This window comes from Stenotrophomonas sp. LC732, assembly GCF_052446685.1.
Taxonomy (GTDB): Bacteria; Pseudomonadota; Gammaproteobacteria; order Xanthomonadales; family Xanthomonadaceae; genus Stenotrophomonas; species Stenotrophomonas muris.
In genome coordinates, this window is sequence record NZ_CP199214.1 from 3,644,533 (window position 1) to 4,430,000 (window position 785,468).

General features: G+C 67.3%; 693 protein-coding genes, 5 tRNA genes, 2 rRNA genes, 7 pseudogenes and 4 riboswitches (2 of these 711 only partly in view). Of the genes and pseudogenes, 291 read left to right on the forward strand and 416 right to left on the reverse strand.

Features of this window, described 5'->3' with window-relative positions:
- The 3 genes from ACT6SE_RS17320 to ACT6SE_RS17330 all read right to left on the reverse strand — a co-directional run.
- A protein-coding gene (locus ACT6SE_RS17320) for an RHS repeat domain-containing protein (RefSeq protein WP_014648305.1) crosses the window boundary here: on the reverse strand, positions 1–2,541 show its 5' end (the start). Its footprint begins 2,694 nt before the window's first position; only the first 2,541 of its 5,235 coding nucleotides appear in the window; the start codon lies at positions 2,539–2,541; the stop codon falls past the left edge of the window.
- A gap of 183 nt (positions 2,542–2,724) precedes the next feature.
- A complete protein-coding gene (locus ACT6SE_RS17325; RefSeq protein WP_041863783.1) occupies positions 2,725–3,231 on the reverse strand; it encodes a DUF2867 domain-containing protein in 507 nt (168 codons plus the stop codon).
- Positions 3,228–3,890 carry a serine/threonine-protein kinase gene (locus ACT6SE_RS17330; protein WP_014648307.1) on the reverse strand — a complete coding sequence of 221 codons (663 nt, stop codon included), beginning with the start codon at positions 3,888–3,890 and terminating at the stop codon, positions 3,228–3,230. The genes ACT6SE_RS17325 and ACT6SE_RS17330 overlap by 4 nt, the downstream gene beginning before the upstream one ends.
- 85 nt (positions 3,891–3,975) lie before the next feature.
- On the opposite strand from ACT6SE_RS17330, the gene ACT6SE_RS17335 reads away from it, so the two are divergent.
- Positions 3,976–5,973 (forward strand): bifunctional DedA family/phosphatase PAP2 family protein, encoded by a 1,998-nt coding sequence (locus tag ACT6SE_RS17335; protein ID WP_046432354.1) that lies wholly within the window; start codon positions 3,976–3,978, stop codon positions 5,971–5,973.
- Positions 5,974–6,158: 185 nt separating this feature from the next.
- Here ACT6SE_RS17335 and ACT6SE_RS17340 read toward each other — a convergent pair whose 3' ends face one another.
- From ACT6SE_RS17340 to ACT6SE_RS17350, 3 genes are all read right to left on the reverse strand, one after another.
- Positions 6,159–6,737 (reverse strand): LON peptidase substrate-binding domain-containing protein, encoded by a 579-nt coding sequence (locus ACT6SE_RS17340; RefSeq protein ID WP_032956024.1) that lies wholly within the window; start codon positions 6,735–6,737, stop codon positions 6,159–6,161.
- Entirely contained in the window at positions 6,734–8,098 is a 1,365-nt protein-coding gene (mpl, locus tag ACT6SE_RS17345) for a UDP-N-acetylmuramate:L-alanyl-gamma-D-glutamyl-meso-diaminopimelate ligase (RefSeq protein ID WP_014648310.1), read from the reverse strand. Before mpl ends, ACT6SE_RS17340 begins: the two co-directional genes overlap by 4 nt.
- Positions 8,099–8,429: 331 nt before the next feature.
- Complete coding sequence (locus tag ACT6SE_RS17350) at positions 8,430–8,993, reverse strand: adenylate kinase (protein WP_032956019.1); 564 nt, start codon at positions 8,991–8,993, stop codon at positions 8,430–8,432.
- A 136-nt stretch (positions 8,994–9,129) separates the two neighbouring features.
- Between ACT6SE_RS17350 and ACT6SE_RS17355 the strand changes: the two genes are divergently transcribed.
- From ACT6SE_RS17355 to ACT6SE_RS17365, 3 genes are all read left to right on the forward strand, one after another.
- Positions 9,130–10,386 (forward strand): 6-phosphofructokinase, encoded by a 1,257-nt coding sequence (locus ACT6SE_RS17355; protein WP_014648312.1) that lies wholly within the window; start codon positions 9,130–9,132, stop codon positions 10,384–10,386.
- Between the two features lie 165 nt (positions 10,387–10,551).
- Positions 10,552–11,346 carry a hypothetical protein gene (locus tag ACT6SE_RS17360; protein WP_046432358.1) on the forward strand — a complete coding sequence of 265 codons (795 nt, stop codon included), beginning with the start codon at positions 10,552–10,554 and terminating at the stop codon, positions 11,344–11,346.
- A gap of 120 nt (positions 11,347–11,466) precedes the next feature.
- Positions 11,467–11,856 (forward strand): DUF488 domain-containing protein, encoded by a 390-nt coding sequence (locus tag ACT6SE_RS17365; protein ID WP_014648313.1) that lies wholly within the window; start codon positions 11,467–11,469, stop codon positions 11,854–11,856.
- A 74-nt stretch (positions 11,857–11,930) separates the two neighbouring features.
- Here the strand turns inward: ACT6SE_RS17365 and ACT6SE_RS17370 are convergent, their stop codons facing one another.
- On the reverse strand, positions 11,931–12,434 hold the full coding sequence (locus tag ACT6SE_RS17370; RefSeq protein ID WP_014648314.1) for a hypothetical protein: 504 nt from the start codon (positions 12,432–12,434) through the stop codon (positions 11,931–11,933).
- A gap of 355 nt (positions 12,435–12,789) precedes the next feature.
- Here ACT6SE_RS17370 and ACT6SE_RS17375 point away from each other — a divergent pair, with 355 nt between their 5' ends.
- The gene (locus tag ACT6SE_RS17375) at positions 12,790–14,817 is read left to right on the forward strand and encodes a sodium-translocating pyrophosphatase (protein ID WP_014648315.1); all 2,028 of its coding nucleotides are present in this window, start codon (positions 12,790–12,792) and stop codon (positions 14,815–14,817) included.
- Positions 14,818–14,895: 78 nt separating this feature from the next.
- Here ACT6SE_RS17375 and ACT6SE_RS17380 read toward each other — a convergent pair whose 3' ends face one another.
- Genes ACT6SE_RS17380 through ACT6SE_RS17400 form a run of 5 tightly spaced genes read right to left on the reverse strand, consistent with a single transcriptional unit; the run spans position 14,896 to position 17,851 of the window.
- Positions 14,896–15,618 (reverse strand): energy transducer TonB, encoded by a 723-nt coding sequence (locus ACT6SE_RS17380; RefSeq protein ID WP_046432361.1) that lies wholly within the window; start codon positions 15,616–15,618, stop codon positions 14,896–14,898.
- A complete protein-coding gene (gene exbD / locus ACT6SE_RS17385) occupies positions 15,615–16,040 on the reverse strand; it encodes a TonB system transport protein ExbD (protein ID WP_046432363.1) in 426 nt (141 codons plus the stop codon). The genes ACT6SE_RS17380 and exbD overlap by 4 nt, the downstream gene beginning before the upstream one ends.
- A 9-nt stretch (positions 16,041–16,049) precedes the next feature.
- Positions 16,050–16,778, reverse strand: coding sequence for a tonB-system energizer ExbB (exbB, locus tag ACT6SE_RS17390; protein ID WP_014648318.1), 729 nt, complete (start codon positions 16,776–16,778; stop codon positions 16,050–16,052).
- Positions 16,765–17,232 carry a YbaN family protein gene (locus tag ACT6SE_RS17395; protein ID WP_046432365.1) on the reverse strand — a complete coding sequence of 156 codons (468 nt, stop codon included), beginning with the start codon at positions 17,230–17,232 and terminating at the stop codon, positions 16,765–16,767. Before ACT6SE_RS17395 ends, exbB begins: the two co-directional genes overlap by 14 nt.
- A 31-nt stretch (positions 17,233–17,263) precedes the next feature.
- Positions 17,264–17,851, reverse strand: a complete 588-nt coding sequence (locus tag ACT6SE_RS17400) for a biliverdin-producing heme oxygenase (RefSeq protein WP_046432366.1) — start codon at positions 17,849–17,851, stop codon at positions 17,264–17,266.
- A 106-nt stretch (positions 17,852–17,957) separates the two neighbouring features.
- Between ACT6SE_RS17400 and ACT6SE_RS17405 the strand changes: the two genes are divergently transcribed.
- Positions 17,958–18,215: a DUF2789 domain-containing protein gene (locus tag ACT6SE_RS17405; protein WP_006390068.1), complete on the forward strand. Its 258-nt coding sequence runs from the start codon at positions 17,958–17,960 to the stop codon at positions 18,213–18,215.
- A 115-nt stretch (positions 18,216–18,330) separates the two neighbouring features.
- Here ACT6SE_RS17405 and ACT6SE_RS17410 read toward each other — a convergent pair whose 3' ends face one another.
- The 5 genes from ACT6SE_RS17410 to ACT6SE_RS17430 all read right to left on the reverse strand — a co-directional run bounded on the left by ACT6SE_RS17410 (position 18,331) and on the right by ACT6SE_RS17430 (position 24,081).
- A complete protein-coding gene (locus tag ACT6SE_RS17410; protein ID WP_444811033.1) occupies positions 18,331–21,249 on the reverse strand; it encodes a TonB-dependent receptor domain-containing protein in 2,919 nt (972 codons plus the stop codon).
- A 222-nt stretch (positions 21,250–21,471) separates the two neighbouring features.
- Entirely contained in the window at positions 21,472–22,407 is a 936-nt protein-coding gene (locus ACT6SE_RS17415; RefSeq protein ID WP_046432373.1) for a FecR family protein, read from the reverse strand.
- A 105-nt stretch (positions 22,408–22,512) separates the two neighbouring features.
- Positions 22,513–23,013, reverse strand: coding sequence for an RNA polymerase sigma factor (locus ACT6SE_RS17420; protein ID WP_014038389.1), 501 nt, complete (start codon positions 23,011–23,013; stop codon positions 22,513–22,515).
- A gap of 85 nt (positions 23,014–23,098) precedes the next feature.
- Positions 23,099–23,590 (reverse strand): hypothetical protein, encoded by a 492-nt coding sequence (locus ACT6SE_RS17425; RefSeq protein WP_046432378.1) that lies wholly within the window; start codon positions 23,588–23,590, stop codon positions 23,099–23,101.
- A complete protein-coding gene (locus tag ACT6SE_RS17430; RefSeq protein ID WP_049420880.1) occupies positions 23,590–24,081 on the reverse strand; it encodes a hypothetical protein in 492 nt (163 codons plus the stop codon). The genes ACT6SE_RS17425 and ACT6SE_RS17430 overlap by 1 nt, the downstream gene beginning before the upstream one ends.
- A 186-nt stretch (positions 24,082–24,267) precedes the next feature.
- Between ACT6SE_RS17430 and ppa the strand changes: the two genes are divergently transcribed.
- Together ppa and ACT6SE_RS17440 are read left to right on the forward strand one after the other, a co-directional pair.
- On the forward strand, positions 24,268–24,804 hold the full coding sequence (gene ppa, locus ACT6SE_RS17435; protein WP_005410935.1) for an inorganic diphosphatase: 537 nt from the start codon (positions 24,268–24,270) through the stop codon (positions 24,802–24,804).
- 152 nt (positions 24,805–24,956) lie between these two features.
- Entirely contained in the window at positions 24,957–26,078 is a 1,122-nt protein-coding gene (locus ACT6SE_RS17440; RefSeq protein WP_014038392.1) for an HDOD domain-containing protein, read from the forward strand.
- Between the two features lie 59 nt (positions 26,079–26,137).
- Here the strand turns inward: ACT6SE_RS17440 and ACT6SE_RS17445 are convergent, their stop codons facing one another.
- The 6 genes from ACT6SE_RS17445 to thiC all read right to left on the reverse strand — a co-directional run bounded on the left by ACT6SE_RS17445 (position 26,138) and on the right by thiC (position 35,624).
- Positions 26,138–26,347: a hypothetical protein gene (locus ACT6SE_RS17445; protein WP_014648325.1), complete on the reverse strand. Its 210-nt coding sequence runs from the start codon at positions 26,345–26,347 to the stop codon at positions 26,138–26,140.
- Between the two features lie 169 nt (positions 26,348–26,516).
- A complete protein-coding gene (locus ACT6SE_RS17450; protein ID WP_014648326.1) occupies positions 26,517–29,366 on the reverse strand; it encodes a TonB-dependent receptor plug domain-containing protein in 2,850 nt (949 codons plus the stop codon).
- 49 nt (positions 29,367–29,415) lie between these two features.
- On the reverse strand, positions 29,416–30,315 hold the full coding sequence (locus ACT6SE_RS17455; protein ID WP_032955994.1) for a helix-turn-helix transcriptional regulator: 900 nt from the start codon (positions 30,313–30,315) through the stop codon (positions 29,416–29,418).
- Positions 30,316–30,430: 115 nt separating this feature from the next.
- Positions 30,431–32,755, reverse strand: a complete 2,325-nt coding sequence (locus tag ACT6SE_RS17460; protein WP_046432401.1) for a winged helix-turn-helix domain-containing protein — start codon at positions 32,753–32,755, stop codon at positions 30,431–30,433.
- 259 nt (positions 32,756–33,014) lie between these two features.
- Complete coding sequence (locus ACT6SE_RS17465; protein WP_014648329.1) at positions 33,015–33,686, reverse strand: ion channel; 672 nt, start codon at positions 33,684–33,686, stop codon at positions 33,015–33,017.
- A gap of 93 nt (positions 33,687–33,779) precedes the next feature.
- Positions 33,780–35,624 carry a phosphomethylpyrimidine synthase ThiC gene (thiC, locus tag ACT6SE_RS17470; RefSeq protein WP_032955989.1) on the reverse strand — a complete coding sequence of 615 codons (1,845 nt, stop codon included), beginning with the start codon at positions 35,622–35,624 and terminating at the stop codon, positions 33,780–33,782.
- An 82-nt stretch (positions 35,625–35,706) separates the two neighbouring features.
- Positions 35,707–35,808: riboswitch (TPP riboswitch) on the reverse strand.
- A 265-nt stretch (positions 35,809–36,073) separates the two neighbouring features.
- Here thiC and ACT6SE_RS17475 point away from each other — a divergent pair.
- A complete protein-coding gene (locus ACT6SE_RS17475; protein ID WP_049420879.1) occupies positions 36,074–37,651 on the forward strand; it encodes a BCCT family transporter in 1,578 nt (525 codons plus the stop codon).
- A gap of 549 nt (positions 37,652–38,200) precedes the next feature.
- Here the strand turns inward: ACT6SE_RS17475 and ggt are convergent.
- Positions 38,201–39,919 carry a gamma-glutamyltransferase gene (gene ggt, locus ACT6SE_RS17480; RefSeq protein ID WP_046432417.1) on the reverse strand — a complete coding sequence of 573 codons (1,719 nt, stop codon included), beginning with the start codon at positions 39,917–39,919 and terminating at the stop codon, positions 38,201–38,203.
- Positions 39,920–40,607: 688 nt separating this feature from the next.
- Here ggt and ilvC point away from each other — a divergent pair.
- The 9 genes from ilvC (at position 40,608) to leuB (ending at position 50,262) form a co-directional block, all read left to right on the forward strand.
- A complete protein-coding gene (gene ilvC, locus ACT6SE_RS17485; protein ID WP_014648333.1) occupies positions 40,608–41,582 on the forward strand; it encodes a ketol-acid reductoisomerase in 975 nt (324 codons plus the stop codon).
- Between the two features lie 39 nt (positions 41,583–41,621).
- Positions 41,622–43,358: an acetolactate synthase 2 catalytic subunit gene (gene ilvG, locus ACT6SE_RS17490; protein ID WP_014648334.1), complete on the forward strand. Its 1,737-nt coding sequence runs from the start codon at positions 41,622–41,624 to the stop codon at positions 43,356–43,358.
- Positions 43,342–43,593, forward strand: a complete 252-nt coding sequence (locus tag ACT6SE_RS17495; RefSeq protein ID WP_014648335.1) for an ACT domain-containing protein — start codon at positions 43,342–43,344, stop codon at positions 43,591–43,593. Before ilvG ends, ACT6SE_RS17495 begins: the two co-directional genes overlap by 17 nt.
- 96 nt (positions 43,594–43,689) lie before the next feature.
- On the forward strand, positions 43,690–44,781 hold the full coding sequence (locus ACT6SE_RS17500; RefSeq protein ID WP_049420878.1) for a threonine dehydratase: 1,092 nt from the start codon (positions 43,690–43,692) through the stop codon (positions 44,779–44,781).
- The gene (locus ACT6SE_RS17505; protein WP_046432422.1) at positions 44,778–46,364 is read left to right on the forward strand and encodes a 2-isopropylmalate synthase; all 1,587 of its coding nucleotides are present in this window, start codon (positions 44,778–44,780) and stop codon (positions 46,362–46,364) included. Before ACT6SE_RS17500 ends, ACT6SE_RS17505 begins: the two co-directional genes overlap by 4 nt.
- Before the next feature lie 10 nt (positions 46,365–46,374).
- Positions 46,375–47,154, forward strand: a complete 780-nt coding sequence (locus ACT6SE_RS17510) for a class I SAM-dependent methyltransferase (RefSeq protein WP_046432425.1) — start codon at positions 46,375–46,377, stop codon at positions 47,152–47,154.
- A gap of 60 nt (positions 47,155–47,214) precedes the next feature.
- Complete coding sequence (gene leuC, locus ACT6SE_RS17515) at positions 47,215–48,633, forward strand: 3-isopropylmalate dehydratase large subunit (RefSeq protein ID WP_032958185.1); 1,419 nt, start codon at positions 47,215–47,217, stop codon at positions 48,631–48,633.
- Positions 48,633–49,211: a 3-isopropylmalate dehydratase small subunit gene (leuD, locus tag ACT6SE_RS17520; RefSeq protein ID WP_005410953.1), complete on the forward strand. Its 579-nt coding sequence runs from the start codon at positions 48,633–48,635 to the stop codon at positions 49,209–49,211. The genes leuC and leuD overlap by 1 nt, the downstream gene beginning before the upstream one ends.
- The gene (gene leuB, locus ACT6SE_RS17525; protein WP_046432428.1) at positions 49,201–50,262 is read left to right on the forward strand and encodes a 3-isopropylmalate dehydrogenase; all 1,062 of its coding nucleotides are present in this window, start codon (positions 49,201–49,203) and stop codon (positions 50,260–50,262) included. Before leuD ends, leuB begins: the two co-directional genes overlap by 11 nt.
- Before the next feature lie 141 nt (positions 50,263–50,403).
- Here the strand turns inward: leuB and ACT6SE_RS17530 are convergent, their stop codons facing one another.
- Positions 50,404–51,177 carry an SDR family oxidoreductase gene (locus ACT6SE_RS17530; RefSeq protein WP_046432430.1) on the reverse strand — a complete coding sequence of 258 codons (774 nt, stop codon included), beginning with the start codon at positions 51,175–51,177 and terminating at the stop codon, positions 50,404–50,406.
- 117 nt (positions 51,178–51,294) lie between these two features.
- Here ACT6SE_RS17530 and ACT6SE_RS17535 point away from each other — a divergent pair, with 117 nt between their 5' ends.
- Positions 51,295–52,200, forward strand: coding sequence for a LysR family transcriptional regulator (locus ACT6SE_RS17535; protein WP_046432431.1), 906 nt, complete (start codon positions 51,295–51,297; stop codon positions 52,198–52,200).
- Between the two features lie 628 nt (positions 52,201–52,828).
- On the opposite strand, the gene ACT6SE_RS17540 is transcribed toward ACT6SE_RS17535, so the two are convergent.
- Complete coding sequence (locus ACT6SE_RS17540; RefSeq protein ID WP_046432433.1) at positions 52,829–55,990, reverse strand: efflux RND transporter permease subunit; 3,162 nt, start codon at positions 55,988–55,990, stop codon at positions 52,829–52,831.
- A 4-nt stretch (positions 55,991–55,994) separates the two neighbouring features.
- A complete protein-coding gene (locus ACT6SE_RS17545; protein ID WP_032958176.1) occupies positions 55,995–57,125 on the reverse strand; it encodes an efflux RND transporter periplasmic adaptor subunit in 1,131 nt (376 codons plus the stop codon).
- A 119-nt stretch (positions 57,126–57,244) separates the two neighbouring features.
- Between ACT6SE_RS17545 and ACT6SE_RS17550 the strand changes: the two genes are divergently transcribed.
- The 3 genes from ACT6SE_RS17550 (at position 57,245) to ACT6SE_RS17560 (ending at position 60,084) form a co-directional block, all read left to right on the forward strand.
- Positions 57,245–57,925 (forward strand): TetR/AcrR family transcriptional regulator, encoded by a 681-nt coding sequence (locus ACT6SE_RS17550; protein ID WP_032958174.1) that lies wholly within the window; start codon positions 57,245–57,247, stop codon positions 57,923–57,925.
- A 136-nt stretch (positions 57,926–58,061) separates the two neighbouring features.
- A complete protein-coding gene (locus ACT6SE_RS17555; protein WP_014648346.1) occupies positions 58,062–58,709 on the forward strand; it encodes a protein-L-isoaspartate O-methyltransferase family protein in 648 nt (215 codons plus the stop codon).
- A gap of 16 nt (positions 58,710–58,725) precedes the next feature.
- Complete coding sequence (locus tag ACT6SE_RS17560) at positions 58,726–60,084, forward strand: TolC family outer membrane protein (RefSeq protein ID WP_014648347.1); 1,359 nt, start codon at positions 58,726–58,728, stop codon at positions 60,082–60,084.
- A 100-nt stretch (positions 60,085–60,184) separates the two neighbouring features.
- Here ACT6SE_RS17560 and ACT6SE_RS17565 read toward each other — a convergent pair whose 3' ends face one another.
- Both ACT6SE_RS17565 and waaA read right to left on the reverse strand, forming a co-directional pair.
- Positions 60,185–61,429: a hypothetical protein gene (locus ACT6SE_RS17565; protein ID WP_046432435.1), complete on the reverse strand. Its 1,245-nt coding sequence runs from the start codon at positions 61,427–61,429 to the stop codon at positions 60,185–60,187.
- Positions 61,430–61,652: 223 nt separating this feature from the next.
- Positions 61,653–62,951: a lipid IV(A) 3-deoxy-D-manno-octulosonic acid transferase gene (gene waaA, locus ACT6SE_RS17570; protein WP_014648349.1), complete on the reverse strand. Its 1,299-nt coding sequence runs from the start codon at positions 62,949–62,951 to the stop codon at positions 61,653–61,655.
- A 60-nt stretch (positions 62,952–63,011) separates the two neighbouring features.
- Here waaA and ACT6SE_RS17575 point away from each other — a divergent pair, with 60 nt between their 5' ends.
- Positions 63,012–63,929, forward strand: coding sequence for an LpxL/LpxP family Kdo(2)-lipid IV(A) lauroyl/palmitoleoyl acyltransferase (locus ACT6SE_RS17575; protein ID WP_014648350.1), 918 nt, complete (start codon positions 63,012–63,014; stop codon positions 63,927–63,929).
- A gap of 101 nt (positions 63,930–64,030) precedes the next feature.
- Here the strand turns inward: ACT6SE_RS17575 and ACT6SE_RS17580 are convergent, their stop codons facing one another.
- From ACT6SE_RS17580 to ACT6SE_RS17590, 3 genes are read right to left on the reverse strand one after another with little or no spacing between them, the layout of a single operon-like run.
- Positions 64,031–65,362: an O-antigen ligase family protein gene (locus ACT6SE_RS17580; RefSeq protein ID WP_046432437.1), complete on the reverse strand. Its 1,332-nt coding sequence runs from the start codon at positions 65,360–65,362 to the stop codon at positions 64,031–64,033.
- Positions 65,343–66,458, reverse strand: a complete 1,116-nt coding sequence (locus tag ACT6SE_RS17585) for a glycosyltransferase (RefSeq protein ID WP_014648352.1) — start codon at positions 66,456–66,458, stop codon at positions 65,343–65,345. The genes ACT6SE_RS17580 and ACT6SE_RS17585 overlap by 20 nt, the downstream gene beginning before the upstream one ends.
- A 15-nt stretch (positions 66,459–66,473) precedes the next feature.
- Positions 66,474–66,671: a zinc-finger domain-containing protein gene (locus ACT6SE_RS17590; protein ID WP_005410967.1), complete on the reverse strand. Its 198-nt coding sequence runs from the start codon at positions 66,669–66,671 to the stop codon at positions 66,474–66,476.
- Between the two features lie 420 nt (positions 66,672–67,091).
- Between ACT6SE_RS17590 and ACT6SE_RS17595 the strand changes: the two genes are divergently transcribed.
- Together ACT6SE_RS17595 and ACT6SE_RS17600 are read left to right on the forward strand one after the other, a co-directional pair.
- On the forward strand, positions 67,092–70,436 hold the full coding sequence (locus ACT6SE_RS17595; RefSeq protein ID WP_046432440.1) for a GH92 family glycosyl hydrolase: 3,345 nt from the start codon (positions 67,092–67,094) through the stop codon (positions 70,434–70,436).
- Entirely contained in the window at positions 70,433–71,176 is a 744-nt protein-coding gene (locus ACT6SE_RS17600) for a basic secretory protein-like protein (protein ID WP_032959489.1), read from the forward strand. Before ACT6SE_RS17595 ends, ACT6SE_RS17600 begins: the two co-directional genes overlap by 4 nt.
- Positions 71,177–71,707: 531 nt before the next feature.
- Here ACT6SE_RS17600 and ACT6SE_RS17605 read toward each other — a convergent pair.
- Both ACT6SE_RS17605 and ACT6SE_RS17610 read right to left on the reverse strand, forming a co-directional pair.
- On the reverse strand, positions 71,708–73,999 hold the full coding sequence (locus ACT6SE_RS17605; protein ID WP_014648356.1) for an NADP-dependent malic enzyme: 2,292 nt from the start codon (positions 73,997–73,999) through the stop codon (positions 71,708–71,710).
- A gap of 230 nt (positions 74,000–74,229) precedes the next feature.
- Positions 74,230–75,573, reverse strand: coding sequence for a dicarboxylate/amino acid:cation symporter (locus ACT6SE_RS17610; RefSeq protein WP_014648357.1), 1,344 nt, complete (start codon positions 75,571–75,573; stop codon positions 74,230–74,232).
- Positions 75,574–75,905: 332 nt separating this feature from the next.
- On the opposite strand from ACT6SE_RS17610, the gene ACT6SE_RS17615 reads away from it, so the two are divergent.
- Together ACT6SE_RS17615 and ACT6SE_RS17620 are read left to right on the forward strand one after the other, a co-directional pair.
- A complete protein-coding gene (locus ACT6SE_RS17615) occupies positions 75,906–77,075 on the forward strand; it encodes an OprO/OprP family phosphate-selective porin (protein WP_046432442.1) in 1,170 nt (389 codons plus the stop codon).
- Between the two features lie 66 nt (positions 77,076–77,141).
- Positions 77,142–79,784: a hybrid sensor histidine kinase/response regulator gene (locus tag ACT6SE_RS17620; protein ID WP_444811034.1), complete on the forward strand. Its 2,643-nt coding sequence runs from the start codon at positions 77,142–77,144 to the stop codon at positions 79,782–79,784.
- Positions 79,785–80,014: 230 nt separating this feature from the next.
- Here the strand turns inward: ACT6SE_RS17620 and ACT6SE_RS17625 are convergent, their stop codons facing one another.
- The 4 genes and pseudogenes from ACT6SE_RS17625 to ACT6SE_RS17640 form a co-directional block, all read right to left on the reverse strand.
- A complete protein-coding gene (locus tag ACT6SE_RS17625) occupies positions 80,015–80,665 on the reverse strand; it encodes a response regulator (protein ID WP_014648360.1) in 651 nt (216 codons plus the stop codon).
- 28 nt (positions 80,666–80,693) lie between these two features.
- Positions 80,694–81,749: an ABC transporter substrate-binding protein gene (locus ACT6SE_RS17630; RefSeq protein ID WP_014648361.1), complete on the reverse strand. Its 1,056-nt coding sequence runs from the start codon at positions 81,747–81,749 to the stop codon at positions 80,694–80,696.
- Positions 81,746–83,135, reverse strand: a pseudogene (locus ACT6SE_RS17635) (sensor histidine kinase N-terminal domain-containing protein). The gene ACT6SE_RS17630 and the pseudogene ACT6SE_RS17635 overlap by 4 nt, the downstream one beginning before the upstream one ends.
- A complete protein-coding gene (locus ACT6SE_RS17640) occupies positions 83,128–83,817 on the reverse strand; it encodes a response regulator transcription factor (protein ID WP_005419188.1) in 690 nt (229 codons plus the stop codon). The pseudogene ACT6SE_RS17635 and the gene ACT6SE_RS17640 overlap by 8 nt, the downstream one beginning before the upstream one ends.
- A 242-nt stretch (positions 83,818–84,059) precedes the next feature.
- Between ACT6SE_RS17640 and ACT6SE_RS17645 the strand changes: the two genes are divergently transcribed.
- From ACT6SE_RS17645 to ACT6SE_RS17660, 4 genes are all read left to right on the forward strand, one after another.
- Complete coding sequence (locus ACT6SE_RS17645; RefSeq protein WP_046432446.1) at positions 84,060–85,196, forward strand: OprO/OprP family phosphate-selective porin; 1,137 nt, start codon at positions 84,060–84,062, stop codon at positions 85,194–85,196.
- A gap of 75 nt (positions 85,197–85,271) precedes the next feature.
- A complete protein-coding gene (locus tag ACT6SE_RS17650; protein WP_046432501.1) occupies positions 85,272–86,600 on the forward strand; it encodes a CitMHS family transporter in 1,329 nt (442 codons plus the stop codon).
- A gap of 24 nt (positions 86,601–86,624) precedes the next feature.
- Positions 86,625–87,365: an acetoacetyl-CoA reductase gene (phbB, locus tag ACT6SE_RS17655; RefSeq protein ID WP_046432448.1), complete on the forward strand. Its 741-nt coding sequence runs from the start codon at positions 86,625–86,627 to the stop codon at positions 87,363–87,365.
- 228 nt (positions 87,366–87,593) lie between these two features.
- Positions 87,594–89,891: a TonB-dependent receptor gene (locus ACT6SE_RS17660; RefSeq protein WP_046432450.1), complete on the forward strand. Its 2,298-nt coding sequence runs from the start codon at positions 87,594–87,596 to the stop codon at positions 89,889–89,891.
- Between the two features lie 518 nt (positions 89,892–90,409).
- On the opposite strand, the gene ACT6SE_RS17665 is transcribed toward ACT6SE_RS17660, so the two are convergent.
- Together ACT6SE_RS17665 and rsgA are read right to left on the reverse strand one after the other, a co-directional pair.
- Positions 90,410–91,663, reverse strand: coding sequence for a flavohemoglobin expression-modulating QEGLA motif protein (locus tag ACT6SE_RS17665; protein WP_014648365.1), 1,254 nt, complete (start codon positions 91,661–91,663; stop codon positions 90,410–90,412).
- A gap of 126 nt (positions 91,664–91,789) precedes the next feature.
- Positions 91,790–92,899, reverse strand: a complete 1,110-nt coding sequence (rsgA, locus tag ACT6SE_RS17670) for a ribosome small subunit-dependent GTPase A (RefSeq protein ID WP_046432452.1) — start codon at positions 92,897–92,899, stop codon at positions 91,790–91,792.
- A gap of 114 nt (positions 92,900–93,013) precedes the next feature.
- Between rsgA and ACT6SE_RS17675 the strand changes: the two genes are divergently transcribed.
- From ACT6SE_RS17675 to ACT6SE_RS17685, 3 genes are read left to right on the forward strand one after another with little or no spacing between them, the layout of a single operon-like run.
- Positions 93,014–94,288, forward strand: coding sequence for a pyridoxal phosphate-dependent aminotransferase (locus tag ACT6SE_RS17675; protein ID WP_046432453.1), 1,275 nt, complete (start codon positions 93,014–93,016; stop codon positions 94,286–94,288).
- A 3-nt stretch (positions 94,289–94,291) separates the two neighbouring features.
- Positions 94,292–94,909: an SGNH/GDSL hydrolase family protein gene (locus ACT6SE_RS17680; RefSeq protein WP_032956572.1), complete on the forward strand. Its 618-nt coding sequence runs from the start codon at positions 94,292–94,294 to the stop codon at positions 94,907–94,909.
- Positions 94,910–94,913: 4 nt separating this feature from the next.
- On the forward strand, positions 94,914–95,633 hold the full coding sequence (locus tag ACT6SE_RS17685; RefSeq protein ID WP_046432455.1) for a class I SAM-dependent methyltransferase: 720 nt from the start codon (positions 94,914–94,916) through the stop codon (positions 95,631–95,633).
- A 100-nt stretch (positions 95,634–95,733) separates the two neighbouring features.
- On the opposite strand, the gene ACT6SE_RS17690 is transcribed toward ACT6SE_RS17685, so the two are convergent.
- Entirely contained in the window at positions 95,734–96,513 is a 780-nt protein-coding gene (locus ACT6SE_RS17690; RefSeq protein ID WP_032956574.1) for a polysaccharide deacetylase family protein, read from the reverse strand.
- Positions 96,514–96,572: 59 nt separating this feature from the next.
- Here ACT6SE_RS17690 and grxD point away from each other — a divergent pair, with 59 nt between their 5' ends.
- The gene (grxD, locus tag ACT6SE_RS17695; protein ID WP_032956577.1) at positions 96,573–97,499 is read left to right on the forward strand and encodes a Grx4 family monothiol glutaredoxin; all 927 of its coding nucleotides are present in this window, start codon (positions 96,573–96,575) and stop codon (positions 97,497–97,499) included.
- Positions 97,500–97,618: 119 nt separating this feature from the next.
- Here the strand turns inward: grxD and ACT6SE_RS17700 are convergent, their stop codons facing one another.
- The 3 genes from ACT6SE_RS17700 to ACT6SE_RS17710 all read right to left on the reverse strand — a co-directional run bounded on the left by ACT6SE_RS17700 (position 97,619) and on the right by ACT6SE_RS17710 (position 102,482).
- Positions 97,619–98,158 (reverse strand): DUF924 family protein, encoded by a 540-nt coding sequence (locus ACT6SE_RS17700; protein ID WP_014648372.1) that lies wholly within the window; start codon positions 98,156–98,158, stop codon positions 97,619–97,621.
- Between the two features lie 43 nt (positions 98,159–98,201).
- The gene (locus tag ACT6SE_RS17705) at positions 98,202–98,978 is read right to left on the reverse strand and encodes an AMP nucleosidase (protein ID WP_005419211.1); all 777 of its coding nucleotides are present in this window, start codon (positions 98,976–98,978) and stop codon (positions 98,202–98,204) included.
- 117 nt (positions 98,979–99,095) lie between these two features.
- Complete coding sequence (locus ACT6SE_RS17710; RefSeq protein ID WP_046432460.1) at positions 99,096–102,482, reverse strand: autotransporter domain-containing protein; 3,387 nt, start codon at positions 102,480–102,482, stop codon at positions 99,096–99,098.
- A 255-nt stretch (positions 102,483–102,737) separates the two neighbouring features.
- On the opposite strand from ACT6SE_RS17710, the gene ACT6SE_RS17715 reads away from it, so the two are divergent.
- The 5 genes from ACT6SE_RS17715 to ACT6SE_RS17735 all read left to right on the forward strand — a co-directional run bounded on the left by ACT6SE_RS17715 (position 102,738) and on the right by ACT6SE_RS17735 (position 107,515).
- A complete protein-coding gene (locus ACT6SE_RS17715; protein ID WP_032956583.1) occupies positions 102,738–104,147 on the forward strand; it encodes an amidohydrolase in 1,410 nt (469 codons plus the stop codon).
- The gene (locus ACT6SE_RS17720) at positions 104,147–105,409 is read left to right on the forward strand and encodes an amidohydrolase family protein (RefSeq protein ID WP_046432464.1); all 1,263 of its coding nucleotides are present in this window, start codon (positions 104,147–104,149) and stop codon (positions 105,407–105,409) included. Before ACT6SE_RS17715 ends, ACT6SE_RS17720 begins: the two co-directional genes overlap by 1 nt.
- Positions 105,410–105,429: 20 nt before the next feature.
- A complete protein-coding gene (locus tag ACT6SE_RS17725) occupies positions 105,430–106,062 on the forward strand; it encodes a 2-hydroxychromene-2-carboxylate isomerase (protein WP_014648376.1) in 633 nt (210 codons plus the stop codon).
- A gap of 95 nt (positions 106,063–106,157) precedes the next feature.
- Positions 106,158–107,099, forward strand: coding sequence for a DegV family protein (locus tag ACT6SE_RS17730; protein ID WP_046432465.1), 942 nt, complete (start codon positions 106,158–106,160; stop codon positions 107,097–107,099).
- A 77-nt stretch (positions 107,100–107,176) separates the two neighbouring features.
- Complete coding sequence (locus ACT6SE_RS17735) at positions 107,177–107,515, forward strand: hypothetical protein (protein WP_005410998.1); 339 nt, start codon at positions 107,177–107,179, stop codon at positions 107,513–107,515.
- Between the two features lie 174 nt (positions 107,516–107,689).
- Here the strand turns inward: ACT6SE_RS17735 and ACT6SE_RS17740 are convergent, their stop codons facing one another.
- The 4 genes from ACT6SE_RS17740 to ACT6SE_RS17755 all read right to left on the reverse strand — a co-directional run bounded on the left by ACT6SE_RS17740 (position 107,690) and on the right by ACT6SE_RS17755 (position 112,803).
- The gene (locus ACT6SE_RS17740; protein WP_046432468.1) at positions 107,690–109,102 is read right to left on the reverse strand and encodes an efflux transporter outer membrane subunit; all 1,413 of its coding nucleotides are present in this window, start codon (positions 109,100–109,102) and stop codon (positions 107,690–107,692) included.
- Complete coding sequence (locus ACT6SE_RS17745) at positions 109,099–110,181, reverse strand: HlyD family secretion protein (RefSeq protein WP_032956599.1); 1,083 nt, start codon at positions 110,179–110,181, stop codon at positions 109,099–109,101. The genes ACT6SE_RS17740 and ACT6SE_RS17745 overlap by 4 nt, the downstream gene beginning before the upstream one ends.
- 21 nt (positions 110,182–110,202) lie before the next feature.
- A complete protein-coding gene (locus ACT6SE_RS17750) occupies positions 110,203–111,732 on the reverse strand; it encodes an MFS transporter (protein ID WP_014648380.1) in 1,530 nt (509 codons plus the stop codon).
- 153 nt (positions 111,733–111,885) lie between these two features.
- Positions 111,886–112,803 carry a LysR family transcriptional regulator gene (locus ACT6SE_RS17755; RefSeq protein WP_014648381.1) on the reverse strand — a complete coding sequence of 306 codons (918 nt, stop codon included), beginning with the start codon at positions 112,801–112,803 and terminating at the stop codon, positions 111,886–111,888.
- 141 nt (positions 112,804–112,944) lie between these two features.
- On the opposite strand from ACT6SE_RS17755, the gene ACT6SE_RS17760 reads away from it, so the two are divergent.
- Positions 112,945–113,391 (forward strand): universal stress protein, encoded by a 447-nt coding sequence (locus ACT6SE_RS17760; protein ID WP_046432504.1) that lies wholly within the window; start codon positions 112,945–112,947, stop codon positions 113,389–113,391.
- Positions 113,392–113,396: 5 nt separating this feature from the next.
- The gene (locus tag ACT6SE_RS17765; RefSeq protein ID WP_046432471.1) at positions 113,397–113,867 is read left to right on the forward strand and encodes a hypothetical protein; all 471 of its coding nucleotides are present in this window, start codon (positions 113,397–113,399) and stop codon (positions 113,865–113,867) included.
- A 39-nt stretch (positions 113,868–113,906) separates the two neighbouring features.
- On the opposite strand, the gene ACT6SE_RS17770 is transcribed toward ACT6SE_RS17765, so the two are convergent.
- The 6 genes from ACT6SE_RS17770 to ACT6SE_RS17795 all read right to left on the reverse strand — a co-directional run bounded on the left by ACT6SE_RS17770 (position 113,907) and on the right by ACT6SE_RS17795 (position 119,203).
- Positions 113,907–115,352, reverse strand: a complete 1,446-nt coding sequence (locus ACT6SE_RS17770; RefSeq protein ID WP_046432473.1) for a GGDEF domain-containing protein — start codon at positions 115,350–115,352, stop codon at positions 113,907–113,909.
- A 172-nt stretch (positions 115,353–115,524) separates the two neighbouring features.
- Positions 115,525–116,355, reverse strand: a complete 831-nt coding sequence (gene fghA / locus ACT6SE_RS17775) for an S-formylglutathione hydrolase (RefSeq protein WP_046432476.1) — start codon at positions 116,353–116,355, stop codon at positions 115,525–115,527.
- Positions 116,356–116,418: 63 nt separating this feature from the next.
- On the reverse strand, positions 116,419–116,775 hold the full coding sequence (locus ACT6SE_RS17780; RefSeq protein WP_046432478.1) for a YqcC family protein: 357 nt from the start codon (positions 116,773–116,775) through the stop codon (positions 116,419–116,421).
- An 8-nt stretch (positions 116,776–116,783) separates the two neighbouring features.
- Positions 116,784–117,893, reverse strand: a complete 1,110-nt coding sequence (locus ACT6SE_RS17785; RefSeq protein WP_032960685.1) for an S-(hydroxymethyl)glutathione dehydrogenase/class III alcohol dehydrogenase — start codon at positions 117,891–117,893, stop codon at positions 116,784–116,786.
- Between the two features lie 58 nt (positions 117,894–117,951).
- Complete coding sequence (frmR, locus tag ACT6SE_RS17790) at positions 117,952–118,227, reverse strand: formaldehyde-responsive transcriptional repressor FrmR (RefSeq protein WP_005411009.1); 276 nt, start codon at positions 118,225–118,227, stop codon at positions 117,952–117,954.
- A gap of 70 nt (positions 118,228–118,297) precedes the next feature.
- Entirely contained in the window at positions 118,298–119,203 is a 906-nt protein-coding gene (locus ACT6SE_RS17795) for a LysR family transcriptional regulator (protein WP_046432481.1), read from the reverse strand.
- Positions 119,204–119,332: 129 nt separating this feature from the next.
- On the opposite strand from ACT6SE_RS17795, the gene ACT6SE_RS17800 reads away from it, so the two are divergent.
- Positions 119,333–120,436, forward strand: coding sequence for an alkene reductase (locus ACT6SE_RS17800; protein WP_046432506.1), 1,104 nt, complete (start codon positions 119,333–119,335; stop codon positions 120,434–120,436).
- A 112-nt stretch (positions 120,437–120,548) separates the two neighbouring features.
- Here the strand turns inward: ACT6SE_RS17800 and ACT6SE_RS17805 are convergent, their stop codons facing one another.
- The gene (locus ACT6SE_RS17805; protein ID WP_014648390.1) at positions 120,549–121,226 is read right to left on the reverse strand and encodes an SMI1/KNR4 family protein; all 678 of its coding nucleotides are present in this window, start codon (positions 121,224–121,226) and stop codon (positions 120,549–120,551) included.
- Between the two features lie 114 nt (positions 121,227–121,340).
- Here ACT6SE_RS17805 and ACT6SE_RS17810 point away from each other — a divergent pair, with 114 nt between their 5' ends.
- The gene (locus ACT6SE_RS17810; RefSeq protein WP_014648391.1) at positions 121,341–121,757 is read left to right on the forward strand and encodes a VOC family protein; all 417 of its coding nucleotides are present in this window, start codon (positions 121,341–121,343) and stop codon (positions 121,755–121,757) included.
- 12 nt (positions 121,758–121,769) lie between these two features.
- Here ACT6SE_RS17810 and ACT6SE_RS17815 read toward each other — a convergent pair whose 3' ends face one another.
- Complete coding sequence (locus ACT6SE_RS17815; RefSeq protein WP_046432484.1) at positions 121,770–122,465, reverse strand: DAPG hydrolase family protein; 696 nt, start codon at positions 122,463–122,465, stop codon at positions 121,770–121,772.
- A 75-nt stretch (positions 122,466–122,540) separates the two neighbouring features.
- On the opposite strand from ACT6SE_RS17815, the gene ACT6SE_RS17820 reads away from it, so the two are divergent.
- Entirely contained in the window at positions 122,541–123,203 is a 663-nt protein-coding gene (locus ACT6SE_RS17820) for a TetR/AcrR family transcriptional regulator (RefSeq protein WP_046432486.1), read from the forward strand.
- Between the two features lie 152 nt (positions 123,204–123,355).
- Here ACT6SE_RS17820 and ACT6SE_RS17825 read toward each other — a convergent pair whose 3' ends face one another.
- Positions 123,356–124,240 (reverse strand): LysR family transcriptional regulator, encoded by an 885-nt coding sequence (locus tag ACT6SE_RS17825; protein WP_046432489.1) that lies wholly within the window; start codon positions 124,238–124,240, stop codon positions 123,356–123,358.
- A 107-nt stretch (positions 124,241–124,347) separates the two neighbouring features.
- Here ACT6SE_RS17825 and ACT6SE_RS17830 point away from each other — a divergent pair, with 107 nt between their 5' ends.
- Positions 124,348–125,406 carry an NAD(P)-dependent alcohol dehydrogenase gene (locus tag ACT6SE_RS17830; RefSeq protein WP_014648395.1) on the forward strand — a complete coding sequence of 353 codons (1,059 nt, stop codon included), beginning with the start codon at positions 124,348–124,350 and terminating at the stop codon, positions 125,404–125,406.
- Positions 125,407–125,528: 122 nt separating this feature from the next.
- Here the strand turns inward: ACT6SE_RS17830 and ACT6SE_RS17835 are convergent, their stop codons facing one another.
- Positions 125,529–126,893 (reverse strand): glutamate--cysteine ligase, encoded by a 1,365-nt coding sequence (locus ACT6SE_RS17835; protein WP_046432492.1) that lies wholly within the window; start codon positions 126,891–126,893, stop codon positions 125,529–125,531.
- A gap of 152 nt (positions 126,894–127,045) precedes the next feature.
- Between ACT6SE_RS17835 and ACT6SE_RS17840 the strand changes: the two genes are divergently transcribed.
- The 3 genes from ACT6SE_RS17840 (at position 127,046) to ACT6SE_RS17850 (ending at position 130,248) form a co-directional block, all read left to right on the forward strand.
- Entirely contained in the window at positions 127,046–127,750 is a 705-nt protein-coding gene (locus ACT6SE_RS17840) for a VIT1/CCC1 transporter family protein (protein ID WP_014648397.1), read from the forward strand.
- Positions 127,747–128,571 carry a helix-turn-helix transcriptional regulator gene (locus ACT6SE_RS17845; RefSeq protein ID WP_032960690.1) on the forward strand — a complete coding sequence of 275 codons (825 nt, stop codon included), beginning with the start codon at positions 127,747–127,749 and terminating at the stop codon, positions 128,569–128,571. The genes ACT6SE_RS17840 and ACT6SE_RS17845 overlap by 4 nt, the downstream gene beginning before the upstream one ends.
- Positions 128,572–129,276: 705 nt before the next feature.
- The gene (locus tag ACT6SE_RS17850) at positions 129,277–130,248 is read left to right on the forward strand and encodes an MBL fold metallo-hydrolase (RefSeq protein WP_046432495.1); all 972 of its coding nucleotides are present in this window, start codon (positions 129,277–129,279) and stop codon (positions 130,246–130,248) included.
- Between the two features lie 91 nt (positions 130,249–130,339).
- Here the strand turns inward: ACT6SE_RS17850 and yihA are convergent, their stop codons facing one another.
- Positions 130,340–130,942, reverse strand: a complete 603-nt coding sequence (yihA, locus tag ACT6SE_RS17855; protein ID WP_005411022.1) for a ribosome biogenesis GTP-binding protein YihA/YsxC — start codon at positions 130,940–130,942, stop codon at positions 130,340–130,342.
- Positions 130,943–131,098: 156 nt separating this feature from the next.
- On the opposite strand from yihA, the gene ACT6SE_RS17860 reads away from it, so the two are divergent.
- From ACT6SE_RS17860 to ACT6SE_RS17875, 4 genes are all read left to right on the forward strand, one after another.
- On the forward strand, positions 131,099–131,899 hold the full coding sequence (locus ACT6SE_RS17860; protein WP_014648400.1) for a c-type cytochrome: 801 nt from the start codon (positions 131,099–131,101) through the stop codon (positions 131,897–131,899).
- A gap of 106 nt (positions 131,900–132,005) precedes the next feature.
- Positions 132,006–132,656, forward strand: a complete 651-nt coding sequence (locus ACT6SE_RS17865; protein ID WP_032960695.1) for a thiol:disulfide interchange protein DsbA/DsbL — start codon at positions 132,006–132,008, stop codon at positions 132,654–132,656.
- Positions 132,657–132,763: 107 nt separating this feature from the next.
- A complete protein-coding gene (locus ACT6SE_RS17870; protein ID WP_014648402.1) occupies positions 132,764–133,597 on the forward strand; it encodes a thiol:disulfide interchange protein DsbA/DsbL in 834 nt (277 codons plus the stop codon).
- Positions 133,598–133,650: 53 nt separating this feature from the next.
- Positions 133,651–134,388: an endonuclease/exonuclease/phosphatase family protein gene (locus ACT6SE_RS17875; RefSeq protein ID WP_021202520.1), complete on the forward strand. Its 738-nt coding sequence runs from the start codon at positions 133,651–133,653 to the stop codon at positions 134,386–134,388.
- A 112-nt stretch (positions 134,389–134,500) separates the two neighbouring features.
- Here the strand turns inward: ACT6SE_RS17875 and ACT6SE_RS17880 are convergent, their stop codons facing one another.
- Positions 134,501–135,370, reverse strand: coding sequence for an EamA family transporter (locus ACT6SE_RS17880; protein ID WP_046432514.1), 870 nt, complete (start codon positions 135,368–135,370; stop codon positions 134,501–134,503).
- 72 nt (positions 135,371–135,442) lie between these two features.
- Between ACT6SE_RS17880 and ACT6SE_RS17885 the strand changes: the two genes are divergently transcribed.
- The 3 genes from ACT6SE_RS17885 to fhuE all read left to right on the forward strand — a co-directional run bounded on the left by ACT6SE_RS17885 (position 135,443) and on the right by fhuE (position 138,878).
- Positions 135,443–135,925 (forward strand): Lrp/AsnC family transcriptional regulator, encoded by a 483-nt coding sequence (locus ACT6SE_RS17885; protein WP_046432515.1) that lies wholly within the window; start codon positions 135,443–135,445, stop codon positions 135,923–135,925.
- 77 nt (positions 135,926–136,002) lie between these two features.
- A complete protein-coding gene (locus tag ACT6SE_RS17890; protein WP_046432517.1) occupies positions 136,003–136,554 on the forward strand; it encodes a M23 family metallopeptidase in 552 nt (183 codons plus the stop codon).
- A gap of 185 nt (positions 136,555–136,739) precedes the next feature.
- On the forward strand, positions 136,740–138,878 hold the full coding sequence (gene fhuE / locus ACT6SE_RS17895) for a ferric-rhodotorulic acid/ferric-coprogen receptor FhuE (protein ID WP_046432519.1): 2,139 nt from the start codon (positions 136,740–136,742) through the stop codon (positions 138,876–138,878).
- Positions 138,879–139,010: 132 nt separating this feature from the next.
- On the opposite strand, the gene ACT6SE_RS17900 is transcribed toward fhuE, so the two are convergent.
- From ACT6SE_RS17900 to ACT6SE_RS17910, 3 genes are all read right to left on the reverse strand, one after another.
- Positions 139,011–141,872, reverse strand: coding sequence for a TonB-dependent receptor plug domain-containing protein (locus ACT6SE_RS17900; protein WP_046432521.1), 2,862 nt, complete (start codon positions 141,870–141,872; stop codon positions 139,011–139,013).
- Between the two features lie 271 nt (positions 141,873–142,143).
- Positions 142,144–142,518 (reverse strand): ExbD/TolR family protein, encoded by a 375-nt coding sequence (locus ACT6SE_RS17905; RefSeq protein WP_014648409.1) that lies wholly within the window; start codon positions 142,516–142,518, stop codon positions 142,144–142,146.
- A 104-nt stretch (positions 142,519–142,622) separates the two neighbouring features.
- On the reverse strand, positions 142,623–143,030 hold the full coding sequence (locus tag ACT6SE_RS17910; RefSeq protein WP_014648410.1) for an ExbD/TolR family protein: 408 nt from the start codon (positions 143,028–143,030) through the stop codon (positions 142,623–142,625).
- Between the two features lie 151 nt (positions 143,031–143,181).
- Between ACT6SE_RS17910 and ACT6SE_RS17915 the strand changes: the two genes are divergently transcribed.
- The gene (locus ACT6SE_RS17915; RefSeq protein ID WP_014648411.1) at positions 143,182–145,167 is read left to right on the forward strand and encodes a transglycosylase SLT domain-containing protein; all 1,986 of its coding nucleotides are present in this window, start codon (positions 143,182–143,184) and stop codon (positions 145,165–145,167) included.
- Between the two features lie 206 nt (positions 145,168–145,373).
- Complete coding sequence (locus ACT6SE_RS17920) at positions 145,374–146,594, forward strand: multifunctional CCA addition/repair protein (protein ID WP_046432523.1); 1,221 nt, start codon at positions 145,374–145,376, stop codon at positions 146,592–146,594.
- Positions 146,595–146,662: 68 nt separating this feature from the next.
- Here ACT6SE_RS17920 and ACT6SE_RS17925 read toward each other — a convergent pair whose 3' ends face one another.
- Genes ACT6SE_RS17925 through ACT6SE_RS17935 form a run of 3 tightly spaced genes read right to left on the reverse strand, consistent with a single transcriptional unit; the run spans position 146,663 to position 148,523 of the window.
- The gene (locus tag ACT6SE_RS17925) at positions 146,663–147,097 is read right to left on the reverse strand and encodes an SseB family protein (protein WP_005419309.1); all 435 of its coding nucleotides are present in this window, start codon (positions 147,095–147,097) and stop codon (positions 146,663–146,665) included.
- Positions 147,098–147,147: 50 nt separating this feature from the next.
- Positions 147,148–147,483 (reverse strand): hypothetical protein, encoded by a 336-nt coding sequence (locus ACT6SE_RS17930; protein ID WP_014648413.1) that lies wholly within the window; start codon positions 147,481–147,483, stop codon positions 147,148–147,150.
- Positions 147,480–148,523, reverse strand: coding sequence for a S41 family peptidase (locus tag ACT6SE_RS17935; RefSeq protein ID WP_046432526.1), 1,044 nt, complete (start codon positions 148,521–148,523; stop codon positions 147,480–147,482). The genes ACT6SE_RS17930 and ACT6SE_RS17935 overlap by 4 nt, the downstream gene beginning before the upstream one ends.
- 414 nt (positions 148,524–148,937) lie before the next feature.
- Here ACT6SE_RS17935 and ACT6SE_RS17940 point away from each other — a divergent pair, with 414 nt between their 5' ends.
- Positions 148,938–149,372 (forward strand): hypothetical protein, encoded by a 435-nt coding sequence (locus ACT6SE_RS17940; protein WP_046432528.1) that lies wholly within the window; start codon positions 148,938–148,940, stop codon positions 149,370–149,372.
- 682 nt (positions 149,373–150,054) lie between these two features.
- On the opposite strand, the gene ACT6SE_RS17945 is transcribed toward ACT6SE_RS17940, so the two are convergent.
- The 6 genes from ACT6SE_RS17945 to ACT6SE_RS17970 form a co-directional block, all read right to left on the reverse strand.
- Positions 150,055–153,081, reverse strand: a complete 3,027-nt coding sequence (locus tag ACT6SE_RS17945) for an autotransporter family protein (protein WP_046432529.1) — start codon at positions 153,079–153,081, stop codon at positions 150,055–150,057.
- Positions 153,082–153,338: 257 nt separating this feature from the next.
- On the reverse strand, positions 153,339–154,406 hold the full coding sequence (locus tag ACT6SE_RS17950) for an acyltransferase family protein (protein ID WP_046432531.1): 1,068 nt from the start codon (positions 154,404–154,406) through the stop codon (positions 153,339–153,341).
- Positions 154,406–155,554 (reverse strand): N-acetylglucosamine-6-phosphate deacetylase, encoded by a 1,149-nt coding sequence (gene nagA / locus ACT6SE_RS17955; RefSeq protein WP_046432532.1) that lies wholly within the window; start codon positions 155,552–155,554, stop codon positions 154,406–154,408. The genes ACT6SE_RS17950 and nagA (ACT6SE_RS17955) overlap by 1 nt, the downstream gene beginning before the upstream one ends.
- Complete coding sequence (locus tag ACT6SE_RS17960; protein WP_014648419.1) at positions 155,554–156,582, reverse strand: SIS domain-containing protein; 1,029 nt, start codon at positions 156,580–156,582, stop codon at positions 155,554–155,556. Before ACT6SE_RS17960 ends, nagA (ACT6SE_RS17955) begins: the two co-directional genes overlap by 1 nt.
- A 7-nt stretch (positions 156,583–156,589) precedes the next feature.
- Entirely contained in the window at positions 156,590–157,657 is a 1,068-nt protein-coding gene (locus tag ACT6SE_RS17965) for a LacI family DNA-binding transcriptional regulator (protein ID WP_005411045.1), read from the reverse strand.
- 39 nt (positions 157,658–157,696) lie between these two features.
- Positions 157,697–158,989 (reverse strand): sugar MFS transporter, encoded by a 1,293-nt coding sequence (locus tag ACT6SE_RS17970; RefSeq protein ID WP_046432535.1) that lies wholly within the window; start codon positions 158,987–158,989, stop codon positions 157,697–157,699.
- Positions 158,990–159,365: 376 nt separating this feature from the next.
- Between ACT6SE_RS17970 and ACT6SE_RS17975 the strand changes: the two genes are divergently transcribed.
- The 3 genes from ACT6SE_RS17975 (at position 159,366) to ACT6SE_RS17985 (ending at position 165,661) form a co-directional block, all read left to right on the forward strand.
- A complete protein-coding gene (locus tag ACT6SE_RS17975; RefSeq protein ID WP_049420386.1) occupies positions 159,366–160,385 on the forward strand; it encodes a glucokinase family protein in 1,020 nt (339 codons plus the stop codon).
- Between the two features lie 143 nt (positions 160,386–160,528).
- Positions 160,529–163,192, forward strand: a complete 2,664-nt coding sequence (locus ACT6SE_RS17980; protein WP_046432541.1) for a TonB-dependent receptor — start codon at positions 160,529–160,531, stop codon at positions 163,190–163,192.
- 111 nt (positions 163,193–163,303) lie between these two features.
- Positions 163,304–165,661, forward strand: a complete 2,358-nt coding sequence (locus ACT6SE_RS17985) for a beta-N-acetylhexosaminidase (RefSeq protein WP_046432542.1) — start codon at positions 163,304–163,306, stop codon at positions 165,659–165,661.
- Between the two features lie 180 nt (positions 165,662–165,841).
- Here the strand turns inward: ACT6SE_RS17985 and ACT6SE_RS17990 are convergent, their stop codons facing one another.
- Positions 165,842–166,234 carry a membrane protein gene (locus tag ACT6SE_RS17990; protein ID WP_046432545.1) on the reverse strand — a complete coding sequence of 131 codons (393 nt, stop codon included), beginning with the start codon at positions 166,232–166,234 and terminating at the stop codon, positions 165,842–165,844.
- Positions 166,231–167,415 (reverse strand): class I SAM-dependent methyltransferase, encoded by a 1,185-nt coding sequence (locus tag ACT6SE_RS17995; protein WP_014648426.1) that lies wholly within the window; start codon positions 167,413–167,415, stop codon positions 166,231–166,233. The genes ACT6SE_RS17990 and ACT6SE_RS17995 overlap by 4 nt, the downstream gene beginning before the upstream one ends.
- 59 nt (positions 167,416–167,474) lie before the next feature.
- Here ACT6SE_RS17995 and ACT6SE_RS18000 point away from each other — a divergent pair, with 59 nt between their 5' ends.
- Positions 167,475–168,212 (forward strand): pteridine reductase, encoded by a 738-nt coding sequence (locus ACT6SE_RS18000; RefSeq protein ID WP_014648427.1) that lies wholly within the window; start codon positions 167,475–167,477, stop codon positions 168,210–168,212.
- Between the two features lie 65 nt (positions 168,213–168,277).
- Here ACT6SE_RS18000 and folK read toward each other — a convergent pair whose 3' ends face one another.
- Positions 168,278–168,763, reverse strand: coding sequence for a 2-amino-4-hydroxy-6-hydroxymethyldihydropteridine diphosphokinase (folK, locus tag ACT6SE_RS18005; protein WP_014648428.1), 486 nt, complete (start codon positions 168,761–168,763; stop codon positions 168,278–168,280).
- Between the two features lie 89 nt (positions 168,764–168,852).
- On the opposite strand from folK, the gene ACT6SE_RS18010 reads away from it, so the two are divergent.
- On the forward strand, positions 168,853–169,596 hold the full coding sequence (locus tag ACT6SE_RS18010) for a 20S proteasome subunits A/B (RefSeq protein ID WP_046432549.1): 744 nt from the start codon (positions 168,853–168,855) through the stop codon (positions 169,594–169,596).
- 75 nt (positions 169,597–169,671) lie between these two features.
- Here ACT6SE_RS18010 and ACT6SE_RS18015 read toward each other — a convergent pair whose 3' ends face one another.
- From ACT6SE_RS18015 to ACT6SE_RS18030, 4 genes are all read right to left on the reverse strand, one after another.
- Entirely contained in the window at positions 169,672–171,183 is a 1,512-nt protein-coding gene (locus ACT6SE_RS18015) for an ATP-binding response regulator (RefSeq protein WP_046432552.1), read from the reverse strand.
- A 4-nt stretch (positions 171,184–171,187) separates the two neighbouring features.
- A complete protein-coding gene (locus ACT6SE_RS18020; protein WP_005411057.1) occupies positions 171,188–171,628 on the reverse strand; it encodes a response regulator in 441 nt (146 codons plus the stop codon).
- Positions 171,625–173,442: a sensor histidine kinase gene (locus ACT6SE_RS18025; RefSeq protein ID WP_046432554.1), complete on the reverse strand. Its 1,818-nt coding sequence runs from the start codon at positions 173,440–173,442 to the stop codon at positions 171,625–171,627. Before ACT6SE_RS18025 ends, ACT6SE_RS18020 begins: the two co-directional genes overlap by 4 nt.
- A 192-nt stretch (positions 173,443–173,634) precedes the next feature.
- Positions 173,635–174,018 carry a BON domain-containing protein gene (locus ACT6SE_RS18030; protein WP_014648433.1) on the reverse strand — a complete coding sequence of 128 codons (384 nt, stop codon included), beginning with the start codon at positions 174,016–174,018 and terminating at the stop codon, positions 173,635–173,637.
- A gap of 170 nt (positions 174,019–174,188) precedes the next feature.
- On the opposite strand from ACT6SE_RS18030, the gene ACT6SE_RS18035 reads away from it, so the two are divergent.
- Positions 174,189–175,232, forward strand: coding sequence for an oxidoreductase (locus ACT6SE_RS18035; RefSeq protein WP_046432557.1), 1,044 nt, complete (start codon positions 174,189–174,191; stop codon positions 175,230–175,232).
- A 295-nt stretch (positions 175,233–175,527) separates the two neighbouring features.
- Here the strand turns inward: ACT6SE_RS18035 and gnd are convergent, their stop codons facing one another.
- The 7 genes from gnd to ACT6SE_RS18070 form a co-directional block, all read right to left on the reverse strand.
- On the reverse strand, positions 175,528–176,433 hold the full coding sequence (gnd, locus tag ACT6SE_RS18040; RefSeq protein ID WP_014648435.1) for a phosphogluconate dehydrogenase (NAD(+)-dependent, decarboxylating): 906 nt from the start codon (positions 176,431–176,433) through the stop codon (positions 175,528–175,530).
- Positions 176,434–176,443: 10 nt separating this feature from the next.
- Positions 176,444–177,694 (reverse strand): hypothetical protein, encoded by a 1,251-nt coding sequence (locus ACT6SE_RS18045; RefSeq protein ID WP_080342776.1) that lies wholly within the window; start codon positions 177,692–177,694, stop codon positions 176,444–176,446.
- 2 nt (positions 177,695–177,696) lie between these two features.
- Positions 177,697–178,293 (reverse strand): DUF2242 domain-containing protein, encoded by a 597-nt coding sequence (locus ACT6SE_RS18050; protein ID WP_032960208.1) that lies wholly within the window; start codon positions 178,291–178,293, stop codon positions 177,697–177,699.
- 214 nt (positions 178,294–178,507) lie between these two features.
- On the reverse strand, positions 178,508–180,685 hold the full coding sequence (locus ACT6SE_RS18055; protein WP_014648438.1) for a carboxy terminal-processing peptidase: 2,178 nt from the start codon (positions 180,683–180,685) through the stop codon (positions 178,508–178,510).
- A gap of 247 nt (positions 180,686–180,932) precedes the next feature.
- A complete protein-coding gene (lipA, locus tag ACT6SE_RS18060; RefSeq protein ID WP_032960206.1) occupies positions 180,933–181,943 on the reverse strand; it encodes a lipoyl synthase in 1,011 nt (336 codons plus the stop codon).
- Between the two features lie 18 nt (positions 181,944–181,961).
- Positions 181,962–182,672 (reverse strand): lipoyl(octanoyl) transferase LipB, encoded by a 711-nt coding sequence (gene lipB / locus ACT6SE_RS18065; RefSeq protein ID WP_014648440.1) that lies wholly within the window; start codon positions 182,670–182,672, stop codon positions 181,962–181,964.
- Positions 182,660–182,938 carry a YbeD family protein gene (locus ACT6SE_RS18070; RefSeq protein WP_014648441.1) on the reverse strand — a complete coding sequence of 93 codons (279 nt, stop codon included), beginning with the start codon at positions 182,936–182,938 and terminating at the stop codon, positions 182,660–182,662. Before ACT6SE_RS18070 ends, lipB begins: the two co-directional genes overlap by 13 nt.
- 352 nt (positions 182,939–183,290) lie before the next feature.
- Between ACT6SE_RS18070 and ACT6SE_RS18075 the strand changes: the two genes are divergently transcribed.
- On the forward strand, positions 183,291–184,349 hold the full coding sequence (locus ACT6SE_RS18075) for a lipid A deacylase LpxR family protein (RefSeq protein WP_014648442.1): 1,059 nt from the start codon (positions 183,291–183,293) through the stop codon (positions 184,347–184,349).
- A gap of 341 nt (positions 184,350–184,690) precedes the next feature.
- Here the strand turns inward: ACT6SE_RS18075 and ACT6SE_RS18080 are convergent, their stop codons facing one another.
- The 3 genes from ACT6SE_RS18080 to mltB all read right to left on the reverse strand — a co-directional run bounded on the left by ACT6SE_RS18080 (position 184,691) and on the right by mltB (position 188,422).
- On the reverse strand, positions 184,691–185,911 hold the full coding sequence (locus tag ACT6SE_RS18080; RefSeq protein WP_014648443.1) for a D-alanyl-D-alanine carboxypeptidase family protein: 1,221 nt from the start codon (positions 185,909–185,911) through the stop codon (positions 184,691–184,693).
- Positions 185,912–186,011: 100 nt separating this feature from the next.
- Complete coding sequence (locus ACT6SE_RS18085) at positions 186,012–187,280, reverse strand: septal ring lytic transglycosylase RlpA family protein (RefSeq protein WP_014648444.1); 1,269 nt, start codon at positions 187,278–187,280, stop codon at positions 186,012–186,014.
- A complete protein-coding gene (gene mltB, locus ACT6SE_RS18090; RefSeq protein WP_032957863.1) occupies positions 187,277–188,422 on the reverse strand; it encodes a lytic murein transglycosylase B in 1,146 nt (381 codons plus the stop codon). The genes ACT6SE_RS18085 and mltB overlap by 4 nt, the downstream gene beginning before the upstream one ends.
- Positions 188,423–188,467: 45 nt before the next feature.
- On the opposite strand from mltB, the gene ACT6SE_RS18095 reads away from it, so the two are divergent.
- Positions 188,468–188,788, forward strand: a complete 321-nt coding sequence (locus ACT6SE_RS18095) for a hypothetical protein (RefSeq protein ID WP_369334251.1) — start codon at positions 188,468–188,470, stop codon at positions 188,786–188,788.
- Positions 188,789–189,412: 624 nt separating this feature from the next.
- Here the strand turns inward: ACT6SE_RS18095 and rodA (ACT6SE_RS18100) are convergent.
- The 6 genes from rodA (ACT6SE_RS18100) to ACT6SE_RS18125 all read right to left on the reverse strand — a co-directional run bounded on the left by rodA (ACT6SE_RS18100) (position 189,413) and on the right by ACT6SE_RS18125 (position 196,686).
- Positions 189,413–190,507: a rod shape-determining protein RodA gene (gene rodA, locus ACT6SE_RS18100; protein ID WP_049406772.1), complete on the reverse strand. Its 1,095-nt coding sequence runs from the start codon at positions 190,505–190,507 to the stop codon at positions 189,413–189,415.
- Positions 190,508–190,630: 123 nt separating this feature from the next.
- Positions 190,631–191,743, reverse strand: a complete 1,113-nt coding sequence (gene rodA, locus ACT6SE_RS18105) for a rod shape-determining protein RodA (RefSeq protein WP_014648447.1) — start codon at positions 191,741–191,743, stop codon at positions 190,631–190,633.
- Positions 191,740–193,815: a penicillin-binding protein 2 gene (gene mrdA / locus ACT6SE_RS18110; protein ID WP_046432567.1), complete on the reverse strand. Its 2,076-nt coding sequence runs from the start codon at positions 193,813–193,815 to the stop codon at positions 191,740–191,742. The genes rodA (ACT6SE_RS18105) and mrdA overlap by 4 nt, the downstream gene beginning before the upstream one ends.
- Before the next feature lie 3 nt (positions 193,816–193,818).
- The gene (mreD, locus tag ACT6SE_RS18115) at positions 193,819–194,304 is read right to left on the reverse strand and encodes a rod shape-determining protein MreD (RefSeq protein WP_005419400.1); all 486 of its coding nucleotides are present in this window, start codon (positions 194,302–194,304) and stop codon (positions 193,819–193,821) included.
- Entirely contained in the window at positions 194,301–195,518 is a 1,218-nt protein-coding gene (gene mreC / locus ACT6SE_RS18120; protein ID WP_172983985.1) for a rod shape-determining protein MreC, read from the reverse strand. Before mreC ends, mreD begins: the two co-directional genes overlap by 4 nt.
- A 121-nt stretch (positions 195,519–195,639) precedes the next feature.
- The gene (locus tag ACT6SE_RS18125; RefSeq protein WP_005419402.1) at positions 195,640–196,686 is read right to left on the reverse strand and encodes a rod shape-determining protein; all 1,047 of its coding nucleotides are present in this window, start codon (positions 196,684–196,686) and stop codon (positions 195,640–195,642) included.
- Positions 196,687–196,969: 283 nt separating this feature from the next.
- Between ACT6SE_RS18125 and ACT6SE_RS18130 the strand changes: the two genes are divergently transcribed.
- Positions 196,970–197,908 carry a carbohydrate kinase family protein gene (locus ACT6SE_RS18130; RefSeq protein ID WP_005411078.1) on the forward strand — a complete coding sequence of 313 codons (939 nt, stop codon included), beginning with the start codon at positions 196,970–196,972 and terminating at the stop codon, positions 197,906–197,908.
- 187 nt (positions 197,909–198,095) lie between these two features.
- Here the strand turns inward: ACT6SE_RS18130 and ACT6SE_RS18135 are convergent, their stop codons facing one another.
- From ACT6SE_RS18135 to ubiE, 4 genes are all read right to left on the reverse strand, one after another.
- Positions 198,096–198,716, reverse strand: coding sequence for an HAD family hydrolase (locus tag ACT6SE_RS18135; protein ID WP_014648451.1), 621 nt, complete (start codon positions 198,714–198,716; stop codon positions 198,096–198,098).
- On the reverse strand, positions 198,716–199,447 hold the full coding sequence (locus tag ACT6SE_RS18140; RefSeq protein WP_008265071.1) for a hypothetical protein: 732 nt from the start codon (positions 199,445–199,447) through the stop codon (positions 198,716–198,718). Before ACT6SE_RS18140 ends, ACT6SE_RS18135 begins: the two co-directional genes overlap by 1 nt.
- A gap of 127 nt (positions 199,448–199,574) precedes the next feature.
- Entirely contained in the window at positions 199,575–201,503 is a 1,929-nt protein-coding gene (locus ACT6SE_RS18145; RefSeq protein WP_041863838.1) for a M1 family metallopeptidase, read from the reverse strand.
- Positions 201,504–201,685: 182 nt separating this feature from the next.
- A complete protein-coding gene (ubiE, locus tag ACT6SE_RS18150) occupies positions 201,686–202,447 on the reverse strand; it encodes a bifunctional demethylmenaquinone methyltransferase/2-methoxy-6-polyprenyl-1,4-benzoquinol methylase UbiE (RefSeq protein WP_005411082.1) in 762 nt (253 codons plus the stop codon).
- 80 nt (positions 202,448–202,527) lie between these two features.
- Between ubiE and ACT6SE_RS18155 the strand changes: the two genes are divergently transcribed.
- From ACT6SE_RS18155 to ACT6SE_RS18170, 4 genes are all read left to right on the forward strand, one after another.
- Positions 202,528–202,980: a nucleoside deaminase gene (locus tag ACT6SE_RS18155; RefSeq protein ID WP_005419409.1), complete on the forward strand. Its 453-nt coding sequence runs from the start codon at positions 202,528–202,530 to the stop codon at positions 202,978–202,980.
- A 199-nt stretch (positions 202,981–203,179) separates the two neighbouring features.
- Entirely contained in the window at positions 203,180–203,440 is a 261-nt protein-coding gene (locus ACT6SE_RS18160) for a hypothetical protein (RefSeq protein ID WP_014648454.1), read from the forward strand.
- A gap of 75 nt (positions 203,441–203,515) precedes the next feature.
- The gene (locus tag ACT6SE_RS18165; protein ID WP_005411085.1) at positions 203,516–203,851 is read left to right on the forward strand and encodes a hypothetical protein; all 336 of its coding nucleotides are present in this window, start codon (positions 203,516–203,518) and stop codon (positions 203,849–203,851) included.
- A 67-nt stretch (positions 203,852–203,918) separates the two neighbouring features.
- On the forward strand, positions 203,919–204,341 hold the full coding sequence (locus tag ACT6SE_RS18170; protein ID WP_032961193.1) for a low affinity iron permease family protein: 423 nt from the start codon (positions 203,919–203,921) through the stop codon (positions 204,339–204,341).
- 142 nt (positions 204,342–204,483) lie between these two features.
- On the opposite strand, the gene smeF is transcribed toward ACT6SE_RS18170, so the two are convergent.
- The 3 genes from smeF to smeD all read right to left on the reverse strand — a co-directional run bounded on the left by smeF (position 204,484) and on the right by smeD (position 210,296).
- A complete protein-coding gene (gene smeF / locus ACT6SE_RS18175) occupies positions 204,484–205,884 on the reverse strand; it encodes a multidrug efflux RND transporter outer membrane subunit SmeF (protein ID WP_141098620.1) in 1,401 nt (466 codons plus the stop codon).
- Between the two features lie 92 nt (positions 205,885–205,976).
- Positions 205,977–209,099, reverse strand: coding sequence for a multidrug efflux RND transporter permease subunit SmeE (smeE, locus tag ACT6SE_RS18180; RefSeq protein ID WP_014648457.1), 3,123 nt, complete (start codon positions 209,097–209,099; stop codon positions 205,977–205,979).
- Between the two features lie 12 nt (positions 209,100–209,111).
- A complete protein-coding gene (gene smeD / locus ACT6SE_RS18185) occupies positions 209,112–210,296 on the reverse strand; it encodes a multidrug efflux RND transporter periplasmic adaptor subunit SmeD (protein ID WP_014648458.1) in 1,185 nt (394 codons plus the stop codon).
- 224 nt (positions 210,297–210,520) lie between these two features.
- Between smeD and smeT the strand changes: the two genes are divergently transcribed.
- A complete protein-coding gene (gene smeT / locus ACT6SE_RS18190) occupies positions 210,521–211,180 on the forward strand; it encodes an efflux transporter SmeDEF transcriptional repressor SmeT (RefSeq protein ID WP_032961200.1) in 660 nt (219 codons plus the stop codon).
- 46 nt (positions 211,181–211,226) lie between these two features.
- On the forward strand, positions 211,227–212,219 hold the full coding sequence (locus tag ACT6SE_RS18195; RefSeq protein ID WP_014648460.1) for a Gfo/Idh/MocA family protein: 993 nt from the start codon (positions 211,227–211,229) through the stop codon (positions 212,217–212,219).
- Between the two features lie 96 nt (positions 212,220–212,315).
- Here the strand turns inward: ACT6SE_RS18195 and hslU are convergent, their stop codons facing one another.
- The 8 genes from hslU to ACT6SE_RS18235 all read right to left on the reverse strand — a co-directional run bounded on the left by hslU (position 212,316) and on the right by ACT6SE_RS18235 (position 219,807).
- Positions 212,316–213,689, reverse strand: a complete 1,374-nt coding sequence (gene hslU, locus ACT6SE_RS18200) for an ATP-dependent protease ATPase subunit HslU (RefSeq protein WP_014648461.1) — start codon at positions 213,687–213,689, stop codon at positions 212,316–212,318.
- A 103-nt stretch (positions 213,690–213,792) separates the two neighbouring features.
- The gene (gene hslV, locus ACT6SE_RS18205) at positions 213,793–214,344 is read right to left on the reverse strand and encodes an ATP-dependent protease subunit HslV (RefSeq protein WP_005411093.1); all 552 of its coding nucleotides are present in this window, start codon (positions 214,342–214,344) and stop codon (positions 213,793–213,795) included.
- A gap of 85 nt (positions 214,345–214,429) precedes the next feature.
- Positions 214,430–215,326 carry a tyrosine recombinase XerC gene (gene xerC / locus ACT6SE_RS18210; protein ID WP_046432594.1) on the reverse strand — a complete coding sequence of 299 codons (897 nt, stop codon included), beginning with the start codon at positions 215,324–215,326 and terminating at the stop codon, positions 214,430–214,432.
- Between the two features lie 16 nt (positions 215,327–215,342).
- On the reverse strand, positions 215,343–216,017 hold the full coding sequence (locus tag ACT6SE_RS18215; RefSeq protein ID WP_046432597.1) for a DUF484 family protein: 675 nt from the start codon (positions 216,015–216,017) through the stop codon (positions 215,343–215,345).
- The gene (gene dapF, locus ACT6SE_RS18220) at positions 216,014–216,865 is read right to left on the reverse strand and encodes a diaminopimelate epimerase (RefSeq protein WP_046432599.1); all 852 of its coding nucleotides are present in this window, start codon (positions 216,863–216,865) and stop codon (positions 216,014–216,016) included. The genes ACT6SE_RS18215 and dapF overlap by 4 nt, the downstream gene beginning before the upstream one ends.
- On the reverse strand, positions 216,858–217,130 hold the full coding sequence (gene lptM, locus ACT6SE_RS18225) for an LPS translocon maturation chaperone LptM (protein WP_014648465.1): 273 nt from the start codon (positions 217,128–217,130) through the stop codon (positions 216,858–216,860). The genes dapF and lptM overlap by 8 nt, the downstream gene beginning before the upstream one ends.
- 82 nt (positions 217,131–217,212) lie before the next feature.
- A complete protein-coding gene (locus tag ACT6SE_RS18230; RefSeq protein WP_014648466.1) occupies positions 217,213–217,641 on the reverse strand; it encodes a YbaN family protein in 429 nt (142 codons plus the stop codon).
- Positions 217,642–217,695: 54 nt separating this feature from the next.
- Entirely contained in the window at positions 217,696–219,807 is a 2,112-nt protein-coding gene (locus ACT6SE_RS18235; protein WP_014648467.1) for a S9 family peptidase, read from the reverse strand.
- 143 nt (positions 219,808–219,950) lie between these two features.
- On the opposite strand from ACT6SE_RS18235, the gene ACT6SE_RS18240 reads away from it, so the two are divergent.
- Positions 219,951–221,144: a pyridoxal phosphate-dependent aminotransferase gene (locus tag ACT6SE_RS18240; protein ID WP_046432601.1), complete on the forward strand. Its 1,194-nt coding sequence runs from the start codon at positions 219,951–219,953 to the stop codon at positions 221,142–221,144.
- A 73-nt stretch (positions 221,145–221,217) separates the two neighbouring features.
- Here ACT6SE_RS18240 and ACT6SE_RS18245 read toward each other — a convergent pair whose 3' ends face one another.
- Positions 221,218–223,314 carry a prolyl oligopeptidase family serine peptidase gene (locus ACT6SE_RS18245; protein ID WP_014648469.1) on the reverse strand — a complete coding sequence of 699 codons (2,097 nt, stop codon included), beginning with the start codon at positions 223,312–223,314 and terminating at the stop codon, positions 221,218–221,220.
- Positions 223,315–223,383: 69 nt separating this feature from the next.
- Complete coding sequence (locus ACT6SE_RS18250; protein WP_444811035.1) at positions 223,384–223,707, reverse strand: hypothetical protein; 324 nt, start codon at positions 223,705–223,707, stop codon at positions 223,384–223,386.
- A 128-nt stretch (positions 223,708–223,835) separates the two neighbouring features.
- Between ACT6SE_RS18250 and ACT6SE_RS18255 the strand changes: the two genes are divergently transcribed.
- Positions 223,836–224,438 (forward strand): lipocalin family protein, encoded by a 603-nt coding sequence (locus tag ACT6SE_RS18255; protein ID WP_014648471.1) that lies wholly within the window; start codon positions 223,836–223,838, stop codon positions 224,436–224,438.
- A gap of 96 nt (positions 224,439–224,534) precedes the next feature.
- Here ACT6SE_RS18255 and ACT6SE_RS18260 read toward each other — a convergent pair whose 3' ends face one another.
- The 3 genes from ACT6SE_RS18260 to ACT6SE_RS18270 form a co-directional block, all read right to left on the reverse strand.
- Positions 224,535–225,224: a methionine ABC transporter permease gene (locus ACT6SE_RS18260; RefSeq protein ID WP_014648472.1), complete on the reverse strand. Its 690-nt coding sequence runs from the start codon at positions 225,222–225,224 to the stop codon at positions 224,535–224,537.
- Positions 225,221–226,228, reverse strand: a complete 1,008-nt coding sequence (locus tag ACT6SE_RS18265; RefSeq protein ID WP_014648473.1) for a methionine ABC transporter ATP-binding protein — start codon at positions 226,226–226,228, stop codon at positions 225,221–225,223. Before ACT6SE_RS18265 ends, ACT6SE_RS18260 begins: the two co-directional genes overlap by 4 nt.
- A gap of 210 nt (positions 226,229–226,438) precedes the next feature.
- Positions 226,439–227,335: a DMT family transporter gene (locus ACT6SE_RS18270; RefSeq protein ID WP_014648474.1), complete on the reverse strand. Its 897-nt coding sequence runs from the start codon at positions 227,333–227,335 to the stop codon at positions 226,439–226,441.
- Positions 227,336–227,490: 155 nt separating this feature from the next.
- Here ACT6SE_RS18270 and ACT6SE_RS18275 point away from each other — a divergent pair, with 155 nt between their 5' ends.
- From ACT6SE_RS18275 to ACT6SE_RS18285, 3 genes are all read left to right on the forward strand, one after another.
- On the forward strand, positions 227,491–227,973 hold the full coding sequence (locus tag ACT6SE_RS18275) for a YajQ family cyclic di-GMP-binding protein (protein WP_006471121.1): 483 nt from the start codon (positions 227,491–227,493) through the stop codon (positions 227,971–227,973).
- A gap of 101 nt (positions 227,974–228,074) precedes the next feature.
- Entirely contained in the window at positions 228,075–228,641 is a 567-nt protein-coding gene (locus ACT6SE_RS18280) for a DUF1415 domain-containing protein (protein WP_032961282.1), read from the forward strand.
- The gene (locus ACT6SE_RS18285; protein WP_032961223.1) at positions 228,638–229,441 is read left to right on the forward strand and encodes an SDR family oxidoreductase; all 804 of its coding nucleotides are present in this window, start codon (positions 228,638–228,640) and stop codon (positions 229,439–229,441) included. The genes ACT6SE_RS18280 and ACT6SE_RS18285 overlap by 4 nt, the downstream gene beginning before the upstream one ends.
- A 71-nt stretch (positions 229,442–229,512) precedes the next feature.
- On the opposite strand, the gene ACT6SE_RS18290 is transcribed toward ACT6SE_RS18285, so the two are convergent.
- Positions 229,513–231,543 (reverse strand): M3 family metallopeptidase, encoded by a 2,031-nt coding sequence (locus ACT6SE_RS18290; protein ID WP_046432614.1) that lies wholly within the window; start codon positions 231,541–231,543, stop codon positions 229,513–229,515.
- A gap of 170 nt (positions 231,544–231,713) precedes the next feature.
- Between ACT6SE_RS18290 and ACT6SE_RS18295 the strand changes: the two genes are divergently transcribed.
- Positions 231,714–232,118 (forward strand): hypothetical protein, encoded by a 405-nt coding sequence (locus ACT6SE_RS18295; RefSeq protein WP_014648478.1) that lies wholly within the window; start codon positions 231,714–231,716, stop codon positions 232,116–232,118.
- A 138-nt stretch (positions 232,119–232,256) separates the two neighbouring features.
- On the opposite strand, the gene ACT6SE_RS18300 is transcribed toward ACT6SE_RS18295, so the two are convergent.
- Positions 232,257–233,369: a PLP-dependent cysteine synthase family protein gene (locus ACT6SE_RS18300; RefSeq protein ID WP_014038552.1), complete on the reverse strand. Its 1,113-nt coding sequence runs from the start codon at positions 233,367–233,369 to the stop codon at positions 232,257–232,259.
- A 126-nt stretch (positions 233,370–233,495) separates the two neighbouring features.
- Here ACT6SE_RS18300 and gloA point away from each other — a divergent pair, with 126 nt between their 5' ends.
- Both gloA and ACT6SE_RS18310 read left to right on the forward strand, forming a co-directional pair.
- A complete protein-coding gene (gloA, locus tag ACT6SE_RS18305) occupies positions 233,496–234,011 on the forward strand; it encodes a lactoylglutathione lyase (protein ID WP_046432619.1) in 516 nt (171 codons plus the stop codon).
- A gap of 90 nt (positions 234,012–234,101) precedes the next feature.
- Positions 234,102–234,530: a VOC family protein gene (locus tag ACT6SE_RS18310; RefSeq protein WP_032961230.1), complete on the forward strand. Its 429-nt coding sequence runs from the start codon at positions 234,102–234,104 to the stop codon at positions 234,528–234,530.
- A gap of 67 nt (positions 234,531–234,597) precedes the next feature.
- Here ACT6SE_RS18310 and ACT6SE_RS18315 read toward each other — a convergent pair whose 3' ends face one another.
- Entirely contained in the window at positions 234,598–235,029 is a 432-nt protein-coding gene (locus tag ACT6SE_RS18315) for a CBS domain-containing protein (RefSeq protein WP_014648481.1), read from the reverse strand.
- Between the two features lie 446 nt (positions 235,030–235,475).
- Positions 235,476–237,314, reverse strand: a complete 1,839-nt coding sequence (gene glmS / locus ACT6SE_RS18320) for a glutamine--fructose-6-phosphate transaminase (isomerizing) (protein ID WP_046432621.1) — start codon at positions 237,312–237,314, stop codon at positions 235,476–235,478.
- Positions 237,315–237,517: 203 nt separating this feature from the next.
- On the opposite strand from glmS, the gene ACT6SE_RS18325 reads away from it, so the two are divergent.
- The 7 genes from ACT6SE_RS18325 to ACT6SE_RS18355 all read left to right on the forward strand — a co-directional run bounded on the left by ACT6SE_RS18325 (position 237,518) and on the right by ACT6SE_RS18355 (position 245,309).
- Positions 237,518–238,795 (forward strand): efflux RND transporter periplasmic adaptor subunit, encoded by a 1,278-nt coding sequence (locus ACT6SE_RS18325; protein ID WP_014648483.1) that lies wholly within the window; start codon positions 237,518–237,520, stop codon positions 238,793–238,795.
- Between the two features lie 35 nt (positions 238,796–238,830).
- Positions 238,831–239,556 (forward strand): ABC transporter ATP-binding protein, encoded by a 726-nt coding sequence (locus ACT6SE_RS18330; protein ID WP_014648484.1) that lies wholly within the window; start codon positions 238,831–238,833, stop codon positions 239,554–239,556.
- A gap of 10 nt (positions 239,557–239,566) precedes the next feature.
- On the forward strand, positions 239,567–240,868 hold the full coding sequence (locus ACT6SE_RS18335; RefSeq protein WP_046432623.1) for an ABC transporter permease: 1,302 nt from the start codon (positions 239,567–239,569) through the stop codon (positions 240,866–240,868).
- 21 nt (positions 240,869–240,889) lie between these two features.
- A complete protein-coding gene (locus ACT6SE_RS18340) occupies positions 240,890–242,104 on the forward strand; it encodes an ABC transporter permease (RefSeq protein ID WP_014648486.1) in 1,215 nt (404 codons plus the stop codon).
- A gap of 16 nt (positions 242,105–242,120) precedes the next feature.
- A complete protein-coding gene (locus tag ACT6SE_RS18345; protein ID WP_014648487.1) occupies positions 242,121–242,492 on the forward strand; it encodes a PDZ domain-containing protein in 372 nt (123 codons plus the stop codon).
- Positions 242,493–242,613: 121 nt separating this feature from the next.
- Positions 242,614–243,960, forward strand: coding sequence for a sigma-54-dependent transcriptional regulator (locus ACT6SE_RS18350; RefSeq protein ID WP_014648488.1), 1,347 nt, complete (start codon positions 242,614–242,616; stop codon positions 243,958–243,960).
- Entirely contained in the window at positions 243,957–245,309 is a 1,353-nt protein-coding gene (locus tag ACT6SE_RS18355; protein ID WP_014648489.1) for a sensor histidine kinase, read from the forward strand. Before ACT6SE_RS18350 ends, ACT6SE_RS18355 begins: the two co-directional genes overlap by 4 nt.
- Positions 245,310–245,365: 56 nt before the next feature.
- Here the strand turns inward: ACT6SE_RS18355 and ACT6SE_RS18360 are convergent, their stop codons facing one another.
- Together ACT6SE_RS18360 and glmU are read right to left on the reverse strand one after the other, a co-directional pair.
- A complete protein-coding gene (locus ACT6SE_RS18360; RefSeq protein ID WP_046432626.1) occupies positions 245,366–245,899 on the reverse strand; it encodes a GNAT family N-acetyltransferase in 534 nt (177 codons plus the stop codon).
- Entirely contained in the window at positions 245,868–247,235 is a 1,368-nt protein-coding gene (gene glmU, locus ACT6SE_RS18365; protein ID WP_046432629.1) for a bifunctional UDP-N-acetylglucosamine diphosphorylase/glucosamine-1-phosphate N-acetyltransferase GlmU, read from the reverse strand. The genes ACT6SE_RS18360 and glmU overlap by 32 nt, the downstream gene beginning before the upstream one ends.
- Before the next feature lie 83 nt (positions 247,236–247,318).
- Between glmU and ACT6SE_RS18370 the strand changes: the two genes are divergently transcribed.
- On the forward strand, positions 247,319–247,702 hold the full coding sequence (locus tag ACT6SE_RS18370; RefSeq protein WP_032961251.1) for a GtrA family protein: 384 nt from the start codon (positions 247,319–247,321) through the stop codon (positions 247,700–247,702).
- A 20-nt stretch (positions 247,703–247,722) separates the two neighbouring features.
- On the opposite strand, the gene ACT6SE_RS18375 is transcribed toward ACT6SE_RS18370, so the two are convergent.
- From ACT6SE_RS18375 to ACT6SE_RS18420, 10 genes are all read right to left on the reverse strand, one after another.
- Positions 247,723–249,936: a hypothetical protein gene (locus ACT6SE_RS18375; RefSeq protein WP_046432632.1), complete on the reverse strand. Its 2,214-nt coding sequence runs from the start codon at positions 249,934–249,936 to the stop codon at positions 247,723–247,725.
- Between the two features lie 72 nt (positions 249,937–250,008).
- Positions 250,009–250,431: a F0F1 ATP synthase subunit epsilon gene (locus tag ACT6SE_RS18380; RefSeq protein ID WP_005419509.1), complete on the reverse strand. Its 423-nt coding sequence runs from the start codon at positions 250,429–250,431 to the stop codon at positions 250,009–250,011.
- A 113-nt stretch (positions 250,432–250,544) separates the two neighbouring features.
- Positions 250,545–251,951, reverse strand: a complete 1,407-nt coding sequence (atpD, locus tag ACT6SE_RS18385; protein ID WP_005419510.1) for a F0F1 ATP synthase subunit beta — start codon at positions 251,949–251,951, stop codon at positions 250,545–250,547.
- 37 nt (positions 251,952–251,988) lie between these two features.
- A complete protein-coding gene (gene atpG / locus ACT6SE_RS18390; protein ID WP_014648494.1) occupies positions 251,989–252,852 on the reverse strand; it encodes a F0F1 ATP synthase subunit gamma in 864 nt (287 codons plus the stop codon).
- A 97-nt stretch (positions 252,853–252,949) separates the two neighbouring features.
- Complete coding sequence (gene atpA / locus ACT6SE_RS18395) at positions 252,950–254,497, reverse strand: F0F1 ATP synthase subunit alpha (protein ID WP_005419511.1); 1,548 nt, start codon at positions 254,495–254,497, stop codon at positions 252,950–252,952.
- Positions 254,498–254,541: 44 nt separating this feature from the next.
- Positions 254,542–255,069: a F0F1 ATP synthase subunit delta gene (locus tag ACT6SE_RS18400; RefSeq protein ID WP_032129048.1), complete on the reverse strand. Its 528-nt coding sequence runs from the start codon at positions 255,067–255,069 to the stop codon at positions 254,542–254,544.
- 2 nt (positions 255,070–255,071) lie between these two features.
- Positions 255,072–255,542: a F0F1 ATP synthase subunit B gene (locus ACT6SE_RS18405; RefSeq protein ID WP_005419512.1), complete on the reverse strand. Its 471-nt coding sequence runs from the start codon at positions 255,540–255,542 to the stop codon at positions 255,072–255,074.
- A 106-nt stretch (positions 255,543–255,648) separates the two neighbouring features.
- Positions 255,649–255,954, reverse strand: coding sequence for a F0F1 ATP synthase subunit C (gene atpE, locus ACT6SE_RS18410; RefSeq protein ID WP_005411133.1), 306 nt, complete (start codon positions 255,952–255,954; stop codon positions 255,649–255,651).
- A 73-nt stretch (positions 255,955–256,027) separates the two neighbouring features.
- Positions 256,028–256,828 carry a F0F1 ATP synthase subunit A gene (gene atpB / locus ACT6SE_RS18415; RefSeq protein ID WP_014038569.1) on the reverse strand — a complete coding sequence of 267 codons (801 nt, stop codon included), beginning with the start codon at positions 256,826–256,828 and terminating at the stop codon, positions 256,028–256,030.
- A gap of 31 nt (positions 256,829–256,859) precedes the next feature.
- On the reverse strand, positions 256,860–257,225 hold the full coding sequence (locus tag ACT6SE_RS18420) for a hypothetical protein (protein ID WP_014648497.1): 366 nt from the start codon (positions 257,223–257,225) through the stop codon (positions 256,860–256,862).
- A gap of 458 nt (positions 257,226–257,683) precedes the next feature.
- Here ACT6SE_RS18420 and ACT6SE_RS18425 point away from each other — a divergent pair, with 458 nt between their 5' ends.
- A complete protein-coding gene (locus tag ACT6SE_RS18425) occupies positions 257,684–258,502 on the forward strand; it encodes a hypothetical protein (RefSeq protein ID WP_046432636.1) in 819 nt (272 codons plus the stop codon).
- 853 nt (positions 258,503–259,355) lie between these two features.
- Here the strand turns inward: ACT6SE_RS18425 and lpdA are convergent.
- The 3 genes from lpdA to ACT6SE_RS18440 form a co-directional block, all read right to left on the reverse strand.
- Positions 259,356–261,158, reverse strand: coding sequence for a dihydrolipoyl dehydrogenase (lpdA, locus tag ACT6SE_RS18430; protein WP_046432640.1), 1,803 nt, complete (start codon positions 261,156–261,158; stop codon positions 259,356–259,358).
- A gap of 107 nt (positions 261,159–261,265) precedes the next feature.
- Entirely contained in the window at positions 261,266–262,996 is a 1,731-nt protein-coding gene (aceF, locus tag ACT6SE_RS18435; protein WP_046432643.1) for a dihydrolipoyllysine-residue acetyltransferase, read from the reverse strand.
- 167 nt (positions 262,997–263,163) lie between these two features.
- Positions 263,164–263,679 (reverse strand): DNA-deoxyinosine glycosylase, encoded by a 516-nt coding sequence (locus tag ACT6SE_RS18440; RefSeq protein ID WP_046432646.1) that lies wholly within the window; start codon positions 263,677–263,679, stop codon positions 263,164–263,166.
- Between the two features lie 186 nt (positions 263,680–263,865).
- On the opposite strand from ACT6SE_RS18440, the gene ACT6SE_RS18445 reads away from it, so the two are divergent.
- The 3 genes from ACT6SE_RS18445 to glpK all read left to right on the forward strand — a co-directional run bounded on the left by ACT6SE_RS18445 (position 263,866) and on the right by glpK (position 267,860).
- Positions 263,866–264,501, forward strand: coding sequence for an OmpW/AlkL family protein (locus ACT6SE_RS18445; protein WP_014648503.1), 636 nt, complete (start codon positions 263,866–263,868; stop codon positions 264,499–264,501).
- 246 nt (positions 264,502–264,747) lie between these two features.
- Positions 264,748–266,253: a glycerol-3-phosphate dehydrogenase gene (glpD, locus tag ACT6SE_RS18450; protein WP_046432648.1), complete on the forward strand. Its 1,506-nt coding sequence runs from the start codon at positions 264,748–264,750 to the stop codon at positions 266,251–266,253.
- Positions 266,254–266,360: 107 nt separating this feature from the next.
- Positions 266,361–267,860, forward strand: coding sequence for a glycerol kinase GlpK (gene glpK / locus ACT6SE_RS18455; RefSeq protein WP_046432650.1), 1,500 nt, complete (start codon positions 266,361–266,363; stop codon positions 267,858–267,860).
- A gap of 136 nt (positions 267,861–267,996) precedes the next feature.
- On the opposite strand, the gene ACT6SE_RS18460 is transcribed toward glpK, so the two are convergent.
- On the reverse strand, positions 267,997–268,791 hold the full coding sequence (locus ACT6SE_RS18460; RefSeq protein ID WP_014648506.1) for a MetQ/NlpA family ABC transporter substrate-binding protein: 795 nt from the start codon (positions 268,789–268,791) through the stop codon (positions 267,997–267,999).
- A gap of 25 nt (positions 268,792–268,816) precedes the next feature.
- Entirely contained in the window at positions 268,817–269,788 is a 972-nt protein-coding gene (locus ACT6SE_RS18465; protein ID WP_014648507.1) for a helix-turn-helix transcriptional regulator, read from the reverse strand.
- 81 nt (positions 269,789–269,869) lie between these two features.
- Here ACT6SE_RS18465 and ACT6SE_RS18470 point away from each other — a divergent pair, with 81 nt between their 5' ends.
- Together ACT6SE_RS18470 and ACT6SE_RS18475 are read left to right on the forward strand one after the other, a co-directional pair.
- A complete protein-coding gene (locus tag ACT6SE_RS18470; RefSeq protein ID WP_046432653.1) occupies positions 269,870–270,472 on the forward strand; it encodes a LolA family protein in 603 nt (200 codons plus the stop codon).
- A gap of 106 nt (positions 270,473–270,578) precedes the next feature.
- On the forward strand, positions 270,579–271,355 hold the full coding sequence (locus ACT6SE_RS18475; protein ID WP_032961276.1) for a DUF481 domain-containing protein: 777 nt from the start codon (positions 270,579–270,581) through the stop codon (positions 271,353–271,355).
- A 118-nt stretch (positions 271,356–271,473) separates the two neighbouring features.
- On the opposite strand, the gene hemC is transcribed toward ACT6SE_RS18475, so the two are convergent.
- The 5 genes from hemC to mdoH form a co-directional block, all read right to left on the reverse strand.
- The gene (gene hemC / locus ACT6SE_RS18480; RefSeq protein ID WP_014648510.1) at positions 271,474–272,385 is read right to left on the reverse strand and encodes a hydroxymethylbilane synthase; all 912 of its coding nucleotides are present in this window, start codon (positions 272,383–272,385) and stop codon (positions 271,474–271,476) included.
- A gap of 569 nt (positions 272,386–272,954) precedes the next feature.
- A complete protein-coding gene (locus ACT6SE_RS18485) occupies positions 272,955–273,686 on the reverse strand; it encodes a LytR/AlgR family response regulator transcription factor (RefSeq protein WP_014648511.1) in 732 nt (243 codons plus the stop codon).
- A 10-nt stretch (positions 273,687–273,696) separates the two neighbouring features.
- Positions 273,697–274,740, reverse strand: coding sequence for a sensor histidine kinase (locus ACT6SE_RS18490; protein WP_414615637.1), 1,044 nt, complete (start codon positions 274,738–274,740; stop codon positions 273,697–273,699).
- 3 nt (positions 274,741–274,743) lie between these two features.
- Positions 274,744–275,403 carry an alpha/beta hydrolase gene (locus tag ACT6SE_RS18495; protein ID WP_046432661.1) on the reverse strand — a complete coding sequence of 220 codons (660 nt, stop codon included), beginning with the start codon at positions 275,401–275,403 and terminating at the stop codon, positions 274,744–274,746.
- 50 nt (positions 275,404–275,453) lie between these two features.
- On the reverse strand, positions 275,454–277,379 hold the full coding sequence (gene mdoH, locus ACT6SE_RS18500) for a glucans biosynthesis glucosyltransferase MdoH (protein WP_041863849.1): 1,926 nt from the start codon (positions 277,377–277,379) through the stop codon (positions 275,454–275,456).
- Between the two features lie 497 nt (positions 277,380–277,876).
- Between mdoH and ACT6SE_RS18505 the strand changes: the two genes are divergently transcribed.
- Positions 277,877–279,922 (forward strand): TonB-dependent receptor domain-containing protein, encoded by a 2,046-nt coding sequence (locus tag ACT6SE_RS18505; protein WP_046432664.1) that lies wholly within the window; start codon positions 277,877–277,879, stop codon positions 279,920–279,922.
- Between the two features lie 60 nt (positions 279,923–279,982).
- Here ACT6SE_RS18505 and ACT6SE_RS18510 read toward each other — a convergent pair whose 3' ends face one another.
- Positions 279,983–280,153, reverse strand: coding sequence for a hypothetical protein (locus ACT6SE_RS18510; protein WP_005419553.1), 171 nt, complete (start codon positions 280,151–280,153; stop codon positions 279,983–279,985).
- 217 nt (positions 280,154–280,370) lie between these two features.
- Here ACT6SE_RS18510 and ACT6SE_RS18515 point away from each other — a divergent pair, with 217 nt between their 5' ends.
- Positions 280,371–280,757, forward strand: coding sequence for a DUF2628 domain-containing protein (locus ACT6SE_RS18515; protein WP_046432666.1), 387 nt, complete (start codon positions 280,371–280,373; stop codon positions 280,755–280,757).
- A gap of 78 nt (positions 280,758–280,835) precedes the next feature.
- Here the strand turns inward: ACT6SE_RS18515 and ACT6SE_RS18520 are convergent, their stop codons facing one another.
- The 3 genes from ACT6SE_RS18520 to ACT6SE_RS18530 all read right to left on the reverse strand — a co-directional run bounded on the left by ACT6SE_RS18520 (position 280,836) and on the right by ACT6SE_RS18530 (position 285,482).
- Positions 280,836–283,367 carry a methyl-accepting chemotaxis protein gene (locus ACT6SE_RS18520; protein ID WP_046432669.1) on the reverse strand — a complete coding sequence of 844 codons (2,532 nt, stop codon included), beginning with the start codon at positions 283,365–283,367 and terminating at the stop codon, positions 280,836–280,838.
- Between the two features lie 211 nt (positions 283,368–283,578).
- Positions 283,579–284,472 carry an NAD-dependent epimerase/dehydratase family protein gene (locus tag ACT6SE_RS18525; RefSeq protein ID WP_014648518.1) on the reverse strand — a complete coding sequence of 298 codons (894 nt, stop codon included), beginning with the start codon at positions 284,470–284,472 and terminating at the stop codon, positions 283,579–283,581.
- 98 nt (positions 284,473–284,570) lie between these two features.
- Positions 284,571–285,482: a S41 family peptidase gene (locus tag ACT6SE_RS18530; RefSeq protein WP_046432677.1), complete on the reverse strand. Its 912-nt coding sequence runs from the start codon at positions 285,480–285,482 to the stop codon at positions 284,571–284,573.
- A 49-nt stretch (positions 285,483–285,531) separates the two neighbouring features.
- On the opposite strand from ACT6SE_RS18530, the gene ACT6SE_RS18535 reads away from it, so the two are divergent.
- Positions 285,532–285,996: a MarR family winged helix-turn-helix transcriptional regulator gene (locus tag ACT6SE_RS18535; RefSeq protein ID WP_014648520.1), complete on the forward strand. Its 465-nt coding sequence runs from the start codon at positions 285,532–285,534 to the stop codon at positions 285,994–285,996.
- Positions 285,997–286,000: 4 nt separating this feature from the next.
- Here the strand turns inward: ACT6SE_RS18535 and ACT6SE_RS18540 are convergent, their stop codons facing one another.
- Complete coding sequence (locus ACT6SE_RS18540; RefSeq protein ID WP_444811036.1) at positions 286,001–287,485, reverse strand: DUF4434 domain-containing protein; 1,485 nt, start codon at positions 287,483–287,485, stop codon at positions 286,001–286,003.
- 194 nt (positions 287,486–287,679) lie between these two features.
- Between ACT6SE_RS18540 and ACT6SE_RS18545 the strand changes: the two genes are divergently transcribed.
- Positions 287,680–287,985, forward strand: a complete 306-nt coding sequence (locus ACT6SE_RS18545; protein WP_046432675.1) for a KGG domain-containing protein — start codon at positions 287,680–287,682, stop codon at positions 287,983–287,985.
- An 11-nt stretch (positions 287,986–287,996) separates the two neighbouring features.
- Here the strand turns inward: ACT6SE_RS18545 and ACT6SE_RS18550 are convergent, their stop codons facing one another.
- Positions 287,997–289,469 carry an MFS transporter gene (locus ACT6SE_RS18550; protein ID WP_049404761.1) on the reverse strand — a complete coding sequence of 491 codons (1,473 nt, stop codon included), beginning with the start codon at positions 289,467–289,469 and terminating at the stop codon, positions 287,997–287,999.
- Positions 289,470–289,593: 124 nt separating this feature from the next.
- Between ACT6SE_RS18550 and ACT6SE_RS18555 the strand changes: the two genes are divergently transcribed.
- Positions 289,594–290,223 (forward strand): TetR/AcrR family transcriptional regulator, encoded by a 630-nt coding sequence (locus tag ACT6SE_RS18555; RefSeq protein ID WP_046432686.1) that lies wholly within the window; start codon positions 289,594–289,596, stop codon positions 290,221–290,223.
- A 15-nt stretch (positions 290,224–290,238) separates the two neighbouring features.
- Here the strand turns inward: ACT6SE_RS18555 and ACT6SE_RS18560 are convergent, their stop codons facing one another.
- The 3 genes from ACT6SE_RS18560 to ACT6SE_RS18570 form a co-directional block, all read right to left on the reverse strand.
- The gene (locus ACT6SE_RS18560; RefSeq protein ID WP_032958352.1) at positions 290,239–290,589 is read right to left on the reverse strand and encodes a VOC family protein; all 351 of its coding nucleotides are present in this window, start codon (positions 290,587–290,589) and stop codon (positions 290,239–290,241) included.
- Between the two features lie 104 nt (positions 290,590–290,693).
- On the reverse strand, positions 290,694–290,894 hold the full coding sequence (locus tag ACT6SE_RS18565; RefSeq protein WP_032958391.1) for a hypothetical protein: 201 nt from the start codon (positions 290,892–290,894) through the stop codon (positions 290,694–290,696).
- Positions 290,895–290,985: 91 nt separating this feature from the next.
- The gene (locus ACT6SE_RS18570) at positions 290,986–291,399 is read right to left on the reverse strand and encodes an SLOG cluster 4 domain-containing protein (protein WP_046432691.1); all 414 of its coding nucleotides are present in this window, start codon (positions 291,397–291,399) and stop codon (positions 290,986–290,988) included.
- 174 nt (positions 291,400–291,573) lie between these two features.
- On the opposite strand from ACT6SE_RS18570, the gene ACT6SE_RS18575 reads away from it, so the two are divergent.
- Entirely contained in the window at positions 291,574–294,924 is a 3,351-nt protein-coding gene (locus tag ACT6SE_RS18575) for an autotransporter domain-containing protein (RefSeq protein WP_046432693.1), read from the forward strand.
- A gap of 79 nt (positions 294,925–295,003) precedes the next feature.
- Here the strand turns inward: ACT6SE_RS18575 and ACT6SE_RS18580 are convergent, their stop codons facing one another.
- Genes ACT6SE_RS18580 through lanKC form a run of 5 tightly spaced genes read right to left on the reverse strand, consistent with a single transcriptional unit; the run spans position 295,004 to position 302,662 of the window.
- On the reverse strand, positions 295,004–295,699 hold the full coding sequence (locus ACT6SE_RS18580; RefSeq protein WP_046432695.1) for an ABC transporter ATP-binding protein: 696 nt from the start codon (positions 295,697–295,699) through the stop codon (positions 295,004–295,006).
- 53 nt (positions 295,700–295,752) lie between these two features.
- Positions 295,753–296,967 carry an FtsX-like permease family protein gene (locus ACT6SE_RS18585; RefSeq protein ID WP_032958343.1) on the reverse strand — a complete coding sequence of 405 codons (1,215 nt, stop codon included), beginning with the start codon at positions 296,965–296,967 and terminating at the stop codon, positions 295,753–295,755.
- 10 nt (positions 296,968–296,977) lie between these two features.
- A complete protein-coding gene (locus tag ACT6SE_RS18590) occupies positions 296,978–298,303 on the reverse strand; it encodes an ABC transporter permease (RefSeq protein ID WP_046432697.1) in 1,326 nt (441 codons plus the stop codon).
- Between the two features lie 37 nt (positions 298,304–298,340).
- Positions 298,341–299,984 (reverse strand): ABC transporter transmembrane domain-containing protein, encoded by a 1,644-nt coding sequence (locus ACT6SE_RS18595; RefSeq protein WP_046432699.1) that lies wholly within the window; start codon positions 299,982–299,984, stop codon positions 298,341–298,343.
- Positions 299,981–302,662, reverse strand: a complete 2,682-nt coding sequence (gene lanKC, locus ACT6SE_RS18600) for a class III lanthionine synthetase LanKC (protein ID WP_444811037.1) — start codon at positions 302,660–302,662, stop codon at positions 299,981–299,983. Before lanKC ends, ACT6SE_RS18595 begins: the two co-directional genes overlap by 4 nt.
- A gap of 489 nt (positions 302,663–303,151) precedes the next feature.
- On the opposite strand from lanKC, the gene ACT6SE_RS18605 reads away from it, so the two are divergent.
- Together ACT6SE_RS18605 and ACT6SE_RS18610 are read left to right on the forward strand one after the other, a co-directional pair.
- A complete protein-coding gene (locus ACT6SE_RS18605) occupies positions 303,152–303,253 on the forward strand; it encodes a class III lanthipeptide (protein WP_014038605.1) in 102 nt (33 codons plus the stop codon).
- Between the two features lie 312 nt (positions 303,254–303,565).
- Positions 303,566–304,237: a response regulator transcription factor gene (locus ACT6SE_RS18610; protein ID WP_032958333.1), complete on the forward strand. Its 672-nt coding sequence runs from the start codon at positions 303,566–303,568 to the stop codon at positions 304,235–304,237.
- A 91-nt stretch (positions 304,238–304,328) separates the two neighbouring features.
- Here the strand turns inward: ACT6SE_RS18610 and ACT6SE_RS18615 are convergent, their stop codons facing one another.
- The 3 genes from ACT6SE_RS18615 to ACT6SE_RS18625 form a co-directional block, all read right to left on the reverse strand.
- The gene (locus tag ACT6SE_RS18615) at positions 304,329–304,781 is read right to left on the reverse strand and encodes a PA2169 family four-helix-bundle protein (RefSeq protein ID WP_014648535.1); all 453 of its coding nucleotides are present in this window, start codon (positions 304,779–304,781) and stop codon (positions 304,329–304,331) included.
- A 453-nt stretch (positions 304,782–305,234) separates the two neighbouring features.
- The gene (locus ACT6SE_RS18620) at positions 305,235–305,471 is read right to left on the reverse strand and encodes an EamA family transporter (RefSeq protein ID WP_235319628.1); all 237 of its coding nucleotides are present in this window, start codon (positions 305,469–305,471) and stop codon (positions 305,235–305,237) included.
- Entirely contained in the window at positions 305,468–305,629 is a 162-nt protein-coding gene (locus ACT6SE_RS18625; protein WP_239669251.1) for a hypothetical protein, read from the reverse strand. Before ACT6SE_RS18625 ends, ACT6SE_RS18620 begins: the two co-directional genes overlap by 4 nt.
- On the opposite strand from ACT6SE_RS18625, the pseudogene ACT6SE_RS18630 reads away from it, so the two are divergent.
- Positions 305,594–305,863, forward strand: a pseudogene (locus tag ACT6SE_RS18630) (helix-turn-helix domain-containing protein); the annotation flags it as partial. The gene ACT6SE_RS18625 and the pseudogene ACT6SE_RS18630 sit on opposite strands and share 36 nt — an antisense overlap.
- Positions 305,864–305,949: 86 nt before the next feature.
- Positions 305,950–306,591 (forward strand): glutathione S-transferase family protein, encoded by a 642-nt coding sequence (locus ACT6SE_RS18635; protein WP_046432704.1) that lies wholly within the window; start codon positions 305,950–305,952, stop codon positions 306,589–306,591.
- A 287-nt stretch (positions 306,592–306,878) separates the two neighbouring features.
- On the opposite strand, the gene ACT6SE_RS18640 is transcribed toward ACT6SE_RS18635, so the two are convergent.
- The 3 genes from ACT6SE_RS18640 to ACT6SE_RS18650 all read right to left on the reverse strand — a co-directional run bounded on the left by ACT6SE_RS18640 (position 306,879) and on the right by ACT6SE_RS18650 (position 308,543).
- Positions 306,879–307,502 carry a hypothetical protein gene (locus ACT6SE_RS18640; RefSeq protein WP_227864596.1) on the reverse strand — a complete coding sequence of 208 codons (624 nt, stop codon included), beginning with the start codon at positions 307,500–307,502 and terminating at the stop codon, positions 306,879–306,881.
- A gap of 164 nt (positions 307,503–307,666) precedes the next feature.
- On the reverse strand, positions 307,667–308,074 hold the full coding sequence (locus tag ACT6SE_RS18645; protein WP_014648538.1) for a hypothetical protein: 408 nt from the start codon (positions 308,072–308,074) through the stop codon (positions 307,667–307,669).
- Positions 308,075–308,123: 49 nt separating this feature from the next.
- Positions 308,124–308,543: an H-NS histone family protein gene (locus ACT6SE_RS18650; RefSeq protein WP_046432707.1), complete on the reverse strand. Its 420-nt coding sequence runs from the start codon at positions 308,541–308,543 to the stop codon at positions 308,124–308,126.
- A 117-nt stretch (positions 308,544–308,660) separates the two neighbouring features.
- On the opposite strand from ACT6SE_RS18650, the gene ACT6SE_RS18655 reads away from it, so the two are divergent.
- From ACT6SE_RS18655 to ACT6SE_RS18675, 5 genes are all read left to right on the forward strand, one after another.
- Positions 308,661–309,053, forward strand: a complete 393-nt coding sequence (locus ACT6SE_RS18655) for a DoxX family protein (RefSeq protein WP_032958324.1) — start codon at positions 308,661–308,663, stop codon at positions 309,051–309,053.
- Positions 309,054–309,542: 489 nt separating this feature from the next.
- Positions 309,543–309,788 carry a hypothetical protein gene (locus ACT6SE_RS18660; protein WP_014648541.1) on the forward strand — a complete coding sequence of 82 codons (246 nt, stop codon included), beginning with the start codon at positions 309,543–309,545 and terminating at the stop codon, positions 309,786–309,788.
- Between the two features lie 91 nt (positions 309,789–309,879).
- Entirely contained in the window at positions 309,880–310,131 is a 252-nt protein-coding gene (locus tag ACT6SE_RS18665; protein WP_014648542.1) for a hypothetical protein, read from the forward strand.
- A gap of 177 nt (positions 310,132–310,308) precedes the next feature.
- Positions 310,309–310,869 (forward strand): fasciclin domain-containing protein, encoded by a 561-nt coding sequence (locus ACT6SE_RS18670; protein ID WP_046432710.1) that lies wholly within the window; start codon positions 310,309–310,311, stop codon positions 310,867–310,869.
- A gap of 482 nt (positions 310,870–311,351) precedes the next feature.
- Positions 311,352–311,921, forward strand: coding sequence for a YdcF family protein (locus tag ACT6SE_RS18675; protein ID WP_046432713.1), 570 nt, complete (start codon positions 311,352–311,354; stop codon positions 311,919–311,921).
- A 413-nt stretch (positions 311,922–312,334) separates the two neighbouring features.
- Here the strand turns inward: ACT6SE_RS18675 and ACT6SE_RS18680 are convergent.
- From ACT6SE_RS18680 to dtd, 4 genes are all read right to left on the reverse strand, one after another.
- Positions 312,335–312,410, reverse strand: a tRNA-Ile gene (locus ACT6SE_RS18680).
- A gap of 40 nt (positions 312,411–312,450) precedes the next feature.
- A complete protein-coding gene (locus ACT6SE_RS18685; RefSeq protein ID WP_046432715.1) occupies positions 312,451–312,762 on the reverse strand; it encodes a hypothetical protein in 312 nt (103 codons plus the stop codon).
- Positions 312,763–313,028: 266 nt separating this feature from the next.
- A complete protein-coding gene (gene rpoD, locus ACT6SE_RS18690; protein WP_014648552.1) occupies positions 313,029–314,882 on the reverse strand; it encodes an RNA polymerase sigma factor RpoD in 1,854 nt (617 codons plus the stop codon).
- Between the two features lie 90 nt (positions 314,883–314,972).
- Positions 314,973–315,413, reverse strand: a complete 441-nt coding sequence (gene dtd, locus ACT6SE_RS18695; RefSeq protein ID WP_014648553.1) for a D-aminoacyl-tRNA deacylase — start codon at positions 315,411–315,413, stop codon at positions 314,973–314,975.
- Positions 315,414–315,474: 61 nt separating this feature from the next.
- Here dtd and ACT6SE_RS18700 point away from each other — a divergent pair, with 61 nt between their 5' ends.
- The 4 genes from ACT6SE_RS18700 (at position 315,475) to ACT6SE_RS18715 (ending at position 319,729) form a co-directional block, all read left to right on the forward strand.
- A complete protein-coding gene (locus ACT6SE_RS18700) occupies positions 315,475–316,395 on the forward strand; it encodes a lauroyl acyltransferase (protein ID WP_014648554.1) in 921 nt (306 codons plus the stop codon).
- 87 nt (positions 316,396–316,482) lie between these two features.
- A complete protein-coding gene (gene ribA / locus ACT6SE_RS18705) occupies positions 316,483–317,619 on the forward strand; it encodes a GTP cyclohydrolase II RibA (RefSeq protein WP_046432727.1) in 1,137 nt (378 codons plus the stop codon).
- 74 nt (positions 317,620–317,693) lie between these two features.
- A complete protein-coding gene (locus tag ACT6SE_RS18710; RefSeq protein WP_014648556.1) occupies positions 317,694–318,194 on the forward strand; it encodes a PH domain-containing protein in 501 nt (166 codons plus the stop codon).
- Positions 318,191–319,729: a PH domain-containing protein gene (locus ACT6SE_RS18715; RefSeq protein WP_014648557.1), complete on the forward strand. Its 1,539-nt coding sequence runs from the start codon at positions 318,191–318,193 to the stop codon at positions 319,727–319,729. Before ACT6SE_RS18710 ends, ACT6SE_RS18715 begins: the two co-directional genes overlap by 4 nt.
- 97 nt (positions 319,730–319,826) lie before the next feature.
- On the opposite strand, the gene ACT6SE_RS18720 is transcribed toward ACT6SE_RS18715, so the two are convergent.
- Positions 319,827–320,885 (reverse strand): CDP-glycerol glycerophosphotransferase family protein, encoded by a 1,059-nt coding sequence (locus ACT6SE_RS18720; RefSeq protein ID WP_032958279.1) that lies wholly within the window; start codon positions 320,883–320,885, stop codon positions 319,827–319,829.
- Between ACT6SE_RS18720 and ACT6SE_RS18725 the strand changes: the two genes are divergently transcribed.
- Positions 320,884–321,690, forward strand: a complete 807-nt coding sequence (locus ACT6SE_RS18725; protein ID WP_046432729.1) for a glycosyltransferase family 2 protein — start codon at positions 320,884–320,886, stop codon at positions 321,688–321,690. The two genes, ACT6SE_RS18720 and ACT6SE_RS18725, sit on opposite strands and share 2 nt — an antisense overlap.
- A 30-nt stretch (positions 321,691–321,720) precedes the next feature.
- Here the strand turns inward: ACT6SE_RS18725 and ACT6SE_RS18730 are convergent, their stop codons facing one another.
- From ACT6SE_RS18730 to def, 5 genes are all read right to left on the reverse strand, one after another.
- Positions 321,721–322,980, reverse strand: coding sequence for an O-antigen ligase family protein (locus ACT6SE_RS18730; protein ID WP_046432731.1), 1,260 nt, complete (start codon positions 322,978–322,980; stop codon positions 321,721–321,723).
- Positions 322,981–323,132: 152 nt separating this feature from the next.
- Positions 323,133–324,842: an ArnT family glycosyltransferase gene (locus tag ACT6SE_RS18735; RefSeq protein WP_046432734.1), complete on the reverse strand. Its 1,710-nt coding sequence runs from the start codon at positions 324,840–324,842 to the stop codon at positions 323,133–323,135.
- Positions 324,843–324,865: 23 nt separating this feature from the next.
- Complete coding sequence (rsmB, locus tag ACT6SE_RS18740) at positions 324,866–326,197, reverse strand: 16S rRNA (cytosine(967)-C(5))-methyltransferase RsmB (protein WP_046432737.1); 1,332 nt, start codon at positions 326,195–326,197, stop codon at positions 324,866–324,868.
- A 3-nt stretch (positions 326,198–326,200) separates the two neighbouring features.
- Entirely contained in the window at positions 326,201–327,124 is a 924-nt protein-coding gene (fmt, locus tag ACT6SE_RS18745) for a methionyl-tRNA formyltransferase (protein ID WP_046432740.1), read from the reverse strand.
- Positions 327,125–327,244: 120 nt separating this feature from the next.
- The gene (gene def, locus ACT6SE_RS18750) at positions 327,245–327,757 is read right to left on the reverse strand and encodes a peptide deformylase (protein WP_014648564.1); all 513 of its coding nucleotides are present in this window, start codon (positions 327,755–327,757) and stop codon (positions 327,245–327,247) included.
- Positions 327,758–327,883: 126 nt separating this feature from the next.
- Here def and ACT6SE_RS18755 point away from each other — a divergent pair, with 126 nt between their 5' ends.
- From ACT6SE_RS18755 to ACT6SE_RS18795, 9 genes are all read left to right on the forward strand, one after another.
- Positions 327,884–329,014 (forward strand): LysM peptidoglycan-binding domain-containing protein, encoded by a 1,131-nt coding sequence (locus tag ACT6SE_RS18755; RefSeq protein WP_032958270.1) that lies wholly within the window; start codon positions 327,884–327,886, stop codon positions 329,012–329,014.
- Between the two features lie 129 nt (positions 329,015–329,143).
- A complete protein-coding gene (dprA, locus tag ACT6SE_RS18760) occupies positions 329,144–330,271 on the forward strand; it encodes a DNA-processing protein DprA (RefSeq protein ID WP_046432743.1) in 1,128 nt (375 codons plus the stop codon).
- A 43-nt stretch (positions 330,272–330,314) separates the two neighbouring features.
- A complete protein-coding gene (locus ACT6SE_RS18765) occupies positions 330,315–330,788 on the forward strand; it encodes a DUF494 family protein (protein WP_005411195.1) in 474 nt (157 codons plus the stop codon).
- Positions 330,789–330,827: 39 nt separating this feature from the next.
- Positions 330,828–331,592: a pilin gene (locus ACT6SE_RS18770; RefSeq protein ID WP_014648567.1), complete on the forward strand. Its 765-nt coding sequence runs from the start codon at positions 330,828–330,830 to the stop codon at positions 331,590–331,592.
- Between the two features lie 49 nt (positions 331,593–331,641).
- Entirely contained in the window at positions 331,642–332,571 is a 930-nt protein-coding gene (locus ACT6SE_RS18775; RefSeq protein ID WP_014648568.1) for an RDD family protein, read from the forward strand.
- Positions 332,572–332,764: 193 nt separating this feature from the next.
- Positions 332,765–335,257, forward strand: coding sequence for a DNA topoisomerase I (locus ACT6SE_RS18780; RefSeq protein WP_014648569.1), 2,493 nt, complete (start codon positions 332,765–332,767; stop codon positions 335,255–335,257).
- 128 nt (positions 335,258–335,385) lie between these two features.
- On the forward strand, positions 335,386–335,976 hold the full coding sequence (locus tag ACT6SE_RS18785) for a Sua5/YciO/YrdC/YwlC family protein (RefSeq protein ID WP_080053022.1): 591 nt from the start codon (positions 335,386–335,388) through the stop codon (positions 335,974–335,976).
- 43 nt (positions 335,977–336,019) lie between these two features.
- Entirely contained in the window at positions 336,020–336,709 is a 690-nt protein-coding gene (locus ACT6SE_RS18790; protein ID WP_046432746.1) for a hypothetical protein, read from the forward strand.
- Between the two features lie 34 nt (positions 336,710–336,743).
- Positions 336,744–337,457: a hypothetical protein gene (locus ACT6SE_RS18795; protein WP_041864295.1), complete on the forward strand. Its 714-nt coding sequence runs from the start codon at positions 336,744–336,746 to the stop codon at positions 337,455–337,457.
- A gap of 94 nt (positions 337,458–337,551) precedes the next feature.
- On the opposite strand, the gene ACT6SE_RS18800 is transcribed toward ACT6SE_RS18795, so the two are convergent.
- Complete coding sequence (locus ACT6SE_RS18800) at positions 337,552–338,328, reverse strand: SDR family oxidoreductase (protein WP_014038643.1); 777 nt, start codon at positions 338,326–338,328, stop codon at positions 337,552–337,554.
- A gap of 111 nt (positions 338,329–338,439) precedes the next feature.
- On the opposite strand from ACT6SE_RS18800, the gene ACT6SE_RS18805 reads away from it, so the two are divergent.
- On the forward strand, positions 338,440–338,652 hold the full coding sequence (locus tag ACT6SE_RS18805; RefSeq protein ID WP_005414610.1) for a hypothetical protein: 213 nt from the start codon (positions 338,440–338,442) through the stop codon (positions 338,650–338,652).
- 98 nt (positions 338,653–338,750) lie between these two features.
- Here the strand turns inward: ACT6SE_RS18805 and sppA are convergent, their stop codons facing one another.
- The 4 genes from sppA to ACT6SE_RS18825 form a co-directional block, all read right to left on the reverse strand.
- Positions 338,751–340,673, reverse strand: a complete 1,923-nt coding sequence (gene sppA / locus ACT6SE_RS18810) for a signal peptide peptidase SppA (RefSeq protein ID WP_046432751.1) — start codon at positions 340,671–340,673, stop codon at positions 338,751–338,753.
- A gap of 115 nt (positions 340,674–340,788) precedes the next feature.
- Positions 340,789–342,153 (reverse strand): MATE family efflux transporter, encoded by a 1,365-nt coding sequence (locus tag ACT6SE_RS18815; protein WP_046432753.1) that lies wholly within the window; start codon positions 342,151–342,153, stop codon positions 340,789–340,791.
- Between the two features lie 206 nt (positions 342,154–342,359).
- A complete protein-coding gene (locus ACT6SE_RS18820; RefSeq protein WP_046432756.1) occupies positions 342,360–342,941 on the reverse strand; it encodes a DUF3106 domain-containing protein in 582 nt (193 codons plus the stop codon).
- The gene (locus tag ACT6SE_RS18825) at positions 342,934–343,938 is read right to left on the reverse strand and encodes a hypothetical protein (RefSeq protein ID WP_014648577.1); all 1,005 of its coding nucleotides are present in this window, start codon (positions 343,936–343,938) and stop codon (positions 342,934–342,936) included. Before ACT6SE_RS18825 ends, ACT6SE_RS18820 begins: the two co-directional genes overlap by 8 nt.
- A gap of 412 nt (positions 343,939–344,350) precedes the next feature.
- On the opposite strand from ACT6SE_RS18825, the gene ACT6SE_RS18830 reads away from it, so the two are divergent.
- On the forward strand, positions 344,351–346,528 hold the full coding sequence (locus tag ACT6SE_RS18830; RefSeq protein WP_046432758.1) for a primosomal protein N': 2,178 nt from the start codon (positions 344,351–344,353) through the stop codon (positions 346,526–346,528).
- A gap of 97 nt (positions 346,529–346,625) precedes the next feature.
- Here the strand turns inward: ACT6SE_RS18830 and ACT6SE_RS18835 are convergent, their stop codons facing one another.
- Together ACT6SE_RS18835 and ACT6SE_RS18840 are read right to left on the reverse strand one after the other, a co-directional pair.
- On the reverse strand, positions 346,626–347,180 hold the full coding sequence (locus tag ACT6SE_RS18835) for a glutathione S-transferase N-terminal domain-containing protein (protein ID WP_444811165.1): 555 nt from the start codon (positions 347,178–347,180) through the stop codon (positions 346,626–346,628).
- A gap of 178 nt (positions 347,181–347,358) precedes the next feature.
- Entirely contained in the window at positions 347,359–348,138 is a 780-nt protein-coding gene (locus tag ACT6SE_RS18840; RefSeq protein ID WP_014648580.1) for an NYN domain-containing protein, read from the reverse strand.
- A gap of 123 nt (positions 348,139–348,261) precedes the next feature.
- Between ACT6SE_RS18840 and ACT6SE_RS18845 the strand changes: the two genes are divergently transcribed.
- Entirely contained in the window at positions 348,262–349,542 is a 1,281-nt protein-coding gene (locus ACT6SE_RS18845; protein ID WP_046432761.1) for an NAD(P)/FAD-dependent oxidoreductase, read from the forward strand.
- A gap of 92 nt (positions 349,543–349,634) precedes the next feature.
- Here ACT6SE_RS18845 and ACT6SE_RS18850 read toward each other — a convergent pair whose 3' ends face one another.
- From ACT6SE_RS18850 to ACT6SE_RS18860, 3 genes are all read right to left on the reverse strand, one after another.
- Positions 349,635–350,090 carry a hypothetical protein gene (locus ACT6SE_RS18850; protein ID WP_046432762.1) on the reverse strand — a complete coding sequence of 152 codons (456 nt, stop codon included), beginning with the start codon at positions 350,088–350,090 and terminating at the stop codon, positions 349,635–349,637.
- Positions 350,091–350,093: 3 nt separating this feature from the next.
- Positions 350,094–350,525, reverse strand: coding sequence for a nuclear transport factor 2 family protein (locus ACT6SE_RS18855; RefSeq protein WP_046432765.1), 432 nt, complete (start codon positions 350,523–350,525; stop codon positions 350,094–350,096).
- Between the two features lie 144 nt (positions 350,526–350,669).
- On the reverse strand, positions 350,670–350,945 hold the full coding sequence (locus ACT6SE_RS18860; protein ID WP_014648583.1) for a GIY-YIG nuclease family protein: 276 nt from the start codon (positions 350,943–350,945) through the stop codon (positions 350,670–350,672).
- A 40-nt stretch (positions 350,946–350,985) separates the two neighbouring features.
- Positions 350,986–351,075, forward strand: a riboswitch (glycine riboswitch).
- Between the two features lie 13 nt (positions 351,076–351,088).
- Positions 351,089–351,194: riboswitch (glycine riboswitch) on the forward strand.
- An 82-nt stretch (positions 351,195–351,276) separates the two neighbouring features.
- Here ACT6SE_RS18860 and ACT6SE_RS18865 point away from each other — a divergent pair.
- The gene (locus tag ACT6SE_RS18865) at positions 351,277–351,894 is read left to right on the forward strand and encodes a trimeric intracellular cation channel family protein (RefSeq protein WP_005411215.1); all 618 of its coding nucleotides are present in this window, start codon (positions 351,277–351,279) and stop codon (positions 351,892–351,894) included.
- A gap of 262 nt (positions 351,895–352,156) precedes the next feature.
- Here the strand turns inward: ACT6SE_RS18865 and ACT6SE_RS18870 are convergent, their stop codons facing one another.
- The 7 genes from ACT6SE_RS18870 to ACT6SE_RS18900 all read right to left on the reverse strand — a co-directional run bounded on the left by ACT6SE_RS18870 (position 352,157) and on the right by ACT6SE_RS18900 (position 357,607).
- Positions 352,157–353,230, reverse strand: a complete 1,074-nt coding sequence (locus tag ACT6SE_RS18870) for a 3-deoxy-7-phosphoheptulonate synthase (RefSeq protein WP_014038657.1) — start codon at positions 353,228–353,230, stop codon at positions 352,157–352,159.
- A gap of 294 nt (positions 353,231–353,524) precedes the next feature.
- Entirely contained in the window at positions 353,525–353,782 is a 258-nt protein-coding gene (locus ACT6SE_RS18875; protein WP_014648585.1) for a hypothetical protein, read from the reverse strand.
- 90 nt (positions 353,783–353,872) lie between these two features.
- A complete protein-coding gene (locus tag ACT6SE_RS18880) occupies positions 353,873–354,211 on the reverse strand; it encodes a DUF6616 family protein (RefSeq protein WP_046432768.1) in 339 nt (112 codons plus the stop codon).
- 48 nt (positions 354,212–354,259) lie between these two features.
- Positions 354,260–355,000 carry a DNA alkylation repair protein gene (locus ACT6SE_RS18885; protein WP_014648587.1) on the reverse strand — a complete coding sequence of 247 codons (741 nt, stop codon included), beginning with the start codon at positions 354,998–355,000 and terminating at the stop codon, positions 354,260–354,262.
- A complete protein-coding gene (locus tag ACT6SE_RS18890) occupies positions 354,997–355,497 on the reverse strand; it encodes a MarR family winged helix-turn-helix transcriptional regulator (protein WP_046432771.1) in 501 nt (166 codons plus the stop codon). Before ACT6SE_RS18890 ends, ACT6SE_RS18885 begins: the two co-directional genes overlap by 4 nt.
- A gap of 71 nt (positions 355,498–355,568) precedes the next feature.
- Positions 355,569–356,867: an ATP-binding protein gene (locus tag ACT6SE_RS18895; RefSeq protein WP_046432773.1), complete on the reverse strand. Its 1,299-nt coding sequence runs from the start codon at positions 356,865–356,867 to the stop codon at positions 355,569–355,571.
- Positions 356,868–356,899: 32 nt separating this feature from the next.
- A complete protein-coding gene (locus tag ACT6SE_RS18900) occupies positions 356,900–357,607 on the reverse strand; it encodes a response regulator transcription factor (RefSeq protein WP_014648590.1) in 708 nt (235 codons plus the stop codon).
- Between the two features lie 106 nt (positions 357,608–357,713).
- Between ACT6SE_RS18900 and ACT6SE_RS18905 the strand changes: the two genes are divergently transcribed.
- Both ACT6SE_RS18905 and ACT6SE_RS18910 read left to right on the forward strand, forming a co-directional pair.
- The gene (locus tag ACT6SE_RS18905) at positions 357,714–358,643 is read left to right on the forward strand and encodes a retropepsin-like aspartic protease (RefSeq protein ID WP_046432775.1); all 930 of its coding nucleotides are present in this window, start codon (positions 357,714–357,716) and stop codon (positions 358,641–358,643) included.
- Positions 358,644–358,710: 67 nt separating this feature from the next.
- On the forward strand, positions 358,711–359,874 hold the full coding sequence (locus tag ACT6SE_RS18910; protein ID WP_014648592.1) for a serine hydrolase domain-containing protein: 1,164 nt from the start codon (positions 358,711–358,713) through the stop codon (positions 359,872–359,874).
- Positions 359,875–359,966: 92 nt separating this feature from the next.
- Here the strand turns inward: ACT6SE_RS18910 and ACT6SE_RS18915 are convergent, their stop codons facing one another.
- From ACT6SE_RS18915 to ACT6SE_RS18925, 3 genes are all read right to left on the reverse strand, one after another.
- Complete coding sequence (locus ACT6SE_RS18915; protein WP_032958237.1) at positions 359,967–360,578, reverse strand: DUF6445 family protein; 612 nt, start codon at positions 360,576–360,578, stop codon at positions 359,967–359,969.
- Between the two features lie 132 nt (positions 360,579–360,710).
- The gene (groL, locus tag ACT6SE_RS18920; RefSeq protein WP_005411226.1) at positions 360,711–362,360 is read right to left on the reverse strand and encodes a chaperonin GroEL; all 1,650 of its coding nucleotides are present in this window, start codon (positions 362,358–362,360) and stop codon (positions 360,711–360,713) included.
- 81 nt (positions 362,361–362,441) lie between these two features.
- Positions 362,442–362,729: a co-chaperone GroES gene (locus ACT6SE_RS18925; RefSeq protein ID WP_005411227.1), complete on the reverse strand. Its 288-nt coding sequence runs from the start codon at positions 362,727–362,729 to the stop codon at positions 362,442–362,444.
- A 311-nt stretch (positions 362,730–363,040) separates the two neighbouring features.
- Here ACT6SE_RS18925 and ACT6SE_RS18930 point away from each other — a divergent pair, with 311 nt between their 5' ends.
- The 5 genes from ACT6SE_RS18930 to ACT6SE_RS18950 all read left to right on the forward strand — a co-directional run bounded on the left by ACT6SE_RS18930 (position 363,041) and on the right by ACT6SE_RS18950 (position 371,324).
- Positions 363,041–364,831, forward strand: a complete 1,791-nt coding sequence (locus ACT6SE_RS18930; RefSeq protein WP_014648594.1) for an endonuclease — start codon at positions 363,041–363,043, stop codon at positions 364,829–364,831.
- A gap of 68 nt (positions 364,832–364,899) precedes the next feature.
- Positions 364,900–365,238: a divalent-cation tolerance protein CutA gene (cutA, locus tag ACT6SE_RS18935; protein ID WP_014648595.1), complete on the forward strand. Its 339-nt coding sequence runs from the start codon at positions 364,900–364,902 to the stop codon at positions 365,236–365,238.
- Entirely contained in the window at positions 365,235–367,616 is a 2,382-nt protein-coding gene (locus ACT6SE_RS18940) for a protein-disulfide reductase DsbD family protein (protein ID WP_014648596.1), read from the forward strand. Before cutA ends, ACT6SE_RS18940 begins: the two co-directional genes overlap by 4 nt.
- The gene (locus ACT6SE_RS18945; protein ID WP_046432778.1) at positions 367,613–368,176 is read left to right on the forward strand and encodes a TlpA family protein disulfide reductase; all 564 of its coding nucleotides are present in this window, start codon (positions 367,613–367,615) and stop codon (positions 368,174–368,176) included. The genes ACT6SE_RS18940 and ACT6SE_RS18945 overlap by 4 nt, the downstream gene beginning before the upstream one ends.
- A gap of 625 nt (positions 368,177–368,801) precedes the next feature.
- Positions 368,802–371,324, forward strand: a complete 2,523-nt coding sequence (locus ACT6SE_RS18950) for a PepSY domain-containing protein (protein WP_046432783.1) — start codon at positions 368,802–368,804, stop codon at positions 371,322–371,324.
- 92 nt (positions 371,325–371,416) lie between these two features.
- Here the strand turns inward: ACT6SE_RS18950 and ACT6SE_RS18955 are convergent, their stop codons facing one another.
- The gene (locus tag ACT6SE_RS18955) at positions 371,417–373,954 is read right to left on the reverse strand and encodes a methyl-accepting chemotaxis protein (RefSeq protein WP_046432786.1); all 2,538 of its coding nucleotides are present in this window, start codon (positions 373,952–373,954) and stop codon (positions 371,417–371,419) included.
- A 203-nt stretch (positions 373,955–374,157) separates the two neighbouring features.
- Here ACT6SE_RS18955 and ACT6SE_RS18960 point away from each other — a divergent pair, with 203 nt between their 5' ends.
- Positions 374,158–374,997 (forward strand): arylamine N-acetyltransferase family protein, encoded by an 840-nt coding sequence (locus ACT6SE_RS18960; protein WP_032959088.1) that lies wholly within the window; start codon positions 374,158–374,160, stop codon positions 374,995–374,997.
- 65 nt (positions 374,998–375,062) lie between these two features.
- Here the strand turns inward: ACT6SE_RS18960 and ACT6SE_RS18965 are convergent, their stop codons facing one another.
- Positions 375,063–375,434 (reverse strand): VOC family protein, encoded by a 372-nt coding sequence (locus ACT6SE_RS18965; protein ID WP_046432790.1) that lies wholly within the window; start codon positions 375,432–375,434, stop codon positions 375,063–375,065.
- Between the two features lie 82 nt (positions 375,435–375,516).
- Here ACT6SE_RS18965 and ACT6SE_RS18970 point away from each other — a divergent pair, with 82 nt between their 5' ends.
- Complete coding sequence (locus ACT6SE_RS18970; protein ID WP_014648602.1) at positions 375,517–376,233, forward strand: transporter substrate-binding domain-containing protein; 717 nt, start codon at positions 375,517–375,519, stop codon at positions 376,231–376,233.
- 34 nt (positions 376,234–376,267) lie between these two features.
- Here the strand turns inward: ACT6SE_RS18970 and ACT6SE_RS18975 are convergent, their stop codons facing one another.
- Positions 376,268–377,167 carry a LysR substrate-binding domain-containing protein gene (locus ACT6SE_RS18975; protein ID WP_032959086.1) on the reverse strand — a complete coding sequence of 300 codons (900 nt, stop codon included), beginning with the start codon at positions 377,165–377,167 and terminating at the stop codon, positions 376,268–376,270.
- A gap of 98 nt (positions 377,168–377,265) precedes the next feature.
- On the opposite strand from ACT6SE_RS18975, the gene ACT6SE_RS18980 reads away from it, so the two are divergent.
- On the forward strand, positions 377,266–377,409 hold the full coding sequence (locus ACT6SE_RS18980) for a hypothetical protein (RefSeq protein WP_169411611.1): 144 nt from the start codon (positions 377,266–377,268) through the stop codon (positions 377,407–377,409).
- A 7-nt stretch (positions 377,410–377,416) separates the two neighbouring features.
- Here the strand turns inward: ACT6SE_RS18980 and ACT6SE_RS18985 are convergent, their stop codons facing one another.
- Entirely contained in the window at positions 377,417–377,983 is a 567-nt protein-coding gene (locus ACT6SE_RS18985; protein ID WP_032959085.1) for a GIY-YIG nuclease family protein, read from the reverse strand.
- 132 nt (positions 377,984–378,115) lie between these two features.
- Between ACT6SE_RS18985 and ACT6SE_RS18990 the strand changes: the two genes are divergently transcribed.
- Positions 378,116–378,910: a D-alanyl-D-alanine carboxypeptidase family protein gene (locus tag ACT6SE_RS18990; RefSeq protein ID WP_046432803.1), complete on the forward strand. Its 795-nt coding sequence runs from the start codon at positions 378,116–378,118 to the stop codon at positions 378,908–378,910.
- Positions 378,911–378,915: 5 nt separating this feature from the next.
- Here the strand turns inward: ACT6SE_RS18990 and ACT6SE_RS18995 are convergent, their stop codons facing one another.
- Together ACT6SE_RS18995 and ACT6SE_RS19000 are read right to left on the reverse strand one after the other, a co-directional pair.
- The gene (locus ACT6SE_RS18995; protein ID WP_041863907.1) at positions 378,916–379,509 is read right to left on the reverse strand and encodes a TetR/AcrR family transcriptional regulator; all 594 of its coding nucleotides are present in this window, start codon (positions 379,507–379,509) and stop codon (positions 378,916–378,918) included.
- A 16-nt stretch (positions 379,510–379,525) separates the two neighbouring features.
- Entirely contained in the window at positions 379,526–380,122 is a 597-nt protein-coding gene (locus ACT6SE_RS19000) for an NAD(P)H-dependent oxidoreductase (protein WP_444811038.1), read from the reverse strand.
- 126 nt (positions 380,123–380,248) lie between these two features.
- Between ACT6SE_RS19000 and ACT6SE_RS19005 the strand changes: the two genes are divergently transcribed.
- Positions 380,249–380,782, forward strand: coding sequence for a hypothetical protein (locus ACT6SE_RS19005; RefSeq protein ID WP_046432795.1), 534 nt, complete (start codon positions 380,249–380,251; stop codon positions 380,780–380,782).
- Between the two features lie 57 nt (positions 380,783–380,839).
- Here ACT6SE_RS19005 and ACT6SE_RS19010 read toward each other — a convergent pair whose 3' ends face one another.
- On the reverse strand, positions 380,840–381,667 hold the full coding sequence (locus tag ACT6SE_RS19010) for an isocitrate lyase/PEP mutase family protein (protein ID WP_046432796.1): 828 nt from the start codon (positions 381,665–381,667) through the stop codon (positions 380,840–380,842).
- Positions 381,668–381,831: 164 nt separating this feature from the next.
- Here ACT6SE_RS19010 and ACT6SE_RS19015 point away from each other — a divergent pair, with 164 nt between their 5' ends.
- The 5 genes from ACT6SE_RS19015 to accC all read left to right on the forward strand — a co-directional run bounded on the left by ACT6SE_RS19015 (position 381,832) and on the right by accC (position 385,618).
- The gene (locus tag ACT6SE_RS19015; protein ID WP_046432799.1) at positions 381,832–382,560 is read left to right on the forward strand and encodes a DOPA 4,5-dioxygenase family protein; all 729 of its coding nucleotides are present in this window, start codon (positions 381,832–381,834) and stop codon (positions 382,558–382,560) included.
- 274 nt (positions 382,561–382,834) lie between these two features.
- Positions 382,835–383,284 (forward strand): type II 3-dehydroquinate dehydratase, encoded by a 450-nt coding sequence (aroQ, locus tag ACT6SE_RS19020; RefSeq protein WP_032959080.1) that lies wholly within the window; start codon positions 382,835–382,837, stop codon positions 383,282–383,284.
- Positions 383,281–383,706 carry a lysozyme inhibitor LprI family protein gene (locus ACT6SE_RS19025; protein ID WP_032959079.1) on the forward strand — a complete coding sequence of 142 codons (426 nt, stop codon included), beginning with the start codon at positions 383,281–383,283 and terminating at the stop codon, positions 383,704–383,706. The genes aroQ and ACT6SE_RS19025 overlap by 4 nt, the downstream gene beginning before the upstream one ends.
- A 54-nt stretch (positions 383,707–383,760) precedes the next feature.
- Positions 383,761–384,240, forward strand: coding sequence for an acetyl-CoA carboxylase biotin carboxyl carrier protein (gene accB, locus ACT6SE_RS19030; protein ID WP_005419696.1), 480 nt, complete (start codon positions 383,761–383,763; stop codon positions 384,238–384,240).
- Between the two features lie 10 nt (positions 384,241–384,250).
- The gene (accC, locus tag ACT6SE_RS19035; RefSeq protein WP_014648613.1) at positions 384,251–385,618 is read left to right on the forward strand and encodes an acetyl-CoA carboxylase biotin carboxylase subunit; all 1,368 of its coding nucleotides are present in this window, start codon (positions 384,251–384,253) and stop codon (positions 385,616–385,618) included.
- Positions 385,619–385,747: 129 nt separating this feature from the next.
- On the opposite strand, the gene ACT6SE_RS19040 is transcribed toward accC, so the two are convergent.
- Positions 385,748–386,122: a hypothetical protein gene (locus tag ACT6SE_RS19040; protein WP_032959077.1), complete on the reverse strand. Its 375-nt coding sequence runs from the start codon at positions 386,120–386,122 to the stop codon at positions 385,748–385,750.
- A complete protein-coding gene (locus ACT6SE_RS19045) occupies positions 386,119–387,090 on the reverse strand; it encodes a hypothetical protein (RefSeq protein WP_049420826.1) in 972 nt (323 codons plus the stop codon). Before ACT6SE_RS19045 ends, ACT6SE_RS19040 begins: the two co-directional genes overlap by 4 nt.
- A 164-nt stretch (positions 387,091–387,254) precedes the next feature.
- On the opposite strand from ACT6SE_RS19045, the gene prmA reads away from it, so the two are divergent.
- From prmA to fis, 3 genes are all read left to right on the forward strand, one after another.
- Positions 387,255–388,175, forward strand: coding sequence for a 50S ribosomal protein L11 methyltransferase (gene prmA, locus ACT6SE_RS19050; protein ID WP_014648616.1), 921 nt, complete (start codon positions 387,255–387,257; stop codon positions 388,173–388,175).
- Between the two features lie 42 nt (positions 388,176–388,217).
- Positions 388,218–388,985: a DUF3426 domain-containing protein gene (locus ACT6SE_RS19055; RefSeq protein WP_032959075.1), complete on the forward strand. Its 768-nt coding sequence runs from the start codon at positions 388,218–388,220 to the stop codon at positions 388,983–388,985.
- Positions 388,986–389,100: 115 nt separating this feature from the next.
- Positions 389,101–389,376 (forward strand): DNA-binding transcriptional regulator Fis, encoded by a 276-nt coding sequence (gene fis / locus ACT6SE_RS19060; RefSeq protein WP_005419706.1) that lies wholly within the window; start codon positions 389,101–389,103, stop codon positions 389,374–389,376.
- A 126-nt stretch (positions 389,377–389,502) separates the two neighbouring features.
- On the opposite strand, the gene ACT6SE_RS19065 is transcribed toward fis, so the two are convergent.
- Genes ACT6SE_RS19065 through ACT6SE_RS19090 form a run of 6 tightly spaced genes read right to left on the reverse strand, consistent with a single transcriptional unit; the run spans position 389,503 to position 395,303 of the window.
- Positions 389,503–390,498 (reverse strand): phosphatidate cytidylyltransferase, encoded by a 996-nt coding sequence (locus ACT6SE_RS19065; RefSeq protein WP_014648618.1) that lies wholly within the window; start codon positions 390,496–390,498, stop codon positions 389,503–389,505.
- Positions 390,495–391,124, reverse strand: coding sequence for a lysophospholipid acyltransferase family protein (locus ACT6SE_RS19070; RefSeq protein WP_014648619.1), 630 nt, complete (start codon positions 391,122–391,124; stop codon positions 390,495–390,497). Before ACT6SE_RS19070 ends, ACT6SE_RS19065 begins: the two co-directional genes overlap by 4 nt.
- 13 nt (positions 391,125–391,137) lie before the next feature.
- A complete protein-coding gene (locus ACT6SE_RS19075) occupies positions 391,138–391,575 on the reverse strand; it encodes a hypothetical protein (protein WP_014648620.1) in 438 nt (145 codons plus the stop codon).
- Positions 391,572–392,876, reverse strand: a complete 1,305-nt coding sequence (locus tag ACT6SE_RS19080) for a phosphatase PAP2/dual specificity phosphatase family protein (RefSeq protein ID WP_172412192.1) — start codon at positions 392,874–392,876, stop codon at positions 391,572–391,574. The genes ACT6SE_RS19075 and ACT6SE_RS19080 overlap by 4 nt, the downstream gene beginning before the upstream one ends.
- Before the next feature lie 23 nt (positions 392,877–392,899).
- Complete coding sequence (locus tag ACT6SE_RS19085) at positions 392,900–394,651, reverse strand: bifunctional alpha/beta hydrolase/class I SAM-dependent methyltransferase (RefSeq protein ID WP_046429855.1); 1,752 nt, start codon at positions 394,649–394,651, stop codon at positions 392,900–392,902.
- Positions 394,652–394,685: 34 nt separating this feature from the next.
- Entirely contained in the window at positions 394,686–395,303 is a 618-nt protein-coding gene (locus ACT6SE_RS19090; protein ID WP_049420825.1) for a CDP-alcohol phosphatidyltransferase family protein, read from the reverse strand.
- Positions 395,304–395,511: 208 nt separating this feature from the next.
- Between ACT6SE_RS19090 and purH the strand changes: the two genes are divergently transcribed.
- Together purH and purD are read left to right on the forward strand one after the other, a co-directional pair.
- On the forward strand, positions 395,512–397,095 hold the full coding sequence (gene purH / locus ACT6SE_RS19095) for a bifunctional phosphoribosylaminoimidazolecarboxamide formyltransferase/IMP cyclohydrolase (RefSeq protein ID WP_046429857.1): 1,584 nt from the start codon (positions 395,512–395,514) through the stop codon (positions 397,093–397,095).
- A 61-nt stretch (positions 397,096–397,156) separates the two neighbouring features.
- A complete protein-coding gene (gene purD, locus ACT6SE_RS19100) occupies positions 397,157–398,440 on the forward strand; it encodes a phosphoribosylamine--glycine ligase (RefSeq protein ID WP_046429858.1) in 1,284 nt (427 codons plus the stop codon).
- Between the two features lie 78 nt (positions 398,441–398,518).
- On the opposite strand, the gene ACT6SE_RS19105 is transcribed toward purD, so the two are convergent.
- From ACT6SE_RS19105 to rhlB, 8 genes are all read right to left on the reverse strand, one after another.
- Positions 398,519–398,851, reverse strand: coding sequence for a helix-turn-helix domain-containing protein (locus ACT6SE_RS19105; protein ID WP_014648626.1), 333 nt, complete (start codon positions 398,849–398,851; stop codon positions 398,519–398,521).
- On the reverse strand, positions 398,835–399,224 hold the full coding sequence (locus ACT6SE_RS19110; RefSeq protein WP_080342729.1) for a type II toxin-antitoxin system RelE/ParE family toxin: 390 nt from the start codon (positions 399,222–399,224) through the stop codon (positions 398,835–398,837). The genes ACT6SE_RS19105 and ACT6SE_RS19110 overlap by 17 nt, the downstream gene beginning before the upstream one ends.
- 169 nt (positions 399,225–399,393) lie before the next feature.
- The gene (gene rpoH / locus ACT6SE_RS19115) at positions 399,394–400,269 is read right to left on the reverse strand and encodes an RNA polymerase sigma factor RpoH (RefSeq protein WP_005411269.1); all 876 of its coding nucleotides are present in this window, start codon (positions 400,267–400,269) and stop codon (positions 399,394–399,396) included.
- 278 nt (positions 400,270–400,547) lie between these two features.
- Positions 400,548–401,261: a uracil-DNA glycosylase gene (gene ung / locus ACT6SE_RS19120; protein WP_005419723.1), complete on the reverse strand. Its 714-nt coding sequence runs from the start codon at positions 401,259–401,261 to the stop codon at positions 400,548–400,550.
- Positions 401,258–402,100 carry a response regulator gene (locus ACT6SE_RS19125; RefSeq protein WP_014648628.1) on the reverse strand — a complete coding sequence of 281 codons (843 nt, stop codon included), beginning with the start codon at positions 402,098–402,100 and terminating at the stop codon, positions 401,258–401,260. The genes ung and ACT6SE_RS19125 overlap by 4 nt, the downstream gene beginning before the upstream one ends.
- A gap of 7 nt (positions 402,101–402,107) precedes the next feature.
- On the reverse strand, positions 402,108–403,055 hold the full coding sequence (gene ftsX, locus ACT6SE_RS19130; RefSeq protein WP_046429859.1) for a permease-like cell division protein FtsX: 948 nt from the start codon (positions 403,053–403,055) through the stop codon (positions 402,108–402,110).
- A 3-nt stretch (positions 403,056–403,058) separates the two neighbouring features.
- Positions 403,059–403,745, reverse strand: a complete 687-nt coding sequence (gene ftsE / locus ACT6SE_RS19135; protein WP_014648630.1) for a cell division ATP-binding protein FtsE — start codon at positions 403,743–403,745, stop codon at positions 403,059–403,061.
- 163 nt (positions 403,746–403,908) lie between these two features.
- A complete protein-coding gene (rhlB, locus tag ACT6SE_RS19140) occupies positions 403,909–405,630 on the reverse strand; it encodes an ATP-dependent RNA helicase RhlB (RefSeq protein ID WP_046429861.1) in 1,722 nt (573 codons plus the stop codon).
- Between the two features lie 508 nt (positions 405,631–406,138).
- Here rhlB and trxA point away from each other — a divergent pair.
- Together trxA and rho are read left to right on the forward strand one after the other, a co-directional pair.
- Positions 406,139–406,468, forward strand: coding sequence for a thioredoxin (gene trxA / locus ACT6SE_RS19145; protein WP_005411275.1), 330 nt, complete (start codon positions 406,139–406,141; stop codon positions 406,466–406,468).
- 227 nt (positions 406,469–406,695) lie between these two features.
- A complete protein-coding gene (rho, locus tag ACT6SE_RS19150; RefSeq protein ID WP_046429862.1) occupies positions 406,696–408,441 on the forward strand; it encodes a transcription termination factor Rho in 1,746 nt (581 codons plus the stop codon).
- A gap of 87 nt (positions 408,442–408,528) precedes the next feature.
- On the opposite strand, the gene ACT6SE_RS19155 is transcribed toward rho, so the two are convergent.
- On the reverse strand, positions 408,529–409,596 hold the full coding sequence (locus ACT6SE_RS19155) for a hypothetical protein (RefSeq protein ID WP_046429864.1): 1,068 nt from the start codon (positions 409,594–409,596) through the stop codon (positions 408,529–408,531).
- Positions 409,597–409,893: 297 nt separating this feature from the next.
- Between ACT6SE_RS19155 and ACT6SE_RS19160 the strand changes: the two genes are divergently transcribed.
- Positions 409,894–411,468 carry a sensor domain-containing diguanylate cyclase gene (locus ACT6SE_RS19160; protein ID WP_046432810.1) on the forward strand — a complete coding sequence of 525 codons (1,575 nt, stop codon included), beginning with the start codon at positions 409,894–409,896 and terminating at the stop codon, positions 411,466–411,468.
- Between the two features lie 39 nt (positions 411,469–411,507).
- On the opposite strand, the gene ACT6SE_RS19165 is transcribed toward ACT6SE_RS19160, so the two are convergent.
- Together ACT6SE_RS19165 and aceK are read right to left on the reverse strand one after the other, a co-directional pair.
- Positions 411,508–412,398: an energy transducer TonB gene (locus ACT6SE_RS19165; protein ID WP_046432813.1), complete on the reverse strand. Its 891-nt coding sequence runs from the start codon at positions 412,396–412,398 to the stop codon at positions 411,508–411,510.
- A gap of 80 nt (positions 412,399–412,478) precedes the next feature.
- Entirely contained in the window at positions 412,479–414,209 is a 1,731-nt protein-coding gene (gene aceK, locus ACT6SE_RS19170) for a bifunctional isocitrate dehydrogenase kinase/phosphatase (protein WP_046432816.1), read from the reverse strand.
- A gap of 155 nt (positions 414,210–414,364) precedes the next feature.
- On the opposite strand from aceK, the gene ACT6SE_RS19175 reads away from it, so the two are divergent.
- Positions 414,365–415,111 carry a KilA-N domain-containing protein gene (locus ACT6SE_RS19175; protein WP_014648638.1) on the forward strand — a complete coding sequence of 249 codons (747 nt, stop codon included), beginning with the start codon at positions 414,365–414,367 and terminating at the stop codon, positions 415,109–415,111.
- 74 nt (positions 415,112–415,185) lie between these two features.
- Here ACT6SE_RS19175 and ACT6SE_RS19180 read toward each other — a convergent pair whose 3' ends face one another.
- From ACT6SE_RS19180 to ACT6SE_RS19230, 11 genes are all read right to left on the reverse strand, one after another.
- A complete protein-coding gene (locus tag ACT6SE_RS19180) occupies positions 415,186–415,545 on the reverse strand; it encodes a hypothetical protein (protein ID WP_014648639.1) in 360 nt (119 codons plus the stop codon).
- A gap of 53 nt (positions 415,546–415,598) precedes the next feature.
- The gene (locus ACT6SE_RS19185; protein WP_014648640.1) at positions 415,599–416,015 is read right to left on the reverse strand and encodes a roadblock/LC7 domain-containing protein; all 417 of its coding nucleotides are present in this window, start codon (positions 416,013–416,015) and stop codon (positions 415,599–415,601) included.
- Complete coding sequence (locus tag ACT6SE_RS19190) at positions 416,008–416,556, reverse strand: GTP-binding protein (RefSeq protein ID WP_014648641.1); 549 nt, start codon at positions 416,554–416,556, stop codon at positions 416,008–416,010. Before ACT6SE_RS19190 ends, ACT6SE_RS19185 begins: the two co-directional genes overlap by 8 nt.
- Positions 416,549–417,514: a hypothetical protein gene (locus tag ACT6SE_RS19195; protein ID WP_046432820.1), complete on the reverse strand. Its 966-nt coding sequence runs from the start codon at positions 417,512–417,514 to the stop codon at positions 416,549–416,551. The genes ACT6SE_RS19190 and ACT6SE_RS19195 overlap by 8 nt, the downstream gene beginning before the upstream one ends.
- 316 nt (positions 417,515–417,830) lie before the next feature.
- Entirely contained in the window at positions 417,831–420,053 is a 2,223-nt protein-coding gene (locus tag ACT6SE_RS19200) for an NADP-dependent isocitrate dehydrogenase (RefSeq protein ID WP_046432822.1), read from the reverse strand.
- A 916-nt stretch (positions 420,054–420,969) separates the two neighbouring features.
- Positions 420,970–421,482 (reverse strand): hypothetical protein, encoded by a 513-nt coding sequence (locus tag ACT6SE_RS19205; protein ID WP_014648644.1) that lies wholly within the window; start codon positions 421,480–421,482, stop codon positions 420,970–420,972.
- Between the two features lie 45 nt (positions 421,483–421,527).
- Entirely contained in the window at positions 421,528–421,821 is a 294-nt protein-coding gene (locus ACT6SE_RS19210) for a LysM peptidoglycan-binding domain-containing protein (protein ID WP_005419771.1), read from the reverse strand.
- Positions 421,822–422,106: 285 nt separating this feature from the next.
- A complete protein-coding gene (gene queF, locus ACT6SE_RS19215; protein WP_049420832.1) occupies positions 422,107–422,925 on the reverse strand; it encodes an NADPH-dependent 7-cyano-7-deazaguanine reductase QueF in 819 nt (272 codons plus the stop codon).
- A 209-nt stretch (positions 422,926–423,134) separates the two neighbouring features.
- Positions 423,135–423,995: an IS3 family transposase gene (locus ACT6SE_RS19220; protein WP_046429951.1), complete on the reverse strand. Its 861-nt coding sequence runs from the start codon at positions 423,993–423,995 to the stop codon at positions 423,135–423,137.
- Entirely contained in the window at positions 423,992–424,285 is a 294-nt protein-coding gene (locus tag ACT6SE_RS19225; protein WP_006388655.1) for a transposase, read from the reverse strand. Before ACT6SE_RS19225 ends, ACT6SE_RS19220 begins: the two co-directional genes overlap by 4 nt.
- Before the next feature lie 418 nt (positions 424,286–424,703).
- Positions 424,704–426,023, reverse strand: a complete 1,320-nt coding sequence (locus tag ACT6SE_RS19230) for a M20 family metallopeptidase (RefSeq protein ID WP_046432850.1) — start codon at positions 426,021–426,023, stop codon at positions 424,704–424,706.
- A gap of 186 nt (positions 426,024–426,209) precedes the next feature.
- Here ACT6SE_RS19230 and ACT6SE_RS19235 point away from each other — a divergent pair, with 186 nt between their 5' ends.
- The 9 genes from ACT6SE_RS19235 to ACT6SE_RS19275 all read left to right on the forward strand — a co-directional run bounded on the left by ACT6SE_RS19235 (position 426,210) and on the right by ACT6SE_RS19275 (position 440,496).
- Entirely contained in the window at positions 426,210–427,454 is a 1,245-nt protein-coding gene (locus tag ACT6SE_RS19235) for an efflux RND transporter periplasmic adaptor subunit (RefSeq protein WP_014648647.1), read from the forward strand.
- 74 nt (positions 427,455–427,528) lie between these two features.
- Entirely contained in the window at positions 427,529–430,762 is a 3,234-nt protein-coding gene (locus tag ACT6SE_RS19240) for an efflux RND transporter permease subunit (RefSeq protein WP_046432840.1), read from the forward strand.
- Positions 430,763–430,793: 31 nt separating this feature from the next.
- Positions 430,794–433,916: an efflux RND transporter permease subunit gene (locus tag ACT6SE_RS19245; RefSeq protein WP_046432842.1), complete on the forward strand. Its 3,123-nt coding sequence runs from the start codon at positions 430,794–430,796 to the stop codon at positions 433,914–433,916.
- A gap of 185 nt (positions 433,917–434,101) precedes the next feature.
- Positions 434,102–436,279: a YccS family putative transporter gene (yccS, locus tag ACT6SE_RS19250; RefSeq protein ID WP_014648650.1), complete on the forward strand. Its 2,178-nt coding sequence runs from the start codon at positions 434,102–434,104 to the stop codon at positions 436,277–436,279.
- Positions 436,280–436,421: 142 nt separating this feature from the next.
- A complete protein-coding gene (locus tag ACT6SE_RS19255; protein WP_014648651.1) occupies positions 436,422–437,216 on the forward strand; it encodes an SDR family NAD(P)-dependent oxidoreductase in 795 nt (264 codons plus the stop codon).
- Between the two features lie 98 nt (positions 437,217–437,314).
- A complete protein-coding gene (locus tag ACT6SE_RS19260) occupies positions 437,315–439,204 on the forward strand; it encodes an MFS transporter (RefSeq protein WP_046432845.1) in 1,890 nt (629 codons plus the stop codon).
- A gap of 221 nt (positions 439,205–439,425) precedes the next feature.
- Complete coding sequence (locus tag ACT6SE_RS19265; protein WP_005419784.1) at positions 439,426–439,713, forward strand: CD225/dispanin family protein; 288 nt, start codon at positions 439,426–439,428, stop codon at positions 439,711–439,713.
- A 34-nt stretch (positions 439,714–439,747) separates the two neighbouring features.
- Positions 439,748–440,026 (forward strand): CD225/dispanin family protein, encoded by a 279-nt coding sequence (locus ACT6SE_RS19270; protein WP_014648653.1) that lies wholly within the window; start codon positions 439,748–439,750, stop codon positions 440,024–440,026.
- Between the two features lie 44 nt (positions 440,027–440,070).
- Positions 440,071–440,496: a DUF2752 domain-containing protein gene (locus tag ACT6SE_RS19275; RefSeq protein WP_046432848.1), complete on the forward strand. Its 426-nt coding sequence runs from the start codon at positions 440,071–440,073 to the stop codon at positions 440,494–440,496.
- A gap of 522 nt (positions 440,497–441,018) precedes the next feature.
- On the opposite strand, the gene ampE is transcribed toward ACT6SE_RS19275, so the two are convergent.
- From ampE to ACT6SE_RS19300, 5 genes are all read right to left on the reverse strand, one after another.
- A complete protein-coding gene (gene ampE / locus ACT6SE_RS19280) occupies positions 441,019–441,906 on the reverse strand; it encodes a regulatory signaling modulator protein AmpE (protein ID WP_046432856.1) in 888 nt (295 codons plus the stop codon).
- A gap of 134 nt (positions 441,907–442,040) precedes the next feature.
- A complete protein-coding gene (gene nudC, locus ACT6SE_RS19285; protein ID WP_014648655.1) occupies positions 442,041–442,946 on the reverse strand; it encodes an NAD(+) diphosphatase in 906 nt (301 codons plus the stop codon).
- A gap of 153 nt (positions 442,947–443,099) precedes the next feature.
- The gene (gene erpA, locus ACT6SE_RS19290) at positions 443,100–443,492 is read right to left on the reverse strand and encodes an iron-sulfur cluster insertion protein ErpA (protein WP_046432858.1); all 393 of its coding nucleotides are present in this window, start codon (positions 443,490–443,492) and stop codon (positions 443,100–443,102) included.
- 31 nt (positions 443,493–443,523) lie between these two features.
- Positions 443,524–443,988 (reverse strand): bactofilin family protein, encoded by a 465-nt coding sequence (locus ACT6SE_RS19295; protein WP_032956754.1) that lies wholly within the window; start codon positions 443,986–443,988, stop codon positions 443,524–443,526.
- A gap of 4 nt (positions 443,989–443,992) precedes the next feature.
- Entirely contained in the window at positions 443,993–444,736 is a 744-nt protein-coding gene (locus tag ACT6SE_RS19300) for a DUF6776 family protein (RefSeq protein ID WP_005411304.1), read from the reverse strand.
- 179 nt (positions 444,737–444,915) lie between these two features.
- On the opposite strand from ACT6SE_RS19300, the gene ACT6SE_RS19305 reads away from it, so the two are divergent.
- The 3 genes from ACT6SE_RS19305 to ACT6SE_RS19315 are packed head-to-tail and all read left to right on the forward strand — an operon-like array spanning position 444,916 to position 449,709.
- Positions 444,916–445,533 (forward strand): DUF4126 domain-containing protein, encoded by a 618-nt coding sequence (locus ACT6SE_RS19305; protein WP_014648657.1) that lies wholly within the window; start codon positions 444,916–444,918, stop codon positions 445,531–445,533.
- A 44-nt stretch (positions 445,534–445,577) separates the two neighbouring features.
- Positions 445,578–447,467, forward strand: a complete 1,890-nt coding sequence (locus ACT6SE_RS19310) for an EAL domain-containing protein (RefSeq protein ID WP_046432861.1) — start codon at positions 445,578–445,580, stop codon at positions 447,465–447,467.
- Position 447,468: 1 nt separating this feature from the next.
- Positions 447,469–449,709 carry an ATP-binding protein gene (locus ACT6SE_RS19315; protein WP_046432863.1) on the forward strand — a complete coding sequence of 747 codons (2,241 nt, stop codon included), beginning with the start codon at positions 447,469–447,471 and terminating at the stop codon, positions 449,707–449,709.
- A gap of 1 nt (position 449,710) precedes the next feature.
- Here ACT6SE_RS19315 and bfr read toward each other — a convergent pair whose 3' ends face one another.
- The 3 genes from bfr to ACT6SE_RS19330 all read right to left on the reverse strand — a co-directional run bounded on the left by bfr (position 449,711) and on the right by ACT6SE_RS19330 (position 451,262).
- Complete coding sequence (gene bfr / locus ACT6SE_RS19320; RefSeq protein WP_005419804.1) at positions 449,711–450,181, reverse strand: bacterioferritin; 471 nt, start codon at positions 450,179–450,181, stop codon at positions 449,711–449,713.
- A 142-nt stretch (positions 450,182–450,323) separates the two neighbouring features.
- On the reverse strand, positions 450,324–450,533 hold the full coding sequence (locus ACT6SE_RS19325; RefSeq protein ID WP_005411309.1) for a (2Fe-2S)-binding protein: 210 nt from the start codon (positions 450,531–450,533) through the stop codon (positions 450,324–450,326).
- 108 nt (positions 450,534–450,641) lie between these two features.
- A complete protein-coding gene (locus ACT6SE_RS19330) occupies positions 450,642–451,262 on the reverse strand; it encodes an RNA pyrophosphohydrolase (protein ID WP_014648660.1) in 621 nt (206 codons plus the stop codon).
- A 121-nt stretch (positions 451,263–451,383) separates the two neighbouring features.
- Here ACT6SE_RS19330 and ACT6SE_RS19335 point away from each other — a divergent pair.
- A tRNA-Met gene (locus ACT6SE_RS19335) sits at positions 451,384–451,460 on the forward strand.
- A gap of 55 nt (positions 451,461–451,515) precedes the next feature.
- A tRNA-Gln gene (locus tag ACT6SE_RS19340) sits at positions 451,516–451,590 on the forward strand.
- Between the two features lie 323 nt (positions 451,591–451,913).
- On the opposite strand, the gene rpsI is transcribed toward ACT6SE_RS19340, so the two are convergent.
- Positions 451,914–452,306, reverse strand: a complete 393-nt coding sequence (rpsI, locus tag ACT6SE_RS19345) for a 30S ribosomal protein S9 (RefSeq protein ID WP_444811039.1) — start codon at positions 452,304–452,306, stop codon at positions 451,914–451,916.
- A 2-nt stretch (positions 452,307–452,308) separates the two neighbouring features.
- Entirely contained in the window at positions 452,309–452,737 is a 429-nt protein-coding gene (rplM, locus tag ACT6SE_RS19350; RefSeq protein WP_005414692.1) for a 50S ribosomal protein L13, read from the reverse strand.
- Positions 452,738–452,934: 197 nt separating this feature from the next.
- Here rplM and coq7 point away from each other — a divergent pair, with 197 nt between their 5' ends.
- Complete coding sequence (coq7, locus tag ACT6SE_RS19355) at positions 452,935–453,579, forward strand: 2-polyprenyl-3-methyl-6-methoxy-1,4-benzoquinone monooxygenase (protein ID WP_014648661.1); 645 nt, start codon at positions 452,935–452,937, stop codon at positions 453,577–453,579.
- Positions 453,580–453,660: 81 nt separating this feature from the next.
- Here the strand turns inward: coq7 and ACT6SE_RS19360 are convergent, their stop codons facing one another.
- Complete coding sequence (locus ACT6SE_RS19360) at positions 453,661–453,981, reverse strand: DMT family transporter (protein WP_005419816.1); 321 nt, start codon at positions 453,979–453,981, stop codon at positions 453,661–453,663.
- Between the two features lie 167 nt (positions 453,982–454,148).
- Complete coding sequence (gene speD, locus ACT6SE_RS19365) at positions 454,149–454,943, reverse strand: adenosylmethionine decarboxylase (protein WP_014648662.1); 795 nt, start codon at positions 454,941–454,943, stop codon at positions 454,149–454,151.
- Between the two features lie 149 nt (positions 454,944–455,092).
- Here speD and crp point away from each other — a divergent pair, with 149 nt between their 5' ends.
- Positions 455,093–455,782, forward strand: a complete 690-nt coding sequence (crp, locus tag ACT6SE_RS19370) for a cAMP-activated global transcriptional regulator CRP (protein WP_010482649.1) — start codon at positions 455,093–455,095, stop codon at positions 455,780–455,782.
- A gap of 62 nt (positions 455,783–455,844) precedes the next feature.
- Positions 455,845–456,606, forward strand: coding sequence for a sulfite exporter TauE/SafE family protein (locus ACT6SE_RS19375; protein WP_014648664.1), 762 nt, complete (start codon positions 455,845–455,847; stop codon positions 456,604–456,606).
- Between the two features lie 112 nt (positions 456,607–456,718).
- Here ACT6SE_RS19375 and ACT6SE_RS19380 read toward each other — a convergent pair whose 3' ends face one another.
- The 10 genes from ACT6SE_RS19380 to ACT6SE_RS19425 all read right to left on the reverse strand — a co-directional run bounded on the left by ACT6SE_RS19380 (position 456,719) and on the right by ACT6SE_RS19425 (position 465,318).
- A complete protein-coding gene (locus ACT6SE_RS19380; protein WP_005419826.1) occupies positions 456,719–457,435 on the reverse strand; it encodes a haloacid dehalogenase-like hydrolase in 717 nt (238 codons plus the stop codon).
- Entirely contained in the window at positions 457,432–458,226 is a 795-nt protein-coding gene (gene trpC / locus ACT6SE_RS19385; RefSeq protein ID WP_032960709.1) for an indole-3-glycerol phosphate synthase TrpC, read from the reverse strand. The genes ACT6SE_RS19380 and trpC overlap by 4 nt, the downstream gene beginning before the upstream one ends.
- A gap of 74 nt (positions 458,227–458,300) precedes the next feature.
- Positions 458,301–459,332 carry an anthranilate phosphoribosyltransferase gene (gene trpD / locus ACT6SE_RS19390; RefSeq protein ID WP_046432866.1) on the reverse strand — a complete coding sequence of 344 codons (1,032 nt, stop codon included), beginning with the start codon at positions 459,330–459,332 and terminating at the stop codon, positions 458,301–458,303.
- A 16-nt stretch (positions 459,333–459,348) separates the two neighbouring features.
- Complete coding sequence (locus tag ACT6SE_RS19395) at positions 459,349–459,936, reverse strand: anthranilate synthase component II (RefSeq protein WP_444811040.1); 588 nt, start codon at positions 459,934–459,936, stop codon at positions 459,349–459,351.
- Positions 459,937–459,938: 2 nt separating this feature from the next.
- Positions 459,939–460,718 carry an SIMPL domain-containing protein gene (locus ACT6SE_RS19400; protein WP_014648669.1) on the reverse strand — a complete coding sequence of 260 codons (780 nt, stop codon included), beginning with the start codon at positions 460,716–460,718 and terminating at the stop codon, positions 459,939–459,941.
- A gap of 67 nt (positions 460,719–460,785) precedes the next feature.
- On the reverse strand, positions 460,786–462,261 hold the full coding sequence (trpE, locus tag ACT6SE_RS19405) for an anthranilate synthase component I (RefSeq protein ID WP_046432870.1): 1,476 nt from the start codon (positions 462,259–462,261) through the stop codon (positions 460,786–460,788).
- Positions 462,262–462,560: 299 nt separating this feature from the next.
- On the reverse strand, positions 462,561–463,490 hold the full coding sequence (gene yegS / locus ACT6SE_RS19410) for a lipid kinase YegS (protein WP_014648671.1): 930 nt from the start codon (positions 463,488–463,490) through the stop codon (positions 462,561–462,563).
- Between the two features lie 225 nt (positions 463,491–463,715).
- Positions 463,716–464,198: a GNAT family N-acetyltransferase gene (locus ACT6SE_RS19415; protein ID WP_046432872.1), complete on the reverse strand. Its 483-nt coding sequence runs from the start codon at positions 464,196–464,198 to the stop codon at positions 463,716–463,718.
- A 58-nt stretch (positions 464,199–464,256) separates the two neighbouring features.
- Complete coding sequence (gene rpe / locus ACT6SE_RS19420) at positions 464,257–464,931, reverse strand: ribulose-phosphate 3-epimerase (protein ID WP_040006972.1); 675 nt, start codon at positions 464,929–464,931, stop codon at positions 464,257–464,259.
- Between the two features lie 57 nt (positions 464,932–464,988).
- Positions 464,989–465,318 (reverse strand): J domain-containing protein, encoded by a 330-nt coding sequence (locus tag ACT6SE_RS19425; RefSeq protein WP_005411327.1) that lies wholly within the window; start codon positions 465,316–465,318, stop codon positions 464,989–464,991.
- A 144-nt stretch (positions 465,319–465,462) separates the two neighbouring features.
- Between ACT6SE_RS19425 and ACT6SE_RS19430 the strand changes: the two genes are divergently transcribed.
- The 8 genes from ACT6SE_RS19430 to ACT6SE_RS19465 all read left to right on the forward strand — a co-directional run bounded on the left by ACT6SE_RS19430 (position 465,463) and on the right by ACT6SE_RS19465 (position 473,277).
- Positions 465,463–466,389 carry a phosphoribosylaminoimidazolesuccinocarboxamide synthase gene (locus tag ACT6SE_RS19430; RefSeq protein ID WP_014648673.1) on the forward strand — a complete coding sequence of 309 codons (927 nt, stop codon included), beginning with the start codon at positions 465,463–465,465 and terminating at the stop codon, positions 466,387–466,389.
- Between the two features lie 146 nt (positions 466,390–466,535).
- Positions 466,536–467,021 carry an Mpo1 family 2-hydroxy fatty acid dioxygenase gene (locus ACT6SE_RS19435; RefSeq protein WP_014648674.1) on the forward strand — a complete coding sequence of 162 codons (486 nt, stop codon included), beginning with the start codon at positions 466,536–466,538 and terminating at the stop codon, positions 467,019–467,021.
- A 333-nt stretch (positions 467,022–467,354) separates the two neighbouring features.
- A complete protein-coding gene (locus tag ACT6SE_RS19440) occupies positions 467,355–470,183 on the forward strand; it encodes a monovalent cation/H+ antiporter subunit A (protein WP_014648675.1) in 2,829 nt (942 codons plus the stop codon).
- Positions 470,183–470,575 carry a Na+/H+ antiporter subunit C gene (locus ACT6SE_RS19445; protein ID WP_046432880.1) on the forward strand — a complete coding sequence of 131 codons (393 nt, stop codon included), beginning with the start codon at positions 470,183–470,185 and terminating at the stop codon, positions 470,573–470,575. Before ACT6SE_RS19440 ends, ACT6SE_RS19445 begins: the two co-directional genes overlap by 1 nt.
- A complete protein-coding gene (locus ACT6SE_RS19450) occupies positions 470,572–472,107 on the forward strand; it encodes a monovalent cation/H+ antiporter subunit D (protein WP_046432882.1) in 1,536 nt (511 codons plus the stop codon). Before ACT6SE_RS19445 ends, ACT6SE_RS19450 begins: the two co-directional genes overlap by 4 nt.
- A complete protein-coding gene (locus ACT6SE_RS19455) occupies positions 472,104–472,610 on the forward strand; it encodes a Na+/H+ antiporter subunit E (RefSeq protein ID WP_032957141.1) in 507 nt (168 codons plus the stop codon). The genes ACT6SE_RS19450 and ACT6SE_RS19455 overlap by 4 nt, the downstream gene beginning before the upstream one ends.
- Positions 472,607–472,891, forward strand: coding sequence for a K+/H+ antiporter subunit F (locus ACT6SE_RS19460; protein ID WP_006399171.1), 285 nt, complete (start codon positions 472,607–472,609; stop codon positions 472,889–472,891). The genes ACT6SE_RS19455 and ACT6SE_RS19460 overlap by 4 nt, the downstream gene beginning before the upstream one ends.
- Positions 472,888–473,277 (forward strand): Na+/H+ antiporter subunit G, encoded by a 390-nt coding sequence (locus ACT6SE_RS19465; RefSeq protein ID WP_014648679.1) that lies wholly within the window; start codon positions 472,888–472,890, stop codon positions 473,275–473,277. Before ACT6SE_RS19460 ends, ACT6SE_RS19465 begins: the two co-directional genes overlap by 4 nt.
- Before the next feature lie 74 nt (positions 473,278–473,351).
- On the opposite strand, the gene ACT6SE_RS19470 is transcribed toward ACT6SE_RS19465, so the two are convergent.
- Entirely contained in the window at positions 473,352–474,311 is a 960-nt protein-coding gene (locus tag ACT6SE_RS19470) for a sodium:calcium antiporter (RefSeq protein WP_046432887.1), read from the reverse strand.
- Between the two features lie 72 nt (positions 474,312–474,383).
- Positions 474,384–475,040: a hypothetical protein gene (locus ACT6SE_RS19475; protein ID WP_046432891.1), complete on the reverse strand. Its 657-nt coding sequence runs from the start codon at positions 475,038–475,040 to the stop codon at positions 474,384–474,386.
- 125 nt (positions 475,041–475,165) lie between these two features.
- Between ACT6SE_RS19475 and ACT6SE_RS19480 the strand changes: the two genes are divergently transcribed.
- Positions 475,166–475,708, forward strand: a complete 543-nt coding sequence (locus ACT6SE_RS19480; protein WP_046432894.1) for a hypothetical protein — start codon at positions 475,166–475,168, stop codon at positions 475,706–475,708.
- An 84-nt stretch (positions 475,709–475,792) separates the two neighbouring features.
- Here ACT6SE_RS19480 and hmgA read toward each other — a convergent pair whose 3' ends face one another.
- Entirely contained in the window at positions 475,793–477,091 is a 1,299-nt protein-coding gene (gene hmgA / locus ACT6SE_RS19485) for a homogentisate 1,2-dioxygenase (RefSeq protein ID WP_032957134.1), read from the reverse strand.
- A gap of 85 nt (positions 477,092–477,176) precedes the next feature.
- Positions 477,177–478,289 carry a 4-hydroxyphenylpyruvate dioxygenase gene (gene hppD / locus ACT6SE_RS19490; RefSeq protein ID WP_014648684.1) on the reverse strand — a complete coding sequence of 371 codons (1,113 nt, stop codon included), beginning with the start codon at positions 478,287–478,289 and terminating at the stop codon, positions 477,177–477,179.
- 129 nt (positions 478,290–478,418) lie between these two features.
- Between hppD and ACT6SE_RS19495 the strand changes: the two genes are divergently transcribed.
- A complete protein-coding gene (locus ACT6SE_RS19495; RefSeq protein WP_014648685.1) occupies positions 478,419–478,913 on the forward strand; it encodes a MarR family winged helix-turn-helix transcriptional regulator in 495 nt (164 codons plus the stop codon).
- A gap of 80 nt (positions 478,914–478,993) precedes the next feature.
- Here the strand turns inward: ACT6SE_RS19495 and ACT6SE_RS19500 are convergent, their stop codons facing one another.
- The 4 genes from ACT6SE_RS19500 to ACT6SE_RS19515 all read right to left on the reverse strand — a co-directional run bounded on the left by ACT6SE_RS19500 (position 478,994) and on the right by ACT6SE_RS19515 (position 483,456).
- Positions 478,994–480,133, reverse strand: a complete 1,140-nt coding sequence (locus ACT6SE_RS19500; RefSeq protein ID WP_046432896.1) for a hypothetical protein — start codon at positions 480,131–480,133, stop codon at positions 478,994–478,996.
- Positions 480,134–480,271: 138 nt separating this feature from the next.
- Entirely contained in the window at positions 480,272–480,880 is a 609-nt protein-coding gene (locus ACT6SE_RS19505; RefSeq protein WP_046432898.1) for a thioredoxin family protein, read from the reverse strand.
- 19 nt (positions 480,881–480,899) lie between these two features.
- The gene (locus tag ACT6SE_RS19510) at positions 480,900–482,399 is read right to left on the reverse strand and encodes a peptide MFS transporter (protein WP_005411345.1); all 1,500 of its coding nucleotides are present in this window, start codon (positions 482,397–482,399) and stop codon (positions 480,900–480,902) included.
- A gap of 181 nt (positions 482,400–482,580) precedes the next feature.
- Positions 482,581–483,456 carry a tryptophan 2,3-dioxygenase gene (locus ACT6SE_RS19515; protein WP_046432899.1) on the reverse strand — a complete coding sequence of 292 codons (876 nt, stop codon included), beginning with the start codon at positions 483,454–483,456 and terminating at the stop codon, positions 482,581–482,583.
- A gap of 335 nt (positions 483,457–483,791) precedes the next feature.
- Between ACT6SE_RS19515 and pdhA the strand changes: the two genes are divergently transcribed.
- From pdhA to ACT6SE_RS19535, 4 genes are read left to right on the forward strand one after another with little or no spacing between them, the layout of a single operon-like run.
- Positions 483,792–484,874 carry a pyruvate dehydrogenase (acetyl-transferring) E1 component subunit alpha gene (gene pdhA / locus ACT6SE_RS19520; protein ID WP_014648690.1) on the forward strand — a complete coding sequence of 361 codons (1,083 nt, stop codon included), beginning with the start codon at positions 483,792–483,794 and terminating at the stop codon, positions 484,872–484,874.
- Entirely contained in the window at positions 484,867–485,934 is a 1,068-nt protein-coding gene (locus ACT6SE_RS19525) for an alpha-ketoacid dehydrogenase subunit beta (RefSeq protein WP_005414714.1), read from the forward strand. Before pdhA ends, ACT6SE_RS19525 begins: the two co-directional genes overlap by 8 nt.
- Before the next feature lies 1 nt (position 485,935).
- Positions 485,936–486,289, forward strand: coding sequence for an SH3 domain-containing protein (locus tag ACT6SE_RS19530; RefSeq protein WP_012512332.1), 354 nt, complete (start codon positions 485,936–485,938; stop codon positions 486,287–486,289).
- On the forward strand, positions 486,286–487,674 hold the full coding sequence (locus ACT6SE_RS19535) for a dihydrolipoamide acetyltransferase family protein (RefSeq protein WP_046432903.1): 1,389 nt from the start codon (positions 486,286–486,288) through the stop codon (positions 487,672–487,674). The genes ACT6SE_RS19530 and ACT6SE_RS19535 overlap by 4 nt, the downstream gene beginning before the upstream one ends.
- A 123-nt stretch (positions 487,675–487,797) precedes the next feature.
- Here ACT6SE_RS19535 and ACT6SE_RS19540 read toward each other — a convergent pair whose 3' ends face one another.
- From ACT6SE_RS19540 to ACT6SE_RS19550, 3 genes are all read right to left on the reverse strand, one after another.
- Positions 487,798–488,184: a VOC family protein gene (locus ACT6SE_RS19540; RefSeq protein WP_014648692.1), complete on the reverse strand. Its 387-nt coding sequence runs from the start codon at positions 488,182–488,184 to the stop codon at positions 487,798–487,800.
- Between the two features lie 304 nt (positions 488,185–488,488).
- On the reverse strand, positions 488,489–489,196 hold the full coding sequence (locus ACT6SE_RS19545; RefSeq protein ID WP_014648693.1) for a helix-turn-helix transcriptional regulator: 708 nt from the start codon (positions 489,194–489,196) through the stop codon (positions 488,489–488,491).
- Positions 489,196–489,831 carry an NAD-dependent dehydratase gene (locus tag ACT6SE_RS19550; RefSeq protein ID WP_153643364.1) on the reverse strand — a complete coding sequence of 212 codons (636 nt, stop codon included), beginning with the start codon at positions 489,829–489,831 and terminating at the stop codon, positions 489,196–489,198. The genes ACT6SE_RS19545 and ACT6SE_RS19550 overlap by 1 nt, the downstream gene beginning before the upstream one ends.
- A gap of 106 nt (positions 489,832–489,937) precedes the next feature.
- On the opposite strand from ACT6SE_RS19550, the gene ACT6SE_RS19555 reads away from it, so the two are divergent.
- Positions 489,938–491,476 (forward strand): GGDEF domain-containing protein, encoded by a 1,539-nt coding sequence (locus ACT6SE_RS19555; RefSeq protein WP_046432908.1) that lies wholly within the window; start codon positions 489,938–489,940, stop codon positions 491,474–491,476.
- 320 nt (positions 491,477–491,796) lie between these two features.
- Here the strand turns inward: ACT6SE_RS19555 and ACT6SE_RS19560 are convergent, their stop codons facing one another.
- Positions 491,797–492,723: a DUF808 domain-containing protein gene (locus ACT6SE_RS19560; RefSeq protein ID WP_014648696.1), complete on the reverse strand. Its 927-nt coding sequence runs from the start codon at positions 492,721–492,723 to the stop codon at positions 491,797–491,799.
- Positions 492,724–492,928: 205 nt separating this feature from the next.
- Between ACT6SE_RS19560 and ACT6SE_RS19565 the strand changes: the two are divergent.
- Together ACT6SE_RS19565 and ACT6SE_RS19570 are read left to right on the forward strand one after the other, a co-directional pair.
- Positions 492,929–494,578 (forward strand): annotated as a pseudogene (locus tag ACT6SE_RS19565) (ABC1 kinase family protein); the annotation flags it as partial.
- Between the two features lie 244 nt (positions 494,579–494,822).
- Positions 494,823–496,928: a phosphoglycerol transferase I gene (locus tag ACT6SE_RS19570; RefSeq protein WP_046432933.1), complete on the forward strand. Its 2,106-nt coding sequence runs from the start codon at positions 494,823–494,825 to the stop codon at positions 496,926–496,928.
- 500 nt (positions 496,929–497,428) lie between these two features.
- Here ACT6SE_RS19570 and ACT6SE_RS19575 read toward each other — a convergent pair whose 3' ends face one another.
- Both ACT6SE_RS19575 and ACT6SE_RS19580 read right to left on the reverse strand, forming a co-directional pair.
- Positions 497,429–499,849, reverse strand: a complete 2,421-nt coding sequence (locus ACT6SE_RS19575) for a DUF3772 domain-containing protein (protein ID WP_046432909.1) — start codon at positions 499,847–499,849, stop codon at positions 497,429–497,431.
- A gap of 95 nt (positions 499,850–499,944) precedes the next feature.
- Complete coding sequence (locus ACT6SE_RS19580) at positions 499,945–500,193, reverse strand: hypothetical protein (protein WP_014648700.1); 249 nt, start codon at positions 500,191–500,193, stop codon at positions 499,945–499,947.
- A 182-nt stretch (positions 500,194–500,375) separates the two neighbouring features.
- On the opposite strand from ACT6SE_RS19580, the gene ACT6SE_RS19585 reads away from it, so the two are divergent.
- The 3 genes from ACT6SE_RS19585 (at position 500,376) to ACT6SE_RS19595 (ending at position 502,698) form a co-directional block, all read left to right on the forward strand.
- A complete protein-coding gene (locus ACT6SE_RS19585; protein ID WP_032958822.1) occupies positions 500,376–500,870 on the forward strand; it encodes a lipocalin family protein in 495 nt (164 codons plus the stop codon).
- Positions 500,871–500,883: 13 nt separating this feature from the next.
- A complete protein-coding gene (locus ACT6SE_RS19590; protein WP_046432913.1) occupies positions 500,884–502,092 on the forward strand; it encodes an NAD(P)/FAD-dependent oxidoreductase in 1,209 nt (402 codons plus the stop codon).
- A 126-nt stretch (positions 502,093–502,218) separates the two neighbouring features.
- Complete coding sequence (locus tag ACT6SE_RS19595; RefSeq protein ID WP_046432916.1) at positions 502,219–502,698, forward strand: hypothetical protein; 480 nt, start codon at positions 502,219–502,221, stop codon at positions 502,696–502,698.
- A gap of 83 nt (positions 502,699–502,781) precedes the next feature.
- Here ACT6SE_RS19595 and ACT6SE_RS19600 read toward each other — a convergent pair whose 3' ends face one another.
- Entirely contained in the window at positions 502,782–503,216 is a 435-nt protein-coding gene (locus ACT6SE_RS19600) for a PepSY domain-containing protein (RefSeq protein ID WP_032958820.1), read from the reverse strand.
- Between the two features lie 145 nt (positions 503,217–503,361).
- Here ACT6SE_RS19600 and ACT6SE_RS19605 point away from each other — a divergent pair, with 145 nt between their 5' ends.
- From ACT6SE_RS19605 to ACT6SE_RS19615, 3 genes are read left to right on the forward strand one after another with little or no spacing between them, the layout of a single operon-like run.
- Complete coding sequence (locus ACT6SE_RS19605) at positions 503,362–503,652, forward strand: PepSY domain-containing protein (protein ID WP_014648704.1); 291 nt, start codon at positions 503,362–503,364, stop codon at positions 503,650–503,652.
- The gene (locus tag ACT6SE_RS19610; protein ID WP_046432919.1) at positions 503,652–504,311 is read left to right on the forward strand and encodes a response regulator transcription factor; all 660 of its coding nucleotides are present in this window, start codon (positions 503,652–503,654) and stop codon (positions 504,309–504,311) included. Before ACT6SE_RS19605 ends, ACT6SE_RS19610 begins: the two co-directional genes overlap by 1 nt.
- Positions 504,308–505,627: a sensor histidine kinase gene (locus ACT6SE_RS19615; RefSeq protein ID WP_046432921.1), complete on the forward strand. Its 1,320-nt coding sequence runs from the start codon at positions 504,308–504,310 to the stop codon at positions 505,625–505,627. The genes ACT6SE_RS19610 and ACT6SE_RS19615 overlap by 4 nt, the downstream gene beginning before the upstream one ends.
- Positions 505,628–505,790: 163 nt before the next feature.
- On the opposite strand, the gene ACT6SE_RS19620 is transcribed toward ACT6SE_RS19615, so the two are convergent.
- Together ACT6SE_RS19620 and speA are read right to left on the reverse strand one after the other, a co-directional pair.
- Positions 505,791–506,111, reverse strand: a complete 321-nt coding sequence (locus ACT6SE_RS19620; RefSeq protein ID WP_014648707.1) for a DUF6122 family protein — start codon at positions 506,109–506,111, stop codon at positions 505,791–505,793.
- 37 nt (positions 506,112–506,148) lie between these two features.
- On the reverse strand, positions 506,149–508,038 hold the full coding sequence (speA, locus tag ACT6SE_RS19625) for an arginine decarboxylase (RefSeq protein ID WP_014648708.1): 1,890 nt from the start codon (positions 508,036–508,038) through the stop codon (positions 506,149–506,151).
- Between the two features lie 191 nt (positions 508,039–508,229).
- Here speA and speE point away from each other — a divergent pair, with 191 nt between their 5' ends.
- Positions 508,230–509,084: a polyamine aminopropyltransferase gene (gene speE / locus ACT6SE_RS19630; RefSeq protein ID WP_014648709.1), complete on the forward strand. Its 855-nt coding sequence runs from the start codon at positions 508,230–508,232 to the stop codon at positions 509,082–509,084.
- Positions 509,085–509,208: 124 nt separating this feature from the next.
- On the opposite strand, the gene ACT6SE_RS19635 is transcribed toward speE, so the two are convergent.
- Positions 509,209–510,114, reverse strand: coding sequence for an aspartyl/asparaginyl beta-hydroxylase domain-containing protein (locus ACT6SE_RS19635; RefSeq protein WP_032954620.1), 906 nt, complete (start codon positions 510,112–510,114; stop codon positions 509,209–509,211).
- 436 nt (positions 510,115–510,550) lie between these two features.
- Here ACT6SE_RS19635 and ACT6SE_RS19640 point away from each other — a divergent pair, with 436 nt between their 5' ends.
- Positions 510,551–511,210 carry an RIO1 family regulatory kinase/ATPase domain-containing protein gene (locus tag ACT6SE_RS19640; RefSeq protein ID WP_032958814.1) on the forward strand — a complete coding sequence of 220 codons (660 nt, stop codon included), beginning with the start codon at positions 510,551–510,553 and terminating at the stop codon, positions 511,208–511,210.
- A 125-nt stretch (positions 511,211–511,335) separates the two neighbouring features.
- On the opposite strand, the gene ACT6SE_RS19645 is transcribed toward ACT6SE_RS19640, so the two are convergent.
- Positions 511,336–511,674, reverse strand: coding sequence for a P-II family nitrogen regulator (locus ACT6SE_RS19645; RefSeq protein WP_005411374.1), 339 nt, complete (start codon positions 511,672–511,674; stop codon positions 511,336–511,338).
- Between the two features lie 155 nt (positions 511,675–511,829).
- On the opposite strand from ACT6SE_RS19645, the gene ubiK reads away from it, so the two are divergent.
- Positions 511,830–512,081, forward strand: coding sequence for a ubiquinone biosynthesis accessory factor UbiK (gene ubiK / locus ACT6SE_RS19650; protein ID WP_046432924.1), 252 nt, complete (start codon positions 511,830–511,832; stop codon positions 512,079–512,081).
- Between the two features lie 127 nt (positions 512,082–512,208).
- Positions 512,209–512,643 (forward strand): NAD(+)--rifampin ADP-ribosyltransferase, encoded by a 435-nt coding sequence (arr, locus tag ACT6SE_RS19655; protein ID WP_014648712.1) that lies wholly within the window; start codon positions 512,209–512,211, stop codon positions 512,641–512,643.
- On the opposite strand, the gene ACT6SE_RS19660 is transcribed toward arr, so the two are convergent.
- From ACT6SE_RS19660 to ACT6SE_RS19695, 8 genes and pseudogenes are all read right to left on the reverse strand, one after another.
- Positions 512,636–513,082, reverse strand: a complete 447-nt coding sequence (locus tag ACT6SE_RS19660) for a DUF4279 domain-containing protein (protein ID WP_046432926.1) — start codon at positions 513,080–513,082, stop codon at positions 512,636–512,638. The two genes, arr and ACT6SE_RS19660, sit on opposite strands and share 8 nt — an antisense overlap.
- Before the next feature lie 144 nt (positions 513,083–513,226).
- A complete protein-coding gene (locus ACT6SE_RS19665; protein WP_046432928.1) occupies positions 513,227–513,592 on the reverse strand; it encodes a hypothetical protein in 366 nt (121 codons plus the stop codon).
- Between the two features lie 39 nt (positions 513,593–513,631).
- Positions 513,632–514,120, reverse strand: a complete 489-nt coding sequence (locus ACT6SE_RS19670; protein ID WP_046432930.1) for a hypothetical protein — start codon at positions 514,118–514,120, stop codon at positions 513,632–513,634.
- 273 nt (positions 514,121–514,393) lie between these two features.
- A pseudogene (locus ACT6SE_RS19675) lies at positions 514,394–515,119 on the reverse strand (IS30 family transposase); the annotation flags it as partial.
- 2 nt (positions 515,120–515,121) lie between these two features.
- Positions 515,122–516,278, reverse strand: a protein-coding gene (locus tag ACT6SE_RS19680; RefSeq protein WP_087944427.1) for an IS3-like element ISStma5 family transposase whose coding sequence is annotated in 2 segments (ribosomal slippage) — positions 515,122–516,038 and positions 516,038–516,278 — 1,158 coding nt in all. Because the reading frame shifts where the segments join, the coding sequence is not laid out codon by codon here.
- Between the two features lie 62 nt (positions 516,279–516,340).
- Positions 516,341–516,781, reverse strand: a pseudogene (locus ACT6SE_RS19685) (transposase); the annotation flags it as partial.
- A 111-nt stretch (positions 516,782–516,892) separates the two neighbouring features.
- Positions 516,893–517,249, reverse strand: a complete 357-nt coding sequence (locus ACT6SE_RS19690) for a CPCC family cysteine-rich protein (protein ID WP_032958808.1) — start codon at positions 517,247–517,249, stop codon at positions 516,893–516,895.
- 389 nt (positions 517,250–517,638) lie between these two features.
- Positions 517,639–518,241, reverse strand: a pseudogene (locus ACT6SE_RS19695) (DUF998 domain-containing protein).
- A 627-nt stretch (positions 518,242–518,868) separates the two neighbouring features.
- Here ACT6SE_RS19695 and ACT6SE_RS19700 point away from each other — a divergent pair.
- Positions 518,869–519,225 (forward strand): hypothetical protein, encoded by a 357-nt coding sequence (locus ACT6SE_RS19700; RefSeq protein ID WP_049420764.1) that lies wholly within the window; start codon positions 518,869–518,871, stop codon positions 519,223–519,225.
- A gap of 45 nt (positions 519,226–519,270) precedes the next feature.
- Positions 519,271–519,800 (forward strand): annotated as a pseudogene (locus tag ACT6SE_RS19705) (cold-shock protein).
- A 773-nt stretch (positions 519,801–520,573) separates the two neighbouring features.
- On the opposite strand, the gene ACT6SE_RS19710 reads toward ACT6SE_RS19705, so the two are convergent.
- Complete coding sequence (locus tag ACT6SE_RS19710) at positions 520,574–521,497, reverse strand: RHS repeat-associated core domain-containing protein (protein ID WP_227863693.1); 924 nt, start codon at positions 521,495–521,497, stop codon at positions 520,574–520,576.
- A gap of 543 nt (positions 521,498–522,040) precedes the next feature.
- On the opposite strand from ACT6SE_RS19710, the gene ACT6SE_RS19715 reads away from it, so the two are divergent.
- Positions 522,041–523,546 (forward strand): YifB family Mg chelatase-like AAA ATPase, encoded by a 1,506-nt coding sequence (locus ACT6SE_RS19715; protein ID WP_014648717.1) that lies wholly within the window; start codon positions 522,041–522,043, stop codon positions 523,544–523,546.
- A 25-nt stretch (positions 523,547–523,571) separates the two neighbouring features.
- Here the strand turns inward: ACT6SE_RS19715 and ACT6SE_RS19720 are convergent, their stop codons facing one another.
- The 4 genes from ACT6SE_RS19720 to yidA all read right to left on the reverse strand — a co-directional run bounded on the left by ACT6SE_RS19720 (position 523,572) and on the right by yidA (position 528,255).
- Entirely contained in the window at positions 523,572–524,006 is a 435-nt protein-coding gene (locus ACT6SE_RS19720; protein WP_046432957.1) for an NUDIX hydrolase, read from the reverse strand.
- A gap of 93 nt (positions 524,007–524,099) precedes the next feature.
- Positions 524,100–524,489: a hypothetical protein gene (locus ACT6SE_RS19725; protein ID WP_049408008.1), complete on the reverse strand. Its 390-nt coding sequence runs from the start codon at positions 524,487–524,489 to the stop codon at positions 524,100–524,102.
- A 177-nt stretch (positions 524,490–524,666) separates the two neighbouring features.
- Positions 524,667–526,985, reverse strand: coding sequence for a TonB-dependent receptor (locus ACT6SE_RS19730; protein ID WP_046432962.1), 2,319 nt, complete (start codon positions 526,983–526,985; stop codon positions 524,667–524,669).
- Positions 526,986–527,421: 436 nt separating this feature from the next.
- A complete protein-coding gene (gene yidA / locus ACT6SE_RS19735) occupies positions 527,422–528,255 on the reverse strand; it encodes a sugar-phosphatase (RefSeq protein ID WP_046432965.1) in 834 nt (277 codons plus the stop codon).
- A gap of 149 nt (positions 528,256–528,404) precedes the next feature.
- Here yidA and ACT6SE_RS19740 point away from each other — a divergent pair, with 149 nt between their 5' ends.
- Positions 528,405–529,067 carry an exopolysaccharide biosynthesis protein gene (locus tag ACT6SE_RS19740; RefSeq protein ID WP_046432967.1) on the forward strand — a complete coding sequence of 221 codons (663 nt, stop codon included), beginning with the start codon at positions 528,405–528,407 and terminating at the stop codon, positions 529,065–529,067.
- Between the two features lie 131 nt (positions 529,068–529,198).
- Here the strand turns inward: ACT6SE_RS19740 and ACT6SE_RS19745 are convergent, their stop codons facing one another.
- The 3 genes from ACT6SE_RS19745 to ACT6SE_RS19755 all read right to left on the reverse strand — a co-directional run bounded on the left by ACT6SE_RS19745 (position 529,199) and on the right by ACT6SE_RS19755 (position 531,479).
- Positions 529,199–530,509: a PQQ-dependent sugar dehydrogenase gene (locus tag ACT6SE_RS19745; protein WP_046432970.1), complete on the reverse strand. Its 1,311-nt coding sequence runs from the start codon at positions 530,507–530,509 to the stop codon at positions 529,199–529,201.
- A complete protein-coding gene (locus ACT6SE_RS19750; protein ID WP_041863928.1) occupies positions 530,502–530,942 on the reverse strand; it encodes a DUF2231 domain-containing protein in 441 nt (146 codons plus the stop codon). Before ACT6SE_RS19750 ends, ACT6SE_RS19745 begins: the two co-directional genes overlap by 8 nt.
- 108 nt (positions 530,943–531,050) lie before the next feature.
- Positions 531,051–531,479 (reverse strand): hypothetical protein, encoded by a 429-nt coding sequence (locus tag ACT6SE_RS19755; RefSeq protein WP_014648724.1) that lies wholly within the window; start codon positions 531,477–531,479, stop codon positions 531,051–531,053.
- A gap of 231 nt (positions 531,480–531,710) precedes the next feature.
- On the opposite strand from ACT6SE_RS19755, the gene ACT6SE_RS19760 reads away from it, so the two are divergent.
- Entirely contained in the window at positions 531,711–533,477 is a 1,767-nt protein-coding gene (locus tag ACT6SE_RS19760) for a S8 family serine peptidase (RefSeq protein WP_088375310.1), read from the forward strand.
- Positions 533,477–534,055: a hypothetical protein gene (locus ACT6SE_RS19765; protein WP_046432975.1), complete on the forward strand. Its 579-nt coding sequence runs from the start codon at positions 533,477–533,479 to the stop codon at positions 534,053–534,055. Before ACT6SE_RS19760 ends, ACT6SE_RS19765 begins: the two co-directional genes overlap by 1 nt.
- A 259-nt stretch (positions 534,056–534,314) precedes the next feature.
- Here ACT6SE_RS19765 and ACT6SE_RS19770 read toward each other — a convergent pair whose 3' ends face one another.
- The 5 genes from ACT6SE_RS19770 to cyoA are packed head-to-tail and all read right to left on the reverse strand — an operon-like array spanning position 534,315 to position 538,860.
- On the reverse strand, positions 534,315–534,995 hold the full coding sequence (locus tag ACT6SE_RS19770; protein ID WP_046432977.1) for an SCO family protein: 681 nt from the start codon (positions 534,993–534,995) through the stop codon (positions 534,315–534,317).
- A gap of 11 nt (positions 534,996–535,006) precedes the next feature.
- Positions 535,007–535,339 (reverse strand): cytochrome o ubiquinol oxidase subunit IV, encoded by a 333-nt coding sequence (gene cyoD, locus ACT6SE_RS19775; protein ID WP_006399830.1) that lies wholly within the window; start codon positions 535,337–535,339, stop codon positions 535,007–535,009.
- Position 535,340: 1 nt separating this feature from the next.
- Positions 535,341–535,976, reverse strand: a complete 636-nt coding sequence (gene cyoC, locus ACT6SE_RS19780) for a cytochrome o ubiquinol oxidase subunit III (RefSeq protein WP_014648729.1) — start codon at positions 535,974–535,976, stop codon at positions 535,341–535,343.
- Positions 535,973–537,949 (reverse strand): cytochrome o ubiquinol oxidase subunit I, encoded by a 1,977-nt coding sequence (gene cyoB / locus ACT6SE_RS19785; RefSeq protein WP_032958781.1) that lies wholly within the window; start codon positions 537,947–537,949, stop codon positions 535,973–535,975. The genes cyoC and cyoB overlap by 4 nt, the downstream gene beginning before the upstream one ends.
- 5 nt (positions 537,950–537,954) lie before the next feature.
- Positions 537,955–538,860 carry a ubiquinol oxidase subunit II gene (gene cyoA, locus ACT6SE_RS19790; RefSeq protein ID WP_014648731.1) on the reverse strand — a complete coding sequence of 302 codons (906 nt, stop codon included), beginning with the start codon at positions 538,858–538,860 and terminating at the stop codon, positions 537,955–537,957.
- A gap of 182 nt (positions 538,861–539,042) precedes the next feature.
- Between cyoA and ACT6SE_RS19795 the strand changes: the two genes are divergently transcribed.
- Genes ACT6SE_RS19795 through ACT6SE_RS19810 form a run of 4 tightly spaced genes read left to right on the forward strand, consistent with a single transcriptional unit; the run spans position 539,043 to position 542,915 of the window.
- Positions 539,043–540,458: an aminotransferase-like domain-containing protein gene (locus ACT6SE_RS19795; protein WP_046432979.1), complete on the forward strand. Its 1,416-nt coding sequence runs from the start codon at positions 539,043–539,045 to the stop codon at positions 540,456–540,458.
- Positions 540,459–540,513: 55 nt separating this feature from the next.
- Entirely contained in the window at positions 540,514–540,792 is a 279-nt protein-coding gene (locus tag ACT6SE_RS19800; RefSeq protein WP_169411283.1) for a hypothetical protein, read from the forward strand.
- The gene (locus ACT6SE_RS19805; RefSeq protein WP_046432980.1) at positions 540,792–541,391 is read left to right on the forward strand and encodes a DUF6436 domain-containing protein; all 600 of its coding nucleotides are present in this window, start codon (positions 540,792–540,794) and stop codon (positions 541,389–541,391) included. Before ACT6SE_RS19800 ends, ACT6SE_RS19805 begins: the two co-directional genes overlap by 1 nt.
- 9 nt (positions 541,392–541,400) lie before the next feature.
- Entirely contained in the window at positions 541,401–542,915 is a 1,515-nt protein-coding gene (locus ACT6SE_RS19810; protein ID WP_014648735.1) for an aminotransferase-like domain-containing protein, read from the forward strand.
- Between the two features lie 367 nt (positions 542,916–543,282).
- On the opposite strand, the gene ACT6SE_RS19815 is transcribed toward ACT6SE_RS19810, so the two are convergent.
- From ACT6SE_RS19815 to ACT6SE_RS19825, 3 genes are all read right to left on the reverse strand, one after another.
- Positions 543,283–544,584 (reverse strand): aminotransferase class V-fold PLP-dependent enzyme, encoded by a 1,302-nt coding sequence (locus tag ACT6SE_RS19815; protein ID WP_046432981.1) that lies wholly within the window; start codon positions 544,582–544,584, stop codon positions 543,283–543,285.
- Positions 544,584–546,986, reverse strand: a complete 2,403-nt coding sequence (locus tag ACT6SE_RS19820) for a TonB-dependent receptor plug domain-containing protein (protein WP_080342782.1) — start codon at positions 546,984–546,986, stop codon at positions 544,584–544,586. The genes ACT6SE_RS19815 and ACT6SE_RS19820 overlap by 1 nt, the downstream gene beginning before the upstream one ends.
- A gap of 217 nt (positions 546,987–547,203) precedes the next feature.
- Positions 547,204–547,605: a hypothetical protein gene (locus ACT6SE_RS19825; protein ID WP_046432987.1), complete on the reverse strand. Its 402-nt coding sequence runs from the start codon at positions 547,603–547,605 to the stop codon at positions 547,204–547,206.
- A gap of 186 nt (positions 547,606–547,791) precedes the next feature.
- On the opposite strand from ACT6SE_RS19825, the gene ACT6SE_RS19830 reads away from it, so the two are divergent.
- The 3 genes from ACT6SE_RS19830 to ACT6SE_RS19840 are packed head-to-tail and all read left to right on the forward strand — an operon-like array spanning position 547,792 to position 550,438.
- On the forward strand, positions 547,792–548,619 hold the full coding sequence (locus ACT6SE_RS19830) for an AraC family transcriptional regulator (protein WP_046432990.1): 828 nt from the start codon (positions 547,792–547,794) through the stop codon (positions 548,617–548,619).
- Positions 548,620–548,632: 13 nt separating this feature from the next.
- The gene (locus tag ACT6SE_RS19835; protein ID WP_046432993.1) at positions 548,633–549,712 is read left to right on the forward strand and encodes an alpha/beta hydrolase family protein; all 1,080 of its coding nucleotides are present in this window, start codon (positions 548,633–548,635) and stop codon (positions 549,710–549,712) included.
- A 54-nt stretch (positions 549,713–549,766) separates the two neighbouring features.
- Positions 549,767–550,438: a VOC family protein gene (locus ACT6SE_RS19840; protein ID WP_014648741.1), complete on the forward strand. Its 672-nt coding sequence runs from the start codon at positions 549,767–549,769 to the stop codon at positions 550,436–550,438.
- Between the two features lies 1 nt (position 550,439).
- Here the strand turns inward: ACT6SE_RS19840 and ACT6SE_RS19845 are convergent, their stop codons facing one another.
- The 3 genes from ACT6SE_RS19845 to ACT6SE_RS19855 form a co-directional block, all read right to left on the reverse strand.
- The gene (locus tag ACT6SE_RS19845; protein WP_046432995.1) at positions 550,440–551,840 is read right to left on the reverse strand and encodes a TPM domain-containing protein; all 1,401 of its coding nucleotides are present in this window, start codon (positions 551,838–551,840) and stop codon (positions 550,440–550,442) included.
- A gap of 2 nt (positions 551,841–551,842) precedes the next feature.
- A complete protein-coding gene (locus tag ACT6SE_RS19850; protein WP_046432998.1) occupies positions 551,843–553,681 on the reverse strand; it encodes a M3 family metallopeptidase in 1,839 nt (612 codons plus the stop codon).
- Between the two features lie 73 nt (positions 553,682–553,754).
- Positions 553,755–554,267, reverse strand: a complete 513-nt coding sequence (locus ACT6SE_RS19855) for a hypothetical protein (RefSeq protein WP_014648744.1) — start codon at positions 554,265–554,267, stop codon at positions 553,755–553,757.
- An 82-nt stretch (positions 554,268–554,349) separates the two neighbouring features.
- Between ACT6SE_RS19855 and ACT6SE_RS19860 the strand changes: the two genes are divergently transcribed.
- Positions 554,350–554,976: a YiiX/YebB-like N1pC/P60 family cysteine hydrolase gene (locus ACT6SE_RS19860; RefSeq protein WP_041863935.1), complete on the forward strand. Its 627-nt coding sequence runs from the start codon at positions 554,350–554,352 to the stop codon at positions 554,974–554,976.
- A 54-nt stretch (positions 554,977–555,030) separates the two neighbouring features.
- On the opposite strand, the gene ACT6SE_RS19865 is transcribed toward ACT6SE_RS19860, so the two are convergent.
- Positions 555,031–555,195: a hypothetical protein gene (locus ACT6SE_RS19865; protein WP_005414774.1), complete on the reverse strand. Its 165-nt coding sequence runs from the start codon at positions 555,193–555,195 to the stop codon at positions 555,031–555,033.
- Positions 555,196–555,517: 322 nt separating this feature from the next.
- On the opposite strand from ACT6SE_RS19865, the gene ACT6SE_RS19870 reads away from it, so the two are divergent.
- On the forward strand, positions 555,518–556,207 hold the full coding sequence (locus ACT6SE_RS19870) for an EcsC family protein (protein WP_041863936.1): 690 nt from the start codon (positions 555,518–555,520) through the stop codon (positions 556,205–556,207).
- A gap of 63 nt (positions 556,208–556,270) precedes the next feature.
- Here the strand turns inward: ACT6SE_RS19870 and ACT6SE_RS19875 are convergent, their stop codons facing one another.
- Together ACT6SE_RS19875 and ubiA are read right to left on the reverse strand one after the other, a co-directional pair.
- Positions 556,271–557,695, reverse strand: coding sequence for a short-chain fatty acid transporter (locus ACT6SE_RS19875; protein WP_080342783.1), 1,425 nt, complete (start codon positions 557,693–557,695; stop codon positions 556,271–556,273).
- Between the two features lie 478 nt (positions 557,696–558,173).
- Positions 558,174–559,067, reverse strand: coding sequence for a 4-hydroxybenzoate octaprenyltransferase (ubiA, locus tag ACT6SE_RS19880; protein ID WP_014648747.1), 894 nt, complete (start codon positions 559,065–559,067; stop codon positions 558,174–558,176).
- A 149-nt stretch (positions 559,068–559,216) separates the two neighbouring features.
- Here ubiA and ACT6SE_RS19885 point away from each other — a divergent pair.
- Positions 559,217–559,293 (forward strand) — tRNA-Arg (locus ACT6SE_RS19885).
- Between the two features lie 82 nt (positions 559,294–559,375).
- On the opposite strand, the gene ACT6SE_RS19890 is transcribed toward ACT6SE_RS19885, so the two are convergent.
- The 8 genes from ACT6SE_RS19890 to ACT6SE_RS19925 all read right to left on the reverse strand — a co-directional run bounded on the left by ACT6SE_RS19890 (position 559,376) and on the right by ACT6SE_RS19925 (position 575,553).
- The gene (locus ACT6SE_RS19890) at positions 559,376–559,825 is read right to left on the reverse strand and encodes a hypothetical protein (protein ID WP_046433003.1); all 450 of its coding nucleotides are present in this window, start codon (positions 559,823–559,825) and stop codon (positions 559,376–559,378) included.
- Positions 559,822–560,256, reverse strand: a complete 435-nt coding sequence (locus ACT6SE_RS19895) for a hypothetical protein (protein WP_046433006.1) — start codon at positions 560,254–560,256, stop codon at positions 559,822–559,824. Before ACT6SE_RS19895 ends, ACT6SE_RS19890 begins: the two co-directional genes overlap by 4 nt.
- Positions 560,257–561,212: 956 nt before the next feature.
- A complete protein-coding gene (locus ACT6SE_RS19900; protein ID WP_444811041.1) occupies positions 561,213–561,686 on the reverse strand; it encodes a hypothetical protein in 474 nt (157 codons plus the stop codon).
- A 33-nt stretch (positions 561,687–561,719) separates the two neighbouring features.
- A protein-coding gene (locus tag ACT6SE_RS19905; RefSeq protein WP_087944428.1) for an IS3-like element ISStma9 family transposase occupies positions 561,720–562,861 on the reverse strand; the annotation gives its coding sequence in 2 pieces (ribosomal slippage) (positions 561,720–562,624 and positions 562,624–562,861; 1,143 coding nt in all).
- Between the two features lie 60 nt (positions 562,862–562,921).
- Positions 562,922–567,343, reverse strand: coding sequence for an RHS repeat-associated core domain-containing protein (locus ACT6SE_RS19910; protein WP_444811042.1), 4,422 nt, complete (start codon positions 567,341–567,343; stop codon positions 562,922–562,924).
- A gap of 319 nt (positions 567,344–567,662) precedes the next feature.
- Positions 567,663–569,018 carry a Gfo/Idh/MocA family protein gene (locus tag ACT6SE_RS19915; protein WP_032958828.1) on the reverse strand — a complete coding sequence of 452 codons (1,356 nt, stop codon included), beginning with the start codon at positions 569,016–569,018 and terminating at the stop codon, positions 567,663–567,665.
- A gap of 65 nt (positions 569,019–569,083) precedes the next feature.
- Entirely contained in the window at positions 569,084–572,059 is a 2,976-nt protein-coding gene (locus tag ACT6SE_RS19920; protein ID WP_049420325.1) for a TonB-dependent receptor, read from the reverse strand.
- Positions 572,060–572,193: 134 nt separating this feature from the next.
- Entirely contained in the window at positions 572,194–575,553 is a 3,360-nt protein-coding gene (locus ACT6SE_RS19925) for a TIM-barrel domain-containing protein (RefSeq protein ID WP_046433029.1), read from the reverse strand.
- A 322-nt stretch (positions 575,554–575,875) separates the two neighbouring features.
- Here ACT6SE_RS19925 and ACT6SE_RS19930 point away from each other — a divergent pair, with 322 nt between their 5' ends.
- From ACT6SE_RS19930 to ACT6SE_RS19955, 6 genes are all read left to right on the forward strand, one after another.
- Positions 575,876–577,030: an SIS domain-containing protein gene (locus tag ACT6SE_RS19930; RefSeq protein ID WP_046433031.1), complete on the forward strand. Its 1,155-nt coding sequence runs from the start codon at positions 575,876–575,878 to the stop codon at positions 577,028–577,030.
- Positions 577,023–577,961, forward strand: a complete 939-nt coding sequence (locus tag ACT6SE_RS19935) for an ROK family protein (RefSeq protein WP_046433033.1) — start codon at positions 577,023–577,025, stop codon at positions 577,959–577,961. The genes ACT6SE_RS19930 and ACT6SE_RS19935 overlap by 8 nt, the downstream gene beginning before the upstream one ends.
- Positions 577,962–577,977: 16 nt before the next feature.
- Positions 577,978–579,312 carry a D-tagatose-bisphosphate aldolase, class II, non-catalytic subunit gene (locus tag ACT6SE_RS19940; RefSeq protein ID WP_046433037.1) on the forward strand — a complete coding sequence of 445 codons (1,335 nt, stop codon included), beginning with the start codon at positions 577,978–577,980 and terminating at the stop codon, positions 579,310–579,312.
- Positions 579,313–579,345: 33 nt separating this feature from the next.
- Positions 579,346–580,122 carry a DeoR family transcriptional regulator gene (locus ACT6SE_RS19945; protein ID WP_014038836.1) on the forward strand — a complete coding sequence of 259 codons (777 nt, stop codon included), beginning with the start codon at positions 579,346–579,348 and terminating at the stop codon, positions 580,120–580,122.
- Complete coding sequence (nagA, locus tag ACT6SE_RS19950; protein WP_046433040.1) at positions 580,119–581,234, forward strand: N-acetylglucosamine-6-phosphate deacetylase; 1,116 nt, start codon at positions 580,119–580,121, stop codon at positions 581,232–581,234. The genes ACT6SE_RS19945 and nagA (ACT6SE_RS19950) overlap by 4 nt, the downstream gene beginning before the upstream one ends.
- Before the next feature lie 192 nt (positions 581,235–581,426).
- On the forward strand, positions 581,427–583,205 hold the full coding sequence (locus ACT6SE_RS19955) for an MFS transporter (protein WP_046433042.1): 1,779 nt from the start codon (positions 581,427–581,429) through the stop codon (positions 583,203–583,205).
- A 52-nt stretch (positions 583,206–583,257) separates the two neighbouring features.
- On the opposite strand, the gene ACT6SE_RS19960 is transcribed toward ACT6SE_RS19955, so the two are convergent.
- The 6 genes from ACT6SE_RS19960 to ACT6SE_RS19985 all read right to left on the reverse strand — a co-directional run bounded on the left by ACT6SE_RS19960 (position 583,258) and on the right by ACT6SE_RS19985 (position 587,461).
- Positions 583,258–583,728, reverse strand: a complete 471-nt coding sequence (locus tag ACT6SE_RS19960) for a SecDF P1 head subdomain-containing protein (protein WP_046433045.1) — start codon at positions 583,726–583,728, stop codon at positions 583,258–583,260.
- Positions 583,725–584,276: an HdeD family acid-resistance protein gene (locus tag ACT6SE_RS19965; protein ID WP_014648758.1), complete on the reverse strand. Its 552-nt coding sequence runs from the start codon at positions 584,274–584,276 to the stop codon at positions 583,725–583,727. The genes ACT6SE_RS19960 and ACT6SE_RS19965 overlap by 4 nt, the downstream gene beginning before the upstream one ends.
- 58 nt (positions 584,277–584,334) lie before the next feature.
- Positions 584,335–585,030: a ComF family protein gene (locus ACT6SE_RS19970; protein ID WP_014648759.1), complete on the reverse strand. Its 696-nt coding sequence runs from the start codon at positions 585,028–585,030 to the stop codon at positions 584,335–584,337.
- Positions 585,031–585,123: 93 nt separating this feature from the next.
- Positions 585,124–586,464 (reverse strand): chloride channel protein, encoded by a 1,341-nt coding sequence (locus tag ACT6SE_RS19975; RefSeq protein ID WP_046433048.1) that lies wholly within the window; start codon positions 586,462–586,464, stop codon positions 585,124–585,126.
- 123 nt (positions 586,465–586,587) lie between these two features.
- Positions 586,588–586,788: an NIF family HAD-type phosphatase gene (locus ACT6SE_RS19980; RefSeq protein WP_041863942.1), complete on the reverse strand. Its 201-nt coding sequence runs from the start codon at positions 586,786–586,788 to the stop codon at positions 586,588–586,590.
- Between the two features lie 109 nt (positions 586,789–586,897).
- Positions 586,898–587,461 (reverse strand): DUF3658 domain-containing protein, encoded by a 564-nt coding sequence (locus ACT6SE_RS19985; RefSeq protein WP_046433050.1) that lies wholly within the window; start codon positions 587,459–587,461, stop codon positions 586,898–586,900.
- Between the two features lie 161 nt (positions 587,462–587,622).
- Between ACT6SE_RS19985 and bioB the strand changes: the two genes are divergently transcribed.
- The 5 genes from bioB (at position 587,623) to bioC (ending at position 592,461) form a co-directional block, all read left to right on the forward strand.
- Entirely contained in the window at positions 587,623–588,666 is a 1,044-nt protein-coding gene (bioB, locus tag ACT6SE_RS19990; RefSeq protein ID WP_046433051.1) for a biotin synthase BioB, read from the forward strand.
- A 67-nt stretch (positions 588,667–588,733) separates the two neighbouring features.
- Complete coding sequence (gene bioF, locus ACT6SE_RS19995) at positions 588,734–589,957, forward strand: 8-amino-7-oxononanoate synthase (RefSeq protein ID WP_046433053.1); 1,224 nt, start codon at positions 588,734–588,736, stop codon at positions 589,955–589,957.
- Between the two features lie 18 nt (positions 589,958–589,975).
- The gene (gene bioH, locus ACT6SE_RS20000) at positions 589,976–590,755 is read left to right on the forward strand and encodes a pimeloyl-ACP methyl ester esterase BioH (RefSeq protein WP_046433055.1); all 780 of its coding nucleotides are present in this window, start codon (positions 589,976–589,978) and stop codon (positions 590,753–590,755) included.
- A gap of 29 nt (positions 590,756–590,784) precedes the next feature.
- Complete coding sequence (locus tag ACT6SE_RS20005) at positions 590,785–591,564, forward strand: SDR family oxidoreductase (protein WP_014648765.1); 780 nt, start codon at positions 590,785–590,787, stop codon at positions 591,562–591,564.
- Positions 591,565–591,576: 12 nt separating this feature from the next.
- A complete protein-coding gene (gene bioC / locus ACT6SE_RS20010; RefSeq protein ID WP_444811043.1) occupies positions 591,577–592,461 on the forward strand; it encodes a malonyl-ACP O-methyltransferase BioC in 885 nt (294 codons plus the stop codon).
- A gap of 443 nt (positions 592,462–592,904) precedes the next feature.
- Here the strand turns inward: bioC and ACT6SE_RS20015 are convergent, their stop codons facing one another.
- Both ACT6SE_RS20015 and ACT6SE_RS20020 read right to left on the reverse strand, forming a co-directional pair.
- Positions 592,905–593,549, reverse strand: a complete 645-nt coding sequence (locus ACT6SE_RS20015) for a YdcF family protein (RefSeq protein ID WP_032957535.1) — start codon at positions 593,547–593,549, stop codon at positions 592,905–592,907.
- A complete protein-coding gene (locus ACT6SE_RS20020) occupies positions 593,534–594,496 on the reverse strand; it encodes a pyridoxal-phosphate dependent enzyme (protein WP_014648768.1) in 963 nt (320 codons plus the stop codon). The genes ACT6SE_RS20015 and ACT6SE_RS20020 overlap by 16 nt, the downstream gene beginning before the upstream one ends.
- Before the next feature lie 160 nt (positions 594,497–594,656).
- Here ACT6SE_RS20020 and ACT6SE_RS20025 point away from each other — a divergent pair, with 160 nt between their 5' ends.
- Positions 594,657–595,148, forward strand: a complete 492-nt coding sequence (locus ACT6SE_RS20025) for a hypothetical protein (RefSeq protein WP_046433057.1) — start codon at positions 594,657–594,659, stop codon at positions 595,146–595,148.
- A 547-nt stretch (positions 595,149–595,695) separates the two neighbouring features.
- The gene (gene mnmG / locus ACT6SE_RS20030; protein ID WP_046433120.1) at positions 595,696–597,585 is read left to right on the forward strand and encodes a tRNA uridine-5-carboxymethylaminomethyl(34) synthesis enzyme MnmG; all 1,890 of its coding nucleotides are present in this window, start codon (positions 595,696–595,698) and stop codon (positions 597,583–597,585) included.
- Positions 597,586–597,697: 112 nt separating this feature from the next.
- On the opposite strand, the gene smeC is transcribed toward mnmG, so the two are convergent.
- The 3 genes from smeC to smeA are packed head-to-tail and all read right to left on the reverse strand — an operon-like array spanning position 597,698 to position 603,468.
- Positions 597,698–599,113 (reverse strand): multidrug efflux transporter outer membrane subunit SmeC, encoded by a 1,416-nt coding sequence (gene smeC, locus ACT6SE_RS20035; RefSeq protein WP_046433062.1) that lies wholly within the window; start codon positions 599,111–599,113, stop codon positions 597,698–597,700.
- Complete coding sequence (gene smeB / locus ACT6SE_RS20040; protein ID WP_046433064.1) at positions 599,110–602,259, reverse strand: multidrug efflux RND transporter permease subunit SmeB; 3,150 nt, start codon at positions 602,257–602,259, stop codon at positions 599,110–599,112. The genes smeC and smeB overlap by 4 nt, the downstream gene beginning before the upstream one ends.
- A 12-nt stretch (positions 602,260–602,271) precedes the next feature.
- Positions 602,272–603,468 carry a multidrug efflux RND transporter periplasmic adaptor subunit SmeA gene (gene smeA / locus ACT6SE_RS20045; protein WP_080342786.1) on the reverse strand — a complete coding sequence of 399 codons (1,197 nt, stop codon included), beginning with the start codon at positions 603,466–603,468 and terminating at the stop codon, positions 602,272–602,274.
- A 127-nt stretch (positions 603,469–603,595) separates the two neighbouring features.
- On the opposite strand from smeA, the gene baeS reads away from it, so the two are divergent.
- The 10 genes from baeS to ACT6SE_RS20095 all read left to right on the forward strand — a co-directional run bounded on the left by baeS (position 603,596) and on the right by ACT6SE_RS20095 (position 614,169).
- Complete coding sequence (gene baeS, locus ACT6SE_RS20050) at positions 603,596–604,987, forward strand: sensor histidine kinase efflux regulator BaeS (protein WP_046433068.1); 1,392 nt, start codon at positions 603,596–603,598, stop codon at positions 604,985–604,987.
- On the forward strand, positions 604,984–605,673 hold the full coding sequence (locus ACT6SE_RS20055; protein ID WP_014648775.1) for a response regulator: 690 nt from the start codon (positions 604,984–604,986) through the stop codon (positions 605,671–605,673). Before baeS ends, ACT6SE_RS20055 begins: the two co-directional genes overlap by 4 nt.
- 135 nt (positions 605,674–605,808) lie before the next feature.
- Positions 605,809–606,630: a nucleotidyltransferase domain-containing protein gene (locus tag ACT6SE_RS20060; protein ID WP_046433071.1), complete on the forward strand. Its 822-nt coding sequence runs from the start codon at positions 605,809–605,811 to the stop codon at positions 606,628–606,630.
- A gap of 141 nt (positions 606,631–606,771) precedes the next feature.
- Positions 606,772–607,302, forward strand: a complete 531-nt coding sequence (locus ACT6SE_RS20065) for a gamma carbonic anhydrase family protein (RefSeq protein WP_014648777.1) — start codon at positions 606,772–606,774, stop codon at positions 607,300–607,302.
- 123 nt (positions 607,303–607,425) lie between these two features.
- Entirely contained in the window at positions 607,426–608,115 is a 690-nt protein-coding gene (locus ACT6SE_RS20070) for an RDD family protein (RefSeq protein ID WP_014648778.1), read from the forward strand.
- Positions 608,112–609,104, forward strand: a complete 993-nt coding sequence (locus ACT6SE_RS20075) for a stage II sporulation protein M (RefSeq protein WP_014648779.1) — start codon at positions 608,112–608,114, stop codon at positions 609,102–609,104. Before ACT6SE_RS20070 ends, ACT6SE_RS20075 begins: the two co-directional genes overlap by 4 nt.
- A complete protein-coding gene (locus ACT6SE_RS20080; RefSeq protein WP_046433073.1) occupies positions 609,094–610,710 on the forward strand; it encodes a DUF4129 domain-containing protein in 1,617 nt (538 codons plus the stop codon). The genes ACT6SE_RS20075 and ACT6SE_RS20080 overlap by 11 nt, the downstream gene beginning before the upstream one ends.
- On the forward strand, positions 610,707–611,891 hold the full coding sequence (locus tag ACT6SE_RS20085; protein ID WP_049420430.1) for a DUF4350 domain-containing protein: 1,185 nt from the start codon (positions 610,707–610,709) through the stop codon (positions 611,889–611,891). The genes ACT6SE_RS20080 and ACT6SE_RS20085 overlap by 4 nt, the downstream gene beginning before the upstream one ends.
- The gene (locus tag ACT6SE_RS20090; RefSeq protein WP_014648782.1) at positions 611,888–612,874 is read left to right on the forward strand and encodes an AAA family ATPase; all 987 of its coding nucleotides are present in this window, start codon (positions 611,888–611,890) and stop codon (positions 612,872–612,874) included. The genes ACT6SE_RS20085 and ACT6SE_RS20090 overlap by 4 nt, the downstream gene beginning before the upstream one ends.
- Positions 612,871–614,169, forward strand: coding sequence for a DUF58 domain-containing protein (locus tag ACT6SE_RS20095; protein ID WP_014648783.1), 1,299 nt, complete (start codon positions 612,871–612,873; stop codon positions 614,167–614,169). The genes ACT6SE_RS20090 and ACT6SE_RS20095 overlap by 4 nt, the downstream gene beginning before the upstream one ends.
- A gap of 814 nt (positions 614,170–614,983) precedes the next feature.
- On the opposite strand, the gene ACT6SE_RS20100 is transcribed toward ACT6SE_RS20095, so the two are convergent.
- Genes ACT6SE_RS20100 through ACT6SE_RS20110 form a run of 3 tightly spaced genes read right to left on the reverse strand, consistent with a single transcriptional unit; the run spans position 614,984 to position 617,401 of the window.
- Positions 614,984–615,643, reverse strand: a complete 660-nt coding sequence (locus ACT6SE_RS20100; protein ID WP_014648784.1) for a hypothetical protein — start codon at positions 615,641–615,643, stop codon at positions 614,984–614,986.
- Complete coding sequence (locus tag ACT6SE_RS20105) at positions 615,643–616,821, reverse strand: glutathionylspermidine synthase family protein (RefSeq protein ID WP_046433077.1); 1,179 nt, start codon at positions 616,819–616,821, stop codon at positions 615,643–615,645. Before ACT6SE_RS20105 ends, ACT6SE_RS20100 begins: the two co-directional genes overlap by 1 nt.
- 7 nt (positions 616,822–616,828) lie before the next feature.
- Positions 616,829–617,401 carry a DUF1190 domain-containing protein gene (locus ACT6SE_RS20110; protein ID WP_005420172.1) on the reverse strand — a complete coding sequence of 191 codons (573 nt, stop codon included), beginning with the start codon at positions 617,399–617,401 and terminating at the stop codon, positions 616,829–616,831.
- Between the two features lie 409 nt (positions 617,402–617,810).
- Here ACT6SE_RS20110 and ilvD point away from each other — a divergent pair, with 409 nt between their 5' ends.
- The gene (ilvD, locus tag ACT6SE_RS20115) at positions 617,811–619,649 is read left to right on the forward strand and encodes a dihydroxy-acid dehydratase (RefSeq protein WP_046433079.1); all 1,839 of its coding nucleotides are present in this window, start codon (positions 617,811–617,813) and stop codon (positions 619,647–619,649) included.
- A 105-nt stretch (positions 619,650–619,754) separates the two neighbouring features.
- On the opposite strand, the gene dinG is transcribed toward ilvD, so the two are convergent.
- From dinG to aroE, 3 genes are all read right to left on the reverse strand, one after another.
- A complete protein-coding gene (dinG, locus tag ACT6SE_RS20120; RefSeq protein WP_046433081.1) occupies positions 619,755–621,857 on the reverse strand; it encodes an ATP-dependent DNA helicase DinG in 2,103 nt (700 codons plus the stop codon).
- A gap of 167 nt (positions 621,858–622,024) precedes the next feature.
- Positions 622,025–622,378 (reverse strand): hypothetical protein, encoded by a 354-nt coding sequence (locus ACT6SE_RS20125; protein WP_014648789.1) that lies wholly within the window; start codon positions 622,376–622,378, stop codon positions 622,025–622,027.
- Positions 622,379–622,381: 3 nt separating this feature from the next.
- Positions 622,382–623,227, reverse strand: coding sequence for a shikimate dehydrogenase (aroE, locus tag ACT6SE_RS20130; protein ID WP_046433083.1), 846 nt, complete (start codon positions 623,225–623,227; stop codon positions 622,382–622,384).
- Between the two features lie 48 nt (positions 623,228–623,275).
- Between aroE and ACT6SE_RS20135 the strand changes: the two genes are divergently transcribed.
- Positions 623,276–624,139, forward strand: a complete 864-nt coding sequence (locus ACT6SE_RS20135; protein ID WP_046433084.1) for a TolB family protein — start codon at positions 623,276–623,278, stop codon at positions 624,137–624,139.
- 120 nt (positions 624,140–624,259) lie between these two features.
- Here the strand turns inward: ACT6SE_RS20135 and ACT6SE_RS20140 are convergent, their stop codons facing one another.
- The 4 genes from ACT6SE_RS20140 to ACT6SE_RS20155 form a co-directional block, all read right to left on the reverse strand.
- Complete coding sequence (locus ACT6SE_RS20140; RefSeq protein ID WP_014648792.1) at positions 624,260–624,529, reverse strand: hypothetical protein; 270 nt, start codon at positions 624,527–624,529, stop codon at positions 624,260–624,262.
- A 32-nt stretch (positions 624,530–624,561) separates the two neighbouring features.
- A complete protein-coding gene (gene hemB, locus ACT6SE_RS20145) occupies positions 624,562–625,551 on the reverse strand; it encodes a porphobilinogen synthase (RefSeq protein WP_014648793.1) in 990 nt (329 codons plus the stop codon).
- Between the two features lie 19 nt (positions 625,552–625,570).
- Positions 625,571–626,488: a bestrophin family protein gene (locus tag ACT6SE_RS20150; protein WP_046433087.1), complete on the reverse strand. Its 918-nt coding sequence runs from the start codon at positions 626,486–626,488 to the stop codon at positions 625,571–625,573.
- A 123-nt stretch (positions 626,489–626,611) separates the two neighbouring features.
- Positions 626,612–626,860: a hypothetical protein gene (locus tag ACT6SE_RS20155; RefSeq protein ID WP_005420185.1), complete on the reverse strand. Its 249-nt coding sequence runs from the start codon at positions 626,858–626,860 to the stop codon at positions 626,612–626,614.
- 186 nt (positions 626,861–627,046) lie between these two features.
- On the opposite strand from ACT6SE_RS20155, the gene ACT6SE_RS20160 reads away from it, so the two are divergent.
- Positions 627,047–627,505, forward strand: coding sequence for a hypothetical protein (locus ACT6SE_RS20160; protein ID WP_005420187.1), 459 nt, complete (start codon positions 627,047–627,049; stop codon positions 627,503–627,505).
- Between the two features lie 105 nt (positions 627,506–627,610).
- Here ACT6SE_RS20160 and ACT6SE_RS20165 read toward each other — a convergent pair whose 3' ends face one another.
- The 4 genes from ACT6SE_RS20165 to ACT6SE_RS20180 all read right to left on the reverse strand — a co-directional run bounded on the left by ACT6SE_RS20165 (position 627,611) and on the right by ACT6SE_RS20180 (position 633,097).
- A complete protein-coding gene (locus ACT6SE_RS20165; RefSeq protein ID WP_046433089.1) occupies positions 627,611–629,410 on the reverse strand; it encodes a DUF885 domain-containing protein in 1,800 nt (599 codons plus the stop codon).
- A gap of 67 nt (positions 629,411–629,477) precedes the next feature.
- Positions 629,478–629,993, reverse strand: a complete 516-nt coding sequence (locus tag ACT6SE_RS20170) for a cytochrome c oxidase assembly factor Coa1 family protein (RefSeq protein ID WP_046433091.1) — start codon at positions 629,991–629,993, stop codon at positions 629,478–629,480.
- A 25-nt stretch (positions 629,994–630,018) separates the two neighbouring features.
- Positions 630,019–632,244 carry a S9 family peptidase gene (locus ACT6SE_RS20175; RefSeq protein ID WP_049420816.1) on the reverse strand — a complete coding sequence of 742 codons (2,226 nt, stop codon included), beginning with the start codon at positions 632,242–632,244 and terminating at the stop codon, positions 630,019–630,021.
- A 163-nt stretch (positions 632,245–632,407) separates the two neighbouring features.
- Positions 632,408–633,097, reverse strand: a complete 690-nt coding sequence (locus ACT6SE_RS20180) for a glutathione binding-like protein (protein ID WP_046433096.1) — start codon at positions 633,095–633,097, stop codon at positions 632,408–632,410.
- Positions 633,098–633,207: 110 nt separating this feature from the next.
- Between ACT6SE_RS20180 and ACT6SE_RS20185 the strand changes: the two genes are divergently transcribed.
- Complete coding sequence (locus ACT6SE_RS20185) at positions 633,208–633,849, forward strand: TIGR00645 family protein (protein WP_019661669.1); 642 nt, start codon at positions 633,208–633,210, stop codon at positions 633,847–633,849.
- A gap of 201 nt (positions 633,850–634,050) precedes the next feature.
- On the forward strand, positions 634,051–635,064 hold the full coding sequence (locus tag ACT6SE_RS20190) for an energy transducer TonB (RefSeq protein WP_046433099.1): 1,014 nt from the start codon (positions 634,051–634,053) through the stop codon (positions 635,062–635,064).
- 84 nt (positions 635,065–635,148) lie between these two features.
- Here the strand turns inward: ACT6SE_RS20190 and ACT6SE_RS20195 are convergent, their stop codons facing one another.
- The gene (locus ACT6SE_RS20195; protein WP_046433102.1) at positions 635,149–635,403 is read right to left on the reverse strand and encodes a hypothetical protein; all 255 of its coding nucleotides are present in this window, start codon (positions 635,401–635,403) and stop codon (positions 635,149–635,151) included.
- Between the two features lie 78 nt (positions 635,404–635,481).
- On the opposite strand from ACT6SE_RS20195, the gene ACT6SE_RS20200 reads away from it, so the two are divergent.
- Together ACT6SE_RS20200 and ACT6SE_RS20205 are read left to right on the forward strand one after the other, a co-directional pair.
- Positions 635,482–636,279, forward strand: coding sequence for a helix-turn-helix domain-containing protein (locus ACT6SE_RS20200; RefSeq protein ID WP_046433104.1), 798 nt, complete (start codon positions 635,482–635,484; stop codon positions 636,277–636,279).
- Between the two features lie 99 nt (positions 636,280–636,378).
- Positions 636,379–637,089, forward strand: coding sequence for a transposase (locus ACT6SE_RS20205; RefSeq protein WP_046433107.1), 711 nt, complete (start codon positions 636,379–636,381; stop codon positions 637,087–637,089).
- 23 nt (positions 637,090–637,112) lie between these two features.
- Here ACT6SE_RS20205 and ACT6SE_RS20210 read toward each other — a convergent pair whose 3' ends face one another.
- Genes ACT6SE_RS20210 through ACT6SE_RS20220 form a run of 3 tightly spaced genes read right to left on the reverse strand, consistent with a single transcriptional unit; the run spans position 637,113 to position 640,563 of the window.
- On the reverse strand, positions 637,113–638,297 hold the full coding sequence (locus ACT6SE_RS20210; protein ID WP_041863951.1) for an ABC transporter permease: 1,185 nt from the start codon (positions 638,295–638,297) through the stop codon (positions 637,113–637,115).
- Positions 638,294–639,040 (reverse strand): ABC transporter ATP-binding protein, encoded by a 747-nt coding sequence (locus ACT6SE_RS20215; protein WP_046433110.1) that lies wholly within the window; start codon positions 639,038–639,040, stop codon positions 638,294–638,296. Before ACT6SE_RS20215 ends, ACT6SE_RS20210 begins: the two co-directional genes overlap by 4 nt.
- Positions 639,037–640,563, reverse strand: a complete 1,527-nt coding sequence (locus tag ACT6SE_RS20220; RefSeq protein WP_046433112.1) for an alpha/beta hydrolase — start codon at positions 640,561–640,563, stop codon at positions 639,037–639,039. The genes ACT6SE_RS20215 and ACT6SE_RS20220 overlap by 4 nt, the downstream gene beginning before the upstream one ends.
- 296 nt (positions 640,564–640,859) lie before the next feature.
- On the opposite strand from ACT6SE_RS20220, the gene ACT6SE_RS20225 reads away from it, so the two are divergent.
- The 3 genes from ACT6SE_RS20225 (at position 640,860) to ACT6SE_RS20235 (ending at position 644,099) form a co-directional block, all read left to right on the forward strand.
- Positions 640,860–641,387 (forward strand): DUF1203 domain-containing protein, encoded by a 528-nt coding sequence (locus tag ACT6SE_RS20225; protein WP_041863955.1) that lies wholly within the window; start codon positions 640,860–640,862, stop codon positions 641,385–641,387.
- 191 nt (positions 641,388–641,578) lie between these two features.
- Complete coding sequence (locus tag ACT6SE_RS20230; protein ID WP_444811044.1) at positions 641,579–642,748, forward strand: lytic polysaccharide monooxygenase; 1,170 nt, start codon at positions 641,579–641,581, stop codon at positions 642,746–642,748.
- Between the two features lie 181 nt (positions 642,749–642,929).
- Entirely contained in the window at positions 642,930–644,099 is a 1,170-nt protein-coding gene (locus ACT6SE_RS20235; RefSeq protein WP_046433118.1) for a lytic polysaccharide monooxygenase, read from the forward strand.
- A gap of 631 nt (positions 644,100–644,730) precedes the next feature.
- Here ACT6SE_RS20235 and ACT6SE_RS20240 read toward each other — a convergent pair.
- Both ACT6SE_RS20240 and ACT6SE_RS20245 read right to left on the reverse strand, forming a co-directional pair.
- Positions 644,731–645,872, reverse strand: a protein-coding gene (locus ACT6SE_RS20240; RefSeq protein ID WP_087944428.1) for an IS3-like element ISStma9 family transposase whose coding sequence is annotated in 2 segments (ribosomal slippage) — positions 644,731–645,635 and positions 645,635–645,872 — 1,143 coding nt in all. Because the reading frame shifts where the segments join, the coding sequence is not laid out codon by codon here.
- Between the two features lie 211 nt (positions 645,873–646,083).
- On the reverse strand, positions 646,084–646,833 hold the full coding sequence (locus ACT6SE_RS20245) for a ferredoxin--NADP reductase (protein ID WP_080342787.1): 750 nt from the start codon (positions 646,831–646,833) through the stop codon (positions 646,084–646,086).
- An 84-nt stretch (positions 646,834–646,917) separates the two neighbouring features.
- Between ACT6SE_RS20245 and ACT6SE_RS20250 the strand changes: the two genes are divergently transcribed.
- From ACT6SE_RS20250 to ACT6SE_RS20275, 6 genes are all read left to right on the forward strand, one after another.
- Positions 646,918–647,886 carry an ABC transporter ATP-binding protein gene (locus ACT6SE_RS20250; RefSeq protein WP_005411567.1) on the forward strand — a complete coding sequence of 323 codons (969 nt, stop codon included), beginning with the start codon at positions 646,918–646,920 and terminating at the stop codon, positions 647,884–647,886.
- Entirely contained in the window at positions 647,883–648,674 is a 792-nt protein-coding gene (locus tag ACT6SE_RS20255) for an ABC transporter permease (RefSeq protein WP_014038898.1), read from the forward strand. The genes ACT6SE_RS20250 and ACT6SE_RS20255 overlap by 4 nt, the downstream gene beginning before the upstream one ends.
- Positions 648,652–648,783 carry a hypothetical protein gene (locus tag ACT6SE_RS20260; RefSeq protein ID WP_258008287.1) on the forward strand — a complete coding sequence of 44 codons (132 nt, stop codon included), beginning with the start codon at positions 648,652–648,654 and terminating at the stop codon, positions 648,781–648,783. Before ACT6SE_RS20255 ends, ACT6SE_RS20260 begins: the two co-directional genes overlap by 23 nt.
- A 171-nt stretch (positions 648,784–648,954) precedes the next feature.
- Positions 648,955–649,722, forward strand: a complete 768-nt coding sequence (locus ACT6SE_RS20265; protein WP_041863959.1) for a hypothetical protein — start codon at positions 648,955–648,957, stop codon at positions 649,720–649,722.
- A gap of 187 nt (positions 649,723–649,909) precedes the next feature.
- Positions 649,910–650,848: a 2-dehydropantoate 2-reductase gene (gene panE, locus ACT6SE_RS20270; protein WP_046433139.1), complete on the forward strand. Its 939-nt coding sequence runs from the start codon at positions 649,910–649,912 to the stop codon at positions 650,846–650,848.
- Entirely contained in the window at positions 650,845–651,729 is an 885-nt protein-coding gene (locus ACT6SE_RS20275) for an epimerase (protein WP_046433142.1), read from the forward strand. The genes panE and ACT6SE_RS20275 overlap by 4 nt, the downstream gene beginning before the upstream one ends.
- Positions 651,730–651,784: 55 nt before the next feature.
- Here the strand turns inward: ACT6SE_RS20275 and ACT6SE_RS20280 are convergent, their stop codons facing one another.
- Entirely contained in the window at positions 651,785–652,582 is a 798-nt protein-coding gene (locus ACT6SE_RS20280; RefSeq protein ID WP_046433165.1) for a TatD family hydrolase, read from the reverse strand.
- Positions 652,583–652,649: 67 nt separating this feature from the next.
- Here ACT6SE_RS20280 and hrpB point away from each other — a divergent pair, with 67 nt between their 5' ends.
- Together hrpB and ACT6SE_RS20290 are read left to right on the forward strand one after the other, a co-directional pair.
- Positions 652,650–655,154 (forward strand): ATP-dependent helicase HrpB, encoded by a 2,505-nt coding sequence (gene hrpB, locus ACT6SE_RS20285; RefSeq protein WP_444811045.1) that lies wholly within the window; start codon positions 652,650–652,652, stop codon positions 655,152–655,154.
- Between the two features lie 200 nt (positions 655,155–655,354).
- Positions 655,355–655,729: a hypothetical protein gene (locus ACT6SE_RS20290; protein ID WP_005411574.1), complete on the forward strand. Its 375-nt coding sequence runs from the start codon at positions 655,355–655,357 to the stop codon at positions 655,727–655,729.
- Between the two features lie 93 nt (positions 655,730–655,822).
- On the opposite strand, the gene ACT6SE_RS20295 is transcribed toward ACT6SE_RS20290, so the two are convergent.
- Both ACT6SE_RS20295 and ACT6SE_RS20300 read right to left on the reverse strand, forming a co-directional pair.
- Positions 655,823–656,362 carry a pseudouridine synthase gene (locus ACT6SE_RS20295; RefSeq protein ID WP_014648817.1) on the reverse strand — a complete coding sequence of 180 codons (540 nt, stop codon included), beginning with the start codon at positions 656,360–656,362 and terminating at the stop codon, positions 655,823–655,825.
- Between the two features lie 171 nt (positions 656,363–656,533).
- Positions 656,534–657,391, reverse strand: a complete 858-nt coding sequence (locus ACT6SE_RS20300; protein WP_046433148.1) for a class I SAM-dependent methyltransferase — start codon at positions 657,389–657,391, stop codon at positions 656,534–656,536.
- A gap of 169 nt (positions 657,392–657,560) precedes the next feature.
- Here ACT6SE_RS20300 and ACT6SE_RS20305 point away from each other — a divergent pair, with 169 nt between their 5' ends.
- From ACT6SE_RS20305 to ACT6SE_RS20320, 4 genes are all read left to right on the forward strand, one after another.
- Positions 657,561–658,517, forward strand: a complete 957-nt coding sequence (locus ACT6SE_RS20305) for an aldo/keto reductase (protein WP_046433152.1) — start codon at positions 657,561–657,563, stop codon at positions 658,515–658,517.
- Between the two features lie 649 nt (positions 658,518–659,166).
- Positions 659,167–659,239 (forward strand) — tRNA-Gln (locus tag ACT6SE_RS20310).
- Positions 659,240–659,595: 356 nt separating this feature from the next.
- Positions 659,596–660,720, forward strand: coding sequence for a slipin family protein (locus ACT6SE_RS20315; protein WP_046433154.1), 1,125 nt, complete (start codon positions 659,596–659,598; stop codon positions 660,718–660,720).
- Between the two features lie 56 nt (positions 660,721–660,776).
- The gene (locus tag ACT6SE_RS20320; RefSeq protein WP_444811046.1) at positions 660,777–661,997 is read left to right on the forward strand and encodes an RtcB family protein; all 1,221 of its coding nucleotides are present in this window, start codon (positions 660,777–660,779) and stop codon (positions 661,995–661,997) included.
- Positions 661,998–662,092: 95 nt separating this feature from the next.
- Here the strand turns inward: ACT6SE_RS20320 and ACT6SE_RS20325 are convergent, their stop codons facing one another.
- Together ACT6SE_RS20325 and ACT6SE_RS20330 are read right to left on the reverse strand one after the other, a co-directional pair.
- Entirely contained in the window at positions 662,093–662,998 is a 906-nt protein-coding gene (locus tag ACT6SE_RS20325) for an NAD(P)/FAD-dependent oxidoreductase (RefSeq protein WP_046433157.1), read from the reverse strand.
- Positions 662,988–663,443: an Rrf2 family transcriptional regulator gene (locus tag ACT6SE_RS20330; protein ID WP_046433160.1), complete on the reverse strand. Its 456-nt coding sequence runs from the start codon at positions 663,441–663,443 to the stop codon at positions 662,988–662,990. The genes ACT6SE_RS20325 and ACT6SE_RS20330 overlap by 11 nt, the downstream gene beginning before the upstream one ends.
- 184 nt (positions 663,444–663,627) lie before the next feature.
- On the opposite strand from ACT6SE_RS20330, the gene ACT6SE_RS20335 reads away from it, so the two are divergent.
- A complete protein-coding gene (locus tag ACT6SE_RS20335; protein WP_046433163.1) occupies positions 663,628–665,748 on the forward strand; it encodes a methyl-accepting chemotaxis protein in 2,121 nt (706 codons plus the stop codon).
- Between the two features lie 245 nt (positions 665,749–665,993).
- A complete protein-coding gene (gene dkgB, locus ACT6SE_RS20340; protein WP_046433168.1) occupies positions 665,994–666,803 on the forward strand; it encodes a 2,5-didehydrogluconate reductase DkgB in 810 nt (269 codons plus the stop codon).
- Between the two features lie 109 nt (positions 666,804–666,912).
- Here the strand turns inward: dkgB and ACT6SE_RS20345 are convergent, their stop codons facing one another.
- From ACT6SE_RS20345 to ACT6SE_RS20355, 3 genes are all read right to left on the reverse strand, one after another.
- The gene (locus ACT6SE_RS20345) at positions 666,913–668,646 is read right to left on the reverse strand and encodes an ATP-binding response regulator (RefSeq protein ID WP_049406828.1); all 1,734 of its coding nucleotides are present in this window, start codon (positions 668,644–668,646) and stop codon (positions 666,913–666,915) included.
- A 1-nt stretch (position 668,647) separates the two neighbouring features.
- The gene (locus ACT6SE_RS20350; RefSeq protein WP_444811047.1) at positions 668,648–669,004 is read right to left on the reverse strand and encodes a hypothetical protein; all 357 of its coding nucleotides are present in this window, start codon (positions 669,002–669,004) and stop codon (positions 668,648–668,650) included.
- Between the two features lie 150 nt (positions 669,005–669,154).
- Positions 669,155–669,490, reverse strand: coding sequence for a hypothetical protein (locus ACT6SE_RS20355; protein ID WP_230548427.1), 336 nt, complete (start codon positions 669,488–669,490; stop codon positions 669,155–669,157).
- Between ACT6SE_RS20355 and ACT6SE_RS20360 the strand changes: the two genes are divergently transcribed.
- Entirely contained in the window at positions 669,462–670,142 is a 681-nt protein-coding gene (locus ACT6SE_RS20360; RefSeq protein ID WP_230548428.1) for a YdcF family protein, read from the forward strand. The two genes, ACT6SE_RS20355 and ACT6SE_RS20360, sit on opposite strands and share 29 nt — an antisense overlap.
- On the opposite strand, the gene ACT6SE_RS20365 is transcribed toward ACT6SE_RS20360, so the two are convergent.
- Positions 670,099–670,806 carry an alpha/beta fold hydrolase gene (locus tag ACT6SE_RS20365; protein WP_046433177.1) on the reverse strand — a complete coding sequence of 236 codons (708 nt, stop codon included), beginning with the start codon at positions 670,804–670,806 and terminating at the stop codon, positions 670,099–670,101. The genes ACT6SE_RS20360 and ACT6SE_RS20365 overlap by 44 nt on opposite strands.
- Before the next feature lie 138 nt (positions 670,807–670,944).
- On the opposite strand from ACT6SE_RS20365, the gene ACT6SE_RS20370 reads away from it, so the two are divergent.
- The gene (locus ACT6SE_RS20370; protein WP_014648827.1) at positions 670,945–671,325 is read left to right on the forward strand and encodes a YbjQ family protein; all 381 of its coding nucleotides are present in this window, start codon (positions 670,945–670,947) and stop codon (positions 671,323–671,325) included.
- A gap of 82 nt (positions 671,326–671,407) precedes the next feature.
- On the opposite strand, the gene ACT6SE_RS20375 is transcribed toward ACT6SE_RS20370, so the two are convergent.
- The gene (locus ACT6SE_RS20375; protein ID WP_088375393.1) at positions 671,408–674,134 is read right to left on the reverse strand and encodes a bifunctional acetate--CoA ligase family protein/GNAT family N-acetyltransferase; all 2,727 of its coding nucleotides are present in this window, start codon (positions 674,132–674,134) and stop codon (positions 671,408–671,410) included.
- A 149-nt stretch (positions 674,135–674,283) separates the two neighbouring features.
- On the reverse strand, positions 674,284–675,654 hold the full coding sequence (gene mgtE / locus ACT6SE_RS20380) for a magnesium transporter (protein WP_014648829.1): 1,371 nt from the start codon (positions 675,652–675,654) through the stop codon (positions 674,284–674,286).
- 346 nt (positions 675,655–676,000) lie between these two features.
- On the opposite strand from mgtE, the gene ACT6SE_RS20385 reads away from it, so the two are divergent.
- Positions 676,001–677,788: a monovalent cation:proton antiporter-2 (CPA2) family protein gene (locus tag ACT6SE_RS20385; protein ID WP_046433183.1), complete on the forward strand. Its 1,788-nt coding sequence runs from the start codon at positions 676,001–676,003 to the stop codon at positions 677,786–677,788.
- Positions 677,789–677,964: 176 nt separating this feature from the next.
- Here the strand turns inward: ACT6SE_RS20385 and ACT6SE_RS20390 are convergent, their stop codons facing one another.
- From ACT6SE_RS20390 to ACT6SE_RS20520, 27 genes are all read right to left on the reverse strand, one after another.
- A complete protein-coding gene (locus ACT6SE_RS20390; RefSeq protein ID WP_032960601.1) occupies positions 677,965–681,303 on the reverse strand; it encodes an ankyrin repeat domain-containing protein in 3,339 nt (1,112 codons plus the stop codon).
- The gene (locus ACT6SE_RS20395) at positions 681,296–681,556 is read right to left on the reverse strand and encodes a YcgL domain-containing protein (protein ID WP_014648833.1); all 261 of its coding nucleotides are present in this window, start codon (positions 681,554–681,556) and stop codon (positions 681,296–681,298) included. The genes ACT6SE_RS20390 and ACT6SE_RS20395 overlap by 8 nt, the downstream gene beginning before the upstream one ends.
- Before the next feature lie 160 nt (positions 681,557–681,716).
- Positions 681,717–682,157 carry a hypothetical protein gene (locus tag ACT6SE_RS20400; RefSeq protein WP_032960605.1) on the reverse strand — a complete coding sequence of 147 codons (441 nt, stop codon included), beginning with the start codon at positions 682,155–682,157 and terminating at the stop codon, positions 681,717–681,719.
- A 61-nt stretch (positions 682,158–682,218) separates the two neighbouring features.
- Positions 682,219–683,457 (reverse strand): beta-ketoacyl-ACP synthase, encoded by a 1,239-nt coding sequence (locus ACT6SE_RS20405; RefSeq protein ID WP_014648835.1) that lies wholly within the window; start codon positions 683,455–683,457, stop codon positions 682,219–682,221.
- Positions 683,457–684,188, reverse strand: coding sequence for a 3-ketoacyl-ACP reductase FabG2 (locus ACT6SE_RS20410; RefSeq protein WP_032960607.1), 732 nt, complete (start codon positions 684,186–684,188; stop codon positions 683,457–683,459). The genes ACT6SE_RS20405 and ACT6SE_RS20410 overlap by 1 nt, the downstream gene beginning before the upstream one ends.
- Entirely contained in the window at positions 684,185–684,640 is a 456-nt protein-coding gene (locus ACT6SE_RS20415) for an ApeP family dehydratase (protein WP_014648837.1), read from the reverse strand. Before ACT6SE_RS20415 ends, ACT6SE_RS20410 begins: the two co-directional genes overlap by 4 nt.
- Positions 684,637–685,821, reverse strand: a complete 1,185-nt coding sequence (locus tag ACT6SE_RS20420; RefSeq protein ID WP_046433187.1) for a beta-ketoacyl-[acyl-carrier-protein] synthase family protein — start codon at positions 685,819–685,821, stop codon at positions 684,637–684,639. Before ACT6SE_RS20420 ends, ACT6SE_RS20415 begins: the two co-directional genes overlap by 4 nt.
- Complete coding sequence (locus ACT6SE_RS20425) at positions 685,818–686,375, reverse strand: DUF3261 domain-containing protein (RefSeq protein WP_014648839.1); 558 nt, start codon at positions 686,373–686,375, stop codon at positions 685,818–685,820. Before ACT6SE_RS20425 ends, ACT6SE_RS20420 begins: the two co-directional genes overlap by 4 nt.
- A complete protein-coding gene (locus ACT6SE_RS20430) occupies positions 686,363–687,613 on the reverse strand; it encodes an NAD(P)/FAD-dependent oxidoreductase (RefSeq protein ID WP_014648840.1) in 1,251 nt (416 codons plus the stop codon). Before ACT6SE_RS20430 ends, ACT6SE_RS20425 begins: the two co-directional genes overlap by 13 nt.
- Positions 687,614–687,665: 52 nt before the next feature.
- On the reverse strand, positions 687,666–690,020 hold the full coding sequence (locus tag ACT6SE_RS20435) for an MMPL family transporter (RefSeq protein WP_032960614.1): 2,355 nt from the start codon (positions 690,018–690,020) through the stop codon (positions 687,666–687,668).
- On the reverse strand, positions 690,013–690,642 hold the full coding sequence (locus tag ACT6SE_RS20440) for a LolA family protein (protein WP_046433189.1): 630 nt from the start codon (positions 690,640–690,642) through the stop codon (positions 690,013–690,015). Before ACT6SE_RS20440 ends, ACT6SE_RS20435 begins: the two co-directional genes overlap by 8 nt.
- Positions 690,639–691,070: an acyl-CoA thioesterase gene (locus tag ACT6SE_RS20445; protein ID WP_032960618.1), complete on the reverse strand. Its 432-nt coding sequence runs from the start codon at positions 691,068–691,070 to the stop codon at positions 690,639–690,641. Before ACT6SE_RS20445 ends, ACT6SE_RS20440 begins: the two co-directional genes overlap by 4 nt.
- Complete coding sequence (locus ACT6SE_RS20450; RefSeq protein ID WP_444811048.1) at positions 691,057–692,607, reverse strand: HAL/PAL/TAL family ammonia-lyase; 1,551 nt, start codon at positions 692,605–692,607, stop codon at positions 691,057–691,059. The genes ACT6SE_RS20445 and ACT6SE_RS20450 overlap by 14 nt, the downstream gene beginning before the upstream one ends.
- A complete protein-coding gene (locus tag ACT6SE_RS20455) occupies positions 692,597–693,538 on the reverse strand; it encodes an LpxL/LpxP family acyltransferase (protein ID WP_046433197.1) in 942 nt (313 codons plus the stop codon). The genes ACT6SE_RS20450 and ACT6SE_RS20455 overlap by 11 nt, the downstream gene beginning before the upstream one ends.
- A 1-nt stretch (position 693,539) precedes the next feature.
- Positions 693,540–694,310, reverse strand: a complete 771-nt coding sequence (locus ACT6SE_RS20460; protein ID WP_014648846.1) for a glycosyltransferase family 2 protein — start codon at positions 694,308–694,310, stop codon at positions 693,540–693,542.
- Entirely contained in the window at positions 694,300–695,985 is a 1,686-nt protein-coding gene (locus ACT6SE_RS20465; protein WP_444811049.1) for an ApeI family dehydratase, read from the reverse strand. Before ACT6SE_RS20465 ends, ACT6SE_RS20460 begins: the two co-directional genes overlap by 11 nt.
- Entirely contained in the window at positions 695,978–696,529 is a 552-nt protein-coding gene (locus tag ACT6SE_RS20470) for a membrane protein (RefSeq protein ID WP_046433259.1), read from the reverse strand. Before ACT6SE_RS20470 ends, ACT6SE_RS20465 begins: the two co-directional genes overlap by 8 nt.
- Positions 696,530–696,551: 22 nt before the next feature.
- Positions 696,552–696,809 carry an acyl carrier protein gene (locus ACT6SE_RS20475; RefSeq protein ID WP_005411609.1) on the reverse strand — a complete coding sequence of 86 codons (258 nt, stop codon included), beginning with the start codon at positions 696,807–696,809 and terminating at the stop codon, positions 696,552–696,554.
- A 17-nt stretch (positions 696,810–696,826) separates the two neighbouring features.
- Positions 696,827–697,084, reverse strand: coding sequence for a phosphopantetheine-binding protein (locus ACT6SE_RS20480; protein WP_005411610.1), 258 nt, complete (start codon positions 697,082–697,084; stop codon positions 696,827–696,829).
- On the reverse strand, positions 697,071–697,868 hold the full coding sequence (locus tag ACT6SE_RS20485; RefSeq protein WP_014038937.1) for a lysophospholipid acyltransferase family protein: 798 nt from the start codon (positions 697,866–697,868) through the stop codon (positions 697,071–697,073). Before ACT6SE_RS20485 ends, ACT6SE_RS20480 begins: the two co-directional genes overlap by 14 nt.
- A complete protein-coding gene (locus ACT6SE_RS20490) occupies positions 697,861–698,604 on the reverse strand; it encodes a beta-ketoacyl synthase chain length factor (RefSeq protein WP_014648849.1) in 744 nt (247 codons plus the stop codon). The genes ACT6SE_RS20485 and ACT6SE_RS20490 overlap by 8 nt, the downstream gene beginning before the upstream one ends.
- 217 nt (positions 698,605–698,821) lie before the next feature.
- A complete protein-coding gene (cydB, locus tag ACT6SE_RS20495; protein ID WP_032960627.1) occupies positions 698,822–699,835 on the reverse strand; it encodes a cytochrome d ubiquinol oxidase subunit II in 1,014 nt (337 codons plus the stop codon).
- A gap of 1 nt (position 699,836) precedes the next feature.
- The gene (locus ACT6SE_RS20500; protein WP_032960628.1) at positions 699,837–701,234 is read right to left on the reverse strand and encodes a cytochrome ubiquinol oxidase subunit I; all 1,398 of its coding nucleotides are present in this window, start codon (positions 701,232–701,234) and stop codon (positions 699,837–699,839) included.
- A 213-nt stretch (positions 701,235–701,447) separates the two neighbouring features.
- Positions 701,448–701,663, reverse strand: coding sequence for a hypothetical protein (locus ACT6SE_RS20505; protein ID WP_014648852.1), 216 nt, complete (start codon positions 701,661–701,663; stop codon positions 701,448–701,450).
- Positions 701,660–702,313, reverse strand: a complete 654-nt coding sequence (locus ACT6SE_RS20510) for an RNA polymerase sigma factor (protein WP_046433208.1) — start codon at positions 702,311–702,313, stop codon at positions 701,660–701,662. Before ACT6SE_RS20510 ends, ACT6SE_RS20505 begins: the two co-directional genes overlap by 4 nt.
- A gap of 37 nt (positions 702,314–702,350) precedes the next feature.
- Positions 702,351–702,680: a hypothetical protein gene (locus ACT6SE_RS20515; RefSeq protein ID WP_005414880.1), complete on the reverse strand. Its 330-nt coding sequence runs from the start codon at positions 702,678–702,680 to the stop codon at positions 702,351–702,353.
- Between the two features lie 70 nt (positions 702,681–702,750).
- Complete coding sequence (locus ACT6SE_RS20520; RefSeq protein ID WP_046433210.1) at positions 702,751–703,203, reverse strand: hypothetical protein; 453 nt, start codon at positions 703,201–703,203, stop codon at positions 702,751–702,753.
- A 161-nt stretch (positions 703,204–703,364) separates the two neighbouring features.
- Here ACT6SE_RS20520 and ACT6SE_RS20525 point away from each other — a divergent pair, with 161 nt between their 5' ends.
- From ACT6SE_RS20525 to ACT6SE_RS20555, 7 genes are all read left to right on the forward strand, one after another.
- Positions 703,365–705,734: a S9 family peptidase gene (locus ACT6SE_RS20525; RefSeq protein ID WP_046433212.1), complete on the forward strand. Its 2,370-nt coding sequence runs from the start codon at positions 703,365–703,367 to the stop codon at positions 705,732–705,734.
- Complete coding sequence (locus ACT6SE_RS20530) at positions 705,731–706,150, forward strand: NUDIX hydrolase (protein ID WP_032960632.1); 420 nt, start codon at positions 705,731–705,733, stop codon at positions 706,148–706,150. The genes ACT6SE_RS20525 and ACT6SE_RS20530 overlap by 4 nt, the downstream gene beginning before the upstream one ends.
- A 30-nt stretch (positions 706,151–706,180) precedes the next feature.
- Positions 706,181–706,741: a hypothetical protein gene (locus ACT6SE_RS20535; RefSeq protein WP_046433216.1), complete on the forward strand. Its 561-nt coding sequence runs from the start codon at positions 706,181–706,183 to the stop codon at positions 706,739–706,741.
- Positions 706,742–706,775: 34 nt separating this feature from the next.
- Positions 706,776–707,888, forward strand: a complete 1,113-nt coding sequence (locus ACT6SE_RS20540; protein WP_046433219.1) for a hypothetical protein — start codon at positions 706,776–706,778, stop codon at positions 707,886–707,888.
- A 37-nt stretch (positions 707,889–707,925) separates the two neighbouring features.
- Complete coding sequence (locus ACT6SE_RS20545) at positions 707,926–709,539, forward strand: hypothetical protein (RefSeq protein WP_046433221.1); 1,614 nt, start codon at positions 707,926–707,928, stop codon at positions 709,537–709,539.
- A gap of 53 nt (positions 709,540–709,592) precedes the next feature.
- Entirely contained in the window at positions 709,593–710,489 is an 897-nt protein-coding gene (gene hemF, locus ACT6SE_RS20550) for an oxygen-dependent coproporphyrinogen oxidase (RefSeq protein WP_046433223.1), read from the forward strand.
- Between the two features lie 96 nt (positions 710,490–710,585).
- Positions 710,586–712,106: a hypothetical protein gene (locus ACT6SE_RS20555; protein ID WP_046433227.1), complete on the forward strand. Its 1,521-nt coding sequence runs from the start codon at positions 710,586–710,588 to the stop codon at positions 712,104–712,106.
- A 44-nt stretch (positions 712,107–712,150) separates the two neighbouring features.
- On the opposite strand, the gene ACT6SE_RS20560 is transcribed toward ACT6SE_RS20555, so the two are convergent.
- Complete coding sequence (locus ACT6SE_RS20560) at positions 712,151–712,630, reverse strand: DUF421 domain-containing protein (protein WP_046433229.1); 480 nt, start codon at positions 712,628–712,630, stop codon at positions 712,151–712,153.
- A gap of 370 nt (positions 712,631–713,000) precedes the next feature.
- Entirely contained in the window at positions 713,001–715,775 is a 2,775-nt protein-coding gene (gene polA / locus ACT6SE_RS20565) for a DNA polymerase I (RefSeq protein WP_046433232.1), read from the reverse strand.
- 97 nt (positions 715,776–715,872) lie between these two features.
- Between polA and ACT6SE_RS20570 the strand changes: the two genes are divergently transcribed.
- Positions 715,873–716,157: a DUF2782 domain-containing protein gene (locus tag ACT6SE_RS20570; RefSeq protein ID WP_014038952.1), complete on the forward strand. Its 285-nt coding sequence runs from the start codon at positions 715,873–715,875 to the stop codon at positions 716,155–716,157.
- Between the two features lie 169 nt (positions 716,158–716,326).
- Here the strand turns inward: ACT6SE_RS20570 and ACT6SE_RS20575 are convergent, their stop codons facing one another.
- From ACT6SE_RS20575 to rpmB, 9 genes are all read right to left on the reverse strand, one after another.
- Positions 716,327–716,773 (reverse strand): universal stress protein, encoded by a 447-nt coding sequence (locus tag ACT6SE_RS20575; protein WP_005411629.1) that lies wholly within the window; start codon positions 716,771–716,773, stop codon positions 716,327–716,329.
- Between the two features lie 303 nt (positions 716,774–717,076).
- Positions 717,077–717,631 carry a hypothetical protein gene (locus tag ACT6SE_RS20580; protein ID WP_014648865.1) on the reverse strand — a complete coding sequence of 185 codons (555 nt, stop codon included), beginning with the start codon at positions 717,629–717,631 and terminating at the stop codon, positions 717,077–717,079.
- A gap of 106 nt (positions 717,632–717,737) precedes the next feature.
- A complete protein-coding gene (locus ACT6SE_RS20585) occupies positions 717,738–718,064 on the reverse strand; it encodes a low molecular weight protein tyrosine phosphatase family protein (RefSeq protein ID WP_046433235.1) in 327 nt (108 codons plus the stop codon).
- Between the two features lie 121 nt (positions 718,065–718,185).
- Positions 718,186–720,378, reverse strand: coding sequence for a DNA helicase II (gene uvrD / locus ACT6SE_RS20590; RefSeq protein ID WP_046433238.1), 2,193 nt, complete (start codon positions 720,376–720,378; stop codon positions 718,186–718,188).
- 9 nt (positions 720,379–720,387) lie between these two features.
- Complete coding sequence (locus tag ACT6SE_RS20595) at positions 720,388–721,809, reverse strand: FAD/NAD(P)-binding protein (RefSeq protein ID WP_444811050.1); 1,422 nt, start codon at positions 721,807–721,809, stop codon at positions 720,388–720,390.
- Positions 721,810–721,854: 45 nt separating this feature from the next.
- Complete coding sequence (gene cls / locus ACT6SE_RS20600; RefSeq protein WP_014648869.1) at positions 721,855–723,273, reverse strand: cardiolipin synthase; 1,419 nt, start codon at positions 723,271–723,273, stop codon at positions 721,855–721,857.
- Between the two features lie 125 nt (positions 723,274–723,398).
- Positions 723,399–723,647: a hypothetical protein gene (locus ACT6SE_RS20605; RefSeq protein WP_032960654.1), complete on the reverse strand. Its 249-nt coding sequence runs from the start codon at positions 723,645–723,647 to the stop codon at positions 723,399–723,401.
- Between the two features lie 475 nt (positions 723,648–724,122).
- Positions 724,123–724,290 carry a 50S ribosomal protein L33 gene (gene rpmG / locus ACT6SE_RS20610; protein WP_169411268.1) on the reverse strand — a complete coding sequence of 56 codons (168 nt, stop codon included), beginning with the start codon at positions 724,288–724,290 and terminating at the stop codon, positions 724,123–724,125.
- Positions 724,291–724,300: 10 nt separating this feature from the next.
- Positions 724,301–724,537 carry a 50S ribosomal protein L28 gene (gene rpmB / locus ACT6SE_RS20615; RefSeq protein WP_005411638.1) on the reverse strand — a complete coding sequence of 79 codons (237 nt, stop codon included), beginning with the start codon at positions 724,535–724,537 and terminating at the stop codon, positions 724,301–724,303.
- Positions 724,538–724,818: 281 nt separating this feature from the next.
- Here rpmB and ACT6SE_RS20620 point away from each other — a divergent pair, with 281 nt between their 5' ends.
- The gene (locus ACT6SE_RS20620; protein WP_046433241.1) at positions 724,819–726,033 is read left to right on the forward strand and encodes a glycosyltransferase; all 1,215 of its coding nucleotides are present in this window, start codon (positions 724,819–724,821) and stop codon (positions 726,031–726,033) included.
- 13 nt (positions 726,034–726,046) lie between these two features.
- Here the strand turns inward: ACT6SE_RS20620 and dnaQ are convergent, their stop codons facing one another.
- Both dnaQ and ACT6SE_RS20630 read right to left on the reverse strand, forming a co-directional pair.
- Positions 726,047–726,556 carry a DNA polymerase III subunit epsilon gene (dnaQ, locus tag ACT6SE_RS20625; RefSeq protein WP_014648871.1) on the reverse strand — a complete coding sequence of 170 codons (510 nt, stop codon included), beginning with the start codon at positions 726,554–726,556 and terminating at the stop codon, positions 726,047–726,049.
- A 146-nt stretch (positions 726,557–726,702) separates the two neighbouring features.
- Positions 726,703–727,596: a LysR family transcriptional regulator gene (locus ACT6SE_RS20630; protein ID WP_046433244.1), complete on the reverse strand. Its 894-nt coding sequence runs from the start codon at positions 727,594–727,596 to the stop codon at positions 726,703–726,705.
- 108 nt (positions 727,597–727,704) lie between these two features.
- Between ACT6SE_RS20630 and ACT6SE_RS20635 the strand changes: the two genes are divergently transcribed.
- From ACT6SE_RS20635 to ACT6SE_RS20655, 5 genes are all read left to right on the forward strand, one after another.
- A complete protein-coding gene (locus ACT6SE_RS20635; RefSeq protein ID WP_014648873.1) occupies positions 727,705–728,094 on the forward strand; it encodes a RidA family protein in 390 nt (129 codons plus the stop codon).
- 240 nt (positions 728,095–728,334) lie between these two features.
- Positions 728,335–728,667, forward strand: a complete 333-nt coding sequence (locus ACT6SE_RS20640) for a hypothetical protein (protein WP_014648874.1) — start codon at positions 728,335–728,337, stop codon at positions 728,665–728,667.
- 56 nt (positions 728,668–728,723) lie between these two features.
- The gene (locus ACT6SE_RS20645; protein ID WP_046433249.1) at positions 728,724–729,977 is read left to right on the forward strand and encodes a TolC family protein; all 1,254 of its coding nucleotides are present in this window, start codon (positions 728,724–728,726) and stop codon (positions 729,975–729,977) included.
- A complete protein-coding gene (locus ACT6SE_RS20650) occupies positions 729,974–731,179 on the forward strand; it encodes an efflux RND transporter periplasmic adaptor subunit (protein ID WP_046433252.1) in 1,206 nt (401 codons plus the stop codon). Before ACT6SE_RS20645 ends, ACT6SE_RS20650 begins: the two co-directional genes overlap by 4 nt.
- A 10-nt stretch (positions 731,180–731,189) precedes the next feature.
- Positions 731,190–734,399, forward strand: a complete 3,210-nt coding sequence (locus ACT6SE_RS20655) for an efflux RND transporter permease subunit (protein WP_014648877.1) — start codon at positions 731,190–731,192, stop codon at positions 734,397–734,399.
- 95 nt (positions 734,400–734,494) lie between these two features.
- On the opposite strand, the gene ACT6SE_RS20660 is transcribed toward ACT6SE_RS20655, so the two are convergent.
- The 9 genes from ACT6SE_RS20660 to ACT6SE_RS20700 form a co-directional block, all read right to left on the reverse strand.
- Positions 734,495–736,267: a DUF885 domain-containing protein gene (locus ACT6SE_RS20660; RefSeq protein ID WP_049420846.1), complete on the reverse strand. Its 1,773-nt coding sequence runs from the start codon at positions 736,265–736,267 to the stop codon at positions 734,495–734,497.
- Between the two features lie 281 nt (positions 736,268–736,548).
- Positions 736,549–736,896: a lipid-A-disaccharide synthase N-terminal domain-containing protein gene (locus ACT6SE_RS20665; RefSeq protein WP_014648879.1), complete on the reverse strand. Its 348-nt coding sequence runs from the start codon at positions 736,894–736,896 to the stop codon at positions 736,549–736,551.
- Positions 736,896–737,618 carry a glycosyltransferase family 2 protein gene (locus ACT6SE_RS20670; RefSeq protein ID WP_005420380.1) on the reverse strand — a complete coding sequence of 241 codons (723 nt, stop codon included), beginning with the start codon at positions 737,616–737,618 and terminating at the stop codon, positions 736,896–736,898. The genes ACT6SE_RS20665 and ACT6SE_RS20670 overlap by 1 nt, the downstream gene beginning before the upstream one ends.
- Positions 737,619–737,708: 90 nt before the next feature.
- Positions 737,709–738,674, reverse strand: a complete 966-nt coding sequence (locus tag ACT6SE_RS20675; protein ID WP_046433267.1) for an NAD-dependent epimerase/dehydratase family protein — start codon at positions 738,672–738,674, stop codon at positions 737,709–737,711.
- Positions 738,675–738,725: 51 nt separating this feature from the next.
- Positions 738,726–739,457 (reverse strand): suppressor of fused domain protein, encoded by a 732-nt coding sequence (locus ACT6SE_RS20680; RefSeq protein ID WP_046433270.1) that lies wholly within the window; start codon positions 739,455–739,457, stop codon positions 738,726–738,728.
- 125 nt (positions 739,458–739,582) lie between these two features.
- Entirely contained in the window at positions 739,583–740,506 is a 924-nt protein-coding gene (locus ACT6SE_RS20685) for a ParB/RepB/Spo0J family partition protein (protein WP_046433272.1), read from the reverse strand.
- On the reverse strand, positions 740,506–741,303 hold the full coding sequence (locus ACT6SE_RS20690) for a ParA family protein (RefSeq protein WP_014648884.1): 798 nt from the start codon (positions 741,301–741,303) through the stop codon (positions 740,506–740,508). The genes ACT6SE_RS20685 and ACT6SE_RS20690 overlap by 1 nt, the downstream gene beginning before the upstream one ends.
- Positions 741,304–741,415: 112 nt before the next feature.
- Entirely contained in the window at positions 741,416–742,054 is a 639-nt protein-coding gene (gene rsmG, locus ACT6SE_RS20695) for a 16S rRNA (guanine(527)-N(7))-methyltransferase RsmG (RefSeq protein ID WP_014648885.1), read from the reverse strand.
- A 39-nt stretch (positions 742,055–742,093) separates the two neighbouring features.
- The gene (locus ACT6SE_RS20700) at positions 742,094–742,693 is read right to left on the reverse strand and encodes a 4'-phosphopantetheinyl transferase family protein (RefSeq protein WP_046433275.1); all 600 of its coding nucleotides are present in this window, start codon (positions 742,691–742,693) and stop codon (positions 742,094–742,096) included.
- An 84-nt stretch (positions 742,694–742,777) separates the two neighbouring features.
- Between ACT6SE_RS20700 and ACT6SE_RS20705 the strand changes: the two genes are divergently transcribed.
- Positions 742,778–743,029, forward strand: coding sequence for a GlsB/YeaQ/YmgE family stress response membrane protein (locus ACT6SE_RS20705; protein ID WP_014648887.1), 252 nt, complete (start codon positions 742,778–742,780; stop codon positions 743,027–743,029).
- A gap of 72 nt (positions 743,030–743,101) precedes the next feature.
- Here ACT6SE_RS20705 and xth read toward each other — a convergent pair whose 3' ends face one another.
- From xth to ACT6SE_RS20725, 4 genes are all read right to left on the reverse strand, one after another.
- A complete protein-coding gene (gene xth, locus ACT6SE_RS20710) occupies positions 743,102–743,869 on the reverse strand; it encodes an exodeoxyribonuclease III (protein WP_046433277.1) in 768 nt (255 codons plus the stop codon).
- Between the two features lie 154 nt (positions 743,870–744,023).
- Positions 744,024–745,433 (reverse strand): coniferyl aldehyde dehydrogenase, encoded by a 1,410-nt coding sequence (locus tag ACT6SE_RS20715; protein ID WP_046433280.1) that lies wholly within the window; start codon positions 745,431–745,433, stop codon positions 744,024–744,026.
- A 198-nt stretch (positions 745,434–745,631) separates the two neighbouring features.
- Positions 745,632–747,296, reverse strand: a complete 1,665-nt coding sequence (locus ACT6SE_RS20720; protein ID WP_014648890.1) for an MFS transporter — start codon at positions 747,294–747,296, stop codon at positions 745,632–745,634.
- Between the two features lie 194 nt (positions 747,297–747,490).
- On the reverse strand, positions 747,491–748,918 hold the full coding sequence (locus tag ACT6SE_RS20725; protein ID WP_046433283.1) for a DcaP family trimeric outer membrane transporter: 1,428 nt from the start codon (positions 748,916–748,918) through the stop codon (positions 747,491–747,493).
- Positions 748,919–749,163: 245 nt separating this feature from the next.
- Between ACT6SE_RS20725 and acs the strand changes: the two genes are divergently transcribed.
- Together acs and ACT6SE_RS20735 are read left to right on the forward strand one after the other, a co-directional pair.
- Positions 749,164–751,107, forward strand: a complete 1,944-nt coding sequence (gene acs, locus ACT6SE_RS20730) for an acetate--CoA ligase (protein ID WP_049420844.1) — start codon at positions 749,164–749,166, stop codon at positions 751,105–751,107.
- A 110-nt stretch (positions 751,108–751,217) separates the two neighbouring features.
- Entirely contained in the window at positions 751,218–751,883 is a 666-nt protein-coding gene (locus ACT6SE_RS20735; protein ID WP_006477308.1) for a response regulator transcription factor, read from the forward strand.
- Between the two features lie 102 nt (positions 751,884–751,985).
- Here the strand turns inward: ACT6SE_RS20735 and ACT6SE_RS20740 are convergent, their stop codons facing one another.
- From ACT6SE_RS20740 to ACT6SE_RS20755, 4 genes are all read right to left on the reverse strand, one after another.
- Positions 751,986–752,441 (reverse strand): REP-associated tyrosine transposase, encoded by a 456-nt coding sequence (locus ACT6SE_RS20740; protein ID WP_046433289.1) that lies wholly within the window; start codon positions 752,439–752,441, stop codon positions 751,986–751,988.
- A gap of 146 nt (positions 752,442–752,587) precedes the next feature.
- Positions 752,588–753,163 carry a manganese efflux pump MntP gene (locus ACT6SE_RS20745; protein WP_005414918.1) on the reverse strand — a complete coding sequence of 192 codons (576 nt, stop codon included), beginning with the start codon at positions 753,161–753,163 and terminating at the stop codon, positions 752,588–752,590.
- An 88-nt stretch (positions 753,164–753,251) separates the two neighbouring features.
- A riboswitch (yybP-ykoY riboswitch) is annotated at positions 753,252–753,341 on the reverse strand.
- Between the two features lie 140 nt (positions 753,342–753,481).
- Positions 753,482–756,940, reverse strand: a complete 3,459-nt coding sequence (locus ACT6SE_RS20750) for a hybrid sensor histidine kinase/response regulator (protein ID WP_046433290.1) — start codon at positions 756,938–756,940, stop codon at positions 753,482–753,484.
- Between the two features lie 233 nt (positions 756,941–757,173).
- Positions 757,174–759,321, reverse strand: a complete 2,148-nt coding sequence (locus ACT6SE_RS20755) for a S46 family peptidase (protein WP_032957842.1) — start codon at positions 759,319–759,321, stop codon at positions 757,174–757,176.
- 126 nt (positions 759,322–759,447) lie between these two features.
- Between ACT6SE_RS20755 and ACT6SE_RS20760 the strand changes: the two genes are divergently transcribed.
- The 3 genes from ACT6SE_RS20760 to ACT6SE_RS20770 are packed head-to-tail and all read left to right on the forward strand — an operon-like array spanning position 759,448 to position 763,831.
- Positions 759,448–761,136: a molecular chaperone HscC gene (locus ACT6SE_RS20760; RefSeq protein WP_046433293.1), complete on the forward strand. Its 1,689-nt coding sequence runs from the start codon at positions 759,448–759,450 to the stop codon at positions 761,134–761,136.
- Positions 761,133–762,587: a heat-shock protein gene (locus tag ACT6SE_RS20765; protein ID WP_230548429.1), complete on the forward strand. Its 1,455-nt coding sequence runs from the start codon at positions 761,133–761,135 to the stop codon at positions 762,585–762,587. Before ACT6SE_RS20760 ends, ACT6SE_RS20765 begins: the two co-directional genes overlap by 4 nt.
- A complete protein-coding gene (locus tag ACT6SE_RS20770) occupies positions 762,584–763,831 on the forward strand; it encodes a heat-shock protein (RefSeq protein ID WP_046433296.1) in 1,248 nt (415 codons plus the stop codon). The genes ACT6SE_RS20765 and ACT6SE_RS20770 overlap by 4 nt, the downstream gene beginning before the upstream one ends.
- An 11-nt stretch (positions 763,832–763,842) precedes the next feature.
- Here ACT6SE_RS20770 and ACT6SE_RS20775 read toward each other — a convergent pair whose 3' ends face one another.
- The 4 genes from ACT6SE_RS20775 to glyQ form a co-directional block, all read right to left on the reverse strand.
- On the reverse strand, positions 763,843–767,700 hold the full coding sequence (locus tag ACT6SE_RS20775; protein WP_444811051.1) for a translocation/assembly module TamB domain-containing protein: 3,858 nt from the start codon (positions 767,698–767,700) through the stop codon (positions 763,843–763,845).
- Positions 767,697–769,493: an autotransporter assembly complex protein TamA gene (locus tag ACT6SE_RS20780; RefSeq protein ID WP_088375331.1), complete on the reverse strand. Its 1,797-nt coding sequence runs from the start codon at positions 769,491–769,493 to the stop codon at positions 767,697–767,699. Before ACT6SE_RS20780 ends, ACT6SE_RS20775 begins: the two co-directional genes overlap by 4 nt.
- A gap of 213 nt (positions 769,494–769,706) precedes the next feature.
- A complete protein-coding gene (glyS, locus tag ACT6SE_RS20785) occupies positions 769,707–771,782 on the reverse strand; it encodes a glycine--tRNA ligase subunit beta (RefSeq protein WP_046433304.1) in 2,076 nt (691 codons plus the stop codon).
- 87 nt (positions 771,783–771,869) lie between these two features.
- The gene (glyQ, locus tag ACT6SE_RS20790) at positions 771,870–772,781 is read right to left on the reverse strand and encodes a glycine--tRNA ligase subunit alpha (RefSeq protein WP_014648902.1); all 912 of its coding nucleotides are present in this window, start codon (positions 772,779–772,781) and stop codon (positions 771,870–771,872) included.
- Positions 772,782–772,864: 83 nt separating this feature from the next.
- Here glyQ and ACT6SE_RS20795 point away from each other — a divergent pair, with 83 nt between their 5' ends.
- The 3 genes from ACT6SE_RS20795 to ACT6SE_RS20805 are packed head-to-tail and all read left to right on the forward strand — an operon-like array spanning position 772,865 to position 776,380.
- Positions 772,865–774,700, forward strand: coding sequence for a GspE/PulE family protein (locus tag ACT6SE_RS20795; RefSeq protein ID WP_014648903.1), 1,836 nt, complete (start codon positions 772,865–772,867; stop codon positions 774,698–774,700).
- Entirely contained in the window at positions 774,672–775,418 is a 747-nt protein-coding gene (locus ACT6SE_RS20800) for a glutamine amidotransferase (protein ID WP_014648904.1), read from the forward strand. The genes ACT6SE_RS20795 and ACT6SE_RS20800 overlap by 29 nt, the downstream gene beginning before the upstream one ends.
- A gap of 50 nt (positions 775,419–775,468) precedes the next feature.
- Positions 775,469–776,380, forward strand: coding sequence for a BPSS1780 family membrane protein (locus ACT6SE_RS20805; protein ID WP_014648905.1), 912 nt, complete (start codon positions 775,469–775,471; stop codon positions 776,378–776,380).
- 85 nt (positions 776,381–776,465) lie between these two features.
- On the opposite strand, the gene tatC is transcribed toward ACT6SE_RS20805, so the two are convergent.
- The 4 genes from tatC to ACT6SE_RS20825 form a co-directional block, all read right to left on the reverse strand.
- On the reverse strand, positions 776,466–777,215 hold the full coding sequence (gene tatC / locus ACT6SE_RS20810; RefSeq protein WP_005420449.1) for a twin-arginine translocase subunit TatC: 750 nt from the start codon (positions 777,213–777,215) through the stop codon (positions 776,466–776,468).
- Positions 777,212–777,670 (reverse strand): Sec-independent protein translocase protein TatB, encoded by a 459-nt coding sequence (gene tatB / locus ACT6SE_RS20815; RefSeq protein ID WP_032957854.1) that lies wholly within the window; start codon positions 777,668–777,670, stop codon positions 777,212–777,214. The genes tatC and tatB overlap by 4 nt, the downstream gene beginning before the upstream one ends.
- A 15-nt stretch (positions 777,671–777,685) precedes the next feature.
- Positions 777,686–777,913 (reverse strand): Sec-independent protein translocase subunit TatA, encoded by a 228-nt coding sequence (tatA, locus tag ACT6SE_RS20820; protein ID WP_014648907.1) that lies wholly within the window; start codon positions 777,911–777,913, stop codon positions 777,686–777,688.
- 75 nt (positions 777,914–777,988) lie between these two features.
- Complete coding sequence (locus ACT6SE_RS20825; RefSeq protein ID WP_046433307.1) at positions 777,989–778,888, reverse strand: lipid-binding SYLF domain-containing protein; 900 nt, start codon at positions 778,886–778,888, stop codon at positions 777,989–777,991.
- 165 nt (positions 778,889–779,053) lie between these two features.
- On the opposite strand from ACT6SE_RS20825, the gene hemH reads away from it, so the two are divergent.
- From hemH to ACT6SE_RS20840, 3 genes are all read left to right on the forward strand, one after another.
- A complete protein-coding gene (gene hemH / locus ACT6SE_RS20830; RefSeq protein WP_046433311.1) occupies positions 779,054–780,016 on the forward strand; it encodes a ferrochelatase in 963 nt (320 codons plus the stop codon).
- Positions 780,013–780,867: an alpha/beta fold hydrolase gene (locus ACT6SE_RS20835; protein ID WP_046433313.1), complete on the forward strand. Its 855-nt coding sequence runs from the start codon at positions 780,013–780,015 to the stop codon at positions 780,865–780,867. The genes hemH and ACT6SE_RS20835 overlap by 4 nt, the downstream gene beginning before the upstream one ends.
- A gap of 290 nt (positions 780,868–781,157) precedes the next feature.
- Positions 781,158–783,263: a methyl-accepting chemotaxis protein gene (locus ACT6SE_RS20840; RefSeq protein ID WP_046433314.1), complete on the forward strand. Its 2,106-nt coding sequence runs from the start codon at positions 781,158–781,160 to the stop codon at positions 783,261–783,263.
- Positions 783,264–783,619: 356 nt separating this feature from the next.
- On the opposite strand, the gene rrf is transcribed toward ACT6SE_RS20840, so the two are convergent.
- A 5S ribosomal RNA gene (gene rrf, locus ACT6SE_RS20845) occupies positions 783,620–783,734 on the reverse strand.
- Positions 783,735–783,859: 125 nt separating this feature from the next.
- Positions 783,860–785,468, reverse strand: a 23S ribosomal RNA gene (locus ACT6SE_RS20850) (it continues 1,269 nt past the right edge of the window).

Genomic DNA, 785,468 nt, shown 5'->3' on the forward strand with positions numbered 1-785,468 from the left:
CTGGAAAGTGGTCAGCGTCGTATTGCCCTTGGGGTCGACCACTTTCAAGCCGCCACCCGCCAGATAACTGGTCAGCGATGTCAGCAGACCGGCCTCGCTGTCGACGGACACCGAGGTCTGTCGCCCCAGCGCGTCGTAGCCGGTCCATGTACCTGTACTCAGCACAGCAGACTCGCCAGGGTGCGAGGCGAACACCTGCCGACCCGCTTCGTCGTAGGCAAACCTCTGGTAGCGCTGGGTCACGCCACGCGAGGACTCGTCATATTCCTCAGTCAGCAGCGGACGCCAGAAGGCATCGAAATAGACGTTGCGCCGCGCGTTTCCGGTTGCGACGGTCTGCCGCCAATGACCCGCTCCGATACCGTACTCGTCGCCGTTGATGGCGGTGAAACTCTGTGTCGTACGTGCCCAAGCCACACTGTCGCCCGCCGGCCAGTCGATGGTGGCCATGCGTCCCATTGCGTCATAGCCGTACTGGGTGGTTGCACCGTTCTCATCGGTAACGCTGCTGACCCAGCCATTGTCGTCCACCACCGCCGACTGCACAGCGCCGTCGGCAAACTGGATCTGCTGTGGCGTGCCGCGCTTCCAGCCGGAAAGCGTAGTGCGATTGCCACGACCGTCATCCACCATGGCCACGGTTCCGTCAGGGTTGTAGCCCAGTACCTGCTTCAACAACCCATACGAACGCACTTCCGTGGGCCGCATCAGGCCATCGAACGTCGTCTGCTCGACCACCACGCCGGTATTCTCGTTGGTGACCTTCGCGATCGCGCCCAGAATCCATCTGCTTCGGTCGTCCGCATACTGAGTGGCATCGGTGCGGCTGCCCAAAGGACTGGCGCTATTGACACGCAACGGGCGAGCCAGATCATCGAACAACAATATGCTGGTCTGGTAGGTCACGCCATCCTGCTGGATGGCCTCGGCCACGACCGGCCGCACCTGAGCTGTGCTCGGCTCGTCGCCACTGTAGATCATCCCGTGAAGCGGGGCGAATGGCTGTGATTTCACTTCGTCTTCGGTCATGTAGACCGAGGTGCTGCTCTTGACCACATTCCCGGCCGCGTCAATGACGCTGCTACCCAGCAGCCGCCCTTCATTCAGCGCGTACTGCGAGCCATAGCGGTAGGCCGTGCGGGTTCCGTCGGGATTTGAGATCGTGACCTGCTTTTCCTTCTTGCAGGTCGTGCAGGGGTAGATGGCTGCACCGCCCACGCCGCCCCAGAGCGGCTCGTAGCCGCTGCCATAGTCATAGCTCCACTGCAGCACCTTCGGCAGGCCCGGTCCCCAGATCTTCTTGGCTCTCAGCGAGACTACGTCGTAGAAAAACGGGGTGACGATTTCGTAGTAGTACGCCGACTGTGCGATCCGGCGGATGCACTCGCTGGCATGGACGCCACTGCGGTACTGGCGACCATTCGAAAACTGGAACTCACCCATCGCACCGGACGGATGCTTGATGGTCATGACCAGCGTACCGTCACGCTCCGGCGGCTGCTCCTGACAGGTCTCGTTGCTGTTGCCGTCCCAGTTCACCTTCTCCCAGGCGCGCAGCGCGCTGGAGTAGGCGTAGGACCAAGTGCTTCCATCGGGCTGGGTAACTGCGGTGAGGCGGTTCTGGCCTTCGACCTGACCGTAGCCATAGTTCCAGGTACGGCCCGCGGCAGTCACCGACACCAGAAGCGTGCCGCTGTAGGCCAGCGTGATCTCGCGGCCATCGCTGGACCAGATCCGGGTCGGGTGACCGTTGCCGTTGTACTCGTACTGTACCCAGTTGCCCGACCGGTCCTCTACACGGCTGGCCATGAGGTAGATGCGCGTGCGAGCGATCTTGGTCCTGTCTCCTTCGCCGCCCGAGCGCTCCAGCGTGCCGCCAAAGCGCGTGAACGCGGTATCGAAGAAGTACGACTCGCCCGAGGTGGTCCTGACCCGATAGCCCTCGCCAGCCAGACCCGACTTCATTGGAATACAGTCGATGGCATCGCGATGCGAGGTGCTCCACTTGCGTGCAACGCCGTCTGTCGGCATCGGCGTGTTGTTCCAGGCCCCCAACATGGTGCGATCACCACCACCCGGGACATGGATCATGTTGCCCTGCCAGACTTCGTTGAGCCGGAAGGAAATGGGCCACTGAGGCACCATGTCGCCACTGCAACGATTGTTCAGCCAGGCGCTCGCGCCGGGGAACATGCCGGTGATGTACGGCGTGTCGACCTCCCAGCCGCCCACACCATCGAGACTGGCGTTGAAGCTGCCACTCCCGACCAGGTCCATCTCGACACTGAACCGGCGCCGCATCTGCACCGGCAGGGCGTTGTTGCCTGGCAGGCTGACGTCGGTGACGGCAAACTCAGTCTTGCCGTTGTAGAGGCTGACGCTCTCGCCGAAAAGATCATCCTTCAGCGCCGTCAGGTTCTGGGCGGACTCAATGAGCTTGCGGTATTCCTGGTAGGGCTCGACTGCCGAGACCGAACCTGCGACCACGCACAGCGTCAGTGCCGTAGCAACACGGCACTGCCAAGCAGCAACTCGCTTCACAATTTTCCCCTCGCGTCCGCATGCGTAGCCGCGCCAGGACGGCGCGACGTTGCTTCCATGCGACTCTCTCGTTCCTGATTCTAGGCGAGCGCTGCGAACAGATGGAAGGGGTCGTCAACGGCAATCATCTGGCACTTGCACGCGACCATTGAATTGCTTAATGCACCCACGCATGGCGTGGATCTACCGGTACGCCTGCACCTGCTTCCTCAGCAGATGCGGCACGATCAGCCGATGCACCGGGGCGACCGGCAGCATGTACACACGCCCGAACGCGTTGTGCGTATGCACCACCGTCGCCACTTCCAGCACATCGCCCTGCCACTGCAGGGCCAGCTGCACACGCAGGTGGCGGTCGTCGTCTTCCAGCACGATGGCATCGTCATCCAGCGACTGCAGGGTGAAGATGCCCAGCCGTTGCCCCGGACGCGGCTGCGCGATGTCCTGTACCGCACGCAACGAGCCCAGGTGCTTCATGCCGAGCAGGCGCATGCCGCGATTGCGCAGTGCCATCAGCCCATCGAACCAGCCGGGAATGGTCGCCGCCATGTCGCGATAGGCCTGCAAGGCCGAGCGCCCATCACGACGGGTCGTCGCCTGGCAGGCGTGCACGAAGTCGGCGCCAGCCAGCTGTGGGCGCAGGATGCTGCCTGCGCTCGGCGGGCCGGTCACCACCTGCGTACGGCTCACGGCTTCGGCCCCTGCCCCTCGTTGTCTTCCCAATGCAGGATGCGGCGGGTGACGAAGCGGTAGACCGGCTTGCCGGTGGCGAACCACAGCTCGCGCACCCAGGAGGTGCGCTTGAGCACCCGCTTTTCCACCGGGGTGAGCGACTCGCGGCAGTACATGCGCTTGTGCTTGAGCAGGTGGCGCAGGTCCTCACGGGCCAGCAGGCGCATCCAGCGCGAGCGCGGGTTGCCGATCACCGCCAGCTGGAAGTCGATCAGCGCCGGGCGGCCATCGTCGGTGACCAGCCAGTTGGCTTCCTTGGCCAGATCGTTGTGGGCCACGCCATTGCGATGCAGCTGCTGCAGCAGGCGACGCGCGGCGCGGAACCAGGCCAGGTCACCGCGAGGCGGACGCTGGTACATGGCGTCGCCGGCCATGAAGCTGCGGTCGAGATGACGTCCATCCCACGCCAGCAGCTGCGGCACATCGGCCATGCCGTGGATGTGGCGCAGTGCGCGTGCTTCACGGCGGGCCAGCCACCAGGCCGGCAGCCGCAACCACAGTGGTGTGGCGCCCAGATCACGGCGTACAAAGGAGCCGGCCGGCCCTTCCACAAGGAGGATGCGACCGAAGCTGTCGGCCTTCAGGGCGTGCGAGGGCGTGTCTGACGAATGCGGCATGTGCCCATTCTAGGCGATGGCGCCCGTTGCAAACGGTCACCAAGCGGCTGGGAACCAGTCACCTTCACGCCCCTATAATCGGGCAATGGACTCTTCATGGATCGACGCCACCCTCGCGTGGATTGCCGCTCACCCCGTGCTGGCGGGTGCCGTTATCTTCCTCATCGCCTTCTGCGATGCGGTGATCATTCTCGGCGCCATCGTGCCGGCCCTGCCGCTGCTGTTCGCGGTGGGCGTGTTCATCGGGCTGGGCCAGATCTCCGGGCCGTATGCGGTGGCGGCAGCCGCACTGGGCGCATTCGCCGGTGATGGCATCAGTTACTGGATCGGGCGCCGCTGGGGTGACCGCCTGCGTGGCGTGTGGCCCTTCAGCCGTTACCCGCAGCTGCTCGACCGCGGCGAAAACCTGTTCCGCCGCAATGCCTTCAAGAGCATCCTGGTAGCACGCTACGTGGGCGCGATCCGGCCGTTCGTGCCGGCCATCGCCGGCATGATGAAAATGCCGGCCAGCCGCTACATGCAGGCCAGTGGCATCGCCAGCATTTCGTGGGCGGTGCTGTTCCTGGCACCGGGCTGGGTGCTCGGCGAGGCCTACGACGCGGTGGCCGCCGTCGCAGGGCGCCTGGTGGTGGTGGTCGGCCTGCTGGCAGTGATCCTCGGCCTGGTCTGGGCCATCGTGCTGTACGGCTACCGCTGGTCGGCCGCGCGCATGGACAACTGGCTGGCGCGGCTGCTGGACTGGTCCAACCGACACCCGACGCTGGGCCGCTACACCGTCGGTGTGCTGGACCCGAAGCGCCGCGAGTCGGTGCCGCTGGCGATGCTGGCGCTGATGCTGCTGGTGCTGGGCTGGGGCTGGTTCGCGCTGCTGACCGTGGTGGTCGCCCATGGCGAGCCGCTGGCGATCGACCTGCTGGTGCACCAGGCCATGCTGGCGCTGCGCAATCCGCTGGCCGATTACCCGATGGCCGCGCTGGCATCGCTGGGCGCCTGGCAGGTGTTGTTGCCGGCCACCGCTGCAGCGATGGGCTACCTGATCTGGCGCCGCCGCTGGATGGCAGCCGCGCACTGGCTGGCCGCGCTTGCCTTCGGCCTGGCGTTGACCATGCTGCTCGGCGCAACGGTGGATGTGGTGCGACCGGTCGATGCCAGCAGTGGCTTTGGCTTCCCGTCGGTGTCGGTGACCATGGCCACCATCACCTTCGGCTTCTTCGCGGTGCTGATCGCCCGCGAGATGCCTGGCCGCACCCGTGTCTGGCCGTACCTGGTGTCGGGCATCGTGGTCAGCCTGATCGGCTTCTCGCGCCTGTACCTGGGCGCGCACTGGCTGAGCGATGTGATCGGCGGCATGCTGTTCGGTACGTTCTGGCTGCTGGTGCTGGGCATCGCCTACCGCCGCCGCTTCAACCGCTCGTTCTGGGTGAAGCCGGTGGCGTGGCTGTTCTACGGTGTCTTCGCCGTGGCGGCGATGTGGTACGCGCCGCGCCACATTCCGGTGAAGCTGGAACGCTTCGAGCCGACCCTGCCGGCGGCGCAGGCGATGGACATGCAGGCCTGGTGGCAGCACGACTGGGCGACACTGCCGGCGCGCCGCAACGAGTTCGACGACGACCAGCGCTGGCCGCTGGACGTGCAGGTGGCGGGCCCGCTGGCCCCGCTGCAGGCGCAGCTGGAAGCACGCGGCTGGAAGCGGCAGGAACAGGCCGGCTGGCAGGAGGCGCTGCTGATGCTGGACAAGAACACGGGTGCCGACGAACTGCCGGTGCTGCCAGCCACGCTGGACACGCGCGTGGAAGCGCTGTTGATGGTGCGCCCGGGTACACACCGCGATGAGCGCTACGTACTGCGCCTGTGGCCAGCCCCTGCGCAGTTGCAACCGGGCAATACGCCGCTATGGCTGGGCAGTGCGCAGACCCTGCGCTACGAGCGTCATTTCGAGTGGATCGGCATGTGGCACCCGCTGCGTGGCGTCGACCCGGCGCTCAACGCAGTGAAGGACGCCGTGCAGGACCTGCCGCAGCGCGAGGATGTGCACAGCGAAACCGGGTTGCCGGTGCTGCGGTTGAAGACCACGGCGCCCTGACCGGCACCGGTGCGCGATCACCCACTGTAGAGCCGAGCCCATGCTCGGCTGCTCTTCGCGGGAACCATCAAGCCGAGCATAGGCTCGGCTCTACAGTAGATCAGTAGATCCACGCCGTGCGTGGATGGCATTCCACGCATGCCCCAGCGTGTGCACCAAGGTGCACACCCACCCAAGGCAGGCTGCTACGGCATCCAGCCCAGCAACTGCTGCAATCGCTGGTGCGGGTCGTCCATCTGCAGCAGCTGCAGGCGCTGCTGCTCGCTCAGCGGCAACAGCTCGGCCAGCCGCCAGCCGACCCAGCTGGCCTGGTCCAGCAACGCCGGGTTGGACGGCGCATAAGCCTCGCCGGCCTGTTCGATGATGTGCCCCAGCACCGTGGCCAGCAGCGCGTGCTGTGGTCGCAGTTCGTCGTCCGGGTCTTCCTCGCACCAGCGCACGTCGGCCACCACCAGGCCGTTGTCGCGCACGCGGGTACGCTCCACATGGAAACGGCGGGTGCCGCGCAGGCGAAGCTGCAGCACGCCATCGGCACCGACATCGAAGTCTTCGATGCGCACCTGCACACCGTAGGCCGCCGGCGTCGCCGGTGCGCCGACTTCCTCGCCATCGAGGATCAGGCAGACACCGAACCCCTCACCACTGCGGCCGCTGTCGCGGACCAGGTCCAGATAGCGGCGCTCGAAAACACGCAGGCCCACCGCCGCACCCGGCACCAGCGTGGTGTGCAGCGGAAACAGCGGCAGCGGGCTGTCGACGCTCATCGGGCCTGCAACGCGGCGAGGAAGCGGCGCGGGGCGCCGTCGAAGCCACCGTTGGACATGAACACCACGTGGTCGCCGCTACGCACGCTGGACTGCAGCTGCGCCAGCAATGCGTCGGTATCCGGCACCGCGTGGGCGTCACCACGTACCGCAGCGATCACCGCAGCGGCATCCCAGGCCAGTTCCGGGCGATGCAGGAACACCACTTCATCAGCCAGCGCCAGCGACGGTGCCAGTGCCTGCGCATGTGCGCCCAACCGCATCGAGTTGCTGCGCGGTTCCATCGCAACCACGATGCGCGCATCGCCGACCCTGGCACGCAGGCCCTCCAGCGTGGTGGCGATCGCGGTGGGGTGATGGGCGAAATCGTCGTAGACGGTGATGCCGCCATGGCTGCCGATCACTTCCATGCGGCGCTTGACGCTGCGGAAGCGCGCCAGCGCCGGGATCACCGTGGCCGGCGCCACGCCCACTGCATGCGCAGCGGCCAGCGCGGCCAGCCCGTTGAGCACGTTGTGGCGGCCCAGCAGCGACCACTGCACGTCGCCCAGCGCCTGCCCACGATGGTGCACGCGGAACGCGCTGCCATCGGCGGCCAGCAGCTCGGCATGCCACTCCAGCGACGGATCGAAACCAAACCGCTCGACCGGAGTCCAGCAGCCCATCGCCAGCACTTCGGCCAGGCGCTGATCCTCGCCGTTGACGATCAGCCGCCCACGTGCGGGCACGGTACGCACCAGGTGGTGGAACTGGCGCTGGATCGCCGCCACGTCCGGGAAGATGTCGGCGTGGTCGTATTCAAGATTGTTGAGGATGGCCACCAGCGGCCGGTAGTGCACGAACTTGCTGCGCTTGTCGAAGAAGGCCGTGTCGTACTCATCGGCTTCGACCACGAACTCGCGGCCCTGGCCCAGGCGCGCGGAGACTCCGAAATCCTCGGCGACGCCGCCGATCAGGAAGCCGGGCGAGCGCCCTGCACTTTCCAGCAGCCAGGTGAGGATGGTGGTGGTGGTGGTCTTGCCATGGGTACCGGCCACGGCCAGCGTGTCGCGGCCCGGCAGCACCTGCTCGGACAGCCACTGCGCGCCGGATATATAGCGCTGGCCGGCATCGAGCACGGCTTCCACGGCGGCATTGCCGCGCGACAGCGCGTTGCCGATCACCACCTCGTCGGTGCCGGCCGGCACGCTGTCGGCACGGTAGCCCTGGTCCAGGGTGATGCCCAGCTGTTCGAGCTGGGTCGACATCGGCGGGTAGATGGCCTGGTCGCTGCCGCTGACGGAATGCCCGAGTTCCCGCGCCAGGGCGGCCACGCCGCCCATGAAGGTGCCGGCAATTGCAAGGATATGTACGCTGCTCATGACCGAGGATTGTGACCGATGACGGCTGTATAGGGCCAATGTCCGCTATCGGGTAAGACAACCCCTACACGGGATGTGAGAAAACTCCAATCAGCTGTCAGGGAATTCCCGATAGCGATGTTCTGTGAACCCGGACACAATTCGAACTGCCAGCCGCAGTACCCGAACCGGTCCTACTCCCCAAGAGGCCATCCCCAAGGGAGCTCATGCTGCGGGGCCCTGAGCAAGCACTTCGCTGGCGCCTGTCAAACGACACAGGCCTGATCCTCGCGGACCAGGCCTGTGTTTTTTTGCGCCCGGGGAGCCGGCAATTCGCGCCGGCCCGGCCGGATCAGGCCTTGATCGCCGCCAGGATGCGGGCTTCGATCTCGTCCAGCTCACCGACGCCATCGACGCGGGCCAGGGTGCCACGGCCGGCGTAGAAATCGACCACCGGGGCGGTCTGCTCGTTGTAGACCTGCAGGCGCTGGCGCACCGCTTCCGGATTGTCATCGGCGCGGCCCTGCTCCTTGGCACGACCGGCGATGCGATCCACCAGCAGCTCGGTGGCCACGTCCAGCTGCACCACGGCGTCCAGCGGCTGGCCGATCTTGGCCAGCAGGCCGTCCATCGCATTGGCCTGGGCCACGTTGCGCGGGTAGCCATCGAGGATGAAGCCCTTGGCGACATCAGCCTGGGTCAGGCGCGACTCCAGCATGCCCAGCAGGATGTCGTCCGACACCAGGTTGCCGGCATCCATCACCGTCTTGGCCTGCTTGCCCAGCTCGGTGCCGGCGGCGATTTCCGCGCGCAGCATGTCACCGGTCGAAATGTGGGCGATGCCCAGCTTTTCCTTCAGGCGCGTCGCCTGTGTCCCCTTGCCCGAACCGGGCGGTCCCAACAGAACCAATCGCATTGACCTGACTCCAACGTGTTGAAAACAAAGAAGGTTCGCGTCCCGGACGGTCCGGTATCGCTGCACCGCAATAGCGCCACTTTACCGCATCCGGGTAATGTCCCTGCAATGTCCCCTCCCCCGAGCAGGTAGAAGCATGCGCAACGGTACTCTCCTTTATGCCCAGTCCGGCGGTGTCACCGCCGTCATCAACGCCACGGCGGCGGCGGTGATCGAGCAGGCGCGGGCCAAGGGCATCAAGGTCCTGGCCGCCCGCAACGGCATCCTCGGCGCCCTGCGCGAGGAGCTGATCGACACCAGCAAGGAGAGTGCCGCGGCCATCCGCGCGCTGGCCCATACCCCAGGCGGTGCCTTCGGCTCGTGCCGGGTCAAGCTGAAATCGCTGGACGCCGACCGCGCCCGCTACGACCGCCTGCTGGAGGTGCTGCGCGCGCACGACGTGCGCTGGTTCCTCTACAACGGCGGCAACGACTCGGCCGATACCGCGCTGAAGGTCTCGCAGCTGGCCAAGGCCTCCGGCTACGACCTGACCTGCATTGGCGTGCCCAAGACCATCGACAACGATCTGGCGGTGACCGACACCTGCCCCGGCTTCGGCTCGGCGGCCAAGTACACCGCCGTCTCGGTGCGCGAGGCGGCGCTGGACGTGGCGGCGATGGCCGAGACCTCCACCCGCGTCTTCATTTACGAGGCGATGGGCCGCCACGCCGGCTGGCTGGCCGCGGCCGCCGGCCTGGCTGGCAACGGTGATGACGAAGCACCGCACATCATCCTGCTGCCCGAGCGCGCCTACGACGAGGCCGCATTCCTGGCCAAGGTGAAGGCCGTGGTCGAGCGCGTCGGCTACTGCGTGGTGGTGGCGTCGGAAGGTATCGCGACCGCAGATGGCCGCTTCGTCGCCGACGCAGGCGGCGGCAAGGACTCGTTCGGTCACTCGCAGCTGGGCGGCGTGGCCGCGCACCTTGCTGCACGGGTCAAGGATCAGCTGGGCCTGAAGGTGCACTGGGCGCTGCCCGACTACCTGCAGCGCTCGGCCCGCCACCTGGCCAGCAGGACCGACTGGGAGCAGGCACAGGCGGTCGGCAAGGCCGCCGTGCAGCTGGCACTGAAGGGCCAGAACGGCGTGATGCCGGTGATCGTGCGCAGCAGCGATGCGCCCTATCGCTGGAAGATCGAAGCAGCCCCGCTGTCGAAGATCGCCAACCACGAGAAGAAGATGCCGGCCGGCTTCATCCGCCGCGATGGCTTCGGCATCACCGCCAAGGCGCGCGCCTACCTGTCGCCGCTGATCAAGGGCGAAGCGCCGCTTCCCTATGGCACCGACGGCCTGCCGAAGTACGTGACACTGAAGAACGTGGCGGTGAAGCAGAAGCTGCCGGCCTTCGAGGGCTGAAGTGTGCCTGCGTCCTGTGCGGCGCACAGGGCGCATTGCGGCGGCCGCCGAAGCGCCCCACAATCGGGCTCCGGCCCGGGGCAAAGGGGCCGCTGCAAGCCAGATTCGACGCTGCCCGGCCCTCAAGGCCCGGGCCCGTGCTGCCATTTCACAAGGACTGTAACCATGAAGCACCCGATCCTGATCGCCGCGCTGCTGTGCGGTGCTGCCGCGCCGGCCTTCGCTGCGACCTGCGAAAGCAACTTCCAGAAGAAGGGCAATCCCTTCGTCGGCACTACCTTCACTTCATCGGTCACCCATCCTGACCTGACCGTGGCCAGCGCCATCGGCCAGATGCGGGTAATCGCCAAGAACGCCAACATGGACGTCCTCAGCGAGGACGTGGAAGGCGGCTCGATGCTGATCGAAGAGCCGGAATCCATGGCCCACAAGCCGATTCCGATGATCATCAGTGCCACCTCCGAAGGCGGCCAAGGCACCGTCGGCATGGTGGTGAAGGTCAACAAGGGCGCCATCGCCCCGGCCGACGGCGTGCGCGAAGAAATGTGCAAGCTGCTCAACCAGATCAAGCCAGGCAAGGCGGGCGAACAGGCGGCCAAGGCCACTCCGCAGGCCTCGGTGGTGACCATTGCCGCCGACCGCTTCGGCTTCCAGCTGCGCAACCAGAACAAGGACAACCCGGCCGCGGTCGAGCCGCGCTACAAGGGCAAGACCTACGCCATCACCGGTCGCATCACCACCGTGCTGCGCAGTGGCGGCACCTACAACACCAGCTTCGACCTGCCCAGCGATGGCAGCATCGATTTTGAGCGTGTGGCCATTTCCTGCTCGTTCGCAGCCAACCAGGCCGCGTATGCGCTGGCCCTGCGCCCGCGCGAGAAAGTCACGCTGACCGGCGTGGTCGACAGCTACGACCAGATCGGTCGGGTGTTGTGGCTGAAGGACTGCCGCGGCAACTGACCGCTGCCGGCATGGGAAAAGGCCCGGGTGCGCAGGCGCCTGGGCCTTTTCGTTTCCCCAGCGGTTCACGTCTGGCGCACGTGCATCGCAGGATGATGGACGCCCCGCCTGGAGGTCATCATGGCACTGCGTGTTGTTCGTCTCGGCAGCCCGCGCCAACCCGGTGAGGGCCTGCGCATCGGCACCGTGCGGCGACCACCGCGCGGCGTGCCCCGCAGCGAATTCGCGAAACGGGACTGGTACGACGTCTGGTTCCCGACTCTGTCACCCAGCGCGGAGCTGGTGAAACAGGCCCATGAGGCGAAGACCGCCGCCGACTGGACTGCGTTCTTCCGCCACTACAAGGCCGAGATGAAAGCGCCCGATGCCGCGCACGCGCTGGACCTGCTGGCCGCGATGTCGCAGCACAGCGACCTCAGCGTGGGCTGCTACTGCGAGGACGAAGCGCATTGCCATCGCAGGGCGTTGCGCGAGCTGCTGGTGGCGCGCGGGGCGACGCTGGCGGAGTGAGATCAGCCGGATGCCGGCCAGCGGCCGGCACTACCTCCCGTGGACGACTGCGTGGGCGCAGCGCACGCATCATCTCAGTTGCAGGCCTTGCCTTCCATCTGCAGCTGCGCGGCGAACATCGTCACCTGCGGAATCTGGCCGGCTGCCGCCTGCTTCTTGGCCTCTTCCAGATAGATGCGCGACTGGCCCTGCCCATCCAGCTCGACCTTGTTGCTCGACGGCAGGCGCCACACCCGCACCACCGCCTGCTGCGCCGGGCATGCCGCGTTGGGCACGCGGATCACATCGTTGAGCTTCCAGCCCTTGTCGGCACTCGGCTGTGCCTTGGTGTAGTCGACGAAGCGCGCACGTGGCTGGCATTGCTCGCTGGTACGCACGGCGGAGAAGCGGTACGGGGCGGCGGCATCGCCGGTGAACGCACCTTCCAGGCGTGCGCAGGCCTCGGGAATCTGCCGCAGCGTATGCACCGCGCCCACCGCCTGGGGTGCGCCCACGGCACGCTGCAGCTCCGGGGTTTCCGCAGCGAGTGCCGGCACGGCCGGGGCCAGGGCGGCGAGCATCAACAGGGACAGGCGCATGGGGGATCTCCATCGGGACTCCGCGCAGGCTTGCAGAGGCTGGCTTAACGGGGTGCAAAGGCCGGTGGCTCGCAAATCATGCCCTTGCCTGGCGGCGGGTCCGCGCGCATGTCGACGCGTTCATTGGCAGGGCGCCCACGGGTCATGCGGCGCGGCTCCCACGGGCCAGTCGAGCATGGCTCGACTCTACAAAGAGCGGCACGCATACTGCGGGCACCAGGGAATGCTGAACACCGCCATACGTCGGACGACCACCAAGGTCGGTACGGGTTGGTTCCAGGCTGCAGCCCGTCGTCCCCCTCGTGGTGCCGTTCATCGCCACTGGATGCCTACATCCATTCTGCGGAGGGGTCTAATGCTGGAACGTCACGGGCTGTCACTGGCGCTGGGCTGCGCCATTCTCGCGATCCTGTTCGGAATCGTCTCGGCGCGCTGGATCCTGCGCCAACCCACCGGCAATGAGCGCATGGTTGCGATCGCCACCGCGATCCAGGAAGGTGCGCGTGCCTACCTCAACCGTCAGTACCTGACCATCGGCATCGCCGGCGTGGTGCTGTTCGTGCTGGTCGGGGTGTTCCTCAGCTGGTACACCGCGATTGGTTTCGCGGTCGGTGCGGTGCTGTCCGGCGCCGCCGGCTACATCGGCATGAACGTGTCGGTGCGCGCCAACGTGCGCACCGCGGAGGCGGCGCGCCAGGGCATCAGCGCGGCGATGGACGTCGCCTTCCGCGGCGGCGCGATCACCGGCATGCTGGTGGTCGGGCTGGGCCTGCTGGGCGTGGCAGGCTACTACGCACTGCTGCTGCGCATGGGCCTGCCGATGGAGCAGGCGCTGCACGCGCTGGTCGGGCTGGCGTTCGGTTCGTCGCTGATCTCGATCTTCGCGCGGTTGGGCGGCGGCATCTTCACCAAAGGAGCCGACGTCGGCGCCGACCTGGTCGGCAAGGTCGAAGCCGGTATTCCCGAAGATGATCCGCGCAACCCGGCGGTGATCGCCGACAACGTCGGTGACAACGTCGGTGACTGCGCCGGCATGGCCGCCGACCTGTTCGAGACCTACGCGGTGACCGTGATCGCCACCATGCTGCTGGGCAGCCTGATGCTGGCCGAGGCCGGCGCCAACGCGGTGCTCTACCCGCTGGTGCTGGGCGGCGTATCGATCATCGCCTCGATCATCGGTGCGCTGTTCGTCAAGGTGAAGCCGGGCGGCTCGATCATGGGTGCGCTGTACAAGGGCGTGATCGTCTCCGGCGTGCTGGCGGCGATTGCGTTCTATCCGATCACCACCGGGCTGATGTCCGACAACGTGCATGGGCCGATGGCGCTGTATGGCTGCGCGTTGATCGGGTTGGTGCTGACCGGGCTGATCGTGTGGATCACCGAGTACTACACCGGCACCCAGTACAAGCCGGTGCAGCACGTGGCGCAGGCCTCGACCACCGGCCATGGCACCAACATCATCGCCGGCCTAGGCATTTCGATGAAGTCCACCGCGCTGCCGGTGGTGGCGGTGTGTGCGGCGATCTGGGGAGCCTTCGCGCTGGGCGGCCTGTACGGCATCGCCATCGCCGCTACTGCGATGCTGTCGATGGCCGGCATGATTGTCGCCCTCGATGCCTACGGCCCGATCACCGACAACGCCGGTGGCATCGCCGAAATGGCCGAGCTGCCCTCGGAGATCCGCGACATCACCGATCCGCTGGATGCAGTGGGCAACACCACCAAGGCAGTGACCAAGGGCTATGCGATCGGATCGGCGGCGCTGGCCGCACTGGTGCTGTTCGCCGACTACACCCACAACCTGCAGGCGGCCAATCCCGGCCAGGAGTTCCGCTTCGATCTCAGCGACCACACGGTGATCATCGGCCTGCTGATCGGCGGCCTGATTCCCTACCTGTTCGGTGCGATGGCGATGGAAGCGGTCGGCCGCGCCGCCGGTGCGGTGGTGGAGGAAGTGCGCCGCCAGTTCCGCGAGATCCCCGGCATCATGCAGGGCACCGGCAAGCCCCAGTACGACAGGGCGGTGGACATGCTGACCCGCTCGGCGATCCGCGAAATGATCGTGCCGTCATTGCTGCCGGTGGCGGTGCCGGTGGTGGTCGGCTTGCTGCTGGGGCCACGCGCGCTGGGCGGCCTGCTGATCGGCACCATCGTGACCGGCCTGTTCGTGGCCATTTCGATGACCACCGGCGGCGGTGCCTGGGACAACGCCAAGAAGTACATCGAGGATGGCCACTTCGGCGGCAAGGGCAGCGAGGCACACAAGGCGGCAGTGACCGGCGACACCGTCGGCGATCCGTACAAGGACACCGCCGGCCCGGCGATCAATCCGCTGATCAAGATCATCAACATCGTGGCGCTGCTGCTGGTGCCGCTGTTGTAGATCCGCGCCATGCGTGGATGACGGCCTCGATGGGGTCAGAGCCCTTTCCTGCGGAAAGGGATCCGACCCCACCGTCAATCACCGCCCACGCAGGAAGAACGACACCGGCACCATCACTTCCACCGGGTCGCCGGCCATTTCGGCCGGCGGCGCCGGCAGCGGGCTGGCCCGCTGCACGGTGTCCAGCGTCTCCTGGTCGAGCAGCGCGAAGCCACTGCTGCGGCCCAGTTTCAACCCCGAGACCGCGCCATCGCGGGCCACGGCAAAGCGCACGTAGACCACGCCCTGCTGGCGCAGCCGCTCGGCCTGGCGTGGATAGCGCCGGTGCTGCTGCAGGTGCCCGAGCAGGCGTCCTTCCCAGGTCGCCTCGGCACGACTGCGCTCACCCGCCGTGGTCTGCGGCGCGGTGTAGCGTGCGGCAGCGTCGGCGGCCACCTGCGGCGGTGCGCTGGTCTGCGCGACGTTGGCATCGGCGCTGTCCGGCGCGGGCGCTGGTTCCGGCGCTTCTGGCGGAGGCAGCTCACCCTGCGGCTGCACGGGTGCCTTGGGTTGCTCACGCACGGCTGGCGCTGGCGCCTGCTGCCGCTGCTGTTGCTGCTGCAGCGGCCCGGTGGCGACCTCGCGCGGCGGCGCCGGCGGTGCCTGCGCCATCGGCGCCAGCTCCAGCGTCAGCGCTGCCGGGGGAGCCGTTGCAGCCTGCACCGGTGCGCGCGCCACCCACCAGCAGGCCGCGCCGATCAACAGCGCGTGCACCAGCAGTACGATCGCCAGGCTGGTCGCCCAGCGCCGCAGTCCGCTCATTGCGTGCGCTGCTCCAGGCCGACCAGTGCCACCTTCAGGTAGCCCGCCGCACGCAGCGCATCCAAGGTGGCCATCAGTTCGCCGTAGGGCACGCGGGTGTCGGCGCGCAGGAAGATGCGTTGCGCGGTATCACTGTGGGTGGCCACCTGCAATGCAGCCGCCAGCCCGTCACGCGCCACCGCCTGCTCGCCGACGCGCAGCGACAGGTCGGCCTGCACGGTCACGTACACCGGTGCCTGTTCCGGCGGCGCGGCATTGGCGCTGCTGGCCGGCAGCTGCACCGGCACCGACACCGTGGCCAGCGGTGCGGCCACCATGAAGATGATCAACAGCACCAGCATCACGTCGATGAAGGGCGTGACATTGATCTCGTGCGCTTCTTCGGGGGCATCGTCGCGGTCGGACGCGGTCCTGATCGCCATCGTCGCGCCTCAGTGCACCGCGCGCAGCGGCGCCGCAGCGGCACGCGGGACGGCACGATCAAGATCGCGCGACACCAGCTGCTGCACGGCCGCCGACAGATCGCCGAGCAGCCCCCGCAGGCCGGCCAGCACGCGGCTGAAATGGTTGTAGACCAGCACCGCGGGAATCGCCGCGACCAGGCCGAGCGCTGTCGCCAACAGGGCCTCGGCGATGCCGGGCGCAACCACCGCCAGGCTGGTGGTGTTGCTGTGGGCGATGCCGATGAAACTGTTCATGATGCCCCACACCGTACCGAACAGGCCGACGAACGGCGCCACCGCGCCGATGCTGGCGAGCGCGCCGATACCGCGCCGCTGCACGCGCGCGGTTTCCAGCTCGATGCGCTCCAGGCGCGAGGCGACGCGCTCCTTGATGCCGTCGTGGCTGTCCAGCTCCTGCGACAGGCGCAGTTCGGTGCGTGCAGCATCCAGCATCGTCAGTGCGGCGCCCTGTTGCAGGGTCGCTTCTTCGCTCTGCGTCGGCAGCTGTGCGGACTGCAGCAACAGCGCGCGTGCCGCACGCAGCTGCCGGGCCTGCCGCGCCAGCTCCCAGCCCTTGGCCAGCAGCACGGTCCAGGTGGCCAGCGACGCCAGTGCCAGCGCGATCATCACGGCCTTCACCACCACGTCGGCGGCCAGGTACATGCCCCACGGAGTCAATGCGGGGGCGGCCACAGGGGCCAGGTCAGCAGGCAGCATCGTCTCGGTTTCCATCAGCATCAGGGGTCGCTGCGCGACGGCGGGTCGCACGCGGATCATTGGCGTCGTCCACTTCCACGGCCGGATGGGGCTGCAGCCGCGGCGCGGGTCGGCTGAGCACGTAGCCGGCGCTGACCGCGAAGAACAGGCCCACGCCCAGCAGCAGGCGCCACGACGGGTGCGCTCCCCAGCAGAACAGCGCAAAACCCACGGCCATGCCGGCACTGGCGAACGCCTTGCCCTTGCGCGACACCGCACCCTGCTCACGCCACAGCCGCAGTGACGGGCCGTAGCGCGGATGCGCCAGCAGGCGCTGCTCGAACTTCGGCGAGCTGCGTGCGAAGCAGCCCACGGCGAGGATCAGGAAGATGGTAGTCGGCATCACCGGCAGCAACGCGCCGATCACCCCGAGGACGACCATCAACCATCCCAGCGCGAACCAGAGCCAACGCATCAGCGCTGCATCCGCAGGCGGGCACCAGGCATCAGGCGAATTCCACTTCGACGTGGCCGTGCACGCTGCGGAACGCGGCGTCGGCCGCATCGATCACCTGCTGCTCCTGCCTGGCACTCAGCGGTACCGCGTCCAGCGCATCGGTGAACTCGCGCCAGTGGCGCGCCGCGCCATCCGGATGCGCGGCCAGGTGGCGGGCGCCGAAATCACGATCCAGGCCGAGCCTGGCGGCCATCTTGTACAGAATGGTGCCGCCGAGGTTGGACCCTTCGGCCACATACAGCCACCCCAACGCGGCGGGCAGTTCCAGATCGGACGGCAACGCCGCGATGTCGGCCCCGGGCAGCGTCTGCTCCAGATCCTGCAGGTCGCGCGCCACCTGGGCCAGGCGGCGGCGCTCGCCCAGGTCCGGCAGCAGTGCGTCCAGCGCAGGGTTGGCATACAGCGCATCGATGCTGCGATGGAAGCGGTACTGCACGCGCAGGAACCGGGCGAAGTTGCTGCGGTCGGCGAAGATGTCACCGGCCATGATGCGCTTGTCCAGGGCGCCATGGCTGTCGCGGGTGGCGACCTTGAGCCGCAGGCTGCGGCTGTCTTCAGGGGCGATATGTGCGTTCATGGGGGATGCCAAGGGGGTCGTCCTGCTGTAGACGTTCGCCACGGGGCTTTCCCCAAGGCTATGTGCGCCGATAATGGCGCATCCCTTCTTACCGCAGGAACCGACGATGATCACCACCGAACCGCGCATGACCAACCTGTTCCTGCAGCTGGGCCTGGACGCCAGCGCCGAGGGCATCGCCCGCTTCATCCGCGAGCACCAGCTGGCCACCGATGTGGAAGTGGTCGAGGCACCGTACTGGAACGATGCGCAGCGCCAGTTCCTGTCCGAGTCGCTGCAGGCCGATGCGGCATGGACCACCGTGGTGGATGAGCTGAACGAGTCGCTGCACGAGGACGCGGTGAAGGCGGCGACGGGGCTGTAAGCGGGGTATCCCGCGCTGTTGGGGTCAGAGCCCTTTCCACAGGAAAGGGATCCGACCCCGCCGCTCGCCCTTTCCGGAGGAAAGGGATCCGACCCCAGCGCTCATCCGCGACCGATCAGTACTTCCAGGTCAGCGCCAGCCGCGCGGTGCGGCCCGGTGCCGGCATCACGCCCAGGGCCAGCGGGTCCAGGTAGTAGCGGTCGGTCAGGTTGTCCACGCCGGCTTCCACCGAGAGCTGGTCGTTGAAGCTCCAGCTGGCGAACAGGTCCACCAGCGTGGTTGGCCGGTACAGCTGCTGGATCGCCGACAGGCCCACGTTCCAGTCCTTGTCCAGCTTGCTGATCGGGCCGGCGTTGTGGACCACGCGGGTGCCGAAGGTCAGGCGCTCGTCGAACAGGCGCGAGCCCAGGGTCAGGTTGACCATGTAGCGCGGTGGGTTCTGGGTATTGGTGTACGAGCCCTCGAAGCCGCCGTCCACGCAGTCGGGCGTGTTGGCCAGCTCGCCGTTCCTGCGCTGCGCCCCATAGGCACGGCGCTCGGCGGCGATGTCCGGCGCGCAGGTCTTGGCCTTGAAGTAGTAGTGCGCGGACAGATCGGCAAATACCTTGCCGCTGTCATAGCTGGACTGGAACTCCATGCCCGAGACCTTGAACTGGTCGACGTTGCGGATCAGGCCCGCCGACAGCGTGCGGTAGTCACGGGTGATCAGGTCGTCGATACGGGTATCGAAATACGCCAGCTTCAGCGCCAGGCGGTCGCCGGCAGTGAACAGGTCGTAGCGGAGGGTGCTGGCGCCGATTTCCCAGCTGCGCGCGCGCTCCGGCTTAAGCTCGCCCACCGGTTTGGCGGCGGTGAGCAGGCCCAGCGTGGTCTCGAACAGGCTCGGCAGCTTGGTGCCTTCGGCGTACTTCACGTAGACCATGGTGTCTTCGCTGAAGCGATAGGCCACGCTGGCGGTCGGCGAGAACGCGCTGTCGCGGCGGCGGATCGGCTGCGACCAGCTCCAGCTGACCGGCACTTCCAGATCCTGCGCCTTGCCAGCGTCGTAGAAGTTCCAGCCACCGATGTCGGCCACCGTGCCCTTCTTGTACGGCGAGGCCAGCAGCGATTCCCGGGTGAAGTTGCCGTTGGCATCCGGGTACCAGTTCAGCAGCGCGATGCGCTTGGCCCGCCACGACGGCAGCGCCGGGTTGCCATTGAGCAGTTCGGTGTAGCGGTACTGTCCCTGCACTTCATAGGCATCGGGCGTGGCCAGGCGGTTGCGGTCATGTACATCCACGCGGTTCCAGCGGCCGCCGGCCAGCAGTTCCCAATGCTCATCGGGCTGCCACTTCAGCGAGGCCACGGCGCTGTACTCCTTGCGCTCGGCGTTGCGCAGGAAACGGTTGTTGACCAGGTCATCGTGCATGACCGGCCCCGAACTGCCCGGCGCGATGTCTTCGTCGCTGTAGGACAGTCCGTAGTCGAGGGTGAACGCACCGGCGCGGGTGTCGAACCTGGAGGTATTACTGGCATCCAGGCCGAAGCGTTTGTGCCGCAGCGGATTGCGGTAGGCATCCTTGTAGCCGGGGTCACCGCTGAAGCTGGGCGCGTCATACCACTCGGTGCGGCGGTCGAAGTACCACGGGGTGATGCCGGTCAGGCTGTTGTACATCACGCTGTCGGTGTCGGTGTACGCGGCGTTGACGCGCAGGTCGATCAGCTCGCTGTCCGGATTGAAGCGGTAGCGCAGGCTGTAGCTGTCCATGTCGACGTGGCCCGGATCCCACTGTGGAATGCGGTCACGATCCACGCGGATGATCTGCGAGGCCATGATCTCGCCGGCAGTGCCTTCATAGCGGCGATAGCCGGCTTCCAGCGTCTGCGTGTCGTCGATGCGCCAGGTGCCCTTGAGCAGCGCCGACTTCGAGCGCGAAGAGGTATTGAAAACGTCGGTGCGCGGCGGATTCAGCGGCGCCAGCGTGCGCCGATCCTGCGGGAAGTCGTCGTAGCCATGGCGGCCGGAGAAGTAGTTGCCGTTGTCACGGTAGGCGTAAGCGGCGACCAGATCGAAGCGGTCCCAGTGCCCTGCGGCGGCCACGTTGAAGAACTGGCTGCCGGTGGCGCTGCGATCGGTGCGCGGTGCCGCACTGTAGGACGGCAGGCTGTTGGCACTGCCATTGGCCAGGCCGCCGCGCACGCGCACGCCGACGTCGCGGCCCTCGCGCAGCACGTCACCGATCTTCAACGTCTCCATCTCGACCACGCCGCCGATGCCACCGGACGCGTTGGCCTGCAGGCTCGGCCCCTTGGTGATGGTCAGGCTGGAGATCAGGTCCGGGTCGAGGTAGGTGCGCTGCGACTGGCCGGCGTAGCCACGGTAGGTATCCATGCTGGACTGGCCACCGTCGATGATCACCGGCACGCGGCCCTGGCCCTGGATACCGCGGATGTTGACGTCGAAGCCGTTGCCCACGCGCGGATCACCGGCGGTGACACCGGCCACACCCTTGACGATGTCGCCGTTGGAGGTGCCGCGGAAACGCTCCAGATGCGTGCGATTGAGCGTGGTGGTCGAACCCACGCTGCGATAGCTGTCGAGCAGGCGTGCTTCATCACTGGTCGCGCCGCTCCCGACGCGGTCGCCGGCCACACTCAGCGTGTCGGTGACGATCACACCACTGTCGGCCTGCAACGGCGTTGCCGCTTCCAGGGTGACCGCATCGGCGCTGACCCGGCGCACTGCCAGGCCACTGCCCTGCAGCAGCTGCTGCAGCGCCTCGTTGGCCGACAGGCTGCCGCCGACCGCGCGAGAGGTTACGCCACGTGCCAGCGATGCGGGATAGACCACCTGCACACCGGACTGGCGCATGTAGCTGCGCAGCGCGTCATCCAGCGGTTGCGCCGGAATATCGAAGCGCAGCACGGCCGCGTGGTCGCTGCTGGCGCTCTGCGCCAGTACGGACGGCGCGGCACTGGCCAGGCCGGCGGCGAGCAACGCGATGCACAGGCGGGACGGGCGCAGCACGCGGCCCGGGCGATGGAAGTCGAACATGGGGGAACCTGTCAGGTAATCGGTGCCGCGAACGCGGCGTCATCCGCAACACGGGCGGACACGGCGACGTACGTGGCGGCGGCGGGTACGTTCGCGGAGTAAGACGGATGAAAGCGTGGCAACCCCAAGGGGATTTGCAGTCGAAGCAGGTGCCGACGGTTGCGTGGCTGGTTGCAGTGGTGGGTGCCGACCGTTGGTCGGCACCGGGGCAATGGCGTGAATCTACCGATGGACGATGGCGACGCCGAGCGGCAGCCGGGTCACCTGCAATCCAGCCGTCGCGGCCAGCGCATCCAGCGCCTGTTCCGGGCGGTCGATGCGCAACGCCGCGCTTACCGCCGGCAGCTGCGATAGATCACCACGCACGAAGGTCGGGCCAGCGCGATAGCGCCCCACCCATTGCACCGCGTCAGCGACGCGGGCCTGTTCCAACAGCAGCTCGCCCTGACGCCAGGCGCCGACGCTGTCGGCCGCAACGTCCCCCAATCGCCTCACACCACTGTGTTCACCGTAGGCCGCGCGCTGGCCCTGCTGCAGGTAGGTCCAGCCACCGTCAACCGGGCTGGCCATCCGTACCCTGCCCTGCCCGACCTGGGTTTCCACCTGGTCGCGGCCCCGCGCCACGGTGAAGGCGGTCGAGATGTCCTCGACCACGCCATTGCCGGCGCGCACGCTGAAACGTCGCTGCGCATCCGGACTGACCTCGAACCAGGCACGCCCGCGCAACAGCTCGACCTGGCGGGCGTTCGCATCAAAGTGCACGGCAATCGCACTGTCGGCGTCCAGCACCGCACGGCTGCCATCAGGCAGCAGTACGTTCTGCACCTGGTGCGTGCTGCGGTGATCGGACTGCAGGCGCAGCCACGCCTCCGGCCATGCCACCAGCATCGCCAGCATTGCCGCCGCAGCCATGGCCCAACGCCGTCGGCGCGGGCGTCGACCAGCCACGCGGGCCGGCTGCGCTCGCGGCCCGACGCTGCGCCACAGCGCGCGCTCGTGTTCGAAGGCCCTGCGGTGCCCCGGCTGTTGCAGCCAGTGTTCGAACGCCTGCATGCGCGCGTCGCTGATATCGCCCGAGGCCAGCCACGCGATCCAGTCCCGGGCCTGCTCGGCCAGGGCATCGTCATTGGCGGCAGGCAGCATGTTCGGCGGGCTCATCGGCTGGCGGACAGGCGCATTCAAGCGCGGGGCGGGGGAACTGGACCGCATCCACGGTCCAATGATCAAGACGTTTGCGCGAAGGCCAGCCCCAAGGCGGCGCGATCATCGGCCGCTGCGGGCCCAGGCCAGGCGCTGCAGCGCGGTGCGTACGTGATTCTCCACCGTGGTCACCGATACCCCAAGGCGGCGTGCGATCTCGGCCTGGGTCAGGCCCTGAAGGCGGTTGAGCCGGAAGATGGTGCGGGTCGGCTCCGGCAGATGGCCGGCCGCGTCGAGTACCCGCTGCAGCTCGTCCTGCGCCATGGCCTGCTCTTCGGTGGAGATCACCTCGTCCGGCCCCCACAGGTAGTGATCGGCCAACAGGCGGTTGCGCCGGGTCGACTCGCGGCCGTGGTCGGTGGCCAGGTTGGCGGCCAGCCGGTACAGATAGGCGCGCGGATTGTCGATGGCCTGGCTGTCATCGACCCCACGGGCCTTGAACCACACCGCCTGGATCACGTCCTCGGCGCCGTTGTCGCCCCCCAGAATACGTTGCACCCGGCGCAGCAGCGCTGGCCGCTCGCGGATCAGCAGTTCGGTGAGGGAGGCAGCATTGGAGGACATGCGCGGAGCCGGGACGACAGACGGGAGGCGCCGCGCATCCTACTCTGCAAATGCGAATCAGTCACGTTCTCATCAGTCACGAGACCTACAGGCAATCAACCAGCGCGTCGTAGGTATTGCTTGTCGTGCCGGGCAACGGCGCGTGCAACGCGTCAAACCCATCCCCCATTTCCCACACCTGCAGCAGGGTTTCCAGGCGTGTCCCAGTTGCCAGCGGCAGCACGCAGGCATAGCGTCCGCGGTTGACCTTGATCAGGCCGCTGGGCTTTACCCAGGTGTCGCTGCCGGCGAATGTCCACACACACTGGACAACCACCCCCGTGGCCTGTTCCACGGAACAGCGCAGGCGCATGGCCCACAGATTGATGTACTGCCCCTCGCAGAAGGTATCGCCACACACCTCATCGAAGCCACGCACCAGTTGCCGCTCGGCAGCCAGGAAACGCTCGTGGCCGCCCCCCGGGCCGGTGTAATCGCGCGCATCGACGAACGCCGGCGCAGCCTGCACGGCACCGGCGTACAACAGGCCGACAGACAGCACGCCGCACAACAGCCAGCATCTACGGAAGCTGCCCATCAGCCCACCCTCCCCTGCGTGCGCAGGCATTCAGGCAGCCCATCGAAGATGCCGTGGTCACGCCCGGGCAGAGGCGCGACCAGGCCGCCCGGCGCTTCCAGTGAGGCATAGAACGCCTCGACTGGCACCCCGGGCTGCAATTCGATCGGGCAGACCCAGCTGCCGTTGTCGACCTGCACCTGTCCCGTATCGGGCTGTACTTCCAGTTCGCTGGCCGCCACCACCAGGACGCAGCGCTGCACGGTGCCCCGATGGGCCAGCACGGCACAGCGGAACTCCATCACCCGGTAATTGCTGTAGTCACCTTCACAGAAGGTGTCGGCACACAACGCGGCGAATTCACCGGCGACCGCGTCCTCCAGCGCAAAGGCCCTTTCCCACGCGGTCTCATCGCTGGGGTAGTCAATCAGGTTGACGTGCGCCCCCCGCGCGAACGCGGGCAGCGGTGCCAGCAGCAACAGGGCGTAACAGCCCAAACGATTCCAGTTCATGGCAAGGCTCCTTGGTATGGATCTCCAGCCTGCCGAGGGGACCGGGTGGAACCCATCGGGAAACCCCGCCCTGGCCCTCCGCCAGGGCCGAGCGCGCGGGTCGGCCCTGCCCTACGCTGCACAGCGCCCGGCAAAGGCATAAAATGGTGAGCTATCCGTCTATATCCCCCCCACCTGGAGCACACCATGGGTCTGGAACTCGTCTCGCCCGGCAAGAACCCGCCGGAAGAAATCAACGTCATCATCGAGATCCCGAAGGACTCGGAGCCGGTGAAGTACGAAGTGGACAAGGAAACCGGCGCGATCTTCGTCGACCGCATCCTCTCCACCCCGATGCGCTACCCGTGCAACTACGGCTACGTGCCGAGCACGCTGTGTGGCGACGGCGATCCGGCCGACGTGCTGGTGGTGCTGCCGCTGCCGCTGGTGCCGGGCTCGGTCGTGCGCTGCCGTCCGGTCGGCGTGCTGAAGATGAGCGATGAGGCGGGCAGCGACGAGAAGATCCTGGCCGTGCCGGTCTCGAAGATCTTCAGCGGCTACGCCCACGTCGAAGACATCGCCCAGGTCTCGAGCCACTGGCTGGAGCGCATCGGCCACTTCTTCGAGCACTACAAGGACCTGGAGAAGGGCAAGTGGGTCAAGCTGGACGGTTGGGGCGGCGCCGCTGAGGCCAAGCAGATCCTGATCGAGGCGCACCAGCGCCATCTCGACAGCAAGGCCTGAGCCTGAACCGGATCGCTCCGGCGGTACCCTGCCGGAGCGATGCGGGTCACGTTTCATGACGACGGCACATCACTCTTGCTGCCGTATTAGGTAAATTGCGTCACTTCACACGTCATCGACATCCATCGTCGAGACAGCCAGGGGAATGTGTCGTGCGTATTCTGCTTGTTGGGGATGCAGCCAGCCTGCCGGCCGAGCTGACCGAATTCATTGCCGATCTTGGGGAAGACTGGCAGCCGTTGACCGCCACCGATGGCCAGGCCGCGATGACCGCGGTGGCCACGCAGGGCGTGGACGCGGTGATCGTCTGCCCGCAATTGCCGGATCTCAATGCCACCACGCTGCTGGGGCAGATCCGGACCTTGCGCCCGGAGACCATCCGCATCGCGCTGGTCGATGCGCAGCATGGCAACCGGCCGCCGCCGGCGCGCCTCATTGGTGTCGCCCACCGCTTCCTACCGCTGCCGCTGGCGCCGGAAGTGCTGCTGGAGGCACTGACCAGCCTGGAAGAACTGCGCGAAGTGCTGGACAGCCCGCGCCTGCGCGATGCCATCGGCCGTATCGAGAAACTGCCCTCGCCGCCGCACCTGTACCTGAGCCTGACCCAGGCCCTGGAACATGACGACGACGCCGACAGTGCCGATGTCGCCAAGCTGGTCGCCGCCGATCCGGCGATCGCCGCCAAGGTGCTGCAACTGTCGAACTCGGCCTTCTTCAGCCAGGGCCGCACCATTGCCGACCTGCGCACCGCCGTGACCCGGTTGGGCCTGGCCACGCTGCGTGACCTGGTGCTGGCCAGCGAAGTGTTCTCCGCACCGACGCTGTCGGCCGCCGAGCGCAACTCGCTGCAACAGCGCGCACTGCTGGCCTCGCGGCTCGCCGCACGCCTGCTGCCCGAATCCAGTGCCGAACTGGGAGCGACTGCCGCGCTGCTGGCCGACATCGGCCTGCTGCTGCCGGGTGTGCGCAACGAGCGCAGCGAGCCCTCGCTGGCCGGCGACACCCGCCCTGGCCATGCCGAGGCCGGCGCCTACCTGCTGGGCCTGTGGGGCCTGCCGATGCCGATCATCGAAGCGGTGGCCTTCCACCTGCAGCCGCAGCGCGCCAACACCCGCAGCTTCTGGGTGACCGGTGCGGTGCACGTGGCCTTGGCGCTGGTCAATGGCGATCCGGTGGACGAGGACTACCTGCAGCGCGCAGGCGTGCTGAACAAACTGCCGCAATGGCGCGAACACGCCAATGCGCTGATGGGACTGGTGCCCAGCGACGCCTGAGCGCGTTGTATGATGTCCGGATGACAGAGGGCGCACCCACAAGGTGCGCCCTTTCCATGTCAGCGGGTACCGCAGGCGTCCTGCACGCAGCGACGGTACTGCGACTCGCAGATGACCGGTGACTTGCCACTGGCCAGGCACTGCTGGCGGAACTCCTCGCAGTAGAGCCCACCGCCGCAGACCCCGAGGCCCTGCGCGAACACCGCGCCCACCAGCGTTGCGTAGATCAATGCAGCGGCGGATGCCTGCCGCAGCAACGTGTTCTTCATATCCCTCTCCACATGCAAGCGTCCGGTAGTGGACCTCCTGACTGTGTTGATTACGACACGACGGGACCGTGACTGCGCTCACCTTCCAACAATTTCCGGAATTCCCCTACAAGAAAAAGGGCGGACCTTGCGGTCCGCCCTCCTTCTGTTGCTACCGCACTTCGATGAATCAGAAGCGCTGGGTGTACTTCATGTACAGGAAGCGACCCACGTCGAAGCCGCCGTAGTAGGCGAACGCCGAGTTCGGAGCCGAGTACTGCAGGGCACCCTTGTGGTCGAACACATTGTTCGCGCCCAGGGCGATGGTCGCATCCCACGGCGCCTTCCAGCTGACCTGCAGGTCGTGGAAGGTGTTGGAACCGGTGTGACGCAGCGGATCGGTCTCACCGTTGGCCATGTGGTTCGGAGCATCGCACCAGCCGTCAGCCAGCGAGATGCAGCTTTCCTTCATGCCCGAGTAGTAGCGCGCGGTGTAGTTCACACCGAAATCGCCGTACTGCCAGTTGACGCCCAGGTTCGAACGCACGCGGAACAGGCCCGGCTCGCTGACGCGGCCGACCATGATGTTGTCGCCCGCGCTGTTCTGGCGCTGCTCGTCGTACTTGGCGGTGTAGCTGGTCTGCCAGTCGATGCTGAACTGACCAATGGCCAGTTCCGGCAGGCGGTACTTGATGCCCAGATCGTAGCCCTGGGTTTCCATCTTGCCGAGGTTGGCGGTGCCGTAGGTGATCGCACTGACGTGGCCGTCAGCCGCACGGGTCACGCTCGAGCAGCGCGAAGCGTTACCCAGCACGTAGCAGTCACGCAGGATGCGGTCGACGCTGTCAGCGATGATCATGTCGCTGATTTCGTACTTGTACCAATCCAGCGACACGTCCAGGCCCTGCACCCAACGCGGGCTCCACACCAGGCCGAAGGTGGTGCTCTTGGAGGTTTCCGGCTTCAGGTTCGGATTGGCACCCGAGATGAACTGGTCACCCGACTGGCACGGCAGGGTCGAACATTCCTTGCCTGCCTGGCCCAGCTGCACGTAGTTGGCCGGCACGCCTGCGCCGGAGCACGCGGCATTGCCTGCAACGCTGCCCGGAGCCTTCACGCCGCACGGATCGATGTAGGACTCGAAGCTCGAGCTCAGGCCACCGTACAGGTCGCTGATGGTCGGAGCGCGGAAGCCCTCGGCGTAGGTGCCGCGGACCAGCAGTTCATCCAGCGGACGCCAGGTCAGGCCGAACTTGCTGTTGGTGGTGCCACCGAAGTTGCTGTAGTCCGAATAACGGCTGGCAACGTTCAGGGTCAGTTCCTTGGCGAAGGCCATGTCGGCCAGCAGCGGCACGTTCAGTTCGAGGTAGACCTCGTTCAGATCGTACTGGCCGCGGGTCGGCTTCTGGCCCAGGCCGGTGGACTGACCCGACTGTGCGAAGGCGTCCGGCACGTAGCTGCCTTCTTCCTTGCGGTGCTCGACACCCAGGGCGAAGCCCAGGTCGCCGGCCGGCAGGGTCACGATGGCGCCCGACAGGTTGGCGGTGAAGCTGGTGGTCTTGGTGACGCCACGGGTGGTGAAGGTCGGGAACAGGAAGTCCTGCAGCTCCTGGTTCGCCAGCGAGCCCTGACCCTCAACGCCGTACGGCAGCAGCGGGTTCCACGGACGGCAATCGCCCAGGATCGGGTTGGCGGCGGTGCCGCAGCGGGCAACGCCGCCGGCATCGATGAACGACGGGCCCAGCGCCTGACGCGCGCCGATCAGGCTCATGTCACCGCGGTTGCTCTTGATCGACTCGTTGCGGTTCCACAGCGCGCCGACATCCCAGTCGAAGGTCTTGCCACCCAGCTCGAAGAAGCCGGTCAGGGTCGGAGCGAAGCGCAGGGTCTTCAGCTGGCTGTCAGTGGTACGCGGCACTTCCCACAGGCGGCGGCGGAAGCTGACGTCCTGGCCAACCGGGTTGAAGGCGCTGTCTGCCGACAGCGGGGTGTTGATCGACTTGGAAGCGGACTGGTACGGATAGCCGGCGATCTGCTGGAACGTCTGGCGCTCGTTGTAGAGCACGTCGGTGTTCAGGCTGATCGAATCGGTGAAGTCGTAGGTGCCGTTGATGTAGACCGACTTGCGCTTCACACCGGTCAGCAGGGTCATCTGCTCGTTCGAGTTGGCGAACTCGTCTTCGGTGATCGCGTGGTAGTCGTTCGGGTTCTTCGGATTGCCACCCGGGTTCAGGGTCTGCCACACCGCGCTCGACTTGCTGCAGTCGTACAGCTTCGGGTTGCACCAGCTGCCGTTCTGGCTGATCGGGCTCCAATCAGCCGAGGTGGAGTTCGGACCCAGCGAGCCGTCACGGCTGTACCAGCGGTCCTTGGCCCACACCGGATCCTGCTTCGAGTACTCGGCCGACAGGGTAAGGCTGCCGCGCTCACCGCGGGCACCGAGGGTCATCGAATAGGTTTCGCTGTCGCCGTCGCCCTTGCCGTACTGGCCGACGTAGACATTGGCTTCGCCGCCGTCGAAGTTCTTGCGGGTGATCACGTTGACCACGCCGGCAATGGCGTCGGAACCGTAGATCGACGAGGCGCCGTCCTTCAGGATCTCGATGCGCTCAACGGCCGACATCGGGATCTGGCTCAGGTCCTGCAGACCCGAGGTCGAAGCGCCCAGGCGCTTGCCGTTCATCAGCACCAGGGTGCGCTCGGCGCCCAGGTTGCGGATGTCGACGTAGTAGCCGCCCACGTTCTCGCCCGAAGCCAGCGACTCCGAACGCGAAATGGCCGGGGAACCGGCCGAGGTCAGGTTGTTCAGCACGTCGGCGACGCTCGAGAAGCCCTGCTTTTCCAGGGATTCGCGGGTCATCGTCAGGATCGGCTGCTGGGTCTCCACCGAGGCGCCGCGGATGCGCGAGCCGGTGACCGAAATGCGGTCCAGGTCGGTGGTGCCCTTTGCTTCCTGAGCCGAAGCAAAGGCCGGCGCCAGCGCCAGCGCAATGCCGGCCGGCAGCAAGCCGAACCGCACTGCGGGATTACGAACGTTCATCTATCTCTCCAAGGTACGTGTTAGCAGCGTGTTAAAACACCCCAGCACGTTACGATTGCGTTGCAGCGCTGTATTTGCGCGAACCAACCGGAGACTTTGCGGATTGTGGCGGGAGCAAGCCGCCGTTCTCCCTGAAGCGCGACGCGGACTGGCCGTAGCGGGCGCGGAACGCACGCGCGAAGCTGCAGCAGTTGTCGAAGCCGCTGGCGGCGGCGACCTCGCCCACCATCATGTCGGTGTCGCGCAGCAGGTCGGCGGCGCGTTCGAGGCGCAGTCGTGCCGAAAGCGACTGCGGGCTTTCCTCGTACAGGCTCTGGAAGGTCTTGGAGAGGTACCAGCTGGAGAAGTTGGTCAGTTCGGCCAGTTCGCCGATGCGCACCACCCGGTGGCTGTTGCCTTCCAGATAGAGGCGCGCACGCTGCATGCGGCCGAACACCTGGCGCTTGCGGCTGCGCGAGCGGCCTGGGCAGCGCTGCACGTTGTCGGCCAGGCCACGCTGCAGGCCAGCAAGGTGCAGCAGCAGCGGACGCAAGGCCTGGGCCGGCTGGCCGCTGGCCAGCGCATCGCGCCACAAGCGCAGCGCAACGCGGGCGTCACTGCGGTTCATGCGGCCACGACCGGCATACAGGCCACAGTCGGCCATCTCGGTCAGCACGCGAAGCGCTTCAACGTTCAGGTTCAGGCCAACGCACAACCCGTTGCGACCGGCCTGCACCAACGGCCGCGATTCCTTCTCGAAGGCGATCCACTCGCCCTGGCGCAGGCGGAATCGTCCTTCCTTGGCCTCCACCCACGAACTGCCACGCACCTGCATCCAGACAGTGAAGCTGGAGCCGGCGGTCTGCAGGCTGCCCAGCCGGGCCACGCCCAGGCAGGTCGGCGTGACATCGTCGAGCGACCGGTCCAGGGAGACGGTTTGGCCGCGATCGGCCAGCGAGAGTTGACGCATGGGGGCACCACGGATTTGCCTAGTACAGGACTCCGTTTTGCCTAATCAGGCGGCACCGCGTCAGGAAAGTCCGACGAGATCGCCACGAATTCGCGACGAGATCCAGACGAAGAAATTACGAAGGCCCATTTCCACTGAAAAACAACAACTTGGAGAACGCCGGGAACAGCGCGGGGGGGCGTTCGGGCAACCGCATCACACCGATGTCGGCACCATCGCTGACCGCCATCGCCACGAACAGGTCACGCCCGTCAGCGCTGGCGCTGAGTCCGTTGCCGGCGCTGAGCCGTTCCGCATCCAGGCAGCGTTCCGGCTCCGCGCGGCCGGGCAGGATGCGCACGAAGGTGGTGCCACACGTGCTCGAAGTGCCGAGGTAACCGACGCCAGTGTTGCCGGCCACGGTCCAGGCCCGGTATCGCCAGCGGCTGGGCCGGTCATCGCTGATCTGCTGCACGCTGCCCGACGACAACGCGGCATCGGCCGACCACAGGCCACCGGCGGCCAGGCGGGTGAACAACACGCGGCCACTGCTGCGGTCGAAGCGCGCCTGCGACACCCCTTCGATGCTGGCCAACCGGCGCCAGGGCTGGGTGCTGCGGTCGAACAGACTCAACCGGGTGCGCTGGTCGGCATCGCGCTCGACCACAAACAACTGCTCCGGCGACGCGCCATACAGGGCCTGCAGCGGCTGTTCGGCCGGGACCGGCAAAGGTTGCAGGCGTTCATCGCGTGGCGCGATCTCGTAGACCACCGTGCGCCCATGCGCGTCGCGGCCGACCACGAGCAGCTGGCGGCTGTCGGCCGACCAGTCCGGTGCCTGCCGCGCTTCCGGCCGCAGCCCTTCAATGGGGCGCAGCGAATCCGGCCGCTGCATGTCCGCCCACCACAGGGCGAAGCTGCCGGAGCGATCCGAGGTGAAGACCAGCTGGCGGCCATCCGGCGCTGCCATCGGCTGCCCATCGCGGCCACTGGATGCAAACAGGCGTTCGGGCGCGCCGCTGCCCTGCACCGGCACCTTGAACACGCCGAACTGCGCGCGCCGGTGGACGAAGGCCAGCATCCCGCCACGTCGCGACACGGCGGGCCACTGCGCATCATCCAGGCCGGCATCGCGCAGCGTGTGCCGCTCGACGTCCAGATAATAGAGCCGCGCCTCGCTGTCGACGCGGCGACCGAACACGATGGTGCGGCCATCGTCCAGCCAGGCCCATCCGCGCAGCTCTGCCGCCTCGTTGGTCAGCTGCTCGGGCTTACCGCCCGCGGCCGGCACCCGCCACAGATCGCCCAGCTGCGGATTGCGCACGAACACCAGCCATTGCCCATCGGGCGAGTAACGCGGTGCGTAGTCGAAGTCGTCCTGGTCGACGCTGTACGCCAGCGCGCGCCACTGACCACTGGCCAGGTCCAGCACGCGGATGCCACGGTGCGCGTAGCGCCCGACCATGCTGCCGAACACCAGGCCGCGACCATCGGGCGTCCAGTCGAAGCTGAGCAGCTCGGTGCCATCGCAGCGCGTGGCCTGGCGCAGGGCGCCACCGGTTGCGCTGGCGATCAGCACCTGGCAGCCACCGTCGGCGGAGAACCGTGCGAAGGCAATTTCGCGACCATCCGGCGACCAGTTCGGGAATCGATCGACGGCACCGGCCGGCGGCGCCAGCAACTGGCGCGCCGGCGCGTTGCCGGAGGTCTGTACCTTGATCGCACCACCGCCATTGCCATCTTCGTTGGCGCCTTCATAGGCCACCAGCGAACCATCCGGTGACAGCGTGGGATAGGTTTCAAAGCCGCTGGTTGCGGTGATCAACCGATAGGGACGCTGGGGGCTGCCGATCACCCGCGTGCCGTTCTCCACGGCGGCCTCCACCGGCGAACTGCTGGCCGGTGCGCGGCGCAGCAGCAGCGTGGTCATCACCAGCAGCGTGGCCAGCATCAACACGCCCAGCGCCAGCAGCACGCGGCGGCGGACATGGCGCCAGCGGCGGCGCGATTCCTGCGCGCGCGCGGGCAGCACCGCAGCGGCGGCGAGTGCGGGCTGCACGTCCACACCTTCGTCGTCAGGCAAGCCCGCAGCCGACGGCTCCGCATCGTCCAGCGCCTGTACCGGTACCAGAAGCCGATAGCCGGTCTTGGCAATGGTCTCGATGTAGGCCTGGCCGCTGTCGTCGTCGTTGCTGAACGCCTTGCGCAGCTGGGTAACGGCCTGGGTCAGCACATCGTTGGTCGGCAGCGTGTCCGGCCACACCTCGGCGAACAACTCGTCGCGGGTGACCACACGGCCCGGCTGCCGCAGCAGCACGCGCAGCACGCCCAGCGCCTTCGGCGTCAGCCGGCGCGGACGACGCGCACCGACGACCTCGACTTCGCGCGAGGACAGAGTGACGATGCACTCTCCTATCCGTATCCGATCGGACACGGGTGGCTGTATTTCGCTGCTGTTCATTTTCTGCTACACAGTAGAGACAGGTCCCGGGCAGTGTTTGCCTTCGTTACGGTCCCGTCCTGGGAACAGCGAAAAGCCAGACTCCGCACAAAGCATCGGCGCATACCGCAAAAACAATCGAGCGCGCGAATACTAGCCTATGCAAGTTACCTCGCCTATCGCGTGGTCGACATCAGGCTCTCTCTCGCCGACGCATTCACATAATTCGCGACATCATTCGCGCCCTCTTGGGCGCGAAATTTTTATCTGGCGTTCATTTTCACATGCGCCGCAGCATGGTCAATCCGACCAGCCGCGAAACCACCAAAGCCACGTACATCACGCCGGAAAACTGCTCCAGCATGACCAGTGCTCGTGCCTGTGGATGAAGCGGCACGACGTCACTCAAGCCGACTCCAGACAGCAAGCTGAAGCTGAGATAAAGCAGCTCCATCCAACTGCGCTGCGCCTGCCCGCCGGTGCCCTGGAAACTGCCCGGATACCACTGCTGGCACACCGCGAACGCGAAGGCGAACGCCCACGCCAGCAGGGTGAAGGTTGCGCCAGCTGCGAACAGTTCGTCGCGGGTGACCTTGTGGTCCTGGAGCATGTAGGCAATCAGGGCGCCAGCCGTGTAGAAGTACAGCAGGCTCTCCAGCACCTGCGCGGTGGTCAGCAATGCGGTGCGCTCGAGCAATGCACCTGCCAACGAGAACACCACCGAGGGAATGGCCAGCAACAGCGCCAGCCAGGTGCCCAGCGGGCTGCGCTGGACCACCCACAGCGCCAGGCCGAGTACCGCCATGCCGAACATGCCAAGTGCCGCGCGGCCGGCGGCGGTGTCATCCAGCGCGGGATACAGCAGCACCGCCAGCAGCTGCGCGCCCAGCAACCAGGCCGAAGGATGCCGGCGGGCAATGGCCAGCCAACGGGTGGTCATGGCAACAGGCATGGTGTCCTTTCCCCGGGATGATGGGCGGAGGATAGCCGGGAGCGGCGTGATGAGCGGTAGTGCCGGCCGCGGGCCGGTACCACCGTCTGCGCATCACCCCTGGTGGTAGACCTCGGCACCCGCGGCGCGGAACTCCTCCGACTTCTCCTTCATGCCGGCCTCGGCGTAGTCACGCACATCCTGGGTGATCTTCATCGAACAGAAGTGCGGGCCGCACATCGAGCAGAAGTGCGACAGCTTGTGCGCATCCTTCGGCAGCGTTTCGTCATGGAACTCCCTGGCCTTCTCCGGATCCAGGCCAAGGTGGAACTGGTCTTCCCAGCGGAACTCGAAGCGCGCCTTGCTCAGTGCGTTGTCGCGTACCTGCGCGCCCGGATGGCCCTTGGCCAGGTCGGCCGCATGCGCGGCGATGCGGTAGGCCATGATGCCGTCACGCACGTCCTGGCGATTGGGCAGGCCGAGGTGTTCCTTCGGCGTCACGTAGCAGAGCATCGCCGTGCCGAACCAACCGATCATCGCCGCACCGATCGCGCTGGTGATGTGGTCGTAGCCCGGCGCGATGTCGGTGGTCAGCGGCCCCAGCGTGTAGAACGGCGCTTCGCCGCATTCACGCAGCTGCTTGTCCATGTTCTCCTTGATCAGCTGCATCGGCACGTGGCCGGGGCCTTCGATCATGGTCTGCACATCATGCTTCCAGGCGATCTTGGTGAGCTCACCCAGCGTCTCCAGCTCACCGAACTGGGCCGCGTCGTTGGCATCGGCGATGCAGCCCGGGCGCAGGCCGTCACCCAGCGAGAAGGTCACGTCATAGGCCTTCATGATCTCGCAGATGTCTTCGAAGTGCGTGTAGAGGAAATTCTCCCTGTGGTGCGCCAGGCACCACTTGGCCATGATCGAACCACCACGGCTGACGATCCCGGTCACGCGCTTGGCGGTGAGCGGCACGTAGCGCAGCAGCACGCCGGCGTGGATGGTGAAGTAGTCCACGCCCTGCTCGGCCTGCTCGATCAGCGTGTCGCGGAAGATCTCCCAGGTGAGCGCTTCGGCGCGGCCGTCGACCTTCTCCAGCGCCTGGTAGATCGGCACGGTACCGATCGCCACCGGCGAGTTGCGGATGATCCACTCGCGGGTTTCGTGGATGTGCTTGCCGGTGGACAGGTCCATCACGGTGTCACCACCCCAGCGGATCGCCCACACCAGTTTCTCCACCTCTTCGGCAATGCCCGAGGACACCGCGCTGTTGCCGATGTTGGCGTTGATCTTGGTCAGGAAGTTGCGGCCGATGATCATCGGCTCGCTTTCCGGATGGTTGATGTTGTTGGGCAGCACCGCGCGGCCGCGCGCGATTTCATCGCGCACGAACTCCGGCGTGATGATCTTCTGGATCGAGGCGCCGAACGCCTCGCCCGGGTGCTGCTGCAGCAGGCCGGCATCGCGGATCGCGTCCAGCCGCTGGTTTTCGCGGATGGCGACGAATTCCATTTCCGGCGTGATGATGCCGCGGCGCGCATAGTGCATCTGGGTGACGTTCGCGCCTGCACGTGCACGGCGCGGCAGGCTGCGTGTGGGGAAGCGCACAGCATCGAGCTTCGGGTCGTGCTCGCGATCGCGGCCAAACGACGAACTCAGGCCGTCGAGCTGTTCGGTATCGCCGCGCTCCTCCACCCAGCCACGACGCAGCGCCGGCAGGCCCGCGGACAGATCGATACGCGCGTCCGGATCGGTGTACGGGCCCGACGTATCGTAGACCGTGACCGGTGCATTCTCCTCGCCGCCGAACAGCGTCGGCGTGCGGGTCAACGCGATCTCGCGCATCGGCACCTGCAGATCCGGACGCGAACCGGGTACGTGGATCTTGCGCGAGCCGGGAATGGGCCGGGTCACGGATTCGGAGAGTTGCTGGGCCTGTTGCTGCAGGGCGGAGAGCTGTGCGTTCATCGGGCATCGTCCAGGAAGGTCAGGGACGAAGCGGCGGCGCACTGCGACCGCGCACGGACGGTCCTTGGGCGGTGTCCGGGCACGGCTGCACTGCAAAGCTTCCCTACGCCGGTATGAGCCGGATCAGGTTCCAAGGGACTGTCTCAACCGTGGCCACATGGCCGCGGTACCCCCGCTTCTTGGCGTGCATTAGAGCATAGAGCGCCCGCTCCGGGAGTTGCCCCCGCCGTCAGTTCCGCTTTCCTGTGGAAAGCGGATCTGATCCGGATCGCTGTTCGTTAACAGAACCATGACGTCGCGTTCAGTAACGTGCACGTCCGTCGCCCTCCAGCGACCGATGCCTCCTTCGACGCCGACGCGGCCCCTGCCCGGTTCGCGCTGCATGCCGCCGGTCCTTCGCTGCAAGCTCTGCTCGCTCCCCTCAATCCCTTGATCGGAGAAGCTCCTTCATGGTGTTTCGCGTTTCCATCGCACTCGTTCTGCTGCTGGTGCTGCTTGCCGGTATTGCACCAGGCCCCTTCAATGCCGTGGTGCAGTCGATGCTGGCAGAAGTCATCCGCAGCGTCGGCTGGCTGTACCTGCTGGTGGTATTCCTGGCCCTGGTGTTCCTGATGTACCTGGCTTTCGGTCGCTTCGGCAACCTGCGCATCGGTGGCGAAGACGCCGAGCCCGAGTTCTCGCGAGCCAGCTGGATGTCGATGCTGTTCGCCGCCGGCATGGGCATCGGCCTGGTGTTCTGGGGCGCCGCCGAGCCCATTTCGCACTTCAGCAAGCCACCGGAAGGGCTTGCTCCGCAGAGCCTGGATGCGGCACGCGCCTCGATGCGCTATGCATTCTTCCACTGGGGCCTGCACCCGTGGGCCATCTATGCGCTGATCGGGCTGGCAATGGCCTGGTTCCAGTTCAACCGCAACGGCCGCGGCCTGGTCAGCGACATGCTGCAGCCGATCATCGGCCGCCACCATCGCGGCTGGATCGGTAGGGCGGTCAACATCGCTGCAGTGGTCGCCACCGCGATCGGTGTCGCGACTACGCTGGGCTTCGGCACCATCCAGATCGCCGCCGGCATCGAGCGCGTCTTCAGCGTGCAGGCTACCGTCGCCGTGCAGATGACCATCATTGCCGTCGCCTTCGTGCTGTATATGGCGTCCACCGCCAGTGGCGTGGAGCGAGGTGTGAAGTGGCTGTCCAACTTCAACCTGGCGTTGGCTGCCCTGCTGGCGGCCATCCTGCTGGTGCTGGGGCCGACCGGCTTCATCTTCGATACGTTCACCACCACGCTGGGCTCCTACCTCAACCAGCTGGTGACGATGAGCCTGCGCATGTCACCGTTCTCCGGCAGCACCTGGGTGGCGGACTGGACGATCTTCTACTGGGCCTGGTGGATCTCGTGGGCACCGTTCGTGGGGTCGTTCATCGCACGCATCTCGCGCGGCCGCAGCGTGCGCGAGTTCGTGATCGGCGTAGTGCTCGCGCCGACGCTGCTGGGCTTCTTCTGGTTCGCCGTATTCGGCGGCACCGCGCTGTGGGCACAGATCTTCGGCCATGCCGACCTGGTGCAGGCGCTGGGCAATGGCTACGAGACCGTGCTGTTCACGCTGTTCGACAGCATGCCGCTGCCGCTGCTGCTGTCGTGCATCGCACTGGTACTGCTGATGATCTTCTTCGTGACCTCGGCCGACTCGGCGGTACTGGTGCTGGCCAGCATGTCCACTGACGAAGCAGGCGATCCTCCGTTGAAGCGCAAGCTGGCCTGGGGCATTGCGGTGGCGTTGATCGCAGCGGCCTTGCTGCTGGCCGGTGGCCTGGATGCACTGCAGGGCATGATCACGATTGCGGCGTTGCCATTCGCGCTGCTGATGGTGCTGGTGATGGTGTCGCTGTACCGCGTGCTCGACCAGGAGTACACGCGTGAGCGGCGACAGGCGCAGCGCCAGCGGCACATGATCGATGCGTGGATCGCGCGCGAGATGGCGGCGCAGGAGGAGACCCAGGCCGAGGCCGCACGCGCGCACGATCAGGATTGAGTGTGTTTTGCAGCCTGCGGCTGCACCGCTTTTCCAGGCAAGGGCCAAGGTCAAATTCAAAGGCGGCTCCGGGTTGCTGCTGGTTGGGTGGGGCGGTGTGGGTGGGCAGGACACGCCGTGAACCCATCCTTGGGGGCTCGATGGCGCCATCCATGGCGCCAACGGTCCTGCCCACCCACACCGCCCCACGCCCGACAGATTTCCGGTGACGGTTGGTTTTCCACGCTTTGCGTGGAAGATGTGTATCGGAAAACAAGAAGGGGTCGGATCCGTTTTCCTGCGGAAAACGGATCCGACCCCAACCCAAAGCCCGCGGCTGTTGCCGTTGCCTTTGCTCTTGCTCTTCTTTTTCTTTTCCTGCGGTGACGGACACGGAAACTGTCCGTGGCCGGGCGGGTGGGTTGGCTGGGGGCGTGAGCCGCATGGATGCGGCGACCGAGCCTACAGGGACGTATTCACGGCGTCCCCCAGACAATCCACCCGCCCGGCCAAGCCAAGCATCGCTGAACCATCACCGCAGAGGGGGCTGCGCCCGGTGGCCGGGAAACCTCAATACCCCGCCGCCTGCCCATCCTTGCGACTCTCCGAAGCTCCGTAATAAACCCCGCTCTCGGGGTCGCGCATGATCGCCTGGTACCCGCCATAAGGCCCATCGGCGAACACGATGCGATGCCCCTTGCGCATCAGCGCACGCACCGTCTCGTACGGGAAGCCGGTTTCCAGATTCACTTCACCACCGTCGGTCATCGCCGTGGCCTGTCCGGTCGGTTCGGTCGAGCCCTCGTGCTGGATGCGCGGTGCGTCACCGGCTTCCTGCAGGTTCATGCCGAAATCCACCAGGTTCATCACAATCTGCGCGTGGCCCTGCGGCTGCATCGCGCCGCCCATCACGCCGAAGCTGGCGTACGGCTTGCCGCCCTTGGTGATGAACGCCGGGATGATCGTCTGGAACGGCCGCTTGCCCGGTGCATAGCCGTTGGGATGGTTCTTCTGCAGCACGAACATCTCGCCACGATCCTGCAGGATGAAGCCCAGTCCCGGCGGCGCCATGCCGCTGCCCATGCCGCGGTAGTTGGACTGGATCAACGACACCATCATGCCGTCGGCGTCGGCCACGGTCATGTAGATCGTGTCGCCTTCTTCCAGCTGCTTCGGCGTGCCCGGCTGCACTTCCTTCAGCGCCTTGTCCATCGAGATCAGTGCGCGGCGCTGCGCGGCGTATTCCTTGGAGATCAGCTTCTGCACCGGCGCCGGCTGGAAGGCCATGTCGGCATAGAAGCGCGCACGGTCGGCGAAGGCCAGCTTCTTCGCTTCAACGAACAGGTGCACGTGCTCGGGTGAACCGAACGGGATCTTCGAGAAATCGTAGCCTTCCAGCACGTTGAGGATCTGCAGGGCGGCGATGCCCTGGCTGTTCGGCGGCAGCTCCCACACGTCGTAGCCACGGTAGTTGCTGCTGACCGGTTCGACCCACTCACCATGGTGGTCGGCCATGTCCTGGTAGCTCAGGTAGCCACCATTGGCCTTGAAGTAGTCGCCGATGGTGTGGGCAATGGCGCCCTTGTAGAAGGCATCGCGTCCGCCGTCGGCAATCTGCTGCAGGGTGCTGGCCAGGTTCGGGTTCTTCCACATCTCGCCCTTGCGCGGGGCGTGGCCGTTGATCGTGAACTGCTCCTTGAAGCCCGGGTACTGCGACAGCTTGGGCACCGAGCGGTCCCAGTAGTAGGCGATCACCTCGGCGACGGGATGGCCCTCGCGCGCGTAGCGGATGGCCGGCGCCAGGTTGTCGGCCATCGGCTTGCGGCCGAAGCGGTCGTGCAGCGCGAACCAGCCGTCGACCGCGCCGGGCACGGAGACCGGCAGCGGGCCGGTAGCCGGGATGTCCTTCAGGCCACGTCGCTGGAACTCGGCCAGGGTCAGCGACTTCGGCGAGCGCCCCGAACCGTTGTAGCCGTAGAGCTTCTGCGTCTTCGGGTCCCAGACGATGGCGAACAGGTCGCCACCGATGCCGTTGCCGGTCGGCTCCATCAGGCCAAGCGCGGCGTTGGCGGCGATCGCCGCGTCCACCGCCGAGCCTCCCCCTTTCATCACGTCCAGTGCAATCTGGGTGGCCAGCGGCTGCGAGGTAGCGGCCATCGCATGCGGGGCGATCACCTCCGAACGGGTGGCAAAGGTGTGGCCGGTGATGCGGTCGGCGGCCGAAGACAGTGCGGGCACAGCGGCCAGTACAGCGGCGGCCAGCAGGGAACGGGCAAGGCGTCGGGACACGGTCGGGTTCCGATGGAAGGGTGGTCCCCCGATCTTCGCCGCTGCGGCCATCCTGGGGTATCGGGCAGAGGTCATGGACGTTGATCCTGGGGCGGGTGTGCAAGGTCCGCACCCAGCAAGGCGAGGATCCGCCGGATTCCGCGCAAAAACCGCCCTGAAAGGAGTGAATTCCGGTTCACCGAAACACTTTCAGCGGCAACCATCCTTGTGCCACAGGCGATTGCGCCGGATGCAACGGAAACCAACAAGAATTCCGTCGCGAGGGTTGACATCGCCAAAACGGCTGTGTTTCTCTCGATCACATGTTGCATCACAACACGCCACCGCGAACCCACAACGAAGCCGCCGACATCGGCGCCGGCTCGCTGCGTTCGATTCTTGTGCTCGTACTTATTACCCAACCAACAGGTGCGGGACGAGCCAGCGTGTAAGCAACGAATACACCGGAACTCTTCAAAAACCCGCACCCGCCCCGGTGCGGGTTTTTTCATTTCAGAACCTGGTTTCAGACGCAACCACCATGCACAACGCCCAACGCAAAACCCGGACCCACACCGCCGCCACGCCTCGTGGTGGCTGTGCCTGCGCGGCGCATGGTGCCTCCTCCACCGCTTTCCCCTGACCGGCCGGTACGTCACCTCGACGACCGGCCGTTCTTTTTTTCTTCCCACCGCAAGGAACCTCCCCCATGAGCACCAACGACCTGCCCCAGACCAAGATCGCCGTCATCGGCTACGGCAGCCAGGGCCGCGCCCACGCACTGAACCTGCGCGAATCCGGCTTCGACGTGGTGGTAGGCCTGCGTCCGGGCGGCCCGACCGAAGTCAAGGCACAGGCCGACGGCTTCACCGTGAAAGCACCGGCCGACGCGGTGAAGGATGCGGACCTGGTTGCCGTGCTGACCCCGGACATGGTGCAGAAGAAGCTCTACGACGACGTGCTGGCGCCGAACATGAAGCAGGGTGCGGTGCTGCTGTTCGCGCACGGCCTGAACGTGCACTTCGACATGATCAGGCCGCGCGACGACCTGGACGTGGTGCTGGTTGCGCCCAAGGGCCCGGGCGCGCTGGTGCGCCGCGAGTACGAGATCGGCCGTGGCGTGCCCTGCATCTGGGCGGTCTACCAGGACAAGAGCGGCAAGGCGGCCGAGTACGCACTGGCCTATGCGGCCGGCCTCGGCGGTGCACGCGCCAACCTGATCCAGACCACCTTCAAGGAAGAGACCGAGACCGACCTGTTCGGCGAGCAGGCGGTGCTGTGCGGCGGTGCCTCGGCGCTGGTGCAGGCCGGTTTCGAAACCCTGGTCGAAGCCGGCTACCAGCCGGAGATCGCCTACTACGAAGTGCTGCACGAACTGAAGCTGATCGTCGACCTGTTCTATGAAGGCGGTATCTCGCGCATGCTGGAATTCATCTCCGAGACCGCGCAGTACGGCGACTACGTCAGCGGCCCGCGGGTGATCGACGCCGGCACCAAGGCGCGCATGAAGGAAGTGCTGAAGGACATCCAGGACGGCACCTTCACCAAGAACTGGGTGGCCGAGTACGAAGCGGGCCTGCCGAACTACAACCGGTTCAAGCAGGCCGACCTGGAGCACCCGATCGAGAAGGTGGGCAAGGAACTGCGCGCCAAGATGGTCTGGTTGCAAGGACAGGCCGCGTAACCGCGCGGCCCTCCCCCACCCGCTTTGCAAGGTTCCCCCATGAACTCTTCCACACACCGCAGCGCGCCGCCCAACGGCGCGCGCTGGCTGACCCAGGCGCTGGAAGCCGAAGGCATCCGCACGCTGTTCGGCTATCCCGGCGGCACCATCATGCCGTTCTACGACGCGCTGGTGGATTCGTCGCTGAAGCACATCCTGGTCCGCCACGAGCAGGGTGCCGCACTGGCGGCGAATGGATTCGCCCGCGCCAGCGGCCAGGTCGGCGTCTGCGTGGCCACCTCCGGCCCGGGCGCCTCCAACCTGGTCACCGGCATTGCCGATGCGATGCTGGATTCGGTGCCGATGGTCTGCATCACCGGCCAGGTCGCCACGCCGCTGCTGGGTACTGACGCTTTCCAGGAACTGGATGTGTTCGGCCTGACCATGCCGATCGTCAAGCACAGCTGGCTGGTGCGCAGCGTCGACGACCTGCCGCGCGTGGTCGCCGATGCCTTCCGCGTCGCCCGCGAGGGCCGGCCCGGCCCGGTGCTGATCGACCTGCCCAAGGACGTGCAGCTGGCCGATGCCAGCCACCTGCCGGCGCACGTGCCGAGCAGCGTCGAGCCGCCACCTGCGCCGGCCGAAGCGGCCATCGCCGAAGCCATCGCCGCACTGGCGGCCGCCGAGAAGCCGGTGGTCTACGCCGGTGGCGGCATCGCGCTGGGCGATGCGGTGCAGGACCTGCGCGACTTCGTCGAAGCCAGCGCCATCCCCACCGTGATGACCCTGCGTGGCCTGGGCGCGCTGCCGGCCAGCCATCCGCAGTCACTGGGCATGCTGGGCATGCACGGTACCCGCGCGGCCAACATGGCGGTGCAGGAAAGCGACCTGCTGCTGGTGCTGGGTGCACGCTTCGACGACCGCGCCACCGGCAAGCTGGCCGAGTTCGCACCGTTCGCCCGCGTCGTCCATATCGATGCCGACGCCTACGAGATCTCCAAGCTGCGCAGCGCCGATGTCGCCGTGCCTGGCAACGTCGGCCATGCCATCCGTGCCCTGCGTGCGGCCTTCCCCTCCCCCAAGGCCCACCAGGACGCGTGGCGCAGGCGTTGCGCGCAGCACCGCGACCGCTTCTCGGCACGCTACGACGCACCGGGCCAGCACATCTACGCCCCGGCGCTGCTGAAGCGCCTGAGCGAGCTGGCCCCGGCCGATGCGGTGATCGCCTGCGATGTCGGCCAGCACCAGATGTGGGTGGCGCAGCACTGCCGCTTCAACCACCCGCGCAACCACCTGACCAGTGGCGCGCTGGGCACCATGGGCTTCGGCCTGCCGGCGGCGATGGGTGCGCAGTTCGCATGCCCGGAGCGCACCGTGGTGCTGGTGTCCGGCGACGGCAGCTTCATGATGAACGTGCAGGAGCTGGCGACCATCGCGCGTTGCCGCCTGCCGGTGAAGATCGTGCTGCTGGACAACAGTTCGCTGGGCATGGTGCGGCAGTGGCAGGAACTGTTCTTCGCCGAGCGTTACAGCGAGATCGACCTGTCCGACAACCCGGACTTCGTGGCGCTGGCACAGGTGTTCGGCATCGCCGCCACCCGCATCGACAACCGCGACGACGTGGAAGGCGGCCTGGCCGCGCTGCTGGCCGAACCGGGCCCGGCCCTGCTGCACGTGGCCATCGATGCACGTGCCAACGTGTGGCCACTGGTGCCGCCGAACACCGCCAACAGCACGATGCTGGAAAGCAACCCCGCCCATGCCCGCCAGGAGACCCCCAATGCAATACCGGCTTGACCTGGTGCTGCACCCGGCCGAAGGCGCGCTGCTGCGCGTGATCGGCATGGCCGAACGCCGCGGCTTCGCACCGCGCGCGATCAGCGGTGCGCCGGTGGCCGACGACGATGGCCGCTGGCACCTGCAGCTGGTGGTGGATGGCCAGCGCCCGGCGGAAACGCTGTGCCGGCAGATCGAGAAGATCTACGACTGCGTGTCCGTGCAGGTCACTGCCGTGGAAGGAGCATCCGTATGAACACCCGTACCGTAGTGACCACGGTGCCGGTACGGAGGCGTCTTCTTCGCCGCCCGTGCCCGCATGCGGCGGTCGCCCGCACCGCGCTGGTGGCCCATGCCGGCCGCTGATGCCAGCCAGGAAAGCGATGTCGGCGACGTAAGCGTCGCCGACGTACTGGCGGCGCAGGCCCGGCTGCGGCGCTTCCTGCCGCCTACCCCGCTGCACCATGCCGAGCGCTTCGGCACCTGGCTGAAGCTGGAGAACCTGCAGCGCACCGGGTCCTACAAGGTACGCGGCGCGTTGAACGCGCTGCTGGCCGGCCGCGAGCGCGGCGATACCCGGCCGGTGATCTGCGCCTCGGCCGGCAACCATGCCCAGGGCGTGGCGTGGGCGGCCTACCGCCTGGACGTGCCGGCCATCACCGTGATGCCGCATGGCGCACCGGCCACCAAGATCGCCGGCGTCGCCCACTGGGGCGCGACCGTTCGCCAGCACGGCACCAGCTACGACGAGGCCTACGCCTTCGCGGTCGAACTGGCACAGCGACACGGCTACCGCTTCCTGTCCGCGTTCGACGACGCCGATGTGATCGCGGGCCAGGGCACGGTCGGCATCGAGCTGGCCGCACACGCGCCGGACGTGGTGATCGTGCCGATCGGCGGCGGTGGACTGGCCTCCGGCGTTGCACTGGCGCTGAAATCGCAGGGCGTGCGCGTGATTGGCGCGCAGGTGGAAGGCGTCGATTCGATGGCACGTGCGATCCGCGGCGACGTGCGCGAGATCGCCCCGGTTGCCTCTCTGGCCGACGGCGTGCGGGTGAAGATTCCCGGCTTCCTGACCCGCCGCCTGTGCACCTCGCTGCTGGACGATGTGGTGATCGTGCGCGAGGCCGAACTGCGCGAAACGCTGGTCCGGCTTGCGCTGGAGGAACACATCATCGCCGAGGGCGCGGGCGCGTTGGCGCTGGCGGCCGGCCGCCGCGTCGCCGGCCGCCGCAAGTGTGCGGTGGTGTCCGGCGGCAACATCGATGCCGGTGTCCTGGCCGGCCTGCTCACCGACATCCGTCCGCGCCCGCCACGCAAACCGCGGCGACGGCGCAGCGAAACCCCGCGCTCGCCGACCAAGGCCAGCGCCCTCGCCTCCCCCGCCTCTTCCCCTTCCCCCCTGCAAGCCGTCGCACCCGCTGTCGAGGAGATTTCCCTGTGACCACCATCGAACGAATTACCACCCCGCGCATCCGCATCTTCGACACCACCCTGCGTGACGGCGAGCAGTCCCCCGGCTGCAGCATGAGCCCGCCGCAGAAGCTGGTGATGGCGCGTGCGCTGGACGAACTGGGCGTGGACATCATCGAGACCGGCTTCCCGGCCAGCTCGCAATCCGACCGCGAGGCGATGGCGCTGATCGGCCGCGAGCTGCGCCGCCCGAGCCTGAGCCTGGCGGTGCTGTCGCGCTGCCTGCAGGCCGATATCGAGACCTCCGCACGTGCACTGGAAGCGGCAGCCAACCCGCGCCTGCACGTGTTCCTGTCGACCAGCCCGCTGCACCGCGAGCACAAGCTGCGGATGACCCGCGAGCAGGTGCTGGAGTCGGTACGCAAGCACGTCTCGTTGGCCCGTTCCTACATCGACGACGTCGAGTTCTCGGCCGAGGATGCCACCCGCACCGAGCTGGACTACCTGATCGAGGTTTCGCGCGTGGCCATTGCCGCCGGCGCCACCACCATCAACCTGCCCGACACCGTCGGCTTCACCACGCCGGAAGAAATCCGCGCGATGTTCCAGCAGGTCATCGCCGGCGTCGCCGACGTGCCGAACGCGGCCAACGTGATCTTCAGCGCGCACTGCCACAACGACCTGGGCCTGGCGGTGGCCAACTCGCTGGCCGCCATCGAAGGCGGTGCACGCCAGGTCGAGTGCACCATCAACGGCATCGGCGAGCGCGCCGGCAACTGTTCGCTGGAAGAGATCGCGATGGTGCTGAAGGTCCGCCAGGCCTTCTACGAACAGGACAGTTCGATCAACACCCCACGCATCGTCGGCACTTCGCAGCTGCTGCAGCGTCTGGTCGGCATGCCGGTACAGCGCAACAAGGCCATCGTCGGTGCCAACGCGTTCGCCCATGAATCGGGCATCCACCAGCACGGCATGCTGCGCCATCGCGGCACCTACGAAATCATGCGTCCGGAAGACGTGGGCTGGGAAGATTCGCAGATGGTGCTGGGCCGCCACAGTGGCCGCGCCGCCGTCGAAGCGCGCCTGCGTGCGTTGGGCTTCTGGCTGGACGAAGACGAACTGAAGCTGGTGTTCGAGCAGTTCAAGGGTCTGTGCGAACAGCAGCGCGTGGTCACCGATGCCGACCTGCAGACGTTGATGCAGGGCGGCTCCAGCGCGCAGGGCTACCGCCTGGCCTCGATGACCATCAGCGACGTCGGCAGCCGCGCCAACGCGCTGGTCGAACTGTCCGACCCGGATGGCAACCGCGTGGCCGAGACCGCGCAGGGCGACGGCCCGGTCGATGCGCTGTTCGGCGCGCTCTCGGCCGCCACCGGCGTGCAGCTGATGCTGGACAGCTATCACGTGCACAGCGTCGGCATCGGTGCCGATGCGCGTGGCGAAGCCAACCTGAGTGTGCGCCATGACGGCGTGGAGTACGACGGCACCGGCACCAGCAAGGACATCATCGAAGCCTCCGCGCTGGCCTGGCTGGATGTGGCCAACCGCCTGCTGCGCCAGCGTCAGGCCGCCGTCCACAGCAGCACCGACGTTCCCGCTTCCGCCACCGCCTGAGGATCCCACCATGAGCGCCTTCGACACCCCCACCCCGGCCAGCGCCGCTGGCCAGCAGTGGAACGCCCAGGACTATGCGATCGATGCCGGCTTCGTGCCGCTGCTCGGCGGTGCGGTATCGCGCCTGCTCGACCCGCGCGCCGGTGAGCGCATCCTCGACCTGGGCTGTGGCGATGGCGTACTCAGCACCGAACTGGCCCTGAGCGGTGCGCGCATCCACGGCGTGGATGCCTCGCCGGAACTGGTGATCGCCGCCCGTGCGCGCGGCGTCGACGCCCAGCTGATGGACGGCCACGCACTGTCGTTCGACAGCGAGTTCGATGCGGTGTTCAGCAATGCGGCACTGCATTGGATGACGACTCCGGACCGCGTACTGGAAGGCGTGCGCCGCGCCCTGCGCCCCGGTGGCCGCTTCGTCGCCGAGTTCGGCGGCCACGGCAACGTGGCCACGATCATCGCGGCCGTGCAGGCCGCGCGCGTGGCCCACGGGCATGGCGCCAGCACCTTCCGGTGGTACTTCCCGACGGCCGATGCCTACGCCGATCGCCTGCGCCAGCATGGCTTCCAGGTGCAACTGATCGAGTGCACGCCGCGCCCGACCGCACTGCCGACCGGCGTGGCCGGCTGGCTGCGGGTATTCGCCGCAACGCTGCTGGACGACCTGCCGGCCGAGGCCCGCGCCACCGTGCGCGAGGCGGCCACCGCACTGCTGGCCGAGCTGCCGCGTGACGCATCTGGCCAGCCGCTGGCCGACTACGTGCGCCTGCGTGTGCTCGCCCGCCGTCGCTGACTTGACCGTTCCGCTTTCCTTACTGATGTTCGCTATTTCGTACTTCTGCCAGGCATACGCATGACTTCCGCACCCCGCACCCTGTACGACAAACTGTGGGACGCCCACGTGGTGGTTCCCGAATCCGACAGCGCGCCCGCCGTGCTGTACATCGACCTGCACCTGATCCACGAGGTGACCTCGCCGCAGGCCTTCACCGAACTGCGCGAACGCGGCTTGTCGCCGCGCCGGCCGGACCGCACCAAGGCGACGATGGACCACTCCACGCCGACCCTGCCGGCCGCCGCGGACGGCACGCTGCCCTATGCCAGCGCCGCCTCCGAGGCTCAGGTCGCCACGCTGGCGCGCAACTGCGCCGAGCACGGCATCGAGCTGTTCGACATGGCCTCGGACAACCGCGGCATCGTCCACGTGATCGCGCCCGAGCAGGGCTTCACCCAGCCGGGCATGACCATCGTCTGCGGCGACAGCCACACCTCCACCCACGGTGCCTTCGGTTCGCTGGCGTTCGGCATCGGCACCAGCGAGGTCGGCCACGTGCTGGCCACGCAATGCCTGCTGCAGCGCAAGGCGAAGACGCTGGCGATCACCGTCGATGGGCCGCTGGCGCCGGGTGTCGGCGCCAAGGACGTGGTTCTGCACATCATCGGCGTGATCGGCGTCAATGGCGGCACCGGCCACGTGATCGAGTTCCGCGGCAGCACCATCGAAGCGATGGACATGGAACAGCGCATGACCCTGTGCAACATGTCGATCGAAGCGGGTGCGCGTGCCGGTATGGTGGCGCCGGACCAGGTCACCTTCGACTTCGTCGCCAACACCCCGCGCGGCCCAAAGGGCGCCGATTTCGAGGCTGCGGTGGCGCGCTGGCAGCAGCTGCGCAGTGATGACGGCGCGCGCTTCGACAGCGAAGTGCACATCGACGCCGCCGATATCCGCCCGACCCTGACCTGGGGCACCCACCCGGGTACCGCCATCGCGGTGGATGCGCCGATCCCGGCCGCCAACGATGCCGCCGCACAGAAGGGCCTGGACTACATGCATTTCCAGGCCGGAAAGGCGCTGGCCGGAACGCCGGTGGACGTGGTGTTCGTCGGTTCCTGCACCAACGGCCGCCTGAGTGACATGCGTGAGGTGGCGCAGGTGCTGCGCGGTCGTCGCGTCGCCGACCGGGTGCGCATGCTGGTGGTGCCGGGCTCGGAGATCGTCAAGCGAGAGGCCGAGGCCGAAGGCATCCATGAGATCGTGCGCGCGGCCGGTGCCGAATGGCGCGAGCCGGGCTGCTCGATGTGCATCGCCATGAATGGTGATCTGGTCGCGCCCGGGCAGCTGGCCGTGAGCACCAGCAACCGTAATTTCGAAGGCCGCCAGGGTCCCGGTTCGCGCACCCTGCTGGCCTCACCGATGAGCGCGGCGTGGGCCGCGGTGAACGGGCATGTCGCCGACACCCGCGAGCTGTTCGCACAGGAGGTGGCGTGATGGCCGGTTTCCGTACCTTGACCTCGGCCAGCGTGGTGCTGCGCCAGACCAACATCGACACCGACCAGATCATCCCGGCGCGGTTCCTGTCCACCACCGAACGCGCCGGCCTGGGCCGCAACGCCTTCAATGACTGGCGCTGGCAGGCCGACGGTTCACCGGTGGCCGACTTCGCCTTCAACCAGCCGCACAACGCCGGCCGCAGCATCCTGCTGGCGGGTCGCAACTTCGGCTGCGGCTCGTCGCGCGAACATGCACCTTGGGCGCTGACCGACCTGGGCCTGCGCGCCATCGTCAGCAGCGAGATCGCCGACATCTTCCGTGGCAACTCGCTGAAGAACGGCCTGCTGCCGATCGTGCTGGACGAGGCCGACGTGCAGGCGCTGATGCAGCGCCCGGATGATGAGCTGACCATCGACGTGGCCGCGCGCGAACTGCGCACGCCGGACGGCCGCGTCTATTCCTTCCCGCTGGACGGCTTCTCGCAGACCTGCCTGCTGGAAGGTGTCGACCAGTTGGGGTATCTGTTGGGCCGTGTCCCTGAAATCGAACGTTACGAGAGTGAGCATGCACGCTGAAATTGTTGTCCTGCCCGGTGATGGCATCGGCCCGGAAGTGGCCGCCGCGGCAGTCGCCGTCCTGAAGGCCGTCGCCGAACGCTTCAACCACAGCTTCACCTTCAGCGAGCACGACATCGGCGGCATCGCCATCGACCGCCACGGCGAACCGCTGCCGGCGTCGACCCTGGCCGCCTGCCAGGCCGCCAGCGCGGTACTGCTGGGCGCAGTCGGTGGCCCGAAGTGGTCCGACCCGAACGCCAAGGTGCGTCCGGAACAGGGCCTGCTGGCGATCCGCAAGGCGCTGGGCCTGTACGCCAACCTGCGCCCGGTGCGCACCCATGAGGCCGCGCTGCACGCCTCGCCGATCAAGGCCGAGCTGCTGCAGGGTGTGGACTTCGTGGTGGTGCGCGAACTGACCGGCGGCATCTACTTCGGCGACAAGACCCGCGATGCCGACAGTGCCAGCGACCTGTGCCGCTACACCGTGGCCGAGATCGAGCGCGTGCTGCGCAGTGCCTTCCGCCTGGCCCGGCAGCGGCGTGGCAAGGTCACCTCGGTGGACAAGGCCAACGTGTTGGAAACCTCGCGCCTGTGGCGCGACGTGGCCGCGCGCATCGGCCGCGAGGAGTTCCCGGAGGTGGCGCTGGAGCACCAACTGGTCGATTCGATGGCCATGCACCTGCTGGCCAAGCCGCGCGAGTACGACGTGATCGTCACCGAGAACATGTTCGGCGACATCCTCACCGACGAAGCCTCGATGCTGGCCGGCTCACTCGGCCTGCTGCCCTCGGCCTCGCTGGGTGAACCGGGTGCGGTCGGCATCTACGAACCGATCCACGGTTCGGCCCCGGACATCGCCGGCAAGGGCATCGCCAATCCCTACGCGACGATCTTCAGCGCGGCGATGCTGCTGCGCCATTCGCTGGGGCTGGAAGACGAAGCCGCAGCAGTGGAAGCGGCGGTGCACGCGGTGCTGGATGATGGGGTGTTCACTGCCGACCTGGCCGCCAAGGGCCAGGCCGTGAGTACCCCCGCCGCCACGGATGCGGTGCTGGCCAAACTCAACTGATCCGATGGCGCCACTCCATGCGTGGCGCCTCTGCCTTTGGTCATTGTGCGCAGCCACCCATGGGGTGGCTCTACTGTAGATCCACGCCATGCGTGGATCGTTCGAATGTCGCGCAGCAGATCCACGCCATGCACGGCTGCATTATTTGGTGGTGTACCCACCATTGACCAGGATGGTCTGCCCGGTCATCCACCAGCCATCGGTGACCAGGAAGCGGATCCACGGCACGATGTCGGCGATGTCGGTCAGGCCGGTACGGGTGAACGCCGAGAGCGCGGCCGCGGTCTTGTGGTACGCCTGTGCATCGGCACTCTCGGCCGGGTAGAAGAACGGCGTGTCCATCGGGCCCGGCCCGATCGCAGTCACCGAGATGCCGCGCTCACCGAACTCCTTTGACGCCGCGCGGGTGAAATGCTCGACCGGCGCCTTGGTGCCGGCATAGCTGGAATAGAACGGCGTGAACGCACCCAGCAGTGAGGTGACCAGGGTGCAGATGCGACCGCCGTCGTTGACCTGGCGGCCGGCCTCCTTGAGGAAGAAGAATGCGGCCTTGGCGTTGACCGCGCTCATCTCGTCATACTCCGCTTCGCTGATCTCCAGCAGCGGCTTCTTCAGCACCTTGCCGACCGTATTGATGGCGATGTCGGGACGGCCGACTGCGGCCACGGCATCGGCGAACAAGCGCTCCATCGCTGCCGCCGACGTCAGGTCGCCCTGCAGGGCTACCGCCCTGCTGCCGGCCGCCTGCACGGCGGCAACGGTTGCTTCTGCATCGGCCTGGGTGGCGGCACTGTTGTAGTGGATGACGACGGCGCTGGCACCCTGGCGGGCGAAGTCGCGGGCGATCAGGCCGCCCAGGTTCTTGGCACCACCGGCAATCAGCACAGTCTTGCCCTTGAGGGAATGGTCGGTCATGGCTTCGGTCTCAGGAGGGGGCTGCCCGGGGTGGCAACCCTGCCCTGACGACGATATCGTGCAGAAAATGCGGATAAAGCCCGCCACATTGACTTAACTTTCCAGGACCAGCGAACAATGGACCGGATCGATCGCTTCCGCATCTTCACCCGGGTCGTGGAATGCGCCAGCTTCACCCATGCTGCCGACCAGCTCGGCCTGCCCCGCTCGACCGTCTCGGCGGCGATTGCCGAGCTGGAACAGCGGCTTGGCACCCGCCTGCTGCAGCGCTCGACCCGACGGGTATCCACCACCCATGACGGCGACGTGTTCCATGCCCGCTGCCTGCGCCTGATCGCGGAGGTTGAAGACGCCGAGTCGCTGTTCCGGCAGGACGACGCGCAACCGGCCGGTTTGCTGAAGATCGACGTACCCAGCCGCATCGGCCGTCGCATCATCGCCCCGGCGTTGCCGGATTTCTTCGCGCGCTACCCGCAGGTGGAACTGGACCTGGGCATGACCGACCGCGCGGTGAACCTGATCGAAGACGGCTGCGATGCCGTGCTGCGGGTCGGCCAGCTGGGCGATTCCAGCCTGGTGGCGCGCACGCTGGGCCAACTCGACTTCGTCAACGTGGCCGCGCCGGCCTACCTGCGCGAGCACGGCATGCCGCAGCACCCTGCCGACCTGCAGCAGCACCGCGCGGTGAACTACGCATCGCCGACCACGGCACGGGTGGAACCGTGGGAATGGCAGGATGGCGGCCAGCTGCGCACGCTGCCGATGCCCGGCTGGGTACGCGTGAACAGCGCCGAGGCCTCGATCGCGTGCTGCGTGGCGGGATTGGGGCTGTTGCAGATTCCGCGCTACGACGTGCAGGCCGAGCTGCAGTCAGGCGCATTGGTGGAGGTGATGCCGCAGTACGCGGCGCAGCCGCTGCCGGTGACCCTGCTGCAACCGCATCGGCAACACCGTGCACTGCGCGTGCAGGTGTTCGTCGAGTGGCTGCTGCCAGTGCTGCGGATCGGCCTGCAGCTGCAGTAGATCCACGTCATGCGTGGGTGCTTCTGTAGAGTCGAGCCATGCTCGACTCATCCCATCATCGCGCGAAGAGCGAAGAGCGAAGAGCAGCCGAGCATGGCTCGGCTCTACAGAAAGCAGATCCCGCGAGCAGATCAGTCCACGCCATGCGTGGATGCATGCTGCAGCGCCAACCAAGGTTGGCACCTACCAGGGCAACGATCCGCTGCTGTAGATGCACGTCATGCGCGGGTGCTTCTGTAGAGTCGAGCCATGCTCGACTCATCCCATCATCGCGCGAAGAGCGAAGAGCGAAGAGCGAAGAGCGAAGAGCGAAGAGCAGCCGAGCATGGCTCGGCTCTACAGAAGGCAGATCCCGCGAGCAGATCAGTCCACGCCATGTGTGGATGCATGCTGCAGTGCCAACCAAGGTTGGCACCTACCAGGACAAGGACCAGTTGCGGTAGATCCACGCCATGCGGGGATGTTTCTGTAGAGTCGAGCCATGCTCGACTCATCCCATCATCGCGCGAAGAGCGAAGAGCGAAGAGCGAAGAGCAGCCGAGCATGGCTCGGCTCTACAGAAGGCAGATTCCGCGAGCAGATCCATCCACGCCATGCGTGGATGGGTGCAGCCGCAGAACCCGGGGCATTACGCCCCGGATTCGTCCGGCTTCACCCGGAACCACGCCGCGTACAACGCCGGCAGGAACACCAGCGTCAGCACCGTACCCACGATCAGACCACCCATGATCGAGATCGCCATCGAGCCATAGAACGCGCTGCGCGACAGCGGAATCATCGCCAGCACGGCCGCCAGCGCGGTCAGCACGATCGGGCGGAAGCGGCGCACCGTGGCATCGATGATCGAATGCCAGCGATCATGCCCGGCATCGATGTCCTGCTGGATCTGGTCGATCAGGATCACCGAGTTGCGCATGATCATGCCCGCCAGCGCGATCGTGCCCAGCAGCGCGACGAAGCCGAACGGCGCACGGAACAGCAGCAGGAACAGGGTCGCACCGATGATGCCCAGCGGCGCGGTCACCAGCACCATCGCCGCACGCGAGAAGCTGCGCAGCTGCAGCATCAGCAGCGTCGCCACCACCACCAGGAACAGCGGCATGCCGGCCTTGATCGAGTTCTGCCCGCGCGCCGAGTCCTCCACGGTGCCACCGGTTTCCAGCAGGTAGCCGCTGGGCAGCTCGGCACGGATGCCATCCAGCGTGGGCACGATCTGGTGCACCACGTCCAGCGCCTGCATGCCATCGCTGATGTCGGCGCGCACGGTCACGGTCGGCAACCGGTTGCGGTGCCAGATGATGCCGTCCTCGAAGCCGTACTCCATCGTCGCCACCTGCGACAGCGTGATGCTGCCGCCGTTGGCGGTCGGCATCGACAGGCTGGACAGCAGCTCCAGCTGGTTGCGCTCATCGGTCGGCCCGCGCAGCAGCATCTCGATCTGGCGGTTGCCTTCGCGATACACGCTCACCGACTGGCCGGCCAGCGAACTGGCCAGGAACTGGCTGACCTGGGCGCTGCTCACGCCCAGCGCGCGGGCACGCTCCTGGTCGATCACCAGCCGCACCACCTTGCTCGGCTCGCTCCAGTCCAGGTTGACGTTCATCACGTGCGGGTTCTCACGCACCTTGGCCTCGACCTGGCGCGCGATCGCCTGCACCTTCTCGATGTGCTCGCCGGAGATGCGCATCTGCACCGGATAACCGACCGGCGGGCCGTTCTCCAGGCGGGTCACGCGCATCTGCACGTCCGGGAACTTCGGAATCACCTCGTGCAGCAGCCAGTCACGGGTGCTTTCGCGCGATTTGATGTCCTTGGCCAGCACCACGAACTGGGCGAAGTTGGTCGCCGGCAGCTGCTGGTCCAGCGGCAGGTAGAAGCGCGGCGAACCGGTACCCACATAGGACACATAGTTGGCGATGCCCTCGCGGCTGGACAGCAGCTTCTCCAGCTTCTCGGCCTGGGCCTGGGTCGAGCGCAGCGACGCCCCCTCGGCCAGCTCGATGTCCACCATCAGTTCCGGCCGGGTCGAGTCCGGGAAGAACTGCTGCGGCACGAAGCGGAACATCATCAGTGAGAACACGAACAGGGCGACGGTCGCGGCGATCACCCACCAGCGGCGGCGCAGGCAGGCGTCGAGGAAGCGCCGGAAGCTGCGGTAGAACGGGCGCTGGTAGGGATCGTGGTCGTGCCCATGCTGCGGCGGTGCGATCAGGTTGGCCAGCGGCGGATAGCGGTCGGCCCACTGCTGGCGCTTGGCCAGCCAACGCGCGGACAGGCTGCCGGGCTTCGGCGGCTGCGGATTGAACAGGTCCGGCAGCATCTTGTCGCCCAGGTACGGGATGAACAGCACCGCTGCGATCCACGACACCACCAGTGCAATGGTCACCACCTGGAACAGCGAACGGGTGTATTCACCGGTGCTCGATGCCGCCGTGGCGATCGGCAGGAAGCCGGCTGCCGTGATCAATGTGCCGGTCAGCATCGGGAACGCGGTCGATTCCCAGGCGAAGCTGGCCGCGCGCAGGCGATCGAAGCCCTGCTCCATCTTGGTGGCCATCATCTCCACCGCGATGATCGCATCGTCCACCAGCAGGCCCAGCGCCAGCACCAGTGCGCCCAGCGAAATCTTGTGCAGGCCGATGTCGAAGTAATGCATGACGAAGAAGGTCATCGCCAGCACCAGCGGAATGGTCACGCCCACCACCAGGCCGGTGCGCAGGCCCAGCGAGAAGAAACTGACCAGCAGCACGATCACCACCGCTTCGGTCAGCACCTGCACGAACTCGCCAACCGACTCCTCCACCGACTGCGGCTGGTCGGACACCTTGCGCAGCTGCATGCCGGCCGGCAGGGTCTTCTGCAGCCGCTCGAACTCGGCGTCGAGGTTGGCGCCCAGCTTGAGGATGTCACCGCCATCCTTCATCGCCACCGCCAGGCCGATCGCCTCTTCGCCCATGAAGCGCATCTTCGGCGACGCCGGATCGGCGAAGCCACGCTTGACCTCGGCGATGTCGCCCAGGTGCACGGTGCGGTCGCCAGCACGGATCGGGAACTGGCGGATGGCGTCGATGTCGTTGAACTGGCCCGTCACGCGCAGCTGCACGCGATCGGTGGCGGTCTCGAAGAAGCTGGTGCCGGTGATCGCATTCTGGTCGGCCAGCGCCTGCTGCACCTGCTGCATCGACACACCCAGCGTTGCCAGCCGGGTGTTGGACAGTTCGATCCACACCTTCTCGTCCTGCAGGCCGACCAGGTCGATCTTGCCGACATCGGGTACGCGCTGCAGTTCCAGCTGGATGCGGTCGGCGTAGTCGCGCATCACCGCGTAGTCGAAGCCCTTGCCGGTCAACGCATAGATGTTCCCGTAGGTGTCGCCGAACTCATCGTTGAAGAACGGGCCGACAATCTCGCGCGGCAGCGTCGCACGGATGTCGCCCACGCGCTTGCGAACCTGGTACCACAGGTCCGGGATCTGCTTGGAACGCAGGCTGTCGCGCGCCATGAAGATGACCTGCGATTCGCCGGGGCGCGAATAGGAGCGGATGAACTCGTACTCGCCGGTGTTCATCAGCGCCTTCTCGATCGGCTCGGTCACCTGCCGCGAGACCTGTTCGGCGGTGGCGCCCGGCCAAAGCGTGCGCACCACCATCGCCTTGAAGGTGAATGGCGGATCCTCGGACTGGCCCAGATGCTTGTACGACCATGCGCCGATCAGCGCGAAGGCAAGCATCGCGAACAGCACCAGCGGGCGGTTGGACAACGCCCACTCGGAAAGATTGAAGCGGCGCACCGGCTTACTCCTTGGCCTTGGCGGCAGCGGCCGGCGTGGCCGGCTTCAGCACCGGGCGGTTCTGGCGGTCCACGGCGATCACCGGCTGGCCGGCACGCAACAGGTGTCCGCCGGCAGCGACCACCCAGTCACCCGCATTCACGCCGGACAGCACCGGCACCGATTCGCTGCCATAGGCACCGGTGGTGACCGACGCGGCCTTCAGCGTGCTGTTGGCCGGATCGACCACCCACACGCTGGCGGCACCGTTGGCACCGCGCTGCAGCGCACCGAGCGGCAGCTGCAGGGTGCCGTGGCGGCCGGCGCTGCTGTAGACGCGCGCGCTCTGGCCCAGTTCGACATCGGCCAGCGCATCGGCGGGCAGGCTGACCCGGGTTGCATAGGTGCGTGCCTGTGGATCGGCGGCAGCGGCGATCTCGCGGATCGTGCCTGGCAGGCGCTGGCCAGGACGGTTCCACAGCTCCACCTCGACCGGCTGGCCCACCGCATAGTCGCGGATGGTGGCCTCGGGCAGGTCGATCAGCACTTCGCGCCCGCCATCGGCGGCCAGGTTGAAGATGGTCTGGCCGGCCGACACCACCTGCCCGGCTTCGGCCTCGCGGCTGGCGATCACGCCATCGGACGGCGCGCGCAGCTGTGCGTAGTCGGCCTGGTTGCGCAGCACATCGAGGTTGGCGCGGGCGGCGTTGGCCTGGCCCTGCGCGGCCTTGAAGGCGGCGGACTGCTGGTCCAGCTGCGAGCGGCTGACCAGCTGCTGGTCGGCCAGCACCTGGTAGCGCTTGAGGTCATCACGGGCACGCACCAGATCGGCTTCGGCCGCAGCAAGCTGCGCCTGCGAGGCGCGGGCCTGCAGCGCGAAGTCGGCCACGTCCAGCTCGGCCAGCACGTCGCCCTTCTTCACCCGTTGCCCGGCATCGACGTGGCGCTTGACCAGATTGCCGCCAACGCGGAACGAGAGTGGACTTTCCTGCCGCGCACGCACCGTGCCCGGGAACGCCGCCGGCGCCTGCCCGGCCTGCTCGCCAGGGTGAACCACCAGCACCGGAACGGCCGCCTGGGGCGCCTGTTCCTGTCCCGAACAGGCTGCCAGCGCAGCCATCCACACCATACCGCCCATCCAGCGCACGATCTTCATCGGTCAACGTCCTGAAAACGCAGGGTTGCAACTAAGGGGGGAGCCGCGACTGCCGGCCCAATTTAATAAACCGGCCGGTATAGTATAAATATCGAACCGCTTGGTCTAGTATTGTCGTGATGAGTTCTCACACTTCCCGCAAGCCGTCGGCCAAGCCCGCTGCCAAGGCCGCCGGACCCGGGCGCCCCAAGGACCTCGGCAAGCGCGCGGCGATCCTTGAAGCAGCCAAGACACTGTTCATCGAACAGGGCTATACCGGCGTGAGCATGGACACCATCGCCGCTCAGGCCGGCGTCTCGAAACTGACTGTGTACAGCCACTTCGGCGACAAGGAGACCCTGTTCTCCGAGGCCGTGCAGTCGAAGTGCATTGAAATGCTGCCCGATGCCCTGTTCGTGGCCGACGCGGACGGCCCGCTGCGCGACCAGCTGATCGGGATCGGTCTGGCCTTCTTCGAACTGATCACGTCCGATGCGGCGATCTCGATCCAGCGCATGATGATGGCGCCGGAGACCGACGAACGCCTGCGCGAGCTGTTCTGGAAGGCAGGACCGGAACGTACCTGCGAGGCCCTGGCTGACTTCCTGCGGGCACGCGCCGAGCGCGGCGAGCTGGAAATCACCGACTGTTCGCTGGCTGGCGAGCAGTTCCTGACCCTGGTCAAGGGTGAAGTGCACATGCATATGATGTGCGGCATGCCACTGTCACCGGTGGAATGCGACCCTCTTGCCCACGTGACTGCCAGCATCGACTTCTTCCTGCGCGCCTATGCGCCGCGAGGGGCCGGGACGGCTGAATAACCAAAACTGAACGAACCGGAGGTCGCGATGACTTCCGGCACTGCGACCCCGGCCACCCGGCAGCTGATGCTCTGGGCGCGCCGCCGGCCTCCGGCACCGGTAAAATGGCCGGCCCACTGCGCTGGATTTGAACCTCATGACGATTGATTACGCCCACGCCCGCGAACTGATGGTGGAACAGCAGATCCGTCCCTGGGACGTGCTGGACATCAAGGTGCTCGACGTCCTGGCCCGCCTACCGCGCGAGGCTTTTGTCGCCGATGCACACCGGGCACTGGCCTACGCCGACGTCGAACTGCCGATCGGCCATGGCCAGAAGATGATGAAGCCGGTCATCGAGGGCCGTACCCTGCAGGCGCTGGACCTGCAGCCGGGTGACGAAGTGCTGGAAATCGGCACCGGCAGCGGCTTCCTGTCGGCCTGCATCGGCGCGCTGGCGCGCGACGTGCTGAGCCTGGAAATCGACCCGGAGTTGGCCGCCGCCGCGCGCGCCCGCCTGGACGCGTCCGGCCTGGGCACCAACGTCCGCGTGGAAGTGGCCGACGCCCTGTCCTGGCAGACCGAACGCCGCTTTGACGTGATCTGTGTCACTGGTGCGGTCGACGTGGTGCCGTCACAGTTCGCCTCGTGGCTGCGTCCGGGTGGTCGCCTGTTCGTGATCCACGGCCGCTCGCCGGCGATGGAGGCCCTGCTGGTCAAGGCCGACGGCAGCAGCGAGTCCCTGTTCGAGACCGATATCGATTACCTGCGTGGTGCCGCCCCGGCCCCCCAGTTCCACCTCTGAGTCCAAGGAAGCCGCAATGATCCGCCGATCCCTCGCTGTTGCGCTGGCCACTGCCCTGCTGCCGTTGTCCGCCCATGCCGCCGACCTGCTGCAGGTCTACGAAATGGCGCGCAATGGCGATCCGCAGCTGTCCGCCGCCGAATCGACCCGGCTGTATGACAAGGAAGGCGCCGTGCAGGCGCGCGCCGCCCTGCTGCCGCAGATCAACGGCCAGGCCCAGCTGAACCGCACGCGCAGTGAGCCGAACGCCGACGCCAACTCCGGCTCGTTCACCAACAAGCGCCGCACCTACACGATCGACGGCAGCCAGACGCTGTTCAACTGGACCCAGATCAACAACCTGCGTTCGCAGCGCGAGCTGAGCAAGGCGGCGGACTTCACCCTCGATTCGGCCAACGACAGCCTGATCGTGCGCACCTCGGCGGCCTACTTCAACGTGCTGGTGGCGATCGAATCGCTGAATGCCGCACAGACCAATGAAGCGGCCGCGAAGAAGCAGTTCGACTTCGCCGACAAGCGCCTGGAAGTGGGCCTGGCGCCGATCACCGACGTGCACGAAGCACGCGCCCAGTACGACCAGGCGCGTGCCAACACCATCGTTGCGCAGAACACCCTGGCCGATAACTACCAGGCCCTGACCGAACTGACCGGCCAGCCGGTGACCAACCTGCGTGGGCTGCCGGCCGACTTCCGCCCGGAAGTGCCGGCCAACCGTGGCAACATCGATGAGCTGGTGCAGCAGGCCACCACCCAGAATCCGGCGCTGAAGGCGCAGGAACTGAAGGTCAGCGCCGCCGAGGCTGGCGTGCAGGCCGCCCGTGGCGGCCATTACCCGACCCTGTCGCTGGGCGGCAGCTGGGGCAAGAGCGCGACCTGGGGTGACAGCACTGGTTCCGGTTCGCTGTCGCCGGACGCCCGCACCAACAGCATCGGCCTGACCCTGAGCGTGCCGATCTTCTCCGGTGGTGCCACCCAGTCCGGCGTGCGCCAGGCGCTGGCCCAGCGTGACATCGCCCAGGACGGCTACGAGCAGCAGAAGCGCGCCCTGGACCGCAACACCCGCAATGCCTACCAGACCCTGGTACAGGGCATCAGCGAAGTGGAGGCCCGTCGCCTGGCCGTGGTCTCGGCACAGAGCGCGTACGACGCCTCGCAGGTCGGCCTGGAAGTCGGTACCCGTACCGTGCTGGACGTGATCCAGAACCAGCGCATCCTGTTCTCGGCGCAGCTGGACTACGCCCAGGCCCGCTACACCTTCCTGCAGAACCGCCTGCTGCTGAGCCAGTCGCTGGGTGCGCTGGACGTGGCCGAGCTGCAGGACGTCAACCGCCTGCTGACCCAGGACGCGGGCAATCCGGCAACGACCACGCACTGATCCGTCGCCCTGCCGGCAACAAAGAAGCCACCCGCAAGGGTGGCTTTTTTGCAGGCGGTGCAGCCGCCCGCAGCTACCCGTTGCGTGGCCCCGCGAACCCTCAGCCCGGCCATGCCCGCAGGCGTTCCAACGCCGCAAGGACGCACAGCGCGGCCGCCAAGGGCGCCAGCATCGGCAGCACCAGTTCGCGACCGGTTGCGCCCTGCCTCATGTCATTCCGCCGCCGCAGCACCGCCAGGCACAGCGCCGCCATCACCAGCAGGGTTGCCGGACCCGGCAGCGCCGGCAGGGTGCCCAACGGCAGCCACAGCACCAGCATCACCGCCGGCAGTCCGACCACCGCCACGATCACACCGCGGGAGCGTCCCACTGCATCACCCGCCCCTGGCCACAGCGATGTTGCCAGCCGCAAGGCCAGCATCAGCAGCACCAGCTGCAGGGCGGCCAGGCCCGTAGCCCCCGCCAGCGGCAACAACGGCAGCATCCACTCCAATTGCGGATGCATCTGCAGCGCCACCGACAGTGGCCGGGTACTGGCAAGCGCGGAAAACTCGACCAGCCCTGCCTGCAGTGCTGCCAGCACGATCAGCAGCAGCATCGCCAGCAACGAGACCAGCGCCAGCACTGCCGGTTGCCACATCGCGCCCTGGCGGCGCAACGCAGGAAAGCCCAGTGCCAAGCCGACGCTGGCAAATACCCCCAGCAGCGGCACCGCAGCCGCCAGCACCCCGCCCAGCCCGAAGCGATACGGCGCGGTCGCCGGTGGCAGCCAGGGGATCCAGTGCGCGTAATGCACATGACGTGCCGCCAGCGCCAGCAGCAACAGCCCCGCACCGATCTTCACCGTCAACAGGGCGCAGGCCACCAGCACCACACGCCGTGGCGGCAGCAATGCCAGCGCGCCCAGCATCAGCAGGCCCACCGCCGCCGTGACCTGTTCCGGCAGCCAGTCGCAGGGCTGGAGGCCTTCGGCGGCCAGCACCGCGTGCAGATGGAGGGCCATGGACTGCGCCACGCCCGCCGTGGTCGCCACCAGCTCCAGCAGCAGGGCCATGCCCAACACGCCCGCCACCCGCGGCCCCCAGCTGGCAGCCAGCAGCCCGTGCAGGCCCTCGCCCGCCGGCAACCGCAGCACCAGATCCTGCAGGCAGCACAGCACCAGGCCGGCCCCCAGTGCAGCCAGCAACAGGCTGAGCACGATGGCGGGGCCTGCCTGTGCCGCCGTGTGCTGGCCCACCAGTGCGATCACGCTGCCGCCCACCAACAGTGTCAACGCCACCACCGCCAGATGGTCCGTCCCCAGTCCGGCCCCACCCGTGCCGTCCCCGCCCCTGTCGCCGTCCATCGCAAGTTCCCTTGATATCCGCCCAAGCGCGGTCGACAGCAGGCTGGCAGCCTGCGTCGCCCTGCGGAATCAGAATCGGTGGAATGTGCGCAACGATGTGATGGCAGGCACGCTGCCAGCGGCAGGGTCGGTCCAGCAACGACAGAAAAATCGTCGCTAAGCAGAATTGATGAAGTTGATCACGACAATGCTCGTCAGCGCCGCTGACTCCGCGCTGCCGCGATCACTCGCGCGGTGGTGGCAGGTGCGGCGCCACCAGGGCAAGCGTGCGTTGCAGCGCGCCGCGGCCATTGCTGACCAGCGTGCATCCCGCCCGCGCCATGTCTTCGCGGGCCTGGGCATCGTCGAGCAGGTGCTGCAGCAGATCGCCCACCGCCTGCGCGTCCTCGCCGATGAGCAGCGCCCCGGCCTCGCGCATGCGCCGGGAAATTTCCGCGAAGTTGTGCAGGTGCGGGCCGGTCACCGCCGCCGTTCCCATCGCGGCCGGCTCCAGCAGGTTGTGACCACCGATGGCCTGCAGGCTGCCGCCGACGAAGGCGACCTGGGCGCAGGCATAGAACGGCATCAGCTCGCCAAGGGTGTCGATGACGAACACGTCGGTGGCCGCGTGTGGCCACTGGTCCACGCGGCGGGTCGCCACGCTCCAGCCCTGTTCGCGCGCCAGCGCTTCCACCTTCGGGAAACGCTCGGGATGTCGCGGTGCCCACAGCAGCAGCAGCTCCGGATGCCGCTGGCGCAGGCGCCGGTGCAGGTCGATCACCGCCTGCTCCTCGCCATCATGGGTACTGGCGGCGATCCATACCGGACGAGCGGCCGGTACCCGCGCGTGGAACTGTTCGACGAAACCCTGCACATCCGGCGTGGCGATGTCGAATTTCAGGTTGCCCAGCGCCTGCACCTGGCCGGGATCCGCCCCCAGCTGCACGAAGCGCTCGGCATCGTCCTGCGACTGCGCGGCCACGCAGGTGACGGTGCGCAGCGCGCGGCGGATCAGTGCCGCCAGCAACCGGTAGCCGCGCAGCGAACGCGCCGACAACCGGGCGTTGAGGATGTACACCGGAATGCCGCGGTCACGGCAGCCGAACAGCATGTTCGGCCACAGCTCGGTTTCCAGGATCAGCGCCAGGCTGGGCTGGAAATGGCCGAGGAAACGGTTGACGCTGCCCGGCACGTCGTACGGCAGGTAGACATGGTCCAGGGCGTCGCCCCACAGCGCGCGTACGCGCTCGGAGCCGGTCGGGGTGATGGTGGTGATCACCCAGCGGATGTCCGGGCGCTGCTGGCGCAGGGCATTGACCAGCGGCGCGGCGGCATTGACCTCGCCCACCGAGACCGCGTGCAGCCAGACCCGCGGCTGCCCGGTCGGCTGCGGATAGGAGGCATAGCGTTCATCCCAGCGCCGGAAGTATTCACGAACCCGGAAACCGCGCCAGACCAGGTGGTACACGGTGATCGGCAGCAGGATGTAGAGCACGACCGAATACAGGCCGCGCAGGATCCATTCGACAGGGTCTTTGCGCATGCGGCAAGGATACGGGAGCCCCCGGGGAAAGACACGCGGCCGCCTTGGTAGAATGGCCCCATGTCAGATGCCTCCACCGCCGTCCGCCCATCGCTGCGCGATCCGCGCAACTGGCCGATGTTCGCCGCCATGTTCGGCGCCTTCGCCATCGCTCGCCTGCCGTGGATGCTGCAGCGCGCGCTGGGCCGGGGCGTCGGCTGGATCACCTGGCGCCTGCTCGGCAGCCGCCGCCGCGCCGCCGAAGTCAACCTGCAGCTGTGCTTCCCCGAGAAGGACGAAGCCTGGCGCCAGCGCCTGGTGCGCGACAGTTTCGATGCGCTGGGCGTGGGCGTGTTCGAGTGCATCCGCGCCTGGTGGGGCAGCATCGACCGCATCCGCCCGCAGGTACGGATCGAAGGCCTGGAACACCTGCGGCAGATGGAGGCTGAAGGCCGCGGCGTGCTGCTGGTCTCCGGCCACTTCATGACCCTGGAAATGTGCGGACGCCTGCTGTGCGACTACGTCGACCTGTCCGGCATGTACCGCAAGCACAAGAACCCGGTGTACGAGTGGGCGGTGAAGTTCGGCCGCCTGCGCTATGCCAAGGCGATGTTCGCCAACGAGGACATCCGCGCGACCGTGCGCCACCTGAAGAAGGGCGGCTTCCTCTGGTACGCGCCGGACCAGGACATGCGTGGCAAGGACACCGTGTTCGTGCCGTTCTTCGGCCACACCGCTTCGACCATCACCGCCACCCACCAGCTGGCAAGGATGACCGGTTGTGCAGTGATCCCGTACTTCCACCGCCGCGAAGGCGGGAAGTACGTGCTGAAGATCGGCGCACCGCTGGAGAATTTCCCCAGCGAGGACGTGGAAGCCGATACCACGCGGGTCAACCAGGCCATCGAAGAGATGGTGCGCGAAGCCCCCGACCAGTACCTGTGGATCCACCGCCGCTTCAAGCGCCAGCCCGGCGGCCGGAGTGATTTCTACAAATAGCCGGATGCGGTGGAAGGGCCGGCGTCCTCGCGGTAGTCGCCAACCTTGGTTGGCGCCGGATGAACCGAGGCCGGTCCCGGGGAGCCCACCAAGGTTGGCAACTACTGCATCGGCGGAGATTCGTCCGATTCGCGGGCCAGCAGACTGCCGGCGAACAGGGCCGCCAGCAGCACGGTCAGGCCGCCCCAGAACGCAGAATAGAACGCCAGGTGCGTATTGAGCGGGAACACGGTAACCGCCAGCGCCAGCATCGCCGGGCGGGCGCGGTCACGCGCCGCCGGCGGTGCATAGCGCCAGGCCCGCCAGGCCTGCGCCACCGCCGCCAGCCACAGCAGCAGGCCCAGCACGCCGGTCTCGGCCAGGATTTCCAGCACGATCTGGTGGGCGTGCAATGCCGGTTGATTGCCCCACACGGCGGGGCCCTCGTCTGACACGCAGGCCGGATACGCATCACGGAAGCCGCGCGCACCGACACCGTTGACCGGATGTTCCTCGATCATGCACACCGCCGCCGTCCAGATGCGCGCGCGCCCCGAAAGCGCCTCGTCAACGCCCTGCCCGTCTTCGTTCCATGCCTGTGCCGTGCGCGCAACACGCTCGCGCAGCTGCGGCACGCCCGCTGTCAGTGCGGCCGTACCCAGCGCTGCCACAAGGGCCAGCAGCAGCAGCCGCTTCCAGCCGAACTGGCGCAGGCCGCTGTAGGCCAGCACCAGCACAAAGGTGATCCACGAGGCGCGCGAACCGGCCAGCAGCAGCACGCATCCCACTGCGGCGGCGGCCAGCAACCACCCCGCACTGCCGAAACGCCGCGCCATCGGCAGCAGCAGGAAGGGTGACAGGCTGGCCAGCACCTGGCCGAATTTCAGGTTGCAGGGCCCGAGCGCGCCACTGAGGCGGTCGGCCAGTGCGGCTTCGTCGGCCGGGCACAGCGCGTGGCCACTTACGGCCAGCTTCAGGTGCTCCAGCGACCAGAACCATGGGCTGGTGCCGGCCAGCGCCTGTACCAACGCGTCCAGCGTCCACGCGCCGGTGATCAGCGCCAGGCCGCCGAAGGTCAGCCGCCGCCGTTCCGGTGTGGCCACCGCGATCGCCACCAGCCACATGAAGGGCAGGTAGCGCAGTCCGGCGGCAGCCTTGGTCCACGAGGCCGCCGGATCGATCGCATCGATGGCCGAGAACGCCTGTGGCAGCCAGTAGCCGAGGAACAGGATCGAGGTCAGGGCCCACGCCGCCGTGCTCAACAGGTGCGGGCGGCGCTGCAGCCGGCGCATGACCATGCGCACGGCAGCATAGAGCGCGCCAAGGCCGAGCACGGTTTCAGCGATGCCTGGCAACGGCCACATCGCCACGTACGCCAGCACCCACCAGGGTGCCCAGCGCCCAGCGCGGTCGTCGCGCACGATGGCAGCGGGGTCAGCCGGCGAGATCGGCATAGAGGCGGAGGGTATCGCGCTGCATGGCCTGCAGGGTAAACGGGATGCGGGTCGGCAAGGATGGCGGCTGCGCCAGCAGGGCCAGCGCACGTTCACCCAGCGCGCGCGCGTCGCCGAGCGGCACCGCGCCGCCGGGCTGCAACTGCTGCAGCAGTTCGCCGACGCCACCGTGGTCCCAGCCCAGCACCGGGCGGCCGACCGACAGCGCCTCGACCACGGTGCGGCCAAAGGCTTCCGGCTTGTCCGACAGCTGCAGCACCAGATCGCTGGCGGCGTAGGCCAGGGCGATGCGTGCGGTAGGCGTGCTGATCTGTACGGCCTCGGCCACGCCCAGTGCCGCAGCCTGGCGGCGCAGATCGGCCACGTAGGCCTCACGCCCGGGTTCCTCGGTACCCAGCATCCACAGCTGCGCAGGCACGCCGGCGGCACGCACGTCGGCCAGCAGCTGCAGCGCGTGGGCGTGGCCCTTCAGCCGGGTACCGCGCCCGGGCAACAGCAGCAGCGGGCCATCAACCTGCGCCAGCCAGGGATAATCGGCGGCCAGGGCCAGCCGCGGGCGACGGTCGGCACGTGCTACGCGTGGGAACTGGCCGACATCGACACCGCGGGGAATGACCTGCAGTTTTTCTTCCGGCACCGTCGGGTAGTGGCGTTGCACGAAGGCGCGCACGGTATTGGACACGCAGATCACGCGTTCGCCACTGGTCATCACCGCACTGTAGCGGCTGGGCGAATTCAACCCGTGCACGGTGGTCACCCAGTGCGGGCGCTGTGCGGCGGGCATGGCGCGGATCGCGTACAGGCCCAGCCAGGCCGGCAGCCGCGAACGGGCGTGCACGATGTCCGCACCGACCTCGGCAAACAGGCGGCGCAGGGTCGGCAGATGGCGCAGGGTCAGCAGCGACTTGCGGCCGATGTCCAGGGTGAGGTGCTCGGCACCGCTGTCCAGCAGCGGCTGCACCAGGCGGCCACCGGCGGACACCACCAGTGCACGATGGCCGGCCGCGACCAGGGCAGCAGCGATTTCCAGGGTCGAGCGCTCGACACCGCCGGAGTGCAGCGCCGGCAGCAACTGCACCACGGTCAATCGGCGCATCGAAGGGGCCGCCGTTTAGTCGGCCAGCACGAACACGGAACCGCAGTACGGGCACTGCGCTTCACCGTTGGGCTCGTCTTCGATCGGCAGGTACACGCGCGGATGCGAGTTCCACAGCGCCATTTCCGGGGTCGGGCAGCTCAACGGCAGATCGCTGCGGTGCACGGTGTAGCGCTTCTCGGCGTTGGCGGGCGCGGTGGCGGTATGGCTCATGGCGGATGTCGGTGAACGGGTTGCGAGGCCTGTGATTCTAGCATCTGGGCCGCACCGACATTGCGCCACAACGGGCCTTTGCGCGCTCCCGCCGATGCCTCGCATCTCCCCGCCGCACGCCGGGCGGCGGCGGCGCCGGGGATTTCGCGGTCGTTCCGGCAGGTTCGCTCGCCAGAATCGACTCCAGCGATATTTCCCGCATTTGGATCGAACTAAATGGCACTTGCCAGCGCGCGACGGCTGTTGCAGGATCGGGCCAGGTCGCACCCCGACCCACCCAATCCAACCCGATCGCATGGCCCGCCCCCACCGGACCGGCATCGCCTCTTCCACTGCCAGCCTGGCGGGCGGAGCGATGCTGTCCGTGGTGTCCGCCGATGCGGGTTCTGCCCGCCGCCAGCCCTTCCGGGAGACCCTTGCATGACCCTGTCCGATCCGCGCCGCGCCCTGCTTCCACTCGCCCTGGCCCTGGCCTGTGCGACCACTGCGATGCCGGTGCTGGCACAGGGGCTGCAGACCTCGTTCGAGCCCGGCGAACCTGCCCCGACGCAGGCCGCGGGTGCACTTCAGGTCACGATCGGCAACGGCCCTGCGGCGCCTTACGCGGCCAAGCGCAACGCCGGCTACAGCGGCCTGCATGCACTGCGCTACAGCAGCGAAGGCGGCAGCGCGCGGCGCGAACTGTTCAAGGCCGACCTGCCCATCGAGGCCGATACCACGCTGTCGTGGCTGGTGCTGCCGGAGATCGTCGGCAAGGACACCGTCGCTTCGACCTATGTCTCGCTGGACCTGCTGCTGGACGATGGCAGCCGCGTGTCGGCCGGTACGGCGCGCGACCAGCATGGGGTGGCGATCGGCGCGCTCGCGCAGGGCGAATCGAAGACGCTGTACCCGCAACAGTGGGCGCGCAAGGCAGTGCGGCTGGGCGACGTACCCACGCTGAAGGGCCGCCGCGTGGTGGCGATCGAGCTGGAGGTGGCCAGTGCCGAGGGCGCGCCGGTCTCTGGCTGGATTGATGACGTGCGCCTGGACGCACAGCCGCGGCAGCAGCCACAGCGCGTCTCCGACTGGGTGCTGACCACCCGCGGCACCCAGGCCAACGGCACCTTCTCGCGCGGCAACAATTTCCCGGCCACGGCGGTGCCGCACGGCTTCAACTTCTGGACCCCGGTGACCGATGCCGGCGCACTGAACTGGCTGTACCGCTGGAACGATCAGAACGACGCACAGAACCGCCCGCAGCTGCAGGCGCTTGCGCTGAGCCACCAGCCCAGCCCGTGGATGGGTGACCGCCAGACCTTCCAGGTGATGCCCTCGGCCAGCCGTGGCGTGCCGGAGGCCGACCGCCGCAAGCGCGCGCTGTCGTTCGATCGCCGCCATGAAAGCGCGCGCCCCTACCGCTACGACGTGCGCTTCGACAACGGCATCGCTGCCGCCATCGCACCGACCGATCATGCCGCGTTGTTCCGCTTCGACTTCCCCGAAGGCGGTGACGCCAACCTGCTGTTCGACAACGTCGATGCACGTGGTGGCCTGACTCTGGATGCCGCCACACAGACGCTGTCCGGCTACACCGATACGCGCAGCGGCCTCTCCAACGGCGCCAGCCGCATGTACGTGGTGGCCAGCTTCGACAAGCCCTGGCGCAGCAGCGGCCGCCTCGACACCGGGCGCCCGACCGGTTACATCAAGTTCGATGCCGGCAGTGAGCGGCGGGTGACGATGCGCATCGCCACCTCGCTGATCTCGGTGGAGCAGGCGCGGCACAACCTCGCACTGGAAATCGCCGCCGCCGATACGCTGGAGAGCGTGGCCGGCCGCGCACAGGACGCGTGGGACGCGCGCCTGGCCCGCTTCGACATCGGCGATGCCAGCGACGACCAGAAGACCACGCTGTACTCCAGCCTGTACCGGCTGTACCTGTACCCGAATTCCGGCCACGAGAACGTGGGCAGCGCCGCCGCACCGGAGTGGCGCTACGCCAACCAGGCCAGCGCCAGCGATGACAACACCGAAGGCAGCGCGACCCGCAGTTACGCCGGCGTGCGCGATGGCAAGGTGTTCGTCAACAACGGCTTCTGGGACACCTTCCGCACCACCTGGCCGGCCTATGCACTGTTCACGCCCGACGATGCCGGCCAGCTAGTGCAGGGCTTCATCGAGCAGTACCGCGCCGGCGGCTGGATCGCACGCTGGTCGTCGCCGGGCTATGCGGACCTGATGGTCGGTACCAGCTCGGACGTGGCCTTCGCCGATGCGTGGCTGAAGGGCATCGGCGGTTTCGATCCGGCCGAGGCCTACGCCGCCGCGCTGAAGAACGCGACCGTGGTCCCGCCCGACCGCCATGTCGGCCGCAAGGGCATGGACCGTTCGACCTTCCGTGGCTACGCCAGCGCGGACGTGCATGAAGGCATGTCGTGGACGATGGAAGGCGCACTCAATGATTTCGGCATCGCCAACATGGCCGACGCGCTGGCCAAGCGTGCGACCACGCCGGCCGCACGCGAGCGCTACAGCACCGAGGCCGACTACTTCCGCTATCGCGCCGCCAGCTACACGACGATGTTCGATCCGGCCGCCGGTTTCTTCCAGGGCCGCACTGCCGATGGCCATTGGCGCGTGGACGCGAAGGACTACGACCCGCGCGTGTGGGGCCACGACTACACCGAGTCCAATGGCTGGACCTTCGCCTTCACCGCCGCCCACGATGGCGAAGGCCTGGCCGCGCTGTACGGTGGCCGCGACAAGCTGGCGGCGAAACTGGATGCCTTCTTCGCCACGCCGGAAACCGCGGACCCGGCACTGGCCGGTTCCTACGGCGGCACCATCCACGAGATGACCGAGGCGCGCGACGTGCGCATGGGCATGTACGCGCACAGCAACCAGCCGGCGCACCACATCCCGTGGATGTACCTGTACGCCGGGCAGCCGTGGAAGACCCAGCAGCACGTGCGCGAGATCCTGTCGCGGCTGTACGTCGGCAGCGAGATCGGCCAGGGCTATCCGGGCGACGAGGACAATGGCGAGACCTCGGCGTGGTACGTGCTGGCCTCGCTGGGCCTGTACCCGCTGCGCATGGGCGCCCCGGAGTATGTGATCGGTTCGCCGGCCTTCCGCCACGCGCGGGTGGAACTGCAGGGCGGCGCGGTGCTGACCGTGAACGCGGCCAACAATTCGCGAGAGAACGTCTACGTGCAGTCGCTGAAGATCAACGGCACGCCCTGGACGAAGACCTGGGTGCCGCACGAGCTGATCGCCAAGGGCGCGACGCTGGACTTCGTGATGGGCCCGCAGCCGTCGCGCTGGGGCAGCGGCGTGGATGACGTGCCGCGCTCGCTGACCGCCCGTGGCCAGCGCCCGCAGCTGCTGCACGACCTGCTCGGCAGCGGCGCGAAGGCGACGCTGGCCGATGGCCGCGCCCTGCCGGCGCTGGTCGATGACGATGCGGCCACCACCGTCGGCCTGGGTGGCGGCGCGACCATCGCACTGACCGGCCTGAGCAATGGCACGCCGACGATGTATACGCTGACCAGCGGTGACGGCCGCATCCAGGGCGGCGAATGGACGCTGGAAGCGCGCAATGGCAACGGCCACTGGACCGTGCTCGACCAGCGCAGCGGCGAAGCCTTCGAGTCTGCCCGCCAGACCCGTCCGTTCCGCATCGCCAGACCCGGTCGTTACAGCGAGTACCGGCTGCGCCTGGCCGCGCCGGGCCGGCTGCCGCTGGCGGAGATCGAACTGTTGGCGCCCAGCGCCGTACAATGAGCCCTATGCGCTACCGTCTGTTGCCTCTGGCCCTTGTTGCCCTTTCCTTCTCCAGCTTCGGCCAGACCCAGGCCTTTGATGCGCAGCTGACCCGCGACGGCGTGACGCTGAACTACCAGGACGCCCGTGGCGCCCTGGCCGCGCCGCAGCGCAAGCGGGTGATCGATACGTTCTACTTCGCCTACCTGCGCGAACGTGCGGACTTCCACCCGGCCGCGCCATCGATGGTGCGCATCGTGATCGATCCGGCCTACACCGGGATCGCCTTCGTCGGTGACAAGGACCAGGCGGCAACGATCACCATCAATCCGGGTTGGCTGGCGCAGCACCCCAACGACATCGACCTGGTCACCCATGAGGCCATGCACATCGTGCAGGGCTATCCGGGCCATGGCGACGCACGGGTGCCGGGTTGGCTGGTGGAGGGCATCGCCGACTACGCACGCGACCGCTACGGCATGGACAATGCCGCCGCGGGCTGGTCGCTGCCGGGCAAGGTCGAGAAGGGTCAGAACTTCGACAGCGGCTACCGGGTCACCGGTGCGTTCCTGAAATGGGCCGACGCCGAACACCCGGGCCTGGTGCTGGCACTGGACACGGCCCTGCGCGATGGCCGCTATGCACCGGCCCTGTGGCAGAAGCACACCGGCAAGGCACTGCCCGCACTGTGGGCCCAGTACGCCAAGCCGCGGTCGGATGCACCGCCGCCGGCCCCTGCACGCCGCGGCAAGCGGCGCTGACTGGCTGGTCAACTGGGAATTGGGGCGACTGGGTAGAGTCGACTGTTAGTCGACTGACTTTCGTACAGCCCCCGAAAACCCCGCGCTTCGCGCGATAGTCGACCAACGGTCGACTCTACCTCGCTGCTTTCTACGCCTCAGCGCGACTGCACGAAACCGGCGTACAGCGCGAACAGCTGCTGGAAATATCGCCGCGTGACTCGATTACGCATGACACCCTCGCCCATGAAAGTTGGTCGGGCCCAGGGTGGGAAGGCCGGTCCGGTCCCTTCCCACGGCCGGGCCGCGTGGGCGTATTGGGCCGCAACGGCGTTGCAGGGAAATGACCGGGCGGCGTAGCGCGTGTGGCAGGTTCGGCGGCCGTTGCGGCAAATGAAAACACCGGGCAATGCCCGGTGTTTTCACTTGCGCCGACGTCCAGCCGCGCCAGCGCCATCATTCTCCCGACCAGGAGCCCCTTCTTATTGAAGGGGCGCGCCGAAGGCGGGGGTAGAGGAAGAATGCGTGGGCAGCGGAAGTGGGAAAGAAGGCTTATGCCTTCTTTTCCGCTTCCAGCTGCTTGCGGATCTGCGCATCGACCGCCGCGATCGCGGTCATGTTCAGGATCCGGCGCGAAGTGGCGCTGGTGGTCAGGATATGCACCGGCTTGTTCACGCCCATCAGGATCGGGCCGATCGCCACGCCATCGGTGAACACGCGCACCAGGTTGTAGGCGATGTTGGCCGCTTCCAGGTTCGGCAGCACGAACAGGTTGGCGCGGCCCTGCAGGGTCGAGCCCGGCAGCAGCTTCTGGCGCAGCGCTTCATCCCATGCGGTGTCGCCTTGCATTTCGCCGTCCACGTTCAGGCGCGGGTTGCGCTTGAGCAGCAGCTCGCGCACCTGGCGCATCTTCAGCGCGTCCTTCGAATCGTGGCTGCCGAAGTTGGAGTGCGACAGCAGCGCGACCTTCGGCTCGATGCCGAACAACTTCATGCGGTAGGCCGCCTGCAGGGTCGCTTCGCACAGCTGCTCGGCGGTCGGGTCTTCCTGCACGTGGGTATCGACGAAGAAGAACACGCCCTGCTGGTTGATCACGCCGGTCATCGCCGAGGTCGAGGTGACCTTCGGCTCCAGCGGCAGCACGCTGCGCACGTAGCCCAGCTTCTTGTGGAAGCGGCCGACGATGCCGGTCAGCATCGCATCGGCTTCGCCACGCGCCACCATCACTGCTGCGATCAGGGTCGGGCGCGAACGCATCAGGTTCTTCGCCGCGGCCACGGTCACGCCACGACGGCCGGTCAGGCCATGGTAGTACTGCCAGTATTCGTTGAAGCGCGGGTCATCGTTGATGTTGGTGACTTCAACGTTCTCGCCGATCTTCAGGCGCAGGCCGAGGCGTTCGATGCGCGACTCGATCACTTCCGGGCGGCCGATCAGGATCGGGTGCGCCAGGCCGTCATCGACCACGTTCTGCACCGCCTGCAACACCACTTCCTCTTCGCCTTCGGCGTACACCACGCGCTGCTTGTCGCTGCGCGCGCGGTCGTAGACCGGCTTCATCATCAGGCTGGTGCGGTAGACGAACTGGGCCAGCTTGTCGCGGTAGGCGCCCATGTCGTCGATCGGGCGCGAGGCCACGCCCGAATCCATTGCGGCCTGGGCCACGGCGGCCGACAGCTCCACCAGCAGGCGACGGTCGAACGGACGCGGGATCAGGTATTCACGGCCGAAGCTCGGGGTGTCACCGCCATAGGCCGAGCCCATGTCGGTGGCGGCGCGGCGGGCCAGTGCAGCGATGGCACGCACGCAGGCGATCTTCATTTCCTCGTTGATCGCGGTGGCGCCCACGTCCAGCGCACCACGGAACAGGTACGGGAAGCACAGCACGTTGTTGACCTGGTTCGGGTAGTCCGAACGGCCGGTGCCGATGATCGCGTCCGGACGGGCGGCGCGCGCCAGTTCCGGCATGATTTCCGGGGTCGGGTTGGCCAGTGCGAAGATCACCGGATCCGGCGCCATGGTCTTGACCATGTCGGCGGTCAGGATGCCCGGCGCCGACAGGCCCAGGAAGATGTCCGCGCCGTCGACGATCTCGGCCAGGGTGCGCTTGTCGGTGTCGCGCGCATAGCGCTGCTTTTCCGGATCCAGGTCGGTACGACCGGTGTGGATCACGCCCTCGCGGTCGAAGGCCAGGATGTTTTCCGGCTTCAGGCCCAGCTGCACCAGCATGTTCACGCAGGAAATGCCGGCCGCGCCCATGCCCGTGGTCGCCAGCTTCACGTCCTCGATCTTCTTGCCGGTGATCGCCATGGCGTTGAGCACCGCCGCGCCGACGATGATCGCCGTGCCGTGCTGGTCGTCATGGAACACCGGGATCTTCATGCGCTCGCGCAGCTTGCGCTCGACCACGAAGCATTCCGGCGCCTTGATGTCTTCCAGGTTGATGCCGCCGAACGTCGGTTCCAGCGAGGCGATGATGTCGACCAGCTTGTCCGGGTCGGTCTCGTCGACTTCGATGTCGAACACATCGATGCCGGCGAACTTCTGGAACAGCACGCCCTTGCCTTCCATCACCGGCTTGCCGGCCAGCGCGCCGATGTTGCCCAGGCCCAGCACCGCGGTGCCGTTGGAGATCACCGCCACCAGGTTGCCGCGGGCAGTCAGCTCGCTGGCCTGCTGCGGGTCGGCCTTGATCGCTTCACAGGCGTACGCCACGCCCGGCGAATACGCCAGCGACAGGTCGCGCTGGGTCAGCATGGGCTTGGTAGCGGAAACCTTGATCTTTCCCGGGGGGGACATCCGGTGGTAATCGAGGGCGGCCTGTTTGAAATCTTCGTTGGACATCGATGTGGGTTACATGAATGGGCAGAAGGGACAGGGGATGATACCCCCGTTGGAGCGTCTGGACCTGTCGCTATCCTGTCGCAAGCATGCTGCGACCGCACAATTCCGTGCCGTATGCGACGGTACCGCGATGTCAGCTTCGGCGTTGCCCATGACAGCCATGGGACGCCCTGAAACGCCGCGGGGCCGTACCACTGTCGTGACCGGCCCCGCGGTACCACACACCTGGATCAGCCCTTGGCCGGCAGTGCCTCGGGCAGCGCATCGACCGGCGGCGGCAGTTCGCTTTCGCGGCCATCCAGCGCCAGCTTCAGGCGGTTGCGGTCCAGCGCGCCTTCCCAGCGCGAGACCACCACGGTGGCCACGGCATTGCCGATGAAGTTGGTCAGCGAGCGGCATTCGCTCATGAAGCGGTCCACGCCCAGGATCAGCGCCATGCCGGCCACCGGCACTTCCGGCACGACGGCCAGGGTGGCGGCCAGGGTGATGAAGCCCGCGCCGGTGACGCCGGCCGCGCCCTTGGAGCTGAGCATGGCGACCAGCAGCAGGGCGATCTGGTGGCCCAGGGTCAGTTCGGTGTTGGTGGCCTGGGCGATGAACAGCGCCGCCAGGGTCATGTAGATGTTGGTGCCGTCCAGGTTGAACGAGTAGCCGGTCGGGACCACCAGGCCCACCACCGACTTGCTGCAGCCGGCGCGTTCCATCTTCTCCATCAGCGACGGCAGCGCCGACTCCGACGACGAGGTGCCGAGCACCAGCAGCAGTTCGGCCTTCAGGTAGCGCGCCAGCTTGAACACCGAGAAGCCGCACAGGCGGCAGACCACGCCGAGGATCACCGCCACGAACAGGAAGGCGGTGAGGTAGAACGAGCCCACCAGCCAGGCCAGGTTGATCAGCGAGCCGACGCCGTACTTGCCGATGGTGAAGGCGATCGCACCGAAGGCGCCGATCGGGGCGGCCTTCATCAGGATGTGCACCAGCTTGAACACCGGAGCGACCAGCGCCTCCAGGAAGTTCAGCACCGGCTTGCCCTTCTCGCCCACCATCGCCAGCGCGATGCCGAACAGCACGGCCACGAACAGCACCTGCAGGATGTTGCCGTCGACGAACGCGCTGAGCAGCGTCTTCGGGATGATGTCCATCAGGAAGCCGACCAGGGTCAGGTCGTGCGACTTCTCGACGTAGCTGTGCACCGCGGTCTGGTCCAGCTCGGCGGGGTTGATGTTCATGCCGGCGCCGGGCTGCACCACGTGCGCCACGATCATGCCGACGATCAGCGCCAGCGTGGAGAAGAACAGGAAGTACGCCATCGCCTTGGCAAAGACCCGGCCCACCGTACGCAGGTGGGTCATGCTGGCGATGCCGGTGACGATGGTGAGGAAGATCACCGGCGCGATGATCATCTTCACCAGGTTGATGAAGGCATCACCGAGCGGCTTCATCTTCTCGCCGATCAACGGCTCGTAATGGCCGAGGATGGCGCCCAGGACGATCGCCACGATCACCTGGAAGTACAGCTGGCGATAGATCGGCAACGGCTTTGCAGGCACCGGTGCTGCGGTCGGGATGTGCATGGCGGACTCCGGAAGGGGCGTTTTCAGGCACGTACGGCCCCGGAGCTGCACGGGAACCGTTACCGTGGAAACTGATCGCAGGCCCTGTGCAGCACGCACAGGAGGTGCGACCAATGGACGCCTTTGTACGCGCCAGGCACGCCAGCGCAGATAACCTATTGGTACTAGCCTCCCGGTTCAGGTGGCACAGGTGCCTACACTGGCGCCGCACCGCCCGATCCTGGGGAGGCTGGTGGCCCGGGCTGAACGGCTGGGTGAGTCTTTGCGAAAGTTCCGGCCCTTGCGGCCGTTGATGTCCTGTCCACACGCAATCTGAGAGAGCCGCACCCAACATGCGCCCGAATCCCACCTTGCTGGCCCTGTCGCTGGCCGCCCTTCCCGCCTTCGCCTCGGCCGCCGATTTCGACAACTGGCCGACCAAGTACACCTTCGGTGATGGCACCGAGCTGGCGGCCACCGCCAACATCGCCTACGACTACAACGACTTCTCCTCGGCCAGTGGCCTCGAGGACGACGATGCCGTGCGCCGCAAGGAATTCGGCGCGACGCTGAAAAAGAAGGGCGTCTACGATGCGATGGTCTACTACGACTTCCAGGCCGATACCTGGCTGGACGTGTTCGTGCGCTTCGAGAGCAAGGCCTTCTTCGGCCGTGACGTCGGCCGCTTCCGCTTCGGCTACATGAAGACCCCGGTCGGCCTGGATGCGAACACCTCTTCGCGTGCCGGCAGCTTCCTGGAAACCTCGCTGCCGGTGCAGGCCTTCTACGAAGGCCGCCGCACCGGCGTGGAGTGGGTGCTGGAGCGCCCGCAGTACCTGCTGCAGGCCGGGGCCTATGGCGGCAAGGACCTGCAGGGCGACAACCCCGGCACCACCCAGGCGGTGCGTGCGGTGTGGACGCCGGTGAAGGCACCGGGCGATGTGATCCACCTGGGCCTGGCCTACTCGCAGGAAAACCCGCGTGGCTACAGCGATGGCCGCGACGTGCATCACGAGGCCAGCGCCCGCCTGCGCGCGCGCCCGGAAGCCGGCCTGACCGACATCCGCTACGTCGATTCCGGTGCGCTGGTCACCGCCGACCAGATCCGCCGCACCGGCCTGGAAGGCATCTGGATCCGGGGCCCGTTCTCGCTGCAGGCCGAAGCGCTGCGCGCTACGGTCACCCGTCGTGACGGCAAGCCCGACTACACCGGCAGTGGCCAGTACGCGATGGCCAGCTGGGTGCTGACCGGCGAATCGCGTCCGTACAACGCCGGCGCGGTGGCCAACATCAAGCCGGCGCACAACTACGGCGCGGTCGAACTGCTGGCCCGATACAGCCGTCTCGACCTGGACGATGGCAGCATCCTCGGCGGCCGCCAGCACGACCTGACGCTGGGCGCGAACTGGTACCTGACCAGCCACTTCAAGTTCCAGGCCAACTACGTGAAGGTCGACGCCAGCCGTCGTGGCGTGCACAGCACGCCGGAGATCTTCGAACTGCGCGCGCAGATGCACTTCTGACCCCTTCCACGTCAGACCCCGGCGGGCGTGCACGCCACGCCCGCCGGCCCTGCGTAGACTGCCGCCATGTACTGGCTCAGCCGCCACCGGATGCTGTTGCTGACCCTGCTGGTGATGGTCGGCGGTACCGTGCTGTGCGCGGTCGCCGCCGGTCATTACGCCTGGCGGCGCGCGCTCGGCGAGGAAAGCAGCCAAGTGCAACGCCAGCTGCAGCTGTATGGCCAGGGCCTGCAACAGCGCATCGACCGCTTCGGCACCTTGCCGCAGGTGCTGGCACTTGACCCGGATCTGCTGCATGCACTGCGCGTGCCGCCCTCGCCCAGCGAACGGCAGCGGCTGAACCTCAAGCTGCAACGCGCCAACGAAGTCACCCGTGCCTCGACCCTGACCCTGGTCGGCCACGACGGTGTGGCGGTGGCGGCCAGCAACTGGGACCAGCCGACCACCAACGTCGGCGAGAACTACAGCTACCGCCCCTACTACCGCCAGGCGCTGGCGCAGGGCCGTGGCCGCTTCTACGGCATCGGCATGACCACCGGCGTGCCCGGCTATTACCTTTCGCAGGCCATCGAAGAAGACGGCAAGCGGCTGGGCGTGGTGGTGATCAAGGTCGAGTTGTCCGCGCTGGAACAGGAATGGCTGAGCAGCCCGGACGTGGTGCTGGCCAGCGACGACCACGACGTGGTGTTCCTGGCCAACCGGGACAGCTGGCGCTACCGGCTGCTGCGCCCGCTGGGGGCCGATGAGCGCCGCGAGATGCTGGACGCCCGCCAGTACGCCGACCGCGCATTGCAGCCCCTGCGCGCACGCACCGAAGACGTGCTGGCCGATGGCGGCCGCATGGTGCGCCTGCTGGATCCGGCGCTGCCGCAGCCGATGCTGTGGCAGAGCCTGCCGCTGCCCGCCGAAGGCTGGAACCTGCACCTGCTGCACGATGCCAGTGCCGCCACCGGCGCCGGCCGCGCCGCAGCACTCACCGGTGGCGCTGCATGGCTGGCGCTGGGCTTCCTGGTGCTGTTCGTGCAGCAGCGCCGGCGACTGGCCAAGCATCGCCTGCGCAGCCGCCGCGAGCTGGAAACCCTGCTCAAGCAGCATGCACAGGAACTGCGTACCGCGCAGGATGGCCTGCTGCAGGCCGCCACCGATGCCGACAGCGGCCTCAGCCGCAGCCTCGAACACCTGCCGCAGGGCGTGGTGGTGATCGACCGCGAACTGCGCCTGGTCGCGTGGAATTCGCGCTATCTGGAACTGTTCCGCTTCCCGCAGGACCTGGTTCGCGTCGGCCGGCCGATCGAGGAACTGTTCCGCTTCAACGCACGCCGTGGCCTGCTTGGTCCGGGCCCGGTCGATGAAGCCATCGAGCGCCGCCTGAATCACCTGCGCAGCGGCCGCCCGCACATGCGCGAGAGCGAAAAAGACGATGGCACCGTGCTGGAAATCCGCGGCAACCCGCTGCCCGACGGCGGCTTCGTCACCAGCTATGCCGACATCACCAGCTACAAGAACGCCGCGCGCGAACTGCGCTCGCTGGCCGATGCGCTGGAACACCGCATCGCCGAGCGCACCCATGACCTGGAAGAAGCACGCCGCGAAGCCGAGCAGGCCAACCGCTACAAGACGCGATTCGTCGCCTCGGCCGTGCACGACCTGCTGCAGCCGCTCAACGCGGCGCGCATGTTCGTCTCGGTGCTGCGCGGCAAGCTGGGCGACCCGGCGCAGCAGCAGACTGCGGACCACATCGATGCTGCGCTGGCCGCGCAGGATGCGATCCTCAATAGTCTGCTGGATATCGCGCGCCTGGAATCCGGCAGCCTGCCGACCCGAGTGCAGGCGTTCCGGCTCGGGCCTTTGCTGCAGACGCTGGCGCGCGAATTCGGCATCGCCGCACAGTCGCGTGGCCTGGTGGTCGACTGGGTCGATACCAATGCGGTGGTGGTCAGCGATGAAGCCCTGCTGCGCCGAATCCTGCAGAACTTCCTGTCCAACGCGCTGCGCTACAGCGAACGCGGCCGCGTGCTGCTCGGCTGCCGTCGCCGTGAAGGCATGCTGTGGATCGAGGTGCACGACCAGGGCCCCGGCATTCCCGACGCGTTGCAGGGCGAGATCTTCGAGGAGTTCCGCCGCCTGCACGACGGCCAGCAGCGCGGCGCCGGCCTTGGCCTGGCCATCGTCGATCGCATCGGCCGCCTGCTTGGGCATCCGATCCGGCTGCGCTCGCAGCTGGGCCAGGGCAGCGTGTTCGCGGTGGGCGTGCCGTTCGGCGAAGCCAGCGCGATTCCCGCTACTGCTCCTGTGCCGGTGCTGGTGCAGGAACCGGCGGCGGACAACCCGCGTCGCGGTCGCCGGGTGTGGGTGATCGACGACGATCCGCACGTGTGCGCGGCCAGCCGCGCGCTGCTGGAGCGCTGGGGCTGCGAGGTGGCGCTGGCCGATGGCCCACAGGCGGCGCTGCAGCTGGCAGCAACAGGCGCAGTACCGGAGCTGGTGCTGCTGGATGTGCGCATGGGCGATCACCATGGGCCGGTGCTGTACGAGACATTGGCAGACTTGTGGCAGGCCCGCCCGCCTGTAGTGCTGGTTACTGCCGAGCGCGATGCGGGATTGCGTGAGATGGCCGCCGAACGCGGCTGGGGGATGATGGCCAAGCCGGTGAAGCCGCCGGCGCTGCGGGCACTGATGAGTCAGTTGCTGATCCGCCATCGCGGGTAGTTTCCAGCCAACGGCGCAGCCCCTCGTGGGTGGTGTCTGGTTGGTCGTGGAAAGCAGAAGCCGTGGGTGGGCCGGTCGGGTTGGGTGCGCGGGGGTGTCAGCCGCATGGATGCGGCGACCGAGCTTACATGGATGTACTTGCAGCGGCCCCTGTGCAGTCCACCTGCCCGGCCTCACCCATGAACTGCTCTACGTGTCCACCCACGAGGGGCTGCGCCGTTGGCTGGAAACTACAGCCCGATGCCGGCGTCGCCCTCGGGCTCCAGCGCCTTCACCAGCACCGCCGCCTGTGTGCGGCTGTGGCACTCGAGCTTCTTCAGGATGGCGGTGACGTGCACCTTCACCGTGTTCTCGGCCAGCCCCAGGGTGTAGGCGATCTGCTTGTTGAGCAGGCCGTCGGCCAGGCAGAGCAGCACGCGGAACTGCTGCGGGGTCAGCTGGGCCAGGCGGCTGGCCAGTAGTGCATCGGCCTCGGAACGCTCGGCGGCCATCGCCGGGAACCACAGGCCGCCATCGAGTACTGCCTGCACGGCCTCGCCGATGGTCTCGGCCGGCGCGGACTTCGGGATGAAACCGGCGGCGCCGAACTGCTGGGCACGGCGGATCACCCGCGGATGGTCGTTGGAGGAGAGGATCACCACCGGGATGTCCGGATGCGAGCCGCGCACGTGCAGCAGCGCGGAAAAACCGTGCGCGCCGGGCATGGTCAGGTCGAGCAGCACCAGGTCCACGTCCGGCTGTGCGTCGAGCGCCTCGGCCAGCGCATCGGCACTGGCCACCTCGCGTACCTGCGCCAGCGGCAGGCTCTGCCGCAAGGACTGCACCACCGCCGAACGCAGCAGCGGGTGGTCGTCGGCGATCAGGATGGTGTATTCGCTCATGCCGCCATTGTACGGGCAGGCCGGAGCCTCAGCGCCCCGCCGGCTCGACGCTGCTGCGCCAGGCATCGAGGAACTGGCGGCGCTTGAGCGCATCCAGGTACACCAGCAGGCCCGGGCCGAGCTGGATCGGACGCCGGCTGCGGCCGGGCGCATCGTCGCCACGTGCGTTGCCGGTCACGATCGGCATCAGCCGCGCCTCGCGCGACAGCACCTGCTGGCCACGGGGCGACAGCAGGTAGTCGAGGAAGCGCCGCGCTTCTTCCGGGTGTGGGCCGGTACGCGGAATCACCGCGGTGCGCAGCACCACCAGCGTGTAGTCCTCAGGCTCGACGATGGCCAGTGGCGCGCCGGCATCCACCCGTGCCTGCGCGTAGGAACCAAGCACGTTGTAGACCAGCGACAGCTCGCCGCTGGCCACCTTGTCCAGCAGCACGCCGGTGCGCTCTTCGCGCACTACGTCGTTGTCGCCGAGCGCCCCCAGCAGCGCGCCGGCGATGCTGCCGCGCTGCGCATCCTGGGTTGCCAGCAGGTAGCCGACACTGCTGCGCTCGATGTCATAGGTGCCGACCCTGCCGCGCAGCGGTGCACCTTCGGCACGCAGCCGGTCCAGCAGCTGGCGGCGCGTGTGCGGCACCTTTGCCGAAGGCATTGCGCGGGTGTTGTAGACCATCACCACCGGCTCGTAGCTGATGCCGAAGGCCTCGTTGCGCCACTGCGCCCAGGCTGGCAGCGCAGCGGTCAGCGCCGAGCGATGTGGCAGCGCGTGGCCATCGTTGACCAGCTTGGTCTGCAGGTCCATGCCGCTGGAGATCAGCAGGTCCGGCGATGCCGGTCCACCGCGGTCGTGCAGGTAACGCGCGTACAGGTCCTGGGTGATGATGTCCTCGTACACCACCTCGGTGCCCGGGTGCAGCCGCTGGTAATCGGCAATCACCACCGCGAACACTTCGATGTCGGTAGTGCCGTGAATGCGCAGCTGCGCGGTGGCCGCCCCCTGTGCGGGAAAACGACGCACATCGCCGGGCGCGGCCAGCACCGGCAGGGCCAGCAGCAGGGCAACGGCCGTGGCAAACAGGCGGATCATGGACTGCTCCGTGGCAGGCGGATGGTGGCGATCAGCCCGCCCTGCGGGCGGTTGCTGAGGTCGATGCGGCCGCCGTGGCTGTCGACCACCCGCTTGACGATGGCCAGGCCCAGCCCGGCACCGCCGGATGGCGCGCCTTCGCCACGCGCGAAGCGCTCGAATACGCGTTCGGCATCGGCAGCCGCGATGCCTGCGCCATGGTCGGCGATGGTCAGCACGGCCTGCCCGCTTTCCACGGTCAGCGCGATCTGCAACGGGCCGTCGCCGCCGTACTTCAACGCGTTGTCGACCAGGTTCTTGATTGCCTCGCGCAGCAGCAGCGCGTCGCCATGCACCTGCACCGGCTCGGCAGTCATCGCCAGTTGCACGCGCGGTGCAGGGCTTGCCTGCGGCAGTGCTTCATGTAACGCCTGGTGCACGGTCTCGGCCAGATCCACCGCCGCAAAGCGTTGCAGGTGCGAACGATGGATCACGCTGGCATCGCTGAGCAGCTGGTTGAGCAGCCGGCTCATATGCGTGGCGTTGCGCTCGATCGCCTGCAGGCTGCGTCGCATGTCCTCCGGATCGTCATCATCCAGCGCCAACTGCGCCTGAGCTCGCAATGCCGCCAGTGGCGTGCGCATCTGGTGTGCGGCCTCGGCCATGAACGCGCGCAGTGTCTCGTTGCTGCTGGACAGGCGCTCCATGAAGCGGTTCAACGCGGCCACCATCTGGTCCATCTCGCGTGGCACGCGGGCATCGAGCGGCTTCAGGTCGGACGGCTCGCGGCGCGACAGCTCGCGCTCCACCCGCACCAGCGGCCGGAACGCACGATGCACGCCGAACGCCACCAGCGCCAGCAGCAGCCCGGACAACACACCGATCGCCAGCAATGCACGATTGACCATGTCCTGCGCAACGGCTTCGCGCGCGCCGGGTCTGGCCCACCTGCACCTGCACCTCGCCCTGCGCGGAGGCCGCGGCGAAACTGCGGCCGACCACCACGAAGCGCACGGTTTCGCCGCTGTAGGGGGCGTCGAACAGCTGCGGCTGGGTACCGGGCCTGCGCGGCGGTGTCGGCAGATCACCGTAGCCGGTGATCAGCGTGCCGCGGCTGTCGGCCACCCGGTAGAACACGCGGTCCTCCGGCGCCATCGCCAGCAGGTCCAGCGCCGCATAGGGCAGATCGACCTGCCACTGGCCGTCGACCAGGGCCACCGAATCGGCGATGGACAGCGCCGAGGACACCAGCAGGTGATCGTAGGATCGGTTGGCGGCGCGCTGGCCGTAATCGCGTGCGGCGAACAGCAGGGCCACCGCGAACACCGCCAGCAGCACGCCGAGGTAGAGCAGCAGCGTGCGCCGCAGCGAACCCGGCGCCGCAGTCGCAGCACGCGTGTCAGCCATCGGCGTCGGCATGGGTATCGCTGGCTTCCAGCAGGTAACCGACGCCACGCACCGTGGTGATGCGCAGCGGCGCGCCCGCCAGCTTCTTTCTCAGGCGACCAACGTACAACTCGATGGCATTCGGGCCCGCTTCGTCATCGAAACCAAACAGGCCGTTGCCGATCTCGTCCTTGCCGACCACCTGGCCAAGACGGCCGACCAGGATCTCCAGCAGGCGGTACTCGCGATTGGGCAGTTCGATCGGCTCCCCGTCGAGGCTGACCCGGTGCGCCGCGTTGTCGAACTGGAAGCCGCCAATCTGCACCACTTCGCTGGCCTGGCCGCGCGCACGCCGCAGCAGCACGCGGCAGCGCGCTTCGAACTCGCGGAAATCAAACGGCTTGCCCAGGTAGTCGTCGGCCCCCACATCCAGCGCCTGCACGCGATCTTCGATGCCGTCACGCGCGGTCAGCATCAGCACCGGCGTGCTGTCACCGCGCTCGCGCATGCCGGCCAGCACGCGCAGGCCATCGAGCTTGGGCAGGCCGATGTCCAGCACCACCAGGTCGAAGCTCTGGTAGCGCAGCACGCTGGCAGCGGCCAGGCCATCGGCCTGCCAGTCCACGGCGTGCCCGCTGCGGCGCATCCGGCGGATGATCGCATCGGCCAGATCCGGATTGTCTTCGACCAGCAGCAGGCGCATGGGCACACGGGTGGGAGGGGAACCGAATGCTACCGCATGCCGCCGCTGGGCTCGCCGGGCGCGGCACGGCGAGCCCAGCGGCCTGCTTTTCGCTGCACCGCACAATCCGTTGACAGGACGATGACAGCTTGCCCGACCCAGACTGCGGCCGCGCACCGTCCGGTGCCCACGATTGCCGCGCGCCTGGCGCGCACCTGGGAGGGTTTGTGGAATTCACGTTTGCCTGGCGGCGTCCTGCCGCCATGATGGCGCTGGCTGCGCTGTCGGTGCCGGCCTTCGCCGAAGACGACCGTCCGGTCACCGCCACCCTGGGTGGCCGCCTGCACCTGGACTTCGCCACCTTCGACAACGACAACCGCGGAACGCCGAACAAGGATGACACCGAGATCCGCCGTGCATGGGTCGATGTGTCCGGCAAGTTCTTCGTGGTCGACTACAAGCTGGAAGCCGACTTCTCCGGCGACCGCGTCGAGGCCAAGGATGTCTACCTGGCCCGCAGCTTCGGCAAGGCGGGCAAGCTGACCGTGGGCCAGTTCAAGCAGTATTTCTCGCTGGATGACCGTACCAGCTCCAACTACGGCAGCTTCCTGGAGCGCGGCAACGCCGGCACCACGCTGGCGCCGCTGTACCGCCTGGGTGCGTCCTGGCAGGCCAACCCGGGCGACTTCACCTGGGCGGCCAGCCTCTACAGCCTGGAGAGCATCGACGCCTGGCAGGTGAAGGGTCGCGCGGCGGGTGGTCGCATCACCTGGGCGCCCTCGCCCAGCGACGGCGACGTGCTGCACCTGGGCCTGTCGCTGGCCCGCGAGGCGTACGACAACCCCGGCGCCAATGGCGTGCCCGGCCTGCGCATCCGCCCGCGCCCGGCCGGCCACCTGTCCGACGAGAGCCGCCTGACCCTGGTCGACTTCTCCGCCGGCCGCGATACCGACGTCAACAAGTGGTCGCTGGAATACGCGCAGGTGCGCGGCCCGCTGTCGTGGCAGGGCGAGTTCAGTGGCGCCACCTTCGATGACGGCGCCCAGCGCGGCGACGTGATGGCCGCCTACGGCATGCTCAGCTGGTTCGTCACCGGCGAAAGCCGCGCCTATGACCGCAAGACCGGACGCTTCGCGCGGGTGAAGGACATCCGCCACAAGGCCGGTGCATTCGAAGTGGCGCTGCGCTACGACCAGATGTGGGGCGCGCAGCACCTTGATGGCGCGCCGGACCTGCGCCGCGGCAGCACCGAAGCCTGGACGCTGGGCGGCAACTGGTACCTGCGCGACAACCTGCGCTTCATGCTCAACGTGATCGAAAGCCGCAACCGCGACCGCCTGGCCGGGGTCACGGTGGACCGCACCCGCGCGGTCACCGGCCGCCTGCAGTACGACTTCTAGGCCTGCCATTCCGGGCGCGCGGCGCCCGGCCCCTTCCACTCCCCACGTCCTGTTTTCGCAAGGAGTCTGCAGATGATGCTGAGCATCCTCGGCTTTGGCATGGTCATTACGTTCATGTACTTGATCATGAGCAAGCGCCTGTCGCCGCTCGTCGCCCTGATCACCATCCCCATCCTGTTCGCGCTGATCGGTGGCTTCGGTGCCGACATCGACGAGATGATGCTGGAGGGCATCAAGAAGATCGCGCCGACCGGCGTGATGCTGATGTTCGCCATCCTCTACTTCGGGGTGATGATCGACGCCGGCCTGTTCGATCCGCTGGTGCGGGTGATCCTGCGCTTCGTCAAGGGCGATCCGATGAAGATCGTGCTTGGCACCGCCGTGCTGGCGATGCTGATCTCGCTCGATGGCGACGGTTCGACCACCTACATGATCACCGTCTCGGCGATGCTGCCGCTGTACCAGCGGCTGGGCATGAACGCGCTGAACATGACCTGCGTGACCATCCTCGCCGGCGGCGTGATGAACCTGACCCCGTGGGGCGGCCCGACCGCACGCGCGGCCACTGCGCTGCACGTGGACCCGGCCGATGTGTTCGTGCCGCTGATCCCGTCGATGGTGATCGCCTGTGCCGGCGTGCTGCTGCTGGCCTGGTACCTGGGCCTGAAGGAACGCCGTCGCCTCGGCGTGGTGACCCTGCCCAAGGGCGGCAGCTGGATGGACAACAGCGTGTCCGATGACAGCAATCCGCTGCCGACCGTGGAAGACGCCGAGGACATCAAGCGCCCGAAGCTGCTGTGGGTCAACCTGGCCCTGACCGTGGCGCTGATGACCGCGCTGATCATCGGCGTGCTGCCGATGCCGGTGCTGTTCATGGTCGGCTTCGCCATCGCCCTGGTGATCAACTACCCGAACCTGGCCGAGCAGCGCCGCCGCGTGGTCAACCACGCCGGCAACGTGCTGTCGGTGGTGTCGCTGATCTTCGCCGCAGGCATCTTCACCGGCATCCTCAACAACACCGGCATGGTCGAAGCGATGTCGCACAGCTTCCTGGCGGTCATTCCGGAGTCGTGGGGCCCGTACCTGGCGGTGATCACCGCGGTGGCGTCGATGCCGTTCACCTTCTTCATGTCCAACGACGCGTTCTACTTCGGCGTGCTGCCGATCCTGTCCGAGGCCGCCGGCAACTACGGCATTACTCCGGTGGAAATGGCGCGCGCCTCGCTGGCCGGCCAGCCGGTGCACCTGCTCAGCCCGCTGGTGCCGTCCACCTACCTGCTGGTGGGCCTGGCCAAGGTCGAATTCGCCGACCACCAGAAGTTCACCCTGAAGTGGGCCATCGCCATCTCGATGCTGCTGATGATCGGCAGCCTGCTGTTCGGCCTGTATCCCCTCGCCGCCTGACCCTTTGCCAAGGAGCCTTCTGCAATGACGCTTCGAATCGCTTACGTCACCAGTGGAATGGGCAGTGTCGGCACTGCCATCTGCCAGAGCCTGGCCCGCAGCGGCCACACCGTGGTTGCCGGCTGCGCGCCGAACTCGCCGCGCAAGGCCAACTGGCTGCGCGAGCAGCGCGAACAGGGCTTCGACTTCATCGCCTCCGAAGGCAACGCGACCGACTGGGCCTCGACCAGCGCCGCGTTCGCCAATGTCCGCGCCGAAGTGGGTGAGGTCGATGTACTGGTCAACAACTCCGGCGGCAGCCGCGACCTGCTGTTCCGGCAGATGACGGTGGAGGACTGGAACGCGGTGATCGCCTCCAACCTCAACGCGCTGTTCAACCTGACCAAGCAGGTGGTCGACGGCATGGCCACGCGGGGCTGGGGCCGCATCATCAACATCGGCTCGGTCAGCGCCCACAAGGGCCAGATCGGCCAGGTGAACTACGCCACCGCCAAGGCCGCGATGCATGGCTTCAGCCGTGCGCTGGCCGCCGAAGTGGCTTCGCGCGGCGTCACCGTCAACACGCTGTCGCCGGGCTACATCGCCAGCCAGGCGATCAGCAGCTTCCCGCCGGATGTACTGGACCGGCTGGCGGCCTCGGTGCCGGTCCGCCGCCTGGGTCGCCCCGAGGAAGTGGCCGGCCTGTGCGCCTGGCTGGCCTCGGATGAAGCCTCGTACGTGACCGGCGCCGACTATCCGGTCAACGGTGGCCTGTACATGGGGTAAGCCAGTCTCCACGCTGCGCGTGGACCGCCTCCCCCACGGAGTGCGCGGGGCCGGTGAACCTTTGCTTGCGAAGGGAATCCGGCCCCTTTTTTCATCCGGCTGCGGGACCTGCGCGGGTGCCCTGCACCATTCGTTGGTTTTCCGTAAAGAAGGTTTCATGTTCCGTTCGCATAGTGGCCCTGCACCGCGCACGCGTGCCGGTGATCACCTCCCATGCAACGGACCACCATGCAGACCCGACACCTGACGATCGCCGTAGCGATCGTGCTCTCCGCCGCTGCCAGCGCCCATGCCGCCACCACCGCCGATACCGGCGCCAGCACCGATGCCGCGCTGAGCGCGCAGACGCTGGATACCGTCTCTGTGATCGGCCAGGGCGAGACCCGCCAGGTGCAGCGCATCACTGCCGTGGACAAGCAGGTGCTGCCGCCGGGCACCAGTGGCCAGAAGATCCTCGATCGCCTTCCGGGCGTGTCGGTGCAGTCCAACGATGCCTTTGGCGCCAACGAGGAATCGCAGACCATCAGCCTGCGCGGCTTCGACAAGAGCCGCCTGGGCTACACGCTGGACGGCATCCCGCTGGGCGACAACAGCTACGGCAATTACAACGGCCTGAGCATCGCCCGCGCGATCATCGCCGAGAACCTGGCCGGCGCCGAACTGTCGCAGGGCATTGGTTCGCTGGGCGTGGCCTCGACCAGCAACCTGGGCGGCACCATCCAGTATTTCTCGATGGATCCGTCCACCGAATTCGGTGGCCGCGCCAGCGTCACCGTCGGCGACAACCACCAGCGCCGCGGCTACCTGCGCGTGGACACCGGCGACCTCAACGGCTTCTCGGCCTATGCGTCCGGCGTGCACCAGGACCAGGACATGTGGGCCGCGCCGTACCAGAACCAGACCACCCGCCAGTTCAATGCCAAGGCAGTGTGGAACGTTGGCGACCACCGTTTCGGTGCGTTCGTGGCGACCTCGCGCGCCAGCCAGGCCAACTATGCCTACCTGTCCAAGGACATGCTGGCACGCGGACTGGGATATGACTGGAACATCTACGCGCCGGACTGGGATCGCGCCGTCGCCGCCGCGTACTGCGCGCCTGGCACCTACAACAAGGCGCGCTGCAAGTTCAGCGGCGGCGTCAACAGCATCGACGATGCGTACTATCAGAGCCGTGCGCTGCGCGACGACAACCTGTACTCGGTCGATGCCGACCTGCGCCTGGGCGAGCAGGGCCGCCTGAAGCTGCTGGCCTACCACCACGACAACCGTGGCCAGGGCCACTGGTGGGCACCGGGCCAGCCGTCCTACCCGGGTACCGACAGGATGCTGCCGATCTCGATCCGCAGCACCAACTACACGATCAACCGCGATGGCCTGACCGCCGCGCTGTCGTGGACGGTGGGCATCCACGAGCTGGAAGCCGGCCTGTGGTACGAGCAGAACGACCATAACGTGTCGCGCAACTTCTACTACATCAGCGGCCCGTTCCTGGACGATCTGTACCTGAAGAACCCCGACCGCCTGCTGTTCAACCAGGACTTCGACATCCGCACGCGCCAGTTCTACGTGCAGGACCGCATGCGCTTCCTGGACCAGCGCCTGACCGTAGACGTGGGCATCAAGAGTCCCAACACCCGCATGCGCGCCACCGCGCAGCCCGGCGTTGAAACCCGCATTGCGTCGGGCACGCTGACCGCCAAGGAATCGGTGCTGCCGCAGGTAGGCCTGGGCTTCAAGCTCAACGCCAACAACGAGCTGTTCGCCTCCTACGCCGAGAACATCGCCGCCTTCGTCGGCGGTGGCAGCGGCGGCCCGCTGCAGGTGTCGCCGGAATCGTTCGCGGCCAGCGCCGGGCTGGAGCCGGAGAAGTCCAAGAGCCTGGAAGCCGGCTTCCGCACTTTCGGTGAGAAGTACCAGGCCTCGATCGCTGCATACAACGTCAAGTTCGACAACCGCCTGCTGTCGCTGAACCCGTGTTCGAGCATCGAAGTCGGCACGCGCCCGGAGTGCGTGACGCGCTTCATCAACGTCGGTTCGGTGAAGAGCCATGGCGCGGAACTGACTTTCATCCTCAAGCCGATTGATGGCCTGCAGTGGTACAACGCGCTGTCCTGGAACAAGACCACCTACGAGGATGACTACACCTCGGGCGGGGCGATCGTTCCGGTGGCCGGCAAGATCACGGTGGATACGCCGCAGCGCATGGCCTCCAGCGAGATCAGCTGGAACCGCGACGGCTTCTTCGCCAGCCTGCGTGCGAAGTACACCGGCAAGCGCTACTACACCTACACCAACGACCAGTCGGTGCCGGGCGTGACCACCTTCGACGCCGGTGCGGGCTACGATTTCGGCCCGGGCCTGGGCCTGCGCAACGTGCGGGTGTCGTTGAACGCGACCAACCTGACCAACAAGCGCTACGCCGGCCAGCTGAGTTCGTTCGCACCGACCGATCCGAAGGGCACGCGCTATGCGATCCATGCGAGTGCGCCGCGGCAGCTGTTCATGACGGTGGCGGCAGAGTTCTAGGTCAGAAGCGGGCGCTGCGGCGCATTGAGTGTTGCTGTATGGCGCAGGTAGGCAGGCCCATGCAGGACACGCCGTAAACCCGTCCTTGGGGGCTCGATGGCGCCATCCATGGCGCCAACGGTCCTGCATGGGCCTGCCTACCCGCGCTCGACAATTCCCAGCGCCGGCGCGGAGGCAATGGAAAGCAAGAGCAAAAGCAAAGAGCCGGGCATTGCCCGGCGCTTTGCTTTTCAAGCTTTTCAAACGCAATCCCTCTGGTGGACCTGCTGCCGCGCCCGCAGGAAATTGTCTGGAGGAGGCGGGGCACCCTGGTCAGGACCGTTGGCGCCATGGGCCCGAGGCATGCCTCGGGCGGGTTGGGCAGGACGCGCAACCCCGGTCTTGCCGTGTGCGCAGGACAGCGCACACGAGCAAGGCGCCATCGAGCACCATGGAGGGGCTTTTGCGTGTCCTGACCAGGGTGCCCCGCCTCCTCCCAGCCGATAGCAGGCAGGCGCAGGAGGATCCGCCAACGCATTTCATTCCGGCGCCAGCTGGTCCATCCGTATCCGGTTGGCGAACAGCGAGAACGCCAGCATGCCGGCCAGGCCGTTCGCCCGGCTCACCCAATGCGGCAGCCAGCGCGGCGGCTTCAGCACCCCCGCCTCGAACAGCGGCGCGAACGCGATCGCATCGGCCAGGCTCATCTTGCCGGCGAACAACCAGCGGCAGACCTGCAGGCGGTCCTCGGCCAGCATGTGCCGGAAGAAGGTGTGCACCGATACCAGGCCGCGCAGGTACACCGTGTCCTTGGTGAAGGCCAGGCCGCCACTCGGCGGCACGCCACGGAACACGCGCTGGGCCGAGGCGAAACTCTCTTCCGCGTTCTGCCCGGCATCGCAGAAATAGCGGAACACTTCGATGAAATCAGCGCCTTCGCGTGCCATCGCAATCGCTTCGGTACGCAGGCTGATGCGTTTCAGGCGCTCGATGTCGATGCTGCCGGTGATCTGCTCGGCGAAGGTCGCCAACCCTTCCTGGGTCGCCGTTACCCGTGGCGAGGACAACGCCAGGCTCGGCAGTACCGGCTGGCCGCGGCCATTCAATGCGGTCAGCGAATGCACCAGCGCTTCGTGGTGGAACAACTGCGCGCGGTCGTAGGCGCTGAAGCGCGCGCTGGTGCGCAGGCGGATGCGGGTCGGGCCGGCGGCGGCCTTGGACACCAGCTCCGGATCCAGCTGCACCTGGATGATGCGCGATTCGAAGAACGCATCCAGATCATTCTGCAGCTGCAGCTGCAGGGCGATGGCCGAGACCGGCACCTGCTCTTCCGGCGCCAGCAGTTCGTGGTCCAGTTCGGCGGCAATCTGTATGAAGTGGCGCGCCGCGTCGCGCGTGCTCGGGCCATTGCCCGGCAGCGGCTGCTCGGGGGCGCCGAACAGCTGCACCGAACAGGTATCAACGGCGGCGGTGCCCAGCCCTTCCAGCAGCTGCGCGGCCAGGTCCCAGCTCTGCGCTGACTGCTGCACGTAGTGGCCGAGTGGATGGCTGTCGTCGCAGTCGGCAGCGATCGCGGCCAGCGCGCGACGTTCTTCGCTGAAGTCCAGCCGTGGGTAATCCACCTTCGGCAGCACCGGCTGGCCACGCGCCACGCTGTCCAGGAACGGTGCCTGCAGCGTGGCCGGCCAGCTGGTCAGGCCCAGCAGGCGGATGCCTCCCACGGCCTCGACCAGGCGCGCATCGAGCGCTGCATGGTGGGCCACGTCACGGTCCAGCGTCGCAGTCGGTTCCATGCGCGGACTATAACGCCCTGCCGTGCCCGGCGCGGTGCGCCGCCGCCCGAGCATTGGCTCGGGCGCTACATGAAATGACTCCACCGCGGACCAGCTGTAGAGCCGAGCCCATGCTCGGCTGCCTTGTTACCGCCTACGCGGCTTGCCTGCCGGGCGGAACTGCTGGCCCTTGCCCTTCCTGCCGCCGCGCTCCTGCGCGGTCTCGGCCTGGCGTACCGCCAGCTTGGCGGCAGCGGCAGCCACTTCTTCCTTCAGCTTGAAGTAGTTCAGCAGCCGGCTCTCTTCGATCTCGCCCGCCTCGATCGCCGCCCGCACCGCACAGCCTGGTTCCTGCTGGTGCTTGCAGTCGTTGAAACGGCACTGTGCGGCCAGCGCCTCGATGTCGGCGAAGCCACCTTCGGACAGCGTCTCTTCGCCGGTCGGCTTCAGCTCGCGCATGCCCGGGGTGTCGATCAGGCAGGCGCCCGTCGGCAACGGCATCAGCGCGCGGTGGGTGGTGGTATGGCGGCCACGCGAATCGTTGGCGCGCACCGCGTTGGTCTTCATCCGCTGCTCGCCAAGCAGGGTGTTGGTCAACGTGGATTTGCCGGCACCGGAGGAACCGACCAGCACCACCGTGCGGCCCGGGCCCAGCCACGGTTGCAGCACCGCCACACTGTCGGCATCCAGGCCGTTGATCGCATGCAGCGCGATGCCCTGCATCTCCAGCTCTTCCAGCACCGCCAGCGCATCCTCGCTGTACTCGGTCTGGTCGGCCTTGGTCAGCACCACCACCGGTTCTGCACCACCACCGCCGACCAGCAGCAGGTAGCGCTCGATGCGGCGCGGATTGAAGTCGGCATCCAGGCCGCAGACGATGAACACCGTGTCGATGTTGGCCGCGATCACCTGCTGGTGGTAGTGCTCGCCGGCGGCGCCACGCTTGATCGCGGTGCGGCGTGGCAGCAGCGCGACAATGCGGATGCCGTCCAGCAGCACCCAGTCGCCCACTGCAGGCCGCTCGTGGCTGGGGAAGCGCGGGCGCTGCCATTCCGGCAGCGATTCGGCCTTGATCGACGCATCCGGGCCATCGGCCACCACGTAGTGGGTGCGGTGCTGTTCGATCACCCGCGCCGGGCGGGCCTGCGGGTGCGCGGCCATCACGGCCTGCCAGTCGGCCTGCTGCGCCGGGCCCGGCCAGGGCCAACCGATGGTCTGCAGGGCGATGAAATCGGGGGTCTGGGTCATCGCCGCCATTCTACCTGCGCCGGCGCCCTGCCAGCCCAGCAATGACAAGCCCGGCACCCTTGCCATGCACTGCAGCAATTCCGGTAGGATGGAATCCCCATGCCTTTTGACGGCCCAGCCCCCATGTCCACCAACTCGCCCAAGCCCCTGGCCATCCGCGAGCGCCTTTCCGAAGTGCGCTACGAAATCCGCGGAGAACTGGCGCGGCGAGCCCGGGAGCTGGAGGCGCAGGGCCGCAAGCTGATCAAGCTCAACATCGGCAACCCGGGCAACTTCGGTTTCCGCGCGCCCGAGCACCTGCAGCGCGCGATCGCCGATGACATGGGCCGCACCGATCCATACACCCACCAGCAGGGCCTGCCGGTCGCACGCGAAGCCATCGCGGCGTACTACGCCCGCCGTGGCGCACCGGATGCGCACCCCGACCGTGTGTTCGTCGGCAACGGCGTCAGCGAACTGATCGACCTGTCGCTGCGCGCATTGCTCAACCCGGGCGACGAAGTGCTGGTGCCCTCACCCGACTACCCGCTGTGGTCGGCCTCGACCATCCTCAACGATGGCCGCCCGGTGTACTACCGCTGCGCCGCCGAGAACGGCTTCCAGCCGGACCCGAGCGAGATCGAGACGCTGGTGTCCTCGCGCACCCGCGCCATCGTGCTGATCAACCCGAACAACCCCAGCGGCGCCAGCTACCCGCGTGAACTGCTCGAGCGCGTGGTCGAGATCGCGCGCCGCCACAACCTGCTGCTGCTGGTCGATGAGATCTACGACCAGATCCTGTACGACGATGCGGTATTCCAGCCGGTCGCGCCGCTGGCCGGCGACCACCCGTGCCTGACCTTCAGTGGCCTGAGCAAGGTGCACCGTGCCTGCGGCTGGCGCGTGGGCTGGGCCCACCTCAGCGGCGACGACGCGCGCCTGGGCGACTTCCGCGCTGCGCTGGACCTGCTCGGCGCGCTGCGCCTGTGCGCCAACGTGCCGGGCCAGTACGCCATCGAGGCCGCAGTGAACGGCCCGGACACCATCTCCGAACTGTGCACCCCGGGCGGCCGCCTGTATGAAACCCGCCGCGCGGTGATCGAAGCCTGCGAAGCCAGTGAGCACCTGTCGCTGGTCGCGCCGGCCGGTGCGCTGTACGCGTTCCCGGCCGTGGTCGGTGCCGCTGCCAAGGGCTTCGACGACCACAACTTCGCGCTGGATCTGATGAACAATGAAGGCGTGCTGGTGGTACCGGGTTCCAGCTTCAACGTGCCCTACCGCCATCATTTCCGCGTGACCCTGCTGCCGGAAGCCTCGGTGATGCGCGATGTGTTCGCCCGCATCGACCGCGTGCTGGCCCGCCGTGCCGAGGACGCGACCAAGGTCGTACCGTTGAAGCCGCGCCGTTCGGTGGCCTGAGCCGTGGCGCTGTCCTACCTGGCGCTGGGCGATTCGTACACCATCGGAGAAGCCGTTGCCGTTGAAGGCCGCTGGCCACACCAGCTGGCCGCCGCCCTGCGTGCGCAGGATGTGGCGCTGGCCGACCCGCAGACCATCGCCACCACCGGCTGGACCACCGACGAGCTGGACGCCGGCATCGATGCGGCCGCGCCGCAGGGCCCGTTCGATTTCGTCAGTCTGCTGATCGGCGTCAACAACCAGTACCGCGGCCGGCCGCTGGACGAATACCGCGTACAGTTCCACGCCCTGCTGCAGCGGGCGATCGGCTTTGCCGGTGGCCGCCCCGGGCGTGTGCTGGTGCTGTCCTTCCCCGACTGGGGCGCGACGCCGTTCGGTATCGGCAGCGGCCGTGACCTGGCCGCGATCGAGATCGAGACCGACGAATTCAACGCGGCCGCTGAAGTGATCTGCACCCAGCAGGGCGTGGCCTTCGTCGACATCACCGACATCAGCCGTGACCACGGTGGCGACCCGGCGATGATCGCCGACGACGGCCTGCACCCTTCAGCACGGATGTACGCGCTGTGGAGCGCGCGCGCGCTGCCGGTCGCCGCCCACCTGCTCGGCGGAACGGACTGACCCGATGGATGGCACGCCACGGAACGGCCCGCCCCTGCCCTGCACACCCTTGAGCGCCGCGCAGGCCCGCGCGATCGCCGAGGCATTCCGCCCCGCACACGCCTGGGCCAGCCGCCGCGACTACTACTACACCCGCAGCAAGCTGGGCAGCGACCCGCTGTATGACGGCGTGCTGCAGCACCTGCCTGGCGACGGGCAACCCGTGCTGGACCTGGGCTGCGGGCTGGGCCTGTTCGCCCACGTGCTGCGCCAGCGCGGTGGCTCCCAGCCCTACCGGGGCGTGGACGTGGATGCCGGCAAGATCGCCCGCGCCCAGCGTGCCGCCACCGGCCTGCCCGCTGTGCGCTTCGACTGCCTGGACGTGCAGGCGCCGCTGCCGGCGCAGGCCGGGCATGTGCTGCTGCTGGATGTGCTGCAGTACCTGGACGCGGGCCCACAGCAGGCACTTCTGCGTGAGGCCAGTATGCGGGTCGCTCCCGGCGGCCGCCTGCTGCTGCGCACGCCACTGGCCACCGGCGATGGCCGCGACCGCACCACGCGGGTGGCGGACCGGCTGGCCTGGCTGGTCGGCTGGATGGGCACGCGGCCGCGCCACTACCCCGACCCGCAGGTGCTGCAGGCGACACTGGCCGAGGCCGGATTGAAAGTGACGGCCCCGCGCCCCCTGCACGGGCGCACGCCGTTCAACAGCTGGTTGCTGGTGGCCGAACGCCCCGCGTTGTAGCGCCGAGTGCAGCATGTGCCGGCGCTACGCTACAGGATGATCGCCAACCCTTGTAGCGCCGAGCCCATGCTCGGCTGCTCCACACCACCAGGGCCCGGCGTTACGGAACCGGCAGCCGCGCCTTCAGCCCCCGCTCGTCCAGCGCCTGCAGCACGCGTTCGATGATCGCCAGGTTGTGGCCGTGGGCGGCCCCCTCATGCAGCAGCACGATGGCGCCCGGGCGCAGGTCCGGCAGCAGCCGCGACAGCACGCCCTCCGGCGTGCAGCCGACACCGTCGTAGCCACGGGCGCTCCAGCCCACGCGCACCAGTCCCAGCGCCTTCAGCACCGGCGCCACGAACGGATTGGTCATGCCCACCACCGAACGGTACCAGCGCACCGGGCGGCCGCTTACCGCCTGCAGCGCATGCTGGCAGCCCTCGATCTCGGCACGCATCGCTGCCGGGCCCAGCCGCCAGAAGCGCGCCTGCGGATGGCTGTGGCTGTGGTTGCCCAGGTCGTGGCCGCGGCGCAGGATCTCCTGCACCAGCTCCGGCTGTGCCAGCGCACGCTCGCCCACCAGGAAGAAGGTGGCGCGGGCCTGGTAGCGGTCCAGAAGGTCGAGCACCGCACGGGTCTCCGGGCCGGGACCGTCATCGATGGTCAACCAGACGCTGTTTCCGGCCTCTCCCATCCGGCTCAGCACCGGCGCGTAGAAGCGGCTGTTGGGCAGGAATACCGGCACCAGGAACAGTGCGTGGCTGGCCACCATCACGGGCAGCCCCCAGTGCCAGCCGGCCAGGGCCCAGACCAGGATCACGGCCAGCTGCGACGCCACCAGCCAGGGCAGCCAGCGCCAGGGCCGGGTCGGGATGCGATGCAATGTTCCTGCGTTGCTCATCCCCCATGATGCCATGAGGGGTAGAATTGATGATTCGAATTCCCGGAACCCCGACGTCCATGTCCCTCGATCCCGCCCTGCGTTCGCGCATCGAATCCATCCTCAACGCCAACCGCGTCGTGCTGTTCATGAAGGGCCAGCCGTCGATGCCGCAGTGCGGTTTCTCGGCCAAGGCCGTGGGCGCCCTGCAGGACCTCGGCGTCGAGTTCGCCCACGTCAACGTGCTGGCCGACCAGGAAATCCGTGAAGGCATCAAGGCCTATGGCGACTGGCCGACCATTCCGCAGCTGTACATCGACGGCGAACTGGTCGGCGGCAGCGACATCGTGCTGCAGATGGCTGCCAGCGGCGAGCTGAGCAGCGTGCTGGGCCTGGCCGCGCCGGACCGTACCCCGCCGAGCATCACCGTCACCCCGGCGGCCGTGGAAATGCTCAAGGGCGCGCTGGCCGATGCCCCGGGCGCTGCTCTGCAGCTGTCCATCGACGCCGGTTTCCAGCCGAACTTCCAGCTGGCCCCGCACGACGAAGGCGCCATCGCCGCCGAGTCCAACGGCCTGCGCGTGCAGTTCGACCTGGCCAGCGCCCGTCGCGCCAACGGCATCACCATCGACTGGGTGGACGACATCCGCGGCAAGGGTCTGGCCATCGACAACCCGAATGCGCCCAAGCCGGTGCAGGAAATCAGCGTGCGCGATGCCGACGACCTGGTGCGTGCCGGCAACATCACCCTGGTGGACGTGCGCCCGGCCGACGAGCGTGAAATCGCCGCCGTGGGCGTGCCGTTCAAGACCTTCGACGGCAACGGCCGCGCCGCGCTGGAAGCCCTGCCCAAGGACACCGCGCTGGCCTTCATGTGCCACCACGGTGGCCGCAGCGCGCAGGCCGCCGAGCAGTTCCGCGCCTTGGGCTTCACCAAGGTGTTCAACGTCACCGGCGGCATCAACGCCTGGTCGGAAGACGTCGACAACGGCGTGCCGAAGTACTGATTGAAGGCCCGGGGTCAGAGCCCTTTCCTGCGGAAAGGCGATCTGACCCCTAAAAAGGGGACGGAGGGAATTAAGTCGTTTGTGGCAAAAACGACTTAATTCCCTCCGTCCCCTTTTTCTTAGCCGGCGAAACCGCCTTCGGCCAGGTAGTCCAGCTCTTCCGGTGAAGGAATGCGACCCAGCACGGCGTTGCGGTGCGGGAAGCGACCGAAGCGGCGGATGATGTCGCGGTGCAGCTCGGCGTACTGCAAGTATTCCTTGTCGCCCAGCACGTCGAACATCGCCACCGAGCGGTCCTGGTCCAGCGGATCCTCGGAGTGCTCGAACGGCAGGTAGATGAAGGCGCGCAGCTTGGGCACCAGCTGCAGGTCCAGGCCTTCCTCGATGGCGCGCATGGCGTAGTGCCGGGCCAGGCCATCGGTGGCGTAGGAATGGGCGCTACCGCGGAAGCAGTTGCGCGGGAACTGGTCCAGCAGCAGCATCAGCGCCAGTGCGCCCTCGGCACTGCCCAGCCAGTGTTCGCGCGCGCGCGAGGCGGCTGCGAAATGCTCATCCAGGAACAACTGGCGGAACTGCGCGTCGAACGCATCATCGCGGGCGAACCACTTCGCAGGGCCCGCCTCTTTCCAGAATTCCACCACGTGCGCGGCAACGTCCATCACCTACTCCCCAGGGCCGGCGCGCCGCGCCAGGCCATCATCATCATTCGTCGAAGCGCAGGTGGCGGACCGACTTGCCGTTGCGCCGGATAAGCTTAAGCGCCTCGATACCGATCTGGATATGGTTTTCCACGAACTGGGAGCTGACCTTGGCATCGGAGGCCTCGGTCTTGACCCCATCGGGGATCATCGGCTGGTCCGACACCAACAGCAGTGCGCCGCTGGGAATGTGGTTAGCGAAGCCAGCGGCGAACACGGTGGCGGTTTCCATGTCGATGGCCATGCAGCGCATCGCCCGCAGCCGCTCCTTGAACGCCTCGTCGTGCTCCCAGACCCGGCGGTTGGTGGTGTAGACGGTACCGGTCCAGTAGTCGTGGCCGAGATCACGGATCATGGTCGAGACCGCACGCTGCAGCGCGAACGCCGGCAAGGCCGGCACTTCCGGCGGCAGGTAGTCGCCCGAAGTGCCCTCACCGCGGATCGCTGCGATCGGCAGCACCAGGTCACCCAGCTGGTTCTTGCGCTTCAGGCCACCGCACTTGCCCAGGAACAGCACCGCCTTGGGCATCACCGCCGACAGCAGGTCCATGATGATCGCGGCATTGGGGCTGCCCATGCCGAAGTTGATCATGGTGATGCCATCGATGGTGGCGCTGGCCATCGGCCGGTCCAGGCCGATGACCGGGGCGCCGGTCAGCGCGGAGAAGGTGTGCAGGTAGCCGCCGAAATTGGTCAGCAGGATATGCTGGCCGAACTGGTCCAGCGGAACGCCGGTGTAACGCGGCAGCCAGTTGTCGACGATTTCCTGTTTGCTCTTCATGCTCGGTCCGGTTCTGCAGGGGCGCCATTGTAGGCAACGCTGCGCCTGCCCTGCCACACAAAGAGAAGGGGCGGCACAACGGCCGCCCCTCCTGGTTTCCCTGCGGGAGCCGGTGGCTTAGAAACGCACCGACCAGCGCAGGTTGGCACCGTGGTCGCGGCTTTCGTCGCCGAACTGGCCGCTGTAGCCCAGTTCCAGCTGCTGCTTGGCGGTCAGCCAGGCCGAGAGGCCCAGTTCGGCCACCACCGCGCTGTCGGCGATGGGTGCACCGTTGACCACGAAGCTGTCACCGCCGGTGGCAAAGCCCAGGCGGGCCGACGGGTTGCGGTCGCCGCTGGCGTGGCGGTACGCCACCGCGCCGCGCACGTGCAACCAGCTGTCCTGCTGGAACGAGGCCTTCAGGCCCTTGTCGAAGCGCACGCCGGCCGTGGCCAGGGTGGTGCGCACGTCGTCCACCGAACCCTGCAGGGCCGCAGCACCGCCACGCTCGTTCACGTGCTTGGTGTCCACTTCCACGCGGGCCACCTGCACGTACGGCTCCAGGCCAGCCTCGCGGCCACCGAAGCGGTAGGCCGCTTCGATGAAGGCCTGGCGGGTACGCGCGTCGTAGCGGGCGCTCAGGGTGTCGCTGTAACCGGCGAACGCCAGCTCACGGGTACTGTCCACATCGTGTTCGCTCCATGCCAGGCCGCCACGCAGGCCGAAACCGCCCCAGTTGTGGCTGGCGTAGGCGCCGAAGTGGGTGTTGTCCACCTTCGACCTCGCACGGCGCCCTTCGCCCTGCTTCACGTCGGTGCGGCCGGTACCGGCCAGCACGCCCACCTGCCAGCCGCCGAACTCGCGGTCGGCACCGACCAGCAGGCCGTTGCTGTTGGCTTCGGTGCGGGCGGTGTTGGTGTTGCCGTCCAGCGTGGTGCTGCCGGCCAGGGCCTGCACCCACACACCGGTGGCGTCGCCGCCTTCGGCACCCGGTGCAGCGGCACCGGCACGGCGGGCCAGCGCGGCATCACGCACGTAGCGGCTGCCTTCCAGCAGGGCCGCGCTGGTGGCGGCATGCAGTTCGCCGCTGAGGCTGTCCAGTGCGCTGCCCACCTGTTCCGGGAACAGCATGGTCAGCGGACGCGGCAGGCCCTGGTTGACCGCCAGACCGTCGACGACGGTGGCCACGGCCAACTGGTTGGCGGTGGTGGCCGCGGTAGCCAGCGCGTTGCCGCGGGTCACTTCAATGCGCGCGCCGGCGGCGGAGTAGGCCAGGCCGAACTGCAGGAAGGGCGAGAAGGCGCTGAAATCCGTGCTGGCGAACCGACCGTTCACGCCGCCGTCGGCCTGGATGAAGTTGAACTGCTCGCCCAGGTAGTAGGTGCCCGGTTCCGGCAGCGCCACCAGGGTGCCGCCCAGGGTGGCGGTGCCGGTCACGTGCAGCTGGTCGCTGCGGCTGCCCGGGGCCACCTCGGCCTGGTACACGCCAGTGGCGGTCTGCACATAGTCACCGTTGATGGTGAGCGTGCCGATGGAGTTGCCCGGAGCGATGATGCCGGCCACGGTGGTGTTTCCCAGCTGGCCCACGCCCTTCAGCGTGCCCTTTTCACCCACGAAGGTGCTGCCGCCGGTCTGCACGCCGTTGAAGGACACCACGCCGCCGGTGACGGTCAGGTCCGAGCCGTCCAGCACACCGGTGGCGGTGATGCGGCTGCTGCCGCCCAGGCTGTTCAGCGCTGTGTTCTGCAGGGTGCCGTTCAGCAGGAAGGTTCCGCCGGTCACGTCCACGGCGCTGGTCAGCGTGTTCACGCCGTCCAGTTCCAGCACGCCTTCGCGCACCACCGCGCCGTTGAAGCTGTTGTCGCCGCTCAGGCGCAGCCAGCCGATGCCGCTCTTGGTCAGTTTGCCCGGGCCGCCGATGTCATTGGTCCAGTCGTCCCATGCATCACCTTCCCACACCTTCAGGCCGCCGGCCTTCTGGTTCATCACCACTTCGGTGTCCACGCGCAGCGAGCCGTAGCCTTCGACGGCCGCAGCCAGGTTCATCAGGCCCCAGCCGTAGACATCGTCCACGCCTGCAGCACCCAGGTCGGTGGCGGTGGTCAGCAGCACGTCGCGCACCTGCGCGCTGTCCAGGTACGGGAAGCGCTCGAACAGCAGGCCCAGCGCGCCGGTGACGTGCGGGGCGGCCATGGACGTGCCGCTCAGTTCCTCGTAATCGGACGACGGGGTCTGGCTGATGATGTCCACCACCAGGTTGCCATTGTCATCGTAGAAATCACCTTCGATCACCGAATCGGGACCGTACACGGTCGAGTTGATGTTCGAGCCGGGCGCGGCGAGGCACCAGTTCGCCGCCAGGCCACAGCGCATCGAGCGGTTGCTCAGCTCCAGGTCCTGATTGACGTTGACCACGGCCAGCCAGTACGGCTCGACGTCGGCGACGGCGCGCGGCAGCGAGGCATACATGCCGGCAATCGGCGCTTCTTCCGGCGAAGTGTTGGGCGAATCGGTGTTGCCAGCGGCCCATACCTGGATCAGGCCGCTGCTGCGCGAACCTTCGGCCATCGCAGCCAGACTGGCGGCGAACACCGGGTGCGACTGGTACATGTCCAGGTCTTCCGCTGTGGTCGGCTCGTTGGCCAGGCCCCAGCTGTGGTTGATGGCGCGCACACCCTGCTCGTTCATCTGCGCATACAGCTGCGGGTAGATCGAATCGTCGGCCTGGATGGCGGCGATGGTCTGTTCGTCCAGATACAGGGAACCGCCGATATTCACCACCGACAGGTAGGTGGCGCTGTTGGAGAACAGGCGGGCCACGCTCAGGTCGGCGCCGAAGGCAACACCGTGGGTGCCGTGGCCATCACGGTTGGCGGCGATGGTGCCCGACACGTGGGTACCGTGCACGTTGTAGCTCAGGCCTTCGTAGAAGCCATTGCGCTCCAGCAGATCGGCATAGTCCGGGTCGAGCAGCTGGTAGGACACGGCCACCTGGCCACCGTCGCTGGCGAAGCAGGCGTCCGGGCCACTCAGCACTTCGCGCGCGCACAGGCTGCCATCGGCCAGCACATCGGCCAGATGGATGCTGCGGTGGTCCTTGCCGGCGAACTCGTCGTGGTCCAGGCCGGTGCCGCTGTCGAACACGCCCAGGCGGATGCCGGTGCCGGTCAGTCCGCGTGCGTAGGCCACATCGGCGTTGATCGCCTGCAGGCCCCAGTCGCTGTTGAATTCGGTGGTGCGCCAGCTGGCGGCATCACCCGGCTTGCCCATGATGGGTTCCGGATCGACTTCCACATCGGCGGCGGCGACGGCCAGCGACGGCGAAGCGGTGAGGACCGGTGCGGCAAACGCGGCCTGCAGGCTGCGCTGGAACTGGTAACGCGACAAGGCGTCTGCGTTGCTGTCCTGGGCCAGCGCCGGCAGAGCGGCGGCCATCAGCAGCGAGCCAACAATGGCCGAGGCCAGGGGTGAGGGGAGGATCGAGCGGCGGGAAGCGGTGGAGCGATACGACGGGAAGACAATCATCTGCAGTTACGTCCTTGATTCCTTGAAATATTTCAGGTGCAGCTCCGTCATGGAGCAATGGAAAGCACACCTCACGGCGGGTCAGCGCTCGCTGTCCCACCCGTTGGTAGCGGCAGGTGTCACAAAAAATTAATGCTTCGTTCAGAATTTTTGTATAGGAAAATCCCCACCCCTGCCCCTGCCCAAGGTCACTTGGCAAGTGGTATCGACGACGGATAGCGTCGGCGGATTCACGCGTGGGTTGGGGATCTCTGCATGGCATCGATGGTGTTGCGCGCCGCTCTTGGGCTGGCGCTGGTTTCGTTGAGCACGGCACCGGCGGTGGGCGCCTCGCGCTTCGTCGCCGATCCCTACCCCAGCACCTACCGGGCGCATCCCGATGCGCCGGTGCTGATCCAGAACGCCACCGTGCTCACCGGCACCGGCCAGCGCCTGGACAACGCCGACGTGCTGCTGCGCGAGGGCCGCATCGCCGCCGTGGGCCGCCAGCTGCAGGCCGATGCCGGGGTCACCCGCATCGATGCGCGGGGCAAGTGGGTCACCCCGGGCCTGATCGACGTGCACTCGCACCTGGGCGTGTACCCCAGCCCGGGCGTCGGCGCGCACAGCGACGGCAACGAGATGACCGCACCGGTCACCGCCAATGTCTGGGCCGAGCACTCGGTGTGGCCGCAGGACCCGGGCTTCGCTACAGCCCTGGCCGGAGGCGTGACCAGCATGCAGGTGCTGCCTGGCTCGGCCAACCTGGTCGGTGGCCGTGGCGTGACCCTGAAGAACGTGCCGGCCATCACCTACCAGGCCATGAAATTCCCGGGTGCTCCGTGGGGGCTGAAAATGGCCTGCGGCGAGAACCCGAAACGGGTTTACGGCGAAGGCAAGAACGTCGCCCCAGCCACGCGGATGGGCAACGTTGCCGGCTACCGCGCCGCCTTCATCGATGCTGCCGACTACATCGCCAAGAACAAACCCAAGCCGGCCAAGCGCAAGGGCTGGTTCGGCAGCGACAAGGGCGACAGCGCCGGTGATGCCGGCGGCAAGCGCGATCTCAAGCTGGACACGCTGGCCGGCGCGATCGAAGGCGACATCCGCGTGCACATCCACTGCTACCGCGCCGACGAGATGGCCACCATGCTCGACCTGGCCAAGGAATTCGGCTTCAAGGTGGCGGCCTTCCACCACGGCGTGGAGGCCTACAAGCTGGCCGACCGGCTGGCCGCCGACGGCGTCTGCGGTGCGCTGTGGGCCGACTGGTGGGGCTTCAAGATGGAAGCCTTCGATGGCATTCCGGAGAACATCGCACTGGTCGACCGGCCGAAGAACAGCTGCGCCATCGTCCATTCCGATTCGCCCGAAGGCATCCAGCGCCTGAACCAGGAAGCGGCCAAGGTGATCGCCGCCGCGCGCCGCGCGCACATGCCGGAGATCACGCCCGAACATGCCATCACCTGGATGACGGCCAATGCCGCCAGAGCGCTGGGCATTGAAGGCCAGACCGGCACCCTGGAGGCCGGCAAGATGGCCGACGTAGTGGTGTGGAACGGCAACCCCTTCGGTTCCTACGCGCTGGCCGAACAGGTCTTCATCGACGGCCGCCGCCTGTACGACCGCAGTGCGCCGGCAGCGACGCCGCGTTCCGATTTCCAGCTCGGCCAGGAGGTGCACTGATGGGCGCGTTGAACAAGGGTCGCCGGGCATGGCTCGGCGTTACGGTCATGATGCTGGCCTGCCTCTCCGCAGCCGCGCAGGCGCAGGACCTGCTGGTCCGCAACGCCACCGTACATACGGCCAGCGCGCGCGGCAGCCTGCAGCACGCCGATGTACTGGTGCAGGGCGGCATCATCCGCGCAGTCGGCAACGGGCTGTCCGCACCGGCCGGGGCCAACGTCGTCGAGGCCGATGGCCGCCCGCTGACACCCGCGCTGTTCGGGGGCATCACCGAGATCGGCATCGAAGAAGTCTCCGGTGAAGCGAGCACGGTCGACAGCACGCTGAAGATCGGCGAACAACCGTTGCGCCCCGAGTTCGATGTCACCCTGGCCTACAACCCGGCCTCGGTGCTGATCCCGGTGGCGCGCCTGGACGGCATCGGCTTCACCGCCTTGGGGGCCGCCACCGGTGGCGGCTTCGTCGCTGGCCAGGGCGGTGTGATGCGGCTGGACGGCAGCGCCGATCCCCTCGGGCCGCGCGCGCTGTTCCTGCGCCTGGGGTCGGCCGCAGTGGAACTGACCGGGCATTCGCGTGCGGCGCAATGGATGCTGCTGCAGCAGATGGTGGACGAGGCGCGTGGCCAGGTCGCCGCGGACTCACCGCATGCGCTGCTGACCCCGGCCGGGCGCCGCACGCTGGGCCGCTACCTGGCCGGCCAGGGCCGCATCGTGGTGGAGGTGGACCGTGCGGCGGACATCCGCCAGCTGCTGCGCTGGGGCGCCCGCGAGAAGGTGAAGATCGCCATTGCCGGTGGCAGCGAAGCCTGGCAGCTGGCACCGGAGCTGGCCGCCGCGCAGGTGCCGGTGTTCGTCGACGTGCTGTCCAACCTGCCGGCCAGCTTCGACCAGATCGGTGCAACCCTGGAAAATGCGGCACGCCTGCAACGGGCCGGCGTGGCGGTCTCGTTCGTGCAGCGTGGCGACGCCTCGCACAACGCCCGCAAGATGCGCCAGCTGGCCGGCAATGCCGTGGCCAATGGACTGCCCTGGGCCGACGGCCTGGCCGGCCTGACCCGGGTGCCGGCGCAGGCGTTCGGTGTGGCCGACCAGATCGGCAGCATCGAGCCGGGCAAGCGTGCCGACCTGGTGCTGTGGGAGGGCGACCCGCTGGACGTGGCGCACTATGCCGAACAGGTCTGGCTGGGCGGCCGGGCGATGCCGATGCGCTCGCGCCAGACCGAGCTGCGCGATCGCTACCTGCTGCGCAACGCGCAGCCCTGACCGCATTGAAGGACACCACCATGGCCACCCTGCGCTGGTATTTCGACTTCGTTTCGCCGTACTCCTACCTGCATTGGCAGAAGCTGAAGCAGCTGCCCGAATTCCCGCGGATCCAGCCGGTGCCGATCGCCTTTGGTGCCGTGCTGCATCACCTGGGCAACCTCGGGCCGGCCGAGATTCCGGCCAAGCGCCGCTTCATCTACCGCCAGCTGCTGTGGACCGCGCAGGCCGAAGGCACACCGCTGCGGTTCCCGCCGGGCCACCCGTTCAATCCGCTGTCTGCCCTGCGCCTGTGCCTGGCCGCGGGTGGCAGCGCACGGGCGGTGGACGTGCTGTTCGACTGGATCTGGCGCGACGGCAATGCCGCCGACAGCGCCGAGGCCCTGCGCGAACCAGCCGCGCGGCTGGGGATCGAGGATGTCGCCAGCGCCATCGCGACTCCCGCGGTCAAGGAGCAGCTGCGGAGGAACACCGAAGCCGCCATTGCAACCGGCGTGTTCGGCGTGCCGACCCTGGCCATCGATGGCGAACTGTTCTGGGGCAACGACGCCCACCCACTGATGGCGGCGGTGCTGGCCGACCCGGATCTGCTGCGGCAGCCCGAATGGCAGCGCCTGGCCGAGCTTCCGGTGGCCGTGCAGCGCAGTCGCTGAACAGGGCGTGCCGCGTTTCCCTCGCGCGCCACGCCAGAATTTGAGATAGATTTCACATTTCCGAACCTACAACCGCCCTGGAGGGGGAGCCGCGGATGCGCATCGGAATCGTCGTCGACTCGGCCTGCGACCTGCCGCAGGACTTCATTGCCGAGCACAACATCGTGCTGCTGCCGATCACCGTACGGATCGGCGAAGCCGTGCTGGCCGATCATCGCGATGAGCAGGCCACCCTGAGCTTCCTGCACGCGCATGTGGCCGAACATGGCGCTGAAGCGGAAACCATCCCCTTCAGCGTCAACCAGATCCGCGACCTGTTCCTGCAGCAGCTGGTGATCGATTACGACCACGTGTTCTGCATGACCATCACCAAGACCCGCAGCCCGATCCACGACAACGCGCTGCAGGCCAGCTTCGCCATCCTCAACGATTACAAGCCGGTGCGGCAGGCAGCGGGCTACAACTCGCCGTTCGCGCTGCGCGTACTTGATACCCAGAACCTGTTCGCCGCGCAGGCCGTGACCGCGGTGGAGGCTGTCCGCCTGCGTGACAGCGGCGCCAGCGTGCAGCAGATCCGCGAACGGCTGGAAGAACTGGCCGGCAACGTGCACGGCTACATGATCACCCGCGACCTGTACTACATGCGCGCACGCGCGCGGCACAAGGGCGACCGCAGTGTCGGCCTGCTCAGCGCGGCACTGGGCAGTGCACTGGACATCAAGCCGGTGCTGCACGGCTACCGTGGCGAGACCGGGCCGGTGGCCAAGATCAAGGGCTTCGACAGCGCCGTGCAGAAGCTGTTCGCGGTGGTCGGCCAGCGCGTGCGTGCCGGGCTGATGACGCCGACGGTGTGCGTCAGCTACGGCGGCGAACTGGACGAGTTGCGCAGCCAGCCCGGCTATGCACAGATGAAAGAGGTCTGCGCCGGCCATGGCGTGACCGTGTACGAATCGGTGATGAGCCTGACCGGCATGGTCAACGTCGGCAAGGGCGCGGTCACCGTGGGATTTGCCGATGGGCCGCATCGGTTCGAATGAGCGCTGGCCACGGCCGGAATCTGCACATCGATTCCACCCCGACTGTGCCAGCCTTGCCGCACTTCAAGGAGAACTCCATGCCTGCGCAGTACCACATCAGCCTGCCCGACCCGTCCAAGGCCCGCGGCAACGACCCTGACCTGTCCTTCCATTCGCAGGGCGCCGCCGGTTTCGCCGAAGAGCTGCAGGATGCCCTGCGCAGCGGCACGCTGTTCGAACGCTGGAAGGCCAAGCAGCCCGACCCGGATGCGGTGGAACCGCAGTGGGGCGTGACCGACCCGGAGGCCACCGTGACCGGCGAGCAGAAGGACCTGCGCATCAACCTGGTCGCCACCACCCGCATCGACAGTGACGTGTTCAAGCAGCGCCTGCGCCTGCTGGCCGGCAGCCACTGGGAACTGCGCGACGTGCGTTGAGGCACCCGCCCGCCGGGCATGGCCCGGCGCTACCGTGCCCGTGTCGTGATCGACCCGGTGCCGATGACCATGCTCTGGTAGACGCCACCCTTGGTTGGCCCTCCAAAAAAGCTGCCAACCAAGGTTGGCAACTACCGACGAACCGCCGGGCATGGCCCGGCGTTTCCCCTATCGCTACCAGCCACCGCCCAGCGCGCGGTACAGCTCTACACGCGCGATCGCGGCGGCGGCCTGGCTGTTGGCCAGCGCGGCCTGGTTGTCCAGCGCGATGCGCTGGGTGGTCAGCACGTCCAGCATGTCGACCACGCCGGCCTGGTACTGCCGGCGCGCCGCCCCCAGTGCCGTCTCGCTCTCATCCACCGCCACGTGCAGCCGCACCGTGCGCTGCTGCTCGGCACTGTAGCCATCCATGGCGTCGTCCACCTCATGCCAGGCCTGCAGCACGGTACGGCGGAACTGCAGGGCCGACTGTTGCTGCTGCAGCCTGCTCAGCGCGAGGTTCGCCTTCAGCCGCCCGCCCTGGAAGATCGGCAGGCTGATCGACGGCCCGATGCTGAAACGGTGCGCGTTCCAGCCATCCAGGTCATCCAGCTGCTTGGCCTGGAAGCCTGCGTCACCATTCAAGGTGATGCGCGGCAGGAAACTGGCCTTGGCCACGCCGATGCCGGCCGTTGCCGCATGCAGTGCCGCCTCGGCACGACGGATGTCCGGGCGACGCTCGGCCAGTTCACTCGGCAGACCCACCGCCACCGCTGGCAACGCCGGCCAGTCACGGCGTGCATCCTGCAGCTGCGCGTCCAGTGCCTGCGGCGGCTGTGCCAGCAGGAACGCCAGCGCATTGCGCAGCTGCGATTCGCGATGCCGCAGCGGCGCGATGCGCGCCTGCAGCGAAGCCACCTGCGCGGCCGCGCTGGACACCTGCAGCGTGCTGGCCACGCCCTGCTTCTGGCGCGCCTCGGTCAGCCGTTTGATGTCATGCGCGATGCTGAGGTTGTCCTCGGTGATCGCCAGCAGCTGCCGCGTCGCACGCAGCTGCAGGTAATCACGCGCGGTTTCCGCCAGCAGCGCGATGCGCACGGCGTGTGCATCCTCCTCGGCCATCTGCACGCGCGCGTCGGCCGCTTCCACCTGGCGCCGCACGCGGCCCCACAGGTCCAGTTCCCAGCCCAGGCCGATACCGGCCTGGAACAGCCCGTAGTCATCACGGCCGCCGTTGCCGGACGGATCATTCAGGCCCACCTCGCTGTTGCGTGCACGCACGCCACTGGCGCTCGCGCTGACGCTGGGCAGGCGATCGGCGGCGGTGATGCCGCGCGCGGTGCGGCTCTGCTGCACGCGGTTGGCGGCCAGCTGCAGGTCCAGGTTGGCCGCCAGCACCTGGTGGGCCAGCTGCCCCAGCAGCGGATCGTCGAAGCCGGCCCACCAGGCGGCGTCCTGATCGATGGCGTTGCCGGCGACAGCCCCACCCCGCCAGTGGCCGGGCAGTTCCGCCTCCGGGCGTACGAAGTCCGGGCCCATCGCGCAGGCAGCCAGGGCCGTGCACAGGGTGGCCGCAACGAAGGTGCGGAACACGGTGATGGCGCTCATGCGCCCTCCCCGCGCTTGTGGCCCGGTCCGTGCTGCACGCTCTGCGCACGCGCGCGGCTGCCCAGGTCAACGCTGGCTTCCACCGACATGCCGGCACGCAGCTGGTCCAGCAGCGGCTGGCCCGGCTCCAGCACGATCTTCACCGGAATGCGCTGCACCACCTTGGTGAAGTTGCCGGTGGCGTTCTCTGGTGCGACTGCAGCAAAGGTGACGCCGGTGGCTGGTGCAATGCTGTCGATGTGCCCGCGCAGCGGCGTGCCCGGGAATACGTCCACCTTCAGTTCGACCTGCTGGCCGGCCTGCATGCGGGTCATCTGCGTTTCCTGGAAGTTGGCGACCACGAAGGCGCGCTTCAGCGGGACCACCGCAGCCACCGGCGTACCCGGGGTCAGGTAGGCACCGACGCGCACTGCGCGGCGACCGACCATGCCATCGATCGGCGCGCGCAGCACGGTGTGCGACAGATCCAGTTCGGCGCGTGCCTGTGCCGCTTCTGCACGCTGCACCGCCGCCTGTGCAGCCTGCACGCCCGCGCTGAGGATGTCGGTGCGCTGGCGTGCGGTCGACAGTGCGGCCTGGCCCTGCTGCAGATGCGCACTGGCCACGGCCTGCTTCGACTGCGCCTGCTGCGCGTTCTGCACGGTACCGGCGCCATCACGGGCCAGTTCGCGGTAACGCTGCTGGTCGGCACTGGCCAGGGTCAGTTCGGAACGGCTGACATCGACGCTGGCCCTGGCCTGCGCGATCAGCGAGTCCTGCTGGGCCAGTGCGGCCTGCGCATTGGCCAGCTGCGCACGGGCATTGGCAAGGTCGGCACGCGCAGCCTGCAGTGCCACCTGGTAGTCGCGGTCGTCGATGCGGGCAAGGACGTCGCCGGCCTTCACCGACTGGTTGTCCTCTACCTCCACGGCACTGACGAAGCCGGCAATCTTCGGCGCTACCAGGGTGTAGTCGGCCACCACGTACGCATTGTTGGTGGTCTGGTGACCGCCATCGCGCAGCAGCAGCCACGCGCCGATGGCCAGGGCCAGCACGCCCAGGCCCAGGCCGGTGTTGAGAGGGGTTCGATTGATCGTCATGAGGGGGTTCCTGCGAAAGGTTCAGGCCACGGCGCGTGGCGGATGGATGCGGGTGGGCATCCAGGCAATGAGGGGAATGAAGGCCAGCGCCACCAGTGCGACCACCCAGTACAGGTCGGCAGAAGTCAGCGCCTGTACCTGTGCATGCAGGCGCGCGCCCAGCTGCGGGCCATCGGCCAGCCACGGTTGCTCGCCAAGGCGGTCGACCAGCACGGTGGAATGGAAATGACGGCGGCCTTGGGCGATGGCATCCAGTACGCCACCGGCGAGCACCGCAGCGAAGCCCTTGACCGTGTTGAACCAGGCCGAGGCAAACGGGCCATCCTGTGGCGCCAAGCCGCCGGTGGCCAGCATCAGCAGCGGCAGCACCGCCATCGGCTGGGCAAACACCTGCAGCAGCTGCACCCACAGGAAGTTGTCGCGGATCCAGGCCACGTCCAGGTGCGAGCCCAGCCAGCAGGCCAGTGCCAGCATCGCCAGGCCGGTGGCCTGCACCCAGCGGCAGTCCACCGCGCGGATGTTCAACAGGGCCGCCACCAGCGGCAGCGCGATCACCTGTGGCAGTGCCACCCACAGCAGCATCGGTGCGGTCTGCAGCGGCCGGTAGCCCTGCACGCTGGCCAGGAAGCCGGACGGTATCGAGATCACCGCCAGCAGCACGAACAGCACGCCCCCCAGCGTGACCAGCGAGTAGCTGAGATTGCGGTTGGCCAACAACTGCAGCTTGAAGAACGGCAGCGGGTGGAACCATTCGTTGATCATGAACAGCACCATCAGGCCGGCACCGCCACCGATCATCAGCGTGATCATCGGCGAATCGAACCAGTTCAGCCGCGGGCCCTGCACCAGGCCCAGCACCAGCAGCACCAGCGCCGGCAGGCCGAGCAGCAGCCCAACGCCATCGAACTGGGCGAAGCGTTCCAGCCGCAGCGGGTCCTGTGGCAGGCCCCAGCCGACCATCGCCATGGCGGCCAGGCAGTACGGCACGATCTGCCAGAACGCCCAGTGCCAGCCCACCTGCTCGACCCAGAACGCGGCCAGCGGCGTGCCCATGCTCGGGCCGAACGTCGCCGTCAACGCGTAGCCGGCCAGGCCGTACAGCTTGATGCCAGGCGGCAGGAAGCGCAGCGCCACGCTCATCAGCAACGGCGGCAGTGCACCGCCGCACAGGCCCTGCAATGCACGCAGCAGCAGGAACACCTGCAGGTTCGGGGCGAGCGGGCACAGCACGCCCAGCACCATGAAGCCACCGATCATCGCCAATGCGAAGCGGCGCAGCGAGAAGGTGGCGGCACACCACGGCGCGAAGGCCATCGCGCTGACCGACATCGCGCTGTAGAGGGCGACGATCCAGCTGCCGTCGTCGACGCTGAAACCCATCGCGCCACGGATGTCGGCCAGGGCGACCTTGGTGATGTTCTCGTTGAAGCCGGACACCAGCACCGCCAGCAGCACGCCACACAGGCCGACCAGAATGCGGCGATCGAGCCCGGGGGCGGCGGCAGGACGGGGCGCTGCGGCGGCCGGGACAGCGGCGGCCGGCGCACTCATCGCCAGGCGCCGATCCGTGCAGTGCACGGCATGTTGAGGGTCATTGGAATGCGCTCAGTGAAACTCCGGGGAGCGCAGTCTAGGGAGCCGGTACCCTGTGAAAAATGGCGTCGCCGGCACCCCAGGCGTGCGTCCAGCGCACGCCTGCGGGTCTCAGCGGTGGGCGTCCTCGACGCGCTCGCACATGGTCTTGATCGAACGGCGAAGCCACTGGTGCGCGGCATCGTTGTCCAGCCGCGGATGCCAGGCCTGCACGATGGCCGCGGTACGCACCGGGATCGGCAGCGGGAACAGGCGCAGCGGCAGGCGCATGCTGACGATCCGCTCCAGCATCACGCTTGGCATCTGCGGCAGGATCAGGTCTGATTCGGCCGCCGCGAAGATCGCACCGTGGAAGGTCGGGCTGATCAGCGCCACGCGGCGCTGCAGGCCGAGCGTGGCCAGGTCATCATCGATCGGCCCACGCGGCAGGCCACGGCGCGACACCGCGATGTGGTCGCACGCGGCAAAGCGCTCTGCACTGATCTCCTCGTCGAACAGTGGATGGTCCTCGCGCGCGGCGCCCATGAACGAGGTACTGAACAGGTTCTGCACCTTGGTATCGGGCGCATGCTTGCCGGCGGTGCTGATGTACAGGTCGATCCGGCCCTGCGCCATCGCATCATCGTCGGTATCGCCCTCGGGTACGAAGCGCAGCACCGCGCGCGGTGCCTGCTGGCGGAAGATCTCGCGCAGCCGACCGCCAAATCCACCGATGAAGACATCATTGGCGCGCACGCTGAAGGTTCGCTCGAGCACGCGCATGTCCACTTCACGACCAGCGTTGAAGACGCGGTGGGCCTGCTCGATCACATCGCGGACCTGCTCGCGCAGCTGCAGCGCGCGGGGCGTGGGCGCCAGACCGCGGCCGGCACGCACCAGCACCGGGTCACCCAGCGCAGTGCGGATCCGGCCCAGGGTGCGGCTCATCGCCGGCGCGCTCAGGTTCATGCGGCGCGCGGCGGCGGCCACGCTGCATTCGTCAATCAGCACGTCCAGTGCCAGCAACAGGTTCAGGTCCGGCAGGGGCATGACAGTCTCCAGTAAATCAGATGACTCTACGGCACTTGCGACCACCGTGGATTGCGTTCGACGCATTCATTGACTGCCGCGCACGGCATGGGTGCGCGCGGTGACATCGGCGACCATCCCCGTCCTGCCAAGGAGACATCCATGTTCACTACCCTGCTGGTCGCCCTGGATGGTGGCCCCCAGCACGCACGCGTGCTGGACCTGGCCGCCGCCATCGCCGGCCCCCACAGCCGCCTGCACCTGCTGTGCGTGCTCGACCCCGAATTCGCGCTGGCGGCCGATGCCAGCGAAGCCGATCGCACCGAGTATCCGGAAGCCGCCCGCCAGCGCTCCCGCGCCGAGGCAGTATTGGCCGAAGCCCTGGCCGAACTGCGCGAGCGCGGCGTCGATGCCATCGCGCAGATCCCCTCCGGCGATCCCGGCGAAGTCATCAGCGAGCAGGCCCGGCGCCTGGAGTGCGACCTGATCGTGATCGGCCATCGCCACCTGTCCCGGCTGGAACGCCTGTTCGAACCCTCGATCGGGCAATGGACCATCGACCACGCGCCCTGTCCGGTGCTGGTGGAAACCCGCGACCCCCAACCCTAGCCACCATGGCCTCCCGTTCCCCGTTGTTTCCCACCCGGGTCAACTACCGCACCTTCGGCCGTCAGTTCGGCCGGGGCGAACAGGCGCTGCTGGGCGCGATACGGCAGTTGCGCGACCCCGATCTGCAGGCCGATGGCCTTGCCCAGCTGAGCGGACTCGGGCTTGGCCAGGAGGGCTGCGACGCCTTCATCGGCCTGCTGCCGCTGCTGGCCACCCCCGCCGCTCCGATCGATCTGCTGCCGGCCGGCTCTCCCTTCATTGCCGCCAGTGAACTGGACCTGCTGGTCTGCCTGCTGCGCATCGCACAATGGCGGCATGCGCGGCCCCGCGAAGACGACACGCTGGCACCGTTGCGCCGGCAACTGGCACGCTGTGCGATGGCCGTGCAGGCGGCAAACCTGCCGTTGCGGCAGCGCTCATTGTCACCGGTCGGGCTGAGGCTGCTCGATCCGACCGGCTGGTTGCGGCAGCGATAAGCCGTCGCGCCCCGCGTGTGATCGCATGCAGAGAGCTGCTCAGCAGTCCATCGTTCCGTGCGTGCTGCCCTCGTCATCCAGCACGTGCGCATGCAGGATCACCTGGTTGCGGCCAGCCCGCTTGGCGGCATACAGGCCGGCATCGGCGTCTGCCAGCAACTGATCGGCACTGGCCAGAGCCGGCGGATGCAGGTAACCCACGCCGATGCTGATACTGACCGATCCTTCCGGCAACGGCAGCGCTTCCACCGCCTGGCGCAGGCGCTCGGCCAGCGCCAGAACGCCCGACAGCGCGCTTCCGGGCACGATCACCGCAAATTCCTCGCCGCCATAACGTGCGACGCTGTCACCGGCGCGACCGGCGCTCGCCTTCAGTACCGCTGCCACGGCCTGCAGGCAGCGGTCGCCGGCGGGATGGCCGTGGCGGTCGTTGAAGGCCTTGAAATGATCGATATCCAACAGCAGCAGGCCCAGCTCGGTGCCACTGCGCCGTGCGCGATTCCACTCGGCCAGCAGCAGCGCGTCGAACTCGCGCCGGTTGGCCACGCCTGTCAGGCCATCCTGGCGCGCCAGCTGGTCCAGCGAGGCCTGCCGTTCCATCAGGTCCACCTGCAGCAGGATGCTGCGCAGGCCGAACCCCAGCGTCGCCACCACGAAACCGCTCACGGCCAGGGGCCGGGCATGGTCGACCACCAGGGTGCCCACCACCAGCAGCAGCAGCGGCAGGATCATCGGGCCCGCCGCCTGCACCGTGCGCGCCATCCGCGGATGCGGCGTCAGGACCCGCGCCGGTGCCTGGCTGAGTGCGAGCAGCGCCAGCAGCAGGAACGGCAGATCGATCAGCAGATCGGCATAGGCACCGAACGCATCACCGGAGGTGTAGTGGTTGATGTAATACGCCACCAACAGGTAGGTCGCCGCATACATCGCCAGCGCGCGGAAAAAGGTACGCCGCTCGGGAACGTCGCCGGCCAGCCAGCGCACCACCGCGAACACGGCGATGCACAGGTTCTGGATATCGAACATGCGTTGCATGTTGGACAACGCGTGGTCGTCGATGTCAACGCGGGCGGCGAACGACTGCGCGTGCACGAAGAACAGCACGCCCAGCAGCGCCGCCATGGCCGCATCGATCAGGCTGATGCTGACCCGTTCCCGGCGCGCCCTGGCCAGGATGAACACCAGGGGCACACCGTAGAGCACGTAAAGGAACAGGCTTGCGCGCGGGGTGAAATCGGCACGCCCGGCGCCCAGGGCGTCGATCATGTTGAACGCCATGCCGCCGGCCCACAGCAGCAGCGCCAATGCCGTGGCGCGCCACCCCAGTGCCGCGCGGTCGCGGCGGGCCCGCCACAGGCAGGCGGCCGCCGCCAGCAACGGGGCACCGGTCAGGAAAACGAAGGAGCCTACCCCGGCCGGACCAGGCCACAAGGCCAGCACCAGGCCATGGCACAGCAGATACAGCAGCGCCAGCACTACCGGCATGCATCCCCCGATCCGCAAGGCCGTCTACGCGCACGATAGCGCGGGGCGACGCCACGAGGGTGTGATCCATCGCTGAAAAAGGGGACGGAGGGGATTAAGTCGTTTGCGGCACAGCGGCAAATGCGACTTAATCCCCTCCGTCCCCTTTTTCCGTCCCCTTTTTCCCGGGGGCTCAGCCCTGCAGGGCGCGGGCGTGGTGGGCGATGTGCTCGCCGATGTAGCTGCCAATGAAGTAGTAGCTGTGGTCGTAGCCGGGCTGCAGGCGCAGGGTCAGCGGATGGTCGGCAGCGGCGCAGGCCTCCTGCAGGCGCTGCGGCTGCAGCTGGGTCTGCAGGAACTCGTCCGCCTCGCCCTGGTCGATCAGCAACGGCAGGCGCTCGCTGGCCGCGGCAATCAACGCGCAGGCGTCCCATTGCGCCCAGTCGGCCGGGTTGTCGCCAAGGTAGGCGTGGAAGGCCTTCTGCCCCCACGGAACATGGCTGGGCGCGACGATCGGCGAGAACGCCGACACGCTGCGGTAGCGCCCCGGATTGCGCAGCGCGATCACCAGCGCACCGTGGCCGCCCATCGAGTGCCCGCTGATGGCGCGTGCGCCGGTCGCCGGGAACTCCGCTTCGATCAGCGCCGGCAACTCGTGCACTACATAGTCATGCATGCGGAAGTGCTTCGCCCAGGGCGCACGGGTGGCGTTGAGGTAGAACCCTGCGCCCTTGCCCAGGTCGTAGCCTTCGGCATCGGCCACGTCATCACCGCGCGGGCTGGTATCAGGCGCGACAATGATCACGCCGTGTTCGGCCGCATAGCGCTGCGCGCCCGCCTTGGTGATGAAATTCTGCTCGGTGCAGGTCAGCCCGCTCAGCCAGTACAGCACCGGCAGCGTCTGCGTTTCCGCCTGCGGCGGCAGGTACACGGCGAACTGCATGTCGCAGCCCAGCGTGGTCGAATGATGGCGGTAGACATCCTGCCAACCGCCAAAACAGGCGCGGTGTTCAATGCGTTCCATGGTGCTCTCCTGCGCGGCGCGTCAGCGCACGCGTGCTTCTGGTAGATGCCGACCTTGGTCGGCTTATCCACGCCCGGCGTGGACGCCTTGGTTGATCAGTTCATCCAGCTGTGCCAGCAGGCGCAGCAACGATTCGACGCCAGGCTGGCCGTCCAGGTTGCGATACGCCGCGACCGCCACGTCGCTGCGCGGTGGCCACAGGCCGTCGGCGCGGGCTTCGTGCAGGCGCGGCAGGAATACCTGTGCCAGCCAGTGCTCGAACGGCATTTCATCAATGCCGAAGGGCGAGTCCACCGCGCGCGGTGGACCCACGTCGCCCTCGACCCAGCTCAGCGCGCGCAGCGCCTGCTCGATCGGGTCGACCAGGGCCGCGCGTGGATCCTCCGCACGCGGCCTGCGCAGGGCGTCGAACCAGCCCACGCCGCGGCTCAGTAGTGGACCACCGAACGGATCGACTTGCCTTCATGCATCAGGTCGAAGGCGTCGTTGATCTTGTCCAGGTCCATGGTGTGGGTGACGAACGGGGCCAGTTCGATATCGCCCTTCATCGCATCCTCGACCATGCCCGGCAGCTGGCTGCGGCCCTTCACGCCACCGAAGGCGGTGCCCATCCACTTGCGGCCGGTCACCAGCTGGAACGGACGGGTGGAGATCTCCTGGCCCGAACCGGCCACGCCGATCACCACGCTCTGGCCCCAGCCACGGTGCGCGCATTCCAGCGCCGCGCGCATCACGTTGACGTTGCCGATGCACTCGAAGCTGTGGTCCACGCCCCAGGTCGTCATCTCGACGATGACCTGCTGGATCGGCTTATCGAAGTCCTTCGGGTTGATGCAGTCGGTGGCGCCGAATTCGCGCGCCAGTTCGAACTTGGACGGATTGGTGTCCACCGCGATGATGCGGCCGGCCTTGGCCTGGCGCGCACCCTGGATCACCGCCAGGCCGATGCCACCGAGGCCGAACACCGCCACGCTGTCGCCTTCCTGCACCTTGGCGGTGTTGTGCACCGCGCCGATGCCGGTGGTGACACCGCAACCGAGCAGGCAGACGTGTTCCGGGTTTGCTTCCGGATTGATCTTCGCCAGCGACACTTCGGCCACCACGGTGTACTCGCTGAAGGTCGAGCAACCCATGTAGTGGTACAGCGGCTCACCGTTGTAGCTGAAGCGGCTGGTGCCATCGGGCATCACGCCCTTGCCCTGGGTCGCGCGCACGGCCACGCACAGGTTGGTCTTGCCGCTCTTGCAGAACAGGCACTCGCCGCACTCGGCGGTGTACAGCGGAATCACGTGGTCGCCCGGCTTGACGCTGGTCACGCCCTCGCCCACTTCAACCACGATGCCGGCGCCTTCATGGCCCAGCACCACCGGGAACAGGCCTTCCGGATCATCGCCGGACAGCGTGAACGCATCGGTGTGGCAGACACCGGTGTGGGTGATCTTCACCAGCACTTCGCCCTTCTTCGGCGGGGCGACGTCGATCTCGACGATCTGCAGCGGCTGGCCGGGACCAAAGGCGACGGCGGCACGGGACTTCATGGTGGACTCTCCAGAGACAGGCAATGACAGGATGGGCGGCGCCATGTTGCGCCGTCGTTTATTTCAGGTACGAACGGATCAACGCGCTCATGTCGCGCACGCGTTCGGCGCGTTGTTCGTCGGAGGCGGCGGGTTGCCCGAACTCCTCGCGCAGATGGGCCTCCATCACCTCGGACATCAGGCCGTTGACCGCGCCACGGATGGCGGCGATCTGCTGCAGCACCGGCCCGCAGTCGGCGCCAGCTTCCAGCGCGCGGTCCAGCGCATCGCACTGGCCACGGATGCGGCGCACGCGGGCCAGGACCTTCTTCTTCTCTTCGGGGGAGTGCGGCATGACCAGGCCACCTCGAAACTATACTGGGGGATAGTATACACAGGCAACCATCCCGCTCAATCGTGCCGGTTCAATCGAACAAGCCCTCACCCGCCAGCCGCGCCAGTTCATCCACCACATAGCGCACCTTCGGCCGCAGGTGCCGGGTCGGTGGCCACAGCGCATGGATGTCGATATGCCGTTGCATGTGCGCATCCAGCACCGAGTGCAGCGCGCCGGATTCCAGATGTCGGCGTACCAGTGAAATGGGCATCTGGCAGATGCCCAGTCCTGCGATGGCCGCATCGATCACCGCGTCACCATCGTTGAGCTGGTAGGCCGCGTTCGGGATGAATGTTCCCTCGGCGTCATCACTGCCAATCCGCCACGCCACCGGTTGCCCATGGCGGAAGCCGACGATGCTGCGATGCTGCGCCAGTTCCTCCACGGTCGCTGGCACGCCATGCGCCTGCAGGTACTCCGGCGATGCGCAGGTGACCAGGCGCTGGCGACCCAGCCGCCGCGCCACCAGGTGCTCGGCCTGGTGCAATCCGCCGAAGCGGATCAGCAGGTCGATGCCCTCTTCGACGGGATCGACGAAATGATCGGTGAAGGTCATCGTCAGTTGCAGGTCCGGGTACTGCCGGCACAGGCGCAGCAGCACGGGCAGCACCACCAGCCGCCCGAATGAGGACGGCATGTCGATGCGCAGCCGTCCGCTGGGCAGGCCGGCCGACCCCAGGCAGGCCTCGGCGGCGGAGATTTCTTCCAGCGCCGCCGCACACGATGCGTAGTACGCCTCGCCATCGGTGGTCAGCGCGATGCGCCGCGTGGTGCGGTGGAACAGGCGCACGCCCAGCCGCGCTTCCAGCCGGGCGATGGCCTTGCCCACTGCCGAGCGCGAGATGCCCAGCGCGTCGGCAGCCTCGGTGAAGCTGCCTGAGCGGGCCGTGGTGACGAAGGTCACCAGGCCATTCAACGATTCCAGCGGCAGCATCTATCACGCTCCATTGGGGACAAATAGTCCCGCGCCCAGGGAGATCGAAGCGCTTTATGCGTCCGCATGTCAACTCCATCCTGTGTGCATCGCGCCGCTGGCGCCTTCCCCCACACCCAGATGACCGACATGATCGCCGCCCTGTTCCGCCCCTTCGATCTGGCAGGCACCGCCCTGCGCAACCGCATCGCGATGGCCCCGATGACCCGCGCCCGCAACCCCGGTGCGGTCGCCAACGAACTCACCGCGCAGTACTACCGGCAGCGCGCCAGCGCCGGCCTGATCATCAGTGAAGGCACCCCGGTCTCGCCGCAGGGCCAGGGCTACATTGACGTCCCGGGTATCTGGTCGGCCGAGCAGGTGGCCGGGTGGAAGCTCGTCACCGAGGCGGTGCATGCCGCACAGGGCACGATCTTCGCCCAGCTCTGGCACGTCGGCCGCATGTCGCATTCCTCGCTGCAGCCCGACGGTGGGCAACCGGTCAGCGCCGGTACCCGCCCGGTGGCCAGCGCACCGAAGAACACCTCGTTCGTGTACCTGGACGATGGCAGCCGCGGCCACGCCGATCCCACCCCGGCACGTGCACTGGAGACCGCAGAGATCCCCGGCATCGTCGACGACTTCGTGCGCGGCGCAGAGAACGCCATCGCCGCCGGATTCGACGGCATCGAACTGCATGCCGCCAACGGCTACCTGTTCGAACAGTTCCTCAACCCGGTCATCAACCAGCGCGAAGATCACTACGGCGGCTCGCTGCCCAACCGCGCGCGCTTGATCCTGGACACCGTCGATGCGATGGCCCAGCGCATCGGTGCGCAGCGCATCGGCGTGCGCCTGGCACCGAACAATCTCACCTTCGACATGCCGTTCTACCCCGACAACGAGGCCACCTATCTGTACCTGGCCGAGGAACTGGGCAAGCGCGGCCTGGCCTATGTGCATCTCAACGACAACCAGCAGGCGGGCCAGTCGGTGCTGGGCGAGGCCTTCCTGCAGCAGTTCAAGCAGGCCTACGGTGGCACCGTGATCCTGGCCGGCGGCATGACCCGCGAACGCGCCCTGCAGCTGGTCGAGGCCGGCACCATCGACCTTGCCGCGTTCGGCCAGCCGTTCATCGCCAACCCGGATCTGGTCGAACGCCTGCAGCGCAACATCGCGTTGGCCACGCCCGACCGCAGCACCTATTACGGGGGCGGCGAGGCGGGCTATCTCGATTACCCGGCCGCAGACTGATCCCGCACGGGGCCCGCACGGGGTCGGATGCCCTTCCAACGGAAAGGGCTCTGACCCCTGTTCGGCGAACAAGGAGTCAGAGCCACGCTGCGCCCGGATCCGACCCCAGCCCTCAGGCGTCCTCGCGCACGTAGGCGAACGACTCGTCCAACCGCTCGAAGCCGATCACTTCAGCGACGATGGCCTGTGCCTCGTCTTCGCTGAAGTTCCCTTCTTCAATATCGTCAACGCGGGCGAACAGCCGCTGCAATGCCGCATACTGGTCGCCGCGCAGGAAGGAATGGTGAGTCTGCAGCCAGCGCTGCAGATTCCCGGCCAGCTCGCCGTGCGACAGCAGTGTGTACGGCCGCTGGTAGTCGGCAACCGCTTCGACCATCTTGCGGAACACGAAATCCTGGTAGCTGGCGGCCAGCACGTCGGCACGGTCGTCGTCATGCCACACCATCACCACCGGCGGTTCGCTGAAACCGGGCGCGTTGCTCCAGAAACAGTAACTGTCACCCGCGCCGGTCCGCGCAAAGGGCAGCAACTGCAGGTCAGTGCGCAGGGGATTGTAATGATCCTCCGCGGTCAGCTCCTGCCACGCCTCGAGCAGTTCATCGTCCTCCAACGGCTCATAGTCCTGGGCGTACAGCAGCACCGGCGGTTCTGCCTGCAGCGCCGGGAATACCACCTCGGACCATTCCGGATGGGGAGCACCCCAGCTCAACCGACCCGCTGCATGCAACTGCTTGAACAGGGGCGGGAAGGTCTGGCCCGTGGCCTGTTCGATGCCGGATAGCGCGCTCATGGATGTCCTTGTCGATGGAGACCGCCCAGCTTGCCCGAATCCGCGCAGGAGATGAACCGGCGGCACCACGCGGCAGGACTAGACTGCGACCACCGGATGCCGCCCATCGCTACCATGAACGCCACTGCCCACAGCTTCATCGTCAACATGGACGTGCCCGACCTGGCCGCCGCCGAAGACTTCTACATCCGGGCCTTCGGCCTGCGCATCGGCCGCCGTCTCGGCCCGGGCGCCGTGGAGCTGCTCGGTGGGCCAACGCCGCTCTACCTGCTGCACAACGACGCCGGCAGCGCCGCCACGGAAGACGGCGACGTGCGCGACTACGAGCGTCATTGGACGCCGCTGCACCTGGACTGGGTGGTGGATGACATTGAAGCCGCGCTGGCACGTGCAGTTGCGGCCGGGGCGACACTCGAGCAGTCCGTGCGCGAGCGTCGTTGGGGACGCATCGCCGTACTGGCCGATCCGTTCGGGCATGGCTTCTGCCTGATCCAGTTCAGTGGCGAAGGCTACGATGCACTGGTTGAATGACCGGCGCGCCGTTCACCACGGCAACGGCACTGCTTCGCCGTTGGCGCGCTCGCCGTAGTACAGCGAAGGCAGCAGCCGCGACAGGAAACTGAACTCCGTATAGCAGTGCCTGAGCAGGCCCAGGCCGACCGCGTCGCCGGCATCGCGACGCGGATCGGCGCTGTCCAGGCCGAGCACGAAGCGGCTGCGCAGCACGCAGCCAAACGGCGTATCGCGCGCCACATGCAGCATCTGCCCATCGCAGGGATCGCCCTGTACATCCAGACGCACGTGATCACCGAAGCCGATGCGCGCGGCGATCACTGCCGATACATGGCCTGCATCCTGTGCCGCCTGCAGGCGTTCGGGCACCAGCAAGGTGCGCGGGTCATGGAACTTCAGGCGCGCCGACACCGGCGGAATGTCAGCGAGCGATTCCACCGCATGGATGCTGGCGCCGTGGTAGCTGCGCCCGCGCTGCCAGGCCGCGTCCCAGCCGCGATGCTCGACATGATCGACCGGATGCCACCAGCGGATGTGCTGGGTGGTCTCGAAGAAGGTGAACCACCAGTCCAGCATGCGGCCCTTGCAGCCGTGCAGATCGGTGCGCACCGCCACCAGCAGCGTGCCGTCTTCGCGGCGCTGGATGCCGGTTTCCAGATGCATCGGCGCCGGGTCCAGCAGATCGTGGTGGTCCAGCCAGGGGCGAGCGTTCACAGCGGTATCCATGGGAGTCTCCTACGGGTTGGGAGACCCGACAATAAGGAAACGCTTTCCGTTTCGCAATTAATCGGGTGCGGTAAGATGGGCGCAATGAACAGCACCACCCTGCCCGCGCCCACATCACCGACCCGCCGCCGTGGCCGCCCTGCGCGACCGGAAGCCGAAGTCCGCCACGCGGTGCTGCAGGCCACGCTGGAGCTGCTGCTGGCACAGGGTTACGAGGCCACCACCATTGAAGCGGTGGCGGCGCACGCCGGGGTGGCGAAGAAGACCGTCTACCGCCATGCCAGCAACCGCGAGGAGCTGGTCGGGTTGGCGGTGCGTGAGTGGACCGACGGCTTCGCGCCAAAGCTGCAGCGTGATGCGCGCAATGCCCAAGAGGTCGTGCCGTTGCTGCAGGACATCCTGCACGCGGTGTGCACGCAGGCGCTATCGGCGCAGGCGGTGCAGGTGTTCCGCCTGCTGGCCACCGATTTCCCCGGCAAGGACGCGCTGCTGCAGGCCTACCTCGACAACGGCATCGAACGCGGCCGTGCGCTGCTGGCCGACTGGCTGGCACGTCAGCAGCAGCGTGGACTGCTGCGCGAGGGAGATTCCGCATGCATGGCGCGGCTGATCCTGGCGATGGCCGTGGCCGAGCCGCTGCGCGAACGCGTGATCGGCGTGGTGGCCGAGGATGCGCCGGTGGAGATGCATCTGCGTGAGTGCGTGGCGTTGTTGGCGCCGGTGTTGCAAGGGCCGTAGCGTGGTGCCATCCACGCATGGCGTGGATCTACCGGCCGATGTCGATTCGTTGATCGGCAACGCCCTGCCCCGGCAGGTGCCGACCGTTGGTTGGCAATGGCCTGCCCCGGTGGGTGCCGACCGTTGGTCGGCACCACGTCATCCATCGCAACTCACTCGCGCAACATATCCACGAACGCACGCAACGCGCCCGGCATCTGCCGCTGCTTCGGGTAGTACAGCGCGAAGCCGGCAAACGGCTCGCTCCAGTCTTCCAGCACCGCCACCATCTGCCCCGATTCGATGTACGGCCTTGCCGTGTCTTCCAGCACGTACGCCAGGCCGATGCCATCCAGAACGGCGCGCACGATCGTGCCCTGCTCGCACAGGGTCAACCGCCCGGGCACGTCGATCTCCAGCGCCTGCCCATCGCGCTCGAACTGCCACTTGTACAGGTGCCCACTGGCGAAGCGGAAGCGGATGCATTCGTGCGCGGCCAGGTCGCGCGGATGCTGCGGTGCCGGCCGACGCCGCAGGTAGTCCGGCGAGCCGACGATCAGCCCGCGCAGTGGCGGCCCCATCGGCACCGCCACCATGTCCTCCGGCACGAACTCATGCAGGCGCACGCCGGCGTCGTAGCCCTCGGCGACGATGTCGACCAGGCCGTCATTTTCGGTCAGCTCCACCCGCACGTCGGGATGGGCGTGCAGGAAGCGCGCCAGCCTCGGCCCCAACTGGGTCGGTACCGCCGCGCGGGTGGCGTTGATGCGCAGCAGGCCGGCCGGGGCTGCGCGGAAGTGGTTCAATTCTTCCAGTGCGTCGTGCACCTGCCCCAACGCCGGCTGCAGGCGCTCCAGCAGGCGCTGCCCGGCCTCGGTCAGGGCCACGCTGCGGGTGGTGCGATGGAACAGGCCCACCCCCAACCGTTCCTCCAGCGCGCGGATCGCGTAGCTCACCGCCGAGGTCGACAGCGCCAGCTCGGCGCCGGCACGGCGGAAGCTGCGGTGGCGGGCGACCGCGGCGAACGCGGCCAGGTGGGAGAGGTTGTCAGTGGCCACGATTGTGCAGTTTCACTTGATGAATCATGCCGATATCCGCGCTTCTTGCTGCTGGTTGCGGGGCGTATTGTAAAACGCCTTTCGATAAACCCTGCCAAGGATTCCCCATGTCCCTCGCCCGTGGTTACGCCGCCCATTCCCATACCGACCCGCTGGTCCCGTACGAGTTCGAACGCCGCGCGGTCGGCCCGGACGACGTGCGCATCGAGATCCTCTACAGCGGCATCTGCCATTCCGACCTGCACCAGGCCCGCGATGACTGGGGTGGCTCGATCTACCCGATGGTGCCGGGCCACGAGATCATCGGCCGGGTGACCGAAGTCGGCAGCAACGTCACCCGCTTCAAGGTCGGCGACCACGCCGGCGTCGGCTGCATGGTCGACTCGTGCCGCCACTGCGACGCCTGTGAGCACGATCTGGAGCAATATTGCGCCGAAGGCGCGACCTGGACCTACAACGGCCGTGAACGCGAAACCGGCGCGCCGACCTACGGCGGCTATTCCGACCACGTGGTGGTCGAGCAGCGCTTCGTGGTGAAGGTGTCCGACACCCTCGACCTGAAGGCGGCCGCCCCGCTGCTGTGCGCCGGCATCACCACCTGGTCGCCGCTGCGCCACTGGAAGGTCGGCCCGGGGCAGAAGGTGGGCGTGATCGGTCTCGGTGGCCTTGGCCACATGGGCGTGAAGTTCGCCAAGGCACTGGGCGCGCACGTCGTGATGATCACCACCACGCCGGAAAAGGGTGCCGATGCCAAGCGCCTGGGCGCCGATGAGGTACTGGTCTCGCGCGATGCCGCGCAGATGAAGGCGCACGCCGGCAGCTTCGACTTCCTGCTCAACACCATCCCGGTCGGCCATGACACCAACCCGTACATGGGCCTGCTCAAGCGCGAGGCCACCATGTGCCTGGTCGGCGTGCTGACCGAACTGGACCCGCCGCTGACCGGCGGCAGCGTGATCTTCGGCCGCAAGCACCTGACCGGCTCGGCAATCGGCGGCATGGCCGAAACCCAGGAAATGATGGACTTCTGTGCCGAGCACGGCATCGTCAGCGACGTCGAGATCATCGACATCAAGAACGTCAACGAAGCCTGGGAGCGCATGGCGAAGAACGATGTGCGCTACCGCTTCGTGATCGACATGGCGACGATGCAGAACGCCGCCTGATCCAGGGCAGATGCGAAAAAGAAAAACCCCGGCAATGCCGGGGTTTTTCTTCTGGTAGTGCCGGCCGCTGGCCGGCAACCCCATACATCTGCCGGCCAGCGGCCGACACTACCGCAATCCACTCAGTACGCGAACTCGCGGAACACCGGATCGACGTCGCCGTGCCAGCGGCCATGGAACAGCGCCAGCTTGCGCTCGGCCGGGGTCAGGCCGGATTCGACGATCTCCTGCAGCACGTCCAGGAACTTGCTCTCGTCCTGGCCGTCGGCATTGCGCGCCGCACGGCGCCTGAGGCCTTCGACGGAAATCTTCACCGCTTCGCGGGCCAGGTCGCGCACCGTGCCATTGCGGAACGGCAGGTTCATCGCATGCTTCGGCACGCCGTCGCGCAGTGCATGGCGCTCGGCCAGGGTGAAATCGCGTACCAGGTCCCAGGCGGCATCCAGTGCGGTGTCGTCATACAACAGGCCCACCCAGAATGCCGGCAGCGCACACAGGCGGCTCCACGGGCCACCATCGGCACCGCGCATTTCCAGGTACTTCTTCAGGCGCACTTCCGGGAACGCGGTGGTCATGTGGTCCGACCAGTCGCGCAGCGTCGGCAGCGCACCCGGCAGCACCGGCAGCCTGGCCTGCATGAAATCGCGGAAGCTCTGCCCGCTGGCGTCGTGGTAGATGCCATCGCGGTAGGAGAAATACATCGGCACGTCGAGCAGGTAGTCGACATAGCGCTCGTAACCAAAACCATCCTCGAACACGAAGTCGAGCATGCCGGTGCGGTCGGCGTCGGTGTCGGTCCAGATGTGCGAGCGGTAGCTCAGGTAGCCGTTGGGCTTGCCTTCGGTGAACGGCGAATCGGCGAACAGCGCGGTGGCTATCGGCTGCAGCGCCAGCGACACGCGGAACTTCTTCACCATGTCCGCTTCGGTGGCGTAGTCCAGGTTCACCTGCACCGTGCAGGTGCGGGTCATCATGTCCAGGCCCAGCGAACCGACCTTGGGCATGTACGAGCGCATGATCTTGTAGCGCCCCTTCGGCATCCAGGGCATTTCATCGCGCTTCCACTTCGGCTGGAAGCCCATGCCGAGGAAACCCAGCTGCAGTTCGCCGGCCACCTGTGCCACTTCGTTGAGGTGGGTGCCGGTCTCCACGCAGGTCTGGTGGATGGTCTCCAGCGCCGCGCCGGACAGCTCCAGCTGACCGGCCGGTTCCAGCGTCACCGAGGCACCGTCGCGCAGCAGCGCGATCGTGCTGCCGTTTTCCTGCACCGGCTCCCAGCCGAAGCGGACCAGGCCGTTGAGCAACGCTTCGATGCCGCGCTCGCCCTCGAAGGTCGGCGGGCGCAGGTCATCCAGGCGGAACCCGAACTTCTCGTGCTCGGTGCCGATGCGCCACTGCGCGCGGGGCTTCTCGCCGGAGGCGATCACCTCCACCAGCTGCGAGCGGTCGGTAATGGGGGTATCGGCGACGTGGCTGGGGCTCGACAAGGGGAAGGCTCGCTGGACGGTGGCGGGGGATGTGGGGCTCGCGGCCTTCCATCGCAAGGGCGCACTATAGCGTGGCACCCCGTTGCGTCATGCGACGGTGACGGGTTTCAGCATCCTACCGACGCCCTCTTGACCCTCGTACACTCGGCGTCATGAACCGTCATTCGCGACACCCCGAACTGCACCGCTCCGAGCGCGTCGGCTGGTTGCGTGCCGCCGTGCTGGGGGCCAACGATGGCATCGTCTCGGTGGCCGGCCTGGTGGTCGGCGTGGCGGCCAGCGGCGCCTCCGCCACCACTATCCTTGCCACCGGCGTGGCCGGCACCGTGGCCGGCGCGATGTCGATGGCCGCCGGCGAGTATGTGTCGGTGCAGACCCAGGCCGACACCGAAGCGGCCGACCTGGCCATGGAAAAGCGCGAGCTGCGCGAAGACCCGCACAGCGAACTGGAGGAGCTGGCCGCGATCTACCGCCACCGCGGCCTGGAGCCTGCATTGGCCCGGCAGGTGGCCGAACAGCTTACCGCCCACGATGCACTGGGTGCCCACGCCCGCGATGAGCTGGGCATCACTGACACCCTGCGCGCGCGCCCGCTGCAGGCGGCGCTGGCCTCGGCCGGTGCGTTCACCTGCGGTGCGGCGCTGCCGGTGCTGACCGCCCTGCTCGCGCCGACCGACAAGGTTGCGTTGATGACCACGGCCAGCACCCTGCTCGGCCTGTGCCTGACCGGCGCGGTGGCGGCCCAGGCCGGGGGCGCACCGCCTGTACGCGGCGCGGTCCGGGTGATGTTCTGGGGCGCGCTGGCGATGGCTGCGGCGGCCGGCGTCGGTCGCCTGTTCGGTGCCCAGGTGTCATGACCGGCATGCTGCCAGCGGCCACTGCGTTGCTGGCCGAGATGGCCAGCCTGGCCGGCTGCGGGCGCGCCGAGGGCTATGCCTGCATCACCGCACGCCGCGAGCATGGCGCCAGCTCGGTGGAGGTTCCGCAACCGCAGTTCGCGATCCTGCTGGAAGGCCGCAAGCAGGTACGTACCGCACACCAGTCGCTGACGTTCGTTCCCGGCGACATCCTGCTGCTGACCCAGCGGTGCCGCATCGACGTGGTCAACACCCCCGATCCCTGCAGCGGCCGCTACCTCAGTGCCATCGTGCCGCTCTGCACCGAAGTGCTGGCGGCGGCGCGTACGCTCTGGAACGAAGAGCTTCCCGCCCCCGGCCAGGCGATGGCGCGACTGCCGTTGATCGACCATGGCGCGGTGCTGCGCCAGTGGCGGCAATCGCTGCAGGACGGCCGTTACAGCGACGCGCGGCTGGCCCTGGCCTCGCTGGTGCTGACCCTGTGCCGACAGGGCCACGGCAACCTGCTGCTGCCGCAGGCACCGAGCCTGGGCGAACAGATCCGCGACCGCATCGCCGCCGAACCAGCACGCGACTGGCAATCACGCGATGTGGAAGCGCAGTTCGCGCTGAGCGGCGCGACCCTGCGCCGTCGCCTGGCGGCCGAGGACACCAGCCTGCGCCAGCTGCTCACCGAGGCCCGGCTGGCACATGGCATGCAGCTGCTCTACACCACCGACCTGCCGTTGAAGACCGTGGCCGCGCGCGCGGGCTACCGGTCTGCGGCCAGTTTCAGCAAGCGCTTCGCCGAGCAGTACGGGCTGGCTCCCACAGATATTTGAGGGGGTTCGGCAGGGCTGCGCCCTGCACCCGCAGAGGCAACAGCAACAGCCGAAGCAACAGCAGCAGCAACGGCGTGCATTCCGTGGAATGGCGGGGCACTGTGGGTTTGCGGGGACGCCGTAAACCCGTCCATGGGGGCTTGGTCGCCGCATCCATGCGGCTCACACCCCGCAAACCCACAGTGCCCCGCCTTCGACAGATTCCGGCGGCTGTTGGTAGGTGTCGACCTTGGTCGACACATCTGTCAGTTATCGAATGAAATTCGTGGGGTCAGATCCGTTTTCCTCCGGAAAACGGATCTGACCCCGCGAGCTGACAGATCGCGGAAAACTGTCGAAGGCGGGGTGGGTCCGGTTGCGAGTGTCCGCGGCATGGATGCCGCGGCCAAGCCCCCATGGGTGAGGGCGCTTTGCTTGCGAAGCACTGCTTCGCAAGCGCCCGAACGCCCAGCCGCCAGCGACTGGGCCGGACCGCGGAGCGGGGTTTACGGCGTCTCCCGCAACCGGACCCACCCCGCCATCCCAGATAGCCCGCTGTCGCTGTTGCTGTTGCTTCGGCCGTTGCCGTTGCCTCTGCGGGTGCAGGGCGCAGCCCTGCAGCCCCCCCTTCCCTGAGCATTCCGCGCAGTGGTTTGAGCGCCGTGCACACGCCGGCCACGGCACGCTGGGCACAACGGAACCGCCCGTCATCCACCGAGAACCGCCATGATCCTGCGTCCCCTGCCGCTGCGCGGCGCCCTGCTGCTGGCCCTGTCGTCCCTGCCGCTGGCTGCACTGGCCGAAGCCACCTCGCCCGCTCCCACCCAGCAGGTGCCCGGCGTCTACCACCAGCGCGTTGGTGCGCTGCAGGTCACCGCCCTGTTCGACGGCGTGGTCGCGCTGGGCCGGCAGGAAGTGGTCGACGTGCCGCCGACACTGGTCAGCCGCCTGTTGGAAGGCCGCTACGTACCGGAAGACAAAAAGGGCCTGCAGACCGCGATCAACGCCTTCCTGGTGCGCCAGGGCAACCACCTGACCCTGGTCGATACCGGCACCGCGCAGTGCTTCGGCCCCGGCCTGGGCCAGGTGCTGGGCAACCTGCGCGCCTCCGGCGTGGACCCGGCCGAGGTGGACGAGGTGCTGCTGACCCACGCCCACCCGGACCATCTGTGCGGCGTGCTCGACGCGCAGGGCAAGCCGGCCTACCCGAATGCCACGGTGTGGCTGTCCAAGGCCGATGCCGATTACTGGCTCAGCCCGGCCAGCGAGGCCACGGCGCCGAAGGGCGTGCGCTTCGCCTTCCCGCTGGCACGCAACGCGGTCGCGCCCTACCAGGCCAGCGGCCACCTGCGCACGTTCAGCCCCGGCGATGCCCTGCCCGGTGGCGCGGTGGCGATGGACACCCACGGCCATACCCCCGGCCATGTCTCCTACCGGTTCGACAGCCAGGGCCAGTCACTGCTGGTGTGGGGTGATGTGCTGCACTTCCATGCGGTGCAGTTCGCGCACCCGGAAGCGGCATTCGAGGCCGATTCGGACCGCAAGGCGGCCATCGCCAGCCGTCGCGGGCTGCTGCAGCAGGCCACCGCCAACGGTTGGTGGGTGGCCGGTGCGCACCTGCCGTTCCCGGGCCTGGGCCATGTGCGTGGCGAGGGCCAGGCCTATGCGTGGGTGCCGGCGGAGTATTCGCCGTTGTGAGGGTGTGCCGACCAAGGTCGGCACCCACCCGATCGGGTAGCGCCCGGCTGCCCGGTAGCGCCCGGCTGCCAGCCGGGCGACCGTAAATGCCTTATTCCAGCCCCAGCCAGCCGCCGATCACGCCGCGGGCTTCGTCCACGCCGGTACGGTCTTCGCCGGAGAACACCTGCACGCTGACGCTGTCACCGTAAGCCGATTGCAGCTCCTTGCGCACCTTCTGCAGGGACTGCATCTGCTGGCTGCGGCTGAGCTTGTCGGCCTTGGTCAGCAACGCGTGCGCCGGCAGGCCACGCTGCACGGCATAGGACAGCATCTGCCGGTCGTAGTCCTTCAGGGGGTGGCGGATGTCCATCACCACCACCAGGCCCTTGAGGGCCTCGCGGGTGCGGAAATACTTGTCAATGAAGGCCTGCCAGTGCGCCTGCAGGTCCAGCGGCACCTTGGCGTAGCCGTAACCGGGCAGGTCGACCAGATGCGCTTCCGGGGTGACCTGGAAGAACACCAGCTGCTGGGTGCGGCCGGGGGTCTTGGAGACACGGGCCAGGGCGTTCTGGCGGGTCAGCGCGTTGAGCGCACTGGACTTGCCGGCGTTGGAGCGGCCGGCGAAGGCCACTTCAGCCCCTTCGTCGGGCGGCAGCTGCCGCACGTTGTGGGCCGAAAGGTGGTAACGGGCGCGTTCGATGAGCAATGACATGTGCCTAGGATCGCATGTTGCGGCGCCGCGCGCCCGTGCCGGCGGCCGCTGCGGCCATTTTGCTGCACTGCTGCGTTGACCGTGCGCGGAAACGGCGTTGATAATCCGGGCGATGCCGGCGGCCACCGTCCGGCCCGGTCCATACGGAGCTTCAGCATGCGCCACGCTCGCGTTCTTGCCGTATCCGCCCTTGCCACTGCTGTAGTCGTTGCCGCTGCTGCGTTCGCGCAGACCACGTTGACCCCGCTGCCCGACAACGGGCCGATCAATACCGCCTCGCTGGAGGTGGACTTCAGCAAGACCCACTGGGGCGATGCCAAGGCCGGCCAGACCAAGGCGACGGCCTGCGCGGCCTGCCATGGTGCCGACGGCAACTCCACGGTGGAGATGTACCCGTCCATTGCCGGCCAGAGCGAGCGCTACGTGGCCCAGCAGATGGCCCTGATCGCCAACGGCCAGCGCAGTTCCGGCGCGGCGGTGGCGATGGTGCCGTTCGTGCAGAACCTCACCCCGCAGGACATGCGCGATATCGGCGCCTACTTCGCCACGCAGAAGGCCAACGCCGGCATCGCCGATGACACGGCAGTGACCGATGGCCCCTACAAGGGCATGAAGTTCTACGAGATCGGCCAGCAGCTGTACCGCGGCGGCGATGCCAAGCGCGGCCTGCCGGCCTGCATGGCCTGCCACGGCCCCAGCGGTGCCGGCAATCCCGGCCCGGCCTATCCGCACCTCGGTGGGCAGCACGCCAGCTATGTCGCGCGCCGCCTGCAGGAGTACCAGGCCGGCCAGACCAACGAGACCGACAAGGCGCACTTCCAGATCATGGCCACGGTCGCGCAGAAGCTCAGCGAGCAGGAGGTGCAGGCGCTGTCGAGCTACCTGCAGGGCCTGCACAACAAGGCCGACGATGTAGCCGCTGCGGCCACGCCGACGCAACCGGCTGCCGCCCCCTGACCACCACTGGTCGGCCCGGGCCGCGACGCCGGCCCACGGCTGCGGTATGTTTCCTTCACGCCGGCGACCGCGCCGGCGTTGCTTTTTTCAACGGAGATGCGTGTCGATGAGGTTGATTTCCCGCCTGCTGTTGTCCGTGCTGGTGCTGCTGCCGCTGGCAGCCTGCGCCGCCACCCCCGCCAATGCCCCGCTGGTCGAGGGCAAAGACTACGAGCGCATCGCCCAGCCGGGCCCGTTCCAGCCGCTGGCCGGCAAGATCGAGGTGGTCGAGGTCTTCGGCTACACCTGCCCGCACTGCGCCCATTTCGAGCCACAACTGGAAGCCTGGGCGGCCAAGCTGCCGGCCGACGTGCGCTTCACCCCGGTCCCGGCCGCCTTCGGTGGCGCCTGGGATGCCTGGGCACTGGCCTACTACGCCGCCGACGAAGTCGGCGTGGCCAAGCGCAGCCACGCTGCCGTGTTCAAGGCCCTGCACGAGCAGGGATCGCTGCCGATGCAGAACGTCTCGGCCGATGAGCTCGCCACGTTCTACAAGGCCTACGGCGTGACCCCGGACCGCTACCTCCAGGCGCTGCGCGGCGATGCCGTGCAGAAGAAAGTCGAGGCCGCGCGCGCGTTCGCCCAGCGCACCAAGATCCCGGGCACCCCGGCCATCATCATCAACGGCCAGTACCTGGTGCGGGGCAACAGCTTCGACGACCAGCTGCGCATCGCCTCGGCGCTGATCGCGCAGGCCCGCGCCGCCCGCGGCCGCTGAACCAACGCCCACCCTCGACACGGCGCTGTCGCCGCCGCATGTCATCATTTCCCCCTGGCTGGCGCCTGGCGCCGGCCCCCACCTTTCCAGATGCTGGAGACGTTTCCATGAAGATCCGTTACGCCCTCGCCCTCGCAGCGCTGCTGCCGATCCTGGCTGCCTGCAAGGCTGATGACGGCAGCACCAACACCACCGCGGCCCCGGCCGCACCGGCAGCCGCCCCGGCCACCGCCGAACCGGCCGCTGCGCCGGCCACGGGCAGCGAAGGCACCGCTCCGGCTGCCGCCGAAGGCGAAAAGGCCCCGGCCGAAGCCGCCCCCGCCGCGGCGCCGGCCCCGACCACCGCCGCGCTGACCGGCCCGGCCCCGGTGGAAGGCGCCGATTACCAGGTGATCCCGAACGGCCAGCCGTTCCAGCCGGCTGCCGGCAAGATCGAAGTGACCGAGATCTTCGGCTACGTCTGCCCGGCCTGCGCCGCATTCCAGCCGCTGGTCGGCCCGTGGAAGGCCGGCCTGCCCAGCGACGTGAACTTCGTCTACGTGCCGGCCATGTTCGGCGGCACCTGGGATGACTACGCCCGTGCCTTCTACGCCGCGCAGACCCTGGGCGTGCAGGAAAAGACCCACGAAGCGCTGTACGCCGCCATCCACTCGCAGAAGACCCTGAAGGGCGAGCGCGGCCGTGACTCGGTGGAAGACATCGCCAAGTTCTACGCCGCCTATGGCGTGGATCCGAAGCAGTTCGCCGCCACCATGGGCAGCTTCGCGGTGAACGCCAAGACCAACTCGGCCAAGCAGTTCGCCCAGCGCAGCCAGATCAGCGGCACCCCGTCGATCATCGTCAACGGCAAGTACCTGGTGAAGGGCAAGAGCTTCCCGGACATGCTGCGCATCGCCGACCACCTGATCGCCCGCGAACGCGGTGCGGCCCAGGCTCACTGATCCAAGAGAAGCATTTCCCGGCCGTGAATTCCCCCCGTACACGGACCCTGCGCTTGCTGACGGCCAACATCCAGGCCGGCTCAAGTACCCGCCGCTACAGCGACTATGTGACCCGCAGCTGGTCACATGCGCTGCCGGCGGGGCGCAAGCGCAGCAGCCTGGACGCGATCGCCACCCTGGCGCGCGACCATGACATCGTCGGCCTGCAGGAGGCCGATCCGGGCAGCCTGCGCTCGGGCTTCACCAACCAGACCCACTACCTGGCCCAGCGCGCCGGCTTCAACTACTGGAGCCACCAGCCGAACCGGCGCATGGGCGGCGTGGCATCCAGTGCCAATGGCCTGCTGAGCAAGCTGGAACCGGTGGAAGTGCAGGACCATGCCCTGCCCGGCCGCATCGGCGGGCGCGGCGTGCTGCTGGCCAAGTTCGGCGATGGTACCGATGGCCTGGCGGTGGCGGTGGCGCATCTGTCATTGGGCGCGGGCTCGCGGATGTCGCAGCTGGGCTTCATCGCCGAGCTGCTGTCCGACCACCCCAACGCGGTGCTGATGGGCGACTTCAACTGCCTGGCCGAACGCCCGGAAATGCAGGTGCTGTACCAGAAGACCCGGCTGCAGCCCCCGGGCTGCATCGTGCCGACCTTCCCCAGCTGGCGCCCCGACCGCGCCATCGACCACATCCTGGTCAGCAGTGGCCTGCAGACTCGTACCGTGGAAGCCGTACCAGCCGCGTTCTCCGATCACCTCGCCCTGGCGATGCAGATCGACGTCCCGGCCGACGCCCTGCGCTGACCCGCCGTTACGGTAGGTGCGGACCGTTGGTCCGCACGCTCTGCGCCGGGCGCCGCCCGGCGCTCCCCTAAATCGGGGCATAAACGACTTAATCCCCTCCGTCCCCTTTTTTTCAGGCGGTGACGGGTGCCTTCAGGCGCCGCGCGGTCGTCGTGCTGCCCACCGAGGCCAGCACCGTGCAGCCGATCGCCAGCCACTGCAGCCCATGCAGGTGCTCGTGCAGCAGCAGCATCGCCCACAGCGCGGCCACCGCCGGTTCCATGCTGATCAGGATGCCGAAGGTCTCCTTCGGCAGGCGCTTGAGCGCCATCATCTCCAGTGACATCGGGATCGCGCTGGACACCAGCGCCACCAGCAGCCCGGCGGCCAGGATCTTCGGGTCGAGCAGCGCGGCACCGGCATGCACCACGCCCACCGGCACCACTACCAGGGATGCCGCCAGCAGCCCCAGCGACACCGAATGCCCGGCGTGCAGGTGGCCGGCACGCTTGCCGAACACGATGTACAGGCCCCAGCACGCCGCAGCCCCCATCGCATACAGCACGCCAGCGGGATCCAGCGCCGGACCACCGCCGATCGGCAGCAGCAACAGCAGCCCCACCGCCGCACAGCCCACCCAGAGGAAATCGATCGGCCGTCGCGACGACAGCATGGCCACCGTCAGCGGCCCGGTGAATTCGATGGCCACCGCGATGCCGAAGGGAATGGTGCGCAGGGCCATGTAGAACAGCAGGTTCATCAGGCCCAGGGTGAGGCCGTAGCGCAGGATGGTGATCGCATCCGGGCGGCTGGTCTTCCAGCGCCACGGCCGCCAGAACAGCAGCAACAACAGCGCCGAGAAGCCCACGCGCAGCGCGCTGGTGCCCTGCGCGCCGATCAGCGGGAACAGGTGTTTTGCGTAGGAGGTGCCGATGGCCAGCGAGGTGACCGAGCCGAGCACCGCCAGCGCCGGCAACATCGGCGCGAGTCGTGAGGTCTGCATGGGCAAAGTCTATTGCGCCAGCGCCGAGCACTTGGCTCAATTGACGGCCCGTTCGTGCAACTTCTGCTCGCCATGGCCACCGCCCCCGTGCTCGACAGCTTCGACCGCGCCATCCTCGACCTGCTGCAGCGGGACAACACCCTGCCGCAGCGCGAAATCGCCGAGGCCGTGCACCTGTCCACGCCGGCCGTGCAGCGCCGCATCAAGCGCCTGCAGGACAGCGGCGTGATCGCGGCCAATGTGGCGGTGATCGCCGCCGCCCAGGTCGGGCGGCCACTGACCATCATCGTCGAAGTGCGCGTGGTCAGCGAGCAGCGTGATCACGTGGCGCCGTTCAAGCGCCGCGTGCAGGACGACCCGGCGGTGCAGCAGTGCTACTCGATCACCGGCGATGGCGATTTCCTGCTGCTGCTTTCGGCGGCGTCGATGGAAGAGTACGAGGCCATTACCGAGCGGTTGTTCGGCGGCGATGACAACATCGAGCGCTTCCGTACGTCGGTCGCGCTGGGGACGTTGAAGCGCAGTTTCGAAGTGCCGCTGGCCCCGGTTCTGTAGCGCTGAGCCATGCTCGACTGCGCTTTGACCGCACAGCAACAGCCGCCGAAGATGGCTCGGCGCTACAGTCGGAGACCATGAACACATCGCCCTCCCCCGCCCGTCGCCTGCGCCGCTGGTTGCTGCGCGGCCTGTGGCTGGCCATCGCCCTCATTGCCGCGATGGCGCTGTGGAACAGCCCATGGGCCGCTGCGCCGAAGCTGCTGTGGACACTCTCTCGTATGCCGCCGGCCACGCAACTGGCGGTGCCGGTGGACGGCGTGCGGCCACGCCAGATCGCCGACACCTTCGGCGCACCACGTGGCCGTGACCGCTCCCACGCCGGCATCGACATCTTCGCCAAGCGCGGCACCGCGGTGCGCAGCGTCACTGCCGGCGTCATCGCGGACGTCAGCGAGCGCGGCCTCGGTGGCCGCCAGGTCTGGGTGATCGGGCCCGGGCGCGAACGTTACTACTACGCCCATCTGGACGACTGGGCCGAGGGCCTGGCGCGCGGCCAGGTGGTCCAGGCCGGCGACCTGCTCGGGCATGTAGGCGACAGCGGCAATGCCAAGGGCACGCCGCCCCACCTGCACTGGGGCATCTACGGCGCCGATGGCGCGCGCGATCCGCTGCCGCTGCTGCGCTGAACACCATGCGCTGCGTCGCGGCCCGGGTGAGCGCCTACCTCGTTCATGATTTGTAAATAGGAATAGTTCGTATTACCATTTCTTTCGTTTCCGGTGGTGCCAGGACGGCCTGCCCGCCCGTTTCCCACCCGTAGCGCCTCGCCTTCTGGATGCCGGCCGAGCGCGCGTGCTCGTCCAGGACCCCCATGACCTGTTCCGCCTTCCGTATCCCGCAGCCGCAGCGGCTGTCCGTTGCCGTACTCGTTGCACTCTGCGCCCTGGCCCCGGCCGCCTTCGCCGACACCGCCGCCGACCCGACCACGCTGGACAAGGTGATGGTCAAGGGCGAACGCGCCGAAGGCTATTCGGTGCGCCGCACCTCGGCCGGTACCCGCTTCGACCTGGCACCGCGCGAGATCCCGCAGTCGGTCAGCATCATCAGCCACCAGCGCATCGAAGATCAGAAGCTCGACGACATCATCGACGTGCTGGCCAACACCACCGGCGTGACCAGCACCCAGTCCGACAGCGAGCGCACCGAGTTCTACGCGCGTGGGTTCTACATCGATGCCTACCAGTTCGACGGCCTGCCGACGCAGATGGTGCAGAACTGGAGCTACGGTGACTCCGGCCTGGATCTGGCGCTGTACGACCGCGTGGAAGTGGTGCGCGGCGCCACCGGCCTGCTCAGCGGCGCCGGCAACCCGTCCGCTTCGGTGAACCTGATCCGCAAGCATGCCGACAGCGCCGAGCTGACCGGCAGCGTGTCGGTGAACGTCGGCAGCTGGGGCCGCACCCGCACCACGGTGGATGTGGGCAGCGCGCTCAACGCCAGCGGCAGCGTGCGCGGTCGCGTGATCGGCAGCTACCTGGATACCGACGGCCAGATGGACCGCTACAACCAGCGCAAGACGCTGGGCTACGCCGTCATTGATGCCGACCTGACCCCGGACACCCAGCTGAGCGTGGGCTACGACTACCAGCAGAAGCGCGCCAATGGTGCGACCTGGGGCGGCTTCCCGATGTGGTACGCCGATGGCAGCCCGACCAACTACCCGACCTCGTTCAATCCGTCGCCGGACTGGACCTACTGGGACACCACCAGCAAGCGCGCGTTTGCCACCCTGCAGCACGCCTTCAGCAACGGCTGGAAGTTCAGGATCGGCGCCACCCACGACCGCACCAACGCCGACGACAAGCTGTTCTATCCGTCCTACACCGCGTTCGACAAGGCCACCGGCACCGGCGTCACGCCGATGGCCGGCTTCTACAACACCGAGCGCAAGGTCGATGGCATCGATGGCTACATCGACGGCCCGTTCCAGCTGTTCGGCCGCGAGCACCAGTTCATGGCCGGCCTGAGCTACAACAAGCGCGAATTCGCCAACTACGGTGACTTCCAGATGGGTGGCCCCGGCACCGGCTGGAATCCCTTCAGCTCCTATCTCGACTGGACCGGCAACATCGCCCAGCCGAACTGGAACCCGCTGGCGCTGGCCAGCCAGGGCACCATCACCCAAAAGGCCGGCTATGCCGCCACCCGTCTGTCGCTGGCTGATCCGCTGAAGCTGATCCTCGGTGCGCGCTACACCAACTGGAAGAGCGAAGGCGAGAACGACGACCGCGAACACAAGGTGACCACCCCGTACGCCGGCCTGGTGTATGACATCAACGATACCTACTCCGCGTACGCCAGCTACACCGAGATCTTCCAGCCGCAGACCGCACGTGACCGCAACGACCGTTATCTCGACCCGGTCGACGGCAAGAGCTACGAGGTGGGCGTCAAGGGTGCCTGGTTCGACAACCGGCTGAACGCCTCGCTGGCGGTGTTCCGCATCGAGCAGGACAACGTCGCCCAGGTCACCAGCGAGCCGATCATCGGCCGTCCGGGTGAGTTCGCCTCGATCGCCGCACGCGGCACCGTCAGCCGTGGCTTCGAATTCGAAGTGAACGGCGAACTGGCACCGGGCTGGAACGCGACCTTCGGTGCGTCGCGCTATGTGGCCAAGGACATCAACGGTGCCGACATCAACACCAACCTGCCGCAGACCGCATTGAAGCTGTTCACCAGCTACACCCCGCAGTCGCTGCAGGAACTGACCATCGGTGGCGGTGCCAACTGGCAGAACCGCATCTATTACGCCGCGCCGGTGGTGGGTCGCTTCGAGCAGGAAGGTTACGCACTGGTCAGTGCCTTCCTGCGCTACCGCATCTCGCCGGAGTTCAGCGTGCAGGCCAACCTCAACAACCTGCTGGACAAGAAGTACCTGTCGCAGATCAACGGCTACGGTGCCTACGGCGATGGCCGCAATGGCTCGCTGACGTTCACCTGGGCGTTCTGATCAGACGCGGGGTTCGCACGCCCCGCACCTGTAGAGCCGAGCCCATGCTCGGCTCAGAGAATCAGCCGAGCGCGGGCTCGGCTCTACACCCGCAAGGCAGCGCCGGAACTGACCGGCGCTGCCACCGTCACATCAGAAGCGCAGGTCCGCGCGCAGGTACCAGTAACGGCCACGCGGGATGTCGTAGGTCGAAGCGTCGTAGCCGTTCAACGAGCACGACAGGCAGATCGGCGGATCCTTGTCGAACACGTTGTTCAGGCCCGCGGTCAGCTGCAGCCCCTTCATCCAGTCGATCTTGTAGCCCACCTGCATGTCGTGGAAGGTGGTGGCCGACAGCGTGTTGGTGCCCGCAGCCTGGTTGCTGCACACCGGGAAGGCCGCCGCATCGCCGCAGTTCTCGGTCAGCTCGGAGATGTGGCGCACCGTCCAGTTGGCGCTCCAGCGATCCATCGTCCAGCCGAGGCTGGCATTGCTGGTCCACTCCGGGATCGAGCTGTCGGCCACTTCCACGCCCGGCTTCTGCGGCTGCTTCTGCCCGGCCGCGCCAGTGGCCTCGTAACGGCCGACGAAGGTGTTCTTCCACCCCAGCTTGAACTGGCCGATGGAGGTCTGCGGCAGCGTCCAGAACAGATCCACGTCCCAACCGTCGGTCTTGATCGAACCCAGGTTGGTCAGGCGGTTGTTGAAGCTGCTGACCGCACCGGTGCTGGCACGGGTGATGCCGTTGCAGTAGATCGGGTCCAGTGTATCCACGCACAGGTCCAGCTGGGTCTGCGCGTTGATGGCCTGGATCGCACCATCGATGGCATGGCGGTAGAAAGTGACTTCCACATCGAAGCGCTCCGACCACGAGGCGTTGTTGCCGAACCACGGGCTCCACACGAAGCCCGCGCTGAAGCTGCGCGAGCGTTCCGGGTCCAGCTCGCGGTTGCCGCCGGTGGTCACCGAGATCTGCGAGTTGGCCTGCTGGAAGCCGGCCGGTACGCCCAGTGCAGCACAGTTGGCCGCGCTGCCACGCGGCGGCGTGCCGCCCAGGCCCACCGAGCACGGATCGAACAGCTGCAGGTCGGCACGTGCGGCAGAGCCGTACAGCTCACCGATGGACGGTGCGCGGAAACCCTCGGCGTACGTGGTGCGCAGCACGAAGTCATCGGTCACCTGCCAGCGCAGGCCGTACTTGGGCGTGAACTCGCCGCCGAAGGTGGAGTAGTCCGAATAGCGGCCGGCCAGGCTCAGGTCCAGCTTCTTGCCGAACGAGGAGTCGGCGAAGATCGGCACGCTCAACTCCAGGTAGGCCTCGTTGACGTCGTAGGAACCGGAGGTCGGTTGCGACGGCACGCCGTTGTAGTGGCCGATCACCGTCAGCGGATCGGGCTGGTAGGCGCCCTTGTACTTGCGGTACTCGAAGCCGGTGGCGAAGGACACCGGACCGGCCGGCAGCGAGAACAGCTCGCTGGACAGGTTGGCGGTGAACAGGCTCAGTTCGTTCTGGCTGCGGTCGCGCACCACCGGCTGGATCCACTTCAGCATGTCCGGGGTGATCGAACCGGCGCCACCGAAGATGTTCAACGGCACGCAGCCAGGCGTGGCCGCGCACACCGCGGGATCGCCCAGCGCCATGTTCACCTTGTAGATGTCATAGCTGCCGTAGTTGGTCTGCTCGGCCTTGTTCTTGCTGTACATGCCGTTGACGTCCCAGTACCAGCTGCGGTCGGCGGCATGGAAGTCACCGACCAGGCCGGTGGCGAAGTAGGTGGTGTCCACTTTCTGCTTGAACACGCGCGCACCGCCCTCCACCGGGCGACGACCGATCAGGCTCATGTTGTCGCCGGAGACGAGATCGAAGCCGAACGGGTTGTACGGGTTCAGGCGCGAGACCACGATGTTGTCGGCCAACGGATTGCCGGTGGCGCCATCGGGGCCGAAGAACAGCGGCTCGGGGCCGGCCTGGTTGGTCGACTCGCGGCGGTTGCCCAGCGCCTTGATGTACCACTGCACGTTGTCGGTGATGTCAAAGCGGAACTGGCCGAACAGGCCTTTGCGCTCCGACGGCGTAAGCACCATGTTGTATTCGGCGAAGTTGAAGCGGTCGGCGGTGGTGAAGCAGTGATAGTCATCCGTGCGGCTGCAGCCGGCACTGCCGTCGTACCGCGGATTGCTCACGCCGGTATTGGGCACGATGTTCTGCACCGCACCGGTGTTCGGGTCGGTGAACATGAAACGGCCCTGCGGAATACCACCGCTGCCGAACGCCAGGCCGGTACCGGGAATGGGGAAGCGCGACTGCTCGCGATCCTTGGCGAATACCGGGTCCTGCTTGGTCCAGCTGGCGCCCAGGAACAGGCTGAAGCGATCGCCACTCTTGCCCCAGGCCAGGTCCACGCCCTTCTGCGTGCCGTCGCCCTTGCTGTACTCGCCGTAGTTCAGCGTCACCTGCCCACCATCGAAATCGCGGCGGGTGATGATGTTGACCACGCCGGCGATGGCATCGGAGCCGTACAGCGACGAAGCACCGTCCTCCAGCACCTCGATGCGCTCGACGATGGCCAGCGGAATGGTGTTGAGGTCGGTGGCCGAGCCCACACCGGACGCCGACGATTCATTGACCCAGCGGATGCCGTCGACCAGCACCAGCACGCGCTTGGCACCCAGGTGGCGCAGATCGACCTGCGCCGAGCCGGCACCCACGCCACTGCCATCGGGCGGGAAACCGAAGTTGCCGGACGAGTTGAACTTGGCGTTGAGCGCAGAGCCGGAACCGGTGAGCTGCTGCAGCACTTCGCCGATCGAGGTCAGGCCGGTGCGTTCGATGTCGCCACGGGTCAGGGTCTGGATCGGGACCTGGCCCTCTACTTCAGCGCGCTTGATGCGGGTACCGGTGACTTCCACCGCGTCGAGGTTGGTGGTGGATTGTGCAGCGGCACCCAGGGGTGCCAAGGCCATCGCGCACAGCGTGACGGCAACCGCCAACGGGCGGTGGTGCAGGTGCTTCATTCGCTCTCTCTCCAAAGGAATGTCGGGACATGGACTGCCGCGCTCCCCCCTGCATGGCGGCAGCGTCTCCTTTGTAAACAAGCGGTAAAAATCACGGCGTGATGATCGACACTCTTTCACGCGGAATTGACGCAATTGACAGCCATTTACGTCAGATGAGGACCGTTTAGAACCGGACGGTACTGTTCACCGCCCTCCACTTTGATGCCGGCTGCGTCAGCGCGCGCCGAGATCCGCCACAACTCATCAAGGGGACTTGTCGGTGCAGGCGCTAGTGACCGGGCGCGTCGACGCGCAGCCCATGCTGGCTCACGGCCAGCAGCACGCGTGCCATGTCTTCGTAGTCGGTGTCGTCGGCGGTCGCCAGGTGCACCCAGGGGCGATGCTGCTGCGGCATCTGCTGCGCCTGCACCAGGTGCCGCTGCAACGCGACAGCGTCGAGCGGCTGGCCATTCCAGAACATCGCCCCCGCCGCGTCGATGCGCAGGTGGATCGGCTGGGGTGAGGACGCCGGCCAGGGTGGGCACGAGGTGCGCTGCTGGAGCGCCAGGAGGCCGGTCGCCTGCGCCATCGGCAGCGCGGTGATCACCAGCGCCAGCAACACCAGCAACACATCCACCAGCGGTGCCAGATTGGGGGCGGCCATCAGTGAGGCCGCGTGCTGTGTCCCGTATCGCATGCCACGTTCCCTCGCAGGAAGAGCGGCCTGCCGATGGCAGGCCGCCCGTTGCCGGACTCACCGCACGAAACTCACCGCACGAAGGCAATGCGCTCCATGCCAGTGGCTTCGGCCGCAGCCAATATCCGCGCCATGCCTTCGTACTCGGCCGCCGGATCGGTGGCGATGCGCAGCTCCGGCAGGTTGCCGGCATGCTCGCCGGCCTGCGCCTGCAGGCGCCCCTGCAGATCGCCGATCGCCATCGGCTGGCCATCCCAGCTCAGCTGGTTCGACGCATCCAGTCGCAGCTCGATCGGCGGCGGCGGTTCGGGGCGATCGATCGTGCGATCGGTGGCCTGTGGCAACTGCACGGGAATCGGCCGGGCCACGATCGGCGCGGTTACGATGAAGATGATCAACAGCACCAGCATCACATCCACCAGTGGCGTGACATTGATGTCCGCCAGCGGGCCGCTTCTTCCTGCGCTACTGAACGCCATGTGCCGCTCCCTGCAGCCGGGCGGTTCGCCCAAGGCCGACGTTACGACGCCTGCGCCCGCCTGCGGCAGGGGCCTGTGCGGAGTCATTCAGCTATCGTTGCCCACGCATTGCGTGCACGCAATGCGAAACTGAATTCAGCCACTGCCCGCTATGCTGCATGCCATGACCCGACGCTCTTCGACCGCCCTGTCCCTGCTGCCCTTGGCCACCACGCTGCTGATCGGCTGCGCCAATGCCCAGTCCCTCGATGCCCAGAACGCGCAGTTGAAAGCCGCGATCGCGGCCGCCGAACGCGGCCAGTTCGATCCTGGCCAGGCCGCTGCGCTCAGCCGCCATCCGGCGTATGGCTGGCTGGAGTACGCCAACCTGCGCCGCAACATCGACACCGTCGATACCGCGCAGGCACAGGCCTTCCTCAAGCGCTATGAGGGCCAGGCCGTGGCCAGCACGTTCCGCAGCGTGTGGCTGCCCTCGCTCGCCCGCCGCCAGGACTGGCCGACCCTGCTGGCCAACTGGGCGCCCACCGACAACGCCGGCCTGCGCTGTGCGCAGCTGACCGCGCGCCAGGTGACCGGCAAGGTCGATCCGCAGTGGATCAGCGAAGCACAGGAGCTGTGGCGCAAGAACGGCAAGCCGCTGCCGGACAGCTGCGATGCGGTGTTCACCGTGCTGCAGGCACAAGGCGGCCTGAGCGACGCCCTGCGCTGGGAACGGATCGATGCTGCCGCCGACGCGCAGCAGCCCGCCGTGATGCGCAGCGCGGCCCGCGGCCTGCCTGCCACTGACCTGGCACTGGCCAACACTTACGCCGCCTTCGTCGACAAGCCCAACGCCAGCGCCCTGAACTGGCCCCGCAACGAGCGCAGCCGGCGCATCGCCACCGATGGCCTGGCCAAGCTGGCCAAGGCCGACCCGGCCGCCACCGAACAGCAGCTGCCGCAGTACGCGCAGGCACTGGGGCTGAGTGCCGCCCAGCAGGGCCAGGTGCTGTACCAGATCGCGCTGTGGACGGTGGCGTCCTACCTGCCCGATTCGGCACGCCGCCTCAACGCGGTGCCGGAGTCGGCCTATGACGAACGCCTGCACGAGTGGCGCGTGCGCGAAGCGATGTCCCGCGGCGACTGGACCGCGGCGCTGACCGCCATCCGCAAGATGGGCAGCAAGCAGCGCAGCGACCCGCGCTGGCGCTACTTCGAAGGCCGCATGCTGGAGAAGACCGGCCAGGCCCAGCAGGCGCAGCCGCTGTTCCGCGAGGCCGCGCGTGCATCGACCTTCCACGGCTTCCTCGCCGCCGACAAGCTGCAGCAGGGCTACACGCTGTGCCCGTGGCAGCCCAACGACAGCGCGCAGGCTCAGGCGGTGATCGCGCGCGACCCGGCCATCCAGCGCGCGATGGCGTTGTACCAGATCGATCGCGCTGGCTGGGCCGTGGCCGAATGGAACAGTGCACTGTCGCGCTTCGATGACACCCAGCGTCGCCTCGCCGTGCGCGTGGCGCAGGACAACGGCTGGTTCGACCGCGCCGTGTTCGCGCTCGGCAAGCAGCCGCAGGAGCAGCGCCTGTACGACCTGCGCTTCCCGCTGCACCACGACGCCACCATCCGCCGCGAATCGGCACGCAACGCAATCGACCCGGCCTGGGTGGCGGCGGAGATCCGCGCCGAGAGCACCTTCACCCCGCGTGCGCGCTCGCCTGCCAACGCCATGGGCCTGATGCAGGTGCTGCCAGCCACCGGTGCCGGCGTGGCCAAGTCGATCGGCCTGACCGGCTACGGCGGCGCCGACAGCCTGTACGACCCGGACACCAACATCGCCATCGGCACCGCCTACCTGCGCCAGCTGATGAACAAGTACGACGGCCTGCCCTACGTGACCATCGCCGCGTACAACGCCGGCCCGACCCCGACCGCACGCTGGCAGAGCCAGCGCCCGGGCTTTGATCCGGACCTGTGGATCGAGACCATCAGCTACAAGGAAACCCGCGAGTACGTGGCCCGCGTGCTGGCCTTCAGCGTGATCTACGACTGGCGCCTCAATGGTGATGCGCTGCCGCTGAGCGATCGCCTGATGGGCCGCCTGGTGGACAAGCGCAAGCGCTTCAGCTGCGCCGCCAACGCCGACCAGGGCGGCGATTGATCGCAACACAGTACTGCCGGCCGCTGGCCGGCATTCCCCGGCATCCACTCGCTGGGGAGGGAAACGATGAGCCTGCTGGCCTGGATCGGGCTGGACGCTGTATCGGTAGTGCAGGCCGCTGGCCGGCAGCTTCGGGGTGACTGCGGTTGCCGGCCAGCGGCCGGCACTACCGGTGCGTCTGCGCCGGGCATGCGATGATTCCAGCCATGAAGATCTATCTTGTCGGCGGCGCCGTGCGTGACCGCCTGCTACAGCGACCTGCCGGCGACCATGACTGGGTGGTGGTCGGCGGCACGCCCGCGCAGATGGAAGCGCAGGGCTTCACCGCCGTCGGCCGCGATTTCCCGGTGTTCCTGCACCCGAAGACCGCTGAGGAATACGCGCTGGCGCGCACCGAGCGCAAATCCGGCCGTGGCTACCGCGGCTTCGTGGTCGATGCCGACCCGGCAGTGACGCTGGAAGAAGACCTGCAGCGCCGCGACTTCACCATCAACGCGATTGCCTGCGACGAAGACACCGGCACGCTGGTCGATCCCTACGGCGGTGTGCGCGATATCGAGCAACGCGTGCTGCGCCATGTCGGCCCCGCGTTCGTGGAAGATCCATTGCGCGTGCTGCGCGCGGCCCGGTTCATGGCGCGCTTCGCACCACTGGGCTTCACCGTCGCCGAAGAGACCATGGCGCTGATGCGCGAGGTCGCCGCCAGCGGCGAGCTGGACGCGCTGGTGCCGGAACGCGTCTGGCAGGAACTGCGCAAGGCGCTGGTCAGTGAGCGGCCTTCTGCCTTCCTGCGTACGCTGCACGATGCGCACGCCCTGGGCCCGATCCTGCCCGAGCTGGAAGCGCTGTATGGCGTGCCGCAACGTGCTGAGTTCCACCCCGAGGTCGATACCGGCATCCATCAGGAAATGGTCAGCGACATGGCCGCGAAACTGGCGCCGGGCGATGACCTGGTCGGCTTTGCCGCGCTTACCCATGACCTGGGCAAGGGCCTGACCCCGCCGGAGGAGTGGCCGCGCCACATCATGCACGAGCAACGCGGCATCAAGCCGCTGAAGGCCTTGTGCGCACGATTGAAGATTCCCGCCGAACACCAGCAGCTGGCCGAAGCGGTGTGTCGCGAGCACTTGAACGTGCACCGCATCGACGAACTGCGCGATGCCACCGTGCTGGAACTGCTGGGCCGCTGTGATGCGCTGCGCCGGCCGGAACGCGTGGCCCGCATCGCACTGTGCTGCGAGGCCGACAAGCGCGGCCGGCTCGGCTTCGAGGACGCCGACTACCCCCAGGGCGAAACGCTCAAGCGCCTGCACCAGGCGGCGCTGTCAGTGCAGGCGCGGGATCTGGATACCACGCATCTGAAGGGCCCGGCCATCGGCGAAGCGCTGGCCAAGGCGCGGGTGAAAGCCATCGCCGCCGCCCGCTGATCCGCAACGTCCGCGCGTACTGCTATGGGCAGTGCCGGCCGCTGGCCGGCACCCCTATATCACTGGCTTCAGTGCGCCATCCCACGGGTAATCGCCGCCGCACGTTGCTTCAGCTGGGCCACGGCATCGGGAATCATCTCCATGCCCACGTCCAGGCCCGGGTTCAGCACCAGGCCGACGCCGTCGCCGATACCGGCCAGCAGCGCGTGCACCGCGATCGGCATGGCATGGGCAAACTGCGGCAGCTGCTCGTGCCACAGGCCGGCGCGCTCGGGCGCGGTGAACACCGCGAACATCGGCTCGCCGCTCTCGCTGGTCAGCACCAGCGGCGAGATGCTCTCGTCCCAGGCGCCATCCTCACCAATGGCCTTGTCCAGCAGCACGAACGCCGTCGAGGTCAGCAGGCCGTCGAGGAACTGCGCTGCGGTCAGCGTGCCGTCCTGGGCCTGCAGCAGGCGCACCTCGAGATCGTTGAGGGGTTCGAACGGGGTGTCGTGGTCCATGGTCGGTTTCCGGTACGTGATTGCAGGGCAGACTTTAACAGGCCCGGTCCTCAACCGATGTATCCGTGCCGCCACATCCAACCGGCCACCGCCAGCGCGGCGACCCCCACCAGCATCAACGGCAGGCCGAAGCGGTGCCGCCACGGGATCGGCACCCCGCCCAGCTGCTGGTCCATGGTCTCGGTATCGAGCACCCAGCCGTGCTCGCACCGGGTGCAGGCCAGCTCGTAGCGGCGCTGGTAGGTGAAGCCGAACAGCAGGTCGATGCGCGCCATCTTGTAGCGCAGCTGCGGCGCGAACTCGGTTTCCGTCTGGCAGCGCAGGCAGTGGTGCGCTTCGGTGGGGCCGACGATCAGCACCCGTTCCTGTTGGCCGATCAGGATCATGTCCGGTTGCCCTGGCAGGCGGGCTGGGCCAGCAGCCAGGCCTGGGCGGCGGCCACAGTGGCCGCGTCACCCTCGACGCGCTGGTCGGGTTCGATCTTCAAGCCATCGCCACGATCATTGCGGTCCCGCATCACGCTGGTGGTCAGCAGCAGGCGACTTCCATCGGCAAGGGTGTGCACGACATTGCCGGTGGAGACACCCGCGGTCGGCTGGCCGAAACTCCGCGCCTGCGGGCGGCCACGCCACGCCAGCACCGAGGCCTCGCCCGAACTGCCGGTGCGGGGCCCGAACAGCACCGCCACCGGTGCGCCAGGCTGCCGCACTACATGGCCGGACTGGCCGAAGTCCAGCAGCGGCCTGCCCGCCAGCTGCACCGCAGTCGCCGTCAACGTCCAGCGCTGCGGCCCTTGCGCGGTTTCGAACGCGCCGACGTCCTCGTTGTTCACCACCGAGGTGCGCAACAGCGGGGCCATGCCCAGCAGCATCGGCCACATGGAGCCGCCACCGTTGTCCCGCAGGTCGACGATCCAGCCACAGCGCGCGCCGTCGTCCTTGCTGCGGATGACCTGCTGCCATCGCGCGGCACGCTGGATGTCCTGGCGGAATTTTTCCTGCGGCGTCGCGCCCGGCGAGGAGGCATAGCCCTCGATGACCACCCAGCCGATGCGCGCATCCACCGCATCAGCGGCCTTGGCCCGGTCCACGGCGGCGGCACCGGCCTGCTGCGCACGCGCTAGGGATTCGCGCTGACGCTGGGTCGTGGTCCACGCACCATGGTGGCCGGTGCTGAGCGCAATGGCTTCGCGCAGAACGGCCAGCCGTTGCACGGGATCCCCCTGCGCCGATTGCAGGCGGATGCGGATGGCGGGCCAGTCCACCCGGTCGCGATACAGCGCCTGGCGTTCAAGCAGGTTGAGGATCTCAGCCTGGGCCTCCGGCGAGGGCATCTCGACCGCGCCTGGCGTATCGGCCATGGCGCCGGTCGCCAGCAACACGAGCATCAGCGCGCCGATGCGACGCACTCCCTTGCGAACCTGCATGCGACGCTTCCTTGTCGTTGAATCAGGACCGCAGCATAACCGGGGCATGATCGCTTGCGCCACGCGCGAACTGTCGTATTTGCCTCCTCCGCAGATTGCAGGCAGACACGCTCACTGCGATCACAACATTACAACTTTGCCCATGTCATCGCGCCGTACAACGCGCCAAGGTGGCTTTGCCGGCGCCTCCTGCGCTGGTCGGGATTGGCGTCCTGAATGAAGTTTTTCACGAGCAGGCTTGCAACGTCGTTGCCGGCCCGAACAATGCACCGTCCGTCGTTCTGCGGCGGGCGGTGCGAGGGGATCCCCGGATCCGCCGGCGTCATTCCTCGTGAAGAGCTTCACCGGCACGCCAACCCGCACCGCCCGCCACCTTGCATCCCGCAGGTGGCCTCGCCTCGTGAGGTTGCCGCCATGAACACGCCCCACCCCACCTATCCACGCCTGCATGCACTGCTCGGTGGTGCACTGCCCGGCCTGCAGCTGTCCAACGCCGCAGCCGAAGCGTTGGAAGATGCGCTCACCGAAGTCGACGAACAGGCGCCGCCCTCCGCATTCTTCGCGCGGCTGCGCGGCATCGCTCACAGCCACGCGGCCGACGGCCAGGCGTGGCGCGAACGGCAACTCAGCGAGGCGCGCGGCCGGGACTTGGCCGAGGCAACGCGCTGCCTGGCGGCAGTGTCTGCGTGTGGGGGCGTGTTGCTGGCGGCGCAGTCGGCGCGCGAGATGGATGATGCGCAGGCGCAGTGTCCGCCGCAGGTGGAGGAAGGGCTGCTACATGCGGTGGTCGTGTTGGCCGATCATGCCGGGGCGTTGGTGGAACCGGATGCATGCGCACCGCTGTTGTAGAGCCGAGCCTATGCTCGGCTGCGCGGAGGTCATGGCGTCGGTGGGATTCGTGCCGACCAAGGTCGGCACCTACCAGAGCGGCGTCATGGCGCCGGTGGGATTCGTGCCGACCAAGGTCGGCACCTACCAGAGCAGTGTCATGGCGCCGGTGGGATTCGTGCCGACCAAGGTCGGCACCTACCAGAGCGGCGTCATGGCGTCGGTGGGATTCGTGCCGACCAAGGTCGGCACCTACCAGAGCAGTGTCATGGCGCCGGTGGGATTCGTGCCGACCAAGGTCGGCACCTACCTGAGCAACGTCATGGCGCCGGTGGGATTCGTGCCGACCAAGGTCGGCACCTACCAGAGCAGCGTCATGGTGTCGGTGGGATTCGTGCCGACCAAGGTCGGCACCTGCCAGAGCTACGTCATGGCGTCGGTGGGATTCGTGCCGACCAAGGTCGGCACCTACCAGAGCTACGTCATGGCGCCGGCGGGATTCGTGCCGACCAAGGTCGGCACCTACCAGAGCGGCGTCATGGCGCCGGTGGGATCCGTGCCGCCCAAGGTCGGCACCTACCAGAGCGGCGTCATGGCGTCGGTGGGATTCGTGCCGACCAAGGTCGGCACCTACCAGAGCAGCGTCGTGGCGTCGGTGGGACTCGTGCCGACCAAGGTCGGCACCTACCCAAGGTTGCGGTTGTCACCAGTCCGCACGCAGGCCGATGTTGCCTTCGATGATGCGGCGCTTCTCGTTGCGGTCGCCGCCCAGTTCGCGCGTGTAGTCGGCCACGGCATAGGCGCTGATCGTTCGGTTGAAACGCCCGACCACACCCACGCCGGCTTCCAGCGCGCGTGAGCGCTGCGAATTGATGATCACGTCGTCGTCGAAACGGATGCGGTCTTCACCAGAACGGCCATGCCAGTAATTGAGCTTGAAATACGGCTGCCAGCCGTTGTCGGCCAACTGGTAATCGCCCGCCAGGCGCAGGCCGATGCGGCCGGTCCAGGCGTTATCGTTGTCGAAGCGCACGCTCGATACTTCATCGCGACGGTCATCCAGCGAAGTGCGCTGCCAGATCACCTGCACCTGCGGTTCCAGCCACCATGCGGACTGCCCGAAGTGCAGCAGCGGCTTGCCCGCCTCCACCGACACGCTGGTACCGTCGCCGCTCAGGCCGAAGCCGAGCCCACGCGAGGAACGCACGCGGCCGTCGTAGCGGCTCTGCATCGCCACGGCGTCGATGTAACCCCCACTGCTGTCGGTGAAGGTCCAGTACAGGCCCACGTGCTTGTCATCCAGGCGGTTCTGGCCTACCTGCACGTTCTCCCAGCCCAGTGCCAGACCCGTGGTCTTGCCCTGCGCGCGGGTGCGGCCAACGAATACGCCGATCTGGTTGCGGTGGTTGTCAGACGCCGCAGCCCACACGTCGAGACCGGCCTGCAGGCCCATCACATCGCCATCGAAGCCCGGCTGCGCATCACCCCTCCAGTGGATCTCGCTGCTCTGCCCCACCAACCGGCCCCAGGCGGTGCGGAATATGCCCTGGTTGTACAGCAGGCGCTGTTCGCCCTGCCGCTCGTGGAAGGTACCGAGGCTGGCCAGCGAGGTCTCGCGCAGCAGCGGTGGCACCACGGCGTAGGCGGCGGTCTCCACGCGGTACAGCGGCACCACCGCGCCTTCGGCCGGGCGTGCACCCGGCGTTGGTGGGGTGCCGGTACCGGGCAACGCACCGCCGGCCACCGGCACGTCCGGCACCGCCGGGTCGCTGGGCGGCGCCACCGGCGCCGGTTCTGGTGGCGGCGGTGGCGGCGCGGCCTCGCCGGCGGTCAGGTTCGGATCGGTAGCGCCTTCAGGCGGCGGCGGCGGTGCCGGGGTGATCGCCGGCGGCGGTGCGACCGGCGGCGTCAGGGGCGGTGGCGTGGCAGTGCCGCCGCCGTTGGGTGCCGGCGTCGGCCCGGTCACCAGCGTCGATCGCAGGTACCAGTTCTCGCTGGTGCCGGCGCTGACACCACCCTTGAACAGGAAGTACTCGTAGGCACCGGCTGCAACCGGTGCGAACAGCGAGAACGCGCCCGGCGCAGTGCGGCCACCATTCAAGGCCTGCACCACCAGGATGCCATCGGCCAGCGTGGCGGCGCCGCTGCCGCCGGCATTGAGCACGCCGATGCCGGTGGTACCGGTGGCGGTTCCGCCATCGATCACCAGGCGGTCGCTGCTGGAATTGTCCGCGCCCAGCACGGTACGCAGGTACAGGCCACCGCCGTCACCACGATAGTTGCCACGCACGGTGAACACGTCGCCTGCGCCGGTGCCGGTCAGGTCGATGCGCCCGGCATTGGCCATCTCCACCAGTGCACCACTGTTGAACGGACGGACTGCATGGCCGCCACTGCCCGCGTAGACGGTGCTGGTGTCGTCCACGGTGAGCGTGCCGGTGCCGGTTCCGCTGTCGCCCAGCACCAGGTCGCCATCAAAGGTCAGCTCTGTGCTGTTGGCCAGGCTGATCGCCTCCCAGTTCTGGAAGCGGCCCACGCCGGCAGTCTTGACGTTGTGGAAGTTGAGCTGGTCGATGCCACCGCCACCGTCGAACAGCGGCACCGCCCCCAGGTTGCCCTGGTTGAGGTTGCCGAGGTTGGCGACGTCGTTGTCCGGCCCCATGTCGATCGCGCCGTAGACGATGCCGCCGCCATTCCAGTTGAAGGTGTCGTTGCCGGTACTGAGCAGTACCTGCCCGCGCACGGTGCCGTCGGTGATGGTCACGCTGTCGTTGCCGCCGCTGACGCTGATGTTGCCGCCGATGTAGGCGGTACCCGAGATGATGATGGTGTCGGTATCGAAGCCGGTCACCACGTTGCCGTCCACGGTGCCGCCGGACTGGTCCCACAGGTTCTTGTCCAGCTTCATGTTGACCCGGCCGATGCGGCCAGCGGTCATCCACGCCTGGTCACCATCCTCGAACGCACCGATGATGCGGCCACCGCTCATGCGGAAGGTATCGATGTTGTCGCCCTGCTGCAGCGCGCCGACCGTGCCGCCACTCATGACGAAATCATCGCGGCCACTGCCCTGCGCCACCACGCCGGTGACGGTGCCGCCGGTGACGGTCATCTGGTCATCGCCACTGCCTTGGTCGACGCTGTCGATCGTACCGTTGTCCAGCAGCAGCGCATCATTGCCATCGCCCTGCAGCACACTGCCGCTGATGCTGCCAGCCTGCATGTCCAGGCGATCATTGCCGGCACCGAACTGCACGCCGGTGCGCCCGCTGATCGTTCCGCGGTTGACCAGCACGCTGTCGCCCGCGCCGACGAACTGCAGGGCGGTGTTGTTGCCGGTGCTGATGCTGCCCGAGTTCTCGACGCGGCTGCCGCCACCGAGCTGCACCGCCACGCCGCCCACCGAACTGATCGTGCCCAGGTTGGACAACAGGTGCCCACCGGCCCCGACAAGCGAAATCGCGCTGCTGCCACCGCTTTGCTGCAGCTGCGCCGTGCTGGCGACAGTGACGGTGATGCCGGCGGCGCCATTGGCGGTGACGGGAACGGTCTGCGGGTTCGGCGCATTGGCATCGCAGGTGACCGTCTGGCCGGCGACGGGGGCAACGCTGTCACAGCCGGCCCAGGCGGCGCTGGCGGTCAACAGCATGACGGAGGGAACAGCCAAAGCCTGCAGTACGGAAACAGTGAGGCGGCGCATACGCACTGCGCGCGGGACGGCACGGGACATACAGCACTCCTGGACAGGGGATCAGGAACTGCGGATATGCGGTACTGCGAGCGAAGTCTGCGCCATGGTGAACGGTTTCGGCAGGTGAATTTGCGTGCCGATCATCACAGTTCAGATGCGAACCTGATCGGGCATCACCCCACCTCTACGTGCCTGAAATCGTTCATCTTTGCGGGGTCATGCCCATGTCTGGATGAGGTGGCCTCCCGGGTTGGGTCAGAGCCCTTTCCTGCGGAAAGGGATCCGACCCGGAGCCGTCAGATCTTCAGATAGATCTTCCGCCGGTCCAGCCACCACGCCACGCCCCACCACAGCGCGACGAACGCCAGCGCCTGCAGCATCGACGCCAGCTCGAGCGCGTGCGGCATCGCGGCGGCCAGTTGCTGCCAGATCCAGCCCCACGCGCCGGTCGCCATCAGCGCCACCGACATCACCGATGCGCCAAGATAGGCGGTAATTGCGTTGACCCCGAAACGGCGGCCCAGCGGCGGCCATCGCTTCTGGTCGATCAACACATGGCCCAGCCACAGCGCCAGCGCGGCCAGGCCGCCGGTCCACAGCACATAGCTGGGCGTCCACAGCTGCTTGTTCAACGGCAGCACCGTGGCCAGCAGCAGCCCCAGCACGGCGGTTGCCACACCCAGGCCAGCCAATGCCGCCGCACGACCGTTGCGCAGCAGGCCACCGGCAATCAGGCCGAGCACGGTACTGGCCAGCGCACCCAGCGTGCTCAGCAATCCTTCCGGGTCATGGCCCAGTCCGGTATCGGCGTGCCACTGGTAGATCCACGGTGCGAACAGCGTGGTGTCCAGGCGGCTGGCCGGGTTGGTCCATGGCGCCAGATCACCGATGCCCAGCAGCAGCACGGTGTAGCCCACCAGCAGCGTGACCAGCACGCCAGCCTGCACGCGCGGCCGCGCATACACCGCCAGAACACCCACCAACGCTGCGCATACCGCAATCCGCTGCAGCACGCCCCAGATGCGGAAGTGATGGGTATGCAGCGCCCACCAGATCAACAGGTGCAGCAACGCGCCGGCGAGCAGGATGCGCAGTGCACGCTCCAGCACCCCGCGCGCCAATGCTGGCCGTGCAGCGGCATCCAGCGCGCGCGGTGCCACGCTGAAGGCCATCGACACACCCACCAGGAACAGGAAGAACGGGAACACCAGGTCGGTGGGCGTGCAGCCATGCCATTCCGAGTGACGCAGCGGCGCGAACACCGCACTCCAGTCGCCCGGATTGTTGACCAGCAGCATCGCCGCCACGGTGATGCCGCGCAGGGCATCGATCGAGCCCAGACGGCGTGGCGGCATACTGTTCATCAGGCGGCCTCGTACTGTCCGGCAATCCAGGTACCACGGACCTGCAGGGCGTCGTCCAGCAGCACCAGGTCGGCCTGGTAGCCCTCGGCGATGTGGCCAAGGCGGTCGTCGACGTTGAGGAACTGCGCCGGATAGGTCGACGCCATGCGCGCCGCTTCGGCCAGCGGTTGGCCGAGCAGCTGCACGGTATTGCGCACGGCGGTGGCCATGTCCAGCGCCGAGCCGGCCAACGAACCGGCGGCATTGCGCACCACGCCATCGATGGCGGTGATGGTTTCGCCATACAGCACGTAGCTGGGATCGTCGGCTCCAACCGGCGGCATCGCATCGGTCACCAGCAGCAGGCGACCGCGCGGCTTGGCCGCCAACGCCACGCGCAGGCTGGCCGGGTGCACATGCACGCCATCGACGATGATGCCGATCCAGCTGTCGCGGTCTTCCAGCGCGGCGCCCACCGCGCCGGGCTCGCGGCCCTGCAGCGGCGACATCGCGTTGTACAGGTGGGTAAAACCGCGCACACCAGCATCCAGCCCGGCGCGGATCTCTTCGTAGGTCCCGGCGGTGTGGCCGGCGGCGACGATCACGCCACGCTCGACAAGCGCACGGATGGTCTCCAGCGGCACGCGCTCCGGGGCCAGCGTCAGCAGGGTCACGCCGTTGTCCAGCGATGCGGCCAGCGCAATCTCCGCTTCGTCCGGCACGCGGAACTTGCTGGCATCGTGCGTGCCCTTGCGCGCCGGCGCGATGTACGGGCCTTCCAGGTGGATGCCGATCACGCCCGGCACGCCCTGCGCAATGGCCTCGCGCATCGCACCGATGGCTTCGCGCATCATCGCCACGTCATCGCTGATCAGCGTCGGCAGCATCGCAGTGGTACCGAAGCGGCGGTGCGCCTGCGCGATGGTGCGCAGTGCCGCCACGTCCGGCGTGTTGTTGAACAGCGCGCCGCCGCCGCCATTGACCTGCACATCGATGAAGCCGGGCAGCAGCCAGCCGCCTCCCAGGTCCACCTGCTCGGCCGCGTGGCCCAGCTGGGGTGCTGCGTCGGGCAGCAGCGCGCTGATGCGACCGTCCTCGATCACCACCGCCAGGTCGTCGCGGAACTCATCGCTGGCCAGGATGCGGGCATTGCGCAGCACCGTCACCATCACACCGTCTCCGTAACCTTGTTCAGATGCGGCGGCAGGTCCGGGTTGAAGCCACGGCGCAGCGCCAGCGCATTGATGGCGCGATAGAAGCTCTGCACGGTCAATAGCGGTGCGCACAGCGGATGCGGCGCGGCAGCCACCGGCAGGTTGCCGCCGGCACCGGCCATCCACACCTGCGCACCACGTGCGGTGAATTCATCGACCACCGCACGGGTACCGGCGCCGGTCTCGTCCGGCTGGGCGAAGGCCAGCACAGGGAAGCCACGGCCGACCAGCGCCATCGGGCCGTGCTTGACCTCGGCCGAGCTGTAGGCTTCGGCGTGCAGGCTGCAGGTTTCCTTGAACTTCAGCGCCGCTTCCTGCGCCGCACCCAGGCCCAGGCCGCGGCCGAGCACGAACAGGTTGGTGGCCTCGACCAGGCCCTCGGTCACCGCGCTCCAGTCGCACTGCCAGGCTTCACGCATCGCGTCCGGCAGCAGGTCCAGCGCCGCACGCAGGCTGCTGTCCTGCTTCCAGTACGCGGCCAGCTGCAGCAATGCGGCCAGCGAGGCCAGGTAGCTCTTGGTCGCTGCAACGCTCTTCTCGGGGCCGGCATGCAGCGGGATGACCGTGTCGGCCAGCTGCGCCAGCGGTGAATCCTCGACGTTGACCAGCGCGATCACGCGCGCGCCGGCGGCCTTGGCCGCCTCGGCGTTGCGCAGCAGGTCCGGGCTCTTGCCCGACTGCGAGATGACGATGAACAGTGCGCCGCGCAGCTGCAATGGTGCGGCGTAGACCGAGCCCACTGATGGCGAGGCCGACGCGACCACCAGCCCCAGCTGGGTTTCCAGCAGGTACTTGCCATAGGTGGCGGCGTGGTCGGAGCTGCCGCGTGCACAGGTGACCACGAACGGCGGCGGCGCGGCACGCAGGCTGGCGGCCAGGGTTTCCAGGGTGGCGTGGTTGCGCGAGAACTGGCGCGCGACCACGTCGGCCGCTTCAGCGGCCTCGGCGAACATCAGGGTAGCGGTGGGGTCTGACAGCGACATGGCAGGCTCAGGCAGGATCGGAAGGAAGGGGGCGTGCGCCGGCCGGGCGCATCGGCGCGGTCGAACCGCGCACCACCAGCTGCGGCACGAAGCCCTGGTTGTGCAGCGGTGCCGGCGCATCGTCGTAGGCGTCGCTGCGCAGCTGCGCGATCAGCAGGCGCGCGGCATGGCGGGCGATGTCTTCGGTGGCCTGCTTGGCGGTGGTCAGCGGCGGCCACGACTGGCGCGAGAACGGGCTGTCCTCGAAACCGGCAATGGACAGGTCGTAGGGCACGTTCATGCCGGCCGACTTGGCGGCGGCCAGCACGCCGGCAGCGATTTCGTCGTTGGAACCGAAGATGGCGGTAGGCGGTTCGCGCAGCGCCAGCAGGCGGCGCGCGCCACGGAAACCGTCGTCGAAGGTGTAGTCGCCCTGCACCACCAGGTGCTTGTCCACGGTCATGCCGTAGTCCTTCAACGCGGCCTCATAACCGGCATAGCGTTCGCCCGAGGAGCGGTGCGAGCTGCCGCCCCAGAGGAAGCCGATGCGCTGGTGCCCCAGCTGGATCAGGTGTTCGGTGATCTCGTAGGCGGCCTCGCGGTCGTCGACGAACACGCAGGCACCGTCGGCCGGATCTTCGGTGGCCGCAATGATGCGCACCAGCTTGATGCCACGCGCGGTCAGCGCCTGGATCAGGTCGCGGCGCTCGGACATCGGTGCGGTCAGCACCAGCCCGGCCAGGCGCGAACGCTGCACCCAGTCAGCCAGTTCATCGGCCAGCAGCGGCGAACTGGAATCACAGGGATGGATCTGCAGGCCGAACCCGGTCTCGCGGCAGGCGGCGAGCACGCCGTTCTGCACGCCGATGATGTGGTACGGGTTCGGGTTGTCGTAGACCAGCCCGATCACGAAGGTGGTGCCGCTGCGCAGGTTGCGCGCGGACGGATCGGGTTCGTAATCGAGCTCGGCGATGGCACGCAGCACCCGCGCGCGGGTGGCCTGCATCACCGAGGGCTCGTTGTTGATCACCCGCGATACCGTCTTCAGCGAGACCTTGGCCTTTTCGGCAACGTCCTTGATGGTCGCTCTGCGCATCGGTTTTTCCTGGGGTTGGCTGCCGTCCATCATCGCCGATCAGCTCCGGTCCTGCGGCAGGCCCACGCGGTGGCCCACCACCGAATAGAACAGGATGTACAGGTAGCAGGGCACCATCAGCAGCACGAACACCAGCTGGAAGTCGATGTGCTGCTTGAGCACGGCGAACAGCTGCGGAATGATCGCGCCGCCGGCGATGCCCATCACCAGCAGGGCCGAGCCGGTCTCGGTGAAGCGGCCCAGGCCGCGGATCGCCAGCGGGAAGATGGCCGGCCACATCATGGCGTTGGCAAAGCCCAGCAGCGCCACGAAGCCCACCGAGACGTAGCCGTGCGTAGCCCAGGCGCCCAGGCAGAACACCACGCCCATCACTGCCGAAATGGTCAGGTAGCGCGACTGCGAGACCAGGCCGGGGATCGCCAGCAGGCCGACCACGTAGCCGGCCAACATCGCACCCAGCGTCAGCGAGGTGAACATCTTGGTCTGGTCCAGCGGCAAGCCGAAACCGTGGCCGTAGGTGCCGATCGCATCACCAGCCATGACCTCCACGCCTACGTACACGAACAGGCACAGCACGCCCAGCCACAGATGCGGGAACTGGAAGATGCTGCGGCGCTCGGCGGTTCCTGGTGCACCTGACGGCGTTGCATTGGCTTCGGAGGACTTGATCTCCGGCAGAGGCGAGAACAGCACGGCCACCGCCAGCACCACCAGCAGCGCGGCCATCGCCAGGTACGGCGCATGGATCTTGGCGGCGAATTCGTTGAGCAGCGCGACCTTGGTGACCGCGTCGGCGGCCTGCACCTGCTTGTCCAGGTCGCCGATGCCATGCAGCACCAGGGTGCCGATCAGCACCGGCGCCAGCATGCCGGCGATCTTGTTGCAGATGCCCATCAGCGCGATGCGGCGTGCCGCCGTTTCAATCGGCCCAAGGATCGAGATGTACGGGTTGATGGCCGTCTGCAGCAGGGCCAGGCCGCTGCCGATCACGAACAGGCCGCCCAGTGCGCCGGGGTACCAGCGCTGGGTGGCGAATTCGCCGAACAGGGCGGCACCACCGGCCATCACCAGCAGGCTCAGGCTCAGGCCCTTCTTCATGCCGGTGCGGCGCAGGATCCACGACGAGGGCAGCGCCAGAAAGAAGTAGGACAGGTAGAACACCATCAGCACCAGGAAGGCGCCGACCTCGCTGAGCTCGAAGGCGAGCTTGACGAAGGTGATCAACGGGCCGTTGAGCCAGGTGAAGAAGCCGATCAGGAAGAACAGCACGCCGACGATGGCGATGGAGGTGGCCACGTTCGGGCGCGCGCTTGCAGCGGGGACGGCGGACATCAGGAGGGCTCCTGCGGCGACAGCCGCAGAACGCGGCGTCGGAGAGTGGCTGGGAACAACGTTGTCACATTCTTTCGATGGACAGCTGCGGTTTGTCAACTTCCGTCCGACGCCCCCTGCGCCTCATGTTGCACTGCGCAAGGCGGTCGCCGTGCATCTCGCTGAATGCGCTGCGCGGCTTGAGCCCCATGGCACAACGGTTCCCGCGTGAATCCCGCATTCACGCCATGTAAACGTTTACCACGTGGCGCATTCGTTGCGGCGCAGCAACGAAAGTGTCACGAACTCGTTGACATCGTTGTCAGCGCGGTTACAGACTCCGGCCCAATCGCCGCTCCCGATCCCGGGGCCGGCCCCACCTGCAGCAGGAGCCCGCGTGACCGCCAGCCACCCCGCCCCGGCCCATGTCCTGTCCCGCGTCGCGCCCTCGTTCCTGGCCGCCGACGTCGGTGGCACCCATGTGCGCGTGGCCCGGGTCCAGGCCAGCGGCGATGCCGCCCATCCGGTGCAGGTGCTGGAATACCGCAAGTACTGCAACGCCGACCACGCCGGTCTCAGCGCGATCCTGTCCGACTTCCTGGGCGAAGGCCCACGCCCCACGCACTGCGTGGTTGCCAGCGCCGGCTACGCCCGCGAGGACGGCACGGTGATCACCGCCAACCTGCCGTGGCCACTGTCGGCGCGCCAGGTGGAGGCCGATGTCGGCCTGCAGCGGGTCTACATCGTCAACGACTTCGAAGCGGTGGCCTATGCCGCTGCGCAGGTGGACGCCAGCGGCGTGCTGCACCTGTGCGGGCCGGACACCGGCACGCGTGGCCCGACCCTGGTGGTCGGTCCCGGCACCGGCCTCGGCGCCGCGCTGTGGATCCCCACTGCGCACGGCCCGGTGGTCCTGCCGACGGAAGCCGGCCAGCCGACCCTGGCGGCCAGCACCGAACTGGAAATGGCCATCGTCCGCCACATGCAGCGCGACCGCGCCCACGTGTCGATCGAACATGCGATCTCCGGCCCCGGCCTGATGAACCTGTACCGCGCGGTGTGCGCGCTGCAGGGGCAGGCACCGACGCTGGCCAGCCCCGATGCGGTCACCGCCGCCGCCATGGCCGATACCGATGCGCACGCGCGCCAGGCGCTGGATGTGTTCTGCGGCCTGCTCGGCAGCACCATCGGCGACATGGCCCTGTTCTATGGTGCCCACGGTGGCGTCTACCTGGCCGGCGGCATCCTGCCGCAGATCCGCGAATACCTGCACGCCAGCACCTTCGTCGAACGCTACCTGCAGAAGGGGCCGATGGGCGAAGCACTGGCACGCATCCCGGTGAAGGTCGTCGAACACGGCCAGCTGGGCGTGGTCGGCGCTGCCAGCTGGTACCTGCAGCAGCAGTCGGCCGCCTGACACCGCAACAGGCTTCAACGCAATCGCAGCACGCAGTACGTGGCACGCCAACGCACGGGACTTCGCCGCCGCCCCGCGCATGTCATCGCAACCGTTATCGAACACCGCCGCCGGCATCCAATCGAGTGATGAGGAGAGACATCATGAATACCCGCAAGACCCTGCTTTCGGCCGCCATCGTCAGCTGCATCGCCTTCAGTGCGCACGCGCAGCAGGCTGCCCCGACCGCCACCGACCTGGACACCGTGACCGTTACCGGCATCCGTGGTTCGATGGAAAAATCGCTGGACACCAAGCGCGAAGCCAATGCGCGCGTGGAAGTGGTCACCGCCGAGGACGTGGGCAAGCTGCCGGCGCACAACGTCGCCGACACCCTGCAGCGCCTGCCGGGCGTCAACATCAGCTCGTCCAGCGCCGATGAAGGCGGTTTCGACGAAGCCGACCGTGTCAGCCTGCGCGGCACCAGCCCGAGCCTGACCCAGACCCTGATCAACGGCCACACCGTCGGTTCGGCCGACTGGTTCGTGCTCAGCCAGGGCAACAACGTCGGCCGCAGCGTCAGCTACTCGCTGCTGCCGTCCGAACTGGTCAGCTCGGTGGAAGTGAACAAGTCCTCGCAGGCCAAGCTGCAGGACGGCGGCACCACCGGTACCGTCAACATCATCACCCGCAAGCCACTGGAATTCTCCAAGCCGTTCACCGCGGAAGGCTCGATCGGCCTGGTGCGCTCGGACCAGGCCAAGTCGAACGACCCGCAATATTCGGCGCTGTTCAACTACAAGAACGACGAAGGCACCTTCGGCGTGATGGTGCAGGGCTTCAGCCAGAAGCGCGAACTGCGCCGTGAAGCGCAGGAAATCCCGGGTGGCTTCTTCAAGATCGGCGCAAACGATCCGGTCGCCAGGACCAATCCGGACCTGATCGGCGTCAACGTTCCGGGCCTGCTGGGTTCGACCCTGTTCGAACAGACCCGCGAGCGCAAGGGCGGCCTGGTCTCGCTGCAGTTCAAGCCGAGCGACAGCCTCACCCTCGGCCTCAATGGTTTCAGCTCCGAGCTGAAGGCGAACAACTACAACCGCAACTTCATGATGTTCGGCAACAGCTTCGCCAAGTCGCAGGCGCCGGATCCGGGCTATGTGGTCAAGGACGGCGTGCTGACCAACGCCAACTACAAGGGCGTGCCCGGCACCGACTATGCGGTGTACGACATGATCTACCGCGAGTCGAAGGCCAAGTCGAGCTATGTCACCTTCGATGCCGACTGGCAGATCAGCGACAGCCTGACCGCCAAGTTCCAGGCCGGCAGCACCAAGGGTACCGGCGAGACGCCGCGCCAGTACATCGCCGAGGTCACCCTGGCCAACGGCGGCGGCGCCAGCTGGGCTACCCACGGCAATGGCTCGCCGATCGACTGGAACGTCGGCGGCGACATCTCGCCCAACGGCGTGACCAGCTTCGGCACCTGGGGCAACCAGCAGGTCACCGCTGAAGACAAGGAGAAGTGGGCCACGCTCGACTTCAACCAGTACTTCAACGATGGCGGCGTGCTGAGCTCGATCGACTTCGGCCTGCGTTTCGCCGACCACAAGCGCGAAGCGCTGTCGCCGGAAGGTGCAACCCCGGGTGACATCTGGAGCGCGCTGAAGAACGGTGCGACGGCCAACTATCCCAGCGGCTTTGCCGGTGACATCGGCGGCACCTTCCCGCGCAACCTCTGGTACTTCACCCCGGGCGCGCTGAAGGACGCGGTGACCAACAACTCCACCTGGCTGGCCGGCAATGATGGCCCGACCGGTCGCCACAACTATGGCGCCGAGTGGAAGGTGAAGGAAAAGAACTTCGCCGGCTACGTGCAGGCCAACTTCCGCGGCGACTGGTGGAGCGGCAACGTCGGCCTGCGCTACGTCAACATCAAGCAGGACATCGACACCTACAACGCCGTCAGCAAGGCCGCCGATGCCGATGTCAGCAGCCTGTTCGGCATGTGGGAGCGCCTGGCCTTCCAGAACAAGCGCAACCGCGTATTGCCCAGCGCCAACATCAAGTTCGACCTGGACGACTCGCTGGTGCTGCGCGTCGCCGCCTCGCAGACCCAGACCCTGCCGGACTACTCGGCACTGGGTGCCTCCTCGTACGGTTCGGACCTGAACCGCACCGGCGGCGGTGGCAATCCGAACCTCAAGCCGACCCTGTCGACCAACCTGGACGCCAACCTGGAGTGGTACTTCATGCCGCGCGGCCTGCTGTCGGTGGGCGCGTACCACATGAACCTGAAGGACTACATCGCCTTCGACGTGGTCTCGCGCCAGCTGTACAGCGAACTGACCAACCAGCTTGAGACCTACCAGATCTCCACCCCGATCAATGCGGACGGCAAGGTCACCGGCGTGGAAGTGGCCTACGAACAGCCGATCGGCGAGTACTTCGGCGTCAATGCCAATTACACCTACGCCAACGGCACCACCTCGCACACCTGGTCGGACGGCTCGCACAACCTGCTGGGCACCTCGAAGAACACCTACAACGTGGGTGCCTACTTCGAGAACGAGCGCTTTGGCGCCCGCGTCAGCTATACCCGCCGTTCCTCGTTCCTGATCAGCCTGTCGGGCACCAATCCGTACTACCAGGATGACTTCGGCACGCTGTCGGCGTCGCTGAGCTACAAGGCCACCGACTGGCTGAGCATCACCCTGGATGGCCTGAACCTCAACAACCCGACCTACAAGTACTACCAGACCGCGGCCATCCCGACCTCGTTCTACAGCAACGGTCGCCAGTACTACCTCAACTTCCGCTTCAAGTACTGATCCAGCGGCGGCAACATCGCCGAGTCGTGCACGCACGCCGGGCCTGGGTCATTCCGGGCCCGGCGTTTTTCATGTATAGCGTTCATCGCACCGTTCCAAGGAGTCGTACCGATGGTCAAGCCTTCCCGCGCCCGGATGCGCAGCGCAGTGCTGCTGGGCAGCCTGCTCGCCCTGTTGCCGGCACTGCCGGCACTTGCCCCCGACCCCATGCCGGCCGCTGAGGCACCCGGCCCGCAGCTGCGTGCCGGCAGCCTGATGCTGATTCCCGCCCCCAGCAATGTGCAGCCTGGCCAGGGCAGCGGCATCACCGTGCGCGCCGATACCGTGCTGCAGGCCGAAGGCGAGGCCGCACAGCGCGTCGCCAGCCAGTTCGCCGACCTGCTGGCGCGCAGTGGCGGCCCGCGCCTGGGGCTGGCCAAGGGCAAGGCGGCGGCCAGGACCGGTGGCATCCGCTTCCAGATCGTGCCCACCTTCCGCGACAGCGGCGAGGGCTACACGCTGGAAAGCACCGCACAGGGCGTAGTGGTACAGGCCGGCAACGAAACCGGCCTGTTCTACGGCGCAACCACCCTCGCCCAGCTCGCCACCGGCGGCAGCAACGGCGTGCTGCCAGCGGTGCAGATCCAGGACGCGCCACGCTTCAGCTGGCGCGGTTTCATGCTCGACTCGGCGCGGCATTTCCAGAGCCTGGACGAGATCAAGCGCGTGCTCGACGCAATGGCCACGCACAAGCTCAACACCTTCCATTGGCACCTGACCGATGACCAGGGTTGGCGCATGGAGATCAAGCGCTATCCGAAGCTGACCGGAGTGGGCAGCTGCCGCCTGCCGGCCGGCGACGGTGGCATCGATCCGGTCACTGGCAAGGAGCATCCGTATTGCGGCTTCTACACGCAGGACCAGATCCGCGAAGTGATTGCCTATGCCGCGAAGCTGCATATCCAGGTGATTCCGGAAATCGATGTGCCGGGGCACGCGACCGCAGCGATTGCCGCATACCCGGAACTGGGTTCGATCAATACCCCGCTGAAGCCGATCAGCGAATGGGGCGTGTTCCCGAACCTGTTCAACGTGGAAGACAGTACTGTCACCTTCCTCCAGAACGTACTGGAGGAAGTGATCGAACTGTTCCCGGCCAAGTACGTGCACGTCGGCGGCGACGAGGCGGTCAAGGACCAGTGGGAAGCCTCCAGGCAGGTCCAGCAGCGCATGCGTGCGCTGGGCATCAAGGATGAAATGGCCATGCAGAGCCACATCATCAAGCGCCTGGAGACCTTCCTGGAGGAGCACGACCGGCGCCTGATCGGCTGGGATGAAATCCTTGAAGGCGGGCTGCCGCCGCAGGCCACGGTGATGTCCTGGCAGGGCACCGAAGGTGGCCTGGCCGCGGCCAGTGCTGGCCATGACGTGGTCATGTCGCCGGTGGGCTACCTCTATCTGGATTACCTGCAGACGGCCTCGCCGAACGAACCGCCGGGCCGCCCGGCCCAGGTCAACCTCGGCAAGCTGTACAACTTCGAGCCCGTGCCGGCCGAGCTGGCCGCTGACAAGCGCGGGCACATCCTCGGCCTGCAGGCCAACATGTTCACCGAACACACGCGCACCTATGCGCGCCTGCAGCACAACCTGTTCCCGCGCCTGGCCGCGGTGGCCGAGACCGGCTGGAGCAGGCCGGAGCATCGCGACTTCCGCGATTTCCTCGCGCGCCTGCCCGCGCAGCTGCAACGCTACCGCGCCTGGGGCCTGGCCTACGCGCAGACCCCGTTCGAAGTGGGCGTGGACTACACCGACAACCGCGCCGCCAACACGGTGACCGTGTCGCTGGCCAACCCGCTGGGCTATGAGGTGCGCTACAGCACCGATGGCCAGCCGGTGACGGCGCAGTCGCCGCTGTACCAGCAGCCGCTGACCAGTACGCTGCCGACCACGGTGCAGGCCGCCGCGTTCTACCAGGGCCAGATGCTGGCGGCGAAGCCGACGGTCGCGGACTTCAGTGCGCAATCGCTGCTCAGCCGCCGCAGTGACGAACTGCTCAGCTGCGTAGGCAAGAAGGGGCTGGTGCTGCGCCTGGAAGACGATGGCCCGCGCGAGGGAAACCGCGCAGTGTTCAACGTGGACATCTTCCAGCCATGCTGGCGCTGGCCACAGGCACAGCTGGACGGCATCGGCAGCGTGGAAGTCCGCGCGGGGCGTATTCCGTACTACTTCCAGCTGGCCCACGACGAGCCCAAGCGTCGCTTCGAGAAGGCCAAGCGTGCGCATGGCGAGATGCTGGTGCGTCGCGGCGACTGCAGCGGCAAGGTGCTGGCCGAAGTGCCGCTGCCGGCCACGCCGGATGCCGATGGCTTCGTGACGCTGCGTGCGACGCTGCCGAAGGGCTCCCAGGGCACCGGTGACCTGTGCATCAACTTCACCGGCGACACGCGCCCGGCGATGTGGGTGCTGGATGAGGTCACGCTGGGGAAGTGACCCCAAGCCTGTCCTGGCGCAATCGATCCACGCATGGCGTGGATCTACTGTAGAGCCGAGCCCATGCTCGGCTGCCTTTGGGAGATCGATCCACGCATGGCGTGGATCTACTGTAGAGCCGAGCCCATGCTCGGCTGCCTTTGGGAGGAAGCCGAGCATGGGCTCGGCTCTACAGGAACTTTACCCGCGCCAGCGCAGCAGCAGATCGCGCAGCGGGGTCAGTGCCGTAGCCAGGCCGGCCAGCACGCCGATCGTGTTGGCCAGCGCGTCCATCGGATCGGCCATGCGGTCATCGGTCAATGCGCCCTGCGCGAACTCGATGCCGATCCCCATCAGCACCAGGCCCACGCCCACACACAGCAGCGGACGTCCGTGCCGGAACAGCTGTACCGCGCTGCCAGCCAGGATGAAATAGGCGAGGAAGTGCTCACCCTTGTCGCCGTTTTCCGGCAACGGAATCGGTGGCGGTGGGATCAGGCAGACCACGATCACCAGCAACACCGCGCTGAACCACAGTGCGGTCCACAGCCGCGGCCGCCGCAGTGGCTTGATCAGCGGCAGCGCATCGTTCACAGGCGCCAGCTCAGGTCACCCAGCTCGAAGGCGGGCTCGAAGTCGACGCCGCGCTGCAGGCCGATCGCCTGGAAGCGCTCCCCCATCTCGGTCGGCAGGGTCAGCTTCTTCACCTGGTCGCGCAGCTGGATGCGGCCGACTTCATCGGTGCGCTCCTCGGCCAGCGACAGCACCTGGTCCAGGCCGTTGCCGAGCAGGAAGCTGGCCTGGCTGCAGTAGCCCGCCAGCTCGAAACCGCCGTGCATGCCGGCCTCGGCCATCGCGGTGAAATCCACCGACGCGGTGATGTCCTGCAGCCCCGGCCAGCGGTGCACGTCGTTGTGCACGTGGTGGCGGTAGAACGCGCGTACGGTGCCCTCATCGCGGTCGTGCTGGTAGAACTCGCCACGGTTGTAACCGTAGTCGATGAACAGCATCGCACCGCGCTGCAGGCCGCCCGCCACCGCCTGCAACCAGTACGGCAGCTGCGGCAGCACCTCGGAACGGTAGCCCTCGGCGAAAGGGCGCTCCAGGTAGCGCTCGATGTGGCGCACCGCACCGTTGAGCAGGATGTCGGCCGGCTGCGCACCACGGATGAAGTTGCCTTCGGCGTCCAGTTCCACGGTTTCCTCGTAGACCTCGCCATCCCGGATCAGGAAGCGCGGCGTCGGCAGCGCGTCGATCACTTCGTTGGCAAACACCACGCCCTCCCAGTCCTCTTCGAACGGGCGATCGACCCAGTCCACGCGTGCGGCCAGCTCGGCCGGCAGGTTCTGCTGCAGGCGCTGTTGCTGGCGCTCGCGCAGGTCGGCGCTGGGTTCGAGGATGGCGTAGCGCGACGGCAGCGCGTCCAGCTCGGCCAGACGCAGCAGCACCGCTTCGGCGAAGGCGCCGGTACCACCGCCCAGTTCCAGCATCCGCGCCTGCGTACCCAGCTGGGCGAACACCGGCGCCAGCGCGTTGGCCACGCTGCCGGCGAACAGGCTGCCGAGCTCGGGCGCGGTGGTGAAGTCGCCACTGCCGCCGAATTTGCTGGCGCCGGCGCTGTAATAGCCCCAGCCGGGGGTGTACAGGCACAGCTCCATGAAGCGGGAGAACGGCATTGCCCCGCCCTGCGCAAGGATTTCGGCGCGCAGGGCAGCGGCCAGCTGGTCGCTGTGGGCCAGGGCATCGGCTTCGGGCAGGGGGAAGGTGGGCTGCATGGCGTCTTCGAATGCGGTGACAATGGTGCACAGGATAGCCGAGCCTTGGAGGACCCTCGATGAGCGATACCCACCCCGTGGTCCTGATCACCGGCAGCGCGCGCCGGATCGGTGCGGCCATCGCCCGCCAGTTCCACGCCTGTGGCTGGTCGGTGGTGCTGCACGCCAACACCTCCAGCGCCGAGCTGCAGCAGGCTGCGTTCGATTTCGACAACGTGCGCCCGGGCAGCGTGCTGGCCCTGCAGGCCGACCTGCGTGACGCCGACGCCCTGGCCGATCTGGTCGAACAGGCCGTCACCCACTTCGGCCGCCTGGACGCGCTGGTCAACAACGCCTCCAACTTCTTCCCCACCCCGCTCGGCCAGGTCACCGCCGAGGCGATGGACGCGCTGTATGCGGTCAATGCACGCGCGCCGCTGCTGCTGTCACAGGCGGCAGCGCCCTACCTGCGCCGCCAGCAGGGCTGCATCGTCAACCTCACCGACCTGCACGGCACCGACCCGATGCGTGACCACATCGCCTACACCATGGCCAAGGCCGCGCTGGAGATGGCAACGCGCGCGCTGGCGCTGGAGCTGGCGCCGAAGGTGCGGGTCAATGCAGTAGCGCCGGGTGCGATCCTGTGGCCGGAACAGGGCAAGGATGATTTCGCCCGCGAGGCGCTGCTGGCACGCACGCCTTTGGCGCGGATCGGCACCGTCGAGGAGATCGCCGAGGCGGTGTACTGGCTGGTGGCCGAGGCCAGCTTCGTCACCGGCCACACCCTGCGCGTGGATGGCGGGCGTACGGTCAGCTGAAAGGTTGCCGGGGTCCACAACGGGGTCAGATCCCTTTTCCCGGCGGGAAAAGGGATCTGACCCCGTCACTCCAGATCCACCACCTCGAACGCCTCGCCAAACTGCGGGTGCGCGCGCCACAGCGTGGCCAGGTCCTGGCCGCTGACCGGGTCGATGAAGCCCGGCGCGATGTCGGCCAGCGGCTTCAGCACGAACGCGTGCTTCAGCTCCGGCCGCGGGATGCGCAGGTGCCCCGGGCCTTCCAGCACCAGGTCGCCATAGAACACCACGTCGATGTCCAGGGTCCGGTCGGAGAAGCGCGGCCCGCTGCGGTCGCGACCGTGCGCGTCTTCCAGCGCGTGCAGCCAGTCGTCCAGTTCCTGCAGCGGCAGATCGGTCTCGATCGCCACCGCATTGTTGAGGAAGGCCGGGCCATCGAAGCCGACCGCGGCGGTACGGTAGGCCGGCGATACCTGCAGCGCGCCGAAGCGCTCGCGCAGGGCCGCCACCGCGGCGTGGAGGTAGCGGCGGGGCTGGACATTGCTGCCCAGGCTCAGGAGCACGGTCGTCATGCGGTTCAGGTGGCAGCAATGGGGGCGTGGACATGCCGTCGTCACGGCGGCCTGCCTACAATCCGGGATGCACATGATAGGGCACCGACATGACCTATTGCGTTGGAATCGAGGTGGACGAGGGCCTGGTCTTCGCTGCCGACACCCGGACCAATGCCTCGCTGGACGATGTGCGCGTGCACCGCAAGCTGCACGTGTTCGAGTATCCCGGCCAGGCAGCCTACGTGCTGATGGCGGCTGGCAACCTGGCCACCACCCAGCTGCTGGTGTCGCGTCTGGGCCGCGACGCCGCAGAGCGGCGCGTGCCCAACCTGCGCGACATGCCCCACCTGTTCGAAGCCGCCGAGTACGTCGGCCAGCTGCTGGTGGACAGCCAGGTGCACACCAACCACAGCGAACATGGCCACGATGGGGTCAATACCCAGGCCACGCTGATCTTCGGCGGGCAGATCGCCGGCGAGCGCCCCGGGCTGTACATGATCTATCCGCTCGGCAACGCCATCGCCGCCTCGCCGGAGACGCCCTACCTGCAGATCGGTGAATCCAAGTACGGCAAGCCGATCCTCGACCGCATCCTCAGCCCGGCCACGCGCCTGGAGGATGCCGCACGCACGGCGATCGTCTCGTTGGACTCCACCATCCGTTCCAACCTGTCGGTGGGCCTGCCGATCGACCTGGCGCTGCTGCGCGACGGCGAACTGCGCATCGGCCAGCAGCTGCGGCTGGGTGCGGATTCCACGCTGTATGCGGACATCCACCAGAACTGGTCGCGGCGGCTGGAACAGGCAGTGGACGCCCTGCCGCGCTTTCCCTGGGAAACCAACGGACGGTAGTGCCGGCCGCTGGCCGGCAACCGCGTTGATCCCACCACACAGGGATGCCGGCCAGCGGCCGGCACTACCGCGACATCAGCCCAGCGCTTCGGACACCGCGCGGAACACCTGCTGCATCTGCAGCGGCTTGCGCAGCACGTGCACCTGCACGCCAGCGGGAAATGCATCGGCCGCCACCTCCACCGCTGCGTCTTCCAGCACCAGCGCCGGGCCGCGATAGCCCAGCGTGGCCATCTCGCCCAGCAGCTGGCTGGCCGGCAACAACTTCGAGCCGGCGTCGGCAATCACCAGCGCCGGCATTGCCTCCTGCTGCATCCAGCGCAGCGCCGCCGGGCCATCGGAGGCCAGCTGCAGCTGATATCCCTGGCTTGACAGCGCATTGCCGAGCAACGACAGGCGCGTGGCCTCGCCATCGACCACCAGGATCGACTGGCCACTGCCCAGGGCCACCAGCTGCTCGATCGGCTCACTGCCGTCGCTGGCTTCGTGCATCGGCAAGTGCAGTTCGAAGCAGGTGCCCTGCCCCGGCTGGCTGCTGACATGGATGCTGCCGCCGGCACCTTCGACGATGCGCTTGCAGGAAATCAGGCCCAGGCCGGTGCCGTCGGCCTTGGTGGTGAAGAACGGATTGAACAGGTGCGACAGCGTGTCTGCATCCATGCCGATGCCTTCATCGGCCACGCAGATCCGCATCCAGTCCACGCCATCGCGCTGGCCGGCATGGCTGGCGGTCAGGCTCAGGCGACCGCCGTTGGGCATCGCCTGGATCGCGTTGAGCGCCAGGTTCAACATCACCTGCTGCAGCTCGGTGTAGTTGGCATCGACCACCAGGCCTTCGTCCTGCACCTGCAGTTCCAGGCGCACGGCATCGGGCACGTTGCTGCGCAACAGCAGTGCAACCGCATCGAACAGGCCATCGATCTCGATGCGCTCGCTCGGCTTGCGCGAACCGCGCACAAACGACAGCATCGATTCGGCCATCTCATGGCCACGGCGACCGCACTCGGCGATGACATCGGCCAGGTGGTGCAGCTGCGGATCCTCGGTGCGCGCCTTCAGCAGGTCCGGCATGATCAGCAATGGCTGCAGGATGTTGCGCAGGTCATGGCTGAGGCCGGCAGCAAGCAGCGACAGGCTTTCCAGGCGCTGCGCGCGCATCAGCTCGGTTTCCACCCGTGCACGCTCCACCGCGCTGCGTGCATCGCGGATCGCACGCGCCACCGCCGACGGCAGGCGCGCCGGCAGGTGCTTGATGATGTAGTCATTGGCGCCCTTCTGCAGCGCCGCCACCGCGTTCTCCTCACCCATCGTGCCGGAGACGAAGATGAAGGGCACGTCCGGCGAGGTCTCGCGCACGATGCGCAGCGCGTCATCACCGGAGAACCCCGGCATGCTCAGGTCGGACAGCACGATGTCCGGCTGGAACGCAGCCAGTGCCTGGCGCAGTTCCGCCTCGCTCTCGACACGCTCGAAGCGGGCGTCCAGGCCCGCGTCGAGCATCTGTTCGGACATCAGCTCGGCATCCTCTGGTGAGTCTTCCACCAGCAGGATGCGCAGCGCCCCCAGGGCGGGACCGGTCAGGGGCATGGGCTCACTCGAGTTCCGGTGCCTGGTTGATCAACGCCCAGAACTTGCCCAGGGTCTGCACCGCGCCGAAGAACTGGTCCACGTCCACCGGCTTGACCACGTAGGCGTTCACGCCCATGTCCCAGCTGCGGGCCAGATCGCTTTCCTCGCGCGAGGACGACAGGATCACCACCGGCAGGCGCTTGAGTTCTTCATGCTCGCGGATCTGCCGAAGCACTTCCAGGCCATCCATGCGCGGCATCTTGATGTCCAGCAGCAGCACCGCCGGCAGGCCTTCCTCGCGATTGGCGAAGGCGCCGCGGCGCAGCAGGTAGTCCATCACTTCCACGCCGTCTTCGACGTGCACGATGGGATTGGCCAGACGCGCCTCTTCCAGGGCATCGATCGCCATTTCGGCATCCGCCGGGCTGTCTTCGGCGAGAAGAATGGTGCGCAGAGTGGTCATGCAGAAGGCCCTTGTTTGTCCGCGTCGATCGCGGGAGGCAGGTAGAAGTGGAAGGTGGCGCCGACGTCCGGTTCGGCCTCGGCCCAGATACGGCCGCCATGGCGGGTCAGCACGCGGCGCACGCTGGCCAGGCCGATGCCGGTACCCGGGTAGTCGCTGGCCTTGTGCAGGCGCTGGAATACACCAAACAGCTTGCCGGCGTAGGCCATGTCAAAGCCTGCACCATTGTCGCTGACCGTGAACTGATGGCCGCCATCGGGCTGCGGCTGGTAGTCCACGCGGATCTTCGCCGGCTCGCGGTTGCCCGAGTACTTCACCGCGTTACCGAGCAGGTTCAGCCAGACCTGGCGGATCATGTTCTCGTCGCCCACCACGATCGGCAGCGGCGCGATGCTCCACTCCACGTGGTGCGCATGGCCGCTGTTCTCGGCCTCGGCCTGCAGGTTGGCATCGAGCATGGCGCGGGTATCGGCCACCAGCGACTGCATGTCCACCGCCTGCTGGCGCATCGCCGCGCGGCCCAGCCGCGAATAGACCAGCAGGTCGTCGATCAGCGCCGCCATGCGCCGGGCCGAACTGGAGATCACCTCCAGGTAATGCCTGCTCTTGTCATCGGCGGCGTCGCCGAGGTGGCGCGACAGCTTGTCGGAGAATCCGGCCACGTGGCGAAGCGGCGCACGCAGGTCATGCGAAACCGAGTAGCTGAAGGCTTCCAGCTCGCGGTTGACCTCGGACACCTGCGCGACCTTGCCCTCCAGCTGGCGGTTCAGCTCTTCCACGCGCAGCTGCACTGCGCGCTGCATGGTGACGTCGCTGATGGTCAGCAGCACCACTTCGTCATCGGTGTCGGGCAGCGGCATGCGCCGTGCGTTGAGCAGCATGTAGCGCACCATGCCATCGGCGGTACGCTGCTCATGCTCGAAGTCCCAGAGTTCGCGGCCACGCGACAGCACATCGGCCAGGCGCTGGCGCACCACCGGATCCCGCCAGGCGCCGTCGCCGATGTTTTCCAGCAGCAGGCCATCGGCGCGCTCGTCCTGCAGGTCATACAGTTCGGCGAACGCCGGGTTGTGCAGCTGCACGCGCAGGTCGCGGTCGAGCAGCACGATCGGTTCGCGCACGGTCTGCAGCACCGACGCCGCGCGTGCGGCCGAGCGCAGCGATTGCCGTTCCGCATGCAGGCGGCGGCCGATCTGCCGCTGCAGCAGCCACAGCACCAGGCCGAGCAGGGCCAGCTGGATCGCCAGCGAACTCCACGACACCAGTTCGGTCTGCTTGCGCTGGCGCGCGGCCTGCTGGGCGCGCAGTGCCAGCAGATTCTGCTCGCTGGCCTGCAGCTCCTCCACCAGGCCACGGATCGGATAACGCGTGCTCAGGTCCTGCACCAGCTCACGCTGGTCGGAGTTCGGTTCGGACCGGGCCAGCTCGCGGGCAAGCGCCATGCGGCCTTCGAGCATCGATTCGATCCGACCAATGCGGATCAGCTGATCGGGATTGTCACGGGTCATCCGGCCCAGTTCGGCCAGGCGCCCGGGGATCTCGTTGGCCTTGGCCATCCGCTCGCGCAGGCCGGGCGCATCCACGCCCTTGGACAGGGTCAGGGCGGCGGATTCGACGTCGCGCACATCGGCCTGCAACTGTTGCAGCGCCACACCAACGGACTGGGTGTGGTTGACCCAGGCCATCGCCTCTTCGCTGTCCTGCTGCAGTTTGCGCAGGGTCAACCACGGCACCACGATGATCGCGGCAGCCGCCAGCGCCAGGGCCGGCAACCGCCAGCGGTCCCAGATGTCGTCACTGAAAACCAGCGCCATAGTTCCTCGTCAGCACGGCCGCGGAGCGGGACCCGGGACGAGCCCGGCTGCGGCGGAACCGGCAATATAGCGCAGGCAATCACAACTCTGGAGTCCAAAGCGCGGCAGGCTGAACGGGCCCCCGCAGCCGGCCCCATACGCGAGTGGGCGCCCCCTTCGGGGCGCCCACCCTGTTCAACGGTCGGTGGATGCTCAGCGCTTGGCAGCGGCGCTGACCTTAAGCGCGGCGGCATCGACGCGGGTCACGCCCTTGATGCCCTTGGCGGTGTTGACCGCCTTGTCCTTCTCCGCCTGCGTAGCGACGGCACCGCTCAGGCTGACCACGCCGTTCACGGTTTCCACCTTGATCTCGGTGCCCGGAACGTTGCTGCTGGCCAGCAGATCGGCCTTCACCTTGGTGGTGATCCAGGTATCGGTCACCGGCTCATTGGAGTCGTGACGATCAGCATGGGTCGTCGGATGGGTGCTGGTCGGCGGGCTCTTCGCGGCCGGGTCCTTGGCGAATGCGGCCGAGGAGGACAGCGCCAGGCCCAGGGTCAGGGCGGAAGCAATCAGCGTGCGGGTGGTATTGCTCATCGTGTCGTACTCCTTCGGAATGTGCTGCCAGTCTGGACAACCCACCGTAGAGCAGGCGTGGCGTTGCGGTCATGCCGCCGTGAATCGAAACGTTTCCAATGGCAACCGTTCAGTTTTGGACTGCCAGTCCCCGTCGTTTACCCTGCCCTTCCCACTGCCGGAGCCCTGCCATGCGCCCCGACCTGCAACTGGCCCTAATCGGCTACGGCCTCGCCGGCCGCGTCTTCCATGCACCGCTGATCCAGCACACCCCCGGGCTGGCGCTGCACAGCATCGTCAGTTCACAACGCGACACCCTGCTGCGTGCGTTCAGCGATGTGCACGTGCGTGCCACGCCGCAGCAGGTATTCGATGATCCGGCCGTGGATGCCGTAGTGATCGCCACGCCGAACGAACAGCACGCGCCACTGGCCATCGCGGCGCTGGCGGCAGGCAAGCATGTGCTGGTCGACAAGCCGTTCGCGCTGGATGTGGCCGAAGCGGAAACGGTGCTGGCTGCGGCACGCGATGCCGGGCGCATCGCCACCGTGTTCCAGAACCGGCGTTTCGATGCCGACTTCCTCACCCTGCAGTCGCTGCTGGCCGAAGGCAGCTTGGGCGACGTGGCCGAGTGCCACGCGCACTTCGACCGTTACCGTCCGCAGGTGCGCGACCGCTGGCGCGAACAGGACGGGCCCGGCAGTGGCCTGTGGTACGACCTCGGTCCGCACCTGCTGGACCAGATGCTGGTGCTGTTCGGCTGGCCCGAGGCAATCGATGCCGACCTGGCCGTGCAGCGCGAAGGTGGCGGCGGCATCGATTACTTCCACGCGATACTGCACTACCCACGGCATCGGGCGATCGTCCACGCCGGTTCCCTGGTGGCAGCGCAGACGCCGCACTTCAGTGTGCATGGCAGCGCCGCCAGCTGGATCAAGCACGGCCTGGACGTGCAGGAGGCGCAGCTGCGCCGCGGCGTCGCGCCGGGCGCACCAGGCTGGGGCATCGATCCGCGGCATGGCGAGCTGGTGCGCTGCGATACCGAAGACAACGTGCAACGCAGCACCGTCGACAACCTGCCCGGCGACTATCGCCGGTTGTATGCGCAGTTCGCGGCGGCGATGCACGGCGAGGGCGAAGCCACGGTCAGCCCGGTGCAGGCGCTGCAGCTGATGCGGTTGCTGCAGGCCGGCATGGACAGCGCGCGCGAAGGGCGGCGGATCGCGTTGGGGTGATCGGCAGGGCTGCGCCCTGCACCCGCACAAGCGGTAGTGCCGGCCGCTGGCCGGCAACCTCAACAGCAACGGCAAAAAACGGCAATCCGTGAGATGGCAGGATGGGTCCGGTTGCGGGAGCCGGACCCACCCCGCCTTCGACAGAGTCCCGCGCCCGACGGTAGGTGTCGACCTTGGTCGACACATCGACGTGGAAGCCATCGGAGACGGCTTTTGCAGAGTCGAGCCATGCTCGACTGCCTGCATGGGGTCAGAGCCCTTTCCTGCGGAAAGGGATCCGACCCCGGCTTCGTGCTTACGATTTCTTGATCGCGTGGCCGCCGAATTCATTGCGCATCGCCGACAGCAGGCGGTCGGTGAACGAATTCGATTCGCGCGAGCGCAGGCGTTCCAGCAGCGACAGCGTAATCACCGGCGCCGGCACATCCAGCGCGATGGCTTCGGCCACGGTCCAGCGGCCTTCGCCGGAATCCTCCACGTACGGGGCAATGCCATCCAGCGAAGGATTGCGCTTGAGGGCTTCGGTGCTCAGGTCCAGCAGCCACGAACGCACCACGCTGCCGTGGCGCCACACCTCGGCCACCTGGGCCAGGTCCAGTTCCATCTCCTGCTTGCGCTCCATCAGCGCGAAGCCTTCGGCATAGGCCTGCATCATTCCGTACTCGATGCCGTTGTGGACCATCTTGGTGAAGTGGCCGGCACCGGACGGGCCGACGCGCCCCCAGCCACGATCTTCGGCCGGGGCCAGCGTGCGCAGCAACGGTGCGATCTGCTCCACCACCGACGCTTCGCCACCGACCATCAGGCTGTAGCCTTCCTGCAGGCCCCACACGCCACCGCTGGTGCCGCAGTCGACGTAGCCCAGATCATCCTCGGCCAGCGCCTTGGCGCGGCGGATCGAGTCCTGGTAGTTGGAGTTGCCGCCGTCGATGACGATGTCACCCTCGGCCAGGTGCGGGGTCAGCTGGCCCAGCGTCTGGTCGACGGTTTCGCCGGCCGGTACCATCAGCCACACCACGCGCGGCACCGGCAGCGCGGCCACGGCGGCGGCCAGCGAATCAACCACCTCCAGGCCGGCCTCGGCGGCGCGCTGGCGGGCGCCTTCGCCCGGGTCGTAGCCGACCACGCGGTGGCCGCCGCGATGCAGGCGCTGGGCCATGTTGGCGCCCATGCGGCCGAGGCCGATCATTGCAATATCCATTGTTTCACCTTCAGTTGGGGTCTAGGGTCAGGCTGCCTGGCCTGCCGGTAGCCGCGCAGTGGCGCAGCTGCGCCTCGCGCCAACGCCGGTAGAGCGTGGTATGCAGATTGTGCACCGCCAGGTCGATTGAAAACGGGGTTCGCGGGTTGCGATCGAGCAGGCGGGCGACGTGGTAGCCGATGGGACGTATACCGCGTGGATGCACATAGATCACGAACTGCTGGTAGAACGGATCGTCCAGCAGCTGGTCCATGCGCGCGAGCGTGTCGTGGTAGCGCGGCGCCAGCCGTGCGCGCAACTGCGGATCGCGCTCGAACAGCAGGCGCTCGAAGTAGCGCTGGCCGATGCGCGGGATGTCCTGCGCCAGTTTCCAGAGTTCGGCATTGCGCTGGTCGTACCAGGCCAGGCCGCCGTGCTGCGCCAGCGCCTGCGCAGCGCCCTCACCCACAGTGACGACCACGAAGTTCTCGGCCTGGTTGCTCAGGTCATCCAGCGTACCGTTGTCGTACACATGTTCGATGAAGCCGGGCACACCCACGAACGCCTGCCGCCCCATCGCCGAGGTGCGCACCGCCTTGCCATCGGCGAAGAACTCGCCCGCGTGCGCGCCAAGCAGGATGCTGTCGGTGGCGCGCAGCGCGAGGAAGGTGCCGATCGACAGTTCATCCGCTGCGAACTCCGTATCGAACGCATCGCCATACAGCTCGCGCTGGGTGGCCAGCTGCGCGACCTGGCGGCCGACACCGCACTCGGCGCGCACGGCACCGCTGTAGAACGCCTGCAGCGCATGGCTGTTGCCCGCACTGGGCACGAAGCCACGGCCGAAACTGCGCGTACGCTGCCAGCCCTGTGCCGGCGCGCCGCGCAGACCAAAGCCGATCCAGCCCAGTTGCGGGCCGGAGAAGCGGAACGTGGCATTGCCCTGCAATGCCGAGGTCGCGCGCCGCGTGGCCGCCCCCAGCTCGAAGGCATAGGCGCAGACCGTGGCAGGGTCTTCCAGCAGCTGCTGCAGCAGTGCCTGTCGTTCGCCTGCAGGCAGATCCGCCGACCAGCGTACGCGCAGGTCACCCGCTGCCTGTGCCGCGGCGAGCGAGGAACGCGTACACACCGGGCCCTTGTGTACCTGCGGTGCACGCAGCTCGGCATCCTCGAAGCGCCACCCCAACCGCTGCAGCAGGCCCTGCGTACAGTCCGGGGATGGCGCTGCGACGACCCACGCGGGCGCCAGCAGCAGGGCTGCAATCAGCCACCTGCCGCGCACGCTCAGCCCTGGTCCGTGACCGCCGGTGCGGGTGCGGGCTCCGGTGCCGCTGCCGGCGATGGCGACGGCTTGCCCGCCGCGGCCGGCAGGTACTGCTGCAGGCGCTGGAAGAAGCGACGATAGAACTCGGCATCGGTGACCGTGCTGCTGGCCACCTTCACCAGCGAGTCGTCGTTGCTGCCGAAGGGCAGCGATACCGAACCCAGCGCTCCCACACCGACACTGGCCGAGGTCGGGCTCTTCTTCAGCGCGTAGCGATCCTGCACTGCGCTGACGAACACCAGCGTCTGGCCGCCACGCGGGGCGCAGGAGATGCGCAGCACCAGCTGCTCATGGTCATCCTCGCGCGGCTGGAAGTTCTTGTTGCCTTCCACCTGTGCATCGTCGGAACGGGCGATGGCATAGCCCTGGCTGAGCAGCGTGCGGCGCGCCGCTTCGCAGGCTTCGCCCGGGCGCCCATCGACCGTGCGCGAGAAGGTATCGCCGGAATCGAAGGACTCGCGCAACACGGTGCTGTCGGCGGCACGGCCACCGCAGGCCGAGAGGATCAGGGCGCTGGTGAGCGCCACGGCGGCGCTGGAAAGACGGGAGGCCCGCATGGGTACTCCTGCGAGAACGGAAGCACCAAGGGTAGTCCCACCCCCGTGTGCGGCAGGTCGACATACCTTCCCACGTTGCTCCCGGTTCATGCACGAAAAAGGGGACGGAGGGAATTAAGTCGTTTGTGCCACAAACGACTTAATTCCCTCCGTCCCCTTTTACGCCGAGGGGCCGGCAATGCCGGCCCCTGAGGTGTCACATGCCGTGGCCGGCTCAGTCCGCCCAGCGCCCCGCGCCGGTGGACTGCGGCAGCACCTGGGCCGACAGCGGGCGGTCATTGGCCAGCAGATTGACCGCGTCAGCGAGGATCGAGGCCGACTCGCGCAGCAGCGGGTCCGGACGCTTTTCAGCGGCCTTCTCACGGGCGGCATCCTTGACGATGTCGCGCTCGTTGCCGGTCAGGCCATCGTCGCTGCTGTCGTCGGCCAGCGGGTCCAGGGCCAGGCCCAGTTCCTTGCGCTGCACCTGGCGCTCCTTGCGCTGGGCGTCCTGGCGCTCGCGCTCGGCACGACGGGTCGCCTCGTTGAGCGAGATGTACTTCTTCGCGGCCTCGGTGCGGAACTGCTCCACGTCCTCGTTCCACCACTGGAATTCCTTGTCAGTGGCGATGCGCGCGTCGTGGCGGGTCTCCAGCTTCGGCAGCAGCGGCGCGAAGTTGCCGTACTGGGTGTGCGGCACGGCGGCGATGCGGGTCCACGGCAGGGCGTTGTCGTAGGTGCTTTCGCCGAATTCGGTGGCATCGACGCTGGCCGGGAAGGCCAGGTCCGGCACCACACCCTTGTGCTGGGTGCTGCTGCCGCTGATGCGGAAGAACTGGGCGATGGTCAGCTTGACCTGGCCGAAGCGCTGGGTCTCGCCGCTCGGCCAGCGATCGAGGTCGACGATGTTCTGCACGGTGCCCTTGCCGAAGCTGGTTTCACCGATCACCAGGCCACGGCCGTAGTCCTGGATGGCACCGGCGAAGATCTCCGAGGCCGAGGCCGAACCGCGGTTGATCAGCACCGCCAGCGGGCCATCCCACGCCACGCCCTGGTTGCGGTCGCTGTTGACGGTAACGCGGCCACCGGACTCGCGCACCTGCACCACCGGGCCCTGTTCAATGAACAGGCCGGTCAGTTCGATCGCTTCATCCAGCGAGCCCCCCCCGTTGTTGCGCAGGTCCAGCACCACGCCATCCAGCTTGTCGTTCTTGAAGCCGGCCAGCAGCTTGGCGACGTCGCGGGTGGCCGAGGCGTAGTCAGCGGCATTGCGGCGACGGCCTTCGAAGTCCTGGTAGAAGGTCGGCAGCTTGATCACGCCGATCCTGCGCGCCGGTTCGCCGTTGGCGGCCGGGATGCTCATGGTCTCGCCCTTGGCGGCCTGTTCGGCCAGGCGCACCTTCTGGCGGGTCAGGACCAGCGTGTGGTGCTTGCCGTCCACGCCCTCGGCGGCCGGGATGAATTCCAGCTTGACCTGGGTATCCTTGGCACCGCGGATCTTGGCCACGACGTCGTCGATGCGCCAGCCGATCACATCCTCGACCAGGCCGGACTTGCCCTGGCCAACGCCAACGATGCGGTCCCCCGGCTTCAGGGTGCCGTCCACTGCGGCCGGACCACCGGCGATGATCTCGCGGATCACCACCATGTCGTCCTGCCGCTGCAGCTGCGCACCGATGCCTTCCAGCGACAGCGACATCGCCTGGTTGAAGTTCTCGGCGGTGCGCGGGGTGAAGTAGTCGGTGTGCGGATCAACCGCGCTGGTGTAGGCGTTCATGAAGAACTGGAAGACGTCTTCGCCCTTCAGCTCGTTGACCGACTTCTCCAGCGTCGCGTAGCGCTTGTCCAGCGTCTTGCGGATGTCGTCCGGCTTCTTGCCGGCCAGCTTCAGGCGCAGCCAGTCGTTCTTCACCGACTTGCGCCACAGCTCATCCAGTTCGGCACTGCTGGCCGCCCACGGAACCTTCTTGCGGTCGTATTCGAAGCGCTCGTCGGTGGTGAAGTCCGGCTCCTGCTTGAGCAGCTTGCGCGCATAGGCCACGCGCTCGCCGACGCGCTGCTTGTAGACCGCGAACACCTGGAACGCCGGCTCCAGCTCGCCGCCACGGATGGCCGAAGAGATGTTGGCTTCGAACGGCGCGAAGCGCGCCACGTCGGCCTGGGTGAAGTACTGCTTGCCGCCGTCCAGGGTCTCCAGGTAGCGCTTGAACACGTCCTTGGAGGTGGCCTCGTCCAGCGCGCGCGGGCGGTAGGCGTAGCGGCTGTCGGACAACAGGCCGTACACCAGCTTGGAGGTGGTCACCTGATCGGCGGTGGCCGCCGCGGGCAATGCGGGCGAGTCGGCCTTGGCCGCCAGCGCCAGCGGCGCGACCAGCGCCAGGGCCATCAGGAATGCGGGGGCTTTGAATTTCATTGACGTGCTCGAAGGCGCCTTGCCAAGGGGGAGACTGCAGGGTGTTCAGACACCACGACAGTGCCGAAAGTTGCCGGGTTTGTCATCCGGCCGCGCTCGGTGGAAAACCAGCCTAGCCGGGCCGGTGTAGCAAATTGTGAATGCATGCAGAGCCGAGCCCATGCTCGGCTGGCCGGCAGCAAGCAGCCGAGCATGGGCTCGGCTCTGCGGCAGGCAGAGGTATGCGGACCAACGGTCCGCACCCGCCTCAGGAGATGCCGGCGCCCTTGGCCTGCACGTCAGCGTGGTACGACGAGCGCACCATCGGGCCGGACGCCACGTGGCTGAAGCCCAGCGCGTAGCCGTAGTCTTCCAGCGCCTTGTAGTCCTCGGGGGTCCAGTACTTCAGTACCGGGTGGTGATGCGCGGTCGGCTGCAGGTACTGGCCGATGGTGATCATGTCCACATCGTGCGCGCGCAGGTCGCGCATGGTGGCCTTGATCTGTTCGAAGTCTTCGCCCAGGCCCAGCATGATGCCGCTCTTGGTCGGCACGTCCGGGTGCTGTGCCTTGAAGTTCTTCAGCAGGTTCAGCGACCACTGGTAGTCCGCACCCGGGCGCACGTTGCGGTACAGGTCCGGCACGGTCTCGATGTTGTGGTTGAACACATCCGGCGGGTTCTGCGCCAGGATCTCCAGCGCGCGCTCCATGCGGCCCTTGCCACGGAAGTCCGGGGTCAGCACTTCGATGCGGGTACCCGGCGACTTTTCGCGGATGGCGGTGATGCAGTCGACGAAGTGCTGGGCACCGCCGTCACGCAGGTCATCGCGGTCGACGCTGGTCACCACCACGTACTTCAGGCCCATGTCGGCCACGGTCTGGCCGAGGCTGGCCGGTTCGTTGGCATCCGGCGGCTTCGGGCGGCCATGGGCCACGTCGCAGAACGAGCAGCGGCGGGTGCAGACCTCGCCGAGGATCATGAAGGTGGCGGTGCCATGGCCGAAGCATTCGTGGATGTTCGGGCAGCTGGCTTCCTCGCACACCGTCACCAGGCGGTTCTCGCGAAGCTTGGCCTTGAGGTTCTGCACGGCGTTGCCCGAGGGAATGCGCACGCGGATCCAGGACGGCTTGCGCAGCACCGGCGCGTCGGCGAACTGCACCGGCGAACGGTTGATCTTGTCACCGCCCAGCTGCTTGACCCCGGCCTGCAACGGCGCGGCGGACGGAGAGTCGCCCTGCACGATCTGCAGGGGAATGGAACGGGCGGTGGTTTCAGTCATGGCAGTTCCGGGAGGCGGTCAGGCGGCCGCAGAAAGATCGGGCAGTTCCGGCGTGTGCTGCAGCAGCAGGCCGAACTGGCGGGCCAGGTGGTCCAGCAGCACCGGCTTGACGGCATCCAGCCCGGAGGGGCCGCCCAAGTCTACCACCGAGGTCACCTGCAACCCCTGATAGCCACAGGGGTTGATGCGGTGGAAGGGTTCCAGGTCCATGGCCACGTTGAAGGCCAGGCCATGGAAGGTGCAGCCGCGGCGCACGCGGATGCCAAGCGCAGCGATCTTGGCGCCACCGACGTAGACGCCCGGGGCGCCCTCGCGGCGTTCGGCGCCGATGTTCCACTCGGCCAGGGTATCGATGAGGGCCTGCTCGATGCGGCACACGTAGTCGCGCACACCGATGCCCAGCCGCGGCAGGCGCAACAGCGGGTAGACCACGATCTGGCCGGGCCCGTGATAGGTCACCTGGCCGCCACGGTCCACGTGCAGCACGGGGATGTCACCCGGCGCCAGCACGTGCTCATCCTTGCCGGCCTGGCCCAGGGTGAACACCGGATCGTGCTCGACTACCCACAGTTCGTCGGCGTCGGCGTCGCTGCGCTGGTCGGTGAAGCGCTGCATGGCGCGCCACACCGGCTCGTACGCCTGGCGGCCGAGGTCGCGGACCACCGCCGGACGCGGCGCGCGGTCTTCCGGGGCGGCTTCGGCCGGGCAGCTGTCGGCTACAGCGTCCACTTCACTTCCGGGTGGTCGCGCAGCGCCTGGTGCGCCAGGTCGTACTGCTCGCGGCTCGCGGCCTTGAACACGATGCGGACGGACACGTACTTGCCGTTGGACGAATGCTTCCAGCTGATGCGTTCGTTCACCACATCGATGCCGGCAGCCAGCAGCAGACGGGGAAGCTCATGCTCCAGGCCGCGGTTGGCCGGGCCCATGGCGCTGAGCTCGAACTGGCCGGGGAACTGGAAGCCGTGGTCGGGGTTGTCGGACTTGATTTCCATGGCCCCATTATCGGGCCGCAGGGCAACAAACCCAAGAGTATTCACCAACGTCAAAGACAGCACTGGCGGCCTGCTGCGTTGCAGGTGGCCCAAAAGCGCGGGCGGAGAGCCCAACGGCAGCTGACTGGTTCTTTCGGCCCCTCAATGACCGGGGCATCATGCGCGCGGCCTGCAGTCGCCTTCACGCCAGGCCTGCGGCGCGTGCGCGGGTAACGAATTGTGTCCGCCGGACAATGTTGTTTTCGGAACAGACAAGTGATCCCAACGTGCTCGTTCCGGCGCGCGGGCACGAGTACCGTAGCGTTGCAGAAAACGACAGAAAACCGCCCCCTTCCCCATGAGCATTCCATCCATGCGTAGTGTCGCAGCCCTCGGGCTGGCCGGCCTGCTGGCCTCTGCCCTCCCCTTTGCCGCCCAGGCGGCCGAACAATGTGGCCCGGACGCGATGCGCGATCACCCGCCGCAGGTCAATTTCCGCGTCGACAACGACCTGTTCGGCGGCCGCCACCAGGACCAGGGCTATACCAACGGTGCGCTGTTGACCCTGGTCTCGCCCAATCTGGTCGATTACACCGACGACCCGTGCCTTCCACGCATGGCGCGCTGGGTGAACCAGTACCTGGAAGGCCTGCATCCGGGCAGGTTCGAACAGCAGAACATGATCTTCAGTATCGGCCAGGGCATCTTCACCCCGACCGATTTCAGCCGCAGGGACCTGATCGAGGAAGACCGCCCTTACGCGGGCGTACTGATCGCAAATTTCGGTTTCAATGCGCGCAGCGGCGACCGCCTGCAGACCACCCAGCTGACGTTGGGCGTAGTTGGCCCGTGGGCACAGGGCAAGCAGGTGCAGAATGCCGTGCACGAAGTGCTGGGCGACGAGAAATTCAAGGGCTGGGACAACCAGCTGCACAACGAGCCGCTGTTCATGCTGACCCATGAGCGCATGCGCCGCTGGCCGGGTGATGCCAGCATCAATGCCGACGGCTGGGGTTGGGACGCGATCAGCCACTACGGCGGCTCGATCGGCAACCTGGAAACCAAGGCCAACCTCGGCGGTGAAGTGCGCTTCGGCTGGAAGCTGCCGGACGACTTCGGCAGCACGCCGTTGCGCCCGGCCGGTGAGAACACGGCACCGACCCGCAGCGGCCGTCCCAATGGCTGGTCCTGGCACCTGTTCGCGACCTCGGACGCGGCCTGGGTGATCCGCGACATCACGCTGGATGGCAACACGTTCCGCAACAGTCACAGCGTGGACAAGCGCCATGTGGTGGCCTACGGCGGCTATGGCGTGGCCGTGATGTACGGACGCTGGAAGTTCGCCGCTGCGCGTTACCACAGCACGCGAGAGTTCAACGGCCAGCGCCAATCGCCGGTGTTCGGCAGTTTCACCATCAGCCGCTCGCTGTAGGCGAGGGGCTGAGGGTGAAGCGGGTAGGTGCCGACCGTTGGTCGGCACACCGGTTACCGCATCGCTCGCTGCAAGTCAGGCGCTGCAGGTGGTGCCGGCCGCTGGCCGGCTGCCGGCAGTTCCGGATGAGTTGCTGGGGAGCCGGCCAGCGGCCGGCACGACCCGCATCCGGGTGGGCTCATGCGGAGCCGGCCAGCGGCCGGCACGACCCGCATCCGGATGGGCTCATGCGGAGCCGGCCAGCGGCCGGCTCTACCCCCCGCGTGCGGGGGGAAGCGGCCTTCCGAAACAGAAAAGGCCGGCATTGGCCGGCCTTTTCGTTCACCACGCCAAGGCGTGGATCATTCCGATTCCCACCACATCCAGAAGCTGTCCCACAGGCGCTTGAAGAAGCCGGCCTGCTCGACGGCGGCCACGGCCACCAGCGGTGCCTCGGCGATGACCTTGCCATCCAGCGTGACCTTCACGGTGCCGATCTGCTGGCCGGCAGTGAACGGTGCTTCCAGGGTCTTGGGCACGTCGATGCTCGGCTTCAGGTCGTTGTAGCGGCCGCGCGGCACGCTCACCAGCATCGGCTGGGCCACGCCCAGCTGTACCTTGTCGGTGGTGCCCTTCCAGACCTTGTGCTCGGCCACGGCCTTGCCCGGTTCGTACAGGCGGTGGGTCTCGAAGAAGCGGAAGCCCCAGTTCAGCAGGGCCAGGCTGTCGTCGGCACGCTGCTTCTCCGACGCACCACCCAGCACTACGGCGATCAGGCGCTGGTCGCCACGCTGGGCCGAGCTCATCAGGCAGTAGCCGGCTTCGGACGTGTGGCCGGTCTTGATGCCATCCACGCTGCCATCGCGCCACAGCAGCAGGTTGCGGTTCGGCTGCTTGATGTTGCCGACCTGGAATTCCTTGATCTTGTTATACGCGTAGGTTTCCGGGTAATCACGCACCATCGCGCGGCCCAGCAGCGCCAGGTCGTAGGCGGTGCTGTGGTGGCCCTGTGCGGTCAGGCCGTGGGCGTTGACGAAGTGCGAGTCCTTCATGCCGATCTTGGCGGCGTAGCTGTTCATCAGCGACGCAAAGGCCTCTTCGCTGCCGGCCACATGCTCGGCCAGGGCGATCGCGGCGTCATTGCCGGACTGGATCGCCATGCCCTTTTCCATGTCTTCCAGGCGTGCGGTCTGGTTGACCGGGAAGCCGCTGTAGCTGCCGTCGGTACCGGCGCCACCTTCGCGCCAAGCGCGCTCGCTCATCATCACCTGGTCATCTGCACGGACCTTGCCGTTCTTGACCTCGGCGGCAACCACGTACGACGTCATCACCTTGGTGATGCTGGCCGGGGCCAGCTGCTCGTGGATGTTCTCGCCGGCCAGCACCTGGCCGGTGGCGTAGTCCATCAGGACCCAGGCCTTGGACACGCTCGGGGCCGGGGCCGGCGGGGTCGCGACGGTGGCCGGGGCGGCAGCGGCGGCGGCAGGCGCCGGCGTGGCCGGGGTCGGCAGCGGCGTCTGGGCGGAAGCCAGGCCCACCACCAGGGTGGCGGCCAGGGCGGTGGCGGCGGAACGGAAATTCATTGGACAGCAGGCTCCAGGGGACGGCCGGGAATGGAGGGTGGAACGTAGCGGCCATTGTAAGGCCGGGGGAGCCTGGGCCGGCAGCACCGGCCCGGGCGGATCAATCCTTGACGATCTGCGGCGAACCCAGGCCCAGACCGGCGATGCGGCCGGCAAGTTCCGCGGCACTGGCATGGTCGGTGGCAGGAACGCGCAGACGGAACAGGGTGCGGCCACCGGCGGCGATGTCGCTGATGGTCGCGCCGACGATGCCGGCAGCGTTGAGCTGGCCCATCGCACGGTTGGCGTTGTCGCGACTGGAGAAGCTGGCGACCTGCACCATCACCGCGCCCACCACCTGCTGCGACAGGCTGGGTGCCGCCGGCGTGGCGGCGACGGTGCGCACGGGTGCCGGCGCGACGGCGCGCGGCGCGGCGCTGGCGACTGCAACCGGCGCCGGTGCGGTGCTGCGCAGCGGTGCACTCGGCGGCAGGCTGCTGACCGCCACCTCCGGCACGGTGCTGGCCACGCCCTGGGTGGTGGCCGGCTGGCCGCGTGCCGGCATGCCATCGGCCGGCAGGCGCTTGACCAGGCGATCGATATCGCTGTCGGCAGTGGCGCGCGCGGTCGCTGCCGGGCGTGCACTGGCCACCGCAGCTGCCGCTTCGGCGGCACGACGCTCGCGGCGGGACGGCTTCTGCGCCAGCAGGTTGCTCTCGCCCGGCTGCAGCGCGCGCACTTCCACGTTGCCGGTACCGCGCTGGGTGATGCCCAGGCGCACGGCGGCGGCATAACTGAGATCGACCACGCGACCATCGTGGAACGGGCCGCGGTCGTTGACGCGCACGATCACCGACTCGCCATTGTCGAGGTTGGTCACGCGGGCGAAGCTGGGCAGCGGCAGCGTCTTGTGCGCGGCGGTGAACTGGTACATGTCGTAGACCTCGCGGTTGGAGGTCAGGCGGCCATGGAACTTGGCGCCGTAGTACGACGCGGTACCGCGCTCGACATAGTCGTGGGTATCGTCGAGCACCTTGTACGACTTCCCCAGCACCACGTACGGCGACTTGTTGCCGATCGCCGAGCGCTCCTCGGCGGTCACTTCCGGCTCGGGAATGCAGGCCACGTTGGGAATGTAATCCGGCGTGCTGTCACGCACGCCCGGCTTGTACAGGCCACCGGCAGTGTAGTTGCCGCGGGTGCTCAGGTCTTCCTTGGCCGCCGCGTACGGTGACCCTTCCGGGCAGTGTGCCGGGCGCGAGCCACGCCCCTGCACCAGCGTGCCGCCGGACTTGCCACCATGGCCGGCCGTGGCCGGCTTCTTCGGCGCGCTGCTGCAGGCAGCCAGCGCGAGGACGATCAAGCCTGGGACCAGCCATCTGATGTTCATGCCGGGGGCAGCTCCTGTCCGGCGATGGCCTGGGACAACTGGAACACGGCCATCGCGTACATCTTCGAGAGGTTGTAGCGGGTGATCGCGTAGTAGTTCTGGAAGCCCAGCCAGTACTGCTTGCCGGTGCTGCCTTCAAGCGTGATCGGCGTGGCGGTGGCGCCCGGCTGCACCGGCGCGCCCGGCTGGTAGCCGCGCTGCGCCAGGTCGGCCATCGTCCAGGTCGGCATCCATTCGGTCGGATTGAACTCCTCGCGGCCCGGCGCCAGCGTGGCCGGCACGGCCACCTGCCCGCCACGCACCCAGCCGCCCTTCTTCACGAAGTAGTTGGCGATGGACGAGAACACGTCGTCGTAGCTGGTGAACAGGTCGCGGCGGCCATCACCGTTTCCGTCCACGGCGTAGTCGAGATAGCTGGACGGCATGAACTGGCCCATGCCCATAGCACCGGCGTAACTGCCCTTGAGCGTGGTGATATCCAGTTTCTCTTCGTGGCCCAGCTCGAACAGCTTGGCCAGCTCATCGCGGAAGAACAGCTCGCGGCGCACTTCGCGTTCCAGCTTGGCCGGGTCGCCGCTGCGCGGGTAATAGAACGCCAGCGTGTACAGCGCATCGAGCACGCGATGGCTGCCAGCATTCCTGCCGTAGCTGGTTTCCACACCGATGATCGCGACGATCACTTCGGCCGGCACGCCGGTGCGCTGCTGCACGCGATCCAGTTCGGCGCGGTGTTCGGCAAGGAACGCGCGGCCGCCATCGATGCGCGCCTTGCTGATGAACATCGGCCGGTACTCATTCCACGGCTTGACCCGTTCGGCCGGGCGCGACATCGCGGCGATGATCGGCTGGCGCACCTGCGCCTGGTCGAGCACGCTGCTGATCTGCTCCGGCTTCAGGCCATAGCGCTTGGCGGTATCGGCAATGAAGCGGGCCCGTGCGACCTCGAACGGCACCGGGGTGAGATCGACCGGCGCCGCGGTGGCGGCGGTGGCTTCAGGCGCGGCCTCGGCCGGGCCATGGGCCTTGGCGGCGGGCTGGCGCGGCGTACTGCTGGCCTGGGGCGAAGACGGTGGGGACTTCGGCTGGGTCGCGCAGGCGACCAGGCCGAGGGTGAGCATGCAGGCCAGAGTGCGTCGAATCATCGTCGCAGGTTAGCAGGTCATGGATGAATTAAAACCCCTAACACCATGAATCACAACGATTTGCCTGCGACCAGCGGGAAATGTGAAGGCATCGTGATCGCCCTTCCCCATTCAGATAGAGGTTGCCGGTTGCGTCCCCATCCCCGCAGACGCAACCGGCGACCGGATCCGGTCGGTACCTGCGCGGCTGCCGCTCCCCAGTGGCAGTGCCCCGCGCTCCCTGTACCCGTTGGATCAGTACTGCTTCCCGCCCGACGCCCCCTCGCGCTGCAACGATTGACGGCGCGCCGTGCCGAACGGGCCGCCATTGTGCAGGCCGATTACGACAAGTCCATTGATCAAGATCAACGCGGTGTAAAAGTGTGAACCAGCTAACGTTTTTTGCGGACTTTCGTCAGCGGGCGTGCTGTCGTGCATCGGTGTGAGAACGCTTACACAACGGGCGTTGCGCAGTCAGGAAGTTTCCAGCCAACGGCGCAGCCCCTCGTGGGTGGCCGCGAAAAGCAGTTCATGGGTGGGGCCGGGTAGACGGGCTGCGCAGGGGCCGCTGCAAGTACGTCCATGTAAGCTCGGTCGCCGCATCCATGCGGCTCACGCCCCTGCGCAGCCCCTCTACCCGGCCACGGACAGGTTCCGTGCGCGTCTACCCACGGCGAAGTAAAGAGAAGATCAAAAGCAAAGGCGGCCTGGCGGGTCGCTTCATTGCCGTGTGTAGAGCCGAGCCATGCTCGGCTCACGAGCAAGCGCAGCGTCGCGATCCGCTTTTGATCTTCTTTTTCTTCTCCGTGGGTGGCAGACCTCCGAAATCTGTCAGAAGCCGGTCGGGTTGGGTACGCGGGGGTGTCAGCCGCATGGATGCGGCTGCCAAGCCTCCAGGGACGGATTCACGGCGTCCCCCGCGTACCCAACCCGACCGGCCCACCCGCGGCTTCTGCTTTCCGCAGCCACCCAGACACCACCCACGAGGGGCTGCGCCGTTGGCTGGAAACCCTATCCCCCGTGCACGGGCCGGTGCCCGCGTACCGCCATCACCAACCCGATGCCGGCCAACAGCGAAACCGCCGATGTCCCGCCGTAGCTGATCAGCGGCATCGGAATGCCCACCACCGGCAGCAGGCCGGAAATCATTCCGCCGTTCACCAGCACGTAGACGAAGAACGCCAGCCCCAGGCTGCCGGCCAGCAACCGTGCATGCGTGTCGCGCGCGTGCACGGCAATCCACAGGCAACGCCCGACCACGAACAGGTACAGCGCGAACAGCGTCGCCACGCCGATCCAGCCGAACTCTTCGGCCAGCACCGAAAACGCGAAGTCGGTGGTGTATTCGGGGAGGAAATCCAGCGTGGCCTGGGTGCCCTGCCCCCAGCCGCGTCCCTGCCATCCCCCGGAGCCGATCGCGATGCGTGACTGCAGGATGTTCCAGCCGGTGCCCAGGGGGTCGGCCGCCGGGTCGAGGAAGGTCAACACACGATCCTTCTGGTACTGACGCAGCAGACCGAACCACGCCAGCGGCGCGGCCACTGCCAGCCCCGCCGCGCCGGTCGCCACCCAGCCCCAGTGCAGGCCCGCCAGCAACAACGCGAACACGCCGCTGGCGGTGACCAGCGTGGCGGTGCCGAGGTTGGGCTGCATCAGGATCAACACCGCCGGCGCGCCGATCAGCACCGCGGCGGTCAGTACCGTGCGCGGCGACGGCGGCAGCGGTTGCCGGTGCAGGTACCAGGCCATCATCAACGGCAGGCTGAGCTTGAGCAGCTCCGACGGTTGCAGGTAGAACACGCCGAGGTTGAGCCAGCGCTGCCCATATTTGCCGGTGCCGATCACATACACCGCCATCAGCGGCAGCATCGACAGCGCGTACAACGCTGGTGTCCACGCGCGCAGGCGCAGCAGCGAAACACGTGACAGCAGCCACATCGCCAGCAGTCCACCCGCAAAGCGCGCCGCCTGCCCGGCCACCGGCCCGGACACACTGTGCAGCACCGCCAGGCCCGCGCCCATCAGGATCAGCAATGCGACCAGCAACGGCAGATCGATCGTGCGCACTGCCTCACGGCAGCCGCCAAACAGTCGTTTCCATTCCACGCGCAGCACGCTAGCAACGGGCGCTTGCGTGAAGCTGTCAGGGTGCTTCTGATCTCCGTAGCCGGGCTGTGGGGTCAGATCCCTTTTCCCTGTGGAAAAAGGGATCTGACCCCGACGCCGTACTCAGCCGTAGCCGCCGTGCACCGGGTTGTGACTGCGCACCGCCATCACCAATCCGAAGCCGGCCAGCAGTGACACCGCCGAGGTACCGCCGTAGCTGATCAGCGGCATCGGCACGCCCACCACCGGCAGCAGGCCGGAAATCATCCCGCCGTTCACCAGCACATAGACGAAGAACGCCAGGCCGGTGGCGCCGGCCAGCAGGCGCGAATACGAATCGCGCGACTGGCTGGCGATCCACAGGCAGCGCCCGATCACCACCAGGTACAGCGCCAGCACGGTGGCCACGCCGATCCAGCCGAACTCCTCGCTCAGCACCGAGAACGCGAAGTCGGTGGTCTGTTCGGGAATGAAGTTCAGGTGCGACTGCGAGCCCTCGCCCCAGCCCTTGCCATCGAAGCCGCCGGAACCGATCGCGATCTTCGACTGGATGATGTTCCACCCGGCCCCCAGCGCATCCATCTCCGGGTCCAGGAACATCATGATGCGGTCCTTCTGGTACGGCCGCAGCAACCAGAACCAGGCCACCGGCGCGACCGCGGCCACGCCACCCACACCCAGGCCGACCCACCACCACGGCAGGCCGGCCAACAACAGCACGAACACGCCACTGGCAGCGATCAGCACACCAGTACCGAAGTCCGGCTGCAGCATCACCAGGCCGGTGGGCACGCCGATGATGACCAGGGCCACGAGCACGGTGTTGAAGCGCGGCGGCAGCGGCATCTTGTGCAGGTACCAGGCCACCATCATCGGCAGGCTGACCTTCAGCAGCTCGGCCGGCTGCAGGTAGAAGAACTTCAGGTCCAGCCACTGCCGGCCGTACTTGCCGGTGCCCAGCACGAACACCGCCAGCAACGGGATCATCGAGATCGCGTAGATCATCGGCGTAGCCGAGCGGATGCGCAGGATCGGCACCCGCGAGATGCCCCACAGCGCGGCCATGCCCACGGCGAAGCGCGCGCCCTGGGCCATCACCAGGCTGTCGCCACCGGCGCTCTTCAGGGTGGCCAGGCCGATCACCATCAGCGTCCCCAGGGCCAGGCACAGCACCCAGTCCAGCGTGCTGAAGAAGCGGCGCAGCATGTCGCCGGCCCAGCGCAGGAACACTCTCATCGTACGGGCTCCGCGACGGTCGGGCGTGGCGTGGCGGGCAACGCGGCGGCGGCCGGCGTACCCGGCTGCGGTGCGGGTACAGGTTCCGGCGCCGGCACGCCGACCAGCACCGGATGTTCACCCAGCTGCGCCGCGGCGAGGTCGCCAGCCTGGCGCGCGCCGGCATCTTCGTTGTCGAACGCGGTGGCGCCGATGGCGGTGGTGCCGCGCTCGCTGTCCAGTGGCTGCATGCCTTCGGGCATCTTGCCCAGCAGGTAGGCGTCGAACACCTTGCGTGCGATCGGCGCGGCCGCCGAACCACCATAGCCGCCGCCTTCCACGGCCACCGCGATCGCGATCACCGGGTTTTCCACCGGTGCGAAGCCGACGAACAGCGCGCGATGGCGCAGGTGCATCGGCAGGCTCTTCGGATTCACTGCCGCCGTGCCCTTTCGGCTGATGACCTGCGCGGTACCGGTCTTGCCGGCCATCACGTACGGCGCACCCACTGCCACGCGCCAGCCGCTGCCGCCGGGCCGCATGGTCGCCATCATGCCCTCGCGCACGGCCTGCACGTTGGCGGGGTTGGGGCTGACCGGCTTGCTCTCGCCAGCCGGCATCGCCGACCAGTCGCTGTCGAAACCGTCGCGCTGCTGGATCACCAGGTGCGGGGTGCGCAGCTGGCCGTCGGCCAGACCGCTGACGCCGCGCGCCAGCTGCAGCGGGGTGACCTTCCAGTCACCCTGGCCGATGCTGATGTTGACCGTATCACCGGGGTACCAGGCTTCCTTGCGGCTCTTCCGCTTGTAGGCCGGCGACGGCAGGATGCCGCCGATCTCGCCGGTGAGGTCGATGCCGGTCGGCTGGCCGAAGCCGTAGTACTCCATGTAATGGTCGAAGCGCTCGATGCCCAGGTCCAGCGCCAGCTTGTAGTAGTAGGTGTTGACCGATTCGGCGATGGACTTGCGCAGGTCGGTCCAGCCATGGCCGCCACGGTGGGCGTCACCCCAGCCGCGCGAGGTGCCCGGCAGATAGAACATGCCGGTGGACAGCACCTTGTCTTCCGGGCGTCGAACGCCCGAATCCAGGCCGGCCAGGCCGATCAGCGGCTTCAACGTGGAACCGGGGGCGACGCCACCGAGCACCAGGCGGTTGAACTGCGGCCGCGACGGGTTTTCGTTCAGCGCCTTGAAGTCGGCATGCGAGATGCCGTTGACGAACAGGTTGGGGTCGTAGGACGGCAGGCTGACCATCGCCAGCACTTCGCCGGTGCGCGGGTCCATCGCCACCGCCGAGCCTTCCTGGTCGCCGAAGGCGGCCACCATGGCGCGCTGCAGGTCGGCGTCGATCGACAGCCGCAGGTCGGCGCCGGACTGCGCGGCGACGCGGCCGATGGTGCGGATCGCGCGCCCCTGCACGTTGGTCTCGACCTGCTCGTAGCCGACCTTGCCGCGCAGCTGCTGCTCGTAGTAACGCTCCAGGCCGGACTTGCCGATGTGGGTCAGCGCGGCATTGCCTTCGCCGAGGATCTCCAGATCCTTGTCATCAACGCGGCCAACGTAGCCGATGATGTGCGCGAACAGATCGCCGTAGGGGTAGCGGCGGGTCAGGTAGGGCTCCAGCTCGACGCCGGGGAAGCGCCAGCGGTCGACCGCGAAGCGCGCCATCTCCTCGTCGCTCATGCGCAGCTTCAGCGTGACCGGCAGGAACTTGCGGCGCGCCTTGCGCGACTTGTTGAACGCTTCCAGCTCTTCCGGGCTGATGTTGATGATCTTCGCCAGCCCTTCCAGGGTGGCGTCCATGTCCTTGACCTTGTCCGGGGTCACGTCCAGGCGGAAGGCCGGCACGTTCTCGGCCAGCAGGCGGCCATTGCGGTCGTAGATCATGCCGCGCCCGGGCACCACCGGCCGCGGCTTGATGCGGTTGGCTTCCGAGCGCGTGGCATAGACGTCGTGGTCCAGCACCTGCAGCTTGAAGTACCAGCCGCCCAGGCCCAGCAGGCAGACCAGCACGCCCAGGAAGCCCAGCGCCGCGCGGCGGCGGAACTGTTCGGCTTCGGCGTGCGGGTTCTTGACCTGGCGGCGCGGGATCATGGCTCAGCGCCCGCGCTTGCCGAAGCGCACCGCGTCCAGCAGCACGAACACCAGCGGCCACAGGCCCATGCCCAGCAGCGGTGCCCACCAGTACGACCACGGCAGGGTCGGCTCATCCACCACGATGTGGACCAGCGCGCTGACGATGCGGTCGTTGAACAGCAGGCCGCCGATGGCCAGCATCTGCTGGGACATCGGGAAGAAGCGGATGCGGGCGCGGAAGCGCTGCAGGATGAAGGCCAGCATCACCAGCCGCAGCGCCTGTTCGCCCAGCACGCCGCCGTACAGCAGGTCGGCAACCACGCCGCTGGCGAAGGCGATGCCCAGGCCGACGCGTTCGGGAGCTTCGATGACCCAGTACGCCAGCACCAGCGCCAGCCAGTACGGGCGCAGCGGCTGCAGCAGCGCCGGCAACGGCAGCAGGCCCAGCAGCAGCGCCACCACCAGGCTGGCCGGCAGCACCCACGGGTTGTCGCGCAGGCGGCTCATCGCTGGGCCTCCGGCGTGGTCGGTTGCCGGCCAGCGGCCGGCACTACCGTGGACCCGGCTGGGGTGGAGCCCCCCTCTTGTTGAGGGGGGCGCGCCGAAGGCGCGGGGGTAAGGGAGGATGCGCGGGCCGGTTGCGCCGAAGGTGCAGTCGGCTGAGGGGGGCGCGCCGAAGGCGCGGGGGTAAGGGAGGATGCGGGGGCAACAGTCCTCGTTTGCGACGAGGGCTGTTGCCGGCCAGCGGCCGGCACTACCGGGGAGCTGGCCGGAGCCGGCGTCGTTGCCGCTGGCGCGGCTCCCGCAGGCACGCTGGTGCCGGTGGCCGGCCCCCCCGGGGCGGTTTCTTCCAGCTGCAGGCGCAGTCCCGGCGGAATGCGGATCGCCGCCCCCGGGCGCAGCAGCAGCACGTCGCGGCCGCGGTCGAGCTGGGCCGCCGGCTTCAGTTCGCCGACCAGGAAGGCATGGGTGTCGTCCGGGCGCAGGCCGGTGATGGTGCCGACCGGGAAGCCGGCCGGGAAACGCCCGCCGAGGCCGGAGGTAACGATCTCATCGCCCACTTCCACGCCCGCGCTGAGCGGAATGTCGCGCAGCTCCAGCGTGTCGCCGCGGCCGTAGACGATCAGGCGCACGCCGTTGCGGGCCACGGTAACGGGCACCGCGTGGTCGGGGTCGGTCAGCAGCAGCACGGTGGAAGTGCCGCCGGTGACACTGATCACCTGCCCCATCAAGCCGCCGGCATCGATCACCGCCTGGCCGACGTGCACGCCTTCGCGGGTGCCGGCGTCGAGCACCAGGCGCTGCTTCACCGGGTCCAGGTCGATGTCCAGGATCGGCGCCAGCTGCACGTCCAGGCCGCTGCGCTCGGCCACGTTCAGCAGTTCGCGCAGCTGGGCATTGTCCAGCGCGGCGGTCTGCAGGCGGGTCAGGCGCGCGTTGGCCAGCAGCAGCTGGTTGCGCAGTTCGCGATTCTCGGTCACCAGCTGGGTATGGCTGGCGGCGGAATCCTTGACCTGGTTGCCGAGCTTGCCGGGAAGGCCGGCCAGCGCCCACACCGGCTGCACCAGGCTGTTGGCCTGCTCGCGCAGGCGCGCCAGCCAGCCGGCCTGGTCATCGAGCACGATCAGGGTGATGGCCAACGCGAGATAGGCCAGCAACCGCAGGGGGCTGGCGGCATCACCGGATCGGGAGGCAACGGGAGGACCGGCGTAGGGCGGCACGGCAACGATTCAACTGGCAGAAGGCGAAAGGGAAACACGCGGGCGCCCCGCCGGTGCCGGCCCGCCATCACGGCGGGCCGCACCCCGGAAGGGCGCGGCAGGCAGGAACGGCCGGGACGGCTTATTCCGGCGCAAAGAACTCGTTGCCGTGCATGTCAACCAGCTCCAGCGCACGGCCGCCACCGCGGGCCACGCAGGTCAGCGGATCGTCGGCCACCTGCACGTGCAGGCCGGTTTCCTCGGAGATCAGGCGGTCCAGGTCGCGCAGCAGGGCGCCACCACCGGTCAGCACGATGCCGCGCTCGGCGACGTCGGCGCACAGTTCCGGCGGGGTCTGCTCCAGCGCCAGCTTGACCGCGCTGACGATGCCCGACAGCGGTTCGTGCAGGGCCTCGAGCACCTCGTTGGAGCTGATCTTGATCATCTTCGGCACGCCCTCGGCGAGGTTGCGGCCGGAGATTTCCATCTCGATCACTTCCGCCTGCGGGTAGGCGCAGCCCAGCTCGACCTTGATGCGCTCGGCGGTGGCTTCACCGATCAGCATGCCGTGGTTGCGGCGCACGTAGTTGGTGATCGACTCGTCGAAGCGGTCGCCGCCGATGCGGACCGAGGCCGAATAGACGATGCCGTTGAGCGAGATCACCGCCACTTCGGTGGTGCCGCCGCCGATGTCGATGACCATCGAGCCACGGGCCTCGGTGACCGGCATGCCGGCGCCGATCGCGGCCGCCATCGGTTCTTCGATCAGGAACACGTCACGGGCACCGGCTTCCTCGGCCGATTCCTTGATCGCGCGGCGCTCGACCTGGGTCGAGCCGGCCGGCACGCAGACCAGCACGCGCGGGCTCGGGCGCAGCACGCGCGATTTGTGCACCTTCTTGATGAAGTGCTTGAGCATCGCCTCGGTGTAGGTGAAGTCGGCGATGACGCCGTCCTTCATCGGGCGGATGGTGGTGATGTGACCCGGGGTACGGCCCAGCATCTGCTTGGCTTCGGCGCCCACGGCTGCCACCGAGCGGGTGCCACCGATGGCACGGTCCTGGCGCACGGCCACGACCGACGGCTCGTTCAGCACGATCCCCTGCCCGCGCACGTAGATGAGGGTGTTGGCCGTGCCCAGGTCGATGGACAGGTCGTTGGAGAACATGCCACGGAGTTTCTTGAACATCTGAGGAAGGAGTCCTGAGGGGTGTCGTGCCCGCCGCGGGATGGCGAAAAAATGGGCAGAAATCGAGGCCGACAAGCCTAGCAACCCGCCTGCCGCCGAGCAAGGAAAAAACTAGCTGAACCCGCGTCTTCACAGGCTTTCGGCCTGATCGGGCATCACCCGGTTCTGGCCCTGAGCGGCACCAGCGGGTAACCTTTGCGCCGTCGGGCGCCCAAGGGCGCCGTTTGCTTGCCCGCTGAACCGGGCTGGCCCACCCCAAAATTCACCGCATAGGCTTACATCGATGTCCGCTCTGATCTGTGGTTCTCTTGCCTTCGACACCATCATGGTGTTTCCGGACCAGTTCAAGAATCACATCCTGCCGGACAAGGTGCACATCCTGAACGTGTCCTTCCTGGTGCCGCGCATGCGCCGCGAGTTCGGCGGCTGCGCCGGCAACATCGCCTACAACCTGCACCTGCTGGGCGGCCAGCCGATCCCGATGGGCACCGTGGGTTCGGACTTCGGCCCGTACCGCGAGTACTTCGAAGGCCTGGGCATCGACCTGTCGCGCGTGCGCGTGATCGATGAGCTGTTCACCCCGCAGGCGTTCATCACCACCGACCACGACAATAACCAGATCACCGCCTTCCACCCGGGCGCGATGATGCGTTCCTACGAGAACCATGTGCGCGGCGTGCCGGGCGTGACCCTGGGCCTGGTCGGCCCGGACGGCCGCGAAGGCATGATCCAGAACGCACAGGAATTCCACGAGGACGGCATCCCGTTCATCTTCGACCCGGGCCAGGCCATGCCGCTGTTCAACGGCCCGGAGCTGCGCGCCTTCATCGACCAGGCCGACTACGTGGTGGTCAACGACTACGAGTCGAACCTGCTGCAGGAGCGCACCGGCTGGGACGAAAAGGAGATCGTCAGCCGGGTCAAGGCCTACATCACCACCCGCGGCCCGAAGGGCGCGGTCATCCACACCCCGGAAAAGAGCTACGACATCCCGCCGGCGCACGAGCGCCGCGTGGTCGACCCGACCGGCTGTGGCGACGCCTTCCGCGCCGGCCTGATCTACGGCATCCAGAAGGGCTACGACTGGCTGACCATCGGCCGCATGGGCAACCTGATGGGCGCGCTGAAGGTCGAGCACCCGGGCACGCAGAACCAGCGCTTCACCTTCGACGAGTTCAACGAGCAGTTCAAGCAGCAGTTCGGTTACGCGCTGGGCGCGTAAGCCGCACTGCCCGCGCATCGCTCGGTGGGTGTCGACCTGGGTCGACACTGCCGGCCGGCGGCCGGCACTACCGGAACTTCCGACCGACACGTTGCCTGCTCTCTGTAGAGCCGAGCCCATGCTCGGCTTGCGCGCGCCTGCGCGATCTGACCGCAGAGCAGCCGAGCGTGGGCTCGGCTCTACACGGTCATGCGGCCTGCCAGGCCGCCAACAGCGCGCGGCAATCGGCGAAATGCCAGTCGGCACGGCCGGGCCACGGGTTTTCCGGCAGGTTGACCAGTACGGTATGGGCGCCCGCGGCGCGGCCGCACTCCAGGTCGTAGGCGTGGTCGCCGACCATCACCGCCTCCCTCGCTGCAATGCCCCAGCGCCGCAGGTGCTGCTGCAGGCCATCCGGCGAGGGCTTGGGCACCGCTTCATCACGGCCGACGATGTCGGCATCATCGAACAGTTCCCCGACCCCGATCGCGTCCAGCGTCAGCTTCGCCAGCGCATGATCGTTGCGGGTCAGGATGCCCAGCCGGCAACCGTCGGCTGCCAGCGCACGCAGCAGCGTCACCGCACCCGGCGCCGGCAGCGCCTCCTCGGCCAGCACACGTTCGTGATCCAGCAGCCACTCACGCTTGGCCTGCGCCGGCGCATCCGGCAACGCTGCGATATGGTCCAGGATGTCCTCCTCGGCCGCGATCTGCAGCGCACGGCGGATCGCGGCGAAATCATGCACGGCGACGGTCAGCGTGCCATCCATGTCGAAGACCCAGTGCCGGATCGCGGACAACGCGTGCACTGCGCTGCCCGTCGCGGTCATCACTGCCACCACTGCGGCATGCGACTGGCGTCGACACCGCCGGTCTCGAACACGGCCGTACGCGTGCCGCCAGCCTTGACCGGGAACTCGATGCTGATCGACTTGCCCTTGCGCGCCAGCTTCCACAACGCCTTCTGGTCGGTGATGAACAGGGCGATGGCTTCATCGGTCTTCGGGCGCCAGGCCGCCATCGACACCGGCTTGCCATCGTCCACGGTCACCTTCACCGTGCACTGCGGGCAGCGGAAATCGCCGGCCTGCAGCACCAGGTAAGCGTGCCGCTTCCACTCCGGGTGATCGCGGAACACCAGCTGCACCGGCTTGGCGCCGCTGCCATCCACGTCCACCCGTTCCTTGCTGTAGATCTGCGCCGAAACCTGGTTGCCCTTGTTGCCCACCGGGATCTGGTTGTACTGCCACAGCGCCTGCATGCGGCGCAGGTCGCGCGCGGCATCGCCCTTGGCCTTGACCTCGTCGAAGCCCGCGGCGATGCGCTCGGCGGCGGCGGTGTCCTTGTACTGGTCCAGCAGCGAGGCGCCATGCAGGCGCGCGCGTTCCCAGTCCTGCGCGGCCACGGCCATGTCGTACTGCTTGGCCACGTCCTCGGCCTTGGCTTCCTTCTGCGCCTGCACGGCGGCCGCGGCGGCTTCCTGCGCCTTGCGCTCTTCCTCGGGGTTGCTGCAGGCGGCCAGGGCCAGGGTGCAGGCGGTGAGCAGGATCAGTCGTTTCATGGCGGAGGTCCTATGCGAGTGCATCCCGATTCTATCGGCAGCGAAAAGCGGATACAGCAACGGCGGGTTTCCCCGCCGTAGCTGGTGAAGCAGTGACCGGTTGCCGGCCAGCGGCCGGCACCACCGGTTACTTGGCTTCAGCCTTGGCCAGCATGTCCTGGACCGAGGCCGTGGTGATCGGGTGGTAGCCCGGCTTGGCCTTCTCGAAGGCCTGCTTGGCCAGCTCCAGCCCCTTCGGGGTCTTCACCAGTTCGGCGTAGATCGGCAGGATCAGCTTGCGACGGCCGACGCGCTCGATGAACGCGGCAGCACCTTCATTGGCCTGCTCGTAGCCGCTGCGGATCGCCAGCGGGTACCAGCGCATGGCGATCTCGCCATTCGGGGTGCCGGTGAAGTGGAACGCCTTGTCCAGCGTGGCCAGCTTGTCCAGCGGCTGGGTCGCACCCAGGCCGTCGATGAAGCGCACCCATTCCTGCGTGCTCCAGTCGGCGATGACCTGGCTGCTCGGCACGGTGCCGGCGCTGGCGAAGGCAATGCGCGCGGTATCGACGCTGCTGAAGTTGCGCGACTGCGCCTTGGCCGCGAACGCCGGAATGCCCGGCTCGTCCAGCCACGCCTTCAGTTCGGCCTCGGTCACTGCCGAGGGATTCTTCGGCAGCAGGTTCTTCTTCATGTACGCGACGAACTGGTCGGTGTTCGCGCTCTGGAAGGCATGGTCATCGAACCAGCCGCGCAGGAACGGATCGAAGGTCTCGCGGCCGAAGCGCTGCTCCAGGAATTCCAGGAACCACGAACCCTTGACGTAGGCGACCTGGCTGAGGGCTTCGTCGGGGTCACGCTCGTTCAGCGGCGGCAGCGCCAGCGCCTGGTCGGCCGGGCTCATGTCCTTCACTTCGGCCAGCAGGTCGGTCTGGTCGATCTGCTTCTCCATCTCGGCCATCTCCTTGCCGTACAGGGCTTCGGTGATGCGGCCCTGGACGTAGGTGGTGAAGCCTTCATTGAGCCAGATGTCCTTCCAGCTGGCGTTGGTCACCAGGTTGCCCGACCAGCTGTGCGCCAGTTCATGGGCGACCAGCGAGACCAGCGACTTGTCACCGACGATCACGGTCGGGGTGGCGAAGGTCAGGCGCGGATTCTCCATGCCGCCGAACGGGAACGACGGCGGCAGCACCAGCATGTCGTAGCGGCCCCAGCGGTATTCGCCGTACAGCTTCTCGGCGGCACCGATCATCTTCTCGGTGTCTTCGAATTCCTTGGCCGCCTTGTTGACCATGGTCGGCTCGGCCCAGACGCCGGAGCGGCCGGAGATCGGCTCGAACACCAGGTCGCCGGCGGCGATGGCCAGCAGGTAGGACGGAATCGGCTGCGGCATCTTGAAGGTGTAGTCACCGTCACGCGCGGCCTTCGGATCGTTGTCGGCGCTCATCAGCACCATCACGTCCGGGCGCGAGACCACGTGCGCGCTGTAGGTGAAACGCACGCTCGGGGTGTCCTGCAGCGGCACCCAGGAGCGGGCGTGGATGGCCTGCGACTGGCTGAACATGAAGGGCAGCTTCTTGCCTTCGGTCATCGACGGCGCCAGCCACTGCAGGCCCGAGGCGGTCGGTGCGGTGTGGTAGGTCACTTCCACCTTGGCCGGCTGTTCCGGGGTCTCGATGGTCAGCTTGCTGCCGAACACCTTGTCGACCGGGGCCAGCGCGAACTGCAGCGGGCTGCGCGCGCCATCGGCACCGACGGCCTCGACCTTGGACACGGTCAGCTCGCGGGTGTCGAGCACCAGCTGCCTGGCGTCCTTCTGCTTCCATTCCAGGGTGTAGGTGGCGGTTCCGCCGATCTGCTTCTGGTCGAAGTCCAGCTTCAGATCCAGCGCGATGTCCTTGATGACGACCTTGTCCGGCTCGGCATACGAGCTTTCGTCGTGGCTGCGGTTCTCGGCGTTCACTGGGGCGGCGGGGGCCTTTGCGGCAGTCGGGGCGGCGGCGGGCGCGGCCGCCTCCTGGGAGCAGCCGGCGGCCAGGGCCACGGCCAGCGGAAGGAGCATCAGCGGATTACGCATGAATCGGGACCGTTACGGGGATCAAACCCCAATGGTACCTCCCTCCGGCCGCGCAGGCGTTGCGCGGTGCGGGGTAATGGCGGGCACAGCACCGGTAGTGCCGGCCGCTGGCCGGCAACCCCGTCGCCCAGTGATTGGCCGCGCAGATGCCGGCCAGCGGCCGGCACTACGGAACACCGGGCTTACAGCTTGTAGCCGGAGTGGATCGAGACGATGCCGCCGGTCAGGTTCTTGTAGTGGCAGCGCTCGAAGCCGGCCTGCCCCATCATCGCCTTCAGTTCGTCCTGCGGCGGGTGCTTGCGGATGCTCTCGGCCAGGTACTGGTAGCTGTCCGAATCGTTGGCGAACAGCTTGCCCAGCTTCGGCAGGATCTTGAACGAGTGGAAGTCGTAGATCGGCTTGAACCAGTCCGCGGTGACTTCGGAGAATTCCAGCACGCGGGCCTGGCCGCCCACCTTCAGCACGCGGTACATCTCGCGCAGGCCAGCGTCCTTGTCGGTCACGTTGCGCAGGCCGAAGGCAATGGTGACCAGATCGAAGCTGTTGTCCGGGAACGGCAGGGCTTCGGCGTTGCACTGCACGTAGTCCAGGCCGAGCACGAGGCCGCGGTTGGTCAGGCGGTCACGGCCGACCGACAGCATGCCGGCGTTGATGTCGCCCAGCACCACCGAGCCCTCGGCGCCGACGCGCTCCTTCAGCAGGGCGGCGATGTCGCCGGTGCCGCCGGCCAGGTCGAGCACGCGGTCGCCCGGCTTCACCTGCGCGGTGGCCACGTAGTAGCGCTTCCACGCCCGGTGCACGCCCAGGCTCATCAGGTCGTTCATCAGGTCGTAGTTGCGCGCGACCGAGGTGAACACCTGGCCGACCAGCTTCTGCTTGTCCTTGGCGGCGACGTCGCGGAACCCGAAATGGGTGGTACCGGCTTTGTAGGGGGATTCGCTCATGGCCCCGATTATCGCACCGCCGGGGGCCAGCGGCACCCCCTGCCCGTATGATGGCGGGCCACGACTTACCGGAGCCCCGCATGATCACCACGCCCGACTACCAGGCCCTGCTGCAGACCGCCATCGCCGAAGCCCGCCAGGGCCTGGCCGAGGGCGGCGTGCCGATCGGCGCGGCGCTGTACCACAACGACGGCCGCCTGCTCGGCTGCGGCCACAACCGCCGCGTGCAGGAAGGCGACCCGTCGGTGCACGGCGAAACCGACGCCTTCCGCAAGGCCGGCCGCCAGCGCCGTTACCAGGACACCATCATGGTCACCACCCTGGCCCCGTGCTGGTACTGCTCGGGCCTGGTGCGCCAGTTCAACATCGGCACCGTGGTGGTGGGCGAATCGCGCACCTTCCAGGGCGGCATCGACTGGCTGCGCGAAAACGGCGTCAACGTGATCGACCTGGACAACCAGGAATGCGTGGACCTGCTGGGCGATTTCATCAGCCGTCATCCCGACATCTGGAACGAGGACATCGGCGAATGAGCCACGCGCGCTCGTCTCTGCAACACATTTAATGAACGCTTCAGCGCCGGTGCGCCCTTGTGCCGGCGGCCTTTGCGGGCATCGGCGTGACCGCGCGCACAGTCAGCCAGGTCACGCGCACACATTGCGGTAACACCCCACGCGGCTGACACGCCTACGGTGGGTTCACCGGGGCACCCTTTCCCCGGCGGAGCCAGCCATGTGCGCGCACGCCGTACGCCCTACGACAGACCCGATCCTCGATCCGATCCGCGAACGCTTGCAGCAGCAATATGCGCTGCACCGGCGCGGCGCGCCGTTCTGGACTGCCTATCAGCACATGCAACTGGAGCTGGTCCGCCGCCACCCGCTCGACCACGAACGCCTGTGCAATGCGATGGCCACTCTGGCCGAAGACCTCGGTGCGGTCGAACATGCGCAGTTGATCGGCCATGCCAACGCAGGCTCCACATCCCGCTGACGCGGCATGCACCGCCATATACGCCACACTCGGATGAACCCCCACTCCCTTTCCACTCAACCGAACTGGATTGTCATGCACGCTGAAGTCCCCACCATTCCTCCGGTCATCAACGTTGACGCCGAGCTTGACCACTGGCGCCGCCAACATGCCGAAGGCGCACTGCCGCACAACTCGTTCGGCTCGTACGTGCCGTGGATCAAGTTCGCCTGTGATTCGCTGATCACCCAGCCGCGCGCCAGCGAGGCCGAACGTGACGAGATGTTCCAGACCCAATACGCCCTCCAGATCATGCCGCGGCTGAGCGAAGCCCAGGCCCGTGAGTTCGTCGACCGTTGCTGGCAGCACGTCTACCAGAGCAGCCCGGTGCGCAGCCTGCAGGCGCCACGACTGCAGCGCATGCGCGCCTGACCGCCGCTGCACAACCCCTGCACGGGCCACTGCCGATCATCCTCGTCACCTGAGTGGGACGACGACGATGAAAGCACGCAACCTGTTCAATACGATCGCCAAGAAGGCCGCGGCCGCCACCGGCTCGCCGTGGACCTTCCTGGCTGCAGTAGCGATCGTGGTGATCTGGGGCATCAGTGGCCCGGTGTTCGGTTTCAATGACACCTGGCAGCTGGTGATCAACACCGGCACCACCATCATCACCTTCCTGATGGTGTTCCTGATCCAGCACACGCAGAACGCGGATACTGCCGCGATGCAGATCAAGCTGGACGAGCTGATCCGGGCGACGGCCGAAGCCAACAACGAACTGTTGGATCTGGAAGAACTGGATGAAGCGCGCCTGGAAGAGATCCGCGCCGAGTACGAGCAGATGGCGCGCGAAGCCGGCGATGCGCTGGCGCGCGTTCGCGCCTGCCATGCGGCGCGGCGCGACGATGAAGCGGTATAGCAGGCCTCCGAATGACAATGCCGGCCAACGGCCGGCACTACCCTCGATCTCCAGGTAGGTGCCAACCTTGGTTGGCACAGGGCCAGCCGCCTGCGCTGACGCATCCGTGCCAACCAAGGTTGGCACCTACCAGAAGCACTGCTTACCCGCGCTCGTGCCAGCCGCCGCCCAGCACCTTGTACAGGGTGATGCGGTTGGCCTGCTGCGCCAGCTGCGCCTGCAGCTGGGTCTGCTGCGCGTTGTAGGCGGTACGCCGCGCGTCAAGCAGGGTGACAAAGCTGTCCAGCCCCGCGTCGTAGCGTGCCTGCGACAGGCGATTGGCCTGTTCGGCCGCTTCCACCAGGCGCTGCTGTGAACTCACCTGCTCATCCAGGCTGACATTCAACGCCAGCGCATCGGCCGTTTCGCGGAATCCCACCTGGATCGACTTCTCGTACTGCGCCAGTGCGATATCACGATCCGCGTTGGCGATGGCCAGGTTGGCGCGCAGCTTGCCGCCCTGGAAGATCGGCAGGGTGATCTTCGGCAGGAAGCTCCACACACGGGTGCCGCTGTCGAACAGGTTGGACAGTTCGCTGGAGCCGCTGCCGATGCTGCCGGTCAGCGAGATGCTCGGGAAGAACGCTGCGCGTGCCGCACCGATGTTGGCATTGGCGGCCAGCAGCTGGTGTTCGGCGGCCATGATGTCCGGGCGCTGCAGCAGCACGTCGCTGGGCAGGCCGGCCGGCGGCGGGGCCAGCGCCAGCAGCTGCGGTTCGACGCTGTCCGGCAACAGTGCCGGATCGAGCTGGCCACCGGCCAGCAGCGCCAGTGCGTTGCGGTCCTGGGCCAGCTGGCCGCGCAGGCGCGCGGCATCGGTGCGTGCGGTCTCGACCAGGGTACGGGTCTGGGTCAGCTCCAGCGCCGAACTGCCGCCGCGTTCGTGGCGGGCCTCGGCCAGGCGCAGCGAATCCTCGTAGGTCTTCAGCGTGGCATCGGCGATCTTCAGCCGCTGCGCATCAGCCCCATAGGTCAGCCACGCGGTGGCGGTCTCGGCCACCAGGCTCAGCTGCGCGTTGCGGCGGTTGGCAGCCACGGCGAAGTACTGCTGCAGCGCCGCCTCGCTGAGGTTGCGCACGCGACCGAACAGGTCCAGCTCGAACTCGGCCACACCCACGCCCGCGCTGAACTGCTCGGTGACACCGGCATCGGTACCACGGCGGTCCATCTGGCCGGTCACGGCCACGCCGGGCACGCGATCGGCGCGCTGCACGCGGTACTGGCCACGCGCGCGCTCGACATTGAGCACGGCCACGCGCAGGTCGCGGTTGTTCTGCAGCGACTGCTCGATCACCTGCTGCAGGCGCGCATCGGTGAAGAAATCGCGCCAGCCGACGGCGGCGACATCGGCCACCTCGCCCTGCGCGGCCTCGGCCGGCCACTGCGCAGGAATCGCCGGAGCGACGGCGGTGTTCTTCGGCGCCAGGGTGGAGCAGCCGGCCAGCGCGAGCGTGGCGGCAATGGAGAGGAACAGGGATGCACTTTTCATGGGGATCACTTCCATCGGTACTGCCGGATGGCAGGAGGCAGTGCCGGCCAGCGGCCGGCACTACCGTTTCGATAACGCCAGCTTGAGGCCGGCATGACCGCTACAGGTCACGTCGTGGATCTGCGCTTGAACACGCGCTGCACCACCACGAAGAACAGCGGCACGAAGAACACGCCGAGCACGGTGCCGACGATCATGCCGCCGAGCACGCCGGTGCCGATCGCCTGCTTGGCGCCGGAGCCGGCACCGGTGGAGATCGCCAGCGGTACCACGCCCATGCCGAAGGCCAGCGAGGTCATCACGATCGGGCGCAGGCGGTCGCGCACGGCGTGCATGATCGACTCGATCAGGCTGGCGCCCTTTTCCAGGTTTTCCTTGGCGAACTCGACGATCAGGATCGCGTTCTTGCTGGTCAGGCCCACCGTGGTCAGCATCGCCACCTGGAAGTAGATGTCGCGCTCCAGGCCCTTGAAGGTGTTGGCCAGCACCGCGCCGAGGATACCCAGCGGGGCCGCCAGCAGCACCGCGGTCGGTACGCTCCAGCTTTCATACATCGCGGCCAGGCACAGGAACACGATCATCAGCGACAGCGTGTACAGCAGCGGCGTCTGCGAGCCGGCCTGGCGTTCCTGGTAGGACATCGCCGTCCATTCGATGCCGAAACCCGCCGGCAGCTGCTTGGCCAGCTGTTCGATCTCGGCCATGGCATCACCGGAGGCGACACCCGGGGCCGGTTCGCCCTGGATTTCCATTGCCGACACACCGTTGTAGCGTTCCAGGCGCGGCGAACCGTAATCCCAGTGCTTGGTAGCGAAGGCGCTGAACGGCACCATCTCACCCTTGTCGTTCTTCACGGACCAGAGATCGAAGTCCTCCGGCACCATGCGGAACGCCTGGTCGGCCTGCACGAACACGCGCTTGACGCGGCCACGATCGACGAAGTCATCGATGTACGAGCTGCCCCACGCCGCGGCCAGCGTGCCGTTGATCTGATCGATCGACAGTCCCAGCGAGGTCGCCTTGGCCGCGTCGATGTCGATGCGGAACTGCGGCGTGTCTTCCTGGCCGTTCGGGCGTACGTTGGCCAGCTTCTTGCTGCCTGCGGCCAGGCCGAGCAGCTGGTTGCGCGCGGCCACCAGTGCCTCGTGGCCCTGGCCGCTGTTGTCCTTCAGGAAGAAGGTGTAGCCCGAGGCGGTCCCCAGCTCCGGAATGGCCGGCGGCGGGAAGGCGAAGATGAAGGCATCTTTGATCTGGCCCAGGGCCGCCATCGCACGGCCGGTGATCGGCATCACGCCATTGTCGGCGTCACGCTCGCTCCAGTCCTTCAGCTTGACGAACGCCATGCCCGCGTTCTGGCCCATGCCGGCGAAGCTGAAGCCCTGCACGGAGAACACCGAGTCCACCGCATCCTTCTCGTTCTGCAGGAAGTGGTTTTCCAGTGCCGCGATCGATTCCAGCGTGCGTTCCTGGGTGGCACCGACCGGCGCCTGCACCAGCGCCATCAGCACGCCCTGGTCTTCATTGGGCAGGAACGAGCTGGGCAGGCGCACGAACAGCACGCCCATCAGCACGAACAGCGCCGCCACGATGCCCATGAAGCGCCACGGACGGTGGATGATGCCGCGCACGCCGCGCTGGTAGCTTTCGCTGGTGCGGTCGAAGCCACGGTTGAAGCCATTGAAGAAGCGACCGGCCAGGCCACGGTGGGCGACGTGGTGCTCACCCTTCTTCAGCGGCTTGAGCATGGTCGCGCACAGTGCCGGGGTCAGCACGATCGCCACCAGCACCGACAACGCCATCGCAGAGACAATCGTGGCCGAGAACTGGCGATAGATCACGCCGGTGGAGCCGCTCATGAAGGCCATCGGCACGAACACCGCCGACAGCACCAGGCCGATACCCACCAGCGCACCGGTGATCTGGCCCATCGACTTGCGGGTCGCTTCGAGCGGCGACAGCCCTTCCTCGGACATGATGCGCTCGACGTTCTCCACCACCACGATGGCATCGTCCACCAGCAGGCCGATCGCCAGCACCATCGCGAACATGGTCAGCATGTTCACCGAGAAGCCCAGCATCGCCAGCACGCCGAAGGTACCCAGCAGCACCACCGGCACGGCGATGGTCGGGATCAGGGTGGCGCGGAAGTTCTGCAGGAACAGGTACATCACCACGAACACCAGCACGATCGCTTCGATCAGGGTCTGCACCACGCCCTTGATCGACACGCGCACGAACGGGGTGGTGTCGTACGGGATCTCGGCCTTCAGGCCGGCCGGGAAGAAGCCCTTCATGTCTTCCAGCGCGGCATCCACACCGGCCGCGGTATCCAGCGCGTTGGCGCCGGTGGCCAGGGTGACCGCCAGGCCACTGGCCGGCTGGCCGTTGTAGCGGGTGACGAAGTCGTAGGACTCGGCACCCAGCTCGACGCGGGCGACATCACCCAGGCGCAGCTCGGCACCGTCCTGCGCACCGCGCACGATGATGTTTCGGAACTGTTCCGGGGTCTGCAGGCGCGACTGCGCGTTGATGGTGGCGTTGAGCTGCTGGCCCTTCACCGACGGCGCACCGCCGAGCTGGCCGATCGCCACCTGGGCGTTCTGCGCCTTGATCGCGGCGGTCACTTCCGGCACCGACAGGCCATAGGTATGCAGCTTGTTCGGGTCCAGCCAGATGCGCATGGCGTACTTGCCACCGAACACCTGGATGTTGCCCACGCCTGGCACGCGGCTCAGGCGGTCGACGACATTGGAACCGACGTAGTCGGCGATGTCGTTGGCGTCCATGCTGCCGTTCTCGGACACGAACGCGATGACGTTCAGGAAGCCCGAGCTGGACTTGGCCACGTTGATGCCCTGCCGCTGCACTTCCTGCGGCAGCAGCGGCATGGCCAGCTGCAGCTTGTTCTGCACCTGCACCTGGGCGATATCCGGGTTGGTGCCGCTCTCGAAGGTCAGGGTGATGGTGGCCTGGCCGTTGGACGAGCTGTTGGAGGAGAAGTAGATCAGGCCATCAAGGCCCTTCATGTTCTGCTCGATGATCTGCGTCACCGAGTCCTCGACCACCTTGGCCGATGCACCCGGGTAGGTGGCACTGATTTCCACCGCCGGCGGTGCGACGTTGGGGTACATCGAGACCGGCAGCTTGAACAGCGCCAGGCCGCCGGCGAGCATGATGATGATGGCGATCACCCACGCAAAGATGGGTCGATCGATGAAAAAGCGTGCCATGGGGTTCTCCGCTTACTTCGCGTCGCCGGCCGGGGCGGCAGGCTGGGCGGCTGCCGCCGGCTTGGCCGGTGCGTCGCCCTTCTCGGTGGCCTTGACCGGCATGCCGGGGCCGATCTTCTGCAGGCCTTCGACGATGACCTTGTCACCGGCCTTCAGGCCGTCCTCGACCAGCCACTTGTCGCCGACCGTGCGGCTGACCTTGACCGGGCGCACTTCGACCTTGTTGTCCTTGCCGACCACCATCGCGGTGGTGTCGCCCTTCGGATCGCGCGCGATGCCCTGCATCGGCACCAGCACCGCGTCGCTGCGCACGCCGCCGCCGATCACCGCACGCACGTACATGCCCGGCATCAGCAGGCCGTCCGGGTTGTCCACCTTCACGCGCAGGCCGAAGCTGCCGGTGGTCGGATCGACGCTGACTTCGGAGAACTCCAGCGTGCCCTTGTGCTCGAAGGTGCTGCCGTCTTCCATCAGGATGCTGACCGGCAGGGTCTGGTTGTCCTGCAGGCGGCCGGCGGCCAGTTCGCGGCGCAGCTGCAGCAGCTCGGCCGAGGACTGGGTCAGGTCGACATAGATCGGGTCCAGCTGCTGCACGGTGGCCAGTGCGTTGGCCTGGCCGGCGCTGACCAGCGCACCCTGGGTGACGCTGGACTTGCCGATGCGGCCGCTGATCGGCGCGGTGATGCGGGCGTAGCCCAGGGTGACGTTGGCCGCATCCAGCGAGGCCTTGGCGGCACCGACGTCGGCCTCGGCCTGCTTCTGCGCGGCGACGGCGTTTTCCAGGTCCTGCTGGCTGACCGCATCAACCTTGGCCAGCTCGGTGATGCGCTTGGCACTCAGGCGCGCGGCATTGGCGGTGGCTTCGGCGCGGGCCAGCTGGGCGCGGGCGTTGTTGGCCTGGGCCCGGTAGCTGGCATCGTCGAGCTGGTACAGCGGCTCGCCGGCCTTGACCATGCCGCCCTCGGTAAACAGGCGCTTGGCCACGATGCCATTGACCTGCGGGCGCACTTCGGCGACCAGGAAGGCATTGGTACGGCCCGGCAGTTCGCGGGTCAGGCCCACGGTCTCGGACTTCAGCGTGACCACGGTGACGTCACCCGGGCCCTGCTCGGGGGCCTGGGGTTGGCCGCCGCAGGCAGCCACGGTCGCGGCGATTGCCAGCGACAGTGCAAAGGGTCGGATTCGGCTCAGCAACATGACGGAAAGGCTCTTGGAGGAAGGAATCTCAGAGGGAGCTGATATCGATGGACGTTCCCCTTCCGGTGAAAGCCCGCAGATCGCGCCCACCCGGGTGGAGTGGGCGCCGGACCGGCCTGCCACGCACACCACGGGAATGATGGGTGCGAAATATACATATATGCTTGTTTGTTTGTAAACCGGTACAATTCAGCCACGTTTCACCCGCACTCGTACCCACACCCATGGCCCGCAAGACCAAAGAGGACACCCAGGCAACCCGGGAAGGCATCCTTGACGCCGCCGAAGCCTGCTTCCATGAACACGGCGTGGCCCGTACCACGCTGGAGATGATCGGTGCCCGCGCCGGCTACACCCGTGGCGCGGTCTACTGGCACTTCAAGAACAAGAGCGAGGTGCTGGCCGCCATCGTCGAGCGCGTGCACCTGCCCTTCATGCAGGAACTGGAGCGCACCTCCACCGACCAGCGCGACACCCCGGTGCACGATCTGCGCGCGGTGATGATCCACTCGTTCATCGAGCTGTCCGAGGACGAGCGCCTGCGCAAGACCATGGAGATCATGCTGCGCAGCGATGCGTCGGCGGACACCAGGGTGCTGACCGAAATGCAGCAGGCCGGATTCCGCGATGCGCTGGACCGGATGGAGCGTGCCCTGCGCCGCGCCCGCGATCTGGGCCAGCTGCGCGAAGGCGCCGACCCGAAAATCGCCGCGCGCATGCTGCACGCCACCGTGCTGGGCGTGCTGCACGGCGCGATGGTCGAACCGGAACTGATGGACCTCAAGCGCGACGGCATGCTCGCGCTGGACATGACCCTGGCCGCCTACGTGAAGGATGGTGTGTTCGTTCCCGGCACCGTCCCCGAGCCGCTGCCCGAGGCGTGAACGAGGCTGCTCCCATCACTGCGGCCCCCCCTGCAAGGGCAGATCGATGATCCTGGACAACGTGGTGTGGGGCTTCATCGGGTGTGGCAGCGTCACCGAGAAGAAGAGCGGGCCAGCCCTGGCCAACACGCCGGGCTCACGGGTAGTGGCGGTCATGCGCCGCAATGCCGCATTGGCCGAAGACTATGCACGCCGCCACGCGATTCCGCGCTGGTACGCGGACGCCGATGCACTCATCGCCGATCCGGAGGTGAACGCGGTCTACGTTGCAACACCGCCCTCCACGCACATGCACTACGCATTGCAGGCGATTGCTGCGGGCAAGCCGGTCTACATCGAAAAGCCGATGGCCATGGACCACGACGAGTGCCAGCGCATCATCGCGGCCAGCGCCCGCAGCGGCGTGCCCGTGTTCGTGGCCTACTACCGCCGTGCCCTGCCCCGCTTCGCACAGGTGAAGCAGCTGCTGGACGACGGCGCGATCGGCACAGTGCGCGCCGTGCGCGCCACCCTGCACCGGCCGCATTCAGTGGATGCCGCATCGCCTGACTTCTGGCGGACCAACCCCGCGATCGCCGGCGGCGGGCTGTTCGTCGACCTGGGCTCGCATACCCTGGACCTGCTCGACCATCTGCTGGGGCCGCTGAGCGATGTGCGTGGCCTGGCCAGCTCGTTGACCGGCGCCTACGCCGCCGAGGACAGCGTCTCGATGTGCTTCCGCACCGGGACGGGGACGCACGGCATCGCGCAATGGAGCTTCTGCGCGTTCCGCCGCCAGGATCAGATCGAGATCACCGGCGACCGGGGGCAGCTGCGCTTTGCCACCTTCGAGGACGTTCCGGTGGAGCTGGAAACCGAAGCGGGCGTGCAGGCCTTCGACATCCCGAACCCGTCGTCGATCCAGCAGCCGTTGATCGCCTCCCTCGTCGACGAACTGCGCGGCAACGGGCACTCGCCCTCGAACGGCATCAGCGCCGCCCGCACCAGTGCAGTGATCGACCAGGTGCTGCGGGACTACCGCACCCGGCAATCGCACTGACCGCACAGGAAAAAGGCCACCTTGCGGCGGCCTTTTCTGCTGCAGTGGGCGGGGTCAGCGCCCTCGCCACGGCGAGGGATCCGACCCCACCAGGCATTACAGGATGTAGCGGCTCAGGTCCGGGTCCTGCACCAGCTCACCCAGGTGCTTGTCCACGTAGGCGCTGTCGATGGCCAGGGTTTCGCCGTCGCGGTCCGGTGCCTCGTAGCTGAGCGAATCCAGCAGGCGCTCCAGCACCGTATGCAGGCGACGCGCGCCGATGTTTTCCTGGCGTTCGTTCACCTGGAAAGCGATCTCGGCCAGACGATCAATGGCATCGGCAGTGAAGCTGACCTTGACGCCTTCGGTGGCCAGCAGTGCTTCGTACTGCTTGGTCAGCGCGGCCTTCGGTTCGGTCAGGATGCGCACGAAATCGTTCTTGCTCAGCGCACCCAGCTCCACGCGGATCGGGAAGCGGCCCTGCAGCTCCGGAATCAGGTCGCTGGGCTTGGCCAGGTGGAACGCGCCCGACGCGATGAACAGGATGTGGTCGGTCTTGATCGTGCCGTACTTGGTGGACACGTTGGAGCCTTCCACCAGCGGCAGCAGGTCGCGCTGCACGCCTTCGCGCGACACGTCACCACCACCCACGTTGTCGCCACGCTTGGCGACCTTGTCGATCTCGTCGATGAAGACGATGCCGTGCTGCTCGCAGGCCTCGATCGCGGCGGTGCGGATGTCGTCCTCGTTGACCAGCTTGCCCGCTTCTTCCTCGATCAGCAGCGGGCGCGCGGCCTTGATGGTCAGCGTGCGCTTGTGCGCCTTGGCGCCGCCGCCGAGGTTGGCGAACATCGACTTCAGCTGCTGGCCCATTTCCTCCATGCCCGGCGGGGTCATGATGTCCATGCTGACGTTTGCGGCCAGGTCGAGTTCGATCTCGCGCTCGTCCAGCTCACCGTTGCGCAGCATCTTGCGGAACTTGATGCGGGTCTCGTTGTCCTGCGCCGACGGCTCGTTGCGGGCGACTTCCGGATCGAAGCCGATGCCACCGCTGCGGCGCGGCAGCAGCGCATCCAGGATGCGGTCTTCGGCACGCTCTTCGGCCTGGGTGCGTACGCGCACCTTGGCCTGTTCGCGATAGAGCTTGACCGCGGTATCGGCCAGGTCGCGGATGATCTGCTCGACGTCCTTGCCGACGTAGCCGACTTCGGTGAAGCGGGTGGCTTCGACCTTCACGAACGGTGCGTTGGCCAGCGTGGCCAGGCGACGCGCGATCTCGGTCTTGCCGACGCCGGTCGGGCCGATCATCAGGATGTTCTTCGGCATCACTTCATTGCGCAGCTCGGGCACCAGCTGCATGCGGCGCCAGCGGTTGCGCAGGGCGATGGCCACGGCGCGCTTGGCGTCGTGCTGGCCGACGATGTGCCGGTCCAGTTCCTGCACGATCTCGCGCGGGGTCATGGTGGCGGAGGAAACTTCGATCTTCGACATGGATGTGCTCACGGATTCTTTGTCGGTAGTGCCGGCCGCTGGCCGGCAACCAGGCACGCGTGCGGGGGATCATGAGGTTGCCGGCCAGCGGCCGACGCTACCCTCACAGCTCCTCGACCACCACGTTGCGGTTGGTGTAGATGCAGATGTCGCCGGCGATGCCGATCGCTTCGCTGGCGATGGTGCGCGCATCCAGTTCGGTGTGCGCCATCAAGGCGCGTGCGGCCGACAGTGCATACGAGCCACCCGAGCCGATGGCGATGATGCCGTCCTCCGGCTCGATCACATCGCCGGTGCCGCTGATGATCAGCGAGGTTTCCTTGTCGGCCACCGCCAACAGGGCTTCCAGCTTGCCGAGGCGGCGCTCGGTGCGCCAATCCTTGGCCAGTTCGACCGCAGCACGCTGCAGCTGGCCGTGCTTTTCCAGCTTGGCCTCGAACAGCTCGAACAGGGTGAAGGCATCGGCGGCGGCACCGGCGAAGCCGGCCAGTACCTGGCCATCACGGCCGAGGCGGCGCACCTTGCGCGCGTTGCCCTTCATCACGGTGTGGCCCAGCGTGACCTGGCCGTCGCCGGCAATGGCCACGTGCTCGCCGCGACGGACGCAGACGATGGTGGTGGCGTGGAAAACGTTGGGGTTCTGACTGGGGTCCATGATGCCTCCGGGGTGACAGAACCAGAGGTGGGGACTGCGCTGCGCCCTTCAAGCCACCCGCGACCGGCTGCCGCAGGGGCAACGTTCAGCTTTCTCCGCTGCCCTCGTTGCTGCGTCGACGCTTCGCGCGCGGATGCGCGGCGTCGTAGACCTTGGCCAGGTGCTGGAAATCGAGGTGGGTATAGATCTGCGTGGTGGCGATGTCGGCGTGGCCCAGCAGCTCCTGCACACCGCGCAGGTCGCCGGACGATTCCAGGATGTGGCTGGCGAAACTGTGCCGCAGCATGTGCGGGTGCACGTGCTTGAACAGGCCCTGGCGCTGCGCCAGCTGGCGGATGCGGATCTGCACTGCACGCTGGCTGATCGGCCCGTTGCGGCCGGGGAACACCGGCGAGGCCGGGCCGCCCCCACTTTCCGTGCGCCACGCCTGCAGGGCTTCGCGCGCGGGCCGGCCGAACGGCACCCGGCGCTGGCGGTTGCCCTTGCCCAGCACGTTCACCAACCCGCTGTCGAAATCCAGATCGCGCCAGGTCAGCGCGCAGACTTCGCTCAGGCGCAGGCCAGAGGAATAGAACAGTTCCAGCAACGCGCGGTCACGGCGGCCGAGCTCACCCTCCGGCTCCAGCTCGACCAGCTGCACCGCCTCATCGGCGTCGAGGACCTGTGGCAACCGGCGCGGTGCGCGCGGTGCCTTCAGCGTCGCTGCCGGGCTGACCTCGATACGCCCGTGCTTGAGCAGCCAGGCATAGAAGCTTCGGCAGGCCGACAGGCGGCGCTGCAGGCTCTTGGCCGACAGGCCACGCCGGTGCTCGTCGGCAACGAACTGGCGCACGGCCTCGGCATCCAGTGCCTCCACCGCCACGCCACGCGGCTCGGCCCAGGCCGACAGCGCGTCCAGGTCGCGGCGGTAGGCGTCGAGCGTATGCGCCGACATCCGCCGCTCCACCTGCAGGTGCTGCAGGAAGGCCTGTACCGCGCTCATCGTCGTCGCAACCTGCTCAGCCCGGGAAGCGCTTCAGGCCAGTGACCAGCGCGTCGCCCATCATGCGCAGGAACAACGTCCCCATGCCCGGGTAGAAGCGGTTCGGGTCGTGGCTGCCGACCGCGATCAGGCCCACGCCCGGTAGCGGCAGCAGCGCGGTGGTCTGCACTTCCTCGCTGCGCACGCCGTACAGCACGGCATTCTTTTCCGGCTGCAGGCGGCCGCAGATCGGCTCGCCATCGTTCAGGCAATCGCGGAACGGGCCCAGCTGCGGATCATCCGCGGCAATCACCCGCAGCCAGTCGGCCTGTTCCAGCCCGGCCACTGGCGTGTGCACCACCAGCCGCACCAGGTCGCCGGCGAAGTCTTCCTGCAACGAGGCGGCCATCGCGCGCAGGGTGTCAGCCGCGTTGTCCTGCTTCATCAGCGCCAGGGTCAGCTGGTGCGTGCGCACCGCCAGCCGCTCATTGACCTGGGCGGTCGCGCCCAGATCGGCCAACCGTCGTGCCAGCTCGCGGTTCTTCTCGCGCAGCACTTCCAGCTGGTAGCTGGCCAGCGACGCGGTCGGGCCGTCGTCACGCGGCACCACCAGGGTCAGGGCCAGGTCCGGGAACTGCTTGAGGAAGCCGGGATGACGCCGCAACCAGGCAGCGACTTCATGGGCCCCGAGCTTGTCGACGGTTTCGGTCATGCGATCCACTCCCCTTCGAAGACGAATGCGGTCGGGCCCGCCATCACCACCGGCTGGCCATCGCCCGGCCACTGGATGCGCAGGTCGCCACCGGGCAGGCTGATGCGGGCATCGCGCTGCAGGCGACTGCGCTGCATCAGGGTCACCGCGGCGGCACAGGCACCACTGCCGCAGGCCAGGGTCTCGCCGACACCGCGCTCGAACACGCGCAGGCGGGCGTGGGCCGGGCTCATCACCTGGGCGAAGCCCACGTTCACCGAGCGCGGGAACGACGCATGCTGCTGCAGCAGCGCACCGACGCGCTCGACCGGTGCAGCATCGACCAGGCCCACTTCGATCACCGCATGCGGGTTGCCCATCGACACCGCGGCGAAGCGTACGCTCTCGCCCTGCAGCGGCAGCAGGTATTCCTCGCGCGCGTGCGCAAAGCCCATCAGCGGCACGTTGGCCGGCTCGAAGGCGGGCACGCCCATCGTCACCGCAAACTGCCCTTCGCCCAGCACCTTCACTTCATGGCTGGCCAGCGGGCTGTCGATGACGAATGCAACGCCCTGCGCACTGCCCTCGCGCACCAGCCAGGCGGCGATGCAGCGCGCGCCGTTGCCGCACTGCTCGGAATTGGAGCCGTCGGCATTCCAGATGCGGTACGAGGCCACCGAACCGTCCGCACGTGGTGCCTCGATGGTCAGGATCTGGTCGCAGCCAACGCCGGTGTGGCGGTCGGCCAGGCGCGCGGCCAGCTCGGGCGTGGGCGGTGCGGTGCCGTCACGCAGGTCGATCACTACGAAATCATTGCCCGCGCCATGCATCTTGCTGAAACGCAGGGCCCTGGAACCGGCCTTACTCATTCCCGCTGCCCGCCTTCTTCGCGGGCGTTGGCGCCGGCTGGGTGGCCGGTGCGGCCGGCTCCACGGTCGTGGCCGGGGTGCCGCTGCCCTGGGTCTGCGGCGCGGTCGCCTCGGTGGCGGGCTCGGCAGCGGGTTCGACGGTTTCTTCCACCGGCACCGGCTTCTGCGGCAGTACCAGCGGTCCCTTGTTGCCGCAGGCGGCGAGGAGCAGCAGCGAGGCCGCTGCCAGCGGAATCAGGATGGCGTTTCGATGGGGGATCTTCATGCCCCGAGTATAGCCATTGGCGGCTGAGCGGTTGGTGCAGGGAATCGGGTGGCCGGCCAGCGGCCGGCACTACCGCCGGCGCTCAATCCGCGGGCGGCGGTGGCAGCGGCCGCGTCCACAGCCAGATTGCGACCACGGTCATGCTGCCGATCGAGAACCACTTCACCCAAGCGATCGGCACGCACCACAGCATGATGCCGGCGCATACCGCCATGGTGATCGTCGCCATCCACTTGCCATAGCGGCTGACCGCCCCGTGTGCCTGCCAGTTGGCGATGGCCGGGCCGAAACGCGGATGCTGCAGCAGCCAGGTATGCAGGCGCTCCGAACCGCGCGAGGCGGCCCAGGCCGAGATCAGGATGAATACGGTGGTCGGCAGCCCCGGAACGAAGATGCCGACGATGCCGGTGCCCAGGCTGACGTACGCCAGCAGCCACCATGCCCAGCGGAAACGCACCACGCGCGGCGGCGTGGCGCTATCGCGGGGTGCAGATGGCTCGGGCTGGCTCATGGCCGCAAGGATACCGGTTCGGGGTGCCAGGCAGCGCCCGGCGCCCCTTCGCCGTTACGGCTGGGCGATGCCCAGCTGCTGCAGCACGAACGCGTACGACTCGGACAGTTCGCGGTAGCGTTGGAAGCGCCCCGACTTGCCGCCGTGGCCAGCTTCCATGTTGGTGCGGAACAGGATCGGGTAGTGGCCGGTGTTGTCATCACGCAGCCTGGCCACCCATTTGGCGGGCTCCCAGTACTGCACCTGCGAATCCCACAGGCCGGTACCCACGTACAGCGCCGGGTACGCCTGCTGCTTCACGTTGTCATAGGGCGAGTAGGACAGCATGTAGTCGTAATACGGCTTCTGCTCCGGGTTGCCCCACTCGTCGTATTCGTTGGTGGTCAACGGAATGGTCGGGTCGAGCATGGTCGTGACCACGTCGACGAACGGCACCTGCGCCACCATCACCCGGTAATCCTGCGGCGCCTGGTTGGCCACCGCGCCCATCAGCAGGCCGCCGGCGCTGCCACCGGACGCGGCCACGCGATCCTTCGCCGCCCAGCCCTGTGCTACCAGGCCACGGGTGACGTCGATGAAGTCGTTGAAGGTGTTCTGCTTGTGCAGCAGCTTGCCGTTCTCGTACCAGTCGCGTCCCATCTCCTGGCCGCCACGGATGTGGGCGATGGCATACACCACGCCACGATCAAGCAGGCTGACCGCGGTCTGGTTGAAGTACGGATCCATCGACATGCCGTAGCTGCCGTAGGCGTACTGGAACAGCGCGCCCTTGCCGTCCTTCTGGTAGCCCTTGCGGTAGACCAGCGACACCGGCACCTTCACGCCATCGCGCGCGGTGATCCAGACGCGGTCGGTCTCGTACTTCGAGGCGTCATAGCCGATCACCGGCTGCACCTTCAGCTGGCGACGCTCGCCGGTGGCGGTGTTCAGCTCGAACACGGTGGTCGGGGTGGTCATCGAGGTGTAGACGTAGCGCAGCCACGGCGTATCGGCCTCGGTGTTATCGCCCAGGCCCATCGAATAGGCCGGCTCGTCGGCCTTCACGTAGTCGCTGCGCCCGTCCTTGAACAGCAGGCGGATGCGCTCCAGGCCCTCGGAACGTTCGGCGATGGCGGTGTACGTGTCGAACAGTTCGAAGCCTTCGATGAACACCGCATCGTCGTGCGCGATCCAATCCTTCCATTGCGCGCGCGAGGTGGCATCGGTCGGTGCGGTGACCAGCTTGAAGTTCTTCGCACCGTCGTTGGTGCGGATCACCCAGCGGCCGTCATGGTGGTCGGCGTCGTACTCGACATCGCGCTGGCGCGGCGCCAGCACGGTGAAGGTGGTCGGGTCGCTGGCCGGCGCGTAGCGCTCTTCCGAGGACACGGTGCTGTGCACGCCGATGGTGATGAAGCGATCGTCGCGGGTGCGGCCGATGCCCATGTAGAAGCTGTCGTCCTTCTCTTCGTAGACGACGGTGTCGGCGCTGGCCGGGGTGCCCAGCACGTGCTTCTTCACGCGCACGGTCAGCAGCGTTTCCGGATCGTTCTCGACATACAGCACGGTGCGGTTGTCGTCGGCCCAGACCAGGTCGCCGGAGCTGCCGGTGATCACATCGGGCAGCACCGTGCCGGTGGCCAGGTCCTTGAAGCGGATCGTGTACTGGCGGCGGCCGACGTCATCGTCGGCCCAGGCCAGCAGCTGGTTGTCCTGGCTGACTTCCATCGAACCGACGCTGAAGTAGCCCTTGCCGGCGGCCATCGCGTTGACGTCCAGCAGGATTTCCTCTGCCGCCTCCATGCTGCCCTTGCGGCGCGCGTGGATGGGGTAATCCTGGCCGGTCTCGAAGCGGCTGTAGTACCAGTAGCCGCGCTCGCGCGCCGGCACGCTGGAATCGTCCTGCTTGATGCGGCCGACGATCTCCTTGTACAGGGTGTCTTCCAGTGGCTTCAGCGGTGCCAGCAGCTGGTCGGCGTAGGCATTCTCTGCCTGCAGGTAGGCCAGCATGTCCTTGTTCTCGCGCTTGTCGTCGCGCAGCCAGTAATAGTCATCGTTGCGGGTCGCGCCGAACGGCGCCTTGACCACGTGCGGATGCTTGGCGGCATCCGGCGGAACGGGCGGCGTGGCGGCGGTAGCAGTCGTGGTCATCAGGCTGGCGAGCAACAGGCAGAGAGTGGACTTCATGAGATAAGGCTCCTGGCGCATCAATGCAATGGTCTTCGACGGGGTCAGATCCCTTTTCCCGAAAAGGGATCTGACCCCAATCTCGGCAATGCGGCAACCCTGCGGAACGTCATGGGTTGCGCCGGCCGGCGTACCATGGGCACATGAGCACCCCGCCCCACACGCCGGGCTACAGCCGGCGCAGCCATGAAATCGCTCCGTTCCACGTGATGTCCCTGCTGGCCCGCGCGCAGGCGCTGGAACAGGCAGGCCACGATGTGATCCACCTGGAAATCGGCGAACCGGACTTCACTACCGCCGAACCCGTCGTGCGTGCCGGCCAGGCCGCACTGGCCGCCGGCCACACCCGCTACACCGCCGCGCGCGGCCTGCCGGCGCTGCGCCAGGCGATCAGCGGTTTCTACCGCAGCCACTATGGGCTGGATGTCGATCCCGGACGCATCCTGGTCACCCCGGGTGGGTCCGGTGCGCTGCTGCTGGCCAGCAGCCTGCTGGTCGATCCCGGCCGCCACTGGCTGCTGGCCGACCCCGGCTACCCCTGCAACCGCCACTTCCTGCGCCTCGTCGAGGGCGGCGCGCAGCTGGTGCCGGTCGGCCCGGACACCGCCTACCAGCTGACCCCTTCGCTGGTGGAACAGCACTGGAATGACGACAGCGTCGGCGCGCTGGTCGCCTCACCGGCCAATCCGACCGGCACCGTGCTGTCCGCCGACGAACTGGCGGCACTGTCGCAGGCCCTGCACGCGCGGGGCGGCCACCTGGTGGTGGACGAGATCTACCACGGCCTGACCTACGGCCTGGATGCGCCCAGCGTGCTGCAGGTGGACGACAGCGCGTTCGTGCTGAACAGTTTTTCCAAGTACTTCGGCATGACCGGCTGGCGGCTGGGCTGGCTGGTGGCACCGCCTGCAGCGGTACCGGACCTGGAAAAGCTGGCGCAGAACCTGTACATCAGCGCCTCCAGCATCGCCCAGCACGCCGCGCTCGCCTGCTTCAGCGAGGAATCAATGGCGATCTTCGAACAGCGCCGCGAAGCGTTCCGCCAACGCCGCGACTTCCTGCTGCCCGCGTTGCGTGAGCTCGGCTTCCGCATTGAAGTCGAGCCGCAGGGCGCGTTCTACCTGTACGCCGATGTCAGCGCGTTCACCGACGACGCGCAGGCGTTCTGCGCGCACTTCCTGGAAACCGAGCACGTGGCATTCACCCCGGGCCTGGATTTCGGCTTCCATCGCGCCAACCAGCATGTGCGGCTGGCGTATACCCAGCAGGTACCGCGGTTGCAGGAGGCGGTGGCGCGGATCGCGCGCGGGTTGAAGCGTTGGCAGGGATCACGTTGAGGGTAGTGCCGGCCGCTGGCCGGCACTACCGGTAAAGAAAAACGCCGCCCTGGGGCGGCGTTTTCCGTTCTGCTTACTTGCCGCCCAACCGCTCCCACAGGAAGCTGTAGGCCAGCGCGGACATATGCGCGGCCTGTGCATTGTTGGCTGCGCCGCCGTGGCCGCCTTCGATGTTCTCGTAGTAGGTCACGTCCTTGCCGGCGTCGATCATCTTCGCCGCCATCTTGCGGGCGTGGCCCGGGTGCACGCGGTCATCGCGGGTGGAGGTCGTGAACAGCACCGGCGGGTAGTTCTTCTTCGCGTTGAACAGGTGGTACGGCGAGAAGGTCTTGATGAATTCCCAGTCGCTGGTATCCGGGTTGCCGTACTCGGCCATCCACGAGGCGCCGGCCAACAGGTGGCTGTAGCGCTTCATGTCCAGCAGCGGCACCTGCACCACCACCGCACCGAACAGCTCCGGGTACTGGGTCAGCATGTTGCCCGTCAGCAGGCCACCGTTGCTGCCGCCCTGCACGCCCAGGTGCTTGGCGCTGGTGATCTTGCGCTTGACCAGGTCCCGCGCCACCGCGGCCATGTCTTCATAGGCCTTGTGACGGTTCTGCTTCAGCGCCGCCTGGTGCCAGCGCGGGCCGTACTCGCCGCCGCCGCGGATGTTGGCGACCACGTACACGCCGCCCTTCTCCAGCCAGGCGCGGCCCATGCCACCGGAATAGCTCGGGGTCAGCGAGATCTCGAAACCACCGTAGCCATACAGCAGGGTCGGGTTGGAGCCATCGAGCTTCATCGCCCTGTCGTGCACCACGAAATACGGCACGCGGGTGCCGTCCTTGCTGGTGGCGAAGTGCTGCTCGATCACCTTGCCCTTGGCATCGAAGAAGGCCGGCATGGTCTTCAGCGTTTCCGGTGCCTGGCCGATCTCGGCCAGGGCCAGCGTGGTCGGCGTCAGGTAATCGGTGGCGGTCAGCCACACCGCGTCGCTGTCATTGCTGTCCACCGCAGCCACGCCCAGCGTGCCGAAGGCCGGGGCGCCGACGAAGCGGCTGGTCTGCCAGCCGTCGGCGCCCGGGGTCAGCACCGACAGGCGGTTCTTGACGTCGTCCAGCACATTCAGCACCAGGTGGCTCTTGGTCCAGCTGGCACTGGCCAGCGAGGTGGTCGCGGTCGGGGTGAACAGCACGTCGAAGTCGCGCTTGCCGGCCAGGAAGTCGTCCAGCTTCGTCGCCAGCAGCGAACCGGACGCGTAGGTCTTGCCGCCCACGGTCCACGGATCGCGCAGTTCCAGGGTCAGCCACTGCTTGTGCAAACCCTTCTCGGCCGAGTTCGGCGCGTCGATCTTGGTCAGCGTGCCGTCGTCGCCACGCAGGTAGAGCTCGTTGTTGTAGAACGCCAGGGTGCGGCTGACCAGGTTGCGTTCGAAGCCCGGGGTGTCATCGTGCATCGCCGCGATGTACATGTCCTCCGGCTTGCCTTCGTACACCACGGTGGCCGAGGCCATCGGCGTGCCGCGCTTCCACAGTTTGGCCACGCGCGGGTAGCCGGAGGTGGTCATCGAGCCGGCACCGAAGTCGGTGTAGACGAACACGGTGTCGCGATCGACCCAGTTGAGGCCGCCCTTCGACTCCGGACGGAAGAAGCCGTCCTTGATCCAGGTCTTGTTGGCCAGGTCGAACTCACGGGTGACGTCGGCGTCGGCGCCGCCGCGCGACAGCGCGATCAGGCAGCGGCTGTAATCCGGGCGCAGGCAGTCGGCGCCGTGCCAGACCCAGTTCTCGCCCTCGGCCTTGTTCAGTGCATCCAGGTCGAGCACGGTCTCCCACTGCGGCGAGGCCTTGCGGTACTCGGCCAGGGTGGTGCGGCGCCACAGGCCGCGCTCGTGCTGCTGGTCCTTCCAGAAGTTGTAGTAGTAGTCACCGATCTTCTGCACGCCGGGAATCTTGGCGTCGGAGTCGAGCACCTCGCGGATGCTGGTCTCCATCTGCTTGAAGGCCGGGGTCTGCGCCAGGCGCGCCTCGGACCTGGCATTCTGTTCCTTGACCCAGGACAGTGGCTTGTCGCCGGTGACGTCCTCCAGCCAGGCGTAGCGATCGGTGTCTTCAGCGGCCACGGCGGTCCCCACCGAGGCAGCGGTCATCATGCCGGCCAGCAGGCAGGCGGAAGCGAGTCGTGACATTGCAGCTCCAGGCAGTCATAAGCCGGGGAACGCTAGCACGGAATGTCGCGGCCTCCCCCGTGTCGAAGGTCAGGCCGTGGCCGCCGGACCGCGCCGGCCGCGTGCGGCGGAAGCCGGCCGACGGCGCGCCTGTCCACCGGTACGCCGCGCCCGCCATCGCCATGACGGGCGCGGCAGCGGAAAGCGCAGCAGCGCCCACCAGGCGGCGAGCGGCATGCCCACCAGCCACATCGGCAGCCAGCCCAGCCACGCGCTGCTGCCGCGTGCCCCCGGCCAGACCAGGACCAGCGCCAGCCCGGCCAGCGCCAGTTGCCGCACGCCGCGCAGCAGGCGTGGGTCGGCGCGTTCGATGGCGCGTTCAGTTGCAGGGCGACGGACGGAACGAGCGCTCATGGGGGCTTCTCCGGTAGACAATGCAACACAGCTTGGGCAAGCCCCTTCTCACAGGATGCGACACCATTGACGGATCGCGTGCACACAGTCGACCATGCGCGTGCAAGCCCACTGGAGCCCGCTCCCGCATGACTTCGATCCGCCCGTTCTGCGCCGTGCTGCTGGCTCTGTCCCTGGCAGGTCCTGCCATGGCCGCCAGTGAGCCGCCGTCGCCCCGCGCCAGCGCCACGGACGCGGCCGACCCGGGGGCGCCGATCGACCTGAAGCGCTTCATGGGCACCTGGTATGTGATCGGCCGCGTGCCGAACTTCATCGAACGCGGGCATGTCGCCAGCGTCAACGAGTACGAGCTGCGCGACGAGCACAAGGTCGCCATCACCTACCGCTACCGTGATGGTTTCGGCGAACCACTGCAGGAAATTCGCGCACGTGCCAGCGTCGATCCGGACAGCGGCAACCATGGCTGGCGAACCTGGTTCTATCGCGTGGTGCCGACCCATTCGCGGGTACTGGAAGTGGCCCCGGACTATTCATGGGCACTGATCGGTTATCCGGGCCGCGAAATGGCCTGGATCTTCGCGCGCAAGCCGGACATGGACAAAGCCCTGTACAAGGAGCTGGCCGAGCGCCTGCGCGACGAGTACGGCGTGAACACCGACAAGCTCAAGCGCGTGCCTCAGCATCCGGAACAGGTCGGCAAGCTGGGCTACGAAGTACCGAACGCGCGTTGACCGCACGTGGAATTGCCGGCCAGCGGCCGGCACTACCGTTTTTTTCCCGGCAATCGGGTAGAGCCGGCCGCTGGCCGGCTGCCGCCCGGCATTCTGTTACTTGCGGCTGTAATGCGCGACCAGGCGGTCGCCGAGCATCTGCAGCAGCTGCACCAGGACCAGCAACAGGACCACGGTGACCAGCGCCACGTCGGTGTGCGAACGCTGGTAACCATCGCGGAACGCCAGGTCGCCGAGGCCACCGGAACCGATCGCACCGCCCATCGCGGTGAAGCCGATCAGGGCCACGGTGGTGACCGTCGCCCCGGCGATCAGCCCCGGGCGTGCTTCCGGCAGCAGCACCCGGGTGACCAGCTGCCAGGTGGTGGCGCCCATCGCCTGGGTCGCCTCGATCACGCCACGATCCACTTCGCGCAGCGCGGTCTCGACAAGGCGCGCGTAGAACGGCGCCGCGCCGATCACCAGCGGCACGATCGCGCCGCGCACGCCCAGCGAGGTACCCATCAGGAACAGCGTGACCGGGATCAGCACGATCATCAGGATGATGAAAGGCACCGAGCGCAGCAGGTTCACCACCAGAGCCAGCACGCCATAGGCAAACGGCCGGCGCTTCATCTGCGGCGCCCCGAACAGGTACAGCAGCACGCCCAGCGGCAGGCCGATGGCCAGGGTCAGCGGCAGCGAACCGAGCAGCATCAGCAGGGTGTCGAAGGTGGCCTGGCCGATGTCGGCCCACTTGCCCGCATCCAGGTGACGGAAGAAACCGCCGGCAGTGGCGATGATCATCGACGCAGCTCCTCGACATGCACGCCGGCAGCCACGAAGGCAGCCTGCGCGGCGGACTGGTCACCGCCCACCAGGGCGACCACCAGCTGGCCATAGGGGGTGTCCTTGATCCGGTCGATACGGCCGGACAGGATGTTGTAGTCGACCCCGGTCTGGCGCGCGACGCTGCCGAGCAGGGGTTCGTAGGTGTCGCCGCCGAGGAAGGTCAGGCGCACGATGCGCCCGCCCACCACGTCGAAATCGCGGTGCAACGCCCCTTCGTCCACGTGCTCCGATTCGCTGACGAACCGCCGCGTGGTCGGGTGCTGCGGATGCAGGAACACCCGGGTAACCGGACCGGTCTCGACCATCTGGCCAGCATCGAGCACGGCCACGCGGTCGCAGACACGGCGGATCACGTCCATCTCGTGGGTGATCAGCACGATGGTCAGGCCCAGCTCGCGGTTGATCTTCGACAACAGCGACAGCACCGAGGCGGTGGTCTGCGGATCCAGCGCGCTGGTGGCCTCGTCGCACAGCAGGATCTGCGGGCGGGTCGCCAGCGCACGGGCGATGCCGACACGCTGCTTCTGGCCGCCGGACAGCTGCGCCGGATACTTCTGCGCATGCGCTTCCAGGCCCACGGTCTGCAGCAGCTCGGCCACGCGCGCGTCGATCTCCGCCTGCGGCGTGCCGGCCAGTTCCAGCGGGAAGGCGACATTGCCAGCCACCGTGCGCGACGACAGCAGGTTGAAGTGCTGGAAGATCATGCCGATGCGCCGGCGCAGCGTGCGCAGGCCGTCCGCGTCCAGTGCGGTGACATCCTCGCCACCGATCAGCAGCCGGCCACCGCTGGGCTCTTCCAGGCGGTTGATCATGCGGATCAGGGTCGACTTGCCGGCGCCGGAATGGCCGATGATGCCGAATACCTCACCGGCCTCGATGGTCAGGTCCAGCGGTTGCAGCGCGCTGACTTCGCGGCCGGCAACGGCATAGGATTTGTGCAGGCGCTGGAACTCGATCACGGGCGTGGCTCACCGGCTGGGTGACGGAAGGGGGCGTGCAGCCTACCAGCGCAGGCGGTCGCGCGCCCGCGCCATGGGCCAGAATGTTATTCCTTTTGATTCTAAGCCGCCCGCGCCGACGTGTTGGCTGGGGTCAGAGCCCCTGCGGGGATCCGACCCCGGGGTCGGATCCCCGCAGGGGCTCTGACCCCATTCCCAGGCCCAACCGGCTCAGGGATGGTCCAGCGGCTTCGGTGGCTGCACCCGGTTCAGGCGCTCACGATGCAGCAGGTACAGTCCCGAAGCCACGATGATCGCGGCGCCCACCCAGGTATAGCCATCAGGCAGCTGGCCCCAGAAGGCCAGGTCCCAGCCGATCACCCAGACCAGCCCGCTGTACTCCAGCGGCGCGATCATCGAGGCCTCGCCCAGCTGGAACGCCTTGGTCAGGGCGATCTGGCCCAGCGCCCCGGCCAGGCCCATGCCGGCGATCAGCGGCGCATGCGCCAGCTGCAGCGGCACCCAGCCGGGAAGGGACAGCAGGCCGGCACCGATGGCCATGATCACCAGGAACCAGACCACCATCGACTGCGAGGTATCGGTGCGGGTCAGCAGGCTGACCGTGATCGCCGCCACGGCATAGGCGGTGGCCGCAGCCAGCACCATCAGGCCGGGCACCGAGATGAAACCGTCCACGCCCGGCCGCAGCACCACCAGCACGCCGACCAGGCCGATGCCGATGGCGACCCAGCGCCGTGGCCCGACCCGCTCGCCCAGCAGCGGTACCGACAAGGCGGCGATCAGCAGCGGGGCGACGAAATAGATGGTGTAGGCGGTGGACAGCGGCAGGTCGCGCAGGGCGAACACGAAGCAGCCGATCATCGCCATGCCCAGCGCGCCACGCAGCAGGTGCAGGCCCCAGCGACGCGGCACCAGCGAGCGCGGGCCGGCGCTGGCCAACACCCAGACCAGCACGAACGGCAACGAGGCCGCGCCGCGCAGGAAGGTCACTTCCAGGGTCGGATAGCTGGCCGACAGCTGCTTCATGCCAGCGTCCATCAGCGAGAAACAGGCGACCGCAGCGACCATCCAGGCCACCGCACGCGAAGGGGAGCGTTGCACGTTCATGGCCCATTATCGCCCGGTCGTCGCTTTCTGTAGAGCCGAGCCCACGCTCGGCTGCCCTTCACAAAGCCGCCGAGCGTGGGCTCGGCGCTACAAAGGGCGGGCATGCGGGCCCTCGCGATAGAATGATCGCCACTGAAACCTGCGGAGCACCGCCCATGCCTTCCTTCGACGTCGTGTCCGAAGTCGACACCCACGAGCTGACCAACGCCATCGACCAGGCCAACCGCGAACTGGCCACCCGCTTCGACTTCAAGGGCGTGGACGCAAAGTTCGAGCGCGACGGCGATGTCATCAACCAGACCGCGCCGACCGAATTCCAGCTCAAGCAGATGAACGACATCCTGCGTGCTCGCCTGGCCGCACGCGGCATCGACGTGCTCAGCCTGGAGTTCGGCGACATCGAGACCAACCTGGCCCAGGCCCGGCAGAAGATCACCGTCAAGCAGGGCATCGAGCAGAAGATCGCCAAGAAGATCGCGGCGGCGCTGAAGGATGCCAAGCTGAAGGTGGAAAGCCAGATCAACGGCGACAAGCTGCGCGTGCAGGGCAAGAAGCGCGACGACCTGCAGGACGCCATCGCCGTGCTCAAGGCCGGCAAGTTCGAGCTGCCGCTGCAGTTCAACAACTTCCGCGACTGAGGCATCCGCCGGGCCTGCCCCGGCGCTGCCAGCGGCAGGCACGACGGCGCGTTGCCAGCGACGCGCCTACAATGGCGGCCCCGCCAGCCGACGTGCCCGCCATGACCGATTCCCCCCTGCCCACCGATGACCCGATCGCTGCCACCCGCCTGTGGCTGGAGCGCATCGTCATCGGCCTGAATCTGTGCCCGTTCGCCAAGGCGGTATACGTGAAGGATCAGGTCCGCATCGTGCTCAGCGATGCGACCACGACAGAAGCGCTGGTTGAACAGCTGGCCGAGGAGCTGGTGCTGCTGCGCGACACGCCGGCCGAGCAGATCGACACGACGCTGATCGTGCATCCGCAGGTGCTGACCGATTTCCTCGACTACAACGACTTCCTCGACAACGCCGATGCGGCGATCGAGGCACTGGACCTGCAGGGGATCCTGCAGGTGGCCAGCTTCCACCCGGACTACCAGTTCGACGGCGTGGCAGCGGACGACGCCAGCAACTACACCAATCGCGCGCCCTTCCCCACCCTGCACCTGCTGCGCGAAGACAGCGTGGCGCGCGCAGTGGATGTCTATCCGGACCCGGACGTGATCGTCGAGCGCAACATCCAGACCCTGGACCGCATCGGCGTGGACGGCTGGCATCGCCGCCTGCGTGGCGAAGACCTGACGTGAGCACGGTACCGCCGATTGCCGCATGGCCGGCCGCGCCGCTGTCGGGCAAGGTGGTGCTGGTCACCGGCGGCGCCAACGGCATCGGCCGTGGCATCGCCCAGGCCGTGCTCGGTGCCGGTGGACGCGTGCTGATCGGCGACCTGGACGTGGAGGCCGGCGAGGCGTGCCTGGCGGAATGGCAGCGTAGTGGCGAGGCCGCATTCCAGCGCCTGGACATCACCGACGAAGCCAGCGTGCGCGACTTCATCGCCGTGGCCCTGCGGCGTTTCAGCCGTATCGACGGGCTGGTCAACAACGCGGGCATCGCCGGACCGCATGGCACGCAGCTGCAGGACATGGACTGGGATGAGTGGCAGCGCCGCCTGTCCTCGCTGCACGGTGCCTTCCTGTGCAGCAAGCATGCACTACCGGCGCTGACGGCCAGCGCCGCCGGCGCAATCATCAACATCGCCTCGACCCGCGCCTGGCAATCCGAAGCGCACAGCGAGGCCTATGCTGCGGCCAAAGGCGGGCTGGTGGCGTTCACCCATGCGCTGGCGATCAGTGCCGGCCCAACGGTGCGGGTCAACAGCATCAGTCCGGGCTGGATCGGCACCACGGCCTGGCAGGCCCCCTCGCGGCGACACGCACCGGAGTACTCCGCCATCGACCAGGCACAGCACCCGGTCGGCCGGGTCGGCCGCCCCGAGGACATCGGCGCGCTGGCGGTGTACCTGCTGTCGTCGCTGTCCGGCTTCAGCACCGGCCAGGACTTCATCGTCGACGGCGGCATGACCCGGAAGATGATCTACGCCGAATAGAAAAAGGGTACGGAGGGGATTAAGTCGTTTGTGCACAAACGACTTAATCCCCTCCGTCCCCTTTTTTTCGCTTACGCCATGCCCGAGTGCCGCAGCAGCGCGTCGATCTGCGGCGCGCGGCCGCGGAAGGCCTTGAAGTTCTCCGCCGCCGGGCGGCTGCCACCACGCGACAGGATCTCATCGCGGAAGCGTGCACCGGTTTCAGCCAGTGCCTGCGGCGCTTCCTCGAACGCGGCGTAGGCATCGGCGCTGAGCACTTCGGCCCACTTGTAGCTGTAGTAACCCGCGGCGTAACCACCGGCGAAGATGTGGCTGAACTGGTGCGGGAAGCGGTTCCAGACCGGCGGGTGGTTCACGGCCACTTCCGCGCGCACTCGGTCCAGCAGTGCCAGCACGCTGTCCTGCGCCGGTTCGAACTGGCTGTGCAGCAGCATGTCGAACAGGCCGAACTCCAGCTGGCGCACCGTGGCCATGCCGCTATGGAAATTGCGCGCCGCCAGCATGCGCTCGTACAGCGCGCGCGGCAGCGGCTCGCCACTGTCCACGTGCGCGGTCATGCCCTGCAGGTGGTCCCATTCCCAGCAGAAGTTCTCCATGAACTGGCTGGGCAGCTCCACCGCGTCCCATTCCACGCCGTTGATGCCGGCCACGCCCAGTTCGCCGATGCGGGTCAGCAGCTGGTGCAGCCCGTGGCCCATCTCATGGAACAGCGTGGTCACTTCATTGTGGCTGAAGGTCGCCGGCCTGCCGTTGGCGCCCCGGCCAAAGTTGCACACCAGGTAGACCAGTGGCGTCTGCACGCTGCCGTCGCCACGCACGCGACGGTTGCGGCAATCGTCCATCCACGCACCGCCGCGCTTGCCCTCGCGTGCGTACAGGTCCAGGTAGAACTGGCCGACCAGCGCGCCCTGCGCATCGACCAGGCGGAAGAAGCGCACGTCTTCGTGCCACACCGGTGCGCTGTCTTCCTGCACATGCAGGCCATACAGCTGCTCGATCACCGAGAACAGGCCGCCCAGTACCTTCGGTTCGGTGAAATACTGCTTCACTTCCTGCTCGGAATAGCTGTAACGCGCCTGCTTCAGGCGGTCGGCGGCGAACGCCAGGTCCCAGGCCTGCAGGTCATCGATGCCCAGCTGCTCGCGTGCGAACTGCTCCAGCTCGGCGCGGTCCTTGGCCGCGAACGGCTTGGCTCGCGCGGCAAGGTCACGCAGGAAACCCAGCACTTCGGCCGGATCCTGCGCCATCTTGGTCGCCACCGAGTAATGGCCGTACGAATCGAAGCCGAGCAACGCGGCCAGTTCGGCGCGCAGGGCAAGGATACGGTCGATGTTGCCACTGTTGTCCAGCGCGTCATCGCCGAACTCCGATGCACGCTGCGCGCTGGCACGGTACAGGATCTCGCGCAGGTCGCGGTCTTCACCCCAGGTCTGCACCGACAGGTAGCACGGCATCTGCAGGGTCAGTTTCCAGCCGGTCCTGCCGTCCTTCTCTGCCGCAGCGCGCGCGGCAGCCTTCACGTCTTCCGGCAGGCCCAGCAGTCGTGCTTCGTCCTCGATGTACAGCGACCATGCATCGGTGGCGTCGAGCACGTTCTGCGAGAACTTCGCCGACAGCGCCGACAGTTCCTCCTTGATCGCCGCAAAGCGCTGCTGCGCCTCAGGTGCCAGCTCGGCACCGCCCAGGCGGAAGTCACGCAGCGTGTTGTCCAGCACCTTGCGCTGGGCTTCATTGAAATGCGCCGCCTCCGGGCTGGCGGCCAGTGCCTGGTACTGGCGATACAGCGCCAGGTTCTGGCCCAGCGCGCTGGCGAAACGGGTCACCCGCGGCAGGTTGCCGTTGTAGGCCTCACGCAGTTCCGGGGTGTTGACCACCCCCTGCAGGTGGCCGACCAGGCCCCAGGCACGCCACAGGCGCTCGGTGGCGTCATCCAGCGGGGTGACGAAGGTGTCCCAACGCACCGGCTGCACCCGCTCGGCTGCGCTGACGGCAGCTTCGGCCTCGGCCAGCAGCACATCCAGCGCCGGCGCGACGTGCTCGGGGCGGATCGCGTCAAAGCGCGGCAGTCCGGAAAAGTCGAGCAGGGGGTTGGCAACGGTCACGGCAGATCTCCAGGGAACGGGCCCGGCGGGCGGGCAGCTTCCCAGATATGGCGCTGACAGGCGCGGCTGACAAGGGGGCATGCGCCGGCGTTCACGTCGGCCTGACGGCCGCGCACCGAAGCTCTGGCTGCGGGGGAGTCCGCAGCGGTACTTACCGAACGAGGCCCTACATGGAAGGTCTGGCTGCAGTGGCATCCATCTCACCGGCGCGCTCGCTGGCGCTGTCCGCCAGCCCGGCAGAACTGGCCTGGATCGCCGCGCTGTGCGATGCCGGCGACGACGCCCCCCGCCATTTGGAGCAGCTGCAGGCGGTATTGCAGCAGGGCGGCACGTTCAACGATGCCCAGGAGTGGTACCCGTTCGAGGTGATCGAGCGCGGCGCCAGCCAGTTGCAGCTGGGCCACGAGCGCGAGTTCGTGATCTGCGTGCTGCTGTGGCTGCAGGCATTGGCCCAGGGACGCGCCAGCATCCTGGACCCCAGCCTGCACCTGGATGACCGCGCGATGGACATCGAGGCGTTGCCTGATGCGCTGCGCGATGCGGTGCTGGATGCGTTCACCGCAGCGGGATATTGAGACGCCCCGGCGACCGGGTGGAGTCGACTGTGGGTCGACTTTCGCGCGCAGCGCGGGATTCTGGCGACCTGAACGTGGAGCGGTCGACCAACAGTAGACGCTACCCAGCCGATGCACAGCCGGCCGTGCGTTGCCGCGTTACAACGCTTCCAGGCTGCACCACGGCAGTTCGGGCAACCCCTGCCCGGCCACCGCCGCCGCCAGCTGCGCATCGGCGCCGTCGACATCGATCCCCTGCCGCCCATACCACGCCGGGTCGTAATAGCTCTGCGCATAGCGCTCGCCACTGTCGCACAGGATGCTGACGATGCTGCCCTGGTGGCCCGCCTCACGCATCCATTGCGCGGCCTGCAGCACGCCGATGAAGTTGGTGCCGGTGGAGCCACCGACACGGCGGCCGAGCTGGCGGCTGACATGGCGCATCGCGGCCAGGCTCAGCGCATCGGGCACCTTCACCATCGCATCGACACTGGTCGGGATGAAACTCGGCTCCACCCGTGGCCGGCCGATGCCTTCCACGCGCGAGCCACCGCTACAGGTCAGTCCACGCCAGTCCTGTTCACCGGCCACGGCAGCCTTGTAGCCGTCGAAGAACACCGACACTTCCGGGTCCGCGCACAGGATGCGGGTGTCATGCCGGCGGTAGCTGACATAACGGCCCAGCGTGGCGGCGGTACCGCCGGTACCCGGGCTGCACACGATCCATTCCGGAACCGGGCTGGGCTCTTCGGCCATCTGCTTGAAGATGGATTCGGCGATGTTGTTGTTGGCACGCCAGTCGGTCGCCCGCTCGGCATAGGTGAACTGGTCCATGAAGTGGCCGCCGGTTTCGCGGGCCAGCTTTTCCGAATCACAGTTGAGGTCGCAGGCGCGCTCGACCAGGTGGCAGCGGCCCCCATGGAACTCGATCGCCGCGATCTTTTCCGGCGAGGTGGTGGCCGGGATCACCGCAATGAACGGCAGGCCCAGCAGGCGCGCGAAATAGGCTTCGGACACGGCGGTCGAGCCACTGGAGGCCTCGATCACTGGCCGGCCCTCGCGCAACCAACCGTTGGCCAGCGCGTACAGGAACAGCGAGCGCGCCAGCCGGTGCTTGAGGCTGCCGGTGGGATGGCTCGACTCGTCCTTCAGGTACAGGTCGATGCCCTCGAACCCGGGCAGCGCCAGCGGGATCAGATGGGTATCGGCGGAACGGTTGAAATCGGCTTCGATCTTGCGGATGGCGGCGGCCACCCATTCACGCTGCGACATGGCGGGCAATCGTTATCAGGACGGAACGGTGCGATCCGGCCATTGTACGTCGCGGTGCCGTCAGGTGCGGGCCGGTAGAATGGCGGCCATCCGGCCGGCAACGGCCCCGTCTGAAGGACCTCCCCCATGACCATTCCCGCCCTGCGCGATGTCCCCGGCGTCGCCGCCCAGGCCCCGGCCGAAACCAGCGGCTTCGTGTTCAACCACACCATGCTGCGGGTGAAGGACATCACCGCCTCGCTGGACTTCTACACCCGCGTACTGGGTTACCAGCTGATCGACAAGCGCGACTTCCCGGACGCCCAGTTCAGCCTGTACTTCCTGGCCTACGTGCCGGCCGGCGCAGTGGTGCCAGAAGACGACAGCCAGCGCCGCCTGTGGATGGCCGGCCTGCCGGGCGTGCTGGAACTGACCCACAACCACGGTACCGAAACCCAGGCCGGTGCGGTGTACCACGACGGTAACAGCGACCCGCGCGGCTTCGGCCACATCTGCGTGTCGGTGCCGGACATCGAGGCCGCCTGCCAGCGCTTCGAGGACCTCGGCGTGACCTTCCAGAAACGCCTGACCGACGGCCGCATGAAGAATCTGGCCTTCATCAAGGACCCGGACGGCTACTGGGTCGAAATCATCGCCCACTGACAAAAAGGGGACGGAGGGGATTAAGTCGTTTCTGGCACTATTGGCCGGAAGCGACTTAATCCCCTCCGTCCCCTTTTTTGCGAGGTTCGTATGGAAACGATGGAACTGCACCGCGGCCGACTGATCGACCATCTGCAGCTGGTGGTGCGTGACCTGGCCGCCAGCCGCCGCTTCTACCAGGCGGTGTTCGACACCATCGGCATCCCGATCGCCGGCGAAGGCGATGATTACTTCTGGGCCGATGAGCTGTTCATTTCCAGCGCCAGCAGCGAGGCCGCCGCCGGCCAGCTGACCGGCCGCCACCATCTGGCCTTCCAGGCCCGCGACAGCGCCACCGTCGATGCCTTCCATACCGCCGCGATCGCCGCCGGCGGCACCGACAACGGCGCGCCGGGCGAACGCCCCTACCACCCGGGCTACTACGGCGCCTTCGTGCTCGACCCGGACGGCAACAACATCGAAGTGGTCTATCACGGTCCTGCGAACTACAGCGCCGACTCGGTAAAGGTCACGTTCTGATATCACCGAAGCCGTGAACGAAGAAGCCGGGCAATGCCCGGCTTCCCTGCTTCCAGCGCTGCAGCCCTCAGTGGGCGGCCATGTAGATGTCCTGAAGCACGGCCTTTTCCAGTTCCAGCTCGCCCAGCAGGTTCTTCACGATATCGCCCAGGCTGAGGATGCCGACCAGCTGGTTGCCGTCGGTCACCATCAGATGACGGCGCCGCGAGTACGTCATCAACGACATGGCCTGCTTCAGCGTCGCGTCCGGCGCAATGCCTTCCAGGCCGGTGGACGGCAGGCTGGAGATCACCCGGCGGCCGGCCTGCGGGCCGTCGTCGGCCAGGGTACGCACGATGTCCTTCTCGGAAATGATGCCGACCGGGGCATCGTCCTTCATCACCACCAGCGCAGCAATCCTGTTCGCGCTCATCTTGTGGGCGGCGGCACCGATGGTGTCCTCGGCGTCGATGGTGATGACAGCTTCTTTCTTGGATTGCAGGAGTTCGCGGACGTTCATTCTTGTTTCCTGATGCAGGTCACTGAAGTCAAAAAAGTGTGCTCTTCCGATACGCCCCCTCCCCGGGAACAGACCTTTCAGCGCACGTCTGGCGCACCCGGCCGCCGCGTGGAATGGATCGGCAGGCGATGTGCTGCAACGCGAACGAGGTGGGCTCAACCGCTCAACCCGGACCTCGGTCAAATCGATTCTACGACTGCGACCATCGGTCACTACCGGCATCGATAGGACAGTTCGTCGTGGGAACCAATCGACGATCCAGAGAATGGCACCGCGGCTGAAACCGCCGCTGAATACAGCCAATGCCACGCATTAAAGAATGATTGCCTGCTGCCGACGGCGGACAGAACACCCGGCGGCTGTCCCACTTGGCATGGCCAACCACGCAAACGAAAGGGGCCACGCGGGCCCCTTTTCGCATGCAGCATTCAACGGATCCGGGAGTGTTACTCCACCGTCACGCTCTTGGCCAGGTTGCGCGGCTTGTCCACGTCGGTGCCGCGTGCCAGCGCGGTGTGGTAGGCCAGCAGCTGCACCGGAATGGTGTGCACGATCGGGCTGAGCACGCCGGCATGGCGCGGCGTGCGGATCACGTGCACGCCTTCGGACTCATTGAAGTTGCTGTCCTGGTCGGCGAACACGAACAGCTCGCCACCACGGGCGCGCACTTCCTGCATGTTCGACTTCACCTTCTCCAGCAGGCTGTCATTGGGGGCGATCACCACCACCGGCATGTCCTCGTCCACCAGCGCCAGCGGGCCATGCTTCAGCTCGCCCGCCGGGTAGGCCTCGGCGTGGATGTAGGAAATCTCCTTGAGCTTGAGCGAGCCTTCCAGCGCGATCGGGTAATGCAGGCCACGGCCCAGGAACAGCGCATTGGACTTGCGCGCGAAGCGTTCGGCCCACGCCGCGATCTGCGGTTCCAGGTTCAGCGCGTGCTGCACGCTGCCCGGCAGGAAGCGCAGCTGCTCCAGGTAATCCGCTTCCTGCGCCGCGTCGATGCGGCCATGCAGCTTGCCCAGCACCACGGTCAACTGGAACAGCGCGGCCAGCTGGGTGGTGAAGGCCTTGGTCGAAGCCACGCCGATCTCCGCGCCCGCGCGGGTGTAGCAGACCAGCTCGCTGGCGCGCGGAATCGCGCTTTCCGGCACGTTGCAGATCGACAGCGTGTGCTTGTGGCCAAGCGCCTTGGCGTACTTCAGCGCCTCCATCGTATCCAGCGTTTCGCCGGACTGGGAGATGGTGACGATCAGGTGCTTCGGGTTGGCATACGCGGCGCGGTAGCGGTACTCGCTGGCAATCTCCACGCTGCACGGCAGGCCGGCGATGGCCTCGATCCAGTAGCGCGCGGTCAGGCCGGCGTAGTAGCTGGTGCCGCAGGCAATGATCTGCACGCCCTCGATGCCCGACAGCACCGCTTCGGCATTCTTGCCGAACAGCTCGGCCGGGAAACCACCGGCGTCGATCGCCGCCTCGATGGTGTCGCCCAGCGCGCGCGGCTGCTCGTGGATTTCCTTCTGCATGAAGTGGCGGTACGGGCCAAGCTCCAGCGATGCCAGCGACACGTCGGACAGGTGCACATCGCGCTCGACCGGCCGGTCATGCTCATCGAAGATGCGCACGCCATCGCGACGGATCTCGGCGGTGTCGCCCTCTTCCAGGAAGATCACCTTGCGGGTGGCCGAGATCACCGCCGAGACGTCGGAGGCGACGAAGTTCTCGCCCTCGCCCAGGCCCACCAGCAGCGGGCAGCCCATGCGCGCGCAGACGAAGCGCTCCGGCTCGGCGCGGCTGACCACGGCCAGCGCGTAGGCGCCGGTCAGCTCCTTCACCGTGTGCTGCAGCGCCACCAGCAGGTCATCGCCGCCCTTCAGGTGATAATGGATCAGGTGCGCGATGACTTCGGTGTCGGTCTGCGACTCGAAGGTGTAGCCCAGCGCGCGCAGCTTCTCGCGCTGCTCTTCGTGGTTCTCGATGATGCCGTTGTGCACCAGCGCCACGCCGTGGCTGATGTGCGGATGCGCGTTGGCCTCGGTGACGCCGCCGTGGGTGGCCCAGCGGGTGTGGCCGATACCCAGCACCGCATTGAACCCTTCGGCCTCGGCCGCCGTGGCCATTTCCGACACGCGACCGGTGCGGCGGACACGACGTACTTCGGGGCGCTCGGCGTGATCGATCACCGCGATGCCCGAGGAGTCGTAACCACGGTACTCAAGCCGCTTCAGGCCTTCGATCAGCACCGGCACCACGTCGCGATCGGCGATTGCACCCACGATTCCACACATGTCACGCGTTTCCTTGAAGACGATCGGCGCATTCTAGCCCGCGTGTCCGGCTTCCCCCTCCTGTCCGCTTAATGAAAGTGTCCGGAAAGGTGTCCGCGGACACCCGGACACTCCAGCGGCCCGCCCAACCTGTTGAACTGAAAGGAAATAAAGTTGGCACGCTACGTGCTTGGTACTGGCTACCACCGTCAGGCACGCACCCGATGATCCGCGACACTTCCGCACAGGACCAGATCGTTTCCTCCGCCCCGGCCGGCGCCACCCGCGCCAACTGGCAGCGCTACCGCTGGCCGGCGCTGGGCGCCATCGTGCTGCTGGCCGGCATCGGCTGGGCCGTGCATGCTTGGTCCAATGCCAGCCGCTCCTTCGACAGCAGCCGGGTGCGCATCGCCGAAGTGAAGCGCGGCGACCTGGTCCGCGACATCGCCGCCGACGGCCGGGTGATCGCCGCCAACAGCCCGATCCTGTACGCCATCTCGGCCGGCACCGTGGACCTGAAAGTGGTCGCCGGTGACGTGGTCAAGAAGGGCCAGGAACTGGCGGTCATCGACAGCCCGGAACTGCGCAGCAAGCTGGCCCAGGAACAGGCCACCCTGGCCGGCCTGGAAGCCGAGGCCAGCCGTGCCGCGCTGGACGCCACCCTGGCCCGCGCCAAGTCGCGCAAGGAAACCGACCAGGCCACCATCGAGCGCCAGGCCGCCGACCGCGACCTGCAGCGCTTCCAGCGCGGCTACGACGGCGGTGCGGTGCCACAGATCGACCTGGCCAAGGCCAAGGACTCGCTGAAGAAGGCCGATATCACCCTGGCCAACGCCACCACCGATGCGCGCCTGCAGAGCCAGGGCGCCGACCTGGATGCCCGCAACAAGCGCCTGCTGGCCGACCGCCAGAAGGCCGTGGTGGCCGAAGTGCAGCGCCAGGTCGACGCACTGACCCTGCGCGCACCGTTTGACGGCCAGGTCGGCCAGGTGCAGGCGGTCCAGTCCACCAACCTGGCTGCCAACGCGCCGGTGCTGGGCGTGGTCGACCTGTCCAAGTTCGAGGTCGAGATCAAGGTGCCGGAGAGCTTCGCCCGCGACCTGGCGATCGGCATGCCGGCGCAGCTGACCGGCGGCAATGGCAAGCCGTTCCCGGGCGAGATCAGCGCGGTGTCGCCGGAAGTGGTCAACGGCGAGGTCAACGCCCGCGTGCGCTTCGCCAGCGCGCAGCCGGAAGGCCTGCGCCAGAGCCAGCGGATGTCGGTGCGCGTGCTGCTCGATACCCGCAAGGACGTGCTGAAGGTCGAGCGCGGCCCGTTCGTCGAACAGGGCAATGGCGTGGCCTACGTGATGGATGGCCGCACCGCGGTGCGGCGTCCGGTGGAACTGGGCGTCAGCAGCCTGGGCGAAGTGGAAATCAAGTCGGGTGTGCAGCCGGGCGACCGCATCGTGGTCTCCGGCAGCGACCTGTTCAAGGACGCCGAACGCGTCTCCGTCAACTGATACCTGATACCTGAATCCTGGAGAGAGGACACCCCATGTACATGCTCGAAATGCGTTCGGTCGCCAAGGTCTTCCGCACCGAACAGGTGGAAACCCACGCGTTGCGCTCGCTGGAACTGCAGGTCAAGGAAGGCGAGTTCGTCGCGGTCACCGGCCCGTCCGGCTCCGGCAAGACCACCTTCCTCAACATCGCCGGCCTGCTGGAAACCTTCACCAGCGGCACCTACCTGCTTGACGGCCAGGACGTGAGCACGCTGGGCGATGACGCCCGCAGCCGCCTGCGCAACCAGAAGATCGGCTTCATCTTCCAGGGCTTCAACCTGATTCCCGACCTGAACCTGTTCGACAACGTCGACGTGCCGCTGCGCTACCGGAAGATGAGTGCCAACGAGCGCCGCGAACGCATCGAGAAGGCGCTCACCCAGGTCGGCCTGGGCTCACGCATGAAGCACTACCCGAACGAACTGTCCGGCGGCCAGCAGCAGCGTGCGGCGATCGCGCGTGCGCTGGCCGGCAGCCCGCGCCTGCTGCTGGCCGACGAACCGACCGGCAACCTGGATACGCAGATGGCCCGCGGCGTGATGGAACTGCTGGAGGAGATCAATGCCGCCGGCACCACCATCGTGATGGTCACCCACGACCCGGAACTGGCCGCGCGCGCGCAGCGCAACGTGCACATCGTCGATGGCCAGGTGACCGACCTGGTGCGCGAACCGGTGCTGGCTACCCCGCCGCGCCACATCGTTGCCGTCAACGAGTGAGGGCGCTCCCATGTTCGCCTACTACACCCGATTGGCGGTACGCAGCTTCCGCCGCAACAAGATCCTGACCGCACTGATGGTGGTCGCCATCGCGCTCGGCATCGGTGCCTCGATGACCACGCTGACGGTGTTCCACGTGCTGTCCGGCGACCCGATTCCCGGCAAGAGCGACCAGCTGTTCTACGTGCAGATCGATCCGCGCCCGCGCGGCGGCTATACCCCGGGTGAGGAGCCTGAGGAACAGATGACACGGCGCGACGCCGAGACCCTGCTGCGCGAGAAGCGCGGCATCCGCCAGGCGATGATGAGCGCGGGCGGCGGCACGGTGGAACCGGAGCTCAGCACGCTCAAGCCGTTCTCGGTGGATACGCGCTGGACGTCGGCCGATTTCTTCCCGATGTTCGACGTGCCGATGCAGTACGGGCGTGCCTGGAACAGCAGCGATGATGACAATCGCAGCCGGGTGGTGGTGCTGTCGAAAGCGATCAACGACAAGCTGTTCCAGGGTGCCGACAGCACCGGTCGCGAGATCCGCCTGAGTGGCCATTCACTGCGGGTGATCGGCGTGATGAAGAAGTGGAATCCCGAACCCCACTTCTTCGATCTGACCACCGGCAACTACGGCAAGGATGAAGACCTGCTGGTGCCGTTTTCCACTGCGATGGACCTGGAGTTCGGCAGCAACGGCAACATGAACTGCTTCGGCGAGAATCCGGATGGCAGCAGCAACTCGATCAACGCGCCCTGCAGCTGGATCCAGTACTGGGTGGAGCTGGATCCGGCCAAGGTCGAGGACTACCGCAGCTACCTGGCCAACTACTCGGACCAGCAGCGCGCAGCGGGCCGTTTCGAGCGCCCTACCAACGTGCGCCTGCGCCCGGTGATGGAGTGGTTGACGTTCAAGAATGCCGTGCCCAGCGACGTGCGCCTGCAGATGTGGCTGGCACTGGGCTTTCTCGGCGTCTGCCTGGTCAACACGGTGGGCCTGCTGCTGGCGAAGTTCCTGCGCCGCAGCGGCGAGATCGGCGTGCGCCGCGCCCTCGGTGCCAGCCGTGGGCAGATCTTCCTGCAATGCCTGGTTGAAGCCGGTGCGATCGGCGTTGCCGGCGGCGTGCTCGGCATCGGCCTGGCCCTGCTCGGCCTGTATGCGGTGCGCCAGCAACCCGTGGACTACGCGAGCCTGGCCCACCTGGACGGCAGCATGCTGCTGCTGGCCATTGGCCTGACCCTGTTCGCCAGCCTCGCCGCTGGTTTCCTGCCCGCCTGGCGCGCGATGCAGGTTACCCCGGCCATCCAGCTCAAGTCGCAGTAAGCACGAGTACGAGGACCTCCCATGGATATCCGCCCCATCCTCAGCACCCTGCGCCGGCACAAGACAGCCGCCGCCCTGATCGTGCTGGAAGTCGCCCTGACCTGCGCCATCGTCTGCAATGCCCTGTTCCTGGTCACCCAGCGCGTTGAACGGATCAGCCAGACCAGCGGCCTGGCCGAGAACGAGCTGGTGTTCGTCCGGGTCAGCGGCATCGGCAAGCAGACCAATGGCCAGGCCCGCACCCAGGAGGACCTGTCCGCCCTGCGCGCCGTTCCCGGGGTCACCGCCGCCGCGAAGGTCAACCAGCTGCCGTTCCGCCCGAACTCCTCCAATACCAGCGTTTCGCTGAAGCAGGAACAGGAACGTCCGACCGCCTTCGTCACCATGTACATGTTCGGCGAAGGTGGACTGTCCACGCTTGGACTGCAGCTGACCGCCGGCCGCGACTTCCAGCCCAGTGAATACAGCAACGTCGAGGATGCACAGAAGAACGCCTCCACCAATACCGCCTCCTCGGTGATCATCAGCCGCACGCTCGCCGACAGGCTGTACCCCGGCGAGAACGCACTGGGCAAGACGTTCTACATGGGCAAGCAGCCACTGCACGTGGTGGGTATTGTCGCGTCATTGGCCACGCCCACCGATTACAACAACAACACCACGCTGTCGATGGTGCTGCCTGTGCGGACCGATTTCACCCAGGGCCCGTACGTCCTGCGCACCGCTCCGGAACGGCGCGAGGAAGTACTCAAGGGCGCGATCGCCGCGCTTGAACGCAACGACCCCAACCGGCTGGTGCGCGAGAAGCTGACCTATGAGGCGCAGCGCAATGACTACTTCAAGAACGACAGGGCCATGGTCGGGCTGCTGATCACGGTGTGCATCTCGCTGCTGGTGGTCACCGCACTGGGCATCATCGGCCTGGCCAGCTTCTGGGTGCAGCAGCGCAGCAAGCAGATTGGTATCCGTCGCGCGCTCGGCGCGACGCGTGGGCAGATCCTGCGCTACTTCCAGACCGAGAACTTCCTGCTGGCCACGCTGGGCATCGTGCTGGGCATGCTGGCCGCCTATGCGATCAACCTGGCACTGATGAACATGTACGAGCTGCCGCGCATGCCGCTGCACTACCTGCCGCTGGGCGCACTGCTGCTGTGGGTGCTTGGCCAGATCGCGGTGTTCGGACCGGCCCGGCGCGCGGCAGCGGTACCGCCTGCGGTTGCCACGCGGGGCGCATGAGATGCGTATCCGCTGGATGCTGATGATGATGCTCCTGCCACTGCCGGCACTGGCCGGCGGTGGCAGCTCGCAGACACTGGAGTGGCGCCAGGACGATGCGCGCCTGGCATTGCGTTCGAGCGAAGGCCAGGTGCGCGTGGAAGCCGCCGGCCCGGAAGCCCGCTTCGGCGTGCGCAGCGGCGATCGCATCCTGCGGGTGGATGACACCACCGTACGCAGGATCGAGCATCTTGCCGAGGCCCTGCGGCGTTCAAGCGCCGCCAGGGCCTATCTCCTGCTGCAGCGCGACAGGCAGGAACTGACGGTCGCGGTGGACGCCGCTGCCTGGCGCAGGGCGCTGGTCGCTCCGCCTCCGCCAGCACCGCCACCGCCGCCGCCCCGACGCTGAGCCCGCCGCCCCGACGGCTACGGGTTTGGCTATGCTTGATGGGTGGCGCCGGGCTCTCCCGGCGTATGGACACGAACACGGCTCCATCGGCGCCGCCCATCCCTTTCTGCAGAACCGCTTGATGCCTTCGATCCTGATCATCGACGACAACGCCAGTGTGGGCACTGCACTGGACGTGCTGTTCTCCCTGCACGACATCGACACCCTGCAGGCGCAGAGCCCGGCCGAGGGGCTGGCCCTGCTCGAGTCGCAGCCGGTCGACCTGGTGATCCAGGACATGAACTTCAGCGAGGACACCACCTCCGGCGAGGAGGGCGAAGCGCTGTTCGCACAGATCCGCGCACGCCACCCGGACCTGCCGGTGATCCTGCTGACGGCCTGGACCCACCTGAGCAGCGCGGTGGACCTGGTCAAGGCCGGCGCCGCCGACTACCTGGCCAAGCCCTGGGACGACCGCAAGCTGCTGACCACGGTCAACAACCTGCTGGAGCTGTCCGAGGCGCGGCGCGAACTGGACCGCCGCCGCAGCCGTGAGCTGCGCCAGCGCAATGCGCTGGAAGAAAAGTACGACCTGTGCGGTGCGGTCTTCGCCGATCCGGCCAGCGAGCGCGTCATCGCCCTGGCCTGCCAGGTCGCGCGCTCCGAGCTGCCGGTGCTGATCACCGGTCCCAATGGTGCCGGCAAGGAGAAGATCGCGCAGATCATCCAGGCCAATTCACTGGTGGCCAAGGGCCCGTTCATCACGGTCAACTGCGGCGCGTTGCCGTCGGAGCTGATCGAGGCCGAACTGTTCGGTGCCGAGGCCGGCGCCTACACCGGCGCCAACAAGGCACGCGAGGGCAAGTTCGAAGCCGCCGACGGAGGCACGCTGTTCCTGGATGAGATCGGCAACCTGTCGCTGGGCGGGCAGATGAAGCTGTTGCGCGTGCTGGAAACCGGCCGCTTCGAGCGCCTGGGTTCCAATCGCGAACGCCAGGTCAAAGTCCGCGTGGTCAGCGCGACCAATGCCGACCTGCCGGCGATGATCCGCGACGGCACGTTCCGCGAAGATCTCTATTACCGCCTCAATACAGTGGAACTGGTACTACCGCCGTTGGCCGAGCGCGCGGGCGACATCGTTCCACTGGCCGAGCGTTTCCTGACGGCCGGCAAGCCGCTGTCCAGTGCCGCCAGTGCCGCCCTGCAACGGCACCCGTGGCCGGGCAACGTGCGCGAACTGCGCAACGTGATCCAGCGTGCCGAACTGCTGGCGACCGGCAACCGCATCGAGGTGGCCGACCTGAACCTGCCGCGCACCGCACCGGCGCCACGCCCCGCACCGAGCGCTGGCAACGATCCCGACCGCGAGCGCATCGAGGACGTGCTGGCACGCAACCACGGCGTCATCGCCCAGGCGGCTGCCGAACTCGGCCTGAGCCGCCAGGCCCTGTACCGGCGCATGGACCGCCACGGCATCCCACGCGAATGAAGCGGCGCTCGTTCACCTTCCGCCTGTTCCTGCGCCTGCTGCCGGTGCTGGCGCTGGCCGCTGCGCTGCCGTGGCTGCTGGCGTACTGGATGAACCATGGCTGGGTGGTGACCACGGCGTCGGCCGTGATCCTGCTGGCGTTGATGTGGTGGACCCTGCGCCGCGCCACCGCACCGGTGCGCTCGCTGATGCGCGCACTGTCCGGCACCACCAGCAGCTACCGCGACGGCGAGTACAACTTCGGCGTGTACTGGCCGGGCAACGACGAACTGGGCGACCTGGTGCAGGCGCACCGCGAGCTGGGCGATGTGCTGCGCGAACAGCGGCAGGGCCTGGTGCAGCGCGAACTGCTGCTGGACACCATGGTGCAGAACACGCCGGTGGCCATGCTGCTGATTGCCTCCGGCGGCGATGGCATCGCCCGCGTGGTGTTCTCCAACCTGGCTGCGCGCAAGCTGCTGCATGGCGGCTGGAAGCTGGAAGGCCAGCGTCTGGAAGAGGTGCTGGAACAGGTGCCGGTAGAGCTGCGCGATGCCATCGCCCGCGGCGGCGACAGCCTGTTCGCGGTGCATGCCGAGGGCGAGGACGGCGACGAGGATGACGAGCAGGTCTACCACCTGTCGCGCCGCGCCTTCCAGCTCAACGGACGTCCGCACGACCTGCTGCTGGTACGCCTGCTCACCGCCGAACTGCGCCGCCAGGAAGTGCAGACGTGGAAGAAGGTGATCCGGGTGATCAGCCACGAGCTCAACAACTCACTGGCACCGATCGCCTCGCTGGCCCACTCCGGTGGCGTGCTGGTGCAGCGCGAACGCTTCGACCGGTTGCCGGAGATCTTCACCACCATCGAGGACCGCGCACGCCACCTGGAAGGCTTCATCCGTGGCTATGCACGCTTCGCAAAGCTGCCGCAGCCGCAACTGCAGACCGTGCACTGGGCGCCGTTCCTGTCCAGCCTGCGCCAGCAGATCCCGTTCACCATGGAACGCGAGCCGGACGAGGACCTGAGCAGCCGCATCGACATCGCGCAGTTCGGGCAGGCATTGCTGAATCTTCTGAAGAACGCGCATGAAGCCTGCGCCGAGGCCGATCCGCCCAACGATGACGTACAGGTGCAACTCACGCGGCTGCCGCAATGGCTGCGCCTGGACGTACTGGATCGCGGCAAGGGCATGAACGAGCAGGTGCTGCAGAACGCCTTGATGCCGTTCTATTCGACCAAGCGCAACGGCACCGGCCTGGGGTTGGCACTGACGCGCGAGATCGTGGAAGCGCACGGTGGCCGCGTGTCGCTGCAGAACCGCGGCGATGGCGGGTTGTGCGTGTCGATCCTGTTGCCGGTGGGTTGAGCGGGCCGATCGGGTAGCTCCACGCCATGCGCGGATGTGCCGACCAGGGCCGGCACCTACCAGGTCCGCCGCATCGCCACCCGCAGGTGCATCGGAAACCCGAGCGCAGCCTCTTCGGCCATGACGGCGCGCAGGCCGTCGTTCCACTCAGCCTCAGGCACTACGTCGAACCCTTCGCTGGCATAGAAGGCTGCATTCCATGGCACATCGCTCAAGGTGGTCAGCACCGCTGCAGCAAAGCCGGTGGCCCTGGCCTGCGCCAAGGCGTGCCGCAGCAATGCGCGGCCATGGCCACGACGCGCGTGCGCCGGGTCCACATCCATCTGCAGGACATGGAACTCGCCACACAGCTCGCCGCCCAGCAGGTAACCGGCAATGTCGCCGCCGGGGCCGTCCACAACCCACAACTGGCCCCGCTGAAGGCCGTCCTGCAGCGTCGGCAGATCCAGGCCGTGGCCGGCAAATACCGGATGGGCTTCGTGATCCTTCAGCAGTTCGCCGGCACGCTGTTCAATTGCCGGCAGCACGCCGAGCTCGTCGGCATGCGGAATACGTGGCTCAGGACTTCTTGACCGGGCGCTTCCAGCCATCGATGGTTTCCTGTCGTGCGCGGGCCAGTGTCAGCTTGCCGTCCGGGGCGGTGCGGGTGATGACCGAACCGGCAGCGATGGTCGCGCCCTCGCCGATCGTCAGCGGCGCCACCAGCGAACTGTTGGAACCGATGAACGCGTTGTCGCCGATGGTGGTGGTCGACTTGTTCACGCCGTCGTAGTTGCAGGTGATGGTGCCGGCACCGATGTTCACCTTGCTGCCGATCACCGCATCACCCAGATAGGTGAGGTGGTTGGCCTTGCTGCCGACGCCGAGGGTGACCTTCTTGGTTTCGACGAAGTTGCCGACGTGCACGCCATCGGCCAGCACGGTACCTGGGCGGAGGCGCGCGAACGGACCGACCAGCGCCGCGCCTTCGGTGACCACACCCTCCAGATCACAGTGCGCGCGTACTTCGGTACCGGGGCCGAGAGTAACGTCCTTCAGGCGGTTGAACGGACCGATGGTAACGCCGTCGCCGAGCACGATGTTGCCTTCGAGAACGACATCGACATCGATCAGCACGTCACTGCCCACGGTGACGGTGCCACGGATGTCGAGTCGTGCCGGGTCGCGCACGCGTGCACCCTGTGCGCACAGCGCACGCACGGCGCGATGCTGCCAGGCACGCTCCAGCTGAGACAGCTGCCAGGGATCGTTTGCCCCCTCGGCTTCCTGCGCGTCGGCCACCAGCGCCATTTCGGCCGGGGTGTACTCATGCGCGGCAAACGCGAACACGTCGGTCAGGTAGTACTCGCCCTGTGCATTGCGGTTGGACAGCTGCGACAGCCAGCGGCGCAGCGCGGTCGACTCCGCGGCGATGATGCCGGTGTTGATCGTGCGCACGCGCAGCTGGTCGTCGGTCGCGTCCTTCTGCTCGACGATCGCTCCCACCTTGCCTTCGGCATCGCGCAGCACGCGGCCGTAACCGGTCGGGTCATCAACCTCGGCGACCAGTACCGCCAACCGCCCTGGCTGCGCCAGCAGATCGCGCAGGGTCTGCGCGCGGATCAGCGGTACATCGCCGTACAGCACCAGCACCTGCACGGCATCCGGCACCTGCGGCATCGCCTGCGCCACCGCGTGGCCCGTACCCAGCTGCTGCGCCTGTTCAGCCCACTGCAGGTCGGGCTGGTCGGCAAACTGTTGCCGCACCGCCTCACCGCCATGGCCGTAGACCACATGGATGGCCGCCGGTTGCAGTTCGCGGGCCGCATCGATCACGTGCGCCAGCATCGGTTGGCCGGCGACCGGCTGCAGCACCTTCGGCAGCACCGACCTCATGCGCTTGCCGGCGCCGGCGGCGAGGATGATGACGTGCAGGGCTTGGGTCATGGGAACGGCAGTCCGTGGTTCGTTGCCGACGATTCTAGAGCGTACGCCGTTAACATGGGCATCCCTCCTCCTTCACCATGCCGATGAGCCTTGTCCGCCAGGGAAGCGCCTACCTCGTGATCGGGCTCGTGCAGCTGCTGGTCGATTGGCTGGTGTTCGTGGTCGCCACCGCGCTTGGCATGCCGGTCGCACCGGCCAACGTCGCCGGGCGCCTGGCCGGCATGCTGCTGGGCTTCTGGCTCAACGGCCGCTACACCTTTGCCGAGGCCGGCACCCACAAGCTGGGCTGGAGGCGTTTCGCACGCTTTTTCGCGCTGTGGCTGCTGCTGACCGCGGCAAGCACGTTGCTGGTGAGCCTGGTCGACCACGCGCTGGGCCTGCAGTACACCTGGCTGGCCAAGCCACTGGTGGAAGGCGGGCTGGCGTGCGTGTCGTTCCTGTTGATGCGCTACGTGGTGTACCGCTGATCGCGGTCAGCGGTCAGCGATCAGCGATCACCGTCACGGCGCAGGCGCGCTCCCAGTCCCTCACGCCACAGCTGCAGCGCGCTGTAGCGCAACCGCACCTGATGCTGCCCAGCCGGCACGCACAACGCATGGAAGAGGCCATTGCCGCGCAGCAGCGGCAGTACCTGGCCATCCTCGAGCTGCGCCTGCCAGCCACGACCGGTGGTTTCGTTGATCACCACCCATGCTGCATGGTCGGCCACCACCGTCAGCTCGATGCGTCCAGGCTGGTAGCGCAGCACCTGTACCGTGGCCTCGCCGGCATCCTGTTCGGCACAGTGGCTGCTGGCGGCTGCCGGCAGCCATAGCTGCCGGTTGAAATCGGTCTGGTTGAACAGCGGCGCAGGCGGTAGACGCTCCTCATGGCGGCGCACCTGCCGCGGATTCAGCACCCGTGGCAGCACGCTGTCACGCCGCGCAAGTTCGACCTGGTCGCCCTGCGCGCTGGAGCCCGGGAACGGTTCCTGGGCCAGCAGCCAACGCACGCCCAACAGGTCGTACAGGGGAGCAGCGGTGTCTGGCATCCAGGCAGTGGGGACCTTCTGCTGGAAGGTATCCACCGGCTCGCCCGGCATCCCGGTCATCTGCAGATAGTCGCTTGCCAGCAGCGGGTTGTAGCCGTTTGCCAGCGCAATGGCATGCACCGCCGCGCCGTTGGTGAGTCCGCCGATGCCGAAGACCACCGCGCGCTCGGGTATGCCGATATGCCGCTCTGCCGCCAGCAGCGCATAGGCGCGCTGCGCAGGACCCGCACGATCGGCGGTGAGCACCGACTTTGTGCCGCTGCCCGCGTTGAACCTGGTGCCGACGTTGAACAGCAGCAGGTCCAACAGCACCAGCGCCAGCACCCAGCGCGCAGGTGACTGGTGGCGGCGCAGCACCCACACCGCGGCTACGCCCAGCGCGGCGCTGACCGCAAGCCAGGCGAAAGCGAGCGGATGACCATGATCGATCGCCAGCCACGCAGCGCACGCGCCCAGCACTGCGACGACCGCCACGGACACCCGATGCAATCGCAATGGCTGCCGCTGCAGGGCAACCTGCAGGGCACTGGCACCCAGCCACGCCGCCGCAGGCACGGTAAGGAACAGCGCATCGGACGGGCGCCGGAACAGGTCCAGCCCCGGAAGCCAGCCAAACAACCAGGGGAACAGCGGCGTGGCGCCACCCACCGCGACCATGATCGCCAGCGTCAGCGCACACAGCGCGACGCGCGTCGCCGCCGGCTTGCGCCGCAGCACCTCACCGCCCCAGAGCAGCCACAGCGCCAGCGGCACTGCCCCCACATAGAGGTAATCGGCGCTGATATCACCGAAGGCCCAGCTGTCGCCGCGCCCCTGCGAGAACACGTTGCCCGACAGCAGTGTCACCAGTGTCTGCCAGTGGATGGTACCCGGCAGCGCGGCTTCCAGCGTCAGGCCATTGCGATTGGTCTGGTCCAGCCAGGCCAGCGTGGACAGCCACTGCGGCGCACTGATACCACCGGCGAGAATGGCCACCACGCCCAGCTGCCACAGCAGGCGCATGCGCTGCCCCTGTGCCAGCACGACAGCAGCCACGGCGTAGATCACGCACGCGAGGATGATGAAATAGGTGACCTGGGTCAGTTGAAGCGCACACATCCCGCCGGCCACACCGGCCAGCAGGATGTCGCGCATCCGTCCCCGCCGGCGGACCTGCTCCAGGCCCAGCCACAGCCAGGGCAGCAGGCAGTAGCTGATGATCATCGGCGTGTGCTGCAGGCGCGACGCGGCCACGCCACCAAACATCAGCGTGAGCGCGAACAGCAGCTGCGCCGGCGGCGGCATGCCCTGCACGCGGCTCAACCGCAGTGCACCCAGGCCGCCTGCCAGCACATGCAGCAGCACCACCACCGTGAACAGGTGCAGGGAGCCCGGCGCCAGCAGCATCGGCAGCAGCATCATCGGCTGCAGCGTCATCATCTGCGGATCGGCCACCTGCGGGTAGCCACCGTAGAGATACGGATTCCACCAGGGGGCCTGCAGGTGACGCAACTGCTCGGCACTGAAACTGACCGCCGGGAAGAACTGCTGCACGGCATCAAAGGGAATGGTCTTGATGCCACTGAGCCATGGCAGGCACAGAACGATCCACGCAATCAGGAACACGCCTGCCGGTGTGCGCCACGGCCGCTGCCAGCTGCCGCCTTCAATCGCTGTCGAGTGGTGCTGCATTCCCTGCTCCTGTGGCGAACAAACAAAAACGCCGGCAGCTAGCCGGCGCTTGTGCTTGATGACGCGCGAACCTCAGTGCTTGAGATTCTTGCGCAGGCGCTCCAGCGCCTGCAGCTGGACGACGGCTTCGGCCAGCTTCTGCTGGGCTTCAGCCACTTCCATCGCTTCGCCGCGGTTGGCCAGGATGCGCTCGGCTTCTTCCTTGGCCTTGCGGACCGAGGCTTCGTCGATGTCCTGCGCGCGGATCGCGGTGTCGGCCAGCACGGTCACCACCTGCGGCTGCACTTCCAGGATGCCGCCGGAAATGGCGAAATCCAGCTGCTCGCCGTTCGGCGTGGTCACCACCACCTTGCCCGGCTTCAGGCGGGTGATCAGCGGCGCGTGCTTGGGCGCGATGCCCAGTTCGCCCAGCTCACCGGTGGCCACGACCAGGGTCGCTTCGCCACGGAAGATTTCCTGCTCGGCGCTGACGATGTCGCAACGGATCGTGCTCATGCAAATCTCTTCGCTGTTCGCGGCGGCGCAATGCCGCCGTGGGGGTCCACCGGCGCGGGCGGTTGCCCGGCGCCGGCGTCAGGTCAGGCAGGATCGCTCCCGCCCGTCCCGGATCAGGCCTTCTCGGCCATCTTCTTGGCCTTCTCGACCGCTTCTTCGATGCCGCCGACCATGTAGAACGCCTGCTCCGGCAGGTGGTCGTACTCGCCATCGACGATGGCCTTGAAGCCACGGATGGTGTCCTTCAGCGGCACGTACTTGCCCGGCGAACCGGTGAACACTTCGGCCACGTGGAACGGCTGGCTGAAGAAGCGCTCGATCTTGCGGGCGCGCGACACGGCCTGCTTGTCTTCTTCGGACAGTTCGTCCATGCCCAGGATGGCGATGATGTCCTTCAGTTCCTTGTACTTCTGCAGGGTCTGCTGGACGCGCTGGGCGGTGTCGTAGTGCTCGTGGCCGATGACCAGCGGATCCATCTGGCGGCTGGTGGAGTCCAGCGGGTCGACGGCCGGGTAGATACCCAGCGAGGCGATCGAACGCGACAGGGTCACGGTCGAGTCCAGGTGGGCGAAGGTGGTCGCCGGCGACGGGTCGGTCAGGTCGTCCGCGGGAACGTAGACGGCCTGGATCGAGGTGATCGAACCGTTCTTGGTCGAGGTGATGCGCTCCTGCAGGACGCCCATTTCCTCGGCCAGGGTCGGCTGGTAACCCACGGCGGACGGCATGCGGCCCAGCAGTGCCGACACTTCGGTACCGGCCAGGGTGTAACGGTAGATGTTGTCGACGAACAGCAGGACGTCCTTACCCTTGCCGTTTTCGTCCTTCTCGTCGCGGAAGTACTCGGCCATGGTCAGGCCGGTCAGGGCGACGCGCAGACGGTTGCCCGGCGGCTCGTTCATCTGGCCGTACACCATCGCCACCTTGTCCAGGACGTTGGAGTCCTTCATTTCGTGGTAGAAGTCGTTGCCCTCACGGGTACGCTCACCCACGCCGGCGAACACGGACAGACCGCTGTGCGCCTTGGCGATGTTGTTGATCAGTTCCATCATGTTGACGGTCTTGCCGACGCCGGCGCCGCCGAACAGGCCGACCTTGCCGCCCTTGGCGAACGGGCACATCAGGTCGATGACCTTGATGCCGGTTTCCAGCAGCTCGGTGGCCGGGGACTGGTCTTCATACGACGGCGCAGCGCGGTGGATTTCCCAGTTGTCGCTGGCAGCGACCGGGCCGGCTTCGTCGATCGGACGGCCAAGCACGTCCATGATGCGGCCCAGGGTGCCGGCGCCGACCGGCACCGAGATGCCACGGCCGGTGTTGACGGCAACCAGGTTGCGCTTCAGGCCGTCGGTGGAACCGAGGGCGATGGTACGCACCACGCCGTCGCCCAGCTGCTGCTGGACTTCGAGGGTGATCTCGGTGTTTTCCACCTTCAGTGCGTCGTACACCTTCGGCACCGATTCACGCGGGAATTCGACGTCGACGACCGCGCCGATGATCTGAACGATCTTGCCCTGACTCATTGCTGCATCCTCTAATGTGTGCTTTGAACGAACGCGGTCAGACTGCTGCCGCGCCGCCGACGATTTCGGAGATTTCCTGGGTGATCGCTGCCTGGCGCGCCTTGTTGTAGACGAGCTGCAGGGTGCCGATCAGCTTGTTGGCGTTGTCGCTCGCCGCCTTCATCGCAACCATGCGTGCCGCATGCTCGGAGGCGACGTTTTCCAGCAGTGCCTGGTACACCAGCGACTCGATGTAACGCGTCATCACGTGCTCGAGCACGGTCGCGGCATCGGGTTCGTACAGGTAGTCCCAGTCGTGGTGAGCGACCTGCTTCTCAGCCGGCGGCAGCGGCAGCAGCTGATCGAAGCTGGCCTTCTGCACCATGGTGTTCACGAAGCGGTTGTAGACCAGGTACACGCGGTCGATCCTGCCTTCGGTGAAGGCGTCGAGCATGACCTTGATCACACCGATCAGCGATTCCAGCTTCGGCACGTCGCCGATGTGGGTCACGCTGCCGACCATGTTGACCTTCACGCGGCGGAAGAAGGTCGAAGCCTTCTGGCCGATGGTCACCAGGTCCACTTCGGCACCCTTGTCCTGCCATGCCTTGGCTTCGCCCAGCATCTTGCGGAACAGGTTGTTGTTCAGGCCGCCGGCCAGACCGCGATCGGAGGAGATCACGATGAAACCGACCCGCTTGACCTGCTCGCGCTCGACCAGGAACGGATGCTGGTAGTCGGTGCTGGCCTGGGCCAGATGACCGATCACCTGCTTCATCGCCTGCGCGTACGGACGCGAGGTCTTCATCCGATCCTGCGCCTTGCGGATCTTGGAGGCCGAGACCATTTCCAGGGCGCGCGTCACCTTGCGGGTGTTCTGCACGCTCTTGATCTTGGTTTTGATTTCGCGTCCGCTTGCCATCTCTTGTTTCCCGTGGCGCGGGGCTGATGCCCCGCGTTGTTCAACCGTTTGTCATCTGGTCCAGCGGAGCCAGCGGCTCCGCTCTACAGGACCGCGATTACCAGCTGCCGGTGGTCTTGAACTCGGCGATGCCCTTCTTGAAGGCACCTTCGATGTCGTTGTCCCAACCGCCGGTGGCGTTGACCTTGCTGATCAGCTCGCCCTGGGTGTTGGCGAAGTGGGCGTGCAGGCCTTCTTCGAACGCCAGCAGCTTGTTGACCGGCACGTCGTCGAGGTAACCCTCGTTGACGGCGTAGATCGACAGCGCCTGGTTGGCAATCGACATCGGCGCGTACTGCTTCTGCTTCATCAGCTCGGTGACGCGCTGGCCACGCTCCAGCTGCTTGCGGGTCGCTTCGTCCAGGTCCGAGGCGAACTGCGCGAACGCAGCCAGCTCGCGGTACTGGGCCAGCGAGATGCGGATGCCGCCCGACAGCTTCTTGATGATCTTGGTCTGGGCCGAGCCACCGACGCGCGACACCGAGATACCGGCGTTCACGGCCGGGCGGATGCCGGCGTTGAACAGGTCGGTTTCCAGGAAGATCTGGCCGTCGGTGATCGAGATCACGTTGGTCGGAACGAAGGCGGACACGTCGCCGGCCTGGGTCTCGATGATCGGCAGCGCGGTCAGCGAACCGGTCTTGCCGGTGACCTTGCCTTCGGTGAACTTCTCGACGTATTCCTCGGACACGCGGGCAGCGCGCTCGAGCAGACGGGAGTGCAGGTAGAACACGTCACCCGGGTAGGCTTCACGGCCCGGCGGACGCTTCAGCAGCAGCGAGATCTGGCGGTAGGCAACGGCCTGCTTGGACAGATCGTCGTACACGATCAGCGCGTCTTCGCCGCGGTCCATGAAGTACTCACCCATGGTGCAGCCCGAGTAGGCGCTGATGTACTGCATGGCAGCCGATTCGGAAGCGGTCGCGGCCACCACGATGGTGTGGGCCAGCGCGCCGTTCTCTTCCAGCTTGCGCACGATGTTGGCGATGGTCGACGCCTTCTGGCCGATCGCAACGTACACGCACTTGATGCCGGTGCCCTTCTGGTTGATCACCGCATCGATCGCCATGGCGGTCTTGCCGGTCTGGCGGTCACCGATGATCAGCTCGCGCTGGCCACGGCCGATCGGGATCATCGAGTCGACCGACTTGTAACCGGTCTGCACCGGCTGGTCGACCGACTTGCGCCAGATCACGCCCGGAGCAACGCGTTCCACCGGAGCGGTCAGGTCGGTGCCCAGCGGGCCCTTGCCGTCGATCGGCTCGCCCAGCGCGTTCACGACGCGGCCCAGCAGTTCCGGGCCGACCGGCACTTCCAGGATGCGGCCGGTGGTCTTGGCGACGTCGCCTTCGCGCAGGTGCTCGTAGTCACCCAGGACCACGGCGCCGACCGAGTCGCGCTCCAGGTTCAGGGCCAGGGCGAAGGTGTTGTTCGGCAGTTCGATCATTTCGCCCTGCATCACGTCGGCCAGACCGAAGATGCGCACGATGCCGTCGGACACGCTGGTCACGGTGCCTTCGTTGCGCGATTCCGCGGCCAGCTTGACCTTCTCGATGCGGTTCTTGATCAGTTCGCTGATTTCGGAGGGGTTGAGCGTGGTTGCCATCGTCAAGTCCTAGTGCCGGCAGCGGGGCCGGACGTTAAATGAATTCAGTTAGCGAGCGCGGTCTGCAGACGGGCCAGCTTGCCCTTCAGCGAACCATCGATGACCACGTCGCCGGCGTCGATCACGGCGCCGCCGATCAGCGAAGCATCGACCGCGGTGGTCACGTCGACCTCGCGGTTGAAGCGCTTGCGCAGCGCGACCTTGATCGCGTCCAGCTCGCCGGCCGACAGCTCGGAAGCCGAGGTCACCGTGGCCTTGACCACGTGCTCGGCTTCGGCGCGCAGGGCGTCGAACATGCCGGAGATTTCCGGCAGCAGCGGCAGACGATGCGATTCGGCCAGGATGGCCAGGAAGCGCGAGTAGGTCTCGCCGTGCGACACCGGCGCCAGCAGGGCGACGGCGTCGTCACGACCCAGCTCCGGGTTGGCGAGCAGGGCCGCCACGCGCGGGTCGGCGGCGACGTGGGCGGAGAACGCCAGGGCGTCCGACCACGGCGCGAACGCACCTTCGTCGCGCGCGGTCGCGAACGCGGCGCGGGCGTACGGGCGGGCAAGCGTGAGGGCCTGGCTCATCCTTAGATCTCCGAGGCCAGCTCGTCGAGCAGCGCCTTGTGGGCGTTGGCGTCGATTTCGCGCTTGAGCAGCTTTTCGGCACCGGTCACGGCCAGCGCGGACACCTGCTTGCGCAGATCTTCACGGGCACGGTTGGCGGCGGCGTCGATTTCAGCCTGGGCCAGTTCCTTCTGACGGGTGGCTTCGGTGATCGCTTCGTTACGGGCTGCATCAACGATCTGGTTGGCACGCGCGTGGGCCTGATCGATGATCTCGTTGGCCTTGGTGCGGGCTTCCTTCAGCGCTTCGTTGACCTTCTCCTGCGCCTGGGCCAGATCTTTCTGGCTGCGGTCGGCAGCAGCGAGGCCTTCAGCAATCTTCTGCTGGCGCTCTTCGATCGCGTTCATCAGCGGCGGCCAGATCTTGGTCGCGATGATCCAGATCAGACCAGCGAAGGCCAGCGCCTGCGCAAGAAGGGTGAAATTGATATTCATGGTTAGCTCGATCGCTGGTTTCGGGGTGGACGTGCCGCCGAAGCGGCACATCCGGCCTTCATCCGAAACCGGGTGCATCAGCACCCGGTCGTCTCAAACCGCTGTATCAGCCGGCCAGAGCCTTGGTGACGGCGCCAGCAAAGGCAGCCGACAGCGGGTTGGCGAAGGCCAGCAGCAGGCCAACGGCGACCGAGATGATGAACGCGGCGTCGATCAGGCCGGCGGTGATGAACATGCGGACCTGCAGGACCGGGATCAGTTCCGGCTGGCGCGCGGCCGACTCCAGGAACTTACCAGCCATGATGGCCAGACCCAGACCGGCGCCCAGCGCGGCCAGGCCGATCATGATGCCGACGGCAAGGGCGGTGGAGCTCTGAATCTGCGCGAAGTTGGTCAGGACGGCGAAGTACATGGTTATCTCCAGGAACTTAAGTTGCTAAGGGTGATGAAACGGATGAAGGTTGAAACGCGTTGAAGCTTGAAACTCAGTGAGCGTCTTCCGACAGGCTCAGGTACACGATCGACAGCATCATGAAGATGAAGGCCTGCAGCGGGATCACCAGCAGGTGGAACAGCATCCAGCCGAGGCCGAACACACCACCCGCGATGGCACCGAAGAAACCGGCACCACCCAGCACCCAGATCAGCAGGAACACGATTTCGCCGCCGAACATGTTGCCGAACAGTCGCATCGCCAGCGAGATCGGCTTGCTCAGCCACTCGACGATGTTGAGGATCAGGTTGAACGGCATCATCCACTTGCCGAACGGCGCCGTCAGGAATTCCTTGACGAAGCCGACCAGGCCCTTGGACTTGAGCGCGAAGAACAGCATCAGGAAGAACACGCTGATGGCCATGCCGAGGGTGGCATTGACGTCAGCGGTCGGCACCGGCTTCCAGTAGTGCACGCCCACCCATTCCAGCGGCTTGGCGATGAAATCGGCCGGGATCATCTTCAGCAGATTCATCAACAGGATCCAGAAGAAGATCGTGATGGCGATCGGCGTGACCAGCTTGCTCTTGCCGTGGTAGGTGTCCTTGGCCTGGCGGTCGACGAACTCCAGGCAGATCTCGACGAAGGCCTGCCACTTGCCCGGCACGCCGGCGGTGGCCTTGCGGGTCCCCAGCCAGAACGCGACAACGATCACCAGGCCCATCAGGACGGCGGTGAGGAAGGTATCGACGTGGATATGCCAGAACATACCCTCACCCTTGCCGACCGGTGCGGTCAGGTTGTGCAGGTGATGCTGGATGTAGCTGGTAGGGGTTAGAGCCTCGCCCGCCATGTGTCCGGAACCTTCAGTTAATTGAATTCTGTCAACGCCTGGCCATGGCCAGGACCTGGAACATCAAGCCGACGGCGATACCGGCCAACAGCGCCAATGCAGGCAGCTTGAAGACCAGGAACCCCACCAGCAGGACGCCGAAAACCACGACCCACTTGGCCACGATCGCAATGATCAGGCGAGCCATCGCCGATCCTGCGGCCACCGCACCACCGCCCAGAGCCATCCGTGCCGCAACCCAGCCGCCGGCCGAAATGGCCACACCGGACGCCAGCGCGCCGAGGGCATACTTCGGACCTACCAGCAGGAAGGCCAGGGCCAGGACAGCCACCGCGGCCAGCGGGTAGACCGCGGCGCGCAGCATCAGTCGCCGACCCGCATCAACGGAGTTCAGCACAGGACGTCCCGCGTGGTTGCAAGTGGAGGGCTGAGGCGGCTACAGCAGGGGGGCCTCATCGAGCCGCCAAATTATAGCAATGGGACAATTTGCGAGACAACCGCTGCCTGTTCATCCCTGGAAGCCGCAAGTTGCGGTAACGGTTACATTTTTGCGTGCCACCCTGGGGACAATGACGTCCGCGTGATGCTGCACCGCAGTATTGAACTTTGGTCGCAGGCGCGGAACTTTCGCTGGATGCGCCGGTCCGATCTTTCGACCTGCCTGCAGCAACCTCGTCGACGCTCCGCCCCGCAGGTCCCACGATGGCCCCGAAGCCCGTCTCCGGGGCCATCTTTTTGCGTCGTCGCGACAGGGCTGAACCGTGCACACTCCGTGGACCATACGTTCACGGATGGTGGACGGCGGCGTCCGGCACAGTGGTCTTCATTCTGATGAACCACTGCAAGGACTCTTCGATGCGCCCCGTACCCACCCTGCTCGCCCTTTCCCTGCTCGCTGCCGGCGCCTCGTTCGCCAATGCCGCCCACGCCGCCGAAGGCGACGACCGCTTCGCCATCCGTCTGGGTGCGATGAACATCGATTCGGACAACACGCTGCGCGGCAGCACCACCGTGGCCGGCCAGGACATCTCCCTGGACCAGGACTTCAAGCTGGGTGGCAAGGAATGGGAGCCGCGCATCGACGGCATGTTCCGCATCAGCAACCGTCAGCGCCTGCTGTTCAACTACTTCAAGTACGACAAGGACCGTCGCGAGACGCTTGACCAGGGCATTTCCTTCGGCGGTGAGAGCGTGCCGGCCGGCAGCTTCGTGAAGGGCGAGCTGAAGTACCAGGTGGCCAGCCTGGTCTATGACTACTCGGTCGTCGATACCGACACCTTCGACCTGGGCCTGCAGATCGGTGGCGAGTACGCCAAGGTCAGCACCAAGGGCTACGCGGACCTGGGCACGGTGTATGAAGGCCAGTTCCTCAACGAGAAGGCCGATGGCGTGGCACCGGTGGTGGGTGCGCGCATGACCTTCACTCCGTCCGAGCGCTGGATGATCACGCTGCAGGGCCAGTACCTGAACACGCGCTGGGGCAGTTTCGATGACTACAAGGGCGACCTGAGCCGCGCCAATGCGATCGTCGATTACCGCTTCACCAAGAACTTCGGTGTGTTCGCCGGCTACGACTGGTTCAAGCTGGACGTGGACAAGAAGGGCAGCGACGGCACGGTCGGCCTGAAGCAGGAATTCAAGGGCCCGGTGGCCGGTATCAGCTTCGTGTTCTGATCCCCTGCCCCTTCCACGGCATCTTCTCTCCTGGCGCGGCCTCCGGAACATCGGGGCCGCGTTTTTTGTGGGTTGCTGGCAGAGAGCAGAAGCGGGGTTGGTCGAGCGCTGGAGGGAGCGGGGGCTGCGTGCGAATGTCCCCCGGCGCCGGCCTGCGGCCGACGCCTCCTCCTTTACTTCGCACACAACCCCCGCTCCCTCCGCGTGTCAGGCATCCAGGCGGCCCAGGCACTGGCTCTCGACTATCCGCAAGCCGAGCCGCTGCGTGGGTGGCAGTTGCCGTAGACGCAGGCGTGGTCGAGCGCTGGGGGAAGAGGGGCTTGCGTGCGAATGTCCCCCGGCGCCGGCCTACGGCCGGCGCCTCCTCCTTTACTTCGCACACAAGCCCCTCTTCCCTCGCGTGTCAGGCATCCAGGCGGGCCAGGCTGTGGCTCTCGACTATCCGCAAGCCGAGCCGCTGCGCGGGTGGCAGGCGTTTGGACAAAGTAAAGGAGGAGGCGACCGCCGAAGGCGGACGACGGGGGACATTTGTCCAGACGCCTGCCACCCGCACAGCGGCCCAGACCTTCGCGGTGGCAGTTGCCGTAGACGCAGGCGTGGTCGAGCGCCGGAGGGAGAGGGCATCCGGGCGGCTTTGGCACTGCTCTCGACCGTCCGCAAGCCGAGCCGCTGCGCGGGTGGCGGGCATTTCGACAAAGTAAAGGAGGAGGCGACCGCCGCAGGCGGACGACGGGGGACATTTGTCGAAATGCCTGCCACCCGTGCAGTGGCCCCACCCTTTGCTGCAGCACTGATCGAAGAAAAAAAGCCCCGGCAGATGCCAGGGCTTTTCGTTCGGAACGGCGCGGACGCCTTACTTCTTCTTCGGCATGTACAGATCGGTGATCGTGCCGTCGTAGATTTCCGAGGCCATCGCCACCGACTCGCTCAGCGTCGGATGCGCATGGATGGTGTGGCCGATGTCTTCCGCTTCCGCCCCCATCTCGATGGCCAGGCCGATCTCGGCCAGCAGGTCGCCGGCATGCACGCCGACGATCGCGCCACCGATGATGCGGTGGGTCTCTTCGTCGAAGATCAGCTTGGTGAAGCCCTCGGTGCGACCGATGCCGATCGCGCGGCCACTGGCGGCCCACGGGAACTTGGCCACGCCGACCTTCAGGCCCTTGGCCTTGGCTTCGGTCTCGGTCACGCCGACCCAGGCGATTTCCGGGTTGGTGTAGGCCACCGACGGAATCACGCGGGCGACCCACTCCTTCTTGTGGCCGGCTGCCACTTCAGCGGCCAGCTTGCCCTCGTGCGTGGCCTTGTGGGCCAGCATCGGGTTGCCGACGATGTCGCCGATGGCAAAGATGTGCGGCACGTTGGTACGCATCTGCCGATCGACCGGGATGAAGCCGCGGTCGGTGACCTGCACGCCGGCCTTCTCGGCATCGATCTTCTTGCCGTTCGGCGAGCGGCCCACGGCCACCAGCACGCGGTCGAAGGTGCCTTGCGCCAGCGCAGGCGCCTGGCCTTCCTCGGCGGCTTCGAAGGTCACGGTGATGCCCTTGGCATCGGCGGTGACGCCCGAGGCCTTGGTCTTCAGGTGCACCTCGATGCCCTGCTTCTTCAGGCGGTCGGCCAGCGGCTTGACCAGGTCCTTGTCGGCGCCCGGCATCAGCTGGTCCATGAACTCGACCACGGTGACCTTGCTGCCCAGCGCGCTGTACACGGTGGCCATTTCCAGGCCGATGATGCCGCCGCCGACGACCAGCAGCGAGCCCGGCACTTCGGCCAGCTCCAGCGCATCGGTGGAATCCATCACGCGCTTGTCGTCCCACGGGAAGTTCGGCAGCTTCACCGCCTGCGAACCGGCGGCGATGATGCACTTCTGGAAGCGCAGCAGCTGGGTGCTGCCATCAGCAGCGGTGATCTCCAGCTCGTTGGCCGAAACAAACCTGCCGACGCCCTGCACGTTGCGGACCTTGCGCTGCTTGGCCATCCCGGCCAGGCCCTTGGTCAGCTGGTTGACGACCTTTTCCTTGTACGCGCGCAGCTTGTCCAGGGTAATGGTCGGCTTGCCGAACTCGACGCCGAAATCACCGGCGTGGGCCACTTCGTCGATGACCGCGGCGGCGTGCAGCAGCGCCTTGGACGGGATGCAGCCGACATTGAGGCAGACGCCGCCGAGGCTGGCGTAACGTTCGACCAGCACCGTATCCAGGCCGACGTCGGCGGCGCGGAAGGCCGCGGTGTAGCCGCCCGGGCCGGAGCCCAGCACGACCATCTCGCATTCGATGTCGGCCGGCTTGCCGCTGGACAGCGCCGGCTTCGGCGCAGCCGGTTCGGCCGGGGCGCGGTGCGACGGGGTCACCGGCGGCTTGCTGGCCGGGGCGGCCGGAGCCGGCGCGGCGGCCTTGGCCGGGGCTTCGGCGGCGCCTTCAGCGTCCAGCACCACGACCACGGCGCCTTCGGACAGGGTGTCGCCCAGCTTGACCTTGATTTCCTTGACCACGCCGGCGGCCGAGGACGGCACTTCCAGGGTGGCCTTGTCCGACTCCAGGGTCACCAGACCCTGATCCTTCTTCACCGTGTCGCCAACGGCGACCAACACTTCGATCACCGGCACATCGCTGTAATCGCCGATGTCGGGAACCTTGACTTCAATCGTGGCCATGGTGGGTTTTCCTCGTGCCCGCCCGGCGGCGCCGGCGGGCTGTCACTGCATCTGTTCACGCGGCCGCGCCAGGGGCTGCGGCCGCACGGTGGGGGCGAAGCGGTGCCTTACAGCAGCACGCGGCGCATGTCGGCCAGTACCTGCGACAGGTACGTGGTGAAGCGTGCGGCCAGTGCGCCGTCGATGACGCGGTGGTCGTAGCTCAGCGACAGCGGCAGCATCAGCTTCGGTGCGAATTCCTTGCCGTTCCAGACCGGCTGGATGGACGACTTGGAGACGCCGAGGATGGCCACTTCCGGTGCGTTGACGATCGGGGTGAACGCGGTGCCGCCGATGCCGCCCAACGAGCTGATCGAGAAGCAGCCGCCGCTCATGTCCGCCGGGCCCAGCTTGCCGTCGCGTGCCTTCTTGGCCAGTTCGCCGGTTTCCTGCGCGATCTGCACCACGCCCTTCTTGTCCACGTCGCGGATGACCGGCACGACCAGGCCGTTCGGCGTGTCGGCGGCGAAACCGATGTGGAAGTACTTCTTCAGGGTCAGGTTTTCACCGCTGGCATCGAGCGAGGCGTTGAATTCCGGGAACTTCTTCAGCGCTGCGGCGCTGGCCTTGATCAGGAAGGCGAGCATGGTCAGCTTGATGCCGGCCTTCTCGTTCTCCTTGTTCAACGCCACGCGCAGGCCTTCCAGGTCGGTGATGTCGGCCTGCTCGAACTGGGTGACGTGCGGGATCATGGCCCAGTTGCGGGCCAGGTTCGCACCGGAGATCTTCTTGATGCGCGACAGCGGCTGGACTTCGGTCTCGCCGAACTTGCTGAAGTCGACCTTCGGCCACGGCAGCAGGTTCAGGCCACCACCAGCGGCGACGGCGCCACCGGCAGCGGCCGGCACGCCACCGCTGAGCGCGGCCTTGACGAACTTCTGTACGTCACCCTTGGTGATGCGGCCACCCTTCTCGGTGCCGTTGATCTGCAGCAGGTCCACGCCCAGCTCGCGGGCGAACACGCGCACCGCCGGGGTGGCGTACGGCACCTTGGCCGGCAACACGCCATCGGCATTGAACTGCACCGGCGGGCTGGACGGGGTACCGGCCGAGGCGATCTCGCGGGCCGCCAGCTTGTCCGGCTGCGCCGGCACAGCGACCGGCTCGACCTTGGTGGCGGTCTCTGCGGCAGCCGGAGCGGCAGCTGCAGCGGCCTTGGTCGGCGCCGGCGCGCCAGCACCCTCGGCTTCGATGATGGCAACCACGTCGCCTTGCGACAGATTGTCGCCCACCTTGACCTTGATCTCCTTGACCACGCCGGCGACAGACGACGGCACTTCCATGGTGGCCTTGTCGCTTTCCAGCGTGACCAGGCCCTGGTCCTTCTTGACCGTATCGCCCACGGCGACCAGCACTTCGATGACCGGAATGCCGGCGTAGTCGCCGATGTCCGGCACCAAGGCTTCAACCGCACCACCGCGGGCAGCCGGAGCGGCCGGCGCAGCTGCGGCCGGCGCGCTCTGGGTGGCGGCAGCCGGGGCAGCGGCCTTGGCCGGTGCCGGTGCCGGTGCCGGTGCCGGTGCGGCAGCGGCCGGCTTGGCGGCTTCGGCTTCGCCTTCGGCCACTTCGATCAGGGCCACGACCTTGCCTTCGGACAGGCTGTCGCCCACTTTGACCTTGAGCTCCTTGACCACGCCCGCCACCGAGGACGGCACTTCCATGGTCGCCTTGTCGCTTTCCAGCGTCACCAGGCCCTGGTCCTTCTTGACCGTGTCGCCGACGGCGACAAGCACCTCGATTACCGGGATATCGCTGTAGTCACCGATATCGGGGACAAGTGCTTCCTTGATTTCGGCCATGGGGATAACTCCGGCAATCTGGTGTAGGGAAACGTCTATTGTGCGGCCAGCGGGGTCCAGCGCCAACCGTTACAGGTGTTTTCAGTACGCACGCAGCCGGGACAGGCTGTTGCCCATGGGTCGGGTGCGCGACCAGTCGGTAGCGTATTGTCCAGGCGATGTCCGCTTCATGTCGCCCGCGCGTCGGCCACCGGCTGCCAGGCCTGGCGCAGGCGCGGCAACGACCACGCCGCATTGGCAGGGCTGGTCGACGGCAGCGCGACCACCTTCGGCGGGGCCTCCAGCCGCGGCAACACCCAGCGCTGGAATGCCTGCAATGACGCGCCGCCATTGCAGCCGATCAGCGTCAGCTCAGGCAACGTGACGATCAGTTCCGGCAGTGCATTGGCCACTTCCGTGCCACGCACGATGTCCGCATCCAGGCTGCCGCGCCGCTCGCAGCGCCCGATCACATCCCACAGGCCGATGCCTGCGGCGTTCAACGCCTGCAGCCGTTGCGCATAGGGCAGATCCGCGTCGAAACCGCAGATATCGGCCATCAGCGGCCAGAAGCGGTTGCGAGGATGCGCGTAGTAGCGCTGCTCCTGCAGGGATGCCACGCCTGGCATCGAGCCCAGCAGCAGCACCCGGCATCCCACGTTCACCTGCGCTGGCAGGCCAATGCACAACGTTGCTGCGCTCACATCTTCTCCAACTGCATGAATGTCGGCGAGAGCAGAAAACGCCATGAATAAAGGCATTCCGCACCCGTCGCTGAACAAGGAAAACTATTTTTTAACGTGCGTCGGATTCGATTCATGTTGGGGCGACTACGGTGTGCTCGCCCCGCAACCGGGGGCCCAAAACAAGAAACATTAGGAGATACCCCCATGCGCTCCATCCGTATCCTGAGTCTCGCCCTGCTGACCTCCGCCGCCTTCGCGCCGGCCGCTTTCGCCCAGGACAGCAGCACCACCGATACCGCTTCGGGCAAGCATTTTGCCGTTGTTGGCGGCATCTCGCTGCTGGAGCCGAAGAACGACCCGATCACCGGCGTGAAGAAGACCGACGGTGGCCCGGCGCCGACCGTCAGCTTCAGCTACTACATCAACGACAACTGGGCCGTTGAGCTGTGGGGCGCTGCCGACAAGTTCGACAACAAGTTCAAGGGCCCGAACAACGCCCGCCTGGGTTCGGTCGAGCAGCAGCCGGTCGCGCTGAGCGGCCAGTACCACTTCGGCCAGGCCGACAACGTGTTCCGCCCGTTCGTGGGCGTGGGCTACTACCAGTCGAGCTTCAGCAACGAGAAGCTGGGCAACGGTGCTGACACCGACATCCGCTTCAAGGATGCCAAGGGCGTGATCGGCACCGTCGGCGTCGACATGAACATCAACTCCACCTGGTTCGCCCGCGCTGACGCCCGGTACATGCGCGCCCGCCCGGACATCAAGGTCGGCGGCGAGAAGATCGGCGAAGCCAAGATGGATCCGTGGACCGTCGGCTTCGGCATCGGCGCCCGCTTCTGATCCAGGCAGCACCTGCTTCACTGATGCAACGCGACGGGCCCTTCGGGGCCCGTCGTCGTTTCCGTCACCCGCGTTCCGCGTGTAGAGCCGAGCCCATGCTCGGCTGCTTTTTTGTAGAGTCGAGCCAAGCCCCCTATCCCGAGTCGAGCGGCGGGCTCCGCGCGCATTGCGATGCGTTACGTTCAATGGCGCCCACGGTCAAGGGTGGCACGGCTCGGCTCTACAGACACAGGACGCGGAGACACGATGGACGACGTCGACCTGCTGGTGATCGGTGGCGGCATCAATGGCGCCGGCATCGCCCGTGACGCCAGCGGTCGCGGCCTGCGCGTGCTGCTGTGCGAACAGCATGACCTGGCCGCGCACACCTCCAGCGCCAGCAGCAAGCTGATCCACGGCGGCCTGCGCTACCTGGAGCAGGGCGAGTTTGGGCTGGTGCGCAAGGCGCTGGGTGAACGCGAGGTGGTGCGCCGGCAGGCGCCCCATCTGGTCCATCCGCTGCGCTTCGTCCTGCCGTGGGAACCGCACCTGCGCCCGCGCTGGATGCTGCGCGCGGGGCTGTGGCTGTACGACCATCTGGGCCGGCGCAGCCCCGCCTTCCCCGCGTCACGCGCACTGGAACTGCAACACGATCCGCTCGGCCAGTGGCTCTCCCCGGCGCTGCGGCAGGCCTTCAGCTACGCCGATGCGCAGGTCGATGACGCGCGGCTGGTACTGCTCAACGCCCTGGATGCCGCGCAGCGGGGCGCACAGGTGCAGGTGCGCAGCCGCTGCATCGACCTGCACCCCGTGCAGGGCCGGTGGCGGGCTGTTCTGGAATCCGCCGATGGCCAGCGGCACCCCGTGAATGCCCGCGCCGTGGTCAATGCGGCGGGCCCGTGGGCCGGGGGCCTGCTGGAACGGATGCAGGCGCGCAGCGGCGGCCCTGCGCTGCGCCTGGTGCAGGGCAGCCACATCGTGCTGCGCAGGCCGTGGCCCGATGACAGCGCCTGCCTGCTGCAGCAGCCCGACGGGCGGGTGGTGTTCCTGCTGCCTTTCGCCCACGACCATCTGCTGGTGGGCACCACCGATACCGACTATCGCGGTGACCCGGCGCGCTGCAGCGTGCTGCCTTCCGAGGTGACCTACCTGTGCGAAGCGGCCAATCGCTACCTGCGTGACCCCATCGCCCCGGACGAGGTGGTCTGGGCGTTCGCCGGTGTCCGTCCATTGCTGGCCGACCCGGATCCGCGCGCAGCGCAGCTGAGCCGCGACTACCGCCTGCAGGTGCAGGTGGACCCGGCACCGGCGCTGCATGTACTGGGCGGCAAGCTGACCACCTACCGGGTGCTGGCCGAGGAGGCACTGGACCTGCTGCGCCCTGCCCTGCCACAGATGGGACCGGCCTGGACGGCGCGCGGAGACCCGCTGCCGGGCAGCGACTGGGGCGACGCCGCACAGGCGTGCTCGCGCCTGCTGGCGCTGGCACCGTGGTTGCCCGCAGGTATCGCGCGACGCTGGGCCGGGGCCTATGGCAGTCGCAGCGCGGGACTGCTGCAGGGTGTACACGGCCTGCACGATCTGGGCGAGGACTTCGGCGGTGGCCTGCATGCACGCGAAGTGGACTTCCTGCGCGAACGCGAGTGGGCGTGTGACACCGACGATATCCTGTGGCGCCGGAGCAAGCTGGGGTTGCGCCTGGATGCTGCGCAGGTGGCACGGCTGCAGGCGTGGATGGAGGGTCGGATCCCTTTCCCACGGAAAGGGCTCTGACCCCCGTGTTGCCACGTGTGCCAACCCAGGTTGGCAGCTCTACCAGGGCAGCCGCGCGCGACGCGATCGATGCATTAGGATTTCCCCATCGCCATTGGAGACGCTGCATGACGCCCCGCTACGTGCTGGCCATCGACCAGGGCACCACCAGTTCGCGCGCGATCCTGTTCGACCGCGCCGGCGACATCGTCGGCAGCGCGCAGCGCGAGTTCGCGCAGATCTTCCCGCAGCCCGGCTGGGTCGAGCATGACCCCCGCGAGATCCTTACCAGCGTCTATGCCACATTGACCGAACTGCTCAGCCGCGGGCAGATCGACCCACGCCATATCGCCGCGCTGGGCATCACCAACCAGCGCGAAACCACCGTGGTCTGGGACCGTGCCACCGGCCAGCCGATCCACAACGCCATCGTCTGGCAATCGCGGCAGAGCCACGCCATCTGCGAGCGGCTGAAGTCCGACGGGCATGAAGCACTGATCCGCGAGCGGACCGGGCTGCTGATCGACGCCTATTTCTCCGCGACCAAGGTGCGCTGGATCCTCGACCACGTGGATGGTGCGCAGCAGCGCGCCGAACGTGGTGAGCTGCTGTTCGGCACCATCGACAGCTGGCTGGTGTGGAACCTCAGCGGTGGCCAGGCACATGTGACTGACTACAGCAATGCGGCGCGCACGCTGCTGTTCAACATCCACACGCTGGACTGGGATGACGACCTGCTGGCCCTGCTGGACATTCCGCGCGCGATGCTGCCGCAGGTGCGCGACTCCAGCGCGGTGTACGCACACACCCGGCCGCAGTTCTTCTTCGACCACCCGATCCCCATCGCCGGCATCGCCGGTGACCAGCAGGCGGCGCTGTTCGGCCAGGCTTGTTTCCAGCCGGGCATGGTCAAGAACACCTATGGCACCGGTTGCTTCATGTTGATGCACACCGGCGCGCAGGCGGTGCGGTCGCGCAACGGCCTGCTGACCACCATTGCCTGGGGCCTGGACGGGCGCGTGGAGTACGCGCTGGAGGGTTCGATCTTCATCGCCGGCTCGGTGGTGCAGTGGCTGCGCGATGGACTACGCATGATCGAACGCGCCAGCGACAGCCAGGCGCTGGCTGCGCAGGTGCCCGACAGTGGCGGCGCCTACCTGGTGCCGGCGTTCGTCGGCCTCGGCGCGCCCTATTGGCGCAGTGATGTGCGCGGTGCGATGTTCGGCCTGACCCGCGGCACCCGCAAGGCGCACTTCGTGCGCGCCGCGCTGGAAGCGATGGCCTACCAGACCCGCGATGTACTCGATGCGATGCAGTCCGATGCGGGTATCGCGCTGACCGAGCTGCGCGCTGATGGCGGTGCGATCGGCAACGACTTCCTGGCCGGTTTCCAGGCCGACATTCTCGGTGTGCCGCTGCTGCGGCCGCGACTGACCGAGACCACCGCGCTGGGTGCGGCCTATCTGGCCGGCCTGGCAGTGGGGTTCTGGAACAGCCGCGAACAGATCGCCGCGCAATGGGGCCTGGACCGGCGCTTCGAGCCACGGATGGAGGTGGCCCGGCGCGAGAAACTGTATGCGGGATGGCAGCAGGCGGTGGCCGCGACCCTCGCCTTCCACGTCGATTGAAACGGCAATGCCCTGCCCTGCTGCGGCACGTGGAGTGACACTGTAGAGCCGAGCCATGCTCGGCTGCCGCTGGCGGGATACCGCAAAAAGCAGAGCCGAGCATAGGCTCGGCTCTACAGGCGAATGGGCGCTGGCGTCAGAACGCCGGCAGCACCGCGCCCTTGTACTTGGTCTCGATGAAGGCCTTCACCTGCGGGCTGGTCAGGGCCTTGGCCAGCTTCTGCACGCGGGCGTCGTCCTTGTTGTCCGGGCGCGCGACCAGGAAATTCACGTACGGCGAGTCCTTGCTTTCGATCGCCAGCGCATCCTGGGTCGGGTTGAGGCCTGCGTCCAGCGCGTAGTTGGTATTGATCAGGGCCAGGTCGACCTGGTCCAGCACGCGCGGCAGCATCGCCGAGTCCAGCTCGCGGAACTTCAGGTTCTTCGGATTGGCGATGATGTCGCGCTGGGTCGCCAGTGCGTTGGTCGGGTCCTTCAGCTCGATCACGCCGGCCTTGTGCAGCAGGATCAGCGCGCGGCTGTTGTTGCTCGGGTCGTTCGGGATCACCACGTCGGCGCCTTCGCGCAGCTCGGCCAGCGACTTGACCTTGCGCGAGTACGCACCGAACGGCTCGATGTGCACGCCGATCACCTTCACCAGGTCGGTCTTGCGGTCGCGGTTGTAGGCATCCAGGTAGGGCTCGGTCTGGAAGTAGTTCGCATCCACCTGCTTCTGCACCAGCTGGTCGTTGGGCTGCACGTAGTCATTGAACACCCGCACGTCCAGGTCCACGCCTTCCTGCTTGAGGATCGGCTTGACCACCTCGAGGATCTCGGCATGCGGCACGGCCGTGGCGGCCACCACCAGCTTCTGCGAGGGCTCGCCGGACTTGCCGCAGGCGGTCAGGGCCAGCGCAGCGGCGAGCAGGGGCAGCAACAGGGTCTTTTTCATGGGGGATTGAATTCTCGGGGGAGTGTCAGGAGTTTTCGTAGTTGCTCAGGGCCAGCTCAAGCAACGCCTTGGCCTGCTCGCGCAGCATCATGGGCTCGACGATCTCGGCATCCGAGCCGTAATGCAGCACATCCATCAGCAGCTCGCGCGAGACGCTGTACGGCACCTTCAGCTCATAGCGGCCGTCGGCCAGGAAGCGGCCCTGCTGCTTGGAATGCCAGTGCTCGTCGGCCACCCAGCGCGCGGCCTTGGCGCTGAACAGGATGGTCGCCCAGCCCTTCGGCGCGCCAGAGAAGATGCCGTAGCTGGCGCCGAGCTGCTCGTCCAGCTCGCTGTCGGCGACGTCGCGCGCGGTGCTGTCGACCACCCGCGCCTTGTGGATGCGGTCGACCGCGAAACTGCGCAGGGCGTCGCGGTCATGGTCCCAGGCATCCAGGTACCAGTTGTCGCGATAGTGGGTCAGGCGCTGCGGCGAGACGGTGCGCTTGGTCGGCTCGTCGGTGGAACGGGCACGGTACTCGAACGCCAGCTGGCGGCGCTCCAGCACGGCCGATGCGACGCTGCGGAAGCTGCCTTCGTCAAACTTGCGGCCACGGTGCGGAATCACCCGCACGCGGTCGACCGGCCAGCTGGACACGCCGGCCTGGGCCGCCAGCAGGCTCTCGATGCGTTGCTGCAGCGGTGCCAGCACCGACGACAGCACACCACCGCCGGTCCGCGCCAGCAGGTGCTGCGAGGCCAGCAGGGCATGCAGCTCCTCCGAGCTGAGCCACAGGCCGGGCAGCTCGAAACGGTCGCTCTCGTCAGCCTGGTAGCGGAAGCCCGCCTCGCCGTCGCCCTCGATCGGTGCCATCAGCGCATCGCGCAGGAAGGCCAGGTCGCGGTAGACGGTGGCGCGGGAACAACCGAGCTTGTCCTGCAGGGTCGCCACCGTCACCGGATAGCGCGCGGACTTGAGCAGACGATGCAGGGCGGTGATGCGTTCGTATCGGTCCATACCCCCGATTATGTCCGAGTCGCGGGTCTTGTGTGGGACGTTTGGGCTATCGTGGTCGCCCCCACCCCCATGGAATGCCCGATGCGCCGGTTGCCTGCCCTGTCCCTGCTGGCCTGCCTGCTGCTGGCCGCCTGTGATCGCGCGCCGGCGCCGGCCGGCGCCGAGCCCCCGGTACCCGTCGCCGATCCGACGCAGGCGGTGCTGGGCGCCAGCCAGCGTTTCGCGGCCCTGCGCAGCTTCCACGCCGAACTGGAGGTGCTGGGCGCACCACAGCCGGTGCGCAGCGCCATGGACTTCGTCGCGCCCGATCGTTTCCGGGTGGAAACTCCGGCCGGTCCGCAGACCATCATCGGCGACACCATGTTCCTGCAAGTTGACGGTGCGATCCGCCAGGTGCCGACCCCGCCTGGCCTGCTTGAGCAGTGGCGCAACCCGCTGCCGGCCGATGCCCTGTCCGCCGACCTGAAGGCCGAAGACCTCGGCAGCCAGTCGCTGGACGGGGTGCAGACCCGGCATTACCGGCTGCGCGGCACCCAGCCCGGCGAACGCCTGGAGTACTGGGTGGATGCTCAGGGCCTGCCACGCCAGATCGTACGCAGCGGCAGCAGCAATGGCCGCAGCTTCCAGCTGCGCCTGCGCTATTCGCGCTTCAACGACCCTGAGGTGCGCGTCGATCTGCCCTGAATAGGCGACCGCGCCAACGTTCGCTGAAGCGCGCATTGGATCGATTCGGACCGCCATCACGCTTCCAGTATCATCACCGGCTGTCAACCGTTCCGGAGAAGCCTCGATGTCCCTGCGCGTGTCCCTGCTGATCCCCCTGCTGCTGTGTGCGCCGCTCGCATACGCACAGGATGCCTCCGAACTGGCGGCGATGTCCTCGCCGTGGAGCGGCAGTGGTGGCGAGCTCGGGTTTGCCTCGGCACGCGGCAACAGCAGCACCGAGAGCTTCAACGGCCGCCTGCGCCTGCGCTACACCGACGGTGACTGGGTGCACAGCATGGACCTGTTCGGCCTGCGCTCCAGCTCCAAGGTGACCGAAACCAACGACGACGGCACCACCACCCGCCGCAACAACACCACCGCCAACCGCTACACCGGCAGTGCCGGCAGCGCGCTGCAGCTGGGCGAACACCGCCAGCTGACCGCGACGGTGCGTACGGAACGCGACGACTTCGCCACCTACGACCGCCAGAGCTCGTTCGGTCTGGGTTACGGCACCCGCCTGTGGAACACCGAGCGCTTCTCGTTCGACGCGCAGATCGGCCCCGGTGTGCGCCGCACCCACAGCACCGAGGACGACCGCACCCGCACCGGCCTGATCGGCCGTGGCCTGTTCGACATGAAGTATTCGCTGACTGACAACACCGACCTGGTCAACACGCTGCTGGTCGAATCCGGTTCGTACAACACCTTCGGCCAGAACGACTTCGGTGTCTCGGTGAGCATGAACGAGCACCTGGCACTGAAGGCCGGCTGGCAGGCGCGCTACAACAGTGACGTGGCCGAAGACAAGCGCAAGACCGATACGCTGACCACGATGAACGTGGTCTACAAGTTCAAGTAAGCAGAACGGGCGCCCAGGGCGCCCGTTCTTCTTCCGGTAGTGCCGGCCGCTGGCCGGCAACTGCGTTCAAGTGGTGGCACGCGGTTGCCGGCCAGCGGCCGGCACTACCGGCGGTAGCTCAGACGTTCAGCAGTTCGCCGGCACCGGCTTCCAGCAGCATTTTCGCCACGCGCTGGCCCAGCGCCTCCGGATCCCGGGCCGGTCCCACCGCCTCGGCGCGCACCGCACGACCATCGCTGGCACTGCCGACCAGGCCCTGCAGGTGCAGGTCGTCGCCCTGCCACTGCGCGATGGCCGCCACCGGCACGTGGCAGCTGCCATGCAGCGCGCGGTTCATCGCCCGCTCGGCTTCCACGCAGGCGCGCGTAGCGGCGTCATCAAGCGTGGCGAACAGCGCCATCAGGCGCGTATTGCCACCGTCGCACTCCACCGCCACCGCGCCCTGCGCCGGTGCCGGCAGCCACTGCGGCGGCTGCAGGCGCGCGACGATGCGCCCGCCCAGGCCCAGGCGCTCCAGGCCGGCCACGGCCAGCACGATGGCGTCGTAGCCACCATTGTCGAGCTTGGCCAGGCGGGTGTTGACGTTGCCGCGCAGGTCCAGCAATTCCAGATCCGGGCGCAGCGCGCGCAGCTGGGCCTGGCGGCGCAGCGATGAGGTGCCGACCCGCGCACCGATCGGCAGCGCGTCCAGCGAGGCGTACAGGTTGGAGACGAAACCATCGGCTGGATCGTGGCGGGTCAGCATCGCCGGCAGCGCGAAGGGTTCGTCCAGTTCCATCGGCACATCCTTCAGCGAGTGCACGGCGCAGTCGGCCTCACCGCGCAGCATGGCCAGCTCCAGCTCCTTCAGGAACAGGCCCTTGCCACCGATGGCGGCCAGCGAGCGGTCGAGCACCTCGTCACCGCGGGTGCTCATCGGCACCAGTTCCACATGCAGCCCGGGATGGGCCTGGCGCAGGCGGTTGGCGACGTGTTCGCTTTGCCAGAGGGCGAGCGGGCTCTTGCGGGTGGCGATGCGGACGGTTTCCATCCGGTCATTATCGCGCCTTCGGCGCGGATACGGCCAACGGCGGAGCCCCTCGTGGCTGGCGGCGGGGTCGTGAAAGCAACAGCCGCGCTTGGCCGGGGCGGTGGGGTCATGAGGGGACGCCGTGAACCCATCCCTGGGGGCTTGGCCGCGGCATCCATGCCGCAGACACCCCGCATGACCCCACCGCCCCGGCCCCTGACAGTTTCCGTGTGCGCCAGCCACGGAAGATCAAAAAAAGAGTGCAGAAGCAAAGGCAACAGCCGACGGCTTCCGGGGTCAGATCCCTTTTCCGCAGGAAAAGGGATCTGACCCCTCTTCCCCCACCCGATAACAACAATGCCTTTGCCGTCCGACGCGGGAAAAACGAGAGGGTTGGGCCGGGGTGGGGTGGCGGGACCGTTGGCGCCATGGATGGCGCCATCGAGCTTACATGGATGTACTTGCAGCGTGTCCCGCCGCCCCACCCCGGCCCGGCCCAGCACGTAGAAACAACGAGCCATGACCCGCTGTTGCTGTTGCTGTTGCTGTTGATTTCATAGCAGTCGCGGCCGCAGGCCGCGCGGGACCACTCACAGATGCCGCAGTTCCTGCTTCAGCGTCGCCACACAGCGGCGGCTGACTTCCAGCGGCTGCCTGCCATGCCGCAGCACCGCCTGCACCTGCCCGCCGGAGCCGCGCCGCAGCTCCACCAGCTCGTGCCGCGCCACCAGGCAGTTGCGATGGATGCGGATGAAGCGGCTGGCGAACTCTTCTTCCAGCGACTTCAGCGATTCCTCGATCAGGTCCTCGCCGCGCGCGTGGTGCACCACCACGTACTTCTCTTCGGCCTGCAGGTAGTGGATGTCGTCCAGCGGAATCAGCCGCAGGCTGCCGCGCAGGCGTGCGCACAGTACGCTGCGTGCCTGCTGCCCGCTGTGCGCCTGCGGCTGGCCATCGCGACCGGCCAGGAACGTGCGTGCCCGTGCAATCGCCGCTGCCAGGCGTTCGGCGCGCACCGGCTTCATCAGGTAATCGATGGCTGCCGCTTCGAAGGCCGACAGCGCATGCGCATCGTAGGCAGTGCAGAACACCACCGCCGGCCGCGGTTCGAAGCTGGCCAGGTGGCGGGCTGCTTCCAGGCCGTCCAGCCCAGGCATTGCGATGTCCAGCAGGACCAGGTCCGGCTGCAGTTCCGCGCACGCGTGCAGGGCCTGCTCGCCGTTGCCGGCCTCGGCCACCACGTCCACGCCGTCCTGTGCGGCCAACAGGCTGCGCAGGCGCTCACGCGCCAGTGGTTCGTCATCGGCGATGACTACCCTCACGATCGTCCCCTCACTGGATCGGCACTGTCACCTGGCAGGCATAGTAGCCCTCGCTCCAGCCAGCCGTCATCCGCGCGGCACTGCCAAAGCGCCAGGCCAGCCGATGGCCGATGCTGTGCTGGGCATGGCCAGCCCCCCGCGCCAGGGCCAGCCCGGGCGCCTGCGGATCAGGCGCGGGATTGCGCACGCGGATCTGCAGATCGTTGCCCTCGCGCAGCAGCTGCAGCTCGATGGTGCCGCCCTCGGGCAGGCGCGAAATGCCATGCAGCACGGCGTTTTCCACCAGCGGCTGCAGTACCAGCCTTGGCAATGGCAGGTCCCACGGCAGCGGCTCGTCACGCTGCCAGCGCACCTGCAGGCGTTCGCCCAGGCGCAGCGATTCGATCGACAGGTAGCGCTCGGCCAGTTCGCATTCGTCGCGCAGGGTGGAATCGCCCTCGCCTGCACCGAGCGCAGCACGGAACAGATCGGACAGGTCGAGCACGGCACGCTCGGCCACCGCCGGGTCCCGATGCAGCAGGCTGGCGATGAGGTTCATGCTGTTGAACAGGAAATGCGGGCGGATGCGCGCCTGCAGCGCATCGGCCTGGGCGCGTGCATTGGCCTGCACCTGGGCGGCCCAGCGGTCGCTGACATAGAAGTAGCGCAGCGCCAGCGCGGTGATCAGCGCGGTGGTGGCGGCGCTGCCGAGGGTGAAGCGCCAGAAGCTGATGCCGTTGGCGAAGCTGTCACCCAGCACCGCGTACAGCGCGTGCACGATGCCGGCGCAGACGACCGCGATCAGGGCCGCCAGTGCGATGGCAGCGACCGCCCCCATCACCTGCGGCAGCCTGGACAGCGCCTGCCGCAGCAGGCACAGGCTGGCGGTCACGGCCAGCGCCAGCCACAGCGCGAAGCCGCTGGCCGACAGCAGCTCGCCAACGGTCCAGTGGCGGCTGCCATCCGGGGCCAGGGCCAGCACCACCACCACCAGCTCGGCCAGGCCCAGCATCGCCGCCAGCCGCGGCAGGCGGCACAGTTCCGGCATCCACGGCGATGGGCTGGCCAGGGGCATGGCTCAGGCCGCGCCCAGCCGTTCCTGCAGCCAGTCACCCAGTGCCTGGATTTCCTCGGCACAGACCTGGTGGGCCATCGGGTAGCTGTGCCACGCCACGTCCAGGCCCAGCGTACGCAGCGCCTGTGCGCTGTGGGCCGCCACGGCCTGCGGAATCACCGGGTCGCCACTGCCATGGGCCATGAACACCGGCACCTGCACCGCGCCTTCAACGCGCGTGGCACTGTCGGCTTCGGGCAGATAGGTGGACAGGGCGATCACGCCGGCCAGCGGCGCGGTACGCGACAGCGCAGCAGTCAGGATGATCGCACCACCCTGCGAGAAGCCGGCCAGGAAGATCTTCTCCGCCGCGACGCCACGCTCGATCTCGCGCGCGATCAGCGCGTCCAGCTGCACCACCGATTCCTGCACGCCGGCCATGTCGGCACGCGACCGGAAGTCCATGCCGACGATGTCGTACCAGCCGCGCATGGGCACGCCGTTGTTGATCGTGATCGGCCGCACCGGTGCGTGCGGGAACACGAAGCGCAGCGCCGGCCAGTGCGGCCGCACCAGCTCCGGCACGATCGGCGCGAAATCATGGCCATCGGCGCCGAGGCCGTGCAGCCAGATCACCGACCACTGCGGCGAGGCGCCGGTTTCCTGTTCCACCGTTTGCAGCATGATGCGGCTCCTTCAAGTTCGAGCCGCATTATGCCGCTGGCGTGGGGCAATCAGTACAGCGGCGGTTGCTCGGCCGCTTCGCGCCGCAGCTGCGCGGCGCGGACCAGTACCGGTGGCGGGATGTTCTCTTCGGGAATGTCCAGCAGGCCCAGGCGATGCAGGAAGGCGCCCGGACCACGCGAGGAGGTCAGCGCCACCACCGGAATGGCCAACACCATGCCGATCACCACCGGCGCCATCCACGCCGCCAGCGACGGCGACACGGCCCAGGCCAGCACGCCCATGAAGGCGCCGAACACACCCAGGCCACCGTAGCCGCGGATCAGTGCCAGCCACGAGATGCCGCCGTCGTCACGCTGCTGCGCATCCCAGCCGGAATCGCGGCCGGACAACACTTCGGCCACGCCCCGCGACTGCACGTACATCACCACCGGCGCCATCAGCGCGGCCAGCACGGTTTCCACCAGCATCGACACGAAGGCACGGATCGCACCGCCGCAGCCACGGCGGTCGACCGGGTCCAGCAGCATCGCCAGGTAACCGAGCACCTTGGGCAGCAGCAGTACCGCCATCGTGGCGGCGAACAGGCGCACCACCTGCTCTTCGTCCTGTGCGCGCCAGTACACGCTGGGCGACAGGTGCAGCAGGGCATTGAAGTCGATGCCCTCCTGGAACAGCGGGATGGCGATGCCGATCAGCATCAGCATTGCCCACATCGGTGCGGTGAAATAGTGGCCGATGCCGATCAGCATGTGCGTGCGGCTGATCCAGTGCAGGCCGCGGCTGCCCACGACCTTGCCGTGCTGCAGGTTGCCCTGGCACCAGCGGCGGTCGCGAACCAGCAGATCGGTCAGCGTCGGCGGGCCCTCTTCATAGCTGCCACCGAGGTAGGGCACCATGTGCGCGGCCCAGCCGCCACGACGCATCAACGCTGCTTCGACGAAGTCATGGCTGAGCACGTGGCCGCCGAACGGCTTGCGCCCCGGCAGCGCCGGCAGGCCGGCGTGGTCGGCGAAGGCGCGGGTACGGATGATGGCGTTGTGGCCCCAGTAGTTGCTCTCGGCGCCATGCCACCAGGCCACGCCACGAGCGATCACCGGCCCGTACACGCGGCCACCGAACTGCTGCATGCGTGCGAACAGGGTGCGGCCGCCGATCACCGACGGCAGGGTCTGGATCAGGCCGACGTCGGCGTTGTGCTCCATGCCGGCCACCAGGCGCACGATGCTGTCGCCGGTCATCAGGCTGTCGGCGTCGAGGATCAGCATCTGCGGGTAGGCACCGCCGAAGCGACGGACCCAGTCGGCGATGTTGCCGGCCTTGCGCCCGCTGTTGTCACCACGGCGGCGGTAGAACAGGCGGATCTGCCCGTCCGGCACCCGCTCGCGCAGCTCGCCGAACACCCGCTCCTCGGCAGCGGCGATGTCCTCGCGACGGGTATCGCTGAGCACGAAGAAATCGAATCGGCCGAGCTGGCCGGTGGCCGCCACCGACTCGTAGATCGCCTGCAGGCCCGCCAGCAGGCGGCGCGGGTCTTCGTTGTAGGTCGGCATCAGCAGCGCGGTGCGGCTGTGCACGGTCGGCAGCGGCTTGTCCGGGTCGATGCCGAGGCGATAGCCACGGTCGAACACGGCGGTCAGGAAGCCGGCCAGGGCGCTGGCGAAAGACAGCGCGATCCAGGCAAACAGGCCAACGAACAGCACCAGCAGGCAGGCTTCGAGCACGCTGATGCCATTGGCCGACAGCACCCGCCACATCATCCGCGTGGCCACGGCGGTCATGCCGAGCGTGCCACCGAAGATGTACAGCCGGCGCAGGCCGATCAGGCGCGGCGACGTGCGATGCCGCCGGACCTTCAGTGCACCTTCGCGCAGGGTCTGTTCGGGCATCTGCAACGGCGATTCAGCGGGCAGCAGCGCCCAGCCGGCGTCGAGCCGGGGCGTTTCTGCTTCCGCATGGATGGTCTGCACCCCCATCGCCGCCTACTCCGCGCCGTCGGCACGGCCGGCCATCCCGGCCGGGCTGCATGCACCAAGGTTCCCGGCGCGCTTTCCCGGCGCCCGCACTTGTCCAGACTGTGTCGGCTTCAGGCCGCACAGTCGATGTCTGTCACTACCGGAACCCACACGATCTCCAACGGGGCGGAATCGAAAATGCGGCCCAGTCTAGGGCGCTGAATGTAAGCCGGGTGCGAAGGCCTACGCCGGGATTTATCCCCATTCAGCAAATAGCAGGCGATCACGTCGGGGGATGGCCAGATGTCATTGCATCGCCCCGGGTACTGGATCGTATCAAACGCGAACGGTTATCATTTCATTAACCAGGCAGGTCACCGTCTTCCCGCACGGCCGCGACCCACCCAGCTGCGCCGGTCCACACCGCGCGCACCGACGACCCACGGAAGGGTGGCTGCCTGCTGTCTGCCTGCGCCTGCTGCTTCCACCGGGTCACCCCACCTCCCATGGAAGCCGCCATGTCCCCATCGTCCCGTTCCCGTTCCGCGCGCCTGCCGCGCACCCGCCTGGCCCCTGCCCTGGCCTCCGCCTGCCTGCTGGCCCTGCCAGGCCTGGCCGCTGCAGAGGCCGGCGCCGATGCCTCCACCAAGGATCTGGATACCGTGGTGGTCACCGCCTCGGGCAGCCAGCAATGGATCAAGGATGCCCCGGCCAGCATCAGCGTGATCAGCCGTGAGGACATCGAGCGCCAGCCGGTTCCCGACCTGGCCACCCTGCTCAGCCGCGTGCCGGGCGTGACCGGCGGCCTCAGCGCCGTCGGCGAACAGTCCAAGATCAAGCTGCGCGGCATGCCGTCCAACTACACGCTGGTGCTGGTGGACGGCAAGCGCATGGGCAGCTCGGCCGCGACCAACTACCGCCCCGACCTCGGCCGCCAGGACCTGAACTGGATCTCGCCCGACCAGATCGAACGCATCGAAGTGGTGCGTGGGCCGATGTCCTCGCTGTACGGCTCCGACGCCATGGGCGGGGTGATCAACATCATCACCCGGCGCATCGGCGACGAATGGAACGGCAGCGCCACCCACAGCTACACCCGTCCCGGTGATGGCAAGCGCGGCGATACCCAGCAGATCGGCGCGACCTTCTCCGGCCCACTGGGCGAACGCTTCGGCCTGCGCATCGGTGCCAACAGCATGCGCCGTGATTCGGACCAGTCCAACCACGGTGTCTACGGCAATGCCTACGCCGGCGAGAAGGACCGCACTGTCGATGCGCTGCTGCAGTGGAAGCTGAGCGACGCACAGGAACTGTCGCTGGAGGCCGGCCATGGCGTGCAGCAGGCCTTCATCGATGCGTCGCTGGAAAAGCAGGACGAAGGCGCCTGGGGAGCCAGTGAGCTCAAGCGCAGCTCGCTGGCGCTCAACCACGATGGCACGTGGAGCTTCGGCACCTCCAGGCTCAGCGCGTACTGGACCGAATACAAGAACGACATCGGCGCCACCGGCCGCTCAGAGGCCACCGACACGATCATCGAAGGCAGCCTGACCACGCCGTTCACTCTGGGCGTTGAACACCAGTTTGCCGTGGGTGGGCAGTGGAAGCGCCAGGAACTGACCAACACCGATACCATCGGCCGCGCGCCGATCGACTACGCCGGCAACGCCGTCAGCGGCTCCAGCCTGGAAGTGGATACTTGGGCGCTCTTTGTCGAAGACGAACTGAAGCTGCACCGCACCCTGGCCCTGACCGTGGGCGCGCGCCTGGACCACCATGAGAAGTTCGGCGGCCACGTCAGCCCGCGTGCGTACCTGGTCTGGCATCCGGCCGAACAGTGGACCATCCGCGGTGGCGTCTCCAAGGGGTTCCGTGCGCCCAGCCTGACCGAGAATTCGGCCACCGCTGCCACCCAGTCCGGCGGCCGTGGCTGCACCTCGCTGATCCCGCTGGGTTATACCCGCGGCGGGTGCTACATGGCCGGCAACCCGGACCTGGATCCGGAAACCAGCACCAACCGCGAGATCGGCATCAGCTTCGACAATGACCTGATCGATGTTGGCGTGACCTACTTCCACACCGACTTCCGGAACAAGATCGAATACGCACCGCTGGGCCGCTTCAACGGCATCTGGTGGACGCGCATGAGCAACGTGCAGCGCGCGCGCACCAGCGGCATGGAAGGCAACTTCAACGTCCGCTTCGGCGAGCAGTGGCGCTGGCGCACCTCGGCAACCTGGATGAAGGAAGCCAGGAACCTGACCACCGGCCGCAACCTGATCGATACGCCGGAATTCTCCGGCTACTCGTCGCTGGACTGGACGCCGAATACGGTGTTCTCCGGCAGCCTGTCGGCGCAGTACACCGGCAAGCAGACCGGCACCGCCACGACCTTCCTCAAGGCCTACACCCTGTATGACCTGACCGTGGCATGGAACGTCAACGAGGTGCTGACCCTGCGCGGTGGCGTCAGCAACCTGGCCGACAAGAAGCTGTATGCGGAAGGCTCCACCGACTACTTCGTCGCCGGGCGCAGCTACTTCCTCAGCATGACCGCGCGCTTCTGACCGGCGGCACGCGCCGTGATCGCGCTGGCGACATGCCAGCGCGATCGACGGTATTGCGGGTTACTCGCTTTCCAGCGCGGCCGGTGCCGCGTCCCGCGTGGCGGCCGTGCGCGCACGGTCCATCGCCACCGCCAGTTGCTGGCGTGCGAGCAGTTGTTGTGCCTGCACCACTTCAGGTGTCGGCAGGAGCACCGGTCCCGGTGCGTTTTCCGGTGTAGCAGGTGTGGTCATGCAACCTCCATGGACATCCCGCCGCCGCACGGGTCCAACCGGGGCGGCAGCGGAACTGCGCACCCTATCCTAAAAACAAGGCGGGCGGGTGACGGTGCGGCACCCGGCCGCAGCACGTGGAACACGGCACGCGTCACATTTTTGACGGCAGCCCTTGGATCCTGAATAGGACTTGCCTTATCATGAAAACGTTTTCTCACAGGGATGTTTCCCCCAAATGAATACCACTGACCTGTCCCAGTTCAGCCCGAAGTGGCAGTTCCGCTTCAACTTCTTCCGCCAGCATGGCGCGCCCAAGAATCCCGGTTTCAAGCAGGCCTGGAAGGCGCTGTCGTTCGGTGACCGCCTGAAGATCAACCTGAACTTCTTCGCGTTGTTCTTCGGTGCGATCTACCTGTTGATCCTGGGCATGTGGCGCAAGGCGCTGGTGGTCATCGGCATCAACATCGCGCTGGCCATCATCAGCATGTTCCTTCCCGACGTCGTCGGGCGCATGCTGTTCATCGCGATGAATCTGCTGGTCGCCTCCAGCACCAACTACAGCTACTACCTGGAGAAGGTGGAAGGTCGCGCCAGCTGGAACCCGTTTGAAGGAATGTTCTAAGCCATCAGACCGGCGCAGGGATGCGCGGCAAGGACGCAACCGACGCCCGGCCCCCGCCGGGCGTCTTCATTTGCGCGATCAGGCCGCGCGGCGTGCCACGGCCGCCGGCTCGGCCTGCAGGCGGAAGCGCGACACCGCCACCGCCAGCTGCTCGGCCTGCTCCTCCATCGCGCGCGCGGCGGCACTGGCTTCCTCCACCAGCGCGGCGTTCTGCTGGGTGGTTTCGTCCATCTGCACCACAGTCTGGTTGACCTGCTCGATGCCGGCCGATTGTTCGCGCGACGCGGCCGAGATCTCGGCCATGATCTCGTTGACCCGACCGACCTGACCGACGATGTCCTGCATGGTGCGCCCCGCGCCGTGCACCAGCTGCGCACCGGCACCGACCTGGGCCACCGAGGCGTCGATCAGCTCCTTGATCTCCTTCGCAGCACCCGCCGAACGCTGCGCCAACGCGCGCACTTCACTGGCAACCACGGCGAAGCCACGGCCCTGCTCACCGGCGCGCGCCGCTTCCACTGCTGCGTTCAACGCCAGGATGTTGGTCTGGAACGCAATCCCATCGATCACCGAGATGATCTCGGCGATGCGCTGCGAAGACGCCTCGATCTGCTCCATGGTGTGCACCACCTGGCTGACCACCTGGCCGCCTTCGCTGGCCACGCCCGCCGCGGAACCGGCCAGCGCGTTGGCCTGCAGCGCGTGGTCGGCGTTCTGGCGCACGGTGGAGGTCAGTTCTTCCATCGACGCGGCGGTTTCCTCCAGGTTGGCAGCCTGCTGTTCGGTACGGCGCGACAGGTCGCTGTTGCCGGCAGCGATCTCACCGGCGGCCAGGCGGATGCTGGCTGCCGACTGCTGGATCTGGCCGACGATCTGGGTCAGGTGCTGCACGGTGCTGTTGGCATCGTCGCGCATCACCGCAAACACCCCATGGAAGTCACCCTGCATGCGGGTACTGAGGTCACCGCCGGCGATCGCGCGCAGCAGCGTCGACAGTGCGGCCAGGTTGTGGTCGCTGACTTCCATCATGGTGTTGAGGGTCTCCACCATGCGGCGGAAATCGTGGTCGAAGCGCAGTGCATCACCGCGCACGGCGAAGTCACCGGCGGCGGCCGCAGCGGCAAGCTGCTGGATCTGCTCGTTGATCGCGGCCAGGTTGCGCTTGGTGGTCGCCATCGCAGCGGTGAACACCGCCTTCTCGCCCGGCAGTGCTTCCATGTCCACGCTGAGGTCGCCGACGGCATAGCGCTGCATCACTTCAACCAGGCGCTGGGTGATCGCGTTGCTGGAGGCCACCAGCTGGTTGCTGTCGGCCACCATGCGGCCGTACTCGCCCGGGAACGCCGCGGCATCCATGCGGTAGCTGAGTTCACCGGCATCGTGGCGGCGCGCCATTTCGGCCTGCGCAGCCATCACCGCCTGCAGCTGGCCGCGCATGCCCTGCATCGCGTCCAGCAGGCGCCCCACTTCGTCGTTGCTGCGCGCTGGCAGGGTGCTGTCCAGCTTGCCGGCGGCGACGTCACCGGCCACGCGCACCGCTTCGGCCAGCGGGCGGATCGCCAGGCGGCGCAGCAGTATGTAGACACCGGCGCTGAGGGTCAGCGCGGCGATCACGCCGACCAGCAGGGTCAGCCACAGCAGCTGGCGCGCTTCGGCCACGATCACCGCATGCGGCATCACCACGCCCAGCGCGAAGCGCTGCGGGGCATCGCCCACGCGCAGCGGCACATACACGCGCACGTTGCCGGCCGCATCGGGGCTGAAGGCCTCGAAGGGGCGGTCGGCGGCGATCTCGGCCAGCATGCTGCGGGTCAGTGCGTCGTTGCGAGGCTTGCCGATTTCGGCGGCATTGGCCGAGGCCAGCACCACGCCCTTCGGCGACAGCAGTTCGACGCGGCCGGCCCCCATCGGCTTCAGCGTGGCCAGGTGCTTCTGCAACGCTGCCAGCGAGAAGTCGACGGTGAACACACCGAGGAACCTGTCGTTCTCGATGATCGGCGTGCTCAGCGTACTCATCAGCACCTGCTGCCCGGCGATGTCATAGGCATACGGTTCGCTCACTTTCGGCAGCTTGTCGCGGCTGGGCACCATGTACCAGTCACCGGAACCGCTGGCGGTCTCGGTGTAATCGGTCATCACCGACTGCTGCGGCTTGCCCTCCTGCCAGGCCCAGTAGCTCATGTAGCGGCCGGTGGCATCGTGCGCCTCGGTGTTGACGAACTCGGCATCCTTGCCGTCGAAGGCATCGGGCTCCCACATGGTGCTCTTGCCCAGCCATTCGGGATGGGCGCGCAGCTGCTCGCCCAGCACCGCCGCCAGGCTGGCGCGGTCGGGCACGTCACCACGGGCGCGCTGGGCCAGCACGCCTTCAACCATGGCATCGTTGCTGGCAAAGGCGGTGCCCAGATCGGCCGCCACCTGGCGCGCCTCAGCGGTCGCCTCGCTGGTCATGGTCTGGCGCGAGGCGCTGATCAGGCTGGCGCTGGCCTGTCGGTAGATCAGGAACGCGGTCAGGCCGAAGCACAGCAGCGCGATCGCGGCGGTGCCCAGCATCAGCTTGTGGGCGATGCTGCCCGGGCGGCGGGCAGCGGCGGAACGGGAAGAAGGCATGGGAGGGTCCGCAAGGCAGTTCAGGACGACCGGCACCACGAAGGCACCGCGCAGGCGCGCGATCCGTCGCGCAGGCCACCGGCCGCCGGGCGGGCCCGGCGCTGGAAGCGCACCGGGTTAGCGGCCGCCCGCCAACGAGGTTGAGGCGACCGGCCTGCACATTCCTGAATCTGCTCAGGGTCGGGTCAGCCACCCGTCCGTCGCGATGGCCTCACTCGGCCACGCGGTCCTTGATCCACTGCGCGCGCGGCAGTACCTCGATGCTGCCGACGGCATACTGCTGCAGCACGTCGTCCGGCCCGAAGCACGGTTGCCAGCCCAGCTCACTGCGCAGGCGGGCACTGTCGTAGACACGGTCGATGCTCAATGGCAGCGGCCAGCCACGGCGTTCGAACTCGGCCAGCAGCTGCGGCGCGCGACGGGCCAGCACGCTGCGCGGGTGGGTGGCCAGTTCCAGGCAGTCCTCGCGCCGGAACGGCGTCGGTGCGCAGGCGAGATAGCGGGCGAATCGGGCGCCTTCGTCGAGCAGCAGTGCAGCGTGTGCGCTGGCCACATCGCGGGCGTCGATGCCGCGATGCAGGCGGAACATCGCCATGCGCTCGGGCGGTTCCGGGAAGCACCGGCCCATGCGCAGCACGCGAACGCTGAAGCCCGGCGTGGCGGCAGCTTCAGCCAGGGTCTCGGCCTGCAGCTTGGTGCGATGGTAGATCGTGCGCGGCAGTGGCTCGGTGTCTTCGTCGATCCAACGGCAGCCACCGGCTACCACGGCATGGCCGTACAGCGCGGTGGTGCTGGTCAGCACGAAACGCCGTGCGCCGGCTTCGCGTGCGGCCTGCAGCAGGTGCGCGGTTGCCTCCACGTTGATCTGCTGGAATACCGCGTCCGGCACCAGGCCGACATGCGGAGCATGCAGGGCCGCGGTATGGATGACCGCGTCCACGCCCTGCACCGCACGCGTGACCGCCTGGCGATCGGTGACATCGGCAATGATGCGCGTGGTGGCGAACGGGCTGCGGTCCAGCCCCACCACTTCGTGGGCGGCCGCCAACGCACCGAAGATCGCGCGCCCGATGCGCCCGGAACTGCCGGTCAACAGAATCTTCATTGAGTCCATTCACTCGAAGCGCCCGGGAACTACCGGGATGCTTCGATTCTAGGCATGCATTCGCGCATCTGCGATAGGACAGCCATGCAATCGTGCGTTCATCTTGACGACCTCGCAGGCGCCAGCAGTTGCCGCGCGATGAACAGCGGATCGTCGCCGCCGGCCACATCAGGCCTCACGCCGGTGCCTTCCCAGTTGCCGCCGGTGCGCAGATTGATCGGTTGCCGGTCGGGAATGCTGATCTGATAGCCATCGGGCAGCAACACAGGATCACCAAACATATGCGCGGCACCGCCACTGCGCGTGCCGACAATGCGCGCGCGGCCCAGGGCCTGCAGCGAATAGGCGACGAACTCGGCCGCCGAACCGGTACGCCGGTCGATCAGCACCACCAGCGGCTTCAGGTACACAGGCAGGCTGGCAGGCGGCAGCGGTACCGGCGTGCGCCGGCCACGCTGGTCCAGCTGCTGCACCGCGCCGATCTTCGCGTCCAGCAGCGTGCGCACCAGCAGGTCGGCACTTGCATCGTCGCCTCCCCCGTTCTGGCGCAGATCCAGCACCAGGCCATCGGTGTCGGCCAGCAGCGTGAAGGCCGCAGCGAACTTCGGCCGCGCCAGATCCAGCGGGTAAAAAGTACTCAACCGCAGGTAGCCAATGTTGCCTTCCAGCACCCGCACCTCGCGCACACCGGCACCATTGCTGCGGGCATCGGCACGCCAGGCCATCAACCAGTCGTCCTGGCCGGCAGCTGCGTCCACGCGCTCAACGTGGAAGTGGCCATCGAACATGTCCAGGTCCTGGTTCAGGCGTGCGCTGAACGCAGCAGGATCCGAACAGCTGTCCGCATACCGCTGCTGCGCCGACCAGCTGCGCAGGGCATCGGCGATGCGGGCGGCCTCCGCCTCGTCCAGGTACTGCGCCTGCACGGCGCTGGCGGCCGCCTGCAGCACCGCATCCTGCGCCGGGCAGGCCGTCGCCAGCAGCGCGCCGAGCATCCAGGAGACCGCCATCATCCACCCCGCATTGAGGATATATAAGCGCTTATATATCATCCCGCTCATGGATCTCCAACACGCCACACTGGGTACCCTGCTGCGCGCCCTGCTCGACCAGCTGGACCCGGCCGTCGAGCAGGCCTACCGGCACCTGCAACTGGACTACCGGCCGCGCTACACGCCGGTGCTGCGCACGCTGATGGCGCAGGGCCCCTGCCGGATCAAGGACCTCGCGCTGGCCTGCGGGCTCAGCCATTCGGCGCTCAGCCAGACCGTGGCGGCGATGGTGCGCGATGGTTGGCTGCACACTGCCAATGGTGACGACGGGCGCGAACGCATCCTGCAGTTGAGCCCGCGCGCGCAGCGCGCGATGCCTGTGCTGCAGGCGCAATGGCAGGCCACCGCAGTGGCGGCACGCAGCCTCGATGCCGATCTGGGGCAGTCGTTGGAGCAGGTGCTGCGCAAAGCACTGGTGGCGCTCGAACAACGGCCCTTCGCACAGCGCCTGCAGGACGCCCGCCGGCGCTGAGGCGTTACTGCTCTGCAGCCATCTCGATCTCGCTGAGGAATGTCCAGCTGACGTTGGCCACGCGCAGCTCCAGCGTGCGGCATTGCGCAGCCAGGGGGGCTGCATTGCCGAGCACGTACTCCTCTTCGGTCGAGCCCATCACGCCGGACTGGGTGAAGGGTGCCGACAGCGTGCCGATGGTTACGGCGGCAGTTCCGGGCTCGGCGCACATCACCTCCACCGAAGTCGGCGTGACGATGCCCCAGGCCGGGCGGGTCATCGTATGCAGGCCGATCCAGTCCACCCGTCGGCGCTGGCCCAGGTCGATGGTGATGCTGACGTTGCCGTGCACGCCTACCCAGCCCGCGTCCATCGGATTGCGCGGGTCGCCTACCCGGCGGTCGAACAGCTCATGGCCGCTGCCGTCGGGATAGCTGGTCGCCGGCGCCACGCTGTAGTGATAGGTGGTCTGCACCGGATCGACGAGGTACGAGGCACCCAACCCGTACAACCCGCGATAGGTGTTCATCATCCGCGGCGCCTCGCCGTAGCCCTGGCCGGGGCCGACCACTTCGGACAGGTGGTACTGGTTGAGCCAGGCAACGCGCTTGCCAGCCGAACGCGCGCTCCACAACTGCTGGTTGATGCGCTGCACCGACGCCGACCGGTATGCACCGGACAGGCCGTTACCGGTATCAAGGAACAGCGGGCTGCCATGGTTGAACAGCTCGATGTCGGCCCACACAGCGCTGGCGCCCAGCTGCGCCGACAACGCCTGGTAGTACTGCTCGGTGGAATAGCCCGGTCGATCCCACTGGAACAGTTTCGCGTGCGACGCCGCGCCGATGCCGTCCTGCCAGATCTGCACGTCGACCCCCGTGGCAGAGCGAAACCGTAGCGCAGCACTGGCCACGCTGGCCGGGTCGACGCTGGAGGATGCCAGATAGGGCGCCACCATCACCGGCCTGGACGGCGTCGCCGCTTTCAGTGTGGAAACGATTGAACGATAGAACGACGCACGCTCGGCCGGTACCTGCGCGGGCTCATCGGTGATGTACCAGCCGGCGAATGCCGGATGCATCGCGTACTGCTGGGCCAGCTGCGCCATCGACTGCGCTGCGTCCTGCGCCACCGCTGCAGCGTTAGAGCCCTGCCAGAATGCCGCACACTGGCCCGAACTGTAGGTGGTGCCGACCACGACCTTCATCCCACGCGCTGCGGCCGCGTCCAGCACCGTGCCCAGCTTGGCCGGGAAGCCGGCGATCCATTCGAAATCCTGCGCGCTGCTGGCGCAGCCCACGCCGGCACGGGTGGCGCGGGTCTGGCCGATGATGAGCGTGTCGTTGCCCAGGTCCCGCAGTTCGTCGAGGAACAGCGGCAGCTGCGCCGCTGGCAGCTGCTCATCGGTGGACGAGTAACCGAAGTGAACGAAACTGCCGCTCAGCAGCGCAGTGTCCGCATGGGCCGGTGCAGCGCAGGCCAGCAGTACAAGCCATCCGAATCTGTTCACGGCGTCCTTTCCTGTCTGGGCGGTCATCCGCCATGCCGGTCCATCCTAGCCAAGCGGCGCTCATCGCGCAGCGGCGTAGTTGCGCCGTGAAAGCCAGTGCGGTGTGGCGTGAGGGCAGCACCGCCGGTGCGGACACTGCCTTAGCCGGGCACACGCAAGGATGAGCTCCCCTTCCATGCACCGGGAGCCTTCACATGGCTGACCAGCATCACGGCACCTCCCATCGCGGCTTCGCTTCGATGGACCGGGACAAGCAGCGCGCGATTGCCGCAAAGGGTGGACGCGCCGCGCATGCGTCCGGCAATGCACATGAGTTCAGCCCGGCCGAGGCACGCGTGGCAGGCCGCAAGGGCGGCGAGGCGATCAGCCGCAATCGCCAGCACATGGCAGCGATCGGCCGCGAAGGCGGGCACGCGCGCCACGCCAATGCACGGCAACAGCGGCAGCACGCGGCCGAACCCGCGCCGACGAAGGAAGGGCCGCAACGCCAGCAGGGCTGACCGCAGCGTGCTCAGGCGCGCCTGCACTGGCGGTACAGGGCGAGCGCCGCCAACAGGGCCAGCACGCCCGCGACAGCCATCGCCCAGCCGAAACCGCTGGCCATCGCGCCGCGGTACCAGGCCAGTATCTGTGTCCCCGGCAGCAGTGACGACGGCTGCAGGATCAGCGTGCGCGCCTGTGCGGCCACTGCGGGCTGCCCTGCCGCCTGCGCGGTCGCAGTGAACTGGCGTACCGCGCGCAGGCCCATCAGGCTGCCCAGCAGCGCGATGCCCAGGCTCATGCCCGCCTGGCGCAGCGCGTTCATCGTGGCCGACGCAATGCCGGCACGCTCGGCCGGTACGCATGACATCACCGCCATGCCGGTCGCAGGTACCGCCAGTCCCATGCCAGTGCCGAGCAGCATCAGCAGTGCGCTGGCCTGGCCGTGCGCTGTAGTCGGCTCGAACGTGGCAATCGCACACAGCGCCATGCCTGTCATTGCATAGCCCGTCACCAGCGCGGCATGCAGCCCGAACCACGCCGCCAGACGGCCGAACAGCAGCGACACCACCGCCATCAGCACGAACTGCGGTACCAGCTGCGCACCGGCCTGCGCAGCCCCATGTCCCTGCGCCTGCTGGAAGAACAGCGACAGGAAGAACAGGCTCGCATAAGCGGTGAATCCAAGCACGAACGAGGCCAGGTTGAGCATGCCGAAACCCGGCTTCGCCAACAGGTCCAGCGGCAGCAGCGGCCGCGCCACGCGGCGCTCGACCCACGCAAACAGCGCCAGGCCGGATGCTGCGATGCCGAGCGCCAGCAGGGTCGAAGGTGCCAGCAGGCCGTGCTCGCCGATCGCGATCAGGCCGTAACTGAGTGCACCCAGCGCGACGATGCTGAGCAGCTGCCCGGCCGGGTCCAGCGCGGCGTGCTGCGGATGCCGTCGCTCAGGAATGCCCCAGGCCCCCAGCGCGAGTGCAAGCAGGCCCAGCGGCAGGTTGATCAGGAAGATGCTGGGCCAACCTGCGCGCTGCACCAGTTCGCCTCCCAGCAGCGGCCCCAGCACCAGCGCCAGCGCGCTGAACGCCGACCAGCCCCCGATCGCGCGTGCACGCTGGCGCGGATCAGGGAATGCATGGCTGAGGATCGGCATCGCACTCGGGATCAGCAGGGCGCCGGCCACCCCCTGCACCGCCCGCCCCGCCACCAGTGCGGAAAGACTGCCTGCGCAGGCACACAGCAGCGAGCCCACGGTGAAGGTCGCCACGCTGAGCAGCCACATGCGGCGGTGGCCATAGCGGTCACCCAGCGGCCCCGCCGACAGCATCACTGCGGACAGGGCGATGGCATAGGCGTTGATCACCCACTGCAGCCCGGCCATGTCGGTGTGCAGTGCCTGCTGCAGCGTCGGCAGCGCGACGTTGACGATGCTGATGTCCAGCGAGGCGAGGAAGGTGCCCAGGTAGGCCGCCAGCACCAGGGCCGGCCGTCGGAAGCGTTGCATGTGCGGATGCCGGGAGGGAGCGTGCGCGCATCGTAGTTTGCTGACTGACCGTCAGTCAATGACCGGCGGTCAGTCATTGCCGGAGGAAGCTAGAATGGCGACCGTCGCACCCGGACCCCGCCCCATGCAGATTCCCGCAGTCGCCAGGCCCCGCACCAAACCCGCTGAAACCCGCCAGGAAGAGCTGATGGACGCCGCGCAGGCGCTGTTCCTGTCACAGGGCGTGGAAGCGACCACCATCAGTGACATCGTGGCCGCCGCCGACGTGGCCAAGGGCACGTTCTATACCTACTTCGCCTCGCGCACCGAGATCCTGCAGGCGCTGGCGCAGCGCTACACGCTGCAGTTCATGGCCGAGGTCGACCATGCCGTTCAGCAGCAGCCTGCCCACGATGGCGTGGCGCGACTGTGCGCCTGGATCCGCGCCAACATCGAGACCTATGTGCGCACGCACGCACTGCACGACGTCGTCTACGCCAACCATCACCACCACCAGCGCGGCAATGCCGAGCGCAACGCCATCCAGCAGCAGCTGCTCGACATCCTCGAGGCGGGCACCCGTGCAGGCCTGTGGCAGCTGCCGGCACCGCAGATCACGGCCTCGCTGATCTATGCCGGCGTACATGGCGCCACCGATGACCTGATCGCTGCGCCCACGCAGGACGCCGACACCTTCATTGCGGCGGTGGTGGCCGATTGCCTGCGCATGGTCGGCGTGTCGCCGGCGCCGAAGCGTGGCGGCACCCGTCGCTGAAGCGCCCGCCGTCGCTCAGGCGTGGGCGAGGATGTTCAACAGCCGGCCGAACGGGTCGCGGACGAAGAAGCGCCGCACGCCCCAGGGCTCGTCGGCCGGCCCATAGTCCAGCGCGATGCCAGCCGCGTGCATGCGTTCCAGCACCTCCTGCAGGTTGTCCACTTCGATAGACAGGTCCGGCACCGGTGCGCCGGAACCCCCTTCGCTGGCGAAGCTGACCTGCGCCAGCGCACTGCCCTGCCCGCCATGGGTGACGATCCAGCCATGGTCCATCACCACCGGCATGCCGAGCAGCTCGCCATAGAATGCAGCGGCGCGGGCGGGATCAGACGTGGCGATGTTGGCGACGACACGCATGACGGCCATGTTCCACTCCACCAGGAAGAATGCGCCGAAAGTGCCCGACCCTGCGCACAAACAGAAGAGCCCCGTCATGGACGGGGCCCGTCATCAGCCGATCATGGCTGGGCTTACACCGCGCCGCAGCGCTCCATGACGCATCGATCGTATTCGTACTGGCATTCCATGGCATCACCCCCACCGGCTACACACGCCTGGTAGGCCTTCCAGCAGGGAAAATCGCAGGGCTGGACCGGTCCGGCCACGGCCACCGACCCACTACAGGCCAACGCGAACACAGCACCGGCGATCACTTTCCTGAAAGTACGCATCGACATCACTCCTTGATAAGCCTGGTGAGCCCAGGCCGGGCAACCTTAGCGCTGCACACGGGACGTTGGGTGAAGGCGGATGCGGCTGGACTCAGTGTTGCAGCATTCCCAGGACACGCAGTTGCCCGGCCAGCTCATCACTGTTGCGCCACGGCAGGATCGGCGAATTGCCGCGCTCGTCCGGCGGGGTGTCCGGCAGCGCGTCGGACCCGCCACCTGCCCCTGCAAGCGGCAGCAGCGGCCGCTTGTGCAGCCAAACCTCCGAGATCGTGCAGGCGCGCCCACCGCTGACGATGCAGGCATCACCGGCAAGGGCCATGATCAGGTTGCGCGCATCCCCCATGCCACAGGGCACCACCACCGTGGCCGGCCAGTCGGCCGGCGGCATGCTGCCTTCCGGGATGACGCTGGGCACCTGGCCACCAGCTGCGCGCTCGAACGCGTCGCTGCCAGGATCGGCACCGCCCAATACCGCCAACGGTGGTTTACGGAATGCGGTACGCATGGGCGGTTCCGAAGCCTCGGAAGGAAGGGTCACGGTGCCCTGCCCGCTGGAGCCGCACCATGCACCGATCACAAAACATTAACACGTTCATAAAATTCCCTTCACATTACTGGGGGATATCGCCATGCCTTGGCGTTAACGGCCTTGTTGTCCGTCAACCAAGGAAGTTGTCCGATGAATCACCCGCTGTACGGCCGTTCGTCCCGCTCCCTGTCGCATCGCCCGCTGGCGCTTGCCGTCGCCAGCTCGCTGCTGCTGGCCACCGCACTGCCAGCCATGGCCAGCGAATCACTCGAGGCCTGGCAGCAGCAGCGCCAGCTGCAGGCCGCGTGGGCGCAGCCCGCTGCCAGCACCGCACCTGCAACCACGGCCACGGCAGCTGCCGCCAGCAGCACCGCCGTTCTTGGCAATCCCGGCGATCCGGCCAGCTGGCGCAGCGACGAATTCAACGCCGATTGGGGCCTGGGCGCGATGGGCGCGGACTACGCCTATGCGCGCGGCCTGACCGGCAAGGGCGTACGCCTGGCGCTGTTCGACTCGGGCTCCGCACTGGCGCATCCGGAGTTTGCAGGACGCAATACCTCCAGCATCACCATCGGTGCCGACTGTGCGACGCCGGGCGTGGTCGCAGGGGCCGGCGCCTGCGGGCAGACCCGCGGCGAACAGCCCGGCTACAACTACTACGGACTGGGCGCCGGCGTTCCGGCCTCACTGGCGGCACGCCTGATCGCCGCCGGCCAGCCCTATGGCTTCAGCTACGCCGATCACGGCACGCATGTGCTTGGCACCATCGGCGCCAACCGCAATGGCACCGGCATGCATGGCGTGGCCTTTGGTGCGGATCTCACTGCCGCCCGCGTGTTCGGTGACACCTACTACGAGTGGCGCCTGGACCCGGACAGGTTCTATCGTCCGCGCGCGGTGTACCGCACCGATCCGGATGATGCCGCCACGCTGGACATGTATGCGCAGATCCAAGCGCAGGGTGTACGCGCCATCAATCACAGCTGGGGCATTTCCACGCGCAACATGACCGCCGCCGCGCTGGACCAGCAGTACGCCAGCATCGGTGCCGACTACGGCGTATACGGCAGCATCTACGCCAACAACGGCGATGCCCCGGGTTCCACTCTCATCCAGGTGTGGTCGGCTGGCAACGGCAGCGGTGCGGTTGCCGGCATCACCGCCTCGATGCCGCGCTGGAAGCCCGAACTGGAACCGTACTGGCTGGCGGTCGCCAATGTCCGCCGGCCCGACGCCGCCGCAGGTGAAACCGACTACGTGATCGATGGCAGTTCCAGCATCTGCGGGGTTGCCGCCAACTGGTGCATCTCGGCCCCCGGTACCGATATCGTCAGCACCATCGTCTCCGGCGATATCCAGGGCCGCATCGAGAACACCTCCGCCTACGTGCGGCTGATCATCGACAGCGAGAACACCAACTACGTCTACGGCACCAAGACCGGCACGTCGATGGCCGCCCCCCATATCACCGGCGCCCTCGGCCTGCTGATGGAGCGCTTCCCGTACCTGGACAACGCCCAGGTCCGCGACGTGCTGTTGACCACCGCACGCGATCTCGGCGCGCCAGGCATCGATGCAATCTACGGCTGGGGCATGGTCGACCTGCGCAAGGCCATCGAGGGCTATGGCTCGCTGCGCGTGGACACCAACGTGGTGATGAACCAGAGGGCCGGCGGCCTGAAGGTCTGGGAAGGCGATGCGTGGGACAACTGGACCAACGACATCGGCGGCCCCGGCAAGCTGACCAAATCCGGTATCGGTTGGCTGCGCCTGAGCGGCAACAACAGCTTCAACGGCGCCGTGGTGCAGGACGGCATGCTGGAGTTGAACGGCGCCAACACGCTCACCTCGGCGGTCGAGGTCCAGGGTGGCCGGCTGCTGCTCAACGGCAGGCTGGTCTCCACCGCCCTGACCACCACCGGTGGCGTCAGCACGGTCAGCACCAGCGGCGTGCTGGATAACAGCAACCTGGTGGTCAACGGCGGCGTGGTGTCCTTCAACGGCACGCAGACCGGTGGCACCACCACCGTCGGCGCCAATGGCCTGCTGAAGGGCGTCGGCACGCTCGGCAACACCCGCGTGGACGGCATCATCGCGCCGGGCAACTCGATCGGCACGCTGACCATCAACGGCAACTACGTGCAGGGCGCCACCGGCGTGTATGCGGCGGAGCTGGCACCGGGTGGCCGCAGTGACCAGCTGCACGTGACCGGCACCGCCACCCTCGGCGGCACCCTGGTCGCCCTGCCGGAACCGGGCGTGTATTACCTCGGCGAACAGTTCAACGTCCTGCGTGCCGACGGTGGCATCAGCGGCCAGTTCGCCAAGACCGACTTCAGTGCGTTCTCGCCTTTCCTGCAGTTCAGCCTGGCCTACGGTGCCAATGGCACGCGCATCGACGTTGCCCGTGGCGCTTCGCTGGCCACGGCTGCCAACACGCCCAACCAGCGTGCGGTGGCGGCCGCCGCCGACCTGCTGCCGATCGCCCAGGGCCTGCCCAAGCCGCTGACCCAGCTGTTCCCGCAGCAGGTCGGTGGCGTGCTCGATGGCCTCAGCGGCGAGCTGCATCCGGCCACGGCCATCGCCCTGGTCGAGGGCAGCCGCTACGTGCGCGATGCCGCGTTGTCACGCCGTGCCGGCGCCACCGCGCCCGGCAGCGACGTGGGTGATGCGACGGGTGCATGGGTGCAGGCCATCGGTGGCAACAGCAGGCTGGACGGTGACTTCAACACCGCCCGCACCGAGGCCAACAGCAACGGCCTGCTGGTCGGCATCGACCGCGAGTTCTCCGGCTGGCAGGTCGGCGTGCTGGCCGGTACCGGCCGTACCGACGTCAAGCAGCAGGACCGCCGCGCCAAGTCGAAGATCGACAACACGCACTTCGGTGCCTATGCCAGCCACACCTGGGGCGGCTTCGGCCTGCGCGGTGGTGTGGCGTGGAGCAAGCACGAGGTGAAGAGCACGCGTGAAGTCGCCTTCGCAGGTTTCAGTGACAGCCTGAGCGCGCGTTACGACGCCCGCACCCGCCAGGCCTTCATCGAAGCTGGTTATCGCTTCGGTGGCCCCGAAGCCGGGCTGGAGCCGTACCTGCAGGTGGCGCGCGTGGAAGTGGACCTCAAGCGCATCAGCGAACGCGGTGGAGCAGCGGCGCTGCAGGGCAAGGTGGACGACACCGGAACCACGATCGCCACCGCCGGCGTGCGCTTCGACAAGGGGCTGAAGGCTTCGTTCCAGCAGGACAGCTGGCTGCACCTGCGCGGGGGCGTCGGCTATCGTCGTGCCTCGGGGGATCGCAGCCAGGTCGCCAACCTTGCGTTTGCCAATGGCAGCTCCACGTTCGCGGTCAACGGCGCGCCGATCGCCGACAACGCGGTGGTGGCCGAACTGGGCCTGTCGGCGTGGCTCACCTCGCGCCAGCAGCTGGAGCTGGGCTACAGCGGCCAGTTCGGCAGCGAGAGCCGTGACCATGGTGCGAATGCACGCTGGTCCGTGCGTTTCTGATCTGTGCCTGCAGTGCGATGAAAACAGAAGGGGCGGCCGATCGGCCGCCCCTTCTGCTTGCAGGTGATTCCCTTTCAGCTCAGGCGCACAGAGCCTGCATGGCCTGCGCTGTGACCTCGACGATCTGCCCATCCACGATGTGGACGCTGCGACCCGCGCACGCCGCCAGCTCCCTGTCATGCGTCACCATGATGATGGTCATGCCGCCCTGGTTGAGCTCACGCAGAATCTCCATGACCCCCTGCGACATCTGCGAGTCCAGGTTTCCGGTCGGCTCGTCAGCCAGCAGCAGGGCCGGCGTACCCGCGATGGCGCGGGCGATCGCCGCGCGCTGCTGCTGCCCGCCCGACAGTTCGCCGGGATAGTGCGACATGCGGCTGCCCAGTCCGACCTGGGCCAGTGCCGAGGCCACACGCTGCCTGCATTCGGCTGCCGCCATGCCACGGTAGCGCAGGGGCACCTCCACATTGGCCTGGATGGTCAGATCCGGAATCAGGTTGAACGCCTGGAACACGAAGCCGATCTTCTCGTTGCGCAGCGCGCTGAGCGCCGCGTCGCGCATGCCGCCTACATCCACGCCGCCGATCGCGTAGTGGCCGCCGGAAAAGCCCTCGAGCAGACCGAGGATGTTCAGCAGTGTGGACTTGCCGGAGCCGGAAGGGCCGGTAATCGAGAGGAAATCGCCCTCCTGCACCGACAGGTCGATGGAGCGCAATGCATGGGTCATGACTTCACCCACCTGGAACACTTTGCTGACGCCTTGCATCCTGAGCATGGGAATTCTCGCTTGCAGATGGAAGCAGCGACCGGCCAAGGCAGCTGCGGGACTCACAACGAACGGATGGCCGACACCGGCGCGATGGCCGCGGCACGCAGCGCCGGCAGCAGTACCGCCGCCTGGCCCAGCAGCAGCAGGATCACCGCACTCACCGGCAGGTACAGCAGTGGCAGGCGCGGCAGTTCGTAGAAGCGCATCAGGGTCAGGTTCATCGCGTAGGCCAGCAGAGCCCCGGCCGCGATGCCGATGGAGACAATCAGCAGGTTCTCGATCTGGAAATAGCGCATCACATCGGTGCGCGTGGCCCCCAGCGCGCGGCGGATGCCGATCTGCTTGCGACGTTGCTCCACCCAGTAACTGGCCAGTCCGACAATGCCCAGGGCAGTGGCAGCCAGCAGTGCGATGATGACACCGCCCAGCAGCCCCATCATGACCCGGTCACCTTCGAAATGCCGCTCGCGCAGTTCGGAGATCCGCCGGCTGCCCTCGACATCGAACACCACGTCCGGCGCGACACGGCGGATTGCCTGCTGCGCATCGCGCATTACGCGGTTCATGTCGCCGGCCTCGGCGCGCACCAGATAGCGGCCGGTCAGGCGCGGCCCCTGCGATGCGGGCACGATCACCGACCAGTCCGAGCCCTTGGCTTCACCGCGGCCGGGGCGGGATACGGCCATGTGCTCGACCACGCCGATCACCCGCAGCCGGGTGTCCATCGCCCACAGGCTCTTGCCCACGGCGTTTTCGCCGGGCCAGTAGCGTTGGGCCAGCTCCTGGGTGACCAGCGCCGGGGGATTGGCCGGCACCAGTTCATCGGTCGGTGCGAACTCGTCCGCACCGGGCATGCGCCCCCCCACCAGGTGCAACTGCAGCGCGTCCAGGGCCACGGCATCGGCCAGGTAGAAATCCAGAACACCGCCGGGCACCTGCTGGTCCTCGTCCAGGTTGACGCCGGCGCGTATGCCCGGGCTGCCGAACGGCATGGCACTGACCAGCCCGGCCGCCGTCACGCCGCTCAGCCCCCGCAATGCACCAACGACCCGCGCGTTGACATCGTTGGCGCGCTCGGCATCGATGCCGTCGAGCTGGATCACCCCCAGCCGTGACTCGTCCAGGCCACTGACCAGCTGCATTGCAGCGTTCCGCTCGATCATCAGGAAGATCGCGTTGCACAGCACGGCGCAGGCCAATGCGATCTCCATCGCGATGAGGAAGGTCGCCAGGCGGTGCCGGCGCAGGGCCGAAAGTACGATGCCGATCTGCATGGTGGTTCCTCTACAGAAGCTTCAGTTGGGCGATGGGCTGGACCGCACTGGCACGGATCGCGGGAATCAGGCTCGCCAGCAGGCTGGCCAGCACCGACAGCGCCAGGGTGAACAGCAGCATGGTGGTATCAAGCCGCGCCAGGTCCGCATAGGCCACCGGCTGGCTGCGCACCGCGCTCAGGCCGAGCCAGGTCAGCAACAGGCCCAGCGTGCCACCCAGTGCCCCCACCAGCGCGGCCTCGACCACGCACTGCAGGAAGATCGCCGCGCGGCTTGCGCCCAGTGCGCGACGCAAGCCGATCTCGCCGCTGTAGCGCAGGAACTTCGCCAGCAGCAGACCGACCACATTGGCAATGCAGATCCCGAGGAAGGCGAAGGCCAGGATGGCCTGCAGCTTCACGTCGCTGGGTACCACCTGGTTGAAGTCGAGCCACTGCATCAATGAGCGCAGCCGCGTGTTGTCGGCGTGGCTGATCCGGCCCAGGGCCTTCTGCTCAGCGGCATAGTTCTGCAGGAACCGCTGATAGGCGGCCACCTTGGCGGCGCTGTCCAGCTTGACCCACAGGTGTACCCAGACACACGGCGCGGTCTGCAGCCGGCCGCGCTCCTCCGGCGTGGACCAGCAGGTGAACGGCACGAAGTCGCCGTCATTGATCTCCAGGCTGGAGGTCAGCGGCATGAACAGATCGTCGGCCGAGGCGAAGAAGCCCGACGTGTTGCCGCCGCTGAAGCGGCCGCCCCGCACCTTGTAGAACAGCGGCGAGGGTCGCCAGGGCGCGAGCACGCCCACGATGCGCATCGCGGTGTCCTTGACCCGCAGTGTCTGCCCCACACTGTCGCCCCCACCGAACATCTGCTCGTTGAGCTCCGACGAGATCACCACCACACGTGCGCGCGCGTCATCCTCCTCGCGTGACCACCAGCGCCCATGTGCCAGCGGCACCGCGAACATCGTCGCGAAGTCGGTGGTGGTGGAGATCGATGAGCGGATGACCGGTGGCGCACTGCCCTGATCGGGCCGCAGCTTGACCGGATTGGTGACCACCAGTGTCTGCTGATCCGCGCGCCCGGACGACCACAGGTCGAAGGCCGAGCGATAGTCCAGCACGTCGTACGGCTCGCGGCCCTTCGAGTTCGGGTTGGCATCCAGCTGGGGGTAGTAGAGGTCACCGCTGCGCCCGGGCAAGGGATCGCCGGACAGCAGGTAGACCACGGTCAAAGTGGTCATGCTGGCTCCAATTCCCACCGCGATGGCCAGCACCATCAGGGCGGTGATGGCCTTGCTCCGCAGTGTATTGTGCAGCGCCACCTGCGCGCAGTAGACCAGTCTGCGCATGCCCGCACCCTTTTCTGCACCCTGTATCGACTTCATGTCATGCCTCTCCCCGGACGTGCACGGGCGTGACCCGTGCCGGTTGCCACATGGACCTGCCAAGTTCGTGTACGTGATCGAATCGGGCGCGGTAGGCCTCGGCGCCGTGCATGATCATCACCAGCATGCGGCCATGGCTGCGTGCGAAGATCGCGTCCATCGCAATCTCGCGGCTGGCCGTATCGAGGTTGGCGACCGGCTCATCAAGAATGTAGAGGTCGGCGTCCTCGCCCAGCACCATCGCCAGGGCGATCTTCTGCTGCTGCCCTGCCGACAGGGTTTCCGGCAGGCTGTCGGCGATCCCGTCGCCGTCCATCCCCAGTCGCGCCAGCAGCACCGGATCGGCGCCGAGGTCGCGCACCTTCAGCGGAGGGAACTGCAGAGGAAGCGTGATGGCGCGGATACGCGCCGGTCGCAGCAGCTGGCCGGCGACGGGCTGGAAGTACCCGGCCAGGACGTTGGCCAGGGTCGTCTTGCCGCTGCCATTGTCGCCAATCACCAGTGCACGTTCACCGGGTGAAAGGGCCAGGGTAAAATCCGAAAACACGGGAGTGGCGCCGTACCCGTAGCCGATCGACGTCGCCAGCAGACCACCCTCGATGTGCGTGGCCGACGCCGCGGCTGCCGGCGCGGTCATGAACTCCGCCACCCGCACCACCACCACACCGTGGCTGTGCATCTCGGCAATGTTCTTGAAGATGCCGATGAGCGTCGTGGCTGAGCGCCAGAAGGCGTTCATGAAGGCGATGAACGAACCCAGTGTCATCTGTTGGCGGAACACGAACAGTGCGCCGACGAAGATCGAGCAGACATCCGAGATCACCATCGTCAGGTCGCTCGCACCCTGCAGGGTCCTCACCACCCTGAAGCGCTGGTAGGTCGAATCCAGCACCTCGCGCAGGCTGCGGTCATGGGCCTGCACCGTCCTGGGGCCCAGGCCGAACGTACAGACCATCTTGAAGGCAGACACGGCCCGGGTCAGCAAAGAAACCAGTTCGGCCTCGCGGTCACGCTCCACCACGGTCAGCTCGCGGATGCGTCGGCCGACCAGCACGCTGACCGTGGTGGCGATGGGAATGATGGCCATCAGCACCAGGAACGCACGCCAGGAGATGATCAGCAGGGCTGCGATCAAGGCGACGAATGTCACCGCCTGGGTCAGGGTGGTGCGTGCGACCGACAGCATCGGCACCACGCCATCCTTCACGTCCGAGCGGATCCGCGCCACATAGTAGCCAGCCCCCTTCTGCACCACCTCGTCATAACTGCGGCCATAGTAGGCGGCCAGCAACGAGGTCCCGATGCGCTCCACGATGCGGTTATCCACGCGCTGCTGCCACAGCGCGCAGCTGTAGTTGCCCAGGTTGGTCACCAGGCACAGCAGCAGATATGCACCGGTAAGCAGCAGGAAGCGATTGAAATCCTGCCGGCTGGCGGCCTCGTCGAAGATCGCGCGGATCAGCAGCGGATGCAGCAGCCCGCCCAGTCCGCCGAACATCGCGGTGGTGGCGGCCACCGCAAGGTAGCGCCCGCGGAGGGGGCCGAGCAGGATCGCGAAGCTGGCGAGGATGGCGCGCACACTGTGCCGCTGCGCGGTCTGCTCGCGCTGAAGTGGCTGTCCGGCCGGGTGCGGGCGCGCATTCATGCAATCGCCGCCTGCCCCACCCCGGCTCCGTCCACTTCCCGTACCACCGCGCCATGCACATCGAGTGCATCCAGGAAGAACTCATCCGGCGCCAGCGTGTCGTACCGATGCAGGGCGCGGATCACTCCGGCGATGCCGGTACCGTGGTCGAAGGAAATGCGGAACAGATTCTCGCCCGGCACCGCCGCCATTCCCTCCTCCTCCTCGAACAGATACAGATCGACGATGCCCTGGTACGGTCGCTCCGCCATCTGCAGGTACCTCGGGTCACCGGAGTAGAGATGGGCGTCGACAAACACATCCAGCATGCCCGACAGGCCATACAACAGGCCGCAGAAGCCGGAATACTTGCGATGGAAGTCATCCACCAGCCGATTCACGTCCTGCCACAGGCCGTAACGGATCGCGACCTTGGCGATGCCCGCAGTCCCCTGCTCCAGATAGGGTTCATAGGTGTTGACCTCTTCCGGTGAGCTGGGGAAGGTGGTCACCCCGGTCTCCAGCTCGAAGCCGTAGGAGAGATCGTGTCGCAGTGCCTGCTCGCCAAGCACGCGCCATGCCGGATCACCACTGAGCTGCGACAGCCTCAGCAGGAACAGCGCCACCCCGGCCTGGCCGTAACCCATGCCGATGCGGACGCCACCTTCGTCCTGCCAGTAGGCACCCCGCTCTCCGTGGTGGACGGTGTCTGCAAGCCGCCGCGCCAGCGACAGCGCCCTGTCGAGATCCCCGGGCAGGCCGGTCGCGTGATGCATGGCCAGGTGCGCCATTCCGATACCCGCCATGCCGTGATAGAGCGAGTGATGCGCATGCAACAGGTCACTGCTGTCAGCGCTGTCGAGCAGGCTGCGGGCCAGTTCCACCTCGCCACGCAGCAGCGCCGACCAGGCGATGCCGGCAAGGCCGGTGAGGAACCCCGGCGGTAGCGATGTGCGATCCAGGGCCTGCAGCTCCTGCGCATAGCGCTCCATCACCGCCGGCGACGGCTGATGACCCACCCCATGGAAGGCGTGGATCACACCGGTCGCCCCCAGACCAAGGCTCATCGTGTTGGTGGAGTGCGCGAACGGATCAAGTGGGAACAGCGTCCGCTCCGGCTGCAGCCGGCTGTGTGCATCCATGAACGCGAGCAGCCGCCGGATACAGTGGCGCGGCGCCGGTAACGGGCGCTGCGGCGACGAGAACGGCGCCTGCAGGGTCGCCGGCTGCTGCAGCAGCTGTGCGGCCTCTTCCAGGTCGATACGGTCGTCCACCAGCGCCTGGATGACCTCGGCCACTGGCGTGTGCTGCCAGCCGATATCCTCCATCATCACCGGCAGCACCTTCTGGAACAGGTCGGTACGGATGTAGGCCATGGCCATCAGCGGGAACAGGCAGTAGAACATCACCACCGCGGTCGCATAGCGGTCATCCCTGAAACAGCTGGCGCGCTTGCGACCCTTCATGATCCGGCGGAATCCGGGCGTGTGGATGTCATCCCACTCATCGCTGCCGTCCAGGAACGCGGCCTCCAGATCGATCAGGCGCACACGCATGTTGCTGCGGTCGACCATGATGTTGGACGGCGAGATGTCACCGATCACCACTCCCACCTTGTGTGCGCGGTCGACCGCGCGAAGCAGACCGGTGAAGATGGTCACGCACATCCCGTAGTAGTCACTACCATCGCGTGCACTGGGACGGGCCTTCATCAGCGGCGAGTGCTTGAGCATCAGCTCGCGAAGATCGAATGCATCCAGGCGCTCTTCCACCAGATAGCTGTTTTCCCAATCGGTGAATGCATCCAGGCAGCGCGGCGAGGCGCCCACCGGGCCCAGCAGTTCCAGATTGCGTCGTTCGCGTGCCAGCCGGCTGGTGGCGTCGAGCCCTTCCCCGTGCATTTCCACATGCGGCCGCGCCTCCTTGATGACCACTTCCTCCCCGGTGACCTGATCCAATGCCAGGTAGACCCCGCCCGTGTTGGAGAACCCAAGCGCGGCCTGCACCTGATAGCGGCCCTCCTTCAACGTCATCTCGCCGGGATCATCCTCGCTGGGGAACGGGTCGGTTTCCCAGGCAGGCACCTCGAAATAGGGATTGCGCAGGTCGGGAACATGGCTGCCGTCGGGCGCTACCAGCATCGGCACCTTCTGGCCGATGAAATCAAGCCGGTACACCTGGCGCATGCCGCCATAGCGGTAATACAGGCAGCGGCAGTCCTTGTAGCGTCGATCGGACAGGATGTACGAGCCATCTTCGTCCTTCAGCGCCCCATGCAGCTGCTCGATGAAGCGCGTGAAGACCGCAAGGTCCAGCGGATAGAGCGTGATGAACTTGCCTGAGCCACCGCGTGGCCAACGCTTGGAGCTCATCATGCGCATCGTGTTCATGTCATTGGCGAACTTGAACTTCACGCGCTCGGCCAGGGCCATCCGGGTGACGGTGCGCAGCAACCGCTGGCAGTTCTCCTGCGTGGCTGAAACGTGGATCTTCCAGCCTTGCGGCGGCAGGTTGCCGGCGACCGGGTCGCCATGCGTCGCCAGGTGCGACCAGACACCGATGCGATGGATCGTCCACGCCATGCCGGCCGCCTCGATCTCCGCTTCAACGATACTGCGGAAATCTTCGCTGGGCCGGTACTGGTTGTAGCTCAATTCGTAGAACCGCTCGTCGCCCCCCACATAGGCGGCCTTGTCCATGTGGCGTGCTTCACGCAGTGATCGTTGACGCGCTGACATCGTCTCTCCCTGGTCGGTTCCACGGCTCATTTGCCCGGTGCACACATCCCCGAACGCCTCGCACATGCGCGATGGATGCATTGCGGGCGCTCCAGCCTGCAGGCATCGCAAAATGCGGAATGCGGATTCCCTGCCTGCTTCATTCGTAAGCACGGCGTGAAATCCGCCGGCTATCGCTGCAATGCAGCCGCCCGGAATGTCCCTGCAGATCGATGATTGCCACCGTACCTTGCCGCTACATTGCGCAGGCGATTCTCATTCCACAATTGACTTGACTCATTCCAATCGGCAATGCCATTTTCCATCCGCCACGTATAGACCGGGGTTCTTCAGCAACTGCAACAGGGCTTTGAGATTGCGTGGTGCAATCGCGCAGTGAATCATTTCATTGCGTAACGCGTGGGAGGCACGCATGCCTCCCGATCCCATGTACGACTAAGGAGAGTTGATATGAATCGCGTCCTGAATCTGCAGCGCCTGATGATCGAAAACCAGCAGGAAAACCTGGGCAACAGCTGCAGCAGCTCCGACAGCAACTGCTGCAACGGCTAAGCCTCTCCGGCTTGCCTGAGGTGGTGGTGCGCGCCCACCACCTCGACATCTGCCACAGCGTGATGCACCGCCACGTGGCAGGTCTCCATACGACGTAGAGATCGCTTGGCAGGCAGCCGTCCGCTGCCCGCGCTGCGCGTCCTGCATCTGCCAATGCCAGGACAGGCATCCCGGGGGGGGATGATCAGCCAGCTGCAGCACCTGCTGCAGCCGTGACCGTTGCTCGGCCCCGCTGCGACCTCACCACCATGACGGACGCTACGCAGTGCGCCTGCACGCCCGCCGGATCCAGCAATCAGGAAAAGACGCAGCATGCGCATCCTCGTGGCCATGGACGACGCCGAACTTGCACAGGCGCTTCGCAACGTATTGCAGAGCCGCAACATGCTGGTGGACCTCGTGGCAACCTGGTCACTGGCCAAGGCCGCGGTACAGGCCGTGGAGTACCGCGCCCTCATTCTCGACCGCTGGCTGCCCGAAGGCGATTCACTGAAGCTGGTGCAGATCGTGCGCGGCTTGCGTACCTGGCTGCCCATTCTGCTGTTGGGGCGCCACAACCACGCTGCCGACTGCATCGCTTGCCTGGATGCCGGTGCCGATGACTACCTGCCCACGCCGTTCGAGTTCGACGAACTGGCCGCGCGGCTGCGCGCGATTACCCGGCGCCTCGACGCTGATGCCGGCCACATTCTGAGAATCGGCAATTTCACGTTCGATTTTTCCAACCGCATGGCATTGGTAGGCGGTGCGCCCCTGAGCCTGCCGCGCAGCCAGCTGCTGCTGCTGGAAGCCCTTTGCGCCCGCCAGGGCCGGATCGTCCGCCATGAAGTGCTGAGTGCTGCCGTGCACCTGGCCGGCGCCGACGGCGGTACCACCGTGTTGGATCCGCACGTATCACGCCTGCGCCGTGCCCTGCGCTCGGCCAGCGTCAGCATCGAGTCCAAGCGTGGGCTGGGCTACATGCTGAACGACGACGCGGCCTGATCAAAGGCCATCGGCGCGGGCCGCAAATGCAACAGCCGGGGCGGTAAACCGCCCCGGCTGCCAGTCCCGCTGATTGGGCCGACCGCTGCGGTCAGGCGGCCTTCATTGCGTGCTTTCGCGCACGCATGACGTTGTGGCACTCCTGCACTTCCGGCAGCAGCTGGGTCACTTCCTGGCGCACGGCCGGCGGCAGCTCGTTGTCCTGCAGCACATCCTTGAACGCGCCCAGCAGGCGGTCCTCGGATTCTTCAAGTTCAGCCACGTAGCCATAGTTGGTGTCACCGAAAGCGGCTCGAACCTTGCCGTAGAACTGCTGCATCGAACCGACCACGGTGCCATGTTCGGCCGGCTTGCCACCGCTGGCGGCCACTGAGCCGCTCAACGCCGCCACGATGCGGCCCTTGACGCCAGCGATGCGGGTGAACAGTGCCGACAGCTCGGCATCCTTGACCTTGGTGGCCGCTTCTTCATAGAACGACTTGCCATCGCGGGCGATTTCGATCAGGTCGTTGAGGCGATGTTCGATGGTGGACTGGGTGCTCATGGCGTCGCTCCTGTGTGCTCGAAAGTCAGTGGAGAATGGCAGTGCATCTGCATTGCCTTCGACCCCACTGTGTGCAATCGCGTGTGCCAACCAGGTGAGCACGAATTGATGCACGCATCACCATGCGAAACACCTGCTGACTTCGTCATTTCAAGCATCGTCGGCTTTCACGGAATCTGAGCGCGTTGCACGCGTTACCACGGTACGGTGACGATGATCAGAGTGACCAGCAGCGCGATTGCCAGGATCACCAGCAGCACGTGCCATTGCTTCCAGGTGGGTCTCGGCTTTCCAGGCGTATTCATCGATGGGCTCCTGCGCGGGCGGGGAATGGGGTTGCCAGACTGAAGCGCAACGGCATCGCACAACGTCGACGTGAGGTGCACGTTTCGTGCAGACCTTGCTGGAATATCGGGCCGCATCGGCCTTCCGCACCCGTGCTTGGCGGCATATTCAGCGAGTACCACACCCGACACCGCCAGCAGGCTGCCACCCAGCACCCCATCCGCTGAGTGACTCACCCAGCAGCATCACCGCCAGTGCGGCGGTCACGATCGGCACCAGGTTGAAGAATCCCGAAACGCGCGCCGCGCCCAAGCGCGAAAGACCGGTCATCCAGCTGAGGGGCGCAAGGATCGATGCACACACCGCAGCGAAACCGAAACAGCCCACCGCGGTCAGGTTGTTCACTCCGGCAGCTGCACCGGCAGCAGGATCAGCGACGCCGCCGTGGCCTGCAGGAACAGTGACTCCAGCACCGTCAGCGGAATCTTCCGGCGCTGCATCAGCACGATGCAGGCGGCAAATGCACGGCCGAATCCGTGGCCGAGATCGCGCAGCGGCCTCACATGAGCGTGCGCATGCTGGAGCGCATGGCGCGCAGTGAACTGGGCATGTCACTCGGCGGCCGGCGTGGGCGTGTGAAGTTCGTGCGCGCCACCGAGGCGCTGTGCACACGCAAGCCGATCAGCCGCATCGCCGGGGAGCTGGGCTATTCAGGCGTCAGCGCGTTTGCCGAAATGTTCAAGCGGCACGCGCAGTGCACGCCCGATCAGTATCGGGAGCAGCATCGGGCAGGGTGAAGGCCCGCATCGAGGGCTGTCGATTTCCCGCCCCGTCGCTCGTCGGAACAGGAAAGGCAGGCCCATCGGCCTGCAGGAGCGCTCCAATGCCACCGATCCTCACCGCCTTCGCCGCCTCCCCCGACCGCGGCCAGGGCCTGGCCCGTGACATGCGCGTGCGCTGGGCGCTGGAGGAACTGGCCGTGGCCTATGACGTACAACTGCTCAGCTTCGCCGAGCTGAAGCAGCCCGCGCACCTGGCACGGAATCCGTTCGGGCAGATTCCCACGTGGCAGGAGGGCGACCGGACCCTGTTCGAATCCGGCGCCATCGCCCTGCACCTGGCCGAACAGCACCCCGGCCTGCTGCCGCGCGATCCGGACGCCCGCATGCGCGCGATCATGTGGGTGTTCGCTGCGCTGAACACGGTGGAGCCCCCCATCGTCGAGCGCTCCATGGCCTGGGTGCTTGAGCGCGAGCAACCCTGGTACGCGCAACGGCTGCCAATGCTCGATGAGCGGGTCCGGACGCGGCTGGCCCAACTATCGACGTGGTTGGCCAGGACAACGTGGCTGGACGGCGAATTCAGCGTGGGCGACCTGATGATGGTCTCGGTGCTGCTGCGCCTGAAGAGCAGCGGCCTGCTCGACGAGTACCCACAGGTCGCCACCTATGTGGCCCGGGCCACGCAGCGGCCCGCCTACCAGCGTGCGTTTGCTGCGCAGCTGGCGGTTTTCCAGGACGCCTAGCGCTGCGCCTCCTCCCAGGTAACAAGGGGCCAGCAGTCACGCAGGCCCCATGCGTTACTTCAATCGACGCGATCTCCAGTTCAGGTAACCCCGCCAGCCAAAGGGAGCACTAAAAAGCGCAACCGCACCGCACGCCAGCAGGCCGTTGAACATCCAAGGGGTCAGCTCCGGGGAACCTGCCGACATGGATGGAAACACGAACCCGCATAGCAGTGCTCCCACAAAGGAAGTACCGAATATGACCGTGGAACCCAGGCCTGGTGAAACTCGCATCGATCTATTCCTCATCAGTTCCGGTTGCAGGTCACCTTGACCTCGGTCAGCCTGATCGTGCTGGTGCAGGTGACAGACTGATTGCCCGCCCCCGTCACCGGGACACCGATGTTGTTGAGCGCATTGACGAAGCTTCCCATATCGGTGGCATTCCCATTCGGGAATTCGAAGCGATGCGTAACGCCGCCTCGCCCCTCGCTCAACTGTGTAACGCTAAGCGGAATGGAGTTACCGAACCTGTCCTTGTAAAGGAGGGCGTTGGGCTCCCAGCGACGGTTGATCATGCTGTAGTTGTAGGAAGCGGTGGACCCGTCAGCATAGCGGATCTTCTGCGGCGCCCAGACATCGATGCCAAGCGAGTACGCGCCGGAAGCCAGGTAGATGTAAGTCTCGAAACGCTGCCCCAGATGCTGGCTGACCGCATCCCTTCTCTGCGGATTCTGGATGTCATCGTACACATTGGTCGGGTAGCCGGGCTCAGACAGGCTGATCACCGATTGAGCGACTATGCGCTTGAACTGAAGATAGTTGATCGCCGGTTGCTCGACCGGGAGCTCGTCGATGATGACGAAGGGTTCGCAATCCATCGCGCCGGGTTCCATTTTGTCGCAACGGATGCCGCCTTCACGATCACGCATGACGCTGAACTTTCGTGCCATGTTGCCCGATGGATTCAGTATGTAGAGGATCCTGTGCGACGGCATACTTCATGAGCATCGCGCGCCACACGCGATCTCACTACCGCTTTGAAGGATTGAGAGCGCTTGCCATACCCGGCACTTCTCCCGCAGCGACGACACTGTCAGTGCAACCTGCGCCGGCAGGCGGCCTGCACCAGCATCAGCTGCGCCACCAGGACCAGCATCGCGCAGCCCGACAGCAGCCACGGATCGATGTACCACTGTTCGTTGAAACTGAAGTCGCCGGCGGAAATGCGCTTCCAACCGTTGAAGTGCTGCATCGCCGCCACCACGAACGCGAAGGCGCCCGCGCTGTACGACAGCCAGGGCACCACGATGCCGCCCGGGCGCGCGAACAGCGTCAGCAGGCCCAGCACGCCGATGACCGTGCGTTGCACGCGGCAATATGGGCAGACATAGGCCATCCCGCTCCATTCCACCGCCCAGGCCAGCAGGCTGACCAGCACGGCCGCTGCCGCGGCGGTATACAGCATCGTGGGCGTGATCGTCCTGCCTGCATCGTGTGCCATCCCGCGCTCCTTCGTTCAAAGACCCCGGCAGGGTAGCAGCGTGGCAGGTTCAATCCTTCTTGAAGACCGTGCGCTTGCCGATCGGGCTGCCCTTGCGCGCCGTCGGTCGCGCCAACCCGGGAATCAGGAAGTCGGTGACCTTGTGGCCCTTCTGGATCCTGGAAGCGAGCCAACGCGGCATGCGCCCGCGGCCGGACCAGGTCAGCCGCTTGTATTCCGGGTCTCGGTATTTGGCGGCCAATTTGCCGGTTCTGCGCCGTGCCGGTTTCCGGCTGGGTGCGCCCGCTTCGATGGCTTCATCGCCAAAGAGTTCTTCGAGGGTATATCCCGCTTCCGCCGCGGCGGCTTTCAGCATACGCCGCACCGCGCTGGCAGGACGGCGGTTGGAAATCAGCTGCTTCCGCTGTTCAGCGGCAACCACCAAGGCGCCCAGCTCCCGCAGGCTGAGCGATTCAATATCGATCGTCATGCTGGAAAGGTCTACTGCCGCGCGGCGCCTGTCAAGGCGGCTTGCCCCCGCGTAGACACGGGCTTCACTGCGGGTGGGCTCCGATCGCCTTCGTCGGCCATCCCCGAGGACATCCCTGTGAGCACCTCATCGCATTCGCTTGCCTACCTGCTTGCGCGCATCCTGCTGATGGCGCTGTTCCTGGTCTCCGGGCTGGGCAAGCTCGGCGATCTCAGCGGCACCCAGGCCTATATGGAAGCCATGGGCGTGCCCGGCATCCTGCTGTGGCCAACGGTCGCCTTCGAGATCGGCAGTGGTCTGTGCATCCTGCTCGGCTTCCAGACCCGGCTGGTGTCGATCGTGCTGGTGGGCTTCAGCCTGGTCACCGCTTTCATCTTCCACCACAACTTCGCCGACCAGACCCAGCAGATCATGTTCCTGAAGAACCTGGGGCTGGCCGGTGGGTTCCTGCTGCTGGCCTGCACCGGGGCCGGGCGCTACAGCATCGACGGGCGCGGTCGGCGCGGGTAAGCCTCGATTCGGAGTGTGCACGCGCTAGCGGCGAAGTTCGGCCTCTGGCGCCAGCGTGTGGATCACCTTGCCCTGTGCATCCAGGAACTCGATGGCACCGTAACCCTCGGCCGTGAGGGTCCGGCCACATTGAAGGCGCGCTTGTACTGCAGGCCATCGATGATCGGCGCCGGCGTCTTGACCTGGGTGATTCGCCAGCGTCGGACGCGAATGCCCGAACGCATTGCGATGCAGCCAGAACGAAGAACGCACAAGCACTGCGCATCATGCGATCTCCTGTCGGGATCGGAATCAGCATCCGCACGCCCAGCATGCCTGTGGTCGACGACCCCGCGCGGTGACACCGGCATGCTGGCGATGGGTCGACACCATTCCGCATCGTCACTCGAATTCTTAACTCTTCAGAATTCGACCAAGCCACCTTTGTCCCAGATGGCCCACAAGACAGCATGATGGCGCCCTACGGATTCAGGAATTTCGTTCATCTTCATGCGTGACATCGGACAGTTCTACGTAATCAGCGTCGAGGGAGTGACGCGGGCAGACGGCACCCTGCTGCAGGTCACCCGAATCGATTGCTCCTGCATCAAGTGTTCCTGGCAGTTCAGGGCCATTCCCAACCATGGCCTTGTCGATCTCGACGGTGCGGCCGCCCTCAGTTGCCCAACCTGCGGCAATCACCAGTCAGTCAGCCGCGCACGGCTTGAAGAGCTCAATCGACGCAGCGACGAATAGCCTGCACTTCAACCATCCATCAACACAGCACCGACACGACCGATACCCGGTGGGCCCTATCGTTCGTCAACAAGCACCCCCCGGCATTCCCATGAGTCATACCGGCATTTTTCAGATCACCGATCTCACCTACAAGGCTGGGGAGCAGGGCGACCTGGCCCGCGCACTGCAGATCGTCGCCACCTGCACCGCCTGCGGATCGACGAGCGTGTGGGACGAGCATGAGATGGAACACGTTGCCGGTGGAACCGTGCTGTCATGCCGTGGCTGTGGTGTCCGCCAGGCCATCAGCAACGCGCGCCTTTCTGGCTGCGCTTCCGACATCCGCCATCCGCGCCGCTGAGCGGCGCGCAGTTCGTACTGCGTAGCCGCCGGCTGGGGCAGTCGTTCACTCGGCTTTTACAACGCTGCGACGTTTCAAGCGACAACGCGCACTGATGCATCTGCCTGCATCCAAGGGCCGCGCCAGCGCGTATGTAGGATGCCCGCGCCTTGCGGGCATCCTATAGAGGAACGCGCCGTGAAAGCCCTTCAGCGGATAGCCGCCACAGTCAGCTTCGCCGTACTCGTCTCAGCCACTTCAATGAGCTTCGCCGCCAGTACCGTGATGGTCGGCGGAGCGGAGATGTATCCCACCAGGACCATCGTCCAGAACGCCATCAACTCCAAGGACCACACGACCCTGGTCGCTGCGGTCAAGGCAGCGGGCCTGGTCGATACCCTCAATGGCGTCGGCCCCTTCACCGTCTTCGCGCCCACCAATGCAGCCTTCAGCAAGCTGCCCGCAGGTACGGTCGATACGCTGGTGAAACCTGAAAACAAGGCACAACTGACCAAGATCCTGACCTACCACGTGGTGCCAGGCAATTACAGTTCAGCGCAGCTGATGGCCGATGCCAGGAAGCACGGCGGCAAGGCCACGCTGAAGACCGTTGAAGGTGAATCCCTCACCGTCGCACTGCATGACGGCAAGCTGTGGGTCATCGATGCCAAGGGCGGCAAGGCGGGGATCAGCATCGCCGACGTCGGCCAGTCCAATGGCGTGATCCACGTGATCGACACCGTGTTGATGCCGAAGTAGTTGCAAGCAGCAGGACGTCCACATGAGCGGCAGCCGCATTGCGGCTGCCGCCGTCTCCTCCCATGAATCAGCATCGCGGCTGCGGGGCGATGACGCGCTACCTCATGTATCAGGAGCGTGCAGCGGCGTTGGGGCCTTGGTATCCCTGTCAGTCAGAAGGGGGCCTTGGATTCCAGGTGATTGCCTGACGTCGTAGATCTCGCATTCGGTTGGGTCCATCGGTTCCCAATGCTGGCTCGCCAGCTCAAAGAAGGCAGCGGGTACCTCCATGGGGAACGTTGCGCCTTTCTCGCGACTGCGCTGGCGGACGCGATCACGACGAATGTCATGCGGGGTATCCAGGAGATGCACCACCAGATTGTGGGCCGCCCCCCTGACCTGCGCGTCGAAGAGGGTCTTCGTACCAACTCGAGAACCCACAGGCCGTAATACTCCAGTGGTCAACTTAGAAGCCAGCCAAATTGACCATGAGGGAAGCAGCCATGCAACTGGAAGACATCGAGCGCATAGGCGACTACGTCATGCCGGAGCGCCCTGCAGTACGCTCAGATCTCGCACTGATCTTCGGAACTCGGCACGGAGTGGAGGATTTCTGCCAGGCAGTAGTCACCCTGTGGCACAAGAGAATGTTCCGGAAGGCAGTCGTTTCCGGTGGCATGACCGCAGGTCTTCACGATTCAGAAGCCGAAACCATGGCTACCCGCCTCATGGAGTTGGGAATTCCAGAGCATGTGCTCATCATCGAGCCGTTCGCCATGAACACTGGTGAGAACGTATGGCGCTCGCGCGAGCTTGCCGAGCGCATGCTGCCTCTCGAAGAGAGACGGAGCGTCATTGCCATCGGAAAAATCTGTTCCGCGCGTCGATATCTGATGACACTGGCCCGTCATTGGCCAGGGCCAATCGTTACCGCGCAGTGGGTCAACTATTTCGCGGTGGACAAGAGTGACTGGCACCTGGATCCGGAGTTCGCCGAACGCGTCAGGGCCGAGTACGTGAAGATCCCGCACTACATAAGGAGGGGATTCCTGATCGAGCTTCCAGAAAGCTGATCCAGGTGCTGCCAAGGCACGCTGCACGCATCACGCCACGACGCCGTGTGCTGTTCAGGGCTACCGAGCGGCAACACCGGGCCTGACCAGCCCGAAGTCTCTCAGCGCAACGTAAGGATCCCAGTACTCCCTGTAGGCCATTATCTTGCCGCTTTCGAGCGTTACCATGGAGATATGGTCCTGGCGATAGAGCCAGCCGGCGTGGCCGCCTCCGTGTACTCTCCGCGCACCTGCCGGCGAGGACCAACCAATTCGTTTCTTGCTGCCTTCCTTGTCATGGCAACAAGTGTCCATTGCCTGTCGATGCGCAGTAAATCCCGTGGAACCCTATCGGCGTCCGAGAATTATTTCCAATGTTCTTTCCGCCGACGCGGTAGAGGCATCGGGCCCGACGCCCAAGCACCTGCTTCTTATGGTGGGCCCACCAGGATTCGAACCTGGAACCAAGGGATTATGAGTCCCCTGCTCTAACCGTTGAGCTATAGGCCCGGCGCAGCGTCACAGTGTAGTGGAGGCCGCGCTCGATCGGCTACCCGGCGGCGGCAAACGCCTCCGAAATACGCCCCAGCCGCCTCTCCGCCGCTTCCGCGAGCCATACCTGCCGCCTCAGGCATGCCTGGAACAACGCAACCATCCTTCTGATCTGCTCCAGTCCCTGTTGGTTGTCGCCGCTGAAGCCGGCAAGCAATCCGGCCTCCGACAGCGTCAGCAGCGCATACGTCGTACGGCGTGCAAATCCCAATCGATCCTCGCACTCATCCCGCATCACCTCATCCCAGTCCAGCAGCGGCGGGAAATCGGTTTGCACGGGCTCGGGAACATCGTGCTCCACATCCTTCATGGCGTGACTCCAGATGCATGACGAATCAATGCCGCAGGCCGTATGAGTTGCACGTGACCTGCCGCGCGCTTGCATCGGCGCCGGTGATGACCGGCCCGCCTACGGGATGTGTTGAGCATCTGCGCGATCAGCGTGCGACCGTCGCAGGAAAAATTCAAACGGCAGATGCGTCATCGGCAAGCCCCGTCGGGCATGTCCAGGCACCCCAAAAAGAAAAACCCCGCACCAGGCGGGGTTTCTCTCAACGCTTCACCAGCCGCTGGAAATCAATCGATATCCAGGAAGCTGCGCAGCTGCTCCGAGCGGCTCGGGTGACGCAGCTTGCGCAGCGCCTTCGCTTCGATCTGGCGGATGCGCTCGCGGGTCACGTCGAACTGCTTGCCGACTTCTTCCAGCGTGTGGTCGGTGTTCATGTCGATGCCGAAGCGCATGCGCAGCACCTTGGCTTCCCTCGGGGTGAGGCCGGCCAGCACGTCGCGCACGGTTTCAGACAGGTTGATGTTGGTGGTGTTCTCGATCGGGGACTCCACGTTGGTGTCCTCGATGAAGTCGCCCAGATGGGAATCCTCGTCGTCGCCGATCGGGGTTTCCATCGAGATCGGCTCCTTGGCGATCTTCATCACCTTGCGGATCTTGTCTTCCGGCATGTCCATTTCCTTGGCCAGCTCCTCCGGCGTAGCCTCGCGGCCGTACTGCTGGAGCATCTGGCGGGAAATGCGGTTCAACTTGTTGATCGTCTCGATCATGTGCACCGGAATACGGATGGTGCGCGCCTGGTCGGCAATCGAGCGGGTGATCGCCTGGCGGATCCACCAGGTGGCGTAGGTCGAGAACTTGTAACCGCGGCGGTACTCGAACTTGTCCACGGCCTTCATCAGGCCGATGTTGCCTTCCTGGATCAGGTCGAGGAACTGCAGGCCACGGTTGGTGTACTTCTTGGCGATCGAGATCACCAGGCGCAGGTTGGCCTCGACCATTTCCTTCTTGGCCTTGCGCGCCTTGGCTTCACCGTAGGCCATGGCACGGCTGATTTCCTTCAGCTCTTCCAGGTCCAGCTGGGTCAGCTTCTCGATGTCGATCGTCGCCTGCTGTTCGGCGATGATCTGGTCCTTCACTTCGCGCAGGGCCGACGACCACTTCTGCTTGCGCTTCAGTGCGTCTTCCACCCACTCCAGGTTGGTCTGGTTGCCTTCCCAGGAGCGGATGAAGTCCTTGCGCGGCATGCGCGCGGTGACGGTGGCCAGGTTCAGCACGCGTCGCTCATGGGCCTTGATCGACGCCATGGTGTCGCGCAGCTGCTTGGTCAGCACGTCGGTCAGCGGCAGCGGCAGCTTCAGGGTGACGAACACCGCCGACATCTCTTCGCGCAGGCGCGGCAGGTTCTTCTTGTCGCCCTTGGTCGCCGCCTTCTTGAAGGCATTGAAAGCATCGCTCAGCGCCTGCATGCGCGCAGCGACTTCCTCCGGATCCGGACCGGTCGGTGCGGCTTCTTCCTCGCCACCCTCGACGTCATCGTCCTCGTCCTCGTCGCCTTCTGCGTCGGCATCGCTGCTGTCATCGGCAGCGACCGCCGGCGGCGCCGGCTCTTCGTCGGCCAGGTCGTTGAAGCCGACGATCACTTCGGCCAGGCGCTTCTTGCCTTCCTTGTGGGCCTCGTAGTCGGTCAGCAGCGATTCGACCGAAACCGGGAACTGGCCCAGGGCGGCCTGGACCTGCGAAAGGCCTTCCTCGATGCGCTTGGCGATGGCGATTTCGCCTTCGCGGGTCAGCAGCTCGACCGTGCCCATTTCGCGCATGTACATGCGCACCGGGTCGGTGGTACGGCCACCTTCGGTGTCGAGCGCGCTCAGCGCGGCGGCAGCTTCTTCGGCCGCGGTGTCATCGACTTCGCGGTTACCGGTGTTGCCGTCGTTGAGAAGCAGGGTTTCCACATCCGGCGCAACTTCATGGACATCGATGCCCATGCCGTTGATCATGCCGATGATGTCTTCGATCTGTTCCGGGTCGACCATGTCGTCCGGCAGATGGTCATTGACTTCGGCGTAGGTCAGGTAGCCCTGTTCCAGGCCCTTGCTGATCAGTTGCTTGATTTCGGATTGGGCAGGACGTTCGTTGGCCATGTAGTGCTCGCGCCACCGGCTAGGGAGAAATAGGGAACGTAGCATTATACCAGCCCGGGGCCCTGCCTGCCGGGCGGTGGTCCCGGCGGCCTAGGGCCTGAGAAGGAAGGTCACGGGACCGTCGTTGACCAGGCTGACGACCATATGGGCACCAAACCGGCCCGTTTCCACCCCTGGCGCATGATTTTCACGGCAGATGTCGACAAATCGATTGAACCCGCGTTCAGCCTCGTCCGGCGGTGCGGCGCTGGTGAAACTCGGCCGCATGCCCGAACGGGTATCGGCCGCCAGGGTGAACTGGCTGACCAGCAGCAGGCCGCCACCGGTGTCGCGCAGCGACCGGTTCATCTTCCCGGCCTCGTCGGCGAACACCCGGTAACCCAGCAGGCGTTCGGCCATCCGCCGCAGCTGGGCCTCGCTATCCCCCGGTTCCATGCCGACCAGGGCCAGCAAGCCGGGGCCGATCTGCCCCACCACCTCCTCGTCGACATGGACGGCGGCCTGGCTGACACGCTGGATCAGGACGAGCATCGTGGGCTTCCAATGAACGGGGCCGGCCACGATAGCAGCGCCCTTGGCTAAACTGGCGCCGATGAATCCGCAACGCAAAGCCCGGCTGGTCTACCGCGCCACCACCCTGTTCGCCCGCCTGCCCTGGCCGCTGCTGCGGGGGTTCGCACACGCCCTGGCGTGGACGTGGGTTCGTGTCAATGCCCGTGAGAGCCGCGTTACCCGGCGCAACCTCGAACTGGCCTACCCGGAGCTGGACGGTCCTGCACGCGACCGCCTGCACCGCGAACTGCTGCGCTCCACTGCGCTGCAGGCCATCGAGACCCTGCGTTTGTGGAGCCGGCAGCCGGCCGACAACCTGCGGCTGCACCTGAAGCAGCGCCACGGCGAAGCCCTGTACGACGCGGCCCTGGCCAGCGGCAAGGGCGTGATCGTGGCCGCACCGCACTTCGGCAACTGGGAGCTGCTGAACCAGTGGCTGGCCTCGCGCGGGCAGATCGCCATCGTCTACAAGCCGCCGGAAGACGAGGCCAGCGACGCCTTCCTGCAGCTGGTGCGCGGCGGCCAGAACGTGCAGCAGGTACGCGCCGAGGGCCCGGCCGTGCGCCAGCTGTTCAAGGTGCTCAAGGACGGCGGCGCCACCGGCATCCTGCCCGACCAGCAGCCCAAGGCCGGCGATGGCGTGTTCGTGCCGTTCTTCGGCGTGCAGGCGCTGACCATGACCCTGGTCAACCGGCTGGCCGAGCGCACCGGCGCCACCGTGCTGTATGGCTGGTGCGAGCGCATCGGGCCGGACATGGAATTCGCCCTGCACATCGAGCCGACCGACCCGGCCGTGGCCGATCCGGACCCGCAGGTGGCCGCCACCGCGCTCAATGCCGGCATCGAGCGCATCGCCCGCCGCGACCCGTCGCAGTACCAGTGGACCTACAAGCGCTATACGCTGCGGCCACCGGGCAGCGGCGAGGAAGATCCGTATGCGACCGAAGAGCATCCGCACTGACGGCCCCCACCCCCAGGCCCATCCGGCCCCTGCGACCGGCGGCCGCACCACGTTGAATACGACGCCGGCGCCCCCATAGAGACTGCGATGTCCGCCTCCCCCGGTCCCGCCATGCCTGCTGCCTCTTCCCTGTTCGGCGACCCCGCCGCGATCCGCTGCGAACGCGCGGTGGCCGAACTGCGTGCCGGTCGCCCGGTACTGCTCCACGATGGGCAGGGCCAGCGCCTGGCGGTGATTGCACTGGACAGCGCCACTGCCAGCAGCTTCGCTGCCTTCGCCGCTGCCGCACGCGAGCGCCATTACCTGTTCCTGACCGCCACCCGCGCCCGCGTGCTCGGCGTGGAGGCACCGGCAGGCGCGCGCCTGCCGCTGGCGGGGGTTGCCTTCGATGCCCTGCCCTCGCTGGGCTACCTGCGCGAGCCCGGCCCGATGCCGGACGACTGGACGGCCGGCGACGCCTTCGATGCCGGCGCGGTGGAGCTGGCCCGCCTGGGCCTGCTGCTGCCGGCCATGGTGGCCGTGCGCCTGGACGCAGCTGACCGCACCTTCGAGGGTGCTGCTGAAGTGGCGCTTTGCGATCTGGCCGAAGGCGCGGCACACGCCGCCCACGATTACGAACTGGTCGCCCGTTCGCCGGTACCGCTGCGCGACGTCGGCATGACCACCTTCGCGGTGTTCCGCGGCGGCGTGGCCCAGCGCGACCAGGTCGCGATCATCGTCGGCGAACCGGACCTGTCGGCGGTGGTGCCGGTACGCGTGCACTCCTCGTGCCTGACCGGTGACCTGTTCGGCTCACTCAAGTGCGACTGCGGCGACCAGCTGCGGCGCGGCCTGCGCAAGCTGAAGGAACTGGGCGGCGGCGTGCTGCTGTACCTGGACCAGGAAGGCCGCGGCACCGGCATCGCCGCCAAGATGCGCGCCTACGGCTACCAGCACGACGGCCTGGACACCATCGATGCCGATGCACAGCTGGGCTTCGGTGCCGACGAGCGCCGCTACGGCAGTGCGGTGGCGATGCTGCATGGCCTGGGCATTTCGCGCGTGGCCCTGCTCAGCAACAACCCGACCAAGGCACAGCGTCTGCGCAACGCCGGCATCGAGGTGCTGGGCTGCATTCCGGTCACCGGCGAGATCACTGCCGAGAACGAACACTACCTGCGCACCAAGGCCGATCGTGCCGGCCACATGCTGGATGTGGACGCGCTGATCCAGGCTGCCCAGTAGCGCGGTCGACCTGCTACCGTCTGCGCGGTGCGGCCCTGCCGCCACCGCCCGCCCTGCCACCTGACGGAGCCCGCGTGATCGACGTTCCCCTGACCTCCCCGCCTGCCGATGCCTGGCAGTCGCTGCCGCAGCGCGCCGCCCGCCTGGCCGCACTGGAAGGCGCCTTCGGCGGACTGTTCGTGCCGGGCCTGCCGCTGGCCGCGGCCGCGTGGTTCTTCGAGCTGCCCGGCGGCCTGTGGACGGCCGCCCTTGGGCTGCTGATCGGCATCGTCTTCGGCGCGTGGCTTGGCCACCGGCGCTTGACCCGCACCCGCTGGCGGCTGGATACCCAAGGGCTGGGCCTGCGCCGCGACCTGATGTGGCAGCTGGAAACGCGCATCCCCATTTCGCGCGTGCAGCACCTGGACCTGCGCCGCGGCCCGCTGGAACGCCGTGCCGGCCTGGCCACGCTGATCGTGCACACCGCCGGGACCCGCATGAGCGCAGTGACCGTGAGCGGCCTGGACGAGGCCGACGCCGAGCGCCTGCGTGACACCCTGTCCCATCAGCTCGACCAGGACGCCGACGCCCTGTGAGCCTGCCGCCGCCCCTGCCCGCATCGCTGCCTGCCGGTGGCGAGGACCATCGCCTGCACCCGTGGTCGTGGCTGTTCGTGCTGCTGATGCAGCTGCGCCACTACTTCCTGCCGCTGGTGGCGCTGCTGGTGTTCGGCCAGCGCGGTGACCGCGACCCGATGTGGGCGCAGCTGATTCCGCTGTCGGCGATTGCCGCGCTGGTGCTGGTCTCGGTGCTGCAGTACCTCAGCTACCGCTACCGCATCGGCAGCGACGCGATCACCGTGCGCAGCGGACTGCTGGCGCGCAACCGCCGCGAGATCCCGTTCGCCCGCATCCACAACGTGGAAGTGCGGCAGAACCCGCTGCACCGCCTGTTCGGCGTGGCCGAGCTGCGCCTGGAATCGGCCGGCGGCGTGCGTCCGGAAGCCGAAATGCGCGTGCTGAAGCTGGACCAGGCGCTGGCGCTGGAACGACTGGTGCGCCAGCGTGGGCAGGCACCGCAGGCCGCCGACGTCGTGGCCGCCCCCTCGATCACCGACGCCGACACCGAACAGGTGCTGCTGCGCCTGTCGAGCTGGGATGTGGTGCGCATGGGCCTGCTGTCCAACCGCGGCTGGGCATTGGCGATCGCCGCTTTCGGCGTGCTGTTCCAGACCGTGCCGCGGCCGGTGATGGACGCGGCCATCCAGCGTGGCGGCCGGGAAGCCTTCGGCTACGCAAGCCACCTGCATCCCGGCGTGGCCGGCGCCTTCCTGCTGCTTGCCGCAGCCTTGCTGCTGGGCTGGCTGGCGCTGCGTGCGCTGTCGGTGGTGCTGACCCTGCTGCGCTATCACGGCTTCACCCTCAGCGAGCAGGACCGCCGCCTGACCGTCTCGGCCGGCCTGCTCAGCCGCACCCGCAGCAGTGTAGCGCGTCGCCGCATCCAGGCCTGGACGCTGCGCGAAACCACCCTGCATCGCTGGTTCGGCCTGCGCCAGCTGCGCATCGACAGCGCTGCCGGCGGGCCCTCGCGCGACGAGGACCGCGCCCTGCGCGAGCTGGCACCGCTGGCACCGGCAATGCGCTGCGAGCAGCTGGTGCAGCACCTGTTGCCTCAACTGCGGTGGCCGCCAGCGCAATGGCAGTCCATTCCGCAGCGTGGCTGGTGGCGGCTGTGCCTGGGCGCGCTGCTGCTGGTGCCGTTGCTGGCAGCGGCCGCGTACTGGCGCTGGGGATCATGGGGCCTGATCGTGCTGGCCTGGCTGCCGGTGGCGCTGCTGGTGGCACATCGGCAGATGGCGCGCATGGGCTGGTATCTGGATGCCCATTACGTGGCCGTGCGCGGCGGCTGGTGGAAGCGCTGGTGGCGCTGGGCCGAGCTGGACAAGGTGCAGGGCCTGCGCCTGCAGCGTTCACCGCTGGACAAGCTGCTCGGCACCAGCAGCCTGCAGCTGGATACGGCCGGTGCGCACGGTGATGTGGCGTTGACCCTGCGCTACCTGCCGCAGGCACAGGCGCAACACGTGATGGAGCAGCTGGCCGCGGCGCTGGCGCGGCGCAAGTTGCGCTGGTAAGCAACACCGGTAGTGCCGGCCGCTGGCCGGCAACCGCAGACATTCCCGAGGTTGCCGGCCAGCGGCCGGCACTACCGCGAGCGGGGTCGGCGAGGCATCAGCGCTGCGACGGGCCCCAGTACCCCAGGTCCTTGCGGATCTGCAGGTCGCGCACCCAGCTGCCGAAGGGCTTGCGCCGCAGCACGCCCATTTCACCGGACAGGAAATCCTCGGTGGCGGCGATCACCCGCTCGCTGGACAGGCCATCGCGGTACGGATGGATGGCGTCGGCGTAGCGCACGATCTCCGCCTGCAGCGCGGCGTCGGGATGCAGCGCGCGCTGCAGCATCGCCGGCAGCTGCGCCGGGTCGTCGAAGTCGATCATGTGCGGCTTGGGCACGCGGTTGCGGAAGGTCACCACCGGCTTGTGCTGGACGATGAACTCCGAAACGATCGACGAGGTGTCCGACACCAGCACATCGGCGGCGCGCTGTGCGGCCATCACCTGCTCCGGTTCGATGAAGCGGGCATGGGCACCGGCCAGCGCGCGGTAGCGCTCGAACAGTTCCGGTGGGCACTTCGGGTGCAGGGTCAGCAGCCAGTAGCGCTCACCGCCAGCGATATCGGCGGCGATCTGCGCATGCAGGTGGGGCGCTGCGCTCAGGCGCTCGGTGAAGGTCGAACCGAACAGGATCACCGGGCGCCCGCCCGCCGCTGCGCGCAGCGCGGCGCTCTCGCCACCGTCGTCGCGGAACAGCGGGTCGAGCTTCGGCCAGCCGGTCTCGGCTACGGCGAAGTGGCCCTGCAGGGCGGCGATCTCACGGAACGGCGCGGTGGTGGCCGGCCCCTGCGTGCAGTACAGGTCGAACATGCCGCGCACCCGGAAGTGGCCGCGCGCACTGTCGCGCTTCTCCACGTTGAAGCCATGGAACAGCTGTACCTTGGCGCCGGACAGGAAGGTCGGCACCCAGTTGGCGGCGCTGAACACGGCACGCGGCCGCATCGCCAGGGCCTGTTTCAGTCCGATGTTGGGCACGCCCGGCAGGCTGCTGGCGGCCGCGCCGTCCTCGAACCAGGCCGCCACCTCCTGCCCGGAGGCGTGCAAGGCCTGCGCCAACGGGGCGAGAATAGGCAGCGCATAGCGCTCCGTCGCAAACAACAGGTACCCGGCCATCATGTCCTCCACGACCGCTCCCATCGAACGGCCTCGCATCTCGGCCTGCATTATCGCGTTCAACGAGGCCGGCCGCATCGGCGACTGCCTGGCCTCGCTGGCCTTCTGCGATGAGATCATCGTCGTGGACTCGTACTCCACCGATGCCACCCTGGCCATCGCCGAGGCCGCAGGCGCCCGCGTACTGCAGCGCGCGTTCGATGGCTTCCGTAGCCAGAAGGCCTACTGCGTCGAGCAGGCAAGCCACGACTGGGTGCTGTGCCTGGACGCCGATGAGCGGATCAGCCCGGAACTGCGCGCAGCCATCGAACGGGCCCGCGACGGTGGCTTCGCCGGCCATGCCGGCTATCGCTTCGCGCGCCTGTCGGAGTACTTCGGCAGGTTCCTGCGCCATGGCAACGCCTACCCGGACCGGGTGATGCGCCTGTTCGACCGCCGCCGCGGCGGCTGGCGCGGCAAGCGCGAGATCCACGAGGCGGCCAGCGTCGACGGCAGCGTCGGCACCCTGCGCGGCGACCTGATCCATTACCCGTACCGCTCCCTGCAGCAGCAGCTGGCCAAGACCGAGAAGTACGCGCGGATGATGGCCGAGCACGAGTTCGCACGCGGCAAGCGGGCCACGCTGGGCAAGCTGGTACTGGCGCCGGCCTGGCGGTTCTGGCGCGGCTTCGTGTTCCGTGGCGGCTTCCGCGACGGCTGGCACGGCCTGGTCTACGCCTACGTGCGCGCCAACTACGTGCGACAGAAGACCATCATGCTGTGGATGCTGGGCAACGGCCAGCCCGTGGCCGACCCGCCGAACCCCTGATCGCCGGGGCCCGCCCGGCGCGCCGACGCATCACGAGCCGCCGGTGATCGCCCGGTGGCGCGCGCCTTCGACGATCGACAGGCCGGTCAGCAGCCCGACCAGGGTCACGTAGAAACTGGCCGTCATCTGGTGCGCGAACATCGACTGGGTCAGCCCGCACAACGCGTAGGTGATCACCAGCATGACGCCGGCAGCGGCCGGCCCGCGGAAGGTCGCCCGTCCGCTGCGGCGATGCAGGCGCACGAACAACCACAGCGGGATGCCATACACCGCCAGCAACAGCAGCAGGCCCGGTACACCCTGGGTCGCCGCCCATTCGGCCACGTCGTTGTGGGCATGCCCCAGGTGGCAGCGCAACTCTTCCGGGTTCTCCCGGCAGACCGGCACGCGCTGCATCGCGCTGTCGAAATGACCGATGCCAACACCCACCAGCGGATGATCGAGGAAGGTCTGCCAGGCTACCTGCAGGCGCTCGACGCGGGCACCGGCGGAAGAATCACTGTCGCCCAGCTCCATCCGCTGCACGTCGCTGTGCAGCTCGCTCAGGCGGACCTGGTGGCGCAGCTCCGGCACCGACAGCAGCAGCGTCGCACCGATCGCCAGCATCCCGGCCAGCACCGACAGGCGCGCCGCACCGGTACGCCAGCGCAGGCTCAGCGCCAGCACCACCAGCAGCGCCAGCAAGGCGGCGAACACACCGCGGCTGCCGGTCAGCACGATGGTGCCGCAGCCGGCGGCCATGCCGAGGATCACCAGCGACCAGCGCCGCGACGGGCGGCAGAACACCAGCAGCACCATCAACACCATCACGATGTCGGCCAGCACGATGGCGTTGGTGAACAGCTCCGCGCGCGGGGCGCCGCCCAGCACTTGCCACAGCGACATCACGAAGGTGGCGAGCAGGCCGGTCAACGAGCCGTACCAGAGCCACCGCAGGCTGGGACGCAGCGCGCAGATCCACAGCGCGATCCATGGGATCACCACGAATCGCGAACGGTTGTCGACGTCACGCAGGCCCTGTTCGAACAGCACCACCGACAGTACGCCGAGCGCCAGCACCGCCAGCATCAGCCAGACCAGCACTTTCACCGGCTGGCCGGCCATGCCCCGCGCGCGCCACAGCAGCTCCGGCGCCAGCAGGGTGCTGAGCAGCAGCAGGAGACCATACGGCAACAGGTTGATCGGCACGGTCAGCACCAGTGCCGGCAGGCAGAACAGCCCCAGCTGGGCCAGCCCGTGTGCAACCCCGTGACGGCCACCGACGGGAACGCCCAGCGGGTCGCCGGCCATGAGGTTCAGGTTGTCCGGTGAAGCTGGCACGTCGGGAAGTATCGCTGCAATCTGCTGGAAGAATGGGACAGGCCAACGCGGGCCGTCCCAGCCTGCTGTTTTACTGCCTTTGGACCCGCTTGGGCAGACTGGACAAGCGGAAATCGTGCTGGCTAGTCATGTTCCTGCAAACGCCGTTCACGTTCCCGCTCCTCGGCAGTGACCACGCACGGCACCGTCACCGCCGCCGCCGGCACCAGCCACCAGCGCCGCCGGTTGGCCACGCCGGCCAGTTCGGAGCGGTTGCGGTCGACGCACGACAGCATCGCGTACTCGTGGACCAGCAGCCAACGGCGTCCGGGCGCCAGCCGCTGCCAGCGCGTGGCCGCCACCAGCTGCTCGTCCCAGTCAGTCTCGAAACCGAAGGTCGCTGCGGGACGGTCGGCCAGCAGCAGGTGCTGTTCCTTCCAGGCCACCAGCCCCAGCTCGGCATCGGGGCCCAGGCGGGTACCGACCGCGCGCATCAGGCCACGGGCCGAACTGGAATCGTTCAGCAGCGGGTAGCCGACCAGGCTGTACAGCACCCAGACCACCGCCAGGCTCGACACCAGCGCAAGCTGCCGGCGACGGCCACAGGCCAGCAGGCTCAATCCGCCCCACAGGCCCATCGCCAGGATCGTCCACGCCAGCGCGTCGACGGCCCCGGAGGCGAGCCCGCGGCTATGGGTCAGGCGCAGCTCGAAGGCCGGGTCACCCAGCACCGCCATCGCGCCAGCCACGGCCAGGCCCAATGACAGCAGGCCGGTGAACAGCCCCACCACGGCCTGCACATCGCGTCGCTTCAGCAACCCCGGCAACAGCGGTGCCAGCACCAGGCAGAACATCGGCAGCGCCGGCAGGATGTAGACGTCGCGCTTGCCGGCGGGAATCGAGAAGAACAGCACCACCATCAGCCACCAGGCCAGCGGCAGCAGATAGCGCGCGTCGCGGCGTTGCAGCCGGCGGCGCCAGGCCGGAATCGCCCAGGGCAGGGCCAGGAATGCCGGGATCCACATCAGCGGCATCGTCGCCAGGAAGTACCAGGCGGGCTGGTGGTGATCCCAGGAATGGGTGTAGCGCCGCGCCGTCTGCTGGAACAGGATATCGTCCATGTAGGCGCGATATTCGTCCGAGCCGGTGGCAAAGCCGGCCAGCAGCATCGGCGCCAGCCACAACGACACCGCCAGCAGGAAGGCCAGCGGCGCCAGCCAGAAGCGCGCGTCGCGCGCGTGCAGGCCCACCCGTGGCCACTGCAGCGCCGTGGCGATTGCCGCGGGCACGATCATCAGCAGCGCCAGCATGCCCACGCCCTTGGTGATCACGCCGATGCCGGCGAAGAACCAGCCCAGCCACCACCAGCGCCAGGCCGGCCCCAGCAGCAGGTGGCGCAGCAGGCCGTAGTTGGCCAGGGTGATGAACAGCAGCAGCAGGGGATCGATCTGCGCCTTCTTCGCCTGGAAGGTGAACTGCAGCGCGAACAGCAGCGCCCAGCCGGCATACAGCCCCACCCGCCGCGTCCACAGCCGCCGGCCCAGGTCGACCACGCACCACAGCGTGCCCAGTGCCGCCAGCAGCGACGGCAGCAGGAAGGCCACGCGCCACTGCCCGACCAGGCTGTACAGCGTGGCCTGCCACCACATCAGCATCGGCGGCTTGTCCGAGTACAGCTCGGTCCCGCGGTGCGGGAACAGCCAGTGGCCGCTGTCGAACATCTGCTTGGCCACCAGCGCGAAGCGCGGCTCGTCCGACGGCCACGGATCACGAAGGCCCAGCCCGGCCCCCAGCACCAGCAGGGCCATCACCACGAACAACCACGTCTCGCGCGACGCGCGGGATTTCAGCATGGGACTCGCAACGTCAGCGGGGGTCAGGCCGTTTTTAGCAGACGCGCGTAAAAGAAACCGTCAGCATCGCTGTCACCCGGCAGTCGCTGGCGCGCGATCCCCTCGCAGTCCAGGCCGAATCTGTCATCCAGCGGCTGTGCCACCGCGTCCGGATGCCACTTCAGGAAGGCCCGCACCTGATCGATGTTCTCGGCGCGCAGGATCGAACAGGTGGCGTACAGCAGCACGCCGCCCGGGCGCAGCATCGACCAGCAGGCCTCCAGCAGGCGGGCCTGCACGCCGACCAGCGCATCGATATCCTCGGCGCGGCGGTGGAACATCACGTCCGGCTGGCGGCGGATCACGCCGGTGGCCGAACACGGCGCATCCAGCAGGATGGCGTCGAACGGGGTGCCATCCCACCACGCACCGGGGTCGCTGGCATCGGCCACCCGGGTCTGCGCGCCCTCACCTACACCGGTGCGGGTGTAGGTATCGCGGGCACGCGCCAGGCGACGCGCATCGATATCCAGCGCCAGCAGGCGCAGGCTCGGGTCACGCTCCAGCAGGTGCGCCGACTTGCCACCCGGTGCCGCGCAGGCGTCCAGAACGCGGGCGCCGGACGCCGGTGCCAGCGCGTCCGCCGCACATTGCGCCGACAGGTCCTGCACCGACAGCGCACCGTCGGCGAACCCCGGCAACTGGTTCACCGCGATGGGCGCCACCAGGCGCAGCGCGTCGGCGCTGAGCGGGCTGGCTTCGGCAGCAATGCCGGCCTCGGCCAGCGTGGCCAGCGCCTTGTCACGGCCCCCCTGCTGGCGGTTGGCACGCAGCCACAGCGGCGCCGGCTGCAGGCTGGCAGCAAAGATCGCCTGGGCCTGGGACGGCCAGTCGCGCTCGACGGCATCGGCCAGCCACGCCGGAAAGGCGTCACGCGCAGGCTGCTCCGGGAACCCCTCGCGCTGCGCGCGGCGCAGGATCGCGTTGACCAGCCCGGCCTGGCGCTCACGGCCCAGCGCGCGGGCGGCGTCGACCGTGGCCGACAGGGCCGCATGCGCCGGCAGTTCCAGCACGTCCAGCTGCGCGAAGCCCACCATCAGCAACGTGCGCAGGTCGGCATCACGCGCCGACAGCGGCTTCTGCATCCACGACTGCAAGGCAGCGTCGTAGGTACTGCGGCGGCGCAGGACTGCAAAGCACAGCGCTTCCAGCAAGGCCCGATCACGACTGTCGGCCAGCTTGGGCAGTGCCCAGGCCAGTTCCGCCTTCAGCGAGCGGCCACGGGTGAACACCTGCGCCAGTACGCGTGCGGCCAGCATGCGGGTGGCCGCGCCCGGCGCCGCCTTGGCGACGGAGAAATCATTCTGCTTCGACACCGCTTATGCCCCCATGTGCAGGTCGCGGCGGGCATTGAGGTAGTCGGCGGCGGTGATCGCCTTGCCGCCTTCGCGCTGCAGCGTGCGCAGGCGCAGCGCGCCCTGGCCGCAGGCGATGTCGATACCATCGCGGCTGGCCGCCAGCACCGCCCCCGGCGCCTGGCCGTGGGCCAGGTCAAGAGCGACCGCGCCGTGGATGCGCACGCGCTCGCCGGCCAGCGTGGCCTCGGCGATCGGCCACGGATTGAAGGCGCGCACGGTGCGCGCCAGGGCAGCGGCGTCCTGCGCCCAGTCCAGGCGGGCTTCGGCCTTGTCCAGCTTGTGCGCGTAGGTCACGCCCTGCTCGGGCTGCGGCCGCGCGATCGGCTTGATGCCGGCACGCAGCAGGCCCAGGCCGTCGGACAGCACCTGTGCGCCCAGTTCGGCCAGCTTGTCATGCAACTGGCCGCCGGTATCGGTGGCCGCGATCGGCAGCTCCTGGTGCAGCAGCACCGGGCCGGTATCCAGGCCGGCTTCCATCTGCATCAGGCACACGCCGGTCTTTGCGTCACCGGCCTGGATCGCGCGCTGGATCGGCGCGGCACCGCGCCAGCGTGGCAGCAGCGAGGCATGCACGTTCCAGCAGCCGTGGGTCGGGATCGCCAGTACCGCCCTGGGCAGGATCAGGCCGTAGGCGACCACCACCATCAGGTCCGGCTGCAGGTCGCGCAGCTGCCGCTGGGCAGCTTCATCCTTCAGCGATTCGGGCTGGTAGACCGGAATGCCACGGGCCACGGCTTCGAGCTTGACCGGCGACGGTGCCAGGCCACGGCCGCGCCCGGCCGGGCGATCAGGCTGGGTATAGACGGCCACGACCTCGTGGTGGCGCGCCGCGGCGCGCAGCGACGACACCGCGAATTCCGGCGTACCGGCAAAGACAATCCTCATGGCTACCCCACTTGCAGGATGGATTCGTGCAGGAAAGAAAACGGCGCCGTCGGCCGGCGCCGTACAGCCCGCGCGCGTCGCGCAGGCACGGGCCACCCGGAGGGCGGCCCGGATTGGCGATCACGCCACGTGCTTGCGCTGCTTGGCCAGCTTCTTGCGAACCATCTCGCGCTTGAGCGGCGACAGATAGTCGATGAACAGCTTGCCGTCCAGGTGGTCCATCTCGTGCTGGATGCAGGTGGCCAGCACTTCACCGGCCTCCAGCTGCTGCTCCTGGCCGTTGCGGTCCAGGTACTTCACGGTGATGGTGTCAGCGCGGGTCACGTCGGCGAAGATGCCCGGGACCGACAGGCAGCCCTCCTGGTACACCCGGCCCCCGTCCTTGGCGACGATTTCCGGGTTGATGAACACATGCGGTTCATTCTTCTCTTCGCTGACATCGATGACCATGAAGCGCTTGTGCACGTCCACCTGGGTGGCGGCCAGGCCGATGCCCGGGGCGTCGTACATGGTCAGGAACATGTTGTCGATCAGTTCCTGGAAGGCCGGCGTGGTGACTTCGGCGGCGTCGATCAACGCAGCCTTGGTACGCAGGCGCGGATCGGGGAACTCGAGAATGGGGAGAAGGGCCATGGCTGTTTCCGGGTAGGGGGCCGGCACGCCGGCATACGTCGCAGATTCTAGCTCCAACGCTTGCCTTGCGCCCCGGTTTCTGGACTATAGTGCGTGGACCTGTTGGGGAATCAGGGCTTCACACCTATGTTGCTTCGTTTTCGTACGGTCGTCGCCGCGGCGATGCTGACCGTGGCTGCCTATGCTACCGCCGTGGAAGTGAATGGCGGGCACCCGGACACCTATGTGGTCCGAAAAGGGGATACGTTGTGGGATATCGCCGCACGTTTCCTGCAGAAGCCTTGGCTGTGGCCGGAGATCTGGCAAGCCAATCCGCAGATCGCCAACCCGCACCTGATCTATCCAGGTGACGTGCTGAGCCTGGCCTACCTGGACCGGGTGACCGTGTCCCAGGCCGGTCCGCGCCAGGAGGCCCCGATCGACGCCATTCCGCTGGCCCAGGTAGAGCCGTTCCTGAAGCAGCTGAGCGTTGTCGACAGCGTCAAGCAGCTGCCCTACGTCGTCGGCCTGGAGGACAGCCGCCTGCGCGTGTCCGGTGGCGACACCGTCTACGTGCGCCTGGCGGATGCCCAGGTGGGCCAGCGCTGGGCCGTGGTACGCCCGACCGTGCGTTACGCCCAGCCCAAGCCGACCGAGGACCTGACCGCCAATGGCGACGTCACCCCGGGCAGCGGCAACCTGTGGAAGGCCTACAACGCACCCAACGCACGTCGTGGCGTGCTCGGCTATGAACTGGCCCAGGTCGCCACCGGCACCATCACCCAGATCGCCGGCGGCAAGGTCGAGGCCTCCACGCTGGTGCTGGACAAGAACGTCGGCGGCCGCGAAGTGCGCGCCGGCGACCGCCTGGTGCCGGTCGAAGCCCGGCCGTACGACCTGCAGTTCGTGCCCCACGTACCCGCTGCGGGTGTCGAGGGCGTGGACGTGCGCGTGCTGGCGGTCACCGACATGTTCACCGCCGGTGGCCCACGCGACGTGATCGCGATTTCGGCCGGCCGTGCCCAGGGCGTGGACAACGGCACCGTGTTCTCGCTGTGGCGCCCGGGCCGCCATGTAGCGCACCGCATGAAGTACCCGACCTCCTCGCGCATGGACGACTCGCTCAGCACCGGCGCAGGCCGGGTCTCGCTGCCGGATGAATATGCCGCGCATGCGATGGTGTTCCGCACCTTCGACAACGTCAGCTACGCGCTGGTGATGCAGGGCGTGAAGCCGGTGCAGGTGGGTTACAACGCGCTGCACCCGGACGCGAAGTAACGGTTGCCGGACTGCCCCGGCCACCACTGGAGTGCCGGCCGCGGGCCGGCAGGCACCTCCGGCAAAACCTGACAGCCACATGCGAAGGCGCCCTAGGGCGCCTTTGTTGTGTGCGGCCGATAGTGGGGGATGACCACACATGCATACGAGGCGCTGCTGCGCCTGTTGATGGCGGGAGGCGCACTGGCGTCCCGACGGGCCCTGCTGCAGGCCGCGGGCGATGCGGAAACCGCCATCGCGCAAGGCACTGCGACCTGGCGTGCGCACGGTTGCACGCCGGAGCAGTGCGCCGCCCTGGAACGCCCCGATACCCGGGCCTGGACATCCGCCCGGCGCTGGCTGGAACAGGACAACCATCACCTGCTGACGTGTACCGATCCGGCCTTTCCGCCATCACTGCTGGAGGTACCCAACCCGCCGCTGGCGCTGTTCGTGGCCGGTGATCCCTGCCTGGCCTGGCGCCCTTCGGTGGCGCTGGTCGGCAGCCGCTCGCCCACCCCGGGCGGGCGTGCACTGGCCGCGCGTTTTGCCGGCTGCTTCGTCGAGGCCGGCCTGGCGGTGACCAGCGGCCTGGCCGCAGGCATCGATGCGGCCGCGCACCAGGCTGCGCTGGAGGCCGGCGGCTGCACCATGGCAGTGATCGGCACCGGCCCTGACCGGGCCTATCCGGACAGCCACGCGCGGCTGCAGGCGCGGATCGCCGCCGAAGGCGTGGTGCTCAGCGAGTACCTGCCGGGCACGGCTGCCCGTCCCAGCCACTTCCCTGCGCGCAACCGGCTGGTGGCCGGACTGGCGCTGGCCACCGTGGTGGTCGAGGCCGCGCAGCGCTCGGGCGCGCTGATCACCGCGCGCCTGGCCGCCGAGGCAGGCCGCGAGGTCTGTGCCCTGCCCGGGTCGGTGCTCAACCCGCGCGCGACCGGCTGCCATCGCCTGATCCGCGAGGGCGCGGCGCTGGTCGAGCGCCCCGAGGAGGTCCTGGAACTGCTCGCCCCCGCCCTTCGCCAGCAGCTGCCGGGCTTGCAATCGCGGTTGGCCACCCCCACTGAACAGGCACCGCCGGCGCTCCTGCCGGCGCGCTGGGCCGACGACCCTGACTACCAGTGCTTGTGGCGGGCGCTGGACCACAACCCAAGCGGTATGGATTCACTGATCACGCGTTGTGGATTGACGGCGTCACAGGTGTCCTCCATGCTGCTGGCCATGGAACTGGCGGGAATCGTGGTGTGCGTACACGGCCGCTACTGTCGAACTCCCTAGTTTCTTCACCTCCACAGCGTCGCGCGACGCAGGCCGAGGGGCAATGAAAGAGAGCATCCTGGATGTACTGCTGTACCTGTTTGAACACTATTTCAGCGAAGATGCGGACCTGATCCGTGACCGCGATTCGCTCCAGAACGGCCTGATCCAGGCCGGTTTCAGCCCCACCGAGATCAACAAGGCGTTCGACTGGCTCGATGCCCTGGCCGCGCAGCGGCCGAGCGTGGCCCAAGCGCGGGTCGATGGCCCCGTGCGCGTCTACCACGGCCCCGAGCTGGACAAGCTGGACGTGGAATGCCGCGGCTTCCTGCTGTACCTGGAACAGCACGGCATCCTCGACGCCGACCAGCGCGAGCTGGTGCTGGACCGGGCGATGGCCCTGGACCAGGACGAACTGGACCTGGACGACCTGAAGTGGGTCGTGCTGATGGTGCTGTTCAACCAGCCCGGCTCCGAAGCGGCCTACGCCTGGATGGAGACGCAGATGTTCATGGACGAGCCAGAACCCCTGCACTGACCGTACACTTGGGGGCATAGCGCATTCAGGAGCGTCCCCGTGAGCGAGTGGTTCCACGCAGAAGGCAACCGGCAGCAAGGCCCGCTGCCGGCGGAACAGTTGGTCGAGTTGTTCCGCAACAACCAGATCTCCCTGGACACCCTGGTCTGGCGCGACGGCCTGCCGCAATGGCAGCCGTTGCGCAGCGTGGTCGATGAGCTGGGCCTGATCGTGCCGGCGCTGGACGTCGCCGCGCCGGCCGTGGAACCCGAGCCGGAGCCCGAACCGGAACCGGTTGCGCCGCCGCCGCCGCAACCACCGGTGCTGCCACCGTCCACGCCCTATGCCACGCAGACCCCGGCCGGGGTGCTGCCGCCGCCGAAAAAGAAGCTCTCCGGCTGCGCCCTGACCGCGATCATCGGCGGCGGCCTGCTGCTGGTGCTGGTGCCGGTCATGGCCATCCTCGCGGCGATCGCCCTGCCTGCCTACAACGACTACACCGTGCGTGCCAAGGTTGCCACCGCGGTCAATGCCCTGCAGCCGCTGAAACAGCAGGTGCAGCACTTCGCCGACGACGAAGGCCGCTGCCCCGGTGCCAACGATGCCGGCTTCCCGGCGCCGGGTGATTTCACCCAGGCCGGCCTGTCGGCGGTGAACATCGGCCGCTTCAACAACGGCCACTGCGGCATCGAAGCAACGCTGGCCGTGCCCGGCAAGAGCCTCGATGGCGACCTGCTGTGGCTGGAATATGATCGCGACAGCGGCCGCTGGGAATGCAGCGGTGAAAGCGACGACAAGTACCTGCCGCCGTCGTGCCGCGGCTGAGCCACGCGCACGGCAGCACCTCCAAGGACGATCCAACAGGGAACATGCAATGACCGAGTGGTACTACGCCGAAGGACAGCAACGCCAGGGCCCGCTGCCGGTCCAGGAAATCCGCCAGCGCTTCCAGCGGGGCGAACTGAACCTGGACACCCTGGTCTGGCGCGAAGGCATGGCCCAGTGGGCTGCACTGCGCCAGGTGGTCGATGAGCTCGGCCTGCAGACACTGGCTGATGCCAGCACGGCCACCGCCAGCGGCGGCTTCGACCTGCGCGGCGACTACGCCGCCATCGACAACGGCACTGCACCGCTGCCTGGCACGGGTGCGCTCAGCAGCTCGCCCTACAGCGCCCCGGCCGCTTCCGGTGCCGGTGGCCCGCAGCCGGTGATCGGCGGCGAGGTGGTCTACGCAGGCTTCTGGAAGCGCGTAGCGGCGTACATGATCGACTATTTCGTGCTGGCCATTCCGGGCGGCATCATCGGCGCCATCATCGGCGTGGTGCTTGGCGCCAGCATGGGCGCGGTGGGCAGCGGCGAGACCTCCATCGAAATCGTCGCGCAGGTGGCCAGCGCGCTGATCAACATGGCCATCGGCGTTGCCTACTACACCTGGTTCCATTCCTCGCAGGGTGGCGCCACGCTGGGCAAGATGGCGGTCGGCATCAAGGTCGTGCGCAGCAACGGCGATCGCCTGACCAAGGGCCGCGCCTTCGGCCGCTACTGGGCCATGCTGCTGAGCAGCTTCACCCTCGGCATCGGCTTCCTGATGGCCGCCTTCACCGAGCGCAAGCAGGGCCTGCACGACATGATCTGCGACACCCTGGTGGTCGACCGCTGGGCCTATACCGACCAGCCGCACCTGCAGCGCCATGAGCTGGGCACGGTCACCATCGTGATCCTGGTGCTCACCGGCCTGCTGGTGCTGGCGGGCCTGGTGCTGCTGGTGGCCGCGGTCGGCTTCATCGCCAAGATGGCCTCATGAACGGCCATCCTCACGTCTGGCTGCTTGACAGGGGCTGGCCGGGCGTGATTCCTCTAATAAGGTGAAACCTGAACGCCCGGCACACTACCGGGCGTTCAGCGTATTGATTTGTCCGTGGCCGCTTCACTAATGCGGCCGTTTGCTCCACCCTAGCGGCCCCTCCCCTGCGGCTCGCCCCACAGACACTGCTGCCATGCCCAAGCACCTGCTCATCGTCGAATCGCCGGCCAAGGCCAAGACGATCAACAAATACCTCGGCAAGGACTACACCGTCCTGGCCTCGTATGGGCATGTGCGTGACCTGATTCCGAAGGAAGGCGCGGTCGACCCGGACAACGGGTTCGCCATGCACTACGACGTGATCGACAAGAACGAAAAACATGTCGACGCGATCGCCAAGGCCGCCAAGGGCGCCGACGACATCCTGCTGGCGACCGACCCGGATCGCGAAGGTGAAGCGATCAGCTGGCATATCGCCGAGATCCTGAAGGAACGCGGGCTGGTCAAGGACAAGCCGATGCAGCGCGTGGTGTTCACCGAGATCACCCCGCGCGCCATCAAGGAAGCGATCAGCCAGCCGCGCGCGATCGCCAGCGACCTGGTCGATGCCCAGCAGGCGCGCCGCGCGCTGGACTACCTGGTCGGCTTCAACCTGTCGCCGGTGCTGTGGCGCAAGGTCCAGCGCGGCCTGTCCGCCGGCCGCGTGCAGAGCCCGGCGCTGCGCATGATCGTCGAGCGCGAGGAAGAGATCGAAGCCTTCATCGCCCGCGAGTACTGGTCGATCGCCGCCGAGTGCGCACACCCGTCGCAGCACTTCAACGCCAAGCTGGTCAAGCTGGACGGGCAGAAATTCGAGCAGTTCACCATCACCGACGGCGACACCGCCGAAGCCGCCCGCCTGCGCATCCAGCAGGCCGCGCAGGGCTCGCTGCATGTCACCGACGTGGCCAGCAAGGAGCGCAAGCGCCGCCCGGCGCCGCCGTTCACCACCTCCACCCTGCAGCAGGAAGCCTCGCGCAAGCTCGGTTTCACCACCCGCAAGACCATGCAGGTGGCGCAGAAGCTGTATGAAGGCGTGGCGATCGGTGACGAAGGCACCGTCGGCCTCATCTCGTACATGCGTACCGACTCGGTGAACCTGTCGCAGGACGCGCTGGCCGAAATCCGCGACGTGATCGCCCGTGATTACGGCATCGCCTCGCTGCCCGACCAGCCGAACACCTACCAGACCAAGTCCAAGAACGCCCAGGAAGCGCACGAGGCGGTGCGCCCGACCTCGGCCCTGCGCACTCCGTCGCAGGTCGCCCGCTTCCTGACCGACGACGAGCGCCGCCTGTACGAACTGATCTGGAAGCGCGCCGTCGCCTGCCAGATGATTCCGGCCACGCTCAATACGGTCAGCGTCGACCTGTCGGCTGGCAGCGAGCACGTGTTCCGTGCCAGCGGTACCACCGTGGTGGTGCCCGGCTTCCTGGCCGTGTACGAGGAAGGCAAGGACAACAAGAGCGCCGAAGACGAGGACGAAGGCCGCAAGCTGCCGGCGATGAAGCCGGGCGACCGCGTGCCGCTGGAACGCATCCAGGCCGAGCAGCATTTCACCCAGCCGCCGCCGCGCTACACCGAAGCGGCGCTGGTGAAGGCGCTGGAAGAGTACGGCATCGGCCGTCCGTCGACCTACGCCTCGATCATCCAGACCCTGCTGTTCCGCAAGTACGTGGAAATGGAAGGCCGCAGCTTCCGCCCGTCCGACGTCGGCCGCGCGGTGTCCAAGTTCCTGTCCAGCCACTTCACCCAGTACGTGGACTACGACTTCACCGCCAAGCTCGAAGACGAGCTCGACGCCGTCTCGCGTGGCGAAGAAGAGTGGATCCCGCTGATGGCCCGCTTCTGGGAGCCGTTCAAGGAGCTGGTGGAAGACAAGAAGGAATCGGTGGACCGCGCCGAGGCCAGTGGCGCGCGCGAGCTCGGCACCGACCCGAAGACCGGCAAGCCGGTCAGCGTGCGCCTCGGCCGCTTCGGGCCTTACGCCGCCATCGGCAGCACCGCCGAGGACGCCGAGGAGAAGCCGAAATTCGCCTCGCTGCGCCCCGGCCAGTCGATGCACACCATTTCGCTGGAAGACGCGCTGGAACTGTTCCTGATGCCACGCGCGCTGGGCGAGGACAACGGCGAGCCGGTCAGCGTCGGCATCGGCCGCTTCGGCCCGTTCGCCAAGCGCGGCAGCACCTATGCCTCGCTGAAGAAGGAAGACGACCCGTACACCATCGACCTGGCCCGCGCCGTGTTCCTGATCGAAGAGAAGGAAGAGATCGCGCGCAACCGGATCATCAAGGAGTTCGAGGGCAGCGACATCCAGGTGCTGAACGGCCGCTTCGGCCCGTACATCAGCGACGGCAGGATGAACGGCAAGATCCCCAAGGATCGCGAGCCGGCATCGCTGACCCTGGCCGAAGTGCAGCAGCTGATGGAAGAAACCGGCAAGCCCGTGCGCAAGGGCTTCGGCGCCAAGAAGGCTGCCGCGAAGAAGGCACCGGCCAAGAAGGCGGCGGTGAAGAAGGAAGCGGCGCCGAAGAAGGCCGCAGCCAAGAAGGCGCCTGCCAAGAAGGCGGCGAAGAAGGCCGTGGTAAAGAAGGCCGCTGCAAAGAAGGCACCGGCGAAGAAGGCCGTCAAGAAAGCCGCGAAGTAGATTCACGCCATGCGTGGATAAGGGGTAGTGCCGGCCGCTGGCCGGCAACATCCAGAAGCACCCGATGCCGGCCAGCGGCCGGCACTACCGGGCCAGGGTCCACCCCTTCTGCACGCCGCAGGGGGATAATGGGGGCCCACGTCGGGCCGGTCGCCGCCATGAAAGAACTCACCCTGGACTCTGCTGTCGCCACGCTCCGCGCCGGCGGCGTGATCGCCTATCCGACCGAAGCGGTCTGGGGCCTGGGCTGTGATCCCTCGCATGAGGCGGCGGTGCACATGGTGCTGCGGCTGAAGCAGCGCCCGATCGAGAAGGGCATGATCCTGGTCGCCGCCGAATTGTCGCAGCTGGAGGGCTGGGTGCGCCTGCAGGCGTTGCCCGATGCCCGCCAGCGCGCGGTGCTGGCCAGCTGGCCGGGTGCCAACACCTGGATCCTGCCGGCCGGTCCGCGCGCCCAGCCCTGGATTACCGGCGAGCACAGCGGCATCGCCGTGCGCATCAGCGCGCACCCGCTGGTCGCCGCCCTGTGCCGCGCCTGGGGGGGGCCCCTCGTCTCCACCAGCGCCAACCTGGCCGGTGAACCACCGGCACGCAGCCGTGCCGAGCTGGATCCACGCCTGCTGCGCCTGCTCGATGGCATCCTCGATGGCGAAACCGGCGGCCTGGCCCAGCCCACCCCGATCCGCGACGCGCTCAGCGGCAACGTGCTGCGCTCCTGAGCGGACGATTGCACTGCCACGCACAATCACGCACCCTGCCGCCATGAACCTGCTGCGCACCGCCCTGGGCCTGTGCCTGCTGCTGCCATGGACCGCACCGGCCGCCGAGGACGTGCGCGTCTACCGCTGCGTCGCCAGCAATGGCGCCGTGGCCCTGCAGGACAGGCCCTGCAGCAGCGGCCGGCAGGAGGTGCGTGACCTGCAGCGCCCGCGCGATCCGGCACCCCGGGTGGTGCGCAGTGACGCCCCTCCCGCGGTGCCCAGCGAGGTTCCGGTGATGCGCGATCGCGAAGTCCGCCACGTCTACATCCAGCCGCCACAACCGTTGTACGAGTGCGTGAGCGACGACGGTCGCCGCTACACCAGCGACAGCAACGAGGGCAATCCGCGCTGGGTCCCGTTGTGGACCAGCGTGTGGCTCCCGCACGGGCACCACGGCGCGGTCCATCCCGGTCCACGCCCGGGCTTCGGCACGCCGGTCGGTGCGCCGATCGGTGAAGGCACAGGCTACCGGCCGCCTGCGGTGGGCGTCGGCGTGCAGGTGCCGGCCGGCAGCGTGCTGGTCCGTGACAGCTGCCATGCGCTGCCGCCGCAGGACGTCTGTGCGCGCCTGCGTGACCGCCGCTGGGAACTGGACCGCCGTTACAACAGCGCGCTGCAGAGTGAGCGCACCGCCATCAGCAATGAACAGCGTGGCATCGACGCGCGCCTGTCGCGGGACTGCGAACGCTGAGCGCAATGCCTGCCGGGGCATGTACGCTGTGCGCATGAAGAACCTGATCTGGCTGGCCCTGGGCCTGTTCGCCGGCAACGCGTTGGCCGACGACGGGGTGATCTACCGTTGTACCTCCAGCAGCAGCGATGTGCCCACCCTGCAACGCACGCCCTGCCCTGCCGGCAGCAAGCAGCAGGTGGTGAGGGTGCCGGCCAGTGCTCCGCCGGCGCCGGCGTCAGCGGCACCCGTGCCGGCCGCGCCCGGACCGGCCGCGGCCACTGCGCCGTCCGTTCCCGCACCCGCGCCTCGTCGCCCCGGCGAAGGACGCACGATCATGGAAGCTGGCATGGTCGAACGCGAAGGCGGCGATCTGATACTCGACAGTGCATCGCTGCCACGCCAGGCCGATGCCGCGCCGGACAGCAATGCGCCGCCGAAGCCGCCGCTGCCACCGATCTTCCAGTGCACCGACAGCCAGGGCGGTGGCTACCTGCACGAATACGAAGCCGCCCCCGGGCGCTGCGAACTGATGACCGTGCAGGGACTGGGCGGCGCCACGCCGGTCAATGCCGCCGGCTGCGAAGTGGTGCGCGACCGCTGCGAGGAACTGCCGGACGCGCAGCGCTGCAGCAGCTGGCAGCAACGCTTCCGCGACGCACGTGGCCGTGAGCGGTTCGCCTCGCCGGAAAACCGCGACAACGCCCGTGGGGAACGCGAACGGCTGCAGGGCGTGCTGGAGGCCAGCAACTGCCCGGTACCGGGGTGACAGCCACCCGGTAGTGCCGGCCGCTGGCCGGCAATCGCAGGATCTTCAAATGATTCCAGTTGCCGGCCAGCGGCCGGCACTACCTTTTGGAAGATCAGAACCCGTAGCGCAGGAAGCCGCCATCCACCGCGATGCATTCGCCGGTGACATAGCTGGCCGCCGGCAGGCACAGGAAGCCAACGGCTGCGGCCACTTCCTCCGGCTCGCCGATGCGGCGCATCGGCGTGCGGTTGATCACTTCCTCGTAGTAGTCCGGGTCCGACAACGGACCGGACGTGCGCCGCGTGCGGATGTACCAGGGCGCCACCGCGTTGACCCGGATGCCATCCTCCGCCCACTCGACGGCCAGGTTGCGGGTCATCTGGTGCATCGCCGCCTTGGTCATGCCATAGACCACGCCACTGCGCACATGGGTCAGCCCGGACACGCTGCCGACATTGACGATCGACGACGACGCGTGCCGGGCCAGCAGCGGATGCGCGTAGCGCGACAGCTCGAAGGCCGAGAACAGGTTGGTCTCGAAGATCTTGCGCCATTCGTCCTCGGAATATTCCGTGGCCGCCTTGGTGACGTTGCCACCGGCATTGTTGACCAGGATGTGCAGGCCATCGCTGTGATCTTCCACCCAGTCCAGGATCTGCCGACGGTCCTCGTCATCGGAGACATCGGCCGCCAGCGCGTGCACCTGGTGCTGCGGATAGACATCCAGCAGTTCGTCGCGCGCCGTTTCCAGCATGTCGATGTCGCGGCCGACGATCATCAGGTCGGCGCCGAGGCCAGCCAGTTCGTGCGCAATGGCCAGGCCAATACCGGCGCTGGCACCCGTGATCAGGGCCGTCTGGCCGTCCAGGCGCCACCGTTGCTGGGTCATGAGTCCTCCGGGGCCGCGCCCGCTGTGTTTCGATGCCGCAAGGATACGCGCTCACGGCGGCCCTCTGCCGAGGATGCGACACTGCACGTACGCCCACTGCGGAGAGCCGCCATGCGCATCCTGACCCTGTTCTCGTCCCTGCTGGCCGGCGTGCTGTTGGTGGCCTGCCAGCGGCCGCCGACGCCGAACCCGGAGAAGCCACCGGTGCCCAAAGCGATGTCGCGTGCGATGCAGGAACCGCTGGACCGCGCCAAGGGCGCGCAGAAAGCGGTGGAAGAGGCCGCCGCACGCGAACGCAAGGCCGAGGCCGACGCGACGCAGTGACCTGTGGGGTCAGAGCCCTTTGCGGGGCAAAGGGATCCGACCCCATGAACGAAAACGCCCGGCCAGAGCCGGGCGTTTTCATTCGGTACCGTTGCCGATCAGAATCCGCAGAAGCAGTACGCCAGCGCCTTCACCGGAGCGCCATTGCCCTTCTCGCGGGCCGCGTTCTCGACGAAGCGCAACTGAGTGTCCACTTCCGGCATCGTGCGTGCCAGCATCATCCGCGCCATCCCCGAATCGGACAGCATCCAGGCACCGGCGCGGCTGCCGGCGAAACCGCTGACGAACTGCGCGAACGGCGTGGCCGCCTTCTCGATGTAGCGCACGCGATAGGCATCGGCCTTGCCCAGCTTGGCGCGGCTGGCCGCATCGGCCACCGCGTCCTTCAGGCCACCGAAGGCATCGACCAGGCCGCGTTCCTTGGCCTGTGCACCGCTCCACACGCGGCCACGGGCGACCTCGTCCACGGCCTCGACCGGCTTCTTGCGGGCGTCGGCGACACGGCCGGTGAAGTCGGCGTAACCCTTGTTGATCACCGACTGGATGACCTGGCCCACGGCCGGATCCATCGGGCGGGTGACATCGAACGCACCCGCGAAGCGGGTGGTGCCGACACCGTCGGTGTGCACGCCGATCTTGTCCAGCGCGCGGCTGAAGTTCGGCACCATGCCGAAGATGCCGATCGAACCGGTGATGGTCGACGGATCGGCATAGATGCGATCGGCGTTCATGCTGATCCAGTAGCCACCGGAAGCGGCCAGATCACCCATCGACACCACGACCGGCTTGCCAGCGGCCTGCAGGGCTACCACTTCACGACGGATCTGCTCGGAGGCGAACACTTCACCGCCCGGCGAATCCACCCGCAGCACCACCGACTTCACGTTGTCGTCGTCGCGCGCGGCACGCAGCAGCGCCGAGGTCGACTCGCCACCGATGCGGCCGGCCGGCAGGTCACCGCCACTGATTTCGCCGGCGGCCACCACCACGGCCACCTGCGGACGCGAGTCCACCGGGTTGCGGCGCGCGTCGAGCAGGGCCAGGTAGCGGCCGAAGTCAACGTTGCGGAAACCACCGTCGGCATCCTCGTCGGCCACGCCGCGCTCGATCATCAGATCCTCGAATTCCTCGCGGGTCTTCAGCGCGGTCACCAGCTTCTGCTGCAGGGCGAACTTGGCCAGGTCACCACCGGCGGCAGCGATGCCTTCCGGCAGGGTGTCGATGCCGGCGGCCAGCTGTGCCGGATCCAGGCGGCGGGCCTTGGCGATGTCGCCCAGGTAGCGCTGCCACACGTCGTTCATCCAGAACAGGTCGGCTTCCTTGGAGGCCGGCGACGCCGCGTCGAGCACGTACGGCTCGGCCGCGGACTTGTACTCGCCCACCTTGAACAGGTGCACGTCCACGCCCAGCTTGTCCTGCAGGCCGGTGCGGAAGTACTGGCGGTAGCGGCCGAGGCCTTCGAGCACGACCGAACCCATCGGGTCCAGGTAGACCTCGTCGGCCTGCGCGGCCAGCAGGTACTGCGACTGGCCCATGCTCTCGCTGTAGGCCACCAGCTGCTTGCCGGAGGCGCGCAGGTCCTGCAGCGCGGCGGCCACCTCACGCAGCGAGGCGAAACCGGACGGCTGCAGCTTGTCCAGCTCCAGCACCACGCGCTCGATCTTCTTGTCTTCCTTGGCCGACTCGATCACCCGCAGCAGATCGCGCAGCTGGATCTCCTCGGCGCCGTTGTCACCCACCGCCTTGGCCAGCGCGCGGCTGACCGGGTCGGCGCTGAACTGCTCGACCAAGCGGCCTTCCGGCGCGATCACGAGCGTCGTGCGGTCCTGCAGCGACTTGCTGGCACCGGCACCCATGCCGGCGGCGATGACGAACATCACCAGCAGCAGGAACAGCAGGCCGAAGAACACCAGGTTGAGGATCAACCGGCGGGTGAAGTTCATGACGTCCCACAGCCCGATGAAGAAACTGGCGACGGGGTTGCGACGCGCCGGGGGCAGCGGGGGCACGGGTTGATTCATGGAACGCTCCGGATGGCTTCTTGCCGTGGTACCAGCATAGCCGGTGCCGCGTGATGCAGCATCGGACACAAGTCAGGGGATCGCCCGTCACGGGTGAACGTGGCGGGCGGGAAGATCAGGACAGCGCGGATTGCCCGATGCGCTGGCTGCTGCGGCGCAGGCGCCAGCCCATCAGGATGGCAGCGGCGGTCAGGCCGACGATCAGGCCGATCCACATGCCCTGCGGGCCCATGCCCAGCCCCAGGCCGAGCCCGGCGCCGAGCGGCATGCCCAGGCCCCAGTACGCGAACATGGCGATGAACATCGGCACGCGGGTGTCCTTCAGGCCGCGCAGCGCGCCGGCCGACAGCACCTGGATGCCGTCCGGGAACTGGAAGGTGGCCGCGTACAGCAGCAGGGTCGAGGCCAGGCCGGCCACCGCCAGGTCGTTGGTGTATACACCGACGATGGCATCGTGGCCGAACAGCAGCACCGCCGCCGACAACGTCTGCGTGCCCATGATGATCGCGTAACCGGCCCAGGCCGCACGCCGCACGCCGAAGCCGTCACCACGGCCGACCGCATGGCCGACGCGCACGGTGGTGGCCTCGGCCACGCCCATCGGGATCATGAAGCACAGCTGCGCGACATTGATCGCGATCTGGTGCGCAGCGGCTTCGTTGGCACCAAGGCGGCCGATCAGCAGCGCGGTGACGATGAACAGGCCGCCCTCCATCAGCACGGTGATGCCGATCGGCAGGCCGGTGCGCAGCAAGTCCCAGATCGCCTTCCAGCGCGGCCCTTCGAAATGCGAGAACAGCTGCAGATGGGCGAAGCGCCTGGTGAACCACAGGTAGGTGGCGAAGGCGATCGCCTGCAGCCACATCATCACCGCCGAGGCGATGCCCAGGCCTTCGGCGCCCATTTCCGGGAAGCCGAGCTTGCCGTTGGCCAGCACATAGCCCATCGGTGCCAGCACCAGCAGGCCACCGAAGCCGAGCAGCATCGTCGGCAGCGTCCAGTGCATGCCTTCACTGAGATAGCGCATGCAGAAGTACAGGGTCAGCGCAGGTCCGCCCCAGCGCACCGCATGCAGGAACGCGGTCGCCCCCGGCACGATGTCCGGCGCGATGCCGAACGACGGCAGCAGCGGCGGCACCACGGTGAGGAAGGTGAACATGATCAGGCCCAGCCCCAAGGCCAGCCACAGTGCCTGGCGGAACAGCGGGCCGATCTCGCGCTCGCGGCCGGCGCCATGCAGCTGCGACACCGAGGCGGTGAGCGAGATCAGGGTGCCGATCGGAATCAGCATCGGCAGCCACAGCAGCGCCGTACCGATGGTGACGGCGGCCAGTGTGGCCGTGGCGTGGTGGCCGGCAATCACGTTGTCGACGAAGGAGATCAGACCGGTGGACACATGGCCCAGCACAAGCGGCAGGGCGAGCAGACCGGTGGCGCCGACTTCCTTGCTGAAGCGCGGCGTGGAGGTTGCAGTAGACATAAGGTGCTTGACGCGAACTGCGGTTGCGCGCGAAGGGCACAGGCACCGGGTTGCGGGCGCCCATCTTACGCGGGCGGCGCCAGCATTCCCATGACATGGCGTGAATGCTGGGTTTCAGCCGCCCCACACAAAAAGGGGACGGAGGGGATTAAGTCGTTTCAGGCCCGCTAGTGCCGGATGCGACTTAATCCCCTCCGTCCCCTTTTTTACTGGCCGGCCTGGCGCTTGAGCCAGCTGTCGCGCTCGGCGGCGGGCACGGCGAGGAAAGCGCTGCGCACTGCGTCGCGTTCCTGCGGTGGCGTGCGCTGCGCGACCAGAGTCAGCTGGGCCAGCTGCGCCGGGCTGAGCTGGCGCAGTACGGCCAGCGCGGTCTCGCGCTGTTCCGGCGGCACGAAGCCGAACAAGCCATGCAGCTTGGGGAATTCCAGGCCCAGTTGCGGGCCCAGCCGCCACCCGTCGCGGAACGCCTGGTCCTGGTCGCGGAACTGTTGGCGCAGGCGCTGCTGCTGGTCCGCAGGCAGCGCATTGAATCGCGCAGCCGCCTGGCGGATGCGCTCGCGCTCTCCTTCCGGCAGCGCGCGCCAGGCGGCGTAGTCGGCGCGGCGCTGGCGCTGCTGCTGCGCATCGAGCTGGGCGAAGCCAGAGGGTGCTGCCGCCGACGGTGCTGGCGAAGCCACCGGCGTGGCCGGCGACGTCGGTGGCGGCAACGGCACGTTCAACGATTGCGGCGCGGCAGACAGCGACAACGGCAGGGCCAGCAGCAGGCTGGCGAACACGGACTTATTCATCGGCAGCAGCGGTTTCCAGCGTGGCACTGGCCGGCTCCGGCCGGCTCGGCCTGGATTGCGATTCATCCACCGGCAGCGGGCCGCCCGCGGCAGTCCACGCGTACAGGTCGGCATCGGCAACCAGCGGGTAGTCACGATCGGCCAGCATCGCTGCGTCGTCCGTGGCCTGGGCCGTGGTCGCATCCGGCGTGGCGTTGACCTTGCTGGGTGGCAGGGCTTCCACCGTCACCGGACCGGCTTCGCCCACCACCCCCTCCGGCAGCGGTGCATCACTGCCGAAGGAATGCCCCTGCCAGTGGCGCCAGCCCAGCGCTGCGGCCAACAGTATCGCCACGGTCGCCAGCAGGATCAGCGGACCGCGCCAACGTGGCTTGGCGTTCGTGCGACGGCGCTTGCCATTGGCGGCCGCCCGCTCATCGCGCTGCGGTGCGCGCCAGCTCGGGGTCGGGGCTTCATTGTGGGCGGTCGCGGCGGCGGGTTGCTGCAGCTGCTGCAGGCGCGCGGCCGGCAACTCACGGATACGCGCCTGCACCTGTTCGGCCAACTGGCGCCAGGCCGAGGCATCCGGCTGGCCGTGGGCATCACGCGGGCAGGCGTCGGCCAGCAGGTGCTGGTAGCCCGCCTCGTCCTGGTCGAGCACGCGCATGGCGATGCCCTCGTCCAGGCTGCCCCCCACCCGCAGCAGCAGCGCAAGGCGCGGCAGCGGCGGCATCGCGCCCAGCACGGCCAACGGCGGCAGCCACTGCCCGCCCACCGGCTCGCGCAGCGCCTGGCGCTGGCCCAGAAGGGTCCAGAAGCGGGTCGGCCACTGCGCCATCGGCAGGTCGCTGGCCACTGCGGCAAAGGCGCGCATCACCGCCACCAGGGTCTGCTCGGCGCGCGCGGCATCGCCGCACTGCAGTTCAGCGACCACCAGGGCACGGCGCTCGACGCCACGCAGGAACGCCGACAGCGCGCCGGCCGCGGTCGAGGAAACAGGGGCGGGCACAGCCGTCATCGGTCACTCCAAAGGTCTGCCGGCATGATAGCGGCAGGCCATCGACGCCCGTAGGACTTGCGCCCACAGGCACTTCGTGCTGCAGGTTGTGCACAGCACCACGCCCCCTCCGGCGAAAACTGTGGCTTCGGGCTGAATTCACTCTGTTTCAGCATTGTTTCACACTTAAGATATTGATTTTATTGTCTTTTGTCGTGTGGCGATTTTTTGACCAACCCAAGCGTGAGGCCGTCGCCATCGGCCTTCTACGTTTCCGATGGCCGTTAACGCACAACGTTATCCACAGAACATGTGGATAAGACTGAATCTCCAATGGACACCGATATTTAGGTGACATTTATGATTCAACGGGCGCCGCCCCGCCGCTCCCGCTGCTGCCGTTCGCGCGCGCATGGCCCGTTACACTGGCCCGATGCTTTCACCGATTCCGACCCTGCAGGTCGCCCTGCCTGTCCCCCTGCCCCGCCTGTTCGACTACCTGTCGCCGGAGGGCGATGCACCGGCGGTCGCGGTCGGCTGCCGCCTGAAGGTGCCGTTCGGCAACCGGGAGCTGGTCGGTGTGGTGGTGGGGCACGGCCAGACCGACGACGGCCAGGGACTGCGCCAGGCCCTGGCCTGGTGCGACCCGCAGCCGCTGCTGCAGGGGGAGCTGTGGCAGAGCCTGCAATGGCTGGCGCGCTACACCCATGCGCCACTGGGCGAGGTGCTGAGCACCGCCCTGCCCGGCCCGCTGCGCCATGGCGAGGTCCTGCCCGACACACACCACTGGGGTTGGCAGCTGACCACCGAAGGCCACGCCCAGCGTGAAAAGCTGCGCGCAGGCAGCCGTCCACGGCAACTGGCCGAGCTGCTGGCCGAAGCCATCGTGGATGAGGACGTGCTGGGCGAACGCATGCAGGACTGGCGCACCGCCGCGCGCAGCCTGGCCAAGCGCGGGCTGGCCGAGCGGGTTGCGCTGAGCGTGGCCCCCCAACACGCGCAGCCACTGCCCGGTCCCACGCTCAACCCGGACCAGGCCGAGGCGGTGGCCGCGATCAATGCCGCCGACGGCTTCCAGCCGTTCCTGCTGGATGGTGTGACCGGCAGCGGCAAGACCGAGGTCTACCTGCAGGCGATCATCCATTGCCTGGCGCAGGGCAGGCAGGCGCTGGTGCTGGTGCCGGAAATCGGCCTGACCCCGCAGACCCTGGCACGCTTCCGTGGCCGCCTCGGCATCGCCGTGCATGCGCTGCACTCGGGGTTGAACGACAACGAGCGCGCGCGCGTCTGGGCAGCGGCCTCACGCGGCGAAGCGCGCGTCATCGTCGGCACCCGCTCAGCGGTGTTCACGCCGCTGCCCCAGGCCGGCCTGCTGATCGTCGACGAGGAACACGACGGCAGCTACAAGCAGCAGGACGGCATCCGTTACCACGCGCGCGATTTCGCCCTGGTCCGGGCCAAGTCGCTGGGCGTTCCGGTGTTGCTGGGCAGTGCCACGCCCTCGCTGGAAACCCTGCACAACGCCTACGCCGGGCGTTACACCCACCTGCGCCTGAAACAGCGCGCCGGCGATGCGCGGCCACCGCGCGTGCGCATCCTCGATGTACGCAAGCGCCCGCTGCATGACGGCCTCTCGGCCGATGTGCTGGCCGGCATCGGGGAGCATCTGCAGCGTGGCCAGCAGGTGCTGGTGTTCAAGAACCGCCGCGGCTACGCACCGGTGCTGCTGTGCCACGACTGCGGCTGGACCGCGCCATGCCAGCGCTGCGATGCGCCGATGACCGTGCATGGTGGCGGTCGTCGCCTGCAGTGCCACCACTGCGGCGCGCGGCAACCGGCGCCGCTGGCATGTCCGGCCTGCGGCAGCCTGGCACTGCAACCGCAGGGCATCGGTACCGAACGCCTGGAAGAACATCTCACTGCGGCCTTCGCCGACTTCCCGGTGGTGCGCATCGACCGCGGCACCACCTCACGGCGCGACGCGCTGGAACAGCAGCTGGCGAAACTGGGCGACCAGCCCGGCATCCTGGTCGGCACGCAGATCCTGGCCAAGGGCCACGACCTGCCCAAGCTGACCCTGGTGGTGGTGGTGGGTATCGATGAGGGCCTGTTCTCAGCCGACTTCCGCGCCAGCGAAAAACTGGCGCAGCAGCTGATCCAGGTGGCCGGCCGCGCGGGACGTGCGCGCGACCCGGGCGAGGTCTGGCTGCAGACCCATCACCCCGGGCACCCGCTGCTGGAAACCCTGGTGAGCGGTGGCTACCATCCGTTCGCGCAAGCCGAGTTGAACCAGCGCCAGGCGGCCGGATTCCCGCCCTTCGCGCATCTGGCGCTGATGCGCGCCGAAGCGCAGCAGGTGGAGCATGCCAATGCATTCCTGCTGGCAGCCCGGCACCTGCTGGGCGAACAGAACGTGGTCGAGGCCTACGGGCCGATGCCGGCGCCGATGCCGCGGCGGGCCGGTTACCAGCGCACGCAGCTGCTGCTGTCTGCCCTGCAGCGGCCGCCGCTGCATGGCGTGCTTTCGCAACTGGTTCCGCAGCTGTACGCGCTGCCGGAAGCACGCAAGGTGCGCTGGTCGCTGGATGTGGATCCGACGGATCTGTATTGAGGGGTCGGAGCCCACCCGCTGGGTGGGATCCGACCCCGATGGCCAGGGGGTCGGATCCCTTTTCGCAGAAAAGGGCTCTGACCCCGGACGCCTTCGCTTACGTCAGCGGCGACATCACGCCGCGCTGGTAGGCCGGTCGCTCACGCAGGCGCGCATACCACTCGGCCAGGTGCGGCAGGTCCGGGCGCTGGATCGGCAGTTCATACCAGGCGTACACCAGCGAGCCGAGCGGAATGTCGCCCATGGCGAACGTCCCGCCCGACAGCCATGGCTGCGTGGCCAGGGTGGCATCGGCCATCGCCAGGTAGTCACCGGCACGGACGATGGCCGCGCTGATGCGCGCTTCGTCACGGTCGGCCGGCGCGGTGCGCATGATGCCCCAGACCAGGTCGCTGTACAGCGGCGCCATCCGCGAGGTGCTCCAGTCCATCCACTTTTCGGCCTGCGCGCGCTCCATCGGGTCCTCGGCGTACAGCGTGCCCAGCGCATAGCGCGCGCTCAGGTAACGCACGATGGTGTTCGATTCCCACAGCGGCAGGCCGTGGTCCTCGATCACCGGCACCAGGCCGTTGGGATTCATCGCCTGGTACTCCGGCGTCTGCGTGCCGCCATGGCTGCCGCCGACTTCGATGGATTCGTACGGCAGGCCGATCTCCTCGGCACACTACAGCACCTTGCGGACGTTGCTGGAATTGCGGCGGCCCCAGATCTTCAACATGCGGGTTTTCCTTGCTGGCAATGCGAGCGGCAACGATACGCCTGATTGGAGTGGAGATGTGCGTGCCGGATGCGGGATCGGGCGCCTGCGCGCTGCCGGCCGGCGGCCGGCACTACCGGTTCTTTTTTGGCAGCGCGCGCACGTAGGACGACTTGCCGTCCTTCTTCAGCTCGAACAGGCCGATCGCCGCCAGCAGATCGCTGAGTTTGCCGTAGCCATAGTTGCGCGGATCGAACGAGGCCTGGTTGCCGATCTGGCTGCCGACCGGCCCCAGGTGCGACCAGCCATCCTCGCCCTCGGCCGAGGACACCGCGCGGCGCAGCATCTTCACCAGCCGGGTGTCGCTGCGCATCTCCGCCCCGCTCTTGCGCGGGCGTGCATCATCATTGGCGACGGGCTCGTTCGATGCCTGTTCGCTCGATGCCTGCTCGGCATCCGGCACGCTGGCGTGGGTCTGGCCCAGCGCTTCCAGGTAGGTGAACTTCGAGCACGCGTTGACGAACGGTTCCGGCGTCTTCTTTTCGCCGAAGCCATACACCTTCACGCCGTCGGTCAGCAGGCGCATCACCATCGGGGTGAAATCGGCATCGCTCGACACGATGGCGAAGCCATCAAGGTTGCGCGCGTACAGCAGGTCCATGGCATCGATCACCATCGCCATGTCCGACGCATTCTTGCCCTTGCTGTAGGCGAACTGCTGGATCGGGCGGATCGCGTATTCGTGCAGCACCGCTTCCCAGCCCTTCAACCGCGGGCTCTTCCAGTTGCCGTAGGCACGGCGCACGTTGGCCACGCCATAGCGGGCGACTTCGGCCAGGACCTCGTCGATCTTCGAGGCCGGCGCATTGTCGGCATCGATCAACAGGGCGATGCGCTTTTCCGGTTCGCTCATGGATTCCTCGCGGGCGGTTGCCTGAACCCGAGTATCGCCGATCCACCCAGGCGCTGACGTGACAGGTGGCCGCCGTGCGAAGATGCCAGGCGCTTCCCCCAATGCCCCCACTGGAGTGAGTCGATGAGTCGCGAGCGCGTTCCCCACCTGGTCGTTGTCGGCGGCGGTTTTGCCGGTCTCTGGGCCACCCGTGCCCTGGCCCGCGAGCGCATACGCATCACCCTGGTCGACCGCCGCAACCATCACCTGTTCCAGCCGCTGCTGTACCAGGTGGCCACCGCCGGCCTGTCCGCGCCGGATATCGCCGCACCGCTGCGCCACATCCTCGGCCACCAGCGCAACGTGGAAGTCCGCCTCGGCGAAGTGGTCGCCATCGACAAGCAGGCACGGCAGATCGGCATGGCCGATGGCAGCACGCTGGACTACGACAGCCTGCTGCTGGCCACCGGCGCTACCCACGCCTACTTCGGCAACGACCAGTGGGCCGATGATGCCCCTGGCCTGAAAACGCTGGACGATGCCATTGCACTGCGCCGCAAGCTGCTGCTGGCGTTCGAACGCGCCGAGGCCGAACCGGACCCGGCCAGGAAGGCGGCGTGGCTGAGTTTCGCCATCGTCGGTGGTGGTCCCACCGGCGTCGAACTGGCCGGCACGCTGGCCGAGATCGCGCGCCACACGCTGCGCAACGAATTCCGCCACATCGATCCGGCCAGCGCCAAGGTGCGGCTGGTCGAGGCTGGGCCGCGCGTGCTGTCCTCGTTCCCGGAAGTGCTTTCGCTGAAGGCGCGCCGCCAGCTGGAAAAGCTGGGCGTGGAAGTGCTGACCGGTACCCCGGTGAGCGACATCGACAGCCAGGGCTTCAAGCTCGGTGAGCAGTTCGTGCCGGCCCGCACCGTGGTCTGGGCCGCCGGCGTAGCCGCTTCACCACTGGCGCGCACGCTGGACGTGCCGCTGGACCGCGCCGGCCGCGTGCAGGTGCAGCCGGACCTGACCCTGCCCGATCACCCGGAGCTGTTCGTGGCCGGCGACCTGGCCGCACTGAGCCAGGCCGACGGCAAGCCGGTTCCCGGCGTGGCGCCCGCGGCCAAGCAGATGGGCAAGTACGTGGCCGAGGTGGTCCGTGCACGCCTGCACGGCAAGCCCGAGCCCGGTCCGTTCAAGTACGCCGACTACGGCAACCTGGCCACCATTGGCCGCATGGCCGCGATCGTGCACCTGGGCCGGCTGCAGCTCTCCGGCGTGCTGGCCTGGTGGTTCTGGCTGGCCGCGCACGTGTTCTTCCTGATCGGCTTCCGCAACCGCATCGTGGTGCTGCTGAACTGGGCGGTCGCGTACTGGAGCTACCAGCGCAGCGCGCGCATCATCTTCGGTGATGACCAGGATGACCGGCGGCCGAGGCGGTAAGGCCGCACGCAACAGGGGTCGGATCCCTTTCCGCGGGAAAGGGCTCTGACCCCGTCAACAAACATGGAGCGCCATCCACGCATGGCGTGGATCTACCGGTTCATCTGGCCACCGGGCACCCGCCGTTTCGACCAGGTCCGGCAGAAGTCCTCCTTCCTCGCGGTGTCCGCAATCTGCGCGGTACTCCAATGCCGGGTGATCCAGATCGCCAACGCGGTGCTGCTGAGATGCCAGCGCAGCATGCCGCGCCGAGGTTGCCGCCACAGGTGGCGCCGGGCAATCCAGAAGGCCTCCCGCTCCACTTCAGGCACCTTGTTCTTCATCCCGTCCTTGTCGAAGAACTGGGCGGTGAAGCGCCAGGGGTTCATTGGCTGGTATCCCGCCCGTGGCTCACCGCTGCACGCAGCCACGCCACTGGGCGCGCGGTCGGCCGGCTTCGGCCGGCCGTCCACCAATGCCAGCCCGAGCAGATACAGCAGGCCAGGCAGCAGCGCGATGCCGGCGACCAGCACGACGACGGAGATCCATGCGTTGCCGGCGGCACGCATCGCTCAGTGCGCCTTCGGTTTCGGGTACCACAGTGCGTTGACGATGACCCAGCGCTGGTCGAAACGCCCCATGTGGAAGTAGTCGACGAACCACGGGGTTTCCAGCCGCACCGAGGCCGCGTTGCCGGTCACGTCCAGCACCGTGCAGCGGCGATCCCATTGATCCTTCGGGGTCTTCAGCGCGCCCTGTTTCGTCAGCGAGACCAGCTCTTCCTTCGACATCCGGCGCAGGCCCAGGCGCTCGCCGGGTGTATCGCCGAGGACCGCGCGCTTGGCCAGGTCCGGGTGCAGCGAACGGGCGACGCGCTGCGGATCGGCCTCCAGCTGGCCATCGACGTAGTCGTGGCAGGTGGCTTCGACGGCCGCGATCGTGGCGGGGTCGGCGGCAGGGCTCGTTGATGCGGAAAGCGCGAACAGCAGGGCAATCGTGGACATCCGGGTCTCCGGCTCTGGGCGCGGGGCGATCATCGCATGGGCCGAATGGCCCATCCACGCATGACGTGGATCTACTGTAGAGCCGAGCCCATGCTCGGCTCCCGCATCGGGCAGACGGAACAACAGCCGAGCGTGGGCTCGGCTCTACAGAAGCGCAGGATCCGTTGCCTGCAGCCAGGCCAGCTTGCGTTCGCGGGGCTGCTGCTTGAGTTGCCACTCGGCCCGCGAGGCGGCGGCCCGGTCCGGGTATTCGCGCACGGCCAGCACGCGCAGCGGCGGCCGGGCCCGGGTGTAGCGCGCGCCCTTGCCGGCCTGGTGGGCGGCGAAACGCGCCTCCACATCGGTGCTGATGCCGGCGTAATAGCTGCCATCGCGGCATTCGAGCAGGTACAGGAACCACGGGCGGAGGGATGGGGCCATGCCTGGATTATGCCGTGCTGCACTGCAGCGGATATACTGGCGCCCGAATGCAGGAGAGAGGCGCCGCGCTGGCGCCCGCCGAAGGCGCAGGCTCCCATGATCGCTCAGGCCGGTGGGCTGGAATCCCACCAACCATGCATTCGACTCGCCGAGCTGGAGAGAGGTCACCGGGCATGCCCGGGGCGATCCGCCGAAGGGGCACGCGGCCCATGCCGCTGAACTCTCAGGCAAAAGGACAGCGGGAGCGGCACCGGTCATCGTCATCCCGTCATTGCGCAGGCAGTGGCGGTGGTCGCGCATGGCCGGCCCCACCGCGCCCGGAGCCTGTCCCATGCTGCTGTCCATCATCTACCTGATCGCCATTTCCGCCGAAGCCATGACCGGCGCACTGTCCGCCGGCCGCCGCCGCATGGACCTGTTCGGCGTGGTCATGATCGCCTGCGTCACCGCCCTCGGGGGTGGTTCACTGCGCGACATCCTGCTCGGCCACTACCCGCTGGGCTGGGTGAAGCACCCCGAGTACCTGGGCTTCACCGTGTGCGCGGCGCTGATCGCCACCTGGGTGGCGCGCTGGATGCACCACTTCCGCCGCACCTTCCTGGTGCTCGACGGGCTGGGCCTGATCGCCTTCACCCTGATCGGCTGCTCGATCGCGCGCGAGGCCGGCCATGCGATGCCGATCGTGCTGATCGCCGGCATGCTGACCGGCGCGTTCGGCGGGGTGCTGCGCGACATCCTCTGCAACGAGGTGCCACTCATCTTCCAGAAGGAGCTGTACGCGATCATCGCGCTGCTGACCGGCGCGGCCTATCTGTTGCTGCTGCACTGGGGCGTGGCCGATGCCACCGCGATCCTGTGCTGCCTTGGCGGCGGCTTCGCGTTGCGCCTGCTGGCGATCCACTACCGCTGGGAAATGCCGAAGTTCGTCTACCACGACGAAGTGCATTGAGCCTCTTCGTAAAGTCGAGCCATGCTCGACTGCTCTTTGCAGGAAACCAACGCGCTTCGCGCGCAGGTCGGGCATGGCTCGACGCTACAGGAAGCCGTATCACCACCCCGGCGATGTACCTGGCGCTGTCGCTCATGCGCAGCGCCAGGCGCATCGCCGGTGCAGATGGGCCGGCCTCCAACTCCGACCGGCCCTGATCGCGGCCGCACCCCCGCAGGCGCTGGCCGCCATCCACACACGTGCCGCACTCAGGCGGCTTCGATCAGGCTGCTTCGGACACCTTCACGTCGCGACGGGCGCGCACGGCCGCAGCCAGACGCTCCAGCACCGTCACGGTGGTGTCCCAGTCGATGCAGCCATCGGTGATGCTCTGCCCGTAGACCAGCGGCTGGCCTTCCACCAGTTCCTGGCGGCCACCGACCAGATGGCTCTCGATCATCACGCCAACGATGCGCTGTTCGCCGTCTTCCAGCTGAACAGCGATGTCCTCGATCACCTTCGGCTGGTTCTCGGGGTTTTTCAGGCTGTTGGCGTGGCTGGCGTCGATCATCAGGCGCGTCGGCAGCTTGGCCTTGGCCAGCACCTGGCAGGCGTCGGCGACGCTGCCGGCGTCGTAGTTCGGCTGCTTGCCGCCACGCAGGATCACATGGCAATCCGGATTGCCGGTGGTCGACACGATGGCGGTGCCGCCCTGCTTGGTGACCGACAGGAAGTGATGCGGATTGGACGCCGCACCCACCGCGTCAGCGGCGATCTTGACGTTGCCATCGGTGCCGTTCTTGAAGCCGACCGGGCACGACAGCCCCGAGGCAAGCTCACGATGCACCTGGCTTTCGGTGGTACGCGCGCCGATCGCGCCCCACGCCACCAGGTCGGCGATGTACTGCGGCGAGATCACATCGAGGAATTCGACACCGGCCGGCAGGCCGAGCTTGTTGATGTCGCGCAGCAGGCCGCGGGCAATGCGCAGGCCCTTGTCGATCCGGAAGCTGCCGTCCAGGTCCGGGTCGTTGATCAGGCCCTTCCAGCCCACCGTGGTGCGCGGCTTCTCGAAGTACACACGCATGACGATTTCCAGTTCGCCGGCCAGCGCGTCGCGCAGCGGCTTCAGGCGCTGGGCGTATTCGATGGCGGCCTTCGGGTCGTGGATCGAGCACGGGCCCACCACCACTGCCAGGCGGTCGTCACGGCCGTGCAGGATCTGGTGCAGGGCCGCGCGCGAGGCGCTGACGGTGTCGGAGGCTTCATCGTCACAGGGCAGCATCGCCAGCAGCTGGGCAGGCGGTGTCAGCGGTTCGATGGTGCGGATACGCAGGTCGTCGGTGTGCGGGGGCATTGCAGGAGATCTCCGGAACGTTGGGGTCCCCAGCGTGGCGGCATGAAAAAAGCCGCCAGGTTCGCTGGCGGCTTTCGGGAATGCGTCTGAAGCTTTCTTCAGGGTGAGCGCAGTCCTTCCTCCGCCAGTGGCTTCGGAAAGTAATACCAGTAAAAGCGGGTGGCGGCTGCGTTCATGGGGTGTATTGATAGCACAGCTTTTGCGCAGTGCAAAATGTTTCATCCGCAACCGCGGGTGCGGTTCAGCGAGGCGCGCGCCGGCGCTGCCCACGCGGCAGCAGCCACGCAAAGCTGCTCATTTGCCATGCACTTCCACGTCCAGCAACAGGCCTTCGTGGATGTCGGCCCAGCGCTCCAGCACGCGGTCCAGCTCCTGCCTGGCCTCGTCCAGCTGCTCGGGATTGAGCAGGGAACGGGTGGTGTAGAGGTCGGAGACCAACCGCCGCAGGGCCGCCTCCGGGATGGCCACCGACGGCCCTTCCCGCCCCGGCAACTGCAATGCCGGGCTGTCGCCAAGCGGGCCGAACAGCGTGACCTGGAGCGTGCTCTGCATGATCAACTTCCCTGCGGATGGACATGGGCAATGTCCTGTTTACCGCGTCCGGGTGACAGGCGCATGTGCCATGCGCGTCCGGAGACGCTGCTACAAGGCGGCCAGGTCGGCAAGGTGCTGCCCCATCCCATCGTCTGCGCCGACGGCGTTGATGGTGGCGAAGTACTGATGCCAACCGGTGGCGGCAATGCCGGCCACCAGCGCATCGGCGTCCGCGCGGCTTGCACAGCGCCAGACCGCATAGAACTGCTCATCGCTGCCGTGCTGTACGCCCCTGGCAATGCGGCCCATCGCCAGCAGTGTGATGCGGACCGGATCGAACTGCTGCATGCCTGCACCGATACGGGCGAAGAAGGCATTCCGCTGCTCGGGCTGGAGCGTGGTCCAGGCGGGGGTGGCGGTATAGAGCTCGATGAAGGTGTGCGACATGCTGCTTCTTCCTTGAAGGTTTGGGGGGTTGCCGGCCAGCGGCCGGCACTACCGGAGCGAGCGCATGGCGCGTTTGCGGATGTAGGCATTGGCATCACCAGGGTGCTGCTGTTGCCAGCGCGCGCACAGCGCACGCAGCCACTGCGGCTGTGTCTTGCCGGCATCATTGAGCCAGTTGCCGACCGAGTCCTGCACATAGCGCTCCGGGTCGTCGGCGAGTGCTTCCAGCATCGCCTCTGCAAGTTCCGGCTGCCGCTTGAACAGCGCGACATGTGTGGCCCACACGCCGCGCGGGCGCAGCGCTTCGCAGGCGAAGCGGCGCAGGTACGGCGATCCTTCCTGCGTCCATGGTTGCAGGTACTCCAGCGCCTGCAGTGGTGCGGCAACAATGTCGGCACGCAGCGCCAGCCACGCCCATTCGCGCACGCCGAAGTGTGGGTCGTCAGCCAGTGGCCGCATCGCCTGCAGCTTGGCCGGCAGCGTCGCGTCGGCGTCGCCGCCGATCAGGTAGCAGGCCCAGCCACGCACCGTGTCTGACGCATGCGCCTGCCAGCGCGCAGGCTCCCCCTGTCCGGCTTCGTGCAGCAACCGCGCCGCCAGCGCCATGCGCTGGGTGATGCCCTTCCCTGAGGCGTCGCGCATGCATTGCAGCGATTCCGGCTCAAGGGCAGGCGCCACCACCTGCAACAGCGCGGTGAAATCCACGGCCAGGCATTCGGCCAGATGGGTGGCAGCAGCGCTGCCACTGTTGAGTGCATGCAGCCTTTGCGCAGGAACGGGCGTGCTCATGCTGCCGATTCCCGCCCGCCGTCCGTGTGCTGCCAGACCTTGTGCAGCAGCTGCGACAGCTGCTGCTGTTCACCCGCATCCAGGCCGTCGAACAGGCCGCTGATCCATTGCGTGTGCTGCTCGAACAACGACTCGGCCAAGCGCTTTCCCGGTGCGGTCAATACGATCTGCAGACGGCGGCCATCCCCGTCATCGCTGCGACGCTGCAGCAGGCCTTCACGCTGCAGGCCATCGAGCAGGCCGCTGATGGTGGCACGGGTCACGCCAGCACGCTCGGCCAGCAGGTGCGGCGGCAGCGTGCCACCGGCCCCGTGCAGCAGGAACAGCACGACGAAGCGGCCCTCGCTGAGCCCATGCGGTGCCAGCCGCGCGTCGCAGTCGCGATCGATCGACGAGGACAACGAGAGCAGCTGGAAGCACAGGCGCAGTTGCGCGATGTTGGCGTGGCCGCGTCGCTGCGATTCCTCCAGCAGGGCCTGATGCTTGGCTTCGATCATCTCACGAACGCGATATGGTTAGGCGCCTAATCATATCACCGATAGCCGCTACCTGTAAATCACAGCCGATATCAGGGGAGCTTTCCCAGCAGCACGCGCGCGATCAGCCCGCCACCCTCGCGGTGCAGCAGCTGCAGTTCGCCTGCGTGACGCCTGGCCACGTTGGCGGCCATGGCCAGTCCCAGCCCGGTCCCACCGGTAGCGCGACTGCGCGAGCTTTCGCTGCGCTGGAACGGTTGCAGCAGGCGGACACGATCAGCTTCGGCGATGCCCGGCCCGCGATCCATCACATCCAGCTGCACCCCATGTCCCCACACGGCGACATGCAGCTCCACGGCGCCCGCGTAACGCTCGGCGTTGTCGATGAGATTGTCGACCGCGCGCCGGAGCAGCAGCGCATCGCCATGCCACGGCAGCGTATCCGGGCACTGAAGCGAAATGTCGACCCCGCGCAGCAGCGCCCCTTGCAGGCATTCCTGCAGCAGGGCAGCCAGATCCAGCGAGCGCATCTGCAAGGGCTGCAGCTCGCCGCGTGCATAGTCGAGCACCTGCTCGATCATCGCGTCCATGCGTTCGATGTCCGCCACCATCCGGGCGGCCTGTGGTGCGGGAGCGAACTCGGCGCGCAGGCGCAGGCCGGTCAGGGGCGTGCGCAGGTCATGCGCCACTGCCGCCAGCATATGGGTCATGTCCTGTGCCTGGACCCGCAGGCGTTCGCGACCGGTGCTGATCGCGGCGGCCAGCATCTGCACTTCGCGTGGGCCATCGTCGGGCAATGGCGATTCGGCCTGCAGGTCGACCCGTGCGCTCGCTTCGGCCAGGCGCCGCAGCGGGCGCCCCAACCGGATCGACGCCCACGCCGCCAACGGCGCCAGCAGGATCGCACCGCCCAACAGGGCGAGCATCACCTGGCGGCGCCAGGCCGCCAGGTCACTATGGTCGCTGCCGACCACCCGCCAGCGGCCGTCGGCCTGGCGCATCCCCAGTTCAAACGGCGGCCACTGCATCGCGGTCAGCAGCGCGGCCTGTGATTTCAGCACGCCAGCACGACCGGAGGCGTCCAGTACCGCGCCACCCTCGATGACCTGCACATCGGGCGCCCTGCCCTGCCCCGTCCATGCCAGGCGTACATCCTCGGCCGGCATGCCCATCTGCGCGGCCGCCAGCTGCGCGAGCCAGTCGCTGGCGCTACCTTGGGGGGGCGCGTCCTGCGTCGCCCTGCGCAATCCCAGTGACGCCGGCGCCTGTTCCCCACGCAGTACCTGCATCGCATGGTCCAGCCGCATCGGTGGCGGCGCGGGCCGGGGCATCCAACCCACCACTGCAACGCTGGCCAGGGTTGCCAGCAGCAGGCTGGCCAGCGCCAGCATCGCGATCCAGCGTGTGGTCGACCACCGGCTGCTCACAGCACCTGTACCTCAGCGTCGAAGCGATACCCTTCCCCGCGCAGTGTCTGCACGAGGGCTTCTGCCCCGGACGCGGCCTGCCCGAGCTTGCGGCGCAGGCGGCTGATCGCGAGGTCAATGGCACGGTCCACGCTGTCACTGGCTTCTCCGCGACTCAACTGCAGCAGCTGCTCACGCCCCAGCACCCGCCCGGGACGTTCGGCCAGCGCCAGCAACAGGGAAAACTCGCCACGACTCAGCACCAGCTCGGCACCGTCCGGTGCGAACAGGCGACGCTGGTCGGGCAGCAATCGCCAGCCATCAAACCGCAGCTCGCTGGCCACCTGCGTGCGCAGCTTGTCCTGACGGCGCAGCAGTGCGCGTACCCGCGCCAGCAGTTCACGCGGATCAAAGGGTTTGGCCAGGTAGTCGTCCGCGCCCATCTCCAGGCCGATCACGCGGTCCGGTGCAGCCCCCATCGCCGACAGCATCAGGATCGGGATCGCCCTCGCCTGCAGCCTGCGGCAGACCGACAGCCCATCCTCACCGGGCATCATCCAGTCGAGGATGATCAGGTCCGGTCGTTCGGCCTGCAGCAGCACGTCCAGTGCCGCCGCATCCGCCGCCAGGCGTACCTGGTAGCCGTGCAGCAGCAGGTGGTCGGCGATGGCGTCGCGGATGCTGGCATCGTCGTCGACGACGATGACACGGATGGGAGTACTCATTCGGACAGTATCCAGCACCTGTGTATCAGGACGGTATCAACGCCGATATTCCGGCGATACGCCGCCGTGCGCCAATGGTCACCCACGATCACTGCGGAGTCTTCCCTTGCGCCTCTTCCTGTTGCCCCTGTTCGCCGCTCCCTTGCCTGCGCTCGCCTCCAACGCCGCCGCGCACATCCTGCCGATGTGGATGCAGGGCGGTCATCCGGCGGTGGCCGTCTCGCTGGACGGGCGCGCCGAACCGCTGCGCTTCGTGGTCGACAGTGCCGCGGGGGCAACGCTGGTCGATGCCCGCGTCGTGCGGCGCTATGGCCTGGAGGATGCGGATGCAGAGGTATCACAGGCGCAAGGGGCGAGTGCAGCTTCGGCGCGGTTGCAGCGCATGCGCAGCACGTCCTGGCAGCTGGGCAGCTGGCAGCTGCAGGCCCAAGCCATGAACGTCGATCTGTCATCGTTGCCGAAGGATGATGATCCAGCCATCGACGGCTTGATCGGCAACGATCTGACCGGGCGCTGGGACACCCGTTGGGACTTCGGCCGCAATCAACTGGCGCTGTGGACACCCGGCGGATTGAACCTGGAAGGACCGGGTTGCCAGCCCAATGCGCTGCCCGGCCGCACTGGCGGCCTGCGCCAGTTCGGCTTCATCACGCTTGCACTGGGCGCGCCTGCGGTGGACGCCATCGCCGTGGTCGACACCGGTGCCGCACAGACCGTCCTCAACGCCGAAGCCGCCCGCGCACTGGGGCTGCGCACCGACGGCAGCGACGCGCGGGTGCGGGTGCGTGAAAAGGGCACCGAAGGCCTGGGCGGCGGCAAGCAGGCAACCTGGCTGTACACCCTGCCCGGCATGACCGGCGGCGGCTGGCAGCACCCGTCGATGGAGGTCCGCATCAGCGAACTGCCGGTGTTCAAGGCGATCGGCCTGGAGGGCCGGCCGGCGCTGATCCTCGGTGCCGATGCAATGCGCGGCGGCCAGGTGGACATCGGTGCCGGCGCAGCACGGATCTGCCTGCGCCGGCCGCAGGCCGGCTGACAACTGGCGATGACGCCAGCGGCAGCCCGGCGTAGCATCACCGTGCGCCCCACCAGGAGTTCCACGCATGTGCCGTGCCACCCTGATGTTGCTGACGCTGCTCCCGCTGGCGGTACTGGCCGCGCCGCCACCCGTGCCCTCGCCCACTCGCATCGATGCCGAAGCACGGCGGCTGATGCAGGCGGCCCATGCGCGCGGGATGGCGCTGGCGGTGATCGATGACGGCAAGGTGGTGCATGTGGCCGCCTACGGTGAACGCAACGCCGCAGGCGAGCCGCTGCGCACCGACACCGTGATGTATGCCGCATCGCTCACCAAGATGGCCTTCGGCCACCTGGTCGCACAGCTGGCGCAGGACGGGGGGATCGATCTGGATGCCAGCATCGCCACAGCTCTGGACGTGCCGCTGCCAGACTACCCGCCCGAACCGAAGAAGTACGCCGACTACAGCGTGCTGGCGAGTGATGCACGCTGGCGCCGGCTCACGCCGCGAAAGCTGCTGAATCACGCCAGCGGCTTTGCCAACTTCGGCTTTCTCGAACCGGATGGCCGGTTGAAGTTCCACTTCGAGCCCGGCAGCCGCTACGGCTATTCCGGCGAGGGCCTGATCCTGCTGCAGTTCGTGATCGAACGTGGGCGACTGGGCGAGGATGTGGGTGCGTTGATGCAGCAGCGCGTGTTCGATCGCTTCGGCATGGCGCGCACCAGCATGTCGTGGCGCGCGGATTTCGCCGGCAACCTGGCCGATGGCTGGACCGTCGAAGGCAATACAGAGCCGCACGATCAACGCAGCCGTGTGCGGGCGGCAGGATCGATGGATACCACCATCACCGACATGGCCCACTTCGCCGCCGGTTATGTGCGCGGCGATGGGCTGTCTGCGGCAATGCGCAGGGAACTGGTGCGGCCGCAGCTGCCGATCACCACCGCCAGCCAGTTCCCCACGCTGCAGCCGGAGCTGCCCGTTGCACAGCAGCACCGGGATCTGGCCGCGGGCCTGGGCGTGGTGACCTTCCGTGGCCCCCAGGGTGCAGGCTTCTACAAGGGCGGCCACGACGATGCGGTCGGCAACACCCTGGTGTGCATCGAGCGGCACAAACGCTGCGTGGTGATCCTGGGCAACGATGTACGGGCCGAGGCCACCTTCCCGGCACTGGTGGCGTTCGTGCTGGGTGATACCGGCGTGCCATGGCAGTGGGAGTACGGCGCGGCGAAGGCCTTCGTCGAATGAAGGCGCGATGATCCCTGGGCGGGGAGTGCGGAGGGATGGGAGCAACCATGCATGGCGTGTGGATCCACCTCACGCGTGGATGCCTGCTCCGCTCAGCGCGCCTGCTCGAAGAACATCAGGTACACCAGCCGGCCATTCTCCGGGCGGTCGCCGAACGCTGGCCCGGCGGTATGCCAGAACCAGGGCCGCAGCAGCACCAGCCGGTTGAAACGCATCGGGATGCGCATGGTCATTTCCCACTGGCTGTCGTCGTTGCTGTCGCGCTCGATGATGTCACGATGCATGTCGCCGCCGTTGGCATAGCCCAATGCGGCCAGCTCCGCTGCATCCAGGGCCATGCGCTCGGTGCCGGTACGGCGGTGGCGGAAGAACTCGGTGCCGCCCTCGCAGTGCTCCGGTGCACTCAGGTAGAGGATGCCCGACCAGTGCGAGTGATCGGCGTGCACCTTGGCGCGGCCGGTGTCACCGGCCAGGGTAAGGCGGAACTTGCCGTGCGACTGCAGCGGGTTGACCGGCCGCAGCGGTTCGTTGACCAGCCGCGAGACCGCGCCGGACAGCCCATCCAGTTCCAGCCGCTGCTGCGAATTGCGGCCGGGGAATGCACCCTCCTGCACCGGATAGGTCAGGCCCAGCGCCGCCTGGCGCAGCCCCTGCGCATCGGCAGGAGAAAGGAAGTCGTCGACGACGATGAAGGAGGTAGGCATGGCCACCGAGCGTAGCGATGCGCTGCTGCGGCGGCAACCGGGCAACGAAAAACCCCGCCTTGCGGCGGGGTTCTTCCTTGCATCGGGAGGGCGTGCCGACCAGGGTCGGCAACGACCGCCGGGGACGTGGACTTAGAAGTCCATGCCGCCCATGCCACCCATGCCGCCCATGCCACCGGCGCCACCCATGGCCGGCTCGTCCTTCTTCGGAGCTTCGGCAACCATGGCTTCGGTGGTGATCATCAGGCCAGCGATCGAGGCGGCGTTCTGCAGCGCCGAACGGGTCACCTTGGTCGGGTCCAGGATGCCGAACTGCAGCATGTCGCCGAACTCGCCGGTGGCGGCGTTGTAACCGAAGCTGCCGGTGCCTTCCTTGACCTTGTTGATGATGACCGACGGCTCGTCGCCGGCGTTGGCCACGATCTCGCGCAGCGGGGCTTCCATCGCACGCAGGGCGATCTGGATGCCGTGGTTCTGGTCTTCGTTGGCGCCCTTCAGGCCGGCCAGCGCGGTGATCGCGCGGACCAGGGCAACGCCGCCGCCCGGAACCACGCCTTCTTCAACGGCCGCACGGGTCGCGTGCAGGGCGTCGTCGACGCGATCCTTCTTTTCCTTCATTTCGATTTCGGTCGAGGCGCCGACCTTGATCACGGCAACACCGCCGGCCAGCTTGGCCACGCGTTCCTGCAGCTTCTCGCGGTCGTAATCCGAGGAGGTGTCCTGGATCTGGGTCTTGATCTGCGCCACGCGTGCATCAACGTTGGCCTTGTCGCCGACGCCGTCGATGATGGTGGTGTTCTCCTTGGAGACCTGCACCTTCTTGGCGCGGCCCAGGTCCTTGATGGTGGCCTTCTCCAGCGACAGGCCGACTTCTTCGGAGATCACGGTGCCGCCGGTCAGCACGGCCATGTCTTCCAGCATCGCCTTGCGACGGTCGCCGAAGCCCGGGGCCTTGACGGCCACGACCTTGACGATGCCACGGATGGTGTTGACCACCAGGGTGGCCAGCGCTTCGCCTTCAACTTCCTCGGCCACGATCAGCAGCGGCTTGCCGGCCTTGGCGACGCCTTCCAGCACCGGCAGCAGGTCACGGACGTTGGAGATCTTCTTGTCGTGCAGCAGGATGAACGGGTCATCCAGGTCAGCGGTCTGCGACTGCTGGTTGTTGATGAAGTACGGCGACAGGTAGCCGCGGTCGAACTGCATGCCCTTGACCACGTCCAGCTCGTTGTCCAGGCCCGAGCCTTCTTCAACGGTGATGACGCCTTCCTTGCCGACTTCCTTCATCGCGTCAGCGATGATCTGGCCGATCGACTCGTCCGAGTTGGCCGAGATGGTACCGACCTGGGCGATCGCCTTGTCGTCGGCGGTCGGCTTGGAGATGTTCTTCAGCTCGGCGACGGCGGCCGAAACGGCCTTGTCGATACCGCGCTTGAGGTCCATCGGGTTCATGCCGGCGGCAACGGCCTTGGCGCCTTCGCGGATCAGGGCCTGGGCCAGCACGGTGGCGGTGGTGGTGCCGTCGCCGGCATCGTCGTTGGTGCGCGAAGCAACTTCCTTCACCATCTGCGCGCCCATGTTCTCGAACTTGTCAGCCAGTTCGATTTCCTTGGCGACGGAGACGCCGTCCTTGGTGATGGTCGGCGCGCCGAAGCTCTTTTCCAGCACGACGTTGCGGCCCTTCGGGCCCAGGGTGGCCTTGACGGCATTGGCGAGAACGTTGACGCCGCGCACCATGCGCGAACGGGCGTCTTCACCGAAACGAATATCCTTGGCAGCCATTGCATTTACCTCATTGGTAGCGCCGGACGATGCCCGGCGGCTGGGAGTTTGGGATCAGGTTGAAACAGGTCGCGCCGGGGCTCAGCCGATGACGGCGAGCACGTCGTCTTCGCGCAGGACCTTGTATTCGACACCTTCGCTCTTGTACGAGCTGCCGGCGTACTGGCCGTAGATGACCTTGTCGCCGACCTTCAGCGACGGCGCGCGCACGTTGCCGTTGTCCAGCGGCTTGCCGGGGCCAACGGCCACGACCTCACCCTTGGTGGACTTTTCCTTGGCCGAGTCGGGGATGACGATGCCACCGGCGGAGATTTCGTCGGCTTCGATCGGCTTGACCACAACGCGGTCGTGCAGCGGCTTGATGCTCATAGGAGACCTCTTAAGTGATTGATTGGTCTAAAAAAGTCCGGCGATGTTAGCACTCACCCCAGGCGAGTGCCAGAACCGCACGTGAAGAAACCCGACAACGTCGGGAGCAGGGCAGAGATGGAGCCCCGCCGCCCCCTTTCAAGGGCGGAATGAAAAAATTTTTCCGCCCGCGCGCCTCGGCCAAGGCGTCGGTCTTGGACAATTTCGGTGACAAGCGTCGCACTGTCAGATATCTGACGTTCATTTACGACAAAGTGTCACTGGATCGGCCTTAGGCTCGGTCAGGCATTCCCAATCACAAGGAGTAGTCGATGCGATTGCTGTCCCCGCTTGCCGCCGCCTGCCTGCTGGCACTGGCCGCCGCGCCGGCCCAGGCCGAGGTTTTCATCAACGAACTGCACTACGACGACAGCACCGCCGCCGGTGACGTCGGCGAAGCCATCGAAGTGGTCGCCACCGCGGGCGAGGACCTGTCCGGCTACCGCCTCTACCTCTACAACGGCAGCAATCCTTCGGCGGCCGCGGTCTACGCCAACAACCCGGTCCCGGCCGGCACCGCCGCCGGCTGCGGCAGCGCGACCATCGCCGTGGTCAACTACCCGACCAACGGCATCCAGAACGGCCCCAACGACGGCATCGCCCTGGTCGATGCCAGCGGCAAGGTGGTCCAGTTCCTCAGCTACGAGGGCGCCATCACCGCCTCCGGTGGCCCTGCCGCCGGCATGACCAGCCAGAACATCCCGGTGGCCGAGACCAACAGCACGGCCGCGGGCACCTCGCTGCAGCTGACCGGCAGCGGCAGCCAGTACACCCACTTCACCTGGGCCGAGTCGGCCAGGCAGACCTTCGGCAGCTGCAACAACGGCCAGACCTTCAGTGGCGGCGGAACCCCGGGCCCGAACACACCGCCGTCGGTCTCCACCACCACCCCGGCGCAGGGCAGCAGCACCTTCCCGGCCGCCGCCGACCTGGAAGTGGTGTTCAGCGAGACGGTGAACCTGGCCAGTGGCGCCTTCGCCCTGAGCTGCGGCACCTCCGGCAGCGTGCCGTTGACCTTCCCGGCCAGCGGCCGCAGCGTGAAGCTGTCCACCAACACTGCGCTGGTGGCCGGTGAGGCCTGCCGCTTCGACATCCGCGCCGCGCGCATCACCGACCTGCAGGGCGCGCACCCGGCCGCCGACAGCCGCATCGCCTTCACCGTGGCCAGCACCGGCGGCAATCCGGACCCGGGCAACCCGGGCGTGCCGGCCGGCTATTACTCCAAGGTCAACACCAGCAGCCCCAGCCAGCTGCGCTGCTCGCTGCATGCCACCATCAAGGGCCACACCGCCTACCCTTACAGCGGCTCGGGCACCAGTACCTGGACCATTCTGGAAATCGCCGACGAGGATCCGAACAATTCCGGCAGGATCCTCGATGCATATCGCAACCACAGCTACGCCAAGGTGACCGATCGCGCCGGCAGTGGCAGTGGCCTGAAGTACAACCGCGAGCACACCTGGCCGAACTCGCTGGGCTTTGCCACCACCACCGGTGACAAGGGCCTGCCGTACGCGCCGTATACCGACACCCACATGCTGTACCTGACCGACGCGCAGTGGAACGCCGACCGTGGCAACAAGCCGTTCGGCAAGTGCGACGCCAACTGCGGCGAGCGCGCCACCGAGGCCAACAACGGCCAGGGCGGCGGCAGCGGCGGCTATCCGGGCAACTCCAACTGGGTGCGCACGCCGGACGGCAACACCGGCACCTTCGAGGTGTGGGGCAAGCGCAAGGGCGACATGGCGCGTGCGGTGATGTACATGGCGATCCGTTACGAGGGCGGCAAGGATGCGGCCACCGGCCAGTCCGAGCCGGACCTGGAGCTGACCGACGACCGCAGCAAAATCGTCAAGACCAGCAGTTCGCCGGCCTACATGGGCCTGCTGTCCACGCTGATCGACTGGCACCTGTCCGATCCGCCGGATGATGCCGAGCGTGCGCGCAATGACGTGATCTACAGCTTCCAGGGCAACCGCAACCCGTTCATCGACCACCCCGAGTGGGCAACCCCGGCCCTGTTCACCTCGGCCAAGCCGGCCACCTGCCAGCTGGCCAACTGACCGCGCAACGCAGCGGTCCACTGCCGCCGCCGGGCCCTGACCCGGCGGCGGCCCTATACTCGGCGGTCATGTCGACCGTCGATCCCGTCCTGCTGCTGTTGACCACCTGCCCGGACCGGGCCAGTGCCGAGCGCATCGCGCACGCGCTGGTCGGCGAGCGCCTGGCGGCATGCGTGACCCGCCTCGATGGCGCGCAGTCGACCTACCGCTGGCAGGGGGAGGTGACCACCGACGCCGAACTGCAGCTGCTGGTGAAAACCACCGCGAGCCGCGTCGATGACGCAATTGCCCGGATCGTCGCACTGCATCCGTATGAACTCCCGGAGTGCATCGCGGTCGAAACCCGGGCCGGCCTGCCGGCGTATCTGGACTGGATCCGGGCACAGACCCGGGAGGACACTGATTGAAGACTCTGTTTGCGCGCGGCGCCGCCTTGTGCGCCCTGTTGTGGCTCTCGCTGCCGGCCTTCGCGCTGGATGAGAAGGACCTGCTGCCGGTGGACCAGGCGTTCGCGCTGACCGCCAGTGCCCCCGAACGGGGCCAGGTGCAACTGCAGTTCAAGATCGCACCGGGCTATTACCTTTATCGCCACCGCACCAGCGTCAAGGCCGACCCGGCCTTCAATGCCGGCGCGCTGCAGATGCCCAAGGGCGACAAGCACCACGACGATTTCTTCGGCGAAGTCGAGACCTATCGCGAGCGCCTGCAGGCCACCCTGCCCGGCACGCCGTCCGAGGCTGCCGGCACCATCAGCCTGGAAGTGCGTTACCAGGGCTGCGCCGATGCCGGTGTCTGCTACCCGCCGCAGAAGCGCGTGGTGCAGGTCACCCTGCCGGGCGCCGGTGCGGCGGCGGCGGTGCCTGCCGCGCGTGCCGGTGCGGCCAGCCCGTTCAACAACCCGCTGGCCGGTGCCGGCAACAGCGGTGGCCTGCGCCTGCCGGGCGCGGCCAACAACAGCCAGGCCCTGCCGCTGCCGTCGGAACAGGCGTTCGGCTTCGATGCCATCGCCAGTGACGGCAACACCCTGCTGCTGCGCTTCAGCCCAGCGCCCGGCTATTACCTGTATCGCGACCGCACCTCGCTGAAGCTGGAAGGCAGCGCCGGCGTGCTGGCCGGCAAGCCGCGCTGGCCAGCCGCGCAATCGCATCGCGACGAGCACTTCGGCGATGTCTCGGTCTACTTCAACCAGGTGGAAGTGCCGCTGCCGCTGCGCCGCACTGTCACTGATGCCGTCGACAGCACCTTGGTGGTGACCTTCCAGGGCTGCCAGACCGATGGCATCTGCTACCCGCCGATGACCCGCCGGGTGAAGCTGTCGATTCCCGCTGGCAAGCTGTCCGCCAGCATTGACCAGGCGCCAGCGCGCAACGAGGTGATCAGCCCGCTGCCCGCCGCCGGCGTGCCACGTGAATCCGCCAACGGCGCACCGTTGCGCCTGCTGCCGACCGTCCCCAACGACGGCATTGCCACTCCCGCCGCCAGCGGCAGTGAGGGTGCGCGCAATGAGTTCGCCGCCGACGCGCGCGATGGCAACGCACTGCGCACGCGCCCACCGGCGACAACCCCGAACCCGGACCGTTCGTTCGTGTGGGTGCTGCTGCTGGCGCTGGCCGGTGGCCTGGTGCTGAACCTGATGCCCTGCGTGCTGCCGATCCTGTCGCTGAAGGTGCTGAGCCTGGCGCAGAGTGGCGAAAGCCCTGAGCGGGCACGCAGCCATGCCCTCTGGTACACGCTGGGCGTGCTGGTCGCGTTCGCGGTGATCGGCGCGCTGATGGTGGGCCTGCGCGCGATCGGCAACGCCGTCGGCATCGGCTTCCAGCTGCAGCACCCGGGCGTGGTGGCGGCGCTGGCCTACATCATGTTCGCGGTGGGCCTGAGCCTGTCCGGCGTGTTTACCCTCGGCGGTGGCATCGGCAACCTCGGCCAGTCGCTGGCCAGCCGCAGCGGGCCGGCCGGCGATTTCTTCACCGGTGCGTTGGCCTGCCTGGTCGGCAGCGCCTGCGTCGGCCCGTTCATGGGCGGGGCGATCGCCTACGCGTTCATTGCCCCGCCGCTGAAGGCGATGACCGTATTCCTGTTCCTCGGCCTGGGCCTGGCGCTGCCGTTCCTGCTGATCGGCTTCGTGCCAGCGCTGGCACGCCGCCTGCCCAAGCCCGGCCCGTGGATGGAAACGCTCAAGCACGTGCTGGCCTTCCCGATGTATGCCACCGCGCTGTGGCTGCTGTGGGTGCTGGGCAAACAGCGCGGCGTGGACGGCATGGCACTGGTGCTGGGTGGCCTGCTGCTGTTCGCCTTCGGCCTGTGGCTGTTCGAGCGCAATCGCTGGACCGGCTCGCGTGCGGTGACCCTGCTCGGCGTGCTGCTGGCGATCGGCGCGCTGGTTCCTGCCTGGGGCGTGACCCAGCTGGCACCACCGGCGCGGGCCGCACAGGCCGCCAGCGAGAACGTGGTCGAGTATTCGCCGCAGTTGCTGGACCGCCTGCGTGCGGACAACCGCGTGGTGTTCGTCAACATGACTGCCGACTGGTGCGTGAGCTGCAAGGCCAATGAACGTGCCGTGCTGTCGCGGCCGGAGTTCAAGGAACTGCTCAAGCGCACCAACGCGGTGTACATGCGCGGTGACTACACCAACGTCGACCCGCAGATCACCACGTTCCTTGAAGAGCACAAGGCCGTGGGCGTGCCGCTGTACGTGGTGTACGGCCCGGGTGCGCCGCCGACCGTGCTGCCGACCCTGTTGACCCAGGCGGTGGTCGAGGAAGCGCTGCTGCGCACCGCACGATGAAGTGGCAACGGCCAGCGCTGCTGTGGACAGCGGTGCTGGCCGCCGGCCTCGGCCTGTGGGCCGGGCATCGATTCTCACCCGGCCCGTCTGCACCGGCCGCGGCAACGACGGCTTCCACAGCGACGGCCGTGAAGCCTGCCCTGCAGGTGGGTGATCCCTTGCCGGCGCTGATCCTGCCGGACCTGGCGGAACAGCCGCTGGACCTGCGCGCCCGCTTCGCCGGCCGGCCGCTGCTGATCAATGTCTGGGCCAGCTGGTGTGCGCCCTGCGTGGAAGAGATGCCCGAACTGGCCCGCTTCGCCGAAGCCCAGGGCGACAACGGTGTGCAGGTGCTGGGCATTGCGCTGGATGCTCCGGACGACGTGCGCGCTTTCCTGCTGCGGGTGCCGGTGGACTACCCGATCGTGGTCGAGACGCCGGGGCCACGCGATGCCAGCGTGCAGCTGGGCAATACGCAGGGCCTGCTGCCCTACAGCGTGCTGTTCGATGCACAGGGACGGCGGGTGAAGGCAAAGCTGGGGCCGTTCGCCCACGGCGAGATCGACGGCTGGGTGAAGTGAGGGTGTTTTTGCAGGGCTTGCAGCCCTGCACCCTGCTCAATGCAACGGCAACAGCCAAAGCGGGCTTTCCGTGGGATGGCGGGGCGCTGTGGCCGTGCAGGACACGCCGTAAACCCGTCCGTGGGGGCTCGATGGCGCCATCCATGGCGCCAACGGTCCTGCACAGCCACACCGCCCCACCTTCGACAGATTCCGGCGGCTGTTGGTAGGTGTCGACCTTGGTCGACACATCTGTCAGATATCGATATTCAGAACGGAATCAGACCCCGTGCCGACCAACGGTCGGCACCCACCAAAGCAGAACGTCGTTCCGACAGATCGCAGGAAACTGTCGAAGGCGGGGTGGGTACGGTTGAGGGGGCGTGAGCGCCATGGATGGCGCGACCGAGCCTCCATGGACGGGTTCACGGCGTCCCCCGCAACCGGACCCACCCCGCCTACCTGCTAAAAATCCACTGTTTGTGCTGTTGCCGGCCAGCGGCCGGCACTACCGCGGGTGCCGGGCGCAGCCCGGCCGGCAACCCCTGCTTGACCGCAGCCGGGGCGCCGCGGAGAATTCCGCGACTAATCCTCATTTGCTGTTGCGCAGGATGCGGGCGGCAGCCTCCCGGGCCCCTCTCCTTCGATGTTCAAGAACGTCCTGTTCCAACTGCATTGGCTGCTGGGCATTACCGGTGGTGCCGTCCTGGCCCTGATGGGCCTCAGCGGCGCCATGCTGTCCTTCGAGGACGAGCTGCTGCGCGCGGCCAATCCTGGCTTCGCTGAGATCGCCGAGCACCATGCGGACGGCCAGCATCCCCTTGCACTCAGCGAACTGGTGCCGTTGCTGCAGGCTGGCAGCGAGCGCCCCCTGCAACGCCTGCGCGTGGATGCCACCGGACAGCGGCCGTCGGTCGCGCGCTTTGCCGGCGGCAAGGAACACTGGGTGTACTTCGATCCGTACAGCGGCGAGCGCTTCAGCGCCCTGCGCGGGCAGGCATTCTTCGACGTCGTCGAGGACCTGCATCGCCACCTCGCTGCCGGTGAGCGCGGCAAGTGGATCACCGGCAGCTGTGCAATCGCGCTGCTGTTCTTCACCCTGTCCGGTCTCTACCTGCGCTGGCCACGACGCTGGTGGCACTGGCGCAGCTGGCTGGCGGTGGAGTGGACGCGCAGCGGCCGAGGCTTCCTGTGGAGCCTGCACTCGGTGGTCGGCACCTGGGTGCTGCTGATCTACCTGATGAGTGCGCTGACCGGCCTGTGGTGGTCGTTTGACTGGTACCGCAACGCGGCCAACACGCTGCTCGGTGTGGCGCCGGCGGCAAAGCACACGGTTGCCGCCGACGCGGCACTGGACGTCCATCGCATCGAGGCCACGCTGTACGCGCTACCCGGCGTGCGCACCGGCTTCATCGACCTGCGCCTGCCGGAGAAGCCGGGGCAGGCGCTGAACGTGCGGGTGATGGCCGGTGATCCGTCGCAGCGCGGCGGCCACCACGACCGTGCGCATGATCTGCTGCAGCTCGATCCGGCCAGCGGCGCGGTTCTCGATGCCCGCCCGTACGCACGCCAGGGCGCGGGCGGACAGCTGGCCACCAGCGTGTTCGCGCTGCATTCGGGCAGCTACTTCGGTGTGCCCGGGCGCGTGGTGGTGATGCTCAGCAGCCTGGGCATGAGCCTGTTCTTCATCACCGGCTGGATGCTGTACCTGGACCGCCGCCGCAGCCAGCGTGCAGCGCGAGGGCTGCGCCGCGCGCTGCCGGCCACGACCACCGATGGCCGTGGTCCGCCGTGGCTGGTGGTGCATGCCAGCCAGAGCGGACTGGGCGAACAACTGGCGTGGCGTGCGGCCGCGCAGCTGCAGGCGTCCGGTCATGCGGTGCAGGTGCTATCGCTGGCCCGCGTCGGTGCCGCGACGCTGCAGGCCACCTCCCAGGCGCTGCTCGTGCTGAGCACGTTCGGCGACGGCGAGCCACCGGATGCCACGCGCCGCGCGGCGCGGCTGCTGCTCGCACAACGCCTGGACCTGTCGCGCCTGCAGTTCGGCCTGCTCGCGCTGGGCGACCGCCAGTACCCGCATTACTGCGGCTTCGGCCGCCAGTTCGATGGCTGGCTGATCGGCAACGGCGCGCGCCCGCTGTTCGAGCGCATCGATGTCGATGCCGCTTCGGTGCCGGCATTGCGCCAATGGCAGCAGCAGCTGGGTACGCTCACCGGCATCGTCACCGATGACAGCGTGCTGCCTGCGGCTACGCAGATGCATGAGTGGCGCCTGCTCGGCCGCGACCACCTCAACCCGGGCAGCGTCGGCGGAGCCATCTGGCGTATCCGTCTTGCCGCACCGGCCGACGTGCAGTGGCAGGCGGGTGACATCCTGCACATCGCACCCCGCCACAACGCGCGGCATGCCGGTGCCGTGCTGAAGGGACACGGTCTGGATCCGCTGCAGCCCCTGCTGGTCGATGGCCATCCGCGCACGCTGCTGGCACTGGCCAGTGAACGCGAGCTGCCCGAGGCCGATGCCGCGCTGGCGGTGCAGGATGCCTGCCTGTGGCTGGCCGGGCTGCCGCTGCTGCCCAGCCGCGAGTATTCGATCGCCTCCTGCACGGATGACGGCGTGGTGGAGCTGGTGGTGCGGCTGGTGCATGACGCCTCCGGTCGCGCCGGGTTGGGCTCGGGCTGGCTGTCGTTGCATGCACCGATCGGTGCCGGCATCGTCGCCCGCGTGCATCGCAACCCCGGTTTCCATCGCGTCAGCGGCGCGCCGATGGTGCTGATCGGCAACGGCACCGGCATCGCCGGGCTGCGCAGCCTGTTGCGCGAAGCTGCCCACGCAGGCGAGCGCGGGCACTGGCTGCTGTTCGGTGAACGCCAGCGCGCACACGACTTCCTGTTCGCCGACGAGATCGAAGCCTGGCAGGCCAATGGCCATCTCACGCGGGTGGACCTGGCGTTCTCGCGCGATGGCGAGGGTGGTTACGTGCAGGATCGCCTGCGTGCGGCCGTCGATGCGCTGCGCGACTGGATGCACCGTGGTGCGGTGATCCATGTCTGTGGGTCGTTGCAGGGCATGGCCGAAGGCGTGGACCAGGTGCTGCGAACCGCGCTGGGTGATGAAGCGGTGGAAACGCTGCTGGAAAACGGGCGCTACCGCCGCGACGTGTATTGATTCCTGCCGCCGAACGCTGGTGTGAGCCGAGCATGGGCTCGGCTCTACAGTGTTCGTGCAGCCGATGTAGCGCCGAGCCCACGCTCGCCTGACTAGGCCGCCGCGCGCGCCTGCGGCATCGACTGCAAGCGGAACGCGCCCACGGCTTCTGCCAAGGCACGCACCTGCGCCTGCATCTGCGCCGTGGAGGCACCGGCCTCTTCCACCAGACTGGCGTTGCGCTGGGTGCTGGCTTCCATCTGCACGATGGTCTGGTTCACCTGAGCGATGCCCGCATGCTGGTCCTGCGACGCACTGCGGATACCTGCCAGCAGCTCGGCCAGCTGCTGCACGCTGCCGACGATCTCGCCCATCGTGGTGCCGGCCTGCGCGGCCTGCTGGTTGCCCTGGCCGACACGCGCCACCGAATCCTCGATCAGCCCCTTGATCTGCTTGGCCGCCTCGGCACTGCGCTGCGCCAGCAGGCGCACTTCGGCAGCCACCACGGCGAAGCTGCGGCCCTGCTCGCCGGCACGCGCCGCTTCCACCGCCGCATTGAGGGCAAGGATGTTGGTCTGGAAGGCGATGCCGTCGATCAACTGGGTGATGTCGCCGATCCGTCGCGAGGCTTCGCTGATGCCATGCATGGTCGCGACCACCTGGCCGACCGCCTCGCCACCCCGCTGGGCCACCGCCGCCGCGCCCTGCACCAGTGCATCGGCGCGGCCTGCGGCATCGGCGTTGCGGCCGACGGTATCGGTCAGCTCCTGCATCGACGCCGCGGTCTCTTCCAGGTTGGCGGCCTGCTGCTCGGTGCGCTGCGACAGATCGTGATGGCCGGCGACGATCTCGCCAACGCCGGTATCCAGGCTGGAGGTGGCCTGCTGGATGCGGGTGACGATGCGGCCCAGCTGCGCGACGGTGGCATTGGCATCGTCGCGCATGCGCGCGAACACGCCCTGCAGGTCCCCCTCCATGCGCACGCTGAGGTCGCCGCGGGCCAGCGCAGCCAGCAGTGCCTGCAGGTCACCAAGGTTGGTTTCAAAGGTGGCCAGCAGGCGATTGATGCTGGTCGACAAGGTGCGCACGAAGCCCTGCTTGCCCTCCAGCACGATACGGCCATGCAGGTCGCCGCGTGCTGCAGCATCGACCAGGGCAGCGACCTCGGTTTCCAGCAGCGTCTCCAGCGCACGACTGCGCCATTCCACCGCTACGCCGAGGAACTGCCCTTCGTCGATGATGGGGTTGGCAATCAGCTGGTAGCGCACGCCGGCATGGCCGATCTCGCGCTCCTCGCGCTGGCGCGCGCCGGCCAGGCTGGTCAGCGCCGGATGCAGGCGCACGGCATCGCTGCCCACCAGATCTTCGGCCTCGCGCTCGAGTTGCTGCAGCAGTGCCGGATTGACGTAGGCCACCTGGCCCTCGGCATCGATCACCATCAGCCCGGTCTGCGCACTGTCCAATGCCTGCCGCACACGGGTGTTGCCGCGCGCCACGGCACGCTCGGTCTCGATGCGCGCGCGCAGGCGCTGCTGCATGTCGACCAGGCGCTGCGCCAGCTGGCCGATTTCATCGTTGGCGTTGTAGACGCGCAGGGTGGTGCCGAGTCGGTCGTCGGCGATGTCGCTGGCGAAGCGCAGGGTGTCCTGGATCGGCTGGCGCACCGCACGCCGCACCAGCACCAGGCTGGTGATCAACACACCGGCGACCAGCAGCAGGGTCACCGCGAACAGCACGCTCATGGTGCGTGCGCCGGCCTGCTGGCGCGCCTGTGCCTTGGCCAGCGCCGCCACCTGGGCCTGCTGGAAGGCGGCCAGCGCCGGCGCCACGCCGGCGGCGGTATCCAGCAGCGATTGCGCCTCTACATCCAGGCCCACGCGGGCGGCGGTATAGCCCAGCAATGCGGCCTGATAGGCCTCCATGCCGTTGCGAAGGGCATCCTGCGCATCGGTCGGCAGGCCCACCAGTGCGAGATCGAACGGCAGCTTTTCTTCGCTCGCACGGTCGGCATGGGTGGAGTCGCCATCGAGCAGCAGCAGTGCCTCCTGGCGGCGCATCTTCTGCACGGACAACGCCAACGAAGGCCGCTGCAACGCATCCACCTGCGCCTGCAGGGCGTCGGCGGCCTGCTGCAATTGCGCGGCGAGGCCGGCATCGCCACGACCCATCTCATCGACGCGTTCGAACAGGGCGGCCACACCCTGCGAGAACGCGCCGGCGGCTTCGGTCAGTGCCTGCAGCGCCTCGCGCCGGCCGGGATCCATCGGCATCGCGCGCAGCGCCTGAAGATCGGCCTGGAGCGCCTTCTGCGTCGCCAGCAGCTGCGCGCGGTCGGCATCGTCGAAACTACGTGCATACTGGGTCTGCAGACGACGCGCCTCGGCCACCTGCGTGGCCACGCTCGCGGCCAGATCGCTGCCGTGCTGGTAGCTGGCCTGGCTGCGCGCCGCCTGCGTGCTGGCATGGCCGGTCCAGGCGTAGACGGCGGCGATCGCGATCAGGCCCAGCCCACAGACCCACAGGGTCGCCTTGAGCTTGCTGGCCACACTGAGCCGATGCGGCTGCAGCCACAGCAGCAGGCCGGGGGACGCCGAGCGCAGTGCGGCAAGCCGCATGCGCAGGGACCGGAGGTGGGGGACGACGGCCGACATGACAGGCTCCAGGCGTAAGGACGCACCTGTATCGGCGGGAAATGGCGCAACTTTAGGGCGCTCCTGGTTCACTCCCACCGATTGCTGGCGGACGCGGCCTTTGTACCCGGCACAGGCGACGGGGGGATGACACCCGCGCAATGCTTGACCTCAACCCCGGTTGGGAGAGCACAGTAGATCTCCCTCCCCCGCCCGGCGCGCGCATGACGACGCTCGATGTCCCCCGCTACCTGCAACGCCTGAAGCTGGATGCACCGCCACCGCTGACGCTGGCGGGCCTGACCCTGCTGCAGCAGCGCCACAACGCACTGCTTCCGTTCGAAACCCTCAGCTGCCTGCTGCGCGATGCAGTACCGATCGACCTGGACAGCGTGCAGCGCAAGCTGCTCGACGACCGTCGTGGCGGCTACTGCTTCGAACTCAATGGCGGCCTGCTGGCACTGCTGCAGGCGCTGGGCTTCGATGCACAGCCGTTGAGCGCGCGCGTGCTGCTGGCCGCCCAGGACGGCGAACTGACCGCACGCACCCACCTGCTGCTGCGCGTGCAGGTGGACGGCGATGACTGGCTGGTGGATGCCGGTTTCGGCAGCCTGACCCCGACCGTGCCGCTGCGGCTGCATGATCCGCAGCCGCAGGCCACGCCCCACGAGCGCTTCCTGCTGCAGCGCCTGCCCGGCGAGGGGGATTTCGTGCTGTCCGCCGAGTCCGGCGATGGCTGGCGGGCGATGTATCGCTTCGACCTGCACGCGCCGGCACCGATCGACAACGTCGTGGGCAACTGGTACGTGTGCACCCATCCCGATTCCAGTTTCCCCGGCCAGCTGCGCGCATCCCTGACCGGGCCGGACTGGCGACGCACCATCGGCAGTGGCAACTACACCGAGTACCGTCCCGGCCAGGCACCGGACAAGCGTCCGCTGCGCGATGTGGGCGACGTGCGCGAGGTGTTGCAGCAGCGCTTCGGCATGCAGCTGCCGGACGACCCACGGCTGGACCCGGCGATCAACGACTGGCTGCAGCGCTCGCGCGCCGCGCCCTTGTAGAGCCGAGCCCATGCTCGGCTGCTGTTGGCCCAGCCGCTCCAGCTCAGCCGAGCATGGGCTCGGCCCTACAGAATCACGCGCGCCTGCAGCGCAATGCGATTGCCTTCGCTGTCGGCGATCTCGGCCACGCGCCAGTCACCGGCATCGGCCGGGCCGAAGCGCAGCTCGGCCCCGGCCTGCAGCGCACGCTCGAGGCTGGCATCCAGGTCATCAACCCCGATGTAGATGCGCGCACCGTGGACGGAGGGCAGATAGTCGGCCCCCCGCACCAGCGCCGTGCTGGCACCGGTGGCCTCATCGGCAAACGGCAGGTAGGCCATCCTGCAGTCGTGCAGCAGGATCGGTTCGTCCACCGCCACCTGCAGCCAGTGCTGGTAGAAGGTGATGGCCCGGCCCAGGTCAGTGACCGGTATCTCGACGTGCAGGATGGGGTTCATGTCCGCAGGATAACCGGATGCTGACACTGCCTTGCAGGTCCGTACTGGCATGCTGGACCGCCCTTTCCTCGCGGAGTCCTGCATGTCCCTGGCCGATCATCGTGGTGCGCTGGCACCGCTGGGCTTCCTGCGCGTGGCCATCAACCTGGGCAATCCAGTACTGGCGCAGGGGGACGCGCGCTCACCGCGCGGGCCGTCACTGGAACTGGCCACGGCATTGGCGCAGCGCATGGGCGTGCAGGCACGCTTCACCTGCCACGACGCCGCGGCCGCGGTGGTCGCTGCAGCCAGCAAGGATGCCTGGGACCTGGCCTTCCTGGCCATCGATCCGGCGCGCGCCGACCGCATCGCCTTCAGCGCCCCCTATGTGGAGATCGAAGGCACCTACCTGGTGCGCGAGGACAGCCCTGCGCAGCAGGTGGCCGACCTGGACCGCGATGGCCTGCGCATCGCGGTCGGTCGTGGCGCCGCCTACGACCTGTTCCTCAGCCGCGAACTGCGCCACGCCATGATCGAGCGGGCCGAGACGTCGGCCGCTGCCATCACCCTGTTCGATCTGCAGCGCCTGGATGCCGCCGCCGGCGTGCGCCAGCCGCTGGCCGCCTGGGCGCAGGCGCATCCCGGCCACCGCGTGCTGGCCGACCGTTTCACCGTGATCCAGCAGGCGGTCGCGGCGCCGGCCTCGCGCCCGGCCGATGCATTGCAGGCGCTGTTCGAGGAAGTGGAGGCGATCAAGGCAGGCTCGTTGCTGGGCGAAGCCTTCGCCCGTGCCGGGCAGGCGGTTACGTTGGTACGGTGACCGCGGGACACACGCAGTCGAGCATGGCTCGACGCTATAAATGCGCGTCTGCCATGTGCCGGACGTGCTCGGCCGCCTGAGCGTGCAGCCAGTCGCGGAAGGCCAGGAAGCCGCGATGGCGGGCCGAGCGCTGCGGGTAGACCAGCCAATGCGGCCAGGCGGTTTTCAGTCGCAGGCTGGACAGCGCCACCAGTTGGCCCGAATCCAGCAGCAGGCGCGCCCGCGTCACCCGTCCCAGCGCTACGCCCACCCCGTCCAGCGCCGCACGGTGATGCGCCTCCGAATCATCCAGCACCGCCACGAAGCGCGGCGGCGGGTTCTGCCCACTCAGCGCGAACCAGGCGCCCCACGCGCCATCGGGATCCCCCAGCAGCGGCCACTGGTTCAGCGGCACGCGGTCGATCCCTCCCATGCGTTCGATCAGCGCCGGGCTGGCCATCGGCAGCAGCCACTCGTCGAACAGCGGCTCCACCACCAGGCCCGGCCACTGCCCGCTGCCCAGCCGCAGCGCGGCGTCGAACTGGCGCTGTCGCTCGAAGTCAATCAGGCGTTCACTCGACTGCAGGTTGATCTCGATCTGTGGATGCTCGGCAACGAAGTGCCCCAAGCGCGGCACCAGCCACGCCGACGCCATCGACGGTACCGCGCTGATCGTCAGCACGTGCTCGGCGCGTGCGGCATAGGGCTGGAAGGCCTCGTTGATCGCATCCAGATGCGGGCCGACCTGGTCGAGCAGGCGCTGCCCTTCCAGGGTGAGGGTGACGCCGCGTGGCTGGCGGACCAGCAGTGGCTGCCCCAGCCGCTCTTCCAGCTGGCGCATCTGATGGCTGAGCGCACTGACGGTCAGGCTCATCGACGCCGCTGCGCGTGACAGGTTGCCCAGCCGCGCGGCGGCCACGAAGCCCTGCAGGGCGTGAAGGGGCGGACGGGACATCAGGCTTGAATTCCTCTCAAGGCATGCTTGCGGAAATGTCGCTTTTTCCGCGTCCATGCTGCCCGTATCGTGCAATCCACTCAAGTGGAGGGACGCTCATGAACATCTACGGCAGCCTGTTGTTCCTGCAGGGCCACGTGGCCAACGCCGAACTGGCCCGGCAGCTGGCCTGCCCGTCCACCGGCTCCCCCACGGGTGCGCCGCAACCGGCCGCGCCGGTTCAGCAACCGCGTGGCCGTTGAACACGGCTCAACCTGCATACCAACGCTGGACGTGTTCAGGCAGCCATGGCATTGGGTCGATATCCAGCGCCCGGCAACCGTCGAGGGTGTCACGCAGCACGCGCTCGCCGGGGCCACCGGGCATGCGCAGGCCATCCTCTTCCGGAAGCTGCACCGCCGCCCAGTCGTGCAGCCGGTCCATGCGCAGGCGCTGGGCGGCCTGCAGCCAAGCCTTGAGCTGGAAACAGCGATAGCCCTGTGCGCCCAACGCATCAACCGCGAGCGACAACGCCTGGTTGGCACCACGCACCCATTCGGTGCGACCTCCGGCCTTGTCCTGGACCGTCATCGGCGCCGGCGCGCGGTGCGCCTTGAACGGCGAACGCAGCTGCAGCTCCAGATCACGCGCATCGCGCTCGCTCTCCGCTTCCACCAGCGTACCGGCATCAAGGTCGAAGAACTCGAACCAGCGCCGGTGCAATGCGCTGATGCGCCCGAGCGGATCGCGTGAGAAGCCGATCTTCGCGTAGTCCTCCCACGCACAGGGGAAGACGTAGGCGAAGACACGACCGTCGATGCGGATATGCGGCTGCATGTGCGCAGGCTGCCTCCACTGCAGCCCGGGCGCAACCGGGCGTTGCCGTGGGCGCCGCAGGGCTTTGGCAGTACGGCTTCATGCAGCCGCTGCGGACTATCCTTGCTGGCTGTCGCTGTCATCACCGCCACCATGCCTGCTCCTGCGCCTGCCCACCTGCCGGTTTCGTCCATCACCCTGGAAGCGGCAACCTTCGCGGTGGTCCACCAGCACAACGCGGACATCGCGCGGCAACCGGCCTCGCTGACCAAGCTGATGACCGCCTACGCCGCTTACGGATGCGTCGAAGAGAACGGTGGCACGTGGGACCAGGCGGTCACCATCGCCGCCGAGGATGTGCATGCCGTAGCCGATGATGAAACACGCATGGGCCTGGTGCCCGGCGAAACGGTCACGCTGGCGCGCCTGCTGGAAGGGTTGATGATCGTCTCCGGCAATGATGCGGCGCTGGCCATCGCACGCCATCTGGACGGATCACAGCCTGCGTTCCTGGGCCGCATGAACTGGCACGCGCGCCAGCTTGGCCTGCGCAGCACGCGGTTCGCCAGCGTGTCCGGCATCACCACCCCGCACCATGCCTCCAGCGCGCGCGACATGGCGGTACTCGCCGCCTGCCTGCTGAATGACCATCCGCAGATCCTGGCAATCACCGCGCAGCGCACGTTCGCGCATGGCCGCTTCAGCCGCAGCAACCAGAACGCACTGCTTGGCGAAGACGGCGTGGACGGATTGAAGACCGGTTACACCCAGGCCGCAGGCTTCTGCCTGGCCGCCACTGCCTGCCGGGCTGTGCCCGGGCGGAACCTGCCGGTACGCCTGATCACCGTGGTGCTGGGCGCTGAAAGCCGCGACGCACGCGATGCCCTTGTGCGCGAGAGGCTGGCCGCCGGGTTTGCGGCGCTGGCCGACACCACCGCCGACGCCTGAGCGGATCAGCGTCGCTTGACCGTCGCCACGATCAAGCGCTGCAGCTCGGCCTCGGCGCCGACCTTGTCCAGCGCGCCTGCCGCCACGGCTTCGGACAGGGCTTCGGCCGCACCGAGAATCGCCCAGCGTCCGGCCAGGGGGACCGTGCCATCGGCCGCAAACGGGCCCAGCCAGGTGTCGCAGTTGTCGATGAAGTCCTGCTGGTAGCGCCGACGCACTTCATGGAGTTCCGGCGCGCCCACCAGCGCAGCGAGGATGCCCTGCACTTCACTGCCCTGGCTGAGGACGCAGTCGATGTAGCCGGAGGCGATGGCCGCCGCACGATCGGCCAGCTGCGCCCTGGCACGGCCGATACGCTCGTGGAAGACCACCGTCTGCCGCCCGTCATAGTCATCGTAGAGCGCGGCCAGCAGTCCGTTGCGGGTCACGAAGTGATCATAGGCCACCGGTTTGGTCACACCGGCCGCCTCGGCCAGCCGCCCCAGCGTCAATGCGTCGGTGCCTTCTTCACCGATCAGCGCCCAGGCCACGTCCAGCAACTGGCGGGCGCGTTGCTCGCGGGTCAATCGGCGGCGCGTGGGAGCGGCGTTGGCAGGCATCGGTGGAGCACGGCGGTCAGCGCATCGGAGCACCGATTTTACGGCCGATCGCCAGCGCGGTCTGCAGATGCGCTTCGGCTGCACCGGCATCGGCGTCCAGCAGCAGGTCGGACGACAGCGCGCGCGCGCCGCAGTAGTCGAAGATGCCCATGTCGATCTGGGTCTTCATCGCCGCACCGTAGCCGCGCCGTTCGATCATGTCCGCGCCAGCCCCGCCGATGCCGACCAGATGCACGCCCAACCGCTGCAGCTTTTTCTGCACCTTGCCATCGGCGCCGTCCTGGTAGGCCCAGCCCTGGGTGAACACACGATCGATCCAGCCCTTCAGCAGCGCGGGGAAGGACCACCAGTACAGGGGATAGACCAGTACCAGCGTGTCGGCAGCCTGCAGCCGCGCCTGCTCGGCGGCGACGTCAGCCGGAGTTGCGCCGGTGCCACGGAACAGCGCCTGGTCCTGCATGTTGAAGCGCGGATCGAAGCCTTCAGCCATCAGATCGGCGTGGGTCACGCTGTTGGCGGCATCCGACGCGGTGATGGCTTCGCCGATGCGCCTGGCGATGGCATGGGTCAACGCGCCGGGTTCAGGGTGGGCGGTAACGATGAGGGTGTGCATGGGGCATGTCCGGAGTTCACTAACTACCAATAGTAAGTAGTGTCGCCCGGGATACCAGCGCCATGCGTGGGACGCTGTTTCCGCATCCACCGTATAGTGCGGCGGTTCCCACTGAGCTGCCCGACGATGCACCGGTATCTGCTTGCCCTTCTGCTGGCCCTGCCGATGGCAATGGACGTTACGCCCGCGCTGGCCGGTGAACTCAGTCCGGAAGACTCGGCCGCATTGCGCAATGAGGTGCAGGCGATGATGGGCGCCTTCGCCCGTGGCGATACCGAGCTGATCATCGCGCGTACCCATCCCAGCCTGAAGCAGCTGGCCGGTGGCGACGAGGCCTATGCGCGGGCGACCCGCGACACCGTGAAGGCGCTGCGCAAGGCCGGCGTCAGCATCATCAGCGACGAGGCAGGCGTGCCGGGCCGCACCTATGCGGCCGGTGACGAGGAAGTCTGCTTCGTACCGCGCCAGTCACTGCTGCGCGTGCGCGAAGCGCCGATGCGCAGCACGTCATTCATGGTTGCTGTGCGACGCGTCGGTACAACGCAATGGCGCTATCTGGACGGCGCGGCGATGCTGGACAACCCGGCACTGCTGCAGCAACTGCTGCCGGCGCTGGAGCCGGGCGTGACGCTGCCCAGGGGTGGAATGGAAGCGCTGTAGTCGCAGGTGCGCGTCCATCCACGCCCGGGCTGGATCCATTGCAGGCCTGGGCGTGTGTCAGCGGAACAGCGCGTTCAACGCCGCGCCCGAAGCCGCCTGCTGCAGGCCATCGAAGCGGCCGTCCTGCAAGATCGGCTCGATGGCCTGCATCAGCCCACCCCACGCAGCTCGCGCCAGCGCACCGCCCAGGCTGACCCGTCGCACGCCGAGTGCGGCGATGTCCTGCAGGCTCAGCGGTGTCGGTCCACCCACCAGCAGGTTCACCGGCTTCGCCCCTGCAGCGGCAACCACCGCGCTGATCTGTTCGGGCGTGCTGATGCCCGGTGCATACAGCACATCGGCGCCGGCCTCGGCATAGGCGCGCAGGCGCTGCAGGGTGTCCTGCAGATCCGGCACGCCAACGAAGAAATTCTCGGCCCGCGCGACCAGCAGCACATCGCCCCCCGCGCGGTCGATGGCCGCACGTGCCGCACACAGTCGCTCGACCGCCTGCCCGATCGGCCGCAGCGGCGCATCGACCACGCCGCTGGCGTCCTCGATCGACAGCGCCGCGATACCGGTGTCGATGGCCGCCGCCACCGCCTCGCCCACTGCCTGTGGCGTGGCGCCGAAGCCATCACCGAAATCGGCGTTCAACGGCAGCGGTGTCGCGGCCGCCATCAGCCGCAGATGTTCCAGTGTGGCCTGCAGCGAAACCGCCCCATCCGGCCGCCCTTCACTCCAGGCGCAGCCGGCACTGGTCGTGGCCAGTGCCTGGAAGCCCTGCCGCTGCAGGTAGCGGGCGCTGCCCACGTCCCACGGATTGGGCAGCACGAAACAACCTCGCGCATGCAGCTGGCGGAAACGCGCGCGCTTGCGCGGGGTGTCGGCATCAAGCGGGGTCATGGCGGGTTCCCGGGCGGCGGACCTGCACCCTAGCCCACGCTGCGGCGGCACTCAATCACGGCGTGGGCCAGCGTGCATGAGGTGATGCCGGCTGCTTATTGGACACCACCGTGCACGCTGCCCGAGCGTGCTTGCCTGCCACACAGTGCCCCACGGAGCCCCAGATGCACCCGGACCCGCAGACCCTGATCGACGCCGGCGACGATGACGCCCATTGGGCCGACCTGCTTTCACCCGCGCGCCGTCGCCTGATCGCGTCGGCCGGGCTGGCCGCTGGCGGCCTGGCCAGCGCGTCGGCTGCCACCGCAGCCGCGCGCAGCGACAACGCCGTGAACACCACCGAACCCGGGCGACCCGGCTTCCGCGCCATCGTTCCGCCGGCGTCCGAGGGCCGCAGCCCATGGGGCCAGGCCACGGCCAGCGAGCCTACCCCGCGGCCGGCCAGCGTGCGCCCCGGCGAGGCCACGCTGCCCACCCGGCCACGTGCCTACACCGCCATCAAGAGCTACCACGCCCACATCTACTTCGACGAGGACAGCTTCGAGAAGGCCGCGCTGCTGCGGCGCTGGGCCGCCGAGCGCTTCCCTGTGGAGCTGGGCAACTGGAACCTTGAGCCACGCGGGCCGCACGTCACCCCGTCGTTCTATTTCGGCTTCACCAACGACCTGCTGCCGGTGCTGGTGCCCTGGCTGCAGCTCAACAGCCTGGGCCTGACCATCCTGATCCACCCCAATACCGGCGATGGCCGCGCCGACCATCTGCATTACGCGTTGTGGGTGAACCGCGCGCAGCCGGTCAATGCCTACAACTGGCCGGCGCCGAAGCCCGGGCAGCCGGAACCGCTGGAAGAGGTGTTCCCGAACGTGGTGCCGACGGTGCCGCTGGAGATCTGAGCGGCCGGGTGCCGGAGAGCTCCATGTTGGGGCGCAGTGTGCTGCCCACCGAACCCCGTCCTCCCCGCATGGCGTGGATGCCGGCATCGTCGGCCTACGTGCATGCATCCCCGTCCAGCACCACGTTCAGCGCGCCTTGATCCAGCGCCCGCCATACGGCCGCAAGCGCTACGGGAGATTTCAAACATACGATTGAAACGCTGCAAACTTCGCCGAACTGGACAGCATCCGCCGGTTCCGCCAGACTGCCGCCCTTTCCCGTCTTCCGGATCCCATGGCGAAGCTGCTGGTCCTGCACGGCCCCAACCTCAACCTGCTCGGCACCCGCGAGCCGGAGGTCTACGGCCACACCACGCTGGCCGACATCGACCAGGCCCTGGCTGCCCAGGCATCGGCCGCCGGACACACCGTGGAACGCCTGCAGTCCAACGCCGAGCATGTGCTGGTGGACCGCGTGCAGGCTGCGCGCAGCGACGGAACCGCTTTCATCCTGATCAACCCCGCCGCCTTCACCCACACCTCGGTCGCCCTGCGCGATGCGCTGGCGGCGGTGGCGGTGCCGTTCATCGAGATCCACCTGTCCAACCCGCATACCCGTGAGCCGTTCCGCCAGCACAGCTACTTCAGTGACAAGGCAGTGGGCGTGGTATGCGGTTTCGGTGCCGACAGCTACCGCTACGCGATGGACGCGGCGCTGCTGCGCGTGCAGGCGGCCAGCGCGTGAAGATGCCGCCGCGTGTGCTTGCCGGCATCCTGCTGTGGGCCGGTCTGTGCGGCGCCAGTGTCGCTGCCGAGCGCGCGGCCGCGGGCATCGACTGCGCACAGGCAAGCGGCGGCTACGAGCGCGACATGTGCGATTCCGATCGCCTGGATGATGCCGACAGCGCATTGAACGCCGTCTACGCGCAGGCGCGTGGCGAACTGAAGGCGCAGGCAACCGATGGCAGCTGCAGCCGCTGCGCGGCGGCCGAACAGCAGCTGGTGAAGGCCCAGCGCATCTGGATCACCTTGCGCGATGCAGATTGCGAGGCGGTGTATGCCTTCAATGCAGACGGCACCTCGCGCAACCCCGCGAAGATGCAATGCCTGATCACCCAGACGCGCGACCGTACGCGGCAGCTGCGCGAGTTCTACGAACTGCTTTGAACCGAGTGCAACCGCACTCTCCACCACACTGACATCACGAGCAAAGAGGCCACCATGGATCTCCGCAAAATCAAGAAGCTGATCGACCTGCTGGAAGAGTCGAACCTGGCTGAAATCGAAATCAAGGAAGGCGAAGAGTCGGTGCGCCTGTCGCGCGCCCCGGTAGCCGGCTATGCCGCCCCGGTCGCCGCGCCGGTGTATGCCGCTCCGGCCGCCCCGGCGCCGCAGGCGATGCCGATGCAGTCGCCGACCGAAGCCTCCACCGGCGGCAGCGCCAAGCCGGGCCCGGCACTGCCGGAAGGCCACGTGCTGCGCTCGCCGATGGTCGGCACCTTCTACGCCTCGTCCGCCCCGGACAAGCCGGCCTTCGTCACCGTGGGCCAGCAGGTCAAGGAAGGCGAAACCCTGGCCATCATCGAAGCGATGAAGATGTTCAACCCGATCGAAGCCGACACCTCCGGCACCATCGTTGCCATCCTCGGCGAGAACGGCCAGCCGGTGGAATTCGACCAGCCGCTGTTCGTGATCGGCTGAGGGGCGCGCCATGCTCGACAAAGTCGTCATCGCCAACCGAGGGGAGATCGCGCTGCGCATCCTGCGCGCGTGCCATACCCTCGGCATCCGCACGGTGGCCGTGCACTCCACGGTCGACCGCAACCTCAAGCACGTGGCCATGGCCGACGAGTCGGTCTGCATCGGTCCGGCGCCGTCGCCGCAGAGCTACCTCAACATCCCGGCCCTGATCGCGGCGGCGGAAGTCACCGATGCCCAGGCCATCCACCCGGGCTACGGCTTCCTGTCGGAGAACGCCGACTTCGCCGAACGCGTGGAAGAATCCGGCTTCATCTTCATCGGCCCCAAGGCCGACACCATCCGCATGATGGGTGACAAGGTCGAAGCCATCCGCGCGATGAAGGCCGCGGGCGTACCGTGCGTGCCCGGCTCGGGCGGCCCGCTCGGCGAGGACATCGTCGCCAACACCAAGATCGCCCGCGAGATCGGTTACCCGGTCATCATCAAGGCGGCCGGCGGTGGCGGTGGTCGCGGCATGCGCGTGGTGCACGCCGAAGCGTCGCTGAAGACCTCGATCGAAACCACCAAGAGCGAGGCCAAGGCCGCGTTCGGCAATGGCGAGGTCTACATGGAGAAGTTCCTGGAGAATCCGCGCCACGTGGAAATCCAGGTGCTGGCCGATGGACAGGGCAATGCCATCCACCTCGGTGAGCGCGACTGCTCGATGCAGCGCCGCCACCAGAAGGTGGTGGAAGAGGCACCGGCGCCGGGCATCACCGCCGAGCAGCGCGAGCAGATCGGCAAGGTCTGCGTGGAAGCCTGCATCCGCATCGGCTACCGCGGCGCGGGCACGTTCGAGTTCCTGTACGAGGACGGCCGCTTCTACTTCATCGAGATGAACACCCGCATCCAGGTGGAGCATCCGGTCACCGAAATGGTCACCGGCATCGACCTGGTGGCCGAGCAGCTGAAGATCGCCGCCGGCCAGAAGCTGTCGATCAAGCAGAGCGACGTGGTGCTGACCGGCCATGCCATCGAGTGCCGCATCAACGCCGAAGACGCCGAAACCTTCGTGCCGAGCCCGGGCACCATCACCGGCTTCCATCCGCCGGGTGGCCCCGGCGTGCGCGTGGACACCCACATCTACAGTGGCTACCGCGTGCCGTCGAACTACGACTCGATGATCGGCAAGCTGATCGTGCACGGCCCGGACCGCGAAACCGCCATCGCCCGCATGCGGGTGGCACTGAGCGAAATGGTGGTCGATGGCATCAAGACCAACATCGCCCTGCAGCAGCGGATCATGCGTGACAAGGGCTTCCAGGCCGGTGGCCAGAACATCCACTACCTGGAAAAGCGCCTGGCCGAGCGCAAGAACAAGCCGATCGCATTGACCTGATCGGCGCCAGGTGCTGGACATGAAAAGGGCGGGGATCTCCCCGCCCTTTTCTGTTCCTGTAGAGCCGGGCCCATGCTCGGCTTGCCGCCAAGCACAGCCGAGCATGGGCTCGGCTCCTCAGCGAGCACGTCAGCGCTTGTCGGCCACGTCGGCCGGAATCTGCGAATGGGCCAGCGGCCGCACGCCATTGGGCGAGGTCGGATCGACGATCACCATGGTTTCGGTGGAACCATCGGGCCACACCACCTGGAAGGTGCTGCCGGCCGGCAGTGAAGCGAATGGCATGCCACTCTGCGCGCGGTAGACCGCAGCGACCTGGCTGGCACCGGCGCGGCGCACGTCTTCCTGCGCCTTCACCGTGGTCAGCTCCACCTTCGACAGATGCCGGTAGCGGTCCTCGTAGGTATCGATCATCAGCAGGCCAACCGCCCCAGCCGAGTAGGCCACGAACAGCGCCACCCAGAACCAGAACTTGGCCCCATGCAGGAATCGACGGTAATTCATCGGCCGTCCCTCTTTCCAACCAATCGCTTGATCCATTCCTTCATTTTCCCAGCACCTTGCCGCGATACCGCAGCGTCATACACGAAATCCCGGAAATCCTGCGCTCCATCCTGCGAACAGATCCCTCCGTTCGCACAAAAATTGTTGACCAGCACGCTGTCCGCTCCACAGGCCAGGCCGAGTTCACAGGCCGCAAGCCGCCATGCAAGTTCACTGAGCTGCTCGCCCGCCACCAGCCCGTCAAGCGCGCGGTCACCGGCCGCACGCACGCCCATGCCTGGCGCGATGGCCATGTAGGCCTCGGGGTCGCGCGAGGTGCGCACGCGCTCGACCAGGTCGCGGCGGTACTCGGCACTGTCATGCAAGGGCTCGCCCTCGGCGAACAGCGACGCTTCCGCGGCCAGGTTGCCCTGCGCGGCCGCCTTGCGGCGTTCGGCCAGCACCAGCGCCGCGCCCAGCTTGTCGCCCGGCACGAAACCGCCACACCGCTGTGCCACGCGCTCGCGTGCCTCGATCATCGCCGGCGCCGCAGTCAGGCCCAACCCGCTCAGTACGTTGTTGTCCAGGCGGTAGCCACCCGGATCGAGTGCGTACTGCGCGCAATAGTCATAGACGCGGCTGAGCATCCAGCGCGCCTCGTGATTGCCGTTGTCGGCCTGTGCGCGCAGGCGCTGGGCGTAGGCATACAGGTCGCTGGCGTCTTCGATGTCGGCGCGCAGGTCCAGCGGCAGGCCCGACGGCAGCGTGTTGCCGCGCTCGAAAGCCGCCAGCCGCCGCGCCAGGGCTTCCGGCACCACCGGCAGCGGCGCTCCGCCGTCACGGCTGGCCATGGCCAGCGGCAGGTCCGGCGGCGTCGACGTCGACGCCACGCCAGCAGCATGGCCGCTGGCCCGATACCCGGCCACGCCCAGCACGGCCACCGCCGGCAGCACGAGCAACCAGGTTTTCAGGGTCGGAGCGAAGGCCATCGGCGGTGGTGAGCGTTCACGGCACGCAGGAAAGCGCCGAGTTTAGCAAGGCCCGGCAGGCCTGTCTGAACTGCCCCCATTCATCTCAAAGCGGCATCTCAGGCAATACGGAGACGCCCCGATGGTCTAGCATTGCCCCCTTTCCCGCGACTGTCCCCACCGCCATGCCGTTCCTGGAACTGACCCTGCGCTGCACCGAAGCCACCCAGCCCCGCTATGAAAATGCGCTGGAGGACGTCGGCGCACTGGCCGTGACCCTGCTTGATGCCGAAGCCGACACCAGCAACGAACAGGCCATCCTCGAACCCGGCGTGGGTGAAACGCCGCTATGGGACACCCTGGTGCTGAGCGCGCTGTTCCCCGCCGACAGCAATGCGCTGCTGCTGCTGGCCGCCCTGGAATCCTTCGACCCGGAACTGGACTGGAGCAATGGCAGCTTCCGCGCGGTCGAAGACGAAGACTGGGAGCGCGCATGGCTGGACCAGTTCCAGCCGATGGATTTCGGCAGCCGCACCTGGATCGTGCCGTGGAACCATGAACTGCCGGACGCTGCACAGGCCGCCGATGCCGCCGTGGTGCGGCTGGACCCGGGCCTGGCCTTCGGCTCGGGCACCCACCCGACCACCGCCCTGTGCCTGCGCTGGCTGGACCAGCTGGCCGTGGACGGCCAGCTGCAGGGCCAGCGCGTGCTCGACTTCGGCTGCGGCTCGGGCATCCTCGCGCTCGCCGCGCTGAAGCTGGGCGCCGCCGAAGCGATCGGCGTGGACAACGACCCGCAGGCGCTGGTCGCCACCGCCGACAATGCCGAGCGCAATGGCGAGCAGGCCCGCATGCAGGTGTACCTGCCGCAGGACGAACCGGTCGCCACCTACCCGATCGTGGTCGCCAACATCCTTGCCTCGGCGCTGGATGCGCTGGCCGAGCTGCTGGCCGCACGCGTCGCCGCCGGCGGTCGCATCGCCCTGTCGGGCATCCTGCAGGGCCAGGAAGGCGAACTGCTGCAGCGTTATGCCGCGTGGTTCGACGATCTGCAGGCCACCCAGGATGGCGACTGGATGCGCATCACCGGCACGCGCCGCGCCTGATCGTGATTGAATGACCGCTGGATCCGAGCCCGCGCCCTGAGCATGTCCGAGCCGAACCCGCCGCGCCGCCCTTTGGCCACCTTCCTGCGCCCCGCGTCGGAAGGCGAGGCCGCACCTGCGACCGACGCGCGCACGCCCGACCCGTCGGCGCATGACATCCCTGCCGCGAAGTCCGGGGACCCGGTCGACGCGGCGCTGCCGCCGATGGCGGAGACGCGACAGCTCGATGACACCGTCATCCTCGACGAAGCGACCGTGATCGAACCCGTCCTTGCCGGCCCGGCCGCGCAGGCGGTGGCCGGCGATGCGCCGAGCTTCCTGGGCACTTCGCGGCCGCGCGCGCTGCCGACGCCGCGCTGGCACTGGGTGCTGGTCGCCGGGCTGGCACTGCTGCTGGTACTGCAGAGCGTGCTGGCCGATCGTGCGCGCCTGGCCGCCGACGCCGGCAACCGCACCTGGCTGGGCGCACTGTGCGGCGTGCTGCGCTGCAGCCTGCCGGCCTGGCACGAGCCGACCGCGTTCACCATGACCAGCCGCGAGATCCGCCCCCTGCCCGGCCAGGCCGGTGTGCTGCAGGTGCAGGCCAGCATCCGCAACGATGCGCGCTGGGCACAGGCCTGGCCGGACCTGCGCCTGTCACTGTCCGATGCCGATGGCCGGGTGATCGGCAGCGGCGTGTTCACGCCCGCGCAATACCTTGGCGAAAGCCCGGCCACGACCGTGCTGGAACCGGGCCAGAGTGCGCGCATCGCGTTCCGCGTGCAGGAACCCGCCGCGTCCACCGTCGCATTCACCTTCGACTTCCTCTGACCAGGGTAGAGGCGACCCGCCGTGGCAGGTCGGGCACGCTCGCGCTAGACTGGCCGCCACCACCTCGTCCGGCCGCGCGCTCCGCGCGCACGGGCCAACCGAATCGGGAACCCCCTTGAACGCTGTCCTCTCTCGTCCTGACAACAGTCGTGGCGCTCCCCGGCCACCGCTGCGTGAACACGTCGCCCAGTCCGTGCGCCGCTACCTGCGTGATCTTGATGGCTGCGACGCGGACGATGTCTACGAGATCGTGCTGCGCGAGATGGAAATCCCGCTGTTCGTGGAAGTGCTCAACCACTGCGAAGGCAACCAGAGCCGCGCCGCCGCGATGCTGGGCATCCACCGCGCCACCCTGCGCAAGAAACTGAAGGAATACGGCATCAGCGCCTGAGCGCGCGCGGGTAGTGCCGGCCGCTCGCCGGCAACCCCATGAACGATGGCAGGATGTCGCAGTTGCCGGCCAGCGGCCGGCACTACCGGTAGATCCACGCCATGCGTGGATGCAGCCCCGGCGGGATCACCCGCCGCCGCCCGCCTTCCAGTAGTACCGCACCACATGGAAGAACACCGGCGCGGCGAAGCACACCGAATCTAGCCGGTCGAGCATGCCGCCATGGCCCTCGATCATGTGGCCCCAGTCCTTGATCCCACGGTCGCGCTTGATCGCCGACATCACCAGGCCGCCCCAGAATCCCATCAGGTTGATCAGCAGCGACAGGCCGAACGCCTGCAGCGGCGTGAACGGGGTGATCCACCACAGCGCCGCCCCAAGCGCGCTGGCGCTCAGCACGCCACCCACGAAGCCCTCCACCGTCTTCGACGGCGACAGCTTCGGCGCGATCAGGTGCCGGCCCAGCAGCTTGCCCCAGATGTACTGCAACACGTCCGAGGACTGCACCACGATCACCAGGAAGGCGAACAGCAGCACGTTGCGCGAGGGGTCGTGACCGGGCACGTGCAGGTTCAGCAGCAGCGGCACGTGCGAGATGCAGAACACGCAGATCATCAACCCCCACTGCACCTTCGCGGTGCGCTCCAGGTAGTGCGTGGTATCGCCACCGATGGTCGACAGGATCGGCAGGAACAGGAACGCATAGACCGGGATCAGCAGCGTGTACATGCCGTACCAGTCGATCCACACCAGGTAGTACTGCCACGGCAGCACGATGTAGAACGCAGCCAGCAGCGCGTAGTAGTCGCCTGAACGGGTCGGCGCCAGGGTGATGAACTCGCGCAGCGCGAACAACGAAATGATCGCGAACAGCACGATCACCCCGGCGCGGCCGAAGAACAGCGCCAGCCCGACCACGATCGCCATCACCCACCATGCACGGATACGCGACACCAGGTTGGCGATCACCGCGCTGGGCTGACCGCGCTGGCGCCAGCGCAGGGTCTCGGCCACCAGCGTGGCCAGCACCAGCACCGCGCCGACGCCGGCAAACAGCAGGCCGGTCTGCTGGCCGACACTCTGCGTTGCCAGATCGCCAGATACATCCAGCACGAAACTCATGCACGACCTCCATTCGGCGCCAGGTCCAGCAGCGCCTGCCGGCTGCGGGCCAGGAATGCGGCCTTGTCCTCGTCGGCCTGCAGCCGCAGCGGCGTGCCGAAGGTGGCCGTGCACAGCAGCGGCAACGGCAGGAACCGCCCCTTCGGCATCACCCGCTTCAGGTTGTCGATCCATACCGGCACGAACTCCAGCTCCGGCCGTTGCCGCGCCAGGTGGTAGATGCCGCTCTTGAACGGCAACAGCGGTTCATCGCCGATATTGCGCGTGCCTTCCGGGAACAGGATCAGCGAGCAGTCTTCGTCCACCGCATCGCGCAGTACCTGCAACGGGTCCTGCTGGCGATGGCCGGCCTCGCGCTCGACCAGAACACCGTTGAACACCGCATCGATCAGGTAGCGACGCAGGCCATCACGCTGCCAGTACTCGGCCGCGGCCACCGGGCGCACCTGGCGCCGCAGTGCCGGTGGCATCGATGACCAGATCAGCACGAAGTCACCATGGCTGGCGTGGTTGCCGTAGTACACGCGGCGCTCGCTGGACGGCGCGCAACCGATCCACAGCGCGCGTGCGCCGGTCACCACATGGATCGCGCCACTGCAGGCGCGGGCAATCAGTTCGGCAAACATCGGTCACTCCCATTCACGTCTGCGGCCACACCACGGCCAGCACCAGCAGTGCGAACTGCACTGCGGTCAGCAGGTACTGGCGCAGCAGCAGGCGGCGCATGCCGGACCAGCGCGCATCCCAGCCACGCAGTGGCGCATCGGGCGACGCGCGGCGCAGGCCACTGTCGTGCAGCAGCTGATCGATGCGGCGTGCGGCGGCTTCGCCCTCCAGTCCTTCATCGCGCAGCAGCTGCAGCAGGCTGGCATCCAGCCCCACCCGCCACGCGTGGTAGGCCTGTGCGATGCCCGCGGCAACACTGAGCAGCAACAGGCCGGCAGCGATCATCGCCAGCCCCGGCTCGGTGCCGAGCAGCAGCAGTGCCACCAGCAACATCCCCAGCGACAGCAGCGCCGGCCAACGCCCCTGGCGCAGCAGCAGGTGCATGGTCACCAGATCGGGAACCGTGCTCATGCGCGCGCTCCTGCCGCAGCAATGATGGCATGCAGATGCGCCGCGTGCAGCACGATGCCGGGGCGTGCAGCCCGCACGATCGCCACTGCCGCGTTCGCATCGACGGCACGACCACTGCGCAGCAGCCAGGTGGCGACGCTGGCGGCACTACGCGAATAGCCCAGCGCGCAGCACGCCAGCAGCGGCCCCTGCACGCGCAGACGCTCGATGGCATCGGCCGCCTCGCGCAGCTGTTCCGGCGTGGGCACCACCAGGTCCAGCATCGGCACGCTGGCATACGCCGCGCCCGGCGCGCGGCAGGACAGTTCAGCACAGGTATCGACCACGCCGACCAGCGGTGTTGGCAACGCAGCACAGGGAATGCGTCCCAGCCACACGTCATCCATCACCGGCACCGGATGCGGCGCACGCCGCGTCCACAGCCGCGAATTGACCCAGGCTGCGCCCAGGTACGGCGCCAGCAGCCAGCGTGCCGCCATGGTCAGGCGACCATCGGCGCGCTTCTGGAACACCGCGGTACCCAGCCCGGCATAGGCCAGCGCCACCAGCAGCAGCGACACCACCGGCCACAGCAGCCACAACGCGGCGCCACGCAGAAGCACCACCGGCACCAGCAGCACAGCGGCCCCCAGCAGGTACACCCCCGCCAGGCGCCAGCGCTTGGCATCACGTGCCGTGCGCCATGCACGCAGCGGGGGCGTGCCCTGCTCCGGCCACAGCCAGACGCACAACCAGCCGGCCAGCAGGCCGGTCGGGATATCGATGAAATGATGCTGGAACGTGGTCAGCACCGATACGCCGATCAGCAGCGCCCACACATGCAGCACCCAGCGCCACACGCCGTGCAGGTACTGTGCGAACTTCACCCACAGCACGATCAGCAACACGATGTGCAGCGACGGTGCCTGGTTGAACGGCTTGTCGAAGCCCAGCAGCACATCGAACAGCCAGCCGAACACACCGCCGATCTGCGGACGCTCGAAGCTGAAGCGCAGCGGCCACAGCAGGAAGCAGCTCACGGCGATCAGCTGTGCGCTCAACAGCCGCAATGCGTGCCGGTCCAGCTCCAGCCGTTGCCGGCACAGGAAGAACGAGACCGCGTAGAACAGGTCGATCGACCAGTACGGCACGATGGTCCATGGCACGAACGGGATGCGGGTCTCCCAGCCGAACGCCATCACCGGCAGGGTAGCGTGGCGGCCGGCCATCCAGTTGGCGAAGCCATAACTGGCGAAGAAGAACGGACCCAGCAGGGCCAGCCACAACAGGGCGCGCCGCCAGGGGCGCCCCTCTGCGGCCAGTGGGGATGCGGCGAGCGTCGCCATCACGCGGTCCGGCGCGCCAGCGATACGGTGAAGATGCCGAAGTCGTCGATACGCTGCGCCACCTTCTCGAACCCGGCCAGGCGCACCAGTTCGTCCATCTCCTGCTGGGTACGGCGGCGCATCACCCACGCCGCGCCACCGCGGTGGCTGGTCAAGGCACGGGCAATGAATTCCAGCTGCGGGTGCCAGGGCTGGCCGGTATAGGCCAGGTAGCCACCCACCGGCACCGCTGCGGCAATGCCCTGCAGCGAGCGCAGCACGGCGTCGTTGTCGGGGAACAGTTCGTACAGGCCCGAGACTACCGCCAGCGTCGGCGCTGGATCGACCTTGGCCAGCTGTGCCGGGTCGAACGCATCACCCTGCTCGAAGCGCGCGATGTCGGCCGCGCCCAGGCGCTGGATCAACGCCTGGCCCTGGGTCACGTTCAGATCGCTGAAGTCGCGCAGCACGATGCGGTCGGCGCGCTGCTCGCCCTGGCCCAGTGCTTCCAGCACATAGCGGCCATGGCCGGCGGCCACGTCCAGCACCCGCACCGGCGTGCCCTGCCCGCGCAGGCGCTGTGCGGCGTCGCGCAGCAGTTCCTGCAGGTGCTGGCCACGCACGCGGATGCCACGCCAGCCGATCGCATCCAGGTAGTTGCGGTCGACCATCCGCCCCAATGGGCCCTTGCCGCGCGCCTCATTCCGGTAGATGTAGTCCAGCGTGCTACCGGAATCGAAACCGGTCTGCAGGCCCAGCGCGATGCCTTCGGACAGCGTGCCGCCGAAGCGCAGGCCGCCACGTACCACGCGCCAGCGCAGGTCGGCCAGGCTGTTGCGTTCCGGTGGCCAGGCCAGGATCTCCGACTCTTCGAAGGTCGGCCCATGGCGGTGCGCGTCGCGCCGTGACAGCTCGCGCAACGGTTCGGCGAAACGCGCCTGGATGAAGCTGCGGATGCGCGCCAGTGCCGGTGCCCGATCGCGCTCGCCCAGCGTGTCGTGGAAGAAGCCCGGCAGGTGCACCCGCTCCTTGATCGGGCTGGACAGGCGCTCATAGAAGCGATCCTGCGGGCCACGGTGCACCACGAAATCCGAGCCGGACACCAGCAGCTGCACCGGCACGCTGATCGCCTGCGCATCGGCCACGATGCGGTCGGCCGCTTCGTACAGGCCCAGCAGCACGCGCACCGAGATCGGCCGGGTGATCAGCGGATCGGTACGGTAGCTTTCCACCCGCGCCGGGTCATGGGTCAGCCACTGCGGCTTGACGTAGCTGTTGACGAAGAAGTTGCCGCGCAGCTTCTGCATCAAGGCCAGGCCCGGCCGCGCGAACGGCACGTACAGCTTCACCTTGAACGCCGGTGAAGCCATCACCAGCGCACGCAGGCGTGGCGCGTAATCGTGCACCCAGGTCGCGGCGACCACCGCCCCTACGCTCTGCGCGATCACCACGATGTCTTCCACCGCAATGCCGTGCTCGGCGCCGATGTGGGCGATGAAGCTGTCCAGGTCGCGCACCAGCGCCGGGAAGCCCGGTGCATCGCCACGCGCACCCGGCGAACGGCCATTGCCGCGCGCATCCCAGGCGAAGAAGGCGGTGTCGGGCAGGTCCAGCTCATCGACCAGGTGGGTGACGCGCCCGGAGTGCTCGTGGCCGCGGTGCAGCAGCACGATGGCCTGGGTGGCCGGGGTTGCGGTGGTGCCCGCCCAGTACCGGTAGAACAGCGGTACCTGGTCGAAGCTGTGGAATTCCCGTTCCTGCGCCTGACGCATGCAATCTCCTGATTGTCTTTTTGTATCTGCTTGATTAATTCGACGAAACCGCCGTTTCCCGCAGTCCGCGACGGACGCGGTTGATCATGGTCAGCATGCACAGCACCGCCATGGCCGCAGCCACGCCAGTGACCGTCATCGCGCCAACCCACTCAAACGCCAGCAGCAGACCCAGCACGCCGACGACGAAGGCGCGGTCACTCTTGCCCATCGGGCCGTCATAGCGGCGGCTGGCACCGACCATCAGCCCCAGCACCCCGGCGTACTCGCTCAGCGACGCCGTCCAGGCCACCAGCCACAGCACTTCCGGGCGCACGCCCGGCACGCTGAGCAGGCTCAGGTACAGCGCCGCGTCGGCGATCACATCGCACAGCTCGTTCAGATAGGCGCCCAGCCGCGACTGCTGGCCGAACTCGCGGGCCAACATGCCGTCCACGGCGTTGAGCGCCATGCGCAGCAGCATCCACAGCGGCAGCAGCAGGTACAGCAGGGGCTGGGCCGGCGCGCAGCACCAGACGGCGGCAGCGACCAGCAGCGAGACCACGGCCGCGGTCACGGTCACCGCATTGGCGGTGATCCCCATGCGGTACAGACCGCGTACGGCCGGACGCAACAGGTCCTGAAAACGTCCTTTCAATGCATAGATCGACACGATCCGAACCCGCTGATCCTTGGCAGTTCCGGCACAGCCTACCCGATTGGAGCAGCGCGCCCCATCGAATTGCTTGCGGACCGCCCCCGGCCAGGCTGTGCTGAAGGCGGCCACAGGCCGTGGGTGCGGGTCGATTTTCCCCGCCGGCGCCCGCCACCGGCCCCCACCGCCTACAATATCGGCCCCGCTCCGCTGCCGATTCTGTCCCATGACTGCTGATCTGTTGCCCGTCCGCCGGGCCCTCCTCTCCGTTTCCGACAAGACCGGCCTGGTCGAGCTGGCCACTGCGCTGGCGGCACGCGGCGTGGAGCTGTTGTCCACCGGCGGCACCGCCAAGGCGATCCGCGATGCGGGCCTGGCCGTGAAGGACGTGGCCGAGGTCACCGGCTTCCCGGAAATGATGGACGGCCGGGTCAAGACCCTGCACCCGATGGTGCACGGCGGCCTGCTGGGCCGCTCCGGCCTGGATGACGCAGTGATGGCCGAGCACGGTATCGGTGCCATCGACCTGCTGGTGCTGAACCTGTACCCGTTCGAATCGGTCACCGCCCAGGCCGACTGCACCCTGGCCGACGCGGTCGAGAACATCGACATCGGCGGCCCGGCCATGCTGCGCTCGGCTGCCAAGAACTTCGCCCGCGTGGCGGTGGCCACCGATCCGTCGCAGTACGCCGAGCTGCTGGCCTCGCTGGAGGCCAACAACGGCCAGCTGACGGCGGCCACCCGCTTCGCATTCTCGGTGGCCGCGTTCAACCGCGTCGCCCAGTACGATGCGGCGATCAGCAACTACCTGTCGGCGGTCACCGCCACTGACGCCGCCGTGCCGGCCCGTGCCGAGTACCCGGCGCAGATGAACTCCACCTTCGTGAAGGTGATGGACCTGCGCTATGGCGAGAACCCGCACCAGAGCGGCGCGTTCTACCGCGACCTGTACCCGGTGCCGGGCACGCTGGCCACCTTCCAGCAGCTGCAGGGCAAGGAGCTGAGCTACAACAACCTGGCCGACGCCGATGCGGCGTGGGAATGCGTGCGCCAGTTCGATGCGCCGGCCTGCGTCATCGTCAAGCACGCCAACCCGTGCGGCGTGGCCGTCGGCGCCGGCAACGGCGATGCCTACGAGCTGGCCTACGCCACCGACCCGACCAGCGCCTTCGGCGGCATCATCGCCTTCAACAAGCCGCTGGATGCCGCCACCGCCAAGGTGATCCTCGACCGCCAGTTCGTCGAAGTGCTGATCGCCCCGGACTACGAGCCGGCCGCGCTGGAGTACGCGCAGAAGAAGGCCAACGTGCGCGTACTGCGCATCCCGCACGGCGACGGCCTGAACAACTTCGACAGCAAGCGCGTCGGCTCGGGCCTGCTGCTGCAGTCCTCGGACAACCGCGGCATGACCCGCGACGAACTGAAGGTGGTCAGCAGGCTGGCGCCGACCGACAAGCAGTTCACCGATCTGCTGTTCGCCTGGAACGTGGCCAAGTTCGTGAAGTCCAACGCGATCGTCTATGCCAAGGACAACCGCACCATCGGTGTCGGTGCCGGCCAGATGAGCCGCGTGTACTCGGCCCGCATCGCCGGCATCAAGGCCGCCGATGCGAACCTGGTGGTCGAGGGCTCGGTGATGGCCTCCGACGCCTTCTTCCCGTTCCGCGATGGCATCGATGCCGCTGCAGCCGCCGGCATCAAGGCGGTCATCCAGCCGGGCGGTTCGATGCGCGATGCCGAAGTGATCGCCGCCGCCGACGAACATGGCCTGGCCATGGTGTTCACCGGCGTGCGCCACTTCCGCCACTGATCCGCATCACCAAGCCGGGCCCTGCCCGGCTTTTCTCTTCCGTACCCGAGAACCCTGTCCCATGAAGATCCTCGTCATCGGCTCTGGCGGCCGCGAACACGCCCTGGCATGGAAGCTGGCCCAGTCCTCCCGTGTCACCGAAGTGATCGTGGCGCCCGGCAACGCCGGTACCGCCAGCGAAGACACGTGCCGCAACGTGGCAGTCAAGGTCACCGATATCGACGGCCTGCTGGCGCTGGCCCAGGCCGAAGGCGTAGCGCTGACCGTGGTCGGCCCGGAAGTACCGCTGGTGGCCGGCGTGGTCGACCGCTTCCGCGCCGCCGGCCTGCGCATCTTCGGGCCAACCGCCGCCGCCGCGCAGCTGGAAGGCAGCAAGGCCTACGCCAAGGACTTCCTGGCCCGCCACAACATCCCCACCGCGTTCTACGCCGTGCACAGCGAGGTGGACGCCGCGCTGGCGTATGTGCGCGAGAAGGGCGCACCGATCGTGGTCAAGGCCGACGGCCTGGCCGCCGGCAAGGGCGTGATCGTGGCGATGAGCCTGACCGAGGCCGAGGACGCGGTGCGTGACATGCTGTCCGGCAACGCGTTTGGCGATGCCGGTGCGCGCGTGGTCATCGAGGAATTCCTCGACGGTGAGGAAGCCAGCTTCATTTCGATGGTGGACGGCGTGCATGCGCTGCCGATGGCCACCTCGCAGGACCACAAGCGCGTCGGCGACGGCGACACCGGCCCGAATACCGGCGGCATGGGCGCCTATTCGCCGGCCCCGGTGGTGACGCCGGAGGTGCATGCACGGGTGATGCGCGAGGTGGTGAACCCCACCGTGCAGGGCATGATCGCCGACGGCATCCCGTTCACCGGTTTCCTCTACGCCGGCCTGATGATCGATGCCAGCGGCGCACCGAAGGTGATCGAATTCAACGTGCGCTTTGGCGACCCGGAAACCCAGCCAGTGATGCTGCGCCTGCAGTCGGACCTGGTCGAGCTGGTGGAAGCGGCTATCGATGGCCGCCTGGATGAGGTCGAAGCGCAGTGGGACGCGCGCCCGTCGCTGGGCGTGGTGCTGGCGGCCAGGCCGTACCCGGAAGCGCCGATCACCGGTGACGTGATTTCCGGCCTGGACGACGTGCCGACCAGTGCCAAGGTGTTCCATGCCGGTACGGCATTGGATGCGCAGGGCCACGTGGTCAGTGCGGGCGGTCGCGTGCTGTGCGTGGCCGCACTGGGCGACAGCGTGCGCGACGCGCAGGCCAATGCCTATGCCGGCGTGGCCAAGGTGAGCTGGGCCAACGCGTTCCACCGCAACGACATTGGTTGGCGCGCGATCGCACGCGAGGGGTGAGGCACCCCCCCGCTTCCATGCATGGCGCGGATTGAATACCACAGTAAAGCAAAGGCCCGGCATTGCCGGGCCTTTGCTTTACAGGACTGCTTCGAGACCCTTCCGATCAATCAGGTTCAAAAGCTTCAGCGACGGCCCGCTCGGCTTCTTCCCGCCCTGTTCCCAGCTACGGACCGTCGAAACGCTGGTGTTGAGCACACCTGCGAACACCGGCTGGCTAAGTTCCAACGACGTGCGAAGTGCACGGATCTGGGCGCTACTGTATTCGGGCACAGGCCTCAGACAAAGCGCCTCGTACATGCTCATGCGCCGCTTGTCGATGAAGCCGCTGGCGTAAAGGCCCGCCGCGCCTTCATGCACCGCATCGAGGATCGCACTCTTTGCACGTCCATGTTCAACCGTCTTTGTCATGGCAAATCTCCTGCAGTTCTCCGCAGATAACTGCCCTGTCCAACTGTTCAGGGCTCATTCTCAAGAACTCAGACGCATACAGCTGAAGGGCGTCCCGTTCCGCACTACTGATGGTCGCGCGCGCGTTCTTCTCGTAGCAGAAGAAAAAGAACCAGTAGCGCCCCACCTTAGTTGCGACAATAACGCGGGCGCTACCGCGCTTTCCGCGGCCCGGCAGCGCAACCCGCTTTTTGAGAAGGCCGCCCCCTATATCTGCATCAATCAGTCCTTGACGCATTTCCACCGCCGCGCGGCACAAGGCTCTATCGGTCAGTGAAGAACGTCGTGTACTGCGGTTGAAGCTTCGAGTGCGGAAGACACGTGACATGATCATACCGTGCCACCGAGTGGTACGGCGTGAAAATCAGCGTCCAGCGCATGCTCCGGTCGGCGCAGCTGCCGCCCTGGCGTCAGGATTGATCCATGCCATGCGTGGATGCGCTCCAGAAACAAAAAGGCCCGGCATCTCCGCCGGGCCCTTCTTCAATCCAACGCCACCCCGCTTACGCGGTGAACAGCGCCTTCATCTTCTTCAGCGCGTTCGCTTCAACCTGGCGGATGCGCTCGGCCGACACGCCGTACTCGTCGGCCAGTTCCTGCAGCGTCACCTTGCTGTCCGCGTCCAGCCAGCGGCGGCGGATGATGTCGCGCGAGCGGGCATCCAGTTCCGCCAGGCCTTCGCGCAGCAGCTGCATCTGGTTGTCTTCGCTGTCCTCGCGCTCGTAGGCCATCGACGGGTCTTCGTCATCGGCAACCAGGAACGCAGCCGGCGACGGCGGCGCGTGCTCGTTGTCCTCGTCGGTCGGCGCGTCGAACCCGATATCGCGGCCCGACAGGCGCGACTCCATTTCCATGACCTCGCGCTCGGACACGTTCAGGTCCTTGGCCACCGCGCTCACCTCAGCCGCGTTCATCCAGCCCAGGCGCGTCTTCGACTTGCGCAGGTTGAAGAACAGCTTGCGCTGCGCCTTGGTGGTAGCGACCTTCACGATGCGCCAGTTCTTCAGGATGAACTCGTGCATCTCGGCACGGATCCAGTGCACCGCGAAGGAGACCAGGCGCACGCCCATGTCCGGGTCGAAGCGCTTGACCGCCTTCATCAGGCCGATGTTGCCTTCCTGGATCAGGTCGCCCAGGGCAAGGCCGTAGCCGTTGTAGCCGCGGGCCACGTGCACCACGAAGCGCAGGTGCGAATGCACCAGCTCGCGGGCAGCGTCCAGATCGTTGCCGTCGCGGAAGCGACGGGCCAGGTCCTGTTCGTCATCGACCGACAGCACCGGGATCTGGTGCACGGCACCGATGTAGGCGTCCAGCGAACCGAGCGCACTGGGAATCGGGAGATTGTTTGCCACAAGGGCAGTAGAGGTGTTCTGGCTCATAGGCACCCATCTTAGCAGTCCGGGATTTGGACTGCTAAAGGAGGAAAAAGTTCCAGCATCCCATTGATGCAACACTGGTCCCAAACAGAGCCCTACCGTAGCGCGATTTGATGACAGTGGCGAGCATGCTTTTCGGGATTCACAATCCCTTGGAATTCAAGCAATTACCTGCCGTAAAGCGGCCGATTCCGGTCAAGCGGAGCTGAACGGGCCGTTCTGAAGGCCCATTCAGGCCCGGGAACGTTGCCCGGTGTTCAGGCCCAGCGGCCCGCCGGCCCTCAGAGTGCCGAGCGCGGCGGCAGCGACCAGTCGATCGGGGCTTGGCCGCGGCGCTGCAGGTACTCGTTGGCCATCGAGAAATGACGACAGCCGAGGAAGCCCCGATGGGCCGAAAGCGGCGACGGATGCGGCGACTTCAGCACGCGATGGCGGCGGGTGTCGATCACCTTGCCCTTCTGCTGCGCATAGGCGCCCCAGAGCATGAACACCAGCCCTTCGCGCTCGCGGTTGAGCACATCCACCACGTGGTCGGTGAAGCCTTCCCAGCCACGACCCTGGTGCGCACCGGCCTTGCCCTCTTCCACCGTCAGTACCGCATTGAGCAGCAGCACGCCACGCTGCGCCCACGGAATCAGGCAACCGTGGTCCGGACGCGGGATACCGAGATCGCTCTCGATCTCCTTGTAGATGTTCAGCAGCGACGGCGGCACCGGCACGCCCGGCGGCACCGAGAAACTCAGGCCATGTGCCTGGCCGCGACCGTGGTACGGGTCCTGCCCGAGGATCACCACCTTCACCTGCTCGAACGGCGTGGCGTCGAACGCGGCGAAGATCTGCGGGCCGGGCGGGAACACCGCCGCGCCACTGGCCTTGCGCTGGCGCAGGAAGCTGGACAGCTCGCGCATCTGCGGCTGCAACAGGTAATCGCCGACGTGCTGCTTCCAGCTCGGTTCCAGCTGGATCGTCGGGGTGTCGGCTACTTCATCCATCATCGCAACAGAGGTCCATCGTTCAATCGGGCCAGCCTCAGCTGGAACAGCACCTTGGTGACCAGCAGCCGTTCTTCGATCGGCTTGAGCACCAGGTCGTTGGCACCGGACTGCAGCAGCCCGGTCTGGTTGTGCGGGTTGCCATCGCCGGTCATCACCAGCACCGGCAGGCGGCGCTTGCCGTAGCCGAAATCCACGCGCACGCGCTGCACCACGTCGCGACCGCTCAGTTCGCCCTTCAGGGTGACGTCGGTCAGCACCAGGTCGATGCGGTGGCGACTGCGGCCCAGCGACTCGGCGGTGAGCAGGGTGAACGCTTCTTCGGCGCTGACCACGTGCAGCACGTTCAACTGCTGGCGTTCCAGCATGCGCTTGGTGGCCTCGGCCACCACGCGGCTGTCCTCGATATAGAGGATGGTGGCACCGGGGATGGTCTGCGGCTGCACGTAGCCGCGGATGAAGGTCGCCAGTGCTTCATGGCCGAGCGATTTGTCGAAATAGTCGGTGACGTACTCGGTGAAGCGGCGCTGCTCCAGGTGCTGCTGGGCATCGCCGGAGACCACGATCACCGGCACATAGGCCTGGCCGGCCGCTTCGCGCACCATCCGCGCCAGCGCCAGGCCGTCGCCATCGCGCAGGGTCAGCGAGGTCGTCACCAGGTCCACCGGCCCCTGTGCCAGCGCCTGCTGTGCGTCCTCGATGCTGTTGCAGCCGATCACCTCCACGCCCGGCAGGTCACGCTGCAGGACGTCGGCGATCAGCTTGCGCACCAGCTTCGAGCCATCGACCACCATCACCCGCGTCGCGGGCCCTTCAAGGTGTTTCAGCGCTTGCGGTTGCATGCCGGTCTCAGGTGTCGGTCGGGCGGGTCTGGCGGAGGAAGTGGCCGGTGACCAGCCAGGCGCCCAGCCAACCCAGCAGCAGCGTGCCGAGCAGGACCAGGCCGCCGTGCAGCAGGTCCAGGCCGTGCAGTACGAACGGGCTGCCGTAGCTGCGCGAGAGTTCGGCCAGCGGCATGCGCAGGGCGGCACCCGCAGCGCCGATCAGGGCCAGCGCCACCGCGCCGGCGCCCAGGCCGTACCACGCGCCCAGGTACAGGAACGGGCGGCGGATGAAGCCATCGCTGGCGCCGAGCAGCTGCAGCACGCCGATCTCTTCGCGGCGGGCCTGGATGTCCAGGCGCACCGTGTTGCCGACCACCAGCGCGGCACCTGCGCCGAGCAGGACCGACAGCACCTGCACCAGCCGCGCACCGAAGGCAAGCCAGGCATCCAGTCGCTGGCGCCACAGCGCATCGTGCTGCACCAGATCGGCCTCGGGCAGGCTTTCCAGCGCGCGCGCCAGGCGTGCGTCGTCCTTGCCCTGGCCGGGAGTGATCACCAGCAGCGAAGGCAGCGGATTGTCGTTGAGTGCGTCGATCGCCTCACCCAGGCCGGCATCGCGCAGTTCCTGCAGGCCCTGCTCGGGCGTGCGCACGTTCACCTCGGCCACGTCGTCGCGGTCGCGCAGCTGGCCGGCCAGGCGCAGCGCGCCGGGTGCATCGACGTTGCCCTTCAGGAACACGTTGATGTCGCGCGACTGCTGCACGCTGCCGGCGAACTGCTTGAGGTTGTCCAGCGCGATCGACAGGCCCAGCGGCAGCGCCAGCGCCAGCGCCATGACCATCACCGTCAGCAGGGTCGCCCATGGCTTGCGGCAGGCGCGGCCCAGGCTGAACACCACGCTGTGCACGTGGTGCTGGAACCAGACGCCCACGCGCGAGGGGGCGGCGACTTCGCTGTTTTCGTTCTTCGCCATCGGTTACTCCGCCAGGTCCTGCGGCGAGATGTCATCCACCAGCCGGCCATGGTCGAGGATCAGCACGCGCTTGCGCATGCGGCGCAGCAGCGGCAGGTCGTGGCTGACCACCAGCACGCTGGTGCCGCGCGAGGGCAGCTCGGCGAACAGGGCCATGATCTCCGCCGCCAGGGTCGGGTCGAGGTTGCCGGTCGGCTCATCGGCCACCAGCAGCTTGGGCTCGCCGACGATGGCGCGGGCGATGCCCACGCGCTGCTGCTCGCCGGCCGACAGCTGCGAGGGCAGCGCCTTCTCGCGATGGCCCAGGCCCATCCGCTCCAGCACCGAGCGCACGCGCTTGCTGATGTCGCCACGGCGGGTGCCGCGCAGGATCAGCGGCAGCGCCACGTTCTCGGCGATCGAGCGGTCCATCAGCAGCCGGTGGTCCTGGTAGACCGCGCCCACCGCGCGTCGGTGGCGGGGCACGTCGCCGCCGCGCACCTTCAGCAGGTTGCGCTCGTCGAACACCACCGCGCCGCGGCTGGGCCGCTCGTCGAGGTGGATCAACTTGAGCAGGGTGCTCTTGCCCGCACCGGAATGGCCGGTGACGAACAGCATCTCGCCCGGCGCGACCTCGAAGCTGACATCGATCAGCGCCTCGTGGCCACCGGCGTACTGTTTGCTGACATTGTCGAAGCGCAGGACACTCATGCCCCGATTATGCAGGAGCGGCGCGACCTCGTGGAGACGGTCGCGCGATAGGTAGTGCCGGCCGCTGGCCGGCAGCCATGTGGGTTGCCGGCCAGCGGCCGGCACTACCGTTCAAAGCCACCCGACCAACGGTCGGGGGCTTCCCGCTGATCGGCAGCGCCGATCAGCTGCCCGACAGCATCCGGCGGATCTTGCGGCCGATGCGGGTCAGGAACGAATCGCCGCTGTCGGCCACCGTGCGCACCGGCTTGGCCACCACCTGCACCGGGGTCACCGGGCTGGCGCCGTTGCCGGCGTTGGCCTGCACACCCTCGCTACCCTCGACCGGACGTCCGTGGCGACGACGACGGCGCTTGCGCGGCTTGCGCTCGCCATCCACGGCACCTTCCGGCGCGCCCTCGGCGCGGGGCGGGCGCGGCGGACGCGGAGCCTGGGCGACAGCGGCTTCAGCACCTTCGGCCGGGGCAGCTGCAACCTGCTCGCCTTCCACGCGCGGCTTGCGCGGGCCACGCGAACGGCGCTCGCCGCTGCGCTCACCGTCGCGACGCTCGCCACGGCCGCCGCCGGAGCGGCCCCCACTGCGACCACCACCACGGCGCTCTTCTTCAGCGGCGCGGGCTTCGCGCGCTTCACGGAAGATCTGGCCGACGCTCTCGTTCTCCTCACCTTCCTCGCCAGCAGCCGGGGCCGGGCGTTCCGGGCGCGGCAGCGGCGTCAACAGTTCCTTGGTGACCGGCTCGGACGGGATCTTCTGCTCGATGTAGGCCTCGATGTCCGGCAGGCCCATCGCGTAGCGTTCGCAGGCGAAGCTGATCGCATCACCCTCTTCGCCCAGGCGCGCGGTACGACCGATGCGGTGCACGTAGTCTTCGGCGTCGAACGGCAGGTCGTAGTTGTAGACGTACTTGATGCCGTCGATGTGCAGGCCACGCGCGGCCACGTCGGTGGCCACCAGGATTTCCAGCTGGCCCTTCTGGAAGCGGTTGAGCAGGCTCTCACGCTTCTTCTGCGGCACGTCGCCGGACAGCACGCCAACGCGGTAGCCGGCCTTTTCCAGCGAGCGGGCGACGCGCTCGACGAACACCTTGGTATTGACGAACACCATGGTGCGCGCGCCTTCACTGCGCGACAGCAGGCCCAGCAGCAGCGGGATCTTCTCGTCGTCGGCCGGGAAATAGATGCGCTGGCGCACGCGCGCAGCGGTGATGGTCTCGGCTTCGACCACCAGCTTCTGCGGCTCGTTCATGTGCTCGTAGGCCAGCTCGAGCACGCGATGGCTGAGGGTGGCACTGAACAGCAGGGTCTGGCGGATGGTGCGTTCCGGCATGCGGCGCAGCAGGAAGCGGATGTCCTTGATGAAACCCAGATCGAACATGCGATCGGCTTCGTCCAGCACGCAGATCTCGCAGGCATGCAGCGAAACCACCTTGTGCTGCTTGACGTAGTCGATCAGGCGGCCCGGGGTGGCGATGATCACGTCCACGCCCTGCTGCAGCAGCTCACGCTGCTTGTCGTAATCCACGCCACCGTAGACCAGCGCGAAACGCAGACCCAGGTCGGAACCGAACTTCACCGCATCCTTGTGGATCTGGATGGCCAGTTCGCGGGTCGGGGCAAGGATCAGCGCACGCGGATCCTCCGGCTTGCGGTCGGCCAGCGCCGGGCGGGTCAGCAGGCGGTTCACGACAGCGACCAGGAAGGCCAGGGTCTTGCCGGTGCCGGTCTGGGCCTGGCCGGCAACATCACCGCCGGGCAGCGCGACCGGCAGGGTCAGCGCCTGGATCGGGGTGCAGCGGGTGAATCCGGCTCCTTCAAGGCCGGCCTGCAGGGCCGGATGCAGCTCGAAGGAGGAGAAGGTCAAATCGGTCAGCGGTTTGTCGCTCATGAGTCCGTCTTGGTATGGCCGCCGGCCCGTGGGGCGGCTGGCACTTCATCGTCTAGGGGCACCGTCGCAAACTGCGGCCCCTGCGGCGGGTTGGCAGGCTGGGACCACCGGTCCGCGCGCCGCACAATGCCCCAGTTTACCGCACTCGGGCAGGCAAACCGGAATGCGGCGTCTCATGACGTCCAGAGACGCCACCTTCACCCAGCCACACCGGACTTGAACGGCCTGCCCGGGTTCGCTGGTGTCGCCCACTGCCAGCCCCATGTACAGGAAGACAGTGAAATCCGACACATACCGGCCATCGAAGCGATCACGATACGCTGGGTTCCAACCGGCGCCTGTCCCTGCCCTGCGATAGGGGTACACTGCCGGCCGTGAGCGTCCAGGCATCCCGCCGAACGCACCGCGGCAGTGCGCCGCGAGGCAACGACGAGGGTCGCGCCACCGGGCATGGCCCAGTTCACCCACCTCCGGCATGGCCGGGTGCAATCCAAGACGAGAAACCAAGATGAGCGACAAGGTTGTACATGTCGGCGACGCCGACTTCGATAGCGCAGTGCTGAATTCCAAGGAACCGGTGCTGGTCGATTTCTGGGCCGAGTGGTGTGGCCCCTGCAAGATGATCGCCCCGGCGCTGGACGAACTGGCCGATGCCTACCAGGGCCGCGCCAAGATCGCCAAGGTCAACGTCGACCACAACCGCGCACTGGCCGCCAAGTACCACGTGCGTTCGATTCCGTACCTGGTCGTGTTCAAGGACGGCGAGAAGGTCGGCGAGCAGATCGGTGCGGTGGGCAAGGCCCAGCTGGCCGGCCTGCTGGACAAGGCCCTGGCCTGATCCTGCTGTTCCCGGCAGCCGCCGCCCGCGGCTGCCGGCGGGCGCCCCGCGTCCATCATGAATGCTGTTCCCGGCGACCCTTGCATGCCGCCGCAGGCCGATGATAGTGTCGGCATATCCGGCCGCGCTCGCGTGCCGCACCCTCTGGACGCAGTTTCTTCCAGACCCATTCCCAACGTTCGCCGCCCCAGCCGGGCGCTCGCACCTTCAAGCGAGGAATAACGCTCTTGTCCGATAACACTTCCGAAACCGGCAGCGCCGATGCGCCCGCCGAAAAGCGCGTGCGCAAGCCCCGCGTGAGCAAGGCCGCCGCCCCGGCAGCCGCCGAAACCAGCGCCGCTCCGGCGCAACCGACCCTGCCGCTGGCAGCCGCGCCCGAAGCGCCGGCACCGGCTGCAGCCGCCCCCGCGCCGAGCGCGCCTGCCACTGAAGCCCCCGCCTCCGGCGGCGGTGAGGGTGGCGAAGGCCGCGAATCCGGACAGCGCCAGCAGAACCACCAGGGCGGTGGGCAGCACCAGGGCCAGGGTCAGAACAACAACCCCTACAACCAGAACGGCCAGCAGGGCCAGGGCAATCGCCGCGACCGTTTCCGCAACCGTCGCGACCGCGACCGCAACCGCGGTGGCCGCGATGACGGCATGCCGCAGGACGGCGGCGAGCAGCAGCCCTTCGTGCCGCGCCCGCACGCCAACGTGCCCGAGGGCTTCCCGGTCTACTCGCTGAGCGACCTCAAGCGCATGCCGGCACAGAAGCTGCTGGAGATCGCCGAGCAGCTGCAGATCTCCGAAGGCGTGGCCCGTGCCCGCAAGCAGGACGTGATCTTCGCCCTGCTGAAGGTGCTGACCCGCCACGGCGACGGCGTTGCCGCCGATGGCGTGCTGGAAATCCTGCCGGACGGCTTCGGCTTCCTGCGCGCGGCCGAAGCCAGCTACCTGGCCGGCCCGGACGACACCTACATCTCGCCCAGCCAGATCCGCCGCTTCAACCTGCGCACCGGCGACCACATCTCCGGCCGCATCCGCTTCCCGAAGGACGGCGAGCGCTACTTCGCGCTGAACATCGTCGACACCATCAACGGTGAGCCGATCGAAGCGTCGAAGAACAAGGTGCTGTTCGAGAACCTGACCGCGCTGTTCCCGCGCCGCCGCTTCACCCTGGAGCGTGGCAACGGTTCGTCGGAAGACATCACCGGCCGCATCCTCGACCTGATGGCGCCGCAGGGCAAGGGCCAGCGCTCGCTCATCGTGTCCCAGCCGAAGGCCGGCAAGACGATGATGATGCAGCAGGTCGCCACTGCCATCACCACCAACCATCCGGACGTGCACCTGATCGTGCTGCTGATCGACGAACGCCCGGAAGAAGTGACCGAAATGCAGCGCACCGTGCGCGGCGAGGTCATCAGCTCGACCTTCGACGAGCCGGCCGCGCGCCACGTGCAGGTGGCCGAAATGGTCATCGAGCGCGCCAAGCGCCTGGTCGAGCACAAGAAGGACGTGGTGATCCTGCTCGACTCGATCACCCGTCTGGCCCGCGCCTACAACAACGTGGTGCCGAGCTCGGGCAAGGTGCTGACCGGTGGTGTGGACGCCAACGCCCTGCACCGCCCGAAGCGCTTCTTCGGTGCCGCGCGCAACGTGGAGGAAGGCGGCAGCCTGACCATCATCGCCACCGCGCTGGTCGACACCGGCTCGAAGATGGACGAGGTGATCTACGAAGAGTTCAAGGGCACCGGCAACAGCGAAGTGCACCTGAGCCGCCGTATCGCTGAAAAGCGCGTGTTCCCGGCCATCGACATCAACCGTTCCGGCACCCGCCGCGAAGACCTGCTGATCGAGCCGGAACTGCTGCAGAAGATCTGGATCCTGCGCAAGCTGCTGCATCCGATGGATGAAATGGCCGCGATGGAGTTCCTGCTGGACAAGATGAAGAACACCAAGTCCAACGACGAGTTCTTCGGCTCGATGAAGCGCTGATCCACGGCATAGATGGAACCAGTAGAGGCCCCGCGATGCGGGGCCTCTTCATTGGAACCAGCGTCCCCGTCCGTGGGCACCATGGAGCTATCGGCAGATCTGCCGCGGGTCCAACTCCAGATCACGACAGATGCGATCATGCGCCAGGTGCGCCGCCCGATGCCTGAGGCCAACGGCAGCCAGCCAGCCGGGAATGGACGGCAAGAGCATCTCCCATACATCAGCCTGCAATCGCCCCCTCAATGCGATCAGCAGCTGGCGGGCCTCATCTTTGGCACCCGCGAGATACGCCGCAAATGCAAATGTCTCCATGCAGATCCCGTGATAGCTGTCGCCATGAAGGGATGCAATGTCCCGCAGACGACACTCCAGGGTTTCCGGCGTGGCACCGGCCCATTTCAGTATTGCGCGGCGTAGCCACGCAGCGGTTGTCTCGTTTCCGAGATGGCGGGAGATTCCTCGCATTGAGCTGAAGCCGTCCGCCACGGTCAGGGCATCATCCAGCAGCGCTTGTGCAGCCACGATGTGCGAGCAGCTGCCAGCGGGCGCGTTCTCAACCACCCAATCGGCAAATCGAAAGTGATCATCCGGCTCGCCTCCCCAGCGCTGCCATGTCCCTCTCGCATACTGCACGATCGAAGGGCAATGGAACGGCTCGGCCGCCATCGCCGCATTGAGCCAGTCATCCCTGTTTCCGTCACCGGTGCCGACCACGACGTCACAGTGAATCAGGCCAGCCAACGCCATTGCATTGCCAGGCTCCTGGGCCACGATGTCCGAGAGCTTCCGAGATGCCTGCATCATGATCCCGGGGTATCTGCGTCGCCGCAACATCGGGATATCCGCTGCGTAGCTCTCACCGCGGACTGACCATGCCTTGTTGATTTCCGCATATGCAGAAACCAGTAGAGGGTGAGAGGACTGTGGCAACGCCTGCGTCCACGTCTTGATCCATCGACCAACCCGACGTTCCACCGACAAGCGCCAGACAAGGTGCTCATGGGTTTCAGCCGGCACCCCCGCCATCACGGCCTCGGCCGAAGCATGGTCACCGGCATTCAGGTGCATGCGAACCCGCGAAAGATGGGATTCGACAAAGTGGCCTCGATGGGTTGCGCAAGGAAGAACCCTCAAGCTCTGCAGCAGAAATCGCATGAACGTGCATCCTCCAAACGCACCATGCTTTCAGTTCCCGGGGGCAGGTACCATGCGAATAGTTGTAGATTTCCTTGACCAGCCAGACTGACCCTGCGCCCACGCGTCCTGGCACCGAGCTCGCTGCGGCAGGTCTTTTTTTTGCCTGCAGGGCGACCCACTTCACTTTGCCGCCGCCGACTTTTGGCGATAATCCGCCCGATACCCTGCCCGGCCCTGCGGGCGTGGCCACCGATTCCGCTGTCGCCCCTTCCGGAGAACCGGTCGGGTCCAGCCTCCTGCCGGATCCGTCGACGCATGCGAACGCTGTCTCCCCGCCTCAACCTGGGCAAGCTGATCCTCGCCCTGGCCCTGCTCAGCGCCATCATCGCCCTGGCCAATACCCTGCTGGCCAGCTACCGCGTGCAGCGCGACCAGCTGGTCGGCAATACCCTGGAAGCCAACCGCGTCTATGCCACCAAGCTGGCCGAGACCACCCAGAACTTCCTGTTGGCCGCGCAGCAGGAGCTGGCCTACGCCGCCACCCGGCTCGGCCAGAGTGACCTCGATCCGGCACAGGCGCAGGACGAGGCCAGCCGCCTGCAGCTGCAGACCAACAGCTTCAATTCCTCGCTGGTGGTGGACGCCGACGGCCTGGTGATCGCCACCTCGCCGCAGACCCTGCAGCTGCAGGGCGAGATCCTGCACAGCGTCGGCAACAATGCCGCATTGGCTGCACGCCAGCCGATGATCAGCGACCCGTACCAGTCGACCACAGGCAAGCTGCTGGTCTCGCTGTCGCACCCGATCTTCGACCGCCAGGGCCACTATCGCGGCTACGTCAGCGGCACCCTGTACCTGCGCCAGCGCAGCGCGCTGCATACGCTGCTGGGCAAGCACTACTACCGCGACGGCTCCTACCTGTACGTGGTCGACCGCCATGGCCGCCTGCTGTACCACGCCGACGGCAAGCGGGTCGGCGACTACGTGGTCGGCAACCCGGCGGTGAAGGCGGTGGTGCGCGGTGAGCGCGGCGCGCAGCAGGTCCGTAACAACCTGGGCGTGTCGATGCTGGCCGGTTACGCGCCGGTACCGGCCACTGGCTGGGGCATCATCGCCCAGCGGCCGACCGAGGCCACATTGCAGCCGTTGTCACGGTTGATGACCGCGGTGATCTGGAACGCGATCCCGCTCGGCCTGCTGTCACTGCTGATCACCTGGTGGTTCGCCCGGCGCATCTCGATGCCGCTGTGGCAGCTGGCGCGCAACGTGCAGGGTGGCGAGGACACCGGCAGCGCGATCAACCACGTCAGCGGCATCCGCGCATGGTACTTCGAGGTTGCCCAGCTCAAGCAGGCGGTCCTGCACAGCTTCAACGCCCTGCAGGACCGCATTGGCACACTCAACCGCGCCAACCGCACCGATCCGCTGACCGGCCTGCTCAATCGCCGCGGCCTGCAGCAGGCGCTGGATGCGCTGCAGGTGCAGGGCATTCCGTTCGCGATCCTGGCGCTGGACATCGATCGCTTCAAATCGATCAACGACAGCCACGGCCATGACGTCGGTGACGCCGCCATCGTCCATATCGCCGACCAGATGCGCCGCTACTCGCGCGACAGCGACATCCTCTGCCGTGCCGGTGGCGAGGAATTCCTGCTGCTGCTGCCGGGCATCAGTACCGACTCGGCGCGCCAGGCCGGCGAGCGCCTGCGCCAGCACATCGCCGATCATCCGTTCGAGCCGGTCGGCACCATCACTGTGTCGATGGGCGTGGCCCACTTCCCCAGCTTCCATGTCGATGCCGAGCAGGCGCTGCGGCTGGCCGACAAGGCCCTGTACATGGCCAAGGAACAGGGCCGCAACCGCGTGGTGGTCTACCCGTACGCGGACTGAAAAGCGGCCGGCCTGGCCGACCGCTCCATCGCACCGGGCTCAGCGCTGCGCCAGCGGCGTCAGCAGGCGCAGGCCGCGCTGGGTGCCATCGGCCATGTACACGCCGCCAGCCGGCAGCAGATCACTTCCCGCCTGTCCGGCGCCATCCGGCGTGCGCCAGGGTGCGGCCTGGCGCGGGCCGGGGATGAAGGCACGCCAGCGGCCGTAGCGTTCCGGCTGGCCGTTGTCGCTGTTGTTCAGGGCGAAAGTGACCGGCACGCGCACGGTCCATGAATCCCGCGTGCTGTCCTCGCCGGTGGTCGGCGGCGAGAAGGTCCACTTGCGGGCCGCACTGATACTGGCCTTGGCGAAGATGTCGCGCATCCTGGCCATGGTCCGTTCCGGTGCGACCACGGTCATGTTCACCTGCTCGGCAATGACATCGGCCACGGTGCCGTCGCGTGCGACCTTGACCAGCAGCAGTACGTCACCCTGCCCGCCATTGCGGAAGGCCTCTTCGGGGTAGCGCGGCGGCGGCATGCGCTTCTGGGTGATCGAATCGGTAGCCTTCGGATCATATTCACTGAAGTCGACGCTGGTCATGCTGATCTGGTAGTTGCCGTCTTCCTGCTGCTTGCCACGCAGGCGTACGCGCAGCGGCGCGTGGACGGCCACCGGCGTGCCATCGCGCAACGTCGGTTCGAACTGCCAGCCGCGGATGGCGCCTTCCACGAACGACACGATGCCGGGTGCGAGCATGGCACGCTGGTCCAGGACCAGCGTGCTGACCGAACCATCGGCCGCCACGTCGATACTGCCCGACAGCACCATGCTCATCTCGGCAGTGGCGCGCACGGCGCGCGCGTTCTGGGCCATGGCATCGGCCGGCAGCAGGGGAGCACCGGCGGCGAACGCCAGGGCCAGCGCAAGGAACAGGGGGGAACGCATCATTGCCGGATCCATGGTGATGAGGTGAACCCCGAGCGTACCGCAGTCCGAGCGGGACCGGCGGGCAGTCCACGCCACGCCGTTCAGGCCAGGCGATGGACCGCCGCATAGGGCGGGGTATCCGGATAATCACCGCTGGCGAAGCGCGCCTGCAGGCCCTGCCACCACGCGGGATCAAACAGGTGCCGGTAATGTTCGCGCACCGCCGCCAGCTCGCCCGCCGGCAGGCCCATGAACGGGCCGAAGCGCTCGGGAAACACGTCGCGTGGCCCGACATGGAACCAGGGTTCGTCGGCCATGGCTTCCTCCGGCGTGCGCGGCTGCGGCCAGGCGCGGAACACGCAGTCGCTGACCAGGCACAGCTCGTCATAGTCGTAGAAGACTGCCCGGCCATGCCGCGATACGCCGAAGTTCTTCGGCAGCATGTCGCCGGGGAAGATGTTGTTGCGCGCCATGTCGGTGATCGCCTGCGCGTAGTCGAGTACCGCCGCACGCACCGCGTCGCCGCCCTGCTCGCGCAGGTACAGGTTCAATGGACGGAAGCGACGCTGCACGTAGCACAGTGCGACTTCCACCTGGTCGCCATCGACGCGCACGCTCTGCGCGCACTGCGCAAGCAGCTCCTGCAGCAAGGCCGGTGCGAAGCGGTCGCGCGGGAAACGCAGATGGCGGTACGGCTGCGCATCAAGCAGGCGACCGACACGGTCGAGGTTGAACACCAGCGCATACTTCTCTTCCACCTGCTGCCGCGACATCGACTTCGGCCACGCGAAGCGGTCGCGGATCAGCTTGAACACCAGCGGATAGCTGGGCAGGGTGAACACCGCCATGACCATGCCCGGCGTGCCTTCGGCATGCACCAGCCGCTCCTGCGGATGTTCGTTGAAGTGGCGGAAGAAGGTACGGTAGCGCTCGGTCTTGCCCTGCTTGGCGCGGCCCAACACCGTATAGATCTCATCAATGGGCTTGCCCGGCAACAGGCTGCGCAGGAACACCACCGCATCGCCCACCGTGGCCAGGTCGGCCTGGAAATAGCTGCGCGACACGCCGAACAGATGGGCGACATCGCGACGCCGGGTCAGCACCGCATCTGCACGCAGGCCCTGCCCATCGTTGACCAGGGCGATCACGCACGGTGAGAAGCGGTGTTCGCCGAACACGCGACCCACCAGGTAGGCGCGGCGCTCCCGGTAGAACACGGTGTCGAGCAGCTCGATGCTGCGCACCGGCGTATCACCCCAGTGGGCCAGATCATCCTGCAGGCGCACAGCGATGGTCGCCGCGCAGCGCAGCTGGTGCGCATACGGAATGTCGAAGCGGTAATCGGCCAGCACGCGCTGGAGAGCCTCCACCGGCCGCGTCGGCGAGACCGCATAGGTATGCCGTGCGACCGGGTGGGTGATCGCATCGGACGGCTCGACATCGAAGGCGATGAACTCCAGCGCCGGGTCCACGCCACGGGTGGAGAACAAGCGCCGCGACAGCGTGTTGTAGAAGGTCTTGTACAGCTCGGCGTCGATCAGCCCCCGCAGCAGTGCGCTATAGCGCGCATGCACCTGCAGCCACAGCGCGCGTTCCCCGATCGCTTCGCCGGCGAGACGCCGCAGCGCATCCATCTGTTCGGCGATGCACAGGTCGTACAACGCGATGCGCTCGACTGCATCCCGGCGCGCGCCCACCCAGTCGCGCTGCTCGAAACGCTGCCGCGCACGGGCGGTGATCGCCGCAAAGCGGGCGTGATACTGCTCGAAGCCGGCGTGAATGGCGCCGGCGATGCGCGACGCCAAGTCGGCAACGGTGTCAGGCTCGGACATGCAGGGCTCACCCGGGAGGACCTGCCTCACCATACGCTGGCGTGGGGTGGCTTGTGTAGGGCCACTGCATGCCGCGACAAACGCAACGATTCCTACAGACCTGATGCCTCCCTGCTGCCTACCCTTTCAGGCCCAACAACGGCACGAGGTGACGCATGCAGCAAATGACCTTTATTCCGCGCGTGGAGGAAGGCAACGTCATCCCGCAGCGCGCCCGCGACGGCTACATCAGCGCGACCGCCCTGTGCCAGTCCGTCGGCAAGCGCTGGTCCGACTACCGGGCACTGAAATCGACGGAGGAGTTCCTGCAGGAGCTCATGGCGCAGACGAAGCTGTCCGAGAATGAGCTGATCCACGTGGTATCCGGTGGGAACCCGGCCATGCAAGGCACCTGGATCCACCCGTACCTCGCCATCCACCTCGGCCAGTGGCTGTCGCGCAGGTTCGCAGTGAAGGTCTCGCAGTGGGTGGTGGAATGGCAGCAGGGTCGCGCCAATGCGTTGCTGCCCGTGCACATCGACCGCTACATGCAGAACCGTGCCAAGGTGCCGTACACCCATTTCTCGATGCTCAACGAGCTGACGTTGAACCTGATCGCACCGCTGGAGCAGGCGGGCTATACGCTCCCGCAGGCGCTGGTGCCGGACATCTCCGAAGGCCGACTGTTCTGCAAATGGCTGAGGGATCATCGCGGCGTCGACACCGATGCGCTGCCCACGTATGACCACGCCTACCCGGACGGCCGCACGGTGCAGGCCAAGCTGTATCCCAACGAGTTTTACGAGGACTTCCGCCGCCACTTCAACGAAGTGTGGCTGCCAGATCATGCGCCCAGGTACTTCGCCGCACGCGACAGCAAGGCTCTCTCGTTCGTCTCTGCACTGCTGCTTCCAGCAGCCTGAAGGCAGCGCCGAACGTGCTCGGCTGCTTCGGCTGGAAGCAGCCGAGCATGGTCCGGCGCTACGGAGGCGGCCGCTCAGATCGCCAGTTCGGCCTCCACGTCCTGCACCTTGCGCCGGGCCAATGCCAGGTTGGACTTGGTACGGTCCAGCACGATGTAGAAGAACAGGCCCTTCTTCTTCGCCACCGGGCGCATGATGTGGTACGCCTTGCCCAGCGAGATCAGGATGTCCTCGATGCTGTCGTTGAGGTTCAGCGATGCGGCGGTCTTCATCTTCGCGCGGATCACTTCGGTATTGCCGGCGGCGGCCACTTCCATGTCCATGCCGGCACCGGCTTCGCCCAGCAGCATGCCGCTTTCGTAATCGACCAGCGCCACTGCCTGCGCGCCGTCGATGCCCATCAGTGCGTTCAACGAATCATTCAATCCAGCCACGTCGCACCCCTTGTCGATGTTGGTCCGAGCCCCTTGTTCCCCTGCGGCCGGGCTCACGATCCGCCGAGTTCGGCCAGGATCGCCTGGCCACATTCCCTGCTCTGCCACAGCACCTGGCCGATCACGCTGCGCTGGTCGCAGGCCGCCATCAGCAGCAACGGTGCGCGCCCTTCGGCCTGGATCGCCAGCATCAGCACCTTTCCGCCCGCCGCTTCCAGCATCAGTGTCTGCAGATCGCCCAGCACCAGTTCGCGCCCGACCGCCGCAGCCAGCGCCAGCATCGCGCTGGTCATCGCCGCCAGCCGTTCGCCGCGCCCTTCGGCGCCGGCGCTGACCAGGGCAAAGCCATCGACGCTGGCCAGCACGACCGTGCGCACGCCTTCGACCCGCTGCTGCAGGTCCTGCAGCAGGGGCTGCAGGCGCTCACGCTGACCGGCGTCGGGCAGTACCGCCAGCTGCCCGTCAGCCATGTGCAGCCACCAGTGCGTGCGCTTCCATTTCGCTCATCAGTACATCCATCAGCAGCAGTCCCTGTCCTCGGTCACGGGCATCCACGGCCAGCAGCGGCAGCGGCTGGTCGTCAAGGCAGGCACGGATGGCCCAGTCATCCAGTGCGGCCTGCGGTGCCTGGTCCAGGTGGGTGACCGCCACGACCAGTGCCAAGGATGATGCGAACGGCTGCAGCACCTGCAGATAGCCTTCCAGCTCGCTGGCCAGGCCGGCGCGGCGCGCATCCAGCAGCAGCACCGCGCCACGCGCGCCTTGCAGCAGGATCGGCCACAGGAAATCGAAGCGCTGCTGGCCGGGCGTTCCGTAGAGACGCAGGCGTTCGCCGTTGGGCAGGTCGATGTCTGCGTAGTCCAGCGCCACGGTGGTGGAGGCCTTGTCGGCGCCGAGGCGATCACTGTTGGCCACATCCGTGTCGACCACCGCGCCAGCCGCGATGCTGCGTACCAGCGTCGACTTGCCGCTGCCCATGCCGCCCAGCACGACCACCTTGTGCTCACGCATTGCGCTCGCTCCCGCGCAGGTGCCGCCACAGGCGGGCGAGCAGTCCGTTGTCGGTGCGGGTGCCACCTGCCGCCATCATCAGCGTCGCCGGGGCGGCCTGCAGCTGCGCGTAGCCACACAGATAGGCGGCATGGATGAAATCGCGAACGGCCGCCGCCGGCAGTTCGAGCAGCATCGCGCATTCCTCAACCGTGCACGCACGCTTGAGCAGCAGCGAGCACAGGCGGAAGCCATCGTGGTCATGGCCCAGTACGCGGAAGTCCGGCCAGCGCAGCAGCTTCACCGAGGCGCCGCGCAGGCGCTCGTCCAGCGCCTGCCAATGGCGGCTGCGTTGCGCCCATTGCCACAGCAGTGGCCGCAGCGGCTGGCGTGGCCGCTCGCCGGCCAGGGCCTGCAGGCGCGCCGGTGTCAGCGCGTCCAGCTGCAGGCGCTCAAAGGCATCGGCCAGCCGCTCCACCAGCGCCGCAGCCGGCTCCTGCAACAGCACGGCCTGATCGTGCTCCAGATCCATCAGCAGCAGAGGCTCGCCTGCATCACCCAGCAGTGCCTGGCCCTGTCGCAGCGGCAGCCGCTCGCGCAGCAGGCGGGTGATGGCGTGCGCGCCATCTGCCAGGCGGATCGGCGCAGGTGTCTGCATGACCAGGGGCTCCGGTGCCAACTGCATGCGACGCAACGCGCGACCGATGGCACCGTCATCAAGCACGTCCTGATGCCCGTCGCCATCACGCAGCTGGCCGCCGATGTCCTCGATCCAGCACTGCAGGCGCGGACGTTGCTGTCGCATGCGCTGGGCGGCGTTGCGCAGCGCCGGGGTATCGCGGATGACCAGCAGATCACAATCGTCCAGATCCTGGCTGCGGCGGACCTGGCCATCCGGCAGCGCCGAGGCCAGGCGCAGCCGTTGCAGCAGGGCCTGCTCGCCCTGGATATCGGTTCCCACTACCAGCACGCGTGCCATCCGTGTTCCCCGTGCGGCCACCTCCCCGGTGGCCTCGCGTCGCCAAGGCTAGGGCATCGCCAGCGGCGGCCGTCGTGATCGATTGCTCAGATTCAAGGCGACTGCGAAACGGCCCCGATCCATTCTGCGACCGCCATCGCGGGCAAGTTTCATGCCCCGTTGACGGCATTCCGACGACCGACGGATGTCACGGTTCTGGACACGGGTCGAATGGGGTCAGATCCCTTTTGCTTGCAAAAGGGATCTGACCCCAGCGCCATAAAAAGAAACCCGCGCCGAAGCGCGGGTTCCGGTGTCACGGCCGAACGGCAGTGGATCAGCCGCGCAGCTGCTCCAGCGCGGCGTTGAAGGTCGCGCTCGGGCGCATCGCCTTGCTGGCCTTGGCCACGTCCGGGCGGTAGTAGCCACCGATGTCCACGGCCTTGCCCTGCACTGCGATCAGCTCTTCGACGATCTTCTGCTCGTTGTCGGTCAGCGTCTTGGCCAGCGGGGCGAAGCGCGCCTTCAGGGCGGCGTCCTCGTCCTGCGCGGCCAGGGCCTGGGCCCAGTACAGCGCGATGTAGAAGTGGCTGCCACGGTTGTCGATGCCACCCAGCTTGCGCGATGGCGACTTGTCGTTGTCCAGGAACTGGCCGTTGGCTTCGTCCAGCGCCTTGGCCAGCACGCGGGCAGCGGCGTTGTCGTAGCGGTTGCCCAGGTGTTCCAGCGACGCGGCCAGGGCCAGGAACTCACCCAGCGAATCCCAACGCAGGTAGTCCTCTTCAACGAACTGCTGCACGTGCTTCGGGGCCGATCCACCGGCACCGGTCTCGAACAGGCCGCCACCGGCCATCAGCGGCACGATCGACAGCATCTTGGCGCTGGTGCCCAGTTCCATGATCGGGAACAGGTCGGTCAGGTAGTCACGCAGCACGTTGCCGGTCACCGAGATGGTGTCCTCGCCCTTGCGGATGCGGTCCAGCGAGAACGCGGTGGCTTCCACCGGCGGCAGGATGCGGATATCCAGGCCGGTGGTGTCGTGGTCCTTCAGGTACTGCTCGACCTTGGCGATGACCTGCGCGTCGTGGGCGCGGGCGGCGTCCAGCCAGAACACGGCCGGGGTGCTGCTCAGGCGGGCGCGCTCGACGGCCAGCTTGACCCAGTCCTGGATCGGCGCGTCCTTGGTCTGGCACATGCGCCAGATGTCACCAGCTTCCACGGCGTGCTCGAACACCACGGCGCCGGCATCATCGGTGACCTTGACCACGCCATCGGCGGCGATCTGGAAGGTCTTGTCGTGCGAGCCGTACTCCTCGGCCTTCTGCGCCATCAGGCCGACGTTCGGCACCGAGCCCATGGTGGCCGGGTCGAAGGCACCGTGCGCCTTGCAGTCGTCGATGACGGCCTGGTACACGCCGGCGTAGCAGCGGTCCGGAATGACCGCCTTGGTGTCCTGCAGCTTGCCTTCGGCATTCCACATCTTGCCCGAGTCGCGGATCATCGCCGGCATCGAGGCGTCGACGATCACGTCGCTCGGCACGTGCAGGTTGGTGATGCCCTTGTCCGAATTGACCATGGCCACGCCCGGGCGCTGCGCGTACTCGGCGGCCAGGTCGGCCTCGATCGCGGCGCGGGTGGCTTCAGGCAGCGACGGCAGGCGCGCAGCCAGGTCACCAATGCCGTTGTTGGCATCGAAACCGGCCTGCTTCAGCACGTCGGCGTGCTTGGTCAGTACGTCCTTGTAGAACTCGTTCACCGCCACGCCGAACATGATCGGGTCGGAGACCTTCATCATGGTCGCCTTCAGGTGCAGCGAGAACAGCACGCCCTGGGCCTTGGCATCGGCAATCTGCTCGCCGATGAACGCGGCCAGTGCCTTGCGGCTCATGACGGCGGCATCGACGATCTCGCCCGCCTTCACTGCGGTCTTCTCCTTCAGCACGACGGCGCTGCCGTCCTTGCCGTGGAAGGTGATCTTCAGCGAACCGGCGTTGGCCAGGGTGGCCGACTTCTCGCTGCCGTAGAAGTCACCGGCGGCCATGTGCGCGACGTGCGACTTCGAATCCGACGCCCAGGCGCCCATGCGGTGCGGATGCTTGCGCGCGTAGTTCTTCACCGACAGCGGTGCACGGCGGTCGGAGTTGCCTTCGCGCAGCACCGGGTTCACCGCACTGCCCTTGACCTTGTCGTAGCGCGCCTTGTAGTCGCGCTGCTGGTCGTCGGCCGGGGTTTCCGGGTAATCCGGCAGCGGATAGCCCTGGTCCTGCAGTTCCTTGATGGCCGCCTTCAGCTGCGGCACCGAGGCGGAGATGTTCGGCAGCTTGATGATGTTGGCGTCCGGGGTGGTCGCCAGCTGGCCCAGCTCGGCCAGGTCGTCGCTGACCTTCTGCGCGTCGCTGAGCAGTTCAGGGAACAGCGACAGGATGCGGCCGGACAGCGAGATGTCACGGGTTTCCACCACGATGCCTGCGGTGGCGGTGTAGGCGCCGACGATCGGCAGCAGCGACTGGGTGGCCAGGAACGGTGCTTCGTCGGTCAGCGTGTAGAGGATCTTGGACATGGGGGACTTGGACTCTGTAGCAGTGCTCAGGGGAAGGCCGGCGCCAGCGCCGGGCCACGTGCAACCGTGTCGCGCGCGGGGCCGGGCCCCACGCTTTCCCCCGTCGCCGTCAGGGTGGGCGCGCGGCGGGGAAACCCCTGCATTGTCGCGTTTTCAGCCGCGCGGGGCAAAGCCGCGCCATACGCGGCGGTACTGGACCGCTGTGTTTCGTCGTTGGCTCGCTTCCGGTCAGGAAGCTGAGGCTTGATGGCTAATTCGACTTCCCGCTCGTTGAGGCACGCATGACCCACTCCGACAATCGCTGCCCCCACTCGGCACGCCTTGGACAGGTCAATGTCTGTGAGCGCTTGCTTTGCTGGAAGTTGCAGATGCGGAATCCCCCAACGACGGCGGCCAGGCTGGCGAGTTCATCAGCCGTCGCTGCAGAGCCTCGGATGTGCAGCGAACCGGCGCCAGACGATCCGGGTCGAACGTAGACGTCGTACCGGGTGGAACCTCCTTCCGCCCTTGCATACCCCGACACGACATATCCGCCGTCCGTGAAGCGCAGATCCGGCGTGCTTCCTGACGCAGGCTTTTCGGGGGCATCGCCCTCGTAGATCAAGGCGACTTCCCTACCGTCATGCCTGATGCGGTGCAGACCAAAGTCAACAGGAGCCTCGTAGGTCACGGACATGCCTGTCGGCACGCGCAGGCAGGCACCGTACAGAAAGTGGTCGCAGCCGTAGCTCCAGAGATTCGCGGGGCCCATTGCGAGTGTGAGCGCAATCCAGCTGAGCATGCTGTCCCCCGACCTGTCCGTGTTCCGTTCAGCGTACCCCGCTAGCCTCCCTAAAGCGGGCATCGCCCAACAAAAAAGGACGCAGCCTCGCGGCTGCGTCCATCGTGAGCCCTGCCGGGAGAGAGTCGGCAGGACTTACTTGACCTCGAACTCCTGCGGCGTTCCGGCCGCCTTGCCATCGACGGTGACCTCGGCGCGGTACTTGCCGGCCGGCCAGCCCTTTGCATTCTTGAACGTGACGTTGGTGGTTTCCGCACCACTGGTGTTCAGGGTGGCGTTCTGTTCGCCGGCTACCTGGCCGTCCTGATAGGTCAGCTTGGCGCCAACGGTGACGTTGTTTGCAGCGCCGTCGGTCTTGACCGAGACGATGATGTCATCCTTCGGTGCGAACAAAGCCGTCGTCGCAACCGACTTGTCGGCGGCGGCGGTCTTGCCGACGGTGACCGACGAGACGTTGACCGCAGCGGCTTCGGCCATCGGCGGCGGTGCGCCGGTCATCGGCGCGGGAGCTGCGGGTTCGGCCGGGGCGGTCGCTGCCGGAGCGGCGTTGCTGTCGGTCGACTCTTCTTTCTTCTTGCAACCGACCAGGGCAACGCTGCCCAGCAGGGCGGCGATCAGGGCGGTCTGTAGCGGGGTGGTCTTGATCATTCGGGGTTCCTCCCAGGGATTGTCGGACGGCGTTCGATGGCCGGCTTACTTCGGCGGCAGTTTCAGGGTCTGGCCCGGGAAGATCTTGTCCGGGTCATCAAGCACATCACGGTTGGCTTCGAAGATCTTTTTCCAGGCATTGGCGTCGCCCAGATGCTGCTTGGCGATCTTCGACAGCGAGTCACCCTTCTGCACGGTATAGGTGCCGCCGCTGACAACGTCTGCGGTGCTGTCCACCGAAGCGCTGACGCCGGAGAAGTCCGCCTTCGGCACCTGCTCGGCGGTACTGTCGACACTGCCACTGACGCCGGAGAAATCGGCCTTCTTCTCGGTACTCATCCACAACTCCCGTCTGCATGACTACGTGATTCGCACGGTGCCATGGAGGTTGTTAAATGGGGATGGTGCAGATGTGAAGCCGCCCCCCGGGGCGGCTGAACAATCGGGGGAATGGACGCCCCGTAGTGCCGGCCGATGGCCGGCTGTGCCAGGGGGATCCGGCCTTGGCCGATTGCCGGCCAGCGGCCGGCTCCACCCGTAACCGCCTGCGAATCATGGTAGTGCCGGCCGATGGCCGGCGCTCGCCGGGCATGGCCCGGCGCAACGGGCAACCGCCTGTGGCGGTTACTGCCGCAGTTCGCGGTAGGTCGCGGCCGGGGCGGCGATGCCCGGGCTGGCACGCCAGGGGTTGATATCCAGGCCGCCACGACGGGTGTAGCGGGCCTCCACTTCCAGCCACTGCGGCTGGCAGCGCGCAGACACCTCGCTGAAGATCCGTTCAACACACTGCTCGTGGAACTCGGCGTGCTCGCGGTAGCTGACCAGGTAACGCAGCAGGCCGGCGCGGTCGATCTTCGGCCCGCGGTAGCGCAGGCTGACCGTGGCCCAGTCCGGCTGGCCGGTAACCGGGCAGTTGGACTTCAGCAGCGCCGAGACCAGGGTTTCCTCCACCACCTCGCCGGTATCAGCGGCGAGGAAGTCTGCCTGCGGCGGGCCGTAGCAGTCGATCTCCACATCCAGGCCGTCGATGGATTCACCGAGTGGCGTCTCGCGCAGGCCCGGCAGGCCGAACTCGACCTCCACCGGCGCACCGGCGCAGGCCGACAGGTCAGCCACCAGGCGCCCACGAAGTGCCTCGGCGCTGTCGATACGGGTGCTGTTGAGGGAGTTCAGGTACAGCTTGAACGACTTCGATTCGATCAACCGCGGTGAGGTGCACGGCACCTGCACGGTGGCGACGGCGACCTGCGGCTTGCCACGCGCGTCGAGCCAGCTCAGCTCGAAGGCATGCCAGCGGTCGTGGCCGACGAACGGCAGCGCGGCGTCATCGAGGCCGATCTCGGCGCGGGCGCCGATGCGGGGGATGGGGAACAGCAGGCCGGGATCGTACTGCGACGGGTAACTGACCTCGCGACCGAGGCTGGAATCCTGTGGGGTGTTCATGGGCGCCATTGTATCGCGCGGACGGCGGGCCTTCGGCCGGGCCGGCCAACGGCGGAGCCCCTCCGTGGTGGTTGTGTTGCCGGATACAGGAGCTGGCCGGGAGGGTGGGTTGGCCGGGGGACGCCGTGAATCCATCCATGGAGGCTCGGTCGCCGCATCCATGCGGCTCACTGATCTGGCCCCCTGAAAACGGACGCCATGAAGCCGTTTCAGGCGGCAGTCCGGAGCTGCCGGGCGTAGTTGTTAGGCGAGTGGTAGCCCAGCGCCGAGTGTAGCCGGGCTGGATTGTAGAAGCCGTGGATGTAAGCAGCGATGGACTGGCTGGCTTGTTCTCTACTGGCGTAAGGCTCGGCAGCCTCTTCTGTCTTGAGCGTCGCAAAGAAGCTCTCGGCCACCGCGTTGTCCCAGCAATTGCCAGGCCGGCTCATGCTTTGGACCACGCCATGGGACTGCAGCAGCTGGCGAAACTCGTTTCCCCAGTACTGCCCACCACGATCTGAATGGAAGATCAGGCCGGGTCGTTGTGGATGCAGAGCCCAAGCATTGGCAAATGCTTTCACCACCAGCTCTTCAGTCAGACGCGTGGAAACGCTGTAGCCCAGCACCTGCCGGGTCTGGACGCTGATGACCACGGCCAGATGCAGCCATCCCTGGCGGGTAGGGACATACGTGATATCCCCGACCCACGCCGTCGGTCCGGTTCCGGGGGCAAATTGCCGATCCAGCAGGTTGGGGGCGAGCTGAGATGAGCCGCCAGAGGACTTGGGTCGGAATCGGCCTTTGGCCTTGCCCTGGATTCGCTCCTCGGCCATTAACCGTGCCACGCGCTTGTGGCCGACTGGATGATTCCTGGCTCGTAAGGCCCTGACCAGCCGACGTCGCCCATAACTGCGCCTGCTGGTCACATGAATGGCCCGAAGCTCGGTACGGAGGGCCAAATCGACATCGCACGTTTGGGCACACTGCCGGTGCAGGTAGTCATGGAATCCAGAGACAGAAACCCCAAGAACCCGACACAACAACCTGGTCGGGTACTGAGTCCTTTGACTGGCGACGAAGGCGTACCTCACTTGGACTCTCTGGCAAAGAACGCCGCCGCTTTTTTTAGGATTTCCCGCTCCATCTTCAGATTGGCGTTCTCGGCCCGAAGGCGGCTGATCTCGCTTTCCAGGTCGGTGGCTGGCCTGCGAGCCTCAGAGGTCAACGACCGGCCAGCACGGACCGCGTCAAGCCAATTTGCCAGCGTCTTGACCGACATCTCCAACTGACGGGCCGCTGCGGCCGGCCCGAGCGACTCGGCCAGCTCCACGGCTTGGTGCTTGAACTCATCGGTATAGCTACGACGGGTGATACGGGACATAAGGGACCTCCAAGTGCGATCAAAGTATCGCTTCTTGGCGTCCGCTGACGGGGGGCCAGATCACACGCCCCCAGCCAACCCACCCTCCCGGCCACGGACAATTTCCCGCGCCACCACGGGAAAGATCAGGAAAATCAGAATCCGATCCTTCAGACGTTCATGACGTCCGCCGTGCCGACCAACGGTCGGCACCCACCAACAGCAGCGGGCACCAACAGCCGCGGGAAACTGTCGAAGGCGGGGTGGGTCCGGTTGAGGGGGTGTCCGCGGCATGGATGCCGCGGCCAAGCCCCCAGGGACGGGTTTACGGCGTCCCCCTCAACCGGACCCACCCCGCCATCCCACGGAATGCCCGCTGTTGACGTTGACGTTGCCGTTGATCCAAGCGGGTGCAGGGCTGCAAGCCCTGCGGAAACCCTCACTCCGCCGGGGTGCCGGCACCGTGCAGGTAATCCAGGCTCACCTGCAGCAGCGCGCGGAACCCGACATCCAGCGCCTTCTCATCCAGCAGGAACTTCGGCGAATGGTTGGCCGGCGCCGTTGCCGGATCGATGCCCGCGCTGGTGGAGCCGACGAAGAAGAACATGCCCGGCACTTCCTTGGCGTACAGCGAGAAATCTTCCGCACCCATCTGCAGCGGTGGCTCGTATACGTTGTCCTTGCCCACCACCGCCTGCAGGCTCGGCAGCATCTTCGCGGTCAATGCCGGGTTGTTCACCGTGGCCGGGTTGCCGTCGGCTTCGTAGATCTCGGTTACCGCCTTGGCACCATGCGCGGCGGCGGTGTGCTCGGCCACGTTGCGCAGGTCGGCGAAGATCTGCTGGCGCATGCCTTCGTCGAAGGTGCGGATGGTGCCGACCATCTCCACTTCATCGGGAATGATGTTGTAGCGGATGCCGCCGTTGATCGCGCCGAAGGTCAGCACTGCCGGCTGCTTGGACAGGTTGGCGCGGCGGCTGACGATGGTCTGCGCGGTGCCCACCAGGTCGGCGGTGGCGACGATCGGATCAACCCCGTTCCACGGCGCCGAACCATGCGTCTGGCGGCCGATCACCTTGATCCCGAACCGGTCCGAGGCCGCCATCAACGGGCCACCGCGCACCGCGATCTGACCCACCTGCACGCTGGAGAACACATGCAGGCCGAACACCGCTTCCGGCTTGAAATCGGCGAACAGGCCTTCCTTCAGCATGAGTGCCGCACCACCCTCTTCCGGCGGCGGTGCGCCCTCCTCGGCCGGCTGGAAGATCAGCATCACCTGGCCCGGCAGGTCCTTCTTCATCGACACCAGTGCTTCGGCCACGCCGAGCAGGGTCGCGGTGTGCGCGTCATGGCCACAGGCATGCATCACGCCCACGGTCTGCCCGCGGTACTGGTCAGTGGCCTTGGAGGCGAACGGCAGGCCGGTCTGCTCGGTCACCGGCAGCGCGTCCATGTCGGCGCGCAGGGCGATCTTCGGCCCCGGCTTGCCGCCCTCGATGATCGCAACCACGCCGTGGTGGGCGATGCCGGTCTTCGGCTTCAGGCCCATCGCACGCAGGCGCTTGGCGACCTCGGCCGAGGTGCGCGCCTCGCGGTTGGACAACTCCGGATGCTGGTGGAAATCGCGGCGCCATTCGACCACCTTGGCCTGCAGCCGCTGCGCGGCGGCGGTCACTTCCGGGCGCTGCCCGTCCTGGGCGTGGGCAAGGGCCGGCAGGGCCAGCAGCAGGGCGGACAGCAGCAGCGAACGGCGCATCGCAATCTCCACAGCAGAAGGGTTCCAGCTGAATGTAGGGCAACACCGCCGCCACGGGAACCTCCGGCGCTCGATCCGGTCTTAGCGCCCGTCCCATCCGTCATGCAGGAAACGTGATGTGGCACAGGTATGCTTTGCGCATTGCCCCGGCGTCCCGCCTGGTCCAGCCCTCTCGGAGTCCTCGTAATGTCACGTGTTTGGAAGATCGTGCTGCTGGTCGTGGCAGTGCTGGTGCTGGCCGTGGTCGGCCTGCGCGTCATGGGCGGGGGCAAGGACAAGGCCGGTGGTGCAGCTGCGGGGGCGCGCCAGGGCGGCGAGGATCCGAATGCCGGTCCAGTACCGGTGACCGTGGTGGAGGCCACGCGCCAGGACGTGCCGGTGTATGCCAGCGCGCTGGGCACGGTGACTGCGATGAACACCGTTACCGTCAGCCCGCAGGTCGGCGGCCAGCTGATGAGCCTGAATTTCCGCGAAGGCCAGGAAGTGAAGCAGGGTGACGTGCTGGCGGTGATCGATCCGCGCACGGCCCAGGCCAGCTATGACCAGGCCGCCGCAGCCAAGCGCCAGAACGAAGCCCTGTTGGCCACTGCGCGCTCCAACTTCCAGCGCTCGAACGCGCCTGAGTATCGCCAGTACGTCGCCAAGACCGATCTGGATACACAGCGAAACCAAGTGGCACAGTACGAAAGCGCCGTGGCCGCCAACGAGGCCAGCATGCGTTCGGCGCAGGTGCAGCTGCAGTACACCAAGGTCACCGCACCGATCTCCGGCATCGCCGGCATCCGCGCGGTCGACGCGGGCAACGTGGTCAACGCCGGCACCGCGCTGGTCACGCTGACCCAGATCCATCCGATCCACGTGCTGTTCAACCTGCCCGAGCGCCAGCTCGGCGACGTGCGCCAGGCGCAGGCCGCCGGCACGGTGCCGGTGGCCGCGCTGGACCGTGCCGATTCGCATGTGTTGTCCGGCGACGGCAAGCTCGACGTGGTCGACAACCTGATCAGTGCCGACAGCGGCACGTTCAAGGCGCGCGCGATTTTCGACAACACCGACAACGGCCTGTGGCCGGGCCAGTTCGTCAACGTGCGCATGCAGCTGCGCACGATCGCCGGTGGTGTGGTCATCCCCACCCAGGCGGTGCTGCGTGGCCCGGATGGCGAGTACGTCTACATCGTGCAGGGCGACAACACCGTAAAGATGCAGACCGTGCGCAGCGGCGTGGAAGTGGGCGACAGCCAGGTGCAGATCGCCGAAGGCCTGAAGGGCGGCGAGCGGGTGGTCAGTGAAGGCCAGTTCCGCCTGAAGCCGGGCAGCAAGGTCACCGCGCTGAAGCCGGGGGAGACCCCGGCCGCACCGACCGAGGCCGAACTGAAGGCGGCCGAGCAGAAGAACGCAGGCGGCGGTGGCCGTCGCGGTGGTGGCCCGCGCTGAGCGCAGGCCACTGATCTCCCTCGCGCCGGCATACCCGCCGGCGCCGACATTGAAGTGCCAGCAAGGATCAGTCCGTGGGCTTTTCGACGATCTTCATCCGCCGCCCGATCGCCACCTCGCTGTTGATGGCGGGCCTGTTGCTGCTGGGCATCCTCGGTTACCGCAAGCTGCCGGTGTCGGCGCTGCCGGAAATCGATGCGCCCAGCCTGGTGGTCACCACCCAGTACCCCGGTGCCAACGCCACCACCATGGCTTCGCTGGTCACTACCCCGCTGGAGCGCCAGTTCGGGCAGATTTCCGGGTTGGAGCTGATGACCTCCGACTCGTCGGCCGGGTTGTCGACGATCATCCTGCAGTTCTCGATGGACCGCGACATCGACATCGCCGCGCAGGACGTGCAGGCGGCGATCCGCCAGGCCACCCTGCCCTCGTCGCTTCCCTACCAGCCGGTCTACAACCGGGTGAATCCGGCCGACGCGGCCATCGTCACCCTGAAGCTGACCTCCGACACGCGCCCGCTGCGCGACGTCAACAATTACGCCGACTCGATCCTGGCCCAGCGCCTGTCGCAGGTGCAGGGCGTGGGACTGGTGTCGATCGCCGGCAACGTGCGCCCTGCCGTGCGCATCCAGGTCAATCCGGCGCAGTTGTCGAACATGGGCCTGACCCTGGAGCAGCTGCGCAGCGCACTGACCCAGGCCAACGTCAATGCGCCCAAGGGCTCGTTGAACGGCAAGACGCAGTCCTACAGCATCGGCACCAACGACCAGCTGGCCAGCGCCGCCGAGTACCGCGACACGATCATCAGCTACAAGAACGGCCGCCCGGTGCGGCTGTCGGACGTGGCCGAGGTGATCGATGGCGTGGAGAACGACCAGCTGGCCGCCTGGGCCGATGGAAAGCCGGCGGTGCTGCTGGAAGTCCGGCGCCAGCCTGGTGCCAACATCGTGCAGACCGTCGAGCGCATCCGCGCGATCCTGCCGCAGCTGCAGGGCGTGCTGCCGGCCGACGTGCACCTGGAGATCTTCAACGACCGTACCGAGACCATCCGCGCCTCGGTGCATGAAGTGCAGTTCACCCTGATCCTCACCATCGGCCTGGTGGTGGCGGTGATCTTCGTGTTCCTGCGCCGATTGTGGGCCACGATCATTCCCTCGGTGGCGGTGCCATTGTCGCTGGCCGGCACCTTCGCGGTGATGGCGTTCGCCGGCATGTCGCTGGACAACCTCTCGCTGATGGCGCTGGTGGTGGCTACCGGTTTCGTGGTCGACGATGCGATCGTGATGATCGAGAACATCGTGCGCTACATCGAGCAGGGCAAGAGTGGCAAGGAAGCGGCCGAGATCGGCGCGCGCCAGATCGGCTTCACCGTGCTGTCGCTGACCGTCTCGCTGGTAGCGGTGTTCCTGCCGCTGCTGCTGATGCCCGGCGTCACCGGCCGCCTGTTCCACGAGTTCGCGTGGGTGCTGAGCATCGCGGTGGTGCTGTCGATGCTGATCTCGCTGACGCTCACCCCGATGATGTGTGCCTACCTGCTCAAGCCCGACGCCCTGCCCGAGGGCGAAGACGCGCATGAGCGCGCGGCAGCGGCCGGCAAGCAGAACCTGTGGACGCGCACCGTCGGCCTGTACGAGCACAGCCTGGACTGGGTGCTGGGCCACCAGCGCCTGACCCTGGCCGTGGCCGGTGGTGCACTGGTGCTGACCGTGCTGCTGTACGTGCTGATTCCCAAGGGCCTGCTGCCCGAACAGGACACCGGCCTGATCACCGGCGTGGTGCAGGCCGACCAGAACATCGCCTTCCCGCAGATGGAACAGCGCACCAAGCAGGTCGCCGAAGCACTGCGGCACGATCCGGATGTGACCGGCGTGTCGGCGTTCATTGGTGCCGGCAGCATGAACCCCACGCTCAACCAGGGCCAGCTGTCGATCGTGCTGAAGGAGCGCAGCCAGCGCGATGGCCTGGAGCAGATCCTGCCGCGCCTGCAGAAGGCGGTGGCCGGCATTCCCGGCGTGGCGCTGTACCTGAAGCCGGTGCAGGACGTGACCCTGGATACCCGCGTGGCCGCTACCGAGTACCAGTACTCGCTGTCGGACGTCGATTCGGCAACGGTGGCCACCCAGGCCACGCGCCTGACCGAAGCGCTGCGCAAGCGCCCGGAACTGGCTGACGTCGACAACAACCTGTCCAACCAGGGCCGCGCCCTGGAGCTGAACATCGACCGCGACAAGGCCAGTGTCCTGGGCGTGCCGATGCAGACCATCGACGACACGCTCTACGATGCGTTCGGCCAGCGCCAGATCTCCACCATCTTCACCGAGCTCAACCAGTATCGCGTGGTGCTGGAAGTGGCGCCGGAGTTCCGCACCAGCACCGCGTTGATGGAGCAGCTGGCGGTGGCCTCCAATGGCGCCGGCGCGCTGACCGGCACCAATGCCACCAGCTTCGGCCAGGTCACCTCGTCGAACTCGTCGACCGCCACCGGCATCGGCGCGCAGAACACCGGCATCACCGTCGGCGCAGGCAACATCATCCCGCTGTCGGCGCTGGCCGAAGGCAAGGTGAGCAGCGCGCCACTGGTGGTCAGCCACCAGCAGCAGCTGCCGGCGGTGACGGTCTCGTTCAACGTGGCGCCGGGCTATTCGCTGTCCGAAGCGGTGCGTGCAATCCAGGAGACCAAGGACAGCCTGGACATGCCCACCCACCTGCATGCCGAGTTCATCGGCAAGGCCGCCGAGTTCACTGGCAGCCAGACGGACGTGGTGTGGCTGCTGCTGGCCTCGCTGGTGGTGATCTACATCGTGCTGGGCGTGCTCTACGAGAGCTACATCCACCCGATCACGATCATCTCCACGCTGCCGCCGGCCGGTGTCGGCGCGCTGCTGGCGCTGATGCTGTGCGGCCTGAGCCTGTCGGTGGATGGCATCGTCGGCATCGTGCTGCTGATCGGCATCGTCAAGAAGAACGGCATCATGATGGTGGACTTCGCGATCGAGGCCCGCCGCGCCGGTGCCAACGCGCACGAAGCAATCCGCCGTGCCTGCCTGCTGCGCTTCCGCCCGATCATGATGACCACCGCCGCGGCCATGCTGGGCGCGCTGCCGCTGGCCCTGGGCACCGGGATCGGCTCGGAGCTGCGCCGCCCGCTGGGCATCGCCATCGTCGGCGGCCTGCTGCTGTCGCAGCTGGTCACGCTGTACACCACGCCGGTGATCTACCTGTACATGGAGCGCTTCTCCGAGTGGCTTGCCCGCCGCCGCGAGCAGCGTGCGTTGCGCGACGGTTCGCTGCAGGAGCCGCAGGCATGATCCACGCCCCGCTGCTGCGGGGGGCCGCGCGATGAACCTGTCCGGCCCCTTCATCCGCCGCCCGATCGGCACCGCGCTGCTGGCCATCGGCCTGTTCATGGTCGGCCTGATCTGCTACCTGCGCCTGGGCGTATCGGCACTGCCGAACATCGAGATCCCGGTGATCTTCGTGCATGCCAGCCAGTCCGGCGCCGATGCGGCGACCATGGCCTCCACGGTTACCGCGCCGCTGGAACGCCATCTCGGCCAGCTGCCGGGCATCGACCGCATGCGCTCGTCGAGCTCGGAAGGCAGCTCGCTGGTGTTCATGATCTTCCAGAGCGGCCACAACATCGACTCGGCCGCGCTGGACGTGCAGACGGCGATCAACTCGGCCCAGGCCGACCTGCCCTCGGGCATGGGCTCGCCGATGTACCAGAAGGCGAACCCGAACGATGACCCGGTGATCGCCATCGCGTTGACCTCGCAGACGCAGTCGGCCGATGAGCTGTACAACGTCGCCGATTCGCTGCTGGCGCAGCGCATCCGCCAGATCAGTGGCGTCGCCTCGGTCGACATCGCCGGCGCGTCGACGCCAGCGGTGCGCGTGGACGTCAACCTGCGCCTGATGAACGCGCTGGGCCTGACCGCCGATGACCTGCGCAATGCGGTGCGCGCGGCCAACGTGACCTCGCCCACCGGCTTCCTCAGCGACGGCAACACCACCACCTCGATCATCGCCAACGATTCGGTGGCGCGTGCGGCCGACTTCGCCGATCTGGTGGTCAAGACCCAGGGCGATGGCCGGGTGATCCGCCTGAAGGACATCGCCAACGTCTACGACGGCCAGCAGGACGCCTACCAGGCCGCGTGGTTCGACCACAAACCGGCGGTGGTGATGTACGTGTTCACCCGTGCCGGCGCCAACATCGTGGAGACCGTGGACCGGGTCAAGGCGCAGATCCCGACCCTGCGCGACTACCTGCAGCCAGGCACCACGATGACGCCGTACTTCGACCGTACGCCGACCATCCGCTCGTCGCTGCATGAAGTGCAGATCACGTTGCTGATCAGCCTGGCGATGGTGGTGCTGACCATGGCGCTGTTCCTGCGCCGGCTGGCACCGACGCTGATCGCCGCAGTGACCGTACCGCTGTCGCTGGCCGGTGCCGCGTTGGTGATGTACGTGATGGGCTTCACCCTGAACAACCTGAGCCTGCTGGCGCTGGTGATCGCGATCGGCTTCGTCGTGGACGATGCGATCGTGGTGATCGAGAACATCATGCGCCACCTCGATGAGGGCATGCCGCGCATGCAGGCGGCGCTGACCGGTGCGCGCGAGATCGGCTTCACCATTGTCTCGATCACCGCCTCGCTGGTCGCGGTGTTCATCCCGCTGCTGTTCGCCAGCGGCATGATGGGCGCGTTCTTCCGCGAGTTCACCGTCACCCTGGTGGCGGCCATCGTGGTCTCGATGATCGTCTCGCTGACGTTGACCCCGGCGCTGTGCAGCCGCTTCCTCAGCGCCCATGACCACAGCGCGCCGCCGTCGCGCTTCGGACGCTGGCTGGATGCCGGCCACGAGCGCATGCTGCGCATCTACACCGTGTTCCTGGACTTCTCGCTGCGCCACGCGCTGCTGCTGTCGCTGACGCCGCTGATCCTGATCGGCGTCACCATCTTCCTGTTCGGGGCGGTGAAGAAGGGCGCGTTCCCGCCGCAGGACACCGGCCTGATCTGGGGCCGCGCCAATTCCAGCGCCACCGTCTCCTTCGAGGACATGGTCGCCCGCCAGCGTCGCATCACCGACATGCTGATGGCCGACCCGGCAGTGAAAACCGTGGGTGTGCGCCTCGGCAGCGGCCGTCAGGGCTCCAGTGCACAGTTCAACATCGAGCTGAAGTCACGCAGCGACGGTCGCCGCGAAACCACCGCACATGCGTTGGCGCGACTCAGTGCCAAGGCCGATCGCTACCCCGACCTGCAGTTGCGCCTGCGCGCGATCCAGGACCTGCCCAGCAACGATGGCGGCGGTTCCAGCCAGGGCGCGCAGTACCGCATTTCCCTGCAGGGCAACGACCTGGCTGCTTTGCAGGAATGGCTGCCCAAGCTGCAGGCGGAACTGAAGAAGAACCCGAAGCTGCGTGACGTCGGCACCGACGTGGACAATGCCGGACTGCGCCAGAACATCCAGATCGACCGCGCCAAGGCCGCGCGCCTGGGCATCACGGTCGGAGCCATCGACGGCGCGCTGTACGGTGCGTTCGGCCAGCGCCAGATCTCCACCATCTATTCGGACATCAACCAGTACAGCGTGGTGGTCAACGCCCTGCCCTCGCAGACCGCCACCCCGGCGGCGCTGGATGAGGTGTACGTGCGTGCGCGCAACGGCGACATGGTGCCGATCACCGCGGTGGCCACGCAGATGCCCGGCCTGGCCCCCTCGCAGATCACCCACGAGAACCAGTACACGACGATGGACCTCAGCTACAACCTGGCTCCGAACGTGAGCATGGGTGAGGCCAAGGCGATCATCGATGCCACCGTCGCCGGCATGCGCATGCCTGGCGACATCCGCCTGGCCGACGATGCGGGCTTCGGCTTCAATTCAGATCCCAGCGACATGCTGATCCTGGTGTTTGCCGCGATCCTGACCGTCTACCTGGTGCTGGGCATGCTCTACGAGAGCCTGATCCACCCGGTCACCATCCTGTCCACGCTGCCGGCGGCGGGCGTCGGTGCGCTGCTGGCGTTGTTCGGCACCAACACCGAACTGTCGGTGATCTCGATGATCGCGCTGGTTCTGCTGATCGGCATCGTCAAGAAGAACGCGATCATGATGATCGACTTCGCCCTGGTGGCGCAGCGCGAGCATGGGCTGGCGCCGCGCGATGCCGCACGCGAGGCCAGCATCGTGCGCTTCCGCCCGATCATGATGACCACGATGGTCGCGATCCTGGCCGCCGTGCCGCTGGCGATCGGTCTGGGTGAAGGGTCCGAGCTGCGCCGCCCGCTGGGCATCGCGATGATCGGCGGCCTGCTGTTCTCGCAGAGCCTGACCCTTCTCAGCACGCCGGCGCTGTACGTGATCTTCTCGTGCCTGGCCGAGCGTTGGCGCGCACGCCGCGCACGCAGGCGCGAAGCCAAGCTGCTCAAGCGCGCGCAGCGGGCCTAGAAGGGCCCATCCACGCGCGGCGTGGATCTATGGGTAGAGCCGGCCGCTGGCCGGCTTTCTCCGTACCGCACATCTGCCGGCCAGCGGCCGGCACTACCACTACCGTGGGTGCGGACCGTTGGTCCGCACTCCATATTTCACCCCACACCCGCAATAATGGTCGGAGACCTTTCCGCCGAGCCTGCATGTCCGCCCGACAATCCCGCCTCAGCCGCCTGTGGGCCCACGAGAAGGCCAGTTACGGCCTGCGGGTGTTCATCGCCCTGACCGCGGCGCTGGCGGTGTGCTGGCAGCTGGATGCGCTGACCGCCTTGCCCGGCGTGTTCCTCGGCATCATCGCCAGTGCCATCGCCGAAACCGATGACAACTGGTGGGGCCGGACCAAGGCGGTGGCGCTGTCGCTGCTGTGCTTCTGCATTGCCGCAGCATCGGTCATCTGGCTGTTCCCGTGGCCGTGGATCTTCATCGGCGCGCTGGCGCTGTCCACCTTCGGCCTGACCCTGCTCGGCGCGCTCGGCGAGCGCTATGCGTCCATTGCCCAGGCCACGGTGACGCTGGCGATCTACACCATGATCGGCCTGGAACAGCACGGTGCCAGCGACCTGCACAGTGCGCTGGAAGCGGTCAGCCACCTGCTGGCCGGTGCGGTCTGGTACGGCCTGCTGTCGATCCTGTGGACCGCGCTGTTCGCCAACCGGCCGGTCCGCGAGCGGGTGGCGCGACTGTACGTTGAGCTGGGCCGCTACCTGCAGCTGAAGGCCGCGCTGTTCGAGCCGGTGCGCGAAGCCGACCTGCAACGTCGCCAGCTCGACCTGGCCGAACAGAACCGCCGCGTGGTCGGCGCGCTGAACGAGGCCAAGACCGCGATCCTGGCCCGCTTCGGCCGCTCCGGCCGACCCGGCGTGAACTCCGGCCTTTACCTGCGCCTGTACTACATGGCGCAGGATTTCCACGAGCGCGCCAGTTCCTCGCATTACCCGTACGGCGCGCTGGTGGACGCGTTCTTCCACAGCGACGTGCTGTACCGCTGCCAGCGCCTGCTTGACCTGCAGGGACAGGCCTGTGCCCGCCTGGGCGAGGCAATCCGGCTGCGCCGTCCGTTCGTGTACGGCGAAGGCAACCAGCAGGCCGGGCGCGACCTGGCCGATGCGCTGGCCTACCTGCGCGACCAGCAGCGGCCGCAATGGCAGCGCCTGCTGGGCTCGCTGGACCTGCTGGTGCACAACCTGCGCAGCATCGAACGGCGCCTGCTGGATGCCGAGCGCTCCGAAGCCAGCCTGGACAACGTCGATACCCGCCTGCGCGACAGCAACCCACACACCCTGCGCGAGATGGGCGTGCGCATCCGCCAGCAGCTTACGCCCGGCTCGGTGCTGTTCCGGCATGGGCTGCGCATGGCGCTGGCGCTGATTGCCGGCTTTGCAGCGATCCGCCTGTTCAATGCGCAGAACGGTTCGTGGGTACTGCTGACCATCGTGTTCGTGTGCCGGCCCAACTTCGGCGCCACCCGCCAACGCCTGGCCCAGCGCATCGTCGGTACCCTGGCCGGACTGGTGCTGACCTGGGCGCTGCTGCAGCTGTTCCCGCAGCTGCACGTGCAGCTGCTGATCGCCTTGCTCTCTGCACTTCTGTTCTTCTTCACCCGCACCGACCGCTACCTGGTGGCGTCGGCGGCGATCACGGTGATGGCACTGACCTGCTTCAACCTGATCGGCGACGGCTTCGTGCTGATCGTGCCGCGCATGGTCGATACGGTGCTGGGTTGCGCGATCGCAGCGGCGGCCGCGTTCCTGGTCCTGCCCGACTGGCAGGGCCGGCAGCTGCATCTCGTCCTGGCACGCGTGCTGGACACTGCGGCTCGCTACCTGGATTCGGTGCTGGGCCAGTACCGCAGCGGCATGCGCGACGACCTGGCCTACCGCATCGCGCGGCGCGACATGCACAATGCCGATGCCGCGCTGTCCACCGCACTGTCGAACATGCTGCGTGAGCCCGGCCATGTGCGCCGCAATCTGGATGCCGGCTTCCGCTTCCTGGCGCTGTCCAACACACTGCTGGGACACCTGTCGGCGCTGGGCGCGCATCGCGACCAGGTGGACAGCTATGCGGGCGACCCGCTGGCATTGGCGGCCGGCGAGCGCGTGCGCAAGGCACTGCAGCAACTGGCCTCGGCGCTGACCGCACGGCAACCGGTCGCCGACGATGACAACGACGCCGACCGCGCGGTGGCCGCCGAGCTGGAGCAGATCGACGAGGCGATGCCGCCGAAACTGCAGCTGATCCGCACGCAGATGGCGCTGGTACTGCGGATGCTGCCGAAGGTGCGGGCAGCGGCCAATGAAGCGGTGACCAGCCTGACCTGACTCCTCATCGCTGATCGGAGATCCCACCCACGCGTGGCATGGGTCAATTGCGCCGTGTGCAACGGCGCGTTGCGCCTGGCGCTGCGGTTCGATCACGCGGCCGCGCGGATACTGGGCAATCCCCCCGCTCCGGACTATCGCCATGAAAATCGAGCTCAGTGGCCGCACCGCGCTGGTCACCGCCTCCACCGCCGGCATCGGCCGGGCCATCGCCCAAGGACTGGCCAGCGCTGGTGCGCGAGTCATTCTCAATGGCCGCAGCACCGACAGCGTCGAGCGCGCCCGCCGGCACCTGCTCGCCACCGTGCCGGGAGCCGACGTGCTCGGCGTCGCCGCCGATCTCTCTGATGCAGCCGGTGTCGAAACACTGTTGGCCGGCCTGCCCAAGGTCGACATCCTGGTCAACAACGCCGGCATCTTCGGCCCACAGGACTTCTTCGAGACCGATGACGCGACCTGGGAGCGCTACTGGCAGACCAACGTGATGTCCGGCGTGCGCCTGTCGCGTGCGCTGCTACCGGCAATGGTCGATGCCGGCTGGGGCCGCGTGCTGTTCATTTCCTCCGAATCAGCGCGCAACATTCCCGCCGACATGATCCATTACGGGGTCAGCAAGACCGCGCAGCTGTCGTTGTCGCGCGGCCTGGCCAAGCGCGTGGCCGGCAGTGGCGTCACCGTCAACGCGGTGCTGCCCGGCCCGACCCTCTCCGATGGTTTTGCGGCGATGTTCGAGGATGAACGCCAGCGCAGCGGCAAGCCGCTGGAGCAGATCGGCCGTGAGTTCGTGATGGCGCACCGGCCGTCCTCGGTGATCCAGCGCACCGCCACGGTCGAGGAAGTGGCCAACATGGTGGTGTACCTGGCCTCGCCGCAGGCCTCGGCAACCTCGGGTGCGGCGCTGCGCGTGGATGGCGGCGTGGTCGACGATATCGTCTGAGAGTGCTGGCAGGTGTGCGGACCAACGGTCCGCACCCACAGGTCCGCATCCACAGCGGAGGGGAAGGAATGCTAGGCTGCGCCGGTCAAGGAGGTTCCATGTCCGGTCACAACCAGTTCGCCCTGCTGCGCCAGCGCCGTTTCCTGCCGTTCTTCGTGGTCCAGGCGCTCGGTGCGTTCAACGACAACGTGTACCGGCAGGCGATCATCAGCATGTTGCTGTTCATGGCTGTGCCGGAGGAAGAACTGGGGTTGTACGCCACCCTGGCACCGGCCATCTTCATCCTGCCATATTTCCTGTTCTCGGCGCTGGCCGGGCAGATCGCCGACAAACTGGAAAAATCGCGACTGATCGTGATCACCACCACCATGGAGATCGTGATCATGTCGCTGGCGGCCACCGGCTTCCTCACCCAGAGCCTGCCGGTGCTGCTGGTCGCGCTGTTCTGCACCGGCATGCAGTCCACCCTGTTCGGCCCGGTGAAGTACTCAGTGCTGCCGTCGGTGCTCAGGCCAGAAGAGCTGACCGGCGGCAACGGCCTGGTCGAGATGGGCACCTCGATGTCGATCCTCTCCGGCATGATCGTCGGCGGCCTGGTGTTCACCGTGGCTGGCAGCCACGGCACGGTGGTGGCCGCGTGCGCGATCATCGCCCTGGCGATCTGCGGCAACATCGCCGCCCGCCTGATTCCCAAGGTCGATGCCGGCGACCCGAATCTGAAGATCAACTGGAACCCGTTGCCGGAATCGCTGGCGGTGCTGCGCATGGCGCGCCAGCAGAAAGCCGTACGCAACTCGATCCTGGGCGTGTCCTGGTTCTGGTTCGTCGGCACCGTGCTGACCTCGCAGTTGCCGGCCTATGCGGTGACCAACCTGGGCGGCCAGCCGACCCTGTACATCTTCGCGCTGGCCCTGTTCTCGGTGGGCACCGGCGTCGGCTCGCTGCTGTGCGAGAAGCTGTCAGCACGTACGGTGGAAATCGGCCTGGTACCGCTGGGCGCGTTCGGCATGACCGCGTTCCTGCTCGACCTGTACTTCGCCCGCAGCGGCGAAGCGACAGTGCACGGGCTGACCATCGGGCCGTTCCTGCAGCAGCCCGGCAGCATCCGCATCGTCATCGACCTAATCGGCATCGGCCTGTTCACCGGCATCTTCGTGGTGCCGCTGTTCGCACTGATCCAGAGCCGCACGCCGAAGGCGCAGATGTCGCGCGTGTTCGCCGCACTGAACATCCAGAACTCGGGCTTCATCGTCGCTGCGGCGCTGCTGTCGCTGGCCGCCCACAAGCTGCTGCACTGGACCATTCCGCAGCAGTTCCTGGCGCTGGCCATCGCCAACGCGCTGGTGGCGATCTACATCTTCACCATCGTCCCCGAATTCCTGATGCGCTTCCTCAGCTGGCTGATGGTGCGCACCCTGTACCGGCTGCGCCCGCACGGCATCGAGGCCAACGTGCCGGACGAAGGCGCCGCACTGCTGGTCTGCAACCATGTCAGCTACATGGACGCACTGATCCTGTCGGCGACGATTCCGCGTCCGGTGCGCTTCGTCATGTACTACAGGATCTTCAACATCCCGGTGATGCGCTGGATCTTCCGGACCGCCAAGGCGATCCCGATTGCCGGGGCGCGCGAAGACCCGGCGCTGATGCAGCGTGCGTTCGATGAGATCGACGCGGCGCTGGCCGAAGGCGAACTGGTCTGCATCTTCCCCGAGGGCGCGCTGACCCGCGACGGGCAGATGGCGCCGTTCAAGTCCGGCGTCGAGAAGATCCTCGAGCGGCGGCCGGTGCCGGTGGTGCCGATGGCGCTGCGCGGCATGTGGTCGAGCATGTGGAGCCGCCGCGACAGCCGCCTTGGCCGCATGCGGGTGCCGCGTCGTTTCCGCGCCACGGTCGAGGTGGTGGCGGCACCGGCCGTGGATGGCCACGCCACCAGCGCCCCGGTGCTGGAGGCCCAGGTGCGGGCCCTGCGTGGTGATCACGCCTGATCGACCGCACGGACACGGGTAGACCGTCCCAGCGACAAGCCCCCATCCTCGCCCTCCGATGCATCGCAGAGGTCCGTCAGATGCGTCAGATCAAGGGCCATACCGGCCAGTATCTGACTGTAACCGCATACATGCAGCGCGGGTTGAGGTAGATTACGCACCCACAGGGGGGAGGTTCGGCCGTTTCATCATGGCCGGCCACCAAGGAATGGAGTCTCGCTTTGAATCAACCGCCACCGCTCAGCCGTCCGGTCTACATCCCCAACCATCTGGTCTGGGCGATCCTGACGACGCTGTTCTGCTGCCTGCCGTTGGGCGTGGTGTCGATCGTCTATGCCTCCCAGGTCGATGGCCGCCGCGCCGCCGGCGACCTGCCGGGGGCCTACAGTGCGTCGCGCAAGGCGGGCTGGTGGGCGGTGGCTTCGGCCGTGGCCCTGCCGGTCCTGTTGCTGTTGTGGTTCGGGCTGTTCGGCGGCTTGGCCGTACTGGGCGCTCTTTCCGACCAATGATTCACCACCACCACCCATCAAGGAGCTTGAACCCATGAACACCGCCACTCCGCAGGTCCCGAACAATCTGGTCTGGGCCATCCTGAGCACCCTGTTCTGCTGCCTGCCGGCCGGCATCGTGTCGATCGTCTACGCCGCGCAGGTCAACGGCAAGCTGGCCGCTGGCGACATCGCCGGTGCCCAGGACTCCGCCGCCAAGGCCAAGAAGTGGGCGATCTGGTCGGCCATCGCCGCCGTCGTGGTCGGCGTGCTGTACGGCATCCTGATCGTCGCTGTCGGCGGCATGGGTGCAATGAACAACAGCGGCTACTGATCCGCGTGGACGGATCCGGCGCCTGCGCCGGATCCGTTGCTGCAATGTCCGCACTTCCCGCCCGCTCCCGATTCGCCCGCTGGGCACCGCTGATGGCCGCCACCGGCCTGGCCGCCGGTGCCGCGGTGGTGCTGCGCAACGTCAATCCGTATGTCGCCGGCAATCCTTTGCCGAGCTGCCCGCTGTACGCGCTGACAGGCCTGTACTGCCCGGGCTGTGGCAGCACCCGCTGCCTGTATTCACTGGTCCATTTCGACCTGCCCGGCGCGATGGCGATGAACCCGCTGCTGGTCATCAGCCTGCCGTTCCTGCTGCTGATGATGCTGAACGTCGCCGGCATCCGGCCGCGCGTGCTCGACCCGCTCATGCGGGTACTGGCCAATCCAACGTTCTGGCTCTGGGTGCTGCCCGGGTATGCGCTGCTGCGCAACCTGCCGTGGGCGCCGTTCACTGCACTGGCACCGATCTAGGTTTCCAGCCAACGGCCGCAGCCCCTCGTGGCGGGCGGCGTTTGAAGGCAGAAGCCCTGGGGTTGGCCGGACGGGATGGGTTTGCGGGGGACGCCGTGAATCCGTCCGTGGAGGCTTGGCCGCGGCATCCATGCCGCGGACACCCCCGCAAATCCATCCCGCCCGACCACGGACAGTTTCCGTGTGCGTCCACCACGGAAAAGAAAGAGAAGATCAAAAGCGGAAGCGGATCGCTTCGCTCTGTATCCACGCATGGCGTGGATCGACCGTGTCGACCAAGGTCGACACCCACCGGCAGTCGCGGTTGACCCACCGTCACCGGGAAACTGTCGGGGGTGGGGCGGTGTGGGGCAGCAGGACCGTTGGCGCCATGGATGGCGCCATCGAGCCCCCAGGGACGGGTTTACGGCGTGTCCTGCAGCCCCACACCGCCCCGCCCAACCCTCAGCAATCCAGAGCCGCTTTGGCTCTGGCATTGGCTTTGGCCTCTGCAGGTGCAGGGCTGCAAGCCCTGCAAAACAACTACGTCACCCAGCCTGCAATCACCAGCAGGGCGAGGACCGCCAGCCACAGCAGCAGCATCCGCCACACCAGGCTCATCGCATCACGCAGGTCCGGCAACCGCTGCCACACCGGCAGCAACCCTGCCTCGGCGTAATCGTGCGCATCCTCACGCAGCTCGGCGTTGACGCTGGCCCGCGCCACCGCGCCAAGGAACCCGATGTTGCCGGCCAGGCGTTCGCCATGGGCCTGGCGCCAGGCCTTCCACGCCGTATCGAAATTGCCCACCAGCGCCATCGAGAATGCCATCAGCTGCGCCACCGGCCACTCGATCCAGCCCAGCAGGCGCTGCGCCAGCGCCAGCGGCTCCACCGGCACGCGTGCGCGCATCGGGCTCTCCGCCATCAGCGCCAGCAGCCGGTAACCGAGCGCGCCAGCCGGGCCCAGCAACAGGAACCAGAACAGCACCGCGAACCAGCGCCGCAGTGCGTTGAGCACCGTCGCCTCGACCAGTGACGGAATGTCCTCGCGCAGGCTGCCGCCGGCCGACTGCAGGTTGCGCACTGCAGCCTGCCGCGTCGCCGCATCATCGGCATCGATAATGGCCTCGATATCGCGGTCCAGGTCACGCGGGCCCCAGCACCAGGCCAGCACCGCCACGCCCAGCAGCAGCGACGGCAGGCCGAACAGCACCCCGCGCAACAGCCACGCCAGCAGCACCATCAGCAACAGCGGCGGCAGCAGTGCCAAGGCAACGCCGGCCGGTCCCTGCCAAGCCTTGCCACCACGCGCATCCAGCCAGCCCAGCCAACGCCGGAAACCGTCGAAACGGCGCAGCGAGGCAGCAGCGGCCGGAGCAACATGGCCCAGGGCCAGTGCCACCAGCACGGCGGCCAGAGTGGTGAACATGGCAGGTCTCCCTACGAAACAAAACGCTCGGCGCCGCTACCTTACCTGTCGCAGCGGCGCCCTCCGCGATGACCCGCACTGTAACCCGGGCCGTGTTCAGGTGGCGGCAATGCAATCGCCCCAGCCGGCCCGGCTCAGCCCTTCTGCTGCCGGTACCAATGCTCGATCAGGCCGCGCGAAATCGAGATCGGCGGCGACAGGCGGATACCCTGGCCATCGTCCTCCACGTCGCGCGCCAGTGCCGCGCCGACCTCGTCGGCACTGAACCAGCGCGCGTCTTCCAGCTCACCGTCCACGGTCGGCAGGTCATCCTGCGCCTGTGCGCGGAAGCCAACCATCAGCGCACCCGGGAATGGCCAGGGCTGCGAACCGAGGTACTGGCAGGCCGTCACCCGCACCTTGCTCTCTTCATGGACTTCGCGCACCACGGTCTGCTCGAAGGTCTCGCCGGGTTCGACGAAGCCGGCCAGCACCGAGTAGCGACGCGGGGCCCAGTTCGACTGCCGGCCCAGCAGCAGCCGGCCCTGGTTTTCCACGGCGACGATCACCGCCGGGTCGACACGCGGGTAGTGTTCGGTGGAACACTGCCCGCAGCGGCCGACGAAGCCACCACGGGCAAACGCCACGGCGCCGCCGCACACGCCGCAGAAGCGGGTGCGCGAGTGCCAGTACGACATGCCGCGGGCATAGCTGAAGGCGGTCGCATCGGCCATCGACCACAGCAGCGCGGCCTGGCGCAGATCAAGCCGGCGTGGCGCGCTGATGGTGACGTTGGTGGCTTCAACCGAGAACCACGCCTGCTCTCCGCGCAGGCCGAGGAAGATCGCGGCACCCGGGCCGCCGCCGATGTCGGCGCCGGTCAGCGCCAGTGGCTGATCGTCATCGCCGGTGAAGGCGCTGCCGTCCTGATCGAGCACGAGAATGCGCGCGCCCGGCCACAGGCGCGCCAGTGCATCGGCATCTTCGCGCAGGGCATCGGCGCGCTCCAGCGGTTCACCCACGAAGGCGAAACCGGAAAGCGGCGAAGGAGTATTGGGCATCCTGCAAGCGTGCCGCCAATCGATGCGGGTGGCAAGGTCGGCGCTGTGCGCAATCTGCCGTTGTGGATGCAGGAAGGATCATCCACGCATGGCGTGGATCTACCCGCTCTGGCAGGTGCCAACCCTGGTTGGCACATTCCGGCCACAGGCCTTTTACATGCTGAAGCTGCTGCCGCAGCCGCAGGTGGTCTTTGCGTTCGGGTTGCGGATCACGAACTGGGCACCGGTCAGGCTCTCGGTGTAGTCCACCTCGGCGCCCATCAGGTACTGCAGGCTCAGCGGGTCGACCAGCAGGGTCACCCCGCTGGTCTGTACCGCCAGGTCATCCTCGGCACGGTTCTCGTCGAACTCGAACCCGTACTGGAAGCCCGAACAGCCGCCGCCCTCGATGTACACACGCAGGGCCAGGTCGGGGTTGCCCTCTTCCTGGATCAGGGATTTGACCTTGGCGGCCGCCGACTCGGTGAAGTTCAGCGGGCGCTCCAGCGATTGGTAATCGGGCGCGGCAAGCGGGGTGGCGCCGGGCAGGGAGACTAGCGTGCTCATGGTGCCAGCATGGGGGTGCCGGGGATGGCTTTCAAGCCATCGCCTCGGCCAGCTTGCGGCGTGCGGCGGTGTCGCCCTTGCCGCCATTGGCCTCATCGCCTTCCGGCGCCGGCAGGGCCGCCATCGGGGCGCTGGCATGGATCAGGCGGCCGTTCAGCTGGGCGCCCGCATTCATCTCCACCACCTGGTAATGGACGTTGCCATTGACCCGTGCGCTGGGGGTCAGCTCGACCTTCTCGGTGGCGTGTACATCGCCGTCCAGGCGGCCGCTGATGACCACCACCTGGGCCCGGATCTCACCCTCGATCACGCCATGTTCGGCGACCGTCAGGGTCGCGCCGCTGGCGCCTTCGGTGGCGATCACCTTGCCGTGGATGCGACCTTCCACATACAGGCCACCACTGAATTCCACATCACCGCGGATCACCACCTGGTTGCCGATCAGGGCATCCACCACCAGCTGGCCTTCACGGTTGGATTTGCTGCTTCCGAACATCTGCCTACTCCCCTTTGCTGGCCGGCGCACCGGCCTGTTTCCAGTCGAATACCTGGGTGGTACCCCCCGTACCACTCCCCAATGTCACCCGCACGCGTTGCGGGGTGAAGTCAGCCGGCAGCATCACGCTGCCGGTGAGCTGCTGGAAGTACCGGAACGAGTAATCCTGTCCCGGCACCTTGCTGCGCTGGTGCAGATCATCCCAGCTGATCGTGGCCAGCTTGCCGTTCTTCACGCCTTCCACGGTGAAGCGCATCTGCCCCTGGCTGATGGCGCCGCGGTTGAGGTTCTGGGTCAGCACGGCGGTGTACTGCCAGGTGCCGGCCGCTTCCGGGCTGAACTCGATCGAGTGGGTGTTCAGGCCCTTGCGCTGGCTGGTCGAACCCACCAGGCGCTCATAGAAGGCAACGTCGGCGCGCAGGCCGGCGATTTCCTCATCGCGCTCGGCCAGCGAGGACTGCACCTCGGTATTGGCGGCGCGGCTGATGCGGTCGGAGGCTTCCAGCGTGGCCTGCTTCTGGCGCAGCTCGGTCAGCTGCGCCTGCAGCGTCTCGGCGCGCTTCTCGGCAGCCTGCAGGCGCTGGCCCTGGGCATCGCGTGGCGTGGCCATCCAGCAGCCACCCAGCACCGCCAGCACCAGGCTGAGCAGCCAGATGCCGCCGATCACCAGCAGGCGGCGACGGTCGGCCGGCGGTTGCGGCGCGCCGGGCAGGCGTACCTGCACGCGCATGGGAGGACGGTTGGTCATGGGTGGTTTCCGGGGTATCGCGAGGGCGACACCGGTACGGCCCCTGTGGCAAACGACGGGCTAGTGTATGACAGGACGGGTGGGTTTCCTGCGCCGTGGCCGGCCACGGTCTGTGGCGTTCAGGCATGCCATCGTCGATAGTGTGGTCCCCTGCACAGTTCCGTCGCCGGAGCATCGCCATGACCGAAGCCCACCTGTTCGTGATCGGCATCCTGCTGGCCTGGCTGGCCGGCATCCGCGTCTACCTCACCGTGTTCGGCGTCGGCCTTGCCGGCCTGCTCGGCTGGGTCGACCTGCCGCCCGCTCTGCAGGCCACCGAATCCTGGTGGGTGCTGGGCACGTCGGCGGCGCTGGCCATCGCCGAGTTCTTCGCCGACAAGATTCCCGGCGTGGACTCGGTCTGGGACCTGGTGCAGACGCTCGCACGCGTGCCGGCCGGCGCGTTCCTCGCAGCGGCTACCCTGTCGCCGGACGGTCAGCTCGGCGCCGGCGCACTCGCCGCCGGTGCCGGCGTCGCCCTCGCCAGCCACGGCCTGAAGGCCGGTACCCGCGCGCTGCTCAATACCTCGCCGGAACCGGCCAGCAACTGGGTCGCCTCCGCCGCCGAGGACACCGTGGTAGTCGGTGGCCTGGCGCTGGCCCTGGCACACCCGTGGATCGCGCTGGTGGTGGTGCTGGCCTGCAGCCTGGCCGGCGCGCTGCTGGTGTGGCTGGTCTGGCGCGCGCTGTGGAAGGGCGTGCGCTGGCTGGCGCGCGGTGCATCGGCAGCACCGCCGGGGCACAGCAGTACCGGTTGAGCACCGGGCTTGTCGCATAATGGACGCGAACACCAGGAGCACCGATGGCCGCAAACGAATCCCCCGCGGGCGCCCGCCCGGGACGCGCTGAAACCCCTCCGGCCGATCATTGGCAGCGCTGGGCGCCCGAGGCGGCAGGCCCCGCTGTGGCCGCACCGACGGCTGCGACCCCGCCGCCCATCGCGACCGATGCCCCGGCGCCGGTCAACAGCGCACCGCCGCCGCTGCCCGGCCCGATCGCACTGGCCGAAGCCGGCAACAACGATCTGGCCCCGCCGCCCTCGGACTCGCCCTACCGCGTGCTGATCGTTGAAGACGATCGCGCCCAGGCGCTGTTCGCGCAGAGCGTGCTGCACGGCGCCGGCATGCAGGCGATCGTGCACAGCGATGCCGATGCCGCGCTGCAGGCGATCAAGGAGCACCGCCCCGACCTGATCCTGATGGATCTGCACCTGCCCGGGCTGGACGGCATGCGCCTGACCGCGCTGATCCGCCAGCAGCCCGGCCTGCAGCTGCTGCCGATCGTGTTCCTCAGCGGCGATCCGGATCCAGAGCGCCAGTTCGAAGTGCTCGACAGCGGCGCCGACGACTACCTGAGCAAGCCGATCCGGCCGCGCCACCTGATCGCAGCGGTGGCCAACCGCATCCGCCGCGCGCGTGCCCAGGCCGCGACCCTGCCGGGCGCCACCGGCGCACCGGCCACCAGCAATCCGGAAACCGGCCTGCCGACGCGCCACCATGTGCTGCAGCAGCTCAACACCGCACTCGCCCACCGCGACCGGGGCGGCGTGTTCTTCATCGAAGTGGCCAGTGCGCTGGGCCTGCGCGAACGCTATGGCTATGCCGCGTTTGAACGGCTGATGGTGCAGGCCGGGCAGCGCTTGGCCGAAGCCGGCCATCCGCACCTGCTGGCGCGGCTGAACGACAACAGCTTCCTGCTACTGGCCCGCAACGCCGACGAGGACGCCCTCGAAGGCATCGCCGCGAGCCTGCGCGAGCAGCTGTCGGCCCGCGCCTTCGTGATCCGCGACGACGAATCCGTGCATCTGCGCGGCGTGGTCGGTTATGCGCCGCTGTCGCCGGGCTTCGAGGATGCCAGCAGTGCGCTGGAAGCGGTTGAGCGCACAACCCTGCAGGCGCGCCTGCTCAGCGCCGGCGTGGCGGGCCATGTGCATCGCCAGGCGGTCACCGAACAGGAACACCTGGCGCTGCTGGAGGGCCAGCTGGAACTGGCCTACCAGCCGATCGTCGCTGTGGCAGGCGGCAACACCGCGCAATACCAGTTGCTGCTGCGCCTGCGCCAGGCCGATGGCACGGTGCTGGCGGCCGGCCAGGTGATCCCCGCCGCGGAAGCCGCCGGGCGCATCGCCGACCTCGACCAGCAGGTGATGGACCACGCACTGGGCCTGCTGGATCTGTACCGGCACGCAACGCAGCCGCTGAGCCTGTTCGTCTCGCAGTCGCTGCGCACCCTGCAGCGCGATGCCTTCGCCGACTGGCTGCTGGAATCACTGCAGCAGCGTGACCTGCCGGGCAGTGCGCTGGTGATCGACGTGCGCCTGCCCGACGCACTGATCCACACCGTGCCGCTGCAGCAGTTCTGCCAGCGCATGGCCAGCGCGGGGGTGCGCTTCTGCCTGAGCCAGTTCGAACCCAGCGGCGAGGCCGATGCACTGCTGACCCAGCTGCCGCTGTCGTTCGTGCGCATGGCTGCGCGCTTCTCCAGCAGCCACTCCAATCCGGCCACGCGCGAGGAACTGCGCAAGACGATCGAACAGGCCCATGCCGCCGGACTGCAGATCATCGGCCAGCAGATCGAGGATCCGCAGGCTGCAGCGGCGATGTGGGTAGGCGGCGTCGACTACATCCAGGGCAACATGGTGCAGTCGGCCGGCAGCGACCTGAACTTCGACTTCCACAACGCGGTGCTCTGACGTGCCGCTGTGGGGCGTGCTGCTGGTTGCCCTTGCTGCGGCCGCCATCGCGCTGCTGCTGTTGGGCCTGCGCCTGCGCGCGCGCAACCATGCGCTGGCCCAGCTGCAGCGCACGCACAGTGCGCTGGCCGCCGAACGCGACCAGCTTCGCCATACCACCGAACGTCAGGGCCAGCTGGAACAACAGCTGCTGCAGGCCAAGCAGGCCGCCGAGGCGGCCGTGCTGGCCAAGGGCGAGTTCCTGGCCACGATGAGCCACGAGATACGCACCCCGCTCAACGGCATCCTGCCGATGCTGGAGCTGATCGCACGCGGGCCGCTGGGCGAAGACCAGCGGCAGATGCTGGCCACCGCCTCGGCCAGTTCGCAACAGCTGCTGCGCATCGTCGACGACATCCTCGACTACTCCCGGCTGGAAGCGCAGGCGCTGGAACTGGAGATCACCAGCTTCAACCTGCGCGACCTGCTCGATGGCGTGGTACAGCTGATGCAGCGGGCCGCCGACGCCAAGGGCCTGGCCCTGGGCCTGCAACTGGATCCATCGGTGCGCCTGCCGGTGCGCGGCGACCCGGTGCGCCTGCGCCAGGTGCTGAGCAACCTGCTGGCCAACGCCATCAAGTTCACCGCCCGCGGCCAGGTGCAGCTGCGCGTGCTGCGCCTGGGTGAAAGTGCCGCGCAGCACCAGCTGCGCTTCGAGATCATCGATACCGGCATCGGCATCGACGACGCGCTGCAGGCGCGCCTGTTCCAGTCCTTCAGCCAGGCCGACGCATCCACCACCCGCATCTATGGCGGCACCGGCCTGGGCCTGGCCATCTGCAAGCGCATCATCGACCTGATGCACGGGCACATCGGCGTGCACTCCACGCCGGGCCAGGGCGCAACCTTCTGGTTCGAGATCCCGCTGCTGAAGGTCGCTGGCGACCTGCCGGCGATGGCGCGCGCACCGGCACCGCTGCTGCTGTTCAGTGCCGATGCAACGCTGCAGGCACGTATCGAGCGCATCGCCGCCCACCATGGGCTGCAGGTGCAGGTGCTGGCACAGCTGGATGCCGTGGTCGAGCGCCTGCGCGCTCCCGCGCGGCCCGGACAACCGGCACCGGCATGGCTGCTGGTCGATGCCCGCGCACGCCGCAACGGTGAGGCCACGCTGCAGCTGGCGCTGAGTGAACGTGGTGACGACGATGCGCTGCAGGTGCTGTGGCTGCAGGAGGGCGCACTTCCACAACGCCAGCGCCAGCGCCAGCTGCCCCCGCACTTCGACGATGCGGCCCTGCATGCACTGCTGGCTGCACCGGTCGCCCCCGCCCGCCCCGCTGCGCTGCTGGCCAGCGCGGACAACGAGCAACCGGCTGCCACGCTGCCGCCGTTGCATCTGCGTGTGCTGCTGGTGGAGGACAATACGGTCAACCGGATGGTCGCCGAACAACTGCTGCGCGTGTTCCAGTGCGAAGTGCGCAACGCCGCCGATGGCGAGCAGGCGCTGGCCGCCCTACGCGAAGGCGGCGTGGACATCGTGTTGATGGATTGCCAGATGCCGGTGCTGGACGGCTACGCCGCCACGCGCCGCTGGCGCGCCGAAGAAGTGGAGACCGGGCGCGCCCGCCTGCCGATCATCGCCATGACCGCCAACGCCATGGCCGGTGACCGCGAGCGCTGCCTGCAGGCGGGCATGGACGATTACCTGTCCAAGCCGATCGCGCGCGCCACGCTGCATGCGCTGCTGCTGCGTTGGGGTGGCGGCAAAGCTGCATCACCTGGACAATTTTCTGTGGAGCCGTCTGTAGAGCCGAGCCATGCTCGGCTGACGGCCAGTTGCACTCCCACTCCATCAGCCGAGCATGGCTCGGCTCTACAGGAGACGACAAGCCAAGCCGCGCCGAAACCGGTGATCGACCGCGACGTGCTGGATGAACTGCACACCGTGATCGGCGACGCTGCCACCCAGATCGTCATGGTCTTTCTTGAAGATGCGCCGGTGATGGTGCAGCAGTTGCAGCTGGCCGCGCAGAACGGCGATGAGCTGCGCTTGCAGGCCACAGCGCACAGCCTGAAGTCATCGAGTGCAAACGTCGGCGCATTGTCGCTGTCGGCGATCGCGCAGCGGATCGAGCACGAAGCCCGTAGTGGCAGCCTGCAGCGCCCCGCAGTGGCGGTGGCGCTGCTGGTTGCGGAATTCGCCCGGGCGCGCGTTGCACTGACGGGCTACCTGGCACAGCACCGCGCCGGCCAGGGCAGCTGACTCACTCTTCCAGCTTGCTCAGCAGGTACTTCGGCTCGCCGATACGCTCGATCAGGTCCAGCTGGGTTTCCAGCCAGTCGATGTGCTCCTCTTCCGAATCGAGGATCTTCACGAACAGCTGGCGGCTGACGTAGTCGCCAACCGAATCGGAATAGGCCACGGCCTCGCGCAGGGTGACCACGCCATCGCGTTCCAGCGACAGGTCGCACTGCAGGATCTCGGTCGGGTTCTCGCCGATGCGCAGCTTGCCCAACGCCTGGAAATTCGGCAGGCCTTCAAGGAACAGGATGCGGTCGGCGAGCATGTCGGCATGCTTCATCTCGTCGATCGATTCCTTGTACTCGTGTTCGGCCAGTTCCTTGATGCCCCAGTTCTTCAGCATCTTGGCGTGCAGGAAGTACTGGTTGATCGCGGTCAGCTCGTTGTAGAGGACCTTGTTGAGGAATTCGATGACCTTGGTGTCGCCCTTCATGGGGGTGCTCCTGCACGCTGAAAACGCAGGCACTTTAGCGCCTCGCGTGCGGTCGTGAAGGAACGCGAATCGTGCGCATTGGCCTGCGCGGCCGAAGGTGAAGGATGCGAAAGCGCGGCGTCAACGCGCCGCGAAAAGGCGATCAGGCGACCTGCGCCAGGCCCAATACCGGCAGCGGCAGATCGTGGGTCGCACGTGCCTTGGCCAGCAGGTCGCCGGCCATGTCCAGGCAGGAACCGCAGGTGGCACCACAACCGGTACGCATGGTCAGTTCGGCCACCGTGCTGACGCCATGGCTGGCGGCTTCGCGGATCTGGTGGTCGGTGACTCCGTTGCAGATGCAGACGTACACAGGCGTGAACCGGGCTGACAGGCCAGAAGCGGCCTGGTGGCTATTCCAATGGAAACGAGAATGGTTGTCAATCAGAGACCTGAACCATTCTCGATACCGTTCAGCCGGTCAGCTGGCCGGGCCGTCGCCCGTGACCTTCTTCGGCCAGTACCCTCGGGTCCGCGGGCGCTTGCGCGGGCGATCGTGCCCGGCGGTGTGGCCCGGCATCCAGGCCTCGGCGGCGCTCTTGGGCATGGCGGTGACGCCCTGCCCGGCCACGCCACGCGCCAGTGGCGCCAGGTGTCGCAGGGCACGCGCATAGACGCCGCGTTTGAACATCACCACGTGCTCTACCGGGTACCAGAAGTCGACCCAGCGCCAGTGGTCGAACTCGGGCGAGTCGGTGTGGTCCAGCGTCACGTGGGATTCGTCGCCGGTCAGGCGCAGCAGGAACCAGACCTGTTTCTGGCCGATGCAGACCTGCCGCTCGTTGCGGCGGATGGCCCGCGCCGGCAGCTTGTAGCGCAGCCAGCCGGGCGTGGCCCCGAGCACTTCCACATGCTCAGGCAGCAGGCCGGTCTCTTCCTGCAGTTCACGATACATGGCCTCGACAGGCGTCTCGTCGGTATTCATGCCACCCTGCGGGAACTGCCAGCCATCCCGGCGCACGCGTCGTGCCCAGAACACCTGGCCGTCCTGCCGCATCAGCACGATGCCGACGTTCGGTCGATAGCCGTCCGGATCGATCACGATGCGGACTCCTAAGAAAATCTACTGGTCGGGACTATCCCATGCCCTCTGTCGGCCCACAAGCACGACACAAAAGTGTTGACAGGGTCGATACACATCCGCAGAATAGCGGGCTCACCAAGGCTATGTAGCTCAGCCGGTTAGAGCACAGCACTCATAATGCTGGGGTCGGTGGTTCGAGTCCACCCATAGCCACCACACTGAAAATCAAGTTGTTTTTCAGTGTGAAAAGTGAGAAAATAGTTGCACGTTTTGCCCCGTCGCCAAGCGGTAAGGCACCTGACTCTGACTCAGGCATTCGGTGGTTCGAATCCATCCGGGGCAGCCAAATTAAAAGCAAAAGGCCAGATCGAAAGATCTGGCCTTTTGCTTTTAATTTGGTCGCGCATCCCACCTTATCCCCGCGCCTGTCGGCGCGCCCCCTTGAACATCAAGGGGGCTCCCCTCCAGAGAGAGGCCCGGGGTCGGATCCTTTTCCAAAGGAGAAGGCTCTGACCCCCCCCCTTCCGAGATGCGAAACCCCGGGTAGTGCCGGCCGCTGGCCGGCAACCACGAAATGCCTGACTCCAAAACGACAAAAGCCCGGCCGAAGCCGGGCTTTTGCTTTTCCAACCAGCGGGCTCCCGCAGGAGCCCAACCAGGCGCGGTAAATCAGCGCTTGGAGAACTGGGTGGCGCGGCGGGCCTTGTGCAGACCGACCTTCTTACGCTCGACTTCACGGGCGTCACGGGTTATGAAGCCGGCCTTGCGCAGCTCGGACTTCAGGGTTTCGTCGTACTCGACCAGCGCACGGGCGATGCCCAGGCGGATCGCACCGGCCTGGCCGGTGGTGCCGCCGCCAGCGGCGGTGACCAGGATGTCGAAGCTTTCGGTGTTCTTGGTCAGCTCGAGCGGCTGGCGCACGATCATGCGCGCGGTCTCACGACCGAAGAACTCGTCCAGCGGACGACCATTGACGGTGATGTTGCCCGAACCCTTGCGCAGGAACACGCGAGCGGTGGAGGACTTGCGGCGGCCAGTGCCGTAGTTTTGAGTGATAGCCATGATTAGATATCCAGAACCTGCGGCTGCTGTGCGGCGTGCGGATGCTCAGTGCCGGCGTAGACCTTGAGCTTGCGGTACATCTGGCGACCCAGCGGGCCCTTCGGCAGCATGCCCTTCACGGCGATCTCGATCACGCGCTCCGGGTGGCGCTCCAGCGCCTGGGCCAGGGATTCGGTCTTCAGGTTGCCGATGTAGCCGGTGAAACGGTGATACATCTTGTCCTGCAGCTTCTTGCCGGTGACGGCAATCTTTTCTGCATTGATGACGACCAGGTAGTCGCCGGTATCAACGTGGGGGGTGTAGACCGGCTTGTGCTTGCCGCGCAGACGGCGGGCCAGCTCGGTGGCGAGACGGCCCAGGGTCTTGCCCTCGGCGTCGACGAGGTACCAGTCGCGCTGGACGGTCTCGTTCTTGGCAGTGAAAGTGCTCATGAAGAACTCTAGGTTAGGTCGGGCTCATTGCGGCGAAGGACTCGCCGGAACTCTGCCACGCGTTGTGAAAGGTGAAGCGCAAGAGGCGGGATTGTACGCAGGTCACGCCCTCGGTGCAAGCTGGCCCCTGCCCCGGGTTGGCAGGGGAGCGGGGGCGGGCGAGAATCGGCGGGTCTCCCGCCCCACCGCGTGCCGCCATGACCGTGCTCCGCCAGACCACCCCGCTGGACCACCTGCTGACCGAGGCGCAGCGCGCCCTGGACACGGTGTTCGGCAACCCTCCGGCGGCCCGCCCCTACCCGGCCGCAGGCACCGGCGAGCCGGGCATGGACCGCGCCGAGCGCCGCCACGCCGCGGGGCTGATGCGGATCAACCATGTCGGCGAGGTCTGCGCACAGGGCCTGTACTTCGGCCAGGCGGCCGTGGCCCGCGACCCGGCCACCCGTGAACACCTGCTGGAAGCGGCCCAGGAAGAGACCGATCACCTGGCCTGGTGCGCGACCCGGCTGGATGAACTGGACAGCCGCCCGAGCCTGTTCAATCCGCTGTGGTACGCCGGCAGCTACACCATCGGCACCCTGGCGGGTCTGCGCGGCGACGGCTGGAACCTGGGCTTCGTGGTTGAAACCGAGCGCCAGGTGGAAGCCCATCTGGACGAGCACCTGGTCGACCTGCCGGCCGGCGATCTGCGCAGCCGCGCGGTCATCCAGGTGATGAAGGAGGACGAGGCCCGCCATGCGGAGCACGCCGAACAGGCCGGCGCACGCCGCCTGCCGTTCCCGATCCCGGGCGCGATGGCGCTGGCTTCCAGGGTGATGAAGACCATCGCCTACCGCATTTGAAGGGTCGCCCGCACCAACGGTGCGGGCCTACCAGGAGGTGCGGGGGCGACGGTGGGGCCCGACCGTTGGTCGGGCCATCAATCAGTTGGGCGAGACCAGCTTCAGGCCGATCACACCGGCTACGATCAGGCCCACGCAGGCCAGGCGGGCCGGCGACGCACTGTCGTTGAACAGATAGATGCCCAGCACCGCCACGCCCATGGCGCCGATGCCGGTCCAGATCGCGTAGGCGGTGCCGACCGGGATGCTCTTCATCGCCTGGCTCATCAGGTACAGGCTGATCAGGGCGGACACCACCGTGGCAACGGTGGGCAGGGGTTTGCTGAAGCCTTCGGAGTACTTCATTCCGAGGGCGAAACCGATCTCGAACAGGCCGGCCAGCAGCAGATAGATCCAGGGCATGGGTGGGGGCTCCTTACCTTTTTGGGAAAAACGAAACGGCCCGGTGTTTTCACACCGGGCCGTGGGTCGGTACATCACCGTGGAACCGTAACGCGTGCGAGGCACTGGTTCCACGGGGCGGGTCGTCCCGCCTGGGCGGCGATGCCTGCGGGCATCGCACATGGGGCTTACTCGGACAGGTTCCGGCCGTGGAACAGCTCTTCGATCTCGCGCTTGAGCAGCGCTTCGATCTTCATGCGTTCCTTGAACGACAGGTTCTTGGCCTTTTCCTCGAACAGGTACTGGTCCAGGTCGAAGTCCTTCAGGTGCATCTTCGTGTGGAAGATGTTTTCCTGGTAGACGTTGACGTCGAACATCTCGTAACGCGACTTGATGTTCTTGGCCAGGAAGTTCTGGATCGAGTTGATCTTGTGATCGATGTAATGCTTCTTGCCCTTCACATCGCGGGTGAAGCCACGGACACGGTAGTCCATGATCACGATGTCCGATTCCAGGCTCTCGATCAGGTAGTTCAGGGCCTTCAGCGGCGAAATGACGCCACAGGTGGCCACGTCGATGTCCGCGCGGAACGTCGCGATGCCTTCCTGCGGATGGGTTTCCGGGTAGGTATGGACAGTGATGTGGCTCTTGTCCATGTGCGCGACCACGGCGTCGGGAATCAGTTCCTTGCCGGCCTGCTTCTTGTCGATCACCGGCTCTTCGGAGATCAGGATGGTCACCGAGGCACCCTGCGGGTCGTAGTCCTGGCGGGCCACGTTCAGGATGTTGGCGCCGATGATCTCGGCGACATCGGTCAAGATTTGAGTCAGCCTGTCGGCGTTGTACTCTTCATCGATGTATTCAATGTAACGCTGACGCTCCTCTTCGGTGCGCGCGTAACACACGTCATAGATGTTGAAGCTCAGCGCCTTGGTGAGGTTGTTGAAACCCTGCAGCCTCAGGCGAGGCAACGGCTTGACCACGGCGGTCGATTCCTGTGTAAGAAGGGAAAGGGGGAATTATGGGGCAAACTGCCCCCGGGGGGAACGTGAAGACGCAAGAGTTCTGGCACACTGTTTGCCCTTAACAATTGCGCTGGTTAAGCTCCGCTATCGACCCCGTGAATCCGTTCATGCGCAGAGGGAGCGCCCCTATCGTGTCAACCGTGCGCCTAGCTAGCAGTCCACTGGCCCTGGATATCGCCACAATCGATCGTTTCCTGGCGCACAGCCACAGGCGGCGATATCCCACCCGTACCGACGTCTTCCGACCCGGTGACCCGGCGGGAACCCTGTATTACGTCATCAGCGGCTCGGTTTCGATCATGGCCGAGGAAGATGACGATCGCGAGCTTGTGCTGGGCTACTTCGGTGCCGGCGAGTTCGTCGGCGAGATGGGCCTGTTCGTCGAATCGGACCGCCGCGAGGTGATCCTGCGGACCCGTACCGCCTGCGAGCTGGCTGAAATCAGCTACGAGCGCCTGCATCAGCTGTTCCTCGGCCCGCTGTCGGCCGACGCCCCGCGCCTGCTGTACGCGCTGGGCCAGCAGATCTCCAAGCGCCTGCTCGACACCAGTCGAAAGGCCAGCCGCCTGGCATTCCTGGACGTTACCGACCGGATCGTGCGCACCCTGCACGACCTGGCGCAGGAACCGGAGGCGATGAGCCATCCGCAGGGCAGCCAGCTGCGCGTCTCCCGCCAGGAGCTGGCACGCCTGGTCGGCTGCTCGCGGGAAATGGCCGGCCGCGTGCTGAAGAAGCTGCAGACCGACGGCCTGCTGCATGCCCGTGGCAAGACCGTGGTGCTGTACGGCACCCGTTGACCGTTGAGCACCCGGTGGGTGCGGACCTTGGTCCGCACTCCTTCGCGCGCTAGGCTCGGGGCATGGAACTGAGCAGCGAATTCTGGTGGTTCATCCTCATCGGCCTGGGCGCACAGCTGGTCGACGGCGCGCTGGGCATGGCGTTCGGCCTGGTGTCTTCGTCGGTGATGCTGAGCATGGGCCTGCCCCCGGCGCAGGTCAGCGCTAGCATCCACACCGCTGAAGTGTTCACCACTGGCGCCTCGGGTGTGTCGCACCTCGCAGCCGGAAATGTCGAGAAGCGCCTGTTCCTGCGCCTGGCCCTGCCTGGCGCGGTGGGCGGTGCCGTGGGCGCGTACGTGCTCACGCAGATCCCGGGCGAGATCATCCGGCCACTGATCTACCTGTACCTGCTGGTGCTGGCGATCATCATCCTGGCCCGCGCGGCCGGACGCTGGATGCCCAAGGGCGAGATCCGCCGGGTACCGGTGCTGGGCTTCTTCGCGGGCCTGCTCGACGCCAGCGGTGGCGGCGGCTGGGGGCCGATCGCCACGTCCACCCTGCTCGCCCGGGGTGGCCAGGCGCGCACCACGATCGGCACGGTCAATGCGGCGGAGTTCGTGGTCACGCTGACGGTGTCGGCGACCTTCCTGCTGTCGATGGGGGTGCAGCACCTGCAGATCGTCGCCGGCCTGCTGATCGGCGGCATGATGGCCGCGCCGGTAGCCGCCATCCTGGTCAAGCGGGTGAAGGAGCGCTGGGTGCTGGTGGCCGTCGGCGTGCTGGTGCTGGGGATCAGCCTGTTCCAGATTGGCCACGCGGTGTACGGGCACCTGTACCGCTGAGCGTTTGCCGGCCAGCGGCCGGCACTACCGGGACAGAGAAGCGCCGGCACAACCGCGACGGAGAGGGGTAGTGCCGGCCGCTGGCCGGCAGATCCATCACCGTGCGGCGGGATCAGGCCTTGTCGCCGCCCCGGTCCACGCAACCCCAGTTGAGGATGCGGGTACCCGCCGGCAGCACGCGGCGGAAGAACGCCACCCGGCCCGGCTTCGGGTTCACCACTACCGGCGCCTTGGCCGCCAGCAGCAGCGGCAGGTCGGCGGTGCTGTCGGAATAGGCGATATCGATGTCGCCGTAGCCGCGCTCGCGCAGCATGCGCATCTTCTCTTCATTGTGGCAGTGGCGGGTCGGGCCGACGCCGCCCAGCCGTGGGCCGACCTCGGTGCCGATCACCGGTACGTCCTGGTGGGCCACGAAAGCCAGGATCGCGCGCGCCAGCTCCGGCGGCGCACCTGTGGCAACCACCACGCGGTCGCCCTTGGCGCGGTGCGCGGCGAACACCTCCAGCGCCTGCGGCAGCAGCTTGGCGCGCATCTGCGCCTGGTTGCGCAGCACATAGGCGTCGATCACCTTGTTGAAGTCACGCGCACGGTGCAGGCCGAAGCTGCCGATCCACACATAGACCGAGATGCCCGCGCGACGGGTCGGCAGCATCGCCACCATCGGCCCGGCGATCGGCGTGACCAGCAGCGCCGCCAGCATGCGCAGCGGGTTGCGCTTGATCAGCGAGGCGAACAGGTGGGTGCCCGAATCGCCGTCGTACAGGGTGTGGTCGAAGTCGAAGACCACCAGCGGCGCATCCTCGCGCGGCGTTGGATAGTGCGTTGTCATGCCGCGAAGAATAGCTGACGCAGGCCCTCGCCCGGCTCTTCCACGCGCATGAAAGCTTCGCCGACGAGGAAGGCATGGATGCCGGCGTCACGCATCAGCGCCACGTCCTGCGGGCCAAGGATGCCGCTCTCGGTGACCAGCAGGCGGTCACGCGGCACCGCGTTCTGCATGTCCAGCGTTGTCTGCAGCGACACTTCGAACGTGCGCAGGTTGCGGTTGTTGATGCCGATCATCGGCGCCGGCACCTGCAGCGCACGCTCCAGCTCGTCGATGTCGTGCACTTCCACCAGCACGTCCATGCCCAGCGACAGCGCCAGTTCGGACAGCGTGGCCAGCTGGGTGTCGTCCAGCGCGGCGACGATCAGCAGGATGCAGTCGGCGCCCAGCACGCGTGCCTCGTACACCTGGTAGGCGTCGATGACGAAGTCCTTGCGCAGCACCGGCAGCGTGCACGCCTCGCGCGCCTGCTGCAGGTAGGCGTCGGCGCCCTGGAAGAAGTCCACGTCGGTCAGCACCGACAGGCAGCTGGCGCCGCCGAACTCGTAGCTGACGGCGATGTCGGCCGGGCGGAAGTCCGGGCGGATGACGCCCTTGGACGGGCTGGCCTTCTTCACCTCGGCGATCACCGCTGGATCGCCGTTGGCCACCGCCGCCTGCAAGGCGCGCACAAAGCCACGTACCGGCGGGGCGCCGGCCACGGCGGCCTGCAGCGCCTCGAGCGGGCGCTGGGCGCGGCGCTGGGCCACTTCTTCGGCCTTGCGGGCCAGGATCGTCTGCAGGATGTCGCTCATCGTCTTCGGTTCGGTGCGGGGGCGGTGAGGACGGCCATTATCGGCCATCGACGGGGTCAGGCTGAACCGCGCGCTCAGGCAACCAGCGCGCGGGTGGTCTCAACATACTGCTGCAGGCGCTGGCGGGCACTGCCGTTGGCGATGGCGGCACGGGCGCGGGCCAGGCCGTCGCCGATGTCGCTGGCCACGCCGGCAACGTACAGGGCGGCGCCGGCATTCAACGCAACGATGTCCAGCGCCGGGCCGGGCTCGTTGTCCAGTACCGCGCGCAGCATCTGGATGGACTGCTCCGGGCTGTCCACGCGCAGGTTGCGGCTGGCCGACATGGCGATGCCGAAGTCCTCCGGGTGGATCTCGAACTCGCGCACCTTGCCGTCGCGCAGTTCGCCCACCAGCGTGCCGGCACCCAGCGAGATCTCGTCCATGTTGTCGCGGCCCCAGACCACCATGGCGCGCTCGGTGCCCAGCTCGCGCAGCACGCGGGCCTGGATGCCCACCAGATCGGGATGGAACACGCCCATCAGCACCGACGGCGCGCTGGCCGGATTGGTCAGCGGGCCGAGGATGTTGAAGATGGTGCGCACGCCCATCTCGCGGCGTACCGGCGCAACGACCTTCATCGAAGGATGGTGGATCGGCGCGAACATGAAACCGATGCCGGTCTGCTCGATGGCGGCGGCCACCTGATCCGGCTGCAGTTCGATCACCGCGCCCAGCGCTTCCAGCGCGTCGGCACTGCCGGACTTGGAAGACACGCTGCGGTTGCCATGCTTGGCCACGCGCGCGCCGGCGGCGGCCGCGACGAACATCGCGCAGGTGGAGATGTTGAAGGTGTGCGAGCCATCGCCACCGGTACCGACGATATCAACCAGGTTGGAGGTATCGGCCACCGGCACTGGCCGGGCGAATTCACGCATCACGGTGGCCGCCGCGGCGATCTCGTCCACGGTCTCCTTCTTCACGCGCAGCCCGGTCAGGATCGCCGCGGTCATCATCGGCGAGACGTCGCCGCGCATGATCTGCCGCATCAGGTCGACCATTTCGTCGAAAAAGATTTCGCGGTGTTCGATGGTGCGATGCAGGGCTTCCTGGGGGGAGAAGCTCATGGGAATGCTCCTTGGATCAGGCCGCCGGACGCTGCAGGAAATTGCGCAGCAGGGCGTGGCCGTGTTCGGTGAGGATGGACTCGGGGTGGAACTGCACGCCTTCCACCGGGAACTGGCGGTGGCGCAGGCCCATGATCTCTTCGATCGAGCCGTCGTCGTTCTCGGTCCAGGCAGTCACTTCCAGGCAGTCCGGCAGATTGTTCTTGTCCACCACCAGCGAGTGGTAGCGGGTGGCCTGGTAGCGGTCCGGCAGGCCGGCGAACACGCCCTTGCCTTCATGGCGGATCGGCGAGGTCTTGCCGTGCATGATGTTGCCGGCACGGATGACCGTGCCGCCGTAGACCTGGCCGATGCCCTGGTGGCCCAGGCACACGCCGAGGATCGGCGTGGTCGGGCCCAGGCGCTGGATCAGCTCCAGCGACACGCCCGCTTCGTTGGGCGTGCACGGGCCGGGCGAAATGACAATGCGCTCGGGCTTCTGCGCGGCGATCTCGTCCACGCTCATCGCATCGTTGCGCACCACCTTCACCTCGGCGCCCAGCGTCTGCAGGTACTGCACGATGTTGTAGGTGAAGCTGTCGTAGTTGTCGATCATCCACAACATGGTCAGGTTCCGTCGCTTATCAGGAAAATGGCGTACACGTTTTCGGTGTAGGTGATGGGGCCGGCTTCAATGGATTCGGGCTCAGCGGGCGCGGGCGCGGAGGCGGGCGCGTAGCTGCCGGTCACCGAGATCCTGTCGAGGTCCCCGCCGTCCTCGCCCTGCTGCGGCCATTGCCCGGCCCGGATGCCGTAGGCGAAGTCCGGCGCCACATCGGAGATGCTGTACAGGCCACGCACTCTTGTTCCATAGGCCTTGGCCAGGCCCTGCGCGGACTCGCGGGTCTGGGCCGCTGCCTCGCCCTTGAGTTCGCGGCGCAGCGCCACTTCGCCCGAATAGGTCGGCGCCAGGCTGCTCACCTGTACGTTCTCGTTGGCCTTCAACGCCCCCAGCACATCCTGCATCGCCTTCACGCTGGCGAAGCTGGCACGCAGTTGGCGCGATACGCGGGTACCGATGAAGACCTGCCGGTTCTGCTCATAGCGCGTGGCCGGGCCGATCCGCAGGTTGTCCGCACGCACGCTGCCCTCCACCGCCTTGTGCTGCTTGAACAGTGCCAGCACGCGGGCAACGTTGTCCTGCACGCGGCGGCGCGCGGCGTCGGCGTCCATGTCGGTCTCTTCGATGTTCAACTGCAGGCCGAACCGGTCCGGCATCACCGTGCGGCTGCCCTGCCCCTTCACCAGCAGGTGCGGCTGCGAGGGAATCGTGTTGGCCTGCGCCCACGCAGACGGGGCCATCGTGGCCAGCAGTGACGACCACAGCAATGCGCTCAGCAGCTTCATGCGGTACTCCTTGTCTTGAATGGGAACAGCGGAAGGTGCCGCGGCGCAGGCCACGGCACGGGGAGGATCACAGGCCCTTGGCGGCCTGGGCGACGGCGCGGAACAGCGCGCGGCCCTTGTTCATCGTCTCGTCCCATTCCTTGTCCGGGTCCGAGTCGTAGACGATGCCGGCACCGGCCTGCACATACAGGCGGCCATCCTTGATCACCGCGGTGCGGATCGCGATCGCGGTATCGGCATCGCCGTGCCAGCCGATGTAGCCGATGCTGCCGGCGTAGACATTGCGCTTGATCGGTTCCAGCTCGCGGATCACTTCCAGCGCGCGGATCTTCGGCGCGCCGCTGACCGTGCCGGCAGGGAAGGTGGCACGGAGCACGTCGGCATAGCTCAGGCCCGGCTGCAGCTGCCCGGTCACTTCGCTGACGATGTGCATCACGTGGCTGTAGCGTTCGATCACGAACTGCTCGCCCACCTCCACGGTACCTGCCTTCGAGACGCGGCCGGCATCGTTGCGGCCGAGGTCGATCAGCATCAGGTGCTCGGCGCGTTCCTTCGGATCTGCCAGCAGCTCGGCTTCCAGCGCCAGGTCCAGCTCGGGCGTGGCGCCACGCGGGCGGGTGCCGGCGATCGGGCGCACGGTGACTTCGCCATCCTGAAGGCGTACCAGGATTTCCGGCGATGAACCGACCACCTGCAGGTCGCCGACATCCAGGAAGTACATGTACGGCGACGGGTTCAGTGCACGCAGCGCGCGGTACACATCCACCGGGCGCGCCTTGAACGGCACGCTCAGGCGCTGGCTGAGCACCACCTGGAAGATGTCACCGGCGCGGATGTATTCCTTGCTGCGCTGGACCGCATCGACGAACCCTTCGCGGGTGAAACCGGAGACGAAGTCGGACTCGTCCAGCACGTCGCTGTTGAGCGGCGCCGGATAGCCGGCACCCGGTGCACGCAGCTTGGCAGTCAGTGCATCCAGGCGCGCCTGCGCCTGTTCGAAAGCGCCCTCGACCCGCGGGTCGGCGTGCACGATCAGGTACAGCCGGCCCTTGAGATTGTCGAACACCGCCAGCTCGTTGGAGTCCAGCAGCAGGATGTCCGGCGTGCCCAGCTCATCGCGGCCGGCCGGCGGGGCCAGGCGCGGCTCGATGTAACCGATGCACTCGAAACCGAACCAGCCGACCAGGCCACCGGTGAAGCCCGGCAGGCCTTCCAGCTTCGGCACCGAGTGGGCGCTGCGCAGCGCCTCGACCTCGGCGAACGGGTCGGCCATTTCGCGGGTGTCCACCACCTGGCCGTCTTCGCGCACGGTCAGCGTGTGGCCATGGAAGGCGTACACGCGACGCGCCGGCAGGCCGATGATCGAGTAACGACCAAAGCGTTCGCCGCCTTCGACGGATTCAAACAGGTAGGTATTGGGGCCGTCGGCGAGCTTCAGATAGACCGAAAGCGGCGTGTCCAGGTCGGACAGCACTTCACGGACGACGGGAATATGGGTGTGGCCTTCAGCGGCCTGCTGCTGAAACTGAGCGTGCGAGTTCAAGACGACTTTCCTTCCGGGACACAGCGTTATGGGGGCGGACGACGGCAACGGGCCACCATCGCCACCAACGGCGTGCGGAAGAAAGGGTATGCGGGGTCGTCAGGCTGGACACCCCCTGACTGTATCGCAGCCGGGGCGGGAGGGGAACCCTGGAAAACTGAACCACGGGACGGCCGGGGCCGGCCACGGGAACCAACGACGCGGACCGGTAGAGTCGACTGTTGGTCGACTTGCGCGCGTAGCGCGGGGGTTTACGCCGTCGGAACGAAAAGCAGTCGACCAACAGTCGACTTTACCCCCTACCCGGCCAGCAACGGGCATCCGGTCGGCAGGTGCATCCGCACCCTGCCCGGCACGCACGCGATGCGGAACTGGCGGGCCTGCACCGGTTCGCCGTCCAGGTTGAGGGTCAGCGCCTTCGGTGCGTCGATCTGCAGCCACGGCAGCCGCGCGCGCGTGGCCAGCTGTTCGAGCGCCGCCTGGGTGCCCGACTTCAGCATCTGGCCGAGCGTGGCGGTGACCTCACCTTCCAGTTCCGGAAGCACGGTGACATCCAGCAGCCCATCGTCGATCACGGCCTGCGGGCACAACTGCTGGCCACCGCCGGCCTGCCGGCCATTGCCGATGCCCAGGGCGATGAAGTCGCCTTCCCACGCGAAATCCGGGCCGGACAGCCGCGCGGTGATCGGCTCGATGCGGCCCAGCTTGGCGATGCCGGTGATCACATAGGCCAGCCCGCCCAGCATCTTCTTCAGGCCGGCATCGGTCTCCACCGTCACCTGCGTGCCGAAGCCACCGCTGGCGAGGTTGGCGCACCACCAGGGCGTGCCATCGGCATCCACGCGCAGCAGATCGATGGCACGCGGCGTGGTTTGTCCGATCAACGCAAACGCGCCCTCAGGCTCGGTCGGAATACCCGCAGCCGTGGCGAAATCGTTGGCGGTCCCCATCGGGATCAGCGCCAGCGAGGGCAGCGCATCCGCCGCTTCCTCACGATGCGCCAGGGTTTCGGCCACCGCGCTGAGCGTGCCATCGCCACCGGCGGCAACGATCACGTCCACGCCATGATCGATGGCCTCGGCCACGTAGCGTTCGGCGTCACCGTCCTCCCAGGTCACCCGCACGTCCAGCTGCACGCCCTGCCCGCGCCAATGGCCGACAGCCTCGCGCAGTTCCTCGTTGCCTGCGGATTTGCCATTGAGGATCAGGCGCCAGCGCGGGGTGGTCATGCGGTACTTCCAGGAGGGGGTGGCACAGGCTAGCAATGCGCTGTTTGCCCGCGGTGAATGTCACGCAGGTGTCATTCAGTTGCTGGAGAATGGAAGGCCATAGCAGGGACGATGGATGGAGGCAGGATCAGCCTCCCACGCATGCAGCGAGGCCACGCCAGTGATTGGCGTGGCTTTTTTTTTTGCCCAGCAGTAGATCCACGCCAAGCGTGGATGCACGTCATCTCACCCGTTGGCGAAATCGTGCAGCGCCTGGCCCTGCAACCGGTAGACGGTCCACTCGTCCTGCGGTTTGGCACCGGCAGCGGTGTAGAACTCGATGGCCGGGGTGTTCCAGTCCAGCACCGACCATTCGAAACGGCCGCAGCCCTCGGCCACGGCCTGGCGCGCGATGTACTTCAGCAGTGCCTTGCCGGCGCCCGCACCGCGCTTTTCCTGGCTGACGTAGAGGTCTTCCAGGTAGATGCCCTTGCGGCCCAGCCAGGTGGAATAGTTGTAGAAATACACCGCATAGCCGATGGCCTCGCCGTCGGCTTCGCAGATCAGTGCGCGTGCCGTGGCATCGGGACCAAACAGGCTCTCGGCGATGCCGATCTCATCGGTCTGCACCGAATGCTCGGCCTTCTCGTAGATGGCCAGCTCGCGGATGAAATGCAGGATCAATCCCGCATCGGCGACGGTGGCCGGGCGGATGTTCAACAGTGCCATGGGCGGAAAAGGAAACGGAGGGGATCAGGCGAGCTTAATCCCCTCCGTCCCCTTTTTGTCAGCGTGCCGCAGCGACGTTGGCGCGCATCTGCGCGATCACATCCTGGTAGCTGGTCCTGGCGTTGAAGATGGCCGAACCGGCGACGAAGGTGTCGGCGCCGGCAGCGGCGATCTCGCCGATGTTGTCGGCCTTCACGCCGCCATCGATCTCCAGGCGGATGTCCTTGCCGCTGGCATCGATCATCTTGCGCACCACGCGCAGCTTGTCCAGCGCCGAGGGGATGAAGGCCTGGCCGCCGAAGCCCGGGTTGACCGACATCAGCAGCACCAGGTCCAGGTCATCCAGCACCCAGTCGAGGATGTCCACCGGAGTGGCCGGATTGAGCACGATGCCCGGCTTGCAGCCCAGCGAGCGGATCAGCTGGATGGTGCGGTGCACGTGGCGGCTCGCCTCCGGGTGGAAGCTGATGTAGGTGGCACCGGCCTCGGCGAAGTCCGGGATGATGCGATCCACCGGCTCGACCATCAGGTGCACGTCGATCGGCGCGGTGACGCCATGCTTGCGCAGCGCCTGGCAGACCATCGGGCCGATGGTCAGGTTCGGCACGTAGTGGTTGTCCATCACGTCGAAGTGGACCCAGTCCGCGCCAGCGGCGAGGACGTTGTCGACTTCCTCGCCGAGGCGGGCGAAGTTGGCGGACAGGATGGAGGGGGCGATGAGGCAGTTGGACATGGCCGGGGCCTTCGGAACGGGGAAAAGGTTCTCCCGCCCGCAGGCGGGACTCTGGAATCAGCGCTTGCGCAGGGTCTTGATGCGGTCGTAGGCGGCATTGATCCGCCGCGACTTCTGCTCGGCCTGCTGCTGCAGCTCGGGGGCGGCACCGCCCAGCTTGTCGGGGTGGTACTGCGAGATCAGCTTGCGGTAGGCGCGCTCGACCTCGGCATCGGTGGCCTCGGAGGTCAGCCCCAGCTCCCGGTACGGGTTCTCCTTGTTCAGGCGGAACCAGTCCGAATCGAAGGCGTGGCCGATCAACAGGCCGACCACCGCGCCGAACAGCGGATTGGGCCGGAACAGCAGGGCGCCGGCGATGAATCCGAGCAGTTTTCCGTACCAGCGCATGGCGCTCCGGGGTCGACCGACGAAATGGACGCTCATTTTACGTCACAGCGGGCCCGGACCGCTTTACACTAGGCCGCCCGCTGGTCAGCGGGCCCGCCGGGTCCGTTGGGCAGCAGCCGTATCGACAACGCCCCAGGAGTGCCCGTGCCAACCACGCTGTTGCAATCCGATCTCCCCGGCCTGCCCTTGCGCCATCGCGGCAAGGTGCGTGATGTGTTCGATATCCCGCGCGAGCGGCTGCCAGCCGGAACCCCGCCGGGCGAGTACCTGCTGATGGTCGCCACCGATCGCCTGTCGGCGTTCGACGTGGTCCTGCCTGACCCGATTCCGGGCAAGGGCGAGATGCTCTGCCAGGTCTCCAACTTCTGGTTCGCCAAGACCGCGCACCTGATGCCCAACCACCTGACCGGCATCGACGTGGCCAGCGTGCTGCCCGAAGGCGTGGACCCAGCCCTGTACGCCAAGCGTGCGGTGGTCACCCGCAAGCTGAAGCCGGTGCCGGTGGAAGCGATCGCCCGCGGCTACCTGATCGGCAGCGGCTGGAAGGACTACCAGCGCACCGGCAAGGTCAGCGGCATCGACCTGCCCGACGGCCTGCGCCAGGCCGAGCAGCTGCCGGAGCCGATCTTCACCCCCTCGACCAAGGCCGCCGTCGGCGACCATGACGAGAACATCGATTTCGATGCGATGGTGAAGCAGGTCGGTGCGGAACTGGCCGAGCGCGTGCGCGACGCCACCCTGCGCATCTACAAGTTCGCGGCCGATTACGCCCGCGAGCGCGGCATCATCCTGGCCGATACCAAGTTCGAGTTCGGTACCGACGCCGATGGCCGCCTGTACATCATGGACGAGATGCTGACGCCGGATTCCTCCCGTTACTGGCCGGCCGACGAATACGAAGTGGGCACCAGCCCGCCGAGCTACGACAAGCAGTTCGTGCGCGATTACCTGGAGACGCTGGACTGGGGCAAGACCGCCCCGGGCCCGAGCATCCCGGCCGAGATCATCGAGCGCACCCGCGCCAAGTACGCCGAGGCGCTGCAGCGCCTGGCCGGGATCAGCGTCGACTGATCCCCCCGCGTCCCCCCGGCCGGAAAGGCGGGGGGCGCTCTGATCGCGGTAGTGCCGGCCGCTGGCCGGCAACCTCGCGAACTCGGCTATGCTCTGGAGTGCCGGCCAGCGGCCGGCACTACCGTTGCCCGAGGAAGCGACGCAGCATGCAGACATCCACCCAGCTTGCGCGGCCGATCGACCGCTATTTCGCCAGCTACTCCGACGACCACCGCAATGTGATCAACCAGCGCATCCACGTGGTGGCGGTCCCGGCGATCCTGTGGTCGGTGGTGGCCCTGCTGTGGTGCCTGCCGCCGCTGATCACCTGGTTCCAGTACGGCATCTGGTCGGCGTTGGCGATGTTCAGCGCGTGGTGCTTCTACAACAAGTTGTCGCGCCCGCTGGGCATCGGCATGCTCATCCAGTTCTTCGTGTTCGGCTGCCTGTGCCGGCTGCTGGAGGCCGAGATCGGCCTGCAGGCCCTGCGCTGGCTGGCGGTGGGCGTGTTCGTGGTGGCCTGGATCGCGCAGTTCATCGGCCACAAATTCGAGGGCCGCAAGCCCAGCTTCCTGACCGACCTGACCTACCTGCTGATCGGCCCGGCCTGGGTGATGGCCAAGTTCTACCGCAAGCTGGACTGGCGCTACTGACCTGGCGGCGGCCGACAGCGGCCGTCGTTTCCTGAACGGGCGGATTCCGTCACCCGTAGTCCACGGGAGCCCTGCCAGCCTGCGCCGGTGATCCGCTCCCCATTGCCCGCCCGTCGACGGCAGCCCCTGTGCGACAGGGCCTGCGGTCTCCCTGCGTGGGCGTAGGGTGTCCCCCGAGGGCAGCCAGGGAAGGGATGCAGGAATGTGATGTTGCATCGCAGAAAAAATGAATCAGCGAACGTTACATGCAATTGATCGCTGTTCGATGGGTTTCGGCGACATTTCGCAGCCTGTTATCCTCCCTGACCTGCTCGTGAATCATGGATTCCCTGCATGCTCCCCAGCCTGCCCCTGCTGCTGGCCCTGCCGTTCCTGATGGCAGCGGCTGTTGCGGCCTTCCCCCGTAGTTCGCGCTCGACTGCTGCCTGGCTGGCGGCGCTGGCGCCGTTGGGCGGGCTGGCCATCCTCGGCTGGCTGACCCCGTCGGTGCTCGATGGCCAGGTGGTCCGCACCCTGGTGCCCTGGCTGCCGCAGCTCGGGCTGGACTTCACCCTGCGACTGGACGGGCTGGCCTGGATGTTCGCCGGGCTGGTGCTCGGCATCGGCGCGCTGGTGGTGCTGTATGCGCGCTACTACCTGAGCCAGCAGGACAACGCGCACCGCTTCTACTGCTACCTGCTGCTGTTCATGGGCGCCATGCTGGGCATGGTGCTGTCGGGCAACCTGCTGTTGCTGATGATCTTCTGGGAAATGACCAGCATCAGTTCGTTCCTGCTGATCGGCTTCTGGTCGCACCGCCAGGACGCCCGCGAAGGCGCACGCATGGCGCTGGTGATCACCGGTGGCGGTGGCCTGGCCCTGCTCGGTGGCGTGCTGCTGATCGGCCGCATCGTCGGCAGCTTCGACCTGGACGTGGTGCTGGCCGCTGGCGAGCAGATCCGCGCCAGCGCGCTGTACCCCTACGCCCTGTTCCTGGTACTGGCCGGCATCTTCACCAAGAGCGCGCAGTTCCCGTTCCACTTCTGGCTGCCGCACGCGATGGCGGCGCCGACCCCGGTCTCGGCCTACCTGCACTCGGCCACCATGGTGAAGGCCGGCGTGTTCCTGCTGGCGCGCCTGCATCCGGCACTGGCCGGCAGCGACCTGTTCTTCTACACGGTCAGCGGCATCGGCGCACTGACCCTGCTGATCGGCGCCTGGAATGCGATCTTCCAGCATGACCTGAAGGGCCTGCTGGCGTACTCGACCATTTCCCACCTGGGCCTGATCACCCTGCTGTTCGGCCTGTCCACGCCGATGGCGGTGGTGGCCGGCGTGTTCCACATCCTCAACCACGCCACCTTCAAGGCCTCGCTGTTCATGGCCGCCGGCATCATCGACCACGAGACCGGTACCCGAGACATGCGCAAGCTGGGAGGCCTGCGCAGGCTGATGCCGTTCACCAGCGCGCTGGCGATCATCGCCTCGCTGGCGATGGCTGGCATCCCCCTGCTCAATGGCTTCCTGTCCAAGGAAATGCTGTTCGCCGAAGCGATCACGGCCGGCGGCCCGGGAATCATGCGCACGGCGGTGTCGATCGCAGCGTTGCTGGCGGGCGTATTCGGGGTGGCGTACAGCCTGCGCTTCGTGCACGACACCTTCTTCGGCCCCGGCCCGCACGACCTGGACCGCGTGCCCCACGAACCGCCGCGCTGGATGAAGGTGCCGGTGGAACTGCTGGTGGTGATCTGCGTGGCGGTGGGCGTGGCACCGGCACTGACCGTAGCGCCGGTGCTGCACGCCGCTGCGGCCTCGATCCTCGGCGACGCCATGCCCGAGTACAGCCTGGCGGTATGGCACGGCTTCAACCTGCCGCTGGCGATGAGCGCGATCGGCGTGATCGGCGGCGTGGCGCTGTACTTCGGCCTGCGCAAGCTGATCAACCTGCACGCCGTGACCAACGTCAGCACTGGCCGCAATGTGTTCCATGCGCAGCTGGACGCGATCTCCGCACTGGCCATGCGCCTGACCAACGGCATCGCCAACGGCAGCCTTCAGCGCATGCTGCTGGGCCTGGTGCTGGTGGCGATCGTGGCCGCCGCCGCGCCGTTCGTGGCCAACCCCGCCTCGCCGAACTGGACCAGGCCACAGCCGATCCCGCTGCTCGGCTGGGCGCTGTGGCTGGTGATGATGGCCTGCGCGGTGGCTACCCTGCGTATCTACAAGCAGCGCCTGCTGGCGGTGCTGCTGGTCGGCGGCGTCGGCCTGATGGTGGCGCTGACCTTCGTGTTCCTGTCCGCGCCGGACCTGGCCCTGACCCAGCTGCTGGTGGAGATGGTGACCCTGGTGCTGATGCTGCTGGGCATGAACTACCTGCCTGCGCAGTCCGGGCCGGAGCGGCCGCGCTGGCGCAAGCGCCGTGACGCGGTGATCGCGATCATCGCCGGTGCCGGACTTGGCGCCTTGGCCTATTCCGCGATGACCCTGCCGCCGAACACCATGGCCGGCGAGCTGCTCGCCCGTGCCCTGCCCGAGGCCTATGGCCAGAACGTGGTCAACGTGATCCTGGTCGACTTCCGCGGCTTCGATACCTTCGGCGAGATCACCGTGTTCGGCATCGCCGCGCTGGTGGTGCATGCCCTGCTGCGGCGCACGCGGATGGCGCCGGAGCAGATCATGCCCGGCCCGCCGATCAAGCTGCCGGTGCCGGCCGACCTGGCCCAGATCATGTTCCCGCTGACCCTGACCGTGTCGATCTTCCTGTTCCTGCGCGGCCACAACGCGCCGGGTGGCGGCTTCATCGCCGGCCTGGTGCTGGCGGTGCCGCTGCTGATCCAGTACGTGATCCAGGGCACCGCGTCGGTGGAGTCGCGCTTCGGCTTCGACTACATCCGCTGCATCGGCATGGGCCTGCTGATCGCCCTGCTCAGCGGCAGCGCGTCGATGCTGTTCGGCGTGCCGTTCCTGACCAGCGGCCACCTCGACCTGCACCTGCCGCTGATCGGCGACGTGCCGCTGGCCAGTGCGATTGGTTTTGACATCGGCGTCTATCTGGTGGTGTTCGGCGGTGCCATGCTGATGCTGTCGATGATGGGCACGATCAAGCCATCGCGTACCCGTACCGCCCGCAAGGGTGAGATCGACCTGCAACGCCGCTCGGCACGCACCGGGGAGATGCACTGATGGAACTGGCCCTGGCTACCGCGATCGGCGTGCTGACCGCCATCGGCATCTACCTGCTGCTGCGTGCGCGCAGCTTCGATGTGATCCTCGGCATGACCTTCCTGTCCTATGCGACCAACCTGCTGATCTTCGCCGGTGGCCGCGTGGTGCTGGGCAAGGCGCCGGTACTGCAGGACGGCGTGGACAGCCACCTGGGCAACTACACCGACCCGCTGCCGCAGGCGCTGGTGTTGACCGCGATCGTGATCGCCTTCGCGATGACCGCGGTGAGCATCGTGCTGGCCATGCGCAGCCGCAGCGACAACCACAGCGACCATGTGGACGCCCACGAGCCGGATGACGACCTGCAGGATGAGCGCGTTCCACCACGCCAGGGCGAGGACCGCGCATGAACCACCTGGTGATCCTGCCGATCCTGATTCCGCTGCTGGGTGCGGCACTGTCGCTGTTCGTCGAACACCGCCGCTATGGCCCCAGGGTGCAGCGCGCGGTGGCCTGGACCGCGCTGTCGGCGCTGGCGCTGGCGGTGGGCCTGCTGTTTGCCACCACCGCCAGTGGTGAGATCAGCGTCTACCTGCTGGGCGACTGGCCGTCGCGGCTGGGCATCGCGCTGGTGGCCGACCGGCTGTCGGCGTGGATGCTGCTGACCACCCTGCTGCTGGCCATTCCCTGCCTGCTGCACGCCTGTTCGGGCTGGGACCGCCGCGCACCGCACTTCCATGCGCTGTTCCAGTTCCAGCTGGTCGGCCTCAACGGTGCGTTCCTGACCGGCGACATCTTCAACCTGTTCGTGTTCTTCGAGGTGATGCTGATCGCCTCCTACGGCCTGCTGCTCAGTGGTGGCCGCGGCCTGCGCATGCGCATCGGCCTGCACTACGTGGTGTTCAACGTCACCGCCTCGACCCTGTTCCTGATCGCGCTGGGCCTGCTGTACGCCACGCTGGGTTCGCTGAACATGGCCGAGCTGTCGCAGCGCATCGCCGAGGTACCGCCGGCGCAGCTGACCCTGGTGAAGGCGACGATGGGCCTGTTGCTGCTGGTGTTCTGCGCCAAGGCCGCCCTGATGCCGCTGTACCTGTGGCTGCCGGAAGCCTATTCACGCGCACCGGCGGCGGTGGCTGCGCTGTTCGCGATCATGACCAAGGTCGGCCTGTACTCGGTGCTGCGCATCCAGATGCTGTGGTTCGGCGACGATGCCGGCGCGATGGCCGGCTACGGCCGTGACTGGCTGCTGTGGGCCGGTGTGGCGACGCTGGTGCTGGGCGGCCTGGGCGCCCTCGCCGCGACCCGCCTGCGCGTGCTGATCTCCTACCTGGTGATCGTGTCGGCAGCCACGCTGTTCATCGCCTTCTCGGTCGGCACACCGCAGGTGCTGTCGGCCGGCCTGTACTACCTGCCGCACAGCAGCTTCGTCGCCGCCGCGCTGTTCCTGATCGCCGACCTGATCCGCCGTCGTCGCGGCGGTGCCAGCGACCGCAAGGAAGTGGTCGCGCCGATGCCGGGCAAGGAGACACCCGCCGTGCTGTTCCTGATCGGCGCGGTGTCGGTGGCCGGCCTGCCGCCGCTGTCCGGTTTCCTGGCCAAGGCCGCACTGCTGGCCGGCATGCCGGCGCAGTACACCGCTCCGGTCTGGACCGCGGTGCTGGTCAGCAGCCTGCTGGTGATCATGGGCCTGACCCGCGGCGGCATCCGCCTGTTCTGGCGCGTGCCGCCTGTCGATCCGGAGGCACCGAAGCCGCGCAAGGCTCCTCTGCGCCGGGTGGAGCTGTACGCCGCGTGCATCCTGCTGGCCTACGGTATCGCCATGACCCTGGCCGCTGCACCGTTGATGCGCTACACCGACGCCACCGCCGCACAGCTGCTGCAACCGGGCGAGTACGTGCAGCAGCTGCGCGCGACCGCACCGGAGATCCGCCAGCCATGACCGCCCAGCGCTCCCTGTTCCGTCGCCTGATTCCCTCGCCAATGCTCAGCATCATGGTGGTGGCGTTCTGGCTGCTGATGTCCGACAGCTTCACCCTCGGCCAGATCGTGCTGGGGCTGGTGCTGGGCGTGGTGGTGCCGCTGTTCGCCGCACGCCTGGACCGCGAGTTCGCGCGCATCGGCACGTTGCGGCCGCTGCCCAAGCTGGTATGCGTGACCCTGTGGGACATCCTGATGTCCAACATCCGCGTGGCCCTGCAGGTGCTGGGCCCGGAGAAGAAGATTCACCCCGGTTTCATCTGGCTGCCGCTGGACATCGCCAACATCCACGGCATCGCGGCGCTGACCAGCATGATCACGCTGACCCCGGGCACGGTCTCGGCCGCGCTCAGCGACGACCGCAAGTTCCTGCTGGTGCACGTGCTGCACCTGGAGGACCCACAGGACCTGATCGATACGATCAAGCGCCGCTACGAGGCGCCGTTGATGGAGATCTTCCCATGACTGGATTCCAGATCATCCAGACCACGCTGGTGGTGTGCATGCACGTGGTCGGCCTGGCCATGCTGCTGGCCACCTGGCGCCTGCTGCGCGGACCGACCGTGCCCGACCGCATCCTCGCACTGGACACGTTGTCGGTGACCGCCATTGCCGAGCTGATGCTGTTCGGCATGTACCTCAACTCCGCGATCTACTTCGAAGCCGCACTGGTCATCGCCATGCTCGGCTTCGGCAGCACCGTGGTGCTGAGCAAGTTCGTGCTGCGCCGGGACATCGTCGAATGATCACCGCGATCCAGATCGGCCTGTCGATCCTGCTGCTGTTCGGCTGCTTCTTCATCCTGGTCGGCGCACTGGGGCTGGTGAAGCTGTCCACGTTCTTCAAGCGCCTGCACGCGCCGACCAAGGCCAGCACGCTGGGCGTGGGCTGCGTGCTGGTGTGCTCGGTCTGCTACCACATCTTCCTGGGCCAGGACCCGCAGCCGCGCGAGCTGCTGATCACCGTATTCCTGTTCATCACCGCGCCGATCAGCGCCCACATGATGGCCAAGGCGGCGCTGTCGCTGCTGATGGAAACCCGTCCCAGCCTGCCGGGCAACGAGCCGGCTGCCGAGGAACAGCTTCCGCCGCCGGAACCGGCGCGGGAAGAGGAAGCCACGCAGAACCGGTAGTGCCGGCCGCTGGCCGGCAGTGGCAAGGGTTCCGTCAGAGGCAGTGAGGTTACCGGCCAGCGGCCGGAACTACCTCATGCCGCGCCGACCAGCAGCAGCTCCAGCACGAACCAGCCGGCGAACGCGACCAGCAGGATTCCGCCTTCACTGCGGCTGATCTTCAGATCGCCACGCAGCATCGGGTACAGCACCAGGGCGAACGCCAGCAGTGCCGGCAGTTCCAGGCGCACGAACGAGGCCGGCAACGCCAACGGCTGCAATACCGCCATCGCCCCGATCACCAGCAGCAGGTTGACCACGCTGGAGCCCAGCACGTGGCCAAGCACCATGTCGCCGTGGCCGCGACGCGCGGCAGCAATTGCGGTTGCCACCTCCGGCAGTGCGGTGCCGATCGCCACCGGCAGCAGACCGACCAGCAGCGGTGTCCAGCCCAGCGCGGCACCGAAGTCAGCGGCGGCGCCCACGACGAGGCGCGCGCCCCAGTACAGCGTCAGCGCTGCGATCAGCACCCGCAGCACGTTCAACGGCAGGCTGGTGCGGCTCAGGGCGGACTCGGCGATGGCCGCCTGCACCTCGGCACGCTCAACGCGGCCGCGGCGCAGCAGCAGCACCTGCATGACGATGAAGCCTGCCACCAGCACGCCGCCTTCCCAGCGCGCCAGGCGACCATCCAGCCCGAACAGGACCAGCAGCACGCCGGCCACCAGCAGCGACCACCACAGCACCGTCTGCAGGCGCGCGCGCAGCAACAGGGGCGCGGCGATGGCTGCCACCGCCAGGGTGAAGCCCAGGTTGGCGATGCTGCTGCCCACGGCATTGCCCAGTGCCAGCTCCGGTTGGCCGACCGCCAGCGCACGCGCATTGACCGCCAGTTCCGGCAACGAGGTGGTCACCCCGAGCAGCAGCAGCCCGGCAGTGAACGGGCTGGCACCGAAGCGCTGGGCCAGGCCGGACACGGCCTTGACGATGGAATCCCCGCCCAGCGCCAGCAACAGCAGGCCGAGCAGGAACCAGGCAATGGCAATGGCGATCATCGAGCACTCCCCAGCAGTGGTGGCGCGATTCTACGCTTGGCCCGAGCGCATCGCTGGGCGGTGGATCAAGGATCAGCCACAGCCTTCGGCGTAATCGACCTGCGGGGTCTGGCCGACGCGCCAGGCGCTGACCCGACCATCGGCGCCGAGCGCGAAGTCGATGACCGCCCCGCCTTCCTGCGCCGGTCGCACGCGCAGGTGCTGCGCCTTCTCGTCGTACTTGTCAGGGCCGACGTCGGCGCGCTCGGGGTACAGCACCTGCAGCTCGCCCAGGGTCATGCCGACCTTGCCGCCACCCGGAGCGACGATCGCCGCACTGCGCACGTCGTAGCGCACCAGCTTGCGTGCCTCGATCATCAGGCGAGGGTCTTCGGCGCCCTGCGGACGCAGGAAGTAGCAGCCGTCGTTGCTGTCGTCGGCCGGCAGGGGCTTGCCATTGGCGTCGGTGCCCAGTCCCTGCAGCGGCGTGCCGAAGCCGCTGCGGACCTCGGCGATGCCGGCGCCCAGCGTGACGCCGCCGAAGCCGTCCAGGCGCGCTGGACTGTCCTTGCGGAGGTCGTTGGCCGGGCGGGCGGCCAGGTCGGGATCCGCCGACTGCGCGGGCCCGGTCGCCGAGGCGGTTTCGGCCGGGGTGTCGCTGCCACTGCCGGCCGCCCCCTGCTTGTCGGGGCCAGCACTGCAGGCGGTGAGCGAAAGGAGCAACAGACCAGCAAGCGGAAGGTGCTTCATCGGTGCGGTTCCCTGGCACGAAGATGGCTGCACGCTAGCCCATCCCGTGTGCAGGCGCTGCATTGTCATCGCGGTTTCATCGCCTTCGTTCAGGCTCGGCGTGCACCGACTTGGCTGTCCCTTCCATGCAACCGCGCAAGACCGAACTCGCCCGAACCGCGCTGCAGGCCCATCGCGCGCCGCTGGACATGCGCCAGCGGCGGCTGCTGATCCTGTGCGACGGCCAGCGCAGCATCGCCGACCTGACCGGCCTGCTCGGCCAGGACGCGCCCGCCATGGTCATCCAGCTGGTGCAGGCCGGCTACCTGAGCACCGGTACCGGCGCCACAGCCGCACCGCCACCACCCGCAGACGCGGCAGCACCGGCACCCACCACGCCGGCGGCGGCACCGGCTGCACCCGCAACCGGCAGCGAGCGCCGCCGCTCGCTGGTGGCCGCGCGCATCTATGTACTGGGCATCCTGGAAATGCAGCGCCACCCGCAGGCGGCGGCGCTGTTCCGCGACCTGCAGCAGGCGCGCGCCGAAAGTGAAGTACTGCAGGTGCTGCACTCGGCGATGCAGATGCTGCCCGGGCTGACCTCGGAGGGTTATTGCCAGCGTGTGCGGCAACGCCTGCTGGAAGCGCTGCCGCTGGAGCATTGCGACGCGTTCACCGAGGCCGCCTGAAGAAAAAGGGGACGGAGGGGATTAAGTCGTTTCAGGCACACGTGTGCTGATTGCGGCTTAATCCCCTCCGTCCCCTTTTCCGGGTCAGCGGTAGTTGTTGCGCAGGCCGTTCCAGCACTGCTGGTAATCGCCCTGGCGATGGCCGGCGGCCAGCGCCTGCGCGGTCGGGCGGATCACCGCGCGGGTCTCGAACATGAAGGCCATCGTGTCCTTGATCACATCGGCCTTGGACAGATCGGCATTGGAGGCCTTGTCGAAGGTCGGCGCATCCGGGCCATGACCGCTCATGCAGTTGTGCAGCGATGCGCCACCCGGCACGAAGCCTTCGGCCTTGGCGTCGTAGGCGCCATGCACCAGGCCCATGAACTCGCTGGCGATGTTGCGGTGGAACCACGGCGGGCGGAACGTGTTCTGCGCCACCAGCCAGCGCGGCGGGAAGATCGCGAAGTCCATGTTGCTGGTGCCGGGTGTGTCGCTGGGCGAATGCAGCACCAGGAAGATCGACGGGTCCGGATGGTCGTAGCTGATCGAACCGATGGTGTTGAAGCGACGCAGGTCGTAGCGGTACGGCGCGTAATTGCCGTGCCAGGCCACCACGTCCAGCGGCGAATGGTCGATCGGCGCGCGCCACAGGCGGCCCTCGAACTTGGCGATCAGTTCGAAATCGCCATCGACATCCTCGAACGCCGCGTGCGGGGTCTCGAAGTCACGCGGGTTGGCCAGGCCGTTGGAACCGATCGGGCCAAGGTCGGGCAGCTTCAGCAGCGCGCCGTAGTTCTCGCAGATGTAGCCGCGGCTCGGGCCATCGGGAAGTTCCACGCGGAACCGCACGCCGCGCGGGATCACCGCGATCTGCTGCGGCTCGATCTCGATCACGCCCAGCTCGGTCAGCAGGCGCAGTGCGCCCAGCTGAGGCACGATCAGCAGTTCACCGTCGGCGTCGTAAAAGTAGCGGCCGACCATGTCGCGGTTGGCAGCGTAAAGGTGGATGCCCACGCCGGCATGCGCGTCGGGCGAGCCGTTGCCACCCATCGTGTACAGGCCTTCGACAAAGTCGGTCGGCAGCTCCGGCAGCGGCAGCGGGCTCCAGCGCAGCTGGTTCGGTGAAGCCGGCTGTGCGCCGAAATCACACTGCAGCTGCGACTGCGCGAACGGAGTGAACTCGCCATGGGTCACCGCGGGGCGGATCCGGTACAGCCAGCTGCGGCGATTGCTGCCGCGCGGCGCGGTGAAGGCGGTGCCGGTCAGCTGTTCGGCGTACAGGCCGTGGGCCACCTTCTGCGGTGAGTTCTGCCCGACCGGCAGCGCGCCGGCGACGGCCTCGGTGGCGAATTCGTTGCCGAAGCCGGACTGGTAGCCGCGGGCGGTGATGGCGGGGGACATGGGAACTCCAGAGATTGCCGGCCAGCGGCCGGCACTACCATTCGGACAGGCAATGCCGGCGGGACGCTGACATTGCCTGCGGACCTTACAGCACGCCGCGGCGGATCTGGTCGCGCTCGATGCTTTCAAACAGCGCGGTGAAGTTGCCTTCGCCGAAGCCTTCGTTGCCCTTGCGCTGGATGATCTCGAAGAAGATCGGGCCAATGCAGTTCTGGGTGAAGATCTGCAGCAGCTTGCGCTGGTGGGTTTCCGGATCGGCGTCGATCAGGATCTTGTTCCTGGCCAGGCGCGCCACGTCTTCACCGTGGTTCGGCACGCGCTGGTCGATCACGTCGAAATAGGTTTCCGGCGTGTCGAGGAAATCCACGCCCTGCGCGCGCATCGCTTCGACGGTCTCGTAGATGTTCTCGGTGAAGCAGGCGATGTGCTGGATGCCCTCGCCCTTGTACGCGTCCAGGTACTCGTTGATCTGGCTCTTCGGGTCGGACGATTCGTTCAGCGGGATGCGCACGATGCCGTCCGGTGCGGTCATCGCCTTGGACACCAGGCCGGTCTTCAGGCCCTTGATGTCGAAGTAGCGGATCTCGCGGAAGTTGAACAGGCGCTCGTAGTAGTCCGACCACTGCTGCATGTTGCCGAAGTACAGGTTGTGGGTCAGGTGGTCGATGAAGGTCAGGCCGAAGCCGAACGGGTGCAGGTCGGCCCCTGCGATCGGCTCGTAGTCGCCGTCGTAGATGCTGCCGGCGCTGCCATAGCGGTCGACCAGGTACAGCATGCAGTCGCCGATGCCCTTGATGACCGGCGCGCTGACCGCCTTGCTGTCCGGCTTGAAGGCGATGGCTTCGGCGCCGTTGCCCAGCGCGGTCTGGTAGACCTCCTGGCCCGGCTTCTTGAAGCGGATGGCAAAGCCACAGGCGCAGGGGCCATGCTTTTCGGCGAAGTCGGCGGCGAACGAATCGGGGTCTTCGTTGACCAGGAAGTTGACGTCGCCCTGGCGATAGACGGTAATCGGACGCTGCTTGTGCTTGAGCACCGCGCTGAAGCCCATCTTCCGGAAGTACTCGTGCAGCTCCTGGCCACGGCCGGCCGGGGCGGCGAATTCGACGAACTCGAAGCCGTCGATGCCCATCGGGTTCTCGAAGGTGGTGACCTGCATGCCGGGGTTGGGATGCGAGGCGGTCGGGACTGCGGTATTCATGGCGTGGCTCCGAATCGGTACCGCATCGGTACAAACCAGGTGCGGGCAGGTAGGGACCCGGCGAGAATGCAGGGTCTGGACCCACCCCTTATAGTTACACTTGAAACCACCAGCAAGGTGCACCGCAACATGAGCCCCGCCGATCCCGTTTCGACCCGCCTGCGTGCCTCGCACGTCCTGCTCGACCTGGAACAGTTCCTGCCGTACCGGCTGAGCGTGCTGTCCAACCGGGTCAGCGGCAACATCGCCAAGCTGTACGGCGATCGTTACGGTCTGGCGATCCCCGAGTGGCGGGTCATCACCATCCTGGCGCTGTACCCGGGCTCCTCGGCCAGCGAGGTCTCCGACCGCACGGCGATGGACAAGGTGGCGGTCAGCCGCGCCGTGGCCCGCCTGCTGGAGCGCGGCTTCATCAAGCGCGAGACCCACGGCGACGATCGCCGCCGCTCGGTGCTGGCGCTGTCGGCCGCCGGTTTCGAGGTGTACGAGACCATCGCGCCGATGGTGATCGAGATCACCCGCAAGCTGATGTCGGTGCTGAGCGAAGAGGAAGAGCAGGTGCTGGAAAAGCTGATCCTGCGCCTGGCCGGCGAAGGCCTGGAGCGGATGGGCGAAGGCGTCTGAAAGAAAAGGGGACGGAGGGGATTAAGTCGCTTTGGACACACCTGTGCTGATTGCGGCTTAATCCCCTCCGTCCCCTTTTTTCAGCTGAGGTGCTTGCGGCGTGCGTGGATCCACGGCACGGCCAGTGCTGCGATGGCGCCGCCGGCGAAGCCCAGCGAGGCGGCCACCGTCGCTGCTTCGACCGCCCCCGGCAGCGCCAGCGCCGCCGCCACCAGCAGCAACGACGGCAGGCCGACGAAGGTGCCCAGGAAGAAGTGCCAGCGCGGTGACCAGGTGTTGAGCTGCAGCAGGCTGACCGGCTGCCAGGCGTCAGAGGCGGCGTCCTCGGCGATCTTCGCCACGGCCTTGGCCAGGTCCACTTCCGGCAGCGCGCGCCCCAGGCGGGCGGTCGCCAGCAGCTCGGCCACCGCTTCCACCGGCGGGAAGCTGGACGGCCACGCAACCGGCGCCGGCACGCCGTAGGCGGTCAGCAGCGGCACGCTCAACCACGGCGCCACCAGCGGGCGCATGCGGCGGCGCCCGTGCACGCACCAGATCTGCGGCTGGCCGTGCGCAGTGACGCTGTACAGCGCCAGTTCGTTGGCCGGCGGATAGCCGAGCATGGTCACCCGCGCGGCCAGGCTGTCCTGGCCCATCGCGCGCAGGAAGCCGGGGCGGCTGCGACCTTCCTGCATCCACGCCAGGCCCAGTGCGCCCACCAGATACGCCTCGGCGACATCCTTGCTGCCGGCCGTGGCGCGCTCGTCACTGGCCAGATACCACGCCAGTGATTTCGGTTCGGCCGCATCGTCCAGGCCCCAGCGGCTGTCGTCACCCAACACATGGCGCACCGGCAGTCGCGCGGGGGCGGTCTCGCCACGCTCGCCGGTCTGCAGGAAGGGCAGCACGCCCTGGATGAAGGTGGACAGCTCGATCGCGCGCGCGCCGTGGCCCTGCCATTCGGGCGGCAGCAGCCCGGCCAGCTGGCCTTCGGCGGCCAGCGCATCAAGCCGGGACTTCTGCTCGACCAGCTTCTGCACCGCCCCCTTCAGCACCACGTTGTCGGGCAGCGCGATCTGCGGCAGGCGATGGCGTGGCGGCGCCAGGTCGACGCTGTCCTCTCCGGTACCGGCGTCATCCAGCAGCGCTTCCTGCGGCGGCAGGGTCACGCCCTCGCCTGCCCCACCCTCGGCCAGGTCGCTGGCGGGTTCGGGCAATCGTTCGGCGTGGTCGCTGTGCATGGGCGTTCCGGAAGGTTGCATCGACGGGATGTCGACTGAGGTCCTTGCCGGTAACGGCGTGCTCACGGTGAAGTTGAGACGCCGATTCAGAGAGTGTGACGGTGCGCGCAGTAGATCCGCGCCAGGCGTGGATGCGCCTCAGTGCCGACCAACGGTAGGCGCCCACTGCTTGAGGAAGGCACTCACACGCGCAGGCTGGAACGCCTCGCCCCTGCGCAGCTCGCCGGTGGCCTGCGATACCAGCAGGCCGCCATCTGCATCGAGCACCAGCAGGTACGGGTAGTCGCGAGCCATCACCGGGTACTGGGCGAAGAAGGCGGTGTTGGGCTGCTCGTCGCTGGCGTTGACCTTCACCCACACGTAGTGGGCATCGCGGAAGCGACGCAGGTCGCCGTTGCCTTCCACCACGTCGTCCAGCGCCCGGCAGCGCTCACAGGCGGCGTTGCCGACCTCCAGCAGGATCCGCTTCTTGCCACGCTGGGCTTCCACCTTGGCGGTGGCCAGGTCGTCGGCGGGGTTGCGGGCCGGGTCGAACTGCGCGCCGAGCCCGGCGATGGCGGCGATGTCCGCCGCCACCGGGGTGTTGCCCGAGGCCACCGGTTCGCTGGGGTCAGCAACCGGTGGCTCGGTGGGTCGGGTATCCAGGGGCTGCGTGGGCTCGGCGGCGGCAGGCGGTTGCGGTTGCGAACAGGCGCCGATCAGCGCCGCACAGACCACCACCATTGCACCACCGAGCTTGCTGCGCATGCCTTCTACCCTCTCATCATTACTTGACGCCGTGCATCAGCTTGTTGATCAGCGGGGCGATCAGGAACAGCACCACGCCGGAGCCGATCAGGGCCCAGAACCCGAAGGTATACCCCTTCAGGGCCGACTCGACCGTCATGCCGCCTTCACCACTGACCACGCCGGCGAAGATGCCCGACAGGTTGTTGCCGATGCCGGTGGACAGGAACCAGCCACCCATGCCGAAGCCGACCAGGCGCACCGGGGCCAGCTTGGTCACCATCGACAGGCCGATCGGCGACAGGCACAGCTCACCCACCGACTGGATGACGTAGACCATGAACAGGGTCCAGAACGGGATCTTGCCGTCAACGACCATCTGCGACAGGGCGAACATCAGCAGGGCGAAGGCGGCGCCGTTGAACAGCAGGCCCAGGCCGAACTTGCGCGGGATGGACGGATTGGCGCGGCCCATGGCCACCCAGATCCAGGCGATGACCGGTGCCAGGGTGATGATGGCCACCGAGTTGACCGACTGGAACCACGCGGTCGGGAAGGTCCAGTCACCGAACTGGCGGTTGACGATGTTCTCGGCCAGGAAGGTGAACGAGCTGCCGGCCTGTTCGAAGAACATCCAGAACATCACGTTGAAGGCGAAGATGATCAGCATGGCGATCACGCGGTCGCGCTGCACCTTGCCTTCGCGGATGCCCTCGACCAGCAGCAGGACGGCCAGCGCGGTGAACATCGCGCCCAGGATCCAGGCCAGCGCGGTGGCACCGGTAGCCAGCAGGAAGTACGCCACCGGGATGGCGACCACGGCACCGGCCAGCACCATGATGATGCGGCCGAAGCCTTCAGCGCCGGCCGGCGGTGCACCGATGCCCTTCAGGCCGGCGCGACCGATGTAGAACCACACCAGCGAGATCAGCATGCCCACGCCCGAGGCGATGAACACGACCTTGTAGGACGGCATCGCGTCGGTACCGAACACCTTGCGGGCCAGGTACTCGGTCAGCACCGGGGCGATCATCGCGCCGATGTTGATGCCCATGTAGAAGATGGTGAAGCCGGAGTCGCGGCGCTCGTCCTTCAGGCCGTACAGCTTGCCGACCATGGTCGAGATGTTGGGCTTGAACAGGCCGTTGCCTACGATGATCGTGGCCAGGCCAAGCTTGAAGATGTGCTCCTGCGGCAGCGAGATCATGAACAGGCCGGCGGCCATGATGATCGCGCCGGTCAGGATCGAGCGCTGGTAGCCCAGTACCCGGTCGGCCACGTAGCCACCGAAGATCGCCGCGGCGTATACCAGGGCCAGGTAGGCGCCATAGATGCGGCTGGCGTCGCCTTCACCGGCAGCGCTGCCGTTGTAGAACTGGGCGACGATGTACAGCACCAACGCCCAGCGGATGCCGTAGAACGCAAAGCGCTCCCAGAACTCGGTCATGAACAGCATCCACAACGGGCGCGGGTGGCCCAGCGTGGTCTTGAAGTCCGGCAGCGCCGGCTCTGGGGTGTTCGCAGTGGCGTTTACGCTCATGCGGATTTCCTGGTTCGGTGGATGACGAGCACGTCCGCTGTGCAGTTGGAGCAACGCGCGAGGATCACCGACTTCTGCCGTTCACGTCAAATACACGCCGTTTGAGGCAGGTGCCAGCCTGCTCGCTGAACTTGCATCTGAAACGATCCAGCCAATGGCCGGGGTCCAAGCTGAATGGGGGTCAGCCCAGTTCTGCCGGGGGTGCCGCCTGCAGGCTGGTGCGCACCTGGAACAGTTCGGGGAAGAAGGTCAGCTCCAGCGCCTTGGCGAGGAAGCCCACGCCGGACGAGCCGCCGGTGCCGCGCTTGAAGCCGATCACGCGCATCACCGTGCGCATGTGTCGGAATCGCCACAGCTGGAAGGCGGTCTCCAGGTCCACCAGGTCCTCGCACAGCGCGTACTCGCGCCAGTAGCGGTCGGTGTCCTGGTAGATGCGCTCGAAGACCGGCTGCAGCGCGTCGTCGGCCACATGCGGCTGGGTCCAGTCGTGGGATTCGTACACCGCCGGCACGGCATGGCCGAAGCGGGCCAGGTACTTCAGGAATTCCTCGTACAGGCTCGGCGCCTCCAGCACGGTGCGCAGCTGCGCCTGCCCGGCCGGGTCGTGCTCGAACACCTGCAGCATCTGCGCGTTCTTGTTGCCCAGCAGGAACTCGATGTAGCGGTACTGCAGCGACTGGAAGCCCGACGATGGGCCCAGCACGTCGCGGAAGCCCATGTATTCGGACGGGGTCAGCGTTTCCAGCACCGACCACTGCTCGGTGAGCTGGCGCAGCACCTGCTTGCTGCGCGCCAGCACCTTGCGGCACTGCCAGACTTCATCGCGCTGCAGGAAGCCGATTGCGGCACGCAGCTCATGGCCCAGCAGCTTCAGCCACAGCTCCGAGGTCTGGTGCTGGATGATGAAGAGCATCTCGTCGTGGTGCGGCGGGTTGGACAGCGGCTGCTGCGCGCTGAGCAGCTGGTCCAGCCGCAGGTAGCCGCCGTAGGTCAGGCGTCCCTGCAGGTCGGTGTGGATGCCGGCTTCGAGATCGCGTTGGTTGTTGTCGACGGACATGGGCGGGACCAGATCGGGGGCGGCAAGGGTAGCGCGTTGCCGCCGCGCTGGCAGCCGCCGGGTCCATACCGGGGCGTGCGGTGCCCCGTGGAGCATTGGCCGATGCGGGGCCTGCGCGTGGAACCGATCGGGTCGTTGCGCCAGCAGTCAGCCAGAGGCGTATTCTGATGCTTTGCAGCAACGACTGAATACGTTGTTGTTATTGGCCCCCCACCCGCCGGCAGGGGTAAAACAGGGCGTTGCCGTGTTGCGGCGCAGGAAGGCTATTCCGTACGCGTTCCTTAACATGGCGATTCATATCATTTGTAACTTCTCTGTCGAAGGTGCAGTACGCAATGACGGTTGCCGCTGAATTCAAGATCGAATACCTGCAGTACCTGGATACGGACGGCAAACTCGTCCGCGATGACCTGCCCGCGTCGCTGCGCGACCCCAAGGTCCTGGTACCGCTGTTCAAGCAGATGCTGTTCGTACGTACGTTCGACAGCAAATCCATCGCACTGCAGCGCACCGGCAAGCTGGGCACCTATGCCGCCTGCCTGGGCCACGAAGCCGCGCACGTGGGTATCGGCGCGGCGATGCAGAAGGACGACGTGTTCGCGCCTTCGTACCGCGAGTATGGCGCGATGTTCATGCGTGGCGTGCGCCCGCACGACGTGCTGATGTACTGGGGCGGCGACGAACGCGGCAACGATTACGGCGGCAACGCGGCCAAGGACTTCCCGTTCTGCGTGCCGATCTCCACCCAGTGCCTGCATGCCGCAGGCGCCGCGCTGAAGTTCAAGCTCAACAAGGAACCGCAGATCGCCGTGGCGGTGTGCGGCGACGGCGGCAGCTCCAAGACCGACTTCTACGCGGCACTGAATTCGGCCGGCGCCTACAAGCTCCCGCTGATCCTGTGCATCGTCAACAACGGCTGGGCCATCTCGGTCCCGCGTTCGGCCCAGACCGGTGCCGAAACGCTGGCGCAGAAGGGCCTGGCTGGCGGCCTGCACTGCCTGCAGGTGGACGGCAACGACCTGATCGCCGTGCTGGCTGCCATGGAGCAGGCGCGCGAACGTGCGCTGGCCGGCGACGGTGGCACCGTGCTGGAACTGATGACTTACCGCCTGTCCGACCACACCACCGCCGATGACGCGCGCCGCTACCGCGACGACGCCGAAGTGAAGGATGCCTGGCAGCGCGAGCCGATGCTGCGCCTGCGCAAGTACCTGATCAACGCCGGTGTGTGGAGCGAGGATGAGGAAAGCGCCTGGGTCGCCGAGTGCGGCAAGCGCGTGGACGAGGAAGTGAACCTGTACCTCAACACGCCGGTGCAGCCGGTCGAGGCGATGTTCGACTTCCTGTATGCCGATCCGCCGCCGGACCTGCTGGCCCAGCGTGCCCAGGCGATCGCCCTGGAGAAGCGCCATGGATGAGATCAAGAACGGCGCGCCCGGCGCGCACACCAACGCCGCCGACAGCGCTGCGGTCGCGCGCGGAGAAGAGAGCATGACCACCACCCCGATCACCCTCATCGAAGCCATCACCCAGGCGCTGGCCTGGGAGCTGGAACACGACCCGTCGGTGCTGGTGCTGGGCGAGGACGTGGGCGTCAACGGCGGCGTGTTCCGCGCCACCGCCGGGCTGCAGCAGCGCTTCGGCTCGGACCGCATCCTCGATACCCCGCTGGACGAAACCACCATCGCCGGCCTGACCATCGGCCTGGCCGCACAGGGCATGAAGCCGGTGGCCGAAGCCCAGTTCGACGGCTTCATGTACCCGATGGTCGACCATATCGTCTGCCACGCGGCACGCCTGCGTTACCGCACGCGTGGCCGCCTGCACTGCCCGATGGTGCTGCGCGTGCCGTGGGGCGGTGGCATCCGCGCGCCGGAACACCACAGCGAAGCCAACGAGGCGATCTTCACCAACGTGCCGGGCCTGCGCGTGGTGCTGCCGTCGTCGCCGCAGCGCGCCTACGGCCTGCTGCTGGCCGCGATCCGCGAGCCGGATCCGGTGATCTACATGGAGCCCAAGCGCATCTACCGCCAGTACAAGGAAGTGGTCGTCAACGACGGCGAAGCCTTGCCGCTGGACGTCTGCTTCGTGCTGCGCGACGGCACCGACGTGACCCTGGTGACCTGGGGCGCGCAGGTGAAGGAAGCGCTGGAAGCGGCGGACAAGCTGGCCGGCGAAGGCATCAGTGCCGAAGTCATCGACGTGGCCACGCTGCGTCCGCTGGACTTCGCCACCATCGCCGAATCGGTGGCCAAGACCGGCCGCTGCGTGATCGTGCAGGAGGCCCCGAAGACCGCGGGCTTCGGCGCCGAGATCGCCGCGCGCCTGGCCGAGGAATCGATCTACGACCTGCTGGCACCGGTCGAGCGCGTCACTGGCTACGACACCCACATTCCGCTGTTCCGCCTGGAAATGAAGTACCTGCCGAGCGTTGAGCGGATCGTGGCTGCGGCCAAGCGCGCGGTGGCGGCCGGCTGACATGCGGGCCCGCCTTCTGGGGGCTTACCGCAGCCAGTATCCCAACCCGCTCCGGTTCCGCACCGGCCAGATCGTCGAAGTAGGTGTCCGTGACGAGGAATGGCCGGCGTTTGCCTGGGTACGCACCAACGATGGGCGCGCTGGATGGGCGCCCATCGCCTGGTTGCAGCTGCTGGACGAGGGTCGCGCCGAAGCGCTGTGCGACTACGACGCCCGCGAGCTGGATGTGGAAAGCGGCGAGATGGTGAAGCTTCATCACGAACACGGCGGGTGGTGGTGGTCCGAGCGCGCCAATGGCGCGACGGGTTGGCTGCCGGCCCGCGAACTGGAACTGCTGGAAGAGAACTGCAAATGAGCCAGACCAAGAACTTCAACCTGCCCGACCTGGGCGAAGGCCTGCCGGACGCGACCATCGTCGAGTGGTTCGTCAAGGAAGGCGATGTGATCAAGCTGGACGAGCCGCTGGTGTCGATGGAGACCGCCAAGGCCGTGGTAGAAGTGCCCTCGCCGTTCTCCGGCAAGGTGCTGAAGCTGTCCGGCGGCGCCGGCGACATCATCCCGACCGGCTCGGTGCTGGCCAGCTTCGAACTGGACCCGAACCTGCCGCAGCGTGCCGATGGCCAGGACACCGGCCACAGCCATGGCCACGCTGCACCGGCGGCCGCACCGACCCCGCCGCCGCTGCCGGCTGCGGCCGCTCCGGTTGCCGCCGAGGAGGCCAAGCCCGCCGCGGCCGAGCGCGATGACGCCGGTACCGTGGTCGGCGCGATGCAGAGCTCCAATGCCGTGCATGCCGAACAGGCGCTGGCCGTCGGTGGCGTCAAGGCCGTGCCGGCCGTGCGTGCGATGGCCCGCAAGCTGGGCGTGGACCTGAGCCGCGTGGCCGCTACCGGCACCGATGGCGCGGTCACCATGGCCGACGTCAAGCAGGCCGCCGCCAATGGCAGCGCCAAGCTCGGCGCTGCTCCGGCACCGGTTGCCGCTGCTGCCTATGCCGCGCCGGCCCCGGCGCAGGTGTCTGCCCCCGTGCAGAGCGAAGCCCGCACGCCGCTGTCCGCCGCCGGCAAGCCGATGCGTACCCAGCCGCCGGGCGTGGTCGCCAAGGGCCAGCCGGAACCGCTGAAGGGCGTGCGCCGCAACATGGCCCGCGTGATGGCCGATGCGCACAGCAAGGTCGTGCCGACCACGCTGAACGACGACGCCGACATCCACGCCTGGCTGCCGGGCAACGACGTCACCGCCCGCCTGGTGCGTTCGATCGTGGTCGCCGCGCAGAAGGTGCCGGCGATGAACGCCTGGTTCGACGGTGAAGCGCTGACCCGTACCCTGCACGCGCAGGTGGACATCGGCATCGCCGTGGACACCGACGACGGCCTGTTCGTGCCGGCCCTGCGCAACGCCGACATGCTCGACGCACGCGGCATCCGCGAAGGCGTCAACCGCCTGCGCGAGCAGGTGGAATCGCGTTCGATCGCGGCGTCGGAACTGAGTGGCTACACCATCTCGCTGTCCAACTTCGGCATGTTCGCCGGCCGCTACGCGACCCCGGTCGTGGTGCCGCCGTGCGTGGCCATCGTCGGTGCCGGCCGTGCCCGCCACCAGATGACCCCGGTGATGGGCGGCGTGGAAGCGCACAAGGTGATCCCGCTGTCGGTCACCTTCGACCACCGCGCAGCCACGGGCGGTGAAGCCGCCCGCTTCCTGCGCGCGATGATGGACGACCTGGCACTGGCCAGCTGATCGGCCACCTGACCGGTAGGTGCCAACCGTTGGTTGGCACATGACTTGGAGAAAACGCCGGGCATTGCCCGGCGTTTTTTTTCCGGCATCCACGCATGGCGTGGATCTACACAATGCGGGCGATCAATCGCGCGCGACCATGCCTTCGGCGCGGCTGTACACACGCAGCCGGTGGCCATCAGGGTCGGCACCGACGAAGGTGTGGCCGAACTCCAGCGTCACCGGTGACTGCAGGATCTGCACGCCGAGCCCACGCCACGCATCGTGCATCTGCTGCACGGCCTCGGGGTTTGCGACCACCATCGCCAGTTCGGCGGCGCCTGCCTGCGCAGACACCGGCGGTTGCACGTCATCGCGTTGCCACAGGCCGAGTGCGGCGCCATCGCCGAGCAGGAACAGGGCGAAGCCAGGCGACTGCTCGACCGGCGGTTTGCCGAGGATGCCGCTGTAGAAGGTGGCGCTGGTGGCGACGTCGCGCACGTACTGCAGCAGGGTGCTGGGCGTGAACATGGGGAAGCTCCGTTGTTGGGAGCGATCATGGTGGTACGGCCCTGCTGACAGATTCTGTCAGTAGCGGCGAGCGTGCTCTACTGCTGTCGCTCCTGCTCTGGTAGAGGCCGAGCTTGCTCGACTGCCGTTGCCACTGCCCTGGTAGAGGTCGAGCTTGGTCGACTGCTGTTCGCGAAGATCAAAGGCGGTCGAGCAAGCTCGACCCCTACCAGGAGCAAAGATCGAAGAGCAAAGAGCAAAAGCCGCCAACCCATCGCACCAGCAGCAGAAAGCGAAGCGCAATGACAGTCGAGCAGACCCGACGCTACGAACGATCCAGCCAGTCCGGCGCGATGCCCTGCGCCTTCTGCCAGCGCCGCAGCAGCGTGGCGCGTGGTACGAGGTAGTGCTCCTCCAGCACGCGCACCTGGCGGATGCGATCCAGGCGGAAATGGCGAAAATCCTCGCGGCGCTCACACCACGCCGCAAGCATCGGCACCTCATCGAAGTAGCCCAGCGCGAACGGCCAGACGATGCGCTCGCTGCGCTGGCCGTGCGCGTCCTCGTAGCCGAACTTCAGGCGCTGCTGTGAACCGACAGCCTCTCGCACGGCCTGCAGACGAGCTGGGGGAACCTTGGCCGCCGCACGCGAAGGGCCCACCCGCAGCCCACTGTCACGCAGGGCCTCGCGCCGCGCTGCGGGCAACACATGGGCGATGCGCGCCAGGGCATCGCGTGCGGCTTCGGCCAACGCGGGTTCGGTACGGGCCGCAACCCAGCGCAGGCCCAGCACCAGCGCGTCGATCTCGGCCGGTGGCAGGGTCATCGGCGGCAGGGTATCGCTCGGCGTCAGCTGGTAGCCGACGCCGGCCTCGCCGCGCAGGTCGGCGCCCTGCTCGCGCAGGGTTTCGATATCGCGGTACAGCGTGCGCAGGCTGACTCCCAGCGCGTCGGCCAGCACCTGGCCGGCCACCGGCCGCCGATGGCGGCGCAGCAGCTGTTGGAGCTGGGTCAGGCGCAGCGCACGCGACATCAGCCGGCCAGTGCGCTCGATGCCACCACGTGCTCACCCGGTTGCGGGGCCAGCGCGGCCTCGACCAGCGCCTTGGCGATCTCGCTCGCCGGGTTGATCCGCCACGCCCGCGGCAGTACCGGCCCCAGCACGCCCAGCACCTTCCGCGCGAGACGCTCACCGCGCCGCACCTCGTTGCGCTCGCCGCCGATCAACCCTGGGCGGACCAGGGTCAACGAGGTGAAGCCCAGCGCGCGCAGATCGCGCTCCAATTCACCCTTCACCCGGCTGTAGAAGATCGACGACCGCGGATCGGCACCGGCTGCGGAATTCAGCACATAGGTCTGCGCACCCTTCGCCTGCGCCAGACGGGCGAACGCCAGCGGGTAATCATGGTCGATGCGATGGAAGGCCTCGCGGCTGCCAGCCTGGGCAATGGTGCTGCCGAGCGCGCAGATGACCGCGTCCACGCCCGCCCACCCGGCGGCGGCGGGCAGCGCATCGAAGGCCAGTACCGGGTTCTCCAGCTTCCCGTGGGCTGCGCCCAACGGGCGACGGGTCGGGGCGATCAGGGCGCTGCAGCGCGGGTCGTCCAGCAGCCGGGGCAGGGTCAGCCCACCGACCAGGCCGGTCGCCCCCAGCAACATCACGCGCATCACCACCTCCACTGCGGCATCCTGTCGCCCATCCTAGCCGTTCAAGCCGTCGGCGGCCGCGCCGATATGCTGGAACCAGTCCCTGCCAGCCCCCAGGATTCGCTCCATGACGGACCAGCCCGACCACCGCCCTGCCCCCGGTACCGCCCTTGGGCCGCCGGCACGCGTGCGCGCGGTGATGGACGATGGGCTGGGCGACCGCGTGGTGCTGCAGGGCGGCGGTGGCGTGGCGCTGCAGCAGCTGTTCGCAGGCGCCGACGCGCCGGAACCGCTGCTGGCCGCGTTCGCCAACGGCATGGCCACCCTGCCCGGCGAGCTGGGCGATATGGGCGACCGCCTGCAGTCGGCGCAGGCCAGTGCCGATTGGCCGCGCTACGGGCGCGCGATGCGCCAGTTGATCGACAAGTACATCCGCACCATCGAACAGCATTCGCCGGATGGGCAACCCGAAAGCCTGCGCCTGTCCGAGCAGCTGCGGCTGCTGCTGGGCGGCGCGGTGGTGGCGCTGCTGCAGCACGACCCGGACCTGCGCGAACAGGCGCAGGCACTGGCCATGCACCTGCGCCAGTGGCAGCCAGGCACGGCGCTGGAACCGATCGAGCAGGGCGTGCGCGAACTTGGCCACCAGGTCGGCGTGCGTGCCGAGAGCTGGCAGGAGCAGCAGGCACTGCTGCTGGAGCTGTTCGCGCTGCTGCTGGAGAACGTGAGCGAGCTGCTGGATGACCGCAGCTGGCTGCAGGGCCAGATCGCCGCGGTACGCCAGCTGCTGGACGGGCCGTTGGAAGCTGAGGCGGTCGAGCGCACCCGCGCCGAACTGCGCGAAGTGATCTACAAGCAGGGCCTGCTGCGCCAGGGCATCGACGATTCGAAGGCGGCGATGCGCGGGCTGATGGGCGAGTTCATCGAGCGCATGGATGGCATGGCCACCAGCACCGGCGAGTACCACGATCGCATCGGCAGCTACGCACTGCAGCTGCGCGAGGCGCGCAGCATCGCCGACCTCAACCAGCTGCTGCAGGACGTGATGCGCGACACCGGCAAGGTGCAGCAGCAGGCCGCGCAGGCGCGCGATCACCTGGCCAACGCACGGCAGGAAGTGGAGCGTGCCGAGCAGCGCATCGCCGAGCTGGAGCAGGAACTGCGCGCGGCCGGTGACCTGGCACGCATCGATCCACTGACCCAGGCGCTGAACCGCCGCGGCCTGGACGAACTGCTGCAACGCGAGCTGGCCCGTGCCGCACGCAACAACTCGCCGCTGGGCGTGGCGGTGATCGATCTGGATGATTTCCACCAGACCAACGATGCACATGGTCATGCCGGTGGCGATGCACTGCTGCAGCACCTGGTGGCCGTCTGCAAGCTGCTGCTGCGCGCCACCGATGGCATCGCGCGGCTGGGCGGCGACGAGTTCGTACTGGTGCTGCCGGAAACCCAAGGCGCCGACAGCATGGCCACGGTGCAGCGCCTTCAGCGTTCACTGGCGCATCGCGTGCTGACCGTGCAGGACCGGCGCGTACCGGTGCATTTCAGTGCCGGGCTGGCGCAATGGCAACCCGGCGACGACACCGAAACCCTGCTGCGGCGCGCGGACGACGCGCTGTATGCCGCCAAGCGGCAGGGCAAGAACCGCGTGCAGGCAGGCTGACCGTCCGGCCCGCAGCAAACTACGTTGGTAGGTGCCAACCTTGGTTGGCACACGCAGAAACAAAGCGCCGACCAAGGTCGGCCTCTACCCGGCGACCCGCCGGCGATGATCCCGACCACCCTGAACCGCTTTGGTAGGTGCCAACCTTGGTTGGCACACGCAGGAAACAAAGCGCCGACCAAGGTCGGCCTCTACCGGGGAACCCGCCGGCGACGATGCCGACCACCTTGAACCGCTTTGGTAGGTGCCAACCTTGGTTGGCACGCGTGGGAAACAAAGCGCCGACCAAGGTCGGCCTCTACCGGAGAACCTGCCGGCGACTACTTGCCGCGCAGCTTCTGGAACCCGGTCACCGCCGCCAGCACGATGGCGCCGGCGATGATGCCCACCACCATGTTGCCCGCCGCGCTGACCAGCCAGCCCCACTGGCCCTCGCCGCCCAGCGCCTGTACTGCGTGGTGCAGCGCCGGCACGTTGTGCACCAGGATGCCGCCGCCGACCAGGAACATGGCAATGGTGCCGGCCACCGAAAGGAACTTCATCAGCCACGGTGCCGACGCAACCAGGCCGCGACCGAAGGCGGCAACAGCCCCACCCTTGCGCGACAGGTACAGGCCCACGTCATCCAGCTTGACGATGCCCGCCACCAGCCCATAGACGAAGACCGTCATCGCCAGTGCAACCACGGCCAGCGTGACCAGCTGGTTGGTGAACGATGCGGTGGCGACCACGCCCAGGGTCAGTACGATGATCTCGGCCGAAAGGATGAAGTCGGTGCGGATCGCACCCTTCACCTTGTCCTTCTCCCACGCGACCATGTCCACCTGCGCGTCGGCCAGCGCCTTGCGGCGTTCGGTCTGGCGCTCGGCATCGTCGTCGGCCGAATGCAGGAAGCGGTGCGCCAGCTTCTCCACGCCCTCGAAGCACAGGAAGGCACCACCGATCATCATCAGCGGCACGATCAGGGGCACGTTCCAGCCGCGGCTGTGCAGCCAGGCTTCCAGCGCACTGATCGCCAGGGCCGCCGGCACCAGGATCACCTTGTTGACCAGCGAGCCCTTGGCCACCGCCCAGACCACCGGCAGTTCGCGGTTGGCGTTGACCCCGGTGACCTGCTGCGCGTTCAGCGCCAGATCGTCACCGAGCACGCCGGCGGTCTTCTTCGCGGCGACCTTGGTCAGCACCGAGACATCGTCGAGCAGGGTGGCGATATCGTCGAGCAGGGCGAACAGGCTGGCACCGGCCATGGGGCGTCCAAGAAAGGGAATAGGCGGATTCTGACCGATCCGGTGTGGACTGCGGAAGACACCGGGTTCACCGCATGCCCACCGCCCCCCGGCGACACTGCGGAATCCGGACATTGCCGGCCCGCAGCCGGCGCTACCTGTCTTCGTCGCATGGGAGTCCCGCTTGAGCAATCCGTCCGCCGCCAATGGCAATCCCCCGCTGGTCAAAGGCATGAGCCGGCGCAGCCAGATCCTGCGCCTGCTGATGCGCTACCGCCATTCGGGCGTGTTTTCGGGCATGAACCTGGATGCGGCAAGCAACCAGGCCGACGTGCCCGCCGACGGCAATCCGGAACAGTTCGTCAGCGACCTGGAAGCGTTGGGGCCGACCTTCGTCAAGCTGGGCCAGATGCTGTCCACGCGGCCGGACATGGTGCCGGTGGAGTTCGCCACGGCGCTGGAGCGCATGCAGGAGAAGGTGGCGCCGATCCCGGTCGAGCGCATCCACGCGATCATCGAGCAGGAACTGGGCGTAGGGGTGAACAAGCTGTTTGCCTCGTTCGATCCCGAGCCGTTGGGCTGTGCTTCGATCGCGCAGGTACATCGCGCGGTGCTGCACGATGGCCGCCAGGTGGCGGTGAAGGTGCAGAAGCCTGAAGTGGCCGCGCAGCTGCGCTCGGACCTGGAGGCACTGCGCAGCTTCGCGCTGGCCGCCGATCACCTGACCCAGGTCGGACGCCGCGTGCGCCTGCGCGACTGGCTCAACGAGTTCGCCAAGACCCTGATGCAGGAGCTGGATTACCACGCCGAGGCCGAGAACCTGGCGCGCTTCGGACGGCACCTGCGGCCGTTCCGCCGGTTGTGGGTGCCGCAGCCGATCTGGGACTACAGCAGCCAGCGCGTGCTGACGATGGAGCTTGCCACCGGCGTGCGCGTGGATGCGATCTCCGGCGTACGCCGCACCGAGCAGGACATGGACCCGTTGGCGGCGGCGCTGATCCGCGGCTACCTGGACCAGATCTTCGTGCATGGCGAGATCCATGCAGACCCGCACCCGGGCAACCTGCGGGTGATGCCCGACGGCCGGCTGGCGATCTTCGACCTGGGCATGGTCGCGCACATGCCGCCGCGCCTGCGCGAGCGTCTGCTGAAGATCCTGTTCGCGGCGGTCGACGGCCGTGGCGAGGAAGTGGCCGATGACCTGATCAGTATCAGCACGCGGCTGGAGGCCTTCGATGAAGAGCGCTACCTGCGCGAAACCGGTCAGCTGATCGCGCGCTATGCGGCCAGTGGCAGCTTCTCCGAAGGCCGCGTGGTGCTGGACATGGTGCGCATCGCCACCGCCTGCGGCCTGCGCACGCCGCCGGAACTGAGCCTGCTCGGCAAGGCCCTGCTCAACCTGGAAACCGTGTGCCGGCTGCTGGCGCCAGAGCTGGACACGCGCCGCATCGTCGAGCGCCAGCTGCAGCACGTGATGCGTGCGCGCCTGAAGAAGTCGCTGTCTGCAGCCAACATCGCCAGCGAGGCGATGGAGCTGCAGCAGCTGCTGCGTGATGGGCCGCGCAAGCTGTCGGACATCATGGCGCTGCTGGCCGAGAACCGCCTGCAGATGAAGGTCACCGGCCTGGAAGAATCGCGGCTGATGGAGAACCTGCAGAAGATCGCCAACCGCGTGGCGGCCGGCATCATCAGCGCCGCATTGATCATGGCCGCCGCGATGATGATGAGGATCGACACCGGCTGGCACCTGTTCGGTTACCCGCTCATCGCCCTGATCCTGTTGTTCATCGGCGTGGTGCTCGGCCTGGGCATCGTGACCAGTGCATTGCTGTTCGACCGTCGTGCGCGGGCACGGGAAGAACGCGGGCATCGCTAGCGCATCGACGAAAACGCCCGTATTCATGCAGTTTTTAATGTAATCCAGCTACCCCTTTCACGCTCTTTTTACCTTCTGAGCGCGATTACGCGCGCGTCATTTCAACAAACATTTCAGTCAGGTTCGTGCATGCACTATCGGGTCATCGGCCTGTCACATGCATGTGCTTGCGGCAGCGCCGGTCGGATGGACACGCGTCGGTACGACGTCCATCACCACCACCCCGTCACTGCCGAAGCTGCCTATGCTCTGGATACTGCTGCTGTCGTTGTTGCTGTTGTGCTGGTTGTTCCTCGCGTCCGACAAGTGGGTGTGGTGGAAGGCCGGCGCGTTCTCGCTGCTGCTGCTCATGCTCAGCGCGTGGTGGCTGATCGACAAGCTGTCCGGTGATGGGCTCAATGCCGCCACCCTGTACCACCTCGGCGCCGACATGGAAGGTGCCGGTGTCTCCGACTTCAAGGGCTACATCGCCGGCTTCATCGTGTTGGCGCTGGTCTCGCTGCTGCCACTGTTCGCCACACGGGTGAAGCGCTGGCGCCGGCCCGGCCACGGTGGCGCGTTGTTCGCCGGTTTCGCGGCCGTGTGGGTGGCCACGATCATGATCAGCCCGCTGGCCCGTGACGGCCAGCGCCTGTACCAGCAGCTGCGCCCGGTCGACTTCGCCCGCATCGCCCCTGAGTACCAGGTGCCGACGCAGCCGCTGCAGCGCCCGCGCAACATCGTCTGGATCTACGGCGAAAGCCTGGAACGCACCTATCTGGACGAGGCCGTGTTTCCCGGCCTGATGCCCAACCTCAACCGCCTGGCGTCCGAGTCGCTGGACGTGCGTGGGCTGGCCTCGGCCGAAGGCAGCGGCTGGACCATCGCCGGCCTGGTGTCGTCGATGTGCGGCGTGCCGCTGACCACCTCGCAGGGCGATGAAAACAGCATGGACCGCATGGGCAGCTTCCTGCCCAAGGCGGTCTGCCTGGGCGACTACCTGAAGCAGCAGGGCTACACCAACCATTACCTGGGCGGTGCCAACGGCCAGTTCGCCGGCAAGGGCCAGTTCCTGGCCAGCCACGGTTTCGATGAAGTGCATGACCTGGCATGGTTCAAGCAGCAGAAGAAGATCGGCCGCAGCCACTACTCGGCCTGGGGCGTGCACGACGACGTGCTGCTGGATACCGCCTACCAGCGCTTCGAGCAGCTCTCGCGTGCCGGTTCACCGTTCATGCTGACCACGTTGACCATGGACACCCACCACCCGGCGGGCCACCTGCCGGTATCGTGCAAGGGCGAGCGCTACCAGAGCCAGTACGGCAACATCAACATGCTCAACGCGCTCAAGTGCAGCGACCGGCTGATCTCGCAGCTGGTGCAGCGCATCCAGGCCAGCCCGTACGGCAAGGACACGCTGATCGTGATCGCCTCCGACCACCTGGCGATGCCCAACGATCTGACCCACATCCTGACCCGGCAGAAGCGCGAGAACCTGCTGCTGTTCCTGGGCGATGGCATTGCCCCGCAGCAGCTCAGCGCCGACGCCGGCACCACCCTGGATTCGGGTGCCACCCTGCTCAGCCTGCTGGACCCGAACCTGAAGACGATGGGCTTTGGCCGCTCGCTGATCGACAGCCAACGCGCACCCAGCGCCAGCGTGGCGGCCCGGCGCGATGGTGGCCGCGACTACCCGCAGTATCTGGCCTTCGCCCGCTCACTGTGGCTGGGCGAACCGACCCGCGAACTGAAGATCGATGGCGATGACCAGGTGGTGGTCGGCCTGCAGCACGTGCAGCCACCGGTGCTGCTGGAGTACGACAAGGACTGGGGGCTGAAGTCGGTCTACCTGGAGAACACCTCGCGCCAGTTCGATGACGCGGATCCGGACAACACGCTGGCCTATGTTGATCGCTGCACCGCATTCGAGGACGGCTCGGCCGACGGCGACTGGTGTGCCCTGCTCGTCAACCGCGACAACGGCATCAAGCTGTACCGCGACAACGACCTGCGCGGCGGCATCGCGGTCGATGCACCGCTGGACGCATTCCAGGGCCCGCGCCCGAGCGTGCGCCAGGCGCACATGATCACCCAGAAGGGCCGCCGCACCCGTGCCGGCCAGTACATGCTGCAGCTGGTGGCGAGCACGCGCCCGGATCGCGGTTTCTGGATCGAGGCGGTGTCCTCGCAGCGCAAGGTGGTGCTGGCCCAGCAGTGGGTGCAGCCCGATGCCGACGGCAAGATCAACGTGTCGTTCGGGCTGGACCACGAAGTGGATGATCTGGAGATCCGCGCGTGGTTGAACCATGCCGAGAAGCTGGCGGTGGATACGTTCGCACTGGTGCCCTCGCGCAGCCGACCACGGGGATAGGGTTCTTTGCAGGGCTGCGCCCTGCACCCGTGGTAGTGCCGGCCGCTGGCCGGCAACCTCAGAAGCAACGGCAACAGCGTGCAATCCGTGGTTTGGCGGGGCGGTGTCGACCTTGGTCGACACACTCTGTCAGATATCGAAAATCAAGATGGGGTCAGATCCGTTTTCCTCCGGAAAACGGATCTGACCCCAAGAGCATTTCCGACAGATCGCGGGAAACTGTCGAAGGCGGGGTGGGTCCGGTCGCGGGAGTGTCCGCGGCATGGATGCCGCGGCCAAGCCCCCATGGGTGAGGGCGCTTTGCTTGCGAAGCACTGCTTCGCAAGCGCCCGAAACGCACAGCCGCCAGCGGCTGGGCCGGCCTGGGGGTTTACGGCGTCTCCCGCAACCGGACCCACCCCGCCATCCCGCAGGAAATCAGCTTTTGCTGTTGCTGTTGAAGTTGCCGGCCAGCGGCCGGCACTACTGGGGGGGCAGGGCGCAGCCCTGCAAAACAACCCCTACTCCTGGGGGGCGCGGATGATGTGGATGTCGGTCGGGGTCGACAGCGGAATGTTCCGCTCGGCCAGGATCTGCAGCAGGCTGAAGTACAGATCGCTGCGGGTTGCATACACCTGCCGCGGGCTGGCCACGTACGCGAAACTGTTGATGGTGATCTGGCCACCGGCAATGCTGTCGATGTAGACCGTCGGCGCCGGCTGCTTCAGCACGTTGGTGTGCGCGGTGTACGCATCCAGCAGCGCCTGCCGCAGGTTGCCGACATCAGTGCTGGGCGGCACCGCGAACTGGATCTGGATGCGGCCCTGGTTGTTGCCCATCGTCATGTTGCGCACGGTCTTGGTGACCAGCTCGGAGTTGGGCACGATCAGCGTCGACTTGTCGCCCACCTGGATCTCGGTCGATCGCAGGCTGATGCGGCGGATGTCGCCCTCCTGGTCACCCAGCTTCACCCAGTCGCCGATCTTCACCGGGCGCTCGGCCAGCAGGATCAGGCCGGAGACGAAGTTCTGGGTGATCACCTGCAGGCCGAAGCCAATACCCACCGACAGTGCGCTGACCAGCAGGGCCAGCTTGCTCAGCTGCAGCCCCATCGCCGACAGCGCCCAGATCACCGCGATGATGATGCCCACGTATCGGGCAACGGTACTCACTGAATTGCGCGCGCCCAGGTCCAGCTCGGTCTTGGGCAGGTAGGTGTCGGTCAGCCAGCGCTGCACCAGCTGGGTGATCGCCAGGCCGGCCAGCAGCGCCAGTACCGCCAACACGATCCCCGCCGGTGCCAGCTTGGTGCCACCGATATCGAATCCGGTCGTGAACAGTGAAGTGAAGCGCTCCACCACCGCGCCGATGTTGCCGAACGGTGCCACCAGCGCAAGCAGCGTGATCAACACAACCACGGTACGCAGCGCCGCCGACAGCAGCACGCCCGCCTGTTCCAGCCGCGATACGCTCAGGCCGGTGCTGAGCAGGATGGTCTGGCCGACCTTGCTGTCGGCGTTGAGCATCCACGTGCTCAGGTCATCGACGAACTTGAACAGCAACGTCGCGGCCAACACCACGATGCTGCCGCCGATCAATTGCTGGTTCACGAACTTGGCGAAATTCAGGTAGCCCAGCAATGTGGCAATGATGGCGGCCACCACCGCGATGTTGCCCGCTACCCGGGCCAGTACCAGCCAGCTGCTGCGGCGCACCGGCGTGGCTGCACCCACGCCATCGGCCTGCGCTTCCAGCTTGGCCTCGGCCTCGGCGGTCTGCCGGCGATGCAGGCGCGCCAGGGTCACCAGCATGGCCATGATCAGGCCGAGGTAAGTCAGCGCAATCAGTCCGTCCAGCGCCACCGTGGTGACGTCGCTGGTGCGCGTGGCCTGGTCCAGGGCCACCAGCACCGTGCTCAGCCAGGCCAGCGCCGCCGCGCCCCAGGCGTACTTGCGCAGCTTCAGCGCGGCGGTGTCGTCCAGGTTCAACAGCCGCCACGACGGGCGCTTGGGCACCAGCAGGCAGGCGCTGAGTGCGGCGATGAAGGCCGCGCGGAACGTTGCGGTCTCCAGGCCGTCGGCCACCACCTGCAGGCGCGGCGCGATCGCATCGATGGCATCCAGCGCCGCCATCAGCACCACCACGGCGTAACCGGGCAGCAGCGTGCCCACCAGCAGCAGCCACATGGCCAGGCCGGACCGGCGCAGTCGACCATCAGGCGCACGTTCGGACGCAGCAAAACGGCGCCCCAGCCTGCGCAGCCACAGCCGCAGTGGGAACATCATCACCAGCGCGGCCAGCAGGCCCAGCAACGGCGTGCCCCAGCCATGGGCGCGGATACCGGCGACCAGCGCATCGCGGCCCTGCCCGGCCAATGGCGCAACCCGCGCGATATCGATCGGCAGACGCTCGGCCACCTTGCTCCACAGCGCGGGCGACAACGGCGAGGCGACCTTCTGGCCCAGTTCTTCCGTGCGTTGCGCGGCTCGCTGCTGCTCGATGTCCGCCGCCAGCTGCTGCGCACGCACGGCACTGGCCTTGGCCTGCACCACCGAAGCGGCCAGGCCGTCACGCTGTTTGGTGAGGGTGCGCCGTTGCGCCGCCAGCTCCGGCGGCTCAGCGGCCCCTTCTGCCGGCGTTCCCAGCTGCGCCAGCTGTTCGTTGAGTCGGTCCAGCTGCGGCTGCAGCGCCTTTTCCAGCGCCTCGGCATCGCGCCGTGCCTGCGAGGCATTCTCGGACAGCATCGCCAGCGTCTCGGTGGCTTCTGCATCGCCACGCTTGCGCTCCACATCCTTCAGGCTGGAATCGATATCCGCCAGCTGCTGCTTCGGCGTGGGGTCCTCATCCTGCGCCAGCACCGGCGCGGACAGCAGGAAGGCGGTGCACAGCAGCAGGACCCACCAGGGCCCCCGTGCACGGATCGATCGCAGGAAAGAAGACACGCAGCCACACCGGTTCGCGCGGACCACCGCGCCTGCGCGCGACTATACGGCAGAGCCGGTCAAGGCCGGATGGGCGGCCCCGCCAGCGTCGCGCATCAGTACTTCAGGCGAAGCTCTTCCACCGTCGGCTGCTGCAGCGCATACCAGTCCTGGAACTCTTCCTCGGTGATCTCATCGGGCGCGTACACCGCCACCGGGTGCCAGTCGTGGTCGGTCGGCAGCGGCTGGCGCGGGCCGGCGCGCAGGCTGTAACTCACACCTTCGTAGTCGACCAGTTCGTCGACCTGCGGCCACTGTTCGCGCGCGAACGCGGATTCACTCTTCAACAGGATCACCTGGTACATCGGCACCTCCACCTCGGTTGGATCAGGAAAACACGGCGCTGGCGGCAGGATACCCCCAGGCCGGTGACAACGGGCGCTCCGCCGGGGCGACGGAACGTTCTGGACACGACCATCGCCCCGGCTTCACCCGCCCATGGCAAGGCCATCGGCATCGTGGAGGCCCACCCCTGCCACGACCGCCGATGACCGAGCACCCGCCGCTGAAAACCGTCGCCGACCTCAAGCTGCCGCGCTACCTGGGCACCTGGTACGAGATCGCACGCCTGCCGATGCGCCACGAGCCGGAAGGCTGCACCGACGTATCGGCGCACTACACCCTGCTCGACAACGGCAACGTCGGCGTCACCAACCGCTGCCGCATGGACGGCGAGATCGAAGAGGCCACCGGCGAGGCCTGCGCTGTCGACAACGACAGCGCGCGGCTGGAGGTCAGCTTCCTGCCCAAGGGCCTGCGCTGGCTGCCGTTCGCCAAGGGCGACTACTGGGTGATCCAGATCGCCCCGGACTACAGCGTGTCGCTGGTCGGCAGCCCGGATCGCAAGTACCTGTGGCTGCTGGCGCGCGAGCCGCGCCTGGACGCGACCGTGCAGGACCATTATCTGGCGGCGGCCCGCCTGCAGGGCTTCGATCTGTCCGAACTGATCCAGACGCCACATACCGGCAAACCCACAGCCTGAGCCCCACGCACGCATGGACCTGAAAAGCGGTTACCCGTGGTGGGCCGTACGCAACGGACTGATCCAGGCGTTCCCCCCGCTGGAGAAGGATCTGCGCTGCGATGTGCTGGTGGTCGGTGGCGGCATCACCGGCGCGCTGATTGCCGACGAGCTGTCCCACCATGGCCATGACGTGGCCGTGATCGAGCAGCGTGACATCGGCTGGGGCAGCACGGCGGCCAGCACCGCGCTGCTGCAGTACGAGATCGATACCCATCTGCTCGAACTGGCCGAACGCTACGGGCAAGACGCCGCAGCACGGGCGTACCGGGCCTGCGCGGAGGCAATCCCGGCACTGGGCGATGTGGCACGCGGGTTGAAGGACGTGGATTTCCAGCGCATGGACAGCCTGTACCTGGCCAGCCGCCATCGCGACGTGCCGCGCCTGATGGCCGAAGGTGAGGCGCGGCGCAGCATCGGCCTGGATGCCCGCTGGCTGGACCGCGAAGCGCTTCGCGAGCGTTTCGACGTGGATGCCGGCGGCGCCCTGCTGACCCGCCAGGCGGCGCGGGTCGATCCCTACTGTCTCACCTACGGCCTGCTCAAACGAGTGCGCCGCCGCGGCGGCCATGTGCACGACCGCACCGTGCTGCACACGCTCAAGCCTGGCGCGCAGGGCGTAACCGCGATGACCGAGGCCGGCGCCACGGTCCGTGCCCGCCACGTGGTCCTGGCCATGGGCTATGCCAACCAGACGTGGCTGGAACAGCGGGTTGCGCGCAACCGCAGCAGCTATGCCTTCATCACCGATCCCATCGAAGCGGACGTGCTCGGCAGGCTGCGCAACACGATGGTGTGGGAAAGCGCCCGCCCGTACCTGTACCTGCGCGCCACCGGCGACCGCCGCCTGCTGGTGGGTGGGCTGGACGACGCCATCGATATCCCCGCCCGGCGCGACCGGCGCGTTGATGGCAAGGCCGGCAAGCTGATGAAGCAGCTGCGGCACTGGTTCCCGCGACTGGATCCGATACCCGCCTTTTCCTGGGCCGGCACCTTCGCCGAAACCGCCGACGGCCTGCCCTTCTTCGGCCCGCACGCGCAGTGGGGGCCGCGGGTCCATTTGGCCATGGCCTACGGCGGCAACGGCATCACTTATTCGATGATCGGCGCCCAGCTGCTGCGGGCCCGGATCGAGCGCCGCAGGCATGCGCTGGAAAGGCTGTTCGGGTTCGAACGGTTGTAGCGTGCAGCAAGGCATGACCTGGCTCTACCGCAAGCGGGCGCCGACAGGCATCATTCAAGCAACCCCTGCTAGCGTCGGCCTGTACCGCCGCGTGTTGCGTGGCCACCTGTCCGCTGGAGCGCCGTCATGATCCGCCCCCTGACCCTGCTGCTGTGCCTGGCCCTGCCGGGAACCGTGCTGGCCCAGTCCGCCGCTGGCGCCACTGCGCCGCAGGCTGCCGGCCTGGACTTGACGCTGCCGCAGGCGCCGATGCGCTACCTCAACGACCCGGCCCTGCAGCAGGACCCGCCCGGCACCTATTACGGTGACAAGAGCGGCCCGCGCGTGCACGACGATGCGAAGATCGCCGACGTGACCGACGACAAGGTCAAGGTGTCCGGCAGCTTCACCACCGGCATCGGCTATTCGAAGAGCGGCGGCAACAGCCACTACAACGCGGCCACGCTGAACCTGAGCAAGAACTACACCACCGATGAAGGCAAGACCCACGGGGTCAACCTCAACATCCACGTGAGTGAGGGCAAGGGCCCGGGCTTCTTCGGCCCGTATGGCGGCTACTACGGCCGCGGGCCGGGCTGGGATTACCCGCCGCCGTACGGCTGGTAAGCCAGCCCCTGTAGAGCCGAGCCCATGCTCGGCTACGGTTGGCCGCAAAGCCGAGCATGGGCTCGGCTCTACAGAGGCCAACGTCAATCCAGCCAGCCATCGCGCTCGCTGTGCAGGATGCGGCCATCATGACCGCTCAGGCGCACCTCTACCTTCTGGTTGCGGGCATTGCGGGCTTCCAGCGACCAGGTAGCACCATCGCGTTCCAGCGAATGGATCTCGCGCAGGCCATGCGACTGCGCCCGTGCCAGCACCTGCTCGGTAGTCAGCAGCGCGCGGCCGCTGTGCTCATCGAAGATCTCGCCGGTCTTCGGGTCCACGTAGACCTCGCTGAAGCGGCCATCGGCGCGGCTCACGTCAGCCTCCCACAGGCCATCATCGCGTTCGATCTCGTGGATCTGGGTGTAGCCGGCCTTGCGCAGGGTCTGTTCAACCTGGGCCATGCCCAGCGGCGCGGCCTGTACGGCCGGCGCGACGGCAAGCAGGGCAACAGTGGCGAGGGTGAGCGACTTCAACATGGGGGTTCTCCTGTTCGTGGCCGGACCATCCCGGCAACGCCACGATGCATGGCCCGGTTAACAGCGCCTTAGCCGTGGCTGTTAGCCGGCTGTTAGTCATCCCCGCCACACTCGCGCCTGTACCCCTCTCTCTTTCGTTACCCGCGTGCTCGCCACCCTGCCCCTGCTGCTGGCCCTGGCCAACGCCCCGACCGCCGCCGCGCCCCTGCAGGACCCGGCGCAGCAGGTCGCGCGTCGCGCCGTGCAGCAGGGCCGCTACATGCCGCTGGAGAGCGTGGTGCGCGATGCGCTCAAGCGCTACCCCGGCCAGCTGCTGGAAGTGGAGCTGGACGACGGCGTCTACGAAGTGGAGATCCTGCGCGGCGACGGCGTGGTGGTGGAGCTGGACTATGATGCGCGCAGCGGAAAGCTGCTGAAGACGGAGCTCGACGACTGATGCGCATCCTGTTGGCCGAAGACGATGCCGCACTGGCACAGCGCCTGGTGCCCCTGCTGGAACAGGCCGGCTATGTGGTGGCGGTGGTCGCCGACGGTCGCCAGGCCGAAGAAATCGGCCAGATCGAAGACCTGCAGGCCGCCATCGTCGACCTCGGCCTGCCCGGGCTGGATGGACTGAGCGTGATCGAGCGCTGGCGCGGCAACGGCCGGGGGTTTCCGGTGCTGGTGCTGACCGCGCGCGGGCGCTGGCACGACAAGCTGGCCGGCTTCGATGCCGGCGCCGACGATTACCTGACCAAACCGTTCCAGGCCGACGAACTGGTGCTGCGCCTGCGCGCCCTGATCCGTCGCAGCCATGGCCACGCCAGCCCGCGCCTGCACTGCGGCCCGCTGCAGCTGGACGTCAATGCCGGCCGCTTCGAGCTGGATGGACAGGCGCTGCCACTGAGTCCGCAGGAATTCCGCCTCCTCAGCTACTTCATCCACCACAGCGGACAGGTGATCAGCCGCGACCGGTTGGGCGAACAGGTGTTCGACGGCGGCCACGACCCGGACTCCAACGCACTGGACGTGCTGCTCGGACGCGTGCGCCGCAAGCTCGGCATCGACCTGATCCAGACCGTGCGCGGCCAGGGCTGGCGGCTGGCCGAGCCATGAACCGGCAACCGTCGCTGCGGCGGCGCCTGCTGCTGGCCGGCGGCGTCGGGCTGCTGCTGGTCTCGCTGCTGGCCAGCGCTCTGCTGGGCGAGCTGTTCAAGCGCAGCGCGCGCGACCGCCTCGACCACGAACTGCAGCAGGACATACTGACCCTGCTGTCACAGGCCGAAGTGGACCCGGACGGGCAGTTGCGCCTGCGCCAGGAACCCAATGATGCGCGCTTCCAGCGCGTGTTTTCCGGTGCCTATTGGCAGATCGCCGGTGCCGATGGCCGCGTGCTGCTGCAGTCGCGCTCGCTGTGGGATGAAACCCTGCCGGCGAAGGCCGCCGGGCCGGCCACGCGCAATCTGCCCGGGCCGCTGCAACAATTCCTGCGTGCACGCGTGCAGCAGGTGCGCCTGCCACGCGCCAGCGAACCGTTCGTAGCCGTGGTCGCCACCGACCGCAGCGCGCTGGATGCCGATGTTGCCGCGTTCCGCAAGCGCACCGCCATCGCACTGGGCGTGCTGGTCGCGGCGTGGCTGGCGGTGCTGGCCAGCCAGGTGCACTTCGGCCTGCGCCCGCTGCATCGCCTCGGTGCGCAGCTGGAACGGGTACGTCGCGGCGATGCGCAGCGCATCGACACACAGGGACTGGGCGCGGAAGTCGCACCACTGGGTGAGGAACTCAACGCGCTGCTGGACCACCAGCAACGCATGGTCGCGCGCGCGCGCACCAGTGCACAGGATCTGGCGCACGCGCTGAAGACTCCACTGAGCGTATTGGCCACCGAAGCTGACAGCGACGGCACGCATTGGCGTGCCACCGTGCGCGAGCAGAGTGCGCGCATGCAGGCCAGTGTTGACCGTTACCTGGCTGCAGGACTGGCTGCCGACCATCGCCAGCGCACCGACGTGGCGGCCGTCGCACAGGCGATGTGCCGGCTGATGGCACGCGTGCATGGCGAACGTGGCATTGCGTTCACGGCGGCAGGCATCGATCCGGCGCTGCAGTTCGCCGGCGCCAGTGCGGATCTGGAGGAGATGCTGGGCAACCTGCTGGACAACGCCGGGCGCTGGGCGCAACAGCAGGTCACTGTCGAAGCGGAAACCAGCGAAGGGCAGCTACGCGTCGAAGTGCGCGACGATGGCCCCGGCCTGGCCGCAGACGCGCTGGAACGGGTCACCCAGCGTGGTGTGCGGCTGGACGAGCGCGAAGGCAGCAGCGGGTTGGGCCTGGCGATCGTGGGCGATATCGCTGCCAGCTATGGCGGGCGGTTGCAGCTGGAGAATGCGCAGCCGGGCCTTCGTGCGACGTTGTGGTTGCCGGTGGCGTGACGCGGCCAACCCAACGGTGGGTAGTGCCGGCCGCTGGCCGGCAGCCACGTGATCACCGGGAACACCCAGCGGAAGCCGGCCAGCGGCCGGCTCTACCGAGCGCCAATCCGACCGGTCGCCGTGCACCCGGTAGGTGTCGACCTTGGTCGACACGCACCAAGCATCAACGGTGATGCATCCACCAGCAATCAATCGCGTCCAGCAATATGTGGATGATCAAACCGATGCCGAACAACCGCGTTTTCTTCGGCACGCACAGCCCGGCATAGACTGCGATGGCCGGTGCGGTGTGCAGCGGGTGGAACCCGATGCTGCAGCGGTTCGGTGCATAGATCGGGTCGGCCAGCAGATGGTCCAGGTCGATGATCCAGCCCAGCAGCATCAGCAGCCACGCCGAGGCAAAGCGCTTGCGCCAGAACAGCCATGCCAGCAACGCTGGCACGGCGGCATGCAGGAACAGGTGGAAGATCGCGCGCGCGCTCATCGGCAACGGTGGCGCCGGGCAAACCCGGCGCCGTCCATCACACCAGCGGCTCGTCGGACAGGTAGGTGTAACCGGTCAGGCCGGCTTCCAGCGCGTCCGACAGTTCCTGTGCGCGTTCCGGCGACAGCTGCGCTGCAGCCACGCGCTGCGCATAGGTCGCACGCAGTTCGTCCAGGCGGTAACCCACGTAGTCCAGCATCACGTCGGTGGTGTCGCCGCGGCGCTGCTGGGTGATGGCATAGCCATCGGCATCGGCCAGCACTTCCACCGCGTCGGTATCGCCGAACAGGTTGTGGATGTCGCCCAGGATTTCCTGGTAGGCGCCGACCATGAAGAAGCCGATGCGATAGCTCTCGCCCGGCCTCATCTTGTGCAGCGGCAGCGAGCTGTCCAGGCTCTCGTTCTCGACATAGGTTTCCACCATGCCGTCCGAGTCGCAGGTCATGTCGGCGATGATGCCGCGGCGGTCCGGGGTTTCATCCAGGCGCTCGATCGGCACGATCGGGAACACCTGGTCGATCGCCCACACGTCCGGGATCGATTCGAACACGCTGAAGTTGACGAAATACTTGTCGACCAGGCGCTCGTTCAGTTCGTCCAGCACCGGGCGATGGCTCTTCTCGTCGTAGCTCAGGCGCGCACGCACGCCATGGGCGATGGCGTAGAACAGGTCGTCGATGCGCGCACGCTGCGGCAGGTCGATCTGGCCCAGCGCGTAGCTGGCCAGGCCTTCGGCATGGAAATGCTGCGCTTCCTGGAACAGTTCCACCGCCGGGCGCACGTCCAGTTCGTCGTGGATCTCGCGCAGGTGGCGGATCGCCGCCGGCTCGTCGTCGTGCTGGTCCGGCACGCGGCCTTCCTGTGCCTCTTCCACTTCCGACACGTTGGCGATCAGCACCGCGTGGTGCGCGGTCATTGCGCGGCCGCACTCGGTGACGATGCGCGGCGGGGTCAGGCCGAACTCTTCGCAGGCATTGGCCAGCGGCTGCACGATGTTGCTGGCGTAGGAATGCAGGCCGTAGTTGATCGAGCAGAAGCTGCGCGAACGGGTACCTTCGTAATCCACGCCCAGGCCACCACCCACGTCGACGTGGGTGATCTTCGCGCCCAGGCGCGACAGCTCCACGAAGTAGCGGGTGGCTTCGCGCATGCCGTTGGCGATGTCGCGCACGTTGGAGATCTGCGAACCCATGTGGAAGTGCAGCAGGTTCAGGCAGTCGGCGTACTCGGTGTCACGCAGCGACTTCCACAGGTCCAGCAGCTGGCGCGGCGACAGGCCGAACTTGGCCTTGTCGCCACCGCTGTTCTGCCACTTGCCGGCACCCAGCGAGGCCAGGCGCATGCGCACGCCCAGGCCCGGCTTCACGTCCAGCGCCTTGGACTCTTCCAGCACCAGCTTCAGCTCGGACGGCTTCTCGATGACGATGAAGGTCTGCAGGCCCAGCTTGCGGCCGATCAGGGCCAAGCGGATGTACTCGCGGTCCTTGTAGCCGTTGCAGACGATCAGGCCACCCGGGCGCGACAGCGCCAGCACGGCCATCAGCTCGGGCTTGCTGCCCGCTTCCAGGCCGAAGCCTTCGCCGTGGTGGCTGGCCAGGGTGCCGGCCACGCCGCGGGTCTGGTTGACCTTGATCGGGTACACGGCGGTGTAGCCGCCGCTGTACTCCCAGTCCTGCTGGGCCTGGGCGAAGGCCGCCTGCAGCTTGCCCAGGCGCTGGCCGAGGATGTCCGGGAAGCGCACCAGCAGCGGCAGCTTGGCACCGGCCGCGCGCGCAGCGTCCACCACCTTGGGCAGCGATACCACCGGGCCGTCCGCCCCGGTCGGTCTCACCACCATGTGCCCGGCCTGATCCACGTCGAAGTAACCGTCCGCCCAATGCGGGATCGAGTAGGTCTTGCGGGCTTGGTCGAGGGACCAATCGGTCATTTCAGTCGGCCTTGTTGGCAATAAAAGGGGGGGCATGATAACGCCTATATGCCCACAGGTTCGTTATCATGCGCGCCCGCGCCCGTGACAGGTTCCAACCTGAACGGGCCGATCCGTCCGGATGTGGCATCTGTGCCACGCGGCCCCGCCCGCCAGCCCGGCTCCACCCCTCCGAACAGGACTGTTTTCCAATGACTGACAGCAACAACTGGTACATCGAACACTTCGAGCGCACCGGCTCGGCCATCGGCTACCGCATCACCGGCAAGCTGGACGAGGTGCAGTCGCCGTTCCAGAAAATCGAGATCTTCCAGACCACCGACTGGGGCAACCTGATGACCATCGACGGGGCCATCATGCTGACCAGCAAGGACAACTTCTTCTACCACGAGATGATCAGCCACCCGGTGCTGTTCACCCACGCTGCGCCCAAGCGCGTGGTGATCATCGGTGGCGGCGACTGCGGCACCCTGCGCGAAGTGCTCAAGCACAGCGGCGTGGAGAGCGTGACCCAGTGCGACATCGACGAGCAGGTCACCGTGATGGCGCGCAAGCACTTCCCGGAACTGTGCGACTCCAACGATGACGCCCGCGCCGAGCTGCTGTTCGACGACGGCGTGGCCTACATGGCCAACTGCCCGGCCGGCAGCGTGGACGTGGTGATCGTCGATTCGACCGACCCGGTCGGCCCCGGCGAAGGCCTGTTCAACAAGGCCTTCTACGAGAGCTGCTTCAAGGCCCTGAAGGACGACGGCATCCTGGTGCAGCAGTCCGAATCGCCGCTGATGCAGCTGGACCTGATCAACGAAATGCGCACCGAGATGGGCAAGGCCGGCTTCGGTTCGTTCAAGACCCTGCCGTTCCCGCAGCCGTGCTACCCCACCGGCTGGTGGAGCGTGACCATGGCGCGCAAGGGCGACAGCAGCTTCGACTTCCGCCAGGCCGACTCGGCCGCCAAGACCTTCAACACCCTGTACTACACCGCCGCGCTGCACACCGGCGTGCTGGTGACCCCGCCGTTCGTGCAGGCGGCACTGAAGGGTTGATCCAAACAAAAACCCGCGCTGGCGACAGCGCGGGTTTTCTGCTTTCTGTAGAGCCGAGCCCACGCTCGGCTGCTCTTCGGACAGGTTGCGGTAAACCCAGCCGAGCATGGGCTCGGCTCTACAGTCAAAGCGCCCAGATACCGGCGATCACCGCCACCACCAGGCCCCACTTGATCAGCTGGTAGGCCACCACGCTGCGCTCGCGCAGCGCCTTGGCCTTCAGGCGCACCTTGTAGACACTGCCGAACGCCTTGTTGACGCCACCGGTCGGGTCACCCGGCAGGTTCGGCGATGCACCACCGGCCAGCAGCGTGGCCGCCACCGCGCGGTTGAACAGCCCCGGCAGGCCGAAGCGCAGCGGGCGGGCGATGTCGCAGAACAGGATCACCCGGTCCTGCTGCGTCTCGTTGTGCGCATGGTGGATGTAGGTCTCGTCGAACATCATCCACTCGCCGTCGCGCCAGCTCTTCTTGATGCCGTCCACTTCGATGTAGCAGGCATCGTCGTTGGGCGTGCTCAGGCCCAGGTGCAGGCGCAGCGAGCCAGCGAACGGGTCGCGGTGCGGGCGCAGCTCACTGCCCGGTGGCAGCTGCGCGAACATCGCCGCACGCACGTCCGGGATCGACTCGATCAGCGCCGTGGTCTTCGGGCACAGCGTCTTCGCCGACGGGTGCGACGGGCCGTACCACTTCAGGTAGAAGCGCTTCCAGCCACGACGGAAGAACGAATTGAAGCCGGCATCGTTGAACGTGCTGGAGGCAGCGATCTTCTGCGCGTCGCGCAGCGCCAGCGCCTCGTCGCGGATCATCTGCCAGTTCTGGCGCAGCGGCTCCAGCTGCGGGAACTCTTTGCCCGGGTCCAGGAACGGCGTGGTCGGCACCTTCGAGAACATGTACATGACCACGTTGATCGGGGCCATGAAACTGGAGTGGTCCAGCAGCTGGCGCGACCAGCGCGCGCGGACCTTGCCACGGAAGTGGATGTACAGCACGCAGGCCACGAACAGCGCTGCAATGACGATTTTGATGATCAAAGCACTTTCCTCCAGCCGCGGCCGGAACGGGAAACGGGGCGATGCACGGCCAGGCGGCCAGCACCGGTTCGGAACGCGGCAGGGGACGGGGACGTGCCGGAGGGGGGCGGCCGCCGATGTCGCGGGTTAACAGCTTATGGTCGGCAGGGCGTGCGCCGGGGTCAAGCTGGACGTGCGTGGCGTTCAGCGCGCCGCCAATGAATGGGCTGGAAGCGCGCCCAACTCATTGATTCAGCGGGGCAAACCTTATAAGTGAGACGGAATTGTCCGATTCTGCGTGACGAACTGTTCCAGCCACGACCCCGACATTTCTCCGACAAATCGTGGAATAGCGAACTGGCGAGTACTAAAATTAACGAAAACTTAGTAACTCCCTGTAACACCGGTTCGCTTGACGCTTTGCGCCACCCACCGGGTCGTCCGAGACCCCGACATGCATCTTCCTGCTCTTCCCCCCTCCTCCTGCGGCAATGATGCCGCCTCCCCGCTGCTGCTCAAGCGCGGCGAACGTTTCCTGGCCCCCGACGTCTACCGCACCTGCCTGGACGGGCGCGAGGCGGTCATCAAGGACTACTCCCGCTACCGCGGCACTCCCGTTTCGCTGATCGCGCGGCTGATGGTGCGCCGTGAAGCACGCATGCTGCAGCGCCTCGGCGGCTGGAAGCATGCCCCCGCGCTGCTCGGCACGCTGGGTGGCCTGGCGCTGGGCATGGAGTTCATCCCCGGCCAGACCCTGAGCACCGCGCAGGCCGTCGGCAATGACGTGTTCGAGCAGCTGCAACACGCGCTCAGCCGCCTGCATGCCGCCGGCATCACCCACAACGACCTGCATGGCACCAACGTGGTGGTCAGTGGCGGCGTGCCGGTGCTGCTGGATTTCACCTCCGCCTGGCGCGTACCCCGCTGGTTGCGCCGTGGCCCGCTGAGCCGGCAGATGCGCCGCAGCGACATGAAGAACCTGCTGAAGATCCGCCAGCGCGTGACCGGCCAGGCGCCGAGTGCCGCGCAGGCCGCATTGGTGGCCGACCCGGGCTGGGTCGCCGCCGTGCGCCAGGGCTGGAAGCGGTTCTACAAGTGGGCCAAGCGGCGGTAGGGGTCGAGCTCGCTCGACCACTTTACCGCTCTTTGTAGAGCCGAGCCCGCGCTCGGCTGCTGTTCCTGCATCGCGCGAAATGCAGCCGAGCATGGGCTCGGCTCTACAACATCCCGCCGAGCGGGTTACAACGCGTCCGCGTCCAACTCGCCGGTACGGATACGCACCACGCTGCCCAGGTCGTACACGAACACCTTGCCGTCCCCAATCTTGCCGGTGCCGGCGGCCTTCACGATGGCCTCAACCACCGCCTCCACCTGGTCATCGGTTACCGCCACTTCCAGCTTCACCTTCGGCAGGAAATCGACCACATACTCCGCGCCACGGTACAGCTCGGTATGGCCCTTCTGGCGACCAAAGCCCTTCACTTCCGTCACCGTGATCCCGGTAACCCCACGCTCGGCCAGCGCTTCGCGCACGTCGTCGAGCTTGAACGGCTTGATCACCGCCATGACCATCTTCATCGTCTATCTCCTGTCTTCCGGCGTGGAGGATAGCGCCTGAACACGGCCCGTGCGAAGCCGCTGCCGCCTGTCCGGGCAGTGGGTGCCGGCAGTATCCTTGTGCCCGAACGGCCTGCCCGCGCCGGATGCACGGGCCCACCCCCACGGAGCACCCTATGATCGACCTGAACCAAATCGATGACCTCGCCCGTCGCCTCAGCGACCTGGTGCCGCCGGGCCTGCGCGAATCGCGCGAGGAACTGCAGGCCACCTTCAAGAGCGCGTTGCAGGCCGGCCTGGCCAAGCTGGACCTGGTCACCCGCGAGGAGTTCGAAGTGCAGCGCGCGGTGCTGCTGAAGACCCGCCAGAAGCTGGACGCGCTGGAAACCGCCGTGCGCGAGCTGGAAGGGCGCAACGCCGCAGAATGAAAAAAAGGAGGCGCACCGCGCCTCCCGTTTACAGATTATTTCCCGGATGGGGCCTTGCAGCAAGGCCCACCGGGCGCCCTAGACTCGCCGGCCTGTCGATCCGGCAGCACAGAGAGGGGCAGCAGCAATGGCACAGGACACCGACTGGACACCCGTTTCGCATGACACCTGCGACCAGGTGGCTGGGCCGTTCTATCACGGCACCCGCGCTGACCTGGCCGTGGGCGACTTGCTGAGCGCGGGCTTCCGCTCCAACTATCGCGACAGCGTGGTGATGAACCACATCTACTTCACCACGATTGCCAAGGGCGCCGGGTTGGCTGCGGAGATGGCTCGCGGTGAAGGGCGACCGCGCGTGTATGTGGTGGAGCCGACCGGGCCGTTCGAGGACGATCCGAACGTGACCAACAAGAAGTTTCCCGGCAACCCGACGCGATCGTATCGGAGTGCGCAGCCGTTGCGGGTGGTTGGGGAGGTTACGGAGTGGGAAGCCTACGACGCGGAGTTCGTTCGGCAGTTGAAGGCGTTTGTTGCTTCGGGGAGTGGGGAGATCATCAACTGATGGCCTGCTGGCGCTGGGCGTTGCGCACTTCTTCATCGGCTTCATAGATGTCCAGCCCGAGCTCAATGCCGCGCTCACCCAAGGCGAGCAGCGCGCGAGGCGAAAGCGAGACACCACCGTTGCTGCTGCCCATGAAAAGACCGCAGAACAGATCAGGTCGGAAGCGTGCCAGAGCCTGCCATACGGCGAGATCGCCGGTGAGTTGATCGAGGATCTCGAAGATCTGAGCGTCCAGATCTTCAGGCTCACGACGCTCCGCATCAAGTTGCCAGCTTCCAGTCCTAGCGATACGCACGGTGCCTGATCGGCTGCCTCTGAGTTCCTGGCCCTTGTGATGCGATGCGGTCGGGGTCGCCCCGAGCAAGGCACTGACTTCTTCGGGCAGGAGGTCGTCGCCGAAGAATCGGAGGGTCACCAGGGAATGATCGAATGCTGCCATGGGAATCCAGCTGTCCTTTTCGGAATGTATTCCAGTGCGTAGGCCTCGTTGATGTCAGATTCCAGCCGGAACCGGACGACAGCAGCTTCAGAATAGGCCGAACCGGGGAATCGGCTTGGGCTCAAACGGAGAGCTGGCCGGTTCCTACTTGAACATGTCCAACAAGTCCTTGTCTTCATGCCGCTGCTCCCACGTGGAGAGCAAGCAGAAGCTCACCCCACTGCGCATGGCAACCGTCTGGAACCCCGCGAGCTCTTCCTTCGTGATCGGATACTCGACCGGATCAAAGTGCAGGAGCGCCCACGGCTTGAGGAGTGAGAACCCGGACGCGAGTTCCGAGAAGAGTTCCTTCAGCATGGGTCGCATGGCGGAGAAGTCTTTGATCGGCCCCGCGCGATTGCCAAGGGCGCGGCACTGGCGACGAATGGTTCTGTCACCACCTACCAAGCGAGCGATGAAGTGATCCTGGTGCACTTGAACGTAGAACAATTGCCGGCGAAATATCTTCATTCCCCGCACCGCCCCCCAAAAGCCCAGCCGTGCAAATCATCAAGCGCCATCCGGAAGCCGGACCTGCGCCGCGCATTCTGCCGCAACGGACCCAAGCGCTGTGCCCTTCATCCGTGAAAGTGCTGCAAGAGTACGTCGTTCATACGCCTCCGCGACTCCCGGATCTGGCTCGATGAACGGCGATGTGCAGATGTCCTCGACCTTGAATCCCTGGGTGGTCAATGCCAAGACCCGCTCTGGCGTTTTGGGCAATGCACGGGCTACCGCGTAATTGATGGATAGCGAGGCGCCCGCATCTGAAAACGGCTTTAGCGCAGCCGCAACCTCAAGCCATGCAGGATCGCCTGACTCGATGCCAGCGGTGACCTGCCCAAACTCCCGCTCGTGCTGCCACAGGTCCCAAAGCACCTTGCGCCCCCCTTCGTTGGCAACGCGATTGAGCACGGCCTGTGCCGAAGGGCGATCCGCCGCGACTGCAGCTGCGCTGGCAATCGCAAGCACGAGTAGGAGCACTGTCATGTTTCTCATGGGAACTGACTCCCTGATGGATGGACCCTTGGATCCGGTCATACGACCTGCCCACAAAGCACCATGTGGCGTACTTTCCCCTGATACAGCGCGATCCTAGGGCGGCTGGGTTCGGCCATCAAGCCGGCGCATGGCCAGATCCAGGCATAGGATCAGAAGCCCCGCGAAATCCACGTTCAAGACATTTGGGCCATGTCCGCTACGGGTCGCTGGCTGGTCAGTGATCCACAGGAAATACCCTGCGCGAGCCAATGTCCGCTCTCGGCCTTGGATTCAACCGATCGACGCAACGGTTCGTCGGTATCGCTCGACGGGTGTTTCGTAGCCTAACGTCTTGCGGGGCCGCTCGTTCAGTTGGCGGGCAACTGCATCAAGCTGAGCTTGAGAGATATTGGCAAGGCTGACGCCCTTAGGGAAGTACTGTCGCAGTAGTCCGTTGGTGTTCTCATTGGTGCCGCGTTGCCAGGGATGGTGTGGGTCGCAGAAGTAGACTTGGATGTCGGTGGCGAGCGTAAAGCGGCGATGCGCCGCCATCTCTTTGCCGCGATCCCAAGTCAGAGATCGGTACAGTTCCCGAGGCAGGCGGCGGGCACTTTTGATCAGCGCATTCACCACGGTCTCAGAGTCCTTTCCGTCAACTTTGACCAGCATGACGTAACGGGTTTTGCGCTCCACGAGCGTCGCAATCTGGCTATCGCGGTCACCAAATAGCAGGTCGCCCTCCCAGTGGCCAGGTACTGCCCGGTCCTCAACCGAAGGCGGACGCTCACTGATGGAGATCGTGTCTTTGATCCTGCCGTGATCAGCTGTTTTCTGTGTGTGATGCCGTGAGCGGCGCATGGCACGAGTCCGCCGTAGGTGCGCCAACAGCTCCTGCTTCAGGGCTCCTCGGGACTGGATGTAGAGCGTTCGGTAGATTGTCTCGTGAGACACCTGGCGGCTCGTATCTTCAGGATTGGTGCGTTTCAACCAACCGGACACCTGCTGTGGTGACCAGGGTTCTACCCCGAAATCACGGACGGTTGTAAAAGGGCTGAGAACTTCTGGTCTTGCCTGGCGACCCTTCGTCGCATCCTCGGGTTGTGGAACCGCTCGATGTATTCGAACACATCCGCCCTCGCGGCATCGAGCGTTGGGTAGGTCATGCGGTAGACCCGCTCGCGCTTGAGCAGGCCGAAGAAGCCTTCGCACGCGGCGTTGTCACCGCAGTGGCCCACCGCGCTCATCGAGCACACCAAGCCGTTGGCCGCCAGGTAACGCTGGTAGTCGCCGCTTCGGAACTGGCTGCCACGGTCGGAGTGCAGGATCAGTGGATGGCTGCCTTGGCGCTGCCAGACCGCCATCTGCACGGCCCTGATCACCATCTGACGATCCTGACGATGATGCATTGACCACCCCACCACCCGCTGGTCAAACAGGTCCAGCACGATGCACAGATACAGCTTGCCTTGCCGGGTCTTGAGCTCGGTGATGTCGGTGACCCACCTGGTCTCCGGCTCCAACGCGGTGAAGTCCCGCTCCAGCAGGTTGCGCACACCCGGCGGCGTCAGCGCCGGCTTGCCGCGCTGGCCTCGCCGCTTCGGTCGCGGCCAACCCTGCAGGCCATCGGTCGCCATCAGACGCGCCACCCGGTTCAGGCTCGCCGTCTCGCCTTCCTCGGCAAGGTCTTCATGCATCCGGCCGGCGCCCAATGTGCCCCGGCTGTCCTCATGCAACTCACGGATCCGGCCGAGCAAGCGCTGGTTGTCGCGCTCCCGGGCACTGGGCAAGCGCTTACTCCAGTCGTAGTAACCGCTGGCCGAGACCCGCAGGCAACGACACATCAGTCGCACTGGAAACTCATCGCGGCAACGTTCGATCACCTGATACCTCAGGATGATCCCTTGGCAAAGAACGTCGCCGCTTCTCGCAAAAAATCCCGCTCCTTCTTCACCCGGGCCAGCTCGCGCTTGAGCCGCGCCAGTTCCTCGTCCCGGGGCGTCCCGGTGCCACCGAAGGCCACCTGGCCCCGGCTCTGGGCCTCCCGCTTCCAGCGGGTCAGCAATGCATCCCGGATCCCCAGCTCCCGGGCCACCTGGGCACAGCTGACGCCCGGCTGGCTGGCCTGCTCAACCGCACCGCGCTTGAACTCGGTGCTGAACTTCCTTCGCTTCGACATGAACACTCCTCATGGCCTTGATCGGCCTTCTCGTAAGTGTCCGTGAAAACGGGGGTGAACCCCCATTGCTGCTTCAGCTTTGCTGCCACTCTCATCGCAAGCGCTCGATGCAAGCCGAGCTTACAGAGCTTGGGGCGTCGCGCACGCTGCCAGGCACGCTGATCAGCCAGATTCGCTCGATAGCCATTGACCCCATCGTTGCGGTGTAGCTCGCGACTTATGGTCGACGGGGCCCGTCCGAGCGAGCTCGCAATGGCACGCATGGACTTCCCAACAGCCACACCCCGGGAGATTTCTTCACGCTCCGCCAAGCTTAATACGCGCTCTGATCGGCGGCGTGGGACTGGCTGGATACCTCCGGACTCGGACAGAACCGAGCGAACCGAGCTATGGTGACGGTCAAATAGAGTTGCAATCTTGTGCAGCGATTCGCCTCGTCGCCATCGCTCCCACATCAGAGCCTTCTGGGCGTCGCTGTAGTAGATCCTTGGCCTGCGCTCCATCTGCAACACTCCTGCTGCCGGTAAGCAGTCTTCAGTGTGTTGCGTCGACCGGTTGAATCCAAGGCCAGTGGTGGACATTCGCGAACGCCATGAGTTGAGCCGCGAAGTGCTTCAGATCGAAAGAACGCCCAGCATCGACCAGTAAGCCTCCTTCTCGTACGAGACACTCTTGCTGTGCCAGTGATTGCCGCCCCTTAGAGCTTCGTAGTGCCCGATCTCCGTGCTGGACAAAGGGCGCCAGCCAGATCCGCGGCGAAAGCCGCTTGCGACCTCGACGCCAAGGGGGAAACTGGAAAGAGCATTCTGCTGCGCTTGCGCCAGAGACTCGCCGTTGGCTCCGCCGGTGGATGTGGGGTTGGCAAGTTGCACTCCGTCATCCTCCCAGTTGCAGATCGGACATATGGCATGGGACCCGTAGACGTCTTCCAGGGTCAGGAAGCCACACGATGGACAAGGCAGATCGATCATTGAGAACCAAGAACCTCAGGTAGACGAATCACTGGACTGGCAGGTGTCGCGTAGGGCTGAAGGGGACGAACGTCCGCTTCGGATCGAGAGCGGCCTCTAGCATTCAGGGTCGCGTTGTCTGGCGCCGGCACGTTTGCATTCAGCCAAGAGCGGGCATCAATCGCAAGAGCCTTCTCTGGGCGCGGTTGCGCTACTTATAGCAGAAGGCGCGCACGACCTTCCCCCTCTTGCCACCCGTGGTGCCAGCATCAAGGAACAGATGGTTGAAGAGCACCCACGGCTTGAACAGCGAGCACACTGGCATGAATCCCGAGAAGATCACCTTGAGCTGGGGCCGGAGAATCGAGAAGTCCTTGTTCGGCCCTCTATGTTCCTGTCGCGCGCCCCCATCAATGCGCAGCCTGCGCCTTCAGCGCGCTTGAATCCCTGCGCAGCAGGTACAGCCCAACCAGGAACGGCCACAGCGAGTTGAGCGACGAGAACACGCGCTGTGTCAGCCCCCGGTAGCCCTCCGGGTCCACGCCCACCACGTTCAACCAGAGATAGACGATGCTCGCGATGCTCACCAACGCGGTCAGAGCATAAGCCCTTCGGTTGGCAGACTATGCGCTCAATTCGATGTGCGACATCGCCGGTGCAATGATGTTTGCGATACCGATGGTGTAGAAGCCGTGCATCGGATGGCCCATGGGCCAGAGCCCGTTGCTCAGCATGGAAATGCCAAAGACCAACCAGCAGACTGCACCTACGGCAATCCGCCGGCCGGACTCCCGCCATATCCCGATGGCAAACGCCACGAAGCCCACGCCGGAGCCGAGGGCGGCGATCCTGCCGCAGATGCTTGCAAGCGTGGGCGCCTGCAGCAGCTCGCTGGCGTGCTGCGCAAGCGGGTTGTAGCCCGGCGCGAACAGCGCAGCAACGCTGGTCCAGAACAGGAACCACGGAAGCGGGAGCAGACCCGCAGACAGAAGAAGTCGATTGCGGCGTAACACGTGCAGTGATCCTTGTAGCGGCCTGCGCCAGTGGGTGGAGTCCGTTCAAACGCCGCAGAACCTTCCTGCTGCGGGCAGGACAGTTCCTGGTGACTACAGCGGTAGTCAGATTCTGCGTGACGGCCCACGGGGTCAATAGGCAGAAAGTCACTCACGCATGGAGGCGAGTTACGCGGCATCCATCAGCGACCGTCGGACCAATGCTGTCGCATTTGCCGCGCCTTACATCTCTGACGGAAGGTTCTGTCGACTCCGTTCCAGAAGTGCCGTTCCGCCTAGCACGCCAATGCTCTAGCCGCTTTCCTCGCTATGCGACAATGCCAAAAGCGTCTCGGGTTTTGGCGGCATTGACCCCTACCCGTTGGCATTCCGAACAACTGCAGGTAATCGTTACCGCGCCACCGTGCATCGGTGGTCGGGACTCGAAAGCCCGTTTTGTTGGGAAGTAGTTTGCGCTTGCCAGCCGGCACCATCGCGCGTGGTGCCGGCTGGCAATCCGTCTGCCGGCTATGGCGGGCGGGGCGTGGGGGTCTTGTACCCGCCGGTTCCCAACATCCGGTTTTCGAGCCACGCTCTGCCCGCCACCTTTATCGGTGGCGGCGTCCGCCTGCATGCACGGAGCCTGCCATGACCACACCGCACTCCCCGCCCCCGCCGCCCATCCAGCAAGTGCCCTCGGCCGCGCCAGCCCTGGCCCCCAACAGCCTCATCGCCATCCTGCACGCCATCGGCGCGGGCGCTGCGGCCGATGGCCAGCCCTGGCCCGAGCGGCACCCTCTACGCAGCAGGCAGATGGCGTTGTCCGACGCCGACTGCGCGCTCACCGGCCAGCGCATCGTGCAGGAGATCCTGCTGGCGGCCGAGCGCACGCGCCAGAACGGCGAGCCGGAGCAGTACGTGGGCGACCGGGTGATGGAGGGGCTGGTGATGGCCGATCTCGCGCTGACTGCCTTCATCCACGAGCGGATGCGACCCAAGGACTGAGCGCGCTTATGGCGCGGACCTTTCTGCCTGTGTGCGGGGTGACGAATGAAGATGCACGGCCTTGCCGCTGCGGTGGTGTGCATCGCGGTGATCGGCGCGATGTGGGTGGAGTGGCCCGAGCCAGCGGGCGATCAGTCCGGGCCTACCAGAAGCTGCAGCCAGCCGATTACCGCCTGCTGCACAGTGATGCACTCGGCTTCGTGACCGCGAAGGCCCACGAGGGTTTTGAACTGCACGCGCGCTATGCCGGGGTGATGTCCTTCGAGATCCGCTGCAAGGGCGTGCTGGTGATGGAGGTGGAGAACGCGCCCTCGCGCGTGCTGATCCGCATGCCCGCCGATGCACGGTGGCGGGCGCCGGATATCGAACGGCTGCGCATCAGCTTCGAGCGTTGGCTGGATCTGCACCAGAGCCAGGGGCGGTTGCTGGTGGAAAGCGCGGGGCCTTCGTGGGTTGAGGCACGGTTTGGGCGCTTCAATGGGTTGGTGCTGGATGAGCAGCGGTGTCTGCTTGGGGCGCCGGCGCACCGCCAGGCCGATCCCACCAACGACTTCAGCGCTGAAGTGCCTTCGTAGGCTGACGCCTATAGTGGCGCTGCATCTGCACAGTAAGGGGCCGCCCGCCGCTCGATCATCAAGGGCGGCGCCAACGTCAGGGGCGGTCTGTACTGACGGAAACCGAGCCGTCTTCCAGCAGGTGGACGCTTACATATGCGTCTGGCGGAGGTATCCGATCGATCGACGCCCCTGCGGGGAGAATTTCCCAACTTGTGATCGGGCCGCAGACTGTCCTATGCACCAAACGGCTGCTATCCAACCCTCGCTTGGCAAGCTCGGCCACAACTACTTCAGGCGGCTGGCGGTCGAGGCCCTTGTAGGCTGTACACGTCTCTCCCGTCTGGCCAATGGGATACGTTGAACTCTCCACCTCATCCCGGCACCCCGGCAGGCCCATGGCGAGCGAGAGGGCCATCAGTACTTGCAAGCCGCGAGGGACTTGAAGTGAACGCAGTTTTTCCAGCAGCCAATGTGGAGATTGGCATGCTTTCACTTGCACGCCGGTAAACCTCCCCGCAAAGAGCACAAGCCGCCCATTGGCCGACTTGTTCTTTGGTGCAAACGAAATCACGGGACGGTGCCCGCCTATCGCCTTCGACGCGAACTTTCCCACCACTGCTTCAACGCAAGAAACAGATGAAGGAATAGGAAGATCACCGCGAAGTAGCCCCAAATACGCAATCCCGTATGCATAGCGTCCGGGTAATTGCGGTACGTGAGAACTGCGAAGTAAGAAACGCCAAAGACCGCAGCGAGAAGCTGAGTGCCTATGAGGCCTTTCAACAAGGGACTCATTTCTTCTTCTCCAGGTCCTTCTGTACGACAGTCGCCCCTGCTCCCGCCAGACCCTGGCCCGCTTGGGACGCCGCACCCTGGAGTGCCGATTGCCTGGGAATCGCAGTTCCAGTTGACGCAGTGGCACTTGCCATGTTCGGCCCACCCGGGCCGCGGGATTGACTCAGCCGTTGGAGTGATCCCCGTGCGGCTGGGCCTGCGAAATCACCCATGGCAACGCCAACCCCGGAGGCTGCCAATCCACCCGCTGCACTTCCGATCGCATTTGAAGCGACGCCCTCCGCCGTGATGGGTTGCCCTTTGATTGCGCTCTCTGCGGCGGAGCCAGCACCGCCCGCCACCGCATTGACCACGGTCTGTATGGCAACCGCACGCCCTACCGAAATCGTGCCGGAACCCACTGCCGCAACGGCCACTCCACCAGCGCCTCCGGAGACTGAGCCAACCGCAGCAGCAATGCCAGCCTCCACTTTGTCGATAGGCTTATCCGGATTCATGGCTTTCTGGACCGCGATGTCTGCGAGGCCGCCCAGGACGGCACCGTAGATGAATGGCATTACCGGAACCCTTCCGTCCGGATCGGTGAAGGAGTACGGATTGCCATAAGCGTAGCTGTATCGATTGAAGTGTTTCGTGCTTGAATGCGTAGAGATCGGATCCACCGAGAGGAAGAGTCCCAACTGGGGATCATAGTAGCGCTGCTGCATGTAGCTCAGCCCAGTGGCAGCGTCGCTCACGTGTCCCGTATATCCAGGTCCATCCGCAACCTGCCCGCCCACAACGGCCCCATAGGGTTCGTAGTCATAGCGCTTGACCACGTTGCCATTGGCGTCGGTCTCGGCAACCACCGAACCAAGCGCATCGGTATGAATGTAGGTGACCGTCTCGGCACTTGCCGATGGCGTCAGCGCCAGGCTCATCAGTAGTGTGCAACAGAGCCAGGCCCCCACGGGGACCCGTTCGGGAATGCGCTTCGCCAACCCCAAAAGGACGAGGGAAACACGACGATCAGTCTCCTCAAACGTTTCCATCCTCCTCATCCCCATTGAAAGAGCCTTCCAGCAAGATTCCGTCTTCATATCACAGCCCCCGATGGCTGGGGAAGACACATTGAAAACCAGTGCGAGTTGACGTGAATCAAGCGGTGGCTGTTGCCACGCTGTTCTTCCAGAAGCATCCATGGTTGCACCACCTGGAATGCCCCAAGCGGAATTGGCGTGGCGCTTGGAAAATGCGTGGCCATGTGGAACCGACACCATTCAATTTGAGTAGCACGTCAATTTGAGTAGCACGGCGAATTGGCGTCCATCGTTCACTTGATGGCCGAATCTTGTTTCCGCAGAGGAGGAAGACATTCCCCAACCGTCTGCCGGAATCCCCCTAGCCGCTTCACCAGCAATTCCCGATGGTTGGCTGCAGCTCACCTGCCGCATCATCAAGCGCCCGACTGCAGGAATCCACACATGAGCCTGGCGCTGGTCCACAGCCGTGCCCGCGCCGGGGTCGATGCCCCGCTGGTGCGGGTGGAAGTGCACCTCTCTGGCGGCCTGCCCGCCACCCAGATTGTCGGCCTGGCCGAGACCAGCGTGCGCGAATCCCGCGAGCGCGTGCGTGCCGCGCTGCTCTGTGCACGCTTCGACTTTCCGCAGCGGCGCATCACGCTCAACCTCGCGCCTGCCGACCTGCCCAAGGAAGGTGGGCGCTACGACCTGGCCATCGCGCTGGGCATTCTTGCCGCGAGTGGCCAGGTCGATCCGCAGTCGCTGCTGCAATACGAGTTCCTGGGCGAGCTGGGGCTGACCGGCGAACTGCGGCCGGTGGCCGGAGCGCTGCCTGCTGCGATTGCGGCGGCTGATGCCGGCCGCATCCTGGTGGTGCCGCCCGGCAATGCCGCCGAGGCGGCGCTGGCCGAGCACGCGGATGTGCGCGTGGCGCGCACGCTACTGGAGTGCTGTGCCGGTCTGGGCAATCCGCGCCTGCTGCCGCCCGTGGAGCGCGTGGACACGACACCGTTGCCCCTGCCCGATCTGGCCGACGTGCGGGGGCAGGCGCATGCACGGCGCGCGTTGGAAGTGGCGGCCGCCGGTGGGCACCATCTGTTGTTGATCGGCAGCCCTGGCTGCGGCAAGACGCTGTTGGCTTCGCGCCTGCCCAGCCTGTTGCCGGATACCGAGGAAGCCGAGGCGTTGCAGCTGGCCGCGATTGCCTCGGTGAGTGGCGAAGGGCTGGACCCAAGACGATGGCGGCAGCGGCCCTTCCGGGCACCGCACCACAGTGCGAGCGCGGCGGCGCTTGTGGGTGGCGGCAATCCGCCCTGCCCTGGCGAAATCTCGTTGGCCCATCACGGTGTCCTTTTCCTCGATGAGCTTCCCGAGTGGAATCGAAGTGCGTTGGAAACCCTGCGCGAGCCGCTGGAGTCCGGCCACATCCGCATCGCCCGCGCGGCACGCAGCGTGCAGTATCCCGCGCGCTTTCAGCTCGTGGCCGCGATGAATCCCTGCCCCTGCGGCTGGGCCGGTGACCGCAGCAATCGCTGCCTGTGCAGCGACGAGCGTATCAACCGTTACCGTGCGCGGGTGTCTGGTCCGTTGCTGGACCGTATCGACCTGCATATCAGTGTGGCCCGTATGGACGCAGTGGAGTTGCGGGAGAGCACGCCGCTGGGGGAGCCCAGTGCGGCGGTACGTGCACGGGTGGAAGCCGCCCATGCCAAGCAGCAGGTGCGTGGCGGGCTCAACGCGCATCTGCCGCCGGCGGCACTGCGGGCCTGTACCCGACTGAGCGAGGCAGATCAGGACATGCTGGAACAGGCCATCGAGCGCCTGCAGCTGTCGGCGCGGGCGATGCACCGGATTCTGCGGGTGGCGCGCACGATTGCCGATCTGGCGGGTTGCGAAACGATCCAGACGGCGCATCTGGCCGAGGCCATTGGCTACCGGCAGCTGGACCGGGGGAAGGCGAGCACGTAATCGCAGCGGGCAGAATCAGGCCGCGTCATGCGGGCACACGTTCAAAAAGATCCGGCAGCCATTCCGGCTTGAACAGGGAAGCAGGCTGTTCTCTCATCTCTTCTACGCGCCACCATTTCCACGCCCTGATCGTGGCATTTTCCTCCTCCGTCCATCCGTCACGCTGGATGTCGGGCTGGTTGGGGCTGCGGACCAGAAAATATTCTTCCAGCCATCGCGCGGGCGTTGCTCGGGCGACCGCGTAGACGGCATCGCGCTTTTCCAGCCGCACGCCTATCGGCAGATCCAATCCGGTCTCCTCCCTGAGCTCACGCCGTGCGGCGTCCGCATATCCCTCCCCGGGCAGAAGCTCCCCGCCCGGTGTAGCCCAGAAGGGAGCGTGGTGTTCATCGTGATACCGGAACAGCAACACCGCATCCTCAGCAACGATCACAAGGCGTGCAGATCGTCTGATTTCCATCGTTTCCCGTCCTTACCAGCCCGCCCCAGAATAGGCCAAAAGCAGGCGGACCAAGAGAAAGCCATCAACGCGTGTCGATTCCTGGCCAGTGATTCACTTTCCCGGGATGGGCGCCTGTCGCCGGACGGCAACGGACGCCATGCGGCGGCTGACAAGGCCGAAGAGGTCCTGCAGTTCGGCTGCGCGCTCGGGCGTGCTGTTGCTGCCGAAAAGCACACGCGCCAGCGCGGCTTCACGGGTGTCATGCGGGAACCGCAGGCGGTCCCGGTACACCTTCTGGCACACCAGCCAGGCCCGGCGCAGCCCACCGCCGGGCAGCGGGCGGACCACGCGTTCGTAGACCTGCCAGAACTGGTACTCGCCCTGCAGATCGATCGCCGGCGCCACGGACAGAGCCTGCCGGGGCCGTCCTGGGCCCCGGATGCCGAACAACGGGGTTCGCGGGTTGTGCTGTGCCATGCCAACAGGATGACCCAGCAACATTGTGGGAACCTTGCGTCGCCGCCAGAAAACCCCTGTTGTTTGCGCAAGGCGGGTTTCTAGGCGGGTTTTGGGGGTCAGAGCCCTTTGCTGCGCAAAGGGCTCTGACCCCGATCACGGGGTGGCTGCGGGGTCGGATCCCTTTGCGCAGCAAAGGGCTCTGACCCCACCCTCATCGCCTCAGAACGCCATCGAGGTACTGAACATCAGCTGCCGTGGCGCGCTGCGCTGCAGGGTCTGGTAATCCCCCGAGAACGACGAGCCGGCGATGGTGGCGGTGCCGATGTTGTGGCGGTTGAACAGGTTGCTCACGTCCAGCCGCAGCTCCAGGCCGGGCACCACGCTGTCCGTACCGAAGCGGTAGGCGGCATAGGTATTGACCTGCCAGAACGTCGGCACGCGGATGTCGTTCTCGTAGGTGAAAGGTTGGCGCAGGTACGAGGTGCTGGTGGCACCGAAGCGCCAGTCACCGAAGTGGGCGGACAGGTCGCTGACCAGCGAGATCTGCGGGTAGCCCGGCTGGGCGTTGCCCTTGATCGGGTACACCGTGTCGCCCACCACGAAATCGCTGTCGTAGTACGAACGGGCCACGGCCACGCCCTGGTAGAACTGCAGGTGGTCGCTCAGGTCGGCGGTGATGCCGAGGTCGGCGCCGATCACGTGCATCTTCGGCATCAGCCGCACGGTGTTGATCTGCGCGAACTGGGTACCGATGGCGGCCGACAGCAAGCGGTTGCGGATGTCGTTGTAGAACACGTCGCCGGTGATCGTCAGCCGGTCGAAACGATGCGATGCGCCCACGGTGAGGTTCCAGTTCTTCTCCGGCCGCAGCGTACCCGCCACGCGGTCGAACTCCTCCTGGTCGGTGATGGTCCACGCCGAGGCGGTGTAGCCGATGTTGCCGCGCTGGGCCACGCGGTAGCCGTTCATGGTATTGGCCAGGTCGATGAAGGCATCGGTGGATTCGGTCGGGCTCCAGAACAGCGAGACATGCGGCAGGAAGTTGCTCTTCGCGCGCAGCGTGCCGTTCACCGGCCGGTCCTTGGCATCACCGAGGCCGCCACCGCTGGTGCGGAAGTCCACGGCCTTGAAGCCGACACCCAGCTTCAGCGTGTCGTTCAGCACGATGTCGTCCTGCAAGTAGAACTGGCGCGAGCGGGTCACCCAGCTCGATGCGTTGTCGGTCTTGAACGCGGGGCCGTACACATCGAACGGGCCGGTGGCCTTCAGCGGCGGACCCTCGCCCAGCAGCGGCTGCTGGTACCACTCGGTCTTGGCGGCGGCCTTGCTCTTCTCCTGCCAGAAGCCGGCGGTGACGGTGTGCGCGCCGGTCTCGAACTGCAGGTTGACCATGCCGCCCAGCCGGTTGAGGCGCGGGGTCTGCACCTGTTCGGAGAACGGCGCGCCGTTGGGCGACGGCACGTTCGGGTCGGTCAGCGTGGCCTGGGTGTGGCTGTTGGCGTTGTACAGCTGCACGTTGCCGCTCAGCGCCGGACTGATCTGGAAGCGGTGGTTGATCGAGGACACGCGGTCACGCGTGCTCTGGCCGGTGTCGTAGGGAATAAGCCCGGACAGTTCACCACAGGTATAGGCGCCGCAGGATTTGTCTGCGTTCTCCGGCGAGGCCACGTAGTACGCCCAGGCGTAGTCCGGGTAGAAGATGTCGGCCTTCCAGCCCAGCTTGCGGATCATGTCGAAGGAAATGTTGTTGTAACCCCAGACCTTGGCCTTGCTGTCGGACAGGAACACGGTGACATCGCCCCAGGCGACGTCCTGCTGCAGCTTCAGGTCGCCGCGCAGGAAGTTCTGCGTGCCCTCGCCCTGGTACTTGTCGGCGGACACGCGCTGCAGGTCGACCAGCACTTTCGGGCCATGCTCACCGAGCTGGCCGCTCTGCCCGGATACGGTGGTGACCAGCGTGCTGTTGCTGCCCACGCCCTGCTTCACGCGCAGGCTGGGCGTGTCCTGCAGCTCGCGCAGGTGGTATTCCAGGCTGCCGCCGTTGACGCTGCTGGAGAACACGCTGACCGGTGCGCCACCGGGGCTGACCGTGATCGCGCCGATGCCATCGGGCACGCCCACGTTCACCACGCTGGTGCCGGTGAGCGAGAGGAAGCCGTTGTCATTCAGCGGCACGCCTTCGAAGGTGATGCCCATTTCGTTCATGCGGAAGCCGCGCACGAACAGGCTGGTGGCGGAGATATCCAGGCCCAGCCCATCGGTGGCGGTATAGCTCGCGCCCGGCACCTGCTTCAGCATGGCCAGGCCATTGTTGCCGGTGACCATCGCGTCGAGGTCCTCGGCCTTGATGATGTAGCGGTTGGGACCGACCACCTGGGTCGGTGCCACGGCCGCGCCGCGCGGCGTGGCGATGACCTGCAGGGCGTTGAGCGTGGTGGGCGTGTCGAGCGCGGCGTCGTGCGTGTCTGCGGCGTAGGCAGGTGCAGTGGTGGCCGCGATGATGGCCAGGGCGAGGCGCGTCGTGGGTGGGGTGTTCATGGCAGTAGATCCAGGGTGCAGGGAGAGAGCCGCGCAGGCGCACGCCCAGCGCGTTGCAGCGCCGGTGTCGGCGCCCTGGCTGGCGATGCGGTTGCGTTGAAGGCGTGACGGCGCGGTGCGTGCCGGTCAGTGGCAGACGAAGACGATCATCTGCCGTGGGATTCGGTGGGGTGATTTCGACGTGCGGAATTCTTGCATCGCACTGCCGCATCCGCCATTGCGCGGTGGTACAGCGCCGATGGCGGTGGGGATGGGTGGGCTATACGTGGGTATAGCCCCGGCGTGGTGGGGGCCGACCTTGGTCGGTGCTCGTGTGCCAACCAAGGTTGGCACCTGCCGGGGCGAATGGGGCCTGGTAGAGGCCGACCTTGGTCGGCGCTTGCCGATTGTGTGTGCCAACCAAGGTTGGCAGCTACCAGAGCATAGGGACGCGCGGCTACTGCAGGACGAAACGCTCGATCGCGCGCGCCACGCCTTCATCGGCATTGCTGCTGGTCTCAAACCGCGCCACCGCCTTCACCGCGTCGATGGCATTGCCCATCGCCACGCTGGTGCCGGCATACTGCAGCATGGTCAGGTCGTTCTCCTGGTCGCCGATGGCCATCACGTTGGCCCGCTCAATGCCCAGGTGCTCGGCCAGCTTCTGAAGGCTCGGCCCCTTGCCCGCGCGGTGGTCGAACACTTCCAGGAAGAACGGTGCGCTCTTCAATACCGCGAAGCGCTCGGTCAGCGCGCTGGGCAGGCGCGCGATGGCAGCGTCCAGCACCTCGGGTTCGTCGATCATCATCAGCTTGATGAAGGACATGGACGGGTCCATGTCTTCCACGCGGCGATACGACAGCGGCATCCGCGAAAGATGCGAGTCGGCCACGGTGTAGTAGCTGATGTCCTGGTTGGGCGTGTACATGCGCTGGCTGTCCAGCGCCTGGAAGTGCACGCCCAGGTCGCGGGCGACCTGCTCGCAGAACAGGAAGTCGTCGAAGCTGAGCGGGTACTCGACCACGGTTTCGCGCGTGCCGATGCGCTGCACCAGGCCGCCATTGCAGGCGATGCAGTAGTCGTCGTTGCCGGTGATGCCGAGCTCGTGCAGGTACGGCGCCAGGCCCGGAACCGGGCGGCCACTGGTCAGCACGATGTGCACGCCCAGCGCCCGCGCCTGCGCGATGGCCTTCCTGGCGCGGGGGGTGAGCTGGTGCGACGGGTCCAGCAGCGTGCCATCCATGTCGATGGCGACCAGTTCGATGGTCGATTGCCTGCGGCCCATGTCCATTGCGTTCAACTCGTGCGGGGCACGCCAGTTTACCCCCTCATGCCCGGTTCACCTCTTTGCCCACGTTGGCCGGGATACTGCAGGAGCCTGTGCGTCCCCCACCGCAGGACGGCCCGCTGACCGCCCTTCCCTGGAGAACCTTGCGACGCATGACCTACCGTGCCCCCGAAACCAACGACAGCGCCCCCCTGGCCCAGCAGATCGAGCAGATGATCGACGAGCTGCCCGGCGACCAGGTGAGCGTCGGCACCCTGCTCAGCGCGCTGGGCGATGAGGGCCTGCTGCTGGTCGTGATCCTGCTCTCGGCCATCTTCATCATTCCGGTGTCGATTCCCGGGCTGAGCACGGTGTTTGGCGCCTCGATCCTGCTGATCGGCCTGAGCCGGGTGCGCAACCGCCCGCTGTGGGTGCCGCAGAAGCTGGCGCGCCGCGAGATCGCCACCGACAAGCTGAAGGCCAACCTGGGCCGTGCGCTGAAATGGGTGCACCGCATGGAGCGGCTGTCGCGGCCGATGCGGCTGGCGGTGATGGTGCGCTCGAAGAAGATGATGCGCCTGAACAACCTGATGCTGGTGTTCGCGACCCTGCTGCTGATGGCGCCGGCCGGGCCGATTCCCTTCAGCAACACGCTGCCGGCGCTGGCGCTGATGTCGTTTGCGATTGGCTTCATCCAGCGCGATGGTGCGGCGGTGGCAGCCGGCTACGGCTTCGTGGTGGCCACGGTGGTGTACTTCGGCGTGCTGCTGGGCGGCGTGGGATTTGCCGCCGAATCGGTGTTCAGCGGGTTCCGCAGCAGTACCGCCGAACTGTAGAGCCGAGCCCATGCTCGGCTGCTGTTCGCTCGGTGCACGGAAACCCGCGCGCTGCGCGCGTAAGCCGAGCATGGGCTCGGCTCTACAAAGGCCGGATCCACAGCAGTCGAGCGTGGCTCGACGCTACACAGCTATTTCGCCGACACCCGCCACACCACGTCGCCCACGTCGTCGGCCACCAGCAGTGCGCCCTCGGCATCCATCGCCATGCCCACCGGCGCACCCATCAGGGTCTTCTCGTCCTTCGAGGTGAAGCCGCTGACCACGGTCTGCGGCCGCCCGGTCGGCTTGCCGTCCTTGAACGGTACGTAGACCACTTCGTAGCCACTCAGTGGCGAGCGGTCCCAGCTGCCGTGCTCGCCGATGAAGGCGCCGCCGTGGTACTGCGCCGGCAGTGCCTGGCCGGTGTAGAACAACAGGCCCAGCGGTGCCACGTGCGAGCCGATGGCATAGTCCGGCACGATCGCCTTGGCCACCAGGTCCGGCCGCTGCGGCTGCACGCGCTCGTCCACGTGCTGGCCGTAGTAGCTGTAGGGCCAGCCGTAGAAGCCATCTTCCTTCACCGAGGTGAGGTAATCCGGCACCAGGTCGGCACCGATCTCATCACGCTCGTTGGCCACGGCCCACAGCTGGCCAGTGCTCGGCTCCCAGTCCAGCCCGGTCGGGTTGCGGATGCCCGACGCAAAGATGCGGCTGCCACGGGTAGCTACGTCCACCTCCAGCACGACCGCGCGGCGGTATTCGACGGCCAGGCCATTTTCAGTAATGTTGCTGTTGGAGCCGACGCCCACGTACAGCTTGCTGCCATCGCGGCTGGCCAGCAGTTCCTTGGTCCAGTGGTGGTTGATGGTGCTGGGCAGGTCGGTGAACTCGCGGCCCTTGTCGGACATGCGGGTTTCGCCGGGCACGTAGTGGTACTGCATGATGTTGCCGGTGTTGGCCACATACAGCGTGTCACCGATCAGCTGGATGCCGAACGGCGAGTGCAGGCCTTCGATGTAGACGTGCTGGGTCCAGGTGTTCGTGCCTGGCGAGCGGCGCAGCAGGGTGACCCGGTTGCCGCCCTTTCCAGCCTTGCCCGAGCGCGCCTTCACCTTGCCGGCGATCCACTGCTTGGGTGTGGTGACCGGCTCTTCGCCGGGGCCATTGCCTTCCACCACCAGTACATCGCCGTTGGGCAGGGTCAGCAGCCGGCGCGGGTGCTGCAGGTTGGCGGCGATGCGCTCGATCTTCAGGCCTTCGGCGACCGTGGGGGCCTGGCCGTCGGCCCAGCCCACACCCTTGGGCACCTGCATCGGCGGCATCAGGAAGTTGGCCGGCTTGGGCAGTGGCGGCTGCGGTCCCGACTGGTCGGCCGGATGGTATTCGGCCTTGCCGGCGCAGGCCGACAGGGTGACGGCCAGTGCCAGCGCGGCCACGGCGGGCAGGATGTGCTTAGCCATGACGACCTCCCTGCAGCACCGGCGGCTGCAATGACAACAGGATCAGGCCCAGGGCGATCAGGGCCACGGTCAGCGCCGACAGGATCGTGCCCGGCACAGCAACGGCATACGCATCGCGGCTGTGCACGAAGGCGTTCCAGATGGCCAGCACCACCGCGACCAGGTTGAGGAAGAAGTCGATGCGGTCGATGCGGGTGGCCGTGCCGTTGCGGCGCCAGACCGCGAACAGGTTGATCAGGCGCGGCACGATGGCGATCAGCAGGCCGAACGTGATCAGCCAAGCGGCGGCCTTGCCCCACATCACCTCGGCGCTGTTGAGATAGATCGCGTCGAAGATCAGTGCACCGACGAAGAAGCCGAAGGGTATCGGGTTCAACAGGCTGAACAGCGTGGTGCCGAGGCCGCGATGGGCCTGGGCGAGCGGATTGACCATCATCGTGCTCCGTGCGGAAGGGTGCACGGGCTGTAGTAGCACAGCGCGATGTGAGGGCGCGCGATGATGCCCCGGCGGCGCTGCCACACCCACCGGGCAGGCACCGCACTACGCGGGTTCGTCCTCGCGCACCTCGTGGAAGGGCAGCATCGTCTCGAAGCCGAATTCGTGTTCCATGCTGGTGCGGACCAGGCCGCCGATGGCGTAGCGGCTGGTGTTTGCATGCACGTCTATGCCACCGTGCCGCCACTCGGTGCGCAGATGCAGCGTCTCTGCGCGTCGCATGACGGTCCGTTCCTCCTGCAGCAGCGCGCGCCGGTGCTTCTTCATCAACAGCCGCAGCGGTTTCACCATGGTGATGCCGAATGCGGCCAGCTCGGGCAGCAACTCGCTGATATCGGCATCGTCGCCATAGTCGTGGCTGCGCGTATGCACGGATAGCACCACCTTGCGGATGGCGGCGACCGAGAGCGGGGTCTGGTCTGCGCGCGCACGTGCACGCTGGCGTCCATTCTTCATGCGTGTCTTCACCTGCATGTGATTACCACGTTTCCGGCCCTCGAAGCAGACGCGCGAAGATGGCGTGAAGGCATTCGCGCGCCCTGTCATAACCTGACGTACTAAGTGTTTGTGACGCAATTTGCATATTCGTACATTGCGGATGTGAAGAGGTAGGGGGTTCTCCGTTGTGTCGCGTTTGGCTCGTTGCGATGGGGCAGTTCCGCCCCGCCGTCCTGCCATGCCGATTCACAACAGAAGGATTCGTGTATGAAGCGACACACGCAACGCTCCGCGCCACCGCGCTCCGCGCGCCTGGCCCTTGCCACTGCCCTGGTGCTGGGCAGCCTGGCCGCCACCGCGCAGGCCCAACAGGCCGATCCGCTGGCGAGTATCCAGTGGCACCTGCTCAACACCGGGCAGACCGTCCCGGCCGACACCCTGCCGGTGGCCGGCAACGACCTGAACGTGGATGGCCTGTTCCGCAACGGCATCCGTGGCCAGGGTGTCACCATCGCCATCGTCGATGATGGCCTGCAGATCGCGCATCCGGACCTGGCGGCCAACGTGGCGGCGGTGGCCGGCAAGAACTTCACCAACGGCTCGAACAACCCCACCCCGACCAACCCGGACGTCGACAACCACGGCACCATGGTCGGCGGCATTGCTGGCGCGGTGGGCGCCAACAACCTGGGCGTACGTGGTGTGGCGCCGGCGGCGACGCTGAAGGGCTTCAATCCGATTTCGCGCTCAGCCCTGGGCAACCAGCAGAGCAACATCGAGTACGCCTGGTGGGACGGCGCGGAATCGGCCGACGTGCAGGTGTTCAACAACAGCTGGGGCGCCGGCCCGGGCAATCCGAACCTGCCGCTGGCGTACAGCGAAAACACGATTCGTTCGTATGAGCAGGCACTGTCGGGTACGCGCGGTGGCCGCGGCGGCATCTACGTGAAGTCGGCGGGCAACAACTTCAACAATGCCTCGATCAGCCAGACCCAGGATGTCTGCACCACCGACACCAAGAACCGCAACACCGGCTGCGTGCCGGCCGGACGCGATCCGCGCAACAACCTGTTCAACGTGATCACGGTAGGCGCGGTGCGTGCCGATGGCGTGCGCTCGTCGTATTCCTCCACCGGCTCGGCGCTGTGGGTGTCGGCCTTCGGCGGCGAATACGGCCTGCAGGCCCAGTACGCCCCCGGCCTGGTGGCACGCGCCTACGACCCGGCCATCGTCACCACCGACGTGACCGGGTGCGCGCAGGGCAGCAACAAGAACACCAACCGCCAGAACACGCTGGACAGCAACCTGTCGGCCATCGACAGCACCTGCAACTACACCGCCAAGATGAACGGCACCTCGGCGTCAGCGCCGATGGTCTCGGGCGTGGCGGCACTGGTGCTGGAAGCCAATCCGAACCTGTCCTATCGCGATGTGAAGTACATCCTGGCCACCACCGCCACCCGCAACCACCCGAACCAGCCGGCGGTGACGCTGGCCGACGGGCGCACGCTGGTGCCAGGCTGGACGGTGAATGCTGCCGGCCGTGCCTACAGCAACTGGTATGGCTTCGGCGTGGTCAACGCTGCACGCGCGGTGCAGGTGGCCGAGAACTTCCAGTCGCTCGGTGCGCTGGTCGACAGCGGCTGGCGCAACACCACGCGTACCGTGGCCATCGGCAACACCTCGGCCGCCGCCGCACGCCTGACCTTCCAGTTGGCCAACGGCGCGCGCAACATCGAAAGCGTGCAGCTGGGCTTCCGGGTCAACCACCGCAATACGCGCCAGCTGCAGTTCGTGCTGGTGTCGCCCAGCGGTACCCGCAGCGTGGTGCAACCGGCGTTCACCGCGATCGGTTCGGGCACGGGTGGCGCGCAGAGCAACTTCACCAGCTGGGACCTGCTGTCCAGCAATGCCTTCCTGGATGAGAACGCCACGGGCACCTGGACGCTGGAAGTGACCGACATGGGGCAGGCCGCGACCGCTGCATCGCGTGGCAACCTCGAATTCTTCAAGATCCGCGTTCTGGGGCACTGATGATGAAGACCACCATTCTGTTGAGCACGCTCGCCTTCGCGGCGATGACCTCCCCTGCCTGGGCACAGAGCTCGGGGCAGACCCCTCCGGCCAGGACCCTGTCGACCGTGGATGCTCAGGAACTGAAGGCGTCCGCTACCGGCCGCTCGTTCGATGTGGGCGGCACGCGTTTCCAGCTGTCGCCCTCGGCAACGGTAAAGCAGGCCAGCGGCGGCCAGTTCACGATCACCCCGCAGGCGGCGGCGACCACCAGCGCGCGTACCAAGCGTTCGCTGGATGGCGCCGCGGCGGCGCCTGCTGATGCCGGTGCCGGCAAGTTCGCGGCGGCGGTCTCCCGTGACGGAGCGCCGGTGGTGGCGACCTCGCGGGTCAAGGTGTTCTTCACCGATGCAGCATCGGCCCAGCGCGCGGCTACGGCCACCGGTGGCACCGTGGTGAAGGTGTCGAAGGCTTCGGGCCAGGCCATCGTGGAGTACCCGTCGGTGAACGCGGCACTGGATGCGACCACCAGGCTGCTGTCCACCGCTGGTATCCGCGCCACCGAGCCGGACGTGGTGCAGTGGGAAGAGACCAAGTAAGGCGTTGAGCGGTACCCCGGCCGGCTGGCTCTCCTGGCCGGCCGGGGATTGGTGTGGGGGTGTGCCGACCAACGGTCGGCACCTGCCGGGGCCGCGCGCGTGTAGAGCCGAGCCGATGCTCGGCTGCTGTCTACGGGGTGCCGCAGGCGCGGTGCGCGCGGCGCCGAGCATGGGCTCGGCTCTACAGCTGTGCCAACCAAGGTTGGCATCTACCAGGAGCAGATTCGGACGTGCCAACCAAGGTTGGCACCCACCGGCGTTACCGCGCGGCCAGTGTGCCGCTGTGCTTGAGGTGGCAGCTGGCCAGCGCGTCGTTGCCGGCGGCCGGGTGGCCGGGCTCGAGCAGCAGGCGCTGCACGTCCGAGAACAGCTTTTCCACCGGCATGCCGTACGGCGCGAACAGGCGCAGGCGGCCCTGGCGGTCGAACACGTAGCCGCCGGCAATGTGGCTCATGGTGTAGGTATCCGGTACCTGACCGGGTTCCTTTTCGTAGAACGCCTTGAAGTCGCTGGCCATCGCGGCCAGCTGCGCATCGTTGCCAACCAGCGCGATTGCCTTAGGATCGAACGCTTCCACATAGGTGCGCGCGACCTCGGGCGTGTCGCGGGCCGGGTCGACGCTGACGAACACCACCTGCAGCTGATCGGCATCCTTGCCCATCAGGTGCTTGACCTGGCTCAGCTCGACCATCGTGGTCGGGCACACGTCCGGGCAGCTGGTGAAGCCGAAGAACAGGTAGGTCACCTGCCCCTGCAGGTCCTTCGGGCCGCGCACGGTGCCGTGGCTGTCGGGCATCGACCAATGCTGGCCAAGTTCTTCGCAGGCGATGTCCTTCGCATAGAAGTCCATGCGCGACTGCGCGCTGCAGCCGGCCAGCAGGCCGAGCAGCAGGCCTGCGGCCAGGCGCAGGCCACGATGGGGGAACGCAATGCCTTTCACGGTTCGCCAGCTCAGTTGATCATCATGTGGTAGTGCATGCTCCAGATGATCCAGACCGACAACGCGACGACGATGAACAGGATCACCAGGGTGAACACGAAGCTGGCCAGGTTCCAGCCACCTTCGGACTTGCGGTCCATGTGCAGGAAATAGACCAGCTGCACCAGGATCTGCGCCACTGCGAAGCCGACCAGCAGGAACAGCGTGAGCGGCCGCGACAGCACCGGATTCATCACCAGTGCGAACGGCACCACGGTCAGCAGCGCGCACAGCACGAAACCGATCAGGTAGGACTTGGTGGAGCCGTGCGCATTGCCGGCGCGCGAGGTTTCGACGTGGGCCATGTCAGAAGGCTCCGATCAGGTAGACGAAGGTGAAGACGCAGATCCACACCAGGTCCAGGAAGTGCCAGAACAGGCTCAGGCACGACACGCGGGTGATGTTGGTCGGGGTCAGGCCACGGCGGTAGACCTGGTGCATGACCACCGCCATCCAGATCAGGCCGCTGGCCACGTGCAGGCCGTGGGTGGCGACCAGCGCGAAGAACGCCGACAGGTAGGCACTGGTGCTCGGGCCCGCGCCTTCGTGGATCAGGTGCGAGAACTCGTAGATCTCCATGCCGATGAACGAGGCACCGAGCACGAAAGTCACGCCCAGCCAGCGCAGCACCGCCGAGGCATCGTGGCGATGCATGGCCAGAACGGCCTGGCCGTAGGTGATGCTGGAGACCAGCAGCAGGAAGGTCTCGGCCATCACGAACGGCAACGAGAACAGGTCCTTGCCGGTGGGGCCGCCGGCGTAGGCGGTGCTGAGCACCGCGTACGAGGCGAACAGGGAACCGAACAGCACCAGGTCGGACATGAGATAGACCCACATGCCGAACACCTTCATGCCGCCCTGTTCGTGGCCATGGTCGTGCTCGTGGTGGTCCTCGTGCGCCTGCGTGTCGCTGGCCAGCTCCGGGCGGGTCAACAGGTTCATGCGCGTACCTCCTTCAGCTTGGCAAGGTTGGCCGCTTCGGTGCGCGCCACCTCTTCGGAACTGACGTAGTAATCCACGTCCTCATCGTAGGACCGCACGATCAGGGTCACGATCATCGCGATGAAGCTGGCTGCGGCCATCCACCAGATGTGCCAGACCAGGGCGAAGCACAGCACCAGGATCCAGATGTTGAGGATCAGCGGCACGCCGGTGTTCTTCGGCATGTGGATCGGGGCGTACGTCTTCGGCGGCGGCGGCAGGCCGCGCTTCTTCGCTTCGTGGAAGGCATCCAGCTCATCGGCCTTGGGCACCACGGCGAAGTTGTAGAACGGCGGCGGCGACGGCGTGGCCCATTCCAGCGTGCGTGCGTTCCACGGGTCGCCGGTCAGGTCCAGGTTGCGCTTGCGGTCGCGCACGCTCACGTAGATCTGCACCAGCATCAGGATGATGCCCGCGAACACGAACAGTGCACCGATGAAGGCGGCGATCAGGTACGGCGTCCACGCCGGGTTGTCGTACTGGTTCATGCGGCGGGTCATGCCCATGAAGCCCAGCATGTACAGCGGCATGAAGGCCAGGTAGAAGCCGATCACCCAGCAGGCGAACGACCACTTGCCCAGGCGCTCGTTGAGGGTGAAGCCGAACACCTTCGGGAACCAGTAGGCGAAGCCGGCCAGGTAGCCGAACAGCGCGCCGCCGATGATGGTGTTATGGAAGTGGGCGACCAGGAACAGGCTGTTGTGCAGCAGGAAGTCCGCGCCCGGGATGGCCAGCAGCACGCCGGTCATGCCACCGATGGTGAAGGTGACCAGGAAGGCGATGGTCCACAGCATCGGTACGCTGAACTCGACGCGGCCGCCGTACATGGTGAACAGCCAGGTAAAGATCTTCACCCCGGTGGGGATGGCGATGATCATCGTCATGATGCCGAAGAAGGCATTGACGCTGGCACCCGAGCCCATGGTGAAGAAGTGGTGCAGCCAGACGATGAACGACAGGATGCCGATCGCCAGCGTGGCGCCCACCATCGACTTGTAGCCGAACAGCTTCTTGCGCGCGAACGTGGCGGTGACTTCAGAGAAGATGCCGAACGCCGGCAGCACCAGGATGTACACCTCCGGGTGGCCCCAGGCCCACACCAGGTTCACGTACATCATCGGGTTGCCACCCAACGTGTTGGTGTAGAAGTTGAAGTCCAGGTAGCGGTCCAGGGTGAGCGCACCCAGCGCCACGGTCAGGATCGGGAAGGCGGCGATGATGATCACGCTGGTGACCAGCACCGTCCAGGTGAACACCGGCATCTTCATCAGGGTCATGCCCGGCGCACGCATGCGCAGGATGGTGATGAACAGGTTGACGCCGGTCAGCAATGTGCCGATGCCCGAGGCCTGCAACGCCCAGATGTAGTAGTCCACGCCTACGCCCGGACTGAACTCGATGCCCGACAGCGGCGGATAGGCCACCCAGCCGGTCATGGCGAACTCGCCAACGCCCAGCGAGATCATCATCAGCGCAGCGCCAACCACGAAGATCCAGAAGCTGAAGGCGTTGAGGAACGGGAACGCCATGTCGCGTGCGCCGATCTGCAGCGGCACGATGATGTTCATCAGGCCGACCACGAACGGGGTGGCCACGAAGAAGATCATGATCACGCCATGCGCGGTGAAGATCTGGTCGTAGTGCTCCGGTGGCAGGAAGCCATCACTGCCTGGCCCGGCCGCGGCCAACTGCGCGCGCATCATCAGCGCGTCGGCGAAGCCACGCACCAGCATGACCAGCGCCACTACCACGTACATGATGCCGATCTTCTTGTGGTCCACGGTGGTGAACCAGTCGCGCCAGAGCACGCCCCATAGCTTGAAGTACGTCACCGCGCCAAGCAGCGCGAGGCCACCCAGCACCATGGCCGCCAGCGTGACCACGACGATCGGCTCGTGCAGCGGCACGGCCTCCCACGTCAATTTACCCAACATGTTCGTTACTCCTGGGAAACCTGGGCACCACCGGCAGCACCCGCCGGGGACGCAGCAGCGGTGTTCTCACCGACGCCGATGAACTGGTCGATGACCTTCTTGAACAGCAGCGGTTCGACGCTGGAGAAGTGCTGCACCGGCGCGTTCTTCGACGGTGCGGCCAGCGCCTTGAACTGGTTGAAGTCCAGCGCCTGTGGTGCGCTGCGTACCTCGGCCACCCAGCGCTCGAACTCCTCGTTGCTGCTGGCGGTGGCAATGAACTTCATGTTCGAGAAGCCATGCCCGCTGTAGTTGCCGGACATGCCACGGAACTGGCCGGGCTCGTTGGCGATCAGGTGCAGCTGCGTGCGCATGCCGGCCATCGCGTAGATCTGCCCACCCAGCTGCGGGATGAAGAAGGTATTCATCGTCGAGTTGGAGGTGATGTTGAACGCCAGCGGGCGGTTGGCCGGGAAGTTGAGCTGGTTGACCGTGGCGATGCCCAGGTCCGGATAGACGAACACCCATTTCCAGTCGGTGGCGATCACGTCCACGTGCAGCGGCTCACCGGCCACGTCCAGCGGCTTGTACGGGTCCAGTTCGTGGGTCGACTTCCACACGATCACGGCCAGGCCGGCAATGATCAGCAGCGGCACGCCCCAGACCACGATCTCCACCTTGGTGGAATGCGACCAGTCCGGCGTGTATTTCGCCTTGGTGTTGCCGGCGCGGAAGCGCCAGGCGAATACGAAGGTCAGCACGATGGCCGGTATCACCACGATCAGCATCAGGCCGATGCAGATCAGGATCAGGTCGCGCTGGGCGAGCCCGACCATGCCCTTCGAATCCAGCAGCACCCAGTCACAGCCCGACAGGCCGACGCAGGCCAGGGCGACCAGCGCCAGGCGGATGCGGTTCCAGCAGATATTCATTGGAGGTCAACCCTGTTGAAGAAGCGCGCTTGACCGGCTCGCCTGCGCGCAGCGCCCGGGCGTGGAGCGGCTACACTGTGGGTACGAGATCGCCTACAAGAGAGCGATCCACTCCAATCAAGCCCATACAAGATACATCATTGTATGGACTTGTGCATCTGCACGTATGGAAAAACTGACCGATGACGCCACCTGCCGCCGGCCGCCGCCTGAAACACCCCAATCGCACCTGGGTTCGCCCCTTCCGCGAGGGCGCTGGCCCGCTGTACCTGCAGATCGCCCAGCAGGTGCGCGAGGCAGTGGATGACGGCGTGCTGCGTCCGGGCGACCGGCTGCCGCCGCAGCGCGACCTGGCCCAGCAGGTGGGCGTGGACCTGACCACGGTCACCCGGGCCTTTGCCGAGCTGCGCCAGGCTGGCCTGCTGGATGCGCAGGGCGCCGGCGGCACCTTCATCGCGCTGTCGGCCGGCAACCGCAGCACCTCGGTGGACCTGAGCATGAACATCCCGCCGCTGCTGGGCAGCGCGCCGTTCGCACAGTGCATGGAGGCCGGTTTCCAGCACGTGGGCCAGCAGCTGGGCCAGGGCGAACTGATGAGCTACCACGTCGGCGCCGGCACCCGCGAGGACCGCGCCGCCGCCGTGCAGTGGCTGTCACCGGTGCTGGGCACGGTGGGTGCCGACCAGGTGGTGATCTGCCCCGGCGCGCAGACCGCACTGTGCGCACTGATCCTGGCCCGCACCCAGCCGGGCGAGCTGATCGCTGCCGAGCAGCTGACCTACCCGGGCCTGCTGGCCGCCGCGCGCGTGCTGCAGCGGGGTGTGGTGCCGGTGGCGATGGACGCCGAAGGCATGCTGCCCGAAGCGCTGGAAGAGGCCTGCCAGCTGCGCCGCCCGCGCCTGCTGTACCTGGTACCGACCATCCAGAACCCGACCACGGCGACGATGTCGGCACAACGCCGGCAGGCCCTGCTGGCGGTTGCCAAGCGCCACGATCTGACCGTGATCGAAGACGATCCCTACTGGTTGCTGGCCGGGGACGCCGCACCGCCGCTGGCCGCCCACCGCGACGCCGGCTGCCCGGTGTATTACATCTCCACCCTGTCCAAGTGCCTGGCACCGGGCCTGCGCACCGCCTACCTGGTGGTGCCGGGCGGCGAACCGATGGAACCGGTGCTGGACGCCCTGCGTGCGATCGCGCTGATGCCGACCCAGTCGATGGTGGCGGTGGCGTCGCAGTGGATCCGCAGCGGCCAGGCCCAGGACATGGTGCAGCGCTTCCAGCAGGAGCTGCGCGAGCGCCAGGCGATTGCCGCGCAGTACCTGCCGTCCCGCGCGCGGGCGCACCCGGCCGGCCTGCACGTATGGCTGCCGCTACCGCCGCGGCTGGACCAGTACCGGCTGATCCAGGCCGCACAGGAACAGGGTCTGGGCATCGCCAGCTCGGACGCCTTCAGCGTGGAGGAACCGCCACCGGGCAACGCCATCCGCCTGTCGCTGGGCGGCGCAGTTGACCAGGATGCGCTGGCCGGGGCGCTGGCCAAACTGAACGAGATCCTGTCTGAGGCCCCCGGGGCCCGGCACAACGCCATCGTCTGAACCGGGCGCATGGCGCCTCATCCATACAAGATGATATTTTGTATGCAATGTATGGATGAAGGGACGTGCGTCGATGCGCGCCGAGAGACTGAAGTTCCACCTGGTAATGGCCGGCTGTGGTGGCTTTGTGGTGTTGATGCTGGCCGCGCTGGCCTGGGTCTGCCTGCAGCCGCAGACCGTGGATGTGCAGGCCGCCGAGCGCCACGCCATCGAGCAATGCGTGCAGCGCAGCGAGGATCCGTCGCGTAGCGAGATCCAGCGTCGCGCGCAGGCCGACTCCTGCCGCGAGATGCGCAAGCAGTACGTGCACAAGTTCGGCGGGGACGCGTCCTGATGGGCGCAGCCGCGCCGCGCCGCCGCTGGCTGCTGCCGACGATGATCGCCCTCGCCTGCCTGTTCATGGCCGGCGTGGCGGCTGCGCTGTGGCAGTACTTCGGCTACAGCGCGCAGTCGACGTTCACCGAACAGGCCATCGTCTTCGACGACTCGCAGCTGCGCCTGCCGTCCGATCTGGCCGGTGATACCGGCCGCATCCGCGTGGTGCACTTCTGGGACCCGGCGTGTGCCGTCTGCAACCGCGAAACCGGCGCACACCTGAGCTACCTGATCAGCATGTACCGCCGCGCCGGCATCGACTTCTATGCGATCCGCCGCCCCGGTACCCAGGGCGAACTGCCTGAGCCGCTGCGCAACAAGGTGATCAACCTGCCGACCATCGACGGCATCGAACACATCCCGGCCAGCCCTGCCGTGGCGATCTGGGACCGGCAGGGCCACCTCGCCTATGCCGGCCCGTACAGCATCGGCATGGTCTGCAACTCGGCCAACAGCTTCGTCGAACCACTGCTGGACAGACTGGTGCGCGGCGAAACCGTGCGCCCGAAAGGACTGCTTGCCGTGGGCTGCTACTGCCCCTGGCAGGCCAAGCGCTGAGGACGCGCAATGACACCACTGACGCTGGCCGCTGTGGCCGCCACAAGCAACAACGGCGGTCACCTGTCCGAACCGACCGATGGTTATGGACAGGCTCCCGCCGTTGGAAGCAACGATACGCCCCGACATGCTCCGTACATGCCGCGACCGGATGTCGCAGCCCGCGAATGGGTGCAGGACGTGCTCGCGCACAACGGGCCGATCTACCTGCGCATCGTCAATTCGCTGGAGCGCACGGTGCGTCGCGGTGGGCTTGCACCAGGACAACGCCTGCCCTCGCAGCGTGCGTTGGCGCAGCAGCTCGGCGTCGACCTGACCACGGTAACGCGGGCGTTCGACGAAGCGCGCAAGCGCGGCCTGATCGAGGCGCGCGGGCCACAAGGCAGTTTCATCGCACCACCCAAGGCCGGCTTCGACCAGGTGGTGGACCTGAGCATGAACGTGCCGCCGGTGCCCGATGCCGATGCGCTGGCCGAAACCCTGCGCCGCGGTGCCGCCGCCGTGCTTGCGCGCAGCAACGCGCCGAACCTGATGACCTACCACCTGGGCGGCGGCAATCCCACCGACCGCCACGCGGCAGCGCGCTGGCTGCAACCGATGCTGGGCGCGGTGGAGGATGCCAGCCTGTTGCTGACCGAAGGCGCGCAGGTGGCGCTTGCCGCGATCCTGGTCAGCCAGGGCCGCGACGATGATGCGATCCTCTGCGATGCGCTGGTCTATCCGGGCCTGCTGCAGGCCGCCGCCGCACTGGGCCGGCGGCTGCTGCCGGTGGACAGCGACGAACACGGCATGTGCCCCGATGCGCTGGCCCGGCTGGCACGCGAAAGCGGCGCGCGGTTGGTCTATCTCAACCCCACCTGCCAGAACCCGACCGCGCTGAGCCTGCCGCTGCAGCGGCGCGAAGCGCTGGCGCGTGTTCTGGAGAGGGAAGGCCTGCTGGCGATCGAAGACGATCCTTACTGGCACCTCGCCGAGGATGCACAGACACCGCTGGCGGCGCTGGCACCGCGCCATGTGTTCTACGTGGCGACGCTGTCGAAGGTGATCAGCCCCGGCCTGCGCACTGCGTTCGTGCAGTGCCCAAGCGCTGCGCACGCCGAGGCGATGGCTTCGGCCTTGCGCGCCACCCGGTTGATGGGGCATCCGCTGGTGGCGGCGCTGGCCAGCCAGCTGCTGCTGGATGGTTCGGCGCAATCGCTGCTGGCGCAGGTGCGCAGCGAAGCGCACGAGCGCATGCGCATGGCGCGCTACCTGCTGGCGCCTTCGCTGCTGCTGCGCGCCGAAGGCCTGCATGCCTGGTGCCGGGTACCAGCGCCATGGACTGACGCCACCCTGGTGCGTACCGCACAGCTGCAGGGGCTGGCGATCGCGCCCTCATCGGCGTTCTGCCCGCCGGGGGTGCAGCATCAGAACGGCGTGCGGCTGTCGCTGGGGCTGGCGGCCGATCGCCGGCAGCTGGAAAGTGCGCTGCAACGGATTGACCGGTTGTTGTTGTCGGACGCGTTGCCGGCGATCGAGCGGTAGCCCTGGAATGGGATGTGCCGACCAACGGTCGGCACCCACCCGACCGGTAGTGCCGGCCGCTGGCCGGCGGAAGATTCCTCAGCACGGTTGGAATGTGCCGACCAACGGTCGGCACCCACCCGACCGATAGTGCCGGCCGCTGGCCGGCGGAAGATTCCTCAGCACGGTTGGAATGTGCCAACCAACAGTTGGCACCCACCCGACCGGTAGTGCCGGCCGCTGGCCGGCGGAAGATTCCCCGGTACGGTTGGAATGTGCCAACCAAGGTTGGCACCCACCCGATCGGTAGCGCCGGCCACTGGCCGGCGGAAGATTCCCCGGCACGGTTGGAATGTGCCAACCAAGGTTGGCACCCACCAAAGCAGGGTCAGACCAAGGCGGAGAGGGCCTTCACCAGCGCATCCATCTGCTGCGGCCGGGTGAACACCGACGGCGTCACCCGCACGCAGGCGCCGGAGTCCAAGCCGTCGCGATGGGTGGTGAACACGCGATGCTCATCCAACAGGCGCTTCTGCAGCGCGATGTTGTCAGCCACGCTGGTGCGCCCGCTCAGGCGGAAGCTGGCCAATGCACTCGCCAACGCCGGATCCGGCGAAGACAGCACTTCGATGTGCGCCATCTGCCGCGCCGGCAGCGTCCAGCGCTCGCGCAGGTAACGCAGGCGCGCCTGCTTGTTGTCCGCACCGATGCGCTGGTGCAGGGCAATCGCCTCCGGAAGTGCCAGGTAAGCGGCGAAGTTGACCGTGCCGGTGTGTACGCGGCTGCCCACGCGGCCGTCGTCGGTCTCGCCCATGTACGGGTCGAGGTCCGCAACGCGGCCCCTGCGCACGTACATCGCGCCGACACCGACCGGTGCGCCGATCCACTTGTGCAGGTTGATGCCGACGAAATCGGCCTTGAGCTGCGGCACCGCGTAGTCGATCTGGCCGAACCCGTGCGCCGCATCGACGATCACGTCGATACCGCGTGCGCGTGCACGCTCGGCGATCTCGGCCACCGGCAGCACCAGCCCATGGCGATGGCTGACCTGGGTCAGCAGCACCAGCTTCAGGCGTGGCAGCCGCGCGAACGCGGCCTCGTAGGCCTGCAGGATCTGCGCATGGTCGGGCACCACCGGCAGCGCGATGCGCTCGACCTGCACGCCACGGCGCTGCTGCAGCCAACGCATCGCACCGATCATGCTGTCGTAGTCGATGTCGGCGTACAGCACCTGGTCGCCGGGCCGCAGGCGGTTGTAGCCACCGATCAGCGCCAGCATCGCTTCGGTGGCGCCACGGGTCAGTGCGATCTCGTCGGCGCCCACGCCCAGCAGTTCGGCCACCTGCCGCTGCACCGCCATGTACTGCGCCGGGAACTCATGACGGCCGTACCAGGCGTTGCCACGGTTCACCTCGGCGGTGTGGCGCTGGTAGCTGGCCAGCGTCTCGCGGCCCATCGCGCCCCAGTAGCCGTTCTCCAGGTGGTTCACTTCATCGGTGATGTCGAAGTGGCTGGCCACGGCGGCCCAGTAGCCTTCATCGCGGGCCAGCGCGTCCGGCGCTACGGTCGTTGCGGGAATCTGCATGGGCGCAGCGTAACCCGCGGCCGCCATGGCGGGCAGTGAAGACAGCGCAGCTGCAGCCGGCAGCAGTGCACCGGCACGCAACAGGACGCGGCGGTTGCGGTCCATCAGAAGCTCAGCCGGTACTGTGCGTACAGGTTGGCACCGTCGGTGTCGTACGGCGCATTGCGCGAGTAGACCAGGCCGCGACTGGCCTGGAAGGTGGCTTCGTCCGGATAGCGGTCGAACACGTTGTCGGCACCCACGCGCAGGCTGTGATGTTCGTTGATGCGATAGCCGACGGCCAGGTCGAGGAAGCTCATCGCACCAAAGCGCTGGTAGATATCGCCCACCGCATTGCCGCTGGAATCGGTCCAGGCACCGTAGTAGCGCATGCGCGCCATCAGCGACCAGGCACCGATGTCCCAGCTGCCGGTCAGGCTGCCCTTGTGCTCGGGCAGGCGATCTTCGAACAGCACGCGCTGGGTCTCGTTGGTGGCCACCGAGGTGCTGCCGTTGTCCACGCGGGTGCGGTTGTAGTTGTAGGCCAGGGTCAGCGTCATGCGGCCCGCGCCGAGGTCGCGCAGGCAATTGCCGACCACGTCCACGCCGGTGGTGGTGGTGTCGAAGTCGTTGGTGAAGTAGTTCACCGAGGTATAGCCCAGCGGATTGGGCGTACCGGCCGGAATGGCGAAACTGGCCGACTGGCTGAAGCGGTCGGTGAGCTTGATCTGGTAGACATCCACCGAGCCGGACAGGCCCAGGTCGGTGCGCCAGGTCAGGCCCAGCGATGCGGTACGCGATTCTTCCGGCTTCAACGGCCTGGCACCGAGCAGCTGCGCCAGCGGATCGTTCGGCGACAGGCGGCCGCTGGTGAAGATCTGCAGCGTGCGCGTATCCAACCCCTGGGTGGTGCTGGTGGTGTTGAGCTGCGCCGGCGTCGGCGCGCGGAAGCCGGTGGACACGGTGCCGCGCAGGGCGACGTCCGGGGTGATCGCGAAGCGCGCCGACAGTTTGCCGTCCAGTGTGCTGCCGAAGCTGGAGAAGTCCTCATAGCGGCTGGCTGCACCGATGCTCCAGCGCTCGCCCAGCGGCACTTCCATGTCCACGTAGGCGGCCTTGCTGCCCTGGCTCCACTGCCCGGCCTGGCTGGCCGAGAAGCCCGGCGCGCCATTGGAGTTGGCCTCCAGGCCCGCAGCCGCGCCCGGACCCACCGCGTACGAGGCCGGATCACCGGCGCGCACCTGGTAGGTTTCCTGGCGGAACTCGCCACCGAAGGCGACGTTGATCGGCTTGGACAGCGCAGCCACGTCCCATTCGTAGTTGAAGTCGGCGTTGGCGTTCTTCTCGGTCTGGGTCAGGCGGCCGAGATCGAAGTCGGTCGGGCTGGCCGGGCCGAGCGAGGCATTGATCGAGTTCTTCAGGCGATAGTCGATGGCGTTGCGGCCATACGAGGCGCTGACATCCCAGCGCAGCTTCGGCGTAATCTCGCCGCGCAGGCCACCGACCAGCTGCAGGTCGTTCTGCACGTTGCCGTACTGCGGGCTGAAGCCGACCGGATACAGCGAGCGCAGGATCCAGCCCGGGAAGATGGCGGTGGTGCGGTACGCGCCGGTGGTGGTGTCCGGGTTGCGCCAGTTGAAATCGCTGACGCCATCGCTGTGGCTGTACAGGCCAAAGGCATAGAGCTCCAGCGTATCGCTGGCGTTGGCCTTTACGTTGAAGCCGACGCGGCGGCTTTCCAGTTCCGGCTGGCCCCAGCGCTGCACCGGGTTGGGCACCTCCAGCTCCGGATGCGCGGCCTGGAAGGCGATGGCATCGGGGCGCTGGCGGGTGCGCGAGGTGGCGTCGGAGGTGGACGATTCGGCGAACAGCACCAGGCTGCCATAGTCGCCCAGCGACCAGCCGGTGCGTGCACTGAAATCGCGCGAAGCACCGTCGCCCTGCGCGTACTGCGAGTAGCCGGCGGTGATCTCGCTACCCGGCCCATCCTCCAGGATGATGTTGATGACGCCGGCGATGGCGTCCGAGCCGTACTGCGCCGACGCGCCATCACGCAGCACCTCGATGCGCTTGATCGCGCTGGTTGGAATCTGTGCCAGATCAGCGGCCTGTGCACCACGGTTGCCGAGCAGCGCGCTGCGGTGGAAGCGGCGGCCGTTGACCAGCACCAGGGTCTGGTCCGGCGACAGGCCACGCAGCGTCGCCGGACGCACGAACACCTGGCCGTCCGCCATCGGCAGGCGCTGCACCACGAACGACGGCACCAGCTGGGCCAGCACGTCCTTCAGGTCGGTGGATTCGACGGACCTGATGTCTTCCTTGCTGAACACATCCACCGGCGCCAGCGTTTCGAACTGGGTGCGGTTGGACGCGCGGGTACCGGTGACCAGCATCGCGTCGAGCTGGGTGGGTGCGGCGCGGCTGCCGCCGGCGGCATCGACCGCATCGGCCTCCGCTGCGATCGCGCCTCCTGCGCTGGCCATGGAAAGGGCAAGGAGGATGGAACGCGAAAGCTTCGAACGATGCACGGCAGGGCTCCGGGAGGACGCGACAGGGCCAGCACCTGTGCGCACACAACAGGCCTGGACAAGGCGCGCAGTCTCGGCGCGATGTGTGAAGGAGGCATGACGTCAGTACGACAGCTTGATGCGCCAACCAAGGTTGGCCCCTGCCAGGGCTCATCCGTAGATCCACGCCATGCATGGGTGGCAATGCAGACCCACGCCCCATCCCCGCACACAGCGGCTAGCCGTTGGCGTCGTCGCCAAAGCCGAATCGGGCCGGCCGTGCCGTTCGCAGCGGAACGAACATCATGGCGGCGAACACCACCAAGGCGGGGGTGGACATGATCCAGATGCCCCTGTTGCGAATCCCGATCCCCATGAAGTCGACCTGCAGATCGCCGATCCATTGCAGCTGCGTCAGTATCATCACCAGCCCGCCGATAGTCGCGCACGGCAACCCACCGTGACCGGCCCCCAACAACGTCGGTGTCAGAAACCCGCCCAGCAACGCGAAGCCGACACGGTACACCCAGGGGTTGCCGCGCCACCGTGGCGCGCCGAACAACATCAGCAGCATCAGCGCCAGGGTCAACAGACTGGGAAGTACCCAGAGGACAAGCAGCATTTCGATCATCTCGATCATCGGCCGGGCTCCGCTGGCCTGGCATCCCACGTCGTCGATCGCATCTCCCTGCCCCCCATCACGTCCATGAAGCACGCATTGTTGCCGGTACGCAGGCAGACGCAAAGCCCCGGCAGCGCAAGAACTGCTAAACGCCGCGCCTGCCGATCCGCTACTGTGCCGGCATTGGATGCGGGGAACGGCAGGATGAGCGCGGCAGGCAAGGCGTTGTGGTACATCGAAACCCATGCGGACCAGCCATTGGCGCTGGCCGACATCGCCGCTGCGGCCGGCCTGTCGCCGTTTCATCTGTCACGCCTGTTCCAGGCCCGCACCGGCACCTCGGTGGTGCGCTACCTGCGCGGGCGCCGCCTGACCGCTGCCGCGCAGCGGTTGGCCAACGGCGCGGGCGACATCCTGCAGGTGGCGCTGGGGGCCGGCTACACCACCCATGCTGCCTTCACCCGCGCCTTCAGCGAACAGTTCGGGCAGACACCGGAACGGGTACGCGAACAGGGCACCGATGGGCTGACGCTGGTGCAGGCGATCCGCCTGGACGAGGCCCCGTCAGCCTGCATTGAAGCCCCCCGGCTGCTCGATACGCCCGCGTTCCAGCTGGCAGGCGTCGGCATGCGGCATACCCGCGACAGCAGCGGCGCGATTCCGGGCCAATGGGCCCAGCTCAACCGCGAGTGGCCGACGCCGGCACCGGTCAGCTTCGGCGTGTGCTGCAACAGTGATGACGATGGTGGCTTCGACTACATTGCGGCACTACCGGCAAGCACGGTGCCGAGCGTGCCTGCGCACTGGCGACGCGTGGACATCCCGGCGCGCCGCTACCTGGTGGCTTGGCACGGCGGACACATCTCGGCCATCCGCTCGACCTGGTTCTGGTTGCTGGATCATTATCTCCCTGCGTCCAACCTGGGCCTTGCCGATGCGCCGGACCTGGAGCGCTACGACGCCCGGTTCGACGAGCACAGCGGCAACGGCGGCGTGGAGATCTGGCTGCCGGTGGAAGAACGTCCCCACTGACAAGGAGTTGAAGATGCGCATGACCGCTGCTGTGCTGGGAGGAATGCTGCTGGCGTTCGCGAGCGTCGGCGCCGCCCGCGAAAGCGGCGTCGCCGGCGAGCGCCACGGCACGACGACGCTGGCCAGCGCCGCCGTGCGCGACGCAGGGCACCGCGACGCGCTGCGCTACACGGTCTGGTATCCGGCACAGGCCGGCAGCCGCGAAAACGCGCTGACCATCGGTCCACCCGACGCGCCGCTGTTCGACGCCGGCCGGTCGGCCAAGGATGCGCCGGTCGCGGGTGATCGCCTGCCGACCCTGCTGCTCTCGCATGGCAACGGCGGCAGCGCGCGCATGATGGGTTGGCTGGGCACGGCGCTGGCGCGGGCCGGATATCTGGTGATTGCGGTGGATCATCCAGGCAACAACGGCGTTGACACCATGACCCTGCCCGGCAGCCTTCTGACCTGGTTGCGCGCCGATGACCTGTGTGCCGCACTGGCGGCCGTGCAAGCTGATCCGGTGCTGGGCCCGCATGTCGATCCTGAGCGCCTGGGGGTCGCCGGCTTCTCGGCCGGTGGCTACACCGCGCTGCTGGCAGCCGGTGCGCGACCGGACCTGCAGCGATTGCGGGACTTCTGCACCGCACATCCGGATGACGGCGTCTGCCGGCCCCAACAGGAGGCGGCAACGCACACGATGGAGGCGCGCGTTGCCGCTGCGGCGTCGCCCGAGCTGTCGCCATGGATGTCCCACGCCAACGACGCACGCGCCATTCCCGGCGTGCGCGCGGTGTTCCTGCTGGCGCCGGCAATCGTGCAGGCCTTTGCGCCCGAGCAGCTCTCCTCACTGAAACAGCCGGTGTCGATCGTGCTGGGCCAGGCGGACACGGTCGCGCCACCACAGACCAATGGCGAGGCTGCGCGTGCGGTGATTGCGGGCGCTGCACTGCAGGTGCTGCCCGGTGTCGGCCATTACGATTTCCTCGCCGCATGCACCCCGGCCGGACAACAGCGGCTGCAGGACCTGTGCAGCACATCGGTGCCGAAGGCGCAGACCCACGCGCAGGCAGCGGACGCGGCAATACGGTTCTTCAACCATTCGCTGCGCTAGTGGCCGCCGGGCATCGCCCGGCGCTACAGTGGGCGCGTCCACGGAGAATCGATCATGCGCCTGCTGCACCTCACTCTGCCGGTATCCGACGTCGCTTCCGTGGCCACATATTTCCACGATGTGCTGCAGCAGCGCGTGGTCGGCAACCATGTGCACGTCGGCTGGAGCACCCTCGAACTTCAGCCTGCGGCGGGACGTCCGGTGGGTGGCGTGCATCTGGCCTTCAACGTGCCGGACAACCGCTTCAGCGAGGCAATGACGTGGTTGCGTGAGCGCACGCCGCTGCAGCGCAATCCGGCGGGGCTGGACTACTTCGCGCTGGAGAGCAGCTGGCAGTCGCAGTCGGTGTACTTCACCGGCCCGGACGGCCTGATCCTTGAACTGATCGGCCGCCGCCGCCTGCCGGCCAGCGCTCGCGAAGGCGTGTTCCATGGCAGCGAGCTGACCTGCCTGAGCGAAGTCGGCCTGCCCAGCCGCGATGTCGAGGCCGTACGCGAACTGTCCAACCAACGTTTCGGCCTGCAGCCGATCAGCCCGGCTTCGCCGCAGTTCGCACCGATGGGCGACGACGAGGGCCTGTTGATCGTGGTCGCGGCCGATCGACGGTGGTTTCCCGAGCAGAAGGACCTGCCCAATGCGCAGGGGCTGTTGCTGCAGGTCGGCGACGTGGCTGGCCCCGGTGTCGTGGAGGACGTTGTGCTCGGCTGGCGGGTACAGGCAGCCTGAACTACCAGCTGCCCGACGCACCACCTCCGCCGCTGCGGCCGCCGCCTCCGGACCAGCTGCTGGAGCTGCTCGCAGACGAACTTGATGACGGGGAGCTGGACGCACCGCGGTGGCCGACGGATGATCTGCGGCTGCCGCGTGCCTTCTCACCGGGCAGCATGGTGAAAATCCAGGCGAAGTACAGCACGAGCGTGCCGGCACTCCACCCGATCGTCGCGGCAAGGCGTGCCACCGGGTCGGCGCGATCAATGGCCAGCAGTGCGAAGAGCACGTAGCCAGCGGTCAGCAGCAAGAGCACTGCGAACCTCACCCCGAAGCTGCGGCGGTCCTTGTGCCAGCGCGCGCGGCACGCCTGCACGAGGAAGAACAGCAGCATGGCTACGATGCCTGCCGCCAGGTCCAGCAACGTGTGCAGGGCCAGACTGGGCGGCAACTGGCCACGCAGCATCATCATCACCAAGAACCCCGAACTGACCCCGAGCATGCCGAGCAGCACCACGCGCACACCTCGGCTGCGGCGCCAGCACCAGCCAAGCAGGCTCGCCACCGGTACGCACAACGCCAATACGAGGCAGACCGCTGCCAATGCCTGGCGTGGCGCCCACATAGCCGCCGACAGCAGACCCGCGGCTACCACAGCCGTCACCAGCAGCGGGCGACCCCAGGCCGGCAATCGCTTCGGGCGCGCCTGCGGCGTGGTGACCTCGCGTGGCGCTCCACGCTGGCGCTCGCGGTGCCTGCGTGCGAGGTCGTCCGGCATCCTGGCCGCGGGCGCCGAGGGCGGTGAGCGCCACAGACCCGCAAGGAAGCCGGCCAGCAGCGTCAGTGCAACCACGGAATCCGCGCTGCGCCAATCGGCCGGCAACACGTTGCGCATCGCTGGCGCTTCCCAGGCCGGCAGGTCCTCGCCATCGATCAGCGCGACCACGACCTTCGTTCCATCCAGCAGGCCCTGGTCAAGGTCGCCATCGCGGAAACGCGGCACGATCGCCTTGTCGATGATGCGGGCGGCATAGGCATCTGGAATCGCGCCCTCCAGACCGTAACCGGTCTGGATGCGTACCCGGCGGTCCTGCACGGCCACGAGCAGCAGCACGCCATCGTCAACGCCTTCGCGGCCCAGCTGCCACTGGTCGAACACCCGCTGTGCGTAGGCCTCGATGCCCTCGTCGCCAGCATGGTCGACCACCAGCACCTGCAGCTGCGCGCCGGTGCGTGCCTGCAACTTGAAGGCCTGCGTGCGCAGTATGTCGCGGGTATCCGCCGAAAGTGCGTTGGCGGCGTCCACCACCGGGTCATCCAGCGCAGGGACCGCAGCACCGGCCATCACCACCATCGGCAACAGGCACAACAGCATCAACAGCCATGCCGTGGCCCGGGTGCACGTCGTCCTGCGCAGCATCTTCACGTGCCCTGCCCTGCCTCGATCCGCGCATGCAGCGCCTGCAGCTGCGCGGCCGCCTGATTGAACACCTGCATATCGGCATCGACCAGCGCCGGCCAGTCGGGCGCGTGCCCCAGCAACTGCGCCACCTGCTCGGTCGGCGCACGATCGAAACCTTCACCCAGCACCGCGAGATAGCGTTCACGGAACCCTGCCGGGTCGCGTTGATCCTGCACGAACAGCTGCACGGCCAGCAGCCCTGCATAGAGGTAGTTCACCAGATAGTTGGGGTCGTCATACATCAGGCGCTTGCCGATCCAGCCGTTGCGCAGCTGCGGATAGCGCTCCGGGTCCTGACCGAAGCGCGCCAGCACCCGGCCGGTCAACGCGTCCAGGTCATCGGCGGTACCCAGCGTGTTGTCCGCCACGCCCTCGTAGATCGACTGCTCCAGCTGCGCCTCTTCGGAAGACGTGAACAGCTGCAGCACCATATCGTCCAGCAGTGACTTCAGGTAATAGGCCTTGGCCCGCGGGTCCTCTGCCTGCTGGTACAGCTGGTCGCGGAAGCGCAGTTCGTTGTAGATGGCGAAGGCCTCGGTCAGCCACTGGCTGCCATTGCGCTGCAGCGGCGAGGCATGGCCGCGCTGCATCCACTCACCGTGCATGGCATGACCGGCTTCATGGGCGATCTCGACATCGCTTTCCAGATCACCACGGCGCACGCCAACGAACAGCATTGCCGGCACGCCGGGAGCGCTTACCGAGAACGCATCCTGGCTGCGGTCACCACGTTCGGTGGCCAGATCCATGCGCCGGTTGGCCGGATCGAGCAGCGCACGCAGCTCACTGACGTATGCCGGCCCCAGGTGCTGCATGGCATCGGCGGCATTGTCGCGCAGCTGCGCCAGCGTCAGTACCGGCGGCATATAGCCGGCATCGGGCAACGTGGTATCCCAGAGCTGCGGCGCATCGATGCCTGAACGCGCGGCGTGGCGCAGCAGCATGTCCTGGTAGGCGCGACGGTCCCGTGCATGGCGTTCGATCGCCTGCAGCGTAGCATCCACCGCCGATGCATCCAGGCCCATGCGCTGGTAGCCCCGCGCCGGTGCAGAACCATCGCCCTGCAGGCGCGCGGCGGCATCGTTCACCTGCACCAGGCCCAGAAGCACCGAGGCCATCGGCTCGCGGCGCGAGTGCAGGCCCTGCCAGTAACCCTTCCAGCCCGCTTCCCGCAACGCGCGGTCCCGCTGCTGGGCCAGTGCCTGCTTGTCGTGCCCGGTGTCCCAGTGCCGACCATCACGCTCGATCTGCGGGTACTCGGCACTGCGCAGGATCTGCCCACGCAGCCGTGCGAAACTGTCCAGCGCCGGATCGGCCAGGGCCTCCACGGCCTCATCCAGTGCGGTACTGGCCGGTGCTGCGGCGTCCTTCAGCGCACGCGCGCGCAGGAAGGCATACGGTGCTGCCCACGCCGCGTCTGCGGGCGCTTCGCGCAGCGCCGCGCGGCCGGTGTGGGCGATGCGGCTGCACAGCCCCATCACCTGGTCCAGCGCCTGCGTCGGGCGATGGTCACGGGCGTTGCGTGCGGCCTGCAGATGCAGATAGCTGTGATGGCGCAGGCACTGCGCCTGCAGTGCCTCGGCCTGATGGAAGCGTTGCGCAGGTGCAAGCGCGGAAGCCTGCTGCAGGGCCTCGACACGCTTGCCCAGCTCGCCGCGCGCGGCCTGTTCGGCTGCCGCACTGGCGAAGTAGGCGCTATCGTCGGCCGGCAGCGACTGCGCCTGGACGCCGGTGAAGGGTGCCATTGCCAGCATGACAGTCATGGTGGCGGTGATGGTGCACATCCTGCGAGCCTGCATCGGCGTCTCCCTGCCTGGATCAGGCTCCGAGCCTAGCAGCCCCCGCCCGGCCGCGCCTGTGCCGGGACAGGCATCAGATCGACTCATCCTCGCGCTTGACCAGCGTCCAGCAGGGCGACTGCGCGAAGGTGTAGGTCTGCTGGTCGCTGCTGTCCGGCGTGCGGATCTGTACCTGTCGTTGCCCATCGGCCAGCGTGCTGACCTGCATCTCGCGGCCCTGCCCGGCCAACGCGGCGGGATCGGGCATCACCGGCCACTCGACATCGGCCAGCGCCAGGCGGCTTTCCACCTTGCGCGGTTCCGGCTCGGCCTCGGCATCGATGTAGCTGTCCAGCAGCGGATCGGCGGTGGCCTTTTCCTGCAGCGCGATCTCGTTGCCGAAGTGCTTCAGGAACGCATCGAACTGCGAGTAGGGGCATTCACCGCTGGCAGGCACCGGTGCGGGCTGGACCGCTGCCGCCGTGGACGACGGCGCGGGATGTGCAGGCGCCACTTCCGTGGGCGTCACCTGGGCCTCGGGCGTGCAGGCAACCAGGGCCACGCCACAGGCAAGCATCAGCACGGCAGCGGAACGGTTTCGACGCATGGGCTCATCCTGAATCCGGTTGGGTCGTCCCATGCTACCGCGCGCCCTACAATTCCGGCACTCCGCCTGTCCGAGACTCTCCATGCGTCGCCTCCTGCTCATGATCGGCCTGCTGTTGCCCGCCCTGTGGCCAGCGCTGGCGATGGCCGTCGATGTCCACGAAGGCGATCTGCTGTTCGTCACCGCCGGCCGCAGCGGCCTCAGTGCGGCCATCGACGATGCCACCGGCAAGCAGGGCGCGCCCAGCTTCGATCATGTGGCCCTGGTCGCTGTGGCGCCAAACGGCTGGGAGGTACTGCATGCGGACGAAAAGGGATCGCGTCGGCAATCGCTGGTCGAGTTCCGCCAGAGCGCCCGGGCCAAGCAGCGGCAGATCGTGGTCTATCGCCTGCGGGCACCGCAGCAGGCGGCGATCAAGGATGCGGTCGCCACCGCGCGCATGATGCTGGGCAAGCCGTACAACACGTCGTATGTGTTGAACGAGGACAGCTACTACTGTTCCGACTTCATCGAGCGTGCGTTCCGTGCGCACCATGTGTTCGCGCTGCAGCCGATGAACTTCCGCAATCCGCAGACCGGGCAGATCGCACAGCATTGGGTCGATCTGTACCGCGGCATGGGCATGGAGGTGCCGCAGGATCAGCCCGGCACCAATCCCAATGACATGTCGGCCGCGCCGGTGCTGCAACGCATCGGCGTGCTGGAATAAGCGAAGCCCCGCGCGCGGCGGGGCTTCGGGGGTTGCCCAGGGTGGGTACCGACGTCACTCTTCCTCGTCCTGCCCACCTTGCTGCTGATTGCGCTGGTTGCGCTGCTGCTGTTCCTGCTGCTGTTGCTGCTGCTGGTCGCGGCCACGGCCCTGCTGCTGATCCTGCTGGTTCTGCTGGCCCTGCTGCTTCTGGTTCGGGTTCTGGTTCTGCTGTGCCATGTCCGATCTCCAAAGCCACGCGCGGAATGCGGTGGACGGGGCCATCGTCTGCAGCGAAGAGTTAATCGCGCGTTGGCGGACAGCTACACCTGTGTGTACGCGCGTGAATGAACACGCGAAAGTCCTTGCGGCACAAGCCGCTGAAGGATTCATGCGGGTTCGGCATGTCCTTATGTGGTAATGACAGGAGCACGTATTCAGTGCTGTAGGGCGCACCGGAATGCGCGAGCGTTCGCTCAAGAATGGCTACCCGAAGCCGATAGGCTGCGGACGGGCTGCTATGGACGGCCCATCTTTCCAAGCATCAACAAGGAACGTCTAAATGAACGCCGTGGTTGCAGAAGCAAGTGACTCTCGCCTCCTCAAAGCGGTCGAGAGCATCGCGATCAGTCCCGCAGACGCGAAGGCCCTCGTCACCCAGTACAGGCGCCAGATTCTCTCCCGGGATCCAACACGCGGCCAGCACGAGGTTGCAGGGTTGGTGGCCGACAAGATCATCAGCCGTTATTGCCGGATGTCAGCCACCACGGGGGGAGCGACTGCTCTGACCGGGGTCATCCCGGGAATTGGTACGGCCCTGGCAATGGTTGGCGGTGGTCTCGCCGATGCAAGCATCAGCATGAAACTGCAGGTCGACATGACCATGTGCTTGGCTGAGGCCTATGGATGGGACGTGAATGGCGAAGACGCCAGGCACCTGGCTTTTCTCATCGCCGCAGGAGGTTCTCTGGAGAAGCTCGGCGTCGAAGCGTCGACTCGGATCGCCTCAAATGCTGGCGTAAAGATGGTCCGTCAGTACTTGAAGGGCGCCGTGTTGCAAGCTCTCAAGGAACTCTTCAAGAAGATCGGCATCACCTTTACCCGCAAGGCGCTGGAAAAAGCCATTCCGTTCGGCATCGGAGTCGTCATCGGCTCAGGGGCCAACTATGCGTTGACCAAGTATGTTGGCAATACTGCGCGAAGCTGGTTCGAAGCGGATGCCGCACTGGGCAACAAGCCCAATGAAATCTGAGCAGCGCGCGTTCTGGCCATGCGGCTTTCAAAGCAGGAAGCCGCATGATCCGGGGATACTGGACTACGGCATCACCGGTGGTACATACGCCAGGGTCATGCCCAGCAGCCACAACAGGCCCAGCACCAGCGGGATGTGCACCAGCAATTGGATGAAGGTGAAGCCCACGATGTCGCGTGCCTTCAGGCCCAGCACGCCCAGCAGCGGCAGCATCCAGAACGGGTTGATCAGGTTGGGCAGGGCTTCGGCCGCGTTGTAGACCTGCACCGCCCAGCCCAGGTGCGCCTTCAGTTCGTTGGCGGCCTGCATCACGTACGGCGCCTCGATGATCCACTTGCCGCCACCGGACGGCACGAAGAAGCCCAGCACGGCCGAATAGACGCCCATCACCAGCGCGAACGAATCGGTGCTGGCCACGTGCACGAACAGGCTCGACAGCCGGTGCGCCAGGGTCTGCCCGTCACCGCCAGCGGCGTGGGTGAGGATCATCGCGATGCCGCCGTACAGCGGGAACTGGATCAGCACGCCGGTGGTACTCGGCACCGCCTTGGCCACCGCGTTGAGGAAGCTGCGCGGGCGCCAGTGCAGCAGCAGGCCCAACGAGATGAACAGGAAGTTGTAGGTATTGAGGTTGGCGATGGCGGTGATCACCGGCTTGTTGGCGAACTCGTTGAACAGCCAGCCGAACGCCAGCAGCGAGAGCAGCACGGTCAGCAGCGGGCTGTATTCCAGCCATTCGCCCGGGCGCGTGCGTCGCTGCAGCGGTTGCGGCTCGGCCTGTGCAGCACCGGGGAACTCCTCGGCGGTACGCGCACTACCCGCCGCGGGTGCCGTCAGCCAGGCGATCAGCAGCGAGACCAGGATCAGCACCGAGGTCAGCGCGATCGACTGCCACAGGAAGATGGTTTCGGTGAACGGCAGCACGCCGGTGATCTCCACCAGCCCCGGCGGCATGCTGGCCGGGTTGGCCTGCAGCTGTGCGGCCGAGGAACTGAGCCCCATTGCCCACACCGCACCCAGGCCGAGGTACGCCGAAGCACCGGCGGCGCGGTAGTCCATGCGCAGTTCGGTACGACGGGCCAGCGCACGCACCAGCAGGCCACCGAACACCAGCGAGAACCCCCAGCTGAGCAGCGAGGCGAGCATGCTGACCAGGCCCACGTACAGCACCGCACCGCGGCCGGTACGCGGCACCCGGGCGAGGAAATCGATGAAGCGTGCGACCACCGGCGCCGTCGCCACGGCGTAGCCACCGATGACCACGAAGGCCATCTGCATGGTGAAGGGAATCAGGCTCCAGAAGCCGTCACCGAAGGCGCTGGCGGTGGCCTGCGGGGTCGAGCCGAAGCCCATCGCGGCCAGCGCGACGATGACCACGCCCAGCACCGCGAACACATACGCGTCGGGGAACCACTTTTCCGCCCAGGCGGCCGAACGCAGCGCTGCGCGCGCCATCCAGCCGTCCTGTACTGCTGCCGTAGAGGCCATCGCCTACCCTCCCAGGTTCGATGGATCGATTCTGGGCGGTGGGGTGCGGGCTGTCAGCCACCTATTGGTCGTAGGCGGCACAGAACGGTAGTGCCGGCCGCTGGCCGGCAATTTCCCAATCGGGATGGTCGTGCAGCCGGCCAGCGGCCGGCTCTACCAGATCCAGGCATCATCGCAGGTGGTGGAAGGCGGTGGTGCCGGCCGCTGGCCGGCAACCTCGGGATCGCGCACGGGTGCAGCCGGCCAGCGGCCGGCTCTACCAGATCCAAGCATCACCGCAGGTGGTGGAAGGCGGTAGTGCCGGCCGCTGGCCGGCAACTTCGGGATCGCGCACGGGTGCAGCCGGCCAGCGGCCGGCTCTACCAGATCCAAGCATCATCGCAGGTGGTGGAAGGCGGTAGTGCCGGCCGCTGGCCGGCAACCTCGGGATCGCGCACGGGCGCAGCCGGCCAGCGGCCGGCTCTACCAGGCCTTGGGATCAACGCAGCGCCAGGTCCGCGGCGATGCCGGCAAACAGCGCGGCACCCACCCAGTTGTTGTGCAGGAACGCCTTGAAGCACGGGCCGCGTTCGCGGTTGCGGCAGATCCAGAACTCGTACACCACCAGCGCGGTGGCCACGGCCACGCCGGCCAGGTAGTACCCGCCCAGCCCGCCGCGCACGCCGACCAGCGCCATCGTGGCCAGGAACAGTGCGTACAGCACGCCCTGGATGACCAGGTCGAGATCACCGAACAGGATCGCGGTGGAGTGCGAGCCCATCTTCAGGTCGTCCTCGCGGTCGACCATGGCGTACCAGGTGTCGTAGGCGGTGGACCACAGGATGTTGCCGGCATACAGCAGCCAGCCCAGCATCGGCACCTCGCCCTGCACGGCGGCGAACGCCATCGGGATGCCCCAGCCGAACGACATGCCCAGGTAGACCTGCGGCAGATGGGTGTAGCGCTTCAGGTACGGATAGCTGGCAGCCAGGAACACGCCGATGAAGCTCAGGCCGATGGTCAGCCCGTTCAGGGTCAGCACCAGGCCGAACGCCACCAGCATCAGTACGGCGAACAGCGCCAGCGCGGCACGGCCGCTGATCGCACCGGTGGCCAGCGGGCGCGCCTTGGTGCGCTCCACATGCGGGTCGAGCCAGCGGTCGGCGTAGTCGTTGATGACGCAACCGGCCGAGCGGGTCAGCCACACGCCGGCGGTGAACACGAACAGCGTCCACAGCGGCGGCAGGCCGCCCGCGGCCAGCCACAACGCCCACCAGGTGGGCCACAGCAGCAGCAGCGTGCCGATCGGGCGATCAGCGCGCATCAGACTCCAGTAATGCCGCCAACGCGGCGTCGCCGGCGACTGCGGCGAAGTGAGGGGGGTATCAGCCATGGCGATAGGATACTCCTGCCCCTCCGGCACGGCTTTGCCCGTGGGGGGAGATTTGTTCGGCGAAACTGGATAGAATGCCGGTCCCGCACCGCTTCATGGCGTTGCGATGCCCGCCCCGGCACCGGCCGACGGCGCGGCGGTTCTACAACGCGCCCGTAGCTCAGCCGGATAGAGTAGTGGCTTCCGAAGCCATTGGTCGGGGGTTCGAATCCCTCCGGGCGCGCCATTTTTCCTTCATTGCCTGTACGCAGCGTCCCAACTGGGCGATGCTGCGATGTCGCGAGGTGTCCGGCACGCCGCCAGGAATGTCAGGGAATGAACGTTGCCGAGCGATGCTCGCAACCGGCTGCATCCCGTACCACGATGGAGTACTCCGTGTCCGCACTGGATTGGCCGGGCAGGAACACGCCATCACCATCGAACAAAACGCTCTGCTGTTCACCCTGCCCGATCGACAGCCCGATCGCTCCCGGTGTGATTTCCTCAAGGATCACGTTGTAAGGTCGCCAGGCATCCTCGCCTTTACGCCTCATCTCTGCGCGAGCGGTCCTTGAGTTCAACCTGCGTCTCTCATCCACCCACAGCTGAAGCGGCTGATCAGCGTTGTGGGTGATCTGGAAGCGCCCGTAGGTCAGTCCGTCGACTCTCTCGGTGCCGACGTAGGTGAAATGGGCCGGTGGACACTTCGTGGTGCGGTTCGGATGCGCCGCACAGGATGTCAGTGCAACCACGAGGCAAAAGGCAGTCAGGCGCTTCATGGGTTCGAGGCCTGATGTGGGTTGTTGTCGCGGCGGCAAGCGGCAGTGAGGGCAACCAGCACTGCGCCCCAGAGCGGCGTGAGCAGCACGACGCTCATCACCGTCAGCGAAACCGGTACCTGCCAGAGCAGCGATGGCCTGAATCCGCTGAATCTATAGGCTTCCAGTACAAGCACCACGACCTGGGCCAGAAGGCCCGCGAGCAGCCCTAGGCCTGCCCCCTTGGCAAGCCGCTTGATCGTCAGGCGGCCCGCGGCGGGAACTCGTGCGCCAATTCCCAGCAACAGAAGGCTGACGGCATACAGCCAGAAGAAAACCTGATGTGAGTCGAAGGCGTAAAGCGCCCTGCCCACAAAGTGCAGGAACAGCCAGAGTGCTCCACACGACACCGCGTAGGCCAGCCCGTACCGAAGAATCTGCCTGGCTTTCATCTTGTACCTCTCCGAGGGCGTGCAGGCCGATCGCGTTCTTTGGTGGAGGAGCGCGGGAGCTCATGCACCTTGCATCCCGCTTGGCGCCCTACTCGCGCAACGCATCGCGCAGCGCTCGAGAGTACCTGCCTGCCTCCAGCGTTCGCAGCTGGGCCAGTGGAATCCGATACCTCCTGAACAGTGCGGCCAGTTCTCTTGCAAGCCCCTGGAGCGGAGCGCGTCGAACAATATTGATGAGACCTTTTCCAAGGTATCCAAATTCATCTTCATACTAGACGCCGAATTCGAGTTTCTTAAGGCCAGGCTGGCACTGAGAAGAAGATTGCGACTGCCGGCCCACAGCGGGCATCTGCGCCCCCCAACAGTGGAGGTCATACGGAGAATATCTGAAAATCACTATCTGCATATTTCCCGCGCCCTGCCGAGAACTGCCGCGCTTGCCCGTCCGACTTCGAGCTTTCGTATCAATCCAGCACATTCAGGCCGATCCCCAGTTTTCGCTCCATAGATCACGGGCTCACCCTTCCTATCTACTCCGTCCAAATAGAGCACTGCGCAATCACCAGCGATCGTACCAATGCGCACCGCACGAACCTTCTCGATACTGGCGTCTGGACCGGCTGCACCCTCGCACATCCCACCGTAATACGCACTACTCAGTTCCGCGTAGATGGGTTTCAGCTGCAGCTCCCCTAAGCGGTCATTCTCGCATGCGCTCAGGGCGAGCACACAGACGGACGCGACAGACAAAGCGCGCAGGAAGAAGCCTTTGGCATCGAGAGAACTCTTGAGCAACCCCGATTTCCTTTGACTGTTTTCCATTACCTCCCCAGAACGATCTGCTCGAACGCATTGGTCGCGCTGCGCCGATCTCCCTTGCGGTTGCCGAGCGCGCCATTGGTCGCACACCTGGCGTCATCCGCCAGGCAGTAGGCGGAGCTCGGCGCTTCAGCGCACTATAGCGCCGCCGAGCATCGACCGAATACGTTGGCGGGCTTCTCCCGAAGGCTCACGGCAACCACCCGTTGCTTCTGCTCACCGCAGCCCCCCATCACCCCGTACAGGATGAGAAGTCCCTTGTCGTTGACGTAGCCGATGAACTTGCCCCCACTTTCATCCGGAGCGGCCCTGACGAAGTAGACGCTCTCCCCGGGCGCTGGCTTCAGGTCACTCAACGGCATTGGACCGATCTTCCCTTCAACCTCTGATGCCGATACCACGGCCAGCGAATGCTTCAACATCCACTCCGCAATGGCTGCTTCACTATCAGGATCAAGCGTGGAAATGCGGTCAAGCGGCAGAGTCGTTGAATTGCCAGGGAAAATCGCACCGGACGAAACATCTACCCAGTCCGACTTCCATTCCGTATGTTGAAACTGGTGAATGCTGCAGCCCCCCAGCATTGGCAAGAGCAGCACCGCTGCACGCAAGATATGAATCGCCCAGGGTTTTCTAGACAGTCGTCAGCCGTTTAGTGCGTACTGCTTCTCGAACTCTACCGGGGACAGCCCGTCGTTGGAACTGTGCCGCCGTTTTGGGTTGTAGAACATCTCGATGTACTGGAAGACGTCGGCCCGTGCCTCGTCGTGATTGCTGTAGATCCTCCGCTTAATACGCTCCCGCTTCAGTAGCTGGAAGAAGCTCTCCATCGCTGCGTTGTCATGGCAGTTTCCTCGTCGACTCATGCTGCACACGATGTCGTGCTCGCGCAGGAAGCTCTGCCAGTCTTCGCTGGTGAACTGGGTTCCCTGGTCGGAGTGAAGCAGAAGCCCGGGGCTTGGCTTGCGCCGCCACACTGCAGCCAATAGCGCCTGCAAAACCAGGTCCGTATGTTGAGTTGGTCGGGTTGCCCATCCAACGACCTGACGCGAAAACAGATCAAGCACTACCGCCAAGTACAGGAAGCCGTCGTACGTGCGGATGTAGGTGATGTCCGTGACCCACGCGCGATTTGGCTCACTGACTTTGAAGCCGCGAGCCAGAACGTTCTTGGCGACTGATCCAACAGGGCCGCTCAATGGGCGTGGTCGCCGACCGTAGCCGACCATTGCCCGCAGCCCCTCGCTCTTCATCAAGCGTGCCACGCGATGACGACTACACGTCTCGCCAAGCTCGCGCAGATCTGTGGTCACTTTGCGGTGGCCATACACAGAGCCGCTTTCCAGCCAGCTGTGCTTGATTAGGCCGAGCAACCGCTGATCGTCCTTGTCGCGAGCGCTTGCCGGCTCTTTTAGCCAGGCGTAGTAGCCACTGCGATGGACGCCAAGCATCCGACACATCGCCGCGAGGCCGAACTCATCTGCGTGTTGCTTCATGAAGGCGTACTTTGCTCTTACCCCTTTGCAAAGTACGCGGCGGCTTTTTTTAGGATGTCTCGCTCTTCAGTGACCCTGCGTAGCTCAGCCTTGAGGCGGCGCACTTCCGCGTTCTGGTCCTGCTCGACACGCCGGCCAACATCGCCTTTGCCTTGTTGCCGCTTCCAGCCGTAAAGACTATGGATCGACACGCCCAGTCGCTCGGCAACCTCCGCTACCGGACGGCCGTACTCAACGATCTGTCGGACCGCCTCGATCTTGAACTCATCGGTGTACCGCTTCGTGCTCATAACCACCTCCGCCTAAGCCATAGTTTATGGCTGCGAGGTGTCTACGGAACCCTGGGCGATTCAAATTGACTGCGCCAGCGATTCAACAGACATGCTTCTACCATCCGGCCCTATGAAGTTATTTCCGTTGTGGTGAATGCTAATGGTAAGCATATTCGGGGGCGACGGAATCATTTTATTGCCCAGATAAGAATCAGGATTGTCGTGGGGTGGAATATAGTTTAGGTCGGTGAGCCCGTGAGGGTCGACCCGCCTTGCCGGGGAAGCGCTAGCGTACCCATAGGTCGAGATCCCCCCCATCAACCCAATCGGATCACTCTGCGAATACCGCCCCACAGCCGGGTCGTATTCACGCTGGTAGTTGTAGAACAACCCACTCACATCCGTCGCCTGCTGGCCCGGAAAACGCAACGCCAGCTCGAACACCACACCATCGCCATCCGGGTCGGTACTCGGAATCTGGTTGCCGAACACTTCGCTCTTGTTGCTCCACTCCCAGATCGCCACATCGCGCGCCGGGTCGATCACTACGCGCGGTGTGCCCAGGTGATCCGGCTGCACGTAGGCAAGTTCCGGCACGCCGGTAGCCGGCATGTTGATCAACGCCACCGGGTAGTTGTCCAGCCAGATGGCCTGCTGCTCCGCCTGGCCTGTGGCCGAGTAGTTGCCCAGCCACTGCCCTGCTTCGTCGTACAGGGTGATCTGCGCTGCACCACCGGCCGGGGTACGCAGCACGCGCTCGCCGCGGTGGTTGTAACCGTAGCTTTCCAGCACGGCATCACCTTGCTTCACCGCGTTCATGCGGTTGGCATCGTTGTAGATGAACGACTTGCCGCCGATGCGGGTGGTGTTGCCCACCGCGTCATGGTCGCGCGCTTCGCCGTCCACGGCGGTCAGCCGGTGGCTGGTTGCGGGATAGGTGTAGCTGGCCGTGCCTGCCGAGGTGGTCAGCGCGGTGCGATTGCCGGTGGCGTCGTAGGCATAGGTTTCAATCGGCGTGCCTGTCGTCCCGTCCTGGGTCTGGGTCAGGCGACCCAGCGCGTCGTAGGCGTACTTGGCCAGCACCGACGAGCCTGCGCCGTTCTTCAGCTCGGTGATCGAACCGACGGGATCGTAGCCATAGCCCAGCGACAGGCCGCCTGCGGCCGGGTCATGCACCGCCTGCGGGCGATAGTCCAGGTCCAGCGGACGCTGCAGCTGGCGGCCATTGCCATAGGTCCAGCCCGTCGCCGGGCCGAAGGCCGCATAGGTCACGTTGTTCACCACGATCCGGCGTGCCTGGCCGGGCCGGGTCAGGCCGATCTGGCTGATGCGCCCCTGGGTATCGCGCACGTAGTCGGCCACGCTGCCGTCGGGGTAGGTCAACGCAGTCAGGCGCCCCGACTTGCTGTAGGCATAGCGCAGCGTACTGGCAACGCCGTTGACGGTCTGCACCTTGCGGGTGATCTGGCCGAAGCGGTCGTGGCAGTACTGGGTGCTGCCATTGGCGTGCAGCACCTGCCCCAGGCGCCCCTTGGCGAAGCGCTCGTCTGCGGCACAGGCGGCCGGCGCCACGTCATAGCTGTAGCCCACGTCCAGATTGGGGTCCGGATAGGCAACTCCGATCAAACGGTTCAGCGCATCATAGTGATAGGTGGCGGTGACGCCACGCGCATCGGTAGCGGTCTTGCGATTGCCGGCGGCATCCACGGTGAAGCTGCTGGCGCCACTGTCCGGGCTGACCTGCCCGGTCAGGTCACCGAACCCGTTGTAGGCGTAGGTGGTATGCAGGCCCTTCGGGTCGGTGACCTGGGTGACCTGGTCCAGCGCGTTGTACTGGCTGCGGATCTCCGCTGCCACGCCATCGACATCCTGCAGGGTCTGCGCCAGTCGGTTGAGCGGATCGTACTGCTGGCTGGTCACGCGCTGCAGGGCGTCGGTCACCGTCTGCGGGTTGCCATTGGCATCGTAGGCAAAGCCGGTGGCGTGATTGCCAGCGTCCTTCAGCGCGGTCAGCTGGCCGAGCGTGTTGAACGTCCGTGCCAGGGTGCGGCGCAGGGTGCCGCCTGCATCCAGCGTGTCTTCCTTGAGGCGGTTGCCGGCGTTGTCCAGCGCATAGTGAATGGTGTTGCCCGCACTGTCCGCGATGTCCGTCAGCCGCTGGGCGGCGTCGTAGACATAGGTAACGCTGCTGCCGTCAGGCTCGGTGACCTGTTGGACCTGGCCGGTCGGCCAGTAGCTGATCTGGGTCACCCGGTCCTCGGCTGTGGTGGCACCGCGCACGGTGACCGAGGTCGGCCAGCCGCGCGCATGGTAGGTGTAATCGGTGACCACGCCGTTGGCATCCTTGACCGACAACGGCCGCCCGAACGCGTCGTAGGCCAAGGTCTCGACCGTCTGGCCCAGCGCATTGGTCACGCTGCGCAGGTCGCCCTTGCGATAACTGCAGGCACCACTGGTCGCGCATCCCGCGTCGTCCGCGGTGTAGTAGGCATAGGTGGAGACATCCGCCACATCACTGCGTGGGCCATCCACGCTACGCAGCAGTCCCACCAGCGGGCACTCCGGGCCCTCTGCCTCACAGTAGGTCTGCGTGGTGACGCGGGTGTCACCGGTCACCCTGTCGCGCACGGTGATGGTGGTCGGCTGGAGGCGCGCATTGCGCGCGATGCGGATCTCACGGTTGCCAACGGTCTGCTGGACCAGCCGATTGCTGTCCATGGCCACGCGCGTTTCGCTGATGCGCTGGTCCGGAGTACCTGCCGCTTCGGTGGTGGTGGTCACACTGACAGCACCTGCGGCAGCGTCGCTGGCCTCCGCATAGGCGTAGTTGGTAACAACGCCACGGCGATCGGTCACTGACTGAAGCCGACGCCGGAAATCGGTGCCCTCGGGCAGATAGGCGCGAGTGATGCTGCCATTGCTTTCGGTGATGCCATTGACCTTGCGCGGAAGGCCACTGGTGCCGCTGGCGGTCAAGGCGTAGGTGCTCTGCTTGCCCAGTGCGTCGGTGACGATGGTGGTGCCTGCCGGGGTGTACTCCAGGCGCACGCCATCAATGCCCACGTCGGCTTGGCTGCAATCGCCGGAATGGCGGCTGCAGGTGACTCGCCCTTGCGTGTCATAGCCGTACCAGCTGTAGCGCTGGTTGTCTTCGGCGGTCACGCCGGTCAGGTAGCCCGGGAAGCGGGCATCCTCATAATGATACGTACGGCTGGCACCGTCTGCATAGGTCGCGGTGATCAGTTCCCCGGCCGGGGAGTAGGCGTAGCTCACCACAGGCTGGCCGGCGATCACCAGGGCCGAGATCAGTGAATCGTCGCCCGGCGCGAGGTACTGGACGTCCACGCGTCGGCCGGTTGAATGGGTGATGCTGAGCAGGCGGCCGCGGCCGTCGTGTGCATAGGTCAGCGACGTTCCGTCTTCGAAATCGCGGCGCTGCATCAAGCCATCAGCATCAAAATGAATGCGCTCTCCGGCACGTGAAAGTTGCCAGTTGGTGCCCTGCTGGACCGCGCGATCGCCGCTTCCGTCCATGGCTTCGTAGCTTGCCCCCACTTTCTGGAATGCGGTCTGCCCGCCATCGGCGCCGATCAGCCCAACTTTCAGTTCGGGGCTGGGAGGGAAGGTGGAATCGTCTACGCCTGCGGTAAGCCGCAGATTGTGGGAATGGGTCCAGCCCGTGCCCAACGCGCCACCCGCCGTGCTTGTCAGGGAGTGATAGTGGCGTTGGAAGTTCACCCATCCAAGGTTGAAATCCGGCTCAGGCTGGGATTTATCGCCAGTGGTCGGGTCACACGGGTTACCAACGGGACACTGCTGCGGCGGCAGCGGCGCGCTTGTGTAGGAGAGCATGGGCGACATGTGCGGCTCGTCCTGCTGGACCAGTGAGCACATCTGCAGGGCCTCATTCCACGTCAGGGACGGTCGATTCGGACAAAGCGCCGTTCTGGCCCGGCGCACACGCTCCCACCCCACTATCGACGAGCATTCTTGGGTGCTCTGATGATAGAAGTTCAAGGTGTAATGGAAATCCTTCTCCTCGTTGGTGACGCTACCGTCGTCGCCCCTGCCAAGTCCAAGGAGCTCCACCCAAGGATCCTCCGTGAGTGAAGTCGCCGGGCACTGCGGGTCGCTGACGCGGGTGGCGAGGATCACGCTACGAATCTGATCTTCGGAGGAGTACTCCTGCCCTGAGTGGATGTAGACCCAGTCGGTAGTAACGATCTTCTCGGGTCTCACCCGGTAGTCGTAGATGACCTTCTTTCCAAGGACGCGTTGGCGTTTGACATGCCAATCGAAGGGTTTGTCCTTTTCGTACTGGGAAAAGAGCGACTTGATGTCCTTCTGCACCGCCGCTTCGGTGGCTCGCGGCTGGCCCATCGACAGGTAGCTCTCCCACTTCTTCTGCACCTCCTGCGCCTGCGCAGCCCAAGGAGCCAAGCTCCCCAGCGCGATCATCGCCAGTGCGGCACACGAAATGGTCTTCAGTCGTTCCAACATCCCTGTTCTCCTTCCTGGACAAACACAGCACCGGCAGGAACGAGAACGTGGGGCGGTTGCCTCACCACGTCATGCTTCGGATCGTCCCTGGTCCGGAATGCGGCCTGACCGCATGGGGGACGTTATCTCCGATGTCGTTTACACATTCAAGTCAGAAACTGTGGAGCGGGTCGGATTTCAGAGTTTTCTGATTCAGGGGGGGGGAACGTGTCGGAAATTCAGCCGAGCGTGGGCTCGGCTCTACAAGGCGAATGCCTCCAGAAACAGAAACACCGGGCAGTGCCCGGCGTCTCCGTCACAGCGTGGAAGGGTGTAAACCTCAATACTTACCGTCGAACGCGAAGATCGGCTTGCGCGTCTTCCACGCACCAGCAGTAAAGTCCGGGAACTCCAGCGTCTGGAAGCTGTTGGCGATCGACTGCTCGCTCAACGGGGTGATCGCACTCCAGGTCACCGCGTCGTAGATGTCGATCGGCATCGGTGCCTTGGCCTTCAGTGCTTCAACAAATGCATGGATGACGAACCAGTCCATGCCACCGTGGCCGGCGCTGGCGGCGGTGTCGGCATTCTGCTTCCACAGCGGGTGTTCGTACTCATCCTGGTACTTCTTGAACTCCTCCCACTGGTGCGGCGGGCTGCGGCCTTCGATGTGGATCGAATGGTTGACGTCCATCCACAGGCCCTTGGTGCCCTGCACGCGGAAGCCCATCGAGTACGGGCGCGGCAGCGAGGTGTCGTGCTGCAGCAGGATGGTCTCGCCGTTCTCGCAGGCCAGCGTGGTGGTCACGATGTCGCCGAGCTTGAACTTCACCTTGGTGCTGGGGTGGGTGGTGCCGCCACTCTTGGCCACGGTGTATTCGTGCAGGCCACGCGCCTTGGTCGCGAAAGCGTTGATGTGGGTGAAGCGGTTGCCACGGTTGATACCGGTGTACATCGCGCACGGGCCGATGCCGTGGCTGGGATACAGCTCGCCATTGCGTTCCACCGAATGCTCGGTGCGCCAGCGTGCTTCGCTCCAGCCCTTGGGACCGAACTCCACGCCGCTGTCGTACGGCTGGTTCGGGTCGCCGGAATTGAACTTCACGCCGCGCAGGTCGTGCTGGTAGCCGGCCTGCAGATGCACCAGCTCGCCGAACAGGCCCTGGCGCACCATCTGCAATGCCGCCATCACGTCGCGGCGATAGCAGACGTTTTCCAGCAGCATGTACGGGGTACCGGTGCTCAGTTGCGTCTTCAGCACGTCCCAGTGGTCCTGCAGGGTGATGCCAGCCACCACTTCGCAGCCGACGGCCACACCGGCCTGCATCGCGGCAATCGCCATGGGTGCGTGGTATTCCCACGGCGTGGCGATGATCACGCCATCGATGCCCTTCTGTTCCAGAAGTCGCTTCCAGGCGTTGGTGTCGCGGTCCTGGCCATAGGTCTTCGGCGCGGGCTTGCCGGCCTTCGCCACCATCTCTGTGGCACGGCCGAGCATGATCGGCTCGATATCGCAGACGGCAACCACTTCGACGTCGTCGCGACGCACCAGTTCCTTCAGCAGCACCAGCCCGCGCATGCCGGTGCCGATCATGGCCAGGCGCACCTTGCGCCCGCGTGCCCAGGCGGGGGTCTGCGGCAGCAGGCTGCTGGCGGCGACAGCGGCGCTGGCCGCGATGAATTCCCTACGCTTCATGGCAAACATCTCTCCTCTTGGCAGCGTGCCGGCCGCAGCCGGCACGCCAGGTCACGCAAACGGAATTACTTGAACCGGTAGCCGATGGTCACACTGTAACCACGGCCGAAGATGGTTGCGTAGTCACTGGAGTCACCCAGGAAGCTGTTCGGGTCGTAGAACGGCAGGCGGTTGAACAGGTTCTTGACGGTGAAGCTCAGGTTCCACGCATCATCCGGGCGCCAGGTGACGCTCATGTTGGCGGTCCACCACGACGGTGCACCATCGCACTTGCTCTTCTGCAGGGCCAGGTAGCCGCCGGTGCAGGTTTCCTTGTTGTTGCTCTCTTCGTCGATCTGGTCGGTGGCCCACTTGGTGCCGCCCACGTAATTGACGAACATGCTGGTGGTCACCTGCTTGTAGGTCCAGTCGGCATTGAGCGTGGCACGCAGGCGCGGGTTGTTGTAGTAGCCCACCACGTCGCCGTAGTACCAGCCGTTCTCGGCGTCCATGTAGAAGCGGTTGCGGTTGGCGATGGTGGCGGCCAGGCCGATGTTCAGGTTGCCCCAGTCGCCCAGCGAGAAGCGGCTGCGCGCATCGATGTCGAAGCCGTCGATCAGGGTCTTGCCGCGGTTCTTGTACTGGCCGACCACGCTGGCCACGTTGCCGGCGGAGTAGCCCGGCAGAGTGGCCGGGCAGCTCACGCCGCTGGCCGGATCGGCGCACATTGCCGCCAGCTGGGCCAGGTTGGCACGGTCGCTGTCGGTGATCGGCGAGCGCGACATCGAGATGATGTCTTCCATGCGGCGATAGTCCGGCGCGACGATTTCGTTGTTGCGGTAGATGAACCAGTAGTCGGCCGACACCGACAGCCAGCTGGCCGGCTCGTAGACAAAGCCGAGGGTGGCGATCTTCGCCTTCTCCGGCTTCAGGTCCTTGTTCGGCTGGGTCATGCGCGCCACGGTGCGGCTGCAATCGACGTTCAGCAGGCTCTTGCCCAGATCGACATCGCCCGGCCGCTGCGACTTCAGCAGCAGGTTGGCGATGGCATTGGTCTCGCCGCAGCGCAGTTCGTCACGGAAGCCACCGAGCTGTGCGAACACGCCGCCATTGCCGGACTCGGCCAGGCTCGGCGCGCGGAAGCCGGTGGAGTAGGTACCGCGCAGCATCAGCTGGTCGAACGCCTGGTACTTGAAGCCGATCTTCGGCGCGACGTTGGCGCTGAAGTTCGGGTACTTGTCCACGCGGACCGCGGCGTCCAGCTCCAGCTTGTCGGTGATCGGTGCCACGGTCTCGGCGAACAGCGCGTAGGTGTTGCGCTTGCCGTCGAACCACGAGCCGCCCTGCTGGGTGATCAGGCCGTTGGCCGCATCGGCGTTGCCCGGGGTGTAGAAGGTTTCGCGGCTGGCGTTGAAGCCGAACGCGGCGCGCATCTCGCCGGCCGGCAGCTGGAACAGCGGGCCTTCGATCTTGCCGTCCAGGGTGTGCAGGCGGGTCCACGACTGGATGTCGAAGGTCGGGAACGCTTCACGGATCAGCGCGGCGTTGGCTTCGCTGATCTCGCCGAACTTGTACGCCGGATGGTCGGAGATGATCACCCGACCGGTACCTGGATCGATCGTGTACGGGCCGAAGGCCTTCTCGAAGCCCTTGGTGTTGACGTTGATCGTCTGGTAGGTGGTGGAGTGGGTACCCGCGCTGGCGAAGGCGGTTTCCCAGTTCCAGTCACCCCGGTTGCCACGCGCACCGGCCAGCACGCGGTAGCTCTTGTCGGTATTGCGCTGGCCGAAATAGTTCGGGCCGGCATCCTGCAGCAGGTAGTTCAGGCCGACCACCCCGCCCATCATCGCCTTCAACTGCGGACTGGCATGGTTGTATTCGTTGTTGGGGCCCAGGAACGGGTACAGGAACTGGTTGACGGTGTTGCCGGTATTGCGCGAGAACCAGCTGGTCGGGTTGCCGGTGGTGGTGCCGTAGGTGCGCGGCGTGCCACCGTTGGCGCGCAGGTCGATGTCGGTGTAGGTCGCCTCGGCGAAGATCTCGGTGCTGTCACCCACCAGGAAGGTGCCGTTGAGGTAGGCGGTGTTGCGCTCGGACTTGGCACCGGCATCGATCTCGTTGTTCATCCAGGTTTCCCAGACGCAACGCGGACCGGCCGCTTCACTGGTCAGCACGTTCCTGCAGCCCGGCGCAGCTTCCTGCACGCGGCGGCCGGTGACCGGATCGAAGGCGAAGTAGGTGCCCGGGTTGAACTCGCCCGGCTTGCTGCCCACGCCCAGGCGCAGGTTGTTGAGGTAGTTCGGGTTGTTGACGTAGTACTGGTCCGGACGCTTGTCGTAGAAATCGCTCAGCGGAATCGCGTCGCGACGGTACATGTTGACCGCGCCGTAGATGTTGAAGCGGTTCTCGGCCAGGTCGCCGAAGCCGGCGGTGATGCTGGCCTGGCGTTCGCCATAGGAGTCGATGCGCGAAGAGGTGTCGTTGGTGAAGCTGATCTCGGCACCCTGGAAGTTGCGCTTGGTGATCACGTTGATCACGCCGGCCACCGCGTCGGTACCGTACACGGCCGACGCGCCGTCGGTCAGCACTTCCATGCGCTCGATGGCCGCCGCCGGGATCGCATCGATGTTGACGAACTGGGTCTGGAAGCCGGCCGGCGCACCGTAGTACGACAGGCGGCGACCGTTCAGCAGCACCAGCGTGCCCTGTGCGCCGAGCCCGCGCAGGTTGGCCTGCGAGGCACCATCGGAACCGGTGAACAGCGAGCGCGCATCCTGCTGCGCAGGGCGTGCGGCCGGCAGGTTGTCGAGCACCTGCAGCAGCGTGCGCGCACCCATGTTCTGGATGTCCTGCTTGCTGATCACCTGCACCGGCGAGGCGGTTTCAACGTCGGTGCGGCGGATGTTGGAGCCGGTGACCTCGATGCGGGCCAGGTCGGTGGCGTTGTCCTTGCTCTCCTGGGCGAAGGCAGGAGCGGCAAGCGAGAACAGCGCGCCGGCAATGGCCAGCGTCAGCGGAGCGATCGGGCGGCAGGGGGGGCGGTGGTGGCGGGCGGGCAACATCGGGGTTCTCTCCTGGCAAGGGTGCGGCGCAACTGAGTGAGCGCGTGGGCGTTCGGCGGGCAAAACGCTCCCGGGCCACGGCCATGAGGGCCGTAGTCGGGATGGGGCGGGGGAGGAGCGGTGTTACGTGGGGGTCATGGGGCGACGATGCTGGCGGAGTCGCCCTCCTGGCCGATCAGTACGGCGTTGGCCCAGTTGGCACAGACCTGGGCGGGTTGGCTGCCCTGCGCACCCAGCGTGCGCAGGCTCAGGGTGGAAAGGCCACGGATGTCCAGCTCCGGCTTGACCACGCCGGGCGCCTTCACCAGGCCGCTGTCGTACAGCAGGCGGTTGTCGCCCCATACCTGGAACTGCAGGCCGCCGGCGTTGCGGCAGGCGTCGTCGATGCCGAGGTCGGCACGCAGCAGGTGCCAGCCGCCCTGCAGGCGCAGGTCGATGCGGCTGCTGGCGCCGACCCCCAGGCCACGGCGGAACTGCAGGCCGTTCATGCGCATGCCGGCGTCGCCACGGAAGGACTGGTCGGTACGCAGCTGGCTGGCCAGCGCGGCCGGCACCGGCAGCTCGGAGAGATAGCGCTGCCGGGCCGGTCGCTCCGGTTCCTGGTGTTCGAGAATGTGGAAGGTGGACAGGGCGATCGGGCCAACATCGCGCGGCTGCAGTGCATCGAACGCGCGGGCGCTGCCCTGTGCGGCGGTGACCATCGGGTCGGTGCTGCTGGCGCCGTCGCCTTCGGGGTTCTGCACGCTCAGCACGCGGAAGCGCAGCAGGCGGCCGGCGTGGGCCGGGAAGTCGATGCGCTGCACGCCTTCCTTCAACTGCAGGCGGCCACGGGCGATCGGCTCGCCCCACTCACCGTTGCTGTCGCCCAGGTAGACCTCATAGTCACGTACCTGCCCGTGCTTCCAGTTCTTGTCATTGCGTGGCGCGATGTCGATGCCATCGATCATCTTCCGCTCGCCGAAGCCGATCACCCACTCGTGGGCGCCGGTGCGCACGGCCTGGTTGCGCACGCTGCGGAACCAGGTGGCCGGATCGTCGTCGAAAGCATTTTCCAACGCATGGCCAGGCTCTTCGGCCGGGCGGTTGACCACCAGCAGGCTGTCGGCCGGCAGTTCGCGGCCCAGCACCGGTGCGGCCGGATAGGCATCATCGGTGGCTGCGGCAGCGACTGCGAAGTCCAGCTGCAGCTGCAGTGGCTGGCGGATGTCCTGGGTGGCAGTGCGCACATGCACTGTGCCGCGGCGGTCCTTGGCATCGAAGTACCAGCCCTCGTTGGCGCTGTTGAAGGCGGCAGCATCGGCCAGCGCCGGCAGCGCGCGGCCACCGGCCTGCACCGCACGTGGTGCCTGCCGGCTGAGTACGCGCAGGCCGTAGCGGCGCTGCGCCAGCTGGCCGTTGTACTGGCCCTGCACGGCGTCGATCTGCACCTGCACCGGGCCACTGCCCTGCGCCGGCGCCTGCACGCGGATTACCTGCGTGCTCGACTCGCCCTGCTGGTAGCGGCGCGTGTTGCCATCGTCTTCGTACAACGTGTACTGCGAGTCGCCCTGCGGGTACAGGTCGAAGGTCACTTCATCGAGCGGTTTTTCGCCATCGAACAGCATCGACGGGTACATCGGCAGGATCGCACCGGCACGCACGAACACCGGCAGCGTGGCCAGGTCCACCTGGCGGTCGAGCTGGCGGCCATCGGCGGCGGCCTGCACGCGACGGCCATCCCAGTAGTCGATCCAGCCGCCGGCCGGCAGGTGGATGTCGCGGCGCCAGCCACGGCTGGCGGCCTGGCTGCGGTACACCGGCGCCACCAGCAGGTCGCGGCCGAGCAGGAACTGGTACTTGTAGGTTTCATCCTGCGCATGCGGGTCGCGCGGGTTGTCCCACATCAGGCCACGCACCGGCGGTGCACCGGTCTGCGCGGCCTCGTGCACCAGCCCATACATGTATGGCGTCAGGCGCATCTTCAACTTCAGGTAGTCGCGGTTGATGCTGCGGTAGGGCTCGTCGTACCACCACGGGTGCTTGCGCGCGTTCGACGACCAGCCGCTCATGCCCATCAGCACCGGCGTGAACGCCTTCCACTGCAGGTCGCGGGTGAAGGTCTCGGCGCTTCCGCCGAAGATCGCATCCACATCGCCGCTGGCGTAGGCCATGCCGGACAGGCCCGAACCGACCAGGGTCGGCACGTGCCAGCGGATGTAATCCCAGCTGCTGCTCTGGTCGCCGGTCCATGCCACCGCGTAGCGCTGGATGCCGGCCCAGCCCATCACCGTCCACAGGAACGGGCGCGAATCGGAATTGTCGAGGATGCCGTTGAATGCCTGGCGGTTGGCGTCCATCGCGAACTGGTAGCCCTTGCCGGTCCAGGCCACGTCCAGCTTCTGCACGCGGCTGCCGGCCTTGCCCACTTCCCACGCGATCTTGTCGACGCCGTTCTCGGTCCACAGGCCGGTGCGGAAGCCGTACTTGGCCAGGCCCTGCACGGTTTCCGGCAACTGCTTGTAGCCGCAGCCGTAGCCATCGTTGGGCAGGATCCAGCCACCGGGCATGTCGTGGGCGCGGTACTGCTTGGCCACGCTGTCGATCACATCGGGCGTGGTGCCGGTCGGGCCGTCGCTCCAGCCTTCGGGCACGGTGCCGGGCTTCCTGCTGTTGTCGCCGTCGTTGTAGCAATCGGCATCGCCGTAGGACAGCGCCCAGCGCGCGACCATGTTGGGGCGGCCGGTCAGCTGGGTGTAGCGTTCGATCAGCTTGGGCAGGTCGGCGCCCACGAAGTAGTACGCATCGAAGCGGTCTTCGCGATGCAGCAGCGTGGCCTGGTCGCTCTGGCGCAGGTCGTAGCTGCCATCGCTCCATGTATTGCGCAGCATGCCCCAGCCACGGCTGCTCAGCAGCATCGGCGCCGGGCTCGGCCGATCACCTTCTTCCCAGCCACCGGAATAGGACACCTCCAGCTCGCGGCCCTTGAACTGGTAACGGCCGTTCTGCTGGCCACCACCGAAGTAGCCCTCATCGGCCTGCGAGGACAGCACCTGCACGCTCTGCGTGGCATCCAGGTCCAGCGGTTGCAGTTCCTGCCACAGCGCGGTGGGCTGGCCATTGTCCAGCCGTTCCAGGCGCAGGCGCAGCGGCTGCCGCTGTACATGCAGTACCAGTGCCTCGGTACGCACGCGGATTTCCTGTGCGTCTTCTTCCAGCTGCGCCTGCACGCTCGCCTTGGGCTGCGGCAGCACAATCGGCGCGGCCTTGTCGCCGGCGCCGGTCAACGTGCCGTTGCGGCCGGCCTGCACGCGGATGATGTCGGTCGCCGGCAGTTCAATGCGGATGCGCGCGCCCTTGTCGGTCTGCAGGTCCCAGCCCTGCACGCCGTCGCGGCTGGCGCTGGCGCGGACGGTACGCAGGTTGCCGACCGGCTCGGCGCGGGCCGTCATGGACGCCAGCATCAAGGCCGGCACCAGGGCCAGCATCAGCGGCGAGCGACGAACGCAGTTTTCCACGCGGACTCCCAACCCGTTCACCGGGCGTTTCGAAAGCGGTTGGGCCGACTCTAGGGCAGCGATTCGAAAGATGTCAACAAATTGAAAGGAAAAAGGAAGATATACTCCATTGAAACGAAAGTTGCTGCGCCGCAATACTTTGTGTAAGCGCTTGCAGGCGCCTGTTAAGCATTGTGCGATACGGAATTCCGTCGGTCCTTTCGTTTTTCCCGGCATCGCGGGCAAGGCAAAGCCACCCACCTTTTTTCTTTCTTTTTACTTTCGATGTTTGACATTTCGAAAGAAAACGCAGATGGTGCGCTGGCCCAACTGGAACCTCCGAATGGACGTCACCCTGCTTTCCGATGTGTCCGCCTGGCAGCGCCTTGGCGGAGCCGATACCGCTACCGAAATCGCCCAGCAGCCTGCGCTGTGGGACGCCCTGGCACAGGACCTGTCGCGTGCCCGCGACCGCCTGCAGGCCTTCCTCGGCGACAGCCTCAACGATCCCAACCAGCGCGTGCTGTTCACCGGCGCCGGCAGCTCCGGCTTCATCGCCGAAATGGTGGCCGACGCGATCAACGCGCAATGGCCCGCCGAGGTGCGCGTGGTGCACACCACCAGCCTGCTGACCCACCCGGCGCTGTACCTGCAGCGCGACCGTCCGACCCTGCTGGTCTCGTTCGGCCGCAGTGGCTCCAGCCCGGAGAGCGTGGCGGCGGTGGACCGCGTGCGCAGCGACGTGGATGACGCGCGCTTCCTCGACATCACCTGCAACGCCGATGGCGAGCTGGCCCGCCGTGGCGCCGGCCGTGCCGACACCTGCACCCTGCTGATGCCGTCGGCCAGCTGCGACCGCGCCTTCGCCATGACCAGCAGCCTGACCTGCATGCTGCTGGCCGCGCTGACCGTGTTCGATCGTTCGCCGTGGGATGCGCGCGTGACGCGCCTGAAGCAGATCGCCGCGCTGGCCCGCGAAGGCCTGGCGCAGTGGGATGCACCGGTGGCGACACTGGCGCAGCGCCCGTTCAACCGCATCATCTACCTCGGCAGCGGCCCGCTGGAAGCACTGGCACGCGAGTGCGCGCTGAAGGTGCTGGAGCTCACCGCTGGCCGCGTGCTGGCGCTGGCCAACACACCCCTGGGCTTCCGTCATGGCCCGAAGTCGACGCTGGATGGCAACACCCTGGTGGTGGTGCTGCGCAGCGTGCAGCCGCTGGCGCGCCGCTACGAACAGGACCTGCTGGAAGAACTGCGCCGCGACGGCGTGGCCGGCCAGGTGCTGGCGATCGGTCCGCATTCGGACATCGGCGCCGACGACGAATACACCCTCACCGTGCCGGCACTGGACGATCCGTGGCTGGCACCGGTGTGGCTGGGCTTTGCGCAGCTGTTCGCACTACAGCGCTCGGCCGCGCTGGGCCTGACCCCGGACAACCCGTTCCCGGACGGCACCGTCAACCGCGTCGTCAAGGGCGTCACCATCCACCATGGCTGAGCTGATCGCCCACGCCTGCTACGGCATCGACATCGGCGGCACCAAGATCGAGCTGGTGGCGTGCGATGTGGCGATGCAGGTTACCTGGCGCCGCCGCGTGGCCACCCCACAGGGTGACTACGACGGTTTCCTGCAGGCAGTCGTGGCGCTGGTCGCCGAGGCCGATGCCGCACTGGGCCGTAGTGATGCGGCGATCGGCATCGCCCTGCCCGGCGTGCGCGACCGCCGCAGTGGCCGCCAGCTCAGCGCGAACGTGCCTGCGTTGACCGGCCACAGCGTGGCCGCGGATCTGCAGGCGCGGCTGCAACGCCCGCTGCATTTCGGCAACGACCTGCAGTGTTTTGCCCTGTCTGAAGCACACGGCGGTGCCGCCGACGGCTACCCCAGCATGTTCGGCGCCATCCTCGGCACCGGTGCTGGCGGTGGTTTCTGCGTGCAGGGCCGCCTGCTGACCGGTTTCAACGGGCTGGCCGGCGAATGGGGCCACTGGAGCGTGCCCGGTCATCTGCTGCAGCGCCACGGCCTGCCGCTGATCGACTGCGCCTGCGGCCTGCAGGGCTGCGTGGAGCGTTATGTGTCCGGCAGTGGCGTGGCGATGATCGAGCGCCACCTTGGTGGCAGCGCCGCCGACGCCAGCGCGGTGATCGCCCTGGCCGAAGCCGGTGATGCCCGCGCGCGCAAGGCGCTGGACATCCATCGCGACCTGCTCGGCCACAGCCTGGCCGCGCTGGTGCTGGCGCTGGACCCGCACGTGATCGTGCTCGGCGGCGGCCTTTCGCAGTACGCGCCGCTGTACCAGCACCTGCCCGCCGCCATCGCCGCCCACCTGTTCAAGGGTGTGCAGGTGCCACCAATCGTGCCGCCACGCTTCGGCGATGCCGGTGGCGCACGTGGTGCCGCCCTGCTCGCCTGCCAACCCTCGTTTTCCTGATGTCCGGAGCCTGACCATGTCCCCGTTGCAGACCCTGCTTGCTTCCCACCGCGCCGGTGCCAATGTCGGCCTGTACAGCGTCTGCTGCAGCAACGAGCAGGTGCTGCGCGCGGCCATGCACGTGGCACAGGCACATGGCACCGTGCTGCTGGTCGAGGCCACCTCCAACCAGGTCGACCAGTTCGGCGGCTACACCGGCATGACCCCGCCGCAGTACCGCGATTACGTCGGCGCCCTGGCCGATGAGGAAGGCTTCCCACGCGAACGGCTGATCCTGGGCGGCGACCATCTCGGCCCGAATGCCTGGCAGAAGCGCCCGGCGGCCGAAGCGATGACCCACGCGCGCGTGCTGATCGAAGCCTACGTCGCCGCCGGTTTCCACAAGATCCACCTCGACTGCAGCATGTCCTGCGCCGATGACCCGGTGCCGCTGCCCGATGCCATCGTCGCTGCACGTTCGGCCGAGCTTGCCGAGATCGCCGAACGCACCGCCGCCGAACACGGCCTGCCGCCGCCGGTCTACGTGATCGGTACCGAGGTGCCGATTCCCGGCGGCGAAGCCTCGCTGGCCGAAGGCCTGCAGGTGACCACGCCGGCTGCCGCCGCGCAGACCCTGGCCATCCACCAGCAGGCGTTCGACACGCCACAGCTGCGCGATGCGTGGCAGCGCGTGATCGCGATGGTGGTGCAGCCCGGCGTGGACTTCGACCACAGCAGCGTGCATGAGTACAACCCGGACGCCGCCCATGCGCTGGCCGACTTCCTCGAGCGGCAGCCGCGCATCGTGTTCGAAGCGCATTCCACCGACTACCAGCGCGAAAGCGGCCTGCATGCGCTGGTACGCGACCACTTCGCCATCCTCAAGGTCGGCCCGGCGGCCACCTTCGCCTACCGCGAGGCGCTGTTCGCGCTGGCCGCGATCGAGGCCGAACTGCTGCCGGCCGCACAGTGCTCGCGCCTGCCGCAGGTGCTGGACGAGGTGATGGTGGCGCAGCCGAAGTACTGGCAGTCCTACTACCAGGGCGATGCCGCCGCGCTGCGCCTGCTGCGCCGTTATTCCTTCAGCGACCGCTGCCGCTACTACTGGGGCGAGCCGGCGCTGGTACAGGCGGTGCAGACCCTGTTCGCCAACCTGGAGCAGCATGCGCCGCCGCTGGTGCTGCTCAGCCAGTACCTGCCGGAGCAGTACCGCGCCGTGCGCGAAGGCAGCCTGGCCAACACCCCCACCGCGCTGGTGCAGCACCGCATCGGCCTGTGCCTGGGTGAGTACGCCCGTGCCTGCAGCGCCAACCAGGCCGGACCCCGCACGCAGAACGCAGGTTCGGCTGCCGGCGTTCCTGCGAACGGCTAATCTCTACCTTTTCCCGCAAAACCGAGAATGGCCATGCGCAACACCCGCTCCCGCCGGCAACAGATCCTGCAGCTGCTGATCGAGCACGGCTCGGTGCAGGTGGCCGATCTGGTCGAGCGCTTCGGCGTGTCGGCGGTGACGATCCGTGCCGACCTGACCCACTTCGAATCGCAGGGCCTGGCCAACCGCACCCACGGCGGCGCGACCCTGGTGCGCACGCCGCCGCAGGAACAGGACATCCATGAGAAGGACGCGCTGAACCTGCCACTGAAGGAATCGATCGGTGCGCGCGCTGCGCGCCTGGTGCAGCCGGGTGACAACATCATCATCGATTCCGGCTCGACCACGATGACGCTGGCCCGCCACCTGCGCGCGCATCGCGACGTGACGGTGATGACCAACGGCCTGAACATCGCCTGGGAACTGGCCAATGCCGCGGGCATCACCGTGCTGCTGACCGGTGGCCTGCTGCGCCAGCAGTCGCTGTCGCTGCAGGGCAGCCAGGCCGAAGCCAGCCTCAACTCGTACAGCTTCGACACCCTGTTCCTGGGCGTGGACGGCCTGGACCTGCAGTTCGGCCTGACTACCCACGACGAGGCCGAAGCCCGCCTCAACCACCGCATGGTCGAGCGTGCGCGCCGCATCGTGGTGCTGACCGATGCCTCCAAGTTCGGCCGCGTCAGCCTGCACCGCATCGCCCTGCTGGACCAGATCCACGCCATCATCACCGACGCCGGCATCGACGATGCAACCCGCGAAGGGCTGCAGCGGCTGGGCATCGAAGTGATCATCGCCGAGCCCACCGCATGACCGACACCCGCACCCTGCATGGCCGCATCCTCACCCCGCTGGGCTGGCGGCGCGGGCACGTCCACTTCGATTCACGCGTGCGCCGGCTGCAGGTGGACGACCACAGCGGCGCCGACGACCTGCAGCTGCCGGTGATCCTGCCCGGCTTCGTCGACCTGCATGTGCATGGCGCGGCCGGCGTGGACCTGATGCAGGGCGGCGACGTGGCACGCACCATCGCCCGCACCCATCTGCGCTTCGGCACCACCACGCTGCTGGCGACCACCATGACCGCCGGGCTGGACGAGATCGAGCACGCGCTGCACGGCGTCGCTGCGGCAATGGCGGCGCCTGATACCGACGCCGCCAGCATCGTCGGCGTGCATCTGGAAGGACCGTTCATCAGCCCGCAGCGGCTGGGCGCACAGCCCAATCGCACGATCGAGGCGACGGTGGCACTGGTGCAGCAGCTGCACGCGCTGGCGCCGATCCGGGTGATGACGCTGGCGCCGGAGATCGGCGAGCACACCGCGTTGATACCCGCGCTTTCGGCGATGGGCATCCGCGTGCAGCTGGGCCACAGCGCCGGCACCTACGAGGAGGGCGTGGCGGCGCTGCAGGCCGGTGCCTCCGGTTTCACCCATCTGTTCAACGGCATGACCGGCGTTGACCACTATCGCCCGGGCATTGCGGCGGCGGCGCTGGCGCATGCGCAGTACGCCGAGATCATCCCCGACCTGCAGCACATCCACCCCGGCGTTATCCGGCTGGCCGCGCGCGCGATCCCGCGCCTGTACGCGGTGACCGACGCGACTGCCGCCACCGGCATGCCCGACGGCGAGTACGCGCTGGGCGAGCAGCGCGTGCACAAGTGCGGCGGCTGCGTGCGCCTGGCGACGGGTTCGCTGGCCGGCAGCGCACTGACCATGGACCAGGCGCTGCGCAACCTGGTGCGCGTCGGCCTGGACCTGGCCGACGCCTCGCAGCGGGTTTCCACCTTCCCGGCCGACTATCTGGGCCTGGGCGATCGCGGCCGCATCGCGCCCGACGCCCGCGCCGACCTGGTGGTGCTGGACGCCGAACTGCGCCTGCAGCAGGTGGTCATTGGTGGGCGCGTGGTCGATCTGACCTGACGCAAGCGATGCGGCCCGGATGCCGCGCGGGCTCCCTGTAGAGCCGAGCCATGCTCGGCTCACCGCGCGAAGCGCGGCATGGGGAACCTCGATATCGGAACGGAAAGCAGCCGAGCATGGCTCGGCTCTACAGAATGCACTCTGCGACGAACCGCCGCCGGGCCTGGCCCGGCGCTACCACAGGAACTGCCGATGACTGCAAGCACCGCCCCGCGCTGGCCCGTACGCTACCTGCTCTTCATCGGCGGCCTCGGCGGCCTGCTGTACGGCATCGACATCGGCATCATCGCCGGTGCCCTGCCCTACCTGGAGGCAACGGCCAGCCACGCCTGGCAGCTCAGCAGCCAGCAACTCGGCTTCGTGGTGGCGGCGGTACTGCTGGGCAGCGTGCTGTCCTCGCTGTTCGCCGGCATGGTCGCCGACCTGATCGGTCGCCGCGGTGCGATGCTGCTGGCCGGCCTGCTGTTCACCGCGTCGATTCCGATCATGGCGCTGGCCTCGGGCTACACGCCGCTGCTGCTCGGGCGGCTGCTGCAGGGCATCAGTGGCGGCCTGATCGGCGTGGTGATCCCGCTGTACCTGGCCGAAGTGCTCAGCCCCGAGCGGCGTGGACGCGGTGCGGCGATGTTCCAGCTGCTGCTGACCATCGGCCTGGTGTTGGCGGCACTGATCGGGCTGTACCACGCACATGCGGTGGATGCCGCCACCGAAGCCGTGCGCTCGCTGCCGCTGGCGCAGCAGGCGCAGGAACTGTTCACGGTGAAGGACCAGGCCTGGCGCACCATCTTCTGGAGCTGCCTGGCGCCAGGCCTGCTGTTCTGTGCCGGCATCTTCTGGCTGTCCGAATCGCCGCGCTGGCTGGTGCGCCGCGGCCGCGTCGATGATGCCCGCCGCAGCCTGCAGCGGGTGCTGCCTGCTGCCGACGTGGAACCCACCCTTGCACAGATCCAGGCGCCGGAATCGAGCAGCAGCGACGGCAAGCGCGACCCACTGCTCAGCCGACGCTACGTGGTGCCGTTCGTGCTGGCCTGCGTGGTGCTGGCCTGCACCCAGGCCACCGGCATCAATTCGGTGCTGGCCTACGCGGTGAACATCCTCAACCAGGCCGGCCTGTCCGGCTCGGTGGCCAACGGCGCCGACGTGGCGATCAAGCTGCTCAACGCGGTGATGACCGTGGTCGCGCTGCTGCTGGTCGACCGCAAGGGCCGCAAGTTCCTGCTGATGCTCGGCAGCGGCGGCATCTGCGTGGCCCTGCTGGCCGCCGCCACCCTGTTCTTCCAGGCCGAGCGTGGCCGCGCCGACGTGCAGCCGCAACTGCAGGCGGCGGTCAGCGCCGATGGCTTGCAGCTGGTGCTGGACGACGCACAGTGGCAGCGCCTGGGCGCCGGCATCGACAGCGAAGGCCGGCCGATGCAGCTGACCGTGTCGTACGCCTACGGTGACTTCACCAATGTGCGAGCCCTGCGCAGCGACAGCCTGACCGACCGCGAGCTGCGCATCGAGCGTGCCGGGACCGTGCAGCCGGACAGTGTGATCGGCGCGTTCTTCCGCAAGCTGCATCTGAACCCGTTCGCCGACCCGGCCAAGGCCGCACAGGCACCGCTGCGCATCGAGCAGGCCCGCATCGGCCCGGTGCCGCCGCCGGCGCATGGCTGGGCGGTAGCCGCCTGCATCCTGGTGTTCGTCGCGTTCTTCGCGGTCGGCCCCGGCGTCTGCGTGTGGCTGGCACTGTCGGAACTGATGCCCAATCGCATCCGCTCCAACGGCATGAGCATCGCCCTGCTGATCAACCAGTTCGTGTCCACGACCATCGCCGCCATCTTCCTGCCCACGGTGGGCCACTACGGCTACGCCAGCATGTTCCTGTTCTGGGCGGCGTGCACGTTCGTGTTCTTCCTGGTAGCCGCGTTCTGGCTGCCGGAGACCAAGGGCAAGTCACTGGAGGAGATCGAGGCACGGTTCGCACGGTAGCGGTCGACCTTGGTCGACCTCCGCGCGTAGCGCGGTGGTGTTGGCGCGCCCGTCACTGACCGGTGATGTGCCTGGCCAGCGCCTGTGCCTCGGCAATGCTCGGCAGCCCGCTCAGCATCATCGATTCCCCGAAGGGGCCTTTCACCGTCGCCACCATCAGCACGCGGCCGTCCACGCTGATCGCCGCGCGCTGGCCCACCAGGGCCGAGGTGCCATCGTGGATGCGCTGATGCGCTTCTGGCCGATAGCGGATCTGCAGGCCTGGCTGCTTGGCATCGTCCAGCACGTAGCGCACATCGGCGATGTCCGCACTGCCGGCAATCGGCGGCTCGCGCAGCGCCAGGGTTTCACCTTGCCAGTGCGCCGGAGTGCCGTTGCCAGCCGCATCGACCGCGCTCAGGCGCACATCCACGCCGGCGCGCGGCGCATGATCCTTGCCTGCCAGCGCACCGGGCGTGGCACCCGGCATGCATCCGGCCAGCACCAGCGCCGCGCCCAGCAGGAGCGGAAGCGCGCCCCTCATTTCAGCTTCCGCAGCTTGAATGCCACCAGCACCTGCAGCAGCCCGTACAGCAGGCTGCCAATGCCGATCCACAGCGTGGTCACCGCCACGCCTGCGTATGGATTGGCCGCGAACAGCAGCCCCAGCACCACCGCCAGCACGCCACTGAGGATCAGCAGCCACTCGCCCTGGATCTGCTTGCGCACGCGGATCGCGAAGACGATGCGATAGATGCCGGCTACCAGCAGCCACGCCGCCAGGAACAGCACCAGCACGCTGGCGGTGGCCAGCGGGTTGATCACCGCCAGGATGCCGAAGCCCAGCGAAGCGATGGCATACAGCGCCAGCCAGCCGCGCGAGGCGCCGCTGCCACCACTGATCAGTGCGAACAGGCTGATGACCCCTTCGATGATGGCCATCACGCCCAGCGTCCAGGCCAATGCCATGGCTGCGGACAGCGGCCAACCGATGGCGATGATGCCGAAGCCGAGCGCGACCAGGCCATACAGCAGCAGGATCCACCAGCTGCGGCCAACCGCTGACAACAAGGGAGACAAGGGGGAATTCATGGTCACTCCTTCGATCCGGAACCGGGTTCATCCTAGCCCGTGGCGATGAAGGGAGCGATCACGGCACCCGCGCGCACACCCATACCCGCACCTCTCTGGCGCCCACGCAGCGCAGGGTTTCGGCGATTTCCATCACCGTGCTGCCGGTGGTCATCACGTCGTCCACCACGGTCAGATGCGTGGGCACCGGCCCGTGGACATCGAACGCATCGAACAGGTTTTCCCTGCGCTGTTCGGCCGTGCGTTCGGACTGCGGTGCGGTGTGCCGCCGCCGGTACAGCCCCTGCCAGACCGGCAACGGCAGCAGCCGGCAGAGCTCGGCAGCCTGGTTGTAGCCGCGCTGGCGCAGGCGCCGGCGGTGCAGCGGCACCGGCACCAGCGGCGGGCAGGACCAGGGCGGTGGTGCGCGCTGCATCAACTGCGCCAGCAGGCGACCGGCCGCCAGGTCCTGATGGAACTTGTAGCGCAGCAGCAGCTGGTCCACCGGCGGCAGGTACAGCAGGCTGGCGTGGGTGGCCGTCTGCGGTGGTGCTTCCTCGCGGCAGCTGCCGCAGACGATCAGGCCCTCATCCGGCAACGGCAGTGCACACCGCAGGCAGGCGCGACCGGCCCAGGGCAGTCCGGCGAGGCAGGCGCGGCACAGATCGAGATCATCATGGCCCGGATCGCCGCAGACCAGGCAGCGCAGTGGCAGCAGGACACCCAGCAGTGCGCGGGAGACACGGGTTGCCGAATGCAGGAGATCAATACGCATTGCCCATGCTTCATCGCGCTGCCCATGTGCGGCCATCGGCGAAGCACCGATCGCAGTGTCGGGACTGCCCGCAACTGCAGAGGGTGCTGCCGATCAGGAAAGGCGTCCGCCCTGCCCAGGCCCGGTTGATGCAACGGCCGACGCCGTCAACACCTCCGCCAACCCACGATAGATCGGCACCCGGCATACCAGACCGGACACGCCCCGCGCGATCAGCACCGTGGCCAGGATCGGCAGGAGCAGATCGCCGCTGTCGGTCAGCTCCAGCGAGATCACCGCCGAGGTCAGCGGTGCCTGGGTGACGCCGGTCAGGTAGGCGCACATGCCCAGCAGCACGAACGCACGTGGGTCCACGCCCGGCATCAGCACCGCCAGATTGTGGCCCAGCCCCGCGCCGACCGCCAACGCGGGCGAGAACAGGCCGCCGGGTATGCCGGCCACGTACGATGCCAGGTTGGCCAGCAGCTTCATCAACCCGAACTCGTGGCCGACCAACGCCTGCCCCTGCACCAGGCTGCGCGCCTGTTCGTAGCCGGTGCCGAACGCGCCGTCGCCGAACGTCAAAGCCAGTACCACCACCGCCAGACCGCAGCCTGCGGCCAGCAGCACCGGATGCCGCTGGCGCAGCTGGCCCAGCCAACGCGGGCGGCCCGCCGCACTGGCCAGCACCGCGCGCGCGAACAGGCCGCCCAGCAACCCGGCCACCACGCCGCACAGCAGGATCGCCAGCCAGCCCTGCCCCAGCGGCAGCCGCGCGCTCACATGGCCGAAGTAGGTGTAGTTGCCAAGCAGGCCCAGCGACACCACGCCACCGACGATCACCGCCGTCAGCAGGGTGCCGGAGAAGCGATGCTCGAAACGGCCGCTGAGCTCCTCGATGGCGAATACGATGCCAGCCAGCGGCGTGTTGAACGCCGCGGCAATGCCCGCTGCACCACCGGCCAGCAGGAAGTGCGAGAGCTCGCGAGGATCCTTGAAGCCGAACCAGCGGCCGAACAGGTACATCAGGCTGGCACCCACATGCACCGTGGGACCTTCGCGTCCGACGGACGCGCCGCCGAGCAGCGACAACGAGGTCAGCAGCAGCTTGCCGGCTGAGACCGCAGGCGAAAGATTGGTCTTCCGGAATGGCTCATCGGGCTTGTCCAACGCAGCGATGACCTGCGGAATGCCGCTGCCCCGCGTGGGCTGCAGCACGCCACTGGTCAACCAGGCCAGCAGCGCGAAGATGCCCGGCGTGAGCAGTAGGGCCCACCACGGCGAGTGCGCGGTGATGCGCTGGAACAGATGGAAGGCCGCGTCGCTGGCCTTGGCGAACAGGATGGCCACCAACGCCACGGCCACCGCGCCGCCCCAGAGCGCGGCACGGCGGCGCCAGGCCTCGCTGAGAACCAGCGCGGTGATGCGGCCGCGGAGGCGATGGAGATCGGTCATGGGGCACAGTCTGCGCGCCAGCGCTTGCGTTGGGCAGCGGTTATTGTGGCTGCAGCCCTTGCAGGATGCGGTGAAACGCGCGAGTGCGGGTGCTCGCCGATAGCACCTGCCCTGTGCAGCTACCTATGCCTGCAGGCGCTCCCGCCACCGGCGCTTCTCCACCGCACGCACGTTGGGCTGGGGCCGCAGGTAGACGTGGTAGCCGACGAGGCGGAAATCTGCGGGTCGCTCCAGTTCACGCTCGCTGGCATGCACCAGCGTCTCATCCAGATCGAGTATCAGCAGCTTTCCGCCCTGCGGCATCGTGTCCGGTTCCATGCGCATCCTTCTTTCATTGCCTCGGCTGCCGCCATCTTCTGGATGGACTTCAGCATGTGTCCTTCCAGCAGGTAGATGTAAGCACAGTTCCAGCCAGGTCCTGGTGGGCGCAAGCCTACTGCCGGACGCGCACTTCGCAACAGCCCATCCGCGCGAGGTCGCCCTGTGCCTGCAACATGCCCCGTTCCACCAGCATGCGTACACGCCCTGCATAGAACACATCGGGAATTCCCGATCGGCACTTCGGCTGCAGCGACATGACCATGCCCACAATGTAGGCGATCTTTCGGAACTGCCCGTCGCAGAGGGAGAACAGCTGCTCATCGATCGAGGCGATGTCCTCGCTGGTCAGCGCGGCGATGTTCTGCCGCGCCAGGTCAGTGAGATGGGCATCGTTGTCGGAGCGCTCGTCCGTATCGCGCAGGCAGCCATTGATGGCCAACAGGCGAACCAGCACATAGTGGCCGAAAGCCTCGAGCTCCTCCTTCGGCAACGTCGCCGGATCGAGCTGCCCTGCCGGGTAGTCCTTGAAGGTCACGAAGACGTGGTTCTTCCACTCCCCTGGCGTGTCGGACTGGCGCAGATCATCCAGCACCACGCGCAGGCCGCCGTCGGGCAGTTCGGCAAGGCTGCACAGCACCGCGTCGCGGCGGATCGGGTAGGGCTGGTAGCTGTTCATGGCACGTGCTCGCGCGTCCGTATGCAGCAATGAACTTACACCGTAGCGCCCATTCATGGCGGTCAACCAATGTAAACCAGATGAGAAACAGCCAAGTTGACAGGACTCACCAACCCACCCACACTGCCGCCCTCGCTTCACTCGTACCCCAAGGTCCCGCCATGGCTGCTGCCATCCGCCACGACTGGCAACACGACGAACTGCAGGCGCTGTTCGATCTGCCGTTCCCCGCGCTGCTGTTCCGCGCTGCCGCAGTCCATCGCGAGCACTTCGACCCAGCGCAGGTGCAGGTGTCCACGCTGTTGTCGGTGAAGACCGGCGGCTGCCCGGAAGACTGCGCGTACTGCCCGCAGGCACAGCGCTACAGCACCGGGGTGAACGCGCAGAAGCTGATGGACACCGACGCGGTGCTGGCCAAGGCACGCCAGGCCAAGGCTGCCGGCGCATCGCGCTTCTGCATGGGTGCCGCGTGGCGATCGCCGAAGGACCGCGACATCCCGAAGGTGGCGGCGATGATCGCCGGGGTGAAGGCGCTGGGCCTGGAAACCTGCGCCACGCTGGGCATGCTCAGTGGCGAGCAGGCGCGTGCGCTGAAGGATGCGGGCCTGGACTACTACAACCACAACCTCGACACCGCGCCGGACTACTACGATTCGATCATCCACACGCGCCAGTACCAGGACCGCCTGGACACGCTGGCGCACGTGCGCGATGCCGGTCTGAAAACCTGCTGCGGCGGCATTGTCGGCATGGGCGAGACGCGCGCGCAGCGCGTGGGCCTGCTGCTGGCGCTGGCCACGCTGCCGGCGCATCCCGATTCGGTGCCGATCAACAAGCTGGTGCAGGTGGCGGGCACGCCGCTGCATGGCAGCGCCGAGCTGGATCCGTTCGAGTTCGTGCGCATGATCGCGGTGGCACGCATCGCCATGCCGCGTTCGATGGTGCGGCTGTCGGCCGGTCGCGAGGCGATGAGCGACGAACTGCAGGCGCTGTGCTTCGTGGCCGGTGCCAACTCGATCTTCTACGGCGACAAGCTGCTGACCACCGGCAACCCGGAGAGCGAGCGCGACCTGGCCCTGTTCGCGCGGCTGGGGTTGCAGCCGATGGCGGTGCAGGTGGATGCCGAGGGCCACGACCACGGCGGCACCGTGCACGCTGATATCAGCGCCGATGCGCCCGCCTGTGGCTGCGCTCACGCGGCCTGAGACGGGCCGCAAGCAGGCGCCGCGGCAACGCGCTACCCTAGCCGCCCCGTCGCCGCATTCAGCCGCCATGGCCCGCCCCGACCTGACCGCCCGCCTCCACGCCCAACGCGCCCTGCGCGATGCCCAAGGCCGTCGCCGCACGCGGCGCACGGTCAGCCGTCGTGATGGCGTCCGCCTGGAGGTGGACGGCCAGTGGCTGACCGGCTTCTGCAGCAACGATTACCTGGGCCTGGCCCAGCAGTTCAGCGTGGTCAACGCATTGCAGGATGCGGCCGCACGCGAAGGCTCCGGCGCGGGCGCCTCGCATCTGGTCTGCGGCCACCACGCCCTGCATGACGCGCTGGAGCGCGAAGTGGCGGAGTGGCTGGGCTACCCGCGCGCGCTGCTGTTCGGCAGTGGCTTCGCCGCCAACCTGGCCGTGCAGCAGGCGCTGCTGAGCGAAGAGAACGATGTGTGCGTGCAGGACAAGCTCAACCACGCCAGCCTGCTCGATGCGACGCGGCTGGCGGGTGCGCGCCTGCGCCGTTATCCGCACCTCGACGCCGAAGGCGCGATGCGCCAGCTCAAGCACGCGCCCGATGGCGCGGCGATGCTGGCCACCGACGGTGTGTTCAGCATGGATGGCGACATCGCACCGCTGCGTGCATTGTCGCTGGTGGCACGCCTGCAGCAGGCGCTGTTCTATGTGGACGATGCGCACGGCGTGGGCGTGGTCGGTGATGGCCGTGGTGCCGTGGCCGCCGCCGGGCTGGGCGTGGACGATGTGCCGCTGCAGCTGGTCACGCTGGGCAAGGCACTGGGCGGTTCCGGCGCGCTGGTGCTGGGCCGCGACGACCTGGTCGAGCACCTGGCCGAAACTGCACGCCCGTACATCTACACCACTGCGATGCCGCCGGCGCTGGCCGCAGCAGCACTGGAAGCAGTGCGCCTGGCGCGCCGTGACAACTGGCGGCGCTCGAAACTGACCGATCTGATCGCGCTGTTCCGCGGCGAAGCCCGCCGCCATGGCCTGGACCTGATGGCCTCGGAAACGCCGATCCAGCCGCTGCTGTGTGGCGATGACCATCGCGCCGTGGCGATGTCCCAGGCGTTGGAACAGGCCGGTTGGCTGGTCGGCGCGATCCGCCCGCCCACGGTTCCCGAAGGCAAGGCGCGCCTGCGCGTCACGCTGTCCGCGCTGCACACCCCCGAGCAGGTGCGTGGCCTGGTCGAAGCCATTGCCAGCGCGCGCGATCGCGTCGACCTGGCCGCGCGTGAGGCCGCGCCACCGCCGCTGCCTGTCTTTGCCTGAGCCTGTTGCCGTTTCCCCATGCATATCGACGTCACCGGCCAGGGGCCGGACCTGGTACTGATCCATGGCTGGGCCCTGCAGGGCGGCGTGTTCGCGCCGTTGGTGCAACGCCTGGCCGATCACTTCACCCTGCATCTGGTTGATCTGCCGGGCCATGGCCACAGCCGCGAGGACACCACGCCGCTGCGCCTGCCGTTCGTGGTCAATGCCATTGCCGCGGCCACGCCGCCTGCGGTGTGGTGCGGCTGGTCGCTGGGCGGCCTGTTCGCGCTGCACGCCGCCGCGACACTGCCGAAGGTGCGCGGGCTGGCGATGATCGCGGCCACGCCGCGCTTCGTGCGTAGCGAAGACTGGCCGCATGCGGTGGAGCCGGCGGTGTTCGAGCAGTTCGGGCGCGAGCTGGCCACCGACTTCGGTGGCACCCTGGAACGCTTCCTGGCGCTGGATGTCATGGGCTCGGCACACGCCCGCGAGGAGCTGCGCACGCTACGCCAGCGCCTGGTCGAGCGCGGTGCACCCACCGAACGCGCCCTGCTGGAAGGCCTGCGCCTGCTGGAAAGCACCGACCTGCGTGGCGCACTGCCGACGCTGGCCAAGCCCAGCCTGTGGATCGCCGGCCAGCGTGACCGGCTGGTGTCTCCGGCGGCAATGCAGGCCGCCGCGGCACTGGCCCCCGGTGCGCAGGCGCTGACCATCGCCCACGGCGGCCATGCGCCCTTCCTCGGCCATGCCGACGAGGTGGCCGCCGCCCTGCAACACTTCGTTGCCGGCCTGTCACCGGCCGATGGCGGACAATGAGCGCCTTCCTCATTCCGCAGGATTGATGCATGGATCTGGGTATCAACGGCCGCTGGGCACTGGTCTGCGGCGCAAGCAAGGGGCTGGGCCTGGGCTGCGCGCGTGCGCTGGTGCGCGAGGGCGTCAACGTGGTGATCGTGGCCCGTGGTGAGGCTGCGCTGCAGGCCGCCGCCGAAGCGCTGCGCGCCCTGCCCGGCGCCGCCGAAGTCCGCGTGGTCGCCGCCGACGTGACCACCGAGGCCGGTCGCTCCGCAGCGCTCGCCGCGTGCCCGCAGGTGGACATCCTGGTCACCAATGCCGGTGGCCCGCCGCCGGGCGACTTCCGCAGTTTCGAGCGCGACGACTGGATCGCCGCACTGGACGCCAACATGCTGGCGCCGATCGCGCTGATCCGCGCCACCGTGGACGCGATGATCGCGCGTGGCTTCGGCCGCATCGTCAACATCACGTCCTCGGCGGTGAAGGCCCCGATCGACATCCTGGCGCTGTCCAACGGCGCGCGCAGCGGCCTGACCGGCTTCGTCGCCGGGCTGTCGCGCCGCACCGTGGCACACAATGTCACCATCAACAACCTGCTGCCCGGCCAGTTCGACACCGACCGCCTGCGCGCCAACTTCGCCCACAGTGCGGGCAAGGACGGCAATGCTGCCGAAGTGGCCGAACGCCGCCGCCAGCAGATCCCGGCCGGCCGCTTCGGCACGGCGGATGAATTCGGCGCGGCCTGCGCCTTCCTGTGCAGCGCACAGGCCGGTTACCTCACCGGGCAGAACCTGCTGATCGACGGCGGCGCCTACCCCGGTACGTTCTAAGAGACTTTCGCAATGCCGTCCCACTTCGATGCCCGCCATGTCCGCCGCGCGTTCGCCCGCGCCGCCAACAGCTACGACGCCGCCGCCGCCCTGCAGCGCGAGGTGCAGGCGCGGCTGGTGGAATCGCTGGACTACCTGGAGGCACGCAAGCCCGAGGTAGTGCTGGACATCGGCGCGGGTACCGGCCACGCCAGTGCGCTGATGAAGAAGCGCTGGCCGAAGGCGCAGGTGATCGCGCTGGACGTGGCGCTGCCGATGCTGGATCAGGCCAAGCGCCAGGCCGGCTGGTGGAAGCCGTTCCAGCGCCTGTGCGGCGACGCCGCCGCGCTGCCGCTGGCCGACAACAGCGTGGACGTGATCTTCAGCAACCTGTGCCTGCAGTGGGTGGACGACCTGCCGGCGGTGTTTGCCGGCTTCCGCCGCGTGCTCAAGCCCGGCGGCCTGCTGCTGTGCTCCACCTTCGGCCCGGACACGCTGGTCGAACTCAACGAAGCGTTCGCGGCCGCCGATGACCGCCCGCACGTGAGCCGCTTCGCGCAGATCGCCCAGTTCGGCGATGCGCTGATGATGGCCGGTTTCCGCGACCCGGTGCTGGACCGCGACCTGTTCACCCTGACCTACGACGACCTGCCCTCGTTGATGCGGGAGCTGCGCGCGATGGGCGCGACCAATGCGCGGGTGGACCGCCGCCACACGCTGACCGGGCGTGGCCGCTTCGCCGCGGCGGCAGCGGTGTATGAACCGATGCGACGCGCCGACGGCAAGCTGCCCAGCAGCTGGGAAGTGATCTATGCCCACGCCTGGGCACCGGACCCGGGCGCACCGATCCGCGAAGGCGGGCATGACGTGGCCTCGGTGCCGGTGTCGGCGATTCCGATCCGGCGCAAGCAGACCTGATCGCCCGGTCGTGCCGGCCGCTGGCCGGCACCTCACGATTCCACGGTGGACCTCTGCCGGCCAGCGGCCGGCACTACCGTATGCCACACCGTGCGCGAATCGCCCGGGTAGGTGCCGACCTTGGTCGGCACCCACCTAATTCGGGCGATGTCGGCGATCCCGATCCGGCGCAGGCAGACCTGATCGTCTGGTAGTGCCGGCCGCTGGCCGGCAACCTCACGATTCCACGATGGACATCTGCCGGCCAGCGGCCGGCACTACCGCATGCCACACCGTGCGCGAATCGCCCGGGTAGGTGCCGACCTTGGTCGGCACCCACCCAATCCGGGCGGTGTCGGCGATCCCGATCCGGCGCAGGCAGACCTGACCGGCTGGTAGTGCCGGCCGCTGGCCGGCAACCTCACGATTCCACGATGGGCGTCTGCCCAGATCAGGTTTCCGCCTCAGGTGTTGGCCGGCGAACTCAGCGGCGGCCGCACCAGGTCGCGGTGGAAGAAATAGATTTCCTGCACCAGGAAGCGCCAGCTAGTGTGGAAGCTGCGGAAGCGCGTGCTGGGCGTGGACGAGGCCAGCGCATCGATGCCCAGCGCCTTGCTCAGGCGCAGCGCGCGCGCCATGTGCAACGGGTCGCTTACGATGATCACCCGGTGCAGGTCGCGCTGGTCCATCAGCCGCTTGGCCTCGACCAGGTTCTGCACGGTGTTGCGCGAGGCGGTCTCGATCAGGATCGCATCGTCCGGCACGCCATGCTTGAGCGCATAGCGCCGCGCCACCTGCGATTCGGAAAAGCGCGCGCCGGTGCCACCGTAGCCGCCGGTGAAGATCAGCAGTGGCGCGTACCGGGCTTCATAGAGATCCAGGCCATGACGGATGCGTTCTTCAAAGACCGGCGACGGCTTGGCGTCATAGGCCGCCGCACCGAGCACGATGATGGCGTCGGCCTTGGCTGCCTGGTCGCGCTCCCCCACCCAGACGATCCAGGCGGTCACGCCCAGCAGCCAGACCACCAGCAGCACGAACAGCCGCCACAGCCAGCCCAGCAGGCCGGTGCGGGGCCGGTGCCCGTCGCGGCTCAAGGCGCCCCCCAACGCAGCGCGGGCAGGTCGACATTGCCACCGGACAGCACCAGGCCCACCCGCAGGCCGGCGAACCGCTGCGGCTGTGCCAGCACCGCGGCCAGCACGGTGGCCGAGGACGGCTCGACCACCTGCTTGAGCACCTCCCACAGCAGGCGCATCGCGGCCATGGTGGCGGCGTCGTCGACCACGATCACCTCGACGCCGGCCGCGCGCAGCAGCGCGAAGTTGGGGGCGCCGATCAGGGTACGCAGGCCGTCGCAGATGGTGTCAGGGGTGAACGCGCCCTGGCGCTCGCCTGCGGCCAGCGAGCGCGCGGTGTCGTCGGCACCGGCCGGTTCGGCCAGCACCAGCCGGGTCTGGGGACTGGCGAACTGCAGGGCCCGGGCGGTACCGCTGGCCAGGCCGCCCCCTCCGACTGGGACTACCAGCACGTCGAACGGACCGTCGCTGTGCAGCAGCTCCAGGGCCGCGGTGCCCTGCCCGGCCATCACCGCCGGGTCCGCATAGGGATGGACCAGGGTCGCGCCGGTATCGGCCTGTACTTTGGCGCAGGCGGCCTCGCGGTCGGCGATGGTCGGCGGGCAGCGCCAGAGCGTGGCACCGTGGCGGGCGATGTTGGCCAGCTTGGCCGCCACCGCACCTTCGGGCACCACCACGTGGCAGGGAATGCCACGGGTGCGCGCGGCCAGGGCCAGGGCAGCGCCGTGGTTGCCGGACGAATGGGTGACCACGCCGGCACGGGCGCGATCGGCATCCAGCGACCACACCGCGTTGCAGGCCCCGCGGAACTTGAATGCGCCGCCGCGCTGCAGGTGCTCGGCCTTGAACGCCAGCTGCGCGCCGGCCAGCGCATCAAGCGTGCGCGAGCGCAGCACCGGGGTCACGCTGGCGTGCGGCGCGATCCGCGCAGCGGCAGCCAGGACATCGTCGGCACGGGGCAACAGTGAATCGCTCATGACGCAAGATTAACGTATGGCCCCACGCTGGCGACCCCGGCACAGGTCATGCCAGCATGAGGGCCTTCACCTTCATTCATCCTGGGCAGTGAAGTTAAGGGCCGATTCAACGCCTGCGCACGAAGCTGACTGCACAACCCGTCCTCTGGGGGGACCCACCATGAAAACGCGCCTGATGCTTGCCGGTGGCCTGTTGCTGGCCCTGACCGGCTGCACCACCTACGACTATGTCGGCGGTGGCCGCAGCGGCAGCTACTACCACGGTGCGCCGTCGGTGGAGTACCGCTACCCGGCCGGCTATCCCTACAACTACGGCTACCCTTACTACGGCGGCTATGGCGGCTACTACGGCGGCTATGGCAATCCGTACTACTCGCGCCCGATCTACCGCCCGCCGCACAACCACCGTCCGCCACCGCGCCCGCCCGGCAACGGTGGCGAGAACCGTCCGCCGCCGCCGCCGCGGCCGTCGTACAACGGCGGTTCGCCGTGGCGGAACATGGACTCGATGCGTCGCCCGCCGCAGTCGAACATCCAGCCGTCGACGCCGCCACCGCCGGCCCGTCCGACCCCGGCGCCGAGCGCGCCGAGGATGAACGGTTCCCCGTGGCGCAACATGGATCGTGGGACGCAGCGCACAGTTGAGCGCTGAACCGTCTTGCATTTCACCCGGTCCAGGTTGCACTCTACGGAACCGGTGACGGCCCGCGTCACAAAGTGACAAAAAGCGAGACGGGCCGCCGCAAAAATCTCTACGTCGATATCCGACAGGAACATCTGGATCCCCCCTGTTCCGGCCCTGTCGGATGTCGGCACCTCTGAAGACAGACGGCCCCGCACTGCGGGGCCGTCTGTTTTGCCGGGTCGCCAACCGGAGAGAGCCCCAGCGTCGGTAGATCCACGCCATGCGTGGTCGGGCCTTTCCCGGCAATCCCAAAAAAACAGGGCCGGACAGTCCCCCGACTGCCGGCCCTCTGCTCCCCCACCGTGCGCCTGTACCGGCCCCTGTTCCAATTCCGGTCACGGGCGCCTGCGGCGCCAGCCACGGTGGGTGCTATTGGGTTATCTGCAATAATCCTGCCAACTTTAGGGCTGATTTCGACGCCGGCCGGCCTGCACCGACGCCGCGGCCCCGAATGGCGCTAAAATCGCCACCCCGGCGCCGCCCCGGCCGCGCCCGCCCCCAGCTGAACAGCCCCATGAACCCGTCCTTCCATCGTTACGACGTCATCGTCATCGGCGGTGGCCACGCCGGCACCGAAGCCGCGCTGGCCGCGGCCCGTACCGGCGTGCGCACCCTGCTGCTGACCCACAACATCGAAACGGTGGGCGCGATGAGCTGCAACCCGGCCATCGGAGGCATCGGCAAGGGCCACCTGGTCAAGGAAATCGACGCCCTGGGCGGTGCGATGGCGCATGCCGCCGACCGTGCCGGCATCCAGTGGCGCACCCTCAACGCCTCCAAGGGCCCGGCCGTGCGCGCCACCCGCTGCCAGGCCGACCGCAACCTGTACCGCATGGCGATCCGCGCCATCGTTGAAGGCCAGGCCAACCTGACCGTGTTCCAGGCGGCCGTCGATGACCTGGTCATCGAAGGCGACGCCGTGCGCGGGGTCATCACCCAGACCGGCCTGCGCTTCGATGCCGAGGCCGTGGTGCTGACCGCCGGCACCTTCCTGGCCGGCAAGATCCATGTCGGCCCGACCCAGTACGCCGCCGGCCGCATGGGCGACCCGCCGGCCACCACGCTGGCGGCGCGCCTGCGCGAGCGCCCGTTCCAGGTGGACCGCCTGAAGACCGGCACGCCACCGCGCATCGACGGCCGCTCGCTGGACTACAGCGCGATGGATGAGCAGCCCGGCGACTTGCCGCGCCCGGTGATGTCCTTCCTGGGTTCGGTGGACGAGCATCCGCAGCAGGTCAGCTGCTGGATCACCCACACCACCGAACAGACCCACCAGATCATCCGCGACGCGCTGCACCGCTCGCCGCTGTACAGCGGCCAGATCGAAGGCATCGGCCCGCGCTACTGCCCGTCCATCGAGGACAAGGTGGTGCGCTTCGCCGAGAAGGCCAGCCACCAGATCTTCGTCGAACCCGAAGGCCTGGGCATCGTCGAGATCTACCCCAACGGCATCTCCACCTCGCTGCCGTTCGACGTGCAGCTGGAGATGGTGCGCAGCATCCGCGGCTTCGGCAACGCGCACATCACCCGCCCGGGCTACGCGATCGAGTACGACTTCTTCGATCCACGCGGGTTGAAGGCTTCGCTGGAAACCAAGCTGGTCAACGGCCTGTTCTTCGCCGGCCAGATCAACGGCACCACCGGCTATGAAGAAGCCGCCGCGCAGGGCCTGCTGGCCGGCCTCAACGCCGCACGCCAGGTGCGTGGGCTGGACGGCTGGTGCCCGCGTCGCGACGAGGCCTACCTGGGCGTGCTGGTGGATGACCTGATCACCCACGGTACCAACGAGCCGTACCGCATGTTCACCAGCCGCGCCGAATACCGCCTGCAGCTGCGCGAGGACAACGCCGACCAGCGCCTGACCCCGGCCGGCCGCGAGATGGGCCTGGTGGATGACCAGCGCTGGAGCGCGTTCGAGACCAAGCAGGCCGCCGTCGCCGCCGAGCGCGCGCGCCTGGGCGCGCTGTGGGCGACCCCGGCCAATGCGCTGGGCCGCGAAGTGCAGGACACGCTGGGCGTGGCGGTCAGCCGCGAAACCAACGTGCTGGACCTGATCAAGCGCCCCGAGCTGGATTACGCGCAGCTGATGCAGGTGCCGTCGCTGGGCCCGGCCGTGGCCGACGCCAAGGTGGCCGAGCAGGTGGAGATCGGCGTGAAGTACGCCGGCTACCTGGACCGCCAGCGCGAGGAGATCGAGCGCCAGCAGCGGCATGAAGCCACGCCGATCGCTGAGGGCTTCGACTACGCCACGGTGCGCGGGCTGTCGGCCGAAGCGCTGCAGAAACTGGAGCGCGCGCGCCCGCAGACCATCGGCCAGGCGCAGCGCATCCCGGGCATGACCCCGGCGGCAATCTCGCTGCTGCTGGTGCACCTGGAGCGTGCACGCCGGGGCCGCGTGGCGTAGGCAGCACCGTCCGCTTCTGGTGGGTGCCGACCTTGGTCGGCACGAATCATCAGATCGCGACACTCCATGCTTCCGTGCCGACCAAGGTCGGCACCTACCAGAGCAGGGCGCGTTACCGTGCGTCTGCGCCACCGCCCAGCGCCTTGAACAGCGTCACCCGGTTTCCCGCTTCCTGCTGCTGCAGCGCGATCAGGTCCTGCTGCGCGGCAAACAGGCTGCGCTGCGCATCCAGCGCCTGCAGATAGCCGTCCAGCCCGGTGCGATAGCGCGCCTCGGCCAGCGTGTAGCTGCGCTGGCTGGCGGCGACCAGTGCCCGTTGTGCCTCCATCTGCGCGCCCAGGTGATCGCGCGTGGCCAGGGCATCGGCCACTTCACTGAAGGCCTGCTGGATCGCCTTCTCGTACTGAGCGATGCCGATGTCCTTGCCAATCTTCGAGGCATCCAGTGAGGCCTTCAACGCACCGGCGTGGAAGATCGGCGCCGTGATGCTGGGCGCGAACGACCAGCCGCGGGTGCCGGCCGAGAACAGCGTCGACAACGCGGTGGAGCTGTGGCCGTAGTTGGCAGTCAGCGTCAGCGTCGGGAAGAACGCGGCGCGCGCGGCGCCGATATCGGCGTTGGCCGCCTGCAACGCGTGTTCGGCGGACAGCACGTCCGGACGCTGCAGCAGCACGCTCGAGGGCAGGTTGGAAGGCAACGGCGCCAGCGCCACGGTGCCGTCCAGTGCCTGTGCGCTGGGCAGCAATGCCGCGTCCAGCGGAGCACCCACCAGTAACTGCAGCGCATCACGATCCTGCGCCTGCTGGGTCTGCAGCCTGGCCAGCGCAGCGCGCGCGGCGTCCACACTGGTCTGCACCTGCGACAGGTCCAGGCCCGAGGCCAGGCCTTGTGCATGGCGGGCCTCGGTGCGCTGCAGGGTCTGCTGCTGACTGTCCAGCGTCTGCCGGGTGAACGCCAGCGACTGCTCGTCGGCCGCCAGCGCCAGCCAGGCCGTGGCCACTTCGGCGACCAGGCTGGTGCGCGCCGCACGCTGGTTCTCGGCACTGGCCAGCCAGTTCTGCAGCGCCTCGTTCTTCAGGCTGCGGATGCGCCCGAACAGGTCCAGTTCCCAGCTGCTGAAGCCCACCTGCACGGCATCGGATTCGGTCACCTGGCTGACGCCGATCTCGCTGTTGGCATCACTCACCCGCGAACGGGTCACGCTGCCGCTGGCATCCACCGACGGCAGCAGCGCCGCGCGCTGGATGCGGTACTGGGCGCGTTCCTTCTCCACCTGCAGCACCGCCACGCGCAGGTCGCGGTTGTTCTGCAGTGCCAGCGCGATGACCTGCTGCAGGCGCGGCTCCAGGAACACCTCGCGCCAGGCCGGCATCGCCAGTGCTGGCCCGGTCTCGCCGGTGGCGGCATTGGCGAACTGTGCCGGCACCGGCGCCTCGGGGCGCTGGTAGTGCGGGGCCATGCTCACGCAGCCGCCCAGCACGGTGGTCATCGTTGCGGCCGCCAGGGCGCGCAGCAGCATCGCCTTCATGGGCGTGCCTCCGGGGCAGTGGCGTCGGCCGGCGCGCGGCCCGGGAACAGGCGGCGCACCAGCAGGTAGAACAACGGCACGAAGAACATGCCCAGCACCATCGAGGCGACCGTACCGCCGGCCACGCCGGTACCCAGCGAACGGCGCGCGGCCGAACCGGCGCCGGTGGCGAACACCAGCGGCAGCACACCCATCAGGAATGCCAGCGAGGTCATCACGATCGGGCGCAGCCGCAGGTAGACCGCCTGCAGGATCGCTTCGCGGGTGCGCTTGCCCTGCTGCTCGAGGATGCGCGCGAACTCGACGATCAGGATGCCGTTCTTCGCAGCCAAGCCAATCGTGGTCAACAGACCGACCTGGAAGTACACGTCGTTGTTGAGGCCACGCAGGTTCATCATCAGCACGGCGCCGAACACGCCTACCGGCACCGCCAGCATCACCGCGAACGGTACCGCCCAGCTTTCATACAGCGCGGCCAGGCACAGGAACACGAACAGCAGCGAGATGGCATACAGCATCGGCGCCTGGTTGCCCGACAGCTGTTCCTGGTAGGCCATGTCCGACCAGGCATGGCTGAAGCCTTCCGGCAGCGTGTCGGCCAGGCGTGCGATCTCGGCCATCGCCTCGCCGGAACTGACGCCCGGTGCCGGCTGGCCGGTGATCTCCATCGCCGAGACGCCGTTGTAGCGCTGCAGCGCGGCCGGCGCACTGGTCCAGTGCGCGCTGACCAGCGACGACAGCGGTACCATCTGCCCGGCCTGGTTGCGCACGCTCCAGCGCTCGATGTCCTGCGGCTGCATGCGGGCTTCGGCCGTGCCCTGGATGAACACCTTCTTGATGCGGCCCTTGTAGATGAAGTTGTTGACGAAGTCGCCACCCAGCGCGGCGTTCAAGGTGTCATTGATGTCCTGCGGATTCACGCCCATCGCCTGCGCCTTGGCGTCGTCCACCTTCACCGCGTACACCGGCGCGTCTTCCAGGCTGGCGTAGCGCACGTTGACCAGCTTCGGATCCTTGGCAGCCTCCTTCAGCAGCGTGTTGCGCGCGGCCACGGCGGCGGCATGGCCGGCACCGCCTTCGTCCTGCAGTTCCAGGGTGAAGCCACCGGCATCGCCGAGGCCGAGGATGGCCGGTGGCGAGGTGATGAACACCTGCGCATCGGGCACGCTGGCCATGGCCGCAGTCAAGCGCGCGGCGATGGTATCGGCATCGTCCTTGCGGTCGTCCCAATCCTTCAGCCGGATGAAGGCCTGGCCGACGTTCTGGCCACTGCCGCTGACACTGAAACCTGCGGTGGCCTGGATTGACAGTACGCTGTCGTCCTTCACCGCGGCGGCGCTCAGGCGATCCATCACGGCACGGGTCTGCTCCAGGGTGGACCCGGCGGGCAGCTTCACCAGCGCGTTGAGCATGCCCTGGTCTTCATCGGGCAGGAACGCGCCCGGCAGGTGCCACAACAACAGGCCGGTGGCCACGCTCAGCACCAGGTAGAACAGTACGCCCAGCGTGCGCCGGCCGAGGAAGCGGTCGACGCGATGGCGCAGTCGGTTGGAGGTGCGCTCGAAGCGATGGTTGAACCAGATGAAGAACTTGCCCAGCAAGCCCGGCTCGCCAGCGTGGTCGCCATGCGGATGGCCGCCCTTGGGAATCTGGTGCAGGATGCTGCCGCACAGCGCCGGGGTGATGGTCATCGCCACCAGCACCGACAGGATCATCGCAGCGGCGATCGTCACCGAGAACTGGCGATAGATCACGCCGGTGACACCGCTGAAGAACGCCATCGGCAGGAACACCGCGGTCAGCACCAGCACGATGCCGACCAGCGCGCCGGTGATCTGGCCCATCGCCTTCAACGTGGCTGGCTTCGGTGCCAGCCCTTCGAAGGTCATCACCCGCTCCACGTTCTCCACCACCACGATGGCGTCGTCCACCAGCAGGCCGATGGCCAGCACCAGCGCGAACATGGTCAGCGTATTGATCGAATAGCCGAAGGCGGCCAGCACGCCGAAGGTGCCCAGCAGCACCACCGGCACCGCGATGGTCGGGACCAGCGTGGCCCGCCAGTTCTGCAGGAACAGGTACATCACCAGCACGACCAGCGCGATCGCCTCGATCAGGGTGATCACCACTTCCTTCAGCGAGATGGTCACGAACGGCGTGGTGGTGAACGCCACGTGGTAGGTGTAGCCATGCGGCCAGTACTTCTGCAGCTGCTGCAGCCGTGCCTCGACGGCCTTGGAGACGGCGATGGCGTTGGCACCGGCGTTGAGCTCGATGCCCAGCGAGGCCGACGGCTTGCCGTTGAACGTGCTGATGCTGTCATAGCTTTCCGGGCCCAGGCCGATCGTCGCCACGTCGCCCAGGTGCACCACGCTGCCATTGGCATCGGCCTTGAGCACCACCTGCGCGAACTGCTCGGGCGTGTGCAGGCGGCTGCGCGCGGTCACGGTCGCATCCAGCTGCTGGCCCTTCAGCGCCGGCTGGCCACCGAGTTCACCAGCCGACACGTCGGTATTCTGCGCCTGTAGTGCGGTCTCGATGTCCGACGGCATCAGCGCGTACTGGCGCATCTTTTCCGGGTCCAGCCAGATACGCATGGCGTATTCCTGGCCGATCGGCTGGATGTTGCCGACACCGCTGACGCGGCTGATCTGGTCGTCGATGCGCGCTTCCATGAAGTTGGCGACATCGAAGTTGTCCATGCTGCCGTCTTCGCTGGTGAACGACAGCACCTCGAAGATCGAACCGCTGGACTTGGTGATGGTCAGGCCGTTCTGCTGCACCGCCTGCGGCAGCGTCGCCATCGCGGCCTGCAGCTGATTCTGCACCTGCACCTGCGCGGTGTCCGGGTTGGTGCCGGTGGCGAACACCAGGTTGACCTGCGCCGAGCCATCGGAAGCACTGGTCGAGGTCATGTACATCAGGTGGTCCAGGCTCTGCTGGGACTGCTCGATGACCTGGGTGACCGCGTTTTCCACGGTCTGCGACGAGGCGCCGGTGTAGGTGGCGCGGATGGTGATGGTGGGCGGGGCGATCTGCGGGTAGCGGTCCACCGGCAGGATCAGGATCGCGAGCAGGCCGAGCAGGCTGACCGCGATGGCGATCACCCAGGCAAAGATCGGCCGGTCGATGAAGAAACGAACCATGCGCGGCAGGCCTCAGTGCGACTTTTCGTCGGTGTTGCCGTTCGGGTCGACCGCCGGCATCGCCGCCAGCTGCGCCGTGGTGGCCGCCACCGCCTTCACCTGCTGGCCCAGCGCTACCGCACTGCCGTTGCTGACGATCACCCGCTCGCCAGCCTTCAGGCCCTGCGTGATCTGCCACTGGTTGCCCACCACCTGGCCGGTGCTGACCCGCCGCTCGACCACGCGATCCTTTGCGTCGAGCAGGCGCAGCAGCGGCTCGCCACGTTCATTGCGCAGCACCGCCTTCTGCGGCACCAGCAGGGCACGCGCATCGGTGGCCATCGGCAACACCGCCTTCAGGTACATGCCCGGCAGAAGCAGGCCCTCCGGGTTCGGAATGACCGCGCGCAGCACCACGTTGCCGGTGCCTGGATCGACTGCGCTGCCGACGAACTCCAGCGTGCCCTCATGGGCATAGGTGCTGCCGTCCTCCAGCAGCACCTTCACCTGGGCCTTGCCATCGATGGCCTTCACCTGGCCGGCGTCGAGCTGCTTGCGCAGCGCCAGCATCTGCGTGCTGGACTGGGTCACATCCAGATAGACCGGGTCCAGCCGTTGAATGGTCGCCAGCGCCGCATCCTGGCCGGCGGCGACCAGCGCGCCGGCGGTGACGCTGGAGGTACCGATGCGGCCGTCGATCGGTGCGGTCACCCGGGTGTAGTCCAGGTTGATCCGCGCGGCCTGCAATGCCGCGCGCGCGGCAATCACGTTGGCCTGGGCCTGCTTCAGTGCCGAGGTGGCATCGTCGGCGTCCTGCTTGCTGGCCGCGTCCATGCCCAGCAGCGTGCGGGTGCGCTCGGCCTTCGGCTGCGCCGACAGCACAGCGGCCTCGGCCTGCGCCAGCTGGCCACGCGCGGTATCGAAGGCGGCCTGATACGGCGCCGGATCGACCTGGTACAGCAGCTGGCCGGCCTTGACCTGCTGGCCTTCGGTGAACAACCGCTGGCGGATCAGCCCACCGATCTGCGGCCGCACCTCGGACACCTCGAACGGCACCGCCCGGCCGGGCAGGGTCTGCTGCAGTGCCAGCGGTTGCGCGCGGGCGGTGATGACGCCGACTTCGGGGGTGGCCGGGGCCTCGGTCCTGCCCGCCGAGCAGGCCGCCAGGGCCAGCAGCAGGGGCAACATCAACGCACGGGGGGAGCGGAACAGCGGACGCAGGAGTGACATGGGGGCGTGGGGGCCTTTCGTTGACCCGTGCACGCTGCCGTGAAAGTGTGCAGAGAATATGGAGATTGTGCGACCGGCTCAGCGGGCGCTTGCTTTCGGCGCCGCATGCGCCGCTAATGGCCCGGCGATGGCGAAGATTCGATTCAAATTCGGCCTGACCGCGAAGACCTTCCTCGCGATCTTCACCGCCTGCCTGCTGGTGCTGGCAGTGAACGGCATTGCCAGCCGCGTGGCGTTCCAGACCGGCTTCCTGGACTACCTCAACGACCAGGGCGACCTGCGCATGCAGCGCGTGATGCCACACCTGCAGCGCGAGTACCGCACGCACGGCGGCTGGGAGCATCTGCGCGGCGACAGTGACCGCTGGGCGCGGCTGCTGCGCCCGGACCTGGGCCATGGGCACGAGGGGCCCGTGCCGCCGCTGTCCGACCAGACCGGCGTTCCCTCGCGGCTGGGCCTGTTCGATGCGCAGCATCGGTTCGTGGCCGGCAACCCGGACGCGATCAGCGACGACGAGCCGCATCCGGTACAGCTGGACGGGCACACCGTCGGCTGGCTGGGCATGGTGCCGTTCCAGACCGTCATCGCCACCAACGACCTGAATTTCTACAACACCCAGATGCGCGCATGGTGGGTGATCGGCATCTCGCTGCTGCTGGTGACCGTAGTGCTGGCCTGGCTGGTGTCGCGCGCGCTGCGCCAGCGCCTGGCCAAGCTGGCCGCCGCCACCCACCGGCTCGCCGCCGGCGACTACGCCACCCGCATCGAGCGCACCAGCGATGACGAGCTGGATGCACTGGTCAACGACTTCAACCGGATGGCGCAGGCGCTGGACGACACCGAGCGCAACCGCCGCGCCTTCATTGCCGACATCTCGCACGAACTGCGCACGCCGCTGGCGGTGGTGCGCGCCGAACTGGAGGCGATCGAGGATGGTATCCGCCCGCTGGACCGCGCCAACCTGGGTGCCCTGCAGGGCGAGATCCGCCAGCTGGGCAAGCTGATCGACGACCTGCACGACCTGTCGATGACCCAGTCCGGCGGCCTGGCCTACCGCTTCGCCCCGCTGGACCTGGTGGCGCTGGTGCGTAGCGAGCTCAATGGCATGCGCGTGCGCTTCTCCACGGCGGGGCTGGCACTGGAAGAAGCGCTGCCCGCCACACCGCTGCAGGTGTCCGGTGACGAGCGCCGCCTGCAGCAGGTGCTGGCCAACCTGCTGGAAAATGCGCTGCGCTATACCCATGGCGGCGGCCGCGTGCGCGTGCAGGCTGCGCGCGTGCCTGCCGGCGTGCAGCTGATCGTGGAAGACACCGCGCCGGGCGTACCGGCCGACAAGTGTGCGCTGCTGTTCGAGCGCTTCTACCGGGTGGAGAGTTCGCGCAACCGCGCCAGCGGCGGCAGCGGGCTGGGCCTGGCCATCAGCCACAACATCATCCTCGCCCACCACGGCCATATCCACGCCGAGCCCTCGCCGCTGGGCGGGCTGCGCGTGGTCGTCACCCTGCCGGAGTCCGCATGAGCCTGTCCCCCGCCGCGTCCGCGAAGATCCTGATCGTCGAGGATGAGCCACGCCTGGCCTCGGTGCTGCGCGACTACCTGGCCGCCGCCGGCATGACCAGCGAATGGGTGGACGATGGCGGCCAGGTGATCGACGCATTCGCGCGCTACCAGCCCGACCTGGTGCTGCTGGACCTGATGCTGCCGCAACGCGATGGCGTGGACTTGTGCCGCGAACTGCGCGCTGGCAGCGACGTACCGGTGATCATGGTCACCGCGCGGGTGGAAGAGATCGACCGCCTGCTGGGCCTGGACATCGGTGCCGACGACTACATCTGCAAGCCGTTCAGTCCGCGCGAGGTGGTGGCGCGGGTGGTGGCAGTGCTGCGCCGTTACCGCCCGGACCCCGCTGCACGCGCCAACAGCGGGCTGCATATCGACGAACCGGCGGCACGCGCCACCTGGAACGGCAAGGGCCTGGACCTGACGCCGGTGGAATACCGCCTGCTGCGCACCCTGCTGGCCACGCCCGGCCGGATCTGGGCGCGCGATGAGCTGCTCGACCGCCTCTACCTGGACCACCGCGTGGTGGTCGACCGCACCGTCGACAGCCATGTGCGCAACCTGCGCCGCAAGCTGGCCGACGCCGGCATGGAAGGCGAACCGATCCGTTCGGTGTACGGCATGGGCTACAGCTACGAACCCTAGCCGGTAGTGCCGGCCGCTGGCCGGCAACCGCAGAATTCCAGGTGCGCCCATTGAGGTTGCCGGCCAGCGGCCGGCACTACCCGTGCGCAACTGCGCTACAGTCGGGCACGCTCGACATCAACGGATCACGACTGCATGGACGACATCCACCCGATCGCGCCGGACAAGCGCGCCGCCATTCTTTCCAGCCTCGCCGACATCGAACAGCGACACGACGTGCGCGTTCTGCTGGCGTGCGAGTCCGGCAGCCGTGGCTGGGGCTTCTCTTCGCCGGACAGCGATTACGATGCACGCTTCATCTACGTGCATCGCCAGCCGTGGTATCTCACCGTCAACGAGAGCACCGGCCCCGGCGATGCGCAGCGGGACGTGATCGAACTGCCGATCGACGATGAGCTCGATGTCAGCGGCTGGGACCTGCGCAAGGCATTGCGCCTGGTTTCAAAATCCAATCCGACACTGATTGAATGGCTGCGCTCGCCGATCATCTACCAGCAGGATCACACCGCAGTGTCGCAGCTTTGGAAGGCAGCTGAGTCGTTCTATTCACCACTGGGCACGTGGTGGCACTACTTCAACATGGCGCGCTCGAACCATCGCGGTTACCTGCGTGGCGAAACGGTACGCACGAAGAAGTACCTGTACGTGCTGCGCCCACTGCTGGCCTGCCAGTGGATCGAGCACGAACAGACCCCCCCACCGATGGCCTTCGAGGACCTGCTGGACCGGCTGCTGCCGCACGGCCCGGTGCGTGAAGCCATCGATGCCCTGCTGGCGGTTAAACGCGCCAGTGCCGAGGTCAGTGCCGGACCACGCATCGCGGCGATCAGCGATTTCATCGATCGTGAACTGGCCATCCGGACTGCGCAGGCGCCGCAGCTGCCCGCTGGACACGGTGATGCGGCATGGCTGGATGAGCTGTTCCGGCAGATGCTGGCCGAGCACGCGCCGATCTGAGCGGCTGCACCTGACTCGGGTAGTGCCGGCCGCTGGCCGGCAACCGCAGAATTCCAGGTACGCCCATGACGTTGCCGGCCAGCGGCCGGCACTACCACGCAGGTATCATCGCGGTGAACGCCCTGATTTCCGGAGACACCGATGAACCCGCTGCGCCCCTTCCGCGACAAGATGCCCGTCCTCGGCCAGCGCGTGTACATCGATCCGGCCTGCACCCTCATCGGTGACGTGGAACTGGCCGAGGACGTATCAGTGTGGCCGGGTACGATCATCCGCGGCGACGTCAATTACGTCCGCATCGGTGCGCGCACCAATGTGCAGGACGGCACCATCATCCACGTCAGCCACCACAGCCCGTACAACAAGGCCGGTTACCCGACCCTGATCGGCGAAGGCGTGACCGTCGGCCATGGCTGCATCATCCACGCCTGCACCATCGGTGATTACAGCCTGATCGGCATGGGCGCCTGCATCCTCGATGGCGCCCGTGTGGAACGCCATGGCTTCGTCGGTGCCGGAGCGGTGGTCGGCCCGGGCAAGGTGGTCGGTGAAGGTGAGCTCTGGGTGGGCAACCCGGCCCGCCCGGCGCGCACGCTGAGCGACAAGGAGATCGAGTCGCTGCACTATTCGGCCGACCACTACGTGCGGCTGAAGGACGAATACCTGGGCTGAACGGCCAACGCCGCCATGCGGCTCTGCTAAAGTCTGGGCCCGACCAGGACCTGTCGAGACCCCCATGCCTGTGGCTGCCTGCCGGAGAGGACTCCGCCGCCCACAACGAAGGCCATCGCACTGATGGCCGCACCGATGCTCGATACCTACCGCGAGGTGGTGACGCCGGAGGGTGTGCCGCTGCAGTTGCCGGCGGCCGGCCCGGTGCCCCGGGCGATGGCCTGGCTGATCGATCTGGGCGTGCGCATCGCGGTGCTGGTGCTGATGTCGATTCCGCTGGCACTGCTGGATTCGTTCGGCTCCGGGCTCGGCCTGGTGCTGATGTTCCTGGTCTATTGGGCCTACCCGATCGTCTGCGAAGCGCGGTGGGGCCGCACCCTGGGCAAGCGCGCACTGGGCCTGCACGTGCTCGCGCGCGATGGCGCGCCGGTGGGCTGGATGGCCGCCATCACCCGCAACCTGCTGCGCACCGTGGACATGCTGCCGTTCGGCTATGCACTGGGCCTGATCAGCAGCCTGTTCGATTCCCACGGCCGCCGCCTCGGCGACCTGGTGGCCGGTACCGTGGTGGTGCATGCACCGGTGCTGTACCTGCCGCCTCCGCCCACCATCGACAGCGTGCTGGCCCCGCCGCAGCCGCTGCGACCGGAAGAACAGGCGGCGCTGATGGCCTTCGCCGAGCGCGCGCCGCGGCTGTCGGCGGCACGCCAGCAGGAACTGGCCGGCATTGCCGAGCCACTGACCGGCACCCACGGCCAGGTCGGCGTGCTGCGCCTGTATGCCATGGCCAACTGGCTGCTGGGGCGGCGATGAAGCAGGAACAGTTCGTCGCCCGCTACCAGCAGGAATGGCAGGACCTGGAACACTGGCTGCTGCTGCGCGCCGGTGCTTCGCGCCGCACGCGGCGCAAGGCCAGCGCGCTCGCGCTGGACGATACCGCCTTCCCGCAGCGCTACCGGCGCCTGTGCCAGCAGCTGGCGCTGGCCCGCGAGCGCGGCTACAGCCCGCAGCTGGTGCAGCGCCTGCAGCAGTTGATGCAGCAGGGCCACAGCGTGCTGTACCGCACGCCGCCGACGCGCTGGCGCGGTGCGCTGGAATTCCTGGTGGCCGACTTCCCGTTGCTGGTGCGCAGCCAGGCGCGCAGCATGTGGGTGGCGCTGGCGATGTTCGCGCTGCCGGCGCTGGCCTGCTTCGTGCTGGTGCAGGTCTATCCGGACCTGATCCACATGGTGATGGACAACCGCCAGATCGCCGAGATGGAGCGCATGTACGATCCGGCCGCCGAGCGCCTGGGACGCGACAGCGGCACCGACTGGATGATGTTCGGCCACTACATCCTCAACAACATCAGCATCGCCCTGCGTACCTTCGCCAGCGGCCTGCTGGCCGGCCTGGGCACGCTGCTGGTGCTGCTGTTCAACGGCGTGATCATCGGTTCGGTGGCGGGCCACCTGCAGCACATCGGCCATGGTGATCCGTTCTGGCGCTTCGTCGCAGGCCATGGTGCCTTCGAGCTGACCGCGATCGTGATCGCCGGCGGTGCCGGCCTGCAGCTGGGCATGAAACTGCTGGCACCCGGCCGGCGCAGCCGCCTGGATGCACTGGTCGAGGGCGGCCGCATCGGTGCGCGCCTGTGCCTGGGCGTGGCGTTCATGCTGCTGGTGGCCGCGTTCATCGAAGCCTTCTGGTCGTCGATTGCCGACGTGCCGGCGTGGGGCAAGTTCAGCGTGGCCGGCATGCTGTGGGCCGGCGTGCTGCTGTGGCTGTGGCGCGGCGGACGCGGAGGCGGCCATGCGCATTGACCACCTGGACGTGGTGCTGCGCGCGCGCAGCGGCTGGGAAGCAATGGAGCTGGGCAGTGCCCTGTCGCGCCGCCACGCACGCGCGGTATGGGGCAGCTGGCTGCTGGCCAGTGCGCCGCTGTTCGTGGTCTTCAACGCGCTGGGCTGGTGGCTGGATGCATTCGGCTGGGCGTGGCTGGCAATGTGGTGGTGCAAGCCGCTGTTCGAACGGGCGCCGCTGTACGTGCTGTCGCGTGGCATCTTCGGCGAGCCGGTCGGTACGCTGGCGGCCCTGCGCGCGCAACGCAGCTGGGGCAATGCAGGTTTCTGGGGCTACCTGGGCTGGCGCCGTTTCAGCGTGCTGCGCAGCCTGTGCCTGCCGGTGAACCTGCTGGAGGGCAATGCGCCGGCCCAGCGCGGTGCACGCCGCCGCGCTGTGGCCGCTGGTGCGGCGGGTGCCGCCGCCGTGCTGACCGTGGCCTGCATGGCGTTTGAAGCGGTGCTGGTGTCCGGTGCGATCGGCGCGGTGTTCATGTTCATGCCGCTGGAGCTGATGTCCGAATCATGGCGTGCCGCGTGGGACATGATCGGCCAGGACACACCCGCCTGGGCGCGGGCCGGCTTCAACCTGGCGTGCTGGCTGGCCTCGGTGCTGATCGGTCCGTTCTACGTCGGCGCCGGCTTCGGCCTGTACTTGAACCGGCGCACGCAGATGGAAGCGTGGGACGTGGAGATCGCCCTGCGCCGCCTGCGCGAGCGGCTGCTGCCGGCGGCATCGACGCTGGCGCTGCTGCTGTGCCTTGCCCTGCCGCTGGCCTCCGCGCCAGTGCATGCGCAGGACGCGCAGACGGCCGCAGAACAGGCAGACGATGCCGGAGAGGACGAGGACAGCGCGGAGGAACCGGCCACTGCGGCGAACGATCCGGCCAACGCACCGGCCATGATCTTCGGTGCAGCGCCAGTGGACACCGCCGGCTTCCGCCAGGCGGTGAACCGCGCCTATGAAGATCCGCTGCAGCGCCCGACCCGCCAGGTCACGCGCTGGAAGCCGATCGAGCAGGCCGAGGAAAAAAAGAAGGAAGACAAGCAGCTGCAGCGTGACACCAACAGCAAGGGTGAACGCAAAGCGCGCAAGGACGGCATCGCCTGGCTGGCACGCCTGGCCGAGTGGGGCCTGTGGGGCCTGCTGGGCGTCCTGCTGCTGGTGCTGCTGCTGACCGCACGGCTGTGGCTGCCGTGGCTGCGCGGCAGTGGCCGGCGCAAGGCCGAGGCCACACCGCAGGTAGTGGAAGAACCGGTGGAACTGCCGGTCGTGCTGCCGCCGGACGTGGCCACCCAGGCCGGCCTGCTGTGGGACCAGGGGCGGCCGCGGCAGGCGCTGGCCCTGCTGTACCGCGCCAGCGTGCGCACGGTGGGCGAGCGCAGCGGCATCGCGCTTCCGCCCGGTGCTACCGAAGCGCAATGCCTGCGCGCGTCGCGGCGCATGCCCGATGCCACCGACCGTGACCTGTTCGCGCGCATCGTGCGCATGTGGCAGTACGCCGCCTACGGTGGCCGCCTGCCCAGCCGCGCCGATTTCGATGCATTGGCCGATACCCTGCGCCGGCAGTACAGGTGGCTGGCATGAGTCCGCGCCTGTTCTGGTCGCTGCTGCTGGGCGCGCTGGTGCTGTTCGGCGTGCCGCTGACGATCCTTTACCTGCGCACGCACGAACGCGTGACCGAGACCGTGCAGCTGCCGCCGCAGGGCGAAGCTGGCTACAACCCGCTGTACGTGCTGGGCCAGGCCCTGCGTGCCGATGGCATCGCGGTGCACTCGCGGCCGCGGCTGGACCTGAAGCAGATGGCGCTGGGCCCGCACGATACGGTAGTGCTGCTGCAGGACAGCAGCGAACTGCCGGCGCCGGCGGCCAGGGCCCTGCTGGCCTGGGTTGATGGTGGTGGCCATCTGCTGGTGCGTACGCCGCCGCCCGCCGAGGACGACGCCAGCAGCACGCAGGGGCCCCTGCTGGACCAGCTGGGCGTGGACAGCCTGTATCAGCAGAGCGACTGCCAGCCATTCCACGTCATCGATGATCCCAGCCACGTCGAGTTCTGCGGCGGCCGTCGCTTCACGCTGGGCTTTGCCGCCAATGCGCGGGCCGAACGGCGCTGGGGCAACGAGCACAGCCTGGTGTTCGCACGCCTGCACCATGGCCAGGGCAAGGTGAGCGTGCTGGCCGACATGGAATTCATGCGCGGCGAGGTGGATTCGCCTGCGGCACGCCTGGCGTCGGCCGCAGGCAAGGCCAGTGATGGCCTGCACGATCTCTCGCACCGCGACCTGACCCGTTACCTGCTCGACCCGAATTACGGCAAGGGAGCGTTCTGGCTGGTCTATGCCAGCCGCCCGCCGTCACTGTGGGCGCGCCTGTTCTACCAGGGCTGGCCGCTGTGGGCGCCGCTGCTGCTGGCCCTGCTGGGCTGGTTGTGGGCCCGCTCGCAGCGCTTCGGCAGCCTGCTGCCGTCGCCGGTGCTGGAACGCCGCTCGCTGCTGGAGCACGTGCGTGCCAGTGGCGAGCTGCTGCTGCGCTTCGGCCACGGCACGCGCCTGTACGACGCCGTGTTCGCCCTGTTCCTGCATCGCCTGCGCCTGCGCGCACCGGTAGCCGCTGCACTGGACGGTGCGCCGCGCGATCAGGCCATCGCCGAGCTGCTGAAATGGCCGCAAGGCCGTGTTGCCAGCGCGCTCACGCCCCCGCCACCGCACGATTCCTCCGCCCTGCGCGAGCGCATCCGCTTGCTGCTCCAGATGAGATCCCTGCTATGACCGAAGTCCCCGAGCTGCCGGCGGCCGCCAACGCCCGCCTGATCGAACGCGTCGATGCCATCCGCACCGCCGTTGGACACGCCTTCATCGGCCAGGCCGATGTACTGGACCAGATCCTGGTGGCGCTGCTGGCCGGTGGCCACGTGCTGATCGAAGGCGTGCCCGGTCTGGGCAAGACCCTGCTGGTGCGTGCACTGGCACAGGCCCTGGAGCTGGACTACGGGCGCGTGCAGTTCACCCCCGACCTGATGCCCAGCGACGTCAGTGGCCACGCGGTGTACGACCCGAAGAGCGAGAGCTTCAAGATCCGTCGCGGCCCGGTGTTCACCAACCTGCTGCTGGCCGACGAGATCAACCGTGCCCCGGCCAAGACCCAGTCGGCCCTGCTGGAAGTGATGCAGGAAGGCCAGGTGACCATCGAAGGCAAGGCCTTCACCCTGGCGCCGCCGTTCATGGCGCTGGCCACGCAGAACCCGCTGGAACAGGAAGGCACCTACCCGTTGCCGGAAGCACAGCTGGACCGCTTCCTGCTGAAGGTGCTGATCGACTACCCGCAGCTGGAGGACGAGAAGCGCATGGTGACCGCGATCACCAGTGGCCGTGCCGCCAGCGATTTCGACCTGAGCCAGGTGCCGCGTGTATTGGGGGCCGGCGAGCTGCTGGAACTGCAGCGCGCGACCGCGGCGATCACCGTCGATGACGAAGTGATCGACTACGCGGTGCGGATTGTGGCGGCCACGAGGCAGTGGCCGGGCATCGCGGTCGGCGCTGGCCCCCGCGGCAGCATCGCGCTGGTGCGTGCCTCGCGCGCGCAGGCGGTGCTGGCCGGCCGTGACTTCGTCACGCCGGACGACGTGCGCGACATTGCGCGCCCGGCGCTGCGCCACCGCATTGCACTGGCCCCGGAGCTGCAGATCGAAGGCCAGGACGCCGACGACGTGCTGGGCGCGCTGCTGGCCAAGGTGGAAGCACCGCGCCGATGAGACCGGCCCCGCTGCTGCTGGCGCTGCTGCTGGCCTGGGCTGCCCTGGGCGGCCTGGTGCTGGGCGGGTGGCTGCCGCGTTGGAGCTGGGCGCTGGCAGCCGTCGTCATCGCGCTGCCCGCCTTGTGGGATCTGTGGCGGCAGTCGCGGCGCCCGTCGCCGCAGGTACAGCGCGAGCTGCCCGAAGCGCTGGCGCTGGGCGTGCGCCGCGAGGCGGCGCTGCGCCTGCAGGCCGAGCAATCGATGACGGTGCAGGTGTTCGACCTGGTGCCCGGCGGCTGGCCGCTGGAAGCGCTGCCGCAGCGCGTGCGCCTGCAGGCCGGTACGGCGTCCACCCTGCACTACCACCTGCAGCCGCTGCAGCGTGGGCACTTCCGCTTCGAGGGGGTGCACCTGCGCATGCGTTCGCCGTGGCGCCTGTGGTGGCAGCAACGCACGCTGCCGCCGGCGCTGGAGGTGCGGGTCTATCCGAACTTCGTGCCGCTCACCCGCTTCGCATTGTTCAGTGCCGACCAGGCCTCGCGGCTGGTCGGTGCGCACGTGAAGCGCCGCCGTGGCGAAGGCACCGATTTCCACCAGATGCGCGAGTACCGCATCGGCGACAGCCTGCGCCAGCTCGACTGGAAGGCCACCGCGCGTGCGCGCAAGCTGATCTCGCGCGAATACCAGGACGAGAAGAACCAGCAGCTGCTGCTGATGCTGGACAGTGGCCGGCGCATGCTGGCCAGCGAAGGCGGGCTCTCGCACTTCGACCATGCCTTGAACGCCTCGCTGGTGGTGGCTTACCTGGCGCTGCGCCAGGGCGACGCTGCCGGCCTGTACGCTGCCGGGGGCGAACGCCGCTGGGTGGCGCCGCAGCGCGGCATGGGTACGGTCGAGCACCTGCTGCGCGCCAGCTACGACCTGCAGCCACGCGCGGTGGCCACCGATTACCTGGCCGCCGCCACCGAGGTGTCGCTGCGCCAGCGCCGGCGTGCGCTGGTGATGCTGGTCAGCAACGTGCGTGATGAGGACATCGAAGACCTGCTGGCGGCAGTGCGCCTGCTGCAGCGGCGCCACCTGGTGTGCGTGGCCAGCCTGCGCGAACGCGAGCTGGACGGCGCACTGGAGGGCGAGGTGCAGACACTGGAAGACGCCACCCAGGCCGGTGCCGCCGCGCTGTACCTGCAGCAACGCGCGAAGGCGCATGAGGCCCTGCGCAGCGAAAAGGTGATGGTGCTGGACGTGACCGCCGATGCCCTGCCCGGCGCGCTGGTGGAACGCTATCTGGCGGTGAAGCGCGAAGGGCTGCTCTGATACCCGCGATCGCTCTGGTAGGCGCCAACCTTGGTTGGCACGAACCCACAGCGCCGACCAGGGTCGGCATCTACCAAAACCGGTTGCCGGCCAGCGGCCGGCACTACCCCCTGCAACAACCGCCGCATCGCCCTGGTAGGTGCCAACCTTGGTTGGCCCGAAACCCACAGCGCCGACCAAGGTCGGCATCTACCAAAACCGGTTGCCGGCCAGCGGCCGGCACTACCCCCTGCAACAACCGATGCATCGCCCTGGTAGGTGCCAACCTTGGTTGGCACGAAATCCACAGCGCCGACCAAGGTCGGCATCTACCAAAACCGGTTACCGGCCAGCGGCCGGCGCTACCCCCTGCAACAACCGCCGCATCGCCTTGGTAGGTGCCAACCTTGGTTGGCACGAACCCACAGCGCCGACCGAGGTCGGCATCTACCAAAACCGGTTGCCGGCCAGCGGCCGGCACTACCCCTGCAACAACCGATGCATCGCCCTGGCAGGTGCCAACCTTGGTTGGCACGAAATCCACAGCGCCGACCAAGTTCGACATCTACCAAAACCGGTTGCCGGCCAGCGGCCGGCACTACCCCTGCAACAACCGATGCATCGCCCTGGTAGGTGCCAACCTTGGTTGGCACGAAATCCACAGCGCCGACCAGGGTCGGCATCTACCAAAACCGGTTGCCGGCCAGCGGCCGGCACTACCCCCTGCAACAACCGCCGCATCGCCCTGGTAGGTGCCAACTTTGGTTGGCACGAAATCCACAGCGCCGGCCAGGGTCGGCATCCACCAACAACGGTTGCCGGCCAGCGGCCGGGACTACCCCTGAAGCAACCGACGTTGCAACCGCTCCACCGCACGCTGCAGCAGCACCCGGTTGCGGCCCAGCTTCATCCACTGCGGCAGGCGCGAGAACATCGAACCGTTGGTAACGCCCGCGCGCTCGCGCAGAGGCGCGGCAGCGTAGTCGTGCAGTGCCTGCAGATGGGCTTCGTTGTAGGCCCACAGCACGCCGGCCGCAGTCTTTTCGACCAGCCGCAGCGGCAAGCCAAAATGCGGATCGATCGCCTCATTGCCACGCCATCGCGACAACGTGACCTCCACCTCGCTGCTGCGTCCGCACTGACTGCAGTCCGCCGCCAGCGTCCGCAACGGCGACACTGCACGCGCACGGTGCAGCTCGGCGCGGACCCATTTGTGCCCGCAGTATCCGCAGGGACGATAGCCGCTGTAGCACACGGGCCCGACCCAGTCGCCCGCGGCACAGCAACCGCAGCCGCATCCACTGTCGAGGGCTGCGCTGCAGCCCAGGCAGCGGAAACGTCGCGATTCCGGCGTCCGCACCACCCAGCCGGGCGTATCGCAGCGGTGGCAGCGCACCGCGATGCGGTCCGAATAGCGCCACAGGGCGTGGCCGTCATCCAGATGCCGGCCCGGCAGCGGCGCAGGCCGCAGGTCGCGATTGCGCCGCACCGTCATCAGACGTAGATCCGCGTCGGCGCCTCGTCGACGATCGCGTGCGGCATGAAGCGCGCACTGTCGCGGGTGATCGCGCTGTCATCCTCGCGGATGCCGATGCCGCAGGCATGGTCACCGATCACCCAACTGCCGATCAGCGGATAGCCGCCTTCGAAGCGGGTGAGCGGATGCGCACGCTGGATGATCGCCGGGCCGTCGTAGGGACCGTCACTGCGCTGGGTGCTGCCATCGGCCAGGTGCATCTCGATGTTGGCCCCTTCGCGCGAGAACAGCGGTTTGCGCACCCAGCCCGACGCCAGCGCGCTGCCGTCATCGAAATGCGCCTCCAGCAGGTTCGGATGGCCCACGTTGCGCTGCCACAGCAGCGGCAGGATGCCCTTGTTGCTCAGCACCGCCTTCCAGGCCGGTTCCAGCAGCTGCACGCCCGAGCCGGGCAGCGCGCGGCCGAATTCCTCGGCCATCAGGTCTTCCAGCGGATACAGCTTGAACAGCGTGCCGATCACCGAGTCGTCCAGCGCGGTGAAGCGGCCGTCCTCGGACAGGCCAATGTCCTCGATGGCGATGGCCTGCCCGAACAGGCCGGCCTGGGATGCGCAGTCACGCAGGTACTCGACCGTGCCACGGTCTTCCTCCGAAGTGCCGACCGCGCTGAAGTACAGCGGCGGCGGCAGCTGCGTGGCGAGGTCGCCGAAACGCTCGACCAGCGCTTCGTGGATCGCGTTGAACTGGTCGGCATGCTGCGGCAGGCGGCCGGCATTGCGCTGGTCTTCCAGCCACTGCCACTGGAAGAAGCTGGCTTCGAACAGCGAGGTCGGCGTGTCGTAGTTCAATTCGTACAGCTTGGCCGGGCCGGTACCGTCGTAGGCCAGGTCCAGGCGGCCATAGAGGTGCGGCTGGCGCTGGCGCCAGCTGTCGGCGATCCAGTCGCGGTAGTGCGACGGAATCGCCAGCTGGTCCATCAAGCGTTCGCTGCCGATGACATCACCGACCAGATCCAGCGCCATCTGGTGCAGCTCGGCGCTGGGGTCTTCGATGTCCTGTTCGATCTGGCGCAGGGTGAAGGCGTAATACGCGCGTTCATCCCAGTACGGCTGGCCGTCGATGGTGTGGAAGCGGAAACCCGCCTCTTCCGCGCGCGCCCGCCACTGGGCACGCTCGGCAATCCGGATGCGCTGCATGGGTCGATCAGCCGCCGTAGCTGCCGCTGGTGCTGCGGCGTGCGCTGGTGTTGCCGAAGCCACCACGGCTGGCAGTGACCGCACGGTTCGGCTCGCTGGTGACCGGGGCCAGGCCGGCCTTGCCAGCACCGATGCCGCTGGCGGTGTTCAGGCCACCGGTGCCGCCCGGTGCCGGGCGCGCCCAACCCGCATTCTTGTCCTGGTAGGCCGGTGCCGACGCCGGCGCCTGCGGGGCGAGGCCGCCGCGGTTGCTCAGCATCTGCGACATGAAGAAGCCCATCATCATCGGGCCGATGAACGAGGTACCGGCCGAGGTGTGCTGCTGCACGCACTGCTCCGGCTTGTAGTCCTTCTCGCAGGCTTCCTTGCTGGCGTACTTCGGCGCCGCATCGGCGGCCTGCTTCTGCGCTTCAGCGAACGCATTGCGGCACGACGACGGATCGCCGGTGGCCTCGGTGCAGGCCTCCACCGAGGTATACAGGCCTTCCTGCACCTTCACCTCCGGCTCCTTCTGGCAGGCGGTGAACAGCAGCGGCGCGGCGCTCATCAGCAGCAGCGCGGTGGTGCGGGAACGTTTCATGGCCTCATGCCCTGTCGACGGATCAATGCCCCAATGATGCCAAATCCGGGCCAGCAACCGGAATCGGCAAAGTGCGAAAGATGAACGGACTTTCATTTTCGTCGGCATTGGGGTCAGAGCCCATCGCGCCGCGATGGGATCCGACCCCAGGCGACGCACCGCTCTGGTAGGTGCCAACCTTGGTTGGCACACATCCCGCGGCGCCCGGTCATGCCCGGCGCGCGCAGCCAAGTCTCCGGCAAGAAGCCCCCTTGTTGTTCAAGGGGGGCGCGCCGAAGGCGCGGGGATAAGGGGAAATGCGCGGACCGCCAAGCCGCTGCAAGCGGTGAAGGTGGTTGCAGCAGCAACCGAAAAAATTGGCCATGATCGGCTGACCCCCACGTCGTACGGCCCGCCCGTTCCGCCCGCCATGCCCGAATACCGTTCCCGCACCTCCACCGCCGGTCGCAACATGGCCGGCGCCCGCGCCCTGTGGCGCGCCACCGGCATGAAGGACGGCGACTTCCACAAGCCGATCATCGCCATCGCCAACTCCTTCACCCAGTTCGTGCCCGGCCACGTGCACCTGAAGGATCTCGGCCAGCTGGTCGCGCGCGAGATCGAACAGGTCGGCGGCGTCGCCAAGGAATTCAACACCATCGCCGTGGACGACGGCATCGCGATGGGCCACGACGGCATGCTGTATTCGCTGCCCAGCCGCGAGATCATCGCCGACGCCGTGGAGTACATGGTCAACGCGCACTGCGCCGACGCGCTGGTGTGCATCAGCAACTGCGACAAGATCACCCCCGGCATGCTGATGGCCGCGCTGCGCCTGAACATCCCGGTGGTGTTCGTCTCCGGCGGGCCGATGGAAGCGGGCAAGACCAGGCTGTCCGAGCACAAGCTGGACCTGGTCGATGCGATGGTGGTGGCCGCCGATGACAGCGCCTCCGACGAGAAAGTCGCCGCGTTCGAGCGCAGCGCCTGCCCCACCTGCGGTTCCTGCTCAGGCATGTTCACCGCCAACTCGATGAACTGCCTGACCGAGGCGCTGGGCCTGTCGCTGCCCGGCAACGGCACCACGCTGGCTACCCACGCCGACCGTGAGGCGCTGTTCCGCCGCGCCGGCCGCCTGATCGTCGAACTCTGCCATCGCTGGTATGGCGGCGAAGACCCCAGCGCACTGCCGCGCGGCATCGCCACCCAGGCCGCGTTCGCCAATGCGATGACCCTGGACATCGCCATGGGCGGCTCCACCAATACCATCCTGCATCTGCTGGCCGCAGCACAGGAGGCGGAGGTCGACTTCGACCTGACCCACATCGACGCGCTGTCGCGGCGCGTGCCGCAACTGTGCAAGGTGGCGCCGAACACGCCGAAGTACCACATCGAGGACGTGCACCGCGCCGGCGGCGTGTTCGGCATCCTCGGTGAGCTGGACCGCGCCGGCCTGCTCGATACCACGGTGCCGACCGTGCACAGCGCCAGCCTGGCCGACGCGCTGGAATGCTGGGACGTGGTGCGCAGTGACAACGACACCCTGCATGCCTTCTTCAAGGCCGGCCCGGCCGGCATCCCCACCCAGGAAGCCTTCAGCCAGGCCACGCGCTGGCCGACCCTGGACATGGACCGCGCCGAGGGCTGCATCCGCTCGCTGCAGCATGCGTACTCACTGGAAGGCGGCCTCGCCGTGCTGCGTGGCAATCTGGCCGTGGATGGCTGCGTGGTGAAAACCGCCGGCGTGGACGAATCGATCCACGTGTTCGAAGGCCCCGCGCGTGTCTATGAAAGCCAGGACGCGGCCGTCGCCGGCATCCTCGCCGACGAGGTGCAACCGGGTGAGGTAGTGGTGATCCGCTACGAAGGGCCGAAGGGCGGCCCGGGCATGCAGGAGATGCTGTACCCCACCAGCTACCTGAAATCGAAAGGACTGGGCAAGCAGTGCGCGCTGCTGACCGATGGCCGCTTCTCCGGCGGCACCTCGGGCCTGTCGATCGGCCACGTCTCGCCGGAAGCCGCCAGCGGCGGTGTCATCGGTCTGGTGGAGAACGGCGACCGCATCCGCATCGACATCCCGGCCCGCCGCATCGACCTGCTGCTGGATGAGGCCACGCTGGCCCAGCGCCGCGCCGACGCCGATGCACGTGGCTGGAAACCGCGCGCGCCACGCCCGCGCAAGGTTACCAGCGCGTTGAAGGCCTACGCCCTGCTGGCCACCAGCGCCGACAAGGGCGCCGTACGCAACACCGCCCTGCTCGGCGATTGATGCCGATCCGGTAGTGCCGGCCGCTGGCCGGCACCTGGGAAAAGGGGACGGAGGGGATTAAGTCGTTTGTGCCTCAAACGACTTAATCCCCTCCGTCCCCTTTTTTCAGCCGATCACGCGCTTGAACGGCGGCAGCGCGTCGATGATGCGCTTGCCGTAGCGGCGGGTCAGCAGCCGCGAATCAAGAATGACCACGCGGCCGGTGTCGGTGGAGGTGCGGATCAGGCGGCCGGCGAACTGGGTCAGCGTGCGCAGCGCATGCGGAATGGCGATCAGGTTGAACGCGTTGAGCCCGCGTCCCTCGAACCACTCGCTGAGGGTGGCGGTCTGTGGGTCGGTCGGCACGGCGAACGGCACCTGGGTGATCACCACCGTGGTGCAGGCCTCGCCGGGCAGGTCGAGGCCCTCGCCGAACGAGTTCAGGCCGAACAGCACCGAGCCCTCGCCTGCCTCGACACGCCTCAGGTGTTCCTCGATCAGCCGGGTCTTGGACATCTCGCCCTGCACCAGCACCTGCTTGCGGCGCGCGGCCGGCATCAGCCCGGCCACCTTCTCCATCTTCCAGCGCGAGGTGAACAGCACCATCGAGCCCTTGGCCCAGTCCAGTTCGGTGTCCAGGTAGCGCGCCACTTCGCGCGGGTGGCCTTCGCGGTCGTCCGGCGTGACCGGGAACTTCGGCACGATCAGTTCGGCCTGGTTGGGCAGGTCGAACGGCGACGACAGCGAGACCATCTCGGCCTCTTCCGGAATGCCGTTGTCGATCGCCAGCGACTGGAAGTCGCCACCGCCGGTCAGCGTCGCCGAGGTCATCACCACCGAGTCCACTTCATCCCACAGCAGCTTGCGCAGCACGTGCGCGGCCGACACCGGCGAACCGTGCAGCACCAGGTCGCCATCGCGGGTGGCAGTCACCCAGCGCGCCATCGGCGGCGCGCCGTCCTTGTCTTCGCGGCGCCACGCCTGCCACAGGTTGTACTGCTGCTCGATCATCTCCAGCGCCATGCCCAGGTTGCGCTGCAGGCGCTCGCGCGCGGCATCGTCCGGCTTGCCCTTGGCCACCTGCGTGGTGGCCGCATGGGCCCAGTTGTAGAGGCTGCGGGTATCGTCGGCCAGTGCCTCGATCGGCTCGCGCCAGGCCTCGGGCAAGCGTCCATTGGCCGCGCGCCACATCGGCTCTTCGTCCGCCGGCGCCGGCATCCACACCCGCTCGATGTGATCACGGAACGCGCGCAGCTGCTTGCCCACGTTGCTGGCGACTTCGATCGCTTCGTTGGGCAGCAGGTTGCCCAGCCGGTCCTTGTCGACCGCGCGGTACGCACCGGCGATCAGGATCTGCAGGCGGCCGGTGCGCTTGGCCATCTCGTCCAGCGCGAGGCTGGCCGCGCCCTGGTCGATCGCCACGTTGCCGATGTGATGGCCTTCGTCCAGCACCAGCAGCATGTCCGAGGGCGGCGCGATCAACGGCTGCCCGTTGTCGCTGTCACCGATCGACAGCGCCGACAGCAGCAGCGCGTGGTTGGTGACCACGATCTGTGCGTCGCGCACCGTATTGCGCGAGCGCAGCACCGCGCACTGCGCCGAATAGGCGCAGCGTCGCCCGGCACAACCCGAGGCCGGCGTGGTGATGCGGCTGCGCAGGCCGGGACTGATGGTCTCCGGCGCATTGTCGATATCGCCATCCCAGCTGCCGCTGGTGAAGGCGTCGGTCAGGCGTTTGGCGATGTCCATCTCGATCGGCGCCAGCGGCCGGTCGAACAGTGGCGCGTCATCCTCGAACATGCCGCCCTGCGAGCCCTCGCCCTGCGCCTCGGCGGCATTGCGCGTGCACAGGTAGCGGGTGCGTCCCTTGGCCAGCGCCACGGTCGCTTCCAGGCCGGTGGCCTTCAGGAAATTCGGGATATCGCGCTCGACCAGCTGCGACTGCAGCGCCACGGTGCCGGTGCTGATCACCAGCTTCTTCTTGGTGGCCAGCGCGATCGGCACGCCTGCGGTGAGGTAGCCCAGGCTCTTGCCGACGCCGGTCGGCGCCTCGACCACGCCAACGCCACCGCTTTTCGACAGCGCGCGCGACACCACGCCGATCATCTGGCTCTGCGAGCGACGGGTGGAGAAGCCGGGGGTATTGGCCTGCAGCGTCGTGTACGCCTTGCGGATCGCGTCCTTCAAGGTGTCATCGAGCGTGCGCGGAGCGGCGACGGTTTCGGTCACGCCGGGAACTACCGTAGCTGGATCAGGCCGGTCATTGTCGCATGGCCGGCCGCGTTCACTGTTGCTGGCACCCTGAACGAGCCAGCGACGACGCCCGCCGGCGCGCACGGTCCGAAGCCCGCGCCGCACAAGGGCGAAACACGCCGGGCGTGGCCCGGCGCCAGCGCTCAGGCGACCGGGGCGGGACGGCTACGCAGCAGGCGCACCAGCGCCCACACCAGCAGCACCACGCCGATGGCCTCGACCATCGCCAGCGCGAAGTGCACCACGCCGAAGATGGCGCTCATGCCCGAGATGGCGCTGAAGTTGCCGCTGCTGACCAGCCACATCGGCAGCATGCCCGCCGCCAGGCCACCCAGGCTGGACAGCAGCAACAGCAGCAGGCCGACCAGCGCGCCGGTGCGGGTGGCATCGCGCGGCGCACCGACCACCCAGACCAGGCCCACGCACAGCGCGATCAGCACCGGCAGGCGCACGCCGACCATGCTCAGCACGGTCACCATCAGGGTTGTGCTGTCCATCGGTCAGTCCTCGCCGGCCAGCACGGCCGAGCCCTGGCGCAGCGACTGGTAGACCTCGCCGGTCTGCGGGCGCACGCCGTGCCACTGCAGGAAGCTCTCGGCGGCCTGCTCGACCAGCATGCCCAGGCCGTCGACGGTATTGCGGCACTGCGCCGCACGGGCCCAGGCCAGGAAGGCGATGGCCGCCTCGCCGTAGTTCAGGTCGACGGCAGTGGTCATCGAATTGACCAGCGACAGCGGCAGCTTGAACTCGACGTCGCGGTCGCGGCCAGCCGAGGTGGCATTGACGATCAGTTCGAAGTCGCCGAGGTCGCGCAGGTCTTCCCAGTAGCGGCTGATCGCACGGCCGGGCTCGCCCATCGCGTCGATCAGTTCGTCGGCGCGCTCCGGCGTGCGGTTGACCACCACCAGTTCGGTGATGCCGGCATCGAGCAGCGCCGGGGCGACGCTGCGCGCCGAGCCACCGGCGCCGATCATCAGCACGCGGCGGCCGCGCAGGTCCAGGCCGTGGCGGTCGGTCAGGTCGCGCACCAGGCCGATGCCATCGGTGGTGTCGCCGTGCCAGCGGTCGCCCTTGCGCAGCAGTGTGTTGACCGAGCCGGCGCGGCGCGCGCGCGCGGTCAGCGTGGTGCACAGCGAGAACGCGGCTTCCTTGTGCGGCAGGGTGACGTTGGCGCCGACACCGCCCTCGGCGGCGAAGGCCTCCAGTCCGGCCAGGAACGCATCCGGGGCCAGGTCGATCGCGCGGTAGTCGATGGCGATGCCTTCCTGGCGACCGAACGTCGCGTGGATCTGCGGCGACTTCGAGTGGGCAACGGGGTGTCCGAAGACGGCGTAACGGTCGGTCATGGAATCCTCAAGCTGGCTAGACTGATGCTCTTTCGTGCACGGAACCGGATGATGCGCATCACCCCGCCCCTGCTGGTGCTCGCCGCCAGTCTACTCTCTGCCCCCGTGGCGATGGCGTTGAACGAGTACGGCATCGAAGGCATGGGCGTGGTCTCGACCCGCGCCGACGAGGGTCGCGCCACGATCAGCGCCGATGGCCAGCGCATCGTCTTCGCCCGCCGCGGCGAGGCCGGCTGGGGCCTGTGGGAGGCGCGCGTGGTGGACGGTCGCTGGCAGCAGGCACAGGTACTGCCGGTAGGCGTGGCCGGTGAAGCCCGCGATCCCTACTTCAGCCGTGACGGCCGCTGGCTGCTGTTCGCGGCCGGCCGCGAGGGCGCGCTGGCGCTGTACCGCGCCGCGTTGGCCGCCGACGGCCGGCTGGGCCCGGCGCAGCCGCTGGCCGGTGACGGTGGGCGCCGGGAAGAGCGCGGGCCGGCCCTGAGCGCGGACGGCAAGCAGCTGTTGTTTGCCCGCCAGCAGGGCCGTGGCGCCGGCTGGGACCTGTTCGTGGCGACGCTGGATGCGCAGGGCCTGCGCGGCCAGGCCAGCGCACTGAGCGCGTTGAACAGCGTCGACGACGAGACCGACGGCGACTGGCTGGGCCAGGACGGCGCCGTGGTGTTCAGCCGCGGCAACGGCAGTACCGCGCAGGTCTGGAGCAGCGGCTGTGCGTGGAGCGGTGTAGCGCTGCAGCCGCTGGGGCTGTCGTTCAACCAGGCCGGCGGCTGGACCGGTGCGCCGGTGATCGACAACGCCAAACCGGGCGAGATGATGGTGGCCAGCAGTGCAGCGAAGGCACCACGTGCCGGCGGCGTGGACGTGTACCGGTTGGCGGTGCCGAAGGTGGCGGCGGTGGCCGGGTGCGCGCGGTAGATCCACGCCATGCGTGGATGGCCGTTTGGTAGATGCCAACCTTGGTTGGCATACGTGAAAGCGCCAACCAAGGTTGGCGACTACCAGTAGATCCACGCCATGCGTGGATGAAACGCCCTGTCAGCGCGACAACACCTTGGCGCGCAACTGCTCGTACTCCATCTCGCTCAGCTGGCCGTTGTCCTTGCGCTGGTTCAACGCGGCCAGCTCGGCCTGCACGGTCTCCGGCAGCGCCTGCTCACGGGCCACGTGGCGGGCAGCGGAGAGCTGTTCCGGCGGGCGCTTGCCGGCCCGCCAGGCGGCGATGAAGACAGCGACGATGATGGCGCCGAACACCAGCGTACCGGTGCCCCAGATCAGCCATTGCACCCATCCCAGTTCGGGTCCCATCGCGCAGTCCTCCGTCTATCGTGGCGCTATTGTCAGCGCTCGCGCAGCCATCGCGCCACCTGCGGCGCGAAATAGGTCAGCACACCATCGGCGCCGGCCCGCTTGAAACCCAGCAGCGACTCCAGCACGCAGGCGCGTTCGTCCAGCCAGCCGTTGGCGAAGGCGGCCTTCATCATCGCGTACTCGCCACTCACCTGATAGGCGAAGGTCGGCACACCGAATGTCTCCTTCACCCGGCGCACCAGGTCCAGGTACGGCATGCCCGGCTTGACCATCACCATGTCGGCGCCCTCTTCCAGGTCCAGCGCGATCTCGCGCAGGGCCTCGTCGCCGTTGGCCGGGTCCATCTGGTAGGTCTTCTTGTCGGCCTTGCCAAGGCTGGCCGCGCTGCCCACCGCATCACGGAACGGGCCGTAGAACGCCGAGGCGTACTTGGCCGAGTAGGCCATGATGCGCACGTTGATGTGGTTGTCGGCATCCAGCGCACGGCGGATCGCGCCGATGCGGCCGTCCATCATGTCCGACGGCGAGACGATGTCCACACCGGCCTCGGCATGCGACAGCGACTGCTTGACCAGCGCTTCAACAGTGATGTCGTTGAGCACGTATCCCTTGTCGTCGATGATGCCGTCCTGGCCGTGGGTGGTGTACGGGTCCAGCGCCACGTCGGTCATCACTCCCAGTTCCGGGAAGCGCGACTTCAGCGCGCGGATCGCACGCTGCGCCAGGCCGTCCTCGGCCCACGCCGCCGACGCGTCCAGCGACTTCAGCGACGGGTCGATCACCGGGAACAGGTCGATCACTGGAATGCCCAGTTCCAGCGCTTCTTCGGCCACCTTCAGCAGCTCTTCGATCGACAGCCGCTCCACGCCCGGCATCGACGGCACTGCGGTGCGGCCCGCACGTTCGTGCACGAACACCGGGTAGATCAGGTCGTCGGTGGTCAGCGTGTTCTCGCGCATCAGGCGGCGCGAGAACTCGTCGTGGCGCATGCGGCGCGGGCGGTAAAGCGGGTGGGACATGGCAGGCTCCGAGGAGTGGCTATTGCAACAGGTAGCCCTGCGGCAGCAGGGGTTCGGGCAACGGGCGTTCGCCGAGCGCGTCGAGCTGGTCGATCTCGATCGTGCGCACCAGCGCGTCCAGCGGCAGGTCGTTCGGCTCCAGGCCGAACGGGTCTTCCATTTCTTCGCCCAGCTGGTCCAGGCCGAAGAAGGCGTAGGCCAGCACCGCCGACAGCACCGGCGTGCCCCAGCCCAGCGAGCTGGCCAGGCCGAACGGCAGCAGCACGCAGAACATCCATGCGCAGCGATGCAGCAGCAGGGTGTAGGCGAACGGCAGCGGCGTGGTGAGGATGCGCTCGCAGCCGGCCTGGATCGACGACATCGCGTGCAGGCGCTCTTCCAGCTGGGTGTAGAGGATCGGATCGAGTTCACCGGCGCGCAGGGCGTTGGCCAGCTCGGCAGCGATCATCGACAGCAATGCGTCGGGCACGTTCTCGCGCTGGCCCAGCTGCTCGCGCTGCGGCTTGTCCAGCCACGGCAACGCCGCCAGGGCCACGATGCGCCCGCGCAGGCGCGCGGCCAGCGCATGGGCAAAAGCCGTAGTGAGGTAGGCGATGCGGCGGCGGCGGCCGGCGTCATCGGCCAGCAGCAGGTTCACCTGGCGGGCCAGCGAACGCGATTCGTAGACCAGCTGGCCCCACAGCTTGCGGCCTTCCCACCAGCGGTCGTAGCAGGCGCTGTTGCGGAAACTGAGGAAGATCGACAGGACCAGGCCGAGCAGGGTGAACGGCGTGACGGAAACGCGCTCGATGCCGGTCGGCGGCGCCAGCTCCACCACCGCGGCCACCGCGATGGACAGGATCAGGATGGCCAGCACCTTCGGCGCGATCGCTTTTACGATCGAGCCGCGCAGGATGTACAGCAGTTGCCAGCCGTGGGGACGGGGTCGGATGATCATGGGGCAGCCGCGCCGGGCGCGGATTCACAGGCACGCGGGGGGCTCGCGCAGCCGTTCATTGTACGCCCCTGCCCGGCCCGCGGCCGTGTACCTGCGACGCCCTGTCGCACCCGGCGATGCGGCTCAGATCACGCCGCCCCCCAGGCCCAGGCGCAGGATGCCGACCACCACCACGATGCCGTTCAGCACCAGCCCGGCCCAGGCCCGGCCGCGCTTGGTCGGGTGGGTGAACAGGATGCCCAGCGCGGCGATCACCGCGCCCACGGCGGCGAACGGGATCAGGAACCAGTTGCCCCAGCCCAGCAGCGGAATCAGCGCCAGGATCATCCACAACAGCGCCAGTACGCCCCACAACAGACTGATCACGCCCATTCCACTCTCCCGCAGTTGGTTCCTGTCTGTGCACCATAGTCGTTCCCGCCGTCGCCGCCTACTGCCGTTGGCGGGGCTGTCACCGGCACCGTGCTAGCGTGCCGCCGTGCCTGCTCTGGGCCGGGTGTTGGCGCCGATTCAGAGTGGCCCGCCGATGATCGCAACCAGTCCTACAGGGGTCGTGCCATGAACATCCGTTGGGCCGCGTTGGCGGCCATCCTGCTGGTCGCCGCTGGCTGTGCCAGCACCTCCAAGGTCATGCTGGGGCGCGCCCGCGCGCCGATCGATCCGGCACTGGTGCAGATCTATTCGACGCCGCCGGCCGGCTCCCAGGAAATCGCCCAGCTGGAATCGGCGTCTGCCGTGGGCTTCGGCACGCAGGGCCAGACCGATGCAGCGGTGGCGCGCCTGAAGCGCGAGGCCGCAGCGCTGGGCGCCAATGGCGTGGTGCTGATGGGCGTGGGCAGCAGCGGCTCACCGGTGGGCATGTCGGTGGGTGCCGGCACGTTCGGCTCGCATGTCGGCGGTGGCGTCGGCATCGGTATTCCGACCACGCAGAAGCGCGCCGCCGGCGTGGCGATCTGGGTGCCGAACCCGGAACCCCCGGCACGACTGCCGACGCAGGTGATCACCCCGCAGCGGTGACGCGGCAGCATCACCGCGGGTAGTGCCGGCCGCTGGCCGGCAACCTCAGAAATCCTCCCGACGTCAGGGGAATGCCGGCCAGCGGCCGGCACTACCGGGGGGTGTTCAGCGCTTGTACTTCGGCACGAACACCTTGTTCACCGCGTCGGCCAGCTGGTCCGGCGGCAGCAGGCCCTGGTCGAGCAGGAAGTTGTTGAACGCCAGGCGGTCGAACTTCGCACCCAGTGCCAGCTCGGTCTGCATGCGCAGTTCCAGGATACGGGTGTAGCCGTAGAAGTAGCTGCCGGCCTGGCCCGGCATGCGCACCATGTAGCGGTCCAGTTCCTGGGTGGCCATCGCCTTGGACAGGCCGACCTGCTCCATCAGCACGCGCTCGCCGTTGGCGCGGTCGGTCAGGCCGAGGTTGAGCATCGGGTCGAGCATCGCGCGTGCGGCGCGCAGCAGGCGGAACTGCAGGGCGATCATCTGCCCGTCCAGCGGCTCGTATGGCACCATCTCGGCCTCGGCATACAGCGCCCAGCCTTCCACGTTCACCGAATTGAACGCGAACATGGTGCGTGCCAGCGACACGCCACGCTCGACCATCGCGGTGAACTGCAGCTCGTGGCCGGGGCGGCCTTCATGCGCACTCAGCGTCCACGCCGCCGCACCGAAGTTGAAGTCGTCGTACTGTGCGCCCGGGCCCGCGGCCGGGTTGCCCAGCGGCAGCACGAAGGTGCCCTGCTGCCCGGTGTTGTTGACCAGCGGCGCCGGCAGGAAATGCGGGGCCGGGCTGGCCGCGCTCTCGGCGGCCGAACCCAGGCGCATCTGCATGGCGCGCTTGGGCACGTCGACGATGGCATGCTCGCGGATCAGCGGATCGATCGCATCGATCACCTTGCGGTAGTGGCCTTCCAGATGGTCGTCGGCGATCTTGTCGGCCTTCAGCGCGCGGATCACCGCCACCGGGTCGCTCGGGTCGGCCACCTTCAGGCCCTTCTCCTTCACCACCAGCGGCGCCAGCTGCTGCATCGCCGAGCGGGTTTCCATGAACTCCAGCTGCGCACGCTGCATCAGCAGCTTCGGGTCGATGTCGATGCCGACCTGCTTGAGCTGGTAGGCGTACAGCGGCGCCGGCAGCCGTGCGTCGGTGCGCGCCTTCGGCAGCACGGTCGAGCGCGTCCAGCTGGCGTAGTCCTTCATCTGCCCGGCCAGAGCCTTCATCGCTTCATCGGCGCCGGCGATCTGGTACTTCTTCAGCAGCGACTCGATGCCGCTGATGTAGGTCTCGACGTTGTCCAGCGACTGCTGCACTTCGATCTTCGTCGGCTGCAGCAGGCTGCTGTCCTTCAAGCGCTCTTCGTAGCGCTGGCGGGCCAGCGTGGTGAACGCGGTGCCGCCCGGCTGCAGGCCGGCGTAAGCCTTGAGGCGGTCGATCGCCTTGGCCCGGCGCTCGGCCGGCACCTGGTCGGACAGCAGCAGGTTGAGGCCGCTGAACACCGTCTGCGGCGCGTCACTCCACGGCAGCAGGTACTTCTCGTTGAGCTCACTGCCTTCGATGTTCTGGTTGGCGGCGTGGATCATGATCTCCAGGTCCTGGCGGACGTTGGGATCCTGCTCGGTGGCCAGCTTCGCCTTCAGTTCGTCGCGGGCCTTGGCCATCGCGGCGCGGTAGCGCTTGCCGTTGTCCGCGCCGAGGTCGGCCACCTTGTCGTCGTAGCCGGGCACGCCGAAGAAGCCGGTTTCTTCCGGCTGGAACGGGCCCTGCGCATCGAGCAGGATCTGCGCCAGTGCGTTGCTGCGGGCGACCCAGGCCGGGCTGGCCGGTGTGGCGGCCTTGGCGGCGGGTGCCGCCAGCGCCGGCGGTGCGGACAGCAGCGGGGCGGCGGTCAGGGCCAGGGCAACGGCCAACGCGATCGGCTTCATGGTGCACTCCAGGACAGGGTTGCCCGCACCCTACGCGCTCAGCGCGGTGGCGACAATCGGCCGGAGGTCACAACGCTGCGGTCAGCGGGCATTCGCCGCGTTCGCGGCAGGCCTGCAGTTCGCATTCCTGCGCGGCCTCATCGTCATCCAGCGCAGTCAGGTCGAAGGTCTGCTTGTTCTCGCCCAGCACGTACATCACCGGGTAGTCCCACACGTCGTCACTGCGGGTGCCCTTCACGAACAACCGGCCGTGTGCGCGGGGGCCTTCCAGGGCCACGGTCAGGCCGACATCGCGCTGGCCGTTGAGCGCGGTCTGCATGCTGCCCAGCGGCATCGATTCGGCACGCAGCGGCTCGCCGAAGGCTTCCACCAGTTCGATGCTGCAGCCGGCGCGACGCATCGCCTCGCGCATCGGTGGGCTCTCGCGTGCCGCCTCACTCCAGCGCAGCACGCTCCAGGCCACCGTGCCACCAGCCCCGGCCAGCACCACCAGCACGGCCACGGGCATCGCCCAGCGCCAGTGGCGGGACCACCAGCCGGCGGGCTTCGGGCCGTGGGTGGGAATCGGCGGCGGCAGTGTCATCGGCGGGCTCCTTCCCGTCTGTGTTTCAAGGCTTCAGGCAGCGCCCCAGGAAGGCTTCGGCCACACGGTAGCGATGCAGGGCATCGGCGCCGGACAGGCCATGCTTGGCACCCGGGTAGGTCATCAGCTCGAACGGCTGGCCGCGCTTCTGCAGCGCGCTCATCAAGCTGGTCGAATTGGTGAACAGCACGTTGTCGTCCGCCATGCCGTGGATCAGCAGCAACGGCGAGCGCAGCCCATCGATGTGGGTCAGCACGCGCGCTTCACGGTAACCGGCGTCGTTGCGCGCCGGCAGGTCCATGTAGCGCTCGGTGTAATGGCTGTCGTACAGGCCCCAGTCGGTGACCGGGGCACCGGCCACGCCGCAGGCGTACTGGTTCGACGCCTTGGCCAGCAGCATCAGGGTCATGTAACCGCCGTTGGACCAGCCCTGCACGCCGATGCGCGCCGGGTCCACCCACGGCTGCTGCTTGAGCCAGGCCACGCCGCGCAGCTGGTCGGTCACTTCCACCGTGCCCTGCTTCCCGTACAGCGCACCACCGAAGTCGCGGCCGCGGCGCGGGGTGCCGCGGTTGTCCAGCGAGAACACGACGTAGCCCTGCTGGGCCAGGTACTGGTTGAACAGATGGTCGCCACGGCCGGGCCAGCTGTCGGTGACAGTCTGGCTGGCCGGGCCGCCATAGACATACACCGCCACCGGGTAGCGCTTGGACGGATCGAAGCCGGCCGGCTTGATCAGGCTGTAGTGCAGCGGCGTCTTGCCGTCGGCGGCGGTGAGCGTGCCGAACTCGACCGGGCGCTGCGCGTCGCGGTAGCGCGCATACGGGTGCTTGGGATCGGCCAGGTTGTTTTCCACCAGTGTGGCGATCTTCTCGCCGTTGGCGCGGAACAGCTCGATCTGCGGCGGCGTGGTGCTGTTGGACCAGCTGTCCACATAGACGCTGGCATTGCGGGCGAACGTGGCGCTGTGCATGCCCGGCGCCTTCGACAGGCGCTGCGGCTCACCGCCCTGCAGCGATACCGCGTAGATCTGGCTTTCGCGCGGGCTTTCGATGCCGGCGCGGAAGTAGGCCTTGCCGGCCGTCTCATCCACCGCCAGCAACTCGTCCACCGGCCAGTTGCCGTGGGTCAGCGCGGTGGCCTTGCCCTTGCTGTCGATGCGGTACAGGTGCTGGAAGCCGGTGCGCTCGGACGACCACAGTACGCTGCCGTCTTCAAGGAAGCGCAGGCTGTTGTGCAGCGGCACCCAGGTCGGGCTGGTTTCGTGGGCGAGTACGCGCTGGCGGTTGGAGTCGAGTGCCACTTCCACTAGGTCCAGCTGCTTCTGGTCGCGCGACTGGCGCTGGAAGCTCAGGTGCTGCGCATCGCGCCAATCGACGCGGGCCAGGTAGATGTCCTGTTCCTTGCCCAGGTCGATCCAGCGCGGCTGCGCCTCGGCGGCCGGTGCGATCACGCCCAGCTGCACGCGCACGTTGGCGTCACCGGCGGCCGGGTAACGCTGTTCGATCACATCGGTGCGGTCGGCGTAGACCTCGTAGCGCTTCTGCACCGGCACCGGTGCCTCGTCGATACGGGCAAAGGCAATCGCCGAATCATCCGGTGCCCACCAGTAACCGGTGTGGCGGTCCATCTCTTCATCGGCGACGAACTCGGCCACGCCGTTGCCGATGGTGGTGCTGCCGTCGCGGGTCAGCTGCAGCTGCTTTCCACTGGCCAGGTCGATCACCCACAGGTTGCGGCCGCGGATGAAACTGACGAAACCGCCCTTGGGCGACAGCTTGGCGTCGGTGGCGAAGCCTTCACCGTGGGTCAGCTGGCGCACGGCCGCCGCCCCCTGCTGCTTCAGGTCGTACAGGTAGAGTTCGCCGCCCAACGGGAACAGCAGGCGCTGTGCGTCCGGCGACCACTGGTAATCGACGATGCCGGTCATCGCGGCGATGCGCTGGCGCTCGCGGCGCGCCTTTTCCTCATCGCTGAGGGTCTCGGTGCCGGGCAGCACCACCTTGGAATCAACCAGCAACCGGGTCTGGCCACTGCCGATGTCGTAGGTCCACAGGTCCAGCTGGTTGCGATCGCTGTCCTTGCCGCGCAGGAAACTGACCTGCGAACCGTCCGGCGCCACCTTGGGCTTCATCAGGGTCGGGCCGGACAGCGGCAGCGGGCCGGTGATGGCCTCCAGGGTCAGCTTCTCGGCGTGGGCGGCGGTACTGGTGGCGAGCATGAGGGCAAGCGAAGCGAACAGGTGGCGCATGGAGGATCCCGGCAAACGGCAGGTCCGCCCGGCGGCAGGCGCGGGGCGGTCGTTCCCCCATCCTAACCAAGCCCGTGCAGGAAGGCAGCATGACCTTCTGCCCATGCTGCGGTGCTGGGGTCAGGGCCCTTTGCGTTGCAAAGGGATCCGACCCCGCGGCGGGTCAGCGCTGGCCGAACAGGTGCTTGCGCTCTTCGTCGCTGAGCGGCTTGCCGGCGTTCGGGTTCACCTGCTGGCGCAGCGCATAGGCGCGCTGGGTGGCCGGGCGCGCGGCGATGGCCTCGTGCCAGCGCTTGAGGTTCGGGAACGCGGCGAAGTCCACCGGCAGCTTGTCGTAGGCGCCGATCCACGGGTAGCTGGCCATGTCGGCGATGGTGTACTCGTCGCCGGCCAGGAAGGCGTGCTGGGCCAGGCGCTTGTCCATCACCCCGTGCAGGCGGCGCACCTCGTTGTCGTAGCGCTCGATCGCGTAGGGAATCTTTTCTGGTGCGTACACGTTGAAGTGGCCCATCTGGCCACTCATCGGGCCTAGGCCGGCCATCTGCCAGAACAGCCATTCCAGGGTGGCCACGCGGCCGCGCGGGTCGCTGGGCAGGAAGCGGCCGGTCTTCTCGGCCAGGTACAGCAGGATCGCACCGGACTCGAACACGCTCTGCGGGGCACCGCCATCGGCCGGGGCGTGGTCGACGATGGCCGGCATCTTGTTGTTGGGCGAGATGGCCAGGAACTCTGGCTTGAACTGGTCACCCGAGCCGATGTTGACCGGGTGGATGCGGTACTCCAGGCCGGCTTCCTCCAACAGCAGGGTCACTTTGTGGCCGTTCGGGGTGGGCCAGTAATACAGGTCGATCATGGCGTCGGCTCGGGGTGCGGAAAGGAACCTGAAGTCTAGTGCGTGAGTTGGGTTGGCACCGTCATGGCGGGCCGGTAACCTCGCGGCTCCCCCGAAACGCACTGTCCTGCATGAGCCACAGTCCTCGTCCCCTGTCCCCGTTGTCCTCGCTGATCTTCGCCTCGCGCTGGCTGCAGCTGCCGCTGTACCTGGGCCTGATCCTTGCCCAGTGCGTCTACGTGTTCCTGTTCGGCAAGGAACTGTGGCACCTGCTGTCCCACTCGGTGTCGATGGGCGAACAGCAGATCATGCTGATCGTGCTGGGCCTGATCGACGTGGTGATGATCTCCAACCTGCTGGTGATGGTGATCGTCGGCGGCTACGAGACCTTCGTCTCGCGCCTGCGCCTGGAAGGCCACCCGGACCAGCCGGAATGGCTGAGCCACGTCAACGCCAGCGTGCTGAAGGTGAAGCTGGCGATGGCGATCATCGGCATCTCCTCGATCCACCTGCTGAAGACCTTCATTGCCACCAGCGCGCTGAAGGGACTGCCACTGTGCAAGCCGGAACAATGGGCGGCAGCAGTGTCTTCGGCTTCGACCAGCTTCTACAACGCTGGCGTCGATACCTGCACGACCATGACCCAGGAAGGCGTGCTGTGGCAGACCATCATCCACTGCGTGTTCATCCTGTCGGCGATCGGCATCGCCTGGACCGACAAGCTGATGTCCAACGGCCACAGCAAGTCGCACGACAAGGCACACGACCACTGAGGTCGCCGCCGGCCACGACATGATCGCCGCAGCCCCACCCGGCCACCACCCCTTGTGCGGGGCAGTGGCCGGGATGCTAGATTGCATCCTCGCCGTTGCCGGCAGTGGCGTCGGGAAACGCCACCCTGCCGCGCCTGGACCACGGGTCCCGGCCATGCATATCAATGATTTACGTCACGTCGTCTTCTAAAGGGGAGCAGGATGTCGCACGTCTCAACGATCACCGCCGCGCGCCGGTGGCTGCCGGTTGCTTTGGCACTGGCGCTGGCCGCCTGCTCGGGCAAGGAAGAATCCGCAGCACCGGCTCCGGCCGCCGCCCCCACCGCCGCTGCACCGGCCGCACCGGTGGTCGCCGCCAAGGTGCAGTCGATGGGCACCGAGCAGCTGCGTGAGTCGGCCAGCCAGGCCCTGCGCGAGAACCGCATGTACGCGCCGGCCGGCGACAACGCCATCGAGTACTACCTCGCCCTGCGCGACAAGACCCCGGACGACGCCTCGGTGAAGAGCGCGCTGACCGACCTGCTGCCGTACACCCTGATCGCCGCCGAGCAGCACCTGGGGCGCGAGGACTACACCGAAGCGCAGCGGCTGGTGGCGCTGATCGAGAAGGTGGATGCATCCGCGCCGGCCCTGCCGCGCCTGAAGGACGGCCTGGCCAAGGGCGTGCAGAACGCGGCCAAGCGCACCGAGGCCGAAGCCGAGAAGGCCAAGAAGGACGCCGAGGACCGCAGCAAGCAGCAGACCGAACAGCAGCGCCTGGCCGAGCAGCGTGCCAAGGAAGCCGACGCGGCCAAGCAGATCGCTGCGCAGCAGGATGCCGCCCGCCGCGACAACGAGCGCCAGGAAGCCGAGCGCCAGGCCGCCGCGCGCCGCGAAGCCGAGCTGAAGCAGCAGCAGGCCGCCGCCCAGCAGGCCAGTACCGCACGCCAGGCCGCGGCTCCAGCGGCCGCTGCGGCGCCGAACCTGCGCCCGGTCAGCACCCCGGCGCCGCGCTATCCGTCCGAGGCACTGCGTGCAGGCACCTCCGGCGAAGTGCTGGTGGAAATCACCGTCGGCACCGACGGCTCAGTGACCAACGCCCGCGTATTGCGCGCAACACCGTCGCGCGTCTTCGATCGCGAAGCCATGAACGCGGTCAAGCGCTGGCGCTTCGAGCCGGTCAGCGCACCGGTCACCACCCGCCGGACCCTGGTATTCGCCCCGGGCGGCACCTGACCGCAAAAAGGGGACGGAGGGGATTAAGTCATTTCCGCCCCCCGCAATGAGGACACGGCCCGGCATGTCCGGGCCGTGTTCGTTTCAGGAGAGGCTGTCGATCAGGCGTTGCAGTGCCGGATCGCGCGCGGCCAGCACCTGGAACAGGCCCAGCGCATGCAGGCCCGGCAGCAGCCCACGCAGATCTGCTTCGGCGGTGGCCCGGGTGGCGTCATCGCTGGCGGGGTCCTGCCAGTCACGGACGCTGGCGAGGAAGGCGCCGACGCTGCCCTTGCGCACGGTGAGGCCGTTTACCTGCACCTCGTCCTGATGGTCGGGAAGAATGTCCTGCGGCTGCATGGGTGATGCTCCTGTGGGATCGGGAGCCCAGTGTGACGCCCAGTCATCGGCAGTTCTGCCGTATAACTGTCATTGGATATGGCAGATCAGACATCACCTGTGCTGATTGACCCCGCTTTGGCGAACGCTGAAGGCGGTCCCCTCGTCATGGCCTCCCAGCTGCGGGTGCCGGGACGGCGCCGCACCGCGCGCCACCAGCACGTGCGCGGCCAGTTGCTGGGTGCCCACCACGGCCTGCTGCGGATCGAGGCCGGCGACCTGCACTGGCTGCTGCCGGCGGGGCATGTTGCCTGGATACCGCCCTTGCTGCCCCACGCCCTGGTAGGGGCAGACGCATTCGATGGCTGGAGCCTGTACGTCCGCGCCGATACCGGCCTGGATCTGCCCCCGCTGCCCCGTATTTTCCAACCCGATGCGCTGTTGCAGGCGGCGGTGACGCGCGCACTGCGCTGGCCCCATCAGGCACTGGACGCTGCGCAGGCACGCCTGGCCGGCGTCATCGCCGATGAGATCCGTGCCAGCACTCCCTTGCCATTTGCCCTGCCACAGCCGCGGGATCGCCGGTTGCGGCGGATCGCGGCGGCGCTGGCGCGTTCGCCGGACGACCTGCGCAGCGTCGAAGCGTGGGCAGCCGCCAGCGGACTGTCCAGCCGCAGCCTCGCCCGCCGTTGGCAGGCCGAAACAGGCATGACCTTGAGCCAGTGGCGGCAGCGCCTGCGCGTGCTGCTGTCACTGCCACGCCTGCTGGCAGGCGAACCGGTGATCAGCGTCGCCCTGTCGATGGGCTACGACACGCCCAGTTCCTTCATCAACGTGTTCAAGCGCGAGATGGGGGTAACGCCCGCGCGGTACGCAAAAGGGGACGGAGGGGATTAAGTCGCTTCTGACTCCTCCGATACGCCTGCGCGGCATTACCTGATGCCCTACGCCACGGTGCCGATGCCAGGCTGAGGCCCCCTTCGACCTGGGAATCCCATGCCCCGACAAGCGCGCCTGATGCTGGCCGGCCAGGCCTATCACGTGGTCCAGCGCGGTGTGAACAAGGGTGCGATCTTTGTCGACGACATCGACCGGCAACTGTTCCTGCATCTGCTGCACAGCGCTTTCCTCAAGCACCGCGTCGCACTGCATGCCTACGTACTGATGGACAACCACATCCACCTGCTGGCCACGCCATCCACGCAGCGTGGGCTGGCCGATGCAATGCGCATGCAGGGCAACAACTATGTGCAGGCTTTCAACCAGCGGCACGGCCGCACCGGTCCCCTGTGGCAGGGCCGCTTCCATTCCTCGATGATCGACAGCGACGCTTACCTGCTCAGCGTATACCGCTACATCGAACGCAATCCCGTTCGTGCCGGCATTGCGGTCAGTGCTGAAGATCATCCGTGGTCCAGCGTGCACGGCAACCTTCAACGACGCGATGACCCCATGCTGACCCCGCATCCCGCATTCAGAGCGTTGGCCGCGACCGCTCGCAACAGGACGACGGTGTATGCGCGATTCCTGCGCGATGTGAATGCGTCCGCCGATCTGCCCGCAATCCGCAGTCATAGCGCCAAACAGCGTCCGTTGGGGGATGCTGCGTTCCTGCGGATGGTAGAGAAGACGCTCGGGCGGCCGGTGGCGATGCGAAGACAAGGCCGCCCGCGCAAGGAGGGGACGGGAGGGGCAGAAACGACTTAATCCCCTCCGTCCCCTTTTTGGGGTCAGCCGGAGATGGCCAGGCGCTCGTTGTGGTAGCGGCGCACGGCGGCGAACCACAGCACGGCGGCCAAGCCGAGGCTGGCGCCGAGGTAGATCGCCCAGACTGCGGGGGTGATGGTCTCGTGGCGGATCACCTTCAGCAGCATCTGGTTCTGCGACAGGAACGGCACGGCGTACTGCCACATCTCGCTCTTCAGCGGATAGGCCACCAGTGCGTAGCCGGGCAGCATCGGCAGCAGCATCAGCCAGGTCATGTGGCTCTGCGCTTCCTTCATGCTCTTGGCCGCGGCCGACAGGAAGGTCAGCAGCGAGGTGCCGATCAGCAGCATCGGCAGCATCACCAGCAACATCTGCAGCATCGAGCCGACGTTCATGTTGAACTGGCGGCCGATGTTGCCGGGTGCGATCTGCGCGCTCACCTTGAACGCGACCAGGGTCAGCAGCAGCGACACGAAACCGACCACGCAGGCGGCGGCGATCTTGCCGCTGACGATCGCGCTGCGCGAGCCCGGCGTGGCCAGCAGGGGTTCCAGCGACTGCCGCTCGCGCTCGCCGGCGGTGGCGTCCATCACCAGGTAGGCACCCCCGATGAACGAGGTCAGCGTCAGCAGTACCGGCAGCAGCATCGACAGGATCATGCCGCGCTTGGCCTCGGCACTGGCCAGGTCCTGGCGCGCCACGTCCAGCGGGCGTGCCACCTGTGCATCGATGCCGCGTGCCATCAGGCGCAAGGCACCGACCTGGCCGTTGTAGGTGGCCAGCGCCGCCTCCAGGCGTGCACTGGGTACCTCGGCCGCGCGACGCGTGCTGTCCTTGATCACCTCCACCAGCGCCGGCTTGCCCTCGGCCCAGTCCTTGCCGAAGTCCCCGCTGATGCGCAGCGCCACATCGATATCCTGGCTGCGGATGGCCTCGGCCAGGTCCTTCGGCGCCGGTGCGGCATTGAGGCCCTGTGCGGCGAGGAAGCGCACCAGGTTCGGCGCGTTCTCCGCGCCGATCGTCGGGATCTGCAACGGCTCCTCGATCTGGGTGCGCACCCGGCTCTCGGCCAGCTTGCCCATGCCCAGCAGCAGCACCGGGTACAGCAGCGGCCCGAACAGCAGGGTCAGCAGCAGCGTGCGGCGGTCACGCGACAGGTCGCGCAGTTCCTTGCGCATCACCGTCATCAGGGTCGACATCATGCTCATGCGTGCAGGCCCTCTTCGCTGCCGATCAGTTTCACGAACGCGTCCTCAAGGTTGGCTTCACCGGCCTGCGCACGCAGATCATCGGCGCTGCCCGCGGCCATCACCGTGCCCTTGGCGATGATCACGATGTGGTCACACAACGCGCCCACCTCCTGCATGATGTGGCTGGACAGGATCACGCAGCGACCCTCTTCGCGCAGGCCCAGCAGGAAGCGGCGCAGCGCGCGCGTGGTCATCACGTCCAGGCCGTTGGTCGGTTCGTCGAGGATGACGTTGCGCGGATCGTGCACCAGCGCGCGGGCAATCGCGGTCTTGGTGCGCTGGCCCTGCGAGAAGCCATCGGTCTGCCGGTCGAGGATGTCGCCCATGTCCAGCGCGTGCGACAGCACCTCGATGCGTTCGCGGATGCGCTCGGCCGACAGGCCATGCAGCTCGCCGAAGTAGGCGATGTTCTCGCGCGCGGTCAGACGCTTGTAGACGCCGCGCGCATCGGGCAGTACGCCCAGGTGGCGACGTACCTCCACCGGATTGCCGGCGGCATCGATGCCATCGACGCTGATGCTGCCCTGGTCAGGGGTCATCAGCGTGTAGAGCATGCGCATGGTGGTGGTCTTGCCGGCACCGTTGGGGCCGAGCAGGCCGGTGATCTGCCCATCGCCGGCGCGGAAGCCGACGTTGGCGACCGCCTGGATGCGGCCCGTGCGGGTATCGAAGGCCTTGTGCAGGTTGTCGGCGACGATCATGGTTCCCATCCGTTGAACGAGGTGAACGCCGGCACGTAGCTCAGCGTGTCCAGGCAGCCGGCATCCAGCGCCTTGGCATCGGTCTTGTCGATGAACTGGCCGAGCAGCCGCGGCATGCAGCCGGCGGTCAACGTGCCATGGCCCTGGCCACGGGCGACCAGCGCACGGCCATTGGGCAGGCCCTTGAGCACCTGTGCGGCGTAGCGCGGGGGGGTCACCGGGTCCAGCTCACCGGACAGCAGCAGTGCCGGCACGTCGCTGCGCAGCGGCACGGCATCGGTTGCCGGCGCCGGACGGTGCGGCCACACCGGGCAGGCGGCGAAGAAGGCGCTGGCCACTTCGTTGCCGAACAGCCGCTCGGGGTCCTCGGCCGGCGCGTGGTAGCGCGGCGCATCCTCGCTGCAGATCACCGACCACTGCATGCCGCGGTTGATCTGGAAATCCATGCTGCGGTTCGCGCCGCGCGCCAGCGATGCCAACGGGGCATAACGACCGTGCGCGGCTTCATCCAGCACCAGTGGCAGCAGCGAGGAATACTGCGGCACGTAGGAGAAGGCGAAGGCCAGGCCGACCACGCTGTCCGGCGTCAGGACATCCTGCCGCGGTGCGTTGGTACCCGGGTCGCGATACTCGACCGAGACCGGTGCACGGCGCAGGGTGTCGACCACGCTGCGCAGCTGCGCGCGGGTATCGGTCGGGAAACGCTTGCTGCACGCGGCATCCTTGCGGCACTGCGCCGACTGCAGGGCGATCGCATCCTCGAAGGTGGTCGCGAAGTCGCCACCGACCACCAGCTCGTTCGGTACCACGCCATCGATGACGATGCTGCGGGTGTGCTGCGGATAGGCCCCGGCATAGCGCTGGGCCACGCGGGTACCGTAGGAGCCGCCAACCAGGTTCAGCTGGTCCACACCGAGCGCCGTACGCACCGCATCCAGATCGGCGATCGCCTCGGTGGTGGTGTAGAAGCGCGCATCGGCACGCCCCTGCAGCGATGCGGCGCAGCGCTGGGCGTAGTCGCGCAGCGATGCCTCGGAAGGCGCGGCATCCTCGTCCATCTGCAGCGGCTTGCCATCTGCGCCCAGACAGCTGAGCGGGTTGGAGCCGCCGGTGCCGCGCTGGTCGATCAGGAACACGTCGCGCTGCTTGCGCACCTGGCGCAGTGCGGTATCGACGATGACCGCCACCTCGCTGGCCGCCTGGCCGGGGCCGCCGGCCAGGAAGAACACCGGGTCGGGCTGGCTGGCGCCGCTGCTGCCCGATTCCAGCCAGGCGATGCGCAGGCCGATCCGGCGGCCATCGGGCTGGGCCCGGTTCTCCGGCACCTGCAGGGTGGCGCACTGCGCCTCCACGTTGGCGCTGGCGCCTTCGGTGGACAACGTGCAGGGCTGGAAGTCGATCGTGCCGAAGCGGCGGCTGGGTGCATCGCTGGCGCTTCCGGCGGCGGCCGGCGGCGGTTGGCTGCACCCGGCAAGCATCAGGCTGGCCAGCATCCCGGCCAGCGCGAGGTGGTGTCTTTGCATCGTGCTCGTTTCCCCTGGAGGACGTTCCTGTCGACCACGACGGGCTGCCGCGGAAGATGTGACCCAACTTACACGGGCAGCGCGCCGACGGCGATGGGCAATGACGAATCCGCCGCCGACGGCGCGCAGACCTGGCAGTCCCGCGCTCGGCCTTGGCCCGTGCAGGGCGGCATCGGCGGCGGCCAGCAGCACCCCAAGGGCCAGTGTTCCGGCCCGACGGCGATGCGGGGTCTGAAAACGGCGAGCACGGCGACCGGCGCATGCGCACAATCCGCGGAAAACCCAAGGAGACGCCCATGCACGCGTGGTACCTCGGCGGCATCGACCACCGCCCGTTCCTGCACCTGTTCGAGATGAGCGACAGCGCGCTCGCCACGCTCGGCATCCAGCGTCGCTGGGCCGGCGCCAACGGCGGACATCCCTGCCGGATCAGCCTGAGCGACCCCGCGCCTGGCAGCGAGCTGCTCCTGCTGTCCCACGTCCACCTGCCGCTGCATTCGCCGTACCGCGCCGCCGGCCCGATCTTCGTGCAGCGCGGCGTGACCCGTTGCGTCCTGCCGCCGGGCGAGGTGCCCCCGTATGTGCAGCGCCGGATGATCTCGATGCGTGCCTATGACCACGCCGCGCTGATGTGCGGTGCCCAGGTCTGCGCGGGCACCGAGGTGGCCGACCACCTGGATGCACTGTTTGCCGACCCGTCGGTGGCGTTCGTGCAGCTGCACAACGCGGCGCATGGCTGTTTCTCGTGCCAGGCAGATCGGGTGGGTACCGGGACTGCGTCGCGTGATCTCCATGACGTGATCGATGCCACGCCGGTCACGTGACGTCCAGCGCATCCGTTCAGCCCTGCGTGAAGCCTGCGGGAAGGGCTTCACATGCGCAGTCACGGATCGGCACTGCGATGGTTCCGTCCCCTGCAGTGCGGCTCGATACTCGCCGTGGTGCCGCCGAAAGTCCGCCGCGCAGCGCAGCTCCTGCGGTCACCGTTCCCTTTCGACGACCACAAGGATGCGCCATGTCATTACGATCCACACCGCTGTTGCTGGCCACCTCGTTCGCCGCTGCGGGCCTGTGCCTGGCCGGCAGCGCGTTCGCCCACGGCACGATGACCACGCCGGTCAGCCGCGTCTATGCCTGCTTCCAGGGCAATCCCGAGAACCCGACCAACCCGGCCTGTGCCGCTGCAAAAGCGATTGGCGGTTCACAGGCGTTCTACGACTGGAACGGCATCAACCAGGCCAACGCCAACGGCAACCATCAGGCCGTGGTGCCCGACGGGAAGCTGTGCAGCGGCAACAACCCGACCTTCCGCGGCCTGGACGTGAACCGCAGTGACTGGCAGACCACGCCGATCCAGGCCGATGCCAATGGCAAGTTCACTTTCGTGTTCAAGGCGACCGCACCACACGCCACGCGCGACTGGCGCTTCTTCGTCACCCGCGAAGGCTGGCAGCCGGGAAGCCCGCTGCGCTGGGCCGACCTGCAGGAGTTCTGCACGCTGGGCAATACGCCGCTGTCGGCCGACGGCACCTACAAGCTTCAGTGCACGTTGCCGCAGCGCACCGGCCAGCATGTGATCTACAACACCTGGAAGCGCTCGGATTCGACCGAGGCGTTCTATACCTGCATGGACGTGCGCTTCCAGGGAGGCGGAGGGACCGCACCGGCACCGCAATGGCAGGACGCCGGCCCGGTCACCGCACGCAGTGAGCTGCCGGTTGGCACGACGCTGGCGCTGCGCGTGTTCAACGCCAACGGCAATGACGTCGAACGTGTGGAGGCCACCCTGGCCAGCGGCCAGACCGCACCCGCGCAGTGGCCGTTGGTGCTCGCCCGCAAGGTCAATGCCAGTGCCCAGCACGCGCGCGTGGGCGTGCTTGCCAATGGCGTGATCACGCCGACCGCCTCGGCCACCGACAACCGCGTGTACCTGAAGGACGGCAACCGCTTCCAGCTCGATACCCAGGTGCCCGACCCGGGTACACCGTCACCGGGCGGTGATTTCGACCACGTGTACCCGGCGGGCATCGGCAGCTATGTGCCGGGCCAGACCGTGGTGAAGGGCAGCGACGGCAAGCTGTACGCCTGCCGCCCGTTCCCGGAAGGTGCATGGTGCAACGTCAACGCCGAGGCGTACCGGCCGGGTGTGGGTGCGGCCTGGCGCGATGCATGGATTGCATACTGAGACCGGGTACAGGGAACGGTGGCAGAGCGCCGTTCCCTGCATAGCGTGAGACGCGCCAGCGTGTGAGTGGGAAGCCGTTCCCATATGCAACCACGCGATGCTTTTTTCAACGTAATCCGATGGATGCGGGCGGGTGGGATGCCGAGACTTCGCGGGGTTTCACCACCCACAGGAGATCTCCATGCATCTGTCACACCGGACCGTCATCACGCTGTCTGTGATCGCAGGCATTGCCACCTCTGGCAGCGCGTTCGCCCACGGCACCCTGTCCAAACCCGCCAGCCGTGTCTATGCCTGTTACCAGGGCAATCCCGAAAATCCCACCAACCCCGCCTGCGCTGCCGCCAAGGCCATCGGTGGTGCGCAACCGTTCTATGACTGGGCCGGGATCAACCAGGCCGAGGCCCATGGCAACCACCAGGCCGTCGTGCCCGATGGCGAGTTGTGCAGCGGCGGCAACAGCAAGTACCGCGGCCTGGATCTGAACCGCAGTGACTGGCAGACCTCGCCGATCCGTGCCGACGCCCGTGGCCACTACGCGTTCGAGTTCAAGGCGCCGGCCCCGCATGCCACCCGCGAGTGGAAGTTCTATGTCACCCGCGATGGCTGGCAACCGGGCAGCCCGCTGCGCTGGGCCGACCTGCAGGAATTCTGCACGCTGGGCAACGTGCCGGTCTCCGGTGACGTCTACAAGCTGGACTGCCCGCTACCCAAGCGCAGCGGCCAGCACATCATCTACAACACCTGGCAGCGCTCGGATTCGGGCGAGGCGTTCTATACCTGCGCAGACGTGCGCTTCGAGGGGGGCGGTGGTGTGACCCCGCCGCCGCAGTGGCAGGACGCGGGTCCGGTCACTGCCCGTGGTGCGCTGGACGTGGGCACCATCCTGACCCTGCGGGTCTTCAACGCCCAGGGCAACGATCTGGAAAGCCCGCAGATCACCCTTGCCGCCGGCCAGACCGCTGCGAACCAGTGGCCGCTGGCACTGGCCCACAAGGTCAATGGCACTGCGCAGCAGGCGCGCGTGGGGGTGATGAAGAACGGCGTGATCACGCCCGTCGCCTCGGCTACCGGGAACCGCGTCTATCTGAAGCCAGGCCACCTGTTCCAGCTCGATACCCGCGTGCCGGATCCGGTCGATCCGATCGATCCGCCGCCGGCTGACGACTACGACTTCGTATACCCCGCGGATATCGGCAGCTACACGCCGGGCCAGACCGTGGTGAAGGGCACCGACGGCAAGCTGTATGCCTGCCGCCCGTTCCCGGAAGGCGCCTGGTGCAACATCAATGCAGAGGCCTACCGCCCGGGTACCGGCTCTGCCTGGCGTGATGCCTGGATCGAGTACTGAAGGCAGGGCACCGGGGGCGGCGTGGGGTCGCCTCCGGTTTCCAGGGTTGCCGGCCAGCGGCCGGCACTACCGGGGTTCGTGCGGTTGCCGGCCAGCGGCCGGCACTACCGGGGTTCGTGCGGTTGCCGGCCAGCGGCCGGCACTACCAGGTTCGTGGGGTTGCCGGCCCGCGGCCGGCACCAGCCGGACCTATTTGCTGCTGACATAGAGAAGCTCAACCACATTGCTAGCCCACTAACCCTTGGCAGGGCTCGCACTTACAAATAGCTAGTCGAAATGCCTGAATAATTCATTCAGCCTATAGATAGCTGAAGACAAGCAGGGCGCCTATTGGGATCCGCATCCAGAGGCTTCAGGCATCCCTCGGAAGCCCAAACTCTGCTTCATCTCTCCCCTCGACTTCACCGTTGGCTAGGCGATCGGCGTCAGGCCAGCTAGCGTTTTCTCTGAGATTCCTAGCTCTCTTCTCGTTGCCGGGCTCCAATCTCGGCGCCGGCCGGCAGCAGTGTGGCAAGGGGGCGAATTTCGGGATGACTACCTGACTGATGACTAATGGCGGCCATCTAACGGTCTCAAATCGACAATAGCTCAACCCTATGGAGTGAATCGCCCAGGGTTTTCTAGACAGTCGTCAGCCGTTTAGTGCGTACTGCTTCTCGAACTCTACCGGGGACAGCCCGTCGTTGGAACTGTGCCGCCGTTTTGGGTTGTAGAACATCTCGATGTACTGGAAGACGTCGGCCCGTGCCTCGTCGTGATTGCTGTAGATCCTCCGCTTAATACGCTCCCGCTTCAGTAGCTGGAAGAAGCTCTCCATCGCTGCGTTGTCATGGCAGTTTCCTCGTCGACTCATGCTGCACACGATGTCGTGCTCGCGCAGGAAGCTCTGCCAGTCTTCGCTGGTGAACTGGGTTCCCTGGTCGGAGTGAAGCAGAAGCCCGGGGCTTGGCTTGCGCCGCCACACTGCAGCCAATAGCGCCTGCAAAACCAGGTCCGTATGTTGAGTTGGTCGGGTTGCCCATCCAACGACCTGACGCGAAAACAGATCAAGCACTACCGCCAAGTACAGGAAGCCGTCGTACGTGCGGATGTAGGTGATGTCCGTGACCCACGCGCGATTTGGCTCACTGACTTTGAAGCCGCGAGCCAGAACGTTCTTGGCGACTGATCCAACAGGGCCGCTCAATGGGCGTGGTCGCCGACCGTAGCCGACCATTGCCCGCAGCCCCTCGCTCTTCATCAAGCGTGCCACGCGATGACGACTACACGTCTCGCCAAGCTCGCGCAGATCTGTGGTCACTTTGCGGTGGCCATACACAGAGCCGCTTTCCAGCCAGCTGTGCTTGATTAGGCCGAGCAACCGCTGATCGTCCTTGTCGCGAGCGCTTGCCGGCTCTTTTAGCCAGGCGTAGTAGCCACTGCGATGGACGCCAAGCATCCGACACATCGCCGCGAGGCCGAACTCATCTGCGTGTTGCTTCATGAAGGCGTACTTTGCTCTTACCCCTTTGCAAAGTACGCGGCGGCTTTTTTTAGGATGTCTCGCTCTTCAGTGACCCTGCGTAGCTCAGCCTTGAGGCGGCGCACTTCCGCGTTCTGGTCCTGCTCGACACGCCGGCCAACATCGCCTTTGCCTTGTTGCCGCTTCCAGCCGTAAAGACTATGGATCGACACGCCCAGTCGCTCGGCAACCTCCGCTACCGGACGGCCGTACTCAACGATCTGTCGGACCGCCTCGATCTTGAACTCATCGGTGTACCGCTTCGTGCTCATAACCACCTCCGCCTAAGCCATAGTTTATGGCTGCGAGGTGTCTACGGAACCCTGGGCGATTCAATGGGAATGAACTGCAGTTTTGGGACATTGGCTTCAATGAAGAAGCCGCTAGGGGGAAGGATCCAGCGCATTCGATTGCGGCGAGGGAGGACGTACCGATGCTAAGTGACCTCGATCTGCAAGCAAAGAAGGTGAACTAGCATCACGGCTAGGTTGAACTTACGTACTTCTCGCGGCGGATCTGCGGGTTGCCCAGGCCGGCGGCCTTCAGCAGCTCGGCGCAGGCATCGACCATGTCCGGGTTGCCGCACAGGTAGGCGATGTCCGTGGCCGGGTCCGGCGTGAAACCGGCCAGCGCCTGCTGCACGTAACCGTGCTGCACGTCCGGATGCGGATCGGCGGGCAGTTCGCGCGACAGGCACGGAACATAGCGGAAGTTCGGGTGTTTTTCGGCGAAGCTGTAGAAGTCCTCGCTGTACAGCAGCTCGCCCGGGCTGCGCGCGCCCTGCAGCAGCACGATCTGCGCACCACGTTCGGCCATGGCCTTTTCCAGCAGCGGCAGCATCGAGCGGTACGGGGTAACGCCGGTACCGGTGGCGATCAGCAGGTAGCGGGCATTGTGGTCACCGGGATTCAGGCAGAAGCGGCCGTAGGGGCCGGACGCACTGATCTGGCCGCCGTGCTCCAGCGCCTCGAACAGCGCGGTGGCGGCGCCACCGGGCACGAAGCTGACCGCGATATCCACCGCCTCGCCCGGGCCCAGTGCGTGGTCGTGAATGGTCGCCAGCGAGTAGCTGCGCTTGGTTTCGGTGCCATCGGCGTAGCTGAAATGGACCTGGATGAACTGGCCGGGCTGGAAATCCAGCGGCTGCCCATCGTCACGCACGAACTGGTAGTGGCCGACGGTCGGGGCCAGCATGCGGCGGCCGACCAGCTTGAGGGGGAATTGAACAGGCACGACTTTTCGGGACAGTGTGTAGCCGGGGCAAGCCCTCGGGGTCTTCTATAATAGCCCCTCCCCGCCCCTCTCCAGCGCCAGCCCATGGGCGCGAAGGCTTCGAGCTTGGCATCCCAGAACGATACGGCGCCCGCCCTGCGCGTGCGCGACCTGCGCAAGACCTACGACAACGGCACCCAGGCCCTGAAGGGGGTTTCCCTGGAAGTGGCCCCGGGCGACTTCTTCGCCCTGCTGGGCCCCAACGGTGCCGGCAAGTCGACCCTGATCGGCATCATCAGCTCCCTGGTCAACCTCAGCGAGGGCCAGGTGGAGGTGTTCGGCAGCGACCTGGTGCGCAACCGCAGCGCCACCATGCGCCTGATCGGGCTGGTGCCGCAGGAAATCAACTTCAACCTGTTCGAAAAGCCCTTCGACATCCTGGTGAACTACGCCGGCTTCTACGGCGTGCCGCGCGAGGAAGCGGAGCAGCGCGCCGAAGAGGAACTGAAGCGGGCCCACCTGTGGGAAAAGGCGCAGGTGATGAGCCGCACGCTGTCCGGCGGCATGAAGCGCCGGCTGATGATCGCCCGCGCAATGATGACCCGCCCACGCCTGCTGATCCTGGATGAGCCGACCGCCGGCGTGGACATCGAGATCCGCCGCGACATGTGGCGCGTGCTGAAGGAGATCAACGCTGCCGGCACCACGATCATCCTCACCACGCACTATCTGGAAGAAGCCGAGTACCTGTGCCGCCACCTGGCGATCATCAACCATGGCCAGATCGTCGAGCAGGGGCCGATGCGCACCCTGCTGGCCAAGCTGGACGTGGAGGGCTTCCTGCTGGACATCGACGGTGACCTGCCGGCGCAGCTGCCGGTGATCGAGGGCGCGACCCTGACCGCGCCGGACCCGCACACGCTGGACATCGACATGCCGCGCGCAATGGACCTCAACCGCGTGTTCGCCACGCTCAACGAGGCCGGTATCCGCGTGCGTTCGATGCGTACCAAGAGCAACCGCCTGGAGGAGCTGTTCGTGCGCCTCACCGGCAACCTGGAGAAGCCTGCATGAGCACCACCGAGCTGACCGACGGCCAGCGCAACCGCATCGCACTGATGACCATCGTGCGCCGCGAAGTCGCCCGCATCATGCGCATCTGGGGCCAGACCCTGGTGCCGCCGGCGATCACCATGACCCTGTACTTCCTGATCTTCGGCAACCTGATCGGGTCGCGCGTGGGTGACATGGGCGGCTACACGTACATGCAGTTCATCGTGCCGGGCCTGGTGATGATGAGCGTGATCCAGAACAGCTACGGCAACATCAGTTCCTCGTTCTTCGGTGCCAAGTTCGGCCGCCACGTGGAAGAGCTGCTGGTCAGCCCGATGCCGAACTGGGTGATCCTGTGGGGCTACGTGGCCGGCGCCGTGCTGCGCGGCCTGATGGTGGGCGTGATCGTGCTGATCATCGCGATGTTCTTCACCCCGGTGCGCATTCCGCACCCGCTGGTGATGCTGACCACGGTGATCCTGGGCGCGACGATCTTCTCGCTGGCCGGTTTCATCAATGCGGTGTATGCGAAGAAGTTCGACGACGTGGCGATCGTGCCGACCTTCATCCTGACCCCGCTGACCTACCTGGGTGGCGTGTTCTATTCGGTGAAGCTGCTGCCGGGCTGGGCCGAAGCGGCCACGCACGCGAACCCGATCTTCTACATGGTCAATGCGTTCCGCTATGGCCTGCTGGGCAGCAGCGATGTGCCGCTGCCGGTGGCCTATGGGTTGATGATCGGCTTCGTGGTGGCGCTGACGGCGCTGGCGCTGTGGCTGCTGCGCCGTGGCGTGGGCATGCGCAGCTAAGGGTGGCCTGCAGGGCCTGCGGCCCTGCACCCGCCGAATCAACGTCAACTTCAACGGCAACGTCAACTTCAACGGCAACGGCAACGGCAACGGCAACGGCAAAAGCTGACTATCCGGGGGATGGCAAATTCCGGCGATCTGCCGGGATGTCGTTCTGCGCTGCTGCTGGTAGGTGTCGACCTTGGTCGACACGATGGATGGACGCCATGCGTGGATGGAGCTTTCACGGCAAAGCCGATGTTCCGCTTTTCTCGTTCGGGATTGCAGCTAGGCTGTGGCGATGAAGATCACTTCCATTGCGCTGGACAAAGCCGTGTCGGACGGCCCCATCGATGCCTTCAGCCATGCGTTGCTGGGCGATTCACCCACGCTGGATGAGGTGCTGGAATACCTGGCCTCGCGGCACGCGGCTGATCCCCGGTATCGCTACCTGTGCACGCTCGATGATGCCGGCCAGTGCCGCTACACCAGCATGCACGCGTCAGACGACGCGCGCATCGCGCTCTACGAGGACGAAGACCCGGCGACCCCCGACGATGCGTTGGCGGCACGCGGGCGGTTGCTGGCGCATGTGGTCGCGCAGCTTGAGCATTCGACGCATCGGCTGGAATGGAGCACGCTGGCGGGCACGCTGATGTGCAATGACGCAGACATCGAGGCATTGGTCGCGGCCAATGCCGCACCGGATCTCATCGTCGACGAGGTGGTCTGCGTGCAACAGGTGCCCGTGGATCGTGACGACCTGCTGATCGCCGCCCTGCCCAACGGCTACTTCAGCGCGGACTGGAACATCTTCCAGAACCACGCCCTGATCCGGCACCTGCAAGAGCATTACGACTACCGCCTGTTCGGGCTTGGCGCATCGTGGCTGGGCTTCCAGCGTGACAGCGCGCCGTCGCCTGCGGAAGCGGACGCTCTGGTCGCGGACCTGCAGCGCGTCTACGCTGCCGGAACGCACGACACCTGGTCACAACTGGCTGCAACGCTGTCCTCCCGCACCACGCTTCTATTGGGATACACCGAAGGCTTCAGCGAACAGCTGCCCTGAGCGCGGTTCTACACGCGCTCGCGCAGCGAGCGGCCCGCTTCCGCTCCTGATCTGTTTTCCGTGGTGGCCGCACCCAGCCAACCCCACTGAACCGTGCTTCCCGCGAACCACCACGAGGGGCACCGCCGTTGGCCGCGATCTCCGGCACAATCGAAATCCTGATTCCCCAGAACACGGTGAACGTGCAATGCGCATCCTGATCCTCGGCGCCGGCGGTACCGGCGGTTACTTCGGTGGTCGCCTGGCCCAGGCCGGTGTGGACGTGACCTTCCTCGTGCGCCCCGCGCGCGCCGCCCAGCTGGATCGCGACGGCCTGGTCATCCGCAGCCCGCTCGGCGATGCCAGCTTCCCCGTGCAGCATGTCACCGCTGATGCACTGCCCGCATTGGCCGCGCAGAAGCCGTTCGACCTGGTCATCCTCAGCTGCAAGGCCTACGACCTGGACAGCTCGATCGACGCCATTGCCCCGGCCGTGGGCGCAGGCACCACCGTGCTGCCGATCCTCAACGGCCTGCATCACTACAACGCACTGGACGCGCGCTTCGGCCGCGACGCCGTGCTTGGTGGCCTGTGCTTCATCAGCGCCACCAAGGCCCCCGACGGTGCGGTGCTGCACCTGGGCAAACCGGCCAAGCTCACCTTCGGCGAGCGCGACAGCGGCGCGGCCTCGGCGCGCGTGCGCGCCTTCGCTGCGGTCTGCGCGCAGGCCCATCTTGATCACCTGGCCAGCGAACACATCGGCCAGGAACAATGGATCAAGTACACCTTCCTTACCGCGCTGGCGGCGGCGACCTGCCTGCTGCGCGCCGACATCGGCACCATCGTTGCCACCGATGATGGCGAGGCGATCGTGCGCGGCCTGTACGACGAATGCCTGGCCGTGGCCGAAGCCGCCGGTGAACCGGTTCCCGTGGCCGCGCAGGACACCGCGCGCGACACCCTGACCCAGGCCGGCTCGGCACTGAAGGCATCGATGCTGCGTGACCTGGAAGCCGGCCAACAGGTGGAGGCCGAACAGATCGTCGGCGACATGCTGGCCCGCGCGCGCAAGGCCGACCAGGAAGCCCTGCTGCTGCAGGTCGCCTACAGCAGCCTGCAGGCCTACCAGGCACTGCGCGGCGCGTGAGCATCATCTCCGCCGCCAGTGCATCGCCCTCGCGGGTGCTGATCCTCGGGCTGGGCTGGAGTGGCTGTGCGCTGGCCCGACATCTGCAGGCATTGGGCGCACACGTCGCTGGCACGGTACGCGATCCCGCATCGGCACCACGCGATGGTCTGCGTCGCCATCCGCTGGGTGCCGATGCCACGCCATCGCCCGCCCTGCTCGATGAGATCGCGCAGGCCGAGGCCGTACTGTGCAGCGTGCCACCCGACGCCGATGGCGATCCTGCGCTGCGCCTGCTGTTGCCCGCGCTGCGGGCCAGCCCGGCATTGCGCTGGGTGGGCTATCTGTCGTCCACCTCGGTGTATGCCGACCGCGCCGGCGGCTGGGTCCACGAGCGCAGCGCAGCCGATGCCACTGAAGCAGCCGGCGTGCAGCGCCTGCGGGCCGAAGCGCAATGGCGTGAGCTTGCAGGAGAACGCGGCATCGCATCGGCAGTGTTCCGCCTGCCCGGCCTGTACGGGCCGGGGCGCAATGCGCTGCTGCAGCTGGCGCAGGGACGTGCCCGCCACGTAGTGCGTCCCGGGCTGCTATTCAACCGGCTGCACGTGGATGACCTGGTGACGGTCGTTATCGCGTCGATGCAGCGGCCGTGCGTGGATGGCCTGTATCTGCCGGCCGATGACGAGCCGGCACCGCCGCAGGAGGTACTGGCCTTCGCCGCGCAGCTGGGCGGGTTTGCGATGCCACCTGCCGTGGCATGGGACGACCCTGCACTCAGCCCGACCCTGCGACGCTTCTACCAGAGCAACAAGCGCATCGACAGCCGTGGCACGCGTGAAGCACTGGCGTGGGCGCCGCGGTTCCCCAGCTACCGTGAGGGCCTGCGCGACCTGCTCCGGTAGTGCCGGCCGCTGGCCGGCAATCAATCGTGTTGCCGGCCAGCGGCCGGCACTACCATCAACCTGCGCCGGGCAGGCGGAAGAACGTACGCGTCGCGGCCGTTGCATTCGCGGCGGTCACTGCCACGTCCTCGCCACGGTCACGCGCCAGTTCTTCCACGATGTGCGACAGGAACATCGGTTCGTTGCGGCGGTCCTTCGGCATCGGCTTCAGCGTGCGCGGCAGCAGGTACGGTGCGTCGGTCTCGATCATCAGGCGGTTGGCCGGGATGTTCTTCACCAGTTCGCGCAGGTGCGCGCCACGGCGCTCGTCGCACAGCCAGCCGGTGATGCCGATGTACCAGTCCTGGTCCAGGTAGTCGAACAGCTCGTCACGCTCACCGGTGAAGCAATGCACCACCGCCGGGCCGATGCGGCCTTCGAAGTTCTTCATCTGTGCCATGAAATCGGCATGCGCATCGCGCTGGTGCAGGAACAGGGGCTTGCCATTGTCCGCGGCCAGCTGCAGCTGGCGCTCGAACGCGCGGTGCTGGGCCGGGCGCGGCGAGAAATCGCGGAAGTAGTCCAGCCCGCACTCCCCCACCGCCACTACTTCCGGGTGGGCATGCAGCGCGCGCATTTCGGCATCGCATTCCTCGGTGTATTCCACCGCGTGGTGCGGGTGCACGCCGGCGGTGGCGTACAGGAAGCCGGGGTGCTGCTGGGCCAACTGCAGGGCCAGTGGCGAGTGCTCGCGGCTGGCACCGGTGATGACCATCTGCACCACGCCGGCCTGGCGCGCGCGGTCCAGCACGGCATCGCGGTCGCGGTCGAAGGAGTCGTGGGTCAGGTTGGCGCCGATATCGATCAGGTGCATGGTCATCGCGGGGGAAAAGTGCCCGCGCATTGTACCTGCGCCTGCCGTGGCCCCTTATCCTTTGCATATGAACGCCCCGTTCTTCCCGATTTCCCCGCTGCTGCCGCAGATCCAGCAGCAGCTGGCCGTGCAACCACGGCTGGTGCTGGAGGCCCCGCCCGGTGCCGGCAAGACCACCCAGGTGCCGCTGGCGTTGCTCGACGCGCCGTGGCTGCAGGGCCGCAAGATCATCCTGCTGGAACCACGCCGGGTCGCCGCGCGCAGCGCGGCGCTGTTCATGGCACGGCAGCTGGGTGAGGAGGTCGGCGGCACGGTCGGCTACCGCATCCGCTTCGAGAACAAGGTCTCCGCGCGCACCCGCATCGAGGTGGTCACCGAGGGCATCCTGACCCGGATGCTGCAGGACGACCCGATGCTGGAAACCGTCGGCGCGATCCTGTTCGATGAATTCCACGAGCGCCATCTCAGTGGGGATCTGGGCCTGGCGCTGGCGCTGGACGTGCAGGCGCAGCTGCGCGACGACCTGCGCCTGGTGGTGATGTCGGCCACGCTGGACGGCGAGCGGCTGGCACGCTTCCTCGATGCGCCGCGGCTGAGCAGCGAGGGCCGCAGTTATCCGGTGGCGATCAGCCACTTCCCGGCGCGCCGCGATGAAGCCCTGGAACTGCAGGTGCGCCGCGCGGTGCAGCAGGCACTGGCCGAGCACCCCGGTGACCTGCTGGTGTTCCTGCCCGGCCAGCGCGAGATCGCGCGCGTCCAGGCCGGCCTGCAGGAGTCACTCGATGGCAACGTCGAGGTGCTGGCGCTGCATGGCGAGCTGCCGGTCGAACAACAGGCGCGCGTGTTGCAGGCCGCCAGCGATGGCCGCCGTCGCGTGGTGCTGGCGACCAACGTGGCCGAGTCGTCGGTGACCCTGCCCGGCGTGCGCGTGGTGATCGACAGCGGCCAGGCGCGCGAGCCGCGCTACGACCCCAACAGCGGCTTCACCCGGCTGGACGTGGTGGCCATCGCGCAGGCGTCGGCCGACCAGCGCGCGGGCCGTGCCGGTCGCGTGGCCGAGGGCGTGGCCTGGCGGCTGTGGCCGCAGTCGCAGCGGCTGGAGCCGCAGCGCCGCGCCGAGATCGACCAGGTGGAACTGGCCGGACTGGCGCTGGAACTGGCCGCGTGGGGCAGCAGCGACCTGCGCTTCCTCGACCCGCCACCGGCCGGCCCGATGGGTGCGGCGCGCGAACTGCTGCAACGCCTGGGTGCACTGTCGGACTCGGGCGCGATCACCGCACTCGGGCGCCGTGTACTGGCGCTGGGTACGCACCCGCGGATGGCGGCGATGCTGCTGGCAGCGCCCGATGCCCGCGCGCAGGCGCTGGCCGCCGATCTGGCCGCCCTGCTGGAAGCGCGCGACCCGCTGCGCCAGGGCGGTGACGCGCTGGCGGCCCGCTGGCGCGCACTGGCCGCGTTCCGCACTGGCCGCGCGCCGGGCGATGCCAACCGCAGCGGGCTGGCCGCCATTGATGCCGCCGCCAAGCAGTGGCGTCGCCGCCTGCGCTGCGAGGCTACGCCGCCGGCCAGCATCGAGGCGCACGAACTGGGCGATCTGCTTGCACACGCCTTTCCCGACCGGATCGGTTTCCAGCATCCCGGCGATCCGCTGCGCTACCTGCTGGCCAATGGCCGCAGCGCGCGCCTGCACGAACTGAGTGACCTGCGCGGTGAGCCGTGGCTGGTGGCCAGCGAACTGCGCTTCGAGGCGCGCGATGCGCTGCTGCTGCGTGCCGCACCGGTGGATGAAGGCCAGCTGCGCAAGGCATGGCCGGAGCGCTTCGTCACCGAAGACGTGGTGCGCTGGGACAGCGAGCGACGCGCCCTGGTGGCGCTGCGCGAGACCCGTTTCGACCGGATCGTGCTGGACAGCCGCTCGGCCGGCCGGGTCGATCCGCAGCACGCCGCGCAGGCGCTGACCGATGCGGTGGCCGAGCTCGGCCTGCAGGCGCTGCCGTGGACCGAGGGCCTGCGCCAGTGGCAGGCACGGGTGGAATCGCTGCGGCGCTGGATGCCCGAGCTCGGCCTGCCCGACTGCAGCGACGATGCCCTGCTGGCCACGCGCGCACAATGGCTGCAGCCCGCGTTCGCCGGCAGGACGCGACTGGATGCGCTGGATGAATCCAGCTTCGGCGAGGCGCTGAAATCGCCACTGGAGTGGTCACAACGGCAGTTGGTCGAGCGTCATGCGCCGACCCGCATCACCGTGCCGTCCGGACTGGAGCGGCCGATCACCTATGCGCTGGACAGCGAGAGCGGCGATCCGCTGCCGCCGGTGCTGGCGGTGAAGCTGCAGGAACTGTTCGGCCTGGCCGACACGCCGCGCATCGCCGATGGCCGCGTGCCGCTGACCCTGCACCTGCTCTCCCCCGGCGGCCGCCCGCTGCAGGTCACCCAGGATCTGCGCAACTTCTGGGAAAGCACCTACGCCGAAGTGAAAAAGGAGATGAAGGGCCGTTACCCGCGCCACCCATGGCCGGATGATCCGTGGACGGCGACGGCCACGCACCGGGCCAAGCCGCGCGGAACCTGATTGGTAGTGCCGGCCGCTGGCCGGCAGCCCCCTGGCACCAGGCGGAGAGCATTGCCGGCCAGCGGCCGGCACTACCGGGTGCGGAGCCTGCCTGATCCTGAATGGCTGCGGTAAAGTCACACCACGTGCGTCCCCGACTGACATACCGTTTACGGGCAACACGCGACACTGGACTTCGACCCGAGGCAAAGGACCCCCGCATGAGCAAGCTGACCGTAATCACCGACCGCGCTCTGGAGCGCGCCCTGGAGCTGGCCCACACCGCCGGCGATGGCCTGAAGAGCGCCGGTGGCAGCCTGCGCAACGCGGACTGGATCAAGACCGGCGCCGCCCTCGGCGCAGTGAAGACCGGCGGCAAGGTCGCCACCAAGTTCGCCCGCCGCAACCCGGCCGTGACCATTGCCGCGGCTGCCGTCGGCGTCGGCCTGCTGGGCTATGCGCTGTACCGCAAGCAGCAGAAGAAGAAGGCTGCCAATGGCCACGTGGTGAATGGGCAGGCGCAGCGCATCAACGCACGCGACCGCCGCAACGACACCGTGGTGGACGAGCACAGCGATATCGGCAGCGACGCGTGAAGCTGCCCGGGTCAGACCCCTTCCGCAGGAAGGGCTCTGACCCTACCAGCTACGAGAGGGCCGGATGCCGCGAGGTATCCGGCCCTTTCTGTTTCAACCGATCTGCCGCCACTGCCCCGGCTGCAGGTCGTCCAGCCGGTAGGGCCCCATCGCCACCCGCACCAGCCGCAGCGTTGGCAGGTTCACTGCCGCGGTCATCCGCCGCACCTGGCGGTTGCGGCCCTCGCGGATCGTGATCGCCAGCCAGGCATCGGGCACGGTCTTGCGGAAGCGCACCGGCGGATCGCGTGTCCACAGCGACGGCGCCGGATCGAGGCGCTCGATCTTCGCCGGCAAGGTCGGCCCGTCATTCAGCTCCACCCCATCGCGCAACCGTTGCAGCTGCTCATCGCTGGGCGTGCCTTCCACCTGCACCCAGTAGGTCTTGTCGGCCTTGTGCTTCGGGTCGGTCAACGTGTGCGCCAGCGTGCCGTTATCCGTCAGCAGCAGCAGGCCTTCGCTGTCATGGTCCAGGCGACCGGCGGCATACACGCGCGGCGGCAGGCCGAACCCGGCCAGCGTCGGCCGCGGCGGTACGCTGCGGTCGGTGAACTGGCAGAGCACGTTGAAGGGCTTGTTGAAGGCGATCAGCATTGCGGGCACGGCAGTCGGCGGGTGGCGCATTGTCCCATGCCGCGCCACGCGCCACTCGGCTGTAGAGCCGAGCCCATGCTCGGCTCATCGCGCACAGCACGGCGGAACGCAACAGCAGCCGAGCATGGGCTCGGCTCTACAGAGTCAGCATGCGCCAGCCCGGCACCCCTCTTACGGCTTGATGAAGCGCAGGGTCATGCGGTCGCTTTCGCCGATCGCCTGGTACTTCGCATCATCGGCCTTGTCGTGCTGGTTGGTCGGCGGCAGCGTCCACACGCCGTTCGGGTGGTCCTTGGTGTCGCGCGGGTTGGCGTTGACCTCACTGCGCGCGTCCAGCTTGAAGCCGGCGGCCTCGGCCATCGCGATCACCTGCTGCTGGCCGACATAGCCGGTGTCATCGTCGTCGGCCACGTCGGCCTTGGCGCGGTGCTCGACCACGCCCAGCACGCCGCCCGGCTTGAGCACGTTGAAGAAGCCCTGGAACATGCCCTGCGCCTGGCCGGCCTTGCGCCAGTTGTGCACGTTGCGGAAGGTCAGCACCACATCGGCTGAACCGGCCGGGCCGAACACCGGCTTGGCCGGATCGTAGGCCACCACGGCAGTCTTGCCGAACTGTGCCGGTGCAGCGGCGTACTTCCTTTCCAGGCTGTCGCGGCTGCGCTGCTGGTAGTCACGGCCGCGGCCTTCGGGCACCGCCATCGGATCGACCACCGCAGCAACGTAGTGGCCCTTGTCGTGCAGCAGCGGCGCCAGGATCTCCGAGTACCAGCCGTTGCCGGGGGTGATCTCGATGACGGTCTTTTCCGGCGTCACCTTGAAGAACGACAGCGTCTGCGCCGGGTGGCGGAAACCGTCGCGCTTGACGTTGTTGGCATCGCGGGTGGGCGCCTTCACCGCCGCGTCGATGGCCGGCGACACCTGGATCTTCGCCGGCGCGACCGTGGCCGGTGCGGCAAACGCAGGAACAGCGGCAAGCAGGGCCGAAGCAAGCAGCAGGCGGCAACCACGCAGGGACGAAGCAGGCATCATCGGAGCGACTCCAGCGGAAGATGCGGCGAGACTAGCAGCCGCGGCGCCCCAGGTGTTCACAAAACGTTAGCCGCGTGCGTATCGCGGAACACTGTTTTGTGGTCGCCGCCGCAGCACGGTCACACTACGCGTTTTATTCTGGAGCACTTCCCCCAAGGAGTCCGTGCCCATGACGGCAACCCGCGAACTGGGCCGTTCCGGCCTGCATGTACGTCCGCTCGCCTTCGGTGGCAACGTGTTCGGCTGGAGCGCCGATGAGAAGGCCAGCTTCGCCCTGCTCGATGCCTTCGTCGACGCCGGCTTCAACCTGGTCGACACCGCCGATGTGTATTCGGCCTGGGTGCCGGGCAACACCGGCGGCGAATCGGAAACGCTGATCGGCAAATGGTTCGCGCGCAGCGGCAAGCGCGACAAGGTGGTGCTGGCGACCAAGGTGGCCAAATGGGCCGAACGCCCCGGCCTGACCCCGGACAACATCAATGCGGCGGTCGAGGATTCGCTGCGCCGCCTGCAGACCGACGTGATCGATCTGTACCAGGCCCACGAGGATGATGAGTCGACGCCACTGGAAGCGACCCTGGCCGCGTTCGGCCGCCTGATCGAAGCCGGCAAGGTGCGCGCCATCGGTGCCTCCAACTACAGCGCCACGCGCCTGGCCGATGCGCTGAAGGTGTCCACCGACTACAAGCTGCCGCGTTACGAAACCCTGCAGCCGGAGTACAACCTGTACGACCGTGCCGGCTACGAGAAGGAGCTGGAACCGCTGGTGCAGCGCGAACAGATCGGCGTGATCGGCTACTACGCCCTGGCCAGTGGCTTCCTCAGCGGCAAGTACCGCACACCGGCCGATGCGGCCAAGAGCCCGGCACGTGGCGAAACGGTGGTGAAGCGCTATCTGAACCCGCGCGGCCTGCGCATCCTGCAGGCGCTGGATGACGTGGCCAGCAAGCACAGTGCCAGCGCCGCACAGATCGCACTGGCATGGCAGATCGCGCGGCCGTCGATCACCGCGCCGATCGTCAGCGCCACCAGCGTCGAACAGCTGCACGATCTGCTGGCAGCGGCCAACGTGTCGCTGAGCGTGCAGGATGTCGCGCAGCTGGACGCCGCCAGCGCCGAAGCGTGAGGCCCGGTAGTGCCGGCCGCCGGCCGGCATTGCCCACGTGCCGAAGAAAACAATTGAACAAAATGGTTGCACGCGACTAAATCGTGGTTTATCGTGCGCACCTCGTTTCAACAACCACTGGAAACTTCCCTTGAACGCGCATTCCGTCGCCATCGCCAAACTGCTGCCATGCCTGCGCATGGACGGGCTGGCGCGCGCGTTTGGCAAGGAAGACCAGCTGACAACGGCCTGATACCCGCCCTGCGGAGATCGGCCACCCCGATCTCCGAGGCCTGACGACGCCCTCGGAACGCAAGTCCCGGGGGCGTTTTCGTTTGCGTCGGCACAAGGACCCGCGATGCCAGAACTGCACCCCGCGCGGCAACCCGCCGCTCACTGACCCAGGTTTCTCCCGCCCCGCCGAAGGATTTACTTCGCGCGATCGGCTGCGCCCGGACATTATCTGCATCGCATCAAAACATTATCGCTCGTCGATAATGTCGGTGGCCTGCACCCTCGATTCTCCAACGGTCCCGTTTCCATCACGGGCTGGTGCGCGCGGCGTTGCCGTGGCGTATGCCGGAGGTCGCGGACATGCCATCGCTTGGATCGCCTGCTGGAGGCAGGCGCCGGTTCGCCGGTACGCGGTTCGATTCCGCGCGGTCCCCAACTGGATAGCTCAGTAGGGTAGAGCAACGGATCCTGATTCCGTCTGTCGTGGGTTCGACTCCCACTCCAAACCACATGACCTGTCACGTCATGACTTGAAGCAACACCCGGGGCGCAAGCCCCAGCGGCCATCGTCGCAGTCCACCGCCATCGCCTTCGGGCGGGGCGTGGAAGGCAACGGACCGCACGCCGGGCCCCGGCCCGCCGCCACTGCCAGCCACGTTCCGCCCCGGTGCTGCCTGCCGGGAACGGCGATGGCAGCACTGCCGGTGCACCGAAGGCTCCGCGCGCGGACCGTCCGCCGATGGCCGCCCTCTTCCGCTGCCTGCACGTGGTGTGCAGGCGGCCGCGCCACGACCTGATCGACCCGGGTCATGGCGATTCATCCGCAACGGGTCGAACCACCAGAGCCATACAAGGAGAGACTCCCATGTTCTGGACCATCAAGGTCGTGATCGGCGACGGCGAGCGCGGCCTGGTGTATCGCAACCGTCGTTTCCAGCAGATCCTGCTGCCGGGTGTGCACCGCCTGTCGCCGTTCGGCGGCCGCCCGCACGTGGACATCCACACCGCATCGAAGGGCGCGGCCTATACCGGCAGCGACCAGGACAGCCTGATCGAGGCACTGGGCGCGACGCTGGACACGCACTTCGTGATGGCCAATGTCAGCGCCACCGAAGTCGGCCTGTTGCTGCGCAACGGCCGCATCGATGAAGTGCTGCCGCCGGGCAGCCGCCGTCTGTACTGGCGGGGTTCGGTCGACACCCAGGTACGCGTGATGGCGCTGGGTGACGAGCCGCGCATCCCGGCGGACGTGCAGCAACGCCTGGGCCAGCTGGGCGTGCTGCCGCGTGTGGCGGTGATCAGCACCGTGCCAAGCGAGTCGGTCGGCCTGCTGTTCATCGATGGCACGCTGCGGCAGACGCTGGACGCCGGCCTGCACGCGTTCTGGAACTTCAACGGCAACGTGTCGGTGGAGCGCGTGGAACTGCGTGCACGTTCGCTGGACGTGTCCGGCCAGGAGCTGCTCAGCCGCGACAAGGTGACCCTGCGGGTGAACCTGGCCGCGACCGTGCAGGTGATCGACCCGGTGCGTGCACACCGCACGCTCAGCAATGCCGATGAGTTCGTCTACCGGCAGCTGCAGTTCGGCCTGCGCCAGGCGATTGCCGCGCGCAGCCTGGACGAGCTGCTGGGCGACAAGGCGGCGCTGGACGGCGAGATCGCCGCCCATGTGCAGGCCGCGATCGAGGGCCACGGCGTGCGGCTGCTCGGCGTGGGCATCAAGGACGTGATCCTGCCGGGCGAGATGAAGGAGATCCTCAATGGCGTGGTGCTGGCCGAGAAGCAGGCCCAGGCCAGCGTGATCCGTCGCCGCGAGGAGGCCAACGCCACGCGTTCGCAGCTCAACACCGCAAAGCTGATCGAGGACAACCCGGTGCTGATGCGCTTGAAGGAGCTGGAGGCACTGGAGAAGGTCACCGAGAAGATCGACACGCTCACCGTATTCGGCGGCCTGGATGGCGTGCTGAAGCAGCTGGTGACGATCAGGTAGGGGGCAGCGGCGGCGCAGGGACGCGCCGCCGGCCCATCAAGGACATACACGAAGACATGGACACTCAACACAACTATCAATGGCTGCACGCCGAGGGCACCACGCCGATCAAGGGCTGGGTCAACGGTGTGCCGCTGGAAGCACAGGCGCATGAGCAGCTGCGCAACATCGCCGCGATCCCGTTCGTCGGGCCGTGGGTGGCCGTGATGCCGGACGTGCACCTGGGCAAGGGCGCGACCGTCGGCTCGGTGATCCCGACCCGCGGTGCGATCATCCCGGCCGCGGTCGGCGTCGGCATCGGCTGCGGCATGGCGGCGGTACGCACCACGCTGCGCGCCAACGACCTGCCCGACGACCTGCGGCAGCTGCGCAACAGCATCGAGCGCAGCATTCCGGTCGGCAACGGACGCGGCGGCGAGCATCACCGCATGCCCGACAGCATCCACACGCGGCTCGTGCAGTCCGGGCTGGCCGCCGGCCTGGAGAAGATCAAGGACAGGCACCGCAGAATCCGCACCGACAAGCTCGACCGCCAGCTGGGTACGCTGGGTGGTGGCAACCACTTCATCGAACTGTGCCTGGACGAGACGGACACGGTGTGGGTGATGCTGCACAGCGGATCGCGCGGCACCGGCAACCTGATCGGCACCTACTTCATCGAGAAGGCGCGCGAGGAACTGGCCCGGCGCGTGCTCGGCTTCCACCTGCCGGACAAGGACCTGGCGTTCTTCATGGAAGGCGAGCCGCTGTTCGATGACTACGTCGAAGCCGTGTCGTGGGCGCAGGACTACGCCCGGCAGAACCGCGAGGCGATGATGTCGCGCGTGCTGGCCGAGATGCGCCACCGCTTGCCGAAGTTCCAGCTGGCAGCGATGGCGGTGAACTGCCACCACAACTACGTGCAGAAGGAGACGCACCACGGCCAGGAACTGCTGGTGACCCGGAAGGGGGCGGTGAGTGCGCGCGAAGGCGAGCTGGGCATCATTCCCGGCAGCATGGGCACGCTCAGCTACATCGTGCGCGGCAAGGGCAACGCCGACAGCTTCCACAGCTGCAGCCACGGTGCCGGCCGGGTGATGAGCCGTGGCACGGCGCGCCAGCAGATCACGCTGGCCCAGCACCGCGAGGCCACCGCGCACGTGGAATGCCGCAAGGACAGCGGCGTGCTGGACGAGTCACCGGCCGCGTACAAGTCGATCGACGATGTGATGGCAGCGCAGCTGGACCTGGTCGAGGTGGTGCACACCCTGCGCCAGGTGCTGTGCGTGAAGGGGTAACGGAGCGGTGCCGGCCAAGGCCGGCCTCTACCAGAGCAGCACGTCGCGTCGGGGGTCAGATCGCTTTCTGCGAAAGGGATCTGACCCCGGCACATTCAGCGCGGCACGCTGTCTTCGGCCACCAGCGCATGATGCACGCCGATGCCCGCGCGCACGCCTTCGGCCATGGCCAGGGTGATGTTGCCGACCGTCGTCGCATCGCCTGCGGCATACACGTTCGGCACCGAGGTCTGCTTCATCATGTCGACCTCGATCAGCACCCCCAGCGGGCTCTCGACCAAGGTGCAGCCAAGCTGCTGCACCAATGGCGTGGCCATCGCCTGGGTGGCCGGTACGAACAGCGCACGCTGGGCGATGCGGCGGCCATCGGCCAGCTCCACTTCCAGCCAGGTCGGCTGGTCGCCCTGCACGCCCAGCACCGGCGAGGTCTCGATCTGCACGCCGCGCTGCTGCATGGCAGCCCGTTCCTCATCGGTGATCGGCAGGCCCTGGCTGAAGAAGGTGACATTGCCCCAGTCGGCAAACAGCGGCGCCTTGCCGGCGGACATCGGATGGCCGCCAAGCAGGCCGATGGCGCCGCCACCCACTTCGTAACCATGGCAGTAGGGGCAGTGCAGCACGGTGCTGCCCCAGCGCTCGGCCAGCCCGGGCAGTTCCGGCAGCTGGTCGGCGATACCGCTGGCCAGCAGCAGCTTGCGCGCGGCCAGCACCTGGCCATCGGCGGTACGTACTTCCACGCCCTCTGCGCTGGCGTTGGCCTGCACAGCCTCGGCATGCACCCAGCGCACGCTGGGGTAATCCAGCAGCTGCTGGCGCGCGGTCTTCAGCAGCTCGGCGCCGCTGATGCCATCCAGCCCTGGCACCCCGTGCGAATGGCTGGCGAAGCGGTTGCGCGGCGAGCCGGCGTCGATGACGGTGACCGGCCGCCGGGCGCGGGCCAGGATCAGGCCGGCGGCAATGCCGGCGTAGCTGCCGCCGACGATGAGCACATCAGGATTCATGAGGACCTTCCAGGGAACGGTGATGGGCGAGATGGCGGGCGAAGTCGGCGCCGAGCTGGTCCAGCGTGGTCGCCCGCAGGCGCGCCTCCAGCAACCGCTGTGCCTCGCGCGCCCCCTCCAGCAGCGCGCTGTTGACCAGCTGCTGGATCGGGCAGCCGCCGCCGGCGTCGCGGGCGCCGACCTGCACCAGCGGTGGTGCGCCCACGGCCAGATAGATGTCATGCAGGGTGATCGTTGCAGCGTCGCGGGCCAGCTGGCTGCCACCGCCATGACCGCGGGTGCTGCGTACCAGGCCGGCCTTGTGCAGCTGCGCCAGCAGACGGCGGATCACCACCGGATGGGTCGGCAGGCAGGACGCCAGCTGCCCGGAGGTGCGCGGGCCATCCTGGCCGACCAGATGCGCCATCACATGCAGGGCGTCAGAGAGCGGGTTCGCGGATTTCATGTAACTACATTAGTTACATTTATATCCCCTGTCCAGGGGTCCGCATTTGTTCCATATGGACACATTTGTCCTATGAAACACTTCCTTCACATCACTAAACGAAACGCTAATGTGATGTTCGTCGCACTTCAGCGGAAGCGTAGCGGGTCGATACCGCATTGCCCCTTCCCGAGAGTGCTTCCCGATGAATGCGTCTGTCCGTGCTCCGCGCCTGCAGTCCAAGCTGCTCGGCGCGGTCTCTGTTGGCTTGGCCGTGGTCCTGCTGTGCGCGCTGGCAGGCCTGGCCTCCGCCTGGTTGAAGTTGTCCACCGAGGTCCCGCCCGAAGTCGCGCACAGCCGCGATGCCGAACGCCTGCAGCGTGAGTTCCGTGGCCAGGTGCAGGAATGGAAGAACGTGCTGCTGCGCGGGCACGACGATGCGCTGCGCCAACGCCATCTGGATGGCTTCGACAGCGAAGGCCGCCTGGTCGGGCAGCTGGCCAAGGGTCTGGCCACCAGCCCGGACCCGCGCACGCGTGAGCTGGCGCAGGCGTTCGTTGGCCTGCACGCGCAGCTGCAGCAGGACTATCACGCGGCGCTGCAGGCATTTGCCGCGGCCGGCTACGATCCCGCGGCTGGCGACAACCTGGTGCGCGGCAAGGATCGCCCGGTGGCGATGGCTCTGGATGCGCTGAGCACGCACGCCACGCAGGTGGCTGAAGCGGCGGTGGCGTCCCGTTCGCAGCAGGCCCGGCAGACCCTGCTGCTGTGCGCGGCGCTGACCGTGCTGGCCGCCGTGCTGCTGCTGATCGGTCTGGCCTGGTGGCTGCGGCGTGCGGTGGTGCAGCCGGTGCTGGCAGTGGAAGCAGCGGCGCGCGCGGTGGCCGCCGGTGACCTGCAGCACGCCGTACAGGTGCGCAGCCGCGACGAGATCGGTCGCCTCGCGCAGGCCATGCAGGCGGTGCAATCCACGCTGCGCAGCGTGCTGGATGCACAGGCCGCGATGGCGCAGGCGCACGAAGCCGGCACCATCAGCCATCGCATGGACGCCGCTGCCTTCCCCGGCGCGTTCGGCACCATGGTGGCCGACTGCAACGCACTGGTCGATGCGCATATCCGGGTGAAGATGCGCGCGATCTCGATCATGGGCCGCTACGCGGTCGGCGACCTCAGCCAGGACATGGAACGCCTGCCCGGCGAGAAGGCCGTGATCACCGAAGCGCTGGACATGGCCAAGCACAACCTCGGCCTGATCAATGGCGAGATCCGCCGCCTGGCCGAGGCGGCGGCCGTCGGTGACTTCAGCCAGCGCGGCGACAGTGCCCGCTTCGAGCATGATTTCCGTGCAATGGTCGAAGGCCTGAACCGCCTGATGCAGACTACCGAACTGAACCTCGGCGAAGTCTCGACGATGCTGCGCGCGATCGCCGATGGCCGTCTCGGCGCGCGCATGCACGGTGATTTCCAGGGGGTGTTCGCCCGTATCGCCGGCGATGCCAATACCACCGCCACGCAGCTGGCCACCATCGTCACCGACATCAAGCACGCCTCCGGCAACATCCACACCGCCGCCGCGGAGATCGCCGCCGGCAACAATGACCTGTCGCGCCGCACCGAGCAGCAGGCGGCCAACCTGGAGGAGACGGCGGCATCGATGGAGGAGCTGACCTCCACCGTGCGCCAGAACGCCGAACATGCGCGCCAGGCCAACCAGCTGGCGATCGGCGCCCATACGGTCGCCTCGCACGGTGGCAGCGTGGTCGGCCAGGTGGTGGCGACGATGGGCGCGATCGAGACCTCGTCGCGGCAGATCGCCGAGATCATCAGCGTGATCGATGGCATCGCGTTCCAGACCAACATCCTGGCGCTGAATGCCGCGGTGGAAGCGGCACGCGCCGGCGAACAGGGCCGCGGCTTCGCGGTGGTCGCCAGCGAAGTGCGTACGCTGGCGCAGCGCTCGGCGGCAGCCGCGAAGGAGATCAAGTCACTGATCGAAGCCTCGGTGGAACAGGTTGGCCATGGCGCACAGCGCGTGCGCGAGGCAGGCGACACCATGGCCGAGATCGTTGCATCGGTGCAGCGCGTGACCGACATCATGGCCGAGATCTCCGCGGCCTCGCAGGAGCAGAGCGCGGGCATCGAACAGGTCAGCCAGACCGTGATCCAGATGGACGGCACGACCCAGCAGAACGCCGCGCTGGTGGAAGAAGCCAGCGCCGCCGCGCGCAGCCTGGAGCAGCAGGCCAACCGCCTGATCGATGCGGTGGATGTGTTCGACCTGTCGACCACGGCGGCGGCGAAGGGCGGGCTGGCACGCGCGGCTTGATTGATCCGGTTGCCGGCCAGCGGCCGGCACTACCGTCGAGCGCAGACAGGGGGAGTGCCGGCCGCTGGCCGGCAGCGTCCAACGCTGCACGGGTGGCGGCATGAACAGTGCGGACCAACGGTCCGCACCCACCACCACCTGCCTTCGTACACGTCGATGCAATGCACCGTTGCCGGCATGCACACGGCCGCTGGCCTACCCTTTCGTGGATATTCCCGCCTCCCTCCCCCTCTGCTGGAGCCCCCATGACTGTCCCCGCCTTCGGTCTCGGTACCTTCCGCCTGAAAGACCAGACCGTGATCGACTCCGTGCGCAACGCGCTGGCGGTCGGCTACCGCGCCATCGATACCGCGCAGATCTACGGCAACGAAGCCGAGGTCGGCCAGGCCATCGCCGATTCCGGCGTGCCGCGCGACGACATCTACCTGACCACCAAGGTCTGGATCACCGCGTTCAAGCGCGATGCGCTGCTGGCCAGCCTGCGCACCAGCCTGGAAAAGCTGCGAACCGAGTACGTCGACCTGGCGCTGATCCACTGGCCATCGCCGAACGACAAGGTCGACGTGCCGATGGAGGAGTACCTGGCCGCACTGGCTGAAGCCAAGGCGCAGGGCCTGGCCCGCGAGATCGGCATCTCCAACTTCACCATCGCGCAGACCCGCAAGGCGATCGGCATCCTCGGCGCCGGTGCCATTGCCACCAACCAGATCGAAATCCACCCCTACCTGCAGAATCGCCTGCTGGTGAAGTTCCTGCAGGACAACGGCATCCACATCACCGCCTACATGAGCCTGGCCTACGGCGAGGTGATCAAGGACCCGGTGATCCAGGCCATTGCCGGACGCCACCAGGCCACGCCGGCGCAGGTCGCGCTGGCCTGGGCGCTGCAGCAGGGTTTCTCGGTCATTCCGTCCTCGACCAAGCGCGAGAACCTGGCGAGCAACCTGGAAGCGGCAGCGATCCGCCTGACCGACGAAGACATGGCACAGATCGCCAAGCTCGACCGCGGCCATCGCCTGGCCAACCCGGAAGGCATCGCCCCGGCCTGGGATTGATTCCAACGACGGCGCGCGACTGCTCTGGTAGACGCCGACCTTGGTCGGCGCAGACGTCTGATCGATCGATGAAACACCGTGCCGACCAAGGTCGGCACCTGCCGGACGGTCAGCGCTCGGCAACACCGCGCAACATATCCAGCACGTCGTGGATGTCCAGTGGCTTGCATAGAAAACCGGCAGCCCCCAGCGCACGCGCTCTTTCAATCACCTGTACCCGCGTATCCGCGCTCATTACAAGAACCGGTGGCGCGCCGGGGTCCCTGGCTAGCGACTCCAGCACCTCCCATCCGCTGCAGCCGGGCATGTGCAGATCCAGCAGCACCACATCAGGCTCGACTGCCGCGATTACTGCGCGCGCGTCGTGACCATCGTGGCGGGAGCTGAGGCGATGACCGGCGCTCTGCAGCAGGCGCTCTACCACGTCACGGTTGGTTTCCACGTCCTCGAACAGCAGGCAGTGCAGCGGTCGCACCGACGCTGCGTGTGACTGAAGAAGTTCTTCAAGGGAAGGAAGAGGGTCCACCTCCGTGGTTGAGGCCACCGTGAAGCGCCACGCGAATGAGGCACCGCCTGCTTCATTGCGGCTCACGCTGATCGTCCCACCCATGGCATCGGAAATCAGCCGCACGATGTACAGCCCCAGCCCGACACCCTGCTCGCAGCGTGCCTCACCTTGGCTGAGCTGTACGAACGGCGAGAAGATCATCTCCAAGTCCGCGGCTTCGATCCCCGTGCCGGAATCGCAGACCTCGATCTGAACCTGCCAGTCGTCACCCGATCGGACCGCAACGATGGATACCGACACCTCGCCCGCCATCGGGGTGAACTTGATGGCATTGCAGACAAGATTGGTCACCACCTGTTCGATACGTCCGCCGTCTGCCAGCATCCAGACATCGGGCTCACTCCCATCCAGCTGCAGAAGTACGCCCTTGTCGGCGGCAGCCGGCATGCAGGTCGCCTGCACGCTTTCAATGATCGACCGCAGCGAACAAGGATGAAGCCGCAACTGCAGCCGGCCACCATCGATGCTGGCTGCGTCCAGTACATCATCGATGCGGTGCCTGAGCGCCTGCGCCTGCGTTGCGACCGTCGCCAGTGCATGCCGTTGGGCCGTACTTGCCGTCCCCACTTCCAGCAGCTGGATCCCACTGATGATGGCGTTCAGCGGCGTCCGCAGCTCGTGGCTCATCGTACTGACGAATCGGCCCTGCGCCTCACGCGAAGCAATGGCACGCAGCGCTATGTCACGCATCGCGGCTACCAGCAACGCCGCTACCAGCGGCAACAGGATCGTCAATGCCAGCGCGTAGGCGAGGTAGGCGGGCCGAGAGACCCAGTAGCCTTCAGGCGCGGCCCACAGCAATGCCAGCGCAGTCGATGCAATCGCGGGAGCAATTGCCCTGCGGCCATACACCGCGGTCGCGGAGATCACGAGGAAAGGCAGGGCTGCATTGAGCGTCATCAGCAGGATGAACGCCGCGTCCACCTGGATCGCAACCATTGCCAGGCTGAGCAGAAGGCCTACCCCATCGCACCAGCGGTGGCAGCGCTCCATGCAGAGCCTTGCAACAAGTGCCCATGTCCCGGATACCGCGAGCAGGGCAACGGCCACCGGCAGCACGCGGGCCGCCTCATTGGCCAGAACCGGCTGCGGGCCATCCACCCACTGCCAGCACCACAGCACCACCAGTACCTGCAGCAGGACCCGGAACCCGCTGGCGCGTGGCTCCTGAAGGCACGACAGAAGCCAGGCCAGGCGGTGCATCTCCAGCGCACGGGCTGCCTGCAGCAATGCTGCCGGTGCGGAAGCCTGCGAGCACACACAGGGCTGGTGCACGTCAGCCTCCTTCCATCCGGAAATGCGCCGTCGCACGATGCAGAAGACGCTGCGCGGACAGTGCCAACGCGCATGCCCGCCGCCGCACAGCGTACGCTTCTGTACCCGAGCGGAGACAGTCACTCAATGCGTCGCAGGCCAGCGTTACCTCGGCGCTGCCCAACGCTGAGGTCACGCTCTTCAAGGCATGCAGACGCGCCAGCTCCTGCTCCAAGCCACCGAAGGATTCGTCCTTCGCCTTGCTCATCCACTGCGATATCGCCGCGTCCAACGCTGCGGTGAATGAAGGCAGCTGGTGGGGCGACGTTGCCGCAATGAGACCTAGCATCGAGCGTTCCCCAAGCTCAGGCCGGTCCATGGCGTGTGGACCTGCGTTCAGCCCAAACCGGGACTTCAAGCTTTGCATCGCCTTCCTCCATCTGTCGCATTCAACACCTGAACGGATGTATTCCAGCGTCCTGTTACGCCTGACTGGAGACCTCAGGCGTCAGCATGCAGGACCCGCGAGCTATTGCATCCGCTGATGGATCTGTACGAAGAACTGCGGAAAGCAGCCACCCAGCAGATGCCCTGCAGCCACCGCGAGCATGATTCCGCCTACGATGGCAGCACATCGGGCCGGGAGTGACAGTCGCTTCAGATCCATGGCATCCAGCATGTAGGCAACGAATGCGCTACGCCATCGGAATTCTTTCAAACTTTCCTCATGGACCACCATGCTGACACTGACACTTCTCCTGCTGCTTTCATGCAGCGTGCTGGTCTGGAAACGCCGTCTGCGCAGTGCTGCGTTTCTGGCGACGCTTCCGCTGGCCATGGCAGCCAGTGCCAGCGCCCCGGTCACGCAATGGTTGCTGGATCGCGCGCAGGGCACCCCTTCTGTCACTGATCACGGTGCACTTCATCCGCGCACTGTGATCGTGGTACTGGGTGCCGGCATCGACCACGATGCCCGGGGCTCCAGGCCCGGGCTGGCCGGTTACAGCCGCCTGATGAGGGCAGCACAGCGTTACCACGAATGCGATCGCACGCGGGAGGTCTGTACGGTGCTTGCCAGCGGAGGCGTCACTGCCAAGGGCGATGTCGCTGAGGCCGATGTCTACGCACGCGAACTGATTGCGCTGGGCGTGCCCACCGAGAGGATTGTCCGCGAGCGTGCCAGCAGGAACACCTGGCAGAACGCCCGAAACAGCAGTGGGATCATCGGGCGCAACAGCCCGCGGGTGGTGCTGGTGACCTCGGGCCTGCATCTCACGCGGAGCCTGATCTACTTCCGTCACTTCGGCGTCGTGGCCGAGGGCCTGCCCAGCGACCGCCTCCGTGCCACCCGGGGGTGGCTGCCCTCCACATTCAATCTATTGCTGATCGAAGTGATGTTGCATGAGCGTATCGGCGTTCTGCGCTACCACCTCTACAACCGGATGGGCTGGAACGACGCCCCCATCGAGCCGGTCAGTGTCGCGCCTGCAGCAACCACCCACGCATCGCCGCACTGACCTCGTCCGGCTTCTCCATCGGTGCCAGGTGCCCGCAGTCAGGCACCACCACCAGCTGCGAGTGCGGCACCATCGCGTGCATTTCCTCGCTCACCGCCAGCGGCGTGATGCGATCGTTCGCGCCGCACACGATCAGCAGCGGATCGCGGTAGCCGGCCAGCACATCATGGCCATCGCGGCGTTCCAGCGCGCTCTGGCGCAGGAACACGTCCGCGCCCAGGCGGGCGGTCATGTCGCGCACGCGCTGCACCAGCACGTAGTCATCCAGCCGCGACGCATCGATGTAGCTGCGCATCAGCACATCGCCGAAGCCGTGGAACTTCCCCGGCAGGCGCACGCTGGCACGTTGGCTGCGGCGCTGCTCGGCACGTTCCGGTGAATCTGCGTGGATCGAGGTATCGATCAGCGCCAGCTGCAGCACGCGCTCCGGCGCAATGCGCAGGATCTGCTGGGCGACGAAGCCGCCCAATGAGAAACCGGCCAGCGCAAAGCGCTCCGGTGCCTGTGCGAGCACGTCCTCGGCCACCGCCTGCAGGGTCTCGCCACGGGTCTGGTCGCCTACTGTGCAGTCGGCGATGTCGGCCAGGTCGGCCAGCTGCGCGCGCCACAGCTCGGCATCGTTGAGCAGGCCGGGCAGCAGCAGCAGGGGAATACGGTCGGTCATGGGGGTATTGTCGGGCCAGCACGGTGACGGAACCATGCCGCAACAGGCGGTTGCGTTGTAGGGTCGCGCCATGCTCGACTGCTGCACGGCCCGTCGAGCATGGCTCGACTCTCAGAAGGCAGCGATACGGACGCGACCATGGCAGACCCCTACAACAGCGGCACCCCCACCCCACCCGCGCTCCGCTTCGATGATGCGCTGGTCACCACCGCCTTCGAGCTGCCTGGGCACCGCGTCGTGCGCAACCTCGGTGTGGTGCGCGGCATCACCGTGCGCTCGCGCTCGATCGTCGGCAACTTCCTCGGCGGTATCCAGACGCTCTTCGGTGGCAACATCACCATCTATACCGAACTGTGCGAACAGGCCCGCGAGGAAACCTACCGCGACATGGTCAAGCATGCGCGGCAGCTGGGTGCCAACGCGATCATCGGCATGCGCTACGACGCCACCGATGTGATGACCGGGCTGACCGAAGTGCTGTGCTATGGCACGGCGGTGGTGGTGGAGCCGATGCGTTGAAGCTGTAGAGCCGAGCCCATGCCCGGCTCAGGCGTGCCCGTGTGATGCAAGGCAGCCGAGCGTAGGCTCGGCTCTACAGGAATCAGGCCACCGGCGGGACGTCGGGCACCTCGACCTGCTGCACCGGCAGGGTCACCATCATCACCGTCGGGTCGTCCGGGTCCAGCTTCGTCTTGAAGCCCAGGCTCTGGCACATCGCCAGCATGGTGCTGTTCTCGCGCAGCACCTGGCCTTCGACCACGTCCAGGCCCAGCCACTTGGCGTACTCGATCATGATCGCCATCAGCCGCCAGCCGATGCCGTGGCCCTTCAGGTCCGAGCGGATCAGGATGCCGTACTCGCCACGGTGGTAATCCGCATCGGCATGCAGGCGCACCGCGCCCAGCATCTCGCCGCTGCGCGGTTCGATCGCCACCAGCGCAATCGAGCGCGCGTAGTCGAGCTGGGTCAGGCGCGCGATGAACTCGTGGCTGAAGTGCTTCACCGACTGGAAGAAGCGCAGGCGCAGGTCCTCGTCGCTGACGCGGGCGAAGAACGCACGGAACAGCGCGTCGTCCTCCGGCCGCACCGGGCGCACGAAGGCGCGGCCGCCATCGGACAGTTCGATGGTGCGCTCCCACTCCTTCGGGTACGGGAACACCGAGAAACGTGGATGGCCGCGGCCCTTGTGCAGGATGCGCGACGGCGCCACCGCCACGCGGGCGTCGAGGGCGAGGATGCCCTTGCCGTCGACCAGCAACGGGTTGATGTCCAGCGTACGCACTTCGGGAATGTCGGCGGCCAGTTGTGCAAGCTTCACCAGCGCCAGCGCCAGTGCGCGCTCGTCAGCCGCCGGCACGTCACCGTAGGCCTTGAGGATGCGCGAGGCGCGGGTCTGGCCAATCAGCTCGTGGGCCAGGCGCAGGTCCAGCGGCGGCAGCGCCAGCGCCTTGTCGTTGATCACTTCGACGGCAGTGCCGCCGCGACCGACCACGATCACCGGGCCGAACGTCGCATCATCGGCGATGCCGACAATCAACTCGCGCGCCTTCGGACGCACGATGGTCGGCTGCACCAGCAGGCCGTCGATACGCGCATCCGGCCGCAGCTGGCGTGCGCGCGACAGGATCGCGTTGGCCGCGCTCTGCACCGCCGGCAGCGTGGACAGGTTCAGGCGCACACCATCCACTTCCGACTTGTGCGGAATATCCGGCGAGAGAATCTTCAGCGCGACCGTGGCACCGCGTTCCAGCAGGGGCTGCGCCAGGTCCATCGCCTCGTGCGCATCACGCGCATGCATCACCGGCGCGGAGGGAATGCCGTAGGCCTTGAGCAGTTCATGCGTAGCCAGCGGGTCCAGCCACTGCTGGCCGTTGGCCAGCGCGGCATCGACCAGTGCGCGCGCGGCGGCCGTGTCGACGCTGAAGTCCTGCGGCAGGCTGGGCGGCGTTTCCATCAACGCGTTCTGCGCTTCGCGGTAGCGCACCAGATGCTGGAAGCCACGTACGGCTTCGGCCTCGGTCGGATAGGTCGGCACCCGCGCCGCGTTGAGCGTGGCGGTGGCCTGGTCGTCGTTGCCCAGCCACACCGCGAACACCGGCTTGTCGCGGTGGTGGCGCGGGCGCAGGCCGAGCGTGCGGGTGAGTGCCTGCGCGGCGTCCGCCGATGAGGTGAACGCGGTCGGCACGTTGACCACCATCACCGCGTCGTTCTCGTTGTCGGCCAGCAGCGCTTCGATGGCCGCGGCATAGCGGTCACCATCGGCGTCGACCACGATGTCGACCGGATTGCTGCGCGACCAGCCCTGTGGCAATACCGCATCGAGCTTCTGCACCGTGCTGTCGGACAGGGTGGCCAGCGTGCCACGCAGCGCGATCAGCTGGTCCACGGCAAGGCGGCCGACGCCGCCACCATTGCTGAGAATGGCCAGGCGGCGGCCAGGGAAGGTGCCCAGCCGCCCCAGTGATTCGGCGGCGGTGAACAGCTCGTCCAGCGCACCGACGCGCAGCAGGCCGGCGCGGTTGAAGGCCGCACCGTACACATCATCGGCGCGGGCCAGGGCCTGCACATGGGTATCGCGGCTGCCCGGCTGCACGCGCTCGGCGCGGCCGGACTTCACCACCACCACCGGCTTGGCGCGGGCGGCGGCACGCGCGGCCGACATGAACTTGCGCGCGTCCTTGATCTGCTCGACGTAGAGCAGGATGGCGCGGGTACGGTAGTCGGTGGCGAAGTAGTCGAGCAGGTCGCCGAAGTCGACGTCCATCGTATCGCCCAGCGAGACCACGGCGGAGAACCCGACCGAGCGCGCCACGCCCCATTCCACCAGCGCGGCGGCAATGGCCGAGGATTCGGAGATCAGCGCGAGGTCGCCGGCCTGCGGAAAATGTGCGGCGATGCTGGCATTGAGCCGCGCGTGCGGCGCGATCACGCCCAGGCAATGCGGCCCGAGGATGCGCAGGCCATGCTTGCGCGCCACCGCCTCTACCTGTGCAGACAACGAACCGGGGCCTTCGCCCAGGTGCGCGGTGAGGATGATCGCCGCCTGCACGCCACGTTCGGCGGCAGTGCGCACCACCTGCGGCACGATCGCCGCTGGTGCGGTGATCACCACCAGGTCGGGCACCCAGTCCAGGTCCTTCAGCCGCTTGACCGTGCGGATGCCATCGATCTCGGCATGCCGCGGATTGATCCACGCCACCTTGCCGGGGAAGCCGGTGCCACGCAGGTTGCGCATCACCGCGCGCCCGGCCGAACGCTCGCGCGGGCTGCCGCCGATCACCGCGAGCGACTGCGGACGGAACACGGACTGCAGGTGGTAGGTACTCATGGGCCTACGGTACCCAAATTCCGTGGCGATGGGGTCGGAGGCGGGGTCGGAGCCCTTTTCGCAGGAAAGGGCTCCGACCCCTGCTGCGGATATCCGGGGTCAGAGCCCTTCGCTGCGCGAAGGGATCCGACCCCGGCGTGCATGTTTTGTTACAGCAGCGTGCCGTGCAGGATCATCGCGGCGATGCTGAAGTAGATCACCAGGCCGGTCACATCCACCAGGGTGGCCACGAACGGGGCCGAGGCGCTGGCCGGGTCGAAGCCGAGCCGCTTCAGGATGAAGGGCAGCATCGAGCCGGACAGCGAACCGAAGGTGACGATGCCCACCAGCGCGGCGCCGATGGTGATCGCCAGCAGGATCCAGTGCTCGCCGTAGTCGTGCAGGCCGCCCAGCTGCCAGATCACGATGCGCACGATGGCCAGGCAGCCGAGGATGGCGCCCAGCACCATGCCGGTCGGCACTTCGCGCAGGGCCACCTTCCACCAGTCGCGCAGGCGCAGTTCGCGCAGTGCCAGGCTGCGGATCAGCAGCGAGGTGGCCTGCGAGCCGGAATTGCCACCCGAACTCATGATCAATGGGATGAACAGGGTCAGCACCACCGCGCGCGCCAGTTCGTCCTCGTAGTGCTGCATCGCGCTGGCCGTCAGCATCTCGCCCAGGAACAGCACGCTCAGCCAGCCGGCGCGCTTGCGCAGCATCTCGAAGAAGCCGATCTGCATGTACGGCTTGTCCAGCGCTTCCATGCCGCCGAACTTGTGCGCGTCCTCGGTGGATTCCTCGATCAGCGCATCGAGCACGTCGTCCACGGTGACGATGCCGAGCATCTGCTGCTGCGCGTCGACCACCGGAATCGCCAGCAGGTCGTGGCGGCGGATCAGCCGTGCCACCTCTTCCTGGTCCATCAGCGCATCCACTGTTACCGGCGGATTGACCTGGGCCACGTCCAGGATCGATTCCTCGGGCAGGCCGGTGATCAGCCGGCGCATGGTCACCACCTGCTGCAGCTGCTGGCTGGCCGGCTCCAGCACGTAGATCGCGTACACCGTCTCGCGGGTGCGCTCGACCTGGCGGATGTGCTGCAGGGTCTGCGCCACGGTCCAGCTGGCGGGCACCGCCACGTACTCGGTGGTCATCAGTGCGCCGGCGGTGTTCGGCGGGTAGCTGAGCAGCTTCTGGATGACCTGGCGGGCGTCGGTGCCCAGCAGCGGGATCAACCGCGCGCGCTCTTCCTCATCCAGCTCGTGGACGATGTCGGTGGCGCGGTCGTCGGCCATCAGGCCCAGCAGCGCCGCAGCCCGCGCGGGTGGCAGTGCGGCCACCAGCTCACCGCTGCGGTGCAGCTCCGGCGCTTCGAGCATCTTCACTGCACGCGGCAACGGCAGCGCAGCCAGCGTTTCCGCGGCGCGGGTCAGGTCCAGCGTGTTGAGGAATTCCACCGCGTCGGCGGTGTTGTAGTTCGCCAGCGGTGCGGCCAGTGCGGCGGCATCGGCCACCGGGCGCAGCAATTGCTTCTGGTTCATCGGTTTTGCCTTGTGGGGATGCGACCTCGCGCAACGCCAACGCAGGCAAACCGTCCCGGTGTCAGGCGGTGGCCATCGCTGGCGTCGAACGAGGTCGACTTCTACTGTCGCTGGACATGGGTTGGGGACTCCGGGATGCGTATGCCAACGGACGCGCCGCCAGCGGCGGGCAGTCTGGACCCGTGGGCCATGCAGGTCAACCTGGGCGCCCCGCGCTGGTTTCCCGCCCGGCCGGTTGTTCTCGTGCATACACAGGCCGGCGCGCATAATGTCGTGGTGGCGCTCGCCACGCCCTCCCCCATCCGAACGGACGCACAGCGGGCTCCCCCGATGACCAGGTATTCCCATGCATAGCGGTGGTCTGGAACTGGCCCTGGTACTGCTGCTGGCGGCGGTCATCGCCGTGCCGGTGTTCAAGAAGTTCGGCTTCGGCGCGGTACTGGGCTACCTGGCGGCCGGCGTGGTGCTGGGCCCGGACGGGCTGGGCTTCGTGCAGGACGCCGACCGCATCCTCGGTGCCGCCGAGATCGGTGTGGTGATGCTGCTGTTCGTGATCGGCCTGGAGCTGTCACCGGCACGCCTGAAGGTGATGCGGCGCTCGGTGTTCGGCGCCGGCGCGGCGCAGGTGGCGTTGTCCGGGCTGGTGCTGGGCGGCCTGCTGCTGCTCGATCACTTCCAGTGGAAGAGCGCGCTGGTGGTCGGCGTGGCGCTGGCGCTGTCGTCCACCGCGGTCGGCCTGCAGCTGCTGTCCGAGCACAAGGCGATCAACAGCGACCATGGCCGGCTCGGGTTCGCCATCCTGCTGTTCCAGGACCTGATCGCGATCCCGCTGCTGGCGGCCATCCCCCTGCTGGGCGGAGTGAAGAACGAGACCCTGCGCTGGGAAGATGCGGCCGTGGCGCTGGGTGCGCTGGCGGTGGTGATCCTGTGCGGACGACCGGTGCTGCGCAAGGTGTTCAGCATCATTGCGCGGACCCGCAGCCCGGAAGTATTCACTGCCACCGCCCTGCTGGTGGTGCTGGGCACCGCCTGGTTCATGCAGGAAGCCGGCCTCAGCCCCAGCCTCGGCGCGTTCCTGGCCGGCGTGCTGCTGTCCGATTCGGAGTTCCGGCATGAGCTGGAAGCGCAGATCGAACCATTCAAGGGGCTGCTGCTGGGCCTGTTCTTCATCGCAGTGGGCATGGGCATCGACCTGGACCGCATCGCCGCCGAGCCGTGGCTGATCGCCGCGGGTGTCGGCATCCTGCTGGTGGTCAAGTTCAGCCTGCTCTACGCGGTTGGACGTGTCGCCCGGCTCAGCTCGCGGCAATCGCTGCTGCTGGGCAGCGTGCTGTGGCTGGGCGGCGAGTTTGCCTTCGTGGTATTCAACGAGGCACAGCGCGCGCACCTGCTGGGCAACGCCAACCACGACCGGCTGGTGGCGATCGTCGGCCTGTCGATGGCGATCACGCCGCTGCTGATGATCGCGCTGCTCAAGCTGCTCGGCCAGGAAAAAGCCGCACCACGCGCGGCGGCCGAGGCCGACAAGGTGGCGCCGGACAACCGGCCCAAGGTGCTGATCGCCGGCATGGGGCGCTTCGGCCAGGTGATCGCGCGCCTGCTGACCGCGCAGAAGGTGCCGTTCGTGGCGCTGGAGGCGAACCCGGACACCGTTGCCGACCTGCGCCGCTTCGGCAACCAGCTGTACTACGGCGATCCGACCCGGCCGGAGATGCTGCGTGCGGCGGGGGGCGAGCACATCGATGTGTTCGTGATCACCGTGGATGACCCGGAGACCAACCTGCGCGCGGTACGCATGGTGCGCCGGCTGTACCCGGACGCGACGGTGCTGGCGCGTGCACGCAACCGCCAGCATGCGTGGCGCCTGATGGACATGTCGGCCGAGCCGTTCCGCGAAGTGTTCGGCACCAGCCTTGAGATGAGCGGGCGCGTGCTGACCGCGCTGGGCGTGGCGCCGGACGTGGCCGAACGCCATGTGCAGCGCTTCCGCGAGCACGATGAGCAGCTGCTGCGCGACCAGTATCTGGTGTACGACGACGAGGCAGCGGTGATCCAGACCTCGCGCGACGCACGCAACGACCTGATGCATCTGTTCGAGGCCGACGCGGAAAGCGACGGCAACAAGGAGCGCTGACGGCGCCCACCCGATCGATGGTGGACCCGGTAGTGCCGGCCGCTGGCCGGCAGCCTCGGGATCCCGGAGGTCTCATGAGGTTGCCGGCCAGCGGCCGGCACTACCCACTGCAGATTCCGGCAGCGCGGTGTTGGGTCAGAGCCCTTTCCGTTGGAAAGGGATCCGACCCCGGCCTGTCAGCCGTTGTCGCGCAGGAACCGCGCCATCGACGAAACGCCCGGCACGCGCGGTTCGAACTCTCCAGCGACGTCGATGAAGCCGCGCATCACCGCGATCTCGCGCGGGCTGCGGTTGAGGCTGTCGCGCACTTCCGGATCGGCACCGGCGCGCAACAGGCGCTGCACCAGCAGCGGCAGTCCATGCAGGGCGGCCAGATGCAGCGGGCCGAAGCCGCGCGGATCGCGCACGTCCAGGCTGACGTCCTCATCCAGCAGGCGCTCTACCGCCGCCATCACCACCTGCTCGTCGCAGGCGGTACCCGGCTCGGCGCGTGCGCCCAGCAGCAGCAGCAGCGGCGTGACCGAACCGGCGGCGGCCTGGTCCGGCTCGGCGCCCGCCAACAGCAGGGTGTCGAGCAGGGCCAGCAGGCGCGAGCGGTCGCGGGCACTGAAACCGTACAGCGCGGCACAGTGCAGCGGGCCCAGCTGCTGCGCGTCACCGGCATGCACGTCGGCACCGGCAGTGAGCAGGCGCGCGACGATGTCCGGCAGGCCCAGCGCCGAGGCCAGCATCAGCACGGTCACCCCGCCCGGCAGGCGGTGTTCCAGCTTGGCGCCGGCATCGAGCAGGGCCGAAACGATGTCGACCTGGCGCATGCTGACCGCCGCCGACAGCGGCGTCGCACCGCTTGCAGCGGCGTGCTGCGGATCGGCACCGCGCGCCAGCAGCAGGTCGGTCACGGCCAGGTGACCACCACCGGCCGCACGCAGCAGCGCGGTGCAGCCCTGTGCGTCGACCGCGTCGACGGCAAATCCCAGATCGATCAGGCGGCGCACGGCGTCTACATCACCGGCCATCGCAGCGGCCGGCAGATCGGCCTCGCGCAGGGTACGGCGCGGCAGCGGCCACACCCGCCAGTCCAGCCAGTCGGCCAGGTCACGGCGACCGATCGACAGCGCCACGCCCAGTGGCGTCTGACCGTCGGCGGCACGTGCTTCCGGCGAGGCACCGTGCTGCACCAGCAGCTTCAGTGCGCCTTCGCGGGCCAGTGCGGTGGCCAGATGCAATGCGGTCATGCCATGACTGTCGCGCGCCTCGCGATCGACACCGGCCTTGAGCAGGGCCTGCTGCAGGCGCAGCCAGCCCAGGCGTACCGCCAGCGACAGCGGTGGGTCACCGGCCGGCGAAGCGGCGAACGGATCGGCGCCACGCTCCAGCAGTTCCAGCGCCAACTGTTCCAGGCCGCGGGCGGCCTGGTCGTGCTGTGCGCAGGCGGCCAGGAAGCGTGCCAGCCCACCGCGCCCAGCCGGCGACAGGCCGCGCTGCAGCATGACCTGCAGCGCCGGCACCGCGTCGATGCCGCGCGACAGCAGCGCGAACATCGGCGTATCGGCGCAGGCGTCGCGCACATAGGGATCGGCACCGTGGGCCAGCAGCCAATCGACCGCGCGCGGCTCCAGGGCCAGCTCCGGATCGAGCAGCAGGCCGCCCAGTTCTTCCGGCTGGCACAGCCTGGCCAGCGCGGCCATGCCATCGGTGTTGCCGAAGCCCAGCGCTTCGCGCAGCAGGGTCAGCGGCGGACGGTCCGGCAACAGGCCGCTGGCGCTGGCCGCTTCACCGCGCTCGGCCAGGCCATCACTGACGGCTGCCGGCAGCGGATAGGACGGGTCCAGCAAGGCCACGATCGCCCAGCGGCCCGCTTCGGCCGCATAGTCCACCGCGCGGCGGCCAACCGGGTCGGTGGCGTCGGCGGCGATGCCCAGTTCCACCAGGCGCTTGATCAGCAGCGGCGAGACATCCTCGGCCATCACTGCCAGCTGCACCGCATTGCGGCCTTCGCCGTCCACCGCGACCAGGTCCGGCTTGTGCGGCAGCAGGTGCTCGACCACGGCTGCACGGCCGGCACGGGCGGCTTCCAGCCACGGCGTGCGGCCCAGTGCATCGCGCGCTTCCAGGTTGGCGCCGGCGCCCAGCAGCACGCCGATGATCTCCACGTGGCCGGCCAGCGCTGCCTCGTGCAGCGCGCTGCGGCGCTGGCGATCACGCGCGTCGGCGCGTGCCTTGTGCTTGAGCAGCAGCTGCACGCCGGCCGGATCGTCGTCCTCGGTGGCGGCGGCGGCCAGCAGTACCGGGGTGCCGTCGGCCGGTTCGCTGCGTGCACCGCGCTCGAGCAGGAAGCGGGCCAGGCGCCAGTTGCCGACCTGGCAGGCCACCGCCAGCGGCGACCAGCCCTCGCGGTTCAGCGCATCGACTTCGGCAGCGGCATCGCGCAGCAGCGCGGCAACGCCCGGGTCGGAACTGCGTGCGGCATGGTGCAGCGGGGTGTTGCCATCGCTGTCGGTGGCACGCGAATCGGCACCGTTGGCGAGCAGGGTCATCACCGCTTCGGGGCGGCCATGCCAGCTGTCACGGGTGGCGGCCAGCAGCGGGGTCATGCCCCGGTGCGGCGCGTTCACATCAACGCCGCGGGCAATCAGCTCGCGCAGCAGGCGCAGGTCCGGCAGCACCGCCGCCAGCACCGCCAGGCTGCGCTGGTCACGCCAGTTCGGGTCCGGCAGCGCATACGGATCAGCACCGGCCTGCAGCAGCTGCAGGCCACGGTCGACGCGGCCCTGGCGCGCGGCCTCATACAGGGCCGGTGTCAGTTCCTGCGGCGCCATCGCCTCCAGCGGCGCGGTTTCGGCCGCAGCGGGGAACATCGGTTCCTGTTCGCTGCTGGCAGCGGCGAACGGGCTGGGGCGCAGCGACACCAGCGGCGCGGGCGCGACCCGCTGCAGCAGCAGGTGCAGCGCCGGCGACAGCAGCACGACCGCCAGTGCGGCGGGCCAGCGTGCGCCGTCCGGCAACAGGCCCGGCCAGGCCGGCAGCACCACCAGTGCGGCCAAGGCGATCACCAGCGCCGCCACGCCAAGACCACGCCAGGCGGTCAGGTCGCGGCCGGCCAGCGCCTGCCAGTGCTGGGCCAGGCTGCCATCCAGGCGTTCGACATCGTTCCACAGCGGCCAGGTGCGCCAGGCCGCCAGCAGGCCGGCACTGACCAGCACGCTCAGGCCCAGCACCGCCGCCAGGCTGCCGCTGTCACGCAGGGCCGCCAGCGGCCAGGCCAGCAGCAGCGCCAGCAGCAGTGGCGCGGCAGCCCACAGCGCCAGCAGTGCGGGCAGGTCCTGGCGTGCGACCACCTTCAGCGGCAGCAGCGCACGGCTGCGACGCCACCACGACACGCCCAGCGCGAACGCCGGCTGCGCCAGTGCGGCAAGGATGGCACCCGGCACACCGCCCACCGCAGCGCCCAACGCCAGCATGGCACCCACGGCGAAGGCGATCGACAGGGCACGCGGACGGGAGGTGTCAGTCATAGTGTCGCGGCATCAGGCTGGCCACCGACGGCGGTACCTGCAGGTAGAACCCGCGTTCGCTCATTTCGCTGCGGACCTTTTCAGGATCGGCCTGGGCCAGGCGGCGCTGGGCATCCAGGGCCACCTCCAGGACGAAGGCGAGCGTCCCCAGCGAGGTGAGCAGCGGCGCGGGCAGCGCGCTGAAATCATCGCGTCGGGGAACGTAGACGTAGGTGTCCGGCTTGAGTTGGCTTTTATAGACGTAGGCGTGCATGTCCGCGGGACGATAACCCGGGAAGAGCCATGATTGTGTCGGAAAGCCGACACCGGGGAAAGCCGTCAGCCGACGATGGCGGCGCGATCGGCGGCGTTTCCCTTGCGAGGTTCAGCAATGTGGCGGCGACGTTCAGCCAACGCCGCCGCCACGCGGGCGCTTACTTGACCTTGGCGTAGGTGCCCTTCAGCGCGACACCGGCGAGGATGGTGCCGGCGTAGCACTCGTAATTGGTGCTGCTCTTGAACTCGTTCTTCTTGTAGTAGCTGACGATGTCGACCACGGCGTTGGCGCCGCGCGACCTGGCGCCGTCCTGCAGCGCGCGCAGCGCCGACAGCGCGACCCAGCGGCAGGCCTCGGCATCGCTCTTGTTGGCGGCGTTGGTCTTCTTGTTGGTCACGTCTTCACCCAGGCGCTGCTGCACGCTGACCGGCTGGCCGGCCAGGTAGAAGCGCACGCTGCCGTCGATGCCGGCGTCCTTGGCAGCCTGCGAGCTGACCAGCTCCTGCAGGGACTGCTCGACGCGGGTATCGCGGGCAGAGGCGGTGGAGGTCAGGGCCAGCAGCGCGGTGGCAGTGGCGATCATGAGAGTGCGGCGCATCGAAACTTCTCCTTGTCAGGGGTGCGGGTGGATGGCGGAAACAGTGCGGTGGGGCGGTGGATCACTCGCTCCAGCGGCGGAACACCAGTGAGGTGTTGATGCCGCCGAAGGCGAAGTTGTTGCTCATCACGTACTCGGCCTGCAGTTCGCGGCCCTGCCCGGTGATGAAGTCGAGCTGGCCACAGCGCGGGTCGACCTCGGCCAGGTTCAGGGTCGGCGCGAACCAGCCGGCGCGCATCATCTGGATGCTCAGCCAGGCCTCGAAGGCCCCACAGGCACCCAGCATGTGGCCGACATAGCTCTTCAGCGAGCTGATCGGCACGCGGTTGCCGAACACCTGCGCGGTCGCCTGGGTTTCGGCGATGTCACCGTGGTCGGTGGCGGTGCCGTGGGCGTTGACGTAGTCGATCTGCGCCGCGTCCAGGCCGGCATCCTCCAGCGCCAGGCGCATGGCCTGGGCCATGGTGTCGGCGCTGGGCTGGGTGACGTGCTGGCCATCGCTGTTGGTGCCGTAGCCGACCACCTCGGCAAGGATGGTGGCGCCGCGCGCCTGCGCGTGCTCCAGGTCTTCCAGGATCAGCGTGCAGGCGCCCTCGCCCAGCACCAGGCCATCACGGCCGGCATCGAACGGGCGCGGGGTGGTCTGCGGCGCATCGTTGCGCACGCTGGTGGCGAACAGGGTGTCGAACACCGCCGCTGCGGTGGCATCGAGCTGCTCGGCACCGCCGGCCACCATCACCGTCTGCTTGCCACTGCGGATCGCTTCATAGGCCGCACCCACGCCCTGGCTGCCGGAGGTGCAGGCACTGGAGGTGGTGTACACGCGCCCGGACAGGCCGAAGAACACGCCGATGTTGACCGGCGCGGTGTGGCTCATCATCTTCAGGTAGGTGGTGGCACTGATGCCATCGGTGGTGAACTCGTTGAGCATGCGCCCGAATTCACCGGTGGCCTCGTGGCTGCCCGAGGACGAGCCGTAAGCCACGCCGGTACGGCCGCTGCGCAGCACCGGATGCTCGTGCAGGCCGGCTTCACGCAGCGCCACCTCAGTGGCGCGCACCGACATGATCGCGACCTTGCCCATCGAGCGGGTGGTCTTGCGGTTGTAGTTCGGCGGCAGCTCGAAATCCTGCGCCGGCGCGGCCAGCTTGGTGTTCAGCCCGGCATAGACATCCCACTCGGGCATCGCACGCACCGCATTGCGGCAGCTGCGCAGGTGTGCCTCGATGGTCGGCCAGTCGTGGCCGAGCGGACTGATGGCGGCGGCACCGGTGACCACCACGCGACGATCGGCGGCCATCAGATCATGCCTCCGTTCACCGAGATCACCTGGCGGGTGATGTAGCCGGCCGGCTCGGACAGCAGGAACGCCACCGTGGCCGCCACTTCGTCGGGACGACCGACGCGGCCGGCGGGAATCAGCTTGAGCGCGTGTTCAACCACTTCATCGTTGAGCATTTCGGTCTCGATCAGGCCCGGGGCCACGCAGTTGACGGTGATCTGGCGGCTGGCCAGTTCCAGCGCCAGGGCCTTGGTGGCACCGATGATGCCGGCCTTGGCGGCGCTGTAATTGACCTGCCCGCGGTTGCCGGCCAGTCCGGACACCGACGACAGGGTGATGATGCGGCCAGGCTTGCGCCGGCGCACCATCGGCATGATCAGCGGATGCAGTACGTTGTAGAAACCGTCCAGGTTGGTGTGGATGACCTGGTCCCAATCCTCCGCTGACAGTGCCGGGAAGGCACCGTCACGGGCGATGCCGGCGTTGCAGACCACGCCGTAGTACGCGCCGTGCGCTTCGACATCGGCCTCCAGCACAGCGCGTGCGGCCTCGCGATCAGCCACGTCGAACATCAGTACGCGGGCCTGCTGGCCCAACGCGTGAATCTCGGCCATCACGGCCTGTGCCTCATCCAGGCGGCTGCGGCAATGCACCACCACGTCGAAGCCGTCACGCGCGATGCGCAGCGCGATGGCCCGGCCGATGCCTCGGCTGGCGCCGGTCACCAGCACGCTTCGATTCCCTGTCATGCCTGTCCACTCTCCAGATAGGCCATCGCATCGGCCGGTTCGAACACCGACACGTTGGCTGTCGCCCATTCGTCCTCGCCTGCCAGGATGCGGCAGGCGAACATCCCCAATCCATTGTCACCCAACAGCTCGCAGCGCGCCTGTACGCGCAGCCGCGATCCGCTGGGAAAGCTGCTGCGCGGGCTGCTGTAGCGGCGGCTGCCAAGCAGGAAGCCCAACTGCGGCGGCTTGCCCGCCGCACGCGCACGGCAACCGGCCCAGGCCGCGATGGCCTGCGCCATGTATTCGATGCCGACCCACGCCGGCACCCGGCCCTCCTCGACGAACAGGCCCGCGTCGGGCACCACCAGTTCGGCCTCGATGGTGTCCTGGTCCCAGTGCGTGATGCGCTCCAGCAGGCACATGTCCTGGCGGTGCGGCACCACCTCTTCGATCGCGTACAGCGTGTTCATCGACGCTCCAGCGCCAGCACGGCATTGCTGCCGCCGAAGGCGAACGAATTGCTCAGCACCCGCCGCGGTGCCTGTGCCAGGCGGGTGGCCGGTGCGACCAGCGGCAGTGCCGGCAGCGCGGGGTCTGCCACGCCGTCCCACCAGTGCGGTGGCAGCTGCTGCTGCGGGTTCCCGGCCAGCACGATCCAGCACAGTGCAGCTTCGATCGCGCCTGAAGCACCCAGCGTATGGCCGGTCAGCGGCTTGGTCGAACTGGCCGGCACCTGGTTGCCCAGCACCTGCGACACCGCCAGGCTTTCCATCGCATCGTTGTGGCCGGTGGCGGTGCCATGCAGGTTCACGTAGTCCACTTCATCGGCCGCCCAGCCGGCGCGCTGCAGCGCCTGCTGCAGGGCATCGATGGCACCCAGGCCCTGCGGATCGGGGGCGGACATATGGTGCGCGTCGGCCGATTCGCCCCAGCCGGCCAGGCATACCGGGCCGGGTTCGCGGGTGAGCAGGAACAGCGCGGCACCCTCGCCGATGTTGATGCCGGCACGGTACTGCGAGAATGGATTGCAGCGCAGGGCCGACACCGATTCCAGCGCGCTGAAGCCGGCCACGGTGAAGCGGCACAGCGAGTCCGCGCCACCTGCGATCACGGCGTCGACGATACCGGCCCGAAGCATGCGTGCAGCCGACATCAGTGCCTTGGCACTGGACGAGCAGGCGGTGGACAGGGTCCACGCCGGCCCCTGAGCACCGCTGCGCTGGCGCACGAACTGCGCGGCAGTACCCATTTCCTGCTGGGCGTAATCGAACCCGGGCGGCCATTGGCCCTGTTCGGCATGGGTGCGTAGGGCCTGCTCGGATTCACCGATGCCCGAGGTACTGGTGCCCAGCACGACCGCCACGCGTTCGGCGCCGTGGCGGGCGATCGCGGCGGCCACCGCCGGTGCGATCTGCGCCAGTGCCACGTCCAGCAGGGCGTTGTTGCGCCCGCGCAGGGCGGCCGGCAGTTCTTCCAGCGTCGGCAGCGGTGTACGCACCTGCCCCAGCGCCAGGGTGTGCCCCGGCAGCAGGGTATCGTTGTCGCTGAGCCCGCCCGGCACGCCGGCGAACATCGCCGAAGCCACCGCGTCGCGGCCATCGCCGAGCGCGCAGACCACGCCCAGATCGTTCAGGTAGATCGGTGCACTCATCGATCCGGCCCGGCCATGTCGATCGATTCGATGCGCAGCGCATAGCCTTCGGCGCGGTTGTCCAGCTGCACGCTGCCATCGTCCAGGCGCTGCAGCTGCAGCCACACCGTGCCGTCGCGCGACAGGCTGCGCTGATGGCCATCGTCACGGACCTGCCAGCCGGCTGGCAGCGCGGCCGCGATGGCTGCGGTCGGCCACAGCGCGAACTGCAGGTCATCCAGCACGCGCTCGGCGCGCACCTGCGGCGGCAGCCACGGCGCGCGCTGCTGGGTCAGCTGCCGGCCGTCCCACTGCAGGCGCACGCCGGTCTGGCCCATCGCCTGCACCGCCAGCTGCACCTGCTGCGCATCGGCTTCCAGCAGTGCATCCAGGTCGCGCTCATGCGTGCCGAACCGGAAATGCAACTGCTGCTGCAACGCCAGCGGCGCCGGCAGGCTGGCCGGCGACAGGCGCAGCGGCGGCAGTTCCACCAACGGCTTCGGCATGCGGCCGGCGCAGGCCACCAGCAGCAGGCTCAGCAGCAGTGCTGTCGCAGGGGCGATCAGGCGCCGCACAGCTGCTCCAGCACGCGCATGCGGCGGCCACTGTCATCGGCCACGTACGGGTTGTTGGTGTCCCAGGCGTAACCGGCCAGGATGGAGCTGATCATGTCGCGCACTTCGGGCTGCTGCTGCGGGTGGTAGATGATCTTCTGGAAACCGCCTTCGTACCAGCTTTCGACAAAGCGGCGGAAGGTCTTCACGCCCGCCCGCAGCGGGACCGAGAACTCCGCTTCCCAGTCCACGGCTTCGCCGGCATAGCGGCGCGCCAGGCATGCACTGGCCAGCTGCGCGGACTTGAAGGCGATGGTCACGCCGGACGAGAACACCGGGTCGAGGAACTCGCCGGCATTGCCCAGCAGGGCATAGCCCGGCCCCCACAACGAACTGACATTGGCCGAGTAGCCGGTGATGCGGCGCACCGGCAGCACCGCCCATTCGGCATTGGCCAGCAGCCGGGTCAGGTTCGGGTCCTCGCCGACGATGGCCTGCAGTTTCTGCAGGTCGTCGCCCTCGTAGCGCTCGAAGAACGACGGTTCGGCGACCACGCCCAGCGAGCAGCAGCCGTTGGAGAACGGGATTGTCCAGTACCAGACGTCGACGTGCTCGGGATGGGTGGTGATCAGGATCTTGTTGCGGTCGAAGTCCGCTTCGGCCGGAATGTTGTCGCGCACGTGGCAGAAGATCGCCCCGCGCACCGGGAAGTTGGACGGGGATTCCAGCTGCAGCAGGCGCGGCAGCAGGCGTGCGAAGCCCGAGGCGTCGAGGATGAAATCGGCCTCGATGCGGTACTCGCTGCCGTCCGGGCGGCGCACCGTCACCGCCGGCTGCTCGCCGGCTTCGACCGACAGCACTTCATCACCGAAACGCAGCGTGGCCCCCATGCGCTCGGCACCGCGCGCCAGCACGTTGTCGAAGTCGGCGCGCTGCACCTGGTAGGTGGTGCCCCAGCCCGGCGAGAACTTCTTCCTGAAGTCGAATGCGGTACGCGCTTCGCCGTGCACGAAGGCCGCGCCGTTCTTGTGCTGGAAGCCGGCTTCGACCACGTCCTGCAGCAGGCCGGCGGCCTCGATGTACTCCATGCTCTGCGGCAGCAGGCTTTCGCCGATGGAGAAGCGCGGGAACTGCTGGCGCTCCAGCATCAGCACCTGGCGGCCCTGCTGGCGCAGCATCGCCGCAGCCACGGAGCCGGCCGGGCCGGCACCGATGATCAGGATTTCAGTACGTTCGACAGCATCCACAGCAGTATTCATCGGTGCGTCCTTGTTGCTCGATCAAGTGGAAAGAAGGAAGTCGGAAGCAGGCTCAGGCCCGCGGCAGATCATGCGGCGGCGGCCGGAACAGCGGCGAGATCAGCCAGACCAGGCCGATGCCGAACAGCAGGGTCAGGCCGAACGCGCGCAGCGCCGGGGTCTGCGACAGTCCCAGCAGGCCGAACGACAGCCAGGTGCTGGCCGCGCCCACGCACACCGCCAGCCAGGCACTGGCATCGCCGCGGTGCTCGATCAGGAAGATGCCGTAGTCGATGCCCATGCCCAGCAGCAGCATCAGTGCCAGCACGTTGAACAGCTGCAGTGGCTGGCCGAACAGGCCCAGCAGGCCCAGGGTCAACGCACCGGCAATCAGGGTCGGCGCGAACACGCGCCAGGCCTGGCGGCGGTAGCGCAGCCACAGCGCGCCGAACACCAGCACGATGCCGACCAGCAGCAGCCCCCCCATCAGCTTGCGGTAGTGGCCCAGCAGCTGCGAGAAGTCGGCGGTGCGGTCCACCCAGCGCACGCCGGGCAGGCCTTCGGCCGCCCCGCGCAGGGTCGCCAGCGCATCGGCGCGCGACAGGTCATCGACCATCACCACGCTGATCATCTGCCCACCGACCTCACCCACCCACAGGTGGCGGAACGGCTGCGAGGCCGGCGAGGCCAGGAACGCCTCCGCGGTCAGCGGCGTGGTGGCGAAGTCGGGGCGCGGCAAGGGTTCTCCGACCGCATCGGACACGGCCTGCAGCACGCCCGGTTCCACCTTGGCGGTCAGCGCCGCATCGGCCTGCTGGCGTGCCGGCGACGGCAGCCAGTCACTGATCGCGCGGTAACCGCCGATGCGCTTGTCGTTGGCCAGTACACGCAGGCGTTCGGTCAGTGCTTCTTCGCGCTGCAGCAGCTGTGCAGCGTCACTGCCCTGCACCAGATAGAACTGCGCCGGGCTGGGCATGCCCAGCAGCTGGCTCAGGCGGATCTGCTGGGCCATCAGTGCCGGCGGTGAGGACTGCAGGCTGCGCAGGTCGTCATTGCTGTGCAGGCGGGCGATGCCGATGGCAGACAGCGCCAGCGTGATCACCACGAACACCGTCACCGGCCGGCGGCCATGCAACCGCGGGAAGCGCTCCAGCGTGTTGCCCAGCCACTGCGAGAAACGGGTCTGGCGGATCTCGCCGCCATCCAGCCACGGGAACCAGAAGATCACCGTGAGGAACGCGGCGGCCAGGCCGACCACCGAGAACAGCGCCATCTGGCGCAGGCCCGGGAACGGGGCCAGGCCCAGGGCCAGGTAGGCCAGCGCGCTGGTCAGCAAGGCCAGCCACAGGCCCGGCAACAGGTGCCGCAGCAGCTTCCAGCGGCGATCGGCCGGCTCGGCCTGGCGCGAGGCAAACCAGTGGATGCCGTAATCCTCGGCCACGCCCACCAGCGACGCACCGAACACCAGGGTGAGCACGTGCACCTTGCCGAACACCAGCACGGTCACCGCCAGCGCCACGCCACAACCGATCAGCAACGACGCGGCGACCAGCAGGATCGGCCGCAGCGAACGGAACGCCAGCCACACCAGCAGCAGCACCGCGGCCAGCGAGCCCCAGCCGATCGTGTTGATTTCCTGGTTGGCCTGCACCGCGGCCGCCTCGGCGTGCAGCGGCACGCCGGCATGCAGGATTTCCAGCTCCGGTGCTGCCGCCCTGGCAGCCCGCCCGGCACGTTCCAGCAGGCCGTCGAGATGACGCTCACCGTCGAGCTGGAACGCCGAACCCGGTGTATCGAACTGCAGCACGGCCCAGTGCCTGCCCTCGGCTTCGAGCAGGCCGTCATCGCCCAGCCGCAACCCCGACCCCTGCGCCTGCTGCTGCCACCATTGCGGCCACAACGACAACGGGTCTTGCCGCCAGTCGGTCAGGCGCGGAGCGCCCATCGGGCCGTACAGCGCGGCCAACGCCTGCTCGGCCAACGCGCCCGGTTCGCTGCCCTGCAGCTGCTCGCGCTGGGCCGGCGTCAGCAGGCGGTCGCGGTACGGCGCGTAGAACGCGCGCGCCTCATCGAACCAGCCTTCGATCGAACCACTGGGCACCAGCAGGGCTCGGTCAGTGTCCTTGGCCATGGCCGCGGCAAAGGCCGCCTGCGCACGCTTGGCGGCGGCGCCGTCCCTGCTGCCCAGCAGCACCACCACCTGCCGCGAGCTGCCGTCGGCGATGCGCCGGGTGACGTCGCTCAACAGGCGGTCATGCGCATCCTGCGGCAGCAGCGCGAGGATGTCGGTGTCGATCCGCGATTGCTGGCTCCACAGGTGCCACTGCTGCGCGCCCAGTACCAGCAGCAGCAACAGCCAGGCGATGCCCAGCCAGTGCCACCAGCGCCGCAGCCGCTCCGGTGCGTTCGATGCGACGGCCTCACTCAAAGCGGCGTGCCTCGTCGGCGGTGAGGGTGGCCGGCGCCTCGCTCAATGCACTGAACTGGATCTGCGTGCGGTCCTTGTTGGCCTCGACGATCTCGACCTGGCGCACGTAGCGGTCACCCTGCAGGGTCAGCGACTGGAACGCCTTGGCCAGCATCGCCGACTTCGGCGTCAGCCGCAGCCGCCAGCCCTGCCCTTCACGGCTGGCCGCCACGTTGAACTGGCTGGACAGCGCCTGCACGTCGCCACTCATCAGCGCGAACATGATCGCGTTCACCGAACGCATCGCCGGCTGCTGCCGTGCATCGAGCTCGACACGGGTGCTGCCATCGCGCTGGCGGCTCAGGATGCGGTCGGCGGTGACCACCACTTCGGAAGGGAACGGCTTGAGCGTGGTCCAGATCACGCCGTGCCGGCGCGCGACCACGAACTGGCCCTGCGAGCGCAGCGGGTTCCTGAAGCCGCTGACCTGCTTTTCCTGGCTGAACTGGCCACGCAGCACGTCCGGCCGCGCCACCGCCTGGGTGATCGCATCGATGGCGGGGTCGGCCGCCTGCACCTGCGGTGCGGCAACGAAGATCAGCGCGCACAGCAGCACGCTCGAAAGACGGACAAGGGGGTTCACGGCGCAGGTACTCCCAGGCGTTCCCACAGTACCGGCGGGCACTGGTACAGCATTTCCTTGCTGGCCGCGTCCACCGCGACCTGGATGGTCATCGCGCGGGTCAGCACCTGGCCGCTCTGCGCATCGAGGATTTCATACTCGATCTTCAGCCGGTTCTCCCATTCCACGATGCGCGCGACCACGCGCAGCGCCTGGTTGAACAGCAGCGGCCGCACGTACTTCACCCGCGCATCGACCACCGGCCACAGGTAGCCCGATTCGAGCATCTGCGGGTAGTCGTAGTCGTAGCGCCCGAGCAGCGCGCAGCGCGCGATCTCGAAGTACTTGAAATAGTTGCCATGCCAGACCACGTTCATCGGATCGCAGTCATGGAAGGCAGGGGTCAACGCAATTTCGCCAACCCGTTCGATGGCCTCATTCACCGGCATACAGCTCCCAACGTTGCGCGCGGATCTCCACCAGCAGTTCCCGCAGTTCGCGATCCAGCGCGCGGTCTTCCTCGACCAGGGCGATGCGCTGCCCCAGGTCGGCGTACATGTCGGCCAGACTGCCATGCAGCTGCGCATTCAGGCCAACCCGCTCACGCAGCGCCAGGCCCTGGCGCGCGGCGATCAGCATTGCCGCCACCACCTGTTCGGTCAGCTCGATCACGCGCAGGCAGTCGCGCGCGGCGATGGTGCCCATGCTGACCTTGTCCTGGTTGTGGCACTCGGTGGAACGCGAGAACACGCTGGCCGGCATGGTCTGCTTCAGCGCTTCGGCAGTCCAGGCCGACACGCTGATCTGCAGCGCCTTCAGGCCATGGTTGATGGCCGCGCGCGGGCCGGTGGCCGCCGACAGGTTGGCCGGCAGGCCATGGTTGTAGCGGGCATCCACCACCAGCGCCAGCTGCCGGTCGAGCAGGTCGGCAACGTTGGCCACGGTGTTTTTCAGGGTGTCCATCGCCAGTGCGATGTGGCCGCCGTAGAAGTGGCCGCCATGCAGGATGCGCTCGCCGTCGGCGTCGATCAGCGGGTTGTCGTTGGCACTGTTCAGTTCGGTTTCGATCAGCTGGCGCAGGAACGGCAGGCTGTCTTCCAGCACGCCGATGACGTGCGGCGCGCAGCGCAGCGAATAGCGGTCCTGCAGGCGCTGTTCGTTGCGCGGCGGGCGTTCGCTGTGCAGGTCGCTGCGCAGGCGCGCAGCGATGCGGCCCTGGCCCGGGTGCGGCTTGGCGGCGAACAGGGTTTCGTCGAAGTGGTGCGCGTTGCCGTCGCTGGCCAGCACGTTGAACGCGGTCAGGCGCGTGGCCATGCGCGCCAGGTAATCGGCGCGCTGCCAGGCCAGGCAGGCCAGGCTGGTCATCACCGCGGTGCCGTTCATGATCGCCAGGCCTTCCTTCGGCCGCAGCTTCAGCGGGGTCATGCCGATCTTCGCCAGCACTTCGGCCGCCGGCTGCACGCGGCCGTCATGCAGCACCTCGCGCTCGCCGCACAGCACCGCCGCCACGTACGACAGCGGGGTCAGGTCGCCGCTGGCACCGACCGAGCCTTCGGCCGGGATCATCGGCAGCACGTCGTGCTGCAGCAGCGTGGCCAGGCCTTCCAGCAGCGGCACACTGACGCCGGACATGCCGCGCACCAGCGACGCCAGGCGCGCGGCCAGCACCGCGCGGGTCTCGACCGGGTCCAGGTAACGGCCCAGGCCGCAGCCGTGGTAGGTGTACAGGTGGTGCGGCAGTTCCGCCACCAGCGCCGGCGGGATGTTCACCGTGCACGAGTCGCCGTAGCCGGTGGTCACGCCGTAGATCACGCCGTCCTCGCGCAGCAGGCGGTCGAGGAAGTCGGCACCGCGCTGGATGTGCGCGCGGAACGCCGGCGCGTCGCTCAGTGCGGCCTCGCACTGGCGCTGGGCCAGGGCAACCACGTCTTCGATGGTCAACGGTGCGTCGCCAAAGCGGCACACGGGTACGGCGTCAGTCGTCATGCGGAGCCTGATCCCAGAAGGGGAAGAAATTGAACCAGTCCAACGGGGACTGGATGACCTGGAGTTCCAGCCAGCGCGCGAAGCGCTGTGCCTGTTCGGCCAGCGCGGCGTCGCGCGAGCCACGCGGCAGCACGATGCGTTCGGCGAACTGTTCGAATGCCACCCGATAGCCGTCGCCCTCGTGCAGGCAGGCCATGGTGTAGACCGGGCAGCCCAGCGCCGCGGCGAGCACATAGGCGCCGATCGGGAACGGCGCGCGGTGGCCCAGGAAATCGGCAGTGACGCTGCGGCCACCCTGTACCGGCGTGCGGTCGCCGACGATGGCAACGAAGCCCCCCGCCGCCACGCGCTCGGCCAGCATCACCGCGGTGGCCGGCCCCATTTCGGTCACCTGCACCAGTTCCACCGCCGCCAGCGGGTCCAGCCGCTGCAGCAGGCGGTTGAAGCGCTGCGCATGCGCGGTGTGCACCAGCACGGTGATGCGGAACCCCGGCACCTGTTCGGCCAGCACCTGGCACAGCTCCAGGCAGCCGATGTGCGCGGTGAGGATCAGCCCGCCCTCGCGGCGCGCGATCTTCTGCAGCACCAGGTCACGATGCAGGTGGATGCGCTCGGCCGGGTAGCGCCCGCCCAGGCCGAGGATCTTGTCCAGCATCGTATCGGCGAAGGCGAAGAAGTGGCGCAGGCTGTCACGCCATGTCGGCGCGCGGCCGAGCACGCCGCTGTGCGCCTGCAGCCGCTGCAGGTACTGCATCGAAGCCTGGCGCCCTATACGGTTGCCCAGCCAATGGCAGGCCACCACCGGCCACACGCACAGGCGGAACGGCCAGCGCCCGAACCAGCGGTGCACCCAGCACAGGAACAGCACGCCGGCCACCGACGTCGATTCGCCGATGTCGGCCCAGTGCGGGGCACCCTGCGCGGCCGCCATCTCAGCGCTGCCCCCGCAGGCGGCGCCACAGCAGCCGCGGCGCACGCCAGAGCATGCCGAAGAACAGGCGGGTATGCATGCGGCTGATGCGCACGTTGTCGCGCCACACATCGAAGTGCGACACGCCATCGGATGGATAGGTCACACGCGTGGCCAGGTGCTCGACCGGCAATTGCCGCCAGTACAGCCGCACCATCACTTCGGTATCGAAATCCATGCGCCGGCCGATGGTCTCTTCACCGATCAGGCGCAGTACCGGCGGCAGCGGATACACGCGGAAGCCACACATGGTGTCGCGCAGGTGCAGCGACAGCGTGTTGATCCAGACCCAGATGTGGGTGGCGTAGCGGCCATACAGGCGCGCCTTGGGAACACTGGCGTCGTAAGCCGGAATGCCGCAGATCACCGCCTCGGGATGGGCGCGCGCGGCTTCGATGAAGCGTGGCAGGTCAGTGGTATCGTGCTGGCCGTCGGCATCGATCTGCAGCACGTGGCTGTAGCCACGCGCGCCGGCCTCGGCAAAGCCGGCCAGCATCGCCCCGCCCTTGCCCTGGTTGACGTCCAGGCGCAGCAGGTCGACGCCCTGGCGCTGTGCCAGCGCGCGCAGCACCGCCGCGCACCCATCGTGCGAACCATCGTCGACCAGCAGGCAGGGCAGTCCCGCGGCCTGCACGCCATCGACCACCGCCGCGATGGCGTGCTCGTGGTCGTAGACAGGGATCACCACCAGTGGCGCGAATGCGGCACCGGCAACGGCCGGGTCAGTCCGCAGCAGCGAAAACCACCCTGCCGCTGGCATGCACACCGTGGCTGGAGGTGTAGCGGAAGGCCAGCACGTTGCGTGCGGCATCCCAGTCCAGCTGCAGGGTCAACTCGTCACCGGGGCGGGCCACGTGCTGGAATTTCACCGCATCCATGCGCACGAACGCGCCCCGCATCACAAACGCCTGGCGGGCGAAGCGCACCGCCCAGTCCAGCTGCGCCACGCCGGGCAGGATTGCCGCCTGCGGGAAGTGGCCCTGGAACGGCCGCAGCGCCGGGTCCAGGGTCATGCGCAGGGTGGCGCTGGCGGCATCGCGGTGATCCCACGCCGGCACCGGCATCAACGGCTGGAACAGCGCCGCCAGCGCGGCCTGGGTCACCTTGCCCTGCGCATTGATCGGCAGCGCCTGCACCAGGCGCCAGCGACGCGGCCGGGTCACTGCGTCATGCGCATGCGCCAGGCGGGCGCCAAGGCGCTGGCCCAGCGCCCGCCGCGCAGCGTCGCCGCCCTCCAGCAGCGCCGGATCGGCCGGCACCACCACGGCGGCCAGCTGCTCGCGCTGCCCGGGCAGCACCAGCACGCGCGCGTCATCCACCTCGGCGTCTTCGCGCAGCGCGCGTTCCAGCGCATCCAGCGACACCCGGCGTTCCTCGATCTTGACGATGCGGTCGGCCCGGCCCAGCAGGCGGAAGCGGCCGTCGGCCAGGGCTTCGACACGGTCCTGGGTGCGCCACCAACCGGGGGTGTCCAGGTGCGCCGAGGCCACCGCCAGGCAGCCATCGTCGATGCGCCACTGCACGCCCGGCAGCGGCTGCCACGGCGGCAGGTCGATGTCCCAGCGGCGCCAGGCGATGCCGCCGGTCTCGCTGCTGCCATAGACCTCGGTCGGGGCCACGCCCAGCCACTGCCGCACCTGCCGCGCTGCGTCTTCCGGCAGCGGACCACCGGAGGAGAACACCGCGCGCAGGCGGCCATGCAGGCTGGCCCAGTCGAGCTGCCCGGGCAGGCGCTTGAGGTGGGCCGGCGTCGCCACCAGCACCGTATCGGTACCGGCCAGCGCACCCACCAGGTCTTCGTGGAAGAACCGGCGCGGATGAATCAGGCGGCCGGCGGCCAGCGGCCACAGCACGCGGAACAGCAGCCCGTAGATGTGCTGGTGGGACACCGTGCCATGGACCTGCACACCCTCCATCTGCGCACCGAACGCGGCCTGCAGCGCCTCCACCTCGCGCGCCAGCTGGTCCAAGCGCTTGCCGATCGCACTGGGCTGGCCGGTGCTGCCGGAGGTGAACACGCACAACTCGCAGGCGCGCTCGTCCAGCGCCTGCAGCTCATCGTCCAGCGCGGCGTCCAGCGCCACCAGCGAGCGGTAGTCGGCGGACACGTCGCCTGCGAAGCCGCTCACCTGCGGCTGCAGCGCCTGCAGCGTGGCTGGCAGGTTGTCGGCGGCCAGGAACACCCGCTTGCCGGCATGCCAGGCACCGAACAGCGCGGCGGCAAAGGCCACGGCATCATCGAAGTACAGGGCCCAGTCGCGGCCTTCGGCGGCCGCAAAGGCGGCGCGCCAGGCCAGTACGCGCTGGCGGAAGCCGGCATGGTCGATCACCTCGCCGTCGCACAGGCCGACGCTGCGCTGCGGCCGTGCCTCCAGCAGCAGCTGGTCCAGGGCAATCCACTCAGCCATGCGCGTGCGCCGCCTTCACCTGCCGCCGCACCAGCCACTCCCCTGCGAACAACACGCCCATCATCACGTACGCCAACAATCCGTTGTAGAGCATCCAGACCCGGTCCGACGCGTACAGCGCGGTCAGCAGGGCCAGGCTGCCGTTGAGAACGAAGAAGCCGCACCACACCTGGGTGACGCGGCGGGTATAGGCCACCGCGAACGGCGGCAGGTCCGGCTCCTGCAGCCGCGCCAGGCGCTCCACCAGCGGCGGCCCGAAGCGCAGGCTGGTGCCGAACACCGCCAGCATCACCACGTTGACCAGCGCCGGGTACAGCTTCAGCGGCAGGGCCTGGTTGAGCACGGTGGCCAGCACCGCCAGCAGGCCGGTGCCAGCGGCGGCGGCCCACCACAGCGGCTGTCGCGTGCTCAGTGCACGCAGCAGGGCCAGGGTGAACAGCAGCAGCGACAACCAGCGCGGCTCGAAACGGCCCATCGCCAGGTACACCAGCAGCGGGTAGGCAAGCGAAATCGCTGCCACCACGACGGTACGTGCGCGAGCCATGGCGAAGCCGCCGGCGCTGCGGTCAGGCGGCTGCCTGGTCCGGCAGCAGTCCATGCACGACATCGACGATGTCCTGCACGGTGCGCACGGCCTTGAACGCTTCCGGCTGCAGATTGCGGCCGAGCAGCGGCTTGAGCTGCACGATCAGGTCGACCGCATCGATGCTGTCGATGTCCAGGTCGTCGTACAGGCGGGCCTCGGGGGTGATCCGGGCGGTTTCGATCTCGAAGCTGTCGGTCAGGATGCTGACGATGCGTTCGAACAGTTCATTCTTGGTCATGGCAATTCCTGGCGCCGTTACGACTGGCGGGCGGCGACGAACTCGCCGAGCGCGCGCACGCTGGAGAAATGGCGACGGGTTTCTTCCGAATCGGCCGAGAGGCTGACACCGTACTTCTTCTGCAGCGCCAGGCCCAGTTCCAGCGCGTCGATCGAATCCAGGCCGAGGCCCTCGACGAACAGCGGCGCGGTCGGATCGATGTCCTCCGGCGTGATGTCCTCCAGCGAAAGGGAGGAAATGATCAATTCCTTGATCTCGTGCTCAAGTGCTTGCACGGGGCGGATCTCCAGACAGGTCGAAATAACGAGAAAGGTGCTCGGTGACGCGGCGTGCTGCCAAGGCATCCCCCCTTGGCGAGTCGTCATCGGCCAGGAAGGGCGCGATCGGGATATCTTCGCCGATCTGCAGCCGAACGTGAAAGCGACGTGAGGGGACACGATACCACTTCTGTCCCTTGGTCAACGTGGGCGGGGTGCAGGTGATCCGTACCGGGGTGATGTCCAGCCGGCCGCGGACGGCGATGTTGGCGGCCCCGCGCTGCAGCCGCGGCGGTTGGCCCGGCACGCTGCGGGTGCCCTCCGGGAAGATCACCAGGGTACCGCCGGCATGCACCGCCGCTACGCAGTCGTCGACCAGGCCGGCCCCGTCATCGTTGGCGATGTAGCCGGCCGCCCGCACCGGGCCGCGCATGAACGGGTTGCAGGCCACGGCCCGCTTCACCACGCAATCGGCGTTGGGCAGCAGCGAGATCAGGCAGACCACGTCGATCAGGGTCGGGTGATTGGCCAGAACCAGCAAACCGTCGCGCTGCAGGCGTTCCCCGCCCTCGATCTGGTAGGTCATCACCCCCAGCGCACGCATCAGGCGCAGGTGGCTGGCAAAGGCGACCTGGACCACGCGGCGGGCCCGGCGGCGGCGGACCACCGGGTCGCGCATCAGCAGCAGCACCGGCATCACCAGCACGCCCAGCAGCAGGCCGCCCACGCCAAATGCGGCGAAGCTCAGGCCGGTGCCGAACACCCGCCAGGCATGATCGAGGCGGCGCAGCGCCTCAGCCACGGCGTCCCCAGCGCCAGCGCTGGCCCTGGGCCACGTGCTCCAGCGCCGGCGCGCCAGACAGCAGGAAGCGGTGCAGGTCCAGCGCGTGCGGCAGCGTGCCCGGGGCGGTGGCGGTGGCCTCCGGCGCCGCCTCCCATTGCAGCGAGAGCGTCGGCTGGCCCGCTGTCGGCGCGGTCAAACGCCAGCACCAGGCAAAGAACGGGTCGGGTTCGTCGGCAAACGTCGCGTAAATTTCAGGAAGCGGCGACTCATAGACCACCACCCGCACTTCGCGGGCACCATCGGCCAGCAGCCCGGCGGCCTCCAGGCAGGCGGTCTCGACCGTGGCCTGGCCGGCGGCCAGCGCCAGGTAGTTGCCGCGGTGGCCGCGGGCGATCGAGTACAGCGCCGCGATCGCGTTGTGCACCGACAGGCCGAACCCGGTGGGGGACAGGGGCTGATCGCTGGCCAGCGCCCCCAGCAGGTCCATCGAACGGGCCACGTCGCCGTGGCGGCTGGCGAACACCAGCGGCACCTGGCTGTCAGCGCCCTGCCCGTCCTCGCACCAGCAGGCAGCCTGGATCGCCATCCGGCCCAGCCGCTCGATGCGGCGGCGCTGCATCGCCGGGATCTCGGCCAACGCCGGCGTGTCTTCGCCCTGCGGCGGATACGGCGCATCGGCCCAGCCCAGCCACTGGCTACGCTCGCTCAGGCCGGGCGCCCAGGCGGCCCAGTCGACGATGGAGAATTCGATCATTTAGCGATGGTGCTTCAACGGGAGAACGATAGGCACGAGCCATTACGGCGACGCGCGGCGGCCCCCCATTCCTGCAGCCGTGCGTCCGTCCAGGACGTCGCCGGCTGCCCCCCTGGCCGCCGGAAAGGAGCGCACGCTAGCACGTCCTGCGCGGGGTGTGCAGGTTTCACATTCCCCAACGCGGGGGCCGGCACCGGCCGGCCCCGCATTCAAACGATCAGTGGTAACCGGTGTCGGCGTGCACCTTGCCGCGGAACACCCGGTACGACCACGCCGTGTAGCCGAGGATGACCGGCAGCAGAATGACCAGCCCGACCAGGGTGAAGCCCAGCGAGGAGGCCGGCGCGGCGGCCTGCCACAGGGTCATCGACGGCGGCAGCAGGTAGGGCCACATGCCCAGCACCAGGCCAAGGAAGCCGAGCACGAACAGGGCCAGGCTGAGCAGGAACGGCGGCAGGTCGCGGCGCGGATGGGTCGCGCTGCGCCACAGCGCGGCCGCCACCGCCAGGGTCAGCAGCGGGACCGGCGACAGCCACCAGAAGTTGCCGTCGCTGAACCAGCGGTCCATCAACCGCGAATCGAGGAACGGCAGCCAGCTGCTCACCAGGCCCATCGCCGCGATCACCGCCACCACCAGCGGGCGGGTCATCTGCCGCGCCAGCGCCTGCACGCGCCCTTCCGTCTTCAGGATCAGCCAGGTGCTGCCCAGCAGCGCATAGCCGGCCACCAGCGCGGCACCGGTCAGCATCGCGAACGGGCTGAACCAGGCGAACGCGCCGCCCTGGTAGGCACCGTCCACCAGCGGGATGCCCTGCACCAGCGTGCCCAGGATCACGCCCTGGGCAAAGGTGGCCAGCAGCGAGCCCAGGCCGAACCCCACGCTCCACAGCCGGCGCGAACGATGTGCCTTGAAGCGGAACTCGAACGCCACGCCGCGGAACACCAGCGCCACCACCAGCAGCAGCACCGGCAGGTACAGCGCCGACAACAGCACCGCATAGGCTTTCGGGAACGCCGCCAGCAGCCCGGCGCCGCCCAGTACCAGCCAGGTCTCGTTGCCGTCCCAGATCGGCGCGGCGGTGTTCATCATCAGGTCCAGCTGCTCCTCGTCCTCGGCGAACGGGGCCAGGATGCCGATGCCGAGCACGAAGCCGTCCAGCACCACATACATCAGCACGCCGAAGCCGATCACCGCGAACCACGCCACCGGCAGCCAGGTCATCAGGTCCATGTCAGCGCTCCTCCAGCGGTTCGTCAGCCGCCGACAGCGGGCGTGCCGGCGTATGGCTGCCATGGTCCAGGGACGGCCCCTCGGCATACGGCTGCGGCCCGTGGCGCAGGATCTTCACCAGGTACCAGATGCCCCAGCCGAACACGAAGGCGTAGCCGACCACGTACACGCCCAGCGACAACGCCGTCATCCACGCGCTCTGGGGGCCAACCGCATCGGCGGTGCGCAGCACGCCGTAGACCACCCACGGCTGGCGCCCCATCTCGGTGACGAACCAACCGGACAGCAGCGCGATGAAGCCACTCGGCAGCATCCAGTTCCATCCGCGCAGCAGCCACGGTGAATCCAGCAGCTTCCTGCGCCACAGCTGGAACGCTGACACCCAGGCCAACAGCAGCATCAGCGTGCCCAGCCCGACCATGATGCGGAAGGCGAAGAACACCGGCGTCACCGGCGGCCGCTCGCTGGCCGGTACCGAGGTCAGCGGGTCGAAGGTGCCGTCCAGGCTGTGGGTGAGGATCACGCTGCCCAGCTTCGGGATGGCCACTTCGAAATCGTTGCGCTCTTCCTTCTCGTTCGGCAGCGCGAACACCACCAGCGGCACGCCCTCGCCTTCCTCGGTTTCATGCCAGTGCGCTTCCATCGCCGCGATCTTCATCGGCTGGTGCTTGAGCGTGTTCAGGCCATGCATGTCGCCGACGAAGATCTGCACCGGCACGGTCAATGCCGCGAATGCAACGGCGGCGATCAGCATGCGCCGCCCCGCTTCCACGTGCGTGCCCCTGCGCAGGTACCACGCACCGACGCCACCAATCACGAAACAGGTGGTGATGAACGAGCCCAGCGCCATGTGCGCCAAGCGGTACGGGAACGAGGGGTTGAACACCACCTGCCACCAGTCCACCGGATGCACGATGCCGTTGACCATCTCGTAGCCGGCAGGCGTATGCAGCCAGCTGTTGGACGACAGGATCCAGAACGTGGAGAACAACGTGCCCAGCGCCACCATGCAGGTGGACAGGAAATGCAGGCGCGGCGAGACCCGGCCCCAGCCGAACATCATCACGCCGAGGAAGCTGGCTTCCAGGAAGAACGCGGTCAGCACCTCGTAGGTCAGCAGCGGGCCGATGACCGTACCAGCCACCTCGCTCAGCCGCGGCCAGTTGGTGCCGAACTGGAAGGCCATGACGATGCCGCTGACCACGCCCATGCCGAACGACACCGCGAAGATCTTCTGCCAGAAGAAATACAGCTCGCGCCACACGGGCAACTTCGTGCGCAGCCAGCGCCATTCGATGAAGGCCAGCCAGCTGGCCGTGCCGATGGTGAAGGCCGGGAACAGCACGTGGAAACTGATGACGAATCCGAACTGGATCCGGGACAACAACAACGCGTCCAAGGGACGCCTCCTGCCTGCGACCGGTGGGATACCGGACCACTTTAGGAGGATTTCGTTAAGGTGGGATGCGACCGGGTGACGCGCTGCTTCACTTTGTCGCAGGGGTCAACCGTTCTGGTAGCTGCCAGCCTTGGTTGGCACACACGCCCAAACGCCGACCCAGGTCGGCATCTGCCAACGGCGACTGGAACGGCCCACCGCCCAGAGGGCGCCTCAGAGCCAGAAATACCAGGCCGCTGCAGCCAGCAGCGCGCCAAACAACAGCACCTGCACCACCACATAGCCCACGCCACCGTCGCGCGACTCAGCGGCAATGCGCTTCTGCAGCGCCTCGCTCACATCCGGCGTTGCTTCCTGCTGCGCCTGCTCGCGCAACGCCTGTGCCAGCACGCGCGCTTCCGCATCGCGAGGATCGGTGGGTGGGTTCACAGCAGCTCTCCGACAGTGGCATGCCGCGTCAGTTCCTGCTTCAGGACCTGGCGCGCGCGGTGCAGGTGGCTCTTGATGGTACCGCGTGCCAGTCCGGTCACCTGCTCGATCTCGGCCAGATCGAAATCCTCCAGGTAATGCAGGCCGACGATCAGGCGCTGCGGCGCGCTCAGCCGTTCCAGTGCCGCGCCGAGCTGGCGCCCGGCCTGCAGCGCCTCGCTCAACTCGGCGGGCCCGGGGCCTTCATCGCCGATCCCCAGTTCCTCCGGCACCTCCACCGCCACCATCCATTGCGCCTCCAGCCGCCGCCGGCGCAGGTGCTGTAGTGCAGTGGTGTAGGCCACCCGCGAAACCCAGGTACGCAACGAAGATTCAAAGCGGAACCGGTGCAGCTGGCGGAACACGGCCAGGAAGGTTTCCTGCAGCAGGTCAGCCACCTGGTCGCGGTCGCCCACCATGCGTCCGATCACATGCGCGCAGGTGCGCTGGTGGGTCTCCACCAGCTGCGCGAAGGCCGACTGTGAGCCATCGATGATGGCCCGCACCAGGGCCTGGTCCGCGTCCAGCGCTTTGGGGGGAGCCGCCGTCGCCGCCGTATCCTCGCGGCGACGGCCCCGCAGTGCCGACAGCGCTTCGCCGAGCAGGCTCATGCGCGGGGCGCCCCCTGTGCCCGTGGCATGCGCCGGCTCAGCCCTTGCGTGCGGCAGGACGGGTGAAGTGCCAGGCCAGCAGCTGGCCCAGGCCGGCACTGCCGACCAGCGCGGCAGCGGCACCGAAGGTCAGGTCACGCGCACCGATGGCCTCCAGCAGGGCCATGGCCAGGGCCAGGCAGACCAGGCTGATGCCCCAGCGCAACGCCCCCTGGCGGCGCCGCTCTTCTTCCAGCACGGCCAGCGAGCGGATCACTTCCTCCGGCACGTGCGGGGCCACCAGCTTGCTGCGCGCGCGCGCATCGGCAATGGCATGGATCGCGTAGGCGATGCAGATGAAGAGGGTGATCGGGATCAGTTCCTGCATGGTCGGGCTCCTGTTCGATGGATGATGCGGGTTCAGGAGAATGGATGCGCGACCACGGCAACCGGTTGCACTAGCTGCCTGCCACCTCGTCGCTGGCGCCGGGCGTGTCCGCCGGCTCCGGGAAATAGGTCTCCACCTGGAAACCCAGCTGCAGGTCCGCCAACAGTCGCAGCAACTGCTGATCCAGCACAAAACCCGCCCATGCGGTCTTTCCAAAGATGCCGACACGCACGCCGATCGAAGCCCCCTCCTGCAGCAGTTCCCCGATCACATCGGCGCGTGCCCGCAGGAGATCGACCAACGCCGGCCAGGCATCCATCAGCCAGCCGTCCTTGCCCCTCTCCAGTACGAACACCACGCGGGTCTCCGCATGCCCGCTGATCAGGCTGCCGTCGCGATCCCGGTATCCGGTTCCGACGTCTCGGGAAAACGCCGGTTCCAGATCCAGCCGGGCGGCAATCCCGGCGCCGGCCTCTGTTGGGTGCTGCACGCGCAGCGAGATCCTGTAGTCGTAGCAGTACATATCGGTTCCATCCGAACGGAATGGCCATCATGCCGCACACGCCGTCGCAGCGACCTGGAGGGGGCCATTTTGCCGATTCCGCTGCCATGACCTGTGGCCCCTGCCCCGGGCCCGTGCGGCTGCTACGCTTGCCCGGTTTCCTCTACTGGTGCCGTCCGCCCATGTCCCGAGTGCTGCCCCTGTCCCTCCTGCTGTCGGCCGTGCTGGCCGCACCGGCTGCGCATGCCGCGCCGACGCCGATCACCATCGAACAGGCCATGGCCGACCCGGACTGGATCGGTCCGCCGGTCGAGAAGGCCTGGTGGTCGTGGAACAGCCAGCAGGTGGAGTACCAGCTCAAGCGCAACGGCAGCCCGGTACGCGATACCTTCCGCCAGCCGGTGGCCGGTGGCGTGGCCGCGCAGGTGGCCGATGACCAGCGCGGCACCCTGGACGTGGCCGAGCCGGTCTACGACCGCAGCCGCAGCCGCAGCGCCTTCGTGCGCAATGGCGATGTGTTCGTGCGCGACCTGCGCAGCGGCGCGCTGACCCAGCTCACCCGCAGCAACGAGCGCGCGGGCAACGTGAACTTTGCCGCCGACAACGGCGTGATCTGGCGCGTCGGCCAGAACTGGTTCCACTGGACCGCCGCCAGCGGCGTGCAGCAGGTGGCCAGCCTGAAGGCCGAGAAGGACCCGCGTACGCCACCGAAGGCCGACGTGCTGCGCGACCAGCAGCTGCGCACGCTGGAAACCCTGCGCCGCGACCGCGAGCAGCGCGAGGCATTGAAGGACCAGGACCAGCGCTGGCGCCAGGCCGACCCGACCCGCGCACCGGGCCCGGTGTACCTGGGCGCCGACGTCGAGATCGGTGACAGCGTGCTGTCGCCGGACCTGACCCACCTGATCGTGGTGACCAAGCCGAAGGACTTCGACGACGGCCGCACCAGCAAGATGCCGCTGTACGTGACCGAATCGGGCTACGAGGAAACCGAGGACACCCGCACCCGCGTCGGCCGCAACGGCTTCGAGCCACACACCCTGTGGTACGTGGACGTGCGCACCGGCAAGGCCGAGAAAGTCTCGCTGTCCAGCCTGCCGGGCATCAGGACCGACCCGCTGGCCGAGCTGCGCCGCAAGGCCGGCAAGGATGCGCTGAAGGGCGAGCGCAGCGTGCAGGTGATGAGCGACTTCATGGGCGGCGGCATCCGCTGGAGCGCCGACGGCCAGCAGGCCGCGGTGATGCTGCGTGCCAACGACAACAAGGACCGCTGGATCATCAGCGTCAATGCCGCCGACGGCCGCGTGCAGAACCGCCACCGCCTGACCGACAACGCCTGGATCAACTGGGGCTTCAACGATTTCGGCTGGATGGCCGATGGCCGCACGCTGTGGCTGCTGTCCGAGGAATCGGGCTTCTCGCACCTGTACACCCAGGCCGGCACCGCCAAGCCGCAGGCGCTGACCAGCGGCAAGTGGGAGACCTCGGCACCGGTGCCGTCGGCCGATGGCAAGGGCTTCTACTTCCTGTGCAACCAGCAGGAGCCGCATGACTACGAAGTCTGCGCGGTCGACACCGGCAACCGCCAGGTACGCGAGCTGACCAGCCTCAATGGCGTGGAGGATTTCTCGCTGTCGCCGGATGGCCAGCAGCTGCTGGTGCGTTACTCCGGTGCCTACCTGCCGCCGCAGCTGGCGGTGCTGCCCAGCACCGGTGGCCAGGCACGCGTGCTGACCGATACCCGCACCGCCGATTACAAGGCGCGTGAGTGGATCCAGCCGAAGCTGGTCGCGGTACCGTCCAGGCACGGTGCCGGCGTGGTCTGGGCCAAGTACTACGAGCCGGAAAACAAGGAACCGGGGAAGAAGTACCCGATCGTGATGTTCGTGCACGGCGCCGGCTACCTGCAGAACGTGCACCAGCGCTACCCGGCCTACTTCCGCGAGCAGATGTTCCACAACCTGCTGGTGCAGAAGGGCTACATCGTGCTGGACATGGACTACCGCGGCAGCGAGGGCTACGGCCGCGACTGGCGCACGGCCATCTACCGCAACATGGGCCACCCGGAACTGGAAGACTACAAGGACGGCCTGGACTGGCTGGTCGACACCCAGCAGGGCGACCGTGACCACGCCGGCATCTACGGCGGCTCCTACGGCGGCTTCATGACCTTCATGGCGCTGTTCCGTTCGCCGGGCACGTTCAAGGCCGGCGCCGCGCTGCGCCCGGTGGTCGACTGGCACAACTACAACCACGGCTACACCAGCAACATCCTCAACACCCCGGACATCGATCCGGAGGCGTACCGCGTGTCCTCGCCGATCGAGTACGCGCAGAACCTGCAGGACAACCTGCTGATCGCCCACGGCATGATGGATGACAACGTGTTCTTCCAGGACTCGGTGAACCTGACCCAGCGCCTGATCGAACTGCACAAGGACAACTGGTCGATCGCACCGTACCCGCTGGAACGCCACGGCTACGTGCGTGCCGATTCCTGGCTGGACCAGTACAAGCGCATCCTCAAGCTGTTCGAGCAGAACCTGAAGTGAGCAACGCCGCGGCCATGATCCGGATCGTGGCCGCGGTCATCCTGGATGACCGCGGCCGGGCGCTGCTGGTGCGCAAGCACGGTGCCCGCCGCTTCATCCAGCCCGGTGGCAAGCCCGAACCCGGCGAAGCACCGCTGCAGGCGCTGGCCCGCGAACTGCACGAGGAACTGGGCGTGCAGCTGTGCACCGGTGCCGCCATCGCACTGGGCACGTTCGAGGACTGGGCAGTGAACGAGCCCGGCCACCGCGTGCAGGCCCAGGCCTGGTGGGTGCAGGTGGACGGTACGCCACAGGCGTGCGCCGAAATTGCCGAACTGGCCTGGGTGCCGCTGCAACCACCGCATGGCCTGCCCTTGGCACCCTTGAGCGAACACCATATCCTGCCGGCGGTCGCCACCCGGGTGACGGCCCGCTGAGCAGGCGGGCGCCGACTGCAAGGACATCGGATGTCAATGTCGATCCCGTCGATCCCCTCGCTGCCTTCCCCGGCCTATCACGCCTGGGTGCGTCCTGTCGCACAGGCCTCGTTCTGGCTGTCACTGGTGCTGACGATCTACTTCGTGCTGCAGGGACTGGTGCTGTGGCCGTTGCACAACCTCGCGCTGTGGCGCCTGGTGGAAAGCGAAGTGCAGCACCAGCAGCTGCACAGCCTGATCTGGCTGCTGGCGCACCCGGTAGCCGCATCGATGGTCGTCGCGCTGTTGTGCCTGGCCTCGACCGTATCCAGCTGGGGCCTGCTGCGCGAACGGCGCTGGGGCCTGTGGAGCTTCGTGGTACTGCTGCTGCTGAGTGGCCTGACCAACTTCGCGGCCGCCTGGTGGCTGGACCTGTTCATGGGCGACTTCATTCCGCTGCTGGCCGATGACCCGGCCCTGCTGCAGGAGCTGCAGCTGAAACGCTGGCTGATCACGCTGACCGTGGTCGGCATGTCGTTCGTGCTTCTCGGCCTGCAGGGCTGGCTGGCCTGGCGCCTGCTGCGGCCGGATGTGCGCTCGCGCTTCCACTGAGTTCTACCGATCCCCGTTCGACAAGGACTGTCGCATGCGCTTGCTGATGCTTCTTCCCGCACTGCTGTTCGCCGCGCTGCCTGCCAGCGCCGACGCGTTGCAGTGTGGCGAATACCGCAGCGCCGATGGCGGCATGGCGCTCGTGTTCACCACCCCCAGCAGCGGCTACCGCCACAACGACATCCGTGAACGGGAGCCACTATGGGTCGATCGCAGTGCGGCGCAGACCCGGTTGGTCATGCTCGACGATGGCGTGGCGCAACCGATCCGGATCAGCGCCGATGGGCACCGCATCGAGGACGACGTGGTGACCTACACGCTGAGCCACTCCCGCGCCTGCGCCATCGAACCCAGCGTGATGGACGGCAGCTGTCGCGCCGCCGGCAGCCACTGCATCGCGCAGCTGCCCACGGCCTCACCCGGCCAGGCCCTGCGCGCGTGCAATGAAGGCGTTGGCGCAGGCTGCTCGACGCTGCTGCGACAACTGCGCGAGAACAGCGCAGCAGTAGCCAATGACACCGGCCCGGCCCGCTTCGAGCGCCCGGGCATCTGCCGCGAACCCACACCTGGGCATGATCCGGAGGCCTGCGAGACGCAAACCAGTGATGCGCTGGCTGCCGCCATGCAGCAATTGGGCGAACGTCTGCAACAGGTAGACGAAGACGCGCCGGATTCGCCGCTTCCGGGCGCTGCACGTGATCGTCTGCAGCAGCTGTGCCTGCAACACCGTGGTGGTCGCTTCTGTACCGAGGTGGCCGAGCAGCAGTTGATCGCGCTGGAACCCGCGTTGGCCGTGCAGGCGCTGCAGGTGGTCTGCGATGCTGGGCGCGCCAGTGCCTGCGAACGTGTTGCGCCATTGCGTGAACTCGGCACCGATCTACGCCTCGTGCCTCTCCAGCAAGTGCCCTGTGGCCGCTATCAGGCCGATGGCGGCGCGATCGACAGGCTCGACTTCGGCGATGGCACGCGCGGCCGACTGGAAGACGGCGCCATCCACCTTCAGCAGGACGGCGAAACCCTTGTCCTGCGCCAGCTGGGCAACGGCGATCTGCTTGGCATGGATACGCAGACCGGTTACCAGCGCTACCAGCCGGTGCCCGGCACGGCACAATGCACGCCCCCGCGCGAGGGCCGTGGTTCGCCGTAGCGCCTGGAGTTTCCCGTTCGATCGTCAAGGAGACGACATGCATTCACCCGCACCGCGCCGCCGCTGGCTGGTCTGGGCGCTGCTGCTGGCCGCGCCGATGGCCGCCGCACAGTCACCGCAATGCGGCCTGTTCAAGGCCGACGAAGGCAGCGGCACGCTGCGCATCAGCTCACCGAACCGCGGCGAGCAGAAGCACTTCGGCAGTGCGCCGTCTCCGGTCGCGTTCCAGCAGATCGACGGAAAGCTGCAACTGGTGAACCTGGAGTACGGCCTGCCCAGCGCGTTGCAGGTGCGCGATCGTGGCCGCACGGTCGAGGTGGATGGCACGGTCTACATCCTGCAGGCCCCCGCACAGTGCGCCGCCGCAGCCAGGCCGGCTGAAGGCAGCTGCCTGGCCGATGCGGCGGCGTGCCTGGACAACCGCCGTGAAGCGCCCCCGGCCGCGCTGGAAGCAGGGTGCCGGGAAGGCGTGCCCGGCATGTGCCTGCAGCTGGCCGATCGCTGGCATGACGAGGCCAGGGCGCCGGCCACGCCGGATGAGGCGCAGCAACAGGCCATCCTCGATACCGCACTGGCCGGCATCGAACTGCCTGTGCCGTGCCGGAATGGCGGCTTCAGCAACGAGACACCGGCCTGTGCAGCGGCGCTGGAAGCGGATCCGGCGCTGCAGGATCAGATCGTCAAGGCCGCGATGGGTGCGGCGATGGTCGAAGCCGTGAGCTCCGTGCTGTCACCCTCCACGCCGGTGGTGGTGCCGGCCGCGCAGCGCCAGCAGCTGTTGCAGTTGTGCCAGCAGGTCGGCCATGGCGGCTTCTGCAGCCGCGTGGCCGAGCTCTCGTGGGAATCCGGCGACCCCTTGCAGGCGGTGCAGGCACTGACCACAGCGTGCGCGCCCGGTAAGGAAAGCGCCGCCTGCGAGCGCCTGCCTGCATTGCAGGCGCTGGGCGCCTCGTTGCGGCCGCAGCCGGCTACGGCGCTGCCCTGCGGCACCTTCCGCGCCGCAGGTGGCCTGATGGATACGCTGGACTTCGGCGATGCAGGACGGGTCGGCATCGGCTGGGACAGCCAACTGCGTGCTCGTGTCGAAGACGGCGACATCCGCATCCGCCACGACAAGGGCGGCGACTTCGTGCTGCGGCCGTTGCCCGGGGGCCAGCTGCTGGGCCTGGACACGTGGACACGCTTCCAGGTGTTCGTGCCGACCGGCGAGGGCGCGAGCACCTGCAGCCCGCCGAAACACTACACGGTGCTGCCGCTGCCTCAGGACTGCCCGCAGGCGCTGGCCAGCGGCGGTGCCGAAGCCTGCTGCGCGCAGGGTAAGCTGCAGGGCTGCAACATTCTTGGCAACCGTCTTGCGCTGTCCGGCCAGTGGCGGCAGGCGGCAGAGCACTACACCACCGTGTGCCGTGCCGGCGTGCGCGAGGGCTGCGAAGACCTGGTCGCAGCGCAGGGCCGCAGCAGCGACATCGACGCCCATGCGACGCTGGAGCGGCTGTGTGCCGCCGACCGCAGCGGGCGCCACGTCGCCTGCGACGTGCTGGACACCGGAAACTGGAGCGCCCTGGAGCTGGGCCGTGTCCTGCAGGAGGCGGTGGACGAAGCGACGGCCGAGGACACTCCGGCGCCGCGCGCTTCCAACCGCAAGCGATGAGCCGGCCAAGGCCTGCCCGCAGCTTCGGGCGGGCCCTGCGGTAAAGTAGCGCCATGAACGAATTCGAGCGCGTGCGCGCCTACCTCACCGACCTGCAGGACCGGATCTGTGCAGCGATCGAGGCCGTCGATGGCCAGGCCCGCTTCCAGGAAGACCTGTGGCAGCGGGCCGAGGGCGGTGGCGGGCGTACCCGCGTGCTGCGCGACGGCGCGGTGTTCGAGCAGGCCGGCATCGGCTTCTCCGACGTGGCCGGCAGCCGCCTGCCGCCGTCGGCCTCGGCCAACCGCCCGGAACTGGCCGGCGCCTCCTGGCGCGCCACCGGCGTGTCGCTGGTGTTCCACCCGCTCAATCCCTACGTGCCGACCACCCATGCCAACGTGCGCTTCTTCCAGGCGCAGCGCGACGGCGAAGTGGTGGCCAGCTGGTTCGGCGGCGGCTTCGACCTGACTCCGTTCTACCCGTTCGACGAGGACGTGCAGCATTGGCACCAGGTCGCCCGCGACCTGTGCACACCGTTCGGCGACGAGCGCTATGCCGCGCACAAGCGCTGGTGCGATGAATACTTCTTCCTGCGCCACCGCAATGAAACGCGCGGCGTCGGCGGCCTGTTCTTCGATGACCTGCACGGCGATTTCGAGCGCGATTTCGCTTATCTGCGTGCGGTCGGTGATGGCTTCCTCGACGCCTACCTGCCGATCGTGCAGCAGCGCAAGGACGCCGCATATGGCGAGCGCGAACGCGAGTTCCAGCTGTACCGCCGCGGCCGCTACGTGGAGTTCAACCTGGTCTACGACCGCGGCACCCTGTTCGGGCTGCAGAGCGGTGGCCGCAGCGAAAGCATCCTGATGAGCCTGCCGCCGCGGGTGCGCTGGGAGTACGGCTTCACCCCGGAAGCGGGCAGCGCCGAGGCGCGCCTGGCCGACTACCTGGTGCCACGCGACTGGCTCTGATCGTCCGGCGCCACGCCTGATCCGTGGCGCCTTCTTACGCCTGTGGTGCGCCCCGCGCCGGACAGGCCCTGCACTGCCTCCTTCAAGGATGACCCCATGCCTGCTGCTGTTCCCTTCCGCCCCCGCGCCGCGGGCTGGCGCTCCCTGCTGTTGCTTGCATTGGCCTCGGCCAGCCTGCCGGCCGCCGCGCAATCGATGGCCTGCGGCACCTACAAGGACGTCGACGGCAACACCACGCTGACCATCGAAAGTGAAGGCCATGGTTTCCTGTCCGGCCCCTACCAAGCCACCGAGCAGCTGCGCATCGCCCGCCAGGAGGACGTGCTCGGCACCGGCAACCTGTCCACCGGCCGCCTGGAAAACTGGTACTTCTCGGACAACGATCGCACGATCAGCACCCCCTATCGCGAATTCACCCGCGAGCACACCGCCGCCTGCAAGACGATGCCGGAGCCCATCGAGGGCGGCTGCGTAATGAACACCTCCGAGTGCCTGGAGGCGTTGCCGGAAGCCGAACCGCTGAAGCTGCATGCCTGGTGCGCCGAAGGCGTGGGCGCGGCCTGCATGCAGCTGCTGGAGACCTACCAGCGGCAGGCCAAGGACGCAGCGCCGGCGCCTGCACGTTCCGAGCCGCCGATGCCGGAGATCTGCAAGGAGGATTCGGCGTCGTTCAATGCCGAGGGCTGCAGGGCGATCGCCGAGGTGGTCGGCGCCGAGATGATGGGCAAGGCCGTGCTCGGCCTGCAGCATTCGAACGACCCTGTCTTGCCGTCCGCGCAGCTCGATGAACTGGCCGCACTGTGCCGGCAGCAGCAGGGCGAGGCGTTCTGCGCCGACGTTGCCGAGGCGCTGTGGAGTGGTGGGCGCCTGTTGCAGGCCCATCAGGCGCTGCAGCTGTCGTGCGCCCAGCGCGCGGAGGGCGTGGCCTGCGGCCGCGCCGAGGCGCTTGCCCGACTGGCCTCGGTACCGGCCGCTGCACTGGCCCCGGTGCCGGCTTCCGCGCTGCCCTGTGGGAGCTATGAAGCGGAGTACGGCGTGCTCTCGCAGCTGCGCTTCCTCGATGGTGGCCTGGTGGAAGCCGGGGGCCGCGACCAGCGCCTGCGCGCGAGCCTGCAGGACGGGCGCATCCTCATCCATCGCGACGTCGGCAGCGACTTCGTACTGCAGCCGCTGAAGAACGGAAACCTGGCCAGCGTCGACGGCGGCAACCGCTTCGCCTACTACGAGCGCAAGCCGGGCTCAGGCAATGCCAGCTGCGCACCGCCGGTGGCCTTCGTGGAGATCCCCCTGCCGCTGGACTGCCCGACCCTGGACCGCAAGGACGGCGCCAAGGCCTGCTGCACCGATGGCAAGCTGCTGGGCTGCAAGGTTGCCGGCGAGGCACTGTTCAAAAACGAACAATGGGCCGCATCGCTGTCCTACTTCCAGACGCTGTGCAGCGCGGGTGTGCGCGAAGGTTGCCTGGCAATGGCCGCGGTGTATGCGCATACCGCGGATCCGAAGATTCCGCAGGCCATGGCTGCGATCTGCGCGAAGGACGGCAAGGGCACCCACGTCGCCTGCGATGTGGACGCGACGCGCAACTGGCCGGCGCTGAAGGCTGAAGCCGCTCCCTGAGGCCAGGCACCTGTTGAGCCGGGCATCGGCCCGGCGCTACGAGGTCAGGTGCTCTTCCGCGCGATGATCGTGATGTGCCCGGTCGTCTCCAGCAAGGCGATCTGCACGTCCTCGATCTGCAGCCCGCCCTGTTGGCGCAGCGCGGCATCGAAATCGGCCCGGCTGATCAGTTCGCGGCGGAGAACGCCCTCCAACAGCCGGCCATCACGCGCGATCACGGTGGGCTCTCCTTCGATCATCCGCTCCATGCGCCGATTCCGGGTGGTCAACCAGCCCACCCCGTAGTTCAGCACGATCAGGGTGGCCGCCAGCAGCAGGCCACCGCCCAGCGAGGTGTCGGTGCCCAGCAGCGCGTTCTGCACCGCGTTGCCCAGCAGCACGATCAGCAGCACGTCGAAAGGCGTGATCTGCCCCAGAGCCCGCTTGCCGCCCAGCCGGACCATGCCCAGCACCACGACATAGACCACCACCGCGCGCAGGATGAATTCCCACCACGGCATGGCCAGGGCGAACAGGTCGGGCATGGTCTTCCCCTGCGGAACGGTGGCCCAGCCTAGCATCTGGGGTCAGATCCCTTTGCCCGGCGGGCAAAGGGATCTGACCCCCAGTGTGTGTTTCCGTTGGCGCAAATAAAAAGCCCCGCTGACCAGGGGGAGGTCAACGGGGCCGGGGAACGGGCACTTGGGGAGGAGTCCCCGTTCCGAGATCTGCTCCAGGGGATGGGAGAGATCCACAACAGGCGTTGCGCCTGTCGGGAGTTATAGAAGCACTTCGAACACTAACGGTTCGTGAAGGGGCCCCATTTAATGAATTTCAATAGGGGCAACATTCATGGTCGAGTCAGAAACACCCGACTCATGAACAAATTCACGTCGTTTTCGGCCTGAAACACCGTCAGTGCGCTTCGTCCCAGTTGTTGCCGACGCCCGTGTCGACCACCAGTGGCACCCGCAGTTTGGCCGCTTGCGACATGCGCTCCACGACCTGCAAACGCAGGTCCTCGACGAAACTGCTTTCGGTTTCGAACACCAGTTCATCGTGCACCTGCAGGATCATCCGTGCCGGCGCCCCGCTGTCACGCAGCCACTGGTCCACATCCACCATCGCGCGCTTGATGATGTCGGCGGCAGTGCCCTGCATCGGCGCGTTGATCGCCGCGCGTTCAGCACCGGCACGCAGGCCCTGGTTGCGGGCGTGGATGTCGTTCAGGTACAGGCGACGGCCGAACAGGGTTTCCACGTAGCCCTGGTCACGGGCCTGCTGGCGCATCCGCTCCATGAAGTCGCGCACGCCCGGGTAGCGGCTGAAGTACAGCGCCACGTAGTCCTGCGCCTGGCCACGGTCGATGCCCAGGTTGCGGGCCAGGCCGAAGGCGCTCATGCCGTACATCAGGCCGAAGTTGATGGCCTTGGCGGCGCGGCGCTCGTTCGGGGTCACCTCCTCCAGCGTGCGCCCGAACACCTCGGCGGCGGTGGCACGGTGTACGTCGGCGCCCTGCTCGAAGGCACGCACCAGGCCCGGGTCCTCGGACAGGTGGGCCATGATCCGCAGTTCGATCTGCGAATAGTCGGCCGCCAGCAGCTGGAAGCCTTCCGGGGCGATGAACGCGCGGCGGATGCGGCGGCCGTCCTCGGTGCGGATCGGGATGTTCTGCAGGTTCGGGTCCGACGAGGACAGGCGGCCGGTGGCGGCACCGGACTGGTGGTAGCTGGTATGCACCCGGCCGGTGTCCGGGTTGACCATCTCCGGCAGCTTGTCGGTGTAGGTGCTGCGCAGCTTGGCCAACCCACGGTAGTCCAGGATGACCCGCGGCAGCTCATGCTGGTCGGCAATCGCCTCCAGCGCCTCTTCGTTGGTGCTGGGCTGGCCCTTCGGGGTCTTCACCACCGCCGGCAGCTTCAGCTCGTCGAACAGCACCGCCTGCAGCTGCTTGGGCGAATCCAGGTTGAAGCTGCGCCCGGCCAGCTCGGTGGCCTTCTGCTGCGCGGCCAGCATGCGCGAGGACAGGTCCTGGCTCTGCCGGCGGAGTTCGTCGGTGTCGATCCGCACGCCATTGGCTTCAATGCTGGCCAGCACCGGCACCAGCGGCATCTCGATGTTGCGGTACACGCTGTCCAGCGCCGGCTCGGCCAGCAGCTGCGGCTGCAATGCGTGGTGCAGGCGCAGGGTGATGTCGGCGTCCTCGGCGGCGTAGCGGCTGGCTTCGTCGATGCCCACCTGCGAGAACGGGATCTGCTTGGCGCCCTTGCCGGCCACGTCCTCGAACTTGATGGTGCTGTAGCCCAGGTAACGCAGCGCCAGCGAATCCATGTCGTGGCGGGTGGCGGTGGAATTGAGCACGAAGCTCTCGAGCATGGTGTCGTCGTGGTAGCCCTGCACCGCCACGCCGTGGCGGCGCAGCACATGCAGGTCGTACTTGCCATGCTGGCCCAGCTTCTTCTTCGCCGGGTCCTGCAGCGCCGGGCGCAGTGCGTCCAGCACCTGCTGCATGGGCAGCTGGGCCGGCGCACCCGGGTAGTCGTGGCCGACCGGAATGTACGCCGCCCTGCCCGGCTCGACGGCCAGGCTGATGCCCACCAGGCGCGCGCGCATCGCGTCCAGCGCATCGGTCTCGGTATCGAAGCTGATCAGGTCGGCCTGCTGCAGGCGTTCGACCCAGGCCTGCAGCTGCTCGGCGGTCAGCACGGTCTCGTACTCACCCGGCGCGGACAGTGCCGGATCCAGCGTGCCAGCGGCGGGCGCCTCGACGCTGCCACGGGCGAAGCCAGCGGCGGTGCCGCGCAGGCTCGGGGTCGCCTCGCTGGCGGCCACCGGTGCCGGCACCGGCGCGCCCAGCTCCTTCAGCGCCTGGGTGAAGCCATAGCGCGTATACAGCTCGGTCAGCTCCGGCACATCCTGCTCGCGCAGGGCCAGCGTGGTCGGGCTGGCGTCCAGCTGCACGTCGGTACGGATGGTCACCAGCTCGCGGTTCAGCGGCAGCCGCTCCAGTGCGGCACGCAGGTTCTCGCCGATCTTGCCCTTCATGGCCGGCGCGGCCGCCATCACGCCGTCCAGGTACTGGTACTCGGCCAGCCACTTGGCGGCGGTCTTCGGCCCGCACTTCTCCACGCCCGGCACGTTGTCGACCGCGTCGCCCATCAGCGCCAGCAGGTCGATGATCTGGTCGGCGCGCACGCCGAACTTCTCCATCACCGCCGCATCCGAATCCATGCGGCTGCCGGTCATGGTGTTGACCAGCTCGATGCCCGGGCGCACCAGCTGGGCGAAGTCCTTGTCGCCGGTGGAAATGGTCACCTTCAGGTCCTGCGCCAGGCCCTGAAGGGCCAGCGTGCCGATCACATCGTCGGCCTCCACGCCGGGGATGCGCAGGATGCTGATGCCCAGCGCTTCGACGATGCGGCACATCGGCTCGACCTGGCTGCGCAGCTCATCGGGCATCGGCGGGCGGTTGGCCTTGTACTGGTCGTACAGGTCGTCACGGAAGGTCTTGCCCGGCGCGTCGACCACGAACGCGACGTAGGCCGGGCGCTCCTTCAGCGTCGAACGCAGCATGTTGACCACGCCGAACAGCGCGCCGGTGGGTTCACCCTGTGCATTGGACAGGGGCGGCAGCGCGTGGAACGCGCGGTACAGGTAACTGGACCCGTCGATCAGGACTAATCTGCTCATGTGCCGATTCTACGCGCCCGTGCCTGCACCGCGGCGACACGGCCCGTACACCGCGATGGGGCATAATCAGGGCTCTTTCCAGGCAAAGGCCCCGCCGATGAAGACCCTGATGCTGGCTTCCCTGCTCCTGCTCGCTGGCTGCGCCAGCATGGGTGGCGCGGGCGCTCCCCCGGTGGACGTCAAGGGCGCGGATGTATCCAAGCGCACCATGGACAACGGTGACACCATCGAGGAATACCGCGTGTCCGGCCAGCTGCGCATGGTCAAGGTGACCCCGTCGCGCGGTGCCCCGTTCTACATGTACGACAAGAACGGCGACGGCCGCATGGACAACGACAAGGACGGCGTGTCGCCGGTCTACTGGAAGCTGTACAGCTGGTGAGGTGACCGGGGTTGTGACCGGGGTCGGATCCCTTTCCACAGGAAAGGGCTCTGACCCCCTCAGGGCCACCGGCACGGCCCCGATCCCCCACAAAAAAGCAACGCCGGCGCGCATCCTGCGGCCGGCGTCGGGTCCCCTCCCCGGGAACGCTTGAATCAGCGGGTATGGATCAGCGGATGACCAGCACCGGCAGCGTGCTGCGTGCCAGCACTTCGGCGGTCTGGCTGCCCAGCAGTACACGGGTCACGCCACGGCGGCCGTGCGAGGTCATCACGATCAGGTCGCTGTTGCGCTCGCCGGCGGTCTCGATGATGCCGTCGGCCGCATAGCGGTCCAGCACGTGCACCGGGTTGGCGGTGATGCCCTGCTCGGCGGCCTTGGCCAGCGCCGGCTGCAGCACCTTCTGCGCGCCTTCCTCGCGGTCGGCCTTGTATTCGGGGCTGTTCATGTAGCCCACGCTCCAGCCCATGGCGTCGTACATTCCGACGGCCCACGGCTCGGAAACAGTGACGATATCGACCTCGGCGTTGAGGTCCTTGGCCAGCTCCAAGCCCTTGGCCAGGCCCTTGTCGGCCAGTTCGGACCCGTCAGTGGCAATCAGGATGCGCTTGTACATGGTGGGGCTCCGTGGCGGTCTGCCGGATGGGAACGACACCATTGCACACCGTATGTGCAGGCGGCGCCTTGAGCAGGATCAATCCGGCGCCGCGCAGCGGCGTGTGCGCACCGTCACGTGGTCCGGGGGACAGGGGCTCGGCCCGCCCTCTTCTGTAGAGCCGAGCCCGTGCTCGGCTGCTTCTGGCGGGAAAAGCAGCGGAGCATGGGCTATGCCGGTCGTCCTGACCGGCACCCTTCGGGCCGTCGCAAGCGACGTTGGCAGCGGCTCCTGCCGCTACCTTCGGCTCTACAACAACGTCGCTCAGGCGATCTGCACCACGCGCGCGTTCTGGCACAGCGGGTAGCTGGCCACGAACTCGTCAATCGCATCGCGCATCGCCTCGAACGATTGGCCGTACATGTACAGCGCGGTCTCGGTCGGGCCCTGCCACCAGCTGCAGATCTCGCCCAGGCCGTCGATGTTCCCGGACAGCTGCTCGAACACGTGGTTGGAATCGCACTGTTCGTAGACCTCGTCCGGCAGGTTCAGGCCATCCAGGTAGATGCCCAGGCCTTCGGTCACGCCGAAGCTGCGATCGGCCTCGCCTGCGCCCTGTATCTGCGAACCCTTCGGTGCACCCAGCTGCTCCAGCAGGTCGATCAGCTTCGGCACGCCCGCGGCATCGACCAGTGCCACTTCGATATCGCCGTATTCGACCTCACCCAGGTCGGACATCGCGGTGCCGCCGCCGGTCAGCTCGCCCACCTGGGCCGCCTGCAGCAGCGCGTCGAGCGGATCCTCGAACAGTTCGTGGCGGTGCTCCGGCTGCAGCCGGGCGTTCAACTTCACGGTGACGTGCAGCGTGGGTTCGGTCATGGGGGCGTTCCTGGAAGAAGTGCCACCTATTGTAGAGCCGAGCCCATGCTCGGCTGCTTCTGGCCGGAAAAGCAGCCGAGCATGGGCTCGGCTCTACAACAGTCTGTCAACGCAGGAACGGCGTGACCTTGCGCTTCAGCAGTTCCACCAGCACCGGGTCCATGTACTCGTAGTCATCCGGAATATCCAGGCAGATCACCCGCTTGCCGTTCAACCAGGCCTTGTAGCGGCTGGACAGCCGGTTGCGGTGGGCGCGCTCCATCACGAACACGATATCGGACCACTGCAGCAGCTCGGGGCTGAGCACTTCCTCGGCGTCGGCCAGCAGCCCGGCCGAGGCGGTCTCGATGCCCGGCCAATCGGCGAATACCTGCTCGGCCGTCGGGCTGCGCAGGCGGTTCTGGCTGCAGAGGAAGAGCACATTGCGGGTCATGAGCGCAGCCTAATGGGGGCAGAGCCCTTTTCCAACGGAAAAGGCTCCGGCCCCAACCACGTGCATTCCGCGATGGGGTCAGAGCCCTCCCTGCGGGAGCGATCCGACCCCTCGACGGCGATCAGATCACCGTCAGGTTGGCGTAGGCCATCACCAGCCACTTGCTGCCGGCATCAGCAAACTCGACCTGCACGCGGGCGTGCGCGCCGCTGCCTTCGTAGTCGGTCACCATGCCTTCGCCGAACTTGGGATGGGTGACCAGCGCGCCGAGCTTGACCGGCGGCGCCTCGATCGAGGCATGGCCCATCACCCGGCTGGCGCCCATCGAGGCCGGCCGCGAGACCTGCACCTTCGGGCGCACTTCGTGCAGCAGTTCGCGCGGAATCTCGCGCAGGAAGCGTGACGGCAGGCTGTAGTTGTCCTGACCGTGGATGCGGCGCGATTCGGCATAGCTCAGCACCAGCTTCTGGCGCGCGCGGGTGATGCCGACATAGGCCAGGCGGCGCTCTTCTTCCAGCCGCCCGCTTTCCTCCAGCGAGCGTGCGCTGGGGAACAGGCCTTCTTCCAGGCCGGCCAGGAACACCAGCGGGAATTCCAGGCCCTTGGCCGAGTGCAGGGTCATCAGCTGCACGCCCTCTTCGCCTGCCTGCGCCTGGCCCTCACCGGCCTCCAGCGCGGCATAGGCCAGGAACGCGACCAGCTCGTCCATGTCCTCGCCCACTTCCTCGATGTCGTCAGCCCGGCGCACGAAGCGCGAGGCCACCGAGACCAGTTCGTCGAGGTTGTCGGTGCGCGACTCCGAGTCCAGCGCATTGCGGCTTTCCTTGCTCCAGTGCTCGCGCAGCTGCGAGCGGGCCAGCACGTGGTCCACGCGCTCGGCCAGGGTCATGTGCACGGTCTGCGCCTGCAGCTCGTTGACCAGCCCCAGGAAGCCGGCCAGCGCATTGCGCGCGCGTGCGGCCAGCGCGTTGCCCTGGGTGACCAGCATCGTTGCTTCCCACAGCGAGATACCCTGCGCGCGTGCCTCGCGGCGCACTTCGTCCAGCGTGCGGTCGCCGATGCCCCGGGTGGGCGTGTTGACCGCGCGCTCGAACGCGGCGTCATCGTTGCGGTTGGACAGCAGGCGCAGGTAGGCCAGCGCGTCCTTGATTTCGGCACGCTCGAAGAAGCGCATGCCGCCATACACGCGGTACGGCACCTGCTCGCTCAGCAGCGCTTCTTCCAGCGCGCGCGACTGCGCGTTGCTGCGGTAGAGTACGGCCACTTCGGTGTAGCTGCCACCGTCGCGCACCCACTGGCGGGCACGCTCGACGATGTAGCGTGCCTCGTCCATCTCGTTGTACGCGGCGTACAGGTCGATCGGCTCGCCGTCACCGCTGTCGGTCCACAGCTGCTTGCCGATGCGATCCGGGTTGTGCGCGATCACCGCGTTGGCAGCGCCGAGGATGTTGGCGGTGGAGCGGTAGTTCTGCTCCAGGCGGATGGTCTGCGCGCCCGGGAAATCGCGCAGGAAGCCCTGCACGTTCTCGACCTTGGCACCGCGCCAGCCGTAGATGGCCTGGTCGTCGTCGCCGACCACGAACACGTGGCCGGAATCACCGGCCAGCACGCGCACGAAGGCGTACTGGATGGCATTGGTGTCCTGGAACTCGTCCACCAGGATCTCGCGGAAGCGGGCGCGGTAGTGCGACAGCAGCGCCGGGTTGTCGCGCAGCAGTTCGTGCGCGCGCAGCAGCAGCTCGGCGAAGTCGACCAGGCCGGCGCGGTCGCAGCGCGCCTGGTACTCGATGTAGGCCTGGCGCATGGTTTCCAGCCACGCGTCGTGCGGTTCGGGCTGGATGTGCTGCGGGCGGCGGCCCTCGTCCTTCTGCGCGTTGATCCACCACGCGATCTGCTTGGGCGGGTACTTGCCATCGTCCAGCTCCAGCGCCTGCACCACGCGCTTGACCAGCCGCAGCTGGTCGTCCGAATCCATCACCTGGAAGCCTTCGGGCAGCTTCGCATCCTGCCAGTGCAGGCGCAGCAGGCGGTTGGCCAGGCCGTGGAAGGTACCGATCCACATGCCACGGCTGCCATGGGGCAGCTGTGCGTCGATGCGGTGGCGCATCTCGCCGGCCGCCTTGTTGGTGAAGGTCACCGCGAAAATGCCGTGGGTCGGCACGCCATCGACTTCATGCAGCCAGGCGATGCGGTGGGTGAGTACGCGGGTCTTGCCGGAACCGGCACCGGCCAGCACCAGGTGGTGGCCGGGGGGAGAGGAGACGGCTTCGCGCTGGGCCGGGTTCAGGCCATCAAGCAGGTGGGAGACATCCATGCCCCCATTTTACGGCATCGCCGTCGCGGCTCCTGCGACCACCTGGGTGGCCAGTGCCTGTGCCTGCTGACGCAGTTCAGGCACCGCCAGGCTTTCCCACAGGCTGCCGATGCGCAGGCTGCCGAGTACGCCCAGCCGCGCCTGCGGCTGGCCACCGGCCGCACGCAGGCGGTCGCCCGGCACTGTGCTGTCCAGGCCCAGCCCGTGCGGGCCGGGGCGGGCCAGGCCATCGCTCTGCAGCTGTTGCAGCAAGGGATTGCGCAGCGCGCTGGCGCGGGTTTCCACGCCGGTGGCGTTGATCACGCCGCCGATCGTCCAGTGCTGATCCTTGCCGGAGGCGTCGCGACCCGACAGCCGCAGGGCATCGCCTTCGCGGCCGATGCGTTGCAGGCGGGACCGGTGAATACGCAGTTGGCCGCTTTCGATCAGCGCCTGCAGCTGTGCGTCGACCTCTTCGGCGATGCGGTGGCGGTGCACGTCCCAGTAGCGCACCACATGGCGCAGGAAGCGGCGCTGGTCGGCCGCGTCAAGGCTGCACCACAGCGCCTGCCCGTGCGGACGGATGCGGTCCATCACGCCCTGCCACGGCAGGCCGTCGGCCTGCGCCTGGCGCGCGAACCCGCGCAACGCGCGCAGGCGCTGGCGCAGGCTCATCGGCAGCAGCGCAGCCGGGTCGAACGTGGGCAGGCCGCCATGCGCATGCGGCAGCGGCAGCAGGCCATGGCGCGAGATCACATGCAGCGGGCCGGTGTGGCCGGCTGCAACCAGCGCCAGCACGGTGTCGGCCATGCTCAGGCCGGAGCCGACGATGGCCACGGCCTGCTCACCGGCCAGGGTGCGTACGCCGTCGTAGTCCCAGGCCTCGATCACGTCATCGGCGGGCAGTGCCTCGGCACCGGCTACCGGCAGCGGCCGCATGCTGTTGCCGATGGCGAGCACTGCCTGTGCGGCGTGCAGCGTCTGGCCATCGCCGAGTGCCAGCTGGTAGCCGTGGTCATCCGGCTGCAGGCCCAGTACCGGCTGCACGATCACCTGCAGCTGTGCCGGGCTGGCCGCGGCGGCCTCCTGCAGGCGCTGCTGCAGGTACGCTGCAAAGTAGTGGCGGCACACGTAACGCTCGCCCAGCACCTCGCGCGCCTCGCCCGGGTAGGCGTTGGCGGCCATCAGGTAGTCGAGGAAATCGCCGGGCTGGTCGGCAAACGCACTCATCTTCGCCGCCGGCACGTTCAGCAGGTGCTCCGGCCACGGCGTGGCATAGGCGATGCCCTGCGCCAGCTGCGAAGCCGGTTCGAAGATGGCCAGCGCCAGCGGCGCCTGGGCCTGGCGCAACACCTGGATCGCCACCAGCACCCCGGCCGCACCACCACCGATGATTGCCAGGTCCAGTTCGCCATTACGCGGTGAATCAGTCATGCGCCGATTGTAGGCCATCGGCGATGACGGGCCGGATTGCCGAAGCGGGCGGTTGCCGCCGTTTCACATCAACGCATCGGCCAGCCGTGCGATGCCTTCGCGGCTGCGCCGCCACGTGGGACGGCTGCGCCACTGCTGCAGGTCCAGCTGCCGCGACTCGCGCAGGTAGCCATCCTCGATCGCGCACAGCTGCTGCACCAGCGCACGGTCGTAGCAGACCAGGCCGATTTCGGCATTCAGCGCGAACGAGCGGATGTCCATGTTGATCGAGCCGAGCACGGCGATGTCCTCGTCCACGCTCATGTGCTTGGCATGCAGGAACTGCGGCTCGTACAGCGCGATGCGCACGCCACAGCGCAGCAGCTCGTCGTAGTAGGCCTCCTGCGCCCACGACGTCAGCCGCTGGTTGTTGCTGGCCGACAGGATCAGCTGCACCTGCACGCCGGACAAGGCCGCAATGCGCAAGGCGCTGAGCGTGGCTTCGTCGGGCACGAAATACGGGGTGACCATCACCAGCCGGCGCCGCGCCAGGTGGATCAGCGCCGCCACCGCATCGCGTGCGTTGCTGTAGGGATAGGCGGGGCCGCTGGGCAGCAACTGGGTGGCGATGTCGTCGCTGCACTCGGGCACATCGGCGATCACGTCCAGGCGCTGGCCGGTTTCCATGTACCAGTCGCTGGCGAACACCGCTTCCAGATGCGCCACCGCCGGGCCGCGCACGCGCGCCACCAGCTCGCGGTTCGGGTGGCCAGGCACGAACTGCGGGCCGGCCAGGTTCTGCGAACCGACATAGGCCACTTCGTTGTCGATCACCGCGATCTTGCGATGGTTGCGCAGGTCCATGCGCCCGCTGCGGCGCCAGCGCAGGCCACCGGGCAGCATCGCGCGCACTTCGATGTCGCGCGCCTGCAGGCGCTTGCGATAGGCACGCAGGCCGCGCTTGGCGCCCACCGCGTCGAGCAGCACGCGGCACTGCACGCCACGTGCAGCCGCACGCTGCAGGGCCTCGACGATCGCCTCGCCCACCGCGTCGTCGAACATCAGGTAGTACAGCAGGTGCACGCGGTCTTCGGCCTGGTCGATGTCGGCGATCAGCGTGTGCAGTGATTCGTCGTAGTCGGTCAGCAGATCGACGGCGTTGCCGTGCACCGGCATGAAGTCGCCCTGGCGCTGCACCAGCGGCACGATCTCGGCGCTGGCGGTGTCCGGCTGCGGTGTCCAGCGCAGGCGATGCTGCAGCGCCTGTTCCTCGCGGATGACCTGCGAGGCCTCGGCCTGGCGGCGGATGCGCTCGCGCGACAGCCATGGGTGGCCGAACAGCAGGTACAGCGGCAGGCCCAGCAGCGGCACGAAGCCGACCAGCAGCAGCCAGCTGCGCGCCGCCCCCGGCGTGGTGCGGGTGGGGATCCAGCACAGTGCAACCAGCCGGATCAGCCAGTCGATCAGCAGCAGGTACGAACCCAGCAACCACTCGAACAGCATCGTGTCGCCCGTCGGGAGGTGATGGGCCATTCTGCCCACCGGCCCTTGTGGAGTCGAGCCGCGCTCGACGGCCTTCCGGTCCGACCGCACAGCAGCCGAGCGTGGGCTCGGCTCTACAGGATGGATCAATGCCGCACCGGCACCTCGCACAGCTGCCGCACCGCGTCGGCATGGCGGCGGCCGTTGAGCGCCATGCAGGCGATCGCCTGTGCGGCCCGCTCCAGCTGCGCCTCCGGCAGCGGCGACGGCGCGCCGTTGGCCAGTGCCAGATGGTGGTCGCACAGCAGCAGCGCCATGCCCTCGATGCCTTGCAGCATGCGCTGCAGGCGCAGCCAGCCCAGTTCCAGGTCCTGCCGGTGTGATGGGGTGTTCATGCAACCTCCTTCAACGGATCTGGCCACCGTGAAGGTGGCGGACGATGCGTGGTTGCAATACCGGGAACGGTAGCCACCAAACCGGCGGGCGCGAGGCCCCCACGCACCGTCCGCCATAGAGGCAGATGGGTCGCCCGCCGTCGGCGGAGCTTTCCGGCAACTGCGGGCGAGTTTACTGGCTACCGATTCGACGGGATTGCAAGCCCGACCACTGCAACCGCAGCGGCCAGCCATCATGGGCACGGCGGGGCCCGTCGTTCCAATCGATTTGAACCGCGCGAGGCGGCAGAACCGGTAGGAACAATCACTTATCGCATTCGGCCCTTCACCTCAGGCAGGGTGCCATTGGCGACAGCGTGCGCAGGGAGTGCGGCAGTGCCGACCAAGGTCGGCCGCTACCGAAGTCTGCACGCCAGGCATGAAAAAACCCGCCACAAGGGCGGGTTTCTTCGCGGGGATCAGCAATCCGTGCGGATTACTTGATCTTGCCTTCCTTGTACAGGACGTGCTTGCGCACGACCGGATCGTACTTCAGGAATTCCATCTTCCCCGGGGTGTTCTTCTTGTTCTTGTCGGTCGTGTAGAAGTGGCCGGTACCGGCCGAGGAAATCATACGGACCTTATCGCGCTTGCCTGCCATGATGCTTTACTCCTCAGACCTTTTCGCCGCGCGCACGCAGCTCAGCCAGAACGGAATCGATGCCGTTCTTGTCGATGGTGCGCAGTGCATGCGCGGAAACACGAAGCTTGACCCAGCGGTTCTCGCTGGCCACCCAGAAACGGCGCTCGTGCAGATTCGGCAGGAAACGACGACGGGTCTTGTTGTTGGCGTGCGAGACGTTGTTACCCGTCTGCACTCGCTTGCCGGAAACCTGGCATACGCGGGACATTGCGCACCTCGATAGTAGTAGTTGTCAGCCCGTAGCCCGGGCGACGGCGGCCTCGATGGTTGCCCACCACACGTCAAGAGAATCAAAGGGTTACGCTGGCGTTGGGCGGCCGGGGACGTGCTCCCGGGGGCGCCGCCCGGTAGAAAACCGGACACAGCGAGCCGCGCATTATGCACGGGTTCAAGCACTTGCGCAAGTTACCCACAGGCGGGGACTGGACCGGCGGGGCCGGGGGGACTTCGCCAACCGGCATACTGGCCCGGATCACTGCGGAGCTTTCCATGCGGCTGCTGGCCCTGACCTACGGAACCGAAGGCGATACGCGTCCGCTCGCCATGCTCTGCCATGGGCTGATCAGCGCAGGCCACGCGGTGACACTGCTGGCCGATGGCGGCACCCTGGGCAGCGCGCAGGCCCTGGATGTGCCCCACGCGGCCCTTGAGGGTGACATCCATGACGAAGTGGTCGCCCTTGTCTCGCGGGGCAACGGTGTTGCCGCCGCCAGTACCGGTCTGGCACGGATGGCGCTGCAGCATGTCAGCGGCTGGATGCGCCAGGCCGATGCCGCCGCCGAAGGCTGCGATGCGATTCTGACCGGCGGACTGGCGGCCCTTGTCGGCATGAGCGTGGGCGAACGTCGGGGTCTGCCGGTCATCGGCACCGGCATGATTCCGCTGACCCCGACGCGAGCCTTCCGCTCTCCGTTCCTGCCACCCGGACGCTCGCCGGGCTGGTTGAACCGGGCCAGCTACGGGTGGGTCAACGGCCTGATCTGGCGCCAGTTCCGTCGGCCGATCAACGCGGCACGCCAGCAACTGGGGCAATCGCCGCGTCGCGCGCTGTGGTCCGGCCTGCCGATGCTCTATGGCATCTCGCCGCAGCTGCTGCCGCCACCGGCGGACTGGCCGGCCGACCACATCGCCTGTGGCCAATGGCGGCTTCCTGATGCGCCCTGGACGCCGCCAGCCGATCTGCAGGCCTTCCTCGATGCCGGGCCGCCGCCGGTCTATCTGGGCTTTGGCAGCATGACCGGATTCGATCGCGAGCGCGTGCTGCCGGCCCTGCTGCAGGCGCTGGCACCGCGCCGGGTGCTGCTGTTTCCAGGGTGGGCCGGATTGCCGACGGGTGCGCTGCCAGCAGATGTGTTCGTGCTCGGCCCGACGCCACACGAAGCACTGTTCCCGCATTGCGCACTCGCCATCCACCATGGTGGCAGCGGCACCACGCATTCGGCCTGCCGCGCCGGCATTCCCTCGCTGGTGATGCCGTTCGCCGCGGATCAGTTCTTCTGGGCCGATCGCCTGTATCGGTTGGGCGTGGCACCGCCACCGTTGTCACCGAAGCGACTGGATGCAGCAACGCTGGCGGCAGCCATCACCTTCGTTGAAAGCGACGCAACACGCGCACGCGCGGCGGCCCTGGGCGTGGCGATGGGCCATGAGGACGGGGTGGCCTGTGGCGTGGCGATGATCGAGCGCTGGTTACGGCCGGTGTAACAGCGGCCAGGCCTCAGCGCAGGTGCGGGATCACCTGCGCCAGCAGATGGGCATCCTTGAGCGCGCCGTGCAGGCCGCGCTGGCTGGGAATGCGCAGGCGCTGCAGCACATCATCGAGCTTGTTGCCCTGGCCGGGCCAGCGCCCGCGCGCCAGCTTCAGGCTGCAGGTGATGCGGCAATGCTGGGCCAGCGTGCCGGGAATACCGGACAGACGCAGCTCGTTGTCCAGGAAGCCCACATCGAAGGTGGCGTTGTGCGCGACCATCTCGCTGCCGCGCAGGAAGTCCAGCAGTTCGGCGGCCTTGCTGGAAAACAGTGGCTTGCCCACCAGCATCGCATCACTGATGCCGTGCACGCGCTGTGCACCCCAGTCGACCCTGCGCTGCGGCTGCAGGTAGGTGTGGAACTGGCGGCCGGTGAGCTGGCCATCGATCAGTTCGACGGCACCGATTTCGATCACCCGGTGCCCCAGGCGGTGGGAGATGCCGGTGGTTTCGGTATCCAGTGCGACGATGCGACTCATGCGTGGCGATGTTTCCTGTTACGTGCTGTAGTGATTTTCGCATGCCGGTAGAGCCGGGCCCACGCTCGGCTGGCGCGCGTAGCGCGGGCTTGGTGATGCCAGAAGCAGCCGAGCGTGGGCTCGGCTCTACAGATGCGCGCGCGCGATCAACCCAACGCCTCCACCACCCAATCGATGAACACCCGCAGCCGCTGGCTCATGTGCCGGTTCGGCGGGAACATCACATGCATCGGCATCGGCGGCAGCTGCCAGTCCGGCAACACCGGCAACAGCTCGCCGCGCGCCACGTGCGGCTCGGCCATGTAGCTGGGCAGCGCCACCACGCCCAACCCCGCCAACGCAGCGGCCAGATAGGCGTTTCCATCATCGAAGCCGACCGTATAGCGGCCCTGCACCTCAACGCGTTCATCGCCGCGCTGTGCAATGAACACGCGTGCGCGGCCACTGCGCGGGCTGAGGAAGCCAACCATGTGGTGATCGGGCCCTTGCAGCGCGCGCGGATCGGTCGGCAGGCCGAAACGCTGCACATAGCCGGGGCTGGCGTGGAAGCCGATCGGCAGCGCCGCCAGCGGCCGCGCTACCAGTGCCGGGTCGGCCGGGGTGCCACCCCGGATCACGCAGTCGACGTTGTCGGCGATGACATCGACCTCGCGGTCACTCACGCCGATGTCCAGCTGGATCTCCGGGTAGCGCGCCTGGAAGTCCGGCAACGCCGGCACCAGCCGCAGCCGCGCGTACGGCCCGGGCACATCCACGCGCAGGCGTCCGCGCGGCTGGCTGGCCGCGTCACCCAGCCCGCCTTCCACCTCTTCCAGCTCGGCCAGCAGGCGGGCGATGCGCGGGTAGTAGGCCGCGCCGTCGGCGGTGACGCTGACCCGGCGCGTGGTGCGGTTGAGCAGGCGCAGCCGCAGGTGTGCCTCCAGTTGCTGCACCAGCTGGGTGGCCGTGGTGCGGCTGATCTGCAGGGTCTGCGCGGCGCGGGTGAAGCTGCCGGTTTCCACCACCCGGGCAAAGGCCCGCATCGCCTCGAAACGGTCCATGGCGGGCCATGATTGTTTGGAATTGACAATCAATCTAGGCCGATCATCGCGGTTTATCCAGACAGCGCTGACGGGGAGGATGGCGTTCTCTCCCACGGGATCTTCCCCATGTCACAGCGTGATGTCGTTTTCCCCGCCGGCCGCCAGGCCCTGTACGAGCGCAACCGCTACTCGCCTGCGATCCGTTCCAACGGCTTCCTGTTCGTATCCGGCCAGGTCGGCAGCCGTGAGGACGGCTCGCCCGAGCCAGACTTCGAAACGCAGGTGCGCCGCGCTTTCGAGAATCTCAATGCGGTGTTGGCTGCTGCCGGCTGCACGTTCGATGACGTGATCGACGTGACCGTGTTCCTGGTCGATCCAGAGAAGAACTTTGAGAAGGCCTGGGCAATCGTGCCGGAGTATTGGGGCGAGGCGCCGCACCCGACCCTGACCGGTATCGGCGTGACCTGGCTGTATGGGTTCCAGTTCGAGATCAAGGTGATCGCGAAGCTGCCGTGATACGGGTAGTGCCGGCCGCTGGCGGCAACGCGGTGGGGTCGAAAAGCGTGTCGACCAAGGTCGACACCTACCAGAGCACATGTGCGCGGCGCACCCGAACGATGTGGTGGGGTCAGAGCCCTTTCCGGAGGAAAGGGATCCGACCCCGCGCCCGGCCCAGCTGAACGGGAGATTCCGACGAATTCCCGAAGCGTCCATTGATATTGTATCCGGCGAAAACCGCTTGCTAGCCTGCCGTCCATGCGCTGGATCACCCGCCACCTCCGTTCGACCCTGCTGATGCTGCTGATGGCGGCATTCGTGGTCGTGCCGGTGGCCGACGCGCTGGCCTGCACGGTGGAACCGCATGCCAGCACGGTGCATGTGGAGTCCGCACCGGATGCCGATGGCGATGCCGACGGCAAGCACGTCGGTGCCTGTGGCCACAACCACTGCCACCACTCCAATCTGAGCCTGCCGGCCAGTACCTTCGCCGCCTTCGGTGCGCCGCTTCCGGCGCGCTGGATGAATGCCGGCGACGCGGCGACCTATGCGGTCGCCCAGGATGAACTGACGCGTCCTCCCCGGGCGTGAGTTGAGCGCGTCCCGCATTCGCGGGCTTCGGTTCCCCTCACCTCCGGAAATTCTTCATGTCGACCCTGACACGTCGGCCGCTGCGTGCGGCCGGGCGGGCCGTCGCCGTGTTGCTGGGCCTGGCCCCGGCGGCATCGGTGATGGCGCAAGCCGCCCCTTCCTACGACACCCTGCTTGAACGCCTGGACCAGCTGCCCGGCACCCGCGTCGGTGCGGCGCTGGCCGAGGCCGCCGACGCGCGCGCCGACCAGGCCCGTGCGTTGCCCAACCCTTCCCTCTCTTACTCCGCCGAAAACGTCTGGGGCACCGGCTCCTATGGCGGCATGGGCAAGGCCGATACCGTGCTCACCCTGTCCCAGCCGCTGGAGGTCTGGGGCCAGCGTGGCGCGCGTGTCCGTGCCGCCCGTGCCGAGGCACAGGCCGCCAACCTGCGTGGTGCCCAAAGCCGCAGCGACGTGGCCAGCCAGCTGGCGGTGGTCTATGCACAGGCGGAAAGTGCACTGCGCCGCTACACCCTGGCCGAAGAAGCACTGAGCCTCACCCGCGCTGACGCCAACGCGGTCAACGCGATGGTCAAGCAGGGCCGCGAGCCGCAGCTGCGCGCCGTGCAGGCGCAGAGCGAAGTCGCCAACGCCAGCGCCGCGCTGGATGAGGCGCAGGCCTTCCGCGATGCCGCGCTGGCCCGCCTGGCCGGTGCCGCGCTGCTGGATGCGCCGGTGCAGTCGATCGGCGACAGCCTGCTCGACCGCGCGCCGCCGTTGCCACGCGGTGCCACCGATACCGCGCTGGCGGTGCGCATCGCCGAAGCCGAAGCGGATGCGGCGGGCAAGCTGGTCGACGTGGAGCGCAAGCGCGCCCTGCCCGACCTGAGCGTCACTGCCGCGCAGACCCGCTTCCGCGAGGGGGGCGAGCGCGCCTACAACCTCGGGGTCAGCCTCAGCATCCCGCTGTTCGACCGCAACCGCGGGGGCATACGCGCCGCCAATGCCGACCAGCGCGCGGCCGAGGCACGCCTGGACCAGCAGCGCCGCGACAGCGAGGCGGCACGCCTCTCCGCGGTGGCCGGTTTGAAGGCCGCCGGCAGCCGTACCCGCGCCGCCGATGAAAGCGTGGTCGCCGCCGAAGAGGCGTATCGCCTGGCCCGCATCGGCTTCGACGCCGGGCGCATCTCGCAGCTGGAACTGCGCAGCACGCGCAGCGCCCTCATCGCCGCCCGCGGCACCGCCGTGGATGCGCGCCTGTCGCGCGTCGCCGCGGAAATCGATCTTGCCCGCCTTGAAGGGCGCGCACCTTTTGTGGAGGTCCCATGACGCTCTCCCGTACTTTCCCGCTGATCGGCGGCGTGCTGCTGGCCGCGCTGCTGGCCGGCTGCGCTGGCAACGCGCAGACACCTGCCAATGAAGACCCGGCTGCGGCCAAGGCCGGCACCGACGATGGCCACGGCCATGCCGCCGACAGCAAGGCGGCCAAGGCCGAATCCGCAAAGGCGCCCGCCGATGGCGATGAGGGTGTCGTGCAGCTGACTCCTGAGCAGATCAAGGCGTCCGGTATCGAAGTGGTCGCGGTCGGTCGTGGTGGCGGTAGCTCCACGCGCTTGTCCGGCCGGGTCGAACCGTCGGTCGGTGCACGCGCCTCGGTGGCGTCGACCGTGACCGGCCGCGTCGAACGCGTGCTGGTCGCACCGGGCACCGCGGTGAAGCAGAACCAGGCACTGGCGATCGTGGTCAGCGGCGAAGCGGCGGTGTTCCGCGCCAATGCGCTGGCCGCCTCGGCCGAGGCCGAGGCCGCGCGCCTGGCCTATGGTCGCGACAAGGCGCTGGTCGACCAGGGCGTGGTCGCCCGCCAGGAGATGGAAACCTCGCGCGCACGGTCGCTGGCGGCACAGGCCCAGGCCGCTGCCGCGCAGGCCCAGGCCGCTGCCAACGGTGCGCCCGATGCCAGTGGCCGCGTGCGCATCACCAGCCCGGTGGCCGGCATCGTCGGCAACGTGCAGGTCACTCCGGGCGGTGTAGTCGCCGCCGGCAGTGCAGTCGCCGATGTCGCCGACCCGACAATGAACGAGCTGGTGTTCACCGCACCGCCGGCGCTGGCCGCACAGGTCACGCCCGGCATGACGCTGGAAGTGAGCGTGCCGGGTGGCAGCTTCACCGCCACCGTCACCGGTTCGGCCGCCGATGTGCGCCAGCAGGGCGGCGTCGCGGTGATCCGCGCCACCCCGGTGGATGCGTCGCTGCCGCCGGCCGGTTCGCCGGTCTCGGCCGTGGTGGTCACCGAAGGCCAGGACGGTTCGCTCAGCGTCCCGGCCGATGCAGTGCAGAACGTTGATGGCAGCAGCGCGGTGTTTGTCGCCGTCGAAGGTGGCTTCAAGGCGCAGCCGGTGCTGGCCGGGCGCCGTGCCGGTGACCGCATCGAGATCCTCGCTGGGCTGACCGGCAGCGAGCGCATCGTCGGTGCCAATGCCTTCCTGCTCAAGGCCGAGCTGGCCAAGGGCGAAGCCGAGCACGGCCACTGAGGAGGCGACCATGTTCAAGCTGATCATTGAAACAGCGGTGCGCCACCGCTGGCTGGTGGTGTTCATGGCCGCACTGATCGCCGCGGTGGGCCTGTTCCAGCTGGGCAAGCTGCCGATCGACGCGGTGCCGGACATCACCAACCGTCAGGTACAGATCAACACGGTGGCACCGGCGCTGACACCGGAGCAGATCGAGCGGCAGGTGACCTATCCGCTGGAAACCGCGCTGGCCGGCATTCCCGGCCTGACCACCACGCGTTCGCTGTCGCGCAATGGTTTCTCGCAGGTCACCGCGATCTTCACCGATGCCACCGACATCTACTTCGCCCGCCAGCAGGTGGCCGAACGCATGCGCGAGGCATCGGAAGACCTGCCCGATGGTGCATCACCGATGCTGTCGCCGGTCACCACCGGCCTTGGCGAGGTGCTGATGTGGACGGTGGACTTCACCGCGTTCGATCCGGCCAAACTGGCCAAACCCGATGAAGCGGGCTGGCAGGCCGGCGAGGTCTACCGCACACCGGAAGGCAACCTGCTGCGTACGCCCGAAGAACGTGCGACCTACCTGCGCACCGTGCAGGACTGGATCATCGCGCCGCAGATGCGTTCCAGCCCGGGGCTGGCCGGCGTCGATACGGTCGGCGGCTACGTGAAGGAATACGGCGTGCATCCGGACAGCGCCAAACTGGCCGCGCATGGCCTCGGCCTGGCCGACCTGGTCACTGCGCTGCAGCGTTCCAACGTGCAGGCCGGTGCCGGCTTCGTACAGCGTGCCGGCGAGGGCCTGGTGGTACGTGCCGACGGCCTGGCGCTGACCACCGACGACCTGGCACAGGCCCCGGTGGCGACCCGCAATGGCGTGGTGGTACGCGTAGCCGATGTGGCCACGGTGGAACTGAGCCGCGCGCCGCGGCTGGGTGCGGCCAGCCGCAACGGCCATGAAGCCGTGCTGGGCACCGCGCTGATGATTGCCGGTGGCAACAGCCGCACCGTGGCCCAGGCAGCGGCCGCGCGCCTGGAACAGGTAAACAAGTCACTGCCGGCCGACATCGTGGCGGCACCGGTGCTGGACCGCAGCGTGCTGGTCAATTCCACCATCAAGACCGTCGCCAGGAACCTCACCGAGGGCGCGCTGCTGGTGGTGGTGGTGCTGTTCCTGCTGCTGGGCAACCTGCGTGCGGCAACGATCACCGCGCTGGTGATTCCGCTGTCGTTCCTGTTCGCAGTGATCGGTATGAACCGCTTCGGCATCAGTGGCAACCTGATGAGCCTGGGTGCGCTGGACTTCGGCATCCTGGTGGACGGTGCGGTGATCGTGGTCGAGTCGACACTGCTGATGCTGGGCCAGCGCCGCGCCGAACTGGGCCGTGCGCTGACCGCGATGGAACGCCTGCGCGTAGCCGCCGATTCGGCCATTAAGATGGCGCGCCCTGCGGCCTTCGGCCAGCTGATCATCCTGCTGGTGTTCGCGCCGATCCTCACGCTGGAGGGCGTGGAGGGCAAGACGTTCCACCCGATGGCGGCCACGTTCATGCTGGCCCTGGTCGGTGCCTTCCTGTTTTCCTTCACCTTCGTGCCGGCGATGGCCGCGCTGCTGGTGCGCGAGCCCAAGGTGAAGGACGGCGATGCGCACGCGGACGACGGCGAGCACGAAACCAGGCTGATCCGCGTGCTGCGTGCGCGCATCGAACCGGTGGTGCGCAAGGCCGTGGCGCACCCGCGCACGGTGCTGGCCGGTGCGGTGATGATGGTGGTGGTGGGCATCGGCGCGTTCTCGCTGCTGGGCCGCGAGTTCATGCCGACCCTGGATGAAGGCAACGTGGCGATGCAGGCCCTGCGCGTGCCATCGACCTCGCTGGAGCAGTCACTGGCAATGCAGCTGGCGCTGGAAAAGGCGATTGCCAAGCAGCCGGAAGTGGAAACCGTGTTCTCGCGCACCGGTACCGCCGAGGCGGCGATCGACCCGATGCCGACCAACATTTCCGACAGCGTGATCGTGTTGAAGCCACGCAAGGACTGGCCCGATCCGACGCTGGCCAAGGACGCACTGGTGGCGCGCTTCGAGAAACTGGCCGGGCAGCAGCTGGGCAACAGCTTCGAGTTCAGCCAGCCGATCGAGCTGCGCTTCAACGAACTGATTTCCGGCGTGCGTACCGACCTGGCCGTAATGATCTTCGGTGATGACTTCAGCCAGCTGCAGAAGGTGGCCGACCAGGTGGCGTTGAAGCTGCGTGCGGTGGATGGCGCGGCCGACGTGCGGGTGGAACAGATCTCCGGCCTGCCCACGCTCAACGTGGCGATCGACCACGTGGCGGCGGCACAGTACGGGTTGAGCGCTGCAGATGTGAGTGATGCGCTGTCCACCGGCATCGGCGGTACCACGGCCGGCAAGATCTTCGAAGGCGACCGCCGCTTCAACGTGGTGGTGCGCCTGGACGATGCCTCGCGCAACGATCCGGACCAGCTGGCCTCGCTGCCGATCGCCACGCCATCGGGGCTCGTGATTCCGTTGTCGTCGGTGGCGCGCATTACCGTGAGCGAAGGGCCGAACCAGATCAGCCGCAACAACGGCAGCCGCCGCGTGGTGGTGCAGGCCAACGTGCGCGGTCGCGATCTGGGCGGCTTCGTCGGCGAGGCGCAGGCCGCGGTGGCCGACGTGGCGCTGCCGCCGGGCGCCTACCTGACCTGGGGCGGTCAGTTCGAGAACCTGCAGCGCGCGGAGAAGCGGTTGGCAACCGTGGTGCCGGTGGTGTTCCTGCTGATCGGCAGCCTGCTGTTCATGGCCCTGCGCAGCGGCAAGGAAGCCATTCTGGTGTTCAGCTGCGTGCCGTTGGCGCTGGTCGGTGGCATCCTCGCGCTGCTGCTGCGAGGCATGCCGTTCTCAGTATCGGCGGCAGTTGGCTTCATCGCCGTCTCCGGCGTGGCCACGTTGAACGGCCTGGTGCTGATGCAGGCGATCCGCGAACGCCTGGACGCCGGCGACCTGCCGCTGCAGGCAGCAATCAACGGTGCCTCCAGCCGCATCCGCGCGGTGCTGACCACGGCGCTGGTGGCGATCGTCGGCTTCATCCCGATGGCGATTGCCAGCGGTTCCGGTGCGGAGGTGCAGAAGCCGCTGGCCACGGTGGTGATCGGTGGCCTGATCACCGCCACCGTGCTGACCCTGCTGGTGCTGCCGACCTTCGCAGCACGGGTGGCCAAGCCGCGGCCGGTGGGGTGAGGCGAGAGGGGGTCGGAGCCCTTTCCACAGGAAAGGGATCCGACCCCGTGACCGGGTCGGGTTGCCGGCCAGCGGCCGGCACTACCCTTGCACGGTCAGGCCTTCTTGCGCTCGGCGATGTAGGCCTGGATCTGCTGTTCCAGCACCGGCAGCGGCACCGAGCCCTGCTTGAGCAGGGTGTCGTGGAAGCCCTTGATGTCGAACTTGTCGCCCAGCTCCTTCTCGGCCTGCGCACGCAGGCGCACGATGGCGATCTCGCCCAGCTTGTAGCTCAGCGCCTGGCCAGGCCAGGAGATGTAGCGGTCCACCTCGGTGGTCACTTCATGCTCGCTCAGCGCGGTGTGGTCACGCAGGTAGGCCAACGCCTGCTCGCGGGTCCAGCCCTTGCTGTGCACGCCGGTGTCGATCACCAGGCGCGCGGCACGCCACATCTCGTAGGTCAGGCGGCCGAAATCCTCGTACGGGGTTTCGTAGATGCCCATCTCCACGCCCAGCTTCTCGCAGTACAGCGCCCAGCCTTCGCCATAGGCGGAGATGTAGGCGTTGCGGCGGAACTCCGGCAGGTTCTTCTGCTCGGCGGCGATCGCGCCCTGCAGCGAGTGGCCCGGATCGGATTCATGCAGGGTCAGCGCCGGCAGGTTGTACAGCGGGCGCGACGGCAGGTTGTAGGTGTTGAGCCAGTAGGTGCCCATGCCACCGCGGCCGGCCGTCCAGAACGGTGCGATGTCTGGCGGCACCGGCACGATGGTGAAGCGCGCGCGCGGCAACGTCATGTACTTGCCCAGCTGGCCGTCCGCCCGCTTGGAGATCCACGCGGCACGCGACAGCAGCTCTTCCGGTGTCTTTGCATAGAACTGCGGATCGGTACGCAGGAAGGTCAGGAACTCGGCAAAGCTGCCCTTGAACTTCACCTGCTTGATGATGTCGTTCATTTCCTTCTGGATGCGCTCGACCTCGCCCAGGCCGATGCGGTGGATCTCGTCCGGCGACAGGTCCAGCGTGGTGTATTCGTGGATCTGCTGCCGGTAGTACGCCTTGCCATCGGGCATCGCTTCTGCGGCCAGGGTGGTGCGCGCCTGTGGCACGTACTCGTTGACGAAGAAGGTGCGCAGCTGCTGGAACGCCGGCACCACCTTGCCGCTGATCGCCGCGCGCGCCTGCGCCTGCAGCCTGGCCTGCTCGGCGGCCGGGATGGTGGTGGGCAGCTTCTTGAACGGCGCGTACAGCGGCGACTCGGTCGGGTCCTTCAGCTCGGCGACGGTGGCGATGGACACTTCGCGGCCATCGAGCACCGCGCGCGGCACGCTGAAACCACGCTTCAGGCCGGCGCGCATGTTCTCGGTCTGCTGGCCGAAGTAGCGCGGTACATCATTCAGGCGTGCGATGTAGTTCTGGTAGTCCTGCACGGTCTTCATCTCGCGCCGGGCCATGAAGGACAGGTTGGACCAGAACGAGGAATCGGCGTTGAACGGCATCTCGTAGCCGCGCAGGCGCGTCTCTTCGGCCAGGTTGAACACCTGGTCGTGGTAGATCGCGTAGTTGACCTGGTTGTCGGCCGACAGGGTCTTCGGGTCGATCTTCTTCAGCGCGGCCAGGGTCTCATCCCACACCTTCAGGCGCGCCTGCTGCGCGGCCGGGCCGACGTCGGGCATGCGGGTGGCGTTCGCCGGGGCGTCCTCGTCCTCGCTGGCCTCGCCACCGCCCTGCTGGCGCCACTTCCATTCCTTCTCGTACAGCGCGCGGAAGGCGGCGTCGGCGGGCGATTCAGTGGCCACGCCGGACGGTGCGGCGGTGGCGGGCGGCGCGGCCAGGGCCACGGCGGGGGCGGACAGGGCGATCAGCAGGGCAACGGCAAGGCGGGTTTTCACGAGCACAGGTTCCCGGGAAGGCAGACCCCGATCATGGCACCGCCCATCGCCCGTGGCATGGGACGAAGGTCCTGCCTGCGCAGCAGACCGGGGCCCCGGTAGCCGCCAACCTTGGTTGGCGCTGGGTTCCCCGTGTGCCAACCAAGGTTGGCAGCTACCAGGCACGGTAGCCAGGTACGCAGTAGACCCACGTCATGCGTGGATGCGCCGCGGATCCGGACGGGGTGATCCGGACGGGGTCAGAGCCCTTTCCCATGAAAAGGGATCCGACCCCCGGGGCCTCAGTGGCTGGCCTTGTCTCGCTTCCAGCCGCGGTGCTTGATGTCCAGGTGCAGGCTGTACAGCGCGGTGAACGCCGGGAACAGGTTCTGCAGCACGCCCACCGAGTCCTGCTTGGCCGAGAACAGGAAGTAGCTCAGCGTCATCAGGCTGCCGAGCACGCTCATGTACCAGAACAGGCGCGGGATCACCGGCTTGCCGGCGCGCTTGGACGCGACGAACTGGACCAGCCAGCGGCCGCCGAACATCAGCGCGCCGGTATAGCCGATCAGCTTCCAGCCGGTCACGTGCAGGCCGGTCCAGTACAGCCAGGTCAGCGGCTGGTCGAGCCAATGCAGCTCCAGATCCATCAGCGCTCCTCCACCGCGGTGCGCTTGCTGCGGGTGATCAGCCAGGCCACGCCACGCAGGTCGCGGATGCCGACCAGCGCGCGGCCGAGGTTGTTGTACTTGGACACGCCAGCGGTACGGTGGCGGTGGTTGACCGGCACGCTGGTGGTCTTCCAGCCGGCGCGCTGCATCAGCGCCGGCAGGTAGCGGTGCATGTGGTCGAAGTACGGCAGGTCGAGGAACGCGCTGCGTTCGAACAGCTTGATGCCGCAGCCGGTATCGGGCGTATCGTCGCGCAGCATGCGTGCACGGATGGCGTTGGCCCATTTGCTGGCCCAGCGCTTGCTGCCGCTGTCCTGGCGGTTGACGCGCCAGCCGGCGAACAGCTTCACCTGCGCCTCGGCGGCGTCGCGTGCGGCGAGCAGCTTGGGGATATCGGCCGGATCGTTCTGGCCATCGCCATCCAGGGTCGCGATCCACGGCGCGCGCGCGTGCTTGACGCCGGTGCGCACCGCGGTGCTCTGCCCGCTCTGGTTCACATGGTGCAGCACGCGCAGTTCCGGGGTGGTCGCCTTCAGTCCCTGCAGCACCGCCAGGGTGTCATCGCGCGAGTGATCGTCGATGTAGACGATTTCGAACGGCAGCCGGCCACGCAGCGCGGCGGTGATTTCGGCGACCAGCGGGGCGACATTGTCGCGCTCGTTGAATACCGGGACGACAACGGAAAGCTCGGGTTGGCTCATAAGGCACTCGGCCAAAGGGGGGACAAAGACCGCGCATTCTCCGCTGCCGAGGTTATCCGAAGATGAACCCCGCGGCGTGAGGATCCATCCTCAGGCGCGATCGCCAAAATACTCGCGGCACCACTGCACCACAGGCGGCAGGCCTTCTTCGATCGGGGTCACCGCATCGAAGCCGAAAGCGTCATGTGCGCGCCGGGTATCGGCCATCGTGCGCACCATGTCGCCGGGCTGCATGGGCTTGTACACCTTCTGCGCGGGGCGGCCGGCGGCCTGCTCGATCACGCTGATGAAGCGCTCCAGCTCGACCGGCGTATGGTTGCCGAGGTTGAACACCCGGTGCGGCACCGGGCCGTCGGCCGGATGCGCGAGGGCGCCGAGGATACCGCACACAATGTCGGAGACATGTGTGAAATCGCGCTGCATGCGGCCTTCGTTGAACACGTCGATCGGCCGCCCGGCCAGCACCGCGCGGGAGAACAGCAGCGGTGCCATGTCCGGCCGGCCCCACGGGCCATACACGGTGAAGAAGCGCAGGCCGGTGGCATGCAGGCCGTACAGCTGCGCGTAGGTGTAAGCCATCAGCTCATTGGCCGCCTTGGTCGCCGCGTACAGCGAACGCGGCTGGTCTACGCGCTGGTCCTCGGAGAACGGCGGCGTGGCCGAATCGCCGTAGACCGAGCTGCTGGAGGCATACACCAGGTGCTGCACGCCACGGTGGCGGCACAGTTCGAGCATGTTGACGAAGCCGACCAGGTTGCTGTCGACGTAGGCGTGCGGGTTTTCCAGCGAATAGCGCACGCCGGCCTGGGCGGCCAGATGGATCACCGCCGTCGGCTGCACTTCATCGAACAGCGCAGCCAGGCCCTCGCGGTCGGTCAGGTCGAGGGTGCGCAGGTCCAGGGTCGGGCACAGTGCGGCCACACGGTCGCGCTTGATCTGCGGGTCGTAGTAGTCGTTGAAATTGTCCAGGCCGACCACCGGCTGGCCCGCCTCCAGCAGCGCGCGGGCGGTGTAGGCACCGATGAAGCCGGCAGCGCCGGTGAGCAGGATGGTCATTGCAGTTGCCTGGAAATCAATGAGTACAGGTGCAGAGGATACGCTGCGGGCTCAGAACAGCCCGAAACGCTTCTTGGCCACATTGGTGCGGCCGGGTTCGATCACGTCCTGGATCTTCTTCGCATCGAAGCGGTCGAGCAGCGCCTCGGCGCCCTTCTTCAGCTTCAGGTCCATCTCCTCCGGGTACAGCGGCATCAGGGCCATGAAGGCGATGGTCCTGCCATCTTCCAGCACCAGCTCGGCGAATTCTTCCGGGGTGGTTACCGGCGGCAGCACGATGGCACCGTCGAAGCCCACGCCCGGCGCGTAGGGTTCGCTGGGATGCCCGTTGGGAATGGTGTGGCCGAAGCCCAGCCAGGTGTCGTACTCGTGCGGCAGCCGCGCCATGCCCTTCAGCAGGCGCACCGGCCAGTAGTTGCGCTCGTCCTCGAAGGCGTCCTGCGAGATCGGCCAGTCGGCCGGCAGGGTCACCATCAGCTCCATGTAGCGCGGCACGTCCGCATCCACCTCGGCGGGCACGGTCATCGGCAGATCGCTCATGCCGGAAGTCACCAGCCGCAGATACGGGAACTGGTCGGTAGCCGGCACCACGTGCACGTCGATGTGCACCAGGTCGGAGATGATCTCGTGGAAGACGCCGGACACCGGGCCCAGGTGGCGCTCGATGTGCGCGCCGATCGCCTCGATGTGTTCTTCGCCCTGCGGCGGGGTGAAGTCCTTCTGGCGGCTGTGCACCAGGATCGGGCTGCCGCCCGGGCTGACGTCGTCGAATGCGTTGCTCATGTCCTGCTCCCTGGATGAGGCCACGGGCCGGAAGGCAGTACATCCCACGGCGCGCGCGGCGGTACGTTCCCTGTCATTGGCGGGACACGGCAGGAACGGGCCGCGCCCCTGTCACTGCGCCGGGCTCAGCCCTGGCGCGTGCGCAGCTTTTCCAGCACGCCGTCCAGGGTATCCAGGTCGGTGTAGTGGATGATCAGCTTGCCCTTGCCACCGCGGCCATGATGGATCGCCACCTTGGCGCCCAATGCTTCGGACAGTTCGGTTTCCAGCGAGGCGATGTCGGCCTGCTGCACCTTCGGCGTGGCCGCCGGGCGGTTGCTCGGCACCTTGCCGGCGGCGAAGGCCTGCGCCCGGCGCTCGACCTCGCGCACCGACCAGCCTTCATCGGCTGCTTCCTGGGCCAGCTTGCCGGCCAGCTCGGGAGCCAGGGTCAGCAGCGCGCGGGCGTGGCCCATTTCCAGGCGGCGGGTTTCCAGCAGCAGGCGGATCGCCACCGGCAGCTCCAGCAGGCGCAGCAGGTTGGACACCGCCGCGCGCGAGCGGCCGACGGCCTCGGCGGCCTCGGCATGGGTCAGGGTGAACTCGCTGATCAGGCGCTGCAGCGCCTCGGCTTCTTCCAGCGGGTTGAGGTCTTCGCGCTGGATGTTCTCGATCAGCGCCATCGCGATGACGGTGCGGTCTTCCAGCTCGCGCACCACCACCGGCACTTCGTCCAGGCCGGCCAGCTGCGATGCGCGCCAACGGCGTTCACCGGCGACGATTTCGTAGTTGCCCGCCGGCAGCTGGCGCACCAGGATCGGCTGGATCACGCCCTGCGACTTGATCGAGTCGGCCAGCTCGGACAGCTTGCCCTCGTCCATCTCGCGGCGCGGCTGATACTTGCCCGGCTGCAGCTGGCCGACCGGCAACTTGCGCAGCACTTCACCCGGCAGCGGCTCGATCACCGCGGTGGTGGCCTGCACCTGGCTGACCGCGCCTTTCGGGCCCAACAGCGCATCCAGGCCACGGCCGAGGCCTCGCTTCTTGGCTGCCGGCTTGCTGCTGGTCATCAGACGATCTCCACGGCCTTGCCGGCCTTGTTGCGTTCGTTGTTGCGGCGGATGATCTCGCCGGCCAGGCCTAGGTAGGCCACGCCACCGCGCGAGGCGCGGTCGTAGCCGACGATGCTCTGGCCATGGCTGGGTGCCTCGGCCAGGCGCACGTTGCGCGGCACGATGGTGCGGAACACGCGGTCGCCGAAGTGCTCGGTGAGCTCGGCCGACACTGCGTTGGCCAGGTTGTTGCGCACGTCGAACATGGTGCGCAGCACGCCTTCGATCTCCAGCGCCGGGTTCAGGCTGGTGCGCAGCGCTTCGATGGTTTCCACCAGCGCGCTCAGGCCTTCCAGCGCGTAGTACTCGCACTGCATCGGCACGATCACCGAGTCGGCGGCGGCCAGCGCGTTGAGCGTCAGCAGCGACAGCGCCGGCGGGCAGTCGATCAGGATGTAGTCGTACTCGTCGCGGATCGGCGCCAGCGCGCGCTTCAGGCGCTGCTCGCGCTCGCTCTGGCCCATCAGCTGGATCTCGGCGGCTGTCAGGTCGATATTGCCGGGCAGCAGGTCGTAACCCTCGGCAGTCTGCACGCGTACATCGGCAGCGCTGTTCTCGCCGAGCAGCAGGTCACAGGTGGAGGCGGCCAGCTCGCGTTTGTCCACGCCACTGCCCATGGTCGCGTTGCCCTGCGAATCCAGGTCGACCAACAGCACGCGCTTGGGTGCGTTGGCCAGGGAAGCGGCCAGGTTGACGGCGGTCGTGGTCTTGCCGACGCCACCCTTCTGGTTGGCGATGGCGATGATGCGGGCCATGCGGGTGTGCCTCGTCGACGTGTGCTGGGACCGGTCATTATGCGTACAACCGGCCCCTTGCGGAAATCGTGGATCGCCAACCCGTTGTTCCACAAGGGGCTGGCGGCGGGAATCAGGGGCCTGTAACAGTGACCAGGTGGCGTTCGCCGGCCAGGCCGGGCACGCTCAACGGGGTCACCTCGCGCACCTGCCAGCCCGCCGGCAGGTCCGCGATCTCCTCATGCGGGTAGACGCCCTTCATGGCCAGCAGTACGCCGCCGGGGCGCAGCAGGTGGCCACCGACGCGGACGATGCCGGCCAGGGTGTCCATCGCGCGCGCGGTCAGCTGGTCGTAGCGGCCGGCCTCGTCCAGCGCCTCGGCGCGCGACTCGGCCACGCGGGCGTTGCCCAGGCCGAGCTGGCGCACGGCTTCGCGCATGAAGCGCGCCTTCTTGCCGTTGCTCTCGACCAGGGTGACCTGCAGGCCCGGGCAGGCGATCGCCAGCGGGATGCCGGGCAGCCCGGGGCCGGTGCCAAGGTCGGCCAGGCTGCCGTCGGCCACGAACGGCTGCATCGCCAGCGAGTCGAGCAGGTGGCGGGTGACCATCTCCTGCGGGTCGCGGATGGCGGTGAGGTTGTAGGTGCCGTTCCAGCGGTGCAGCAGGGCCAGGTAGCGCAGCAACGGCGGCGCCAGCGCGGCGTCCAGGCCCATGCTGGCCAGGCCCTGTTCCAGCGTGGCAGACACGCTGGCGGGAAGTGGGTGTTCGCTCATGCCGGCATTATCGCCGGTTTTGCGCGCCGATTCCCCGCTTCAGTGTGGATACCAGGCCAATGCGGCGCGGAACTGGCCGCTGGCCTGCCACTCGTGCAGGTGCCAGCGCGCGGCCTCGCCCAGTTCCGGGTCGCACCAGCGCAGGTGCAGGGCGCCATCGGGCCCGGGCGCCAGCTGCAGGCGGTGCAGGCCGAACGAGATGCCCTGCCCGTGCGCCTTCAGGATGGCCTCCTTGACGCACCACACGCGGAAGAACCAGTGCTCGCGCCCGGCCTCATCCAGGCGTTCCAGCCAGGCCACCTCCTGCGGGTGGAAGAAGCGCCGCACGATTTCCAGCAGGCGCGGTCGCGGCCGCAGCAGCTCCAGGTCCACGCCCAGCCGCACGCCTTCGCCCAGCGCCACCAGCAGCACCTCGCCGCTATGGCTCCAGCCGGTGCCGTAGTGGGCCAACGGGCCGCTCAGTTCCGGCCGGCCCTTGTCATCGCGGACCAGCGGCAGCGTCTGCGGGTCGGCGCCCAATGCCTGTGCCAGCACCTGCCGCGCCTGCGGTTCACCACGCTGGCCCGGCACATGCGGGCGCCGCCAGACCGTCACCGGACCGAAGCGCCAGGGGCCATCGAGGGTGGCTGGCAGGCTCATGCGCACACGCCCATCACGCAATTCCACGACGGGTTCACAGCCCTGCGCGTCAACTGGTCACAGTTCCCCACCGGAGGTTCGATCATGGGCATCATCATCTGGCTGATCGTCGGCGGCATCGTAGGCTGGCTGGCCAGCATCATCATGAAGCGCGATGCCCAGCAGGGCATCATCCTCAACATCGTGGTCGGCATCGTCGGCGCGCTGATTTCCGGCTGGCTATTCGGCGGCGGCATCAACGAAGCGATCACCCTCCGCACCTTCCTGTTCTCGCTGATCGGCGCGGTGATCCTGCTGGCGATCGTCAACCTGTTCACCCGCAAGAGCATACGGTGATCTGAGGGTAGTGCCGGCCACTGGCCGGCAGATGTTCCAGAACGGGCCCGGCAATCGTCGGGCCCTGTTCGTTCAACCGATCTGCACCCAGGCCGGCGCATGGTCACTCGGGCGTTCCCAGGTGCGCGGCTCGCGGTCGATGCCCGAGGCCACCGCACTGCCCTTCAGCGCATCGGAGACCAGGGTCAGGTCGATGCGCAGGCCCAGGTTGCGGCGGAAGCCGGCGGCACGGTAGTCCCACCAGCTGAAGGTACCCGCCTCGTCGTTGTGCAGGCGGAAGCCATCGTGCAGGCCCAGCTGCAGCAGCTTGTTCAATGCGCCGCGCTCGGCGGTGGAGGTCAGGATGTGGTTGTCGTTCCACACCGCCGGGTCGTGCACGTCGCGCGCGTCCGGGGCGATGTTGAAGTCGCCCATCACGATCAGCTTCGGGTGGCGCTGCAGTTCTCCGGCGATCCAGGCATGCACCGCTTCCAGCCAGCGCAGCTTGTAGTCGTACTTGTCGGTACCGATGTCCTGGCCGTTGACCACGTACAGGTTGATCACCCGCAGGTCGCCGAAGGTGCCGGCGATGACGCGCTTCTGCTCGTCCTCGAAACCGGGAATGCCGATCTGCACGTCCTGCGCCGGCTCACGCGACAGCAGCGCCACGCCGTTGTAGGTCTTCTGGCCGGCGAACACGCTGCGGTAGCCCGCGGCGATCAGCGCCGAATCGGGGAACTTGTGGTCCTCCAGCTTGGTTTCCTGGATGCCGACGATGTCCGGGCCGAAGTCCTTGAGCCACTGCTCCAGGTGCGGCAGGCGGACATTGAGCGAATTGACGTTCCACGAGGCGATCTTCATGGGGGCATTCTACCCGGGTGGGCTTGGGTTGCCTTGTAGAGCCGAGCCCACGCTCGGCTGTGTCTGCCTGGACCAGCCAAGAGCAGCCGAGCGTGGGCTCGGCTCTACAGAAGAATCAGGCCCTGAATCAAGTGGAGCCACGCCATGCGTGGCTTCATCGCAGCAGGAACCGCAACAACCCCGCAATCCTCGAATACGGCGGCCGCAGCCGGTCGCTGGCCGCCCAGCGCGACTGCCACAGCACCGGCAGCCGCTTGCTCATCGCATCGAACCCGGCGCGGCCGTGGTACGCGCCCATGCCGCTGGCCCCTACCCCGCCAAACGGCAGGCCATCGGCGGCGAAGTGCAGCAGCGTGTCATTCACCGTCACCCCGCCGGCCACCACCTGGCCGAGGATGCGCTCCACCGCCGCGCGGTCGTGGCTGAAGGGATACAGCGCCAGCGGCCGGTCGCGGGACAGCACGTCCGCCAGCGCCGCCTCCAGGTCCGGGTAGGCCCGCACCGGAAGGATCGGGCCGAAGATCTCCTCGCGCATCAGGTCCAGGTCGTCCGGCGGGTCCAGCACCACGGTCGGCACCAGCAGGCGCTCGCGGTCGGCGCGCGCGTCATCCACCTGCGCCAGCGGAATCACCGGCACCCCGCGCTGCCGCGCCTGTGCCAGGTAGCCCTGCAGGCGCCGGTACTGGCCTTCATTGATGATGCGGGTGTAGTCGTCGGCATCGCTGAAGTCGCCATAGCGCTCGCGCACCTGCTGCTGCAGCGCCTGTACGAATTCGCGCTGGCGAACGGTATCGATCAGCACGTAATCCGGCGCGATGCAGGTCTGGCCCGCGTTGAACCACTTGCCGGTGGCCAGCCGCGCAGCGGCTTTGTCCAGCGGGAAATCGCGACAGACAATCGCCGGCGACTTGCCGCCCAGCTCCAGTGTGACCGGTACCAGATGCTCAGCGGCGGCGGCCATCACCTTGCGGCCAACCGCCGTCGAGCCGGTGAACAGCAGATGGTCCAGCGGCAGCGACGACACCGCTGCGGCCACATCCGCCCCGCCCTGCACCACCGCCACCCGATCGGGCGGGAACACGCTGGCCAGCAGATCGGCCAGGAACGCGCTGGTGCGGGGCGTGTGTTCCGAAGGTTTCAGCAGTACGTGGTTGCCCGCAGCGATGGCGGTGGCCAAAGGCACCAATGCCAGCGTGACCGGGTAGTTCCACGGTGAGATCACCCCGACCACGCCCAACGGCGTCGGCCGCAGCTGCGCGCGCGCCGGCCACAGCTTCCATCCCGCCGATGCCCGCTGCGGCTTCGACCAGCGCCGCAGGTGGCGGCGCAGGTGGTCGATGGCCGACAGCACGCTCATGCCATCGGCCAGCTTCGATTCAACGTGGGCGCGATGCCCGAAGTCCTCGGCGATGGCCTGGGCCATTTCGTCCAGGCGCGGCTTCAATGCCTCGCGCAGACGGCGCAGGTCGGCTTCGCGCTGGTCGAGCGTGGGGCGCTGGGCCTGCCAGGCGCTGCGCAGGGTGTGCAGGAGGGCGGGAAGGTCTGCCGGCGTGGTGGTGGTCATGGGCCGACTATACGGGGTGCTGCGCAACGCAATGGTAGTGCCGGCCGCTGGCCGGCAAGGGCTTCATGTCCGCGGCGATTCAGGAGGTTGCCGGCCAGCGGCCGGCACTACCGGATGCGGGCCGAGTGGGCACGGCCCACAAGCAGAAAGGCCGCGGTCTGCACCGCGGCCTTTCCTTCACTGCATGGAACCCACCGGTTACTTGGTGATATCCACGTTCTTGGTTTCGCGCAGGAACAGGCCGCCGATCACCACCGACATCAGTGCGATCGCGATCGGGTACCACAGGCCGTAGTACAGGTTGCCGGTACCGGCCACCAGCGCGAACGAGATCGCCGGCAGGAAGCCACCGAACCAGCCGTTGCCGATGTGGTACGGCAGCGACATCGAGGTGTAGCGGATGCGGGTCGGGAACAGTTCGACCAGGTAGGCGGCGATCGGGCCGTAGACCATGGTCACGTACAGCACCAGCAGCCACAGCATGAAGATGGTGCCGGCGATGTTGATGCGGGCGCCATCGGCCTTGGCCGGGTAGCCGGCGGTGGTCAGGGCGGTCTTCAGTTCCGCACCGAACGCATCGGCCTTGGCCTTGCCTTCTTCCTTGGTCAGGCCGGCGGCCTCATACGAGGTGACGCTGGCGCTGCCCACGTTCACCATCGCCAGCGAACCGGCGGCGGCGGGCTGCACGTCGTACGGCACACCGGCCTTGGTCAGCGCGGCGGTGGCCACGTCGCAGGAGCTGGTGAACTTGCGCAGGCCGACCGGATCGAACTGGAACGAGCAGGTAGCCGGATCGGCCACGACCAGGGCCGGCGAGCTGCTGCGGGCTTCTTCGATGGCCGGGTTGGCGAAGTGGGTCAGGCCCTTGAAGATCGGGATGTAGGTGATGGCCGCCAGCAGGCAGCCGGCCAGGATGATCTTCTTGCGACCGATGCGGTCGGACAGCCAGCCGAAGAAGATGAAGAACGGCGTACCCAGTGCCAGCGCAGCGGCGATCAGCAGGTAGGAGGTGGTGGCATCGACCTTCAGCATGCTGCTGAGGAAGAACAGCGCGTAGAACTGGCCGCCGTACCAGACCACCGCCTGGCCGGCCGCCGCACCGAGCAGGACCAGCAGCATCAGCTTCAGGTTGCCACCCTTCAGGCTGTCGCGGAACGGGGTCTTGGAGCCCTTGCCTTCAGCCTTCATCTGCTGGAACAGCGGCGATTCGCTCAGCTGCAGGCGGATCCATACCGAAATGCCCAGCAGCAGGATCGAGACCAGGAACGGGATGCGCCAGCCCCAGGCTTCGAAGGCCTCGTTGCCCAGCGTCATGCGGCAGGCCAGGATGATCAGCAGCGACAGGAACAGGCCCAGCGTGGCGGTGCACTGGATGAAGCTGGTGTACAGGCCGCGCTTGTCGTCCGGCGCGTGCTCGGCCACGTAGGTGGCGGCACCGCCGTACTCGCCGCCCATCGCCAGGCCCTGGGCCAGGCGCAGGATGATCAGGATCACCGGTGCGGCGAAACCGATCGAGGCGTAGTTGGGCAGCACGCCGACCAGGAAGGTCGAGATGCCCATGATCAGGATGGTGACCAGGAAGGTGTACTTGCGGCCGATGCGGTCGCCGAGGCTGCCGAAGAAGGCCGCGCCGAACGGACGCACGAAGAAGCCGGCAGCGAACGCCAGCAGGGCGAAGATCATGCCCGTGGTTTCATTGACGCCACTGAAGAACTGCTTGGCGATGATGGCCGCGAGCGAGCCGTACAGGAAGAAGTCATACCACTCGAAGACCGTGCCGAGGCTCGAGGCGAAGATGACTTTCTTGTGGCCCTTGGTCAGGGTGCCCGCCGCATGGTGCGGGCCTGGTGCAGTGCTGGACATAAGACGCTTCCCCTCCGAAGCAATCGTTGTGGGTGGGTGCCGACCGTTGGTCGGCACACAATCTCTGTAGGTGCCGACTTTGGCCGGCACCCCATCTCGGTAGATGCCGACCTTGGCCGGCACCCCATCTCGGTAGATGCCGACCTTGGCCGGCACCCCATCTCGGTAGGTGCCGGCCGCTGGCCGGCACGCTCTTAGAAGCTGTACTTCGTGGTGAACTGCAACCGGGTGATGTCACCCTTGTTGCCGTTCTCCACTTCGCGACGGCCGTACATCAGCTCGGCGCCGATATCGACCTTGGGCAGCGGCGAATAGAAGATGTTGCCGCGGATGCTCTGCACGCTCTTGGTCACCAGCGGGCCGAGGATGCTGTCGTTGTCGTAGTCGCTGCGCGCGTAGATCAGGTTGGTGCGCAGCTTCGGCGAGAACGCATGCCGCCAGCCCACGTAGCCGGCCAGCACGCCGGTCGGGTTGAGCTCGTCGCGGGCCACGTCGTAGGCGCTGTCGGCGGTGATGCCCAGGCCGATGTAGCGGGCGATGCCTTCGCCGCCGGTCAGCTGGTAGTGCAGCGAATCGCTGTCACCCATCACCCACTTGCCGCCCAGGGTCAGGCCGCCAGCCACCTTGTCGGCCTTCGCGCCGGTGGTCTGGTTGTCCACCTTCAACTGGCGGACGATGCCACCGACACCAAAGGTGCCCCAGTCGCCCTTCCAGCCATAACGCATGGTCAGGTCGGGCAGGCTGCCACGGTCGGAGTTGGCGCTGGCGTTGGTCCAGGCCCCGGTGACCGGGTTGCGGGTACCGGTGAGGGTGGTGGTTTCCGGGTTTTCCAGTGCGACGCTGAAGCCGCCCTGGGTGTAGCGCACCTGGGCCTGGCGCACGAAGATCACGCCGTCGGTGGGGCCGACGAAGTCGACCGCCTCCGGCAGCGCGGCCGCGTCCATGAAGTTGGACCAGGTCTGGCCGGCCATCCAGTTGTTCCAGTACATGTAGGCGTGGCGCAGGGTCACGCCATAGGTATTGGTGGCGGTCTGGTTGCCCAGCGAGTTGCCGAAGAAGTCCATCTCGAAGAACGCACCGGCCTTGTTGCCCGATTCGCTCACGTTGTCGATGCCCAGGTTGAAGCGCGAGAACTTGGCGTGGGCGTTGAAGTCGGTGCCCGAACGCTTGCCGCTGCCGCCGGCGCCTTCCACCGGGGTCTGGCCCGGCAGGTACAGCGAACGGCCGGTGGCGTCGTCGGCCAGCTGGCCATCGCTGGTCTGGGTGGCCAGGAAGTCGGCCTTGATGAAGCCACCGATCTTGACCGTGGTGCCGGGCGCGGCGCCCGGAGTGATGGTGGTGACCTGGATCGGCTGCTTGCCCGCCGGCACCGAGGCGACCGGCTTCTGCCCGGCCTGCACCGTGCGCACTTCGGTCACCGCCTGCTGGGTCTGGCTGATCTGGGTCTGTTGTTGTTGCTGCGAAGACAGCAGCAGCTGGACCTGGCGTTCCAGTTCAGCAACGCGTGCTTCCAGTGCCTTCTCTTTGGCGGTCTCTGCGAACGCCATGCCCGGTGCGACCAGGGCGACCAACAGGCAGGCCGCCAAAGGTGTGCGCACGGCTTTCAACGTACGGTGGCTCATGTTGCCCTCTCTCCCAAGTGGCAAGGTGATGCCGCGCGTGGGGCACGGTCGAGCCGAGACTGCGGGGCGTTCGCGCACAGCGGCTATTGGCCATTGGTCGAACCCGGCCCTGCTGGGCGCTCACTTTCGACCATGGTCTAACCAGGGTGGTGACGCGGCCGGGGGTGAATGGGGCAAACTGAGGGGGATCGGTCGTTGCGATGCTGCGACCGCACATACAAAGTCAACGTGCAAGTGAGGGTGCCATGGCTGATATCTACCCCGTCGATCCGCTGTTCGCCGCCAAGGCACGCATCGACAAGACGTCGTACGAACAGCAGTACCAGGCGTCGGTGACCGACCCGGATGGTTTCTGGGGCAAGGCCGCCGAGCGCCTGCAATGGATGCGCAAGCCGACGAAGATCAAGAACGTCAGCTATGACCTGTCCGACTTCCACATCAAGTGGTTCGAAGATGGCGAGCTCAATGCCAGCGTGAACTGCCTGGATCGCCAGCTGGAAACGCGCGGCGACAAGACCGCCCTGCTGTTCGAGCCGGACGGCCCGGATGCACCGGCCCAGCATGTGACCTATCGCGAGCTCTACGAGCGCACCTGCCGCCTCGGCAACGCGCTGCGCAACCTCGGCGTCAAGAAGGGCGACCGGGTCACCATCTACCTGCCGATGATCGTCGACGCCGCGGTGGCCATGCTGGCCTGCGCGCGCATCGGTGCGATCCACTCGGTGGTGTTCGGTGGCTTCGCGCCGAACTCGATCGCCGACCGCGTCAGCGACTGCCAGAGCAAGCTGATCATCACCGCCGACGAGGGCCTGCGCGGTGGCCGCAGGATTCCGCTGAAGGCCAACGTTGATGCCGCGCTGAAGCTGCCGGGCACGAATACGGTTGAAACCGTGCTGGTGGTGCGCCACACCGGCGGCGCGGTGGACATGCAGGCCCCGCGCGACCGCTGGTTCCACGATGTGGTGGACAGCCAGCCGTCCACCTGCGAACCGGAACGCATGAACGCGGAAGACCCGCTGTTCATCCTCTACACCTCCGGTTCCACCGGCAAGCCCAAGGGCGTGCTGCACACCACCGGCGGTTACCTGCTGTACGCGGCCTACACCCATGAAGCGGTGTTCGACCTGCGCGAAGACGACGTCTACTGGTGCACCGCCGATGTCGGCTGGGTCACCGGCCACAGCTACATCGTGTACGGGCCGCTGGCCAACGGCGCGACCTCGCTGATGTTCGAAGGCGTGCCGAACTACCCGGACACCTCGCGTTTCTGGAACGTCATCGACAAGCACAAGGTGACCATCTTCTACACCGCCCCGACCGCCATCCGCGCGCTGATGCGCGAAGGCGAGGAGCCGGTGAAGAAGACGTCGCGCGCGTCGCTGCGCCTGCTCGGCAGCGTCGGCGAGCCGATCAATCCGGAAGCCTGGCGCTGGTACTACGAAGTGGTCGGCGACAGCCGCTGCCCGATCGTCGATACCTGGTGGCAGACCGAGACCGGCGGCATCCTGATCTCGCCGCTGGCCGGCGCGATGGACCTCAAGCCCGGTTCGGCCACCCTGCCCTTCTTCGGCGTGCAGCCGGCGCTGGTCAATGCCGATGGCGAGGTCCAGGACGGCCCGACCGAGGGCAACCTGATCATCCGTGATTCCTGGCCGGGCCAGATGCGCACGGTGTACGGCGACCACCAGCGCTTCATCGACACCTATTTCCGCACCTACCCGGGCAGCTACTTCACCGGCGACGGTTGCCGCCGCGACGAGGACGGCTACTACTGGATCACCGGCCGCGTTGACGATGTGATCAACGTGTCCGGCCACCGCATCGGCACCGCCGAAGTGGAAAGCGCGCTGGTCTCGCACCCGAAGGTGGCCGAAGCGGCCGTGGTCGGCTTCCCGCACGACGTGAAGGGCCAGGGCATCTACGCCTACGTGACACTGGTGGCCGAAGAGGCACCGAGCGACGAACTGCAGAAGGAACTGGTCGCCTGGGTGCGCAAGGAGATCGGCCCGATCGCCACGCCGGACCACCTGCAGTGGGCGCCGGGCCTGCCGAAGACCCGCTCGGGCAAGATCATGCGCCGCATCCTGCGCAAGATCGCCGAGAACGCGCCGGACCAGCTCGGCGATACCTCGACCCTGGCCGACCCATCGGTGGTGGCCTCGCTGGTGGACGAGCGCAAGGTGCGCTGACGTACGACCCGGGGCCGGATCCCGGGGCCGGATCCCGTTCCGCCAGGAACGGGCTCTGACCGTCGTAGGATCTGGCCCCATGCAGTTTCCCCCCACGGTTCCCCCCGACCATGACCACCCTCCTGATTGCCGATGACCACCCGCTGTTCCGCGAAGCCCTGCGTGGGGCCGTGCAGCGGGTCATCCCCGGCGTGCAGCTGTTCGAGGCCGACAGCGTGGAAGCGCTGTATGCACTGGCCGACCAGCACAACGACGCCGACCTGGTCCTGATGGACCTCAACATGCCCGGTGCGCAGGGTTTCAACGCGCTGGTGCACATGCGCTCGCTGCACCCGCACCTGCCGGTGGTGGTGGTGTCCGCACGCGAAGAAGCCACGGTGATGCGCCGCGCGCTCGACCACGGCGCGCTGGGCTTCATTCCGAAGTCTGCGGACTCGGACACCATCGGCCACGCACTGGGCACCATCCTCGATGGCGAGACCTGGGCACCGCCGGAAGCGCACAACGTGCCGCCCACCGGCAGCGAAGAACGCGAAGTCGGCCAGCGCCTGCGCGAGCTGACCCCGCAGCAGTTCCGCGTGCTGCAGATGCTGGGCGCCGGCCGCTTGAACAAGCAGATCGCCTACGACCTCAACGTCTCCGAAGCGACGATCAAGGCCCACGTCACCGCCATCCTGCGCAAGCTGGGCGTGACCAACCGCACCCAGGCCGTGCTGATGGCCGGCAAGCTGGCCATCGACGACGACGCCATCGTGCTGCCGCCGGAAGAAGATTGATCGTAACGGACTGCGGAGCCGAGCATGTGCTCGGCTCCGCAGCCTTCATGATGCCCCTGTAGAGCCGAGCCCATGCTCGGCTGCTCTTGGCCTCAATACCGATCACCCCCAAAGCCGCCATCGACTCCATACATAGGGGTATTCCCCGATGCGCGTGGCCAGCCGAGCACGCACGGGATTGGCCGCAATGTACATCGCCTGCGTGCGCAGGCACTCATCGCTGCGCAACGCATGGTCGTAGTACCCCGGCTGCCAGATCGGTGCGTTCGCATCAACGCGCCTGGCGATGGATCTTCCACCCCGGGACTTCAGGATCTGCATGCAGCCGGCCAGCGTTCCGGTACGCAACTCGACCAACCAATGCAGGTGGTCCGGCATGACCACCCAGGCGAGGGAGGAGGTCCGCCCCGTCCGCTCTACGGTGCGCAGCGCTTCGATCAGCAGATCGACATTGGCCTTGTCGTCGAACCAGGGACGGCGTGCGCGTGTCACAGCCGTGATCGCGTAGACATTGCCGGTCTGCGACCAGCGACCAAAGCGGAGTGCGGGACTGGCCATGCGAAGAGGCTATGGCACGCATGACAGCCTCTCCATCAGCGAAATGCCGTGCTGCATGTCGGCGAATGCTCCAATGTAGAGCCGAGCCCACGCTCGGCTGCCATGTGAAGCAGCCGAGCATGGGCTCGGCTCTACAGGGGCGGGCGTTACCCCACGCCGTGCAGGTGTTCGTACAGGATCGTTGCGCCGATGATCACCAGGATCACGCCACCGATGATCTCCGCACGCTTGCCGACCATGCTGCCCAGCACGCGGCCGAGCATGATGCCGGCGGTGACCATGGTCAGCGTGCACAGGCCGATGACCGCGGCCATCACGCCGATATGCACGTCCATGAAGGCCAGGCCGATGCCCACCGCCATCGCGTCGATGCTGGTGGCGAAACCGGTCAGCGCCAGCTTCCAGAAGCCGTGGTGCTGCGAGGGGTCTTCGTCTTCCTCGGCACTGTCCGGGCGCAGGCCGTTGTAGATCATGTGGATGCCCAGTGCGCCGAGCAGGCCGAAGGCGATCCAGTGGTCGAAGGCTTCGACGTATTGCAGGGCAGCCCGACCGAGCAGCCAGCCGATGATGGGCGTGATCGCCTCGATGACGCCGAAGATGATGCCGGCACGCAATGCATCGCGGAACACCGGCTTGCGCATGGCCGCACCCTTGCCGATTGCAGCGGCGAAGGCATCGGTGGACATGGCAAAGCCGATCAGGAGGATCGAAATGGGGGACATGGGCGGTGGCTGAGGTCGGGCTGGGACGGACGCACGGCCTGCGCTCGCGCCCAACCTGACGTTGCGCGCGCGGGCCGCTGGTCTCGCCAACCATCATGGTTGTCCACGCCACGGCGCACTGGCCGAGTATGTTGACGTGGACGATTCCTGCGAAGGAATCCGGCTACTCCCCAAGGGGACGCGAAGCTTAGCATCGCGATCCGCACGTGGCGCATTTCCAGCGAAACGCGCAGGCAGGGCTGGTTTGTATAGCGATGGCTATATCGGCGCCGCCATGCGTTCGGGAGCCGAGCACGGGCTCGGCTCTACAATTGCCGATCAGGCATCGCTATTGCCGGCATCGCGCAGCGCGCCCAGGAAGGCGCGCAGCGAGGCCGGCTTGATCGGCTTGGTCAGCACGCGGTAGCCGCGTTCGCGTGCCATCCGCTTCAGTTCGTCGCGGCCATCGGCGGTCAACAACGCACCCGGCAGCGGGTAACCGGCGGCTTCACGCAGCGCCACCAGCGCATCCAGGCCGTCCATGCGGTCGTGCAGGTGGTAGTCCACCAGCATCACCTGCGGCCGCTCGGCCACTTTCTCCAGCGCCTGATCCACCGTCGATGCCGTAATCACCTGCACCTGCCAGCGACCGAGCAGCGCGCGCATGCCGTCGAGGATCTCTTCGTCGTTGTCCACGCACAGCACGCGCAGGCCGGCCAGCGAATCGCTGCGCAGCGGCGCGGCTGCGGCCTGTACCGGCGCGGCCAGTTCGGTATAGCCCGGCAGCGGCGCCACCCGCGGCAGGATGATCGAGAACATCGAGCCCTTGCCGACCCGGCTGCGTGCGCTGAGGCGATGGTCGAGCAGGCGCGAGATGCGCTGGCAGATCGACAGGCCCAGGCCCAATCCCTGCTCGCCCCAGTCGAACGGCTGCTGGTAGCGATGGAATTCATCGAAGATCTGCCGCATGTGGTGCTCGGGAATGCCCGGGCCGGTATCCCAGACCTGCAGCTCGACTTCATCGCCACGCTGGCGCACCGCCAGCACGATGCGGCCCTGACGGGTGTAGCGCAGCGCATTGGCCAGGAAGTTCTGCAGCACGCGGCGCAGCAGGCGGCGATCACTGCGCACCCAGGCCGGACGCGTGAACAGGTCCAGGCGCAGGCCACGGCCGGCGGCGACCGGCGTGTACTGCGCGGCCAGTTCGCGCATCAGCGCGCTCACGTCGAACTCGCCGATCACCGGGTGCAGGCCACCGGCATCCAGCCGCGACACGTCCAGCAGGCCATCAAGCAGTTCTTCGGCAGCACGCAGCGACGCATCCACGCGCTCGGCCAGGTGCTTCTGCTCGTCGCTCACATGGTCGCTGTCGCGCAGCGCCGAAGCAAACAGCCGTGCGGCGTTCAACGGCTGCAGCACGTCATGGCTGATCGCCGCCAGGAAGCGGGTCTTCGACTGCTGCGCGACCTCGGCCTCGTGCGAGCGCTCGGCCACGCGCTGTTCCAGCGTCTCGTTGGCCTCCAGCAGTGCTTTTTCCGCGTGCTTGTAGTCGGTGATGTCGTTGTAGCTGGTCACGTAACCGCCGCCGGGCAGCGCCTGGCCGCGCATCTCGATCACCTTGCCGTCGCTGCGGGTGCGCTCGAACACGTGTGGTGAGCCGGCGCGCATGTAGCCGATGCGGCGGTTGATCTGCACTTCGATATCGCCCTCGCCCAGCTCGCCGCGCTCGGCGTTGTAGCGGATCAGGTCGGCCACCGGGCGGCCCACGTAGAGCATGCCGTCGGGGTAGCCGAACATGTCCTGGTAGCGGCGGTTCCATGCGGTCAGGCGCATGTCCGGATCAACCACGCTGACCCCGGCGCTGATGTTCTCCAGCGTGGTCGACAGGATCTCGCGGTTGAAGCGCAGCTCCTGCCCCGCTTCGTCCAGCACCGCCACCACTTCGCCCAGGTCCATGCCCGAGCCACGCAGCAGGCTGGTCAGCAGCAGGCGCGCCGATGCCGCGCCGATCGAGGCCGCCAACAGACGCTCGGTGAACTGTACCCACGGCCGGTCCGCAGGCGCCGAGGATTGCAGCTCGCGGCCCAGCGACTGCGCCTGCTCGAAGAACGAACGCCGCGCGTGGCGCTCGCCGACCACGCGCGAGGCCAGTGCCAGCAGGTCGCCCACGTGCACGTGGCCGGGCCAGCCGCCGGCCACCGACGGGCGTTCGGCATACGGGTCGAGGAAGGGGGCAGCGCGCAGGCGCTCGTCGACGCCGGGTCGCCAGCGTGCGGACACCAGCATCATCGTCGCCGCATTGACCAGCAGCGACCAGAACGTGCCATGGGTCAGCGGATCCCAGCCGGTCATGCCGAACAGCTGCTGCGGGCGCAGCCACTCAATGCCGAACGGGCCGTGCTGCACCCAGGCGGCATCGACCCAGCCGGCCATGGTCATCGCCGGCAACAGCAGGGTGTACAGCCAGGTGGCGAAGCCGAGCAGCATGCCCACCTCGACGCCACGCCGGCTGGCACCGCGCCAGTACAGGCCGCCGATCAGGCCGGGCGCGAACTGCGCCACCGCTGCGAACGCCATCAGGCCGTACGAGGCCAGGGTGCTGTCGTTGCTGCTGGTGCGGTAGTAGCTGTAGGCCATCAACGCCAGCAGCAGGATCGCCAGGCGGCGGATCCACAGCACGCGCGAGGCGACGTCGGCGGCCTCCTGGTGGTCACCGCTCCGACGCAGCAGCACCGGCATCACCAGGTCGTTGCTGACCATGGTAGCCAGCGCGATGGACGACACGATGACCATGCCGGTGGCCGCCGAAAAGCCGCCCACGTAGGCGATCAGCGCCAGCGCGTTGCGGCCCTCGGCCAGCGGCAGGGCCAGCACCATCGAGTCGTCGGCGACGCTGCCGCCGGTGCCGAACAGGGTCACGCCGGCGGTGGCGATCGGCAGCACCATGCCCGAGATCAGCACCAGGTAGCCGCCGAACATCCAGCGCGCGCGGCGCACGTCGCGCACATCGCCGCACTCGACCACGGCCACGTGGAACTGGCGCGGCAGGCAGATGATGGCCAGGAAACTGAGCAGCGTCTGCGAGATGAAGCCCACCGGCGGCAGGCCGGTGAACAGCGTATGCACCGACTCGACCACCGCGTCGGTGCGGTTGCTCAGCCACAGGTAGGCGAACACGCCCACGGCCAACATCGCCAGCAGCTTGATCACCGATTCGAAGGCGATGGCCAGCATCATGCCGTGGTGGTGTTCGGTGGCATCGACCTGGCGGGTACCGAACAGGGTGGCGAACAGCGCCATCAGCAGCGCCACGTACAGCGCGGGATCGGTGAAGAAGCCGGTCGGGCCGGTGTTGCCGGTCAGCACCTGCAGGCTCATCGCCACCGCTTTGTACTGCAGCGCCAGGTACGGAATGATGCCGATCAGCGCGATGATCGCCACCAGCGCCGCCAGCCGCCGCGAGCGACCGAAGCGCGAGGAGATGAAGTCGGCGATGGAGACCACGTTCTGGCTGCGCGCGATCAGCGCCAGGCGCTCGATGATGCGCCAGCCGAACAGCAGCAGCAGCAGCGGGCCGATGTAGATGGGCAGGTAGCCCACGCCGTTGCGCACGGCGGTGCCGACCGCGCCGTAGAAGGTCCACGACGAGCAGTACACGGCCAGTGCCAGGCTGTAGACCACCGGCCGCAGCCACGGCCGGTCGGGGTACATCGGCCGACGGTCGCCCCACCACGCCACGCCGAACAGCAGCGCGGCATAGGCAACCGAGACCAGCAGCAGGATCCAGCTGGAGACCACGCGTGCGTTTCCGTCAGGACAGGGGTCAGTAGATCACGACCGCTGGTCGTGCGGGTAGGTCACGAGGAAGGACCGCAAGGGTGGGGCATGGCAGTAGGTCACGATCGTTGATCCGTCTGGTGGGTCACGACCGTTGGTCGTGACGGGGACATCCGTGCCCACTAACAGTGGGCACCTACCGGGAATCAATGGGCACCCACCAGGAAGCGGTGGGCGCCTGCCAGGTACCGGCGTTATTGGGCCGGCACGCCCATTTCCTTCAGCAGCTCGGGCGCCGGGTAGACCTTGGCCAGCAGCCAGCGCAGGTAGCGCATGTCCACGTGCACGGCGCGCTTGTAGCGCGGGTCGAACCACCAGCTGGCGCTGACCGACTCCCAGTTGCTGTCGAAGTTCAGGCCGATCAGTTCGCCCCTGGCGTTGAGCACCGGCGAGCCGGAGTTGCCGCCCGTGGTGTCCAGGTTGGTCAGGAAGTTGACCGTCTGGGTCTTCAGTGCCGGATCGGCGGTGCTGCCGAAGTCACCCTTGGCGATCGCTGCCAGCAACGGCTTGGGGGCATCGAACGGATAGGCGTTGGTGTTCTTCTCGACGATGCCGGCCACGGTGGTCACCGGCGAGTAGGTCACGCCATCGCGCGGGTGCAGCGCCTCGACCTTGCCGTAGCTGATGCGCAGGGTGCGGTTGGCATCCGGATACACCGCGCGGCCCTGCTTGGCACGCCAGGCGAACAGCGCCTGCATGTACGCCGGGCGCAGGCGCAGCTGCTCGCCTTCGCGGGTCTTGCTCTCGTTCTCGATGCGCAGCTGCGCGGCCACCAGCGGACCGGCCACGCTGATCAGCGGATCGGCGGCCAGTGCCTTGCCTTCGCGTGCGGCGGCAAAGCGCGACAGGCGCTGCGCTTCCTCACCCAGCTGGGTACCGGCATACAGGGTGTCCAGCGCCTTGGCCAGCTGCTGTGGGGTACGACCAAAGGCCGCGTCGAACTCGGCCACGCGCTGCGCGTCCGGCAGCTGCTGGTAGCGGGTCAGCAGGGTGGTCAGCAGGGCCTTCTCGACCTCCGGCGCGTAACGGCGCTGGACCTGCTTGAGCACCCCTTCGATCATCGCCTGGTCGCGCTGCTGGTAGCCGCTCTCGCGCTGCGCGTCCGGCTTGGCCGATTCGATGCGCAGGCGCTCCAGCAGCAGCGCCGAGCGCAGCAGCTGGCTCTGCGCGGCCATCTGCTCCAGCAGCAGGTCACGCTCGCCCACCGCCGCACCCTGCGACAGGTTGGCCAGCAGCGCCTTGATGTCACCCTGGTACCTGCGGTCGGTGGCAGCCAGCATGGCCGTCTCGTCGGCGGCGCGCTGGGCCTTCGCATCGCTGCGCAGCAGGCCTTCCAGTTCGCCGGCGGCGCGCTTGCGGTTGTTCTTCAGCGACTGCAGCTGCGAGGCGTAGCGGGTACGCGCCTGCGCGTCCTTGGCGCTGGCGGCCTCGATGGTGTCGATCATCTGCTGGAACACCGATACGCGGCGCGGCAGCACGGTATCGATCTGGCCGGCGAATTCGGCCGCGGTGCGGTGGCGGTAGGTGATGCCCGGGTAACCGGCCAGCATCGCGTAATCGCCTTCCTTCGGGCCTTCCACCGACATCTGCAGGTGTGCCGGCGCCTGGTAGGGCACGTTGTCCTTGCTGTAGGCGGCCGGCTTGCCGTCCTTGCCCACGTAGGCGCGCAGCAGGGTGAAGTCGCCGGTGTGGCGGGGCCACATGAAGTTGTCGATCTCATCGCCGTAGTTGCCGATCGCACGCGGCGGCGCATACACCAGGCGCACGTCGCTCAGTTCCAGCTGGGCAATGCGGTAGAAGTCGGTGCCGTAGTACATGTTGGCCACCGAGCAGCGCACGCTGCCGTCCTTCTCGCACTCGGCCACGATCTGCTTGCTGGCTGCATCCACGGCGTCGAAGTAGGCACGGCCGGTCTTGCCACGGGCCTGCGCCAGCACCTGGTCGGTCACCTTGTCGAAGCCGACGGTGACCAGCACGCGGAAGTCCGGGTTGGCCGGGCGCTCGTCGGCACGGTCCCTGGCGATGAAGCCACCAGCGATCAGGTCGTGCTCGGGCGAGCTGTTGTACTGGATCACGCCCATCGCCACGTGGTGGTTGGTCAGCAGCAGGCCGTCGGCGGACACGAACGAACCGGTGCCACCACCGGCGCGCACCACGGCGCTCAGCGGCGGCGCGGTGACGTTGGCCAGGTCGGCCGGATTGCCCTTGAAGCCAGCGGCCTGCAGCGGTTGGGCCAGGTCCGGCAGCTGCGTCGGCATCCACATGCCTTCATCGGCGTGGGCGCCGGTGGCGAGGGTCAGGCCCAGGGCCAGGGCGGTGGGGAGGGCTTTGCGTGGTGACATGAGGCAATCCGGTACGACAGAACAGCCCGGGACCATAGCCCGTGGGGCGCTGTCGGGCAACGCCCGATAGTCAGGCCTGCGCCGCGCTCCTAGAATTGCCGTTTTCTGCACATCGGACGTTCGCAGATGATCGTCGGCATCGATCTTGGCACCACCCATTCCCTCATCGGCAGGCACACGGCAGCAGGGCCGCAGCTGTTCCCCAATGCCCATGGCGAGCTGTTGACCCCTTCGGTGGTCAGCCTCGTCGATGGTGCCGTACTGGTCGGCCAGCCGGCCCGTGACCGCCTGGTCAGCCATCCGCAGCAGACCGTGGCCCATTTCAAGCGCTGGATGGGCAGCGACCGTGAGACCCGGCTGGGTGAGCGCAGTTTCCGTCCCGAGGAGCTCTCGGCCATGGTGCTGCGCTCGCTGCTGGCCGACGCCGAAGCCGCCCTGGGCCACAAGGTGGAGGAAGCGGTGATCAGCGTGCCGGCCTACTTCTCCGACGCCCAGCGCAAGGCCACCCGGGCCGCCGGCGAACTGGCCGGCATCCGCGTCGAGCGCCTGATCAATGAACCCACGGCCGCTGCGCTGGCCTATGGTCTGCAGGAGCGTGACGGCGAAGGCCGCGTGCTGGTGCTGGACCTGGGCGGCGGCACCTTCGACGTCTCCATCCTGGAACTGTTCGATGGCGTGGTCGAAGTGCATGCCAGCGCCGGCGACAATTTCCTGGGCGGCGAGGATTTCCTGCAGGTACTCGTGCAGGCCTTCCATGCCGACCAGGGCACGTCCGCCAGCGACCTGTCCGCTGCCGAGCAGGCGCAGCTGCTGCGTCGGCTGGAACTGTTCAAGCGCGAACTCAGCCAGAGCGGCACTGCCAGCCTGCAGTTGCCCCTGGCCGGCAGCGAACGCCAGTGGCAGCTGGATGAAGCTCGCTACGCCCAGCTCTGCGAGCCACTGCTGCTGCGCATGCGCGCGCCCATCGAGCGCGCGATCCGCGACGCCCGGCTCAAGCCCGAGGCCCTGGACGACATCATCCTGGTCGGCGGTGCGGTACGCATGCCGATGGTCAGCAGGCTTGCGACCCGCATGTTCGGCCGGCTGCCGCTGCGCCATGTCCATCCGGACCAGGCGATTGCCTTGGGTGCCGCCGTTGCAGCGGGATTGAAGGCGCGCGACGAATCGCTGCGCGAAGTCGTGCTGACCGATGTCTGCCCCTACACGCTTGGCACGCAGGTGTCCCGCCAGGATGCTGCCGGTGGCGAGCGCAGCGGCTATTTCCACCCGATCATCCAGCGCAACAGCGTGGTGCCGGTCAGCCGCGAGGATCGCTTCTACCCGCTGCACGAGCGGCAAAGTGCCATCCGCATCGACGTGTTCCAGGGCGAGAGCCCGACGGTGGATCGCAACATCAAGCTCGGTGAGCTGACCGTGCCGCTGACCCATTCTGTCCCGATGCAGGAACGCAGCGTCACCGCCCGCTTCACCTACGACGTGAACGGGCTGCTGCAGGTCGAAGTCACCGAGGATGCCACCGGCAGGCGCCACGAGCTCATCCTGGAACAGAATCCCGGGCTGCTGTCACCCGAAGAGATCCAGCAGCGCCTGCGCGCGCTGGAAGCGCTGAAGATCCACCCGCGTGACGCCCAGCCCAACCTCGCGGTGATCGCCCGCACCGAGCGCCTGTACGAGGAACGCATCCATCACCGTGAACAGTTGCAGTCGTGGCTGAGCAGCTTCCGCCATGTGCTGGAGAGCCAGGATGCCGTTGCCGTCGAGCGTCATCGCCGTCAGCTGGACGAGGCACTCGACGCCCTCGAGCGCGATGCATGAGCTGGGCACTGCACGTCCTGGAGCTGGACCAAACGGCTGACGAGCGCGCGGTCAAGCGCGCCTATGCAAAGCGCCTGCGGGTGACTCGACCCGACGAGGATCCGGTCGCCTTCCAGCACCTGCATGAGGCCTATCAGGCGGCATTGGACTGGGTCCGCCAGGAAGCGCTGGCCGATATCGCGGACGAAGACGAACCGGCGGAGCATGCAACCGACATCGCACCCTGGCCGCCCGACGCAGACGTGGCATGGGCGCCGCCCGAAACGCGTTCGTACTCGCCTCCATGGCCACCTCGCGGCACGCCTGTGCTGCTGCGCACGGCACCAGTGGCGGAACTGGAGGGAGCGGTCCACGTATCGGGCCATGCGCACACGATCCTGCGCATGGCCCATCTGTCTTCCCCTGAAGACTTCGGCCCCTGGCTGGAGGCCACGCCGGTGCTGTGGTCGCTGCGCTACAAGCCATTGGTGGGCGACGCGCTGCTGGATGAACTGGCACGCAGTCACAACAGCGTCAGCGCAGCCAACATGGGTCTGCTGGCACGCTGCTTTGGCTGGGATGATGTACACGATGGCGTGGATCCGGACAGGCTGGCATCGATCCAGTCGCGCGGTCATCGGCGCTGGGCTGCCGAATCCGGCAATGCGGCGGAGCTGTCGGCGCTGCTGGAGGAGGAGGGCAGCCTGCGGCTGGGGAGGGTCACCCTTGCGCGTTGCCTGCGCTACCTGTCGCAGCCATGGCACGCGCGACGATCCCTCTGGCAGGCGCAGCTGCCCGAGCACATCATTGAGGTCAACGCGCTGCTGGATGCGCTGGAACGCGGCGGCCAGGAGCCATTGCCCGCCGCCTGGGATCGGCAGCAGGTGCAGTTCTGGCGCAGCCTTGCCGACGTTTCCCGTCCCAACCGCTGGCGTTGCCAGGTCAATGCGCTGCGGGGCGGCCTGTTGGCTGCCCTGACGCTCGCGATTGCCGGTGGCTCGACTCTCATGAGTCTTGCCCAGCGTGACCTGCGCACCGCCGCCGCGCTCGGCATAGGCGGCGTGCTGCTCGGGGTCCTGCTCGCCCTGGCCGGCGCTCTGTGGGTCCATGTCCGTTGGGCGCTGCGCCAGCTGACGCTGGATCTGTCCCCTTCGCGCTGGGGATGGCTACTGGCGTTGCCAGCGCCGCTGATCGCCCTCGCCAGCCTGATCCTGGTCCATGGCCTGGATCTGCGGCTGGAAGGTACGCTGCTGCTGTTCCCTGGCCTTGCTCTGGCGACGGCACGCTGGATCCGGCGCGAGGATGGCCGGGGATTCCGGCCGCGCAACCTGATTGGACCGGGCATCGGCATGTTCGTCCCCGAAGTGGGCTGCGCCCTGGTCCTGCTGCTATGGACCACCTGGTTCCTGCGTGACAGGTGCCGTCGCCTGTCGATCGACCTGCCTCCACCTGCTTCTGGAAACACCGTGTGAACCGGGCACTGGACGCTCTCGGGCTCGACGCCAGCGCCGACGAAAAGGCGATCAAGCGCGCCTACGCGCAGAGACTGCGCGCGGCACGCCCGGACGAAGACCCGGTGGCATTCCAGGCGCTGCACGAGGCTTACCAGCAGGCCCTGCTGTGGGCACGCAACCGCACGCAATGGCAGGAGGAGAGCAGTGCAGAAACGCTGTCGACGCCACCTGCAGACAACAGCCCACCCGGCCCACCGGCGCCGTACGACAGCCATTCGCCGATGGACCACATGCCGGTGCTGCATCATCCATGCACGCCCGACATCGACATGCCGGACGATGTGGTGGAGCCATCATTGAACCTGCCCCGGTTTGCGCGCCTGCTGATCAACACCGCCGGCGACGCCGACCCGGCCAGCTTCGAGCACTGGCTGGCCCATCGCCCGGAGCTGTGGTCATTGGCCGACAGGCCGCGTATCGGTGACGTGGTACTGCAGCAGCTGCTGCACCAGGGCCAGCCGCTGTGCGAGTCCAACTTCGATCTGCTCGGTCGATACTTCTGCTGGGATGAGATCCGGGCTGATATCGATCCCTACCGGGTCCGCGCACGGCGCAACCTGCTGCATCGCCGCTGGCAGCTGCAGCCGCGCAACCACACGGCCCTCACCGCAGCCCTGGACCGACCGCATGACCGGGTGTCCGCTACCGAGGCCCATGCCCGCATGGAACGCTTGACCCGACCGTGGCACTGGTTGCAATCGCTGCTGTCGGCCAGCGTGCCCGGGCGTGCTGGCATCATGCGGCAAACGATGCAGCGTCTGGGAGTGCATGGTGTCCGTGACACGCTGGCGCCACTGGACACGGATCAGGTCGCCTTCTGGATGGCGGTATCCCAACCCGGGCACTTCAATCTCATGAAGATGCAGGTGGCCATTGTCCGCTGCCTGCTGGGCGCTCTCGTCGTGCTGGCCGTTCTGGCGGCGCTGGCATTGCTCGGTGATGCCGCTCGCCCTATCGCGATCAGCACGTCCAGCATGAAACACGTGGCAATCCATGTCTCGGTGGTCATCGTGTCTGGCGTCCTCATGCTGACGCCTTTCGTTGGAGGCACCCCATCGCGGACGGCGTCCGCGCCAGCGCCCGTCGAGCCACCGTCGGCGCTTGATGGGCACGGCATGCTCACGCACGGGCCTCGTCCGCGCAGGCCAGCCCCCTCCTTCGCCGTTGTCAGCCAGACCGATCCCGACACAGAGGGTGGTTGAGGGGCAGCGGGTTATTTCTCCCGCCGCCAGTTGATCGACCCGCGGTTTTCCACGGTGCTCGACTCCACTTCCACGTCGAACCCGCGGCGCAGCAGGTACTTCAGCGTGATCACCGAACCGGCACCGACCAGCGACACGCCGTAGCCGACGTACAGCTTGGGCGAGATGTACTTGCCGACACCGATCACCGAGCCGCCCAGCGCGCGCGACTGGCTCACGCCGGCGTCGTCCAGGCCCAGCTTGGCGCCCAGCTGCGAAGCCAGCAGGCCGCTGCCCGCCGAGAGCGCCGCCGAGGCCGCGTTGACCTGCTGCGCCTGGTCGCTGCTGGCACCGGTCAGGCTGCGTCCCAGCACCAGATAGGCCAGTGCCTCGGACTGCGACATTGCCGGATCGGACCACACGTCCGCGCGCGGCTGCTGCGCACGCCCGGTCACGTCGATGCCGGCGGTGACATCACCGATCCGGCGCTCGGCGCGGATGTTGATGCGCGGGTCGGACACCGCGTTGTAGTTCCAGGTGAGGTTGCCGCGGGTGATGGTCAGGTCCTGCCCATACGCCTTGTAGCGGCCGCTCACTTCCAGGCCGCCATTGGCGGTCATTTCACGGCCGGGCTTGGCCCAGACCTGCATCTTGCCGGTCAGCGCGCCCTTCAGGCCGAAGCCGGTCATCTTCACCTTGTCGCCGAGGCTGACCGTCAGGTCCATGTCCAGCGGCGAGGTGCGCGACTCTTCCGGATCGGCCGGGTCCAGCACCACCACGTCTTCGGACACCGAGGTGCCACGGTCCAGGCGCTCCAGGTCGATGTCGGCCTCGGGCACGTGCACGGTGCCACGCAGCTCCATCGCCGCCTTGGCCAACGTGAAGTCGAGGTTGGGGTTGGCGACGATGCGCAGCTCGCTGGTGCTGGACAGCAGCACGTTCTCGCCGTGGATCTTCAGCTGCAGCGGCTGTGCATCACCGAACCACGACAGGCCGCCGTCGACATACAGCGTGCCCTGGCCCGAGTTGGCCTGCGCGGTGATCTTGGCCGAGCCGTCGGGCTGGGCCACGAAGCTGCCCTTGCCCTGGTCGAAGGTCAGGCCAAGCGCGGGGAATTCGCCCTTGAAGTTGCTCAGCTGCGCGTCGCCGCCCAGCGACGGCTGCCCGCGCGTACCGCGCAGGCTGACGTGGCCTTCGATCAGGCCGGTCGGGCGCACGATGTCCGGCGAGAACAGCTCCAGCCAGTACAGCCGCGACATGTTGAGGTAGAGCTCACCGTTCAGCGGTGCGCTGGCTTCCCAGCCGGTCTGCATCTTCGCGTCGACGAAGCCATTGCCCTGGAAGCCCATGCCCAGGTAGCCCTTGATGCTGGCCGGGGTCATGTCGAGCTTCAGCGAGAACTGGTCATAGCGCACCAGCTCGCCGCGGGTGGTATCGCCCACGGTGTTGCGGTTCTCGCCCAGGCGCACGCCGCCTTCCTTCGAGCGCACTTCCACATGGCCTTCCCAGGCCGCGCCACGCGGGCGGATCTGCGCGTCCAGGCTGACGTCGCCGCGCAGGTAGATGCGGCGGCCGGACTGCGGCGGCAGCCACGGCTGCACCAGCGCCAGCGGCAGCGCGTCACTGCGCAGCACCAGGCCTTCTCGCGGCCAGTTGGCCTGTGCGCACAGCGCGCCGCTGCTGGCGGCGGCCAGGCAGGCTTCGGACAGGGTGTAGGTGCTGCCGTTGATCGCGAACGCCGCCGGTGCACGCAGCGACCACGCATCACCCTTCACCGGTGCGATGCGCAGCGAGGCCAGCTCGCCACGCCACTGCGCCCCCTGCTGGCGCACGCTGCCCTGCAGCTCGATCGCGCCCATCTCATTGCGGGTCTGCGCAGCCAGGCGCAGGTTGGACACACTGCCCTGCGCATCCACGTTCAAGCGCTCCAGCAGCATGCCGGCGTTGACCTGCTGGCCCTGCACCGCCAGCGTGCCGCTGTCGCCGCGCCACGGCAGGTGGCCCTTGATGCTCACGCTCTCGGCGCCGTAGCCCTCCCAGTTGAGGTTATTGCCGACCAGGTCGGCGGTGATGTCCGGCGCATCGCGCGGCCCCTTCACCTGCACCTGGCCGCGCAGGCCACCGTCGGCGCCCGGCAGCAGGTCACTCAGCTGCAGCGGTTCGAAACGTGCATCGATGTCAAGGCGGTCGCCGACCTTGCCCGACGCGGTCACCCGGCTGCTGCCCAGCGACAGCTTCAGGTCACCCTGGCCCTGCGCGCCCTGCAGCGCGAACTTGCCCTGTGCATCAAGGTTGCGCTGGCGCAGGATGCCCTTCAGCGACGGCAGGTCGACGGTGGCTTCCAGCGTGCCGGCCGTGCCCGGTGCGGCATTGGCCGGCGGCGGCAGCTGATGGCCCTTGGAGGCCAGGTTGCCGGACAGGCGGCCGTTCCAGCCCGGCACGAAATAGCCGGGGTCGAAGTCCTTCAGCGTGGCCTTGGCGTCCCAGTCCAGCTGCGGCGCCCAGGCCACCTGGCCTTCCACCTGCAGCTGCCCACCCGGCGTCTGCGCCTGCAGCTGGTGGATCGACGCGGCCTGGTCATTGCCGCGTACGTCGAACTGCAGCTGCGCCTTCTGCGCCTCGCGTTCGATCTCGGCACGGCCGATAGCCGCCCAGGCCTTCAGGGTACCGGCCAGGCCGAAGCGTGCTTCCTTCAGGGTGACCGGCACCGGTGCGCTGCCAGCCGTGTTCGGGTCGGGTGCCGGCACGTAGGTCAGATCGCGTGCGACCACCGAGAAATTGAGTTTCTGCTGATCGTCCTGGCTGAAGTCGGCGGTGCCTTCCAGCCGCGCTTCGCCACCGAGGCCCTTCACCAGCAGCGGTGAGACCTTCAGCACCTGGTCCTGCAGCGACACCACCGACGGTGCCAGTTCCAGCTCCTGGTCGCCCTGCTTCACCCTGCCGCGCAGGTTGGCATTGCCGCCCTTGCCGGCGGCGGTGAAGTCCAGCGACAACGGCGCAATCGCCGAGCTCGCCAATGCTGGCGACAACAGCGCCAGATCCAGCTCGTCACTGCGGATGCTGGCGCTCCAGCTCGGGTCGGTGCGGCCATCGAACACCAGCATCGCGTGCAGCGGCTTCGGCGCGCGCCCGGCTACGGCCACTTCCATGTGCGACAGGTCGCCACGTGCGACCAGGCCCACCGTAGCGGCGGTGCGCCCACGCGGTGCTGGCAGCACCGCCGTCACCGTCACATCGGTGTCGTAGTCCTCGGCCGGAATGTAACGGCCCTGGGCGGTGAAGTTGCCCATGTCGCTGTCCACCACCAGCTTGTGCGCCTGGAACTCGCCATTGGCGATCTCGATGCCGCCGCGCACCCGGCTGATGTCGATCACCGGTTCGTTGGCCTGGCTGATGCGGAAGCCGTCGATGGCGATGGCATCGGCCTGGATCGCCAGCGGCATCTCGATCTGCGGCAGCGAATCCGGCCACGATGGCAGCTTGAACGGCTCGTCACTCTTGGCCAGGTTCAGCGTGGCGTTGGTCAGCTCCAGCTTGTCCAGCAGCAGCTTGCGGCCCAGCAGCGGGCGCAGGTCCGGCTCCAGGTGCGCGCGCTCGGCGTGGAAATGGATGTCGTCGTAGCGGAAGTCGACGTTGTACAGGGTCAGCGGACCGGCCACCGGGCCGTCCACCTTGTCCCAGGTGAAGCTGGCGCCCGCCGGCAGTCGCGCCACCACCTGTGCCAGCAGCACATCGCGGCCGGCCACGGTCTGCAGCAGCCAGTACACCGCCAGCAACGCCAGCAGCACCAGGCCGATCACGCCCACGCCGGACCACGCCCAGAAGCGGCGGCGGCGGTAGAAACGCACGCGCGGCGGCGGCGTGTTCGGGGTGGGTGCGGGCGTGCTCACAGGTCCGCTCCGATGTTGAGGTACAGCTGGAACTGTGAATCCGGGTTGTTCAGGCCATGCGCGATATCCACGCGCACCGGGCCCACCGGCGATTTCCAGCGCACGCCGAAGCCGACGCCGGTGTGCAGGTCAATGGTGTTGTCGAAGGCGCTGCCGGTATCGACGAACACCGCCGCGCCCCACGGGCCGCCATTGAAGTAGTGCTCGTACTCGGCCGAGCCGATCACCAGGTTCTTGGCGCCCAGCGCGTATTTGTCGGGTTTGGGTGTGCGCGGGCCGACTTCGCGGTAGGCGTAACCGCGGATGCTGCGGTCACCGCCGGCGAAGTAGCGCAGGCTCGGTGGCATCGCCACCAGGTCGCTGGTCCACGTGGTGCCGCCTTCACCGCGCAGGATCAGGCGGTTGCTTTCACCCACCGGGATGTACCAGCGCAGCACGGCGTTGGCCTGCACGAAGCTGGTATCCGAGCCGGCACCTTCAACGCCGGCGCGCATTGTCGCAGTACCGCTGATGCCCTTGCGCGGGAACATCTCGTCGTCGACGTTGACGTAGTCGGCAACCATCTGCGGGTACACCAGCGTCGAGGTGTTGTAGACGGCATCGGTGAATTCAGTGCCGGAGGCATAGCGCCAACGCTCGCGCAGTGCGTTGATCGAGGCGATCGCGGTCCAGTGCTCGTTGATCTCGCCGCTGCGGCTGGCGATCAGCTTGAAGTTGCGCAGGTCGATGTAATCGGTCTGCTCGTCATACGCACTGGCGGCGAAGGTGTACCAGCCGTCAAGCCAGTTGAAGGCGGGGATGCGGTAACTGGTCACCAGACTCTTGCGCTTCTGCGCATAGTCCAGCTGCGTGTTCATCTTGTGGCCGCGGTTGTTCAGGAAGCGTCGCTCGATGCCACCGCGTACACCCGGGCCGCTCTCGCTGCCGTAGCTCAGGCCGGCGGTATAGATGGTGCGCTTGGCGCGCGTCAGCTTCACGTCCACCGGCACTTCGCCGTTCTCGTCGGCCTGGTCCGGGCGCGGCTGGATGTCGATCACGCTGAAGTAGTCCAGCTTGGTCAGCGACTCGCGCAGCCGGTCCAGCTTGCCCTCGTGGTAGTAGCTGCCCTGGTCCCAGTAGACCAGTGGATCGAACAGCTTGTCGACGAAGTAGTCCTGCTGGAAGCGCACCGGGCCCATGTTGTAGCGGCGGCCGCTGTCCCAGGTCAGGTCGATGTCGGCGGCGTTGTCGGCGCGGGTGATCTGCACCTGGCGCTGGGTGTAGTCGGCGTCGAAGTAGCCGCGCTCGGCCAGGCGCCGGGTGATGGTGATCTTGCTGGCTTCGTATTGGGTGTGCTCGAAGCGCTGGCCCTTGCGCGGCTTGAACGCGGCCAGGTCATCCTGCAGGTACTGGTCGTACATCGCCGGGCCGGTGATGTCGATGTGCTCGCGGCGCACGGTCACCGGAGTGCCCTTGTCGACATGGATCAGCACACGCACGTGTTCGTCCTCGCGCGGTGCCTCGACCTTGATCACCGGGTTGTAGTACCCGAACGGTTCCAGTGCCTGGCGGGTCTGCCGCTCGGCCTGCGACAGCAGGTACTCCAGGCGTGATTCGCCCTGTTCCTTGCCGATCGTGTCGTACAGCGACAGCGATTCCTGGATGTTCTCGATGATTGCGGCGTCGTCGCCCTTGTCCAATCCCTTGATGTCCACCTTGTCGATGGTGCCGCGCGCGTGGGCCACGGAAGTGGCGGCCAACGACAGGACCATCAGCGGCAGGGCGTATTTCTTTGGCTGCATGCGGGACAGCATACCGACCGAAGGTGACGATGCGAAATGCATCACGTCATTCGGGATCGGTTGTTAAGTGGCGGTCAAAATACGCACCTTTGTGGCGATCATCGTGAATGCAGGCGAGGATGCCGGCATCGTGCGCGATGCCGGCAATGACCCCGATGGACATCCACCGGCGATGCGGTGCGCGGGGGTAATGCCGGCCAGCGGCCGGCACTACCGATACGGGCATCAGCTCGACAGATGCTCGATCGCCGCGACCTTGCCCAGGCGCTCGCCCAGCATCGTCAGCAGCGCCAGGCGGTTGCCACGCAGCGCCAGATCGTCCGCATTGACCATCACCCCGTCGAAGAACGCGTCGACCTGCGGGCGCAGGCGCGCCAGGCGTGCCAGCACGGCCACGTAGTCCTTCTGGTGCAGGCTGGCGCCGGTGTCGTCGATGGCGGCGGTGACCGCTTCGGCCAGCGCGCGCTCGGCGTCTTCCTGCAGCAGCGCCGGGTCGATCTGCGCCGGAATGTCGCCCTCGGCCTTGCGCAGGATGTTGCGGATGCGCTTGTTGGCCGCAGCCAGTGCCTCGGCTTCCGGCAGTGCGGCGAAGGTGCCGATCGCATCCAGGCGGCGGTCGAAGTCGTACAGCGAGGCCGGCTTCAGTTCGGCCACCGCGTTGAAGTGCGTGGCCGGCACGCCCCTGTCGCCGTAATAGCCCTTCAGGCGGTCGAGAATGAAGTCGTACAGCTCGCCGACATCGGCCTGCACGTTGCGCGCGGCCAGGCCGGCGTTGGCGCTGGCCAGCAGCGCGCGCAGGTCCAGCTCGAAGCCGCTTTCGATGATCGTGCGGGCCAGGCCCAGCGCATTGCGGCGCAGCGCGAACGGGTCCTTGTTGCCGGTCGGCTTCAGGCCCGCGGCGAAACCACCGGCCAGCGTGTCGACGCGTTCGGCGATGGCCAGCACCTTGCCCAGCGGCGACAGCGCGATGTCATCACCGCCGAAGCGCGGCTGGTAGGCCTCGTCGATGGCCAGCGCCACCTCGGTCGATTCGCCACCGGCCACGGCGTAGTGGCGGCCGGCGATGCCCTGCAGCTCCGGGAACTCGTTGACCATGCGCGACTGCAGGTCGTTCTTGGCCAATTCGGCAGCCCGCCTGGCCTGCACGGCATCGGCACCCACCTGGGGTGCGATCACTTCGGCCAAGGCGGCCACGCGCGCCACCTTGTCGGCCACGCTGCCCAGCTTGGCCTGGTAGGTCACCGTCTTCAGGCCGTCGCCCATCGACGCCAGGCCCTGCTTCAGGTCCTCGTCGAAGAAGAACTTGGCGTCGGCAAAGCGCGGGCGGATCACCCGCTCGTAGCCCTTGGCCACTTCGGCCACGTCCTTCGATTCGATGTTGGCGATGCCGATGAACTTCTCGGTCAGCGTGCCTGCGGCATCCAGCACCGGGAAGAACTTCTGGTTGATCTCCATCGTTTCGATCAGCGCTTCCTGCGGCACTGCCAGGAACGCACGTTCGAAGCTGCACAGCACCGCCGACGGCCACTCGACCAGGTTCACCACCTGCTCCAGGTTGTCGTCGGTGATGCGGGCGCTGCCACCGGCCCTGGCCGCGGCGGCCTCGACCTCGGCGACGATGCGCGCACGGCGCTCGCGCGGGTCGACCAGCACGAAGGCGGCGCGCAGGGCTTCAACATAGTCCTGCGGCTGGGCCAGCGACACGGGCTGGTCGTGGTGGAAGCGATGGCCACGGCTGACACGGCCGGCCTGCAGGCCGAACAGTTCGGCCTCCACCACCTCGGTACCGTGCAGCAGCACCAGCCAGTGCGCCGGGCGGGCAAAGCCCCAGGTGTGGCCGCCCCAGCGCATCGGCTTGGGAATCGGCATCGCTGCAATCGCCTCGCGCAGGATCTCCGGCAGCAGGCTGGCGGTGCGTGCGCCCGGGGTCACCGCGCGGTGCACGAAGCGCTCACCCTTGTTGTCGGTGGTCTTCTCCAGCGCGGTCCAGTCGATCCCGGCCTTGGCGGCGAAGCCCTGCAACGCCTTGGTCGGCTGGCCTTCGGCGTCCAGTGCGATGTTCAGGTACGGGCCCAGCACTTCGCTGTGCTGTTCCGGCTGTTCCAGGCCCACGCCCGGCAGCAGCACGGCCAGGCGGCGCGGGGTCGACAGCGGGCGTGCATCACCCAGTTCCAGCGTGACGCCGCGCGTGCGCAGGCCTTCGACAACACCGTCGAAGAACGCCTGGGCCAGGCCCGGCAGCGCCTTGACCGGCAGCTCCTCGGTGCCCAGTTCGATCAGCAGGGGGGACAGTTGGCTCATCGGTTCGATCCTGTGGTGGGGGCGCAGCGCGCGACGCGTCCGGCGCCCCGGGGAGTTGATGAAAAGCGGGTGGGTGCGGACGGCCCGTCAGGCCTTCTTCGCGCCCGGGAAGCCCAGCTTCTCGCGCTGCTCGTAGTACGCCTTGGCCACCGCCTGGGCCAGCGCGCGCACGCGCAGGATGTAGCGCTGGCGCTCGGTCACGCTGATCGCGCGGCGTGCATCGAGCAGGTTGAAGGTGTGGCTGGCCTTCATCACCTGCTCGTAGGCCGGCAGCGGCAGGCCCACCTCGACCAGCTTCTGCGCTTCACGCTCGCAGGCATCGAAGCGGTGGAACATTTCGTCCACGTCGGCGTATTCGAAGTTGTAGGTGCTCTGCTCGACTTCGTTCTGGTGGTAGACGTCGCCATAGGTCACCGGTTGCCCGTCCGGGCCGTAGGTCCAGACCAGGTCGTAGACGTTGTCGCAGTTCTGCAGGTACATGCACAGGCGTTCGAGACCGTAGGTGATCTCGCCCAGCACCGGGCGGCACTCCAGGCCACCGGCCTGCTGGAAGTAGGTGAACTGGGTCACTTCCATGCCGTTGAGCCAGACTTCCCAGCCCAGGCCCCAGGCGCCCAGCGTCGGCGATTCCCAGTTGTCCTCGACGAAACGCAGGTCGTGCACCAGCGGGTCGATGCCCAGCGCCTTCAGCGAATCCAGGTACAGTTGCTGGATGTTGTCCGGCGCCGGCTTCATCGCCACCTGGTACTGGTAGTAGCGCTGCAGGCGGTTCGGGTTCTCGCCGTAGCGGCCGTCGGTCGGGCGGCGCGAGGGCTGCACGTAGGCCGCGTTCCAGCGTTCCGGACCGATCGCACGCAGGAAGGTGGCCGGGTGGAAGGTACCGGCGCCCACCTCCAGGTCGAGCGGCTGGATGAGCACGCAGCCCTGCTGGGCCCAGAACTGGTTCAGGGTCTGGATCAGGCCCTGGAAGGTGATCGGAACGGTCGGGGTCGCGGACATGCGTACGAGTCTTGGCCGGCAAGGGGGTGCGTTAGTATAACGGCCGACCTGCGGGGCATTCCGTACCCGGGAGGAGCAGGCAGATGGAACATCGGCTGCCGGTGGGCACGCCCGGCGAGCCAGGCGACATCCCGCTGCCGTGGGGCCGCCTGCATTTCGAACAGGTCTGCGCAGCGCTGCTGGCCGATGGCCTGGTGGCCGAGCACGACGTCGAGCGCATGCGGTTTTCCGCACAGGGCGCGCGCAACGCCAGTGAAGTGCACCCGCTGGTGTTGCTGTCCAACCTCAAGCTGGCCGCCCGCGACGGTGGCGAACTGACCCTGGAACGCCTGACCGAATGGCTGGCCCGGCGCACCGGCAGCCGCTACCTGCGCATCGATCCGACCCGGGTCGACGTCGCTGCGGTCACCGCGCTGGTCTCCCATGCCTACGCCCGCCGCCACCGCTTCCTGCCGCTGGCGGTGGATGCCGAACGGGTGCTGGTGGCCACCAGCGAGCCGCTGGTGCAGGAGTGGCGCCGCGACCTGCAGCACCTGACCCGCCGCAGCATCGAGCTGGCGGTGGTCAATCCGCTCGACCTGCACCGCTACACCATGGAGTTCTACGGGGTGACCCGCTCGGTGCGGGGCGCGCGCGGCGATGTCCGCGGCGAAGCCAGCACCACCCTGCCCAGCTTCGAGCAGCTGGTCGAGCTGGGCCGTACCGGCGACGTCAATGCCGACGACCAGCACATCGTGCACATCGTCGACTGGCTGCTGCAATATGCCTACGAACAGCGCGCCTCGGACATCCACCTGGAACCGCGCCGCGAGATGGGGCGCATGCGCTTCCGCATCGATGGCGTGCTGCACAAGGTCTTCGAGGTGCCACCGGCGGTGATGACCGCCGTGGTCAGCCGCATCAAGGTACTCGGCCGCATGGACCTGGCCGAACGCCGGCGCCCGCAGGACGGCCGCATCAAGACCCGCTCGCCGGGCGGCCGCGAGGTCGAGATGCGCCTGTCGACCATGCCCACCGCCTTCGGCGAGAAGTGCGTGATGCGCATCTTCGACCCGGATGCCGCCTTCAAGAGCATCGACCAGCTGGGTTTCAGCCCGCAGGAGGCCGCCGGCTGGAATGCACTGGTCGAACGCCCGCACGGCATCGTGCTGGTCACCGGCCCGACCGGCTCAGGCAAGACCACCACCCTGTATTCCACGCTGAAGCGGCTGGCCACGCCGGACGTGAACGTGTGCACCGTGGAGGACCCGATCGAGATGATCGCGCCCGAGTTCAACCAGATGCAGGTGCAGGCCAACATCGACCTGGACTTCGCCAGCGGCGTGCGCACCCTGCTGCGGCAGGACCCGGACATCATCATGATCGGCGAGATCCGCGATCTGGAAACCGCGCAGATGGCGGTGCAGGCCTCGCTGACCGGCCATCTGGTGCTGTCCACGCTGCATACCAACGACGCGCCGTCGGCGGTCACCCGCCTGCTCGACCTGGGCGTGCCGCACTACCTGCTGGCCAGCACCCTCAACGGCATCCTCGCCCAGCGCCTGGTGCGCACCCTGTGCCCGCACTGCAAGCAGCCGCACACCCTTGGTGCTGCCGACTGGGCGGTGCTGGCTGATAGCCAAGCTGCATATCCAGATGCCGCCACGCCCTGTCGGCCGGTTGGTTGCCTGGAGTGCCGGCGCACCGGATTCCTCGGCCGCATCGGCCTGTATGAGTTGCTGCCATTGGGCTCGCGGCTGCGTGGGCAGATCCGCGCCGACATGGATCTGGCCGGTTTCACCCGTGCCGCGCGGGCTGAAGGGCTGCGAACCCTGCGCCAGGCCGGGCTTGAAAAGGTGGCGCAGGGGCTGACTACAATCGAGGAAGTCCTGTCAGTCCTGCCGCCCCCGGATGAACCCAGCCCCGTTCCTGATCCTTGAAACCGGCCGCCCGGTGCCGTCGCTGCGCCGCTACGGGCGCTTCCCGCACTGGATCCGGGTGGCCGCCGGGCTGGAAGAGCACGAGACGGTGGTGGTCGATGTCGAGCACGGGGATGCCCTGCCCGACCCGCATGCCTTCGCCGGCGTGCTGGTGACCGGCTCGGCCGCCTTCGTCACCGACCACGCCGAGTGGAGTGAGCGCAGTGCCGCATGGCTGCGCCAGGCCGCCCACGACGACTTGCCCGTGTTCGGTATCTGCTACGGGCACCAGCTGCTGGCGCACGCGCTGGGTGGCGAGGTGGCCTACAACCCGGCCGGGCGCGAGTCGGGCACGATCGAACTGGAGCTGCAGCCGCAGGCCGCGCAGGACCCGCTGTTCCAGGGCCTGCCGCAGCACTTCGCCGCCCACGCCACCCACCTGCAGACCGTGTTGCGCGCGCCTGACGGTGCCGAAGTACTGGCACGCTCGCCGCTGGATGGCTGCCATGCCTTCCGCTGGGGGCGCCAGGCCTGGGGCGTGCAGTTCCACCCCGAGTTCGCCACCCACCACATGCGCGGCTACGTGCGTGCCCGCGCCGACTGCATCGGCCGCCATGGCGGCTGTGCCCGCAGCATCGAGCGCGCGGTCAGCGCCGCACCGCTGGCGCGCCAGCTGCTGCGCCGCTTCGTTCGCCAGGCGCGGCTGTCTTCAGCCCAGCCGGCGGCAAAACAGGGATAATCGGCGGCACGGGCAAGCGCCCGGCCCCCTCCTGTCCTTCCCGGATGTCCATGAAAGAGATTCGCAAGCTGCCGGCCTCGGCGGGCGCCCAGTGGTTGCTGGATACGTTCTCGCTGTATCGGCGTGCGCCGCTGCAGCTGGCCCGGATCGGTCTGACCTGGCTGCTGGTGAGCTGGGTGGTCACCCTGTTGTCGACGCTGATTCCCGGCGCTGCCGGCATGGCCGTGCAGCTGATGACCCTGGCCATCTCGCCGATCATGTTCGGCGGCATGCTGTACGCCGTGGGTGAGATCGACGAAGGTCGCCCGGGCCTGGCCTCGCACCTGCTGCAGCCGATCCGCGACCACCGCGTCAGCCACCTGCTGGTGCCGCTGGCGATCCAGGTGCTGGCGGTGCTGCTGCTGGGCGCGCTGCTGTTCCTGATGATCGGCCGCGAAGGCTTCACCGCCTTCAGCGAGGTCATGACCAAGATGGAAGAGATCAGCCGCAGTGGCCAGCAGATCAAGCCGGACGATGCCGCGGCGCTGGTGGCCAACCTGCCGGCCAAGCGCATCGCACTGTGGATGCTGCTGGTGTTCCTGAGCGCGGTCGCACTGTCGCTGGCAATGTTCACCCAGCCGGCGCTGGTGGTGTTCGACAAGCAGAGCGGCATGCACGCGCTGCGCCTGAGCCTGCAGGGCTGCATCGAGAACATCGGCGCAATGATCGTGTTCGCCGTGCTCGGCCTGATCGCCGCGTTCTGCATCTACATCCTGTTCGTGATCGTGATCCAGATCGCGATGCTGATCGGCGGCCCGCTGGCCGCCGCCTTCATCGCCCAGCTGGTGCTGACCACGGTGCTGATGCCGCTGTATGTCGGCGCGGTCTACGCCGCGTGGAAGCAGATGTTCGTGCACCGTGGCAGCCGCGCCGCACCGCCGATCCCGACCACGCCGACCTCGAGCGACATCTTCCACGCCTGATGAAAAAAGGGGACGGAGGGGATTAAGTCGTTAGCTGCACACACTGGGCATAAACGACTTAATCCCCTCCGTCCCCTTTTTTCTTTCAGGCGGCGGGCTTCTTGACTGCCGACGACGGCACCAGCCAGCGTGCGGCGTGGATGCCCAGCTCATAGAGCAGGCACATCGGGATCGCCAGCATCAGCTGTGAAACCACGTCCGGCGGGGTCAGCACCGCCGCCAGCACGAAGATGCCGACGATCGCGTAGCCGCGGCCTTCCTTGAACTGCTGCGGCGTCACCCAGCCCAGCAGCACCAGGATCACCATCGCCACCGGCAGTTCGAAGCTGCCGCCGAAGGCGAAGAAGATCGCCAGCACGAAATCCAGGTAGGCATTCGCATCCGGGGTGATCGCAATCACGTCCGGGCTGAAGGTGGTGAGGAAGTGGAACACCGCCGGCAGCACCAGGAAGTAGGCAAAGGCACAGCCGGTGTAGAACAGCAGCACCGAGGACACCAGCAGCGGCACCGCCAGGCGCTTCTCGCGCGCATACAGGCCGGGCGCGACGAAGGCCCACAGCTGGTACAGCAGCCACGGCACCGCCACGAACAGGGCAACGAAGAAGGTCAGCTTCAACGGCGCGAAGAAGGCGCCGGCCGGATTGGTGGCAATCATCGTCTGCCCGTTCGGCAGCTGCGAGACCAGCGGCTCGGCCAACGCGTTGTACAGTTTCTGGGTGAACGGCAGCAGCGCCAGCAGCACCACGCCCAGGCCCAGCAATGCGCGCACCAGGCGGCCGCGCAGTTCCACCAGATGTTCGACCAGCGAGCTCTCGCCGAAATCCTGTTCACTCATGGCTGGCGCTCCGTGCGCGGCGGCGGCGGCGCACCGGCTTCAGGGGGTGTCGCCGGCGTCGGCTCGGGAGCGACGCCCTCCTGTACCGGTGCATCGGCACGGGTCAGGCCGCTCATATGCGGCGGCAGATCCGCAGGCGCCGGTGCGCGTACCTCCTGCGCCAGCGTATCGCCCTGCTGCTGCGCCTCCTGCGCTTCGCGACGGATCGCTTCGCCGCTGGCACGCAGCTGGTTCTCGGTGTCCTGCATGCCCTGGCGAACGTCCTGCATCTGCCGCTTGATCTCCTCGGCTTGCAGTTCGCGCTCCAGTTCCTGTTTCACCGAATCCCATTGATTGCGGGCGCGACGCACCCACAGGCCGGCAAAGCGGGCCGCCTTGGGCAGGCGCTCGGGACCGAGCACCACCAGGGCGACCACGGCGATCACCAGCAATTCGCTGAAGCCGATATCAAACACCGCGACCGCTCCGGATCAGCGAGGGGTGCGGTCGTGCTCGTCCTGCGCGGTGCGCGAGGCGTCCTGGCTGCGCGACTCGTCGCCCAGCTGCGCGTTCGGCTTGTCGTCGTCGCGCATGCCCTTCTTGAATTCCTTGACCGCCGAACCGAGGTCCTTGGCGCCACTGGTCAGGCGCTTGGTGCCGAACACCAGCAGGACGATGGCCAGCACGACCAACCAATGCCAGATGCTGAAACTGCCCATAAAGACGCTCGTTACGTTAGTGATCAGGCTGTCGAGCATAGCGCACCGGCTGTTAGCCCGCGCGCGTGACGAAAGTCAGTTTCCGCCCAGCGTTTCCGTGCGGATTTCGCCGTCGTTGACCGGCTGGAAGCCCTGCTGCTGCGGCGGCGGGTTCTGCGGAACGTTCTGCAGCGGCGCGGTGGTGGCTTCGGCCGGGGCCGCCGGTGCTGCCTGAACAGGCGCAGGCACAGGGGCGGCAGCCGGCGCCGGCGCCGGACGCGGTGCATTGCCACCGTTGCCGTTGCGGTTGTTGCGGGCCGCGTAGGTGGCCTCTTCCAGGCGATCGCGGAAGGCGACCACGTCCATCGACGGCGAACCGACGGCGCGACCTTCGAAGATCATGCGCGGCGTGGTGTTGCTGCCGTAGGCGTCAAGGTTGGCGGCATCGTCGATCTGCAGCACCGCGCCATCCAGCGCAACACCGGCGAACAGGCCGCGCGCGCGCGACCACGACCAGATCTCGGCCTTCAGCTGGCCGTCGGTGGCGGCGGCGGCATTGCGGCCGACCGGACCGGCGGCAACGCCGGCATCGGCGCCAAGCGTGAACTTGCCATTGACCAGGTTGTCCAGGCTGCGGTCGTTGCGGAACACCAGCACCACGTCCGAAGACTGCACGCCGGCCTGGAAGCCGATGCTGCCACCGGTCAGCTTGACGAATACCGGGCTGGACCAGGCGCCATTGGGCATGCGCACCGACATCAGCCCGTGGCCGCGACGACCGCCAATGACCAGGCCGGCCTTGATCGTGTCGGGAATGACGATGACCGCGCGGCCTTCGTCGAGCAACTTGTCCGGAATTCCCTGTTCAGGGATTTCCTGGATCTCCGCCAGCACGCGCACGGCATTGCGGGCGCGCTGGTCTTCCTGCGGTCCGGCCATGGCCTGGCTGGACAGCAGGCTGGCGGCGATCAGCAGGGCTTGGATCGGGCGACGCATGGCAGGCTCCAGAAGTCAGTCCATAGGAAGATATAGCAAGTGACTGAAATTAGTAGTGTTGTCATGAATCCCCAATGAGCGTTCTCTGCTCACATAGATGCGCGCTATGCCAGCAATCCGAACCCTGCATCCCGGCGCGGCACCGGATCGGCGACAATGCACCCCATGCTCGACGCACCCGATACCGCCGTGCTGGCGGTCAACCTAGGCACGCCCGATACGCCGACGGCCCCCGCCGTACGCCGTTACCTGGCCGAATTCCTGTCCGACCGCCGCGTGGTCGCGATCCCGCCACTGCTGTGGCAGCCGCTGCTGCGCGGACTGATCCTGCCGCTGCGCAGCAGCCGTTCGGCGGCCAAGTACGCCCAGGTCTGGCTGCCGGATGGCTCACCGCTGATGGTCCATACCCGGCAGCTGGCGCAGGCGATGCAGGCCCTGCTGCCAACCCTGAAAGTGCGCCACGCAATGCGCTATGGCGAACCGGCCCTGGCCCACGAGCTCGACCGCCTCGCCGCCGAAGGCGCACGCCGCATCGTGGTGCTGCCGCTGTACCCGCAGTACTCCACCACCACCACCGCCTCGGTCGAGGACCGCGTCGACGCCTGGCAGCGGCGCAACCCGGGCGTGACCGTCAGTCTGGTACGCGACTACTCGGTCGACCCGGGCTGGGTCGAGGCCGTTGCCGGCTCGATCCGCCGCTACTGGGAACAGCACGGCCGCAGTCAGAAACTGATGTTCTCCTTCCACGGCATCCCGCAGCGCCTGGCCGACGCGGGTGATCCGTATCCGCAGCGCTGCGAGGCCAGCGCGCAGGCCATCGCCAACGCGCTGGGCCTGGGCAAGGACGACTGGCAGATGGGTTACCAGTCGCGCTTCGGCCGCGAGCGCTGGCTGCAGCCTTACGCTGAGCCGAGCCTGTGGGCGTTGGCCGAATCCGGTGTGAAGCAGATCGACGTGGTCTGCCCCGGCTTCGCCACCGATTGCCTGGAAACGCTGGAAGAAGTCGCGATGGGCTTCACCGAAACGCTGGCCGAACGTGGCGCGACGATGCGCTACATCCCCTGCCTCAATGCCGAACCGGAACACGCGCGCGCCCTGGCGCGACTGGCCGTGGCCTCGCTGGCATGAGTCTGCAACCCTTTGAACTCGAGGTGGGCGGCACCCGCGTCGCCGGCCTGCGCAACAGCGGCGACGGCCCGCGCGTGCTGGCCCTGCATGGCTGGCTCGACAATGCCGCCAGCTTCGTGCCGCTGGCGCCGCACCTGGCGTCGCTGCAGCTGGTGGCGATCGACCTGCCCGGCCATGGCCACAGCGCGCACCTGCCGGCCGGTGCCAGCTACACCACGGCGGCCGCGATCTGCCACGTGCTTGATGTGGCCGACGCCCTGGGCTGGGACCGCTTCAGCCTGCTCGGCCATTCGATGGGCGCCGGCATCGCCAGCCTCACCGCCTCGGTCAGCGACCGCGTCGAGCGCCTGGTGGCGATCGAAGCTCTCGGCGGCCTGCGCGGCCCCGAAGAAGAGACCGCCCATCGCCTGCGCGAGCATGTGAGCGCCACCCGTGCGTTGGCGCGCAAGCAGCTGCGCGTGTTCCCCGACCTGGCCGCGCCGATCCGCGCACGGATGATGACCAACCAGCTCAGCGAACCGTGCGCACGACTGCTGGTCGAGCGCGGCGTGGAACCGGTCGAAGGCGGGTATCGCTGGTGCAGCGATCCGCGCCTGATGCTGCCCACCGCGATCCGCCTCAGCGAGGGCCAGATCGACAACCTGCTGCAGGCCATCGCCTGCCCGACACAGGTGATCTATGCCACGCCGGCGCAGTCGTATTATCCCGAGCCGATGCGCAGCGATCGCCTGCAGCACCTGCGGGATGGCCGGCTGGCAGTGTTTCCCGGCAACCATCACCTGCACATGGAAGATCCGGAACAGATCGCAGGCGTGATCCTGCACTTCTTCAGCAACGACAACGCCGGCTGAGCGCAGGCGTCCGCGCGCTTCACTCCGCGCGTTTGCGGCCGATACATCAGTTGCGGGCCCCTGCGCCCGCTGCACGCGGGCCCGGTCGGTCCTGCGGCATGTGTCTGGTTCTGCAAGGAAGTCCGCATGCCCGCTCTGCTGCACCGTCACCCACAGGATGTGGCCGCGGTGTCCCGTCTCCGCGTCGCTGATCGCGCCGCATCCCTCGAATTCCCGGCACCCGCCCTCGTCACGCCCTGCTGCGTGCGTTGCGGCGTGCTCGTTGTCGTCTGCTGACCCAGGAGCCTCCGATGTCCATTGCATCCGCCCGTCCCCCCGATACCGCCCGCCTGTCGCACCTGCAACAGCTCGCCCGCGGTGCTGACCGCCGCCTGCTGACCGGCAGCGCGGCACTGGCCGTGACCGGGCTGGTGCTGGCCCTGCGCGGTCCGCACGGTGTGGCCGCCGCGTTGGTCGCGGGCGCTGTGCTGCCCGCCTTGTGGCTGGCCGGTCCGTTGGCAGGCCGCGGCATCGCCCGCAACGCCCTGGCAATCCTGGTCGCGCTGCAGCTGGCCCTGTTGTCCGCGATCACCGGCCTGTCGCCGGCGTTGCCGATCGCCCTGCTGCTGGGCGTGCTGCTGGACCATCGCGATCGTCTGCCGGTGTGGCTGGCCGGTAGCATCGGCACGCTTGCACTGCTGGCCCCGCTGCCGGCCGGTGCTGCGGTGGGGCCGGCGCTGCTGCAGGCCGCGATGCTGGCCGGCCTGACCCTGTTCCTTGGCCAGGTCGCACTGCGGCTCCGCCAGCAGACCGAAGCGCTTGGCCACGGTCCCCGCCGGCTGGCCGCGCTGGCGCGCGACATCGCCACCGGCGCCGATCTTGATGCACATGCTGACACCACCGCCTACGCACCGGGTTCGCTGGCCCATGCGCTGGCCGACACCGCACGCCATGTGCAGGCCCAGCGTGGACGCGAAGCGGAGGCACACGCCGAGAACGCGCAGATCCGCCAGGCCCTCGATGCCTCGCGCACCGCGATGATGATTGCCGACAACGATCACGTGATCCGCTACGTGAACCGCTCGGTGGTGGCCCTGCTGCGCAACCAGCAGGCAACGTTGCGCCAGGCCTTCCCCGATTTCGATGCCGAGCGCCTGGTCGGTAGCAGCATCCATCGCTTCCACGCCAACCCGGACCGGATCCGCGCCATCCTCAATGGCCTGCAGGTCAGCCACAACGGCAAGGTACAGATCGGCCCGGTGCACTTCGCACAGGTGGTTACTCCGGTCTTCGACGCACAGGGCGTGCGCCTGGGCTTTGCCGTGGAGTGGCATGACCGTACCCATGAGCTCGCCTTGGAGAACGCCGTCGCCGGCATCGTCGCGGCCGCCGCCGCCGGCGACCTCGACCAGCGCCTGCAGGCAACCGAAGGTGCCAGCTTCCTCGATGGCCTCACCGGTGGCATCAACCAGCTGCTGGATACGTTGGGCAGTACGGTTGACGAGGTGCGGCAGATGCTCTCGGCGCTGGCCAGCGGCGATCTCGATCGACGCATGCATGGCGAGTATCACGGCGCGTTTGCCGCGATCCAGCGCGATGCCAACGCCACCGCCGGCCAGCTGGCGCGCATGGTGGGCCGTATCCAGCAGTGCGCGTCCTCGATCAGCACCGCTGCCAGCGAAATCGCTGCGGGCAATGGCGCGCTGTCCGAGCGCAGCGAGCGCCAGGCAGCGCACCTGCAGGAAACCGCCGCTTCGATGGAAGAGCTGACCGCCACCGTGCGCCAGAACGCTGCCCATGCGCGCGAGGCGAGCCAGCTGGCGATCACCACCCAGAGCGCCGCCAGCGATGGCAACGTCGCCATGCAGCGGGTCGTCGACACCATGCAGGCGATCGAGGGAGCCTCGAAGCGGATCGGCGACATCACTGGCGTGATCGATGGCATCGCCTTCCAGACCAATATCCTCGCGCTCAACGCGGCAGTGGAGGCCGCCCGTGCCGGCGAGCAGGGCCGTGGCTTCGCGGTGGTGGCCAGCGAGGTGCGCGTGCTGGCGCAGCGCTCCGCCGCTGCGGCTCAAGAAATCAAGAAGCTGATCGATGAGGCAGGTCGCCAGGTGGGCGAAGGCGCCCAGCTGGTGGCCGATGCGGGCCAGCGGATGCAGGGCATTGTCGGGGGCGTTGAGAATGTCAGCCACCTGATGCACGAGATCTCGGCGGCCTCGCAGGAGCAGTCGGTCGGCATCGAGCAGATCAACCAGACCGTGGTGCAGATGGACCAGGCGACGCAGCAGAATGCCGCGCTTGTGGAGGAAGCCACCGCGGCCGCACGCGAGCTGCAATCGCAGGCGGGTACGCTCACCGAGGCGGTATCGGTGTTCCGCCAGCAGGAACCGCACGAGGTCTCGCGGGCCGCCTGATCCGGGCCTGCAGTTCCATCCCGGTCAAGACGGCGCCCGCAGGGCGCCGTTTTTTTTGCCTGCTTTTGCGTGATGGGTCAGGAAAAAAAGGCCGCTTCCGGACCTGCCGTGAGGAGCGACCAACCCTGGCTGGTGCCGCATCCACATATGGCGTGAATCTACTGTGCGCCCGCATGCCCTCGGTAGTCGCCAACCTTGGTTGGCGCTGGGGCTGCCCGCGGAGAATATCCACGCATGGCGTGCATCTACCGGCCGGTGTGCAGCTATGGCGGTGCCGGCCGGCGGCCGGCACTACCCGCATGTTCTGCGCACAAAGAAAAACCCCGCTGCGCAAGCAGCGGGGTTTTGGGTGTAAACCCTGGCGATGACCTACTCTCGCATGGCTTGAGCCACACTACCATCGGCGCAGCTGCGTTTCACTTCCGAGTTCGGGATGGGATCGGGTGGTTCCACAGCGCTAATTTCACCAGGGAGGCTTTTGGAGCGTCGCACTCGTCCCGGGGGACAAGGCGCCAGCCTCGCATAGTTCTTGTGACGTAGCGTGCACTTGGATGCTCTTACGACGCTGTCGTAAAGCCAAGGCAACTTGAGGTTATATGGTCAAGCCGCACGGATCATTAGTATCAGTTAGCTCAATACATTGCTGTACTTACACACCTGACCTATCAACCACGTAGTCTACATGGTTCCTTCAGGGGGCTTGTGCCCCGGGAGATCTCATCTTGAGGCGCGCTTCCCGCTTAGATGCTTTCAGCGGTTATCGCTTCCGAACATAGCTACCCGGCAATGCCACTGGCGTGACAACCGGAACACCAGAGGTTCGTCCACTCCGGTCCTCTCGTACTAGGAGCAGCCCCTCTCAAATCTCCAACGCCCATGGCAGATAGGGACCGAACTGTCTCACGACGTTCTGAACCCAGCTCGCGTACCACTTTAAATGGCGAACAGCCATACCCTTGGGACCGACTACAGCCCCAGGATGTGATGAGCCGACATCGAGGTGCCAAACACCGCCGTCGATATGAACTCTTGGGCGGTATCAGCCTGTTATCCCCGGAGTACCTTTTATCCGTTGAGCGATGGCCCTTCCATACAGAACCACCGGATCACTAAGTCCTAGTTTCCTACCTGCTTGATCCGTCGATCTTGCAGTCAAGCACGCTTATGCCTTTGCACACAGTGCGCGATGTCCGACCGCGCTGAGCGTACCTTCGAGCTCCTCCGTTACTCTTTAGGAGGAGACCGCCCCAGTCAAACTACCCACCATACACGGTCCCCGACCCAGATAATGGGCCCAGGTTAGAACGTCAAGCACGACAGGGTGGTATTTCAAGGATGGCTCCGCCACAGCTAGCGCCATGGTTTCATAGCCTCCCACCTATCCTACACAGACGAACTCAACGTTCAGTGTAAAGCTATAGTAAAGGTTCACGGGGTCTTTCCGTCTTGCCACGGGAACGCTGCATCTTCACAGCGATTTCAATTTCACTGAGTCTCGGGTGGAGACAGCGCCGCTGTCGTTACGCCATTCGTGCAGGTCGGAACTTACCCGACAAGGAATTTCGCTACCTTAGGACCGTTATAGTTACGGCCGCCGTTTACTGGGGCTTCGATCAAGAGCTTCGCCTTGCGGCTGACCCCATCAATTAACCTTCCAGCACCGGGCAGGCGTCACACCCTATACGTCCACTTTCGTGTTTGCAGAGTGCTGTGTTTTTGATAAACAGTCGCAGCGGCCTGGTTACTGCGACCCTCTTCAGCTATAGCTCGCACGAGCCACCAAAAAGGGTGCACCTTCTCCCGAAGTTACGGTGCCATGTTGCCTAGTTCCTTCACCCGAGTTCTCTCAAGCGCCTGAGAATTCTCATCCTACCCACCTGTGTCGGTTTACGGTACGGTCTGCGTAAGCTGAAGCTTAGGAGCTTTTCCTGGAAGCGTGGTATCAGTGACTTCGCCATAAAGGCTCGTCTCGGTGCTCGGTCTTAAAGGATCCCGGATTTGCCAAAGATCCAAACCTACCGCCTTTCCCCAGGACAACCAACGCCTGGTACACCTAACCTTCTCCGTCCCTCCATCGCACTTACGCGAGGTGCAGGAATATTAACCTGCTTCCCATCGACTACGACTTTCGTCCTCGCCTTAGGGGCCGACTCACCCTGCGCCGATTAACGTTGCGCAAGGAAACCTTGGGCTTTCGGCGTGCGG

Coding starts and splice junctions, on each gene's coding strand:
- ACT6SE_RS17330 (WP_014648307.1), bottom strand. CDS start 3,890: ATGCCGCATTCGTCAGACACGCCCTCGCACGCCCTGAAGGCCGACAGC.
- ACT6SE_RS17335 (WP_046432354.1), top strand. CDS start 3,976: ATGGACTCTTCATGGATCGACGCCACCCTCGCGTGGATTGCCGCTCAC.
- ACT6SE_RS17340 (WP_032956024.1), bottom strand. CDS start 6,737: ATGAGCGTCGACAGCCCGCTGCCGCTGTTTCCGCTGCACACCACGCTG.
- mpl (WP_014648310.1), bottom strand. CDS start 8,098: ATGAGCAGCGTACATATCCTTGCAATTGCCGGCACCTTCATGGGCGGC.
- ACT6SE_RS17350 (WP_032956019.1), bottom strand. CDS start 8,993: ATGCGATTGGTTCTGTTGGGACCGCCCGGTTCGGGCAAGGGGACACAG.
- ACT6SE_RS17355 (WP_014648312.1), top strand. CDS start 9,130: ATGCGCAACGGTACTCTCCTTTATGCCCAGTCCGGCGGTGTCACCGCC.
- ACT6SE_RS17360 (WP_046432358.1), top strand. CDS start 10,552: ATGAAGCACCCGATCCTGATCGCCGCGCTGCTGTGCGGTGCTGCCGCG.
- ACT6SE_RS17365 (WP_014648313.1), top strand. CDS start 11,467: ATGGCACTGCGTGTTGTTCGTCTCGGCAGCCCGCGCCAACCCGGTGAG.
- ACT6SE_RS17370 (WP_014648314.1), bottom strand. CDS start 12,434: ATGCGCCTGTCCCTGTTGATGCTCGCCGCCCTGGCCCCGGCCGTGCCG.
- ACT6SE_RS17375 (WP_014648315.1), top strand. CDS start 12,790: ATGCTGGAACGTCACGGGCTGTCACTGGCGCTGGGCTGCGCCATTCTC.
- ACT6SE_RS17380 (WP_046432361.1), bottom strand. CDS start 15,618: ATGAGCGGACTGCGGCGCTGGGCGACCAGCCTGGCGATCGTACTGCTG.
- exbD (WP_046432363.1), bottom strand. CDS start 16,040: ATGGCGATCAGGACCGCGTCCGACCGCGACGATGCCCCCGAAGAAGCG.
- exbB (WP_014648318.1), bottom strand. CDS start 16,778: ATGCTGCCTGCTGACCTGGCCCCTGTGGCCGCCCCCGCATTGACTCCG.
- ACT6SE_RS17395 (WP_046432365.1), bottom strand. CDS start 17,232: ATGCGTTGGCTCTGGTTCGCGCTGGGATGGTTGATGGTCGTCCTCGGG.
- ACT6SE_RS17400 (WP_046432366.1), bottom strand. CDS start 17,851: ATGAACGCACATATCGCCCCTGAAGACAGCCGCAGCCTGCGGCTCAAG.
- ACT6SE_RS17405 (WP_006390068.1), top strand. CDS start 17,958: ATGATCACCACCGAACCGCGCATGACCAACCTGTTCCTGCAGCTGGGC.
- ACT6SE_RS17410 (WP_444811033.1), bottom strand. CDS start 21,249: ATGTTCGACTTCCATCGCCCGGGCCGCGTGCTGCGCCCGTCCCGCCTG.
- ACT6SE_RS17415 (WP_046432373.1), bottom strand. CDS start 22,407: ATGAGCCCGCCGAACATGCTGCCTGCCGCCAATGACGATGCCCTGGCC.
- ACT6SE_RS17420 (WP_014038389.1), bottom strand. CDS start 23,013: ATGTCCTCCAATGCTGCCTCCCTCACCGAACTGCTGATCCGCGAGCGG.
- ACT6SE_RS17425 (WP_046432378.1), bottom strand. CDS start 23,590: ATGGGCAGCTTCCGTAGATGCTGGCTGTTGTGCGGCGTGCTGTCTGTC.
- ACT6SE_RS17430 (WP_049420880.1), bottom strand. CDS start 24,081: ATGAACTGGAATCGTTTGGGCTGTTACGCCCTGTTGCTGCTGGCACCG.
- ppa (WP_005410935.1), top strand. CDS start 24,268: ATGGGTCTGGAACTCGTCTCGCCCGGCAAGAACCCGCCGGAAGAAATC.
- ACT6SE_RS17445 (WP_014648325.1), bottom strand. CDS start 26,347: ATGAAGAACACGTTGCTGCGGCAGGCATCCGCCGCTGCATTGATCTAC.
- ACT6SE_RS17450 (WP_014648326.1), bottom strand. CDS start 29,366: ATGAACGTTCGTAATCCCGCAGTGCGGTTCGGCTTGCTGCCGGCCGGC.
- ACT6SE_RS17455 (WP_032955994.1), bottom strand. CDS start 30,315: ATGCGTCAACTCTCGCTGGCCGATCGCGGCCAAACCGTCTCCCTGGAC.
- ACT6SE_RS17460 (WP_046432401.1), bottom strand. CDS start 32,755: ATGAACAGCAGCGAAATACAGCCACCCGTGTCCGATCGGATACGGATA.
- ACT6SE_RS17465 (WP_014648329.1), bottom strand. CDS start 33,686: ATGCCTGTTGCCATGACCACCCGTTGGCTGGCCATTGCCCGCCGGCAT.
- thiC (WP_032955989.1), bottom strand. CDS start 35,624: ATGAACGCACAGCTCTCCGCCCTGCAGCAACAGGCCCAGCAACTCTCC.
- ACT6SE_RS17475 (WP_049420879.1), top strand. CDS start 36,074: ATGGTGTTTCGCGTTTCCATCGCACTCGTTCTGCTGCTGGTGCTGCTT.
- ilvC (WP_014648333.1), top strand. CDS start 40,608: ATGAGCACCAACGACCTGCCCCAGACCAAGATCGCCGTCATCGGCTAC.
- ilvG (WP_014648334.1), top strand. CDS start 41,622: ATGAACTCTTCCACACACCGCAGCGCGCCGCCCAACGGCGCGCGCTGG.
- ACT6SE_RS17495 (WP_014648335.1), top strand. CDS start 43,342: ATGCAATACCGGCTTGACCTGGTGCTGCACCCGGCCGAAGGCGCGCTG.
- ACT6SE_RS17500 (WP_049420878.1), top strand. CDS start 43,690: ATGCCGGCCGCTGATGCCAGCCAGGAAAGCGATGTCGGCGACGTAAGC.
- ACT6SE_RS17510 (WP_046432425.1), top strand. CDS start 46,375: ATGAGCGCCTTCGACACCCCCACCCCGGCCAGCGCCGCTGGCCAGCAG.
- leuC (WP_032958185.1), top strand. CDS start 47,215: ATGACTTCCGCACCCCGCACCCTGTACGACAAACTGTGGGACGCCCAC.
- leuD (WP_005410953.1), top strand. CDS start 48,633: ATGGCCGGTTTCCGTACCTTGACCTCGGCCAGCGTGGTGCTGCGCCAG.
- leuB (WP_046432428.1), top strand. CDS start 49,201: ATGCACGCTGAAATTGTTGTCCTGCCCGGTGATGGCATCGGCCCGGAA.
- ACT6SE_RS17530 (WP_046432430.1), bottom strand. CDS start 51,177: ATGACCGACCATTCCCTCAAGGGCAAGACTGTGCTGATTGCCGGTGGT.
- ACT6SE_RS17535 (WP_046432431.1), top strand. CDS start 51,295: ATGGACCGGATCGATCGCTTCCGCATCTTCACCCGGGTCGTGGAATGC.
- ACT6SE_RS17545 (WP_032958176.1), bottom strand. CDS start 57,125: ATGAAGATCGTGCGCTGGATGGGCGGTATGGTGTGGATGGCTGCGCTG.
- ACT6SE_RS17550 (WP_032958174.1), top strand. CDS start 57,245: ATGAGTTCTCACACTTCCCGCAAGCCGTCGGCCAAGCCCGCTGCCAAG.
- ACT6SE_RS17555 (WP_014648346.1), top strand. CDS start 58,062: ATGACGATTGATTACGCCCACGCCCGCGAACTGATGGTGGAACAGCAG.
- ACT6SE_RS17560 (WP_014648347.1), top strand. CDS start 58,726: ATGATCCGCCGATCCCTCGCTGTTGCGCTGGCCACTGCCCTGCTGCCG.
- ACT6SE_RS17565 (WP_046432435.1), bottom strand. CDS start 61,429: ATGGACGGCGACAGGGGCGGGGACGGCACGGGTGGGGCCGGACTGGGG.
- waaA (WP_014648349.1), bottom strand. CDS start 62,951: ATGCGCAAAGACCCTGTCGAATGGATCCTGCGCGGCCTGTATTCGGTC.
- ACT6SE_RS17575 (WP_014648350.1), top strand. CDS start 63,012: ATGTCAGATGCCTCCACCGCCGTCCGCCCATCGCTGCGCGATCCGCGC.
- ACT6SE_RS17580 (WP_046432437.1), bottom strand. CDS start 65,362: ATGCCGATCTCGCCGGCTGACCCCGCTGCCATCGTGCGCGACGACCGC.
- ACT6SE_RS17585 (WP_014648352.1), bottom strand. CDS start 66,458: ATGCGCCGATTGACCGTGGTGCAGTTGCTGCCGGCGCTGCACTCCGGC.
- ACT6SE_RS17590 (WP_005410967.1), bottom strand. CDS start 66,671: ATGAGCCATACCGCCACCGCGCCCGCCAACGCCGAGAAGCGCTACACC.
- ACT6SE_RS17595 (WP_046432440.1), top strand. CDS start 67,092: ATGACCCTGTCCGATCCGCGCCGCGCCCTGCTTCCACTCGCCCTGGCC.
- ACT6SE_RS17600 (WP_032959489.1), top strand. CDS start 70,433: ATGAGCCCTATGCGCTACCGTCTGTTGCCTCTGGCCCTTGTTGCCCTT.
- ACT6SE_RS17605 (WP_014648356.1), bottom strand. CDS start 73,999: ATGTCCAACGAAGATTTCAAACAGGCCGCCCTCGATTACCACCGGATG.
- ACT6SE_RS17610 (WP_014648357.1), bottom strand. CDS start 75,573: ATGCACATCCCGACCGCAGCACCGGTGCCTGCAAAGCCGTTGCCGATC.
- ACT6SE_RS17615 (WP_046432442.1), top strand. CDS start 75,906: ATGCGCCCGAATCCCACCTTGCTGGCCCTGTCGCTGGCCGCCCTTCCC.
- ACT6SE_RS17620 (WP_444811034.1), top strand. CDS start 77,142: ATGTACTGGCTCAGCCGCCACCGGATGCTGTTGCTGACCCTGCTGGTG.
- ACT6SE_RS17625 (WP_014648360.1), bottom strand. CDS start 80,665: ATGAGCGAATACACCATCCTGATCGCCGACGACCACCCGCTGCTGCGT.
- ACT6SE_RS17630 (WP_014648361.1), bottom strand. CDS start 81,749: ATGATCCGCCTGTTTGCCACGGCCGTTGCCCTGCTGCTGGCCCTGCCG.
- ACT6SE_RS17640 (WP_005419188.1), bottom strand. CDS start 83,817: ATGCGCCTGCTGCTGGTCGAAGACAATCCGGATCTGGCCGATGCGATC.
- ACT6SE_RS17645 (WP_046432446.1), top strand. CDS start 84,060: ATGATGGCGCTGGCTGCGCTGTCGGTGCCGGCCTTCGCCGAAGACGAC.
- ACT6SE_RS17650 (WP_046432501.1), top strand. CDS start 85,272: ATGCTGAGCATCCTCGGCTTTGGCATGGTCATTACGTTCATGTACTTG.
- phbB (WP_046432448.1), top strand. CDS start 86,625: ATGACGCTTCGAATCGCTTACGTCACCAGTGGAATGGGCAGTGTCGGC.
- ACT6SE_RS17660 (WP_046432450.1), top strand. CDS start 87,594: ATGCAGACCCGACACCTGACGATCGCCGTAGCGATCGTGCTCTCCGCC.
- ACT6SE_RS17665 (WP_014648365.1), bottom strand. CDS start 91,663: ATGGAACCGACTGCGACGCTGGACCGTGACGTGGCCCACCATGCAGCG.
- rsgA (WP_046432452.1), bottom strand. CDS start 92,899: ATGGCGGCGATGACCCAGACCCCCGATTTCATCGCCCTGCAGACCATC.
- ACT6SE_RS17675 (WP_046432453.1), top strand. CDS start 93,014: ATGTCCACCAACTCGCCCAAGCCCCTGGCCATCCGCGAGCGCCTTTCC.
- ACT6SE_RS17685 (WP_046432455.1), top strand. CDS start 94,914: ATGGATGGCACGCCACGGAACGGCCCGCCCCTGCCCTGCACACCCTTG.
- ACT6SE_RS17690 (WP_032956574.1), bottom strand. CDS start 96,513: ATGAGCAACGCAGGAACATTGCATCGCATCCCGACCCGGCCCTGGCGC.
- grxD (WP_032956577.1), top strand. CDS start 96,573: ATGTCCCTCGATCCCGCCCTGCGTTCGCGCATCGAATCCATCCTCAAC.
- ACT6SE_RS17700 (WP_014648372.1), bottom strand. CDS start 98,158: ATGGACGTTGCCGCGCACGTGGTGGAATTCTGGAAAGAGGCGGGCCCT.
- ACT6SE_RS17705 (WP_005419211.1), bottom strand. CDS start 98,978: ATGAAGAGCAAACAGGAAATCGTCGACAACTGGCTGCCGCGTTACACC.
- ACT6SE_RS17710 (WP_046432460.1), bottom strand. CDS start 102,482: ATGATTGTCTTCCCGTCGTATCGCTCCACCGCTTCCCGCCGCTCGATC.
- ACT6SE_RS17715 (WP_032956583.1), top strand. CDS start 102,738: ATGGCATCGATGGTGTTGCGCGCCGCTCTTGGGCTGGCGCTGGTTTCG.
- ACT6SE_RS17720 (WP_046432464.1), top strand. CDS start 104,147: ATGGGCGCGTTGAACAAGGGTCGCCGGGCATGGCTCGGCGTTACGGTC.
- ACT6SE_RS17725 (WP_014648376.1), top strand. CDS start 105,430: ATGGCCACCCTGCGCTGGTATTTCGACTTCGTTTCGCCGTACTCCTAC.
- ACT6SE_RS17730 (WP_046432465.1), top strand. CDS start 106,158: ATGCGCATCGGAATCGTCGTCGACTCGGCCTGCGACCTGCCGCAGGAC.
- ACT6SE_RS17735 (WP_005410998.1), top strand. CDS start 107,177: ATGCCTGCGCAGTACCACATCAGCCTGCCCGACCCGTCCAAGGCCCGC.
- ACT6SE_RS17740 (WP_046432468.1), bottom strand. CDS start 109,102: ATGAGCGCCATCACCGTGTTCCGCACCTTCGTTGCGGCCACCCTGTGC.
- ACT6SE_RS17745 (WP_032956599.1), bottom strand. CDS start 110,181: ATGACGATCAATCGAACCCCTCTCAACACCGGCCTGGGCCTGGGCGTG.
- ACT6SE_RS17750 (WP_014648380.1), bottom strand. CDS start 111,732: ATGAGTGCGCCGGCCGCCGCTGTCCCGGCCGCCGCAGCGCCCCGTCCT.
- ACT6SE_RS17755 (WP_014648381.1), bottom strand. CDS start 112,803: ATGCCCCTGCCGGACCTGAACCTGTTGCTGGCACTGGACGTGCTGATT.
- ACT6SE_RS17760 (WP_046432504.1), top strand. CDS start 112,945: ATGTTCACTACCCTGCTGGTCGCCCTGGATGGTGGCCCCCAGCACGCA.
- ACT6SE_RS17765 (WP_046432471.1), top strand. CDS start 113,397: ATGGCCTCCCGTTCCCCGTTGTTTCCCACCCGGGTCAACTACCGCACC.
- ACT6SE_RS17770 (WP_046432473.1), bottom strand. CDS start 115,352: ATGCCGGTAGTGCTGGCGCTGCTGTATCTGCTGTGCCATGGCCTGGTG.
- fghA (WP_046432476.1), bottom strand. CDS start 116,355: ATGGAACGCATTGAACACCGCGCCTGTTTTGGCGGTTGGCAGGATGTC.
- ACT6SE_RS17785 (WP_032960685.1), bottom strand. CDS start 117,893: ATGAAGTCCCGTGCCGCCGTCGCCTTTGGTCCCGGCCAGCCGCTGCAG.
- frmR (WP_005411009.1), bottom strand. CDS start 118,227: ATGCCGCACTCCCCCGAAGAGAAGAAGAAGGTCCTGGCCCGCGTGCGC.
- ACT6SE_RS17795 (WP_046432481.1), bottom strand. CDS start 119,203: ATGCTGCCGCTGGAATCGTTGAATGGCCTGGTGACCTTCGTCACCACG.
- ACT6SE_RS17800 (WP_046432506.1), top strand. CDS start 119,333: ATGATCGCCGCCCTGTTCCGCCCCTTCGATCTGGCAGGCACCGCCCTG.
- ACT6SE_RS17805 (WP_014648390.1), bottom strand. CDS start 121,226: ATGAGCGCGCTATCCGGCATCGAACAGGCCACGGGCCAGACCTTCCCG.
- ACT6SE_RS17810 (WP_014648391.1), top strand. CDS start 121,341: ATGAACGCCACTGCCCACAGCTTCATCGTCAACATGGACGTGCCCGAC.
- ACT6SE_RS17815 (WP_046432484.1), bottom strand. CDS start 122,465: ATGGATACCGCTGTGAACGCTCGCCCCTGGCTGGACCACCACGATCTG.
- ACT6SE_RS17820 (WP_046432486.1), top strand. CDS start 122,541: ATGGGCGCAATGAACAGCACCACCCTGCCCGCGCCCACATCACCGACC.
- ACT6SE_RS17830 (WP_014648395.1), top strand. CDS start 124,348: ATGTCCCTCGCCCGTGGTTACGCCGCCCATTCCCATACCGACCCGCTG.
- ACT6SE_RS17840 (WP_014648397.1), top strand. CDS start 127,046: ATGAACCGTCATTCGCGACACCCCGAACTGCACCGCTCCGAGCGCGTC.
- ACT6SE_RS17845 (WP_032960690.1), top strand. CDS start 127,747: ATGACCGGCATGCTGCCAGCGGCCACTGCGTTGCTGGCCGAGATGGCC.
- ACT6SE_RS17850 (WP_046432495.1), top strand. CDS start 129,277: ATGATCCTGCGTCCCCTGCCGCTGCGCGGCGCCCTGCTGCTGGCCCTG.
- yihA (WP_005411022.1), bottom strand. CDS start 130,942: ATGTCATTGCTCATCGAACGCGCCCGTTACCACCTTTCGGCCCACAAC.
- ACT6SE_RS17860 (WP_014648400.1), top strand. CDS start 131,099: ATGCGCCACGCTCGCGTTCTTGCCGTATCCGCCCTTGCCACTGCTGTA.
- ACT6SE_RS17865 (WP_032960695.1), top strand. CDS start 132,006: ATGAGGTTGATTTCCCGCCTGCTGTTGTCCGTGCTGGTGCTGCTGCCG.
- ACT6SE_RS17870 (WP_014648402.1), top strand. CDS start 132,764: ATGAAGATCCGTTACGCCCTCGCCCTCGCAGCGCTGCTGCCGATCCTG.
- ACT6SE_RS17880 (WP_046432514.1), bottom strand. CDS start 135,370: ATGCAGACCTCACGACTCGCGCCGATGTTGCCGGCGCTGGCGGTGCTC.
- ACT6SE_RS17885 (WP_046432515.1), top strand. CDS start 135,443: ATGGCCACCGCCCCCGTGCTCGACAGCTTCGACCGCGCCATCCTCGAC.
- ACT6SE_RS17890 (WP_046432517.1), top strand. CDS start 136,003: ATGAACACATCGCCCTCCCCCGCCCGTCGCCTGCGCCGCTGGTTGCTG.
- fhuE (WP_046432519.1), top strand. CDS start 136,740: ATGACCTGTTCCGCCTTCCGTATCCCGCAGCCGCAGCGGCTGTCCGTT.
- ACT6SE_RS17900 (WP_046432521.1), bottom strand. CDS start 141,872: ATGAAGCACCTGCACCACCGCCCGTTGGCGGTTGCCGTCACGCTGTGC.
- ACT6SE_RS17905 (WP_014648409.1), bottom strand. CDS start 142,518: ATGGCCGCCCCCAATCTGGCACCGCTGGTGGATGTGTTGCTGGTGTTG.
- ACT6SE_RS17910 (WP_014648410.1), bottom strand. CDS start 143,030: ATGGCGTTCAGTAGCGCAGGAAGAAGCGGCCCGCTGGCGGACATCAAT.
- ACT6SE_RS17915 (WP_014648411.1), top strand. CDS start 143,182: ATGCTGCATGCCATGACCCGACGCTCTTCGACCGCCCTGTCCCTGCTG.
- ACT6SE_RS17920 (WP_046432523.1), top strand. CDS start 145,374: ATGAAGATCTATCTTGTCGGCGGCGCCGTGCGTGACCGCCTGCTACAG.
- ACT6SE_RS17925 (WP_005419309.1), bottom strand. CDS start 147,097: ATGGACCACGACACCCCGTTCGAACCCCTCAACGATCTCGAGGTGCGC.
- ACT6SE_RS17930 (WP_014648413.1), bottom strand. CDS start 147,483: ATGATCCTGATCGGCCAACAGGAACGGGTGCTGATCGTCGGCCCCACC.
- ACT6SE_RS17935 (WP_046432526.1), bottom strand. CDS start 148,523: ATGCAGGTTCGCAAGGGAGTGCGTCGCATCGGCGCGCTGATGCTCGTG.
- ACT6SE_RS17940 (WP_046432528.1), top strand. CDS start 148,938: ATGAACACGCCCCACCCCACCTATCCACGCCTGCATGCACTGCTCGGT.
- ACT6SE_RS17945 (WP_046432529.1), bottom strand. CDS start 153,081: ATGTCCCGTGCCGTCCCGCGCGCAGTGCGTATGCGCCGCCTCACTGTT.
- ACT6SE_RS17950 (WP_046432531.1), bottom strand. CDS start 154,406: ATGAACAGTATGCCGCCACGCCGTCTGGGCTCGATCGATGCCCTGCGC.
- nagA (WP_046432532.1), bottom strand. CDS start 155,554: ATGGTGACGGTGCTGCGCAATGCCCGCATCCTGGCCAGCGATGAGTTC.
- ACT6SE_RS17960 (WP_014648419.1), bottom strand. CDS start 156,582: ATGTCGCTGTCAGACCCCACCGCTACCCTGATGTTCGCCGAGGCCGCT.
- ACT6SE_RS17965 (WP_005411045.1), bottom strand. CDS start 157,657: ATGCGCAGAGCGACCATCAAGGACGTTGCCGAAAAGGCCAAGGTCTCG.
- ACT6SE_RS17970 (WP_046432535.1), bottom strand. CDS start 158,989: ATGTCCGCCGTCCCCGCTGCAAGCGCGCGCCCGAACGTGGCCACCTCC.
- ACT6SE_RS17980 (WP_046432541.1), top strand. CDS start 160,529: ATGAATACCCGCAAGACCCTGCTTTCGGCCGCCATCGTCAGCTGCATC.
- ACT6SE_RS17985 (WP_046432542.1), top strand. CDS start 163,304: ATGGTCAAGCCTTCCCGCGCCCGGATGCGCAGCGCAGTGCTGCTGGGC.
- ACT6SE_RS17995 (WP_014648426.1), bottom strand. CDS start 167,415: ATGCAGCCCACCTTCCCCCTGCCCGAAGCCGATGCCCTGGCCCACAGC.
- ACT6SE_RS18000 (WP_014648427.1), top strand. CDS start 167,475: ATGAGCGATACCCACCCCGTGGTCCTGATCACCGGCAGCGCGCGCCGG.
- folK (WP_014648428.1), bottom strand. CDS start 168,763: ATGACGACCGTGCTCCTGAGCCTGGGCAGCAATGTCCAGCCCCGCCGC.
- ACT6SE_RS18010 (WP_046432549.1), top strand. CDS start 168,853: ATGACCTATTGCGTTGGAATCGAGGTGGACGAGGGCCTGGTCTTCGCT.
- ACT6SE_RS18015 (WP_046432552.1), bottom strand. CDS start 171,183: ATGCCCCTGACCGGTCCCGCCCTGGGGGCGCTGCGCATCCTGCTGGTG.
- ACT6SE_RS18020 (WP_005411057.1), bottom strand. CDS start 171,628: ATGACCACTCTGCGCACCATTCTTCTCGCCGAAGACAGCCCGGCGGAT.
- ACT6SE_RS18025 (WP_046432554.1), bottom strand. CDS start 173,442: ATGGCGCTGGTTTTCAGTGACGACATCTGGGACCGCTGGCGGTTGCCG.
- ACT6SE_RS18030 (WP_014648433.1), bottom strand. CDS start 174,018: ATGAGCAATACCACCCGCACGCTGATTGCTTCCGCCCTGACCCTGGGC.
- ACT6SE_RS18035 (WP_046432557.1), top strand. CDS start 174,189: ATGCGCCCCGACCTGCAACTGGCCCTAATCGGCTACGGCCTCGCCGGC.
- gnd (WP_014648435.1), bottom strand. CDS start 176,433: ATGGATATTGCAATGATCGGCCTCGGCCGCATGGGCGCCAACATGGCC.
- ACT6SE_RS18050 (WP_032960208.1), bottom strand. CDS start 178,293: ATGCGGGCCTCCCGTCTTTCCAGCGCCGCCGTGGCGCTCACCAGCGCC.
- ACT6SE_RS18055 (WP_014648438.1), bottom strand. CDS start 180,685: ATGAAATTCAAAGCCCCCGCATTCCTGATGGCCCTGGCGCTGGTCGCG.
- lipA (WP_032960206.1), bottom strand. CDS start 181,943: ATGACTGAAACCACCGCCCGTTCCATTCCCCTGCAGATCGTGCAGGGC.
- ACT6SE_RS18070 (WP_014648441.1), bottom strand. CDS start 182,938: ATGGAAATCAAGTCCGACAACCCCGACCACGGCTTCCAGTTCCCCGGC.
- ACT6SE_RS18075 (WP_014648442.1), top strand. CDS start 183,291: ATGCGTAGTGTCGCAGCCCTCGGGCTGGCCGGCCTGCTGGCCTCTGCC.
- ACT6SE_RS18080 (WP_014648443.1), bottom strand. CDS start 185,911: ATGAATTTCCGTTCCGCCGCCACCGCCCTGGCCGCCACCCTGGTGGTG.
- ACT6SE_RS18085 (WP_014648444.1), bottom strand. CDS start 187,280: ATGAACATCAGATGGCTGGTCCCAGGCTTGATCGTCCTCGCGCTGGCT.
- mltB (WP_032957863.1), bottom strand. CDS start 188,422: ATGATTCGACGCACTCTGGCCTGCATGCTCACCCTCGGCCTGGTCGCC.
- ACT6SE_RS18095 (WP_369334251.1), top strand. CDS start 188,468: ATGAATCACAACGATTTGCCTGCGACCAGCGGGAAATGTGAAGGCATC.
- rodA (WP_014648447.1), bottom strand. CDS start 191,743: ATGAGAGTGTTCCTGCGCTGGGCCGGCGACATGCTGCGCCGCTTCTTC.
- mrdA (WP_046432567.1), bottom strand. CDS start 193,815: ATGATCCCGCGCCGCCAGGTCAAGAACCCGCACGCCGAAGCCGAACAG.
- mreD (WP_005419400.1), bottom strand. CDS start 194,304: ATGAGCCGCCTGCGCGACAACCCGTGGGTGCTGCCGGCCAGCCTGGTG.
- ACT6SE_RS18125 (WP_005419402.1), bottom strand. CDS start 196,686: ATGTTCAAGAAACTCCGTGGCATGTTCTCCAACGACCTGTCCATCGAC.
- ACT6SE_RS18130 (WP_005411078.1), top strand. CDS start 196,970: ATGTCCGCTCTGATCTGTGGTTCTCTTGCCTTCGACACCATCATGGTG.
- ACT6SE_RS18135 (WP_014648451.1), bottom strand. CDS start 198,716: ATGACCGCGACGGGCAGCGCAGTGCACGCGTTGTCCGCGATCCGGCAC.
- ACT6SE_RS18140 (WP_008265071.1), bottom strand. CDS start 199,447: ATGAAACGACTGATCCTGCTCACCGCCTGCACCCTGGCCCTGGCCGCC.
- ACT6SE_RS18145 (WP_041863838.1), bottom strand. CDS start 201,503: ATGCGTAATCCGCTGATGCTCCTTCCGCTGGCCGTGGCCCTGGCCGCC.
- ubiE (WP_005411082.1), bottom strand. CDS start 202,447: ATGAGCGAATCCCCCTACAAAGCCGGTACCACCCATTTCGGGTTCCGC.
- ACT6SE_RS18155 (WP_005419409.1), top strand. CDS start 202,528: ATGATCACCACGCCCGACTACCAGGCCCTGCTGCAGACCGCCATCGCC.
- ACT6SE_RS18160 (WP_014648454.1), top strand. CDS start 203,180: ATGTGCGCGCACGCCGTACGCCCTACGACAGACCCGATCCTCGATCCG.
- ACT6SE_RS18165 (WP_005411085.1), top strand. CDS start 203,516: ATGCACGCTGAAGTCCCCACCATTCCTCCGGTCATCAACGTTGACGCC.
- ACT6SE_RS18170 (WP_032961193.1), top strand. CDS start 203,919: ATGAAAGCACGCAACCTGTTCAATACGATCGCCAAGAAGGCCGCGGCC.
- smeF (WP_141098620.1), bottom strand. CDS start 205,884: ATGGAAGTGATCCCCATGAAAAGTGCATCCCTGTTCCTCTCCATTGCC.
- smeE (WP_014648457.1), bottom strand. CDS start 209,099: ATGGCACGCTTTTTCATCGATCGACCCATCTTTGCGTGGGTGATCGCC.
- smeD (WP_014648458.1), bottom strand. CDS start 210,296: ATGTTGCTGAGCCGAATCCGACCCTTTGCACTGTCGCTGGCAATCGCC.
- smeT (WP_032961200.1), top strand. CDS start 210,521: ATGGCCCGCAAGACCAAAGAGGACACCCAGGCAACCCGGGAAGGCATC.
- ACT6SE_RS18195 (WP_014648460.1), top strand. CDS start 211,227: ATGATCCTGGACAACGTGGTGTGGGGCTTCATCGGGTGTGGCAGCGTC.
- hslU (WP_014648461.1), bottom strand. CDS start 213,689: ATGTCGAAGATCGAAGTTTCCTCCGCCACCATGACCCCGCGCGAGATC.
- hslV (WP_005411093.1), bottom strand. CDS start 214,344: ATGGACCCCAGTCAGAACCCCAACGTTTTCCACGCCACCACCATCGTC.
- xerC (WP_046432594.1), bottom strand. CDS start 215,326: ATGAGCGCGGTACAGGCCTTCCTGCAGCACCTGCAGGTGGAGCGGCGG.
- ACT6SE_RS18215 (WP_046432597.1), bottom strand. CDS start 216,017: ATGACCGAAACCGTCGACAAGCTCGGGGCCCATGAAGTCGCTGCCTGG.
- dapF (WP_046432599.1), bottom strand. CDS start 216,865: ATGAGTAAGGCCGGTTCCAGGGCCCTGCGTTTCAGCAAGATGCATGGC.
- lptM (WP_014648465.1), bottom strand. CDS start 217,130: ATGAAGATCCCCCATCGAAACGCCATCCTGATTCCGCTGGCAGCGGCC.
- ACT6SE_RS18230 (WP_014648466.1), bottom strand. CDS start 217,641: ATGAGCCAGCCCGAGCCATCTGCACCCCGCGATAGCGCCACGCCGCCG.
- ACT6SE_RS18235 (WP_014648467.1), bottom strand. CDS start 219,807: ATGAAGTCCACTCTCTGCCTGTTGCTCGCCAGCCTGATGACCACGACT.
- ACT6SE_RS18240 (WP_046432601.1), top strand. CDS start 219,951: ATGAGCACCCCGCCCCACACGCCGGGCTACAGCCGGCGCAGCCATGAA.
- ACT6SE_RS18245 (WP_014648469.1), bottom strand. CDS start 223,314: ATGTCACGACTCGCTTCCGCCTGCCTGCTGGCCGGCATGATGACCGCT.
- ACT6SE_RS18250 (WP_444811035.1), bottom strand. CDS start 223,707: ATGAGCGCTCGTTCCGTCCGTCGCCCTGCAACTGAACGCGCCATCGAA.
- ACT6SE_RS18255 (WP_014648471.1), top strand. CDS start 223,836: ATGACTTCGATCCGCCCGTTCTGCGCCGTGCTGCTGGCTCTGTCCCTG.
- ACT6SE_RS18260 (WP_014648472.1), bottom strand. CDS start 225,224: ATGATCATCGCCACTGCCGGCGGTTTCTTCCGTCACCTGGATGCGGGC.
- ACT6SE_RS18270 (WP_014648474.1), bottom strand. CDS start 227,335: ATGAACGTGCAACGCTCCCCTTCGCGTGCGGTGGCCTGGATGGTCGCT.
- ACT6SE_RS18275 (WP_006471121.1), top strand. CDS start 227,491: ATGCCTTCCTTCGACGTCGTGTCCGAAGTCGACACCCACGAGCTGACC.
- ACT6SE_RS18280 (WP_032961282.1), top strand. CDS start 228,075: ATGACCGATTCCCCCCTGCCCACCGATGACCCGATCGCTGCCACCCGC.
- ACT6SE_RS18295 (WP_014648478.1), top strand. CDS start 231,714: ATGGAAGGTCTGGCTGCAGTGGCATCCATCTCACCGGCGCGCTCGCTG.
- ACT6SE_RS18300 (WP_014038552.1), bottom strand. CDS start 233,369: ATGTCGCAGCGTGAATGGGTGGCCGCCGCCATCCGCAAGATCGAAGCC.
- gloA (WP_046432619.1), top strand. CDS start 233,496: ATGACCATTCCCGCCCTGCGCGATGTCCCCGGCGTCGCCGCCCAGGCC.
- ACT6SE_RS18310 (WP_032961230.1), top strand. CDS start 234,102: ATGGAAACGATGGAACTGCACCGCGGCCGACTGATCGACCATCTGCAG.
- ACT6SE_RS18315 (WP_014648481.1), bottom strand. CDS start 235,029: ATGAACGTCCGCGAACTCCTGCAATCCAAGAAAGAAGCTGTCATCACC.
- glmS (WP_046432621.1), bottom strand. CDS start 237,314: ATGTGTGGAATCGTGGGTGCAATCGCCGATCGCGACGTGGTGCCGGTG.
- ACT6SE_RS18325 (WP_014648483.1), top strand. CDS start 237,518: ATGATCCGCGACACTTCCGCACAGGACCAGATCGTTTCCTCCGCCCCG.
- ACT6SE_RS18330 (WP_014648484.1), top strand. CDS start 238,831: ATGTACATGCTCGAAATGCGTTCGGTCGCCAAGGTCTTCCGCACCGAA.
- ACT6SE_RS18335 (WP_046432623.1), top strand. CDS start 239,567: ATGTTCGCCTACTACACCCGATTGGCGGTACGCAGCTTCCGCCGCAAC.
- ACT6SE_RS18340 (WP_014648486.1), top strand. CDS start 240,890: ATGGATATCCGCCCCATCCTCAGCACCCTGCGCCGGCACAAGACAGCC.
- ACT6SE_RS18345 (WP_014648487.1), top strand. CDS start 242,121: ATGCTGATGATGATGCTCCTGCCACTGCCGGCACTGGCCGGCGGTGGC.
- ACT6SE_RS18350 (WP_014648488.1), top strand. CDS start 242,614: ATGCCTTCGATCCTGATCATCGACGACAACGCCAGTGTGGGCACTGCA.
- ACT6SE_RS18355 (WP_014648489.1), top strand. CDS start 243,957: ATGAAGCGGCGCTCGTTCACCTTCCGCCTGTTCCTGCGCCTGCTGCCG.
- ACT6SE_RS18360 (WP_046432626.1), bottom strand. CDS start 245,899: ATGGCTGGAAGCGCCCGGTCAAGAAGTCCTGAGCCACGTATTCCGCAT.
- glmU (WP_046432629.1), bottom strand. CDS start 247,235: ATGACCCAAGCCCTGCACGTCATCATCCTCGCCGCCGGCGCCGGCAAG.
- ACT6SE_RS18370 (WP_032961251.1), top strand. CDS start 247,319: ATGAGCCTTGTCCGCCAGGGAAGCGCCTACCTCGTGATCGGGCTCGTG.
- ACT6SE_RS18375 (WP_046432632.1), bottom strand. CDS start 249,936: ATGCAGCACCACTCGACAGCGATTGAAGGCGGCAGCTGGCAGCGGCCG.
- ACT6SE_RS18380 (WP_005419509.1), bottom strand. CDS start 250,431: ATGAGCACGATCCGTTGCGACATCGTCAGCGCCGAGCAGGAAATCTTC.
- atpD (WP_005419510.1), bottom strand. CDS start 251,951: ATGAGTCAGGGCAAGATCGTTCAGATCATCGGCGCGGTCGTCGACGTC.
- atpG (WP_014648494.1), bottom strand. CDS start 252,852: ATGGCAAGCGGACGCGAAATCAAAACCAAGATCAAGAGCGTGCAGAAC.
- atpA (WP_005419511.1), bottom strand. CDS start 254,497: ATGGCAACCACGCTCAACCCCTCCGAAATCAGCGAACTGATCAAGAAC.
- ACT6SE_RS18400 (WP_032129048.1), bottom strand. CDS start 255,069: ATGAGCCAGGCCCTCACGCTTGCCCGCCCGTACGCCCGCGCCGCGTTC.
- ACT6SE_RS18405 (WP_005419512.1), bottom strand. CDS start 255,542: ATGAATATCAATTTCACCCTTCTTGCGCAGGCGCTGGCCTTCGCTGGT.
- atpE (WP_005411133.1), bottom strand. CDS start 255,954: ATGTACTTCGCCGTCCTGACCAACTTCGCGCAGATTCAGAGCTCCACC.
- atpB (WP_014038569.1), bottom strand. CDS start 256,828: ATGGCGGGCGAGGCTCTAACCCCTACCAGCTACATCCAGCATCACCTG.
- ACT6SE_RS18425 (WP_046432636.1), top strand. CDS start 257,684: ATGCGCCCCGTACCCACCCTGCTCGCCCTTTCCCTGCTCGCTGCCGGC.
- lpdA (WP_046432640.1), bottom strand. CDS start 261,158: ATGGCCACGATTGAAGTCAAGGTTCCCGACATCGGCGATTACAGCGAT.
- aceF (WP_046432643.1), bottom strand. CDS start 262,996: ATGGCCGAAATCAAGGAAGCACTTGTCCCCGATATCGGTGACTACAGC.
- ACT6SE_RS18445 (WP_014648503.1), top strand. CDS start 263,866: ATGCGCTCCATCCGTATCCTGAGTCTCGCCCTGCTGACCTCCGCCGCC.
- glpD (WP_046432648.1), top strand. CDS start 264,748: ATGGACGACGTCGACCTGCTGGTGATCGGTGGCGGCATCAATGGCGCC.
- glpK (WP_046432650.1), top strand. CDS start 266,361: ATGACGCCCCGCTACGTGCTGGCCATCGACCAGGGCACCACCAGTTCG.
- ACT6SE_RS18460 (WP_014648506.1), bottom strand. CDS start 268,791: ATGAAAAAGACCCTGTTGCTGCCCCTGCTCGCCGCTGCGCTGGCCCTG.
- ACT6SE_RS18465 (WP_014648507.1), bottom strand. CDS start 269,788: ATGGACCGATACGAACGCATCACCGCCCTGCATCGTCTGCTCAAGTCC.
- ACT6SE_RS18470 (WP_046432653.1), top strand. CDS start 269,870: ATGCGCCGGTTGCCTGCCCTGTCCCTGCTGGCCTGCCTGCTGCTGGCC.
- ACT6SE_RS18475 (WP_032961276.1), top strand. CDS start 270,579: ATGTCCCTGCGCGTGTCCCTGCTGATCCCCCTGCTGCTGTGTGCGCCG.
- hemC (WP_014648510.1), bottom strand. CDS start 272,385: ATGGAAACCGTCCGCATCGCCACCCGCAAGAGCCCGCTCGCCCTCTGG.
- ACT6SE_RS18490 (WP_414615637.1), bottom strand. CDS start 274,740: ATGCCCCTGGCCAGCCCATCGCCGTGGATGCCGGAACTGTGCCGCCTG.
- ACT6SE_RS18495 (WP_046432661.1), bottom strand. CDS start 275,403: ATGCTGCAAACGGTGGAACAGGAAACCGGCGCCTCGCCGCAGTGGTCG.
- mdoH (WP_041863849.1), bottom strand. CDS start 277,379: ATGGGGGTGCAGACCATCCATGCGGAAGCAGAAACGCCCCGGCTCGAC.
- ACT6SE_RS18505 (WP_046432664.1), top strand. CDS start 277,877: ATGTCCCCATCGTCCCGTTCCCGTTCCGCGCGCCTGCCGCGCACCCGC.
- ACT6SE_RS18510 (WP_005419553.1), bottom strand. CDS start 280,153: ATGACCACACCTGCTACACCGGAAAACGCACCGGGACCGGTGCTCCTG.
- ACT6SE_RS18515 (WP_046432666.1), top strand. CDS start 280,371: ATGAATACCACTGACCTGTCCCAGTTCAGCCCGAAGTGGCAGTTCCGC.
- ACT6SE_RS18520 (WP_046432669.1), bottom strand. CDS start 283,367: ATGCCTTCTTCCCGTTCCGCCGCTGCCCGCCGCCCGGGCAGCATCGCC.
- ACT6SE_RS18525 (WP_014648518.1), bottom strand. CDS start 284,472: ATGAAGATTCTGTTGACCGGCAGTTCCGGGCGCATCGGGCGCGCGATC.
- ACT6SE_RS18530 (WP_046432677.1), bottom strand. CDS start 285,482: ATGGCGGTCTCCTGGATGCTCGGCGCGCTGCTGGCGACGGCCTGCCCG.
- ACT6SE_RS18535 (WP_014648520.1), top strand. CDS start 285,532: ATGGATCTCCAACACGCCACACTGGGTACCCTGCTGCGCGCCCTGCTC.
- ACT6SE_RS18545 (WP_046432675.1), top strand. CDS start 287,680: ATGGCTGACCAGCATCACGGCACCTCCCATCGCGGCTTCGCTTCGATG.
- ACT6SE_RS18550 (WP_049404761.1), bottom strand. CDS start 289,469: ATGCAACGCTTCCGACGGCCGGCCCTGGTGCTGGCGGCCTACCTGGGC.
- ACT6SE_RS18555 (WP_046432686.1), top strand. CDS start 289,594: ATGCAGATTCCCGCAGTCGCCAGGCCCCGCACCAAACCCGCTGAAACC.
- ACT6SE_RS18560 (WP_032958352.1), bottom strand. CDS start 290,589: ATGGCCGTCATGCGTGTCGTCGCCAACATCGCCACGTCTGATCCCGCC.
- ACT6SE_RS18565 (WP_032958391.1), bottom strand. CDS start 290,894: ATGCGTACTTTCAGGAAAGTGATCGCCGGTGCTGTGTTCGCGTTGGCC.
- ACT6SE_RS18570 (WP_046432691.1), bottom strand. CDS start 291,399: ATGCGTACCGCATTCCGTAAACCACCGTTGGCGGTATTGGGCGGTGCC.
- ACT6SE_RS18575 (WP_046432693.1), top strand. CDS start 291,574: ATGAATCACCCGCTGTACGGCCGTTCGTCCCGCTCCCTGTCGCATCGC.
- ACT6SE_RS18580 (WP_046432695.1), bottom strand. CDS start 295,699: ATGCTCAGGATGCAAGGCGTCAGCAAAGTGTTCCAGGTGGGTGAAGTC.
- ACT6SE_RS18585 (WP_032958343.1), bottom strand. CDS start 296,967: ATGCAGATCGGCATCGTACTTTCGGCCCTGCGCCGGCACCGCCTGGCG.
- ACT6SE_RS18590 (WP_046432697.1), bottom strand. CDS start 298,303: ATGCGCAGACTGGTCTACTGCGCGCAGGTGGCGCTGCACAATACACTG.
- ACT6SE_RS18595 (WP_046432699.1), bottom strand. CDS start 299,984: ATGAATGCGCGCCCGCACCCGGCCGGACAGCCACTTCAGCGCGAGCAG.
- lanKC (WP_444811037.1), bottom strand. CDS start 302,662: ATGGACAAGGCCGCCTATGTGGGGGGCGACGAGCGGTTCTACGAATTG.
- ACT6SE_RS18605 (WP_014038605.1), top strand. CDS start 303,152: ATGAATCGCGTCCTGAATCTGCAGCGCCTGATGATCGAAAACCAGCAG.
- ACT6SE_RS18610 (WP_032958333.1), top strand. CDS start 303,566: ATGCGCATCCTCGTGGCCATGGACGACGCCGAACTTGCACAGGCGCTT.
- ACT6SE_RS18615 (WP_014648535.1), bottom strand. CDS start 304,781: ATGAGCACCCAGTCCACCATCGAACATCGCCTCAACGACCTGATCGAA.
- ACT6SE_RS18635 (WP_046432704.1), top strand. CDS start 305,950: ATGCCACCGATCCTCACCGCCTTCGCCGCCTCCCCCGACCGCGGCCAG.
- ACT6SE_RS18640 (WP_227864596.1), bottom strand. CDS start 307,502: ATGCGTGATCGTGAAGGCGGCATCCGTTGCGACAAAATGGAACCCGGC.
- ACT6SE_RS18645 (WP_014648538.1), bottom strand. CDS start 308,074: ATGGCACACGATGCAGGCAGGACGATCACGCCCACGATGCTGTATACC.
- ACT6SE_RS18650 (WP_046432707.1), bottom strand. CDS start 308,543: ATGACGATCGATATTGAATCGCTCAGCCTGCGGGAGCTGGGCGCCTTG.
- ACT6SE_RS18660 (WP_014648541.1), top strand. CDS start 309,543: ATGCGTGACATCGGACAGTTCTACGTAATCAGCGTCGAGGGAGTGACG.
- ACT6SE_RS18665 (WP_014648542.1), top strand. CDS start 309,880: ATGAGTCATACCGGCATTTTTCAGATCACCGATCTCACCTACAAGGCT.
- ACT6SE_RS18675 (WP_046432713.1), top strand. CDS start 311,352: ATGCAACTGGAAGACATCGAGCGCATAGGCGACTACGTCATGCCGGAG.
- ACT6SE_RS18685 (WP_046432715.1), bottom strand. CDS start 312,762: ATGAAGGATGTGGAGCACGATGTTCCCGAGCCCGTGCAAACCGATTTC.
- rpoD (WP_014648552.1), bottom strand. CDS start 314,882: ATGGCCAACGAACGTCCTGCCCAATCCGAAATCAAGCAACTGATCAGC.
- dtd (WP_014648553.1), bottom strand. CDS start 315,413: ATGCTCGTCCTGATCCAGCGTGTCAGCCAGGCCGCCGTCCATGTCGAC.
- ACT6SE_RS18700 (WP_014648554.1), top strand. CDS start 315,475: ATGAATCCGCAACGCAAAGCCCGGCTGGTCTACCGCGCCACCACCCTG.
- ribA (WP_046432727.1), top strand. CDS start 316,483: ATGTCCGCCTCCCCCGGTCCCGCCATGCCTGCTGCCTCTTCCCTGTTC.
- ACT6SE_RS18725 (WP_046432729.1), top strand. CDS start 320,884: ATGTCCTCCACGACCGCTCCCATCGAACGGCCTCGCATCTCGGCCTGC.
- ACT6SE_RS18720 (WP_032958279.1), bottom strand. CDS start 320,885: ATGATGGCCGGGTACCTGTTGTTTGCGACGGAGCGCTATGCGCTGCCT.
- ACT6SE_RS18730 (WP_046432731.1), bottom strand. CDS start 322,980: ATGGCCGGCGACCCGCTGGGCGTTCCCGTCGGTGGCCGTCACGGGGTT.
- ACT6SE_RS18735 (WP_046432734.1), bottom strand. CDS start 324,842: ATGCTGAAATCCCGCGCGTCGCGCGAGACGTGGTTGTTCGTGGTGATG.
- fmt (WP_046432740.1), bottom strand. CDS start 327,124: ATGAGGATTGTCTTTGCCGGTACGCCGGAATTCGCGGTGTCGTCGCTG.
- def (WP_014648564.1), bottom strand. CDS start 327,757: ATGGCCCTTCTCCCCATTCTCGAGTTCCCCGATCCGCGCCTGCGTACC.
- ACT6SE_RS18755 (WP_032958270.1), top strand. CDS start 327,884: ATGTTGCTTCGTTTTCGTACGGTCGTCGCCGCGGCGATGCTGACCGTG.
- dprA (WP_046432743.1), top strand. CDS start 329,144: ATGACCACACATGCATACGAGGCGCTGCTGCGCCTGTTGATGGCGGGA.
- ACT6SE_RS18765 (WP_005411195.1), top strand. CDS start 330,315: ATGAAAGAGAGCATCCTGGATGTACTGCTGTACCTGTTTGAACACTAT.
- ACT6SE_RS18775 (WP_014648568.1), top strand. CDS start 331,642: ATGACCGAGTGGTACTACGCCGAAGGACAGCAACGCCAGGGCCCGCTG.
- ACT6SE_RS18780 (WP_014648569.1), top strand. CDS start 332,765: ATGCCCAAGCACCTGCTCATCGTCGAATCGCCGGCCAAGGCCAAGACG.
- ACT6SE_RS18785 (WP_080053022.1), top strand. CDS start 335,386: ATGGGGGCCCACGTCGGGCCGGTCGCCGCCATGAAAGAACTCACCCTG.
- ACT6SE_RS18790 (WP_046432746.1), top strand. CDS start 336,020: ATGAACCTGCTGCGCACCGCCCTGGGCCTGTGCCTGCTGCTGCCATGG.
- ACT6SE_RS18795 (WP_041864295.1), top strand. CDS start 336,744: ATGAAGAACCTGATCTGGCTGGCCCTGGGCCTGTTCGCCGGCAACGCG.
- ACT6SE_RS18800 (WP_014038643.1), bottom strand. CDS start 338,328: ATGACCCAGCAACGGTGGCGCCTGGACGGCCAGACGGCCCTGATCACG.
- ACT6SE_RS18805 (WP_005414610.1), top strand. CDS start 338,440: ATGCGCATCCTGACCCTGTTCTCGTCCCTGCTGGCCGGCGTGCTGTTG.
- sppA (WP_046432751.1), bottom strand. CDS start 340,673: ATGAATCAACCCGTGCCCCCGCTGCCCCCGGCGCGTCGCAACCCCGTC.
- ACT6SE_RS18815 (WP_046432753.1), bottom strand. CDS start 342,153: ATGTCTACTGCAACCTCCACGCCGCGCTTCAGCAAGGAAGTCGGCGCC.
- ACT6SE_RS18820 (WP_046432756.1), bottom strand. CDS start 342,941: ATGAATAAGTCCGTGTTCGCCAGCCTGCTGCTGGCCCTGCCGTTGTCG.
- ACT6SE_RS18825 (WP_014648577.1), bottom strand. CDS start 343,938: ATGACGGCTGTGCCCGCCCCTGTTTCCTCGACCGCGGCCGGCGCGCTG.
- ACT6SE_RS18830 (WP_046432758.1), top strand. CDS start 344,351: ATGCTTTCACCGATTCCGACCCTGCAGGTCGCCCTGCCTGTCCCCCTG.
- ACT6SE_RS18840 (WP_014648580.1), bottom strand. CDS start 348,138: ATGAGCGAACCGGAAAAGCGCATCGCCCTGTTGATCGATGCCGACAAT.
- ACT6SE_RS18845 (WP_046432761.1), top strand. CDS start 348,262: ATGAGTCGCGAGCGCGTTCCCCACCTGGTCGTTGTCGGCGGCGGTTTT.
- ACT6SE_RS18850 (WP_046432762.1), bottom strand. CDS start 350,090: ATGCGTGCCGCCGGCAACGCATGGATCTCCGTCGTCGTGCTGGTCGCC.
- ACT6SE_RS18855 (WP_046432765.1), bottom strand. CDS start 350,525: ATGTCCACGATTGCCCTGCTGTTCGCGCTTTCCGCATCAACGAGCCCT.
- ACT6SE_RS18860 (WP_014648583.1), bottom strand. CDS start 350,945: ATGGCCCCATCCCTCCGCCCGTGGTTCCTGTACCTGCTCGAATGCCGC.
- ACT6SE_RS18865 (WP_005411215.1), top strand. CDS start 351,277: ATGCTGCTGTCCATCATCTACCTGATCGCCATTTCCGCCGAAGCCATG.
- ACT6SE_RS18870 (WP_014038657.1), bottom strand. CDS start 353,230: ATGCCCCCGCACACCGACGACCTGCGTATCCGCACCATCGAACCGCTG.
- ACT6SE_RS18875 (WP_014648585.1), bottom strand. CDS start 353,782: ATGCAGAGCACGCTCCAGGTCACGCTGTTCGGCCCGCTTGGCGACAGC.
- ACT6SE_RS18880 (WP_046432768.1), bottom strand. CDS start 354,211: ATGTCGCACACCTTCATCGAGCTCTATACCGCCACCCCCGCCTGGACC.
- ACT6SE_RS18885 (WP_014648587.1), bottom strand. CDS start 355,000: ATGAGCACGCCCGTTCCTGCGCAAAGGCTGCATGCACTCAACAGTGGC.
- ACT6SE_RS18890 (WP_046432771.1), bottom strand. CDS start 355,497: ATGATCGAAGCCAAGCATCAGGCCCTGCTGGAGGAATCGCAGCGACGC.
- ACT6SE_RS18895 (WP_046432773.1), bottom strand. CDS start 356,867: ATGCTGGCGCTGGCCAGCCTGCTGCTGGCAACCCTGGCCAGCGTTGCA.
- ACT6SE_RS18900 (WP_014648590.1), bottom strand. CDS start 357,607: ATGAGTACTCCCATCCGTGTCATCGTCGTCGACGACGATGCCAGCATC.
- ACT6SE_RS18910 (WP_014648592.1), top strand. CDS start 358,711: ATGTGCCGTGCCACCCTGATGTTGCTGACGCTGCTCCCGCTGGCGGTA.
- ACT6SE_RS18915 (WP_032958237.1), bottom strand. CDS start 360,578: ATGCCTACCTCCTTCATCGTCGTCGACGACTTCCTTTCTCCTGCCGAT.
- groL (WP_005411226.1), bottom strand. CDS start 362,360: ATGGCTGCCAAGGATATTCGTTTCGGTGAAGACGCCCGTTCGCGCATG.
- ACT6SE_RS18925 (WP_005411227.1), bottom strand. CDS start 362,729: ATGAGCATCAAGCCGCTGCACGACCGCGTTGTGGTCAAGCCGATCGAA.
- ACT6SE_RS18930 (WP_014648594.1), top strand. CDS start 363,041: ATGCGATTGCTGTCCCCGCTTGCCGCCGCCTGCCTGCTGGCACTGGCC.
- cutA (WP_014648595.1), top strand. CDS start 364,900: ATGTCGACCGTCGATCCCGTCCTGCTGCTGTTGACCACCTGCCCGGAC.
- ACT6SE_RS18945 (WP_046432778.1), top strand. CDS start 367,613: ATGAAGTGGCAACGGCCAGCGCTGCTGTGGACAGCGGTGCTGGCCGCC.
- ACT6SE_RS18950 (WP_046432783.1), top strand. CDS start 368,802: ATGTTCAAGAACGTCCTGTTCCAACTGCATTGGCTGCTGGGCATTACC.
- ACT6SE_RS18955 (WP_046432786.1), bottom strand. CDS start 373,954: ATGTCGGCCGTCGTCCCCCACCTCCGGTCCCTGCGCATGCGGCTTGCC.
- ACT6SE_RS18960 (WP_032959088.1), top strand. CDS start 374,158: ATGACGACGCTCGATGTCCCCCGCTACCTGCAACGCCTGAAGCTGGAT.
- ACT6SE_RS18965 (WP_046432790.1), bottom strand. CDS start 375,434: ATGAACCCCATCCTGCACGTCGAGATACCGGTCACTGACCTGGGCCGG.
- ACT6SE_RS18970 (WP_014648602.1), top strand. CDS start 375,517: ATGTCCCTGGCCGATCATCGTGGTGCGCTGGCACCGCTGGGCTTCCTG.
- ACT6SE_RS18975 (WP_032959086.1), bottom strand. CDS start 377,167: ATGTCCCGTCCGCCCCTTCACGCCCTGCAGGGCTTCGTGGCCGCCGCG.
- ACT6SE_RS18980 (WP_169411611.1), top strand. CDS start 377,266: ATGAACATCTACGGCAGCCTGTTGTTCCTGCAGGGCCACGTGGCCAAC.
- ACT6SE_RS18985 (WP_032959085.1), bottom strand. CDS start 377,983: ATGCAGCCGCATATCCGCATCGACGGTCGTGTCTTCGCCTACGTCTTC.
- ACT6SE_RS18990 (WP_046432803.1), top strand. CDS start 378,116: ATGCCTGCTCCTGCGCCTGCCCACCTGCCGGTTTCGTCCATCACCCTG.
- ACT6SE_RS18995 (WP_041863907.1), bottom strand. CDS start 379,509: ATGCCTGCCAACGCCGCTCCCACGCGCCGCCGATTGACCCGCGAGCAA.
- ACT6SE_RS19000 (WP_444811038.1), bottom strand. CDS start 380,122: ATGCACACCCTCATCGTTACCGCCCACCCTGAACCCGGCGCGTTGACC.
- ACT6SE_RS19005 (WP_046432795.1), top strand. CDS start 380,249: ATGCACCGGTATCTGCTTGCCCTTCTGCTGGCCCTGCCGATGGCAATG.
- ACT6SE_RS19010 (WP_046432796.1), bottom strand. CDS start 381,667: ATGACCCCGCTTGATGCCGACACCCCGCGCAAGCGCGCGCGTTTCCGC.
- ACT6SE_RS19015 (WP_046432799.1), top strand. CDS start 381,832: ATGCACCCGGACCCGCAGACCCTGATCGACGCCGGCGACGATGACGCC.
- aroQ (WP_032959080.1), top strand. CDS start 382,835: ATGGCGAAGCTGCTGGTCCTGCACGGCCCCAACCTCAACCTGCTCGGC.
- accB (WP_005419696.1), top strand. CDS start 383,761: ATGGATCTCCGCAAAATCAAGAAGCTGATCGACCTGCTGGAAGAGTCG.
- accC (WP_014648613.1), top strand. CDS start 384,251: ATGCTCGACAAAGTCGTCATCGCCAACCGAGGGGAGATCGCGCTGCGC.
- ACT6SE_RS19040 (WP_032959077.1), bottom strand. CDS start 386,122: ATGAATTACCGTCGATTCCTGCATGGGGCCAAGTTCTGGTTCTGGGTG.
- ACT6SE_RS19045 (WP_049420826.1), bottom strand. CDS start 387,090: ATGGCCTTCGCTCCGACCCTGAAAACCTGGTTGCTCGTGCTGCCGGCG.
- prmA (WP_014648616.1), top strand. CDS start 387,255: ATGCCGTTCCTGGAACTGACCCTGCGCTGCACCGAAGCCACCCAGCCC.
- ACT6SE_RS19055 (WP_032959075.1), top strand. CDS start 388,218: ATGTCCGAGCCGAACCCGCCGCGCCGCCCTTTGGCCACCTTCCTGCGC.
- ACT6SE_RS19065 (WP_014648618.1), bottom strand. CDS start 390,498: ATGAGTTTCGTGCTGGATGTATCTGGCGATCTGGCAACGCAGAGTGTC.
- ACT6SE_RS19070 (WP_014648619.1), bottom strand. CDS start 391,124: ATGTTTGCCGAACTGATTGCCCGCGCCTGCAGTGGCGCGATCCATGTG.
- ACT6SE_RS19075 (WP_014648620.1), bottom strand. CDS start 391,575: ATGAGCACGGTTCCCGATCTGGTGACCATGCACCTGCTGCTGCGCCAG.
- ACT6SE_RS19085 (WP_046429855.1), bottom strand. CDS start 394,651: ATGCGTCAGGCGCAGGAACGGGAATTCCACAGCTTCGACCAGGTACCG.
- purH (WP_046429857.1), top strand. CDS start 395,512: ATGACTGCTGATCTGTTGCCCGTCCGCCGGGCCCTCCTCTCCGTTTCC.
- purD (WP_046429858.1), top strand. CDS start 397,157: ATGAAGATCCTCGTCATCGGCTCTGGCGGCCGCGAACACGCCCTGGCA.
- ACT6SE_RS19105 (WP_014648626.1), bottom strand. CDS start 398,851: ATGACAAAGACGGTTGAACATGGACGTGCAAAGAGTGCGATCCTCGAT.
- ACT6SE_RS19110 (WP_080342729.1), bottom strand. CDS start 399,224: ATGATCATGTCACGTGTCTTCCGCACTCGAAGCTTCAACCGCAGTACA.
- rpoH (WP_005411269.1), bottom strand. CDS start 400,269: ATGAGCCAGAACACCTCTACTGCCCTTGTGGCAAACAATCTCCCGATT.
- ung (WP_005419723.1), bottom strand. CDS start 401,261: ATGATGGATGAAGTAGCCGACACCCCGACGATCCAGCTGGAACCGAGC.
- ACT6SE_RS19125 (WP_014648628.1), bottom strand. CDS start 402,100: ATGCAACCGCAAGCGCTGAAACACCTTGAAGGGCCCGCGACGCGGGTG.
- ftsX (WP_046429859.1), bottom strand. CDS start 403,055: ATGGCGAAGAACGAAAACAGCGAAGTCGCCGCCCCCTCGCGCGTGGGC.
- ftsE (WP_014648630.1), bottom strand. CDS start 403,745: ATGAGTGTCCTGCGCTTCGACAATGTCAGCAAACAGTACGCCGGTGGC.
- rhlB (WP_046429861.1), bottom strand. CDS start 405,630: ATGAGCGACAAACCGCTGACCGATTTGACCTTCTCCTCCTTCGAGCTG.
- trxA (WP_005411275.1), top strand. CDS start 406,139: ATGAGCGACAAGGTTGTACATGTCGGCGACGCCGACTTCGATAGCGCA.
- ACT6SE_RS19155 (WP_046429864.1), bottom strand. CDS start 409,596: ATGCGATTTCTGCTGCAGAGCTTGAGGGTTCTTCCTTGCGCAACCCAT.
- ACT6SE_RS19160 (WP_046432810.1), top strand. CDS start 409,894: ATGCGAACGCTGTCTCCCCGCCTCAACCTGGGCAAGCTGATCCTCGCC.
- ACT6SE_RS19165 (WP_046432813.1), bottom strand. CDS start 412,398: ATGATGCGTTCCCCCCTGTTCCTTGCGCTGGCCCTGGCGTTCGCCGCC.
- aceK (WP_046432816.1), bottom strand. CDS start 414,209: ATGTCCGAGCCTGACACCGTTGCCGACTTGGCGTCGCGCATCGCCGGC.
- ACT6SE_RS19175 (WP_014648638.1), top strand. CDS start 414,365: ATGCAGCAAATGACCTTTATTCCGCGCGTGGAGGAAGGCAACGTCATC.
- ACT6SE_RS19185 (WP_014648640.1), bottom strand. CDS start 416,015: ATGGCTGACGGGCAGCTGGCGGTACTGCCCGACGCCGGTCAGCGTGAG.
- ACT6SE_RS19190 (WP_014648641.1), bottom strand. CDS start 416,556: ATGCGTGAGCACAAGGTGGTCGTGCTGGGCGGCATGGGCAGCGGCAAG.
- ACT6SE_RS19195 (WP_046432820.1), bottom strand. CDS start 417,514: ATGGCACGCGTGCTGGTAGTGGGAACCGATATCCAGGGCGAGCAGGCC.
- ACT6SE_RS19200 (WP_046432822.1), bottom strand. CDS start 420,053: ATGTCCAAGATCCTCTACACGCTGACCGACGAAGCACCGTTCCTGGCC.
- ACT6SE_RS19205 (WP_014648644.1), bottom strand. CDS start 421,482: ATGATCAAGACCACCCCGCTACAGACCGCCCTGATCGCCGCCCTGCTG.
- ACT6SE_RS19210 (WP_005419771.1), bottom strand. CDS start 421,821: ATGAGTACCGAGAAGAAGGCCGATTTCTCCGGCGTCAGTGGCAGTGTC.
- queF (WP_049420832.1), bottom strand. CDS start 422,925: ATGAACACCCCACAGGATTCCAGCCTCGGTCGCGAGGTCAGTTACCCG.
- ACT6SE_RS19225 (WP_006388655.1), bottom strand. CDS start 424,285: ATGTCCCGTATCACCCGTCGTAGCTATACCGATGAGTTCAAGCACCAA.
- ACT6SE_RS19230 (WP_046432850.1), bottom strand. CDS start 426,023: ATGCGCCGTTCGCTGCTGCTGTCCGCCCTGCTGCTGGCCCTGCCGGCC.
- ACT6SE_RS19235 (WP_014648647.1), top strand. CDS start 426,210: ATGTCACGTGTTTGGAAGATCGTGCTGCTGGTCGTGGCAGTGCTGGTG.
- ACT6SE_RS19245 (WP_046432842.1), top strand. CDS start 430,794: ATGAACCTGTCCGGCCCCTTCATCCGCCGCCCGATCGGCACCGCGCTG.
- yccS (WP_014648650.1), top strand. CDS start 434,102: ATGTCCGCCCGACAATCCCGCCTCAGCCGCCTGTGGGCCCACGAGAAG.
- ACT6SE_RS19255 (WP_014648651.1), top strand. CDS start 436,422: ATGAAAATCGAGCTCAGTGGCCGCACCGCGCTGGTCACCGCCTCCACC.
- ACT6SE_RS19260 (WP_046432845.1), top strand. CDS start 437,315: ATGTCCGGTCACAACCAGTTCGCCCTGCTGCGCCAGCGCCGTTTCCTG.
- ACT6SE_RS19270 (WP_014648653.1), top strand. CDS start 439,748: ATGAACACCGCCACTCCGCAGGTCCCGAACAATCTGGTCTGGGCCATC.
- ACT6SE_RS19275 (WP_046432848.1), top strand. CDS start 440,071: ATGTCCGCACTTCCCGCCCGCTCCCGATTCGCCCGCTGGGCACCGCTG.
- ampE (WP_046432856.1), bottom strand. CDS start 441,906: ATGTTCACCACTCTGGCCGCCGTGCTGGTGGCACTGGCCCTGGGCCAT.
- nudC (WP_014648655.1), bottom strand. CDS start 442,946: ATGCCCAATACTCCTTCGCCGCTTTCCGGTTTCGCCTTCGTGGGTGAA.
- erpA (WP_046432858.1), bottom strand. CDS start 443,492: ATGAGCACGCTAGTCTCCCTGCCCGGCGCCACCCCGCTTGCCGCGCCC.
- ACT6SE_RS19295 (WP_032956754.1), bottom strand. CDS start 443,988: ATGTTCGGAAGCAGCAAATCCAACCGTGAAGGCCAGCTGGTGGTGGAT.
- ACT6SE_RS19300 (WP_005411304.1), bottom strand. CDS start 444,736: ATGACCAACCGTCCTCCCATGCGCGTGCAGGTACGCCTGCCCGGCGCG.
- ACT6SE_RS19305 (WP_014648657.1), top strand. CDS start 444,916: ATGACCGAAGCCCACCTGTTCGTGATCGGCATCCTGCTGGCCTGGCTG.
- ACT6SE_RS19310 (WP_046432861.1), top strand. CDS start 445,578: ATGGCCGCAAACGAATCCCCCGCGGGCGCCCGCCCGGGACGCGCTGAA.
- bfr (WP_005419804.1), bottom strand. CDS start 450,181: ATGAAGGGCGACACCAAGGTCATCGAATTCCTCAACAAGGTCCTCTAC.
- rpsI (WP_444811039.1), bottom strand. CDS start 452,306: ATGGCTATCACTCAAAACTACGGCACTGGCCGCCGCAAGTCCTCCACC.
- rplM (WP_005414692.1), bottom strand. CDS start 452,737: ATGAGCACTTTCACTGCCAAGAACGAGACCGTCCAGCGCGACTGGTAC.
- coq7 (WP_014648661.1), top strand. CDS start 452,935: ATGACCGTGCTCCGCCAGACCACCCCGCTGGACCACCTGCTGACCGAG.
- ACT6SE_RS19360 (WP_005419816.1), bottom strand. CDS start 453,981: ATGCCCTGGATCTATCTGCTGCTGGCCGGCCTGTTCGAGATCGGTTTC.
- crp (WP_010482649.1), top strand. CDS start 455,093: ATGCGCAGAGGGAGCGCCCCTATCGTGTCAACCGTGCGCCTAGCTAGC.
- ACT6SE_RS19375 (WP_014648664.1), top strand. CDS start 455,845: ATGGAACTGAGCAGCGAATTCTGGTGGTTCATCCTCATCGGCCTGGGC.
- ACT6SE_RS19380 (WP_005419826.1), bottom strand. CDS start 457,435: ATGACAACGCACTATCCAACGCCGCGCGAGGATGCGCCGCTGGTGGTC.
- trpC (WP_032960709.1), bottom strand. CDS start 458,226: ATGAGCGACATCCTGCAGACGATCCTGGCCCGCAAGGCCGAAGAAGTG.
- trpD (WP_046432866.1), bottom strand. CDS start 459,332: ATGAGCTTCTCCCCCCAGGAAGCCCTGCATCGCACCATCGAACACCGC.
- ACT6SE_RS19395 (WP_444811040.1), bottom strand. CDS start 459,936: ATGTTGTGGATGATCGACAACTACGACAGCTTCACCTACAACATCGTG.
- ACT6SE_RS19400 (WP_014648669.1), bottom strand. CDS start 460,718: ATGAAGCTGCTGAGCGCATTGCTGTGGTCGTCACTGCTGGCCACGATG.
- yegS (WP_014648671.1), bottom strand. CDS start 463,490: ATGACCACCCCGCGCTGGCGCCTGATCCTCAATGGCAAATCCGCAGGC.
- ACT6SE_RS19415 (WP_046432872.1), bottom strand. CDS start 464,198: ATGGCACTGTTGAACATCCGCCCGGCCACCGTCGCCGATGCGGGATTG.
- rpe (WP_040006972.1), bottom strand. CDS start 464,931: ATGTCCAACTGCCTCATCGCCCCCTCCATCCTGTCCGCCAACTTCGCC.
- ACT6SE_RS19425 (WP_005411327.1), bottom strand. CDS start 465,318: ATGCGCTGGTACGGAAAACTGCTCGGATTCATCGCCGGCGCCCTGCTG.
- ACT6SE_RS19435 (WP_014648674.1), top strand. CDS start 466,536: ATGCAGACATCCACCCAGCTTGCGCGGCCGATCGACCGCTATTTCGCC.
- ACT6SE_RS19440 (WP_014648675.1), top strand. CDS start 467,355: ATGCTCCCCAGCCTGCCCCTGCTGCTGGCCCTGCCGTTCCTGATGGCA.
- ACT6SE_RS19445 (WP_046432880.1), top strand. CDS start 470,183: ATGGAACTGGCCCTGGCTACCGCGATCGGCGTGCTGACCGCCATCGGC.
- ACT6SE_RS19450 (WP_046432882.1), top strand. CDS start 470,572: ATGAACCACCTGGTGATCCTGCCGATCCTGATTCCGCTGCTGGGTGCG.
- ACT6SE_RS19455 (WP_032957141.1), top strand. CDS start 472,104: ATGACCGCCCAGCGCTCCCTGTTCCGTCGCCTGATTCCCTCGCCAATG.
- ACT6SE_RS19460 (WP_006399171.1), top strand. CDS start 472,607: ATGACTGGATTCCAGATCATCCAGACCACGCTGGTGGTGTGCATGCAC.
- ACT6SE_RS19465 (WP_014648679.1), top strand. CDS start 472,888: ATGATCACCGCGATCCAGATCGGCCTGTCGATCCTGCTGCTGTTCGGC.
- ACT6SE_RS19470 (WP_046432887.1), bottom strand. CDS start 474,311: ATGATCGCCATTGCCATTGCCTGGTTCCTGCTCGGCCTGCTGTTGCTG.
- ACT6SE_RS19475 (WP_046432891.1), bottom strand. CDS start 475,040: ATGAAGCACCTTCCGCTTGCTGGTCTGTTGCTCCTTTCGCTCACCGCC.
- ACT6SE_RS19480 (WP_046432894.1), top strand. CDS start 475,166: ATGCAACCGCGCAAGACCGAACTCGCCCGAACCGCGCTGCAGGCCCAT.
- hmgA (WP_032957134.1), bottom strand. CDS start 477,091: ATGTCCCCCGCCATCACCGCCCGCGGCTACCAGTCCGGCTTCGGCAAC.
- hppD (WP_014648684.1), bottom strand. CDS start 478,289: ATGAATACCGCAGTCCCGACCGCCTCGCATCCCAACCCCGGCATGCAG.
- ACT6SE_RS19495 (WP_014648685.1), top strand. CDS start 478,419: ATGAGCCCCGCCGATCCCGTTTCGACCCGCCTGCGTGCCTCGCACGTC.
- ACT6SE_RS19500 (WP_046432896.1), bottom strand. CDS start 480,133: ATGCACAGCGACCACGCCGAACGATTGCCCGAACCCGCCAGCGACCTG.
- ACT6SE_RS19505 (WP_046432898.1), bottom strand. CDS start 480,880: ATGCGCAGCAAGCTCGGTGGTGCAATGGTGGTGGTCTGTGCGGCGCTG.
- ACT6SE_RS19510 (WP_005411345.1), bottom strand. CDS start 482,399: ATGAGCGTAAACGCCACTGCGAACACCCCAGAGCCGGCGCTGCCGGAC.
- ACT6SE_RS19515 (WP_046432899.1), bottom strand. CDS start 483,456: ATGTCCGTCGACAACAACCAACGCGATCTCGAAGCCGGCATCCACACC.
- pdhA (WP_014648690.1), top strand. CDS start 483,792: ATGACGGTTGCCGCTGAATTCAAGATCGAATACCTGCAGTACCTGGAT.
- ACT6SE_RS19525 (WP_005414714.1), top strand. CDS start 484,867: ATGGATGAGATCAAGAACGGCGCGCCCGGCGCGCACACCAACGCCGCC.
- ACT6SE_RS19530 (WP_012512332.1), top strand. CDS start 485,936: ATGCGGGCCCGCCTTCTGGGGGCTTACCGCAGCCAGTATCCCAACCCG.
- ACT6SE_RS19535 (WP_046432903.1), top strand. CDS start 486,286: ATGAGCCAGACCAAGAACTTCAACCTGCCCGACCTGGGCGAAGGCCTG.
- ACT6SE_RS19540 (WP_014648692.1), bottom strand. CDS start 488,184: ATGTTCACGCCCAGCACCCTGCTGCAGTACGTGCGCGACGTCGCCACC.
- ACT6SE_RS19545 (WP_014648693.1), bottom strand. CDS start 489,196: ATGTCGCGTGCGCTGCGCCTGACCCAGCTCCAACAGCTGCTGCGCCGC.
- ACT6SE_RS19550 (WP_153643364.1), bottom strand. CDS start 489,831: ATGCGCGTGATGTTGCTGGGGGCGACCGGCCTGGTCGGTGGGCTGACC.
- ACT6SE_RS19555 (WP_046432908.1), top strand. CDS start 489,938: ATGACGGACCAGCCCGACCACCGCCCTGCCCCCGGTACCGCCCTTGGG.
- ACT6SE_RS19560 (WP_014648696.1), bottom strand. CDS start 492,723: ATGGCCGGTGCCAGCCTGTTCGCCCTGCTCGACGATATCGCCACCCTG.
- ACT6SE_RS19570 (WP_046432933.1), top strand. CDS start 494,823: ATGCTCTGGATACTGCTGCTGTCGTTGTTGCTGTTGTGCTGGTTGTTC.
- ACT6SE_RS19580 (WP_014648700.1), bottom strand. CDS start 500,193: ATGTACCAGGTGATCCTGTTGAAGAGTGAATCCGCGTTCGCGCGCGAA.
- ACT6SE_RS19585 (WP_032958822.1), top strand. CDS start 500,376: ATGACCGAGCACCCGCCGCTGAAAACCGTCGCCGACCTCAAGCTGCCG.
- ACT6SE_RS19590 (WP_046432913.1), top strand. CDS start 500,884: ATGGACCTGAAAAGCGGTTACCCGTGGTGGGCCGTACGCAACGGACTG.
- ACT6SE_RS19595 (WP_046432916.1), top strand. CDS start 502,219: ATGATCCGCCCCCTGACCCTGCTGCTGTGCCTGGCCCTGCCGGGAACC.
- ACT6SE_RS19600 (WP_032958820.1), bottom strand. CDS start 503,216: ATGTTGAAGTCGCTCACCCTCGCCACTGTTGCCCTGCTTGCCGTCGCG.
- ACT6SE_RS19610 (WP_046432919.1), top strand. CDS start 503,652: ATGCGCATCCTGTTGGCCGAAGACGATGCCGCACTGGCACAGCGCCTG.
- ACT6SE_RS19615 (WP_046432921.1), top strand. CDS start 504,308: ATGAACCGGCAACCGTCGCTGCGGCGGCGCCTGCTGCTGGCCGGCGGC.
- ACT6SE_RS19620 (WP_014648707.1), bottom strand. CDS start 506,111: ATGAGCGCGCGCGCGATCTTCCACCTGTTCCTGCATGCCGCCGTGCCA.
- speA (WP_014648708.1), bottom strand. CDS start 508,038: ATGACCGATTGGTCCCTCGACCAAGCCCGCAAGACCTACTCGATCCCG.
- speE (WP_014648709.1), top strand. CDS start 508,230: ATGACTGACAGCAACAACTGGTACATCGAACACTTCGAGCGCACCGGC.
- ACT6SE_RS19640 (WP_032958814.1), top strand. CDS start 510,551: ATGCATCTTCCTGCTCTTCCCCCCTCCTCCTGCGGCAATGATGCCGCC.
- ACT6SE_RS19645 (WP_005411374.1), bottom strand. CDS start 511,674: ATGAAGATGGTCATGGCGGTGATCAAGCCGTTCAAGCTCGACGACGTG.
- ubiK (WP_046432924.1), top strand. CDS start 511,830: ATGATCGACCTGAACCAAATCGATGACCTCGCCCGTCGCCTCAGCGAC.
- arr (WP_014648712.1), top strand. CDS start 512,209: ATGGCACAGGACACCGACTGGACACCCGTTTCGCATGACACCTGCGAC.
- ACT6SE_RS19660 (WP_046432926.1), bottom strand. CDS start 513,082: ATGGCAGCATTCGATCATTCCCTGGTGACCCTCCGATTCTTCGGCGAC.
- ACT6SE_RS19665 (WP_046432928.1), bottom strand. CDS start 513,592: ATGAAGATATTTCGCCGGCAATTGTTCTACGTTCAAGTGCACCAGGAT.
- ACT6SE_RS19670 (WP_046432930.1), bottom strand. CDS start 514,120: ATGAGAAACATGACAGTGCTCCTACTCGTGCTTGCGATTGCCAGCGCA.
- ACT6SE_RS19690 (WP_032958808.1), bottom strand. CDS start 517,249: ATGATCGATCTGCCTTGTCCATCGTGTGGCTTCCTGACCCTGGAAGAC.
- ACT6SE_RS19700 (WP_049420764.1), top strand. CDS start 518,869: ATGACCACACCGCACTCCCCGCCCCCGCCGCCCATCCAGCAAGTGCCC.
- ACT6SE_RS19710 (WP_227863693.1), bottom strand. CDS start 521,497: ATGAGCCTGGCGCTGACGCCATCGGCAAGTGCCGAGACGGTCACCTAC.
- ACT6SE_RS19715 (WP_014648717.1), top strand. CDS start 522,041: ATGAGCCTGGCGCTGGTCCACAGCCGTGCCCGCGCCGGGGTCGATGCC.
- ACT6SE_RS19720 (WP_046432957.1), bottom strand. CDS start 524,006: ATGGAAATCAGACGATCTGCACGCCTTGTGATCGTTGCTGAGGATGCG.
- ACT6SE_RS19725 (WP_049408008.1), bottom strand. CDS start 524,489: ATGTTGCTGGGTCATCCTGTTGGCATGGCACAGCACAACCCGCGAACC.
- ACT6SE_RS19730 (WP_046432962.1), bottom strand. CDS start 526,985: ATGAACACCCCACCCACGACGCGCCTCGCCCTGGCCATCATCGCGGCC.
- yidA (WP_046432965.1), bottom strand. CDS start 528,255: ATGGACATGGGCCGCAGGCAATCGACCATCGAACTGGTCGCCATCGAC.
- ACT6SE_RS19740 (WP_046432967.1), top strand. CDS start 528,405: ATGACCTACCGTGCCCCCGAAACCAACGACAGCGCCCCCCTGGCCCAG.
- ACT6SE_RS19745 (WP_046432970.1), bottom strand. CDS start 530,509: ATGGCTAAGCACATCCTGCCCGCCGTGGCCGCGCTGGCACTGGCCGTC.
- ACT6SE_RS19750 (WP_041863928.1), bottom strand. CDS start 530,942: ATGGTCAATCCGCTCGCCCAGGCCCATCGCGGCCTCGGCACCACGCTG.
- ACT6SE_RS19755 (WP_014648724.1), bottom strand. CDS start 531,479: ATGCAGGTGAAGACACGCATGAAGAATGGACGCCAGCGTGCACGTGCG.
- ACT6SE_RS19760 (WP_088375310.1), top strand. CDS start 531,711: ATGAAGCGACACACGCAACGCTCCGCGCCACCGCGCTCCGCGCGCCTG.
- ACT6SE_RS19765 (WP_046432975.1), top strand. CDS start 533,477: ATGATGAAGACCACCATTCTGTTGAGCACGCTCGCCTTCGCGGCGATG.
- cyoD (WP_006399830.1), bottom strand. CDS start 535,339: ATGGCCCACGTCGAAACCTCGCGCGCCGGCAATGCGCACGGCTCCACC.
- cyoC (WP_014648729.1), bottom strand. CDS start 535,976: ATGAACCTGTTGACCCGCCCGGAGCTGGCCAGCGACACGCAGGCGCAC.
- cyoB (WP_032958781.1), bottom strand. CDS start 537,949: ATGTTGGGTAAATTGACGTGGGAGGCCGTGCCGCTGCACGAGCCGATC.
- cyoA (WP_014648731.1), bottom strand. CDS start 538,860: ATGAATATCTGCTGGAACCGCATCCGCCTGGCGCTGGTCGCCCTGGCC.
- ACT6SE_RS19795 (WP_046432979.1), top strand. CDS start 539,043: ATGACGCCACCTGCCGCCGGCCGCCGCCTGAAACACCCCAATCGCACC.
- ACT6SE_RS19800 (WP_169411283.1), top strand. CDS start 540,514: ATGAAGGGACGTGCGTCGATGCGCGCCGAGAGACTGAAGTTCCACCTG.
- ACT6SE_RS19805 (WP_046432980.1), top strand. CDS start 540,792: ATGGGCGCAGCCGCGCCGCGCCGCCGCTGGCTGCTGCCGACGATGATC.
- ACT6SE_RS19810 (WP_014648735.1), top strand. CDS start 541,401: ATGACACCACTGACGCTGGCCGCTGTGGCCGCCACAAGCAACAACGGC.
- ACT6SE_RS19815 (WP_046432981.1), bottom strand. CDS start 544,584: ATGGACCGCAACCGCCGCGTCCTGTTGCGTGCCGGTGCACTGCTGCCG.
- ACT6SE_RS19825 (WP_046432987.1), bottom strand. CDS start 547,605: ATGATCGAGATGATCGAAATGCTGCTTGTCCTCTGGGTACTTCCCAGT.
- ACT6SE_RS19830 (WP_046432990.1), top strand. CDS start 547,792: ATGAGCGCGGCAGGCAAGGCGTTGTGGTACATCGAAACCCATGCGGAC.
- ACT6SE_RS19835 (WP_046432993.1), top strand. CDS start 548,633: ATGCGCATGACCGCTGCTGTGCTGGGAGGAATGCTGCTGGCGTTCGCG.
- ACT6SE_RS19840 (WP_014648741.1), top strand. CDS start 549,767: ATGCGCCTGCTGCACCTCACTCTGCCGGTATCCGACGTCGCTTCCGTG.
- ACT6SE_RS19845 (WP_046432995.1), bottom strand. CDS start 551,840: ATGCTGCGCAGGACGACGTGCACCCGGGCCACGGCATGGCTGTTGATG.
- ACT6SE_RS19850 (WP_046432998.1), bottom strand. CDS start 553,681: ATGCAGGCTCGCAGGATGTGCACCATCACCGCCACCATGACTGTCATG.
- ACT6SE_RS19855 (WP_014648744.1), bottom strand. CDS start 554,267: ATGCGTCGAAACCGTTCCGCTGCCGTGCTGATGCTTGCCTGTGGCGTG.
- ACT6SE_RS19860 (WP_041863935.1), top strand. CDS start 554,350: ATGCGTCGCCTCCTGCTCATGATCGGCCTGCTGTTGCCCGCCCTGTGG.
- ACT6SE_RS19865 (WP_005414774.1), bottom strand. CDS start 555,195: ATGGCACAGCAGAACCAGAACCCGAACCAGAAGCAGCAGGGCCAGCAG.
- ACT6SE_RS19870 (WP_041863936.1), top strand. CDS start 555,518: ATGAACGCCGTGGTTGCAGAAGCAAGTGACTCTCGCCTCCTCAAAGCG.
- ACT6SE_RS19875 (WP_080342783.1), bottom strand. CDS start 557,695: ATGGCCTCTACGGCAGCAGTACAGGACGGCTGGATGGCGCGCGCAGCG.
- ubiA (WP_014648747.1), bottom strand. CDS start 559,067: ATGGCTGATACCCCCCTCACTTCGCCGCAGTCGCCGGCGACGCCGCGT.
- ACT6SE_RS19890 (WP_046433003.1), bottom strand. CDS start 559,825: ATGAAGCGCCTGACTGCCTTTTGCCTCGTGGTTGCACTGACATCCTGT.
- ACT6SE_RS19895 (WP_046433006.1), bottom strand. CDS start 560,256: ATGAAAGCCAGGCAGATTCTTCGGTACGGGCTGGCCTACGCGGTGTCG.
- ACT6SE_RS19910 (WP_444811042.1), bottom strand. CDS start 567,343: ATGTTGGAACGACTGAAGACCATTTCGTGTGCCGCACTGGCGATGATC.
- ACT6SE_RS19915 (WP_032958828.1), bottom strand. CDS start 569,018: ATGAAGCGTAGGGAATTCATCGCGGCCAGCGCCGCTGTCGCCGCCAGC.
- ACT6SE_RS19920 (WP_049420325.1), bottom strand. CDS start 572,059: ATGTTGCCCGCCCGCCACCACCGCCCCCCCTGCCGCCCGATCGCTCCG.
- ACT6SE_RS19930 (WP_046433031.1), top strand. CDS start 575,876: ATGGACGTCACCCTGCTTTCCGATGTGTCCGCCTGGCAGCGCCTTGGC.
- ACT6SE_RS19935 (WP_046433033.1), top strand. CDS start 577,023: ATGGCTGAGCTGATCGCCCACGCCTGCTACGGCATCGACATCGGCGGC.
- ACT6SE_RS19940 (WP_046433037.1), top strand. CDS start 577,978: ATGTCCCCGTTGCAGACCCTGCTTGCTTCCCACCGCGCCGGTGCCAAT.
- ACT6SE_RS19945 (WP_014038836.1), top strand. CDS start 579,346: ATGCGCAACACCCGCTCCCGCCGGCAACAGATCCTGCAGCTGCTGATC.
- nagA (WP_046433040.1), top strand. CDS start 580,119: ATGACCGACACCCGCACCCTGCATGGCCGCATCCTCACCCCGCTGGGC.
- ACT6SE_RS19955 (WP_046433042.1), top strand. CDS start 581,427: ATGACTGCAAGCACCGCCCCGCGCTGGCCCGTACGCTACCTGCTCTTC.
- ACT6SE_RS19960 (WP_046433045.1), bottom strand. CDS start 583,728: ATGAGGGGCGCGCTTCCGCTCCTGCTGGGCGCGGCGCTGGTGCTGGCC.
- ACT6SE_RS19965 (WP_014648758.1), bottom strand. CDS start 584,276: ATGAATTCCCCCTTGTCTCCCTTGTTGTCAGCGGTTGGCCGCAGCTGG.
- ACT6SE_RS19970 (WP_014648759.1), bottom strand. CDS start 585,030: ATGCGTATTGATCTCCTGCATTCGGCAACCCGTGTCTCCCGCGCACTG.
- ACT6SE_RS19975 (WP_046433048.1), bottom strand. CDS start 586,464: ATGACCGATCTCCATCGCCTCCGCGGCCGCATCACCGCGCTGGTTCTC.
- ACT6SE_RS19980 (WP_041863942.1), bottom strand. CDS start 586,788: ATGCGCATGGAACCGGACACGATGCCGCAGGGCGGAAAGCTGCTGATA.
- ACT6SE_RS19985 (WP_046433050.1), bottom strand. CDS start 587,461: ATGAACAGCTACCAGCCCTACCCGATCCGCCGCGACGCGGTGCTGTGC.
- bioB (WP_046433051.1), top strand. CDS start 587,623: ATGGCTGCTGCCATCCGCCACGACTGGCAACACGACGAACTGCAGGCG.
- bioF (WP_046433053.1), top strand. CDS start 588,734: ATGGCCCGCCCCGACCTGACCGCCCGCCTCCACGCCCAACGCGCCCTG.
- bioH (WP_046433055.1), top strand. CDS start 589,976: ATGCATATCGACGTCACCGGCCAGGGGCCGGACCTGGTACTGATCCAT.
- ACT6SE_RS20005 (WP_014648765.1), top strand. CDS start 590,785: ATGGATCTGGGTATCAACGGCCGCTGGGCACTGGTCTGCGGCGCAAGC.
- bioC (WP_444811043.1), top strand. CDS start 591,577: ATGCCGTCCCACTTCGATGCCCGCCATGTCCGCCGCGCGTTCGCCCGC.
- ACT6SE_RS20020 (WP_014648768.1), bottom strand. CDS start 594,496: ATGAGCGATTCACTGTTGCCCCGTGCCGACGATGTCCTGGCTGCCGCT.
- ACT6SE_RS20025 (WP_046433057.1), top strand. CDS start 594,657: ATGAAAACGCGCCTGATGCTTGCCGGTGGCCTGTTGCTGGCCCTGACC.
- mnmG (WP_046433120.1), top strand. CDS start 595,696: ATGAACCCGTCCTTCCATCGTTACGACGTCATCGTCATCGGCGGTGGC.
- smeC (WP_046433062.1), bottom strand. CDS start 599,113: ATGAAGGCGATGCTGCTGCGCGCCCTGGCGGCCGCAACGATGACCACC.
- smeB (WP_046433064.1), bottom strand. CDS start 602,259: ATGGTTCGTTTCTTCATCGACCGGCCGATCTTTGCCTGGGTGATCGCC.
- smeA (WP_080342786.1), bottom strand. CDS start 603,468: ATGTCACTCCTGCGTCCGCTGTTCCGCTCCCCCCGTGCGTTGATGTTG.
- baeS (WP_046433068.1), top strand. CDS start 603,596: ATGGCGAAGATTCGATTCAAATTCGGCCTGACCGCGAAGACCTTCCTC.
- ACT6SE_RS20055 (WP_014648775.1), top strand. CDS start 604,984: ATGAGCCTGTCCCCCGCCGCGTCCGCGAAGATCCTGATCGTCGAGGAT.
- ACT6SE_RS20060 (WP_046433071.1), top strand. CDS start 605,809: ATGGACGACATCCACCCGATCGCGCCGGACAAGCGCGCCGCCATTCTT.
- ACT6SE_RS20065 (WP_014648777.1), top strand. CDS start 606,772: ATGAACCCGCTGCGCCCCTTCCGCGACAAGATGCCCGTCCTCGGCCAG.
- ACT6SE_RS20070 (WP_014648778.1), top strand. CDS start 607,426: ATGGCCGCACCGATGCTCGATACCTACCGCGAGGTGGTGACGCCGGAG.
- ACT6SE_RS20075 (WP_014648779.1), top strand. CDS start 608,112: ATGAAGCAGGAACAGTTCGTCGCCCGCTACCAGCAGGAATGGCAGGAC.
- ACT6SE_RS20080 (WP_046433073.1), top strand. CDS start 609,094: ATGCGCATTGACCACCTGGACGTGGTGCTGCGCGCGCGCAGCGGCTGG.
- ACT6SE_RS20085 (WP_049420430.1), top strand. CDS start 610,707: ATGAGTCCGCGCCTGTTCTGGTCGCTGCTGCTGGGCGCGCTGGTGCTG.
- ACT6SE_RS20090 (WP_014648782.1), top strand. CDS start 611,888: ATGACCGAAGTCCCCGAGCTGCCGGCGGCCGCCAACGCCCGCCTGATC.
- ACT6SE_RS20095 (WP_014648783.1), top strand. CDS start 612,871: ATGAGACCGGCCCCGCTGCTGCTGGCGCTGCTGCTGGCCTGGGCTGCC.
- ACT6SE_RS20100 (WP_014648784.1), bottom strand. CDS start 615,643: ATGACGGTGCGGCGCAATCGCGACCTGCGGCCTGCGCCGCTGCCGGGC.
- ACT6SE_RS20105 (WP_046433077.1), bottom strand. CDS start 616,821: ATGCAGCGCATCCGGATTGCCGAGCGTGCCCAGTGGCGGGCGCGCGCG.
- ACT6SE_RS20110 (WP_005420172.1), bottom strand. CDS start 617,401: ATGAAACGTTCCCGCACCACCGCGCTGCTGCTGATGAGCGCCGCGCCG.
- ilvD (WP_046433079.1), top strand. CDS start 617,811: ATGCCCGAATACCGTTCCCGCACCTCCACCGCCGGTCGCAACATGGCC.
- ACT6SE_RS20125 (WP_014648789.1), bottom strand. CDS start 622,378: ATGGACAGCACAACCCTGATGGTGACCGTGCTGAGCATGGTCGGCGTG.
- aroE (WP_046433083.1), bottom strand. CDS start 623,227: ATGACCGACCGTTACGCCGTCTTCGGACACCCCGTTGCCCACTCGAAG.
- ACT6SE_RS20135 (WP_046433084.1), top strand. CDS start 623,276: ATGATGCGCATCACCCCGCCCCTGCTGGTGCTCGCCGCCAGTCTACTC.
- ACT6SE_RS20140 (WP_014648792.1), bottom strand. CDS start 624,529: ATGGGACCCGAACTGGGATGGGTGCAATGGCTGATCTGGGGCACCGGT.
- hemB (WP_014648793.1), bottom strand. CDS start 625,551: ATGTCCCACCCGCTTTACCGCCCGCGCCGCATGCGCCACGACGAGTTC.
- ACT6SE_RS20150 (WP_046433087.1), bottom strand. CDS start 626,488: ATGATCATCCGACCCCGTCCCCACGGCTGGCAACTGCTGTACATCCTG.
- ACT6SE_RS20155 (WP_005420185.1), bottom strand. CDS start 626,860: ATGGGCGTGATCAGTCTGTTGTGGGGCGTACTGGCGCTGTTGTGGATG.
- ACT6SE_RS20160 (WP_005420187.1), top strand. CDS start 627,047: ATGAACATCCGTTGGGCCGCGTTGGCGGCCATCCTGCTGGTCGCCGCT.
- ACT6SE_RS20165 (WP_046433089.1), bottom strand. CDS start 629,410: ATGAAGCCGATCGCGTTGGCCGTTGCCCTGGCCCTGACCGCCGCCCCG.
- ACT6SE_RS20170 (WP_046433091.1), bottom strand. CDS start 629,993: ATGACACTGCCGCCGCCGATTCCCACCCACGGCCCGAAGCCCGCCGGC.
- ACT6SE_RS20175 (WP_049420816.1), bottom strand. CDS start 632,244: ATGCGCCACCTGTTCGCTTCGCTTGCCCTCATGCTCGCCACCAGTACC.
- ACT6SE_RS20180 (WP_046433096.1), bottom strand. CDS start 633,097: ATGATCGACCTGTATTACTGGCCCACCCCGAACGGCCACAAAGTGACC.
- ACT6SE_RS20185 (WP_019661669.1), top strand. CDS start 633,208: ATGAGCCACAGTCCTCGTCCCCTGTCCCCGTTGTCCTCGCTGATCTTC.
- ACT6SE_RS20190 (WP_046433099.1), top strand. CDS start 634,051: ATGTCGCACGTCTCAACGATCACCGCCGCGCGCCGGTGGCTGCCGGTT.
- ACT6SE_RS20195 (WP_046433102.1), bottom strand. CDS start 635,403: ATGCAGCCGCAGGACATTCTTCCCGACCATCAGGACGAGGTGCAGGTA.
- ACT6SE_RS20200 (WP_046433104.1), top strand. CDS start 635,482: ATGGCAGATCAGACATCACCTGTGCTGATTGACCCCGCTTTGGCGAAC.
- ACT6SE_RS20205 (WP_046433107.1), top strand. CDS start 636,379: ATGCCCCGACAAGCGCGCCTGATGCTGGCCGGCCAGGCCTATCACGTG.
- ACT6SE_RS20210 (WP_041863951.1), bottom strand. CDS start 638,297: ATGAGCATGATGTCGACCCTGATGACGGTGATGCGCAAGGAACTGCGC.
- ACT6SE_RS20215 (WP_046433110.1), bottom strand. CDS start 639,040: ATGATCGTCGCCGACAACCTGCACAAGGCCTTCGATACCCGCACGGGC.
- ACT6SE_RS20220 (WP_046433112.1), bottom strand. CDS start 640,563: ATGCAAAGACACCACCTCGCGCTGGCCGGGATGCTGGCCAGCCTGATG.
- ACT6SE_RS20225 (WP_041863955.1), top strand. CDS start 640,860: ATGCACGCGTGGTACCTCGGCGGCATCGACCACCGCCCGTTCCTGCAC.
- ACT6SE_RS20230 (WP_444811044.1), top strand. CDS start 641,579: ATGTCATTACGATCCACACCGCTGTTGCTGGCCACCTCGTTCGCCGCT.
- ACT6SE_RS20235 (WP_046433118.1), top strand. CDS start 642,930: ATGCATCTGTCACACCGGACCGTCATCACGCTGTCTGTGATCGCAGGC.
- ACT6SE_RS20250 (WP_005411567.1), top strand. CDS start 646,918: ATGGGCGCGAAGGCTTCGAGCTTGGCATCCCAGAACGATACGGCGCCC.
- ACT6SE_RS20255 (WP_014038898.1), top strand. CDS start 647,883: ATGAGCACCACCGAGCTGACCGACGGCCAGCGCAACCGCATCGCACTG.
- ACT6SE_RS20265 (WP_041863959.1), top strand. CDS start 648,955: ATGAAGATCACTTCCATTGCGCTGGACAAAGCCGTGTCGGACGGCCCC.
- panE (WP_046433139.1), top strand. CDS start 649,910: ATGCGCATCCTGATCCTCGGCGCCGGCGGTACCGGCGGTTACTTCGGT.
- ACT6SE_RS20280 (WP_046433165.1), bottom strand. CDS start 652,582: ATGCACCTGATCGATATCGGCGCCAACCTGACCCACGACTCCTTCGAC.
- hrpB (WP_444811045.1), top strand. CDS start 652,650: ATGAACGCCCCGTTCTTCCCGATTTCCCCGCTGCTGCCGCAGATCCAG.
- ACT6SE_RS20290 (WP_005411574.1), top strand. CDS start 655,355: ATGAGCAAGCTGACCGTAATCACCGACCGCGCTCTGGAGCGCGCCCTG.
- ACT6SE_RS20295 (WP_014648817.1), bottom strand. CDS start 656,362: ATGCTGATCGCCTTCAACAAGCCCTTCAACGTGCTCTGCCAGTTCACC.
- ACT6SE_RS20300 (WP_046433148.1), bottom strand. CDS start 657,391: ATGATGCCTGCTTCGTCCCTGCGTGGTTGCCGCCTGCTGCTTGCTTCG.
- ACT6SE_RS20305 (WP_046433152.1), top strand. CDS start 657,561: ATGACGGCAACCCGCGAACTGGGCCGTTCCGGCCTGCATGTACGTCCG.
- ACT6SE_RS20315 (WP_046433154.1), top strand. CDS start 659,596: ATGTTCTGGACCATCAAGGTCGTGATCGGCGACGGCGAGCGCGGCCTG.
- ACT6SE_RS20320 (WP_444811046.1), top strand. CDS start 660,777: ATGGACACTCAACACAACTATCAATGGCTGCACGCCGAGGGCACCACG.
- ACT6SE_RS20325 (WP_046433157.1), bottom strand. CDS start 662,998: ATGAATCCTGATGTGCTCATCGTCGGCGGCAGCTACGCCGGCATTGCC.
- ACT6SE_RS20330 (WP_046433160.1), bottom strand. CDS start 663,443: ATGAAATCCGCGAACCCGCTCTCTGACGCCCTGCATGTGATGGCGCAT.
- ACT6SE_RS20335 (WP_046433163.1), top strand. CDS start 663,628: ATGAATGCGTCTGTCCGTGCTCCGCGCCTGCAGTCCAAGCTGCTCGGC.
- dkgB (WP_046433168.1), top strand. CDS start 665,994: ATGACTGTCCCCGCCTTCGGTCTCGGTACCTTCCGCCTGAAAGACCAG.
- ACT6SE_RS20350 (WP_444811047.1), bottom strand. CDS start 669,004: ATGGACCGGCCTGAGCTTGGGGAACGCTCGATGCTAGGTCTCATTGCG.
- ACT6SE_RS20360 (WP_230548428.1), top strand. CDS start 669,462: ATGGCAGCCAGTGCCAGCGCCCCGGTCACGCAATGGTTGCTGGATCGC.
- ACT6SE_RS20365 (WP_046433177.1), bottom strand. CDS start 670,806: ATGACCGACCGTATTCCCCTGCTGCTGCTGCCCGGCCTGCTCAACGAT.
- ACT6SE_RS20370 (WP_014648827.1), top strand. CDS start 670,945: ATGGCAGACCCCTACAACAGCGGCACCCCCACCCCACCCGCGCTCCGC.
- ACT6SE_RS20375 (WP_088375393.1), bottom strand. CDS start 674,134: ATGAGTACCTACCACCTGCAGTCCGTGTTCCGTCCGCAGTCGCTCGCG.
- mgtE (WP_014648829.1), bottom strand. CDS start 675,654: ATGAACCAGAAGCAATTGCTGCGCCCGGTGGCCGATGCCGCCGCACTG.
- ACT6SE_RS20385 (WP_046433183.1), top strand. CDS start 676,001: ATGCATAGCGGTGGTCTGGAACTGGCCCTGGTACTGCTGCTGGCGGCG.
- ACT6SE_RS20390 (WP_032960601.1), bottom strand. CDS start 681,303: ATGACTGACACCTCCCGTCCGCGTGCCCTGTCGATCGCCTTCGCCGTG.
- ACT6SE_RS20395 (WP_014648833.1), bottom strand. CDS start 681,556: ATGCACGCCTACGTCTATAAAAGCCAACTCAAGCCGGACACCTACGTC.
- ACT6SE_RS20400 (WP_032960605.1), bottom strand. CDS start 682,157: ATGCGCCGCACTCTCATGATCGCCACTGCCACCGCGCTGCTGGCCCTG.
- ACT6SE_RS20405 (WP_014648835.1), bottom strand. CDS start 683,457: ATGGCCGCCGATCGTCGCGTGGTGGTCACCGGTGCCGCCGCCATCAGT.
- ACT6SE_RS20410 (WP_032960607.1), bottom strand. CDS start 684,188: ATGACAGGGAATCGAAGCGTGCTGGTGACCGGCGCCAGCCGAGGCATC.
- ACT6SE_RS20415 (WP_014648837.1), bottom strand. CDS start 684,640: ATGAACACGCTGTACGCGATCGAAGAGGTGGTGCCGCACCGCCAGGAC.
- ACT6SE_RS20420 (WP_046433187.1), bottom strand. CDS start 685,821: ATGAGTGCACCGATCTACCTGAACGATCTGGGCGTGGTCTGCGCGCTC.
- ACT6SE_RS20430 (WP_014648840.1), bottom strand. CDS start 687,613: ATGAATACTGCTGTGGATGCTGTCGAACGTACTGAAATCCTGATCATC.
- ACT6SE_RS20445 (WP_032960618.1), bottom strand. CDS start 691,070: ATGCCGGTGAATGAGGCCATCGAACGGGTTGGCGAAATTGCGTTGACC.
- ACT6SE_RS20450 (WP_444811048.1), bottom strand. CDS start 692,607: ATGACGACTGACGCCGTACCCGTGTGCCGCTTTGGCGACGCACCGTTG.
- ACT6SE_RS20455 (WP_046433197.1), bottom strand. CDS start 693,538: ATGGCGGCCGCGCAGGGTGCCCCGCACTGGGCCGACATCGGCGAATCG.
- ACT6SE_RS20465 (WP_444811049.1), bottom strand. CDS start 695,985: ATGGCTGAGTGGATTGCCCTGGACCAGCTGCTGCTGGAGGCACGGCCG.
- ACT6SE_RS20470 (WP_046433259.1), bottom strand. CDS start 696,529: ATGGCTCGCGCACGTACCGTCGTGGTGGCAGCGATTTCGCTTGCCTAC.
- ACT6SE_RS20475 (WP_005411609.1), bottom strand. CDS start 696,809: ATGACCAAGAATGAACTGTTCGAACGCATCGTCAGCATCCTGACCGAC.
- ACT6SE_RS20490 (WP_014648849.1), bottom strand. CDS start 698,604: ATGATCGAATTCTCCATCGTCGACTGGGCCGCCTGGGCGCCCGGCCTG.
- cydB (WP_032960627.1), bottom strand. CDS start 699,835: ATGGACCTGATGACCTGGCTGCCGGTGGCGTGGTTCGCGGTGATCGGC.
- ACT6SE_RS20510 (WP_046433208.1), bottom strand. CDS start 702,313: ATGAGCCTGCTCGGCGAAGCGCTGTCGGCACTGCGGGGCCGTCGCCGC.
- ACT6SE_RS20515 (WP_005414880.1), bottom strand. CDS start 702,680: ATGCAGGAACTGATCCCGATCACCCTCTTCATCTGCATCGCCTACGCG.
- ACT6SE_RS20520 (WP_046433210.1), bottom strand. CDS start 703,203: ATGTACTGCTACGACTACAGGATCTCGCTGCGCGTGCAGCACCCAACA.
- ACT6SE_RS20525 (WP_046433212.1), top strand. CDS start 703,365: ATGTCCCGAGTGCTGCCCCTGTCCCTCCTGCTGTCGGCCGTGCTGGCC.
- ACT6SE_RS20535 (WP_046433216.1), top strand. CDS start 706,181: ATGTCAATGTCGATCCCGTCGATCCCCTCGCTGCCTTCCCCGGCCTAT.
- ACT6SE_RS20540 (WP_046433219.1), top strand. CDS start 706,776: ATGCGCTTGCTGATGCTTCTTCCCGCACTGCTGTTCGCCGCGCTGCCT.
- ACT6SE_RS20545 (WP_046433221.1), top strand. CDS start 707,926: ATGCATTCACCCGCACCGCGCCGCCGCTGGCTGGTCTGGGCGCTGCTG.
- hemF (WP_046433223.1), top strand. CDS start 709,593: ATGAACGAATTCGAGCGCGTGCGCGCCTACCTCACCGACCTGCAGGAC.
- ACT6SE_RS20555 (WP_046433227.1), top strand. CDS start 710,586: ATGCCTGCTGCTGTTCCCTTCCGCCCCCGCGCCGCGGGCTGGCGCTCC.
- ACT6SE_RS20560 (WP_046433229.1), bottom strand. CDS start 712,630: ATGCCCGACCTGTTCGCCCTGGCCATGCCGTGGTGGGAATTCATCCTG.
- polA (WP_046433232.1), bottom strand. CDS start 715,775: ATGAGCAGATTAGTCCTGATCGACGGGTCCAGTTACCTGTACCGCGCG.
- ACT6SE_RS20570 (WP_014038952.1), top strand. CDS start 715,873: ATGAAGACCCTGATGCTGGCTTCCCTGCTCCTGCTCGCTGGCTGCGCC.
- ACT6SE_RS20575 (WP_005411629.1), bottom strand. CDS start 716,773: ATGTACAAGCGCATCCTGATTGCCACTGACGGGTCCGAACTGGCCGAC.
- ACT6SE_RS20580 (WP_014648865.1), bottom strand. CDS start 717,631: ATGACCGAACCCACGCTGCACGTCACCGTGAAGTTGAACGCCCGGCTG.
- ACT6SE_RS20585 (WP_046433235.1), bottom strand. CDS start 718,064: ATGACCCGCAATGTGCTCTTCCTCTGCAGCCAGAACCGCCTGCGCAGC.
- uvrD (WP_046433238.1), bottom strand. CDS start 720,378: ATGGATGTCTCCCACCTGCTTGATGGCCTGAACCCGGCCCAGCGCGAA.
- ACT6SE_RS20595 (WP_444811050.1), bottom strand. CDS start 721,809: ATGGCCTACAATCGGCGCATGACTGATTCACCGCGTAATGGCGAACTG.
- cls (WP_014648869.1), bottom strand. CDS start 723,273: ATGCTGTTCGAGTGGTTGCTGGGTTCGTACCTGCTGCTGATCGACTGG.
- ACT6SE_RS20605 (WP_032960654.1), bottom strand. CDS start 723,647: ATGAACACCCCATCACACCGGCAGGACCTGGAACTGGGCTGGCTGCGC.
- rpmB (WP_005411638.1), bottom strand. CDS start 724,537: ATGTCCCGCGTATGCCAGGTTTCCGGCAAGCGAGTGCAGACGGGTAAC.
- ACT6SE_RS20620 (WP_046433241.1), top strand. CDS start 724,819: ATGCGGCTGCTGGCCCTGACCTACGGAACCGAAGGCGATACGCGTCCG.
- dnaQ (WP_014648871.1), bottom strand. CDS start 726,556: ATGAGTCGCATCGTCGCACTGGATACCGAAACCACCGGCATCTCCCAC.
- ACT6SE_RS20630 (WP_046433244.1), bottom strand. CDS start 727,596: ATGGACCGTTTCGAGGCGATGCGGGCCTTTGCCCGGGTGGTGGAAACC.
- ACT6SE_RS20635 (WP_014648873.1), top strand. CDS start 727,705: ATGTCACAGCGTGATGTCGTTTTCCCCGCCGGCCGCCAGGCCCTGTAC.
- ACT6SE_RS20640 (WP_014648874.1), top strand. CDS start 728,335: ATGCGCTGGATCACCCGCCACCTCCGTTCGACCCTGCTGATGCTGCTG.
- ACT6SE_RS20645 (WP_046433249.1), top strand. CDS start 728,724: ATGTCGACCCTGACACGTCGGCCGCTGCGTGCGGCCGGGCGGGCCGTC.
- ACT6SE_RS20650 (WP_046433252.1), top strand. CDS start 729,974: ATGACGCTCTCCCGTACTTTCCCGCTGATCGGCGGCGTGCTGCTGGCC.
- ACT6SE_RS20655 (WP_014648877.1), top strand. CDS start 731,190: ATGTTCAAGCTGATCATTGAAACAGCGGTGCGCCACCGCTGGCTGGTG.
- ACT6SE_RS20665 (WP_014648879.1), bottom strand. CDS start 736,896: ATGGATCTGGAGCTGCATTGGCTCGACCAGCCGCTGACCTGGCTGTAC.
- ACT6SE_RS20670 (WP_005420380.1), bottom strand. CDS start 737,618: ATGAGCCAACCCGAGCTTTCCGTTGTCGTCCCGGTATTCAACGAGCGC.
- ACT6SE_RS20675 (WP_046433267.1), bottom strand. CDS start 738,674: ATGACCATCCTGCTCACCGGCGCTGCCGGCTTCATCGGTGCCTACACC.
- ACT6SE_RS20680 (WP_046433270.1), bottom strand. CDS start 739,457: ATGAGCAACGCATTCGACGACGTCAGCCCGGGCGGCAGCCCGATCCTG.
- ACT6SE_RS20685 (WP_046433272.1), bottom strand. CDS start 740,506: ATGACCAGCAGCAAGCCGGCAGCCAAGAAGCGAGGCCTCGGCCGTGGC.
- ACT6SE_RS20690 (WP_014648884.1), bottom strand. CDS start 741,303: ATGGCCCGCATCATCGCCATCGCCAACCAGAAGGGTGGCGTCGGCAAG.
- rsmG (WP_014648885.1), bottom strand. CDS start 742,054: ATGAGCGAACACCCACTTCCCGCCAGCGTGTCTGCCACGCTGGAACAG.
- ACT6SE_RS20700 (WP_046433275.1), bottom strand. CDS start 742,693: ATGAGCCTGCCAGCCACCCTCGATGGCCCCTGGCGCTTCGGTCCGGTG.
- ACT6SE_RS20705 (WP_014648887.1), top strand. CDS start 742,778: ATGGGCATCATCATCTGGCTGATCGTCGGCGGCATCGTAGGCTGGCTG.
- xth (WP_046433277.1), bottom strand. CDS start 743,869: ATGAAGATCGCCTCGTGGAACGTCAATTCGCTCAATGTCCGCCTGCCG.
- ACT6SE_RS20715 (WP_046433280.1), bottom strand. CDS start 745,433: ATGACCACCACCACGCCGGCAGACCTTCCCGCCCTCCTGCACACCCTG.
- ACT6SE_RS20720 (WP_014648890.1), bottom strand. CDS start 747,296: ATGTCCAGCACTGCACCAGGCCCGCACCATGCGGCGGGCACCCTGACC.
- ACT6SE_RS20725 (WP_046433283.1), bottom strand. CDS start 748,918: ATGAGCCACCGTACGTTGAAAGCCGTGCGCACACCTTTGGCGGCCTGC.
- acs (WP_049420844.1), top strand. CDS start 749,164: ATGGCTGATATCTACCCCGTCGATCCGCTGTTCGCCGCCAAGGCACGC.
- ACT6SE_RS20735 (WP_006477308.1), top strand. CDS start 751,218: ATGACCACCCTCCTGATTGCCGATGACCACCCGCTGTTCCGCGAAGCC.
- ACT6SE_RS20740 (WP_046433289.1), bottom strand. CDS start 752,441: ATGGCCAGTCCCGCACTCCGCTTTGGTCGCTGGTCGCAGACCGGCAAT.
- ACT6SE_RS20745 (WP_005414918.1), bottom strand. CDS start 753,163: ATGTCCCCCATTTCGATCCTCCTGATCGGCTTTGCCATGTCCACCGAT.
- ACT6SE_RS20755 (WP_032957842.1), bottom strand. CDS start 759,321: ATGTCACCACGCAAAGCCCTCCCCACCGCCCTGGCCCTGGGCCTGACC.
- ACT6SE_RS20760 (WP_046433293.1), top strand. CDS start 759,448: ATGATCGTCGGCATCGATCTTGGCACCACCCATTCCCTCATCGGCAGG.
- ACT6SE_RS20765 (WP_230548429.1), top strand. CDS start 761,133: ATGAGCTGGGCACTGCACGTCCTGGAGCTGGACCAAACGGCTGACGAG.
- ACT6SE_RS20780 (WP_088375331.1), bottom strand. CDS start 769,493: ATGCTGTCCCGCATGCAGCCAAAGAAATACGCCCTGCCGCTGATGGTC.
- glyS (WP_046433304.1), bottom strand. CDS start 771,782: ATGAGCCAACTGTCCCCCCTGCTGATCGAACTGGGCACCGAGGAGCTG.
- glyQ (WP_014648902.1), bottom strand. CDS start 772,781: ATGTCCGCGACCCCGACCGTTCCGATCACCTTCCAGGGCCTGATCCAG.
- ACT6SE_RS20795 (WP_014648903.1), top strand. CDS start 772,865: ATGGAACATCGGCTGCCGGTGGGCACGCCCGGCGAGCCAGGCGACATC.
- ACT6SE_RS20800 (WP_014648904.1), top strand. CDS start 774,672: ATGAACCCAGCCCCGTTCCTGATCCTTGAAACCGGCCGCCCGGTGCCG.
- ACT6SE_RS20805 (WP_014648905.1), top strand. CDS start 775,469: ATGAAAGAGATTCGCAAGCTGCCGGCCTCGGCGGGCGCCCAGTGGTTG.
- tatC (WP_005420449.1), bottom strand. CDS start 777,215: ATGAGTGAACAGGATTTCGGCGAGAGCTCGCTGGTCGAACATCTGGTG.
- tatA (WP_014648907.1), bottom strand. CDS start 777,913: ATGGGCAGTTTCAGCATCTGGCATTGGTTGGTCGTGCTGGCCATCGTC.
- ACT6SE_RS20825 (WP_046433307.1), bottom strand. CDS start 778,888: ATGCGTCGCCCGATCCAAGCCCTGCTGATCGCCGCCAGCCTGCTGTCC.
- hemH (WP_046433311.1), top strand. CDS start 779,054: ATGCTCGACGCACCCGATACCGCCGTGCTGGCGGTCAACCTAGGCACG.
- ACT6SE_RS20835 (WP_046433313.1), top strand. CDS start 780,013: ATGAGTCTGCAACCCTTTGAACTCGAGGTGGGCGGCACCCGCGTCGCC.
- ACT6SE_RS20840 (WP_046433314.1), top strand. CDS start 781,158: ATGTCCATTGCATCCGCCCGTCCCCCCGATACCGCCCGCCTGTCGCAC.